Source organism: Brevundimonas aurantiaca (genome assembly GCF_014199955.1).
Taxonomy (GTDB): Bacteria; Pseudomonadota; Alphaproteobacteria; order Caulobacterales; family Caulobacteraceae; genus Brevundimonas; species Brevundimonas aurantiaca.
Genome location: NZ_JACHOQ010000001.1, coordinates 1 through 846,411, shown reverse-complemented (window position 1 = coordinate 846,411; position 846,411 = coordinate 1). Strand labels below are relative to the sequence as shown.

The 846,411-nt window shown below is 67.7% G+C and carries 813 protein-coding genes, 6 tRNA genes, 3 other RNA genes, 3 pseudogenes, 4 riboswitches and 1 other annotated feature; of the genes and pseudogenes, 427 read left to right on the top strand and 398 right to left on the bottom strand.

The features are described 5' to 3' along the window. Nucleotides 1-227: 227 nt before the first annotated feature. Nucleotides 228-989: a type I methionyl aminopeptidase gene (gene map / locus GGQ93_RS04120; RefSeq protein WP_183215218.1), complete on the bottom strand. Its 762-nt coding sequence runs from the start codon at nt 987-989 to the stop codon at nt 228-230. Then, the gene (locus GGQ93_RS04115) at nt 986-1,198 is read right to left on the bottom strand and encodes a ParD-like family protein (protein WP_183215217.1); all 213 of its coding nucleotides are present in this window, start codon (nt 1,196-1,198) and stop codon (nt 986-988) included. Before GGQ93_RS04115 ends, map (GGQ93_RS04120) begins: the two co-directional genes overlap by 4 nt. A gap of 464 nt (nt 1,199-1,662) precedes the next feature. On the opposite strand from GGQ93_RS04115, the gene ftsY reads away from it, so the two are divergent. From ftsY to GGQ93_RS04095, 4 genes are all read left to right on the top strand, one after another. Beyond that, complete coding sequence (ftsY, locus tag GGQ93_RS04110) at nt 1,663-2,598, top strand: signal recognition particle-docking protein FtsY (protein WP_152948961.1); 936 nt, start codon at nt 1,663-1,665, stop codon at nt 2,596-2,598. Nucleotide 2,599: 1 nt separating this feature from the next. Next, nucleotides 2,600-3,250, top strand: coding sequence for an inner membrane-spanning protein YciB (locus GGQ93_RS04105; RefSeq protein WP_182715135.1), 651 nt, complete (start codon nt 2,600-2,602; stop codon nt 3,248-3,250). 117 nt (nt 3,251-3,367) lie between these two features. Beyond that, nucleotides 3,368-3,982, top strand: coding sequence for a MarR family winged helix-turn-helix transcriptional regulator (locus GGQ93_RS04100; protein ID WP_183215216.1), 615 nt, complete (start codon nt 3,368-3,370; stop codon nt 3,980-3,982). Between the two features lie 58 nt (nt 3,983-4,040). After that, nucleotides 4,041-4,316 (top strand): YdeI/OmpD-associated family protein, encoded by a 276-nt coding sequence (locus GGQ93_RS04095; protein WP_183215214.1) that lies wholly within the window; start codon nt 4,041-4,043, stop codon nt 4,314-4,316. Nucleotides 4,317-5,111: 795 nt separating this feature from the next. Here the strand turns inward: GGQ93_RS04095 and GGQ93_RS04090 are convergent. Genes GGQ93_RS04090 through GGQ93_RS04070 form a run of 5 tightly spaced genes read right to left on the bottom strand, consistent with a single transcriptional unit; the run spans nt 5,112 to nt 9,692 of the window. Then, nucleotides 5,112-5,543: a phasin gene (locus tag GGQ93_RS04090; protein ID WP_224764409.1), complete on the bottom strand. Its 432-nt coding sequence runs from the start codon at nt 5,541-5,543 to the stop codon at nt 5,112-5,114. 38 nt (nt 5,544-5,581) lie between these two features. Further along, a complete protein-coding gene (locus GGQ93_RS04085; RefSeq protein ID WP_183215213.1) occupies nt 5,582-6,367 on the bottom strand; it encodes a creatininase family protein in 786 nt (261 codons plus the stop codon). Between the two features lie 24 nt (nt 6,368-6,391). Next, complete coding sequence (locus tag GGQ93_RS04080) at nt 6,392-7,006, bottom strand: TetR/AcrR family transcriptional regulator (protein ID WP_183215212.1); 615 nt, start codon at nt 7,004-7,006, stop codon at nt 6,392-6,394. Then, nucleotides 7,006-8,616: a DHA2 family efflux MFS transporter permease subunit gene (locus GGQ93_RS04075; RefSeq protein ID WP_183215211.1), complete on the bottom strand. Its 1,611-nt coding sequence runs from the start codon at nt 8,614-8,616 to the stop codon at nt 7,006-7,008. The genes GGQ93_RS04080 and GGQ93_RS04075 overlap by 1 nt, the downstream gene beginning before the upstream one ends. Next, the gene (locus GGQ93_RS04070) at nt 8,613-9,692 is read right to left on the bottom strand and encodes an HlyD family secretion protein (RefSeq protein ID WP_182714687.1); all 1,080 of its coding nucleotides are present in this window, start codon (nt 9,690-9,692) and stop codon (nt 8,613-8,615) included. Before GGQ93_RS04070 ends, GGQ93_RS04075 begins: the two co-directional genes overlap by 4 nt. Nucleotides 9,693-9,815: 123 nt before the next feature. Here GGQ93_RS04070 and GGQ93_RS04065 point away from each other — a divergent pair, with 123 nt between their 5' ends. Together GGQ93_RS04065 and nth are read left to right on the top strand one after the other, a co-directional pair. Then, nucleotides 9,816-11,132 (top strand): flavin monoamine oxidase family protein, encoded by a 1,317-nt coding sequence (locus GGQ93_RS04065; protein WP_183215210.1) that lies wholly within the window; start codon nt 9,816-9,818, stop codon nt 11,130-11,132. Continuing rightward, the gene (nth, locus tag GGQ93_RS04060) at nt 11,129-11,887 is read left to right on the top strand and encodes an endonuclease III (protein ID WP_183215209.1); all 759 of its coding nucleotides are present in this window, start codon (nt 11,129-11,131) and stop codon (nt 11,885-11,887) included. The genes GGQ93_RS04065 and nth overlap by 4 nt, the downstream gene beginning before the upstream one ends. Nucleotides 11,888-11,893: 6 nt before the next feature. Here the strand turns inward: nth and GGQ93_RS04055 are convergent, their stop codons facing one another. Beyond that, the gene (locus GGQ93_RS04055; protein ID WP_183215208.1) at nt 11,894-12,373 is read right to left on the bottom strand and encodes a MarR family winged helix-turn-helix transcriptional regulator; all 480 of its coding nucleotides are present in this window, start codon (nt 12,371-12,373) and stop codon (nt 11,894-11,896) included. A gap of 155 nt (nt 12,374-12,528) precedes the next feature. Between GGQ93_RS04055 and GGQ93_RS04050 the strand changes: the two genes are divergently transcribed. Further along, nucleotides 12,529-14,007, top strand: coding sequence for a methyl-accepting chemotaxis protein (locus GGQ93_RS04050; RefSeq protein WP_054764019.1), 1,479 nt, complete (start codon nt 12,529-12,531; stop codon nt 14,005-14,007). Here the strand turns inward: GGQ93_RS04050 and GGQ93_RS04045 are convergent. Further along, nucleotides 14,004-14,870: an ATP-grasp domain-containing protein gene (locus GGQ93_RS04045; RefSeq protein ID WP_183215205.1), complete on the bottom strand. Its 867-nt coding sequence runs from the start codon at nt 14,868-14,870 to the stop codon at nt 14,004-14,006. The genes GGQ93_RS04050 and GGQ93_RS04045 overlap by 4 nt on opposite strands. A gap of 92 nt (nt 14,871-14,962) precedes the next feature. Here GGQ93_RS04045 and GGQ93_RS04040 point away from each other — a divergent pair, with 92 nt between their 5' ends. Continuing rightward, nucleotides 14,963-15,979, top strand: a complete 1,017-nt coding sequence (locus GGQ93_RS04040) for an adenosine kinase (protein ID WP_183215203.1) — start codon at nt 14,963-14,965, stop codon at nt 15,977-15,979. A 168-nt stretch (nt 15,980-16,147) separates the two neighbouring features. Here the strand turns inward: GGQ93_RS04040 and GGQ93_RS04035 are convergent, their stop codons facing one another. Beyond that, nucleotides 16,148-17,278: a Rieske 2Fe-2S domain-containing protein gene (locus tag GGQ93_RS04035; RefSeq protein ID WP_183215201.1), complete on the bottom strand. Its 1,131-nt coding sequence runs from the start codon at nt 17,276-17,278 to the stop codon at nt 16,148-16,150. Between the two features lie 109 nt (nt 17,279-17,387). Here GGQ93_RS04035 and GGQ93_RS04030 point away from each other — a divergent pair, with 109 nt between their 5' ends. From GGQ93_RS04030 to GGQ93_RS04020, 3 genes are all read left to right on the top strand, one after another. Then, nucleotides 17,388-18,359 (top strand): alpha/beta fold hydrolase, encoded by a 972-nt coding sequence (locus GGQ93_RS04030; protein ID WP_183215200.1) that lies wholly within the window; start codon nt 17,388-17,390, stop codon nt 18,357-18,359. Continuing rightward, nucleotides 18,356-18,979, top strand: coding sequence for a class I SAM-dependent methyltransferase (locus GGQ93_RS04025; protein ID WP_183215199.1), 624 nt, complete (start codon nt 18,356-18,358; stop codon nt 18,977-18,979). Before GGQ93_RS04030 ends, GGQ93_RS04025 begins: the two co-directional genes overlap by 4 nt. A gap of 106 nt (nt 18,980-19,085) precedes the next feature. Then, the gene (locus GGQ93_RS04020; protein WP_183215198.1) at nt 19,086-21,182 is read left to right on the top strand and encodes a transglycosylase domain-containing protein; all 2,097 of its coding nucleotides are present in this window, start codon (nt 19,086-19,088) and stop codon (nt 21,180-21,182) included. 188 nt (nt 21,183-21,370) lie between these two features. Here GGQ93_RS04020 and GGQ93_RS04015 read toward each other — a convergent pair whose 3' ends face one another. After that, nucleotides 21,371-22,099, bottom strand: a complete 729-nt coding sequence (locus tag GGQ93_RS04015) for a M48 family metallopeptidase (RefSeq protein WP_183215197.1) — start codon at nt 22,097-22,099, stop codon at nt 21,371-21,373. Next, complete coding sequence (locus GGQ93_RS04010; protein WP_054766734.1) at nt 22,065-23,345, bottom strand: polyhydroxyalkanoate depolymerase; 1,281 nt, start codon at nt 23,343-23,345, stop codon at nt 22,065-22,067. Before GGQ93_RS04010 ends, GGQ93_RS04015 begins: the two co-directional genes overlap by 35 nt. Nucleotides 23,346-23,557: 212 nt before the next feature. On the opposite strand from GGQ93_RS04010, the gene GGQ93_RS04005 reads away from it, so the two are divergent. Then, nucleotides 23,558-23,896: a hypothetical protein gene (locus tag GGQ93_RS04005; RefSeq protein WP_054764012.1), complete on the top strand. Its 339-nt coding sequence runs from the start codon at nt 23,558-23,560 to the stop codon at nt 23,894-23,896. 116 nt (nt 23,897-24,012) lie between these two features. Beyond that, on the top strand, nt 24,013-25,236 hold the full coding sequence (locus tag GGQ93_RS04000) for a hypothetical protein (protein ID WP_183215196.1): 1,224 nt from the start codon (nt 24,013-24,015) through the stop codon (nt 25,234-25,236). A 4-nt stretch (nt 25,237-25,240) separates the two neighbouring features. On the opposite strand, the gene cysQ is transcribed toward GGQ93_RS04000, so the two are convergent. Next, on the bottom strand, nt 25,241-26,083 hold the full coding sequence (gene cysQ / locus GGQ93_RS03995) for a 3'(2'),5'-bisphosphate nucleotidase CysQ (RefSeq protein ID WP_183215195.1): 843 nt from the start codon (nt 26,081-26,083) through the stop codon (nt 25,241-25,243). 108 nt (nt 26,084-26,191) lie between these two features. Between cysQ and chpT the strand changes: the two genes are divergently transcribed. The 3 genes from chpT to GGQ93_RS03980 all read left to right on the top strand — a co-directional run bounded on the left by chpT (nt 26,192) and on the right by GGQ93_RS03980 (nt 28,154). Beyond that, entirely contained in the window at nt 26,192-26,869 is a 678-nt protein-coding gene (gene chpT, locus GGQ93_RS03990) for a histidine phosphotransferase ChpT (protein ID WP_183215194.1), read from the top strand. 95 nt (nt 26,870-26,964) lie between these two features. Next, nucleotides 26,965-27,342 carry a response regulator gene (locus GGQ93_RS03985; protein WP_182714674.1) on the top strand — a complete coding sequence of 126 codons (378 nt, stop codon included), beginning with the start codon at nt 26,965-26,967 and terminating at the stop codon, nt 27,340-27,342. Then, nucleotides 27,339-28,154, top strand: coding sequence for a CheR family methyltransferase (locus tag GGQ93_RS03980; RefSeq protein WP_183215193.1), 816 nt, complete (start codon nt 27,339-27,341; stop codon nt 28,152-28,154). Before GGQ93_RS03985 ends, GGQ93_RS03980 begins: the two co-directional genes overlap by 4 nt. A gap of 35 nt (nt 28,155-28,189) precedes the next feature. On the opposite strand, the gene cckA is transcribed toward GGQ93_RS03980, so the two are convergent. From cckA to fliQ, 4 genes are all read right to left on the bottom strand, one after another. Further along, the gene (gene cckA / locus GGQ93_RS03975) at nt 28,190-30,235 is read right to left on the bottom strand and encodes a cell cycle histidine kinase CckA (protein WP_183215192.1); all 2,046 of its coding nucleotides are present in this window, start codon (nt 30,233-30,235) and stop codon (nt 28,190-28,192) included. Between the two features lie 63 nt (nt 30,236-30,298). Continuing rightward, the gene (gene flhB / locus GGQ93_RS03970; RefSeq protein WP_183215191.1) at nt 30,299-31,375 is read right to left on the bottom strand and encodes a flagellar biosynthesis protein FlhB; all 1,077 of its coding nucleotides are present in this window, start codon (nt 31,373-31,375) and stop codon (nt 30,299-30,301) included. Then, entirely contained in the window at nt 31,368-32,150 is a 783-nt protein-coding gene (fliR, locus tag GGQ93_RS03965) for a flagellar biosynthetic protein FliR (RefSeq protein ID WP_152948941.1), read from the bottom strand. Before fliR ends, flhB begins: the two co-directional genes overlap by 8 nt. Nucleotides 32,151-32,180: 30 nt before the next feature. Continuing rightward, on the bottom strand, nt 32,181-32,444 hold the full coding sequence (gene fliQ / locus GGQ93_RS03960; RefSeq protein ID WP_054764003.1) for a flagellar biosynthesis protein FliQ: 264 nt from the start codon (nt 32,442-32,444) through the stop codon (nt 32,181-32,183). A gap of 355 nt (nt 32,445-32,799) precedes the next feature. Between fliQ and folE (GGQ93_RS03955) the strand changes: the two genes are divergently transcribed. Both folE (GGQ93_RS03955) and GGQ93_RS03950 read left to right on the top strand, forming a co-directional pair. Continuing rightward, entirely contained in the window at nt 32,800-33,399 is a 600-nt protein-coding gene (gene folE, locus GGQ93_RS03955; protein WP_152948939.1) for a GTP cyclohydrolase I FolE, read from the top strand. A gap of 46 nt (nt 33,400-33,445) precedes the next feature. Beyond that, complete coding sequence (locus GGQ93_RS03950; RefSeq protein WP_183215190.1) at nt 33,446-34,603, top strand: acyltransferase family protein; 1,158 nt, start codon at nt 33,446-33,448, stop codon at nt 34,601-34,603. Nucleotides 34,604-34,611: 8 nt separating this feature from the next. On the opposite strand, the gene GGQ93_RS03945 is transcribed toward GGQ93_RS03950, so the two are convergent. Beyond that, complete coding sequence (locus GGQ93_RS03945; RefSeq protein WP_054763999.1) at nt 34,612-36,456, bottom strand: DNA polymerase III subunit gamma/tau; 1,845 nt, start codon at nt 36,454-36,456, stop codon at nt 34,612-34,614. A 311-nt stretch (nt 36,457-36,767) separates the two neighbouring features. Next, an RNA gene (gene ffs / locus GGQ93_RS03940) (signal recognition particle sRNA small type) lies at nt 36,768-36,863 on the bottom strand. 47 nt (nt 36,864-36,910) lie between these two features. Between ffs and nudC the strand changes: the two genes are divergently transcribed. Beyond that, nucleotides 36,911-37,831, top strand: a complete 921-nt coding sequence (nudC, locus tag GGQ93_RS03935; RefSeq protein ID WP_183215189.1) for an NAD(+) diphosphatase — start codon at nt 36,911-36,913, stop codon at nt 37,829-37,831. Nucleotides 37,832-37,851: 20 nt separating this feature from the next. Here the strand turns inward: nudC and GGQ93_RS03930 are convergent, their stop codons facing one another. Further along, nucleotides 37,852-38,589 (bottom strand): 3-deoxy-manno-octulosonate cytidylyltransferase, encoded by a 738-nt coding sequence (locus GGQ93_RS03930; RefSeq protein WP_082382548.1) that lies wholly within the window; start codon nt 38,587-38,589, stop codon nt 37,852-37,854. 156 nt (nt 38,590-38,745) lie between these two features. Here GGQ93_RS03930 and GGQ93_RS03925 point away from each other — a divergent pair, with 156 nt between their 5' ends. The 9 genes from GGQ93_RS03925 (at nt 38,746) to GGQ93_RS03885 (ending at nt 45,697) form a co-directional block, all read left to right on the top strand. Beyond that, nucleotides 38,746-39,465, top strand: a complete 720-nt coding sequence (locus tag GGQ93_RS03925) for a c-type cytochrome (protein WP_054763996.1) — start codon at nt 38,746-38,748, stop codon at nt 39,463-39,465. Between the two features lie 214 nt (nt 39,466-39,679). Next, entirely contained in the window at nt 39,680-40,900 is a 1,221-nt protein-coding gene (locus GGQ93_RS03920; protein ID WP_182715158.1) for an acyltransferase family protein, read from the top strand. A 60-nt stretch (nt 40,901-40,960) separates the two neighbouring features. After that, nucleotides 40,961-41,611 carry a hypothetical protein gene (locus GGQ93_RS03915; protein ID WP_183215188.1) on the top strand — a complete coding sequence of 217 codons (651 nt, stop codon included), beginning with the start codon at nt 40,961-40,963 and terminating at the stop codon, nt 41,609-41,611. Nucleotides 41,612-41,614: 3 nt separating this feature from the next. Continuing rightward, nucleotides 41,615-41,917: a winged helix-turn-helix domain-containing protein gene (locus tag GGQ93_RS03910; protein WP_054763993.1), complete on the top strand. Its 303-nt coding sequence runs from the start codon at nt 41,615-41,617 to the stop codon at nt 41,915-41,917. Between the two features lie 11 nt (nt 41,918-41,928). Further along, entirely contained in the window at nt 41,929-42,717 is a 789-nt protein-coding gene (gene folP / locus GGQ93_RS03905) for a dihydropteroate synthase (RefSeq protein ID WP_183215287.1), read from the top strand. 40 nt (nt 42,718-42,757) lie between these two features. After that, the gene (locus GGQ93_RS03900; protein WP_183215187.1) at nt 42,758-43,099 is read left to right on the top strand and encodes a DMT family transporter; all 342 of its coding nucleotides are present in this window, start codon (nt 42,758-42,760) and stop codon (nt 43,097-43,099) included. A 53-nt stretch (nt 43,100-43,152) separates the two neighbouring features. Further along, complete coding sequence (gene thiD / locus GGQ93_RS03895; protein WP_183215186.1) at nt 43,153-43,938, top strand: bifunctional hydroxymethylpyrimidine kinase/phosphomethylpyrimidine kinase; 786 nt, start codon at nt 43,153-43,155, stop codon at nt 43,936-43,938. Nucleotides 43,939-44,263: 325 nt separating this feature from the next. Next, complete coding sequence (locus GGQ93_RS03890; RefSeq protein WP_183215185.1) at nt 44,264-44,845, top strand: nucleotidyltransferase family protein; 582 nt, start codon at nt 44,264-44,266, stop codon at nt 44,843-44,845. 39 nt (nt 44,846-44,884) lie between these two features. Then, nucleotides 44,885-45,697, top strand: a complete 813-nt coding sequence (locus GGQ93_RS03885; RefSeq protein ID WP_183215184.1) for a DUF1295 domain-containing protein — start codon at nt 44,885-44,887, stop codon at nt 45,695-45,697. 127 nt (nt 45,698-45,824) lie between these two features. Here GGQ93_RS03885 and GGQ93_RS03880 read toward each other — a convergent pair whose 3' ends face one another. From GGQ93_RS03880 to GGQ93_RS03820, 13 genes are all read right to left on the bottom strand, one after another. Then, nucleotides 45,825-46,130, bottom strand: coding sequence for a hypothetical protein (locus tag GGQ93_RS03880; RefSeq protein WP_054763988.1), 306 nt, complete (start codon nt 46,128-46,130; stop codon nt 45,825-45,827). A 78-nt stretch (nt 46,131-46,208) separates the two neighbouring features. Further along, nucleotides 46,209-47,180 carry a glucokinase gene (glk, locus tag GGQ93_RS03875; RefSeq protein ID WP_183215183.1) on the bottom strand — a complete coding sequence of 324 codons (972 nt, stop codon included), beginning with the start codon at nt 47,178-47,180 and terminating at the stop codon, nt 46,209-46,211. A gap of 30 nt (nt 47,181-47,210) precedes the next feature. Next, nucleotides 47,211-49,100 carry a phosphogluconate dehydratase gene (gene edd / locus GGQ93_RS03870; RefSeq protein ID WP_183215182.1) on the bottom strand — a complete coding sequence of 630 codons (1,890 nt, stop codon included), beginning with the start codon at nt 49,098-49,100 and terminating at the stop codon, nt 47,211-47,213. Nucleotide 49,101: 1 nt separating this feature from the next. Continuing rightward, complete coding sequence (pgl, locus tag GGQ93_RS03865) at nt 49,102-49,818, bottom strand: 6-phosphogluconolactonase (RefSeq protein ID WP_221233506.1); 717 nt, start codon at nt 49,816-49,818, stop codon at nt 49,102-49,104. Then, nucleotides 49,811-51,268 carry a glucose-6-phosphate dehydrogenase gene (gene zwf / locus GGQ93_RS03860; protein WP_183215181.1) on the bottom strand — a complete coding sequence of 486 codons (1,458 nt, stop codon included), beginning with the start codon at nt 51,266-51,268 and terminating at the stop codon, nt 49,811-49,813. The genes pgl and zwf overlap by 8 nt, the downstream gene beginning before the upstream one ends. 176 nt (nt 51,269-51,444) lie before the next feature. Beyond that, nucleotides 51,445-52,077: a bifunctional phosphoribosyl-AMP cyclohydrolase/phosphoribosyl-ATP diphosphatase HisIE gene (hisIE, locus tag GGQ93_RS03855; protein WP_183215180.1), complete on the bottom strand. Its 633-nt coding sequence runs from the start codon at nt 52,075-52,077 to the stop codon at nt 51,445-51,447. A gap of 172 nt (nt 52,078-52,249) precedes the next feature. Next, nucleotides 52,250-53,017, bottom strand: a complete 768-nt coding sequence (gene hisF / locus GGQ93_RS03850) for an imidazole glycerol phosphate synthase subunit HisF (RefSeq protein WP_183215179.1) — start codon at nt 53,015-53,017, stop codon at nt 52,250-52,252. Then, a complete protein-coding gene (gene hisA, locus GGQ93_RS03845) occupies nt 53,014-53,748 on the bottom strand; it encodes a 1-(5-phosphoribosyl)-5-[(5-phosphoribosylamino)methylideneamino]imidazole-4-carboxamide isomerase (RefSeq protein ID WP_183215178.1) in 735 nt (244 codons plus the stop codon). The genes hisF and hisA overlap by 4 nt, the downstream gene beginning before the upstream one ends. A 145-nt stretch (nt 53,749-53,893) precedes the next feature. Then, nucleotides 53,894-54,496: an imidazole glycerol phosphate synthase subunit HisH gene (hisH, locus tag GGQ93_RS03840; protein ID WP_183215177.1), complete on the bottom strand. Its 603-nt coding sequence runs from the start codon at nt 54,494-54,496 to the stop codon at nt 53,894-53,896. After that, nucleotides 54,493-55,917, bottom strand: a complete 1,425-nt coding sequence (gene hisB / locus GGQ93_RS03835) for an imidazoleglycerol-phosphate dehydratase HisB (protein ID WP_183215176.1) — start codon at nt 55,915-55,917, stop codon at nt 54,493-54,495. Before hisB ends, hisH begins: the two co-directional genes overlap by 4 nt. Nucleotides 55,918-56,104: 187 nt before the next feature. After that, complete coding sequence (gene hisD / locus GGQ93_RS03830) at nt 56,105-57,424, bottom strand: histidinol dehydrogenase (protein WP_183215175.1); 1,320 nt, start codon at nt 57,422-57,424, stop codon at nt 56,105-56,107. Next, nucleotides 57,424-58,305: an ATP phosphoribosyltransferase gene (hisG, locus tag GGQ93_RS03825; protein WP_183215174.1), complete on the bottom strand. Its 882-nt coding sequence runs from the start codon at nt 58,303-58,305 to the stop codon at nt 57,424-57,426. The genes hisD and hisG overlap by 1 nt, the downstream gene beginning before the upstream one ends. Before the next feature lie 10 nt (nt 58,306-58,315). Further along, a complete protein-coding gene (locus tag GGQ93_RS03820; RefSeq protein ID WP_183215173.1) occupies nt 58,316-58,606 on the bottom strand; it encodes a YerC/YecD family TrpR-related protein in 291 nt (96 codons plus the stop codon). A 216-nt stretch (nt 58,607-58,822) separates the two neighbouring features. On the opposite strand from GGQ93_RS03820, the gene GGQ93_RS03815 reads away from it, so the two are divergent. The 15 genes from GGQ93_RS03815 to GGQ93_RS03745 all read left to right on the top strand — a co-directional run bounded on the left by GGQ93_RS03815 (nt 58,823) and on the right by GGQ93_RS03745 (nt 76,882). Continuing rightward, on the top strand, nt 58,823-60,028 hold the full coding sequence (locus tag GGQ93_RS03815) for an NAD(P)/FAD-dependent oxidoreductase (protein ID WP_183215172.1): 1,206 nt from the start codon (nt 58,823-58,825) through the stop codon (nt 60,026-60,028). Nucleotides 60,029-60,283: 255 nt separating this feature from the next. Continuing rightward, complete coding sequence (locus GGQ93_RS03810) at nt 60,284-61,705, top strand: circularly permuted type 2 ATP-grasp protein (RefSeq protein WP_183215171.1); 1,422 nt, start codon at nt 60,284-60,286, stop codon at nt 61,703-61,705. A gap of 136 nt (nt 61,706-61,841) precedes the next feature. Beyond that, a complete protein-coding gene (locus GGQ93_RS03805) occupies nt 61,842-62,780 on the top strand; it encodes an alpha-E domain-containing protein (RefSeq protein WP_152948901.1) in 939 nt (312 codons plus the stop codon). A gap of 2 nt (nt 62,781-62,782) precedes the next feature. Beyond that, nucleotides 62,783-63,622, top strand: coding sequence for a transglutaminase family protein (locus GGQ93_RS03800; RefSeq protein ID WP_183215170.1), 840 nt, complete (start codon nt 62,783-62,785; stop codon nt 63,620-63,622). 106 nt (nt 63,623-63,728) lie between these two features. Beyond that, nucleotides 63,729-64,478, top strand: coding sequence for a proteasome-type protease (locus tag GGQ93_RS03795; protein ID WP_224764420.1), 750 nt, complete (start codon nt 63,729-63,731; stop codon nt 64,476-64,478). A gap of 91 nt (nt 64,479-64,569) precedes the next feature. Further along, nucleotides 64,570-66,933 (top strand): TonB-dependent receptor, encoded by a 2,364-nt coding sequence (locus GGQ93_RS03790; RefSeq protein ID WP_183215169.1) that lies wholly within the window; start codon nt 64,570-64,572, stop codon nt 66,931-66,933. 74 nt (nt 66,934-67,007) lie between these two features. Then, nucleotides 67,008-67,694 carry a Fe2+-dependent dioxygenase gene (locus GGQ93_RS03785; protein ID WP_183215168.1) on the top strand — a complete coding sequence of 229 codons (687 nt, stop codon included), beginning with the start codon at nt 67,008-67,010 and terminating at the stop codon, nt 67,692-67,694. A gap of 94 nt (nt 67,695-67,788) precedes the next feature. Next, nucleotides 67,789-69,846 (top strand): TonB-dependent receptor, encoded by a 2,058-nt coding sequence (locus GGQ93_RS03780; protein WP_183215167.1) that lies wholly within the window; start codon nt 67,789-67,791, stop codon nt 69,844-69,846. A 72-nt stretch (nt 69,847-69,918) separates the two neighbouring features. Beyond that, nucleotides 69,919-70,599, top strand: a complete 681-nt coding sequence (locus tag GGQ93_RS03775) for a PepSY-associated TM helix domain-containing protein (RefSeq protein ID WP_183215166.1) — start codon at nt 69,919-69,921, stop codon at nt 70,597-70,599. Between the two features lie 11 nt (nt 70,600-70,610). Beyond that, nucleotides 70,611-71,123, top strand: a complete 513-nt coding sequence (locus tag GGQ93_RS03770) for a DUF2271 domain-containing protein (RefSeq protein WP_054763967.1) — start codon at nt 70,611-70,613, stop codon at nt 71,121-71,123. A gap of 11 nt (nt 71,124-71,134) precedes the next feature. Continuing rightward, a complete protein-coding gene (locus GGQ93_RS03765) occupies nt 71,135-71,935 on the top strand; it encodes a DUF4198 domain-containing protein (RefSeq protein WP_183215165.1) in 801 nt (266 codons plus the stop codon). Nucleotides 71,936-71,945: 10 nt separating this feature from the next. Further along, the gene (locus tag GGQ93_RS03760) at nt 71,946-73,055 is read left to right on the top strand and encodes an FAD:protein FMN transferase (protein ID WP_183215164.1); all 1,110 of its coding nucleotides are present in this window, start codon (nt 71,946-71,948) and stop codon (nt 73,053-73,055) included. Then, nucleotides 73,052-74,416, top strand: a complete 1,365-nt coding sequence (locus tag GGQ93_RS03755; RefSeq protein ID WP_183215163.1) for a sulfite reductase subunit alpha — start codon at nt 73,052-73,054, stop codon at nt 74,414-74,416. Before GGQ93_RS03760 ends, GGQ93_RS03755 begins: the two co-directional genes overlap by 4 nt. A gap of 222 nt (nt 74,417-74,638) precedes the next feature. Beyond that, nucleotides 74,639-75,601, top strand: a complete 963-nt coding sequence (locus GGQ93_RS03750; protein ID WP_183215162.1) for a flavin reductase family protein — start codon at nt 74,639-74,641, stop codon at nt 75,599-75,601. Between the two features lie 84 nt (nt 75,602-75,685). Next, a complete protein-coding gene (locus GGQ93_RS03745) occupies nt 75,686-76,882 on the top strand; it encodes an acetyl-CoA C-acyltransferase (protein WP_183215161.1) in 1,197 nt (398 codons plus the stop codon). A 46-nt stretch (nt 76,883-76,928) separates the two neighbouring features. Here the strand turns inward: GGQ93_RS03745 and GGQ93_RS03740 are convergent, their stop codons facing one another. From GGQ93_RS03740 to GGQ93_RS03720, 5 genes are all read right to left on the bottom strand, one after another. Then, the gene (locus tag GGQ93_RS03740) at nt 76,929-78,410 is read right to left on the bottom strand and encodes a SulP family inorganic anion transporter (RefSeq protein WP_183215160.1); all 1,482 of its coding nucleotides are present in this window, start codon (nt 78,408-78,410) and stop codon (nt 76,929-76,931) included. 35 nt (nt 78,411-78,445) lie between these two features. Continuing rightward, nucleotides 78,446-78,509: a sequence feature (sul1 is cis-regulatory element that is thought to sense ions involved in sulfur or methionine metabolism; They are found in Alphaproteobacteria), on the bottom strand. Nucleotides 78,510-78,591: 82 nt separating this feature from the next. Beyond that, nucleotides 78,592-80,973 (bottom strand): PAS domain-containing sensor histidine kinase, encoded by a 2,382-nt coding sequence (locus GGQ93_RS03735; RefSeq protein ID WP_221233561.1) that lies wholly within the window; start codon nt 80,971-80,973, stop codon nt 78,592-78,594. A gap of 98 nt (nt 80,974-81,071) precedes the next feature. After that, nucleotides 81,072-81,638 carry a hypothetical protein gene (locus GGQ93_RS03730; RefSeq protein ID WP_183215158.1) on the bottom strand — a complete coding sequence of 189 codons (567 nt, stop codon included), beginning with the start codon at nt 81,636-81,638 and terminating at the stop codon, nt 81,072-81,074. A gap of 70 nt (nt 81,639-81,708) precedes the next feature. Further along, on the bottom strand, nt 81,709-82,116 hold the full coding sequence (locus GGQ93_RS03725; RefSeq protein ID WP_152948888.1) for a CBS domain-containing protein: 408 nt from the start codon (nt 82,114-82,116) through the stop codon (nt 81,709-81,711). A gap of 62 nt (nt 82,117-82,178) precedes the next feature. Continuing rightward, complete coding sequence (locus GGQ93_RS03720; RefSeq protein WP_183215157.1) at nt 82,179-84,005, bottom strand: vWA domain-containing protein; 1,827 nt, start codon at nt 84,003-84,005, stop codon at nt 82,179-82,181. Between the two features lie 162 nt (nt 84,006-84,167). Between GGQ93_RS03720 and GGQ93_RS03715 the strand changes: the two genes are divergently transcribed. After that, on the top strand, nt 84,168-86,030 hold the full coding sequence (locus GGQ93_RS03715; RefSeq protein ID WP_183215156.1) for a monovalent cation:proton antiporter-2 (CPA2) family protein: 1,863 nt from the start codon (nt 84,168-84,170) through the stop codon (nt 86,028-86,030). A 3-nt stretch (nt 86,031-86,033) separates the two neighbouring features. Here the strand turns inward: GGQ93_RS03715 and GGQ93_RS03710 are convergent, their stop codons facing one another. Then, nucleotides 86,034-86,675, bottom strand: coding sequence for a DUF4168 domain-containing protein (locus tag GGQ93_RS03710; protein ID WP_260171136.1), 642 nt, complete (start codon nt 86,673-86,675; stop codon nt 86,034-86,036). A gap of 215 nt (nt 86,676-86,890) precedes the next feature. Here GGQ93_RS03710 and GGQ93_RS03705 point away from each other — a divergent pair, with 215 nt between their 5' ends. The 3 genes from GGQ93_RS03705 to GGQ93_RS03695 all read left to right on the top strand — a co-directional run bounded on the left by GGQ93_RS03705 (nt 86,891) and on the right by GGQ93_RS03695 (nt 89,326). After that, nucleotides 86,891-87,910 carry a phospholipase C/P1 nuclease family protein gene (locus GGQ93_RS03705; protein ID WP_183215155.1) on the top strand — a complete coding sequence of 340 codons (1,020 nt, stop codon included), beginning with the start codon at nt 86,891-86,893 and terminating at the stop codon, nt 87,908-87,910. A gap of 301 nt (nt 87,911-88,211) precedes the next feature. After that, nucleotides 88,212-89,006 (top strand): RNA methyltransferase, encoded by a 795-nt coding sequence (locus GGQ93_RS03700; RefSeq protein ID WP_183215154.1) that lies wholly within the window; start codon nt 88,212-88,214, stop codon nt 89,004-89,006. Continuing rightward, nucleotides 89,003-89,326, top strand: coding sequence for a YnfA family protein (locus GGQ93_RS03695; RefSeq protein ID WP_183215153.1), 324 nt, complete (start codon nt 89,003-89,005; stop codon nt 89,324-89,326). Before GGQ93_RS03700 ends, GGQ93_RS03695 begins: the two co-directional genes overlap by 4 nt. Nucleotides 89,327-89,401: 75 nt before the next feature. Here the strand turns inward: GGQ93_RS03695 and GGQ93_RS16390 are convergent, their stop codons facing one another. Beyond that, on the bottom strand, nt 89,402-90,238 hold the full coding sequence (locus tag GGQ93_RS16390) for a hypothetical protein (RefSeq protein WP_183215152.1): 837 nt from the start codon (nt 90,236-90,238) through the stop codon (nt 89,402-89,404). A gap of 372 nt (nt 90,239-90,610) precedes the next feature. Between GGQ93_RS16390 and GGQ93_RS03685 the strand changes: the two genes are divergently transcribed. Next, on the top strand, nt 90,611-91,168 hold the full coding sequence (locus GGQ93_RS03685; RefSeq protein ID WP_182714212.1) for an OmpA family protein: 558 nt from the start codon (nt 90,611-90,613) through the stop codon (nt 91,166-91,168). A gap of 54 nt (nt 91,169-91,222) precedes the next feature. Here the strand turns inward: GGQ93_RS03685 and cobB are convergent, their stop codons facing one another. Further along, on the bottom strand, nt 91,223-91,933 hold the full coding sequence (gene cobB, locus GGQ93_RS03680) for a Sir2 family NAD+-dependent deacetylase (RefSeq protein ID WP_183215151.1): 711 nt from the start codon (nt 91,931-91,933) through the stop codon (nt 91,223-91,225). A 212-nt stretch (nt 91,934-92,145) separates the two neighbouring features. On the opposite strand from cobB, the gene GGQ93_RS03675 reads away from it, so the two are divergent. The 8 genes from GGQ93_RS03675 (at nt 92,146) to GGQ93_RS03640 (ending at nt 97,139) form a co-directional block, all read left to right on the top strand. After that, nucleotides 92,146-93,252: an S-(hydroxymethyl)glutathione dehydrogenase/class III alcohol dehydrogenase gene (locus tag GGQ93_RS03675; RefSeq protein WP_183215150.1), complete on the top strand. Its 1,107-nt coding sequence runs from the start codon at nt 92,146-92,148 to the stop codon at nt 93,250-93,252. Nucleotides 93,253-93,270: 18 nt separating this feature from the next. Beyond that, complete coding sequence (locus GGQ93_RS03670; RefSeq protein WP_183215149.1) at nt 93,271-93,654, top strand: VOC family protein; 384 nt, start codon at nt 93,271-93,273, stop codon at nt 93,652-93,654. A gap of 51 nt (nt 93,655-93,705) precedes the next feature. Further along, entirely contained in the window at nt 93,706-93,933 is a 228-nt protein-coding gene (locus tag GGQ93_RS03665; RefSeq protein ID WP_183215148.1) for a FitA-like ribbon-helix-helix domain-containing protein, read from the top strand. Next, entirely contained in the window at nt 93,930-94,352 is a 423-nt protein-coding gene (locus tag GGQ93_RS03660; RefSeq protein ID WP_183215147.1) for a type II toxin-antitoxin system VapC family toxin, read from the top strand. The genes GGQ93_RS03665 and GGQ93_RS03660 overlap by 4 nt, the downstream gene beginning before the upstream one ends. Next, the gene (gene fghA / locus GGQ93_RS03655; RefSeq protein WP_183215146.1) at nt 94,349-95,203 is read left to right on the top strand and encodes an S-formylglutathione hydrolase; all 855 of its coding nucleotides are present in this window, start codon (nt 94,349-94,351) and stop codon (nt 95,201-95,203) included. The genes GGQ93_RS03660 and fghA overlap by 4 nt, the downstream gene beginning before the upstream one ends. A gap of 4 nt (nt 95,204-95,207) precedes the next feature. Further along, a complete protein-coding gene (locus GGQ93_RS03650; protein WP_183215145.1) occupies nt 95,208-96,173 on the top strand; it encodes a DUF4350 domain-containing protein in 966 nt (321 codons plus the stop codon). Nucleotides 96,174-96,188: 15 nt separating this feature from the next. Further along, nucleotides 96,189-96,413: a hypothetical protein gene (locus GGQ93_RS03645; protein WP_054763947.1), complete on the top strand. Its 225-nt coding sequence runs from the start codon at nt 96,189-96,191 to the stop codon at nt 96,411-96,413. Between the two features lie 108 nt (nt 96,414-96,521). Then, complete coding sequence (locus tag GGQ93_RS03640; RefSeq protein WP_152948870.1) at nt 96,522-97,139, top strand: superoxide dismutase; 618 nt, start codon at nt 96,522-96,524, stop codon at nt 97,137-97,139. A gap of 60 nt (nt 97,140-97,199) precedes the next feature. On the opposite strand, the gene GGQ93_RS03635 is transcribed toward GGQ93_RS03640, so the two are convergent. Beyond that, entirely contained in the window at nt 97,200-97,415 is a 216-nt protein-coding gene (locus GGQ93_RS03635) for a hypothetical protein (RefSeq protein WP_054763945.1), read from the bottom strand. A 247-nt stretch (nt 97,416-97,662) separates the two neighbouring features. On the opposite strand from GGQ93_RS03635, the gene rpsD reads away from it, so the two are divergent. Together rpsD and GGQ93_RS03625 are read left to right on the top strand one after the other, a co-directional pair. Further along, on the top strand, nt 97,663-98,280 hold the full coding sequence (gene rpsD / locus GGQ93_RS03630; RefSeq protein ID WP_054763944.1) for a 30S ribosomal protein S4: 618 nt from the start codon (nt 97,663-97,665) through the stop codon (nt 98,278-98,280). A 207-nt stretch (nt 98,281-98,487) separates the two neighbouring features. Beyond that, a complete protein-coding gene (locus GGQ93_RS03625; protein ID WP_182714204.1) occupies nt 98,488-98,856 on the top strand; it encodes a hypothetical protein in 369 nt (122 codons plus the stop codon). A gap of 7 nt (nt 98,857-98,863) precedes the next feature. Here GGQ93_RS03625 and GGQ93_RS03620 read toward each other — a convergent pair whose 3' ends face one another. Further along, the gene (locus GGQ93_RS03620; protein ID WP_152948868.1) at nt 98,864-99,961 is read right to left on the bottom strand and encodes an NADH:flavin oxidoreductase/NADH oxidase; all 1,098 of its coding nucleotides are present in this window, start codon (nt 99,959-99,961) and stop codon (nt 98,864-98,866) included. A gap of 269 nt (nt 99,962-100,230) precedes the next feature. Between GGQ93_RS03620 and GGQ93_RS03615 the strand changes: the two genes are divergently transcribed. Continuing rightward, nucleotides 100,231-100,611: a hypothetical protein gene (locus tag GGQ93_RS03615; RefSeq protein ID WP_152948867.1), complete on the top strand. Its 381-nt coding sequence runs from the start codon at nt 100,231-100,233 to the stop codon at nt 100,609-100,611. Here the strand turns inward: GGQ93_RS03615 and GGQ93_RS03610 are convergent. The 8 genes from GGQ93_RS03610 to map (GGQ93_RS03575) all read right to left on the bottom strand — a co-directional run bounded on the left by GGQ93_RS03610 (nt 100,595) and on the right by map (GGQ93_RS03575) (nt 105,873). Then, entirely contained in the window at nt 100,595-101,050 is a 456-nt protein-coding gene (locus GGQ93_RS03610) for an acyl-CoA thioesterase (protein WP_183215144.1), read from the bottom strand. The two genes, GGQ93_RS03615 and GGQ93_RS03610, sit on opposite strands and share 17 nt — an antisense overlap. Beyond that, complete coding sequence (grxD, locus tag GGQ93_RS03605) at nt 101,050-101,412, bottom strand: Grx4 family monothiol glutaredoxin (protein ID WP_183215143.1); 363 nt, start codon at nt 101,410-101,412, stop codon at nt 101,050-101,052. Before grxD ends, GGQ93_RS03610 begins: the two co-directional genes overlap by 1 nt. 89 nt (nt 101,413-101,501) lie before the next feature. Then, nucleotides 101,502-102,389, bottom strand: a complete 888-nt coding sequence (locus GGQ93_RS03600) for an aldo-keto reductase family protein (protein WP_183215142.1) — start codon at nt 102,387-102,389, stop codon at nt 101,502-101,504. A gap of 4 nt (nt 102,390-102,393) precedes the next feature. Beyond that, the gene (locus tag GGQ93_RS03595; protein WP_054763938.1) at nt 102,394-102,636 is read right to left on the bottom strand and encodes a BolA/IbaG family iron-sulfur metabolism protein; all 243 of its coding nucleotides are present in this window, start codon (nt 102,634-102,636) and stop codon (nt 102,394-102,396) included. Nucleotides 102,637-102,710: 74 nt separating this feature from the next. Beyond that, on the bottom strand, nt 102,711-103,271 hold the full coding sequence (locus tag GGQ93_RS03590; protein ID WP_183215141.1) for a GNAT family N-acetyltransferase: 561 nt from the start codon (nt 103,269-103,271) through the stop codon (nt 102,711-102,713). Continuing rightward, complete coding sequence (locus GGQ93_RS03585) at nt 103,268-104,272, bottom strand: glycosylasparaginase (RefSeq protein ID WP_152948863.1); 1,005 nt, start codon at nt 104,270-104,272, stop codon at nt 103,268-103,270. The genes GGQ93_RS03590 and GGQ93_RS03585 overlap by 4 nt, the downstream gene beginning before the upstream one ends. Then, nucleotides 104,272-105,003, bottom strand: a complete 732-nt coding sequence (gene radC, locus GGQ93_RS03580) for a RadC family protein (RefSeq protein WP_183215140.1) — start codon at nt 105,001-105,003, stop codon at nt 104,272-104,274. Before radC ends, GGQ93_RS03585 begins: the two co-directional genes overlap by 1 nt. Nucleotides 105,004-105,054: 51 nt before the next feature. Beyond that, nucleotides 105,055-105,873: a type I methionyl aminopeptidase gene (gene map, locus GGQ93_RS03575; RefSeq protein ID WP_054763879.1), complete on the bottom strand. Its 819-nt coding sequence runs from the start codon at nt 105,871-105,873 to the stop codon at nt 105,055-105,057. Nucleotides 105,874-106,201: 328 nt separating this feature from the next. On the opposite strand from map (GGQ93_RS03575), the gene GGQ93_RS03570 reads away from it, so the two are divergent. Beyond that, nucleotides 106,202-107,554, top strand: coding sequence for an OmpP1/FadL family transporter (locus GGQ93_RS03570; RefSeq protein WP_221233505.1), 1,353 nt, complete (start codon nt 106,202-106,204; stop codon nt 107,552-107,554). 105 nt (nt 107,555-107,659) lie between these two features. Here the strand turns inward: GGQ93_RS03570 and GGQ93_RS03565 are convergent, their stop codons facing one another. Both GGQ93_RS03565 and GGQ93_RS03560 read right to left on the bottom strand, forming a co-directional pair. Next, complete coding sequence (locus tag GGQ93_RS03565) at nt 107,660-109,177, bottom strand: DEAD/DEAH box helicase (RefSeq protein ID WP_375782437.1); 1,518 nt, start codon at nt 109,175-109,177, stop codon at nt 107,660-107,662. A 257-nt stretch (nt 109,178-109,434) separates the two neighbouring features. After that, nucleotides 109,435-110,721 (bottom strand): DUF5690 family protein, encoded by a 1,287-nt coding sequence (locus GGQ93_RS03560; protein ID WP_260171162.1) that lies wholly within the window; start codon nt 110,719-110,721, stop codon nt 109,435-109,437. A 71-nt stretch (nt 110,722-110,792) separates the two neighbouring features. Between GGQ93_RS03560 and GGQ93_RS03555 the strand changes: the two genes are divergently transcribed. Both GGQ93_RS03555 and phnX read left to right on the top strand, forming a co-directional pair. Next, nucleotides 110,793-111,920 carry a TIGR03364 family FAD-dependent oxidoreductase gene (locus GGQ93_RS03555; RefSeq protein WP_183215137.1) on the top strand — a complete coding sequence of 376 codons (1,128 nt, stop codon included), beginning with the start codon at nt 110,793-110,795 and terminating at the stop codon, nt 111,918-111,920. A 2-nt stretch (nt 111,921-111,922) separates the two neighbouring features. Next, the gene (gene phnX / locus GGQ93_RS03550) at nt 111,923-112,723 is read left to right on the top strand and encodes a phosphonoacetaldehyde hydrolase (RefSeq protein WP_183215136.1); all 801 of its coding nucleotides are present in this window, start codon (nt 111,923-111,925) and stop codon (nt 112,721-112,723) included. A 12-nt stretch (nt 112,724-112,735) separates the two neighbouring features. Here the strand turns inward: phnX and GGQ93_RS03545 are convergent, their stop codons facing one another. Next, on the bottom strand, nt 112,736-113,455 hold the full coding sequence (locus tag GGQ93_RS03545; protein WP_054766720.1) for a UTRA domain-containing protein: 720 nt from the start codon (nt 113,453-113,455) through the stop codon (nt 112,736-112,738). Nucleotides 113,456-113,639: 184 nt separating this feature from the next. Here GGQ93_RS03545 and GGQ93_RS03540 point away from each other — a divergent pair, with 184 nt between their 5' ends. From GGQ93_RS03540 to GGQ93_RS03530, 3 genes are all read left to right on the top strand, one after another. Then, the gene (locus tag GGQ93_RS03540) at nt 113,640-115,778 is read left to right on the top strand and encodes a phosphocholine-specific phospholipase C (RefSeq protein ID WP_183215135.1); all 2,139 of its coding nucleotides are present in this window, start codon (nt 113,640-113,642) and stop codon (nt 115,776-115,778) included. 38 nt (nt 115,779-115,816) lie between these two features. Next, nucleotides 115,817-116,392, top strand: a complete 576-nt coding sequence (locus GGQ93_RS03535; protein ID WP_183215134.1) for an HD domain-containing protein — start codon at nt 115,817-115,819, stop codon at nt 116,390-116,392. A 251-nt stretch (nt 116,393-116,643) separates the two neighbouring features. Beyond that, complete coding sequence (locus GGQ93_RS03530) at nt 116,644-119,511, top strand: TonB-dependent receptor (protein ID WP_224764403.1); 2,868 nt, start codon at nt 116,644-116,646, stop codon at nt 119,509-119,511. 144 nt (nt 119,512-119,655) lie between these two features. Here the strand turns inward: GGQ93_RS03530 and gyrB are convergent, their stop codons facing one another. The 6 genes from gyrB to rpsT all read right to left on the bottom strand — a co-directional run bounded on the left by gyrB (nt 119,656) and on the right by rpsT (nt 127,416). Continuing rightward, nucleotides 119,656-122,091 (bottom strand): DNA topoisomerase (ATP-hydrolyzing) subunit B, encoded by a 2,436-nt coding sequence (gene gyrB, locus GGQ93_RS03525; protein ID WP_183215132.1) that lies wholly within the window; start codon nt 122,089-122,091, stop codon nt 119,656-119,658. A gap of 144 nt (nt 122,092-122,235) precedes the next feature. Then, entirely contained in the window at nt 122,236-123,366 is a 1,131-nt protein-coding gene (recF, locus tag GGQ93_RS03520) for a DNA replication/repair protein RecF (protein ID WP_183215279.1), read from the bottom strand. Nucleotides 123,367-123,370: 4 nt separating this feature from the next. Next, on the bottom strand, nt 123,371-123,775 hold the full coding sequence (locus GGQ93_RS03515) for a hypothetical protein (protein ID WP_183215131.1): 405 nt from the start codon (nt 123,773-123,775) through the stop codon (nt 123,371-123,373). A gap of 139 nt (nt 123,776-123,914) precedes the next feature. Further along, nucleotides 123,915-125,033: a DNA polymerase III subunit beta gene (gene dnaN, locus GGQ93_RS03510; protein WP_183215130.1), complete on the bottom strand. Its 1,119-nt coding sequence runs from the start codon at nt 125,031-125,033 to the stop codon at nt 123,915-123,917. Between the two features lie 196 nt (nt 125,034-125,229). Beyond that, on the bottom strand, nt 125,230-126,642 hold the full coding sequence (gene dnaA / locus GGQ93_RS03505) for a chromosomal replication initiator protein DnaA (RefSeq protein WP_224764402.1): 1,413 nt from the start codon (nt 126,640-126,642) through the stop codon (nt 125,230-125,232). A 504-nt stretch (nt 126,643-127,146) separates the two neighbouring features. Further along, entirely contained in the window at nt 127,147-127,416 is a 270-nt protein-coding gene (gene rpsT, locus GGQ93_RS03500; RefSeq protein ID WP_054766717.1) for a 30S ribosomal protein S20, read from the bottom strand. Nucleotides 127,417-127,612: 196 nt separating this feature from the next. Between rpsT and GGQ93_RS03495 the strand changes: the two genes are divergently transcribed. Further along, nucleotides 127,613-130,111: an ATP-binding protein gene (locus GGQ93_RS03495; RefSeq protein ID WP_054766716.1), complete on the top strand. Its 2,499-nt coding sequence runs from the start codon at nt 127,613-127,615 to the stop codon at nt 130,109-130,111. Nucleotides 130,112-130,114: 3 nt separating this feature from the next. Here GGQ93_RS03495 and GGQ93_RS03490 read toward each other — a convergent pair whose 3' ends face one another. Further along, the gene (locus tag GGQ93_RS03490) at nt 130,115-131,452 is read right to left on the bottom strand and encodes a sigma-54-dependent transcriptional regulator (protein ID WP_183215128.1); all 1,338 of its coding nucleotides are present in this window, start codon (nt 131,450-131,452) and stop codon (nt 130,115-130,117) included. Then, a complete protein-coding gene (locus tag GGQ93_RS03485; protein ID WP_224764401.1) occupies nt 131,452-133,293 on the bottom strand; it encodes a sensor histidine kinase in 1,842 nt (613 codons plus the stop codon). The genes GGQ93_RS03490 and GGQ93_RS03485 overlap by 1 nt, the downstream gene beginning before the upstream one ends. A 239-nt stretch (nt 133,294-133,532) precedes the next feature. On the opposite strand from GGQ93_RS03485, the gene GGQ93_RS03480 reads away from it, so the two are divergent. The 6 genes from GGQ93_RS03480 to GGQ93_RS03450 all read left to right on the top strand — a co-directional run bounded on the left by GGQ93_RS03480 (nt 133,533) and on the right by GGQ93_RS03450 (nt 142,887). After that, nucleotides 133,533-134,888, top strand: a complete 1,356-nt coding sequence (locus tag GGQ93_RS03480; protein ID WP_311734577.1) for a dicarboxylate/amino acid:cation symporter — start codon at nt 133,533-133,535, stop codon at nt 134,886-134,888. A 142-nt stretch (nt 134,889-135,030) separates the two neighbouring features. After that, a complete protein-coding gene (locus GGQ93_RS03475) occupies nt 135,031-136,410 on the top strand; it encodes an OprO/OprP family phosphate-selective porin (protein ID WP_183215127.1) in 1,380 nt (459 codons plus the stop codon). A gap of 83 nt (nt 136,411-136,493) precedes the next feature. Further along, nucleotides 136,494-140,018, top strand: coding sequence for a methyl-accepting chemotaxis protein (locus GGQ93_RS16225; RefSeq protein ID WP_224764400.1), 3,525 nt, complete (start codon nt 136,494-136,496; stop codon nt 140,016-140,018). 207 nt (nt 140,019-140,225) lie between these two features. Then, nucleotides 140,226-140,939 carry a 2,3-bisphosphoglycerate-dependent phosphoglycerate mutase gene (locus GGQ93_RS03460; RefSeq protein WP_183215126.1) on the top strand — a complete coding sequence of 238 codons (714 nt, stop codon included), beginning with the start codon at nt 140,226-140,228 and terminating at the stop codon, nt 140,937-140,939. Beyond that, a complete protein-coding gene (locus tag GGQ93_RS03455) occupies nt 140,936-141,565 on the top strand; it encodes a bifunctional diaminohydroxyphosphoribosylaminopyrimidine deaminase/5-amino-6-(5-phosphoribosylamino)uracil reductase RibD (protein WP_183215125.1) in 630 nt (209 codons plus the stop codon). The genes GGQ93_RS03460 and GGQ93_RS03455 overlap by 4 nt, the downstream gene beginning before the upstream one ends. Before the next feature lie 53 nt (nt 141,566-141,618). Next, the gene (locus tag GGQ93_RS03450; protein WP_183215124.1) at nt 141,619-142,887 is read left to right on the top strand and encodes a pentapeptide repeat-containing protein; all 1,269 of its coding nucleotides are present in this window, start codon (nt 141,619-141,621) and stop codon (nt 142,885-142,887) included. 4 nt (nt 142,888-142,891) lie between these two features. Here the strand turns inward: GGQ93_RS03450 and metK are convergent, their stop codons facing one another. Next, nucleotides 142,892-144,097: a methionine adenosyltransferase gene (gene metK, locus GGQ93_RS03445; protein ID WP_183215123.1), complete on the bottom strand. Its 1,206-nt coding sequence runs from the start codon at nt 144,095-144,097 to the stop codon at nt 142,892-142,894. Nucleotides 144,098-144,243: 146 nt separating this feature from the next. Here metK and GGQ93_RS03440 point away from each other — a divergent pair, with 146 nt between their 5' ends. From GGQ93_RS03440 to GGQ93_RS03425, 4 genes are read left to right on the top strand one after another with little or no spacing between them, the layout of a single operon-like run. Further along, nucleotides 144,244-144,690: a helix-turn-helix domain-containing protein gene (locus GGQ93_RS03440; protein WP_182714180.1), complete on the top strand. Its 447-nt coding sequence runs from the start codon at nt 144,244-144,246 to the stop codon at nt 144,688-144,690. 29 nt (nt 144,691-144,719) lie between these two features. Further along, nucleotides 144,720-145,052, top strand: coding sequence for a hypothetical protein (locus GGQ93_RS03435; RefSeq protein ID WP_183215122.1), 333 nt, complete (start codon nt 144,720-144,722; stop codon nt 145,050-145,052). A 12-nt stretch (nt 145,053-145,064) separates the two neighbouring features. Further along, nucleotides 145,065-145,514: a hypothetical protein gene (locus tag GGQ93_RS03430; RefSeq protein ID WP_224764399.1), complete on the top strand. Its 450-nt coding sequence runs from the start codon at nt 145,065-145,067 to the stop codon at nt 145,512-145,514. 16 nt (nt 145,515-145,530) lie between these two features. Then, nucleotides 145,531-145,887, top strand: coding sequence for a hypothetical protein (locus tag GGQ93_RS03425; protein WP_224764398.1), 357 nt, complete (start codon nt 145,531-145,533; stop codon nt 145,885-145,887). Nucleotides 145,888-145,889: 2 nt separating this feature from the next. Here the strand turns inward: GGQ93_RS03425 and GGQ93_RS03420 are convergent, their stop codons facing one another. The 4 genes from GGQ93_RS03420 to hemC form a co-directional block, all read right to left on the bottom strand. Further along, nucleotides 145,890-146,243: a helix-turn-helix domain-containing protein gene (locus GGQ93_RS03420; protein WP_054766704.1), complete on the bottom strand. Its 354-nt coding sequence runs from the start codon at nt 146,241-146,243 to the stop codon at nt 145,890-145,892. Between the two features lie 336 nt (nt 146,244-146,579). Next, nucleotides 146,580-146,655, bottom strand: a tRNA-Thr gene (locus GGQ93_RS03415). 41 nt (nt 146,656-146,696) lie between these two features. Beyond that, nucleotides 146,697-147,431 (bottom strand): uroporphyrinogen-III synthase, encoded by a 735-nt coding sequence (locus GGQ93_RS03410; RefSeq protein WP_183215121.1) that lies wholly within the window; start codon nt 147,429-147,431, stop codon nt 146,697-146,699. Further along, entirely contained in the window at nt 147,428-148,381 is a 954-nt protein-coding gene (gene hemC / locus GGQ93_RS03405) for a hydroxymethylbilane synthase (protein WP_183215120.1), read from the bottom strand. Before hemC ends, GGQ93_RS03410 begins: the two co-directional genes overlap by 4 nt. Between hemC and tsaD the strand changes: the two genes are divergently transcribed. Genes tsaD through GGQ93_RS03390 form a run of 3 tightly spaced genes read left to right on the top strand, consistent with a single transcriptional unit; the run spans nt 148,380 to nt 150,974 of the window. Further along, entirely contained in the window at nt 148,380-149,582 is a 1,203-nt protein-coding gene (tsaD, locus tag GGQ93_RS03400) for a tRNA (adenosine(37)-N6)-threonylcarbamoyltransferase complex transferase subunit TsaD (RefSeq protein ID WP_224764397.1), read from the top strand. The two genes, hemC and tsaD, sit on opposite strands and share 2 nt — an antisense overlap. Before the next feature lie 26 nt (nt 149,583-149,608). Further along, nucleotides 149,609-150,607 (top strand): NAD(P)H-dependent glycerol-3-phosphate dehydrogenase, encoded by a 999-nt coding sequence (locus tag GGQ93_RS03395; protein WP_183215271.1) that lies wholly within the window; start codon nt 149,609-149,611, stop codon nt 150,605-150,607. Continuing rightward, nucleotides 150,600-150,974, top strand: coding sequence for a Rieske (2Fe-2S) protein (locus tag GGQ93_RS03390; RefSeq protein ID WP_183215119.1), 375 nt, complete (start codon nt 150,600-150,602; stop codon nt 150,972-150,974). The genes GGQ93_RS03395 and GGQ93_RS03390 overlap by 8 nt, the downstream gene beginning before the upstream one ends. Nucleotides 150,975-151,024: 50 nt before the next feature. Here the strand turns inward: GGQ93_RS03390 and GGQ93_RS16385 are convergent, their stop codons facing one another. Genes GGQ93_RS16385 through GGQ93_RS03375 form a run of 3 tightly spaced genes read right to left on the bottom strand, consistent with a single transcriptional unit; the run spans nt 151,025 to nt 153,849 of the window. Continuing rightward, entirely contained in the window at nt 151,025-152,095 is a 1,071-nt protein-coding gene (locus GGQ93_RS16385; RefSeq protein WP_183215118.1) for a hypothetical protein, read from the bottom strand. A gap of 54 nt (nt 152,096-152,149) precedes the next feature. Then, nucleotides 152,150-152,917, bottom strand: coding sequence for an ABC transporter permease (locus tag GGQ93_RS03380; RefSeq protein ID WP_183215117.1), 768 nt, complete (start codon nt 152,915-152,917; stop codon nt 152,150-152,152). Next, complete coding sequence (locus tag GGQ93_RS03375; protein ID WP_183215116.1) at nt 152,917-153,849, bottom strand: ABC transporter ATP-binding protein; 933 nt, start codon at nt 153,847-153,849, stop codon at nt 152,917-152,919. Before GGQ93_RS03375 ends, GGQ93_RS03380 begins: the two co-directional genes overlap by 1 nt. A gap of 145 nt (nt 153,850-153,994) precedes the next feature. Between GGQ93_RS03375 and GGQ93_RS03370 the strand changes: the two genes are divergently transcribed. The 13 genes from GGQ93_RS03370 to GGQ93_RS03310 all read left to right on the top strand — a co-directional run bounded on the left by GGQ93_RS03370 (nt 153,995) and on the right by GGQ93_RS03310 (nt 169,029). Then, on the top strand, nt 153,995-155,392 hold the full coding sequence (locus GGQ93_RS03370) for a hypothetical protein (RefSeq protein ID WP_183215115.1): 1,398 nt from the start codon (nt 153,995-153,997) through the stop codon (nt 155,390-155,392). 35 nt (nt 155,393-155,427) lie between these two features. Then, nucleotides 155,428-156,228 carry a c-type cytochrome biogenesis protein CcmI gene (gene ccmI / locus GGQ93_RS03365; protein ID WP_224764301.1) on the top strand — a complete coding sequence of 267 codons (801 nt, stop codon included), beginning with the start codon at nt 155,428-155,430 and terminating at the stop codon, nt 156,226-156,228. Nucleotides 156,229-156,298: 70 nt separating this feature from the next. After that, on the top strand, nt 156,299-156,841 hold the full coding sequence (gene ccmE, locus GGQ93_RS03360; RefSeq protein WP_183215113.1) for a cytochrome c maturation protein CcmE: 543 nt from the start codon (nt 156,299-156,301) through the stop codon (nt 156,839-156,841). Further along, nucleotides 156,838-158,826, top strand: coding sequence for a heme lyase CcmF/NrfE family subunit (locus GGQ93_RS03355; RefSeq protein WP_183215112.1), 1,989 nt, complete (start codon nt 156,838-156,840; stop codon nt 158,824-158,826). Before ccmE ends, GGQ93_RS03355 begins: the two co-directional genes overlap by 4 nt. Further along, nucleotides 158,823-159,353, top strand: a complete 531-nt coding sequence (locus tag GGQ93_RS03350; RefSeq protein WP_183215111.1) for a cytochrome c-type biogenesis protein — start codon at nt 158,823-158,825, stop codon at nt 159,351-159,353. The genes GGQ93_RS03355 and GGQ93_RS03350 overlap by 4 nt, the downstream gene beginning before the upstream one ends. A 76-nt stretch (nt 159,354-159,429) precedes the next feature. Continuing rightward, a complete protein-coding gene (locus GGQ93_RS03345; protein WP_152950984.1) occupies nt 159,430-160,965 on the top strand; it encodes a trypsin-like peptidase domain-containing protein in 1,536 nt (511 codons plus the stop codon). Nucleotides 160,966-161,466: 501 nt separating this feature from the next. Continuing rightward, nucleotides 161,467-162,138, top strand: a complete 672-nt coding sequence (locus GGQ93_RS03340; protein WP_182714964.1) for a response regulator transcription factor — start codon at nt 161,467-161,469, stop codon at nt 162,136-162,138. A 151-nt stretch (nt 162,139-162,289) separates the two neighbouring features. Next, the gene (locus GGQ93_RS03335) at nt 162,290-163,693 is read left to right on the top strand and encodes a sensor histidine kinase (protein ID WP_183215110.1); all 1,404 of its coding nucleotides are present in this window, start codon (nt 162,290-162,292) and stop codon (nt 163,691-163,693) included. Between the two features lie 148 nt (nt 163,694-163,841). Continuing rightward, the gene (locus tag GGQ93_RS03330; RefSeq protein WP_183215109.1) at nt 163,842-166,766 is read left to right on the top strand and encodes a bifunctional [glutamine synthetase] adenylyltransferase/[glutamine synthetase]-adenylyl-L-tyrosine phosphorylase; all 2,925 of its coding nucleotides are present in this window, start codon (nt 163,842-163,844) and stop codon (nt 166,764-166,766) included. A gap of 48 nt (nt 166,767-166,814) precedes the next feature. Beyond that, nucleotides 166,815-167,453 (top strand): EF-hand domain-containing protein, encoded by a 639-nt coding sequence (locus tag GGQ93_RS03325; RefSeq protein WP_152950981.1) that lies wholly within the window; start codon nt 166,815-166,817, stop codon nt 167,451-167,453. A gap of 66 nt (nt 167,454-167,519) precedes the next feature. After that, entirely contained in the window at nt 167,520-168,104 is a 585-nt protein-coding gene (locus GGQ93_RS03320) for an RNA polymerase sigma factor (protein ID WP_183215108.1), read from the top strand. Next, nucleotides 168,101-168,511, top strand: coding sequence for a hypothetical protein (locus GGQ93_RS03315; RefSeq protein WP_054766675.1), 411 nt, complete (start codon nt 168,101-168,103; stop codon nt 168,509-168,511). Before GGQ93_RS03320 ends, GGQ93_RS03315 begins: the two co-directional genes overlap by 4 nt. Next, entirely contained in the window at nt 168,508-169,029 is a 522-nt protein-coding gene (locus GGQ93_RS03310; protein WP_054766674.1) for a periplasmic heavy metal sensor, read from the top strand. Before GGQ93_RS03315 ends, GGQ93_RS03310 begins: the two co-directional genes overlap by 4 nt. A gap of 2 nt (nt 169,030-169,031) precedes the next feature. Here the strand turns inward: GGQ93_RS03310 and GGQ93_RS03305 are convergent, their stop codons facing one another. Further along, nucleotides 169,032-169,709 (bottom strand): bifunctional 4-hydroxy-2-oxoglutarate aldolase/2-dehydro-3-deoxy-phosphogluconate aldolase, encoded by a 678-nt coding sequence (locus tag GGQ93_RS03305; protein ID WP_054766673.1) that lies wholly within the window; start codon nt 169,707-169,709, stop codon nt 169,032-169,034. A gap of 218 nt (nt 169,710-169,927) precedes the next feature. Between GGQ93_RS03305 and GGQ93_RS03300 the strand changes: the two genes are divergently transcribed. Next, nucleotides 169,928-170,185 (top strand): Lrp/AsnC ligand binding domain-containing protein, encoded by a 258-nt coding sequence (locus tag GGQ93_RS03300; RefSeq protein ID WP_152950978.1) that lies wholly within the window; start codon nt 169,928-169,930, stop codon nt 170,183-170,185. Here GGQ93_RS03300 and GGQ93_RS03295 read toward each other — a convergent pair. Further along, nucleotides 170,182-170,694 (bottom strand): GNAT family acetyltransferase, encoded by a 513-nt coding sequence (locus tag GGQ93_RS03295; protein ID WP_183215107.1) that lies wholly within the window; start codon nt 170,692-170,694, stop codon nt 170,182-170,184. The two genes, GGQ93_RS03300 and GGQ93_RS03295, sit on opposite strands and share 4 nt — an antisense overlap. 130 nt (nt 170,695-170,824) lie before the next feature. Between GGQ93_RS03295 and GGQ93_RS03290 the strand changes: the two genes are divergently transcribed. Next, the gene (locus GGQ93_RS03290; protein WP_183215106.1) at nt 170,825-172,009 is read left to right on the top strand and encodes an acyl-CoA dehydrogenase family protein; all 1,185 of its coding nucleotides are present in this window, start codon (nt 170,825-170,827) and stop codon (nt 172,007-172,009) included. Nucleotides 172,010-172,094: 85 nt separating this feature from the next. Further along, the gene (locus GGQ93_RS03285) at nt 172,095-173,213 is read left to right on the top strand and encodes an acyl-CoA dehydrogenase family protein (protein WP_183215105.1); all 1,119 of its coding nucleotides are present in this window, start codon (nt 172,095-172,097) and stop codon (nt 173,211-173,213) included. 7 nt (nt 173,214-173,220) lie between these two features. Here GGQ93_RS03285 and lepA read toward each other — a convergent pair whose 3' ends face one another. Beyond that, on the bottom strand, nt 173,221-175,029 hold the full coding sequence (gene lepA, locus GGQ93_RS03280) for a translation elongation factor 4 (protein ID WP_054766668.1): 1,809 nt from the start codon (nt 175,027-175,029) through the stop codon (nt 173,221-173,223). Between the two features lie 200 nt (nt 175,030-175,229). On the opposite strand from lepA, the gene GGQ93_RS03275 reads away from it, so the two are divergent. The 3 genes from GGQ93_RS03275 to GGQ93_RS03265 all read left to right on the top strand — a co-directional run bounded on the left by GGQ93_RS03275 (nt 175,230) and on the right by GGQ93_RS03265 (nt 180,344). After that, nucleotides 175,230-176,360 carry an efflux RND transporter periplasmic adaptor subunit gene (locus GGQ93_RS03275; protein WP_183215269.1) on the top strand — a complete coding sequence of 377 codons (1,131 nt, stop codon included), beginning with the start codon at nt 175,230-175,232 and terminating at the stop codon, nt 176,358-176,360. A 12-nt stretch (nt 176,361-176,372) separates the two neighbouring features. Further along, the gene (locus tag GGQ93_RS03270; RefSeq protein ID WP_183215104.1) at nt 176,373-179,576 is read left to right on the top strand and encodes an efflux RND transporter permease subunit; all 3,204 of its coding nucleotides are present in this window, start codon (nt 176,373-176,375) and stop codon (nt 179,574-179,576) included. 276 nt (nt 179,577-179,852) lie between these two features. Beyond that, nucleotides 179,853-180,344 (top strand): hypothetical protein, encoded by a 492-nt coding sequence (locus tag GGQ93_RS03265; RefSeq protein WP_183215103.1) that lies wholly within the window; start codon nt 179,853-179,855, stop codon nt 180,342-180,344. 391 nt (nt 180,345-180,735) lie between these two features. Here GGQ93_RS03265 and GGQ93_RS03260 read toward each other — a convergent pair whose 3' ends face one another. Continuing rightward, nucleotides 180,736-183,300: a TonB-dependent receptor gene (locus GGQ93_RS03260; RefSeq protein WP_375782439.1), complete on the bottom strand. Its 2,565-nt coding sequence runs from the start codon at nt 183,298-183,300 to the stop codon at nt 180,736-180,738. A gap of 361 nt (nt 183,301-183,661) precedes the next feature. Here GGQ93_RS03260 and GGQ93_RS03255 point away from each other — a divergent pair, with 361 nt between their 5' ends. The 9 genes from GGQ93_RS03255 (at nt 183,662) to GGQ93_RS03215 (ending at nt 192,168) form a co-directional block, all read left to right on the top strand. After that, nucleotides 183,662-185,104, top strand: a complete 1,443-nt coding sequence (locus tag GGQ93_RS03255) for a protein adenylyltransferase SelO family protein (protein ID WP_183215102.1) — start codon at nt 183,662-183,664, stop codon at nt 185,102-185,104. Between the two features lie 122 nt (nt 185,105-185,226). Then, nucleotides 185,227-185,754, top strand: coding sequence for a DUF2975 domain-containing protein (locus GGQ93_RS03250; RefSeq protein ID WP_183215101.1), 528 nt, complete (start codon nt 185,227-185,229; stop codon nt 185,752-185,754). A gap of 8 nt (nt 185,755-185,762) precedes the next feature. Beyond that, a complete protein-coding gene (locus GGQ93_RS03245) occupies nt 185,763-185,984 on the top strand; it encodes a helix-turn-helix domain-containing protein (protein ID WP_152950972.1) in 222 nt (73 codons plus the stop codon). A gap of 181 nt (nt 185,985-186,165) precedes the next feature. Then, nucleotides 186,166-186,582: a DoxX family protein gene (locus GGQ93_RS03240; RefSeq protein WP_054766661.1), complete on the top strand. Its 417-nt coding sequence runs from the start codon at nt 186,166-186,168 to the stop codon at nt 186,580-186,582. A 181-nt stretch (nt 186,583-186,763) separates the two neighbouring features. Continuing rightward, nucleotides 186,764-187,246, top strand: a complete 483-nt coding sequence (locus GGQ93_RS03235) for a MerR family transcriptional regulator (protein WP_054766660.1) — start codon at nt 186,764-186,766, stop codon at nt 187,244-187,246. 3 nt (nt 187,247-187,249) lie between these two features. Beyond that, nucleotides 187,250-189,034, top strand: a complete 1,785-nt coding sequence (locus GGQ93_RS03230; RefSeq protein ID WP_183215100.1) for an acyl-CoA dehydrogenase C-terminal domain-containing protein — start codon at nt 187,250-187,252, stop codon at nt 189,032-189,034. 231 nt (nt 189,035-189,265) lie between these two features. Then, on the top strand, nt 189,266-190,429 hold the full coding sequence (locus tag GGQ93_RS03225; RefSeq protein WP_183215099.1) for an acyl-CoA dehydrogenase family protein: 1,164 nt from the start codon (nt 189,266-189,268) through the stop codon (nt 190,427-190,429). An 84-nt stretch (nt 190,430-190,513) separates the two neighbouring features. After that, the gene (hmgA, locus tag GGQ93_RS03220) at nt 190,514-191,812 is read left to right on the top strand and encodes a homogentisate 1,2-dioxygenase (protein ID WP_221233502.1); all 1,299 of its coding nucleotides are present in this window, start codon (nt 190,514-190,516) and stop codon (nt 191,810-191,812) included. Then, a complete protein-coding gene (locus GGQ93_RS03215; RefSeq protein ID WP_183215097.1) occupies nt 191,809-192,168 on the top strand; it encodes a hypothetical protein in 360 nt (119 codons plus the stop codon). Before hmgA ends, GGQ93_RS03215 begins: the two co-directional genes overlap by 4 nt. Nucleotides 192,169-192,193: 25 nt before the next feature. Here the strand turns inward: GGQ93_RS03215 and GGQ93_RS03210 are convergent, their stop codons facing one another. After that, entirely contained in the window at nt 192,194-192,580 is a 387-nt protein-coding gene (locus GGQ93_RS03210) for a DUF983 domain-containing protein (protein ID WP_054766656.1), read from the bottom strand. Between the two features lie 120 nt (nt 192,581-192,700). Here GGQ93_RS03210 and GGQ93_RS03205 point away from each other — a divergent pair, with 120 nt between their 5' ends. Then, nucleotides 192,701-195,553, top strand: a complete 2,853-nt coding sequence (locus tag GGQ93_RS03205) for a tetratricopeptide repeat protein (RefSeq protein WP_183215096.1) — start codon at nt 192,701-192,703, stop codon at nt 195,551-195,553. 36 nt (nt 195,554-195,589) lie between these two features. Here GGQ93_RS03205 and GGQ93_RS03200 read toward each other — a convergent pair whose 3' ends face one another. The 3 genes from GGQ93_RS03200 to GGQ93_RS03190 form a co-directional block, all read right to left on the bottom strand. Further along, nucleotides 195,590-195,868 (bottom strand): HU family DNA-binding protein, encoded by a 279-nt coding sequence (locus GGQ93_RS03200; RefSeq protein WP_054766654.1) that lies wholly within the window; start codon nt 195,866-195,868, stop codon nt 195,590-195,592. 113 nt (nt 195,869-195,981) lie between these two features. After that, nucleotides 195,982-196,755 (bottom strand): flagellar type III secretion system pore protein FliP, encoded by a 774-nt coding sequence (gene fliP, locus GGQ93_RS03195; protein WP_183215264.1) that lies wholly within the window; start codon nt 196,753-196,755, stop codon nt 195,982-195,984. Nucleotides 196,756-196,823: 68 nt separating this feature from the next. Continuing rightward, the gene (locus GGQ93_RS03190; protein WP_152950966.1) at nt 196,824-197,099 is read right to left on the bottom strand and encodes a flagellar biosynthetic protein FliO; all 276 of its coding nucleotides are present in this window, start codon (nt 197,097-197,099) and stop codon (nt 196,824-196,826) included. 143 nt (nt 197,100-197,242) lie between these two features. Between GGQ93_RS03190 and GGQ93_RS03185 the strand changes: the two genes are divergently transcribed. The 3 genes from GGQ93_RS03185 to fliE are packed head-to-tail and all read left to right on the top strand — an operon-like array spanning nt 197,243 to nt 198,400. Next, nucleotides 197,243-197,650, top strand: coding sequence for a flagellar basal body protein (locus GGQ93_RS03185; RefSeq protein ID WP_183215095.1), 408 nt, complete (start codon nt 197,243-197,245; stop codon nt 197,648-197,650). A 49-nt stretch (nt 197,651-197,699) separates the two neighbouring features. Beyond that, nucleotides 197,700-198,086, top strand: a complete 387-nt coding sequence (gene flgC, locus GGQ93_RS03180; RefSeq protein ID WP_054766651.1) for a flagellar basal body rod protein FlgC — start codon at nt 197,700-197,702, stop codon at nt 198,084-198,086. 11 nt (nt 198,087-198,097) lie between these two features. Continuing rightward, complete coding sequence (gene fliE, locus GGQ93_RS03175; protein ID WP_183215094.1) at nt 198,098-198,400, top strand: flagellar hook-basal body complex protein FliE; 303 nt, start codon at nt 198,098-198,100, stop codon at nt 198,398-198,400. Here the strand turns inward: fliE and GGQ93_RS03170 are convergent. Beyond that, nucleotides 198,381-199,757 carry an FAD/NAD(P)-binding protein gene (locus GGQ93_RS03170; RefSeq protein ID WP_183215093.1) on the bottom strand — a complete coding sequence of 459 codons (1,377 nt, stop codon included), beginning with the start codon at nt 199,755-199,757 and terminating at the stop codon, nt 198,381-198,383. The genes fliE and GGQ93_RS03170 overlap by 20 nt on opposite strands. Before the next feature lie 104 nt (nt 199,758-199,861). Further along, nucleotides 199,862-200,716: a WecB/TagA/CpsF family glycosyltransferase gene (locus GGQ93_RS03165; RefSeq protein ID WP_054766648.1), complete on the bottom strand. Its 855-nt coding sequence runs from the start codon at nt 200,714-200,716 to the stop codon at nt 199,862-199,864. A gap of 192 nt (nt 200,717-200,908) precedes the next feature. On the opposite strand from GGQ93_RS03165, the gene GGQ93_RS03160 reads away from it, so the two are divergent. The 8 genes from GGQ93_RS03160 to ptsN all read left to right on the top strand — a co-directional run bounded on the left by GGQ93_RS03160 (nt 200,909) and on the right by ptsN (nt 206,633). Further along, nucleotides 200,909-200,995 (top strand) — tRNA-Leu (locus GGQ93_RS03160). Nucleotides 200,996-201,108: 113 nt separating this feature from the next. Then, nucleotides 201,109-201,723 carry a ribonuclease D gene (locus GGQ93_RS03155; protein WP_182714242.1) on the top strand — a complete coding sequence of 205 codons (615 nt, stop codon included), beginning with the start codon at nt 201,109-201,111 and terminating at the stop codon, nt 201,721-201,723. 7 nt (nt 201,724-201,730) lie between these two features. After that, nucleotides 201,731-202,390 carry an LPS export ABC transporter periplasmic protein LptC gene (gene lptC / locus GGQ93_RS03150; RefSeq protein WP_054766646.1) on the top strand — a complete coding sequence of 220 codons (660 nt, stop codon included), beginning with the start codon at nt 201,731-201,733 and terminating at the stop codon, nt 202,388-202,390. 2 nt (nt 202,391-202,392) lie between these two features. Continuing rightward, nucleotides 202,393-202,893: an LptA/OstA family protein gene (locus GGQ93_RS03145; RefSeq protein WP_224764302.1), complete on the top strand. Its 501-nt coding sequence runs from the start codon at nt 202,393-202,395 to the stop codon at nt 202,891-202,893. A gap of 35 nt (nt 202,894-202,928) precedes the next feature. Further along, nucleotides 202,929-203,723, top strand: a complete 795-nt coding sequence (lptB, locus tag GGQ93_RS03140) for an LPS export ABC transporter ATP-binding protein (RefSeq protein ID WP_183215092.1) — start codon at nt 202,929-202,931, stop codon at nt 203,721-203,723. Between the two features lie 153 nt (nt 203,724-203,876). Beyond that, the gene (gene rpoN, locus GGQ93_RS03135; RefSeq protein WP_183215091.1) at nt 203,877-205,388 is read left to right on the top strand and encodes an RNA polymerase factor sigma-54; all 1,512 of its coding nucleotides are present in this window, start codon (nt 203,877-203,879) and stop codon (nt 205,386-205,388) included. A 55-nt stretch (nt 205,389-205,443) separates the two neighbouring features. Beyond that, entirely contained in the window at nt 205,444-206,082 is a 639-nt protein-coding gene (gene hpf, locus GGQ93_RS03130; protein ID WP_183215090.1) for a ribosome hibernation-promoting factor, HPF/YfiA family, read from the top strand. Nucleotides 206,083-206,165: 83 nt separating this feature from the next. After that, nucleotides 206,166-206,633 carry a PTS IIA-like nitrogen regulatory protein PtsN gene (gene ptsN, locus GGQ93_RS03125; protein ID WP_183215089.1) on the top strand — a complete coding sequence of 156 codons (468 nt, stop codon included), beginning with the start codon at nt 206,166-206,168 and terminating at the stop codon, nt 206,631-206,633. A 29-nt stretch (nt 206,634-206,662) separates the two neighbouring features. Here the strand turns inward: ptsN and GGQ93_RS03120 are convergent, their stop codons facing one another. From GGQ93_RS03120 to GGQ93_RS03100, 5 genes are all read right to left on the bottom strand, one after another. Further along, nucleotides 206,663-206,911: a DUF1150 family protein gene (locus GGQ93_RS03120; RefSeq protein WP_054766640.1), complete on the bottom strand. Its 249-nt coding sequence runs from the start codon at nt 206,909-206,911 to the stop codon at nt 206,663-206,665. 62 nt (nt 206,912-206,973) lie between these two features. Beyond that, on the bottom strand, nt 206,974-207,396 hold the full coding sequence (locus GGQ93_RS03115) for an Hsp20 family protein (protein ID WP_152950961.1): 423 nt from the start codon (nt 207,394-207,396) through the stop codon (nt 206,974-206,976). Nucleotides 207,397-207,509: 113 nt separating this feature from the next. Beyond that, nucleotides 207,510-208,823, bottom strand: coding sequence for an ammonium transporter (locus GGQ93_RS03110; protein ID WP_183215088.1), 1,314 nt, complete (start codon nt 208,821-208,823; stop codon nt 207,510-207,512). A 45-nt stretch (nt 208,824-208,868) separates the two neighbouring features. Then, nucleotides 208,869-213,380, bottom strand: coding sequence for a glutamate synthase large subunit (gene gltB / locus GGQ93_RS03105; protein ID WP_183215087.1), 4,512 nt, complete (start codon nt 213,378-213,380; stop codon nt 208,869-208,871). Then, the gene (locus GGQ93_RS03100; protein ID WP_183215086.1) at nt 213,377-214,804 is read right to left on the bottom strand and encodes an NAD(P)-dependent oxidoreductase; all 1,428 of its coding nucleotides are present in this window, start codon (nt 214,802-214,804) and stop codon (nt 213,377-213,379) included. Before GGQ93_RS03100 ends, gltB begins: the two co-directional genes overlap by 4 nt. 229 nt (nt 214,805-215,033) lie before the next feature. Between GGQ93_RS03100 and GGQ93_RS03095 the strand changes: the two genes are divergently transcribed. Further along, entirely contained in the window at nt 215,034-217,466 is a 2,433-nt protein-coding gene (locus GGQ93_RS03095) for a membrane-bound PQQ-dependent dehydrogenase, glucose/quinate/shikimate family (RefSeq protein WP_183215085.1), read from the top strand. 96 nt (nt 217,467-217,562) lie between these two features. Here GGQ93_RS03095 and GGQ93_RS03090 read toward each other — a convergent pair whose 3' ends face one another. Beyond that, nucleotides 217,563-218,834: a glutamate-5-semialdehyde dehydrogenase gene (locus GGQ93_RS03090; RefSeq protein WP_183215084.1), complete on the bottom strand. Its 1,272-nt coding sequence runs from the start codon at nt 218,832-218,834 to the stop codon at nt 217,563-217,565. Continuing rightward, nucleotides 218,831-219,988 (bottom strand): glutamate 5-kinase, encoded by a 1,158-nt coding sequence (gene proB / locus GGQ93_RS03085; RefSeq protein WP_183215083.1) that lies wholly within the window; start codon nt 219,986-219,988, stop codon nt 218,831-218,833. The genes GGQ93_RS03090 and proB overlap by 4 nt, the downstream gene beginning before the upstream one ends. A 64-nt stretch (nt 219,989-220,052) precedes the next feature. Between proB and GGQ93_RS03080 the strand changes: the two genes are divergently transcribed. From GGQ93_RS03080 to GGQ93_RS03065, 4 genes are all read left to right on the top strand, one after another. Next, nucleotides 220,053-220,835: a ZIP family metal transporter gene (locus GGQ93_RS03080; protein ID WP_221233500.1), complete on the top strand. Its 783-nt coding sequence runs from the start codon at nt 220,053-220,055 to the stop codon at nt 220,833-220,835. 234 nt (nt 220,836-221,069) lie between these two features. After that, on the top strand, nt 221,070-223,289 hold the full coding sequence (locus GGQ93_RS03075) for a glycoside hydrolase family 3 N-terminal domain-containing protein (protein ID WP_183215082.1): 2,220 nt from the start codon (nt 221,070-221,072) through the stop codon (nt 223,287-223,289). A gap of 97 nt (nt 223,290-223,386) precedes the next feature. Next, nucleotides 223,387-224,547, top strand: a complete 1,161-nt coding sequence (carA, locus tag GGQ93_RS03070) for a glutamine-hydrolyzing carbamoyl-phosphate synthase small subunit (RefSeq protein WP_152950950.1) — start codon at nt 223,387-223,389, stop codon at nt 224,545-224,547. Between the two features lie 4 nt (nt 224,548-224,551). Continuing rightward, on the top strand, nt 224,552-225,496 hold the full coding sequence (locus GGQ93_RS03065; RefSeq protein ID WP_183215081.1) for a hypothetical protein: 945 nt from the start codon (nt 224,552-224,554) through the stop codon (nt 225,494-225,496). A gap of 25 nt (nt 225,497-225,521) precedes the next feature. On the opposite strand, the gene GGQ93_RS03060 is transcribed toward GGQ93_RS03065, so the two are convergent. The 4 genes from GGQ93_RS03060 to metX form a co-directional block, all read right to left on the bottom strand. Then, a complete protein-coding gene (locus tag GGQ93_RS03060; protein ID WP_152950948.1) occupies nt 225,522-225,788 on the bottom strand; it encodes a hypothetical protein in 267 nt (88 codons plus the stop codon). A 213-nt stretch (nt 225,789-226,001) separates the two neighbouring features. Next, nucleotides 226,002-226,076, bottom strand: a tRNA-Glu gene (locus tag GGQ93_RS03055). A 52-nt stretch (nt 226,077-226,128) separates the two neighbouring features. Then, complete coding sequence (gene metB, locus GGQ93_RS03050; protein WP_183215080.1) at nt 226,129-227,313, bottom strand: cystathionine gamma-synthase; 1,185 nt, start codon at nt 227,311-227,313, stop codon at nt 226,129-226,131. Then, complete coding sequence (gene metX, locus GGQ93_RS03045; RefSeq protein WP_183215079.1) at nt 227,310-228,350, bottom strand: homoserine O-succinyltransferase MetX; 1,041 nt, start codon at nt 228,348-228,350, stop codon at nt 227,310-227,312. The genes metB and metX overlap by 4 nt, the downstream gene beginning before the upstream one ends. A 78-nt stretch (nt 228,351-228,428) precedes the next feature. After that, nucleotides 228,429-228,542: riboswitch (SAM riboswitch) on the bottom strand. A 187-nt stretch (nt 228,543-228,729) separates the two neighbouring features. Here metX and GGQ93_RS03040 point away from each other — a divergent pair. The 3 genes from GGQ93_RS03040 to thrB all read left to right on the top strand — a co-directional run bounded on the left by GGQ93_RS03040 (nt 228,730) and on the right by thrB (nt 231,672). Next, on the top strand, nt 228,730-228,873 hold the full coding sequence (locus GGQ93_RS03040; protein ID WP_182714224.1) for a hypothetical protein: 144 nt from the start codon (nt 228,730-228,732) through the stop codon (nt 228,871-228,873). 102 nt (nt 228,874-228,975) lie between these two features. Beyond that, nucleotides 228,976-230,712 carry an amino acid kinase family protein gene (locus tag GGQ93_RS03035; protein ID WP_183215078.1) on the top strand — a complete coding sequence of 579 codons (1,737 nt, stop codon included), beginning with the start codon at nt 228,976-228,978 and terminating at the stop codon, nt 230,710-230,712. A 3-nt stretch (nt 230,713-230,715) separates the two neighbouring features. After that, complete coding sequence (gene thrB / locus GGQ93_RS03030) at nt 230,716-231,672, top strand: homoserine kinase (RefSeq protein WP_183215077.1); 957 nt, start codon at nt 230,716-230,718, stop codon at nt 231,670-231,672. 365 nt (nt 231,673-232,037) lie between these two features. Here the strand turns inward: thrB and GGQ93_RS03025 are convergent, their stop codons facing one another. Next, on the bottom strand, nt 232,038-232,802 hold the full coding sequence (locus tag GGQ93_RS03025; protein WP_183215076.1) for an SDR family oxidoreductase: 765 nt from the start codon (nt 232,800-232,802) through the stop codon (nt 232,038-232,040). Nucleotides 232,803-232,951: 149 nt separating this feature from the next. Here GGQ93_RS03025 and GGQ93_RS03020 point away from each other — a divergent pair, with 149 nt between their 5' ends. From GGQ93_RS03020 to GGQ93_RS03010, 3 genes are all read left to right on the top strand, one after another. After that, nucleotides 232,952-233,455: a hypothetical protein gene (locus GGQ93_RS03020; protein WP_054766620.1), complete on the top strand. Its 504-nt coding sequence runs from the start codon at nt 232,952-232,954 to the stop codon at nt 233,453-233,455. Nucleotides 233,456-233,541: 86 nt separating this feature from the next. Further along, nucleotides 233,542-233,856: a CsbD family protein gene (locus GGQ93_RS03015; protein ID WP_183215075.1), complete on the top strand. Its 315-nt coding sequence runs from the start codon at nt 233,542-233,544 to the stop codon at nt 233,854-233,856. A 68-nt stretch (nt 233,857-233,924) separates the two neighbouring features. Continuing rightward, entirely contained in the window at nt 233,925-234,563 is a 639-nt protein-coding gene (locus GGQ93_RS03010) for a hypothetical protein (RefSeq protein ID WP_183215074.1), read from the top strand. A 90-nt stretch (nt 234,564-234,653) separates the two neighbouring features. Here GGQ93_RS03010 and GGQ93_RS03005 read toward each other — a convergent pair. After that, nucleotides 234,654-234,961, bottom strand: a pseudogene (locus GGQ93_RS03005) (transposase); the annotation flags it as partial. Between the two features lie 290 nt (nt 234,962-235,251). Here GGQ93_RS03005 and GGQ93_RS03000 point away from each other — a divergent pair. Continuing rightward, a complete protein-coding gene (locus tag GGQ93_RS03000; RefSeq protein ID WP_183215073.1) occupies nt 235,252-236,046 on the top strand; it encodes a hypothetical protein in 795 nt (264 codons plus the stop codon). Here the strand turns inward: GGQ93_RS03000 and thrC are convergent. Then, a complete protein-coding gene (gene thrC / locus GGQ93_RS02995) occupies nt 236,036-237,415 on the bottom strand; it encodes a threonine synthase (RefSeq protein ID WP_183215072.1) in 1,380 nt (459 codons plus the stop codon). The two genes, GGQ93_RS03000 and thrC, sit on opposite strands and share 11 nt — an antisense overlap. Before the next feature lie 211 nt (nt 237,416-237,626). On the opposite strand from thrC, the gene GGQ93_RS02990 reads away from it, so the two are divergent. Beyond that, nucleotides 237,627-238,574 (top strand): aspartyl protease family protein, encoded by a 948-nt coding sequence (locus tag GGQ93_RS02990; RefSeq protein WP_183215071.1) that lies wholly within the window; start codon nt 237,627-237,629, stop codon nt 238,572-238,574. A gap of 6 nt (nt 238,575-238,580) precedes the next feature. On the opposite strand, the gene pgm is transcribed toward GGQ93_RS02990, so the two are convergent. From pgm to GGQ93_RS02975, 3 genes are all read right to left on the bottom strand, one after another. Next, complete coding sequence (gene pgm / locus GGQ93_RS02985) at nt 238,581-240,215, bottom strand: phosphoglucomutase (alpha-D-glucose-1,6-bisphosphate-dependent) (protein WP_183215070.1); 1,635 nt, start codon at nt 240,213-240,215, stop codon at nt 238,581-238,583. A gap of 36 nt (nt 240,216-240,251) precedes the next feature. Further along, the gene (gene ypfJ, locus GGQ93_RS02980; protein ID WP_183215069.1) at nt 240,252-241,103 is read right to left on the bottom strand and encodes a KPN_02809 family neutral zinc metallopeptidase; all 852 of its coding nucleotides are present in this window, start codon (nt 241,101-241,103) and stop codon (nt 240,252-240,254) included. A 63-nt stretch (nt 241,104-241,166) separates the two neighbouring features. After that, a complete protein-coding gene (locus tag GGQ93_RS02975; protein ID WP_183215068.1) occupies nt 241,167-241,574 on the bottom strand; it encodes a hypothetical protein in 408 nt (135 codons plus the stop codon). 104 nt (nt 241,575-241,678) lie between these two features. Here GGQ93_RS02975 and GGQ93_RS02970 point away from each other — a divergent pair, with 104 nt between their 5' ends. Next, the gene (locus GGQ93_RS02970) at nt 241,679-242,302 is read left to right on the top strand and encodes a type 1 glutamine amidotransferase domain-containing protein (RefSeq protein WP_183215067.1); all 624 of its coding nucleotides are present in this window, start codon (nt 241,679-241,681) and stop codon (nt 242,300-242,302) included. A 37-nt stretch (nt 242,303-242,339) separates the two neighbouring features. On the opposite strand, the gene GGQ93_RS02965 is transcribed toward GGQ93_RS02970, so the two are convergent. Both GGQ93_RS02965 and GGQ93_RS02960 read right to left on the bottom strand, forming a co-directional pair. Beyond that, nucleotides 242,340-242,993 carry a class I SAM-dependent methyltransferase gene (locus GGQ93_RS02965; RefSeq protein WP_183215066.1) on the bottom strand — a complete coding sequence of 218 codons (654 nt, stop codon included), beginning with the start codon at nt 242,991-242,993 and terminating at the stop codon, nt 242,340-242,342. Further along, nucleotides 242,990-243,949, bottom strand: coding sequence for a fatty acid desaturase family protein (locus tag GGQ93_RS02960; RefSeq protein ID WP_183215065.1), 960 nt, complete (start codon nt 243,947-243,949; stop codon nt 242,990-242,992). Before GGQ93_RS02960 ends, GGQ93_RS02965 begins: the two co-directional genes overlap by 4 nt. Nucleotides 243,950-244,077: 128 nt before the next feature. Between GGQ93_RS02960 and GGQ93_RS02955 the strand changes: the two genes are divergently transcribed. From GGQ93_RS02955 to GGQ93_RS02945, 3 genes are read left to right on the top strand one after another with little or no spacing between them, the layout of a single operon-like run. Further along, the gene (locus GGQ93_RS02955) at nt 244,078-244,485 is read left to right on the top strand and encodes a hypothetical protein (RefSeq protein WP_183215064.1); all 408 of its coding nucleotides are present in this window, start codon (nt 244,078-244,080) and stop codon (nt 244,483-244,485) included. Beyond that, nucleotides 244,482-244,679, top strand: coding sequence for a helix-turn-helix transcriptional regulator (locus tag GGQ93_RS02950; protein ID WP_054766608.1), 198 nt, complete (start codon nt 244,482-244,484; stop codon nt 244,677-244,679). The genes GGQ93_RS02955 and GGQ93_RS02950 overlap by 4 nt, the downstream gene beginning before the upstream one ends. 43 nt (nt 244,680-244,722) lie before the next feature. Continuing rightward, nucleotides 244,723-245,658, top strand: a complete 936-nt coding sequence (locus tag GGQ93_RS02945) for an alpha/beta fold hydrolase (RefSeq protein WP_183215063.1) — start codon at nt 244,723-244,725, stop codon at nt 245,656-245,658. Nucleotides 245,659-245,676: 18 nt separating this feature from the next. On the opposite strand, the gene GGQ93_RS02940 is transcribed toward GGQ93_RS02945, so the two are convergent. The 5 genes from GGQ93_RS02940 to GGQ93_RS02920 form a co-directional block, all read right to left on the bottom strand. Next, a complete protein-coding gene (locus tag GGQ93_RS02940) occupies nt 245,677-246,510 on the bottom strand; it encodes a PdaC/RsiV family protein (RefSeq protein WP_182714424.1) in 834 nt (277 codons plus the stop codon). Between the two features lie 11 nt (nt 246,511-246,521). Further along, on the bottom strand, nt 246,522-247,568 hold the full coding sequence (locus tag GGQ93_RS02935; RefSeq protein WP_183215062.1) for a UbiA family prenyltransferase: 1,047 nt from the start codon (nt 247,566-247,568) through the stop codon (nt 246,522-246,524). Between the two features lie 236 nt (nt 247,569-247,804). Next, on the bottom strand, nt 247,805-248,587 hold the full coding sequence (locus tag GGQ93_RS02930) for a GIN domain-containing protein (protein WP_152950932.1): 783 nt from the start codon (nt 248,585-248,587) through the stop codon (nt 247,805-247,807). After that, on the bottom strand, nt 248,584-249,189 hold the full coding sequence (locus GGQ93_RS02925; protein WP_152950931.1) for a DUF1700 domain-containing protein: 606 nt from the start codon (nt 249,187-249,189) through the stop codon (nt 248,584-248,586). Before GGQ93_RS02925 ends, GGQ93_RS02930 begins: the two co-directional genes overlap by 4 nt. Beyond that, nucleotides 249,186-249,557 carry a PadR family transcriptional regulator gene (locus tag GGQ93_RS02920; protein WP_054766602.1) on the bottom strand — a complete coding sequence of 124 codons (372 nt, stop codon included), beginning with the start codon at nt 249,555-249,557 and terminating at the stop codon, nt 249,186-249,188. The genes GGQ93_RS02925 and GGQ93_RS02920 overlap by 4 nt, the downstream gene beginning before the upstream one ends. 270 nt (nt 249,558-249,827) lie before the next feature. Here GGQ93_RS02920 and coxB point away from each other — a divergent pair, with 270 nt between their 5' ends. The 10 genes from coxB to GGQ93_RS02870 all read left to right on the top strand — a co-directional run bounded on the left by coxB (nt 249,828) and on the right by GGQ93_RS02870 (nt 258,149). Then, nucleotides 249,828-250,859, top strand: a complete 1,032-nt coding sequence (gene coxB / locus GGQ93_RS02915) for a cytochrome c oxidase subunit II (protein ID WP_224764390.1) — start codon at nt 249,828-249,830, stop codon at nt 250,857-250,859. A gap of 15 nt (nt 250,860-250,874) precedes the next feature. Next, the gene (gene ctaD / locus GGQ93_RS02910; protein ID WP_183215060.1) at nt 250,875-252,554 is read left to right on the top strand and encodes a cytochrome c oxidase subunit I; all 1,680 of its coding nucleotides are present in this window, start codon (nt 250,875-250,877) and stop codon (nt 252,552-252,554) included. Nucleotides 252,555-252,641: 87 nt separating this feature from the next. Next, the gene (gene cyoE / locus GGQ93_RS02905) at nt 252,642-253,625 is read left to right on the top strand and encodes a heme o synthase (RefSeq protein WP_183215059.1); all 984 of its coding nucleotides are present in this window, start codon (nt 252,642-252,644) and stop codon (nt 253,623-253,625) included. 3 nt (nt 253,626-253,628) lie between these two features. Then, nucleotides 253,629-253,802 (top strand): cytochrome c oxidase system small membrane protein, encoded by a 174-nt coding sequence (locus GGQ93_RS02900; RefSeq protein WP_182714420.1) that lies wholly within the window; start codon nt 253,629-253,631, stop codon nt 253,800-253,802. Then, nucleotides 253,799-254,347: a cytochrome c oxidase assembly protein gene (locus GGQ93_RS02895; RefSeq protein ID WP_183215058.1), complete on the top strand. Its 549-nt coding sequence runs from the start codon at nt 253,799-253,801 to the stop codon at nt 254,345-254,347. Before GGQ93_RS02900 ends, GGQ93_RS02895 begins: the two co-directional genes overlap by 4 nt. After that, a complete protein-coding gene (locus tag GGQ93_RS02890) occupies nt 254,347-254,766 on the top strand; it encodes an NUDIX domain-containing protein (protein WP_183215057.1) in 420 nt (139 codons plus the stop codon). Before GGQ93_RS02895 ends, GGQ93_RS02890 begins: the two co-directional genes overlap by 1 nt. Nucleotides 254,767-254,885: 119 nt before the next feature. Then, the gene (locus GGQ93_RS02885) at nt 254,886-255,794 is read left to right on the top strand and encodes a cytochrome c oxidase subunit 3 (RefSeq protein ID WP_054766596.1); all 909 of its coding nucleotides are present in this window, start codon (nt 254,886-254,888) and stop codon (nt 255,792-255,794) included. Beyond that, entirely contained in the window at nt 255,791-256,186 is a 396-nt protein-coding gene (locus GGQ93_RS02880; protein WP_082382741.1) for a DUF983 domain-containing protein, read from the top strand. Before GGQ93_RS02885 ends, GGQ93_RS02880 begins: the two co-directional genes overlap by 4 nt. After that, nucleotides 256,183-256,884, top strand: coding sequence for an SURF1 family protein (locus tag GGQ93_RS02875; protein ID WP_183215056.1), 702 nt, complete (start codon nt 256,183-256,185; stop codon nt 256,882-256,884). The genes GGQ93_RS02880 and GGQ93_RS02875 overlap by 4 nt, the downstream gene beginning before the upstream one ends. Nucleotides 256,885-256,934: 50 nt before the next feature. Beyond that, nucleotides 256,935-258,149 (top strand): M16 family metallopeptidase, encoded by a 1,215-nt coding sequence (locus GGQ93_RS02870; protein ID WP_183215055.1) that lies wholly within the window; start codon nt 256,935-256,937, stop codon nt 258,147-258,149. 31 nt (nt 258,150-258,180) lie between these two features. Here GGQ93_RS02870 and GGQ93_RS02865 read toward each other — a convergent pair whose 3' ends face one another. Continuing rightward, nucleotides 258,181-258,960 (bottom strand): helix-turn-helix domain-containing protein, encoded by a 780-nt coding sequence (locus tag GGQ93_RS02865; RefSeq protein ID WP_183215054.1) that lies wholly within the window; start codon nt 258,958-258,960, stop codon nt 258,181-258,183. Nucleotides 258,961-259,138: 178 nt separating this feature from the next. On the opposite strand from GGQ93_RS02865, the gene GGQ93_RS02860 reads away from it, so the two are divergent. From GGQ93_RS02860 to GGQ93_RS02850, 3 genes are read left to right on the top strand one after another with little or no spacing between them, the layout of a single operon-like run. Beyond that, nucleotides 259,139-261,313 (top strand): TonB-dependent receptor, encoded by a 2,175-nt coding sequence (locus GGQ93_RS02860; RefSeq protein ID WP_183215053.1) that lies wholly within the window; start codon nt 259,139-259,141, stop codon nt 261,311-261,313. Continuing rightward, nucleotides 261,310-262,179: a class I SAM-dependent methyltransferase gene (locus GGQ93_RS02855; RefSeq protein ID WP_183215052.1), complete on the top strand. Its 870-nt coding sequence runs from the start codon at nt 261,310-261,312 to the stop codon at nt 262,177-262,179. Before GGQ93_RS02860 ends, GGQ93_RS02855 begins: the two co-directional genes overlap by 4 nt. A gap of 30 nt (nt 262,180-262,209) precedes the next feature. Next, the gene (locus GGQ93_RS02850) at nt 262,210-262,764 is read left to right on the top strand and encodes an NADPH-dependent FMN reductase (RefSeq protein WP_183215051.1); all 555 of its coding nucleotides are present in this window, start codon (nt 262,210-262,212) and stop codon (nt 262,762-262,764) included. 99 nt (nt 262,765-262,863) lie between these two features. On the opposite strand, the gene GGQ93_RS02845 is transcribed toward GGQ93_RS02850, so the two are convergent. Continuing rightward, nucleotides 262,864-263,076 (bottom strand): cold-shock protein, encoded by a 213-nt coding sequence (locus GGQ93_RS02845; protein ID WP_008260410.1) that lies wholly within the window; start codon nt 263,074-263,076, stop codon nt 262,864-262,866. A gap of 236 nt (nt 263,077-263,312) precedes the next feature. On the opposite strand from GGQ93_RS02845, the gene GGQ93_RS02840 reads away from it, so the two are divergent. Next, entirely contained in the window at nt 263,313-263,504 is a 192-nt protein-coding gene (locus GGQ93_RS02840; RefSeq protein WP_007443424.1) for a hypothetical protein, read from the top strand. A gap of 30 nt (nt 263,505-263,534) precedes the next feature. Here the strand turns inward: GGQ93_RS02840 and GGQ93_RS02835 are convergent, their stop codons facing one another. Together GGQ93_RS02835 and GGQ93_RS02830 are read right to left on the bottom strand one after the other, a co-directional pair. Next, entirely contained in the window at nt 263,535-264,716 is a 1,182-nt protein-coding gene (locus GGQ93_RS02835) for a DUF1501 domain-containing protein (RefSeq protein WP_183215050.1), read from the bottom strand. Next, a complete protein-coding gene (locus GGQ93_RS02830) occupies nt 264,713-266,110 on the bottom strand; it encodes a DUF1800 domain-containing protein (RefSeq protein WP_152950920.1) in 1,398 nt (465 codons plus the stop codon). Before GGQ93_RS02830 ends, GGQ93_RS02835 begins: the two co-directional genes overlap by 4 nt. A gap of 112 nt (nt 266,111-266,222) precedes the next feature. Between GGQ93_RS02830 and GGQ93_RS02825 the strand changes: the two genes are divergently transcribed. The 4 genes from GGQ93_RS02825 to GGQ93_RS02810 all read left to right on the top strand — a co-directional run bounded on the left by GGQ93_RS02825 (nt 266,223) and on the right by GGQ93_RS02810 (nt 271,170). After that, nucleotides 266,223-266,825, top strand: coding sequence for a GNAT family N-acetyltransferase (locus GGQ93_RS02825; RefSeq protein WP_183215049.1), 603 nt, complete (start codon nt 266,223-266,225; stop codon nt 266,823-266,825). Between the two features lie 13 nt (nt 266,826-266,838). Next, nucleotides 266,839-268,506 carry a putative bifunctional diguanylate cyclase/phosphodiesterase gene (locus GGQ93_RS02820; protein ID WP_152950918.1) on the top strand — a complete coding sequence of 556 codons (1,668 nt, stop codon included), beginning with the start codon at nt 266,839-266,841 and terminating at the stop codon, nt 268,504-268,506. A 126-nt stretch (nt 268,507-268,632) separates the two neighbouring features. Then, complete coding sequence (locus GGQ93_RS02815; RefSeq protein ID WP_183215048.1) at nt 268,633-270,324, top strand: bifunctional protein-serine/threonine kinase/phosphatase; 1,692 nt, start codon at nt 268,633-268,635, stop codon at nt 270,322-270,324. 345 nt (nt 270,325-270,669) lie between these two features. Further along, nucleotides 270,670-271,170: a MarR family winged helix-turn-helix transcriptional regulator gene (locus GGQ93_RS02810; protein WP_183215047.1), complete on the top strand. Its 501-nt coding sequence runs from the start codon at nt 270,670-270,672 to the stop codon at nt 271,168-271,170. A gap of 7 nt (nt 271,171-271,177) precedes the next feature. Here the strand turns inward: GGQ93_RS02810 and GGQ93_RS02805 are convergent, their stop codons facing one another. Next, nucleotides 271,178-271,747 carry a YqgE/AlgH family protein gene (locus GGQ93_RS02805; protein ID WP_152950915.1) on the bottom strand — a complete coding sequence of 190 codons (570 nt, stop codon included), beginning with the start codon at nt 271,745-271,747 and terminating at the stop codon, nt 271,178-271,180. A gap of 114 nt (nt 271,748-271,861) precedes the next feature. Between GGQ93_RS02805 and GGQ93_RS02800 the strand changes: the two genes are divergently transcribed. Both GGQ93_RS02800 and GGQ93_RS02795 read left to right on the top strand, forming a co-directional pair. Further along, nucleotides 271,862-272,347, top strand: a complete 486-nt coding sequence (locus GGQ93_RS02800; RefSeq protein ID WP_054766584.1) for a peroxiredoxin — start codon at nt 271,862-271,864, stop codon at nt 272,345-272,347. Nucleotides 272,348-272,398: 51 nt separating this feature from the next. After that, nucleotides 272,399-272,839: a very short patch repair endonuclease gene (locus GGQ93_RS02795; protein ID WP_054766583.1), complete on the top strand. Its 441-nt coding sequence runs from the start codon at nt 272,399-272,401 to the stop codon at nt 272,837-272,839. Here the strand turns inward: GGQ93_RS02795 and GGQ93_RS02790 are convergent. From GGQ93_RS02790 to GGQ93_RS02770, 5 genes are all read right to left on the bottom strand, one after another. Next, the gene (locus GGQ93_RS02790) at nt 272,806-274,725 is read right to left on the bottom strand and encodes an ATP-binding protein (RefSeq protein ID WP_152950914.1); all 1,920 of its coding nucleotides are present in this window, start codon (nt 274,723-274,725) and stop codon (nt 272,806-272,808) included. The genes GGQ93_RS02795 and GGQ93_RS02790 overlap by 34 nt on opposite strands. A gap of 72 nt (nt 274,726-274,797) precedes the next feature. Further along, entirely contained in the window at nt 274,798-275,844 is a 1,047-nt protein-coding gene (locus GGQ93_RS02785; RefSeq protein ID WP_182714406.1) for a quinone-dependent dihydroorotate dehydrogenase, read from the bottom strand. Then, nucleotides 275,841-276,185 (bottom strand): DUF952 domain-containing protein, encoded by a 345-nt coding sequence (locus GGQ93_RS02780; protein ID WP_054766580.1) that lies wholly within the window; start codon nt 276,183-276,185, stop codon nt 275,841-275,843. The genes GGQ93_RS02785 and GGQ93_RS02780 overlap by 4 nt, the downstream gene beginning before the upstream one ends. After that, nucleotides 276,182-276,688, bottom strand: coding sequence for a SixA phosphatase family protein (locus GGQ93_RS02775; protein WP_054766579.1), 507 nt, complete (start codon nt 276,686-276,688; stop codon nt 276,182-276,184). Before GGQ93_RS02775 ends, GGQ93_RS02780 begins: the two co-directional genes overlap by 4 nt. 70 nt (nt 276,689-276,758) lie before the next feature. After that, a complete protein-coding gene (locus GGQ93_RS02770; protein WP_183215046.1) occupies nt 276,759-277,502 on the bottom strand; it encodes a class I SAM-dependent methyltransferase in 744 nt (247 codons plus the stop codon). Nucleotides 277,503-277,547: 45 nt separating this feature from the next. On the opposite strand from GGQ93_RS02770, the gene gloB reads away from it, so the two are divergent. Next, nucleotides 277,548-278,276, top strand: coding sequence for a hydroxyacylglutathione hydrolase (gene gloB, locus GGQ93_RS02765; RefSeq protein ID WP_183215045.1), 729 nt, complete (start codon nt 277,548-277,550; stop codon nt 278,274-278,276). Here the strand turns inward: gloB and GGQ93_RS02760 are convergent. The 12 genes from GGQ93_RS02760 to GGQ93_RS02705 form a co-directional block, all read right to left on the bottom strand. After that, nucleotides 278,266-279,036 carry a DUF4908 domain-containing protein gene (locus GGQ93_RS02760; protein ID WP_054766576.1) on the bottom strand — a complete coding sequence of 257 codons (771 nt, stop codon included), beginning with the start codon at nt 279,034-279,036 and terminating at the stop codon, nt 278,266-278,268. The genes gloB and GGQ93_RS02760 overlap by 11 nt on opposite strands. A gap of 48 nt (nt 279,037-279,084) precedes the next feature. After that, nucleotides 279,085-279,810 (bottom strand): acetoacetyl-CoA reductase, encoded by a 726-nt coding sequence (gene phbB / locus GGQ93_RS02755; protein WP_054766575.1) that lies wholly within the window; start codon nt 279,808-279,810, stop codon nt 279,085-279,087. Between the two features lie 121 nt (nt 279,811-279,931). After that, nucleotides 279,932-280,993, bottom strand: coding sequence for an NAD(P)-dependent alcohol dehydrogenase (locus tag GGQ93_RS02750; RefSeq protein WP_221233499.1), 1,062 nt, complete (start codon nt 280,991-280,993; stop codon nt 279,932-279,934). Between the two features lie 69 nt (nt 280,994-281,062). Then, complete coding sequence (locus tag GGQ93_RS02745; RefSeq protein ID WP_183215044.1) at nt 281,063-281,812, bottom strand: DUF72 domain-containing protein; 750 nt, start codon at nt 281,810-281,812, stop codon at nt 281,063-281,065. After that, on the bottom strand, nt 281,809-282,129 hold the full coding sequence (locus GGQ93_RS02740; RefSeq protein ID WP_183215043.1) for a type II toxin-antitoxin system RelE/ParE family toxin: 321 nt from the start codon (nt 282,127-282,129) through the stop codon (nt 281,809-281,811). Before GGQ93_RS02740 ends, GGQ93_RS02745 begins: the two co-directional genes overlap by 4 nt. Next, nucleotides 282,129-282,374 carry a type II toxin-antitoxin system ParD family antitoxin gene (locus tag GGQ93_RS02735; protein ID WP_054766571.1) on the bottom strand — a complete coding sequence of 82 codons (246 nt, stop codon included), beginning with the start codon at nt 282,372-282,374 and terminating at the stop codon, nt 282,129-282,131. The genes GGQ93_RS02740 and GGQ93_RS02735 overlap by 1 nt, the downstream gene beginning before the upstream one ends. Before the next feature lie 134 nt (nt 282,375-282,508). Further along, the gene (locus GGQ93_RS02730) at nt 282,509-284,131 is read right to left on the bottom strand and encodes an ATP-binding protein (RefSeq protein ID WP_183215042.1); all 1,623 of its coding nucleotides are present in this window, start codon (nt 284,129-284,131) and stop codon (nt 282,509-282,511) included. A 59-nt stretch (nt 284,132-284,190) separates the two neighbouring features. Further along, on the bottom strand, nt 284,191-285,552 hold the full coding sequence (locus tag GGQ93_RS02725) for a glutamate--cysteine ligase (protein ID WP_183215041.1): 1,362 nt from the start codon (nt 285,550-285,552) through the stop codon (nt 284,191-284,193). A 274-nt stretch (nt 285,553-285,826) separates the two neighbouring features. Beyond that, nucleotides 285,827-286,558 carry a 16S rRNA (uracil(1498)-N(3))-methyltransferase gene (locus tag GGQ93_RS02720; protein ID WP_183215040.1) on the bottom strand — a complete coding sequence of 244 codons (732 nt, stop codon included), beginning with the start codon at nt 286,556-286,558 and terminating at the stop codon, nt 285,827-285,829. Between the two features lie 318 nt (nt 286,559-286,876). Continuing rightward, nucleotides 286,877-287,503, bottom strand: a complete 627-nt coding sequence (locus GGQ93_RS02715) for a hypothetical protein (RefSeq protein ID WP_183215039.1) — start codon at nt 287,501-287,503, stop codon at nt 286,877-286,879. A gap of 185 nt (nt 287,504-287,688) precedes the next feature. After that, the gene (locus GGQ93_RS02710) at nt 287,689-288,066 is read right to left on the bottom strand and encodes an endonuclease domain-containing protein (RefSeq protein WP_311734573.1); all 378 of its coding nucleotides are present in this window, start codon (nt 288,064-288,066) and stop codon (nt 287,689-287,691) included. A gap of 59 nt (nt 288,067-288,125) precedes the next feature. Beyond that, entirely contained in the window at nt 288,126-289,025 is a 900-nt protein-coding gene (locus GGQ93_RS02705) for a protein NO VEIN domain-containing protein (RefSeq protein WP_183215038.1), read from the bottom strand. Between the two features lie 237 nt (nt 289,026-289,262). Between GGQ93_RS02705 and GGQ93_RS02700 the strand changes: the two genes are divergently transcribed. Next, complete coding sequence (locus GGQ93_RS02700) at nt 289,263-290,330, top strand: type I restriction endonuclease (protein ID WP_183215037.1); 1,068 nt, start codon at nt 289,263-289,265, stop codon at nt 290,328-290,330. Between the two features lie 173 nt (nt 290,331-290,503). Here GGQ93_RS02700 and uvrB read toward each other — a convergent pair whose 3' ends face one another. Further along, complete coding sequence (uvrB, locus tag GGQ93_RS02695) at nt 290,504-292,861, bottom strand: excinuclease ABC subunit UvrB (RefSeq protein WP_183215036.1); 2,358 nt, start codon at nt 292,859-292,861, stop codon at nt 290,504-290,506. 372 nt (nt 292,862-293,233) lie between these two features. On the opposite strand from uvrB, the gene GGQ93_RS02690 reads away from it, so the two are divergent. Further along, nucleotides 293,234-296,155 (top strand): TonB-dependent receptor domain-containing protein, encoded by a 2,922-nt coding sequence (locus tag GGQ93_RS02690; RefSeq protein ID WP_224764368.1) that lies wholly within the window; start codon nt 293,234-293,236, stop codon nt 296,153-296,155. Nucleotides 296,156-296,225: 70 nt separating this feature from the next. On the opposite strand, the gene GGQ93_RS16520 is transcribed toward GGQ93_RS02690, so the two are convergent. Further along, nucleotides 296,226-297,251 (bottom strand): restriction endonuclease, encoded by a 1,026-nt coding sequence (locus tag GGQ93_RS16520; RefSeq protein ID WP_514130464.1) that lies wholly within the window; start codon nt 297,249-297,251, stop codon nt 296,226-296,228. A gap of 367 nt (nt 297,252-297,618) precedes the next feature. Next, a pseudogene (locus GGQ93_RS16210) lies at nt 297,619-300,249 on the bottom strand (class I SAM-dependent DNA methyltransferase); the annotation flags it as partial. Between the two features lie 215 nt (nt 300,250-300,464). Here GGQ93_RS16210 and GGQ93_RS02675 point away from each other — a divergent pair. The 3 genes from GGQ93_RS02675 to GGQ93_RS02665 all read left to right on the top strand — a co-directional run bounded on the left by GGQ93_RS02675 (nt 300,465) and on the right by GGQ93_RS02665 (nt 303,772). Beyond that, nucleotides 300,465-300,797, top strand: a complete 333-nt coding sequence (locus GGQ93_RS02675) for a PadR family transcriptional regulator (RefSeq protein WP_183215033.1) — start codon at nt 300,465-300,467, stop codon at nt 300,795-300,797. 2 nt (nt 300,798-300,799) lie between these two features. Continuing rightward, entirely contained in the window at nt 300,800-301,930 is a 1,131-nt protein-coding gene (locus GGQ93_RS02670) for an HAAS signaling domain-containing protein (RefSeq protein WP_224764365.1), read from the top strand. Between the two features lie 66 nt (nt 301,931-301,996). After that, on the top strand, nt 301,997-303,772 hold the full coding sequence (locus GGQ93_RS02665) for an SLC13 family permease (RefSeq protein ID WP_183215032.1): 1,776 nt from the start codon (nt 301,997-301,999) through the stop codon (nt 303,770-303,772). A gap of 44 nt (nt 303,773-303,816) precedes the next feature. Here the strand turns inward: GGQ93_RS02665 and GGQ93_RS02660 are convergent, their stop codons facing one another. Continuing rightward, nucleotides 303,817-304,128, bottom strand: a complete 312-nt coding sequence (locus GGQ93_RS02660; protein ID WP_054766553.1) for a hypothetical protein — start codon at nt 304,126-304,128, stop codon at nt 303,817-303,819. Nucleotides 304,129-304,290: 162 nt separating this feature from the next. Here GGQ93_RS02660 and GGQ93_RS02655 point away from each other — a divergent pair, with 162 nt between their 5' ends. Both GGQ93_RS02655 and GGQ93_RS02650 read left to right on the top strand, forming a co-directional pair. Then, nucleotides 304,291-305,373, top strand: a complete 1,083-nt coding sequence (locus GGQ93_RS02655) for a bifunctional transcriptional activator/DNA repair enzyme AdaA (RefSeq protein ID WP_183215031.1) — start codon at nt 304,291-304,293, stop codon at nt 305,371-305,373. Next, the gene (locus tag GGQ93_RS02650) at nt 305,366-305,905 is read left to right on the top strand and encodes a methylated-DNA--[protein]-cysteine S-methyltransferase (protein ID WP_183215030.1); all 540 of its coding nucleotides are present in this window, start codon (nt 305,366-305,368) and stop codon (nt 305,903-305,905) included. Before GGQ93_RS02655 ends, GGQ93_RS02650 begins: the two co-directional genes overlap by 8 nt. On the opposite strand, the gene GGQ93_RS02645 is transcribed toward GGQ93_RS02650, so the two are convergent. Next, nucleotides 305,892-306,590, bottom strand: coding sequence for a LamG-like jellyroll fold domain-containing protein (locus GGQ93_RS02645; protein WP_183215029.1), 699 nt, complete (start codon nt 306,588-306,590; stop codon nt 305,892-305,894). The two genes, GGQ93_RS02650 and GGQ93_RS02645, sit on opposite strands and share 14 nt — an antisense overlap. Nucleotides 306,591-306,612: 22 nt before the next feature. Continuing rightward, nucleotides 306,613-308,127, bottom strand: coding sequence for a threonine ammonia-lyase, biosynthetic (gene ilvA / locus GGQ93_RS02640; RefSeq protein ID WP_183215028.1), 1,515 nt, complete (start codon nt 308,125-308,127; stop codon nt 306,613-306,615). 271 nt (nt 308,128-308,398) lie between these two features. Between ilvA and GGQ93_RS02635 the strand changes: the two genes are divergently transcribed. The 8 genes from GGQ93_RS02635 (at nt 308,399) to GGQ93_RS02600 (ending at nt 314,744) form a co-directional block, all read left to right on the top strand. Beyond that, complete coding sequence (locus GGQ93_RS02635) at nt 308,399-309,100, top strand: hypothetical protein (protein WP_183215027.1); 702 nt, start codon at nt 308,399-308,401, stop codon at nt 309,098-309,100. Nucleotides 309,101-309,218: 118 nt separating this feature from the next. Then, nucleotides 309,219-309,803 carry a hypothetical protein gene (locus GGQ93_RS02630; RefSeq protein WP_183215026.1) on the top strand — a complete coding sequence of 195 codons (585 nt, stop codon included), beginning with the start codon at nt 309,219-309,221 and terminating at the stop codon, nt 309,801-309,803. Next, on the top strand, nt 309,796-310,005 hold the full coding sequence (relB, locus tag GGQ93_RS02625; protein WP_152950884.1) for a type II toxin-antitoxin system RelB family anti-toxin: 210 nt from the start codon (nt 309,796-309,798) through the stop codon (nt 310,003-310,005). Before GGQ93_RS02630 ends, relB begins: the two co-directional genes overlap by 8 nt. Nucleotides 310,006-310,090: 85 nt before the next feature. Continuing rightward, on the top strand, nt 310,091-311,170 hold the full coding sequence (gene nadA / locus GGQ93_RS02620) for a quinolinate synthase NadA (protein ID WP_183215025.1): 1,080 nt from the start codon (nt 310,091-310,093) through the stop codon (nt 311,168-311,170). A 56-nt stretch (nt 311,171-311,226) separates the two neighbouring features. Next, nucleotides 311,227-312,087, top strand: a complete 861-nt coding sequence (locus tag GGQ93_RS02615) for a metalloprotease (RefSeq protein ID WP_183215024.1) — start codon at nt 311,227-311,229, stop codon at nt 312,085-312,087. After that, the gene (locus tag GGQ93_RS02610) at nt 312,084-313,595 is read left to right on the top strand and encodes an L-aspartate oxidase (protein ID WP_183215023.1); all 1,512 of its coding nucleotides are present in this window, start codon (nt 312,084-312,086) and stop codon (nt 313,593-313,595) included. The genes GGQ93_RS02615 and GGQ93_RS02610 overlap by 4 nt, the downstream gene beginning before the upstream one ends. 8 nt (nt 313,596-313,603) lie before the next feature. Next, nucleotides 313,604-314,488, top strand: a complete 885-nt coding sequence (gene nadC, locus GGQ93_RS02605) for a carboxylating nicotinate-nucleotide diphosphorylase (RefSeq protein WP_375782436.1) — start codon at nt 313,604-313,606, stop codon at nt 314,486-314,488. A gap of 61 nt (nt 314,489-314,549) precedes the next feature. After that, a complete protein-coding gene (locus tag GGQ93_RS02600) occupies nt 314,550-314,744 on the top strand; it encodes a hypothetical protein (RefSeq protein ID WP_183215022.1) in 195 nt (64 codons plus the stop codon). 13 nt (nt 314,745-314,757) lie between these two features. Here GGQ93_RS02600 and GGQ93_RS02595 read toward each other — a convergent pair whose 3' ends face one another. Then, complete coding sequence (locus tag GGQ93_RS02595; RefSeq protein ID WP_260171135.1) at nt 314,758-315,930, bottom strand: cell wall hydrolase; 1,173 nt, start codon at nt 315,928-315,930, stop codon at nt 314,758-314,760. A gap of 447 nt (nt 315,931-316,377) precedes the next feature. On the opposite strand from GGQ93_RS02595, the gene GGQ93_RS02590 reads away from it, so the two are divergent. Together GGQ93_RS02590 and GGQ93_RS02585 are read left to right on the top strand one after the other, a co-directional pair. After that, nucleotides 316,378-316,563 (top strand): hypothetical protein, encoded by a 186-nt coding sequence (locus GGQ93_RS02590; RefSeq protein WP_007442649.1) that lies wholly within the window; start codon nt 316,378-316,380, stop codon nt 316,561-316,563. Nucleotides 316,564-316,799: 236 nt separating this feature from the next. Then, nucleotides 316,800-317,156, top strand: a complete 357-nt coding sequence (locus GGQ93_RS02585) for a DUF6481 family protein (protein WP_054766543.1) — start codon at nt 316,800-316,802, stop codon at nt 317,154-317,156. A gap of 62 nt (nt 317,157-317,218) precedes the next feature. Here GGQ93_RS02585 and GGQ93_RS02580 read toward each other — a convergent pair whose 3' ends face one another. Further along, nucleotides 317,219-320,287, bottom strand: a complete 3,069-nt coding sequence (locus GGQ93_RS02580; RefSeq protein WP_183215020.1) for a PAS domain S-box protein — start codon at nt 320,285-320,287, stop codon at nt 317,219-317,221. Nucleotides 320,288-320,415: 128 nt separating this feature from the next. Here GGQ93_RS02580 and GGQ93_RS02575 point away from each other — a divergent pair, with 128 nt between their 5' ends. The 4 genes from GGQ93_RS02575 (at nt 320,416) to GGQ93_RS02560 (ending at nt 324,241) form a co-directional block, all read left to right on the top strand. Further along, a complete protein-coding gene (locus tag GGQ93_RS02575; protein WP_054766541.1) occupies nt 320,416-320,895 on the top strand; it encodes a Dps family protein in 480 nt (159 codons plus the stop codon). A 95-nt stretch (nt 320,896-320,990) separates the two neighbouring features. Continuing rightward, nucleotides 320,991-322,085: a cell wall hydrolase gene (locus GGQ93_RS02570; protein ID WP_054767042.1), complete on the top strand. Its 1,095-nt coding sequence runs from the start codon at nt 320,991-320,993 to the stop codon at nt 322,083-322,085. An 84-nt stretch (nt 322,086-322,169) separates the two neighbouring features. After that, the gene (locus tag GGQ93_RS02565; protein WP_221233497.1) at nt 322,170-323,759 is read left to right on the top strand and encodes a sensor histidine kinase; all 1,590 of its coding nucleotides are present in this window, start codon (nt 322,170-322,172) and stop codon (nt 323,757-323,759) included. Nucleotides 323,760-323,833: 74 nt separating this feature from the next. After that, on the top strand, nt 323,834-324,241 hold the full coding sequence (locus tag GGQ93_RS02560; RefSeq protein ID WP_054766540.1) for a response regulator: 408 nt from the start codon (nt 323,834-323,836) through the stop codon (nt 324,239-324,241). 18 nt (nt 324,242-324,259) lie between these two features. On the opposite strand, the gene trxB is transcribed toward GGQ93_RS02560, so the two are convergent. Beyond that, nucleotides 324,260-325,267, bottom strand: a complete 1,008-nt coding sequence (trxB, locus tag GGQ93_RS02555; protein ID WP_183215019.1) for a thioredoxin-disulfide reductase — start codon at nt 325,265-325,267, stop codon at nt 324,260-324,262. Between the two features lie 68 nt (nt 325,268-325,335). On the opposite strand from trxB, the gene GGQ93_RS02550 reads away from it, so the two are divergent. Next, nucleotides 325,336-325,620: a glycine zipper domain-containing protein gene (locus GGQ93_RS02550; protein WP_201463047.1), complete on the top strand. Its 285-nt coding sequence runs from the start codon at nt 325,336-325,338 to the stop codon at nt 325,618-325,620. 175 nt (nt 325,621-325,795) lie between these two features. Here the strand turns inward: GGQ93_RS02550 and GGQ93_RS02545 are convergent, their stop codons facing one another. The 5 genes from GGQ93_RS02545 to GGQ93_RS02525 form a co-directional block, all read right to left on the bottom strand. Next, entirely contained in the window at nt 325,796-326,761 is a 966-nt protein-coding gene (locus tag GGQ93_RS02545) for a mitochondrial fission ELM1 family protein (protein WP_183215018.1), read from the bottom strand. Between the two features lie 183 nt (nt 326,762-326,944). Continuing rightward, nucleotides 326,945-327,418: a transcription elongation factor GreA gene (gene greA, locus GGQ93_RS02540; RefSeq protein WP_152950873.1), complete on the bottom strand. Its 474-nt coding sequence runs from the start codon at nt 327,416-327,418 to the stop codon at nt 326,945-326,947. 145 nt (nt 327,419-327,563) lie between these two features. Beyond that, a complete protein-coding gene (locus GGQ93_RS02535) occupies nt 327,564-327,764 on the bottom strand; it encodes a hypothetical protein (RefSeq protein ID WP_183215017.1) in 201 nt (66 codons plus the stop codon). A 55-nt stretch (nt 327,765-327,819) separates the two neighbouring features. After that, the gene (locus tag GGQ93_RS02530; RefSeq protein ID WP_183215016.1) at nt 327,820-328,485 is read right to left on the bottom strand and encodes a glutathione S-transferase family protein; all 666 of its coding nucleotides are present in this window, start codon (nt 328,483-328,485) and stop codon (nt 327,820-327,822) included. A gap of 60 nt (nt 328,486-328,545) precedes the next feature. Continuing rightward, a complete protein-coding gene (locus tag GGQ93_RS02525) occupies nt 328,546-328,767 on the bottom strand; it encodes a hypothetical protein (RefSeq protein WP_054766533.1) in 222 nt (73 codons plus the stop codon). Between the two features lie 128 nt (nt 328,768-328,895). On the opposite strand from GGQ93_RS02525, the gene GGQ93_RS02520 reads away from it, so the two are divergent. Continuing rightward, nucleotides 328,896-330,191: a dicarboxylate/amino acid:cation symporter gene (locus GGQ93_RS02520; RefSeq protein WP_183215015.1), complete on the top strand. Its 1,296-nt coding sequence runs from the start codon at nt 328,896-328,898 to the stop codon at nt 330,189-330,191. Nucleotides 330,192-330,197: 6 nt separating this feature from the next. Here the strand turns inward: GGQ93_RS02520 and carB are convergent, their stop codons facing one another. From carB to GGQ93_RS02505, 3 genes are all read right to left on the bottom strand, one after another. Further along, nucleotides 330,198-333,497, bottom strand: a complete 3,300-nt coding sequence (gene carB, locus GGQ93_RS02515; RefSeq protein ID WP_183215014.1) for a carbamoyl-phosphate synthase large subunit — start codon at nt 333,495-333,497, stop codon at nt 330,198-330,200. A 23-nt stretch (nt 333,498-333,520) separates the two neighbouring features. Beyond that, entirely contained in the window at nt 333,521-333,838 is a 318-nt protein-coding gene (locus GGQ93_RS02510) for a ribonuclease E inhibitor RraB (RefSeq protein WP_224761038.1), read from the bottom strand. Nucleotides 333,839-333,962: 124 nt separating this feature from the next. Next, nucleotides 333,963-334,664, bottom strand: coding sequence for an HAD family hydrolase (locus GGQ93_RS02505; RefSeq protein WP_183215013.1), 702 nt, complete (start codon nt 334,662-334,664; stop codon nt 333,963-333,965). Between the two features lie 41 nt (nt 334,665-334,705). Between GGQ93_RS02505 and GGQ93_RS02500 the strand changes: the two genes are divergently transcribed. Further along, a complete protein-coding gene (locus tag GGQ93_RS02500) occupies nt 334,706-335,416 on the top strand; it encodes an SDR family NAD(P)-dependent oxidoreductase (protein WP_183215012.1) in 711 nt (236 codons plus the stop codon). 25 nt (nt 335,417-335,441) lie between these two features. Here the strand turns inward: GGQ93_RS02500 and GGQ93_RS02495 are convergent, their stop codons facing one another. Continuing rightward, entirely contained in the window at nt 335,442-335,678 is a 237-nt protein-coding gene (locus tag GGQ93_RS02495; protein WP_224764281.1) for a YbdD/YjiX family protein, read from the bottom strand. Beyond that, a complete protein-coding gene (locus GGQ93_RS02490; protein ID WP_183215011.1) occupies nt 335,671-337,758 on the bottom strand; it encodes a carbon starvation CstA family protein in 2,088 nt (695 codons plus the stop codon). The genes GGQ93_RS02495 and GGQ93_RS02490 overlap by 8 nt, the downstream gene beginning before the upstream one ends. A gap of 189 nt (nt 337,759-337,947) precedes the next feature. Here GGQ93_RS02490 and murC point away from each other — a divergent pair, with 189 nt between their 5' ends. The 10 genes from murC (at nt 337,948) to lpxC (ending at nt 350,921) form a co-directional block, all read left to right on the top strand. Then, nucleotides 337,948-339,360, top strand: coding sequence for a UDP-N-acetylmuramate--L-alanine ligase (gene murC, locus GGQ93_RS02485; protein ID WP_183215010.1), 1,413 nt, complete (start codon nt 337,948-337,950; stop codon nt 339,358-339,360). Nucleotides 339,361-339,429: 69 nt separating this feature from the next. Continuing rightward, nucleotides 339,430-339,675 (top strand): type II toxin-antitoxin system VapB family antitoxin, encoded by a 246-nt coding sequence (locus tag GGQ93_RS02480; RefSeq protein WP_007389869.1) that lies wholly within the window; start codon nt 339,430-339,432, stop codon nt 339,673-339,675. Further along, entirely contained in the window at nt 339,675-340,070 is a 396-nt protein-coding gene (locus GGQ93_RS02475) for a type II toxin-antitoxin system VapC family toxin (protein ID WP_183215009.1), read from the top strand. Before GGQ93_RS02480 ends, GGQ93_RS02475 begins: the two co-directional genes overlap by 1 nt. After that, a complete protein-coding gene (murB, locus tag GGQ93_RS02470) occupies nt 340,067-340,975 on the top strand; it encodes a UDP-N-acetylmuramate dehydrogenase (protein ID WP_183215008.1) in 909 nt (302 codons plus the stop codon). Before GGQ93_RS02475 ends, murB begins: the two co-directional genes overlap by 4 nt. Nucleotides 340,976-341,075: 100 nt before the next feature. Beyond that, nucleotides 341,076-342,017 carry a D-alanine--D-alanine ligase gene (locus GGQ93_RS02465; RefSeq protein ID WP_183215007.1) on the top strand — a complete coding sequence of 314 codons (942 nt, stop codon included), beginning with the start codon at nt 341,076-341,078 and terminating at the stop codon, nt 342,015-342,017. Continuing rightward, entirely contained in the window at nt 342,005-342,889 is an 885-nt protein-coding gene (locus tag GGQ93_RS02460; protein ID WP_054766522.1) for a cell division protein FtsQ/DivIB, read from the top strand. The genes GGQ93_RS02465 and GGQ93_RS02460 overlap by 13 nt, the downstream gene beginning before the upstream one ends. A gap of 26 nt (nt 342,890-342,915) precedes the next feature. After that, entirely contained in the window at nt 342,916-344,244 is a 1,329-nt protein-coding gene (ftsA, locus tag GGQ93_RS02455) for a cell division protein FtsA (protein ID WP_054766521.1), read from the top strand. A gap of 423 nt (nt 344,245-344,667) precedes the next feature. Next, nucleotides 344,668-348,009: a TonB-dependent receptor gene (locus tag GGQ93_RS02450; protein WP_183215006.1), complete on the top strand. Its 3,342-nt coding sequence runs from the start codon at nt 344,668-344,670 to the stop codon at nt 348,007-348,009. Nucleotides 348,010-348,239: 230 nt separating this feature from the next. Beyond that, the gene (gene ftsZ, locus GGQ93_RS02445; RefSeq protein WP_054766519.1) at nt 348,240-349,838 is read left to right on the top strand and encodes a cell division protein FtsZ; all 1,599 of its coding nucleotides are present in this window, start codon (nt 348,240-348,242) and stop codon (nt 349,836-349,838) included. Between the two features lie 183 nt (nt 349,839-350,021). Then, nucleotides 350,022-350,921: a UDP-3-O-acyl-N-acetylglucosamine deacetylase gene (gene lpxC, locus GGQ93_RS02440; protein ID WP_183215248.1), complete on the top strand. Its 900-nt coding sequence runs from the start codon at nt 350,022-350,024 to the stop codon at nt 350,919-350,921. A 49-nt stretch (nt 350,922-350,970) separates the two neighbouring features. On the opposite strand, the gene pgeF is transcribed toward lpxC, so the two are convergent. The 3 genes from pgeF to lgt are packed head-to-tail and all read right to left on the bottom strand — an operon-like array spanning nt 350,971 to nt 353,701. Beyond that, nucleotides 350,971-351,741 carry a peptidoglycan editing factor PgeF gene (gene pgeF / locus GGQ93_RS02435; RefSeq protein ID WP_183215005.1) on the bottom strand — a complete coding sequence of 257 codons (771 nt, stop codon included), beginning with the start codon at nt 351,739-351,741 and terminating at the stop codon, nt 350,971-350,973. After that, nucleotides 351,738-352,835, bottom strand: coding sequence for a class I SAM-dependent methyltransferase (locus tag GGQ93_RS02430; protein WP_183215004.1), 1,098 nt, complete (start codon nt 352,833-352,835; stop codon nt 351,738-351,740). The genes pgeF and GGQ93_RS02430 overlap by 4 nt, the downstream gene beginning before the upstream one ends. After that, complete coding sequence (gene lgt / locus GGQ93_RS02425; protein WP_183215003.1) at nt 352,832-353,701, bottom strand: prolipoprotein diacylglyceryl transferase; 870 nt, start codon at nt 353,699-353,701, stop codon at nt 352,832-352,834. The genes GGQ93_RS02430 and lgt overlap by 4 nt, the downstream gene beginning before the upstream one ends. A gap of 177 nt (nt 353,702-353,878) precedes the next feature. Between lgt and GGQ93_RS02420 the strand changes: the two genes are divergently transcribed. The 3 genes from GGQ93_RS02420 to GGQ93_RS02410 all read left to right on the top strand — a co-directional run bounded on the left by GGQ93_RS02420 (nt 353,879) and on the right by GGQ93_RS02410 (nt 355,567). Continuing rightward, the gene (locus tag GGQ93_RS02420) at nt 353,879-354,178 is read left to right on the top strand and encodes an accessory factor UbiK family protein (RefSeq protein WP_182713262.1); all 300 of its coding nucleotides are present in this window, start codon (nt 353,879-353,881) and stop codon (nt 354,176-354,178) included. A 76-nt stretch (nt 354,179-354,254) separates the two neighbouring features. Beyond that, nucleotides 354,255-354,758, top strand: coding sequence for a type III secretion system chaperone family protein (locus GGQ93_RS02415; RefSeq protein ID WP_054766514.1), 504 nt, complete (start codon nt 354,255-354,257; stop codon nt 354,756-354,758). Further along, on the top strand, nt 354,758-355,567 hold the full coding sequence (locus GGQ93_RS02410; RefSeq protein ID WP_183215002.1) for a pyrroline-5-carboxylate reductase family protein: 810 nt from the start codon (nt 354,758-354,760) through the stop codon (nt 355,565-355,567). Before GGQ93_RS02415 ends, GGQ93_RS02410 begins: the two co-directional genes overlap by 1 nt. Before the next feature lie 141 nt (nt 355,568-355,708). Here GGQ93_RS02410 and GGQ93_RS02405 read toward each other — a convergent pair whose 3' ends face one another. From GGQ93_RS02405 to GGQ93_RS02395, 3 genes are read right to left on the bottom strand one after another with little or no spacing between them, the layout of a single operon-like run. Next, entirely contained in the window at nt 355,709-356,185 is a 477-nt protein-coding gene (locus tag GGQ93_RS02405) for a hypothetical protein (protein WP_183215001.1), read from the bottom strand. Then, nucleotides 356,178-357,608, bottom strand: a complete 1,431-nt coding sequence (locus tag GGQ93_RS02400; protein ID WP_224764280.1) for an ATP-binding protein — start codon at nt 357,606-357,608, stop codon at nt 356,178-356,180. The genes GGQ93_RS02405 and GGQ93_RS02400 overlap by 8 nt, the downstream gene beginning before the upstream one ends. A 16-nt stretch (nt 357,609-357,624) precedes the next feature. Continuing rightward, on the bottom strand, nt 357,625-358,362 hold the full coding sequence (locus tag GGQ93_RS02395) for a response regulator (RefSeq protein ID WP_183215000.1): 738 nt from the start codon (nt 358,360-358,362) through the stop codon (nt 357,625-357,627). Between the two features lie 82 nt (nt 358,363-358,444). Between GGQ93_RS02395 and GGQ93_RS02390 the strand changes: the two genes are divergently transcribed. The 4 genes from GGQ93_RS02390 to GGQ93_RS02375 all read left to right on the top strand — a co-directional run bounded on the left by GGQ93_RS02390 (nt 358,445) and on the right by GGQ93_RS02375 (nt 362,029). Next, nucleotides 358,445-359,323: a branched-chain amino acid aminotransferase gene (locus GGQ93_RS02390; RefSeq protein WP_054766511.1), complete on the top strand. Its 879-nt coding sequence runs from the start codon at nt 358,445-358,447 to the stop codon at nt 359,321-359,323. A 137-nt stretch (nt 359,324-359,460) separates the two neighbouring features. Beyond that, nucleotides 359,461-360,735 (top strand): NupC/NupG family nucleoside CNT transporter, encoded by a 1,275-nt coding sequence (locus tag GGQ93_RS02385; protein WP_183214999.1) that lies wholly within the window; start codon nt 359,461-359,463, stop codon nt 360,733-360,735. A 28-nt stretch (nt 360,736-360,763) separates the two neighbouring features. Beyond that, a complete protein-coding gene (locus GGQ93_RS02380; protein ID WP_183214998.1) occupies nt 360,764-361,384 on the top strand; it encodes a glutathione S-transferase family protein in 621 nt (206 codons plus the stop codon). Nucleotides 361,385-361,390: 6 nt separating this feature from the next. After that, complete coding sequence (locus GGQ93_RS02375) at nt 361,391-362,029, top strand: YoaK family protein (RefSeq protein ID WP_311734572.1); 639 nt, start codon at nt 361,391-361,393, stop codon at nt 362,027-362,029. Here GGQ93_RS02375 and GGQ93_RS02370 read toward each other — a convergent pair. Then, nucleotides 362,013-362,447 (bottom strand): PaaI family thioesterase, encoded by a 435-nt coding sequence (locus tag GGQ93_RS02370; protein ID WP_183214997.1) that lies wholly within the window; start codon nt 362,445-362,447, stop codon nt 362,013-362,015. The genes GGQ93_RS02375 and GGQ93_RS02370 overlap by 17 nt on opposite strands. Nucleotides 362,448-362,494: 47 nt before the next feature. Here GGQ93_RS02370 and GGQ93_RS02365 point away from each other — a divergent pair, with 47 nt between their 5' ends. From GGQ93_RS02365 to flhA, 10 genes are all read left to right on the top strand, one after another. Next, the gene (locus GGQ93_RS02365; protein ID WP_182713271.1) at nt 362,495-362,800 is read left to right on the top strand and encodes a DUF3253 domain-containing protein; all 306 of its coding nucleotides are present in this window, start codon (nt 362,495-362,497) and stop codon (nt 362,798-362,800) included. A 138-nt stretch (nt 362,801-362,938) separates the two neighbouring features. Further along, nucleotides 362,939-363,541, top strand: coding sequence for a uracil-DNA glycosylase family protein (locus GGQ93_RS02360; protein ID WP_183214996.1), 603 nt, complete (start codon nt 362,939-362,941; stop codon nt 363,539-363,541). Continuing rightward, the gene (locus GGQ93_RS02355) at nt 363,538-364,557 is read left to right on the top strand and encodes an alpha/beta fold hydrolase (RefSeq protein ID WP_183214995.1); all 1,020 of its coding nucleotides are present in this window, start codon (nt 363,538-363,540) and stop codon (nt 364,555-364,557) included. Before GGQ93_RS02360 ends, GGQ93_RS02355 begins: the two co-directional genes overlap by 4 nt. Nucleotides 364,558-364,645: 88 nt before the next feature. After that, nucleotides 364,646-366,292 (top strand): flagellar basal-body MS-ring/collar protein FliF, encoded by a 1,647-nt coding sequence (fliF, locus tag GGQ93_RS02350; RefSeq protein ID WP_054766499.1) that lies wholly within the window; start codon nt 364,646-364,648, stop codon nt 366,290-366,292. Next, nucleotides 366,292-367,326 (top strand): flagellar motor switch protein FliG, encoded by a 1,035-nt coding sequence (gene fliG / locus GGQ93_RS02345; protein WP_054766498.1) that lies wholly within the window; start codon nt 366,292-366,294, stop codon nt 367,324-367,326. The genes fliF and fliG overlap by 1 nt, the downstream gene beginning before the upstream one ends. 1 nt (nt 367,327) lies before the next feature. Beyond that, on the top strand, nt 367,328-367,975 hold the full coding sequence (locus GGQ93_RS02340) for a FliH/SctL family protein (protein WP_054766497.1): 648 nt from the start codon (nt 367,328-367,330) through the stop codon (nt 367,973-367,975). After that, on the top strand, nt 367,975-368,307 hold the full coding sequence (gene fliN, locus GGQ93_RS02335) for a flagellar motor switch protein FliN (protein WP_054766496.1): 333 nt from the start codon (nt 367,975-367,977) through the stop codon (nt 368,305-368,307). Before GGQ93_RS02340 ends, fliN begins: the two co-directional genes overlap by 1 nt. Nucleotides 368,308-368,353: 46 nt before the next feature. Continuing rightward, complete coding sequence (gene flbD / locus GGQ93_RS02330; RefSeq protein WP_054766495.1) at nt 368,354-369,769, top strand: sigma-54-dependent transcriptional regulator FlbD; 1,416 nt, start codon at nt 368,354-368,356, stop codon at nt 369,767-369,769. Between the two features lie 32 nt (nt 369,770-369,801). Continuing rightward, the gene (gene bla / locus GGQ93_RS02325) at nt 369,802-370,668 is read left to right on the top strand and encodes a class A beta-lactamase (protein WP_224764279.1); all 867 of its coding nucleotides are present in this window, start codon (nt 369,802-369,804) and stop codon (nt 370,666-370,668) included. Nucleotides 370,669-370,678: 10 nt separating this feature from the next. Then, the gene (flhA, locus tag GGQ93_RS02320; RefSeq protein ID WP_183215242.1) at nt 370,679-372,769 is read left to right on the top strand and encodes a flagellar biosynthesis protein FlhA; all 2,091 of its coding nucleotides are present in this window, start codon (nt 370,679-370,681) and stop codon (nt 372,767-372,769) included. 369 nt (nt 372,770-373,138) lie between these two features. Here flhA and GGQ93_RS02315 read toward each other — a convergent pair whose 3' ends face one another. Both GGQ93_RS02315 and GGQ93_RS02310 read right to left on the bottom strand, forming a co-directional pair. Then, nucleotides 373,139-376,708, bottom strand: a complete 3,570-nt coding sequence (locus tag GGQ93_RS02315; RefSeq protein ID WP_183214994.1) for a TonB-dependent receptor — start codon at nt 376,706-376,708, stop codon at nt 373,139-373,141. Between the two features lie 409 nt (nt 376,709-377,117). Then, nucleotides 377,118-377,828 (bottom strand): hypothetical protein, encoded by a 711-nt coding sequence (locus GGQ93_RS02310; RefSeq protein WP_054766493.1) that lies wholly within the window; start codon nt 377,826-377,828, stop codon nt 377,118-377,120. Nucleotides 377,829-377,960: 132 nt separating this feature from the next. Between GGQ93_RS02310 and GGQ93_RS02305 the strand changes: the two genes are divergently transcribed. The 5 genes from GGQ93_RS02305 to GGQ93_RS02285 all read left to right on the top strand — a co-directional run bounded on the left by GGQ93_RS02305 (nt 377,961) and on the right by GGQ93_RS02285 (nt 381,673). Continuing rightward, complete coding sequence (locus GGQ93_RS02305) at nt 377,961-379,487, top strand: sensor histidine kinase (protein WP_224764278.1); 1,527 nt, start codon at nt 377,961-377,963, stop codon at nt 379,485-379,487. Next, nucleotides 379,484-379,906, top strand: a complete 423-nt coding sequence (locus GGQ93_RS02300) for a response regulator (RefSeq protein ID WP_224761032.1) — start codon at nt 379,484-379,486, stop codon at nt 379,904-379,906. The genes GGQ93_RS02305 and GGQ93_RS02300 overlap by 4 nt, the downstream gene beginning before the upstream one ends. Before the next feature lie 2 nt (nt 379,907-379,908). Continuing rightward, the gene (locus GGQ93_RS02295) at nt 379,909-380,946 is read left to right on the top strand and encodes a sensor histidine kinase (protein WP_183215240.1); all 1,038 of its coding nucleotides are present in this window, start codon (nt 379,909-379,911) and stop codon (nt 380,944-380,946) included. A 15-nt stretch (nt 380,947-380,961) separates the two neighbouring features. After that, nucleotides 380,962-381,405, top strand: coding sequence for an NUDIX domain-containing protein (locus GGQ93_RS02290; RefSeq protein ID WP_182713277.1), 444 nt, complete (start codon nt 380,962-380,964; stop codon nt 381,403-381,405). A gap of 85 nt (nt 381,406-381,490) precedes the next feature. Then, complete coding sequence (locus tag GGQ93_RS02285) at nt 381,491-381,673, top strand: CsbD family protein (RefSeq protein ID WP_183214992.1); 183 nt, start codon at nt 381,491-381,493, stop codon at nt 381,671-381,673. 63 nt (nt 381,674-381,736) lie between these two features. Here GGQ93_RS02285 and GGQ93_RS02280 read toward each other — a convergent pair whose 3' ends face one another. The 5 genes from GGQ93_RS02280 to GGQ93_RS02260 are packed head-to-tail and all read right to left on the bottom strand — an operon-like array spanning nt 381,737 to nt 385,739. After that, nucleotides 381,737-382,222: a hypothetical protein gene (locus tag GGQ93_RS02280; protein WP_183214991.1), complete on the bottom strand. Its 486-nt coding sequence runs from the start codon at nt 382,220-382,222 to the stop codon at nt 381,737-381,739. Nucleotides 382,223-382,272: 50 nt separating this feature from the next. Further along, on the bottom strand, nt 382,273-383,451 hold the full coding sequence (locus GGQ93_RS02275; protein WP_183214990.1) for a vWA domain-containing protein: 1,179 nt from the start codon (nt 383,449-383,451) through the stop codon (nt 382,273-382,275). 28 nt (nt 383,452-383,479) lie between these two features. Next, complete coding sequence (locus GGQ93_RS02270; protein WP_183214989.1) at nt 383,480-384,148, bottom strand: hypothetical protein; 669 nt, start codon at nt 384,146-384,148, stop codon at nt 383,480-383,482. Between the two features lie 48 nt (nt 384,149-384,196). After that, a complete protein-coding gene (locus tag GGQ93_RS02265; protein ID WP_183214988.1) occupies nt 384,197-384,724 on the bottom strand; it encodes a GNAT family N-acetyltransferase in 528 nt (175 codons plus the stop codon). Nucleotides 384,725-384,740: 16 nt separating this feature from the next. Next, nucleotides 384,741-385,739, bottom strand: coding sequence for a zinc-binding alcohol dehydrogenase family protein (locus tag GGQ93_RS02260; protein WP_183214987.1), 999 nt, complete (start codon nt 385,737-385,739; stop codon nt 384,741-384,743). 91 nt (nt 385,740-385,830) lie between these two features. Here GGQ93_RS02260 and GGQ93_RS02255 point away from each other — a divergent pair, with 91 nt between their 5' ends. The 7 genes from GGQ93_RS02255 (at nt 385,831) to GGQ93_RS02230 (ending at nt 391,631) form a co-directional block, all read left to right on the top strand. Continuing rightward, nucleotides 385,831-386,196, top strand: coding sequence for a winged helix-turn-helix transcriptional regulator (locus tag GGQ93_RS02255; protein ID WP_221233496.1), 366 nt, complete (start codon nt 385,831-385,833; stop codon nt 386,194-386,196). A 39-nt stretch (nt 386,197-386,235) separates the two neighbouring features. Then, complete coding sequence (locus GGQ93_RS16465; RefSeq protein ID WP_325100319.1) at nt 386,236-386,445, top strand: arginase family protein; 210 nt, start codon at nt 386,236-386,238, stop codon at nt 386,443-386,445. A 41-nt stretch (nt 386,446-386,486) separates the two neighbouring features. Continuing rightward, nucleotides 386,487-387,149 (top strand): histidine phosphatase family protein, encoded by a 663-nt coding sequence (locus tag GGQ93_RS02250; protein WP_183214986.1) that lies wholly within the window; start codon nt 386,487-386,489, stop codon nt 387,147-387,149. 48 nt (nt 387,150-387,197) lie between these two features. Next, nucleotides 387,198-387,449, top strand: a complete 252-nt coding sequence (locus GGQ93_RS02245; protein ID WP_054766482.1) for an exodeoxyribonuclease VII small subunit — start codon at nt 387,198-387,200, stop codon at nt 387,447-387,449. A gap of 79 nt (nt 387,450-387,528) precedes the next feature. After that, a complete protein-coding gene (locus tag GGQ93_RS02240) occupies nt 387,529-388,404 on the top strand; it encodes a polyprenyl synthetase family protein (protein ID WP_152951165.1) in 876 nt (291 codons plus the stop codon). 60 nt (nt 388,405-388,464) lie between these two features. Then, nucleotides 388,465-390,375, top strand: coding sequence for a 1-deoxy-D-xylulose-5-phosphate synthase (gene dxs / locus GGQ93_RS02235; RefSeq protein WP_375782435.1), 1,911 nt, complete (start codon nt 388,465-388,467; stop codon nt 390,373-390,375). 11 nt (nt 390,376-390,386) lie between these two features. Further along, nucleotides 390,387-391,631, top strand: coding sequence for an MFS transporter (locus tag GGQ93_RS02230; protein WP_183214985.1), 1,245 nt, complete (start codon nt 390,387-390,389; stop codon nt 391,629-391,631). Here the strand turns inward: GGQ93_RS02230 and GGQ93_RS02225 are convergent. The 9 genes from GGQ93_RS02225 to GGQ93_RS02185 form a co-directional block, all read right to left on the bottom strand. Then, nucleotides 391,615-393,309, bottom strand: a complete 1,695-nt coding sequence (locus GGQ93_RS02225) for an alkaline phosphatase D family protein (RefSeq protein WP_183214984.1) — start codon at nt 393,307-393,309, stop codon at nt 391,615-391,617. The genes GGQ93_RS02230 and GGQ93_RS02225 overlap by 17 nt on opposite strands. Before the next feature lie 10 nt (nt 393,310-393,319). After that, a complete protein-coding gene (locus GGQ93_RS02220; protein WP_183214983.1) occupies nt 393,320-395,833 on the bottom strand; it encodes a TonB-dependent receptor in 2,514 nt (837 codons plus the stop codon). Nucleotides 395,834-395,968: 135 nt separating this feature from the next. Then, the gene (locus GGQ93_RS02215; RefSeq protein ID WP_054767030.1) at nt 395,969-396,409 is read right to left on the bottom strand and encodes a hypothetical protein; all 441 of its coding nucleotides are present in this window, start codon (nt 396,407-396,409) and stop codon (nt 395,969-395,971) included. A gap of 69 nt (nt 396,410-396,478) precedes the next feature. Next, nucleotides 396,479-396,898 carry a DUF6491 family protein gene (locus tag GGQ93_RS02210; protein ID WP_183214982.1) on the bottom strand — a complete coding sequence of 140 codons (420 nt, stop codon included), beginning with the start codon at nt 396,896-396,898 and terminating at the stop codon, nt 396,479-396,481. Nucleotides 396,899-396,965: 67 nt separating this feature from the next. Next, nucleotides 396,966-398,741 carry a tRNA (5-methylaminomethyl-2-thiouridine)(34)-methyltransferase MnmC2 gene (mnmC2, locus tag GGQ93_RS02205; RefSeq protein WP_183214981.1) on the bottom strand — a complete coding sequence of 592 codons (1,776 nt, stop codon included), beginning with the start codon at nt 398,739-398,741 and terminating at the stop codon, nt 396,966-396,968. 78 nt (nt 398,742-398,819) lie between these two features. Then, nucleotides 398,820-399,134 carry a hypothetical protein gene (locus GGQ93_RS02200; protein WP_054766475.1) on the bottom strand — a complete coding sequence of 105 codons (315 nt, stop codon included), beginning with the start codon at nt 399,132-399,134 and terminating at the stop codon, nt 398,820-398,822. Between the two features lie 137 nt (nt 399,135-399,271). Then, a complete protein-coding gene (gene motA, locus GGQ93_RS02195) occupies nt 399,272-400,138 on the bottom strand; it encodes a flagellar motor stator protein MotA (RefSeq protein ID WP_183214980.1) in 867 nt (288 codons plus the stop codon). Nucleotides 400,139-400,224: 86 nt separating this feature from the next. Continuing rightward, nucleotides 400,225-402,024 carry a long-chain-acyl-CoA synthetase gene (locus GGQ93_RS02190; protein WP_183214979.1) on the bottom strand — a complete coding sequence of 600 codons (1,800 nt, stop codon included), beginning with the start codon at nt 402,022-402,024 and terminating at the stop codon, nt 400,225-400,227. A 200-nt stretch (nt 402,025-402,224) separates the two neighbouring features. Continuing rightward, nucleotides 402,225-402,776 (bottom strand): lipocalin family protein, encoded by a 552-nt coding sequence (locus GGQ93_RS02185; RefSeq protein WP_054766472.1) that lies wholly within the window; start codon nt 402,774-402,776, stop codon nt 402,225-402,227. Between the two features lie 168 nt (nt 402,777-402,944). On the opposite strand from GGQ93_RS02185, the gene cysD reads away from it, so the two are divergent. The 4 genes from cysD (at nt 402,945) to GGQ93_RS02165 (ending at nt 406,727) form a co-directional block, all read left to right on the top strand. Next, nucleotides 402,945-403,904 carry a sulfate adenylyltransferase subunit CysD gene (gene cysD, locus GGQ93_RS02180; RefSeq protein WP_183214978.1) on the top strand — a complete coding sequence of 320 codons (960 nt, stop codon included), beginning with the start codon at nt 402,945-402,947 and terminating at the stop codon, nt 403,902-403,904. Beyond that, nucleotides 403,904-405,817 (top strand): sulfate adenylyltransferase subunit CysN, encoded by a 1,914-nt coding sequence (gene cysN, locus GGQ93_RS02175; protein ID WP_183214977.1) that lies wholly within the window; start codon nt 403,904-403,906, stop codon nt 405,815-405,817. The genes cysD and cysN overlap by 1 nt, the downstream gene beginning before the upstream one ends. A gap of 30 nt (nt 405,818-405,847) precedes the next feature. After that, nucleotides 405,848-406,492: a glutathione S-transferase gene (locus GGQ93_RS02170; RefSeq protein ID WP_183214976.1), complete on the top strand. Its 645-nt coding sequence runs from the start codon at nt 405,848-405,850 to the stop codon at nt 406,490-406,492. Between the two features lie 91 nt (nt 406,493-406,583). Continuing rightward, a complete protein-coding gene (locus tag GGQ93_RS02165; RefSeq protein ID WP_152950831.1) occupies nt 406,584-406,727 on the top strand; it encodes a hypothetical protein in 144 nt (47 codons plus the stop codon). Between the two features lie 4 nt (nt 406,728-406,731). Here GGQ93_RS02165 and GGQ93_RS02160 read toward each other — a convergent pair whose 3' ends face one another. Further along, nucleotides 406,732-408,405, bottom strand: coding sequence for a lytic transglycosylase domain-containing protein (locus GGQ93_RS02160; RefSeq protein ID WP_183214975.1), 1,674 nt, complete (start codon nt 408,403-408,405; stop codon nt 406,732-406,734). A 101-nt stretch (nt 408,406-408,506) separates the two neighbouring features. After that, a complete protein-coding gene (locus GGQ93_RS02155; protein ID WP_183214974.1) occupies nt 408,507-409,304 on the bottom strand; it encodes a uracil-DNA glycosylase in 798 nt (265 codons plus the stop codon). A 196-nt stretch (nt 409,305-409,500) separates the two neighbouring features. Between GGQ93_RS02155 and GGQ93_RS02150 the strand changes: the two genes are divergently transcribed. The 9 genes from GGQ93_RS02150 (at nt 409,501) to GGQ93_RS02110 (ending at nt 421,562) form a co-directional block, all read left to right on the top strand. Continuing rightward, a complete protein-coding gene (locus tag GGQ93_RS02150; RefSeq protein ID WP_183215235.1) occupies nt 409,501-411,156 on the top strand; it encodes an electron transfer flavoprotein-ubiquinone oxidoreductase in 1,656 nt (551 codons plus the stop codon). A 43-nt stretch (nt 411,157-411,199) separates the two neighbouring features. After that, entirely contained in the window at nt 411,200-413,104 is a 1,905-nt protein-coding gene (locus tag GGQ93_RS02145; protein WP_183214973.1) for a tetratricopeptide repeat protein, read from the top strand. 223 nt (nt 413,105-413,327) lie between these two features. Further along, nucleotides 413,328-414,212 (top strand): 4-(cytidine 5'-diphospho)-2-C-methyl-D-erythritol kinase, encoded by an 885-nt coding sequence (locus tag GGQ93_RS02140; RefSeq protein WP_183214972.1) that lies wholly within the window; start codon nt 413,328-413,330, stop codon nt 414,210-414,212. A gap of 84 nt (nt 414,213-414,296) precedes the next feature. Further along, the gene (locus GGQ93_RS02135) at nt 414,297-415,190 is read left to right on the top strand and encodes a glycine--tRNA ligase subunit alpha (protein WP_224764277.1); all 894 of its coding nucleotides are present in this window, start codon (nt 414,297-414,299) and stop codon (nt 415,188-415,190) included. Continuing rightward, a complete protein-coding gene (locus GGQ93_RS02130; protein WP_183214970.1) occupies nt 415,187-415,645 on the top strand; it encodes a DUF2314 domain-containing protein in 459 nt (152 codons plus the stop codon). The genes GGQ93_RS02135 and GGQ93_RS02130 overlap by 4 nt, the downstream gene beginning before the upstream one ends. Further along, nucleotides 415,645-417,720 carry a glycine--tRNA ligase subunit beta gene (glyS, locus tag GGQ93_RS02125; RefSeq protein WP_183214969.1) on the top strand — a complete coding sequence of 692 codons (2,076 nt, stop codon included), beginning with the start codon at nt 415,645-415,647 and terminating at the stop codon, nt 417,718-417,720. The genes GGQ93_RS02130 and glyS overlap by 1 nt, the downstream gene beginning before the upstream one ends. A gap of 198 nt (nt 417,721-417,918) precedes the next feature. Continuing rightward, complete coding sequence (locus GGQ93_RS02120) at nt 417,919-419,985, top strand: capsule polysaccharide biogenesis protein (RefSeq protein ID WP_221233495.1); 2,067 nt, start codon at nt 417,919-417,921, stop codon at nt 419,983-419,985. 28 nt (nt 419,986-420,013) lie between these two features. Next, the gene (locus GGQ93_RS02115) at nt 420,014-421,165 is read left to right on the top strand and encodes a beta-ketoacyl-ACP synthase III (protein WP_183214968.1); all 1,152 of its coding nucleotides are present in this window, start codon (nt 420,014-420,016) and stop codon (nt 421,163-421,165) included. 136 nt (nt 421,166-421,301) lie between these two features. Further along, nucleotides 421,302-421,562 (top strand): hypothetical protein, encoded by a 261-nt coding sequence (locus GGQ93_RS02110; RefSeq protein ID WP_182713300.1) that lies wholly within the window; start codon nt 421,302-421,304, stop codon nt 421,560-421,562. Nucleotides 421,563-421,628: 66 nt separating this feature from the next. Here GGQ93_RS02110 and GGQ93_RS02105 read toward each other — a convergent pair whose 3' ends face one another. The 4 genes from GGQ93_RS02105 to GGQ93_RS02090 form a co-directional block, all read right to left on the bottom strand. Continuing rightward, nucleotides 421,629-422,156, bottom strand: coding sequence for a porin family protein (locus GGQ93_RS02105; RefSeq protein WP_054766462.1), 528 nt, complete (start codon nt 422,154-422,156; stop codon nt 421,629-421,631). A 258-nt stretch (nt 422,157-422,414) separates the two neighbouring features. Beyond that, on the bottom strand, nt 422,415-425,093 hold the full coding sequence (gene ppdK / locus GGQ93_RS02100; protein ID WP_183214967.1) for a pyruvate, phosphate dikinase: 2,679 nt from the start codon (nt 425,091-425,093) through the stop codon (nt 422,415-422,417). A gap of 183 nt (nt 425,094-425,276) precedes the next feature. Further along, nucleotides 425,277-426,719 (bottom strand): right-handed parallel beta-helix repeat-containing protein, encoded by a 1,443-nt coding sequence (locus GGQ93_RS02095; protein WP_183214966.1) that lies wholly within the window; start codon nt 426,717-426,719, stop codon nt 425,277-425,279. 18 nt (nt 426,720-426,737) lie between these two features. Further along, complete coding sequence (locus GGQ93_RS02090) at nt 426,738-428,243, bottom strand: tetratricopeptide repeat protein (protein WP_183214965.1); 1,506 nt, start codon at nt 428,241-428,243, stop codon at nt 426,738-426,740. A gap of 248 nt (nt 428,244-428,491) precedes the next feature. Here GGQ93_RS02090 and msrC point away from each other — a divergent pair, with 248 nt between their 5' ends. From msrC to GGQ93_RS02070, 4 genes are all read left to right on the top strand, one after another. Continuing rightward, nucleotides 428,492-429,001 carry a free L-methionine (R)-S-oxide reductase MsrC gene (msrC, locus tag GGQ93_RS02085; RefSeq protein WP_183214964.1) on the top strand — a complete coding sequence of 170 codons (510 nt, stop codon included), beginning with the start codon at nt 428,492-428,494 and terminating at the stop codon, nt 428,999-429,001. A 37-nt stretch (nt 429,002-429,038) separates the two neighbouring features. After that, the gene (locus tag GGQ93_RS02080) at nt 429,039-429,713 is read left to right on the top strand and encodes an SDR family NAD(P)-dependent oxidoreductase (protein WP_224764275.1); all 675 of its coding nucleotides are present in this window, start codon (nt 429,039-429,041) and stop codon (nt 429,711-429,713) included. Then, nucleotides 429,713-430,558, top strand: a complete 846-nt coding sequence (locus GGQ93_RS02075; RefSeq protein WP_183214962.1) for an HpcH/HpaI aldolase/citrate lyase family protein — start codon at nt 429,713-429,715, stop codon at nt 430,556-430,558. Before GGQ93_RS02080 ends, GGQ93_RS02075 begins: the two co-directional genes overlap by 1 nt. A gap of 68 nt (nt 430,559-430,626) precedes the next feature. Continuing rightward, the gene (locus GGQ93_RS02070) at nt 430,627-431,946 is read left to right on the top strand and encodes an Hsp70 family protein (RefSeq protein ID WP_183214961.1); all 1,320 of its coding nucleotides are present in this window, start codon (nt 430,627-430,629) and stop codon (nt 431,944-431,946) included. Between the two features lie 12 nt (nt 431,947-431,958). On the opposite strand, the gene GGQ93_RS02065 is transcribed toward GGQ93_RS02070, so the two are convergent. Next, nucleotides 431,959-432,492, bottom strand: a complete 534-nt coding sequence (locus GGQ93_RS02065) for a MarR family winged helix-turn-helix transcriptional regulator (protein ID WP_183214960.1) — start codon at nt 432,490-432,492, stop codon at nt 431,959-431,961. A gap of 79 nt (nt 432,493-432,571) precedes the next feature. On the opposite strand from GGQ93_RS02065, the gene GGQ93_RS02060 reads away from it, so the two are divergent. After that, entirely contained in the window at nt 432,572-434,065 is a 1,494-nt protein-coding gene (locus GGQ93_RS02060) for a serine hydrolase domain-containing protein (RefSeq protein ID WP_183214959.1), read from the top strand. Nucleotides 434,066-434,202: 137 nt separating this feature from the next. Here the strand turns inward: GGQ93_RS02060 and GGQ93_RS02055 are convergent, their stop codons facing one another. Next, nucleotides 434,203-435,291, bottom strand: a complete 1,089-nt coding sequence (locus GGQ93_RS02055) for a hypothetical protein (protein ID WP_054766452.1) — start codon at nt 435,289-435,291, stop codon at nt 434,203-434,205. 391 nt (nt 435,292-435,682) lie between these two features. After that, nucleotides 435,683-435,758, bottom strand: a tRNA-Ile gene (locus GGQ93_RS02050). A gap of 223 nt (nt 435,759-435,981) precedes the next feature. Here GGQ93_RS02050 and GGQ93_RS02045 point away from each other — a divergent pair. Continuing rightward, a complete protein-coding gene (locus GGQ93_RS02045) occupies nt 435,982-436,734 on the top strand; it encodes an SIMPL domain-containing protein (RefSeq protein ID WP_183214958.1) in 753 nt (250 codons plus the stop codon). A 68-nt stretch (nt 436,735-436,802) separates the two neighbouring features. Here GGQ93_RS02045 and panD read toward each other — a convergent pair whose 3' ends face one another. Beyond that, entirely contained in the window at nt 436,803-437,159 is a 357-nt protein-coding gene (gene panD / locus GGQ93_RS02040) for an aspartate 1-decarboxylase (RefSeq protein ID WP_183214957.1), read from the bottom strand. 224 nt (nt 437,160-437,383) lie between these two features. Here panD and sppA point away from each other — a divergent pair, with 224 nt between their 5' ends. From sppA to GGQ93_RS02025, 3 genes are all read left to right on the top strand, one after another. Then, the gene (sppA, locus tag GGQ93_RS02035) at nt 437,384-439,162 is read left to right on the top strand and encodes a signal peptide peptidase SppA (RefSeq protein ID WP_183214956.1); all 1,779 of its coding nucleotides are present in this window, start codon (nt 437,384-437,386) and stop codon (nt 439,160-439,162) included. A gap of 115 nt (nt 439,163-439,277) precedes the next feature. Continuing rightward, entirely contained in the window at nt 439,278-439,601 is a 324-nt protein-coding gene (locus GGQ93_RS02030; RefSeq protein ID WP_183214955.1) for a hypothetical protein, read from the top strand. A gap of 13 nt (nt 439,602-439,614) precedes the next feature. Then, nucleotides 439,615-440,376 carry a peptidoglycan recognition protein family protein gene (locus GGQ93_RS02025; RefSeq protein ID WP_183214954.1) on the top strand — a complete coding sequence of 254 codons (762 nt, stop codon included), beginning with the start codon at nt 439,615-439,617 and terminating at the stop codon, nt 440,374-440,376. On the opposite strand, the gene GGQ93_RS02020 is transcribed toward GGQ93_RS02025, so the two are convergent. Next, nucleotides 440,373-441,251, bottom strand: coding sequence for a hypothetical protein (locus GGQ93_RS02020; protein ID WP_183214953.1), 879 nt, complete (start codon nt 441,249-441,251; stop codon nt 440,373-440,375). The two genes, GGQ93_RS02025 and GGQ93_RS02020, sit on opposite strands and share 4 nt — an antisense overlap. A 111-nt stretch (nt 441,252-441,362) precedes the next feature. Here GGQ93_RS02020 and rnpB point away from each other — a divergent pair. The 12 genes from rnpB to GGQ93_RS01960 all read left to right on the top strand — a co-directional run bounded on the left by rnpB (nt 441,363) and on the right by GGQ93_RS01960 (nt 455,216). Further along, an RNA gene (rnpB, locus tag GGQ93_RS02015) (RNase P RNA component class A) lies at nt 441,363-441,742 on the top strand. A gap of 394 nt (nt 441,743-442,136) precedes the next feature. Next, nucleotides 442,137-442,613, top strand: a complete 477-nt coding sequence (locus tag GGQ93_RS02010) for a division/cell wall cluster transcriptional repressor MraZ (protein WP_054766445.1) — start codon at nt 442,137-442,139, stop codon at nt 442,611-442,613. Next, complete coding sequence (rsmH, locus tag GGQ93_RS02005) at nt 442,610-443,578, top strand: 16S rRNA (cytosine(1402)-N(4))-methyltransferase RsmH (protein WP_183214952.1); 969 nt, start codon at nt 442,610-442,612, stop codon at nt 443,576-443,578. Before GGQ93_RS02010 ends, rsmH begins: the two co-directional genes overlap by 4 nt. Continuing rightward, a complete protein-coding gene (gene ftsL, locus GGQ93_RS02000) occupies nt 443,575-444,012 on the top strand; it encodes a cell division protein FtsL (protein WP_183214951.1) in 438 nt (145 codons plus the stop codon). Before rsmH ends, ftsL begins: the two co-directional genes overlap by 4 nt. Further along, entirely contained in the window at nt 444,009-445,781 is a 1,773-nt protein-coding gene (locus GGQ93_RS01995) for a peptidoglycan D,D-transpeptidase FtsI family protein (protein WP_183214950.1), read from the top strand. The genes ftsL and GGQ93_RS01995 overlap by 4 nt, the downstream gene beginning before the upstream one ends. Then, nucleotides 445,778-447,238, top strand: a complete 1,461-nt coding sequence (locus GGQ93_RS01990) for a UDP-N-acetylmuramoyl-L-alanyl-D-glutamate--2,6-diaminopimelate ligase (protein ID WP_183214949.1) — start codon at nt 445,778-445,780, stop codon at nt 447,236-447,238. Before GGQ93_RS01995 ends, GGQ93_RS01990 begins: the two co-directional genes overlap by 4 nt. Next, complete coding sequence (locus tag GGQ93_RS01985) at nt 447,231-448,661, top strand: UDP-N-acetylmuramoyl-tripeptide--D-alanyl-D-alanine ligase (RefSeq protein WP_183214948.1); 1,431 nt, start codon at nt 447,231-447,233, stop codon at nt 448,659-448,661. Before GGQ93_RS01990 ends, GGQ93_RS01985 begins: the two co-directional genes overlap by 8 nt. Before the next feature lie 9 nt (nt 448,662-448,670). Next, nucleotides 448,671-449,780, top strand: a complete 1,110-nt coding sequence (gene mraY, locus GGQ93_RS01980) for a phospho-N-acetylmuramoyl-pentapeptide-transferase (RefSeq protein ID WP_183214947.1) — start codon at nt 448,671-448,673, stop codon at nt 449,778-449,780. Between the two features lie 196 nt (nt 449,781-449,976). Continuing rightward, on the top strand, nt 449,977-451,467 hold the full coding sequence (gene murD, locus GGQ93_RS01975) for a UDP-N-acetylmuramoyl-L-alanine--D-glutamate ligase (RefSeq protein ID WP_183214946.1): 1,491 nt from the start codon (nt 449,977-449,979) through the stop codon (nt 451,465-451,467). Next, the gene (locus tag GGQ93_RS01970) at nt 451,464-452,642 is read left to right on the top strand and encodes a peptidoglycan glycosyltransferase FtsW (RefSeq protein ID WP_183214945.1); all 1,179 of its coding nucleotides are present in this window, start codon (nt 451,464-451,466) and stop codon (nt 452,640-452,642) included. Before murD ends, GGQ93_RS01970 begins: the two co-directional genes overlap by 4 nt. Before the next feature lie 234 nt (nt 452,643-452,876). Continuing rightward, on the top strand, nt 452,877-453,968 hold the full coding sequence (murG, locus tag GGQ93_RS01965; protein WP_183214944.1) for an undecaprenyldiphospho-muramoylpentapeptide beta-N-acetylglucosaminyltransferase: 1,092 nt from the start codon (nt 452,877-452,879) through the stop codon (nt 453,966-453,968). A 39-nt stretch (nt 453,969-454,007) separates the two neighbouring features. Next, nucleotides 454,008-455,216: a mechanosensitive ion channel family protein gene (locus tag GGQ93_RS01960; RefSeq protein WP_221233494.1), complete on the top strand. Its 1,209-nt coding sequence runs from the start codon at nt 454,008-454,010 to the stop codon at nt 455,214-455,216. Here GGQ93_RS01960 and GGQ93_RS01955 read toward each other — a convergent pair. The 5 genes from GGQ93_RS01955 to GGQ93_RS01935 all read right to left on the bottom strand — a co-directional run bounded on the left by GGQ93_RS01955 (nt 455,167) and on the right by GGQ93_RS01935 (nt 460,921). Continuing rightward, nucleotides 455,167-455,580: a surface-adhesin E family protein gene (locus GGQ93_RS01955; RefSeq protein WP_183214943.1), complete on the bottom strand. Its 414-nt coding sequence runs from the start codon at nt 455,578-455,580 to the stop codon at nt 455,167-455,169. The genes GGQ93_RS01960 and GGQ93_RS01955 overlap by 50 nt on opposite strands. Beyond that, nucleotides 455,577-459,014: an AAA family ATPase gene (locus GGQ93_RS01950; RefSeq protein WP_183214942.1), complete on the bottom strand. Its 3,438-nt coding sequence runs from the start codon at nt 459,012-459,014 to the stop codon at nt 455,577-455,579. Before GGQ93_RS01950 ends, GGQ93_RS01955 begins: the two co-directional genes overlap by 4 nt. Before the next feature lie 12 nt (nt 459,015-459,026). Beyond that, entirely contained in the window at nt 459,027-459,626 is a 600-nt protein-coding gene (locus tag GGQ93_RS01945) for a thioredoxin domain-containing protein (RefSeq protein ID WP_183214941.1), read from the bottom strand. Nucleotides 459,627-459,629: 3 nt separating this feature from the next. Further along, nucleotides 459,630-460,274, bottom strand: a complete 645-nt coding sequence (locus GGQ93_RS01940; protein WP_054766432.1) for a DsbA family protein — start codon at nt 460,272-460,274, stop codon at nt 459,630-459,632. A gap of 95 nt (nt 460,275-460,369) precedes the next feature. After that, complete coding sequence (locus tag GGQ93_RS01935) at nt 460,370-460,921, bottom strand: DUF721 domain-containing protein (protein ID WP_054766431.1); 552 nt, start codon at nt 460,919-460,921, stop codon at nt 460,370-460,372. A 21-nt stretch (nt 460,922-460,942) separates the two neighbouring features. Here GGQ93_RS01935 and mutY point away from each other — a divergent pair, with 21 nt between their 5' ends. Genes mutY through GGQ93_RS01920 form a run of 3 tightly spaced genes read left to right on the top strand, consistent with a single transcriptional unit; the run spans nt 460,943 to nt 462,512 of the window. After that, a complete protein-coding gene (gene mutY / locus GGQ93_RS01930; protein WP_183214940.1) occupies nt 460,943-461,998 on the top strand; it encodes an A/G-specific adenine glycosylase in 1,056 nt (351 codons plus the stop codon). Between the two features lie 12 nt (nt 461,999-462,010). Beyond that, nucleotides 462,011-462,289, top strand: a complete 279-nt coding sequence (locus GGQ93_RS01925; RefSeq protein ID WP_152950794.1) for a BrnT family toxin — start codon at nt 462,011-462,013, stop codon at nt 462,287-462,289. Next, a complete protein-coding gene (locus GGQ93_RS01920; protein WP_182713319.1) occupies nt 462,243-462,512 on the top strand; it encodes a BrnA antitoxin family protein in 270 nt (89 codons plus the stop codon). The genes GGQ93_RS01925 and GGQ93_RS01920 overlap by 47 nt, the downstream gene beginning before the upstream one ends. Here the strand turns inward: GGQ93_RS01920 and GGQ93_RS01915 are convergent, their stop codons facing one another. The 6 genes from GGQ93_RS01915 to tkt all read right to left on the bottom strand — a co-directional run bounded on the left by GGQ93_RS01915 (nt 462,513) and on the right by tkt (nt 471,441). Next, the gene (locus GGQ93_RS01915) at nt 462,513-464,660 is read right to left on the bottom strand and encodes an amylo-alpha-1,6-glucosidase (RefSeq protein WP_183214939.1); all 2,148 of its coding nucleotides are present in this window, start codon (nt 464,658-464,660) and stop codon (nt 462,513-462,515) included. A 142-nt stretch (nt 464,661-464,802) separates the two neighbouring features. Then, entirely contained in the window at nt 464,803-465,915 is a 1,113-nt protein-coding gene (locus GGQ93_RS01910; RefSeq protein ID WP_183214938.1) for a glycosyltransferase family 4 protein, read from the bottom strand. A gap of 129 nt (nt 465,916-466,044) precedes the next feature. After that, nucleotides 466,045-467,124, bottom strand: coding sequence for a site-specific DNA-methyltransferase (locus GGQ93_RS01905; protein WP_183214937.1), 1,080 nt, complete (start codon nt 467,122-467,124; stop codon nt 466,045-466,047). 79 nt (nt 467,125-467,203) lie between these two features. Beyond that, the gene (gene purT / locus GGQ93_RS01900) at nt 467,204-468,400 is read right to left on the bottom strand and encodes a formate-dependent phosphoribosylglycinamide formyltransferase (protein ID WP_183214936.1); all 1,197 of its coding nucleotides are present in this window, start codon (nt 468,398-468,400) and stop codon (nt 467,204-467,206) included. A gap of 20 nt (nt 468,401-468,420) precedes the next feature. Then, nucleotides 468,421-469,266, bottom strand: coding sequence for an alpha/beta hydrolase (locus tag GGQ93_RS01895; RefSeq protein WP_260171133.1), 846 nt, complete (start codon nt 469,264-469,266; stop codon nt 468,421-468,423). 183 nt (nt 469,267-469,449) lie between these two features. After that, the gene (gene tkt / locus GGQ93_RS01890; RefSeq protein WP_183214935.1) at nt 469,450-471,441 is read right to left on the bottom strand and encodes a transketolase; all 1,992 of its coding nucleotides are present in this window, start codon (nt 471,439-471,441) and stop codon (nt 469,450-469,452) included. Between the two features lie 95 nt (nt 471,442-471,536). On the opposite strand from tkt, the gene GGQ93_RS01885 reads away from it, so the two are divergent. The 7 genes from GGQ93_RS01885 (at nt 471,537) to GGQ93_RS01855 (ending at nt 474,492) form a co-directional block, all read left to right on the top strand. Then, nucleotides 471,537-471,833, top strand: coding sequence for a hypothetical protein (locus tag GGQ93_RS01885; RefSeq protein WP_054766424.1), 297 nt, complete (start codon nt 471,537-471,539; stop codon nt 471,831-471,833). After that, nucleotides 471,833-472,150 (top strand): cell division protein ZapA, encoded by a 318-nt coding sequence (locus GGQ93_RS01880; RefSeq protein WP_054766423.1) that lies wholly within the window; start codon nt 471,833-471,835, stop codon nt 472,148-472,150. The genes GGQ93_RS01885 and GGQ93_RS01880 overlap by 1 nt, the downstream gene beginning before the upstream one ends. A gap of 65 nt (nt 472,151-472,215) precedes the next feature. Next, nucleotides 472,216-472,377, top strand: a non-coding RNA gene (gene ssrS, locus GGQ93_RS01875) — 6S RNA. A 55-nt stretch (nt 472,378-472,432) separates the two neighbouring features. Next, nucleotides 472,433-472,975, top strand: coding sequence for a 5-formyltetrahydrofolate cyclo-ligase (locus GGQ93_RS01870; RefSeq protein ID WP_183214934.1), 543 nt, complete (start codon nt 472,433-472,435; stop codon nt 472,973-472,975). A 46-nt stretch (nt 472,976-473,021) separates the two neighbouring features. Beyond that, nucleotides 473,022-473,255 carry a type II toxin-antitoxin system VapB family antitoxin gene (gene vapB, locus GGQ93_RS01865; protein ID WP_221205100.1) on the top strand — a complete coding sequence of 78 codons (234 nt, stop codon included), beginning with the start codon at nt 473,022-473,024 and terminating at the stop codon, nt 473,253-473,255. Beyond that, nucleotides 473,252-473,674 carry a type II toxin-antitoxin system VapC family toxin gene (locus tag GGQ93_RS01860; protein ID WP_224764391.1) on the top strand — a complete coding sequence of 141 codons (423 nt, stop codon included), beginning with the start codon at nt 473,252-473,254 and terminating at the stop codon, nt 473,672-473,674. The genes vapB and GGQ93_RS01860 overlap by 4 nt, the downstream gene beginning before the upstream one ends. After that, nucleotides 473,671-474,492, top strand: a complete 822-nt coding sequence (locus GGQ93_RS01855) for a TIGR00282 family metallophosphoesterase (protein WP_183214933.1) — start codon at nt 473,671-473,673, stop codon at nt 474,490-474,492. Before GGQ93_RS01860 ends, GGQ93_RS01855 begins: the two co-directional genes overlap by 4 nt. Before the next feature lie 16 nt (nt 474,493-474,508). On the opposite strand, the gene GGQ93_RS01850 is transcribed toward GGQ93_RS01855, so the two are convergent. From GGQ93_RS01850 to purL, 6 genes are all read right to left on the bottom strand, one after another. Further along, complete coding sequence (locus GGQ93_RS01850) at nt 474,509-476,074, bottom strand: alkaline phosphatase D family protein (protein ID WP_183214932.1); 1,566 nt, start codon at nt 476,072-476,074, stop codon at nt 474,509-474,511. Nucleotides 476,075-476,141: 67 nt separating this feature from the next. Further along, nucleotides 476,142-477,149, bottom strand: a complete 1,008-nt coding sequence (locus tag GGQ93_RS01845) for a glycosyltransferase family 4 protein (protein WP_224764392.1) — start codon at nt 477,147-477,149, stop codon at nt 476,142-476,144. Nucleotides 477,150-477,320: 171 nt separating this feature from the next. Further along, entirely contained in the window at nt 477,321-478,706 is a 1,386-nt protein-coding gene (locus GGQ93_RS01840) for a cytochrome P450 (RefSeq protein WP_224764393.1), read from the bottom strand. Nucleotides 478,707-478,811: 105 nt separating this feature from the next. Next, complete coding sequence (locus GGQ93_RS01835; protein WP_183214929.1) at nt 478,812-479,069, bottom strand: DUF2442 domain-containing protein; 258 nt, start codon at nt 479,067-479,069, stop codon at nt 478,812-478,814. Between the two features lie 15 nt (nt 479,070-479,084). Then, entirely contained in the window at nt 479,085-479,294 is a 210-nt protein-coding gene (locus tag GGQ93_RS16460) for a DUF4160 domain-containing protein (RefSeq protein WP_224764394.1), read from the bottom strand. 4 nt (nt 479,295-479,298) lie between these two features. Then, nucleotides 479,299-481,509 carry a phosphoribosylformylglycinamidine synthase subunit PurL gene (gene purL / locus GGQ93_RS01825; RefSeq protein WP_183214928.1) on the bottom strand — a complete coding sequence of 737 codons (2,211 nt, stop codon included), beginning with the start codon at nt 481,507-481,509 and terminating at the stop codon, nt 479,299-479,301. 67 nt (nt 481,510-481,576) lie between these two features. Here purL and GGQ93_RS01820 point away from each other — a divergent pair, with 67 nt between their 5' ends. The 4 genes from GGQ93_RS01820 to GGQ93_RS01805 all read left to right on the top strand — a co-directional run bounded on the left by GGQ93_RS01820 (nt 481,577) and on the right by GGQ93_RS01805 (nt 482,672). Continuing rightward, a complete protein-coding gene (locus GGQ93_RS01820) occupies nt 481,577-481,837 on the top strand; it encodes a type II toxin-antitoxin system VapB family antitoxin (RefSeq protein ID WP_183214927.1) in 261 nt (86 codons plus the stop codon). Then, a complete protein-coding gene (locus GGQ93_RS01815; protein ID WP_183214926.1) occupies nt 481,837-482,226 on the top strand; it encodes a type II toxin-antitoxin system VapC family toxin in 390 nt (129 codons plus the stop codon). The genes GGQ93_RS01820 and GGQ93_RS01815 overlap by 1 nt, the downstream gene beginning before the upstream one ends. A 69-nt stretch (nt 482,227-482,295) precedes the next feature. Then, nucleotides 482,296-482,445 carry a hypothetical protein gene (locus GGQ93_RS01810; protein WP_183214925.1) on the top strand — a complete coding sequence of 50 codons (150 nt, stop codon included), beginning with the start codon at nt 482,296-482,298 and terminating at the stop codon, nt 482,443-482,445. After that, entirely contained in the window at nt 482,445-482,672 is a 228-nt protein-coding gene (locus GGQ93_RS01805; protein WP_183214924.1) for a Tat pathway signal protein, read from the top strand. Before GGQ93_RS01810 ends, GGQ93_RS01805 begins: the two co-directional genes overlap by 1 nt. Here GGQ93_RS01805 and GGQ93_RS01800 read toward each other — a convergent pair. Then, complete coding sequence (locus GGQ93_RS01800) at nt 482,669-483,466, bottom strand: TspO-related membrane protein (RefSeq protein WP_183214923.1); 798 nt, start codon at nt 483,464-483,466, stop codon at nt 482,669-482,671. The genes GGQ93_RS01805 and GGQ93_RS01800 overlap by 4 nt on opposite strands. Before the next feature lie 117 nt (nt 483,467-483,583). Between GGQ93_RS01800 and GGQ93_RS01795 the strand changes: the two genes are divergently transcribed. Both GGQ93_RS01795 and GGQ93_RS01790 read left to right on the top strand, forming a co-directional pair. After that, nucleotides 483,584-484,015 carry a hypothetical protein gene (locus GGQ93_RS01795; protein ID WP_183214922.1) on the top strand — a complete coding sequence of 144 codons (432 nt, stop codon included), beginning with the start codon at nt 483,584-483,586 and terminating at the stop codon, nt 484,013-484,015. Between the two features lie 251 nt (nt 484,016-484,266). After that, nucleotides 484,267-484,500 carry a hypothetical protein gene (locus GGQ93_RS01790; protein ID WP_183215289.1) on the top strand — a complete coding sequence of 78 codons (234 nt, stop codon included), beginning with the start codon at nt 484,267-484,269 and terminating at the stop codon, nt 484,498-484,500. Between the two features lie 45 nt (nt 484,501-484,545). Here GGQ93_RS01790 and GGQ93_RS01785 read toward each other — a convergent pair whose 3' ends face one another. The 10 genes from GGQ93_RS01785 to purC form a co-directional block, all read right to left on the bottom strand. Continuing rightward, nucleotides 484,546-485,523: an endonuclease/exonuclease/phosphatase family protein gene (locus tag GGQ93_RS01785; RefSeq protein WP_183214921.1), complete on the bottom strand. Its 978-nt coding sequence runs from the start codon at nt 485,521-485,523 to the stop codon at nt 484,546-484,548. A 127-nt stretch (nt 485,524-485,650) separates the two neighbouring features. After that, a complete protein-coding gene (locus tag GGQ93_RS01780; protein WP_224764395.1) occupies nt 485,651-486,469 on the bottom strand; it encodes an energy transducer TonB in 819 nt (272 codons plus the stop codon). Between the two features lie 31 nt (nt 486,470-486,500). Then, a complete protein-coding gene (purQ, locus tag GGQ93_RS01775) occupies nt 486,501-487,163 on the bottom strand; it encodes a phosphoribosylformylglycinamidine synthase subunit PurQ (RefSeq protein WP_183214920.1) in 663 nt (220 codons plus the stop codon). 33 nt (nt 487,164-487,196) lie between these two features. Further along, the gene (locus tag GGQ93_RS01770; RefSeq protein WP_183214919.1) at nt 487,197-487,427 is read right to left on the bottom strand and encodes a hypothetical protein; all 231 of its coding nucleotides are present in this window, start codon (nt 487,425-487,427) and stop codon (nt 487,197-487,199) included. A 37-nt stretch (nt 487,428-487,464) separates the two neighbouring features. Beyond that, complete coding sequence (locus GGQ93_RS01765) at nt 487,465-488,685, bottom strand: MFS transporter (protein WP_221233492.1); 1,221 nt, start codon at nt 488,683-488,685, stop codon at nt 487,465-487,467. Nucleotides 488,686-488,813: 128 nt separating this feature from the next. Continuing rightward, nucleotides 488,814-489,293, bottom strand: coding sequence for a YbhB/YbcL family Raf kinase inhibitor-like protein (locus tag GGQ93_RS01760; RefSeq protein ID WP_183214918.1), 480 nt, complete (start codon nt 489,291-489,293; stop codon nt 488,814-488,816). A gap of 96 nt (nt 489,294-489,389) precedes the next feature. After that, a complete protein-coding gene (gene purS / locus GGQ93_RS01755; RefSeq protein WP_054766403.1) occupies nt 489,390-489,626 on the bottom strand; it encodes a phosphoribosylformylglycinamidine synthase subunit PurS in 237 nt (78 codons plus the stop codon). After that, nucleotides 489,626-489,910, bottom strand: a complete 285-nt coding sequence (locus GGQ93_RS01750) for a hypothetical protein (RefSeq protein WP_054766402.1) — start codon at nt 489,908-489,910, stop codon at nt 489,626-489,628. The genes purS and GGQ93_RS01750 overlap by 1 nt, the downstream gene beginning before the upstream one ends. Next, nucleotides 489,910-490,113 (bottom strand): hypothetical protein, encoded by a 204-nt coding sequence (locus GGQ93_RS01745; protein ID WP_183214917.1) that lies wholly within the window; start codon nt 490,111-490,113, stop codon nt 489,910-489,912. Before GGQ93_RS01745 ends, GGQ93_RS01750 begins: the two co-directional genes overlap by 1 nt. After that, entirely contained in the window at nt 490,113-490,871 is a 759-nt protein-coding gene (gene purC / locus GGQ93_RS01740; RefSeq protein WP_054766400.1) for a phosphoribosylaminoimidazolesuccinocarboxamide synthase, read from the bottom strand. Before purC ends, GGQ93_RS01745 begins: the two co-directional genes overlap by 1 nt. Nucleotides 490,872-491,149: 278 nt before the next feature. On the opposite strand from purC, the gene GGQ93_RS01735 reads away from it, so the two are divergent. After that, nucleotides 491,150-491,473 (top strand): DUF1476 domain-containing protein, encoded by a 324-nt coding sequence (locus GGQ93_RS01735; protein ID WP_054767022.1) that lies wholly within the window; start codon nt 491,150-491,152, stop codon nt 491,471-491,473. A 194-nt stretch (nt 491,474-491,667) separates the two neighbouring features. Here the strand turns inward: GGQ93_RS01735 and purU are convergent, their stop codons facing one another. Genes purU through gcvA form a run of 4 tightly spaced genes read right to left on the bottom strand, consistent with a single transcriptional unit; the run spans nt 491,668 to nt 495,312 of the window. Then, entirely contained in the window at nt 491,668-492,510 is an 843-nt protein-coding gene (gene purU / locus GGQ93_RS01730) for a formyltetrahydrofolate deformylase (protein WP_183214916.1), read from the bottom strand. Further along, the gene (locus tag GGQ93_RS01725; protein ID WP_183214915.1) at nt 492,510-493,034 is read right to left on the bottom strand and encodes a DNA-deoxyinosine glycosylase; all 525 of its coding nucleotides are present in this window, start codon (nt 493,032-493,034) and stop codon (nt 492,510-492,512) included. Before GGQ93_RS01725 ends, purU begins: the two co-directional genes overlap by 1 nt. Beyond that, nucleotides 493,031-494,332, bottom strand: coding sequence for an adenylosuccinate lyase (gene purB, locus GGQ93_RS01720; RefSeq protein ID WP_183214914.1), 1,302 nt, complete (start codon nt 494,330-494,332; stop codon nt 493,031-493,033). Before purB ends, GGQ93_RS01725 begins: the two co-directional genes overlap by 4 nt. A gap of 50 nt (nt 494,333-494,382) precedes the next feature. Next, complete coding sequence (gene gcvA, locus GGQ93_RS01715) at nt 494,383-495,312, bottom strand: transcriptional regulator GcvA (RefSeq protein ID WP_183214913.1); 930 nt, start codon at nt 495,310-495,312, stop codon at nt 494,383-494,385. 122 nt (nt 495,313-495,434) lie between these two features. Between gcvA and cysG the strand changes: the two genes are divergently transcribed. The 5 genes from cysG to GGQ93_RS01690 are packed head-to-tail and all read left to right on the top strand — an operon-like array spanning nt 495,435 to nt 500,860. Beyond that, on the top strand, nt 495,435-496,820 hold the full coding sequence (gene cysG / locus GGQ93_RS01710; protein ID WP_183214912.1) for a siroheme synthase CysG: 1,386 nt from the start codon (nt 495,435-495,437) through the stop codon (nt 496,818-496,820). Beyond that, on the top strand, nt 496,817-497,092 hold the full coding sequence (locus tag GGQ93_RS01705) for a DUF2849 domain-containing protein (RefSeq protein WP_152950767.1): 276 nt from the start codon (nt 496,817-496,819) through the stop codon (nt 497,090-497,092). The genes cysG and GGQ93_RS01705 overlap by 4 nt, the downstream gene beginning before the upstream one ends. Beyond that, entirely contained in the window at nt 497,092-498,762 is a 1,671-nt protein-coding gene (locus GGQ93_RS01700; RefSeq protein ID WP_183214911.1) for a nitrite/sulfite reductase, read from the top strand. The genes GGQ93_RS01705 and GGQ93_RS01700 overlap by 1 nt, the downstream gene beginning before the upstream one ends. After that, nucleotides 498,746-499,825, top strand: coding sequence for a phosphoadenylyl-sulfate reductase (locus GGQ93_RS01695; RefSeq protein WP_183214910.1), 1,080 nt, complete (start codon nt 498,746-498,748; stop codon nt 499,823-499,825). Before GGQ93_RS01700 ends, GGQ93_RS01695 begins: the two co-directional genes overlap by 17 nt. A 36-nt stretch (nt 499,826-499,861) precedes the next feature. Then, the gene (locus GGQ93_RS01690) at nt 499,862-500,860 is read left to right on the top strand and encodes a cysteine synthase A (protein WP_183214909.1); all 999 of its coding nucleotides are present in this window, start codon (nt 499,862-499,864) and stop codon (nt 500,858-500,860) included. A gap of 154 nt (nt 500,861-501,014) precedes the next feature. On the opposite strand, the gene GGQ93_RS01685 is transcribed toward GGQ93_RS01690, so the two are convergent. The 8 genes from GGQ93_RS01685 to flgF all read right to left on the bottom strand — a co-directional run bounded on the left by GGQ93_RS01685 (nt 501,015) and on the right by flgF (nt 507,356). Then, nucleotides 501,015-502,829, bottom strand: a complete 1,815-nt coding sequence (locus tag GGQ93_RS01685; protein WP_183214908.1) for a DUF885 domain-containing protein — start codon at nt 502,827-502,829, stop codon at nt 501,015-501,017. Between the two features lie 56 nt (nt 502,830-502,885). After that, nucleotides 502,886-503,386 (bottom strand): hypothetical protein, encoded by a 501-nt coding sequence (locus tag GGQ93_RS01680; protein WP_183214907.1) that lies wholly within the window; start codon nt 503,384-503,386, stop codon nt 502,886-502,888. A gap of 11 nt (nt 503,387-503,397) precedes the next feature. Further along, nucleotides 503,398-503,841 (bottom strand): hypothetical protein, encoded by a 444-nt coding sequence (locus tag GGQ93_RS01675; RefSeq protein WP_152950762.1) that lies wholly within the window; start codon nt 503,839-503,841, stop codon nt 503,398-503,400. A 52-nt stretch (nt 503,842-503,893) separates the two neighbouring features. After that, a complete protein-coding gene (locus tag GGQ93_RS01670) occupies nt 503,894-504,370 on the bottom strand; it encodes a hypothetical protein (RefSeq protein ID WP_152950761.1) in 477 nt (158 codons plus the stop codon). Between the two features lie 98 nt (nt 504,371-504,468). Further along, nucleotides 504,469-505,206 (bottom strand): flagellar basal body L-ring protein FlgH, encoded by a 738-nt coding sequence (flgH, locus tag GGQ93_RS01665; RefSeq protein ID WP_152950760.1) that lies wholly within the window; start codon nt 505,204-505,206, stop codon nt 504,469-504,471. 11 nt (nt 505,207-505,217) lie between these two features. After that, nucleotides 505,218-505,811 (bottom strand): flagella basal body P-ring formation protein FlgA, encoded by a 594-nt coding sequence (locus GGQ93_RS16380; protein ID WP_152950759.1) that lies wholly within the window; start codon nt 505,809-505,811, stop codon nt 505,218-505,220. A 3-nt stretch (nt 505,812-505,814) separates the two neighbouring features. Further along, a complete protein-coding gene (gene flgG / locus GGQ93_RS01655) occupies nt 505,815-506,603 on the bottom strand; it encodes a flagellar basal-body rod protein FlgG (RefSeq protein WP_183214906.1) in 789 nt (262 codons plus the stop codon). 12 nt (nt 506,604-506,615) lie between these two features. Beyond that, nucleotides 506,616-507,356, bottom strand: coding sequence for a flagellar basal-body rod protein FlgF (gene flgF / locus GGQ93_RS01650; protein ID WP_183214905.1), 741 nt, complete (start codon nt 507,354-507,356; stop codon nt 506,616-506,618). 176 nt (nt 507,357-507,532) lie between these two features. Between flgF and GGQ93_RS01645 the strand changes: the two genes are divergently transcribed. From GGQ93_RS01645 to GGQ93_RS01605, 9 genes are all read left to right on the top strand, one after another. Continuing rightward, on the top strand, nt 507,533-508,210 hold the full coding sequence (locus GGQ93_RS01645) for a flagellar basal body-associated FliL family protein (protein ID WP_183214904.1): 678 nt from the start codon (nt 507,533-507,535) through the stop codon (nt 508,208-508,210). A 3-nt stretch (nt 508,211-508,213) separates the two neighbouring features. Further along, entirely contained in the window at nt 508,214-509,254 is a 1,041-nt protein-coding gene (fliM, locus tag GGQ93_RS01640) for a flagellar motor switch protein FliM (RefSeq protein ID WP_054766381.1), read from the top strand. Continuing rightward, complete coding sequence (locus GGQ93_RS01635; protein WP_183214903.1) at nt 509,254-509,844, top strand: DUF6468 domain-containing protein; 591 nt, start codon at nt 509,254-509,256, stop codon at nt 509,842-509,844. The genes fliM and GGQ93_RS01635 overlap by 1 nt, the downstream gene beginning before the upstream one ends. A gap of 17 nt (nt 509,845-509,861) precedes the next feature. Further along, complete coding sequence (locus tag GGQ93_RS01630) at nt 509,862-510,746, top strand: MotE family protein (protein ID WP_183214902.1); 885 nt, start codon at nt 509,862-509,864, stop codon at nt 510,744-510,746. Nucleotides 510,747-511,049: 303 nt separating this feature from the next. After that, a complete protein-coding gene (locus GGQ93_RS01625) occupies nt 511,050-511,289 on the top strand; it encodes a DUF3297 family protein (protein WP_054766378.1) in 240 nt (79 codons plus the stop codon). 40 nt (nt 511,290-511,329) lie between these two features. Continuing rightward, nucleotides 511,330-512,772: a M20/M25/M40 family metallo-hydrolase gene (locus GGQ93_RS01620; RefSeq protein ID WP_183214901.1), complete on the top strand. Its 1,443-nt coding sequence runs from the start codon at nt 511,330-511,332 to the stop codon at nt 512,770-512,772. Between the two features lie 205 nt (nt 512,773-512,977). Continuing rightward, nucleotides 512,978-514,264 carry a site-specific integrase gene (locus tag GGQ93_RS01615; protein WP_183214900.1) on the top strand — a complete coding sequence of 429 codons (1,287 nt, stop codon included), beginning with the start codon at nt 512,978-512,980 and terminating at the stop codon, nt 514,262-514,264. Between the two features lie 9 nt (nt 514,265-514,273). Beyond that, nucleotides 514,274-515,305 carry a hypothetical protein gene (locus tag GGQ93_RS01610; protein WP_054766375.1) on the top strand — a complete coding sequence of 344 codons (1,032 nt, stop codon included), beginning with the start codon at nt 514,274-514,276 and terminating at the stop codon, nt 515,303-515,305. Nucleotides 515,306-515,752: 447 nt separating this feature from the next. Beyond that, the gene (locus tag GGQ93_RS01605; RefSeq protein ID WP_054766374.1) at nt 515,753-516,985 is read left to right on the top strand and encodes a DUF3800 domain-containing protein; all 1,233 of its coding nucleotides are present in this window, start codon (nt 515,753-515,755) and stop codon (nt 516,983-516,985) included. 232 nt (nt 516,986-517,217) lie between these two features. Here the strand turns inward: GGQ93_RS01605 and GGQ93_RS01600 are convergent, their stop codons facing one another. After that, complete coding sequence (locus GGQ93_RS01600; protein ID WP_156314211.1) at nt 517,218-517,376, bottom strand: hypothetical protein; 159 nt, start codon at nt 517,374-517,376, stop codon at nt 517,218-517,220. Between the two features lie 210 nt (nt 517,377-517,586). Next, the gene (locus tag GGQ93_RS01595) at nt 517,587-517,781 is read right to left on the bottom strand and encodes a hypothetical protein (RefSeq protein ID WP_054766373.1); all 195 of its coding nucleotides are present in this window, start codon (nt 517,779-517,781) and stop codon (nt 517,587-517,589) included. A 266-nt stretch (nt 517,782-518,047) separates the two neighbouring features. Between GGQ93_RS01595 and GGQ93_RS01590 the strand changes: the two genes are divergently transcribed. Further along, a complete protein-coding gene (locus GGQ93_RS01590; protein ID WP_054766372.1) occupies nt 518,048-518,947 on the top strand; it encodes an endonuclease/exonuclease/phosphatase family protein in 900 nt (299 codons plus the stop codon). 43 nt (nt 518,948-518,990) lie between these two features. Here the strand turns inward: GGQ93_RS01590 and GGQ93_RS01585 are convergent, their stop codons facing one another. Further along, a complete protein-coding gene (locus tag GGQ93_RS01585; RefSeq protein ID WP_054766371.1) occupies nt 518,991-519,299 on the bottom strand; it encodes a hypothetical protein in 309 nt (102 codons plus the stop codon). A gap of 329 nt (nt 519,300-519,628) precedes the next feature. Between GGQ93_RS01585 and GGQ93_RS01580 the strand changes: the two genes are divergently transcribed. Both GGQ93_RS01580 and GGQ93_RS01575 read left to right on the top strand, forming a co-directional pair. Next, the gene (locus GGQ93_RS01580; RefSeq protein WP_054766370.1) at nt 519,629-521,692 is read left to right on the top strand and encodes a ParB/RepB/Spo0J family partition protein; all 2,064 of its coding nucleotides are present in this window, start codon (nt 519,629-519,631) and stop codon (nt 521,690-521,692) included. A 218-nt stretch (nt 521,693-521,910) separates the two neighbouring features. Further along, nucleotides 521,911-522,144, top strand: a complete 234-nt coding sequence (locus GGQ93_RS01575) for a hypothetical protein (RefSeq protein WP_054766369.1) — start codon at nt 521,911-521,913, stop codon at nt 522,142-522,144. Here the strand turns inward: GGQ93_RS01575 and GGQ93_RS01570 are convergent. Together GGQ93_RS01570 and GGQ93_RS01565 are read right to left on the bottom strand one after the other, a co-directional pair. Next, complete coding sequence (locus GGQ93_RS01570; protein WP_054766368.1) at nt 522,131-522,931, bottom strand: hypothetical protein; 801 nt, start codon at nt 522,929-522,931, stop codon at nt 522,131-522,133. The two genes, GGQ93_RS01575 and GGQ93_RS01570, sit on opposite strands and share 14 nt — an antisense overlap. Before the next feature lie 288 nt (nt 522,932-523,219). Further along, nucleotides 523,220-523,534 carry a hypothetical protein gene (locus GGQ93_RS01565; RefSeq protein WP_054766367.1) on the bottom strand — a complete coding sequence of 105 codons (315 nt, stop codon included), beginning with the start codon at nt 523,532-523,534 and terminating at the stop codon, nt 523,220-523,222. Nucleotides 523,535-523,653: 119 nt separating this feature from the next. Here GGQ93_RS01565 and GGQ93_RS01560 point away from each other — a divergent pair, with 119 nt between their 5' ends. Continuing rightward, nucleotides 523,654-524,349: a hypothetical protein gene (locus GGQ93_RS01560; RefSeq protein ID WP_156314210.1), complete on the top strand. Its 696-nt coding sequence runs from the start codon at nt 523,654-523,656 to the stop codon at nt 524,347-524,349. A gap of 38 nt (nt 524,350-524,387) precedes the next feature. On the opposite strand, the gene GGQ93_RS01555 is transcribed toward GGQ93_RS01560, so the two are convergent. From GGQ93_RS01555 to GGQ93_RS01525, 7 genes are all read right to left on the bottom strand, one after another. Further along, nucleotides 524,388-524,666 carry a hypothetical protein gene (locus tag GGQ93_RS01555; RefSeq protein WP_054766365.1) on the bottom strand — a complete coding sequence of 93 codons (279 nt, stop codon included), beginning with the start codon at nt 524,664-524,666 and terminating at the stop codon, nt 524,388-524,390. Nucleotides 524,667-524,722: 56 nt separating this feature from the next. After that, nucleotides 524,723-526,570: a DUF7380 domain-containing protein gene (locus GGQ93_RS01550; protein ID WP_054766364.1), complete on the bottom strand. Its 1,848-nt coding sequence runs from the start codon at nt 526,568-526,570 to the stop codon at nt 524,723-524,725. Nucleotides 526,571-526,587: 17 nt separating this feature from the next. After that, nucleotides 526,588-527,505 (bottom strand): HEPN domain-containing protein, encoded by a 918-nt coding sequence (locus GGQ93_RS01545; RefSeq protein ID WP_054766363.1) that lies wholly within the window; start codon nt 527,503-527,505, stop codon nt 526,588-526,590. A 76-nt stretch (nt 527,506-527,581) separates the two neighbouring features. Next, nucleotides 527,582-530,500, bottom strand: a complete 2,919-nt coding sequence (locus GGQ93_RS01540; protein WP_054766362.1) for a hypothetical protein — start codon at nt 530,498-530,500, stop codon at nt 527,582-527,584. Between the two features lie 83 nt (nt 530,501-530,583). After that, a complete protein-coding gene (locus GGQ93_RS01535) occupies nt 530,584-533,841 on the bottom strand; it encodes an error-prone DNA polymerase (protein ID WP_183214899.1) in 3,258 nt (1,085 codons plus the stop codon). Next, nucleotides 533,838-535,358, bottom strand: a complete 1,521-nt coding sequence (locus GGQ93_RS01530) for a Y-family DNA polymerase (protein ID WP_183214898.1) — start codon at nt 535,356-535,358, stop codon at nt 533,838-533,840. Before GGQ93_RS01530 ends, GGQ93_RS01535 begins: the two co-directional genes overlap by 4 nt. After that, a complete protein-coding gene (locus GGQ93_RS01525) occupies nt 535,273-536,031 on the bottom strand; it encodes an ImuA family protein (RefSeq protein ID WP_054766359.1) in 759 nt (252 codons plus the stop codon). The genes GGQ93_RS01530 and GGQ93_RS01525 overlap by 86 nt, the downstream gene beginning before the upstream one ends. Nucleotides 536,032-536,182: 151 nt before the next feature. Between GGQ93_RS01525 and GGQ93_RS01520 the strand changes: the two genes are divergently transcribed. From GGQ93_RS01520 to GGQ93_RS01510, 3 genes are all read left to right on the top strand, one after another. After that, entirely contained in the window at nt 536,183-536,761 is a 579-nt protein-coding gene (locus GGQ93_RS01520; protein ID WP_054766358.1) for an SOS response-associated peptidase, read from the top strand. Nucleotides 536,762-537,108: 347 nt separating this feature from the next. Further along, the gene (locus GGQ93_RS01515; protein ID WP_054766357.1) at nt 537,109-537,402 is read left to right on the top strand and encodes a DUF736 domain-containing protein; all 294 of its coding nucleotides are present in this window, start codon (nt 537,109-537,111) and stop codon (nt 537,400-537,402) included. Between the two features lie 72 nt (nt 537,403-537,474). Next, entirely contained in the window at nt 537,475-538,359 is an 885-nt protein-coding gene (locus GGQ93_RS01510) for an ArdC family protein (protein WP_054766356.1), read from the top strand. 36 nt (nt 538,360-538,395) lie between these two features. Here GGQ93_RS01510 and GGQ93_RS01505 read toward each other — a convergent pair whose 3' ends face one another. The 3 genes from GGQ93_RS01505 to GGQ93_RS01495 form a co-directional block, all read right to left on the bottom strand. Then, on the bottom strand, nt 538,396-539,523 hold the full coding sequence (locus tag GGQ93_RS01505) for a hypothetical protein (RefSeq protein WP_054766355.1): 1,128 nt from the start codon (nt 539,521-539,523) through the stop codon (nt 538,396-538,398). After that, entirely contained in the window at nt 539,520-540,203 is a 684-nt protein-coding gene (locus GGQ93_RS01500; RefSeq protein WP_054766354.1) for an Abi family protein, read from the bottom strand. The genes GGQ93_RS01505 and GGQ93_RS01500 overlap by 4 nt, the downstream gene beginning before the upstream one ends. An 83-nt stretch (nt 540,204-540,286) precedes the next feature. After that, on the bottom strand, nt 540,287-540,787 hold the full coding sequence (locus GGQ93_RS01495; protein ID WP_054766353.1) for a helix-turn-helix domain-containing protein: 501 nt from the start codon (nt 540,785-540,787) through the stop codon (nt 540,287-540,289). 407 nt (nt 540,788-541,194) lie between these two features. On the opposite strand from GGQ93_RS01495, the gene GGQ93_RS01490 reads away from it, so the two are divergent. Continuing rightward, the gene (locus tag GGQ93_RS01490) at nt 541,195-541,716 is read left to right on the top strand and encodes a MobC family plasmid mobilization relaxosome protein (protein WP_054766352.1); all 522 of its coding nucleotides are present in this window, start codon (nt 541,195-541,197) and stop codon (nt 541,714-541,716) included. Further along, nucleotides 541,713-542,717, top strand: coding sequence for a relaxase/mobilization nuclease domain-containing protein (locus tag GGQ93_RS01485; RefSeq protein ID WP_054766351.1), 1,005 nt, complete (start codon nt 541,713-541,715; stop codon nt 542,715-542,717). Before GGQ93_RS01490 ends, GGQ93_RS01485 begins: the two co-directional genes overlap by 4 nt. A gap of 182 nt (nt 542,718-542,899) precedes the next feature. Here the strand turns inward: GGQ93_RS01485 and GGQ93_RS16375 are convergent, their stop codons facing one another. Beyond that, nucleotides 542,900-543,523: a TetR/AcrR family transcriptional regulator gene (locus tag GGQ93_RS16375; protein ID WP_054766350.1), complete on the bottom strand. Its 624-nt coding sequence runs from the start codon at nt 543,521-543,523 to the stop codon at nt 542,900-542,902. Nucleotides 543,524-543,605: 82 nt separating this feature from the next. Between GGQ93_RS16375 and GGQ93_RS01475 the strand changes: the two genes are divergently transcribed. Then, complete coding sequence (locus GGQ93_RS01475; RefSeq protein ID WP_054766349.1) at nt 543,606-544,337, top strand: alpha/beta fold hydrolase; 732 nt, start codon at nt 543,606-543,608, stop codon at nt 544,335-544,337. Nucleotides 544,338-544,413: 76 nt separating this feature from the next. On the opposite strand, the gene GGQ93_RS01470 is transcribed toward GGQ93_RS01475, so the two are convergent. From GGQ93_RS01470 to GGQ93_RS01390, 17 genes are all read right to left on the bottom strand, one after another. After that, nucleotides 544,414-545,040, bottom strand: coding sequence for an LPD7 domain-containing protein (locus GGQ93_RS01470; protein ID WP_054766348.1), 627 nt, complete (start codon nt 545,038-545,040; stop codon nt 544,414-544,416). Further along, nucleotides 545,037-546,890 carry a type IV secretory system conjugative DNA transfer family protein gene (locus GGQ93_RS01465; protein ID WP_054766347.1) on the bottom strand — a complete coding sequence of 618 codons (1,854 nt, stop codon included), beginning with the start codon at nt 546,888-546,890 and terminating at the stop codon, nt 545,037-545,039. Before GGQ93_RS01465 ends, GGQ93_RS01470 begins: the two co-directional genes overlap by 4 nt. Next, nucleotides 546,856-547,863, bottom strand: coding sequence for a P-type DNA transfer ATPase VirB11 (gene virB11, locus GGQ93_RS01460; protein ID WP_054766346.1), 1,008 nt, complete (start codon nt 547,861-547,863; stop codon nt 546,856-546,858). The genes GGQ93_RS01465 and virB11 overlap by 35 nt, the downstream gene beginning before the upstream one ends. Continuing rightward, a complete protein-coding gene (virB10, locus tag GGQ93_RS01455; RefSeq protein ID WP_183214897.1) occupies nt 547,863-548,999 on the bottom strand; it encodes a type IV secretion system protein VirB10 in 1,137 nt (378 codons plus the stop codon). The genes virB11 and virB10 overlap by 1 nt, the downstream gene beginning before the upstream one ends. Beyond that, nucleotides 548,996-549,814 (bottom strand): TrbG/VirB9 family P-type conjugative transfer protein, encoded by an 819-nt coding sequence (locus tag GGQ93_RS01450; protein WP_054766345.1) that lies wholly within the window; start codon nt 549,812-549,814, stop codon nt 548,996-548,998. The genes virB10 and GGQ93_RS01450 overlap by 4 nt, the downstream gene beginning before the upstream one ends. Beyond that, nucleotides 549,811-550,494, bottom strand: a complete 684-nt coding sequence (locus GGQ93_RS01445; RefSeq protein WP_054766344.1) for a VirB8 family type IV secretion system protein — start codon at nt 550,492-550,494, stop codon at nt 549,811-549,813. Before GGQ93_RS01445 ends, GGQ93_RS01450 begins: the two co-directional genes overlap by 4 nt. Continuing rightward, nucleotides 550,491-550,715, bottom strand: coding sequence for a hypothetical protein (locus GGQ93_RS01440; protein ID WP_054766343.1), 225 nt, complete (start codon nt 550,713-550,715; stop codon nt 550,491-550,493). The genes GGQ93_RS01445 and GGQ93_RS01440 overlap by 4 nt, the downstream gene beginning before the upstream one ends. A gap of 1 nt (nt 550,716) precedes the next feature. Continuing rightward, nucleotides 550,717-551,640: a TrbL/VirB6 family protein gene (locus GGQ93_RS01435; RefSeq protein WP_054766342.1), complete on the bottom strand. Its 924-nt coding sequence runs from the start codon at nt 551,638-551,640 to the stop codon at nt 550,717-550,719. Between the two features lie 2 nt (nt 551,641-551,642). Next, nucleotides 551,643-551,867 carry an EexN family lipoprotein gene (locus GGQ93_RS01430; RefSeq protein ID WP_054766341.1) on the bottom strand — a complete coding sequence of 75 codons (225 nt, stop codon included), beginning with the start codon at nt 551,865-551,867 and terminating at the stop codon, nt 551,643-551,645. Further along, the gene (locus GGQ93_RS01425) at nt 551,864-552,592 is read right to left on the bottom strand and encodes a TrbJ/VirB5 family protein (RefSeq protein WP_156314208.1); all 729 of its coding nucleotides are present in this window, start codon (nt 552,590-552,592) and stop codon (nt 551,864-551,866) included. The genes GGQ93_RS01430 and GGQ93_RS01425 overlap by 4 nt, the downstream gene beginning before the upstream one ends. After that, nucleotides 552,589-554,964 carry a VirB4 family type IV secretion/conjugal transfer ATPase gene (locus tag GGQ93_RS01420; protein ID WP_054766340.1) on the bottom strand — a complete coding sequence of 792 codons (2,376 nt, stop codon included), beginning with the start codon at nt 554,962-554,964 and terminating at the stop codon, nt 552,589-552,591. The genes GGQ93_RS01425 and GGQ93_RS01420 overlap by 4 nt, the downstream gene beginning before the upstream one ends. Further along, the gene (locus GGQ93_RS01415; RefSeq protein WP_054766339.1) at nt 554,957-555,292 is read right to left on the bottom strand and encodes a VirB3 family type IV secretion system protein; all 336 of its coding nucleotides are present in this window, start codon (nt 555,290-555,292) and stop codon (nt 554,957-554,959) included. The genes GGQ93_RS01420 and GGQ93_RS01415 overlap by 8 nt, the downstream gene beginning before the upstream one ends. Then, entirely contained in the window at nt 555,285-555,467 is a 183-nt protein-coding gene (locus tag GGQ93_RS01410) for a hypothetical protein (protein ID WP_054766338.1), read from the bottom strand. Before GGQ93_RS01410 ends, GGQ93_RS01415 begins: the two co-directional genes overlap by 8 nt. Then, nucleotides 555,467-555,778 carry a TrbC/VirB2 family protein gene (locus GGQ93_RS01405; protein ID WP_054767017.1) on the bottom strand — a complete coding sequence of 104 codons (312 nt, stop codon included), beginning with the start codon at nt 555,776-555,778 and terminating at the stop codon, nt 555,467-555,469. The genes GGQ93_RS01410 and GGQ93_RS01405 overlap by 1 nt, the downstream gene beginning before the upstream one ends. A 5-nt stretch (nt 555,779-555,783) precedes the next feature. Next, nucleotides 555,784-556,410 carry a lytic transglycosylase domain-containing protein gene (locus GGQ93_RS01400; protein ID WP_054766337.1) on the bottom strand — a complete coding sequence of 209 codons (627 nt, stop codon included), beginning with the start codon at nt 556,408-556,410 and terminating at the stop codon, nt 555,784-555,786. Between the two features lie 76 nt (nt 556,411-556,486). Beyond that, complete coding sequence (locus GGQ93_RS01395) at nt 556,487-556,750, bottom strand: helix-turn-helix domain-containing protein (protein ID WP_054766336.1); 264 nt, start codon at nt 556,748-556,750, stop codon at nt 556,487-556,489. Between the two features lie 90 nt (nt 556,751-556,840). Next, the gene (locus GGQ93_RS01390) at nt 556,841-557,323 is read right to left on the bottom strand and encodes a helix-turn-helix domain-containing protein (RefSeq protein ID WP_221233491.1); all 483 of its coding nucleotides are present in this window, start codon (nt 557,321-557,323) and stop codon (nt 556,841-556,843) included. A 240-nt stretch (nt 557,324-557,563) separates the two neighbouring features. Here GGQ93_RS01390 and GGQ93_RS01385 point away from each other — a divergent pair, with 240 nt between their 5' ends. The 4 genes from GGQ93_RS01385 to GGQ93_RS01375 all read left to right on the top strand — a co-directional run bounded on the left by GGQ93_RS01385 (nt 557,564) and on the right by GGQ93_RS01375 (nt 561,054). Next, nucleotides 557,564-558,130, top strand: coding sequence for a GntR family transcriptional regulator (locus GGQ93_RS01385; RefSeq protein ID WP_183214896.1), 567 nt, complete (start codon nt 557,564-557,566; stop codon nt 558,128-558,130). Between the two features lie 70 nt (nt 558,131-558,200). Continuing rightward, the gene (locus GGQ93_RS16195) at nt 558,201-558,329 is read left to right on the top strand and encodes a hypothetical protein (RefSeq protein WP_257720135.1); all 129 of its coding nucleotides are present in this window, start codon (nt 558,201-558,203) and stop codon (nt 558,327-558,329) included. 336 nt (nt 558,330-558,665) lie between these two features. After that, on the top strand, nt 558,666-559,337 hold the full coding sequence (locus GGQ93_RS01380) for a lasso peptide biosynthesis B2 protein (RefSeq protein WP_183214895.1): 672 nt from the start codon (nt 558,666-558,668) through the stop codon (nt 559,335-559,337). 1 nt (nt 559,338) lies between these two features. Beyond that, the gene (locus GGQ93_RS01375) at nt 559,339-561,054 is read left to right on the top strand and encodes an asparagine synthase-related protein (RefSeq protein WP_054766333.1); all 1,716 of its coding nucleotides are present in this window, start codon (nt 559,339-559,341) and stop codon (nt 561,052-561,054) included. Here GGQ93_RS01375 and GGQ93_RS01370 read toward each other — a convergent pair. From GGQ93_RS01370 to GGQ93_RS01355, 4 genes are all read right to left on the bottom strand, one after another. Next, nucleotides 560,987-563,344, bottom strand: a complete 2,358-nt coding sequence (locus GGQ93_RS01370) for a S9 family peptidase (protein ID WP_054766332.1) — start codon at nt 563,342-563,344, stop codon at nt 560,987-560,989. The two genes, GGQ93_RS01375 and GGQ93_RS01370, sit on opposite strands and share 68 nt — an antisense overlap. A gap of 27 nt (nt 563,345-563,371) precedes the next feature. Then, nucleotides 563,372-566,287 (bottom strand): TonB-dependent receptor, encoded by a 2,916-nt coding sequence (locus GGQ93_RS01365; RefSeq protein WP_183214894.1) that lies wholly within the window; start codon nt 566,285-566,287, stop codon nt 563,372-563,374. 131 nt (nt 566,288-566,418) lie between these two features. Then, nucleotides 566,419-567,393, bottom strand: a complete 975-nt coding sequence (locus GGQ93_RS01360) for a FecR family protein (RefSeq protein WP_183214893.1) — start codon at nt 567,391-567,393, stop codon at nt 566,419-566,421. A 9-nt stretch (nt 567,394-567,402) separates the two neighbouring features. Continuing rightward, complete coding sequence (locus GGQ93_RS01355; protein WP_054766329.1) at nt 567,403-567,891, bottom strand: RNA polymerase sigma factor; 489 nt, start codon at nt 567,889-567,891, stop codon at nt 567,403-567,405. A 343-nt stretch (nt 567,892-568,234) separates the two neighbouring features. Between GGQ93_RS01355 and GGQ93_RS01350 the strand changes: the two genes are divergently transcribed. The 5 genes from GGQ93_RS01350 (at nt 568,235) to GGQ93_RS01330 (ending at nt 573,026) form a co-directional block, all read left to right on the top strand. Further along, a complete protein-coding gene (locus GGQ93_RS01350; RefSeq protein WP_197273320.1) occupies nt 568,235-568,477 on the top strand; it encodes a response regulator transcription factor in 243 nt (80 codons plus the stop codon). A 136-nt stretch (nt 568,478-568,613) separates the two neighbouring features. Then, a complete protein-coding gene (locus tag GGQ93_RS01345) occupies nt 568,614-569,093 on the top strand; it encodes a hypothetical protein (RefSeq protein WP_183214892.1) in 480 nt (159 codons plus the stop codon). 116 nt (nt 569,094-569,209) lie between these two features. Continuing rightward, nucleotides 569,210-570,487, top strand: coding sequence for a dsDNA nuclease domain-containing protein (locus tag GGQ93_RS01340; RefSeq protein ID WP_054766326.1), 1,278 nt, complete (start codon nt 569,210-569,212; stop codon nt 570,485-570,487). After that, nucleotides 570,484-571,077: a hypothetical protein gene (locus GGQ93_RS01335; RefSeq protein ID WP_054766325.1), complete on the top strand. Its 594-nt coding sequence runs from the start codon at nt 570,484-570,486 to the stop codon at nt 571,075-571,077. Before GGQ93_RS01340 ends, GGQ93_RS01335 begins: the two co-directional genes overlap by 4 nt. A gap of 86 nt (nt 571,078-571,163) precedes the next feature. Then, a complete protein-coding gene (locus GGQ93_RS01330) occupies nt 571,164-573,026 on the top strand; it encodes a coiled-coil domain-containing protein (protein ID WP_183214891.1) in 1,863 nt (620 codons plus the stop codon). A gap of 21 nt (nt 573,027-573,047) precedes the next feature. Here the strand turns inward: GGQ93_RS01330 and GGQ93_RS01325 are convergent, their stop codons facing one another. Beyond that, the gene (locus tag GGQ93_RS01325) at nt 573,048-573,512 is read right to left on the bottom strand and encodes a MerR family transcriptional regulator (RefSeq protein ID WP_054766323.1); all 465 of its coding nucleotides are present in this window, start codon (nt 573,510-573,512) and stop codon (nt 573,048-573,050) included. 53 nt (nt 573,513-573,565) lie between these two features. Here GGQ93_RS01325 and GGQ93_RS01320 point away from each other — a divergent pair, with 53 nt between their 5' ends. The 11 genes from GGQ93_RS01320 (at nt 573,566) to GGQ93_RS01270 (ending at nt 586,294) form a co-directional block, all read left to right on the top strand. Continuing rightward, nucleotides 573,566-574,234 carry a cation efflux transmembrane domain-containing protein gene (locus GGQ93_RS01320; RefSeq protein ID WP_054766322.1) on the top strand — a complete coding sequence of 223 codons (669 nt, stop codon included), beginning with the start codon at nt 573,566-573,568 and terminating at the stop codon, nt 574,232-574,234. A gap of 40 nt (nt 574,235-574,274) precedes the next feature. Beyond that, nucleotides 574,275-574,619 (top strand): hypothetical protein, encoded by a 345-nt coding sequence (locus GGQ93_RS01315; RefSeq protein WP_054766321.1) that lies wholly within the window; start codon nt 574,275-574,277, stop codon nt 574,617-574,619. Between the two features lie 56 nt (nt 574,620-574,675). Beyond that, on the top strand, nt 574,676-575,929 hold the full coding sequence (locus tag GGQ93_RS01310) for a TolC family protein (protein ID WP_183214890.1): 1,254 nt from the start codon (nt 574,676-574,678) through the stop codon (nt 575,927-575,929). Then, nucleotides 575,929-577,131 carry an efflux RND transporter periplasmic adaptor subunit gene (locus tag GGQ93_RS01305; protein WP_054764210.1) on the top strand — a complete coding sequence of 401 codons (1,203 nt, stop codon included), beginning with the start codon at nt 575,929-575,931 and terminating at the stop codon, nt 577,129-577,131. The genes GGQ93_RS01310 and GGQ93_RS01305 overlap by 1 nt, the downstream gene beginning before the upstream one ends. A 9-nt stretch (nt 577,132-577,140) precedes the next feature. Next, nucleotides 577,141-580,365 (top strand): efflux RND transporter permease subunit, encoded by a 3,225-nt coding sequence (locus GGQ93_RS01300; protein ID WP_183214889.1) that lies wholly within the window; start codon nt 577,141-577,143, stop codon nt 580,363-580,365. Continuing rightward, nucleotides 580,362-580,961, top strand: coding sequence for a cation efflux transmembrane domain-containing protein (locus tag GGQ93_RS01295; protein WP_054766320.1), 600 nt, complete (start codon nt 580,362-580,364; stop codon nt 580,959-580,961). Before GGQ93_RS01300 ends, GGQ93_RS01295 begins: the two co-directional genes overlap by 4 nt. Next, nucleotides 580,958-581,602 carry a methyltransferase family protein gene (locus GGQ93_RS01290; protein WP_224760999.1) on the top strand — a complete coding sequence of 215 codons (645 nt, stop codon included), beginning with the start codon at nt 580,958-580,960 and terminating at the stop codon, nt 581,600-581,602. The genes GGQ93_RS01295 and GGQ93_RS01290 overlap by 4 nt, the downstream gene beginning before the upstream one ends. 14 nt (nt 581,603-581,616) lie before the next feature. Beyond that, nucleotides 581,617-581,784 (top strand): hypothetical protein, encoded by a 168-nt coding sequence (locus GGQ93_RS01285; RefSeq protein ID WP_183214888.1) that lies wholly within the window; start codon nt 581,617-581,619, stop codon nt 581,782-581,784. Further along, nucleotides 581,777-584,281 carry a heavy metal translocating P-type ATPase gene (locus GGQ93_RS01280; protein ID WP_054766319.1) on the top strand — a complete coding sequence of 835 codons (2,505 nt, stop codon included), beginning with the start codon at nt 581,777-581,779 and terminating at the stop codon, nt 584,279-584,281. Before GGQ93_RS01285 ends, GGQ93_RS01280 begins: the two co-directional genes overlap by 8 nt. Before the next feature lie 28 nt (nt 584,282-584,309). Next, complete coding sequence (copM, locus tag GGQ93_RS01275; RefSeq protein WP_054766318.1) at nt 584,310-584,750, top strand: CopM family metallochaperone; 441 nt, start codon at nt 584,310-584,312, stop codon at nt 584,748-584,750. Between the two features lie 422 nt (nt 584,751-585,172). Continuing rightward, nucleotides 585,173-586,294: an acyltransferase family protein gene (locus tag GGQ93_RS01270; RefSeq protein ID WP_224760995.1), complete on the top strand. Its 1,122-nt coding sequence runs from the start codon at nt 585,173-585,175 to the stop codon at nt 586,292-586,294. 24 nt (nt 586,295-586,318) lie between these two features. Here the strand turns inward: GGQ93_RS01270 and GGQ93_RS01265 are convergent, their stop codons facing one another. Next, entirely contained in the window at nt 586,319-586,717 is a 399-nt protein-coding gene (locus GGQ93_RS01265; RefSeq protein WP_054766317.1) for a MerC family mercury resistance protein, read from the bottom strand. 139 nt (nt 586,718-586,856) lie between these two features. Here GGQ93_RS01265 and GGQ93_RS01260 point away from each other — a divergent pair, with 139 nt between their 5' ends. Next, on the top strand, nt 586,857-588,191 hold the full coding sequence (locus tag GGQ93_RS01260) for an MFS transporter (protein WP_054766316.1): 1,335 nt from the start codon (nt 586,857-586,859) through the stop codon (nt 588,189-588,191). Nucleotides 588,192-588,266: 75 nt separating this feature from the next. Here GGQ93_RS01260 and GGQ93_RS01255 read toward each other — a convergent pair whose 3' ends face one another. The 6 genes from GGQ93_RS01255 to GGQ93_RS01230 are packed head-to-tail and all read right to left on the bottom strand — an operon-like array spanning nt 588,267 to nt 596,593. After that, nucleotides 588,267-588,935, bottom strand: a complete 669-nt coding sequence (locus GGQ93_RS01255) for a hypothetical protein (RefSeq protein WP_054766315.1) — start codon at nt 588,933-588,935, stop codon at nt 588,267-588,269. Nucleotides 588,936-588,949: 14 nt separating this feature from the next. Next, complete coding sequence (locus GGQ93_RS01250; protein ID WP_054766314.1) at nt 588,950-589,681, bottom strand: HupE/UreJ family protein; 732 nt, start codon at nt 589,679-589,681, stop codon at nt 588,950-588,952. Further along, a complete protein-coding gene (locus tag GGQ93_RS01245; protein ID WP_054766313.1) occupies nt 589,678-590,847 on the bottom strand; it encodes an acyltransferase family protein in 1,170 nt (389 codons plus the stop codon). Before GGQ93_RS01245 ends, GGQ93_RS01250 begins: the two co-directional genes overlap by 4 nt. Further along, nucleotides 590,847-594,032 (bottom strand): efflux RND transporter permease subunit, encoded by a 3,186-nt coding sequence (locus tag GGQ93_RS01240; RefSeq protein ID WP_183214887.1) that lies wholly within the window; start codon nt 594,030-594,032, stop codon nt 590,847-590,849. Before GGQ93_RS01240 ends, GGQ93_RS01245 begins: the two co-directional genes overlap by 1 nt. A gap of 15 nt (nt 594,033-594,047) precedes the next feature. Then, entirely contained in the window at nt 594,048-595,313 is a 1,266-nt protein-coding gene (locus tag GGQ93_RS01235) for an efflux RND transporter periplasmic adaptor subunit (RefSeq protein WP_054766311.1), read from the bottom strand. Further along, a complete protein-coding gene (locus GGQ93_RS01230; RefSeq protein ID WP_224760994.1) occupies nt 595,310-596,593 on the bottom strand; it encodes a TolC family protein in 1,284 nt (427 codons plus the stop codon). The genes GGQ93_RS01235 and GGQ93_RS01230 overlap by 4 nt, the downstream gene beginning before the upstream one ends. A 232-nt stretch (nt 596,594-596,825) precedes the next feature. Between GGQ93_RS01230 and GGQ93_RS01225 the strand changes: the two genes are divergently transcribed. Continuing rightward, nucleotides 596,826-597,161 carry a hypothetical protein gene (locus GGQ93_RS01225; RefSeq protein ID WP_054766310.1) on the top strand — a complete coding sequence of 112 codons (336 nt, stop codon included), beginning with the start codon at nt 596,826-596,828 and terminating at the stop codon, nt 597,159-597,161. A 27-nt stretch (nt 597,162-597,188) separates the two neighbouring features. Here the strand turns inward: GGQ93_RS01225 and dmeF are convergent, their stop codons facing one another. From dmeF to GGQ93_RS01200, 5 genes are all read right to left on the bottom strand, one after another. Then, a complete protein-coding gene (gene dmeF / locus GGQ93_RS01220) occupies nt 597,189-598,133 on the bottom strand; it encodes a CDF family Co(II)/Ni(II) efflux transporter DmeF (protein WP_183214885.1) in 945 nt (314 codons plus the stop codon). Continuing rightward, entirely contained in the window at nt 598,130-598,402 is a 273-nt protein-coding gene (locus GGQ93_RS01215) for a metal/formaldehyde-sensitive transcriptional repressor (RefSeq protein ID WP_054766308.1), read from the bottom strand. Before GGQ93_RS01215 ends, dmeF begins: the two co-directional genes overlap by 4 nt. 36 nt (nt 598,403-598,438) lie before the next feature. After that, entirely contained in the window at nt 598,439-598,624 is a 186-nt protein-coding gene (locus GGQ93_RS01210; protein WP_082382803.1) for a DUF1289 domain-containing protein, read from the bottom strand. A gap of 163 nt (nt 598,625-598,787) precedes the next feature. Further along, complete coding sequence (locus GGQ93_RS01205; protein ID WP_054766307.1) at nt 598,788-600,152, bottom strand: hypothetical protein; 1,365 nt, start codon at nt 600,150-600,152, stop codon at nt 598,788-598,790. A gap of 77 nt (nt 600,153-600,229) precedes the next feature. Continuing rightward, nucleotides 600,230-601,291, bottom strand: coding sequence for a hypothetical protein (locus GGQ93_RS01200; RefSeq protein WP_054766306.1), 1,062 nt, complete (start codon nt 601,289-601,291; stop codon nt 600,230-600,232). A 166-nt stretch (nt 601,292-601,457) separates the two neighbouring features. Between GGQ93_RS01200 and GGQ93_RS01195 the strand changes: the two genes are divergently transcribed. Together GGQ93_RS01195 and GGQ93_RS01190 are read left to right on the top strand one after the other, a co-directional pair. After that, complete coding sequence (locus tag GGQ93_RS01195; protein WP_156314206.1) at nt 601,458-601,934, top strand: hypothetical protein; 477 nt, start codon at nt 601,458-601,460, stop codon at nt 601,932-601,934. Beyond that, nucleotides 601,927-602,475 carry a hypothetical protein gene (locus tag GGQ93_RS01190; protein WP_054766304.1) on the top strand — a complete coding sequence of 183 codons (549 nt, stop codon included), beginning with the start codon at nt 601,927-601,929 and terminating at the stop codon, nt 602,473-602,475. The genes GGQ93_RS01195 and GGQ93_RS01190 overlap by 8 nt, the downstream gene beginning before the upstream one ends. A gap of 224 nt (nt 602,476-602,699) precedes the next feature. On the opposite strand, the gene GGQ93_RS01185 is transcribed toward GGQ93_RS01190, so the two are convergent. After that, nucleotides 602,700-603,110, bottom strand: coding sequence for a hypothetical protein (locus tag GGQ93_RS01185; RefSeq protein WP_054766303.1), 411 nt, complete (start codon nt 603,108-603,110; stop codon nt 602,700-602,702). Between the two features lie 91 nt (nt 603,111-603,201). On the opposite strand from GGQ93_RS01185, the gene GGQ93_RS01180 reads away from it, so the two are divergent. After that, nucleotides 603,202-603,939, top strand: coding sequence for a helix-turn-helix domain-containing protein (locus GGQ93_RS01180; RefSeq protein WP_224760992.1), 738 nt, complete (start codon nt 603,202-603,204; stop codon nt 603,937-603,939). 25 nt (nt 603,940-603,964) lie between these two features. On the opposite strand, the gene GGQ93_RS01175 is transcribed toward GGQ93_RS01180, so the two are convergent. Next, nucleotides 603,965-605,617: an amino acid ABC transporter ATP-binding/permease protein gene (locus GGQ93_RS01175; RefSeq protein WP_183214884.1), complete on the bottom strand. Its 1,653-nt coding sequence runs from the start codon at nt 605,615-605,617 to the stop codon at nt 603,965-603,967. Next, a complete protein-coding gene (cydD, locus tag GGQ93_RS01170; RefSeq protein ID WP_183214883.1) occupies nt 605,617-607,233 on the bottom strand; it encodes a thiol reductant ABC exporter subunit CydD in 1,617 nt (538 codons plus the stop codon). The genes GGQ93_RS01175 and cydD overlap by 1 nt, the downstream gene beginning before the upstream one ends. A gap of 198 nt (nt 607,234-607,431) precedes the next feature. On the opposite strand from cydD, the gene GGQ93_RS01165 reads away from it, so the two are divergent. The 12 genes from GGQ93_RS01165 to GGQ93_RS01110 all read left to right on the top strand — a co-directional run bounded on the left by GGQ93_RS01165 (nt 607,432) and on the right by GGQ93_RS01110 (nt 619,509). Then, on the top strand, nt 607,432-609,012 hold the full coding sequence (locus GGQ93_RS01165; RefSeq protein ID WP_183215224.1) for a cytochrome ubiquinol oxidase subunit I: 1,581 nt from the start codon (nt 607,432-607,434) through the stop codon (nt 609,010-609,012). A 26-nt stretch (nt 609,013-609,038) separates the two neighbouring features. Beyond that, nucleotides 609,039-610,187 (top strand): cytochrome d ubiquinol oxidase subunit II, encoded by a 1,149-nt coding sequence (cydB, locus tag GGQ93_RS01160; RefSeq protein ID WP_183214882.1) that lies wholly within the window; start codon nt 609,039-609,041, stop codon nt 610,185-610,187. 19 nt (nt 610,188-610,206) lie between these two features. After that, nucleotides 610,207-610,353 (top strand): cytochrome bd-I oxidase subunit CydX, encoded by a 147-nt coding sequence (gene cydX / locus GGQ93_RS01155; protein WP_054766299.1) that lies wholly within the window; start codon nt 610,207-610,209, stop codon nt 610,351-610,353. Continuing rightward, nucleotides 610,340-611,737, top strand: coding sequence for an oxygen-independent coproporphyrinogen III oxidase (hemN, locus tag GGQ93_RS01150; RefSeq protein WP_183214881.1), 1,398 nt, complete (start codon nt 610,340-610,342; stop codon nt 611,735-611,737). The genes cydX and hemN overlap by 14 nt, the downstream gene beginning before the upstream one ends. Before the next feature lie 123 nt (nt 611,738-611,860). After that, on the top strand, nt 611,861-612,523 hold the full coding sequence (locus GGQ93_RS01145) for an OmpW/AlkL family protein (RefSeq protein ID WP_183214880.1): 663 nt from the start codon (nt 611,861-611,863) through the stop codon (nt 612,521-612,523). A 151-nt stretch (nt 612,524-612,674) separates the two neighbouring features. Next, complete coding sequence (locus tag GGQ93_RS01140; RefSeq protein ID WP_183214879.1) at nt 612,675-613,619, top strand: DUF808 domain-containing protein; 945 nt, start codon at nt 612,675-612,677, stop codon at nt 613,617-613,619. A 67-nt stretch (nt 613,620-613,686) separates the two neighbouring features. Then, a complete protein-coding gene (locus tag GGQ93_RS01135) occupies nt 613,687-615,369 on the top strand; it encodes an alkaline phosphatase family protein (protein WP_183214878.1) in 1,683 nt (560 codons plus the stop codon). A 37-nt stretch (nt 615,370-615,406) separates the two neighbouring features. Beyond that, a complete protein-coding gene (locus GGQ93_RS01130; RefSeq protein WP_183214877.1) occupies nt 615,407-615,700 on the top strand; it encodes a type II toxin-antitoxin system HigB family toxin in 294 nt (97 codons plus the stop codon). Nucleotides 615,701-615,712: 12 nt separating this feature from the next. Continuing rightward, the gene (locus GGQ93_RS01125) at nt 615,713-616,090 is read left to right on the top strand and encodes a helix-turn-helix domain-containing protein (RefSeq protein WP_183214876.1); all 378 of its coding nucleotides are present in this window, start codon (nt 615,713-615,715) and stop codon (nt 616,088-616,090) included. Between the two features lie 167 nt (nt 616,091-616,257). Then, the gene (gene pyk / locus GGQ93_RS01120; protein WP_183214875.1) at nt 616,258-617,700 is read left to right on the top strand and encodes a pyruvate kinase; all 1,443 of its coding nucleotides are present in this window, start codon (nt 616,258-616,260) and stop codon (nt 617,698-617,700) included. A gap of 316 nt (nt 617,701-618,016) precedes the next feature. Then, nucleotides 618,017-619,159, top strand: coding sequence for a DNA adenine methylase (locus GGQ93_RS01115; protein ID WP_224764451.1), 1,143 nt, complete (start codon nt 618,017-618,019; stop codon nt 619,157-619,159). A 41-nt stretch (nt 619,160-619,200) separates the two neighbouring features. After that, nucleotides 619,201-619,509, top strand: a complete 309-nt coding sequence (locus GGQ93_RS01110) for a hypothetical protein (RefSeq protein ID WP_152950749.1) — start codon at nt 619,201-619,203, stop codon at nt 619,507-619,509. A gap of 2 nt (nt 619,510-619,511) precedes the next feature. Here the strand turns inward: GGQ93_RS01110 and rnhB are convergent, their stop codons facing one another. From rnhB to GGQ93_RS01080, 6 genes are all read right to left on the bottom strand, one after another. Further along, nucleotides 619,512-620,153 carry a ribonuclease HII gene (gene rnhB, locus GGQ93_RS01105; protein WP_183214874.1) on the bottom strand — a complete coding sequence of 214 codons (642 nt, stop codon included), beginning with the start codon at nt 620,151-620,153 and terminating at the stop codon, nt 619,512-619,514. Next, complete coding sequence (locus GGQ93_RS01100) at nt 620,146-620,742, bottom strand: DNA-3-methyladenine glycosylase I (protein ID WP_183214873.1); 597 nt, start codon at nt 620,740-620,742, stop codon at nt 620,146-620,148. The genes rnhB and GGQ93_RS01100 overlap by 8 nt, the downstream gene beginning before the upstream one ends. 197 nt (nt 620,743-620,939) lie before the next feature. Beyond that, nucleotides 620,940-621,698: a 3-oxoacyl-ACP reductase gene (locus GGQ93_RS01095; RefSeq protein ID WP_183214872.1), complete on the bottom strand. Its 759-nt coding sequence runs from the start codon at nt 621,696-621,698 to the stop codon at nt 620,940-620,942. A gap of 9 nt (nt 621,699-621,707) precedes the next feature. Next, nucleotides 621,708-622,511 (bottom strand): CAF17-like 4Fe-4S cluster assembly/insertion protein YgfZ, encoded by an 804-nt coding sequence (gene ygfZ, locus GGQ93_RS01090; protein ID WP_183214871.1) that lies wholly within the window; start codon nt 622,509-622,511, stop codon nt 621,708-621,710. Between the two features lie 60 nt (nt 622,512-622,571). Next, on the bottom strand, nt 622,572-623,117 hold the full coding sequence (locus GGQ93_RS01085; RefSeq protein WP_183214870.1) for a hypothetical protein: 546 nt from the start codon (nt 623,115-623,117) through the stop codon (nt 622,572-622,574). Continuing rightward, nucleotides 623,114-623,332, bottom strand: coding sequence for a hypothetical protein (locus GGQ93_RS01080; protein WP_054766288.1), 219 nt, complete (start codon nt 623,330-623,332; stop codon nt 623,114-623,116). The genes GGQ93_RS01085 and GGQ93_RS01080 overlap by 4 nt, the downstream gene beginning before the upstream one ends. 111 nt (nt 623,333-623,443) lie before the next feature. Here GGQ93_RS01080 and GGQ93_RS01075 point away from each other — a divergent pair, with 111 nt between their 5' ends. The 3 genes from GGQ93_RS01075 (at nt 623,444) to GGQ93_RS01065 (ending at nt 626,632) form a co-directional block, all read left to right on the top strand. Beyond that, nucleotides 623,444-624,409: a glycosyltransferase family 9 protein gene (locus GGQ93_RS01075; protein WP_183214869.1), complete on the top strand. Its 966-nt coding sequence runs from the start codon at nt 623,444-623,446 to the stop codon at nt 624,407-624,409. Between the two features lie 166 nt (nt 624,410-624,575). Continuing rightward, nucleotides 624,576-625,907: a dihydroorotase gene (locus GGQ93_RS01070; RefSeq protein WP_183214868.1), complete on the top strand. Its 1,332-nt coding sequence runs from the start codon at nt 624,576-624,578 to the stop codon at nt 625,905-625,907. Further along, complete coding sequence (locus GGQ93_RS01065; RefSeq protein WP_183214867.1) at nt 625,904-626,632, top strand: prephenate dehydrogenase; 729 nt, start codon at nt 625,904-625,906, stop codon at nt 626,630-626,632. The genes GGQ93_RS01070 and GGQ93_RS01065 overlap by 4 nt, the downstream gene beginning before the upstream one ends. A gap of 481 nt (nt 626,633-627,113) precedes the next feature. Here GGQ93_RS01065 and GGQ93_RS01060 read toward each other — a convergent pair whose 3' ends face one another. Beyond that, nucleotides 627,114-628,040, bottom strand: a complete 927-nt coding sequence (locus GGQ93_RS01060) for an alpha/beta hydrolase (RefSeq protein ID WP_183214866.1) — start codon at nt 628,038-628,040, stop codon at nt 627,114-627,116. 172 nt (nt 628,041-628,212) lie between these two features. On the opposite strand from GGQ93_RS01060, the gene GGQ93_RS01055 reads away from it, so the two are divergent. The 3 genes and pseudogenes from GGQ93_RS01055 to GGQ93_RS01045 all read left to right on the top strand — a co-directional run bounded on the left by GGQ93_RS01055 (nt 628,213) and on the right by GGQ93_RS01045 (nt 631,656). After that, on the top strand, nt 628,213-630,381 hold the full coding sequence (locus GGQ93_RS01055) for a TonB-dependent receptor (protein WP_183214865.1): 2,169 nt from the start codon (nt 628,213-628,215) through the stop codon (nt 630,379-630,381). Further along, nucleotides 630,291-631,477, top strand: a pseudogene (locus GGQ93_RS01050) (PepSY-associated TM helix domain-containing protein). Before GGQ93_RS01055 ends, GGQ93_RS01050 begins: the two are co-directional and overlap by 91 nt. Then, nucleotides 631,474-631,656, top strand: a complete 183-nt coding sequence (locus tag GGQ93_RS01045; RefSeq protein ID WP_183214863.1) for a hypothetical protein — start codon at nt 631,474-631,476, stop codon at nt 631,654-631,656. Before GGQ93_RS01050 ends, GGQ93_RS01045 begins: the two are co-directional and overlap by 4 nt. A 6-nt stretch (nt 631,657-631,662) precedes the next feature. Here the strand turns inward: GGQ93_RS01045 and erpA are convergent, their stop codons facing one another. After that, on the bottom strand, nt 631,663-631,980 hold the full coding sequence (gene erpA, locus GGQ93_RS01040) for an iron-sulfur cluster insertion protein ErpA (protein WP_224764437.1): 318 nt from the start codon (nt 631,978-631,980) through the stop codon (nt 631,663-631,665). A gap of 151 nt (nt 631,981-632,131) precedes the next feature. Here erpA and GGQ93_RS01035 point away from each other — a divergent pair, with 151 nt between their 5' ends. From GGQ93_RS01035 to scpB, 5 genes are all read left to right on the top strand, one after another. Continuing rightward, on the top strand, nt 632,132-633,313 hold the full coding sequence (locus tag GGQ93_RS01035; RefSeq protein WP_183214862.1) for a deoxyguanosinetriphosphate triphosphohydrolase: 1,182 nt from the start codon (nt 632,132-632,134) through the stop codon (nt 633,311-633,313). An 80-nt stretch (nt 633,314-633,393) separates the two neighbouring features. Then, nucleotides 633,394-634,170, top strand: coding sequence for an SPOR domain-containing protein (locus GGQ93_RS01030; protein WP_183214861.1), 777 nt, complete (start codon nt 633,394-633,396; stop codon nt 634,168-634,170). Next, nucleotides 634,167-635,216 carry a beta-N-acetylhexosaminidase gene (gene nagZ, locus GGQ93_RS01025; RefSeq protein WP_183214860.1) on the top strand — a complete coding sequence of 350 codons (1,050 nt, stop codon included), beginning with the start codon at nt 634,167-634,169 and terminating at the stop codon, nt 635,214-635,216. The genes GGQ93_RS01030 and nagZ overlap by 4 nt, the downstream gene beginning before the upstream one ends. Further along, nucleotides 635,213-636,031, top strand: a complete 819-nt coding sequence (locus GGQ93_RS01020) for a segregation and condensation protein A (protein WP_183214859.1) — start codon at nt 635,213-635,215, stop codon at nt 636,029-636,031. Before nagZ ends, GGQ93_RS01020 begins: the two co-directional genes overlap by 4 nt. Nucleotides 636,032-636,046: 15 nt before the next feature. Next, a complete protein-coding gene (scpB, locus tag GGQ93_RS01015; protein WP_183214858.1) occupies nt 636,047-636,715 on the top strand; it encodes an SMC-Scp complex subunit ScpB in 669 nt (222 codons plus the stop codon). A gap of 16 nt (nt 636,716-636,731) precedes the next feature. Here the strand turns inward: scpB and ispH are convergent, their stop codons facing one another. Further along, a complete protein-coding gene (ispH, locus tag GGQ93_RS01010) occupies nt 636,732-637,703 on the bottom strand; it encodes a 4-hydroxy-3-methylbut-2-enyl diphosphate reductase (RefSeq protein ID WP_183214857.1) in 972 nt (323 codons plus the stop codon). Nucleotides 637,704-637,995: 292 nt separating this feature from the next. Here ispH and GGQ93_RS01005 point away from each other — a divergent pair, with 292 nt between their 5' ends. The 5 genes from GGQ93_RS01005 (at nt 637,996) to GGQ93_RS00985 (ending at nt 640,526) form a co-directional block, all read left to right on the top strand. Further along, nucleotides 637,996-638,298, top strand: a complete 303-nt coding sequence (locus GGQ93_RS01005; RefSeq protein WP_260171132.1) for an AtpZ/AtpI family protein — start codon at nt 637,996-637,998, stop codon at nt 638,296-638,298. 4 nt (nt 638,299-638,302) lie between these two features. Next, a complete protein-coding gene (locus GGQ93_RS01000) occupies nt 638,303-639,091 on the top strand; it encodes a F0F1 ATP synthase subunit A (protein WP_054766273.1) in 789 nt (262 codons plus the stop codon). 63 nt (nt 639,092-639,154) lie between these two features. After that, nucleotides 639,155-639,388 (top strand): F0F1 ATP synthase subunit C, encoded by a 234-nt coding sequence (locus GGQ93_RS00995; protein WP_183214856.1) that lies wholly within the window; start codon nt 639,155-639,157, stop codon nt 639,386-639,388. Nucleotides 639,389-639,468: 80 nt separating this feature from the next. Continuing rightward, nucleotides 639,469-640,011 carry a F0F1 ATP synthase subunit B family protein gene (locus GGQ93_RS00990; RefSeq protein WP_183214855.1) on the top strand — a complete coding sequence of 181 codons (543 nt, stop codon included), beginning with the start codon at nt 639,469-639,471 and terminating at the stop codon, nt 640,009-640,011. Beyond that, a complete protein-coding gene (locus GGQ93_RS00985) occupies nt 640,011-640,526 on the top strand; it encodes a F0F1 ATP synthase subunit B (protein ID WP_183214854.1) in 516 nt (171 codons plus the stop codon). The genes GGQ93_RS00990 and GGQ93_RS00985 overlap by 1 nt, the downstream gene beginning before the upstream one ends. Before the next feature lie 87 nt (nt 640,527-640,613). On the opposite strand, the gene GGQ93_RS00980 is transcribed toward GGQ93_RS00985, so the two are convergent. The 5 genes from GGQ93_RS00980 to GGQ93_RS00960 all read right to left on the bottom strand — a co-directional run bounded on the left by GGQ93_RS00980 (nt 640,614) and on the right by GGQ93_RS00960 (nt 643,331). Beyond that, a complete protein-coding gene (locus GGQ93_RS00980) occupies nt 640,614-640,757 on the bottom strand; it encodes a hypothetical protein (RefSeq protein ID WP_152950726.1) in 144 nt (47 codons plus the stop codon). Continuing rightward, complete coding sequence (locus GGQ93_RS00975) at nt 640,750-641,079, bottom strand: hypothetical protein (protein ID WP_183214853.1); 330 nt, start codon at nt 641,077-641,079, stop codon at nt 640,750-640,752. Before GGQ93_RS00975 ends, GGQ93_RS00980 begins: the two co-directional genes overlap by 8 nt. Before the next feature lie 94 nt (nt 641,080-641,173). After that, nucleotides 641,174-641,644, bottom strand: coding sequence for a DUF6789 family protein (locus GGQ93_RS00970; RefSeq protein ID WP_182714893.1), 471 nt, complete (start codon nt 641,642-641,644; stop codon nt 641,174-641,176). 142 nt (nt 641,645-641,786) lie between these two features. Further along, nucleotides 641,787-642,191, bottom strand: a complete 405-nt coding sequence (locus GGQ93_RS00965; RefSeq protein ID WP_224764434.1) for a hypothetical protein — start codon at nt 642,189-642,191, stop codon at nt 641,787-641,789. A 216-nt stretch (nt 642,192-642,407) separates the two neighbouring features. After that, nucleotides 642,408-643,331, bottom strand: coding sequence for an SDR family oxidoreductase (locus GGQ93_RS00960; protein ID WP_183214852.1), 924 nt, complete (start codon nt 643,329-643,331; stop codon nt 642,408-642,410). Nucleotides 643,332-643,408: 77 nt separating this feature from the next. On the opposite strand from GGQ93_RS00960, the gene GGQ93_RS00955 reads away from it, so the two are divergent. Beyond that, nucleotides 643,409-644,020, top strand: coding sequence for a TetR family transcriptional regulator (locus GGQ93_RS00955; protein WP_375782434.1), 612 nt, complete (start codon nt 643,409-643,411; stop codon nt 644,018-644,020). A 27-nt stretch (nt 644,021-644,047) separates the two neighbouring features. Here the strand turns inward: GGQ93_RS00955 and gcvPB are convergent, their stop codons facing one another. From gcvPB to gcvT, 4 genes are all read right to left on the bottom strand, one after another. After that, nucleotides 644,048-645,616 carry an aminomethyl-transferring glycine dehydrogenase subunit GcvPB gene (gcvPB, locus tag GGQ93_RS00950; RefSeq protein WP_183214850.1) on the bottom strand — a complete coding sequence of 523 codons (1,569 nt, stop codon included), beginning with the start codon at nt 645,614-645,616 and terminating at the stop codon, nt 644,048-644,050. 14 nt (nt 645,617-645,630) lie between these two features. Then, nucleotides 645,631-646,977 (bottom strand): aminomethyl-transferring glycine dehydrogenase subunit GcvPA, encoded by a 1,347-nt coding sequence (gcvPA, locus tag GGQ93_RS00945; RefSeq protein WP_183214849.1) that lies wholly within the window; start codon nt 646,975-646,977, stop codon nt 645,631-645,633. Between the two features lie 65 nt (nt 646,978-647,042). Continuing rightward, nucleotides 647,043-647,408, bottom strand: coding sequence for a glycine cleavage system protein GcvH (gene gcvH / locus GGQ93_RS00940; protein WP_166621766.1), 366 nt, complete (start codon nt 647,406-647,408; stop codon nt 647,043-647,045). A 138-nt stretch (nt 647,409-647,546) separates the two neighbouring features. Next, nucleotides 647,547-648,662 carry a glycine cleavage system aminomethyltransferase GcvT gene (gene gcvT / locus GGQ93_RS00935; protein ID WP_183214848.1) on the bottom strand — a complete coding sequence of 372 codons (1,116 nt, stop codon included), beginning with the start codon at nt 648,660-648,662 and terminating at the stop codon, nt 647,547-647,549. 55 nt (nt 648,663-648,717) lie between these two features. After that, a riboswitch (glycine riboswitch) is annotated at nt 648,718-648,803 on the bottom strand. Between the two features lie 3 nt (nt 648,804-648,806). Beyond that, a riboswitch (glycine riboswitch) is annotated at nt 648,807-648,902 on the bottom strand. A 157-nt stretch (nt 648,903-649,059) separates the two neighbouring features. Between gcvT and GGQ93_RS00930 the strand changes: the two genes are divergently transcribed. Both GGQ93_RS00930 and pncA read left to right on the top strand, forming a co-directional pair. Further along, a complete protein-coding gene (locus GGQ93_RS00930) occupies nt 649,060-650,031 on the top strand; it encodes a class 1 fructose-bisphosphatase (RefSeq protein ID WP_183214847.1) in 972 nt (323 codons plus the stop codon). Continuing rightward, nucleotides 650,028-650,663, top strand: coding sequence for a bifunctional nicotinamidase/pyrazinamidase (gene pncA, locus GGQ93_RS00925; protein ID WP_224764436.1), 636 nt, complete (start codon nt 650,028-650,030; stop codon nt 650,661-650,663). Before GGQ93_RS00930 ends, pncA begins: the two co-directional genes overlap by 4 nt. A 188-nt stretch (nt 650,664-650,851) precedes the next feature. Here pncA and GGQ93_RS00920 read toward each other — a convergent pair whose 3' ends face one another. The 9 genes from GGQ93_RS00920 to xseA form a co-directional block, all read right to left on the bottom strand. Further along, complete coding sequence (locus tag GGQ93_RS00920; protein WP_183214846.1) at nt 650,852-651,868, bottom strand: adenosine deaminase; 1,017 nt, start codon at nt 651,866-651,868, stop codon at nt 650,852-650,854. Then, on the bottom strand, nt 651,858-652,289 hold the full coding sequence (locus GGQ93_RS00915; protein ID WP_054766259.1) for a type II toxin-antitoxin system VapC family toxin: 432 nt from the start codon (nt 652,287-652,289) through the stop codon (nt 651,858-651,860). Before GGQ93_RS00915 ends, GGQ93_RS00920 begins: the two co-directional genes overlap by 11 nt. Then, nucleotides 652,286-652,525 carry a FitA-like ribbon-helix-helix domain-containing protein gene (locus GGQ93_RS00910; protein ID WP_054766258.1) on the bottom strand — a complete coding sequence of 80 codons (240 nt, stop codon included), beginning with the start codon at nt 652,523-652,525 and terminating at the stop codon, nt 652,286-652,288. Before GGQ93_RS00910 ends, GGQ93_RS00915 begins: the two co-directional genes overlap by 4 nt. A gap of 24 nt (nt 652,526-652,549) precedes the next feature. Next, complete coding sequence (locus tag GGQ93_RS00905; RefSeq protein ID WP_260171131.1) at nt 652,550-653,374, bottom strand: PIN domain-containing protein; 825 nt, start codon at nt 653,372-653,374, stop codon at nt 652,550-652,552. Nucleotides 653,375-653,456: 82 nt separating this feature from the next. After that, nucleotides 653,457-655,259: an arginine--tRNA ligase gene (gene argS, locus GGQ93_RS00900; protein ID WP_183214845.1), complete on the bottom strand. Its 1,803-nt coding sequence runs from the start codon at nt 655,257-655,259 to the stop codon at nt 653,457-653,459. Then, on the bottom strand, nt 655,259-655,927 hold the full coding sequence (locus GGQ93_RS00895) for a Tat pathway signal sequence domain protein (protein ID WP_152950715.1): 669 nt from the start codon (nt 655,925-655,927) through the stop codon (nt 655,259-655,261). The genes argS and GGQ93_RS00895 overlap by 1 nt, the downstream gene beginning before the upstream one ends. 64 nt (nt 655,928-655,991) lie before the next feature. Continuing rightward, nucleotides 655,992-656,558 (bottom strand): DUF3035 domain-containing protein, encoded by a 567-nt coding sequence (locus GGQ93_RS00890; protein ID WP_183214844.1) that lies wholly within the window; start codon nt 656,556-656,558, stop codon nt 655,992-655,994. A gap of 111 nt (nt 656,559-656,669) precedes the next feature. Then, complete coding sequence (lspA, locus tag GGQ93_RS00885; protein WP_183214843.1) at nt 656,670-657,176, bottom strand: signal peptidase II; 507 nt, start codon at nt 657,174-657,176, stop codon at nt 656,670-656,672. 57 nt (nt 657,177-657,233) lie between these two features. Continuing rightward, nucleotides 657,234-658,871, bottom strand: a complete 1,638-nt coding sequence (xseA, locus tag GGQ93_RS00880; protein ID WP_183214842.1) for an exodeoxyribonuclease VII large subunit — start codon at nt 658,869-658,871, stop codon at nt 657,234-657,236. 112 nt (nt 658,872-658,983) lie between these two features. On the opposite strand from xseA, the gene purD reads away from it, so the two are divergent. The 3 genes from purD to GGQ93_RS00865 are packed head-to-tail and all read left to right on the top strand — an operon-like array spanning nt 658,984 to nt 660,753. Next, nucleotides 658,984-660,258: a phosphoribosylamine--glycine ligase gene (purD, locus tag GGQ93_RS00875; RefSeq protein WP_182714911.1), complete on the top strand. Its 1,275-nt coding sequence runs from the start codon at nt 658,984-658,986 to the stop codon at nt 660,256-660,258. A gap of 31 nt (nt 660,259-660,289) precedes the next feature. Beyond that, nucleotides 660,290-660,490, top strand: a complete 201-nt coding sequence (locus GGQ93_RS00870; protein WP_007442400.1) for a hypothetical protein — start codon at nt 660,290-660,292, stop codon at nt 660,488-660,490. Continuing rightward, a complete protein-coding gene (locus GGQ93_RS00865; RefSeq protein ID WP_007442402.1) occupies nt 660,478-660,753 on the top strand; it encodes a type II toxin-antitoxin system RelE/ParE family toxin in 276 nt (91 codons plus the stop codon). Before GGQ93_RS00870 ends, GGQ93_RS00865 begins: the two co-directional genes overlap by 13 nt. 3 nt (nt 660,754-660,756) lie before the next feature. Here the strand turns inward: GGQ93_RS00865 and GGQ93_RS00860 are convergent, their stop codons facing one another. Further along, a complete protein-coding gene (locus GGQ93_RS00860; RefSeq protein ID WP_183214841.1) occupies nt 660,757-661,443 on the bottom strand; it encodes a murein L,D-transpeptidase catalytic domain family protein in 687 nt (228 codons plus the stop codon). A 114-nt stretch (nt 661,444-661,557) separates the two neighbouring features. On the opposite strand from GGQ93_RS00860, the gene GGQ93_RS00855 reads away from it, so the two are divergent. Beyond that, nucleotides 661,558-662,883 carry a metal-dependent hydrolase family protein gene (locus GGQ93_RS00855; RefSeq protein WP_183214840.1) on the top strand — a complete coding sequence of 442 codons (1,326 nt, stop codon included), beginning with the start codon at nt 661,558-661,560 and terminating at the stop codon, nt 662,881-662,883. Here GGQ93_RS00855 and lpxK read toward each other — a convergent pair. Genes lpxK through GGQ93_RS00830 form a run of 5 tightly spaced genes read right to left on the bottom strand, consistent with a single transcriptional unit; the run spans nt 662,868 to nt 668,218 of the window. Beyond that, the gene (gene lpxK / locus GGQ93_RS00850; RefSeq protein ID WP_183214839.1) at nt 662,868-663,884 is read right to left on the bottom strand and encodes a tetraacyldisaccharide 4'-kinase; all 1,017 of its coding nucleotides are present in this window, start codon (nt 663,882-663,884) and stop codon (nt 662,868-662,870) included. The two genes, GGQ93_RS00855 and lpxK, sit on opposite strands and share 16 nt — an antisense overlap. Then, entirely contained in the window at nt 663,881-665,173 is a 1,293-nt protein-coding gene (locus tag GGQ93_RS00845) for a 3-deoxy-D-manno-octulosonic acid transferase (protein ID WP_183214838.1), read from the bottom strand. The genes lpxK and GGQ93_RS00845 overlap by 4 nt, the downstream gene beginning before the upstream one ends. Continuing rightward, the gene (locus GGQ93_RS00840) at nt 665,170-665,853 is read right to left on the bottom strand and encodes a lysophospholipid acyltransferase family protein (protein ID WP_152950708.1); all 684 of its coding nucleotides are present in this window, start codon (nt 665,851-665,853) and stop codon (nt 665,170-665,172) included. The genes GGQ93_RS00845 and GGQ93_RS00840 overlap by 4 nt, the downstream gene beginning before the upstream one ends. Next, complete coding sequence (locus tag GGQ93_RS00835) at nt 665,850-667,673, bottom strand: ABC transporter ATP-binding protein (protein WP_183214837.1); 1,824 nt, start codon at nt 667,671-667,673, stop codon at nt 665,850-665,852. Before GGQ93_RS00835 ends, GGQ93_RS00840 begins: the two co-directional genes overlap by 4 nt. A 32-nt stretch (nt 667,674-667,705) precedes the next feature. Continuing rightward, a complete protein-coding gene (locus tag GGQ93_RS00830; RefSeq protein WP_183214836.1) occupies nt 667,706-668,218 on the bottom strand; it encodes a COG3650 family protein in 513 nt (170 codons plus the stop codon). Between the two features lie 95 nt (nt 668,219-668,313). Beyond that, nucleotides 668,314-668,457, top strand: a riboswitch (FMN riboswitch). Nucleotides 668,458-668,554: 97 nt separating this feature from the next. Between GGQ93_RS00830 and GGQ93_RS00825 the strand changes: the two genes are divergently transcribed. Continuing rightward, nucleotides 668,555-669,526, top strand: coding sequence for a DMT family transporter (locus tag GGQ93_RS00825; protein WP_183214835.1), 972 nt, complete (start codon nt 668,555-668,557; stop codon nt 669,524-669,526). 31 nt (nt 669,527-669,557) lie between these two features. Next, a complete protein-coding gene (locus GGQ93_RS00820; protein ID WP_183214834.1) occupies nt 669,558-670,223 on the top strand; it encodes a protein tyrosine phosphatase family protein in 666 nt (221 codons plus the stop codon). Between the two features lie 12 nt (nt 670,224-670,235). Here the strand turns inward: GGQ93_RS00820 and GGQ93_RS00815 are convergent, their stop codons facing one another. Together GGQ93_RS00815 and GGQ93_RS00810 are read right to left on the bottom strand one after the other, a co-directional pair. Further along, on the bottom strand, nt 670,236-670,451 hold the full coding sequence (locus GGQ93_RS00815) for a hypothetical protein (protein ID WP_054766242.1): 216 nt from the start codon (nt 670,449-670,451) through the stop codon (nt 670,236-670,238). A gap of 52 nt (nt 670,452-670,503) precedes the next feature. After that, a complete protein-coding gene (locus tag GGQ93_RS00810; RefSeq protein WP_054766241.1) occupies nt 670,504-670,749 on the bottom strand; it encodes a DUF4170 domain-containing protein in 246 nt (81 codons plus the stop codon). A gap of 169 nt (nt 670,750-670,918) precedes the next feature. On the opposite strand from GGQ93_RS00810, the gene GGQ93_RS00805 reads away from it, so the two are divergent. Continuing rightward, entirely contained in the window at nt 670,919-671,173 is a 255-nt protein-coding gene (locus GGQ93_RS00805) for a hypothetical protein (protein ID WP_054766240.1), read from the top strand. 3 nt (nt 671,174-671,176) lie between these two features. Here the strand turns inward: GGQ93_RS00805 and GGQ93_RS00800 are convergent, their stop codons facing one another. The 14 genes from GGQ93_RS00800 to folE (GGQ93_RS00735) all read right to left on the bottom strand — a co-directional run bounded on the left by GGQ93_RS00800 (nt 671,177) and on the right by folE (GGQ93_RS00735) (nt 684,594). Continuing rightward, nucleotides 671,177-671,971 (bottom strand): 3'(2'),5'-bisphosphate nucleotidase CysQ, encoded by a 795-nt coding sequence (locus GGQ93_RS00800; protein WP_183214833.1) that lies wholly within the window; start codon nt 671,969-671,971, stop codon nt 671,177-671,179. Further along, the gene (locus GGQ93_RS00795; protein ID WP_183214832.1) at nt 671,968-673,323 is read right to left on the bottom strand and encodes a TldD/PmbA family protein; all 1,356 of its coding nucleotides are present in this window, start codon (nt 673,321-673,323) and stop codon (nt 671,968-671,970) included. Before GGQ93_RS00795 ends, GGQ93_RS00800 begins: the two co-directional genes overlap by 4 nt. Before the next feature lie 43 nt (nt 673,324-673,366). Further along, a complete protein-coding gene (locus GGQ93_RS00790; RefSeq protein ID WP_054766237.1) occupies nt 673,367-673,774 on the bottom strand; it encodes an MAPEG family protein in 408 nt (135 codons plus the stop codon). Nucleotides 673,775-673,777: 3 nt separating this feature from the next. Next, nucleotides 673,778-675,619, bottom strand: a complete 1,842-nt coding sequence (locus GGQ93_RS00785; RefSeq protein ID WP_183214831.1) for a M14 family metallopeptidase — start codon at nt 675,617-675,619, stop codon at nt 673,778-673,780. A gap of 47 nt (nt 675,620-675,666) precedes the next feature. Continuing rightward, entirely contained in the window at nt 675,667-676,275 is a 609-nt protein-coding gene (locus GGQ93_RS00780; RefSeq protein WP_054766235.1) for a hypothetical protein, read from the bottom strand. 89 nt (nt 676,276-676,364) lie between these two features. Beyond that, a complete protein-coding gene (locus GGQ93_RS00775) occupies nt 676,365-676,979 on the bottom strand; it encodes a hypothetical protein (protein ID WP_152950700.1) in 615 nt (204 codons plus the stop codon). 33 nt (nt 676,980-677,012) lie between these two features. Continuing rightward, nucleotides 677,013-678,542, bottom strand: a complete 1,530-nt coding sequence (locus GGQ93_RS00770; RefSeq protein ID WP_183214830.1) for a UbiD family decarboxylase — start codon at nt 678,540-678,542, stop codon at nt 677,013-677,015. Between the two features lie 8 nt (nt 678,543-678,550). Next, nucleotides 678,551-679,213 carry a Pr6Pr family membrane protein gene (locus GGQ93_RS00765; protein ID WP_183214829.1) on the bottom strand — a complete coding sequence of 221 codons (663 nt, stop codon included), beginning with the start codon at nt 679,211-679,213 and terminating at the stop codon, nt 678,551-678,553. A 15-nt stretch (nt 679,214-679,228) separates the two neighbouring features. Beyond that, nucleotides 679,229-680,071: an aldo/keto reductase gene (locus GGQ93_RS00760; RefSeq protein ID WP_183214828.1), complete on the bottom strand. Its 843-nt coding sequence runs from the start codon at nt 680,069-680,071 to the stop codon at nt 679,229-679,231. Nucleotides 680,072-680,106: 35 nt separating this feature from the next. After that, nucleotides 680,107-680,991 carry an alpha/beta hydrolase family protein gene (locus GGQ93_RS00755; protein WP_183214827.1) on the bottom strand — a complete coding sequence of 295 codons (885 nt, stop codon included), beginning with the start codon at nt 680,989-680,991 and terminating at the stop codon, nt 680,107-680,109. A gap of 57 nt (nt 680,992-681,048) precedes the next feature. Beyond that, a complete protein-coding gene (locus tag GGQ93_RS00750; protein ID WP_054766229.1) occupies nt 681,049-681,390 on the bottom strand; it encodes an MmcQ/YjbR family DNA-binding protein in 342 nt (113 codons plus the stop codon). A 30-nt stretch (nt 681,391-681,420) separates the two neighbouring features. Beyond that, on the bottom strand, nt 681,421-683,247 hold the full coding sequence (locus GGQ93_RS00745) for a gamma-glutamyltransferase family protein (protein WP_183214826.1): 1,827 nt from the start codon (nt 683,245-683,247) through the stop codon (nt 681,421-681,423). Nucleotides 683,248-683,372: 125 nt separating this feature from the next. Further along, nucleotides 683,373-683,807 carry a biopolymer transporter ExbD gene (locus tag GGQ93_RS00740; RefSeq protein WP_054766227.1) on the bottom strand — a complete coding sequence of 145 codons (435 nt, stop codon included), beginning with the start codon at nt 683,805-683,807 and terminating at the stop codon, nt 683,373-683,375. A 172-nt stretch (nt 683,808-683,979) separates the two neighbouring features. After that, nucleotides 683,980-684,594 (bottom strand): GTP cyclohydrolase I FolE, encoded by a 615-nt coding sequence (gene folE / locus GGQ93_RS00735; RefSeq protein ID WP_054766226.1) that lies wholly within the window; start codon nt 684,592-684,594, stop codon nt 683,980-683,982. A 105-nt stretch (nt 684,595-684,699) separates the two neighbouring features. Between folE (GGQ93_RS00735) and cysS the strand changes: the two genes are divergently transcribed. After that, nucleotides 684,700-686,151 (top strand): cysteine--tRNA ligase, encoded by a 1,452-nt coding sequence (gene cysS, locus GGQ93_RS00730; RefSeq protein WP_183214825.1) that lies wholly within the window; start codon nt 684,700-684,702, stop codon nt 686,149-686,151. A gap of 160 nt (nt 686,152-686,311) precedes the next feature. Here the strand turns inward: cysS and GGQ93_RS00725 are convergent, their stop codons facing one another. After that, a complete protein-coding gene (locus GGQ93_RS00725; protein WP_183214824.1) occupies nt 686,312-688,702 on the bottom strand; it encodes a TonB-dependent receptor in 2,391 nt (796 codons plus the stop codon). Between the two features lie 101 nt (nt 688,703-688,803). Beyond that, nucleotides 688,804-689,826 carry a DNA topoisomerase IB gene (locus GGQ93_RS00720; RefSeq protein ID WP_183214823.1) on the bottom strand — a complete coding sequence of 341 codons (1,023 nt, stop codon included), beginning with the start codon at nt 689,824-689,826 and terminating at the stop codon, nt 688,804-688,806. A 115-nt stretch (nt 689,827-689,941) separates the two neighbouring features. On the opposite strand from GGQ93_RS00720, the gene rlmJ reads away from it, so the two are divergent. Then, on the top strand, nt 689,942-690,757 hold the full coding sequence (rlmJ, locus tag GGQ93_RS00715) for a 23S rRNA (adenine(2030)-N(6))-methyltransferase RlmJ (RefSeq protein ID WP_183214822.1): 816 nt from the start codon (nt 689,942-689,944) through the stop codon (nt 690,755-690,757). Between the two features lie 29 nt (nt 690,758-690,786). After that, nucleotides 690,787-691,518 carry a type 1 glutamine amidotransferase gene (locus GGQ93_RS00710; RefSeq protein WP_183214821.1) on the top strand — a complete coding sequence of 244 codons (732 nt, stop codon included), beginning with the start codon at nt 690,787-690,789 and terminating at the stop codon, nt 691,516-691,518. Between the two features lie 193 nt (nt 691,519-691,711). Here the strand turns inward: GGQ93_RS00710 and GGQ93_RS00705 are convergent, their stop codons facing one another. Continuing rightward, nucleotides 691,712-692,788, bottom strand: coding sequence for a YeiH family protein (locus tag GGQ93_RS00705; RefSeq protein ID WP_183214820.1), 1,077 nt, complete (start codon nt 692,786-692,788; stop codon nt 691,712-691,714). A gap of 79 nt (nt 692,789-692,867) precedes the next feature. Between GGQ93_RS00705 and GGQ93_RS00700 the strand changes: the two genes are divergently transcribed. Further along, nucleotides 692,868-693,743: a LysR family transcriptional regulator gene (locus tag GGQ93_RS00700; RefSeq protein ID WP_183214819.1), complete on the top strand. Its 876-nt coding sequence runs from the start codon at nt 692,868-692,870 to the stop codon at nt 693,741-693,743. Nucleotides 693,744-694,366: 623 nt separating this feature from the next. Here GGQ93_RS00700 and GGQ93_RS00695 read toward each other — a convergent pair. Both GGQ93_RS00695 and hemF read right to left on the bottom strand, forming a co-directional pair. Next, the gene (locus GGQ93_RS00695; RefSeq protein WP_182714852.1) at nt 694,367-694,558 is read right to left on the bottom strand and encodes a hypothetical protein; all 192 of its coding nucleotides are present in this window, start codon (nt 694,556-694,558) and stop codon (nt 694,367-694,369) included. Beyond that, on the bottom strand, nt 694,555-695,436 hold the full coding sequence (gene hemF, locus GGQ93_RS00690) for an oxygen-dependent coproporphyrinogen oxidase (RefSeq protein ID WP_183214818.1): 882 nt from the start codon (nt 695,434-695,436) through the stop codon (nt 694,555-694,557). Before hemF ends, GGQ93_RS00695 begins: the two co-directional genes overlap by 4 nt. Nucleotides 695,437-695,655: 219 nt before the next feature. Here hemF and GGQ93_RS00685 point away from each other — a divergent pair, with 219 nt between their 5' ends. Beyond that, the gene (locus GGQ93_RS00685; protein WP_183214817.1) at nt 695,656-696,900 is read left to right on the top strand and encodes a dipeptidase; all 1,245 of its coding nucleotides are present in this window, start codon (nt 695,656-695,658) and stop codon (nt 696,898-696,900) included. A gap of 4 nt (nt 696,901-696,904) precedes the next feature. Here GGQ93_RS00685 and GGQ93_RS00680 read toward each other — a convergent pair whose 3' ends face one another. The 4 genes from GGQ93_RS00680 to GGQ93_RS00665 all read right to left on the bottom strand — a co-directional run bounded on the left by GGQ93_RS00680 (nt 696,905) and on the right by GGQ93_RS00665 (nt 700,418). Next, the gene (locus GGQ93_RS00680) at nt 696,905-698,479 is read right to left on the bottom strand and encodes an EAL domain-containing protein (protein ID WP_183214816.1); all 1,575 of its coding nucleotides are present in this window, start codon (nt 698,477-698,479) and stop codon (nt 696,905-696,907) included. A gap of 78 nt (nt 698,480-698,557) precedes the next feature. Further along, complete coding sequence (locus GGQ93_RS00675) at nt 698,558-698,995, bottom strand: flagellar basal-body protein FlbY (protein WP_183214815.1); 438 nt, start codon at nt 698,993-698,995, stop codon at nt 698,558-698,560. Further along, the gene (locus tag GGQ93_RS00670; RefSeq protein ID WP_054766216.1) at nt 698,992-699,303 is read right to left on the bottom strand and encodes a rod-binding protein; all 312 of its coding nucleotides are present in this window, start codon (nt 699,301-699,303) and stop codon (nt 698,992-698,994) included. Before GGQ93_RS00670 ends, GGQ93_RS00675 begins: the two co-directional genes overlap by 4 nt. A gap of 2 nt (nt 699,304-699,305) precedes the next feature. Beyond that, nucleotides 699,306-700,418 (bottom strand): flagellar basal body P-ring protein FlgI, encoded by a 1,113-nt coding sequence (locus GGQ93_RS00665; RefSeq protein ID WP_054766215.1) that lies wholly within the window; start codon nt 700,416-700,418, stop codon nt 699,306-699,308. Between the two features lie 183 nt (nt 700,419-700,601). On the opposite strand from GGQ93_RS00665, the gene GGQ93_RS00660 reads away from it, so the two are divergent. The 3 genes from GGQ93_RS00660 to gltX all read left to right on the top strand — a co-directional run bounded on the left by GGQ93_RS00660 (nt 700,602) and on the right by gltX (nt 703,048). Continuing rightward, nucleotides 700,602-701,027, top strand: a complete 426-nt coding sequence (locus GGQ93_RS00660; protein ID WP_183214814.1) for a flagellar assembly protein FliX — start codon at nt 700,602-700,604, stop codon at nt 701,025-701,027. A gap of 174 nt (nt 701,028-701,201) precedes the next feature. Further along, entirely contained in the window at nt 701,202-701,636 is a 435-nt protein-coding gene (gene dksA, locus GGQ93_RS00655) for an RNA polymerase-binding protein DksA (protein WP_054766213.1), read from the top strand. Between the two features lie 77 nt (nt 701,637-701,713). Next, nucleotides 701,714-703,048, top strand: a complete 1,335-nt coding sequence (gene gltX / locus GGQ93_RS00650) for a glutamate--tRNA ligase (RefSeq protein WP_183214813.1) — start codon at nt 701,714-701,716, stop codon at nt 703,046-703,048. Between the two features lie 17 nt (nt 703,049-703,065). Here the strand turns inward: gltX and GGQ93_RS00645 are convergent, their stop codons facing one another. Further along, a complete protein-coding gene (locus GGQ93_RS00645) occupies nt 703,066-703,359 on the bottom strand; it encodes a DUF8200 family protein (RefSeq protein ID WP_054766211.1) in 294 nt (97 codons plus the stop codon). 105 nt (nt 703,360-703,464) lie between these two features. Then, complete coding sequence (locus GGQ93_RS00640) at nt 703,465-704,070, bottom strand: LOG family protein (protein WP_152950680.1); 606 nt, start codon at nt 704,068-704,070, stop codon at nt 703,465-703,467. Between the two features lie 108 nt (nt 704,071-704,178). Here GGQ93_RS00640 and GGQ93_RS00635 point away from each other — a divergent pair, with 108 nt between their 5' ends. After that, complete coding sequence (locus GGQ93_RS00635) at nt 704,179-704,934, top strand: hypothetical protein (protein WP_183214812.1); 756 nt, start codon at nt 704,179-704,181, stop codon at nt 704,932-704,934. A gap of 103 nt (nt 704,935-705,037) precedes the next feature. On the opposite strand, the gene panC is transcribed toward GGQ93_RS00635, so the two are convergent. Beyond that, nucleotides 705,038-705,898, bottom strand: coding sequence for a pantoate--beta-alanine ligase (gene panC, locus GGQ93_RS00630; protein WP_183214811.1), 861 nt, complete (start codon nt 705,896-705,898; stop codon nt 705,038-705,040). Nucleotides 705,899-706,189: 291 nt separating this feature from the next. On the opposite strand from panC, the gene GGQ93_RS00625 reads away from it, so the two are divergent. The 3 genes from GGQ93_RS00625 (at nt 706,190) to GGQ93_RS00615 (ending at nt 708,115) form a co-directional block, all read left to right on the top strand. Continuing rightward, entirely contained in the window at nt 706,190-706,690 is a 501-nt protein-coding gene (locus GGQ93_RS00625; protein WP_183214810.1) for an SPOR domain-containing protein, read from the top strand. Nucleotides 706,691-706,833: 143 nt separating this feature from the next. Continuing rightward, complete coding sequence (locus tag GGQ93_RS00620; protein WP_054766206.1) at nt 706,834-707,670, top strand: division plane positioning ATPase MipZ; 837 nt, start codon at nt 706,834-706,836, stop codon at nt 707,668-707,670. A gap of 16 nt (nt 707,671-707,686) precedes the next feature. Continuing rightward, on the top strand, nt 707,687-708,115 hold the full coding sequence (locus tag GGQ93_RS00615; RefSeq protein ID WP_082382722.1) for a J domain-containing protein: 429 nt from the start codon (nt 707,687-707,689) through the stop codon (nt 708,113-708,115). A gap of 9 nt (nt 708,116-708,124) precedes the next feature. On the opposite strand, the gene GGQ93_RS00610 is transcribed toward GGQ93_RS00615, so the two are convergent. Together GGQ93_RS00610 and GGQ93_RS00605 are read right to left on the bottom strand one after the other, a co-directional pair. Then, entirely contained in the window at nt 708,125-709,018 is an 894-nt protein-coding gene (locus tag GGQ93_RS00610) for an SDR family oxidoreductase (RefSeq protein WP_183214809.1), read from the bottom strand. Nucleotides 709,019-709,026: 8 nt separating this feature from the next. Continuing rightward, nucleotides 709,027-710,277: an NAD-dependent epimerase/dehydratase family protein gene (locus GGQ93_RS00605; protein ID WP_224764411.1), complete on the bottom strand. Its 1,251-nt coding sequence runs from the start codon at nt 710,275-710,277 to the stop codon at nt 709,027-709,029. A 339-nt stretch (nt 710,278-710,616) separates the two neighbouring features. On the opposite strand from GGQ93_RS00605, the gene GGQ93_RS00600 reads away from it, so the two are divergent. From GGQ93_RS00600 to GGQ93_RS00590, 3 genes are all read left to right on the top strand, one after another. Beyond that, a complete protein-coding gene (locus tag GGQ93_RS00600; RefSeq protein ID WP_183214808.1) occupies nt 710,617-711,558 on the top strand; it encodes a DUF4167 domain-containing protein in 942 nt (313 codons plus the stop codon). 120 nt (nt 711,559-711,678) lie between these two features. Then, nucleotides 711,679-712,389, top strand: coding sequence for a DUF4893 domain-containing protein (locus GGQ93_RS00595; protein ID WP_152950675.1), 711 nt, complete (start codon nt 711,679-711,681; stop codon nt 712,387-712,389). Between the two features lie 51 nt (nt 712,390-712,440). Further along, nucleotides 712,441-713,187, top strand: a complete 747-nt coding sequence (locus tag GGQ93_RS00590) for a DUF4893 domain-containing protein (protein ID WP_183214807.1) — start codon at nt 712,441-712,443, stop codon at nt 713,185-713,187. Nucleotides 713,188-713,218: 31 nt separating this feature from the next. On the opposite strand, the gene GGQ93_RS00585 is transcribed toward GGQ93_RS00590, so the two are convergent. Both GGQ93_RS00585 and GGQ93_RS00580 read right to left on the bottom strand, forming a co-directional pair. After that, entirely contained in the window at nt 713,219-713,704 is a 486-nt protein-coding gene (locus GGQ93_RS00585; protein WP_183214806.1) for a hypothetical protein, read from the bottom strand. Nucleotides 713,705-713,791: 87 nt separating this feature from the next. After that, nucleotides 713,792-715,429 carry a serine hydrolase gene (locus tag GGQ93_RS00580; protein WP_182714810.1) on the bottom strand — a complete coding sequence of 546 codons (1,638 nt, stop codon included), beginning with the start codon at nt 715,427-715,429 and terminating at the stop codon, nt 713,792-713,794. 198 nt (nt 715,430-715,627) lie between these two features. Here GGQ93_RS00580 and GGQ93_RS00575 point away from each other — a divergent pair, with 198 nt between their 5' ends. After that, entirely contained in the window at nt 715,628-717,886 is a 2,259-nt protein-coding gene (locus GGQ93_RS00575) for a TonB-dependent receptor domain-containing protein (protein WP_183214805.1), read from the top strand. Between the two features lie 149 nt (nt 717,887-718,035). Next, nucleotides 718,036-720,624 carry an ATP-dependent chaperone ClpB gene (gene clpB, locus GGQ93_RS00570; protein ID WP_183214804.1) on the top strand — a complete coding sequence of 863 codons (2,589 nt, stop codon included), beginning with the start codon at nt 718,036-718,038 and terminating at the stop codon, nt 720,622-720,624. Between the two features lie 82 nt (nt 720,625-720,706). On the opposite strand, the gene GGQ93_RS00565 is transcribed toward clpB, so the two are convergent. After that, nucleotides 720,707-722,650: an FRG domain-containing protein gene (locus GGQ93_RS00565; protein WP_183214803.1), complete on the bottom strand. Its 1,944-nt coding sequence runs from the start codon at nt 722,648-722,650 to the stop codon at nt 720,707-720,709. A 510-nt stretch (nt 722,651-723,160) separates the two neighbouring features. Then, entirely contained in the window at nt 723,161-723,772 is a 612-nt protein-coding gene (locus GGQ93_RS00560; protein ID WP_183214802.1) for a TIGR02466 family protein, read from the bottom strand. Nucleotides 723,773-723,871: 99 nt separating this feature from the next. Here GGQ93_RS00560 and GGQ93_RS00555 point away from each other — a divergent pair, with 99 nt between their 5' ends. Continuing rightward, entirely contained in the window at nt 723,872-725,836 is a 1,965-nt protein-coding gene (locus GGQ93_RS00555) for an acetyl/propionyl/methylcrotonyl-CoA carboxylase subunit alpha (protein WP_183214801.1), read from the top strand. A 7-nt stretch (nt 725,837-725,843) separates the two neighbouring features. Here GGQ93_RS00555 and GGQ93_RS00550 read toward each other — a convergent pair whose 3' ends face one another. Then, nucleotides 725,844-726,134 (bottom strand): antibiotic biosynthesis monooxygenase family protein, encoded by a 291-nt coding sequence (locus tag GGQ93_RS00550; RefSeq protein WP_183214800.1) that lies wholly within the window; start codon nt 726,132-726,134, stop codon nt 725,844-725,846. A gap of 106 nt (nt 726,135-726,240) precedes the next feature. Here GGQ93_RS00550 and GGQ93_RS00545 point away from each other — a divergent pair, with 106 nt between their 5' ends. From GGQ93_RS00545 to metG, 3 genes are all read left to right on the top strand, one after another. Beyond that, entirely contained in the window at nt 726,241-726,639 is a 399-nt protein-coding gene (locus tag GGQ93_RS00545; protein WP_183214799.1) for a DUF1489 family protein, read from the top strand. A gap of 62 nt (nt 726,640-726,701) precedes the next feature. Continuing rightward, nucleotides 726,702-728,048 (top strand): MATE family efflux transporter, encoded by a 1,347-nt coding sequence (locus GGQ93_RS00540; RefSeq protein ID WP_183214798.1) that lies wholly within the window; start codon nt 726,702-726,704, stop codon nt 728,046-728,048. A gap of 54 nt (nt 728,049-728,102) precedes the next feature. Further along, nucleotides 728,103-729,803 (top strand): methionine--tRNA ligase, encoded by a 1,701-nt coding sequence (metG, locus tag GGQ93_RS00535; RefSeq protein WP_183214797.1) that lies wholly within the window; start codon nt 728,103-728,105, stop codon nt 729,801-729,803. Between the two features lie 10 nt (nt 729,804-729,813). On the opposite strand, the gene GGQ93_RS00530 is transcribed toward metG, so the two are convergent. Next, the gene (locus GGQ93_RS00530) at nt 729,814-730,128 is read right to left on the bottom strand and encodes an ArsR/SmtB family transcription factor (RefSeq protein ID WP_152950662.1); all 315 of its coding nucleotides are present in this window, start codon (nt 730,126-730,128) and stop codon (nt 729,814-729,816) included. Between the two features lie 108 nt (nt 730,129-730,236). Here GGQ93_RS00530 and GGQ93_RS16515 point away from each other — a divergent pair, with 108 nt between their 5' ends. Beyond that, nucleotides 730,237-730,536, top strand: coding sequence for a carboxymuconolactone decarboxylase family protein (locus GGQ93_RS16515; RefSeq protein ID WP_224764412.1), 300 nt, complete (start codon nt 730,237-730,239; stop codon nt 730,534-730,536). On the opposite strand, the gene GGQ93_RS00520 is transcribed toward GGQ93_RS16515, so the two are convergent. Genes GGQ93_RS00520 through rlmB form a run of 3 tightly spaced genes read right to left on the bottom strand, consistent with a single transcriptional unit; the run spans nt 730,533 to nt 732,584 of the window. Next, complete coding sequence (locus GGQ93_RS00520; RefSeq protein WP_183214796.1) at nt 730,533-730,862, bottom strand: rhodanese-like domain-containing protein; 330 nt, start codon at nt 730,860-730,862, stop codon at nt 730,533-730,535. The genes GGQ93_RS16515 and GGQ93_RS00520 overlap by 4 nt on opposite strands. Further along, nucleotides 730,859-731,668, bottom strand: a complete 810-nt coding sequence (locus tag GGQ93_RS00515) for a TerC family protein (protein WP_183214795.1) — start codon at nt 731,666-731,668, stop codon at nt 730,859-730,861. The genes GGQ93_RS00520 and GGQ93_RS00515 overlap by 4 nt, the downstream gene beginning before the upstream one ends. A gap of 31 nt (nt 731,669-731,699) precedes the next feature. Further along, nucleotides 731,700-732,584 (bottom strand): 23S rRNA (guanosine(2251)-2'-O)-methyltransferase RlmB, encoded by an 885-nt coding sequence (gene rlmB, locus GGQ93_RS00510; protein WP_183214794.1) that lies wholly within the window; start codon nt 732,582-732,584, stop codon nt 731,700-731,702. A gap of 148 nt (nt 732,585-732,732) precedes the next feature. On the opposite strand from rlmB, the gene GGQ93_RS00505 reads away from it, so the two are divergent. From GGQ93_RS00505 to GGQ93_RS00485, 5 genes are all read left to right on the top strand, one after another. Then, nucleotides 732,733-732,816 (top strand) — tRNA-Tyr (locus GGQ93_RS00505). Nucleotides 732,817-732,894: 78 nt separating this feature from the next. Further along, nucleotides 732,895-732,968, top strand: a tRNA-Gly gene (locus GGQ93_RS00500). A gap of 52 nt (nt 732,969-733,020) precedes the next feature. Beyond that, nucleotides 733,021-734,211 carry an elongation factor Tu gene (gene tuf, locus GGQ93_RS00495; protein WP_183214793.1) on the top strand — a complete coding sequence of 397 codons (1,191 nt, stop codon included), beginning with the start codon at nt 733,021-733,023 and terminating at the stop codon, nt 734,209-734,211. Nucleotides 734,212-734,315: 104 nt separating this feature from the next. Then, complete coding sequence (locus tag GGQ93_RS00490) at nt 734,316-735,779, top strand: DUF3857 domain-containing transglutaminase family protein (protein WP_183214792.1); 1,464 nt, start codon at nt 734,316-734,318, stop codon at nt 735,777-735,779. After that, nucleotides 735,725-736,336 (top strand): hypothetical protein, encoded by a 612-nt coding sequence (locus GGQ93_RS00485; protein WP_183214791.1) that lies wholly within the window; start codon nt 735,725-735,727, stop codon nt 736,334-736,336. The genes GGQ93_RS00490 and GGQ93_RS00485 overlap by 55 nt, the downstream gene beginning before the upstream one ends. Before the next feature lie 44 nt (nt 736,337-736,380). On the opposite strand, the gene GGQ93_RS00480 is transcribed toward GGQ93_RS00485, so the two are convergent. The 3 genes from GGQ93_RS00480 to GGQ93_RS00470 are packed head-to-tail and all read right to left on the bottom strand — an operon-like array spanning nt 736,381 to nt 741,320. Then, the gene (locus tag GGQ93_RS00480; RefSeq protein ID WP_183214790.1) at nt 736,381-737,166 is read right to left on the bottom strand and encodes a DsbA family protein; all 786 of its coding nucleotides are present in this window, start codon (nt 737,164-737,166) and stop codon (nt 736,381-736,383) included. Nucleotides 737,167-737,194: 28 nt separating this feature from the next. Next, nucleotides 737,195-738,595, bottom strand: coding sequence for a M48 family metalloprotease (locus tag GGQ93_RS00475; RefSeq protein WP_152950658.1), 1,401 nt, complete (start codon nt 738,593-738,595; stop codon nt 737,195-737,197). A gap of 58 nt (nt 738,596-738,653) precedes the next feature. After that, a complete protein-coding gene (locus tag GGQ93_RS00470) occupies nt 738,654-741,320 on the bottom strand; it encodes an Rne/Rng family ribonuclease (RefSeq protein WP_183214789.1) in 2,667 nt (888 codons plus the stop codon). Nucleotides 741,321-741,830: 510 nt separating this feature from the next. Between GGQ93_RS00470 and GGQ93_RS00465 the strand changes: the two genes are divergently transcribed. Both GGQ93_RS00465 and GGQ93_RS00460 read left to right on the top strand, forming a co-directional pair. Then, a complete protein-coding gene (locus GGQ93_RS00465) occupies nt 741,831-743,003 on the top strand; it encodes an N-acetylmuramoyl-L-alanine amidase family protein (protein WP_183214788.1) in 1,173 nt (390 codons plus the stop codon). 40 nt (nt 743,004-743,043) lie between these two features. Beyond that, nucleotides 743,044-743,721, top strand: a complete 678-nt coding sequence (locus tag GGQ93_RS00460) for an SDR family oxidoreductase (RefSeq protein WP_183214787.1) — start codon at nt 743,044-743,046, stop codon at nt 743,719-743,721. 13 nt (nt 743,722-743,734) lie between these two features. Here GGQ93_RS00460 and GGQ93_RS00455 read toward each other — a convergent pair whose 3' ends face one another. Next, nucleotides 743,735-744,403, bottom strand: coding sequence for a J domain-containing protein (locus tag GGQ93_RS00455; RefSeq protein ID WP_054766181.1), 669 nt, complete (start codon nt 744,401-744,403; stop codon nt 743,735-743,737). Nucleotides 744,404-744,448: 45 nt separating this feature from the next. Here GGQ93_RS00455 and GGQ93_RS00450 point away from each other — a divergent pair, with 45 nt between their 5' ends. The 3 genes from GGQ93_RS00450 (at nt 744,449) to GGQ93_RS00440 (ending at nt 748,449) form a co-directional block, all read left to right on the top strand. Further along, nucleotides 744,449-744,754, top strand: a complete 306-nt coding sequence (locus GGQ93_RS00450) for a BolA family protein (RefSeq protein WP_054766996.1) — start codon at nt 744,449-744,451, stop codon at nt 744,752-744,754. An 83-nt stretch (nt 744,755-744,837) separates the two neighbouring features. Beyond that, a complete protein-coding gene (locus tag GGQ93_RS00445; RefSeq protein ID WP_183214786.1) occupies nt 744,838-746,655 on the top strand; it encodes an ATP-binding protein in 1,818 nt (605 codons plus the stop codon). Nucleotides 746,656-746,760: 105 nt separating this feature from the next. Next, nucleotides 746,761-748,449: a cisplatin damage response ATP-dependent DNA ligase gene (locus GGQ93_RS00440; RefSeq protein WP_054766179.1), complete on the top strand. Its 1,689-nt coding sequence runs from the start codon at nt 746,761-746,763 to the stop codon at nt 748,447-748,449. A gap of 21 nt (nt 748,450-748,470) precedes the next feature. On the opposite strand, the gene GGQ93_RS00435 is transcribed toward GGQ93_RS00440, so the two are convergent. Further along, nucleotides 748,471-749,901, bottom strand: a complete 1,431-nt coding sequence (locus tag GGQ93_RS00435; protein WP_152950654.1) for a D-alanyl-D-alanine carboxypeptidase — start codon at nt 749,899-749,901, stop codon at nt 748,471-748,473. Between the two features lie 244 nt (nt 749,902-750,145). On the opposite strand from GGQ93_RS00435, the gene GGQ93_RS00430 reads away from it, so the two are divergent. Further along, nucleotides 750,146-750,625 carry a phasin family protein gene (locus tag GGQ93_RS00430; RefSeq protein WP_182713555.1) on the top strand — a complete coding sequence of 160 codons (480 nt, stop codon included), beginning with the start codon at nt 750,146-750,148 and terminating at the stop codon, nt 750,623-750,625. A gap of 59 nt (nt 750,626-750,684) precedes the next feature. Here GGQ93_RS00430 and GGQ93_RS00425 read toward each other — a convergent pair whose 3' ends face one another. Next, nucleotides 750,685-751,173, bottom strand: coding sequence for a nuclear transport factor 2 family protein (locus GGQ93_RS00425; protein ID WP_054766177.1), 489 nt, complete (start codon nt 751,171-751,173; stop codon nt 750,685-750,687). 167 nt (nt 751,174-751,340) lie between these two features. Here GGQ93_RS00425 and clpS point away from each other — a divergent pair, with 167 nt between their 5' ends. The 3 genes from clpS (at nt 751,341) to GGQ93_RS00410 (ending at nt 755,755) form a co-directional block, all read left to right on the top strand. Beyond that, nucleotides 751,341-751,670, top strand: coding sequence for an ATP-dependent Clp protease adapter ClpS (gene clpS / locus GGQ93_RS00420; protein ID WP_054766176.1), 330 nt, complete (start codon nt 751,341-751,343; stop codon nt 751,668-751,670). A 13-nt stretch (nt 751,671-751,683) separates the two neighbouring features. Continuing rightward, complete coding sequence (gene clpA / locus GGQ93_RS00415) at nt 751,684-753,987, top strand: ATP-dependent Clp protease ATP-binding subunit ClpA (RefSeq protein WP_152950651.1); 2,304 nt, start codon at nt 751,684-751,686, stop codon at nt 753,985-753,987. A 91-nt stretch (nt 753,988-754,078) separates the two neighbouring features. Continuing rightward, on the top strand, nt 754,079-755,755 hold the full coding sequence (locus GGQ93_RS00410; protein ID WP_183214785.1) for a class I SAM-dependent methyltransferase: 1,677 nt from the start codon (nt 754,079-754,081) through the stop codon (nt 755,753-755,755). Between the two features lie 158 nt (nt 755,756-755,913). Here GGQ93_RS00410 and GGQ93_RS00405 read toward each other — a convergent pair whose 3' ends face one another. Further along, on the bottom strand, nt 755,914-757,062 hold the full coding sequence (locus tag GGQ93_RS00405) for a GNAT family N-acetyltransferase (RefSeq protein WP_183214784.1): 1,149 nt from the start codon (nt 757,060-757,062) through the stop codon (nt 755,914-755,916). Further along, nucleotides 757,059-757,517: a RidA family protein gene (locus GGQ93_RS00400; RefSeq protein ID WP_183214783.1), complete on the bottom strand. Its 459-nt coding sequence runs from the start codon at nt 757,515-757,517 to the stop codon at nt 757,059-757,061. The genes GGQ93_RS00405 and GGQ93_RS00400 overlap by 4 nt, the downstream gene beginning before the upstream one ends. A 103-nt stretch (nt 757,518-757,620) precedes the next feature. Between GGQ93_RS00400 and GGQ93_RS00395 the strand changes: the two genes are divergently transcribed. After that, nucleotides 757,621-758,526 carry a hypothetical protein gene (locus GGQ93_RS00395; protein ID WP_183214782.1) on the top strand — a complete coding sequence of 302 codons (906 nt, stop codon included), beginning with the start codon at nt 757,621-757,623 and terminating at the stop codon, nt 758,524-758,526. Between the two features lie 67 nt (nt 758,527-758,593). Further along, entirely contained in the window at nt 758,594-758,884 is a 291-nt protein-coding gene (locus tag GGQ93_RS00390; RefSeq protein WP_183214781.1) for a hypothetical protein, read from the top strand. 6 nt (nt 758,885-758,890) lie between these two features. Here the strand turns inward: GGQ93_RS00390 and GGQ93_RS00385 are convergent, their stop codons facing one another. The 3 genes from GGQ93_RS00385 to GGQ93_RS00375 are packed head-to-tail and all read right to left on the bottom strand — an operon-like array spanning nt 758,891 to nt 762,240. Beyond that, on the bottom strand, nt 758,891-759,631 hold the full coding sequence (locus tag GGQ93_RS00385) for a polysaccharide deacetylase family protein (RefSeq protein WP_183214780.1): 741 nt from the start codon (nt 759,629-759,631) through the stop codon (nt 758,891-758,893). Nucleotides 759,632-759,667: 36 nt separating this feature from the next. Continuing rightward, a complete protein-coding gene (locus GGQ93_RS00380; RefSeq protein ID WP_183214779.1) occupies nt 759,668-760,963 on the bottom strand; it encodes a nicotinate phosphoribosyltransferase in 1,296 nt (431 codons plus the stop codon). A gap of 8 nt (nt 760,964-760,971) precedes the next feature. Next, nucleotides 760,972-762,240 carry a DNA polymerase IV gene (locus GGQ93_RS00375; RefSeq protein WP_183214778.1) on the bottom strand — a complete coding sequence of 423 codons (1,269 nt, stop codon included), beginning with the start codon at nt 762,238-762,240 and terminating at the stop codon, nt 760,972-760,974. 106 nt (nt 762,241-762,346) lie between these two features. Here GGQ93_RS00375 and GGQ93_RS00370 point away from each other — a divergent pair, with 106 nt between their 5' ends. Further along, on the top strand, nt 762,347-762,712 hold the full coding sequence (locus GGQ93_RS00370) for a response regulator (RefSeq protein ID WP_182713570.1): 366 nt from the start codon (nt 762,347-762,349) through the stop codon (nt 762,710-762,712). Then, the gene (locus GGQ93_RS00365; RefSeq protein WP_183214777.1) at nt 762,709-764,070 is read left to right on the top strand and encodes a PleD family two-component system response regulator; all 1,362 of its coding nucleotides are present in this window, start codon (nt 762,709-762,711) and stop codon (nt 764,068-764,070) included. Before GGQ93_RS00370 ends, GGQ93_RS00365 begins: the two co-directional genes overlap by 4 nt. A 79-nt stretch (nt 764,071-764,149) precedes the next feature. Here GGQ93_RS00365 and rpmG read toward each other — a convergent pair whose 3' ends face one another. From rpmG to rnr, 4 genes are all read right to left on the bottom strand, one after another. Then, the gene (rpmG, locus tag GGQ93_RS00360; protein WP_003164451.1) at nt 764,150-764,317 is read right to left on the bottom strand and encodes a 50S ribosomal protein L33; all 168 of its coding nucleotides are present in this window, start codon (nt 764,315-764,317) and stop codon (nt 764,150-764,152) included. Nucleotides 764,318-764,403: 86 nt separating this feature from the next. Beyond that, on the bottom strand, nt 764,404-764,811 hold the full coding sequence (locus GGQ93_RS00355) for a DUF5990 family protein (protein WP_183214776.1): 408 nt from the start codon (nt 764,809-764,811) through the stop codon (nt 764,404-764,406). A gap of 2 nt (nt 764,812-764,813) precedes the next feature. Beyond that, nucleotides 764,814-765,527, bottom strand: coding sequence for an NUDIX hydrolase (locus GGQ93_RS00350; protein WP_183214775.1), 714 nt, complete (start codon nt 765,525-765,527; stop codon nt 764,814-764,816). Continuing rightward, on the bottom strand, nt 765,524-767,839 hold the full coding sequence (rnr, locus tag GGQ93_RS00345; RefSeq protein WP_183214774.1) for a ribonuclease R: 2,316 nt from the start codon (nt 767,837-767,839) through the stop codon (nt 765,524-765,526). The genes GGQ93_RS00350 and rnr overlap by 4 nt, the downstream gene beginning before the upstream one ends. A 105-nt stretch (nt 767,840-767,944) precedes the next feature. On the opposite strand from rnr, the gene GGQ93_RS00340 reads away from it, so the two are divergent. Both GGQ93_RS00340 and GGQ93_RS00335 read left to right on the top strand, forming a co-directional pair. After that, complete coding sequence (locus GGQ93_RS00340) at nt 767,945-769,345, top strand: pyridoxal-phosphate dependent enzyme (RefSeq protein WP_152950640.1); 1,401 nt, start codon at nt 767,945-767,947, stop codon at nt 769,343-769,345. 5 nt (nt 769,346-769,350) lie between these two features. Beyond that, nucleotides 769,351-770,514 carry a cystathionine gamma-synthase gene (locus GGQ93_RS00335; RefSeq protein WP_183214773.1) on the top strand — a complete coding sequence of 388 codons (1,164 nt, stop codon included), beginning with the start codon at nt 769,351-769,353 and terminating at the stop codon, nt 770,512-770,514. A 2-nt stretch (nt 770,515-770,516) separates the two neighbouring features. On the opposite strand, the gene GGQ93_RS00330 is transcribed toward GGQ93_RS00335, so the two are convergent. The 8 genes from GGQ93_RS00330 to udk form a co-directional block, all read right to left on the bottom strand. After that, on the bottom strand, nt 770,517-770,777 hold the full coding sequence (locus GGQ93_RS00330) for a hypothetical protein (protein WP_183214772.1): 261 nt from the start codon (nt 770,775-770,777) through the stop codon (nt 770,517-770,519). Nucleotides 770,778-770,800: 23 nt separating this feature from the next. Then, nucleotides 770,801-770,974: a hypothetical protein gene (locus GGQ93_RS00325; RefSeq protein ID WP_152950636.1), complete on the bottom strand. Its 174-nt coding sequence runs from the start codon at nt 770,972-770,974 to the stop codon at nt 770,801-770,803. A gap of 42 nt (nt 770,975-771,016) precedes the next feature. Then, nucleotides 771,017-771,229 (bottom strand): cold-shock protein, encoded by a 213-nt coding sequence (locus GGQ93_RS00320; RefSeq protein ID WP_183214771.1) that lies wholly within the window; start codon nt 771,227-771,229, stop codon nt 771,017-771,019. A gap of 208 nt (nt 771,230-771,437) precedes the next feature. Beyond that, nucleotides 771,438-772,451 carry a cupin-like domain-containing protein gene (locus GGQ93_RS00315; RefSeq protein ID WP_183214770.1) on the bottom strand — a complete coding sequence of 338 codons (1,014 nt, stop codon included), beginning with the start codon at nt 772,449-772,451 and terminating at the stop codon, nt 771,438-771,440. A gap of 96 nt (nt 772,452-772,547) precedes the next feature. Next, nucleotides 772,548-773,012, bottom strand: a complete 465-nt coding sequence (locus GGQ93_RS00310) for a hypothetical protein (protein WP_183214769.1) — start codon at nt 773,010-773,012, stop codon at nt 772,548-772,550. 79 nt (nt 773,013-773,091) lie between these two features. Then, entirely contained in the window at nt 773,092-773,808 is a 717-nt protein-coding gene (locus tag GGQ93_RS00305) for a TorF family putative porin (RefSeq protein WP_183214768.1), read from the bottom strand. Between the two features lie 36 nt (nt 773,809-773,844). Then, nucleotides 773,845-774,777: an NAD(P)H-dependent flavin oxidoreductase gene (locus tag GGQ93_RS00300; protein WP_183214767.1), complete on the bottom strand. Its 933-nt coding sequence runs from the start codon at nt 774,775-774,777 to the stop codon at nt 773,845-773,847. Between the two features lie 84 nt (nt 774,778-774,861). Next, on the bottom strand, nt 774,862-775,509 hold the full coding sequence (gene udk / locus GGQ93_RS00295) for a uridine kinase (RefSeq protein WP_054766158.1): 648 nt from the start codon (nt 775,507-775,509) through the stop codon (nt 774,862-774,864). A 168-nt stretch (nt 775,510-775,677) separates the two neighbouring features. On the opposite strand from udk, the gene GGQ93_RS00290 reads away from it, so the two are divergent. Next, nucleotides 775,678-777,312: a long-chain-fatty-acid--CoA ligase gene (locus GGQ93_RS00290; protein WP_183214766.1), complete on the top strand. Its 1,635-nt coding sequence runs from the start codon at nt 775,678-775,680 to the stop codon at nt 777,310-777,312. A 15-nt stretch (nt 777,313-777,327) separates the two neighbouring features. Then, nucleotides 777,328-778,014, top strand: a complete 687-nt coding sequence (locus GGQ93_RS00285) for a DUF1499 domain-containing protein (protein WP_152950631.1) — start codon at nt 777,328-777,330, stop codon at nt 778,012-778,014. 125 nt (nt 778,015-778,139) lie between these two features. On the opposite strand, the gene GGQ93_RS00280 is transcribed toward GGQ93_RS00285, so the two are convergent. Next, nucleotides 778,140-779,042 (bottom strand): MBL fold metallo-hydrolase, encoded by a 903-nt coding sequence (locus GGQ93_RS00280; RefSeq protein WP_183214765.1) that lies wholly within the window; start codon nt 779,040-779,042, stop codon nt 778,140-778,142. A 500-nt stretch (nt 779,043-779,542) separates the two neighbouring features. Here GGQ93_RS00280 and GGQ93_RS00275 point away from each other — a divergent pair, with 500 nt between their 5' ends. Then, nucleotides 779,543-782,803 (top strand): TonB-dependent receptor, encoded by a 3,261-nt coding sequence (locus GGQ93_RS00275; RefSeq protein WP_182713536.1) that lies wholly within the window; start codon nt 779,543-779,545, stop codon nt 782,801-782,803. 196 nt (nt 782,804-782,999) lie between these two features. After that, the gene (locus GGQ93_RS00270; RefSeq protein ID WP_152950629.1) at nt 783,000-783,575 is read left to right on the top strand and encodes a hypothetical protein; all 576 of its coding nucleotides are present in this window, start codon (nt 783,000-783,002) and stop codon (nt 783,573-783,575) included. A 43-nt stretch (nt 783,576-783,618) separates the two neighbouring features. Here GGQ93_RS00270 and metH read toward each other — a convergent pair whose 3' ends face one another. The 4 genes from metH to GGQ93_RS00250 form a co-directional block, all read right to left on the bottom strand. After that, on the bottom strand, nt 783,619-786,285 hold the full coding sequence (metH, locus tag GGQ93_RS00265; RefSeq protein WP_183214764.1) for a methionine synthase: 2,667 nt from the start codon (nt 786,283-786,285) through the stop codon (nt 783,619-783,621). Between the two features lie 169 nt (nt 786,286-786,454). Beyond that, entirely contained in the window at nt 786,455-787,549 is a 1,095-nt protein-coding gene (locus tag GGQ93_RS00260) for a homocysteine S-methyltransferase family protein (protein ID WP_183214763.1), read from the bottom strand. After that, nucleotides 787,549-788,505, bottom strand: coding sequence for a methylenetetrahydrofolate reductase [NAD(P)H] (metF, locus tag GGQ93_RS00255; protein ID WP_183214762.1), 957 nt, complete (start codon nt 788,503-788,505; stop codon nt 787,549-787,551). The genes GGQ93_RS00260 and metF overlap by 1 nt, the downstream gene beginning before the upstream one ends. After that, complete coding sequence (locus tag GGQ93_RS00250; RefSeq protein WP_183214761.1) at nt 788,502-789,476, bottom strand: ArsR/SmtB family transcription factor; 975 nt, start codon at nt 789,474-789,476, stop codon at nt 788,502-788,504. The genes metF and GGQ93_RS00250 overlap by 4 nt, the downstream gene beginning before the upstream one ends. A 117-nt stretch (nt 789,477-789,593) precedes the next feature. Here GGQ93_RS00250 and GGQ93_RS00245 point away from each other — a divergent pair, with 117 nt between their 5' ends. Beyond that, nucleotides 789,594-789,998, top strand: coding sequence for an EF-hand domain-containing protein (locus GGQ93_RS00245; protein ID WP_183214760.1), 405 nt, complete (start codon nt 789,594-789,596; stop codon nt 789,996-789,998). Here GGQ93_RS00245 and GGQ93_RS00240 read toward each other — a convergent pair whose 3' ends face one another. The 3 genes from GGQ93_RS00240 to GGQ93_RS00230 all read right to left on the bottom strand — a co-directional run bounded on the left by GGQ93_RS00240 (nt 789,999) and on the right by GGQ93_RS00230 (nt 793,506). Further along, on the bottom strand, nt 789,999-790,925 hold the full coding sequence (locus GGQ93_RS00240; protein ID WP_183214759.1) for a 2-hydroxyacid dehydrogenase: 927 nt from the start codon (nt 790,923-790,925) through the stop codon (nt 789,999-790,001). It abuts the gene before it with no gap. 29 nt (nt 790,926-790,954) lie between these two features. Then, nucleotides 790,955-792,622 (bottom strand): energy-dependent translational throttle protein EttA, encoded by a 1,668-nt coding sequence (gene ettA, locus GGQ93_RS00235; protein ID WP_054766145.1) that lies wholly within the window; start codon nt 792,620-792,622, stop codon nt 790,955-790,957. A gap of 128 nt (nt 792,623-792,750) precedes the next feature. After that, entirely contained in the window at nt 792,751-793,506 is a 756-nt protein-coding gene (locus GGQ93_RS00230; RefSeq protein ID WP_183214758.1) for a tRNA1(Val) (adenine(37)-N6)-methyltransferase, read from the bottom strand. A 124-nt stretch (nt 793,507-793,630) separates the two neighbouring features. Between GGQ93_RS00230 and GGQ93_RS00225 the strand changes: the two genes are divergently transcribed. Both GGQ93_RS00225 and GGQ93_RS00220 read left to right on the top strand, forming a co-directional pair. Further along, nucleotides 793,631-794,647 carry a polyprenyl synthetase family protein gene (locus GGQ93_RS00225; protein ID WP_183214757.1) on the top strand — a complete coding sequence of 339 codons (1,017 nt, stop codon included), beginning with the start codon at nt 793,631-793,633 and terminating at the stop codon, nt 794,645-794,647. Nucleotides 794,648-794,651: 4 nt separating this feature from the next. Then, entirely contained in the window at nt 794,652-795,305 is a 654-nt protein-coding gene (locus GGQ93_RS00220; RefSeq protein WP_183214756.1) for a squalene/phytoene synthase family protein, read from the top strand. Here the strand turns inward: GGQ93_RS00220 and trmFO are convergent. Further along, on the bottom strand, nt 795,302-796,699 hold the full coding sequence (trmFO, locus tag GGQ93_RS00215) for a methylenetetrahydrofolate--tRNA-(uracil(54)-C(5))-methyltransferase (FADH(2)-oxidizing) TrmFO (protein ID WP_183214755.1): 1,398 nt from the start codon (nt 796,697-796,699) through the stop codon (nt 795,302-795,304). The genes GGQ93_RS00220 and trmFO overlap by 4 nt on opposite strands. Before the next feature lie 74 nt (nt 796,700-796,773). On the opposite strand from trmFO, the gene GGQ93_RS00210 reads away from it, so the two are divergent. Beyond that, complete coding sequence (locus GGQ93_RS00210; protein ID WP_183214754.1) at nt 796,774-797,592, top strand: hypothetical protein; 819 nt, start codon at nt 796,774-796,776, stop codon at nt 797,590-797,592. 3 nt (nt 797,593-797,595) lie between these two features. Here the strand turns inward: GGQ93_RS00210 and GGQ93_RS00205 are convergent, their stop codons facing one another. Both GGQ93_RS00205 and GGQ93_RS00200 read right to left on the bottom strand, forming a co-directional pair. Further along, a complete protein-coding gene (locus tag GGQ93_RS00205) occupies nt 797,596-797,850 on the bottom strand; it encodes a DUF2164 domain-containing protein (RefSeq protein ID WP_221233485.1) in 255 nt (84 codons plus the stop codon). Next, complete coding sequence (locus GGQ93_RS00200; protein ID WP_183214753.1) at nt 797,850-799,736, bottom strand: ABC-F family ATP-binding cassette domain-containing protein; 1,887 nt, start codon at nt 799,734-799,736, stop codon at nt 797,850-797,852. Before GGQ93_RS00200 ends, GGQ93_RS00205 begins: the two co-directional genes overlap by 1 nt. A gap of 45 nt (nt 799,737-799,781) precedes the next feature. Here GGQ93_RS00200 and GGQ93_RS00195 point away from each other — a divergent pair, with 45 nt between their 5' ends. From GGQ93_RS00195 to GGQ93_RS00180, 4 genes are all read left to right on the top strand, one after another. After that, nucleotides 799,782-800,093 carry a type II toxin-antitoxin system Phd/YefM family antitoxin gene (locus GGQ93_RS00195; RefSeq protein ID WP_054766139.1) on the top strand — a complete coding sequence of 104 codons (312 nt, stop codon included), beginning with the start codon at nt 799,782-799,784 and terminating at the stop codon, nt 800,091-800,093. Then, nucleotides 800,090-800,512 (top strand): type II toxin-antitoxin system VapC family toxin, encoded by a 423-nt coding sequence (locus tag GGQ93_RS00190; RefSeq protein WP_183214752.1) that lies wholly within the window; start codon nt 800,090-800,092, stop codon nt 800,510-800,512. The genes GGQ93_RS00195 and GGQ93_RS00190 overlap by 4 nt, the downstream gene beginning before the upstream one ends. A gap of 75 nt (nt 800,513-800,587) precedes the next feature. Next, on the top strand, nt 800,588-801,007 hold the full coding sequence (ndk, locus tag GGQ93_RS00185) for a nucleoside-diphosphate kinase (protein WP_054766137.1): 420 nt from the start codon (nt 800,588-800,590) through the stop codon (nt 801,005-801,007). A gap of 119 nt (nt 801,008-801,126) precedes the next feature. Further along, a complete protein-coding gene (locus GGQ93_RS00180; protein ID WP_008260739.1) occupies nt 801,127-801,327 on the top strand; it encodes a YMGG-like glycine zipper-containing protein in 201 nt (66 codons plus the stop codon). A 76-nt stretch (nt 801,328-801,403) separates the two neighbouring features. Here the strand turns inward: GGQ93_RS00180 and GGQ93_RS00175 are convergent, their stop codons facing one another. The 3 genes from GGQ93_RS00175 to purM all read right to left on the bottom strand — a co-directional run bounded on the left by GGQ93_RS00175 (nt 801,404) and on the right by purM (nt 805,344). Beyond that, the gene (locus GGQ93_RS00175) at nt 801,404-803,452 is read right to left on the bottom strand and encodes a M13 family metallopeptidase (RefSeq protein WP_183214751.1); all 2,049 of its coding nucleotides are present in this window, start codon (nt 803,450-803,452) and stop codon (nt 801,404-801,406) included. Nucleotides 803,453-803,717: 265 nt separating this feature from the next. Further along, a complete protein-coding gene (gene purN / locus GGQ93_RS00170; protein ID WP_183214750.1) occupies nt 803,718-804,302 on the bottom strand; it encodes a phosphoribosylglycinamide formyltransferase in 585 nt (194 codons plus the stop codon). Between the two features lie 4 nt (nt 804,303-804,306). Next, a complete protein-coding gene (gene purM / locus GGQ93_RS00165) occupies nt 804,307-805,344 on the bottom strand; it encodes a phosphoribosylformylglycinamidine cyclo-ligase (RefSeq protein ID WP_183214749.1) in 1,038 nt (345 codons plus the stop codon). A gap of 79 nt (nt 805,345-805,423) precedes the next feature. Between purM and rnd the strand changes: the two genes are divergently transcribed. Continuing rightward, on the top strand, nt 805,424-806,575 hold the full coding sequence (gene rnd / locus GGQ93_RS00160) for a ribonuclease D (protein WP_152950613.1): 1,152 nt from the start codon (nt 805,424-805,426) through the stop codon (nt 806,573-806,575). Between the two features lie 29 nt (nt 806,576-806,604). Here the strand turns inward: rnd and GGQ93_RS00155 are convergent, their stop codons facing one another. The 4 genes from GGQ93_RS00155 to GGQ93_RS00140 form a co-directional block, all read right to left on the bottom strand. Continuing rightward, nucleotides 806,605-808,113, bottom strand: coding sequence for a Ppx/GppA phosphatase family protein (locus GGQ93_RS00155; RefSeq protein WP_054766132.1), 1,509 nt, complete (start codon nt 808,111-808,113; stop codon nt 806,605-806,607). Continuing rightward, on the bottom strand, nt 808,113-810,329 hold the full coding sequence (locus GGQ93_RS00150) for an RNA degradosome polyphosphate kinase (RefSeq protein WP_183214748.1): 2,217 nt from the start codon (nt 810,327-810,329) through the stop codon (nt 808,113-808,115). Before GGQ93_RS00150 ends, GGQ93_RS00155 begins: the two co-directional genes overlap by 1 nt. Before the next feature lie 88 nt (nt 810,330-810,417). Beyond that, nucleotides 810,418-811,098: a P-loop NTPase family protein gene (locus GGQ93_RS00145; RefSeq protein ID WP_183214747.1), complete on the bottom strand. Its 681-nt coding sequence runs from the start codon at nt 811,096-811,098 to the stop codon at nt 810,418-810,420. Between the two features lie 86 nt (nt 811,099-811,184). Further along, nucleotides 811,185-811,472 carry a YciI family protein gene (locus tag GGQ93_RS00140; protein WP_183214746.1) on the bottom strand — a complete coding sequence of 96 codons (288 nt, stop codon included), beginning with the start codon at nt 811,470-811,472 and terminating at the stop codon, nt 811,185-811,187. A 160-nt stretch (nt 811,473-811,632) separates the two neighbouring features. On the opposite strand from GGQ93_RS00140, the gene aspS reads away from it, so the two are divergent. After that, nucleotides 811,633-813,465, top strand: a complete 1,833-nt coding sequence (gene aspS, locus GGQ93_RS00135) for an aspartate--tRNA ligase (protein WP_183214745.1) — start codon at nt 811,633-811,635, stop codon at nt 813,463-813,465. 74 nt (nt 813,466-813,539) lie between these two features. Here aspS and GGQ93_RS00130 read toward each other — a convergent pair whose 3' ends face one another. The 3 genes from GGQ93_RS00130 to GGQ93_RS00120 form a co-directional block, all read right to left on the bottom strand. Next, a complete protein-coding gene (locus tag GGQ93_RS00130) occupies nt 813,540-814,433 on the bottom strand; it encodes a pentapeptide repeat-containing protein (RefSeq protein WP_183214744.1) in 894 nt (297 codons plus the stop codon). An 81-nt stretch (nt 814,434-814,514) separates the two neighbouring features. Further along, nucleotides 814,515-815,009, bottom strand: coding sequence for a pentapeptide repeat-containing protein (locus tag GGQ93_RS00125; protein WP_183214743.1), 495 nt, complete (start codon nt 815,007-815,009; stop codon nt 814,515-814,517). Nucleotides 815,010-815,066: 57 nt separating this feature from the next. Beyond that, complete coding sequence (locus GGQ93_RS00120; protein WP_183214742.1) at nt 815,067-817,718, bottom strand: TSCPD domain-containing protein; 2,652 nt, start codon at nt 817,716-817,718, stop codon at nt 815,067-815,069. Nucleotides 817,719-818,023: 305 nt separating this feature from the next. Here GGQ93_RS00120 and GGQ93_RS00115 point away from each other — a divergent pair, with 305 nt between their 5' ends. The 7 genes from GGQ93_RS00115 (at nt 818,024) to GGQ93_RS16370 (ending at nt 830,047) form a co-directional block, all read left to right on the top strand. Next, nucleotides 818,024-819,109, top strand: a complete 1,086-nt coding sequence (locus tag GGQ93_RS00115) for a LacI family DNA-binding transcriptional regulator (RefSeq protein WP_197273308.1) — start codon at nt 818,024-818,026, stop codon at nt 819,107-819,109. A gap of 28 nt (nt 819,110-819,137) precedes the next feature. Continuing rightward, the gene (locus GGQ93_RS00110) at nt 819,138-822,140 is read left to right on the top strand and encodes a TonB-dependent receptor (protein WP_182713513.1); all 3,003 of its coding nucleotides are present in this window, start codon (nt 819,138-819,140) and stop codon (nt 822,138-822,140) included. 75 nt (nt 822,141-822,215) lie between these two features. After that, nucleotides 822,216-823,685: a glucoamylase family protein gene (locus tag GGQ93_RS00105; protein ID WP_183214741.1), complete on the top strand. Its 1,470-nt coding sequence runs from the start codon at nt 822,216-822,218 to the stop codon at nt 823,683-823,685. Next, nucleotides 823,682-824,950 (top strand): sugar ABC transporter substrate-binding protein, encoded by a 1,269-nt coding sequence (locus tag GGQ93_RS00100; RefSeq protein WP_183214739.1) that lies wholly within the window; start codon nt 823,682-823,684, stop codon nt 824,948-824,950. The genes GGQ93_RS00105 and GGQ93_RS00100 overlap by 4 nt, the downstream gene beginning before the upstream one ends. Continuing rightward, a complete protein-coding gene (locus GGQ93_RS00095) occupies nt 824,947-825,879 on the top strand; it encodes a carbohydrate ABC transporter permease (protein WP_183214737.1) in 933 nt (310 codons plus the stop codon). The genes GGQ93_RS00100 and GGQ93_RS00095 overlap by 4 nt, the downstream gene beginning before the upstream one ends. Next, the gene (locus tag GGQ93_RS00090; RefSeq protein WP_183214736.1) at nt 825,876-826,691 is read left to right on the top strand and encodes a carbohydrate ABC transporter permease; all 816 of its coding nucleotides are present in this window, start codon (nt 825,876-825,878) and stop codon (nt 826,689-826,691) included. Before GGQ93_RS00095 ends, GGQ93_RS00090 begins: the two co-directional genes overlap by 4 nt. Before the next feature lie 152 nt (nt 826,692-826,843). Further along, the gene (locus GGQ93_RS16370; protein ID WP_183214734.1) at nt 826,844-830,047 is read left to right on the top strand and encodes a discoidin domain-containing protein; all 3,204 of its coding nucleotides are present in this window, start codon (nt 826,844-826,846) and stop codon (nt 830,045-830,047) included. 165 nt (nt 830,048-830,212) lie between these two features. Here GGQ93_RS16370 and topA read toward each other — a convergent pair whose 3' ends face one another. From topA to plsY, 3 genes are all read right to left on the bottom strand, one after another. Beyond that, nucleotides 830,213-832,840, bottom strand: a complete 2,628-nt coding sequence (gene topA, locus GGQ93_RS00080) for a type I DNA topoisomerase (RefSeq protein ID WP_183214733.1) — start codon at nt 832,838-832,840, stop codon at nt 830,213-830,215. Nucleotides 832,841-832,978: 138 nt separating this feature from the next. Continuing rightward, nucleotides 832,979-834,049: a DNA-processing protein DprA gene (gene dprA, locus GGQ93_RS00075; protein WP_183214732.1), complete on the bottom strand. Its 1,071-nt coding sequence runs from the start codon at nt 834,047-834,049 to the stop codon at nt 832,979-832,981. Continuing rightward, nucleotides 834,046-834,684 (bottom strand): glycerol-3-phosphate 1-O-acyltransferase PlsY, encoded by a 639-nt coding sequence (gene plsY, locus GGQ93_RS00070; protein WP_152950601.1) that lies wholly within the window; start codon nt 834,682-834,684, stop codon nt 834,046-834,048. The genes dprA and plsY overlap by 4 nt, the downstream gene beginning before the upstream one ends. A 127-nt stretch (nt 834,685-834,811) precedes the next feature. Here plsY and GGQ93_RS00065 point away from each other — a divergent pair, with 127 nt between their 5' ends. After that, entirely contained in the window at nt 834,812-835,747 is a 936-nt protein-coding gene (locus GGQ93_RS00065) for a glycerophosphodiester phosphodiesterase family protein (RefSeq protein ID WP_183214731.1), read from the top strand. Nucleotides 835,748-835,815: 68 nt separating this feature from the next. Next, nucleotides 835,816-836,997: a 5-demethoxyubiquinol-8 5-hydroxylase UbiM gene (ubiM, locus tag GGQ93_RS00060; protein ID WP_183214729.1), complete on the top strand. Its 1,182-nt coding sequence runs from the start codon at nt 835,816-835,818 to the stop codon at nt 836,995-836,997. A 130-nt stretch (nt 836,998-837,127) separates the two neighbouring features. Here ubiM and pyrC read toward each other — a convergent pair whose 3' ends face one another. From pyrC to ruvX, 4 genes are all read right to left on the bottom strand, one after another. Beyond that, nucleotides 837,128-838,399: a dihydroorotase gene (gene pyrC, locus GGQ93_RS00055; protein ID WP_183214728.1), complete on the bottom strand. Its 1,272-nt coding sequence runs from the start codon at nt 838,397-838,399 to the stop codon at nt 837,128-837,130. Next, the gene (locus GGQ93_RS00050; RefSeq protein WP_183214727.1) at nt 838,399-839,379 is read right to left on the bottom strand and encodes an aspartate carbamoyltransferase catalytic subunit; all 981 of its coding nucleotides are present in this window, start codon (nt 839,377-839,379) and stop codon (nt 838,399-838,401) included. Before GGQ93_RS00050 ends, pyrC begins: the two co-directional genes overlap by 1 nt. A 63-nt stretch (nt 839,380-839,442) precedes the next feature. Next, complete coding sequence (locus tag GGQ93_RS00045; RefSeq protein WP_183214726.1) at nt 839,443-840,366, bottom strand: AEC family transporter; 924 nt, start codon at nt 840,364-840,366, stop codon at nt 839,443-839,445. After that, nucleotides 840,363-840,842: a Holliday junction resolvase RuvX gene (ruvX, locus tag GGQ93_RS00040; protein WP_183214725.1), complete on the bottom strand. Its 480-nt coding sequence runs from the start codon at nt 840,840-840,842 to the stop codon at nt 840,363-840,365. The genes GGQ93_RS00045 and ruvX overlap by 4 nt, the downstream gene beginning before the upstream one ends. A 73-nt stretch (nt 840,843-840,915) precedes the next feature. On the opposite strand from ruvX, the gene GGQ93_RS00035 reads away from it, so the two are divergent. The 3 genes from GGQ93_RS00035 to gatA all read left to right on the top strand — a co-directional run bounded on the left by GGQ93_RS00035 (nt 840,916) and on the right by gatA (nt 843,527). Further along, entirely contained in the window at nt 840,916-841,443 is a 528-nt protein-coding gene (locus GGQ93_RS00035; RefSeq protein WP_183214724.1) for a hypothetical protein, read from the top strand. Nucleotides 841,444-841,758: 315 nt separating this feature from the next. Continuing rightward, the gene (gene gatC / locus GGQ93_RS00030; protein ID WP_008261275.1) at nt 841,759-842,046 is read left to right on the top strand and encodes an Asp-tRNA(Asn)/Glu-tRNA(Gln) amidotransferase subunit GatC; all 288 of its coding nucleotides are present in this window, start codon (nt 841,759-841,761) and stop codon (nt 842,044-842,046) included. Between the two features lie 2 nt (nt 842,047-842,048). After that, complete coding sequence (gatA, locus tag GGQ93_RS00025) at nt 842,049-843,527, top strand: Asp-tRNA(Asn)/Glu-tRNA(Gln) amidotransferase subunit GatA (RefSeq protein ID WP_183214723.1); 1,479 nt, start codon at nt 842,049-842,051, stop codon at nt 843,525-843,527. 41 nt (nt 843,528-843,568) lie between these two features. On the opposite strand, the gene GGQ93_RS00020 is transcribed toward gatA, so the two are convergent. Then, nucleotides 843,569-843,952: an endonuclease domain-containing protein gene (locus GGQ93_RS00020; protein ID WP_183214721.1), complete on the bottom strand. Its 384-nt coding sequence runs from the start codon at nt 843,950-843,952 to the stop codon at nt 843,569-843,571. 144 nt (nt 843,953-844,096) lie between these two features. Continuing rightward, on the bottom strand, nt 844,097-844,432 hold the full coding sequence (locus GGQ93_RS00015) for a hypothetical protein (protein ID WP_224764295.1): 336 nt from the start codon (nt 844,430-844,432) through the stop codon (nt 844,097-844,099). Nucleotides 844,433-844,529: 97 nt separating this feature from the next. Between GGQ93_RS00015 and gatB the strand changes: the two genes are divergently transcribed. Beyond that, a complete protein-coding gene (gene gatB, locus GGQ93_RS00010; protein ID WP_183214719.1) occupies nt 844,530-846,032 on the top strand; it encodes an Asp-tRNA(Asn)/Glu-tRNA(Gln) amidotransferase subunit GatB in 1,503 nt (500 codons plus the stop codon). A 100-nt stretch (nt 846,033-846,132) separates the two neighbouring features. Here gatB and GGQ93_RS16365 read toward each other — a convergent pair whose 3' ends face one another. Beyond that, nucleotides 846,133-846,393 (bottom strand): RcnB family protein, encoded by a 261-nt coding sequence (locus GGQ93_RS16365; RefSeq protein ID WP_224764294.1) that lies wholly within the window; start codon nt 846,391-846,393, stop codon nt 846,133-846,135. Nucleotides 846,394-846,411 lie beyond the last annotated feature (18 nt).

Below are 846,411 nucleotides of genomic sequence, written 5' to 3'. Positions count from 1 at the left end.
CCCGCCCGCCCCGGCGGCCACCATCTGGGGGGGATTGCCGGCCGGGGGGGGGGGGGGGGGGGCCCCCCCCCCCCCCCCCCCCCCCCCCCCCCCCCCTTGGGGGAGGGGGACCGCCGTAGGCGGTGGAGGGGGCAACGCCGCACCGCTGCCAGACGCTTCACGCCCCCTCCGTCTCGCCGCTTCGCGTCGATCCACCTCCCCCCAGAGGGGGAGGATTTCAGACGGCTTCACCGCGCCTCGTCCGGCCTCAGGGTCAGCACCCGCACCCCGTCCGCCGTCACCGCCACCGTATGTTCGAACTGGGCCGACAGCTTGCCGTCGGCCGTCGTCACCGTCCAGCCGTCGTCCTCGGTCCGAACGGTGCGCACGCCCTGGTTCAGCATCGGCTCTATGGTGAAGACCATGCCTTCCTTCAGGGTCAGGCCGGTCCCGGCCCGGCCGAAATGCAGCACCTGGGGCTCTTCATGCATCTCGCGCCCGATGCCGTGGCCGCAGTAGTCGCGCACGACCGAATAGCCGGCCGTCTTGGCGTGGCGTTCGATGGCGAAGCCGATGTCGCCCAGCCGGGCGCCGGGCCGCACGGCCCTGATCCCCTTCCACAGGGCCTCATAGGTGGTGCGCACCAGCCTGCGCGCCTGGGGCCCGACCGAGCCGATCAGATAGGTCTTAGACGAATCGGCGATGAAGCCGTCCTTCTCAAGCGTTATGTCCAGATTGACGATGTCCCCGTCCTTCAGCACCTCGTCCGCCGAGGGCACGCCGTGGCAGACCACGGCGTTTCGCGAACTGTTCAGCACGAAGCCGTAGCCGTACTGACCCTTGCTGGCCGGTCGCGCCTTCAGCTCATCGACGATGAAGGCCTCGACCCGGTCGTTGATCTCCAGGGTGCTCATCCCCTCCAGGGGCAGGCCGTCCAGATGGGTGAAGACCTGGGCCAGCCGCCGCCCCGCCTCGGCCATCAGGGCGATCTCGGCCGGGGTCTTGGTCACGCCGCCGCATCCGTCAGGTCCGGCGTCTGCACGCCCGCCGCCCGCAGCTCGCGCGCCATCAGTTCCTGAAAGCTCATCCCCGGATGGGTTTCGCACAACATGCCCAGCCTGATCCAGAAGGCGGCCTGGGCGTTGATCGACCGATAGGAGGCCTTGCTGGCCCGCCGCAGCTGTTCGTGCAGATCATCCTCGATATTGACGATGCCCATGGGATGGCCCTGATATGATTCGAATATGTTTCGTATATCTCTCCCTCTCGGCGCGGCGCAAGCCGGCGCGGGAGATCCCCAGGTCCGATGCGACGTCGCCTCTGCAATATCAACCGGTTGCAGCTGCTGGAGCCAATCGACCGTTCGCCCCGCCCCACCGGCGCATAATGGGAATAGCGACGGAGGGGAGATGCAATCGGACACATCGGACACATCGGACACTGTTTTTCGCGCGCCGAGGCCGCGTCGCCGACCTTCCCGCGCCTGCCCTCTCCGCCCCCGGTTCGGCTCCCCGAACGCCGGCCTGTCTCTCCCGCCGGCGGGAGAGGGGCGATCCGCCCGACCGGACACATCGGACAGTTCGGACACTGCTTTTCCGACGCCCGCCCCTGCGGCAAGGCGGCGGATCGTCCGACGTCGCGAATGCGGGTGACGCCGGGGCTTGCGGGAGCTAAAGCCCTGTCATGACCGATACGCCGAAAAAGGGCTGGTTCCAGCGCCTGTCGCAAGGGCTCTCCCGCTCCTCCAAACAGATGACCGACCAGGTCGTCTCCGCCTTCGTCAAGGAGCCCCTGTCCGAGGCTTCGCTGGAGCAGCTGGAAGAGCATCTGCTGGAAAGCGACCTGGGCCCCGCCGCCGCCGCCCGCATCGTCGAGCGGTTCCGTTCCCTGAAGTTCGGCAAGGACGCCCCCGAACGCGAGGTCAAGGAGGCCCTGGCCGAGGCGGTCGCCGCCGAACTGGCGCCGCGTCAGGCGACCTTCGATCCCCTGTCCGGCCCCAAACCCTATGTGGTCCTGTTCGTCGGGGTGAACGGCTCGGGCAAGACGACGACCCTGGGCAAGATCGCCGCCGATCTGACGGCCAAGGGCGCCAAGGTGATGATCGTCGCCGGCGACACCTTCCGCGCCGCGGCCCGCGAACAGCTGAAGGTCTGGGCAGAACGGGCCGGCGCCCATTTCGAGAGCCGCCGCGACGGGGCCGATGCGGCGGGCCTGGCCTTTGACGCCTATACCCGGGCGCGGGCCGAGGGGTTCGACGTGGTCCTGATCGACACGGCCGGGCGGCTGCAGAACAAGTCGGCCCTGATGGACGAACTGCTGAAGATCGTGCGGGTGCTGAAGAAGGTCGATCCGGACGCCCCGCATGACACCCTTCTGGTGCTGGACGCCACCGTGGGCCGCAACGCCCTGGCCCAGGAACAGATATTCGGCCGCACCGCCTTCGTCACCGGGGTGGTGATGACCAAGCTGGACGGCACGGCGCGGGGCGGGGTGCTGGTGCCCGTGGCCCAGGCGTCCGACGCCCCCCTGATGCTGATCGGCGTGGGCGAGGGGGTGGAGGATCTGCAACCCTTCGACGCCCGCGCCTTTTCGCGCTCCCTGGTGGGGCTGGAGGACTGAGATGACCGACGCCCCCGCCCCCGAGCCCAAGAACCGCCAGTGGATCCGCCAGCTGGTCGATTTCGGGGCGCTCGCCGCCTTTATGATCAGCTATTTCACCACCCGCGACATGATCTTCGCGACCTGGGTCCTGGTCGGCGCCTCGGCCCTGGCCCTGGTCGTCGGCTATGCGGTGGAGCGGCGCTTCGCGCCCCTGCCGCTGATCACCGGCCTGTTCGCCCTGGTGTTCGGCATGCTGACCCTGTTCACCCACGACGACCTCTATGTGAAGCTGAAGCTGACGGTTCAGAACGGGCTTCTGGCCGTGGTGCTGCTGGGCTCCATCCCGCTGAAGAAATATCCGTTCAAGGCCCTGCTGGGCTCGGCCCTCCGGGTCAATGACGCCGCCTGGCGCACCTTGACCCTGCGCTACGGCCTCTATTTCCTGGCCGTCGCCCTGTTGAACGAGGTGTTCCGCAGCCCTGAGGCCGTCACGGCCGTCTGGCATGCTCTGGGGCGTGAGACGCCCAATCCCAACGACGTCTGGACCAGTTTCCGGGGCGTTCTGTGGATCGCCGCCTCCCTGTTCGGCCTGTCCCAGGTGCCGCTGATCATGAAGAATATGATCAAGGACGAAGAGCCGGGTCCGATCTCGCCGGACACGGGCCTCTGATGGCTGAATGACGGGAGCTCACAGACAAAATGTCGCGTAACCGACATACTTCTCGCGTCAAATCGTAAAGCCCCGCTGATACGCATGCGGACGAAAGACACTCGGGGGACGGTCGATATGGTCAAGTCTGGCAAGGCGGCGCGGAAGGTCGGGCCGCTGGGAACCTCGCCCAGCCATCTGATGCACCGGGCGCTGCAGCTGGCGCTGGACATCTATTCCGAGGAAATGGGCCCCGACGGCCTGACCCAGCGCCAGTTCGCCGTGCTTGAGGCCGCCTCGCTGAAGGCCGGCCTGACCCAGACCGAACTGGTGCGGATGACCGGCATCGACCGTTCGACCCTGGCGGATCTGGTCACCCGGATGACCGCCAAGGGCCTCCTGGAGCGCGAACGCTCGACCCTGGACGCCCGCGCCAAGGCGGTTCGTCTGTCGCCGGAGGGCGCCGCCCGACTGGAGGCCGCCCGCCCCCTGGTCGAGACCGCCGACAAACGGATCATGGCCCTGCTGCCCAAGGGCCAGCGCGACGCCTTCCTGGCGCAACTGGCCGAACTGGCCGCCGCCGCCGACGCCGCCCCCGACGCCGCCAAGGCTGAGGCCAAGGCCGCCAAGAAGGCCGCGAAACTGGCCGAGAAGGAAGCCAAGAAGGCCGAAAAGGCCGCCAAGAAGGCGGTCCGCCCGGCCAAGCCCGGCAAGGCCAAGAAGCCCAGGCTGAAGGTGGTCGAGGTCGCCTGACGGCGGGGAGGCGGCGAAACGGCTTGCGTCGCACGCCAGGGGCTGAGACCCTCCCGGCATGGCTGATCCGACAGACCTGCCCGGAGGCGTGGTTCATGACCTGCCCGCCGATCTGGCGGAGGCGGTGAGCCGTGACGTCGCCGCCTGCGCCACCTGGATGTCGATCACGCCCCTGGCCCGCAACGAATGGATTTGCTGGGTCGAGTCGGCGAAGAAGACCGAGACCCGGCTGAAGCGGATCGACTGGGGCCGCGAGAACCTGAGCGACGGCAAGCGCCGCCCCTGCTGCTGGCCGGGGTGCCCTCATCGCGAGGAGGGGACGGGCGCGGCTTAGGCGGCCTTCGGGTCCGCCTCCCGTCCAAATCGCAAGGCCGGCCTCTGCGGCGTCCAGAACCCCTCCACCGCTTCGCGGTCCCCCTCCCCGCAAGCGGGGAGGAGACAGGAGAGCGCGGCAGCGTCCGTTGTGAGGTCAGACGTTGATTTCGCAAATCGACCCTTAGCGGACCTTAGTCGAAGCAAGGGCGAGGTTGTATTGCAACGCCATAGCGCGGACCTGATAGGCTTCGCTGTCGAACCAGTGCGACCCGCTGTCCCACGCGGCACTCAACGTGTCGCGGAACTCGGACCTGCGCAGTTTCACCGTCCACACTGACAACGGCGAGTGGACGCGAACCCGTCTTGCCCTCAGTCAAACCCAATGACGTCACTCGGCCTGTTGATGTTCCCTCTTCCGGGACGGAAACCAAAAGCAGGCTGATCGCCACTCCAATAGCGAGTGTGAGCGACAGGCCGACTAACGCGGCCTTGTTGGACGCGATGAGAAACCGGATAGGTCTGAACATAATCGTCCCTTTAAGCACCCTGCGAGCGTGAGCGACTTTGGGTCCACTTTCCACCCCAAACAGTCCTTCGCAATGTCCGCCTTTGGACCCCAAGCCGTCATCCTCGGGCTTGGCCCGAGAATCGAGCGGTCCGCCGCTGGTGCGATGATCCTGGCGCAGCGCCCGATCGGCGCCCGGTCCTCGGGTCAAGCCCGAGGATGACGGAGCAGGGGGGGCGGTGAGAGCCCCTTCACCCCGCTGCGCGCGGTCCCCCTCCCCGCAAGAGCGGGGGGAGACAGTCGTCCGCTTCAGCGCTTCCTCAGCCGTTTGGCGTTGGCGACGGCGGTCTTGTGGATGGGGGTCAGGGCGGCGGTCTGGGCCTGGGTCAGTTCGGCGCTCAGGGTCAGGGTCTGGCCGGCGGCGCGGCTCCACCAGCCCAGGGCGTAGCGGAACTGGGCCTGGGCGGCCGCGGCGGGGGTCAGGGCGCAGGCGATCTCGGTCGCGGCCTGCATCGCCCGCGCCCCCTCGTCCAGGGCCGCCTGGCCCAGGCGTTCGCCGACGGCGCCCGCGCGAACCGACAGGGCGGCGGCGGCGGCGGCCAGGGCCTCGGTCTTCTCGGTCGTCATCAGCGACAGCTCGGCCAGATCCTGTCCGGCCGGATCGGTCAGCCCCTGAACCATTCGCCCGGTGCGGGCGGCGATCACCTGGGCCGAGGCGTTCAGCAGTTCGGCGCCCAGCACCGCCGGCGCGACGGCGGCGGGGACGCGGGCCCTGCGGCTCAGAACCCGGCTCCCGACAAGGCTTGGGGCCGAGTCTCGGCGGCGAAGGCCGCGACGTCGGACAGCAGGGCGGGGACCGCCAGATCAATGATGCGGCGGCCCTTTTCGGGGCTGGCCTGGGCCGGGTCGGAGCCGATGCGGCCGTCGGGGAAGCGGGCGCGATAATCCAGGGCGTCGCGGATCGGGCCGCTGGGCGCGATCTGGGGGCTGTAGTCGGCCGTCTTGATCCGGTCGGGATAGGCGGCCTGGGTCACGGCGATCTCGGACGGGGTCGCGTGCATGCCGTGGCCGGTCGGGAAGATCTGGTTGCACAGGGCCTGGACGCCCGGCAGGTCCCACCAGTTCTTCAGCTTCAGAACAAACGGGGGTTCGTCCTCGACGAAGCTCCATTCGGCGTAGATTTCCGAGAAGGTCGCCTCGATGGTGGCGACGTTCCCGCCGTGGCCGTTCAGGAAATAGATCCGCTCGAACCCGTGCCGGCTCAGCGACGAGACCCAGTCGGTGATGGCGGCCATGAAGGTGGAAGGCCGCAGGGAGATGGTCCCGGCGAAGGCCAGGTGATGCTGGGCCATGCCGATGTTGAAGGTCGGGGCCACCGTCAGGGCGGCGTCGGCGCGCTCGGCCTCATGGGCGATGATCTCGGGACACAGCCAGTCGGTGCCCAGAAGGCCCGTCGGGCCGTGTTGCTCATTGGAGCCGATGGGAACCACGATCGTCTTGGACAGGGGCTGGTCAGAGGCGATGCGGGCGTCGATCTCGGGCCAGGACGACAGGTGGATCAGCATGGGAACTCCTTTACGCGACCCGTCTCAACTAGCGCGATCTGAAGGGGGCGCATAGGCCGTGACGAAGAGGCGGGCGGCCTCGCGGGCGCGGCGGTCGCGGCGGGCCTCGTCGATCTGAGGCACGTTCAGCATGGCCCGCAGATGGCCGTGGCCCAGGACCAGGCCCGAGAACATCTCGGCCGCTTCGTCCGGATCGGGCACGTTCAGCCGGCCGGCGCGGGTCTGGTCCGCCAGCCAGGCCGACAGCAGGTTCAGGCTGCGCAAGGGGCCGGCCTCGTAGACGGCCTGGGCCAGTTCGGGCGCCTCGGCCGACAGCAGGGCGACGCCGCGCATCGAGCCGACCTTGTCCGGGTGGCAGACCCGGTCCAGCAGCAGCCGGGCCAGGGCCTCCAGCACCTCGGCCGGGGGGGCGGCCGACTTCAGCGGCGCGACGATGGCGTCGGACTTCTGGCTGGCCATGGCCCGGGCCAGGTCCAGCTTGGTGGCGAACCGGTTGTAGACCGTTTGTTTCGACACCCCCGCGACGCGGGCGATCTCCTCCATCGACACGGCCAGACCCTTGTCCGCGAACAGGGCCGCGGCGGCGTCGAGGATGGCCTCGCTCTTCTTCTCGTCGACCTGGCCCCGCCGGCGCGCCATCAGTGGGCGTCCGACGGGGGCGCGCCCGGTTGGGCCTTGACCGGCTGGGCCAGCAGGGTGACGAAGGCGGCGCCGGCGCACATGATGCCCAGCAAGGCGAAGGCGTCGCCGAAGGCCATGGTCGTGGCCTGTTTCTGCAGGATGCCATAGACGGCCTTCATCGCCGAAGCGGCCGGGTCGATGGTGCCGGCGAAGCGCTGGGCCATGCCGGCCATCATGTTGCGCATGGCCTGGTCGCCCTGGGCGATGCCGCTGGTCAGTTCGCCCATATGGATGGCCGTATTGGTGGTCAGGCCGGTGTTCAGGATCGCCAGGCCGAAGGCGCCGCCGACATTGCGCGACAGGTTGACCAGGCCCGAGGCGTTCTTGACCATGTGCGGCGGCAGGGTGGCCATGGTCACCTGCTGTGAGGCGATCATGGCCAGCATGACGCCGACCCCGCGGAAAGCCTGGACCGAGGCGAACTCCCAGAAGCCCCAGTCGTCGGTGACGATCCGCGCCTCCCACATGCCCCAGGCGCACAGCATGAAGCCGCCGAACATCAGGATCCGCGCGTCCATCCGGCGCACCAGGCGCCCGGCGAAGGGGGCGGTGGCGAACATCGCAAGACCCGAGACGACCATGGTCGTGCCCACTTCCGACGACGAATACTCCCGCACCCGCCCCAGGAAGAGGGGCAACAGGAAGGTGCCGCCGAACAGGGCGAAGCCGACCGTGAAGGTCATGACGAAGCCGACCAGGAAGTTGCGGTTGCCGAAGGCGCGCAGCTCGACGATCGGCTGGCGATAGGTCAGGGAGCGCCAGACGAAGATCGGCCCGGCCACGGCGGCGACGACCGTCAGCATCAGGATATGGGTGTCGTCGAACCAGTCGTTCTTGGCGCCCTCCTCGAGCACATATTGCATCGACATCAGGAAGGCGGCCATCAGGCCCAGGCCCCACCAGTCGAACCCCTTGGCCAGGGACGGGTCGCCCTTGTCGAAGTTCCCGTACCGTCCGACCAGGAAGAGGACCAGCAGGCCCGGCCCCACATTGATGAAGAACAGCCAGCGCCAGCTGAGCCACTCGGTCAGGTGGCCGCCGAGGGTCGGGCCGACGGTGGGGGCCAGGGTGACGATCAGGCCCATGACCACGCTGGCCGTGACCCGCTTGTCCGGCGGAAAGGCGGTGAAGGCCACGGCGAAGACGGTCGGGATCATGGCCCCGCCGACGAAGCCCTGGATGGCCCGGAACAGGATCATCATGTCGATGGACGTCGACAGGCCGGTGGCCACGCTCATCAGGACGAAGCCGGCGCAGGAGGCGAGGAACAGCCGCTGGGTGCCCCAGAGCCGTGACAGGAAGCCGGACAGGGGGATCATGACGACTTCGGGGATCAGATAGGCGGTCTGGATCCAGCTGATCTCGTCGGCCGAGGCGCCGACCCCGGCCTGGATCTGGGGCAGGGAGGCGGCGACGATCTGGATGTCGAGGATGGCCATGAACTGGCCCACCACCATGCCGGCGAAGCCCAGCAGCAGCATGGTCCAGTTGATCTCGGGATGGCCGGCGACGGGGGCCCTGGCGTCGGACGGGGCCCCGCCTGAGGCGGCGGGGGCGGCGGCGGTCACGGGCGGGGCGCCGTCAGAGAGGCCTCGGCGAAGCTCGCGCCGCCCTGGCTCTTCAGATCCACCTTGACGTCCACCGACAGACCGGGGCGCAGGGCCAGGTTCCGGTCGGCGCCGCTGACGACGATCCGAACAGGTACGCGCTGGGTGATCTTGGTGAAGTTGCCGGTGGCGTTCTCGACCGGGATCAGGGCGAATTCGGAACCGGTGGCGGGGGCGAAGCTGTCGATCCGGCCTTCGATCTTGCGGCCGGGGAAGGCGTCGGCGGAAATCTCGACGGTTTGGCCCAGCCGCATCCGGTCCAGCTGGGTCTCCTTGAAGTTGGCGACGATATAGGTCCGGGTCAGGGGCACGATCGACAGCAGCTGGGTTCCGGCGTTGACGAACTGGCCGGGGCGGACGCTGCGGGCCCCGACGACGCCGGCGATGGGGGCGCGGATCACCGTGCGGTCCAGAGCGATGCGGGCCTTTTCGACCTGGGCGCGGGCCTGTTCGACGGCGGCGACGCTCTGTTCGCGGGTTGAGCCCAGCACCCCGGCGGTGCGCTGTTCGGCGACCAGGGCGGCCTGGGCCTGGGCCACGGCGGCGTCAGCGGTGACGGCGGTGGCGCGTTCGGTCTGGATCCGCTGCTGCGAGACCCAGCCCTGCTGGGCCAGCTTGCCGTAGCGGTCGACCTCGGCGCGGGCCAGGCCGGCCTGGGCGCGGGCCTGGGCCACGGCGGCGGCGCGGGCGGCGACGGTCGCCTTCTCCTGCTCGGCCTGGGCGTCGACATTGCCGACGGCGGCGATGGCCGCCTGAAGATTGGCTTCGGCGCGGATCAGTTCGGCGCGCTGGTCGCTGTCGTCCAGCTTGACCAGGACCTGACCGGCCTCGACCCGCTGGTTGTCGCCGACCAGGACCTCGGTCACCCGGCCGGCCAGCTGGGGGCTGACCAGGGTGGTGTCGGCCTGGACGAAGGCGTTGTCGGTGCTCTCCCACCTCTGGCCGTTCAGCCACCAGACGATCCCGCCCGCGATCAGGGCGAGGCCAACGAGGATCGCGGCGAACAGCGGCAGGCGTTTCTTCAGTTCAGGCGACATGGGGACATCCGGGGGAGGGTGCGGCGTTTTGAAGCGGCGCTAAAATGGACGTCGCCGTCCAAAAATCAATCTCCAATCGCCAGAAGCCCGATCACGCCTGGTTTTCGTGTATGTCCTCGCCTCATGACCGACCGCGCCCGAGCTTCGAATCCCCTGCCGTCCGAAGTCGATGTGGCGGTCGTCGGGGCAGGGGCGGCGGGGATCGCCGCCGCGCGGCGGCTGGTGCGGCCCGGCCTGTCGGTTCTGGTGCTGGAGGCGCGCGACCGGATCGGCGGGCGCGCCTGGACGGCCCAGGTCGAAGGCGAGGGCCTGGACATGGGCTGCGGCTGGCTGCACTCGGCCGACGACAATGTCCTGGCCCGGCGGGTGGAGGCCGAGGGCCTGACCCTGGACCAGACCCCGCCGCCGTGGCGGACCCAGGCCTTCGATCACGAGATCACGCGCGCCGACCTGGCCGAGTTCGGCGAGGCCTTCGCCGCCTTCGATCAGCGCGTAAGCGAAGCGGCGGCGCGGGGTGAAGACCGGCCAGCCTCTGACTTCTTCGATCCCGACTGCCGCTGGAACGCCCGGATGGACGCCATCTCGGGCGCCCTGAACGGGGCGCGGTTCGCCGAGGTGTCCAGCCTGGACTATGACGCCTATGGCGACACCGGGGTGAACTGGCGGGTGCGCGAGGGCTATGGCCGGCTGATCGCCCGGCTGGGCGAGGCGGTGTCGGACGCCGTGGTGCGCGACTGCGCCGTGCGGCGCATCGACCGCTCCGGCCCCCTTTTGCGGCTGGAGACCAGCCGGGGCGAGCTGACGGCGCGGGCCGTGATCCTGACGGTCCCCAACAGCCTGATGGCCGCCGAGGCGGTGCGGATCGAGCCGCCGGTTCCGGCCTGGCTGGAGGCGACGGCGGGCGTGCCCCTGGGCCTGGCGTCCAAGGTGCATATGACGGTGCGGGGCGCAGGCGATTTCCAGCCCGACACCCAGCTGTGGACGCGGACCGACACGGCCGAGACCGGCGGCTATCATCTGCGACCGTTCGGACGGCCGATGATAGAAGCCTATTTCGGCGCCGACCTGGCCTGGGGGCTGGAGGCGCAGGGGCCCGCCGCCCTGGTCGACTTCGCCGTGTCCGAACTGGTCGCGGCCCTGGGGTCCAACATGAGGCGGCGGCTGGAGGCTGCGGCGGTGTCGAACTGGGGCGTCGATCCTTGGTCGCGCGGCGCCTATTCCCATGCCCTGCCGGGCCATGCGGGGGACCGGGCGAAGCTGCGGATCGCGGTCGAGGACCGGATCTTCCTGGCGGGCGAGGCGACGGCGCCGGTCTATTACGGCACGGCCCACGGCGCCTGGATGGAGGGCGAGCGGGCGGCGGACGCGGCCCTGAAAGCCCAAGGGTTGGCGACCCTGGGTCTTGACCCGCGCCGCGACGACGGCGACAGCGAGTCATGACGCCGACCAAGTCCAGAAAAACAGCCGCCAAGCCGCTTAAGCCCGGCCCGAAACGCCCGGCGGTTATGACCGGCGCCTCGGTTCCCGTGCTGCGCTGGCCGCCTGACGAGGACCGGGTCGAGACCATCTTCGAACGGCTGTCCGGCGTCATGCCCGAGCCGAAGACCGAGCTGAACTTCTCCAACCCCTTCACCCTGGTCGTCGCCGTCGCCCTGTCGGCCCAGACCACGGACGTCGCGGTCAACAAGGCCACCGACCGGCTGTTCCAGGTCGCGGACACGCCGGAAAAGATGCTGGCTCTCGGGGAGGAGGGACTGGTTCCCTACATCGCCTCCATCGGCCTCTATCGCGGCAAGGCGCGCAACGTCATCGCCCTGAGCCGGATCGTGCTGGAGCAACACGGCGGCGAGGTTCCGCTGAACCGAACCGATCTCCAGGCCCTGCCGGGCGTGGGGCGAAAGACCGCCTCGGTGGTGCTGAACGAACTGGGGATCGAGGCCGCCATCGCCGTGGACACCCATGTCTTCCGCGTCTCGCACCGGCTGGGGCTGGCCAACGCCAATACGCCGGACAAGGTGGAGGCCCAGCTGTTCCAAGTCGTGCCGGAGCCGTGGCTGCCCAAGGCCCACCATTGGTTGATCCTGCACGGGCGCTACACCTGCACGGCGCGCCGGCCCAAATGCCTGGCCTGCGTCATCGCCGACCTGTGCCCGTCGCGGGCGGGGCTTATGGCCCTGGGCGAGGCGGCGTCCTGAGGGGCTTCAGGCGGCGTTCGCCGCCTCTGCGGCTTCCATATCCGCATTCATCGTCTGCAGGATGGTGCGCAGTTCGGCGATCTGGGCGCCGGACAAGGGGAGGCGCTCCACCACCTGGCAACGCACGCCCAGCACCTTCTCACGCAGGGACCAGCCCGCTTCGGTGGGCTCGACCCAGACCCGACGCTCGTCCTCGGCGTCGCGTCGCCGGGTCAGAAGGCCGGACGCCTCCATCCGCTTGACCTGAGGCGTCAGGGCGCCGGTCTCCATGTGCGTGCGCCGACCAATCTCGCCCATGGTCAGGGGACGCCCGCTCTCCCACAGGGCCAGCAGGATCAGATACTGGGGGTGGGTCAGACCCAGGGGGTCGAGCAGACGTCGATAGATGCGCGTCACCAGACTGGCTCCGGTCTGAAGCGCCAGGCACAGCTGGGCGTCGATCTCCAGATCGCGGAACCCGTCGGAACCAATCTGCGCCTTCGCCATTTCGCCCTCCTCGAGCCGCCGCGGGGGCGCGAGTTCGCACCCAAACACCGGTTGTTAAGCACAAAACCTGAAAAAATCAAAAATATCAAATTTGATATAATCAATCATTAGGCAATCTCGCCGATAACCCTCCGACGAAGACACAGGAGTGTGGAATGTTCGGCACAGCGCAGAAGCGTCGCCAGCAACAAGAGCTTCAGGAACTGACCGGCATGGTCGCGGCGCTGAAGCGGTCGCAGGCGGTCATCGAATTCGCCCTGGACGGGACGATCCTGGAGGCGAACGAGAACTTCTTATCCGTGATGGGCTACCGCCTGGATGAGGTGCAGGGCGCCCACCACCGCATCTTCGTCGATCCGCAAGACGCCAATACGCCCGCCTACGCCGACCTGTGGCGCCGGCTGAATGCGGGCGAATTCATCGCCGACAAGTTCGTCCGCTACGCCAAGAACGGCGCGCGCGTGGTCATCGAGGCCAGCTACAATCCGATCTTCGACATCGACGGAAAGCCGTGCAAGGTGGTCAAGTTCGCCACCGACATCACCGCCGTCGAGGCCGAGCGCGAGCGGCGTCTGGAGGCGGACCGTCTCGCCGCCCAGGTTCAGGCCTCGGTGGTCCAATCGACCGGGCGCGCCCTGTCCGCCCTGGCGGCCGGCGATCTGTCCTACAGGATCACCGACGCCTTCCCCGGCGACTATGCGGTTCTGCGCGAAGACTTCAATCGAGCGATCGCCGCCCTGGATCAGGCGGTGGCGGTCATTCGCGTCAATGCGGCCTCCATGCAGTCCGGCGCCAATGAGATCAGCAGCGCCGCCGAAGACCTGTCGCGCCGCACCGAGCGTCAGGCCGCCGGACTGGAAGAGACCGCCGCCGCCCTGGACCAGATCACCGCCACCGTGCGCCGGACAGCCGAGAACGCCCAGTCCGCCGATGCGGTCGTGGGCCAGACCCGCACCCAGGCCGAGACCGGCGGCGCCGTGGTTCAGCGCGCCGTCTCCGCCATGGAGCAGATCGAGGCCTCCTCCGCCCAGATCGGCCAGATCATCGGCGTCATCGACGAGATCGCCTTCCAGACCAATCTTTTGGCGCTCAATGCCGGGGTCGAGGCGGCCCGGGCGGGCGAGGCTGGTCGCGGCTTTGCGGTCGTGGCCTCCGAGGTCCGCGCCCTGGCCCAGCGGTCCGCCGACTCGGCCCGCGAGATCAAGGCCTTGATCTCCACCTCCAGCGCTCAGGTCGAGTCCGGCGTCAAACTGGTGCGGGAATCGGGCGAGGCGCTTTCGGGCATCGCCACGCGCATCCACGACGTCACGCACCTGATGGCCGAAATCCGCGCCTCGACCCAGGAACAGGCCGTGGCCCTGGCCGAGGTCAACAACGCCGTCAACGACATGGACCAGGTCACTCAGCAAAATGCTGCGATGGTCGAGGAATCGACGGCCGCCAGCCTGAGCCTCGACCGCGAGGCGACCGACCTGGCCGAACTGGTCGGCCGGTTCCGACTGTCCGAGGGGCAAGGCGAGGCGGCTCCCGCGCCGATCCGCCAAGCCCAGGCCCGGATCGAAGCCTTCGCCGCCGAAACCCTGCGCCCTCGCCCGCGTCTGGTCGCTGCGGCAGGCGAGTGGCAAGCCTTCTAAAGGCGGTTTCGAACCGCTTCGGCGAATCCGGCGCCGTTCGCCGAGTCATGGTCCAGATAGAAGTCGGGCTCGATCAGCTCGGCCTCCATCAGCACCCAGGCGCCGGCGTCGTCGCGCGCCAGGTCGATGCGGGCGTAGAGCAGGGGCTCCTCGACCGCCGCCAGCACCTGTTCGGCCAGGGCGAATGCGGCCGCGTCGGGCGTCACGGTCGTGTAGAGGCCGCCGAACTGGATCTGGATGCGGAAGTCGCCGGGGACCGGCCGCTTGTTGACTGCATGGCTGAACCGGCCGCCGAAGAAGAGCAGGGAGGTCTCTCCCTCGGTCTCGATCGACTTCAGATAGGGCTGGATCATGGCCGGACCTTCCGGCGCCTCGGTCAGGGGCTGTCCCGGCGTCAGGCGCAGGGTGCGGAAGGCGCCAGCGGACACCGTCGGTTTTATGATGAGGGTCGGGGCGCCGGTTTCGGCGAAGGCGGCGTCCACCTGGTCCTGGGTGATCGCCTCGCTCCAGCGGGTCGGGGGAATGGGCACGCCCTTGTCCGCCAACCGGGCCAGATAGGTCTTGTCCGAATTCCAACCCAGGACCGAGGCCGGATTGGCGATCGGCAGGCCGGCCGTCGCCCAGGTCGCGCAGGCCTTCAGCCAGCGGGCGTGGTCGCGGTGATAGCCCCAGGCGATGACCGGCAGGATCAGGTCATGGCCCTCCAGCCCCGAGGCGTCCTCGACATGGTCGCTCCAGGGCGTGGGCGTGATCTCTGCGCCGGTCGTCTCCAGCGTGGCCTTCAGACGCGCCAACACCTCGGGCCAGCGGCCGATGTAGGATTTGTCGGCGGGGTCGGGGGTCAGGACGGCGATCCGGGTCATGCGCCCTGCCTATCGCAACCGGCCGATACATATAAGGGCTTCCTTATAGGTTTTCGGGTGACGTGCCGGTCTTCAACCGCTAAGGCGCGCCCATGACCCAGAACACCGCCCAATATGACGTCTGCGCCGTCGGCAACGCCATCGTCGACGTGCTCAGCCCCTGCGACGCCGCCTTTCTGACGGCCCAGGACCTGGCCCCCAACTCCATGCAGCTGGTCGACGCCGAACGCAGCGCCGCCCTGTATGACGCCATGGCGCCGGGCGTCGAGGCCTCTGGCGGATCGGCCGGCAACACCGTCGCCGGCGTCGGCTCCTTCGGCGGCCGGGCTGCCTATATCGGCAAGGTGGCCGACGACGTCCTGGGTCAGGTCTTCACCCACGACATCCGCGCCGCCGGCGTCCATTTCGACACCCCGGTCCTGACCGGCGGGGCCGATCAGGGTTTCGGCACCGGCCGCTGCCTGATCAATGTCTTGTCGGACGGGGCGCGGACCATGGCGACCTTCCTGGGCGCGGCCAACCAGCTTTACGCCGACGACATCGACGAGGCCCTGATCGGCGCCAGCCAGATCGTCTATCTGGAAGGCTATCTGTTCGACCCGGCCCCGGCGCGCGCCGCCTTCGAACGCGCCGCCGCCGCCGCGCACAAGGCCGGCCGCAAGGTGGCCATCACCCTGTCGGACACCTTCGTCGTCGCCCGCTGGCGCGCCGAACTGCTGAGCTTCATCGAACAGTCGGCCGACATCGTCCTGGCCAATGAGGCCGAGCTGGGCGCCCTGTTCGAGACCGAAGACTTCGACGCCGCCGCCGCCAAACTGGCCGCCATCGTCGAGATCGCCGCCGTGACGCGCGGCGAGCAGGGCTCGGTGGTGATCAAGGGCGAGGACCGTGTCGCGGTCGCCGCCTATCCGGTCGCCAAGGTGATCGACACCACGGGCGCCGGCGACCAGTACGCCGCCGGCTTTCTCTTGGGTCTGGCGCGCGGTCTGTCGCTGGAGGAGGCCGGGAAACTGGGCTCCCTGGCCGCGTCCGAAGTCATCGCCCACTGGGGCCCGCGCCCGATGGTGAAACTGGCCGACCTGGCCGGGGAGCATGGGCTGAGGGTGTAATCCGGACCTTCCCCCGCTCGCGGGGGAAGTGTCAGCTCGTCGAGCAGAGCGAGACGGCTGACGATGGGGGAAGTCTTCTTGCTTTAAGCAAGACTTCCCTCTCCGACCCTGGTCCGCTGCGCGGACGCCGGGCCACCTCTCCCGCAAGCGGGAGAGGGTCGTTTTGTGTCAGCTCTTCCACCGAAGCGTCACGGGCTGGATCGGATTGGCGAACGCCCGCCCCTCTGCGCGGCTCCTGGTCCATTCGCGCTTGAGCTGCTGGTACCATTTGGCCTGTTTATCGGCGTCGTCGATCCAGATCAGGGCGGGGTCGTAGCGCAGGCCCTCGTTCTGCAGGTTCACCATGCCGCCGTCCTGTTTCAGGAAGGCGACCACCCCCAGGCGCAGGAAGGGCTTGGCCAGGTCGAAGACCCAGTGGTCGGACCAGAAGATCTGGGTGATGCGGGTCTTGGTGTCGCTGATCGGGGTCAGGCAGGTCAGGGCCAGGACCTGTTTTTCGCCGACCTGGATATGTTCCCAGCGATAGCCGGGCAGGCGGAAGGTGATCTCGGTCGCCGGGGCGCCGCCCAGGATCTTGTAGAGGCGGCTGTTGGACGAGGGGGCATGGCGCACCATGGCCCAGCCGAAGTCTACGGGTGCGAAGGCCTTGGCCTTTTCGTGCATCGAATGTTCGGACCGCCACCACCATTGCTGGTGGACATAGGGGCCGTGGGCCGGGTCCATCAGGCCGACGACGGCATGGTCGATATGGCTGTCGAACTCCATCCATTCGACCAGTTTCGGGCCGGATCCGACGACGCCGGGGAAGACGGGGGGCTCATGGTCCGGTTCTGACGGATTGCGGGCGTCCGAGGCCATCCAGACGAAGACCATGCCTTGGCTCTCGCGCACCGGATAGGACCGCACCTTGATGCGGTTCGCCTCGAACGCCTGATCCTCGACCAGGGACGGAATGGCGGCGCAGACCCCGTCGGGCCGGAAGCGCCAGCCGTGATAGGGGCATTCGATCGTCTCGCCCTCGCCGGGCTTCTCCACCAGCTTCCCGGCCGACAGGGGGGCGGCGCGGTGGGGGCAGATGTCGCGCATCCCATAGACGGCCCCCGCGCGGGTGCGGCCGATCAGGACGGGTTCGCCCATGATCTCATAGCGTTTCAGCCCGGCCGGGGCGACGTCGCGCGACAGGGCGACGAAATACCAGGCGTCGGCGACGAATCCCTTGCCGAACGGCTGGGCGCCGCTCTTGGACGGGGCGGCTTCGGCTTGAGGGGGCTGGACGGGAGCGGCGTCTGCGGGCTTCATGCGCGCCTCATAACAGAGGGACGCGGGGTCTGTCCTCACGAAGTCCTCAGAGAACTTTACAATGCAAAGTGAAGACGTCATAAGGATGGCTTCACAGGGGAGTTTCGCCATGTTTCGCGCCTTGAGTTTCGCTGCGGCCCTTTTCGCCGCCACCACGGTTCAGGCCCAGGCCGAAGCCCAGAACAGCCACGGGACCCATTCCGAGCACGGCTCGGCGCACGGCCACAACCATGCGGACTTCGCCTCCGACCGCATCCACGTCCGCATCGACGGCGACATGGACGGGCGCGACATCATCCTGATCCCCGGCCTCAGCTCTTCGCCGGAAATCTGGCAGGGGACGGTGGATCATCTGACGGCCCAGGACGGGGTCGGCTGGCGCGTTCACCGCATCCATGTCCAGGGCTTCGCCGGCGCCCCGGCCGAAGGCAACGCCCAGACCGGGGGCGCCCCGACCCCCGTCGCCGCACCGGTCGCCGACGAAATCGCCCGCTATATCCGCGAGAACCACCTGTTCAAGCCCGCCGTCGTCGGCCATTCGATGGGCGGGACCATCGGCCTGATGCTGGCCGCGCGCCATCCCGACAGCGTCGGCCGTCTTATGGTGGTGGACATGATCCCCTTCATGGGCGCCATGTTCGGACCGCCCGGAACCACGGCCGACAGCGTCAAGCCGGTCGCGGACCAGATCTGGGCCGCCCAGGCCAACAGCCCGCGCGAGGCCTATGTCGCCCAGGCGACCGCCTCCATCAACGGCATGATCAATACCGAAAGCCGCCGTGAAGAGGCGCTGGAGGACATGCGGACCAGCGATCAGAAGGTCTCGGCCGCCGCCTTCCGCGAACTGGTGGCGACCGACCTGCGCCCCGAACTGGCCAAGATCACGGCCCCGACCGAGGTCGTCTACGTCAAGTTCAACGACCCGCGCATGACGCCCCAGATCACCGACGCCGTCTATCAGATGTCCTACGCCGGCCTGCCGGGCGTGACCCTGAAGCGGATCGACGACAGCGCCCACTTCATCATGTTCGACCAGCCCCAGGCCTTCTACGGCGAGCTGGACGCCTTTCTGGCGCGATGAGCCATCCGGCGGCGGATCGGGTGATCGGCCTCTATCAGGATGGGGCCGAGGGCTGGATCGCCGACCGCGGCCCGTCCCTCTATGCGGGACCGAACGGTCCAAACGAGGCCGAATGGCTGGACCGGTTTGTCGCCGACCTGCCGTCGAACGCCCGTCTTCTCGACGTCGGCTGCGGTTCGGGCTGGCCGATCGGCGCGGCCCTGCTGGCGCGGGGGTTCAGGGTCGTGGGGCGGGATTCCTCGCCGGCCCTCATCGCCCATGCGCGCCAGACCCTGCCGTCCGGCGTCTGGGAGATCGCCGACATGCGGAATCCGCCGCCTGACGGGATGTTCGACGGCGTCCTGGCCTGGCACAGCCTCTTTCACCTGACGCCTGACGATCAATTGCGGGTTCTGCCCGCCCTGGCGAACCAGGTGGGGCCCGGCGGTCGGCTGATGTTCACTAGCGGCCCCGCCCATGGCGAAACGATCGGGGAATGGCGTGGCGAACCCCTCTATCACGGCAGTCTGGATCCCGCCGCCTATCGCGCCCTGCTGGCGGAGGCCGGTCTCTCAATGGAAGCCGACGGGGCCGAGACCGGCGTCTGGCTGGCCCGCCGCGCCATTCTTTCGGCGAAATAGCCGCTCACGCTGGCGTGAAGTGAGCGGGGCCGTTTCGGCGGCGGTTCATACGCGGTACACGTCGGTATGAGCTAATCCGCCTCAGCGCGGCATCTGAAGGAAAGTCATGGCGGGTCCAGGGTTCGGGGGCGGACAACAGGGCGGCGACAGGCCGGCCCGAACGCCGTTGCAGAAGGCGCTCTACTGGGGCGCGGTGCTGGCGGTCTGGGGGCTGATCTTCCTGGTGGTCTTCTTTGCGGTGTTCGCGCGCGGCCTGCCCGACACCTCGACCCTGTATAATGTCGATCGCCAGCCCTCGATCACCTATCTGGACCGCAACGGCGCCCTGATCGCGACGCGCGGCACCCAGATGGCGCCGCCTGCGGATCTGGACGCCCTGCCCGACTATGTGCCGGCCGCCTTCATCGCAATCGAGGACCGGCGCTTCTATCACCACCCCGGTTTCGACCCCATCGGCATGATGCGGGCCATGGCCACCAATATGCGCGCCGGCCGGGTGGTACAGGGCGGCTCCACCCTGACGCAGCAGCTGGCCAAGAACCTGTTCCTGACGCCGGACCAGAACCTGCGCCGCAAGGTGCAGGAACTGATGCTGGCGGTCTGGCTGGAGATGAAATTCTCCAAGAAGGAGATCCTGGCCCTGTATCTGAACCGGGTCTATTTCGGCGCCGGCGCCTATGGGATCGAGGCGGCGTCGCAACGCTATTTCGACAAGTCGGCCAAGGATCTGACGGTCGGCGAGGCCGCGCTTCTGGCCGGCCTGTTGAAGGCGCCGTCGCGCTATTCGCCGGTGTCAGAGAGCGAGCGGGCCGCCAACCGCGCCACCGTCGTGCTGAACGAGATGGAGGAGGCCGGGGTCATCACCGCCGCCCAGCGCGAGCAGGCGGTGACCCAGCCCATCATCGTGTCGCGCACCCTGGCGACCCAGCACGCCCAGTATTTCATCGACTGGCTGGACCAGTCGATCCGCGGCCTGGTCGGCGAGCCGACCGAGGATCTGGTGGTCGAAACCACCCTGGACCTGACCCTGCAGACGGCGGCCGAACGCTCGGTGCGGCGCATTCTGGACCGCGACGAGGGCGAGGGGGTGCAGCAGGCGGCCCTGGTGGCCCTGGACGGCGACGGCCGGGTGCGGGCCATGATCGGCGGCGGCTCCTATGCCGACAGCCAGTTCAACCGCGCCGTCGAGGCGCGGCGTCAGGCGGGTTCGGCCTTCAAACCCTTCGTCTACCTGGCGGCGGTCGAGGCCGGCTATACGCCCCAGACTCCGGTGGTCGATCAGCCGGTCACCATCGGCAACTGGTCGCCGAAGAACTATTCCAACACCTTCGCCGGCCCCATGCCCCTGTCTCAGGCGGTGGCCCAATCAATCAATACTGTGGCGGCCTCCGTCGCCGACCAGATCGGCCGCGACAGCGTCGCCCGGGCCGCGCGGCGCCTGGGCATCGAAAGCCGGATCGGTCTGGAGCCGGCCATGGCTCTGGGCGCCGTCGAGGTCTCGCCGCTGGAGATGGCCACCGCCTATGACGCCTTCGCCAACGGCGGCCGCCGGGTCGAGGCCTATGGCATCAGCCGCATCCGCACGCCACAGGGCCGCGTCATCTATCAGCGCGCAAGCGGCCAGAGCGGTCAGGCCATCAACAATCCGCCCCTCTATTACATGAACCAGATGCTGCGCGGGGTCATGACCTCGGGCACCGGGCGCAGCGCGGCCATCGCCGGGCGCGACCTGGCGGGCAAGACCGGCACCACCTCCGACTATAAGGACGCCTGGTTCGTCGGCTACACCGGCGGCTTCGTCACCGCCGTCTGGGTGGGCAAGGACGACAACACCGCCATGCGCGGCGTGACCGGCGGCTCCTCGCCCGCCGCCATCTGGAAGGGCTTCATGGAGGCGGCCCTGCCGCGCCTGAATGCGCCCCGCATCCCCGACGGCCCCGCCATGCCCGAGGGCTGGGTCGCGCCGGACCCGATCGGCGACCTGATGTCGGGCATCGGCGAGGACGGTCTGCCGATCCAGCCGACCGACCCGGCGGCCGGCGATCCCTATGCCGAAGAGCCGGGCCAACCGGTTCAGCCGACGCAGCCCGCCCAGCCCGCCGTCCGCCCTGCCACCCCCCAGCCGGCGCCGCGCGATCCGCCGGACCAGCAGCCGGAAGGCCGCCAACCGGCCGAGAAACGCAGCGATCCGCTTTTCTTCTGATCCTTCGGGGAAGCCCCCACAGACCTTCCCCCGCTTGCGGGGGAAGTGTCAGCTCGTCGAGCACAGCGAGACGGCTGACGATGGGGGAAGTCTAGCCTCTTGGAAGAAGACTCCCCTCTCCTACCCTGGTTCGCTGCGCGAACGTCGGGCCACCTCTCCCGCAAGCGGGAGAGGGTCTGGGACGCCGCCTACCGCCCCACCGCATGAAGCGCCGCGCCGTAGTCCTTCAGCCATTTGCGCCAGGGCCGGTGATCCCCCACCAGCCGCTCGACCACCGACCAATAGGCCGGGCTGTGGTCGGCGTGGACCAGGTGGGCGACCTCGTGGGCGGCGAGATAGTCGATGACCGGGGGCGGGGCCATGATGACCCGCCAGGAATAGCGGATGGTGCGGTTGTGCGGGCTGCATGAGCCCCAGCGCGAGCGGGTGTCGGCGATCGACACCTGGACCGGCTTCTGACCCAGGGTCCGCAGATGGTGTTCGGTGCGTTCGACCAGGGTGGCGCGCGCCTCGCGCTTCAGCAGATTCTCGACCCGGCGGGCATAGGCCTCGCCCTCGCCGCCCGAGCGGATGACGGTTCCCTCCTCGACCAGCCGCGCCGCGCCGGCGCCGGGCGTCGCCTCCAGCCGCACGGGCCGGCCGCGCAGGGCGATGACCTGGCCCGGCTGCAACGGCCGGCTCCGGGGGCGCACGGCCAGGCGTTCGGCGATCCAGACGCTTTTCGAACGGGCGAAGGCCACGGCCTGGACCAGGCCGCGCTCGGTCGGGGCGATCACCACCGCCTCGCCGGCCCGGGCGTCGATCCGCACCGACAGCCGCCGCGCGCGCGGATTGACCGACAGTCTCAGCGTCGGACCCGAACCGGGTTCGGGCCGGTCTTCGTCAAGCGGCAGCCGCTGACCGTTGCGATACGCCAAGTCGGGCCTCGTTCCGGGCGATGAAGTCGCGAACGCGGGGATAGATCTCCTCGCGGAAACGACGACCGTTGAAGACCCCGTAATGGCCCACGCCGGGCTGGACGTACAGCACCCTCTGATCCTCGGGGATGTTCGGGCACAGGCCGTGCGCCGCCTGGGTCTGGCCGACGCCGGAAATGTCGTCCTTCTCCCCCTCGACCGTCATCAGGCCGATGTCGGCGATCTTGCTCAGATCGACCCTGCGGCCGCGATGCTCCAACAGGCCGCGCGCCAGCAGATGCTGCTGGAAGACGATGTCGATGGTCTGGAGGTAGAACTCCTCGGTCAGGTCCAGGACCGACAGATATTCGTCGTAGAATTCCTCGTGCTTCTCCACCCCGTCGCCGTCGCCGGCGATCAGGCTGGTGAAATAGTCCCAGTGGGCGTCGCGGTGACGCTCCTGGTTCATCGACATGAAGCTGTAGAGCTGGACGAAGCCCGGATAGACCCGCCGTCCGAACCCCGGATAGGGCAGGGGCACGGTGTGGATCATGTTCGACTTGAACCAGGTGAAGGGCTTCTCCTCCGCCAGCTGGTTGGTCACGGTCGGCGACAGGCGGGCGTCGATGGGCGAACCCATGAAGGTCATGGAGGCGGGGCGGTTCTCGTCGCCGTCCTCGGCCATGATCGCACAGGCCGCCATGACGGGCGGGCCGGGCTGGCAGACCCCGACGACGTGGGGCCGGCCGCCGATCTCGGCCAGCATCCGCCGGACATGGTCGATATAGTCGAAGAAGTCGAACCGCCCCTCCAGCACCGGAACCTGGCGGGCGTTGATCCAGTCGGTCACATAGACGTCGTGGTCCTGAAGGAAGGCCTCGACCGTGCCGCGCAGCAGGGTGGCGTAATGGCCGGACAGGGGGGCGACGATCAGGACGGCGGGACCGGACGCGGGTTTTTTGGCGCGCTTCAGATCGCCGATGTTGCGGGCGAAGCGGACCAGGCGGCACCAGGGGCTCTGCCAGATGACCTGTTCGACCGTGCGGACCGGCTTGCCGCCGATCTCGAGTGTCTCCAGCCGCCAGTCGGGCTTGCCGTAGCGGCGGGTGACGCTCTCGAACAGTTCGGCCGAGGCGTAGGCGGTGCGGGCCAGGGCCGTGTCCGCCGCCGGATTCAACGGCGAGCTCCAGAACCGGCGCGCCATCTGGGCGCCGAAGCGCCAGGGCAGGGCCGACTGATAGGCGAGTTCATGAAGGGCGTAGAGCATGACCATCCGTTGGGCCGCGCCGCGACCGGCGTCGGCGGGCCTCTTGCTGCACGGCAGCATACAGGGTTTCGCCCTTCGCGTCAGTTAATCGCAAACGGGTGTAAATGGGGCGCAGTTCGACCTTCTCGCCGCCGCATGAACATGATCTGATAGGGCCGACGTTCGGGGCCGTCCCTTCGGAACCGTCTATCGGAAAGGTCTTGGAGCATTCGATGTGGGTCTCGCTGACCATCGCCGGCCTGATGCTGCAACAGGCGCCCGCTGCGGGTCTGGTCTCCTATGAGGAATCGGTGCGTTGCGCCGGCCTGACCCAGGCGGCGTCCGAGCTGGAGGGCGGAGAAAGCGCCGAGGGCCGCAGCCTCTATGACGCGGCCCTTTTCTGGTCGCTGGCGGCCATGCAGGCGGCGACGGCGGCCGGCAAGCCCGCCCGCGCCGCCGAGGCGGATCAGACCCGCGCCCGTATCGAGGCGGTGCGCCAGCTCAGCGCCGACGCCCCCGCCGCCCGCGCCGCCCTGCAGCGGTGTCGGCGCAAGACGCCGAACCTGAACTGAGGCCGAAATGTCGGCTTGGGGCGCGGCTGAACGTTCGTGGCGGCGCTGCGTTTGCAGGAGACCGACGGCAAGGGACGTCTTTCGTCCCGATCCGGGATTTTAAGGCGTTCAATCCTATGTTCGAGTTCGGTCGTGATCTTCGCAAACTCTTCGCCCAGGCTCGTGAGAGCGAGGATCTGGGCTGGGTCGAACTGATCGGAGTCGATCTCCTGGCCGCCGAGGCCCGGCGCGAGGCCACCGACGCCGGCCGCGTCTCCTGCGCCCGCCCCTTCGACACCGAAGTCCGCGCCGCCGCCCTGTGGCGCGAGCACGCCCGCCGCAGCGGGGCGGCCGACAGCCTGACCCGCGCCGACCGTTGCGCCGACAGCCTGGTCCGAAACGCCCAGGGCGACGACCAGGCCGCCCGCGCCGCCGGCGCCAAGGCGCAAGGGTTGATGCTGCGCTTCGACCTGTGCGGCGATCCGGCTCATCTGGACCGCGCCCTGGCCCTTGTGGCGGGGGCGGGGCGTCCGCGCCGATCCAAGACGGCCGCTGACCTGGCGGCGACCCACGCCCGGTTGAAGGCGCGCAAGGCCCGCCTGTCCGGCGATGCGAAGGCGCTGATGGACGCCGCCGCCCTGATGGATGCAGCCCAGCACGACCTGTCCGGCGAGGATATGGACCTTCGTCTGGATCAGGCCGCCTTCGCGCTCGAGGCCGGGGTGATTCAGCGCGACCCCCGCCTGCTGGACCACGCCGGGCGCGACCTGGGCATATTGGTCGAGGGCGCCTCGCCTGATCACCGTCCCCTGACCCGGGCCCGCGCCCTGGCCATGTGCGGCGCCGGCCTGTCCGCCCTGGCGGCCCTGGCCGACCATGCCGAGGCCCAGGACCAGGGCCGCTCCATGTTTGAAGCCGCCGCCGACCAGTTCACCCCCGATCACAGCCCGCTGGACTGGGCGGCGATCCAGGTTCTGCGCTCCGGCGGCGACGCCCTGCCGCTGATGGTGCTGAACCAGGCCGAAGTCCTGACCCAGGACCAGGGGCTGATCATCGGCGCCCTGGTCCGCGAGCGCCGGCTGGCGCGCGAGATCGCCCTGGTCGAAGCCATGGAAGACCGCGCCGGCCTGGAAGTGCTGGAGGATCGGCTGCGCCGTCGTCTGGCCGCCGCCGCCCCGCTCGATTGGGCGGCCGACCAGATCAGCCTGGCCGGTGTGGCCCTGGCGCGTCGGCGCCTGGGCGGACCCGAACCGCGCCGCCTGAACCTGATCCTGAACGAGGCCGTCCTGACGGCCCGCGAAATGGGCGTTCCCGCCCTGGCCGAACGCGCGGGCCTGCTGCTGTTGCGGTCGGGCGTTTGAAGCCTCAGCCGCCCATCGCGACGAAGGGGCCGTTCAGGAAGCGGGGCTTGCCGTAGGACAGGGGCTGGCCGTCGTCGGCCAGGACGCGCCCTCCGGCGGCCTCCAGCACGGCCTGACCGGCTGCGGTGTCCCATTCCGAGGTCGGACCCGAGCGCGGATAGGCGTCGAACCGGCCCTCGGCGATCAGGCAGAACTTCAGCGAGGAGTCCGTGCCCTGCCAGCGGGTGCAGCCGTGCCGGGCGGCCAAACGCGCGGCCTCCTCGTCGGTGACGCTGTGGCTCAACAGGGCCATACCCTCGGCCGGCCGGTCGCGCACCTTGATCGGCCGCCATTCGGCGCCGGAATGGGCCTCGCCCTCCTGCTGTTCGCCGAACTGACGGCGAAAGGCGCCCTGGCCCGGCGCATCGGTGCGCCAGGTGGTCGCCGTCGCGGGCGCCGTGACCACCCCCGCGACCGGACGTCCGGCGTGGATCAGGGCGATGTTGACGGTGAAGGCTTCGCCGCCGCGCACGAACCCCTTGGTGCCGTCCAGCGGATCGATCAGCCAGAACCAGTCCTCGGCTTGGGCCGGGGCGCCGCTTTCGGCGACGGCCTCTTCCGCCACCGTCTGGACGCCGGGATAGAGGGCGGCCAGTCGTTCCAGGATCAGGGCCTCGGCGGCGCGGTCGGCCTGGGTCACGGGGCTGTCGTCGGACTTGGTCTCGACGGCGGTGTCGCTGCGCCAATAGGGCAGGATCAGGCGGGCGGCGTCTTCGGCGATCTCGGCGATCGCCAGGGCCAGGGCGCCGGAGGCCAGATCGCGCGAAAGGGTCTTGTCGGGTGTCGCGGGGGAGGGGGAGGTCGTCATTGCGGGCTCGATAGACCATTGAGCCGGTTCCATGAACCGGCAAATCACGTCAGCTTCTCTTGCGCCTCCTGACTGTGACCTGAACGCCGACGAGAGTATGCAGGCTCAATGATCCCGACCGACGCCGAAAACGACGCCCCGCCCGCCCTGGACCTGCCGTTCGAGGGGACGGAGCTGGCGACCTATGTGGCCGCCAAACTGTGCCACGACTTCATCAGCCCGTCGGGCGCGATCGTCTCGGGCCTGGACCTGATGAAGGACCCTTCGGCCCAGGACATGCGCGACGACGCCCTGGCCCTGATCGAACAGAGCGCCAACAAGATGGTGGCCCTGGTCCATTTCGCCCGGGTGGCCTTTGGTGCGGCGACCAGCAGCGAACGGTTCACCACGCGCGAACTGCGCGATCTGGTGGTCGGCATGACGGCGGGCGGTCGCGCCTCTCTGGACTGGCGGATCGAGGAGCAGGAGTTCTCCAAGCCCCAGGCGCGGGCTCTCACCAACCTGGCCTATCTGACGGTCGGGGCTCTGCCCCTGGGCGGCAATGCGGTGATCCAGTCGCGGGTCGCGCACGGCGCCCTCTTCCTTGAAGGGTTCGCCGAGGGCGCCCGGGCCCGGCTGAAGCCCGAGGCCGTCGTCGGCCTGACCGGCCGGCGCCTGACCGAGGGTCTGCCAGGCCAATGGATTCAGCCCTATTGGCTGTGGCTGACGGTCAAGGAGGCGGGCGGAACCCTGCGAGTGGCGGTGCAGGAAGAGCGGATCGCCCTGGTCGCACGGATGCCCCTTTAGGTCGCCCGACAGGCGTTTCCCAACGACTCGTTAACTGGCGATCTGCCATATTAAGCGACGCACATCGGCCGATCGTCTCCGCCTGGGAGCCCGCCTTGAACTTCAAAACCTGCCTGATCGTCGACGACAGCCGCATCATCCGCAAGGTGGCGCGTCGGATCGTCGAAGGCTTCGGCTATGAGGTGGATGAGGCGGCGGACGGAGCCGAGGCCCTGTCCTACTGCACCGGCGTCATGCCCGACATGATCCTGGTCGATTGGAACATGCCGGTGATGGACGGGCTGACCTTTCTGCGGCGTCTGCGCGCCCTGCCTGAGGGCGGACGGCCCAAGGTGCTGTTCTGCACCATCGAAACCCGGCCCGAACGCATCGCGGAGGCTCTTGCGGCCGGCGCCGACGACTATGTGATGAAGCCGTTCGACGGCGAGATCCTTCAATCCAAGCTGACGGAGGTCGGCGCGATCGCGGCATGACTCCCGAGGACTTCGACAAGCTCCAGGGACTCTTGGCCACCCGCGCCGGCTACAGGCTGACGCGGGATCGCATGAATTTGGCCGAGCATCGGCTGGGGCCGATCGCGCGGCGCGAAGGCTACGCCAATGTCGAGGCTCTCCTGGCCAATCTGTGGGCCCATCCGGTCGCCTCCCTGGGCTGGGCGGTGATCGAGTCCCTGCTGAACCCCGAAACCTGGTTCCGCCGCGACCGCGCCCCCTTCGACGTCCTGGAACAGGAGCTTCTGCCCGCCCTGGCCAAGGCGCGGCCCGGCGGGCGGGTCAGCCTCTGGTCGGCGGGCTGCTCCACCGGGCAGGAGGCCTGGTCCATCGCCATGGCGGCCAAGGCGGCCGGCGCTGCGGCCGAGATCGTCGCCACCGACCTGTCGCAGCGTGCGATCGATAAGGCCCGCGCGGGCCTCTACACCGGTTTCGAGATTCAGCGCGGCCTGAACGCGCGGGCCATGCTGCGCTGGTTCGAACCGGACGAGGAGAACTGGCGGGTGCGTCCCGAACTGGCGGAGATCGTCCGGTTCGGCCGGGCCAATCTGCTGGACGAGCCGACGGACGAGATGCGGTTCGACGTCATCTTCTGCCGCAACGTCCTGACCCATATGGAGCCGTCGCGCCGCGCCCGGCTGCTGGACGGGCTGGAGCGCCGCCTGGTCGACGACGGCTGTCTGTTCCTGGGCCTGGATGAGGGGCTGGAAGGCGAGACGGTCGCCTTCCGCCCCGTCAGCGGCCGTCAGGGTCTCTATGTGAAGACCCCCGCCGCCGTCCGCCGCGCCGCCTGATCGGATCGCCTGAACTGATTCCGAGCCGATAAGGCTCAGCCCGCGTGCAGCTCCTGCTTGACCCGCTCCGCCAGGGTCTTGATGTCCAGCGGCTTGGGCAGGAAGGAGACCCCCGCCTCGTCCTGCAACAGGTCCGAAAAATCGCTCTCGGCATAGCCCGAGATGAACATGACCGGGGCGTCGCCCAGATATTTGCGCGCCTTCTTCAGCAGGGACGGGCCGTCCAGGCCGGGCATGATGACGTCGGAGATCATCATGTCGATCTGGCCGGCGTGCTCCTCGGCCAGCATCAGGGCCTCCTCGCCGTCGGCGGCCTCGATGACCTCATAGCCGCGCTGGCGCAGCAGGCGGGCGGCGATGCCGCGCACCGCGTCCTCGTCCTCGACGAACAGGATGCGGCCGGCGCCCGACAGGTCGCGCGGCGCCTTGATCTTGACCTCGACCGGCTGGACCTCGGCCAGTTCCGCCTCGCCCGCGGCGGGCAGGAAGATGCGGAAGGCCGCGCCCATGCTCATGCCGTGGGGGCCTTCGATATTGCTGACCGAGATATGGCCGCCGGCCTGTTGGGCGATGCCGTAGACGGTGGCCAGACCCATGCCGGTGCCCTCGTTCACCGCCTTGGTGGTGAAGAAGGGCTCGAAGATCTTGTCCACCAGTTCGGGCGGCACGCCGGGGCCGGTGTCGGACACCTCGATCAGGGCCACCTCGTCGGTCGGGGCGGCGGCCCAGCCCATTTCGCGCGCCTGCTGGGCGGTCAGGCGGCGGGTGGTGATGGTCACGACGGCGTCGCCGGGTTCGACCACGCCGCGCATGGCGTCGCGGGCGTTGACCGCCAGGTTCATCACCGCCGTCTCCAGCTGGCTCTTGTCGGCCAGAACGATCGGCAGGTCCCGACCGTAGTCGGTCTCCAGCCGCACGTCCTCGCGCAGCAGCCGGCGCAGCAGTATGGCGAACTCGCCCACCAGCTCGCCCAGGTCCAGCCGTTCGCGCCGCACCGTCGACTTGCGCGAAAAGGCCAGCAGCTTCCTCACCAGGTCCGCCGCCCGGATGGCCGTCTGGCGGATCTCGTTCAGCCCCTCATAGGAGGGATCGCCGACCGGGTGCCGTTCCAGCAGGCCCGACAGCTGCAGCTGGATGGCCGTCAGCAGATTGTTGAAGTCGTGCGCCACCCCGCCCGCCAGCTGGCCCACGGCCTGCATCTTCTGGGCCTGGCTGAGCTGCAGCTCCATCGACTTCTGGGCCGAGACGTCGAACAGCCAGATGCGTTGGCGCTCGCCCTCGGGCGCCACATACAGATGCAGCATCTTGTCGGGATAGGCCCGCGCCACCAGTTCGATCGGGCCGGACGACCCGGCCGCCAGCTTGGCCCGCGCCTCGACCACGCCCGTCGGATCGAACAGATGGCCGAAGGCGGCGTCGCGCGCGGCGTTGGGTCCGGTCAGGATCGCCAGGGCCGCATTGGCCTCTTCCGCCCGGCCGGCGAACAGGTCCGAACCCGCGATGACGGCCGAGCCGAACGGGGCGCCGGCGGCCATGGCGCGGGCCTCGCCGTTCGTCCCCTGGGCCTGGGCCGGAACGGCGGCCAGCGGCAGGACCGCCTCGGGCGCGGCCCGCATCAGAAACCGGTCGGGGCCGGCCCGGCCGATCACCACCTCGAACTCGCGCGCCCCGATCTGGACGATGGCGTGGCCCGGCTCGCCCCGCCGCGCCTGGGCGAAGGCCATATAGAGGGCCTGGGCCGACTTGCCGCGGGGCAGGGCGGTGGTGGCGCCGTTGGCCTCGGCCCAGGCGCCGTTGAAGGCCAGGACCTGGCCCGTCTCCCACACCAGGGCGGCCGGCTCGGCCATGGCGTCCAGCAGTTCAACCGCCACGTCGCTGGACGGCTGGACCGTCTCGGCCCGGCGGAAACCGAACAGGGCGATCAGGGCGATCAGCCCCACGGTGACGATCAGGATCAGGCCCGGCGCCGAGGTCGGATTGGCCCGAAAGGCCGGATAGGCCAGGGCGGCGACCGTCGCCACCGCCCCGAAAGCCATCACGGCCGAGAGCAGGTCGAACGAAAGACGGCGGTTGGGCGTCATGCGGCCTCGCGAATCAGTAGGCTGATCATACGCTGAAATCGGGCGGCAAGCCTTACGGCGGCGTTACCGGCGTTTTCGCGATTGGAAGACGAAGCCGATGATCTTGGCGGCGGCCTCGAAATGCTCCTTGGGGATCACCTCGTCCACCTCGACGGTGGCGTAGAGCGCGCGCGCCAGAGGCACGTTCTCGACGATGGGCACGTCGTGTTCCTTGGCCACCTCGCGGATGCGCAGGGCCAGGGCGTCCACCCCCTTGGCGACGCAGACCGGCGCCCCGTCCCCCTGGTCCGGCTCATAGCGCAGGGCCACCGAATAGTGGGTCGGGTTGGTCACGATCACCGTGGCCTTGGGCACATTGGCCATCATCCGCTGGCGGCTGCGCTGCATGCGGATCTGCTTCAGCTTGGCCTTGACGTGCGGGTCGCCCTCGGTCTGCTTATAGTCTTCCTTCAGCTCTTCCTTGGTCATCCGCATCCGCTTGGCGAAGCGCATCTTCTGCCAGATGAAGTCGGCGCCGGCGGTGGCTCCCAGCAGGATGATGGCCGCCACGAACAGGGCCAGGGCCATGTCCCGCGCCAGGGGCAACAGGGCCAGGGGGCTCACCGTCACCAGGTTCTCGAACTCGCGCGTGTGGGGCTTCAGCACCATCCAGCACACCACGCATACGGCGATCAGCTTGATCAGGGTCTTGACGAACTGCATCAGGCCGTCAGGCCCGAAGATGCGTTTGAACCCCGACAGGGGGTTCACCGCCGACCACTGCGGCTTCAGCTTCTCGCCGGTGAAGATCAGGCCGGACTGGGCCAGATGCCCGCCCGCCCCGCCGATGATGGTGGCCAGCATGACGGCCCCCAGAAACGGGGTCATGGCCCACAGGGCGCGGGCCAACAATTGCGTCCCCGCTCCGGAATCCAGCATGCCCAGCATCTGGTGCGGGGCGGCGATGAAGGGCAGGAGCTGTTCGGCCATGGACCCGGCGAACCAGCCCCCGGCCCCCAGGATCACCGAGGCCGCCCCGGCGAGCGCCAGCACCTGACCCACGTCCTGGGACTTGGCGACATCGCCCTTCTTGCGGGCTTCCTCAAGTTTTCGGGGTGTCGCCTCTTCGGTTTTCGACTCGGGATCGGCGCCTTCAGCCACCGGCGCCTCCCATCACCCCGGCCGCGAACAGCTCGCCCAGGCGTCGATAGCGGTCGATGAAGACAGTCCCCAGCGCCCCCAGGCTGAGGGCGAAGATCGAAAGACCCAGGATCACGCTCAGGGGCGCGGCGGCGAAATAGACCTGAAACGACGGCATGACCCGCGCCACCAGACCCGAGGCCAGGTTGAAGATCAGGGCGAAGACCAGAACCGGCGCCGACAGCTGAACCCCCAACAGGAAGCTGTCCCCCACGGTCCGCACCGCCATGGCGGTGAAGTCGTTCATCATCAGCGGCTGGGCCGGGGCGATCAGCTTGTAGGAGCCGACCATGCCGGCGATGAACAGATGGTGGGTGTCTGTGGCGAAGATCAGCGTCACCCCGAACAGCATCAGAAACGAGGCGATGGTCGATCCCGGCTGGGCCTGCAGCGGATTGGCCGTCTGGGCGAAGCTGAGGGTGGTCTGCAGGGAGACGATCTCGCCCGCCGTGGTCAGGGCCGTCATCAACAGCCGCAGCAAAAGGCCGATCATCAGGCCGGTCGTCACCTCGCGGATGATCCAGCCGACCATGCCGCCCAGGCCGTCGGGCAGGCCGGGCAGGCCCGCCCGCACCACGGGCCACAGGACCAGGCTGATCAAAAGGGCCAGGGACAGGCGGATGCGCGGCGGCACATAGGCCTCGCCGAAGCCGGGCATGACCATCAGGATCGCCCCGATCCGGGCGAAGATCAGCCCGCCGGCCCAGACCTGGTCGGCGGTGGCCCAGCCGTCCATCAGACGCCCCGCGTCTCGGACCCGCCCACCCTACATGCCCGCGATGCGGGCGGCGATCTGGCGCATGAAGCCGCCCAACAGGGCGCCCATCAGCGGCAGGAACAGCAGCAGGGAGACGAAGATGGCGATGATCTTGGGCGCATAGATCAGGGTCTGTTCCTGAATCTGCGTCAGGGCCTGAAACAGACCGATCACCACGCCCACCACCAGGCCCACGATCAGCACCGGCAGGCACAGCTGGATCGTCAGCCAGATGGCGTCACGCCCCACATCCAGAACTTCCGCGCCGTTCATCGGCCGAGACTCCCAAAACACACTGGGCAGAAAATGCCGGGAGGATGGTTAACGGGGAGATAACGGGAGAGGGGTGGGGGCGTCAGCTGGCTCCCAACTCCTCGGGCGTATCCGTTCGTCCTGCGATCGCCTTGACCCGAGCGTGCGCCGACGCCACTTCCACGGTCTGGGCGGATGGGGATTTGGACAGATCGGACACATCGGACACTGTTTTTTTCGCGTCCGCAGCGGCGCCCGCCGCCCGATTTCCGGACACATCGGACACTGTTTTTCCCGGTCCGGCGTCTGACCGCGTCGCCGCAGCGTAAGGGGTAGGATTTTTGCTTTTCGTGTTCGGCTCGCTATAGGCCCTGTCATGACCGACGTCCCCCCCAAGACCGCCCGCGCCTCCCGTCTGACCCAGGCCGACGCCGAGGCGGCGGTGCGCACCCTGATCGAATGGGCGGGGGACGATCCCGACCGCGAGGGTCTCCTGGAGACCCCGGCGCGGGTGGCGCGCAGCTATCGCGAGCTGTTCTCGGGCTATGAGACCGACCCGTTGTCCTATCTGGAGAAGACCTTCGAGGAGACGGGCGGCTATGATCAGCTGGTGGTGCTGAAGGACATCCGCTTCGTCAGCTTCTGCGAACACCATATGCTGCCGGTCGTGGGCCGGGCCCATGTGGCCTATCTGCCGACCGACCGGGTGGTGGGCATCTCCAAACTGGCGCGGGTGGTGCGCGGCTTCGCCCGGCGCCTGCAGATCCAGGAGAAGATGACCGCCGAGATCGCCGAGGCCATCAATACGGTGCTGAAGCCGCACGGCGTCGGGGTGGTGATCGAGGCCGAGCACAGCTGCATGACCCTGCGCGGGGTCAATGCGCCGGGCGCCAGCCTGTCGACAAGCCATCTGATCGGCGTGGTCCGCGACGATCCGCGCACCCGCGAAGAGTTCCTGAGGCTGGTCCGGGGCTGAACCCGGCCCGTCTCTTGCGGGGGAGGGGGCCAAGGAGGCCTTCCCCGTGCCCTGGACCCTGATTTCGACCCGGAATGAAACAACCCCGATCGCTCGGGGCGGCTGGCTGGACGCCCTGCGTTTCATTGTGGCCTTCCTGATCATTCTGCACCACTTCCAGGCGGCCGGCCCGGTCCCGCTGGCTGAGGCGGTTCATCCGGTGTTCGAACGCGGCGGCTTCCTGCTGACCAACTTCTTCCTGATCGATTCCGGCTATGTGCTGATGCGGGTCTATGGGGCGGCGGTCGGCCAGGGGCGGATGTCGCACGGCGACTTCGTCCTGAAGCGGGTGTTGCGGGTCGTCCCGGCCCATCTGATCATGGGCCTGTCTCTGGTCGCCCTGGTGCTGCTCAGCGCCTCGGTCGGGATCGCACCCCGCAATCCCGAATGGTTCCGCTGGGACCAGCTGCCGGCCCAACTGCTGCTGGTCCAGTCTTACGGGGTGCACGGCGGCCTGGGCTGGAATGCGCCGACCTGGTCGATCTCGGCCCTGATCGGCTGCTATCTGTGCTTCCCCTGGATCCTGCGCGGCCTGACGCGGCTGGGGCCGTGGAGCGCCCTGGCCCTGGGGATCGGCGGCTATCTGGTCGCCAATCAGCTGTGCTGGAGCCTTCTGGCCTATCCCGTCTATCAGATGCCCATGGGCTACGGCTTCATCCGGGCCCTGCCCCTGTTCGTCCTGGGCATGAGCCTGGCCTGGTTCGCCCAGTCGGTGTGGATCCATCCGCGCTTCGCCGGCTGGATCGGCATCGCCGCCTTCTGTGGCCTGGTCCTGGCCCAGGCCTTCGGCAAGACCGCCCTGGTCTCGCTGGCGATGATCTCGCTGATCATCCTGGCCGCCGGCGCCGTGCCGGTGCGCCGCCCGTCCAGGCTGGTGGAGACCGCAGCCCTGGTCTCCTTCTCCATGTTCATCTCCAACGAAGTGGTCCGCATCGCCTGGTTCGGCGTGGTCAATGCGGCGAACGCGCGCTTCGCCCTGTCTGAGCCGGCCCAGTGGGTTCTGTGGGGCTGCGGCGTCCTGGCGGCTGTGGCCTTCGCCTTCGCCTTCCACTTCGCCGTCGACGACCGGATCCAGTCGCGCGTCCGCGCCTGGCTGAAGCGTCGGCGCGGCGGACGGCGGTCCGCCCCGGTCGAGGCCGGGCCGGTCATCTCCCTGGAAGGCTGAACCCTCCCTCAGTCCTCGTCGTCGTCCTCGGCGGCGTCGGGGATTTCAGGCGTGACCACCGTCGGGGCGATGGTCTTGATCTCGCCCAGCTGGGCGCCGGGGAAGGCCAGCAGCACGGCCTTGATGAAGGGATCGGCCTCGATCTTCTGGCGCTCGGCGGCCCGTTCCTTCCTCTGGCGTTCGATCAGGGTGTCGCCGCCGCCCTGGCCGTTGGCGGCGATCAGCCAGGTGCGGCCGGTCCATTCCTTCAGCCGGCCGGCCAGACGCCGGGCCAGTTCGACCGGCGCGCCCTCGACGCTCTCATAGACGATGGCGCCGGGCTTGAACGAGACGGGTTTGACGAACCGCTCCACGTCCATCTGCAGGCCGACTTCGCGCTTCTCGCCGATCAGGGCCACGACCTGTTCGAAGGTCTGGGGATCGGGCAGGGCGGGGGCCATGACCGGCCGCGCGGCCAGCTGGGCCGAGGTCCCGCCCCCGCCGCCGGAGCCGCCGCCACGCGGGGCCGATCCGCCCCCGAAGGGCTCGCCCGACTGAAGCCGCTTTAACGCCTCCTCCGGTCCCGGCAGGTCGGCGGCGTAGGCCAGGCGGACGATGGCCATCTCGACCGCATCGGCGGGATTGGGCGCGCGCCGCACCTCGTCCAGGGCCTTCAGCAGCATCTGCCAGGTGCGCGACAGGGTGGCGGCCGGGATGGCGGCGCCCAGGGCGGCCAGTTTCTGCGCCTGGTCATTGGGCAGTCGGGTCGCGTTCGGCCCCAGCATCTTGGCCACCGAGGCGGCGTGGCAGTGTTCCAAGAGGTCGTTGGTCACCTGCACCGGGTCGGCGCCGTAGCCGTAAAGGGTGCGGAAGTTTTCCAGGGCTTCGGGCGTGCGGCCGGCCATGACGCTTTCGAACAGGGCGATGGTCTGGCTGCGGTCGGCCAACCCCAGCATGTCGCGCACTGTCTCGGTCTTGACCACCTGTCCCCGTTCGGCCTGAACCAGGGCCTGGTCCAGCAGGGACAGGCCGTCGCGCACCGAACCCTCGGCTGCGCGCGAGATCAGGGCCAGGGCGTCCTGCTCGATCTTCATCCCCTCCCGCTCGGCGATCCGGCCCAGGTGATCGACCAGAATCTCGGGCTCGACCCGGCGCAGGTCGAAGCGCTGACAGCGGCTCAGGATGGTCACCGGCACCTTGCGGATCTCGGTGGTGGCGAAGATGAATTTGGCGTGGGGCGGCGGCTCCTCCAGCGTCTTCAGCAGGGCGTTGAAGGCCTGCGTCGACAGCATATGGACCTCGTCCAGCACATAGACCTTGTAGCGGGCCTCGACCGGCGCATACCGCACGCTCTCCAGGATGTCGCGGATGTCGTTGACCCCGGTGTGGGAGGCGGCGTCCATCTCCATCACGTCCATATGCTGGCCGGCCATGATGGCGGCGTCGTGCCGGCCGTGGGCGGTCAGGGTCAGGGACGGACGGTCGATCGTCTCCGTCTCATTGTTCAGGGCGCGGGCCAAGAGACGGGCGGTGGTCGTCTTGCCGACGCCCCGCACCCCGGTCAGCATGAAGGCGTGGGCGATCCGCCCGGTGGCGAAGGCGTTGGTGAGCGTCCTCACCATCGCCTCCTGACCGATCAGATCCTCGAAGGTGCGCGGCCGGTATTTGCGCGCCAGCACCTGATAGGCGGCGCCGTCGTCGGCCTGATCCTCGCTGACGGCGGCGACAGGCGGCGGCGCGGCCGGCGCAGGCGCAGGGACGGGCCCGGCCGCCGGGGCGGGGGCGCCGAACATGTCGTCGGTGTTCTCGTCGCGCTCGACGACGTCGTCCTCTTCCCAGGGCGGGCCGTCGAGATTCGGGTCGTTGTCGCTCATGGGCGAAGTCTTACAGCGGGTGAGCGGCGGGGCGAAGGGCTTCCTTCGGACCTTCCCCCGCTTGCGGGGGAAGTGTCAGGTCGTGGCGCGCAGCGACACGCCTGACGATGGGGGAAGTCACGTGTCCTGAAAGAAAACTTCCCTCTCCGACCCTGGTCCGCTCTGCGGACGCCGGGCCACCTCTCCCGCAAGCGGGAGAGGGACGCGAACACACGCGCTCCAGCCGCGAGCGACCGCGTCGCAAGCGTCAGCGCCCCAAGCCGCGCTCAAGCAGCGAGCCGCCGCGCGGCGAGCGTTAGCGCACAAAAAGGAGAGAGTAGAGACCGCGACCCGAAGGGGAATTCGTTGTGGCTGCTGCCTTCCGGCCCTGACCAGGTTGGCGAAGCCTTCGCCCGCGATCTCCAAGCGGGGATATGACGGGTGCGGCCGGCGGAATCAAGAGCTACAAGGCCGCATGGCTCATCAGAACGTCTTCTCCGGCAATCCGCTCGACCGCGCGGGCGACCTGCGCAACGACCCCGACTGGCTGGCCGAACAGGAGGCGAACCCGGAGGCCCTGTCCATGGTGCTGTGGGAGGGGCGGCCCCTGGTCGAGGAGACGGCGGACGGGCCGCGCCTGGCCTGGCTGTCGCTGAAACACGCCCGCGACATGGTTCCGGATCGCGACGTCTTCCTGGGGCTCTGGAAGGAAGCGCCGGTCTTCGCCGTCGAGTTCGAGGGCTCGATTGATCCGGCCGAGGGGCCGGTGAAAGGCTTGGGGGCCTTTCATGAGATGCGCGCCGCCGCAGCCATCCTGCCGGCCCAGGACGCGGCCATGGCGGGCGGGGCCAAGAGCCTGTTCGACTGGCGACGCAAACACGGCTTCTGCGCCAATTGCGGCACACTGAGCGAGACGGCTTCGGGCGGGTGGAAGCGGCGCTGCCCGGCCTGCGGGACCGAGCATTTCCCGCGCGTCGATCCGGTCACCATCATGCTGCCGGTCTATAAGGGCGGGGCCGAGCCGGTCTGTCTGCTGGGCCGCCAGGCGGCCTGGCCGGCGGGGCGGATGTCGGCCCTGGCGGGCTTCCTGGAGCCCGGCGAGTCGATCGAGGAGGCCTGCGCCCGCGAGGTCAAGGAAGAGGCGGGCCTGACGGTGATCGACGCCGTCTATCACTCCAGTCAGCCCTGGCCCTTCCCGTCACAGCTGATGATCGGCCTGATCGCCGAGGTCTCGGACGACCAGGCCCGGCCGGATCAGACCGAGCTGGAGAGCGTGGCCTGGCTGACGCGGGCCGAGGCGAGGGCGGTTCTGGCCGGCGCCCACCCGACCATTCAGGCCCCGCCGCCCTTCGCCATCGCCCACAGCCTGATCAAGGCCTGGGCGGAGGAGGCGTAGGGTAGAGACGTTATCTGCCCTCAGACCAGCGCCCGCGCCGCCTCCAGGTCGGCGGGATTGTCGACCGACAGGGGCGCCTCGTCGATCACGGCGGCCCAGATCTGCATCCCCATCTCCAGCGCCCGCAGCTGTTCCAGCTTCTCGCGCTTCTCCAGCGGCGACTGGGGCGCGGCGCAGAAGCGGTTCAGGGCCGCGCGGCGATAGCCGTAGACGCCGATGTGACGCCAGATCGGCGCATCGCCATACAGGGTCGAACGGGTGAAATAGAGGGCGCGGCCCTGACGCTCGGTCTCGCCCCATTCGTTGCTTTTCAGGGCCAGGACCGCCTTGACCACATCGGGATTGGCCCGGTCCGACGGATCGGCCTCTGCGGCGACCAGGGTGGCGATGTCGCAGGCCGGCTCGCCGTGCAGCACGGCCGCGCAGGCGGTCGCCAGGCCCGGATCGGCGAAGGGCATGTCGCCCTGGACGTTGATCACGGCGTCGAAATCGCCCTCGGGGTCTATGGCGTCCACGGCGGCCCGGATGCGGTCAGAGCCGGACGGCAGGTCGGGGTCGGTCAGGATCGCCCGGCCGCCCGCCGCCTCGACCACGGCCACGATCTCGGGATCGCCGGCGGCGACCACGACGGGCAGGCCCGAGGCGGCGGCCTGTTCATAGGCCCGCACGATCATCGGCCGGCCGCCGATGTCGGCCAGGGGCTTGTTCGGCAGGCGGGTGGCGGCCATGCGAGCCGGTATCATTATCAGAGGATTCATGGGTCTGGCGGGGCCTGTCCTGGTCGAGCGGCGCCGTCGCGTTCGTCGCGCCGGTTGCGAACCCTGCGCTACCGTGCAAGACGTGATCCGGCAAGGAAGGCTTCTCTGCGCAAGACGGGGAAGTTGGGAAACCTAGGGACGGGTGAGACGACGCGCATGAGCGGCGATCTAAAGTGGAACAAGATTTTCGGCGCGGCTCTGGGGACGGCCTTCGTCATCCTGGTCGTTCAACAGGCGTCGGGCCTGATCTATCATTCCGAACCGCCGGAAAAGATGGGCTATTTCGTCGATGCGCCGGATGAGGTCGCCGGCGCCGAACAGGCCGAGCTGCCGCCGGACTGGGGCACGGTCCTGCCGACCGCCGACCTGGCCGCCGGCGAGGCCGCCTTCGCCCGTTGCCAGGCCTGCCATAACGCGACGCAGGGCGGGGCGGACGGCATCGGCCCGAATCTGTACGGGGTGGTGGGCGGCCCGGTCATGCACCGCGCCGGCTTCGCCTATTCGGACGCCATGGCCAAGCACAAGGCCGAGGCGCCGACCTGGGGCTATGACCAGCTGAACAGCTTCATCACCGCCCCCGCCCGCTATGTGCCCGGCACCAAGATGTCCTTCGCCGGCATCCGCGACACCCAGACCCGGATCAATCTGATCGCCTGGCTGCGCAGCCAGGGCTCGAGCGGCTTCGCCATCCCCGCGCCCGATCCGGCCCGCCAGCCCGGCGCCGCCGCCCCCGCCGAGGGTGAAGCCGCCCCGGCCGAGGGCGCCCCCGCCACCGAGGCGACGGGCGAGGCCCCCGCCGTCGGCGAACCGGCGACCACCCAGGCGACCCCGGCCGCGCCGCCCGCCGCCACCAGCCCGGCGCCGCCGAACAGCTGATCGCGCGCCCGACGGGCCGCCCTCATCGATCTTCGCCCGGCGTCTTAGGATCCCGGGCGTTTTTCGTTTCTAACGAAGCGGTCGACCTTAAGGGCGCCGGTCGGGCGGTCGCCCCGAACGCCCAGTCGAAACGCCACGAGGTGGCCTTTGGCGAACAAGTTTGAAAAACAAACAAGTCTGTGCAATATGTCTCTCGAACAGGGAGACGAGGATCATGGCCGCAGACGACATCAAGACGGGCGAGCGCCTTCACGGCCTGGACGCCCTACGGGGCGCCGCCCTGCTCCTGGGTTTGGTGCTCCACGGCGCCATGGCCTTCTTTCCGACGCCGATCTGGGTGGTGGCCGACGATCAGCGGTCGGTCTGGGCCAGCGGCCTTTTCTTCGCCATTCACCTGTTTCGGATGGCGACCTTCTTTCTGATTGCGGGTCTGTTCGCCCATATGATGCTGGCGCGGCGGGGGCTGGTGCGGTTCGGGATCAACCGGCTGGCGCGGATTGCGGGACCGCTGGCGGTCTTCTGGGGGCCGTCGCTGGCGGCCATTGTCGCGGTCCTGATCTGGAATGCGGGCCTGCAAGGCATGACGGCGGCCGATGCGCCGCCGCCTCCGACCTATGACTGGACCAATCTGCCGTTGACCCATCTGTGGTTCCTGTGGGTCCTGCTGATCTTCTATGTCGGCCTAGTCGTCGTGCGGGCGCCGTTCGCGGCCCTGGACCGGCAGGGCGGCTGGGGGCGGGCGGTGGTGGATCGCGCGACGGCGTTGCTGGTTCAGCCGGGCGGCGCCGTCGTCCTGGGCGCGCCCCTGGCCCTGGCCCTGTGGCTGCATCCGAACTGGGTCGCCTTCTTCGGCGTGCCGACGCCCGACGCGGGCCTGATCCCCAACACCCCGGCCCTGGTCGGGTTCGGACTGGCCTTCGGCCTGGGCGCCCTGCTGGACCGGCGCCGCGACCTGCTCGAGCGGATCGCGGCGCGGTGGCCGCTTCATCTCGGCCTCGCCCTGGCGGCAGGCGCGACGGCCCTGGCTCTGGCGGGCGGTCCCAATCCCAGGTTGGAGCCTATCACCGATCCGGCGATCAAGGCGGCGGCGGCGGGCGCCTTCGGGGTCGCCGTCTACGCCTCCAGCCTGGCGGCGGTCGCCGTGGCCGTTCGGTTCTGCTCGGGCCACAGCGCGGTGCGGCGCTATCTCGCCGATGCGGCCTATTGGATCTACATCGTCCATCTGCCGCTGGTGATGGTCGGTCAGGTGCTGGTGCAGGACTGGAGCCTAGCCTGGCCGGTCAAACTGGCCTTGATCGTCGGCGGGGCGCTGGCGGCGTCGATCGCCGGCTATGAGCTGCTGATCCGCCACAGCTTCATGGGCCGCTGGCTGAACGGCCGCCGGGTTCCGTGGCGGCGTCGCCCGGCCGCCTCAGCCCCGTCGCCCGCCGAATAGCTTGCCAACCCCCGTCGCCGCGTCCATCCGAAGGACGCGCAAGCCGCAGAGGAATCATCGATGAACGACACGTCCCGCAGCTCGCCCGAGGCCGACCTGGCCTTCCTTCGATCGATCGTCCAGGGCGGGGGCGATCCGAGAGCCACACTGACCATGGGCGTCCTCTATCTGGCTGGCGGCCTGCTGTACGGGCTGCAGTGCCTGTTTCACCTCGGACAGGCGGCGGGGGTGATCCGCTGGCCCGGGCCGATCAGCCTGGCCTTCGTCACAGGCGTGACCGTCGCCTTCCTGCTGGTGATGGCCTGGGCCATCCGGGAGGACCGCAAGCGGCCCAAGGCCAGCCCCGTCGTCACCCGCACCCTGAACGCCGCCTTCAGCGGGGCGGGCATGGCCAATCTGGCCATCGTCATCGTCTTCGGCTTCGGCTCGGCGCGAGACCAGGACTTCGCCGTCTGGCTCTATTATCCGGCGATGATCTTCGCGCTCCAGTCGGCCGCCTGGTATGTGGCCTGGGCGCTGAAGAAGAAGGGCTGGATGCTGGCGGCGTCGATCGGGGGATGGGCGACGGCGGTGGCCCTGGGGCTGTTGGTCCGCGAGCCCCTGGCCTATCTGCTCGTCGCGACGGCGGCTCTGTTCCTGCTGTTCGCCGGGCCAGGCTGGATCATCACCCGCGAAGCCTTGAAGGCCCGCCCGGCTGCGGACGCCGCCTGACCCATGGGGCTGAACGACCTGGGGCGAATCGACGAGGTCATCCACGGCCGGATGCGGCTGGGGATCATGGTCTATCTGGCCGACGTCGAGGCCGCCGACTTCACCGAGCTGAAGACGGTGCTGGAGGCGACCCAGGGCAATCTGTCGGTGCATCTGAAGAAGCTGGAGGAGGCGGGCTATGTCGCCATCTCCAAGAGCTTCGTGAACAACAAGCCCCTGACGCGGGCGGCGATCACGCTTGAAGGGCGCAAGGCCTTCGACGCCTATCTGGAGGCTCTGGGCGGACTGATCGGGAGGAAGGCGTGACGGTCAAGGTCATGGGCATCGTCAACGTCACGCCCGACAGCTTCTCGGACGGGGGGCGATGGGCGTCGACCGAGGCGGCGGCGGACCAGGCGATGCGGCTGGTCGAGCAGGGGGCCGAGGTGCTGGACGTCGGGGGCGAGAGCACCCGGCCGGGCGCCGAGCCGGTCAGCGAGGCCCAGGAGATCGACCGGGTCGTTCCGGTGATCGAGGCCGTTCGCGCTCGCTGGGGCGGCCCGATCAGCGTCGATACGATGAAGCCGGCCGTGGCTCGGGCCGCCGTCGCCGCCGGGGCGACGATGTGGAACGACGTGACCGCCCTGAGCCATGCGCCGGACAGCGCAGCCGTCGCGGCCGAGCTGGGGTGCGAGGTGGTGCTGATGCACATGAGGGGCGAACCCCGGACCATGCAGGCCGATCCCCAGTATGAGGACGTGGTCGCCGAGGTCCGGGCCTATCTGCTGGGCCGGGCCGAGGCGGCGACGGCGGGGGGGGTGGCGCGCGAGCGGATCTGGCTGGATCCGGGGATCGGCTTCGGCAAGACCCCGGCGCACAATATGGCCCTGACGGCGCGGCTGGGCGAACTGGTCGGGCTGGGCTTTCCAGTGCTTTACGCCGCCAGCCGCAAGCGGACGATCCAGGCGGTGGATGCGACGGCGGTGGAGGCGACGGACCGGCTGGGCGGCTCGCTGGCCCTGGCGCTTGAGGGGGCGCGGCGCGGGGCGCGGATGGTGCGGGTCCATGACGTGCGCGAGACGGTTCAGGCGCTGAAGCTTCAGGCGGCGGTGGCGGCGGCGGAGTGACACGCTTGCCCCCGGCGACGGCCTGCGCCATCTGGTCCCCATGTCCTGGGTGATGTCGATCAATCCGTGGGCGACGCTGGTCGTCGCCGGCCTGCTGGAAGTGCTGTGGGCGTCCGGCCTCAAGAACGTCAGCCTGCAAAGGCCGCTGACCTCGCTGGGGGTGCTGATCGCCCTGGCGGCCAGCATGATCCTGCTGTGGGTGGCGACCCAGAGGCTGCCGATCGGCACGGCCTATGCGATCTGGACGGGGATCGGGGCGGTGGGCGCGGCCCTGGTGGGGATCGTCGTATACGGCGAGCCGGCGACGGCGGTGCGGGCGGTGTGCATCCTGCTGATCGTGGCCGGGATCGTGGGCTTAAAGCTGTTCTCGGGGGCGCACTGATGAGCCTCGCTCAAGCAGACGCCGGCCGCGCGGGCGGCGGTAGCGAAAGAAAAATGGGACGGGTCCTGATCCTGGCGGGGTCGGACAGCGGCGGGGGCGCGGGGGTCCAGGCCGACATCAAGGCGGTGACGATGATGGGCGGGTTCGCCGCCACGGCGATCACGGCGATCACGGTCCAGAACACCCTGGGGGTTCACGGCGTCCATCCCCTGCCGCTGGAAGTCATCACGGCCCAGGCGCGGGCGGTGCTGGAGGACATCGGGACCGATGCGGTCAAGACCGGCATGCTGGGCTCGGTGGAGGTGGTCGAGACGGTGGCGGCCCTGCTGGACGAAGCCAAGGCCCCTGCCGTGGTCGATCCGGTCATGGTGGCCAAGGGCGGCCATCCCCTGCTGCCCAATGCGGCGGTGGAGGCGGTTCGGAGCCTGATGATCCCGCGCGCGGCCCTTCTGACCCCCAATGCGCCCGAGGCCGAGGCCCTGACCGGGCTTGAGGTGCGCGACATCGACGGCCAGAGGCGGGCGGGCGAGGCCCTGCTGAAACTGGGCGCCAAGGCCGTGCTGATGAAGGGCGGCCATGTGGACGGGCCGACGGTGATCGACCTCTTGATGACGGCCGATGGGGAGACGGTGCTGGAGGCCGAGCGGATCGACACCCGCCACACCCACGGCACCGGCTGCACCCTGGCCAGCGCGTGCGCGGCGGGTCTGGCCCTGGGGCGGCCGCTGGAGGTCGCGGTCGCCGAAGCCTGGGCCTATGTCGGCGAGGCGATCCGGCGGGCGCCGGGTCTCGGCGGCGGACACGGGCCGCTGGATCACGGCTGGCCCGTGCGGGGCTGAGGCGGCGGTCCGTCGGACACCGAAAAAAGGTGTCCGATGTGTCCGATCTGTCCGACGGGCTTTGTTTTCGCAGAGAAAACGGTCGAACTCCGATCGGACTGTCCGGCGGGGGCGCGCTCTGCGCGCGTTGCGATGTCAAAGACCGGGGGCGCCAGTATAGGGCCGTCGGGACGGGCGCCGGGTATTTCGCAGGCGGGCGCTCCAAGCCCTTGATGGGGCGAGAACTCCTTTCGGACGATGCGGGCGTAACGGCGACCGGCGCGCATCTGGGGATGAAGGCGGACGGCGTCTCCCCTTGATCGGACGGGAAGGGTAAGGGAGGCGGATGAACGACCCCCTGAGCCAGAAGCTGATCGACATCGTCCGCGCCGATCCCGGCCTGATGCACGTCTTGCGGACGGTGCGGGACCTGGGCCTGCCCGACTGGCGGCTGGTGTCGGGCGGCGTCTATCAGGCGGTGTGGAACGCCAGGACGGGGCGGCCGGCGGGGTATGGGATCAAGGATTACGACCTGGCCTATTTCGACGGATCGGACCTGTCCTACGAGGCCGAGGACGGGGTGATCAAACGGGTCGCCGCCGCCTTTGACGAGCCCTTCCGCAGCCAGGTGGAGGTGCGCAACCAGGCGCGGGTGCATCTGTGGTTCGAAAACCGGTTCGGGGAACCCTATGAACCGCTCGGCTCGACCGACGAAGCCCTGGGCCGGTTCGTGGCCCCGACCTTCGCCGTCGGGGTGCGGCTGGAGGCGGACGATGCGATCACCGTGGCGGCGCCTTTCGGGCTGGAGGACGTGTTCGCCATGGTCGTGCGGCCGAATCCGAACCGGCCGGCCGCCAAGGGCTGGGCCAGGACCATCGAGAGTGCGCGGGGGCGTTGGCCGGAGCTGACGGTGGTTGAATCCGTCTAGGACGCGCATCCAGGGCGCGCGGCGACACGTATCGGCCGTATGACCCTGACCGACGTCCTCATCCTCCTGGCCCAGAACCTGGTCCTGATCGTCGCCGTGATGCTGGGGCTATGGCTGGTCGCTCTGAGGCTGAAGGACGTCAGTTTCGTCGATGCGGTTTGGCCCTTGGGCATGTTGCTGCTGGCCCTGGTCACCCTGCCGCGGACCGACGGCGATCCGACGCGCAAGACCCTGCTGGTCGTGATCTGCGCAGTCTGGGCGCTGCGGCTGGGGCTGCATCTGTTCGGGCGGTGGCGGGCCAGCGGGGCGGACGGCCGCTATGTGCAGATCGTCGAGGATCAGGAACGGAACAAGGGCTGGTCCTTCGCCAAGACGGCCCTGCTGTTCGTCTTTCTGCCCCAGGCCTTTCTGGCCTGGCTGACGGCCCTGCCGGTGCAGCTGGGCCAGGTCGCCGACGCGCCGGCGGCGGGGGGGCTCGCCCTGATCGGGGCGGGGCTGGCCCTGGCGGGGATCGTCATCGAAAGCACGGGCGACGCCCAGCTGGCGGCCTTCAGAAGCGATCCGGCCAATAAGGGCAAGGTGCTGGACACCGGCCTGTGGCGCTATACGCGCCATCCGAACTATTTCGGCGACGCCTGCGTCTGGTGGGGGCTGTGGCTGATCGCGGCCGAGACGGGCGTGGGCCTGTGGTCCATCGCCGGGCCGATCTTCCTGACCTTCACCCTGACGCGCTGGTCGGGGATCGGGATTACCGAAAAGGCGATCAACCGGTCGCGGCCGGGCTATGCGGACTATGTGAAGCGGACGAGTGCGTTTGTGCCGTGGCCGCCCTCCCGTCATCCTCGGGCTTGACCCGAGGATCAGATGATCCGCCGCTGGTGCGAACGGGCGAAGCACAGACCGCCCCGCGCCCGGTCCTCGGGTCAAGCCCGAGGATGACGGACGGGGGGCGGGGCGACGGATCGCCTAGACGCCGACCTTAGTTGGTGGTCGGGGTGTTGTGGGTAGTCATGCCGCCGTCGGCGTTGCCGCCCTGTTGCTCGATCTGATCGGCGCGGCGGTCGGCGTTTTCCTCGACCTGGTCGGCCTGGCGGTTCAGGGCGTCCTTCTGAGCGTCGGTCGGGGCGGCGTCGGCCTGGGCTTCCAGCTGGTCGGCGCGGGCTTCGCCCTGGGCCTCGACGGCGTCGGCGCGGTTCTCGGCGGCCTTGTCAGCGGCGCTTTCACCGCAGGCGGCGACGCCCGACAGGACGAACAGGGAGGCGGCGGCGACAGCGATCTTTTTCATGACGTTTCCTTCCGTTGTGGAGGCAGGGAAACGTCACGGCGGCGGTTCAGTTCACGCCGCCGTGAGATTTTCGTGATCTCAGCCCTCGGCTTCGGCGAAGGCGACGCGGGCGGCGCCCAGGAGGGCGGCGTGTTTGTGCATGATCACCTTGGTCGGGATCTCCTGCATGTATTCCTTGAACCGGCCCTTGCGCTCGAACCGCTGGCGGAAGGGGCTGGCCTTGATGAAGGGCAGGATGCGCGGGACGATGCCGCCGGCGATATAGACGCCGCCGCGCGCGCCCGTGGTCAGGGCGATGTCGCCGGCGACCGCGCCCAGGATGGCGCAGAAGCGGGCCAGGGTGGCGCCGCAGGGGCTGTTCGGATCGGCCAGGGCCGTCGCGGTGATCTGGGCCGGGTCGTCGATATGGGTCTCGCGGCCGTCGATCTCGGCCAGGGCCCGGTGCATGTTCAACAGGCCGGGGCCGCAGATCAGACGCTCGATCGAGACGCGGTCATAGCGGCGGCGCAGGATGCGCAGGATCTCGTCCTCGACCGGATCGCCGGGGGGGAAACAGGCGTGGCCGCCTTCGGACGGCATGGCCATCTCCTTGCCGTGGGCGTCGCGCACCAGGGCCGAGACGCCGAAGCCGGTGCCGGGGCCCAGGACGGCGACGGTGGAATGCGGGTCGCCGTCGACGGGGCCGCCCAGGCTTTCCAACTGGTCTTCCGGCACGATGGGGGCGCCCCAGGCCAGGGCCTCGAAATCGTTGATCAGCTTGACCGGCGAAAGACCCAGGGTGGACAGCTCGCTTTCCGACACCTGCCAGGGCGAGTTGGTCAGGTCGATGGCGCCGTCGGTGACGGGGCCGGCCACGGCGATGACGCCGCCGGTCGGCTTGACCTCGCAGCCCTCGATGAAGGCGGCCACCCCTTCCAGGAAGGTCGGATAGGTTTCGGCCGGGAAGCTCTCGTGGTGGTCCAGCACGGGCTTGCCGTCGATCATGCGAGCGACGGCGAAACGGGCGTTGGTGCCGCCGACGTCTCCGACGAGGAGGGTCTTGTCAGTCATAGGGTCGTTTCCTGCAGTCGGTGCGTCGGATCAGGCGTCGACGGTCCGGTCGACGAGATTGGGGTCGGGCGGGGTGTCCGTATGGGCCTGGGCGCCGGAGGGGAAGGCGAAGCAGACGGTCGCCCCCTCTTCCGCCGTGGTGACCACATGGCGGAAGGCGCCGAACAGTTCGCGGCCATAGCCCCAGGCCGAACCCTCGGCGTGGACGGCGGAGCGGGCGGCGGCGGGCCGGTCGGTCAGGCCGTCGACGCCGACCGTGGTCAGAACCCCGGCCTCGGCGTCCAGACGGATGACGTCGCCGTCCTTCACATGGGCCAGGGGGCCGCCGGCCAGGGCCTCAGGCGAGACGTGGATGGCGGCCGGGGTCTTGCCGCTGGCGCCCGACATGCGGCCGTCGGTGACGAAGGCGACCTTGAACCCCTTGTCTTGGATGACCGACAGGGCCGGCGACAGGCTGTGCAGTTCGGGCATGCCGTTGGCCCTCGGGCCCTGGAAGCGCAGGACCACGACGACGTCGCGGAACAGCTTGCCGTCCTTGAAGGCTTGCAGCGCGTCTTCCTGGGTTTCGAAGACGGCGGCGGGGGCCTCGACGATGCGGTTCTCGGGCTTGACCGCCGAAACCTTGATGACCGCGCGGCCCAGGTCGCCCTTGACCAGACGCAAGCCCCCCTCCTTGTCGAACGGGTCGGAGGCGGGGCGCAGGATGTCGAGATCCAGGCTCTGCTTGACCCCGTCGCGCCAGACTAGCTGGCCGTCCACCATCGACGGTTCCTGGAAATAGGGCTCGATCCCCTTGCCCATGATGGTGACGACATCGGTGTGGATATGGCCGTGCTCGGCCAGTTCGCGCGCCACGAAGGCGACGCCCCCGGCGGCCTGGAAGGCGTTCACATCGGCCGAGCCGTTGGGATAGACCCGCGCCAGCAGGGGGGTGACGGACGACAGCTCGTCCATGTCGGTCCAGTCGATCAGAACCCCCGCCGCCCGCGCCATGGCGACCAAGTGGATGGCGTGATTGGTCGAGCCGCCGGTGGCCAAGAGGGCCACGATCATGTTGACGATGGACTTTTCGTCGATCACGTCGGCCATGCGGCCCTCGCCGCTGCGGGCCAGTTCGACGGCGCGCTGGGCGGCGGCGGCGGTCAGGGCGTCGCGCAGGCCGGTGTCGGGATGGACGAAGGCGGTGGAGGGCATGTGCAAGCCCCCCAGCTCCATCATCATCTGGTTGGAGTTGGCGGTGCCGTAGAAGGTGCAGGTGCCGGGCGAGTGGTAGGAGCCGATCTCGCTTTCCAGCAGGGTCTGGCGATCGACCTTGTTCTGGGCGTATTCGGCGCGGACGCGGGCTTTCTCCGCGTTCGGAATGCCCGAGGGCATGGGGCCGGCCGGGGCGAAGACGACGGGCAGATGGCCGAAGGCCAGGGCGCCCATGAACAGGCCGGGCACGATCTTGTCGCAGACGCCCAGCATCAGGGCGGCGTCGAAGGCGTCATGCGTCAGGGCCACGCCGGCGGACATGGCGATGACGTCGCGGCTGAACAGGGACAGCTCCATGCCGGGGCGCCCCTGGGTGACGCCGTCGCACATGGCGGGGGTGCCGCCGGCGACCTGGGCCGTGGCGCCGACCTGACGCACCGCTTCGCGGACCACGCCGGGGAAGCGCTCGAACGGCTGGTGGGCCGACAGCATGTCGTTATAGGCGGTGACGATGCCCAGATTGGGCTTGGACCCGTCCATGGCGGTCAGCTTGTCGGCTATGGTCTGGCCGGCGAAGGCGTGGGCCCAGTTGGCGCAGGAGAGCTTGGCGCGGCCGGCGCCGGAATCGCGGGCGGCGTCCATGCGGCGCAGATAGTCGGCGCGGGTCGCGCGGCTCTTTTCGATGATGCGGTCGGTGACCGCGGCGACAGTGGGATGAAGCGCCATATCAGCCTTCCTCCGTCCACAGAACTTCAAGGGGAACGTTCGCCGCGATCAGGGCGGCGATGGGCTGGATCTTGGGATCGCCCTTGGCCTGCTCTTCAAAGACCCGGCGTTTGGCGGCGCCCTTCAGGCCCAGGATCACCCGGCCGGCGGACATCAGATAGGGCAGGTTGATCGACAGGCGCTCGATCGTCGGCGCGGCGCCGTCGCGGCCGTGGGGCACGCCCAGCACCGTCGGCTTCAGCGTCGGGGTCAGAAGCGTCTTCAAGGTGGGGCTGTCAGGGAACATGGAGCAGATATGGCCATCCTCCCCCATGCCGAGAAGGACCGCGTCGAAACGCCCGCCCGCATCGGCCAGGGCGTGGGCGGCGACGATGGCGGCCCGGTCCACCGTGACCTCGGGCGTATAGAGGGGGATGAAGCGGGCGGCGGCCGCCTTGTCCTGCAACAGGACGTCGCGGATCAGCCGGGCGTTGGACTCAGGCGAGGTCTCGGGGACGTAGCGTTCGTCCACCAGGGTGACGGCGATCCTGGCCCAGTCCAGGTCGGTCGCAGCGAGGCGGCGATAGACGGGGGCGGGGGTGGTCCCGCCGGGGCCGGCGAAGACGGCGGAGTCCTTGTCGCGGACGGCGGCGCCCAGGGTCTCGGCCAGGCGGGCGGCGATGGCCTCGGCCCAGGCGTCGACGGTGGGGAAGGTTTCGATCACAGGCGTCTCAGACATCGGTCGTGTTCCAGTCGCGGCCGGTGCGGATCATCAGCATGTCGGCGCTGTCGGGGCCCCAGGTTCCGGCGACGTATTCGTCGGGCTTGTGGCCGGATTCAGCCCAGGCCTCGGCGACCTCATCGACCCATTTCCACGCCTGTTCCGCCTCGTCGCGGCGTACGAACAGGGTGGAGTCGCCCGCCATGGCGTCCAGCAGCAGCCGCTCATAGGCGATGCGGCGGCGCGGGGGGGCGGCGGACTTGCCGTCCACGCCCCAGGACAGGCTCATGGTGATGGGCTGGAGCTGCATCCGCTTGTCCAGGCCGGGCCGCTTGTTCATCACCGTCAGGGAGATGTCCTCCTCGGGCTGAAGCTCGATGATCATGCGGTTGGCCAGCGCCTCACCCTCTTCATCGTCGAAGATGGAGTGGGGCACGGGCTTGAACTGGATGACGATTTCGGTGCGCTTCTCGGGCAGGCGCTTGCCGGTGCGCATGAAGAAGGGCACGCCCGCCCAGCGCCAGTTGTCGATGTCGGCGCGGATGGCGACGAAGGTCTCGGTGTCGGACGGTGCGCCGCGCTCCTCGATATAGCCCTTGGCCGGCCTGCCCTCGGACACGCCCGCCACATACTGGCCGCGCACGGTGACGCGTTCGGCCTCCTCGTAGGTGATGGGGCGCAGGCTGCGCAGCACCTTGACCTTTTCGTTACGCAGGGACTCCGGATCCAGATCGCTGGGCGGTTCCATGGCGACCAGGCACAGCAGCTGGAGCATGTGGTTCTGGAGCATGTCGCGCAATGCACCGTACTCGTCATAGTAGGGCCAGCGGTCGCCGACCCCCACCGTTTCACCGATGGTGATCTGGACGTGGTCGATCGTCAGATTGTTCCAAAGCGGCTCGAAGATGGTGTTGCCGAACCGCAGGGCCGTCAGATTCTGGACCGTCTCCTTGCCCAGATAGTGGTCGATGCGGAACACCTGGTCCTCGCGGAAGGCGTGGGCCACGGCGTCGTCGATCTCGAGGAAGGACTTCAGGTCGCGGCCGACCGGCTTCTCCAGCACGATGCGGCAGTTGCGCTCGGCCAGACCCGCCGCCTTCATCGCCGTGACGATGCGGCCATAAAGCGAGGGGGAAACGGCCAGGAAGGAGGTGACCTCGCCGTCCCCGACCTTGTCCTTCAGCGGCTTCAGGCTGTCGGCCGAGGTGGCGTCCACCGCCAGATAGTCGAGCCGGGCCTTCATCCGGGTCCAGGAATGGTCGTCCCAGGCCTGATCCTGTTCGGCGCGAGCCTTCACCGCCTCATGGACCTTGGCGACATAGTCCTCAGCCGTCTCCTCGGAGCGGGCGGCGCCGATGATCTTCAGGCCGTCGGGCAGGAGTCCGTCGTGTTCCAGGAAGTAGAGCGAAGGCAACAGCATCCGCATCGCCAGATCGCCGCCGCCGCCGAACAGAATGAGAGCCGCCATCGAAATTCCCTCGAATATCCCATTTGTCGGGACGAACGCCTTTACGGCCTAGAGCATGATCGTTTCGGACGGAACCGCTTCGCGGTTCCGACAGAAGCGTGAATCATGCTCTCGGTTTGATCTGGAGCCTGATTCACGGCTTCAGCGGAATCGCGAAGCGATTCCACTTCAACCGATCAGGCTCTAGTCTTTGGGCCTTTGCCCGCTTCCGCCCGCGAGGCCAACACGTCCAGCACGTCCTGAAACACCATGTTACGGACATGGAGAAGAACGAGCAGGTGATAGATCAAATCCGCCGCCTCGCCGGCGAGTTCCTCATCCGGGCCGGCGACGCCCGCCAGGGCGGTCTCCACCCCCTCTTCGCCGACCTTCTGGGCGATGCGTTTGGGGCCTTGGGCGACCAGTTTGGCGGTCCAGCTTTCGGACGGATCAGCGGCGGCCCGCTCGGCGATAGTCTGTTCCAGCCGGGCGATGCGGCCGAGACCCGGCGCGTCGGCGGCGCCGAAACAGCTGGTGCGGTTCAGGTGGCAGGCGTTTCCGACCGGATCGACCGCCAGGACCAGGGCGTCGCCGTCGCAGTCGGGGGTGATGGAGACGACCCGCAGCCGGTCGCCCGAGGTCTCGCCCTTTCTCCAGCGCCCGCCGCGCGAGCGGGAGAAGAAGGTGGCCTCACCCGACTGGATCGTCTCGTCCAGGGCGGCGCGATCCATATAGGCCAGGGTCAGGACCTGGAGCGTGGCGGCGTCCTGGACCACCACGGGGACCAGGCCGTTTCCTTTTTCGAAGTCGATGGCAGCGGGGTCGATCATGGGGTGATCTCCTCAAAAATCCTCCCCCTCTGGGGGAGGGGGACCGCCCGAAGGGTGGTGGAGGGGGTAAGGGCGTGCGGGGTGTTGGGCGTCGAGCGGCGGCGCGCGGGCGGGCCCCCTCCACCGCTTCGCGGTCCCCCTCCCCCAAGGGGGGAGGATTGCGGGGATCGGGTCACAATCTCATCTCCAGGCCTTCGCCCGCCAGATAGGCCTTCAGGTCCGGGATGGCGATGGCGCCGGTGTGGAAGACGCTGGCGGCCAGGGCGCCGGAGACGTCGGCCTGATTGAAGACGTCGCGGAAATGTTCGGGCGCGCCGGCGCCGCCCGAGGCGATCAGGGGGATGGTCAGGCGCGCGCGGGCGGCGGACAGCTGTTCGACGTCATAACCGCGTCGAACTCCGTCCTGGTCGATGCAGTTCAGAACGATCTCGCCGGCGCCCAGGCTCTGGGCCTCGTCCAGCCAGTCCAGGGTGCGTTTGCCGGCGCAGCGGCGGGCGTCGGGATCGCCGGTGTATTTGTGGACCACCCAGTCGCCGTCCTCGAACCGGCTGTCGACGCCGACGACGACGCATTGCCCGCCCAGCCGCTCGGCCATTTCGGCGATCAGTTCGGGACGCTCCAGGGCGGGGGAGTTGATCGACACCTTGTCCGCCCCGTGATCAAGGCAGCGGGCGGCCTGATCGACGCTGCGGATGCCGCCGGCGACGCAGAAGGGGATGTCCAGCAGCCGGGCGATGTCCTTGATCCAGCCGTAGTCCAGGGTCCGGCCCTCGGGGCTGGCGGTGATGTCGTAGAAGACCAGTTCGTCGGCGCCGGCGTCGCGGTAGCGGGCGGCCAGTTCAGCGGCGTCGCCCATGTCGGTGTGGCCGACAAACTTGACGCCCTTGACCACCCGGCCGTCCTTGACGTCCAGACAGGGGACGATACGGCGCGCGGTCATGCCGTGGCCGCCGCTATGGCTTGCGGCAGGGTGAAGCGGTTCTCGTACAGGGCGCGGCCGACGATGGCGCCGTTGCAGCCCAGGGCCTTGACCGCGACGAGATCGTCCAGAGACGAGATGCCGCCGGACGCCTGAAGGACGACATCGGGGCGACGGCGGCGGATTTCGGCCAGCAGCTCCAGATTGGGGCCGGTCAGGGCCCCGTCGCGGCCGACGTCTGTGACCAGCAGGTGTTTGGCCGTGCCCTTGGGATAGCGATCCAGCGCCTCCCACAGGGTGACGCCGGACGACTGGGTCCAGCCCTTCAGGGCAGGAACGGGCACGCCGTCCTCGATCTTGACGTCCAGGGCCAGGGTGATGCGTTCGGGGCCGAAACCCTTCAGCCAGGCGGCGACGTCATTGGGCTGGGTCACCGCCAGGGAGCCGACGACGACGCGGGAGACCCCGGCCTCCAGCAGCTTGGCCACATCATTGGCGCTGCGGACGCCGCCGCCGGACTGGATCTTGATCTCGAGGGCCTGGGCCAGTTCGCCGATCAGGGCGTGCTGGCGCGCCTCGCCCGCCTCGGCCCCGTCCAGATCGACGATGTGAATCCACTCGGCGCCCTCGGCCGCGAAGGCGCTGAGGCGGGCGGCGGGCTGTTCGTCGTACTGCGTCACCTGGTCGAACTTGCCGTGCATCAGGCGCACGCAGACGCCGTCCTTCAGGTCGATGGCGGGGTAGATCAGCATGGGGTCGGCTTCCGTTCGTCATCCTCGGGCTTGACCCGAGGATCGGGCGTGGATCGGCTTGTGCGGGGCCTCGTTCGCACGAGCGGCGGATGGTCCGGTCCTCGGGTCAAGCCCGAGGATGACGGGGAGGGGGAGGCGGCGCGGGTCATGCGGCGACCTGCAGGAAGTTCTTGAGGATGGTCGCCCCGGCCTCGGCCGAGCGTTCGGGGTGGAACTGGCAGCCCCAGCGGTTGGCGGTGCGGACTATGGCGGGCACGGGGCCGCCGTAGTCGGCGTGGGCCAGGGTGGCGGGGCCGTCGGGACAGACATAGCCGTGGACGAAATAGGCGTAGGCGCCGTCGGCGACCCCCTCCAGCAGCGGGTCGTCTCGGTCGCGCCTCAGCCGGCTCCAGCCCATATGCGGCACGGGCAGGGCGCCCGCCGGCTCCAGCCGGGACACGGCGCCGGGGATGAAGCCCAGCAGATCGACGCCTTCGCCCTCCTGGCTGGTTTCGAACAGAAGTTGCTGGCCCAGGCAGACGCCCAGCAGGGGACGGGGGAAGGCGCGGATCGGTTCGACCAGGCCCAGTTCGGACAGGCGGCTCATGGCGTAGCCGGCCGCCCCGACGCCGGGCAGGATGACCCGTTCGGCGTCTGTGATCACGGCGGGATCGTCGGTCAGGCGCACGGTCGCGCCCAGCCGCTCGAGCGCGAACTGGACCGAGGCGACATTGCCGGCGCCGTAGGCGATGACGGCGACCTCGGTCACAACACCCCCTTCGTGCTCGGCACCGCATCGCCCTCGACCCGGATGGCCTGACGGAGCGCTCGGCCGAAGGCCTTGTAGACGGCTTCGGTCTTGTGGTGGTCGTCCTGGCCTGTGACCGAGATATGGACGGCGGCGCCCATGGCCTCGGCCAGTGAGCGGAAGACGTGGGCGGTCAGGTCGGTGCGGTAGTCGCCGATGAAGGGCGTCTCGAACGCCCCTTCGAACAGCGGATAGGGCCGGCCGGACAGGTCGATGGAGACCGTCGCATTGGCCTCGTCCATCGGCAGGACGAAGCCGTAGCGGGCGATTCCCTTACGCTCGCCCAGCGCCTGTTTCAGCGCCTGGCCCAGGGCGATGGCGCTGTCCTCGATGGTGTGGTGGGGGTCGGTGTGCAGGTCGCCCTCGCACTGCAGCCGCAGGGAGAAGCCGCCGTGGGCCGCGATCTGCTCCAGCATATGGTCGAAGAAGCCGACGCCGGTCTCGATCTTGATCGGGCCGGGGGCGTCCAGATCGACGGCGCAGACGATGCGGGTCTCTTTCGTATCGCGCACGGCCTGGCCGAGGCGGGCCGGACGGCGCTTGGCGGGCGTCAGGCCGAAGGCGGCCAGCAGCCGGTCGTTGACCTCGGGCTTGATCGAGACGGGCAGCCGCAACCGGTCGCCGGACAGGTCGGCCTCGATCCCATAGGTCTTCAGAGCGGCCAGGGCGGCGGCGGGGTCTTGCGGCCGGGCCATCAGAATGGGGCCGACGCCGGGCTCGATCGTCAGGTCGCGGCCCAGTTCGCGGGCCAGCCGCTCGCGCTCGCGCCGGACCGAGGCGATCCGCTCCGCGGTCTCGATCATCCGCGACGGATCCAGGGCCTGAAGCGCCAGCCGCACCAGGGGCTCGGGCAGGGCGTAGGGCTCCAGCACCGAGGCGAGGCGGGCCAGGGTCGGGGCCTGGGCGATGGCGGCGCCGACGCGGGCGCCGGCCAGGCCATAGGCCAGGGACAGGCTGCGCAGCACGACCAGGTTGGGCTGATCGGCCACGACGGTGGCGGCGGAGACGCTGTCGGAGAATTCGATCAGGCCCTCGTCCACCACCAGCAGGGCGGGGGCGACGCGGGCGGCCATTTCGGCGACCGCCTCGGGCGAGCCCAGGGCGCGGACGACCACGGCCGCGACCTCGCCCCTGGCCGGATAGATGGCGGCGAGACGGTCATAGGGCTCGGCCTTGGGCGCCTCGACCGATCCGCCGTCGCGGGCGGCGAGGCGCCAGACCAGCTCCAGCCCATGGGTCAGGCCGCGCACCGGCAGGACCTGGTCGGCTGGCACGGCGTAGATCGCCGCCATGCGGGCGGGGAGGGCGGCGGCCTCGCCCGGATAGCGGTCCAGGCCCTCGCCGCCGGAGACCAGCGGGGGATAGGGGGCGGGCAGGGTCATCGGGCGGCTCTTTCCAGACCTTCCCCCGCCTGCGGGGGAAGTGTCAGCTCGGCGAGCGTAGCGAGGCGGCTGACGATGGGGGAAGTTTCGCCTTGCTCAAGAGAGACTTCCCTCTCCGACCCTGGTTCGCTGCGCGAACGACGGGCCACCTCTCCCGCAAGCGGGAGAGGGTCTTTAAAGGCGGCCCTCATCCCTCGCTCCTCAGATCCGCCGCGCGGGCGTGGGCTTCCAGGCCCTCCATCCGGGCCAGGCGGGCGGCGATGGGGGCAAGCGCACGAGCGCCGGCCTCGGTGACCAGCTGGATCGACATGGTGGTCATGAAGCTGGCGGTGGTGACGCCGCCCAGGGTGCGGGCGCCGCCGTCGGTCGGCAGGACGTGGCTGGGGCCGGCGGCGTAGTCGCCCAGGGTCTCGGCCGCGAACCGGCCGACGAAGACGGCGCCGGCGGCCTTGACGGCGGGGAGCAGGGCCTCCGGATCATCGACCTGAAGCGCCAGGTGTTCGGGGCCGTAGAGGTTGATCACTTCGCAGGCGGCGTCGAGGTCGCGCACCAGGACGGCGCGGGCCTCGTTCAGCGAGGCGCGGGCGACGGCCTCGCGCGGCAGGGTCGCCACCTGGGCCTCCACCTCGGTCAGAATATAGTCGATGGTGGCGCGGCTGGTGGAGACCAGGAGAACTTGCGCGTCCGCGTCGTGCTCGGCCTGGCTCAGCAGGTCGGCGGCGGCGATCTCGGGCGCGGCGTCGCGGTCGACGACGACCATCAGCTCGGACGGGCCGGCGGGCATGTCGACGGCGGGACCGCCGGGCAGGGCCGACGCCTGTTTCTTGGCCTCGGCGACGTAGGCGTTTCCGGGGCCGAACAGCTTGTCGCAGGCGGGGATGACGCCGTCCTCCAGTTCGACGCCGAAGGTCAGGGCGGCGATGGCCTGGGCGCCGCCCATCAGCCAGAGGGCGTCCAGCTCCGCCTCGGCGGCGGCCAGGATCATGGCGGGGTGGACGCCGCCGTCCTTCGAGGGCGGGGTCACGGCGACGCGCCGGCCCACGCCCGCGACCCCGGCCGGAATCGCCAACATCAGAAGGGAGGAGAAGAGGGGGGCGGTGCCGCCGGGGATGTAGAGACCGGCCGAGGCGATCGGACGCCAGGCCAGTTTGGAGCGGACGCCCGGCGTGGTCTCGACGAAGTCGGTGTCCTCCGGCCGGGTCGCCTGGTGGAAGACGCGGATATTGTCGGCCGCCATCCGCAGGGCACGGACGTCGGCGGGGGGCAGGGCGTTGCGGGCTTCGGCCACGATCTCGGGCGTGATGGCGATGCGGCGGGGCGGGGCCTTGTCCAGCTTCCGGCACCAGTCGGTGACGGCCGCGCCGCCGCGCGCGCGCACGTCGTCCAGAATGGCGCGGACGACCTCGGTGACGTCGCCGGCGGTGCGCTGGGCCGGGCGGGCCAAGGCCGCGGCCTTGCCGGCGGCGTCGAGGGAAGACCAGTCGATACGTTTGAAGGCCGTGGTCATCACATCATCTTCTCGATGGGCAGGACCAGTATGGCCGAGGCGCCGGCGGCCTTGAGCTTCTCAAGCGTCTCCCAGAAGACGGCCTCCTGGCAGACGGCGTGGACGGCGACCGCGTCGTCGCGGCCCGACAGGGGCATGACGGTGGGCGAGCCGGCGCCGGGCAGGATGGCGGTGATCTCATCCAGCGCCGCGCGCGGGGCGTTCAGCATGACGTATTTGGCGCCCTGGGACGACACGACGCCGGCCATCCGCTCGATGATGCTGTCCAACAGGTGTTGCAGGGCAGGCTCGGGGGCGACGGGGGACTGAATCAGGACGGCCTGGCTTTCCAACACCGTATCCTTGGCGCCCAGGCCGTTGGCCTCAAGCGTCGCGCCGGTCGAGACCAGGTCGCAGATGGCGGCGGCCAGTTTCAGCCGGGGCGCGACCTCGACGGCGCCGCGCATGACGACGATGTCGGCCTTGACCCCCCGCTCGTCCAGGAAGCGGCGCAGGATCTTCGGATAGGAGGTGGCGATGCGCAGGCCCTCCAGCGAGGCCGGACCCTCATAGGCCAGGGCCGGGGGCGCAGCGATCTTAAGAGTGCAGCGGCCGAAGCCCAGGGGCATGACGACGGAGGCGTTGGGACCGCCGTTGCGGCCTTCCTCCAGCACATTCTCGCCGACGATCCCCAGGTCGCAGACGCCGTCGGCCACGAAGGTGGGGATGTCGTCGTCGCGGACGCGCAGCAGGTCGATCGGATAGTTCTCGACCCGATAGAGCAGGTCGTTGTGGCCCTTGACCCATTTCAGACCCGCGTCGCGGATCAGGTCGAGGCTGCGGTCGGCCAGACGGCCGGATTTCTGGACGGCGATGCGAAGCCGGCCCTGTACGGTGCTCATGTTCGGATACTCAGTTCGTGTTCTTCAGGCGGTCCAGGGCGAGGCGGTAGCCCTGGTGCGGCATGTCTTTGAGGTAACGGGCGACGCGGACGACGGTGGTGGGGCTGGCGTGGGCCTCGACCGCGATCTCGCGATAGGATTTGCCGCCGGCGTCCAACAGGCGCGCCACCTGCCAGCGCTCGGCGAAGGCGCGCAGTTCCGCCGGGGTGCACAGGTCGGCCAGAAAGGCGTCCATCTCGGCGCGCGTCTGCATCGACAGCAGGGCGTCGTAGAGGGCGTCGCGGGCGGGCGGGGTCGTCATGCGCGTTCCACTATGCTGTAACAGTGGAACGGTCAAGGGCGATTAGTGGCGAGTGGCGAGTGGCGAGTGGCGAGTGGCGAGTGGCGAGTTTTAAGACGGCGCTTTGTGCGGTCCAGCCAGGTTTCGTCAGCCCCGAGGACGACGGTTGAAAGCCGGGGGCGTTTATCTCGCCACTCGCCACTCGCCACTCGCCACTCGCCACTCTAAATCACCCCCATGACCAAGATCCTGATCATCGGCGCCGGCCACGCCGGCGGCTCCGTCGCGGCCTTTCTGCGGCAGTACGGGCATGAAGGCCCTATCGTGCTGGTCGGCGAGGAGGAGGCGCCGCCCTATCAGCGGCCGCCCCTGTCCAAGGCCTGGCTGAAGGGGGAGGCGGATCTTGAGGCGCTGCTGCTGCGGCCGCTGAGCTTTTACGCCGAGCAGAACATCGACTTCCGGCCCTCGACGGTCGCCGTGTCGGTGGACCCGGAGGCGAAGACGGTCGCCTTCCACGACGGGACGAGCGAGGCCTATGACGTCCTGGTGCTGGCGACGGGATCGACGGCGCGCAAACTGCCGGTTCCGGGCGGGGACCATCCCGACCTGCTGGAGCTGAGGACGCTGAAGGACGCCGAGCGGCTGAAGGCCGTGCTGGGGCCGGGCAAACGGCTGGCGGTGGTCGGCGGCGGCTATGTGGGGCTGGAGGCGGCGGCCTCGGCCCGGGCCCTGGGCGCCGAGGCGGTGGTGATCGAACGGGCGCCGCGCGTCCTGGCGCGGGTGGCGTCCGAGACCCTGTCGGCCTTCTTCATGGCCCAGCACCGGGCGCGGGGGGTGGAGATCATCACGGGCACCGAGGTGGTCGCGGTCGCCCATGACGGCGTGACCCTGGCCGACGGATCGACGGTGCAGGCGGATGCGGTTCTGGTCGGGGTGGGCGCCCTGGCCTGCGACGGCCTGGCGCGGTCGGCGGGCCTGCGCTGCGACGACGGGGTGGTGGTGGACGATCAGGCGCGGACCAGCGATCCGGCGATCTTCGCCGTCGGCGACATGACGCGCCGGCCGATTCCCGTGCACGGCGGGGTCTCGCACCGGCTGGAGAGCGTGCCCAATGCGCTGGAACAGGCCAAGCAGGCGGCGGCCGCCATCGTCGGGCGACCGGGGCCGGCGCCGGAGGTTCCGTGGTTCTGGTCCGATCAATACGACTTCAAGCTTCAGATCGCCGGCCTGCCGTTCGATGCGGACCGCCAGGTGGTGCGGGGCGATCCGTCGGCGGGGGGATTTGCGGTCTTCCACCTGAACGGCGACCGGGTGGTCTGCGTCGAGGCGGTCAATGCTCCGCCGGAGTTCATGGCGGGCAAACAGCTGATCGGAAAGGCGACGCCGGTGGATGTGGCGAAGCTGGCGGATCAGGCGGTGTCGATGAAGGCTGTGGGGGTGTGATTTTCACCCGACCTTCCCCCGCTTGCGGGGGAAGTGTCAGGCCGTGGCGCGAAGCGACACGCCTGACGATGGGGGACGTCTTCTTGCTTTGAGCAGAACTTCACTCTCCGACCCTGGATCGCTGCGCGATCGACGGGCCACCTCTCCCGTAGGCGGGGGAGGGTCTGGTTGTTGAAGCTTCGCCGCAGTGCAACAAAACTGTTGCGCTTTTCGTTGGGTCGCGATCAAGCTGTGATCTCAACGCGGCGGGGGCGGATGACGAGAGCTTTCGACGAAATGAACGGCGGCGGATCCGGCGCGATCCGCGACAGCTACAAGACCCTGGCGGCCTGGCTTGAAAACGCCCCGCCGGACCTGCTGCAGGCGCGCTCGCGCCAGGCGGAGCTGTTCTTCCGCCGCATGGGGGTGACCTTCGCCGTCTATGGCGACGAGGAATCCAACGAGCGGCTGATCCCGTTCGACGTCGTGCCGCGCATCATCGGCGCCGACGAATGGGGCGGGCTGGAGAAGGGGCTGAAGCAGCGGGTCACCGCCATCAACGCCTTCCTGAAGGACATCTACGGACCGCAGGACTGTATCCGCGCCGGGATCGTGCCCGCCGACCTGATCCTGACCAATCCGCACTATCGACCCGAGATGCAGGGGCGGCGTCCGCCCGGCGACGTCTGGTGCCATATCTCGGGCGTGGACCTCGTCCGCACGGGCGAGGACGGCTTCTATGTGCTGGAGGACAATGTCCGCACGCCGTCGGGGGTCTCCTATATGCTGGAGAACCGCGAGATGATGATGCGGCTGTTCCCCGACCTGTTCGCCGAACATGCGGTGCGGCCGGTCGAAATCTATACCGACATGCTGCTGCGGTCGCTCCAGGCCTCGGCGCCGTCGGGGGCGGGCGAGGACCCGACCATCGTGGTCCTGACGCCGGGGCCGTTCAACTCGGCCTATTACGAGCACAGCTTCCTGGCCGACAAGCTGGGGGTCGAACTGGTCGAGGGCGGGGATCTCTTCGTCAATGACGACACCGTCTATATGCGCACGACCGAGGGGCCCAAGCGGGTCGACGTCATCTATCGCCGCATCGACGACGACTTCATCGACCCCCTGACCTTCATGCCGGATTCGGCGGTTGGGGCGCCGGGGCTGATGTCGGCCTATTTCGCCGGGCGTGTGACCCTGGCCAATGCGGTCGGGACCGGGGTGGCCGACGACAAGGCCGTCTATACCTATATGCCCGAGATCATCCGCTTCTTCACCGGCGAGGACGCCATATTGAAGAATGTGCCGACCTGGCGCTGCCGCGAGCCGGAGGCGCTGAAGGAGGTGCTGGAGAAGCTGCCGGAACTGGTGGTCAAGGAGGTCGGCGGATCGGGCGGCTACGGCATGCTGGTGGGGCCCACCTCGACCCAGGCCGAGATCGAGGCCTTCCGCGCCAAGCTGATCGCCGATCCCGACGACTTCATCGCCCAGCCGACGCTGAGCCTGTCGACGGCCCCGACCCTGAACGGCGGAGCCCTGTCGCCGCGCCACGTCGATCTTCGGCCCTTCGTCCTGTCCAGTCCGGCCGGGGTGCGGGTCGCGCCGGGCGGGCTGACGCGGGTGGCGTTGAAGGAGGGGTCGCTGGTGGTCAACTCCAGCCAGGGCGGCGGAACCAAGGACACCTGGGTGCTGGATGTTTGATCGGACGAAGATCCTCCCCCGTCGGGGGAGGGGGACCGCGAAGCGGTGGAGGGCGCTCGCCCCAGACACCCTGTTTGCGTTTGGCCCCCTCCACCCCCCTTCGGGCGGTCCCCCTCCCCCAATGGGGGAGGAATAGATGCTCTCTCGCACCGCAGACAGTCTCTATTGGACCGGCCGCTATATGGAGCGGGCCGATTTTCTTGCGCGCATTCTGGAGGCGGCGATCCGGCTGGCGGCCCTGCCGGCCAAGGATCAGGCGACCGTCACCGCCTGGGCGGGGGCCATCGCCTCGTCGGGGGTGAAGTCGGCCTTCGACGCCACCGGCCGCACCGTGTCGGAGAAGTCCGTCCGCGAATATCTGGCCTTCGGCGCCGACAATACGACCTCGATCAAGGCCTGTATCACCCGGGCGCGGACCAACGCCCGTTCGGTGCGGACCGCCCTGACCATCGAGCTGTGGGAGGCGATCAACGGCGCCTGGAACGGGCTGAACGAACTGGGCGAGCCGACCCGCCGCGACGACTTCACCAACTTCCTGGACTTCGTGAAATCGACGTCCCTGGCGGTGGAGGGGGCCTCGTCGCGGACGATGCTCAGGAACGACGCCTACTGGTTCCTGCGGCTGGGCATGGCGATCGAGCGGGCCGACAACACCGCCCGCCTGCTGGACGTGAAGTACCATCTGCTGCTGCCGCCGGGCGAACGGGTGGGCGGACAGCTGGACTATTTCCAGTGGACCACCCTGTTGCGCGAGGTTTCGGCCCTGACCGCCTATCGCTGGGTTTATCGCGAGAGCGTGCGGCCCTGGCTGGTGGCGGACCTCCTGGTGCTGAACCGGCAGATGCCGCGGTCCCTGGCCAGCTGTCAGGGGATGATCGTCAGCTATCTGGAGAAGCTGGCGGCCGACTATGGCCGGCGCGGCCCGGCCCAGCGGCTGGCGTCGAACCGCCTGACCCAGTTCAACGAGGCCCGGATCGAGGACATCTTCCAGTCGGGCCTGCATGAATACATCCAGGGCTTTCTGAACGAGAACAACGCGCTGGGCGCCGCCATCCACGAACAGTATCTGGTCTGACCATGCGGATCCGGATCGACCACTCCACCCGCTACGCATACGCCCGGCCCGCGCGGTTCATCGTCCAGATGCTGCGGCTGACGCCCCGGTCCTGCGAGGCCCAGCAGGTGCGGGAATGGCGCATCGAAACCGACGTCGACGCCCGGCTGCGCCGCAGCGACGACGCCTTCGGCAATATCGTGCACAGCCTCTATACCGAGCGGCCGACCGACGCCCTGACCATCCGGGTGACGGGCGAGGTGTCGACCGTGGACACCGGCGGGGTGATCCGGGGGCAGAACGAGCGGCTGCAGCCGGGCGTCTATCTGCGCGACACCCGGCTGACCCAGGCCGATGCGGCCCTGATCGACTTCGCCCGGTCCGTGCCCGAGGGCGCGGCCCTGGAGCGGATGCACCGTCTGATGGGGGCGATCCACGCCGGCGTCGCTTTCGAGGTCGGGGCGACCTCCGCCACCCATACGGCGTCCGAGGCCTTCGCGATCAGCCGCGGCGTCTGCCAGGATCACGCCCAGATCTTCATCGCCTGCGCCCGGACCCTGGGCGTGCCGGCCCGTTATGTCTCGGGCCATCTGAACCGGTCGGACGGCCGGCACGACCAGGACGCCGCCCACGCCTGGGCCGAGGCCTGGATCGAGGACCTGGGCTGGGTCGGGTTCGACGCGGCCAACGGCATTTGTCCGACCGAGAACTATGTCCGCATCGCCGTGGGCCTGGATTCGCTGGGGGCGACGCCGATCCGGGGAACCAGCTATGGCGGCGGGGTCGGCAGTCTGACGGTGGCCCTTCATGTGCGGCCTGTGCAACAGGGCCGGCAACAACATCAGAGCCGGGGATGGTCCTGATCGCCATGTCGCGGGAATCTGTTAGCGTCTGCGGATTCGCGGAACGGGGAGCGGATAGAGGCCAGTGACCTATTGCGTAGGCATGTTGGTGAAGGAGGGGTTGGCGATGATCGCCGACACCCGCACCAATGCGGGCGTGGACAACATCTCGTCCTATCGCAAACTGCATGTATTCAAGCGGCCCGGCGAGCGGGTGCTGGCCGTGGCGACGGCGGGCAATCTGTCGGTCACCCAGACGGCCCTGGCCATGGTCGCCGAAGGGGTCAAGCTGCCGGATTCGACCGGGCCTGAGACGCTTGAGACCGCGCCGACCCTGTTCCGCGCCGCCCAGATCCTGGGCCATGCGATGGCCACGGTCCGGGCGACGATCAACACCCCCGCCTCGCCCACCGCCGACGCCCTGAACGTCAACGCCTCCATGCTGCTGGGCGGCCAGATCGCGGGCGGCAAGATGGGGCTGTATCTGATCTACGGCCAGGGCAATTTCATCGAATGCGGGGCCGACACGCCGTATCTGCAGATCGGCGAGCTGAAATACGGCAAGCCGATCCTGGACCGAGCCCTGCATTCCGACACCCCGCTGTCCGAGGCGGTGAAGCTGGGGCTGATCTCGTTCGACTCGACCATTCGCTCCAACATCGCCGTGGGGCCGCCGCTGGATCTGATCGTGATCCGCCGCGACAATCTGTCGGGGATGGAGCGTCGGCTGGAGGCCGATGATCCCTATTTCCGCGATCTGGGCCGGCGGTGGTCGGAGGCATTGGCTGCGGCGCACCAGGCCATGCCGGCGCCGAACTGGCTTGATCTGGGCGCGCAGACGGCGCCGTCTCGCCCGATCAGCGTCGTCTCGAATTAAGTTGCGACCCGCTCGCAATCGCTCTTGTGCGACCCGATGAAGCTGGTTATTGCGACCGCATCGCAAAATCAGACCAAAAGGTCGCCAAAACATGTCCGACTCTCGCGCCGCCTCCCTTCGCGCGCTTCTCTTCGCCTCCAGCGCCGCCGGCATGCTGGTCGCCGCCCCCGCCATCGCCGCTGACGCGACCGCCGAAGACGGCGTGGTCGTCACCGCCGATCCCCAGCAACAGCCCGCCAACCTGGGCACGATCGACGTCAACGGCCAGCTGAAGAAGCCTGCGCCGGTCAGTCCCGAATTCGTCGCTCCCCTGGTCGATACGCCCCGCGCCGTGACCGTCATTCCCCAGGCGATCATCGAACAGACGGCGGCCTCGTCGCTGCAGGACCTGTTGCAGAATTCGCCCGGCATCACCTTCGGCGCCGGCGAGGGCGGTCAGCCCCTGGCGGACCGTCCCTTCATCCGCGGCCAGTCGTCCGGCAACAACATCTTCGTCGACGGTCTGCGGGATACGGGGGGCCAGCAGCGCGAAGTGTTCAACCTGGAACAGGTCGAGGTGATCAAGGGGCCGGACGCCGTCTATTCCGGCCGGGGCTCGGGCGGGGGCAGCGTCAATCTGAGCTCCAAATCGCCTAAACTGAACGCCTTCAACAACTTCAGCGCCGGCGTCGGGACGGACGGCTATGTCCGCGGCACGATCGACGCCAATATGCCGCTGGGTGAAACCGCCGCCCTGCGGATCAATCTGATGGGCGCCCAGGGCGACGTGCCCGGCCGCGACAGCGTCGATTACGACAAATGGGGCCTGGGCGTCAGCCTGGGCGCGGGCCTGGGAACCGGCTCGTCCATGGTCTTCAGCTACTATCATCTGACCGGCGATCAGACGCCGGACTACGGCATTCCGCTGTTCACCAAGATCCAGTCGCGCACGACCGACAGCGGCGTGCTGGACGTCCCCTATGGCAGCTTCTACGGGCTGAAGGCGCGCGACTATCTGACCAATGAGGTCGACAGCTTCACCTTCAAGGCCGAGCACCGCTTCAGCGACCTTCTGACGATCCGCAACGTCAGCCGCTATGCGGAGACGCTGAACGACTACATCGTCACCAACCCCGGCGACGGCGGCTATGTCGGCCGCGCGGCCGACGGGACCTATTGGATGAAGCGGGGGACCAAGACCCGCTGGAACCCCGTCACCACCCTGGCCAATGTCACCGACCTGTACGGCCGGTTCGAGACGGGGGCGTTCAAACACAGCTATGACGTGGGTCTGGAGCTGACGCGCGAGCGGAACCGCAATGCGGCCTATTCGACCTACACCACCTCCGGCGCCGCCTGCCCGACGGGTCTGACCACAGTCTCCGGATCGAGGCCGACGGCGGCCAGCGCCCTGGGCGCCGACGACTGCACCCGCGTCTATGATCCCACGCCGGACGACGCCTGGACCGGCGTGATCAACCGTGGCCCGACCAGCTCCAACACCACCGAGACCATCGGCCTTTACGCCAACGACAGCATCACCCTGACCGAGCGGCTGATCCTGAACCTGGGCGTGCGGTGGGATCAGTATTCGGTGCGCGGCCTGAATGCGACGTCGAGCCAGACGGCCGGCGTCTGGACCACGGCAGGCTATACGGTCGTGCCCGAGCGGACCTGGGAGTTCACTAACTATCAGGTTGGTCTGGTGTTCAAGCCGACGCAGAACAGCAGCGTCTATGCGTCCTGGTCCACCTCCTCGACGCCGCCGACCATTTCGGCGGGCGACCAGAACGCCTCGGGCGGCACGGGCACGGTCGATGGCGTCGCCAACACCGTTCTGGATCCGGAAGACACCGAGAGCTTCGAGATCGGCGCCAAGGCAAATGTCTTGAACGACCGTCTCGCCCTGTCGGCGGCCGCCTTCCATCTGACCCGCAAGAACGCCCTGATCCTGGTCGAGCCGAACATCTTCCGTCAGGAAGGCGAGGTCGAGGTCACCGGCTTCGAACTGGGCGTGTCAGGCAGCATCACGCCGAAGTGGACCGTGTTCGGCGGCTATACCTACATGGACTCCGAGCTGACCAAGGCGGCCGTGGTCGTGTCGGGCACGCCGCCGGTCGCAAGCGTCAATCCGCTGCAAGGCCTGCCCCTAGCCAATACGCCCAAGAACAGCGCGAGCCTGTTCACCACCTATCGCCTGCTGCCCAAACTGACGATAGGCGGCGGCGTCTATTACACCTCCAAGTCCTGGGGCGGAAACCAGGGCGGGGCCGGCGGCGGGAACAACCGCGTCTATGCGCCCGAATGGACCCGCGTTGACGCCTTCGCCACCTATGACCTTTCGGACCGCGCCAGCCTGCAGCTGAACGTCAAGAACGCCACGGACGAGGAATACATCATGCGGACCAACGGGGTTCACCATGCCGACCCCGCTCCGGCGCGTCAGGCCATCCTGGCCTTGAACCTGCGCTTCTAAAGGCCTCTATCCCCGGCCTATAACTGGCGGCTCCGTCCTCCGGCGGGGCCGCCTTTCTTTTCAGCGAGAGCGACGTGCTGCTGCAAATCCCCGAAGTCTTCTCCAAGGCCGAAGTGAAGGCGCTGCGCGAGCGGCTGGACGCCGGACCGTGGGCCGACGGAAACATGACCTCCGGCCACCAGTCGGCGACGGCCAAGCGGAACCAGCAGCTGCCGGAAGACTCCGACGTCGCCAAGGAGGTCTCGGCCCTGATCGTCCAGGCCCTGAACGCCAATCCGATGTTCGTCGCCGCCGCCCTGCCGCACACGATCTTTCCGCCGCTTTTCAACCGCTATGAGGGCGGGGGCGAGTTCGGCCTGCACGTGGACAACGCCATCCGCCAGCAGCGCGGCGGCGGGTCAATCCGTATACGGAGCGACCTGTCGGCGACCCTGTTCCTGTCCGAACCTGAAGACTATGACGGCGGCGAACTGATCATCGAGGAGATGTACGGGCCGCAGTCGGTCAAGCTGCCGGCCGGGGATCTGGTGCTTTATCCGTCCAAGAGCCTGCACAAGGTCATGCCGGTGACGCGCGGGGCGCGGGTCTCGTCCTTCATGTGGATGCAGAGCCTGATCCGGGACGACGGCGACCGCGAGATGCTGTTCCGCCTGGACGTGGCGACCCAGCGCGTGGCCCTGGAGAAGGGGCCGAAGGATCAGGCGGTGATCGAACTGACCGGCGTCTATCACAATCTGCTGCGGCGCTGGTCCGAGGTGTGACGTCCCGACCGCCCCGTCTGTGACCCCAGGGTCGCAGTCCGCTTTATAAGGTCGCAGGGCTGAACCAAGGCGGGGCTGGTCTATTGTGACCGGGATGTTCCAAGACGCGCCCCCCGCTCCGCCCGCCCAATTGTCTGAAATCACGGTGACGGCGGCCCGTCTGCCGCCCGCCGCCGCCGACGCCGCCTTTTCGGTGGTTCGGCTGGATCAAACCGTGCTGGAGCGGTCCGTCCGGCTGGACGAGGCCCTGCGGACCGTGCCCGCCGTGTCCCTGTTCCGCCGCACCTCCAGCCTGGCCGCCAATCCGACGACCCAGGGGATTTCGCTCAGGGCCATCGCCCCGTCCGGCGCGGGGCGGACCTTGGTGACGCTGGACGGAGTCCCGCTGAACGATCCGTTCGGCGGCTGGGTGATCTGGTCCCAGGTCGCGCCGGAATCGCTGGAGCGGGTGGACGTCGTGCGCGGCGCGGGCGCGGGGCCCTACGGCGCCGGGGCCCTGACCGGGACCATCGGCCTGACGGAGCGGGCCGGCGGCGGGGTGCTGGACCTGTCGGTGGCCGAGCGCGGCGGGGCGCGGGCGGCGGGCTCGGGATCGACCATGCTGGGTCCGGTCGGCGTGACCCTGTCGGGCCTGTACGAGACCAGCGACGGCTATACGCCCGTGCGCGGTGCGGCGGCCGGTGCGGCGGATCAGCCGCTGGACCTGGACAGCCGCAGCGCCGCCCTGCGGGTCGATGCGCCGCTGGACGGGGTGAATCTGCAAGGGGCGAACCTGTCTCTGCGCGCGGCGACCTGGGAGGAGGATCGGGGCTCCGGTCTGCTGAACGCCCGGTCAAACGCCAGCGGCCACAGCCTCAGCGCCACGGCCGCCAAGGCGCCTACCGTCGACGGCTACGGCTGGCGGCTGCAGGCCTGGCGGATCGAGAGCGACTTCGCCAACAGCTCGGCCTCGGTGGCGGCGGACCGGTCGACGACGACCCCGGCCAATGATCAGTACAAGACCCCGGCGACCGGCTGGGGGCTGAACGCCGCCCTACGCCGTCGCGTGGCCGAGATCGCGGGCGGCCGGCTGGAGTGGGAGGTCGGCGCCGACGCCCGCTTCAACGAGGGCGCGACCAATGAGTTCTTCAGCAATCCCACCGGCGCGGGCTTCGCGCGGGGACGGCGCGCGGGCGGCGAGACCTCGGTGGCCGGGGCCTATGTGGACGGGTCGTGGACCGGCGGGGCTTGGCTGGTCGCGGGCGGTCTCCGCTACGACCGGTGGAAGAACGAGGCGGGCTTCCGCTACGAATACACGCTGGCGACCGGGGCGCCGATCCTGGACGAGACCGACGAGGACCGGTCGGGCGAGGTGGTCAGCGCGCGACTGGCGGCGCGGCGCGATCTGGCCGCCTGGCTGGGCGAGGGTTACGCTTGGCGGGCGGCGGCCTATTCCGGCTTTCGGCCCGCGACCCTGAACGAACTGCACCGGCCTTTCCGGGTCGGCAACGACATCACCGAGGCCAATGCGGGGCTGGAGCCCGAGACCCTGCGCGGGATCGAGACGGGCCTGGCCTTCGACCGGAGCGGCGTCGCCTGGGGGGCGACCGTCTTCTGGAACGAGATCGAGGACGCCATCGTCAATGTGACGATCGGCGAGGGACCGGCGACCTTCCCGCGCGCGGGTTTCGTGCCGGCGGGCGGCGTGCTGCGCCAACGCCAGAACGCCGGCACGATCAAAGCCTGGGGCCTGGAGCTGAACGGTTCGGTCCGGGCGAGCGAGGCCCTGGCGCTGAACGCCGCCCTGTCCTGGACCGACGCCGAGGTGGACGGCGGCGCGGCGGCGCCCCAGCTGACGGGCCTGCGTCCGGCCCAGGCGCCGGAATGGAGCGCGACGGCGGGGGTCGACTGGCGGGCGACGGATCGGCTGAGCCTGGGTCTGGCCGCGCGCTACGAATCGGCCCGGTTCGACGATGATCTGAACAGCCGCACCCTGGACCCCGCCGTCGCCCTGGACGCCCGCGCGGAATGGTCGGCCGGGGACGGGGTGATGATCTGGGCCGCCGTCGACAATGCTTTCGACGCGGATGTGGAGGTGTCTATGACCGGGTCCGACGTCGCGGGCTACGGCCCCCCGCGCACGGTGCGGGCCGGGGTCAGGTTCAGCTACTGACGATCTCTGCGCGACAAATTCGCCGCATCGCTTGCTATTGAAAATGGTTCGCAACAGTGGCACAGCCGTTCCGTGACTGAACTCGCCGCTCAAAATCAGATCGAGCCGACCTCAAGGGGTGCGAAAAAGCCGAAGGCGGCGCTGAACGGCGCGCGGTCCTTCTGGCTGAAGCAGCTGCATTCCTGGCACTGGATTTCGGCGGCCGTCAGCCTGGTCGGCATGATCCTGTTCGCGGTCACGGGCATCACCCTGAACCATGCGGCCTCCATTCCGGCCGAGCCGGTGACGGTCGAACAGACCGCCACCCTGCCGGCGCCCCTGCTGCAACGGCTTTCGGCCTATCCGCAGGAGACGACCGAACCGGTTCCCGACGCCGTCGCCCGCTGGTCGGCCGAGGCCCTGAAGGTTCAGATCGCCGGGCGGCCGACCGAGACGACGCCCGAGGAGATCTACGTCGCCCTGCCGATTCCCGGCGGCGACGGCTGGCTGACCATCGACCGGGCGACGGGCGAGGCGGTCCATGAAAAGACCACGCGCGGCTGGATCGCCTATCTGAACGACCTGCATAAGGGGCGGAATGCGGGGACGGTCTGGTTCTGGTTCATCGACGTCTTCGCCGTCGCCTGCGTCATCTTTGCGGTGACGGGGCTGGGGCTGATGTGGCTGCATGCGCGCGGCCGTCCCTCCACCTGGCCCCTGGCGGCGCTGGGCCTGCTGATCCCCGTCGTCATCGCCCTGATCTTCATCCATTGAGAGTGTAACGGATGCGTCTTCTCCCCATCGTCGTCACCACCGCCGGCCTGACCCTGGCCGCCGCCCCGGCCCTGGCGGCGGATCTGTCGGTCACGGTCGAAGTGCCGCGGCTGAACACCGCCTCCTATCACCGGCCCTATGTGGCGGTCTGGATCGAGAAGCCGGATCAGACGGCGGTTCAGACCCTGGCGGTCTGGTACCAGCAGACCCGCAACAATGAGGGCGACGGCAAGGACTGGCTGAAGGACCTGCGGACCTGGTGGCGCAAGGGCGGCCGGGCCATGAGCCTGCCCGCCGACGGGATTTCGGGCGCCACCCGCGCGCCGGGCCGCCAGACCGTCAACGTCCCCGCCGCCCGCCTGCGCGGCCTTCAGCCCGGCCAGTACAATCTGGTGGTCGAGGCGGCGCGCGAACTGGGCGGGCGCGAGGTGGTGCGCGTGCCCTTCCGCTGGGGCGGCGCCAATACCGCCGACGCCTCCGGCTCCACCGAACTGGGCGCCGTGCGCGTCACCGTCTCACGCTGAGGAACAGACCCATGAAAAAGACCGTCGCGCTTCTGGCCTTCGCCGCCGCCCTGGCTGCGCCCATGGCCGCCCAGGCTCACCGCGCCTGGATGGCGCCGACCTCGACCAGCCTGTCGGGCGCCGACGCCTGGGTCGGTTTCGATGCGGGCATGTCCAACGGGGTCTTCATCCCCGACCACGCGGCCATGCGGATGACCGGCCTGGTGGTGACGGCGCCCGACGGCTCGACCGTCCAGCCCGAACATCTGATGCAGGCCCAGTACCGCACCACCTTCGACGTCCATCTGACGCAGAACGGCACCTATAAGGTCGCCAACGTCATGAGCGGGATCATGGCCAGCTACACCCTGAACGGCGAGCAGAAGCGCTGGCGCGGGACGGCGGCGGAATATCCGGCGGCCCTGCCCGAAGGCGCGACCGAGGTGCAGGCCACCCGCACCGCCAGCCGGATCGAAACCTTCGTCACCCTGAACAATCCGACCGACACCGTGTTCAAGACCACGGGCGAGGGACTGGAGCTGGTCCCCGTGACCCATCCGAACGATCTGGTCGCCGGCGAGGCCGCCAGCTTCAAACTGCTGAAGGACGGCCAGCCCGCCGCCGATCTGGACGTGACCGTCGCGCGCGGCGGCCTGCGCTATCGCGACAATCCCGAGGAGATGACGGTCAAGACCGGCGCCGACGGCGTCTTCACCGTCACCTGGCCCGAGGCCGGCATGTATTGGCTGAACGCCTCGGTCCGCACCCCGGCCCAGGGCGAAACCCTGGGATCGAACGCCAACTATGTGGCGGTGATGGAAGTCCTGCCCTAAGCCGCTGGGCATGTCCGACACGCCCTTTTCGCGCGGTTCGCGCGCCGCCCCGCCCGTCCTCACCCTGGGAGACCCGGTTCCGCTTGCGGACCGGGTCGACAACCGCGTCCTGATCCCGCCGGTCGAGGGGCCGCCGCCCCGACCGCCCGGCGATCATATCCAGGCGCTGGACGGCCGGACCATGGGCACGACCTGGAGCGTGCGCGCCATCGGGCCGCGCGGCCTGACCGAGGCGGCCCTGCGCGAGGCGATCGAGCGGGAGCTGGCGACGGTCGTGGCCCTGTTCAGCCCGTGGGAGCCGTCCAGCGAGATCAGCCGGTTCAACGCCGCCCCGCCCGGCATGTGGGCGGTGTCCCAGCCGTTCTGGGACCTGGTCGATGCGGCCATGGACCTGGGCGACGAGACCAATGGGGCGGTCGATCCGACCCTGGGCGCCCTGGTCGACCTGTGGGGCTTCGGCCCGCCGGGGCCGCGCGGCGCCCTTCTGCCCCTGCCCAGCGACGAAGAGGTCGAGGCGGCCCTGAAGGTCAGCGGCTGGGGACGGCTGCGGATGAACCGCGAGGCGCGCGGCCTGATGCAGCCGGGCGGAATGAAGCTGGACCTGTCCGGCATCGCCAAGGGCCATGCGGTGGACCGGGTGTCGGACGCCCTGACGGCCCTGGGCGCGACCTCGCACCTGGTCGAGATCGGCGGAGAGCTGAAGGGGCGCGGGGTCAAGCCTGACGCCCAGCCCTGGTGGGTGGAGATCGAGCGGGTGGAGGGCGACGCCTCGCCCCGCACGGTGGCGGCCCTGTTCGACCTGGCCATGGCGACCAGCGGCGACTATCGCCGCGCCTTCCGCCATGAAGGGCGGCTCTATCCTCATACGATCGACGGATCGACGGGGCGGCCGGTCAGCAACAATCTGGCCTCGGTCACCGTGCTGCACGCCTCGGCCATGAAGGCCGACGCCTACGCCAGCGCCCTGACGGTCATGGGGCCGTTCGAGGGGCCGGAGTACGCCGAAGCGGTCGGCTTGGCCGCCCTGTTCGTCGAACGCACCCCGCGCGGCCTGGTCGAGCGGATGACCCCGGCCTTCAAGGCCATGATGGAGGATGGGGCGGAGGCGGCGCCGGGGTGACGCACGATCCGTCCCGCTGGCTTCTGGCCCTGGCGGCCGTCGGCCTATGGCTGGTTCTGATCGGCCTGATCGTCTGGCGCGAGCGCCGGGCGAAGGCGGCGGCGCGCGCCCGCTCCGAGGCCCTGGCCGGAGACGGGAAGGAGACGGTGCTTGTGGCCTTCGCCAGCCAGACGGGGCTGGCCGAGGACCTGGCCTGGATGACCGCCCGGGCCTTGCAGGACGGCGGCGTGGGGGCGCGGGTCCTGTCGTTTGCGGACCTGGAGCCGGCGACGCTGAAGGCGGCGGGCCGGGCCCTGCTGATCGTCTCGACGACGGGTGAAGGCGATCCGCCCGACAGCGCCGCGCGGCTGGTGCGCAAGGCCATGGGGGCGCCGGCCGACCTGGACGGGCTTCGCTTCGGCCTGATGGCCCTGGGCGACCGCAGCTATGATCAGTTCTGCGGCTTCGGCCATGCGGTGGACGGCTGGCTGAGGCGCTCGGGGGCCGAGCCCCTGTTCGATCTGGTGGAGGTGGACGCCGGGGACGCGGGCGCCGTGCGCCACTGGCAGCATCAGTTGAACCAGATCACCGGCCGGGTCGCGGCGCCGGACTGGACCCCGCCCGCCTATGAGCCCTGGCGGCTGACGCAGCGGACCCTGATCAATCCCGGCAGTCCGGGCGGCGAAGCCTATCATCTGGTCTTGGAGCCGGTCGGGACGGCGCCGCCCTGGTCGGCCGGGGACATCGCCGAGGTGGGGCTGCCGGAACGCGACGGCGTGACGCCGGGCGCGCGCGAATATTCGATCGCCTCGGTGCCGGCGGACGGACGGGTCGAACTGGTGGTGCGGCTGATGCGTCGGCCGGACGGAACGCCCGGCCTGGCCTCGGGGCGGCTGACCCAGGACCTGGCTGTGGGCGAAACCATCGACATGCGGGTGCGGACCAACCGCAGCTTCCACGGCCCGGAGGATCAGACGCCGATGATCCTGATCGGCAACGGCACGGGGATCGCGGGGCTGAGGGCGCATCTGAAGGACCGCACAGCCCAAGGGGGCGGCGCCTGGCTGCTGTTCGGCGAACGGACCCAGGCCCACGACGCCTTCTTCGACGCCGAGCTTCAGGCCTGGCTGGCGTCCGGCGTTCTGACCCGGCTGGACCGGTGTTTCTCGCGCGATCCGGGCGACGGCCGCTATGTGCAGGATCTGGTCGCGGCGGCGGCGCCTGACGTCCGCGCCTGGGTGGACCGGGGCGCGGCCCTCTATGTCTGCGGCAGTCTGGAGGGGATGTCGCAAGGGGTCCATGCGGCCCTGGAGGCGGCGCTGGGCGCGGAGGCCCTGCTGACCCTGCTGGAAGACGGCCGCTATCGCCGGGACGTCTACTGAAAAGGAGATCAGCGCCGCCCGACCGTTGGGTCTGCCCGACCGAACCGGAAGCGGCGCCGTCGAACACCCGCCGCCGGGCCGTCGACCGGCTGTTCGTCTTCGACGCGGCCTCGCTGGACGCCGGATGATCCGAATCGGGGACGGCGTCGTAAATCGTGGCGTCCGAGGGCGGACTTCCCCTAAAAGACGCCTTTCGTTTTCCGGATTGGACCGCTCCGCCTCATGACTGAATCCCCGCCCCGGATCGGAGGAATGGACGTCCAGGGCCAGAACGTCCAAGGACTGGGCGATCCCGAGGACCCGATCGTCCTGCTGATCGGTCCGCCCGAGCGGCTGTCGGCGGACGGCCGACGGTGGGTGCGGGCCCTGGTGGAGGCCGGCCGTCACGTGCTGCTGGCCCCGCTGGACGAGGCGGACGGGGAGGGGGCGGCGGTCGCCCTGCGCGCCCTTTTGACCGAACTGTCGTCCCGACCCGCCGTGCTGTGTTCGGCCCAGACCCTGGCGGCGGTCCATCCGGCCCTGGTCGTGACCGGTCCGGCCCTGGTCAGCTGTCTGATCGTGGTCGGGGCGGCGCCGGATGCGGCGACGCCCGCAGACCTGCCGCGGCTCGATCTGGAAGCCGAACCGGCGACCGAGGCGACCGAGGCGGCGCTCCTGGGCTTTCTGGAACGCCATGCGCCGCGCCAGGCCCTGCATTATCAGGCCGGGTCGGACGCCCGGACCCTGCGCGACGCCCTGGGCTGTTTCGCCACCGGGGTCACGGTGGTCACCACCCTGGATGAACAGGGCCAGCCGGTGGGGCTGACCGCCAACTCCTTCTCCTCGGTGTCGCTGGACCCGCCCCTGATCCTGTTCTGCCTGGCGCGCAGTTCGTCCAATCTGGAGCGGTTCAGAAGGGCCGAGCATTTCGCCATCAACGTCCTGCACATCGGCCAGCAGCCGATGTCGGGCGTTTTCGCCCGGTCGTCGACCGAACGGTTCGACGGCGTCGCCTGGGAGAGCTGGGACACCGGCGCCCCCATACTGTCCGGCTCCCTGGCCAGCTTCGAATGCGCCACCCATCAGGTGGTGGAGGCGGGGGATCATCTGGTCTTCATCGGCCGGGTCACGCGCGCCCGGTTCGAGCCCCGCCGCGATCCCCTGCTCTATTTCCGGGGCCGTTACCGGCGGCTCCATTTCGCCTGAGCCGCGCCCGACCCGGTTCGCATCCCGGTTCACAACGGGCGGTCGGATCGCTATCTCAGGCGCCAAATCAAGAGGAAGCCCGCCATGTCCCCCGATCCCGCCCAAGATCCCGTCGTCATCGTCTCCTACGCCAGAACCCCGATGGGCGGATTCCAGGGCGTGCTGTCGGACGCCAAGTCCACCGACCTGGGCGCGGCGGCGGTGAAGGCGGCGCTGGAGCGGGCGGGCCTGGCGCCGGACAAGGTCGAACAGATCATCATGGGCTGCGTCCTGCCCGCCGGCCTGGGCCAGGCGCCGGCGCGTCAGGCGGGGCTGGGCGCGGGCCTGCCGATCTCGGCCGAGGCGACCACGATCAACAAGATGTGCGGCTCGGGCATGCAGGCGGCCATGATGGCCCACGACGCCCTGCTGGCCGGCTCGGCCGAGGTGATCGTGGCGGGCGGCATGGAGTCCATGACCAACGCCCCCTATCTGATGCACAAGCACCGGGGCGGCGCCCGCATCGGCCATGACGTCATTTCCGACAGCATGTATCTGGACGGTCTGGAAGACGCCTATGAGCCCGGCAAGCTGATGGGCCAGTTCGCCGAGGACACGGCCAAGGCCTATCAGTTCACCCGCGAACAGCAGGACGCCTATGCGGTCGAAAGCGCCGGCCGGGCCAAGCGCGCCCAGGACAGCGGCGACTTCGACGCCGAGATCACGCCGGTCGAGGTCAAGACGCGCAAGGGGGTGGCGGTCGTGGACCGCGACGAACAGCCGACCAAGTCCGACCCGTCCAAGATCCCCAATCTGAAGCCCGCCTTCGGCAAGGACGGCACGATCACCGCCGCCTCGGCCGCCTCCATCTCGGACGGCGCGGCCGCCCTGGTGATGATGCGCCAGTCCACGGCCCAGGCCCTGGGCCTGACCCCCATCGCCCGCGTCGTCGCCCAGGCCGCCCACGCCCACGAACCCAGCCTGTTCACCACCGCCCCGGTCTTCGCCCTGCAAAAGGCGCTGAAGAAGGCCGGCTGGACGCCTGAGGACGTCGATCTGTGGGAGGTCAACGAGGCCTTCGCCATCGTGCCGATGATCGCCATGCAGGAGCTGGGCGTCCCCCACGACAAGATCAACGTCAACGGCGGCGCCTGCGCCCTGGGCCACCCGCTGGGCGCCTCCGGCGCCCGCGTTCTGACCACCCTGCTGTCGGCCCTGAAGGCCCGCGGCAAGACCCGGGGCATGGCCGCCCTGTGCATCGGCGGCGGCGAGGCGACGGCGATGGGGGTGGAGCTGGTTTAGGGGGCGGGGCGGACCGACCGATGGTCCGCCGACGGCGACAAGAGACTCAGTGGGCGGCGCCCACGGGCAGGTGGTTCTTGTCATGCCGACCCACCTTGTCGATCAGGGTCCGCCCGGCCTCATTCATTCCGATGAGATCGACCTGCGCCCCCTGACGGCGATAGCGGAACACGACCTTGTCCACGGCGGCCACGCCGGTCAGATCCCAGAGGTGGGCGTCGGTCATGTCGATCTCGACGCGGGTCGGTCGGCCGTGATGTTCGAAGGCGGCGGCGAACACGTCGGCCGAGGCGAAAAAGAGATTGCCGGTCACCCGGTATCGCAACACGCCCTCTTGCGACGTCTCGATCTCCTCCACGCGAACGGTCTTGCCGACCTTACGCATGAAGAAGACGGCGGAGAGGATCACGCCCAGGACCACGCCCTTCGACAGGTCGTGGGTGACGACCACCGTCGCTGTCGTGGCGATCATCACCACAGAAGACTGAAACGGCGTGGAGCGCAGTTTCAACACTGAACCCCAGTCGAAGGCGCCGATCGAGACCATGATCATCACCGCCACCAGAGCCGCCATGGGAATTCGGGCGACCCAGTCCTGAAGCACCAGGATCAGAAACAGCAGGAACAGGCCGGCCCATAGGGTGGACAGGCGTCCGCGGGCTCCGCTGGTCACATTGATGATCGACTGGCCGATCATGGCGCAGCCCGCCATGCCGCCGAACAGGGACGAGGCGATGTTGGCCATGCCCTGTCCGCGCGTCTCTCGGTCCTTGTCCGACGGCGTGTCGGTGATGTCGTCCAACAGATTGGCGGTCAGCAGGCTTTCCAACAGGCCCACAAAGGCCAGGGTCGCAGCCACCGGACCGATGACGGTCAGCGTCTCCCAGGTCAGCGGCACGTTCGGAATATGGAACATCGGCAGGGCCGAGGGCATCTGGCCCATGTCGCCGACAGTGCGGACATCAAGCCCCGTCAGGATCACGAAGGCGCTGACGGCGACGATGGCGACCAGCGGAGACGGGACCGCCCTTGTGATCCTGGGCAAGCCGTAGATGATCGCCAGGGCCGCGCCCACCAGGGCGAAGGTCTGCCAGTCGGCGCCGATCAGTTCAGGCATCTGCGCCAGGAAGATCAGGATCGCCAGGGCGTTGACGAAGCCGGTCATCACGCTGCGCGAGACGAACCTTATGTAGCGACCCAGCTTCATCAGGCCGATGAGGATCTGAAACACGCCGGTCAGCAGCGACGCCGCGAACAGATATTCCAGCCCGTGATCGCGCACGAGCCCGACCATCAGCAGGGCCATGGCGCCGGTCGCCGCCGAGATCATGGCCGGGCGACCGCCGACGAAGGCGATGGTCACCGCGATCACGAAGCTGGCGTACAGGCCGACCGCCGGATCGACCCCGGCGATGATCGAAAAGGCGATGGCCTCGGGGATCAGGGCCAGGGCGACGACGGTCCCCGCCAGCAGATCACGGCGTGGGTTGGCGAGCCATTGCTGGCGCACGGACGCAACTATTGTCATTGAGATTTCAGTGGGGATGACCCAAGGCTTGGGTCGGTTTCCTGACGGATCGGCGGTCAGGATAGCCACCCGCCTCCTAGCTGTAGGGGCAGGTCCAAGGTGAGGCCTCCCTCATGCCTTCAAGCCGCGCGTGAAGCAAGGGCGAAGCCCGACCGTCTTCGAGCCGTCCTCGCGGTCGGTCCTAGGCCGCGAACGCCTGTTTCATCGGCGTCACCGTGCCCTCGGGCCGTTTCACCGGCAGGTTGAAGCTGACCACCGTGCCGACGCCGGGTTCGCTTTCCAGCATCAGGCGGCCGCCGTGCATTTCGATCAGGGACTTGGTCAGGGCCAGGCCCAGGCCGGTGCCCTGGGTGGTCTTGGAGTGCTGGCCTTCCACCTGTTCGAACGGCCGGGCCAGGCGGGCCAGGTCTTCGGGGGCGATGCCGATGCCGGTGTCGGCGCAGGAGACCTTGACCCGCGCCTGACCGTCTTCGCCTTGCGTCGCCGCCAGGGTCAGGGTGATCCGCCCGCCGGCGGGAGTAAATTTCACGGCGTTGGAGATCAGGTTCAGCATCACCTGTTTCAGCCCGCGCTGGTCCGCCTCGATATCGGGCAGATCCTCGCCCACGACGCTCAGGGTCAGGTCCGCCTCCTGAACCTTGCCGCGCATCAGCCGAACCGCGTCCTCGCACACCCCCTTCAGCGACACCGGCTCATAGTGCAGGGTCATCTTGCCGGCCTCGATCTTGGCCATGTCCAGGACGTCGTTGATCAGGCTGAGCAGATGCTGGCCCGACTTCAGTATGTCGGCGGCGTAACCCTTGTATTTATCGCCGATGGGACCGAACAGCTCGGCGGCCATGATCTCCGAAAAGCCGTTGATGGCGTTCAGCGGCGTGCGCAGCTCATGGCTCATATTGGCCAGGAACTCGGACTTGGCCTGGTTGGCGGCCTCGGCCCGGGTCATGGCGATCTCATATTGGCGCGCCAGCTGGGACAGCATTTGCTGGCTGGATTCCAGCTGGGCGACGGTGCGGCTCAGGTCTTCGACGGCGCGGCGGCGTTCGGCCTCTTCGCGCTTGATGGCGGTGATGTCGGCGGCGGTGACGACCGAGCCGCCTTCTGAGGTGAAGCGTTCGGCCAGCTGCAGCCAGCGGCCGTCGTGCAGTTCGACCTCGCGCAGGCCCGCCCGCCCGTCGGAGGGGGCGTGTTCGGCCTTGATCGCCAGGGCGGCGATCCGGTTCAGCTCGTCCTTCAGCGCACCGCGCCGGACCACGCCGGGGGTGAAGGCGAAGGCGTCCTCGAAGCCCTGGTTCCACAGGATCAGGCGGCCGTGGCGGTCGAACAGGACGAAGGCGTCGGAAATGCTCTCGACCCCGTCGCGCAGGCGGCTTTCGGCGGCCTGGGCGGCCGCCTTGGCGCGGCGGGCCTCGGTGATGTCCAGGGCCACGCCCAATATGGCGGAAAAGCCGACCTCGCCCCGCGCGCCGCGGGCCTGTCCCCGCGCGTCGATCCAGCGGGTGCGCCCGTCCTCGGCCGCCACGGGGAAGGTGACTTCGAAAGCGCCGTAGGCTGCCGCCTGCTCCAGGGCGTGGCGGACTTCGTCGCGGAAACGGGGATGGATGCGGGCCATGACGTCCTCGGCCCGCACGACCCCGCCGCGTTCGAAGCCGAGCAGGGTCGCCATATAGTCGGACAGGGTGACTTCCTCGCCCGCCAGGTCCCATTCCCAGACGCCGCACCGCGCCGCCTCGACCGCGACCCGGAACCGCCGCTCGGACGAGGCCCATTCCCGGCTGGCCCTGGCGCGTCGCAGGCCCTGGATCAGATAGAGGATCAGCACACCCAGACCCAGCAGCACGGGGGCGATCAGCACCCAGGCTTCGTCCATCAGCCCGCCGCCCTCGGCCTCGGGATCCAGCACCGTCACATAGGGGCCGCCCGGCGCGATCGGCGCGGCCGCGACCGCCCCGCCGCCCCGCGCGGCGCGGGGCGTGGTCAGGGACGGCAGGTCCTTGGGCTCCACCCCGATCAGGGCTTCAACCGGCCGCCCCGTCTCGCCCGGCTGGGGCGAGGCCAGGACGCGGCCGGAGGCCGAGACGATCCGATAGGGGGGCGCAGGCGGCAGGTCCTGGGCCACATGGGCCTCCAGCCGCCGCCCGCCCGCCTGGGGTCCGGCCAGGGTCAGGGCGCCGGGCTTGCGCGCCCCTTGCGCCGCCACCAGGGCGCCCGAGGTGTCGACTACGGAAAAGCTGACGTCGGGCGCCGCGCGTCGCGCCGCCTCGACCGCCGCCAGGGGGGCGGCGTCCTGTCCCAGGACGGGGGCGGCGGCGTCGAAGCCGGTCTGGGCGGCCTGGATCTGGACGGCGATCCGGCTGGCGGCCAGTTGGGCGTTCAAGGCCAGGTTTTCGTCACGCAGACGATGGGCCTCGCGGCCGGGCTGGCTCAGATGGCGCGACATCATCAGTGCATAGCCGGTCGCGCCCAGGGCCAGGACCAGGACGCCGATGCGGATCCAGGCCGGGGCGCCGACGGGGGCGTGGTCGGAGGCGCGTCGTCCCCGTCCTTGCTGCCGCCGCTCCATGCCCCGCAAGTCGCTCTCCCGCCAAAATGCCGCTGATCAGGCGAATCTAGGCTGCGTCGCGGATTCCTGTCGAGACTTGGTTAACGGTTTCTGGCCCGTCAGGCGGCGACGGCTGGGGATTGCGGCGACGTCTGCGCCTCCTGCGCCACGGTCACGACCGGATGAAGGGCGCTGCGGGCCTGGCGCGCCAGGTCCAGCACGGCGGGCGGGGCGTCTTCGGGCGCCTCCGCCGCCAGGGCGATCAGGCTTTCGGCCAGCCGCATCAGCTGGGGCGCCGCCGTGATCAGGCGCGCCTGAAACTCGATCCGTTGCGGATCGCGGTCGTATTCGGCGCCGGGCACACGCCAGCCGCCCCAGTCGGCGGTGTCGGTGACGACCACGGGATAGGTGCCGGGCTGAGGGTGGTGCAGACAGTCTTCCTCGGCCTGCCACTTGTTGCGGGCGCGCAGCACGCGCCAGACGCCCAGGTCGCGGCCCGCCCCGTCTTCAGCGGCGGTCATCAGTTCCGAAGCGGCGAACTCCCGCCCCAGGCCCACGTCATAGGTGACGCGCACGGGCTCTTCGAACCCCTTGGCCCAGACCGGTTGGACCTTTTCGATCGTCGCCCAGGCGCCGACGCATTCGACCCAGACCTTCTGCCCCTTCTGAAACTGCGCGCGCGCCATAGCTGTTCTCCGGCCCATTTAGCCGGCTAAGGATGGTCGGCCCGCCTTAGCTTAGAGTAACCGGACAGCGTTAACGCGAAATGCTCTCCAGGGCCTCGCCGGCATACCGCTCCTTCACCCGCGTCGATAGGTCGCCCAGGGAGATCACGCCGACGATGCGGCCGTGCTTGTCCACCACGGGCGCGCGCCGAATCTGGCGCGAGGCCATCAGGTCCAGCACAGACTTCAGATCATCGGTGTCCAGCACGGTGTGCGGATCGCGCGTGATGTATTCGACGATCGGGGCGGTGGGGGCGGCCCCGGCGGCCAAGGCGCGGACCACCAGGTCGCGGTCGGTCACGGCGCCGATCAGCCGGTCTCCTTCGGCGACGGGCACGAAGCCGAAGTCGCCGCGCGCCATCCGTTCGGCCACCGCCTGGATCGTATCGCCGGGGCGCGCCAGATGGACGTCGCGGGTCATCACGTCGCGGATCTTCATCACGGGCCTTCCTTGTCTGACTGTCGCGCTGAAAACCCGTCGCCGGCGTCGCGGTTCCGGCCTTAAGGCGTCCGTGCAGGAGGCAGGTCTTTCGCCGCACGGACCAGCTGCACGAACTCGGCCCGGTCGCCATAGGGATCGTCGCCCCGCGCGCCTTGGGCCTGTTCGACGATCTGATCCCAGCCGTAGTCGGCCGCCATCCAGGGATCGTCCCTCAGCTTCTGACCGAAGGCCGCGACGGCCATGGCCCAGCGCGTCGATTCCGGCGCCTGGGCGCCGACGGGGCCGGTCGCCCGGTTGGTCAGGGGCTGCTGGATCAGCTCGGACCGGCTCTGGCCCGGCTGTTTGTAGCGGATCTGGATGAAGCCGATCTCGCCGTTCGGATCGCCGCCGCCGATCCCGATCCGATTGTCGGGATAGCGCCGCTCAGGGACCTGGGTCGCGCCGCCGACGGGGGTGATTTCATAGAGGGCGGTGACGCTGGCGCCGGAGCCGACCTCGCCCGCGTCGATCCGGTCGTTGGCGAAGTCTTCCTCGTTCAGCAGCCGGGTTTCATATCCGATCAGCCGCCATTCGGCGACGCGGGCGGGGTTGAACTCGACCTGAATCTTGACGTCGTCGGCGATGGGGAAGGCGCCCTTGTCGAAGGCGGGCCCGAACAGACGCCGGGCCTCGCGCAGACTGTCGACATAGGCCGCGACGCCGTTGCCCGCCTGGGCGATGGCCTGCATCCGCGCGTCCTGATAGTTGCCCCGCCCGAAGCCGTAGACCGACAGATAGATTCCCGTCTGGCGCTTGTCGGCGACATAGTCCTCCAGCCGCTTGTCGTCGGTGACGCCCACGTTGAAGTCGCCGTCGGTGAACATCAGGATGCGGTTGACCTTGTCGCGGGCGAAGTTCGCCTGGGCCTGATCATAGGCGTTGGTCATGCCCGTCGCCCCCGCCGTGCCGCCCGAGGCGTAAAGGCTGGCGACGGCGCAGCGCATCTTCAGCTTCTGATCGCCCGGCGTCGGGGCCAGGGTCGTGCCGGCGCCTTCGGCGTAATAGGTGACGGCCAGGCTGTCCTGGGGGCGCAGCCGGTCGATGGCCAGGTTCATCGCCTTCTTGGCCAGGTCCAGCTTGTCGGGGCTGTTCATCGAACCGGAGACGTCCACCAGGAAGGTCAGGTTCAGCGGGCGCTGCTCGCCCTGCGGCAGCTCATAGCCTTGCAGGCCGATGTGCACGATCTGACGCCCCTCCGCCCAGGGCGAGGCGGCGACCGCCGTCGTGATGGCGAAGGGCCGGCTCCGGCTGGTCGGCCGGGCGTAGTCATAGTCGAAGGCGTTGATCAGCTCCTCGACCCGCACGGCGTCCCTGGGCGGCGCACGACCCTCGTCGATGAAGCGCCGAACGTTCGAATAGGAGGCCGTGTCGACGTCGATGGAGAAGGTCGAGACCGGCTGATCGCTGGTCCGCTTCACCGGATTGGGCGTCGCATCGGGGTAGCGTTCGGTGTCGGCGGGCGCGGGCGCCGGGGTGATCGGCGAAACCCGAAACCCGGTCACGCCCACGCTGCCTGTCGTCACAGCGGGCGGCGCAGGCGCCGGCGGGGGAGGCGGTGGAGGCGGCGGAGGCGGCGGCGGCGCGCTTGGCGCGCCATTGGCCTGAATCCGCGAGCCCGTCACCACGATCGGCGTGGCGAAGGATCGGGCGACCTCGCGCTGCGTCTGGGGCAGTCGAAAGCCGAAGGGGGCGCAGGCGGCCGGGGTGGGCTCGCCGTCCAGGGCCTTGCCCGAGGATGCGGGTCGGGTTTGTGCCTGGGTTTGGGCGAAGGCGGGGGGCGCCATCGGCGGCGCGGCGAGCGACACCCCCAGGGCGGCGACGGCGGTGATCCTGAAGAGACGCGACATGGTTCCTCCCTCACGTGTTTGCGTCACTCGGCGGGCGGGCTGGGGCGAAACTGTGGCGCCGCGGCCGCCGTTCGTTCGTCGAACAATGATTGTGTCCTCGGCGCCATCTCGCAATCTGCGCCGAGCCTCCCCACAATGGGAGCCTAGCTTCAGGGGTGCAGTATGGCCGAGCCGGCGTCGGGATTGGATTTGGGGGCGGCGGCGGCGCTGCTGGCGGCGGGGGTGATCGCCGTGCCCGTGTTCAAACGGGTCGGCCTGGGCTCGGTGCTGGGCTATCTGGCGGCGGGCCTGGCCATCGGTCCGTTCGGCCTGAAGCTGTTCCGCGAGCCCGAGACCATTCTCCACGTCGCCGAGTTCGGCGTGGTCATCTTCCTGTTCATCATCGGCCTGGAGATGCGGCCCAAACGCCTGTGGGGACTGAGGAAAGAGATATTCGGCCTGGGCGCGGCCCAGGTCCTGTTCTGCGGCCTGATCCTGACGTTGACCGCGATGCTGGCCGGGTTCTCCGCGCCCGTCGCCTTTGTCGGCGCCATGGGCTTCGTCCTGTCCTCCACCGCCGTCATCATGCAGATGCTGGAAGAGCGCGGCGCGATCGCGGGCGGACCGGGCCAGCGCGCGGTCTCCATCCTGCTGCTCGAAGACCTCGCCATCGTGCCGCTTCTGGCCGTCGTCGCCGTCCTGGCCTCGGTCCTGGGCGTGGCGAACGAACAGGCGCCGCCCCTGTGGCAGACCGTCGGCTTTGCGGTGGCGGCGGTCGGCGGGGTGCTGCTGGCCGGCAAATATCTGGTCAATCCGATCTTCCGTCTTCTGGCGCGCTACGGCGGGCGCGAGGTGATGACGGCTGCGGCCCTGCTGGTCGTCGTCGGCGCCGCCTGGGCCATGTCCCTGGGCGGTCTGTCGATGGCCATGGGCGCCTTCCTGGCCGGGGTCCTGCTGTCGGAGTCCAGCTTCCGCCATCAGCTGGAAGCGGATGTGGAGCCGTTCCGCGCCATTCTGCTGGGCCTGTTCTTCCTCAGCGTCGGCATGTCGCTGGACCTGTCGGTGGTGGTCGCCGACTGGCGTCTGGTCGTCGGCGGCGTGGTCGCCTTCATGGCGGTGAAGGCTCTGGGCATCTATGCCGTCGCCCGCCTGTTCAAGGCTTCGCACCATGAGGCGGTGGAACGCGCGGCCCTGTTCGCCCAGGGCGGCGAGTTCGCCTTCGTCCTATATGGCGCGGCGGTGACGGCCGGTCTGTTCGACGCCCAGGTCGGGGCCATGATGTCGGCCATCGTCATCCTGTCTATGGCCCTGACGCCGCTGACCAGTCTGCTGACCCAGCGTCTCCTGCCCAAGCCGACCTTGTCGGCCGAAGATGCGGACGGCGTGGAATTCGCCAAGGATCTGCGCGGGCAGGTGCTGATCATCGGCTTCGGCCGTTTCGCCCAGGTCGTGTCCCAGCCCCTTCTGGCCCGCGACGTGGACGTCTCGATCATCGAGAACGACGTCGAGATGATCCAGGCCGCCTCCCAGTTCGGCTTCAAGGTCTATTACGGCGACGGCGCCCAGCTGCATACGCTGCGGGCGTCCGGCGCCGATGAGGCCGAGATCGTCCTGGTCTGCGTGGACAAGCCCGAGGTCGCCGACCGCATCGTCGAACTGGTCAAGTCCGAGTTTCCGACGACCAAGATCATGGCCCGCGCCTTCGACCGGGGCCATTCGATGCGGCTGATCCAGGCCGGAGTGGACTATCAGATCCGCGAGACCTTCGAATCCGCCCTGAAGTTCGGCGAACGCGCCCTGGTCGAACTGGGTATGGACGAGCATGAGGCGGCCGAGACCATCGGCGATGTCCGCCGCCGCGACGAAGCACGGCTGGACCTCCAGCTGACCGGCGGCATTACGGCGGGCCGCCAGCTGATGCGCGGAAACATGCCGACGCCGCAGCCGGCCCCCTATATCAAGCCGCGCCGCGAGGGCCGGCTGCTGAACGAGGAGGAGGCGGGTCCGTCCGTCCCGGCGACCGAGGACGAACCCGTCGCATCTTGAGCCCTATTGGGCGACCTGATAGCGGGCGCCGATCAGTTCGGCCCGGGCGCGCAGCCCCGGGTCCTGGGACACGGCGGCGGCGATGGCGTTGAAGCGATCCACGGCCAGGCCCGAGCCCTGGACGGCGGCGGTCAGCTGGGCGCTCTGCTCGGGCGTGGCCTGGCCGTTCTGCACATTGGCGGTCACGGCGCGAATCTTCTCCATGGCCTGGACGAACTGGGTCAGTTCGGCCTCGCTGACGCCGGCGGCGACGGAGCCGGGGACGGGCGGCGGCGCCTTCATGGCCCTGATCCGGGCGTCGATCACCGGATTGTCCGCAGCGGCGCGCGAAATGGCGTTGAAGCGCACGACCTCAAGCCCAGAATCCTGGACCGCAGCGGCCATTTCCGCCTGCTGTTCCGGCGTCGGCTGGGCGCCGTTCAGGGTGTCGCTGACGGCGCGGACGCGGGTGATGGCGGCGTCGTATTTGCGCAGTTCTTCATCGGTGAAGGTCGAAGGATCGTTCGGATCGGCCGGGGCCGCCTGGGTCGGCGTCGTCTGGCCGGAGGAGGGTTGATAGGGCGTGGCGGTTTGGGCCTGGGCCCCTGCGGCCGTCAGAAGGGCGGCGGCGGAGACGAGAAGGGCGAAACGGGGCGCGCGCATCATGCGTGGTCCTTTCGGTCTGGCGTCCACGAAAGCCGTCAGTGACGACGACGACGCAATCACGCCGTCACTCGCCCGCGACGGTGGAGCCTTGAAGGGAACAGGAGGGCGGGGAGCCCGCCTAACCTAGGCGTTCGCGCCACGATCGCCACCCCGTCGGGCTGGAGAGCCGATCAAGGATGCGTTAGACGGTCGTGATCTGCGCAAGGGTCATCCGTATGAAACGTCTCGCCATCGCCGCCCTGGCGGTCCTCGCCGTCGCCGTCCCCGCCGTCCAGGTCGACGCCTGGGGCAATACGGGGCACCGGCTGATCGGGGTGGCGGCGATGCGGGCCCTGCCGGACGACCTGCCCGCCTTTCTGAAGACCCCCGGCGCCGTCGCCGACGTGGGCGAACTGGCGCGCGAGCCCGACCGCTGGAAGGGCGCGGGCCAGCCGCATGACCGCGAGCGCGACACCGCCCACTTCATCGACCTGGACGATCAGGGGCGGGTCTTCGACCAGCGCGGCATGAGCTTGACCGCCCTGCCGCGTCTGAAGTCAGAGTATGACGCCGCCCTGACCCAGGCGGGCCTGGACGTCGATGACGCCGGCTATCTGCCCTACGCCATGATGGACGCTTGGCAGAACCTGGGCCGCGACTTCGCCTATTGGCGCGTGCTGAACGCCGCCGAAAAGCGCGAGACCAATATGGAGCGCCAGGCCTGGTACCGCGCCGACCGCATCCGCCGCGAGGCCCTGATCCTGCGCGACATCGGGGTGATGGGCCACTATGTCGGCGACGGCTCCCAGCCCCACCATACGAGCATCCACTACAACGGCTGGGGCGACTTTCCGAACCCGGAAGGCTTCACCAATTCGCGCCAGACCCATGCCCTGTTCGAAGGCGCCTTCACCAGCCGCGTCGCCCGCCTGGACGCTGTCGAGGCCGCCATGCCCGCCGCCGATCTGACGGGTTTCGACGTCAAGGCGCGCACCGTCGCCTATCTGACGACGACGCTCGGCACGGTCGTCCCCTTCTATCGACTGGAGAAGGCGGGGGCCTTCCGCGACGCCGACCCGCGCGGCGCGGCCTTCGTCAACGAACGGCTGGCGGCGGGCGCGGCCGAGCTGCGCGACTTCATCGCCGCCGCCTGGACCGCCTCGGCCGACGCCTCCATCGGCTGGCCCGCCGTCAAGGTCGCCGAGGTCGAGGCCGGAACCGCCGACCCCTGGCTGGCCCTGGTCGGCGAGGACTGAACCTGGTTATCCGCTCATCCCGGCGAAAGCCGGGACCCAGACCTTTGGGCGCTTCGATCTTGAAAGCGGCGCTCGACCTTTCGTCCGACGCATTAGAGCATGATCGTTTCGGACGGAACCGCTTCGCGGTTCCGACAGAAGCGTGAATCATGCTCGCTTTAATCTGGAGCCTGATTCACGGCTTCAGCGGAATCGCGAAGCGATTCCACTTCAACCGATCAGGCTCTAAGGCGCCGTTGGAGATGCGAAAGCACTGGGTCCCGGCTTTCGCCGGGATGAGCGGAAAGAGTATGTGCATCGAATGCCCGATCTGACTCCCCCCGCCGTCATCCTCGACAAGCCTCAGATGGCCGAGAACATCGGCGCCGTGGCGCGGGTGATGGCGAACTTCGGCCTGGTCGATCTGCGCCTGGTCGCTCCCCGCGACGGCTGGCCGCAGGAGCGGGCCTGGGCCACGGCCTCGGGCGCCGACTGGGTGTTGGAGGGGGTGCGGGTGTTCGACACGGTCGCCGAGGCCATCGCCGACCTGAACACCGTCTTCGCCACCACCGCCCGCCCGCGCGAGACGCGCCAGCCGGTCCGCACCCCGCGCGAGGCCGGCCGCGTCCTCTATGACGACACCGCCTCGGGCCTGAAGACCGGTCTGCTGTTCGGCGGCGAGCGCGCCGGCCTGGAGACGACCGACATCGCCCTGTGCGCCGGCATCGTCACCATTCCGATCGACCCGAAACACCATTCGCTGAACCTGGCCCAGGCGGTGGCGATCAACGCCTATGAATGGCGCACCCTGATCCTGGACGCCCCGCCGCCCCGTTTCCGCGAGGCTGAGCCGCCGGCCTCGAACGACCTGCTGATCGGCATGTACGAACATCTGGAGGAGGAGCTGGAGAACGGCGGCTTCTTCTATCCGCCCGAGAAGAAGCGCTCGATGAGCCAGAACCTGCGCGTCATGCTGGGCCGCGCCGCCTTCTCCGAACAGGAGGTCGCCACCATGCGCGGCGCCATCCACGCCCTGGCCCGGGGGCGGGGCCGGGTGCTGGCCAAGATGGCGGCCGAGCGGGCGGCGAAGGCTGAGAAGCCGGAAACGCCCGAGTGAAGGCGTTGCTGATCTACCCGCTGGCGGCGCTGGCGGAGATCGGCGGCTGCTTCGCCTTCTGGGCCTGGCTGAAGCTGGATCGCTCGCCGCTGTGGCTGGCGCCGGGTCTGGTCTGTCTGATCGCCTTCGCCTGGCTGCTGACCCTGGTCCCCAGCGAGGCGGCGGGCCGGGCCTTCGCCGCCTATGGCGGGGTCTATATCTGCGCCTCCCTGGTCTGGATGGCGATGGTCGAAAAGACGACGCCCGACCGCTGGGATATGATCGGCGCGGCGGTCTGTCTGGTCGGGGCGGGGATCATCCTTTTCGGACCGCGCGGCTAACCTGTTCTTCTTTCGTCATTTCCCGGTCTGCGCCGCGAAGGCGAGGCTTGCCGGAGGATGACGAAAGAAAAATCGTTACCCCACCCCCAGCAGGTCCGACCAGCGCCAGCTGCCCTTGCCCAGGGCGATCCGCGCCCCGTCGGCGCCGTCCTCCAGGGTCAGCACGGCCAGGCCCGTCATCCGCTGGTTTCGGCACTCGGCCGGCGCGAAGGCGACCTCCAGCGCAATGGCCTGGCGCACTCCGGCCAGACCCTTGCCGGCCTGGTTGCGGCTTTGCAGCCAGTCGCCGTTCCAGACCAGCATGGCCCGACCGGCCGCGTTCATCTCCCGGCTGGCGGCGATGACGGCGCGGCGCACGGCGGCGTCGTCGCGCACCGCCTCCTGAACCCAGCGCACCATGTCGCAGGACCCGCCGCCGGAGCCTGGGCCTGATCCCGTCCCGCCGTTCCCGCCCGCGCCGCCGACTCCATTCCCGCCCCCGCCGCCCGGACCGGCGCCGACCGTCGCGGCGCCCGCCAGCTGGGCCGCGCCGAGCAGGGGCAGGGGCGGTCCCGGCGGGGCGGGGGCGGCGGGCAGGGGTTCGATATCGGGCGGAAGCCGGTCGACGATCTTGCGCGGCCGCGCCGCCGCGACGGCGGGCGGGGCGTGTCGGGAGGCGGACTTGGCCGGGGCGGGTGTCTGGGCCGCCGCCGCCGGGGCGTCAGGCGTCGGCGAAGGATCGGGCGCGGGGATGCGCGCGGGCGGCGGCGGCTGTGGCGGCGGAGCGACCAGTTCGACCAGGATCGCCGGCTCCGGCGTCGGCCGGGCCGGCGGCTCGGGCCGCACGGCCGTCATCATCAGCACCAGGGCCGCATGGCCGAAGACCACCGGCGCGACCGCCAGGGCCCGTCGCCGGATCGCCGCCGGGCTCAATCGCCGATCCGTGATGCGATGTGAGACGTCGTTCGCATGGTCATTCGCGACGAACCCCTGTAAAAAATCACGACTGTCTGTTGAAAACATTCAGTCGCGTCAGGAAGGTGGCGAAGGCGCGAATACAACTGGTCGCTGTCTAAGATCAGCAATAGTCCAGATTGTCCGCCATACGGCGAAGCCTGCTGGCGGCGCAACGTAACGGCGCGCCTTCTGGTTCCACTTGTTCATCGAAAATGGCGGGTTTCGTCGAAGACCGAACGGCTAAGCTGACATTTTGCCGCCTAAAGCGCGTCATTACTCCGCCTTGTCGCCTACCGCAGTTTCATCGGGCGCATGAACTGGGCGTGGCGCCCCCAGCAAGAAGGAGACATGAACTTGAGCAGATCGAAACTCAGGACGGCGGTCCTCGGCGGCGCCCTCGTCGCGATGGGCTTTGCGGCGAGCGGCTGCGCCAGCCATCGTTTCGTGCGTGATCAGGTCGAGGTGGTGGACAACCGGGTGACCCAGGTCGAGGGCACGGCGGGCCAGGCCCTGCAACGGGCCAATGACGCCCACAAGCTGGCGGAAGGCAAGTTCCTCTATCAGGTCGTCCTGTCCGACGATTCCGTGAAGTTCCCGACCGACGCCGCCGCCCTGTCGCCCGAGGCGGAACAGCGGCTGGCCCAGTTCGCCCAGCGTCTGCAAAGCGAGAACCGCAACGTCTATCTGGAGATCCAGGGCTATACCGACTCCACCGGCACGCCCGAGCATAACGACCAGCTGGGCGAGCAGCGGGCCGAGGCCGTGCGCCGCTTCCTGAACCGCCAGGGCGTGGCCCTGAACCGGATGTCGACCATCTCCTATGGTCAGGAAGAGCCGGTGGCCTCGAACGACACCCCCGAAGGCCGGGCGCAGAACCGGCGCGTGACCATCGTCGTCCTGGCCTGATCAGGCTTGATCCAGAGATCGGCGGCCGCAGCGATGCGGCCGTCGTTTTCAGGTCTATAGGTCGCGGAAGAAGGCCGGCACGGCCTCGGTCGCAGGACCATAGACCCCCTCGTCGAACAGGCGCGCCCCTTGCGTCGGCTCCAGATTGATCTCGACCGTCCGTGCGCCGGCGTAGCGCGCCGACTGCACGAAGCCCGCCGCCGGATAGACCGCCCCCGAGGTGCCGATGGAGACGAACAGGTCGCAGGCCGCCAGCGCCGCCTCGATCCGCTCCATCTGCAGCGGCATCTCCCCGAACCAGACGATGTGCGGCCGCATCCGCCCTTGCGGATGGTGCGGGGAAGGCTCGTCCGCCGCCATGTCCCCTGCCCAGTCCATCACCACGCCCGAACGGGTGCAGCGCGCCTTCAGCAGTTCGCCGTGCATATGGATCAGCTCGAACCCGGCGGCGGGCGACGTCTCGGCATGGGCCCGGTCGTGCAGATCGTCGACGTTCTGCGTCACCAGCAGGAAGTCGCCGTCCCACCGCGCGGCCAGCTCCGCTAGCGCGACATGGGCCGCATTGGGCCGGACCTCCGCCAGCTGCCGCCGTCGCTGATTGTAGAAGTCCTGCACCAGGGCGGGGTTCGCCGAATATCCCTCCGGCGTCGCCACCTCTTCCACCCTGTGCCCGCACCACAGGCCGTCGCTCGCGCGAAACGTGGGCACGCCGCTCTCGGCCGATATGCCGGCGCCGGTCAGGACGACGAGGTTGCGATGGGTCATGACCCTGATTAGCGCGTTCGACGCCGACGGTCAGCCTGCGTCCGATCTTGGCGTGGTTGCGCGATAGACATCGAATGTCGCGCATACTTGCGAACGAATCTCAAAAATCTGCACGAAAGTGCACTAAAAAATTCTGAGTGGCGTTTTCGGCGCGGGGCTAGCGTCGGCGACGCCCCTCGTGACACACAGGCGCAAACTGAGGAGTCCCCGCCATGAAAACCCGCGCCGCCGTCGCCTTCGAAGCCAAGAAGCCGCTTGAGATCGTCGAGGTCGATCTGGAGGGGCCGCGCGCCGGCGAGGTGCTGATCGAGATCAAGGCGACGGGGATCTGCCACACCGACGCCTATACGCTGGACGGTCTGGATAGCGAGGGCATCTTCCCCTCGATCCTGGGGCACGAAGGCGCGGGCGTGGTGGTCGAGGTGGGGCCGGGCGTGACCTCGGTCGCCGTCGGCGACCACGTGATCCCGCTCTACACGCCCGAGTGCCGTCAGTGTAAGTCGTGCCTGTCGCGCAAGACCAACCTCTGCACCTCGATCCGCGCCACCCAAGGCAAGGGTCTGATGCCCGACGGGACCAGCCGCTTCAGCTACAAGGGCCAGGCCATCGCCCACTATATGGGCTGTTCGACCTTCTCCAACTACACCGTCCTGCCCGAGATCGCGGTGGCCAAGATCAGGAAGGACGCCCCCTTCGATAAGGCCTGCTACGTCGGCTGCGGCGTGACCACCGGCGTCGGGGCCGTGGTCAATACGGCCAAGGTCGAGCCGGGCGCCAACGCCGTGGTCTTCGGCCTGGGCGGCATCGGCCTGAACGTCATTCAGGGGCTGAAGATGGTCGGCGCCGACATGATCGTGGGCGTGGACATCAACCCCGACAAGGAAGAGTGGGGCCGCCGCTTCGGCATGACCCATTTCGTCAATCCGAAAGAGGTCTCCGACGTGGTCGCCCATCTGGTCGAACTGACCGGCGGCGGCGCCGACTACACCTTCGACTGCACCGGCAACACTGTGGTCATGCGCCAGGCGCTTGAGGCCTGCCACCGCGGCTGGGGCGAGAGCATCATCATCGGCGTGGCCGAGGCGGGCAAGGAGATCGCCACCCGCCCGTTCCAGCTGGTCACCGGCCGGGTCTGGCGCGGCTCCGCCTTCGGCGGGGCGCGCGGCCGCACCGATACGCCCAAGATCGTCGACTGGTACATGGACGGCAAAATCGAGATCGACCCGATGATCACCCACACCCTGCCGCTGGAGCGCATCAACGAGGCTTTCGACCTGATGCACGCCGGAGAGAGCATCCGGTCGGTGGTGGTGTTCTAGTTCAAGGGAGAGAAACGCATGTTCACCCACATCACCGTCGGCGCCAATGACGTCGAGGCCTCGCGCCGCTTCTATGACGCCGCCCTGGGCGCGCTCGGCCTTGATCCGGCCATGGGGCCGGATCCCAAGGGCCGCTACTGGTGGCGCACGGCCCACGGCGCCTTCGCCGTGGGTAAGCCGATCGACGGCGAACCGGCCTGCCACGCCAACGGCGGCACCATCGGCTTTGCGGCCAAGGACACGGCGGCGGTCGACGCCTTCCACGCCGCGGGCGTGGCGGCCGGCGGAACCGCGATCGAAGACCCGCCCGGCCTGCGCCAGGGGACGTTCGGCAAACTGTATCTGGCCTATCTGCGCGATCCGTCGGGCAACAAGATTTGCGCTGTGCACCGGGTCGGCTGAACGGCCTGGGTGAGGCGTTGGCGTCGTGATAGCGCTATGCTATCATGACTTATGGCTCAGGTCCTGGTTCGCGATCTCGACGACCGCATCGTCGCCCGTCTCAAGATGATGGCGAAGGCGGAGAACATTTCCCTGGAGCAGAAGTTCAGGGACATGGCCGCGCGCGAGGCCATGGACGTCGAGGCGCGGTTCGAGGCGGCTTCTCGACGATCCCGCGAGCAAACGCGAGGCTCAGCGCTCGACTCCACGGCTCTGATCCGCGAAGACCGCGATCTGTGAGCGCTGTCTTCGACGCCAGCGTCGTCGTCAAATGGTTCATCGACGATCCGCTGGCTGACGCCGCGATCGAGGCGCGCCAAATACACGGCCCGGCCGTTGCGCCGGACCTGATGCTGATGGAAGCGGCCAATGTCTTTCGTCGCTATGTCGTTCGTGGCGAATTGCAGGCGTCGTCCGCGACAGAGAATTTGTCCATCATTCGGCAGGTCGTCGATCTGACCGATCACCGAGCGCTGATTTCGGAAGCCTTCACCTTAGCCTGCGACCTCAACCATTCCATGATCGACTGCCTTTATGCCGTGACGGCGCGACGGCAGGGGCTGGCGCTCATCACCGCCGATGGCAAGCTCGCTCGCAAACTGGGCGCCGTCAATGACATGGATGTTCGTCTCCTGAGCCTGCCGGAAAGCGTCGCATGACCCTCCAAACCACCAAGACCCACATCGTCCATGGCGGCACGCTCCGCTATCTGAAGCACGACAGCGCGGCCACGGGCACGCCCATGACCCTGTCGGTCTTCGTTCCGGGCGGGGAGGGGCCGTTCGCGGTCCTGATCTGGCTGTCGGGCCTGACCTGCACCGAGGATAATTTCACCACCAAGGCCGGCGCCTACCGGGCGGCCGCCGAGCACGGCCTCATCATCGTCGCGCCGGACACCAGCCCGCGCGGCCCCGATCTTGAGGGAAGAGGCGTCGCCGACGACCCGGCCTATGACCTGGGCCAGGGGGCGGGCTTCTACGTCGATGCGACGCAGGCGCCCTGGGCGCCGCATTTCCGCATGGAGACCTATGTCACGGACGAACTGATCGGCCTGATCGACGCCGAGTTCCCGACCACCGGCGTCCGGTCGATCAGCGGCCATTCCATGGGCGGGCACGGCGCCCTGACCCTGGCGCTTCGTCACCCCGACCTGTTCCGTTCGGTCTCGGCCTTCGCCCCCATCTGTTCGCCGACGCGCTGCCCCTGGGGCGAAAAGGCCTTCACCGCCTATCTGGGCGAGGACCGCGCCGAATGGGACCGCCACGACGCCGCCAGGCTGATCGAGGCGGGCGCCGCGCGCGGCGCGTATGACGACATACTGGTGGACCAGGGCGACGCCGACAGCTTCCTGACCGACCAGCTGAAGCCCGAACTGCTGCGCGCGGCCGCCGAGACCGCAGGCCAGGGCCTGACCCTGCGGATGCAGCCCGGCTATGACCACTCCTACTTCTTCATGACCAGCTTCATCGCCGACCACGTCGCCTTTCACGCCGCGCGGTTGAGGGGCTAGAATCATGAGCCTTCGGCTGACGCTGTTTGCCGGCATGGCCTTGTGCCTTTCGGCCGGGGCGTCGGCGGCGCAGGAGCAGTCCGGCGATCTGGATTGGCGCCCCCAGGGCGTCGTTCCCGCCTATGCCGAGGCGGGGCCGTTGATCCGCATTGATCAGGGGCACGGCAGCCTTCAGACGATCGAGGGACGCTATGCGGGTTTCGCCGCCCTGCTGCGCGCCGACGGCTATCGGGTGGAGGCGGGGCGCGGGCGTCTGGACGAGGCCGGCGCGCTGCGGGACGTCGCGGTGCTGGTGGTCGTCAATCCCGCCGCTCCCGAAGACGGATCTCGCATTTCAGCCTTCGATCCCGGCGAAATCGAAGCGGCGGCCAACTGGGTCAGCCAGGGCGGCTCGCTGCTGCTGGTCGCCGATCATGCGCCCCACGGTTCGGCGGCGGAGGCCCTGGCGGAGCGGTTCGGCGTCAAAATGGGCAAGGGCTACGCCTTTCAGCGGATAGGCGACGATCTGACCGCCAACCTGACCTTTCCGTCTCAGGCCCTGGGCGATCATCCCATCATCGCCGGGCGAAATGAAGCCGAGCGCGTCCGCGTCGTGAAGACCTTTACGGGCCAGTCGCTGGAGGGCCCCGCCGGCTCCACCATCTTGATGGCGATGAGCGCGGACGCTCTGGAGGCGACCGACAGAGAGGCCTTGCAAGCCGTTCGGGAGGGCCTGGCCCGAGGCGAGCGGGCCGAAACCCTATTCAGCGGGCACACGCGACCGGCGTTACCCGCCCAGGGTCTGGCCTTCTCCTTTGGACGGGGGCGGGTGGTGGTGCTGGGCGAGGCGGCGATGTTGACCGCCCAGATCATTCGTTTTCCCGACCAGCCGGACCGCGCGCCGGTTCGGTTCGGTCTCAACACTGAAGGGCACGACGATCAGCAGTTTGCGCTGAACCTGGCGCACTGGCTGTCCCGTCTGATCCCCTGATGTTAAGGGGACGGCATGAACGCCCCCGATCCCTATGAGCCGATGTTTTCCGCCCTGTGTCGCGAGGTGGGGTTCTGCCTGCATGAGAAGGGGCAAAAGCGCGTGATCGCGGCCCTGCCGGGCGGGCTGGACGCCGCCGTGCGGGCGGTCCTCGCTGCGGAAGGGGTGGACGAGCCCAATGCGTCGGGCGATCTGAAACGGGCCGTGCGCGACTGTCTGAAGTCCAACTTGCCAGCTTGACCGTTCCCGGTCGATAAGTCGGAACGAATCCGGGCGTCGTCGCTTGGGTTTCACGAACGGGCGCCTAGATGAGGCGTATCGGAAATCTGTCGCGAGAGGAAACTCCCCATGGCCTTCACCCTGCCCCCGCTGCCCTATGCCTATGACGCGCTGGAGCCGGCCATCGACAAGGAGACGATGACCTTCCACCATGACAAGCACCATCAGACCTATGTCGACAATCTGAACAAGGCGGTCGACGCCGACGCCTCGCTTCAGAACAAGACTCTGGAAGAGATCTTCACCAGCATCTCGACCGCGCCCAAGGCCGTGCGCAACAACGGCGGCGGTCACTGGAACCACAGCCTGTTCTGGGAACTGCTGGCCCCGGCGGGTCAGACGGGCGAACCCTCGGCCGAGCTGGCCGCCGCCATCGACCGCGACCTGGGCGGCATGGACAAGTTCAAGGAAGACTTCAACGCCGCCGGCGCCGCCCAGTTCGGCTCGGGCTGGGCCTGGCTGATCGTGCAGAACGGCAAGCTGAAGATCACCTCCACCCCGAACCAGGACAATCCGCTGATGGATGTGGTCGAGGAGCGGGGCGAGGTCGTTCTGGGCGCCGACGTCTGGGAACACGCCTATTATCTGAAATACCAGAACCGCCGCGCCGACTATCTGAAGTCGTTCTGGACGGTGGTGAACTGGAATAAGGTCAACGAACTGTACGCCGCCGCGGTCGCCCAATAACGGCGGGCTTAGGCAAGCCGAACCAACACCCGCCGGAGAGACCTCCGGCGGGTGTTTTCGTCAGATGGGCAGGCCGTCGCGCAGCCGGTCGTTCATCCGCTCGGCGTGATGGCGGCGCACGGTGCGGCGCTGGCGCAGCAGGTCGTGGATGCCGTCGGCCAGATCCAGCAGCTGGTGGTCGCTGAGCGGCTCGACCAGATCAACCAGTCGGCGCTTCAGCGTCTCGAACCCGCGGTCGGACAGGCCGGCCTGAAAGCGCGGGGCGTCGGTTCGCATTTCAATCCTCCCTTCTCCTCGGCGGTCTGCGTCGGAACAGGAAAGAAGCGAGGCCCGGCTTGGTTCCCCGCCATCGTGCTTAACGGCCTGTCTGACTTGACTCCGACAGTCTGCATGGCCATAAGCGCCGCCTTCCACGCCTCGGTTCGCCGCAGGCGGGATTCATGACGGAAGATGCGTGGACCGCCGTTGAGATCGCATCCCCAATTCAGGGGACGCCGGGCCGCATCGTCGAAAAGAGAATAGAATGTCCAAGCGCCACAGCGCCAAATACAAGATCGACCGCGCCATGGGTGAAAACCTGTGGGGTCGCGCCAAGTCTCCGGTCAACAAGCGTTCCTACGGTCCCGGTCAGCACGGCCAACGCCGCAAGTCCAAGGTCTCTGACTTCGGCCTGCAACTGAAGGCCAAGCAGAAGCTGAAGGGCTACTACGGCAACATCACCGAAAAGCAGTTCGCCAAGACCTATGACGAGGCTGCTCGCCGCAAGGGCAACACCTCGGAAAACCTGATCGGCCTGCTGGAATCGCGCCTGGACGCCATCGTCTATCGCGCCAAGTTCGTGCCCACCGTCTGGGCCGCCCGCCAGTTCGTCAGCCACGGCCACGTCCTGGTCAACGGCAAGAAGGTCGACATCGGTTCCTACCGCGTGAAGCCCGACGACGTCGTCTCGGTGAAGGAAAAGTCGCGCAACATGGCCCTGGTGCTGGAAGCCCAGCAGTCGTCGGAACGCGACGTGCCGGACTATCTGGAACTGTCGGACCGTTCGTTCGCCGTCCGCTACGTCCGCGTGCCGGAACTGTCGGACGTGCCCTACGCCGTCAAGATGGAACCGAACCTGGTCGTCGAATACTACGCTTCGTAAGCCGAGCTTACGAAGCTTTCTTCAAGGGGGCTATCGCCCTTCGGGCTACTTGAGCCCCTTGGTCGTCCCTTTGAAGTGTTCAGTTGAGGGCCTCGGATTCGTCCGGGGCCCTTCGTCTTTATGCTGTTCCCTCAAGGAGCGAACAGGCGCATTCTCGGCCGGTTCAGGCTTTGAGGCAGGGGAGGTCGTCCGTTGCACGACTCCATCATGAAACGCTTGGCTTTGATCGCCGCCGCATCGGCGAGCTTGGCCGCCTGTGCGGGCGGTCTGGACGGGCCCACCGTCTCGACCGTCGGCATGCCCGGCGCCCTGGAGCCGATCCATGCAGCGGCCTTCACCAAGGACCAGGCGGTCTTCTGGGTCAGCTCCAACGGCTGCACCCGCAAGGAGGATCTGATCCCCATCGTCAGCATCAAGGGCGGGGACGCGATCATCACCCTGCGCCGGATCGATGAGGACACCTGCGACAAGCCCTCGATCCGCGGTGTCGAGCTGAAATGGTCGTTCGAGGAGTTGGGCCTGGCGCCCGGCTCCCCCGTCAGCGTCAACAATCCCTATCAGCTGCCCCAGACCTGATCGGCCCTCAGCGGCCGTATCCGGGCCAGTGGGCCTTGCCGGCGCGTTCGTACTGGGGCGGCAGACCTTCGTCCTGACCCAGGGCGACGGCGGCGTGATGGGCCCAGTTGGGATCGTCGAGCACGGCGCGGGCCACCGCGATCAGATCGGCCTGTCCCGAGGCGACGATCGCCTCGGCCTGGTGGGGATCGAAGATCATGCCCACGGCCATGACGCTGGCCTGGGGCGCCGCCTGTTTGACCGCCTCGGCGAAGCGGACCTGATAGCCGGGCTGGTCGCCGGGGATCGGGGCGCGGGGGACGTTGCCGCCCGAGGACAGGTGCAGATAGTCGTAACCCAAGCCGTGCAGCGCCTGGCCGAAGGCGACGGCCTCCTCCAGCGCCACGCCGCCCTCGACCCAGTCCGAACCGTTGAAGCGCGCGCCCACGGCCTTGGTCCGAGGCCAGGCCTCGCGCAAGGCCTTTGCGACGCGCAGGGGAAAGCGCGCCCGGTTCTCGGCGGAGCCGCCGTAGGCGTCGGTGCGGCGGTTCGACAGGGGCGACAGGAATTCGCTCAGCAGATAGCCGTGGGCGGCGTGCAGTTCGACCAGGTCGAAGCCTGCCTGGTCCGCCCGGCGCGCCGCCGCCTCGAAGGCGGCGACCACATGGTTCATGTCGGCCTCGGTCATCTCCAACGGGGTATGCCAATCCTCGCGGAAGGGCAGGGCCGAGGGGCCGTAGGTGGTCCAGGCTCCGTCCTCGGCCGCCAGAGGGCCGCCCCCCTTCCACGGCGCGGCGGTCGAGGCCTTGCGTCCCGCATGGCCCAGCTGAATCCCGATCGGAGTGTCGCAATAGGTCCGCACGCCGCGAAGGATGTCGGCGAAGGCCTGGGCCTGTTCGTCGTTCCACAGGCCGACGTCGTCCGGGGTGATGCGGCCCTCGGGCGTGACGCCCGTCGCCTCGATGATGACCAGGCCGGCGCCGGACAGGGCCAGCCGGCCGATGTGCTGGTGGTGCCAGGGCTGGGGCGCGCCGTCGATCGCGGAATACTGGCACATGGGCGCCACGACGATGCGATTGCGCAGGGTCAGGGGGCCGAGGGCGTGGGGCGAGAAGAGGCGGCTCATGGCGGGCAGGTCCGGTGGGCGGCGACTGCAACTATGTCTGTTTCGAAGCGGATCAAGCCCGACCTTTCCGATTGTTCACCTGGCTTGCCGAAAATTCACGTGTGTGGCGGCGGTGAGCGCGTCACAAAAGGCTCAAGCTTCAACTGGGGAACACCAATGCTTCGCCTCGCTCTCGCCATCGCCATCGCCGCCCCGCTGCTGTCGGGCTGCATCATCGTTTCGACCGAAAAGCCGACCACCCGGGTCATCACCACCCCGGCGTCCGACCAATGATGCGGGGGCTGCGTATCCTGGCGGTCGGCGCCCTGGCCGCGCCGCTGCTGGCCGGCTGCGTCATCTATGACAGCGAGGCCGGCGAGAATGTCTCGGTCAACGTCTCGCGCAGGGACGGGCCTCCGGCGGAGGCCATCCGCGAAGCCCGCTTCGCCGACGGCGCCCTGGTGGCGCGGGTCGATTCCAACGGCTGCACCCAGGCGTCGGATTTCGAAGTGTCGATCGCCGACAATGATCCGACCGAAATCACCCTGCGCCGGACCAAACAGGACCTGTGCAAGGCCCTGGTTCCCGACGGGGTCGAACTGCGCTGGACCTATGCCGAACTGGGTCTGGAGCCGGGAACCCCGGCCCGCATCGTCAATCCGCTGAAATAGCCGTCGCCTCGGTCGTCGTCGAAAAGACGGCGACCATCGGAGGGGGGATGCGGTGCGGCCTCAAGGTGGCGGCGTCCACCAGGCACCATTCGGACACGCCCTGGGCGCACAGCCGGCCCTGGCCGTCCTCGATCCGAACATAGCGGTTGAACCGCGGCCCCTGGGGATCGCCGACCCAGGTCCGGGCTGCGACGCCGGTCGCATTCGGCTCTATGGCGCGCAGATAGTCGATCTCGTGCCGCAGGGCGACCCAGGACCAGCGCGCCCGCGTCTCTTCGTCGAACCGGGCGTTCCAGTGGGCCGTGCCCACGTCCTGAAGCCAGCCGACATAGACCACATTGTTCACATGGCCGTTGGCGTCGATATGGTCGGGCCGGACCTCCAGCGGGACGACGAAGACCTCCCGGTCCTCGCGCGGCGTCAGGGCGGGACGCGCCATCAGGCCTCGCCCGCGCCCCCGTCCAGGGCCACGCCCTTTTCGGCCATCAGGGCCTGAAGCTCGCCGGCCTGGAACATCTCGCGCACGATGTCCGAGCCGCCGACGAATTCGCCCTTCACATAGAGCTGGGGAATGGTCGGCCAGTCGGTGAAGGTCTTGACGCCTTCGCGCAGGGCCTCGTCCTGCAAGACGTCGACGCCGACGAAGGGCGCGCCCACATGGTCGAGAATCTGCACCGCCAGGGACGAGAAGCCGCAGCGCGGCTGGTCCGGCGTGCCCTTCATGAACAGGACGACGTCGTGCTGGCTCACGGTGTCGCTGATGAAGGTGTGGACGGGGTCGGCGGAAACGGTGTCGGTCACGGGAGAAGCCTTTCGCGAAGACCGTCAGCTAGGGAGAGGGGGCCGCCGGGTCAAGGCGCGGCGAACCGAGGCGGTTCTGACGCGCTCAGTCAGGCCGCGGCCGAGGCGGCGACGCGACCCATTTCGATCTGGGCGGCCAGGGACGGGGGCAGATCGCGCTCGGGCGTCTCGGCCAAGATCCGCAGATGGTCGGGGTCGGTGGCGCGCACGATGACGCTGGAGATCGTCGTCTCAGTCAGCACATAGCCCAGGCAGATGGACTCGGCCGACCAGCCGGGGGTGCGATACAGAAAGCCGAAGGCGTCCGGTCCGCCAGAACGTTGCGGCGGCTTGGACGCGCCCAGACCGAACAGGCCCTTTTTGGCGACGGTCTCTGGGCCGCGCGGCCTGGCGCGACGGTCGGTGTAGAAGTCATAGGCGATGACGGCCATGTCCTGTTCGCGTGCGGCGCGCAGGCGGTTGCGCCGCTTCCAGTCAGCATTGATGTCGAACGGCGTCGCCAGGACGTCGAAGGCGCCGGTGGAGATGTAGGCGTCCATGACGTCGCCCGAACCCGCCACGCCCAGCAGTTTGACGCGGTCGGCCGCGCGCGCCGCCTTCAGAGCGTTCAGCGCCTGTTGCGACAGTTCGTGTTCCCCCGGTTCCTGCAGGATGGCGATGTCGATCCAGCCCAGGCGCGAGAAGTGCAGCACGCGATCCAGGGCGGCGGTCATGGCTTCGGCCGAAAAGTCGCGGTCGGCGCCCAGGGTCAGGGCCACGCACACCAGTTTGCGGTCCACGTGGGACAGGGCTTCGCCCAGAATCTCGGCCAGAACGGAATCGGCGGTCTCCAGCCGATAGGCGTTGATGCCCGCCTCAAGCGCCGAGTAGAGCAGGTCCAGCGCCGCTTCGCGTCCCCGCGCCAGGCAGCCGGGGCCGAAGCTGAGCGTCAGATTGGAAATCGCCGCGCCCGAGGCGCCGAAGGGACGATAGCGCATCCGATCACCCCTTGTCGGACGGGGCTGAGGTTTCCAGGGCCAGGGCGTGCAGGGCGCCGCCCATCTGTCCCTTCAGGGCGGCGTAGACCAACTGATGCTGGCGCACGCGCGCCAGGCCCGCAAAGGCGTTGGAAACGATGCGGGCGCGATAATGATCGCCGTCCCCGGCGAGGTCTTCGATGGCGATTTCCGCGTCGGGAAAGGCGTCGATCAGATGCCGACGCAGGGTTTCGACGGACATGGGCATGGGCGGGCCTTCGATCTGGTCGCGTCAGACTGCCCCATAAACCTTAACGACGGACTACGGCGGGGCCGGTTCGGTCAGCCTGCACCCGGTTCGCGCTCAGTTCGCGCCCAGTTCGCACCCCCGGGTCGTTCGAACAGCTGAACCGGCTCGTCCCTATAGGTGGTGCGCCGATAGGGGCGGTAGCCGACCCGCTCGGCCAGGCGAACGGAGGCCAGATTGTCGGGCGAAATCATGCACAGGGTCCGCGCCGCCCTCAGATGGGCGTCGGCCCAGGCCAGGGCCGCCTCCAGGGCCTCTTTCGCAAAGCCCCGTCCCTGGAAGGCGGGCGCCAGGCCCCAGCCCAGTTCCGGATCGTCGATCGGCGGATCGATCAGCCGTCGATGATCCAGGATCGAGACATTGCCCACATAGGCGCCGCCTTCGATCAGGCGGATCGTCCAACTGCCGTAGCCCCTTACGCCCCATTGGCCCAGGTCGCGCAGCAGGCGGAACCAGACCTCCTCGGTGGTCATGGGACGGCCGGTGATGTGGCGCGTAAAGTCCGCATCGGCCCAGAGGGCTTGCAGGTCCTCAAGGTCGGCCAGATCGACCGGCGTCAGCACCAGCCGCTCGGTGGTCAGGGTCGGCCGGTTCATCCGAACAGGCTTTCGGCGTTCAAGATTTCGGTCCCCCCGTCGGCGCGTGTGACGGCGTAGGTGAAGCCGGGCTGAAGGGCGAAGGCCCCGACGCGCCCCGCCTTGGTCAGGGCCAGAAGCCCGACCTGGGCCTCAGCGACGGCCCGCCCCCGCAGCCGGGCGATCCGTTCGATCGTCTGCCGACAGGCGGTCGCGGGGTCCATTCCGTGACGCATGGCCTCGACCACGGCGTGGGCGCCGCAGACCCGCAGCACCTCTTCGCCCACCCCGGTCGCCGTGGCGGCGCCGACCTCGCCGTCGACGAACAGGCCGGCGCCCACGATCGGACTGTCGCCCACGCGGCCGCGCATCTTGAACGCCATGCCGGAGGTGGTGCAGGCCCCGGCCATGCGGCCGGTCGCGTCGCGGCCCAGGACGCCGATGGTGTCATGATCCAGAACCCCGCCGGCGCCGGCCCGGCGCCAGTCGTCGTTCTCGCTGTTGGCGCGCGGGGCGTAGCGGGCGGTCTTCAGCCATTCGCGCCAGGCGGCCTCGGCCTGGGGCGTCAGCAAATTCGTCGTCTCAAACCCTTCTGACAGGGCGAAGTCCCGCGCGCCGGCCCCGACCAGGATGACGTGCGGGGTCTTCTCCATCACACGGCGCGCGACCGAGACGGCGTGAACCACGTCCTCAAGGGCGCAGACGGCGCCCAGACCGCCGGCGTCGTCCATGATCACGGCGTCCAGGGTCACATGGCCGTCCCTGTCCGGATAGCCGCCCAGGCCGACCGAGGCGTTGGTCGGGTCCGCCTCGGGCACGCGGGCCGCCGCCTCGACCATGTCCAGGGCCGAGCCGCCGCTCTGGCGCACCCTCCAGCCTTCGGCGTTGGCCGCCGCGCCGAAGTCCCAGGTCGAGGCCATGACGACGGGCGCCGCTTCGGCCAAGGCCGATCCAGCGGCTGCGGCCCCCGCAGCGGCGAGTCCGGACGCGGCGATCAGGCTGCGGCGCGACAGATTGATCATCACATCAGACCCAGTTGCTTGAAGCTGGCCACCCCTTCGCGGCCGACGACCAGATGGTCGTGAACCTCGACATTAAGGGCGCGGCCGGCCTGTACAACCTGTTTGGTGATCTCGATGTCGGCGCGGCTGGGCGTCGGGTCGCCGGAAGGGTGGTTGTGAACCAGAATCAGGGCGCTGGCCGACAGCTCCAGGGCGCGACGCACCACTTCGCGCGGATAGACCGGCGCGTGATCCACCGTGCCCCTGTTCTGGACCTCGTCCAGGATCAGCTGGTTCTTCTTGTCCAGGTAGAGGACGCGGAACTGCTCGCGCGGCTCGTGCTGCAAGGCCACGCGCACATAGGCCAGAAGGGCGCTCCAGGACGAGATGACGGGCCGTTTCGCCGTCGGCTCGCGCGCGATCCGCCGCGTCACGTCGAAGATCAGCTGAAGGTCCAGCGCCACCGCCCGCGTCGCCTTGCCGGGCGCATAGCCCAGGGAACGCGCCACCTGATCCTCGACCGCCTCGTGGCTGGCGGCGCCGATGCCCTCCAGCCCGCCGAACCGCGCCAGCAGATCCTTGGCCAGCGGCTTGGTGTCCTTATAGGGCACGCTGCGGAACAGCAGCAGTTCCAGCAGCTCATAGTCGGGCAGGGCGTCCAGACCCCCCTTGGCGGCCCGCTCGCGCAGCCGGTCGCGATGACCGCTGTGGCGCGGCCGCGTCTTGGGTTCGGGTGTCTGATCTTCCGCCATGTCCCCTCCAGCCTTCGCAACCTGAGCGGAAGGCTGTTGGGGATCAAGGGTTCAGTTCGGGCGGAACAGGCCGGCGGGGCTGGCCGTGAAGATTTCCAGCCCGTCTTCCGTCACCCCGATGGTGTGTTCGCACTGGGCCGACAGGGACTTGTCGCGGGTCACGGCGGTCCAGCCGTCGGACAGGACCTTCACATGGGGTTTGCCCAGGTTCACCATCGGCTCGACGGTGAAGAACATGCCGGCCTTCAGCACGGCGCCCTCGCCCTTCCTGCCATAGTGCAGGACGTTGGGGCTGTCGTGGAAGACGCGGCCGATGCCGTGGCCGCAGAAGTCGCGCACCACGCTCATCCGCTGGGCCTCGACGAACTTCTGGATGGCGAAGCCGATGTCGCCGAACGTATTGCCCGGCTTGACCTGCTCCAGGCCCAGCTCCAGCGACTGATAGGTGACGTCGATCAGCTTCTTGGCCCGGGCATTGATCTCGCCCACCGCATACATGCGGCTGGAATCGCCGTGCCAGCCGTCGACGATGACGGTGTGGTCGATGTTGACGATGTCGCCCTCTTTCAGAACCTTGTCGCCGGGGATGCCGTGGCAGACGACGTGGTTGATCGAGGTGCAGACGGTCTTCTCATAGCCCTTGTAGCCCAGGCAGGCGGGCAGCCCCCCGTGGTCCAGGGTGAATTCGCGGATCAGGTCGTCGATCGCGCCTGTCGTCACGCCCGGTTTCACATGGGCGGCGATCATGTCCAGAGCCTCGGCGACCAGACGCCCGGCCTTGCGCATGCCTTCGAAATCCTCCGCCTGATGGATGCGGATGGCGCTGGAGCGGACCAGGGCGTCGGTTTCCAGTTCGGGCGTTTCGTACATGGGGCTCTATTCGGCGACGGAAGCGGCTTCAGATGGCGATCCTATCACGGATAGGCAAGGCGAATGTGGGGCGGTCAAGGATTCCTTCCGTTGCGGAAAGAATGACTGTGTATTGCGCGACACTGTCGTTCATCCGAATGAACCTGCCCCGGCGTAACCTCTCGCCGGTGTGATCATGTGGGCTTTTTAAGACACAGTTTCGCCCGTTTCCGGGCGGAGACCCGCCACGCATGCAACGTTTTCCTGACGAAAGCGCTGCCGTGCGATCGACCTCCCCGATACCCACCGCCGCGTAAATGGCGGGGGCTGAACTATAGGAATGGCTTTTATGACTCCCAGGAATTTCGCCCGCGTGGGCGGCATTGCGCTGACGACCGCCCTGCTGGCCGGCGTCGCCGCTCCGGCCATGGCCGGCTCCTTCTACGTCCAGGAACAATCGACCCGCGCCCAGGGCCGCGCCAACGCCGGCGTCGGCGCCGACAAGGGCGTCCAGTCGCTGTGGTGGAACCCGGCCGCCATCGCCGGAACCCAGCGTGAACTCTATGTCGGCATGCACGGCCTGGTCCTGGATTCCGACGTCGACAACACCGGCTCGACCCTGACCTACAATGTGCCGGTCGCCGGCGTCGGCGTCGTCAGCCGCACCTATCCGGTCAACGGCGACCCGCACGTCCACGAGGTGGTCGAAAGCGGCATCGTGCCGAACTTCGCCGTCTCCATGCCGATCGGCGACCGCTTCAACGTCGGCCTGGCCGTCCAGGCGCCCTACAACTTCACCACCAAGTACGAGCCGACGGACTTCGCCCGTTACGACGCCCTGACGTCGGAACTGCGCTCGGCCAACGTCAGCCTGGTCGCCGCCATGACGGTCACCGACTGGCTGGACATCGGCGCCGGCTTTGACGCTCAGTTCGCCAAGGCCACCCTGTCCTCGGCCCTGCCGAACGCGCCGATCCCGGCCGTCCTGTCGCCCGCCTATGTCGTCTCGCCGTCGACCGACGGCCGCAACCAGCTGGAAGGCGACGGCTGGAACTACGGCTGGAACGCCGGCGCCCAGATGCATTTCGGCAAGCTGGACCTGGGTCTGTCGTATCGCTCCAAGATCGAGCACGAGCTGGACGGCACGGTGAACATCTCGGGCCTGACCGGCGTCCTGGCTCCCGCCAACGTCTCGGCTGACGGCACGGCCAGTTTTACCACCCCCTGGTTCGCCACCGTCTCGGCCCGCTACGCCGTCAATGACCGCCTGACCCTGAACGCCCAGGTCAATCAGATCGGCTGGAGCGAGTTCGACGCCATCCGCGTCGCTTACGGCGCCACGGGATCCTCGACCATCGTTCAGGACTATGACGACGTCACCACCGGCGCGATCGGCTTCGACTACAAGATTGATCCGACCATGACGGTCCGCGCCGGCCTGGGCTATGACCCGACCCCGACGCCGGACGATCACCGCACCGCCCGCATCCCGGACGGTGACCGCTGGCTGTACGCCGCCGGCCTGTCCAAGACGATCGGTTCGATGACCTTCGACGGCGCCGTGACCTATATCGACATCGACACGGCCACGATCAACGACACGCGCGACCTGTACAACAACGGCCTGGTCGTCTCGAACCTGCGGGGCGAGGCCAAGGGTTCGGGCGTCGGCTTCTCGCTGGGCGCGACCTGGAACTTCTAAGTCCGTTCAGCCCCGGCTGACATGACAACGGCGGCGCCCGCAAAGGCGCCGCCGTTTTTCTTTGCCTGACCCTTCCCCCGCAAGCGAGGGAAGGGTCGGCAAGGATCACCCCTTGGCGGCGTAGCCCTTGCCGCCGTTGGAGGGGCGGCGACGGGGGCGGCGCTTCATTTCGCCGACCGGACGGGGCTCGTGCTGGCGCGCATCGGACGGACGCGGTTCGCGCGGGGTCGTCTTTTCACCGGCCAGGGGGTTGTAGGTCTTTTCCGGACGGGGAGCGGCCGCCTCGCCGCCGGGGCGGTTGCGGCGCTGGCGGTGGGGCTGGCCGCCGCCTTCCGGACGCACGCCGTCGCGGTGGGGATTGCGACGACCCCGGCCGCCCCGTCCCTGGCCATGGCCGCCTTCGTTGCGATCGCCGCCTTCACGTTCGGGCAGGGTCGCCTTCTTGGCGACACCGGCGGCCATGATGGAGGCGTCCAGGGCCGCCAGCTGTTTGTCGTTGCGGCGGTCCGCGACCGGGATCTTCTGGCGCGTGACCTTTTCGATGTCGCGCAGCAGCTTCATCTCGTCGCCGGCGACGAAGCTGACGGCCGTGCCGTCCTTGCCCGCCCGCGCCGTGCGGCCGATGCGGTGGACATAGGATTCCGGCACGTGCGGCAGTTCGAAGTTCACCACGTGCGAGACGCCGTCGACGTCAATGCCGCGCGCGGCGATGTCGGTGGCGACCAGCACCCGCAGCTTGCCCTTCTTGAAGGCTTCCAGGGTGCGTTCACGCTGGGGCTGGGACTTGTTGCCGTGGATGGCGCCGGCCTCGACCCCGCCGGCTTCCAGATAGGCCGCGACCTTGTCGGCGCCGTGCTTGGTCTTGGTGAAGACCAGGCAGCGCTTGTACTCGGGATCGCTGAACATCTCGGTCAGCAGGGCGCGCTTCTTGCCCTGTTCAATATAGACGACCGACTGGCTGATGCGCTGGACCGTGGTCGATTGCGGCGTGACCTGGACCTTGACCGGATCCTTCAGCAGTTCGCCCGCCAGTTTGCCGATTTCGGTCGGCATGGTGGCCGAGAAGAACAGGTTCTGACGGCGCGCCGGCATGCGGCTGACGATCTGACGGATCGGCTTGATGAAGCCGAGGTCCAGCATCTGGTCAGCCTCGTCCAGAACGAAGATCTCGGTCGAGGACAGGTCCAGCGTCTTTTGCTGGATATGGTCCAGCAGACGGCCGGGCGCCGCGACCAGGATGTCCAGACCCTGTTGCAGGGCGCGTTCCTGGGCGCCGTACTTCACGCCGCCGAAGATCACGGCGACGCGGAAGCCGAGATGCGCGCCATAGGCCTTGAAACTGTCGCCGATCTGGGTGGCCAGTTCGCGCGTGGGGCTCAGGATCAGGGCGCGGGTGGTGCGGGGCACAGGCGGGGTGCGGTTCTCGGCCAGGCGATGCAGGATCGGCAGGGCGAAGGCCGCCGTCTTGCCGGTGCCCGTCTGGGCGATGCCCAAGAGGTCCTTGCCGGCCATGACGTCGGGGATGGCCTTTTCCTGGATCGGAGTGGGCTTGACGTAGCCGGTCGAGGCCAGGGCCTGGAGGAGGGCCTTATTGAGGCCCATGGATTCGAAGGTGATGCTCACGGCAGTTTCTTTCGCGTGCGGCGACGCGCATCGGCCATGGCATGACGCCGTCGGGCCGCGCACCGCCAGTCCCGACGGAGCCTCAAAGACGAGGCCTGCGGGGTGGATCGGGCGCCGCCCCGCGTGTCCGGGCAGCGAATGACTATGAGGAGCCGGCGGCTGCTACAGTCAGGTCCGAAAGGGGACCCACACGCGCTGGAGACGCCGGAGATCGCGATTGTGCGATGCAGCGCAAATGGGCGCTTCGGCCGCGAAAGTCAAGTTGAAGCGGTGCCGTCCCGCCGTCCGCGCAGAAACAGCAGCGCCGAGCCCCCCACCAGCACCAGGCCCGCAAGGCTGGTCGCATAGGCGGCGCCGGTGAAGAAGGGCAGCCAGGGCAGGTCCACGACGGCGAAGTTCTTGAACAGCAGCAGGGCGACGCTGCCCAGATAGCCGGTGGCGTCGGCCAGATAGATCAGAAAGCCGGCGGTGGCGACCGTGCCCGAATAGGCGACCATCCGGTCGAACAGCATGGCGTTGAAGGGGGTGTAGGCCAGATAGAGCCCCGCGCCGCCCGCGATCATCCAGGCGATCGGCGACATCAAGCCCTGTTGAAAGGCCAGGGTGGACAGGCCCAGCAGGGCGAAACCGGCCAGTATGACCCCGTGCATGAGCAGCAGGGCCCGGCCGTTGTTCTTGACCGCGATCATGACGCCCATGGCGACCAGGGACAGGGCCGCCACCGGCCCTTCGCTGGCGGTGAAGACCGAGGCCGCGTCGCCATAGCCCAGGGCCCGCCAGATTTCGGCGGCGAAATTGTCACGCAGGTCGCGGAAGGCCGTCAGCAGCACATAGGCGGCGATCAGCAGGACCAGCACCGGCCAGTGGCGCGCCAGAAAGGCGGCCCGCTCCCGCGCCATCATCGGACGGCGCGCCCCCCGATCGGTCTCGTCGGCGGGACTGGGCGGGGGCAGGGCGGCCAGGGCCAAAACCGAGACGGCCAGCAGCGGCATGAAGACCACCCCGACGGTCGCCGGCATCCAGAAGGGGCTGACGTGCTGATGCTCCATCAGGGCCTTGCCGACCGATTTCACCACGCCGGAAGACAGGATGAAGCTAGCGCACAAGATGGCGCCCAGCACCTCGCTGGTGCGCCGCCCCTCCATGAAGCCGAACACCAGACCCCAGATCAGGCCCAAGGGCAGGCCGTTCAGGAACAGGGCGGCGACGTTCCACGGCGCCGGCGTCACCGCGAACAGCACCAGGGCGATCCAGGACGCCCCGATCAGAAGCACGATGGCCAGGGCGCGGCGTTCGGCCCGCATTTCGGCGATCACCTTGACCCCGATCAGCTTGGACAGGGCGTAGCCGGCGACCTGGGCGATCACCAGGGCGATCTTATAGTCCAGGGCGAAGTCCCATCCGGGCACGACGTCGAAGGTCGCCGCCGTAAAAGGTTTGCGGAAGGCGTACATGGAAAAATAGGCGCAGAAACCCGCCAGACCCGCGAACAGGACGAAGACGACAGGATTCGCCTGGGCCAGCCACGACCGCATCCGTTTCATCATTTGACATCATCCCGTTGCACTCGCGTGGTCTAGACCACTGCTGCGACGCTTGGATGACGAGGACGAGGATGACGGAGAGACGCTACGACGTCGCTGTGGTGGGGGCGGGGATCGTCGGCCTGGCCTGCGCCCTGGCGGCCGCGCGGCGGGGCCTGTCGGTCGTGGTGATCGACCGCGACGCCCAGGCCAACGGCGCCTCGATCCGCAATTTCGGCTTCGTCACCGTCACGGGCCAGCCGCGGGGGAAGGTCTGGAGCCGCGCCCACCGCAGCCGCGCCATCTGGGATGAGGCGGCGCGCGAGGCGGACGTGCCGGTCCTGCAACGCGGGCTGTGGCTGCCCGTGCGCCGGCTCGAGGCTGCGGCCGTGCTGGAGGCCTTCACGGCCACCGAAATGGGCGAAGGGTGTCGATTGATGACGGGGGAGGAGGCGCGGGCGCGCGCGCCGCAGATCATCGGCCCCCAGACTGTCGCCGCCATGTGGAGCCCCCACGAGCTGCGCGTGGATTCCCGCATCGCCATCCCGCGTCTGGCCGCCTGGCTGGCGGATCGCTTCGGCGTCGCGTTTCGGCGACAGACCGCCGTCCAGACCGTCGAGCCGCCGCGCCTCGTCACCAGTCGGGGCGTGGTGGAGGCCGAGCGGATCGTTGTCTGTCCCGGCGACGACCTGGTCAGTCTGTTTCCCGATCAAATGGCCCAGGCGGGGGTCACCCGCTGCAAGCTTCAGATGATGCGGCTGGCCTCGCCCGGCTTTGATCTGCCCGCTCCGGTCATGTCGGACCTGGGCCTGGTGCGCTACGGCGGTTACGCCGCCCTGCCGGAGGCGGCCGCCCTGCGCGCGCGGCTGGAGGCGGAGCAGGGCCAGGCCCTGACGAACGGGGTCCATCTGATCGCGGTCCAGGACGCCGACGGCGCCCTGGTCATGGGCGACAGCCACCATGACGCGGCCACGCCGGACCCCTTCGCCAGCGAGGCGGTCGATCAGCTGATCCTGGACGAATGGCGCGCCGCCACCGGACAGCAGGCCCCGCCGGTGCTCCAGCGCTGGACCGGAACCTACGCCCGAGGCCCCCAGGCCGATCTGATCGCGGCGCCGCACCCGGCCGTGCGCCTGGCCCTCATCACCGCCGGCAACGGCGCCTCCACCGGCTTCGCCTTCGGCGAAGAGGTGATTGCAGACCTGTTTCAGGAGACGTGACCATGACCTCCATCCGCGACAGTTTCGACATGGTCGTTTTCGACTGGGCCGGCACCATGGTCGATTTCGGCAGCCGGGCCCCTGTTCTGGCCCTGATGGAGGCCTTCGCCGCCTTGGACACGCCCGTGACGGAGGACGAGGCGCGCCGGGACATGGGCCGGGCCAAGGCCGATCACGTGCGGGCCCTGTTCGAACAGCCCCGCGTCAATGAGGCCTGGCGGGCGGCGCACGGGGCGGCGCCCGATACGGCGGCGATCGAACGGGTCATGGGCGAACTCCAGCAGCCGATGATCCGCCTGGCCCAGGAAACGGCGGACCTGATCCCCGGCGCCGCCGAGGTGGTCGATCGGCTGCGGGGCGAGGGTCTGAAGATCGCCTCCTGCACCGGCTATACGCGCGAGATGATGCAGGTGGTCCTGCCCCGTGCGGCTGACCAGGGTTACGCCCCCGATCTGGTGGTCTGCGCCCATGAGACGCCTCAGGGACGGCCGTCGCCCCTGATGATCTACAAGGCCTGCGCCGATCTGGGCGTCTGGCCCCTGTCGCGCGTGGTCAAGGTGGATGACGCCGAGGTGGGGATCGCCGAGGGGCGCAACGCCGGCTGTTTCACCATCGGGGTCGCCGCGTCCGGCAATCTGACGGGGCTGACGGCCCAGGCCCTGGCTGAGCTGGACGCCGATGACCGGGCGGCCCGGCTGGCCGCGGCCGCCGATCGTCTGCTGGAGGCGGGCGCCGACCGGGTCATCGACACGGTGGCGGATCTGATCCCGGCCCTGGAGGCCGAGGCGGCGCGCCGGGCCTGATCGCCCGAGGGCTTAACGCACCCGGATGTCGACGCTGATCTTCAGGGCGTCGTGGCGCCAGTATTCGCGGTCGAACTCGACCACCCGGCCCTGGGCGTCATAACTGGTTCGGACCACGTTCAGGCCGGGCAGGCCCGACTTGACCTGTAACGCCTCGGCCTCGCCGCGCGTCAGGGCGCAGGGCTGCATGTCCACCCGGTTGCGGGCCACGGCGATGTTGTAGGCGGACTTCAGCACGCTGGTCAGGGAGCCGTCCAGCGGATGGCTGAGCAGGTCCGGGGCCATGGCGGCGTCCACGACGATGGTCTCCACCAGAACCGCGCGGCCGTCGACCGAACGCCGGCGGCGGATGCGGTACATGGGGGCCCCCACCGGACGGCCGAAGATCGGCGCCAGAACCGGGGTGCAGGCGATCTCGGTCTTGCTCAGGGTTTCGGTGGTCGGCCGGCGTCCCTGGGCCTCCACATAGGACATGAAGCCCTCCCAGCGCGTCGGATCATAGACGACGGGCGGGGGAGAGACGTACCAGCCGCTGCGGTCCTTTCGATAGATGACCCCCTCGGCCTCCAGCTGGAACAGGGCCTCGCGGATCGTGCCGCGCGCCACGCCGCCGCCGACCTGCAACTGACGTTCGGAGGGCAGGCGTTCGCCCGGCTTCAACTCTCCGCCCGCGATCCGCGCGGCGATGGCGTCGCGCACCCCGAGGTAATGGAGACTGTCCGGCTGCGTCATGGAATCGCTCAAACGACGGTCGATTCCCGCCCGGTCGGAAGATGCGAATTCGAGCATTGCGGGTCAAGCGAGCCGGGTCCGCCCACGGATGGTTCAGACATCCGCCGCGCAAGCTTCATGAAAATTTCGCCGAAGGTGACCGCCCTTCTGGTCTATACCAAAAATGAAGAGGGGGATTTGATCCATGTCAAATGATCGTCGGTCTTTCCTGCGGGGCGCTCTGGGCGGCGCGGCCGCCGGCGCGGCCCTGAACCTGCTGCCCGCCACGGTGCGCAAGGCGATGGCCATTCCCGCCAACAACGCCACCGGCACCATCATGGACGTCGAACACGTGGTCATCTTCATGCAGGAGAACCGCGCCTTCGATCACTATTTCGGCGCGCTGAACGGGGTGCGCGGCTTCGGCGATCCGCGCCCCCAACGGCTGCCCGGCGGGGCCAGCGTCTGGCGTCAGCCCAGCGACCAGCACCCCGACGGCTTCGTCATTCCCTTCCATGGGGATTCCCGCACCACCAACGCCTATACGGTCGACGGGTCGGACCAGGGCCACAAGGCCGCCGTCACCATCGTCAACGGCGGCCGTTATGACCAGTGGGGCCATTCCGGCGAGCTGCACAAGCGGATGGCCTATTACAAGGCCTCGGACCTGCCCTTCTACTACGCCCTGGCCAGCGCCTTCACCGTCTGCGACGCCTATCACTGCTCGACCCTGACCCAGACCTATCCGAACCGGCTGCACCTCTGGACCGGCTGCAACGGCGGCGGAAAGGTCGGCGGCGACCCGGAGATGAGCAACTACGGCGAGGACGAGACGCCCAGCGCCGACATGGCCGAAGACAGGGTCATGGAGAAGGGGCCGCACGACTGGACCACCTACGCCGAACGGCTCCAGGCGGCGGGCGTCAGCTGGAAGGTCTATCAGGAGTACGACAATTTCGGCGACAACATCCTGTCGGTGTTCAAACCTTTCCGGCCGTGCCCCAAGGATTCGCCCCTGTATGAGCGCGGCCGGTCCTGGGTGTCGGAGCATAAGACCGGCGCAGACCGCACCCGTTCGGACGGCGAGCAGCTGGTGGAGGCCTTCCGCGCCGACATAGCGGGCGGGCGCCTGCCCCAGGTGTCCTGGATCGTGACGGCGCGGGATCTGTCGGAACATCCCGACGCCGAGCCGTCCAAGGGCGAGCACGTCTGCGCCCAGCTGATCGAGGCCCTGGTCGATCACCCGGAGGTCTTCTCCAAGACTGTCTTCATCGTCAACTATGACGAGGCCGGCGGCTTCTACGACCATATCCAGCCCCCGATGCCGCCCCTGACGCCGGACCAGGGCCACAGCACCGTCTCGGTCGCCGGCGAGGCCAAGGTCTATGGGCCTGACGCCGATGCGGCCCATCGCGGCGCCCATCCTCTGGGTCTGGGCATCCGCGTGCCCGCCATCGTGGTCTCGCCCTGGAGCCGCGGCGGCTTCGTCTGTTCGGAGGTGTTCGACCACACCTCGACGCTGCAGTTCCTGGAAAAGCGTTTCGGCGTTCGGGAGGAGAACATCAGTGACTGGCGTCGGACGGTTTGCGGCGACCTGACGTCGGCCTTCGACTTTGCGCGTCCGAACCAGGACTGGGCCGCCCTGTCTCTGCCCGCCACGGCCGACTACATGCAGCGGGTCGCCCGCTCCAAGGCCGCGCCGACCCTGCGGATCCCCGAGCGCCAGGTTCCGGCCGTTCAGGACGGGCCGCAGCGGGGCGCCCGCCCTCTGCCCTATGATCTGGCCGCCCAGGCCCGCGTCGCCGACGGGGCTGTCTGGATCGACCTGGTCAACCGCGGCCGCACCGGCGCGGTCTTCCAGGTGTTCGACGCCACCGATCGCGCAGGCCCCTGGCGCTTCACCCTCGCCGCCGGAGAGACCTATGCGGCCGGACACTGGAACACCGGCCGGCCTGGCCCCTATGATCTGACGGTCCACGGCCCTAACGGCTTCTACCGCCGCTTCGCGGGCGACACCGCCCAGCCCCAGCCGCAGGTCACGATCGCCACAGACGCCAGGGGTGTGCTGACCGTGGGCCTGACGGGGACGGGCGAGGAAGCCGCCCTGGCGGTGCTGGACATGGACCCTGCCTATCCCCTGTCCGAAGGCGAGGCGCGGCGTCGGCTGACCGTCCGGCCCGGCGCAGCGTCGCAGTCGACCTGGGATCTGCGCGGCAGCGACCACTGGTACGACCTGAAGGTGAGCCTGGAGGATGATCCGACCTTCATCCAGAGGCTGGCCGGTCATGTGGAGACCGGCCGCTCCAGCCGCACCGATCCGGCCATCGGGCGGATGCGCCTGTGAACTCCGCCCTTTCGACCGCTGCTTACGACGGAAATTTGATGACCTCTCCCGTGGACGCCGACGCCTTCGTTTCCGAACTTTCGGACCTTTTCGCCCGGCTGGGCGGGCTGCATTACGGTGAGGACGTCACCCAGCTGGAGCATGCGGTGCAGACGGCGCACCATGCCCAGGCGGACGGGGCTCCGCCCGCCCTGGTGGCGGCGGCCTTGCTGCACGACGTCGGCCACATGATGCAGAAGGCCGGCGAGGACGCCGCCGATCGGGGCATCGACACCCGGCACGAACAGATCAGCGCCGGCTATCTGGCCCGCGCCTTTGGACCTGAAGTGACCGAGCCGGTCCGGCTGCATGTGGCGGCCAAACGGTGTCTGGCCGCCACGGCGCCGGGCTATGTCGATCGGCTGAGCGCCGCCTCGCTTCAGAGCCTGGCCTTGCAGGGCGGACCGATGAGCCCGGCCGAGGTGGAGGAATTCATGGCCTTGCCGGCGGCCGAGGCCGCCCTTCGGCTGCGCCGCTACGACGAACTGGGCAAGGCCCAGGGCGTCGAGGTCGCCGGTTTCGAGGCCTATCGCCAGCTTCTCTGCGACCTGATCAACCGCAGGGCGGAAGCCTAGTTTTCATTTCAACGAATGGGGGTTGTTGAATGAGTGAAGGGTCCAGTCGTCACCGCTCCGGATAGACGGAGCGAAAGACATCGGCCCGCCGGTTCCGGCGGCGCCGTCGCAATCCAATAGTTTTCGGCCCGGGTCTGGGTCGAGCGGTTGATGCAGTCAGGGCGCGCCCGCGCGTCGCTGATCGCTGACGCCTGCCTTGAGCGGACCTCGATGGCCGATCCGACCACACATCAGGATCAATGGAGACAGTCATGTCGCGTCATCTCATGGCCCAGGAACGGGCCGTTCATCGTCACACCACCGCCGGGACCGGCCTGCGCGCCGTCCTCCTGGCGGGTTCCGCCGCCCTGGTCGCGGGCGTCGCCCACGCCCAGACCGCCGCGCCGCAATCCACGCCCGCAGAGGTGGAGGAGGTCGTCGTGACCGGCCAGCGCCTCAGCACCGCCAACGCCATCGAGGCCCAGCGCCGCTCGGGCGTGGTCTCCAGCGTGATTTCGTCCGACGACCTGGGCAAGCTGCCCGACGCCAATGTCGCCGACGCCCTGGCCCGCGCGCCCGGCATCAACGTCGTCGTGAACCAGGAGACGGGCGAAGGCGAATATGTCTCGGTGCGCGGCCTGGCCGGCACCTTCAACGCCTATTCGATCAACGGCGTCCGCGTCGCCCTGACCGATCCCGACAGCCGCAAGATGTCGATGACGGTCCTGCCGCCCAACGGCCTGAAGAGCATCACCGTCTCCAAGACCCTGACGCCGGACATGGACGGCGACGCCATCGGCGGCTCCGTCAACTTCCAGACCCCCACGGCCTTCGATTTCGCCCGCCCGGTGGCGCGCGCCTTCCTCAGCTATGGGATCAACGACCGCGCCCGCGAGCAGGATGAAAAGGACGGCGCCGGTCAGGTCCAGCTGGACTTCGCCAGCCGCCTGCCGTCCGACAGCCGTTTCGGCGCCTTCGTCTCCTTCAACTACGGCAAGAGCAACGGCCTGAACGAAGAGACCGAGAACGACGGCGAGTGGGAGCCCTATCGCTGGCGTCGGAACAGCACCGAAGAGATCGACGAGCGTTCGATGTACCTGCCGGGCATCGACCTGGACTACCGTCGCATCGAGCAAGAGCGGTTCGGCGGGAACTTCTCGATCGACTATCGTGGGGACACGAACGACTTCTATCTGCGCGGTCAGTACAGCCGTCTGGAACGGACCGGCACCAATGACTACACCGACTTCCGCAGCCGCAAGACCAAACGCCTGCAACAGGTCGATCTGGAAGACACCAGCCTGATCCAGCCGGACAATGCGGTCGTCGGCTTCGGCGCCAAGGGCCGCATCTACAGCTACACCACCGCCCAGATCAAAGACTTCGACGCTGACGGCGTGATCACGGACGCGGACCGTCAGAGCAGCTCGTCCTACTGGTCCCTGTTCGGCCGGTCCGGCGTCTGGAAGCCCGAGACCTTCCAGTTCGCCCGCACCTTCCAGACCCTGGACCAGACCTCGACCCTGGGCACCATCAATCTGGGCGGCCAGAGCCGTCTGAACCGCCTGACCCTGGACTATGACCTCAGCTACAGCGCCGGCGAAAAGGGCGGACCGGACAGCTTCTCCATCGGGTACAACTGCGACGCCTGCTCGGCGCCGTTCAACCAGACGGGCCTCTTGTGGTCGTCCTATGATCCGCGCTTCCCCATGCCGCAACTGCCGGCCTTCGCTCAGAACGCGCCGAACGATCCCAATCTGCTGCCCTATGACGGCGGCGGCCGCAGCCGCGACAAACAGACCGACGCGCGCACGGCGTTCAAGTTCGACGCCGTCTATGAGATGGAAGGCCTCGTCCGTCATCTGAAGGCGGGCGTGAAGATCCTGCGGTCCGAGCGGGAGTACGACTCGACCCCGATCTGGGGCGGTTCGTTCGACAACACGCCGCTGGCGGGCAAGAGTCTGGGTCAGTCGGGCCTGATCGACCGCGAGGTCCGCAACGTTCTGAACGGCCGCTACTACTACGGCGCCATCCTGAACCGCGACAAGGTGACGGCCGCCATCGAGGCCGCCCAAAAGGCCAATCCGGTCAACTATTCCTACGCCGATCTGAACTCGAGCGACAAGAGCGGCGAAGAGACCATCTACGCCGGTTACGGCCTGGCCAGCTTCCAGCTCAACGATCTGGACGTGGTCGCCGGGGTGCGGGTCGAACACACGGAAGTCACCAACACCAACTGGATCGAAGACGGCGACCGGAGCGGTTTCGGCGACACCGACAGCCACTACACCAACGTCCTGCCCAGCGTGACGGCGATCTATCGCCCGTCGGAAAACTTCGTCTATCGCGGCGCGATCTGGACCAGCTTCTCCCGGCCCGAGTTCAGCAACATCTCGCGTGGCGTCAGCGTCGGCCGGGCAAAGCCGAGGCCGGGCGAGACCCTGGGCGAGATCGTCTCCATCAGCCAGGGCAATCCCGACCTGAAACCGGCCGAGGCCCTGAACCTGGACGTTTCGGCTGAATATTACCCGGACCGTTCCAGCCTGGTGTCGATCGGCGTCTTCCACAAGAAGATCGACCACTTCATCTTCACCAACGGCAGCGCGGTCGACGCTCCCACCCAGGAAGGCGTGATCACCATCACTCAGCCCAAGAACGGTGAGACGGCCCGGATCACGGGCGTCGAGCTGAACCTGATCAAGTCGTTCGAGGGCATGGCCGCGCCCTTCGACGGCTTCGGGGTCGAGGCCAATCTGACCCGCCAGGTCAGCGAGGCCGAGACGGGTCTGGACTACCGCAGGGGGCGCAAGATCTCCTTCATCCAGGCGCCGGATCTGATCTACAACGCCTCTCTGACCTATCAGAAGTACGGCTTCGAAGCCCGGCTGTCCTATCAGTATCAGGGCGCCTATATCGAAGACCTGCGTGACAACGCCGTGGACAAATGGGTCCAGCCCAACAAGAGCCTGGACTTCCACTCGCGCTACACCTTCCGTCCCGGCCTGACGATGGACTTCGACGTCCAGAACATCCTGGACGGCCACCGCTACTATACGACCAAGGGCGAAAGCCCCTCCTATCAGAAGGACTATATGGAACCCGGCCGGAACTTCCTGGTCCGCCTGGCCTATTCCTACTGATCCAGAACCTGGGCGAAACCGGCTGGGGGACGTTCCCTCCAGCCGGACTTCGCTCAGCCCGTCAAACCCTGACGCCAAACTGAACCGCCCCCGATCGCAGGATCGGGGGCGGCTTTTTTCGATGAGGAGGTAGGGGACCGAGGGTCAGACGTCGACGGCGGCGTCCAGGGCGTTTTCCTGGATGAAGTCGCGGCGGGGTTCGACCACGTCGCCCATCAGCTTGGCGAACAGGTCGTTGGCGTCTTCCTCGTGCTCGACCGAGACCTGCAGCAGGGTGCGGGCGTTGGCGTCCAGCGTCGTCTCCCACAGCTGTTCCGGGTTCATCTCGCCCAGACCCTTGTAGCGCTGGATGGCCAGGCCCTTCTTGCCGGCGTCCAGCACTGCGTTCAGCAGGTCCAGCGGCCCGCGGATGGTGGTGGACTTGTCCTTGCGGCGGTAGGTGGCGGGGGCGGTGAAGACGCCGTCGAAGGCGGCGGCGCGCTCGGCCAGACGGCGGGCGTCCAGCGACCGGATCAGGGTCTCTTCCAGGACGATGGTCTCCTGGACCGCACGACGGGTGCGGGTGAAGATCACGGCGCCCTGTTCGCCCGGCGCGCCGGTCCAGTCGCCGTCGCCCTCCTCGGCATAGAGGTTCAGGCGGACGGCGGCGGCCGCAGCCGCCTCGGCGGTGTCGGCGTTCTCGGTGAACAGACCGGCCAGGGCCGCCTGTTCGACGGCGAAGGCGGGCGCGCGCTGGCTCAGGCGATCCACCCCGGCCTTAAAGGCCTTGGCCTCGCGCACCAGGGCCTGAAGGTCCAGACCCAGGCGACGTTCGCCGGTGGACAGGTCCAGTTCGGCCTCGGACGAGCCTTCCTCGATCAGATAGGCGTCCATCTCCGCCTGATCCTTCAGGTAGCGCGACTGCTTGCCCTTGGAGACCTTATAGAGGGGCGGCTGGGCGATATAGACATGGCCGCGCGTGATCAGCTCGGGCATCTGCCGATAGAAGAAGGTCAGCAGCAGGGTGCGGATGTGGGCGCCGTCGACGTCGGCGTCCGCCATCAGGATGATCTTGTGATAGCGCAGCTTGTCGGCGTTGAAGTCGTCGCGGCCGATGCCGGTGCCCAGCGCCAGGATCAGGGTGCCGATCAGGTCTGACGACAGCATCCGGTCGAACCGGGCGCGCTCGACGTTCAGGATCTTGCCGCGCAGGGGCAGGACGGCCTGGTTCTCGCGGTTGCGCGCCTGTTTGGCCGAGCCGCCGGCGCTGTCGCCCTCGACGATGAAGAGTTCGGACTTGGCCGGGTCGCGCTCCTGGCAGTCGGCCAGCTTGCCGGGCAGGGAGCTGATTTCCAGCGCCGACTTGCGGCGGGTCAGGTCGCGGGCCTTGCGCGCCGCTTCACGGGCGGAAGCGGCCTCGATGATCTTGGCGACGATCATCTTGGCCTCGACCGGATGTTCCTCGAACCAGGTGGACAGGCCTTCCGAGCACAGGGCCTCAACGGCCGGCCGCACCTCGGAGGAGACCAGCTTGTCCTTGGTCTGGCTGGAGAATTTGGGGTCCGGCACCTTGACCGACAGGACGCAGGTCAGGCCCTCGCGGGCGTCCTCGCCGGTCGGGGCGACCTTCTCCTTCTTCGCCAGGCCCGAGCTTTCGATATAGCCGCCCATGACGCGGGTCAGGCTGGCGCGGAAGGCCGACAGGTGGGTGCCCCCATCCCGCTGGGGGATGTTGTTGGTGAAGCACAGCATGGTCTCGTGGTAGCTGTCGTTCCACCACAGGGCGAGATCGAGCTCGATCCCCTCCTTCTTGCCGCGAATGACGATGACGTCCTTCAGCAGGGGCTGTTTCGACTTGTCCAGGTGGCGCACGAAGGCCTCGACCCCGCCCTCATAGTGCAGGGTGACGTCGATCGGCTCGGCGTGGCGCATGTCGGCCAGGCGAATGACCACGCCCGAGTTCAGGAAGGCCAGTTCCCTTAAGCGGTGCTCCAGCGTCTTGAAGTCGAAGTCGATGTGGCTGAAGGTCGTGATCGAGGGGAAGAAGGTCACCTCGGTGCCGCTCAGGGGCTGACCGGCCTTGTCGCCCGTGGTGCGGATCGGCGCCGTGCCGGTGACTTCCAGCGACTTGACCGTGTCGCCGCGCTCGAACCGCATCTGGTGCTGCTTGCCGTCGCGATAGATCTTCAGCTCCAGCCAGTCGGACAGGGCGTTGACCACCGACACGCCCACGCCGTGCAGACCGCCGGAGACCTTGTAGGAGTTCTGGTCGAACTTACCCCCGGCGTGCAGCTGGGTCATGATGACCTCGGCCGCCGAGACGCCTTCCTCGGCGTGGATGTCGGTCGGGATGCCCCGGCCGTTGTCGGTCACCGTCACCGAGCCGTCGGCGTTCAGAATGACCTGGACCAGGTCGGCATGGCCGGCCAGGGCCTCGTCGATGGCGTTGTCCACCACCTCATAGACCATGTGGTGCAGGCCCGAGCCGTCGTCCGTATCGCCGATATACATGCCGGGACGCTTGCGCACCGCGTCCAGGCCTTTGAGAACCTTGATGGAATCGGCGCCGTATTCGGGCTGTTCGGCAATCGGATCGGTCATGAAATCTTTGGCTCTGAAGTCCCGACCGGGACGGGGAGTGAGCGCCGCTCAGGGCCCTCGAATCGACGACGGGATCGCACCGCGTCGAAGCCCGCAACATATAGGAAATTTCGGCGAAAAAGCGAGGAATTCCGGCGTGGATTCCTAGTCGCGCTCCAGCGCCCCGCCGGCGACGCGGACGAACTGGGCGCGGCCCTCCAGACCGGCGAACAGGCCCCGTTCGGTGCCGGTCATGAAGGCCTGCAGATCCAGGGCTGTGATCTCGTCGAACAGGGCGGCGCGGCGGGCTTCGTCCAGGTGGGCGGGGGCCTCGTCCAGCAGCAGGACGGGGCGGGCCGACTGGTGTGACAGGCGGCTGATCTGGGCCAGGATCAGGTTCAGGACCAGGGCCTTCTGTTCGCCGGACGAGCCCTCGGCGGCGGGGCGGTTCTTCTCGCGGTGAAGGGCGGTCAGGTCGGTGCGGTGCGGGCCGAACAGGGAGCGGCCGGCGGCGCCGTCGCGGGCGCGGGCGCGGGCCAGGCCGTCGCGGATGGCGGCGGCGATTTCGTCTTCTTCGGCGCCGGCTTCGGCCATCTGCTCGGCGGGGCCGTCCAGGCCCAGGTCGGCCTGGGGGAAGGGACGGTCGCTGCGGGCGTCGATGGCGGCCTGGAGCGCCTGCAGGGCGGCGACCCGGGCCAGGGCCGCGCGCGCGCCGGCCTCGCCCAGCCGGGCCTCCAGGGCGTCCAGCCAGACGGGGTCGGCCTCGCGTCCATCCTGTGCGTCGTTCAGCAGCCGCAAGCGTTCGCGCAGGGCCTTCTCATAGGCGGAGACGGCGGCGGCGTGGTCGGGATCGGCGGCGAACACCAGCCGGTCGAAGAACTTCAGCCGCTCGGCCCGGGCGTCGGAGAACAGCCGGTCCTGCTCGGGCGTCGCCCAGACGGGTCGCAGATAGTCGAGCAACCGTCCTGGTTGGGCCGTCTCGCCGTCGATCCGCACGATGCGCCGCGCCGCGCCCGCCGTCTGGACGCCGGTGCCCAGCCGCGTCTCGTCGTCCAGTTCGACCATGACGGCCCAGGCGCGGCCCACCGCCTCGCCGGGCTCACGCCGCCCCATCTCGGCGGCGGTCGCGCCCCGCAGCCCCTTGCCGGGGGTCAGAAGGCTGACGGCCTCCAACAGATTGGTCTTGCCCGCTCCGTTTGGGCCATGAAGCACCACCGGGCCGGAGGCGAGCTCCAGCCGTGCGCCCGCATAGGAGCGGAAGTCGGTGAGGGTGAGGGAAATCAGACTCAAATCTATCCGCTCAGCGGTCGCTGTATCGACGGCGCCATTCTTCCAAAGTCGCACTGACTTCTTCCGACCCGCCCTGCCAACCCCAACCGATGTCAGAGTCCAGCGTTGTCGTCCGCTTTCCTTCTAGCTTGGAACCTTCCCAGATAGGATTGCCGTTAAAAGCGTCGTCTTGGTGGTCCCAGCCTACTGAGGCGTACATACTGTCTGACGGTCGCTCGAAGCGGAACTGTTTCACATCCGACCATCTTACGGTCCGAGCGCGATAGCCTATCCGAAAGCTGAATCCCTTGTCGGTCAGCTTGATAAAGTCGCTACGCCATAGGGCGCTCAGCGAGCTTCCAAATAAGAAGATCGTCACCAATACTGGGAACGCCAGCAACACAAGATAGAATGGCTCTTCAGTGTAGAAGCGCACTGCTTCTCTGCGCCCCATGACGCTGGCTACCCAGACGTATGCACCGACTTGTATCAGAAGGCCGAAGGCCGAAATCGCGATTGCGCTGACAGTTCGCCATCGCGCTTTTCGGATTATAAGAACCGGGGCTTGGCCTTCGTCAGACACGCAACGGCATCAGCACATACTGCACGCCCGGATCGCCCGGATCGAGCACCAGGGTGGGCGAGGCCGGGTCGGCGAAGCGGAAGGCGGCGTTTTCGCCGGTGATCTGGCCGGCGACGTCCAGCAGATAGCGGGCGTTGAAGCCGATCTCGAACGGCTCGTCGGAATAGCCGATCTCGACCTCTTCCTCGGCCTGACCGGCCTCCATGTTGCGGACGGTCAGCTTCACCCGGTCGTTGTCGAAGGCCAGTTTCACCGACCGGCTCTTTTCAGCCGAGATGGTGGCGACCCGGTCGACGGCCTTGGCGAACAGGGCGTTGTCGATGTCGGCCTGTTTGTCGTTGCCGCGCGGAATGACGCGCAGATAGTCGGGGAAGGCGCCGTCGATGACCTTGGAGGTCAGGCTGGCCTCGCCCAGTTGGAAGCGGATCTTCTGGGCCGAGACGGTGATCTCGACCGGGCCGGAGGCGTCGTCCAGCAGGCGGCGGACCTGGTCCACCGTCTTGCGCGGCACGATCACGCCGGGTCCGCCGGCCGCGCCGTCGGGCGCCGGGGTCTCGGCCAGGGCCAGGCGGTGGCCGTCCGTCGCCACGGCGCGCAGCAGGGGCACGCCGGCCTCGGCCACCGTGTGCAGATACAGGCCGTTCAGATAGTAGCGCGTCTCTTCAGTCGAGACGGCGAACCGGGTCTTGTCGATCAGGCGCGCCAGGTCTTCCTTGGGCATGACGTAGGATGCGCCGGCGCTGTCGGTCGACATGACCGGGAAGTCGCCGGCCGGCAGGACCGGCAGGTTGAAGCGCGACCGACCGGCCGAGACCACCAGGCGGGGATCGTCGCCCGAATAGGTCAGGGACACCTCGGCGCCTTCCGGCAGCTTGCGCACGATTTCGTACAGGGTGTGGGCGGGGGCGGTGATCTGGCCCTCGACGTTCACCGTCGCCTCGGCCTCGTCCACCATCTCCATGTCCAGATCGGTGGCGGCGAAGGCCAGACGGTCACGGCCCGCGCTGAGCAGGACGTTGGACAGGATCGGAATGGTGTTGCGACGTTCGACCACGCTCTGCACATGGCCCAGGGCCTTCAGGAGCGCGGATCGTTCGATGGTCAGTTGCATAGCGTCTCGCCCGGATGCGGCGACTCAGGCTGGAGCGCCACGATAAAGGGCCTTGGACACTAGCGGATTGGGCGCAAGGAGCAAGGAAGTGGCGAGCGGTTAGTTGACGAGTGACGAGGGATATTGGGGGCAAATCGGCGGGACGAGACGTTTTCTATTCGCTCGCCGCTCGCCGCCGACCGCTCGCCGCTCGAAATCAGCCCCGCAGCTTGCGGGTCAGGGCCTCCACATCCCGGGCGATCTGGTCGTCCTGGGCCATCAGCTCCTCGATCTTGCGCACGCCGTGCAGGACGGTGGTGTGGTCGCGCCCGCCGAAGCGACGGCCGATGTCGGGGTAGGAGCGGGTGGTGTGCTGCTTGCACAGATACATGGCCATCTGACGCGGACGGGCCACCGAACGGGTGCGGCGCTCGCTGAGCAGGTCGGCCTGTTTCAGGTTGAAATGGTCGGCGACCGTCTTCTGGATCTCGTCGACGGTGATCCGACGTTCCGGTCCGCCGCGCAGGGCGGCGCCCAGCAGGGTTGAGGCCTCGTCTACCGAGACGGACGAAAGACGGGAACCGGCGGCGGCGGCCAGGGTGTTCACCGCGCCTTCCAGTTCGCGCATCGAACCGGGGGTGCGATCGACCAGCTGGGCCAGCACCTCGGGCGCGGCCTCCCCCTGGACGACGCCCAGGGCCGACAGAGCCTTCAGACGGTTTTGGGCCACGGCGATCTTCAGCGCCCGGTCGCCCGCCTCGACCGGGCAGGTCAGGCCGGCGGACAGATGGCTGCGCAGGCGGGGTTCCACCTCGGTCAGGGCCATGGGCGCGCGGTCGGCCGAGAAGACGATCCGTTTGCCGTCCTCGATCAGGGCGGTCAGGGTCGACAGCAGCTCCTCCTGGGTGCTCGCCTTGCCGCCGACGAACTGGACGTCGTCCAGCAGCAGCATGTCGGCCGAGCGCAGGCTTTCCTTGAAGGCGGCGGTCGAACGGTCCTGCATCGCCTTGACGAAGGTCGACAGGAAGCGTTCGGCGGTCAGATAGACCACCTTGGCCTCGGGCCGCAGGCGTTGGGCCTCCCAGGCGATGGCGTTCAGAAGGTGGGTCTTGCCGTAGCCGTAGGGGCCGCAGAAGAAGACGGGGTTGAAGTGGCCGTCGGCCCAGCTGGCCACCTGTTTGGCGATGGCCAGGGCGAAGGCGTTGCCCTGACCTTCGACGAAGCTGTCGAAGGTCAGACGCTCCTGCAGGCCTGCGGCGCGCACGGCCCGGGCGCCGTCGGCGACGGGGGCGACGGTGGGCTGGGCCAGGGCCGCCAGACGGGGAGTGGCGTCCACCACATTGCCGCCGATCACCGCCGAGGCCGGGGGCGCCGAGCCCACTTCGGCGCGGCAGCGGACGTCCAGCCGGCGGTTCAGCCGGTCCAGGCCCAGCCACAGCTCGTTCATACGCCGCAGGGCGTTCTTGCGAACCCAGTCGCGGGCGTAGGCGGTGGGGGTGACCAGGATCAGCTGACCGGCGGAATCCATCCGCACGGCCGAGGGGGCGATATAGGACGAGAAGGGGCCGTCGCCGATTTCGGCCCTCAGGCGCAACGAGGCCTCGTTCCAGATGCGGTTCGGATCCGTCATGTTCGATCCGTCCACGCCGTTCGCCGCCGCCATCGCACCCCCAACCATCGCTCCGCCACCCAATCCAAAAAGCCAATCCGATCGTCTGCACTTCAGGGCGATGGTTCAGGGACGACTTCTCCAGCCCCGAAAAGCGATGCTTTTCGGGCGGGGCCGAACTCCTGGACAGACATCTCCCGCCAACGCGAAACTATCGTCCCGCGCCGTCTTCATCCGTGTTGGGATGGAAGTGCGTTAGAGCCCAAAACTTACGCGGCGCGCCGGTCGGGTCAACGCTGATTCGTTGGTTGATTCGCAGTTAAATTGTTTGACTCCGTCAAACGCTAATCCTGCTTGGGAAATTCGTCCGACCGACGCGCCGGACTCCGTATTCGTGCGTAAAGAGAGTTAACCGGGGAACGCAAAACGGCGAAGGAGCATCTGCTCCTTCGCCGTTGAAAACGCGAACAAATGGCATAACGGAACGACGACAGCCCTTCCGTATGCTGGAAAACCCTTAACGGGTCAGGCGGCCGAAAGCTTCTTCAGCTGGGCGGCCAGACGCGACACCTTGCGCGACCCGGTGTTCTTGTGAACGACGCCCTTGGAGACGGCGCGCATCAGTTCGGACTGGGCCTCGATGAAGGCGGCCTTGGCCACCGCAGCGTCGCCGCCGGCCAGGGCTTCCTGGAACTTGCGCAGATAGGTGCGGACGCGCGAACGGCGCGCCTTGTTCACTTCGGTCCGCGCTTCGATCTTGCGGATCGCCTTGCGGGCGCCGGGGTTGTTGGCCATGTCAAACCTTCGAACGGAAAACGCCGCGGAGCACACGTCCACGGCGCGGAAATCTCAAGAGGGCGGGCCTATAGCCGAAAGGCCGTAGGCGGTCAACGCAGAGTCTGATTTTACGGGCTTAAGGATAAACGCCCACTGGGGCGCTAAAGCTTGTTCAACCAAATGCAGGCCATTTTCCGATCAAATCGGAAACCGCATGCCCAGATCAACGCCTATCGCCGTCCTCCTGCTCGTCCTCGCCAGTCTTTTAGGGGCCGGTGACGCCGGCGCCAGCCAGACGAGAGGGCGGTCGCCGCTGGAATTGGCCCAGGCGGTCGAACGGCGCGCCGCCGCCGCCAGCTTTCAGGATCTGGAGCGTTTCGGTCAGGACGCCCTGAGCCGCAATGATCGTGAAGGCCTGCAACGGCTCTACCATGTCGTCTGGACCTTCATGAACCAGGGCGAGTTCAAGACGGCGCAGCTGTGGAACGACCGCCTGGCTGCGGCCGCGCGCCACCAGAGGGACGAGCGCTATGTCCGCATCGCCGATCTGAACCGGCTGGCGCTTCGCTATGACGGGGGCGACCGCGCCGCCGCCGCAGAGATGCGCGAACACGCCGCCATGGAGCCGGACTGGTTCGCCCGGACCCATGCGATCCGGCTGTGGGCCGTGGCGCTGATGGATCAGGATGAGATCGGCCAGGGGTTGAAGGCGCTGGCGGACGCCGACGCCCTGATCCCAGACGAGGCGCCCTATGCCCGGGCGGCGCGGGCCAGCCTGTGGGAAATGACCGGAATCGGCCTGATGCAGTTGAACGACATCGACGGGGCCACCGCCGCCTTCGGCCATTTTGAGATCGACCTCGCCAATCCCGACTATCCTCGTCCGGATTTCGACGCCATCTACAATCTGGCCTATCTGTCGGCGCAGTTGGGCGACATTGATCGGGCGAAAAGCCTTTACGAGATTCACCACCGTCTGACGGTTCGGTCCGGTCTGCCCAACTTGGCGGTCTACGACGCGGCCCTGTGCGCTCAGACGTTCGAAGCGGCGAATGATCCTGGCGGGGTGCTTCAGTGTCTGGCGCCGTTGGGTGAAAATCTCGGGCAGGCGTCCTTCCTCGCCTCGCAACTCTTGCCGTCGCGGGCCGTCGCGCGGGCCCAGACCGGCCAGATCGAGGCGGCGCGCCGTGACCTTGTCCAAATCCGTCGTCGCGCAGCTGAAGAATCACAGCGAGAGGCCGCGTCCGAGATCGACCATGTGGAGGCTGAAATCCTGTTCGCCGAAGGGCGGGCCTCGGAAGCCTTCGTCAAGCTTCGCCGCCACATGCAGGAAGATCGGGTCGCCGACGCCCGTCGTTTCAGCGACGGCATTCGTCAGGTCACGGGCGACATGCAGCAACAGCTGACCGAGCGCCGCGCCCAGCTGGAGACGGCGCGATCAAACACCCATTTGCAGGGCGTGTTGCTGGCCATCTCCGTCATCTTCGTCCTCTCCGCCCTCGCCGCCGTGCTGTGGATGGCCAGCCAGGCCAAGGATCTGAAGGTCGCGCGTCGTCGCGCCGAAGAGGCCAGTCGCGCCAAGTCCGAGTTCCTGGCCAATATGAGCCATGAGATCCGAACCCCCTTGAACGGCGTGGTGGCGATGGCCGACGCCCTGACCCGCGCCCGGCTGGCGCCGCGCGAGCGCGAGATGGTCGAGGTGATCCGAAGCTCGGGCGTGACGCTGGAGCGGCTGCTGTCCGACATCCTCGACTCGGCCAAGATCGAGGCCGGACAGATCGCCTTGGAGCGTTCGGTCTTCGACCTGGGCGAGGCGGTGCGCGGCGTTGCCGCCCTTTATCGACCCTCCGCAGACCAGAAGGGCGTCGCCCTGCGCCTTGAGGTCGGACCGGCGGCCGAAGGGCCGGTCGAGGGCGATCTGGTGCGTCTGCGTCAGGTCCTTTCGAACCTGATCTCAAACGCCTTGAAGTTCACGGAGACGGGTTCGGTCACGGTGACGGCGTCTGCGGTCGACGCCGAGCGGATGCGCTTCACCGTCAAGGACACCGGTTGCGGTTTCGACGAGGAGCAGAAAGCCCGTATCTTCGGCCGGTTTCAGCAGGCGGACGGCTCGATCACCCGCCGGTTTGGCGGCACCGGCCTGGGTCTGTCCATCTCGCGCGATCTGGTCGAGTTGATGGGCGGGGGGCTGGAGTGCCGCAGCCGTCCGGGCGAGGGGGCCGAGTTCTGGTTCGAACTGCCCCTGGCGCGCGTCAAGGCGTCGGCGTCAGCGCCTGCGGAGACGGCGAGGAGCGACGACTTCCCCTTCCCCGCGCGCGTTCTGCTGGCTGACGACCATCCGGCGAACCGCAAGGTCATCGAGATCATGCTGGCCGAGACGCCGGCCGAACTGGTCGTGGTCGAGGACGGGCGTCAGGCGCTGGAGGCCGTCCGGCGCGAGCCCTTCGACCTGGTGTTGATGGACATGCAGATGCCGGTGATGGACGGCCTGACCGCCACCGCCGCCATCCGCGCCCTGGAACGCCAGGACAACCGAAAACGCACCCCCATCATCATGCTGACGGCCAACGCCATGCCGGAACATGTGGAGGCGGGGCGGGCGGCGGGAGCCGACGGCCATCTGTCCAAGCCGATCACCTTCGCCGGCCTTATCGACGGTCTCTCGGCGGTCATGGGTTCGGCCGAACGGTCGCACGCGCCGGCCGCGGCCTGACGGTCAGCGGCGGAAGTCGGCGGGCTTCAGGCCGTGCCGCTGCAGCTTGTCATAGAGGGTCTTGCGCGGAATCCGCATCTCTTCCAGCACGGCGACGATGTCGCCCCGGTGGGTCTCCAGGGCGTCGCGCAGCAGTTCGCCCTCGAACCGGTGCAGACGGTCGGGCAGGCTGAGATCCGACGTCGCCTCGGCGCGACCGTCCTCCAGGCCCAGAACCACCCTTTCGGCGAAATGGGCCAGTTCGCGGATATTGCCGGGCCAGGCCTCCTCCAGCAGACGACGGCGCACCCCGTCGTCAACCTCCGGCGCATCCAGCCCCTGACGGTCGGCCGCCCGGCGCAGGAAGTGGGCGAACAGCAACGGAATGTCTTCGCGCCGTTCGCGTAACGGCGGCACGCGCAGCCGCACGACGTTCAGGCGATAGAAGAGGTCTTCGCGAAAGACGCCGCGTCGCGCCGCCTCGCCCAGGTCGATCTTGGCCGAGGCCAGGATGCGCAGGTCCAGCACCCGCGGCTCATTGGCGCCGATCGGGTGAATCTCGCGTTCTTCCAGCACCCGCAGCATCTTGACCTGGACCGCCAGCGGCATGCTCTCGACCTCGTCGAGGAACAGCGAGCCGTTGTGGGCCCGCTCCACATGGCCCACGCGCCGCCGCATGGCGCCGGCGAAGGCGCCAAGCTCATGGCCGAACAGCTCGCTCTCGATCAGCCCGTCGGGCAGGGCGCCGCAGTTGACGGCGACGAAGGGGCCGACACGGCGGCGTCCGCCGTTGTGCAGGGCGCGCGCCACCGCCTCCTTGCCGACGCCGGTCTCGCCCTCGATCAGCACGTCCATCTTCGCATCGGCGATCTGGGCGATGGTGACGCGCAGCGCCGTGATGGCGGGAGAGGCGCCGGCGAGGGGCAGCTCATGGCCCCCATCGGCGGCCGCCAGGGCGGTCAGCCGCCGATTGTCCAGCACCAGGCTGCGCTTCTCCAGCGCCCGGTTCAGGCTGTCGCGCAGGCGTTCGAACGGAAAGGGCTTGGCGACGAAGTCATAGGCCCCGCTCTGCATAGCGGCGACCGCATCGGCGATGTCGCCGTGGCCGGTGATCATTATCACGGGAAGCGCAGGGTCCAGGGCCTGAATCCGCGCCAGCAACTGGCGGCCGTCCAGGCCCGGCATGCGCAGATCGGTCACGACCGCCCCGTCGAAATCGGCGGCGACGGCCTTCAGGGCCGGCTCGGCGGCGGCGAAGGCGCGCACCTCATAGCCCTCCAGCGTCATGCGCTCGACCAGGGCCTGGCGGAAATCGCCGTCGTCTTCAATCAGCATGACGGCGCGGGAGGCGGCGCTCTGCATCAGGCGGGCCTCAGGGCGGCGACGAAGGTCGCGCCCCTGTCGCTGGGCGCCAGGTCCAGCTCGCCGCCGAAGCTGGCGATGATGTCACGGCAGATGACCAGGCCCAGCCCCAGTCCGTTGGAGCGGGTGGTGACAAAGGGGGTGAACAGCTGTCGGGCCACTTCGGGCGCCAGCCCGGGGCCGTTGTCGGCGATGATCAGGCGCACCCGTTCGCCCCGGCGCTCGACCGTCAGGACCAACTGGGGGTCCGCCTGCCCTTCCATGGCCTCGGCGGCGTTCTTGATCAGATTGACGATCACCTGTTCCAGCCGGAACTGGTCAGCGTGGACCTTGATCTCGCCCGATCCGATCCGCTCCAGCCGAATCCCGCCTTCCTCCAATCGGCCGCGGGTCAGCTGCAGTCCGCCCTGGATGGCGTCCTCCAGCCGGATTTCATCGATGTTCGGGGCGGCCTTGCGCGAGAACAGGCGCAAGTCCTGAGTGATGGCGCCGATCCGGCGGGTCAGGTCGCCGATCCGCCGCAGGGCGTCCAGGACCTTGTCGGTCTCGCGCCGTTCCAGCAGGGTCACGGCCGTGTCGGCGTAGGTCCATATGGCGGCTACGGGCTGGTTGATCTCGTGGGCCACCCCGGCCACGATCTGGCCCAGGGCCGCCAGCTTGCTGGCCTGCACCAGTTCATCCCGCAACAGCTCCCGTGCGGCCTCGGCCCGGCGACGCTCTTCGATCTGGCGGTTGAGCGCCTGATTGGCTTCGTGCAGTTCGTGGGTCCGTTCGCGGATGCGACGTTCCAGCTCCAGCCGGCCCTCCTCTTCGGCGCGGGCGCGAAGGACAGCCAGCCGGCGACGGCGCAGCAGCACCCCCACGATGAGGGCCAGCAGGCTGACGGTAAGAACCGCCAGGCCGCGCGCGGTCGCCACGGCGGTTCCGACGGCGCCACGCTCGGGCGTCAGAAGATGCAGGGTCCACCCCGGCGTGGCCGTGTCCGTCTGGGCATGCATCCAGGTCTGGGGCCGCGCCTCGCCGACGGCGGCGCGCACCAGCCGGGGCCGATCGCCGGGGGGCGTCTGGAAGGGCAGGGGGGCCAGGGCGCCGGGACGCAGGGTCAGATCGGTCAGGCTGAGCCTTCGCCGTGCTTCGTCCATCGGACCGGTGGCGCGAAAGCGCCATTCCGGCACGCTGGCGACCAGGACCACGCCGCCCGGGTCGGCGACCCAGGCCGGCTCGCCCGAGCTGCGCCATTGCGCCTCCAGGGCGTCGAACTCCACCTTCAGCACCACCACGCCCAGGGGGCGGCCGTCGGCGGCGTCCAGCCGGCGCGACAGATAGAGGCCGGGGCGGCCGCTGCGTGTGCCCAGGGCGTAGAACTCGCCCTGACCGTCGCGCATGGCGTTGATGAAATAGGGCCGAAAATCATAACGGACGCCGACGAAACTCGTGGGGGCGCGCCAGTTGCTGGACGCCAGCGTCAGCCCCTGCGCGTCCAAAACATAGATGACGGCGGCGCGGGTCTGACCCGCCAGTCGCTCCAGCTTGCGATCGACCGCCTTGGCCGCCTGGTCGGCGGGCCGCGCGAGCAACGCCGCCACATCCGGGTCTTCGGCCAGGACGACGGGGATGGCGCGCTGTTTCTCCAGCTCGCTGCGTAGAACGGCCGCATGGAGGGCGGCGCCTGTCGTCGCCTGGCGCGCCAACTCCTGGGTCGCGTCGCGCCGCGCCGCCTCCCCCGCCAGGCCCGCGAAGACAAGGCCCGCCGTCAGCCAGCCCAGGCTGAGCAGGGTCCATGGCCGCCAAATGAAACTCGACGATCTTTCGATAAATTCTCGGACCGCAGAGAGGCTCATTCGCTATTGTGCGATATTTCGCACAATAGCGCGAGTCCGGCGTGCGACACGCCGCACGGCAAATGGCCCTGCGAGAGGCGCTTTCCGAAAATAACGTGTTTTTACAGATCTCTATATCAAACGTCGATCGCGTTTGGACCTGGTTCCAGCGTGCGGGACAGTCGTCTCGGCGCCTCGACGACAGCAGCGAGGGCCGTCGAGGAAACCGCGGGCCCGTCCCGCCACCACAGGAGACATCCGTGATCGCGCTCCCTTCCGCCGCCCAGCCGACCGCGCCTCGGCCCTTCTATCGGCATCTCTATTTTCAGGTTCTGACCGCCATCGTCGCGGGGGCCCTTATCGGCCATTTCTGGCCCAGCTTCGGGGAGAGCCTCAAGCCGCTGGGCGACGCCTTCATCAAACTGGTGAAGATGATCATCGCCCCGGTCATCTTCCTGACGATCGTCACCGGCATTGCGGGCATGAGCGACATCGGCCGGGTGGGGCGCGTGGCGGCCAAGGCCTTCGCCTACTTCCTGACCTTCTCGACCCTGGCCCTGATCGTCGGCCTGATCATCGCCAACGTCGTCCAGCCGGGCCACGGCCTGAACATCGATCCCGCCAGCTTGGACGCCGGGGCCGTCGCCAAATATTCGGAACAGGCGCATGAGGCGACCGTCACCGGCTTCCTGATGGGGATAATCCCCGACACCTTCGCCAGCGCCTTCTCCGAGGGCAACATCCTGCAGGTCCTGTTCGTCTCGGTCCTGTTCGGCCTGGCCCTGGCCATGGTGGGCGATGTCGGCAAGCCGGTTCTGAACTTCCTGGAATCGGTCAGCCACGCCTTCTTCAAACTGGTGGCCATCCTGATGAAGGCCGCGCCGATCGGGGCCTTCGGGGCCTTCGCCTTCACCATCGGCAAGTACGGCATCGGTTCGATCGCCAATCTGGCCGCCCTGGTCGCCACCTTCTACATCACCGCCGTCATCTTCGTGGTCGGCGTCCTGGGTCTGGTCGCCTGGGCGAACGGCTTCAACATCCTGAAGCTGATCCGCTATCTGAAGGAAGAACTGCTGCTGGTCCTGGGCACCTCCTCATCGGAAGCCGCCCTGCCGTCGCTGCTGAACAAGATGGAGCGGGCCGGCGCCTCCAAGTCGGTGGTCGGCCTGGTCGTGCCGACTGGCTATTCGTTCAATCTGGACGGCACCAACATCTATATGACGATGGCGGCCCTGTTCATCGCCCAGGCCCTGAACATTCATCTGTCGCTGGAACAGCAGATCCTGCTTCTGGCGGTCGCCATGCTGTCGTCCAAGGGTGCGGCCGGCATCACCGGCGCCGGCTTCATCACCCTGGCGGCCACCCTGTCGGTGGTTCCGACCGTCCCGGTGGCGGGCATGGCCCTGATCCTGGGCATCGACCGCTTCATGAGCGAATGCCGCGCCCTGACCAACTTCATCGGCAATGCGGTGGCCACCATCGTCGTCGCTCGGTGGGAGGGCGAACTGGACCGGAATGCGCTGGCGGCGGCCTTGAACGGCCCGGCCCAGCCGATCGCCGCCCAACCCGATCCCGCCGCCGGCCCTGGCGACAAGGATCTGGTCACCGCCGACTGACGGCCTTGGGCGCCGTCGCTGCCGGCTTTTCCGCCCCGCGACGACGGCGCCCAGCACCCGCTGAAAAAACCGCCACGGTTTACGCAGTTCTGCGTATCGCGGTTCAGCCGTTCCTTAACATCCTAAGTTTACAGGGGTTCTCATGAAACGCCTCCGCACCCTCGCGGCGGGCGTCGGCCTCGCCGCGCTCGCCACCTCCGCCTTCGCCCAGTCGCCTTCGACGGACGAAATCTCCGCCCTGCGCGCCCAGGTCCAGGCGCTCTCGGCCCGTCTCGAACAGTTGGAAGCTCAGGCCGCCGCCCAGCAGGCTCCTGCGGCCGCCGGCGCCCCCGCCCCGGCCGCCGCACGTCCTGTGATCCAGACCGCCGCCGCGCCGGCGCCGGTCTCCACCACCGACTGGTCCAGCGGCCTGCCCGAGATGCGCAGCCCCGACGGCGCCTTCACCTTCAAGCCGCGCATCCGCGTCACCGCCGACCTGTCCAACACCTTCGGCTCGGACTACGACAGCCGCAACCTGACCACCACCGAACTGCGCGGGCTGCGTCTGGGCGCCCAGGGCAAGATCGCCGGCGGCTTCAGCTACTGGATCGAAGGCGACATCGCCGACAACGCCGTCAGCGTCGCCAACGCCTTCATGGCCTACAGCACCAAATGGGGCGGCCGGGATCTCGAAATTTCCATGGGCCAGCGCCTGAACGACCGCGGCGTCGAAGGCGGCACGCCCGAGGACATGACCCCCTTCCTCGAGCGCAGCCTGATGGTCTCCACCATCGGCCCGGAACGGGGCGCCTATGGGGTCGGCGTCTCGTCCAAGCTGACCGGCAGCGTCTGGCACGCCTCTCTGTCCGTGACGGGCGATGCGATCAGCAGCGGCGCGACCAATGACTCGGTCACTGTCATGGCCCGCACCCACTGGGCGCCGTTCAAGACGGACGCCGGCCATCTGCACCTCGGCGGCTGGGGCTTCGTCGAAGACCTGACGCCGAACGCCTCGGTGGCGTCGCGCAGCCTGGTCGTCTCGTCCCGCGGCAACGACAATCTGCGGCTCCAAGGCGGCGTCTACGCCGATCCCAAGGGCAGCAAGGGTCTGGGTCTCGAACTGGGCGGGGTCCAGGGTTCGGGCTGGCTGATGGCCGAGGGCGGTCGGCGGGTGCTGGAAACGGCGGCGCGCGACTATGATCAGGACGCCTACAGCGTCTCGGCCGGCTTCTTCCTGACCGGTGAAAAGCCGCCGCTGTCGGCCAAGACGGGCACCTGGGCGCGTCCCAAGGTGCTGAATCCGCTCGGCGCCGACGGCTACGGCGCCGTCGAAATCGTGGGGCGGTACGATCAGGCCGACTACAGCGACATCGCCACGGGCGGCGAGGGCGACAGCTGGCTGTTGGGCGTCAACTGGTACCCGACCAACAATACGCGCGTCTCGGCCCACTGGAGCGCCTGGTCGGTCGACAACCGCACCGGAACCTTCCTGGGCGACGACAGCGGCAATACCGCCACGGTCCGCGTCCAGACGGCTTTTTAAGGTTTGCTCAGCTAGACAACATAGCCCGGAGCGGCCCGCCGCTCCGGGCTTTCCCCGCCCCACCAACTCTCCGGGACAGTCCGATGAACCTGAAGAATATTCCGATGCAGCGGAAACTGGCGATCGCCTTCGCCCTTCTGCTGACGGTCGCCGCAGCCATGATCGGTGCGGTCTTCTTTCAGCTGTCGGAGATGCGGACTGCTGCGCGGCTGAACGCCGAAAGCAAGGCGATCATCGAACATACCCATGTCGCGGAAAAGGGCGTCATCCGCCTCAACTCGCAGATGCGGGGCGTGCTGCTGACGGGCAACGAAGACTATCTGGGGGTTTATCGAAAGGGGTGGGAGCAGTTCGAAGAGTCGAGCGCCGCCCTGGCCGCCGCCGATCTGACGCCCGAAGAAGCCGCCCTGGTGCAGAAGGCTCGCGCCGACGCCGCCGCCTGGCGGACCGAGTTCGGCACGCCCCTGACCGAGGCTGCGCTTGATCCCGCGCGCATCGATGCGGCGCGGCGGGTCCTGGTGGATTCCGGCGATCGCGTCCGGGTGACCCACATCACCAAAGCCATCAGCGATCTGCGCGACATGGAGATCGAGCGGATGAATCTGCGCGACGCCCAGCAGTCGTCCGCCATCACCGCCTCCTTCATCGCCCTGGCCGTCGGCGGCCTGATCCTGATCGTCGCCGCCGTCTTCCTGGGCGTCCAGTTGTCAATCCTGATGGTCGCGCCGGTGCGGCGCATGACGGGCGCCATGTCGATCATGGCCCAAGGCAAGCTGGACGTCGCCATTCCCGACACGGACCGCAAGGACGAGGTCGGCGCCATGGCCCAGGCCATGCAGGTGTTTCGCGATAACGGCCTGCGCGCCAAGACGCTGGAACAGGAAGCCGACACCCTGCGCAATGACTCCGAGGCCGAGCGCCGCCGCCGCGAGGCCGCCGCCGCCCAGGAGGCGGCTGAAAACGCCGTCGTCATCGAAAACCTGGGCAAGGGGTTGCACGCCCTTGCCGAAGGCGACCTCGTTTACCGCATCAATGCGCCCTTCCCGCCGCGCAGCGAGGTTCTGAAAACGGACTTCAACCGCTCGATCGCCCGTCTGGAAGAGACGGTCACCGGCGTTCTGGGCTCGGTCCACGGCATCGACAGCGGCGCAAGTGAAATCAGCCAGGCCTCTGACGACTTGTCGCGTCGCACCGAACAACAGGCCGCCAGCCTGGAGGAGACCGCCGCCGCCCTGGACGAGATCACCGTCACGGTCCGCAAGACGGCCGACGGCGCCAGCCAGGCCGCCGTCGTCACGAGCGGCGCCCGCCAGAGCGCGGAAGCGTCAGGCGCCGTCGTGATGAACGCTGTCGAAGCCATGCAGAAGATCGAAGACGGCTCGCGTCAGATCAGCCAGATCGTCGGCGTCATCGACGAGATCGCCTTCCAGACCAATCTTCTGGCTCTGAACGCCGGGGTCGAGGCGGCGCGGGCGGGCGAGAGCGGTCGCGGCTTTGCGGTCGTCGCCCCGGAAGTCCGGGCCCTGGCTCAGCGTTCGGCCGAGGCCGCCAAGGAGATCAAGACCCTGATCAACAGCTCCGGCGCCGAGGTCGAGAACGGCGTGCGCCTGGTCAGCGAGGCCGGCTCGGCCCTCCAGGCCATCGCCGCCCAGGTCAACGACATCAGCGCCCTGGTGGTCGAGATCGCCGCCTCGGCCAAGGAGCAGGCGACGGGCCTGCAAGAAATCAATGTGCTGCCGCGTTCGGCCGAGGCCTCGGTGGCGGGAACCTACAAGCACGATCTGAACGACAAGGTCGGCATGACCCTGAGCGGCAGTCTGGAAGACAGCGCCAGCCGCAGCTATCTGGGCCTGCCGGGCGTCACCCTGACCCTGCCGGACGGCAATCCCTGGTCGCCGGGAGGCGATGCGGCGACCCTTTATCGCTATCTGGACCTGCCCCAGGCCCTGACCCGCCAGACCAATACGCGCAGCGCCGAACTGGGCGCCGTGTTCGACGGCTATCTGGGCGACTGGCGCTGGACCGCGACCGGTGAATACAGCCGCACCCGGACCGACACCGTCACCGGCCGAGGGGTCGAGGACGACGACCTCCTGGCCCGGATCGCCGCCGGCGACACGACGGTGAACCCCTATAGCGATCTAACCAGCGCGGTCGGGCCGGTGCGCCGCGACACCGCCCAGTCGATCTCCCAATCGCTGGAGGGGGAGGTGGTGCTGAACGGCACGGCCTGGGAGCTGCCTGCCGGCGGGATCACCACCACCTTCAAGTTCGGCGGAGAGCATCAGGCGCTGGACTCCGAAAGCGTCCGCTCCGGCCTGGCGACAGACCGCTCCCAGTCGCGCGACCTGGGCAGCGTCCAGGCGAACTTCGACCTGCCGATCGCCAGCGTGGATCGCGGCGTCCTGGCGGGCATCGGCGATCTGTCGGCCAATATGAACCTGGCCTATCAGGAGCTGTCGGACTTCGGCGGGGTCTCCAGCATCGGCGGCGGCCTGAATTGGTCGCCGGTCGAGCGGCTGTCCCTGTCGGCCAACTATTCGGACGAGGGCAAGGCCCCTACGGTGCAGCAGCTGAACGATCCGACGATCGCCACGCCCAATACTCCGGTCTTCGACTATGCGACCAACCAGACCGTCGAAATCACCCAGATCAGCGGCGGCGATCCCAATCTGAAGGCGGAGGATCGACGCATCCTGAAGCTGGGCGTCAACTGGCAGCCCCTGTCAGCGACCGATCTGCGGCTGAACCTGGCCTATACCCGCACCGAGATCGACAATGAGATCGCCAGCTTTCCCGCCATCACCCCGGACCTGGAGGCGGCCCTGCCGGAGCGGTTCGTCCGTAACGCCGACGGCGACCTGGTCTCGATCGACGCCCGGCCGCTGAACTTCGCCAAGCGCGACCAGCAGGACGTCCAGTGGGGCTTCAACTTCTCGCGGCCCTTCGGCAAGGCCAATCCCGCGCTTGCAGGCCAGCGGGGGCCTGGGGGCGGCCCGGGCGGCCCCGGCCCTGGCGGCGGCGTGATCCGGATGGGCGGCGGACCCGGCGGTCCCGGCGGGCCCGGTGGTCCGGGGGGCGGCCGTCTGCGCGGCTCGCGCGGGCCGGGCATGCAGCCGGGCCAGGGCATGTTCAACCTGTCGCTGACCCACACCTGGCGGGTGCAGGACGAGGTCGTGATCCGCGACGGCCTGGCGCCCCTGGACCTGCTGGGCGGCGACTCCATCTCCGGCTCGGGCGGCCAGTCGCGCCATGAGGTCCAGCTTCAGACCGGTGTGTTCAAAAACGGCTACGGCGCCTTCGTCAACGCCAACTGGCGCTCGGGCACCACGGTGAACGGCGACGGTCCCGGCGCGACCGACCTGGACTTTTCGGACCGCACGACGGTCAATCTGTTCGCCTTCGCCGACCTGACCCAACGCACGGGACTGGTGGAGCGTTTCCCCTTCCTGAAGGGGGCCCGCGTCGGCGTTGGGGTTCAGAACCTGTTCGACGACCGCGTCTCGGTGACCAGCAGCGACGGTTCGACCCCGGTCAACTATCAGCGCGACTATCTGGACCCCCAGGGCCGGGTCTTCCGCATCAATCTGCGCAAGATCCTGTTCTGACGGCGGGCTTAAGGCCAGACCAGGGCCAGGGCCGTCAGGATCACGACGACGGCGCCGGCCAAGGGGAAGAACAGACGATCGGACATAGGCGAACCCTATCCATCCGACGATCGGCGGACAAGGCGGTCGGTTGCGCACCTGCGTCAAAACCTTGACCGGCTCATGACGGCGGCTTACCCGGACAGACTGTTTGCAAAGGACCGTCGAATGCCGCGCCTGATCCTGCTCCGCCATGGCCAGAGCCAGTGGAACCTCGAGAACCGCTTTACGGGCTGGGTGGACGTCGATCTGACGGCGGAAGGCGAGGCCCAGGCCCGTCGGGGCGGCGAGCTGATCGCCCAGGCCGGGTTCAAACCCGCCGTCATGTTCACCTCGGTGCTGAAACGCGCCAAGCGCACCGGCGCCCTGGCCCTGCAATCGGCCGGCCTGACCGACGTGCCGGTGATCGAGGACTGGCGGCTGAACGAGCGTCACTACGGCGGCCTGACCGGGCTGAACAAGGCCGAGACGGCCGAGAAGCACGGCGAGGATCAGGTCAAGATCTGGCGACGCAGCTATGACGTCCCGCCGCCGCCTCTGGCGCCGGGCGGCGAGTTCGATTTCAACGCCGACCCCCGCTACGCCGGCAAGGCCATCCCGGACACCGAAAGCCTGAAGACCACCCTGGACCGGGTGGAGCCCTATTGGGACGCCGAGATCGCGCCGCGTCTGAAGGCGGGCGAGGACGTGCTGATCGCCGCCCACGGCAACTCCCTGCGCGCCATCGTCAAACTGCTGTTCGCCGTGCCGGACGATCAGATCGTCGGGGTCGAAATTCCCACCGGCAATCCGCTGGAGATTCAGCTGGACCTCGCTTTGAAGCCGACCGCCGCCCGCTATCTGGACGCCGATCGCGCCGAAACCCTGCCGACCCTGCCATGAGCTGGAGCGACGCCGACCGCGGCTTCATGGCCCAGGCCATAGACCTGGCGACGGGCCGCATGGGCGAGACCTGGCCCAATCCGGCGGTCGGCTGCGTCATCGTCAAGGACGGGCGGGTCATCGCCCAGGCCGCGACCGCCCCCGGCGGCCGTCCCCACGCCGAGGAGCAGGCGGTCCCCGCCGCCGGACCCGACGTCGAGCGCGCGACGGTCTATGTCACCCTGGAGCCCTGCGGCGCGCGTTCTTCCGGCCGCAAATCGTGCGCCCACTTCCTGACCGAGGCCAGGGTGGCGCGCGTCGTCATCGCCTGTCTGGACCCGTCGCCCTTTGCGGCCGGCCGGGGCACCGAACGCCTGCGCGCCGAGGGGCTGACGGTCGAAACGGGCCTTATGTGCGAGGAGGGCGCGGCCCTGTGCGAGGGGTTTCTGCACCGGTTGGAAACCGGCCGGCCCCTGGTGCGGGTCAGCAAGGACGGCGCCGGTTTCGACGGCCGTTTCGTCGCCTCGCCCAAGGCCGACCTGGTCACTGAGCTGAAGCGGCTGGGGGAGGCGGGCTATACGCGCCTTTGGACCTCGTCGGGGGAGTTGGCCGACGCCCTGCGCGACCAGGGCCTGCTGACCGAGTGACAACCGACTGTCGCTAAAGGCTTTCTTAAATCAGCCGGGCCTAGGCTGATCGAATGCAGGCGGCTGAACCCATCGTGCGCAAGCGCCTGACTCAGGCGGAACTGGACGTGATCTGCGCCCGGCACGACCGCCTGTTCCAGGCCCGCCCGGGCGGCGCCCGCGCCGTCTTCGCCTGGATGGACATCTCGGGCCTCAGCCTCAGGGGTCGCAATCTGGCCGATGCGGATTTCGCCGCCGCCTGTCTGGAAAACTGCGACCTGACCGGCGCCAGGCTGGACAACGCCAACTTCTTCGGCGCGGACATGCAGGACGTCGTCCTGGCGGACGCCAGCCTGCGTCGGGCCGATCTGCGCGGCGCCTGTCTGCGCGGGGCCGACCTGTCGGGCGCGGACCTGTTCGAGGCCGATCTGCGCGAAGGCACCATCGCCGCCGCCGACGCCAAACTGGGGTTTAAGGTCATTGAACCGCGTCAGCGCCAGGAAAGCGAAATGATGGGCGCCTGTTTAGCCGGGGCCAATCTGCAGCGTTCGCGCATGTCGGGCGTCATCGCCATCAAGGCCGACTTCTCGGGCGCGGTGATGAAGGACTGCAAAATGGTCCGCGCCAATCTGAAACAGGCCGATTTCCGCGGCGCGGACTTGGCTGGAGCCGACCTGTCGGGCGCGGACCTGTCGGGGGCGGACATGCGCGACGCCATCCTGGTGGGCTGCAAGATGACGATGTGGCGCGCCGACGGCGCCAATATGGAAGGAACCCTGACCGACGACCGGTCCGCCGGCGCCTCGGTCGATCGCATGCCGGCGGCGGAAATGCTGCGCGAACACGCCCGCTGGTGCGAGACGGGCGGGACGGAGGGGCAGCCCTCGGTTTTCGACGGTGTCGATCTGCGCCCGCTGAAGTCGATCACCGGCCTGAACCTGACCGCTTTGTCGGCCAAGGGCGCGGTCTTCTACGGCCTGGACATGGAGGGGGTGCAGCTTCAGGGCGCCCATCTGGAGAACGCCGACCTGCGCTCGGCGCGACTCTACCGCGCCGATCTGCGCGGCGCGCGGCTGAAGAACGCCAAGATGAGCGGGGCGGATCTGCGCGGGGCGCAACTGGGGCCGCTGCTGATCGGGGCCGATCGGCTGCTGGCGGCGGACCTGACCGGCGCCAATCTGCGGGGCGCCGACCTGTCCGGCGCGGATCTGCGTCGGGCGGTGCTGGCGAGCGCCGATCTGGGCCGCGCCGTCATGCACGGCGCCCAGACCCGCCAGATCGATCTGACGGGCGCCAATCTGGCGGGGGTGCGCGGCCTGACCCTGGAGGATCAGGCCGGCTGAGGTCTCAGGCCAGGGCCTTCAACTGATCGACCAGATCGGTCCTTTCCCAGCTGAAGCCGCCGTCGGCGTCCGGCGCGCGGCCGAAGTGGCCATAGGCGGCCGTGCGGGCGTAGATCGGCTTGTTCAGCCCCAGATGTTGGCGGATGGCGCGCGGCGTCGCGCCGCCGATCAGGCCCAGCAGCTTGTCTTCCAGCACGGCCTCGGACACCTTGCCCGTGCCGTGTAGATCGACGTGGATCGACTGGGGCTCCGCGACCCCAATGGCGTAGGAGATCTGGATGGTGCAGCGATCGGCCAGACCCGCCGCCACCACATTCTTGGCCAGGTAGCGGCAGGCGTAGGCGGCCGAACGATCCACCTTGGTGGGGTCCTTGCCCGAGAAGGCGCCGCCGCCGTGGGGCGCTGCGCCGCCGTAGGTGTCGACGATGATCTTGCGTCCCGTCAGTCCGGCGTCGCCGTCCGGCCCGCCGATCTCGAAAATGCCGGTCGGATTGATGTGCCAGACGGTGTTCTCGTCGGTGAAGCCCTCGGGCAGGACTTCGAGGATATAGGGTTTGACGATGTCGGCGACCTGGGCGGAGGTCAGTCCCTTGGCGTGCTGGGTCGAAAGAACGATGGAGGCGGCGCGCTTGGGCTTGCCGTCCTCGTACTCGATCGTGACCTGGCTCTTGGCGTCCGGTTCCAGAAGCGAGCCGCCGGCGTGACGCACCTCGGCGAGGCGCTTCAGGATGTTGTGGCTGTACTGCAGGGTCGCCGGCATCAGCTCCGGCGTCTCGTTCGAGGCGTAGCCGAACATGATGCCCTGGTCGCCTGCGCCCTCATCCTTCTCATTGGTCGAATCGACGCCCACGGCGATGTCGGCCGACTGGGCGTGCAGATGGCAGGCGTAGTCGGCCGTCGCCCAGTGGAAGCCGTCCTGCTCGTAACCGATGTCCTTCACCGCAGCGCGAACCAGGGGCTCCAGGCTGTCGATGATCGACTGGGTGAAGGCCTCGTTCTGTTCCTTGGTATTGCCCGGCTGGGTGGCGCGGACCTCGCCGGCCAGCACGATCCGCTGGGTCGTCACCAGGGTTTCGCAGGCGACGCGGGCCTCAGGGTCCTTGGACAGGAAGGCGTCGACGACGGTGTCGGAGATACGGTCGGCGACCTTGTCCGGGTGTCCTTCGGACACGCTTTCCGAGGTGAAGAGGAAGGAGGAACGAGCGGCCAAGAGAGGCTCCTGTCAGTGTCAGGCGTGAAGACATATAAACATATGCTTATATGTTCAAGTGATGTCCTGACTCTTGCCCAGCTATATCCGAGACCCCGGTCTGGCCGAGGCGCGGAAATCCGTTATGACAGACGGGGGAGCGCGTGATGTCCGAAAACCTGTCGCCGAGAGAGAGGGAATGCGTCCGCCTGGCGGGCCAGGGACTGGAGGATAAGGAAATCGCCGCGCGTCTGGGGATTTCGCCTCGCACGGTGGGCAACCACCTGCACCGGGCCTACGGCAAGCTGGGGGTTTCGGACCGCAAGCTGGCCGCGCGCCGGCTGAGTAACGGCTACTCAGGGCATTCGATACTCATTCCCGAAGCGACGGAAGACGGCTCAGTTGGCCCGGCGTCGGCCGAACAGTCCGGCGATGCGGAAGCCGCCGGGGATGCCGGTTGGTTCCTTCCCGCTCCGCCCCGTGGGGTCGTCGCGCGGCTGGGGATCATCGTCGCGGGTTCCGCCATCGCTCTTCTGCTCGCCATCGGGATTGTGACGGCGGGCATGGTGCTTCCATCCCTGTTCGACCGGATCGCCCCCGAAGCGGTGCGCTGACGCAGCGGCTTTGAGCAGGAGGGCGAGCCATGAGAAATATTCAGGTCGGCGTCAGGGTGGCGCGACAAATCCGAACGACCGAACACGCCGTGGACAGGGCGATGATCGAGGTCTGCAGACTGGTCCAGACGGCCCTGGAAAGCCGTGCTGAGGCGCATCTGGCCGCAGAAGTGGGCCAGGCGGTCCTAGCCGACATGGTTCAGGGCCTCAGCCAACTGGCTCAGGTGCGCGGCGCGGTCATTTCGGCGCATGACGGTCTGGCCAAGGTCGCCGAGGACCATCAGATCGGCTGGAACCTGGACGGCACGCGCGAAGACAAGACCGGCAATCCCGTCGCCCCCGTTCTTTCCGTCGCGGCCTGATCGGTCCCGCCGGTGGGCTCGCCCCTCTCGATCCTGCTGGAAGCCCTGACCTACGGCGCCATGGCGCTGCTGGCCTGGAAGGGTCGGACGCCGGAGCGGCTGGTTCTGGCGGGCCTCCTGGCCCTCCAGTTCGGCTCTCCGATCCTGGATCACCTCACGATCGGCAGCTTCCGTTGGGCGGTGGCGGGCCTCTCCCTGGGCATGTTCGGCCTGCTGACGGGGTTGGCGCTCGTCTATCAACGGTGGTGGCTGATGTTGGCGGCCGGGGCACAACTGATCGCTCTATCGACCCATTTCGCCGCGCTCGGCGCGTCCCAACCCCTGATGTGGTCGATGGTTTCGGCCCGGATGGTGGTCTGGTTCGAACTGCTGCTTCTGGCGATCTTCGGCGTGTGGGAGGCCAATGCGGCCCCCTATGCGCGAACCCGTCCTAGTCAAGAACGCCGCGCGCTTTCGCTTTAAAGAAGGAACTGTATCAGTGACCGCTTCGACCGCCCCGGCCTTCATGCCGCTCTTTCGATCGTGGTTCGAGACCGCCCGCATCGCCGACACCCTTGGAGCGGCTGGCGTCGCCGCCAGCGACGACAATCTGCTGGCCGAACTGGACCTGGGGCCGATGGTGGAGGCCGAGGCCCGCCTCTTGAAACACGCGCCGTCCAGCGCGACCGAGGCGGCCTGTCTTTTGGAGATCGTCCGTCAGAACATCGCCGACTCCGGCCGTTCGGACAGTCTGGACGCCCGCGCCTTGGAGGCCGTCCAGATCTGGCTGGCGGATTTCGCCGTCGGCGCGGGGCAGGGGGCGGCGGTCAACCGACTGCTGCAGCCGCCGCTCTGATCTCAGCCGCGCAGGCCCTTGGCCACCACCAGGAGGGCGTCGCGCTTGTCGCCGTCGCCGATGGCGCGGAAGGCCGACAGCAGTTCCGATACGCCCGGCTGAGCCAGAACCAGATCGTCGCCCTCGGCGGTGTCCAGTTCGCCCAGCAGGGCCGCGCCGGTCGATTTCAGCACGGCGGCGATCTGCAGCAGACGCGCAGCCGAGACACGGTTCACGCCGCGCTCGTACTTCTGGATCTGCTGGAAGGTCACGCCTGCGCCGGCCGCCAGCTGGGCCTGGGTGATGCGGAGTTCTTCGCGGCGGGCGCGGATGCGGGCGCCGATCGCGATGTCAACGGGGTCTACTGCGTCGCTCATAACAACCTTCGGAACGATATTAGAGGCCGTCAGGCCCGAAATCCTCCATGCCGTCAAGCCAAAGCTCTGCATTAGAGGGATGGTACGTACTCAGAATGGGAGTCTAAGGCTACTCAGGGATGAAAGCGGCTCCGCCGATCGCCGCGCGACTCAATGTCCATCGTTGAACAACATGCCGAAATCACGCGCCTTCCTGCGGCCCGCGTCAAGGTGGGACGGCCGCATCCCTGAAGGCGCCCCCCATAACGGCCGCGACCTAATAAAATCCTGCCTAACATCCCTAATTCAGCGCGGCTTTCGCCGAGGCACGATCGTCTCAGGGCAACTGGGAAAAAGTGGTGCCGCTTAGGTGACTCGAACACCTGACCCCCTCATTACGAATGAGGTGCTCTACCGGCTGAGCTAAAGCGGCCCGGTCGCGCGGGCGGAAACGGCCCGTGCGAGAGGCGCTCTTTATACGGGCGCGTCGCGCTTGCCAAGCGCCGCTTTCAAGGTCTTCAACAATGTCGTCTCGTTCGGCCGTTCGGACACAGCAGTGGTCAGGCCGAGCGGGGTCAGGGGGGCGGCTGCGGCGGCGGAGATGCAGGCGCAGACCACCCCGGCCAGGCGAGCCGGTGAGGACGCCGCCCAGGCCGCCAGGGCCTGAGCGGCGCGTGGGGAATGGACCAGGACCGCGTCAAAAGCGGGTGGATCGACACGAGCGGCCCAGGCCGTGCGATAGACGGTCAAGGGCTGGACCGCGACGTTGCGGGCCTGCGCCGCGTCGAGCGCGGCGGCTAAATTGCCTGCGGGGGTTTCGGCCAGGGGCGCCAGCAGGACGACCTCGCTCAGTTCGGCGGCGATCAATCGGGCGAGATCGGTCAGATCGCCGTCGGCCGAGCGAACCGCGACGAATCCGGCCTCGCGCGCAGCCCCGGCCGTGGCCTCGCCGACGGCGAAGACCGGTCGGTCGCGGCGCGGCGTCAGGGCGGCGAAGGCCGCCACCCCGTTGGCGCTGGTGAAGGCCAGGGCGGCGAAGCGGTCCAGATCGGGCAGGGGCGGGGTCAGGGGCTCCACCGCCAGCAGCGGCTGGATCAGGGGCTCGCATCCCAAGTCGCGCAGTCGGGCGGCGGTGCGCGACGCCCCCGGCTCGGCCCGGGTGATCCAGACGCGAGGCTTGGCCGGGGCCGGGCGGGGGGAGACGGTCATCCGTCCAGGCTCGCCGGATCGACCTCCTGATCGCCGGCGAAGGCGTGGACCTCGGCCCCCAGCTTTTCGCCCAGGGCGCGCGCGTCGGCCTCGGTCGGCTGGAACAGTTCGCCGGCGCGGCGCCAGCGGGCCGAGCCGTCGGGGCTGAGCATTTCCGTGGTCAGCCGCAGGGTGTCGCCGTCAATCACGGCGTAGGCGCCCACCGCCGTCCGGCAGGAGCCTTCCAGCGCCGTCATCGCCCCGCGCTCGGCCGCGACGGCGACGGCGGTCGGGGCGTGGTTCAGGGCGGCGACCCAAGGCGCGTCGATATCCTCGGCGCGGGTCTGAATGGCCAGGGCGCCCTGGCCCGGCGCGGGCAGAAAGGCGTCCAGCGGCAGCTTTTCGCGGATGTGTTCGGTCACCCCCAGCCGGGTCATGCCCGAGACGGCCAGCAGAATGGCGTCGAAATCGCCCTCGGCGGCGCGGCGCAGCCGGGTGTCGATATTGCCCCGCAGCATCTCGACTTTCAGGTCGGGGCGCAGGGCCAGGGCCTGGGCCTGACGGCGCAGGCTGGCGGTGCCCAGACGGGCGCCGAAGGGCAGGGCGTCGAAACTGTCGAAGTCACGGCTGATGAAGGCGTCGCGCGCGTCCTCGCGTTCCGGAATGGCGGCGATGCACAGGCCCTCGGGCTGTTCGGCCGGGACGTCCTTCATCGAATGGATGGCGATGTCGATCCGGCCGTCCAGCAGGGCTTCCTCGATCTCCTTAGTAAACAGGGCCTTGCCGCCCAGCTCCATCAGGCGGCGGTCCTGGACGCGGTCGCCGGTGGTGACGATCTCGACCAGGGGCACGGCCGTTTCGATCTCGGCCTCGGCTATGCCCAGTGCCCGGCCGATGGCGCGCTGCATCATGCCCGACTGGGCCAGGGCCAGTTTGGAGCGCCGGGTGCCGATGCGGAGGGGAAGGGTCATGAGCGTTGCTTACCGGACGCCGGATCGCTACCTCGATCCGATGGAGAGTTCCGCCGACTATAGCAGCGGCGCCGCAGCGGCAACTGGACGGGATGTCCCCCCTCGTTCCGGTAAAGCCCTGACGGTGCTGGGTCTGGAGACCAGCTGCGACGAAACCGCCGCCTCGGTGGTGCGCCTGCACCCGTCCGAACGGGGCGGCCGGGCCGAGGTGCTGTCCTCGGTCGTTCACAGCCAGATCGACGATCATGCGGCCTATGGCGGCGTCGTCCCTGAAATCGCCGCCCGCAGCCATGTGGAGATGATCGCCGAGGTCACGCGTCGCGCCATGGCCGAATCCGGCCTGGGCTATGACGGCTTGGACGGGATCGCCGCGACCGCCGGACCGGGCCTGGTCGGCGGCGTCATGGTCGGCCTCAGCTTCGGCAAGGCGGCGGCCCTGGCGCGCGGTCTGCCCCTGGTGGCGGTCAACCATCTCGAAGGCCACGCGGTCTCGGCCCGTCTGGGGCAGGAGGTCGCCTATCCCTTCCTGCTCTTGCTGGTCTCCGGCGGTCATTGCCAGATTCTGGAGGTGCGGGGCGTCGGCGACATGAGCCGGATCGGCGCCACCATAGACGATGCGGCGGGCGAGGCCTTCGACAAGATCGCCAAGGCCCTGGGCCTGGGCTATCCGGGCGGGCCGGCGCTGGAACGGTTGGCGCAGCAGGGCGACGGATCGAAGATCGACCTGCCGCGCGCCCTCTTGGGACGCAAGGACTGCGACTTCTCCTTCTCGGGTCTGAAGACGGCCGCCTTCCGCATCGCCCAGACCTGCGAAACCGACCAGGACAAGGCCGATCTGGCCGACGCGGTCCAGACCGCCATCGCCCGGCAGCTGGCCGACCGGTCCGAACGGGCTCTGGCCGCCTATGCCGAGACCCACGATCATCGCCTCTTTGTCGTCGCTGGCGGCGTGGCCGCCAACAAGACCATTCGCGCCACCTTGCAGGCGACGGCGGCGAAACACGGTTTCGACTTCCTGGCGCCGCCTCTGGCCTATTGCACCGACAATGCGGCCATGATCGCCCTGGCGGGGGCCGAACGGCTGGCGCTCGGGCTGACCAGCGACATCGACGTGGTCGCCCGGCCGCGATGGCCGCTGGACGAAGCGCGCGCCCTGGCCGATCCTTCGCACAAGCCCGGCCGCAAGGGCGCAAAGGCATGACGAACGAGAACGCCTCGGGAGGGCGCATGGAATTCCGCACCGCAGGGGTCATCGGCGCCGGCGCCTGGGGCACCGCCCTGGCCCAGGTCTGCGTCCGCGCCGGACTGGATACGACGCTTCAGGCGCGTGAGCCCCAGCTGGTCGAGACCTTGAGAACGACGCGCGCCAACGACCTGTATCTGCCGGGCGTGCCCTTGGCCGAGGGGCTCAAATTCACCGCTGATCTGGCCGACTTGGGCGACTGCGACCTGATCCTGGCCGTGCCGCCGGCCCAGCATATGCGCGCGACCCTGACGGCCTTCGCGCCCCATCACCGCCCCGGCGTGCCGGTGGTGCTCTGCTCCAAGGGGGTCGAGCGGGGCACGATGAAGCTGATGACCGAGGTTCTGGCCGAGACCCTGCCGGACGCCCCGGCCGCCGTCCTGTCCGGCCCCAGTTTCGCGGGCGAGGTGGCGCGCGGCCTGCCGACCGCCGTCACCCTGGCCTGCGCCGATCAGGCCCTGGGTCAGGCCCTGCTGAGCACCCTGTCGGCGCCGGGCTTTCGGCCCTATCTGGCCACCGACCTGATCGGGGCCGAGGCGGGCGGGGCGTTGAAGAACGTCCTCGCCATCGCCTGCGGCGTCTCCGAAGGGCGTCAGCTGGGACGCAGCGCCCACGCCGCCCTGATCACGCGCGGCTTTGCGGAAATGACCCGGCTCGCCGTCGCCATGGGCGGCCAGGCCGAGACGGTGGCGGGCCTGTGCGGCCTGGGCGATCTGGTCCTGACCTGCTCCAGCCCTCAGTCGCGCAATATGAGCCTGGGCTTGGCCCTGGGACAGGGCCAGACGGTGGAACAGGCCCTGGCGGGCAAGCGGTCGGTGGCGGAAGGCTATGAGAGCGCCCCGGCCGTCCGCGCCCTGGCCGCCCGCTTGGGGGTGGAGACGCCGATCGCCGAGGGCATCGCGGCCCTCTTGGCGGGCGAGATCACTGTGGACGGCCTGATCGACGGCCTGTTGTCGCGCCCGCTGAAGGCCGAGCGTGTCTGAAGGCGAGACCGAACGCAAACGGGTCTGGAAGACGCCGCCCGGCGTCGCCCTGTGCGCCGAGGCCGACATCGCCGATCCCGGGGCGCGCGGCTTCGTGCTTCAGATCGGCGAGGCCTTCTTCCACGGCTTCGTGGTGCGAAAGGACGGGGTCGTCGCAGGCTGGGTCGACCGCTGTCCCCACGCAGGTTTTCCCATCGCGGTCGAACTGGACCGCTATCTGACGCCTGATGGAAACCTGATCCTGTGCGGCTGGCACGGGGCGGTGTTCGAGCCCCTGACCGGCGAATGCCGCGGCGGCCCCTGCGCCGGCGGGCGGCTGACGCCCTGGCCGGTGGCGGCGAGCGGCGGGATCATCCGCACGGCGTGAGCCGCCGTCGTCTCCTCCCCGCGAACTGGAGAGGAGACGAGATCGAAATCTCAGTCGAGCGGCTGGGGCCGGGTGACGATCGGGGCGTCGGGATCGGTCTGGGTGGGGCGCGCGGCCGTTGGGGGCGGCGTCTGCGGCACGATGACCACCGCCGGGGGTTGGACGGCCGGCGCCGTTTGGCTGGGCGCCGGAGTCGTCGCGGGCGTCTGGGTCTGGCTCTGGGTCGGGCGGGACGCGGTCGCGGCTGGAGGCGTCGTCGGGCGAGCGGCCGGCGCGGGGGGTGTCGGCGCGGTCTCGGCCGGCGCGGGCGCTGATGTAGAAGCGGGCTCAGGCGCTGGTTCGGCAGCGGCCGCTTCCGCCTCGACCGCCGCCACCGAGGGCGCCGGAGCGGTTTCAGCCTGGATGGGCGCTGCGGCGGCCGGGACTGTCGGCGGGGCGGCGGGAGCAGGGGCGGGGGCGGGACGCAGGGCGAACCACAGTCCGCCGCCCAGCAAGGCGGCGACGACCAGTCCAGCCCCGACATAGAGCGGCAGACGCGACGGCGCCTTCTCTGCTCGACGTGCAACGGGAGTGGTCGGCGTGATCTCGGGAATCTGGGCGGCGTCGACAGGAGCGCCGACAGGGGGGGCGGCGGCGTCCGTCTCGGGCCGCGTCGCCTGGGCAGGCGGCCTTTCCAGAGCGGACGGCGCAGGCTCCGGAAGAGGCTGGGGCGCGGCGGGCAGCGGGCGAAGCGTCGAATCCGCCGGGGCGGGCGTCGGGGCGGGCGTCGGGGGCGCAGCCGGGGCGGGACGGGCCTGAGGGATCAACGAACCGGCCAGAATGCTCGCGCCGGCTCTCGGACGCGGCGCGGGCGCGGGGCGCTGCGGCTGTAGGCCGCCCTGAAGCAGGCCGGACGCCTGACCTTGCCGACCTTGCGCTCGCCCCTCGGGCGCAGTAGTCAACGGCGTCTTCAGCGGCGGCCGATCCGGAATCCGGTCCAGCGGATTGGGCGCGACGGGCACCGGGCCGACGTGAAAGGTCGTCACAGGCATCCGACCCCAGGTGACCGCCTTGCGGACGAAGGGTTCGCCAGGGGACGGCTGGGGCGCTGGATCGGAAACGGTCTTCTTATCGTCGGACATGTTGCTCTAATCGCTGGCGATCTGGCCGGTTTCGTGACGCCTGGACTTGGAAGTCTAGGCCTTCAGCCGATAGCCGGTCTTGAACATCCACATGACCACCCCAAGGCACAGGGCGAAAAAGCCCAGGGTCGCGGCCACGCTGATCCCGATCGCCACGTCGCCCGCGCCGTAGAAGGTCCAGCGAAACCCTGAGATCAGATAGACCACCGGATTGAACAGGGCCACGGTCCGCCAGCCCTCGGGCAGCATGTCGATCGAATAGAAGGAGCCGCCCAGGAAGGTCAGGGGCGTGACGATCAGCATGGGGATGAAGTTCAGCTGTTCGAAACTACCGGCCCAGATGCCGATGATGAAGCCGAACAGGCTGAAGGTCACCGAAATCAGCACCAGCATGGCCAGCATCATCACCGGGTGCAGCACCTGAAGCGGCACGAAAAGGGCCGCCGTCGCCAGGATGATCAGCCCCAGCACCGCCGACTTGGTCGCCGCCGCCCCGACATAGGCGATCACCACCTCCAGCGACGACACCGGCGCGGACAGGATCTCATAGATGGTGCCGGTGAATTTCGGGAAGTAGATGCCGAAGGAGGCGTTGAAGATCGACTGGGTGAACAGGCTCAGCATGATCAGGCCCGGTACGATGAAGGCGCCGTAGGCCACCCCGTCCACCGCCTGCATCCGACCGCCGATGGCGCCGCCGAAGACGACGAAATAGAGGGCGGTGGTGATCACCGGGGTGACCACGCTCTGCCACAGGGTGCGAAGCGCCCGGGCCATTTCGAACCGATAGATGGCCCAGACGCCGTATCCGTTGAAGGTCATCAGGCGGCCTCTCCGTCGCGATGGACCAGGCTGACGAAGATGTCTTCCAACGAGCTCTGGCGGGTGTTCAGATCCTTGAAGCCGATCTCCAGCCGGTCCAGCCGGCGGATCAGGGCGGGCACGCCGGTATCTTCGGCGTTGGCGTCGAAACTGTATTCCAGCTCGCCCCCGTCTGGGCTCAGCCTCAGGTCCCAGTCCGCCAGGTCGGCGGGCAGGGTGGTCAGGGGCTCGACCAGGTTCAGGGTCAGGGTCTTCTTGCCCAGCTTCTTCATCAGGGCGGTCTTCTCCTCGACCAGGATCAGCTCGCCCTTCAGGATCACCCCCACCCGGTCGGCCATCTCCTCGGCCTCTTCGATATAGTGGGTGGTCAGGATGATGGTGACGCCGCGCTCGCGCAGTTTGCGCACCATGGCCCACATGTCGCGACGCAGTTCCACGTCCACCCCGGCGGTCGGTTCGTCCAGGAACAGGATGTCCGGCTCGTGGCTCAGGGCCTTGGCGATCATCACCCGCCGCTTCATCCCGCCCGACAGGGTCATGATCTTGGCGTCGCGCTTGTCCCACAGCGACAGGTCCTTCAGGATCTGTTCGACCAGGGCGGGGTTCCCCGGCCTGCCGAACAGGCCCCGGCTGAAGGTGACGGTGGCCAGCACCGTCTCGAAGGCGTCGGTGGTCAGCTCCTGCGGCACCAGGCCGATCTTCATCCGAGCGGCGCGGAAATCCTTGCGGATGTCGTGACCGTCGGCGACCACAGTCCCGGTGGAGGCGTTGACGATGCCGCAGATGATGGAGATCAGGGTGGTCTTGCCGGCCCCGTTCGGCCCCAACAGGGCGAAGATCTCGCCCCTGTCTATGGTCAGATCGACCCGCTTCAGGGCCTGAAGACCCGACGGATAGGTCTTGGTCAGACCTTGTATCTCGATAACCGGCATGGGCGCTCCCGTTCCTGCGGCGAATGGCGCCTGGCGTGGTGGTGGCGGGAATATGGCGCGCCGCGCGACCGGCTCAAGGGGCGCCAAGCCGTTGTTAATCACATTGGTGCAGGGTCGGGCCTCAAATCTTACCCAGGGAACCGTCTTGACTGCCCTGTCCGCCGCCCATCGCGCCGCCCTGGAGGCGGTCGTCCAGGCCTGCCCCGATGACGGTCTGGCGCAGCTGGAGGCGGCTGTCGGCGGACTGCCGGGCGACAAGGCGGGCGAACTGGCGATCCTGATTCAGGCGGAAATCCGCGATCGCGCCCGCCGGGATCAGGCGTTCGCGCCGCTGATCCCCCTGTTCCGGCCGCGCGCCGACCAGGTGGCGGCCCTGACCTTTCCCCGGCCGGTTCTGGCCCGTCTCTGGCGCGAGGCCAAGATCGGCGACGAGCCCTATCTCAGCCTGCTGGACGGGGCGGGTCCGTCGCACGGCGACTGGACCCTGGTCGCCGATCGTCTGTGCGCCCGGGCGGCGGCTGTGCTGCGGGATCGGCCCGGCGACGTCTGGGCCGATCCGTCTCCGCCGGCGCCGGTGTCGAACCTGTCGCTCGCCGCCGCCCCCGCTCCGACCCCGGCGGAGCTCGCCGGCTGTTTCGACCTGGCCCCTCTGGCGCGAACCGCTACGCCGCGTTTGCCTGCCTGGCTCGATCGTCCCGACGACGAACAGGCGGCGGGACTGCGTCTGTTGATCCAGGACTGTCTTGCCGTCTCGCCCGAAGGCGGGCGCCGGATGGTCGACATCCTCTTCGCCCATGTCGCCGACGCCGAACGGATGCTGCGTGTCGTGACCCGCACCAATCGCCTCGCCGATAAGGAGGCGATGCTGAGCCATTCGGACATGGGCGTCTTTGTCGAACGTCTGCTGGCCTCGGTCACGACGCGCGTCGCACGGATCGCCGCCGCCCGGCCCGGCCCGGACGAGGCCGCCATGGCCGAGGTGGTTCAGGAGGTCGCCTGGTGCGCCGGGGTGCTGGGCGAGATCGACCTGTGTCTGCAACTGCGGCCGGACTCGCCCTGGGGCCGGGCCGCCCGGATGGCGCGGATCCAGGTGGCGGGTCAGATGTCCGGCCTGATGAAGTCCGCCTCGGCCGCCGTCCATGCGGCCCTGCCGATGAAGCGGCAGAGGCTGAGCGGCCGGATGACGCGACTCTCGCCCTGGCTGGACGCGCCCGCGACGGGCGAGGCGGTCGAGGCGGCCGCCGGCCTGCTGAACGCCGTCGGGGGGCTGAGAGGCGTCGCCGTCGTCTTCGGCTGCGAGGCGGATCGGATGGCCTTGAAGACCGAGCTGACCGACTATCTGTCCATCTGGGCCAATGAGGCCCTGGATCATCTGGCGGACGGCCAGGTCGCCCAGCCGGAGGGACCCTTGCGTCTGGTCGGCGTCGCGGCGCGGTTCCTGACCTTGATCGACGCGCTGGAGGCCGCGCGGGCGGTGCGACGTCGCGCCGCCGCCGCCGAGGCGCTTCTGGCGACCCAAGGGGCCTCGCCCGCCGCCGCCTGATGCGATAGACGGCGGGGATGATCGCCTTCTGGATAATGACCGGTCTCGCGGCGGCCGGCGCCGCCCTTCTGGTGCTGACCGGCGCGCGTTCCGGCGCCGACCCGACTCCGGCGACGCAGGCCGAGATCGGGGCGCGCGAACTGGCCGAACTGGACCGGCTGAAAGCGCGCGGGCTGCTGGACGAGGCCGCCCACACGGCCGCGCGCGCCGAGGCGGCCCGGCGTCTGCTGGCCGGGCAGGCAGGGACGACGCCAGCGCCCAAGACCGATCGTCGCGACCGGCTGTGGGTTCTGGGCGGGATCGCCGCCGCAACGGCCGCCGCCCTGGGGCTTTACGGCCTGACCGGATCGCCGGGCCTGCCGGATCAGGCCTATCAGCGGCGGGTCGATGATTGGGCCACGCGGCTGGAGACGCTGGACCCGGCCCAGCTGGCGGCCGTGGCGGCGCGCGCGGCCCAGGATCGACCGAACGACCCCCAGGCCCTGGCCATGCTGGGGGCGGCCCGTTTCGCCGCCGACGACCCCTTGGGCGCAGCCTCGGCCTTTCGTCGGCTGATCGAGCGGGAGCCCGAGAACGCCCAGGCCTGGGCGCGGCTGGGCGAAAGCCTGGTGCGGGCCAATGACGACCAGATCGGCGCCGACGCCGAGGCCGCCTTCCGCCAGGCGGTGAAACACGATCCCGATCAGCTGGGCGCCCGCTTCTTCCTGGGCGAGGCGGCCCTGCGTCGGGGGGATGGGGCCGTGACGCGGGCCATGTGGACGCCGCTGATCGCCGCCCTCGATCCGGCCGATCCGCGTCGCAAGGATCTGGAACGCCGCCTGCCGAGGGCGGAATGAGCCGTTGGCGCGGGGCGCCGGCCTCTGTAGACGGAAAGAAAAATCCGTCGGGGAGCGGGACCGCTAAGTCATGAGTTGGCTGCCGAAATCGCCGAAGGCGCGCCGTCGCCTGTGGGTCGTCGCCGCCGTGGCGCCGATCCTGGCCCTGGCGGTCGGCCTGTCGCTGTGGGCCATGCAGGACAGCGTGACCTTCTTCTATTCCCCGTCCGAGGCTACGGTCGACAAGGCGCCGGAAGGCCGCAACATCCGGCTGGGCGGCCTGGTCGAGACCGGCAGCGTGCGGAAGTCTGGCGACGGCGTCGTCGTTTTCACCGTCACCGACAATATCGCCGCGACTCAGGTCCAGTATCACGGCGACCTGCCCGACCTGTTCCGCGAAGGGCAGGGGATCGTGGCGCAAGGGGCTTTCGGCGCCGACCGCGTCTTCCACGCCAGCCAGGTCCTGGCCAAGCACGACGAGAACTACATGCCGCGCGAGGTCGCCGACCGGATCAAGGCCAAGGGCGAGTGGCGGCCGGAAACCTCGACCGAGACCATGCGCTCAAATAGGCCGCAGGCCGATAGCGCGGCCGAGACCACGCGCTCAAGCAGGCCGCAGGCTGAAAGCCTATGATCGTCGAGTTCGGGGCCTTCGCCCTTGCCCTGGCCCTGGCCCTGTCGGTGCTTCAGACCGTGCTGTCGGCGGCGGGGCGGGCCCGGCGCAGCCCCGTGCTGGCCGGGGCGGCTGAAGGGGCGGCGATCGGCGCCGCAGCGGCGACGGCCCTGGCCTTTGCGGCCCTGATCTACGCCTTCGTCATCTCGGACTTCTCGGTCTCCAACGTCGCGGCCAACAGCCACACCGACAAGCCGATGCTGTACAAGGTCGCCGGCGCCTGGGGCAGTCACGAGGGATCGCTCTTGCTGTGGTGCCTGGTCCTGACGGTCTTCGGCGCCGTCCTGGCCCGCGCGCGCGGCCTGCCGTTCGGGCTGAAGGCCTCGGCCGTGGCGACCCAAGGCGCTCTGGGCTCGCTGTTCCTGGCCTTCGCCGTCTTCACCTCCAGCCCCTTTGTGCGCCTGGATCCCGCGCCGTTTCAGGGCGCCTCGCTGAACCCCTTGCTTCAGGACCCGGCCCTGGCCGTCCATCCGCCGCTGCTCTATGCGGGCTATGTCGGATTTTCGGTCTGTTTCTCCCTGGCCGTGGCGGCCCTGATCGAAGGGCGGGCTCAGACCGCCTTCTGGCCCGCCTGGGGCCGGTGGGTGCGCCCCTGGGCCCTGGCCAGTTGGGCCTTTCTGACGGTCGGCATCACCCTGGGCTCCTTCTGGGCCTATTATGAGCTGGGCTGGGGCGGCTGGTGGTTCTGGGACCCGGTCGAGAACGCCAGCTTCATGCCCTGGCTGGCGGGCGCGGCCCTGTTGCACAGCGCGGTGGTCACCGAGCGGCGCGGGGCCCTGGCGGGATGGACCGTCTTTCTGGCGCTTCTGGCCTTCAGCTTCTCAATGCTGGGCGCCTTCCTGGTGCGATCGGGCGTCCTGACCAGCGTCCACGCCTTCGCCGTTGATCCCCAGCGCGGGATGATGCTGCTGGCCATCCTGGGCCTCACGGCCGGCGCCGCCTTCGCCCTGTTCGCCTGGCGCGCGCCCCAGCTGAAGGGCGGCGGAATGTTCGCACCCATAAGCCGCGAAGGCGCCCTGGTGCTGAACAATCTGTTCCTGACGGCGGCGGCGGCGACCGTGCTTTTGGGCACCCTCTATCCCCTGATCCTGGAGGCGGCGTCCGGCGCGACCATCTCGGTCGGCCCGCCCTATTTCGCCGCCACCTTCGTTCCGCTGATGACGGTCGCCTTCCTGATCCTGCCTGCCGGGCCTCTGCTGGCCTGGAAGCGCGGCGACCTGCCTGGGGCGATGCAGAGGCTGGCGGTCGCGGCGGGTCTGGCCCTGGTCTGCGCCCTCGCCGCCTACGCCCTGTGGTCGCCGAAGAAGGCTCTGGCCGCCGCCGGGATCGGTCTGGGCGCCTGGCTGATCCTGGGCGCCTTGGTCGAGGTCGCCGAACGGACGCGGCTGTTTCGCGCCTCGACTGCCGAGACCCTGCGTCGCCTCAAGCGCCTGCCGCTCGGCGCCTGGGGCATGAGCCTGGCCCATCTGGGCCTGGGCGTCTTCATCCTGGGGGCGGTGGTCGAGACCGGCTTCAAGGCCGAGGCGGCCCGCGCCCTGACCTTGGGCCAAAGCGTTTCCGCCGGCCCCTGGACCGTCACCCTGGATCAGGTGCGGGTGGTCGAAGGCCCCAACTATCTGGCCGAACAGGGCCGGCTGACCGTGCGGCCCTCCAACGACCGGGGCCGGGCGAAGACCGTCACGGCCGAGCGCCGCTTCTTTCCCGCGGGCGGCCAGACCACGACCGAGGTCGGTCTGGATTTCCGGGGTCTGGACGACGTCTATGTGGTGATGGGCGAGCGGGCAGGAACGCCTGAGGCTCCTGCCTGGGTCGTCCGACTGTACTGGAATCCCTGGGCGCGGCTGATCTTCCTCGGGCCGATGATCATGGCCTTTGGGGGGCTTTTGTCCCTGCTGGATCGCCGGCTGCGGCTGGGCGTCGGCGCGCGACGGCGGAGGCCGGCGTGAGGCGGCTCAAGATTCTGCTGGCCGCGCCGGTCCTGGCCCTGATGCTGACGGCGGCCGAGCCCGCCGCCGCCCCCGACCGCCCCTTGAGCGACCCGGCCCAGGAAGCCCGCGCCCAGGCTCTGTTCAAGGACGTCCGCTGCGTCGTCTGCCAGCACGAGGCCATCGCCGACAGTCCGGCGGGCGTCGCCGGCGACATGCGCCGGCTGATCCGCGAACAGATCGCCGCCGGCGCCTCCGATCAGGCCGTGCGTCAGGATCTGGTCCGGCGGTTCGGCGACTATGTCCTGTTCACCCCGCCGGTGCGGGCCGGAACCTGGCTGTTGTGGTTCGGCCCCTTCGTCCTCGTCCTGCTGGCGGGGGGGACGCTGATCCTGCGCGCGCGCCGGCGCCCGACGGAGGTCGCGCCCCTTTCGCCTGAGGAGGAGCGTCGGCTGGACGAAGTTCTCGCAAATGAGACGCTTCGCCGCGATCTGGACGCAACCTCGCCTCACGACGGGCGCTTGTCGGGATCAACCATCGAACGCTGAAATTGGCGTAACGCCCGTTCGGCCTATATCAAGAGCGAGACGGGGCGCGGCCCCGACAGAGGATCGCAAGAACAATATGCTGAAGCGCAAAGAGTTCATTCTCGGGGCCTTGGCCGGCCTGACCCTGGCGGCGGGAGCGACGGCGGGCGGGATCGTCACCTGGCCCGGCGCCCACGCCGACCCCCAGGCCGTCAACCGGATCACCCCCGTCCCCGCCAACGGCGACCGCTTCTCGCCTCCGCCCGGCGCGCCCAACAGCTTTGCTGACATCTTCGACCAGGTCGCCCCGGCCGTCGTCCAGATCGACGTGACGGTCAAGGTGGATCAGCCCCAGGGCGGCGCCTTCCAAATCCCCGGCCTGCCGTTCCAGTTCGTCCCGCCCCAGGGCCGCAGCGACGGCGAAGACGCCGAACCCCGCACCACCCAGGGCGCCGGTTCGGGCTTCTTCATCTCGCAGGACGGTTTCATCGTCACCAACAACCACGTCGTCGCCGACGCCACCGAGATCAAGGTCAAGATGTCGGACGGCCGCGAACTGCCCGCGCGTCTGGTGGGGCGCGATGAGGCCACCGATCTGGCCGTGATCAAGGTCGATGGCGACAACTTCAAATACGTCAGCTTTGAAGAAACGGCCGAACCCCGCGTGGGCGACTGGGTGATCGCTGTGGGCAACCCCTTCGGGCTGGGCGGCACGGCGACGGCGGGGATTGTCTCTGCGAAAGCCCGCAGCTTGCCGGATGCCTCTTCAGCATACACCGATTTTCTGCAGATCGACGCCGCCATCAATCGCGGGAACTCGGGCGGGCCGACCTTTGATGTCTACGGTCGCGTTATTGGTGTCAACTCCGTCATTCTGTCTCCAACTGGCTCGTCAGTCGGCATAGGCTTCGCGATTCCGGCGGAAATCGCTAAGCAGATCACGTCGCGCTTGATGCGTGGGGAGGTGATTGAGAGAGGCTATCTCGGCGTGAAAATCAGTACGCCAACCACCGAGGAGTTGGGTGCTTTGGGGCTGAAAGCCGACCAGAAGGGCGCCCTCGTTGCTGAGGTCACCCCTGAAGGTCCGGCCGACAAGGCTGGCCTCAGGTTCAGCGATCTTGTCGTCTCGCTGAATGGCGAGGTGATTGATTCATCGACGAAGCTGACGCGCTTAGTTGGCGCGGCTAAGCCGGGAGACACGCTTCGGATGGAGGTGCTGCGTGACGGTCGCCGACAAACGATCACGGCACGATCCGGTACCCGCCCTTCTGAGACGGAACTGAACAGCGAAAACGGCCTCGGCCAAGGCGGAGCCGCTCCGAACGATCCTTCGGGAGCTTCGGCCACAGTCGAAGGTCTAAACTTGACTCCTCTCACTCCAGCCCTGCGCCAACGTCTGGGCGCGCCGGCCTCCGTCGAAGGTTTGGCGATTATGGGTGTTGAAACCGGTGTCGATGCCCGCCTTGGGCAAGGGGTCGTGATCCAGCAGGTTCAGAATACGCCCGTAAGAACCGTGGACGACTTCCGAGACGCCGTAGCTTCGGTGAAAGCGTCTGGCCGATCCGGAGCTTATCTCCTGATCTGGGTTCGGGGTCAGGGCAACGTACCCTATGTGCTGACTTTCAAAAAATAGAGCACGAAACAGCCCGCCATCATTTTCTGATGGCGGGCTGTTCACTTTTAGAAATCACGCTTGAATGATCTCGTCGTCGTATAAATATACGATCTGGCAATCTAAAAACGGTGCCCCATCTGGGTAGTGATTGGTTATGCAGACCATAACCGTCCGCACGGAGGTGGGTTGGTGAGACGGAGCTGTCGGTGATGCGAGGGCGGACGAACCTATGGCTGACGACAACAAGCTTAGAGCAATCAGTGTTCTCTTCACGTTTGATCTCCCAGGTTGAATGCCAAGTGGCGCCCAGTTGGTTCGCGTTTTAGTCGTTCAGTCGTCAACTTGAAACTGTATTCCGCTTCGTCAATTTTTGTTGACCGAGGAGATGGCTGCGTCGAGCTTCCCGCCCGAAGATCGAACTGTCCAAGAACTGATCGGTAATCTGACCAAGCCTTAACTCACTGAATCGCCGCCGATGCGCTACCATCGGCGGCGATTTTGATTCCGGGAGGGGTTTCGATGCGGATTCTGGTGGTCGAGGACGACGCCGAGGCGGCGACGGCCATGGTGCGCGGCCTGACCGAGGCCGGCCATGAGGTGACCCATGCCGTGGACGGCGCCTTCGGCCTGCTGGAGTCGCAAAAGGGCGGCTATGACGTCTATGTGGTCGACCGGATGATGCCGCGTCTCGACGGCGTCGGCATGGTCGAGACGGTCAGGAAGGGCGGGGACCAGACTCCGGTCCTCTTCCTGTCGGCCCTGGGCGAAGTCGAGGACCGGGTCACCGGCCTGAAGGCCGGCGCCGACGACTATCTGGTCAAGCCCTACGCCTTCGCCGAGCTGATCGCGCGGGTCGAGGCCCTGGCGCGGCGCCGCGAGACCGGCGGGGTCCAGACCGTGCTGAAGGTCGGCGATCTGGAGATGAATCTGATCGCCCGCACGGTTCATCGCGGAACCACAGAGATCGACCTCCAACCGCGCGAGTTCCAGCTGCTGGAGTTCCTGATGCGCCACGCCGGCCAGTCGGTGACGCGCACCATGCTGCTGGAAAAGGTCTGGGAATACCATTTCGACCCCCAGACCAATGTCATCGACGTCCACATCAGCCGCCTGCGCTCCAAGATCGACAAGGGTTTCGAGCGCGCCATGCTCCAGACCGTGCGTGGGGCGGGGTATCGGTTGGAGGCGTGACGTTCGGAGTGGCGCGTGGTTAGTGGCGAGTGGCGAGAATGATTGAGGCTGGCGACCGAGCGGCGGTTTATGGTCAGGCCCCGCGGAAGCCTCTGTCTGTCCCTGCGCTTGCTCGCCACTCGCCACGCGTCACTCGCCACTAACAAGCCCCATGCGCCTTCCCTCCCTCCTTCGCCGCACGCCCTTTCGCCTGACGCTGCTGTTCCTGGCCCTGTTCGTGGCGGCGGCGGGGGCGATCCTGGCCTATGTCTATTTCGCCTCGGCCTCGGAGGCCCAAGGTCGCGCCCAGGCGGAGGTGGAGGCTGAGCGGGCGGCCCTGACCGCCGTCTATCGCACCCGGGGCCTGGACGCCCTGAACCAGGCCCTGGTCGAGCGCGCCATCCGCGCCGGCCCCTATCTGTATGTGCTGAAGGGGTCGGACGGAAAGATCATCACCGCCAACATCTCCGACGTGCCCGAGGGGATCGACACCGGCGACTGGGAGCCCTTCCGCCTGACCGACACCGACGCAGACGGCCGGGTGCGGCGGCGCCAGTCGATCGGCATCGACACCCGGCTGGCGGGCGGCGAACATCTGTTCGTCGGGGCCGACATCGGCGACGTCGAGGACTATCTGGCCCGCCTGACCCAGGCCCTGTGGGGCGCCATGGGCCTGGTCATCCTGCTGGGCCTTGCGGGCGGCCTCTACATCAGCCGCCGGGTCGAAAGCGCCATGGCCGGGCTGAACCGGGTCGTCTCAGCCGTGCAGGAGGGGGATCTGAAGGTCCGCGCCCCGATCCGCCATTCCGGCGACGAGCTTGACGAACTCAGCCAGGGGCTGAACCTGATGCTGGATCGGCTGGAGGCGTCCATGGCCTCCATCCGCCACGCCGGCGACGCCATCGCCCACGACTTGCGCTCGCCCCTGACGCGGATGCGGGCCAAGCTGGAGGTGGCGCTGATCGACGCCGAGGCGGGCCAGATCGACGGGGTAGACGCCCTGGGCGTGGCCCTGGACGAGGCGGACCATCTGCTGAAGACCTTCAACACCGTGCTCGCCATCGCCCGGCTGCAATCGGGCGGGGCGCCGGACCCCCAGCGGATGGACGCCGCCGCCCTGGCCGCCGACATGGCCGAACTGTACGAACCGGCGGCCGAGGACAAGGACATCGACTTCTCGGCCGAGATCGAGACCGGCCTGATGATCGAGGGCAACCAGCCCTTCCTGGCCCAGGCCCTGGCCAATCTGATCGACAACGCCATCAAATACACGCCCTCCGGCGGGGCGGTGAAGCTGCGGGCGCGGCGGCGGTCGTCCGGCGAGATCGAATATTCGGTCACCGACACCGGCCCCGGCGTGCCGGAGGAGGACCGTGAGCGGGTGGTCCAGCGTTTCGTGCGGTTGGACAACAGCCGCACCGAACCGGGCTCGGGTCTGGGCCTGTCCCTGGTCACGGCTGTGGCCGAGGCGCACGGCGGTCGGGTGGTGCTGGATGAAGGCCCCGGCGCCTATGAAGGTTACGGGCCGGGTCTTCGCGTGGCCCTGGTTCTGCCGCCGGCCACGGCCTCGACCTGATCTCCCCTCATTTCCGCTCATCCCGGCGAAAGCCGGGACCCAGTTCTTTGGGCGTTCAGGCTTGTGAGTGTGTCTTGGATCGTGGTCCAACGCATTGCCGAGCGAAAGCACTGGGTCCCGGCTTTCGCCGGGATGAGCGGATGATTTGATGCCCGAAACCAAAACCTCAGTTCCGTTGGCGCATAGCCTCGTCCCCGCCGGTCCCGTCGCCGACCCCGCCGCCGCCGAACGCCTGCACGAAACCCTGTTCGAGGCCGCCGCATCCGAGGGCTGGGCCGACACTCTGGACGCGGCCTGGCCGGCCCTGGCGTCCGTGGCGGGGGCCTCGCCCTATCTCGCCGGCCTGATGCGGCGTCGCCCCGCCCATCTGCGCCGCCTGCTGGAGACCAATCCGACCTCGGGCCTGATCCGCATCCTCGCCGACACCGACGCCCTGAACGCCGAACCCGATGAGGTCCGCGCGCCTCTGCGGGTGCTGAAGGCCGATCTGCACCTGCTGACGGCCCTGGCTGACCTCGGCGGGGTCTGGGACCTGGATCAGGTGACCGGCGCCCTGTCCGGCTTCGCCGACGCCGTCTGCCGCGCCGCCCTGCGCGCCGTCGCCGCCGAGCAGCGGGCGAGGGGGCGGCTGGTCTCGCCGCCCGACGATCCGCGCGGCCCCGTCCCCGGCCTGTTCGGCCTGGCCATGGGCAAACATGGCGCGCACGAGCTGAACTATTCGTCCGACATCGACATCTCCCTCTTTTTCGAGCCGCGCCTGATGGGGCTGGCCCTGCGCGAGGGCGAGGAGATGCAGGACTTCGCCAATCGCGTCGGCAAGGGGATCGCCGGCCTGCTGAGCGAACGCACCGCCGACGGCTATGTCTTCCGCGTCGACCTGCGGCTGCGGCCCGATCCGTCCTCGACCCCGCCGGTCGTCGCCGCCCCGATGGCCCTGGCCTATTACGAGAGCGTCGGCCAGAACTGGGAACGGGCGGCCTTCATCAAGGCCCGGCCCGTGCTGGGCGATCCCCGCGCGGCCGCCCGTTTCGTCAAGGCCCTGCGGCCCTTCGTCTGGCGTCGCAGCCTGGACTACGCCGCCGTTCTGGACATCCAGTCGATCAAGAAACAGATCCACGTCCACAAGACGGGCGAGGGGCTTCAGGCCGCCGGCGCCAATCTGAAACTGGGTCGGGGCGGCATCCGCGAGATCGAATTCTACGCCCAGACCCAGCAGCTGATCCTGGCGGGACGCGACCCGGACCTGAGGGCGCCGCGCACCCTGGCCGCCCTGACCGCCTTGGCCGAGGCCGACCATATTCAGACCGCGGTCGCCGAGGAGATGTCGGCCGCCTATGTCGAACTGCGCGGGCTGGAACACCGGGTCCAGATGCTGGACGACGAACAGACCCACCGCCTGCCCGAGAGCCCCCAGGCGCGCGCCGCCGTCGCCGCCCTGGCCGGCTGGGCCGATCTGGCCGCCTTCGACGCCCATGTCGAAGCGCTGCTGGGGCGGGTCAACGCCCGCTACGGCGAGCTGTTCGAAGGCGGGGAAGACCTGGATTCCAGCTACGGCAGCCTGGTCTTCACCGGGGTGGAGAACGATCCAGAGACCCTTCTGACCCTGGGCCGCATGGGGTTTTCCGAGGCGGCCTCGGTCGCCGACACCATCCGGTCCTGGCACCACGGCCGCATTCCCGCGACCCGGACCGAGCGGGGCCGCGAACTGTTCACCCGCCTGGCGCCGCGCCTGCTGGAGGCCCTGGCGCGCACGGGCGCGCCGGACGAGGCCTTTCGCCGGTTCGCCGTCTTCTTTTCGGGCCTGGCCGCCGGGGTTCAGGTTCAGGCCCTGTTCCTGAACCAGCCCAAATTGTTCGAAATGGTGCTGGGGGTCATGGCCTTCGCGCCGCGCCTGGCCCGCACCCTGGGCCGTCAGCCTGCGGCCCTGGACGGGATTCTGGACGCCCGCTTCCTGGCCGACCTGTCCGACGACACCGGCCTGGGCGAACAGATGCTGCGCGAGGCGGGAGAGGCGGAGGATTTCGAAGGGGCGATGAACGCCGTGCGGCGCCTGCACCGCGAACAGATGTTCCGCATCGGCCTGCACGCCATGACCGGCCGCGCGGGGGCCGAGGCCGCCGGCCGGGCCTATGCCGATCTGGCCGACGCCGCCATGCGTATCCTGGCCCCTGCCGCCCTGGTCGAGGCGGAACGGCTGGGCGGCGCCTTTCCCGGCGCGGTCGCCGTGGTGGCCCTGGGCAAGGCCGGGTCGCGCGAGATGACGGCCGGGTCGGACCTGGACCTGATGACCCTCTACGACGCCCCGCCCGAGGCCGTGTCCGAGGCCAAGGGCTGGACCGCCGACGTCTTCTACGCCCGCTTCACCCAGAGGCTGATCGCGGCCCTTTCGGCCCATACGGCCGAGGGCGGCCTGTATGAGGTGGACATGCGGTTGCGGCCCACCGGGTCCAAGGGCCCGGTCTCGGTGCGGCTGTCCGCCTTCGACGACTATTACGCCGCCGAGGCCGAGACCTGGGAGTTCATGGTCCTGACCCGCGCGCGCGTGGTCTGGGCCAGCGACCCGGCCTTCGCCGAGCGGGTGTCGGCGGGGATCGAGGCGGCGCTGCGGCGGCCCCGGCCGGGCGTCAACGTGGCGGCGGATGTGCGCCGGATGCGCGCCCTGATGGATCGGGAACGCCGTCCGCACGGCTTCTGGGATCTGAAGCTCTCGCCGGGCGGCCAGGTGGACGCCGAGTTCGCCGCCCAGTACCGCCAGCTTCAGGCTGCGGCGGCGGGCGAGCCCTTGACCCTGTCGACGCTTCAGGCCCTCGGGCAAGACCCGATCCTGGCCGAGGCCTGGCGCATCCAGCAGCGACTGGCCCAGCTCCTGGCGGCCGCCTTCGAAGGCCGGGTCGATCCCGAGGCCGAGCCGGCGGTCTTTCAGCAGCGGCTGGCCGAGGCGGCGGGGGCGCCCGACTTCGAGGGCCTGAAGACCCGGCTGACGGACCTGCGCGCCCAAGCGCGTCGGGCCTTCGAGCAGGCGGTTCCGGCCGGTCGCGACGGAGAATCGCCGGACCCGCGTTCAACCTCCTGACGGGGCGACGAAAAGGCCGTGCTTGCCACGGCCCAGGAGAAGATCGAGATGAGAACAACCTTGCTGACCGGCCTCGGCGTCATCGCCTTGGCGGGCCTGGCCGGCGCCGCCACGGCCCAGACGCCGCCCCCAGGTCCTGCGCCGACGGCGGCGCATTCGGGACCCCAAGCCGACCGCCCCCATCATCGACGCGGTGAAGCCCGTCGCGCCGGTCCGGTGACGCGGGCCGAATTCGTGGATCAGCACATCGCGCGTCTGACCGCCTTGGACGCCGACCGTGACGGCGTGGTCAGCGTCGCCGAGCGCGAGGCCGCCGTTCAGGCCCGGCGCGCCCGGCACGCGGATTCGCGCTTCGCCAAGCTGGATGCGAACGGCGACGGCGCGGTCAGCCGCGCCGAGTTCGAGGCCGCCCGCGCGGCGCGCGGCGAGGCCGGCGGTCGTCGCGAACGGGCGGGTCGCGGCGACGGACCTCGTCGCGGCAAGGACGGCGCCCATCGCCAGGCCGGTCCGGTGACGATTTCGGACGTCGCCGCCAAACTGGGCGAACGGTTCGACACGATGGACGCCGATCACGACGGCGTCGTCACCCCCGAGGAGCGCCGTGCGGCCGCCCAGGCCCACCGCGCCGAACGGCGTCAGGCCCGCTCCGCGCAACAACCGGCTTCCCCGCCGGCCGGTTCGGCGTAAGAACAGTGTCGGGGTCGGCCGTCGCGCGCGAATCGGTCCCTTTCGTCCGGATCGGAAGAGGCAGGCTTGGTCGCGATCATCGACCCCGACGAGGATCTGGTGCGCCGCGTGGGTCAGGGCGATCCGGCGGCGGCCCAGGCGCTCGTCGCGCGCAAACTGCCGCGCATCCTGGCCTTGGCGCAGCGGATGCTGGGCGATGCGGTCGAGGCCGAGGACGTGGCTCAGGAAACGATGTTTAAGGCGTGGAAACAGGCGCCCCGGTGGACGCCGGGCCAGGCGCGGTTCGACACCTGGCTGCACCGGGTGGCGCTGAACCTCTGTTACGATCGGCTGCGGCGTCGTCGCGAGATTCCGACGCAAACGCCCCCCGACCGTCCCGACGAGGGACCGGCCCCGGATCGGGGTCTGATGGCGGCCGAAACGGGCTTGCGGGTCGGACAGGCGTTGAGCCGCCTGCCGGATCGGCAGCGCGAGGCGGTGGTCCTGTGTCATTATCAGGAACTGTCCAATATCGAGGCGGCCGCCCTGATGGAGATCAGCGTCGAGGCGCTGGAAAGTCTGTTGTCGCGCGGTCGCCGCGCATTGCGTCAGTCCTTGTCGGACCTGGCGCCCCGCGCCCCGGCTGCGGCGCTGAGAGGAGAGGCGAGATGAAGGCGCAACGGTTGCACGCCCTGGCGGAGGCTTACGGCGCCGACCTGCGTCGATGGCCGGCGTCCGAACGCGCCTTCGCCGAAAGCCTGATCGCGGCTGATCCGTCGCTGAAGGCGGTGCTCGACGAGGCGGCGGCGCTGGACGCCCTGCTGGACGCCGCGCCGGCGCCGGCGCCCTCGGCCGTCCTGACCGCGCGGGTTCTCGCCGCCGCGCCCAAGGCCAGAAGCCGTCGTTTCCATCTGGACCGGCTCGCCTTCTATCTGGGCGCCGGCTGGGCGGCGGCGGCCTGCGCCGGGGTTGTGGCGGGGGTCGGCCTGACCAGCGAACTGACCGCCAACGAGCGGGCTGATGCGGTGCTTTATCAATCCAGCCTGACCGGGGTGGACGATACGGAGGTTCTTCGATGAGCGGACGCGGGCTGAAAATCGCCCTGGCGGTCTCTGTGGCCCTGAACCTGTTCGCCCTGGCCGGCGGGGTCGCCTTCGCCGTCAGCCGGGCCAAGGTGGACCAGCACGTCGCCGAACAGCGCCAGCCCGGTCGCGCCGGCGGCTTTCGCGCCCTGGTGGCGGAGCTGAGCCCCGAAACCCGACGCGAGGTGCGCGCCCGCATGCGCGCCGTCGCCCTGTCGGCCCGTCCCGATTTCGACGCCGCGCGCGAGGCCCGCCGTCAGGCGGTCGAGGCCGCGCGCCAACCGCAGATGAATCCCGAGCGGGTCCAGGCCCTGCTGAATGACTCCCGCGCCGCCGAAATGCGCGGCCGCGCCCGTCTGGAAGGCGGCGCCATCGCCATTCTGGGCGCCCTGGACGTCGAGGACCGCCGCATCATGGCCGACATATTGGCGCGCAAGGGACCAGGCGCCGGCCGGGCCGATCGCCCGGCCGGCGAGGGGCCGCCGCCGCCCGAAGCCGGCGACGTCCCTCGCTGACCTCAGGCCTTGGAGGCGCGGAAGGCGGCGACAGCCTGAACCGCCTCGCGCACCGAGCTCTCGATGGCGGCCCAGTCGCCGGCCTTCACCGCCGCGTCCGTCACCAGTTTGGATCCCATGCCCGCCGCCACGATTCCGGCGCCGAACCATTTGGCGATTGAGGCTTCGTCGGGATCGACCCCGCCGGTCGGCATGATCTTGACCCAGGGCATCGGACCCTTGACCGCCTTGACGAAGTCCGGCCCGCCGACCGACGAACCAGGGAACAGTTTGACGATGTCGCAGCCCAGTTCATGCGCCTCGCCGATGTCGGTCACCGAGCCGCAGCCGGGGAAGTAGGCGACCATGCGCCGGTTGCAGACCTTGGCCACGTCGGGGACCAGGCAGGGGCTGACCACGAAACGCGCGCCCCGGTTCAGATAGAGGGCCGCCGTGCCGCTGTCGACGACCGAGCCGATGCCCAGAACCACCCAAGGATCGGTCTTGATCAGTTCGCGATTGATCTCGCCGAACAGGTCGCAGGCGAAGTCGCCGCGATTGGTGAACTCCACCACCGGCGCCCCGCCGCGCGCACAGGCGCGGATGACGTTCAGGCTGACCTCGGGATCGGGATGATAGAAGACCGGGCAGACGCCCTGGGTCTGAAGCGCCTTCAGCACGCTGACGCGATCATGGGCCATGTCTCAAATCTCCGCCTGTCCGACCCGCGCCGGAACGCCTGTGTTTCCTCGACCGGTCGCCCGGCCTTCGCGTCCTGCTTATCCCAGCCGCCGCAGAAAACGAAAGCCGCGCGGTCCGGTTCGAGGCGCTGTCGCGGAACATATTGTTTCACCGGCCGTCTTCGACGCCGCGTCCAAAACCGTTTAGGAGGCGGACCAGCAATAGGAGAGCCCCCGCCATGATGACCGCCATCTTCGTCTTCATCAAAACCGAGCTGGGCTACGCCAATGAGGTGGCCGCCGACATCGTGGACCATGTGGAGAACGTGTCGGAGGTCTATTCGACCTCGGGCCAGCACGATCTGCTGGCCAAGTTCAACCTGCCGCGCGACGCCGACATCGGGACCTTCGTGACCAAACAGGTCCAGACCCGACCGCATGTCCGCGACACCTTCACCGTCATCACCTTCTCGCCCTTCCTGCCGAAGGGGGGCTAGGATTTTCCGGCGCCGGTCTTTCGCTTGACGGCGTCCCTGCGCTCCTCCGCCTCGTCGTCCTCGCCGACCTTTTCCTCGACCGAGGCCGAGAACCGCTGGAAGGCGCCCAGGCCCACCAGCACCAGGACGGCCGCGATCAAAAGGGCGGTCGGATAGATCAGCTGGCTGACGTCCTCGCGCGCCGTCTTGAACACCACCACCAGGGCCTCCAGAAACAGGGCGATGACGATGGTGGACAGGAATTTCGTCAGGCTGCGCCGGGCCTCGGCGGCGCTGCGCCGCTCATTGCCACGCCGCACCTCGTCCTCGAAGATGTATTTGGCCACGTCGAAGACGGCGATGGCGACGATGACATAGCCCAGCACGTCCAGCACCGCCTCGGCCCCCGACTGGCCGGGGGCGTGAATGGTCTCCAGGGCGTCCTTGACGCCGAAGCCGATCAGGGCGGTGGCGGCCAAAAGCAGCAGCAGACTGGCGCCGCCGAACACCGCGCGGGTCAGATAGGTCATGGTCGGCCCCCTTGTTTCAGACCACCAACGCGCGGGCCGCCAAGCTGTTGCCTGGGCGCAAATGACCGTAGCCAATCGAAACCCATCTGCTAACCTCCCCTCCAAAGAGGAAACGCGGGGAACACGCGACATGACCGATCTGGACGCCTTCCGCACCGAAACGCGCGCCTGGCTGGAAGAGAACTGCCCGCCCGAGGTGCGCGGTCCCATGGCCTCCGAGGCGGATACGATCTGGGGCGGGCGCGACGCCGTCTTCGCCACGCCGGGGCACAGGCTCTGGCTGGAACGGATGGGCGCGCGCGGTTGGACGGCGCCGGAATGGCCCCGAGAGTACGGCGGCGGGGGCTTAAGCCGCGAAGAGGCCAAGGTGTTGGCGTCGGAGCTGCGGCGCATCAAGGCCCAGCCGGCCCTGGCCAGTTTCGGCGTCTGGATGCTGGGCCCGGCGCTTCTGGCCTTCGGGACCGAAGAACAGAAGAAGCGGTTCCTGCCCGAGATCGTGCGCGGCGAAATCCGCTGGTGCCAAGGCTATTCCGAGCCCGGCGCCGGCTCCGACCTGGCCTCGATCCAGACCAAGGCGGAGGATCGCGGCGACCACTGGATCGTCAACGGCCAGAAGATCTGGACCTCCTACGCCGACAAGGCCGACTGGATCTTCTGCCTGGTCCGCACCGATCCGGAGGCGCCCAAACATCTGGGCATCTCCTTCGTCCTGTTCGACATGAAGACGCCGGGCGTCACCACCCGGCCCATCACCCTGATCAGCGGCAAGTCCCCCTTCTGCGAAACCTTCTTCGACGATGTGCGGGTGGAGAAGGAAAACCTGGTCGGCACGCTGAACCGCGGCTGGGACGTGGCCAAATATCTGCTGGCCCATGAGCGGACCATGATCGGCGCCATGGGCGAGGTCGGCGCCGGCCGGCCCCTGCACCAGACTGCTCTGGAGACGATCGGCGCCGACGCCGAGGGCCGGCTGGACGACCCCATGCTGCGCGCCCGGATCGCCGAGCTGGAGATCGACGCCGCCGCCTTCCGCCTGGCGATGGAGCGGGCCGGCGATCAGATGAAGGCCAAACAGGCCCATCCGGCCATCGCCTCCATGCTGAAATACTACGGCTCGGAACTGAACAAGCGCCGCCACGAACTGCGGATGGCGGCCGGCGGGATCGACGCCCTGGAATGGGAGGGCGAACGCTCGCACGGCGGCGCCGCCGCCCGCGACTGGCTGCGCACCAAGGCCAATTCCATCGAGGGCGGGACCAGCGAGATTCAGCTGAACATCATCGCCAAACACCTGCTGCAACTGCCGGGCGCCTGAGCCCCGCCGTCTCCTCCCCACGCAGTGGGGAGGGGGACCACGAAGTGGTGGAGGGGTTCTTCCGCCGCACAGCCCTGGGACCCCAATGCCCCTGATCCTGACCGAAGAACAGACGATGCTCCAGGACGCCGCCGACGGCTTCTTGGCCGAACACGCCCCGCTGGACCATCTGCGCAAACTGCGTGACGATCGCGATCCCGACGGCCTGTCGCGCGACCTGTGGCGCGGCTTCGGCGAGATGGGCTTCGCCGGCGTCCTGATCCCCGAGGCGCACGGCGGCCTGGGCCTGGGCGCCGTCGAGGCGGGGGTGATCGCCGAAAGCCTGGGCCGCTCCCTGACCCCGTCCCCCTTCATGGGCTCGGCCATCCTGTCGGCCAAGGTGCTGAGCGACGGCGGCTCAGAGGTCCAGCAGGCCTGGCTGCCCCGGATCGCGGCAGGCGAGGCCGTCCTGTCCCTGGCGATCGACGAGGGGGCCAAACACGCGCCCAGCCGCATCACCGCGCGGGCCGAACGGTCCGGCAACGGCTTTCGCCTGAACGGCGCCAAGGCCCTGGTTCTGGACGGTCACATCGCCGACGCCCTGATCGTGGCGGCGCGGGCGGAGGAGGGGATCACCCTCTTCCTGGTCGATCCGAAGACGGACGGGGTCGCGGTCGAACGCACCGTCATGGTCGACGCCCACAACGCCGCCCGCGTCACCCTGACCGACGTCGAAGTCGACGCCGACGCCGTGATCGGCGCCGTCGGCGGGGGGGAGGCCCTGCTGAACCCTGCCCTGGCGCTGGGGCGCGCCTGCGCCGCCTCGACCCTGACCGGCGCCGGGGACCAGGCGTTCAAGATCACGCTTGAGTATCTGCGCACCCGCAAACAGTTCGGCCGCCTGATCGGCGAGTTCCAGGCCCTGCAACACCGGGCCGCCCATCTCTATACCGAACTGGCCCTGGCCCGCGCCGCCACTCTGGCCGCGCTCCAGGCCATCGACGCCGGCCGCGACGACGCCGACCTTGCGGCCTCCGTCGCCAAGGCCAAGGCCGGCCGCGCCGCCGAACTGGCGGTGCAAGAGGCGGTCCAGATGCACGGCGGCGTCGGCATGACCGACGCCTTCGACGTCGGCCTCTATATGAAGCGCGTCCGCGTCCTCAACGAACTCCTGGGCGACGCTCAGTTCCACACCGAACGGTTGGCGAGGAGCCAGGGGTTTTGAGGGGCGATCAATCCTCGTCCATCTTCAGGGCGGCGATGAAGGCTTCCTGGGGGATTTCGACCTTGCCGAACTGGCGCATCCGCTTCTTGCCGGCCTTCTGCTTCTCCAGCAGCTTCTTCTTGCGGGTGGCGTCGCCGCCGTAGCATTTGGAGGTCACGTCCTTGCGCAGGGCGCGCACGGTCTCGCGGGCGATGATCTTGCCGCCGATGGCCGCCTGGATCGGGATCTGGAACAGATGGGGCGGGATCAGCTCCTTCATCTTCTCCACCATGCCCCGGCCGCGCGTCTCGGCCCGCTGGCGGTGGACCAGCATGGACAGGGCGTCCACCGGCTCGGCGTTGACCAGGATGGACATCTTCACCAGATCGCCGACCTTGTATTCGGTGATCTCATAGTCGAACGAGGCGTAGCCCTTGGAGATGGACTTCAGCCGGTCGTAGAAGTCGAACACCACCTCGTTCAGCGGCAGTTCGTAGACCACCATGGCGCGGCTGCCGACATAGGACAGCTCCACCTGCTGGCCGCGGCGGTCCTGGCACAGTTTGATCACCCCGCCCAGGTATTCGTCGGGGGTCAGGATGGTGGCCTTGATCCAGGGTTCGGCTATGGTGTCGATCTGCATCACGTCGGGCAGGTCGGCCGGATTGTGCAGGTCCATCTCGGAGCCGTCGCGCAGGCCGATCTTGTAGACGACCGACGGGGCGGTGGCGATCAGATCCAGGTTGAACTCGCGGCTCAGCCGCTCCTGGATGATCTCCAGGTGCAGCAGACCCAGGAAGCCGCAGCGGAAGCCGAAGCCCAGGGCGGCGCTGGATTCCATCTCATAGGTGAAGGAGGCGTCGTTCAGCCGCAGCTTGCCGATGGCGGCGCGCAGGTCCTCGAAGTCGGCGGCGTCCACGGGGAACAGGCCGCAGAAGACCACCGACTGGACCTCCTTGAACCCCTTCAGCGGTTCGGCCGTGGGGCGTTTCTCGTCGGTGATGGTGTCGCCGACGGCGGCGTGGGCCACTTCCTTGATCTGGGCGGTGATGAAGCCGACCTCGCCGGGGCCCAGCTGGTCCACCGGGGTGTTCTTGGGCAGGAAGACGCCGACCCGGTCGATCAGGTGGGTCGAGCCGTTGCGCATCATCTTGACCCGCATGCCGGTCTTCAAGACGCCGTCGAAGACGCGGACCAGGACGACGACGCCCAGATAGGGGTCGTACCAGGCGTCGACCAGCATGGCCTTCAGCGGGGCGTCGGGGTCGCCCTTGGGCGCCGGCAGGCGGGTGACGATGGCCTCCAGCACGTCCTCGATGCCCAGGCCCGACTTGGCCGAACATTCCACGGCGTCGGAGGCGTCCAGGCCGATGACGTCCTCGATCTGGGCCTTGACCCGCTCCGGCTCGGCGGCGGGCAGGTCGATCTTGTTCAGGACCGGGACGATCTCGTGATTGTTGTCGATGGCCTGATAGACGTTCGCCAGGGTCTGGGCCTCGACCCCCTGCGAGGCGTCCACCACCAGCAGCGAACCCTCGCACGCCGCCAGAGACCGGCTGACCTCATAGGCGAAGTCCACGTGGCCGGGCGTATCCATCAGGTTCAGCACATAGTCCTGGCCGTCGCGCGCCTTATAGGTCAGGCGCACCGTCTGGGCCTTGATGGTGATCCCCCGCTCCTTCTCAATTTCCATCGAGTCGAGCACCTGTTCAGACATCTCGCGCTGGGTCAGGCCGCCGGTGTGCTGGATCAGGCGGTCGGACAGGGTGGACTTGCCGTGGTCGATGTGCGCGACCACGCTGAAATTCCGGATGTTCGAGATCGGAGGAGTCGTCATCCGCGCGCCCCTAACATGCGTATTCCTTTTGGACCAGCCGCCCAGGTCCGGCGGGAACGCCCCGTCGTAGATTACACCTCTGCAATGTTGCTCGTCCGGGTTTGAGGCGGAGGCGCGGACGAGGTATTAGCCAAGCACCTTCCCGACCGGCGCGAGCCGGCGATCCGCTTCGCCTGAAACCGAGGAACTCCCCCGTGTCCATGACGACCCGAACCGCTGCCGCCCTCTGCGCCGTCGCCCTGTCGGCCCTCTTGGCGAGTTGCGGCGGGGGAGGCGAGGAGAAGAAGGCCGACACGACCGCCGGCGCGCGCCAGACCGTCACGGCCGCCACGGTGGCTTCGATCAACCTCAGCCGCACCGTCAGCGCCTCGGGCTCGGTTTCGGCCTGGGAGGAGGTGCCGGTGGCGGCCGAGACCGGCGGCCTGACGGCCGTCGCCGTCTATGTGGACGAAGGCTCCTACGTCCGTCAGGGCCAGCCCCTGGTGCAGATGAACGACGTCCTGCTGCGCGCCCAGCTGCGTCAGCAGCAGGCCCAGGTGCAGCAGGCCGAGGCCAACGTCGCCCGCGACGATGCGGCCCTGACGCGCGCCCAGCAGCTGAAGGAGCGGGGCTTCCTCAGCCAGGCGTCCCTGGACACGGCCCTGGCCAATCAGCGCAGCTCCAACGCCAATCTGGCGGCCGCCCGCGCCGCCCTGTCGGAAACCCAGACCCGCCTCAGCCAATCCACGATCCGCGCGCCCGTCGCCGGTCTGATCACCAGCCGCAGCGTGACCAAGGGCCAGATCATCGCGGCCGGGACCGAGCTGTTCCGCATGGTGCGCGACGGTCGGCTGGAGCTGGACGCCCAGGTGCCCGAGACCGAACTGGCCCTGGTTCGCGCCGGTCAGTCGGCGACCGTGACCTCCAGCGAGGCGGCGCCCACGACCGGCACGGTGCGGATCGTCACGCCGCAAGTCGATCCGGCCACCCGCCTGGGTCTGGCCCGCATCTCTCTGGCCCCGGCGGCCCAGCTGCGTCCCGGCATGTTCGCCCGCGCCGAGATCGCCGTCGGCGACCAGCCGGCCCTGGTCGTGCCAGGGGCGGCGATCGTCTATCGCGAAGGCAAGCCGGGCGTCTATGTGATCGGCCAGGGCGAGGCGGTTCGCTTCGCTCCCGTGACCACGGGCGCGCGCACAGGCGATCAGGTGGCCGTTCAGGGCCTTCAGGCCGGCCAGCGCGTGGTGGTTCAGGGCGCCGGCTTCCTGGGCGAGGGCGACCACGTGACGGTGGCTCCCGCGACTGCGGCTCCGGCCGCCGCTGCTCCGGCCCCTGCCGGCCAAGCCGCGCGCTAAGGAACCGGACCGATGGGTTTTCAGAACATCTCGTCCTGGTCGATTCGGAATCCGATCCCGATCGTCCTCTTGTTCGTCGTCCTGACGATCGCTGGGACGATGAGCTATTTTAAGCTCCGCACCAACAACTTCCCCGACGTCGACCTGCCGGTCGTGGCCGTCACCGTGATCCAGTCCGGCGCCGCGCCGACGGAGATGGAGACCCAGGTCACGCGCCTGGTCGAGGACGCCGTGGCGGGCCTGGGTTCGGTCAAACACATCACCTCGGTGGTCAATGAGGGGGTGTCGACCACCTCGATCGAGTTCCAGCTGGGGGTGAACCTGGAGAAGGTCACCAATGACGTGCGCAACGCCGTCAGCGGCATTCGCCAGAACCTGCCTGCCGACGTTCAGGAGCCGATCGTCCAGCGCATTGAGTTCACCGCCATCCCCTTCGCCAATTTCGTCGTGCGGGCGCCGGGCATGAGCCCCGAGGAGCTGAGCTGGTTCGTCGACAATACGGTGGCCAAACGCCTGCTGTCGGTGCGCGGCGTCAGCCAGATCAGCCGCGACGGCGGCGTCAGCCGGGAGATCCGCATCAAGCTGGACCCTGCGCGCCTCGCCGCCTCGGGCGTCACGGCGGCCCAGGTGTCGAACCAGCTGCGCGCCTCCAACATCAACCTGCCCGGCGGCCGCGGCGAGATCGCGGGCGAGGAACAGGCCATCCGCACCGTGGGCTCGGCCCAATCGGTCGAACAGCTGCGCGAGACCCTGATCCCCATCGGCGAGCGCAGCGTGCGCCTGGGCGACCTGGGCGAAGTCACTGACGAATGGTCCGAACCGCGCGGCCGCGCCCGGTTCAACGGCCAGGAGGTGGTCGGCTTCGGCGTCTCGCGCGCCATCGGCTCCTCCGAGGTGGACGTCTATGACCGGGTCAAGGCCGAACTGGCCAAGCTGGACGCCGAACGCGCGGATGTGACCTTCGAAGAGGTCGCCAACACCACTGAAGACGTCGTCAACAACTTCCACGCCTCGGTCGAGACCCTGGTGCTGGGCGCCCTTCTGGCCATCGCCGTGGTCTTCATCTTCCTGCGGGACTGGCGGGCGACCCTGATTGCGGCGGTCGCCATGCCGCTGTCGCTGATCCCGACCTTCTGGGTCATGGATCTGACCAATCAGTCGCTGAACGTGGTGACCCTGCTGGCCCTGTCCCTGACCATCGGCATCCTGGTCGATGACGCCATCGTGGAGATCGAAAACATCGTCCGGCACATCCGCGACGGCAAGCCGCCTTATCCAGCGGCGATCGAGGCGGCGGACGAGATCGGCCTGGCGGTCATGGCGACCACGGCGACCCTGGTGGCGGTCTTCGCCCCGACCGGCTTCATGCCGGGCATCGTGGGCCAGTTCTTCAAGAGCTTCGCCATCGCCACCTGCGTCAGCGTGCTGTTCTCCCTATTGGTGGCGCGGACCCTGACGCCCCTGATGGGCGCCTATCTGCTGAAGCGCGACCAAGGCAAGGAACACGGCGATCCCTTCTGGATGGGACCCTATCTGAAGGCCCTGAACTGGGCGCTCGGCGACGACTGGCGCAAACGTCGGGCCGAGCATCATCCGCAGGCCGGCTGGTTCCGCCGCAAGGTGGCGGACCGGGTGTTCGATCACCGCGTCTGGGTGCTGGGCATGGGCGTGCTGTTCTTCTTCCTGTCCATCTTCATGGCCAGCCGCCTGCCGGGCGAGTTCATTCCGGTCGAGGATATTTCGCGTTCCACCGTGACGGTTCAGTTCCCGCCCGGCACGACCCTGTCCGAGACGGACGCGGCCGTGCAGCGGATCAATCGCGAACTGATGAAGCGGCCGGAAGTCGAGTCGGTCTATTCCTCGATCGGCTCGGCCACCACCAGCTTCGGGCCGGGCGGCGGCGGATCGTCGGGCGAGGTGCGCAGCGCCAATCTGACCGTCAATCTGGTCGGACGCTGGGACCGCAAGCTGAGCCAGCAGGCGTTCGAGCGCGACATGGGTCCGACCCTGCGTCAGGTGCCGGGCGCCCGCGTCCAGTTCGGCGCCTCGGGCGGGGGCGGGGGCTCCAGCCTGCTGACCATCGCCTTGGTCGGCGACGATCCCGACGTCCTAGAGCCGGCGGCCGCCAAGGTGGAGCGGGAGATGCGCAACATCTCCGGCCTGTCGAACGTCGTCTCCTCCGCCTCTCTGGTGCGGCCTGAAATCCTGGTCACGCCGCGGGCGGACGTCGCCGCCCTGCAAGGGGTGTCCACCCAGGACATCAGCCAGGTGGCGCGCGTCGCCACCCTGGGCGACGCCGATCAGCTGCTGGCCAAGTTCAACCTGGGCGACCGTCAGGTGCCGATCCGCGTCATGCTGAAGGAGGACGCCCGCTCGGACCTGGGGGTGCTGGAGACTCTGCGCGTGCCGACCGCCTCGGGCGCCACCGTCCCACTGTCGGCGGTGGCCGACATCACCTTCGGCGCCGGGCCGAACCAGATCAACCGTCTGGACCGACTGCGCGTCGCCAACATCACCGCCGAGCTGAGCGGCCTGACGCTCAGCCAGGCGACCGAGGCGGTCAACGCCCTGCCGTCGATCAAGAGCCTGCCCCAGGGTGTCAGCCAACAGCCGTCGGGCGACGCCGAAAGCTTCCAGGAGCTGGGCGCGGGCTTCGCCTTCGCCATCATCACAGGCATCCTGCTGATGTATGTCGTGCTGGTCCTGCTGTTCAAAAGCTTCTTCCACCCGATCACCATCCTGGCGGCGCTACCGGTGTCGTTCGGCGGCGCCTTCTTCCTGCTGCTGGTGACGGGCAAGTCGCTGTCGATGCCGGCCCTGATCGGCATCATCATGCTGACCGGGATCGCGGCCAAGAACTCCATCCTGCTGGTCGATTACGCCATCATGGCGATGGAGAAGGGGATGAACCGCCACGACGCCCTGATGGACGCCGCCCACAAACGGGCGCGGCCGATCATCATGACGACGATGGCCATGGGCCTGGGCATGTTGCCGATCGCCGCCGCGTTCGGGGAAGGCACCGCCTTCCGCTCGCCGATGGCCATCGCCGTGATCGGGGGGCTGATCACCTCCACCGCCCTGTCGCTGCTGTTCGTGCCGGTGGTCTTCAGCCTGATCGACGGCCTGAAGCGTCGCATGGAAAGCCGGTTGAGCCGTCTGACCCACGGGCAGCATGGGCATGAGGAGCCGGCGGCGGAGGATCGGATCGGCTGATCTACGTTCCTCGTGAGACGATGAGGCCCGGCCGGAGACTTTCCGGCCGGGCCTTCTTCTGGCGATGGTGAAGGGCCGGCGTGGCGGGAGGCGGCGAACCGGATGCGGAATCGGCGAACGTCCGCTATGGGTGGTTAGCGGACACCCACACTTCCGCGGTTGACCCGCGAAGGTCACTTGGGTCCACGATACTGCTAGACGGCATGTCAGGTAGACGGCATGTCAGGGAGCGGCGACAACGCCATCGGAAGCGGCCTATCGGCTGGAGGGGGGCAGATGCACGCGACTTGGACAGCTTTTCTTGCCGTGTTTGGCATCGGATCCATCGTTGCTGCGCTAATCGCTCGCGGCGTTGCTATAGCCCAGCTTCGCCAAGCTTGGATAAACGCCCTGAGAGACGATCTGGCAGAGGTCTTCGCGACCTCCGATCGGATCGCCAAACTGGTGAGAGACCCAGACAATACGCCTGAAGGCGCGGCGAAGCTGACAGAGCAGGCTCATCTTTCGATGGCGGCACATCGGAGAGTTCTCTTGCGGCTAAACCCGTTAGAGCCTTTGCACTCGAGCCTGAAGGGAAGGCTGGACGATCTTGTGAGGGTTGGGGGTCACGACGAATATATCGCCAAGATCGATGAGGCCCTGTCGACGGCTCAGGCTTTGCTGAAGCTGGAGTGGGAGGTCACTAAGTATGGGGCGTTCGCAGGGTTGGTCGGTCGGCTGAAAGTGCTGTCTTCGCGAGTTCGGCGTCGGTTCACGTCTATTCGCTGAACTTAGGGGTTCAGGGTCCGCAACGGGTCGGACTGCGAAAATGCCGCCGGCTCCTAAACCCGACCTTCCCCGCTCGCGGGGCGGCAGGCATAGCCTCGGCCGCCCCCCCTCCTCCCCGTCATCCTCGGGCTTGACCCGAGGATCGGGCCCGGATCGGGCGCTGCGTCCGGGGTCTCGCACAAGCGGCGGCCCCCTCGATCCTCGGGTCAAGCCCGAGGATGACGGGGTCAAGCCCGAGGATGACGGAAGGGGAGTAAGCGCCTTCCGGTCGAAGGGCGGCCGCCTCCGCCGCCATCCCGTCCCCCTGCAAAGAAAAAGGGCCGGCCGGTTTCCCGGTCGGCCCTTCGTCGTTCCGCCCTGTCAGCCCTTGGGGCCGCGGCGGTTCAGACGATCAGTATTTGACCTTCAGCGTCACGCCCCAGGTGCGCGGGGCGCCCAGGTAGGCGTTGTAGGTCGCCGTGTCGGTGGCGATGTTGTAGTAGGTGCCGTCCGCCTGGGGCGTGGTGGTGTTGGTGAAGGCCGTGCCCTGCAGCGGGGCGGCGAAGGCCACCTGGGTGTATTCTTCCTGCAGCAGGTTCTGCCCCCAGACATCCACGGTCCAGCGCTCGTCTTCCGAACCGATCGAGATGCGGCCGTTCACGACGGTGAAGGCCTCCTGGTTCTTGTACGGCAGCAGGTCCGAGCCGGTGTTGTACTCGGTCGAATATTTGGCCGACAGGTTGAAGCCGCCGCGCAGGCCGCCGCCCAGCGAGCGGTCGAAGGCCAGGGCGCCGGTCAGCGACCATTCCGGAGCGAAGGAGGCGCGGGCGCCCGGCAGCAGCGACAGCTGCGGGAAGCGCGCCGGGTTCGACAGATCGGCGCCGGTGAAGTCGCCGTACTTGGCGTCGGTGTAGGTGACGCCGCCCTGGAAGGACAGGCCCTCGATCGGGGTGAACCAGACCATGTCGGCGTCGACGCCGCGCGAGGTCAGTTCCGGGATGGATTCCACCACGAAGGCGGTGCCCAGGAAGGTGTTCAACTGGAAGTTTTCGAACTTCTGGTCAAAGTAGGTGATGTTCAACAGCATGGTGCGGTTGAACAGGGTCGTCTTCAGACCGGCCTCATAGCTGTCGACCGTCTCGGCCTCGAAGAAGAGCGAGGCGTCAGGCGTCACCCCCGTCTGCACCCGGTCCATATTGTAGCCGGCGCCCTTGTAGCCGCGGGCGTAGGAGACATAGCCCATGACCGAGGGGTTCAGGCGGTAAGAGGCCTTAAGCGTGCCGCTCAGGTCGGTGTCGCTGAACTTCTCCTGGATGCGGCGGTTGTCGTACTGCGGGTTGGACCAAGGCAGGCAGAGCAGGCCGAGGGCCGCCGCTGGGGTGGCGACATTGGCCGTGCCGGGGATGGGCGAGACCGCTCGATTGGCCGGGTTCTGGTTCGCCAGGGCGCCGCCGCAGGCCGCGCCGTTGGTCCCCAGATTGTCCTGCAGGCCCAGCAGACGCTTGCTGTCATAGGTGTAGCGCAGACCCAGGTTGATCTCGAACGCCTCCGTCACCCGATAGGTGTTGTTGGTGAATACGGCGACCGATTCGGACTTCTGGGAATAGTGGTCCTCATAGGCCTTGCCCGTGCCGAAGGTCGGGGCGGCGGCGCTGGGGGGCACGGCGCCGATCACGCAGAGCGGCTGTCCGGCGGCCGGACCGGCCGTGCCGACCAGGAAGCCCTGGGGATTGGTGAAACAGCCCAGGCGGCTGGGGCTGGGGCCGCCCACGGAGGCGGGAAGGGAGGCCGTCAGCAGCAGGGAGGCGAAGGCGTTGTAGTCGGCGCCGTAGACATAGCTGTCGTCGCGATAGACCTCCTCCTTGGTGGCGAACAGGCCGACCAGCCAGTCGAACTTGTCCGTCGTCCCGGCCAGGCGCAGTTCCTGGGTCAGGTTGCCGACCCCATAGCCGTTGGAGCCGTCATTGGCGCGGTACAGGATGTCGGCGCCGGTGTAGTCCAGGTCCATCCCCTGCTGGAACGACCAGTCGCGCCACGAGGTCTGGGACGTCAGGGTGGCGTTCAGGCTGGGCAGGTCGATGGTGGCCTCCGCCGACAGACCCATGTCCTCGATCTCTTGCGGGGTCTCGCGGTTCGAATAGGCGGTGCGGCTGAAGGGCACCGTGCCGAAGCCGGCGACCGGCGGACGCTGGCCGGGGCCGTTCGGCGCCGTCAGGGCGGCGATGAAGGCCTGGGTCGGGCCGACGCGGGTCTGAACGGCGGCGCAGCAGTATTCGTCGCGCTTGGTGTAGTCGGCGATCAGGCGGATCGACACCTCGTCGCTGGGCAGGATCAGCAGCTGGCCACGGCCGGTCCAGTAGTCCTGGGTGTTGTCTTCCGTCAGGGTGCGGGGGCCGTCGCCCAGATTGACGTCATAGAAGCCGTCGCGCTCGCGATGGGCGACGAACAGGCGGCCGGCGATCTGATCGGTCAGGCCGCCGGTCACCGAGACGGAGCCGCCGACGGCGCCGTAGTTGCCGGCGGTCAGTTCGGCCGAGATCGACGGGTCGAACGACGGACGTTCGGTGATGATGTTGATGACGCCGGCCGAGGTGTTCTTGCCGAACAGGGTGCCTTGCGGCCCCTTCAGCACCTCGATGCGGCTCAGTTCGCCCAGGTCGCCGAAGCCGACCGAGTTGCGCGAACGATAGACGCCGTCGATGACCACGCCGACCGAGCTTTCCAGACCGGGGTTGTCGCCCACGGTGCCGGCGCCGCGGATACGGACGGTGGTCGAGGCTTCCGACTGGGTCGAGGTGACGGTCATGCCGGGGGTCAGGATCTGCAGATCCTTGATGTCCTGCACGCCCGCGCCGTCCAGCACCTCCTGCGACAGGGTGGTGACCACGATCGGCACGTCCTGCAGGCTCTGTTCGCGCTTCTGGGCGGTGACGATGATGTCGTCCACGGTCGCCGGCGCCTCTTGGGCGGCGGCCATGCCGGCGAAGCCGAAGGCGGCGGCGCCGACCACAGCGGCGGACACGGTGGTTCTGAGGTAGCGGTTAGTGTGGCGCAACGAAGCGTCCTCCCGGCTCTGAAGCTCGGTCGCGGGGCGACCGAAGCGTTTCCTATTTCCCAATCGACGCGCCTCTGCGTGGAGGCGCGTTCAGTAAGGTGAGGCTAAGCCTGCTTCCCGCCGAACGACAAGCGAGCGCTGATACCCGCGACCATTTTTCGCCCTAGTTCGGCCCTTCTGTGACACGGAAGAGACAGAAAATTTTGACGCTAGGTCAGTCTTCAGCCGATCAGCGACGAGTCCGCGCCTTGCGAAAGCGTCCAGGCGGGCGCAACTGACCGCCATGCCCGTCCACGCCGACTACCGCCCCGCTCCCGTCTTCTTCGATCTGGGGCCGGACTTCGCCGACGCTGTGGAGGCCGCGCGCTTTCCCAAGGCCGATTTGCGTTTCCGCAATCAGCGCGCCGCCGCCGAGGTGGGGCTGGACGGGCTGAGCGAGGCCGAATGGATCGCCGCCTTCGGCCGGTTCGAACCCCTGCCGGGCCAGCCGGGGCCGTTGGCGATGCGCTATCACGGCCATCAGTTCCGTCACTACAACCCCGACCTGGGCGACGGGCGCGGCTTTCTGGCGGCCCAGATGTGGGAGACGCCGCAGGCGACGGCCGCGCGGCGCGGCGCGCGGCCTCGGCTGCTGGATCTGGGGACCAAGGGATCGGGCCAGACGCCCTGGTCGCGCGGCGGCGACGGTCGGTTGACCTTGAAAGGCGGGGTGCGCGAAGTTCTGGCGGCCGCGATGCTGGAGGCCCTGGGGGTTCCGACCAGCCGCGCCTTCTCCTTGATCGAGACCGGCGAGGCGCTGGAGCGGGGCGACGAGCCGTCGCCGACCCGTTCGGCCGTCCTGGCGCGCCTGTCCCATTCCCATATCCGGTTCGGCACCTTCCAGCGGGCGGCCTATCTGGGGCGGGTCGATCAGATCGAAGCGCTGATCGAGCACGTCCGCAGCCTGTATCACCCACAGGTCGCGGCGGGGGACGCGCCCGGCCTGCTGCGCGCCGTCGTCGAGGCCTCGGCCAGACTGACCGCGCGCTGGATCGCGGCGGGTTTCGTCCACGGGGTGCTCAACACCGACAATCTGAACGTCACGGGCGAGAGTTTCGACTATGGCCCCTGGCGCTTCCTGCCGTCCTATCAGCCGGGCTTCACCGCCGCCTATTTCGACCAGACCGGCCTTTACGCCTTCGCCCGCCAGCCGGAGGCGGTGTTCTGGAACCTGACCCAGTTGGCCGGATGCCTGAAGCTGGTCGCCGAGGTCGAGCCCCTGACCGACGCCTTGAACGGCTTCGGCCCAGCCTATATCCGCGAATTGCGTGCGGCCTTTCTCATGCGGTTCGGCGTGCTGAGCCTGGGGGAGGCGGCGGACCAACGGCTGGTCGACACGGCCCTGGCCCTGCTGCGCGAAGGCGGGGAGGGGCTTCGCTGGGAGCCGCTGTTCTTCGACTGGTTCGGCGGCTTCGCCTCGGCCGCGCGCGCCTTGTCGGGACCGCGCGCGAAACTCTATCAGGGCGAGGCCTTCGACGCCTTCCGCTTCGCCCTGATGGCGCACGAGCCCGACCGGATCGAACGGCTGGAGCATCCGATGTTCGCCGCGCGCGAGCCCGAAGAAATGCTGATCGACGAGGTCGAGGCGATCTGGGCCGCCATCGACGCCGCCGACGACTGGGCGCCCTTCCGGGCCAAGCTGGCCCGGCTGGAGGCGGCGCGCCTCGCCTGGGCCTTCACCGCTTGATGCAGAACCTTACAAAATCGTCATCTCGTTTATCGATAATTTTCTTGCCTGTTTATCGATGAAACCATATCGATAGTCACTAAGGCGCTGCGGAGGGCGCGCCGAAGGAAGGGCTGTTCGACATGAGACTGATCGGAAAATACTCTATCTCAAGCGCCCTGCGCTGGTGCCTGGGGTTCGCCAACGTCTTCGTCATGCTGGCCACCGGGATCATGGCGATCTGCTTGGCCGCCAGCATCATATCGCCCGATTTTGCTGCGGGGTTCGTCGACGGAATGAGGGACCTCGACAGCAGCGACGCGCGCGACCTGCACTGGCCGGAGCGGTTGACCCTGCTCGGCGCCTTCCTGGCCTGCGGCTTCACTTGGTGGATCATCAACCGACTGCGCCGCATCCTGCTTTCGGTCAATCAGGGCGACGCCTTCGAGTTCGCCAACGTCAAGCGGCTGCAGGGCGTGGGGCTGGGCCTGATGGGTATCCAGCTCACCGCCTTGATGCTGGCTCTTGTGGCGCCGCACGTCATGGGGGAGTCGGTTTCCGACTATGACTTCAGCCTAGGATCGTGGCTGGGCATTCTGGTCGTCTTCATCCTGGCCGAGGTGTTTCGCCAGGGCTCGGCCATGCGCGACGAACAGCTGGCGACGGTCTGAGGCGCGCCATGATCATGATCCAACTGGACCGGCTGCTGCTGGAGCGCCGCATGTCCTTGACCGAACTGTCCGACCGCGTCGGGGTGACGATGGCCAATCTGTCGATCCTGAAGACCGGCAAGGCCCGCGCCGTGCGCTTCTCCACCCTGGACGCCCTTTGTAGAGAGCTGGACTGCCAGCCGGGCGATCTGATCGTCCAGACGCCGGGACCTCAGTCGGAAGAGGGGTGATCCTCAGGGAAGGGCGACGGGCCGCCTGTAGGGTGGATGTCACAGAAACAATAAGTCATCAGCCGATGTCATCAACTGATGTCATCCGGCGATGACAAAATGCATCGGCTGCGCTACATACCCCTTGCGAACGGAGTTGCTCGATCCGATCTCGCAACTGTTACCAATCAGGCGCTCCCCGATGACCTCCACCACTCTGCCCGTCGCCCAGTCCCGCACCCGCTCCGTCTACAAGAACGTAACACTGTGGACCTTCCAGGGCTGGATCGCGATGTTCTTCATCGCCGCCGGTTACGCCAAGCTGACCGAGCCGATGACCAATCTGATCGCCCTGATGGGCTGGCCTGCGGTCGCGCCGGAAAACATGGTGCGTGGACTGGGCTTGGTGGAGATGGCGCTGGGCCTGAGCGTTCTGGCGCCGCTGATCTCCTGGCGCGTGGGTCGCCCTCTGTTGCTGAGCGCCTCGGCCGGACTGATCGTGATGGAGGCGACCATGCTGATGGTCCACGCCCTGAGCCGCGACATCGGCTTGGCGGTGGTGAACCTCATTCTCCTGGCGCTCACCGTTCCCGTCCTCTTGGGACGGCGGCGCGCCTGAAACAGGATCGATCGCCGGGGCCTCTCCCCCCTCCGCCCCGGTGTGTCGCGCCCGGAGCCTTCCCCAGGCTCCGGGCTTTTCTTTGCCTGGCGCGCCGCGAGGGAGGGGTGGCGACGAAAAGCTTACCCTTACGCGCACGTAAACTCTTTCCTTTACGCGCACGTCAAGTTATGGTGTCTTTATGGCCACCGCCGACGACCATCGCACCTATTCCATTCGCCAGCTGTGCCGCGAATTCGACGCCACGGCGCGGGCGCTGCGCTTCTATGAGGACAAGGGTCTGCTGACCCCTGCACGCAAGGGTCAGACCCGCGTTTATGACGCCCGCGACCGCGCACGTCTGAAGCTGATCCTGCGGGGGCGCCGCATCGGCTTCACCCTGCAGGAGATCCAGGAGATGCTGGATCTGTACGACCGCAAGGATCACAACGTCCACCAGATGGCCGTGGCCCTGCGGCGTCACCGCGCCCAGATCGCGGCCTTGAAACAGCAGTTGGAAGACATCGAAGGCGCCATCCAGACGGCGGAGGACGCCTGCGCCTGGATGGAATCCAAGCTGAGCGAGCACCGTCCCGACCTGCTGCCCGGCGCCGAAGATTACGAGAAGCTGCTGCGCGCGCGTCTCAACCAAGACCACCACCACCCCTTCAAAGCGAGAGCCTGATCCATGGCCTACAAGTCGCCCGTCCGCGATTTCACCTTCATCCTCAACGAGGTGCTGGAGATCGACCGGTACACGAACCAACCTGGCTTCCAGGACGTGTCGTCGGACCTTGTCAACCAGATCCTGGAGGAAGGCGCCAAATTCGCCGACGAGGTCATCGCCCCGATCAACAACCCCGGCGACAAGGAAGGCTGCCACTGGTCTGAGGGCGGCGTCGTCACTGGTCCCAAGGGCTGGAAGGAAGCCTATAAGGCCATGTCGGAAGCCGGCTGGATGGCGTTGGCCGCCGATCCGGCCTACGGCGGCCAAGGCATGCCCTCGATCGTCGCCTCGGCCTTCGGTCAGATGACCGCCGGCGCCTCGGCGGCCTTCTCCATGTATCCGGGCCTGACCGCCTCGGCCTATGCCGGCATCCACGCCAGCGCCTCGGACGAGATCAAGGCCAAATACCTGCCCAAGATGGTGTCCGGCGAATGGTCCGGCACGATGAACCTGACCGAGCCCCAGTGCGGCACCGACCTGGGCATGGTCCGCACCAAGGCCGTGCGCAACGACGACGGCAGCTTCTCCATCACCGGCCAGAAGATCTGGATTTCGGCGGGCGAGCACGACTTCTCGGACAACATCATCCACACCGTCCTGGCGCGGATCGAAGGCGCAGTTCCGGGCATCAAGGGCCTGTCGCTGTTCGTGGTGCCCAAATATCTGGTGAATGACGACGGTTCTCTGGGCGAGCGCAACACGCTGCAGTGCGTGGGCCTGGAAGAAAAGATGGGCATCCACGGCAACGCCACCTGCGTCATGCAATATGACGGCGCCAAGGGCTGGCTGCTGGGCGAGGAAGGGCGCGGCATGAACAATATGTTCGTGGTCATGAACGAGGCGCGCCTGGGCACCGGCCTGCAAGGCCTGGCCATCGGCACCGCCGCCTATCAGGCCGCCGTCGAGTTCGCCAAGGACCGCCTGCAGGGCCGCAGCCTGACCGGACCGAAGAACCCGGACGGCCCCGCCGACCCGATCATCGTCCACCCCGACGTGCGCCGCATGCTGCTGGAGGCCCGCGCCTTCGTCGAAGGCGGCCAGGCCTTCATCCTGTGGACCGCGCTTCACGCCGATCTGGAGAAGTCGGAAGACGAGGCCGTGGCGACCAAGGCCAAGGACTATATGGGCCTGCTGACGCCCGTGCTTAAAGCCTATCTGACCGACAAGGGCTTCCACGTGGCGTCCCTGGCGATGCAGGTGCACGGCGGTTCGGGCTACACCGAACACTTCCCGGCCTCGCAGTACCTGCGGGATGCGCGGATCACCATGATCTATGAGGGCGCCAACGGCATCCAGGCCCTGGACCTGGTCGGCCGCAAACTGCCCGCCAACGGCGGCCGCGCGATCATGACCTGGTTCGGCGAGATCGACGCCTTCGTGGCCGAGAACAGCGGCAATGAGGCGATCAAGCCCTTCGTCGACGGTCTGGCCGACGCCAAGGCCAAGCTGCAGGAAGGCACCATGTGGTTGATGCAGAACGGCATGGCCAATCCGGACAACGCCGGCGCCGCCTCGACCGACTATCTGAACGTCTTCGGCCTGACGGCCCTGGCCTATATGTGGGCGCTGATGGCCAAGGTCGCCCAGGCCCAGATCGAGGCCGGTTCGACCGACCCCTATTACGCCGCCAAGCTGCAGACCGGCCGCTACTTCGTCGAGCGCATCCTGCCCGACGCCGAGGCCCATCTGAAGAAGATGAAGACCGGCGCGGACGTGCTGATGGCCATGCCGGTCGAGGCGTTCTGATCCGATGAGCAAAGCCGCAGGCCAGGCCGCCTGCGGCATGTGCGGGCGCTCCCTAGACGTCGCAGCCGATCCGCTCTCCGGTAGTTGCGGCGGCGACTGCTGGGGATGCGTAGGAGCGCTTGAAGCCGATGGGTTCGAGCCTTCGAGGATCAGGGTGCTCGCCGAGATCAAGCAGGGGCTCAGAAATCCTGACGGCAGCGCCCGCCCCTACAACATACGATTGGAAACGCCATGAACGTGCTTAACAGCCCCGACCCCGATTTCATGCGTGAAGAAGAGATCACCCTCTTCTCCGACAGCGTCGGCAAATGGATCGACGAGCACGCGCCGCTGGACAAGGTGCAGCAGTGGATCGCCGACTCCTCGGTGCCGCGCCAGCTATGGAACGACGCGGGCGAGGCGGGTCTGCTCGGCCTGTCGCTGCCCGAAGAGGACGGCGGTTTTGGCGGCGACTATCGGCACGAGGTCGTCTTGATGCGCCAGCTGGGCTGGAAGGGCGCGGACCATTTCGGCATCAGCCTGCACAATGCGATCGTCATGCCCTACATCTGGCATTACGGCACCGAGGAGCAGAAGAAGCGCTGGCTGCCGCGTCTGGCCTCCGGCGAACTGGTCGGCGCCATCGCCATGACCGAACCGGGCGCGGGCTCGGACCTGCAAGGGGTCAAGACCACGGCGATCAAGAGCGGCAACGGCTATGTCGTCAACGGCTCCAAGACCTTCATCACCAATGGCCAGCTGGCGAACTTCATCATCGTGGTGGCCAAGACCGACCCGGCCGAGGGCGCCAAGGGCACGTCCCTGATCGTGGTCGAGACGGACGGCGCCGAAGGCTTCGAACGCGGCCGGAACCTGCACAAGATCGGCATGGAGGGGAACGATACCTCCGAACTGTTCTTCAATGACGTGAAGGTCCCCGGCGACAACGTCATCGGCGGGGTCGAGGGCCAGGGCTTCGTCCAGCTGATGCAGCAACTGCCCCAGGAACGGCTGAACATCGCCGTCCAGGGCGTCGCCGCCGCCGAGCGCGGGCTGGAGGCCACCCTGGCCTACGTCAAGGAGCGCAAGGCGTTTGGAAAGCGCGTCATCGACTTCCAGAACACCCAGTTCAAACTGGCCGAGGTCAAGACCAAGCTGACCGTCGCCAAGGTCTTCGTCGACCACTGCATCGGCCTGCACCTGAAGGGCCAGCTGGACGCCGCCACGGCCTCCATGGCCAAATACTGGGTGACCGACATCCAGGGCGAGACCATCGACGAGATGCTGCAGCTGCACGGCGGCTACGGCTATATGAACGAATATCCGATCGCCCAGCTGTACAAGGACGCCCGGGTCCAGCGGATCTACGGCGGGACCAACGAGATCATGAAGTTGCTGATCGCGCGGACGCTCTGATCCGGCCGGTGCGGTCCCGGCGCAGACGAGTGGATGACGCCTGCGGCCGAACCTTCTAAACCTCCCGCCAAGGGAGACATGCACATGACGACGCGATCCAACGCGCCCGCCTATCTGACCGGCTTCGGCAATCATTTCGCGACCGAGGCCGCGCCCGGCGCCCTGCCGCAGGGCCAGAATTCGCCGCAGAAGACGCCGATGGGCCTGTACGCTGAACAGCTGTCCGGCACGGCCTTCACCGCCCCGCGCGCCGAGAACCGGCGCAGCTGGCTGTACCGCCTTCGTCCCTCGGCCCAGCACGGCCCCTATGTGGCCTTCGACCAGGGGCGCGTCCGCTCCGGCCCGTTCGACGAGACCCCGCCCAACCCCAACCGCATGCGCTGGGACCCGCTGCCGATCCCCGAGACCGCGACCGACTGGGTCGAAGGCCTGGTCACCTACGGCGGCGCCGGCGATCCCGACGCCGGAGCCGGGGCGGGAATCCACCTGTATGTCGCCAACCGTTCGATGACGGACCGGGTCTTCTACGACGCCGACGGCGAACTGCTGATCGTGCCGCAACAGGGGGCGCATCGCTTCGTCACCGAGATGGGGGTGATCGAGGCCCAGCCTGGCCACATCGTCCTGATCCCGCGCGGCGTCCGCTTCCGCGTCGAGATCGAAGGTCCCGTTCGGGGCTATGTCTGCGAAAACTACGGCAGTCCCTTCCGTCTGCCGGACCTGGGGCCGATCGGCGCAAACGGCCTGGCCAATCCGCGCGACTTCGAAACCCCGGTCGCGGCCTATGAGGACGTGGATCGCCCGACCCAGTGCGTCCAGAAATACGGCGGCCGTCTGTGGGCGACCACCTTCGACCACAGCCCGCTGGACGTCGCAGCCTGGCACGGCAATCTGGCGCCCTGCCGCTATGACACGGCGCGGTTCAACACCATCAACACGGTCAGCTACGACCACCCCGATCCGTCGATCTTCACCGTCCTGACCAGCCCGTCGGAGACGCCGGGCACGGCCAATATCGACTTCGTCATCTTCCCGCCGCGCTGGATGGTTGCCGAACACACCTTCCGCCCGCCCTGGTTCCATCGCAACGTCATGAGCGAATTCATGGGCCTGGTGACCGGCGCCTATGACGCCAAGGCGGGCGGATTTGCGCCGGGCGGCGCCAGCCTGCACAACCGGATGAGCGGCCACGGCCCGGATCAGGCCAGCTATGAAGGCGCGATCAATGCGGACCTTCAGCCGCACAAGATCACTGACACCCTGGCCTTCATGTTCGAGACCCGGGCGCCGATCCGGGTCACGAAATGGGCGTCGGAATCGCCGCAGATGCAGCTCGACTACGACGACGTCTGGTCGGGCTTCGCCAAAGGACAGGTCGAATGATCCGTATCCCTCTTCTCGCCGCCGCCGCCCTTCTGGCGTCCGCCTGCACCCCGCAGACCACGGCGGGCTCGGACGCCCCGATGCAGAGCGCCGACGCCTCGGCCTGCGCCGCGCGCGGCGGGACGATGAAACAGGTCGGCCGGCTGCAATCCTGGCAGTGCGTGATCAACTACGCCGACGCCGGCAAGCGCTGCACAGACGGCGACCAGTGCCAGGGCGACTGCCGGATCGAGGGCAACAGCGGGATCGCGCCCGGAACCGCCGCGACCGGCGTCTGTCAGGCGACCAGCGACCGCTTCGGCTGCAATACGCCGGTGGAGGACGGCAAGGCGGGCGCGACCCTCTGCATCGACTGAGGGGCAGGGGGCGAGCACCCCGCCCCTAATCCCCGTGCTTGCCGTTGCTGGAGAATTCCGGCGGGGCGGCCTTGTGCACATACTGCTCCGCCACCAGCCAGGCTTTGAACGGCCTCAGACAGCCCAGGCAAAGCGCGATCAGGATCGGCAGGGTGACGACTGCGTGGACCCAGATGGGCGGCTTCATCGTGAAGTCGATGACCATCAACAGGATCATGCCGACCAGGCCGACCGCCGACATGACGAAGAAGGCCGGGCCGTCCGCAGGGTCCGCAAAGCCGTAGCTGAGCCCACAGTTCGGACAGGCTTCGCGCAGGGTCAGATACCCTTTGAACAGGGGACCCTGGCCGCAGCGCGGGCATTTGCAGCCCAGGCCGGTCTTCAGGGTGCTGAGGCGGGGATAATCGGTCATGGCCCCATGATGCGCCAGATCGCCCGGCCTGTCGCGTGGGCGAACCGTCCCATTCGTGGAATCGCGGGTGAACGTCGGTTAACCGCGATTAAAGAGCTTTTGCGGCATGGCTGGGCCGATATGTCCGGGACCCCGCACAGCAAGCGCCTGCTGAAGACGACCGTGGCCGCCGCCGCGGCCGGGGCGGTCGCCTTTGCGCCGCTTGCGCCCCTGGCCCAGGAGGCCGGCCGCTCCAGCGATCCCCTGTCGATCAGCATCGGCCAATCCAGCGAGTTCACCCGCGTCGAATTCGCCGGCGTCATCGGCGTGCGCAGCCAGGTGCGGCGTGAGGCCGACAAGGTCATCGTCCGCCTGGGCGTCTCGGCCGCCCCTGACATTTCGCGTCTGCGCGTCGATCCGCCGCAGGGGGTCAAGGCGGTCGAGACCCGAATGGCGCGCGGCGGGGCGACCGACCTGGTCATCACCCTGGCCGAGGGCGCCGACGCCCGTTCCGGCGTGGCCGACGGCGCCGTCTGGCTGAACCTCTATGCGCCGGGCAAGGCGCCGGAGACGCCGGCGCAAGAGACCGGGGCCAAGATCAATGCCGTCGTGCCGGTCCGCGCCGTCTCCAGCGACGAGAAGACGGTTCTGACCTTCCAGTGGGGCGCCCCGGTCGGCGCCGCCGTCTTCCGGCGGGGTGAGGCGGTCTGGATCGTCTTCGACGCCGCCGCCAAGATGGATCTGGCCGGCGCCAAGGCGCTGGGGCCCGCCAAGGACGCGCGCTGGGCCGCCGGCGGCGACTACACCGCCGTCCGCATCGCGGCGCCGGAGGGGCTGGCGGTTGCGGCGGACGGGCAGGGCGGGACCTGGACCGTGACCATCGGCGGGCCGCCGACCGGCGCCTCGGGCGTGGAGGTGGACCGCGCAGACGACGGCTCCGACGCCCTGGTGGCCCGGATGGCGGGAGCCACCAAGACGGTCTGGCTGACCGATCCCCTCGTCGGCGACCGGTTCGCCGCCGTCACCGCCCTTGCGCCCGGCAAGGGCTTCTCGGGCTCGCGCAGCACGATCGACCTCAGCCTGATCCCGACGGCTCAAGGCCTGGCGGTGGAGACGTCGACCGACGATCTGAAGATCGAGGCTGGAGGCGATCTGGTCACCCTCAGCCGCCCGAACGGCCTGACCCTTTCGCCGCCGTCGGCGACCCTGGAGGCGGACGAGCGTGAGGCCGAGGCGCCGAAACGGGCGCCCCATCCCAGCCTGATCCTTGAGGAATGGGCGGCGACCGAGGGCTTTTCCGAACGCTATCGCCGACTTCAGGACGCTGCGGCCCAGGAGACCCTGGCCGCGACGGACAATCCCCGCGCCCCGATCGGCGCTCGCCTGGCCCTGTCGCGGTTTCTGGTCGGTTCGGGCCTGAACTACGAGGCGATCGGCGTGCTGAACGCCCTGATCGCCCAGGCCCCCAATATGCAGGGCGAGCCGGAGGTGCGGGGCCTGCGCGGCGCCGCCCGCGTCGGCGTCGGCCGGTTGGAGGAGGCCCAGATCGACTTCGCCGGCGCCGCCCTGTCCAACGATCCCGCCGCCAAGGTCTGGCAGGGCTATATCGCCGCCGAACAGGGCGACTGGGAGGGGGCGCGCCGCGCCTTCGCCGCCGGGGCCTCGGTCATCGACGACTTCCCCAAGGAATGGCGCGCCCGCTTCGGCGCCGCCCACGCGCTGGCGGCGATCGAAACGGGCGATCTGCCCGCCGCGCGCCAGCTGCTGGACTATGTGTTCAGCCAGAACGCCTCGGCGGCCGACCAGCTGGCGGCGCGGGTCGTTCAGGCGCGTCTGTTTGATCTGACAGGCGACAAGGCGCGGGCGCTGGCGGTCTATAAGGCGGTGGCGCGCGCCCCGCTGGACGGCATCGCCACCCCCGCCAAACTGGGCGCCATCAGCCTGGAGCTGGACAAGGGCGCCCTGACGCCCGACCAGGCGGCCCAGCAGCTGGAGCTGCTGAAGTGGCGCTGGCGCGGCGATGCGACCGAACTGGCGGTGATCCGCAAACTGGCGGACCTCTATCTGCAGCAGGGCCGCTATCGTGAGGCGCTGGACGCCCTGCGCAGCGCCGGCAAGCGGATGGCGAACGTGCCGGGCGCCGCCGAGATCCAGGCGGACCAGTCCAAGGCTTTCCGCGCCCTGTTCCTGGAAGGCGCCGCCGACGGCCTGCAACCCGTTCAGGCCCTGGCCCTCTTCTATGACTTCCGCGAACTGACGCCGATCGGCGCAGACGGCGATGAAATGGTGCGCCGCCTGTCGCGCCGCCTGATCGACGTCGATCTGCTGGATCAGGCCGCCGAACTGCTGAAACACCAGGTGGACGAGCGGCTGGACGGGGTGGCCAAGGCGCAGGTCGCCACCGATCTGGCCACCGTCTATCTGATGGACCGTCAGCCGGAGAAGGCGCTTCAGGCGATCTGGGGGTCGCGCACCACCCTCTTGCCGACCGCCGTCAACAGCCAACGCCGCGCCCTGGAAGCGCGGGCCCTGATGGACCTGGGGCGTTACGACCACGCGCTTGAGGTTCTGGATCGGGATCAGTCGGCGCCCGCGCGCGAAGTGCGCGGCGACGTCTTCTGGAAACAGCAGAAGTGGGCGGACGCCGCCCCCCTGTACGAGGCGCGTCTGGGCGATCGCCACAAACAGACCGACGCCCCCCTGACGCCCGCCGAGGAGAGCTGGCTGATCCGGGCCGGGGTCGGCTATTCGCTGAGTGGAAACCGCGCGGCCCTGGATCGTCTGCGGGGTCAGTATTCGCCCTTCATCGCCCGGGCGCGTTCGGCCAATGCGATTCGCGTGGCCTTGGACGACGACCTGTCGGGAGTGGCGGGCGCGGCCGATTTCGCCGGCCTGTCGGCCAACGCCGATACCTTCGTCGGCTGGGTCAATGCGGCCAAACAGGACTTCAGAAAAGAAGCGGGCGGGGGCCGCCCAGCGACCCCCGCCCGTTAATCCGCAGATCAGATCCGCAGTCTGGACCCGAAGGTCTTAGCCGTTGACGGCGTCCTTCAGCGGCTTGGAGACGCGGAAGCGCACGGCCTTGGAGGCGGCGATCTTGATGGTCGCGCCCGTGGCCGGGTTGCGGCCTTCACGCTCGGCGCGGTCGGCGGTGTCGAAGACGCCCAGGTTCGAGATGCGCACGTCGCCGCCGGCCTTCAGGCTGGCGTGGATGTTTTCGACGATGGCGGTCAGCACCTTGCCGGCGTCGGCCTGCGAGACACCGGCGTCCTTGGCGACGGCGGCGATCAGTTCGGCTTGAGTGGTCATAAGAGACATTTCCAGTGTTAGTCGCCCGATTCAGGGCGAGGACCGGGGGATCAACACGGATTTCGCTTGGCTTTGCAAGCGGGGAAACGGCGCAAAGCCTTATGGGGCGGGGATTATCCGGTTCCGGACGCCCGCTGGAAGCTCTCCACCAGGCTCCCGGCGACCAGTCTCCAGCCGTCCACCAGGACGAAGAAGATCAGTTTGAAGGGTAAGGAAACCACCACCGGCGGAAGCATCATCATACCCATGGACATCAGCACGCTGGCCACCACCAGGTCGATGACAAGGAACGGAACGAAAAGAAGAAATCCGATTTCGAAGGCCTTCTTCAGCTCACTGATCATGAAGGCCGGGGTGACGACCCGAAGGGGCAGTTCCTGGAGGTTGGTCGGGGGCTCGACGCGGCTCAACCGGGTGAAGAGCGCCAGGTCCGAACGGTCCACCTGGGCCAGCATGAAAGTTTTCACAGGTTCGGACGCCGCATCGAAGGCCTGGGGCAGTTCCATCTGCTGATCCAGCAGCGGGCGGATGCCCGAATCATAGGCGTCCTGCCAGGTCGGGGCCATGACGATGGCGCTCAGGAACAGGGCCAGGGACACCAGAACCGCGTTCGGCGGCGACTGCTGCATGCCGAGGGCGGTGCGCAGCAGGGACAGGACCACGACGATCCGCACGAAGCTGGTGGTCATGATGACGATGGAAGGCGCCAGGGACAGCACGGTCATCAGTCCGACCAGTTGGACCACCCGCTGGGTCAGGCCGGCCCCAGTGCCCAGGTCGATGTTGATGGCCGAGCCGGACTGGGCGGCTTCCTGGGCCAGGGCCGCGATCGGCCAGGCCAGGCAGACCAGGGTGGTGATCAGCGACAAGAAGGCCGCGCGCTTCAGTTCGGAGGCGGCGGGAACCGTGAAGACCTTTTCCCGGCTCCGGCGGGTGGAAGGCGGTTTTGCGTCCTTCACTTGAAAATCCCCGGCTGGCGCGGCTCGATCAGTTCGCGGCCTTCGCCCAGCAGGATCAGCCGTTCCTCGTCGTCGATCCGCACCAGGACCAGGCGGCGGGCGGGGTCCAGAACCAGGGTCTCGACCACCTGCATCCGCCGTTCGCCGCGTTCTGCGTTCAGTCGCGCCAGCAGCTGGGGGGCGTAGCGGCGCGCGGCGTAGGCCGCCAGGCCGATCAGGCCCAGGGTGAAGGCCAGGCCGAAGACGGCGCGGGCGAGATCAAGGAAGTTCATACGCTTTGGGCCCCGGCGCAGTCGGCGCTGTGACCCCAAGTCTTAATCAGCCTGGTTAACGAGCCGTTGAGATAACGCCCTATTAACCATGGAGGCGGCATTTTCTGCCCATCGCGCATTTTTGCGCCGCACGGGAGACCGCCATGGGCGTCGCCGACATTCCGCTGCTGGGACAGATCAAGGGCCGGCTGGGCTGGCTGGACGCCCGCCAGAAGGTCATCGCCGAAAACGTGGCCAACGCCGACACCCCCGGCTTCGTCGGCCGCGACCTGAAACAGCCCAGCGACTTCGCCGCCGCCCTGCGCTCCGGCGGCGGACTGCCGATGGTGCGGACCAACCGGGCCCATCTGGCGCCCGCCGTGGCGCCGCCCCGCTTCGATTCGTCCAAGTCCCCGGACTCTGAGACCACCCTGGACGGCAATTCGGTGGTGGTCGAAGAGCAGATGCTGAAGATGGCCGAGAGCCGCATGGCCTATGACGCCGCCATCGGCTTTTACCAGAAATCCATGTCGATGATCCGCATGGCCGCGCGCAAGCCCGGCGCGGCCTGAACCGGAGGCCTGACCCATGCCTGATCCCGTCCCACCCTCGAACAGCGCCATGGCCGTGGCGGCCTCGGCCCTGAAGGCCCAGCAGTCGCGCATGCGCGTGATCGCCGAGAACATCGCCAACGCCCAGTCCACGGCCCGCACGCCGGGCGGCGAGCCCTATCGTCGGCAGATCCCCGTCTTTCAGGCGCGGGAGGTGGACGGCGCGACCGGCGTCGCCCTGGCCGAGGTCCGGCCCGACGACAGCGATTTCAAGATGGACTACGACCCCTCCCATCCGGCGGCCAACGCCCAGGGCTATGTGATGCGGCCCAATGTCGACACCCTGGTCGAGGCCATGGACATGCGCGAGGCCCAGCGCGCCTATGAGGCCAATCTGAACGTCATCGAGACGGCGCGGTCGATGGACAGCCGCACCCTCGACATCATCAAACGCTGAGGGACTAGGCCATGAACCCGATGATGGCCGCCAAGGCCTACGCCGCCGTCCAGGGCGGGGCCATGCCCGTCGCCGCCCAGCCGCCCGTCGCCGGCGACAACGGCTTCGCCGACCTGGTCAAGACCGCCATGACCGGCCTGGCCGACCAGACGCGGGCGGCCGAGACCCAGATGACCAAGTCGATTCAGGGCCAGGGCAATCTGATCGACGTGGTCACGGCGCTGAGCTCGGCCGAGGCGTCGCTGGAGACGGTGATGTCCGTCCGCGACCAGGTCATCTCGGCCTATAAGGAAATCATGGCCATGCCGATCTGACCGAGCCGTCGGCGTTCGTCAGTCGGTCGGCCACCACCGCCGCCAAGTCCCGCGCCTGCCCTCGCAGATCGGGCACCGCGGTCATTTCCCAAAAGGCGCCGCGGGTCAAAGGGCCGATGGCGTAAAGGTCAGGGGTTGGGGCGCCCTCGCCCCCGATCAGCTGCCCGCCCTGATCGACCTCCAGCCCCAGGCCGATCGGATCGGGCCGACCGTAGCCCTGGGCCAGCAGATTGCGGATCACCGGCTCGGCGCTGTGCTGAATGACGCCCAGCGGGCCGGTGCAGTTGATCACCAGGTCGAACCTGTCCCGGATCGGGCGGCGACGGTGGCGCGGCCGCCAGGCGGCCTCGACCGAATCGTCGTCCAGCACCACTCCGGTCAGCTTGCCCGCCAGCACCGTCAGATCGCCCGCAGCCAGCATGGCGGCGATTTCTCGCGTCACGCCCGGCGCCGTCCGGTGGCGGTGAACGTCCCACAAGGGGCGAAGATGACGCAGGAAGCGGCGCTTCTGCTGCGGCGTCCAGGCGCGCCACAGGTCGCGGGCGCCGTGCCTCAGGCGATCGAACACCGCCCGCCAATCGTGGGTCAGGACGGCGCGCCGCACTTGAGACAGGACTTCGGACGGACCGCCCGAAAAGGCGCCGTCGAAGGGCGCCGGTGGAACCGTCGCGTGGCCGCGGGGCAGGAGGCCGTGCCTGGACAGGGCGGTAAACCGCCGTCCCGGTCGCCGAAGCGTCAGGACCGCATCCACCATGGTCAGGCCGGAGCCGATCAGAAGGATGTTGCGCCCAGCTCCGACCGCAGCCGTGTCGATACGCCACGGGTTTTCGACATAGGCGGCCGAGGCGCGGACCGCCGCATCGATCCCGGGCGGGGAGGCGGGCTCCAGATTGCCCAAGGCCAGGATCACCGCATCGGCCACGATGACTTCCGCACCAACCATGATCCGCCAACCGCCTTCGTGGCGGTCGATCGCCTGGGCCTCGCCCTGGACGAGAGTCATTCGCCCCGCCTCGTCCGCATTCCCCTCGAGCGTCTCGGCCAGCAGATGCCGCAGATAGTCGCCGTACACGCCGCGTGTGATGAAGCCGTCCTGGGCGCGCCAGGACGGCTGTTCCGCCAGCCAGTTCGCCAGATGGTCGGGTCGGTCGGGAAAGGCGCTCATATTGTCCAGGCGGACGTTCAGCAGATGGCCGGGATTGCCGGTGTCATAGGCGACGCCGGGACCGAAGGCGTCGCGCCGCTCGATCAGCGTCACCTGCACGACGGGCGACCGCTTCAAAAGCTGTATCGCGGTCAGCAGGCCGCTGAAGCCGGCGCCGATGATCGCCACCCTGGGTCCATGGTCTTGCGACATCGATGCTCCCGTAATGCCGTGGGGCGACCCTTCACCCAGACACGACGGGCGGAGGCGGAAGTCGATCATGCCGATAAATATCTATCTGCCAAGTAGGATTTAGATCAATCCGCTTGGCGTCGTCGGGCGAAGGCGGCGGTAAGTTCACGCAAGGCCAGAGGCGCCAGGCTCCACGGTTCGACGCAATAGCGGTGAAACAGGCGCCGGGGATCGTGCAGCAGGCGATAGGCCCATTCCAGCCCGACCCGGCCCATCCAGCGCGGCGCCGACTTCTGGACGCCGGCCTCATAGTCGAAAGCCGCCCCGACCGAAAAGACGACGCAGGCGGGCAGATCGTCGAACACGGTCGCGATCCACGACTCCTGGCGAGGCATGCCCATGCCGACGAACAGGATGTGGGGCGAGAAGGCGCGGATGTCCGCCAGGATGTCGGCGTTGTCGGCAGATCCGGGGCGGGCGTCGAAGAAGCCGTGGCGGGTGCGAATCTCCGCGCCAGGATAGCGTTCGGCCAGGCGCCGGGCCGCCTCCGGGCCGACGGCGGGCGCCCCGCCGATCGACATGACGCGCCAGCCCCGGCGGTCGGCGACGCTCCAGAAATGGTCCCGCCAGTCCAGATAGGTGGATCGGTGAAAGCCGCGACCGGGCAGGCCGAGGGCGCGCAGGAACCAGATCAGAGGCGTCGAATCGACCTGGACCAGGTCGGCGCGGTCATAGAAGGCCCGCATCTCCGCCTGGGTCTGGATCAGATGCAGGCTGTGCAGATTGTGGTTGGCGATCAGGGTCTTGCGGCCCTCTGCCACCGCCGCCTGAACATGGTGCAGCACCTCTTCGGGCCGGACCAGATCGACCGCCTCGCCCAAGAGGCGCACCCGCTCCTCCGGCCGTCGCTGACGGCGGTAGGGACGCCGCACGGCCGCGCGCCGATCGGGCGTGGTCTGGGTCAGGGTCGGCTGGGCCATGGGCGGATGCTAGGCCGGCTCGCCTCAAGGCGGAGTAAGCGAACAGGCTTAACGCAGGCTGGACGCCGCCCTGCGGCGACGCTTGGAAAATAAAACCGCCCGCCGATGAAAAATCCCTGTTGACCCCGCCCGGACCCTCCCTTAGAGGTCCGCGCCTTCCCGATGGAAACGCCGCAAGGCGCTGCCGACGGGGCCCAGATGGCGGAATTGGTAGACGCGCTGGCTTCAGGTGCCAGTGGCTTAACGGCCGTGGAGGTTCGAGTCCTCTTCTGGGCACCATCTTTCAGACGGCGCCGTGTTTTCGGACACGGCGCCGTCGTCGTTTCCGGCCCCTCATCATGCCTGTCGCGAGGCCGTTTCGCCGCGCGCCTTCGCCGTGTAAGAACCTGTCCATGACCGTTTATCTGCATGAGGGCGACCTGCCCGACGACCTGGACCTGGGGACGGAAGTCGCCATCGATTCCGAGACCATGGGCCTGCGTTTCCGTCGCGACCCCCTGTGCGTGGTCCAGCTGTCGTCCGGCGACGGAAACGCCCATGTGGTGCGGCTGAACCGTCCCGCCTACGACTGTCCGAACCTGAAGCGGCTGCTGACCGACCCGGCCGTGACCAAGATCTTCCACTTCGGCCGCTTCGACATCGGCATGTTCCAGCTGCACCTGGGGGTGGAGACCCGGCCGGTCTATTGCACCAAGATCGCCTCCAAACTGGCCCGCACCTATACGGATCGCCATGGTCTGAAGGACGTGGTGCGCGAGCTGGTGGGAGTGGACCTGTCCAAGGCGCAGCAGTCGTCCGACTGGGGCGCGGCGGAGCTGAGCCCGGCCCAGCTGGACTACGCCGCCTCGGACGTTCTTTATCTGCATGCGGCCAAGGCGCGGCTGGATCAGATGCTGGCGCGCGAGGGGCGGGCCGAACTGGCCGCCCGCTGCTTCGACTTCCTGCCGAGCCGTTCGGCGCTCGACCTCGCCGGATGGGACGAGGTCGACATCTTCGCCCACAGCTGAGGCCGTCTTGACCGAACCCGGCGAACAGACCCGTATCGAGGCGGACGAACAGCGGGTCGCCCTGGCCGGGGCGCGCTGGCGCGCCCATTCCCGCCGAGTCAAACTGTATCGCCGCGTCCTGCCGATCATCATCCTGGTGCTGGCGGGGGGCGTCCTGACCTGGACGGTCTTCCGCACCGTCATGTCCGGCGTGGAGCGCAAGGCCAGTCAGGGCCAGGAGGTCCGCCTGGACAAGCCGCTGTTCCACGGCCAGGACGCGCAAGGCCGCGCCTTCACCGTCGGGGCCCAGGGCGCCGTGCGCGATGCGGCGACCGGCCGTTTCCGCCTGATCGGCCCGGCGCTGAAGCTGAACCTGGGCGGACGCAAGGTCACGGAGATGACCGCCGACGGCGGGACCTATGACGAACAGGCCAAGACCGTGACCATCGGCCCCAATGTGCGGATTTCGGACGGGGGCACGGGGTTTGTGCTGACCACGCCCGAGGCGGTGGTCGACACCTCGACCGGAATCATCACCGGTTCAAAAGGCGTTCAGGGCGCGGGCCCTATTGGAACCATCAACGCTTCGTCCTATGCGATCTATGATCAGGGCGAGCGCGTGGTGTTCAAAGGCTCCGGCGACAACAAGGTGCGGGGGGTTCTGACCCCCTCGGGTTCAGGCGAATGACCATGATGAAGATCTTTGGAACACGGGCCGCGGTCGCGGCGGCGGGGGCGATGGCCCTCTTGGCCTTGCCGGCCGTCGGCGACGCCCAGACGCGGGGCTCGAACCAGCCGGTCGCCTATGGGGCGGACGGGGTCGAATATGCGCCGAACCGGGTCATTCTGCGGGGGCGGGCTGAGGCCGTGCAAGGCGGCAATCGGTTTCGCGCCGACCAACTGACCCTGGTCTCTGGATCGGGCGGCGATCTGGAGCGGGCCGAGGCGGCCGGATCGGTCTATTTCGTGACGCCGGAGCAGACCATGCGCGGCGATCGGGCGGTCTATAATCTGGGCTCTGGCGAGATCGTGGTGACGGGAAATGTCATCCTGACCCAGGGCCAGAATGTCCTGTCCGGATCGCGTCTGGTCTATAACGTCAATACGCAGACCGCTCGTATGGAAGGCGCGCCGCGCGGCGCCGCCGGCAATCGGGTCCAGGGCGTCTTCTATCCCAACGGAACCAACTAGGCGCCCGTCCGGGAAGGCCGCACGGATCTCGACCTTTGGCGCGTAAAGAACTCTCTGCCCTGAATCTGGATGATCGGCCGGCGCCCGAGCCGACGCCTGCGGCTGCGCGCGCGGAAAAGGGCCTGCGGGTGCGCAACATCGCCCGCGCGTTCGGCGCCCGGCAGGTGGTGCGCGACGTCTCCCTGACCGTCCAGCGGGGCGAGGTCGCGGGCCTGCTCGGCCCCAACGGCGCCGGCAAGACGACCTGCTTCTATATGATCACCGGCCTGATCCCGCCCGACTCCGGCTCGATCTGGCTGGACGGCGAGGACATCACCGGCCAGCCCATGTATCAGCGCAGCCGGATGGGCCTGGGCTATCTGGCCCAGGAAGCCTCCATCTTCCGCGGCATGACGGTGGAGCAGAACATCAAGGCCGTGGCCGAGCTGAACTATCCCCGCGACCGGGTCGAGGCGGAGACCGAGCGGCTGCTGGGTGAACTGCACATCGACCATCTGCGCCACGCCCCGGCCACCGCCCTGTCGGGCGGCGAGCGGCGTCGGGTCGAGATCGCCCGGGCGCTTGCGGGACGCCCGTCCTTCATCCTGCTGGACGAACCCTTCGCCGGCATCGACCCCCTGGCCATCGCCGACATCCGCTCGGTGATCCGCTATCTGGCGGGGCAGGGGATCGGCGTCCTGATCACCGACCACAATGTGCGCGAGACCCTGGACATCACCGACCGGGTCTCGATCATCTCGGGCGGCGCGGTCCTGTTCGAAGGCACGGCGGACGAGGCGGTCAACGACCCCGAGGTGCGGCGGGTCTATCTGGGCGAAAACTACATCTGATCGAAGGGCGGCGGCGCTCTGCCCGCCGGTCGCCAAGGCTCAGACTTGCAAGTCAGGACGCGCCCGCATCCCCCGTTTGTCGGGCGTTAACCAATGGGCGGCACTCTCGACAGCAAGTTCCGGGCCAGTTTCGCGCCCGCAGGAAAACCGCACGTGATCGGGCAGCGTCTAGAGATCAGACAGGGGCAGGGGCTCGTCATCACGCCCCAGCTGCAGCAGGCGATCAAGCTGCTGCAACTGTCCAATCTCGAGCTGGAGGAGTTCGTCGAGGCCGAGCTGGAGCGCAATCCGCTGCTGCAACGCGACGAGCCCGAGGGCGCAGAGGCCGACGCGCCCGAAAAGGCGGCCGATCCCGTCGCCGATCAGGAAATGTCTTTCGGCGAAGGGGTGGGCCAGGATTCGGTCGCCGCGATGGACGCCGGTTCCGACGACGTCTATGGCGACGCGGCGCCTGGGGAACGCACCAGCGACCGACTGGTCGACGAGGCTCAGCCCGGCCTGTCGGACTGGTCCAGCGCCGGCAAGGGCGGCGTCGTGTTCGAAGGCGACGGCGAGCGCCCCGACGCCCATGAACCCACCCTGTGGGAGCATCTCCAGGCCCAGGCCTCTTCGGCGGGCCTGTCGCCGGCCGACCACGGCATCGCCCTGACCCTGATCGATGCGACGGACGAAGGGGGCTATCTGCGCGGCGAACTGGCGGAGTTCGCCGATCGGCTGGGGGTCGATCTGGCGCGGATCGAGGCGGTCCTGGCCGTCTGCCACGGGTTCGAGCCGACGGGCGTCATGGCCCGTTCCGTGCCCGAATGCCTGAAGCTGCAGCTGATCGAGCGCAATCGCTTCGATCCGGCCATGGCGGCCCTGCTGGACAATCTGGACCTTTTGGCGCGTCGGGACATGGCGGGGCTGAAGAAGGTCTGCGGCGTCGACGCCGAGGATCTGAACGAGATGATCGCCGAGCTGAAGGGCCTGACGCCGCGACCCGGCGCCGGCTTCGGCGGCGAACCCGCCCAGACGGTGGTCCCCGACGTCCATGTAAGGCCTGATCCCGCCGGCGGCTGGCGGGTCGAACTGAACGCCGACACCCTGCCGCGCCTGCTGATCGACAAACGCTACCATGGACTGGTCCAGGCCGGCGCGCGGTCGGAAACGGAAAAGACCTTCGTCGCCGAATGCGCGGCCCAGGCCAGCTGGCTGGTCAAGTCGCTGGACCAGAGGGCCAAGACCATCCTGAAGGTGGCCTCTGAAATCGTGCGTCAGCAGGACGCCTTCCTGGCCTTCGGGGTCGAGTTCCTGCGTCCGTTGAATCTGAAGACGGTGGCCGACGCCATCGGCATGCATGAATCGACGGTCAGCCGCGTCACCTCGAACAAATATGTCTCGACCCCGCGCGGGGTGTTCGAACTGAAATTCTTCTTCACCGCCGCCATCCAATCGACCGACGGCGCCGCCAGCCATTCGGCCGAAGCCGTCCGTCATAAGATAAAAACCATGATCGACGGCGAGAGCCTGGGGGGGGACATTTTGTCCGACGACAGAATCGTCGAAATCCTTAAGGAAACCGGCATCGACATCGCCCGCCGAACAGTCGCCAAGTATCGGGAAGCCTTGAGAATTCCGTCGTCCGTCGAGCGTCGCAGAATGGTTAGGGGCGCCTGCCAAGCGTGACCACAAATCGGTGATCCCGATTGACACCAAATGCGAGCGGGAGCGTTCTATTCGCATGCAAGTCCAAGTCAGCGGCAAGCAAGTGGATGTCGGCGAAGCGTTAGGCTCGCGCATCTCCCAGGAACTCGAAGAAGGGGTCGGAAAATACTTCGCCCGCGGCGGTGACGACGCCGAGGTCGTGGTGTCCAAGGACGGCCACGGCTTCAAGGTGGACTGTTGGGTCCGCCTCGCGTCGGGCCAGACTCTGGTGACGTCGGGTATGGGCGGCGACGCCCACTCCGCCTTCACCGAGGCGCTGGACCGTCTCGAAAAGCGCGTCCGCCGCTATAAGCGCCGGCTCAAGGACCACCATATCGGACCCAAGGGTCTGTCGCCTGAAAAGACCGAAGACGCCGCGCGCGAAGTCGCCCGTAGCATCGTGCTGCGGGATCCCGACAGCGTGGAGGACGACGTCTTCGGCGACGCCGGCGACAGCGACGGTCCGCCCCCGGTCGGCATGGTCATCGCCGAAACCGAGCATGAGATCCGCACCATCACCGTGGGGCGGGCCGTGCTCGAGCTGGACATGACGGGCTATCCGGTCGTCCTGTTCCGCAACGCCGCCCACGGCGGTCTGTCGGTCGTCTATCGCCGTCCTGACGGCAATGTCGGCTGGATCGACCCCGAACGTACCGGCAAGACCAACGGCCACTAGGTGAACAGCCGCGTTTGACTTTGTCGCGGGAGCCTCTAAAGGGGCGCCCGCGACAGCCATTCGCCTGTCTGGAGTCGGCTACAATGCATATCGCAGACCTCCTGGCGCCCAACGGCGTAGTGCTGCGCGGCGGCGCTTCTTCCAAGCGGCAAGCGCTGCACGCGGTCGCTGAGGCGGCGGCCCAGGCCATGGGCGTGGATCAGACCCGCGTGTTCGAAGCCCTGCTGGAGCGTGAAGCCCTGGGCTCGACCGGCCTTGGGTCGGGCGTCGCCGTGCCGCACGCCCGGCTGAAGGAGATCGATCGGGTTACGGCCGTCTTCGTGCGCCTGGATTCGCCGGTCGCCTATGACGCCGTCGACGATCGCCCGGTGGATCTTCTGTTCGCCCTGTTCGCTCCGCCCAAGGATGGGGCCGAGCATCTGCGCGCGCTGGCCGCGGCGTCTCGCGCCCTGCGTTCAGCCGAGCTGAGGGAGCAGTTGCGTCAGGCGCACACCGCCGACGCGGTCCGCGCCCTGTTCGTCAAGGACGACGCTCCCGCGACCGCCGCCTGACAGCAGGCGGCGGCCTCTTCCATTTCCGCTCAGTGAACCGAGACGGGCTCCAGCTCGTGTGCGACGGCGGCCGCAAAGGCGGTGTCGCGGTCCAGCATCACCGCCAGGCGTTCGCCGTCGGCGCTGTGGACGGCGTAGAGCGACTGGTTCGGGTCGAAGGCGACGTCCTTCATCTCGACCGCCTCTTCCAGCAGGTCGGACGCCTTCACCTCGCGCACATAGACGAGGTCAGGGGCGCCCAGGCCCGCAAAATCTTCCTTGGTCATAATCGGCGTCATAGGACCGCCTCCTTTGATTTCACAACGCCCGGATCGCCGGGCGGTTCGAACGGCCGCGCTTTTCAGCCCGCCGTGATGGGAATGCGCCGCACCTGGCGTTCCGCCTCGGGCCGGATCAGATCGACGTGCAGCAGACCGTGTTCCAGCCGCGCGCCCTGAACCTCCAGCCCGTCGGCGAGGACGAAGCTCCTGACGAAGCCGCGAGAGGCGATGCCGCGATGCAGGAAGGCCTGTTCGCCCTTGCCGGCCTCGTCGCGCTTGCCGGCGATGATCAGCTGACGCCCCTCAAGCGTGATGGCCAGCTCGTCTGGCGAAAAGCCGGCGACAGCCAGGCTGATCCGAACGCCCGTGTCGGCGATCTGCTCGACATTATAGGGCGGATAGCTCTCGGCGGCGGCCTTTGCAGCGCGGTCGATCAGGGCGCGAGTATGGTCAAAGCCCAGCAGAAAGGGGCTGTCGAACAGAACGGTGCGGGTCGTCGTCATCTGGGTCCTCGAAAAAGCGACCGACCGACAGTCTCCCGCAAACGGCAAGACCTTCGGTCACAGATGAAGATGGGGGTGAACGGGGACAGGATCAACCGCCCCTGTCCATGACCTCAGTGGATGGCTTCGCCATGCTGGGTATAGTCCAGTCCCTCGACCTCTTCGTCCCTGGCGACGCGCAGGCCGGTGGTGAACTTGCAGATCATCAGGACCACGAAGGTGCCCGCCGCGCTCCAGGCGATTGCGCCGACCAGGCCGACCGCCTGTTTCCACACGGTCGCCCCCTCCGCCAGGGCGTTGACGCTGGTGGTGGCGAAGACGCCGGTCAAAAGGGCGCCGACGATGCCGCCGATCCCGTGCACGCCGAAGGCGTCCAGACTGTCGTCGTATTTCAGGGCGTGCTTCAGCCAGACCGCTCCGGCGTAGCAGGCCGGGCCGGCGATCAGGCCGATGAAGAAGGCGCCCTTGGGATCGACAAAGCCGGCGGCGGGGGTGATGGCGACCAGACCGCCCACGATGCCCGACAGCAGGCCCAGCAGGGTCGGGCGCTTGCGGTCAAACCATTCGATCGCCATCCAGCCCAGGGCGGCGGCGGCGGCGGCCAGGATGGTGTTGAAGGCGGCGGTGGCGGCCAGGGCGTCGGCCGCCCCGGCCGACCCGGCGTTGAAGCCGATCCAGCCGACCAGCAGCAGGCCGGTGCCGATGGCGCTATAGACCAGATTGGCGGGAGCCATGTTGTCGCGGCCGAAGCCGTGGCGCGGTCCCAGCACCAGGGCGCAGACCAGGCCGGCGACGCCCGCATTGACGTGAACGACCGCCCCGCCCGCGAAATCCAGCACCCCCAGTCCGCCCAGATAGCCGCCGCCCCAGACCTGATGGCAGATCGGCGCATAGACGATCAGATGCCACAGGGCGAAGAACAGCAGGCTGGCCGAAAACTTCATCCGTTCGGCGAAGGCGCCGGCGATCAGGGCCGGGGTTATGATGGCGAAGGTCATCTGGAAGCTGACGAACAACAGTTCGGGCAGGCCCGGCAGCAGGCTGTGCGCCGTCTGCATCGTCACCCCGTTCAGGAAGGCCGACTGGACCCCGCCGATCAGACCGTTGACCGCGTCGGGCCCCTTGCCGAACGACAGGCTGTAGCCGACCAGGAACCACAGCACCGAGACGAGGGCGAAGGCCGCCGCCGACTGGGCGATGACGCTGATGATGTTCTTCTTCCTGACCATGCCGCCGTAGAACAGGGCCAGGCCCGGCAGGGTCATCAGCAGAACCAGGGCGGTGGACGTCAGAATCCAGGCCGTCGCCGCATTGTCGATGGCCAGCGGCGCCTGGTGGGCCAACAGGGCGGGCGCCGCCAGGGCCGGTGAGGCGAGCGACGCCGCCCCGACGGCGGTGAAGGCGGAAAGGGCGGCGGTTCGGGTCATTTCAGGCGTCTCGGGGAGGAGAGGAAGGAACGGCGCAACCAGGCTTCAGGCCGAAGTCTTAAGCCGTTCCTCCGCCCTGACAATGTCCGTGAGCGGTACGATGCGAACGAAACGGTCAAGCGTGTTGTCCCAGTCGCTCAACAGGCGCCGCGCCAAGGGCGAAGCCGTCGCGGCCAGGTGCGCCTCGACCAGTTCGCGCAGTCGTTCGGCCGCGGCCGCGTCGATGTCGGTCACGCCCGCCAGATCGCCGTTCAGGGCGCGCTCGGCGTGGCCCGGCTGGTCCAGCACGAACAGCTCGCCGCCGCTCATGCCCGCCGCCAGGTTCCAGCCGACCGAGCCCAGCACGACCACCCGGCCGCCGGTCATATATTCGCAGCCGTGGGCGCCCAGGCCCTCGACCACGGCTTCGGCGCCCGAGTTGCGCACCGCGAACCGCTCGCCCGCCGCGCCGGCGACGAACAGCCGGCCCGAGGTGGCCCCGTACAGGGTCGTGTTGCCGCAGATCAGCTGATCCTCGCGCCATTCCGGCGTGCGGATCGAAATCTCGGCCCCCGACAGACCCTTGCCGACATAGTCGTTGGCCTCGCCCGTCAGATGCAGTTCCAGCCCCTTGGCCGCAAAGGCGCCGAAGCTCTGGCCGGCGATGCCTTCCAGACGCAGCTTCAGCCGTCCGGCCGGACCCTGGGAACCGAAACGCCGCACGATGGCGGACGAGACGGCGGCGCCGACCGTCCGCTGGGTGTTGTTCAGCGGATAGGACAGTTCCAGCGTCTGGCCCCGATCCAGGAACCGCACCGCATCCTTCAGCACCCGGGCGTCCAGACTGTCGGCGATGGGCTTGCGCCCCTTGTCCGCCCATTTGCCGGCGGCGCCCTCGTCCACCTGAACCAGCAGGGGGTTCAGATCGAGGTCGTCCAAGTGCGCCCCGCCGCGCCGGACCTGACGCAACAGGTCGGTGCGGCCGATGATCTCGTCCATCGTCCGGGCGCCGATCGAGGCCAGAATCTCGCGTGTCTCCTCGGCGATGAAGGTGAACAGGTTCACGACCTTGTCCGGCGTGCCGGTGAACTTCTCGCGCAGCCGCTCGTCCTGGGAGCAGACGCCGACGGGGCAGGTGTTCGAATGGCACTGGCGCACCATCAGACAGCCCATGGCGATCAGGGCGGCGGTGCCGACCCCGTATTCCTCGGCGCCCAGCATGGCGGCGATGACGACGTCGCGGCCCGTGCGGACCCCGCCGTCGGTCCTCAGCGTGACTGAGCCGCGCAGATTGTTCAGCGTCAGCACCTGATGGGCCTCGGCCAGGCCGATCTCCCACGGTAGGCCGGCGTATTTGATCGAGGTCTGGGGCGAGGCGCCGGTGCCGCCGTTGTGGCCGGCGATCAGAATGGCGTCGGCATTGGCCTTGGCCACCCCGGACGCAATGGCCCCGATGCCCGAGGCGGACACCAGCTTCACCGTCACCTTGGCGTCTGGGTTGATGGCCTTCAGATCATAGATCAGCTGGGCCAGATCCTCGATCGAATAGATGTCGTGGTGCGGCGGCGGGCTGATCAGGGTCGTGCCGGGCACGGCGTGGCGCATCCGGGCGATGAACTCGGTCACCTTGAAGCCGGGCAGTTGGCCGCCCTCGCCGGGCTTGGCGCCCTGGGCCACCTTGATCTCGATCTCGCGGCACTGGTTCAGATATTCGGCCGTGACGCCGAACCGGCCCGAGGCCACCTGCTTGACCGCCGAATTGGCGTCGTCGCCGTTGGGGCGCGGGTGATAGCGTTCGGGATCCTCGCCGCCTTCGCCCGAGACCGAGCGGGCGCCGATGCGGTTCATGGCGATGTTCAGCGTCTCATGCGCCTCGGGGCCGAGGGCGCCCAGCGACATGGCCTGTGTCAGGAAGCGGCGGCGGATGTCCGACACGCTCTCGACCTGATCGATGGGAATCGGCGTCCCTTCGCGGAAGTCCAGCAGGTCGCGCAGCGACAGGTCCGGCTGGTTTCTGACGGCTTCCGAGAACTGCTTGAACCGGCGGTAGTCGCCCCGGTTGCAGGCGTCCTGCAGCAGATGGATGGTCTTGGCCTCGTGGGCGTGAGCCTCGCCGCCCGCACGGATCTTGAAGAAGCCGCCGATGGCGGGGGAAGGCTGGGCCTCGCCCCAGGCGACCTTGTGCCGCTTCAGCGCCGCCTGCTCCAGACCCGCCAGACCGATGCCGGAGATGCGCGACGGGGCGCCGGGGAAGAACTCGGCCGTCAGGGCCCGCGACAGGCCCAGCACCTCGAACTCGCATCCGCCGCGATAGGCGGAGATGACGCTGATCCCCTTGCGCGCCAGGGTCTTCAAGAGGCCCGCCTCGATGCCCTTCTTGTAGTTCAGACAGGCGTCGCGCAGGGTCAGGCCGGGGTACAGACCCCGGTCCAGACGCTCCTGGAACAGGTCCTGGGCCAGCCAGGCGTTGACGGTGGTGGCGCCGACCCCGACCAGAACCGCGAACCCATGCGGGTCCAGGGTCTCGGCGGTGCGGACCACGATCGAGCAATAGGTCCGCAGACCCGCCGCGGTCAGGCGTCCGTGAACCCCGGCGGTGGCCAGGATCATCGGGGCCGCCAGTCGCGTCGCCGAGCTTTGCTGGTCGGTCAGCACGATCAGGGCGGCGCCGTCGCGGGCGGCGGCCTCGGCCTCGTCCATGATCCGGTCCAGGGCGGCGCGAAGTCCCGCGCCGGGCCGCGCGTCGTCGGCCGGGACGTCATAGCTGCAGTCGATGACCACGGTCGAACCCGCGCCGACAGTCGCGACCATCCGCTCGTACATGCCGTTGGTCAGGACGGGGCTGTCCAGGACAAAGACGTCCGTCTGCGCCTCTTCCTGAGCCAGGATGTTGCCCAGGTTCTTGAACCGGGTCTTCAGGCTCATCGCCCCGGCTTCGCGCAGGGGGTCGATGGGCGGATTTGTCACCTGGCTGAAGTTCTGGCGGAAATAGTGGCTCAGCGGGCGCGGCAGGGCCGACAGAACCGCCGGCGGGGCGTCGTCGCCCATGGAGCCGACCGCCTCCTTGCCGTCGCGCACCAGGGCGTCCAGCAGCAGATCCAGATCTTCGCGGCTGTAGCCGGCGGCGATCTGGCGGCGGGTCAGATCCTCGCCGGAGGCCGAACGCGGTTCCGGTCCGGGGCCGATGATCGGCTCCAGATCCACCATATTGTCCAGCCACTCCGTATAGGGGTGGGCGGCGGCCAGGGCGTCGACGGCCTCATGCTCGTCATAGACCCGGCCATGCTTCATATCGACGGCGATCAGCTTGCCGGGGCCTATGTGCAGGCGCCGCTTCACCCGGCTTTCGGGGATGGGCACCAGACCGGCTTCGGACCCGGCCATCAAGAGGCCGTCCACGGTCTCGACCGCGCGCAGCGGGCGCAGGCCGTTGCGGTCCTTGCCCGCTACGATCCAGCGGCCGTCGGCGGCGCAGATGGCGGCCGGGCCGTCCCACGGCTCCATCACGGCGTTGCAGTAAGCGTAGAAGGCCCGGTGCTCGGGCGGCATGACCACATCGTCCTTGGCCCAGGCCTCGGGGATCAGCAGGGCCTTGGCCATCGGCGCGGGGCGACCGGCATGGACCAGCACCTCCATGACATTGTCCAGGGCGGCCGAGTCGGACCCGCCCGGCTGAACCACCGGCTTCACCTCGCGGTCACGATCCCCGAAGGCCTGGGCGGCCATGCGGATCTCGTGCGACTTCATCCAGTTGAGGTTGCCCTTCAGCGTGTTGATCTCGCCGTTGTGGGCCAGCATGCGGAAGGGCTGGGCCAGCTTCCATTCCGGGAAGGTGTTGGTGGAATAGCGCTGGTGGAAGACGGCGTAGGCCGAGACGAAGCGCGGATCCTCCAGGTCGGGATACAGGTTCCCCAGCAGTTCGGCCCGCACCATCCCCTTGTAGGCGATGGAGCGCGCGGACAGGGTGCAGATGTAGACCCCCGCCAAGTTCTCGGTCTTGACCGTCTTTTCGATGCGGCGGCGGCACAGGTACAGTTCACGCTCCAGCGCCTCGCCGTCCAGCGGCTGGCCGGCGTCGTCCAGCGGCGGGGCCAGCATGATCTGTTCGATCTCGGGCCGGGTGGCTCCGGCCTTGGTCCCGACGACCGACAGGTCGATGGGCGTCTGACGCCAGCCGTAGATCCAGAAGCCGGCGCGCAGGGCCTCGGTCTCGACGATGGCGCGGGCGCGGTCCTGGGCCCCCAGGTCCGTGCGCGGCAGGAAGACCTGGCCCACGCAGATCGGACCGGGCCGCACGGACTGACCGATCGAGGCCACCTGGTCGGCGAAGAAGCCTTGTGGCAGTTCGCACATGACGCCGGCGCCGTCGCCAGACAGGCCGTCGGGATCGACGGCGCCGCGGTGGGCCACGGCCTTCAGGCTGCGGATCGCATATTCGACCACGTCGCGGCGCGGCGTGCCGTCGATGGAGCAGACCAGGCCCACGCCGCAGGCGTCGCGCTCGGCGCTGCGGTCATAGGCGTTTTCGGCTTCCAGCCGGTCGCGGGTCTGTTCGTACTTGTTCAGCCAATCGGTCATGCCGCGACCTCCTCGGTGCGGGTCTTCAGGTAACGATCGATCTCGGCGGCGGCGTCCTGGCCTTCCCGCACAGCCCAGACGACCAGCGAGGCCCCGCGCACCGCGTCGCCGGCGGCGAAGACGCCGGGCAGGCTGGTGGCGAAGCTGACGGCGCCGACCTTGATGGTGCCGTCGTCGCGGAGTGTCAGGTTCGGCTCATGCGCGGCGAAGGGCTCGGGCGAAAAGCCCAGGGCCTCGATGACGATGTCGGCCGGAATATCGAAGTCGGCGCCGGGCACGGGCACGATGTCGCGCCGCTCGCCGGGGGCCGCCTCGGTCAGTTGCATCCGCGCGGCGCGGACGCCGGTGACGCGGTCGCCCTGGGACAGCAGGGCCTTGGGCGCGCCCAGCCATTCGAAGACGACGCCTTCCTCCTCGGCGTTGACCACCTCGCGGGCCGAGCCGGGCATGTTCTCGCGGTCTCGGCGATACAGGCAGGTCACGCTGGCCGCGCCCTGGCGGACGGCGGTGCGGACGCAGTCCATCGCCGTGTCGCCGCCGCCGATCACGACCACCCGCTTGCCGCGCGCCTCGTGCCAGCCGTCCTGTTCGGCGTCGCCTAGGTCGCGCCGGTTCTGGTGCGTCAGATAGGAGAGGGCCGCCACGGTGGAGTCCGGGCCCCGCCCCGGCGCGGACAGGACGCGGGGCTGGTAGACGCCCATGGCCAGGAGGACCACGTCATGGCGGTCGCGCAACTCGGTCAGGGTCACGTCCTTGCCGACCTCGCAGCCCAGGACGAATTGGACGCCGCCGTCGATCAGACGGTCCACGCGCCGCTGGACCACATGCTTCTCCAGCTTGAAGCCGGGAATGCCGTAGATCAGCAGGCCGCCGGCCCGGTCATGACGGTCATAGACGGTGACCTGATAGCCTTCACTGCGCAGCCGGTCGGCGGCGGCCAGACCGGCCGGTCCCGCCCCGACGATGCCGACGCTCTCGCCCCGTTCGGCCTGGGGACGGATCGGTTCGACCCAGCCGTTGGCGAAGGCCTGATCCCCCAGCCAGGCCTCGACCGAGCCGATGGTCACGGCGTCCCAGCCGGACTGGTTCAGGGTGCAGCCGCCTTCGCACAGCCTGTCCTGCGGACAGATGCGGCCGCAGATTTCGGGCATGGTCGAGGTCAGGGAGGCCACGCGCCAGGCTTCGCGCGCCTCGTTCTCGGCCGACAGGCGCAGCCAGTCGGGGATGTTGTTCTGAAGCGGGCAGGCGTTTTGGCAGAACGGCACGCCGCAGTCGGTGCAGCGCGACGCCTGTTTCTCCGCCGTCTCGGTCGAGGGCGGAATCGTGATTTCACCGAAACCGCGCGTGCGCAGTTCGGCGGAGGCCTTGGACAGGCGGCGGGGTTCGACCACGAAAGTCCCGCCTTGCTTCAGGGTCTTATGCATCCCTCGCATATGCAGCAAAGCGGCGGTGTGAGGCAAATATTATTGCCGCTACGGGCTATTGCTCGAGAAAATCGCAACAAATGATCAGATATGCGCGCAATGTGGCGATAAATGTGTGCGCCCGCCGCTCCACTTGGAACGGCTTTAGGGTCTGTAGGCGCCAAATTCGGAACCTGGGCGGCGTCCGTTCGTTGAGCTCGTCTCAACCGCAATCGAAAACGGGGGCTCCATGCCGAGATGGACCACGCCGACTGGGCTGGGAGGATGGCTGACGCTGCTCCTGGGCCTCCTTATCTCCCTGATCGGAGCGATCCTCGCCTTCGGCGGGGCGCAGCTCGCGGCCCTGGGCGGCTCCTGGTATTATCTGATCGTCGGCCTGCTGCTGATCGCCTCGGGCGTGCTTCTGGTCTTGCGCGACGTGCGGGGCGCCTGGATCTACGGCGGCGCCTTCCTGTTCACCCTGGTCTGGGCGCTTTGGGAAAAGGGGCTGGACGGATGGGCCCTGGTCCCGCGTCTGATCGGCCCGCTGGTTCTGATGTTCCTGGTTCTGGCTAGCCTGCCCGTGCTGATGGGGCGGGGCGGCAAACGGCTGGCGGGCGGCGGCGCCCTGGGACTGGCGGTCCTTACGGTGGTGTTCGGCTTCGCCGTGGCCCAGGCCAACCGCGCTCAGATCGCCAGCCCGACGCCGGGCGCGCGCGGCGCCTACAACGACCCGGCCCTGCTGAAGACCGGCGCCGACTGGCCCGCCTGGGGCGGCACGGACAGCGCCCAGCGCTATTCGCCTCTGACGCAGATCAACAAGGACAATGTCGGTCGACTGGAACGGGCCTGGACCTTCCGCACCGGCGATCTGCCGGAAGAACGATGGGGCGCGGAGACCACGCCTCTGAAGATCGGCGACACCGTCTATCTCTGCTCTGCCCGCAACAAACTGTTCGCCCTGGACGCCGCCACGGGGCGACAGAAGTGGGCCTATGATCCTCAGGTCGCCGACGAGAACATCCCCTATACGGCCGCCTGCCGGGGCGTGACCTATCACGCGCGGGCCGGCGCCGACGCGGCCGAGCCGTGCGCGACCAAGATCGTCGAGGGCACTCTGGACGGCCGCATCATCGCTGTCGATGCGCGCACCGGACGCCCCTGTCCGGCCTTCGGCCAGAACGGCGCCGTCGATATCAAGCGCGGCATGGGCGAGCCCTATCCGGGCATGGTCTCGATAACTTCCGCCCCTGTGATCGTGCGCGGGGTGATCGTCACGGGGCATCAGGTGCTGGACGGCCAGAAGCGCTGGAACGCCTCGGGCGTGATCCAGGGCTTCGATGTGGAGACGGGTGAACTGCGTTTCGCCTGGGACATGATGCGCCCCGACCGCAACGGCCTGCCGCCGGAAGGAGAGACCTATACGCCGGGCACGCCCAATATGTGGACCACGGCCACGGGGGACGAGGCGCTGGGCCTAGTCTATCTGCCCATGGGTAATTCGTCCGCCGACTACTGGTCCAGCTCGCGGCGACCGGCCGAGAATGAATACTCCACCGCCCTGGTCGCGCTGGACGTGACGACCGGCAAGCCCCGCTGGCATTTCCAGACGGTGCATAAGGACGTCTGGGACTTCGACCTGGGCTCTCAGGCGACCTTAATCGACTTCCCGACGGGGGGCGGCGTGGTTCCGGCCCTGCTGCTGCCCACCAAACAGGGCGACATGTATGTGTTCAACCGCGCCACCGGCCAGTTGCTGCATGGGGTCGAGGAACGTCCGGTCCCGACCACGGGCGGAACCGAACAGGGCCAGCGGTCGCCCACCCAGCCCTTTTCGCTGTTCGCCACCCTGCGCAAGCCCAATCTGGAGGAGCGGGACATGTGGGGCATGTCGCCCATCGACCAGATGTTCTGCCGCATCAACTTCAGGAAGGCCGACTATCAGGGCTATTACACCCCGCCATCGACCAACCACTACATCAACTATCCCGGCTATAACGGCGGCTCCGACTGGGGCGGCGTGGCGGTCGATCCTGTGCGCGGCGTGATCATCGCCAACTACAACGACATGCCCAACTACAACCGGCTGGTGCCGCGCGAAGAGGCCAATGAGAGGGGCTGGTTCCCGCGTGACGACCCTCGCTACATCGCCCAGCAGCAGCAGGCGAGCGTGCGCGGCGGCAGCCTGTCCAAGGGGGAAGGCGCCGGCGATCCGCAGATCGGCGTCCCCTACGCCATCGACGTCAACGCCGGCTGGCGCGTGAAGTGGACGGGCCTGCTGTGCAAGGAGCCTCCGTACGGCGGCATCACCGCCATCGACATGCGGTCCGGCAAGACCCTGTGGGACCGGCCGTTCGGCACGGCGCGCAAGAACGGGCCGTGGGGCATCCCCTCGCACCTGCCGCTGGAGATCGGCACGCCGAACAACGGCGGTTCGGTGGTGACGGCCGGCGGCCTGATCTTCATCGCCGCGGCGACCGACGACCTGATCCGCGCCATCGACATCGAAACCGGCGAGACCGTCTGGTCCGACGTCCTGCCGGCCGGCGGCCAGGCCAATCCGATGATCTATGAGCAGAACGGCCGCCAGTATCTCGTCATCATGGCGGGCGGCCACCACTTCATGGAGACGCCGAAGGGCGACTATGTGATCGCCTATGCCCTGCCCGAGGGCATAGCATAGGGTTGCTTTTGGGCCGATCGCGCTTCGCGCTGCTTGAGGCCGTGATGAAATGATCCGAAAGGGCCGGAGGCGGAAAACGTCTCCGGCCTTTTTGCGTCACGGCCGCGTCTGGCCCTGACCCCGCACGACGTATTTGTAGGTGGTCAGCTGTTCGGCGCCAACCGGGCCGCGGGCGTGCAGGCGGGCGGTCGAAATGCCGATCTCGCCGCCGAAGCCGAACTCTCCCCCGTCGGCGAACTGGGTCGAGGCGTTGATCAGGACGATGGCGCTGTCCACCTGGGCGGCGAACCGTTCAGCGGACGTGGCGTCGGTGGTGATGATCGCCTCCGTATGGCCCGAACCGTAGCGGGCGATGTGGGCCACGGCCGCGTCCAGATCCTCCACCACCCGAACCGCCAGGACGGGCGCCAGATATTCGGTGGTCCAGTCCGCCTCCGTCGCCGGGACCATGGCGGGGACCAGGGCCCGCGCCGCATCGTCTCCACGCAGTTCGCATCCGGCGGCGATCAGGTCGGCGGCGACCGGGGGCAGCAGGCGTTCGGCAGCCGCGCGGTCCACCAGCAGGGTCTCGGTCGCGCCGCAGACCGAAACCCGTCGCATCTTGGCGTTCAGCACCACCGCGCGCGCGACCTCCAGATCGGCCGCCTCATGCAGATAGGTGTGGTTCAGCCCCTCCAGATGGCTGAGGACGGCGGTCTTGGCCTCGGCCTGGACGCGGGCCACCAGGCTCTTGCCGCCGCGCGGAATGATGACGTCGATCGCCCCCTCCAGCCCGCCCAGCATCAGGCCGACGGCTTCGCGGTCGGGCGTATCGACCAGTTGCACCGCATCCGCCGGCAGGCCGGCCTCCGCCAGGGATTCCGCGATCAGGCCGGCGATGGCGAGGGAGGACTGGAGGCAATCCGATCCACAGCGCAGGATGGCGGCGTTGCCCGAGCGGATGCACAGGGCGGCGGCGTCGGCGGTGACGTTGGGGCGGCTCTCATAGATCACGCCCAGCACGCCGATCGGGGTGCGGACCCGCGCGATGTCCAGGCCGTTGGCGGGGGTCCAGCGCTCGGTCTCGACGCCCAGGGGATCGGGCACGGCGGCGATGGTCTTGACCGCCTGGGCCATGCCGGCGACGCGGGCGGGGGTCAGCAGCAATCGGTCGATTTGGGCCTCGGCCATGCCGTTCGCACGGGCTGCGGCCACGTCTCGGGCGTTGGCGGCCAGAATGTCCGCCTCGGCGGCGGTCAATCGTCGGGCCAGGCTGTCCAGCGCGCGGGTGCGGGCGCCGGCCGGGGCGTCGCGCAGACCCGCCGCAGCGGCGCGGGCGCATCGGCCCCGCTCCAGCATCTGTTCGTTCAGCGTCAGAGTCTCGGTCATCGGTCGTCCAGCACCAGGTCGTCGCGGTGGATCAGGACCGAGGCGCCGCGATAGCCCAGAACGGACTCGATCTCATCGCTGCGGCGGCCCCGGATGCGGGCGGCCTCTTCGGCGGCGTAGGCGGCTAGGCCCACCCCGACAGGCTGGTTCTCGGCGTCGGTCAGGCGCACGCAGTCGCCCTTTTCGAAATCGCCGGTCACGGCCGTGACCCCGGCGGGCAACAGGCTCTTGCCGGCCTTCAGCGCGGCGACGGCGCCGTCGTCCAGCGTCAGGGCGCCGGCCGGGGACAGGCTGCCGGCGATCCACTGCTTATAGGCGGCCATCGGGGTGTCCGGCGCCGTGATCAGGGTGGCGCGCGCCCCGGTGCGAACCGCGCTCAGAGGCGACAGGGTCTGGCCCGAGGCGATTACGGTGGCGCAGCCGGCCGAGCGAGCGATCTGGGCGGCGGCCAGCTTGGTCGCCATGCCGCCGGTGCCGACCCCGGCCTGGGCGTTGGCGCCGCCGCCCATGGCCAGGACGTCGGGGCCGAGGCTCTCGATCAGAGGCAGGTGGACGGCGGCCGGGTCGCGACGCGGGTCGGCGGTGTAGAGGCCGTCGACGTCCGACAGCAGCACCAGCAGATCGGCCCGCGCCAGCTGGGCCGTGCGCGCCGCCAGCCGGTCGTTGTCGCCATAGCGGATCTCTTCGGTGGCGACGGTGTCGTTCTCATTGACGATGGGCACGACCCCGTGGGCCAGCAGGGCCTCGACCGTGGCGCGGCCGTTCAGCCAGCGCCGGCGCCGCTCGGTGTCGTCGCGGGTCAAGAGGACCTGCCCGGCGACCAGACCATGGGGCGCCAGGGCCTCGGACCAGGCGGCCATCAGCAGGGACTGGCCCACCGAGGCCGCCGCCTGCTTGTCCTCCAGCCGCGCGCCCAGGTTCGGCAGGCGGCCGCGCCCCAGTGCGATCGAACCGGACGAGACGACGATCACCTCGCGGCCCTCAGCCTTCAGTCGCGCCAGATCCTCGGCCATGGCGGCCAGCCAGTCGCGCGTCGGCCGCCGCGTCTCGGCGTCGATCAACAGAGACGATCCGATCTTGACCACGACCCGGCGGGCGGCCCCCAGGGCGGAGGCGGCGTCCGGGCGCGGCGCGGGGGAGGCGGCCTGGGACATGAAGGTTTCTCTAAACGGCCGATCGCCGCTTGTCTCTTGTCGTCTGTGCCGCCACAGCAGGGCGATGATGGAATCCCTGTCCCCTATCGCCGCCGGCGCCCTGGGCAGTCTGGCGGCGGGTCTGATGACGGCGGTCGACGCGGCGCCGATGCTGGTGGTCAAAAGGCCCGGTCAGCAGACCCAGAGCGTGCTCCTGGGCTTCGCCGCCGGGGTGATGCTGGCGGCCTCCTTCTTCTCGCTGATCATGCCGGGGGTGGAGGTGCTGCAAACGGGCGGGGCGTCGCGCGGCTGGGCGGCGGGAACCATGGCGGCGGCGGTGCTGATCGGGGCCACGGTCATCGGCCTGATGAACCGGTTCGCGCCGGTGGACATGCTGGCGATCGGACCGGCCCAGTCGAAACATCTGGCGCGCCGCATCTGGCTGTTCATCATCGCCATAACCCTGCACAACTTCCCCGAGGGCGCGGCCGTGGGCGTCAGCTTCGGCGGCGGCGACCTGCACCAGGGGCTGGCGACGACGCTCGGCATCGGGATTCAGAACATGCCCGAAGGCCTGGCCGTGTCGGCGGCCATGGCCTCGCTGGGGTATGGCCGCATCGCCGCCTTTGCGGCCGCCCTGGCCTCGGGTCTGGTCGAGCCGGTCGGCGGGCTGATCGGCGCGAGCGTGGTCGGCGCCTTGCCCGGCGCCCTGCCCTGGGGCCTGGGTCTGGCGGCCGGAGCCATGATCTACGTCGTCACCGCAGAGATCATTCCCGAGACGCGTGAGCGATCGACCGGCGACGGCTCCATGATCGGGCTGATGGTCGGTCTGGTGGGGATGATGTTCCTGGACATCGCCCTGGGCTGAGCTTGGCCTTTAGGCTGCTCTCGAGTTGAAGGACTTCGGGCGCCTGTTACATCATTTACATGCGGCGCGGGTCTGGACGGGGGCGGTCGCCAGAGGTTAGGCCACCAGTTCGCCGATCCATCTGCCCCGAAGGAGCGCCCCATTAAGACGCGACCTGAAAAGCCTTCGGCTTCCCGTCGAAACTTCTTGTCTGGCCTCGGGCTTCTCGCCCTGATGGGCGCCGGAGTGTATTCCATGCCTGCTTCCGCCGAAACCGCCCGCGCCGTTCAGCGTCACCGCCAGCGGATCGAGGATCTGATTTCGGCCATGACGGTCGAGGAGAAGGCGGGCCAGCTCAATCTGCTCGCCGATCCGTTCCGCTGGATGCCGACGGCGGTGAACCCGCTGGACGGCACGGGCGATCCCGCCCGCGTCACCGCCATGATCCGCGAGGGCAAGGTCGGCAGCCTGTTCAACGGCATCGGCGCCGAGGCCGGCCGCCGCATCCAGCAGGTCGCGATGGAAGAGAGCCGGCTGAAGATCCCGCTGCTGTTCGCGGCGGACGTGATCCACGGCCTGTCCACCATCTTCCCCGTACCCCTGGCCGAGGCGGCGGCTTTCGACACTCAACTGGCCTATCGCACCGCCCGGGCGGCGGCGGTGGAGACGGCGGCCTCGGCCGTGCACCAGACCTACGCCCCCATGGTGGACGTGGCCCGCGACCAACGCTGGGGCCGAAACGTCGAGGGCGCCGGCGAGGACGTTCTGCTGAACAATCTGCTGGCCGCCGCCCGGGTGCGCGGCTTCCAGGGTGAAAAGGGGCTGGACGACCGCGACGCCGTCCTGGCCACCGCCAAACACATGGCCGCCTATTCGGCCGCCATCGGCGGGGTCGAGTACAACACCACCGACATGAGCGAGCAGACGCTGCGCGGCTTCTTCCTGCCGCCGTTCAAGGCGGCGGTGGATGCGGGCTGTCTGTCGATCATGAGCGCCTTCAACGATCTGAACGGGGTTCCGGCCTCGGGCAGCCGCAAACTGCTGACCGACATTCTGCGCGGCGAATGGGGTTTCGAGGGCTTCGTCGTCTCGGATTACACCTCCGAACAGGAGCTGATCGCCCACGGCTTCGCCGAGGACGGCCGCGACGCCGCCCGCCTGGCCTTCAACGCCGGCGTGGACGTGTCGATGGTCTCGGGCCTCTATCTGGAGCATCTGCCCAGCCTGGTCGCCTCGGGCGAGGTGTCGATGGCCCGACTGGACGAGGCGGTGCGCCGTCTGCTGCACACCAAGGCGGCGCTGGGCCTGTTCGACGATCCCTATCGCGGCACGGACGTGGCGCGTGAGAAGGCCGTGGTCGGCTCGCGCGATCATATCGCCCTGTCGCGCGAAGCGGGCCGCAAGTCCGTGGTCCTGCTGAAGAACGACAACGGCCTTCTGCCCCTGAACAAGAGCCAGAAGATCGCCCTGATCGGCCCGTTCGCCGACGACGTGGACAATGTCTGGGGGCCGTGGACCATCTGGGGCGCGCCTGAGCGTCGCGTCTCGCTGGAGGCCGGCTTCCGCGCCGCCATGAGCGATCCGCAAGCCCTGACCGTCGCGCGCGGCTCGGGCGTCGAGAGCGCGCTGGACGGCGGCATCGACGAGGCTGTCCGTGCGGCCGCCAACGCTGATGTCATCGTGCTGGCCATCGGCGAAAGCCAGAAGATGTCGGGCGAGGCACAGTCCCGCACTGAGATCGTCGTGCCGGCGCCGCAGATGGCTCTGGTCGACGCCATGGCCGCCCTGAACAAGCCCATGGTCATCCTGCTGCGCAACGGCCGGGCCCTGGCGCTGGAGGGCAATGTCAAGAACGCCCAAGCCGTCGTCGTGACCTGGTTCCTGGGCGAGCAGATGGGCCACGCCGTCGCCGACGTGATCTTCGGCGACCATGGCCCCTCGGCCCGCCTGCCGATCAGCTTCCCGCACAAGTCGGGCCAGCAGCCCTATTCCTACGACCACAAGAACACGGGACGTCCGGCCAACCCGGACCTGCCGGTCGAGGAATACAAGGCCCGCTATCGCGAGACGACCAACACGGCCCTCTATCCGTTCGGTTTCGGCCTGACCTATGGCGAGGTGGTCTATGGGCCGGTTGAGATGGCGAGCGATCAACTGCCGTGGAACGGGACGCTGGACGTCGCCGTCACCGTGACCAACCAGGGCGCCCACCCGGCCGAGGAACTGGTGCAGCTCTATATCCACGACCGGGTCGCCAGCCTGACCCAACCGGGCCGTCTGCTGAAGGATTTCAAACGGGTCAGCCTGCGTCCCGGTCAGAGCCAGACGGTGCGTTTCACCCTGAACCCGCGTCAGCTGGGCTTCATCGGCGAGGACGGCGCCTACCGGATCGAACCCGGCCTGTTCGACCTGTGGCTGGCCCCGCACGCCCAGGGCGGTTCGGCGGCTCAGTTCCGTCTGATCGGCCCGGCCTGATCCTGCGGACGTTGACGGAGCGGACGGCAGGGCTTAACGAGCCCGCCGTTTGTCTTCGGCCTCCTTTCGGGCTGGATTCGTGTTTAGGAGCGCGCCCATGACGACCAAGATTCTTCCGGGCGCCACAGGCGTTCTCGCGCTTGCAGACGGCACGATCCTTCAGGGAATCGGAGTCGGGGCTGTCGGATCGGCCCTGGGCGAGGTGGTCTTCAACACCGCCATGACGGGCTATCAGGAGATCCTGACCGACCCGTCCTACATGAGCCAGATCCTGGCCTTCACCTTCCCGCACGTCGGCAATGTGGGGACCAATGTCGAAGACATCGAACAGATGGGCGGCGGGTCCGACACCTCGGCGCGGGGCGCGATCTTCCGCGACGTGCCGACCGATCCGGCCAACTATCGCTCGGATGCGGGCTTCGACGCCTGGATGAAGCGTCGCGGCGTCGTGGGTCTGGCCGGGGTGGACACCCGCGCCCTGACCAAGATCATCCGAGACAAGGGCGCGCCCCACGCCGTGATCGCCCATGATCCGGACGGAAACTTCGACCTAGAAGCCTTGGTCGACCAGGCCAAGGCCTGGACCGGGCTGGTGGGTCTGGACCTGGCCAAGCCCGCCTCGACGCTGCAGGCCTTCGAATGGAACGAGGGTCTGTGGCAATGGCCTGAGGGTCATCCCAAGACCGAAGGCCGCAAGGAGGTGGTGGTCATCGACTATGGCGTGAAGCGCAACATCCTGCGCGCCCTGGCCTCGACCGGCGCCAAGATCACCGTGGTCCCGGCCACGACCACGGCGGAAGAGGTTCTGGCGCGCAATCCCGACGGCGTGGTCCTGTCGAACGGCCCGGGCGATCCGGCCGCGACCGGTGAATACGCCGTGCCGGAGATCCAGAAGCTGGTCGCCAGCGGCAAGCCCCTGATGGGCATCTGCCTGGGCCACCAGATGCTGGCTCTGGCCCTGGGCGCCAAGACGGTGAAGATGGATCAGGGCCACCACGGCGCCAACCATCCGGTCAAGGATTTGACCACCGGCAAGGTCGAGATCGTCTCGATGAACCACGGCTTTACGGTCGATCGCGACAGCCTGCCCGACGCCGTGACCGAAACCCACGTCAGCCTGTTCGACGGCACCAACTGCGGCATCGCCGTCAAGGACAAGCCGATCTTCAGCGTTCAGCACCACCCCGAGGCCTCGCCCGGACCCACGGACAGCCTGTATCTGTTCGACCGGTTCGCCGATCTGATGGCCGCGCGCTGAGCCGATGAAACAGGCAGCGGCCCGGTCGGACTATCTGGACTGGCTGGCCCAGGCGCTGGAGGCGGAGCGCGGGATGACTCCCTTGCCTGACGGCGATGTGGTGGTCGGCTACGCCACCGGCTATGATGCGGCCGATGTCGCGCCCTTCGTGCGGTCCCTGCGGGCGGTGTTCGACGGTCCTGTCGCCCTGGTGGTGGATACGGACGCCGAGTTGCGCGAGTTCCTGGCCCAGAATGACGTGACCGCCGTGGACGCGCCGACCTGGCGCGGCTGGGCGCCCCATCCGGTGATGCAGAGGTTCGTCGCCTTCGCCGGCCTGCTGGGCGATCGGCCCGGCGCCGCTCTGGCCTGCGACGTGCGCGACGTCGTCTTTCAGGCTTCGCCGTTCGCGCCCCATCCGCACGGGCTGGAAGTCTTCATCGAGGCTGACGCCCCCCTGGGCGATCATGCCTTCAACATGAAATATCTGCGCGCCCTGTTCGGCGAGGCGACGGCGACGGCCCTGGCCGATCGTTCCTGCCTGTGCGTGGGCACCCTCTTGGGGCCGCGGGTCGAGGTGTCGCGCCTGTCGCGGCTGATCCTGTCGCTGGCCGCAATTCCGCGTTCCGAGATCGGCGGGGCCTTCGGCGCGGATCAGGCGGCCTTCAACATGGCGATCCATCAGGGTCTGGCGGCGGCGACGGTCCAGCCCAACTATGGCCGTGTGGCGACCCTGGGCCTGACGCCGGGCGACCTTCTGTCGGTGCAAGGCGGCCGGGTCGTCAACCCGGACGGCACGGCCAGCGCCGTCGTGCACCAGCATGACCGCCATCCCCATTTGGACGCGGCGATGCATCAGCGGTGGGGTGGCGGTTTCGAGCACCGCAAACGCGTCCGCCCCAAGTCCGCCCGTCAAAAGCTGGACAAGCTGGCGGCCTCGCTGAGACGTCGGACGCCGGAGCTCCGCTGATCAGGCCAGGCGACCCGCCAACGGATCAGGGCAGGGGGGCGAAACTCTTGTCCTCGCGAAGGGCGCTGGCCTTCCGCACGGCCATCGGCGCGGCATGCAGCCAGTAGTCGGCGTCTTCCAGCCGATGCTCGCGGCGGCGCTCCAGGCCGCGCATCCGCCTGAGGGCGGCGTTTTCAAGAAGGCGCGCATGCAGGGCGCGGGGCGACAGTTCGACGATGGCGGGAGAGCCGGGGACGGCGACGGCGTCGGGGCCTTGGGGCTCCACCGCCGGACGGGCGATGGCGATATACATCAGGATCTCGGTTCAGAAGGACAGGCGCTTCTGCGCCGCGCTAACGGGGAATTAACCACAACGCCTGTGGATAGTTCCTGAGTGCGTCCGAAAAAAGTCCGTGATTCGAATGACTTGGTGTCTCGATCCGAACAAAATACTTACTGAGATCTTAATCTGGAGGCGGAGCGCTTTCTCAATACGCCTCGTCATGCCGCCGATGAACGGCGCCGGTGGCAGTCCCTAGGGGAGTCGAACCCCTCTTTTCAGGTTGAAAACCTGACGTCCTAACCGATAGACGAAGGGACCGCAGCCGGGGCGGCGCATTTGCCCCGGATTGGTCCCTTCTGCAAGCGAAAAATCACGCCGCCTCGGCCGCTTCGGCCGGCGAGAGGGCGTCCAGCGCCGGGAACAGGTCGGCGATCAGATCCTCGACATGTTCCAGCCCGACCGACAGCCGCACCAAGCCGTCGCCGATGCCGGCGGTGGCGCGCTGTTCCGGCGTCATGGCGGCGTGGGTCATGGTGGCGGGATGGGCGATCAGGCTTTCAACCCCGCCCAGGGATTCGGCCAGGGTGAAGACGTCCAGGCTTTCGACCAGGGTCCGCACCGCCTCGGCCCCGCCCGCCAGTTCGAAGCTGAGCATGGCGCCCGGCCCCGCTTGCTGGGCCGTGACCAGGGCGTGGTTCGGGTGGGACTTCAGGCCCGGATAGTGGACGGCCTTGACCGCCGGGTGGCCGGCCAGCCTTTGGGCGATCGCGCCGGCCGTGGCCTGCTGCCGCTCGATCCGGGCGAACAGGGTGCGCACGCCGCGCAGGGTCAGATAGGCGTCGAAGGGCGAGCCGGTCACGCCGGTGCAGTTGGCCCACCAGGCCAGGGTCTGGTGATCCTCGGCGTCGGCCGACACGACCGCGCCGCCGACCACGTCGGAATGGCCGTTGATGAACTTGGTCGTGGAATGGACCACGAAGTCGGCGCCCAGCTTGATCGGGTTCTGAAGGGCCGGCGACAGGAAGGTGTTGTCGCAGACGACCTTGGCGCCCGCCGCATGGGCGCGGGTGCAGATGTCGGCGACATCGACCAGACGAAGCAGCGGGTTTGACGGGGTCTCGACCAGCACCAGCTTGGGCTTCAGCGCCAGGGCGGCTTCGAGGGCTTCCGGATCGCCCTGATCGACCAGCAGCAGCTCGAAATGGCCTTTGCGGGCGCGGGCGTTCAGCAGGCGGCAGGTGCCGCCGTAACAGTCGTGCGGGGCGATCAGCAGGTCACCGGGCTCCAGCAGGGCCAGGGGCAAATCGACGGCCGCCATGCCGGTGGCGGTGATGACGCAGCCGGCGCCGCCCTCCAGTTCGGCCAGGGTCTCCGCCAGGACGTCGCGGGTCGGATTGCCCGATCGGCTGTAGTCGTACTTCCGCTTCTGTTCGAAACCGGCGAAGGAATAGTTGGACGACAGATAGAGCGGCGGCATGACCGCGCCGTGGGCCGTGTCCGTATCCACGCCCGTGCGGGCGGCGATGGTGTGCGGGCTGGCGGGGCGGGTCGTCATGCTTGGATATCCTTGAAGGCGGCGCGGAGGACTTCGCCGACGAAGGCGTCCTCCTTCAGAAAGGCGTCGTGGCCGTAGAGGGAGGGCGCCTCGACGAAGCGCCACAGGGTCGGCAGGCGCGCGGCCAGTTCGCGCATGTCGTCGATCGGCACCAGCCGGTCGGAGGTGAAGCCGATCAGGGTGACGGGGGTGGTTATGGCCTCGGGCGTCACACTGTGGCGATCCAGCGAATCCGACATCGACAGCCAGCGGGCCGGGGTGGTGTGGGTGCGATAGGCCTGGCCCCGCGCCGTCAGATAGTCGCAGACGGGATAGGCGCCGCCGACGGCGGCCGGGGCGGTGGTGTCGAACCGGTCGTTGAACTCTTCCGCCGTGCGATAGGTGGTCATGGCCAGTTCGCGGGCCAGGGCGACGCCTTCTTCCGGGCGGCCGGCGTCGACGGCGAACTGGAGGATGCGGCGCTGGATGCCGCGCCAGGCCGTGGCCTGGGGATGGGCGCGGTGGGCGGCCGAGACGACGATCAACTGTTCGGCCCAGTCGGGATAGAGTTCAGCGAAGGCCAGGGCGACCATGCCCCCGTAGGAACAGCCGACGAAGGCGGCGACCCGTTCGACCTGCAGATGGTTCAGAACCAGGGCCAGCAGGCGGGCCTGATCGTGGGTGGTGATGGTGACGGGCGCATCCTGAAACTCCTGGCCGGGCGCGAAGTCGACGGCCAGGACCTGAAGCCGCGACAGGTCGATGGGGCCGCGCACGGAGACGGCGCCGGACCACCAGCCCAGGCCGTTGGTCTCGGTGCGGTGGACGAACCGGCCGGCCGAGATGCCGCCGGCCACGACGACGACGGGCGCCCCGGCGCGGCCGTGCAGTCGGCCGATGACGTTGGGCTGTTTCAGTTTTTCGCCGGAGGCGAGGCGGAAGTCGGCGGGAAGGGGAACGATCACGTCGCGGGCGCCGCCGCGTTCGCGCACAGGCTTGGCCGTCGGCTGGGGCCGACAGTCGGGTTCTTCGAGCAGGGATGTTTCAGCCAGGGTCATCTATCGTCGTCCGCATCGTTCTCGCTCAGCAAGGCTCGATGCGGTGACAGATCGTGGAGCGTCGCCTCGTCGATGCTCCACTCATCTCTCGCGACCCCGAAGGACCCCGCAGGAGTTGGCACCGTTTCGGGCGGAACCCGATGGTTGCCCCGGCGTCAAAGGGCCTAATCCCTCAGCCGGTCTTGATGAGTGATCTTACGTTGATCAAACAAGCGGAGCCGGTCAAGCGAAAAATTCAACCCAAGTTGATAGTTCGCGCGGCCTTGGCTGGTCTGAAACGACCCCGAAAGTCGTCGTTGCGAAAAAATCATCCAATGCGGCTTGACAGCGAGGGTGGGGTCCGATCACCCTAGGCTCAGATTTCAACCGGATCAGACCTGTGCGCCAGCACCTGCTCATCGCCGAAGTTTCGACCGTCGCCGGCCTCGCCGCGACGGCCTTCGGCATGACCATCGGCGGCTCGATTATTGGCGGCACCACCGGCGCCACCACCACCATGCCCTCACGGGCGGGACGAGTTTAGCGCGCCGGACGCCGGCAACCGCAGAACCCGAACCCCGCCCGGTCCGCCAGGCGGGGTTTTTCATTTCACCCCACCCCTTCCGAACATCGCCCGAGAAACCCAATGTCAGCCTCCCTCGCCGTCGTAGAGAAATCCGAGAACCTCGAACCGAGTAAACAGCCCGCCGCCGAGGTGGTGGTGCTGAAGTTCGGGTCGTCGATCCTGCGAACCCCGGCGGAGGCGCCGCTGGTGGCCTCGGCCGTCTACGGCCATGTGCGGGCGGGACGGAAGGTGGTGGCGGTGGTCTCGGCCTTCGGCGGGGCGACCGACCAGATGCTGGGCGAGGCGCGGGCCCTGGGCCTGGCCCATTCCAACGAACTGCTGCCCGGCTATGTGGCCCTGGGCGAGGAGAAGTCGGCGGCCCTGGTGGCCATCGCCTGCGACCGGATCGGCCTGGACGCCTGCGCCCTGTCGGTGCGGGAACTGGGCATCGTCGCCGAAGGCGAGCCGGAGCATTCGCGCCCCTGCGGCCTGCGGCCCGACCATCTGAAACAGGCGCTGGACCGGCACGAGGTGGTGGTGGTTCCCGGCTTCGGCGCGGTGCGGCCGGACGGGCGGATCGCCCTGTTGGGCCGGGGCGGGTCGGACCTGACGGCGGTCTTCCTGGCTGCCGAACTGGGCCTGAAGAGGGTGCGGCTGGTGAAGGACGTCGACGGCCTGTACGACCACGATCCGAACGACCGGACGGCCCCGGCCCTGCGCTATCGCCGAGCCTCCTGGGACGTGGCGCGCAAGCTGGGCGGCGCCTTGGTTCAGCACGACGCGATCGACCTGGGCGAGAGCCGGGGCGTGGAGATCGAGGTCGCGGCCCTGGACCGGGCCGACGGCACGGTGATCGGCAAGCGGTCGGCGCCCCCCGGACCGGCGCCGGCCCTGCCGCCGCTGAAGGTGGCGGTCGCCGGCTGCGGCGTGGTGGGCGGCGGGGTCCTGGCCCGCTTGCTGAACGATCCGCGCTATGACGTGGTGGGGGTGCTGGTGCGCAACCCGAAGAAGGTCCGCGACGTGGCCTGCCCGCAATCGCTGTTCACCGCCGACCCGGCGGTCCTCTGGGCCAAGAAGCCGGACATCGTGCTGGAGGCCCTGTCGGAAGGCGAGGCGGGCCATGCGGTGATCCGCGCCGCCCTGGAGGCCGGCTGCGACGTGGCCAGCGCCAACAAGCAGGCGGTCAGCCGCGATCCCGGCGGGCTTCAGGATCTGGCCAAGGCCAAGGGGCGCCGGATCTTCTGGTCGGCCTCGGTCGGCGGGGGCTCGCCGATGATCGAGACGGTGCGGGCGGCCCGCGCCGCCGGCGAGGTGGTCGGGTTCGAGGCGGTGCTGAACGGCACGGTCAACTTCATGCTGGAGCGGCTGGGCGACGGGGCGGCCTTCGCCGAGGCCCTGGCCGACGCCCGGGCGGCGGGCTTTGCGGAAGAGGATCCGTCGGCGGACCTGGAGGGGCTGGACGCCGCCGCCAAGGTGCGGCTGCTGTGCCACGAGGCCTTCGGCCGCTCGCCCGACGGCGAGGTCCCGCGCGACTGCCTGACCGAGGCGACGTCGGCCGAGGGCGGGGTGCGCCAGATCGGCGCCGCCCATCTGAAGGACGGGGTCATCACGCCGTCGGTCAAGCTGACGGCCGGGCACGGCGACCCCTTGTTCTCCAGCCTGCGCGGCGAGGGCAACGCCCTGAAGGTTTACGGCGCCGACGGGCGGGTGTGGCGCTGCCGGGGCCGGGGCGCCGGCCGCTGGGCCACGACCGAGAGCATCATGGCCGACCTGGCCGAGATCGTGCGCGCCCGCCGCGCCGACGCAGGCCTGAACTAGGCCATGGCCGTCTTCACCCCCGTTTCGCTGGACGAGGCCAGGGCGTTCCTGGCCGGCTACGACCTGGGCGAGGTGGTCGAACTGACCGCCATCGCCGAGGGGGTGGAGAACACCAACTACCGGCTGGAGACCCAGGACGGCGCGAGCCGCAGGCGGTGCGTCCTGACCCTGTTCGAGGCGCGGACGGACGAGGCGTCTCTGCCCTTCTGCCTGGGGCTGACGGCCCATCTGGCGGGGCGGGGCTTTCCCTGCCCGACCCCCATCAAGGACCGTTCGGGCGGATGGCTGGGGCGGCTGAACGGCCGGGCGGCGGCGGTGATCGAATGGAAGACCGGCGCCTGGCTGCGCCACCCGTCGGAAGCGGATCAGGCGGCGGCGGGGGCGGTGCTGGCGCGGCTGCACCAGACGGCGTCCGGCTTCGCCGGGCGGCGCGAGAATCCGGTCGGGCCGGCCATGTGGCGGCGGCTGGCGGACCGGTGCGCGGCGGGCGCCTCGGGCGAGGACCGCAGCCTGCTGGATCAGGTCGAGGCGGCGCTGGTGCGGCTGGATAATCCGTTTGCGGACGATCTGCCGACCGGGGCGATCCATGCCGACTATTTCCCCGACAACATCCTGTTCGAGAACGGGACCGTTTCGGCCGTGATCGACTTCTATTTCGGCTGCACCGGACCGCTGGTCTATGACCTGGCCATCGCCCTGTCGGCCTGGGGCTTCGACGCCGAGGGGCGGCCCATGCCGCACGCTTTGGCGGCCTTCCAGCGCGGCTATGAGGCGGTGCGGCCGCTGAACGAGGCCGAACGCGCGGCCCTGCCCCGACTGGGCGAGGCGGCGGCCCTGAGGTTCACCGTCACCCGCCTACACGACCGCATCTTCCACGACCCGTCCAAACTGGTGACGCCCAAGGACCCGGCGGTCTTCCTGCGGCGGATGGATCACTGGCGGGCGGTGGAGACCGTCTGAAGGGACCCCGGATCGGACAGGAAAAAGAGTGTCCGATGTGTCCGATCTGTCCGAAATCGACGGGAGCGACGCCGCAGGGCCGAACGCGAGGGGTTCGGTTTTCAAAGACCGGGGCGGGGATTGTCACACGGATTGGAAGGGCGGCGGGCCGATTGGGTTCGAACCGCGCCAGAGCGCTGAAAAGACCGAAGTTCATCGCCGCTCCTCGTGCGACATGAGCCGTCTGCCGCCCGCCTGGGGGAGGGGGCTTCGAAGGGTGGAGGGGGCTCTCCGCCGCACCTAATCCGGATTGAGACCCCCTCCGTCACGGCGCCGAAGAGGCGCCGCGCCACCTCCCCCAGAGGGGAGGAGACATCGCCCCGAGATCAGGTCCGGCAGATGGAGACGCCGCCGTCCACCAGTGTCGCCGTGCCGGTCATGAAGCCGGCGGCGTCGGAGGCGAGGAAGGCGGCGGCCTGGGCGATTTCCTCGGGCTGGGCGATGCGTTTGAGGGCGTGCAGGCCCGAGACGAAGGCCAGGGTTTCGGGGGTGTCGGCGACGGCCCGGCCCATCGGCGTGTCCACCCCGCCGCACAGCAGGGCGTTGGCGCGGATGTTCTGGGCGCCGAACTCGGCGGCGATGACCTGGGTCAGGCCGATCAGACCCGCCTTGGCCGAGGCGTAGGCCGCCATGCCCGGAAAGCCGACGGTATGGCCGACAAAGGTGGAGGTGAAGACGATCGAGCCGCCGCCGCGCCTCTGCATGGCGGGGATCTGATGCTTGGCGCACAGGAAGGCGCCGGTCAGGTTGATGTCCAGGGTCTGTTTCCAGCCGGCGACCGACAGGTCCGGCGTCGGGGCGGTTTCGGGGATGGCGCCGGCGTTGTTGAAGGCGATGTCCAGGCCGCCGAACCGCTCCTCCGCCGCCGTGGTCAGGGCCGCAGCCGTGGCCTCGTCGCACACGTCGCCTGGGACTGCGCAGGCCTCGCCCCCTTCGGCCTGTATGGCCGCGACCAGGGCGGCGAGTTCGGCTTCTCGGCGGGCCGAAACCACCACCTTGGCGCCCAGGCGGGCGAACAGTCGGGCGGCCGCCTGGCCGATGCCGGAGCTGGCGCCGGTGACGACGGCGACCTTGTCTTTCAGAGCGTACACGGGGGCTCTCCTCTTTGCGTTTGGAGGCCGGTCGAGGGGCGACACGGCCGAACGCGGCGGGTCTAGAGGGCGCGCGCGGTTCCGGCTGGCGGGAAGCGGCTGTGGGATTGGAAAATTGGCCAGCTCGACTGTTCATTATATGCTGAGGCATGCGGAAAGCGCAGCTTGTGAGGCTTGTCGGGATTGGAGGAGCGGCGATTTCCGCGATCGCCTACGTGACCTTTGTGCTTGTCGGCCTCAACGGCGGCGGCGCGCGTTTCGAGCTGCTTTGGAAGACTGTAGTCTTCGCCCCTCCTCACGTCATAGTGGCTTGGGTGATCTTCGGCGCATGCGGCGGGACTGCCTATGTATTCCGACAAGAACTTGGATATCGGTCGATTCTAGTCGGCGGGGCACTCGTAGGCTTGCCGGCTGTCTGGGTGGTCGGATTGTTCAGCTATTACGCTGAAAGCGTGCCGGAATGGCCCGGTTTCAACGGCGAAGTTTGGCGTTGGACCGTCAATCTGGCCTATGCGGAGTTCGCCTTCGGCTTTCTGATCGGGTTCTTAGGATTGGCGGCATTGGGCGCGAGCGGTGCGACCTCGCCAGCCTTCCCCACCCCCGACGCCGCACGAGGCCCTTCCGCCGTGGGGAAGCAAGAGGAGAAACGGTGAATTTGTCGCTGGAACGGAAGCGGGTTCCGGGATTTTCATCGTCACGCGGCCATCAGGGCCGCGCTCCCCGAGGATGAGATTTCACCATGACTGACGAACGGATCGAGGGCGCCGCGTATCAGGCGACCGGCAAGACCAAGAAGGGTTTCGGCAAGCTGGTCGGCGACCAGAAGCTGCAGGTCGAGGGCGCTCTTGAGGACGCCAAGGGCCGGTCGCTGGAGACCTTCGGCAAGGCGATGGACGCCGTCGATCGTCTGGTCGAAAAGGCCCCGGCCGGTTATCGCGACAAGGCCCGGACCGTGGCCGCCGAGGCGCGCAAGCGGCCGCTGGTGACCACCCTGTCGGTGGCCGGCGTCGGCCTGCTGCTGATGGGCATGCTGACGGGCGGGCGTCGCCGCTAGTTCGCATACCAACGATTTGACAACGTCTGATTGTTGACGCAGTCTCCCCTGCAAAGGGGAGGCTGCCTATGCGTATGACCATGAGGGGCGCCGTAATCGCCGCCTGCCTTGCGGCCGGGGGCTGCACCACGCTGAAGATGAAGCCCCAGGGCGAACTGGGCGTCGGCGGTTCAGGCCATGTGCTGGACGTGGACGTGGTGACGGCCGAGGCGAGCAAGGCCGCCGAGGACCGGATGGACGCCCAGTGGGCGAAATGGAACGCCGAGACCCGGGGCAAGCAGCTGGTCTACGCCCTGGTCGCCGAATCCGATCTGCGGTGCGACCGCTATCTGACCGCCGTCTCGATCGACCGGAATGCGACCCGCAGCAGCCTGGACATCGCCGGACTGGCTCTGGCGGCCATCGGGGGCGTGGCCTCGCCCAACGCCAGCGCCAACTGGTTCTCGGCCGGATCGACCCTGGCCCAGTCGTCGCGCCGGACGCTGGAGGATACGGTGCTGGGCGGGCGCGAGTTCGGCCTGATCTACGCCGCCGTGTGGCAGGGACGCGAAGAGGCGTCCAAGGCCCTGATGAAGCGGGCCGACGACGGCGAGTTCAAAACCTGGGACTGGCGGCCGATCCTGTCCGTGGCGCGCCAATATGATGTGAAGTGCGGCCTGAACTACGGCCTGGGTCGCCTGACCCAGGCGATCTCGTCGCCGTCCTAGGCAGGGTGGACAAAGTGCCTGATCCACAATCGGATTGCGGCGACCAGGACGAATCCGAGGAAGCTGTCGGCGGCCTTGTCGTATCGTGTGGCCAGGCGTGATCGCGACAGGGAGGCCAAGAGCGTTGCTGCGGAGATGGATCTTGGTCGAGAACCCGCCGCGCGAGCGGCCAAGACCCCGGTCCTGATCTCGCTTTTTAGCGCGCCGGCGGCGTGCTGATGGGCCCGGATAAGGGTGGAATCGATCATCTGGACGCTGCCATGCCCTGCGCCGGCTTCGTTCAGCGCCTCCAGCATCACGTCCCAGACCCCCGCCGCCGTCCAGCGCCGGAACTGCCGGTAGATCGAGTTCCACTCGCCGAAATGGCTGTGCAGATCACGCCAGGCCGTCCCCGCCTTATGGCTCGCTCGTCGGCAGGTTCATACAAATGTCAGCTATTCCTCCAACGGATGATCGCGGAATGGCGATGAAGCCAATGTACAACCCTAACATGATTTTTAGAAGGCGGCTTGAGTGGCTGATCTGCCTATTCGCCGGGAATCTTTTGCAGCCCAAAGGAGAAATTCTGAGCGATAGATTAGTCCGTCGATCCGCGATGCTAAACAAATGATTGTTTTTAGGGGGGATAGTCATCGATTGCTGCGGCGCCCATTTTGCGAGCACATACGCAGGTTGTCTGGGGAGACCCATGTCTGTCGGATCGGTGACGCAAGGCGTGTACACGCAACGGTTTTATGCGGTGAGCCAAACTCCGCCGCCCGCTTCTACGTCCGAGGTTGCGGCGTCGCCAAAGGCTTCGAGTGAGCCCGTCAAGGCTCTTTCGCTCTTTTCCAACGGTCAGTTTATCGGTCAGTCCGCACTGACAAATCCGTCCACACTGGCGGAGCTTTTTCAGTTGAATGAAGATGGAACCGTCAAAGTTAGCGACCTTGGCAGTCCTGTTACCAAGCAGGGCGTGTTCATCGAGACACCGCAGGACTCAATGACCAAGTTCTTGATGCTGGGACCGGAATCGACCTGGACTGAGGCGGACAAAGCGACCGCAGCGGATCTGTCTAAAATCACCGACGACGACAAAGCGTTGTTCCGTGCCGTCACCGGCTACAATCTATTCATCAGCGGTCCGGCAATGCTGATGGTGGACGATCAGGGAAATTCACCGTCTCCCACGGATGCTGCCGCAGCAGATGAACTGTTCCAGCGCATGCAATTTGCGCGTGAGACGGATCAATCGGTGAGCCTGGAATGGTTCAACAACGTCGCGAAAGATATCGAAGCCTGGAAGGGCCCTGTTTTCCCGAGCGATTGGATGGATAAAGCGGACGCTTGGTTTGGCGAAAGGCCGGCATCGCGCCAGGACGCGTTTGAACGCCGAGAATTTGCAGGTGTGGAAAGTACCTCTCCATCGGCTACACAATTGAGTTCTGCGTTGGACGCCTATGAAGATGCGGCTCGTCTTTCGGACGCCGTCCTTAGGCTTTGATTTCCGCCAGGACGGCCGTCAGGTCGGCGTCCACGATCGTCATCCGTTCGGCCTGATCGCCCAGGGCGGCGATGACGGGAGCCGGTTCGGGTTCGAAACCCAGGACGTCGGAGACGAAGGCGCCGAACTTGGACGGATGGGCGGTGGACAGGGCGACGACGGGGCCGGTCGAGCGGTCGAGGCGGCGGGCGGCGGCGAGGGCCACGGCGGTGTGGGGGCAGACGACGCGGCCCCAGGTTTCATAAGCGTAGGCGATCTCGGCCCGGGTTTCGGTCTCGTCGATGGAGACGGCCGAGACGGCGGCGCGCAGGGCGGTCAGCAGATCCGGATCGAAGGCGACGGCGCCGTCGCGGGCGAAGGTTTCGAACACGGCGCGGGTGCGGTCGCCGTCGCGCCCGGTCGCCTCATAGACGAGGCGTTCGAAGTTGGACGGGGCCTGGACGTCCATCGACACGCTGCCGCTTTCGATCGCGGGACGGCGCGAATAGAGGCCGTCGTTGACGGCGCGGGCCAGGGCGTCGTTCTGATTCACAGCGGCGACGAAACCACGGGTTGGAAGGCCCATATGGGCGGCGGCGATGCCGGCGAAGGCGTCGCCGAAATTGCCGGTGGGAACGACGAAGGTGGCCGGACCGCCAAGCTGGGCCACAGCCGAGACATAATAGGGAATCTGGCCCGCCAGCCGGGCCCAGTTGATGGAGTTGACCGAGGACAGGCGGCCGCGTTCGCGTAGGGATTCCTCAGCCAGCAGGCCCTTCACCAGACGCTGGCAGTCGTCGAAGTCGCCGCGCACGACCAGGTTCAGCACATTGTCGGCCTGGACCGTGGTCATCTGTTTGCGCTGAACCGGCGAGACGCGGTCCAGCGGGTGCAGCACCACCAGATCGACGGATTGGGCGCCGGCGAAGGCGCGCACGGCGGCGGCGCCGGTGTCGCCGGAGGTGGCGGTGAGAATGGTCAGACGCTCGCCGGACGCCGCCAGGGCCTCGTCCGTCAGGGCGGCGACCAGCTGCATCGCCAGATCCTTGAAGGCGGCGGTGGGGCCGTGGAACAGCTCCAGCACGAACAGGCCGGGCTCAAGCTCCACCAGGGGGGTGACGGCGGGATGGGCGAAGCCGGCCGTCAGCCGGTCCAGGGCGCGGTCGAGCGCGCCCGCTGGCAGGGCGTCGCCGATGAAGGGGGCGACGGCTTGCAGGGCGATGGACTTGTAGTCGGCGCTCGCGTCCCAGGCCGAGGGCGACAACCTCGGCCAAGCGGTCGGCATATAGAGGCCGCCGTCGGGGGCGATGCCGCGCAGCAGGGCGTCGGCGAAATCGGTCTCGGGGGCCTGGCCGCGGGTGGAGACGTAACGGGCGCTGGAGGTGCTCATAGTGGTCTGGTCCTAGCCAGACGGGGCGGCGGCGTCACCCGGTTTCTCGCCTTGCGCGGGAGGAAATTGTCGGGCGGGCTGCGTGCGAGCTCGTTTGCGACAATTTCGTGCTGATTTTCGAGGGCCGCTTGCGCGAAACCGCAGTGGCGGACGGCCCTGCGACCATCGTCCCCGCTGGCGTCCAAGCGCCGGACGGTCCATGTGATCAGACATGAGAAGACGCGATCTCCTGATCCGGCTGGGCCTGGTCGCCGGCGGCGTGGCCGGGGCCTGGTGGCTGAGGGACCATGTGCTGTGGCGACAGCCCCAGGCGGGGTTTGGACCGGACGGGTCTTCGGGCTGGCTGGGCTATGCTCAGCCGCGCGCGGCGACGCCGACGGTGGAGGTTCTGCTGAACGGGGCGCCGGTCCGGGCCCTGGTCGATTCCGGCGCCCAGTATTCGGTGGCGGATCGCGCCCTGGTGGATCGGCTGGGGCTGGGCGAGGGCCTTCCCCTGCCGATGGTGGCCTATGGGGTCGGGGGCGGGGCCCAGATGGGGCGGGCCGCGACCCTGGACGTGCGGATCGGCGGACTGAGGCTGGACGGGTTGAGGACCGCCATACTGAACCTGGGACCTCTGGCGGGAGAACAGGGTCTGGGCGCGCCCCTGATCATCGGCCAGGACGTGCTGAGCGAAGTGGTGCTGGAGCTGGACACCGGCCGGCGGCGGATGCGGTTTCTGCCCAGAGACGGCTGGACGCCGGGCCGGGGCCTGGCGCCGATCGCCGTGCGGCGTGCCGGACGGGCGCTGGAGACGACCATCACGGTCGAGGGGGCGACGGTGACTGCGGTGGTGGACACCGGCGCCTCGGCCGTGCTGGCGGTGACGCGCGAAACGGCCCAGGCGGCGGGCCTTCTGGACGGGCGCCCCCGCACGGCCGGCCAGAGCATCGTCCTGGGCGGGGTGGTGGGGGCCGAGACGGTGGTCGTGCGCACCCTGACCATCGGCGACGCCCTGTATCGCCGGGCCGAGGTGGCGGTTTACGACAACGTGGCCGTGCCGGGCTTCCCCGACGCCCTGGTCGGCATGGCGGCCTTTGAGGATCGCCGGCTGGTGCTGGACCTGGGCGGGCCGGGCCTGTTCGTCTCGCGACCGATGGAGATCACCGTCGGGCGGTGACGCCGATCAGCAGAGGGCTGCGGCCACCACCGCCTTGGCCTCGGTCTGGACCTGGGCCAGATGGTCGGGGCCGAGGAAGGATTCGGCGTAGATCTTGTAGACGTCCTCGGTGCCCGACGGGCGGGCGGCGAACCAGGCGTCGGCGGTCACGACCTTCAGACCCCCGATCGGTTCGCCGTTGCCGGGGGCCTGGGTCAGGATGTCGGCGATGGGTTGACCGGCCAGGGTGGTCGCGGTCACGTCCGAGGGGCTGAGGGCCGCCAGCCGCGCCTTTTGCGCTCGGTCGGCGGGGGCGTCGATCCGGGCGTAGTCGGGGGCGCCGTAGCGGTCGGTCAGATCGGCGTAGAGGCGGTCGGCGCCGGCGCCGGTGCGGGCCTGAATCTCGGCCGCCAGGAGGCAGAGAATGAGGCCGTCCTTGTCGGTGGACCAGACCGTTCCGTCGCGGCGCAGGAAGGACGCTCCCGCCGATTCCTCTCCGCCGAAGCCGACGGTCCCATCCAGCAGGCCGGGCACGAAATGTTTGAAGCCGACGGGCGTTTCCAGCAGGCGACGGCCCAGGCCGTCGACGACCCGGTCGATCATGGAGGAGGAGACCAGGGTCTTGCCCACCGCCACCTGCGGACCCCAGCCGGGCCGATGGGCGAACAGATAGGCGATGGCGGCGGCCAGGAAGTGGTTGGGGTTCATCAGGCCCCCGTCGGGCGTGACGATCCCGTGCCGGTCGGCGTCGGCGTCATTGCCGAAGGCGACGTCATAGGCCGAGCCGCCCTGCATCATGCCGATCAGACCCGCCATGGCCGAGGGGGAGGAGCAGTCCATGCGGATCTTGCCGTCGGCGTCCAGCGGCATGAAGGCCCAGCGCGGATCGACGGCCGCATTGACCACGGTCAGGTCCAGGCCCCAGCGTTCGGCGATCCGACCCCAATAGGCGACGGCCGCCCCGCCCAGGGGATCGGCGCCGATGCGCACGCCCGTCTCGCGGATCGCGTCCAGATCCAGCACGCTGTCGAGGTCGTCGACATAGGCGGTCATGAAGTCGAATCGGCCGGCCGCCGCCTGGGCCTGGTCGAAGGGCAGGCGTTTGACCTCGGACAGGCCGCCTTCGATCAGCTGATTGGCGCGGGCGGCGATGGCGGCGGTCGCCTCGCTTCCGGCCGGGCCGCCCGAGGGGGGATTGTACTTCAGACCGCCGTCGCGCGGCGGATTGTGCGACGGGGTGATCAGGACGCCGTCAGCCTGACGCCGCCCGGCCCGATTATGGGTCAGTATGGCGTGGGAGACGGCCGGGGTCGGGGTGAAGCCGTCGCCGGAATCGATCAGCACCTCCACCCCGTTGGCGACCAGAACCTGGACCGTGGTGCGGAAGGCGGGTTCGGACAGGGCGTGGGTGTCGCGGCCGACGAACAGGGGGCCGTCGATCCCCTGGGCGGCGCGATAGTCGGCGATCGACTGGGCGATGGCCAGGATGTGGGTCTGGTTGAAGGCGCCGTCCTGGCTGGAGCCGCGATGGCCCGAGGTGCCGAAGACCACCCGCTGGCCCGGATCGCCCATGTCGGGAACGACGCTCTCATAGGCGCCCAGCAGGGCGTCCAGGTCGATCAGGTCTTCGGCGAGAGCGGTCTGGCCGGCGCGAGGATGCATGGGAGGTCCGTAGTGAAGTCTGAAGGCTGGGGCGGCTCAGGCGCCGCTGAAGGTGTCGCAGGCGGCGGGGTCGCCGGACTGATAGCCGCGTTGCAGCCATTCGACCCGCTGGGCCGAGGAGCCGTGGGTGAAGCTCTCGGGCGAGACGCGCCCGCCCGCCCGGCGTTGCAGCGTATCGTCGCCGATGGCCTGGGCCGTCTTCATCCCCTCTTCGATGTCGCCGGGCTCCAGCGCCACCTCGCCGTTCGACACGGCGGCGGCGTTTCGGGCCCAGACCCCGGCGTAGCAGTCGGCCTGAAGCTCCAGCGCGACCGAATAGCGGTTGGCCTCGGCCTCGCCCCTAGCGCGCTGCTGGGCCTGACGCACCTGGTCGGAGGTTCCGGTCAGGGTCTGGACGTGGTGGCCGAACTCATGGGCGATGACATAGGCGCGGGCGAAGTCGGCGCCCGAGGCGCCCAGCTGGGTCTCCATCTCCTGCCAGAAGCCCAGGTCCAGATAGACGGTGCGGTCGGTCGGACAATAGAAGGGGCCCATGGCCGACTGGCCGTAGCCGCAGCCGGTCGAAGTGCCCTGTTCGTAGATGACGACGCGCGGGGGGTCATACCCGTTAAGCTTCTGCGCCCAGACGTCGTTGATATTGCCTCCGACCACATCGACGAAGCGTCCGGCCTGATCTTCAGGCGTGCCGGCCTGCCCCTGTTGTTCCGCGCCGACCCCGCCGAACCGGCTGGCCAGCTGGGTCGTGGTCGAAGGATCTATGCCGAAGACCAGATAGCCGATGACGGCGAGCACGCCGACGCCGAGACCGCCCCCGGCGAGCGCGCCGCCTCCGAGGCCCCGACGGTCCTCGATCCCGCCGCCGCCCGTCCTGCCGCCCTGCCACCGCATGAGTTCCCTCCGCCCGTTCCGCCTGAAGCTAGGCCAGAACGCGAACGGAAGGGAAGGGATGCGTCAGCGCGGGCGGTCCAGCCAGGCGTCGATTTCGCTGAGGCTGCGTCGGGGTTCCGAAGCCGTGGGGGGCGGGGACGTCGATGGGGACGCCGGCGGGGCGACCGGGCGGAGATCGTGGACGGATGGGGCCGGCGCCGCCGTCGCTTGGCGCGCCGCTTCCAGCGTCAGGCGTCGCTGGGCCGCCTCGGCGTCCAGCCGGCGGGCCAGGGCGGCGTTGGCCTGGGCCTGAAGACGGATCCGCTCGTTCTCGTAGCGGTGCTGATCGGCGATCGCGGCAGGGGCGCCGCCCGGATAGGGGAAGCCGGGCTGAGGATAGGAATAGGGATAGGGATAGGGCGCGACCTGGGCCTGGACCGCGCTGGGGCCGAGGACGGCGGCGAGCAGAAGGAGGGGCAGGGCGCGTCTCATGGGGGACAAATGGGGTGTGATCGCGTCTCGCCAAGCGGGGCCGCAACCCTCGTCGGCCCACGGGGTTGAACAGGGCGAACCCACCTCAAATCAGGAGTTATCCCATGGCCCAGACCCTCTCTGGCAAGACCCTCTCTGGCAAGACCCTCTCTGGCGAGACCGTCGCCATTCTGGCGACCGACGGCGTCGAACTGGTCGAACTGACCGAGCCGATGAAGGCGCTGAACGAGGCCGGGGCGTCGGTCGAGATCGTGTCGCTGAAGGCCGGCGACTTCCAGGGCTTCAACCATCTGACGCCGGGCGACAAGGTGACGGCGGACAAGGCGGTGGCGGGGGTGGACGCCTCGGCCTATTCGGCCCTGATGCTGCCGGGCGGCGTGGCCAATCCCGACCAGCTGCGGGCGAATGAGGATGCGGTCAAGTTCGTCCGGGCCTTCTTCGACGCCGGAAAGCCGGTGGCGGCCATCTGCCATGCGCCCTGGCTGCTCATCGAGGCGGGGGTGGTCGAGGGGCGAACGATGACGGCCTTCGACAGCATCCGCACCGATCTGAGAAACGCCGGCGCCCATGTGGTGGACGAGCCGGTGGTGGTGGATCAGGGTCTGGTGACCAGCCGCAATCCCGACGACATCCCCGCCTTCAACGCCAAGATGATCGAGGAATTCGCCGAGGGCCGGCATCGCGAACAGGCCGAGAAGACCCAAGGGGTTCAGCCGGTCGCCCATTGACCGGATCGGCGGGGGCGGCGATCGCCCCCGCCGCCCTTCAGGGCAGGGCCCAGACCGCGGCGCGCTTGATCTCCTGATCCTCCAGCTCGCGGGTCGTGGGCACGCGGTATTCGGCCAGGAAGTCCAGGCCCGAACGCGGAAAATAGGTCCGGCCCGGATCGCCGATCAGAACCCGCGTCCCCGCCGCCCGCGCCTGACCCAGCCAGGCCAGGACGGCCTCGGTCATCGGCTTTTCATAGCAGATGTCGCCCGCGCAGATGACGTCGACGGGCGGCGGCGGGGTGTTCAAGAGGTCGTGGCCGACGAAGTCCAGGGCCACGCCGTTCGCCTGGGCGTTGGCGGCGACCGCCGCTTCGCAGAAGGGGTCGATGTCGGCGCAGAGGGCGCAGGCGGCGCCTGCCCGCATGGCGGCAACACCGACCAGACCCGAACCGGCGGCGAAGTCCAGCACCTGCTTGCCGGCCACCTCCTGCGGGTGATCCAGCAGATAGCGGGCCAGCGCCTGACCGCCCGCCCAGGCGAAGGCCCAGAAGGGCGGGGGCAGGCCCAGTTCGCCCAGCTCTTCCTCCGTCAGCCTCCAGATGGGGGTGACTTCGTCCGCCAGCCACAGGGTGATCTCGGGCGCATGGGGGACGGGCTGCAGCCGGGTGTTGGTCCGGATGAAGGCGGCGGGATCGGCGATGACGTTCACGGGCGGCGGGTCGCCGTCTTCAGAACCTCGACATAGCCCGGCGCCACCTCCATGCCCGCCGCCTGGGGCCGGGCGCGAACGGCCCGGTGAAGCGCCGGCAGCTTCCAGCAGGGGACGTGCATGAACAGATGATGCTCCGCGTGGAAGTTGACCCAATAGGGGGCGATGAAGGCGCGCTCCCACCAGGCGGCGCGAGTGGTGCGGGCCGCGCGGAAGGGGTCGGCGTCGGATCCTTCGACGCAGGCGTGTTCGGCGATGTTCCGGAGCCGCGTCACCAGCGGAAACCAGGTCGCCATCGGCAGCAGCCACAGGGCGAAGAAGGCCCACCATATGCCTGCGGCGATGAAGCCGGCCAGCAGGATCGTATTGAAGACCAGGAAGGGCAGGACCGAACGGCCGGTCACCACCGCGTCATACTCATGCGCAGGATCGGCGGCCGCTTCGCCCTTTGCGCTCTTTGACCGGGCCGCCAGGGCGAGGGGCAGGACGATCCTCTGTTTGAAGAAGGTCTGTCCGGTCAGATCGCGGATCATCTTGCGGCGGAGCGAGGCGGGGGAGACGGGAAAGGGCGCCGACAGCATCAGATCGGGGTCCTCCGGCTGCTGGGCGAAGCGGTGGTGGTTCAGATGATAGGGGCGATAGGCGCCAAGGTCCGCCCCGATCGGGACGGCGCACAGCCAATGACCCAGAAAGTCGTTCAGCCGCAGATTTTTGGACAGGCCGCCGTGGGCCGCCTCATGCATCAATATGGCCAGGCCCAGCTGGCGCGTGCCGATGATCATGACGCAGATCGGGATCAGCCAGGGGATCAGGACCCCCGCCCAGACCGCCAGGGCGATGACCCCCCAGCAATGGGCGACCAGCAGCGGCCCGATCCAGGCCGACCGGGTCTGGAACGGCCTCCAGTCGTCGGGGGAGAACAGGGCCGAGGGGGCGATGCGCGGGGCGGCGGGCATGGGCCGATCCTAGCGCAACTGCGGGGCTTTCGAAACCGGACGGGGCATGTAAGGCGATAATGACAAAAAGTTAGGTTGACATTACATGGAGGCGATGTCAGGTTCGCCTTACAAGAGGAGAGCGGGATATGATGAGTTTCGGAAAATCGACCACCCCGGCGCATAGGCGCTACGTCATTCGCATCATGGCCTTCACCATCCCCTATGTGGCGATCTGCGTATCCATGATGACGACCGACGCCTTTGACGAGGTGATGGGCAAGCCGGCGGCCTGGGCCTTGGCGGCGGTCGTGTCGGCGCCGGTGATCGGCCAGATCTGGGCCGTCCTGTCCCTGATGCGCGAAAGCGACGAGTTCGTGCGGGGGGTGACGGCCAAACAGTTCATCGTCTCCTCGGGGCTGGCCATGGCGGTCGCCACCTTCTGGGGCTTCGGCGAGAGCTTCGCCGGGGCGCCCCATATGCAGACCTGGCTGATCGTGCCGCTGTTCTGGGGCATGTACGGCCTTACCGCCCCCTTCATCCGGACCAGCCGATGAAGAACCGGCTGAAGCTGCTGCGCGTCGAGCGCGGCTGGACCCAGGAACAGTTGGGCCAGGCCCTGGGCGTATCGCGACAGGCGGTGATCGCGCTGGAGACCGAACGGCACGATCCGTCGCTGGACCTGGCCTATCGCATCGCCGCCACCTTCGGCCGTCCGGTCGAAGACATCTTCGAGAACCCGCACGCCTGAGGCGGCGGACCCGACTTCAAAACCTCAAGACAGGAGACATCCGATGTACAACGCCTTCTTCAAGGCGCGCCCGCGCCTGCGCGCCGCCCTGTTCGGACTGGCCGTCTGCACGCCCTCGCTGATGATCGGCGTGACCGCCGCCTTGGCCGAGACGCCGGGGGCCGTCGCTCCCGCCTTCGCTTCGGACCGGCTGTCGGTCGAGGTGGTCGGACGCGGACCCGACGTGATCCTGATCCCCGGCTATGGTTGTTCGCGAGAGGTGTGGCGGGCCACGGCCGATCGGCTGAAGGCGACCCACCGGGTCCATCTGGTCCAGCTGGCGGGCTTCGCCGGTCAGCCCTGGACCCACGGCGACGGGCCGCTGCTGGAGCCGGCGGTCGAGGCCCTGGCGGCCTATGTCCAGACCGCCGGTCTGCAAAAGCCGGCGGTCATCGGCCATTCGATGGGCGGACTGTCGGCCCTGATGCTGGCCCAGCGTCATCCCGAGGCCGTGGGGCGGGTGATGGCGGTGGACAATCTGCCCTTCTTCTCGGCCCTGTTCGGCCCCCAGGTGACGCCCGAGACGGCCCGGCCCTTCGCCGACCAGGCGGCCCAGGCCATGCTGAGCCAGGACGAGGCGGCGTTGCGGGCGGCCCAAGAACAGGGGGCGATCGGCCTGGCGCGCGATCCGGCGACGCGGACGGCCATGGTCGACTGGACCCTGGCCTCGGACCGCCGCGCCCTGGCCACGGCCATCCATGAGGTGATGACCACCGACGTCCGCCCCGGACTGGCGGCCATGACGACGCCGGTCACGGTCCTCTACGCCGCAGATGCGAACGGCGGGGCGCCTGCGGCCATGGCGGACGCCCTGTGGGGCCGCGAATACGCCGCCCTGCCCGGGGTCAAGCTGATCCGGGTGGACGACAGCCGCCACTTCATCATGGCCGATCAGCCGCAGACGTTCGCGCAACGGGTCGATCAGTTCCTGGCGGACTGATCCCGCCGAGCGAGCGGATCAGCCCGCCTTGGGCGTGACGTCCCCGGCCTTGACCGGCGCGCCGGCGAATTCGTCGGCGTAGGCCGGGTTGAGCAGGGACCGGAAGACCGACTGGGGCACGGCGATCCGATAGGGACCGTCCGAATAGGGGCCGATCTGATAGGCGCCGATCAGGAAGACGACGCCGCCCGCCTTGCCCGGAGTGGTGCTGGGCGCCAGGACGAAGGGGGTGGAGACGGCCTTGGGGCAGGTCCACATCTTACCGTCCGGGGTGGCGGTCTCCGATCCCGGCGAACGAGCCTGTTTGGCGGCGTTGGCGGCGTCGCACAGGGCCTTGTTCAGGCCCGACAGGTCAGCGCCGGGTCGGAACAGGTCTGCGAAGCCCAGCCGCTTCTTCATCGCCTTGTCCCACAGGACGGCCGAGAAGCTGGTGTTGGGATGGGCGCCGCCGGTGTATTCGAAATCGGTGCGGACCAAGCTGAACAGCTTGCCGGTCTCGGCGCCGGGGTCGAAGGCGATGGTCTTTTCATAGGGGTTCGGTCCGCCGCCCGCCTCGGACAGGTCGGCCTGGGCGCCTTCGGAGAACTGGCGCAGGTCCCGCACCGCGGCGGCGTAGAGGGGGGCGTGCAGGTCGGGCTTGGACTTGAGCGCGTCCGGCAGAGTCAGTTTGACCGTGGCGTACTGGGTCTTGGAGTCGAAGCTCATCGGCGCCCCGGCGGCGGCCGGATCGACCGGGGCGGCGGCGATCGGGGCGGGCGGGGCCGTCTCGGCCTTGTCTTCGCGCCTCTGGCAGGCGGCGACGGTCGCGGCGACGGCGGCGGACAGCAGCAGCAGACGAACGGTGGAGGTCATGGGGGGCTCCTTCACAGGCCGATCAGGTTTTGGCCGAGAGATCCGAGGGCGAGGGCGGCCAGCAGGATGAAGCCCGCCTCGCGGTTGGACTTGAACAGTGTCAGCGCCAGGGCGCCGTCGGTGCGGTCCAGCCGGACCACTTGGCGGGCCAGATGGGCGGCGTAGAGGGCCAGGCCGATCCAGAACAGCGGGCCGAGACCGGCGGAAAGACCGGCCAGGGCGGCCAGGACCAGGCTGATCCCGTAGAAGACGGCGACGCCGGGGCGCACCGCCGAGGCCAGCCGGCGGGCCGAGGATTTGACCCCGACCATGGCGTCGTCCTCGATGTCCTGAAGGGCGTAGACGGTGTCGTAGCCCAGGGTCCAGAAGACGCCGCCGAGGTAGAGGAGGACGGCGGGGACATAGGCCTGCCAGACCAGGGCGACGGCGTGGCCGTTGTCGCTGGGCGGCGACCAGAGGAAGGGGCGGAACTCGCCGGCGATGTCGGCCGGCAGCAGAAGGGCGGCCGCCGCCAGGGGCAGGGCGGAGGCGAACCCCATCAAGGCGCCGCAGTTGAAGGTCAGGCCCAGCCAGGCCTGGGGCCACCAGGTGATCCGCTTCATGAAGGGATAGGCGGCGACCAGGGCCAGGGAGCCGACGCCCAGCAGGATGGCGACCTTGGGCAGGGTCAGCAGGATCAGAAGGCTGATCAGGCTGCAGCCGATCACGAAGGCCCAGGCCTGTTTGACGGAGATCAGGCCGGCGGGGATGGGGCGAAGGGCGGTGCGGGCCACCCGGGCGTCGAAGTCGCGATCGACGATGTCGTTGAAGGCGCAGCCGGCGGCGCGCATCAGGCAGGCCCCGACGCCGAAGCCGACGAACAGCCACAGATCATAGAGGCCGGGCGCCTGGCGATACTGGGCCAGGGCCAGGGCGATCCCCTGCCAGCCGGGCAGGAGCAGCAGCCATATGCCGATGGGCCGGTCGAACCGGCCCAGCTTCAGCCAGGGCTTCAGCCGCTCCGGCGCATGGCGATCCACCCAGTTGGCGCCGGCGTCGGGAAGAGGGGCGGAGGTCATGACCGAGGCTTAACCGGAATGAAGGGCAGGGTGAAGGCGGAATGGCCCCCTGATGCCGGCCTGTCGGCGACAAGACCTTCCCCCGCTTGCGGGGGAAGCAGCAGCGCGTCGAGCGAAGTGAGACGGCTGACGATGGGGGAAGTCTTCTTCCTGGGCGACACTTCCCCCTCCGAGCCTGGTCCGCTGCGCGGACGCCGGCCCACCTCCCCCGCAAGCGGGGGAGGGTCTTTTTCCCGTCAATCCTGATAGACGTCGCCGGAGCCCGAGAGTTCAGTCGTCAGCTTGGCCGGGCGGGCCGCCAGGGTGACGTCGCCGGAGCCGTCGATCCGCACCTGGACGTCGCCGGTCGGGGCGACATTGGCGTCGCCGGAGCCGGACAGGTCGATGGTGGCGTCGCGCGCCGCCAAGGCCCTCAGATCCGCGTCGCCGGACCCGTCGATCTCCAGCCGCAGGGCGTCCGTGCGGCCTTCGGCGGTCACATCGGCGGAGCCGGAGACGTCCAGGGCCAGGGTGGGCTGGTCATAGGCCTTGATGTCCAGATCGCCGGACGCATTGGAGACGAAGCGGACGACGTTGGGCGCGGTCACGACGACCCGCAGTTCGTCACGCTCCGACCGGGCCGAGAAGTTTCCGCTGCTCCAGCCGAAGACGATCCGCTCGTCGCCGTCGCCCAGGGACAGCCGACCGCCGTCCAGCCGGACCCGGTCCGCCAGGGCCTTGGGTCCGGTGACGACCACGGTGTTTTCAGGACCCTGGCGGTATTCGACGTCGATGCTGGAATCGACGGTCAGGGTGTCGCCGCCGGTCCAGGCCAGGGTGCGGGTGGTGAAGGGGCCGAGGTCTTCGACCTCTCCGCTTTTGACCCGTTCGAAACGGATGGTTTCTCCGTCGCGGTCCTTGATCGTCCAGGCCCAGCCGTGGCGTTGCAGATCATGACCGCCCAGGGCGATGGCGCCCCCCACGGTGACGATGCACAGCACCAGGGCGGCGCCGGCGATGATGAAGAGCGTGCGGATCATTGCGAGCCTCCCGTGCTCGTGCCTTCGGATTGGGTGTCGGATTGGGGCTCCAGCGCCGGCTTCAGCAGCCGGTAGTGGAGGCGGGCGAACCAGACGAGGCCGTTGACCAGCCAGACGGTGACGATGGTCAGAAGGGCGCCGATGAAGACGGCCCCGGCCATCAGGCCCAGACCCATCAGGATCGCGGCGAAGGGGCCGCCGGGGAAGCCGGCGAAGGGCCCGGCCACCATGATCGCGCCGCCCGAGAAGAACAGGGCGATGGCGGCGATGAAGAAGCCGAAGATGGTCCCGACCACGCCCATCAGAATGGGCAGCAGGATCAGGATGTCGACGGCGCCCAGGCCCAGGACGGCGAAGACGGCGGCGGCGGCGGCGGAGGGGTTCTTCTCCTGGCGCCAGCGCTGGATCCCGGCCTCGGCCTTGAGCTCGCGGGCCAGACGGCCCGGATCGCCCAGGGCGGCGGCCACCTCGGCCTCGGTGCGGCCGGCGGCCAGGCCGTCGGCGAAATGAGTCTCATAGTCGGCGACGATGTCGTTCGCCGTGGCGGTCGGCAGGCCGACCAGGCCGTTTCTGAGACGGACGATGAATTCCGATCTCGTCATTGTTCCGTTCCCTCCGGTTGAGCCGTCGGCTCTTGAATATGGGGCGCGTCGCTGGCCAGGACGGCTTCGACGGCCGTGGTGAAGGCCGACCATTCGGCGGTCTGGGCGGCGAGGGCCGCGCGACCGGCCTCGGTCAAACGATAGTATTTGCGCGACGGGCCGGACGAGGATTCGACCAGATAGGTCTCGACCTGGCCGTCCGACTGCATTCGCCGCATCAGGGGGTAGATGGTGCCTTCCCCCATGCCGATCGCGTCGGAAAGGCGGCTGGCGATCTCATAGGCGTAGCTGTCCGCCCGGTTCAGAAGCGCCAGGACGCAAAGCCCCAGAACCCCCTTCTTCAGCTGTATCTCGATGGTTTCTGTCACCTCGACGTCTCCTTTGATGGAGATTGATTACGACAAGGTACCTTGTGACGCAAGGTACCTGTTTAAACATGACGAAGGTTTAATCCGCAGCCCGCCGCCGCCAATCGCGGCGGGTTTGCGGCGAAGGCGCGCGCGGATCGCTTGGCAAGCGAGGGGCGATCCGATAGGGACTCAACCAAGTGTCGGGCGGACCAACATGCCCGCGCGAAGATTTGCGAGCCATTCGCAAGTCTCTGCTGCGAAACGATATTATGGGGACTTCGTATGGGAATGGGGACGCGAGCCCTGAGATGGACCAGAGCGGCGACCGCCTCTGCGGCGGCGGCTGTCGGACTGGCGCTGATCTCCGCGGCGCCGGTGTGGGCGCAGGATCTGATGGGCCAGCCGACGCCGGGCGGGATCGACCTTCAGCCGGCCGCCGCGCCGCTGAAGCACGACGCCATCTGGTTCCACAACATCGTGCTGATGCCCGTGATCACCGGCATCACCCTGTTGGTTCTGGCTCTGCTGGCCTGGATCGTCTTCCGCTACAATAAGCGCGCCAACGCCACGCCCGCGCGCTGGAGCCACAACACCACGGTCGAGATCATCTGGACGGTGCTGCCGGTGGTGATCCTGGTCTTCATCTCCCTGTTCTCGTTCAGGCTGCTGTTCGCCTATCACGACATGCCCGAGCCCGATCTGACGGTGAAGGTGACGGGCAACCAGTGGAACTGGGCCTATGAATATCCCGACCAGGGCGTTTCCGAATACATCTCCAACATGGTGCCCGAGAGCGAGCTGGCCGAGCGCGGCCTGTCGCACAGCGTCTATCGCCTGGCGGCGGACGAGCCGATGGTGGTGCCGGTCGGCAAGACGGTGCGTCTTCTGATCACCGCCTCGGACGTGATCCATTCCGTGGCCCTGCCGGCCTTCGGCCTGAAGACGGACGCCGTGCCGGGCCGGGTCAATGAGACCTGGTTCAAGGCCGAGCGCACCGGCGTCTTCTACGGCCAGTGTTCGGAACTGTGCGGCGTCGATCACGCCTTCATGCCTATTCAGATCAATGTCGTGACCCAGGCCGAGTTCGCGCGCTGGGTCGCCTCCAAGGGCGGCTCGATGACGCCCAAGGCCCCCGAGGCGGCGCCGGGCGGCACGACCGCTCAGGTCGAGGCCGGAACCACGGGCGCGCCTGTGGTGGGCACGGCGACCACCGGTCCCCAGGCCGGCGCCCAGACCGACATCCCGACCGCCCAGACGGCGACGACGCCGACCGCTCAACCCGCTCCCGCCGCGGCTCCCGCCGCGCCGGCCGCCCAGTAAGAGGCGAGCAGTTCCATGGCTGACGCTACGATTTCGACCCGCGACACCCTTCACGCGCCCGAGGCCCATCATCACGACGACCACAAGCCGGGCTTTTTCACCCGCTGGTTCCTGTCGACCAACCACAAGGACATCGGCACCCTGTACCTGCTGTTCGCCATCATGGCGGGCGTGGTCGGGGGCGCCCTGTCGGGCCTGATCCGCTGGGAACTGGCCGAGCCGGGCATCCAGATTTTCAAGGAAGGCTCGTCGATCCAGCTGCTGGGCCTCGTGGAGCAGTCCAAACACGGCTACAACGTCACCGTCACGGCCCACGCCCTGATCATGATCTTCTTCATGGTCATGCCCGCCATGATCGGCGGCTTCGGCAACTGGTTCGTGCCCATCATGATCGGGGCGCCGGACATGGCCTTCCCGCGCATGAACAACATCTCCTTCTGGCTGCTGGTTGCGGCCTGGTGCCTGCTGGTCCTGTCGATGTTCACCGACGGCGGGCCGGGCAAGGGCTTCGGCGGGGGCTGGACGGCCTATCCGCCCCTGTCGACCACGGGCCACGTCGGCCCGGCGTTTGATCTGGCCATCTTCGCCCTACACGTGGCGGGCGCCAGCTCGATCCTGGGGGCGATCAACTTCATCACGACGATCCTGAACATGCGGGCGCCGGGCATGACGCTGCACCGGATGCCGCTGTTCGCCTGGTCGGTGCTGATCACCGCCTTCCTGCTGCTGCTGTCGCTGCCGGTGCTGGCCGGCGCCATCACCATGCTGCTGACCGACCGCAACTTCGGCACCCACTTCTTCGACCCGGCCGGCGGCGGCGACCCGATCATGTACCAGCACCTGTTCTGGTTCTTCGGCCACCCGGAAGTGTACATCCTGATCCTGCCGGGCTTCGGCATCATCAGCCACATCGTCTCGACCTTCAGCCGCAAGCCGGTGTTCGGATACCTGGCCATGGCCTACGCCATGGTGGCCATCGGCTTCATCGGCTTCATCGTCTGGGCCCACCACATGTACACGGTGGGGATGAGCATCAATCTGCGCGCCTATTTCGTGGCCGCGACCATGATCATCGCCGTGCCGACGGGGGTGAAGATCTTCAGCTGGATCGCCACCATGTGGGGCGGCTCCATCAGCTTCAAGACGCCCATGTTGTGGGCCATCGGCTTCATCTTCCTGTTCACCGTGGGCGGGGTGACGGGCGTGGTCCTGTCCAACGCCGGCATCGATTACAGCCTGCACGACACCTATTACGTCGTGGCCCACTTCCACTATGTGCTGTCGCTGGGCGCCGTCTTCGCCATCTTCGCGGGCTTCTACTACTGGTTCGAGAAGATGTTCGGGGTGAAGTACAACGAGTTCCTCGGCGCGACCCATTTCTGGATCATGTTCGTGGGCGTGAACCTGATCTTCTTCCCCCAGCACTTCCTGGGCCTGCAGGCCATGCCGCGTCGCTATATCGACTATCCGGACGCCTACACCCTGTGGAACCAGGTCTCGTCCATCGGCTATGCGATCACCATCGTCGGCGTGCTGGTCTTCCTGGTCATGCTGCTGGAAGCCGCGATTCGTCGCCGTCCGGGCGTCGCCAATCCCTGGGGCGAGGGCGCCACGACCCTGGAGTGGACCCTGTCCTCGCCGCCGCCGCAGCACCAGTTCAACGAACTGCCGGTGGTCAAGGGCGACGAGCACTGATCCCGGGCTGAGATCCCGAACGGAGGGCCGCTCTTTCCACGGAAGGGGCGGCCTTCTGCTTTGGGGTGTGTTATTCGGTCCCCATCCATGACCCCCGCACCCATGACCCAAGACGTTCACGACCGTCCCGCGATTTCGACCGCCCAGCCGGAAGACTTCTTCCAGCTGCTCAAGCCGCGCGTCATGTCGGTGGTGGTCTTCACCGCCGCGACCGGGCTGGTCATGGCGCCGGGGTCGATGAACCCGCTGGTCGCCGCCATCGCCATACTGTGCATCGCCGTGGGCGCAGGCGCGGCCGGTTCGCTGAACATGGCGCTGGAGGGCGAGACCGACGCCCTGATGCGGCGCACGCGCGGCCGGCCGGTGGCGGCGGGGCGCGTTCGGAAAAATGATGCGATGGCCTATGGCGTCATCCTGAGCCTGTTTTCGGTCATGCTGCTGGGGATGAACGCCAACTGGTTCGCGGCGGGGCTGCTGGCCCTGACCATCGTCTATTACGCCGGCTTCTACACCCTGCTGCTGAAGCGGCGGACGCCGCAGAACATCGTCATCGGCGGGGCGGCGGGCGCCTTTCCCCCGGTGATCGGCTGGGCGGCGGCGACGGGCGAGGCGCCGTGGCAGGCCTGGCTGCTGTTCCTGATCATCTTCCTGTGGACCCCGCCGCATTCCTGGGCCCTGGCCCTCTATTCGGCCGGCGACTACGCCAAGGCGGGCATACCGATGATGCCGGTGGCGCGGGGGGCCAGGTCCACCCGGCTGCAGATCCTGATCTATTCGCTGGTCTTCGTGGCCTCGGCCGTGGCCCCGGCCCTGGTCGGCATGGGCGGGATGATCTACGCCGTGGTGTCGGTCGGCGGCGGCCTGGCCTTTCTGGGGCTGGCCTGGCGGCTTTACCGGTCGCGCGCCGGCGACGAGTCCGACAAGGCCGACACGGTGGGACGCGAGGCCGCATTGTATGAGGTCAAGGTCCAGGCCAAACCGGCGCGGGATCTGTTCGCCTTTTCGATCCTGTATCTGGTCGCCCTGTTCTCGGCCTTCCTGGTCGAGGCCATAGCCGGCCTGGGAGTCTGAGCCATGCGTCTGACGCCTGAAGAATTGCGCGCCCGCAAACGGCGCAACGTCTGGATTGCGGCGGCCCTGGTGGCCTTCATCGTCCTGGTCTTCGCCACCACCGTCCTGCGTCTGCAACAGAATCAGGCGGCCGAGCGCGCCCTCTTGGAGGCGGCGACGACGGCGGGGCCGCAATGAGGAAGCCGGGCCGGCAGAATCTGATCGCCATCCTGTGCGTCCTGGGCGTCATGGGGATGACGGGCGCGGCCTTCGCCGCCGTGCCGCTTTATCGGATGTTCTGTCAGGTCACGGGCTTCGACGGCACGGTGCGGCGGGCCGACAAGGCGCCGGACACGGTGCTGGACCAGACGGTGCTGGTCCGGTTCGACACCAATGTGCGCGGCCTGCCGATGACCTTCCGCGCCGAACAGACGACCCAGAGGGTGCGGATCGGGGCCACGGGCCTGGCCTATTTCGACGTCACCAACACCTCGGACCAGCCGATCCAGGTGCGGGCCGGATACAATGTCGTGCCGGAGTACACCGGCCCCTATTTCCAGAAGCTGCAGTGCTTCTGCTTCCAGGACCAGACCCTGGCGGCGGGTGAGACGCGCCAGTTCCCGGTCCAGTATTTCATCGCGCCCGAACTGGCCACAGACCGCGAGGCCAAGGGCGCGCGCGAAATCACCCTGAGCTACACCTTCTATCCGTCGGTCGATGCGCCGACGGGGCCGAACGCCTGATGGGCCGTCCCGGCGTCGACTTTCCCGGCGTCGGCTGCGGTCTGGTGATTCAGCGGGCCGACGGACAGGTGTTGCTCTGCAAACGAGTGAAGGCGCCCGAGGCGGGGCATTGGAACATCGTGGGCGGCAAGGTCGACCAGGGCGAACGATCCGCAGACGCCGCCCGGCGTGAGGCGGAGGAGGAGAGCGGCCTGACGATCGGCGCCGTCGACTTCCTGTGCTGGACCGAAGAGATCATCGCGACGGACAGCCAGCACTGGATGTCGATGATCTATGTCACGCGCGATTTCGCCGGCGAGCCTCGGCTGACTGAGCCGGACAAGCTGTCGGACATCGGCTGGTTCGCGCTCGACGCCCTGCCGCAGCCGCTGTCGGCGTTCGCGGCCAAGGCGTTCGCCGCCCTGGAGGCGCGGGAGTAGGGCCGTCCGGTGCAGGATCAAGGCGGAAAGGCGCCGATCCACTGGCGTGTTGCAAAAGCGGCGGTTATAGCTGGCCGATAAGGCGAGTTCATCGCCAGCCCAAGATAGAGATGAAACGCATGGCCGACGCGCACGCCGCTCCGCATCACGACTATCACCTCGTACCGCCCAGTCCGTGGCCGCTGGTGTCCTCGATCGCCGCGACGATCATGTTCATCGGCGCCGTCATCTGGATGAAGGGGCTGGCCCCGGCCGAAAACGGTCCGATCGCCGCCAACTTCCTGGCCGAGGGCAAGCCGGGCGTCTTCTTCGCCGGCCTGGCGGGGGTGCTGGTGTCCATGTTCGGCTGGTGGTCGGACGTCATCAAGGAATCCAAGGGCGGGGACCATACGCCGGTCGTTTCGATCGGCCTGCGCTACGGCATGATCCTGTTCATCGCGTCGGAGGTGATGTTCTTCGTCGCCTTCTTCTGGATGTTCTTCGACATGGCGCTGTTCCACGAATCGCGCGCCCTGACGCCGGAAGTCGGCGCCTGGGCCGACACCGCCAAGGCCTGGTCCACCTGGCCGCCCAAGGGGGTCGAGGTTCTGTCGCCGTGGCAGCTGCCGCTGCTGAACACCGTGACCCTGCTGCTGAGCGGCTGCACCGTGACCTGGGCCCACCATGCGATCCAGGTCGGCGACCGCAGCGGCGCCAAGCTGGCCCTGGTCCTGACGGTGATCCTGGGCGTCTTCTTCACCTGCGTTCAGGCCTACGAATACAACCACATCCTGCACGAGCACCTGTTCTTCAACGAGGAAGCGGTCAACTCGGGCCTTTATGGTTCGATCTTCTTCATGGCGACGGGCTTCCACGGCTTCCACGTGCTGGTGGGAACCATCTTCCTGACCGTCTGCCTGATCCGTCTGCTGGCCGGCGACTTCACACCGCAGAAGCATTTCGGCTTCGAGGCGGCGGCTTGGTACTGGCATTTCGTGGACGTGGTCTGGCTGTTCCTGTTCGCCTTCGTCTACGTCGTCTTCGGTTGATCCCGGACACCACGGACAAGATCCCGGCGGCGGGGGGCGAGCCATCGTCTCCCGCCGTCGCCGTTTCCGCCGTGCGGGCGGGGCTGAAAGGGCGCTGCCCGCGCTGTGGCGAGGGGCGGCTGTTTGCGGGCTTTCTGAAGGTGCGGCCGGGATGCGACACCTGCGGCCTGGACTTTTCGACCATCCAGACCGGCGACGGCCCGGCCAGCTTCATCATGCAGATCGCCGGCTTCGCGGTCGGCTTCTCGGCCCTGGTCGTTGAGATCAAATACCATCCGCCGATGTGGCTGCATCTGGTCGTCTGGCTGCCGCTGGTGGTCGTCCTGTCGCTGGCCCTGATGCGGCCGGGCCGGGGGCTGATGATCGGCCTGCAATACAGGAATCAGACGTGAGGCGGTTTCCTTGGATACTGACGCTGGCGACGGCTGCGGCCCTGGTCCTGCTGGTGGGGCTGGGCGTCTGGCAGGTCGAGCGGCTGAAGTGGAAGGAGGGGCTGATCGCGGCGGCCGAGGCGGCGGCGGCCAAGCCGCCTGAGCCCCTGGATCAGGTGCTGGCGGACGGCGACCTGGAGTTCAGGAAGGCGCTGATCGTCTGTCCGGGTCTGGCGACCGCCCCCTATGTCGAGCTTCAGTCCATCCATGAGGGCCAGGCGGGGGTGCGGCTGATCTCGGCGTGCAAACCGGCGGGAGCGGATTTCAGCCTGCTGATCGACCGGGGCTTCGTCGCCGACGGGGTGTCGGCCCGTCCGCGCGTGATCGAGACCAGCCTGCCCCTGGTGCTGATCGGCGAGTTCCGCCGCTTCGATCCGCCGGGCGGGCTGACGCCGGCCCCGGCGAACGGGCGCTTCTATGCGCGCGACACCGCCGCCATGGCCCAGGCTCTGAAGGTTCAGGGGTCGGTGCGGCCCGAGGCGGTGTTCGCCGTGACCCAGACCAATCCCGAGTTTGCGGCCCTGACGCCCTCCGCCCCGCCCGCGGCCTTTTCCAACAATCATTTCGGCTACGCCCTGACCTGGTTCGGACTGGCGATCGCGCTCCTGGGCTTCTATGTCGCCTTGCTCCGACGTCGGAATAAGAAGGACATCTCCTGACCGCTTCCCTGCACACCCTGTCCAACGGCGTTCGCGTCATCTGCGATCCCATGGCCGGCCTGAAGACCCTCGCCGTCGTCGTCACCGTCAAGGGCGGGGCGCGGTGGGAGCCCGAGGATCGCTCCGGCTGGTCCCACCTCCTGGAACATCTGGTGTTCAAGGGCGCAGGCGACATGGCCGCGCGCGAGATCGTCGAACGGATCGAGGCCGAGGGCGGCACGATCAACGCCTCCACCGGCTATGAGCGGACCAGCTTCGAGGTGCGGGGGCTGGACGGGTCGCTGCCGCTGGCCATGCAGGTGCTGTCGGACCTGGTGTTCCGCCCCACCCTCGACCCCGCCGAGATCGAGCGGGAAAAGGACGTGGTGGCCCAGGAGATCGCCGAGGCCTTCGACACGCCCGACGATCATGTGTTCGAGATGGTCCAGACGCGCGCCTTCGCCGGTCAACCGCTGGGCCGGCCGATCCTGGGCTCGGTCGCCAGCCTGAAACCGGCGGACAGGGCGGCGGTCGAGGCGTGGCGGGCGCGGCTCTATTCACCCGATCGGATGGTGGTGTCGGTGTCGGGCGCGGTGGAGGAGGGCGAACTGCTGGCCCTGGCCGAGCGCTGGTTCGGGGCGGCCGTGGCGACCCCGGTCGAGGCGCCGGCGCCGGCCGTCTTCGTCGGCGGCCATGCGGCCCTGACGCGCAAGATCGAACAGGCCAATCTGGTGTTCCAGCTGCCGGCTTTGTCGGCGACCGATCCGGCCCTGTCCGCCATGCGGCTGTTCGGCGAAATCCTGGGCGGGGGCATGGCCTCGCGCCTGTTCCAGAGCGCGCGCGAGGAGCGGGGCCTGGCCTACGCCATCGACGCCTATCAGGAGCCCTATGAGGACGCCGGGGTGCTGGGCATCTATGCGGGCGCAGCGGCGGACCGGGCGAAAGAGTTGGCCCAGGTGGCCGCGGCCGAGGTGCGGGCCCTGGCCGAGACCGGGCCGACCGAAAAGGAGCTGTCGCGCGCCAAGGCGGTGATGAAGGCCGGTCTGTGGATGTCGGACGAAAACCCGATGAGCCGGGCCGGCCGCAACGCCGCCCAGACCCTGATCTTCGGCGCGCCCCGCTCCAGCCTGTCTATGACCGAACAGCTGGAGGCCCAGACGGTGGCGGACGTGCGGGCGGCGGGAGCGCGTCTGTTGGAGGGACGACAGGCGGCCAGCGCCGTCCTGGGACCGAAGTCCGCGGCGCCGGCGGGCGAGGCCTTCGCGGCGGCGCTGTTCCGGGGGTAGGGCGTGGTCCGGCCCGCGGTTTAAGCAGGCTCTAGAATTCGCGCCTCCACTCCGAAGGCGAGCGTCCCGTCACGCGGCGGAAGGCGCGGGCGAACTTGCTCGCATTGGCGTAGCCGACCCGACTGGACGTTTCGGTGACCGACAGGCCTCCGGCCAAGAGGCCGGCGGCCCGTTCCATCCGAAGACGGGTCAGCCAGGCATAGGGCGCAAGGCCGGTGCGCGCCCGGAGCGCGCGCGTGAATCCGCTGGCGTCCATGCCGGCCGCAGCCGCCATCTCAGCCACCGAGACGTCGGCCTCGAGCCTGTCCGTGACGAGGGCGTAAACGCGGTTCAGTCGGACCTGCGACAGGGCGCGGGCGGCGCGCGGGTGTGCGACAGGACCGTTCAGCTCGCTCAACCGGCGGAAGACCAAGGACAGGCCATGCTCAAAAAAGGCGGTGGAAGCGCCGTGCGCGTCCGCCTCGTAAAACAGGGCCGTCAAGACGGCGGCCAGAAGGGGGTCGTCATGGAAACCGCAGGCCAGTCGTTCGATCCGTTCCGCATCGAGCGGGCAGTGAGGAACGGCCTGGGGCGAAATCGCCAGCCCGATCATCGACACGGCGCCGGACCGCGCCAGCCCTGATCGGTCAGACGGGCCGACGACGACCGATCCGGCCCGCCAAACCCCCTCCAAGCGGCTGTCGCCGAGACGTTGCATCAGGGGCGCGCTCCCGCTCAGGCGAAGGGCGAGCCGCAGATAGGGACCGTTCTCGACCGCCCCCTCGAACGGTCGATGGTCCGCGCGTACGATCAAGCCGTTCAGACCGGACATCCGGTGAACCACGCCTGCGCCGGCATGGCCTTCGATATGGGCCCGATCGGACGAAAGCCTGCGCTTAAATCCCGGATCGGATCGGTCAGTCTCGGAACGGAGCGGCGTAGAGGACATGGTATATTGTAACACGGGCTGATAATCGTTCGCAATAATGCGGGCGAAGGGGCTTGTCTGCATGTTTCCGTTCCGCTCACTCTCCGTCGTCGCCTCCGTCCTGGCGAGCGTCCAGCCGGCCGCAGCCCAGGAGGCGACGAAGGCCCAGACCCTGGACGAGATCGTCGTCACCGGAACGCGGCGGGAAACCCGCCTTCAGGACGCCGACGTCTCGGTGACGGTGCTGAACCGCGAGATGCTGAACCAGGCCCGAATTCGCGACGTGCGGCAGCTCGACGCCGTCGTGCCCAATGTCCAGTTCAATGAAAGCGGCCAGTTGGGCAGCACCTTCATCTCCATCCGGGGCATCGAATCCAACCCGTTCATCGTCAACCGCGCCGCCGTCTACATCGACGGCATTCCGTTCAGGGAGCTGTCCAATGCGGTGCTGAACCAGGTCGAATCGATCGAGGTTCTGCGTGGGCCTCAGGCGACCCTGTACGGCGCCAACAGCGAGTCCGGTCTGATCGTGATCAACACGCGCGCGCCGACCGACCGGCTGACGGCCGAGGCGCGGGCGACGGCCACCACCTTCAGCGGCGGCCGCAGCGGAACCCTCGACGGTTTCGTCGGCGGCCCCCTGCACGGCGACACCCTCAGCGGCTCTCTGGCTTTCAAGGCGTCGCAAGGCGACAGCTTTCTGCGGAATCTTCAGCCGGGCCGCCCTGAAGGCCGCATCGGCGAAACCTTTCTGCAAGGGCGGCTGCGGTGGCGGCCCAGCGATCGACTGACGGTGAACGCCACCGCCTATGTGCTGGACACCCGCGCGCCGGGCGTCTTCGATCAGGAATATTTCCCGTTGGACCTCGATCTCTATAATCGAAGCTACGCCGACCGTTTCAACGGCGGGCGCCGGATTGGGCGGTTCACCTATGTCAATGACGCGCCCAAGCGCACCGACGAGCAGGAGATCGTGACCGGCGTGAGCGCCGCCTATCGACCCGGCTACGGCACGATCGAGGCGGCGGCCTCGTGGCGACGACTGGACACCGATGCGCGCGGCCTGGACTTCGACTTCACCGGCCTGCCGACGGCCTCGGGGCAGGACGCCAAGGTCAAGGATTTCTGGAACGCCGAGCTTCGCTTCGTCTCGCCCGCCGACCGGCCGTTCAAGTACATCGTCGGCGTCAGCCACTACCGTCAGGACGACGATCGCTTTCTGGCGACCTTCGTGGGGCCGGGCGGGCTGGACTCCTTCGTGCGCGCCCCCAATCAGTTCGCCCAGGCGCGCGACTGGGGCGCCTTCGCCTCGGCCAACTGGTCGCCTGCCGCCCTGCCGAAACTGACCCTGGGGGCAGGGGTTCGCTATGACCATGCGCACCGGGAGGCCCAACAGAGCGCCGGTCAGCTCGACATGGGCGGGGGCAGTCTGTTCCTCTATCGCGACGCCGCCCTGTCGGCGGATTTCGAGGCCTGGCTGCCGCGGTTTTCGGTGCGTTACGAGCCGACCGATCAACTGACCCTCTATGCGACGGCGGCCAAGGGTTACATCCCCGGCGGCTTCAACCTGACGGCGGCTCAGAAGGATCTGAGCGACGACGTGCTGCGCTACGCCTCTGAGACGATGTGGAGCCAGGAGGGCGGGTTCAAATGGCGTTCGATCGACGGAAGTCTGCGCCTGGCCGGCGCAGCCTTCTACATCCGCTCGGACAATTGGCAGGAAATCCAGGTCGCGGCCGACGCTTCGGGCCGGATCATCTCGTCCGACTATATCGGTTCCGACGCCTCCATCGACAGCAAGGGGTTCGAGTTGGAGGCCGCAGCCGAACCGATCACCGGCCTGACGCTGACGGCCAACATCGGCTATGCGGACGCCCGCTACCGCGATCTGCAGGTCAGTCCGACGCTCAATGCCCGGGGTCGGCGGGTCAAGCTGACGCCGGCCTATGACGGCTATCTGGCCGCTCGCTATCAGACCGCCGCCGGCCTCTACGTCAGGGCGGAGGTCGGGCTGACGGGCAAACAGTCGCTGGAGACCTTGGGGGAGGCGGTTCAGCCCGCCTATCAGACCGTCGGCCTTCAGGCCGGTTATGAGGGGCCGCGCTGGTCGGCGCGGCTGTTCGTGGACAATCTCACCGACGTGCGGCGCGGCACGGGATTGGCCTTCCGCAACCTCGGCTTCGGCAATGACGGCAACTGGTACTCGCCCATCGGTCGATCGCGCGAAGCGGGCTTTGAACTGGGGTGGAAGCTGTGATCGGGTCCGCCAAGGCCTCGCCGGCTCTGAGCGGCGTTCCAGAGACCCTGCTGATCACCCTGGCCGCGCGGCTGCTCGCCCACAGGCTGAACCCGGATCTGGGGTTCGTCGATCCTGCGGCCGAGACGATCGGGGCGGCCTTGGACTTCGACCCGAACCGGTTCGCCCACGATCGCGCCAGTCTGCGCGGGGCCCTGGTCCGGAGTCGGTGGTTCGATCGGGTGACGGCGACCTTCATCCAGGCTCATCCGGACGGCCTGGTGGTTTCCATCGGATCGGGACTGGACACCCGCCCCCACCGGCTGGGCCTGCCGTCCGGTTTGGATTGGATCGACATCGATTTTCCTGAAGTCATCGCCTTGCGCGAAGCCCTGGTTCCGGCCCTGCCTCGGGTTCGCAGCTGGGCCGGCGACGGGACGGACGTCGCCGCATGGGCGGAGGCGATCGGATGGCGGACCGGCCGGCCTGTCCTGATGGCGGCCGAGGGCGTGTCCATGTATCTGGAACCGGAGCAGGGTCGGAGATGGCTCGCCGCATCCGCCGAAGAGGCCGCCCGCCGTCAGAGCGCTCTGAGGCTGGTCCTCGACTTCGCCTCGCCGATGATGGCGCGGAACGGACGCCGCAATCCGAGCGTCCGCAAGACCAAGGCGAGGTTCCGATGGGGCGTGTCGGGCCCAGCGGAGATCGAGCGCCTGGGCTATCGGCTGCGCGAAACCCATGATGTGGCTCGGCAGAGCGGAAGCCTGTCGCGCCTGGTCGGCGCGACCTACCGTCTTTTGACGGGGCGGCTGATCTATAGTTGTGCGGTGTTCGATGCTTCGGAGGCGAGGCGAGGGAACATCCCAAGCGGACGTCTGTTAAGCTGACGCTTGATCCATTCCAATCCGGAGCCGCCCATGTCCGTCCGTGTCGCCCTGATCGTCGGCAGTCTGCGCGAGGGGTCCTATTCCCGCGCCGTCGGGCTGGAGATGAAGATCCTGGCCGCGCCCGAGCTGGAGGTGGAGCCGGTCGAGATCGGCGATCTGCCGCTCTATAACCCCGATCTGGAGACGGAGACGCCGCCGGCCGCCTGGACCCGGTTCCGGGCGGAAATGGCGGAAGTTCAGGCCGTGCTGTTCGTGACGCCGGAATATAATCGCTCGATCCCGGGGGCGCTGAAGAACGCCCTGGACGTCGGCTCGCGCCCCTATGGCGACAGCATCTGGGCGGGCAAGCCGGCCGCCATCGTCAGCGTCTCGCCCGGCGCCATCGGGGCCTTCGGCGCCAACCACCACCTGCGCCAGCCCCTGGTCTTCCTGAACATGCCGACCATGCAGCAACCCGAAGCCTATGTGGGCAATGTCGCCGGCCTGCTGAACGAGGAGGATGGGAGGCTGAAGAACGAGGGGACGCGGGAGTTCCTGAAGGGGTTCCTCGACGCCTTTGCGGTGTGGATCGAGAAGACCAAATAGTCTCGCCCGGATGACGGCGTTTAAAGAGGGCGGACGCCCCAATTGAAAACGGCGGCTCCTTGCGGAGCCGCCGTCGCCAAATCAGCTGTGAGGCTGAAATCAGCCGATGGTTTGCAGCTGGCCAGCGGATTCCTTGCCCGAACGCTTGTCGCGTTCCAGCTCGTAGGAAACCTTCTGGTTTTCATCCAGGCCGCGCAGGCCCGCGCCTTCGACGGCCGAGATGTGGACGAAGACGTCCTTGCCGCCGTCGTCGGGTTGGATGAAGCCGTAACCCTTGGTCGGGTTGAACCATTTGACAGTGCCGGTAGCCATTTTGAGACCTCCGTTAGAAGTTGACCGAGGGAACGTCCCTGCGGCCTGTCGGGTCTGAATGGGATCGGCCTGGACTCATGCGTTCGCAAGGAGAGTGGGCGTTACGCAGAGAGATCGACGAGGCTTATTAGCGCAGGCTTTTCCGACAAAAGCAAGGCGGGGCGTATTAAGGCGCCGGCGTGACGGAACGGCTGCGCTTCCAAGGCGTTGTCTCGGCTCACGAAAGGTACCCCGTCATGAACCGCACCCATGTGGTCGAGCGCGCCTATCAGCTTGCCCGCACGCCCGAATGTCTGAACACCGGCGACGTGGTTAAGGCCCTGTCGGCCGAGGGCTATTCCAGCGCCGACATTTCGCATTTCCAGGGCAGTTCGATCCGGGCGGACCTGAACCGCATCTGCAAACAGACGACGCCCGAAGCGGCGTGACAGGCGCAAGCTGAGAAACGCGGCCCGAGATCAGACCAGGCCGTCGATCGTCTGCGCCTCTGCGGCGCTGTCCGGGAAGACCCGCGTATCCAGCTGGGCGCGGTCCAGGCCCAGGTGATCGCGCAGCACGCCCTTGAACACGGCGCGAACGTCCAGGGTGGGGGCCAGGTCGCGGCCTTCGAACAGACGATTGTCGGCCAGACCGGGCCAGTCGCCGATCAGCCCGCCCGCTCGAACGGCGCCGCCCGCCAGGATCAGCGAGGACGCCGTTCCGTGGTCGGTGCCCCCGGTCCCGTTGGCGCGGGCGGTGCGGCCGAACTCGGTGGCGACCACCACCACGGTGCGGCGCCAGTCGTCGCCCAGACCCGTCTCCAGCCCCGCGATCAGCCGGTCCAGCCCCGTCAGCCGCGTCTGAAGCTGCGCCTTCTGGCCCGCGTGGGTGTCCCAGCCGTCCAGCGACAGGGCGACGACGTTCGCCCCCTCGGTTCCGGTCATCAGCCGCGCCACCGCCTGACCCAGGGCCTGGGCGTCATTGCGCCCCACCCGCCCGCCGTCGCCGTCCAGGGCCGCGCGTTCCTCAGTCGCCAGGCCGCGCGCGAGGCTTTGTCCCAACAGCGGATCCTCGACATAGAGGTCTTGCAGCAGACCGGCGATCCGGTCGTCCTCACGCACCCGTCCCCCCGGCGCCCAGCCGGAGACGGGGGCGTCGCCGCGCAGGATCAGGGGCGTCTGGGCGCCGATCGACAGGCCTTTCAGCCTCTGGCCGCCCGCTGCGACGATGGCGCGGTTCAGCCAGCCGTCGTCCTGACGGCGCAGGGCTTCGCCGCCGTTCTCCAGAACGTCCTGGGCGTCGAAATGCGACCGGACCCGCACGGGCAGGGCCACGGCGGGGGCGAACCTCATCTGGCCGCGGCCATGGAGGGCGTGCAGGGTCGAGAGGGCGGGGTGGAGGCCGAAGCCGTCGCTCAGCGCTAAAGCCCCGTCCGCCGATCCCGGCAGGGCCACCGCCAGGCCGCCGCGCAGGGCCGCATAGTTCGGGTCGGCGTAGGGGACGGTGACGGACAGTCCGTCCATGGCGCCCCGGGCGATGATCACGATCAGTTTGTTCTCGGGCGTCCTGGCCTGGGCCGCCGTTCGGCCGGCGAAGGCCAGGCTGAGGCCGGCGGCGGAACCGGCAAGAAAGGCGCGGCGGTGGAGGGGCGAGAGGGTCATCGGCGCTGGAACTCCGGCGACATCAGAAGAAGGGTCAGGGCCTCGGGCCGACTCTCGGCCCGGGCGACGGCCGAGCGGGTGCGCTCGCCCATTCGGCGGCCCAGGGCGGAGAGGGCGACGGCGTTCACATCGGTGACGACGGCGGCGCCGGCGGTGGTCCGCGCCCAGTTCAGCCGCTTGACCAGGGCGTCGGGCCCGGCCCAGTCGGCGGCCGTGTCGGGCCAGCCCTCGGGTGACGGCGGCGCGAAGGGCGGCTGGCCCATGGCGATCAGCGCCTGTCGCAGAAGCGCGGGGCGTCGGGGGCCTTCATCCAGAGCCCGTCCGGCCGAGACGACGAACTCATAGGGCGTCTTGATCTTGGCGGCCTGGGGCGTCCAGGTCTCGGGCGCTTCGATCAGGGCGCGGGCGACCTCAGCCAGATCGCCTTGAGATCCGGTCCAGGCGGCCTCGAGCCGAGCGACCAGGGCCGGGGGCGGATCGTCGGCGACGAAATGGGCCGCGATCCGCCGCGACAGCCGCTTGGCCGTGGCCGGATGGCGCGCCAGATCCCGCAATATGGCCTCGCCCTGTCGGCGGCCGGTCTGGGCGTAGGTCCGGCCCATGACCGTTCGGACGCCGGGTTCGTGAATCTCCGGCCGGAAGACGAAGCCGCCGCCGTCCGCCCTCTGCCGATCCTGCTGACGGGGGATGGACCAGCCGGTCAAGGCGCGGGCCAGTTCGGTGACGTCGGCCTGATCATAGCCGCCGTCGGCGCCGACCGTGTGCAGCTCCAGCATTTCGCGGGCCAGATTCTCGTTCAGCCCCAGCCTGCGGCGCGCGCCGGCCCGGCTGTCCGGCCCGGCCGATCGGGCCTGATCAAGGTACAGAAGCATGGCCGGATGCTGTTCGGCGGCGAGGACCAGATCCTCGAACCGGCCGAAGACATGGGGGCGAATGGCTTCGCGCTCATAGGTGTCGACGAAGGCGCCGGCGGTGAATTTGGCGGCCGAGACGGTCAGGGCGTTGGCCCAGAACAGGGCCCAGCGCTCGGCGAACCCCTGGTCGGTCTCCAGGCCCAGACGCACCCGGTCCAGAAAGCCGCGGGCCGTGTCCTCGGTTATGGCGCGCCGCGCCGCCTGCCGGGCCTGACGCGCGGCCTCGGCCGTCGGATCGGGCGCGCCGCCGGGCGCCGCCGCCTCGCGCCGGCCGGTCCCGCTGGCCTGATAGGCCAGGAAGGCCTCCATCCGTTCAGCGGTCGAGACGGCGGCGCCGGAGGGTTGGGGCGCGCCTTCGGCCCGGATCTGACCCAGCGCCCAGCCTCTGGGATCGGCGGCGACGCGGTCGATCTCGCCGGGACGCGCGCCCAGGCCCAGCCGGGTCACGGCGACGGCGGCCTCGAAGGCGGATGCGGCCATGGGTGGTCTCCTTGCCGGCTTTGTCCGTTCAACGGCTCCAAGGCGGAATCTCCGTCGCCGGAAGCCTGCGGCCGGGTTTCACCCCTCGCGTTCATGCTTTACGCTGGAGGCGATGGCGCTGCTGGACTGGATGAGCGATGTGGCCGGGCCGGTTGTCCGGGGCGAGGGCGTGCTGCTGCGCCCCCCGCGCGCTGCGGACTATGCGGCGTGGTCGCGGTTGCGCGACGGGTCGCGCGACTATCTCCAGCCGTGGGAGCCGGCCTGGCCCGAGGACGATCTGAGCAAGGGCGCCTTTCGACGCCGGCTGTCCATCTATGCGCGGGAAATGGAGCTGGGAAACGCCTGGCCCTTCTTCATCTTCATCGAGGACGGCAAGACCCTGGTCGGAGCCGTGACCCTGTCGAACGTGCGGCGCGGCGTGGCCGAGACGGGCACCCTGGGCTATTGGATCGGTCAGCCCTTCGCCGGGCGCGGCCATGGCACGGCGGCGGTGCGCGCCGTGGTCGCCTACAGTTTCGAGCGGCTGAAACTGCACCGTTTGGAGGCCGCCTGCCTGCCCAGCAACCACGGATCGCGTCGCGTTCTTGAGAAATCGGGTTTTCGGCACGAGGGTCTGGCCCGCGCTTATTTGAAAATTAACGGCGATTGGGCAGATCATCTGCTGTTCGGCCTCGTGGAGGACGAGTTTGATCGCGGCGACCGGGGGTCGTCTTGAGGGAACGACAGCTGTGAACGCGCGACCCCGCTCGCTGGCCTGGGACGCCACCGCCGCCATCGAGGCCCTGGCGGCGGCCGATACGGCCCTGTGGGTCTGGACGCCGGCCGAGGATCAGCTGCGTTTCACCGGCGCCACCCGCGCCCTGGGGCTGGGACCCCTGGCGCCGGAATGTTCGGGCGCCGGCTTTGTCGCCTCGACCCTGCCGCAGGATCGGTCGCTGGCCGAGAAGATGCTGAAGCCGCAGGAGGAGGGCGCCGAAATCGCGGTGCGCCTGCGGATGCGCGGAGCCGAGACCTGCCTGTGGCGCGGGGTCTGGCTTGAGGACGGCCTTCGCGCCGCCGGCGTCGTCGCGCTGGAGGCCAAGTTCACCGGTTCGGACCGCGACACCCTGACCGGCCTTCTGGACCGTCGCGCCTTCATCGCCCGCGTCGGCGAGGTGCTGACCCAGGCGGGCGAGTATGAATTGGTCGTCGGCGACGTGGACCGTCTGCGTCGTCTGAACGAGGCCCTGGGCCATGAGCGGACGGATCTGGTGCTGTCGGCCCTGGGGTCGCGCCTCGCCGCCGCCTTCCCCAAGGACGCCGCCGCGGCGCGGATCGGCGAGGACGAGTTCGCCATCATCGTGCCCAAGACCGCCTCTCACACCAGCTATCGGGTGCGCGAGGCGCTGGAACAGCCGCTGAGGGTGGCGGGTTTCGACATCTATCCCACCGTCTCGATCGGCGCCGTCATCGTCGAGGGCGGGCCGGATGCGCCCGACGCCTCAGAACTGCTGCGCCGGGTCGAGCTGGCGGTGGAATCGGCCAAGGCGGCTGGGCGGGGCGGGTCGGCCGCCTATGGGCGCGCCCTGGAAAGCGATTCCCTGAGCCGACTGGCGCTGGAGGCGGATCTGAGAAACGCCTTCGTGCGCGGCGAGATCACTCCCTTCTTCCAGCCGATCGTGAACCTGAAGACCGGCGCCGTGGCGGGCTTCGAGGCCCTGGCGCGCTGGCGTCATCCCCGTCGGGGCCTGGTGCCGCCGGACGAGTTCCTGGGCCTGACGGCCGACCTGGGGATGATGAACGACCTGGGTCTGCTGATGATGACTCAGTCGGCGCGGCAACTGGCGGAATGGATTCAACGCCACCCCCTGGCCGGAAAGCTGTTTTGCAGCGTGAACCTGTCGGTCGGCGAGATCGAACGGCCGCATCTGTGCGAGGACGTGGCGCGGGTGATCAAGGAGGCGGGCCTGCCCCGCGGCGCCCTGAAGCTGGAGGTGACCGAGGGCGACATCATGCGCGACACCGCCCGCGCCGCCGAGGTGCTGCAGTCGCTGAAGGACGTCGGGGCGTCGCTGGCGCTGGATGATTTCGGCACCGGCTTCTCGTCGCTGTCGTACCTGGCGCGCCTGCCGTTCGATACGCTGAAGATCGACCGCTATTTCGTCCTGACGATGAACAAGGACGAGGGCTCGGCCAAGATCGTCAAGTCGGTCGTCAACCTGGGCCGTGACCTGTCGCTGGAGGTCGTCGCCGAAGGGGTCGAGAACGCCGAACTGGCCGCCCTGCTGCTGGAAGCCCAGTGCCACTACGGCCAGGGCTTCGGCTATGCCCCGGCGCTGCCGGCCCAGGAGGCGGAGGTCTATCTGGCCGAAAGCCTGGCGGACGGCACGGCGCCGCTGAAGCAGCGGTCGGCTTAGATTTCACTTTTCGTCATCCCAGGCCTTGTGCCTAGGATCCATCGACTCTGTCGATGACGGTAAGCCCCGGCGACACCGGGCGTATGGATCCTCGCCACAAGGGCGAGGATGACGGCTGGAGGGTGCATGACCGACGCCAGACTGGAGATCGCCGCCGGTTTCGCCACCGCACAGGGGCCCAAGGCGGACAATCAGGATTTCGGCGGGGTGCATCTGGGCACGGCGGCCGAGCAGCGCGAGCATGGGGTCGTGGCGGTCATCGCCGACGGGGTGTCGGGATCGAAGGCTGGGCGGATGGCGGCCGAGCTGACGACGCGCAGCTTTATCGACGGCTATCTGGATCAGAACCCGCTGAACGGCATCGCCGCCAACGGGATCAAGGCGCTTAGGGGCTTCAACCGCTGGCTCCATGCGCGGGGCAAGATCGATCCGGCCATGGAGGCGGCGGCGACCACCTTCACCGCCCTGATCCTGCGGGGACGTGAGGCGGTGGCGCTTCATGTGGGGGACAGTCGGGCCTGGCATTTCCGCGACGGGGTGCTGACCCGGCTGACTGAGGATCACACCCGGGCCCAGCAGGGGCTGAGCCATGTGCTGTACCGCGCCGTCGGCATCGAGGCGGACGTGAAGCTGGACGTGCGCCATGTGGAGCTGCAGCCGCACGACCGGTTGATGCTGACCACGGACGGGGTGCACGGGGTGCTGGACGAGGCCGCCCTGGCGCGGCTGCTGGCACGGCGTGGATCGCCCGACGCCGACGCCCAGGCCATTCTGGACGAGGTCGCCGAGGCGGGGGCGCGCGACAACGCCACCGTCCTGATCCTGGACGTCATTCGGGTCGGGGCGCCCGACTGGGAGGCGATCACCGCCGAGGCCGAGGGCCTGGCCATCCTGCCGCCGCCGAAACAGGGCGAGACCGTGGACGGGTTTCATCTGGAGCGGCTGGTCGCCGATGGGCGCTATACGCGGCTGTTCCTGGCGCGGTCTGGCGAAGAACGGGTGGTGCTGAAGTTCCCCAAGCCGGCGGCGGTGTCGGAACGGGGGGCGCGGACGGCCTTCCTGCGCGAAGCCTTCATCGGCCGGCGCATCGACAGCCCCTTCGTCGGCAAGGTGCTGACGCCGGATGCGGGGCGCCAGAGCCGGCTCTATATCGTCCAGCCCTTCTATCAGGGCCAGACCCTGCATGCCCGCCTGGCTGAGGAGGGGCCGTTCGAGATCGCCGAGGGGATCGGCGTGGCCTTGAAGCTGGCGCGGGGGGTGGCGGCCCTGCATCGGGCCGGGGTGATCCACCGCGACATCAAGCCGGACAATGTGATCCTGGAGACGCACGGCGGGCTGAAGCTGGTCGATCTGGGCGTGGCCCGGCTGAAGCGGGCCGAGGAGTTCGCCGAGGCCGAGGCGCCGGGCACGGCCGGTTTCAAGGCGCCCGAAATGTACGACGGCGAAAGCGGGAGCGCCGCCACCGACCAGTTCGCCTTGGGGGTCACCCTGTACCGGCTGTTCACCGGGACTTATCCTTGGGGCGAGGTGGATCCGTCGGACGCGCCGCGCTTCGATCGCCCCCCGACCCCGCCCGGGCGACGCCGACCGGACATGCCCGCCTGGCTGGAGGCCGCCGTCCTGCGCGCCGTCGCCGTCGATCCGGACGAGCGGTTCGAGGACGTCGAGGAACTGATCCATGTGCTGGAGACCGGCAGCGCGGCGGCCGCCCCGGCCCCCCGCCCCCTGTCGCTGATTGAGCGCGATCCGGTGCGGTTCTGGCAGGGGGTTTGTCTGGTTTTGGTTCTGCTGCTGCTGATTTCGCTGGCGACACGCTAAGGGGGAATGCTCCCGGTGTCATTGTTGTGCGCGCAAGTATTCAGCGCCGCATTATATGCAGTCTTACTTAGGTAACTGTGGTGGAGATGTAAACGCTGTCGCCTTAATCGTGGAGCAGAACGGTTGCATGGCTAAGGCGTGTTGGCGAGATTATATCTCAATTTTCAACTCGAAGGAGACAAAGTCTTGCGTGTATCCGCTCTCCAGACTAGGGCATTGGAAAATGCTTAGTGATTGACGGCGGCCTTTCCGTCAGCCTATCCAGCGTGGTCCTTACGTATGCAAGAAGCCGTTGTAGAAAGTAAATTTGAACAGTTGAGTATCGGGGCGTCAGACGGAGAAAATGTGAGCCAAAGGTCCTTGACGCAGCTGTTGATCAGCCAAAAGACCGCTCTAGTGGCGCGCCGTTTTACAGCGCGCGCCGCCCGTCTCTTCAAATCCGCCGGCTATACGAACGCCCAAAGAGCTCCTCTTCGCGTCCTGAAGACCGCGCCCGACGGCATGACCCAGGCGGAGCTCGCCGCCAGTCTTCAAATCTCGGAACCGACCCTGTCGCGTCGCGTCGCGCGTCTGCTGGCCGACGGGCTGATTTCCAAACAGCGTCGACCCGGTGACGGCCGGGCCAATACGATCAAGCTGGAGCCCCGGGGCTATCAGGCGCTTGAACAGTCCGAAGCCATGGCGGCGCGGGATCGCGACATCCTGTTCCAGGGCCTCTCTCAGGAAGAGCTGGACATCGCCTTGAAGGTCTTGAGCCTGCTGGCTGCGCGCATCGCCGCACCTCTGAACGGCGCGCTGAACGAGGATGCGCAGCCGGACAAGGAGGATGCGGACGCGGACGCCTGATCGGCGGTCAGGCCCGCCCGCCCTGGGCTGACAGCCGGCCGGCGTCCACGCCCATGCGGGCCAGGGCGCGGGTCCATTTGGTCTGGTGATCGCTGTCGAAGATCAGGTCCAGGTCCGCTTCCGTGGTCAGCCAGACGTTATCGGCCAGTTCGTCTTCCAACTGCCCCTCGCCCCAGCCGGCGTAGCCGAGCAGCAAGGTGGCGTGGCGCGGTCCCATGACCGTGTCGGTCATCGCCGCCAGGGCCTCGCGCGTCCCCGTCATGGCCAGGCCGTCGCCGAAGGGCAGGGTGTCGTCCCCCACGCTCCAGTCGTCGGTGTGCAGGACGAAGCCGCGTTCGCGCTCGACCGGCCCGCCCATCAGAACCGGACGGCCTACGGACTGTTCCGGCGCGGGCGCGTCCAGCTTGTCCAGCACCGCCTTCAGATCGATTCCCTGGGCGGGCCGGTCGAGCCTCAGACCCATGGCGTGGTCCGGCCCATGGGCGCAGATCAAAATCACGGCGTGTTCGAACCGGGGATCGCCGATGCCGGGCATGGCGACCAGAAGACGGCCCGTCAGGGAGGAGGCGTCGGTCATGGTTTCCATAATCGGGGCTGAATGGGCCCGGCGCAAGCGCGCTGCGCTTGTCTTGGCGGCGTCGGCCGCTATCTGTCGCAGGCGCACCCAAGCCAACCCGCGCGGAGAGATTCCATGACCATCCAGATCGGCGACCGCATTCCCGAGGCGACCTTCGCCCAGGCCACGGCGGAAGGCCCCAAGCCCGTCAACACCGCCGACGTCTTCGCCGGCAAGACCGTGGCGCTGTTCGCCGTCCCCGGCGCCTTCACCCCCACCTGCTCGGCCCGTCACCTGCCGGGATTCAAGGACAATCTGGACGCCTTCAAGGGCAAGGGCGTCGACGTCGTCGCCTGCCTCTCCGTCAACGACGCCTTTGTGATGAAGGCCTGGGCCGAGAGCCAGGGCGTGGAAGACGGCTCGATCGTCATGCTGGCGGACGGCAACGGCGAACTGACCCGCGCGCTCGGCCTGGTGCTCGACGGCTCGGGCTTCGGCCTGGGCGAGCGGTCGCAACGCTATTCGATGCTGGTCAAGGACGGCGTCGTGACCGAGCTGAACGTCGAACAGGGCGGCGAGTTCAAGGTCTCCTCGGCCGAGCATCTGCTGGCCCAACTCTGATCGGGATCGGGCCGCGCCGACGCTTCGCATTTTGAGCGCGGCCCAACACGCATGACGACGGACGTCTTCAGCCCCGAAAAGCGCAGCGCGGTGATGCGCCGCGTCAAGGGGCGAGACACCTCGCCCGAACTGGCCGTGCGCAGGGTGCTGCGCGCGGCCGGGATCGGCTATCGCCTGGGCGGCCAGGGGCTGGCGGGACGGCCGGATCTGACAATGAAAGGGCGGCGGGTCGCCGTCTTCGTCCACGGCTGCTTCTGGCACGGCCATGACTGTCCGCGAGGATCGCGCAAGCCCAAGGCCAACGCCGACTACTGGGGCGGCAAGATCGCCCGCAACCGCGCCAGAGACGCGCGATCGGCCGAGACCCTGACGGCCGACGGCTGGCGGGTGGTGATCGTATGGGAGTGTGACCTGCGCACACCCGATTTCGCCGCTCGGCTGGTCGCCGAGATCAAGGGTCAGGCCGCGTCGACGTCTGAGGTCGAAGGCTGAGGCGTTGCAGCGCCTGCGTCCTGGGCCGCGTCGTCCAACACATGCTGTAGCGCTGCGAACAGGGCCGGCGGCGTCAGGGGCTTGGAGACGAAATAGGCCATGCCGGCGGCTTGGCAGGCGGCGATGTCTTCCGGCGCGGAATCCGCCGTCACGGCCACAACGGGTGTTCGGGCGTTCGGACCGTCGCCGGCGCGCAGCCGGCGGGTGGTCTCGCGCCCATCAAGCTCGGGCATGCGCACGTCCATGAAGATGACGTCGAAGACGACTTCGGCGCAGCGTTGCAAGGCGATCACCCCGTCGGAGGCGGTGACGATGTCGCAGCCCAGGGGCTCGAGGATCAGCTGAACCGCGCGACGGTTGATGTCGTGGTCATCGACCACCAGCAGCTTCAACGGACGGTCGGCCTCTTCGGGCGGAGGCGGCGCGGCCGGCGTCTCGACGGGCGGCGTCTCGGCGGCCGGCGCTGGGACGTCTTCGGCAGGGGGCGCAATAGGCGGAGCGGCAAGGGGCAGGGCCAGCGCGTCGGGGCGGGCCGTCAGCCCCCGGGCCGCTGGAGCCGTTCGCTCCGTCGCCCGGCCGGCCGGCAGGAACAGAGACACGGTGAAGCGCGCGCCCTGGCCGGGGGCGCTGCGCGCCGTCAGCCGTCCCCCCATCAACTCGGTCAGATCCCGGCTGATGGACAGGCCCAGGCCCGAGCCGCCGAACTGTGCGCCGACGCCTTCGGCCGTCTGATCGAAGGGGTTGAAGAGGCGCTCCATCTGCTCGGCGGTCAGGCCCGGACCCGTATCGGCGACTTCGAACAGAAGCGCATAGCCGGACGGCTCTTCCGGCCAGGCCTCAAGGCGCAGGGTGATCTGTCCTTCGGCGGTGAACTTGACCGCATTGGACATCAGATTGTTCAGCACCTGACGGATCCGCATGGGATCGCCCTTGACGTCGCGCGGCATCTGGGCGGCGCCCTCGACCCGCAAGGTCAGGCCCTTGGCCTCGATCGGTCCGCGCCACAGACGCAGGGTCTGGGCCAGCATGGCGCGCAGATCGAAATCCACCACCTCGACCTTCATCCGGCCGGCGCCGATGCGGGTGTGGTCCAAAAGATCGTCCAGCAGGGCCTTCATCATGAGGCCCGCGTCGGTGATCAGGGCGGTGTTGGCGCGAGAAGCGGCGTCGGCCGCCTGAAGCTCGGCCGCGCCGGTCAGGATGGCGCCGATCGGGGTGCGCAGATCATGGCCGATCGCCGCCAGGAAGGCGGTATGGGCCGCCAGATTCTGTTCGGCCTGCCGCCGCAGCCGATCCGCCTCGTCGCGCGCCCGCTGGCGCTTTTCGGCCGTCTCGCTGATGATCTGCCAACTGAGCACGGTGAAGATGACGAACATCACCACGGCCGCAGAGGCGGTCATGATGACCGAGACGCCGGCCCCGAAATGGGCGGCGAAGAACGGCGTGGACAGCAGATACAGCATCGGCGGCGAAAGGGTCGCAGCCAGAAGCATCTTGGATCGGGGCGCGTTGATCATCGAAAACAGCATCTGCGCCGGCAGCATCAGGGCCGCGCACAGGCCGCCCATTGCGCCGCCCATCAGCCACATGGGAATGGACAGGCCGCCGAAGGTCGCGGCGCTGATCAGGATCGCGGCGCAGGTCGGGATTTTCCGTAGGCGAGCGTCGGGCGCGCGTGAAGCCATGCGCAGGACCGCCCATTCCACCGTCTGGGCCAGGCCGTAGATCAGCAGCCAGAGCAGCGAGAGCCGCCAACCCAGCATCGGCGTCACGACCAGGGCGGTCGCCGCCGCCGTCGCCAGCCGTTGCGCCGCCTGCTTGGCGCGGAAGCGAGACGCCACAGTCCAGCCACTCACAGCCGTTGGGACCATGTTCGTCTGTTGCATTCCGCTTCCCATCGGCGCGAACGGTCTTCGTTCGTCGGGCCACAGGATGCGCAGATCGAAACTAACGCTCCGTCAACGGCCCGATCCCACGGCGGCGGAAACGGTGGAAAACCCGTCGGCGCGCAGGCGGGCGGCCAGGTCGCGTTTGATCGCGCCGACCAATCCCGGTCCCTGATAGATCAGGGCGGAATAGATCTGCACCGCCGAGGCCCCCAGGCGAAGGCGAGCATAGGCTTCGGCCCCGCTGTCGATCCCGCCGACGGCGATCAGCGGCAGACGGCCTTGCGCCGCCTCGGCCGCCGCCCGCAGCGCCCTTTCGGCGAAGGGACGCAAGGGAAGACCCGACAGGCCGCCGCTCTCTCCGGCCTGGGGCGAGCTTAGGGTTTCGGGGCGTTCCAGGGTGGTGTTGGAGACGATCAGCCCGTCGATCCGATGGGCCAGGGCGGCCTCGACGATCATGCCGATCTCGCCTGCGACCAGGTCCGGCGCGATCTTCAGGAAGACCGGCGCGCGGTCGGGTCGGGCCGTCGGCCGGGCCGCCTCGATCCGACCCAGCAGATCGTCCAGCTGGTCCCGCCCCTGCAAGGCGCGCAGGCCGGGCGTATTGGGCGAGGAGATATTGACCGTGAAATAGGCGGCCCGGCCCGCGAGGCGCTGAAGCCCGGCGACATAGTCGGCCGCCTTGTCCTCCGTATCCTTGTTGGCGCCCAGATTGGCGCCGACGACGACGCCCTGGGGGCGTCGCTCAAGCCGGGCGGCGAAGGCGTCGAGCCCGGCGTTGTTGAAGCCCATGCGATTGATGATCGCCTGGTCTTCCTGCAGTCGGAACAGCCGCGGCCGGGGATTGCCGGCCTGGGGCCGGGGCGTGACCGAGCCGCATTCCACAAAGCCGAAGCCAAGCCGCGACAGGCCGCGCAGCGCCTCCCCGTTCTTGTCCAATCCCGCCGCCAGGCCGATCGGATTGGGCAGGTCGAGGCCGGCGATTGTCGTGTGCAGGATGGGATCATCGACCGGGGCGGCGGGCAGGGGCGCCAGGGCCAGACCCTGGATCGCCAGCCGGTGCGCGGTTTCCGGGTCCAGACGGCGCAGGCCGGCCGCCAAGCCGTCGAACAGGTTCATGCCGCATCCTCGAACCGCATGGCCCCGTCCTCGGCTACGGCGAAGGGGCGGCTGGCGGTGACGGCGGCGACGGGCAGGGGGGCGTAGAGATGGGGAAACAGGGCGCCGCCGCGCGACGGCTCCCACACCAGGGCTTCGTCGAGCAGCGCCAGATCGATCGTCAGCAGCATCAGATCGGCCTGACCGGCGTAGTGGCGGCGCGCGGTCTCGGCCAGTTGATCGGCCGTCGACATATGGATGTAGCCGTCGGCCAGATCGACGACGGAGCCTTGGTAGCGACCTTCCGCCACCATGCGGCGCCAGTCGTTCGACGACAGGATCTTATAGGCGACGGACGTCATGCCGCCCCGCCCAGGGTGCGCGGGGTCAGAAAGCCTTCGTAGGTGCAGCGCCCGGCCGCATCGACGGTGAACAGGGCCGCCGCCCCGGTCGGAAAACCCCCGGCCAGGCGATCGAGAATGGCGGGCGAGGCCGCGCTTTCCGACAGATAGTCGCCGGCCAGCGCATGGACCCCCGGATTGTGGGCCAGAACCAGCAGACAGCCGGCCTCTTCCTCGCTGGCCTCGACGAAGCCGCGCAGGACGTCGGCGGGGGCGTTGTACAGGCGCGGCTCGTCGCGCACCTCCACATCGCCGAAGGCGTCATGCATCTGCTCCCAGGTCTGGCGGGTGCGGACCGCCGAGGATACCAGGGCCAGATCGGGCTTCAGCCCGCGCTCAGCCAGGGCCCGCCCCATCAGCAGGGCTTCGTTGCGTCCGACGGCGGACAGGGGGCGGGCTTCATCGCCGCCGGACGGGCTGTTCGGCTCGGCCTGGGCGTGCCGCATGAGGATCAGTCGATGCATGGGGCTTCGCCATAAGGCCGTTCGCAGGCGGCGACCAGATGGAACGACGTCAACTCCCCGTCAGAAGCGATCAGCCGAGCGGCCCGTCGTGCGAGACGGAGGCGGCAGGCTGAGGCGCAAGCGCCGCCTTGGCCGGGACGCGCTGGGCCTTGCCGCTGGGGCGGATGCGGGCGTAGGCCTGACGCGACGCCTCCAGCAGGATCAGACCGGCCGCGCCAGGCGCGATCCGACGGCCGACCTGTTCGAAACCGTCGGCCAGGGGCAGAAGGGGCGACCAGGGCGGAACATAGAGGGTCTGGGACCAGGCCGTCGGCTCCAGCCCCGCCTCGCGCACCAGCCGTTCCAGCTGGCCCCGCGTGAACGGCCGACCGTGGCCGAAGGGGGTGTTTTCAGCGCGGGACCAGAGCCCGCCCCGCGCGGCGGCGGCCAGGATGATGCGGCCGGTCGGGGCCAGGGCGCGCACCGCCTCCAGCAGCAGGGCCGTCGGGTCGTCGGCCTCCTCCAGGGCGTGGACCAGCAGGATTCGGTCAAAGGCGCCGGCGGCGAAGGGCAGGCGGCGGTCATCGACCAGCAGGCTGCGGTTTCGGCCGACGCTGGGCCATTGTTCCACGCCCTGGCCGCCGGGCATGGCCGCCACGACCCGCCGCGCCCCGACGAAGGCGTCCAGCCAGGGGGTGGCGTAGCCCAGGCCCAGAACGTCGCAGCCTGTCGCCTCGCCCCAGGCGTCCTCCAGCCGACGCGCCAGCAGTCGACGAGCCAGGGCGCCGGTCGGCTCGCCGTAGAAGGTTCGAAGCTCGTCGATGCTGCGCCGCATGTCGCCACCATAGGCCGCCGGGGTCCGTCCTGCTAGAACGTCGCCATGACCCTGGATGTTCACCTGTTTCCCTGCCGCAGCGACAACTACGGCTTTCTGATCCGCGATCGGGCGACGGGAACCGTCGCGGCGGTCGATACGCCGGACGCGGCGCGCATCCTGCAAGAGCTGGACGGCCTGGGCTGGGGGCGGCTGGACGTGATCCTGAACACCCACTGGCATCCCGATCACACAGAAGGCAACGATAGGCTGAAGGCCGAGACGGGCTGCGAGATCGTGGGGCCGCAGGAGGTGGCGCGCGTGGCGCCGCTGGACCGCGTCGTCGGCGATGGGGACACGGTCGCGGTGGGCGAGACCCGGTTTGAGGTCACGGCCACGCCGGGCCACACCCTGGGCCACGTCGTCTATCGGTCGGTGGAGGCGGGGGCGGCCTTCGTCGGCGACACCCTGTTCGCCCTGGGTTGCGGCCGCCTGTTCGAGGGGACGCCCGAACAGATGTGGGCCAGCCTTCAGACCCTGGCGGCCTGGCCGCCGGAGACGGTGATCTGGTGCGCCCATGAATATACGGCCGCCAATGCGCGCTTCACCCTGAGCCTGGACCCCCGGCCCGAGACGGCCGCCCACGCCGAGGCGATCTTTGAGGCGCGGGCGCGGGGCGAGGCGACCGTGCCCACGACCCTCGAGACGGAACTGCGGTTCAACCCCTTCCTGCGGGCGGGTGACGCAGAGCAGTTCGCCGCGCGTCGGGCGGCCAAGGACGGCTTCAGCGGCTGAGGACGTCGTCCGCCACCAGGCGCACGATCCGCGCCGAGGACGGGCGGCCCGCGACGCCGGCGCGCGGCTCGATCACGATCCGCAGGGTGCCGCGGCTGAAGGCCGTCTGGCTGGTGCGGCCCTGATCGACGATTTCGATCCGCCGGATGCGGTTGGCTTCGGACCGTAGATTGGGCGAGCGGGCCATGCGGACGATGGCGTCCACGGCGGTGGACAGGGCGTCGGCGGCCACCGCCTCGGACCCCGGCTGGATATCGACATCGACCACGACCAGGCGCCCCAGAGCCCGGCTGGCGCGGTCGCTCTGGCGGACGATGTAGTTCCACAGCTGAACGGCGGTCAGGCCGGGCGCCAGAAGGGGCGCGGCCTCGCCGTTGCGCGACACCGGCGATCCTTGCGGCGCGGCGGTGGTGTAGAGGGTCATGCCGCCGTCGGGCGTGACCCGCAGGATCTGATCGCCGTTGTCGTTGCGATAGATGATGTCGCCGCGCGGCGCGGCGGTTGGACGCAGCACCCAGATCTCGGTCGACTGCTCGAACCGCATCAGGGGCCGGGCGCCCGTCACATCCAGCACGAAGGCTTGACCCGTGCCGGAGACGTAGCGGGCCGACGGGGGCAGGTTGCGGCGCGACTGGGCGTGGCAGTCGGCCGGCAGGACGGCCGGGGCGGCGACGGACAGGCCAAGGGCGACGACGGCGGCAAGCGCCGTCGCAGTCCCGCGCGGCGATTTTTTCGCCCAGGCCGATCCCGTCAACATCATGAGACTATGGATGAAACCGTCACGCGGCGGATTTTGGGCGAAGCCCGTTCACCCGACCAAGTATTGGCCGCCGTTCAGCGACAGGGTGCAGCCTGTGACATATCCAGCACGCTCGCCCACCAGCCAGGAGACCATGTCGGCGATCTCCTCGCCCTTGCCCAGGCGGCCGACGGGAATCTGCGACACGATCGATTCCAGAACCTTGGGGTCCATGGCGCCGACCATTTCGGTGTCGATATAGCCGGGGGCGATGCAGTTGACGGTCACGCCCTTCCTGGCGTTTTCCAGCGCCAGGGCCTTGGTGAAGCCGATCATTCCGGCCTTGGCGGCGGAATAGTTGGTCTGGCCGATCTGACCTTTCTGACCGTTGATCGAGGAGATGTTGACGATCCGGCCGTGGCCCCGGTCGCGCATGCCGTTGATGACCTGGCGCGTCATGTTGAAGACGCTGTCCATATTCACCCGGATCACGTCGGACCACTGGTCGTGGCTCATCTTGTGGAAGAAGCCGTCGCGGGTAATGCCGGCATTGTTGACCAGGATGTCGATCGGACCCAGTTCGGCCTCGACCTCGCTGACGGCGCGGGCGCAGTCCTCGAAACTGCCGACATTGCCCTTGACCACCATGACGCCCAGGGCGCGGGCGGTGGCCTGGGCCGCCTCGTCATTGCCGGAATAGCCGGCGGCCACCCTTATGCCGTCCTCGCTGAGGCGTTGAACGATCGCCTTGCCTATGCCCCGGGTTCCGCCGGTCACCAATGCTACGCGCGCCATCCGTCCGTCCTTGTTTCCTCGCGTCCGTCTGCTGCGGACTGTCGCTCAAGGTGTAGCCGCGCAGGGGTTGCGGATCAAAGGCCGATTTCCCCTGCGGCGCCTTTACGCCTGTTCAGGCGCGTCAGGCCGCCATCTTCGCCATGTCGATGACGAACCGATAGCGGACGTCGGACTTCAGCATCCGCTCATAGGCGTCATTGATCTGGTCCGGGGCGATGGTCTCGATGTCGCAGACGATGCCGTGTTCGGCGCAGAAGTTCAGCATCTCCTGGGTCTCGGCCATGCCGCCGATCAGAGAGCCGGCGATCCGCCGCCGACGCCACAGCAGGGGCACGGCGTAAACCGGCAGGCCCTCGGTGGTCAGCCCCAGCATGACCATGGTCCCGTCGCGGGCCAGAAGCTGGGTGTGGGCGGCGATCTCGTGGGTCGCCGAGACGGTGTTGATGATGAGGTCGAAGCTTTCGGCCGCCGCCTTCATCGCCGCCTTGTCGCTGCTGATCAGGAAATGTTCGGCGCCCATCCGCTCCGCATCGGCCTTCTTGCGGTCGGAGGTGGACAGGACCGTGACCTCGGCGCCCATGGCGGCGGCCAGCTTGACCGCCATATGGCCCAGTCCGCCCAGGCCGATGACCGCCACCTTGGAGCCCGGTCCGACCTTCCATTCCTTCAGCGGCGAATAGGTCGTCACGCCGGCGCACAGCAGGGGGGCGGCGACGTCCAGCGGCAGGCTGTCGGGAATGGTGACGACAAAGTGCTGATCCACCGTGATATGGTCGGAATAGCCGCCCTGGGTGATGGTCTCGGCCGTGCCGCCCTTCCTGTCCTTAGCGCCGTAGGTGCCGGTGAAGCCGGGCACGCAATATTGCTCAAGCCCCTCCCGGCAGGATGAACATTCGCGGCAGCTGTCGACCATGCAGCCGACGCCGACGCGGTCGCCTTCCTTGAAACGGACGACGCTGGAGCCGACGGCCTTGACCACGCCGGCGATCTCGTGGCCCGGCACCAGGGGATAGGATGCGGGTCCGGTCTCGCTGCGGGCCATGTGCAGGTCCGAATGGCAGATGCCGCAGTATTTGATCTCGATCAGCACATCGTCCGGCCCGGGATCACGCCGCTCGAAGCTGTAGGGGACCAGGGGCTTGTCGGCGGCGGTCGCGGCGAAGGCGCGGGTGGCGATCGGCATGGGGAGTCCTTCAGGCTTTAGGGCGTGGCTGACAGATGCGCACCGCAGGCGCCGCCCGCAAGGCCGGCCCTATTTGAGCTGGGCGATCAGAGCCATGGCCGCCGCCGGATTGCGCGCCTTGGCCCCCGAGATGAAATAGGCGAAGACCTCGCCGCGCTCGGCCCAGGCGCGGACCTGGTCGGCGACGGCGGACAGTTCGTCGGCGGTCATGCCGGTCGGTTCGTCCTGGCGGCTGGACATCAGCCGGGCATAGGAGAAGTCGGCGGTCGCCTCGTCGATCTGGGGCCAGGTCGGCTCTTCGTCATCGACGGCGTAGACGATGGCGACGCCGTATTTGCGAGCCAGGTCATAGAACTGTTCGGTGGCGAAGGTCGGGTTGCGGACCTCCAGGGCGTGGCGCAGGCGGACTCCGTCCTTCTCGGGCGGCAGCAGCTTCAAGAAACCCTCGAAGTCCTCTGGATCGAACTTCTTGGTCCCCATGAACTGCCAGTTGATCGGCCCCAGCCTGTCGCCCAGTTCGGTCAGGCCCTGGGACAGGAATCGGTCGAAGCTCTCGCCGCCTTCGGACAGGACCTTGCGATTGGTGCAGTAGCGGCTGGCCTTGACCGAGAAGACGAAGCCGTCCGGCGTCTCGTCGCGCCACTTCTTCCAGCTGTCGGGTTTGAAGGTCGAATAATAGGTGCCGTTGATCTCGATCGAGGTCAGTTTCGAGGCGGCGTATTCCAGCTCGCGCTTTTGAACTAGGCCCTCTGGATAGAAGACCCCGCGCCAGGGCTCATAGGTCCAGCCGCCTATGCCGATGTGGATGGGGTGGGTCATGGTTCGCTCCCTTCGTCGTTCGATCCGACCTCAGAGCCATCGGATTGCCAATCCTCAAGCGCGTGCCGAATGCGTCGGATAAACACGTCCGCATCGTCGATCCGATAGAGGACGGCATGGCTCTTGTAGAACATCACGTGAGCGTCCGCGCTCAACTCGGGCCGAGCGGCTCCGAGCCGGGGGAAGTCCGTAAGCAAATCCAGTTTCGCGAACAGGCCCTCGATATAGTCATCGGCCTGACGGCTCCCAAACAGTTCCAGACCTTGCAAATAGACCTGCTGCAAGTCCGCCCGCGCCTCGCGGCTCAGGCGAAGCATTAGGAGGCGCGGCGCAACTGGGCGCGCAGTTCCTCAATCACTTCACGCGGAGACTGATCGGAAACGCCAGAGGCGTCGGCCTCTGCGATCAATCTTTGCCAGTGCGCGATCTTTTCCGCCTTGACCTGCTCGCGGCGGATCAGGTCGCGGATGACGTCGGAGGCGTTGGCGTAGCGGCCCGATTGGGCCTGTTCCTCGACCCAGGCCTTCATCGGGTCGGGCAGGGAGATGTTCATCGTAGCCATGGGCGGTCCTTCCCTATCGCGTCGGAGGATGGACCTTTGGCAAACTTTGTCAATTTCCACCCCCAAGGGACGATCGGCCGAAAAAGGGTGTCCGAACTGTCCGATGTGTCCGATTTGTCCCTCAGGACGGGGCCTTACCCCGCTCGCACGTCAGAGGCGGTCGCAGGGGCGGCCATCAAGACCTGAATGCCGCCCAGCAGGGCGGCGGCGGTGACGGGCTTGGAGACGTGCAGATCGGCGCCGGCCGCCAGGGCCTGACGGCGGTGGTCGTCCATGGCGTTGGCGCTGAGCATGATGACGGGAGTGCGCCTGCGGCGGCTCGCCTCCACCCGGCGAATGGCGCGTGTCGCCGTCAGGCCGTCCATTTCCGGCATCTGCATGTCCATCAGCACCAGGTCGAAGTCCTGGCTCTGGAAGGCCTCAAGGGCCTGGAGCCCGTTGTCGACCGTGACGATCTGCATGTCGTGCGCGCCCAGGATCAACTGGACGACCCGCTGGTTGACGGGGTGATCTTCGGCCAGAAGCACGCGGAGCGCGGGCAGGGGCGCGGCGATCTGCGTCGCCCGGCCGCGTGTCTGGACATCGTAATCACCCAGGCTGCTGACGCGCGGCAACGGAATTTCGACCGTGAACCGGCTGCCGACGCCCGGTGTCGAGGCGGCTCTGATGCGGCCGCCCATCATCTCCGTCAGGGCGTGGCAGATCGACAGACCGAGACCGGTCCCGCCGAAGCGCCGGGTGACGGTGCTGTCGGCCTGAGTGAACCGCTCGAACAGGCGCGCGGCGTGGTCGCAGGAAAAGCCCACCCCCGTATCCTGCACCGTCAGGCTCAGCACGGTCAGGCCGTCGGAGTCTTCGCACACCCGGACGTCGACTTGGACGCCGCCGTGCTGAGTGAACTTGACCGCATTGGACAGGAGATTGTCCAGAATCTGGCGGATTCGCAGACTGTCGCCGACGAAGACGCCGCGGGCGTCGGCGTCGCGCCGCACCTCCAGGGTCAGGCCCTTGGCCTCGGCCCGCAGCCGCGCCACGTCCAGGCCGGCCTCCAGCGCCTCGTCCAGGTCGAAGGGGCGGGTCTCCAGGTTCAGCTGGCCGGCCTCGATCTTGGATACGTCCAGAATGTCCGAGACCAGGCGCTCCAGCGTCACGCCCGAACTCGCGATCAAGGCGACCATCTCGGCCTGTTCTGGGCTGAGGTCGGTCTTCGACAGGGCGTCGACGATTCCGATGACGCCGTTCAGCGGCGTGCGGATTTCATGGCTCATATTGGCCAGGAAGTCGGATTTGGCCTGGTTTGCGGCTTCCGCTGCGGCCTTGGCCTCCATCAGGGCGCGCTCAGCCGCGACCTTCTGGGTGACGTCGCGCGCGACGCCGAAGATCCGGTTCCCCAACCGCTGGGCGCGCCATTCCAGGGTGACGTAGCGGCCGTCCCGGTGGCGATACCGGTTGATCTGGCCCAGAACGGGATCACCCGGCCGACGGCTGACGACCTCGGCCATGGCCTCGCGCGTCGCCTCCTGATCGTCGGGATGGATCAGGCTGGGCAGGAGGCGGCCCACCAACGCCTCGGGACGATAGCCGAGCACGGTGAACCAGGAGGCGCTGGCCTTGAGCACGGGCCCGTTGATGTCGCGCACCACCAGCAGATCCAGCGAGACGTCGAAGAAGGTGTCGAGATCCAGCTCCGGCGCCCTGCGAGGGGCGTCAAAGGGCGCGGCAGGCGTGAGCGAGTCTGCGATCGAGCGGCTGGTCATTGTTCGGCTTACCCGTATGGGACACGCCGTACAGCTTGCGGGTTAAGGACGCCTTTTCATCAGTAGGCGAAATCGGCGTAAATCCGCTTCACATCGCCGCCCCAGGGGCCGTGGTACAGGTCCAGCAGCCGCTCGGCTGGGGTGATCCCGCTGTCGGCGATGTCCTCCAGTTCGGACAGATAGCCGCGCTCGTCCACCATGCCGCCCGAAAAGCGCGCCCGGTTTTTCAGACCCTGTTTGGCGATATTGACCAGGTCCACGGCGATGTCGCGCACGCTGCGGCCCGCAACTTCGGCCTTGAGGCCCAGGCGGGTCACATCGCGGCGCAGGCGCTCGTGGTCGGCGATGTCCCAGTCCTTGACCAGGTCCCAGGCGGCCGCCAGCGACGGCGCGTCGTACAGGACGCCGGCCCACAGGGCGGGCAGGGCGCAGATCCGGCTCCACGGGCCGCCGTCGGCGCCGCGCATCTCCAGATAGGCCTTCAGCCGCACCTCGGGGAAGAGGGTGGTCAGATGGTCGTTCCAGTCCTTGATGGTCGGATAGTCGCCGGGCAGGGCGGGCAGTTTCCCGGCCTGAAAATCACGGAACGACTGGCCCGAGGCGTCGACGTATCGACCGTCGCGCTTGGCGAAATACATCGGGGTGTCCAGCGCATAGTCGGCGTAGCGCTCGAAGCCGAAGCCGTCTTCGAAGACGAAGCCCAGCATGCCGGTTCGATCCGGGTCGGTGTCCGTCCAGACATTGGCGCGGGCCGACAGGAAGCCGTTGGGCCGGCCTTCGGTGAAGGGGCTGTTGGCGAACAGGGCGGTGGCGATCGGCTGAAGCGCCAGGGAGGTGCGGAACTTCAGCACCATGTCGGCTTCGGAATCGAAGTCCAGATTGGCCTGGATGGTGCAGGTGCGCAGCATCATGTCCAGGCCCAGCGACCCCACCTTGGGCATGTAGGCGCGCATGATGTCATAGCGGCCCTTGGGCATGACCGGCGTTTGCTCGCGGGTCCACAGCGGGTCGAAGCCGGCGCCCAGAAAGCCGACGCCCAGCTGGTCGGCCACCTGTTTGACCTCCATCAGATGCTGGCCGGTCTCATTGCAGATGTCGTGGATGGTCAGGAGCGGGGCGCCCGACAGTTCGAACTGCCCGCCGGGCTCCAGGCTGACTGAGGCGACGAAGCCCTCGTCGTTCCGGCGCTCCAGCCCGATCAGAAAGCCGTTCTCCTCGACCGGCGTCCAGCCGAAGCGCTGCAGCCCCTCCAGCATGGCCTTGATGCCGTTCGGGCCGTCATAGGCGGGGCGGGCCAGGGTGGTCTTGTCGAAGCCGAACTTCTCGTGCTCGGCGCCGATGCGCCACTGGTCCTTGGGCTTGATCCCCTTGGACATGGCTTCGATCAGGGCGGTCCGGCTCAGCGGCGCGTTGTCGGTCATGCGTCAGTCCCCTTCGGCGCATCAGCGACCGTCTGTCGCGGCTAGATGGGCGAGGTTGAGGCAAGGCTCAAGGGGGCGGCGCGTATTCCGGAACGGATCGCAACGTCAAAAATCCTCCCCCTCTGGGGGAGGTGGCTCGGAGCGCAGCGGAGAGACGGAGGGGGCGCTGGGCAGATTGCGGCGCCTGGCCCCCTCCACCCCCGCGCAAGGGCGCGGCGGTCCCCCTCCCCCAGCGGGGGAGGAATGGGGGAGGAATGAGGGGGAACGGCGTCTCTCAGCGGTCCCAGTCGCCGACCGCCGCCTGCCACAGGGTCATGGCGGCGATGGCGGCGGTGTCGGCGCGCAGGATGCGCGGGCCGAGCGAAACGGCGGTGGTGAAGGGCAGGGCGCGGAGCCGTTCGCCCTCCTCGGGCGAAAAGCCGCCTTCGGGGCCGATCAGAATGGACCATTTTTGATCCTGGAATCCCTGAACGGCCGCCGTCAGCGCTCGGATCGCCGGCGCCCCGCCGGTCTCGTCGCAGAACATCAGCCGCCGCCCGGCCTCCCAGCCGTCCAGCAGGGCGTCCAGCTTGATCGGATCGTCGATGCGGGGGACGTCCAGGCGGCCGGTCTGTTCGGCGGCCTCCTCGGCGATGGCGTCCAGCCGGTCCAGACGGATACGGTCCGCATTGGTGCGTTTCGTCAGCACCAGCCGCACCCGGCGGGCGCCCAGTTCCGCGGCCTTTTCGACGATGGTCTCGACCCGGGCCTTCTTCACCACGGCGACGATCAGCTCCAGATCCGGGCCGAGCGTCTGGGGTCGGGTCTGGGCCTCGGCGCGCAGGATGACGCCCTTCTTCAGCACCTCGGCGATCGCGGCGCGCCATTCCCCGTCGCGGCCGTTGAAGACCAGCAGTTCGTCGCCCGCCTTCAGCCGCATCACCTGGGTGAGGTAGCGGGACTGGTCCAGGGTCGGGGCGACGGCGGCGCCGGGCGACAGGTCGCCGGTCACATAAAGACGTATCATGGGTCAGGTCTCGATCGCCGCAGGGGCTCAGCTGCTCATCATGTCCTGGGCGAACTCCAGGTCCATCTTCTTCATACGCTTGATCTCGGCGCGCAAGCGAGCCGCCTCTTCGTGCATGCACTCGGTCAGGTTATCGGCCATCCATGGTCAGGTGGCGACCGGGGCGCGGCGGCCGGCGCGGCTTGCCGGAGGATGACGAACGATCAGGGGATGGCTTGGCCGCCGAAATGGAGACCGCCGCGCTCAACTTCTTCCTTCTCCCCTTGCGGGAGAAGGTAGCCCGCAGGGCCGGATGAGGGGTCGGTTCGGCGTGGACCGTCAGGGCTGGTGCAACCCCTCATCCGACCTCCCCTCGGGACAAGCCCGAGGGTCGCCCACCTTCTCCCGCAAGGGAAGAAGGAGTCCCACCTCCACCCCCTCCGGCACGCCCACCGCCCGGCGCCACTCCTGCGGGTGCAGACGCGCCATCTCTGCATCCAGTCGGTAAAGCGGCCTCAGCGCCCCGTCCTCGTCCCAGAACGCCTCGGCCCAGACATACCCCATCTCCACCGCCCGTTCCCGGTCCCGCGCCGCCGCCTCGGGGCCCAGATGGTCGGCGCGCCAGCGATACAGCCACGGAATATGCCAGTGCGGCGCCCGCGTCAGCCGCTCGTCCTTCATCGCCTCGACCAGACATTCCGCCAGCGCCCGCGCATCCGCCAGGCGCGCCTCGAAGGCGTCGCGCCGCCCCTGCACATAGGCGCCCCAGCCCTCGGCCGGCTCCACCGGCCCCGCCTTCGGCTCCGGCCGCGCCCAGCCCTCCGCCTCGCGCCGCTTCCACAGGGCGTGCACCCCGACGTCATACCGCCGCGCGACCGACCGCGCGGTCTCCCCATCCTCCCACGCCTTGCGCACCTCGGCCCAGACGGCGTCGGATCGGATCTTGCGGTGAATGCCCTGGCTCATGTCCCCACGGCCTAAACCGCCGTTACGCCAGAACCGGACGTGGCCCATCTCCTTCTCCCCTTGCGGGAGAAGGTGGCCCGCAGGGCCGGATGAGGGGTCGTTCAGCCTGAACCGTCAGAGCCGGTGTAACCCCTCATCCGTCAGCCTTCGGCTGCCACCTTCTCCCGCAAGGGGAGAAGGAAGCCTCAGTCGCGCGTCAGTCTTTCCTCCGTCGCCGCCACAATGGCCGACAGCACCGCTTCCCGCTGGTTCCCGATCATCCCATTCGGAAACCGCAGCACCCAAAACCCCTGTTCGCGCAGCCAGGCGTCCCGCTCGGCGTCCTCGATCTGGTCGTCATGCTGCGGCCCGTCCGCCTCGACGATCAGCCGATGCCTCAGGCAGACGAAGTCGACGATATACCGCCCGATCACCATCTGTCGCCGAAACTTCAGCCCCGCCAGCCGCCGATCCCGCAACAGGCCCCACAGCCGCCGCTCATAATGGACGGGCTCGCGGCGCATCTGTTTGGCGCGGGATTGCAGCCAGTCGTCCATATTCAGATTGTGCGCAACACTCGCCAAGATTGCAACCTCCTTCTCCCCCCTGCGGGAGAAGGTGGCCCGCAGGGCCGGATGAGGGGTCAGAAGGACGCCCGCCACGCCTCCGGCGTCAGCACCACCGCGCTTTCCAGCGGCGGCGCGAGGACGAAGAATTCCGGCCGGACGGGCAAGCTATGCACCCGGTAAAGCCGCCATGCGTCAGGCCGCTCCTGCGCCACCTCGCATTCCGTTCGCGTGAGGAAGAAGTCCGTCGATGCGCCGCCGCGCGTGGCCTTCACCTCGATCAGTCGCTCACGACCATTCGTCGGATCGAAGCTGCGGATGTCGTACCCGGCTCCGTCTCCGCGCTCCTGCGACGTCCATTCGACCTTCTTCGCTAGATCCGCCCGGTCATGGGCGATCAGATGGGCGCGTTCGTGATGGAAGATGCGCTCCTCGCCTAACAAGCCAAGCTGCCGGTTCCGCTGATCGCGAGCCGCCGGATCGAACTTCCGAACCAGTCGCGACAGGCCCGCGGGTCGCCGGGGCCTCTCCGCGCCAAGGGGAGGGGCCGCGGTCATCAGCAGGGGCGCCGGCTCAAACACGGTCGAGGGCTCTGACACCCCGCTTCCATATATCGGCTGTTCGGCCGCTTGGGCCCGCAGGGAGTCGCGCAATGGCATCCCGATGTCCCAAGCGGCTGGGTGCTGGTCGAGATGGCGTTCCAGTGCGGAGAAGATGGCCTCTTGGTAGTTCGGCCGACTACCGAAACCGTTCAGCTTTGGCATGCCCAGCTCGGTCAGGACGGCGGAGATGTTTCCGTACTTCTGACCGACCGAGCCGACCGTGCGGCCGATCTGCTGTGACAAGGCCTTGGCATGGTGCAACTTGACCAGCGGACGACCAGAGACGGCGTCGTCGAGCATGGCGAAATAGTCGGCGACGATGAGGTCCAACTCCTCATCATCCCAGTTGCGGCCATACTTGCCCTGATCGACCAACCCAGTCTCCCCACCAACCTTAGGTTAGTATGACGGTGACGGTCTTTACCAGGGCGCTAATCGCCCTTCCTTCTCCCCCTGCGGAAGAAGGTGGCCCGCAGGGCCGGATGAGGGGTCGGTTCGTCGTGGACCGTCAGGGCCAGTGAAACCCCTCATCCAGATTGATTGTCCGCCGACGGCGCTAGACTCCCGTGCCGGTTGCGGCTTAGCTATCGTTGTTCAATAAGGGGGAAAGCCTTGGACATTCAAACGAAACTGGGCGAACTTCAGAAACGCACGATGGAGCATCGAGAGGTGTTGCTGACCGAAGAGGCCGCAAAGACGGCCTTGGTCATGCCCTTCATCCAAGCGCTGGGCTACGACGTGTTCAACCCGTCCGAGGTCATTCCGGAATATACAGCCGACGTCGGCACCAAGAAGGGTGAGAAGGTCGATTACGCCATCTGCCATGGTGGCAAGATCCGCATTCTGATCGAGTGTAAGCCTAGCAATGTGGCGCTAAACCTCAACCACGCCAGCCAGTTGTTTCGCTATTTCTCGGTGACGGATGCCCGGCTGGCTATCCTGACCAACGGCGTCGTCTACCAGTTCTATTCCGACGTCGAAGCCACCAACAAGATGGACGACAAGCCGTTCTTCACCTTCAGCATGGACGCGCTGAAGCCGACCGATGGCCGCACGGTCGAGAAATTCACCAAGCTCTCGTTCGACATCGACAAGATCGTTCAGGAAGCGGGACTGCTGAAACTCCAGTCCATGCTTCGCAAGGAACTGGAAAAAGAGATGGCCGAGCCCTCGGAGGAGTTCGTGCGGATGATGGCCACCCGTGTCCACGAGGGGCGCGTCACTGCTCAGGTACGCGAGAATTTCGGCAAAATGGTCGTGGCGACCTTTTCTTCGATCATTCGCGACAAGGTCAACGAGCGCCTGTCCACGGCCCTGAACGCGACCGGCCCGTCTATGACCGACCAAGACGAAGCCCCGCCGAGCGATCCGGAAATCGTCGTGACAACGGAAGAAGAGGTGTCCGGCTTCCACATCATCCAGGCCATCGCCTCTAAAGTCGTAAAGCCCAAACGCATCGTCATGCGCGACGCCCAGTCCTATTGCGCGATCCTGCTGGACGACAACAACCGCAAGACCATCGCCCGCCTGCACTTCAACGGCGTCACCAAGAAGTATGTCGGCACCTTCTCCGACAAGGACGAAACCCGACATCTGATCGGCGACCTGACGGACATCTATCAACTGTCTGATCAGATCGAGAAGCGGATCAAAGAGCTTGAAGGCTCCGAAAAGCCCTGAGCGAAGGTTACCTCTAAATTGCGTGTCCCTTCTCCCCTTGCGGGAGAAGGTGGCCCGAAGGGCCGGATGAGGGGTCGGTTCGGCGTGGATCGTTAGGGCCAGCGTGACCCCTCATCCGACCTCGCTTCGCTCGGCCACCTTCTCCCGCAAGGGGAGAAGGAAGCGGGAGGCCCCTACAGCCGCCCCTTCCTGAACGCCTCCGCCTTCTCCGCCGCCGCCTCCCTGCGCCACTTCTTCGGCGCCGACCGGTCCACCTCTTCGCCCGCCCCCGTCAGGGCCTCGTTGGCGAATTCCAGGTCCAGCAGCTTCATGCGCTTGATCTCGTCGCGCAGGCGGGCCGCTTCCTCGAACTCCAGGTTGGAGGCGGCCTCGCGCATGCGGCCTTCCAGGTCCTTGAGCGCGGCCTGGAAGTTGGAGCCGACGAAGGGTTTGGAGGCCTCGGCCACGCCGGGGCGGGTCAGGCGGTCCATCTCGCGGGACTCATAGGGGCTGTCGAGGATTTCCTTGATGTCGCGCTTGACGCTTTCGGGCGTGATGCCGTGTTCGGCGTTATAGGCCATCTGGCGTTCGCGGCGGCGGTCGGTCTCGGCGATGGCGCGCTCCATCGAGCCGGTCATGCGGTCGGCGTAGAGGATGACGCGGCCGTCGACGTTGCGCGCGGCGCGGCCGATGGTCTGGATCAGGCTGGTCTCGGAGCGCAGGAAGCCCTCCTTGTCCGCGTCCAGGATGGCGACCAGGCCGCATTCGGGGATGTCCAGCCCCTCGCGCAGCAGGTTGATGCCGATCAAACAGTCGAAGGCGCCCAGACGCAGGTCGCGCAGGATCTCGATCCGCTCCAGCGTGTCGACGTCGGAGTGCATGTAGCGGACCCGCACCCCCTGTTCGTGCATATATTCGGTCAGGTCCTCGGCCATCTTCTTGGTCAGGGTGGTGACCAGGCTGCGGTAGCCGGCGCGGGTGGTGGCCTTGACCTCGTCGATGACGTCGTCGACCTGGTTGCGGGTGGCGCCGGAGACCGGGCGGATCTCGACCGGGGGGTCGATCAGGCCGGTGGGGCGGATGACCTGTTCGACGAAGACGCCGCCGGCCCGCTCCATCTCCCACGGGCCGGGGGTGGCCGAGACGTGGATGGTCTGGGGGCGCATGGCGTCCCATTCCTCGAACTTCAGCGGGCGGTTGTCGATGCAGGAGGGCAGGCGGAAGCCGTATTCGGCCAGGGTGGACTTGCGGCGGTAGTCGCCGCGGAACATGCCGTTGATCTGGCCGATGGTGACGTGGCTCTCGTCCACGAACAGCAGGGCGTTGTCGGGGATGTATTCGAAGAAGGTGGGCGGGGGCTCGCCGGGGGCGCGGCCGGTCAGCCAGCGGGAATAGTTCTCGATGCCGGCGCAGCTGCCGGTGGCCTCCATCATCTCCAGGTCGAAACGGGTGCGTTGCTCCAGCCGCTGGGCCTCCAGCAGTTTGCCGTTCTCGATCATCCAGTCCAGCGTCTCCTTCAGCTCGGCCTTGATGCCGTTGACGGCCTGGTTCAGCGTCGGGCGCGGGGTCACATAGTGGCTGGCGGCGTAGACGGTGATCTCGTTCAGCTCGGCGGTCTTCTTGCCGGTCAGGGGATCGAACTCCTGGATCGATTCCAGCTCGTCGCCGAACAGGCTGAGGCGCCAGGCCCGGTCCTCCAGGTGGACCGGGAAGATTTCGATCACGTCGCCGCGTTTGCGGAACATGCCGCGTTCGAAATTCAGATCGTTGCGCTTGTACTGCAGCGCGATCAGATCGGCCCTCAGCTTGGCCTCGTCGATCTGGTCGCCGACCTTCAGGCTGAAGGTCATGGCCGTATAGGTCTCGACCGAGCCTATGCCGTAGATGCAGGAGACGGAGGCGACCACGATGACGTCGTCCCGCTCCAGGATCGCCCGCGTCGCCGAGTGGCGCATCCGGTCGATCTGCTCGTTTATCGAGCTGTCCTTCTCGATATAGGTGTCGGTGCGCGGGACGTAGGCTTCGGGCTGGTAGTAGTCGTAATAGCTGACGAAATATTCGACGGCGTTGTCCGGGAAGAAGCTCTTGAACTCGGAATAGAGCTGGGCCGCCAGGGTCTTGTTGGGCGCCAGGATCAGGGCCGGGCGCTGGGTCTGTTCGATGACCTTGGCCATGGTGAAGGTCTTGCCCGAGCCGGTGACGCCCAGCAGCACCTGATCCCGGTCGCCCGCCTCGGCCTGGGCCACCAGTTCGGCGATGGCGGCGGGCTGATCGCCGGCGGGGGTGTATTTCGTCTCCAGCCGAAAGCGCCCGCCCTTCTTGGCGCCTTCGCGCGAGGGGCGGTGCGGCACCCAGTCGGCCGGGGCGGCGACCGGCTCCTCCGGCGTCAGGCGCGGACCCGTCACCGGGGCGAACATCGGCATTTTCCCGGTGTCGCGAATGAAGGCGGCCGCCGCCTCCCGCACGCCGGGATCGGGCACATGGACGGGTTTGGCGGGGACGGGCTTGGCGGGCTTGGCCGCAGCGGGCTTCGGCGTCGAAGAACGGTTCATGAACAGAACTTAGTGCGGCGACGGCAAGGGCGCCAGAGAGCCGAAGAGCGCCTGTAGCGCGCAGAATGTGGCGCAGGTGGGCCAAAAAATGGCGACAAAACGTCACTACGCGAAAAGAACATGCTTCGATATGCCGCGACGTGGCTGCTGTTTTTCGGTTTTTCGTCGCTAATCGTACGTTTGTGCGACTTTTTGGTTGCGGCCCGTATTCCCGATCCTTAACAGGGTCACAGAACTGATACATTTGATGTATCGGTGATATATACCTTTGTTACCCGGCTACCGATCTAAGTAGTGTATCAATACTGTTTGTGAATGGGGCGTATGCGTACTCGTAAAAACACTCTTCTTTCTTCGACTATTGTCGGGGGATTGGCCGCTTCTATCTCGGTCTTGGCCGCTTCCGGCGCCTTGGCCCAGGACGCCGCCGTGGTTCAGGACGGAACGGCGGCCCAGGACGGCTCCGCCCAGGTCGAGGACATCGTCGTCATCGGCTCGCGCATCCGGCGCGACAACTACAATGCGCCCTCGCCGACCCAGGTGGTGACGCGCGAAGAGGCGACCCTGCAGGGCTTCGCCTCGATCACTGAGGCGCTGCAAAGCACCGCCGTGACCGGCGGCACGTCCCAAATCAACAACGCCTACGGCGGCTATGTCACCGACGGCGGCCCCGGCGCCAACACCATCGGCCTGCGCGGCATGAGCCCGAGCCGGACTCTGGTGCTGCTGAACGGCCGTCGCGTTTCGCCGGCCGGTTCGCGCGGTTCGGTCGGCGCGGCTGACCTGAACGTCCTGCCGACCGCCATGATCGACCGGGTCGAAGTGCTGCGCGACGGCGCCTCTTCGGTCTACGGCTCCGACGCCGTCGCCGGGGTGGTCAATATCCAGACCCGCCAGAACTTCGAAGGCCTGGTCTTTGAAGGACAGCGCAACGAGCCCCTGGAGGCCAATGGCGCGGGCGGTTCGACCCGTCTGTCGCTGACCGCAGGCGTTCGCGGCGATCGCTGGCGCGCCGCCGGTTCGATCGAGCGCTACGAGCGCGACGAACTGACCCTGCGCGACCGCGAGTTCACCCGTTGCCAGACCGACGGCTTCCGCAACGGCCAGGACTATATCGACCCGCTGACCGGCCAGTCGAAATGCTATCCGGTCACCACGACCGGCTCGAACGGCGTGACGATCAACACGATCGCCACGGGCGCTACGACCGGCGTCGCGGCGCCGGGCGCGACCGGCACGACCTTCAACCGCTGGCGTCCGAACTCGGCCGTCACGACCGGTCTGGTCGGCTTTGAAGGCGTGGGCGGCCCGGGCAACGACCTGAACGTCCGCGACACCTTCGAAGACCGGATGCTGAACGAGTCGCTGATCTCGCCGGTCGAGATCACCACCCTGTACGGCGAAGCCGGCTATCAGTTGAACGCCCTGGGCAATGCTGAAATCTACGGCGAGGCCCTGTTCAATCAGCGCAAGTCGTCGCAAACCGGTTACCGCCAGCTGGCGCTGGACTACGCCGTCGGCAGCCCCCTGATCCCCGCCAATCTGCAGGGCAGCGTCGCCTTTGGCGACCAAGGGCTGAACCAGGGCCAAGACGTCGGCGTGCGCGCCTTCATCGGCTACGGCAACGATCACTCCGAACAGGAAGTCGATTTCGGCCGCTACGTCGCCGGGATCAAGGGCGACTTCTTCGTGCCTGAATGGCGCTATGACGCCTATGTCAGCTATTCGCGGTCCAAGTCGACCTACACCAGCGAACAGTTCCTGACCGACAATCTGATCGCTTCGCTGGACGTGGTCAGCGACGGCGCGGGCGGCTTCCAGTGCGCCGCCCTGGCGTCGAACCCCGGCTGTGTCGCGGCTCCGGCCCTGACGACCCAGACCATCGGCGGCGTCCTGCCGCAGGACTGGAAGGACTATGTCTTCCGTCCGGTGACCGGCACGACCGAGTTCATCGAGAAGGTCGCCAGCATCGGCATCGACGGTCCGCTGTTCAGCCTGCCCGCCGGCCGCGTCATGGGCTTCTTCGGCGCCGAATGGCGTGAGTCCGAGATCGACGACACCCCGGGCCTGGATAGCCAGCTGGGCAACACCTACAACTATTCGACCTCGGCCATCACCCGCGGTTCGGATTCGGTGAAGGAAGTCTTCGGCGAGATCGAGGCCCCGCTGCTGGTTGATCTGCCTGGCGTTCGCGAGCTGACCCTGAACGGTTCGGCCCGTTACACCGACTATGACTCCTACGGCGACGACACGACCTACAAGGTCGGTCTGGTCTATCGTCCGATCGACTGGATCACGGTTCGCGGCACCTACGGCACCTCCTACCGGGCCCCGGCCCTGTTCGAACAGTTCGTCGGCGCCACCAGCGGCTTCCAGTCGAACTCGATCGACCGCTGCAACGACTACGGCGCGCCGGGCGTGAACCCCAACCGCGTCGCCAACTGCGCGTCCGAAGGCCTGGCCGGCGACTTCCAGTCCACCAACAGCGTCCGGGTGATCACCGCAGGGGGCGCTGAGGCCGGCCTGTCGGCCGAGACCTCGACCAACATGACCCTGGGTCTGGTCGTGCGTCCTCCGATGCCGTCAAGCTGGGGCGACCTGGCCTTCGCCGTCGACTACTATGAGATCGAGGTCGAGAACGGCGTGTCGCGCACCGGCGCAGGCGAAATCCTGACCCGCTGCTACGACTCCAACCCGGAAGACTTCGCCGCCGACGCCGGCTTCTGCCGCCTGGTGTCGCGTGATCCGGCGGACAACAGCCTGACGGTCTCGGACAGCTACGTGAACCTGGCCACCGACAATGTGAAGGGGCTGGACTATACGGTCCGCTATCGCAAGGACGTCGGTCCCGGCACGGCCCTGCTGAACCTGGCGATCACCCAGTACACGGAGATCTCCAACAAGCTGTTCGAGGAAGACCCGCTGGTCGACTACACCGGCATGGTCAACAATCCGGAGTTCACCGGCACCGCCGACGTCTCCTACGCTTGGGATCAATGGCGCGTCCGCTATGGCGTCGAATGGATCCAGGGCACCGACAGCTACGCCTACTATGAGGAAGATCCGGTCACCTCGGACTACGACCTCGCGGTGGACGACTACTGGCTGCACAACGCCTCGGTCCAGTATTCGGCCGACGGCTGGACCGCCACCCTGGGCGTTCGCAACCTGTTCAACGAAAACCCCCCGACCATCTCGGCGGGCGTGTACAACCGGGTCGGCAACGCCCCGCTGTACTCGGGCTACGACTACCTGGGCCGCACGGCCTTCGTGAACCTGACCAAGTCCTTCTAAGGCGACGTCAGCGCGACAAGAACGGGGCGGCGGACTTCGGTCCGCCGCCCCTTTTTGCGATCGAAGGCGATTATACCGTCATGTCAGGAACCAGGGTCCAGATGCGTCGCAGCGGCAGTTCGGCGCGTATGTCGGCTGGAAGGTCATCGTAATGGGTCAGCAGGGCGTCAACGATCTGTTTGCGGTCCCAAAGCCGCACTCGGAAGTACAGCTCATTCACACGTTTTCGTACTGGCGGGCTAAAGCCGGACCAACTGACCAAAAGGCCATGATCGGCATGAACGTCATGGATGCAGCCGATCAGTCCTTGAAGCGTCGGCTGGTCCACCACTATGCCGCCGGACTTGACTTGAACGACAAGCTTGGGGCCGCTCAGGCCGAGGGCGCCCTGGCCTGCGACGATGTCGATGCCTCGATCCGGCCCGGGTGGCGAGACCTCGACTTGATATCCCTGAGTTCCTAAAAGCGCGGCGATCAAGCGCGTGAAGGCGTGGCCTGCGAACTGGCTGGATATGCGCCGCTCGATCTGGTCGCGCGCCAACTCGGCCAGGTCCGCGATATCGGACGTTTCGGCGGCTTCCTCCGCCCCGGTTTCCGGCGTCGATGACGGCTTGGTCGAGGGCAGGGCGGCTGCGCCGGGGTCCACGCCGGTCTCGACCGCAGCGAGCAGGCGCGCCAGCGCTTCGTTGCGGCTGATCTCGCACACCGTCTGCGACGCGCCGAGACTATACAGCAGATCCTGTTTCAGAGCGTCGCGCGGCAGGTCCGTGCGCAGCCATTCGACACGCCGAGTCGGCGCCCCGGCCTCGGTGTGGATATAGCCGGGCTGAAGCCTGCCGACGGCGAGACGGCCGGTGGTCTTCAAGGGCGTCACCACCAGATCGCCTGCAACGGCGACGTTCTTCAACTGGTTCAGCTGAGCGGCCCAGTTCCGCAGCGTGCCCGGCTGCTCGTCCGGCAGGGCCTGGTGCAGGATGGACAGCACCGCCTCGCGCGTGTCGGCAGGCGTCAGGTCCGGCAGCTCCCATCCCGTGACCAGTTCCCCGGTTTCGAGGGCGTGGGCCTCCTGTTCGCCGAACTTGCCGAGCCGCACCATCCATAGTCGAGGCATTGATCAGGTCTCCGTCAAGCCGCGCGGCGCGCGGCGTAGGTTCCGCCGGGCAGGGCGCTGATCCAGCCGTAGCGGACCAGGGTGGACAGGGCCTGCACCACCCGCTGTTCGATCCGCTTGCCGCCGCCCTTGAAGGCGCGCGACACGGCGGCGGCGTCCCGGCGCGGATCTTCTCCAGCACATTATAGAGGCCGGTCAGGGTCAGGTCCGGATGCTCGGCCTGCACCGTCTTGCGCGTGGCGTCGAGTTCCTCGCCCAGCGCCCGGAGGCGGGCGCGGGTGGCCTCGTCCGGGTCGGGGAAAGGGAAGGGGTCGAAGCAGCGAGACTTGGAGTAGCGGGGATCATTGCCGTAGCCGAGCCAGCCGCCAAGGACGGGAGCCCAGGTTGTGTGGGTTCGGCTGGACAGGACGGCGAGAAGCCAGCCATCTGCGCTTCCGATGTTTACCAGCATGTTGTCGGGTAGAATGTCGATGTCGAGAAACTGAAAGACGCGGTGCTTGGTGGTCTCAACCGTAGCTATGTAGCGGGGAAGCTCAGCCAAGAAGCCACGCATGAGCGTGTTCTTTCTGCCGAATAGCCACCAATGTTGACGGCGGTAAGCTTCGTTGTTGCTGTCACGCTCCGGCTTCACGCGCTCCAGAAGATGCTGATAAACTTCCGGGTATTTCCTGCGGACCTCTTCGGCTGATAGCCCGTCAAGGTCTATGACCATAACGCCACGCGGGCGAGCGGCAAGATCGCGCCCATTTCGATAGTTTCGGATATGGCGCTCCAGCCCTGTGCGTTGGCCGAGCCCAAGATGTTCCGCCTCAGCGGGCGTAACGATGAAACCAGCACCGTGAAGCTTCACGCCGGGTGAGCATATGCCATCGTTAGAGAGAAGAGGTTCGGCGCGCGTCACGTCTACGCCCACCGTGAGATCGGTGTTGATTTTCCCGCTCCGCGAAACGAATTCCAGCATTGGCTCATCCGTTTCCAAACCAGTCTCCGCAACAACCTCCCTCAGCTCGCCTTCATGAACTCCGGCCCGCACCGCCGTCATCGCGATCCTTACCGCCGCGCTGTCCTTCGTCGCCTTGGTCCACGGATGATCCGGCACGGCGAAGATGATTGACACGGGCGGCTTGGCGTTCAGGTGACGCTCCATCACCCGGCGCTGGAACACCTGGCTGATCGAGTTGGTCGTGACGAAGCCGAACCTGCGCAGCGGCGTTTTCTTGCGGGTGAGCAACTCCGCTGCCCGGTCCCACCAATACATGACGAAATCGGCGCTCTCGTTCATCGCCTTGTGCGCCTTCCACAGCGCCTCGGCATAGCCGGGCATCATGCGTGAGCGCAGATCCTTGCCGCCGATAAACGGCGGATTCCCCACGATGAACTCCGCCGCCGGCCAGTCCGGCCGCCGCGCGTTCGGATAGACCTGAACCGCAACCCCGTCCCGCATCTCGAACTGAAGCTCGGGATAGCCGTCCCAGGTCAGGACCGCGTCCTTCTGCTGGATATTGCCGAAGGCCTTCAGGATCGGTTCGGCGGGGTGTTCGATGCTGTTGCGGTAATGCTGTTGCAGATAGCCGATCCACAGCACCAGTTCGGCGATGGCGGCGGCGCGGACGTTCAGTTCGATGCCCAGGAACTGGTGCGGATCGACGGTCTCGAAACCGATGCCCTCGGTCTCGCCCAGTTCGGCTAAGGCCTCCAGCACCTCGCCCTCCAGCCGCTTCATCAGCTCCAGCGAGACATACAGGAAGTTGCCGGTGCCGCAGGCCGGGTCCAGCACGCGGGTGGTGCAAAGCTGATGATGGAAGGCGCGGACGGCCGCCACCGCCTCTCTCTTTGCACTATCGCGCTCCGCGCTGCTTGAGTGCGCGGCGTCGCCCCGCTCTCGCGCATCCCCGGCCTTGATCAGGGCGGCGTTCCAGTCGGCCCGCAGCGGCTCCATCACCGTCACCTCGACCAGCCGCTCGACATAGGATCGCGGGGTGTAGTGGGCGCCCAGCTTACGCCGCTCGCCCGGCTCCAGCGCCTGTTCGACCAGGGTGCCGAAGATGGCCGGCTCCACATAGCGCCAGTCGTGGCTCGAGGCGGCCAGCAGCTCCCCGATCTCCTCGCGGCCCAGGGGGAAGGCCTTGGCGTTCTTGAACAGGCTGCCGTTGAAATGGCGCAGATGCAGGCCGAAGCCGGCATAGAACCGGCTCTCGTACTCCGGCGCATCCATGCTCTTCCACAGGGCCTGGAGCATCGGCGCGAAGCTCTCGGGATGGTCCAGCTGGTCTTTCAGCAGGGCGGTGAACCTGCCCTTGGGCAGCAGGTCCACGTCCTCGGCGAACATGGTGAAGATGCACCGCATAAGGAAATGGGCGACCTCTTCCGCCGGATGCTTCTTCTCCAGCCGTTTCGACACCTCGGCCAGCCGCTCGGCGATCTGGCGGGTGACGCGAGCCGACTCGCGGGTCGGGTCCAGCGACAGGGGCTCGGTCCAGATCGCCTTCAGCCGTTTGACGATCGTCTCGTCACGCAGATCCTCCAGCCGGATGCGGAAACCCTTGCGGTCGGGGAAGTGCGAATAGGCCCGGCCGCTGCCGGAAAAGTCGGCATAGACCTCGAACACATAGCCGACGTCGCAGACGATGATGAAGGGCGGGGCGGCGTGGTCGGCCGGCAGGCGGAAGACATAGTCCTCGGCCTGACGCCGGGCGTTGCGCATGAGCACGTCCCACTTGCCCTGGGCCGCAGCGGTCGAGGCGGTCTCGTCGGCCTTGAACAGCGAGGTCTGGCCTTCGTCGCGATGGTCGGCGCGGGACTGTTTGGCCTCCAGGATGAAACAGCCGCGCTTGTACAGGTCGATCCGCAGGGTCGAAGCCAGACCTTCGGACTCGCGCCGCTTCACGCCCCGTTCGAACACATAGTCGTTCGTGCGCGTGTCGTCGCTGGCCGGATCGGGTCGCGGCAGACCCAGGGCCTCGCACAGTTCCGTCAGGAACATCTGATAGTTGGCGCGCTCGGCGCCGCCGCGGGCCTTGCTCCAGCGTTCGATGAACGTTTCGACGTCCAAGTCGGTCTCCCCCAAGAAGGGCGCACTTGGCCCGGATCGCCGAGAGGTTGCAAGACGGGAATGAAGCCGCCCCCGCTTGACTCCCTCACACAGTATGTCCCATACACTGTGTGTCACACACTATGTGACGCCACGGAGATCGGCGGGTGAGTCAGGATGAGGAACTGCTGTTCGAGAGTCTGCGGCTGGAGCTGCGGCGGGGGTCTTTGATCCTGGCGGTGTTGGCCAGTCTGAGGACCGAGCAATACGGCTATTCGCTGCGGGTCGCCCTGAATGCGGCGGGCGTCGAGATGGAGGAGAGCACCCTCTATCCGCTGCTGCGCCGGCTGGAGGGGCAGGGGCTGCTGGACAGCGAATGGCGTGAGGAGGAGCGGCGCAAGAAGCGCTTCTACCGCCTGTCGGCGCGGGGCGAGGTCCTGCTGGCGCGGCTGGCGGCCGAATGGCGGGGCCTGTCGGCCTCGCTGGAGAAGATGTTGTGATCATGGGGATTGAGGGAGAGAGCGGGATGGACCTGGTCGAACGGTATCTGAAGGCGGTGGCGGCCCAGCTGCCCAAGGCGACGCGCGACGACATCGTCGCCGAGCTGCGCGACGAGATCATGGGCCGGATCGAGGCGCTGGAGGCGCGACTGGGCCGGGCGCCCGGCGACGAGGAGGTCGAGGCCCTGCTGCGCGAGGTGGGTCATCCTCTGACGGTGGCGGCGCGCTATCGGTCCGGGCCCCAGTCGCTGATCGGGCCGGAGCTTTATCCCTGGTGGCTGTTCGCGGTGAAGACGGCCCTGGTGGTGATGGGCTGCGTCACCCTGATCGGCCTGGCGGTGCGGGTGCTGGTCGGGGACATCTATCTGGGCCAGGCCATAGGCCAGAGCTTCGGCGCCCTGTTCAGCGGGGCGGTGACGGTGATCGGGGTCGTGACCCTGATCGGCTTCGTGCTGGAGCGGCAGGAGAAGAAGCCGGACTTCATCGCCAAATGGCGGGTCAAGGATCTGGGCCTGTTCGAACTGGGCGGCGACCTGGACGCCGAGACCTGGGGCGAGCGGCTGGCGCGCGGTCGCGATGCGGCCCGAACGGCCAAGCCGGGGCCGGCGGTGCGCAAGAGCGCCGAGATGTCGCCCGCCGCCAAGGCCGTCGCCAGCGCCATCGCCTGGGCGGTTCTGCTGCTGTGGTGGACCGGCCTGTTGCCCATGGCCTCGATCCGGCCGGAAGACCTGGCCGGCAGTCTGGACGGGGTCGATTACGGCCGCATCCTGGTCCAGATCGTCGACGCCGCCTATTGGCCCGTGACCCTGTTCGCGGCAGCGCGGGTGGTGTTCGACCTGATGCGAGCGGCCTCGGGCGGCAATGCGCGGCTGACGGCCGTGGGCGACATCAGCTTTGGGGCGGCGGCGGCCTGGGGCCTGTCGTGGCTGTGGTTCTGGTCGCCGCTGAGCCCGGTGATCTGGGTCGGGACGGCGACCGATTTCTTCGACCGGGTGCGGAGCCTGTTCGACCGGACCGGGGACCACGGCGGCGAACTGGCCACCCTGTTGATGATCATCGTGGTCTGGGCCTTCGTCGGCGAGGTCTGGCGCGTCCTGCGCGGCGTGGGGCGGATGATCGTCGGGCGGTGTTGAACCTCCGGCCGCCTTCGCCGTTGCAGTTGAAACGGCGGCGACGGGCGGCCGGGTCGGGGCTTAAGCGTGACGTTACAACAGGGTCTGGCCTTCGGCCTGGTGGGGCTGACGGTCGCAGCCTTCATCTGGGGAAGGTTCCGCTATGATCTGGTCGCCTTGGCGGCCTTGATCGCGGGGCTGGCGATCGGGGTCATTCCGGCGGACGCGGCCTTCGAAGGCTTTTCCAACGACGTCACGGTGATCATCGCCTGCGCCCTGGTGGTCTCGGCCGCCTTCGCCAAGTCGGGCATCGTCGAAATGGCCCTGAAGCGGATCATGCCGTATCTGAAGACCGAACGGTCTCAGGCGCCGGTGCTGACGGCGGCCGTGACCCTGCTGTCCATGGTCACCAAGAACGTCGGCGCCCTGGCCATCATGATGCCGGTGGCGTTGCAGGTCAGCCGACGCACCGGGACCAAACAGTCGCGCCTGCTGATGCCCATGGCCTTCGGCGCCATGGCGGGGGGAATGGTCACCCTGGTGGGCACCGCCCCCAACATCCTGGTCGCCGAGGTGCGCGAGACCATGACCGGCGAGCCGTTTCGCATGTTCGACTATGCGCCCGTCGGCCTGATCCTGACGGCGGCGGCCCTGGTGTTTCTGGCCTTCGGCTACAGGCTGCTGCCCAAGGACCGGACCGGGACCATCGGCCTGTCGGCGGCCCTGTCGGCCAACGCCTATCTGACCGAGGCCCGCGTTCCCGAGGATTGGCTGATGGAGCCGCGGCCGATCAACGCTCTGAAGGCCCTGGCTGTGGACGACATCCAGGTCATGGCCCTGATCCGCGACGGCAAGCGCAAGACGCGCCCGCGCGGCAACACCATCGTCCGCCCCGGCGACACCCTGTTGATCAAGGGCGATCAGGAGGCGCTGGAGGGGTTCATCGACGCCGCCAAGCTGAAGCTGGTGCGCGGCGACCGGCCGGTGTTGCTGGAGGAGGCCAAGGACGAGGTCAGTCTGGCCGAGGCCGTGATCGGGGCGGATTCGAAGCTGGTGGGGCAGTCGGTGCGGTCGCTGGATCTGTATGGTCAGCACGGGCTGAATCTGCTGGGCGTGTCGCGCAGCGGCTATGAGCTGACCCAGCATCTGCGGACGGCCAAGCTCCAGGCCGGGGACGTCCTTTTGCTCCAGGGGTCGGAATCGGGCCTGCCCGGAAAACTGGCGGACCTGGGCCTGCTGCCGTTGGCCGAACGGGAGATGCGCCTGGGCGGCCAGAGGCGAAAATTCCTGCCCGCCCTGGTCCTGACGGCGGCGATGGTGATGGTCGGCTTCGGCCTGATCCCGGTCTCCATCGCCTTCTTCGGCGCGGCGGTGATCATCGTGGCCCTGGGGGGCTTGAAGATGCGCGAAGCCTATGCGGCGCTGGACGGACCGCTGCTGGTGCTGATCGCCGCCCTGATCCCCGTCTCGAACGCGATCCAGCAGACGGGCGGAGCCGATCTGATCGCCGGCGGACTGCGGTCGGTGTTCCAGGGCATTCCGCCCGTGATCGCGGTGGGTGGAATGATGTTTGCGGCCATGGCGGTGACGCCCTTCCTGAACAACGCCGCGACGGTTTTGGTGGTGGCGCCGATCGCCGCGACGCTGGCCCAGCAGCTGGGCTACCGCCCCGACCCCTTCCTGATGGCCGTGGCCGTGGGGGCGGCGTGCGACTTCCTGACCCCCATCGGACACCAGTGCAACACCCTGGTCATGGGGCCGGGCGGCTACAAGTTCTCGGACTATCCCAAGCTGGGGGCGCCGCTCAGCCTGCTGGTGCTGATCATCGGTCCGCCGGCCATTCTGCTGTTCTGGCCTATGTAGGTCCGCAGAAAGGCGACCGGTCCGGCCGGTCGCCTCCTCCGCCGTCAGGCCGAGCGGGGGGCCGAAGCCGGCGTGCAGGCCAGGCGGCCGTCGTCATTGCGGATCGCCGCGCCCCGGCAGCTGCGGACGCTGAGGGTCGACGAAACGGACTGACCGTTCTTGGCGATGCAGCGGGCGCGCAGCCGATCGCCGTTCAGAGTGATCCCCCGGCAGGTCTCACGATAGGCGCCGACCGGCAGGGCGCGCCCCGAGGCGGCGGGTTCCGGGCTGACCCTGTCCTGGGCGGCGGCGGTGAAGGCGACGAGGACGGCGCCGGCCCCCAGGACGGCGAGCGTGGAAAAAGGTAGGCGAACCAAGGCGTGACTCCCATTGTTTTATAACTGCGCCTCTGCGTGCGCAGGTGAGAGGTTATGTCGCACGGGGCCTCAGCGAAACCCCCGTTCGCGGATGGAATTCTCACGCTCATCCATGGCCGAAAACCGCGAGACAGGGGCGGCTGAAACGCCCATTCTGCGCCGATGGAACAGACCCTGGATGCGGAAGCCTGCTGGCGGGCGCTGAGCGCGCGCGACGCCCGGTTCGACGGGCGGTTCTTCACGGGGGTCACCTCGACCGGCATCTACTGTCGGCCGGTCTGTCCGGCGCGGACGCCGCGGCGAGAGAATGTGGTGTTCCACCCGACTGCGGCCTCGGCCGAGGCGGCGGGGTTTCGGGCCTGTCTGCGCTGTCGGCCCGAGACGGCGCCGGAGATGGGCGCCTGGCGCGGCACGTCCAACACCGTCAGCCGCGCCCTGGCCCTGATCGAGGCGGGCGCGCTGGACGACGGGGACGCCGAGGCCCTGGCCGAGCGGCTGGGGGTGGGAGAGCGGCACCTGCGGCGGCTGTTTCGCCAGCATCTGGGCGCCGCCCCCGTCAGCGTGGCCCAGACCCGGCGGGTGCTTCTGGCCAAACAGCTGATCCATGAGACCGAACTGACCATGGCCGAGGTGGCGATGGCGTCGGGCTTCGGCAGCGTGCGCCGGTTCAATGAAACCTTCCAGGCCCTGTACGGGCGCCCGCCCTCGGCCCTGCGGCGGCGCAAGGCGGCGGAGGAGGGCGGCGGGCGCGTGACCCTGAACCTGGCCTATCGCCCGCCCTATGACTGGGACTTCGTGTCGGCGGCCTTGGCGGCGCGTGGGGCGGCCGATGAAACCACGGCGGACGGCGCCTGGACGCGGCGGCTGCGCAAGTCGGTGGATGGGACCGAGGGCGCAGTGACGGTGCGCCCCGGCGCGCTGGGCAAGGCTGTGGTCGAGGCCCGCATCGACGAGCTGAAGGCCCTGCCCGGCGTCCTGGCCCGGGTGCGGCGCGTGTTCGACCTGGCGGCCGATCCGGAGGCGATCACGCGCGACCTGTCCGCTGACCCCGAACTGGCGCCGGTCCTGGCCGCGCGGCCGGGTCTGCGCCCCGTCGGCGACTGGATCGACGACGGAGAGGACGCGCCCAGCGACCGGCTGACCGGCGCCGACGCCGCCCTGACGGCGCGGGCCGAGCGGTGGCGGCCGTGGCGCGCCTATGGGGCCCTGTATTGGACTATGATCAAGGAGATGAGCCATGACTGAACCCGCGACGGCGGCCTCGGACCTGACGCTGGATCGGTTCGCTTCGCCTCTGGGCGAGATTCTGGTGGTGACGGACGCGGACGGGGCGGTGCGGGCCCTGGACTTTCACGACTATGAAGACCGGATGCGGCGGCTGCTGCACCGCCATTACGGGCCGGTCGCCCTGAGGACGGGACGAGCGGAGGCGGTGCGTCGGGCGGCCGACGCCTGGTTCGCCGGCGAGCTGAGCGCCTTCGAGGGATTGGAGGTGCGGACCGGCGGCGGGGTCTTCCAAAGATCGGTCTGGGCGGCGCTGCGCACCATTCCGGCGGGCGAGACCTGGACCTATGGCCGGCTGGCGGCGGCGGTTGGATCGCCCAGGGCGGCGCGGGCCGTGGGGCTGGCCAACGGCGCCAATCCGGTGGCGATCATCGTGCCGTGCCACCGGGTGATCGGCGCGAACGGCGCCCTGACCGGCTACGCCGGCGGGGTGGAGCGCAAACGCTGGCTTCTGGCGCATGAGCGGGGCGCCGATCGGTTCAGCGTCGCGTGAACCGGTCCGGCGCCAAGGCGGCGGGGGTGAAGCGGGCCTGACGCACCGCGCCGTTGAAATAGTTCAGCCGATTGATCCGGCAGCCGACGGAGGCCTGTCCCGGACCCTGGGGCTTGAAGGCGATCGGATGTTCGCCCTGCAAAACGCCGTCGACATAGGACCGGTACATCGTTCCGTCGAAGGTCTGGGCCACATGGAACCACTGTCCGCAGGGGTACAGCCGCTCCGGGAAGATCAGGGTGTGGTTGTAGCCGGGGCCGCGGGTGAAGGCGTCCAGGTACCAGCGGTCGCGCACGACGCGGATTTCGAACAGGAAGCGGGTCTGGGACGGGGGCTGGCCCGCCGGCGCCTCTTCCGCCAGGTGGAACCACCGCTGTTCGAAGGCGCCGCCGTCGGGACGGAACAGGGCCTCGAAGGTGAAGGTCTCGGCTCCGGCCAGCGGATGGCTGTCGATGAACAAGGCGTCGTCCACGCCGTCGAACCGTACAGCCCGGCCATAGGGGCTGTCGATCAGGGCCGGCGCACCCTCCACCGTCGTCCGCTCGCCGCCGATGTCGGCCAGCCGGTCGAAGGTCCAGACCGTCTGCCGGGCCGGCGCCCCCGACAGGGTGGCGCAGCCGCTGAGGGCCAGGGCGCCCGCACCCGACAGGACGGCGCGGCGATGGGGAGGGGCGGGATCAGACATGGCGACCGTCTTCCCCTCTGGGTCAAGTCCCGTCAAGGAAGAGGCGGCAGGCGGGGTTGGTGGTTTCGTCGACGTAGGGGTAGCCCAGGTCGGCGAGGGCGGCGGCCAGTTGGGTCTGTTCTTCGGGCGGGACGCTGATTCCCGCCAGGACCCGGCCGACGTCGTCGCCGTGGTTGCGATAGTGGAACAGGGTCAGGGCCCAGGCGGGCTGGAGGCTGTTCAGGAAGCGTAGGAAAGCGCCCGGCCGCTCGGGGAATTGGAAGCGCAGGATGCGTTCGTGGGGCAGGCCGACGGTGCGGCCGCCGACCATATAGCGGACGTGCAGCTTGGCGGTCTCGTTGTCGCTCATGTCCTCGACCGCATAGCCGCCGGCGCGGAGCCGAGCGATCAGGTCGTCGCGCTCGTGCGGACCGTTGCGCAGGGCCACGCCGACGAAGATCTGGGCCTGGCCGTCGCCGGACCAGCGGTAGTTGAACTCGGTGACCGAGCGGCCGTCCAGACTGTCGAGGAAACGGCGGTAGTCGTCGCGGTCGTCCTTCATGGCCACGGCCAGCAGGGCCTCGGCGCCCTCGCCGATCTCGGCCCGCTCCGCGACATGGCGCAGCCGGTCGAAATTGACATTGGCGCCGGAGTTGACGGCGATCAGGGCGCCCGATCCGGAATGGGCGGCGGCCCAGGCCTTGAGCCCCGCAAGCGCCACGGCGCCCGAGGGTTCGGCGACGGCGCGGCTGTCGTCGAAGATGTCCTTGATGGCGGCGCAGATGGCGTCGGTGTCCACCAGGACGATTTCGTCCAGCAGATCCCTGCACAGGCGGAAGGTCTCGGCCCCGGCGCGGCGCACGGCCACCCCGTCGGCGAACAGGCCGACCTCGTTCAGGGTCACGACCTCGCCGGCGTCGACGGCGGCCTTCATCGTGGGGGCGTCGACGGGCTCGACGCCGATGACGCGGGTTTCGGGACGCAGGAATTTGACGATAGCGGCGACGCCCGCGGCCAGACCGCCGCCGCCGATGGGGACGAAGACGGCCTCTATGGGGTCGGCGTGCTGACGGGCGATCTCCAGCCCCACCGTGCCCTGGCCGGCGATGACGTCGGGGTCGTCGAAGGGGTGGATGAAGGCGGCGCCGGTCCGGCTCTCCAAATGGCGGGCGTGAGCATAGGCCTCGTCGAAACTGTCGCCGTGCAGGACCACTTCGCCGCCCAGGGCGCGCACGGCGGCCACCTTGATGCCGGGGGTGGTCGTCGGCATGACGATGGTCGAGGGGATGTTGCGGCGGGCGGCGGCCAGGGCCACCCCTTGCGCGTGATTGCCGGCCGAGGCGCAGATCACACCCTTTGACAGTTCCGCCTGGGACAGGCCGGCGATCTTGTTGTAGGCGCCGCGGATCTTGAACGAAAACACCGGCTGCAGATCTTCGCGCTTCAGCAGCACCGGCCGCGCGAGCCGCGCCGACAGGCGACGCAGCGGATCGAGGGGCGTTTCCTCCGCCACGTCATAGACGCGGGCGGTGAGGATGCGGCGGATGGTGTCTTGCATGGAAATGTCGGGAAGTCGGTCTTCTGCGGAATGAAGTCGGCCGTTGTCTAGGCGAACCTGCCGGGTTTGGGAACGGTTCTTGCCGTCTGCGGCGACGGTTATCGGCGCAAGACCAGGTGGCGAGGTGTTGAAATAGCCCGGCGGCGCCCCGGCATCGCGGACGTCAGGCGGCCGAAGCACGCAGAAGGCTTGCGTCGGAGGCGAGCGACCGGGCCGCTTGACGCGCCGAGTAACCCATGGGTTATATGTCACCTGTAGGTGACGCGGGGCCATGATGGACGATCAGGAAAGACGTGAGGCGCTGGCGCGTGAGGAGAGGCGAATCCGGCGGCAGAGGCTTTGTATCCTTCTCAGCATGGTCGGTCTGTGCAGCGCCGTTGGCGCCGTCATCGTCTGGATGGAAAGTCCTCGAGCTTTCGGCTCCGGTGGGTGGCTTACCTGGCTCATCATTGGGCTTGGGCTTCTTGCGATGATTGTCGGCGCCCTGCTGGCGCAGCGATTCCTACCGAACGACGACACGATGAAGCTGACGATCGGCAGCTACCGCGACCGGGTACAGCGGCAGCGCGCGCATTCGATGGCGATCATACCGGCCTCGGGCGCCTATCTGACCTTCCTGTCAGTCAAGGCCGGTTGGGGGCTGGCGTCGGGGACGGCGGGCGGCACGGACTATTTGAGTGTGGGGCTGGGTCCGATAGTCGCCGGCCTCATGCTGCTGATGGTGGCCGGTCTGGACAATCGGCGCGACAAGCGGATGAAACGACTGCTGGACGACGAACTGACGTTGTCGTTCCGGCACAGGGCGCTGGCTACGGCCCTGGGCGTCGCCGTCGTCGGGATGGTCGGCGTCTTTGCGCTGGGGCTCTGGCGGCCGGCTGCGGCGGTCGCGGCCTTGCCGGCCTTGCTTTATCTGACCGGCACGGCGGCGGTGTTGCGCTATTATCTTCTAGACCGTGAGGCCGACCGTGGGTGAGGCGGACGGGAATGCGGATCGGATCGCTCTGTCGAGAACGCGGGCGCGGGCGCGGTTGAAGCGTATGAAACGCGAGGGCTTCCTGCTGGGCGCGCTAGCCCTAGCCGCCTTCGGATTGATGATCGTGGCGGCGCAACTGAAGGGCTCCGCGCTGTTGTCGATGGCGGCGTTCGGGTTCGGTCTGGCTGTTCTGGGTCTGACGGTGGTTCTGGCTGTCGATCTCGGGGGGCGGCTCGAAGTGGATCGCGAGGCCGTGAAGGGCGGACTGGACAAGGACCAAGCTCAAAGCGCCGAGGCCTTGGGCATGGTCTTTTTGGCGGCGCTTGGTCTGCTTTATACGACCTTCGGAGTGGATGCGGCTTGGCGGATCGCGTCCGGCGGGGGTGACATCGAGGACTGGAAGCGGGCGTTGGCATCCCTGGCGATGCCTTTGACCGTCATGAGCGTGATGTTGGGGGGCAAGGTGTGGCAAAGGCGCGCCGGGGCCCTGCCCAAGGCGGCAGACGAACTGATGATCCATTTCCGCCGAAGCGCGACGGCTTGGTCATTCCGGGTTTCGCTGGCGTCCGTGGCTGTCCTCTATGTCGCCGGTCTTTTTCAGCCGCCCCTGACGGTCGCGGGGATGCCCGCTGTTTTCGAGGTCGCGGCGATGACCGCCGCGCTGCGTTACTGGTGGCTGGACCGGCAGGCTTCGCGTGGCTGAGCCCCGGCTGGCCGTGCGGTTGAAGGAGGTGCGGACGGCCGCCGGTCTGACGCAGCAGGAGCTGGCGGACCGGGCCGGGCTGTCGCGCAAGACGGTGAACACGATTGAAAACCGGGTCTTCACCCCGTCCGTGGTGGTGGCCCTGGCCCTGGCGAAGGCCTTGAATGTCCCGCTGGGCGATCTGTTCGAGCTGATCGACTGAACAATCCGCTTGCGCCCGTCCCCCATCGGCCTACATTGGTTCTGCTTATGCTAACTTTGAGCATAAGGGTCGATAGGAGAGGATCATGGCCGACGGCGCCTTTGGTCTGACGCAGGAACTGGAGCGGGAGACCGCCGGGGTGTGGGCGAAGGTCAAGGACCACGTCACGCCGCTGGAGTGGCCCGAACAGGCCCGGCTGATCAGCGCGATCAATCGGCTGAAGCGCGAGCGCGACGCCGTGATCCTGGCCCACAACTATATGACGCCCGAGATCTTCCATGGGGTCGGCGACTATGTCGGCGACAGCCTGGGCCTGGCCAAGGAGGCGGCGCGGTCGAACGCCAAGGTGATCGTCCAGGCGGGCGTGCACTTCATGGCCGAGACGTCCAAGATCCTGTCGCCTGAGAAGACCGTGCTGATCCCCGACCTGCGGGCGGGATGTTCGCTGGCCTCGTCGATCACGGGGGCGGACGTGCGGCTGATCAAGCAGCGCTATCCGGGCCTGCCGGTCATCACCTATGTGAACACCACGGCCGAGGTGAAGGCCGAGACCGACATCTGCTGCACATCCGCCAACGCCGTTCAGGTGGTGGAATGGGCGGCCAGGGAATGGGGCGTGGACCGGGTCATACTGATCCCCGACGAATTCCTGGCGCGCAATGTGGCGGCCCAGACGACGGTGGGGATCATCGCCTGGAAGGGGCACTGCGAGGTGCACAAGCGCTTCACCGCCCAGGACATCGCCGACATGCGCGACGCCTGGCCCGACGCCGAGGTTCTGGCCCACCCGGAATGCCCGGAAGAAATATTGGCGGCCTCGGACTTCGCCGGATCGACGGCGGCCATGACCGACTATGTCGAACAGCGCCGGCCCAAGCGGGTGGTGCTGATCACCGAATGTTCGATGGCCTCCAACATCAAGGGCGATGTGCCGAGCGTCGAGTTCGTCGGCCCCTGCAACCTGTGCCCGCACATGAAGCGGATCACGCTTCAGAACATCCACGACTGCCTGCTGAACATGCAGTTCGAAGTGACCGTGCCCGAAGAGATGATCGAACGCGGGCGGATGGCCGTGCAGCGGATGATCGACCTGCCGCCGCCGACGATCCCGGCGCGCTATGACATCGTCAAGGCGCGGCATCACGTCGATGTGGAGCTGATCTGAGCGACGCGGCGATCGGTCCCCTCGCCGGGGCAGGGCGCCGCGCCCATCTGGACGCCATGAGCAAGACAGACACACCCGCCCCCGCGCCCGACCGTCCCTTGGGGCCGTGGGACATCAAGCCCGAGACGTCGGGCGCGCGACCGGCCCAGACCGAGGCGGTCGCCGAAGAACCGGTCGAGAAGGATCAGAGCCTGGTCTGGTCCGTGCTGTCCACGGCCCTGATGGCGGGCTTCCTGTGGTGGGTCACCGGCAGCGTCATCGTGGCGGGGGCGGTTCTGATCGGCCTGTTCGTGCATGAGGCGGGGCACGCCCTGGCGATGAACCGGCTGGGCATGGGTCCGGCGCGCATCTACATCATTCCCTTCCTGGGCGGACTGGCCAAGGGACGGCGCGCGCCCCGAAGCGAGTGGGACGGGGTGCTGGTTTCGCTGGCCGGGCCGGCCTTTGGTCTTCTGGCCATGATCCCCTTTGTCGCCGTCGGCATGGCTACGGGCCAGGGCGAATGGCTGGCCGGCGCCTTCTTCATCGCCATGCTGAATCTGGTGAACCTGGTTCCCGCCCCGCCGCTGGACGGGTCCAAGGCCCTGGGGCCGGTGCTGACGCGGGTGCATCCGCGGCTTGAGCAGATCGTCCTGCTGGTCATCGGCGTGGCCGTGGTCTGGTGGGGTCTTTCCACGGGCCGGTTCATCCTGGCCGCCTTCCTGGCCCTGTCGGTGTTCAGCCACCTGAAGCGCGGCGTCTGGCGGGCGGCCTGGGGCACGCTGAGCTGGCCCGAGGCGGGCAAGAGCCTGGTGCTTTATCTGCTGACCCTGGCCCTCTGCGCGGCGGCGGCGGTCGGCGCCCTGACGCCTGTGACGGAGGGCGATCCGGCCGGCGCCGTTCGGCTGGGGCTGAACTATCTGGGGATCGGACGATGAGCCGCGTGCGACATGAAGGGCCGGTGATCGTCGGCGCCGGACTGGCGGGGCTGTCGGCGGCCCTGGAGGCGGCGCGGGCGGGGGCGCGGGTTCTGGTCGTGACCCCGGAGCCGCTGCTGAGCGGCTGTTCTTCCGCCTGGGCCCAGGGCGGGATGGCCGCGGCCCTGACGGCCGTGGACTCGGCCGAGCTGCACGCCAAGGACACCCTGGCGGCGGGCGCGGGTCTGGTCGAGCCGGGCGCGGCCAAGGCCCTGACCGAGGCCGGGCGCGAGACGGTGGAATGGCTGGCGGCCCAGGGCGCGCCGTTCGACCGGGATGCGGACGGCGGCTTCGTCGTCAGTCTGGAGGCGGCCCATTCCGTGGCGCGCGTGGCGCGGGTCGGCGGCGACGGCGCCGGGCGGGCCATCCTGTCGGCCGTGGTCGCGGCGGTGCGGGCCGAGACGATGATCGAGGTCTGGGAGGATGCGCGGCTGAAGGGCCTGTCGCAGGACGAGGCCGGGCGGGTGGTCGGGGCTTTGGTCGAGCGCGGCGGGCGGCCGGTCGAGATCACGGCGACGGCGGTGGTGCTGGCCACCGGCGGGGCGGGCGGTCTGTTCGCCGCCACCACCACCCCGTCGGCCTTGCAGGGCGAAGGCATGGCCCTGGCGGCGCGGGCGGGGGCGGAGATTCTGGACCCCGAGTTCGTGCAGTTTCACCCGACCGCCATAGACGTCGGCCTCGATCCGGCCCCCCTGGCGACCGAAGCCTTGCGCGGCGAGGGGGCGCGGCTGATCGACGGCGCGGGCGCCTTCCTGCTGGGCGAAGAGGCCGACGCCGATCTGAAGCCCCGCGACGTGGTGGCCCGGGCCGTCCATGCCGCGCGGACCGCAGGCCGGGGCGCCTTTCTGGATGCGCGCACGGCTGTGGGAGAGGGCTTTCCGCACGAGTTTCCGGCCGTCTTCGCCGCATGCATGCGCGCCGGGCTGGACCCGCGCGTCAGCCCCATTCCGGTGATGGCGGCCTGCCACTATCACATGGGCGGGGTCGCCGCCGACGCCGAAGGTCGCACGACGGTTCCCGGCCTGTACGCCGTCGGCGAATGCGCGGCGACGGGGGTGCACGGCGCCAATCGCCTGGCGTCCAACTCCCTGCTTGAGGCCGCAGCCTTCGGACGGCGGGCCGGGCGGGTCGCGTCGGGCGAGACGGGGGGCGGACGGCCGGTCGCGACGCCCCTGGCGCCCGATCTGCCCGAGGCGGCCCTGGCCGAGCTGAGGACGGCGATGACGGCCCAGGCCGGGGTGGTGCGTGACGAGGCCGGTCTGACGGCCCTGATCGCCCTGATCGACCGGCTGGAGGCCCGGCACGGGCCGGCGGCCTGTCTTCTGGCGGCGCGGCTGATCGCCCAGGCGGCGCTGGATCGGCATGAGAGCCGGGGTGGCCATTACCGCGCGGATTATCCGCAGAAGGCCGCGAACGCTGCTCATACGCGGATCAGACTGGCCGGAGACCTCGCCCTGGCGGCGGAATGACAGCCTCTATGGAGACCTCCCGAGACATGGCCCTGAACCGATCCCTGCCGGAGGTCCTGATCGAACCGGTGGTGCGGATGGCCCTGGCGGAAGATCTGGGGCGGGCGGGCGACGTCACGGCCCTGGCCTGTATTCCCCCAGGGGCGCGGATGAAGGCGGCCTTCACGGCGCGCAAGGCCGGCGTTCTGGCCGGAATTCAGGCGGTGCGGCTGGCCGTGCGGGCGATGGACCCGACGGCCGACGTGGATCTTCGTCTGGAGGACGGGGCGGCGTTCGAGGCCGGGGCCGTGCTGGCGGTGGTCGAGGCCGACGCGCGCGCCTTTCTGTCCGCCGAGCGGACGGCCCTGAACCTGGTCGGACGGCTGAGCGGGGTGGCGACCCTGACGCGGGCCTATGTGCAGGCCGTCGCCGGGACAAGGGCGCGGATCGCCGACACCCGCAAGACGACGCCGGGTCTGCGGGCGCTGGAGAAACATGCGGTCGCCTGCGGCGGCGGGGTGAACCATCGGTTCGGCCTGGATGACGCCATCCTGATCAAGGACAACCACGTCGCCGTCTGCGGCGGGGTGGGCGAGGCCGTGCGGCGGGCCAAGGCCTTCGCCCCTCACCTGATGAAGGTGGAGGTCGAGGTGGATGGGCTGGATCAGCTGAGCGAAGTCCTGGCCCTGATCAATGACGACCTGGCGCCGGACGTGATCATGCTGGACAATTTCAGCCTGGCGGACCTGAGGCGGGCGGTGGCCTGGACCGGGGGGCGCATCCGGCTGGAGGCGTCCGGCGGGGTGGATTTGACGACGGTGCGGGCGATCGCGGAGACCGGGGTCGATGTGATCTCGGTCGGGGCCCTGACCCATTCGGCGCCCGTGCTGGACATCGGCCTGGACGCCCTGTGAAGCCAGGGGAACAGCCCGCCGCGCGCGACGTTCATACGATGAACCGCGCGAGGAGCGACCGATGTCCCAGACGCCCCAGACGCCCCAGGCCCTGCGGGTGCGGCGGGCGCCCGCTCAACCGCTCAGCGTCGGCTACGACCGGCTGAGCATGATCGGCGTCGGGCGGGAGCAGACCGCAAGCCCGGACAAGCCCGGCCGTCGGTTCGGCGAATTCGATCAGAACCGGACGACACGGGGGCCTTTCGGCCCGGACTGAAGCACCTTTGCGATCAGACGGGGTTGGAGGCGTCCGCCGTTTCCGTCCTGGCCTCAGCCCGGGGCGCCGCGCCGCGCGGCGCCGAGGCGGCCGTGGGCCGGGCGGCGGGCGGGGTGGAAGCCTGGCCGGACGTCTGGGTGGCGACGGCCGCTTCCGCAGGCTTGGCGGCGGGGCGGGCGTTCGTCGTCGGCGCAGCCTGGGGCTCGGCGCCGCCCTCCTGGGCCAGGATCAGCGAATAGGCCACGGCCTGTCCGGCCTGGCGGGCCGCTTCGACGGGATTGAGACCCGCCTGGATCAGACGGGGCTGATCGTCGGCCTGAGACGGACGGGCGGCGTAGGTGAAGGCCCCGCCTGAGCCGGCGCGGCCGCCGAACCGATAGAAGAGATGGCTGCCCACCTGGTTCACCCGGATCAGGGTGTTGCGCCAGTCGGGCGACACGCCGGTGGTGTGGAAATGGGTGGCGTTGCCGACGCCTGCATAGACCGATCCGGACAGGGCCGAGGAGGCGATGCCGCGCGCTCGGTTCCAGGCGGCCTGGTTGATCCGGCCGCGCATCACGCCGTTGCAGGTGAAGGAGAACTGGCAGCCGGTGCGGCGCGCGGCGCCCTGGTAGACGACGGCGCAGATGCTCTTGGGGAAGGCGGGGTGGCGGACCCGGTTCAGGACGACCTGGGCCACGGCCCGCATGCCGTCGCGGCCCTCGCCGCGCGCTTCATAATAGACGACCTGGGTCAGGCAATCGAGGTCGCGGCTGGCGTCCAGGGCGTGATCCAGGCGGAAGGGCTTGGCGCCGACGGGGCTGGAGAGATTGGCGTGGCGCAGTTTGGGATCGCGGTTGGCGTCCAACTGATCCAGACGGGCCGCCAGAAGCTCGGCCTGGCGATCGCGCTCGGCGGCGCCGGCGCTGGTGTAGGGATCGTGCCGACGAGCGATCGACAGGGCGCTGGCGTCCAGACCGCCGGCGGCGGCGGACAGGGCTTCTTCGGTGAAGCCGGCGGCGGTGGCGCCCTGGATCCGTTCGGCCTGGGCCCGCAGCGTCGCATTGCGCGCCATGGTCCCGCCCAGATAGGCGCCGCCGATCGCCAGTCCCACCAGACAGCCGAAGGCCGCGGCCGCCGTCACGGGCTTGATCTTCGCCACATGATCGGTGCGGGCGGGGCCGCGCGTCTGCGAGGAATGCGACAACGAGTTCATCCTGTTCAGCAGGGCGAGAAACGCTGCCCCCGGGTCGTATCGCCGGCGGGGCGACCCGAAACGGTCGCCTGTCCGGCCGGCATTCGGCGCGCGGCACATACAGCCCGGGCGTCGAGGACGGGCCTATATAGCGAAGTTTGTGACCTGAATGTGGCTGATTCGCAAGCGGCTGGTTAAGGCGACGAAAGGATTAGGTATTTTTACGATATTGCCCCGGCGGCATGACAATATGGGCCGGATTGCGACAGTGGATAGAGCGAATACTGTATTGGGTTGCACGGCGTCTCGGCTGTAGATTGTCACATTTCCCCGTATCTGCTGAATGGCGCGCGGATTGTGTTGTCCGTTGGTCCGTTTTCCGTATTCGCCAGTTCTGGATCGCGCTGGGAACCTCAAGCGCGGCGCGGCGTTCAAGCGTGACCTTTTTGGAGAGACGCCATGTCGCGCATGATCATCACGACCTGCATCGCCGCCGGCGCCCTGGCGCTGACGGCTTGCGGGACCACAATCGAGCAAAAGGCCGCCAGCGGCGCGGTGGCGGGGGCTGTGGTGGGCGGACCCGTGGGCGCCGCCGTCGGTGGAGCGGCCGGAACCGCCGTCGGCCAGGCGCAGAAGCCCAACTGACGAACCCGCCGTTGCGCCTGCTCTTGTAACGGGGCGGGCGCGACCTATCTGCATCACTGGAGCAGGTAAGGGCGCCTCAAGCGCGCCATTTCGTGCGCGCGGCCGATTTCGTGGCGGCGAACCTTGCTTTTGGTCCCTGCATAGGCTTTGTGCGCCCCGCTTCGGGACGCGCGCGTTCTCCGCCGCCCGACCCCCGATGGCCGCTGGCCGATCACAAGGAACCCTGACGCTTTCGCATGAAAGATTTGAAGACCGGATTTACCGACCGCCTGACCGCCCAGCAGGAAGCCAAGAAGGCTCTGCTCGCCAAGTTCAAGCCCAAGCCCGCCGCCCCCGATCCCGAATTCGAGCGCCTGGCTGAGAAGCGCGCCGCCGAAAAGGAAGCCCTGCGCCAGCAGCACGAACTGGCCAAGGCGGAACAGCGCCGCGAGAAGGCCGAGAAGGAGGCTGCGCGCCTGGCCGCCGAAATGGCCGCTCAGGAAGCGATCGAGGCCGAGAAGCGGGCCGACCGCAAGGCGCGCAAGCAACTGACCAAGGAAGAGCAGAAGGCCAGGCGCGACGCGCGCTACGCCGCCCGCAAGGCGCGCCGCTGAGGCGGCCTTGGAACTGACGAAGAAAAACGCGCCGCAGCCTCTGCGGCGCGTTTTTCTTGGATCTAATGGTTTGGCCGCGGCCCCGCCGTCGAAAGAACGGCGCGCAATTGCTCGGGCGAATAGGGTTTGCGCAGGAAGGGCCAGGGCGTGTCGGCCAGAACCTGATCCACGTCGTCGCCCACATAGCCCGAGGTCAGGACGATCCGCATCTGGGGCCGGTCCCGCGCCGCCTGACGCGCCAGGTCCAAGCCGCTCATGCCGCCCGGCATGACCACATCGGTCAACATGACGTCGAAGCGCGCCCGTTCCAGGGCCTTCAGCGCCTCGGGGCCGTTCTCGACCCATTCGACGTCCAGGCCGAAGCTTTCCAACTGATCCAGGGCGATGGCTGCGACATCCGCGTCGTCCTCCACCAGCAGCAGGCGGTGGCCGTTCGGCAGGGCGGCGTCGACGTCGGCCGGTTCGGGCGACGGGGCGGCCTTGTCCGCGATCAGCGGCGGCAGATAGAGGCGAATCTCCGAGCCGCGGCCGGGGCTGGAAGCGATGTGGACCCCGCCGCCCGACTGTCGCGCGAAGCCATAGACCTGGCTGAGGCCCAGGCCCGTTCCCTTGCCGATCGGCTTGGTGGTGAAGAAGGGTTCGAAGACGCGGTCGATGACATCGGCCGACATGCCCGATCCGTTGTCGGACACGGCGACGCAGACATAGTCGCCCGCCGCCAGTTCCGGGATCTGCCCCGCCGAGACGGAACAGGCCTGGGTTTGGATCGTGATGCGGGCGCCGGCGCGGACGGGGCCGTCTCGACCCGATCGAGGCGGGCCGTCGGCCTTGCTGGCCGCATCGGCTGATGCGGCGTCGCGCCCGGTCACGTCGCCCAGGGCGTCGCGGGCGTTGACGACCAGGTTCAGCAGGGCGGCCTCGAACTGAGCGGGATCGACGTTGACGCGAACGCCGCCGCGCTTCAGCCGGATCTTGAAGTCCACGGCCTCGCCGACGGCCCGGCGCAGCAAGGGCTCGCCCTCGCGGATCAGGCCGTTCAGATCGACCGGTTCGGGACGCAGGGCCTGACGGCGCGAAAAGGCCAGAAGCTGGTGGGTCAGGCTCTCGCCGCGACGGGCGGCGGCCAGGGCGGCCTCGCCCAGCTTCTTGCGTTTTGCGGCGTCGTCGGAGCGCAGGATGATGTCCAGCGCCCCGATCACCACCGTCAGCAGATTGTTGAAATCGTGGGCGACACCGCCGGTGAGGCGGCCGACCGCCTCCATCCGCTGGGCGTGCATCAGATGGGCCTCTGCGGCGGCCTTTTCGGTCAGGGCCTCCGCGACCCGCTCCTCCAGCAGCTCATTGATGTGTTTCAGGTCGTCCTCGGCGCGCTTGGCGTCGGTGACATCGATGGTGGCGCCGACATAGCCTTGGAAGGCGCCGGCCGCATCGAAGCGGGGCACGCCCTCGGTCCGGAGCCAGCGCAGCCCCAGGGTCGGATGATTGGCCCGGCTGAGCGCCTCGAACCGATCCCGCGCCTGGAAGGCCCGCAGGAAGGCGGCGTCGAACACCGTCTCGTCGTCCGGATGCATCAGTCTGCGCCAGCCGTCCAGCAGCTGGCGCTGCGAGCGGATGTCGCAGAACAGCCGATAGCGTTTGTTGGCGAAGACGATCCGGGGCGTCGCATCCGTCATCCAGATCATGGCCGGAGCGCTGTCCGCGACGGTGCGGAACCGGCTTTCGGATTCGGTCAGCCGGGCCTGGGCCTCGCGCATGTCGGTGACGTCGAAGGCGACGCCGACGAAGCCGATCAACTCGCTTCCGGCCATGCGCGGACGAGAGAAGGATTTCAGCCAGCGCCACTCGCCGTCATGACGCCGATACCGAGCCTCCAGAGAAAACGGTTCTCTCGTCGCCTCTCCGGCCAGGGACTCTCGAAGGATGCGGTCCTGGTCGTCCGGGTGCAGTCGGGCGCGCCAGTCCGCCGCAAGGGCCGTCTCATAGTCCGCGCCGAAGAAGTCCGCATAGGCCTGGTTGATGAAGGCGCGGCGGCGATCCTGGCGCGTGACCCAGATCAGGACCGGCGCGGTGTCGGCGATGGCGCGGAAGCGCTGTTCGCTCTCGCGGGTCTCGGTCTCGGCGCGGGCGCGTTCGATCTCGACCCAGGTGCGGGCGGCGACCTCCTCGACCAGCTGGACCTCCGCGTCAGTCCAGCGTCGGGGGGCGGCGGCGTGGACATAGAGGAAGGCGCGCAATCGGCCGTTGCGGATCAGCGGCGCTCGGATCAGGGCGCGGGTCTGGATTTCGGCGAAGGCGGCGGCGATGTCGGCCGAACGGGGGTCGTCGCGGACGTCGTCGATGCGGATGGTCCGACCGTCGAACAGGTCTGCGACGAGGGCGGGATTGAAGACGCTCGGCGCGCGCCCGTGAACGCTGGCGACGCCCTGAATCCAGTCGCGGCTCAAGGAGACGACTTCGCCCGTCTCGTCCACCTCGCCGTAGCCGACGCGGTTCGCGCTCAGCAGGCCGCCCAGGGACGCCTCGACCTCGGCCATCATCCGCTCCGGGTCGGACAGGTCGCGCAGGCGGTCGCTGAGGTTCAGAAGGAAATGCTGGCGGCGCTCGGCGCGGGCGGCCTTCTCCAGCGGTTCGCGCGCCCCGTCCACGTTCAGGTTGATCCCGGCATAGCCCAGAAAGGCGCCGGTCTCGTCAAACCGCGCGTTGGACAGGGACAGGGCCGAGACGACGGAATCCAGCCGGATCAGGGTCTGGCGCAAGGAGGCGCCCAGCCAGGTGCAGAACAGGCCCACCAAGACGAAGTTGGAGGTGGCGACCACGCCCAGATGCGGGGTCGTCGGGCCGGGGTTCAAGGCGACCAGCGCCCAGCCGCCCAGCAGAGACCCCGCAACCGCCGTCAGACCCGCCAGACGTCCGCCGGCCAAGGCCGCCAGAATGACGCCCGGCAGTAGGATCATGAAGCCGGTGATCCCGCCGTAAAAGCCGGCGGTGGCCGCCCGCACCGCCAGTCCTGCGCCGGCGCCGGCCAGTCCGACTAGAATTCTCCGCCAGGCGGGACCGGACTTCAGACGGGCGAGAACGAGGAGACCGGCTTCGGCGTTCAGAAATCGGCGAAAGACCGCGCCTGGCGTCATATTGTGCCCGTCCCCTCACGTCGTTCGATGCGACGTTATGTGATGCAACGCTTGTTGCGGTTTTGCGTTCCTGCCTGCCGGATTCCGTCTAGATTGCCGGCGACGAACTCACACCCACGGAGCGTATTATGACCGCAACCATTGACACCGGACTGTCCCAGAGCGAGCGCGGCGACGTGGTTGAGCAACTGACCCGGGTTCTGGCGGACGCCTACGCCGTCTATCTGAAGACCCACGGCTATCATTGGAACGTGCGGGGGCCTGAATTCTTCTCGCTGCACAATATGCTGGAGCAGCAGTATCGCGACCAGTGGGCGGCCCTGGACGACATCGCCGAACGTATCCGCGCCCTGGGCGAGTTGGCGCCGCAGGGCTACGGCGCCTTCGCCAACCTGACCAGTATTCGCGACGGCGAGCCGGAAAAGGACGCGCCCGACATGCTGCGCGAGCTGATGCGCGATCATGAGACCTTGATCGCCACCATGCGCTCCGCCCTGGACGTGGCGGACGGGGACGGCGACGACGTGACCGTGGATCTGCTGACCCAGCGTCTGGCGGCGCACGAGAAGTTCGCCTGGATGTTGCGGGCCAGCCTGGGCGGTCGATAAGGCGGATCGGCGGTCCGCCTGAAAACGGCCCCGAAATGCGGGCACGGTCCGGGCCTCCTGCGTCCATGACCTGGTCGCGCCTGCTGTGGAACAGAATGGTCCTTACCCATTGGAACCGGATTTGGGCGGCGGTCAGGCGCTCGGCTGCGGCCTTGCCCGCCGCCGCCGCCGTGCTGGGCGTCGCCCTGTCGGCCGGCTCGGCCGTGCGGCCGGACGCGGATCGGACGGCGGAGGCCGTGGCGCGGATCACCCAGGGCGATCTGGGGCCCCACGGCCTGGCCGCTCTTGAGGGGCGGCTGAGCGCCTCGCAGCTGGCCCTGGCGCAGCGGCACGATCCGGCCCTGACCCCGGCGGCCTTCACCCCAGGTGCGACCCTGGCGACGGCCGGAGCCCTGCGTCCGGCGCGGCCCTTCGTCTTCAAGGGCGGGGCCGAGGATCGCCGTCGCGCCCTGCGGTGCCTGACCCAGGCGGTCTATTACGAGGCGGCGCTGGAGTCCGACGAGGGCCAGGCGGCGGTGGCTCAGGTGGTGCTGAACCGCGTGCGCGATCCCAACTACGCCGACACGGTGTGCGGCGTTGTGTTTGAAGGCGCCGAGCGGACGACCGGGTGCCAGTTCAGCTTCACCTGCGACGGCGCCCTTTCTCAGGCGCCGGTTCCCTGGGCGTGGGAGCGGGCGCGCAAGGCGGCCGAAAAGGCCCTGAACGGCTATGTGGCCCAGACGGTGGGGACCGCCACCCACTATCACGCCGACTATGTGGATCCCTGGTGGGCGCCGACCGTCTCGCGCGTCAACAAGATCGGGACGCACGTCTTCTATCGCTGGAAAGGGCTTTACGGCGAGACCGCCGCCTTCCGCGCCGTTTACAAGGGGCGGGAGCCCCTGATCGATGAAGCGCGGTTCGCCCGCCCCCGACCCGGCGTCCAACCCGGCCAGGGGACCGGAGGCCCGGACCCGGACGCGGTCCCCGCCGAGGCAGGGCAGGCGGCCCCGCTTAAGACCGTCGAGGTCGATGGACGTCAAAGGGTGGTGGGCGTGGTCAGCCTTGGCGGACGTCGTCTGCCTACCCAGGAAGAGGTCGCCGCCATCAATGCGCGGCTTCAGGCCCTGGAGGCCAAGCCGGAGCCGGAGCCCGCTCCGGCAGGCGTCGCCGTGATGGCGGTGGAAGAGGTCGGACGCCCCGCCAAGTGAAGCGATTGGCGTTCTAATGCAACGCTTGCGCGGGTCGAGCATTGAAGCTGCTGATCCCGCTTACGGCCTCGAAAGGACGCCTGTTTGACCGACCCCATTGCTGAACCTGCACGGTGGGATGAGTCCGAGCGTCTGGCGGCCCTGAGAGACTACGGCATTCTGGATACGGCGCGCGAGGCCGCCTTTGACGACGTGGTGGCCTTGATCGCCCGCATCTGCGAGACCCCGATCGCGGTCGTCAATCTGATCGACTCCGGACGGCAGTGGTTCAAGGCCGAGGTCGGGCTGGGCGTGCGCGAGACGCCGCTGGCGACCTCCTTCTGCGCCCACGCTCTGTTGAATGAGGACGGGCTGGTGGTGCCGGATGCGACGAAGGACGCCCGGTTCGACGGCAATCCTCTGGTGCATGAGGCGCCGGGCTTGCGCTTCTATGCGGGGCGGTTGCTGAAGACGCCCAGCGGCCTGCCCTTGGGCACCCTGTGCGTTCTGGACACCCAGCCCCGGCCGGAAGGTCTGACTGAGCTTCAGGAGACGGCGCTCAAGACCCTGGCCGGTCAGGTGATGTCGCAGATGGAACTGCGCCGCGCCCTGCGTCAGAGAGACGAGGGCCGGGACGCGCTTGAACGGGCCTTGGAGGCGTCCGACGACGTCGCCGCCCGGCTGAGGGCCAGCGAGGCCCAGTTCCGGGTGCTGGCCGACGCCATGCCCCAGATGGTCTGGTCGACGCGGCCCGACGGCTTCCACGACTACTACAATGCGCGCTGGTACGAGTTCACCGGCGTGCCCGCCGGATCGACGGACGGCGAAGGCTGGAACGACATGTTCCATCCCGACGATCAGCAGCGGGCCTGGGCCCGCTGGAGCCGGTCGCTGGAGACGGGCGAACCCTATGAGATCGAATATCGGCTGAAGCACCATTCGGGGGTCTATCGCTGGACCTTGGGGCGGGCGGTGGCGATCCGCAACGAGGATGGCGAGATCACCCGCTGGTTCGGCACCTGCACCGACATCGACGAGCTGAAACGGCTGGAGCAGGGTCGCGAACTGGTCAGCCAGGAGCTGAGCCACCGGATCAAGAACATCTTCGCCGTGGTCACGGCGCTGGTGGCCCTGTCGGCCCGTCAGTATCCTGAGGCCCGGGCCTTTGCTTCGTCTCTGCGGACCCGTATCGCCGCCCTGGCCCGCGCCCATGAGTTCGTCCGACCGCACACGGAGGCGTCTCAGCCGACGGTTGGGGCCACCACCCTGCACACCTTCCTGGCGGATCTGTTCAGGGCGTACAGCGATGACACGGGCGCTCCGCGCGTTCACATCAGCGGCGACGACGCCGTGTTCGACGACCAGGCGGCGACCTCCGTCGCCCTGCTGTTCCACGAACTGGCCACCAATGCGGCCAAGTACGGCGCCCTGGCGGCGACGGCGGGGCGGGTCGAACTGATCACCCGCCGCGACGAAGACCGGTTCGTCCTGACCTGGACGGAGATCGGCGGCCCGAAGATCGAGGGCCCGCCTGAGCGTCAGGGCTTCGGCTCCTCGCTGGCCAGCCTTTCGGTCGAGGGTCAGTTGGGCGGACGGCTGCAGCGCGAATGGGCGGCCGACGGTTTAAGAATTGTTGTGGATTTGCCCGCTACGGCGCTGTCCCGACGCCGGGCGGCGGAAAGAGATCGGCTTTAGCCACCCTGACTGAAACCGATCGCCGTTTTCTGCGTTTTGTCCGCCATAGAACATAAGCACCCGCCTCCCGCCTCATGACCGCCCGCATCCTGATCATTGAAGACGAAGCGCTCGTCGCCATGGAGCTGCGTTTCGTCCTGGAAGACTTGGGCCATAAGGTCGTGGGTGTGGCGTCGACGTCGAAGTCGGCCCAGAATCTGGCGCGTGAAAATGAGGTCGATCTGGCCCTGGTCGACATCCACCTGTCCGACGGCCCCACGGGCATAAGCCTGGGGCGCGAGCTGGGCCAGGAGATGGGCGTGACCGTCCTGTTCATGACCGCCAATCCGGGCATGGTGCGCGACGGCGTCGCGGGCGCCATTGGCGTCCTGTCAAAGCCGACCGATGAACAGGCGGTGCAGACGGCGGTCGATTACGCCCTGCGCCGCCGCACAGGCCAGCCGGTCCAATATGCGCCGCCGGGTCTGCAGCTGTTCGCCTGACTCCGCCCGTCCGGACGTTCACCAGACGCCGATCTTCTCGGCTTCCTTATGGCTGATGGGATGGTTGGCCTTGGCGTGGTCTTCCTCGGCCAGGAAACGGCTGGCTTCGAGCGCGGCCATACAGCCCATGCCCGCCGCAGTCACAGCCTGGCGATAGACGTCGTCGGTCACGTCGCCGGCCGCCCACACGCCCTCGATTGCGGTCTGGGCCGTGCCGGGTTTGACGCGGATATAGCCGCCCGAATTGGTCTCGAGCTGACCCTTGAACAGTTCCGACGACGGGGCGTGGCCGATGGCGATGAAGACGCCGTCGGCGGGGATCTCCTGGGTCGAACCGTCCTGAACGTTCTTCAAGCGAACGCCGGTGACGTTGCGGGCGACGCCGTCCACCACGCCCAGAATCTCTTCCACCGCCACGTTCCAGATCACCTCGACCTTGGGGTGGGCGAACAGGCGGTCTTGCAGGATCTTCTCGGCGCGGAACTCGTCGCGACGGTGGACCACCGTGACCTTGGCGGCGAAGTTGGTGAGGAACAGCGCTTCCTCGACGGCCGTGTTGCCGCCGCCGACCACGACCACGTTCTTGCCGCGATAGAAGAAGCCGTCGCAGGTGGCGCAGGCGGAGACGCCGAAGCCCTGATAGGCGGCCTCGGACTCCAGACCCAGCCACTTGGCCTGGGCGCCCGTGGAGATGATGACCGTCTCGGCCAGGATTTCCTCGCCGCCGTCCAGCTTCAGCCGGAACGGGCGCTGCGACAGATCGGCGGAGACGACGATGTCGTGGATGACTTCCGTGCCGACGTGCAGGGCCTGGGCCTGCATCTGCTCCATCAGCCAAGGGCCCTGAATGGTCTCGGCGAAGCCGGGATAGTTCTCGACGTCGGTGGTGATGGTCAACTGGCCGCCGGGCTGGAGACCGGCGATGACGACGGGGTTCAGCGAGGCGCGGGCGGCGTAGATGGCGGCGGTCCAGCCGGCGGGGCCGGAGCCGATGATGGCGACGCGGACGGTACGAGCTTGGGTCATGCGCCTATTTAGGGGCTGATTCCCGTTTGCGCGATGCTAGTCTCGCCGGAGATGAAGGGGAGATGAGAATGACCAACAAGAACGCGGCCTTCCTGCCGATCGGGATCGGCATGGGTCTGTCGATCGGCGTGGCCCTGGGCGTCGCGATGGACAATGTCGGCCTGGGGCTCGCCCTGGGCACGGCCATCGGATCGGGCCTCGGCGTGGCCTTGATGGGCGCGGCGAACGCCAAGGCCAAGAAGGGCGACGGTTCGGACGGCGGCGCCGTCCCGCCGACGTCGGACACGTCAGGCTGCGCCGACTCCAGCGCGGACGGCGGCTGTGACAGTGGCGGCGGAGGGGGCGGCGACTAAAGGCCACTCCAAATTTTTTAGTGCACTTTCGTGCAGATTTTTGCGAGTGGTTCTTAGGTTGCATCCTGACGCCAGCGGGTGGCTTGCACCACGGCTGCGTCAGAATCGGACGCAGAAGATTATCCTCCCTGTTGCGCTCATGTCGGCGAAAGCCGGGATGAGCGGCGTGATCGGCTTACCGCGCTCGCATCGCCTCCAGCACGGCATGGGCCGCCCGGTCGGTTTCCGCCAGGGGGGCGTAGGTCCAGCGGTCCAGCGCCCCGTCGAAGGGACGGGTCGCGCCTTGGGATTGAAGATCCTCGTGCAGGCGGGCGAACTTGCCGGCGGGCTTCAGCGCGACCATGGGCAGGATGTGAACCGGCTTGCCGGTCGAGGAAGCCTCGGCGGCCATGTTGGCGCTGTCCTGCGTGACCAGCACATGGTCGGCGAAATGCAGGAAGCCGAACAGGGGGTTGTCGCCGGTCCCGTCCCAGATCCAGCCGGGCAGGCCCGACAGGCGTTCGGTCATCACCGCCTTGGCCGCTTCTGGCGTTCGGCGCGAGAAGGTCAGCATCAGCGAACCGCCTGAGGCCCGGACGGCGGCGGCGATCCGGTCGGCCAGGTCCGCCGCATGGGCCTGGGTCAGGTCGAAAGCCTTGGACCGGCCGCCGATCAGGACGGCGACGCGGGGATGGGGCAGGGGGGCGATCCGGTCGGCGAAGGCCGGGGCGGCCTGGGCGATCCGCTCCGGCGTGACGCGATGAGGGGAGCCGGTGATTTCAAAGACATTGTCGCCCGACAGGTCGTCATGGGCCGGGGCGACGATCAGGTCGTAGCGGTCGTTCGCCCAGCGCGGATCCTGGGTCTGAACCACGAAGGTCTTGCCGCCGCTCCAGCGCTTGATGCGGGTCGAGAGGGGCAGGGTCGCCCGGCCGGCGGCGATCCAGAGATCGGGCCAGGGCGCCGCGAGCGGGGCGGACGCCAGCATGGCCGGGGTCTTCAGCGCCGACGGCAGGCGGTCGAACAGGGGCCGCCAGCGGATCTGTTTGACCGTGATCTCGGCCGGGGTCAGGCGCTGAACCGCCTCGGCCAAGCCCAGGGCCTGGTTCTCTATGCCGGTGCGGCCGTCGGAGACGACCCAGATGGAGACGGGGTCAGACATCTGTTCTGTCTCCCCCCTCCGAGGAGGGGGAGCGAGCGAAGCGAGGCCGGGTGGGGCGGGCACGGCGACGCCCCACAGACAAGGGGCCGATCGAGCAAGAGCGGCCCGCCGGGCCGCCCCCACCCCGTCGCTGCGCGACGACCCTCCCCGGAACGGGGAGGGAGACGGTTATTCGATCTGTGGTTATTTCCACTCGACCTTGAGGATCTCGTAGGCCTTGACCCCGCCGGGGGTGTTGACCTCGACCACGTCGCCGACCTCCTTGGAGATCATCGCGCGGGCGATCGGCGAGGCGATGGAGATCTTGCCCTTCTTCACATCGGCCTCGTGTTCGCCGACGATCTGATAGCAAGCCTCTTCTTCCGTGTCCTCGTCGACCACGGTGACGGTGGCGCCGAACTTGACCTGATTGCCCGACAGTTTCGACACGTCGATGACCTGGGCGCGGCTGATCTTGTCCTCGATCTCGGCGATCTGGCCCTCGATCCAGCCCTGACGCTCCTTGGCGGCGTGGTATTCGGCGTTTTCGGACAGGTCGCCGTGCTCGCGGGCCTCGGATATGGCCGCGATGACGGCCGGCCGCTCGACCGACTTCAATTGCTTCAGTTGATCGTCGAGGACACGGTAGCCCTCGCCCGTCATCGGCACTTTTTCCATTGGTGTCGTGATTTTTCTGGTTCGCCCGGAGACTGGAAAGACGCGAAATAGGCAGACAAAAGGCCGCGGGGCGGGCGCGGCCGGGCATAGACAATAGGGCTTATCACGCCGCAATTCAAGGGCGCGCCGCCGCGCCCGATCGAGATCAGGCGCGAGCGGGGGGTTTGGTCTTGCCGCTGCGGTGGGTGACGCTCTTGATGAGGCTGTAGGCCAGCCAGCCGACGGCGGCCAGGCCCATCAGCATGAACAGGCTCGACGCCACCGCGGCGCCGGCCGCCATGAAGGCCAGGATGAAGGCGACGGCCGCGACGAGTCCGGCCACGATCTGAATGGTTTGAAGGCGCATGAGACGTTAACGTCTTCATCCCCGTCGGGTTGCGCGGCGCATCCCCGCGACGCCATCACGCATAGGTGTAGGGGCCGCCCCGTTCCAGCGCCCGCTGATAGGCGGGACGGGCGTGGATGCGTTGCAGGAAGGCGGCCAGGCGCGGCTTGGTCGCTATGTCGAAGGCCCGATCCGCCCCTGCCTCGACCGGGAAACTCATCATGATGTCGGCGGCGGTGAACTGATCCCCGGCGAACCATTCGGACCGGCCCAGCTCGTCCTCCCAGAAGCCGATATGGGTGCGAAGCTGCGGATCGACGAAGCCGCTCTGGGCCTTGGCGGCGATTCCGTTGACGAGGGGTTTGAGCAGGGCGGGGGCGCGGCGGGGCAGCAGGCCGAACACCAGTTTCAGCAGCAGGGGCGGCATGGCCGACCCTTCCGCATAGTGCAGCCAATAGGTGAAGCGCCGCGCCTCTTCCGTGCCGGGAGGCGGGCGCAGCCGGCCCCGGCCGTGGGCGTCCAGCAGATATTCGACGACGGCGCCGGTCTCGGCGACCTTGATCGCCCCGTCCTCGATGACGGGGGACTTGCCCAGCGGATGGACGGCGATCAGTTCGGGCGGGGCCAGCCGGGTCTTGGCGTCGCGTTCGTAGCGCACGACCTCATAATCCAGCCCCAGCTCCTCCAGCAGCCAAAGGACGCGCTGGGACCGGCTGTCGTTCAGATGGTGGACCTTGATCATCGGGCGGTTCCTCATGCGGTGGAACGGACTATTCCGCCCCGCCGTCCGGGAAGTCCAGACCTATCGCGGAGACCGACCGCTCCATCTTGAACGGGGCTGCGGACGGGCCTTGGACGCCGTCTGATGCTGGGTCTGACCCGCCTTCTGACGGCGGTTGCGCCAGACCTCCAGCGCCAGTGTGGCCAGGGCCAGTTTGCCGGCGTGGCGCCCGGCCAGACGCCGCCCGCCGCGCGACAGCAGAAGGCTGCCGACCAGGGGGACGATGGAGTTCAGACGCGGCATGGAAGCCTCCTTTGTTTCCGGCTCAACGCGCGGCGGCGGGGGCGTTTCCACCTGCGACGACATGGGCTGACGACGGGCGATAGAAGGTTTAACGCGCGCGCGGACGAAACCGGTGCTAGCCGTGGCGTATGCGCTCTTCCCGACTCGCCGCCTTCTTCACCTCGCTCAGCTTCGCTGTGATCGCCGCCCTCGTCGCCGGGGTGGTCGTCGGCGCCTTGGCCCAAGGCGCCGATGCGCCCCTGTTGACCGGAGGGTTGGGCGTGATCGAGAGCCTGGGGCAGGTCTGGCTGAACGCCCTTCGAATGACCGTCATCCCCCTGGTCTTCAGCCTTCTGGTGACGGGGATCGTCTCCATCGCCGATGCGGCGGCGACGGGGCGGATCGCGGCGCGGGCCCTGACGGTGTTCGGCGTCCTGCTGGTCGGGGCGACGGTCTACGCCATCCTGGCGGGCCTGGGGCTGTTGGCCCTGTGGCCCATTGACCCAGAGGCGGGCCGCGCCCTCCTGGCCGGAGTGTCGTCCGATGTGGCCCAGACGGCGGGCGAGGCGGCCCGGACCGACGGGTTCCGCGCCTTTCTGGCCAGTCTGGCGCCGGCCAATCTGATCAAGGCGGCGGCCGACGACGGGGTTCTGGCGGTCGTGGTCTTCGCCGTGGCCTTCGGCTTCGCCGCGACCCGGATCAAGCCCGAGCTGCGCCGCCCCCTGGCCGGCTTCTTCGAGGCGGTGGCCGAGACCCTGGTGGTGATCGTGCACTGGGTGCTGCTGGCCGCGCCTTTCGGGGTCTTCGCCCTGGCGCTCGGCGTGGGCTTGCGGGCCGGGCTGGGGGTGGCGGGCACCCTGGCCCACTATGTCGCCGTCGTCTGTCTGAGCCAGATCGGCCTGATCCTGATCCTCTATGTCGTGGCGACTTTATGGGGGCGGATGTCTCTGGCCCGGTTCGCGCGCGCCGTGGCCCCGGCCCAGGTGGTGGCCGTCTCGACCCAGTCGTCGCTGGCCAGCCTGCCGGTGATGATCGAGCGGGCGCGCGACTGGCTGGGCGTGCCCCAGACCTCGGCGGGCCTGGTGCTGCCCCTGGCGGTGGCGGTGTTCCGCATCACCAGCCCGGTCGCCAATCTGGCCGTCTGCCTCTATGTGGCCCAACTGAACGGGGTGGATCTGAGCCTGTCCGCCCTGGTCGCCGGCGGACTGACGGCCATCGCCGTCTCGATCGCCTCGGTCGGCCTGCCGGGTCAGGTCAGCTTCTTCGCCGCCATCGGGCCCATCTGTCTGGCCATGGGCCTGCCGCTCGGCGTCCTGCCCCTGCTGCTGGCGGTCGAGGTCATCCCCGACATCTTCCGCACCGTCGGCAACGTCACCGCCGACCTGGCCGCGACACGGATCGTGGCGGGAGAGGACGCCGCGCCGGAAGCCGATCCGGCGTCCTGATGGCCGTCAGGCGTAGTCCTGGATCGCCTTCACATCCAGGTCGCCGGCCTTGATGGCGCCGATGGCCTGGGCGGCGGCCAGGGCCCCCGCCGTGGTGGTGTAGTAGGGGATCTTCATCATCAGGGCGGTGCGGCGCAGCGAGAAGCTGTCCTGCAGCGACTGCTTGCCCGAGGTGGTGTTGAAGACCAGCTGGACCTCGCCGTTCTTCATGGCGTCGACGATGTGGGGACGGCCTTCCAGCACCTTCTTGACCAGGCCGACCTCAATCCCCTGGGCGGCCAGATAGTCGCGGGTGCCGCCGGTGGCGATGATGGAGAAGCCCTGGGCCAGCAGGGTCTTCACCGCCTCGACGATGAAGGGCTTGTCGTCCTCCTTGACCGAGACGAAGGCGCAGCCGGAGGTCGGCAGCTTGGCGCCGCCGCCGATCTGGGACTTGGCGAAGGCGCGGGCGAAGGCGGGGGCCATGTCGGCCTCGCCCTCGCGCTTCCAGTCCAGGCCCATGACCTCGCCGGTCGAACGCATTTCCGGGCCCAGGATGGTGTCCACCCCGGCGAAGCGGGCGAAGGGGAAGACGGCTTCCTTGACCGCGATATGGTCATAGGGGGCGTCGGTCAGGCCGAAGGAGGCCAGGGGCGCGCCCGCCATGACCTTGGCGGCGATCGAGGCGATGGGCCGGCCGATGGTCTTGGCCACGAAGGGGGCCGTGCGGCTGGCGCGCGGATTGACCTCCAGCACGAAGATGCGCGGCTCAGCGCCGTGCGGCTCCTCGATGGCGAACTGGACGTTCATCAGGCCGCGCACCTTCAGGGCCTTGGCCATTTCGGTGGTCTGGCGCTTCAGCTCGGCCACCGTCTCGGGGCGCAGCGACCAGGGCGGCATGGAGCAGGCGCTGTCGCCGGAATGCACCCCGGCTTCTTCGATATGCTCCAGCACCCCCGCGACGAAGACGGTCTCGTCGTCGCACAGGGCGTCCACGTCCACCTCGGTGGCGCGGTTCAGATAGTGGTCGATCAGGACGGGATCGTCGCCCGAGACGCGCATGGCCTCATGGACGTAGCGGTCCAGCTGCTCGCGGTCGTGGACGATCATCATGCCGCGGCCGCCGAGCACATAGGAGGGGCGCAGGACGACGGGATAGCCGACCTCTTCGGCCTTTTGCGCGGCCTCTTCGGCGCTGCGGGCCAGGGCGTTGGGGGGCTGACGCAGGCCGATGGCCTCCAGCATCTGCTGGAAGCGCTCGCGGTCCTCGGCCAGGTCGATCGAGTCGACGCTGGTGCCCAGGACGGGGATGTCGTCCTCCTGAAGCGCATGGGCCAGTTTCAGCGGGGTCTGGCCCCCGAACTGGACGACGACGCCGATCAGATCGCCCTTGGACCGCTCGACCTCGATCAGCTCCAGCACGTCCTCGGCCGTCAGGGGCTCGAAATACAGGCGGTCGGAGGTGTCGTAGTCGGTCGAGACGGTCTCGGGGTTGCAGTTGACCATGATCGACTCGACGCCGATGTCGTCGAAGGCGAAGGCCGCGTGGCAGCAGCAGTAGTCGAACTCGATCCCCTGGCCGATCCGGTTCGGGCCGCCGCCCAGGATGACGGCCTTCTTCCTGTCCGACGGTTCGGATTCGCACTCGGGAACCTGGCCCAGGGCGCCGGTCTCATAGGTCGAGTACATATAGGCGGTGGCGCTGGCGAACTCGGCCGCGCAGGTGTCGATCCGCTTGAAGACGGGGCGGACGTTCAGGCCGCGACGGGCGGCGCGGACCTCTTTCTCGGTCTTGCCGGTCAGAGCGGCCAGACGGGCGTCGGAGAAGCCCTTGGCCTTCAGGCGGCGGAACTCGGTCGGGTCGGTCGGCAGGCCCTTGATGCGGACGTGGCCTTCCTCGCGCACGATGTCGGCGATCTGGCGCAGGAACCAGGGCTCGTAGGAACAGGCGGCTTGAACCTCTTCCACCGTCAGGCCGTGGCGGAAGGCCTGGGCGATGACGCGGATCCGGTCGGGGGTGGGCACGCCCAGGGCGCGGACCACGGCGGCGCGGGCGGCGCCGGCGTCCTCGACATCGGCGACGCCGTCGATCTCGATCTCGTCGAAGCCGGACAGGCCGGTCTCAAGCCCGCGCAGGGCCTTCTGCATCGATTCCTGGAAGGTGCGGCCGATGGCCATGACCTCGCCCACCGACTTCATCGAAGTGCCCAAGAGGGGCTCCGAGCCCGGATATTTCTCGAAGGCGAAGCGCGGGATCTTGGTGACCACATAGTCGATCGACGGCTCGAAGCTGGCCGGGGTGACCTGGGTGATATCGTTCTGCAGTTCGTCCAGGGTGTAGCCGACGGCCAGACGCGCGGCGACCTTGGCGATGGGGAAACCGGTCGCCTTGGAGGCCAGGGCGGACGAGCGCGACACGCGCGGGTTCATCTCGATCACGACCATGCGGCCGTCCTTGGGGTTGATCGCCCACTGGACGTTCGATCCGCCCGTCTCGACCCCGATTTCGCGCAGGACGTTGATCGAGCCGGTCCGCATCCGCTGATATTCCTTGTCGGTCAGCGTAAGCGCAGGGGCGACGGTGATGGAGTCGCCGGTGTGGACCCCCATCGGATCGACGTTCTCGATGGAGCAGATGATGATGCAATTGTCCGCCGTGTCGCGGACGACCTCCATCTCATACTCCTTCCAGCCCAGCACCGATTCCTCGATCAGCACCTCGGTGGTTGGCGACAGGTCCAGGCCGCGCAGGACGATCTCCTCGAACTCCTCGCGGTTGAAGGCGATGCCGCCGCCGGTGCCGGCCAGGGTGAAGGAGGGACGAATGACGGCGGGCAGGCCGACGTATTCCAGCCCTTCCAGCGCCTCTTCCATCGAATGGGCGGCCTTGGAGCGGGGCGATTCCAGACCCAGCTTGTCCATGGCGTCGCGGAATTTCTGGCGATCCTCGGCCTTGTCGATGACCTCGGCTTTCGCGCCGATCATCTCGACCCCGTACTTCTTCAGCGCGCCCGAGGCGTCCAGGGCCAGGGCGGTGTTCAGCGCGGTCTGGCCGCCCATGGTGGGCAGAAGGGCGTCGGGGCGTTCCTTGGCGATGATCTTTTCGACCATCTCGGGCGTGATCGGCTCGATATAGGTGGCGTCGGCCACCTCCGGGTCGGTCATGATGGTGGCGGGGTTGGAGTTGACCAGAATGACCCGGTACCCCTCGGCCTTCAGCGCCTTGCACGCCTGGACGCCCGAATAGTCGAACTCGCACGCCTGACCGATGACGATGGGGCCGGCGCCGATGATGAGGATCGACTGGATGTCTGTGCGTTTGGGCATGGGGAGGGCCTCTTCTTTTTGTTCTAGTGGGTCACGACCGCGCATTCCCAGCCGTCGTACTCCAGCTGGAAGGCCGCGGCCCAGGTCTGCATCATGGCCGAGACGGGCGCAAAGCTCGCCGCATCGACCGCCATGGTGGTCTCGAGAATCGTCATGTCGCCCTCGCCGCGCGCAATGAAGCCGGCGCGCCGCGCCACCTCGCACAGGTCGCCGTGGGCGTCCTCGTCGCCGAGGAAGAAGAACAGCGTATGGCGCGGCGTCACGCCGCTGTCGCCCTGCTCGGCCAGCGCCGCGCGCACCATGGCGTCGCGTTCGTCATGACTGATGTCCGAGGCGTGCACGGGGCGAGCGGATCCTTGGTTCTTTGCGCGCGCATAGCCGCCGCAGGGCGTCGCCATGCGGAGCTTGCGTCGGGTTGTCGGTTAAGCGGCCCGTTTAGAGAGGGAGGGGCGGGGGGGCAAGAGCTTATGCGTCGGCGACGGCCGCGATCCAGTCGGGCAGTTCGCCGATCCGGGAAAGGGATCCGTAGCGCGGCTCGTTCACCGGGGCGTCGGCGAGTTCGTGGGCCCAGGTGACGGGGTAGGGGATGTGGACGCCGAAGGCGCCGGCGGCGATGGCGGGCAGGACGTCGGACTTCATCGAATTGCCGGCCATGACGGCTTCGGCCGGGCCTGTGCCGTGGCGGGTGAAGACCCGTTCATAGGTGGCCCGGTCCTTTTCCGAGACGATCTCGACCGCCGCGAACCGGTCGCCCAGGCCCGAGGCGGCCAGCTTGCGTTCCTGATCCAAGAGGTCGCCCTTGGTGATCAGGACCAGGCGGTAGTTTTCAGCCAGTTCGGCGACCACCTCGTCCACCCCGGGCAGGGTCTCGACCGGATGGGCCAGCATTTCGCGGCCGGCCGCCAGGATCTCGCGCACCACCTCGGGCGGGGCGCCGCCGTCGCACAGCTCCATGGCCGTCTCGATCATCGACAGGGTGAAGCCCTTCACGCCGTAGCCGTAGAGGCGCAGGTTGCGCTGCTCGGTCTCGGCCAGGCGCGCCTCGATCGTGGCGGCGTCGCCGTGGTCGTCCAGCAGGTCGACGAAGCGGGCGTGGGTCAGACGAAAGATCGTCTCATTGTGCCAGAGGGTGTCGTCGGCATCGAGGCCGACCGTGGTGATGCTCATGACGCGCCCCTATCATGGGACGAAACGGGAGGGGAGACGGGATGAACGGATCTGCGGTGGTGATCGGGGCGACGGGCGGGCTCGGTCGAGCCCTGACGCAGCGTCTGGTCGCCGAGGGCGCGTTCGATCCCGTCTGGGCCGTGTCGCGTTCGGCGACGGCGGCACCCGGCGCCCAGGCCCTGGCGGCCGATCTGGAGGACGAGGCGGGTCTGGCCCAGGCGGCGGCGCGGGTCGCGCAAGGCCCGGCGCCGACCCTGGTGCTGGTCGCGACCGGCGTCCTGCACGACGGTTTCCAGCCCGAGCGGTCCCTGCGTCAGCTTGAGGCCGAGCATCTGCTCAGGGACTATCGGATCAATACGGTGGGGCCGGCCCTGGTCGCCAAACATCTCCTGCCCCTGCTGCCGCGCGACCGGCGGGCGGTGTTCGCGGCCCTGTCGGCGCGGGTCGGTTCGATCGGCGACAATCGGCTGGGCGGCTGGTACGCCTATCGCGCGTCCAAGGCGGCGCTGAACATGATCCTGCGCAATCTGGCGATCGAGACGGCGCGGACCCACCCCCTGGCGGTGGTCGCCGGGCTTCATCCCGGCACGGTGGACACGGGGCTGAGCGCGCCGTTTCAGAAGGGGGTGGGGGAGGGACGGCTGTTCAGCCCGGATCATTCGGCCGAACGGCTGCTGGCGGTGGCGGCGGGGTTGACGCCGGGGGACAGCGGCGGGGTCTTCGCCTGGGACGGGGCGCGGATTCCGGAATGAGGACGGCGAAGTCCAGGCCGTCAGCTCAGCAGCATTTGAAGCCGCCGGCGCCGCCGAAACGGCGCTGCTCGTGCAGGCGGAAGAAGGCGATCTTGTCCAGAGGCGGCTGGTCGGGGTGGGTCGCGGTCGCATGCCGGACATAGGCCTCATAGTCCGGCTGGCCGATCATGGCGCCGGCCGTGCGCCGGACGCCGCGACCCCACCGAACGGCGGCGTCGCGGCACAGGCACAGCAGATCGTCCTGGCCCGAGGGATCAGGCACGGGCGACGTCCGCCGCATCGTCGGCCGGGGTCAGATCGTGCGCCTCGGGATATTCGCGCACGGTCGGGCGGCTGTTCAGATAGGCCTTGCGACAGGCCAGGACGCCATAGATCACCATGGTGACGACCACGAACAGGAAGCCCGCCGTCAGGGCGGAGTTGACGTAGTCGTTGACGATGATCCGGTGCATGTCGCCGGCGGTCTTGGCCGGGGCCAGCAGTTCGCCGGCGCCCAGGGCCTCCTGATACTTCCGGGCGTGGGCCAGGAAGCCGATGCGGACGTCCGGATGGAACAGCTTCTGGAAGCCGGCCGTCAGGGTGCAGATCAGGAGCCAGGTCGCCGGGACGACCATGACCCAGGCGAACCGCTCCCGCTTCATCTTGAACAGGACGACCGTGCCCAGGATCAGGGCGACGGCGGCCAGCATCTGATTGGCGATGCCGAACAGGGGCCACAGGCTGTTGATGCCGCCCAGCGGATCGACGACGCCCGTATAGAGGAAATAGCCCCACAGGCCGACCGTAAGCGCCGTGGCGACGACGTTGGCGCCCCAGGACTTGGTCTCGCGCATCCTGGGCACGGCGACGCCCAGCAGGTCCTGGATCATGAAGCGGCAGACGCGGGTGCCGGCGTCGACCGTGGTCAGGATGAACAGGGCCTCGAACAGGATGGCGAAATGGTACCAGAAGGCCATCATGGCCTTGCCGCCGATCACGCCCGACAGGATGTGGGCCATGCCGACCGCCAGGGTGGGGGCGCCGCCCGCGCGCGACAGGATCGAATGCTCGCCCACGTCCCGGGCCAGTTGCTCCAACTCGCCGGGGGTGATGTGGAAGCCCCACTGGGCCACGGCGGCGGCGGCCGAGGCCGCGTCCTTGCCGATGACGGCGACCGGGCTGTTCATGGCGAAATAGACCGCCGGGTCCAGAACCGTGGCGGCGATCAGGGCCATGACGGCGACGAAGCTTTCGCACAGCATGGCGCCGTAGCCGATCATCGGGATCTGGGCTTCGTTCTCCAGCAGCTTGGGCGTGGTGCCCGACGAGATCAGGGCGTGGAAGCCCGAAACCGCGCCGCAGGCGATGGTGATGAACAGGAAGGGGAAGAGGGCGCCGGCGAAGACCGGGCCGGTGCCGTCGATGAAGGGGGTGATCGCGGGCATCTGCAGGTGCGGACGCACGATCAGTATGCCGATGGCCAGGGCGACGATGGCTCCGATCTTCAGGAAGGTCGACAGATAGTCGCGCGGCGCCAGCAGCAGCCAGACCGGGATGACCGAGGCGATGAAGCCGTAGACCATCATCAGTATGGCCAGGGTCGGACCCGTCAGGGTGAAGGCCGGGCCCCAGAACGGGTCAGCCGCCACATGGCCGCCGCCGATGATGGCCAGGATCAGCAGGACCACGCCGATGACCGACACCTCGCCCACGCGGCCGGGCCGCAGGAAGCGGGTGTAAAGGCCCATGAAGACGGCGATGGGAATGGTGGCGGCGACGGTGAAGGTTCCCCACGGGCTCTCGGCCAGGGCCTTGACCACGACCAGGGCCAGGACGGCCAGGATGATGACCATGATCATCAGCACGCCCACCTGGGCGATGACGCCGGGGATATTGCCCATTTCGGTGCGGATCATGTCGCCCAGGGACTTGCCGTCGCGCCGGGTGGACATGAACAGGACCATCATGTCCTGCACCGCTCCCGCCAGCACCGCCCCGACCAGGATCCACAGCACGCCGGGCAGATAGCCCATCTGGGCGGCCAGCACCGGCCCGACCAGAGGCCCCGCGCCGGCGATGGCGGCGAAGTGGTGGCCGAACAGGACGTTTCTGGGCGTCGGCACATAATCCAGGCCGTCGTCGCGCCGCACCGCCGGGGTCGGGCGCGAGGGCTGCAACTGCATGACCTTGCCGGCCAGGTAGCGACTGTAGAAGCGGTAGGCGATCGCATAGGTGCAGACGGCGGCGACCACCATCCAGACCGCGCTGACGCTTTCGCCCTGGTGCAGGGCGATGACGCCCAATGAGACGGCCCCCAGGATCGCGATGACCCCAAATACCAGAGGGGTTCCAAGTTTGCCCACGACCTACTCCTACTCGACCGGACGACTGACGATTTCGCGTCCTGTTTGCACGATAGGCCCGCCGAAGGCCAATCGACTAAAGTCGTAGGCAGGGCCCGGCGTTCCGGCGCGCGATCCGTTCGCGCGGCTTCGAAACTTGGATACACGCCCCCCCGTGCAATCCGCCAAATCTATTGCTAAGCGCATCGGATGATCGCTCGCCTTCGCCCCGTCCCGTTCGACCTCGGTCCCGTCCATTTCGTCGGCATCGGCGGCATAGGCATGAGCGGCATCGCCGAGATCATGCTGAAGATCGGCTATTCGGTTCAGGGCTCGGACGCCAAGGCCAGCGCCAACACCGAACGTCTGGAGAAGCTGGGGGCCAAGATCTTCATCGGCCACGACGCCGCCCATGTCGGCGAGGGCGTCTCGGCCGTGGTCTATTCGACGGCGGTCAAGGCCGACAATCCCGAGATGAAGGCCGCGCGCGAGCGTCGCATCCCCCTGGTGCGCCGGGCCGAGATGCTGGCCGAGCTGATGCGGCTGCAGTTCTCCATCGCGGTCGGGGGCACCCACGGCAAGACGACGACGACCTCCATGGTCGCGGCCTTGCTGGACGCGGCCGGTCTGGACCCGACGGTGGTCAACGGCGGCATCATCAACGCCTACGGCACCAACGCCAAGGTCGGCGACGGCGACTGGATCGTGGTCGAGGCGGACGAGAGCGACGGCAGCTTCCTGCGTCTGAAATCGACGGTCGCCATCGTGACCAATATCGACCCGGAACACCTGGACCACTACGGCGACTTCGACGCGGTGCGGAAGGCCTTCGTCGATTTCGTCGAAAACATCCCCTTCTACGGCTTCGCCGCCGTCTGCCTGGACCATCCCGAGGTGCAGAAGCTGGTCGCCTCGATCGATAACCGGCGGCTGGTGACCTATGGGACCAATCCCCAGGCCATGGTGCGGGCCGAGGGTTGCCAGATGGGGCCGGACGGCGCCCGGTTCGACGTGGTGATCCAGAACGGCGAAACGCACCGGATCGACAATCTGCACCTGCCGATGGCGGGCTGGCACAATGTCTCCAACGCCCTGGCCGCCATCGCCGTGGCGCGCGAGCTGGACGTATCCGACGAGGCGATCCGCGAGGGCCTGGCCGGGTTCGGCGGCGTCAAGCGTCGCTTCACCACGACGGGCGTGGTGAACGGGGTGCGGATCGTCGATGACTATGGCCACCACCCGGTCGAAATCGCCGCCGTGCTGAAGGCGGCGCGTCAGGTTAGCGAGGGCCGGGTCATCGCCGTGGTCCAGCCGCACCGCTACACCCGTCTGCGCGACCTGATGGACGACTTCTCGACCAGTTTCTCCGACGCCGACAGCGTGATCGTCGCCGACGTCTATCCGGCCGGCGAACAGCCGATCGACGGGGTGGACAAACACGCCCTGACCGACGGAATCCGTCGCTACGGCCACCGCCATGTCCAGGCGCTGGAGAACGCCGCCGTCCTGCCGCGCCTGATCAAGGAAGAGGCCCGGTCGGGCGACGTGGTCGTGCTGCTGGGCGCCGGCGACATCACCAGCTGGGCCTATGGCCTGCCGGCGCAGCTGGAGGCGCTGGGCTGACGCCCGGCTTGTCCGGCGGGGTCTGGAAAGTATATACTTCGGCGTGACGGTATATCCTTGGAGGATGCCATGGCCCTTTATGTGAAGGACCCCGAAGTCGATCGGATGGCCGAACGCCTCAGCCGCATCGGAGGCATCAGCAAGACCGAGGTGGTGCGTCGCGCCCTGCGTCGTCAGTTGGAGCAGGTTGAAGAGCCCGGCGATCTGGTGAAACGTATTGAGGCGTTCGTTAGCGATCTGCAGGCGCGGGCCCCGCGCGAACGCGGCGAGCCGATCGACAAGGCGTGGATCGACAGCCTTTATGAGCGCGATTGATGTTCATCGACGCCTCGGCGCTGACGGCCATTCTGATCGATGAACCAGACGCAGGCGACTTGCGTGTGCGCCTCGCCGCGAGAGTCCCAAGATCGACGTCGCCCATGGCGGTTTGGGAAACGGTGTTGGCGGTGTCGCGCCGCAGAGTGATGGAAATCGAAGACGCCGAAGGCGTGGTCGAGGATTTCCTCCGTCTCGCAAAGATCGAGGTGGTCGCCATTCCCGCTGAGGTGCGGCGCGAGGCGATCCGCGCTCACGCCCGATACGGCAAGGGCCGTCACCCCGCGGCATTGAACTTCGGCGACTGTTTCGCCTATGCCTGCGCCCGCCACGCGCGGTCGCCCCTGCTGTACAAGGGCGACGACTTTTCCCGGACCGACATCGAAGCCGCATGACCGAGATCACCCTTCCCCCCGTTCGCGGCAAGCTGCTGCGGGACGAACCGCTCGGCCCCTACACCTGGTTCCGCGTCGGCGGCGCGGCCGAGGCCCTGTTCATTCCGGCGGACGCGGAAGACCTGGCTGATTTCCTCAAAGCCCTGGACCCGTCCGTGCCCGTGACCGTGCTGGGCGTCGGATCGAACGTCATCGTCCGCGACGGCGGGGTCGAGGGGGTGGTGATCCGCCTGGCCGGCCGGCCCTGGGCCCAGGTGACGACGGACGGCGACACGATCACGGCCGGCGCCGGGGCGCTGGACTCCATGGTGGCCAAGGCCGGCGCCAAGGCCGGGATCGCCGGGCTGGAATTCTACGCCGGCATTCCGGGTACGGTCGGCGGCGCCCTGACCATGAACGCCGGCTGCTATGGCTCGGAGACCAAGGATGTGCTGGTCTCGGCCTGGGGGCTGAACCGCAAGGGCGAGCGGGTCGATTACGCCCTGGCCGACTTCGGTTACACCTATCGCCATTCGCAGGCGCCGGCCGACATCATCTGGGTTGAGGCCGTCTATCGTGGAACCCCGGACGCGCCCGAGGCGGTGCAGGCCCGGATCGACGAGATCACCAGCCGCCGCGAGACCACCCAGCCGATCCGCGAAAAGACCGGGGGATCGACCTTCAGGAACCCGCCCGGCCATTCGTCGTGGAAGCTGGTCGACGAGGCCGGCTGGCGCGGCAAGCTGCACGCCGAAACCGGAGGAGGGGCCATGTTCAGCGAGCTGCACTCCAACTTCATGATCAACCCCGGCGATGCGACGGCGGCCGACATCGAGGGCCTGGGCGAGGCGGTGCGGGCGGACGTCCTGAAGAAGACCGGCGTTCAGCTGGAGTGGGAGATCAAGCGGATCGGCCGCCGCCTCTGATCGCCCGCTCTGATCGGCGGATTTCGACGCACAAATTTCACCTCGCGCGGGCGACAAGGTTGACGGCCTGTTAAACATCTCGGCCGCAATCGGAGAGGCCATGACCCGCGCATTCGAAGACCTTCATGTCGCCGTCCTGATGGGCGGCCTGTCCGCCGAGCGGGAGGTTTCGCTGACCTCCGGCGAGCAGTGCGCCCAGGCGCTGGAGCGGCAAGGGGTCCGCGTCAGCCGTGTGGACGCCGGGCGCGACCTGGCCAATGTCCTGTCGGGCCTGATCAAGCCGGACGTGGTGCTGAACTGCCTTCACGGCGCCTGGGGCGAGGACGGCTGCGTCCAGGGGGTGCTGGAGACCCTGCGGATACCTTACAGCCATTCCGGCGTCCTGGCCTCGGCCCTGGCCATGGACAAGAATAAGTCCAAGGCGGTGTTGAAGGCGGCGGGCGTCAAGGCGCCCGGCGGCGGTCTGTATGACCGGCATGAGGTGGCGGCGCGCCACGTCATCGAACCGCCCTATGTGGTCAAGCCGAACGCCGAGGGCTCGTCCGTCGGGGTCTATCTGGTGACCGAGGGGGCCAATCGACCGGTCGCCGAGGTGGGCGAGCCCGGCTGGGCCTATGGCGAACAGGTGATGGTGGAGCCCTATATCGCCGGCAAGGAGCTGGCCGTGGCCGTGATCGGCTATGCGGACGGGCCGCGCGCCCTGACCGTGACCGACATCACCCCGACCAAGGGCTTCTATGACTATGAGGCCAAATATGCGCCGGGCGGCTCGGTCCACGTCCTGCCCGCCGTCCTGCCGCCCGCCGTTTTCGAGGCCGCCCTGCGCCAGGCGGAGGCGGCCCATGTCGCCATGGGTTGCAAAGGCGTGTCCAGAAGCGACTTCCGTTATGACGATGTTAAGGACGATCTGGTTCTGCTGGAGGTCAACACTCAGCCGGGCATGACGCCGACCTCGCTCGTCCCCGAGCAGGCCGCCTATGCCGGAATGAGCTACGAAGATCTGGTTCGGTGGATGGTGGAGGACGCCTCATGCCCGCGGTAGTTCGCGGCGGTCGGCGACAGAGTACGGGTTCCTCGCGTGGCGCAGCCCCCAAGAAGGGAGGGCGTTCGCGCGGCGGCGCGCCCCGGCCTGCGTCCCCCATTCCCGGCAAGATGGCCGCCATCGGCCGGATCGACGTCTCCCCCCGCACCGTCATGATCGCCCTGGGCGCCGGCGCCCTTCTGGTCGTCGGCATTCTGGCGACGGGCGCGCGGGCCGAAAGGATCGGCCAGTCCGTCTCCCACGGGATCGACGGGATGACGGCCGGCATGGGGCTGTCGCTCAAACGCGTTCACATCACCGGCGCCTCGGCCGAGGCCGAGCCGGCCATTCAGCAGGCCCTGGGTCTTTATTCAGGCCAGCCGATCACCAGTCTCGATCTGGACGCCATCCGTGACCGGGTGCAGGGCGTGGGCTGGGTCAAGTCCGCGCGCGTCGTGCGCCTGTTGCCCGACACCCTGATCATCGAGGTCAAGGAGCACGACCGCCTCGCCGTCTGGCAGGAGGCCGGTCAGATCAAGGTCATCGACACACGGGGGCAGGTGATCAAGGGCGCCGACGCCCGTCGCTATCCCACCCTGCCGTTGGTCGTGGGCAAGGGTGCGGACCAGGCCGCCGCCGAAATCCTGCCTCTGCTGGCCCAGCGGCCGCGCCTGATGAGCCGGGTGGATGCGGTGGTGCGGGTGGACGAACGCCGCTGGGATCTGCGCCTGAAGGACGGCAGCCTGATCCAGCTGCCGGCCACGGAACAGGAGGCGGCCCTGATCCGCCTCGATGCGCTGGATCAGCGCGAACGCCTGCTCGACCTGGGCTTCGCCCGGGTCGATCTGAGAACGCCGGACGAGATTGCGGTGCGCCCCGCCGCCGACGCTTAACAGGGACCAGTAGGAGTATGGCGGGAATGCAGCGTGGATCGGCGAACGACCAGGGCCGGGTGATGGACCCCCGCGCCGGCCGCGCGCCGGTGATCGCCGCCCTGGACATCGGTCAGTCCAAGGTCTCGTGCTTCATCATGAAGCCGGACGGCGTGCGCCATGCCGACCGCACCATCCGTGTCGCCGGCGCCAGCCACGTCCAGTCCAAGGGCGTCAGGGGCGGGGCCATCATCAATATGGATGAGGCGGCCCAGGCCATCGGCCACGCCGTCGAACGGGCCGAGCGCGCGGCCCAGAGCCCGGTCTCGGGCGTGGTCGTCACCACCGCCATCGGCCAGATGGCCAGCCACAGGGTTCAGGCCCGGGTGTCCCTGGGCGCCAATCCCGTCGGCGACGCCGATCTGGCCCGCGCCATCGGCATGGCCCTGGCCCAGATCCGTCTGCCCAACCGTCGGCCCATCCACGTCCTGCCCATCGCCTGGTCAGTGGACGGGGCGCGCGGCGTCCACGATCCGCGCGCGATGCGCGGCGGGTCGCTGGGGCTGGATCTTCTGGTCGTCTCCATGGCCGAGAATGTGTTCACGACCCTGAGCCACTGTCTGGAGCTGGCCCATCTGGATCTCCAGGGGGTGGCCGCCGCGCCCGTCGTTTCGTCGCTCGCCGCCCTGGAAGAAGACGAGATGGACCTGGGCGCCGTCTGCATCGATATGGGCGGCGGCTCGACCAGCGCCGCCGTCTGGGGCGGACGGTCCCTGCTGCATGTGGAGAGCCTGAACGTCGGCGGGGACCATGTGACGTCTGACATCGCCCGCGGCCTGTCCACGTCCAAGGCGGGCGCCGAGCGGCTGAAGACCCTGCACGGTTCTGCCATGGCCAGCGCCAATGAGGACCGCGAAATGCTGGAGGCGCCGCCGCGCGGCGAAGACGCCTCGGCCGGCCCGGTCATTGTGCCGCGCGCCATGCTGAAGACGGTGATCGCCCCGCGCGTGGAAGAGACGCTGGAACTGTTGCGCGACCGGCTGAAGGCGGCGGGGGTCGGCCTAGAGCCCGGCGCCGGCCTGGTCCTGACCGGCGGCGCCAGCCAGTTGAACGGCGTGCGCGAACTGGCCGTGCGCGTCTTCGACCGCCCCGTCCGCCTCGGAAAACCCCAACGGGCGCCACATTTGGCCGACGCCGCGTCAGGACCGGCCTTCTGCGCCACCGCCGGGGTGCTGTTGCGGGCGGCCTATGGACCCCGTGAGGCGGTGTCGGCCAGGAAGCTGATGGCGCGCCAGATCACCGCTGCGGATGCGCCCAAGGTGCATCGCGGCAATGTGGTCGGGCGTGTGGCGGGCTGGCTGCGGGATAACCTGTAAGATAATCCTGCTTTTCGGCCGTCAGTCCAAACTCGGCGCTTGATGTAGCCGAGACCAAGCTTGGTTGGTGCCTCTAGCAACCTTCTTGCCCCGATTTCGGCGCTGCGATCAATCTCGGGCCGCCTTATAAATACCTTTCACATTTCGCGGATTTATTAACCGATAAATCGACGTGTTTTGGTAACATAACCCGAAAACTTGCATGTACACGCAAAACAATTTCGCAATTCAGCAGAATTCAAAGGATTTTGAACCTCATTTGCTGAGGAGCCGAAGGCGAAATTGTGGCTTTGCCGCTACATATGGACGGCAAGACGTTCGGAATGTGTTCGAAATGATGGATACCTGCCGCCATCTTGTTACAAACCCTTCACGTTCGTGGCGGCCCATCGCCGCCCGATTTTTCATGGGGCTGTTCATTCAATGAGATCCACTCGTAAAATCCTGTTTGGCACGACAATTTTGGCGGGCGTCCTGGCTGCGGCCGCCCCGTCTTTCGCCCAAACGCAGAGCTCGACACCCGCCTCATCGGAATCGACGACGGACGTCGAAGAAATCGTCGTCACCGGGTCTCGCATTCGTCGTGACCCCACGACGGCTCCTACGCCCCTAATTCAGGTGTCGCGAGAGGCCCTTCTGGAGACGGGTCAGACGACGGTGATCGACTATCTGGCCACCATTCCGGCCCTGTCGAATTCGCAGGTTCCTTCCGATACAACGGGTAATGCGCTGGGAGCGTTGGGGCTTTCGCTTCCGAACCTGCGCAGCTTGGGCGCGGGGCGGACCCTGACCCTGGTGGACGGTCGCCGGCACGTCGGATCTCAGACCGGTTCGCTGGCGGTTGACGTTGATACGATCCCTCGTCTTCTGATCCAGAACATTGAAATCGTGACGGGCGGCGCGTCTTCGGTTTACGGCGCCGACGCTGTTTCGGGCGTCCTGAACTTCGTCCTCCGCAAGGATTTCGAAGGGCTCGAGGTCGATGGCAACTACGGCATCATAAACAAGGGGGGGGATGAAACCACCAAGAGGATTTCGATCCTCGGCGGTGTCAATCTGCTGGACGACCGGCTCAATGTGTACGGCTTCGGCGAATACGAAGACATTGAAGACGTCAATGCGGAATCGATCGAATGGTTGGGCAAGGCCTGGGGTCTGGTCGGCAATGATGCGGATCCGACCACTGTCGGTCTGACCTCGGACGGTATTTACGACGCTGTTCTTTATCGTGACCTGCGGCAGCTGCAGATCCTGCGTGGCGGTCAACTGACGATCGCCAACGGCGTGCGGCCCGATCCCACGCTGAACCCCAACGTCCCCAATGTGGCCACCAGCTCCAACTGTCTTGCGGCCAACGGTCCCCTGACGGCGGATTGCTATAATCCCCGTCCGGGCCTGACCTATGTCTTTGACGAGAACGGCAATGCGCGTCTGGCCGATTTCGGCGGCAGGGTGGCGAACACGGGCCGCTTCCAGGGCACCCATATCGGCGGGGACGGTGAGAACCCCGCACTGTTCAACCGCGAATCCTACTTCCCTCAGTCCCGCAGCCAACGTTACCAGACCGGGCTGAACTTCAAGCTCACGCCGGACATCAACCTTCACGCAGAATACAAATATGTTTATGAAGAGTCGGAGCAAAATGGCGGTCCCGCCTTTGCTGACGTCTATTTCACGAACTCGTATTCGCTTGCGCAGCAGCAACGGCCGGTTCTGAACGCCAGAACGTCAAGCCCCACGGCGTTTCTGTCGCGGCTCGACAATGCCTTCCTCCCGGCGAATGTGCTGGCCCAGATCCAAGGCAACGTCGTACAGCCGTACGGCACGTCCACGGCGACGGCCCCCGGCGCGCCTCTCGCACAGTTCAACGCTCCTTGGGCGCGTTACACCGCCTGGTCTCGTGATCGCATCCAAGAAAACACTCGCGAACTAAACCGCTTTGTCGTGAGCGCCGACGGCACCCACGACGGCTTCGGGTTCGTCAAGGACATCAGCTGGGATATCGGCTACACTCACGGCGAGGTGGAAAACCAAAACACCGAATACCCGGTCGATGGTCTTCGCTACGCCTTCGCTCTGGACGCCGTGCGCGACACCGCCGGAGTTCTTGGGACGCCGAATGCGATCGTGTGCCGGGTCAAGTTGTTGACGGCCAACGGTGCGACCATCGCCAACCAGAACACCGGCGCCGCCGCCGGGTCGGCTGGCGCGTTGACGGCCAGCAGCCCCGAAGTTGCTGAATGCCAGCCTTACAACATCTTTGGCGAAGGCGCCGCCAGCCAGGAAGCCATCAACTACATCACCGCCAAGACGGGGGTGGACGAGAAGAACACGCAAGACAGCGCTGTGGCGTCGATCTCGGCTACTGTGGGTGACTACTGGGGCGCCGGCCCGATCGGGGTCGCGCTCGGCGCCGAGTACCGCCGTCAAGAAACGACCGGCACGGGGCGCACCCGCACGGCCGAAGGTCGCTGGCTGTTGAGCAACATCGGCGACGATTGGGCCCCCGGCGCTGAGTATGAAACCAAGGAAGTGTTTGCTGAGTTGGCGGTTCCGCTCTTCCGCGAAAGCTTCCTGGGTTATTATGCAGAGCTGAGCGGTTCGTACCGCTACTCCGACTACACCACGACCGGCGGCGATGACGTCTATGGCATCAACCTGGTTTATCGCCCCGTGCCGGAGCTGGCTTTCAAGTCGAGCTTCAACACCTCGACCCGCGCGCCCGATCTGAGCGAACGTTTTGGGCCTCGCGTCCAAACCTTCGCTTCCATTACGGACCCTTGCGATGCGCAGGTGATCGCCAATCTGTCTGACCGCACCATTGCGAACCAGCGTATTGCGAACTGCTCGACCCAAGCGGCGTCTCTGGGATTGGGTGGAGTGTTCAACTTCTCCGATCCCACGGCCACCAATGCGTTCCGGCCGGTGTATAGCTCGAGCGTTTCCGGCGCCCTCGCAGGCAACACCAACCTCAAGCCGGAAACGTCAGAGTCCTTCACCTTCTCGGTGGTGTATCAGCCTCCGATCGCGCCCGGTCTGAGCCTGGTGCTCGATTATTACGAGATCGAGATCAAGGACCTGCTCTCAACGGTTACGGGCCAAACGTCTGCGAACCTGTGCGTCAACGGCCCGACACTGAACGACGTTTTCTGCGACGTCATTACGCGTTCCGCCGTGGATCTGCCTGCGCCTAACGATGACCGCTTCAAGATCACGGACTTCCTGCAAGCGTCGTTCAACTTCGCCAAGCGGACTACGCGCGGCCTGGACTTCAACGTGAACTATGCGGCTGACCTGGCGGACATCACGCCTTGGTCGCTGGGCCGGATCAACTACAGCCTGCGTGGCACGTGGTTGATCGAGCAGAAGCAGTTCAACAACATCTCCAATCCGAACGATTTCACGGAACTTTCGAGCTCCTTGTATTATCCGCGGGTTCGGATGACGTCCTCGCTGTCCTATTCGCCGAATGACAAGTTCACGGCGACCTGGATTGTCGATTGGCAGACGGCTCAGGACATTGTTCAGCGCCGCGACGCCATCAACAATCCGGACTCGCGGCCAGCTGAGTATTTCGACACCGGAAACTTCGCTCGTCATGACCTGCAGTTCAGATACGCCATGCGCGAAGATCTTGATCTCCGCTTTGGCGTAACCAATGTGACCAACGCCGAGCAGGCGCCGTGGTTGGGCACGACGCTCTACTCGAACTTCGATCCTTACGGACGCCGCTTCAACATCGGCTTCAACTATCGGCCCTGGTAAGGGGCCAATCTTCAAGACCTCCGGGGGCGGCCTGACAAGGCCGCCCCATTTTTTTGCATCAACCTCCAGCCAAGCTCGCACTTTGTGCTGTTCTCGAGTCCGACTCACATTATCGCCGTAACCATCTCTTAACCCTCGTGGGTGCAATCCTTAACGCGCTCATAACCAAGGTGATTCGGCGGGGTGTTCGCCTTGGGACGAGGGGCAGGGTCGGAAGGTCGGAAAACAGAATGTCGCTCTCATTGGTCAAGCCGCAACACACTGAACTGAAGCCCCGCATCGTCGTGTTCGGCGTCGGCGGAGCCGGCGGCAACGCCGTGAACAATATGATCGACGCCGGCCTGGAAGGGGTCGAGTTCGTCGTGGCCAACACCGACGCGCAGCACCTCAGCTTCGCCAAGACGGATCGCCGCATCCAGCTGGGCGAGACCATCACCCAAGGCCTGGGCGCCGGCGCCCACCCCGAGGTCGGCATGAACGCCGCCGAGGAATCCGCCGACGAGATCCATCAGCACCTAGAAGGCGCCCACATGGTGTTTATCACCTGCGGCATGGGCGGCGGCACCGGCACGGGCGCGGCGCCCGTCATCGCCAAATGCGCGCGCGATCGCGGCATTCTGACGGTCGGGGTGGTGACCAAGCCCTTCACCTTCGAAGGCCGCCACCGGATGCGCCTGGCCGATGCGGGCGTCGCCGAGCTGCAACGCTATGTCGACACCCTGATCGTCATTCCGAACCAGAACCTGTTCCGCGTCGCCAACGAGCGCACCACCTTCGCCGACGCCTTCGGCATGGCCGACCAGGTTCTGCACTCGGGCGTGCGCTCGATCACCGATCTGATGATCCTGCCGGGCCTGATCAATCTGGACTTCGCCGACGTGCGCGCCGTCATGTCCGAAATGGGCAAGGCGATGATGGGCACCGGCGAGGCCTCCGGTGATGACAGGGCGTTAATGGCCGCCCAGAACGCCATCGCCAATCCGCTGCTGGACGAAACCAGCCTGAAGGGCGCCAAGGCCGTGCTGGTCAACATCACCGGCGGTCTGGACATGACCCTGCTGGAAGTCGATGAAGCCGCCAACGCCATCTCGGCGGAAGTGGACGGCGACGCCAACATCATCTTCGGCGCCGCCTTCGATCCGGCGCTGGACGGCAAGATCCGCGTCTCGGTGGTCGCCACCGGCATGGACGAGGGCGTGGTGCAGCGCGCCGAGCCCTCGGCGCCGACGGCCCCCTTGGCCGATCACAGCGCCCGCCGTTCGGCCGGCGGCCTGTACGGAACCCAAACGTCGCGCGCCGCCCCGGAGCCCGCCCGCGAGACCTATCGCGAGCCGGTCCGCGCCGAACGCGCCCCGGAGCCGCGCGTCGAGGCCCGGCCCGAGCCCCGTATCGAAGCCGCCCCCGTCGTCCCCAGCTTTCAGGCCCCGGCTGCGGCCGAACCCCGTCCCGAACCGGTGATCCGCGTCGCTGAACCGGCGCCGCGCACCCTGGAGCCGATCGTGGATCCGTGGGTCGAGGAGTATGAGACGCGCGCCCCGGCGGCCTCCGCCCAACCGAGCCGCGCCCCGGTCGAACCCCAGGGCGATCTCTACGCCGCGCGTTCGCCCGAGCCGACCGCCGACGACTATGACGACCGCGACCATCGCCGCAGCGGCTGGAGCCTGTTCGGTCGGGGCAAGCGCGCCCAGCCGCAGCCCGAGCCGACCTACAGCCGCGCCCAGCCGCAAATGCGCCAGTCGGCCCAGCCCCAATCGGCGCCGGAGCCGGAAGCGGGCCAGGCTGACGATGACCTGGAGATTCCCTCTTTTCTCCGCCGTCTCGCCAACTGACCGCCGGAAAAACTGACCACCACGCCCCGAAGCCCGGCTTCGGGGCGTTTTTCGTTCCGTCCGTATCAGAACGAAACAATCCGAAACCCGACTTTCATTTTCCTGTTGCCGGCCAACCGTTAGACCGGGCCTGTGCCGCAGTCTGTCCCCATGGGCTGCGGCGGTAACGAAGCGAGTTTGCCTTTGCCGGTCCGGAACGACCATCAGGAACGCACCCTCATCGCACCGGCGATTATCGCCGGCGTTGGCGTGCACACGGGCCGCCGGGTCCGGCTTGCGGTGCGGCCTGCGCCTGCGGGGACGGGGATCGTCTTCGTGCGCACGGACGTCGCCGACCGCGACAACCGCATCCCCGTGTCGGGCGAGGCGGTCGTGGACGCGCGGCTGAACACCATGATCGAGAATGCGGCGGGCGTGCGCCTGTCGACGATCGAGCACCTGATGGCGGCCTTCTGTGCGCTGGGCGTATCGAACGCCGTGGTCGAGGTGGACGGGCCGGAGTTGCCGATCCTGGACGGCTCGGCGCTGGAGTTCGTGCGGCTGCTGGACCGGGCGGGCTTTCGGCCCCAGGCGCTGCCCCAGCGCTATATCGAGATCCTGGAGACGGTTCATGTCGTCGAGGGCGACAAACACGCCGCCCTTCTGCCGTGCGACCGCTATGAGATGCGGTTCGAAATCGACTTCCCTTCGGCCGCCATCGGCAATCAGGTGATCGACTTCGTCGTGGACGAGGCGACCTTCCGCCAGGAGATCATGGCCTGCCGCACCTTCGGCTTCGCCCATGAGGTCGAGGCCCTGCGTCAGGCCGGCCTGGCCCGCGGCGGCTCGCTGGAGAACGCCGTGGTCATAGACGGCGACCAGATTCTGAACCCCGGCGGCCTGCGCATGGAACGCGAGTTCGTGCGGCACAAGGCGCTGGACGCCATCGGCGACCTTTACGTCCTGGGCGCGCCCCTGCTGGGCCGATACGAGGGCTACAAGGCCGGCCACGCGGTGAACAACAAGCTGGTCCGCGCCTTGCTGGCTGCGCCGCATGCGTGGCGGGAAGTGACGCGCGTGCCGGAATTGGCGCAGGCGGGGTGATACGCTTTCGCCCTCCCCGGACGGGGAGGGAGAGGGTAGGCGGATTAAGTCAGACCCCGATGACGCTGATCAACCGCCCGAAATCCGGCTCTCCGCGTTGGAACGCCCTGCGGTTGGAATAGAAGCGATCCGCGTCGGCGCAGGTGTCGTGGCCGGTCCAGACGGCCTGGCCGACCCTGGCCTGTTGCAGACGCCACAGGACGAAGCCGGGCAGGTCGAACAGCCGCTTGTCGTCCGCCGCGCCGGGCTTGAAGAAGCGTTCGCTGCCGGGGTCGTGGTGGACGAACCGCTCCTGGAAATCGACGCCGACCTCATAGCTGGCCTGGGCGATGCACGGGCCGACGACGGCCAGGATGCGGCGCGGCTCGGCGCCCAGGGCCTCCATGGCCGAGACGGCGGAATGGACCACCCCGCCCAGGGCGCCCTTCCAGCCGGCGTGGACGGCGGCGACGATCCGGGTCTCAGGGTCCGCCATCAGAACGGGGGCGCAGTCGGCGGTCAGGACCGAACACAGCAGGCCGGGCTCGGCCGACACGACCGCATCGCCCTCGGGGCGGTCGCCGCGCCACGGACCATCGGCGACCCGGGCGACGGCCGAATGGATCTGATAGCAGCCGTTCAGATGATCGGCGTCAGCCCCGAAATGGGCGGCCACGCGGCGGCGGTTCTCGGCCACGGCGGCCGGGTCGTCCTTGGAGCCGACGCCGGTGTTCAGGCCCTTGTATATGCCGGTCGAAACGCCGCCCGCGCGGGTGAAGAAGCCGTGGTCGAACCCGGCGGCGGTCAGCAGCGGATGGGTGATGGGGGCCAGGCTGGTCATTGGTCCCACCCCGGGACGACCAATGAGCGGGGGGAGAAGACTGCGGCGGCCTTGAACAGGCGTCCCATCTGGTCCTCGGCGGTCAGGCGATTCAGTTGGCGGTCGATGACGGGGGCCGCATCGGGGCGCCCCGTTTTCAACCGTTCTGCGCGGGCTTCGATCCCGAGACGGCGCAGGAAGTCGCCCTGTCCCAGGCAGCCGGTGACGTCGGCGCCGGCGCGGACGGCGGCCTCCAGCACGCGCGGGAAGTCGGCCCACTGGGTCAGGTCGGCCTCGCCGGGACTGTCCAGCGGATCGACCTTCTGGTGGCGGCGCAGGGCCTGGAGGGTGTCGCCGGCCTCTGGGCGGGCGCGGCCGTAGTCGATCAGCAGGGCGGCGCCCGAGGCCGCCTTCATCAGCAGGGCCAGGTCGCGGCCGAAGATCGCCTGCTGTTCGGAAATCTCGAAAATCTGACCCGGCGTCATGTCGAAGCCGGGCTTTTCGAAGCCGCCGGTGATCGCGGTCAGGCCGAAGATCAGGTCGTTGTCGTCGGTGACGCCGATCCGGCGTTCGGCCCAGCCGTCCTCGGTGCGCACGAACTGGCGGGCGGGCATACAGTCCAGCACCTCATTGGCGATCAGGACGACAGGGGCGTCGGTCTCGATCTGGGTCAGGTCGCGCACCCAGCGCGGCGACAGGTCAGCGCCGGCCAGGGCCCTGGCCTGCAGATCACGCAAGGGGCCGCTGGGCTCGATCAGGATCAGGTCGCAGGCTTCCAGAAAGCCGGGAACCAGGCGCGCGGCCCTCAGGGCGTCGCTGATCAATGTCCCGTCGCCCGGCCCCACCTCGACCAGACGGAACCGCTCGGGCGCGCCCAGCCGGTTCCAGGTCTCGACCGCCCACAGGCCGATCAGTTCGCCGAACATCTGGCTGATCAGGGGGGCGGTGATGAAGTCGCCGCCTTCTCCCAGAATCGTTTGGTGGGCCGGTCGCGAGGCGTAGTAGCCGCCCTTGGGATCATGCAGGCAGCGGGTCACATAGTCGGCGACCGTCATCGGCCCTGTCAGGGCGATCTCGCGCGCCAGACGGGTCTTCAGGCTTTCGGCCGAAGTCATGCGGAGACGGGCGGCCGGTTCCAGGCGCGCCAGACCAGCCAGGCGCCGACCAGGATCATCGGGATGGACAGCATCATCCCCATGGTCAGGCCTAGGGGGAAGTCGGGCATGCCGTAGTCGGGCTCGCGCACATTCTCCAGCGCCGCGCGGCAGACGCCGTAGCCGACCAGGAAGAGGCCGGTGACATAGCCGGGCTTCTTCAGCAGGTCGAATTTCCAGACGCCCAGCGACAGGATGGACAGCAGGACGATCCCCTCCAGGCCCGCCTCATAGAGCTGGCTGGGGTGGCGCGGCGCGTCGCCGGCGGGGCAGAAGCCGTACATCTGCTGGATACGGGCGTTGCAGAAGCGGATGGCCCAGGGAACGGTCGTCTCGCGGCCCCACAGTTCGCCGTTGATGAAATTGGCCAGACGGCCGAACATCAGGCCGATCGGCACCACCGGCGCGACGACGTCGCCCAGACGCAGCATGTCGATCTTCTGGCCGCGCGAATAGAGGACGATGGCCAGGCAGACGCCCAGGAAGCCCCCGTGGAAGCTCATCCCGCCGGTCCAGAGCTGGAACAGCTCGAACCGTTCGCCCAGGGTCTGGCCCGTGAACAGCTGGGCGTACATGATCGGCTTGTAGAAGAGGGCGTAGCCCAGCCGGCCGCCCAGGATGATGCCCAGCACGATCCACAGCACCAGATCGTCCAACTGGGTCGTGCTGATCGGCGGCTTGCCCGGCGCCCACAGGCGTTCGGTCTTGATCAGTCGGGCGGCGTACCACCAGCCCAGGACGATGCCGGCCACATAGGCCAGGGCGTACCAGCGGATCGGAAGCGGTCCGAGATGGATCAGGACCGGATCGAATTCGGGAAAGGGCAAGGGGATTTCCTGTGCTGGCCAGTCTCTCGACGGGCGGTTTAGCAAGCGTCGCCGCCTACGTCGCCTGTGAAGACGCATCACGACGCCTTGATGGCGCCGCCGAAGCAGCAGAAAGAAAGGTTTCGTTCACCATAGTCGGTGACCCTCCGTTAACGACGTTCGAGTCGGAGCCTTTCGATGCAGACCCGCAATCCCCTTCTGGATGAGTTCGCCAAGCTGACGACGGGCGCCATGGGCCTGGCCCAGGCGGCCGGTGAAGAGGCCAAGACCGCCTGGCGCGCCCAGACCGACCGGATCGTCGCCGAGATGGACCTGGTCCGTCGCGACGAGTTCGATGTGCTGAAGGATGAGATCGCCGCCCTGCGGGCCGAGATCGCCGAATTGAAGGCCGGCAAGAAGCCCGCCGCAAAGACCTCGACCAAGCCCGCCGCGGGAACGTCCACAGATGGAACTCAACCCGGGGACGCAGCCGGTTGAGCCGAATCCGCGAACAGGCTTACCACTCTGTTAACGGCCGTGATTCTGGCGGCCGCAGCCCGAACTGAGAGACTTGATGGACATCGCCCGGCCCGAGGAAACGGACGTGCCCTTCGACCCGCTGGAGGTCGTGGAGCATGTTCTTACGGCCGAGAACCTGCCGTTCGATCGCACCGACGACGGCGATCTGGCCTTTGCGCTCGCGGGGGACTGGAAGGATTACGAGCTTTGGTTCGCCTGGCGGCCCGAGGGCGACTGCCTGCAACTGTGCTGCGCCCTTGATCTGAAGGTGGCCAAGAGCCGCAAGACGGCCGCCCACGAACTGGTCGGCCTGATCAATCAGCGCACCTGGATGGGCCATTTCGAGGTCTGGGCCGAGGACGGCGAGATCGTCTTCCGCCATTCCCTGGCCCTGCCGATGGGCGAGCGGCCGACCCTGGCCCAGGCGGCCTCGATGATTGATGCGGCGATCGAGGCGGCGGACCGCTATTACCCCGCCTTCGACTTCATGGTGCGCGGAAACAAGAAGCCCCAGGAGGCCATAGAGGCCTGCCTGTTCGAGACGGTCGGCAACGCCTGATGCCTGATCCCCAGCCGGTTGAAGGCCCCGTCGTCCTGGTCGGCTGCGGTCGGCTGGGCTCGGCCATTCTGGAAGGCTGGTTGCTGACCCAGACGGTCGCGGCCTCCGATCTGATCATCCTGACGCCCTCGCAAAAGCCCGCCGCAGAAGCCGCACGGGCGCAGGGCGCGCGGGTCAATCCGCCGCTCGAGGTATTGGCCGAGGCCAAGGTGATCGTCCTGGCGGTCAAGCCCGCCCTGTGGCGCGACGTCATGACGCCGCTTCTGCCCTTCCTGGGCGATCAGGCGGTGATCCTGTCGGTCATGGCGGGCGTCACGGCGCCGACCCTGGCCGAAGGGATCGGCGGCTGGCCCATCGTGCGGGTGATGCCGACCACCGGCGTCTCGCGCGGAGGCGGGGTGGCCTCGGTCTGGTCGGCCGATGATCGGGCGCGCGCCCTGGGCCGCGCCCTGTTCCAACGGATGGCGGAGACGGTCGATCTGGCGGACGAAGCCCTGATGGACGCGGCGACGGCCGTGGCCGGATCGGGCGCGGCCTATTTTTACGCCTTCACAGAGGCCCTGGCGCGCGCCGGGGAGGCGGCGGGACTGGACGCGGGCACGGCTGACGTTCTGGCCCGCGCCACCCTGCGATCCGCCGCAGAGTCGATGGGCGATGATCCCTTGGACGCCTTGATCGGCCGGATCGCCTCGCCCGGCGGCTCGACCCGCGCGGGGCTGGAGGCCATGGCGAGGGACGGCCGTCTGACGGCGATGCTGAACGACACCGTCGCGGCGGCGGTGCACCGCAACCGCGAAATGGGCGCCTAGAGCCTGATCCGTTGAGGAGGAACCGCGAAGCGGTTCCGCTGAAACGGTGAATCAGGCTCCAGATTAAAGCGAGAGCATGATTCACGCTTCTGTCGGAACCGCGAAGCGGTTCCGTCCGAAACGATCATGCTCTAAGACCTCTTAGAACCGGCCGCGTTCGATCTGGTCGCCGAACCGTTCGAACGCCCGGTCAGCGTCGCGCCAGACGCTGTAACCCCAGACGTCGCGGATGTTCGGCGAGAAGTAGGAGAAGTCCACCGGCCGCGACTGGCCGTCGGCGGTGACGATTTCGCCCTTGATCGCGGCGCCGCCGATCGAGACGCTGCGGATGGGGTCCAGGCTCGGGTTCTGGCGGATCTGCTCCATGGTCGGCCGGTTCGGCTTCAGATCGTTCAGGACCAGATTGGCCGTGGCGCCGGGATAGCGTTGCGCCAGCGCCTTGCCCACCTCGGTCTGAAGGGCGGCGATCTGTTCATTGACTTCGCGATCGCCCAGTTTTTCGACCTGGCGCTGCAGGTCGGGGCCGATCGTGACGTTGACGTTCGGGTTCTGCGCCTGAGCCATGGCGGCGACGGCCAGGGTCGCGGCAAGCGGCGCAAGAAAGGCGAGTTTACGCATCGTTTTCATCTCCATGCCCTGTCCGAACTGAAGATGCGCCCTGGCCCCCCGTTTCGCTAGAGGGGGCGACGATGGAGGCCTGTCCGGGCAGGCGGATGATCGCCTTCAGTCCGCCCATGTCGCTGCGGTCCAGGGTGACGTCGCCGCCGTGTCCCCGCGCGACGTCCCTGGCGATGGCCAGGCCCAGGCCGACACCCTTGCGGTTCTGATTGCGGGATTCGTCCAGGCGCGAGAAGGGTCGGAAGGCTTCCTCATACATGTCTTCGGGAATGCCGGGCCCGTCGTCCTCCACCGCGATCTCCAGCCCGCCCGAGGCCAGGGCGCGGGCGGACAGCCGCACCCTTTCGCCGTGCGAAGCGGCGTTGCCCGCCAGATTGACCAGGGCCCGCTTGAAGGCCAGGGGGCGCAGCGAGGCCGTCAGCCCCTCCGGCGCCGCCAGCTCGACTTCGGCGCCGGCGCGTTTCGCGTCCTCGCCGGCCGTCTTCAGCAGATCAGGGATGGACACCGGCTTCGGCGGCTCTCCGGCTTCTCCGCGGGCGAAGTCCAGATATTCGTCGATCATATGCTCCATCTCGTCCAGGTCGCCGCGCATGGCGGCCTGACGCTTGAACGGGGGGGCCAGGGCCAGCTCCAGTCGAAGCCGGGTCAAGGGCGTGCGCAGATCGTGGCTGACAGAGGCGAGCAGGGCGGTGCGCTGGTCGATATGACGCTGGATGCGGTCGCGCATGGCCAGGAAGGCGGTCGCGGCGGCCCGCACCTCGCGCGCGCCGTGCGGCTTGAACCGGGGCACGGTCTCGCCTCGACCGAAGGCCTCGGCCGCATCGGCTAGCCGTTCGATGGCGCGGACCTGGTTGCGGATGAACAGGATCGCCACCCCCATCAGCAGTATGGTGGCGACGGCCAGCCACAGGACGAAGATGTGGGCCTGGGTCGCCACCGCGCGTTCCCGCGGGGCGATGATCCGCAGCACCCCTTGCGGCTCCTGCACCTGAATATCGACATAGGCGGGGTAGCGGGTGGTGTCGAACCAGTAGGGGCGGTCCAGGCGGGCGTCCAAGGCGCGGTCCAGCACCCGGTCCACCACCCCGATCGGCCCACGCCGGGTTTCGGTCGGCAGGGTGCGTCCCTCCTGCAGGGCGATCGACAGGGACATGGAGCGTTCGGCCCGGCTGGCCAGCCGCTCCAGATTGCGGGGGCTGGGGTCGTCCTCATAGCTTTCGACCGCCCAGGCGATGTCGCCGGCCAGACCTTCGGACAGGCGCGCCGTCACCGTCTGCCAGTGGGCGTCGAAGAAGATCCAGGTCACCACCACCTGCATCACCAGCACGGGCAGGACGATGATCAGCAGCGACCGGCCCCACAGCGAGGTCGGTATCCGCCGCTTCAGGAAACGCGGCCACAGATAGGCGGGCAGCAGCCGCATGGCGTCGGGTCCGCCCTCAGTCGGGCGCCAGCATATAGCCGACGCCGCGCACGGTCTGGAGATAGCGCGGGTTCTTGGGATCGACCTCCAGCTTGCGGCGCAGGCGGGTGACCTGGACGTCCACGGCGCGGCCGGTGATGTCGGCCGTGTCGGGCGACAGGCTCATCCGCTCGACCGGGGCATGGGCGTGAAGGGCCAGGGTCTTCAGAAGTTGGGCCTCGGCCTCGGTCAGGCGCTGGGGCGCGCCGTCGCGGATCAGCTCCAGCCGCTCCATGTCGAAGACCGCCGTCCCCAGCTTGATCTCGCGCGGGCCGATCGGCTTGCCGCCGGTGCGCCGCAGGATGGCGTCGATGCGCAGCGCCAGTTCGCGCGGCTCGAACGGCTTTGACATATAGTCGTCGGCGCCGCGCGACAGACCTTCGATCCGGTCTTCCGGGTCGCCCCGCGCCGTCAGCAGCAGGACCGGCGTCTTCGATGTCTCGGCCTTGGCGCGGACCCAGGAGGTCAGGTCAAGGCCGCTTTCGCCGGGCATCATGACGTCCAGCACGACCAGGTCGAACTCGATCAGCTCCATCATCCGCTTGGCCGCCGCCGCGTGGGCGGCGCCGGTGACGCGGTAGCCTTCCCGCGCCAGGAATTCCTTCAGCAGTTCGCGGATGCGGTCGTCGTCATCGACGATCAGCAGATGACGGCCCACCCCCGGTCCCGCGATGGGTCCCGAGCGGCCGTAAGAGCGGGTTTCAGTCAGGCTCATGCGCGATTCTCCCGATCCCAGCCGTTGACCTGAGCGATTCGGGGGGCTCTAACAGGGAGACTTCTGCAGGAGACGTGTTTCAATGGCCTTCGTTCCTTTCGACGATCGCGATGGATGGATCTGGTTTGACGGCGAATTCGTGCCCTGGCGGGAAACGAAAACGCATATTTTGACCCATGCCCTCCACTATGGCTCGTCGGTATTCGAGGGTGAGCGTATGTACGGCGGCGAAATCTTCAAGCTGACGCCGCATTCGGAGCGCCTGAAGCGGTCCGCAAACCTGCTCGATTTCGAGATACCCTACAGCGTCGCTGAAATCGACGCCATCTGTAACGAAACCTGCGCCAAGAACGGTCTGACCGACTGTTACGTGCGTCCGGTCGCCTATCTGGGGCCTGAACAGACCAGCGTCTCGGCCCTGAACAACAAGGTCCACCTGGCGGTCGCCGTCTGGGACTGGCCCAGCTATTTCGATCCCGAGGTCAAGGCGCGCGGTCTGAAGCTGGAATGGGCCAAGTGGCGCCGCCCCGACCCGGCGACGGCCCCGACCACGGCCAAGGCCGCCGGCCTGTATATGATCTGCACCATGTCCAAGAACACGGCTGAGCGGAACGGTTTCGCCGACGCCCTGATGCTGGACTGGCGCGGCTATGTGGCCGAGGCCACCGGCGCCAACGTCTTCTTCGTCAAGGACGGCGTGCTGCACACCCCCAGCGTCGAGCACATTCTGGACGGCATCACCCGTCAGACGGTGATCGAGATCGCCAAGGCCAAGGGGATCGAGGTCGTGGTGCGCGACATCCGCCCCGAAGAGCTGTCGGACTTCTCCGAATGCTTCCTGACCGGCACCGCCGTCGAGGTGACCCCGGTGGCCGAGGTGGGCGACTACCGCTTCACCCCCGGCGCCCTGTCGCTGGACCTGATGGAGACCTACGGCAAGCTGGTGCGCCGCCAGCTGTAAGCCGGTTCAAGCCTTCCGAAGGCAAGGAAAAGGGCGGGGCGTCGGCTCCGCCCTTTTTCGCACGCCTCTTGTCAGCCGCGTCACTTTGTCCTTGAAGCGGATGAAGCCGGCGCGGGCCGGGCAGGGATCGCCGTTTCATGTTCAGCCTTCTGAACCTCCAGAGCCTGTTCGGCCTGGTCGTCATCATCGCCGTCTGCTGGGCGATCTCGGAGAACCGGCGGGTCTTCCCCTGGAAGCTGGCGATCGGCGCCGTCGCCGTTCAGGCGGCGCTGGTGCTGGCCCTGTTCGCCATTCCGGGGTCGCGAACGGTGCTGGCCGCCGTCACGGGGGCGATCGACGGCCTGGCCGTGGCGACGGCGCAGGGCACGCGGTTCGTCTTCGGCTATCTGGGCGGGGGCGATCAGCCCTATGCGGTTCAGAACGAAGGCGCCCTGTTCACCTTCGCCTTCAACGTCCTGCCGCTGATCATGGTGATTTCCGCCCTGTCGGCCCTGTTGTGGCACTGGAAGATCCTGAAGTGGCTGATCCGGGGCTTCGGCTTTCTGTTTCAGCGCACCATGGGGCTGGGCGGCGCCTCGGCCCTGGCGGTGGCGGCCAACATCTTCCTGGGCACGATCGAAAGCCCGATCGTCATCAAGGCCTATCTGGACAAGCTGAGCCGGTCCGAAATCTTCCTGATGATGACCGTCGGTCTGGCGACGGTGGCGGGATCGACCATGGTGGCCTACGCCAGCATCCTGTCCCAGACCCTGCCGAACGCGGCCGGCCACGTGCTGGTCGCCTCCATCGTCTCGGCCCCGGCCGGGGTGCTGCTGGCGCGGATCATCGTGCCCGAGCCCGACAAACAGGCGGCTCAGGCCATCAGCTATGACTCGGCCCTGAAGTACGACAGCGCCATCGACGCCATTTCCAAGGGCACCTCGGACGGGCTGATGGTGGTGCTGAACATTTCGGCCGTGCTGATTGTGTTCGTCGCCCTGGTCGCCCTGGTCAACATCATGCTGGGCGGTTTGATCGTCTTCGGCGAGCCGCTGACGGTCGAGCGGATTCTGGGCGTCCTGTTCACCCCCCTGGCCTGGCTGATCGGGGTGGACGCGCGCGAGGCGGGGCAGGGCGGCTGGCTGCTGGGCGTCAAACTGGCCCTGACCGAGTTCGTGGCCTTCATCGACCTGGGTAAGATACCGGCCGAGGCCATGAGCGAGCGGACGCGGATGCTGATGACCTATGCGCTGTGCGGCTTCGCCAACATCGGTTCGGTCGGCATTACCGTGACCGGCCTGTCGGTCTTGATGCCCGAGCGTCGGCACGAGGTTCTGGGGCTGATCTGGAAGGCCCTGTTCGCCGGCTTCATGGCCACGCTGATGAGCGCCGCCATCGTCGGCGCCTTGCCAGCGACGGTCTTCGGGCAGTAGCGTTTCCCAAAACAACGGAGGCGTCCCGATGAAGCTCTACACCTCGCACCGCGCCCCCAATCCGCGGCGGGTCCGATGGGTCATGGCGGAGAAGGGGATCGAAGACGTCGAACTGATCGACGTCGATATACTGACGGGCGAGCACAAGAAGGCCGAATATCGCGCCAAGGTCGGCGTGCCTCACGTTCCGGCGCTGGAGTTGGACGACGGCACGACCATTTCCGAATCCGTGGCTATCGGCCGCTATCTGGAGGCCCTGTATCCAGAGCCGAACCTGTTCGGCCGCGACGCCCGCGAACAGGCGGTGGTCGAAATGTGGACGCGCCGGTGCGAATTCTATCTGTCCAATCCGATCATGCTGAACGTGCGTCACTCGCACCCGGCCCTGGCCGCGCTGGAGGCGGTTCAGATCCCGCAGGTGGCTGAGTACAACCGAGTTTCGGCCGAGCGGTTCATGAAGACCCTGGACCGGCATCTGGCCGAGCGGGAATTCATCGCCCTGGATCGGTTCACCATCGCCGACATCGTCGCCGTGGTCGGTTTGGACTTCGCCCGGCTGGTCCGCTACCGCCCGCCCGCCGAGTTCGAGAACCTGCACCGCTGGTTCGACGCCTGCCGCGAGCGCCCCGCCGCCAAGGCGGGGGTCTGAGCCGCCTTGCGGCTGCTGGCGCCGTCTGACCGCCGGCTGGCCCTGCTGCTCGCAGGACTGGCGGGTTATGTCGATAGCCTGGGCTTTTTGCACCTGGGCGGGGTGTTCGTCTCCTTCATGAGCGGCAACTCCACGCGGTTGGCCGCCAACCTCGCCGAAGGGCATTGGCCGGCGGCCGGACAGCTGGCGGGGATCCTGGCCCTGTTCGTTCTGGGCTCCTTTTTCGGCGCCCTGGTCGCGGGCGGCGAGGATGCGCGATCGCGCAGCCGGGTTCTGATGTTCGAGGCCCTGTTGCTGGCGTCGGCGGCGGCCCTGGCGGGCGCGGGGCTGACGCCTGCGGCCGTCGGCCTGATGGTCATGGCGATGGGGGCGGAGAATTCGGTCTTTCTGAGGAACGGCGAGGTCGGGGTCAGCCTGACCTATATGACCGGCACGCTCGTCAAACTGGGCCAAGCCCTGGCCAGCGCGGTCAGGGGCGGGGACCCTTCCGCCTACAAGGGTTATCTGACGCTCTGGGCCGGCCTGATCCTGGGGGCGGTTCTGGGCGCGCTGGTCTTCGGCCGTCTGGGACTGGCGGCCCTGTGGCCCGCCGCCGGTTTCGCCGTCCTTATGGCCCTGGTCGTGCGGTTCAGGCGCGCGGCGTGAATTTGCGGATGACGCCCGAGAAGGTCATCAGCAGCCGTTCGCCGGTGTTGATCTGGCCCCGCACGAAGATCAGGCTCTTGCCCGCCTTGGTCACCTGTCCGGTCGCCTCGATCAGTTCGCCGACATAGGCGCCGTCGATGAAGGTGGAGTCCAGCTGGACGGTCACGCCCGAGGCGCCCTCCATCTCCTGATAGGCGATCTGGAACATGGCGATGTCGGCGAAGGTCATCAGACAGCCGCCGTGCATCCGCCCGCCGGCGTTCATGTGTTTCTGTTCGGCGCGGAAGGCGCAGCGCATGTGGCCGTTGGGATCGAGCTTGCCGTAGAAGGGGCCGACCACGACGTCGAAGGTGTCGTGCAGGTCATAGGTCTGCCAACCGGCGAACTCGCCCTCGGTGACGGTGATTTTCTTCGGCATGACGACTCGGCCTTACTTCTGGTCTCGCGGTGCAGCATATAGGCGCAATGAGCGATCCGATCGAAACCGCAATCTTGAATAAACTCGCCGGGCTTGAGCCGGGCAAGAGCATCGAGCCGGCCGAGGTGGCCAAGGCGCTGCAGCCGGAGCAGTGGCAGCGGATGCTGCCCAAGGTGCGGGCTGCGGCCCTGGGCCTGATGCGCCAGGGCAGGCTGACCATCACCAAAAAGGGCAAGCCGGTCGATCCGGACAATTTCCGCGGCGTGACGCGCCTGCGTCTGCCGACCGAGGAGGAGGCGGCCCTGGCGCTGAGCCGCCGTCCGCCGGTCGCCGAGGACGACATCGAAGATTGACCACTCCGCTCATCCCCGCGAAGGCGGGGACCCAGTCCTTTTCTTGAGGCAAGGCTTTTGGGATCGGCATCGCTGAAAATCGGCGAGACGGAAGCCCCCAATGATCTGGGTCCCCGCCTTCGCGGGGATGAGCGGGGCGTGGGAAGTCTCGACGCCCTTCTGAGCGACATCCGCGCCTGCCGCGCCTGCGCGGGCGTGCTGCCGCATACGCCGCGCCCGGTGGTTCGGGTCTTTCCCGAGACGCGGCTCTTGATCTGCGGCCAGGCTCCGGGGCGGCGGGTGCATGAAAGCGGCCTGCCCTTCACCGATCCGTCCGGCGACCGGCTGCGCGACTGGATGGGGGTGGACTATGAGACCTTCTACGCCGACCGCCGCATCGGGGTGGCGGCCCAGGCCTTCTGCTATCCCGGCACGGCGCCGAAAGGGGGCGACTATCCGCCGCCCGCCCGATGCGCCGAGCTGTGGCGGCCGCCGCTGATGCAGGCCCTGCCGCAGATGGAATTGACCCTGCTGGTCGGCGGCTATGCCCAGGCCTGGGCCCTGGGCGCACGAACCCAACGTAATATGACCGAAACGGTGCGGGCCTGGCGGGACTACGCCCCCGACCATCTGGTGCTTCCGCACCCGTCCTGGCGCAATACGGCCTGGCTGAGACGGAACCCGTGGTTTGAGGACGAGGTGATCCCCTATCTGCGGATGCGCGTCGCCTCGATCTTAACGCCGATGAGGATGCGCGCATGACCTCCAGAGGACTGATCGCGGCCGCAGGATTGGTCTTGGGCCTGACCGGTTGCGCCGCGCCCCATATCCAGCCGCCGATGACGCCTCCGCCGGGCTTCGCCGGGCCGCACGTGGAGGATCACGCCCTGGTCATGTCGGACGGGGCGCGTCTGCCTCTGATGCGCTGGGGCCCGACCGACCGCGAGCCCTGGGCGGTCATCGTCGCCCTGCACGGCATGAACGACCACGCCGCCAGCTTCCGACTGGCCGGACCCTGGTGGGCCGAACAGGGAATCGAGACCTGGGCCTATGACCAGCGCGGCTTCGGCGCGGCGCCGGGGCGGGGCGTCTGGGCGGGGACCGCCAAGATGACCCAGGACCTGCGCGAGGCGACGGCCCTGGCCCGCGCGCGCCATCCCCATGCCGTCATCGCCGTGGTCGGCGAGAGCATGGGGGGATCGGTGGCCGCCGCCGCCTTCGGATCGGACGATCCGCCCGACGCCGACCGGGTGGTGCTGCTGGCGCCCGGCGTCTGGGGCTGGTCGACCCAGGGGCCGTTGAACAGCGCCGTCCTGAACATCGCCGCGCGTCTGGCGGGCGGCGTGGCCCTGGAGCCGCCCAGCTTCATCACGCGCGACATCCACGCCTCCAGCAACACGCTGGAGCTGGTCCGCAACGGCCGCGACCCGCAAAGCATCCTGGCCACCCGGTTCGACACCATCTACGGCCTGGTCGATCTGATGGAGACGGCGTCGCGCAGCCTGGGCCGCATCCGCGGCGACGCCCTTCTGATGTACGGCGCGCACGATGAGATCGTCAAAAGGGATCAGATGAAGAAGGCCCTGCAAAGGGCCGTGGCCGAGGGCGGCGCCCTGAAGACGGCCTGGTATCCCGACAGCTGGCACCTGCTGGACCGCGATCTGGACGCCGAGATCGTCTATCGCGACATCGCCGCCTGGCTGAAGGATCCCAGGGCGGCCCTGCCGTCCGGCGCGCCACCGGTCCTGACTGAGCTGGAAGCGGCGGTTCGCCCGTAAAGGTCTCTTAACGGCCCATTTACCATCGACACGGCATTTTCTGCCTAGCGGGGCGTCGGTGTCTCCCGTGAGTTTGGGGCGTGGGCGCGTGGGCGGCTTTACGGCGGCGTTGCAGAAGTTCGGGATCGGTCGTCTGGCCGCCGTCCTCGGCGTCGCCGCGGGCGTGACCGCCGTCCTGGTCGCCGTCATGCTGCGCGTGGGCCAGGCGCCGGACGCCTTGCTCTATTCCAACCTCGATCTGCGCGAAGCCGGCGAAATCACCGCCGCCCTGCAGCAGGCCGGCATCAAATACGCCTCCAAGGGCGACGGCTCGACCGTCATGGTCAATCGCGACGACGTGGGCACGGCGCGGATGCTGATCGCCGAAAAGGGGCTCGTGACCTCCGGCTCGGTCGGCTACGAAATCTTCGACAATCAGTCGGTCCTGGGCCAGACCGAGTTCCAGCAACAGCTGAACGAACAGCGCGCCCTGCAAGGCGAACTGGCCCGCACCATCATGTCGATGCGCGGCATCACCGCCGCCCGCGTCCACATCACCATGCCGCGTCGCGAGATGTTCACCGCTGCTGCGGGCGAACCCACCGCCGCCGTGCTGGTCGGCCTGGGTGGGCGGGATCTGACGGCGGATCAGGTGCGGGCCATCCGCAATCTGGTGGCCTCGTCCGTGCCCAATCTGAAGCCGGACCGGGTCACGGTGGCCGATCAGAACAACCGCACCCTGGCGGCCGGCGACGACGGCGGCTTCACCTCGGCCTCTGCGGCCGAAACCAAGGGCAATACCGAGGCCCAGCTTCAGGCGCGCATCAAGGACATCGTCGAGGGCGTCGTCGGCGTCGGCTCGGCGCGGGTCCAGGTGACGGCCGACATCGACCAAAGCCGCTCCACCACCCAGGAACAGAAGTTCGATCCCGACGGCCAGGTCGTGCGTTCGACCACGGCCAACGGCTCGCAGTCCTCGGACACGACCGGCCAGAACGACGGCGGCGTGACGGCGGCGAACAACATCCCGGGCGGCGCCCCGCCCGCGACCACGCCGGCCGGCTCGACCACCGCCGAGAACGCCGAGACGACAAACTACGAAATCTCCAACACCACCACCACGACCACCAAGGAGCCGGGCGAGGTCAAGAAGCTGGCCGTCGCCGTCGCCGTGGACGGCAAATGGACCCCGGCCGCCGACGGCAAGGGAGAGCCGACCTATGCGCCGCGCTCGGCCGAGGAGATCGCTCAGATCAAGTCCCTGGTCGCGGCGGCGGCCGGCATAGACGAGGCCCGCGGCGACAAGATCGAGGTCATCAACGTCCGCTTCAACCGCGACACCGGCCTGCCCGGCGGGCTGGACGACAAGCCTTCGCTGCTGGACTTCTCCAAGACCGACGTCATGCGGCTGATCGAGCTGGGCATCCTGGCGGCAGTGGCGCTGCTGCTGATCTTCTTCGTCCTGCGGCCCTTGCTGAAGACGGCCGGCTCGGGCGGGGCGGCCGGTCCTGGAGCGCCGGCTCTGACGGCCCCGGACGGCACGCCGGTCGCCACCTTGACCACGACCGTCATCGGCCCGGACGGCCAGCCCCAGCTGGTGCAACTGCCTGCGCCGAACGAAATGGACCAGAAGATCGACATCGCCCGTATCGAAGGGCAGGTGAAGGCGTCTTCGGTCAAGAAGGTCGCCGACTTCGTCCAGGCCCATCCTGACGAGGCCGCCAACATCCTGCGCAACTGGGTGGCGGAAGGCTGATGGCCAAGCTGGTTTCGAAAAAGCCGGTCATCGAGGACCCCAATCGGCTTACCGGCCCCGAGAAGGCGGCCGTCATCCTGCTGGCCCTGGGCGAAGACCACACCGCCCTGTGGGAGAGGCTGGACGACGAGGAGGTCAAGGAGATCTCCCAGGCCATGGCGACCCTGGGCAATGTGACGGCCGAGGCGGTCGAGGCCCTGATGCTGGAGTTCGTGTCCGGCCTGTCGGGCACGGGCGCCGTCATGGGCAGTTTCGAACAGACCCAGAAGCTGCTCAGCGCCTTCCTGCCCAAGGATCGCGTCGACGGCTTGATGGAGGAAATCCGCGGTCCGGCCGGCCGGACCATGTGGGACAAGCTGGGCAATGTGAACGAGGCGGTTCTCGCCAACTATCTGAAGAACGAATATCCCCAGACCGTCGCCGTCATCCTGTCCAAGGTGAAGTCCGACCACGCCGCCCGGGTGCTGACGGCCCTGCCGGAGGATTTCGCCCTGGAATGCGTCCAGCGGATGCTGCGGATGGAGCCTGTCCAGCGCGAAATCCTGGACAAGATCGAGGCGACCCTTCGCACCGAATTCATGTCGAACCTGGCGCGCACCTCCAAGCGCGACAGCCACGAAATGATGGCCGACATCTTCAACAGTTTCGACCGACAGACCGAGGCGCGCTTCATCGGCGCCCTGGAAGAGCGCAACCGCGAATCCGCCGAACGCATCCGCGCCCTGATGTTCGTCTTCGAAGACCTGTCCAAGCTGGATCCGGGCGGGGTTCAGACCCTTCTGCGGGCCGTGGACAAGGACTCGCTGGGCCTGGCGATGAAGGGGGCCTCCGAAGGGCTGCGGGAGATGTTCTTCTCCAACATGTCCGAACGCGCCGCCAAGATCCTGCGCGAAGACATGGAGTCCATGGGGCCGGTGCGGCTGAAGGACGTGGATGGGGCCCAGATGGCCATGGTCCAGGTCGCCAAGGATCTGGCCGCGCGCGGCGAGATCATGCTGGCCGGCCAAGGCTCCGACGACGAGTTGATCTACTGACATGAGCACCCCCTTCGCCTTTGACACCGAGTTCGACGCCGACGGCGCGGTGGTGCGCGCAAGCGCCTGGAAGCCGGTCAAACGCAGCTACATGCCCGCAGAGGTCGAGGCCCTGGTCGCCACCGCCCGGCTGGAGGCGCGCCAGGAGGCCCTCGCCGAGGTCGAAAACATCCGGGCCATGGCCCTGACCAACATCGCCCAGGCCGCCGCCGCCGCCCTGCCGTCGCTGCGAACCGTCGCCCAGACCCATCGCGAACAGTCCGCCGACCTGGCCCTGGCGGCGGCGCGGGCCATCGCCGACGCCGCCCTGCACCGCTTCCCCCAGGCGCCGTTGCGCGCCGCCCTGGAGTCCCTGGCTCAAGAGATCGACGCCTCGCCGCGCCTGGTGATCCGGGCCTCGGGCCTGGACGAGGTGGTGCGCGGCCAAATCGAACAGGCCTGCGCCGACAGCGGCTTCACCGGCGTCGTCGCCTTCCGCGACGAACCCGGCATGGCGGTCGCCGCCTTCCAGCTGGAGTGGGCCGACGGTCGCGCCGATCACGATCCCGAAGGTTCCGCCGCCCGCGTCGCGGAGGCCCTGAGCGCCGCCCTGGCGGCCGAGGCGGGACACGCCGAACCCCCAATCCACACCGACCGGAGTGAGTTCTGATGGCCTCCGACGATCTATCGCTCGAGGAATTTCCCGACTCCACCGCCCTGGCCGTCGCCGACGACGCGGGCGAAAAAACCGCCGCCGATCTGGCGACGGTGTTCGAGGTTCCGGTCAATATCTCGGCCGTGCTGGGCAAGTCGCACATGTCGGTCGCCCAGTTGCTGAAGCTGAACAAGGGTTCGGTGCTGGAGCTGGACCGCAAGGTCGGCGAGGCGATCGACATTTTCGTCAACAACCGTTTGATCGCGCGCGGCGAGGTCGTCGTGGTCGAGGATCGGCTGGGCGTGACCATGACGGAAATCATCAAGACTGAGGACTCGGGCGGCTGACGCGCGCTGCGCGTCGGACCGGGTGAAGGATTAGAGGAGAAGAACGATGCGTCTTCTGGTGGTAGGCAGACTGAGCGGGCAGCTCGCTTCGGCGGTGAAGATGGCCATGGCGCACGGCGCCAAGGTCAGTCACGTCGAGCGCGCGGATCAGGCGACAGAACAGCTTCGACGGGGGCAGGGCGCCGACCTGCTGATGGTCGACTATCAGCTCGACATCGCCGCCCTGATCGCCGCGAACGAGGCCGAGCGGATCACTGTGCCGGTGGTGGCCTTCGGGGTCGACGCCGACGCCCGCGAGGCGGCCGCCGCCATCAAGGCCGGGGCCAAGGAGTTCATCCCCCTGCCGCCCGATGCGGAGATGATAGCGGCGGTCCTGGCCGCCGTCGCCGACGACGAAAAGCCGATGATCTCAGCCGATCCGGCGATGAAGGCGGTGCTGCAACTGGCCGATCAGGTGGCGCGCTCCGAAGCCTCCATCCTGATCACCGGCGAAAGCGGCGTCGGCAAGGAGGTGATGGCGCGCTACATGCACGACCATTCGCGCCGGTCCGAAAAGCCCTTCATCAGCGTCAACTGCGCGGCCATTCCCGATAATCTGCTGGAATCGGAACTGTTCGGTCACGAGAAGGGCGCCTTCACGGGCGCCGTCGCCCGCCGGATCGGCAAGTTCGAAGAGGCCGACGGCGGCACCCTGCTGCTGGACGAAATCTCCGAGATGGACGCCCGGCTCCAGGCCAAGCTGCTGCGCGCCATCCAGGAGCGGGTGATCGACCGGGTCGGCGGCTCCAAGCCCGTGCCGGTCAATATCCGCATCATCGCCACCTCCAACCGCGACCTGGCCAAGGCCGTGGCGGAAGGCACGTTCCGCGAGGACCTGCTGTACCGGCTGAACGTCGTCAATCTGCGCCTGCCGGCCCTGCGCGAACGGCCGGGCGACATCGGGGTGCTGGCCGATCACTTCATCAAGAAATATGCGGCGGCCAACGGCGTGCCCGAGCGGCCGATGTCGGCGCGGGCGCGTCAGGCGATCAGCGCCCACCGCTGGCCCGGCAACGTCCGTGAGCTGGAAAACGCCATGCACCGGGCCGTGCTGCTGGCGACCGGACCCGAGATCGATGTGGACGCCATCCGCCTGCCGGACGGCCAGCCGCTGACGGCGGAAGGCGGCGGCATGATGGGAACGGCGGCCGTGGGGAACCCCTATGGCGGCGGCGTTGCGGCCCGGGCGGCCCAGGCGGCCGACGCCGTGACCCGCAGCTTCGTCGGCCAGACGGTGGCGGCGATGGAGAAGACCCTGATCCTGGATACCCTGACCCACTGTCTGGGCAATCGCACCCATGCGGCCAACATCCTGGGCATCTCCATCCGGACCCTGCGCAACAAGCTGAACGAATACGCCGAGGAGGGGACGGTCATTCCCGCCCCGCAATCCGGCGTCTCGGCCTCGGGCTACGCCGCCTGAGCATGGGGCGCGGTCTGGACAGGCGGAGGCTGATGGCCGGCGCAGGCGCGCTGGGCCTGGCCGCCTGCACGCCGCGCAGCCAGACCAAGGTCAAGGCCGAGGCGGCCCCGGACCTGTTCCTGAACGATCTGGAGACGCGGTGGGACGGGCGGCTGGGCGTCGCCGCCCTGGACGTCGGCAGCGGGGTGCGGGCGCTGTGGCGCAGCCAGGAGCGGTTTCCCTTCTGCTCGACCTTCAAACCCTTTCTGGCGGCGGCCATCCTGCAAAGGGTGCAGCGGGACGAGGAAAGGCTGGACCGGCCGGTCCGCATCACCTCGGCCGACATCATTCCCCATGCGCCCGTGACCGAAAAGGCGGTGGGGCGGACGCTCACCATCCGCGAACTAATGCAGGCGGCGGTGGAGGTCAGCGACAATCCGGCCGCCAATATCCTGATCCGCGAGATGGGCGGAATCGGCGTATGGCGTTCGTGGTGGCCGACCTTCGGCGACACGACGACCGTCATCTCTCGGCTGGAGCCGGACTTGAACACCGCCCTGCCTGACGATCCGCGCGACACCTGCCTGCCGGAACAGACCGTCGCCAACATCCGCGAAATGGCCTTCAGCGATCGACTGACGCCGGCGCACGACGCCCTGCTGCACGGCTGGCTGACCGCCTCCCCGACCGGCCCCAACCGGATCAAGGCGGGCGCGCCCGAGGGTTGGAGCGTCGCGCACAAGACCGGCTCGGGCGCCCGCGGCACGACGAACGACGTGGGCATGCTGACCCCGCTCAGCGGTTCGCCGGTCATCATCGCCGCCTATTTCACCGGCGCCGCCTCGGCGACGGAGGATCAGCGCGACGCCGTGATCGCCGAGGCCACCCGCCGCGCCTTGAAGGCCCTGGGCCGTGACTGATGCGCCGATCATGATGAAGGACGGCATGGCGCGCCCCACCGGTCGCGACGTGCTGAGCTGGATCAACCGCGGCGAAGTGCTGATGGCGGTCGGCGTGATCGGGGTGATCATGCTGCTGATCCTGCCGGTTCCGAAGATGCTTCTGGACCTGCTGCTGGCGATCTCGCTGGTCTCGTCCGTGCTGATCCTGATGACCGCCGTGATGATGAAGAAGCCGCTGGACTTCGCCATCTTCCCGACGGTTCTGCTGGTCTCGACCCTGTTCCGCCTGGGCCTGAACCTGGCCTCGACGCGGCTGATCCTGACCCACGGTCAGGAAGGGCACGACAGCGCCGGCCAGGTGATCAACGCCTTCGGCGAGCTGATGATGGGCGGCAACTTCATCATCGGTGTGATCATCTTCGCCATCATCCTGGTGGTGAACTTCGTCGTCATCACCAAGGGTTCGACCCGGATCGCCGAAGTCTCGGCCCGCTTCACCCTGGACTCCATGCCGGGCAAGCAGATGGCGATCGACGCCGACCTGTCGTCGGGCCTGATCACCGAGGACCAGGCCAAGCTGCGCCGCAAGGAGCTGGAGCAGGAATCGACCTTCTTCGGGGCCATGGACGGCGCCTCGAAGTTCGTGCGCGGCGACGCCGTCGCGGGCCTGATCATCACCTTCATCAACGCCATCGGCGGCATATTGATCGGCACCCTGCAGCACGGCATGCCGGCCATGGACGCCGCCAACACCTATGTGCAGCTGACCATCGGCGACGGTCTGGTCACCCAGGTGCCGGCCATCATCATCTCGATCGCCGCCGGCTTCCTGGTGTCCAAGGCCGGCGTCGAGGGCACGGCGGACAAGGCCCTGGTGACCCAGCTGGCCACCAACCCCGTGTCGCTGGGCGTGGTGTCGGGGGCGGCGGGTCTGATCGGCCTGATCCCCGGCATGCCGCTGATCCCCTTTGCCGCCCTGGCCATCGGTTCGGGCTTCATGGCCTGGCGCCTGGGCCGCCAAAGGCTCAAGCCCCAGCCCACGGAGGCCGAGGTCGCCGCTGCGGCCGCCCCCAAGGAGGAGGTCGAAGAGCCGATCTCGAACGTGCTGACGATCGACGAGGTCAAGATCGAGCTGGGCTATTCGCTGCTCAGCCTGATCAATGATCTGGAAGGGCGGCGTCTGACCGACCAGATCAAGGCGCTCCGTCGATCGCTGGCCCAGGAATACGGCTTCGTCATGCCGCAGGTCCGCATTCTGGACAATATGCGCCTGCCGACCCAGGGCTACGCCATCCGCATCAAGGAGATGGAGGCTGGGGCGGGCGAGGTGCGTCTGGGGCATCTGATGGCGATGGACCCCGCCGGGGGGCAGGTGGAACTGCCGGGCGAACATATGCGCGAGCCCGCCTTCGGCCTGCCCGCCACCTGGATCAGCGAAACCCTGCGCGAAGAAGCGACCTTCCACGGCTATACGCTGGTCGATCCTTCCACGGTCCTGACGACGCACCTGACCGAAATCCTGAAGGAAAATATGGCGGACCTGCTGTCCTACGGCGAGGTGCAGAAGCTGCTGAAGGAGCTGGGAACCGAAGAGAAGAAGCTGGTCGAGGAGCTGATCCCCAGCGTCGTCAGCGTCACCACCCTGCAAAGGGTGCTTCAGGCCCTGCTGCGCGAGAAGGTGTCGATCCGCGATCTGCCCGCCATTCTGGAAGGGCTGGCCGAGGCCGCGCCCCACAGCACCAGCGTCACCACCCTGGTCGAACACGTCCGCGCTCGCCTGGCCCGTCAGCTGTGCTGGCAGCACCAGGGCGGCGACGGCGCCCTGCCGATCGTCACCCTGTCGCCCGAATGGGAGAACGCCTTCGCCGAAAGCCTGATCGGCGGCGGCGAGGACAAGCAGCTGGCCATGGCGCCGTCGCGGCTGCAGGACTTCATCCGCGCCGTCCGCGACACCTTCGAACGGATCGCCATGTCCGGCGAGAATCCCGTCCTGCTGACCGGGCCCCAGACTCGCCCCTATGTCCGCTCGATCATCGAGCGGTTCCGGGGCCAGACGGTGGTCATGAGCCAGAACGAAATCCACCCCCGCGCCAAGCTTCGGACCCTGGGCCAGGTCTAGAGCAATCCAAACCATGGTCTGCGATCCGATCAAGGACCGATCAACCTGTATCGGATGTTGGACTGGACCTTGGGCAGGGCCCGTCTGCAGACCGCGATCGGCCGAGGTTCAGGCCCAAAAAAGGGTGCGCCGATCAGGCTGTGGGGGTGTTGCCGAGGCGGCTGACCGCCAAGGTGACGTGGCCTGTGAGAGCCTCAGACGACGGGTTTGCTTGCTGATCGCCTGGCCAGAGCCGCCAGAGCAGAATCGTTTCTGCCGGAACCGCGCAGCGGTTCCGGCAGAAGGATGGGTCCTGCTCTCGCCCTAATCTGGAGCCTGATTAAGGCGTCAGCGGAACCGCGAGGCGATTCCTGGGCAACAGATCAGGCTCTAGAAGCGCCCGTTGATGCTGAACTGGAAGGTGCGGCCAACCGTGCTGTAGATGGCGCCGACCGCCTCCTCTTCCCACCGTTTATTGGAGAGGTTGTTGACGTTGAAACGCACATCGACCTCATCGTTGAGCTGATAGCCGACATACAGGTTGTATATGGCGTAGCCCTTGCGGTCGAGGTAGGCGTTCTGTTCGATCGTCGCCGGCACCGAACCGTTGAAGCGGATGGTGTCGGACTGCGTGTAGAAGTTCAGGCTGGTGGAGATTCTCTTGCGCGTGTAGCCGATCGTGGTGTTGCTCTGCCACTTCGGCGTGCCGATGCTGCCGAGATACTGCTCGGTGTCGCCCGCCAGACCCGTGGGGCTAAAGCTCGACTCGTAGACGCGGTAGAGGTTGCTGTTCACCGACACGCTGCCCCAGTCGCTCGACGACCCGAACAGCTCCGCCAGCTTTTTGCGATAGACGACGACGATGTTGGCGGCGCGCAGGTTGGTCTGAGCCAGGTTCAGATATGTGGACTGCCAGCCGTCGTTGACGCTGAACGCGCGGCTGGGGTTCGGCTCCGTCCCCGACGTGTACCGCGGAACCGAGCCGCAGGTGTTCAGACCGAACTGGCCGCTATTGTCCGGATAGGACGCGGAGTCGTAGCAGTAGGTCAGAAGTTGTTCCGCCGAGACGCGGGTCAGCTGGTCCTTCAGTTGGATGTCGATGTAATCGAACGACATCCGCAGGTTCGGCACGTAGCGCGGTTCAAGCACCACGCCCGCCGTCCAGCTTTCGCCGCGCTCCGGTTTCAGTTCATCGTTGCCGAAGCGGGCGCCCAGCACCGAAGGCGTGCCGGGACTGAAGGTGCTGAGGAAGGTTTCGGCTTCGGCGTTGGTCGATGCGTAGCCCGCCGCGCGAACAGCGGCGATACAGTTGGCCTTCCGCGTCGCCGGGTTCAGGCCCGAGTTGATATTGCCGACTGCGCAGGGGTCGCTCATCGACGTGAAGGAAGCCTGACCGCCCAAGAACAGCTCGACGCCGTCCGGCTGGCGAATCGAGCGGGTGACATTGCCGCGGAAGGTGATGTCGCGGATCGGCTGGAAAGTGGCGGCGAGCGACCAGATCTTCGACCAGTCGCCGTTGTAGGTCGGGCTGACCGTCGCACCTTGCTGGTTTACGAAGGTCGCGGCGTCGCCGGTCTGCTTGGACCAACGAACCGCCGAGTTGATTTCCAGACGTTGGGCGAACGGCAGGTTGAAGCCATTGCCCAGGACGGGGATATTCACCTCGACGCCGTATTCCTGCGCCTCGGTCTCGTACTGAGTCGCCGAGATCGCCGCCGATCGCGTGCGACCGTAGCGCGAAACGTCATCGACCCAGTAGTCGTTCTTCGTGGTGCGGCGTTCGGCGGCGAGCGCCACGCCCAGCGGACCGCCCGGCAGTTCGAACAGGTCCCCGGTCACCGAGCCTTGCAGGAAGGTCTGGACGTTCTCGAAGGCGTAGAACTGCTGAGCGGTGACGTAGTCTTTCGCCGCCTGCGTCATCTGATTGTAGCCGAACGGATTCAGCGGTTGGCAGCTGTCGATCATGGCCTGGGTCACGACGGGCTGGAACGGCTGCTTCGCGACCAGGCCATTCGCCGCCGGAGTGTCGGCCAGGTTGGTGACAATCACCGACGGGCTCTTGCCCAGATAGGCGGAAGGGTTGGTCTTGGCGCGGCAGGTGATGGCGCCGCTGCTGTCGCGAACGGTGTCGATCGCCAGCAGGTACTCCAGGTCCCGAATACCAGTGAACTCGACCTTACCATCAGCCTTGCCGTAGGTGTAGGACACGTCCCAGGTCCAGTTGCGGTGCAGGAAGTCGAAGTCGCCCTTCAGGCCTTGGGCGAAGTTGCCGATGTTGGTGACGCCGCGCTGAGGGTTGTCGCCCAGGATGTCCTGGTTGGTGCGCGACATGATGAAGTTGTTGGCGCTATTGACCGCGCCGCTGCTGCGCAGCAGCTGCTGCGACGTCGCACTCAGGTACGGGTTGTTGATGCTGATCAGAATGCCCGAAGTCTCGCTCCCGGCGGAGGTCACGGCGTTACCGGAAGCCCCATTTCGCGGCAGCACCGTTTCAACCGTCGAATGGATGTTCTGGCTGTAGGCCTTGATCCGGTCGTTGATGTCAAACGTCGCGAAGACCGTGAAGTTCTTACGGGTCTGCTCGTTTTGAATCAGGCTGTAGCGGCTGGTGTTATTGCCTTCGATTCCGGGCGCGGAGCCCAAGGTGCCTTGATCCTGCGCCCCGATATTGGCGAACGACCAATTTTCGGCCTCGCCGTTGGCGTTGAAGCGCACCGGCTTGGCGATGAAGGGGAACAACGCCCGAGTCGCCGGGTCCGTATTGGCGATCCGCGGAATGTTCGAATAGAGCGAGCCGACGATCAGGTTGATGTCGGTGTTCGGGTTCTGGGCCAGATACTCGCGCAGGGTCGGCAGCTTGCTCTGCAGCACGTTGATGGCGAGAGTGTTCTGCTGGGCGGCGGTCAGGCCGGCGGGCGGCGTCACGCCGTACCTGGCGAACACGGCCGCAGCCGTGACGCCGGTCGGCAGCGAGGTCGGCGCGAAGTTCGGGAAGGTGCCCGACGGCGCATTGGTGAAGTACAGGCCGTTGCCGGTGGGAATGCCGGGGACCAACTGCGAAGTCGAGCTGACCGAACCCGTCGGCAACAGACACGCCGTCACCCCGACGATCGTCGTCGGACAGGCCGCAGTGGAACTCGTCGGGGTAAACGCGATACCCGACGGATACTGCAGCGAGTTGCGCGTGAAGTAGGCGTAGGCCGTGGACGGGATGCCGTCGTCGGTGTTGCGCAGGAACGCCCCGTTGTTCAGACCGGCGATGTCAATCGCTGCGTTGGCGGCGAAGTTCGGGTTCCGCTTGGACCCGTTGAACGCATTGGTCACGCCGGTCGCGGCGTCGAGCGTCCACGGCCGGGCGTCGGCGTACAGGGCGTCGGTCTTGGTTTCTTCGAAGGCCAGGGTCAGGTTGGCCCGGTCATCCATCAGGTTCTCACCGTGGATGACGCTGAAGCTGTAGCGGTTGGCGTCGCCCTGCTCGGAGGTCCGCGCAGACACGCGCGCCTCGCTGCCGACGTACTTGTCCTTGATGATGTAGTTTATCACCCCCGCGATGGCGTCCGACCCATAGGCGGCCGCGCCGCCGACGGTCAGGGTGTCGACGCGGTCGATCAACTGCGACGGAATGGCGCCGAGATCGACCTGGGAGCCGGCGTTGTTGCCGGTGACGAACAGCGTCGCGGCGTTGCCCGACACCTGACGGCGGCCGTTGACCAACGTCAGGGTGCGCTGGCTGCCCAGACCCAGCAGGTCGGCGAAGGCAGTGCCCAGGCTTGAGGTCTGGCCGCCGTTGCTTCCATAAGGACTGGCGCCGGCATAGACCATCGGCTGGCTCAGCACGATGTCGTAAGCATTGTTGAAGCCGCGCTGAATGATTTCTTCCTTGGTGACCTGCACCCCGGGAATCGTCCCGTCGAACTGCGGCCGCTTAATGCGCGAACCGGTTACGACGACTTCGGTCACGGTCTGAGCCGGTGCGGCTTCCTGGGCATGGGCATGACCCCCCAGTACGGCGGCCACTGCGGCGCCGGTTAGCAAAGCAACTTTCATCTTGTATCCCCCAGATACGCCTGTCCGCTTCCGCGGTTGCTGAAGAGCTGACACAATCGACTTGTAAATTGGAGTAGACCGCCGCCTGCGGCGCGACAATATTATACCGTGTCGCATTCCTGCATCATAAACGCCTGGTTGCTGACGTAATCGTATTTGTACCGCCTCAGCGGTACGAGCGCTTAGGCTCCCCCTTGTCGAGACCTGTCATCGACAGCCGCCTTTGGGGCCGGCTTTGGGCATGACGGATCGGAGGGGCGCTCCCTCGCCTTCGCACTCTTGGACGCCATCGTGCCTTGGCGGCGCGGAATGTGGATTCGGCCTAGTCGGCGACCGTCCAGCCGCCGGCGGAGGCGGCGCGCGCGGCCTCATTGACCGGGCGGGCGATCAGGCCGGACTGGGTGATCCAGACCTCATAGCGCGCGCCCTCGGCCATCGGCATATAGGCGGCCGAGCCGTAGAGGGTATCGGCGGCGTCGATGTAGCGGCGGTAGCGCCGGATCGCGTCCCAGGCCTCGACCTTATAGGGCAGGGCGCCGTTGCGGGCGTTTTCCTCGATGGCCGCCAGATCATAGGCGCTGCGTTCGGCGGTCAACTCCTGTTCGACCGTGCGATAGCGACCCGACAGGCGTTCCAGCCGATATTGGGAATCCAGGCCCAGCACATTGGCCCAAGGTTTCCACTTCAGCACCTGGGCGTCGATCCGCCAGTCGTCGCCGTGGACAGGATAGAGGGTCGCTGCGGCCGGCCTGTCCTGCGACAGGGGCGTCAGCTCGATCTCATAATACTGCGGCCCGAGGCGCCTCAGTTCCAGGCTCGCAACCGGACGTTCATAGGTCAGCCGGTCGTAGGTCTGAAGGTTCAGGCCGAACAGGGTCGCCAGGGACGCCAGCCAGAGGACGCCGCCGCCGAGCGCCGCGCCCGCCACGCCCCGCACCGCCCTGCCGCCGAACAGGGCGCGCAAGCCGCGGACCAGCAGAACCAGGCCAATCAGGGCCGCCGCCGCCGGTAAAATCCACCACCACCAGATCATCGCCCTTCCCCCCGTTTTCCGCCCGCCGCAGACCGGCAAGCCAGACCATACTCATCAGAAGACGCGAAAGGCCCAAGAGTTTCGTGTGACTGCCGTTTGACGCAGCCTCGGTCGCCGCTAATGCTGCGCCGCATGAAACTTCCCTCGAGCCAAAGCTGGTCGCGGTTCAGCGATTTTGTGCGCACGCCCTCCCTGGCGCGATCCGTCACCGGCCTGCTGGTCCTAGCCTTCGTCCTGCTGCTGACGGTCAACATCTCGACCTTCGTCATGATACAGCGCACCGCCACGGTGAACGATGCGATCGAACACGCCCAGCAGATGCGCCGCCAGTCGCGCACGGTCCTGATCTCCATGCTGAATGCGGAGACCGCGCAACGCGGCTTTCTGCTGACCGGCCGCAGCGATTTCCTGACACCCTTTGAGGAGGCGCGCGCGGAGCGCGAGCCTGCCCTGGCGTTTCTCGAAGAAGGCGCGGCGGCCGACCCGACGCTCCGGGCGCCGGTGGCCCAAATCCGTAGGCTCTCCGACGCAAAGCTGAGGGAGATGGAGGCGACCCTGGCCTTGGCGCGTGAGGGCCGCATAGGCCAAGCGATCCAGACGGTGCGGTCCGGCGAAGGCAAACGCTATATGGACGAGCTGCGCCAGACCATCGACGATTTCGACGCCTTCAAGTCCGCGCGCATCGCCGAACGGACCCGCGTGTCCGAGCGCGCCGCCATGATGACCGTGGTGATGAACGCCATCACCGGCCTGCTGGTCCTGGTCCTTGCGCTGCTCTCGGCCTGGATGGTGCGGCGCTATGTCGGCGAGATTCAGCACGCGCGCGAGGAGGTGGCCGCCATCAACGCCGGCCTGGAGGACATGGTGCGCGACCGCACCGCCGCCCTGACCCGCGCCAATGAGGAAATCCAGCGCTTCGCCTATATCGTCAGCCACGATCTGCGCGCGCCCCTGGTCAATGTGATGGGCTACACCTCCGAACTGGAGCAGGCCGGAAAGATCATCGAGCGCGGGGTGGCCGAGGCCGAGGCGGAACGCGAGGTGTCGGCCGACATCGTCACCGCCGTGCGCGAAGACATGCCCGAGGCCCTGGGCTTCATCCGCGCCTCGACCGAGAAGATGGACCGGCTGATCAACGCCATCCTGCGCCTCTCGCGCGAAGGGCGTCGCAATCTCCTGCCGGAGACCCTGGACATGACCGCCATGGCTCGCAACATCGCCGACAGCGTTCACCATCAGACCGAGGCCGCCGGCGCCCAGATCCTGGTGGAGGCCTTGCCGTCGATCGAAAGCGACCGCCTGTCGATGGAACAGATTCTGGGCAATCTGATCGACAATGCGGTCAAATATCTGGACGCCGGCCGCCCTGGCGAAATCGTCGTTTCGGGCGAAGACCTGCCCGGCGGCTGGGTCGTCTATCGGGTCGCCGACAACGGTCGCGGCATCGCCGCGCGGGACCACGAACGCATTTTCGAACTGTTCCGGCGCTCCGGGAAACAGGACCGAAGAGGCGAGGGCCTGGGCCTGGCCTTCGTCCGCAACAGCGTTCGGCGCATCGGCGGCTCGATCGATGTCGAGTCCGAGCTTGGCAAGGGCTCGACTTTCCTCCTGAAATTCCCCAAACGACTGATCCTGTCGGAACCTGGAGGCGTACTGTGACGCAAGCCGTCAAAATCATCATGGTCGAGGATGACCACGGTCACGCCAAACTGATCGAAAAGAACATCCGTCGCGCCAACATCAGCAACGAGATCAAGCATTTCGATGAGGGCGGGGCCGCTCTGGACTATCTGTTCAGCGCGGAAATCCTGGCCAACGGCCCGCTGCTGATCCTGCTGGATCTGAACCTGCCCGACATGTCGGGCACGGACATTCTGGAAAAGGTGAAGGCCGACGACCGTTTGAAGCGGGCGCCCGTCGTGGTTCTGACCACCACCGACGACAAGGTCGAAATCCAGCGCTGCTACGACCTGGGCTGCAACGTCTACATCACCAAGCCTGTCGATTATGAGTCCTTCGCCGGCGCGATCCGTCAGCTGGGTCTCTTCCTGTCGGTCATGCAGGCGCCGGAGATTTAACGATCGGACTGTCCGGCCCCATCCGTCTGCTCTACATCGACGACGACCGCGGCCTGTCGCGGCTGGTCGAGAAGGAACTGACCCGCCACGGCTACGCCGTCACCTGCGCCCCGGACGGCGACGCAGGGTTGGAGCTGCTCGCCGCCAACCAGTACGACATCTGCGCCCTGGACCACTATATGCCCAGCCGGGACGGTCTGGACGTCCTGCCGGACATCCTGGCCCTGCCGGCGCCGCCGCCCGTGGTCTATGTGACGGGGGCCCAGGACGGGCGGATCGCCGTCGCCGCCCTGCGCGCCGGCGCCGCAGACTATGTCATCAAGGACGTGTCCGAGGACTTCACCGCCCTGCTGCGGTCGGCCCTCGAGGACGCCCTGTTGCGTCGGCGGCTTCAGCGCGAGAACGAGATCGCCCAGGAAGAGATCCGTCTGGCCCGCGACCGCGCCGAGGCCATGCTGCGCGAGGTCAATCACCGCGTCGGCAATTCGCTGCAGCTGGTGTCCAGCTTCATGTCGCTGCAGATGCGCCACATCAGCGATGAAGGCGCGCGCGAGGCTCTGCGTGAATCCCAGGCGCGGATCGAGGCCGTGGCCCACGTCCATCGCCGCCTCTACACCTCCGGCGACATGAGCCGGGTGGCCATGGACGAATATCTGCAAGGCCTGATGGACGAGCTGTCCAAGTCGCTGGGGCCCGGCGAAGGTTCGCCGCGTCTGGTCGTCGACGCCGCTCCCCTTTGGGTCACCACGGACCAGGCCGTGTCCCTGGGCGTCGTCGTCGCCGAATTGGTCACCAATGCGGTGAAGTACGCCTATCAGCCTGGGCAGGGCGGGGAGATCCGCATCAGCCTGAAGCCGGACGGCGAGCATCGCGCCCTGTTGACGGTCGAAGACGACGGTCCGGGTCTGGGAGACGGAACACCCAAGGGCACCGGCCTGGGCGGCAAGATCATTTCGGCCATGGCCTCGGGCCTGCGCTCAGCCGTCGAGTTCGACGCGGCGCACAAGGGCGTGCGCGCCAAATTGGCGTTCGACCTCTAAGGTCGGATCTGCATCATGCTCCAGTTCGGCCTTCGTAATCCCGCGCTCGACTATCGCCACCGCGCCACGGCCTTCGGCGTGGTGGAGCGCGACGGCCTGATCGCCTGCGTCCGGGTCGAACGAGCGGCCGGCGCCTATTTCGATCTTCCCGGCGGGGCGGTGGATGGCGAGGAGACCGAGGTCGAGGCCCTGGTGCGCGAGTTCGTCGAGGAAACCGGCCTGTCTGTGACGCCTCTGAACCGCATCGCCGAGGCGGGCCAGTATCATCTGAAAAGCACCGGCGAGCCCCTCTGCAACGTCGGCGGCTTCTGGACCGCGACGGTCACGGCCGAGAACCCCCAGGCCAAGTGCGAGGACGATCACACCCTGGTCTGGCTGGACCCGACCGTGGCTTTGTCGCGTCTGCGCCACGACTCCCACGCCTGGGCGGTCGCGGTGTGGCTGCGTCGGGCAAGCTGAGCCTTACGGAACGGCCCGGACCCGCTCCCGTTTCTCCTTCACCTTGCAGCGCCATCGCGGCGTCGCTCGAAACAGGAGAATTCCCATGCCAGATCAAGACCGTATTGAAGGCTCCGCCAAGAATGTCGGCGGCAAGATCAAGGAAGGCGTCGGCAAGATGACCGGCGATTCCAAGCTTCAGGCTGAGGGCAAGGCGGACCAGGTCGAAGGCAAGGTCCAAAACACCGTCGGCGGCGTGAAGGACAGTCTGCGCGACAATCGCAACTGACGCGACCGACTATTCAAAGACGTTCAACGCCGTCCGCGATCGCGGGCGGCGTTTTCGTTCGGGTCAGTCATTGCCCCATAGCTTCAGCGTCAGCCCCTTGTCCTCGGTCGTCCCCACCGGTCGGCATTCCGAACTGAAGCCGCCCCGTTCGGGACGGGGGCGGCAATCCACCTCCTTGGGCCGGGGAGAGTCGGTCGGCGCCCGCGACTGAGGGCCGCACTGCAGGCCGTAGGACGAGCCGCCCTGGGCCGCCTGGGCCATCTGGCAGTCGCCCGCCATCCCCTCAGGGCGCAGGGCGTCGGGCAGATCCGGCCCCAGAGCCAGGGCCAGCTGGGCGCGAACCTCGGCCTGACAGACTTCCAGCGATCTCGCGCCGCGCAGCTGCGGGCTGCACCGCGCCCGCTCATAGCCGAACGGATCGGCGAGACCCCATTCCGGAACATTGTGGGCGGGACGCGGCGGCGGGGCTTCGGCGGCGGGCGGCGCCTCCCACACCACGGTCGGGGCGGCCTGTTGGGCCAGAAGAAGCAGGGCGAAGGCGGCGAGCATGTCTCTGGCCTCTTTCACAATCCACGGGGCGGCTCGCCCCGCAGGCGAACCTACCTTGTCAGCGCCCGCATCGCCTTGTCGAGCCCTTCCAGCGTCAGGGGGAACATTCGGTCCTCCATCAGCTCCCGCAACAGGCCAACCGAGGCGGTGTAGCTCCAATACCGTTCCTGCACCGGGTTCAGCCAGACCGACTTGTCCCACTGCTGACGGGCTCGCTTCATCCACACCGCCCCGGCCTCCTCGTTCCAGTGTTCGACCGAACCGCCGGGCATGGTGATCTCATAGGGGCTCATGGTCGCATCGCCGACGAAGATGGCGCGCCAGTCGCCGGGGTATTTGTGCAGCAGGTCCCAGGTGGCGATCCGCTCGGTGTGACGCCGCCGGTTGTCCTTCCACACACCCTCGTACAGGCAGTTGTGGAAATAGAAGAACTCCAGGTTCTTGAACTCGGTCCGTGCGGCCGAGAACAGCTCCTCCACCAGCCTGATATGGCCGTCCATCGAGCCGCCGATGTCCAGGAACAGCAGCACCTTGATCGTGTTGCGCCGCTCGGGCCGCATCTGGATGTCCAGCCAGCCCTGGCGGGCCGTGCCGTCGATGGTGCCGTCGATGTCCAGTTCTTCCGCCGCCCCCTCGCGCGCGAAGCGGCGCAGGCGACGCAAGGCGACCTTGATGTTGCGCGTGCCCAGTTCGACCGTGTCGTCCAGGTTCCTGAACTCGCGCTTTTCCCAGACCTTGACCGCCCGGCCATGTCGTCCGGGGCCGCCGATCCGCACGCCCTCGGGATTATAGCCGCCGTGGCCGAAGGGACTGGTCCCGCCCGTGCCGATCCATTTTGAGCCGCCGGAATGGCGTTCCTTCTGCTCCTCCAGCCGCTGTTTCAGCGTCTCCATCAGCTTGTCGAACCCGCCGAGCGCCTCGATCTGGGCCTTTTCCTCGTCGGTCAGATATTTCTCGTTCAGCAGCCGCAGCCAGTCCTCGGGGATGTCGGTCGTCAGATCTTCGCCCGCCCCGACAGATTCGACGCCCTTGAACACCGTCCCGAACACCTGGTCGAACCGGTCATAGTGTTTCTCGTCCTTGACCAGCACCGCCCGCGACAGGTGATAGAAGGCCTCGATCTCGCGCCCGGCCAGATCGCGGTCCATGGCCTCCATCAGATGGAGCCATTCCTTCATCGACACCGGAACCTTGGCGTCGCGCAGGGCGGTGAAGAAGGGCAGGAGCATGGGCTCTTAATGCCGCAAAGCCGAAGCTTTAGGGAGCGACTTTCTCTGTCGGGAGGCTGCGCGAGAACATGATCGCGCCCACGAGGTTTGTGGGCGTATCGCCTTCTGACGGTCCCGTCACACGCCCCTTGAAACTCCATTCGCCTTGATGGGGCACCAGAACGAGTGTGAGCATGGGACGACCGTCGATCTTGATATCATAGCCGGCGACGCGCTGGGCCGGGGCATCGTTGATGGTGGCTGTAATCAGCCCCTCGGCGTGGGGCTTTGCATCCGGCCATCGCTGCACAATCGCGTTCATTGTGTCTTGAATTATGGCTTCCTCGCTGAAGTATCGCGCATAGCGTGTGGCGTAGCTAGTGAAGTTAACTTCCAGCAGGCGCGTGTTGCATCCCACGTCCTCACCTTCCCCAATCGAGGCTGCAGCGGGGTAGATGGTGATCTTGTCGTATTCCGGGTCTGAGAAGGCGCACACCATGCCGCTGGCTTTGTGACGGACCGTGGGGGTAGCGTCGGTGGTGATATTCTCGAAATAGCGTGCCGCATTGGCCGAGGCGATCAACTGGTCGGCGTAGGATCGGGCGGTGGCGATCTCCTCAACATTCGGCGGTTTGTTGTCAGGCGCCGTGTCTTGAGTATGGGCTGCTGTAGAATAGGCAGCCAGCAATAGCGCAATTGCAGCGACGCGGTTTGACACCGTGAACTCCTCCCTTTTTTTAAGAAAAGCACGCAGCTCGCCGAACGTCTATCCGCGCCGCAAGATGAACTCGTGGTCGCGCCAGGCGCCGACCGGGTATTCATACTCGCCCGCCTTCTTGAACCCATAGGCGGCGTACAGGCGCTGGGCCTTTTCGTTGCCGCTCCAGACGCCGATCCAGAGCGGGCCGCCCGTGTTGGCCTCCATCCAGTCCAGCGACAGGGTCAGCAGCTTCGTGCCCAGGCCCAGACCCTGGGCGGCCTTGGACACATACAGGCGGCGCAGCTCCATATGCTCCGGCCGCGCCTCGGGGTGGGGCAGGCCGTTGGGACCGGCGTTGGCGAAGGCCAGCAGTTCGCCGTCCCGCTCGGCCACCCACCAGGCTGCGTTGGGTTCGGCCAGCTTTTTCCGTGTCGGTTCGGGATCGAAACTGGCGTCCAGAAAGGCCGCCAGGTCCGTCTCGGGATAGGGAATGCCGAAGCCGGTCACGAAGGTCTCGACGAAGGTCCGACGCCCCAGGACGCCCAGGGCTTCGGCGTCTCCGGGGCGGGGGGTGCGGATCAGGATCTCGGTCATGATCCGCCCCTTAGCCTCAGAAGCCGTCCAGCGCGACCTTGCCGATCGTCGAGCCGCTTTCCAACTGGCGATGCCCGTCGAGAAGGGTCTCGACCGAAAGCCGGCCCAGGTTGCGGGTCAGGGTGGTGCGGATGGCGCCGGCGTCGACCGCCTCCGACACGGCGTTCAGGATTTCGTGCTGCCGGATCATGTCGGGGGTCTGGTGGACCGGCCGGGTGAACATGAACTCCCACACGAAACCGGCCGCCTTCTGCTTCAGCAGTTCGACCGGCAGACCCTTGAAGTCGTCAATGGCGCCGATGACCCCCTGGGGCGCCACGGCGCGGGCCAGGGCCTCGAAATGGCCGGCCGTGTGGGTCAGGGATGCGATATATTTCGGCGCCCGTTCGCCGGCTTCCGTCAGGGCTTCGTCGATGGGGCGGGAATGGTCGATGACGGCGTCCGCCCCCAGGTCCAGGCACCATTGGCGGGTTTCAGGGCGAGAGGCGGTGGCGACGACACGCAGTTTCGTCATGGCCTTGGCGATCTGGATCAGGATGGACCCGACCCCGCCGGCGCCGCCGACGATCAACAGGCTCTCGTCCTCGTGCCGGTCCGCCTTCATTCGGTCGAACAGCAGTTCCCAGGCGGTGATGGCGGTCAGGGGCAGGGCGGCGGCCTCGACAAAGTTCAACGACCGGGGCTTGCGGCCCACGATCCGTTCGTCCACCGCCTGACGTTCGGCGTTCGAGCCGGGGCGGTCGATCTGGCCGGCGTAGAAGACCTCGTCTCCGACCTTGAACAGGCTGACGTCGGCGCCGACGCCGATCACCACGCCTGCGGCGTCATAGCCTAGGATGCTGGGCTGGTCCGGCTGCCGACTGCTGCGCACCTTTGTGTCCACGGGGTTCAGGCTGACGGCCTTGACTGCAACAAGCAGATCCCGCGGGCGCAGCTCAGGCTCGGCGGCCTCGAACGCGATCAGGGCGGCGGGATCGGAAACGGGGCGGGGGCCGGTCGTGCCGATGGCCTTCATGACAATGCTCCTTGGTTTGTGTCGTCGCGCCCCACATCGCCTTCAGCTACATTCGGCGCAAGAACGGCATTTTTCTGTATGTAGTACCCGAATGGATACCGTCTTTTCCGAAACCTTCGTGGCGCCGCCTCGAAACGTACGGCCGGGTGAATGCGTCGTCGACGCCGCCCTCAATCTGATCGGCGGCAAGTGGAAGGGCGTGATCGTCTATCATCTGCTCGACGGCCCCCTGCGGTTCAGTCAGGTGAAACGTCATCTTCCCGGCGTCACTCAGCGGATGCTGACAAAGCAGTTGCGCGAGCTGGAGGCGGCGGGACTGGTGCATCGGACGGTCTATGCTCAGGTTCCGCCCCGCGTCGATTACCGCCTGACGGGGGCGGGGCGGACGCTGTCTCCGGTCATTCTCGCCCTGCGCGCCTGGGGCGAGGCTCATCTGCGCATGGAGGTTGAGACATGAGCGGCCTTCCGGTCTTCACCCACGCCTCGATGCCGGCCCATGCGCTGGTCGCCCCCCCATGCGGCGCGCGATCCGCTGGCGCACCCGTCGCTCGAGGCCGAGGATTTCACCTGGGCGACCTGCGCGGTTCGGGGAAACGCGCGCCGGACCTGTTCGGGCAAGGTTGTGTCCGCGCGCGAGGGCGGTTACGACCTTGAAGGACCAGGCCGCTCCGCGGTCGCACACGTCGCCGCGCTCGGGGAGGATTAGGACGTATAAGGCCTTGAAACCTTAAGGTTCGTCCCATCGCCATGTCAGCCCCCGCCCTGTCCCTCGATTCGACTGAAGAGACCGCCGTTCAGGTGGGCGGCTCTGTTGGCGCGCCTGCCGCGAGGGGCGTCCGGCCCGGCGCCATCATCCTGACGCGCCACGGCGAACCCGCCCTGTCGCGCAAGTGCCTGATCACTGCCCGCGAGTACGGAGACTGGTGGGCGAAGTACGAGGTCGGCGGTCTGCTGGCGGGCCAGACGCCCCCGCCCGAACTGGTCGCCGCCGCCCAGGGCGCCGGCGCCATCTACGCCTCCACCCGCCAGCGGGCCCAGGAGACGGCCGCCGCCGTCGTCGCCGGGCGGGAAGTGATGTCGGACGTCATGTTCATCGAGGCGCCCCTGCCGCCGCCGCCGATCCCCGACTGGATCAAGCTGTCGCCGAAATGGTGGGGGGTGGTGTCGCGCTTCTGGTGGCACGCCTTCGATCATCACGGCGGCCAGGAGACCCGGGCCCAGGCCGAGGTTCGCGCCGAACAGGCGGCCCGCAAGCTGATCGCCCGCGCCGAGACCGGCCAGGACGTCCTGGTCTTCGCCCACGGCTATTTCAACCATATGGTCGGCGCGCGTCTGAAGGCCGACGGGTGGAAACTGGTGCATAACCAGGGCTTCAAATACTGGTCGCAGCGCCGTTACGAAAAACGCTAGCCGCATAACCGTTGATGCGGGGCGACCGGGTCTTTAGGGTCGCGCGCCATGACCGACGCCGCACCCGCCATTCCCGCCGACCTCAGCTTCGAAGACGCGCTGCAGCGTCTGGAGACCATCGTCTCGCGCCTGGAATCCGGCCAGGCCCCGCTGGAGGAATCCATCGCCCTGTACGAAGAGGGCGCCCGGCTGAAGGCCCATTGCGAGGCGCGTCTGAAGGCGGCCCAGCTGCGGGTCGAAAAGATCGTGGTCGGGCCGGACGGCCAGGCCAAGGGCGTTGAGGCGGCGTCGTTCGAATGAAGCCGCATCGTCCTCTTGCGGCCAAGGGCGGTCGATCGTCTTGAACCGGGTCATCGCCGCCAATTCGCCCGAGCAGGCCGTGATCGACCGGGTCGCCGAGGTCGCCGATCTGGTGACGGTGGCGCTGGATGAGCTGTTGCCGCGCGCGGAAGGGCCGGAATCCCGCCTGACCGAGGCCATGCGCTATGCGGCCCTGGGACCGGGCAAACGGCTGCGGCCCTTTTTCGCCCTTGAGGCGGCGCGGCTGTTCGACATCGACGCGCGGTCGGTGCTGCGCGCCGCCTGCGCCCTGGAATGCGTCCATGCCTACAGCCTGGTCCACGACGACCTGCCCTGTATGGACGACGACGACATGCGGCGCGGCCGCCCGACCGTCCACCGCGCCTATGACGAGGCCACGGCGGTCCTGGCCGGCGACGCGCTTCAGACGGCGGCCTTCGACATCATTCTGCACGAGGACACCCACGACGATCCCGCCGTCCGCTGCGAACTGGCGGCCCGGCTGTCGCTGGCCTCGGGCGCGCGGGGCATGGCGGGCGGCCAGATGATCGACCTGTTGGGCGTGCGCGACGACCTGGGCGGGGTCGCCCGGATGCAACGTCTGAAGACCGGCGCCCTGTTCGCCTATGCCTTCGAGATTCCGCTGATCATCGCCGAGGCTTCGGCCCAGCATCAGCACGCCCTGATCAGCTTCGCCCACGACGTCGGCCTGGCCTATCAGATCGTCGACGACATTCTGGACGCCGAGGGTTCGGCCGAGGAAATGGGCAAGGCCGCCGGCGGCAAGGACGCGGCCCTGGGCAAGACCAATTTCGTCACCCTGTTGGGGCTGGACGAGGCGCGACAGAGGGTCGCGCTGTTGTCCGATCAGGCTCGCGCCCACCTGGAGTCCTTTGGCGATGAGGCGGAAATCCTCAAGGCGAGCGTGGACTTTGTGCTAAGGCGCCGGTCCTGATACGAAACGTCGACCGCCCTCGCGGGTTGATTGATCAGACTACCAAGGTTTTCCCGGCTGATGCCCGACACCCCGCTTCTCGACACCGTCAAGTTTCCCGCCGACATGCGGGGCTTTGACATCGCCCAGCTCAAGCAGCTGGCGGAAGAAGTGCGAGCCGAGACCATCGACGCCGTCTCGGTGACCGGCGGCCATCTGGGCGCGGGCCTGGGGGTGGTCGAGCTGACCACGGCGCTTCACCATGTGTTCGAGACGCCCAAGGACATCCTGATCTGGGACGTCGGCCATCAGTGCTATCCGCACAAGATCCTGACCGGGCGTCGCGATCGCATCCGCACCCTGCGCCAGGGCGGCGGTCTGTCCGGCTTCACCAAGCGCAGCGAGAGCGAATACGATCCCTTCGGCGCCGCCCACGCCTCGACCTCGATCAGCGCCGCCCTGGGCTTCGCCGCCGCGCGCGACCAGAAGGGGGAAAAGAACAAGGTGGTCGCCGTCATCGGCGACGGCTCCATGTCGGCCGGCATGGCCTATGAGGCGATGAACAATGCGGCCGAGGCCACCAGCGGCCAGCTGATGGTCATACTGAACGACAACGACATGTCCATCGCCCCGCCGGTGGGCGGCATGAGCGCCTATTTAGCCGGTCTGGTGTCCGGCGGCGCCTATCAGAACGTTCGCCGCCTGGGCCGTTCGTTCGCCCAGCACCTGCCGCGTCCGTTCCGCAACGCCGCCAAGAAGGCCGAGGAATACGCCCGTGGGATGGTGACGGGCGGCACCTTCTTCGAAGAGCTGGGCTTCTACTATGTCGGCCCCATCGACGGTCACGACATGGAGAACCTGGTCCCGATCCTGAAGAAGGCGGCGGCCATCGAGGACCGGCCGGTTCTGGTCCATGTCGTGACGCAGAAGGGCAAGGGCTACGCCCCCGCCGAGAGCAGCGCCGACAAACTTCATGCGGTCGTCAAGTTCGACGTGGTCTCGGGCAAGCAGACCAAGGCCGTCTCCAACGCCCCCAGCTACACCAAGGTGTTCGGGACCGAACTGATCAAACACGCCAAGGCCGATCCGTCGATCGTCGCCATCACCGCCGCCATGCCCTCGGGCACGGGGCTGGACCTGTTCGGCCAGGCCTTCCCCGACCGCACCTATGACGTCGGCATCGCCGAACAGCACGCCGTCACCTTCGCCGCCGGCCTGGCCGCCGACGGGATGAAGCCGGTCTGCGCCATCTATTCCACCTTCCTCCAGCGCGGCTATGACCAGGTCGTCCACGACGTGGCGATCCAGTCCCTGCCGGTGCGGTTTGCCATGGACCGAGCCGGTCTGGTCGGCGCCGACGGGGCGACCCACGCCGGATCGTTCGACATCGGCTTCATGGGGGCCTTGCCCGGCATGGTGCTGATGGCCGCCGCCGACGAGGCCGAACTGGCGGGCATGATCTCGACCAGCCTGGCCATCGACGACCGCCCCAGCGCCTTCCGCTATCCGCGCGGCGACGGCGTCGGGGTCGAGATCCCGGACCTGGCCGCTCCGTTCGAGATCGGCCGCGGCCGGATCGTGCGCGAGGGGACCGCCGTCGCCATCCTGTCCCTGGGCACCCGACTTCAGGAAGCGCTGAAGGCCGCTGACCTGCTGGCGGCGCGCGGCGTGTCCGCCACCGTCGCCGACGCCCGTTTCGCCAAGCCGCTGGACGCCGATCTGATCCTGCGCCTGGCCCGCGAGCACGAGGCCCTGATCACGGTGGAGGAGGGGGCCATGGGCGGCTTCGGCGCCTTCGTCCTGCAACTGCTGGCGGAGAAGGGCGCCCTGGATCGCGGGCTGAAGGTCCGCACACTGAACCTGCCCGACGTCTTCCAGGATCAGGACACGCCGGCGGCCATGTACGCCCAGGCCGGGCTGAACGCCGACCATATCGCCGCCGCCGCCCTCCAGGCGCTGGGCCTCGCGGCGGCGCGGGCCGTTCGCGCCTGACGCCCCCGCCCGTGGTCGCCGGCGTTCCAACCCGGCCGGCCGGGCCGGCCTTCCTCTTCGGCTACGCCGTCGCCTATATCGGCGGCTTCATCGGCGTGGCGCCCCTGCTTCAGGTGCTTGCGCCTCTCCACGCCGAGCTTATCGGCGGCGAGGCCAAAGGCCCCCTGCTCAGTCAGGCCCTGTTCTGGGGCTGTATGGCGGCCGGGGTCGGCAACATCATCGGCGGCGCCCTCAGCGACCGCACCCGGTCCAGACACGGGCGCAGACGGCCCTGGATCATCATCGGCGCGGTGCTGACGATCGCCAGCTACGCCGGCCTTCATCGCGCATCGACACCCGTCGGCTTCGTTCTGGCGCTCGTCGGGTTTCAACTGGCGTTCAACATCCTGCTGGCGCCGCTCCTGGCCCTCTTCGCTGATCGGGTGCCGGAAAACCGGCGCAGCGCCATGTCGGCCGTAATGGGCATGGGCTATCCTCTGGCCGCCATGATCGGGTCGGTGGTCATGGCCTGGGGACCGCAGGGCGAGGCGGCGCGGCTGGCGGTCCTGGCCGCCGTCGTCGCGGCGGCCACCGTGCCCTTCGCCCTGCTGTCGCGCGAAGATCCGCCGCCGTCGGCGCAGGTCCGCCCGGTGTTTTCGGGCTTCTCCCTGGCGAGCCTGCTCAGGCCCTTTGCAACCCGCGACTTCAGCCTGGCCTGGTCCTATCGTTTCCTGGTCGTCACCGGCTATTCGCTGGTGGCCTTTTATCTGCTCTTCTACATCGCCGACGCCATCGGCTTTGCTCGGCTGTTCCCCGGCCGGACGGCTGAGGCGGGTCATTCCCTTGTCACCGCCATCGCCGTGGTCGGGGTGGTCGCGGTCAGCGCCGTGGTCGCCGTCAACGGGTCGCGTGTGACGCGGCGAAAGCCCCTGGGCGTGACGGGGGCGGTCCTGCTGACGATCGCAGCGGCCGTCATGGCGGCGACCCCGGACTGGACCCTGGTCCTGATCGCCTTCGCCCTCTATGGCCTGGGCCAAGGCTGCTACGGCGCCGTCGATATCGCCTTGATGACTGACGTCCTTCCCTCGGCTCAGGATCGGGGCAAGGATCTGGGGCTGATCAACCTGGCCGTGACCCTGCCCCAGGCGATCGCCCCCTTGATCGCCCTGGTCCTGTTGGAGCGGCTGGATCTGGGCTTGCGCAGCCTGTTCGTGGCCGCCGCCCTGTGTTTCTTGGGAGCTGCCCTTGCGGTGGCGGCGATCAGGCGGGTGCGGTGACGTCTTCCAACGGCCCCAGGCCCGTCTCAGTCCGCGCCAGACGATAGCGTTTCAGCGTCCGGTTCTCATACGGCTTGGCCAGGATGGTGGAGACGGTGCGCAGTTCGCCGACGGCCTGATCCCGCTCCAGGGTCAGCAGCACATAGCCCTTGGCCGACTGGTCGCAGAACTTGACCTCGGGATTGGCGGCTTGCAGCGCCAGGCCCAGGGGCAGGCCGCCGACATGGTCGCCGGGCGAGGGGCTGGAAATGGCCGAGGTTCCGAACTCGACCGCCCGGCGCTCTCCGCCGTTGTCATACAGTTCATTGACCCAGAAGGCGTGGCTGTCGCCGGCCAGGACGATGGGCTCGACCCCCGCCTGTTTCATGGTCTCGTACAGACGCTCGCGTCCGGCCGGATAGCCGTCCCAGCTGTCCAGGTTGAACGGCAGGCCCAGTCTGAACAGCTGGATGGCGGTCTCGACCTGGGGGCGGACGTCGTCGGGCAGGCCGGAGACCATCTGGGCCAGCTGGGCGGGGGGCACCATCTGTTCAATGTTCGGCCCCTTGACCCGGGCCATAATGACCTGATTACCCAGGATCTGCCACGGCCGGCCGGCGGCCTTGGACTGGCGCATGGCCTCGCCCAGCCAGCGGCGCTGGGGCTCGCCCAGCAGATCGCGCGACGGGTCCTGGCGCTGCGCCTCGAAGGCGTCGAGGTCCGGCCGCCCGTCGGCGGTCTTGGGAATGTCGGCGAACTCCATCTGTTCGACGCGGGCCAGCAGCCGGGTCTCGACCATATGCAGGCTGGCCAGGTCGCCGAAATGGAAGCTGCGGTTGATCGCCTCCTTCATGGCGCCGGCCTTGGCCTCGCGGATCGGCATCCATTCGAAATAGGCCCGTAGAGCCGCCGCCTTGCGTGCGGCGAAGTCGCCTTCGGTCGCGGGCTGATGGTTCTCGGCGCCTCGCATCCAGGTGTCGTTGGCGACCTCGTGGTCGTCCCAGACGCAGATGAAGGCGGCGCGGGCGTGGGCGGCCTGAAGGTCGGGATCGGTCTTGTACTGGGCGTGGCGCGTCCGATAGTCGGCCAGGCTGACGATCTCATGCGGCGGCAGGGGCGACCGGCCCAGCGGCGCACCGGTATTCATGCCGTAGTCGTTCGGCGCGGCGCCGTATTCATAGATGTAGTCGCCCAGGTGGACGACGGCGTCCAGCCGATCCAGCTGGGAAATGGCCTCATAGGCGTTGAACAGGCCGCCCGGATAGAGCTGACACGACACCACGGCGAGGTTCACCTGGGGCGTGGCGCCCAAGGGAAGGGTGCGGACCCGCCCCACCGGCGAGGTCACGCCGCGGGCGATGAACCGGTAGAAATACTCATGGCCGGGCTCCAGGCCGCGCCCATGCAGATCGTGTTTGACGGTGAAGTCGCGCTCGGCCCGGGCGGTGAGGTCGGCGGTGCGGCGCACCATGTCGGTGAAGCCGGCGTCCTTGGCCACTTCCAGAACGACCGGGATCTCCCCGGCCGACGGATCAGCCGGGGTGACGCGGGTCCAGAAGACGGCCGAATGATGATCGGGATCGCCGCTGGCCACGCCGTGCAGGAAGGCGACCTGACCGGAATGGGCGGCCTGGGCGACGGCGGGCGTCGCCGCCCCCGCGCCCAACAGACCCAGAAGGCTGCGGCGATCCAGTTTCATCGTTCGATCCTTACAGCTTCAGCTTGAACACCAGACCATAGGCCGCCGGACGACCGGCGATGAAGGTCGGCATGCCCAGGGCGTCGCCGGTGTTGCCGGCGTCCTTGATGTACTTCTCGTCCAGGACGTTTTCGCCGAAGGCTTCGAGGCCCCAGTTTCCGCCTTCCGGCGTATAGCGGACCCGAATGTTCAGCAGGCCGTAGGCGTCCTGATATTCGTCCTGGATCAGGTCCGCGACGAAGTTCTGCGTTTGCAGGGCGGGGATGTCGTTGTCGTCGCTGAAGAAGACCTTGGACTGCCAGGTGTAGGTCGGCTGGACCTCGATCTCGCCGCCCGTCGTCGGCAGGCGCCAGGTCGCGCCGATCGAGGCGGCGTGGTCAGGCGACAGGCGGAACTGGTTGCCGTCGTAGATGCCGTTCTCGAAGCGCGAGTGGTTGTAGGCGTAGGTGGCGAACAGGTCCAAGGTCGAGGCCACGGCGAAGTTCGCCTGACCTTCGAAGCCGTAAGACTTGGCCTCGCCCGCGTTCGTCGTGATGAACTGCGTGCCTTGCTGAATCGTCGTTTGGAAGTTTTCGTAGTTGTACAGGAAGACCGCGCCGTCGACGCGCAGGCGGCCGTCCAGCAGGGCCGACTTGGCGCCGACCTCATAGCTGTCCACGGTTTCCGCATCGACCGGGGTGAAGCGCGCCGCGCCGCTGGGCGCGGACGGCCCCGAGGCGCTGATGACTTCCGGGCGACGACCGCGGGCGTAGTTGGCGTACAGATTGGTCTCGTCGGTCAGTTCATAGCGGGCCGTGAGGCGCCAGGTCAGGCCGTCGTCTTCCGAGTCGAAGTAGGAGAAGTCGCCGTTGTTGGTCGTCGGCTGGGCGGTCAAACCGAACAGCGGGAAGAGGCCGGCGGGCAGGGCGGCGAAGCTCGGATTGGCCAGGGCCGCCAGGAAGCTGGGAACCTGGGCGGCGGGAACGGCGCCGGTCTGAAGACCCAGAAGAGCGCCCAGGGCCGAACGGCGCTCCACCGAACTGGCGTAGCCGGTGGTCTTGTCGTCGCGGGTGTAACGCAGGCCCGCCGACATCTCGAACCGGTCGGTGAAGGCGTAGGTGACGTCGCCGAAGACGTCATAGGAGGTCAGCTCCGACCGGTTGGTCGAGGTCTCGATATGGGCCGGGTCAAGATTGGCGGCGATCGGCGTGGCCAGGGCGCCCGCGCCCAGGGGCGTCAACAGGGCGGCCAGGGCGCCGCGCGCCACGGTGGGATAGGCGGCGAGCGGCAGGGTGCGGTCGCCGACCGTCGTCGGCGAACCGTCCAGCAGGCCGGCCAGCTGGGCCAGGGCCAGGCGTTCGTCGAACTGGGCCGGGGTGCGCTGATAGCCTTCTTCGTGGAACCAGCCGGCGCCGACAAAGCCGGTCAGGCGGCCGCCGTTGTCGAAGCCGAGGCGCAGATCCTGGCTCCATTGTTCGCCATGGGTCTCTTCCGCCGCCGTCAGGACGGGCAGGGAGACGCCGTCGGCGTCGAAGGTTTCGTAGTTGTCGAACTCGCGATAGGCGGTGGTCGAGTTCAGGGTCCAGGCGGCGTTCAGATTGATCCGGGCCAGACCGGTCAGGCCCCAGACTTCACGATCCAGTCCCAGGTCCTTGCCGCCGTCGAAGGCGCCGCCGCGCGTCAGGGCCGCGCCTTCCCAGGGCTCCTTGCCGCCCAGGACGGCGCCCGTGTCCGGGTCGGCCGGCGCATAGGCGATCGACTTGAACGAGGTGCCCGAGGCGTGGTCGTTCTGATAGTTGCCGATCACGTCGAAACGCAGGGCGTCCGACGGGGCCCAGGCGCCGGACAGGCGAACGGCCTTGGTTTTGATGCCGTTGAAGTCGTCGCCGCCCCGCAGGTTCTCGACCGAACCGCCGCGGGTCTTCAGCCGGGTCGCCAGGCGCAGGCCGGCGGTCTCGCCGACCGGCAGGTTCAGCGCGCCTTCGACCATGCGATAGTCTTCATTGCCCGCCTCGATATTGGCGTAGGCTTCGGTCTGGCCGGGCTCGGCGCGGTTCTGGACCAGGTTCACCGCCCCGATGAGGGCGCCGCGGCCGTACAGGGTCGATTGCGGGCCCTTGGCGACTTCGACGCGCGCCAGGTCGAACAGCTCGACATAGGAGCCGCGCGACTTGGAGATCGACACGCCGTCCTGGAACACCGAGACGCGGGGCTCGGCCGTGGCGGCGCCCGAATCGGAGGTGATGCCGCGCATCACGAAGCCGGGGTTGTTCGGCGACTGGTTCTGCACCAGGAAGCCCGGCACGAAGGCCGACAGCTGTTCGAACTCCTGAATGCCCAGGTCCTCCAGGAACTGGCCGGAATAGGCGGTCAGGGCGAACGGAACCTCGATGGTCTTCTGTTCGCGCAGCTGGGCCGTGACGACGATCTCGTCCAGATCCGTCGGTCCGGCCTCTTGGCTTTGCGCCTGAGCGGCCTGGGCCATGGCCAGGACGCCGCTCAGCGCGGCCGCGGCCATCAGCCGCGTCTTCAGTTCGTTCGCCATCATCATCCCCAACTTGGCTGAATGGCGCTCAGTAGCGGGGGGCGATGTCGTGTGGACGACGAATAGGCGTCGCCTGCGTGACGCTAAGCTTGAAAATCCGCGACAAATCCACCGTGTGCGGAGGCTTTCAGCCTATCAGCCGCCGCGGCCCGCGGCGATGAAGGCGGCGATTGTCGGCCAGGTGTCGCCCCTGGGCCGCATGCTGTCGCAGGCGAAGCTTTTCAGGGCGCCGTAGATGCCGCCGGCCGGGGACGGCTCCCACGGCGTCTCCTCGGAATAGCGGTCGGTCTCCGCCCCGTCGGCCCCGATCGTCACATTCGTCGTCGTGCGCGACTGGCCGTCCGAACAGCGGATCGAGACCTCTTCGATCTCATGGCTTTGATCCGCCGCATCGCCCTGAGACGGCACGCGGGCGAAGCGGGCGGCGACCACGCCGTCCACGGCGTTCAACTGGTCCAGATCGACCAGATAGGCGATCCGATCCGTCGCCGAAAAACGGCTCCAGCTTTCGGCCGCAGCGGATTGGGCCGTCAGAGTCAGGCCGGCGATCAGTGCGAATGTGGCGATTCCGCGCATCATATCCTCCCCAAGAAGAGGCGATTTGATACCCGTGATCGGCCAATTTCAAGCCGCCGCGACGTCGCGTCAGGGGCGGACCCGTTCAGGCAGGGCCTCGACCTCCGCCTCGGTCAGGGAACCGGTGATGAAGGCGCGGCAGGTCCGGTTGCCCGGCGTGCCGCTGGGGACCAGAACCTGGACCGGATCGCCGACGCAGACGTTTTCGGACGCCCCCGCCGTGGGCGTGATGGCGATGGAGATCGCCGAATCCAGATCCCAGCAGCCGCCGCTGGTGTTGATCTCGAACACGTCGCCGCGGACCGAGCGCACATAGAGGTTCGCCGGCCGCTCGGCGCGGAAGTTTCGGACCTGATCGGTGCGGAAGCAGCGCGCCGCCTCGGAGCCGGTCTCGGCGAGGGTCTTCTGCGGGGCAGGGGCGGCGCAACCCGTCAAGGCGGCGCCGGTCAGCAGGCAGGCGAGGGCGGGGGCGATCAGCGTAAAGCGCATGGCGTATCCTTTCAGCTTGGCGCAACGATACACGATCCGTCTCGTTAAGTCCGTCGGCAGGCGCGGTTCAGAAGCGATCCGGCGACACCCGTTCCGCCAGGCTTGCGGGGAGGGGCGAGGGCCGGCCGGCGATCAAGGCCGCGACATGTTCGCCCAGCAGGGGCGCGATGCAGAAGCCGCGCGATCCCAGACCCGACAGAATATGGAGGCCATCGCTCCTCAGACCCGCGACGGGCAGGCGGTCGCGGGTCGAGGCGCGCACGGCGACGCGCCGCCCTCCCTCTTGCGACAGTCGCGCGGCCAGTTGCGGCAGACGGGCCTTCAGTGTCTCAAGATTGTGGCGGCTGTCCGCGTCGCGCGGGGTCAGGTCCACGTCTCCGCGTGTGTGGGTCGCGCCGTACAGCAGGCCGGCGCCGGTGGGGGCGACATAGCCGCCCCAGGCTGCCCCTTCGACCGATGGACCGTCGCGCCAGTCCGCCTGACCTCTGACAGGCGACAGGGCGCCGGTCTCCAGCAGGGCCTCGACCCCCCAGCCGGCCGTCGCCACGACGGCGTCGGCCGTGACGATGATCCGACCCTGGGCGTCCAGCAGGTCCCAGCGGTCGCCCGCGCGCCGGATGCTTGCCACGGAGGCGGACAGGACGGGGGTCCCTTCCAGCCAGGCCTCCAGAATGACGGCGGGGCGAACCACGCGGGCGTCGGCCATCATCAGACCGCCGTCGGCCTGGGCCTCGCCCAGACGGTGCTCGGCCGCAGCGGCGTCGATCACCGTCATGGCCCCCTCGCGCCACAGGGGCTGGTCGGCGATCTTGGCGAAGCGGGCCCGGTCTCTCTCCGCCCGGTCTCTCTCGGCCTGGGGCAGTTGCAGCACCCCTCGGCCCAGGACGGCGCCCGGCGTGGCGTCGTACAGATGTCGCGCCCGTTCCAGCGCCTGGGCGTAGAGGCCGGCGATGGCCGCGTCTCCCGCATCCAGGCGCGGCGTCGCCAGGCCGGCGGGGAAGCCCGAACCGCCTGCGCCCGGCCGATCGGCCTCGATCACCACCGCCGTCAGCCCCGCGGCCGCCAGGGCGCGCGCGACCGAGGCGCCGGCTATGCCCGCCCCGACGATCGCGACCTGGGGTCGGTGTTCGGCCTGTGGCAGCCCCGTCCGTCGCGCCTCCAGCCGTTCGCGCTTGCGCCCATGCCCCGGCCGCTTGTCGACGACGAAGCCCCGCTCGCTCAATCCCCGTCGCACGGCGCCGGCGACCGTGAAGGTGGCGAGACGGGCGTCGGGCGCGGATCGTTCTGCGATCCGGTCCAGGACCTGCGGCGACCACATGTCGGGGTTCAGGGCGGGAGAGAAGCCGTCCAGGAACCAGGCGTCGGCGGTCCCGCTCCATTGATCCAGCGCCCAGCCTACGTCGCCGACGGCGAGATCAAGCACGGCGTCAAACCCCGGCAGATCGACCCGGTGGAAGCCGGGCGTCGCCTCCGGCCAGGCCTCAAGCAGGGCCTCGGCCGGCTCGGCCAGTTCCGGCCAGTTGCTCAGGGCGCGACGGGCTTCCTCGACGGTCAGGGGAAAACCCTCGACGGAAAAGACGTTCAGCCGTGCGCCCTCAGGCCGCGTCCGTCGCCACAGGTCCAGCACGGCGGCGATGTTCAACCCCGTTCCGAACCCCAGTTCCGCCACGGTGAAGCCCTGACGGCCCGCCCAGGCCCCCGGCAGATCGCATCCCTGGAGAAAGACCGCGCGGCTTTCCGCCAGACCGTCGTCGCGCGAGAAATAGACGTCGCCGAACCGGCCCGAGCGCGGCTCGCCCTCTTCGGTCCAGGTCAGTCGGGGGGAGGCGTCTTGGGAACTCATGGCGCGGCTGTACACCCGGACGGCCGCAACGAAAAAGGCCGCCCCGAACGGAGCGGCCTTTCAGACGGGGTCTGGACCTTAGTGGCCGGCGTCATGACCGGCGTCGTGCGCCGGCTCGGCCGGCTTGGCCGCTTCCGAATGGGCGGCGTCGACGGGCGGAGTTTCGGTCGGCGTCGTGGCCGCGTTCGCGGCGTCGGCGTCTTGGGCCGCCTCATTGGCGGCTGCGGCCGCAGCGGCGGCGGCCTGGTCCGCCGTCAGGGCGGCGTCGGCTGCGGTCCCGGCGGCTTCGACCGCGTCGCTGGCGGCCTCCTCGGCCTTTTCCTCGGGGGCCTTGGAACAGGCGGCGATGGCGAGGGCGGCGGCCGAGGCGGCGATGAGGGCGGTGATGCGCATGACAATCCTCCAGAAGGCGGTTCGCAAGGTCTGAGGCCTTGCCCGAAACGATAGCGCCGCCGCAAAGGCCGGGGCAAGCGGCGATCGCGACGGCGCAGATCAGGACGAAAACACCCCGGCCTGGGGCGTGTTCCGGTTCAGTCGTTCGACACGTTGTTCAGCGTTTCTTCCATCTCGCTGAAGGACGGCTGGAGGGAGGAGGGGATGTCGCCCCGGCCGATCTCGGCCGAGATCTGGGCCGCATTGCCGTGAAGGTGGGCCACCAGGACCGACTGGATGATCTTATAATAGGCCGCTTCTTCGTTGATGATGGCCGTCAGGCGCGCGGCGAACGGACCGACCAGACCATAGGCCAGGAACACGCCCATGAAGGTGCCGACCAGGGCCCCGCCGATCATGGTGCCCAGCACCTCGGGCGGTTCGGTGATCGAACCCATGGTCTTGATGACGCCCAGCACGGCGGCCACGATTCCGAGGGCGGGCAGGCCGTCGGCTAGGTTCTGCAGGGCGTGGGCGTTTTCCAGATGCTCGTGGTGGTGCTTCTCGAGCTGTTTCTCCATCGCGTCTTCGACCTGGTGCGGATCTTCCAGGTTCATCGTCATCATCCGCAGGGTGTCGCAGATGAAGTCGACGGCGAAATGGTCCTTCAGCACCTTGGGGTACTTTTGGAAAATCGTCGATTCCTTGGGCTTTTCGATATGGCTTTCCAGGGCCACCACGCCCTTGGACTTCATCGTCTTGGTCAGCTGGAACAGCAGGGACAAGAGGTCCTTGTAGTCCTGCTTCTTCCATTTCGGTCCGGCGAAGGTCTTGCCCAGGCCGCCCATGGCCCCCTTGATCACGGGCAGGGAGTTGGAGATCAGGAAGGCGGCGATGCCGGCCCCGCCGATGGCCATCAGTTCGTGCGGGGCGGCGTGGATGATGACTTCGAACTTGCCGCCGGAGATGGCGTAGCTGCCGAAGACGAGGCCGAACAGCAGCACAATGCCGATGATCTGAAACATGGGGACGCGACATCCTAGACGGAGAGGCGTCGACCATGGCGGTTATTGATTAAGACGGCGTTTCGCCAAACGCCGTCCAACCGCCGTCAAAGCCGGCCTTCACCGTTCAGAATGGCCGTGCGCGCCGCCGCCGTCAGCTTCTGATAGCCGCTCTTGCCGCCGCGCACATACAGGGCCGCCCCGACCTTTTCCGGATCGAAACCGTCGGCCACAAGGTCGGACTTGCGATATTTGAAGGTGCCGGTGGTCTCGGCCGCCTCGATCATTCGCAGGAAGACCGGTTGGGCGTAGGCCGGCAGTTTGCCATTGATGTGGTCGGCGAAGGTCTTGGGATCGAACTTGCCTTCGATCACCAGGGCGGCCATCCCCGCCTTGCCTTCCTGGCCGGGCACGGGAATGCCGTAGACGATGGCTTCGGCCACGCCAGGCGCATCCATCAGGACCTGTTCGACCTCGGAGGTCGAGACATTCTCGCCCTTCCAGCGGAAGGTGTCGCCCATCCGATCGACGAAATAGAAATAGCCCTCGGCGTCCTGGCGCATCAGGTCGCCGGTGCGGAACCAGCGATCGCCCTTCTTGAACACGTCGGTCAGGATCTTCTTCTGAGAGGCGGCCTTATCGGCATAGCCCGAGAAGTCGTGACGGATGTCGTTGCCGATCTCGCCGATCGCTTCGCCGATCTCGCCCGCGCGGGCCAGGCGGCACAGGCCGTCGGGCCCCCGGACCGGCTGTTCGGTCTCGACGTCGCACTGAACCAGACGGATGTTGATCTGCTTCTTAAGATAGCTGGGGACGCGGCCGATGGCGCCCTGTTTGCCGTCGAAGTTGAACAGGGAGACATTGCCCTCGGTCGAGCCGTAGAACTCCAGCACCTCGGGAATGTTGAACCGGCTCTGGAACTCAGGCCAGACGTCGCCGCGCATGCCGTTGCCGAAGGCGAAGCGCAGCTTGTGCTTCTTCTCATAGGCCTGGGGCGGACAGTTCACCAGATAGCGGCACAGTTCGCCGATATAGACGAACATGGTGGCGCCCGACGCCACGACGTCCGGCCAGAAGCTGCTGGCTGAAAACTTCTTGCGGATCACCAGGCGCGCGCCGTTCAGCAGGGCCGCGCCCACGCCCACCAGACCGCCGGTCGAATGGTAAAGCGGCAGGACGTTGAAGATGCGGTCCTTTGGGGTCGAACGGGTCGCCCCGGCGAAGGCGCGCATATAGGTGCGGGCGCGCGAATGCGGAATGCGGGCCGCCTTGGGCAGGCCGGTGGTGCCGGAGGTGTAGATGTACAGAGCCGTGTCGCGGTTGGTCAGACCCTCGCGTCCGCTGCGGGCGGGGCGCACCGAAGAGCCGCCGCGCACCGGCTTGTCCAGGCCCCGGCGTTCGCTGTTCTCGTCCTCGTCGTCCAGGCCCAGAACCCACAGCATCAGATTGTGACCGACCAGGGGGCGGGCGTCCTCGATCTGGCGCCAGCAGTCCTCGTCCGCGACGACCTGGAAGGCGTTGGAAATGGTCAGGCAGTGGGCCAGGCCCTGGCCCGTCAGATTGGTGTTGATCAGGGCGGTGGCGACCCCGACCTTCGAAAAGCCGATCCAGGCCGCCAGATATTCGACCCGGTTGGTCATCATCAGGGCGATGGTGTCGCTGCGGCGCAGGCCCCGGCTCTTGGCCCAGTGGGCGAAGCGGTTCGCCATGGCGTCCAGGTCGCGATAGGTCAGGCTGCGGCGCTCGTCCTCGACGGCGATGTTGTCGGCGAACTTGTCGACGGCCTCCTCGAAGTCGTCGCACAGCAGAACGTCGCTATCCAGCTCGATCGGCTTGATGCGCTTGAGCAGACGGAACAGGCCCCGCGCGAACCTCACGTCCCTGCGAATATTCGCTACCAAACCCATGCTCGCCGATTCTCCGGTCTGTGCGTTTCCATCCGTCTTCGTGATGAACGAAGCCGGTCCGTCGGGTCAACCGTGTGGCGGTCAATCACCTGCGAAAGCGCCACGATTGCCGACGGGCGTGTCCCAATTGTTCGCGTGACGTGACGTAAATCCAGACCCAAAAACGCGACAGCGACCTTATGCGTCGCCGACCCTGATCCTCAGCGGGCCGGAAGGGCGGGGTATTCCAGGCGGCTCACGTCATAGCCCAGGGCGCGCGCACGATCCGTCAGGGCCTTGATCTCGGCCGCGCTCGGCACGTCCCGCGTGTAGATGAAGAGGCGGTGGAAGGTGGGATCGGTGGAGATGAACCAGCTGTAGTCGTCGGCGCGGTCCAGCACCCAAAAGTCCCAGGTGACGAAGCCGTGCAGATAACGCACGCGCAGCTTGGCGTTCGTTCCGGGGTCCAGGATGCGTCCGTCGCCGCTGATCGCCTTCTCCCTGCCCTCCGGCGTGCCGATCTGACAGGTGTCGCGCACCGCGATCCGGTCGCCGCCCAGCGGGCGATAGGCCGAGGCGCCGGCGACGCAGCCGTCGGTCAGCCGGTCCGGCAGGCGCGCCACCTCATGCCAACGCCCGGACCAGAGTCGGTCGATTTCGATCGCCTTCAGCGGCTGCGGCGCCCGATATTCGGACGGCGAAGGGGCCGTGACGCAGGCGGCCAAGGCGCCGCAAAGACTCAGAGACAGGGCGAGGCGGGCGAGCGTTTTCATGATGGAAATCCCCTTTCGGCCATAAAGCCGCCACATGCGGCTCAGGTTCCGCCCAGGCTTGGCCGTTCGTCCGTCAGGTGCAAATCTCTCGACGGGCGACAGTATCATTCGCTTGCGACCCATTGCATGCTGGGCTTTCACGTCAGGGTTCGATGGAGACCTGACCTGGTGGACGCCGCCATTCTGACTGAACAGCCGACCCCGATCCGACCCTTGGCGATCAGCCCTTCGCGGCTGACCCATCTTCAGCGCCTGGAGGCCGAGAGCATCCATATCATGCGGGAGGTGGCGGCCGAGGCCGAGCGCCCGGTCATGCTGTATTCGATCGGCAAGGATTCGGCGGTGATGCTGCATCTGGCCAGGAAGGCCTTCTATCCGTCCAAACCGCCCTTCCCCCTGCTGCACGTCGACACGACGTGGAAGTTCCGCGCCATGTACGCCATGCGCGAACAGGCCGCCGCAGACCTGGGCGTCGAACTGCTGGTGCACCAGAACCCGGAAGCCCTCGCGCGCGGCATCAATCCGTTCGACCACGGCTCGGCCCTCCACACCGATCTTTGGAAGACCGAGGGGCTGAAACAGGCTCTGTCCCTGCACGGCTTCGACGCGGCCTTCGGCGGCGCCCGACGCGATGAGGAGAAGTCGCGCGCCAAGGAACGGATCTTCTCCTTCCGCACGGCCGAGCACCGCTGGGATCCCAAGAACCAGCGGCCGGAACTCTGGCGGCTCTACAACACCCGCAAACGGCCGGGCGAAAGCATCCGCGTCTTCCCCATCTCCAACTGGACCGAACTGGACGTCTGGCAATACATCCATCTGGAGAACATCCCCATCGTGCCTCTGTACCTCGCCGCTGAACGGCCGGTGGTGGAGCGCGACGGCGCCCTGATCATGGTCGATGACGACCGCTTCCGCCTGCGGCCCGGCGAGACGCCCCAGATGAAGTCCGTCCGCTTCCGCACCCTGGGCTGCTACCCCCTGACCGGGGCGGTCGAGAGCACGGCTTCGACCCTGCCCGAGGTCATTCAGGAAATGCTGCTGACCACCACCTCTGAACGTCAGGGCCGGATGATCGACCACGACCAGTCCGCCTCGATGGAGAAGAAGAAGCAGGAGGGCTATTTCTGATGGCTCACCAGTCCGACCTCATCGCCCGCGACATCGACGCCTATCTGGACGCCCACCAGCACAAGAGCCTGCTGCGCTTCATCACCTGCGGCAGCGTCGATGACGGCAAGTCCACCCTGATCGGCCGGCTGCTCTACGACTCCAAGATGATCTTCGAGGATCAGATGGCGGCGCTGGAGGCCGACAGCCGCCGCGTCGGCACGCAAGGGGGCGACATCGACTTCGCCCTGCTGGTCGACGGCCTGGCCGCCGAGCGGGAACAGGGCATCACCATCGACGTGGCCTATCGCTTCTTCTCGACCGAAAAGCGCAAATTCATCGTCGCCGACACGCCGGGTCACGAGCAGTACACCCGCAACATGGTCACCGGCGCCTCGACCGCCGACGCGGCCGTCATCCTGATCGACGCCCGGCGCGGCGTCCTGACCCAGACGCGGCGGCACGCCTATCTGGTCAGCCTGCTGGGCATTCGCCATGTCATCCTGGCGGTGAACAAGATGGACCTGATGGGCTGGTCGCAGTCCGTGTTCGACGCCATCGTCGCCGACTTCTCCGCCTTCGCCGACCAGATCGGGCTGAAGCGCTTCGACGCCATCCCGATGTCCGCCCTGCGCGGCGACAACATCACCGAAGCCAGCAATCATTCGCCCTGGTACGCCGGCCCGCCGCTGATGAGCCTCTTGGAAACGCTGGAGGTCGGGGACGATCTTCAGGCCGACCCCTTCCGCCTGCCGGTGCAATGGGTCAACCGGCCCAATCTCGACTTCCGCGGCTTCTCCGGCCAGATCGCCGCCGGCACGGTGCGTCCGGGCGATCCGGTGCGCGTCCTGCCGTCGGGCAAGGCCTCGAGCGTCGCCCGCATCGTCACCGCCGACGGCGACCTGGCCCAGGCGGTCGCCGGCCAGTCGATCACCCTGACCCTGGCCGACGAGATCGACGTTTCGCGCGGCGACGTCCTGGCCGGCGCCGACGCCCCGCCGGAGGCCGCCGACCAGTTCGAGGCCACGGTCGTCTGGATGGACGACGAACCCTTGCTGCCGGGGCGGCCTTACTTGCTGAAGATCGGCGCCAAGCTGGTCGGGGCGACCATCACCGAGCCCAAGCACAAGGTGAACGTCAACACCCTGGAGCAGCAGCCGGCCAAACGGCTTGAGCTGAACGAGATCGGCGTCTGCAACCTGTCGCTGGACGCCCCCGTCGCCTTCGCCCCCTACGCTCAGAACAAGGATCTGGGCGGCTTCATCCTGATCGACCGGATTTCGAACCGGACGGTCGGGGCGGGCCTGCTGCACTTCGCCCTGCGTCGCGCCCACAACATCCATTGGCAGGCCCTGTCGGTGGACAAGAGTTCGCGCGCGGCCATCAAGAACCAGAAGGGCAGGGTCATCTGGCTGACCGGCCTGTCCGGCGCCGGCAAGTCGACCATCGCCGACCTGGTCGAGAAGCGGCTGCACGCCGACGGCCGCCACACCTATCTGCTGGACGGCGACAACGTCCGCCACGGTCTGAACCGCGACCTGGGCTTCACGGAGGAGGACCGGGTCGAAAACATCCGCCGCGTCGCCGAGGTGTCGAAACTGATGGTGGACGCCGGCCTGATCGTCCTGGTCAGCTTCATCTCCCCCTTCCGCGCCGAACGCCGCATGGCCCGTGAGTTGCTCGGTCCGGGCGAGTTCGTCGAGGTCTATGTCGACACGCCCCTGGCCGTCGCCGAGCAGCGCGACGTCAAGGGCCTCTACAAGAAGGCCCGCGCCGGCGAACTGAAGAATTTCACCGGCATCGACAGCCCCTATGAGGCGCCCGAAACCCCCGAGATCGTCGTCGACACCACGACCATGTCGGCAGAAGATGCGGCGGAACGGATCGTGGCCTGGCTGGACGGCCGGTTCTTGACCGAGGACTTCAGCATCTGAGGCGGGACTGCATCGCCGGGAGGAGCCAATATGGAACTGATCATCGGCCCCCGGACCTATTCGACCTGGTCCCTGCGGGGGTGGCTGGTGATGAAGCGCACGGGCGCTGACTTCACCACCGTGGACGTCCGCTATGAGACCCAGGCCCAGAAGGCGGCGCTGCGTCAGGTCTCGCCGTCCGGCTTCGTCCCGGTGCTGAGGCACGGCGATACGCTCATCTGGGATACGCTGGCGATCGCGGAATGGGCGGCCGAGACCTATCCCGAGGCGCGGCTGTGGCCTGCGGACCCGATGGCCCGCGCCCTGGCCCGATCGGCGACGGCGGAGATGCATTCCGGTTTTTCGGCCCTGCGCACCTTCTGCGGCGCGGGGCCGGACCGGCCCATCGTCGGCGAGGCCCGGTCCGAGACCCCGTCGGACCCGGCGCTGGATCGCGATCTGGCCCGGCTGGTCGATCTGTTTCGCCAGATGCGAAGCCGGTTCGGGCAGACGGGGCCCTGGCTGTTCGGCGACTGGTCGATCGCCGACGCCTTCTTCACCCCGGTCGCGGCGCGCATCCGACACTTCCAGATCGACCTCGGCGCCCATGGCGACGACGGCGCAGCCGCAACCTATGTCGCCGCCCTCCTGGCCCAACCGGATTTCCGGCAGTGGGAGACTGAGGCCCTGGCTTAAGCGTTTCGCAACCTTGGCCGCAGACGGGCCGTTAAGATGACGACGTTATCTTGATCCGGCGTGGGACCGCCCGTTCCACCCGGAGGACGAGATGCCGCTTCACACCCCCGCGCCGACCAAGGCCGCCGTTCAGATCAAGCCCTCGTCCGAAGGTCTCAGTCCGCTAGCCGGCTACGGCCTGGCGGCCCTGGTGGGAGCGGCCTTCTGGGCTCTTCTGCTGGCGGCGGTGTTCTGAAAACCTATTGGGCGCCGGCGATCGGGCTGGCCTGGGCCACCATCAGGGGCTGTTCCGTCGGCGGCGTATAGTCCAGGGCCAGAGGCACGAGCCGGGCGCCCGAAGCGACCGCATCCAGGGTCTTCAGCGGGCCGCCGAACAGACGCTGATAGATCCAATAGGCGGCGACGACCTTTTCCACATATTCGCGGGCCTGGGGCACGTCGATCGTCTCGATCAGCAGCAGGGGATCGGCGTCCGGCCCCAGTTTTCTCAGGGCCGCCAGCATCGGGCCAGGCCCGGCGTTGTAGGACGCCACCGCGCGCAACAGATCGCCCTGGAAGGCCGGCAGGTTCAGCATCCGGCTGACATAGGCCTGACCCAGCCGCATATTGGTCGCCGGGACCAGAAGCTTGGTCGGGTCTGAGACGAAGGTGGGGTCGCCCGTCATCTCGGCCGCCGTCGTCGGCATGACCTGCATCAGCCCATAGGCGCCGGCGCCGGACCGGGCGTCGGGGTTGAAGTCGGTCTCCTTGCGCGCCAGGGCGTAGACCAGGGCCTTTTCGATGACGAAGCCGCCCTCCGGCTCCAGCACCGGCATGGGGAAGCGGGTCGCGTCGATCCGAGCGACGTCGCCGCCGCTGCTGGGCATCATCACCCGCGCCAGGGCCATCCACATCCGCGCGGCGTCGCCCACCGCCGTGCGAAGCCCGGCGCGCAGCTCATTCTCGCCCTCGGTGCGACGGCCGACCTCGTAATAGGCGACGGTGCGCCGGGCGCGGGCGTCGCTCTGGACGAAGGCGTTCAGCTCATCGGCCCCGACGCGGCCGTCCTGGGGCACATAGACGGCGCGCTGCAGCCGGGGTTGGGCCTCATAGGGGCGGGGGCCCAGGTTTTCGATCGCCGGTTCTTCGCCCAGCTGACGCAGGGCGATCTGGCCGTAGAAGGTCGCCGGCCACTGTCCCGCCAGACGCAGATAGTCGTTGACCCGGTCCTGGCGGCCGGACTGGGAGGCGGCCCGGGCGGTCCAATAGGCGGCGCCGGCGCGGACCCACGGGTCTTCGGTCGGATCGTTGGCGACGCGCTCGAAGGCGGCGAAGGCCTGATGGAACTGACCCAGCCGCCATTCGGCCAGGCCGACCGTCCACCAGTCGCCGATCTCGCGGCCGACGGCCGAGGCGCCGGTCAGGTCGTCGTTGTTGTATGCGACGCGCGCCGCCTTCATCGGATCGACGGCCGGTCCCCCCGAGACGGCGGCGACGACGCTGTTCCAGGTCCGCCCCAGAAGCCCCCCTGGCTTGACCGGTTCCGGCGCCCCGTCGGGCCGACGCCGCATGGCCAGGGCGTAGACCCGGTCCGCGCAGGGCAGGTCTGAATAGGATTCAAGCCAGGCCGTCAGCTCTTCATAGGTGGCGACATGGTCGGGGTGGAACAGGCTTTCGAACTCGACCTGACCCAGCAGGACGCGGTCCTGAGCCTGACGCGCCGACAGGCGGGCCGCCTCGATGTCGCCGCGCCGCAGGGCGTCGAAGGCGGTGGTGTAGGACAGGCGATCAGATGAACTCAGGGCCGTGGGGCGGACGGAACCGGAACTGACGTCAGCCATTCCCTCTGCAGGCGCCTCGGCCTGCACCGCGCCGGCGAAGGCGAGCGAAAGCACCAGAGTCGGGGCGATCAGCGCCCGGCGGAACATCAACATACGCGGCGGCCCCGTTGGCGTCGCCCTGCCCGTTCTCGTCAGGCGGGGATCGTGTGGCGTTGGTCGTCAAACGATCAGCATGCCTTAAAGCGGCGGTAACCTCAACCTGCGCCGTCCAGCCGAGCCGAAAGCGCCAACAGATCGCCCCAGACCAGCCGCTTGGCCTGGGGTTGGCGCAGCAGGAAGGCGGGGTGCAGGGTCGGCACGACCGGCGCGGACACGGCGCCCTCGTTCAGACGCCATTCCCGCCACTGGCCCCGGATTTTCATGATGCCCTCGTCGGTCTGAAGCACCGATTTGGCCGAGGCCGCCCCCAGCAGCAACACCGCCTTGGGCTGGAGCAGAGCAAAGGCGCGTTCGACGAAGGGGGCGCATACCGCCTGTTCCTGCGGGGTCGGGGTGCGGTTGCCCGGCGGGCGCCAGAAGACGGTGTTGGTGATGAAGACCTTGCCGGTCAGTCCGGCCGCCGCCAGCATTCGATCCAGCAGCTTGCCCGCCTTGCCGACGAAGGGCTGGCCCATCCGGTCCTCTTCGGCGCCGGGGCCTTCGCCGATGATCAGCACCGGCGCGTTCGGGTCGCCACGGCCGAAGACCGACTGGGTCGCCCCCATGGCGCGCAGGGGACAGCCTTCGAACGCCGCCACCGCCGCAGCCAGATCCTGGAGCGTGGCGGCCCCCGCCGCCAAATGTCGTGCCTGGGCGATCGCATCGACTGCGCCGGGTCCGACCAGGGGCGCGGCCACCGAGGCCGTGGCCTTCTGCACCGCCTTCAGGGCGGGGGGCGGGGCCAGATGGGTGTGATCGACCGGCGCCTCGCCGTAGCAGGCGTCCACCCCCGCATCCCGCCAGAAGGCGAGCAGGCTTTCGATTGCAGCGATCTCGTGAGGTTGCGCGTTCATGTCTCAGCACACCGATAAGCCTTGACCGCCCTCGCGTCACCTTCCGATAAGCGGCATAACCACACGAACAAGCAGGATTTCAGGGGAAGACATGGCCGAAGAAGCCATCGAGGGCGGCGCGGAAAACGCCCGCCAGGAAGCCATCATCGACAATCTGCCGCCGCTGGAGGCTCTTCAGGGCGTCGAGCGGGAGGTCATGGAGTATGACGTCGTCATCGTCGGCGGCGGCCCCGCCGGCCTGTCGGCGGCCATCCGTCTGAAACAGAGGGCGGAAAAAGACGGCAAGGACATCAGCGTCGCCGTGCTGGAAAAGGGTGCCGAGGTCGGCGGCCACATCCTGTCGGGCGCGGTCATCGACCCCAAGGCGCTGAACGAACTCTTCCCCGACTGGAAGGAGCGCGGCGCCCCGCTGGAGACGCCGGTCACCCAGGACCGTTTCCTGCTGCTGGGTCCGCAAGGGTCGGCCGCCCTGCCGATGGGGCTGATGCCCCCCTTCATGCACAATGACGGCTGCTACATCGCCTCCCTGGGCAATGTGGCGCGCTGGCTGGGCGAACAGGCCGAGGCCCTGGGCGTCGAGGTCTATCCCGGCATGGCCGCCAGCCACGTCGTCTGGGAAGAAGAGACGGGTCGAGTGAAGGGCGTCGTCGCCGGCGTCTTCGGCATCGACCGCGAGGGCAAGCCGACCGGCGACTTCCAGCCGGGCATCGAACTGCACGGCAAATATGTCTTCATCGCCGAGGGCGTGCGCGGCTCCCTGGCCAAGACCATCATCGCCCGCCACAAGCTCCAGGACGGCAGGTCGCCTCAGAAATACGGCATCGGCCTGAAGGAGCTGTGGCAGGTGCCGGCGGATAAGCACCAGCCCGGCCTGGCCCAGCACACCACCGGCTGGCCGCTGGACGAGCACACCGGCGGCGGCAGCTTCCTGTACCACTTCGGCGACCGCTATGTGGCGATCGGCTATGTCGTTCACCTGAACTACAAGAACCCGCATCTGTCGCCGTTCGACGAGTTCCAGCGGTTCAAGCATCACCCGTCCATCGCCTCGCACCTGGAAGGCGGCACGCGCATCTCCTACGGCGCACGGGCCATCACCGAGGGCGGCCTGCAGTCGATTCCGAAGCTTAGCTTCCCCGGCGGCGTCCTGATCGGCTGCTCGGCCGGCTTTGTGAACGTGCCCCGGATCAAGGGCAGCCATAACGCCATGAAGACCGGCATGCTGGCCGCCGACGCCGCCTATGACGCGGTTCAGGCCGGACGCGGCGGCGACGAACTGGTCGAGTATGAGGCCGCCTTCAAGAAGAGCTGGGTCTATAAGGAGCTGTCGGTCGTCCGAAACGCCAAGCCTCTGCTGTCCAAGTTCGGCACCACCCTGGGCGGGGCGCTGGGCATGTTCGACATGTGGTGCCGCACCCTGCTGGGCGGCTGGTCCCCTATCCCGACCCTGCAACACGGCAAGACCGACGCGGCCTCGACCGAGCCCGCCGCCAAGCACAAGCCGATCGCCTATCCCAAGCCGGACGGCAAACTGTCCTTCGACAAGCTGTCGTCGGTCTTCATTTCGAACACCAACCACGCCGAGGACCAGCCGGCCCACCTGAAACTGCTGGACCCGTCCAAGCCGATCCAGGTCAACCTGCCCAAATACGGCGAACCGGCCCGGCTCTACTGCCCAGCGGGCGTGTACGAGGTCGTCTATGCGGACGAGGTCGCCAAGACCGACCCCCGTTTCGTCATCAACGCCCAGAACTGCGTCCACTGCAAAACCTGCGACATCAAGGATCCGTCGCAGAACATCGTCTGGACCACGCCCGAGGGCGGCGGCGGCCCGAACTATCCGAACATGTGACGGGGCTCTTGCGGGGGCGGTGGAAAGCGTGAAGGGTCGGCGCATGATCGCCTCCCGTTCGCGCCTGTTCGCCGCCTCCCTGACCGTCCTCGCCCTGGCCATGGCCCAGGGGGCCGTCGCGCAGGAGACAAGACCGGCGTCGCCGTCCGTCAATCCGTCCCAGGACCATCCGCCCGCCATAATCCTCGAGCCGGGTCAGACGCCTGACGCCGCGCCCGCCGAAGACGAACCCGAGGACGGCGCGCCCCAGGAAATGACGCCCGGAGGCGATCCGGCGACCGACGTCGCGGGCGATGACGAACCGGCCGAACCACCCATCCCCGAGGTCTGGTCGCCGATCCCGACCGACGCCCAGGGCCGCAGCGCCTATGGGCTGTATCTCGCCGGCAAACTGGCCCTGATGACGGGGGAGGGCGAACGGGGCGCCGATCTTCTGGCCCAGGCCCAGGCCCTGACGCCGGAACAGCCGCGCCTGCGCGAACAGGCCTTCACCTCGGCCCTGCTCAGCGGCGATCTGGACGTGGCGGCGCGCCTGGCGCCGACCGCCGACGCCTCGCCGGCCTTCACCGAGGGGGGGCGGCTGCTCGCGGCCGTCCAGACCTTCGTGCACGGCGACGCCCGCGCCGCCGACGCCGCATTGGCCGCCCGACCCATCGCCGCCCCGCACGCCCGCGCCGGGCTGATGGTCGCGCCCTGGATCGCGGGGGCGGCCGGCGACTGGACCCGCGCCCTGGCCGCGCCACCGGCCCTGGGCGATCCCGTCACCCTGGCCTTTGCGCGCCAGAACCGCGCCCTTCTCTTGGAAAAGCGCCGCAAATACGCCGAGGCGGAGGCCGAGCTGAAGGCGCTGTCCGATCTGCCGACCCTGGGCGCCCTGTTCCACCGGCCCTATGGCGAGTTTCTGGAGCGGCGCGGCAAGCGGGACCAGGCCCTGGCCGTCTATCAGGCGGCGATGCAGGGACAGACCGATCTGGCGACCGCCCGCGCCCTGGCGCGGCTTCAGGCCGGAGATCCGCCTCCGCCCGTTCCGGACTTCCGCCAGGGCGCGGCCCAGGCCCTGACCACGGCCGCCGCCCAGGCCGTGGCCGAACGGGGTAATGAGTTTGCGGTGGTCTATCTGCGGCTCGCCCTGAACCTGCACGAGGATGCGGCGACCCAGATTCAGCTGGCCCAGGTGCTGGACCGGGTGGGGCTGAAGTCCGCCGCCCGCACCGCCCTGTCGCGCGTCGGGCCGGAGGACCCGGTCCTCTACGCCAGCGCCCGCGCCCAGCTGGCGATCAATCTGGAGGAGGACGGCCAGTCCGAGGCCGCCCTGACCGAACTGCGCGCCGCCGCCGCCGCCCAGCCTGACGATCCGCGCATCGCCCTGGTCCTGGCGGGCCAGCTGATCCAGGCGCAACAGTTCGAGGCGGCCCTGGCCCTTCTGAACGGCCCGCTGCTGAATACGGCGGACCAGGGCGCCAACATCCATTTCCTGCGCGGCGCGGCGCTGGAATCATTGGACCGCATCCCCGAGGCCGAGGCCGAACTGTGGGCCGCGCATCAGGCGGACCCGAACAACGCCGACGTGCTGAACTATCTCGGCTATCTGTGGGTGGACAAGGGTCTGCGCGTAGATCAGGGCGCCGGCCTGTTGGCCCAGGCCCACGCCGCCGAGCCCGAGAACGGCAATATCCAGGACTCCCTGGGCTGGGCCCAGTTCAAACAGGGCTATTACGACACCGCCGTCGTCACCCTGGAGGAGGCGGCCGACAAGGAGCCCGCCAATCCCGAGATCACCGATCACCTGGGCGACGCCTACTGGAAGGTGGGGCGTCGGCGGGAGGCGGTCTGGCTGTGGAACCGCGTCCTGAGCCTTGACCCGGAGCCCGAACGCAAGGCCGAGGTCGAACGCAAGATCGCCAACGGCCTCGACGGCGCCGGCCCCGCGACCGGCGTGCCGCAATAGGGGGCGCGCCACCGCACGCTCAGCCCCCGCGCTGCCACACCCACGCCCGTCATCCTCGCCCTTGTGGCGAGGATCCAGACTCCCGGTGTGTCCGCAGACGTGCGTCCGCTCGAACACCGGGAGTCTGGATCCTGGGGACAAGCCCTAGGATGACGACCGGGAAGGGAGAGGGGCGCCGTATTCCCCGTTCCGACCCAGCCCCCAAGTCGCTAAGACCTACTCCATGCCACCACTCACGGCCCTGGCCCCGGCCAAGATCAATCTGTTCCTGCACGTCGGCCCGGTGGACGCCGACGGCTATCATCCCCTGTCCAGTCTGGTCGCCTTCGGCGAGGTCGGGGATCGGGTGACGGTCGAGCCCGCCGACCGCCTGTCGCTGAGCGTGAGCGGCCCGTTCGGCGCGGGTCTGGCGGCCGAGCCCGACAATCTGATCCTGCGCGCGCTTCGCGCCCTGGGCCAGGCGACCGGCGCAGGCGAACCGCCGCTGAAGGTAACGCTGGACAAGCGCCTGCCCATCGCCGCCGGCCTGGGCGGGGGCTCGTCCGACGCCGGCGCCGCCCTGAAACTGGCGCGTCAGGCCCTGGCGCTGGACATAGACGATGCGGCGCTGGAGGCCGTGGCCGGCGTCATCGGCGCCGACGGCCCCATGTGCCTGCGGATGCGCACCGCCTGGGCCGAGGGGCGGGGCGAGGTCCTGACCGACGAGCCGCGCCTGCCGCCGCTCCACGCCGTCCTGTTCAATCCGGGCGTCCCTTCGCCCACCGGCGCCGTCTACAGGGCCTATGACGCCGGTCCGCCGCGCGCCGCTGCCCACGCCCTTGCCTGGCCCGCGCCGCCCGCCGACTGGAGCCCGGCGGTCGTGATCGACTGGCTGGCGGGTCTTCGCAACGATCTTCAGCCGCCCGCCGAGGCCCTGACGCCCGCCATAGCCGATGCGGTTTCAGCGGTGGCGGCGGCCCCCGGCGTGGCCCTGGCGCGCATGTCCGGCTCGGGCGCCACCGTCTTCGGCCTGTGCCGGTCCGGCGAGGACGCGGCCGCCGCCGCCGCCGCCCTGTCGGCCGCCCATCCGGTCGCCTGGGTCGCCCCGACCCGCCTCGCCGCCGCCTGAGCCATAAATCCCCCGCGCGTGTTGAAGCGCGCGGCGCCGGGCCCTATGGTCCGCCGTCTTTTTTTAGCCCCTCCCGAGCCCGATTTGACCACCTCGACCGAGCCGCTCGCCTTCCAGGACCTGATCCTGACCCTGCACCGCTATTGGGGCGAGCAGGGCTGCGCCATCCTCCAGCCCTATGACATCGAGGTCGGGGCCGGCACCCTGCACCCCGCCACCGTCCTGCGCGCGCTCGGCTCAAAGCCGTGGAAGGCCGCCTATGTCCAGCCCAGCCGCCGCCCCGGCGACGGTCGCTATGGCGAGAACCCGAACCGTCTCCAGCACTATTATCAATACCAGGTCATTCTGAAGCCGAACCCGGACAATCTTCAGGAGCTCTATCTCGGCTCGCTGGCGGCGATCGGGATTGATCCGAAACTGCACGATATCCGCTTCGTCGAGGATGACTGGGAGAACCCGACCGTCGGCGCCTGGGGCCTGGGCTGGGAGGTCTGGTGCGACGGCATGGAAGTGACCCAGTTCACCTATTTCCAGGGCGTCGGCGGCATAGAGGTCGATGTGGTCTCGGGCGAACTGACCTACGGGCTGGAGCGTCTGGCCATGTATGTCCAGGGCGTGGACAACGTCTATGACCTCAAGTTCACCAAGGAGGGCCTGACCTATGGCGAGGTCTTCCTGGAGAACGAACGCCAGCAGTCGGAAGCCAACTTCCACGGCTATGACGTCGACGGGCTGAAACGCCGGTTCGAGGATATGGTGGCTGAGGTCTCGCGCCTTCTGGCCCTGACCGGACCCCAGGGCCAGCCCCTGGTCCTGCCGGCCTACGACCAGGTGCTGAAGGCCAGCCACCTGTTCAACCTGATGGACGCCCGCGGCGCCATCGCCGTCGCCGAGCGCCAGAGCTACATCGGCCGCATCCGCGAACTCTGCAAAGCCTGCGCGACGGCCTATGTAGAGCGGGAACGGGGGGAAGCGTGAGCTTCTGGTCGTTTTTAAAGCGCAATAAGGCGGACACGCCGATCGACACATCCGAAATTCGCGACCGGATGATCCTCGCGACAGCTGAGGCGCTGGAGACTCTGCCGCTGTTCTGGAGCCGCTTTGATCTCGCGTCCAACAAGTACGATTTTCTACTAAAACTGGCTTTACCGACGCCAGATGACGGCTACGAATACGTGTGGGTCGATTGGATCGCAGTGATCGGCGATCAATACGAAGCCAGCCTTGCGAACGAGCCTGTAAATCTCCCCGGACGCCACGCGCGAGATCGTGTGACATTCACCCAAGCTGAAATCATCGATTGGGCCTATCCCGCCGACGCTGGCTACTGCGGTCATTTCACGACCCGAGCGATGTTGTCGCTTCTTGATCCCAAAACTGCGGCTGAAGTGAAGAAGACTCTGGCGGCGAACCCGATTGAATCTGTGAACTAATGCCCCAACTCCTCCTCGAAATCTTCTCCGAAGAAATCCCCGCCCGCATGCAGCAGGGCGCCGCGCGGGATCTCGACCGCATGGTCTCCGACCGGCTGAAGGCCGCCGGCCTGACCTGGGACGCCCTGACCACCTATGCCGGCCCGCGCCGCCTGACCCTGGTGATCGACGGCCTGCCCGCCGCCACGCCCGACCGCGAGGAGGAGATCAAGGGGCCCAAGGCTTCGGCGCCGGAACAGGCGCTGGAGGGCTTCCTGCGCAAGACCGGCCTGACCCGCGATCAACTGACCGAGCGCGACGGCGTCCTCTACGCCGTCCTGTCGTCCAAGGGCCGGGCCACGACCGATCTGATCGCCGAGACGGTGGATCAGGTCATCCGCGCCTTCCCCTGGCCCAAGTCGATGCGCTGGGGCTCGGGAAGCCTGCGCTGGGTCCGTCCGATCAAACGCATCCTGTGCCTGTTCGACGGCAAGGTGGTCCCGTTCGAGATCGACGGGATTCAATCCGACGCCATCACCGAGGGCCACCGTTTCCTCGGCTCGGGCCAACTTCTGAAGGCCAGCGACTTCGTCGACTACCGCACCCAGCTGGAGCGGGAGTTCGTCCTGCTGGATGTGGCGGACCGCAAGCTGCGCATTCTGGAAGAGGCCAAGGCCGCCTGCGCCGCGCGCGGCCTGGTGCTGGTCGACGACGACGGCCTGCTGGACGAGGTGGCGGGCCTGGCCGAATGGCCGACCCCGATCCTGGGCGACATGGACCCGCAGTTCCTGGCCCTGCCGCCCGAGGTCGTGCGCCTGTCGATGAAGGTGCACCAGAAATATTTCGCCGTCCGCAGCTCTCCCCCCTCTGGGGGGAGCACCCGCGAAGCGGGGGAGGGGGGCGCGCCCCAACTGGCCCCCAACTTCCTGGTCGTCGCCAATGTCGAGGCCACCGACGGCGGCAAGGCCCTGGCCGCCGGCAACAGCCGCGTCCTGTCCGCCCGCCTGAACGACGCCCGCTTCTTCTGGGATGAAGACCAGAAGGTCGGCTTCGACGCCTGGAACGAAAAGCTGAAGGGCGTCACCTTCCACGCCAAACTGGGCACACTGGCCGAGCGGGTCGAGCGCATCGCAGCGCTCGCCCGCGAGATCGCCCCCCTGGTCGGCGCCGATGCGGATCAGGCCGAGACCGCCGCCCGCCTGTGCAAGGCCGATCTGGCCAGCGGCATGGTCGGCGAATTCCCCGAACTGCAGGGGATCATGGGCGGCTATTACGCCCGCCTCGCCGGCTATCCCGACGCCGTCGCCGACGCCGTCCGCGACCACTACAAGCCGCAAGGCCCCGCCGACACCGTCCCGACCGCGCCCGTCACGGTCGCCGTCGCCCTGGCCGACAAGCTGGACACCCTGGTGGGCTTCTTCGCCATCGACGAAAAGCCCACGGGCTCGAAGGACCCGTTCGCGCTGCGGAGAGCGGCGCTGGGCGTGATCCGTCTGGTGCTGGAGAATGGGGTGCGGTTGTCTTTGGGCGGCGTCCTGTTTGGCGTGGCTGTCGCAAGTAAATTCGGCGCTCCGACGGGTATACTTGCCTTCTTCGCCGACCGCCTGACCGTCCTCCTCCGCGATCAGGGCCAGCGCCACGACCTCGTCGCCGCCGTCTTCGCCCTGGGCGACGACGACCTTGTCCGCATCGTGCGCCGGGTCGAAGCCCTGGCCGCCTTCCTCGCCACCGACGACGGGGCCAATCTGCTGGCCGGCTACAAGCGGGCCTCCAACATCCTGCGCGCCGAGGAGAAGAAGGGACCGGTTCCGACCGGCATGGTCCAGACCGGCCTGCCGAACCAGCCCGAGGCCGAGACCACCCTGGCCTTCGCCGTCAACGCCGCCCGCACCGCCGTCGAGACCGCGCTGGAGAGCGAGGACTTCGCCGCCGCCATGACCGCCCTGGCGGCCCTGCGCGCGCCGGTCGACGCCTTCTTCGAGGCGGTGATGGTCAACTCCGAGGTTCCCGAAGAGCGCGACAACCGCCTGAAACTGCTGGGCCAGGTGCGCGACGTCATGGGCCAGGTGGCGGACTTCGGCCAGATCGCGGGCTGAGCCGGGCCCCCTCCGTCGGCTTCGCCGCCACCTCCCCCAGAGGGGGAGGATTTCCGTCATCACCGCGCATTCCTCCCCCCTTGGGGGAGGGGGACCGCCGCGCCTCTTGCGCGGTGGTGGAGGGGGCCTGACGCAGACGAGGTCTAGCCCGCCGCCCCCAACCGCCCTAAACCTCGCGCTCACGCCGTCGGACCCGCCTTGACCCCAGCCTCGGACATCGCCGCCAAAACCCCCGCCTGGGTCTGCGCGCCCGGCGTGCTGAAGGTCCCCTTCCTCGATGTCTTCCTGAACGACTACGACCTGCGCCGCCTGCCGGGCGATCAGGTCCAGGCCGTGCTGGGCTGGGGCCTGAAGCCGACCGCCGCCGCCGGTCGCCGCTGGGCGGAAGCGAACAACCGCCCCTATGTCGCGCTGGAAGACGGCTTCCTTCGCTCGGTCGGCATAGGGGAGGCGGGGGCGGCCAGTCTCAGCCTGATCGTCGATGATCTGGGCGTCTATTACGACGCCACCCGGCCCAGCCGGCTCGAACACCTGATCCAGACCGCCGACACCTGGTGCGACGCCGCCACCACCGCCCGCGCCCGCGCCCTGATCGACCGGATCGTCGCTTCGGGCGTGTCCAAGACCAACATGGGCGGGCCGCTGGACCCCGGCCTGCTGCGGCCCGGCCGCCGCGTCCTGATCGTGGACCAGACCTTCGGCGACGCCTCCATCGGCTACGGCCTGGCGACGCAAGACAGTTTCGACGCCATGGTCGCCGCCGCCCGGCGCGACGAGCCTGAGGCCCAGCTGATCGTCAAACGCCATCCGGCGGTGGCGGCGGGTCGGAAGCGGGGCTGCGTCACTGACCTGTCCGGCGTCACCCTGGTGGACGCCGACGTGCGGCCGGCCGACCTGCTGGCGGCGGTGGACGCCGTCTATTGCGTCACGTCTGCGTTGGGGTTCGAAGCCCTGTTGCGGGGCCTGCCGGTCCGCTGTTTCGGGGCGCCCTTCTATTCCGGCTGGGGCCTGACGACCGACGCCGTGGACACGGGCCGACGCGGCGTGGCGCGCTCGGTGGAACAGGTCGCCGCCGCCGCCCTGATCGCCTACAGCCGCTATGTCGATCCCGTCACCGGCGAGCGGTGCGAGGCCGAACAGGCGCTGGAGCGGCTGATTGCGCTCCGCGACCGGGCCGACCGGCTGGCGGGAAACTGGTCCGCCGTCGGCTTCGCCCCGGCCAAACGCCCGCCGGTGCGCCGCCTGCTGAACTCGCCCAAGGCGCGGATGCGCTATTTCATGTCGCCGTCGCGGGCCGCCGCCCATGCCGCCGCGACCAATGGTCGGCTGATCTGGTGGGCGGGCAAGGAGAGCGAGGCCGTGCGCCGGGCCGCCGCAACCTTTGACGGCCCGGCCGTTCGCATGGAGGACGGCTTCATCCGTTCACGCGGCCTGGGGTCCGATTTCGTCGGCGCCCTGTCGGTCGCCCTGGACGATCAGGGCGTCTATTACGACCCCTCGCGCCCGTCGCGGCTGGAGACCCTGATCCAGACGACGGACGCCACGCCGGAGCAGCTGGCTCGCGCCGCTGCGCTTCGGACCCGCATCGTCGAGGCCGGCCTGTCGAAATATAATCTGAAGGGGCAGGCGCCGGCGGACTGGCCCAAAGACAGGAGTGGCGATCGCGAAGTGCTGCTGGTCGTCGGCCAGGTGGAGAACGACAAGTCGATCCTGCTGGGCTGCGAACCGGACCTGAACACCAACTCCGCCCTGGTCGAGGCGGCGCGGGCCGATCACCCGGACGCCTTTCTGGTCTATCGCAACCACCCCGACGTTCTGGCGGGGAACCGGCCCGGACGGCTGGACGCCTCGGCCCTGGCCTCGGTCGATGCGGTTGCGGACGGGCTGGACATCATCGACTGCCTGAACGCCTGCCGCCGGGTCGCGACCCTGACCTCCCTGACCGGATTCGAGGCCCTGATGCGGGGTCGGGCGGTGTCAGTCTATGGCCGGCCCTTCTACGCCGGCTGGGGCCTGACCGACGACCGGCTGGGCTTCGAGCGCCGCACCCGGCGCGCCACGGTCGATCATCTGATCCTGGCCGCCCTGATCCACTATCCGATCTATGTCACGCCGACGGGCTGGCCCTGCGAGGCCGAGGATCTGGTCCAGGCCCTGATCGCGGCCCGCGATCTGCCGCCGCCCCCGGCGCCGCGCGGCCAGGTGCAACGCTGGGCCGCCGGGATCATCGCCAGTCTCGACCGCAGGCCGCCGCCGTCCTATTGAAGGCGTTCGCAAAGGAAACTGTCTACCCGTGCAACACGCCGTCATCGCCGCAACCGGCCTCTTCACCCCCGAACAATCGGTCTCCAACGCCGAACTGGTCGACAGCTACAACGCCTGGGCCGACGGCTGGAACGCCCGTCACGCAGATCGGATCGAGGCGGGGGAACTGGAGGCCAAGCCCCATTCCTCGCCCGAGTTCATCGAAAAGGCCTCGGGCATCAAGCAGCGGTTCGTGATGGACAAGGCCGGGGTGATCGACCCCGCCCGCATGGCGCCCAACCTGCCCGAACGCAGCAATGAGGAGCTGTCGATCCTGGCCGAGATGGCGGTCAAGGCCGCGCGCCAGGCGATCGAGGCCTGGGGCAAGCCGGTCAGCGAGATCGGCGCGGTGCTCTGCGCCGCCTCCAACATGCAACGCCCCTATCCGGCCATGGCCATCGAGGTGCAGCAGGCCCTGGGGATCGAGGGCTTCGCCTTCGACATGAACGTGGCCTGCTCCTCGGCCACCTTCGGCATCAAGACGGCGGCCGACTTCATCGCCGGCGGCTCGGTCAAGGCGGTGCTGATGGTCAATCCGGAGATCTGCTCCGCCCACCTGAACTTCACCGACCGCGACAGCCATTTCATCTTCGGCGATGTGGCGACCGCCGTGATCGTGGAATCCTCGGACACCGCCGGACCCGGCGGCTGGGACGTGCTGGGCACGCGGCTGAAGACCGTCTTCTCGAACAATATCCGCAACAATTTCGGCTTCCTGAACCGCAACGCGCGCGACACCGACCATCTGGATTCGCCGGTCGCCGACGACAGCGTCCAGAACGACAAGCTGTTCATCCAGCAGGGCCGCAAGGTGTTCAAGGACGTGGTGCCGATGGTCTCGGACATGATCGTCGATCATGCCGGCGAACTGGGCCTGGATCCGCAAGAACTGAAGCGGCTGTGGCTGCACCAGGCCAACATCAACATGAACCAGCTGATCGGCAAGAAGGTGCTGGGTCGCGAACCGTCGTCGGAAGAGAACGTCATCATCCTGGACGACTACGCCAACACCTCCTCGGCCGGCTCGATCATCGCCTTCCACCTGCACAATGACGGCTTCGTCCCCGGTGAGACCGGTCTGATCTGCAGCTTCGGCGCAGGGTACTCGGCCGGGACCGTGTTCGTGCGCAAGCGTGGCTAGGGTGACGAAACCAAAAGTTTCGACCGGCGTTACGGCAGGTTAATCCCGATCTGCGACGATAATTTCTGAGGCCACGCTTGAATCCGGCGGCGGATTTTGCGAGGCGTTCGATTGTCGAGAACAGGGGAGTTCCCAGATGGCTCAGACGACGCCGAAGACAGTGCTGGAAAGCCTGGCTCAGGATATCGCCGCCGTGCTGAAGAGCATGGGCGGCTCGGCTCATCAGAATTTGGTCGTTGACTGCGTTGCGGCCCTAAGACGCCAGCGCGGCGAGGCGGTGGACGCCCAGGCCCTGCGTCAGAAGATCATCGAAGCCTTCGAACAGTACCGCGACTGGTTTGTGCGTCCGTTCGGCGAAGGCTCTCAGCGCTGGGCCCTGGCCCGCGATTTCGCCTGAAGTCCTGAAAGCAAAAGGCGCGCCCCTTTCGGAGCGCGCCTTCTTCAATCCGCCTGATCGCCGGGATCAGAAGCGACGGATGTAGCTGAGCGAATAGGCGTCCGCCTCGCCCGCGTCGTCACGGTAGTCGCGACGGGTCCAGTCGGCCCGCAGGCCGTTCACGCCGTCCAGATAGTAGTTGGCGCCGGCGCCGTAGTTCCAGCTGTCGCCGCCCACGTCGGTATTGGCGCCGGGGAACTCCTGCTTCAGCTCGGTGTGGCCGTAACCGCCGCGGGCGAACAGCTCCAGCTTGTCGGAAACCGGCACCTTGCCGACCACATAGCCCGCCGCGTCCCACTCGTGCTTGGTCGTCCCGTCCACGCCGGCGACGGTGAAGTCGTCGTCCTTGACGCCGACCGAAGCCTCGGTCTCCAGCGCCAGGTAGCGGTTCAAATTGACGCCCAGGCGGCCGGTCACGGCGCCGGTGGTGGCGTTGTCGCCTTCAAGATGAGTATAGCCCAGTGATCCGTAACCACGCGGTTCAGGATTGGTTTGAGCAAAAGCCGGAGCGGCGATTGCGGAAACGGCGACAGCAGCGAGAAGAATGTTGCGCATTGTTTCTTATTAACTCCTAGATGTGATGACCGGTTGGATCATCAGCCCCATCCAGCGAGTGCTTAAATAGGTGAGGGCGTTCTCTGTTCCAGGCGCCGCTGGAACGGATCGTCGTCTGTGGACGGAGAGACACACACTGTGTTCGGCTAAGTAAGACGGAAATGCGGCGCGCAATGAAAAGAGGCGGCGCCTCGCAGCGCCGCCTCTGATTCCATTTCATTCCGTCATCCTGGGGCTCGCCCCGAGGAGGAGGGGCGACTACCGATCCTTTTCGCGCTCACCGCTCAGAGCCGCCTGGGCCGCCGCCAGGCGGGCGATCGGCACGCGGTAGGGCGAGCAGGAGACATAGTCCAGGCCGGCCTTTTCGCAGAAGGCGATCGACGACGGATCCCCGCCGTGCTCGCCGCAGATGCCCAGCTTGACCTCGGGGCGAACCGCACGGCCTCGTTCGGTGGCGATCTCGATCAGGCCGCCGACGCCGTCCTGGTCCAGACGCACGAAGGGGTCCGTCTCGAAGATGCCCTTGTCCAGATAGGCCTGCAGGAACCGCCCCGAATCGTCGCGGCTGATGCCGAAGGTGGTCTGGGTCAGGTCATTGGTGCCGAAGCTGAAGAACTGGGCGTGCTCGGCCAGATCGCCCGCGCGGATGGCGGCGCGGGGCAGTTCGATCATGGTGCCGACCAGATAGTCGACGCTGTCGCCGGCCTCGGCGAACACCGCCTTGGCCGTGCGGTCGGTCAGTTCGCGCAGATATTTCATCTCCAGACCCAGGGCGACCAGCGGGTGCATGATCTCCGGGATCGGCGCCTGGCCCGAGCTCTTCTTCACCTCCAGCGCCGCCTCCAGCACGGCCCGGACCTGCATCTCGTAGATCTCGGGATAGGCCACGCCCAGCCGGCAGCCGCGGTGGCCCAGCATGGGGTTGGTCTCGTGCAGCTCCTTGGCCCGGCGCTTCAGCTTCTCGGCGTCGATGCCCGAAGAGGCGGCCAGGGCGTCGATGTCCTCTTCCGTATGGGGAATGAACTCGTGCAGCGGCGGGTCCAGCAGACGCACCGTCACCGGCAGGCCGGCCATGATCTCGAACAGTTCGACGAAGTCCGACTTCTGGAACGGCGCGATCTTGGCCAGGGCCGTGCGGCGCCCGGCCTCGTCGTCGGCCAGGATCATTTCGCGCACGGCGGCGATCCGGGTGTCGTCGAAGAACATGTGTTCGGTCCGGCACAGGCCGATGCCCTCGGCGCCGAAGCCGCGCGCGGTCTTGGCGTCCAGCGGGGTCTCGGCGTTGGCGCGCACCTTCAGGCGGCGCACCTGGTCGGCCCAGCCCATCAGGGTCTGGAAGTCGCCGGTCAGTTCCGGCTCGATCATCGGCACGGCGCCGTCCAGCACCTCGCCCTTGGAGCCGTCGATGGTGATGATGTCGCCGGTCTTGAAGGTGCGGCCGCGGGCGTTGAAGACGCCCTTGGCCTCGTCGATGTGGATCTCGCCGGCGCCGGAGACGCAGGCCCGGCCCATGCCGCGCGCCACCACGGCCGCGTGGCTGGTCATGCCGCCGCGCGCCGTGACGATGCCGCGCGCCGCATGCATGCCGTGGATGTCTTCCGGGCTGGTCTCCTCGCGCACCAGGATGACGGCCTCGCCCAGGCCGGCCAGACGCTCGGCCTCGTCGGCGTCGAACACGATCTTGCCGGTCGCGGCGCCGGGCGAGGCGGGCAGGCCGGCGGCGATGACGGTGCGGGGCGCCTCCGGGTCCAGGGTCGGGTGCAGCAGCTGATCGAGCGCCGAGGGCTCGACCCGGCTGACGGCTTCTTCCTGGCTGATCACGCCTTCCGCCGCCAGATCGACCGCCACCTTCAGCGCCGACTTGGCGGTGCGCTTGCCGTTGCGGGTCTGCAGCATCCAGAGCCGGCCCTGTTCGACCGTGAACTCGATGTCCTGCATGTCGCGATAATGGCTCTCCAGCTTGCCGACCACCTCGACGAACTGGCCGAACACCTCGGGCATGGCCTCTTCCATCGAGGGGGCGGTCTCGCCCATCTCCTCGCGGCCGATCCTGGTCAGGGACTGGGGCGTGCGGATGCCCGCGACCACGTCTTCGCCCTGGGCGTTGATCAGGAACTCGCCGTACAGCCGCGCCTCGCCGGTCGAGGGATTACGGGTGAAGGCCACGCCGGTCGCCGAGGTCTCGCCCATATTGCCGAACACCATCGACTGGACATTGACGGCCGTGCCCCAGCTTTCGGGGATGTCGTGCATGCGGCGATAGAATTTGGCCCGGTCATTCATCCAGCTTTCGAACACGGCACCGACGGCGCCCCACAGCTGGTCCTTGGGATCCTGGGGGAAGGGGTGGCCCAGCTCGCGCTCGACCACGGCCTTGTAGTCCTCGACGACCCGCTCCCAGTCCTCGGCCTTCAGATCGGTGTCGACGCTGACGCCCAGCCGGTCCTTGTGGGCGTCCAGCACCTCTTCGAAATCGTCGTGGCTGAGGCCCAGGACCACGTTGGAATACATGGTGATGAAGCGCCGGTAGCTGTCGAAGGCGAATCGCCTGTCGCCCGACAGTTTCGCCAGGCCTTCGACCGTCTGGTCGTTCAGGCCCAGGTTCAGCACCGTGTCCATCATGCCGGGCATCGAGGCTCGCGCGCCCGAACGCACCGAGACCAGCAGGGGGTTGTCCACGTCGCCGAAGGTCTTGCCGACCACGCCCTCGACCTTGGCCAGGGCCGTCTTCACCTGGTCTTCCAGATCGGCCGGATAGGTCTCGCCGTGGGCGTAATAGTAGGTGCAGACCTCGGTGGTGATGGTGAAGCCGGGCGGGACGGGCAGGCCCAGGGCGGACATTTCCGCCAGGTTCGCCCCCTTGCCGCCGAGAAGGTTCTTCATCGACGCGTCGCCGTCGGCGGAGCCTCCGCCGAAGCCGTACACCCACTGAGTCATCTTAAGCCCCTGAGCTTTGTCTTAAGGTTCGGCGGGTTGACCCGCTCGCACATGCGGCCTGCTCTAGCGCGGCGAAACCGGCTTGACCATGGCGTTTGTAACAAAGCGTGAGCCTGAAACCGGTTTCCGAACCTCGGTTTTTCGGATCACGCCGAACCGGCGGACTGCGCCGTACAGGGACGATTACCAGCCGCGCCCGCCGCGACTCCAACGATCATCGCCAAAGTAGCGGTTGTCCGGCACATAGCGGCCGTCCCGATCATACCAGCCGTAGCCCTGCTGGTACCGATCATAGCCGTTCAGGGGATAGCCGTAGTCATAGTACTGACCGTCTTCGGCCTCCCACCAGTCGCGGGGATAGGGGCTGTATTGGCAGTCATAGCCGCGGTCGCCGCCGCCCCATGACGGCGCATAACGGTCGCGATAGCGGTTTTCGAAGCGGGGGCGACACAGGTCGCGCGACCACACCCGATTGTCGCGGGCCTCGATGCTGGCGCGCGGCTCACCATAGATGGCGTCGCGAACGCCGGCGAAACTGTTGCCGGTGATCACGGCCCGCCCCGAGGCGGCGGCGACCCCGACCTGATCCACGCGGACGCGGTTCTGATCGAACAGAAGCTCGCCGTTATAGAGGACCGCGCCCTTGTCGCCCTTGCAGATCCGGCTGTTGGAGACCGAGACCGAGGCGCCCTCCACCGCCACCCCTTCGACATAGCCGCAGATCTTGGCGTTGCTGACGGCCACCTGGCCGTAGTCGCGCGAGGCCCGGACGATCAGGCCGATAGCGCGGGGGCCGAAATTGTTCGGTTGTTCCGAGCCGATCAGGGTGACCGAGGTCAGGCTGGACGGGCCGGTCGATCCCGGCGTCAGGTCCACGCCCGAGACGGCGCCGGTGATGGCGGTCTCGTACAGGGTGACGGCGGCGCCGTCGGCGACCACGGCGGCCGAGACGGTGCGGGCGTCGATCAGGGCGTCGCGCAGGTCCAGAAGCCCGCCGTCGACATAGATCGCCGCCTCGTCGCCCGCGTGGCGGAAGCCGACCCGGCTCATGACGATTTCAGCCCCATAGCCGATCACGCAGGCGGCGTCGCCGGCGTGGGGCGAGGCGAAGACCAGGTCGCGGACCTCGACTCGGACACCGGGGGCGGCGGTCAGACAGGGCAGGCCGTCGGGCGCCTGGAGGGTGGGCGTCGCCGCATCCCAGCGGCGCGGATCAAAGCCGCTGTCGCCGATGATGGTCATCGGCTTGTCGATGTTCAGCCAGCCGACGCAGGCGCCGGCCCGGGCCCGGATGATGAGAGTGCCGCCCGGACGCACCCGCTGGACCGCGCTCTCGATCGCGCCCGAGCCGGGATTGCCGCCGCAGTCGACCAGTACGACCTCTTCCTGATGCGGGGGACGGGGCAGGGGGCGCCAGTCGGGACCGCGATAATGACCATAGTCGTAGCGGCGATGGGCGCGGGGCCGGGCGCGGGTCGGCGGGTCCAGCAGGACGCCGAAATTGGGCCGGGTCTGGGCCTCGACCTTGGCGGCGACCTGGGCCTGGACCGGGGCGGGCATAGCTCCCAGGGCGGAAAGGGCGAAAACCGCCAGGAGCGAGACTTTCGCGAGCGAGCGGATGTTCATGCGACCAGACCCTCCCATTTAGCGGCGCTGTTGTTGGGCGCGGGACACCTGGGACAACAGGGCCTGCAAGCGCGAGGCCGAGGGGCCGAAGCCCGACAGCGCGGATTCGATGCGGTAGGCGACGGCCTCGGCCTTGTCCTGATCGGCCACCCCGGCGACGCCGAGGGCGAAATAGGTGGACATGGCGAACTTGGCCTCGGGGCTGCCCTGGCGGGCCGCCTCCTCGAACCATTTGAACGAGCGGGCGTAGTCGGCGGGCAGGCCGATGCCTTCGGCGTACATGACGGCCAGGACCAGCTGGGCCTCGGACGAGCCGTTGACGGCGGCCAGCTGGATGGCGCGGACCCGCTCCAGCGGCGACAGCCGGCTTTCGGTCGCATGGCCGATCATGGCTTCGAAGGCCTCGATCTGCTGGCGGGACAGTTGCTCAGGGGCGGTGACGGCCTCGGGCGTCACGCCCAGATAGCGCAGGGCGCGGCCCACATGGACGAAGGGCAGTTCGCCCTGAAGCCGCGACAGGGCGTATTCATAGGCGTCGCCGCGCGGGCGGCTCTCGTCCGAGAAGGGCACGCCCGAGGCCGGGGCCTCCAACGGATAGAATTCGAACGGCGGGGTCCACTGACGCGCCTTGGCCTCGACGAAGCCCGCATATTGGGCGCGGCCGGGCGAGGAGCGTTCGAAGTCCTTCATCAGCACATAGGCGCCGACGTCGCCGGTCTGGACCGCCAGATAGTTGTAGAGATAGGCGTCGACGTCGTTCCTCTGGAACAGATTGACCGCCGCCCAGTAGCCGCCGCGCGAACGGGGCTGGCCCAAGCTCTTGCCCTCGGGTTTGCGGCCGAGCGCCTCGCGGGCCTCACGATTGTCGGCAGGTTCGCCGAACGGGCCATAGAGGCCGTCGTGGAGACGGGCCAGGGTGCGATAGCCCTCGGCGTCCTGGGTCGACAGGATGTAGATCACCCGGTCGCGCACCGCCTCCTGCTCCTGGCGGCTCATCCGCGACAGCTGGCGGTCCAGAACCTGATAGGCGCGGTGGCGTTCGAAGGCGCGGCAGTCGTCGTACTTCGACAGACGGCGCAGGCCGCCGCCGAACAGGCCGCCGCCCTGGGGTTCGACCCCGTTGATCGGGGCGTAGCCCTCGTCATTGGCCAGGGCCATGGCGTACCAGACCGAGCTTTCGATCGGATCTTCGATATTCTTGTCGGTGGCGCGGACGGCGGCGTAGCGCGAGCCCAGCTCCAGCTGGGCGAAGACGTCGCCGCGGAAGGCGGCGCGGCGCAGGTGGCGCAGACTGGCTTCCTGGGCGTTGAACTCGGACCCCGTGACCGAGGCCGGGCGGGGGCAGGACAGGGCGGCCTCGTTCTGGGCTCCTCGGCGCCAGAAGCCGGGGGCGCCGTCGCCGCAGCTGGCCAGAAGCAGGACGGCGATCAGCAGGACCAGAACCGCCACGGCGCCGCCGGCCAGGGGCATGCGATGCCGCTGGAGCTGGGATGGACCGTGACCGGCGTTGTCGTACTCGCCCATACCTTCCTATCGCTCCCGCAATCCCACTGGCCGACGCGACGCAGGACGGCGCGCCGGCGCCGACGGGTCAGACCGCCAAACATGGTTAACAATGTTTTGCGACAAAGCGGCGCCACAGCAAGCGGCAAATTTGGCTACGCCGAACCTTGTTGTGCGATTTCCGGTATTTAACAAATTGAACCCTGTGGACGAAGGCTCGCTTCCGGTGGCGGGGGCGCCTATATCGGCTGCGAATCGAAGGAGCGCCCATGTCCTATGTCCCCCGCGACGACCGCCCCGCCGACAAGGCGGACCGCTATGCCGAGGTCGAGGCCGAGATCCTGGCGGTGCTGGACGGGGAGCCGAATCTGACCGCGCGGATGGCGACCGTGGCCTCGATGCTGGCCGACGCCTTCGACCACTTCTTCTGGACCGGCTTCTACGTCGTCGCGCCGGACAAGACGCCGGATGGGGCGGACGAACTGGTGGTCGGACCCTATCAGGGGACGCTGGGCTGTCTGCGGATCGCCTTCGGGCGCGGGGTGTGCGGGACGGCGGCGGCGACGCGCCAGACCCAGCTGGTCGAAGACGTCCACGCCTTCCCCGGCCATATCGCCTGCGACAGCCGCTCGGCGAGCGAGATCGTCGTGCCTGTGCTTGACGTCTCGGGCGAACTGATCGCCGTCTTTGACGTGGATGCGACGACCCCGGCGGCCTTCGACGCCGTGGACCAGGCGGGGCTGGAACGCCTGATGGCCAAGGTCTTCGCCGCAGGCTGAGCCGACAGACGAGAGGGGCAAAGGGATGGAGGACGAGATGAAACGGGTGATCGCGATCACGGGCGGGCACGGGGTGCTGGGCCGGGCCGTGCTGGAGGCCGCCCTGGCGGCGGGGCTGGCGGTCGCCGTCATCGACCACGCCGAAGGCCATCCGGTTCCCGCCGGAGTGCTGGAGGTCGGCGGCGTCGATCTGACCGACCCGGCCCAGGCCGAGGAAGCCGTGGCCTCTGTCATCAGCCGCTACGGCCGGCTGGACGTCCTGGCCAATATCGCCGGCGGCTTCGTCTGGCAGACGACGGACGAGGCGCAGCCGGCCTGGGACCGGATGCAGGCCCTGAACCTGACCACCGCCCTGAACGCCAGCCGCGCGGCTCTGCCCTATCTGAAGGCGGCGTCGGACGGGCGGATCGTCAATGTCGGTTCGGCTGCGGCGCTGAAGCCGGGCGCGGGCATGGGGGCTTACGGCGCCGCCAAGCTGGGCGTCCACGCCCTGACCCAGGCCCTGGCGGAGGAGCTGAAAACCACGTCCGTAACGGTCAATGCGGTGTTGCCGTCAATCATTGATACGCCCGCCAACCGCAAGGACATGCCCGACGCCGATCCGGCCGCCTGGGTCGCCCCGGCCGATCTGGCGGCGGTGATCCTGTTCCTGGCCTCGCCCGAGAGCCGGGCCATGACCGGCGCCCTGGTTCCTGTCACCGGGCGGGTCTGATGTCGGGCGAACTGGCTCGCAGCGTCCTCTATCTGCCGGCCTCCAACGCCCGGGCGATCGAAAAGGCCCGGAACCTGGACTGCGATGTCGCCGTCCTTGATCTGGAAGACGCCGTGGCGCCCGAGGCCAAGATTGAGGCGCGGGTGGCCGCCGTGGCGGCGGTGAAGGCGGGCGGATTTCGTCCCCGTCTGGGCGTGCGGATCAACGCCCTGGACACCGACTGGGGCGAGGACGATTTGGACGCTCTGGCTCAGGCGGGCGCCGGCCTGATCGTCGCGCCCAAGGTGGAGACGGTCGAGACCGTCTACGCCCTGTCGGCCCGCGCGCCGGATGCGGCCCTGTGGGCCATGATCGAGACGCCGCGCGGCCTGATCGCCCTGAATGAGATTGCGGCGGCGGGCGGGGGGCTTCAGGGGCTGATGCTGGGGGTCAATGACCTGGCCAAGGCCCTGGGGACGGGCGCGTCGCCGGATCGCGAACCGTTCAAGCCCTGGCTGGCGGCCCTGGTGGTCGCGGCGCGGGCGCACGGACTGCTGGCCATCGACGGGGTGTTCAACCGGATCGAGGACGTCGACGGCCTGGCGGCCGAGGCGGCGCAGGGCCGGCTGTACGGCTTTGACGGCAAGAGCCTGATCCACCCGTCCCAGATCGCCGCCGCCAACGCCGCCTTCGCCCCGTCCGAGGCTGAGGTCCAGGCGGCGCAGGCGGTGGTGGCGGCCTTCGCCGCGCCGGAAGCCGAGGGGCGAGGCGCGATCCGGGTGGGGGGCGCCATGGTCGAACGTCTGCACCTGGGCCAGGCCGAGGCCTTGCTGGCGCGACACGCCGAGGCGACGAACCGCCGGTAGAGCCGCGATCCGGCGTTTCCTAATCCGCCGGGACACTGTAGGAAGCCCGCCCTTCGAGGAGCCGGGTCATGACCACGCCGCAGCCGATCACGATCGGCATAGACTTCGGCACGACCAATTCGGTCGTGGCCCTGGCCGATCCTGCGACCGGCGCCGAGCTGGTCCGTTTCACGGTTGACGGGGCGGGCGGCGTCTCCACCTTCCGCTCGGCCCTCAGCTTCCAGTTCCATCCGGCCGAGGACGGCGGCCGTCCCGAACGGGTGGTCGAGGCCGGACCCTGGGCCATCGAGGCCTATGTGGACGATCCGGTGGACACGCGCTTCATTCAGTCGTTCAAGACCTTCGCCGCCAGCGCCGCCTTCACGGAGACCCGCATCCACGACCGGCGCTATACGTTCGAGGATCTGCTGTCCGCCTTCCTGCTGAAGCTGCGCCACCATGCGGGGGCCGCCATGGCCGATCTGCCGCCCCGCGTCATCGTCGGCCGCCCCGTGACCTTCGCCGGCAATCGGCCCGACGAGGCCCTGGCCCTGTCGCGCTACGAGACGGCGTTCAAGCGGCTGGGGTTCGAGGACGTCCGCTACGCCTATGAACCCGTCGGCGCCGCCTTCTATTTCGCCCGCACCCTGGAACGGGACGCCACCGTCCTGGTCGCCGACTTCGGCGGCGGCACCAGCGACTTCTCCATCGTCCGGTTCGAACGCACGCCCGAGGGGCTGAAATCCACGCCCCTGGCCCAGTCCGGCGTCGGGGTGGCCGGCGACGCCTTCGACTATCGGATCATCGACCATCTGGTCTCGCCCGAACTGGGCAAGGGCAGTTTCTACACCAGCCTGGGCAAGACCCTGCCGGCGCCCCAGCGCTATTATTCCGCCTTCGCCCGCTGGGACCAGCTGGCCCTGCTGCGGGCGTCGCGCGACATGCGCGACATCCGCGCCCTGGCGACCACCTCGCTTGAGCCCGAGAAGATCGAGCGGCTGATCGAGGTGCTGGACGACAACCACGGCCACGCCCTGTACCGCGCCGTCTCCAGCCTGAAACAGGATCTCTCCCGCGACGAGACGGCCGACTTCCGTTTCGTCGCGGGCGGGGTGCGGATCGAGGCGACGGTGACGCGGGCCCAGTTCGACGCCTGGATCGCCCCCGAACTGGCCGAGATGGAGGCGGCGCTGGATCAGGCCATCGACCGCTCCGGCCTGGACCCCTCCGCCATCGACCGTGTCTTCCTGACCGGCGGCACCTCCCTGACCCCCGCCGTCCGCGCCCTGTTCACCCGCCGCTTCGGCCCCGACCGGATCGAGACCGGCGGCGAGTTCGAATCCATCGCCGCCGGCCTGGCCCTGATCGGACTGGAGCCGGACGTCGAACGCTGGACCCAGGGCGGCTGATCCGCAGCAGCCTCAGTCTTCCGCCGCCGTCATCAGGCGGCGCAACACCGTCTCCGCCTCCCGTCTCTGGGTCGGGTCCAGCGGGGCCAGCGCGCGTTCGGCCATGGCGAAACGCGGGTCTATGAAACCCTCGACCAGGGTCAGACCTTCCGGCGTCAGCTGCGCCAACAGGCGTCGGCGGTCTTCCTTCACACTGTGGCGCGACACCAGGCCTCGCGTCTCCAGACGCCGCAGGCAGGCCGTCAGGCCGCCCGAACTCAGCAGGACACGCTTAGCCAGATCCGTCGGCGACAGTTCGAAGGGCGCGCCGGCGCGGCGCAAGGTCGCGAGCACGTCATAGTCGGAATAGGACAGGCCGTGTTCGGCCAGCATCTGCGCCACGGCCTCTTCGTACCGTCGCCCCAGCCACAGGATGCGTCCCACGATGTTCAGGGCGTCGGCCTGGGTTTGGGGCCGCGCGTTTCGCCAGTCAGCCAGGACGGCGTCGATCACGTCCGGCGAGGAGGGGGTCTGGATCATGGGGGGAGGATAGGCGGTGAAAACCACGCGCACAAACCTTTGTGTAAAATATCTTGACGTAAAATAATTTGATGCAAAGATATCTGGATGTGACGGAGGATTTGACGTGGCTTTGAACAAGACCTGGCGCGCGGCTGCCGCAGCTGCCTGCGCCCTGCTGAGCGGCGCGTGCGCGACCTCGATCCAGGCCGCCCAGCTCCAGTCAGCCCCGTCACCGTCCGCCGTCGCACCCGATCTGAGCGCGGCCTTCGACGCCTATATGAAGGCGGCGGTGCGTAACGCGGCCTTCAGCGGGACCGTCCTGGTCGCCGCCCACGGGAGACCTGTCTTCCGGGGAAGCTATGGACTGGCGAACCGGGCCTTCGACGTCCCCAATGACACCGACACCGTCTATCAACTGGCCTCGGTCACCAAGCCCTTCACCGCCCTTCTGATCATGATGCTGCAGGAGGAGGGCCGGCTCAGCGTCGATGACCTGGCCTGCGACCACCTCGCCGACTGTCCCCCGGCTTGGCGGGCCGTCACCGTGCGGCAGCTGCTGACCCACACCTCGGCAATCCCCAACTACACCAGCCTGCCGGACTGGGACGAAACCCTGGACAGCCGAACCTACGGCCCGGGCGGCGTCGTGGCCCTGGTGCGGGACCGGCCGCTCGAATTCGCGCCGGGCCAGGGCTATCGGTACAGCAACACCGGCTACAACCTTTTGGGGACGATCATCGAACGGGTCGCCGGCAAACCCTATCCGGAGGTCCTGCGTGAGCGGATTCTGACGCCGCTTCACATGGACCACACGGTCTTCAACGCCTCTCGGCGGATCATCCCTCATCTGGCGACCGGCTACTATTCGATCGGCTCCGCCTTCATCGAGGCGACGCCGCAGTCGATGACCGGCGTCTATGGCGAGGCGGGGCTGAGCAGCACCGTGGACGATCTGTCGACCTGGGCCCAGGCCGTGGACGGCGGTCGGCTGGTCTCGCCCGCCTCCCTGGCCCAGATGACCGAAGGGGCGCGCAACAACTACGGCTTCGGCTGGGAGATTCGCACCTGGCACGGTCGCCGTATGGTCGGCCATGCGGGCAGCGGGCCGGGGTTTTCCAACATGGTCGCCCGCTTCCCCGAAGACGACCTGACCATCGTGGTCCTCAGCAACAGCGACGAGGCCAGCGGCGGCGGGACGGCCCGGGCTCTCGCCGGCCTCTACTTCGGCGAGGCGACGTCCTTGCCGGATGTTCAGCCCAAGACGGTGATCCTGGACGCGGTGATGGCGGGCGGGGCCGAGGCTGGAATCCGCCAGTATCAGGCCATGAAGGCGGCGCAGCCCTCGGCCGAAGCCTTCTCTACCGACGAACTTCTGGTCGAGATCGGCTATGAACTGTCCGGCCTGCCCGCGATGGAGGAGGCGCGCCGCCTGTTCGCCTTCACCCTCGAACAGTTTCCGCAATCGGCCTTCAGCCATGACGGCCTCGCCGACATTTCGGTGGCCGAGGGCGATTTTGCGGCGGCGATCGCCCATTTCGAAACGTCGCTGCGGCTTGATCCAGACAATGAGTACGCCCGCGAGGGGCTGAAGCGCCTAAAAGGCCTCCCTGAAAGCTGACGGCGAGCGCTGTCGGACCGAGTCTTCCGCGAGTTCGAATCCATCCCCGCCGGCCTGGCCCTGATCGGACTGGAGCCGGACGTCGAACGCTGGACCCAGGGCGGCTGAGGCTCGCGCTGCGCGTTCGGCGCGACGTCTCATTTCTTCGCAGGCTTCTCCGCGGTCGGGGCTTGCGGCTGAGACGGCTTGTCCGCCGTCGGCTGCCGCTCCTTCCAAGCGAACAGGTTCCGATTGTTCCAGGCGACGCGGATCGTCGCGGATTTGAACTCTCGCACCGCCACCTCATAGGTGGTGAAGGCGCCCTCATGGCAAGGCGGCAAGGCCAGCCGCATCGCCAGATTGTCCTTGATCAGGAAGGCGGAGATGTCTTCTGGAGACGGCGCGGTTTCAGAATGGAAAAGGAACCTCAGTTTTACGTTCGTCACCGGATATCGCATCGAAGATATGGAGTAGAACGGTTCTTTTGCGTTGTATTCATCGACCAGATGAATGACAGTCGTTCTCTTGACGATCACATTGAAGAATGCGCCGAAATTCTTGTAAATCGAATGTACTACCTGGTTGGGCAGTATGGTTATGAGCGGATTTCGAGGCAGGGATTCGTTGTAGATCTCGATCACATTGATCGATTTTTCGTTGCCCTGCTTTATGATTTCCCCCTTGATCGAGCGATGTCCGACCTGGGCGTCAAAGACTTGGTGGTCGGGGTCTATCGACGCCTTTTCCCCATCCACCTTGGTGGTCGAATGATAGGCGCCCACGTCGGGTTGGTTGGCGTGGAAGAATTGCTTCCTCGTCAAAATTGCCCGCTTCATGTCGGGCTCGGCGAAGCTTAGGGTGACGTCGGTCTCCAAAACCGACAGTGGGACGCGCGCATTGTCCCAGTATTCGATCGCCTGTCGAACCCAGATGCCCAGCACCACCAAGGGTATGACGCTCGCCGCCAAGAACAGATAGCCGCCGATCGGCACGTCTGGATAGATCGGCGTCGGGATTTGCAGGAGGGCGATGAAGGTGTCGACGGCGTCGTGGGTGCAGACCTTGGGCAGTTCGCCTGCTTGGCCCGCCGCAACAGCGTTCAGCCGGTGGGCCAAGGCAGGATCGCTGATCGCCACGCATTTTCCATACTCTCTGATCGGCGGCCAAAAGATCGCCGCCCAGCCCGCGATCCAGGTTATGGCGCCCGCCAACCAACCCAGCCTGTCCCACCACCTGCCTTTGAACATCACGCGCCTCCCGGTGGCATAAAGCTCGTTTTCAGCGAACGCGGCAATCCAAAAAGGAAGGGCCAAAAAGCAAAAAGGACAGGGCTGGTGAGGCCCTGTCCCTTTCACTCGCCGTTCGGCGAAAAACCAGCAGCCCGCTGGCGGGGCTTAGATCGTTTCGGTCGCACGCATACTCATTGCCTCGCTTCCAGAGTCGGAAAATACCGACGTTCAGAGCCTAACGGCCCATGATTAAGAAAATCCCTTCGCCGCCGCCGTGTTCCCGACGGTTGGAAGAGAGAGAAGTGGGTGTTCGACATCGACCGCACAAGCGATCTGCTGTTTGACTACTTGTGTTCGGCCGTTTCGGCTAGACCCCTGAGGGCTGAGAAATTCAGAGAAAGAAGTCCCGTGGTAGGCCCGGAGGGACTCGAACCCCCAACCAGACCGTTATGAGCGGTCGGCTCTAACCATTGAGCTACAGGCCCCCAGGGACGCGGCCGAGAGGCGCGGCGCGGCGGGAGGAACGGCCTAGCAGGGGAGGGCGCGGCTTGCCAAGGGCCTGATCTTCGCCGCGTCCGTTTCGGCGAATTCATCAAGATGAACGGAAACCGACATCGACGACCGGACGTTCGTTCAGGCGTAAAAGGCCAAGGTTACGGCCATGGATCGACGACCCCGTCGGTCGGGATCTTCCACGGAGACATCTTCATGAAACGCGCCTTCCAATCCCTGATGCTGGGCGGGGCCCTTACGGCCGCTGCGGTGATGGGCGCCGTCGCGCCGGCTGCGGCCCAGACGGTCCAGCCGGGCGTCCAAATGATGCAGCCTCCGCCCTCGCTGAACCTGTCGGCCTATGGCGAGGTCAAGGCCGCGCCGGACATGGCGACCATCAGTTTCGGCGTCCAGACCGAGGCGGCGACGGCCCAGGAGGCGATGCGCGACAATGCGACCCGCATGACCCAGGTCATGGCCGCCCTGCGCCGCGCCGGGATCGCCGAGCGCGATGTCCAGACCTCGGGCCTGAACCTGTCGGCGCAATATGACTATCAGCAGAACGAACCGCCCAAGCTGCGCGGCTATCAGGCCGTGAATCGGGTGACGGTGACGATCAACGACCTGACCAAGGTCGGGACCACCGCCGACGCCGTGGTGGCCGCCGGGATCAATCAGATCGACGGCATCAGCTTCGGCCTGAAGGATCCCTCGGCGGCCGAGGACCAGGCGCGCCGACTGGCCGTGCAGGCGCTTCAGGCCAAGGCCCAGCTGTACGCCCAGGCCCTGAACGTCCAGCTGGCGGGCATCCGCAACCTGAGCGAAGGCGGCGGCTATGCGCCCCAGCCGCCGCAGCCGATGTTCGCCGCCCGCGCCGTGGCGCTGGAAAGCCGCGACAGCACGCCGGTGGCCGCCGGCGAACTGACGGTGCGGATCGACATCACCGGCGTCTACGACATCGCCCGCTGATCCCGGGTGCAGAATGAGAAAGGCCCGCCGTCGCCGGCGGGCCTTTTTGCATCGGCGACGATCTCGGCTCAGGCCGGGCGCTTGATCTCGTTGTTGTCGTCCAGCAGCACGACATTGGGCGTCCACTGGCGGGCTTCTTCCTGGGGCAGCTGGCCGTAGGTGACCACGATCACCTTGTCGTTCTTCTGGACCAGGCGGGCGGCGGCGCCGTTGACGCCGATCACCTTGGACCCGCGCGGGGCCTCGATGGCGTAGGTGGTGAAACGGGCGCCGTTGGTGATGTTCAGCACATCGACCTGTTCGTTCGGATAGATTCCGGCCGCGTCCAGCAGGTCCATGTCGATGGCGATCGACCCCTCGTAATCGAGGTCGGCCTGGGTCACCGTGGCCCGGTGCAGCTTGGACTTCATCAGGGTGACCAGCATGGACGGCGGTCTCCGAAATAGGACACGGGGCGATAGGCCCCCGCTCGCAGGCGGCTCATATAGGGATTTCCGCCCTCCGCATCAATCGCGGCGCCGCATTGCAACCGCGGCCGTGTGCGGCGCCGAACTGCGCCCGCACGTGCACGACGTTCATTTGACGGTGACCGTTCCCGCTCTATGGTGCGGCTGAGCCATTCCGGCCTCTTGCGAGCGCGCCTTTTCCCATGAAGCAATTCTTTCTGACGGTTCTGGGTGTCTTCACCGGACTGATCCTGTTCGTCGTCGTGGTCCCGGTCGTTCTGCTGACGGTCGCCATCGCCGGCGCCTCCAAGCCGACGACGCCCGCGACCATGGTGCTGGAACTGGACCTGCGCGAGGGGATCAGCGACCAGCCCTCGACCAATCCGTTCGCGGCCTTCGGGGGATCGGGCCTGTCGGTGACCCAGGTGGTGGACGGTCTGGCCCAGGCCCAGGAGGACGCCGGCGTCAAGGCCGTGCTGGTCCGCCTGCCGGAAAGCGGCATGACCCCGGCCTCGGCGGATGAGCTGCGCCAGGCGATCCGCCGCTTCCGCGCCTCGGGCAAGCCGGTCATCGCTCACAGCCAGGGTTTCGCCCCCTCGGGCGCCGTGATGTCGACCTATATGGTCGGCGCCTCGGCGTCGGAACTGTGGATGCAGAACACCGCCGGCTTCCAGGCCACCGGCTTCTCGGCCGACAGTCTGTTCCTGGGCCGGGCGTTCGACAAATACGGCGTCCGCGCCGATTTCGAGCAGCGCTACGAATACAAGAACGCCGTCAACGAATACACCCAGAGCGACTACACCCCCGCCCACCGCGAGGCCATGACGGCCTGGATGACGTCGCTGTACGACAGCGCCCTGGCCAACGCCGCCCAGGACCGCAAGACGACCTCGGCCGCCCTGAAGACGGTGATCGAGGCCGGCCCCTATTCGGCGGAACAGGCCCTTTCGAACAAGCTGGTCGACAAGATCGGCCAGGTCGAGGAGGCCGAGGCCGAGATCAAGCGCCGCGCCGGCAAGGGCGCCGAGATCGTCGAATTCGGCAAATACGTCTCTGAAAAGGGCGAACGGACCGGATCGGGCCGCAACGCCATAGCCATCGTCGGCGGGGAAGGGGCGATCGTGACTGGCCGCAGCGACGGCGGCGGCTTCGGCGGCGGCTCCTCCATCCATTCTGACGATACGGCCGAAGCCATCTATGACGCCATCGAGGACAAGAGCGTGAAGGCCATCGTCTTCCGCGTCTCCTCGCCCGGCGGCTCGCCCGAGGCGTCGGAACAGATCCTGGCCGCCGTGCGCGCGGCCAAGGCCGCCGGCAAGCCGGTGGTGGTCTCCATGGGCGCCTACGCCGCCTCGGGCGGCTATTGGATCAGCTCCGAAGCCGACTGGATCGTGGCCCAGCCCTCGACCCTGACCGGCTCGATCGGCGTGTTCGGCGGCAAGTTCGTGATCGCCGACGCCCTGGGCCGGTTCGGCGTGGACATGCGCGAGCTGACCGTGGGTGGTTCCTACGCCGACGCCTTCTCCCCGACCCAGCCCTTCACCAACAGCCAGCGCGCGGCCTTTGCGGCCTCGATGGACCGGATCTACGACGACTTCATCACGCGCGTCGCCACCGGCCGCAAGCTGGAGCCGGCGCGGGTGCGCGAGATCGCCAGGGGCCGGGTCTGGACCGGCGCCCAGGCCCTGCCTCTGGGTCTGGTCGATCAGCTGGGCGGGCTGAACGAGGCGGTGGCCAAGGCCAAGGCCCTGGCCAAGATTCCGGCCGGCGAGTCGGTCCGCTTCAAACATTTCCCCAAGCAGAAGTCGCCGTGGGAGGCCCTGTCGGAAATGTTCGGGGTCCAGAGCGAGGCGGCCCAGGCCCTGGTCATGCTGGGCGGGGTCATGGCCGACCCTCAGGCCCAGGCCGTCATGCGCCGCATCGAGGGCGAGCGGATGCGCAGCGAGGGCGCGGTCGTGCTGGCCGATCAGCCGGTCTTCTGAAGGAGGCGTGACGATCCATCGCACACAGGCGTGAGGGGGCGCTCCATTGACCGCACGGCTCAATGGACCGACATTGAGGCTTGGGCGTTCTGCGGAACGTCTGAAAGGATGATCCATGTTCCAGTCTGAACGTCTCGCCTCCCTGGGCGTCTCGGCCCGTCGCCGGCCCAACGGCCTGGTGGCCTCCATCCTGTGGGTCGCCAGCCTGATCGCCGCCGTCGCCGCCATGGCGGTGGGCGCGGTTCTGGCCGTCTTCACCGCCGCCGCAGTGGCCGTGATCGCCCTGTTCGCCGGCGTGCTGGTCTTTCTGGCGGGTCTGGCCATGCGGGCGCGCCGCAACCTGACACCGCGCCGCCGCGCCGGAGACCCCGAGCTGATCGAGGCGCACAAGGTCAACGGCACCTGGGTCGCCTACGGCTGGGACCGCCACGGCCGCTGAGGCCCCCTGAACCATGGTTGAGCTGATCGCGGCGCCCTCGCCAAACTTCGATGCGCGCCGCGCGCCGCCCGATATGCTGGTGCTGCACTATACCGGGATGGAGACCGGCGAGGCCGCCCTGGCGCGGCTGCGCGACCCGGAGGCCAAGGTCTCGGCCCATTATCTGGTCGAGGAGGACGGTCGCATCTTCCAACTCGTGCCCGAGGAACGGCGCGCCTGGCACGCCGGCCGGGGCGTGTGGCGCGGCGAGGCCGACTGCAACGCCGTCTCCATCGGCATAGAGATCGTCAATCCGGGCCATGAGTTCGGCTATCGCCCCTTTCCCGAGGCCCAGATCGCCGCGGTGATCGCCCTGATCGGCGAGATTCGCCAGCGCTGGACCATTCCGGACAACCGCATCATCGGCCATTCCGACCTGGCGCCGGATCGCAAGGCCGATCCCGGCGAACTCTTTCCCTGGAAGCGGCTGGCCGAGGCCGGACACGGCCTGTGGTTCGAACCGGCGCCCGAACGGATCAAGGCCCTGGGCGGCCTACTGCAGAAGGGAGACCAGGGGATCGGGGTCGTGGTCCTGCGCGCCGGCCTGCACCGGCTGGGCTATGGGCTGGCGCCCGGCGGCGACTATGACGCCGAGACCGAGACCACCGTCCGCGCCTTCCAGCGCCACTGGCGGCCCGGGCGCGTCGACGGCGTCGCCGACGGCGAGACCCGCGCCCGTCTGGTCGGCCTGCTGCAGCTGGCCAGCGTCGAGAGCGTCACGGGCGTGCTGGATTAGTAGGTTCGCGCGCGCGCCGTCGCCGCCAGCAGTCCGACCCCCAGCCAGGCGCCCAGGATCGGGCTCATGCCCACCCCGACCAGGGGAACCGGAAAGGCGCCGAACAGGGGCGTGACCGCCCAGGCGGCCAGACACAGGCTCAGTGCGGCCCCGGCCAGTCTCAGTCGGCCTTCGGATCGTGTCAGGGTGGCCGGAACCGCTGCGAAGACGGCCAGAAGGATCAGGGCCAGCCCCCCGATCAGGGGCGAGATCTGGAAGGCCAGGCCGACGATCTCCTCAACCTCCGCCACCGGCTGCAACGGATCGGGCCGCATCCAGGCCGCCGCAGCCGCAAGTCCGGCGAACAGGATCAAGCCGGCCTTCATTCCACGGCCGGGCGCGCGAACGGCGGCGACCAGGATCAGGACCGCCGCCAGTGTCGTGGCCTGAGAGGCGTCCGGCTGGGCCACCAGCAGGATCAGGGCCACAACGGCGGCCGCTTGGGTCGCCCAGACCACCCAACGGTCCTCGGCCGCCGCCAGCACGACCGACAGGGACGGCAGGACGACCATGGCGATATTGACGTGCAGAGGCCCGGCTTCGATCCAGCGATGCACCCCCTCCTGGGCTGGATTGAAGAAGCCGGCGGCCAGCCCCGTCACGGCCAGTCCGGCGACCGTCAGCGCCGCCCCCGGCGAGACGACGCGCCGCCCCGCCGCCGCCAGCGCGGCGGCGATCACCGCCCCGACCAGCCAGGCCGCCAGGTTCCGGCCCCAGGAGGCCGCCGATACGCCGCTGAGGGCGCAGACGGCGGCGCCCAATCCCACGGCGGCCAGGGACGCCAGGCCGAATCCCGCCATCAGCCGCGCGCTCTTGCCCGTCGCCGTCTTCGTCATGGTCTCGCCCCTCCAGCCACGCCCAGCAGTCACGGCGCCCCCGGTCTCGTCAAGCCGCGAATGATCCGCCTGCTGTTGACCTGGGCGGCCGGGCGGCGCATCTAGCCCCCGCCAGACGGCCGGGCGGTCGCGGCGGACTTCGCGTCCGTCGAGGAAAGTCCGGGCTCCACGGTGAAAAGGCGGCGGATAACTTCCGCCCGGGGCGACCCGAGGGATAGCGCCACAGAAAGCAAACCGCCTCCCGTTCGCGGGCGGCAAGGGTGAAAGGGTGGGGTAAGAGCCCACCGCGGACCTGGCGACAGGGACGGCATGGCAAGCCCCGCCTGGAGCAAGACCAAATAGGGACATCGTGCGGGGTTCGCCTCGCGGGGCTCACCGCCCTGGATGTCCGGGTAGGTCGCGAGAACCGTTCAGCAATGGACGGTCCAGAGGAATGATCGTCGCCGTCCTTCGGGGCGGAACAAAACCCGGCTTACAGGCCGTCTGGCATATCTTTTTTTGAGGGCCTATCGGCCTTCGGCCTACTTGAGGCCGTTCGTTTGGGCTGCGCGTCTTCGGCCTGCTTGAGGCAGTTGCTTCCATCCCCATCTTTCGCCGCCGGATCGGGCCGTCCACACGGCGGCGCCCGTTAACCTCTTGTGGGCGCTGGACTGCCTAGACTGATCCACAGCCTGTGAATACTTTGCAAGTTCCGCTTATGTTCTCTCCGTCGGAGCGACTTCAAGTCCAATCGCGTGAAAACATGGTTAAGTAACACTGCTGATCCCATTGAGACCCATTTCATCCCATGCTATCCCACTCTCATGAGATGGGGCTGAGAGGCGGGCGCGGCGGGCGTTCGTCAGGCATCTAAGGGACGGGCCGAAGGGTTCGATTGGGCAGGGCGTGTTTCTCTCGACCTACGAGAAGCAGCTGGACGGCAAGCGCCGTCTCCTGATCCCCAATGATTTCCGCACGGCCGAAAACGGCGCGGCCGGCGGCGTCTTCATCTTTCCCTCCATCGAGGCCGACTGTCTGGAAGCGGGCGGGGATCGCCTGTTCGCCGTCTATGCGGAGATGATCGAATCCCTGCCGTTCGGCTCCGAGGAGCGTTCGGCCCTGGAATGGCAGGTCATGGGCGAACAGGTCCGCCTGGCCTATGACGCGGGCGGCCGCATCACCCTGCCCGAATCCCTGTGCGCCGAGGCGGGTCTGGAGGACACGGTCGTCATCGTCGGCTTGAACGACCGGTTCCAGATCTGGTCGCGCGAGAAGTGGGCGGCCCGTCGCGCCGAACAGCGCGCCCTGGCCAAGGCCGGCATGGCCCAGATCGGCGCGCTGAAACTGGCGGCCCAGATGAAGCTGGCGGGAGGCGGTTCGTGAGCGACGCGCCCCACGCCCCCGTCCTGCTGGCCGAGGTGATCGAGGCGCTCAAGCCCGCGCCGGGCGACGTCGTGATCGACACCACCTTCGGCGCCGGCGGCTATACGCGCGCCATTCTGGCGACCGGCGCCGAGGTGATCGCCCTGGACCGCGATCCGACGGTTCAGCCCCACGCCGACGCCGTGGCGGCCGACTTCCCCGACCGGTTCCAGCTGGTCCGCACTCCCTTCTCGGGTCTGGCCCAAGCCTTCGCCGACAGCGGCAAGGCCCGGCTGGACGGCGCCGTCTTCGATATCGGCGTCTCCTCGATGCAGCTGGACCAGGCCGAGCGCGGCTTCTCCTTCATGCGCGACGGCCCGCTGGACATGCGGATGTCCGATGAGGGCGAGACCGCCGCCGACATCGTCAACGGCTGGGACCACGGTCCCCTGGCCCATATCTTCAAACTGTACGGCGAGGAGCGTCAGTCGGGCCGGGTCGCCACCGCCATCCTGCGCCGTCGCGCTGAACAGCCCTTCACCCGCACCCTGGACCTGGCCGAGGTGGTCGAAAAGGCTTTGGGCGGCCGTCGCGGCGCCCCCATCCATCCGGCGACGCGGGTCTTCCAGGCCCTGCGCATCGCCGTGAACGACGAACTGGGCGAGCTGGAGCGGGGGCTGGAGGCGGCCGAGGCGACCCTGGCCCCCGGCGGCCGTCTGGCCGTCGTCACCTTCCATTCGCTGGAGGACCGGATCGTGAAGGCCTTCCTGACCGAGCGGACCGGCAATGCACCGGCCGGATCGCGTCACGCCCCGATCGCCGTCGACCCGCGCAAGCCCAGCTTCGCCCTTCAGTTCAAGGGCGCGCGCGAGGCGGGCGAGGCCGAGCGCGCCGCCAATCCGCGCGCCCGTTCGGCCAAGCTGCGGGCGGCGATCCGCACCGAGGCCCCGGCCTGGGCGCCCGAAAAGAGGAGGATGGCGGCATGACCACGGCGCCCTTCTTCGGCTATTCCCGCAACGCCCTGCAGCGGCTGTTCGACTGGAAGATCCGCGGCGTCCGCTGGATCGAGATCATCGGCGTGGCCCTGGTCGCGGTGATGATCGTCTCGGTCTATGCGGCCAAGGCCGCCGCCGCGCGCGAAAGCAGCCGCATCGCCGAGCTTGAGCGCGACATTCGCGAAAACCGCCAGCGGGTCCGCCTGCTGCGCGCCGAGGTGGCCCGTCTGGAACAGCCCGCCCGGCTGGAAAATCTGTCGCGCCAGATCGGCATGGCTCCGGTCGACGTCCGTCGCCAGGCCGATGAAGCCCAGTTGCCGCACCTGAAGTCGGCCGCCGCGCCTGCGTCCCCGGCTCAGCCTCAGGCCGCCGCCCCGTCCGCCGCCCTGTTCGCCGACGAGCCATCCGATGAGGCGGCGCAATGACGGTTCAGGATCATCGCTATCACCGGCCGGCGCCGGGCGTGGATCTGCAAGGCCGGCTGTCGCCCTTCTGGCGCTGGCTGTCGGAACTGGTCTGGCGGCTGGAGCACGGCTTCGAACGCGCCCGCGCCGACGCCCGGCCGGAAGAGGACACCCGCGTCCGCATCTTCCTGATCCTGATCGTCTTCTCCTGCGTCTTCGCCGGTCTGGCGCTGGGCGCCGCCTATCGGGCCCTGTTGGCCCCGGCCGGCGCCCATGGCTTCGGCGCCAGCCCCGACGCCCTGGTGCGCGGCGACCTGACGGACCGCAACGGCGAGCTGCTGGCGATCAACATCGTCCACTATGGCCTCTATATCGACCCGGCGGAGATCTGGGACCGCGGCCTGGCCTATCGCCAGCTGCGCCGCGCCCTGCCGCGCATTCCGGCCGAGCGGCTTCGGCGGGTGCTGGACGGCGACCGCCGCCTGATCGTGCTGACCGGTCTGACGCCCCAGGAGAAGGCCGCCGTCCACGATCTGGCCCTGGGCGGCGTCACCTTCGAGCCCGAAGATCGCCGCGCCTATCCGCTGGGAATCTCCGCCGTTCACCTGATCGGCGACGCCGATACGGGCGGGCAGGGGATCTCCGGCGCCGAACTGGCCTTCAACGACGAGATCCGGGCGGCGGGCCAGCGCGGCGAAAGCTTCCCCCTGTCGATCGACCTGCGGGTGCAGGGGGTGGTCGAGAACGAACTGGCCGCTGCGGCGATCAAGAACCAGGCCAAGGGCGCGGTCGCCATCGTCACCGACGTTCAGACCGGCGAGGTCCTGGCCATGGCCAGCTGGCCCAACTTCAGCCAGTCGAACCGCGGCGCGGCGCCCGACGGCGCGACCCTGAACCGGGCGGTGTCGGGCCACTATGAAATGGGCTCGGTCTTCAAGACCTTTACGGTGGCGGCCGGTCTCGACACCGGCCGGGCGGACATGGGCACCCTGTTCGACGCCTCCGAGGCCTTCCAGATCGGCGACCGCAAGATCAAGGACTTCCATGCCCAGAACCGGGTCATGACTCTGGAAGAGGTCTATCTGCACTCGTCCAACATCGGCACGTCCCAGCTGGCGGTGCAGATGGGGCCGGATACGATGCGCGACTATTTCCGTCGCCTGGGGCTGCTGGACGCCTCCACCATCGAGCTGAAGGAATCGGCCCGGCCGGTCCTGCCGCGTCGCTGGGACAACTCGACCCTGGCCTCGCTCTCCTTCGGCTACGGCATCATGATCACCCCGGCCCAGATGGTTCAGGCCATGGGCGCCCTGACCAACGGCGGGCGGATGGTGCCCCTGTCCCTGCGTCGCGGCGGCGCGCGCGGCGCCAAGCCGCAGCAGATCGTCACCGAGGACACCTCGCGGGCGGTGCTGGAGCTGATGCGCGCCAATGTGGTCAAGGGCTCGGGCGGTTTCGCCGACGCGCCGGGGCTTCGTGTCGGGGGCAAGACGGGCTCGGCCAACAAGCTGGTCAACGGCCGCTATGACCCCAGCCACGCCCTGGGCTCCTTCGCCGCCGTCTTCCCCGTGGACGGGCCTCTGACCGCCAAACGCTACGCCGTCTTCGTTCTGATGGACGAGCCGGGAACCTATCCCAAGACCGGCGCCTATGTGGCCGCGCCCGCCGTGCGCAACATCGCCGACCGGATCGCCGGCTTCCTGGGCGTCGAGCGCCGCGCCGACCGCTGGCGCACGGCTTCGGGCGAGAAGATCCCGCAATATCAGGACGTCCAGGGAGACGGGCTGTGAGCGCGCTGCACCTGTCCGACCTGCTGCGCCGGGACGTGGCGTCCGATCCGATCATCACCGGCGTGACCGCCGACAGCCGCAAGGTCGCCCCCGGCGCCCTGTTCGTCGCCCTGCCGGGCACGACGGCGGACGGCCGCGCCTTCATCCCCCAGGCCCTGGCCCAGGGCGCCGCCGCCGTCCTGGCGCCGGCCGATACGCCCGCCGGCGCCGCGCCGGTGCTGGTGACCTCGGGCGACGTGCGCCGGACCTACGCCATCGCCGCGCGCGGCTTCTACGGCGCCCAGCCCAAGACCTGCGTGGCGGTGACGGGCACCAACGGCAAGACCTCGGTCGCCGCCTTCTGCCGCCAGATCTGGGCGGGCCTGGGCCACAAGTCGGCCAGCATGGGCACCCTGGGCGTCGTCGGCCAGAAGGGCGACAAGACCTACGCCTTGATCGGCCCCGGCCTGACCAGCCCCGACGCCGCCGAGGCCGCCCGCCTGATGGCCGAGCTGGCCGCCAAGAACGTCACCCATGTGGCGGTCGAGGCCTCGTCTCACGGCATCGACCAGCGGCGTCTGGACGGGGTGGCGCTGAAGGCGGCGGCCTTCACCAACCTGACCCAGGACCATCTCGACTATCACGGCACGATGGACGCCTATCGCGCCGCCAAGCTGCGCCTGTTCGAGGCCCTGCTGCCGCGCGGCCGCACGGCGGTGCTGAACGCCGATTCCGACGCCTATTCCGCCTTCGCCGCCGCCTCCATCATGGCGGGCCTGGGGGTCATGGGCGTGGGCGAGCGCGGGCGCGACCTGACCCTGATCGGCCGCCAGGCGACGCCTGAGGGCCAGCGCCTGACCCTGGACGTGCAGGGCGAGGTGCGCGACATCCTGCTGCCCCTGGCCGGCGCCTTCCAGGCCTCGAACGCCCTGGTGGCGGCGGGCCTGTGCATCGCCGCCGGCGACCGGCCCGACGCCGTCATCGGCGCCCTGGAAGGCCTGACCGGCGCCCAGGGCCGGCTGCAAAGGATCGGCGGGCCGGAAACCGGGCGCGGCGAGGTCTATGTCGACTACGCCCATACGCCGGACGGGCTGGAGACGGTGCTGACCGCCCTGCGCCCCCATGCGACCGGCCGTCTGATCGTGGTCTTCGGCGCCGGTGGCGACCGGGATCGCGGCAAACGGCCCCTGATGGGCGAGATCGCCGCGCGTCTGGCCGACGTCGCCATCGTCACCGACGACAATCCCCGCTCTGAAGACCCCGCCTCCATCCGCGCCCAGGTCCGCGCCGGCTGCCCGGACGCGCTCGAGATCGGCGACCGCCGCGCGGCCATAGAAGCGGCGATCGAAATGATGCGCGACGGGGATGTGGTGGTCGTCGCCGGAAAAGGGCATGAACAGGGCCAGATCGTCGGCGGGACGACTCATCCCTTCGACGACGCCACCGTCGCGTCCGAGGCCCTGTCTTTGTATGCCTGATACACCCGCCCGCCCGCTCTGGACGGCCGCCGAGATCGCCGCCGCCACGGGCGGCGTGCTGCACGGCGACGACCGCCCCGTCACGGGCCTGACCTACAACAGCCGCGAGATCGTCCCCGGCGACCTTTTCCTGGCCCTGAAGGGCGCGCGCGACGGGCATGAGTTCGCAGCCTCCGCCTTCGCCGCCGGCGCTGCGGCCGCCCTGGTTGAACGGCCGGTCGAGGGCGGACCCTATGTCGTGGTCCCCGACACCCTGCACGGGCTGGAGGCCCTGGGCGTCGCCGCCCGCGAGCGCGCGCCCCAGGTCAAGCGCGGCGCCGTCACCGGCAGCGTCGGCAAGACCAGCGTGACCCAGGCGATCAAGGCGGGGCTTGATCTGGCCGGCCCCGCCCATGGCTCGATCAAGAGCTACAACAACCATATCGGCGTGCCCCTGACCCTGGCGCGGATGCCGGTCGAGACCCGGCGCGCCGTCTTCGAGATCGGCATGAACGCCCCCGGCGAGATCGCGCCCCTGTCGCGCTTCGTCGCCCCCCACGCGGCCTGCGTCACCACGGTCGGTCCGGTCCATATCGAGGCCTTCTCGGATGGAGAGGCGGGGGTGGCGCGCGAAAAGGCCTCCATCTTCCAGGGTCTGATCCCCGGCGGGACGGCGGTGGCCAACGGCGACGTCGCCTTTTCCGGCCTGCTGTGCGACGCGGCCCGGGCGGCCGGGGCGCGGCTCGTGACCTTCGGGACCGATCCGGGCCATGACGCCCGCCTCAAGGACTTCCGTCCGGACGCCGAGGGGGCGACGGTCTTGGCAGACCTGTTCGGCAAGCCGCTGGAGTATCGTCTGGCCCAGTCCGGCGCCCATTGGGGGCTGAACAGCCTGTGCGTCCTTCTGATGCTGAACGCCCTGGACGTCGAACTGGAGACGGGACTCCAGGCCCTGGCCGGCTTCCAGCCCCTGGCGGGACGCGGCCAGACCCGCACCGTCGCCGTCCCCGGCGGCGCCTTCACCCTGATCGACGAGAGCTACAACGCCAATCCCCTGTCGATGACGGCGGGCTTCAAGAGCCTGGCCGCCCGCCCCGCCGCCGGCCGCCGCATCGCGGTCCTGACCGACATGCTGGAGCTGGGCGACCAGAGCCGCGCCCTGCACGAGGGCCTGGCCCAGCCGATCGAGGCGGCGGGCCTGGATCTGGTCCACGCCGCCGGGCCTCAGATGCGCTGGCTCTACGAGGCCCTGCCGACCTCGCGCCGTGGCCTGTGGCGCGAAACCGCCGCCGAACTCGCCGCCGAGGCGTCCGTGCTGGCGGGCCCCGGCGATATCGTCATGGTCAAGGGATCGAACGGGTCCAGGGCGTCCCTGGTCGCCAAGGCCCTGGCCGATCTTCAAACCGCCCCTTCAAGCCCTGACACGCCCCCGGCGCCCCGATAGAGACCCCGCATGTTCTATCTTCTGTACCTCTATTACGCCGACGTCGCGCACCAGTATCCGCTGCTGAACCTGATCCAGTATCAGACCGTCCGCACGGCCCTGGCCCTGGCGACGGCGGCCATCGTCGCCGTGGCCATGGGCAGCCGCTTCATCAACTGGATCCGCGCCAAACAGGGCCGGGGCCAGCCGATCCGCGACGACGGTCCGGTCTCCCACCTGTCCAAGGTCGGCACCCCCACCATGGGCGGGCTGATGATCCTGGCGGGCATCGGCGTGGCCGTCTTCCTGTGGGGCGACCTGACCAATCCCTATATCTGGATCGTCAGCTTCGTGACGGCGGCCTTTGGCGTGTTGGGCTTCATCGACGACTACGCCAAGGTGACCAAACAGACCTCGGCGGGCCTGACTTCGAAACAGAAGCTGGTCGCCCAGACGGCGGTGGCCGTGATCGCCGGCGTCCTGACCGTCCTTTGGATGACCGCCTCGCCGACCTCGCCGGGGCTTGAGACCTCGATCGCCTTCCCCTTCTTCAAGGCGGTCCTGCTGAACATCGGCTGGTTCTATGTGGCCTTCGCCGCCTTCACCATCGTCGGCTTCTCCAACGCGGTGAACCTGACCGACGGTCTGGACGGGCTGGCGACCGTGCCGGTGATGATGGCGGCGGGCGCCTTTGGCCTGATCTCCTATCTGGCCGGCAACTTCGTCTTCTCCCAGTATCTGCAGATCCACCATGTGCCCGGTTCGGGTGAACTGGCCATCTTCTGCGCCGCCATGATCGGCGGAGGCGCGGGCTTCCTCTGGTACAACGCCCCCCCGGCCAAGATCTTCATGGGCGACACCGGCTCCCTGGCCCTGGGCGGGGCGCTGGGCGCCATCGCCGTCACCACCAAGCACGAGCTGGTGCTGGGCATCGTCGGCGGCCTGTTCGTGATGGAGGCCGCCTCGGTCATGATCCAGGTCGGCTATTACAAGCTGACCAAGAAGCGCATCTTCCTGATGGCCCCGATCCACCACCATTTCGAAAAGATGGGCTGGCCGGAATCGACCGTGGTCATCCGTTTCTGGATCATCGCCGGGGCCCTGGCCCTGCTCGGCCTGTCCACGCTGAAACTGAGATGAGCGGGCTCCCCCATTCTCCATCATCCTTGGGCTTGACCCGAGCTTCGTCATCCTCGGGCTTGACCCGAGCTTCGTCATCCTCGGGCTTGACCCGAGGATCGGGCGTGGACCTGGCTGTGCGTCCGGCCCTACGCACCGGCGGCGGATCCTTCGATCCTCGGGTCAAGCCCGAGGATGACGGAATAGGGAGCGTGGAATGATCCCCGTTCCCGGCTTCGAGAACCGGCGGGTCGCGGTCTTCGGCCTGGGACGGTCGGGGATCACGGCGGCGCGCGCGTTGAAGGCCGGGGGCGCGACCCCCATCCTGTGGGACGACGGCGTCTCGGGCCGGCTTCAGGCCCAGGCAGAGGGCTTCGTGGTCGAGGATCTGACGACCGCCGACTGGTCCGGCTTCGCCGCCCTGGTCCTGTCGCCCGGCCCGCCCTTGACCCATCCCAAGCCGCACTGGACCGTGGACAAGGCGCGCGAGGCCGGCGTTCCGGTCGTCGGCGACATCGAACTGTTCGCCCGCGCCCTGGACGCCCTGCCGCAGGGGCGGCGGCCGAAGGTCGTGGCCATCACCGGCACCAACGGCAAGTCCACGACGACCGCCCTGATCGGCTGGGTGCTGCAGCAGGCGGGCCTGACCGTCTATGTCGGCGGCAATATCGGCATCGGCGTCCTGGCCCTGCCGGAGCCGACGCCGGGCGCCGTCTATGTGATCGAGGTCTCCAGCTATCAGTTGGACCTGACCACGCGCTTCGCGCCGGACGTGGCGATCCTGACCAATGTCTCGCCCGACCATCTGGACCGGCACGGCGGGATGGAGGGCTATGTCGCGGCCAAGCGGCGGATATTCCAAGCCCAGGGACCGGAAGACGTGGCGCTGGTCGGAATCGACGAGGAGTGGGGGCAGGGAATTGTCCGCGACCTGGCCTCGCGTGTTCTAACCATTTCTTCCGCTCATCCCGGCGAAAGCCGGGACCCAGTGCTTTCGTCAGGACACGATGCCGGGGATCAGCGTGCTGCCGCATCGCACCCGCCGGAGCGCCCACAGGACTGGGTCCCGGCTTTCGCCGGGATGAGCGGAATAGAGGTGCGATCAACCTCGATAGAGGCGGACGGCGCGATCCTCGCCGACCTCTCCGCCGCCCGCTCGCTGCCCGGCCGTCACAACGCCCAGAACGCCGCCTTCGCCTATGCTGCCGCCCGCGCCCTGGGCGTGTCGCATGAGGCCGCCGTCAAAGGCCTGCTCACCTTCCCCGGCCTGGCCCACCGGATGGAGGCCGTCGGCCATATCGGCCCGGTCCGCTTCATCAACGACTCCAAGGCCACCAACGCCGACGCCGCGCGTCAGGCCCTGTCCGCCTATCCCAAGGTCTTCTGGATCGCGGGCGGCAAGCCCAAGGACGGCGGCATCGACGACCTGCCCGACCTCTTCCCCCGGATCGCCAAGGCCTATCTGATCGGCGAGGCGGCCCAGGCCTTCGCCCACACCCTGGGCGACACCCCCCACGTCATCTCGAAAACCATGGACGCCGCCGTGGCCGCCGCCGCCGCAGACGCCCAGGCTGCGGGCGGCGACCAGATCGTGCTCTTGTCGCCCGCCTGCGCCAGTTTCGACCAGTTCCCCGACTTCGAGGCGCGGGGCGAGGCCTTCCGCGCCGCCGTCCTGAACCTCGGCGCAATCCCGGAGACGGCCCGATGAGCGCCTCCTACACCCCCGCCTTTTCCCGAAACGACCAGAGCCCGATCGCCCAGTGGTTCTGGACCGTGGACCGCGGCCTCTTGGGCGCGGCGCTTGCCCTGATGGGCCTGGGCGTGGCCCTCAGCTTCGCCTCCAGCCCGGCCGCCATCCTGGCCGATGAATCCATCACCGATCCCTTCCATTATTCGTGGCGGATGATGGTCTTTTCGGGGATCAGCCTGACCCTGATGCTGACCACCTCCCTGATGTCGCCGCGCGGGGTGCGGCGCATCGCCGTCCTGGCTCTCCTGGGCGCCATCGTCGTCATGATGGCCCTGCCCTTCATCGGCGATACGGTGAAGGGGGCGGCGCGCTGGGTGAATTTCGGCCCCTTCAGCCTGCAGCCCAGCGAGTTCGCCAAGCCCGGCCTGATCGTCTTCGCCGCCTGGATGTTCGCCGAGGCGCAGAAGGGGCAGGGGGTGCCGGGCGTCACCATTGCGTTTGGGTTCTACGCCCTGACCGTCTGCCTGCTGCTGATCCAGCCGGACATCGGCCAGACCCTGCTGATCACCACCACCTTCATGGCCGTCTTCTTCATGGCCGGGGTGCCGTTCAAATGGATGGCGGTCCTGGCCAGCGCCGGCATGGCGGGTCTGGTCTCCCTGTATTTCGTCTTCGGCCACATGCGCGATCGCCTCAGCCGCTTCTTCTCGCCCGAGACCACCGACACCCACCAGATCGACAGCGCCGCAGAGGCCATACGCGCGGGCGGCCTCCTGGGCCGCGGGGTGGGCGAGGGGGTGATGAAGCGCCGGGTGCCGGACCTGCACACCGACTTCATCTATTCCGTCGGCGCCGAAGAGTTCGGCCTGATCCTCAGCCTGATCATCATCGGCCTCTACGCCTTCATCGTCGTCCGGGGCATGCGCCGGGCCATGAAGCTGACCGATCCGTTCGAACAGACGGCCTCGGCGGGCCTCTTCATGCTGATCGGGCTTCAGGCCTGCATCAATGTGGCGGTGAACCTGAACCTGATCCCGACCAAGGGCATGACCCTGCCCTTCGTCAGCTACGGCGGCTCCTCCATGATCGCCATGGGCCTGACCATGGGCTTCGCCCTGGCCCTGACCCGGCGTCGGCCGGGCGCCTATGAGCCGGGCGCCAGCCTGTCGCGGCCGGGGCGGCGGCTGCTTTAGGGCGGCGGCGCGTGAAGGCCCATGATCTGGGCCGTAAACCTGCGCCTTATCAAGGCGTTGATCCGACCAGCCGCCTTCTCCGCATCGCGCCGAAAAACCGCGGCATTCTATGGGGGTCGAAGGGATCGAACGGCCAACCGGACACATCGGACACATCGGACACTCTTTTTTCCGCCCGCCGTCCTCAGACCGGACAAATCGGACTATTCAGACACTGTTTCTCCCGGAGGCCCCATGTCCAAACTCTGCGTCGTCGCCGCCGGCGGCACCGGCGGCCACATGTTCCCCGCCGAGGCGCTGGCGCGGGAGCTGGCTGGGCGCGGCTGGCGCGTGGTCCTGGCGACCGATCATCGGGGCGAGCAGTACGCCCACGCCTTTCCGGCCGAGGAACGGCTGGCCCTGGACGCCGCGACCGGCGCCGGCCCCCTGGGCCTGATCAAGGCCGGGGTGCAGATCTTCAAGGGCGTCATGCAGGCGCGGGCCGCCTTCGACCGGCTGGGCGCCGACGTCGTGGTGGGCTTCGGCGGCTATCCTTCGGCCCCGGCCCTGGTCGCGGCGGTGACGTCGCAGCGGCCGACCGTCATCCATGAGCAGAACGCCGTCCTGGGCCGAACCAACCGCATACTGGCCCCCTATGTGGGACAGGTGGCCTCGTCCTTCCCGACCCTGGAACGGGCGCCGGCCCAGGTTCAGGGACGGTCCCACGTCGTCGGCTCGCCCGTGCGCGCCGACATCCGCGCCCTGTTCGATCGCCCCTATGTCGCCCCCGCCGAAGGCGGCCCCATCCAGGTTCTGGTGACGGGCGGCAGCCAGGGCGCCCGCATCCTGTCGGAGACCACGCCCCGCGCGTTGGCGGCCCTGCCCGAGGCGCTGCGGCGGCGGCTCAAGGTCCAGCAGCAGTCGCGGCCCGAAACCCTGGAAGCGGCCCGCCAAATCTACCTGGAGGCCGGGATCGAGGCCGAGGTCGCCCCCTTCTTCCGCGACATGGCTGAACGGCTGTCCAAGGCCCATCTGGTGGTCGGCCGCTCCGGCGCCTCGACCTGCGCCGAACTGGCGATCGCGGCCCTGCCTTCGGTCCTGATCCCGCTGAAGATCGCCACCGACGACCACCAGCGCCTGAACGCCAAGGCCCTGACCGAAGCCGGGGCGGCGGAGGTCATTCTGGAGGACGCCCTGACCGTCGAGAGCTTGACCGCAGCCCTGGATCGCGTCCTGTCCGATTCAGCCCGCCTGGCCGCCATGTCCGCCGCCGCTCGCTCGGTCGCCATCCCCGACGCCGCCGAACGCCTGGCGGACTTGGTCGAGGCGACGGCGGGGGCCGCCTGAGACCGACAACCGTCCCGCTTGTCGCGCGTTTAGGAGCCCATGCCTCCCGAAATCATCGCCCTGACCCGTCAAGTCCGCGCCCTGTGGCGTCAGTTCGACTGGCTGCCCGAATGGGCGGTGATCGGCCTCGTCCTACTGGTCTTCGTCGGCGGCGGCTGGCTGACGCACAAGGTCGTCTTCGCGGTCCTGCGCCGCATGGTCAGGAACAAGGACGTCTTCTGGCGCGGGATCGTCGAGAGGGCGCGGGTCAAGCTGCGGGTGCTGATCATCATCATCGGCGTCGGCATCGGCGTGACCGTGTCGCCGATGCATCCCGAACCCTCGGCCGACATCCGCGCGGTGCTGCTGTTCCTCTCCATCCTGACGCTGGGCTGGATGGCGTCAGGGGTGCTCGACATGTGGTCGGTCATGCATCTGAAGCGGTACAATATCTCAGTCGAGGACAATCTGCTCGCCCGCAAACACCTGACCCAGACTCGCATCCTGCAGCGGGTCGCCAAGGTGATCCTGTTCATCGTCACCGTGGGCCTGGCCCTGATGACCATCTCCGGCTTCCGCCAGTGGGGCGTCAGCCTGCTGGCCTCGGCCGGCGTCGTCGGCATCATCGCCGGTCTGGCGCTTCAGCCGATCCTGACGAACATGGTCGCCGGCATCCAGATCGCCCTGACCCAGCCGATCCGCCTGGACGACGCCGTCATCGTCGAGAACGAGTGGGGTAATGTGGAGGAGATCACCGCCACCTATGTGGTGGTCAAGCTGTGGGACTGGCGGCGTATGGTCCTGCCCCTGTCCTATTTCATCACCAAGCCCTTCCAGAACTGGACGCGCGAGAACGCCCGCCTGATCGGCACGGCCTTCTTCTACGTCGATTACGAGGCCCCGATTGATAAGCTGCGCGAGGCTTTCGAGGGGATCGTCAAGAACTCTAAGCTCTGGGACGGCGACGTCCAGGTCATGCAGGTGACCGACATCACCGAACGGGTGCTTCAGGTCCGCTGCCTGGCCAGCGCCCGCTCGGCCCCGGTCGCCTTCGACCTGCGCTGCGAGATTCGCGAGAAACTGATGGCCTTCATGCGCGACGAATGCCGCGAAGCCCTGCCGCGCGACCGTCTGGAATGGCCGCAGGGGGAAGAGCGGCCCCCTAATCTCCCTCCCCGCTCCGGGGAGGGTGGCCGCGCAGCGGCCGGGTGGGGCGGCGTCAGTCCTTCAGCGCCGCCTGGCCCCGAGCGATCGCCTGATCCAGGGTGAGCCTTTCGCGAACCGGAGCCTCCCCGCACGCTACGGCCAGCAACTCCGCCGCATCCCCGCCGGGCGCGGCCTGATAGGCGGGCGCGGCGTCGGGCGTGGCCGGCCCCTCTGTCCCGTCTTCGCGCAGGGAGGCGAAATCCAGCCGGTCCGCCGTGCGCGCCCGGCAATCGAAAACCCAGCGCGACCAGCCGCCGACATAGGTCACGTCCCCCACCTTGAAGCCCGCCTCGGTGACCTGAAGCTCGCGCATCCGGGCCAGGTCTCCGTGCCGCTCGATTGAGGCGACATCGGCGTAGACGGCGAACCGGCCGACGCCGGTCTCGACCAGTTGGGGATCGGCGAATGCGAGCAGCAGGGCGATCATGCGACCAGCGTCTCCGCCTGTTTCAGATCCACGCTGACCAGCTGGCTCATGCCACGCTCGGGCATGGTGACGCCGTACAGCCGGTCCATCCGGCTCATGGTCACCGGATTGTGGGTGATGACGATGAAACGGGTGTCGGTCCGCGACCGCATCTCGTGCAGCATCTTGCAGAACCGGTCCACGTTCGCATCGTCCAGGGGTGCGTCCACCTCGTCCAGCACGCAGACCGGCGCGGGGTTGGCCAGGAAGACGCCAAAGATCAGGGCCGCCGCCGTCAGGGCCTGTTCGCCCCCCGACATCAGGCTCATGACCGACAGCCGTTTGCCGGGCGGGCAGGCGTAGATCTCCAGCCCGGCCTCCAGCGGATCGTCGCTCTCGACCAGTTTCAGCTCGGCCTGGCCGCCGTCGAACAGGGCCTCGAACAGGGCCTTGAAGTTGGCGTTGATGATGTCAAAAGCGGCGATCAGCCGTTCGCGGCCCTCGGCGTTCAACTCGTCGATGCCGTCGCGCAGCTTGGCGATGGCCTGGGTCAGGTCGATCCGCTCTGACTTCATGCTGTTCAGCCGCTCGCCGTATTCGGTCGCCTCGTCCTCGGCGCGCAGGTTGACGGCGCCCAGGGCCTCGCGCTCGCGCTCCAGCCCGTACAGCAGGCTCTCGGCCCCGGCGGCGTCGGGCGGACGGGCCACGGCCTCGTCGATCAATTTGCGGGCCAGGTCTTCGGGCGACATCTGGGCGGTCTCGCGCAAGGTCGCCTCGGCTTCGGTCAGTTTCTCGGCCGCAGCCTCGGCCCGAGCGGCCAGACCGGCGCGGGCTTCGCGCGCCTGGGAGGTGGCGGCGTCGGCGGCGCGGGCGGCGCGGTCGGCCTCGGCCGCAGCGCTCTCGGCTACAGCCATGGCGTCGGACGAAGCCTGTTTGCGCTGTTCGGCGGCGGTCAGTGTGTCCAGCAGCTTGCCGCGCTGTTCGGCGAACCCCTGGGGCGCGACCTCGGCCTGTTTCAGCAGGGCGGCCGTCTTCTCCGCGTCTTTCTCCAGGGCGGCAATGCGGGCGCCGCTGTCCTTGGACCGGGCGATCCAGCCGTCGCGCGCGCGGGTCAGGCCGCCCAGGCGCTGTTCGCGGCCTTGGCGGTCGCGAGCCTCGGCGTCACGGTCCGACCGAGCGGTTTGGGCGGCGATGCGAGCCGCGTCGGCGGCGGCCCGGGCGGCGGCCAGATCATCCCGCAATCCGGCCAGGGTTTCCGACGGGGCCTCGACCGTCTGGGCGGCGGCCAGGGCGGCTTCAGCCTCGGCCACTTCGGCCGCCAGCCGCGCCAGGGCCTCATCCAGCGCCTGGGCGCGGGCTTCGCGGCGAGTCTGGTCCCGCGTCAGGCTTTCGACGCGGTCGCGGGCGGCGGTCACGGCCTTGTCGAGGGCGAAGGGTTTGAGACGGGCGGTCTTCACCGCCTCCTCGGCCGCGCGGAAGGCTTCGGCGGCCGCCTTCTGCTGGGCCTGGGCCTGCTCAAGGGCCGGTTTGCCCTTGTCGATCTCGGTTTCCAGCTCGGCCAGCCGGGTCCGTTGCGCCAGACGCACAGCGGCGGGACGCGGCGCCTCGGCCCGGCTGACGAAGCCGTCCCAGCGGTACAGGTCGCCCTCGGGCGTCGTCAGACGGGCGCCGACCGGCAGGGTGCGGGCCAGTTCGGCCGCCTGGGCGCGGGAGGCGACGCCGCACTGGGCCAGACGCGCCGCCAACTGGTCGGGAGCCTGGACATGATCCGAAAGCGGTTCGACGCCTGTGGGCCAGACCGGCGGGCGGGGTTCCGCCCCGCCCCAGTAGGCGGCGGCGCGGGCGTCCAGGGCCGCGTCCAGGTCTTCGCCCAAGGCGGCGGCCAGGGCGGCTTCATAGCCTCGGTTTGCGCGGACCTTGTCGAGCGCCGGCGGATGGTCGCGCTTGCCGCCGACCAGCAGCTGGGCCAAGCCGCGCGCCTCAGTCTGCAACCGGCCAAGCCGGTCTTCGGCGGCGCGGGCGGCGGTGCGGGCTTCCTGCTCGGCGCGGGCCAGGTCGCCGCGTCTGACTTCGGCCGCCTCGACGGCCTCGCGGGCGGCGGTCAGTTCGGCCTGGGCGGTTTCCTGCGCCTGACGGGCGGCCTCCAGCTCCGGCGTCTCCAGCGGACCCAGGGCCTCGCGTTCGCGCCTCGCCTGTTCCAGCTGTGCGGCGATGCGGGAGAGGCGGGTCTCGGCGTCGCGGCGGCGGGCGGCCTCGGCGTTGGCCCGGGCCTCGACGGCGGCCAGGGTTCCGGCCAGGCGTTCGACTTCGGCGTCGGCGGCCTTGCGGGCCTCCTCGGCGGCGACCAGGGCCTTGTCCAGTTCGGGGCCGCGTTCGGGGGCGGCGGCGATCTCGGCCTGGAGACGGGTCAGTTCGTGGTCCAGCCGGTCCAGTTCGCGCCGGGCGTCGGCGGCCATATTGGTCTCGCGTTCCGTATCGGCGGCGATGCGGGCGGCCTCGGCCTTCAGGCGATCCACCTCGGCGCGGGCGGCCTGTTCGGCCATGTCCAGTCGGTCGCGCTCCAGGCTGGCGCGGTGCAGCAGGGCGGAGGCGACGGCGTCCTCCTCCCGCGCCGGCTTCAGGGCCTCCTGGGCGGCGAGGGCGGCGGTCTGGGCGGCGGCGGCGGCGGCCGTCGTCTCGGCCACGGCGCGGTCGGCGGCGCGCAGCTCTTCCGCCGTGGTCTCGGCCGCCAGTCGGGCGTCGTTCCAGCGGGCGTAGAGCAGGGCGGCCTGAAGGGCGCGGATCTCGGCGGAGATCTTCTTGTACTTCTCGGCCTGGCGGGCCTCCCGCTTCAGCCGGTTCAGCGCGGTTTCCAGCTCGCGGCCGATGTCGTCGAGGCGTTCGAGGTTGGTCTCGGCGGCCTTCAGGCGCAGTTCGGCCTCGTGGCGACGGGTATGCAGGCCGGCGACGCCGCCCGCTTCTTCCAGGATGCGGCGACGGTTCTGCGGCTTGGCGGCGATCAGTTCCGAGATCTGACCCTGGCGGACCAGGGCGGGGGAGTTGGCGCCGGTCGAGGCGTCGGCGAACAGCAGCTGAACGTCGCGGGCGCGCACCTCCTTGCCGTTGATCCGATAGGTCGAACCCTGGCCCCGGTCGATACGGCGCGACACCTCCAGCACCGGGCTGTCGGTGAAGGGCTGGGGCGCGCGACGTTGCGCATTGTCGATGGTCAGCTGGACTTCGGCATGGCTGCGCGGGGGGCGGCCCGCTGCGCCGGCGAAGATGACGTCGTCCATCCCCTGACCGCGCATGGCCTTGGCCGAATTGGCGCCCATGACCCAGCGCAGGCTCTCAAGGACGTTGGACTTGCCGCAGCCGTTGGGTCCGACGATGCCGGTCAGGCCGGATTCGATGTGCACCTCCGCCGGATCGACGAACGACTTGAAGCCGACGAGCCGGAGGCGCTGGAACTGCATCGGTCCTGGCGCTTACCGGCGCAGCAGCGGATCGACGGCGGCCGACAGGGCTTCCAGCGAGTAACCGGCGACAGGCTTGCCGTTGACGAACAGGGTCGGTGTGCCCTCGACCCCGGCCGCCTCGGCGCCGGCGATCTGGGCCTGAAGCGCGGCGCGGGTGGCGGGGTCGTTCAGGCAGGTTTCGACCTGTTCGCGCGTCTTGCCGGTGGCGGCGAGGCCGGCGTCGAACCAGGGCTTGGCGCCGGTGGTGCGCAGATTGGCCTGGTCACGCATGAAGACCTCGGCCACGTCGAAATAGCGGCCCGGCGCGGCGCAGATGGCCACGGCGGCGGCGGCGGCGGCGACATTGGCGGGCGGGGTCGGCAGGTTGCGATGCACCAGCCGGACCTTGCCCGTGTCGATGTAGCGGGCCTTGAAGGCCGGCAGGACGTCGTTGTGGAAGACGGCGCAGTGCGCGCAGGTGAAGCTGGCGTATTCGATCACCGTGACCGGCGCGTCGGCCTGACCCAGAACATGGTCCTGGGCCGTGACCGGCGGCGGGGGCTCGGCGGCCGAGGCCGGACCCGCCAGGGCGGCGGTCACAGCAAAGGCGAGGACGGCGCGCCGGACCATGGCTTACTTCGCCAGCTCGGCGTCGATGGCGGCCGACAGGTCGGCCAGGCTGGCGCCTTCGCCGCCGGGGGTGATGACCTGGGTGTCGTTCACGTAGAAGGCCGGAGTGCCCGTCACGCCTTGGGCTTGGGCGGCCTGGACGCGCTTCTCCATGGCGGCGACGGCCGCCTTGTCGGTGACGCAGTCGTTGAACTGCTGCTCAGACAGGCCGGCGGCCTGGGCCGTGCGCAGCAGCCAGTCGCGCGGCGAGGAGGTCAGCATCTCCTGCTGGGTCGCCATCAGCTGGTGGACGACGTCGAAATACTTGTCCGGCCCGGCGCAGCGCGCGACCAGGAAGCCGGCGGTGGCGGCGTCGACCGGCGGGGTCGGCAGTTCGCGGAAGACGTAGCGCACCTTGTTGGTGTCGACGTACTTGGCCTTGAACGCCGGCCAGGTGTTCTTCTGCCACAGGGCGCAGTGGGGGCAGGTGACCGAGGCGTATTCGACCACGGTGACCTTGGCGCCTTCCGGCGCGCCCAGGCCCATGTCGCCCTCGACGGCGCCCTTGGAGCCGCCGCCGCAGGCGGCCAGGGCCATGGTCGCCATGGCGGCGCCGGTGATGGCCGCGCGGCGGCTCATGCGGGCGAAGCGGGATTCGGTCGGGGCCATAGGACTTCCTCAGTCGGATCGTTGGCGATCGGCGGCGTGATTCCGGGTGAACCGCGCAACCTTGATCATTCGAGAACAGGTGCGGCGAAGATTTGTCAATCGCGGTCGTTCGAACGCGATATCGCCGCTCGGCCCAGTTTGGCCAGGGCGGCCTTCAGTTCCTCGGGTGCGGCGGCCAGGGAGGCCGCCAGTTCCGCCTCGGCCGAGGCGGGCAGGGGCGGTGGAACAGCGGCGCGTTTGGGGCGGGCGGCCGGCTCGGTCAAGGGCTTGATCGGTCCCTGGGCGATGCGAAGCCGATCGACCGAACCGGCGCCCAGAAACAGGTTCACCCGCGCCAGGATGTCCTCTGACTGATGCTGGACCAGCAGGGCGGCGGCGCCGGCGACGCGCAGCTCCAGCACGCCGGGCTGGCCGCCCTTGCCCTTGGTCAGCTTCTGGGGCCGGGTGACGCGGGCCAGGCGGTCTCCGACGATCTCGCGCCAGCGCGGCTCAAGGGCGCCGGCGCCGCGGCCGAATTGTTCGTCCAGCTTCTTGATCAGGGGCGTCAGGGCCTGGCCCGCGCGCGGCGCCGGGCGCGGCGCCGGGCGGGTGCGGCGGCGCGACAGGATCTCGCGGACCTCGGCGTCTGTGGGCAGCGGGCGGCGCATGGGCCTATATAGACCGATCCCATGACTGACGTCTCTCCCGACATCGCCCTGATCCGCGCCCGTCTGCTGGACTGGTACGACCGCCATGCACGCAGCCTGGCCTGGCGCGCTCCGCCGGGGACGCGGCAGAGGCCCGACCCCTATCGCGTCTGGTTGTCGGAGGTCATGCTGCAACAGACCACCACCCCGCACGCCACCCCCTATTTCCAGACCTTCACCAGCCGCTGGCCGACGGTGTCGGACCTGGCGGCGGCCCAGGACGCCGAGGTCATGGCCGCCTGGGCGGGACTGGGCTATTACGCCCGCGCTCGCAATCTGCTGGCCTGCGCCAGGGCGGTGGCGGGCGAACATGGCGGGGTGTTTCCCGATACGGAGGCGGGGCTTTCAGCCTTGCCCGGCGTGGGCGCCTATACGGCCGCAGCGGTGGCGGCCATCGCCTTTGACCGCCCCGCCAATGTGGTCGACGGCAATGTCGAACGGGTCATGGCGCGGCTGTTCGCCGTGGAGACGCCGGTCCCCCAGGCGCGGCCCGAACTCCGGCGGCTGGCGGGCCTCTTCATCAACGACCAAAGGCCCGGCGACTGGGCCCAGGCCCTGATGGACCTGGGCGCGACCGTGTGCCGGCCCAAGTCGCCGCTATGCGACCTGTGCCCCATCGCGGACCCCTGCGCCGGTCGCGCGTCAGGCGATCCTGAACGCTATCCGGTCAAGACCAAGAAGACGGATCGGCCTCAGCGGAAGGGCGTCGCCTGGGTCTTGTTCGACGACCAAGGTCGGGTGGCGGTGGAGACGCGGCCCGACAAGGGTCTGCTGGGCGGAATGCTGGGCCTGCCGACCAGTGACTGGACGACGGGCGAACCATTGACGCCGCCGCCGATCGACGCCGACTGGCGAGACGTCGGATCGGTCGAGCATGTTTTCACCCATTTCAGCCTGACCTTGACGGTGATGACGGCGCGAGGCGAGGCGAGGGCGGGTTGGCGATGGATGCCTTTCGAAGCGGCGCGCGCGGCCCTGCCCACCGTATTCGCCAAGGCCCTGGATCGGGCGACCGTTGAATCTGACCTATTTTTGTAGTAACAAAAATCTGTGCGCATCACCTTCGATCCCAGCAAGCGTGATCGCACGTGGATTGAGCGTGGACTGGATTTCGCCCAGGCGTCGGCTGTGTTCGACGGTGATCATCTGACGTTTGACGATGATCGTCGGGACTATGGAGAAAGACGTCTGATCACCATTGGGCGTTTGACCGACCGTATGGTGGTTCTGGTGTGGACGCCGCGTGGCGAGGCGCGCCACATCATTTCGATGAGGAAGGCGAATGACCGTGAACAGCGACGCTACGAAGACCGATTGGGTCGATCCTGACGAGGCGCCGGAACTTGACGACGTCTGGTTCGACAAGGCGGATCACTATCGAGGAGAGACGCTGGTCCAACGCGGACGCCCCAAGGGCGCGGATAAGATCTCGACCACCATAAGGTTCGACGCCGACGTGCTGGCCGCCTTCAAACAGGACGGGCCGGGATGGCAGACGCGCATGAACCAGGCGCTGCGCGACTGGCTGAAACGGAAGTCAGACGCCGCCTGATCACCGCAGGGTGCGGATGGCGATCCCGCCCTGTTTGCGACGAGGCACCACCACGGCGCGGCCGTCCACATGCTGGATGTCCAGATCGACCGAGGCGTCTCCGACGTGAAGACCCTGAATCTTCAGCGTCTGCAACCCGGCGGGCAGAACCGGGTCGATCAGATCGACCGTTCCGCTCCAGGCGTCGATCGACAGGCCCAGCGACGCCTGAAGCATCAGAAAGACCGACCCCGCCGCCCAGGCCTGGGGCAGGCAGGCGACCGGATAGGCGATCGGCGGTTCGCCCGGCGCGCGCGGGAAGCCGCAGAACAGCTCGGGCAGACGCAGATGGAAATGGGCGGCGGCGGCGTAGATCTCGGCCAAGATCTCGGCCACCGCCTGGCGTTCGCCATAGGCGGCCATGCCGGCGGCGGCCATGGCGGTGTCGTGCGGCCAGACCGAGCCGTTGTGATAGCTCATCGGATTGAACCGGGCCTGGCCCAGCTCCAGCGTCCGCACGCCCCAGCCGGTGCGGAACCGTGACGACAACAGGCGTCGGGTCACGCGCCGCGCCCGTTCGGGCGACGGCAGGCCGGTGAAGAGCAGATGGCCGGCGTTGGAGGCGATGGCGCGGCACGGCTCCCCGTCTCCGTCCAGGGCGACGGCGTAGAAGCCCTCGTCCTCCATCCAGTATTTGTCCTCGACCAGGGCGCGGACCTGTTCGGCGCGGATGCGCCATTCCACCGCTCGGTCGTCGTGCAGCCGCTCGCCCAGATCCGCCAGGGCGCGCCAGGCGGCGAAGGCGTAGCCTTGAACTTCTAAGAGTGCGATCGGCCCCTTGGGAAAGCGGCCGTCGGCGTGGAAGATGGAATCCTCGGAATCCTTCCAGCCCTGGTTGGACAGGCCGGTGTCGGCGCCGCGCTGATAGTCGATCAGGCCGTCCCCGTTGGAATCCCCATAGTCGCGCATCCAGTCGGCGGCGGCGATCAGATTGGGCCACAGTTTGCGGATCAGCTCCAGATCGCCGGTGCGCCCGGCATAGGCGCCGGCCAGGGCGATGAACAAACAGGTGGTGTCGACCCCGCCGTAATAGAGGCCGAAGGGCACCTCGCCCAGGGCGCTCATTTCGCCGCCGCGCGTCTCGTGCAGGATCTTGCCCGGCTGGCTGTCCTGGAACAGCGACGTCTCAGTCGCCTGGCGCGAGGCCAGATAGGTCAGGACGCCCTTGGCCAGGGACGGGTCCAGCCACAGCATCTGCCAGGCGGCGATGATGCCGTCCCGCCCGAACGGGGTCGAGAACCAGGGCGTGCCGGCATAGGGGTAGGGGCCGGTCGGCAGGTCGGTGGTCAACAGGGCCATGTCCGCCCGCGACTGGTCCAGCCAGTCGTTGAACCGCGGGCTGCGGGGGCCGCGCACCGAGGCGCCGCGCCGCCGCTTGGCCCGCATCGCCAGACGGGCCTGGATGGCGTTCAGCCGCCAGCGACGGGCGTCCGGCGCTTCGCAGGAATCGACACCGCATTCGATGAACAGCTCCATCGACCGGCCCCTGGGCAGGCTGAACATGAACTCGGCGCGGTTAGGGGTCAGGCGGGCGGGCGGTTCGGAAAAGGCGAGGCAGCTGCCGCGGTCCACCCCGTCCAGGCCGGTGTAGCGGAAGGTGACGCGGCGCCCGTCGGTGGTGGGGGCGTGGATCGTGCCGCGCCTGGCCCGCGGCGTCCCCCGCACCTGGAAGATGTCGGCGAAGTCGGCCCCGAAGTCGAAGGCGAGGGGCAGAAGTATGTCCTCGACCCCGTGGTTGACCATCTGGATGCGTTCGAACATGCGCCGGTCCCACAGGAAGCGCCGCCGTTCGATATGCATCACCCCGGCCGGGGCCGAGCGTCCGCCCATCGGCGGCAGGGGGCGATTGGTCGTGTGGCAGGAAAAGAAGACGTTGTCCTGGCTGACGCCGGACGACAGCCGCGACGGCTTCAACAGGCCCACGGTCATCGTCCAGCGCGATAGAACCCGCGTGTCCCCGGCGAACAGGCCGTCGGCCCCGCCCTTCATGTCGCCCCAGCCGTCGGCGACCAGGAAGGCGTCCCCCGCCTTCAGCGCCATCAGCTGTTCCAGGCCCGAAGCCTCGATGGACTCACCGGCGGTCAGCTGGGTGGAATAGGCGTCGTCCATGCGGTGTCTGTCCCCGTCGCTGTTGAGCCTGCGCGAAACGTCTCATTCGAATGCGGCGCTCAAGGGCCGCTCCGATGATGAAATGAAGCCGACGGCGGAGGGTTTCACCCTCCGCCGCTCAACCTCGACAATAAGACGGGGATCAGGCTATGGCGGCGAAGCTGCGGTCTTCCAGGGGGCGCAGCGGCGTCACCACCTCCGTCAGCGGCGCTTCGGCGAACGGGCGGCGGGCCAGCAGGTCGCCGTAGACGTCCAGATAGCGCCGGGCCATGGCGGCGGCCGAGAAGCGCAGTTCGAACCGGGCGCGGATGGCCTCGCGGTCCAGGAGGCGGGCACGGTCGGCGGCGGCGACGGCCTGTTCCATGGTGTCCACCAGGAAGCCGGTGGCGCCGTCCTCGATGATTTCCGGCGTCGATCCGCAGCGGAAGGCCACCACCGGCGTGCCGCAGGCCATGGCCTCGATCATCACCAGGCCGAAGGGTTCGGGCCAGTCGATCGGGAACAACAGGGCCTCGGCGCCGCCCAGGAAGGCTGATTTCTGATGGTCGCCGATCTCGCCGATGAACTCGATCAGGGGATTGGCCTCGACCATGGGACGGATGGTCTCCTCCCAATAGATCTTGTCTGCGGCGTCCACCTTGGCGGCCATCTTCAGCGGGCGGCCCAGTTTGGTGGCGATCTCAATCGCGCGGTCGGGTCGTTTCTCGGGCGAGATGCGGCCCAGGAAGGCCAGATAGCCCTCTGACTTCGGCGAGAAGACATATTGGTCGCCGGGCATGCCGTGATGCACGGTCGCCTTCCAGTTCGCATGGGGCAGGGGGCGGCGCTGGTCGTCCGAGATGGAAATCAGGCCGAAGTCGCTCCAGCGATCGTAAACGCCGGGCAGATCCTTCAGATCGAGCCGTCCGTGCAATGTGGTGATGGTCCGGTCCGCATAGGGCCGGAACAGGGGGAAGTGGATCATGTCGGTGTGGAAGTGGATGACGTCGAACTGATCGACGCGATCCAGGACCTCGCCCAGCATGGTCATATGGGCGGCGAGATCGGACTTCAGCGGGGCGGGGTCCAGGCGGATGGCCTGGTCGCGGACGGGGATCAGCCGCGCCCGCGTCTGTGCGTCTGCGGAGGCGAACAGAGTGACCTCATGGCCCAGATCGACCAGGGCGTCTGTGAGATGGGCGACGACCCTTTCGGTGCCGCCATACAGTTTGGGAGGCACAGCCTCATAAAGCGGTGTGACCTGCGCGATCTTCATCGATGTGCTTGCTCCAGCCCGGCGCTGCGGGCCTGTCGACATCAATGTTCACGCGGGTGCGCGGTTCCGTCGCGGAGACGAAATTTCCATCGAAAATCCGGCAAGTTACAGAGCTTTACCGTAGGGCGGCTACTGCATCCCCGCCCGGACTTCCGCACGCAGGGCGTCGATCGACTTCAGCCCCTGGTCGGTCTTGAAGCGCCAGTAGGTCCAGCCGTTGCAGGCGGGGGCGTTCTCCAGCAGGGCGCCCAGCTTGTGGATCGATCCGGTCAGGGAGCCCGACACCAGGGAGCCGTCGGCGCGGACGCGGGCCTCGCGCTCGCCCTTGGGGCAGTACAGACGGTCGCCGGGGTTCAGCAGGCCGGCCTCGACCAGGGCGCCGAAGGGCACCTTGGGTTCGGCGCGCTTGGAGCCCATGACGGCCAGGTCTTCGGGATTGGCGGGAATGACCGAGGCGATCCGGGTCTCGGCGACGGCCGCATAGGTCTCGTCCCGCTCGATGCCGATGTAGTGGCGACCGAGGCGTTTGGCGGCGGCGCCGGTGGTGCCGGTGCCGAAGAAGGGGTCCAGGACCACGTCGCCGGGGCGGGTGGCCGACAGCAGCACGCGGTGCAGCAGGGCCTCGGGCTTCTGGGTCGGATGGGCCTTCTTGCCGTCGGCGTCCTTGATTCGCTCCTCGCCGGTGCACAGGGCGAAGGTCCAGTCGGACCGCATCTGGGTGTCTTCGTTGAAGGCCTTCAGCGCATCGTAGTTGAAGGTGTAGCGCTTCTGGTCGCGCGACCGGGCGGCCCAGATCAGGGTCTCGTGGGCGTTGGTGAACCGGGTGCCCTTGAAGTTCGGCATCGGGTTGGACTTGCGCCAGATGATGTCGTTCAGCACCCAAAAGCCCAGGTCCTGGATCGCCGCGCCCAGGCGGAAGACGTTGTGATAGGAGCCGATCACCCAGATCGAGCCCTCGGGCTTCAGCACCCGGCGGCACTCAGTCAGCCAGGCGCGGGTGAAGGCGTCGTATTCGGCGAAGCTGCCGAACTTGTCCCAGTCGTCGTCAACCGCATCGACCTTGGAATTGTCGGGCCTCAGCAGGTCGCCGCCCAGCTGAAGATTATAGGGCGGGTCGGCGAAGACCATGTCGACCGAGGCGTCGGGCAGGCTTTTCAGAATCTCGATGCAGTCGCCACGGTGAATGACGTCGGTCTGGAATTGGGACATGGAACGCGGCCTCGGAACGATGAGACCGGCATGGTGAATCCTTACGGTTAAGGCAGTGTTGATTCCGCCCTGTTCGGCGTCAGCCCGGGACCACCTTTACCCGACCCGCCGCCTCCCGCGCCCGTTCGCGGGCTTCGTCCACATCGGCGCCGCGCGCGGTCGCCACGCCCATGCGGCGGCGCTCATAGGCTTCGGGCTTGCCGAACAGGCGCAGATCGGCCGTGGGGACGGACAAGGCCTCGGCGACGCCCTCGAAGGCGACGCCTTGGGCATCCATGCCGCCGTAGATGACGGCGCTGGCGGCCGGTTCGCGCTGGGTCACGTCGACGGGCAGGCCCAGGATGGCGCGGGCGTGCAGCGCGAACTCGCTCATGGTCTGGCTGGCCAGGGTGACCAGGCCGGTGTCGTGGGGGCGGGGCGAGACCTCGGAGAACCAGACCTGGTCGCCCTTGACGAACAGTTCGACGCCGAAGACGCCGAAACCGCCGAGGGCGTCGGTGACCTTGCCGGCGATGTCCTGCGAGGCGGCGAGGGCAGCGGGGCTCATGGCCTGGGGCTGCCAGCTCTCGACATAATCGCCCTTGACCTGGCGGTGGCCGATGGGGGCGCAGAAATCCGTGCGGGTCGAGCCGTCGGCGGCGCGCGAGCGGACGGTCAGCAGGGTGATCTCGAAATCGAAGTCGATCCGGCCCTCGACGATCACGCGGGCGCCGGCGACGCGGCCGCTGTCTTGGGCGTAGGTCCAGGCGTCGGCGATTTCATCGGGGCTTTCGACAAAGGACTGGCCCTTGCCGGACGAGGACATGACCGGCTTGACGAAACAAGGGTAGCCGACGGTTTCGGCGCCGGCGGCCAGTTCCTGGGCGCTGCCCGCGAAGGCGTAGGGGCTGGTGGGCAGGCCCAGCTCTTCGGCGGCGAGACGGCGGATGCCCTCGCGGTTCATGGTCAGTTGGACGGCGCGGGCGGTGGGAATGACGCGAGCCATGCCGGCGGCCTCGATGTCGGCCAGGACCTCGGTGGCGATGGCCTCGATCTCGGGCACGATGATGTGCGGGGCCTCGGCCATGATCAGGCCGTTCAGCACCTGGGGATCGGTCATCGGGATGACGTGGCTGCGGTGCGCGACCTGCATGGCTGGGGCGTTCGGATAACGGTCGACGGCGACCACCTCGACGCCCAGGCGCTGAAGCTCGATGGCGACCTCCTTGCCCAGTTCGCCGGAGCCCAGCAGCATGACGCGGACGGCGGTGTCGGAAAGCGGGGTGCCGAGTTTCATGGGGGGCTCCGGGGTTTGGATCAGGGCGTGGGGACGGCGTAGAGCTTGCGGAAGGCGTCCAAGGCCGCGCCGTGGTAGATGGTGGCGTGGGTCTCGGTCGGGCGGGGGGTGAAGCTCCAGCTCAGGCCGGGCAGGGCGTGGTCGCGCAGATTGGCGGTCAGGACGTCCATCGGGGCCTGCATCTCGGGGCCCTCGTCGCCCAGGGTCAGGATCAGGGTGCGCGGGTCGTTCGACTGGTCACGCAGACGGGCGCCGGACTGACGCGCCAGTTCGCCCCCGTCCCACCACAGGCTGGGGCTGACGGCGACATAGGCGTCGAACATCTGGGGTTCCTTGAGGAAGGTCTCGACCACGAACAGGCCGGCCAGGGATTCGCCCATCAGGGCGGTCTCGCCGCTGGTGCGGAAGCGCGTCTCGACGAAAGGCTGGACCTCTTCGGCCAGGAAGCGGCGGAAGCGGTCGGAATGGCCCTGGGTCGGATAGCGGGCGATCAGTTCGGGGTCTTGCGTCGGCAGGGCCAGTTCGTTGCGGCGGTCGACCGAAGCGATCCCGACCACGATCACGTCGCGGGTCGTGCCGACGACGGTTCCCAGCTGGGCGAGGCCCGAGATGTGGTGGAAGTCCTGATCCTGGCCGCCGTCGAGGACATAGAGGACGGGATAGGTCTTGCCGCTGCCCGCATAGCCGGGCGGCAGCCAGACATTGATCTCGCGCGTCGCGCCCATGACGGCGGAGGGGAGGGCGTAGGACCGGCCGATGACGATGGGGGTTTCGGCGGGGGCGGGCGTCTGTGGAGCGGTCTGGGCTTGCGCCGCAGTCGCGGTCATGCCGAGTGCGAGAAGAAGACCAAGGACGCCAGGTTTCATCGTCAGCTCCACCTGATCCCTCTCCCCTTGCGGGAGAAGGTGGCCCGAAGGGCCGGATGAGGGGTTGGATGATGCGAAACGGCTCGGCCGGCGTGACCCCTCGCCCGACCGCGCCAGGACGACGGCTGACGCCGCCGTGCGCGGTCTCCCTCTCCCGCAGGGGGAGAGGGAGATGAAGAGAGATTACAGCCGCGCCTTCACCGCCGCGACGACGGCGTCGGCGGTGATGCCGAACTTGTCGTAGAGCACTTCCGCCGGGGCCGAGGCGCCGAAGCCGGTCATGCCGATGAAGGCGCCGTCTTCGCCGATGAACCGCTCCCAGCCTTGCTTGATCGCGGCCTCGACGGCGACACGCACCGTGCCGCGGCCGATGACCGAGGCCCGGTAGGCGGCGTCCTGCTGCTCGAACAGTTCGAAGCAGGGGACGGAGACGACGCGGGTCGGCACGCCTTCGGCCTCAAGCGTCTCCGCCGCCTTCAGGGCCAGGACCAGTTCCGTGCCCGTGCCGAACAGGGTGGCCCTGGCCTCGCCCGAGGCCGCCTTGATCTCATAGGCGCCCCTGGCGGAAAGGTTTTCCATCGCGGCGACGGTGCGGACTGCGGGGGTCTTCTGGCGCGACAGGGCCATGGCCGAAGGGGTGGTCTTGGACTGCAGGGCGATCTGCCAGCACTCCATGGCCTCGACCGTGTCGGCGGGGCGGAAGACGTTCAGGTTCGGGATGGCGCGAAGCGCCGCCAGATGTTCGACCGGCTGGTGGGTCGGGCCGTCCTCGCCCAGGCCGATCGAGTCGTGCGTCAGGATGTGGATGGCGCGGACCCCCATCAGGGCGCCCAGACGGATGGCCGGGCGGCTGTAGTCGGAGAAGACCATGAAGGTGCCGCCGTATGGGATGATCCCGCCGTGCAGGGCCAGGCCGTTCATGGCCGCCGCCATGCCGAACTCGCGGATGCCCCAGTTGACGTAACGGCCTTCATAGTTCGGCGCGTCGAGGATGGGGGTGCCCTTGACGAAGGTGTTGTTCGAGCCGGTCAGGTCGGCCGAGCCGCCGACAAGTTCGGGGATGGCGGCGAAGACCTGGTCCAGGGCGGCGCCCGAGGACTGGCGCGTGGCCTGGGCGGGCTGGGTTTCGATCAGTTCGGCGATCTTGGCGTTCAGGGCGTCGAAGGCGCCCTCGGGCAGGTCGCCCTTCATGGCGCGGGTGAAATCGGCGGCCTGGGGCGAGGCGGCGAGGCGGGCCTCCCACTTCTTGCGGTCCTTGGCGCCGCGACGCCCGACCTTGGCCCAGGCGTCGGCGATGGTCTGGGGCATTTCGAAGGGTTCGTGATCCCAGGCCAGGCCCAGGCGGGTGGCGGCGATCTCGGCGGCGCCCAGGGCGGCGCCGTGGGTCTTGTGGCTGCCTTCCATGGTGGCGGCGCCCTTGCCGATCTTGGTCTTGCAGGCGATCAGGGTCGGTTTGTCCTGGCGCGTCGCCCATTTGAGGGCGGACTTGATCGCGTCCATGTCATGGCCGTCGATGGCCTTGACCGCCCAGCCGGCGGCCTTGAAGCGGGCCTTCTGGTCGGTGGCGTCCGACAGGGAGACCTTGCCGTCGATGGTGATCTCATTGTCGTCCCACAGGACGGTGAGTTTGTTCAGACGGTAGCGGCCGGCCAGGGCGATGGCTTCCTGGGACACGCCTTCCATAAGGCAGCCGTCGCCGGCGATGACCCAGGTGCGGTGATCGACCAGGTCCTCGCCATATTTGGCGGCGAGGTGACGCTCGGCCATGGCGAAACCGACCGAGGTGGCCAGGCCCTGACCCAGGGGGCCGGTGGTGACCTCGACGCCGGGCATATGGCCGTACTCAGGGTGGCCGGCGGTCTTGGAGCCCCACTGGCGGAAGTTCGACAGCTCCTCCTTGGTCGCGGCCTTGTAGCCGGTCAGGTGCAGCAGGGCGTAGATCAGCATCGAGCCGTGGCCGGCCGACAGAATGAAGCGGTCGCGGTCGGCCCAGTCGGGGCGGCTCGCGTCGAACTTCAGAAACTTCGAAAACAGCACCGTGGCGACGTCGGCCATGCCCATCGGCATGCCGGGGTGGCCCGACTTGGCCTTTTCGACTCCGTCCATGGCGAGGACGCGGATGGCGTTGGCCATCTGCTGGGGCGTGGCCTTGGGGGCGGATTTGACGTCGTTCACGAGGCGAGACCTTTCGGCGGGAACGGAAATTCAGAGGCGCGCCGCTTTACCCCGGCGCGTCCTCGGGTTCTATACGCAATTTGAAGGAGCGACCGATGGCAGACGCCACCACGGCCGCACGGGCCCGTATCGACCGGGCCCTGGCCGAACTGGAACGCAAGATCCTGGCGCTGAAGGCCCGACCGGCTTCGGCGCCGCCGATCGCCGACGACGATCTGTTCGCGCCCCGCAGCGATGCGAACGGGGCGGCGGACGCCGCACGCCTGGCCGAACTGGAGGCTGCGGGGCGCGAGGCGTCTGAAGCCTTGGGCCGGGCGGCCGAGGCCGTGCGAGAGGTGCTGGTCCAGGGCGAACGTCAGGCTCGCGATGAAATCGAAGGCGAGGCCGACTGATGGCGACGGTGACGGTGGAGGTGAACGGTCGCCCCTATGCGGTGGGCTGCGCCGACGGACAGGAGGAGCGGGTCCGCATCCTGGCCAAACAGTTCGACAACCAGGTACGCCAGGTGGCCCAGGACGTCGGCCATGTGGGGGATCTGCGGCTTTTCCTGATGTCGGCCCTGATCCTGGCGGATGAGCTGCATGAGGCCCGACTGAACGGCGGCGGAGCGCCGGCCCCGACGGGCGACCCGGCGCCCACCCGTGACGGCGTCGCTGAGGCGCTGAATGCGGTTGCAGCCCGGATCGAGAAGATCGCCCAATCCATCTGAAGGCGGCTGATCGGATTACGCCGCTTGAGAAGGCGGGGCGCAGGCCCTATCTTGTGCGACGGCGGGTCCTGCTGCGGCTCACGTCGGAGGCAACATTTCCTCGCGACCTTAATTCACTCGAAGGGATCTGTCCCTGTCCGGGCTCGAGGGCCTGGGCATATGGAGCCCACCTGGCTACCCAGGTCGAGAGGATTTAAACCGCTCTTCACGGTTCACGCGGCGCCGCCACCCCTTTCCCCTTCTTCGCCCTGCGCGTGAGACGCGCGCCAGCTGAGCGCACCCATGTTCGACAAGCATGAACTCCGGTCCGCCGCCCGCGCGCGGCGCAAGGCCCTGGCCGGGACCGATCCGACCGCCGCCCAACGCGCCGCCGACCACATCGACGCCCTGCCGCGGGGGGCTGTCGTGGCCCTCTATCGCGCCATGGGGTCCGAGCTGGACACCGGAGCCCTGGCTGTCGCGCTGGAGGCGGCGGGGCGGCGGCTGTGCCTTCCGGTGGTGCTGGAGCGGGACGCGCCCATGGTCTTTCGCGCCTGGTCGCCGGGCGAGCCTTTGGAGCTGGACGCCGCCGGCTGTCCCGCGCCCCTGCCGCTGACGGAGGTGGTGGAGCCGGACCTGATCATTACGCCGCTACTGGCCTTCGACGCGTCCGGGGGCCGGCTGGGGCAGGGCGGCGGCTTCTACGACCGCACCTTTGCGGCCCGGCCCGATGTGATCCGGGTGGGCTTCGCCTATGCGGGGCAGGCGGTGGAGGCGCTGAACCTGGAGGCGCACGACATGCGGCTGCACGGGGTGCTGACCGAGGCGGGGTATCAGGCGTTTTGAGGGATATGCCATTGACATATCCGTGCAGCAAGCCGATAGGGAGGCCATGAGCGCCCCGCTGAAAGCCACGGTCTTCAAGTCCAATCGCTCGCAGGCCGTGCGACTGCCCAAGGCCGTGGCTTTTCCCGATGACGTGAAGGAGCTTCGCGTCATCAAGGAGGGCAAGAGCCTGCGCCTGGTGCCGGTGGATGCGCTGTGGGATGACTTTCTCGACCAGCCCGGCATTTCGGATTGGCCGGATCGCGACCAGCCCGAGATGCAGAAGCGGGAGGACTGGTGAGCACCGGCTATATGCTGGACACCAGCATCTGTATCGAAATCCTGCGGGGCCGCAGCGCTGCGTTGAATGCGCGTCTGAGGTCTGAGCACGAGCCGCTTCATGTATCGACGGTGGTCGTCATGGAACTGGCGGTTGGACCCAGCAAGCTCGCGGACTCTCGTCGCGCCGAACGGCTGGAGTCGTTCCTCGCGCGGCTGGACATTCTTGCTTTCGACGAAGATGCGGCCCGGCATACGGCGGCTATCCGTGCGGATCTGGAGCGTCGCGGTCGCCCCATCGGACCTTATGACTATCAGATTGCGGGTCATGCTCGCAGTCGGGGGCTGACCGTCGTCACCCGCAACACTGGCGAGTTCGAGCGCGTTGCCGGCCTAAGGGTCGAGGACTGGTCGGATGTTGGTAAAGGCGTACACGAATGAGATTGGCGTTTTTCGGCGACGTTATCGGCAAGTCCGGCCGTGACGGGATCAGCGATCATCTTCCGGGCCTGAAGCGCGACCTGAAGCTGGACTTCGTGGTGGTGAACGCCGAGAACGCCGCGGGCGGCTTCGGCATTACCGAGAATACGGCGCGTGAGCTGTTCATGGCGGGCGCCGACTGCCTGACCCTTGGCAATCACTCGTGGGACCAGCGCGAGGCCCTGACCTATATCGTGCGCGAGCCGCGTCTGATCCGGCCGGCCAACTATCCGCGGCTGATGGATGCGCCGGGCGCCGGGGCCAATCTGTTCGAGACCGACACGGGCCGCACCGTCTTGGTGATGAATGTGCTGGGCCGGGTGCATATGGACCCGATGGACGATCCGTTCGGGGCGGTGGAACGCGAGCTGGCGGCGGCGCCCCTGGGGGCCGTGGCCGACGCGGTCATCGTCGACATGCACTGCGAGGCGACCAGCGAGAAGATGGCCATGGGCCATTTCTGCGACGGGCGAGCGTCGCTGGTGGTCGGCACCCATACCCACGTCCCGACCGCCGACTGCCAGATCCTTCCGGGCGGCACGGCCTATCAGACCGACGCCGGCGGCTGCTGCGACTATGACAGCGTCATCGGCAACGAAAAGGAAGAGCCGCTGCGCCGTTTCACCACCCGGATTTCGGGCGGGCGCTATACGCCTGCGTCCGGGCCGGCGACCGTGTGCGGCGTCTTCGTGGAGACCGACGACCGGACGGGGCTGGCGACGCGGATCGAGCCGATCCGGGTCGGCGGACGGTTGAGCCAGGCGGTGCCGGTTTTCTGAGCGCCTCTTCCCATCGTCAGGCCGGCGTCAGGGTGTTCGAACCCGCCTCGACCACCATGATCTGACGGGTCGTCAGCACGCCCGAGCGATCCGACACCTTGTCCAGAACCTTGAACTGGGTGGTCCACAGGGTCGGCGTGGCCTCGCACACCATATAGCCGCGCTGGGAGTTGCGGAACTTCAGCTGGGGATTGACTGCCATAAACCGGTCGTAATCGGCGCCGCGGTCCGAGCCGTTGCCGCCTGAGCTGATCGAGGTCGAGACGAACTCGACCGCGATGGCGGCGCCCTCGGGCTGGCTGCTGTCCAGCCACAGGCCGCCGGCGTAGTTCTGATGCTCGTCCCCGGTCAGGACCACGACATTGTCGATGCGGCGGTCGCGGATGTGGCTCAGCAGCCGGTTGCGCGGCACGCGATAGCCGGCCCAGCTGTCGGTGTTGACCCCCTGGCCGCCGGGGGTGTTGCGGTTCAGGTCCATCATCATGACCTGTTGAGCCAGGGCCTTCCATCGGGCCTTGGACCGGTCGAGGTTGGTCAGCAGCCAAGCTTCCTGAGCGTCGCCCAGAACCTGAGCCGTCGTCGCTTCTATGCCGGGGCAGGCGGCGTTGAAGCGGCCACTGCAGGGCTGGTCCGTGCGATACTGGCGGGTGTCCAGGAAGGCGACGTCCAGCAGATCGCCGTACTGGGCCCGGCGATAGGCCTGCATGCCCGCGCCGCGCGGGAAGGCCGACTTCCGCATCGGCATGAATTCGTAGAAAGCCTGCATGGCGGCGGCGCGACGCAGCAGGAAGACTTCGGGCGGCGTATCGTCCTGATCAATGTCGCCGACCCAGTTGTTGTCCACCTCGTGGTCGTCATAGGTGCAGAACCAGGCGGCCGAGGCGCGCGAGGCCTGAAGGTCGGCGTCCATGGTGTACTGGGAATAGCGGCGGCGATAGTCGTCCAGGCTGTAGACCTCGCCGCCCAGGTGGACGCGGGTGTTGTCCTGCGGACCGGCGCCCGACTGGTAGATGGGATTGCCGCGGCCCTCATAGATGTAGTCGCCGTAGCAGAAGATGAAATCCAGCTCCTCGTCCGCCATCTTGCGGTGAGCGGTGTAATAGCCCTGCTCATAGTCTTGGCAGCCGGCGACGCCGAAGCGGACGGCCGAGACGGAGGCGCCGGCCAGGGGGGCGGTCTTGGCGCGGCCGACGCCGCTGCGCTCGGTCCCGCACTGGAAGCGGTAGAAATAGGGACGGGCGGGCTCCAGCCCCTCGACCTCGACATGGACGGAATGGCCCAGCTCGGGCCGGGCGATCGCCTCGCCGGAACGGACGACGGTGTTGAAACCCCGGTCGGCGGCGACCTCCCACTTCACGGCGACGGGCGCCTTGGGCATGCCGGAACCGTAGGCGAGCGGGTCGGGGGCCAGGCGCGTCCAGATGACGAAGCCGTCCGGGAGCGGGTCGCCCGCCGTCACGCCCAGCCGGAAGGGATTCACATCGAACACGGCCTGGGCCAGGGCGGGGCCGGTCGGCGACAGGGCCAGGCCGCCGCCGAAAGCCGCAAGCATGGAACGGCGGGAAAGAGCGAGGCGGGTCATCAGCGCATCCTGAGTTTTCGTCGCCTTTATCCCTACAATGTGACAGGTCTTCCGACTGCGGGGGGCGTCAGGCCGCGTCTCGGCGTTTCCGGCTTTCGACCAACTGGCGGCGCACCTGGGCCAGTTCAGCGGCGCGCCTTTCGGGCGTGTGGGTCTTGAGCACATAGTGCTGGGCCGCGCGGGCCAGGGCCAGGCGGCGGTTCGGCTCCCGGATCAAGGCGTCCAACGCCGCGACCAGATGCCGGGGGGTCACGGCCTCCAGATAGTGGGCGTGGTCGCCGCTGGCTTCGCGAAGGCCGCCGCGCCCCGATGATATAAGGGCGGCGCCCGCCGCATGGGCTTCCACCGCCGTCAAACCGAAGGGCTCGTCCCAGGTCGAGGGCGTCACGGCGATGGCGGCGGATTTCATCTGTTCGCGAACCTGGTCCAGCGGGGCGGACCGCAGGACGGCGACCCGGGGGCCAAACCGCTGAAGCGGCGTGAGATGCGGGGCGGCCCAGTCCGCGTGCGCGGCCCAGTCGTTCAACATCAGGACCGCGCGCCAGCTCGGGTGGCTGTCCAGCACGGCCGGCAAGGCGGCGCACAGGACGTCCAATCCCTTTTCCGGCATGGCCCGCCCGGCGAAGGCGATGATCGGCTGGCGATCTTCGGGCGGCGCCAGCCAGGCGCCGGCGTCGATGGGATTGGGCACGGCGTGGGCGCGATCGGCCAGCTGCGGATAGGTCCGGGCGAAGGCCGTCCTCTCCGCCTGGCTGACGAAGATGAAGCCGTCCATCCGGCTGTAGCGCAAGGCGTAGCGCCACCGATCAAACCACTGGCGCGCGGGCTTCAACGCATTGTGTCGATAAAGGACATGCACCGCCTGGGGGAAACGCGCCGACACGGCCAGGGCCTGTTTCACCTGCTGATGGTGTTCGATCAGTTCCGGCTGAAGCGCGCGCAGGGCGTCGAACAGACTCTGTTGGGCGTTGCGTCGTGGAAGGGCGATCACGCGGGAGGCGTTGTGGTCCTGGGCGCCCTCCTGGCAGAGAATGCGGGTGTCTGGATCATGATCGCAGCGGGCGAGCGTCCGCACGACCGTCTCCATGGAGTTGGGGCGCGCTTCGGAGAAGAGCGAACCCGGCGGCAGCAGAATGGCGGTTCGCAGCGCGGTCGTCCTGAAGCTGATGGCAAGCTGAACAATGGCGCCCGGTCGGCGACACCCGCGTTCAACGCACAGAGCGGCGAATTCCGTCGCGTGAATTCGTCAGGATCTGCGCGTCCTCAGCCGAAGTCGCATCGGTTCGCGACTGCGCAGGGTGATCTGGTGCACGGGGCGGGGTTCGATCGTCGTGATCGGCTCGACCTCGGCGGCGCGCAGAATGGAGGCCAGGGCGATCACCGCCTCCTGAATGGCGAAGGCGGCGCCGATGCAGACGCGGGGGCCGGCGCTGAAGGGGATGTAGGCGTAGCGGTCGATGGACTTGCGGTTCTGGGGCAGGAAGCGTTCGGGCTTGAAGGCGTCCGGGTCTTCCCACAGCAGGCTGTGGCGTTGCAGGATCCACGGGGAGATGATGACGGTGGCGCCGGCCTTGATCGGCTGGCCGCCGATCTCGTCGTCGGCCAGGGCCTTGCGGGCCATGGTCGGGGCGGGCGGGAACAGGCGCATGGTCTCGTCCAGCACGGCGCGGGTCCAGGGCAGGGCCTCGGCCCATTGCGGATCGGAGACGTCGAAGGCGTCGGCCTCGGCCTGGAGCCGGGCCATGTACTCAGGCTGGCGCGACAGCAGGTGCAGGGTCCAGCCCAGGGCGCGGGCCGTGGTCTCATGCCCCGCCAGAATGAAGGTCAGGATGTTGGCGGCGACTTCTTCGTCAGACAGGCCGGGTCCGCCGTTCTCGTCGCGGGCCAGCAGCAGGGCGCTGAGCAGGTCTTGGGGCGGCATGTCCCCAGCCTCGATGCGGGCGCGGCGGGCCTCGACCAAGCGGGTGACGCGCTGTTCGAAGAAGCGGGCCGAACCGAAACTGGCCAGACGACCCAGACGGGGCGCCCAGTCCGGCGCGCCCAGCACGTCCAGCGGATCGATGCGGGCGCCGTTGGCCAGGAACTGATTCAGGGCGCGTTCGAAGCCGCGGGCCTCGCCGCCCAGTTCGTCGGAGAACATGGTGGCCGACAGGATGTCGAAGGTCAGGCCCGACATCTCACTGTCGATATCCAGCACCCGTCCGCGCTGAGACAGGGACCAGCCGGCGACGCGCGCCTGACAAACCTCCGCCATACGGGCGTTCAGGGTGGTCATCTTTGCGGGGGTGAAAAGCGGCGCCAGGATTCGCCGGACGCGGCGCCAGGCGTCCCCCTCGGTCAGCAGCAGGCCCTCGGCCAGCATGGGACCGAGGACGCGGCGTTGCAGGTCGCCCTTCACATAGCTTGATGCATTTTCTGTCAGGACGTGGCGGACGCCCTCGGGGTGGCTGACCACCAGGATCTCGCCGAAGGCGCTGTTTCCGTAGAGCTGCGGCTCGGTGAAATGCCGCTCCGACCACATGCGGATCGGATCGCGCCAGCTGATCCACAGGAAGGGCAGCAGGGACAGCGGGCCGCCCGTGCGACGGGGCGGAATGGCGGGGCGGAAGACGGCGTCGGCGGCCAGGGTCATGTCCATGCCTCCAGTAAGGCCCTAGACTTGGGGTCCGGTCGAGGCTGAACAAGGGCCGCCGTGCAACAGTGCGTACCGACGTGTAACTGGCTTAGGGCCGATCGCTCAGGCGGCGGTGTTCGGTCGGTGCGTCATGTCCCCGCGACCGGCGATCAGGCCTTCGACGGAGATGTCCTCGTCGATTTCGTCCCAGTGCAGGCCGGCGGGGCTCAGCCAGACGGCGGCGCGCTGCTCGGGGGTGGCGTGGAGCAGGCGGGGGAACCAGGCGAGGGGAACCCCCAGCTGCCGCCCGTCGGACAGATCGACGAACAATCGCTGCTCATCGAACCACACGCGCTCAGGACTAGGGGGTAAAGAAGTCATTCCAACGTTGCTCTATCAGGTCGCGGTTCGCCTCGACGAGGCGAATGAGTTCCCTGATCTCGCGATCACTATACCCGTTTTGAACGCGAGGCGAACGGCTGGGAAAAGCCAGAATTCGGCCTCCTTGCCTGGCTCGGACACATGGATGTGGATGGGCTCGCGCGGCGAGCCCTCGTCCGAATAGAAATGGAACCGTCTTCCACGATTTCGGAAGACGACCGGCATTCGATCAGGCTTCCAGCCAGCCCGGCATCCAGCCTTCGTGCCATTCGCGCAAGTGGGCGACGGGAATGCTGAACAGTTCACCCTTGTCGCCGCGAGAGGCGAAGGCGTCGCCACCGGCGTGGCCGACGACGGAGGCGTGCAGGCCGGCGGCCTGGGCCTTGGCGATCAGGGGGTCGGCGTCGGGGACGGCGACCAGATAACGGGCCTGGTCCTCTCCGAACAGGAAGATGTGGGCGTGGGCGGCGCTGGAGGCGTCGAGCGTCACGCCGACGTCGGAGGCCAGGACTAGGTCGGCGGCGGCGCCGATCAGGCCGCCGTCGGACAGGTCGTGGACCACGGTCAGGTCGCCGGCCTCGATCAGGTCGCGCACGAAGTCGCCGGTCTTCTTTTCCAGCTTCAGGTCGACGGGCGGCGGGGCGCCGTCCTCGCGGCCCAGCACCTCGCGCAGATAGAGGGACGCGCCCAGTTCGCCGACGGTCTGGCCGATCAGGACGAGCGCATCGCCCTCGGCCATGCCGGAGAAGCCCGTCACCACGTCATAGTTGGGCAGCAGGCCCACGGCGCCCACGGTCGGGGTGGGCGGAATGGCGACGCCGTTGGTCTCGTTATAGAGGCTGACATTGCCCGAGACGACGGGGAAGGACAGTTCGCGGCAGGCCTCGGCCATGCCGTCGATGGCGCGGACGATCTGGCCCATGATCTCGGGGCGCTGCGGATTGCCGAAGTTCAGATTGTCGGTGATGGCGATGGGGCGCGAGCCGACGGCGGTCAGGTTGCGCCAAGCCTCGGCCACCGCCTGTTTGCCGCCCTCGTAGGGGTCGTTCTGGACGTAGCGGGGGGTGCAGTCCGAGGTGACGGCCAGGCCCTTGTCGGTGCCGTGGACGCGGACCACGCCGGCGTCGGCGCCGGTGGCCGAGTCCTGAAGCGTGTCGGCCATGACGTGGCGGTCGTACTGTTCCCAGATCCAGCGCTTGGAGGCCATGTCGGGGCAGGCGACGACCTTCATCACCGCATCGGCCCAGTTGTCGGGCGCGGGGATATCGGCGTGGTTCAGCTTCGGCTGCAGCGCGGGCTGGACCCAGGGGCGGTCGTACAGGGGGGCGTCGTCGAACAGGGGGGCGAGCGGCACGTCGCAGACCGTCTCGCCGTGATGCTTCAGCACCAGTCGGCCGGTGTCGGTGGTGAACCCGATCACCGCGGCGTCCAGGCCCCACTTCTGGAAGATGCGATAGCCGTCTTCCTCGCGGCCGGGCTTCAGGACCGCCAGCATGCGCTCCTGACTTTCCGACAGCATCATCTCATAGGCGGTCATGCCCTCTTCGCGCTGGGGCACGGCGTCCATGTTCAGCTCGATGCCGACACCGCCCTTGCCGGCCATCTCGACCGAGGAGGAGGTCAGGCCGGCCGCGCCCATGTCCTGGATGGCGGCGACGGCGCCCGAGGCCATCAGTTCGAGGGTCGCCTCGATCAGCAGCTTTTCGGCGAAGGGATCGCCGACCTGGACGGTAGGGCGTTTCGATTCCGACTCATCGTCGAACTCGGCCGAGGACATGGTGGCGCCGTGGATGCCGTCGCGGCCGGTCTTGGAGCCGAAATAGACCACCGACAGGCCCGCCGAGGGGGCGGCCGAATAGAAGATGCTGTCGGCCTTGGCCAGGCCGACGCACATGGCGTTGACCAGGATGTTGCCGTTGTAGCCGGCGTGGAAGTTGGTCTCGCCCGCCACGGTCGGCACGCCGACGCAGTTGCCGTAGCCGCCGATGCCGGAGACCACGCCCTTGACCAGGCGTTTGGTCTTTTCATGCGACGGATCGCCGAAGCGCAGGGCGTTCAGCAGGGCCACCGGCCGGGCGCCCATGGTGAAGACGTCGCGCATGATGCCGCCCACGCCCGTCGCCGCGCCCTGATAGGGTTCGATATAGGAGGGGTGGTTGTGGCTCTCCATCTTGAAGATGCAGGCGTCGCCGTCGTCGATGTCGATCACGCCCGCGTTCTCGCCCGGACCGCAGATGACGCGTTCGCCGGTGGTGGGGAACTTGCCCAGGTGGATCTTGGAGGACTTGTAGGAGCAGTGCTCGGACCACATGACCGAGAAGACGCCCAGTTCCACCTGATTGGGCTCGCGGCCCAGCCGGTCGAGGACGACCTGATATTCGTTCGGGGCCAGGCCGTATTCGGCGGCCAGTTCGGCCATGGTCTTTTGAGGAGCGTTCATGGGCGGCGCTTCTAGCGGGTGAAGGGCCGATAGGCTACATTCTAGACAGCATTTTGGGAGTTCTAGAATGGGCCTCAGCATCAAGCGCGCCGAGACGGAGCGTAAGGCCCGCGCCGTCGCCGAGCGCCTGGGCGTCAGCCTGACCGAGGCGATCGACATCGCCCTGGACAAGACCTGGCGGGAACTGACCGCCGACGAGGCGGCGGCGGAGCGGGCGACGAAGCGCGAGGCGCTGTTCACCTATCTGCGGACCTTGCCGCCTGGCGATGGCCGGTCTCTTCGGGAAATCGACGACGAAATGTACGACGAGCACGGGCTTCCGCGCTGATGGTCATCGACACCTCGGTGTTCGTCGCCATCGTGCTGGGCGAGCCGGAAGCTCCTGATTTCGACGACCGAATTCGGGCTGCGGAAACTCGTATGGTCAGTGTCGCGACCTGGGTCGAGTTGACTGCTGTGCTCAGCGCGCGGCTTGGAATGGACGCGCGGCCTGTGGCGGCCCGGCTGCACGCCGACTATGGGCTGGATCTGGTTCCGGTCGACCTGGCGCAGATGCGGATCGCGTGCGAAGCCATGGTGCGGTTCGGCAAAGGGCGGCATCTGGCGCGGCTGAACTATGGCGACTGTTTCGCCTATGCGCTGAGCCGCAGCACGGGCGAACCCTTGCTGTTCAAGGGAGAGGACTTCGGCAGGACCGATGTCGCGGCCGTGATCTGAGCCAGGGAAGGACGGACGGAACGGGTCGGGCGCCGCGCCATTGTCTCCTGGCGACAAAGGAGCATCCGCATGACCGACACCCCGATAGACCCCGCCGCCACACCTGAAGACGACGACCGGGCCGAGATCGCCGCCGACGACGCCGGCGCCTCCGCCATGGCCGAAGAGGCCCAGAACCAGGCCGCTGAAGAGACCGAGGAAGACGGAGAGGGCATCTGATGGCATCCCACGATCTGACCAAGCCCAGCCCCGCCGAGCACCAGCAGATGGACCGGTCCAACGATCCAGAAACGACGCGGGAGATGGACGCGGCGGCGCCGGAGGCGGCCCTGGCCAGCCGCCGCCAGCGGATGACCGGAGAGGCGACCGGTGTCGGCAGCGTCGGCTATGACGAGGACGGCGCCTTTGACGTGGGGGCGGGCAAGCCCGTCTCGCCCACGCCCTAGGCGGCGCGTTCGATCCCCGGCTTGAGGCGGAAGACCAGGAGAACGCCGCCGATCAGCAGGATCACGGCGCCGGCCAGGGCCGTGAAGGCCACCGCCGGCTTTTCCGCCTGTTCCGCGACGAAGGCGCCCAGCAGGCCCCAGGCCGTCGGAAGGGGATAGGCCAGGGTCCGCAGCGCCGCCGTCACCGCCAGGGCGACCCCCGTCGTGGCGACGATGGCCAGCACCGCCCATCCCGTCGGCGACAGTGCGGCGGGCAGGGCGTCGAAGGCGGTCACGGTAGTGATCAGGTTCAGCGGCGCCGCCACCGTCAGCCAGCCGGCCAGGGCGGCGAGGGGCCAGACCAGCAGCAGCCGGTCGCGATCAAATCGGGCGAGCCGCCGCACCTCGCCCGACAGGGCCAGCAACGGCGCCAAGAGGGCGATCAAGGTGGCGAAGATGATGATGACGCTGGCCGCCTTCAGATTCAGGGCCGCCACGACGATCCAGAGACCCAGGCCGAAGAAGGCCACGGCCGAGGGCCAGCCCATCCGGTTGATCAGGACGCTCTCGCCCGTCTGGGGCAGCACCTGACGCACGGCATAGGCCAGAAGCCCCAGATAGATCAGGCCCCAGATCGAAAAGGCGTAGCCGGCGACCCGCAAGGTCTGGTTCCCGTCAGCGGCGAACTCGGCCTGGGTCAGACCGAGCCCGGCCAGGTTCTGAACCAGGGGGACGACCACGGCGAAGACGGCGGCGGCCAGGACCACCAGGCGACGGGTGCGCTGAGCGGGCGTGGGGCGAAGGATCGAAGACATGGGGGTTCCACTTCACGGTTCAGCGCTCTGTACGCCCCACGGGGACGGAAGGTTCACCGGCCTGGGTTGAAAATGTGAAGCTTGCGGCGGAGCGACGGCCCATGCTGGTGTCGGCGGATGATCCGTTTCCGCCTTTTCGCCTGCGCTGGTTTGGCCGTTCTGTTTCTCGGGGCGTGGGGCAGCGATCCGGCCCTGGGCCAGACGCAGACCCAGGCCCAGGCCCAGACCGCGCCCGCGCCCGCGCTGGTTCTGAACGCCTCGGCCGAGGCGGCCTGGGCCGAGGTGCGCGCGGCCCTGACGCCGTCGCAGCAGGCCCTGGCCGTGCGGCGCTTCATGGCGGCCCTGGCGAACGCCAACGGGCGACCGGTCGTCCCGCCGATGGACGCGCGCGAGATCGCCTCCGGCCAGGCGGCGGCGGCGGACGATCCCGCCCTGTTGCAAAGGCCCCAGGCCTATGAGGCGACCTTGAGCGTGGGCGGGCGGTTCCTGACCTTCCGGCCCCTGTCCCGCGCCAGTCTGGAGCCCTTGACGCGACGGGGCGCGCCCTAAAACACTGTCCGATGTGTCCGATGTGTCCGATGTGTCCGATGTGTCCGATGTGTCCGATGTGTCCGGAACCGGCGCCGACTCCGACAAAGACCCCCTGAAACATACGCTCGCTTGCCGCAGCGGCGGGTCGTTTGGGTTGGGGCTTCGGCAAGCCGTTGAAGCGCCGAGGGTTCCATCTGAGAATTGCGCCGCCGTCAGGAACCGGCGGCCGTGCGGCCGGTTGTCAGTCCAGTTCCAACTGGAGAGGCGACATGGCCGATCAGACCGAAACCCCGCATTTCGAAACCGATGAAGTCGCCGCCAACCGCGCCATCGAAAACGGTCAGGGCGTCGGCGCCCGCGAACTGGCCGCCCAGCGCGACCCAGGCGGCGTCAACACCGCCGATGAAGACCCCGAACTCGAGAACGGCGTGTCGGTGATCGAGGACGGCGACGATGCTTTGGATGAGAACCTGGCGGTTCAGGGCGTGGACGACGCGGGCTGATCCCCTTCGCCGACGATGAAGGGGGGGCGCGGGCGCCGCCCTCTCTCACGCCAGTCCGAACTCGACCCACAGCGGATAGTGGTCGCTGATCCGCCAGGACAGCTGGGTGCGGTTCAGGTGGGGTAGGACCACGCCCTGGAAGTTCAGGCCGCCGGCCTTCCGGAACTTCAGCGACAGATAGGGTTTGCCGTCATTACGCCGCTCGAACCAGGCGATCTGGTCGAAGAAGCTGGAAAGGTCGGGGTGTTCGACAGACGAGCTGAGGGTTCGCGGCACCTTTTCCAGACCGGGCGCGGTGACCAGGCCGGTCGAGGTGAAGGCCTGCCACAGCGGATCGCCGTGACGGTCGATGTTGAAGTCGCCCATACAGATCAGGTTCTGGCCGTAGTCGTCCATCGACTCGGCCCAGTGGCGCAGCCATTTGGCGATAGCGGTCAGTTCGGCGACGCGGTCCGCGCCCTTTTCGCCATAGACGATGTGCAGGGTGACGAGAACGAAGGTCTTGCCGGAGGCGTTGAAGCTGACGGCATAGGGGGTGCGGACGAACTGCCGCTGAAAGGCGTTGGCGGGGGTGGCGTAGGGGGTGTCCAGATCCTCGGGCACCACCAGTTCGCAGGCCAGACCGGAGGGTTTCAGCCGCCGAGCGTCGTAGATATAGGCCAGGCGCTCGTCATTGCCGGGATCGCCGTAGGTGACGTCGGTCATCAGGAAGCCGAAGTCGGGCCCCAGCTTCTTGAGCACATGGCGCAGGGCGCGCAGATTGGCCTTCACCTCCTGCACCGCGACGACGTCGAACCGTTCGAGCACCGCAGCGATCAGGACGGCGGCGTGGAAGTCGCGGCGGGGGCTGTCGCCGTCCTCGCTTTCCCATTTTTCGGTCAGGCTGCCGAAGGCGCGGATGTTCCAGGTGGCGATCAGCAGATTGTCGCCGGCCGTCTTGGGCGGCACGGCGTCCAGCAGGGCGTTCAGCCGCTGGAGGTCGTCCAACACCGCCTGGGGCGGTGGATCGAGAATAGTCGCCATGATCGCCCCCGAGACGCTGATGCATCTTCAGGTTAGCGAAGAACGCGATCATCGCGCGTCACAAGCGCGAGAGAACCTTGGTTCTTCTAAGCCCCAGCCCTCAAAGGGGGGCTGGCGACCGTGAGTCCTAATCCATCCTGAAGTTGATGGAGAAGACGATTATCCCGTCTTCCAGGCGCCGGCCTGCGGCTGCCGCCTCGTCATTGAGGCGGAGCCGCGCCCGATCCACCGAGCGCAAGGCTTCTCGCCCCAGGCCGTAACCTCGCGGCCATTCGCTTTCGATTTGGCAGTTCACCAGCCGACCGTCGTTTTCAGCGCCGCAGGACAGGACGGCGTAACCTTCCGTCGGCGATCGGCCGCCGACAGGGGCCGGGAACCGGGGTCTGGGAACGATTTCCCATCGCGCGAGCGCAGGAAGCGTTTCTCGCCCGTCGCCCTCCGTGTCCTTGTCGCGGGGATCGATCAGAGGCCGACCGCAGGCGGTCAAGGTCTGCTCAAGGGCGGTGCTGGACGGGTTGAGGGCCATGATGAAGCGGTAGCGTCGGTGGTCGGGGCCTTGGGCGACGATCTGGAGCTCGCCGCCTTCCGCCAATTGGCGCGCCACCATGGCCGGCAGACGGCTGAAAGCCGTCGTGCGATCCTCTCCCACGGTCCAGACGGTGGTTTTAAGAGCCGCATCTTCTCCGACCGAAAGCCCAAGATCGCGCGTCGTGGCGCGTGCGGGGGCCTCGGGCAGGCCGGTGATGAAAAGGTCGTAGGCCCCGTCGATGCATCGGGCGACCAGGGTGACGCCCGAAGTGAATTCAGCAAGGGCCAGGGTGGCCTTTCGCTCGGGAATGGAGGTCAACACCCAGTCTTCTTGGGGCGGCGGCGCGTCCTGCGCCTTCGCGGAGACGGCGCCGGCCAAGAGGGCGGAAACGGCGAGGGCGGGGAGGAGGGCTTTCATAACCCCACTCCGCCTCAACGCATGATTGCCGTCAAGCCGCCGCGTAGATGCTCTGAAACAGAACCGCGCCGTCGGCGGAGCCCAGTTCGGCCTCAAAGGCGCGGTCGGGGTGGGGCATCATGCCGAGCACATTGCCGCGCGCATTCTGGATGCCGGCGATGTCGTTGACCGAGCCGTTGGGGTTGTCGACGTAGCGGAAGACCACCTGGCCCTCGCCCTCGATCCGGGCCAGGGTCTCGGCGTCGGCGAAGAAGTTTCCGTCGCCGTTGCCCTGGGTCATGATCACTTCGCGCTGGCCCTGATAGCCGGCGGTGAACCGGGTCTGGCCGTTGGCGACGGTCAGGCTGATGGGTTTGCAGACGTATTTCAGGCCCTTGTTGCGCAAGAGGGCGCCGGGCAGCAGGCCGGCCTCGCACAGGATCTGGAAGCCGTTGCAGATGCCGACCACGGCCACGCCGTCGTCCGCCGCCTTCTTGACCGCCTGCATCACCGGCGACTCGGCCGCCATGGCGCCGCAGCGCAGATAGTCGCCGTAGGAGAAGCCGCCGGGAATGACGATCAGGTCCAGGCCCTGCGGCAGTTCCGTCTCGGCGTGCCAGACCATCTGGACGGCCTCGCCGGTGGAGCGTTCGACGGCGACCTTGCAGTCGCGATCACAGTTGGAACCGGGGAAGACGATGACGGCTGCGCTCATGGCGCGGGCCTCTAGCACCGTTTTCGGCAAATGTCAGTGCGCGGGTTCAAGAAGTCCGAGGCGGGTCTCGATCCGGCCGAGGCGATCGTCATGTCGGCCGATGATCTGGTAGATGTTTGATATGTCTTGACCCAGGCCGGTCATGTGGGTGCGGATGGCTTGGAGTTCGCCCTTCACGTCACGAATCTCTGCTTTCACGGATCCGAGGTCGTGCTGCATGGACTTGAGCACTTCGTAGATGAGGTCATTAGTCACTTCAGCCATGACCCATTATAACAGAGTGGCTGGCGAAACGAAACGCTCAGGCTGAGGCCGGAACGCGCGCCCGCCCGACCGCCCAGGCGATCACGAAGATCGCAAACCCGCCCAGGGACAGGCCCATGCCGACCCAGCCGGTCGAGGTCCAGCCGTAGCCGGCGGCGATGGCTAGGCCGCCCAGAAGCGGGCCCAGCGCATTGGCGGTGTTGAAGGCGGAGTGATTCAGGGCCGCCGCCAGGGTCTGGGCGTCGCCGGCGACGTCCATCAGACGGGTCTGAAGCACCGAGCCCAGGCCGCCGCCGCCGCCGATCAGAAAGATCACGACCATGACGGCCCACAGGTGAGGCGCGGCCAACGGATAGAGGGCCAGGGCGGCGGCGCTCCACAGCAGCAGGCCGCCCGCCGCCGGAAAGCCGATCCGGTCGGCCGCCCAGGCCCCCAGAATATTGCCCAGGAACATGCCGACGCCGAAGACGGCGAAGACCCAAGGCAGGATCTCCGGCCCCACGCCGGTCACCGCCTGAAGCGTCGAAGCCAGATAGGCGTAGACGCAGAACATGCCGCCGAAGCCGATCGCGCCGACGCCGAGCGTCAGCCAGACCTGGCTCCGCTTCAGGGCGCCCAGTTCGCGCAAGGGGCTGGCGTCGGCATGGGCGGGGTCGCGCGGGGCGAACAGGGCGACCAACCCCATGGTGATCACGGCCAGGACGCTGACGATGGCGAAGGTCCAGCGCCAGCCGAAGGCGTGGCTGACCAGATTGGCGAAGGGGACGCCGATGACGGTGGCGACCGTCAGCCCCATCAGAATGGTCGAGACGGCGCGGGTGCGAAGATGCAGCGGCACGATGGAGGCGGCGACCAGGGCCGCCACGCCGAAATAGGCGCCGTGCGGCACGCCGCTGAGGAAGCGGAAGACCAGCATCCATTCATAGGTGGGCGCCATGGCCGACAGGCCGTTGCCGACGGCGAACAGGGCCATGAAGCCGATAAGCAGCAGCCAGCGGGGGCTGCGCGCGCCCAGCACCGCCAGGATGGGCGCCCCGACCACCACGCCGGCCGCATAGGCGCTGATCACATGGCCCGCCGTCGGGGCGTCGACGCCCAGGCCGGCGGCGAAGTCCGGCAGGATGCTCATGGCCGCGAACTCGGTGACCCCGATGGCGAAACCGCCCATGGCCAGGGCGATCAGGACCAGGGCCACACGGCCCCTCGCCATGGGTTTTACGGCCACGTCAGTGTCGGCCACGGCGCCGGTGACGGCCATGCGAAAATCCTGGGGCGAGAGAAGGGCGGGGTGTTGCGCTGCAACATAGGCGGCCCCTCTCAGGCTTCAACCCGCTGGAAATGATCGGCGATCACATAAGGTTGCGGCGCGACCGCCGAGGGGCGGGCTCAGCCCAGGTTTTCATAGGTCGCGGTGATCGAGGCCTTGGCCAGGGTGTGGAAGTGCAGGTTGAAGCCGAAGACGGCGCCGGAATCGTCGGCGGTCACGTCCAGCCGCTCCACGTCCACGGCGAAGACGGTGAAGATGTAGCGGTGCGGGCCGTGGCCGGCAGGCGGGGCGGCGCCGCCGAAGCCGGCCCTGCCGTAGTCGGTGCGGCCCTGGACGGCGCTGGCCGGCAACTGGCCGCCGGGCGAGCCGGCGCCGGTCGCCAGTTCGGTCACATCGGCGGGGATGTTGGCGACCGTCCAGTGCCAGAAGCCGGAGCCGGTGGGGGCATCGGGATCATAGCAGGTGACGGCGTAGCTCTTCGTCCCCTCCGGCGCGCCCGACCAGGCGAGGTGGGGCGAGGTGTTGCCCTTGGCGTGAACCTGGGCGTCGGGCAGGACGCCGCCGTCCTGAATGTCGGTGGAGGTGAGGGTGAAGGGCATAGGTGCTCCGTCGTTCAAGCCGTTAGCTTAACTAGGAGTCCGCTGTATGGATGCAAGCGCCTCTTCCGCACCTTCGCGCGGAAGAGGCCGAATGCTTCAAGCCGCCTCGATACGGTAGCCTTCGATCACCGTATTGGCGAGCAGCTGCTCGCACATCTTCTTGGCCTCGCCTTGCGGATCCTCGACGCCGTCGAGGTCGAACTCGATCAGCTTGCCGACGCGGGCGTTCGATACGCCCGACCAGCCCAGACCCTGAAGGGCGCCTTCAACGGCCTTGCCCTGGACGTCCAGCACGCCGGCCTTGAGGAAGACGTGAACCTTGATTTTGGCCATCAGCCGTTGCCTTTCATGAAGGGAGTGAAGTCGGACCAGTTCTCGACGCGGAAGCCGCGAACGTCCTTCACGCATTGGGGGAACCAGGGCAGAGCCTTGAGGGCGGTCATGGCCAGAGTCAGATTAGCGAGGTCCGGGATTTCAGTGAGATAGACGCTCTGTTGGACGCGGTGGAAATCATAGCGTTTCAGGGTCCGTTCGATCTCGCGATACGCCTGCCTCACCCCGGCGGGATGGATAGCGGTCGTCTCGTTGAGGTCCAGATCGAAGGAAATGGCGAACATCAGGCCAGGGGGTCGTTTTCGGCGTCGGCCAGCGGATAGTCGAAGGCTTCGTCGCTGTCGATTAGACAGGCCCTGATGCGGTCCCCGACAATGGCGGTCACTTCATAGACCGGCCCGACGCCCGCGATGCGGCGAAAGCGGCTGGTTCCGGCCAGGTCAATGGACCGTCGGAACTCGCCGCCCTCTTCCGCGACGTCAATCATCAGTGCAGGCCGCCCTGGATCACCGTCGGCATGCCCTTCATGATGCCCAGGCGACGGGCGACTTCGGTGTAGCTTTCGATGACATTGCCCAGGTCGCGGCGGAAGCGGTCCTTGTCCATCTTCTCGCCGGTCGAGGAGTCCCACAGGCGGCAGGAATCGGGGCTGATCTCGTCGGCCAGGATGACGCGGCTGAAGTCGTTCTCCCAGATGCGGCCGAACTCGATCTTGAAATCGACCAGGGTGATGCCGACCGCGCTGAACAGGCCCGACAGATAGTCGTTCACCCGAACTGTCATGGCCAGGATGTCGTCCAGCTCCTGGGTCGAGGCCCAGTTGAAGGCGGTGATGTGCTCTTCGGTGACCATCGGGTCGTTGAGCTCGTCCTTCTTGTAGTAGAATTCGATGATCGAGCGGGGCAGGGGCGTGCCTTCCTCTATGCCCAGACGCTGGCTCATCGAGCCGGCGACGATGTTGCGGCAGACGACTTCCAGCGGAATGATCTCGACTTCGCGGATCAGCTGTTCGCGCAGGTTCAGCCGCTTGATGAAGTGATTGGTCACGCCGATGCCGTTCAGGCGCGACATGATGAATTCGCTGATCTGGTTGTTGACCACGCCCTTGCCTTCGAGAACGGCCTTCTTCTGGGCGTTGAAGGCGGTGGCGTCGTCCTTGAAGTACTGGATCAGGGTGCCGGGCTCGGGCCCTTCGTACAGGATCTTGGCCTTGCCCTCGTAGATCTTCTTGCGTTTGCTGTTCATATTCCGGTCCCGGCTTACGGGCGCCCTCCAGAAACAAAAATCGCGCGGCCATGGTGGAAAGGGGAAGACCCGGTCCTGGCGGCGCGTTTTGGAATCGTTCGGGCAGTCAATCTCGTTCGGCGTCTCCTTAGCGGAAGGCGGCCCTCGACACAAATGAACGCCGCGTGCGACGCCGCAACAGGACCAAGGTCTACGCAAGCCATGTTGCGTTCGGGCGCGGGCGGGCTATAGACGGCGCTTGCCCCGAGGTCAGGGGTGTGCGGAGCTTGCTGAGCGACATGACGACGTTCGACGATCGGGAAAAGGGCTTTGAGGCCAAGTTCGCCCTCGATCAGGAGCAGGAATTCAAGGCCATCGCCCGGCGCAACAAGATGCTGGGCCTGTGGGCGGCCGAGAAGATGGGCCTGTCGGCCGACAGCGCGGACCAGTACGCCGCCGCCATCGTGCGCGCCGACATGGAGCAGCCGGGCGACGAAGACGTGTTCCGCAAGGTCGCCGGCGACTTCAAGGCCTCGGGCCTGACGGTCTCGGAGGGCGAAATCCGCTCCAAGATCGACGAACTGGCCTCGATCGCCCGCGAACAGATTCGCGCCGGCGAATAGGACTTTCGGCCTTCGGGCCTTCAGACGTCGAAAGGGCCGCACCCGGGGGAAAGTGCGGCCCTTTCTTTTTGCCGGGGACGTTGGGGGATGTCTCACCCGGCTTACTGTGCGTCTCGCGCCCCTGAAGAACACGGCAACGCGCCTTTGGTTTCGGCGCGGACCGGTCCGCTGCAAAATTATTTTGAGCGCGGGGTTCAGTCCTCGAACACGACGGTCTTGGCGCCGTGCAGCAGAACCCGGTCCTCCAGATGGCGGCGGACTGCGCGGGCCAGGACGCGGCGCTCGATGTCGCGGCCTTTTCTGATCAAATCTTCGGGCGTGTCGCGGTGGCTGATTCGCTCCACGTCCTGTTCGATGATCGGACCTTCATCCAGGTCGGCGGTGACATAGTGGGCCGTGGCGCCGATAACCTTCACCCCGCGCGCATGGGCCTGGTGATAGGGGCGGGCGCCCTTGAAACCGGGCAGGAAGGAGTGGTGGATGTTGATGCAGCGCCCCGCCAGCCGACCGCTGAGATCGTCGGACAGAATCTGCATGTAGCGGGCCAGAACGACCAGTTCCGTGCCGGTCTCCTCGATCAGGCGCAGAAGCTGCGCCTCCTGGGCCGGCCTGTCGGCGGCGCTGACGGGCAGGTGATGGAAGGGCAGGTCGCCCAGATCGACGTGGCCGATCATCTCGCGCGGATGGTTCGAAACGACCGCCGTCACATCCATGGGCAGTTCGTCGATCCGCCAGCGGTACAGCAGGTCCGCCAGGCAATGGTCGAAGCGCGAAGTCAGAATCATCACCTTGCGCGGTTCCGGCCCCCTCAGGGTCCAGTCCATGTCGAATCGCCCAGCCAGAGGGGCGAAGGCGGTGCGGATCGCGGCCGGGTCGTCGCCTTCGCGCGGTTCGAACACCACACGCATGAAGAAGGTGGCGCCGGCGGCGTCGCCGAACTGCTGGGCGTCGGAGATGTTGGCGTCCCACTCCAGCAGGAAGGCGGACACGGCCGCCACAATGCCGTGGCGGTCGGGGCAGGAGAGGGTCAGGATCATCAGACGGCAGGCTTATCCGGGAGAAACTTGCCGAGTGTGGCCCAGATTTCCGCCTTTGCCGACAAGGATATTGCATGGGCGGGGCTGGACGACGGCAGATCGACCAGGGCGAGGCCGGCGAGGTTGGCCAGGATCCGCCTACCCAGCTTGGCCGCCAGACCGCCGTTGAAGGCGACGGCGCGCAGTTCGGGGAGGTCCTGGATCAGACCGCGCAGATCGGCGGCCTCGGGCGATTTGATCGCCGCGTCCAGACTGCCGGATCGCTGGGCCGAGGCGATTACGTCCCACAGGCCGACCCCGCGCGCCTTCAACCGCTCCAGGCGCTCGGGGTAGGACAGGGCGGCCAGGTGCTCGTCCAGCACCCCGCCGATCAAAGGCCAGAAGCCGTTGCGCGGATGGGCGTAATATTGCGCCGCCTTCAGCGAGGCGTCACCCGGCAGGCTGCCGAGGATCAGCAGGCGGGTGTCCGCATCGACGACGGGAGCAAAGCCGATGCGGCGGTCGTCTTGCGGTTCGGGGCTCACCCCTCGCCGAACACCCGCCTGAACACCACGTCCACATTCTTGGTGTGATAGCCGAGGTCGAACAGGGCTTCGAGCTGATCGTGGGGCAGGGTGACGCGCTCGTCGGCCTTGAGGAAGTCCAGGAAGGCGCCCTCGCCGCGCCAGACCTTCATGGCGTTCTCCTGCACGGCGGCATAGGCCGCCTCGCGCGAGACGCCGGCCTGGGTCAGGGCCAGCATGACCCGTTGCGAGTGCACCAGACCGCCCAGGCGGTCGAGGTTCTTCTGCATGTTCTCGGGATAGATGTTCAGCCGCTCGATCACGCCGGCCAGGCGTTGCAGGGCGAAGTCAAGATGGATGGTGGCGTCGGGACCGATGCCGCGTTCGACCGAGGAATGGCTGATGTCCCGCTCGTGCCACAGGGCGACGTTTTCCATCGCCGGGGTGACGGCTGAGCGGACCAGACGGGCCAGGCCGGTCAGGTTTTCGGTCAGGATGGGGTTGCGCTTGTGCGGCATGGCCGACGAGCCCTTCTGACCCTTGTCGAAGAATTCCTCGGCCTCCAGCACCTCGGTGCGTTGCAGGTGGCGGATCTCGACCGCCAGACGCTCGACCGAAGAGGCGACCACGCCCAGGGCGGCGAAGAAGGCGGCGTGGCGGTCGCGCGGGATGACCTGGGTCGAGACCGGCTCGACCTGGAGCCCCATCTGTTCGGCCACATAGGCTTCGACGGCGGGATCGACATTGGCGAAGGTGCCGACGGCGCCGGAAATGGCGCAGGTGGCGATCTCTTCCTTGGCCGTGATCAGGCGGCGTTTGGCGCGCTGGAACTCGGCGTGATAGCCGGCGAGCTTCAGGCCGAAGGTCACGGGCTCGGCGTGGATGCCGTGGCTGCGGCCGACGGTCGGGGTGTATTTATGCTCCTTGGCGCGGGTTTCCAGCGCGGCCAGGACGCGATCGACGCCTTCGATCAGCAGGTTCGACGACCGGGCCAGCTGGACCGCGAAACAGGTGTCCAGCACGTCCGACGAGGTCATGCCCTGGTGCAGGAAACGCGCCTCTTCGCCGACGATCTCGGCGACGTGGGTCAGGAAGGCGATGACGTCGTGTTTGGTGGTGCGCTCGATCTCGTCGATGCGGTCGGCGTCAAAGGTCGCGTCCTTGCCCTTGGCCCAGATGGCGTCGGCGGCCTGCTGGGGGATGACGCCCAGTTCGGCCATCTTGGTCGCCGCATGGGCCTCGATCTCGAACCAGATCTTGTACTTGGTCTCTTGCGACCAGATGGCGGCGGCGTCGGGGCGGGAATAGCGCGTGATCATGGGGCGGTCGTGTCGGTCCGGCCGCCGTCGGAGTCAAGGTTTGCGGTGCTCTAAAGCTGTCCCATCGTATTGTCGTGATCGACGGCCTGCCGCTTCAGCCAGGCGACGAAGGCGGTGGCGCTGGGCGAGGGCGGGCGGTCGCGGGGCTGGACGACGTAATAGGCGAATCCGACCGCTTCCGAGCCGTCGGGGAAGGGGGCGACCAGACGGCCCGAGGCCAGGTCGGCCTGGGCCAGGGTGCGTTTGGCCAGGGCGACGCCGCGGCCGGAAGCGGCGGCCTCGATCAGCAGGCTGGACTGGTTGAAGCGCGAGCCCCGGCGCGGGTCGGGGTGGCGCACGCCGCGCGCCTTCAGCCACATGGCCCAGTCGGGGCGGCTGGGGTCGCCGTCGTTGGACATGTCGTGCAGCAGGGTGTGGCGCATCAGGTCGGCGGGTCTGCGGATCGGATGTTCGCCGTCCATCAGAGACGGGGCGCAGACGGGCAGGACCGTTTCGGTCATCAGCCGGTCCACGGTCAGGCCGGGGTAGTCGCCGGGGCCGTAGCGGACGGCGAGATCGACCTTGCCCTCGGTCAGGTCGGCAGTCTCCATGTCGGCCGAGATCCAAAGCTCGATCTCGGGATGGGCGGCGTGGAAGTCGTCCATGCGCGGCATCAGCCATTTGGAGGCGAAGCCGGGGGCGATGCTGATCGACACCTGTTTGCGGCGCGGCGGTTCGCGCAGCAGGGCCGAGGCGTCCATCAGCCGCTCGAACCCCTCGCGCAGCAGGGGGACCGAGGATCGGCCGAGGTCGGTCAGCTGGAGACCGCGCGCCTCGCGTACGAACAGGGGGCCGCCGACAATGTCCTCCAGCAGGCGGATCTGCTGGCTGACGGCGCCGGGCGTCACCGCCAGTTCGTCGGCCGCGCGCGAGAAGTTCAGGTGACGCGCGGCGGCCTCGAACGCGCGCAGGGCGTTGAGCGGGAGCAGGGAACGGGCCATCGCCGTTAGAAATCCTATCAGCGTGCCAAAGGCAATCTGGTTTGCGGGTCTGGACGGGGAGGCCGATGGTTCGGGCTCCGCCGCCGTCCTCCTTCCCCGACGCCGGCCCTGAAAGCAAGACGATGCGTGTATTTCTCGCCTCCATTCCGCTTGAGGCCGCCAAGATCGTGATCATCGGCGGCGGCGAGCCCGCCCTGGCCAAGCTGCGACTGTTCCTGAACACGCCGGCCCAGCTGCTGTGGTTCGCGCCCGACGGCGCCCCGCCCCGGATGGAAATCCCGCTGAGCGCGCCGGAGCCGGTGCTGCGCGCGCCCCAGGCCCAGGATCTGGCGGGGGCGCGTCTGGTCTTTATGGCCTTGGACGACGCGGACGAACTGACGCGGCTCAGCGCCCTGGCGCGGGCGGCGGGGGCTCAGGTCAATGTGGTGGACAAGCCCCATCTGAGCGACTTCCAGACCCCGGCCCTGATCGACCGGGACGAGGTGGTGATCGGGGTCGCCACCGGGGGATCGGCGCCGATCCTGGCCCGCGACATCCGCACGGCCGTCGAGGGCGTTCTACCCGCCGGTCTGGCCCACGTCGCCCGGCTGGCGCGCGAGCTGCGCGATACGGTCAAGGCCAATGTGCCGGACTTCATGGCGCGGCGACGGTTCTGGGAGAAGGCGTTCCGGGGACCGGCGGCGGCCTTGGCGGCCGAGGGGCGCACGGCGGAGGCGCGGCGCGAGATGCTGCGTCTGCTGAACTCGGCCGCGCCGGAGCAGGGGATGGTCCATATCGTCGGGGCGGGGTCGGGCGATCCGGAGCTGCTGACCCTGAAGGCGCTGCGGGTGCTTCAGGACGCCGACGTCATCATCCACGACCGGCTGGTCCCGGAAGCCGTGCTGGAACGGGCGCGGCGCGACGCCAAGCGCCTGTATGTCGGCAAGGCGCGCGGCGAACATTCGGTGCCCCAGGATCAGATCGAGGCCCTGATGATCGAGGAGGCCAAGGCCGGTCACCGGGTGGTGCGGTTAAAGGGCGGCGATCCCTTCGTCTTCGGGCGCGGCGGCGAGGAGCTGGAGGCGATGCGGGCGGCCGGGGTTCCGGTCTTTGTGGTGCCGGGGGTGACGGCGGCCCTGGCCTGCGCGGCTTCGGCCGGGATCCCTCTGACGCACCGCGAGCACGCCCAGGCGGTGACCTTCGTGACGGCCCAGGCCAAGCCGGGCGGCGTCGACGCCGACTGGACCCGGCTGGCGGCCCCGAACCATACCCTGGCCGTCTATATGGGCGTGGACAGGGCCGAGGAGACGGCGGCCAGGCTGATGGCGGCCGGCCGCGCGGGCTCGACACCCGTGGCCGTCGTCGAGAACGGCAGCCGGCCGGATGAGCGGGTGCTGACCGGCCGGCTCGACGGGCTGGGCGCCCTGGTGCGCGGCGCGGACCTGACCGGTCCGGCCCTGGTGTTCGTGGGCGAGACGGCGGCGTTTTCGGCGGCCCAGCCGGACGTGCGGACGGAGGCGGCGGCATGAAGATCGTCACCGCAAACCGCCTGTCGGACGGGCGCGTCATCTACGCGGGCGTGGACAATCAGCCGGTCGAGCGCCTGGACCAGGCCTCGACCCTGGACGACGCGGCGGCCGAGATCGTGCTGGCCGAGGTCGCGGCGCGGCCGGACGTGTTCGTCAATCCCTATCTGGTCGAGGTTCAGGATCGCGCGCCCTCGGGCCGGGACCGGCTGAAGGAGCGGATTCGCGCCGCCGGTCCGACCGTCGGCCACAGCGTCGCGGGAGGCGTGGGCTGATGTATCGCTATGACGAGTTCGACCACGCCCTGGTGCGTGAGCGGGTGGCGGAGTTTTCCGACCAGGTGGCGCGCCGCGCCTCCGGCGCCCTGACCGAGGACGAGTTCAAGCCGCTGCGGCTGATGAACGGGGTCTATCTGCAGCTTCACGCCTATATGCTGCGGGTCGCCATTCCCTATGGAACGTTCAACAGCCGCCAGATGCGGCGGCTGGCCCATATCGCCCGCACCTATGACAAGGGCTACGGCCATTTCACGACCCGCACGAACATCCAGTACAACTGGCCGGCCCTGACCGACCTGCCGGCGATCCTCAGCGATCTGGCCGATGTCGAGATGCACGCCATCCAGACCTCGGGCAACTGCATCCGCAACACCACGACCGACGTCTTCGCCGGGGCGGCCGAGGACGAGATCGAGGATCCGCGGCCCTGGTGCGAGATCATCCGACAGTGGTCGACGATCCACCCGGAGTTCAGCTTCCTGCCGCGCAAGTTCAAGATCGCGGTCATCGGCGCCGAGAAGGATAGGGCGGCGATCCGCACCCATGACGTGGGGCTGCAGATCGTGCGCGGCGAAGACGGCGGGACCGCCTTCCGCGTCTTCGTCGGCGGCGGGCAGGGGCGTCTGCCCCATATCGGCCAGGAGATCGCCTCGGCGGTTCCGGCTGCGGACCTGCTGGCCTATCTGACCGCCATATTGCGGGCGTGGAACCTCTTGGGACGGCGCGACAATATCCATAAGGCGCGGATCAAGATCCTGGTCGCCTCGGTCGGGCTGGAGGCCTTCCGCGAGGAGGTGGACAAGCACTACGCCACCCTGCGCCTGGAAGACCTGCGCATCCCGGAGGATGAGGCCGAGCGGATCAAGGCCTATTTCGCCCCGCCGCCGTTCGAGGATCTGCCCAAGGCCAGCGCTCCGTTCGAGCGCGCCCTGCTGGCCGATCCGGACTTTGCGCGGTTTGCGCGGAACAATGTGCGGCGTCACCGGCAGCCGGGCTATGCCTCGGTGGTGGTGTCGCTGAAGCCGGTCGGCGGCGTGCCGGGCGACATCACGGCGGACCAGATGGACGCGGTGGCGGATCTGGCCGAACGCTACGGCTTCGACGAACTGCGCGCCGCCTATGAGCAGAATCTGGTCCTGCCGCATGTGAAACTGGACGATGTGCCGACGGTCTGGCGGGCGCTGCTGGAGGCGGGGCTGGCCACGGCCAACGCCGATCTGGCGACCGACGTTATCGCCTGTCCGGGCCTGGACTATTGCAGCCTGGCCAACGCCCGGTCGATCCCGGTGGCCCAGGCCCTGTCGAAACGGCTGGCCGACATGGACTATCAGGAGAGGCTGGGGCCGGTCCGTATCAATATGAGCGGGTGCATCAACGCCTGCGGCCACCACCACGTCGGCCATATCGGCGTCCTGGGCGTCGACCGGAAGGGCGAAGAATACTACCAGATCACCGTCGGTGGTTCGCCTGACGAACAGGCGGCCCTGGGCGACATCGTCGGCAAGAGCCTGCCGGCCGACGAGGTGGCGCCCGCCATTCAGCGGACCCTGGACCGCTATCTGCAAATCCGCGCCGAGGGCGAGCGGTTCATCGACACGGTGCGCCGTGTCGGACCCGATCCCTTCCGCGACGCCATCTATGAGACGCTCGATGCTGCAAACGCTTGAGGGAGTTCAGAACGGGCCGCGCCTGTCGGTGACGACCCCGCTGGAAGAGGTCGAGGCGGCCGCCGCTGCGACCGACGTCCTGGTGCTGGAGTTCGACGCCTTTCGCGACGGGCGCGGCTTCTCGCTGGCGGCGGTGCTGCGCGAGCGGGGCTACGCCGGGCGGCTCATCGCGGCGGGCAAGGTCCTGCCGGACCAGGCGCGCTATCTGCGGCGGTCGGGATTCGACGCGGTGGAGCTGGCGCCGGGGGCAGACACGGCGGCCTGGGCGCGGATGGATCAGGCCTTCAGCGGCTCCTATCAGCCGGCCGTCGATCCGGCCCCGACCATCTGGCAGAGACGGCGGGCGGCGTCGAACGATCGGGATCTGCAGGCCCTGGCCGACCGTCTGAACCGCGAGACCGAGGGCAAGGCCGCGTCGGACATCCTGAAGGCGGCGCTGGATCCGGCCCTGGGCCTGCGGATCGGGACCATATCCTCGTTCGGGGCGGAATCGGCGGCCCTGCTGCACATCGTGGCCGAGACGGACCCGAACGTGCCGGTCGTCTTCCTGGAGACCGGCCAGCATTTCCTGCAGACCCTGTCCTATCGCACCCAGCTGACCAAGGCTCTGGGGCTGACCGACGTGCGGCTGGTCACGCCGGATGCGAACGAGAAGGCGACCCTGGACGCCCGCGACGACCTGTGGAAGACCGACGCCGACGCCTGCTGCGACCTGCGGAAGGTGCGGCCCCTGGCGCGGGCGACGGTCGGGTTCAACGCCCTGATCACCGGGCGCAAACGCTATCAGGCCGCGACCCGCGCGGCGTTGAAACCGTTCGAGGTGCTGGACGGGGTGCTGCGGATCAATCCGCTGGCGGACTGGGACGCCGACGCCGTCGAGGCCTGGCTGGAGGCGCACGACCTGCCCCGTCATCCCTTGGTCGAGCAGGGCTACCGCTCCATCGGCTGCTGGCCCTGCACCCGCGCCGTCGAAGACGACGAAGAGGCGCGGGCCGGACGCTGGTCGGGGATGGACAAGGTCGAATGCGGCATCCACCTAGGCAAGCGTCAGGTCGCCGCCTGATCGTCCTCCCGTTCGACCTCGCCTGAAAGCTGAAACGTGTCCGCCACACCGTCTGTCATCGACCTGATCGGCCATACGCCGCTGGTCCGCCTGAATCGCCTGTCTGACGAGACGGGCTGCGAAATCCTGGGCAAGGCCGAGTTCATGAACCCCGGCGGCTCGATCAAGGACCGCGCCGCCCTGTCCATCGTCCAGACCGCGCGGGCGTCGGGCGCGCTGAAGCCCGGTGGGACCATCGTCGAGGGCACGGCGGGCAACACCGGCATCGGCCTGGCCCTGGTCGGGGCGGCCCTGGGTCATCCCGTGGTCATAGTCATGCCCCGCACCCAGTCGGAGGAGAAGAAGTCGGCCATCCGTTCGCTGGGCGCGCGCCTGGTCGAGGTGGACGCCGCCCCCTTCTCCAGCCCCAACCATTTCGTCCATTATTCGGGCCGTCTGGCGTCTGAACTGAACGAGAGCGAAGAGGCCGGGGCGATCTGGGCCAACCAGTTCGACAACACCGCCAACCGCGACGCCCACTATACGACGACCGCTCCGGAGATCTGGGCGCAGACCGGCGGCGAGATCGACGCCTTCGTCTCGGCCGTGGGGTCGGGCGGCACCATCTCGGGCGTCGCGGCCTATCTGCGCGAGAAGAAGCCTGATGTGACCATCGCCCTGGCCGACCCCGCCGGCGCGGCCCTGTTCAACTGGTTCACCAAGGGCGAGATGACGGGCGAGGGCTCGTCGATCACCGAGGGGATCGGGGTGGCGCGGATCACCGGCAATCTGGAGGGGTTCAAGCCGGATTACGCCTACCGGATCGAGGATGCGGAGTTTCTGCCGATCCTGTTCGATCTGGTGAAGCACGAAGGTCTGTCGCTGGGCGGATCGGCCGGGGTCAATATCGCCGGGGCCGTGCGGCTGGCGCGCGAGATCGGGCCGGGCAAGACCATCGTCACCTGCCTGTGCGATCCGGGGTCGCGCTATGCGTCCAAGCTGTTCAACCCGGAATTCCTGACATCGAAGGGCCTGCCGGTTCCGGCGTGGGCTTAAGACCCTCTCCCGCTCGCGGGAGAGGTGGCCCGGCGTCCGCGCAGCGGACCAGGGTCGGAGAGGGGAGTCTCGTTTGAACAGAAGACTTCCCCCATCGTCAGGCGTGTCGCTGCGCGCCACGACCTGACACTTCCCCCGCAAGCGGGGGAAGGTCCTATTTCTCCGCCGCGATCCAGGCGTCCATCCGCTGGTCCAGCAGGGCCAGCGGCAGCGGGCCCTCCGTCAGCAGGGCGTCGTGGAAGGTGCGGATGTTGAACTTCGGCCCCAGTTCGCGTTCCGCCCGGGCGCGGATTTCGCGCAGGCGGATCTCGCCGATCTTGTAGGCCGTGGCCTGGCCGGGCCAGCCGATGTAGCGCTGAAGCTCGGTCTCGATATTGTGGGGCGCCAGGGCCGAGTTGTCGCGGAAACAGGCGCGGGCCTGTTCTTCCGACCAGCCCATCCAGTGCAGGCCGGTGTCGGCCACCAGGCGGCAGGCGCGCCACATCTCGTAGGACAGGCGGCCGAAGCGTTCATAGGGCGTGCGATAAAAGCCCATCTCCTCGCCCAGGAACTCGGAATAGAGACCCCAGCCTTCGGTGAAGGCCGTCACATTGGCCTGGCGGCGGAAATAGGGCTGGTCCTCGGCCTCCTGCTGCAGGGCGATCTGAAGGTGGTGGCCGGGCACGGCCTCGTGCAGGGTCAGGGCCGGCAGTTCGTACAGGGGGCGCTGGTCCAGCTTCGACGTGTTGACCACATAGTGGCCAGGGACGCCGTTCTGCATAGAGCCGGGATTGTAGCGGCCGGTGGTGTAGGTCGCCTCGATCTGGGGCGGGACCGGCTGCACGTCATAGGGCAGGCGGGGCAGGGTGGCGAACAGGGCGGGCAGGCCGCCGTCCGCACGCTTGGCCATCTCCGACGCCTTCTCCAGCAGGTCCTCGCGCGTCTGGGCGTAGAACTGCGGGTCGGTGCGCAGGAAGTTCAAAAAGCCGGCGAAGTCGCCGGTCCAGCCGGCGGCCTTCATCTCGACCTCCATCCGGGCGCGGATGCGGGCGACCTCGGACAGGCCGATCTGGTGGATCTGGTCCGGCGTCAGGTCCGTGGTGGTGTGGCCCCGCACCAGATAGGCGTAGAGGGCCTTGCCGCCGGGGCGGTTGCCCAGACCGGGCTCGATCGGAGCCTGGGGCAGGTATTCGGTCTCCAGGAAGGTCAGCCAGGCTTGGCGCGCGGGGACGATGACGGCGGCGACCGCAGCGGCGGCCTCGGCCCTCAGCCGGTCGCGGTCGGCGGGGGCGATGGTGGTCGGCAGGGTGGCGAAGGGTTTGAGCAGGGGCTCGTCCTCGGGCGTGATCGCCACGTCGTTGCGCGCCCCGGCCAGGGCGCTTTCGGTGACGGAGCGGGGCTGGACCATGCCGGTGGCGAGACCCCGCCGGGCGTTATCGGTGGTCTGGGCGTAGATGTCGCCGAAGCCCCGTATGCGCTGGATATAGGCCTGAGCCTCCGCCACCGTGTTGAGCCGGGTGCTCTGGCCGACATAGAGGGCCCAGGTTCCGGGCCCGCCTTCGCTGTCGAAGGCCAGGCGAGAGGCGTCGTAATCCAGACCCTCGACGCCGCGCTTCAGGCTGTACAGCAGGAAGGCGTGGTTGATCCGCCCCGCCTGGGAAAGACTTGCCGGGTCGATGGCCTCGACCCGGGCGACGAAGGCTTCCAGCGGCGCGCGCTGGGCCAGTTCGAAGGCGCGCGACAGGTCGGGGACCCGGCCCATGGCCTCCACATCGCCCTCTCCGCCCGCAGCGAAGGGGTCGATCGCCTTCAGATAGGCTTCGTAGTCCGCGATCAGGGCGTTCAGCGCCGCCTCAGCCGGGCGGGCCGTCGCCGGCGCCGCCACGGGAGCCTCCACTGGGACCCCCGCCTGCGCAGCCTCCGGGGCCGCCGCTGCGCCGGTCGCCGCCGTCGCCAAACCGGCCGCAACGGCCAAACCGATGATCTTCATGACGCCCTCCGCTTTCAACCGCCACGCAAGCGGAGCGGACGGGGGGCGTCAAGCCGTCATCCGCAGGCGGCGAAGAAGCGTTCGATCTCGGCCAGGGCGGCGGGGCGGGCGGCGTAGGCGTGACGTTCGTCCCCGTCCCAGACGGCGATCCAGCCCAGCCGGCGGAACCGCTGGAAGACGGGGTCCTTGGTGCTGGCGCGGGCCTGGGCGTAGTAGCCGTCGCTGATCGCCGCCTCTTCAAAAGTGGCGCGATAGGTTTCGGTGTCGCCGCCGGACTCCAGCCGCAGCTGGCGCGCCGGCTTGTCGAGTATGGCTGCCAGATCCAGGGTGTCGGAACCGGGACGGCAGAAGAGCTGAAGCTTGACTTCGTCGCTGTGGGCCATGCCGTAGACCAGAGCCTGTTGCGGCGGCTCGTCCGTGTTGCGGATCCAGTCGTAGCCCGGCGTCGGGGCGGGGGCGGATGCGGCCGGGGACAGGTCGGCCGTCGGCGGCTGGGTCGCGCAGGCGGCCAGGGCCGCGACGGACAGAAGGGGCGGGATCAGCTTAAGCCGGGACATCGTCGGTCTCCTCAACCGGCGCAACGGTCCGCCAAACGGCGCAGCTTGGCAAGATGGGCGCGGGGGATGGCCACCCGGTCTGTTCGATCGCCCGTCTGAATGGTCAGATCGCCCGAGCCGACGAAGGCGGCGAACAGCGGATGGTCGGTGCGGACCGTCACCTGCAGCCGTCCCCGCCGTCCGAACCGGGCCGGACTGGTCGCGGCGACGTCGCCGGAGCTCAGGCGCGCGAAGGCGGCGCCGGGCGCCGGGGCGTCTTCCTTGTATACCGTAAGGTCCACGACGCCTGAGCGCGGATCACATTCCACGGTGGCGCGAAGATTGGGCGTGTCGGGCGCCTCATTGGCCAGAACGACCGGACCCTCGTTCTCATAAAGGGTCCAGGTCCAGACCGGGGCGGCGCGCGGAGCTCCCGCCTGGCCGAAAGCCAGGAGGGCGGCGAGAATGAGGTTCATCGGTCGGCCCTGCTGGCGGTGGAACTCAAGCCTGCGTCAGCCGCGTATTTTGTCAAGCGCGCGAAGACCCGCAATAGGCCAGAAAGTCCGCGATCATCCGCCGCTCGGCCCTGTCAGCGGTCAGGTCGAACTGGCCTGCATCGCCCTGAACCCGCATCACGCCGCGGTCGGCGAGACCCTTCAGACTGGCGTCCTGCAAGGACAGGCGCGACTCCGTAGCGTCGCCGCCGGTCAAGGGATCGATCAGGCTGGGACCGTGCGAGGCGTTGATCAGGCGAGGCGTGTCCGGCTGAACGTCGCCATAGACCACGGCCGTCCGGTCGCCGGGCGAGCAGGTGACCATCAGGGCCAACTGATCGGAGTTGGCCACGCCGTAGGCCAGCTTGGCCATGGCGCCCTCGTGGCTCAGATGCCAGGCCATGGCCGGCGTTTCCGCCGACATATGGGCCGAGGGCTCGGTCGCCTGCGGCTTGGCGGCGAAGGCGACCAAGGCGATGGCAGCGGCGGCGGGGATCAGAACCTTGAACATTTGATTAACTCGCGTCTGACGGTCAAACGCGGGTATCCGTCAACAGTTCACGGCTCCGCTTGCGCGGCTGATGGTTGTGGCTTTCGCGCCGCAGCGGATCAGAACGGGCTGAAGCGCTCCACCAGGCTCTGGGCGGCGGGGGTGGCCTGCATCCGGCTGATGTCGCCCCGACCGCCGTAGGAGATGCGGGCCTCGGCGATCTGAGTGTGGTTGATCGAATTGGCCGAGGAGATGTCTTCCGGCCGCACGATGCCGGCGACGGTCAGTTCGCGAACCTCACGATTGGTGCGGACCTCCTGGCGGCCCTGGATGACCATATTGCCGTTGGCCAGAACCTCGGTGACGACGGCGGCGATGGTCAGAGAGACCTTTTCGGACCGGTTGACCGAGCCCGAGCCCGAGGCGTTCGTTTCGCCTTCCAGCCCGACCATCTTGGCCGGATCGAAACCGCCGGGGAAGGCGCGGCCCAGGCTGCTCTCTAGGCCGAAGAAGTTGGACACTCCGGTCGAGGCGTCGTTGGACCGCGACCGCTGGGTCGTGTTCTGGGTCTGGGCGCGGTCGTCGATGTCGATGCGGACGGTCAGGATGTCGCCGACGTGACGGGCGCGCTGGTCGCCGAAGAAGGTGCGGGCGCCGACCCGCCACAGGCTGTTGGCGCTGGCGGGGGTCGATTCAGTCCGCATCGCCGGGGCGGCCATATAGGCCTGCTGGGTGGGAACCAGGGCGGCGGGATAGCCGATGGGCGCCAGTTGGGGGCCGCGCACCGCCTCGACGGCGGTGGAGCAGGCGCCCAGGGAGGCGGCGGAGACGGCGGCGGCGAGGACGAGCTTACGCATGACGGACTTCCCTAGCGGGCGGCGAATTGTTGAGGATTGGCGCGGACCATGTCGGCGGCGGGACCGGCAAGGGCCTGGCCGGGACCGGAGGCCACGGCGTCGATGATGCGGTTGGAGGAGGTGTTCATGACCGCCACGGGCTCGCCCAGGGCGGCGTTGCGCAGCGCCTTGCCCATGACGCTGAGATTGACGCCCCCGACCTGATAGGTGACGCGCACCATGTCGTTGCGGGCGATGACCTGGGCGCCGGCGGAGACAAAGGCGGGGCGGGCCGTCTGGCCGGCCGAGGCGGCGGCGGTCTGAACCGGGACGGCGGCGGCGCGACGCACGGCGACTCGACGGAGGCCCGTCGGATTGTCCCAGTCCAGACCCGCCTGACGCGCCTGGGCCTGAAGGGCGCCGGCTTCCAGAACGACGGACGGGCCAACGCGCTGGGCCACCACCACCTCAGAGGCGGCGCCGGCGCCCTCGAACAGGTCGCCCAGCGTCACCCGGCCGTCGTCGTCGACGGGGTTGGACTTCAGGACCACCGAACCGGCTGAGGCGGCGCCGGCGATCGCAGCGAAGACGGCGGTCAGGGCCAGGGCGTTACGAACGATCTTCATGGCTTAGCCCTTCACCTGGGAGGTGACCGACATCATCTGGTCCGCCGTCGATATGACCTTGGAGTTCATCTCATAGGCGCGCTGGGCGATGATCAGGGCGCTGATCTCGGACACCGCATCGACGTTCGAGGCTTCGGTATAGGCCTGCAGGATCTGGCCGAAACCGACGTCGCCGGGCGAGCCGATGTTGGCGGCGCCCGAGGCGGCCGTCTCCAGCAGCAGATTGTCGCCGATCGCTTCCAGCCCCGCCTCGTTGAAGAAGGTCGCCAACTGGATCTGGCCCACGGTGGTCGGCGCCGTCTGACCCTGCTGCGTCGCCTGGACCAGGCCGGTCTTGGAGATGGTCAGCTTGACCGTGTCCTGCGGGATCGAGATCGCCGGTTCCAGAGGATAGCCGTCGTCGGTGACGATCTGGCCTTCGGGGCTGAGCGCCAGATTGCCCGCGCGAGTGTAGCCGATCTCGCCCGAGGGCAGGGTCACCTGGAAATAGCCGCGGCCGTCGATCGCCATGTCATAGGGATTGCCGGTCTGCTGGGGCGTGCCCTGTTCGGTCACGCGATAGACCGCCCCGGCCTTGACGCCGGCGCCGATCTGAATGCCCGTCGGGACGACCGTGCCCTGGCTGGAGGACTGAGCCCCCATCCGCTCGACGTTCTGATAGAGCAGATCCTGGAACTCGGCGCGCTGCTTCTTGAAGCCCACCGTGTTCATGTTGGCGATGTTGTTGGAGATGACCTCCACGTTCAGCTGCTGGGCGGCCATGCCCGAGGCGGCGGTGCGAAGTGCGCGCATGTCCAGGGTTCCTTATGCGACCTTGCCGAGGCGCTCGACGGCGCGACGGCTCAGGTCGGTGGTGTTCTCGATCATCCGGGTGACGCTCTCATAGGCGCGGCTGATCTCGACCAGGTTGGTGATCTCGACGAGGGAGTTGACGTTGGAGGCTTCCAGCGCGCCCTGATGAATCTGGACGTCGTTCGCCTCGACCGGCTGGGTGTTGGAACCGTTGCGGTAGAGGCCGTCGCCGCCCTTCTCCAAAACGCCCAGGGTGTCGAACCGGACGACGGAAAGGCGGCCGGTGATCTGGCCCGCCTGGGTGATGGTCCCGTCCGCGCCGACCGATATGGCGCCCAGCGCAGGGTCCAGCACGATCTCGGCGCCGCCGCTCAGCACAGGCGCGCCCTGTTTGGTCGTCAACCGGCCCTCGGGGTCCAGGGTGAAGGCGCCGTCGCGGGTATAGGCCTCGCCGTTGGCGCCGTCGCGGACGGTGAAGAAGGCGCCTTCTCCGGCGATGGCGAAGTCCAGCGTGCGGCCCGTCTCGGACATGGCGCCCTGGCCGAAGTCCCGGCCGACGCCGTTGTCCAGCACGAAGCTGGCGGACGGCCGGATGGCGTCGTTGCGCGCCCGCTTGCCGATTTCCTTCCCGACCATCAGCTGCTCCACCTTGAAGCCGGTGGTGTCGGCGTTGGCGATGTTGTTGGCCACGATGTCCAGCTCGCGGCGCAGCGTCATCTGACGGGACAGTCCGATATAGGCGGCGTTTTCCACGACGAGGCTCCTTCGGAAATCCCTTACGCAATGACCGTGCCAACAGGGTTAATTCAGGCGCGGCGGGGCTTTGCGGGGGAGGAGGGCCGGGTTCGCCCGGCAAAAACTGCCGTTTGTAAACGTCGCATTAACCAAGCTGGGCCGATCTTCCCCTGTAGATTCTCCGGGGCGAGCGCATGTTGAAACTTGGCAAGAAGAAGGGCGACCCCAGCGCCGACGCGGCCGAGGCCGAGGCGGGCGCCGAGGGCGAAGAAGGCGCGCCCAAGAAAAAGAAGCTGCCGATCCTGTTCATCATCGCCCCGGTCGCCCTGCTGGTCCTGGGCGGCGGCGGCGCGGCGGCCTTCTTCCTGATGAAGCCCAAGCCGGCCGAGGCGCATGGCGAGGAAGCCGCCGCGCCGGAAGGCGGCCACGGCGAAGCCAAGGCCGAGGAAAAGGGCGGTCACGGCAAGGAAGAGAAGAAGGGCGAGGAAAAGGGCGGCGGCCACGGCGGGGGCGGCAAGGAGGGCGAGGCCGACCCGTCGCTGGGCAAGATTTCAGAAGGGCCGGACGGCGTCACCTTCTACACCCTGCCGGACATGGTGATGAACATCCAGTCGCCGGACGGACGCCCCACCTTCCTGAAGCTGAAGCTGACGCTGGAGATGCATGACGCCGAGGTGGCGACGCATCTGCAGGAAGAAATGCCGCGCCTGCAGGACATGTTCACGGGCTTCGTGCGGGAGCTTCGCCCCGAGGATCTGAGCGGTTCCGCCGGCACCTATCAGCTGCGCGCCGAGCTTCTGCGCCGCATCAATCTGGTCGCCGCGCCGGGCAAGGTCGACGCCGTTCTGATCGAAGAAATGCTGGTGCAATAGGCGATGACCGACGCGCCGATCGATTCCCTGGCCGGACTGGGCGATCCTGCGGACGCCCTGTCCGAGCGCGTCCTGAACCAGGACGAGATCGACAGCCTGCTGGGCTTCGATCTCGGCGACGACGACGGGTCGGAAAAGTCCGGCATTCGCGCCATCATCAACTCGGCGCTCGTCTCATACGAACGCCTGCCGATGCTGGAAATAGTGTTCGACCGCCTGGTGCGGTTGATGACGACCAGCTTGCGCAACTTCACCTCGGACAACGTCGAGGTGTCGCTGGACAACATCTCGTCGATCCGGTTCGGCGACTATCTGAACTCCATCCCTCTGCCGGCCATCCTGGCGGTGTTTCGGGCCGAGGAACTGGACAACTACGGCCTGCTGACCGTCGATTCCAACCTGATCTATTCGATCGTCGACGTGCTGCTGGGCGGCCGTCGCGGCACGGCGGCCCTGCGGATCGAGGGGCGGCCCTACACCACCATCGAACGGGTGCTGGTGCAGCGGATGGTGGAGGTGGTGCTGAACGACGCCCGCCAGGCGTTCGAGCCCCTGACCCCGGTCACCTTCAATCTGGACCGGCTGGAGACCAATCCGCGCTTCGCCGCCATTGCGCGCCCGGCCAACGCCGCCATCCTGATCAAGCTGCGGATCGACATGGAGGATCGCGGCGGACGGATCGAACTGCTCCTGCCCTATGCGACGCTGGAGCCGATCCGCAAGATGCTGCTGCAGCAGTTCATGGGTGAGAAGTTCGGCCGCGACAACATCTGGGAAGGCCACTTGGCCACCGAAATCTGGACCACCGAAACCGAGGTGCGGGCGGTGCTGGACGAGCAGGTCATGCCCCTGTCCAGCGTCTTGAACCTGAAGGTCGGGGACACGATGATGCTGAACGCCACGCCGGATTCGGAGGTTTCGATCCGTGCGGGCTCCATCCCCCTGACGACCGGCCGCATGGGCCGAAAGGGACAACATATCGCCGTGCGCGTCGAAGGGCCGATCAGCCCTGAATCCGCCGCAAGAATAAAGGGCGCGCGCTGATGGCTGGAATGATCATGGACGCCGTCCTCATGCTGCTGCTGGTCGCGGCGGTCGGCTACGGGATCAAGCTGGAGCGCAAGCTGGCGGCCCTTCGCACCGGGCAGATCGCCTTCGCCCAGGCGGTGACCGAGCTGAACGCCGCCGCCGGCCGCGCCGAGGCGGCCCTGGCCAATCTGCGCGCTTCGGGCCAGGAGACGGATCTGCTGCACGACCGGATCATCAAGGCGCGCGAGGTCAAGCAGCAGCTGGAGGTTCTGATCGCGCGGGCCCCGACCGCGACGAGCCGGAGCCGGGAAGAGGAGGCGGTCGCCCGTCCCGAACCGGTTCGTTCGGCCGCGATCGCCCCTCCGCCGGCCGCCCTGGTCAATGACGACGACGAGCGCGCCCGCCGCATGGCCGCCCTGGCCGAACGCATCCAGGGCATGACCCCGACCGTCGCGAGCGCCGCGACGGGCCGGGCGCCGGCCGGGCGCGACAATGTCGCCGCCATCGTCCAGGCCCTGACCGCCGTCGGCTCCGCTAACCAAACCGCAAAACAAAGCCTCAACGCCGCGCGTCGTAATCTGGACGACGACCTGTTCGCCGCCTGAGTTCGGAACCTTCTTTCATGGCCCGCATCCCCCGCCTTCTCCCCCTGATCGCCGTCGCCATCGGCGGGGTCGTCGCCGTGCGCGCCGTCGGCGTCGCGCCGGGCCTGTTCGAAGGCGCCAAGGCCTGGGCCGAGGAGGCTGCGCCGGCCGCCGCTGCTGCGGCGCCCAAGCCCGCCCCGGCCGGCACCTGCGCGCTCTCGCCCGAACAGCTGGCGCAGCAGGCCGGCATTTCTCCGGCCGAGCTGAAGATCATCCAGTCCCTGTCGGCGCGCCGAACCGAGCTGGACGCGCGGGATCAGGACTTCGCCACCACCCTGCCGCTGATGGTCGCCGCCGAGCAGAAGCTGGACGCCAAGGTCAAGGCGCTGGAGGCGCTGAAGGCCGAGATGAAGCAGATGCTGGGCCAGGTCGACGAGCGCGAAAAGGCCGAGATCGACCGGCTGGTTCAGGTCTATTCGGCCATGCGGCCCAAGGACGCCGCCCCCGTCATGGCTTCGCTGGAGGATCGGGTGCGTCTGCCGGTCGCGGCGGCCATGCGGCCGCGCACCCTGGCGGCCGTCATGGCCCAGATGACGCCGGCCCAGGCCAAGGAGCTGACGGAGAAGATGGCCGCTCGCTTCCAGGCGCAGCAGATGGCGGCCCGCGCCGCCGCCGCCGAAGCGACCCCCGCCCCGGCCGCCGCCGCGCCCGCGACGCCGGGTTCTGGTCCGACGGCTGCGTCCCCGGCGTCGACGCCTGCTGCGGCGACCCCGGCGCGTCAGACCCCGCGTCCGGCCGCCCGCCGCCCGGCGAACCGTCCAGCCGCCCGCCCGACCGCGACCCCCGCCGCCGCTCCGGCCAGCGGTCCCCAAGCCTATCAGCCCTCGGCCGCCGACGCCCAGCCGCGCCAGACGGTGCAGTGACGTCCCTTGCGGATTCATCCTTAGTGGGATGACGGCGATCCGCTAACCCATTTGGGCGCATCCTCCCTTCACGCCCGATTTGGGGGCGAGGCATTGAGGATGGTCCGCCATGCTCGGGGAAGTCTTGTATATTGCGCACCGCCTTCGGCGCCCGCTGGCGCGCGGCCTGCTGACGGCGCCCCTGTGGCTGGCCATACCGCTGGCGCGGCTCTGGCTCGGGTTCTGAGCGGCGGTTTCGGTTGGCAGGGCGGCCGGGCGCGGCTATCACCGCGCCTTTCCGACCTACGAGCCCGCTGACCGACCATGTCCGACACGCCTCCCGACCGCCTCTCCGTCGACCCGTCCAGCCCCTATCACGACGCCGAGGCGTTGCAGCGCGGCGTCGGCGTCCGGTTCAAGGGCGAGGAAAAGACCAATGTCGAGGAATATTGCGTCTCCGAGGGCTGGGTGCGGCTGGCTCTGGGCAATCGCGTGGACCGCAAGGGCAAGGCCCTGACCGTCAAGTTGCAGGGGACGGTGGAACCCTATTTCCAGAACGGCTGACTCTTTCTAGGGTCGCGGCTTTCCAAGTGGAGCCGCGCCCATGTCCCTTCGTCTGCTGACCGCCAGCGCCCTTGCGCTGGGCCTTGTCGCCTTTGCGCCCCTGGCGTCGGCCCAGGACGCCGCGACGGTGGAGCGGGCGATCGCCATTCGCGACGCGGCCCTGCGCTCCAACATCGCCCTGGACTACGTCACCCAACTGACGACCCGGTTCGGCGCGCGCCCGGCGGGATCGAAAGCCGAACAGGACGCCGCCGCCTGGGCCGCCGACTATCTGCGCGCCCACGGCTTCCAGAACGTCCGGATCGAAGAGTTTCCTCTGGTCGGCTGGGAGCGGGGCGAAAGCTCCGCCGCCATCGTCGGCGACCACGCCCAGGCCCTGGTCGCTGCCGCGCTGGGCCATTCGCCGGCGACCCCAGCGGGCGGGGTCGAGGCCGAGATCGTCCGTTTCGCCTCGATGGAAGACCTTCAGGCCGCGCCGGACGCCGCTGTGCGGGGCAAGATCGTCTATGTCGATTTGGGCCAGATGCATCCGATGCAGGACGGCTCGGGCTATGGTCCCCAGACCCGCGTGCGCGGGGCCGGGCCGGGCGTCGCCGCGGCCAAGGGGGCGGCGGCCTTCGTGATGCGCTCGGTCGGGTCCGACGAGGACCGGATGCCGCACACCGGCACCACCCGCTATGTAGACGGCAAGCCGACCATCCCCGCCTTCGCCCTGTCGGCGCCGGACGCCGACCAGGTCAGCCGCCTGGTCGCCCTGGGCGAGCCGGTGCGGATGCGCCTGACCTCGACCGCCCATACCTATGAGACCCACAGCCAGAACGTGATCGGCGACCTGCCCGGCGCCAGCCGTCCGGACGAGATCATCGTCCTGGGCTCGCACATGGACAGCTGGGACCTGGGCACCGGCGCGATCGACGACGGAGCGGGCGGCGCCATTACGGTGGCCGCAGCCAAGGCCATCGCCGACAGCGGCCGTCGCCCGGCGCGCACCCTGCGCGTCATCTTCTATGGTTCCGAAGAGGTGGCCCAGCCGACGCCCCGGACCGGCAACGGCGGCGGCGTCTACGCCCGCAACCAGGGCGCCGCCCTGGACAAGCACATCATCGCCGGCGAGAGCGACTTCGGCGCCGACCGGGTCTATGCGTTGCGGCTGCCGGCCGGCGCGCAAGGCTCCGACTTCCAGAAGGCCGCCACGCGCGTCCTCTATCCGATCGGCGTCCTGGCCTCGGACCGCGTCGAGACCGAGGGCGGCGTCGATGTCGGGCCTATGGGGCCGTTGGGCGTGCCCTTCTTCGGCCTGGCCCAGGACGGAACCCGCTATTTCGACCTGCACCACACCGCCAACGACACCCTGGACAAGATCGACCCGGCCCAACTGAGCCAGAACGTCGCCGCCTGGGCGGGGCTGCTGTGGCTGATCGCCGATTCGGACGTCGATTTCCGCGCCATGCGCCCCGCCGCCCCGGCCACGCCTGCGCGCTGAGCCGCTTGGCCCCGGCCGCCGGTTCTGGCTATAGAGCCGGACCGGCTCGCGGGCGTGGCGAAACTGGTAGACGCAGCAGACTTAAAACCCACTACCGTAGATTTACGTATCTAAATCAAACGGTTACGAGGGATAGAGACTTACACATGCCTTACACAGTTGCCGTCATCGGCAAGGAGGTCATGTGTCGGAGTCTCACTCCCTCATGGACGGAAAGCTCCATGTGTACCGTCGCGAGAACAGCCGCTTCTGGCAGTGCGCGACGTACCTGAGCGGTCGCAACTACCGTCAGTCGACGAAGGAAACGAACATCGCCTACGCGCGAGAGTTCGCTCGAGACTGGTATCTCGATCGCGTAGCCGAGGACCGGCTGCGGAGGCACGGCGTGTTGCCGACGCCTCCAAACTCACTGGTCGTGATTCCGGAGCGGATCGCGCCGCGCCGAAGCGGCGAGAAGACATTCCGCGAAGCCGCAGCAGCGTTCGAGAAGGAGTACGCGGCGATGACGCTGGGCGAGCGCAACGCTCAGTACGTCGCGAGCAAAGGCAGGGTGATCCGGCTCTACCTGAACCCGTTCTTCGGCGACCTGGCGATCTCCGAAGTCTCGGCCGGTCGGATCCAGGACTATCGGCTTCAGCGGGTTACACCTCCCGAGGAGCCACAGCGGGTGCGCTTCGTGTCGGACGGTCGGGAGCGGATCGGCAAGGTCAAGGCCTGGAAGAGACCGAGCCGGCAGACGCTTCACAACGAGATGGTCTGCCTCCGACAGATCCTGAAGAGCGCCAACCGCAAGGGTTGGATTTCGGCCCTTCCCGATATGAGCAACCCCTATCGGGCGTCCGGGAAGATCAGCCATCGGGCGTGGTTCTCCCCCGAGGAGTACAAGCGACTCTATGAAGCGACGCGGGAGAGGGCGAAGAACCCGAAAAAAGAACGGTGGCGCGAGGAGTGCGAGCAGTTCCACGATTTCGTCCTGTTCATGGTCAACACCGGCCTTCGTCCCGACGAGGCTCAGCGCCTTGAGTTCAGGGACGTCTCCATCGTCGAGGATGAGGCCACCGGCGAGCGGATCCTTGAGATCGAGGTCCGGGGAAAGCGGGGCGTCGGGTACTGCAAGAGCATGCCGGGCGCCGTGCGTCCCTTCGAGCGGGTCCTGAAGCGCAAGAACGGCGAGCCGACCGATCTCGTTTTCGGACTGGTCCAGCGCGAGCTCCTGAACGCCATCCTGGACGAACTCGGGCTTAAGAAGGACCGGGACGGCAAGCCGCGGACGGCCTACAGCCTGCGGCACACCTACATCTCGATGCGGCTGATGGAGGGGGCGGACATCTACCAGGTCGCCAAGAACTGCCGGACCAGCGTGGAGATGATCGAGAAATACTACGCCTCGCACATCAAGAACGTGCTCGACGCCTCGGCAATCAACGTCCGCAAGCCGAAGCCGGCGAGACAGCGAGGGGCGCGCGCTGGCGAAACGGCGTCGGAGACCTAAGTCTTCCCCATGGACGTCCAGATCTACCGCTCCCCGTACTCCACCTCGGCCGCCGAGCACGCCGTCTTCTCCAAGGCGTCCGGGTGGGGCGTCGATCGGGGCGGTGAGGAAGCTGAGCACTGGATGCTGATCGCAGAAGCCGACCTGAGCCGGCCCACGGCGACCCTTCCGTTCGACGCCGGAGCAGCGCTCGCCGACGTCACGACCGATGGCGTCTTCTACTACCTGCATCAGAGTCCGCCGGAGACGGTCCATCTCGAGGCCGACAAAGCGCTGAACGCCTTTCGCCTTCGGGTCACCCTGCCAATCCTGCGTGATGTGCCCGGCGGCGAGATCGAAATCCTAGGCACCGGAACCCTGTTCAAACACGAAGACAGAATCTTCCTGGTCACAGCCGACCACCTCTTCCGGGAGGACCCCGAAGACGCCTCTTCAGCGATGATCCCGACCGAAGAGGTCGTCATTCCCGAACAGCCGGTGCGGGGCAACTTTCGAACGTTCGGGCATCACATCGTTTACCATCAACCACCGCCCGTCACGGCCGACGTCGTCGTGATAGAGCTCAAGGAGCCCGAGACCATCGCCATGCTGGCGGAGAACTGGGGCTTTCTGCCACTGGAGCAAGGGGGCGACGACCGGGTTGGCGACCGCCTGGTAGTGAGTGGCTTCCTTCATGAGGGAGCCCGGAACGTTGACGGGATTGTCCATCAAAGGATGCTCAATCTCGCGACCGATCCCCTGACCGCGATCCCCAAGAAAGCCAGCCAGCCGATCTACTCCCACGACCTGTTCATCTATCTCGACGCGCAGGGCGCCCGGCTGGACGGCGAGACGGAGGCGATCGGAAGCATCAAGGGGTTGAGCGGCGGCCCAATCTGGGCGGCCCGCGAAAGGGCGGGCCTCTGGTCCCCTTCCGCAACCATGAAGATCGTCGCGATCCAGAGCGCCGAGCTGAAGCAGCGTTGGGCCCGCGCAGTCCGATGGAACGTCGTCCGGGAGATACTGCGCCGTCCCGAGGTCGGCCTGCGGTCGCCGCCCTGACGCTCACAGAACCAAGTCTCTTGGACCGGGGAGGGCTCCTCGCTATAGGGAAGCCTCGGCTCGCGGGCGTGGCGAAACTGGTAGACGCAACGGACTTAAGCTGAGGATTGAGTGCGCCGGGGGAAATCCCGGACGTAGAACCGCTCAAAGTCGGGGAACCCTGTCAGATGGCGATCCCGAGCCAAGCCCGTCCCCCTTGGACGGGAAGGTGTAGAGACTAGACGGGCGGCGCCTAAGGCTTCGGCTACGGCGAAGGGATAGTCCAGACCACGAACGCCATCCGGCGGCGGCGAAAGTCGAAGTGGTATGAAAATCCGTCGGGCTTTGCCCATGCCGGTTCGACCCCGGCCGCCCGCACCAACCCGAATTCGATGAACGCTGCGCCTTGAAATGGCGAGGGCCGCTTCCGATCTCTCAGGCCCCCCTGAGAACGGAGAATAAGAAACCATGGGAGAAGCCCGCACCCCGCTGTTCGCCTACGTCGATGAGTCCGGAAACACCGGAAGAAACATCTTCGATACGGCGCAGCCCGACTACTACACCGCCGCCCTGGTCAGCCGGGGCGACTTCGACCGGAACTATGGCGATCAGGTTCGGGCCATCGCCGGGAAGGTTGGCGCCACCGCCATCCACGCGAACGAGCTTGGCCTCGGGCGGCTGGAACTGATCGCCGACGACCTGCTCCGCCTGCTCCATCGCGCCGGAGCGAACTTCTTCGTCTCGCGGGTCGAGAAGAAGTACCTGCTGGCGACCAAGATGTTCGACACCCTGTTCGACTCCGGGGAGAACGCCGCCGTCCCGTGGCACGCCTATAATTTGAAGCCGCTCAAGATCATCGGAGCCTTCAAGCTCGCTGGTGTCATCACCGACGATATCGCCCGGGACTTCTGGAAGTGTCTGCTGATGCCCAAGGAGGCGGACGCCCGTGCGGCGCTTCCGCCGATCTGCGAGGCGATCAAGGCCCGGCTCGACATCCTGCCGGATGCGCGATCGCGCGAGTTGCTGGGGCAGGGGCTGGACTGGATCATCGCGCACCCGGAGTGCGTCCAGTTCGCCACCGAGCAGAAGCTCGCCAAGCAGGGCCACTTCCCCAATCTGGTGGCCTTCGCGAACCTTCTGGAAGGGCTCCAGTCCATGTCCAGGCGCCTGAACAAGAAGATCGCGTCGATCATCCACGATGAGCAGAACGAGTTCGGACGCACGCTGAGCTCTTGGCACGGTCTGTTTTCCAACGCCTCGCCGGATGTCATCGAATGGGCTGGCGAGCGCTACTCCCTGCAGCGGGCTCCTGGCAGTCTCTTCGCCATGAAGCCCGACGATCAGAGCCCCGGCATCCAGATGGCTGACGTCGCGCTGTGGCTTTACGGTCAGTGGCTGAAGGGCAAGGTCCTTCCGGAGAACTGCGAGCGTCTGCTGCTCTTCATCCTCGCCAATGGCTGGCAAAACGACTTCTCCTTCGAGGGAGTCGAACACTCGCTACTCAATCAGTTCGGAGAGGTGATGTTCGGAGACATGCCCGAGGAGAAGCTGGAAGCGGGTCGTGCGCTGGTGAAAATGAGCGAAGAACGCCGTGTCGCGTCGATGGAACAGTACGAAATCGACGGACTGCCGCCGTTCATGCGGACCCCGCCTCCCGGCGTTTCCACGGCCCGGCCGCCGGCGCCGCTGGCTCAAGGTTAGCGGAGGTCTCAGGGTCGGGGTCGGTCGGCTTCCGGATGAAGTCGTCGACCCCGGCTCCCTATCGCGACACAAGGGCGCGCACGTCGGCGGACTCGCGCGCTCCCGCCTAGTGAACCGAAGCCGGGGCGGCGCTGCCGCCTTCGGAGCTCATGACGAGGCTGTCGACCATCAGGTCGATCTCGGCATGAAGCTCGCTGACATCCTGGTTCGCGAACCGCGCCTCGGCAGCTTCTCACCAGGCGATCCGAAGCAGGTCGCGGGCGGCCGCGGGAGTGAGATCGTCAAGATAGATCAGGCCGCGTTCGGCCAGGATCCGGCGCGCGACCTCGCCCGCCCGTTCCGCCAGCTCGTCATAGAGGGCCGTTTCCTCGGCGGTGAACTCATCGGCCACGGCGATCCTTTCGGGACGGCGAATGGGGGACGGGCCTGGAACTTCTGCGAGGAAGCCCGGTGTTTCAGGACCGGCCGCCGCCGACGTCGAGGACGTCCCCCGGCTCCCGATCGGTCCCTATCGTTCCGGAACCCGTCGTTGGCCAGCCTACAGGCTCACCGGCCCGACGCAATCGAAGCGGGCCGCAGATGACCTGGCGTTGAAGCAGGCTCAGGCGGGCCGCTTCGCTCCCGCGCGGATCAACAAGGCGCCCAAAGCGACCGGCGCGGCAGCGAACGAGGCTATCGACAGGGCCTCGGCACCGTGTCCGATAGCGATACCCCAGCCAGTAAACGTTGCGGCGAGAACCGCAGTGACACTGATGAGACTGAGACCCGACTGACGCAGCAAGATGGCGTTTTTCATGAACCCTCTCCGTGTTGGATCACAGGCTAGGGCTCGCCAGTGAATTCGCCCTTAAGCTGGGCAATGGCCGAAGGCGGGGAGGGTCTGAACACTTTTGCTGGCGCCGAAACGCCCCTCAACTGGGGCGCCGCGAATGACGCATCGCGGGAATCGGTTCGATGGGATAGGCGGGGACCGCCGGACCGCGACCGACCTTGCGCCCGGCAGCGGTCCCGCGCCGACCCGCCGTCGGCCGGGCCGCACCCTTCCCCGCGAGGCCCCCTGTCATGAAATCCCTGATCGCGCTCACCCTCTCGGCCGCCCTCCTGTCGGGCTGCGTCGGCATGACGCCGCCCCGCGACGGCGGCGGCCTCAAGATCGCCAGCTGGAACATGAAGCATCTGGCCGAACGGGACGGGGAGGGCTGCAGCCCGCGCACCGGGGCGGACTACGCCCGTCTGCGGGCGCACGCCTCGGCCCTCGGCGCCGACGTGATCGCCTTTCAGGAAGTGCAGAACCGGGCCGCCGCCGAACGGGTGTTCGATCCGGCGCTCTACGACGTGGTCATGTCCGGCCGTCCGCCCAGCACCCGCGGCGGCGAGTGCCGTGGGCGTCCGGGGCTCTCTATCCAGAACCAGGCCGTCGGCTTCGCCATCCGCAAGGGCGTGCCCTGGACCCGCAATCCCGACCTTAGCGCCCTGGCCCTCGGTAACCCCGATCTTCGCTGGGGCGTGGATGTGACGGTGTCGCGCGGGCGGCCGGTTCGGCTCCTGGCGGTGCATCTGAAGTCCGGCTGCAACTCCGGCCGCGAGCCGACCGACCCGGACTGCCCCGTGCTCTTCGACCAGCTCCCTGTGCTGGAGGGATGGACCGAGGCGCGCGCCCGCGAAGGCGCCGCCTTCGTCGTGCTGGGCGACTGGAACCGTCGTCTTGCCAGCCGTAACGACGCCTTCCTGGCCGACCTGAACGACGGCGACCCAGAGGGCTCGACCCTGACCCTGACCTCGGGCGACCGGCCGGCCGGCTGTAAGGCGCGCTACCGCGAATACATCGACTTCATCGCCACGGGCGCTGCCGCGACCGCCCGGATCGAGCCGGGGTCATTCGAGGAATATGTCTACGGCGGCGTGCCCGAGGCCGAGCACCCGTCGGACCACTGTCCGATCTCGGTGCGGCTCGTGGGCTGACACTGGCAACACGTCCTGAACGCTCGCCGCCGCGTACTGTAGTTCAAATCTTCAACTTCGACCAATCCACCTTGCCCAGATCGTTGTCGAACCAACTCAGCTCGACGTCGAGAGGCAGCGACTGACCATCCTGGAGCAGGACGTGCTCCGGCACTTCGGCGGCCGGAACAGTTTTGTTAAGATAGTTGTCAGCCTGATCGTGCGCGTCGCGTAGGCCGATTGCGACGCTGTTGATCTGAGCCGGCGTGGATCCGGCGACCAAAAAGTGCTGACGGGGGAGTTGAACGCCTGCGGCCGTCAGAATGATCCGGGCGTAGCAGACGGGTCGGGCGGGGGATGCAGCGGTGGTCATCTGGGCACTCCGTGTGGGCCGCAATCGGCGAAGGGACATCACCCTCGCTGATTCGGCTGGCCGAACCGCGATCGCATGCCTCTGAAGATCTAAGGGCTCCGCCCTCGCGCGGGCCAGGGTGAAGCGGCTCCGCCGCCGGATCGGCCGGTCTCCCCGGCCTTCCGCGCCGGCGACAGGGGCGATGCCCGCGATCGATACGAGGCTTGTGCAGGCCGGGCGATCCCCCTCCGGCCGATCCGCCCTGGCCCTTGCTACCCCGGTCTCGCCGACGGGCAGGGTTTCAGGCGCGCGTTTCGCGTGCCTGCAACCCTTGCCCAAAGGAGGCAGACATGACTGCTCAATCCACCCAAGCCCGTATCCCTGCGGCGGCTGGCGCCGCCGCGACCGGAGCGGATCAGGAGCCGGTTCACGGTGCGGAGATCGTGGTTCCGCTGAACCGGTTGAAGGCGTCCCCGAAGAACGCCCGGAAGGTGCCGCACAGCGCGGCGACCATCGAGGCGTTCGCCGCCTCCATCAAGGTCAAGGGGGTGTTGCAGCCGCCCGTGGTCGAGATCGAACGCGGCGAGGACGGGACGGCCACCGGCAATTACCTCGTAACCATCGGGGAGGGGCGCCGTCAGGGCCTGAGGCTCTTGGCCAAGCGCAAGCAGATCAAGCGGACCCATCCGGTCAAGGTTGTCGTAGATACCGAGAATGACGCCCATGAAATCAGTCTCGACGAAAACACCACCCGCGAGGCCATGCACCCCGCCGACCAGTTCGAGGCGTTCAAGCGGCTGGCGGACGAGAAGGGCTATGGCGCCGAGGAGATCGGCGCCCGGTTCGGCGTCACGGCGACCGTAGTGCGTCAACGTCTGCGGCTCGGGGCGGCGGCCCCGGAGCTGATGGCGGCCTATCGGGAGGGGGCGCTGGCGCTTGATCAGTTGATGGCCTTCTGCGTCAGCGGCGATCAGGACCGGCAGCGTCAGGTGTTCGAGCAGTTGGGCGAGTACCGTCCCGTCCACGCCATTCGCCGGGCCATGACCGAGGCCAAGGTCAGGGCGGACGACCGCCGCGCCGTCTTCGTCGGCGTCGAGGCGTATGAGGCCGAGGGCGGTTCGGTGCTGCGCGACCTGTTCACCGAGGACGGCGGCGGCTGGCTGGAAGACCCGGCCCTGCTGGACCGGATGGTGGGCGACAAGCTCACCGCTCTGGCCGACGAGGCGCGCCAGCGCGAGGACTGGAAATGGGCCGAGGCCGCGTCCGACTATGTCGCCGTCAACGCCCTGGGCCGGGTCTATCCGGTCGAGGTCGTCCGGTCCGAGGACGATGCGGCGCAGATCGCCGCCCTGTCCGAGGAATACGACGCCCTCGTCTCCGAGGCCGGGCCGGAAGGGCTGACGCCCGAAGCCGACGCCCGGCTGGAAGAGATCGACAAGGCCCTGCAAGCCTTCGGCCCGGACTTCGACTATCCCGCCGAGGTCAAGGCGCGGGCCGGGGTCATGGTCCTGCTGGGCCACGACGGACTGGCCCGGTTCGAGCGGGGTCTGGTCAGGGCCGAGGATGCGGTCAGCGACCGGGCGCCCGATCCGGACGCCCCGGAAAGCTGGTCCGAGGCGGAGACGCAGGACGGCGAAACGGCCCCGCCCGCGCCGGAAGCCGAGGCCGACGAGGGACCGGCGCCCCTGTCCGAACGGCTGGTGATCGACCTCACCGCCCATCGGACCATGGGGCTGCGCGATGCGGTTCAGGCCGATGAAAACATCGCCCTGACGGTGGTGGTCCATGCGCTGGCCTTGCAGGTCTTCTACCCGGCGTGGGGGACGTGGACGCCCCTGCAACTGCGTCTGGGCGTGACCGGTCTGGAGCGGCTGGCGCCCGGCGTCAGCGACAGCCCGGCCGGGCGGCGGGTGGCCGACCGGCTGGAGGCGTGGGGCGCCCGTCTGCCGGAAGAGGCGCGAGACCTCTGGGCCGTGCTCATGACCGTGCCGCCGTCGGACCTTCTGGACCTGATGGCCTGTTGCGCGGGCGTCGGCCTCTATGCCGTGCGCGACCCCCACGACCGCAAGCCGGACGCCCTCGCCCATGCCGAGACGCTGGCGACCGCCACCGGTCTGGATATGACAGGAACGTGGACCGCCACCGCCGCCAGCTATTTCTCCCGCGTGTCCAAGGCGCGGGTTCTGGAAGCGGTGACCGAGGCGACCACGCCCGAGGAAGCCGGGCGGATCGCCGGGTTCAAGAAGGGCGACATGGCCGATGCCGCCGAGCGGCTGGTCGAGGGCAAGGGCTGGCTTCCGTCCGTACTGCGCACCGTCTCCGATGCGGCGGAACCGGAGGCCCCGGAGCCGGAAGGCGAGGCGACCGAGCCGCCCGCAGCCGATGACGACGCCTACCGGTTCGCCGCCGAATAGACGGTGTAAGGGGCCGAAAACTCGCCGCGCGCCCTTTGGGGCGCGCGGCTTTTTGTCTCCGGGCAAGGCGGCGAAGCGTGGTGTTCCGCTTCGGCATAACGCTGTAAGTCCAATGGTCGGGGGGACGGACCGATGGACCGGAACCCGGGCGACCTTTTCCGAACCGAACGGCTCCGGGTCGGGTCGCCCACGGCCCCCGGTCAAGGTGTGATCCGCGCATGAAGCCGAGCAAATTCATCGCGCATCAGGAACGGCGGCTGAAGCGTGCGCTGAGCGACGACGAGCGCGACGCCGTCGAACAGGCCCGCGAGGATACGACCACGGGCCAGTCCGACACGGTCAAGGCGATGTGGAAGGCGCTGGACGACGCGCCTGAACCCGATCCTGAGAACCCTCGCGAGAAACCGTCCCACCAGCGTCAGGGCGCCGTCGCGAGAGCTAGGCCGCTCTGATCCGCGGCCACAACGAACTGTACTTCCGCGCCTCCTGTTTGCGGCGCCGGTCCTGTGCCCGTGCGCCGTTGGGCCGACAGGCGATGTCCAGCTCAAGCAGGTGTGACTGCGACATGTTGAAGGTGACGTTCGGCCACTCGTTTCCGTCCCGGTCGTACGCCGTCCGGTATCGGAAACCAAGATGGACGGCCGCCACGATCAGAGGGCCGTTCGCGACATAGTCCGGGCCCAAGGGCGCGCCGTCGGGGAAGGTGCAGGCGAAGTTCTCCGCGATGTGCTTCAGGCGATAGCTGTCGGTGTCGGGGCGGATGGTCTTCGTCGCGGGCACCGACGCCAGCATGGCGAGTGCGCGCAGCACATGGTCGGCGACTGCGATCTCCTTCAGCTCCTCCCGATACGCCTGGACCCGGTCATAGTGCTCGTAGGGCGTCTCCCAGCGACCATCGCTTCGGCGTTCGGGCCGCCCGAAACCCCATCCCCATTTATGGAGACGATCGTCGCGGTCCATCGCCGTGAGCGTGATCGCATGTGCTGCGGCGCGCAGCAGCATCGATGCCGGCGCATCGAAGTCACGTTCGGTCAGGTAGCGGCCGAACGGCTCAGGATCGATCCGTCGAGAACCGCCCGCGTCGATGCGAGCGCGCAATTCGGCGTTGGAGTGGAAGCCCAGTCCACGCGCCAGCGCTTCGACGCGGTGGGAGGATTTGATTTCGGGAGCGGTCTGTCGAAGTCCGGCCTTGAGGCGCTCGAGGGTGACAGGGTTCAGAGTGATGTCGAGTTCGACCATGGCGTTTGCCTCTGTGGGTGCGCAGGTCGCCGATTACGCTGCGGCACACGAGGAAAACGTGGGGCCGAGGAAGGGATTGCAAGCCACGAGACGTTTGACCCGGCGACAGGTCACAGGCGCCTAACCCGACTCACAAGATGCCGTGAGTCGCAGGATGCGCAAGGAGTGGCACGACCGGGCCGACTGGCATCCTGATCGCCCTGCGTTCGTCGATGGCGCTTTTCCCCCGGGCAGCCTGGTCATGCACCTCGGGGAGGCTGCGCCGGGCGAGGCTTGCCCGGCGTCGCCTTAGGGCATCCGGCGTTGCACGCCTTCCAGCAGATAGGCGACGAGCAGGGTGAGGCCCCGGCGCTCCACGCAGAATTTGCGGCGCTCGTTCACGGCGTCGAGCAGGTCCTGCCACTCCCCGAGAAGTTCCGCCTCCTGGGCCGAATCCAGCAGGCTCAGGTCGATGTCCCGTCCGAGGCGACGACGCAGGTAGTCGAAGACGGTTCCGTTCCTGATCTCCTCCTTGACCTCATCGATCATGATGTCGTCGTAGCGACCGGAGTCCATCGCCCCGTTCAGATAGAAGGCAATGAAGGTCAGGATGGATGGCGGCATGAGCGCTCCTTGTCAGGCGGAGCGCCACGTTGCCCGCTCGGTACGATCGCCGCAAGCCGACTACCTTGAGGGGCTGTGGCGCATCGCGCCGTCAACCTCCGCTTGTGGACTCGCCGAAGATGCGGATAGCTGCGCGTCGGGAGGCGTGTATGGGACATTTTTTGCATCGATCGGAGTGCCGGTCCTGGATCTATCCGTGGCGATGTCCGGACTGCACCTCGGCGATCTACGTCTATCAATGCAGTTGCGGCAGCGGCGTCTTCTTCGAAACCAATCAGCCGCCGTGGCCGCGACACGACTGCAGCGCCGCGATCGTCGGCGCTTCAATGGCGGGCGCGGGCGGCTGGCTGAAAGCCGGCCTCGATCCTTCGACCGGAAAGGGACAGCCTCTTGAGGCCCTCAAAGGCTTTGTGGCCATCGGCACGGGCGCACCGACGCCGGAGCCACCCGCCCACATCGTCGCTCCGGCGCACCAGCTTGTCGGGGTCAAGGCGATGGACCCGATGCCGGGTGAGCACGAGAGCTTCATCGGCGTCGTGCGCGATCTGAAGGTCGACACGACCCGGATCAAGGAGCTCTACGCGGATCTCGGCGACCTTGGACGCAAGCTCCTGGACCTGCCTGCGCGCGGCGCCGCCCGGCAGATCACCATCGAGAAGAATGATCTCGACCCTATCGAAAGCTACACGGCCGTGGCCCCGGTCGATCTTCTTCAAGGCGTCGGCGTCGGCGAGATGGTCTGGGTTGAACTGTCGGCCCGCCACGGCGCGGATCGGTCGGCCTGGGTGGTGGTCAGTCTCGGCGCGCTGGGCTGACGGGGTCACCCTCGATCGCTCCCGTTCGCACTTGCGCGTCAGACCGAGCGGAGCCCTCGGTCCTCATAAACCGAGCGGGACGGATCGCGGAGGGCGCTCAGCCAGGCTGGGACCTCAGCGCGCGTCTCGCCATTAAAGCCTTCGACGAAGACGCTGCAGAAGGCGAGGGCGGCGTCCCTCGCCGTCATCTCTGCGGGAATGCGGTGGCTCGCTGCAACCGCGTCGCCCGCCACGCCGGACCAACCCGTCACACGCTCCTGATGCTTGATCATGATCATCTGGACGATCCAGAGAAAATCAGTCCGTTTGTCACTCATGGCGCGGCCTCATGCGAAGACTACCGGGGCGGGCCGCTGTTGGGCGGGCCTGTCGGCTAACATTGCTCTCTTATAGCCGGTGCTGTGATGGAATCCCACGTCCGCAGCAACGGCCAGCACGTCAGCTGGTACAGCAGCCAGCAGGCGTAAACGGCCTCGGTCGTATGGCATCCCCCGGTGCCGATCCGTCCATGGGCCACCGCATGGCGCAGGGCCGACCCCGCCCGGAAATCGAACAAGAGCTCAAGCTCCAGAACGGTGGCCGGCGGCAGGATGGCTTCCAGCTGAGGGCGCAGTCTGCCCAACATCGCCGACAGAGACACATTCTCCTCCGTCATGTCGTCGAAATCGACGACCGGGTCATGGTCCGCAACCCGGAGCACATGGCGCAGGCACGGCTCCAGTTGCGGAACGAGCAGATGGACCGCTGACTGATCGTCACCCTGCAGAAGGCGGGTAAAGCCCAGCGCCATGAGACCTTGCTGCTCCCAGCGCACGAACGGGGAGCGGGACACGATCGCCCCAAGATGCCGTTCATGAATGTTGTGCCGTTGGGAGAGGGTCAGCCGGGCCGGGTCGAAACTCCCCTGCACAACGATCTGCCGACGAAATCGCTCGGATTCGTTGATCCTCTGCTTCAGCCAATCCTCGTCGGGATCTTCCCGATCTCCGGATGGCGTGTTCGCGGCGGTTCGTCCGTCTTCGTCGGAGTGCCGGGTTCCCATCATGGCGCCGAGCGGGAACTGATCGAGCGAGGCCAGTGCGTCCTCGCGAAGCGTTTCGACGGGCTGGGACCGTCCGATGCAGGCCAAGGCCTTCAACGCCGCCGGGAGATCCAGCTGCGCGAAGGTCTCGAACGCCTCCCGTCGCTCTTCGCCGAGGTCGAGCGGAACGGTCATCATGACGAACTCGGACAGGGCGTCTTCCTGAAGATCACGCAAGTCCCGCCGGAGCGAACGGCGCCACTCATCCTGTCCCCTTATGCCGCGCAGGGCGTGCAGGGCGGACTGCACCCAATGCGCCTTGGCGCCGGAGGTGCTGACCTGGTCCACCATCTTCAGGATTGTGCTGACCCTCTCGACCTGACACCGCCTGCTGGCGTCCTCGTCGCGGGCTTGCAAATGAAGGTGCGCGGCGTGTCCCAGCAACTGCGCGGACGCCAAGGGATCGAACCGATCCGGCGCGTCGCGAGCGACGGCCTCGAGGTCGGCGGCGACGTCGAGGGCCGGGACCAGATCGTAGTAGCGCGCAAGTGCCGCCGCCGAACCGAAGACCGTGACCGCGCGGTCGGTCACCGCTCTACCATAGAGGCGCAAAAAGGCGTCACGCGCGGCCGGGTCGGTTTTCTTCTTGCCGGTCAGCCTGAGCGCCAGCTGCAGGGCGCGTTGGGCGAACCCTAGCGCTTCAAACGACGCGCCCTCGGCTTCGCCGTATCGCGGTCTGGAGCGCCCATCGAGCAACCGATCCAGGCTATCCACATAGCCGTCGATCGCACAGCGTCCCGCTGCACCGCGATGGCGTTCATTGGTCCAGGCTATGTCGGCCAGTCGCGCCTTCAGCCCGGGGTGATCGAGTTGAGCCGCCAGGGTTTCGAAAACCCCGGCCTGAGGGAGGAAATCCTCGATCGCGGGCATCCGCCAGCCCTCGCCCACATATCGCGGGCCCCACGGCGACCCTTGGTCAGCGGGGCGGAGCAGGAGTCCGACGGCGCCGGACAGCCAGTACCACCCGGAGGCCAGTTGTCCCTCGCTCGCTCGCGCGAGCACCATGAAGCGTTGCTCGAACACGCCCGCATCGACGTGCGAATGGTCCGCCGTTTCGGCGTTTATCGCTTCGACATCGAAGCCGATGATCGCCGTGGTCGGCGGCGGCCAGGTCAAGCCTTCGGAAGAGGTCGTGGACATCGTCGTGGACGGCGGCTCTAGGTCTCGGTCGAACCCTCAGCCCGCAGCTCAGCGAGCCGGCGATCGGAGGCTTCGGCCACAATCTGGCGGAGCAACTCGATGCGCTCTCCGAGATACGCGAGCTCCTCCTCCGTGATGCGGTAGTGGCGCGAGTAGCGAGCCTTCACGTAGGCCGCGCGCAACAGTTCGAAGCAGCGCTTCTGGAACTTGGTCTCCTGCGGCCACACTTCGCGAAGGCGCGGTTCCAGCGGCTCCGTGATCTTCCGGAGATGGACGAGGTTGTGGCTGCGAGGCGCATAGAGCGTCAGGACGAGCAGCAAGCCCTGATAGAGGGACTCGGTCGCTTGATGCAGATTGAACGCTGCGAGCTTTAGCTCGTGATCGTCGATGCAGAACCGCGCGATTTTCGTGAAGCCGTTCGAAGCTGCTTTCCACTCCTCGACGTACTCCATCGTCTCTTCCAGTGCGGTCGCTGGCGGAAGAGGCTGCGGGTCCGACAGCTTCACGCCGGGCGTATCCTTCAGGACGATGCCCTCGCGGACGATGTCGATGAAGAACGGACGGCCGTGCTCCAGCTTGAAGTTCACGTCGTCGAGGCTGTGAACGATGAGCTCGGTGGAGGTGCGCATGGCGCCGAGCGTCCACTGCTCCATCAGCTCCTCGTTGACCTTCTCCCAGAACTCGATGTCCGTGAGGTCCTCGTGATCGACGATGACCAGCAGATCGAAATCCGAGAAGTAACGGCTGATAGGATCGTGGACCCAGTCGCCTCGTGCGTAGCTCCCGTAGAGGATGATCTTCAGGATGCGACCGTTCTTTAGTCGGTCGGCCCGTCGCGTCGAGATTGCCTTGGCGAACCCCTCCTCGATGATGTCGACGTACCGTTCCAGCTCACGCTGCTTGGTCGGCGACAGTTTGCGGAGAGGGCGTTTCATGGGGTGAGTCTCGGAAATGCCCGGCCTCGAAGCAAGGTCGAAAACATCGCATCCCTGTCGCAGCGGCGATCGGGCATCAGAACAGGGGCTCGTGATCGACGTCGTCTCGCCGCAGGCCATAACGCCGGATCAACAGCGCTTCCAGCGCGTCCGGATCTCTCATTCGTCCGCCCTGCAAGCCCCACGAACCGACGTGGGCGCCGATGAACATCAGCCTGTTCACTCTGATGGCCTCGTCCGAAAAGGCCTCGGCGGACAGCGCTTCATCCGGTTCTTCAGGCCTGTTCAATTCGGCTTTCGCCTTCTCCATCACCTCGCGCGACGGTCTTCCCGCCACATCGAACGAAAAGCGGGCGTTCAAGGCGATATTCGCCAGGATGCTCAGGATTTCCCAGTCCTTGAGTCCCTCGTCGCGCATCGCCGCGAGGCGGGCGCGCACATCCGGATCCGCTAGAATTACTGGGAGGGTGTGGCGGAGATAGGCGAACGAGCGATTGTATCGCTGCTCAATCGACAGTGCGGCTTCATCCGCATCATATCCTGGCCCGGGCCCCGTCGGCCCCGACAGCGCCTCGATCTTTCTAAGCTCAAAGACGCGTTCGGGCTCGATGGTCGGCAACGCCTGGCGGATCGCCTCGCCGAACGCCTCCTCAGAGATCAGGTCTCGGTAGAGTTCCGGGTAAGGGCGAGCGGTGAAGAGCTCGCCGGCGAGCGCTTCCACCTGGTCGCTCAGTGCTTCGGCCGCTTCCTTCGGCGGCAACAGCGACAGGGCTCCGAGGATCGGAGCGAGGACCCCTTGAATCATCGGCCATGGGTCTGGCGGGCCTCCAGACGGAAGGGTGAGACTGAAGGTGCGTATTGTGGTCGGCGTGCTGGGTTCGACTTCCTCGAACGCAGGCTCCGCGTGTGTCGGATCCACCCGGACATCGATATGCACTTCACCCGGAAGGGTCACCAGATCGACCCGGAGCAGGATGACGGCGAAAAGCTGGAGGCTGGCTATAACCTGTTCGGCCTCGGGCACGACGGCGTAGCGGTTCTCGAACACGCACGTCCAATCGATATCCATCGCGCGCCAGCGAACGGTTCGCTTGGGGCCAAAATCACTGAACGGACGATCAAGGAAAGCCTCCTGGAGACGCTCCCACAGTTCATCCGGGTTATCCTGAATCCAGAAGCCGTCCGCCGACTCCGAGGCGGACCGGATTGGATCCCAGAGCACAGGCGGCCAGTCGGCGTACAGTCTGTCAAAGGTAGGCAGCGCCTCGGGGGCGAGCCTGAGAAGAGCCCCTCGCCACGTCGTCAGTTGCCCGATGTTGACGTTGAGGTCCGAGTGCTTCTCAAGGTCGAGAGGGTCCGCTTGATGCTGGACATGAGCGCGCAGCATCGCCGCCATCGCTTGAATGAAACCAACCGCGCAGCCTGCGTTGTCCTCGAAGTCCGCCACGGACAAGCGCGCGGTGGGCAGAAGCGGGCCGAGCGCGTCCTCGGGGTGGTACTCGGCAATGAAGGCCGCCGCGAGCGCGTAGTTCTTGGCTGCATAGGTCAGCCCCAAATCCCGGTAGCAGCCTGCGAGCAGGAGCATGACGCGGACGGCGCCCTCGATGCGGTCCCCAGAAAACCACTTCGCCTTGGCCTTGTGGAGCTCGCGGATCGCCGTCAGTGGATGATCATTGTCCAGAAGCGCGAGCGCCCTTTTGAGGGCCTTTTCACCTGCCACCGCGCCGCCAGCCCGTTCAGCGATCAGTTCGTCGGCGCGTTCCGCCAAGGCGAGCAGCTCCGCATCCTCGCCCGCGATCGCGATCACCTTGGTCAGGAAATCCGAGAAGTCTTCGATCGGGAAGAGTGGCGTAGATTTGGCTTCATCGAGCATCCGTCCCCAGTCCAAACGAGATGCGTTTGGATCGCTTGGCGCGTCCGGAGCGCTCGGGAGTCCGCTGATGTGCCCGCGAACGCGAAGCAGCCCGGTGCGACGCACCGGGCCGGGCGCGGTCTCGATCTCGCGATCGATCACGTCGAGAAGGGTGTTTCGCCACTCAACGAGCTCGTCCAATGAGCCGTGATAGGTCGAGTGGAGCAAGCCGCCGTGCGCATAGACGAGCAAGGTGGCTGCGTTCTGCAGGTCAGCCTGCCCGGTCCATTCCCCGACGTCGGAGTAGTAGTCGCGGAGCCTGTGCGCCTGGGGGTTCAGATCCCCGAACCCTCGAAGGGACGCGACCGCGATCTCATAGGCCGCGTTCCGGGCGAGACCACGCGGTGCCGCCTCGTGCGCCGCGAAGACCTCCATCTTCGAAATCCAGAAGCGGAGATCGTGACGTGCTTCGATGTCGAAGGTCGCTCGCCGCACACCGCGCTTTATGTCCGTGAAGTCGGCCTGGCTTATCACCAGCGGTTCGCGGTCTCGCCAACGGGCAAGACGATCATCGTACCCGTCGCCACTCGCAGGACCTGCGGGGCCGATCTCGGCCGGCAGCGAAAGGTACTGCTGGGCGATCCAGAACAGATCGCGATCTGCCAGCCATTCGGCGATCGCCTGGCCATCGAAAATCCTGAGCTCGATGTTGTGCTCGTCTCTCGCCCACTTCTGCAATCTGCGGCGCCGACCGATCGGGAAATCCGCCTCGCAGAAGTAGACGATCTCATCGACGGCCCCGCCCGCGACGATGGACTTCACATCCTTCTTGATCTTCGGTTCGATCCGCTTCTCGAGACTGCAGGCGAACACGACCTCGCGGGCTCCGGAGGCCTGTGCGACGAACGGCGAGTTCGCGGTCAAGGGAAGCGGCAGGTTCGTCCTGAACGACTCGAAATCCCGGCCTCCATCACCGCCCGCACTGACGGGGCCGGTCGCGGGCAGGATGTTCGAATAGAGCCGAGCTCGCGCGACGTGTCGCGTCAGATGCTCGAAGTCATGGTGCGCATTGAGCGCGCCCAGCTCGTTCAGGTGATAGCGGAGAACGCGAGAAAGCTGTGCTGGCGAGGGGCCGTCGGCCAAGGCGTATTTGTCCCGTCTAGGTTTTTGCGCCCGTTTCCGGGTCCTAGCTGTAGTTGTGATGCTGATTTGGTCGCTGTGGAAGGCTAACGGAAGTCCCGCGTTCGCACCCTGATCGCCTCAAGCGACAGATCGGGGATGTAGATGTCCCGCACCTTGGGCGTGCGGGCGTCGGGCGCGCTGCCGCGATAAACCTCGTCGCCCCGGCCGTGCGGCAGGGGGAAGTGATCCCGCTGGCCCAGTGACGCCAATAGGTCGGATGCGTCGTGCATGCGTGTCGCCACGATGTGGACGACCTCGCCCTCGCGCTGGACCGTCCCGTCTACGACGAGAAGGCTGGCGCCGAGCACGATGCGGCGCTGCTGTTCGTAGAGGCTGGGCCAGATGACCAGATTGGCGACGCCGGTCTCGTCCTCGATCGTGATGAACATCACGCCCTTGGCTGAGCCGGGCTTCTGACGGACGAGCACCAGACCTGCGACCCGGGTCTGGCGGCGGTCCCGCATCGCTGAGGCGTCCGCGCAGGTCATGACATGGCGCGACTGGAGGGTGTCGCGCAGGAAGGCGACCGGATGCTCGCGCAAGGTCAGGCCGACATGGCTGTAGTCCTCGACCACCTCCTGGCCCGCCGGCATTCCGGGCAGGGTCGCGTCCGGCTCAGCGACCTCCGGTGTTGTCGCGCCATCGTCCTGGACGACGGCGAACAGGGGTAGGGGATCATCACGCAGGGCCTTGATCGCCCATAGTGCCTCGCGCCTTTGCAGGCCCATGGACGGCAGGAAAGCGTCCGCCTCGGCGAGGCGGGTGAGGGCGCCGACCGGCGTCGAGGAGCGTCGCCAGACATCCTCGACACTGGTGAAGGCCGCCGCGCGCCGATGAACGACGAGGCGCCCCGCGTCCGCATTCGCCAGGCCGCGCACCATGCGCAGGCCGAGACGAACGGCGAAGCGGTCCTCACGGTCGGTGGGCTCAAGCGTGCAGTCCCAGCGGCTGGCGTTGACGCAGACCGGGCGGATTTCGACGCCGTGCTCACGGGCGTCGCGAACGATCTGGGCCGGGGCATTGAACCCCATGGGTTGGGCGTTCAGCAGGGCGGCGCAGAAGACGTCGGGGTGATGGCATTTGAGCCAGGAGGAGGCGTAGGCGATCAGGGCGAAGGACGCCGCATGGCTCTCGGGGAAACCATAGGAGCCGAAGCCCTCCAGCTGGCTGAAGGTCTTCTCGGCGAACTCGGCCGTATAGCCGCGCTCGACCATGCCGTTGACCAGCTTGTCCTTGAAGTGGCTGACGCCGCCGGTGAATTTGAACGTCGCCATGGCCCGGCGCAGCTGGTCCGCCTCGGACGCCGTGAACCCGGCGCATTCGATGGCGACCCGCATCGCCTGTTCCTGGAAGAGGGGGACGCCGAGCGTCTTGCCCAGCACCCGCTCCAGCTCCGGCTTGGGATAGTCGACCGGCTCCTTGCCCTCGCGTCGTCGCAGATAGGGGTGGACCATGTCGCCCTGAATCGGGCCAGGGCGGACGATCGCCACCTCGATGACCAAGTCGTAGAAGGTGCGCGGCTTGATCCGGGGGAGCATGGCCATCTGGGCCCGGCTCTCGATCTGGAAGACCCCCAGCGTGTCCGCCTTGCGGATCATCGCATAGGTCTTCGGATCCTCGGCCGGGATCGAGGCCAGATCGAGCTCGACGCCCTTGTGGTCCCGCAGCAGGTCCAGGCCCCGTCGCATGCAGCTCAGCATGCCGAGCGCAAGCACATCGACCTTCATGAACTTCAGGGCGTCGATGTCGTCCTTGTCCCATTCGATCACCTGGCGGTCCTTCATCGCCGCAGGCTCGATGGGGACGAGATCGTCCAGTCGGTCGTCCGTCAGGACGAAGCCGCCCGGGTGCTGGCTCAAATGCCGGGGAAAGCCGATCAGCTGGCGGGACAGGTCGAGCGCCAGCCGAAGGCGCCGATCCTGGAGGTTGAGGTTCAGTTCCTCGGCGTGTCGATCCTCGACGCCCTCGCTGGAATAGCTCCAGACCTGGGACGACAGCGTTTTGATCAGATCCTCGGACAGGCCGAGCGCCTTTCCCACGGCGCGCAGGGCGCCGCGTGACCGGTAGCGGATCACGGTGGCGCACAGCGCCGCGCGATCGCGGCCGTAGGTCTCATAGACCCACTGGATCACCTCCTCGCGCCGTTCGTGCTCGAAATCGACGTCTATGTCCGGCGGCTCCTTCCGCTCCTGGCTGACGAAGCGTTCGAACAGCAGGTGGTTGCGGCCCGGGTCGATCGAGGTGATGCCCAACACGAAACAGACCGCCGAATTGGCGGCCGATCCGCGGCCCTGGCAGAGGATGTCCCGGCTTCGGGCGAAGCGGACGATGGAGTTCACCGTCAGGAAATAGGGGGCATAGCCCAGGGCCTCGATGAGCGTCAGCTCATGCTTCAGGCTGGCGCGCACCTTGTCCGGCAAGCCGTCCGGATAGCGGCCGGCCGCGCCCTCCCAGGTCAATCGCTCCAGCGCCTGTTGCGGCGTCAGGCCGGGCAGGGCGGCCTCCCTGGGATACTGATACGACAGCTCGTCGAGGTTGAACCGGCACCGGTCGGCGATCTCGACCGACCGGCGCAGAGCGTCCGGATAGCGGGCGAACAGCCGGTGCATCTCCTCGGCGCGCTTCAGGTGACGATCGGCCGAGCGTTCCCGCTTGAAGCCGACATCGTCGATCGTGCAGCCCTCGCGAATGCAGGTCAGCACGTCCTGAAGGATGCGGCGGTCCGGGTGGTGGAAGAGGACGTCGTTGGTCACGACAGTGTTCACCCCAAGATCCTGGGCCAGCTCCGAAAGCTGATGCAGCCGCATCTGGTCCCGGGGGCGGCGGCGCAGGGTCAGGGCGCAATAGGCGTCAGCGCCGAAGATGTCGGCCAGGGCCGAGAGGCGTCGGCGGTACGACGCATCGGCGCGATCGGTGACGAGCACGGCGATCAGGCCCCCGGCATGGTCCGCCAGATCGGACCAGTCGAGGCGACACGCACCCTTGCCTGCGCGCCCCTTCCCGAGGGTCAGCAGTCGACACAGGCGACTGTAGGCCGCCCGATCGGTCGGATAGACCAGTATAGCGGTCTCATCGACGAGTTCGAGACGACAGCCGATCACCAGTCGAACCCCGGTCGCCTTGGCGGCCTCATGCGCTCGCACGATGCCGGCGACGCTGTTCCGGTCGGTGATGGCGAGCGCCTCCAGGCCGCAGACGGCGGCCTGGGCGAACAGCTCGTCGCAGCCGCTGGCGCCGCGCAGGAACGAGAAGTGGGAGGCGCACTGGAGTTCGGCATAGCGCCGCGTTGCGGTCTCGCTCATCCGAACCGGCCGTGGATGAACCAGGCCTGGGAGCCGGTCGTCGCATCCTCGCCGTCGCCGGCCCGGAACAGCCAGAAGCGCTCGCCGGCGTCGTCCTCGACCTGGAAGTAGTCGCGGACCGCCCGCATCTCCGCATCGCGTCGCCCCCACTCGCCGAAGATCCGTTCCGGGCCGTCGGCCCGGCGAATCCGACGGCGGACTCCGCGCCAGGTGAAATGGGTCGGCGGGTTGTCGGGCAGGAGCGCGATCGTCTCGATCGGCTCCGGCTTGCGGAACAACCGTGTCGGGCGGGGCCAGTCCGGCGTCCATGACACTCCCGTAGGGGCTGACAGAGGCGCGACCTTTCGGGTGGAGCGCTCCGGGACGTCGCTTTCCACCGGAGACAGCCGGTAGAGCCGGTCAGCGCCGATCCGGTTCGCCAAGGTATCGACGAGCATGGACACGTCCGGCGCGACCTCCGCGCCGAGACGCGCGGCGGCGGGCCGCCAGTTCAGCGGCTCGGCCGCACTCGCGGCCAGCGTCATGCGGTCGATGCCGAAGCCGGGCGCGATCGTTTCGATCTTGTCGGTCAGCAGCCGGGTCAGCCGGCGCACGTCGCGCACCGGCTGGGCCAGACCCACGCGGACTGCCTCGATCCGGTTGTCCACGCGGTAGCAGAGCCAGTCGAGCCGCCGCGCCCCCAGGCCGCGCGTTTCCAACTGCCCGCACAGGGCTTCGGCCAGGGCGCCGGCGTACCGGGCCAGGGTTTCTGGGGCCCCGATCGGCTCGGCGAAGACCCGTTCGACGCGGGGCGTCTCAGGCGCCTCGACCGGGATCAGAGGCTCCCCCGACCGGCCATAGGCCTGGTCGAGACGCCGGCCAAGCTCCGCTCCGAAACGGAGCTGGAGGGGCGCGCGGGGCCGGTGGGCGACGTCGCCGATCCGTTCGAACCCCATCCGCCTCAGCCCGACGGGAAGGTCGGCCGGCAGGCGCAAGGCCTCGAGCGGCAAGGGGGAGAGAGCCGCATCGACGCCGTCATCTGCGATGAGGCTCTGGTCGGCGCGGAAACGGGCGACCGCATGGGCGGCGCCGAGCGTTGGGCCGACGACGCCCCGGCTGGTCACGCCGACGCCCTGGAGGCGCGCCGCCAGATCGCGCAGGAGCGCCGGCTCGCCTCCCTGAAGATGGGCGGCGCCGGTGACGTCGATCGCCAGTCCATCCGGCGGATCGGCCTGGCACACAGGGGCGTAGCGGTGCATCGCCCACAGGGCGAGGCGATCCAGAGCCTCGGCGTCGCCATGCGGATCGGCGTCTCTCACGTCCAGACCCGGGATCAGGGCCTGAGCCTGGGTTGCGGCCATGCCCACGCGTGCGCCGGAGCCGGCGGCGGCGGCGTTGCAGGCCGTCACGACCCGCTTGCGACCGATCCGGCCCGTAAGGACGAGAGGATGCTCAGGCGGCGGCGCGTCGGCGCCCAACCGGCGGCGCAACCGATCGACGGGCCAGTTCGGCAGGAAGAGCGAGACGACCCGTCTCATCACAAGCGTCCAGAATGAAGTCCGCCGCGTCGGCGCCGCGGCAACGCATAAGTTCGATCCGCCATCGCGCCCGACCGATCCCGGGGACCGGCAAGGGCGCTGATGGCTCGGCGCTGACGCGCCAGCGCGTGGCGGCGGCGGTCGGCTGGCCGAAGTCGGCGGCCTCCGCCGCCCGGCGCCATCGCCGGACCGCAAGGCCGATAACGCCCGACGCCTCGGCGGCCAGCTGCAGTCGGCGCGAGGCGGTCATGGTCAGGCGGGACGTCTCGCAGACGACGCCCGCCAGCCCGCCATGGCGCAGGCCTTCCTCGAAACACGCCATCAGCGCCTTCTCGTCGCCCGCCTCGACGTAGATGACCCGGTCCGGTCCCAGCCCCGCATGGCTGAGCGCGGGGGCGAACAGGTCGGGGCGGGTGATGCACCACAGAACCGGTCCGGGCAGACGGGCGACAATGCCCGCCGCGAAAAGAGCGGCCGCCGCGCCGCCGACGGCGTCGTCGCCGCCCCCGGCCACCTCATGGAGCGCCCCGAGCGCGAGGCCTCCGCCCGGCAGGGCGGCGTCCAGTCTCGCCACCTCGAACGGCAGCACGCCGACCGCTCGACGGTCAGCCTGCTCCAGCGCGCGAACCTTGGCGCGCAAGTCCTCGAAGTGGGCCGAGCGGGCGGCCGGCATGGACGAACTCCTCCTCGCCTCTATAATGTTCCTGAAATGTTCTGGTTCGAAGGTGAGGTCGGAGTCAATCCGGCCGGCGCCTTTTCCCCCGGGATTTGCGGCGACCCCGGAGCCGTGAAATCCTCGGCTCGACGTCACGGGAGCTCAGGTCATGTGCAACGAATACCAACTCATCCTGCCGTTCGACGATGTGATTGCGGCGTTCAATCTGACGGGAAACCGGCTCGTCTTTCCCGGCGGCATGCCGAACTTCGGCCCGATGGCCTCGATCCGCATCGGGGATCGGGCCCCGATCATCCAGATGGGGGCGGAGGGGCCCGAGGCCGTCATGACCCCCTGGGCCTGGAAGGGGCCGGGCGGACGCCCGGTCTTCAACTTCCGCTCCGACGGGCGATCCTTCGAGGGCTCGCACCGGTGCCTGATCCCGGCGGACGGCTTCTTCGAGTTCACCGACCCTGAACCCGGGCAGAAGCGAAAGACCAAATGGCGCTTCACCCTGTCAGGCCAGCGGCTCTTCTGGGTGGCGGGCCTGATCAAGGAGGGCGCCTTCGCCATGCTGACCACCGAGCCGGGGGAGGATATTGCCCCCTATCACGACCGGCAGATCGTGGTGCTTCGGCCCGAGGACGGGGCGGCCTGGCTCGACCTCCAGCGGCCCCAGACCGAACTGTTGCGGGCTCTGCCCGCCGGGAGCCTCGACGTCGAGAAGGTCTTCCCCGCCGCAGCCTGAGCGCCGGGTTGAGCCTGGGCGGGTCGGGGCCTGACCGACCATGCCGGGGGGCAATGGCGATGACGGGGTGTTCGGGGCGGCCGGGGTCTCACATCCTTTTCGCGCCAGCCGGCGCGGCCTCTCGATGAGGCGGATCTGACCGAAACCCGGTCGGCTGGCGCAACCGCTTGCGCGACTTTCATCCCCGGCCTGACGGCCTTCCTCGCGAAACAAGAAAGTCTCTTGTCGCGGTCCTCCGCTTCGCTGCGGGGGCTCGCTCCGCTCTCCCTGCGCGCCGCCCGGGCCCCGGTCTCCCGATCGCCATCGAGGCCGCGGCAGGCGTGGCCCGAAGCAAAGGAGAGACTGACATGGCCACCATCGGCACCTTCACCGCCCAAGGCGACGGCTACACCGGTTCGATCAAGACCCTCACCCTGAACGTCAAGACGGCGGTTCTTCGGCCCAACGAGAAGACCGACGACAAGGCCCCCGACTTCCGGATCTTCGCCGGCCAGACCGAGTTCGGCGCCGCCTGGAAGCGCAAGAGCCAGCAAGACCGCGACTACCTCTCGGTCAAGCTCGACGATCCCAGCTTCCCGGGACCGATCTACGCCTCCCTGGTGGAGGTCGAGGGCGGACACAGCCTGATCTGGTCCCGCTGACCCAAGAGCCGCGGCGGCGCGGAGACCGCGCCGTCGCTCCTTCTTCCCACACTCCGTTTCGAGGAGGCCGCCATGACGCGCCCCGCCAATCCCGCACGCCCGGAAATCCATACCCGGATCACCCAACAGATCATCGCTCAGCTCGAAGCCGGGGTCCGCCCCTGGACCCAGCCCTGGAAGGCCTCGATCTCCGTCAGCCGCCCGCTCCGCCATGATGGGACGCCCTACAACGGCATCAATGTCGTCCTGCTCTGGGGCGAAGCGGCCAGCCGGGGTTTCAGCCGCTCCACCTGGATGACCTTCCGTCAGGCGCTGGCCCTCGGCGCCCACGTTCGCAAGGGCGAACGCGGCGCGACGGTCGTCTACACCAACCAGATCGTCCGTGAGGACACCGACGACACGGGAGCGGAGGTCCAGCAACGCATCCCGTTTCTGAGGGCCTACACCGTCTTCAACGTCGATCAGATCGAAGGCCTGCCGGAGCGCTACGGCGAACCGGAGACGATCGAGATCAATCCGGACGAGCGGATCGCCCGCATCGACGCCTTCTTCAGACACTGCGGCGCCGAGGTCCGGCACGGCGGCGGCAGCGCCTACTACGCCCCGGGTCCGGACCATGTGCAGATGCCGCCGTTCGAATGTTTCGAGACGGCGGACGACTACTACAGCACCCTCGGCCACGAGATGACCCACTGGACGCGCCATCCCACCCGTCTCGATCGGGACCTGGGCCGTCAGCGCTTCGGCGACGCCGGCTATGCCCGCGAAGAGCTGGTCGCCGAGCTCGGCGCCGCCTTCCTCTGCGCGGACCTCGGGCTCGCCCTCGAACCGCGCGAGGACCACGCGGCCTATATCGCCAACTGGCTCGAGGTCCTGAAGGACGACAAGCGCTTCATCGTCTCGGCGGCCTCGCACGCGCAGAAGGCGGTCGACCATCTGCACGGTCTGCAGCCCTGAGGCCGGGACGGGCCGACGAGCCGTCGGCCCGTTTCTTCAGAAGTCGAGGAAGATCGCGCCCTTCTGTCGGTCCGCGAGGCTGACGACTGTGTGCGTGAACGCCGCGTTCTCGGCGTAGCTGGCCTCGAGAAGACCGATGAGGCGCTCCCGGTTGCGCGCCTGGGCCGGGCTCAGGGCGGCCTTCAAATCCCGAACCTCGTCCTCGTCCACACTGGAGATCCAGCTGAAGAATTTGGCGAGGAAGCCGACCATTACATCGGAGACCTGGACGCCGGGATCGTCATGCGACCTCTCGACGAAGCGATAGTTGCAAAAGGGGGCGTCGCCGTCGGTCAACGTCATCCGGGCGAGCTCGCCGGAGACGACGTCCTCGGCGTCGAAGACGTGGTGCGCATTCTTCAGAATGCAGATGCGCTCCAGGAAGAAGTCCCGGAAGCCGTCGATCAGAACCCGCGCCTCCCCGCCCTCGATGAAGGGCAGGGGATGGTGGCGTCCCATCTGCAGCAGGCCCCGCAGCATCTGGTAGCCGAAATGATCCAGCAGACCGGCGTGATCTTCCGCGAAGGTGATCAGCTCGGTCATGAAGGCGCGTCGGTTTTCCGGCTTCAGGTCCGGATAGTCGAATCGGGCCATCAGGGCCGCGGTCCGGGCCCGGTCGGCGCGAAGCACGGTGCAGAGGTCCGACTTAAGGGTTTCCCCGAAGCCGTCCGGCATCTCCCCGGCCGCCAGCACCGAGTCGACGACGTCGACGACGGACCAGTAGAAGGGGTCGAGCGCGAGGTAGTGGACGAGGAGGTTTTCCTCCAGCGCCCAGTCGAGAAACGTCTCCAGCTTCCTCGACCCGAGGACCTTCGGAAACTCGCCCCGGCCGAAGAGCGCGAAATGCAGCTCCTCGGCGTTGGGCTGGATGAAGGCCCGCGCCCTCAGCGGCGCGACATCGATCGGGGTCGAATCCCGACGGCCGAGACCGCCGAGCACCCAGCAGTTCAGGTCCGGGACGTTGAAGGCGTCGGCCTGGAGATGCAGTCGCCGGATGTTGTTCGTTTCGTCGTAGTAGAGCCAGTAGGCCCGGTCGGCGTCAACCAGGCCGTGCGCCTCGATGGACGGCCGCCTCAGCGCGTTCACGTCGACGACCCGTCTCGTCGGCTTGGAAGGCTCGCTCATGCCTCGTCCTTGCCGGGACGGGGCAGGGCGAGACGTTCGGCCGGGTGGACCTCGGGGAAGCGATCGACCGTCCCGCGCCAGTCGTCCATCGCCGGCGACAGCCAGCGGGTCATCTCCAGCATGGCCTGATGCAGCTTGGGCAGGTTCCAGTAGAGAATGGGTTCGTGGTGGGCGATCCGGTTCCGCAGGAGCCGCACCTGCGTCAGTCGCGCCGTGAAGTCCTTCCGGGCCAGGAAGCGGCCCTCCCGCGTGGCGATCCTGTGCAGGGTGCGCTTCCACAGATCGTCCTGCTCCCGCCCGAACATCGAGGTCCAGAAGCTGAAGGTCAGGGCGGCGACCACGCGGCCGTCCTCGATCGGCTTGCCCGCCTCGGTCAGCTCGGCGATCGCCGTGCGCACCTGTTCGGCCTGACGGTCGGTGACGTGACCGGCCTCGGGCTGGAACCATCCCGGGCCATGGGCCTCGGACATCACCGTATGGATGCGATTGCGCAGCGCGACCTCCAGGGCCTGGAGGGGCACATAGAGGGCTTCGGAGACCTGGGTGTTCAGCGTATAGAGGGCCACGGCGCGCTCGCGGTCGCCTTCCGCCCACGCGACATAACGGGCGAAGCGTTCGAGAGAGAGCGCGGCTTCCACCGCATCGGCGTCGGCCGCCGGCCTTGCGTCGGGGTGGGTCATGGATTATCTCTACCTGCGTACACCCCGGGATCGCCTCTGCTGCAAAGCATGCCCCCGGGGTAAATCAATTCTGGGCCCTGACGTTACGGCTGGCGCAGTCCCACCGGAGTGGAGACGCGAAGCCGGGCGGCCTCCCGATCCTTGCGCGCCTGGGTGAACTCGGGTTCGAGCTTGCGGACCCGTTCGATCAAACCATCGAGATGATAGACGTTGGAGGCCCAGTCGCCGGCCGCCGTCTTGCGCATCTCGCGACGCACCAGACCGGCCTGTTCAAGCTGGCGCATATTGGTCTGGATGGTCTTCGGCTTCACGCCGATGCGGCGGCCGAGTTCCGCCCGCGACGGGAAGGGGGCGCGGTTCGGGTCCCGGTAATAGTCCAGCAGCTGAACCAGGATGTTGAACTGCATCGCGGTCAGACCCAGTCGCGACTGCGCCTGAATCAGGATCGACGGGATACCGGCATAGCCGTTGGCGATGACCGCCTTGCCCCAGATCCGGTCCTGCGACGCGGCGGTCTTGGCGGGGGGCGGGGCGGGGACGAGCGGCGGGAACGGCACGATGCTCGGCGAGGCGGGGGTGGACATGGCGGAAACTCCTTCCCCACGAACCTATGGGTGCGATGGGCGGCGAACAAGGTTCCGGGGTTGCGGAGGTATGGCGCCGTCATGACCTACCTGACTGGGTATGCTTACGATCGTTACGCCAGATGCGCTGCTTAACGTCTTGCTGATTCAGCGGCAGGCTGAGGACCCAGGTGGGGTTCGCACGAGCCCCACCGGTAGGGCAGGAAAAAGACCCACCCTCCGAGCGGGCGCGCCGCGAGGTCTTCCTCTTCCCGCTTGGTTGGGGCGCCCTTCAGGGCGGCGGGCGAGCGGCCGGAACCGGCCGCCGAGGGGAGGGCGGGCAGCCCCGTAGGCCTACGGGGCGAAGGGGGTGAGAGTCTAGGGCAGGATAGGCTTTGCGCCGGCAATGTCTGACAGACCCACTCCCTATGGATCGCCTCACCCTTCGTGTCCCGCCCGACCTGATCCGCCGCTTCGACGCCGCCGCGGCCTCGAGCGGCGGACGCGCGCGGCTCCTTCGACGGCTGATGGAGGCGGCGGCCCAGGCGCCGTTTCCCGAGGCCCCGACGGCACCGCCCGCGCGCCTGGCGGCCAAATTGGGTCTGCGGCTGACCCTCGCGGACATGGTCGCCCTGGAGCGCGAGGCGGCCTTGAGAGGGCAGTCCCGAACACAATGGGCCGTGGCCCTGATCCGTGCGCGGCTGCATGGTCAACCCCAGCTCGGCCGTGGCGAGGCGATCGCCTTTCTGGAGGTGCAGCGCGAGCTTCGGCGGATCGGCGTCAACATCAACCAGATCGCCCGGGCCCTGAACACGGCCGTGATGGAGGGCGCGGTGCTGGACCTGGAGGTCGCTCAGCTGGACGCCTACGTCCATGAAATCCGCGCGCACCTGGTCGGGGTGCGGGAGGCCTTCGCGGGAAACCTGTCGTACTGGTCCCCCGAACCATGACCGACTTTCGCGTCCCGTCCGGCTTCGAGGAGGCGCTGCGTCCTCCCGTCCGCATGCGGCGGGCGAGGCTGGCGCACGCGGTGCTGCGGGTCACGCGGGGGAAGGGAAGCGAGCCGGCGAACGCCAGGCTTCAGCGCGTCGCGCGCCGTGTTCCGGAGGTGATGGTCAAGATCACCGGACGAACGCGGGACGGCGGCCATCTGCAGCGCCACCTGGACTACATTACCCGAAACGGAAAACTGGTCCTGGAGGGACCCGACGGCGAGCGTCTGTCCGGACCGGCGGAGGTTCGCGCCCTGGCCGAGGACTGGCGTGCCGAACTGGATGTGCTGGCGTCCCGAAAGGATACCCCGGTTTCTCTGTCGATCGTTCTGAGCATGCCGGCGGGTGTCGATCCCGGCCGGGTCCACGATGCCTCGCGCGCCTTCGCGGACGCCCTGTTCGGCGATCGACATCCCTATGTCTTCGCCCTCCACACGGATGATCGTCACCCCCACGTCCATCTCACAGTCCGGGCGCTGGGACGTGATGGGGAAAGGCTCAATCCGCGCAAGGCGGACCTCCAGCTCTGGCGCGAGACGTTCGCGGCGGCCCTGCGCGATCGCGGCGTCGAGGCCGAAGCCACCCCCCGACGCGCGCGTGGCGTGGTGCGCAAGAGCGAACGCACGCCCGTTCGGAAGCTGCGTGAGCGGTTCGAGCGTGGAGAGGGGGCGATGCCGGAGACCCTCAAGGGCGCCTTGAAAGACGCGGCCCGGTCGCCGGCGGAAGCGGCGCCTTGGGAAGTCCGACTGCGCCAAAGACAGGCGCAGATCCGCAAAGCGCTCGTGGTCGAGGCCTTGCGGCTCCAGGCGTCGAAGACAGACGCGGACCGGACATTAGGGCGAGATCTGGAGGTATTCGTCCGGACCCTGCCGCCCGTCGCGACCCGGCGGGAAATCCTCGCCCGGGCGCTCGGCGAAGATCAGGGACGGAAAGAGCGGGGCAGAGCTCGGACCCGTTGACGAGGTCACAAGAGACTCCACACCTCAACTGAACGGAGCCTCAAGGGTCGAGGGAAGCTCTCAATCCGGGAGCTGATCGGTTACCCACCGCGGGGGACCATGAGGGAAGTCGCCTCCAGCTGACGGATCAGTGCCTGCTATCCGCCATGAAGGCTATGACGGCTCCCGACCCGTTGCAGACCTTATTCAGGGTCAGCGCGAAGCATCGACATAATGTGCGAGATGAATGCTTCGTCTGAAAGATCGGCGTCACCGGTGACGGAGACCGCATCGCGTACTTCAATCTGACTTTCCAGCCAGAACTGAATGAGACCGCCGCTCATCACCAAGGCCAGTCCAGGGGGGAGATCGTCGCGAACGACACCTTCGACCTGGGCCTTCTGCATGAAGGCGACGCCGTACCGGGTCATCTGCTCGGAGCGGTCGATCCTCTCGTCGGTGAGGCCGTCCAGACGTCGCCACCTGTTGAACCTGAAAGCCAGTGGACGGTCGCCCCAGAACTCGAGGTAACCCCGCAGCATCGCGACCATCCCGGCGTCTGACGGCTTCGTCGGATCGACAGCGCCGCTCATGAAGGCGATGAAGTCGGAGGTGATGCGCTCGCCGACTGCGCGCCATAGACCTTCCTTACCACCGAAGTGATGGTTCAGAAGGGGCTGCGATACGCCCGCCTTCAGGGCGATCGCCCGCGTGCCCGCACCATGAAAGCCATGAGCCGCGAAGACCTCTAGCGCGGCGTCCATGATGACGTTGCGGGCGTCTCCCTCGGCGAATGCTCGACTCAACTCAGACAGCAGCGCCTCCATCAGCTTCGAGCCCTAATCGCACGATCAGTCTTGACTGATCAAGTGATCAATCTTATTTCGCCGTCAGTTTTTGGAGGCCGTCATGACTGGTCTACCCACGAGCGCTCGAACGTTCGTCCTTGTCCATGGGGCCAGCCACGGCGGCTGGTGCTATGATCGCGTCGCGGATCGGCTTCGAGCGCTCGGGCACCGAGTCTTCACACCGACCCTTGCGGGGCTGGCGGAACGCTCAAACGAGGACGCGCGCCAGATCAATCTGACCACCCACGTCAATGACATCCTGGGACTGTTCAGCCGCGAGGATCTTCACGACGTAGTCCTGTGCGGTCACTCGTATGGCGGCATGGTGATCAGCGGCGTGGCCGATCAGATACCGGACCGCATCAGCAACCTCGTGTTTCTGGACGCTGTCGTGCCGGACAATGGTGCTTGCATGGCGGACTACATCTTCCCCGGCTGGCGCGGCGTCATGCTGAAAATCATGGTCGCACTGCTGGGTGGCGGCTCCAGGGTCATCGCTCCGCCGGCCAGCTTCTTCAAGGTCAACAAGGCTGACCGGAAGATGGTGGACAGGCTGATGACTTCCCATCCGTATCCCTCGCTGCGCGAAAGGATCAGCATCGGCGACCAGGCTGATCGCATTCCGGGCCACACGTACATCTATGCGACAGAGTGGGGGTTCCCCGCCATCACAGAACAGTTCGAGCGCGCCAGGAAGCGTCCCGGCTGGCGGGTGTTCGAGGTTGCGTCAGGACATGACATCATGATCGATGCTCCCGGCGAGTTGAGCGAGATACTGAACAGCTTGAACTGACCTGGCAGGCCCGCTTCCCACCCATGGCTGACGTTGCCAGTCACCGCTTCTCGACCCGCCGTCCGCCTCCGTCTCATCAGCGCTGCCGGGTTCGCTCAGCTCGCTGACGGGCACCGCGGGTTTCGAGATTGCGGGACTTGTCCGGCTCGGGGCGCACTCTCGCCCACGCCTGTTGGAGCAGGCGGGCCTGGGCGGCGGGGTCCGAGATGAGGGTGCGGACTACGACGGCGGCCATGTCCAGACGCCGCTTCACCTCCTCGCGCGTCGGCTCCACGGCGCGGCGGCCCGCCCGCTCGGCCGGCTCATTGGCGGCCTGTCGATCCCGTTCGGTGGGCTTGTAGCCTGCGACCTCAAGGCCGAGCGATCGTCCCTGCACCCAGACCTCCCGGCGGAAGGCCTCGTCACCCGAGACCTTGATGCCGGACCAGCCGCGGTGCTGGGCGATCCGGAGCATGGAGGCGACGGCGTCCGGATAGGCCTGTTGTGAGGACAGGGCCCGGCCATGGTCGCGGAACATCGCGTCAGCCGCCTTGTGGTCGCGATAGTAGCGCTCCGGTCGACCCTGACGGTCACGCTCGATCAGATAGCGATCCAGCAGCTGGGTCGGGACATCACCCTTGTCGAGCGAGCGGCCGTCCGCTCGCGTCGCCGGTCGCGGCGAGACGCGGTTGACCGGATCGGGCTTTGGCCGGGCGGCGCTCACGGCAGACGTTCCCGGGACGGAGCGCCGACGGGGGCCGTCACCACCCGCTGCAGCCAGGCCTGCACCTCGGCCTCCGTCGCGCCGGGGGGCGGGGGCTTCAGACCCTCAGCCGTGAAGCGGCGGACGATGCTGTCGAAATCCATGTCGGTCTCCACCTCGGTCGGGGGCTGGGGTTCCTGCGCGAGCGGCGCGGGCGCGCGCGGCGCCGTCGGCGGCGGCGAGGGCGGCGGACGCAGCCGATCCGTGAAGCGCCGGTCGCGGTAGTAGACGAGCTTGCGGCCGCGCGTCGGCGCGAGGCCCGCCTTCAAGACGATCAGGGCCTTGTCCGACAGCTGCATCAGCTCCTGCGGAAGCATGAGCGCGCGTCTCTGGTCGGAGTCCGTCAGACTGCGACGGCCTTGGCCCAGTCCAATCGGACGGCTCCGGCTGCGTGCCCGGTAGGTGTAGTAGCCGAGGCGTTCGCTCAGCTCTTGGGCCACCTTCAGCTCCTTGGGCGCGAAGACGATCTCGAGGCCGCAGTTGGTGAGGATGTCCTCGGTCGCGTCGGGACCGTAGAGGGCGCGGAGCTGGGACGGGCTCTGGATGACGGGGAGCAGCCGCAGGCCATAGCCGGCGACCCAGGCGAAGGCGTGCGCCAGGACCGGGGCGCGACCGAGCCGGGCGAACTCGTCCAGCAAGACGAGCGTCGGTGGGGTGTCGGCCAGCGGCAGGGTGCGGCTGTTGAGATCGACGAGCTGCTGGAACAGCAGGGCGTAAAGCGGGGCGACCCGGTCCATATTCTCCGGCGAGGTCGCCAGATAGAGAGACAGGCGGCCGCCGCGAATGTCGCGCAGATCGAAGTCGCTCGCGGACGTCGCCGCATCCACCAGCGGATTGAGCCAAAGCCCCATCCGGGTGGTGATCGACTGACGGATCGAGGCGAAGGTGTTCTCGCCCGAACTGCAGAAGTCGGACACGGCGGAGGCGGCGCCGGCCGGGACCGGATCGCCGATCCGGCGGCGTTCCTCCAGCAGTTTGGGGAACCGCTCGCGCGGGTCGCCCTCGGTCAGCTGACGGTAGATTTCGCCAAGGGTGAACGGGAGGCCCGGCGTCGCGGCGACATAGGCGCCCACGCCGATGAAGCCGGTGCGGGCGGCTTCGGACCAGAAGGGGTCGGCGTGGCTGTGCGCCGGGAACAGCATGCCCGCGATACGCTGGAGCTCGTCCAGAACGATGATCGGGGCGGTGCGATCGATATGGTGGAGCGGGTTGAAACGCGCCGTCCGACCGTCCGGGGCGAGCGGGTCGAACAGGTGCACCTGTTGTCCCGCGTCTTGCCGGAAGCCTGCCGTGGCGTTGAAATTCTCCCGCTTGATGTCGAGCACCACGACGGAGCTCGGCCAGGTCAGGAGATTGGGCACCACGACGCCCACGCCCTTGCCGGTCCGGGTCGGGGCGTAGAGCATCACATGGTCGGGACCTCCCGCGATCAGCAGGCCTTCGGCGGTCTGGCCCAGCAGGATGCCGGTCCGGTCCCGGAGACGATGGCGGCGCTGTTCGCCGCCCGTGGACCAGCGTGCCGCGCCGTGAAGGGGACGGCGGATGCCCAGGGCGATCGCCGTCCCGAGGATCAGAAGGATGAGGCCCATGACGCCCGCGCCGACGCCCAGCCATCGCCGCACCTCTGGATCGTGGCGGTAATAGAGAAACCAGGCCGGGACGCGGACCGGATCGATATCGCCCGAGAACCGGCCGAGGCCGACAAGGGCGACGAGGAACGTCCCGATGCAGAAGATGGCGAGCCCGGCTGCCATCCCCGCCGCGATCAGCGCCGCCCTAGTTCCCGGCGTGGCGCTTGCGAAGCGGGTCATGCCACACCTCCGTCATCAGGAACCGGCCGTCGATCTTCTTCATCTGGACCACCACATCGACCATCAGGTGCAGCATGGTGCGGATGTCGTCGCGCGGCAGGTCGCGCCCGCCCTCGGACTCACGGACCAGCAGCGTCAGCTGCTCGAAGGCGAGACTGGCGGAGTCGGCATGCACCGTGGTGATCGATCCGGGGTGCCCGGAGTTGACGTTGCGCAGGAAGAAGAAGGCGGTCCCGTCGCGCAGCTCCTGGAGCAGGACCCGATCGGGTCTCATCCTCAGCGCGCTTTCCAGCAGCGCCTTCGGGCCGACCTTCGCCAGACCCTGTCCGTCTTTCGAATAGACCAGATGGACGACGTTGCGCTGCGGCAGGATCAACTCGCGCGTGTCCTCGATCGTCAGCAACCGCTCGTGCGACGGGATCAGCTCCACCAGGCCCTTGGCGAAGGTGGTCTTGCCCGATCCCGTCGCGCCCGAGATCAGGATGTTGCGGCGGCTCTCCACCGCCAACCGGAAGAAGCCGACCCACTCGCCGGCCTCCCGCAGCCGGATCAGGGCCGCGTCGGTTTCGTCGATCTCGCCGCCGCTTACGGTCTCGGCCGAGGCGAACAGGCCTGCGGCGTGGAAGTCCTCCAGACCCATCCGCCGTCCGGAAGGCTTGCGGATCGTCAGGGAGACCGTGCCCGCCGGAACCACCGGCGGGAGCACGATCTGGCAGCGCGCGTCGCCGGGAAGCACGGTCGAGCAGATCGGTCGCTCCGCATCGACATCCTGTCCGGTATAGGCGGCCGCCGCCACGGCCAGGGTGCGCAGCCAGCTTTCGGTCAGTTCCGGCGCCGTGTGCCAGCGCCAGCCGTCCGGACCTTCCACCCCGACCTCGGTCGGCCGGTTGACGACCACCTCGGTCACCGTCGCCGGTTCCAGGTACGGGCGCAGCGGCGCGAGATAGTGGTCGATGACGGAGGTGTCGCGCATCACCTCGGACGCAGGCCGTAGACATCGGCGAAGTTCAGATCCTGGGCGACGAAGATGGAGACCTCCGAGCCCTGGGCCTTGCGCAGGGTCGGCGGAATGCCGATCGATCCCTGAAGGGCGACGGACGCGGCGTCGGACGGCACGCGGGCGGTGGACTGGAGGCCCTGGCCGCCGCCGGCGGCGGCATAGGCGGCGTCATCGACGATCGACAGCAGAAGGGCGCCGCCGAACCGGTCCCAGAACCGGGTGTCGATCGCGCCGTCGAAGCCGGATCGACCGAGCGCGTCGGCGGCCGGGGAGGCCAGGGCGATGGCGACGCCTCCGGGCGTCACCGCCCGGGTCCAGAGCACGAACAGGCGACCGCGACCGGGCTCCAGCGCGCCACGATACTCGCCCAAGACCCGGGTGCCTCGCTCCAGCAGGACCACGGCGCCGTTCTCGGAATAGACGTCCCGGGAGATCAGGCAGCTCACATAGCCGGGGGTGGCGCTGTCCATCGCCGTCTGGAGGACGCAGGGCAGGCTGGAGCCCGCCGTGATCAGGAGATTGCGGTCCGGGAGCCGACCGGCTCGCGCCTGTCCGATCGGGCTGATCCGGCGCAACTGGTCCAGGGCGTGGTCGGCGCCCGCCTGCGGGGCGACCACCTGACCCGACGAGGCGACCAGCGCGCGGTCCGGCGCCATCGCCCCGGGTCGGCTGTAGGCCAAGACCGGGGCGCGGCGGGCGCTTTCGGCGAGCGCCTGTCGCTGTTCCGCGGCTGTGGGGCCGGACGACCGGGCGTCGGGTTCGGTCGGGCCGATCGCGGGGACCACCTCGCCTTCGTCGCCCAACAGGGGCGCATCCGGATCGGCGTCCGCCGTCTCCAGCAGCGGCGGCTCCGGTCGCCGGGCGGGCTCGAACGGGGCGAGCTGACGAGGCGGCGTGTCCTCGGCCGGATTGTCGCGGTCGCGCGCATCGCCCCGGTCCCAGGTGGCGAACAGGAAGACCCCGCAGCCGGCTGCGAGGGCCGCCAGGGTGATCATACGCCCCTGACGGCCGCCGATGCGGCCGGCGATCGGGGACACGCCGCGATCCTGGGCGATCGGTGAATCCCGGGGCTCGGGGGCGAGCGGCGGGGTCGGCGAGTCCGCGGTCATGACCGATCTCCCGTCACGGTGCGGTCGACGACCGGGGAGGCCGTGCCGGTACCGGTCGAAACGCCGCGCGGATCGAAGGCCTCGTTGAAGATGCAGAGGACGGAGCCGCCATGGCGCAGCCGAAGCCCGGCCGTGACGCCGTGGATGACGACGAACTCGCCGCGCACGTCGTAGGGGACGAGCCGCTCCGAGCCGTCGCCGGCCACCTCGAAGATCGCCGGAATGGGCTGATTGCCCGGGAAACGCAGGACGGTGAACCGGCCATTGTCGGTGACCTCGCTCGGCTGGAGACGGGCGTCGCCCTGAAGCGAATAGGCCAGGTTGCGCCGCCCCTCGACGGCGCCGGCCTGCAGTTCCAGTCCGACCAGCCGCGCCTCGACCGCGGTCGCCGATGCGGCCAGCTGGGCGGCCGCCCGGGCCTGCTCGTCCTCCGGATATCGGAAGCGGATCTGGTAGGCGGCGGAGCGGGCGCCGGGATCGCGGGCGACGAGCTCGAAGACGTAGTGGCGGGCCAGACCGCCCCGCTCTGTGACGACCAGAAGGTTCGTGGCCTGGTGGCGTTCGCGGGGCTTCAGGAACAGGACCGAACCCTCGGCCGCCACCTCCCAGGCGACGCTGTCGCCGATCGCGGCGTGACGGATGGTCTCCTCGGGCGAAAAGATGATCTGGGTCGCCGTGCGGAAGGCGCCGGAGATCTCATAGACCGCATGCGGTGCATAGGTGAGCTCCTGGATCCGATCGTTCGCCTGGGCGGGTCCGGCCGGGGGGGCGAGCGACAGCAGGGCCGCCGCGATGGGCAGGCTCAAGGGCTTCATCGGATGACCTCCGGGTCGGCGCGATAGGACGTAACCTGGAAGCCGAGGGGATTGCGGAGGCGATCGGCTTCCGTCATCGGCGCCCGGGTGTAGGAAAAGGCGATGGTGGCGATCCAGTCGCTCTCGGTGACCTGCTGCGCCTGCCGGACCGTGCGCCGGAACCGCACGTTGGCGACGCTGTCGTTGATGAAGCCGATGGCGCGGATGGAGACGACCGCCTCGCCGTTGCGACCGTAGAGGTTCTGCGGGCTGGCGGGGTTGGAGCCGCGGTAGAGATCGGCCCATCGGCGTTGCTCGCCCGGTCCCGACAGCAGCGAGACTTGCCGGAAGGCGTCCTCCGCCGCGGGATCCAGATAGCCCTCCCGGGCCCGGACGTACTGGCCGAGGAAGTATTTGCTGACCGCCTCATCATAGCGGACGGGAGCGGTCTCCTCCGACAGGCCCCGCACGACATCGACGGCCCCGGTCGCCTGGTCGACGCGTATGACGAAGGGCTCGCTGGTCTTCAGAGGCGTCAGAAAGGTGACCGCGGCGGTCGCCGAGACGGCAAGGGCCGTGGCGACGCCGGCGGCCGCCCATGCGAGGCGTCGGGAGCGCAGGGCCGCCGCCAATCGGTCCTGGTCCCAGCGTCGGGCCTCCGTGAAATACTGCTTCAGGTCGTTGGTCGGGACGCCGGTCATGCGCAACCTCCCGCGACGGGAGCCTCTTCGGAGGCGTCGGGCAGTTCGCCGGCCGTCGGCTGGCCGCCCGTCTGGGCAGGCGGCGACGGCGGCAGGAGGATCGATCCATAGGGATTGGCGGGCCGGCGATCGCGCCCGTCGCAGGTCGGGGCCGGGTCCCCGCGACCGGTGGCGCAGCCGGCGAGCAGGCAGCTCAGGATCAGCAGCAGGCGAAGGCTCATGTCAGGCTCCGTTCGTCGGTCGAATGGTTCCGCCGCCCTTGGGCGGCTGGCGGCTGGCTTCCAGTGGTCCGCGCGCCCGGCCCGAGTACCCGGATCCGAGGGCGGCGGCGTTGGCGAAGTCGGCGAGGCCGGCGCTGGCGCCGCCGGCGATACCCGCCGCGATCGCCGGGGTCTGCAGGAAGAAGATCGCGCCCAGCAGGCACAGGGCGACGAAGATCAGGCCGCCAATCATCGGATCCGCGCCCTGGATGGCGCCCCACTGGTCACGCACCAGCGAGAGGACCAGCTGGAAGATGACGATGATCAGGGCGAACAGGACCAGATAGTTCACGGCCTGGCTCAGCCAGCCGAAGAAATAGCGGCGGGTGGCGTCGAACAATGCGCAGGCGATGAAGATCGGGCCGAGGGTGACCAGAAGGGCCAGGGCGAGCTTGGCGACGAGGACCACGCCGAAGCCGAGGGCCGCGGCCAAGGCGCCGATGATGAAGACCGCCGCGGCGACGATATAGGGCGCCGGGTTGAAGGCCGAGGCGTCGCGCGAGATGTCCTCGCCGAGCCAGGCGGCATAGGCGAAGAACTGGTCGAAGGCGGCTCCGACGCTCGGCGTCTCCGATCCGCTGACCGCCCGGGTCAGGGCGTTGGGCAGGCTGGTGAACAGGGGCTCGGTGACGAAGCTGGAATAGGCGGGCGTCGTCGCCAGGCCATAGAGGAAGGCCAGCTTGATCGAGCGGACGGCGAAATCCATGACCGGCTCGGCGATGGCGCCCCGCAGGATCGCGATGCCGTAGAGGACGACATAGAGGAGCAGGGCGATGCGCAGCGGGCCGTCCACCTCGCCGATGACCGAGGCGAGACGCTCGCCCAGGAACACATTCAGGCGTTCGTCGATAAAGTCGTAGCTCGGCTCGAAGACGCGGAACGACATGATCAGGGCTCGCCGATCGTCCGGGCATAGACGTCCATCCGCTCCCGGCGACGGGCTTCCGCCAGGCCTTCCCGCGCGGCCGAACAGTCCGGATGGCGGGCGCCCGCATCGCACTCGGCCGCGGTCCTCACCGCCGCTTCCGGATCCGCGGCAAACTCCGCCGCAGTCCGCTCTGGACTGGAACAGGCCGCCACCAGCAGCCCGGCGAGACCGACGAGCCGCTTCACCGGAACGTCCGTTCGTAGGCGGATTGGCGCGCGGCGCGCGCGGCCGCGGCGCGCTCCCTGTGGCGTTGTTCCTCAAGGCGGGCTTCGGCCGCCTGGGTGACGGCGAGGCCCTGGAGGCGGAGCTGTTCGTTCTGGATCAGCGCCTGTTCGGCCGAGAGCCGCGCTTCCAGATCCATCACCGCCCTTGCATTGGGCGCGGTGTCCAGCGCCCGACGCAGGGCCTCCAGACCGTCCAGTCTCTGATCGGAGGCCGCGCCGACAGCCTCGCCGATCGCCAGGTCCCGGGCCGTTCGCGCGCCGGCCCGCTCCAGACTGTCCCGGTAGTAGGCGTCGGCCTCGGACAGGTCGCCCTCAGCCGGGGTGTAGAGCCGGGTCTGGCGGCGGATCGCATCGGCCCGCTCCGCCAGAGCGCCAAGCGCGCCCAGGTCGCCCTCGGCGGCGGCGCGCAGCGCGCGGCTGTCGGGGAGGGGGTTGCGCACCTCGGGCAGGCCGAGGCGTTCGGCCAGGCGGTTGACGTCCGACAGATCGTTCAGACTGTCGAACAGGGCGCGCTGTTCCTCGATCTGGGCTTGCAGGGCCCGCAACTGCTCCAAGCTGGTCCGCGCATCCTCGATCATCTGCACCAGGGCCGGGGGATCGTGGACGACGTACTGGGCATGGGCGGCGGGGGCGGCGAACAACAGGCCGGCGGCCAGGGCCGTCGCGGCGAGAGGGCGGAAGATCACAGGCTTCTCCTTTGCTCGTGGAAGGGGGCGCGCCACTGCGCATAGTCGTCGCCGACCTCGGCCCGCAGGCGGTCCAGAAGGGCGACCGTTCCAGCGCGGCCGGACAGCACGGCGAGGGCGTCGTCCATGCCGCCGAGGTCGAGTTCGACCACGACGCTGTCGTGGCCCTGCTTGACGAGGAAGCGGTGGGACTCCGGCGTCAGCTCCTCACGGACGAGGCGGAACTCTTCGCGGGTCAGGCCGAAGCCGTCGATGTAGTCCCGCGCCTGGCCATGGGCGTTCGGCAGGAAGATCTGGGTCGCGCACTGCTCGAGGATCGCGTGGGCGATCGGCGACCGCAGTGCATCGGCGGGCGACTGGGTGCCGAACACCATGAAGGCGTTCTGCTTGCGCCAGGTCTTCAGCCCGTCCTGGGCCAGGTCGGTGAAGGCGGAGTCGCCCAGAACCTTCCAGAATTCGTCGATGTCCAGAACCAGACGGCGGCCGTCCACCCGTTCGGCGATGCGATGGAAGAGATAGAGCATCGCTGGCGTGCGGACCTCGTCGTGGTCCAGAACCTGGGTGATGTCGAAGCCGGTGAACCGGGCGCCGAGGCTGAGCGCGTCCTCGTCATTGTCGAGCACCCAGCCGAGAGGCCCGCCCTTCTGCCAGCGTTCCAGGCGCGCGCCGATGCCCCCGGCGTCGGCCTGGCCCAGCAGGCTGCGCAGGGCCGCGACCGAGCGGCGTTCGCGCGGCAGGGCTTCGAGCGCGCTGACGCCGTCGTCGATGGCGCGCGCCTGTGCGACCGTCAGCGTCTCGTCCGGTCGGGCCACAAGGGTGCGGATCAGGCGCACGAGGAAGGCCCGGTTGGCGGCCGAGGGCGACAGCGCCTTGAAGGGGGCGAAGCCGGTCGGCTCTCCGTTGCGAAGCGCCAGATAGGTCCCGCCGCTGGCCCTGACGAAGATCTCCGCGCCTCGATCCTTGTCGATGAAGAGCTGCTGGGCGCCGAACCGCTCGAGTTGGGCGAGCATGAAGTTCTGGACGACTGTCTTGCCGGATCCCGAGGGGCCGCAGATGAAGGTGTGGCCCAGGTCGCCGACGTGGAAGTTGAAGTGGAAGGGTGAGCCGGCCGTGGTGCGCAGCACCGCAACGGCCGGCCCCCAGTGATTGCCCTCGGCCTTGCCGACCGGGTGGGCGTGAAGAGGCGCAAGCGCCGCGAAATTGCGCGAGGTGATCGCGGCCGGCCGGGTGCGTCTGGAGAAGACGCCGGGGAACTGGGACCAGAAGGCCGCTTCCAGCCCGAGATCCTCCCGCGCGACGACGAGGCCGGAATCGGCGAGCACCGCGCGGGCCTTGGACAGATGGTCCGCGAGGGCCGACGGCGTCTCGCCGTGGATCAGGACGGAGGCCTGATGCTCGCCCATGACGAACCGATTGCTGGTCAACTCGTCCAGGGCGTCTGACAGGCCCTCGATCTGCGATCCGGCGCGATCGCGCGCCGAGACCATCTGGTTCTGCTTGCGCTCCATCACCGCGCGGGCAGCGGCTTTCGACAGGAAGGCGAAGGACTGCGACATGACGAAGCCGAACCGGGCGTTCAGCAGGGCGTCCCAGAGACCCGGCCGTGTCGTCGCCGGATACTCCTTGATAGCCAGCACCCCGCCAAACCGCTCCCCGGCCGCGTCGCGCAGCTCCAGGATCTCGCGGCCGAAGATCGTGCGGACGGTGTAGATCGCCGCTCCGAGGTGGCCGTGGACGAGCGGCGCGGCGAACCGGCGCCCGGTCAGGATCAGACCCATGACCTCCAGAGGCTCGGAGAACCAAAGTCCGCTCTTCTCGTAGAGGCCCAGGGACCGCGGCGTATAGCGATCGAGGTACTGCGCCAGGTCGCGCCCGGCCTCCTCGAGACGCCTCACCTGGGCCGTCATGACCTCGCCGTCGTCCCGGCGAGCCTGACGCAGGCGCCGCATCATGGCCGCGGCGCGATCCGCGCCGTCGCGTCCCGGATGCAGGACCAGGGTCACGAACAGCTCGTTGACCCAGAGCCGGCGGCTGGCCATCCGAGCGTCATAGGCCTCGGCAAGACCGGCAGCGAAGGCCGAGGCATGGCCCGTCGACGGCGAAGGTTCGACCTCGCGGCGGACGACGTGGTGCCAGACCGCCAGCCGGTCGTCAGCGAGATTCCGCCACGCCTGGTTGAGCTTGACGTGCCAGTCGTTCAGGTCGAGCGCATCAGCGGTCTCGAAACTGGCGCCGGCGACCTGGAACACCATCATCAGGGCGCCGCTGTCCAGCGCGACCACATGGTCGTTCACATGGCGCGCATAGGGGAGCTGGGCCCGGAACTCGGTCTCCCGGCGCAGGCGGGACGATGGCGCGCCGCCGTCACCCACGGAGAACCTCCACCGGCCGGTAGCGGCGGACGAGCGGGAGGGGAGACACCGAACTGCCGCCCCACAGGGCGCCGTTCCGGCACCGGCCCTTGGTGTCCACATAGAGGAACAGGAGGCGGAAGGCGTTGTGGTCCGCCCGGCAGATCGCCCGGAACACCAGGTGCAGGGCCGGCGCCACGAGCAGATAGAGGAGGCTGCCGCCGACGAGGAAGACGACCCCCGACAGGATGACATTGACCCCCATGGCCTCCATCGGCACGCCCATCACCATCGCGGGACGGGTGCAGGCCAGGAACAACGGGTCCTCGGTGAGACGTTCCTCAGCCATGGGCGCCGCCCTCCATCATCCAGGATCCGGCGACCACCAGGGCGATCCCGCAGGCGCCCCCGGCGACGCTCTGGGCGAACCGTTTGGGCGAGAGGAGGCCGAGCCCGAGCGCCAGGCACAGGGCCAGGAAGGCCGAGGTCGCCCCGATCGTCAGAAGTAGGCCGGGCGAGGGCATCAGGCGCCGCCCGTGATCAGATTGACGATCTCCGCCGCGCCGAAGACCACGACGATGCCGAGGACGACGATCGCCGCGCGTCGCAGATCGAACAGGCCGAACATCCAGAGGATGCCGACGACGACGACCGCGAGGACGGCCAGCAAACGGGCGGTATTGCCCGTCAGCATGTCGACCACATTCTGGAGGAGGCCCTCGACATTGGCCGAGGCCATGGCCGGCTGAGCGGACAGGGCGGTGGCGGCCAGGGCGATGGCCAGGGTCGCCGCCAGAGTGTGGGAAGGGCGGCGCGCGGACGCGATCGGGCTCATCGGGATCACCATTCGGCTGAGGTTGAGAAGACGACGACGCCGGCCCGCGCCCGGCCGAAGACATCCCAGGGCGGCGCGGGCGGGGACACCGGCTCCGGCGAGGCCGCGACGGCGGTTGTTTCGAGAGGGGGAGCGACGTCCCGGAGGATCGGCGGCGCCATCAGGCTCAGCCGGACAGCCGCGGCCTCCACCCGCCCGACATAGCCGTTGTCGAAACCCCGCCGGGCGTCGCCGGTGTTGTAGCGGGACAGGGCGACCCGCAGGGCCGACTGGCGGTCGGACGGCGTACTCCCGGAAACCCGGTATCCGGCCTTCAGCACGGTCGCCGCCGCCGCCAGATTGCGGCAGGGGTCGAAGGCGTCCTCGACCGACAGGTCCAGCCAGTCGAGATTGCTGCTGTTGATCTGGGCGAGCCCGAGATCGATGTTGGCGCCGCGCGCCAGAAGCGACCGGGCGGTCCGCGCCGCTTCCCGGGCGTCCCGGGATCGCACGGGCGCCGGGCCGCCGCGATTGACGCCGATCGCCAACGGATCGAACCGGCTTTCGACATGGGCGATCGCCGCGAGCGTCTCGGGCGCGACCGACGGGGCGCAAGCCTGCGACAAGGCGAGGACGGCGGCGAGTTCGAGCATGGAGCCTCCAGCGAGAAGGCTTCACCTCAGCAGGAGCGGTGGTTCGCGGACCACCCGCGAGATTCCCGTGGGAGATTTACGGTAGGAAGGAGCGCGGTTCCTCGAGGGCGCGCGTGACCTTGGCGAGTTGCGCCACGGCCTGGATCCGGGTGCGCACGCCGAGGACCTCGCAGGCCGCCGCCAGATGCTCGTCCACCGTGCGGGGAGAGATCCCGATCTGCTCGGCGATGCCTGGGGAGGAGAGGCCCGTGGCGGCCAGCCGCAGACAGGCGATCTGCCGGTCGGACAGGTCGTCGATCGACGACGCGGATGCGCCCGGCGATGTCGGGACGAGGGACATGCCTCATGAAGCCGCGCCTTCGCGTCGCTGGGAAGCCCGTGAGACTGGCGCCGTAGATCTACGGTCGGTCGTTGCGCTCCGGTGGCGAAGTCAGGTCCCTTCGTCCCGGATTGGCCGCATCAAACGGGTGCGTCGCTCCTCGAGCCAGGCATAGGCCTCGGCGTCACGGTGAACCGACTGGACGGCCAGATCTCTCAGGGTCTTGGTGAAGGTGTTGATCAGGGTCCGGGCGTCGAGGTCGTTGATCGCATCGCCGGCTTCCTCGTCGAACTCCTGGAGCACCACGACCAGAATGGTCGCAAGTTTGTTGTCGGCGCACCGCAAGGCGAAGTCGGGAGAGCCCAGGGCGAGGGCGGCGATAATGCCGTGGGGGTCACTGTCCGTGACTTCGGCGAACCGGTGGATCCGCTCGATGTTGATCCGGCCCGCGCCGGACTCGAAATGCTCGTAGGATCGCAGGGCCATGTTCATTCCCTGGGCCACATCGATCGTGCGCATACGCCTGTGCGTGCGGATCAGGCGCAGGCTGGTGGAGAGGACGGCGTTCGGCGTCAGGGGGTGCTGGGAGTCCATCTGTCAGTCTATGCCCCCGCCATCCACATCACGCGATCAAAACCTCCGCACCCCTACAGGTTGAAAAATGCCTCAGCCATGCGTCAAATGAAACCCTAGAAATATCAACGACGTAAAAGCTGCGGACATGACGCAAGTTTATTGCGGAACCCATCATAGGCGCCACTCACCCGCGCAGGCGACCCTCTTGCGGGCGGTCGTCCATCTACGGGGCGTTCCTCCCCATCAGGTGCGATCCGATTGAGACAGCGCGATCCCTTCGGCATGGCCATGGCAAGCCTGCGAACAGCCCTCGAGGAGGGTCTTGCGCCGGGCCAGCATCTGTCTGTCGCGGACATCGCGGCCTCGCTCAAGCTGAGCACCAGCCCCGTCCGGGAGGCGCTCTCCCGGCTCTGTGGCGAGGGACTGATCGAGGATCGCAGGGGGCTCGGATACTTCACCCGCGCCGCACCGTTTGAGGACATCATCGGTCTGCTGGATCTCGAGGCGGCCCATGTGCGCCTCGCGGCGCGAGACGGCTTGGTTCCGGGACCCCACGATGCGGCCAACGCGGTTGTCGATCTCTGGATCCTGGAGGTGGTCGCCCGCTGCGAGAACCAGCCGCTCGTTGAAAGCCTCGTGAGGGTCAGACGTCGCTTGGGGCCCCTGCGCCGGCTGGGCGAGGCGCTGCTGGATGAGGACACGCCGCAGTCGGATGATCGGCTCGACGCCTACTATACCCGGTGGCGGGTCGCGGCGGGTCGGCTCGCCGCCCATGTCCGACGCCTCGACCCAGACCTCTCCGAATACACGCGCAATATTGTTTGAATCGATTTGCGATAGGGCGCTGATGGTGCGTCGTCGACCTTCTGTCGACCTTCAGAAAGAGGAGACGACCATGACCACCAAGAGCATCTCGCGCCTCGTTCGCCTGGGCGCCGCTCGCCAGCTCACCCGCGCCAACTCGCGCGGCGAATTCGACGAGCTGAATCCCGTGCTGAAGTACACGATTCCGCCGACCGAATGAGCGGACGGGCCGCTTCGGCGGCCCGGACGTCCGGGCTGGGCCTCGCCCCGGACCCCGCGATCAGAGGCGTTTTTCGTGAAGGAGATGGATCAATGAAGATCCGGACCGACGCGCCGATCCTGTGACTGGGGGCCGCTCGCCGGCTGACCCGGGCCATCGCGATGGGGCCGTTCACCGAACTGAATCCGGCCCGGCACTGGACCATGCCGCCCGAATGATCCCGAAGGGGTCGCCCTCCCGGCGACCCCCGACGGCCCCCGCTTTGGGTGGGCCCTTGTCGACCTGTGGAGTCGCCTTATGCCGCCTCGCGTCCCTTTCGACCGACGGGCCCCCGCCATGGGGGTCTCCGCGTCTGGGCATCGTCTCGATGGTGGGGAGCGACAGGGCGCTTCCCTGGCCGAGGGGCTTTACGCCGTGCAGATCGGAGGCGACCTCGTCCTCCTCGACCTCAACGCAGACGACTATCTCTGCCTCCCGGAGTGCGGGGACATCGCTGTCGCCGGCCGCAGTGTCGCCGGTCCGATGGACGCGCTTCTGCGCCTTGCAGCGGAAGAGCTCCTGCATCCCAACCAGGTCGAGGACGAACGACCGGATGCGCCGACGCTCCCGTCCACCCGCCTTCCGGCGCCGCCGCGGATCAGGCCCGGCCTTCGCGACATCCTGGTCTTTGCCCGCATATGGGCCGAATGCGCAGGGCGCCGGTCGACACTGCTTGAGCTGAAGCGACGCCACACCGGCCGCCGCGGGCGCCGGGACGACCCTTCCGCGCTCGCCTCCAGGGTCGAGGTGTTCCGCCAACTCTTGCCCTTCGCACCAGTGACCGGGGCCTGCCTGTTGCAGGCCGAGATGCTCCTCCGCTTTCTCAATGCGGACGGCCTCGACGCCGACTGGGTATTCGGCGTGAGGACGTTCCCCTTCCTCGCCCACTGCTGGATCCAGTGTGGAGATCAATGCGTCAGCGAGGCGCCGGAGACCCTGACCGTCTATCGCCCGATCATGGTGATCTGACATGGCCGCGGATTCAGCCATCATCCTCGTCGGCGACAATCCGGCCGCGCTCGAAGCGGCCATTGCGCCGATGCGAAAGCGCCTGAGCCGGCGAGGCTGGTCCCGGAAGGTCCAGGCGCCCTTTCTCGAGGCCTATGCGCCTTCCGCCGGGCGGCTCGACATCACCTGCGGTCTGGACGGCCATGGGATCCTGATCGGAGACCTCTACGACCGGGACGGAGGTCGGCTGGAAGGACGGGAACGAGGCGTCCTCGGTTGCCGTCCTCTCGACAGCGCGCGCGCCCGGGATGTGTGCTCGACCTACTGGGGTCGCTATCTCCTCGTCCGCCGGTTCTCGGGCGAGGTCGCCATCCTCCGCGATCCATCCGGCGGGATCGATTGCGTGGTCTGGCGCCGGAACGGCGTGACCTTCATTGCGACCGGGGGCGGCGATCTCATAGATCCCTGGCTTCCGGATACGACGTCGATCGACTGGGGAGAGGTCGCCGCCCTGGTGCGTCGCCCCGGTGAGCACCGGCATCGCCTGCCCCTGACCGGATTGACGCCCGTCGCGGCCGGCGAGCTGCGCAGCATCGGGGATGGAACCCACCGTAGCGAACAAATCTGGACCCCGGCCGAAGTCTACAGGCGTCGCGACCCGGCCGCGCCGCCTGACCTCAGGGCATCCGTGGTCCTGGGCGTCACCGCGCTGGCCGGAACCCGGAAGTGGATCGCGGAGCTCAGCGGCGGGCTCGATTCCGCCATCGTGGCGGCCGCCCTGACCACGGATCAGCGCGGCCGGGTCGCAGCTTGGGTCAATCACTATGTCGATCACAGGGAAGGCGATGAGCGGGACTACGCGCTGGCGGTGGCTCGGCGTCACGGGGTGACCCTGACCGAGGTGCGTCGGGTGGGATTGCGTCTCGGAGCCCGGCGGCTCGAGGTGGCCGCGGACGGATTTCGGCCGGCGTCCAATGATATCGACCCCGACTACAATGACGACATCGCCGAGCGCATCGAGACACTCGATGCCTGGGGCTCACTGACAGGGCAGGGCGGCGACGCCGTCTTCTTCCAGATGCCGACACTGCTGATCGGCCTGGACGAGATCTGGGAGCGCCGGTTCGGGGCGAGAGTCGAGGTCCTGCATCGCCTGTCCCGCTGGTTGCGCCGCCCTCTCTGGCCGACCGCCCTGGCCAGGGACTGGCGCGAGGAAATCCGTCACCGTTCGTCCTGGACGCACCCGTGGCTCGAGGATCTCCGGGGCGTGCCGCCCGCCAAGGCCATGCAAATCTCGGCGCTGTCCTTCTGCCAGACCTTCCAGGGGCCGTCGGTGCGCAGCCGCCGCGGGCCCTGCATCAACCCCCTGCTCAGTCAGCCGGTCATGGAGGCTGGTCTCGCCCGATCTTCCGTCGATCTGACCTGGGGCGGTCGCGACCGCGCGGCGGCACGGGCAGCGTTCGCCGACACGGTGCCGTCGGTCGTCCTCGATCGTCGGTCCAAGGGCGAACTCGGCGCCTACTATGGTCGAGCCGTGGCCGAGCATCTTCCCTTCCTCAGAGACTACCTCCTCGGCGGCGCGTTGGCGGAGGCCGGGTTGATCGACCCCTCGCTGGATGCCCGCCTGACCCGTGAACACCTGCTCTGGCGAGGCGGCCATTCGGAACTGCTCAGTCTGGCGCAGACGGAAGCGTGGGTACGGCGGTGGCGTGATCGGCTGGCGGCTCGAGCGGCCTGAGATACCGGTCGAACCATTGCCGGACCTGTCGGTAATAGAGCCGGATATTGCCGGGGCTCCGAAGGCCGTGTTCCTCGCCGATCAGGAGCGTCAGGGCGACGGGGCGTCCCAGGCGGTGAAGCGCGCCATAGAGCTGTTCCGATTGGCCGAGCATGAGGTCGTATTCCCCGGCGACGAGAAGGGTCGGCGTGTGAATCCGATCCGCCTGGTCGAAGGGACTGTTGCGGCGATAGCGGTCGGCCGCGCTCCAGTAGGACGTCCGCATGGCGGCCTGGCCGGACTCGAGCCAACGCGCGCTGGCCGCAGCAGCAAGCGGATGTCCGCCCTCCAGCCTGAGCGTTGAGCCGACGTCGCCAATGACCGTCGAGAAATTCATCGGTCCGTTCAAGGCGACCACGGCGTCGAAGCGGTCCGACTGGGCGGCGCCCATGACCGCCGACCAGGCGCCGAAGCTCCAGCCCCACACACCGATCCGTTCCACATCGATCAGCCCTTCGGCGCCCGCAGCATCGACGACCGCAAGGATGCGGCCGGCCAGTCCATCAGCGGGCTCGCGCGTCGGCGGAAGGTCCGGAATGAGGATGGCGTAGCCGTCCGCCACCAGCAACTGAGGGGCCATGGAAAGGCTCGTGGATTCCCGTCGCATCCACCAGGGCGGCGCGTCATAGGCGTCCCCCTGATAGGGCACGACGATGACCGGTGGTTTCGAGGACAGGTCGCGCGGCAGATAGAGCCACCCGCCGACGCCGCCCGGACCTGAAACCCGGCGAGGCGCGGCCACCTCGATCCGGTCCAGCTCGGGGTTGAGACGCCGGATCACGGTTCGCCCTTGTTCGTCCTGCCGTCGCAGCACGTCCGGCTCGTCCTCCTGTGTACTTCGATCGAGGCTCACCCCACGGCTCCAGCTGACCGCAGCCCCGGGCGCGGCGACAGCACATGCTGTGTCGAGCGTCGGGTCGGCATAGACCCGGCAAAGCCTCCCGTCGGATTGGGACAGGGTCGCGAAGCGCCGCTTCATCGGGCCGTTCATGGCCCGCAGGCCAAACGGTCCGCCAGGGTCGACTGAACTTCCAGCCGCTCCGAGAACGGTCATACCGCCATCGGGATCGAGTCGAACGAGGTCCCTGGCGCGGTTGAAGAGAACACCGGAAGGGTGTTCGGCCACGAGCCGGGCGTTTGGTCCGAGCCCTGAAATGGGCCGGACTCCGCCATCGGCGCGGAACCAGCCTTCACCGAGTTCAGTGCGGCCTTTGACTAACGGCGTGTCATCGAGCCAGCCGCCCTCGGCGGTCGGCATGCCCTGGAAGTCGATCGCGGCAACGGGCGTGACGCCGGGCGGGGTTTCATCCCGCACCTCGCCGGAAGGCGTCACGGTCAGAAGCCGCGTGCGGTCGCCGACGATGGCGACCACGAGGAGCGCGTCCGACCGGGGCGACCAGGCGAGAAGGCTGGTGGAGATGTCGCCGGTTCCAGGGGGAGACACGAGCCGGCGATCCTCCAGCGAGACGATCTGCAAACCTCGAGCGCGCCTTACCTCCGTCGACGCATCGGCGGCCGGAGGCGGCAGGAGCGGGCCATCGAGGAGGAGCGCGACATGGCGGCCATCCGGCGAGACTTCGAAGTCCAGGAAGGGGCCGTCGGCGATCGGGGAGGCGCGCCCGGTCGTGGCCGTGATCCGCCAGAGGCGGCGAGGAGCCAGGGTGTCCTTTGCGTCGGAGCCCACCATGACGGCCGCAGCGGCCCCCTCCATCGCCGCCGCCCTCAGCGCCAGCAGGCGGGCTTGCTCCGTGCGAGGACCCGCCAGTCGTGCGGGGAGTGAACCGTCAGCTGTCCCCAGCACGATCAGGCTGTCGTTCCCCACCCATTCGACCGACCGGCCCCAAAGCCCCAGGTCCGGTGCGACCTCCGTCCATATCACCTGTCCCGTGGCCAGCACGACGACACCCAGACGCCAGGCGTCGTCCTGAAGGCAGAAGACGACCATTCGACTACCGTCGGGCGAGAAGGGGCCCGCCGTGTAGCCGGCGTTCTCCGCCATCGGCAGAAGCGGCCGCGGCGAGGCGGCTTCGTCGAGGTCCAGACGATACAGTCTGGCATACCGATTGGCGCCCTCTGCCTCCACGTCATGCCGAGGGAGATCGATCCGGCTGAGGCGTTCCTCGAAGACAGCCACCGCCCCGGACGGATCGATCGCCACGCGGCCGTAGCTCTCCAGACCCAGGACGACCTCAACCGTGAGGGGGTCGGCCCGCACGACGGAAGGGCAGGCGAGCGCAAGGGCGCTCGCCATCAGAACCAAACCTCTGCGCATGTATGCTCACCAGCGCTTGACGAGCTGGAGGGAGACCTGACGCCCAAGGACGTTGGTGTTGGCGGCGTCGTAGCCGATGCCCGCCGGAGCGTCGTAGAAGGGCGGTTCCTCATTGAGAAGATTGAGCACATTCAGGGTGAGCGACAGGCCCTTGGCCCACCCGGACTCCAGATCCACGCGCGCCTGACCGTCCAGGGTGATCCAGTCATCGATCGCCCGGCCGCTGGCTGCGTCTCGTCCGCCGCTGACGTGATTGATGGCGCCCCCGATGGTGAGAGGGCCCAGCATCCATTGCGCGCCGACCCGGCCGCGCCAGCGCGCGGGGAAGTTGGGGCTCCCGAGCAGATCTTCCGTCGGCGAGGCCGGCGTTATCGTTCGGTCGTTCGTGAGAAGGTGGGTAACGGTCGCGTCGAGGGCCAGGTCGCCGGACCCCAGGGTGAAGCGATAGCGCGTCGACAGATCCAGTCCCTGCACCTCCACCGCCGAGGCGTTGACGTACCGGTTGTCGATCACCGCGCCATAGGCCGTCGCGGGGAAGACGCGCGGGTTGAAGTTGCCGGGGTGGTCGAGGAGCGACTGCACATAGGCGAGATCGACCGCACTGGTGCGAGGGGCGACGTAGCGGATGAAGGGCGCAAGCGTCGGATCGTTCAGGGCGTCGATCAGGTTCTCCGCGACCGGGGTCGCGATCCGGTCCTCGAAGGTGGTGCGGAACCAGCCGCCTTCGATCCGCAACCCTTCAACCGCGTTCGGCGTCCAGACAAACCCGGCGGTCCAGGATTCGGCGGTCTCCGGGGACAGATCAGGATTGCCGCCGTACTGGACGATGCTGATCACATTGGAGCCCGCGCGGTCGAGGAAAACCGGACCCAGACGATAGGCGCTGTTCAGCTCGCGCAACGAGGGCGCCCTGAAGGAGGTGCCGAAACTCGTGCGAAAGAGCAGGTCCGAGGTCGGCTTGTAGAGCAGTCCGACTTTCGGGTTGGTCGTCTGACCGACGCCTTCGTGGTCCTCGATCCGCCCGGCGAGCGACACCTCCAGCCGCTCGAGGCCGGGGCGGGCGTTGTCCGGCCCCGCGATCGGAATACGAAGCTCGGCGAAGGCGGCGGTGACATCACGCTCGAACCGGGTCGGGGCCGCGATACGGGGCGTCGCGCCGGAGATGAAATTTTCACCGGAGGTCTCGAACCGCTCGTGCCGGACATCGAGGCCGACGGCCATGCGAAGGTCGCCGCCGGGCAGGTTCAGCAGGACGCCGTCCGCCTTCAGGTTCAGCGAGCCCACCGTGCTGATGTTCTCCGACCGAATGTAGCCGGACCCGATGAAGGCCAGCAGCGCCGCGCTGTGAGAGGCGGGATCGCCGTAGGGGTTGAAGAAGCCGTCGACCGAGGTGCGGAAAGCGGTCGACGGACTGTCGGGCGTCGCGCCGATGGCTTCGTCGAGCCGGGACGTCTGGACGCGGTTCGTCGCCATCAGCCCCGTCGTCTCACGCCCGCCGCTGATGTAGGCGGCGGTGTTCCAGCCCAGCAGGGTCCCGCTGATTCCCAGGGCCCCGCCCACGCTCCGTGAGAACCCCTCGTCCCGACCAGGCCCGAGGTCGTTGATGAAGGAGTAGGCGATTTCCTGGAACGGTTCACCGGCGACAGGGGTGAAGTAAGGGTTGTCGGGAGTGACGAACAGGATGCCGATATCAGCCATCGTGTCCTGATCGTACCGCCGGTCCGTGTAGCGGATGTCGCCGTCCAGACTGAAACCACCCGGGAGATCCTGACGTCCCGCCAGAAAGACGCTGTGCCGCCTCTGATGCGGGAGGCTCCACTGTCCTTCCATCTGATTGGTCAGATTGACCGCCCTTGGCCGGAAGTCACCCGGCGTGAGGTTCAGCCCGTTCTGCCCGGGGCGAATGGCATGGGTCGGTTCATATGAACCGCTGACAGGGTCGAACGCCATCAGATTGCCGGGCGCGCTGTAGAAGAAGCGGCGGTCGGACCCGCCAAGCGCCCGAAGGTCGGCATCGGCCGTCGCCCGGCGATCCGCCGCCCGGAGTTCTCCCCGGTCGTGAAATTCATAGGCGGCGACGATTCCGCCGCTCGACCAGTCGAAGCCGCCGCTGTGCGACAGCAGGACTTCCTCGGCGCCGCCGTCGCTCGTCCCTCCGACGCGGAGGCGGGTTTCGGCCCCTTCGAAACGAGACTTCAGAATGACATTGACGACCCCGCCCACCGCGTCCGCGCCGTACAGGGCCGAGGCGCCGTCGAGAAGCACGTCCGTTCGTGCAACAGCGCTGGTGGGAATGTTGGAGATGTCTGAGAAATCGCCGGCGCTGCCCGTGCCCGCGATCCGACGACCATTGACCAGGACTAGGGTGGCGTCCGCGCCGAGACCCCTCAGGTTCACCCCGGTCGCATAGGCGAGGTTGCGGCTCGTGCGGTCGGCCCCAGTCCCGGCCGACCCCTCATAGGCCGCGCCTGTGAAATTCTGGGGGAGGGCGGCGAGCGTCTCGGCGACCGTGCCCCGTCCCTGCCGATCGATGTCAGCCTGGGTGACGACGGTGACGGGGGAGGGGCTGTCGGCGCCGCGCAGATAGGTCCCGGTCACCACGACTTCCTCCAGCTCCGTGGCCGTATCCGGCTCGAGCTCGGCCCGCGCGGAAGGGTCGAACAGAACGAAGACAGTAGGCCGGCTTTGGCGGTACGAGAGACCGGTGTCGCGCAGGATGATCTGAAGGGCGGCTTCCGGTGCGTGATCGCCGCTCAGGCCGGTCGACTGGCGGCCGGCGACCAGAGCGCTGGGATAGAGGATCTGGAGACCGCTCTGCCGGCCGAAGGCGGGCAGGGTGCGCTCCAGCGGTCCCGCAGCGATGTCAAAGCGGCGGACGCTGTCCGACGACTGCGCGATCACTGGCGTCGCGACTGCCATCATCAGCGCGGCGAACGCGGTTGAAGTGTATCCGTGGCCCATGGCTTTCCCCCGTTTTTCTACCCGCGAATGTGCGGGGCGGGGAGGAGACGTTGGGTCGCGGACCTTGGGCTAAGTCCGGGAGCGAATTATTTTCAGGCGCCGCGGCTGAGCACGATGCGACCGTCTTCCGTCCGGGCGGCCTGAAGCGGATAGAGGTCCGTCAGGGCGGCGACGAAGCCGTCGATGTCGCCCGCGTTAAAGACCCCGCTGACCCGGATTTCGGACACGCGGGCGTCCTGCAACTCGATCGGCTCGCGGCTGTAGCGATTGACCTCCGCCACCGCCACCGAGACCGGGGTGTTCTCGAACGTCAACCGTCCGACCGTCCAGCTCGTCGCCGCCGCGACGTCTGTGGTCATCACCTGGGGCTGGCGGGCGGAGGTGACGACCTGCTGCCCCGGCGTCAGGGACCACTGAGCCGGTCGGTCCATGTCGTGCCGGACGGCGACCCGCCCGTCGACCAGAATGACGCGAGCGCCCGCGCCGGAGCGCCGGACGTCGAAGCGGGTGCCCAGAGCCGTCACCCTTGTGTCCCCGGCCGCCACCACGAAGGGGCGCGCCGCGTCGCCCTCGACATCGAACATGGCCTGGCCCGAGGTGAGGGTGACGGCGCGGCGGTCACGCGTGTAGCGCACCGCCACCCGGGTGCTGGTGTCCAGAGTGATGCGCGAGCCGTCGTGCAGCTGCACCGTCCTCTGCTCCCCGACGGCCGTGGCATAAGTAGCGGGCCGCTGCTGGAGCCAGGCGAGACTGAAAGCGCACACGGCCACGGCCGCCGCACCGGCGACGCCCAGAGAGACCAGACGGCCCGAGGGCCTGCGCTTCTCTCGGGCTTCAGTCCCGCGCCTGGCCTCGGCCGTCAGGGCCGCCAGCTCGGGGTTGCCGGCCAGCGCGCCCGCGGCGTCCCACATGGCCTCGATCTTCTGGAAGGCGTGCGCATTGGCGGGATCGCGGCGCCAGGCGCTGAAACCGCGCACGTCCGCCGTCGTGACCTTGCGCTGATTGAGCCGAGTGAACCACTCGACGGCTTCCTTGCGCCTGATGTCGGCCTCCGCCTCGATCGTCATCCGTCTTGCCTAAAGGTCCAGCCGAGACGCGCAATACTCGAGCGCCCGGGCCATCCGCCACTTCACGGTCTGCTCGCTGATCTCGAGGGTCCGGGCAATCTCCGGGTAAGTCATACCGCCAAAGCGACTGAGAACGAAGACTTTGCGGTAAAGGGGCGGCATATCGCGGATCGTCTCCGTCAGCAGCGCGGCGTCGAACTGCACGGCCGCTTCGCTGACAGGCGGGGGCGCCGCCACCTGATGACGTCGCTGCAGGGCGTCCTGCCTGTGCGAGTCAGTCAGGAGGTTCAAGGCGATCCGGAGCAAGAAGGCCTTGGGGTGCCGGATGTCGGCCAGGGCGTAGGGCGCGGCGCGGATATAGGTCTCCTGAACCACGTCCGCGGCCGCATCCGCGCCGATCCGACCGCGCAGACGCCGTCCCAGCCAGGGTGCGTACTGACGGTAAAGACGGCCAAGACCATCCTGTCCCTCCGCGCCCAGCTGCTTCGTGTCTGTCACCACGCCTCTCCGACCTCTTCCAAAAAGGTCCGGAATCCGGGCGAGACGGCGCACACGACAGCGCGCGCGTCAGCGCACGCCTTCGCAGGCGTCGGCAACCGACATCCGCGCGTCGCACGGGGTCGTCGATGATCTGATGTCGCACAGGGGATTCCAGGCCCCACCAACGCGGACGTCGGCAGGGGAAGCATGAATCAAAGGTGGGGCGGGTGCAAGTCGCCCGGCGTCGCGGGGCGTCAGCAACCTTTCCGCAAAAATCTGGCGGGGAGACCGCAATTCACTGTCGTTGCCTGAAACGGCGATTCCCGCCCAACGTGAATCCTGTTCACTCAGGGAGTTGTCCATGGATTGCGCGTCACCGGCCCAGCCTCGCGAGATACCGGCGTTGAGCCCCCGCGAGTCGGAGTGCCTGCTGTGGGTCAGCCGGGGCAAGAGCTCGGCCGATATCGGCCAGATCGTCGGCCTCTCGCCGCGCACGGTGGACAGCTATCTGGAGAAGACCTGCGCCAAGCTGCGCGTCCGCACGCGTATCGAAGCGGTCGCGGTCGCCGTTCGCGATGGCATCATCGATCCCGACGCGGAGTGAGGTTTGGTGCAACGAAGAGTAGGGGGCGGGTCTGGAACTTCTGTACGGAAGCCGGGGGTTTCAGCCCTGATCGCCGCCGACGCGATGCGTCCCCTGGCTCAGGATCAGCGCCTATACGTTCCGGAACCCGCCAACGGTGCTTATCCTCTGCGGTGTGGCGCCCGGACAAGTCGAAAGTGGTCGGCGGGCCGATGTCCGGGTCCAGGAGAAGCGCGTGAAGCCGATCACGAAACTCGAGATGTACGAAATCGACGATCCGGCCGAGCCCTATCGGGTGGTGATGTGGTGTCTTCCGCCGGGGCCGCCCGAAGACCCGCGTATCGGGGAGCGTTTCCCCGAAGGGTCGATCGAGGTGCCCAAGAGCTTCGGGGCGATCTGGTTCGACGTCTCGACGTGGCAGGGCGGTTTCGTCGCACAAGCGACCTTCGCCGCCGACGCCGATGCGGTCCGGTGCGATACCATCACCGTCAATGAGGCCCATCGGATGAAAGGGGTTGCGACACAGCTCTACGAGACAGCCAGCGGCGTTTTCCAAGGGCCCGTCATTCCTTCGGACAATCAGACGCCCGACGCGGTGGCGTTCTGGGGCGGGAGGACGCAGATCCTTCGTCCGTGAGCGCCGGGCGCGAATTTCTTCCCGTCAAGGTCGTGTCGGTTGATCAGGTTCGGCTCGCAGCGTAGCGTCGCCGGTTCCGGGGACGGCGACGGGGGCTCGCGGAGGGGCGGCCGCAGGTGATTGATCTTGATGGCGATGGGGCGGATGGCCTGGAGGAGCCGCGTCTCGATGAAACGAGAAGCGGTGACCCTGGCGATGAGGCCGAACGCAACTTCCGATATCAGCACCAGTACGGGGTGGTTCTGCTCGTCGCCGTTCGGCGCGGCGCCTTCCCCTACGTGAACCTCTACTGCGAACACCACGAGGATCTGCTGTGCGAGCGTCCGGACGGCCTGTTCGACGGTTGGCAGATCAAGACGTCCACGCCGGAGAACGGACCCTGGACGCTTCGCGATGCCGCCCTGGTCAAGTCGATCGGCCGTTTCGTCGACCTGTGCGCGACCTACCCCTCGCAGATTGGCGTCCTGTACTTCGTGTCCAACTCCGACTTCGATGTGGTGGGCGACGACATCCAGGATCAGAAGCGCCGCGGCCGATGCCCTCCGCTGATGCTGGCGCACCTGAGGGCCTGCCCCTCGCTTGCGGACATCGCGCCACCCTTCCTGGCGGCCTTCGACGAACTGGGGGCCACCCTGGGCGCCGACCGGCAGAGGCTGTTCGACGTCCTGCGACGGGTGGAGCTGGTCAAGGGACCGTCCAGGGCGGAGTTTGACGCGACCCTGGCCCACGAGCATCTCGGGGGGCTGGGCGACTGCAACGCCCTCACACCCGCCCAGCTGTCCGAGCTTCGTGACGACCTGGTCGCGCGGGTCCACCGCGCCGCCTCCCTGCATGTCACCGCCCCGGGACGCCACACCCGCAGCCTTCTGGCCGAGGACGACGAGGATCCCGTCATCACCGCAAAGCGCATCGTCTGCGCCGATGTCGTCTTCGCCCCGCCCACGATCGCCCTGAAGGCCTTCGCCTATCAGGGCCAGTCCCGACTGACGCCCGGCGGTCCCCGGCGAGCCGGCGTCCTTGAACAGAAGCTCGAAGCGGGCGGCTTGGGCGAAGCCGTGAGCTACATGACCGCCAAGGAGATGGCCGCGGAATACGCCCTGCTGGAGGATCAGGCGCGCAACCCTGTCGCCGCCGAGAAACAGCTCAAGCAGATCGAGGAGGCCGTCCACGGCGAATGCGTGGAGGCCTATTACGCCGCCGCGAACGACTCCGAGACCTTCGGCCCGGCCATGCTGACGGATGTGACCGGCAGGCTGCGCAGGCTAGAGGGCGACCGCAGGTCGCTCACGGGTGGACAGCCCTACGAAGTGCTGGTCGGCGTCGCCGCCATGCTGACGCGGGAGTGCCGTGTCTGGTGGAGCAAGCGCTTTGACGTCCAGGAGCCGCGCCCATGAGCCTCGGGGTCCTGAAGGCGGCCGCCCGGGCAGAGAACACCGATGGCCTGCATCTGATGCGGCTGCTGGTCCTGCTCAGGTGCGCCGACAAGCGCGGCAGGACGCCCAAGCCCGTGGAAGGGATCACGAAGCTGGCCAAGCTAGACTTCCTTCTGCGCTACCCCGTCTATCTGGAGCGGGCCCTGGTCGCGCGCGGGAAATCGCCCGACGCGGTTCATCTGTCGCCGCGTGAACGGACGACCGTGGAAACGCGGATGATCCGCTTCCGCTACGGTCCATGGGACGGGCGCTACAGGCGGTGGCTCAGTCTGCTGTCGGCGCGAGGCCTCGTCACCCTGTCGCTCTCCGGCCGGAAGATCGAGATTGGGCTGACCGACGCCGGCCGTGCGGTCGCAGACGATTTCGCGCAGCGGCCGCTGTTCGCGGACCTCGCCGAGCGAGGGACGCTGGTGGTCAAGACCGTCGGAGACATGTCGGCCATGAAGCTCAAGGACTTCGTCTACGAGATCGTCCCGGAAATCACGGGCATGAAGTGGGGGCAGGAGATCGGCGCCGAAAACGGCGCCGCCCTGGACGGTGATCAGTCGTGAAATTTCATCTGCAGTCGCTGAGCCTCGATCTGAGGCATGCGACCGAGACCATCGTCTTCTCGGACATCACCTATTTCTGGGGCCAGATGGGCGCCGGGAAGTCCAGCATCGCCCGGCTGATAGACTACTGCCTCGGCGGCGGCATCCAGCTGTCACCGGCCCTGCAGGCCGAATTCGTATCCGCGACGCTCACTGTGGAGCTTGAGCGGAGCACGCTCACGATCGAGCGGCAGCGCGACGGGGCCAATGTCTTCGCCTCATGGACCGTCGGGGACGAGGTCCAGTCGGTGATCGTGCCGGCCAGGGCCGCTGCCGGGGAGCTGATCCCCCTTACCGGCGTCGAGACCCTGTCGGACCTCATCTTCTGGCTGTCCGGCGTCCAGCCGCCGCGCGTTCGCAAGAGCAAGCTGAAGGACGACAGCAAGACGGTCCGTCTCTCCGTCAGGGACCTGCTCTGGTACTGCTATCTGGATCAGGACAACATCGACAGCGCCTTCTTCCATCTGGAAGAGGACGCCGAGTTCTACCTGCGCCTGAAGAGCCGCGACGTGATCCGGTACGTCATCGGATATCACGACGAACGGGTCGCCGATCTCGAGGCCGAACTGGACCAGCTGCGCGCCAACCGCACGGCCCGCGCCTCCGCCATCGAAAGCCTGACCCGAACCCTCGACGAAGTGGGCGCCGGCTCCGAAGCGCAGATCGCCGAGCGCGAAGCGTCCCTGAAGGCGGCCCTGGCCGAAGCGGAGGCCAGCATCGTGGCCCTGCGGGAGCTGAAGCGGGTCGGCCAGACCGAGCATGCCGTCGATATCCTCGCACGCCGGACCCGCCGTCTCGGCGCTGGCATCGCCCGCCTCGACGTCGCGGCCGATGAACTGCTCGCCGCGCGCGAACGACATGTGCGCCATCGAAACGAGATCGAGACCCTCGGCCTGAAGTTCCGGCGCTCTGCCGTGGCGCGGGAAATCCTCGGCGACGTCGGGTTTGCGGACTGCCCCCGATGCACCCAGAGCCTTCCGGCGCGCCCGGCTCGTTGTTGCGAGGTCTGCGGCCAGGACGACAGGCTCGAACTGACCGACGCGGCGGAGCAGGCCGCTCTGGAACTGGACATCGCCTCGCGCCGGGCGGACCTCGACAGCGCGATCGAAGAGATCGACCGCAGTCTCACCCGTATCCGACTGCGGCGGGAGCGCGCGCTGGACCGGAAGGCGTCCCTTGAAACCGCCCGCAACCGCGCGAGCGAGGAAGCGGACTCGGCGTTCCTGTCGACAGTCCTGTTGAAGGAGCGCGAGCGCGCGGCGCTCGAGGCCGAACTACAGAGCCTCGCCTGGCTGCTGCGGCTTCCCGACCTCCTGCAGCAACAGCGCGACGCGCTTGCCCAGATCATCGCGCTGGAACTCGCGCTGAAGGAGGCCCTGAAGGACGCCCGCACGTCGGCCGAAGCCGACCGGACCAGTCTGACCAGACTCGGCGACTATTTCCTCGACGCCCTAGTCCAGTCCGGCGTGCCGGGCATCCAGCGCGACGACCGCGTCGCCCTGGAGCCGCCGACCTTCTACCCCGCCGTCTTCAGTAGCGACCCTTCCGATCTGACGGCCTCGACCTTCACCTCAATGAGCAGCGGCGGGAAGAAGACCCTGTTCAAATGCTGCTTCGCCATAGCCGTCCACCGGATCGCGGCCCTGCTCGACGCGCCCCTGCCGGAGCTTCTGATCATCGACTCCCCGATGAAGAACATCAGTGAACGAGAGAACAGGGCGCAGTTCGAAGGCTTCTATCGGATGGTCTACGCTTTGAAGGCCGGGGAGCTGTCCGAGACCCAGATCATCCTGATCGATAAGGAGTACCTACCCCCTGATCCGGCGCTGGGACTGGATATTCGCAGCCGGCACATGCAGCCCGACAGCACCCAGCACGAGCCGCTTATCCGTTATTACCGGGGCAAATAGAGGGCGGCAGCCGGCGCCCGGCTAATCGCGCGCCGAATAACGAGTGTGGTGACCATCGCAGTGCGTGTGGTTTCCAAGCGCCTCGATCACCCGGCAATCGGAAATCCTCCCACCCGAGCAACTCGCCGCCTGAATCCGGGCGAGTTCGGCGTGCAGCGCCTGAAGCCCGGCGATGCGAGCCTCAACCGCCGCAAGCTGGCGCTCGGCGATCCGGTTGACCTCCGTGCAGGGCCGGTCGGGTTCGTCGGACAGCGCCAGAAGGGCGCGGATGTCGTCGATCTCGAACCCCAGCTGCCGCGCATGGCGAATGAAGGCCAGCCGCCGCGTCGCAGCGCCGTCGTAGAGGCGCCGGTCGCTCGCAGTGCGGGGCGGCTCCGCCAGCAGGCCGATCTTCTCGTAGAACCGGATCGTCGGAATCTTCACGCCGGTCTCGGCCGAAAGGCGACCGATCGTCCGGAGCGGGGGAAGGGATGGGTCTCTGGCCATGCGCGAAATATAGGGCTTGATCCTCTAGTGGCTAGAGGATGCATGAAGGGTGCATGACGACGCCCGCTCCGACAGAATCCTGCGCTCCGTCCCGAGGCTGCTGCGGCCACCAGGTCCGGTTCGACGGGGCCTCGCCCGCCTATCGGCGCGTGCTTGTGGCCGTCATCGCCCTTAATCTGGGTGGGTTCTTCGCGGTCGCCGCGGGCGGTCTCATGCAGGGATCGGCGGCGCTCGCCGCCAATGCGATGGACTTCCTGGCCGACAGCGCCACCTACGCCATCAGCCTCTGGGCCATCGGAAAGTCCGTGCGGGTGCGCTCCGGCGCCGCAGTCTTCAAGAGCGCGAGCCTCCTCGTGATGGCCGTGACCATTCTCGGCTACGCCGTCTGGAGAGCCGTCACCGGCCAGCCGCCCGAAGGCGCCGTCATCACCGGTCTTGGACTGGTCGGTTTCGCAGCCAATCTGGTTGCGGCCCTGCTACTCGTGCGCTTCCGCGAGGGCGACGCCAACGTCCGCTCCGTCTGGCTCTGCACCCGGAACGACCTCATCCACAGCCTCGGCGTCGCCGCGGCCGGCGGGCTGGTCTGGCTGACCGGATCCCGGTGGCCGGACCTGCTGGCTGGCCTTCTGTTGGGCGGGGTCTTCCTGCAATCCGCGATCTCTATCCTGTTACAGGCAAGAGCGGAGAGCCGCGCAGCAACGTCTGCGGCGCGGACTTTGTAACGCATTGCCTGATGTCGGGAACGGAAGTAACGAGCGCGAGATGACCTGGTCGATGACGACATGGGCGAAACTGATCGTGGCGGCGACCATCGTCTTCGCCGCCTTCTTCTTCGCGCCTGCCGTCGACGCCGCCACCTGCCTGCCCGAACCTCCCGCGGCTCATGCTGCGGTCGATCATGACCAGGGCGATGGCGACCACAGTGGAAAGGGCGCCGGTCACGGCGTCTGCTCGCACGGTCACTGCCACCACACGACAACCGCCCGCACCAACGGCGTCGACTCGATCGCACCCGCGTTCGGAGAACCGCCGTTGCAGAGCGGCCGTCACGACGACTTCCGGGCGTCCATCACGCCCGACGGCCTGAAGCGCCCCCCCAGAGTCTGACCGAAGACCTGCGCCTCCGCGCGCCTCTTCGTCCTCAGAAACTCTGGAAATGAATCATGTCTCCCACATCTCGCAGGCGGCCGCGTTACGCGGTCGGCTGCGCCCTCGCCGCGATCGCGGCGAGCCTGGCCAGTCCCGTATGGGCTGACCCGGCCCCGACCTATGCCCAACTCCTCGCCCAGCTCGGGGACGCTCCGGCGACACTCGAAGCCGGCGCCAACTATGACGCCGCCGAGGCCCGTGTCCGTCAGGCGCGGGTGCGGCCCAACCCCGTCCTCGGCTTCGATGTCGAGAACGCCTACGGCTCAGGTCCCTATTCAGGCCTGAACAACGCGGACATGACCTTGGCGCTGAGCCAGGATCTCGAGCTGTGGGGGCGTCGTTCGACGCGTATCGCCGCCGCCCGCGCCGAGGCCGGTGCGGTCGGGCTGCAGCGGGATCTCGCCGTGGTCGACGCCGCCGGCCGTCTCGCCCTCGTCTACGCCGAGGCGGAAGCGGCGCAGAGGCGCGCGACCCTCGCCGAGGAAACCCTGACCCTCACGGTCGCGGACGCCCGCGCCGCCCTGACGCTGGTGGAGGAGGGACGCGAGCCCCTGCTGCGCGGCATCCAGGGCGAGGCCGAGGCCGCCTCGGCCCGCGCTACGCGGGATGAGGCCGTCGCTGAGCGCGACGCCGCCTACGCGCGCCTGACCGCGGTCGCCATGACCCCGGTCGCCGTGACCCGGATCGACGACAGTCTCCTGGACGAGACGCCCGCGACGATCGGCTCCGTGATCGATGACGCTCCTACGGTCCGCGTGGCCGAGGCGCAGCGGTCCGCAGCCGAACGGCGCATCGATGTTCAACGGGTTCAGGCCCGCCCGGACATCAACGCCAGCATCGGCATCCGCCGCTTCGAGGCGGAGGACGCGACGGCCCTGACCTTCGGGATCAGCATGCCGTTGCCGCTGTTCGACCGGAACCGGGGGAACATCGAGGCGGCCCAGGCCGAATTTCGCGCGGCCGACGCCCGGCTGATGAGCGCACGGCAGGAGGCCCAGGCGGATCGCGCCGCTGCGGTCGCCCGCCTCGCGGCCTCCGTCAGCCGCGTCAACGCCGCCGACGCCGGCGTCACCGCCGCCGAGGAAGCCTACCGCCTGTCGCGGATCGGCTTCGAGTCCGGCCGGATCTCCCAGGTCGAACTGCGGGTCACCCGCACAGCCCTCGTCAACGCCCGGTCCGCCGCCGTGGACGCGCGTCTCGCGCGTGTCCGCGCCGAGATCGATCTCGCGCGCCTCAACGGCCGCGCCCCCTTCGAAGGAGCCCAGTGATGCGCAAAGGCACATCCAACAAGACACTGCTGATCGGCGGCGTCGCCGCCTTGGTCGTACTCGGAGGCGGCGGCCTCTGGTTCGCTACCCGGTCCGCCGAACCGGCTGCGCCGCCGGCCGCTGAAGGCGAGGCCGGCCATGCCGAAGAGGAGGGCGGACATACCGAGGGCGAGGCCGCCGAGACCGAGACCGAGGGGCGGGTCGAACTGACCGCCGCAGAAATCCAGGCAGCGGGCATCACGATCGTCGGCGTTGGCGGCGGTGGCGGGGGCGAAACCCGTCTGGCCGGTCGCGTCGAGCCGATGGTCGATTCCCGCGCCGCCGTCGCCGCTGCCGTCGGCGGGCGCGTCGAGCGGGTCCTCGTCGCCCCGGGCCAGTCGGTCCGGGCGGGCCAGCCGCTCGTCAGCCTCGTCAGCGGCGAGGCGGCGACCTTCCGCGCCGAGGCCGATGCAGCCGGAGCTTCCGCCGAGGCGGCCCGTCAGGCCTATGAGCGCAATCGCAGCCTGTCGGATCAGGGCATCGTCGCGCGTCAGGAAGTCGAAGCGTCACGCGCCCAGTTCCTGAGTGCAGAGGCGCAGACCCGCGCCGCCCGCGCCCGTTCCGCGGCCGCAGGATCGCCGAACGCCTCGGGACGGCTGAGCGTGACCAGCCCGATCTCCGGTGTGGTCAGCAGCGTTCAGGTCGGACCGGGCGGCTTCGTCGCCCAGGGCGGCGTGGTGGCTGAGGTCAGCAACCCGGCCCGGGTCGAAATGGTCTTCAACGCGCCGCCGGCCCTGGCGGCCAATGTCCGCGCGGGCTCGCCCATGCGCGTCACCGGCCCGAACGGGGAGTTCGACGCCGTCGTCACCGGTGTCGCGGCCGACGCCGGTCTCAGCGAGAGCGGTGCGACCGTGATCCGCGCCCGGCCTTCCGGCGCGACCCTGCCGCCGGCCGGGTCGGCCGTCACCGGCGCGGTCGTGACCGGCCAGGCTGCCGGCGGGATGACCGTTCCCACGGAGGCGGTTCAAACGGTCGACGGGAACACCGTCGTCTTCGTTCAGGTCGAGGGCGGCTTCCAGGCCGTGCAGGTACTGGCGGGCCGTCAGGCCGCAGGCCGCACCGAGATCCTGCGGGGACTGACCGGCTCCGAACGCGTCGCCTCCGCCAACGCCTTCCTGCTCAAGGCCGAGATGGCCAAGGGCGAAGCCGAGCACGGGCACTAGGGGGGCGTCATGTTCAAAGCGATTATCGAAGCCTCGGTTCGCTTCCGATGGTTCGTGGTCCTGGCGACGGCGATTGTCGCCGCCTTCGGCCTCTACAACCTGACGCAGCTACCCATCGACGCCGTCCCGGACATCACCAACCGGCAGGTCCAGATCAATACCATCGCCCCGGCGCTCGCGCCCGAGCAGATGGAACGCCAGGTCACCTATCCCCTCGAAACCGCCATGGCGGGCATTCCGGGGATCCAGACCACCCGGTCGCTGAGCCGAAACGGCTTCAGCCAGGTCACGGTCATCTTCTCCGACAGCACGGACATCTACTTCGCCCGCCAGCAGGTGGCCGAACGGATGGCCCAGGCGCGCGAGCGACTGCCCGAGGGTGTGGAGCCGGCGCTTGCGCCGATCACCACCGGCCTCGGCGAAGTCCTCATGTGGACGGTCGACTTCAAGCCGTTCAACAGCGCCAATCTCGCCAAACCGGGTGAGCCCGGCTGGCAGGCCGGCGGCGCCTATCTGACGCCCGAAGGCGAACTGCTGACCACGCCACAGGCCCGCGCGACCTATCTCCGCACGGTCCAGGACTGGATCATCGCCCCGCGCATGCGGACCGCGAAGGGCCTGGCCGGCGTCGATGTGAACGGCGGCTATGTGAAGGAGTATGCGGTTCGGCCCGACGCTGCGCGTCTGGCGGGATACGGCCTGAGCCTCAACGACCTCATCGTCGCTCTGGAGCGGGCCAACACCCAGGCCGGTGCGGGCTATGTTCAGCGGTCCGGTGAAGCCCTGACCGTCCGAACCGACGCCCTGGCGCAGACCATTCCGGATCTCGCCCAGGCCCCCGTGGTCAACCGCAACGGACTGGTCGTGCGGGTCGCCGATGTCGCCACCGTCGAAATCGGCCAGGCGCCGCGTCTCGGCGGCGCCAGCCGCGACGGCCACGAAGCGGTCGTCGGTACGGCGCTGATGCTGGCCGGCGGCAACAGCCGGACGGTGGCCCAGGCCGCCGCCGAACGTCTGGAGGAAGTCTCCGCGAGCCTGCCGCCGAGCGTCGTCGCCGAACCGGTCCTGAACCGGAGTTCGCTCGTCAACAAGACCATCTCGACGGTCGCCAAGAACCTGATCGAAGGCGCCCTGCTGGTGATCGTGGTTCTGTTCCTGCTCCTGGGCAACATCCGGGCGGCCTCGATTACCGCCCTGATGATCCCGATCAGCTTCCTGTTCGCGGTCATCGGCATGAACCGCTTCGGCATCAGCGGAAACCTGATGAGCCTCGGCGCGCTGGACTTCGGCCTTCTGGTCGACGGCGCGGTCGTGGTGGTCGAGAACACCCTGCTGATGCTCAGCCAGAAGCGGGCCGAGGCCGGCCGGATGCTGACGCGTCGGGAACGTCTGGCGGTCGCCGGAGCCGCGGCGCGTCAGATGGTCAAGCCGGCCGCCTTCGGCCAGCTCATCATCCTGCTGGTCTTCACGCCCCTGCTCATGCTCGAGGGCGTGGAGGGCAAGACCTTCATCCCGATGGGCGCGACGGTCATGCTGGCCCTGGTCGGCGCCTTCATCTTCTCCTTCACCTTCGTGCCGGCGATGACGGCCCTGCTGGTGCGGGATCCGAAGAAGGTGGAGGTCGACGAGCACGGCCACGCGCACGAGCACGAGACCTTCATCCTCCGCTATGCGCGCCGATGGATCGAACCGGCCATCCGCGCGGCCGTCGATCGTCCGAAGATCGTCCTGGCGTCCGCGCTCGGCGCTCTCGTCATCGGCGGCATCGCCTTCAGCACCCTGGGGCGTGAGTTCATCCCGACCCTGGACGAAGGCGACATCGCCATGCAGGCGCTTCGCGTGCCGTCAGCATCGCTGGAGCAATCCCTGGCGATGCAAATGGCGCTCGAGCGCGTCATCAAGGCCCAGCCCGAGGTGAAGACCATCTTCGCCCGGACCGGGACGGCCGAGGCGGCTGTGGACCCGATGCCGCCGAACATCTCCGATGCGGTCATTGTCCTGAAGGACCGCAAGGAATGGCCCGATCCGAACCTCCCCAAGGAGGAACTGATCGCGCGCTTCGAAGAGCTCGCCGCCGGCCAGCTCGGCAACAGCTTCGAGTTCAGCCAGCCCATCGAACTGCGCTTCAATGAGCTGATCTCCGGCGTCCGGACTGACCTCGCGGTCATGGTCTACGGCGATGACTTCACCCAGCTGCAGGCCACGGCGGACCGGGTCGCCAACGCCCTTCGCGCGACGCCCGGGTCTGCGGACGTTCGCGTCGAGCAGGCGTCGGGGCTCCCAACCCTGACTGTCAGCGTGGATCGCTTCGCGGCCGCCAACTACGGCCTGTCCGCCGCCGATGTCTCCGAAGCGGTTTCGGCCGCGGTCGGGGGCGCCGAGGCCGGGCAGATCTTCGAGGGCGATCGCCGCTTCAGCGTCGTCGTTCGTCTCGCGGATGAAGCCCGGAACGATCCGGCGGCACTCGCGGCCCTGCCGATCACCACCGCTACGGGCGTGACGGTTCCGCTCTCCTCCGTCGCCCGCATCCAGGTGGCCGAGGGGCAGAACCAGATCAGCCGCAATGACGGCAGCCGGCGGATGGTGGTTCAAGCCAACGTTCGCGGGCGCGATCTGGGCGGCTTTGTCACCGAGGCCCAGGCGAAGGTGCAGTCTGAGGTCGATCTCCCCACCGGCTACTCCCTGACCTGGGGTGGGCAGTTCGAGAACCTGAAACGGGCCGAACAGCGTCTGGGCCTGGTCATTCCCATCGTCTTCATCCTGATCGGCGTCCTGCTGTTCATGGCGTTGGGATCCTTCGCGGAGGCGGGACTGGTGTTCGCCTGCGTGCCTCTGGCCCTGATCGGCGGCGCCTTGGCGCTCGTCCTCAGGGGGATGCCCTTCTCGGTTTCGGCGGCGGTCGGCTTCATCGCCGTATCCGGTGTCGCGACCCTGAACGGGCTGGTGCTGATGCAGGCCATTCGGGAACGCCTGACAGGCGGCGCCGACCCACGCCTCGCCGCCATCGAAGGGGCGACGAGCCGGCTGCGCGCCGTCCTGACCACGGCCCTGGTCGCCATCGTCGGCTTCATTCCGATGGCGTTCGCCCACGGTGCCGGGGCGGAGGTGCAGAAGCCTCTGGCCACCGTCGTAATCGGCGGCCTGCTGACGGCGACGGCCTTGACCCTGCTGGTCCTGCCGACCTTCGCGGCCAAGGCCGTGAAGCACCGCAAGGCTGAAGGGCTCGAGGAATGAGCGAGGCCCACGCAACGGAGCAGGTCCAGCGCCGCACCCTCCTCACGGTGCTGGTCCTGAACGCCCTGTTGTTCGTGGGCCTGGGAGTCGGCGGCATCGCCGCCGACTCCAGCGCCCTGCTGGCCAATGCGGTCGACAACGGTTCGGACGCGGCGGTCTATCTGATCAGCTTCCTGGCGGTCGGACGCGCCCTGGTCTGGAAGACGGGGGCGGCGCGAGCCTCAGGCGTCATGCTCCTGATTTTCGCCGTCCTCGTCCTGCTCGACGCGCTGCGGCGGACCCTCACCGCGACCGAGCCAGTCGGCCCGACCATGATGGTCCTCGCGGTTGTGGCCGCCGTCATCAACCTCGTCTGCCTGCTGCTGATCCGTCGGCAGCACAGCGGCGACGTCAACATGAAGGCCGCCGAGACCTTCAGTCTCAACGACTTCGCGTCCAACGGCGGCATCCTCGTCGCGGGCGGTCTCGTCATGTGGCTCGACCAGTCGTGGCCGGACCTTCTCGTCGGCGTTCTGGTCGCCGCAATCGCCGCCAAGGGCGGCATCGACATCCTGCGCGATGCGCGCAAGGCCTCTGACACAGGAGCGGCCCAGTGAGCCCGTTGCTGCCTCACGATCTCCACCCCGGTGGAGCCTCAGCTCCCGACCTCGCACGGGTCCAGCGCTGGCGGAAACTCTTCATCCTCGTCGGCCTGTTCGCCCTCATCACCTGGACGGCGCTGGTCGAACCCACGCCCGTTCTCGAACATCCGGTGGAGCATCTCGGTCTGATCGCCATCATGCTGTGCGTGATCGGGCGAGCCTGGTGCTCCCTCTATATCGGCGGCCGAAAGAAGCAGGAGATCGTTTCGGCGGGACCCTACTCGCTGTGCCGGAACCCCCTCTACCTGTTCAGCTTCATCGGGGCGTTCGGGATCGGCGCCCAGACAGGCAGCGCCACGGTCGGACTGGGCTTCGCCCTGGCCTGCTGGATCGTGTTCCGCACCGTCGTCGGGCGCGAAGAAGCCTATCTGAGCGAGACCTTCGGGGAGGTCTATGACGACTATCGCCGTCGTACGCCGCGCTTCTGGCCCGACCTGCGAGCCTGGCGCGACGAGCCCGAGCTCTCGGTGCGACCCGCCTTCTTCCTGCGCACCGTCCGCGACGGCCTCGTCTTCCTGCTGGCGATGCCGGTGTTCGAGTCCCTCGAGCGCCTGCAGCAGATCGGCTGGTTCGACGCCGTCCTGCGCCTGCCCTGACCGGAGGGCTTCGGATGACCCGCAAACGTCTCGTGACGCTCCTTTCGGCCGGCTTGGCAGCCGCAGCCTTCGCCGCCGGGGCGGCGGCGCGCCTCGCCTGGACGGGGCCGGAACCGCGTCGCCCGACCGAAGCCCCGCAACGCCCATCGCCTTCCGCTCCTGTGGAGTTCGACCATGCCTAAGACCGTCAAACTGGATCTGCCCGTTCTCCTTCCGGGTGCGCCCGACGCCTCCGACGCCTGTGTCGGCAGACTGATCAGTCTGTTGCGCATCACCGACGGAGTCGAAAAGGCGCACGTCGAGGAAACGGATGACGGACCGAAACTGTGTATCCACTACGATCCGGAGCGGCTTTCCCTCGCCCAGGTTCGCCGTGCGGCCACACAGGCCGGGGGATCGGTCAGCGATCGCTACGATCACCTGACCGGCTGGGTCGAAGGGGTGCGCCACGCGCGGCATGCGAGGACGCTGGAGGCGGCGCTGGCCGCAGAGCCCGGCGTGCTGCAGGCGGCGCTCGACGCTTCAGGAGCTATCCGGGTCGAGTTCGACCGGCAGAAACTGGAGCGCACAGACCTCGAGGCGCGGCTTCGGGGCCATGGTCTGCAACTCTCGGCGAAGCCCCAAGCCACGGTCTCCGTGGACAGCGGCCACGGTCAGGACGGCAAAGCCGGCGAGGCGGGGCATGAAGGGCACAATCACGCGGCCGGGGACAGGCACGACCATGCCCATGGTGGTTTGCTGGGGCCGAACACCGAGCTGTATTTCGCTCTCGCCAGCGGCGGCGCTCTCGCCGTCGGCTATCTGATCGAACGGTTCGCGCCCGGTGTTCCCGGGTGGGCTCCACTGGTCCTCTTCCTTGCGGCCTATCTGTTCGGAGGCTTCTTCACCGTCCGCGAGGCGGTCGAGAACCTGAAGCGACGCCGCTTCGAGATCGACACCCTCATGCTGGTCGCGGCGGCGGGTGCGGCCGCCTTGGGCGCATGGGCCGAGGGGGCCTTGCTGCTCTTCCTGTTCAGCTTGGGTCACGCTTTGGAGCATTACGCGCTCGGGCGGGCGAAGCGGGCGATCGAGGCGCTGGCCGCCCTGGCGCCTCGCACCGCGCATGTGCGTCGCGGCGAAGAGGTCGTGGAGCTTCCGGTCGAGGACCTGGAGATCGGCGATGTCGTCGTGGTGCGCCCGAACGAGCGCCTGCCGGCCGACGGCTTCGTGGTCGTCGGGACGACCAGCATCAATCAGGCCCCGGTCACCGGCGAAAGCATGCCGGTGGACAAGCAGCCTGTGTCGAACGCGGAAGAGGCGAGGGCGCGTCCAGCGGGCGTCATCGCCGCCTCGGTCGTGTTCGCGGGGACCATAAATGGCGCGGGCGCCATCGAGATCGAGACGACCAAACGATCGAGCGACACCACCCTCGCCAAGGTGGTGCGGATGGTCAGCGAAGCGGAGACGCAGAAGTCGCCGACGCAGAGGTTCACCGACCGGTTCGAAAGAATCTTCGTACCCCTCGTGCTGGCCCTGGCCTTCGTCCTGCTGTTCGCCTGGGTCGTCGTCGACGAGCCTTTCCGCGACAGCTTCTACCGGGCCATGGCCGTGCTCGTGGCGGCCAGCCCCTGTGCCCTGGCCATCGCAACGCCCAGCGCGGTTCTGTCGGGTGTCGCCCGCGCGGCCCGCGCCGGCGTGCTCATCAAGGGCGGCGCGCCGTTGGAGAATCTGGGTGCGCTCGACGCCATCGCCTTCGACAAGACCGGCACCCTGACCGAGGGGCGACCCCGGATCACCGACGTTGTTCCGCTCGGACGGACCTCGCAAACCGATCTCCTGACGGTCGCCGTCGCCGTCGAGCGGCTCAGTGACCATCCCCTCGCGGAGGCGATCGTCCGCGACGGGAGCCAGCGCCTGATCGCGGCTCCTGTGCAGACCGCGACGGATCTCCGCAGCCTGACGGGAAAGGGCGTCACCGCGACACTGAACGGCGAGACGATCTGGATCGGCAAGCCGGAGATGTTCGGGGCGGATGGCGTCGCGCCGCTGGGTCCCGACGCCGAGATCGCCGTCGCGGCCCTGCGCAACCAGGGCCGCACCCTCATGGTGGTTCGCCAGGGCTCACACGACTTGGGCGTGATCGGCCTGCTCGACACACCGCGTAAGAGGGCGCGCGAAACGCTCACGGCTCTGAGGGCCCTCGGCATCCGTCGGATGATCATGATCTCGGGCGACCATCAGAGGGCTGCCCAGGCCGTCGCCGGACAGGTCGGCTTGACCGAGGCCTGGGGCGACCTCCTGCCGGAAGACAAGGTCGAGGCGATCAGGAAGCTTCGGGCCGAAGCCCAGGTGGCCATGGTGGGAGATGGCGTCAACGACGCCCCCGCCATGGCCACGGCGACCGTCGGCGTCGCCATGGGAGCGGCGGGGTCGGACGTCGCGCTGGAAACGGCGGACGTGGCCCTGATGGCGGACGATCTGTCCAAGCTGCCCTTCACGGTCGGCCTCAGTCGGCAGACCCGCCGGATCATCCGCCAGAACCTCTTCGTCAGCCTCGGCGTCGTCGCCTTCCTCGTCCCGGCCACCATTCTCGGTCTCGGGATCGGGCCGGCCGTCGCCCTGCACGAAGGCTCGACGCTCCTCGTCGTCTTCAACGCCCTGCGGCTGCTGGCCTGGCGCGATCCGCGCGCAGAGCCCTGACCCTCAAATCCCAGAAAAGGAGACTTCCATGAAACGGTCCGGATGGGTCGGCGTGATTGCGCTGTTTCTTCTCATATCGGCCTTCGGCTTCGGGATGCTGTCCCGCCAGAACGCGACCCGACCTCAGGCGGGCACGCCCGTCGATGCGCGTCCGATCGACGCCCATGCGGGTCATGCCGACGCCGCGGCGGACAGTCCGGCCACCCGCTCCTTCAAGGAGGCCAACGAGCGCATGCACCTGGCCATGGAGATCGACTACAGCGGCGACGCCGATGTCGACTTCATGCGCGGGATGATCGCCCACCATGAGGGAGCGGTCGCGATGGCCCGGATCGCCCTGGAGCACGGGAAGGACGCCGAGGTTCGCGGGCTCGCCGAAGAGGTGATCCGCACCCAGGAAGCAGAGATCGTCCGCATGCGTGTGTGGCTCGCCAACCGCGCCGGGCGTCCCGTCGAGCCGGCGGTCTAGATCATGGGCGGAAAACGCTCCCCGATCCGTAGTCACGCCCCCCGATGGCGGCCAGGCCGGTATCGCCCTCGGGGGCGGACACAACGTCGGGTTCGGCCGTTCGATCCCGTTCCAGATACCCTGATCGCCCTCGCCGGCAGCCTCGTCGCAGGCCTGGTCGTCTGCGTCATCGCCGTGCCGCTCGCATCGCTCTACCGGATACCGATGTATCTCCCCTACGGGGCGCTGATGCTTTTGTTGACCTTCATGACCTACCGTGTCGCCGGACGAGACAAGGCGGGACGGGTTATGGCGGGGGTGATGGCGGTGGTCTGCGTTCTTGGGTCGGCTGCGCTCTTCCTCGGGCGCGACCAGATTGTCCTCGGGTCCCGTCACCACCACGATACCCCCGGCCCGGTCGCCGCAACGCGCGCGGACTGACGTTGGTCGAGGTCGCAGAACCCCGCAGGCCGGCCCGGATCGCGCGCGGCGGCTGGCTCGACGTTCTCCGGTTCGTCGCCGGCGCCCTGATCATCCTGTATCATTTTCGCGAGGCGGCTCCGACGCCGCTGGGCGAACTCCACCCGGTGTTTGACCGGGGGTTCCTGCTGACCAACTTCTTCATCATCGATTCCGGGTACATTCTGGCCCGGATCTATGGCGACGGCTTCGCCGCCCGCTCGCTCAACATCCTGGACTATATCCGCCAGCGCGTCCTCAGGGTCGTCCCGTCTCATCTCGTCGTGATCGGCGTACTTGCCGCAATGGTCGCCGTCGCCGCCGCGGTCGGCATTCGCCCGAGCAATCCCCAGTGGTTCGACTGGGCGCAGCTCCCGGCGCAGGCGGCTCTGCTTCAGGCCTATGGCGTTCCGGGGGGACAGGGCTGGAACGCGCCGACCTGGACGCTCTCGGCCCTGCTCGGATGTTATCTCCTGTTGCCGTGGATATGCCGACTGATCTGGCGTAGGCGGCCCTGGCTGATCGTGGCGGGCGCCGTAGGGCTTCTGATCCTCGCGGACTGCGCCAGCCGCGCCTGGCTCGGCGATCCGATCTATCGCCTGCCTTTCCGCCACGGCTTTCTGCGAGCCCTGCCTCTGTTCCTGCTCGGTGTTGCGGCGGCGCTGTTCGGGGCGCGCGTCTATATCCCGCCGAGGCTCGCCGCGATGGCGGGGATCGTCGCCCTCGGCGTCCTCGTTTGCGCGCAGGTGATCGGGACCACCGCCTTGCTCTCGCTTCTGTTGCTGACCGTGATGATCTGGGCTGCGGGCGCGACGCCGGTCGCGAGACCCTCACGCCTGATCGAGCATCTCGGCCTGATGTCGTTCGCGATCTTCCTGACCAATGAAGTGGTCCGGATCCTCTGGTTCGGGGTCTTCGATGCGATCGGACAGGCAGGCTGGTCCTCAGATGTTCGCTGGGCGATCTGGACTGCGGGTCTGGCGAGCGCCTTCATCGGAGCTGCAATCTTCCGGTACGCCTTCGACCGCCCTGTTCAGGCCCGTCTCAATCCGCCGCGAAGACCACCGCAGGCGCCCGGCGTCAGCGCCGAGCGGCCCATCGCCTGAGGGGCTCTCCCGGAAGGGTCGCCGTCAGGCGGGTTGGGGCGTTCTTGCGCGCTTGAGCCGGACAACATTGAGGAGGTGCGCGAGGACGAGACTCAACCCGCCGACGATGGTGGCGATCGGAGCGGTCTCCACCGTCGGGCGTTCGGCCGCGCCCGCCACAAGCGCCAGAATGGCGGCGATCGCGAGGCCCCGAAGCATCATGGGTGCGCCCACGCGAGGTGTGACGAGCGCGATCCAGGCCGCACAGGCCGCGACGCCGGCAAGCGTCCAGTGGAGCCACTCGCCGCCGGCGAGCCCCGCCAGGGGCAGAAGGCCAAGCACCCCCGCGCTCGACACACAATGGACGACGCAGAACACGGAAAGACCGGCGCCGAACAGGTCGATTGGCCGGGAACGACCGGTGTCTGTGGGGGCGGGAGGCATGTTGAGAATGTTATTGTGTAACGCGCCGTTGATCCAGTGAATTGTCGTCGCGGACGCGCCTCGGCGATGATGATTTCGTGACGACCCGCGGATTGGTTTGCGGTACTATGGGGGAGTATCTTTCCGATCGGGTCCGCAGATGTTTTCTCCGCTGTCCAATCCCGCCTACCGCAGGCTCTTCATCGCCCAGGTGTCGGCTCTGCTCGGTACGGGCATGGCGACCGTCGCCCTCGGCCTGCTTGCCCATGATCTGGCCGGCGCCAACGCCGGAGAAATTCTCGGCGCAGCGCTCTCGATCAAGATGGTGGCCTATATCGCCGTCGCGCCGTTCGCGAGCGCCATCGCCGCGCGCTTGCCGCGCAAGACCCTCCTCGTGTCGCTGGACGTCGTCAGGGCGGGCGTCGCCATCACCCTGCCGTTCGTGGGCGCCGCCTGGCAAGTCTATGCCCTGATGGCCGTGCTCTACACGGCCTCCGCCGCCTTCACCCCGGCGTTCCAGGCCATGATCCCGGACCTTCTGGAGGACGAGGGGGAGTATACCAAGGCGCTCTCGCTCTCCCGCCTCGCGGCGGACCTCGAAAGCGTGGCCAGTCCGGTGGTCGCCGCCGTTCTGCTGGCCTTCATCAGCTACAACAATCTGTTCGTGGGGACAGCTCTCGGCTTCGCGCTCTCGGCGGTCTTTGTCGTCCGGGCGATCCTGCCCCGGTCCGCCGGCGCAGCGCCCTTGCCCTTCATACGCCGGCTGACGGCTGGCGCCCGGCTGTTCGCCCTGACCCCGAGGCTGAGAGGCCTTCTGGCGGTCAGCCTGGCGACCGCCGCAGGCGGCGCGATGGTGTTCGTGAACACCGTCGTGCTTGTGCAGAGCAGCTTTGGCCTCTCTCAACAGGCGACGGCCTGGGCGCTCGCGGCCTTCGGCGCGGGGTCGATGACCGCCGCCCTGCTACTGCCGCGCGTCCTTCAAAGGATCCCCGACCGCTCCGCCATGATCGCGGGCGCTGGCGTCATGACGGGCGTGCTTCTGCTCGGCGCCTTTGTGGCGACGTCCTACCCCATCCTTTTGGGGCTCTGGATCGTCATGGGCTTCGGCTATTCGCTGACCATCACGCCGGCCGGTCGGGCGCTTCGACGGTCCTCGACCTCGCAAGACCGCCCCTCGCTGTTCGCCGCCCAGTTCGCCCTGTCCCACGCCTGCTGGCTGATCGCCTATCCGGTCGCGGGGCTCGTCTCCGCCGAGGCGGATCCCCGCGCGGCCTTCCTTGTGCTCGCGGGCCTCTGCGCGGTGGGTGTGGTTCTCGCGCTCGTGGTCTGGCCCCGCTACGACCCGGCCAATCTCGCGCACTCGCACTCGGACCTGGACGCCGATGACCCCCACCTGTCCGAAGGCGAGCGTCCGGACCGGCAGTCCAGTTGGCACGCCCATCCGGTCGTGATCGACGAGGCGCATCCGCGCTGGCCGCGACCGGACGAGAAATGATGGCGGGGCGCGTCAGGGGGTTCCAGCGCCCCGCCATCCGGTCGGCCGACTGGCGGCGGCCGACCCACAAGCGGGTCAGACCACCCGCTTGATCTCGGTGTAGGCGCCTTCGGTTTCGACCGTGATCGTCACGGTCTCTCCGGTCCGGTTGCGCCAGAACCAGCCATGGCTTCCGTCGAAGGCCGCCGTCAGCTCACCGGACTGCTGCAGATCGGTGCCCTTTCCGTAGCCGTGATAGCGGACGCCGGGGCGGTCAGCGTGGGTGTCGAAATTCACCGCACCTCCGCTGCTCCTCCAGGTGAAGCGGACCTTGGCGCCTTCGGCCATGTCCATCTTCAGCTCTGCGCCCTGGTTGGGGGCCAGTTCGATCACAGTCTCGTCCGAGCGGATGCCGGCTGCGGCGGCTTCAGCCGTGACCGGCCGGGCTGACGGCGCCACCGGACCGGTGGCTGCGGCCGGTGCTGCGGCAGGCGTCGGCGTGGAGGCGACGCCCGAGGTCTGGCCGGCGGCGGCGGCGTCCGCCGCAGCGTCAGCCTCGGCTTCCAGCGCGAGCTGGCGTTTCAGCTGGCCCATTTCCGTCAGGCCGAAGACCGAGCCGATACGCGTGGGATCGACGCCATATTCGGCTGGAAGGACCACAGTGACGAGGATCGCGCCGGCGACGACGGCGGCGATGCCGGTGGATTTCAGCAACTCCTGCGTGGTGGGCAGTTCGGAGCGGGCGGGGCGGTTTGCGTTAAACATGGAGGGGGCTCCGATCACATGACGAAGAAGCCGACGAGCTGGTAGCCCGTCAGAATGAAGCCGAGGCACATGACCACGGCGTTGGTCAGGAAGGCGTGGTTCCAGAAGCTGTTCGAGCGGCGCCAGAAGCCCATCAGGATAAGGATGCCGCCGAGCGCCAGCAGCTGGCCGGCCTCGACGCCGATGTTGAAGGCGATCAGGTTGCCGATCAGGCCGTCCGGCGACATCTGGAAGTCCTGCAGCTTGGTCGCGAGACCGAAGCCGTGGAACAGACCGAAGATCAGGGTCGCCGCCTTGGTGGAGGGCTGGAAGCCGAACCAGCGCTGGAAGGCGCCCATGTTGTCCAGGGATTTGTAGACGACGGACAGGCCGATGATGGCGTCCACGATGTAGCTGGAGACGCTGATGTCGGTCAGCACGCCCAGCAGCAGGGTTGAGGAGTGGCCGATGGCGAACAGCGTCACATAGATGCTGATGTCCTTCATCCTGTAGAGGAAGAAGATCACGCCGAAGAGGAACAGCAGGTGGTCGTATCCGGTGACCATGTGCTTGGCGCCCAGATAGACGAAAGGCCAGAACAGGAAGCCGGTGGTCTCCTGGATGTAGCCCTTGTCGCCCTCGGCGACGCCGTGGGCGAGGGCCTGACTGAGGGCGCCGTCCAGAAGCATGAAACTGAGGATCAGCAGAAGCGCCGTCCAGGGCGATCGGAGCCACGACCAGGAGTCGCGGCGCAATGCAGAAGTCATGATTGACCTTTCGCGGAGTTGGGGGAGGGGGTGAGGAAAAGGCTGCGCACCAGGGTGCGGGCGGGCCGCTCCCAGAAGGCGTGCAGTGCGAAGGCGCTGGCCAAAGTCACGACCAGCAACAGAGCCGCTTCGGAAGCGGACATCCGGTAGGTGCTGTCGATGCCGCCCAGCATCGCCATCCCGTTCTTCCAGATGATCAGAAGCGGGAGATGGACGAGGTAGAGGGCATAGGAGGCTTCGCCCGCCTCCAGCAGCAGCGGATGGTTGAAGACGCTGTCATCCTCGGCGCGGTCCCAGAGGGCCAGCGCGAGGACGACGACGCCGGAGGCCGCCACGATCAGGCGCTCGTCGGCGCTGATCGCCATCAGGCAAATCAGGGCGAAAAGCGATCCGATGGCGGCGAGCGTCGCCGTCCGGCGACCGCAACGGATGCGGCAACCGAGCTGGTAAAGGCCGATCCCGAACAGGAATTCGGGAATGATCCTCAGCACGCCGAGCACGAGCTCGGCATGGGTGAGCTGGTCCTTGAAGATCCAGCGGTAGAGGCCGTCGATCACCAGGAACAGGCCCACCGACAGACCGATCACCATCCAGGGGCGGCGGCCCGACCTGAGCCCGATGAAGGCGAACACAGGGAAGGCCAGATAGGCGGCCCATTCCGCGGACAGGGACCAGGACGGGCCGTTCCACTCATTGGGAACGGTAGCCGGGAACCAGGCGTGGGTGAGGGCGAGGGCGGACGCGAACCCCGGCAGCGAGTAACTGTCGGCCGCGAACGGCTGACCCAGGGCGATAGCCGCCAGGACGATGAACGCCATCAGCACCATCATGGCGAGATGAGCCGGATAGATCCGGGCCAGCCGCGCGATGAGGAAGCGCTTGTGGTTGTAGGTCCCGTTCCGGATCTGACGCCCGTAGACGTGCGCCAGGATGAAACCCGACAGAATGAAGAAGAAATCGACCGCGAGGCGTGCGCGCTCGATCAGGGCGAGCCCCGTCCCGCCCTCGGGCGTCATGTTCAGCTGGTAGTGGAAGAGCACGACGCCGAGGGCGAGCCAGAACCGAATGCCGGTCAGGGCCGGCAAACGGTCCGGGAAGCCCGGCGCCGACGCGTTGGGGACCGCCTCGGCGCCGCCCCCGCTCTTCCTGCGAAGAGCGGAGTTCATCAGACGCTCCGTTTCCGGAACGGCAGACGATCCATCCAGCTGGCGCGCGGCGCGCCGTCCACGGTCCGTTCACGGCCGTGCACGAGGCTGTAGAGCGCCGGAAGGACCATGAGGGTCAGCACCGTGGAGGAGACGATGCCGCCGATAACGACCGTGGCCAGCGGACGCTGGACCTCGGCGCCCGCCCCCACGTTGATCGCCATCGGCACGAAGCCGAGGCTGGCGACCAGGGCTGTCATCAGAACCGGCCGCAGCCGGGTCAGGGCGCCCTCGTGGATGGCCTCCTGCACCGGCTTGCCCGACTGGATCAGGCTGCGGATGAAGGTCACCATCACCAGGCCGTTGAGCACGGCCACGCCGGACAGGGCGATGAAGCCGACCCCGGCCGAGATCGACAAGGGCAGATCGCGCAGCATCAGCGCAGCGACCCCACCGGTCAGCGCCAACGGCACCCCGGAGAAGACGATGGCGCTGTCCTTGACCGAGCGGAACAGGGCGAACAGCAGGCCAAAGATCAGCAGCAGAACCGCCGGAACGACGAGCTGCAGACGATTGGCGGCCGAGATGAGCTGCTCGAACGTCCCGCCGTAGGTGACCCAGTAGCCGGCCGGCAGATCGACCTCGCGCTCGATCCGGTCCTGGGCTTCTCCGACGAAGGAGCCCAGATCGCGGTTGCGCACGTTGGCGGTGACCACGATGCGGCGTTTGCCGTCCTCGCGGCTGATCTGGTTGGGTCCGGTCTCAAGTCCGATCGTTGCGATTTCGCTGAGCGGCACGAAGCCGCGCGGCGAGCCGTCCGCCGACGGCAGCGGCACCTGGATGCGACCGATGGCGTCGGTGTTGCTCCGAAGGTCTTCCGGCAGGCGAACGACGATGTCGAAGCGACGGTCGCCGTCGAAGATCTGGCCCGCCGTCGCGCCGCCCATGGAGGTGGCGATAACGGATTGCACGTCCTCGATGCTCAGGCCGAGGCGAGCGATAGCCGCCCGATTCGGCGTGATCTGCAGCATGGGCAGGCCGGTGACCTGCTCGGACTGCGGATCGGCCGCGCCGTCGATCGAGCCGACGATTTCCTCGATCTGGGAGCCGAGCTGAACCAGGGTGTCCAGATCGTCACCGTGGACCTTGATGGCCACATCCGCCCGGACGCCCGAGAGCAGTTCGTTGAACCGCATCTGGATCGGCTGGGTGAACTCGTACTTGCTGCCCGGGATCTCGTTGACCGCTTCTTCCATCTCGCGAACGAGCTGCAGCTTCGGCTTGCGGGGATCGGGCCAGTCCTTGCGATCCTTGAGCAGGATGAAGGTGTCGGCAACCGACGGCGGCACGGGGTCGGTCGCGACCTCGGCCGTGCCGATCTTCGCGACCACGCGCTCCACTTCCGGGAACTCCGCCAGCCTCGCCTCGAGCGCGGTCTGCATCTCGATGGCCTGGCTCAGGCTGGTGCCCGGAATGCGCAGGGCGTGCATGGCGATGTCGCCCTCGTCCAGGTTCGGCACGAACTCCGACCCCATTCGAGAGGCGCCGAAGGCGGCGAGGGCCACCAGGGCGATCGCCGCGCCGACCATCGCGGTGCGGAACTTCAGGGCGAAGTCCAGCGCCGGACGGTAGCCGACCCGCGCCCAACGCATCAGGAACGGGTCCTTCTCGGTCACTTTGCCCGAGACGAAGGTGGCGACGGCCGCCGGAACCAGGGTCAGGGACAGGACGAGCGCACACGTCAGGGCGATGACGACGGTGATCGCCATCGGGTGGAACATCTTTCCTTCGACACCGTCGAGGGCGAAGATCGGAATGTAGACGAGGGTGATGATCAGCACGCCGAAGAGGGACGGGCGGATCACTTCGCTGGACGCTTTGGATGCGAGGTCGAAGCGTTCCTGACGAGTCAGCAACCGACCGAGCTGGTGCTGGGCTTCGGAGAACCGCCGCAGGCAGTTCTCCACGATGATGACGGCGCCGTCGACGATCAGACCGAAGTCCAGCGCGCCGAGGCTCATCAGATTGCCCGAAGTCCCGGTGCGCACCATGCCCGTGATGGTCATCAGCATGGTGATCGGGATGACCGCGGCAGTGATCAGGGCGGCGCGGATGTTCCCGAGGAGCAGGAACAGCACCACGATGACCAGAAGCGCGCCTTCCAGCAGGTTCTTCTCGACCGTGCCGATGGCGCGCTCGACCAGATCGGTTCGGTCATAGACCGGGGAGGCGATCACCCCGGCGGGGAGGGCTTTGGCGGCCTCCTCCAGGCGGGCTGCGGCCGCCTGGGCGACGATCCGGCTGTTCTCACCGGCCAGCATCAGCACGGTGGCGAGCACGGTTTCCTTGCCGTTCTCGGTCGCCGCCCCGGTACGAAGTTCCTCGCCCAGACCGACCTCGGCCACTTCGGCCACCCGGATCGGCACGCCGCCCCGTGTGGTGATCACGACGTTGGAGAGGTCCTGCATCGACGAGGCCTGACCCGGCACGCGAATGAGCCATTGTTCGCCGTAGCGCTCGACGTAACCGGCGCCGACGTTGGCATTGTTCCGCTCCAGCGCCTGCACGACCTCGGCCATGGTCACGCCGTAGGCGGCGAGACGTTCCGGACGCGGGGTGACGTGATATTGCCGCTCGAAACCGCCGATGGTGTTGACCTCGGTGACGCCGGGCGTGTTGCGCATCTGCGGACGGATGACCCAGTCCTGCAGGGTGCGCAGATCCTCAGGCGTGTATGGCGTTCCGTCCGGCTTGCCCGCGTTCGGTTCGGCCTCGATCGTGTACATGAAGATCTCGCCCAGCCCGGTCGCGATCGGACCGAGCTCAGGCGACAGACCGGGCGGAAGCTGGCCGAGCGCGCTTTGCAGTCGCTCGTTGACCAGCTGACGCGCCCGATAGATGTCGGTGCCATCCTCGAACACCACCGTCACCTGGCTCAAACCGTAGCGTGAGACGGATCGGGTGTAGCTCAGGCCCGGCACCCCCGCGATGGCGGTCTCCACCGGGAAGGTGATGCGTTGTTCGGCTTCAAGGGGCGAGTAGCCCGGGGCCTCCGTGTTGATCTGAATCTGGACGTTGGTGATGTCGGGCGTCGCGTCGATCGGGAGCTTCTGGAAACTCCAGACCCCGACCGCGCAGGCCACAAGGACGAGCGCCATGACGACCCAGCGGAACCGGATCGACAGCGCGATGATGCGTTCAAGCATGATGCCGCGCCCCCACTAGTGGTCGTGGCTCGCGCCGGACTTGTCGATGTCCGCGCGAATGAGGAAGGCGCCGTCCACGACATAGGTCGTGTTTGGATCGATACCGCCCAGGACTTCGGTCCACTCGTCCGTCCGACGCCCAAGCTCGAGCATGCGGACCTCATAGGTGTTACCCACCTTGGCGTAGACGACGGTGAAGTCCCGGAAGGGCTGAAGCGCACGGGTGCGGACCGCGAGCGGCACTTCCCCGGTTCCGACCTGGACCGTCCCGTCGACGCCCAGGCCCGGGCGCCAGACGCCGCCTTGGGCCGGCAGGGCGACGTGGGCGACGAGCGTCTGACTGAGCACGTCATCAGCCGGGAGGATCGCCTCGATGGTGCCGGTGGTGGTGTTCTCGCCGGCGGTCCTGCGCACCTGGACGCGCTGGCCGACCCGCACCCGTTCGGCGTCACGCGGATAGAGGAAGAACTCCGCATGCAGACGGGTCGGATCGCCGATCATCAGCATGGGCGTCCCGTTGCCCGTGATGGCGCCCGGATTGATGTTCTTGGCGGTGATGACGCCCGAGATCGGGGCGGTGACCGAATAGGTCTGCAGGCTTTCGCTCGACTCCACCCGGGCGACGACCTGGCCGCGGGACACCCGTTGACCGAGCTGGACGTTCAGCGAGACCACACGGCCGGGGTAGCGGGCGTGGACCTCGGCTTGGGCTTCCGGAGCCAGCTCCACCCGGCCGGTAAGGGGCAGGGCTTCCGCCAGCGTGGCCGGCCCGACCTGTTCGGTCGTGACCCCGCCCGCCCGTGCGGCCTCCGCCGTGATCTGCGTACGGCCCTCGTAGGACTGGTAGGTCCACCTCGAGGTCTTTCCGCCCCGCACCGCGTTCACCGCGACGTCGAACGAGTGGGGCTCGGTGACGACGCCGGGGCTGGCGAGGTAGGCGCCCTCGGGGGTGAAGGTGAACCGATCAACCTGTGGCCCCAGACGCGTCAGCGCCATGGTGAGCTGAACCTGCCGGGGATCGAGCGGCTTGTCGTTCAGATACGGATAGATCCGGAAGAGGGGCTCAGGGCCTTCTTCGTAGATGGTGACTTCCAGCGAGAAGTCGCCGTCGCGGAGGAGGCGGCCATTGTTCGGGCCACGCTCGTAGTCCCCGGCGGCCGCCGCTTCGGCGCCCTCGGCCTTCTCGGCGCGCTCACCGCCGCCGCCGCAGGCGGCGAGCACCAGAGCAAGGCTGGTCAACGCCGCGCCGGAGGCGAGGCGCAGTGCATGTGTACGGGTCATGGTTGGGTCTCCAGGCCGAGCAGGTCGGCATGCGCGCCTGTCAGACGGTCCAGTCTGGCGCGGTCGGTGTGGAAGGCTTGCAGGATGGACACGCGCCTCGCCCGGGCCTGCAGCAAGGCTGTCTGCGCGGACATCACGTCGTTGTAGGTGAAGCCGCCGCGCCCGAAGCCCTCGCGGACAAGGGTGACGGCACGCTCCGCCTGAGGCAGGGTCTCCTCGGCGATGCGGCGCGCTTCGCTGGCCTTGGCGGCCAGCTGCACCTGAAGCCTGAGGATTTCGCGCTCGCGCTCGATCTCGAAAGCGCGGCGATCGGCCTGGGCGGCTACGCCCTCGGCCTGGGCGCGGGCGATTGCGCCTTCATTGCGGTCGTAGCGTTGAAGCGGCATCGATCCGCCGAACACCAGGGCAACTTCGTTGTCCCAGATGTGGCGGACGCCGAGGCTCACCGTCGGGTCGGGCACGGCGCGCGCCTGTTCGACCCGCACCTGGGCGTCGGCGATCAGACGGCGGGCATCGAAAGCCGCGAGATCGATCTGCGCCACCGGACCGGCTTCCCGGCGAGAGGCGCTCGTGTCCTCGAAGGCATCAGCCCCGAGGGTGAACTCTGATCTGCCGAACCAGAATTTGGCGAGGTTGACCCGCGCCATACGCGCGCCGACCTCGGCCTGGTCGAAGTCGATCTGCGCCTGGGCGAGCTCGGCCTCCGCCCGGGCCCCTGCGAACAGGGGATCTCGTGCGGCGTTGACCCGTCGGGAGACTTCACTCTGGAAGGCCTCGGCCAGATTGAGCCGCTCCCTGGCGATTTCGAGCAAGGCCTCCGAAGCGAGCGCTTCGGCCCACGCCGTCTGGACCAGCTCGAGCCGGTCGAGCTGCGCGGCCCTGGCGTCGGCGAGAAGCAGATCTCCCTCGGCCCGGGCGAGCGCCGTGCGGGCCGGACGATCGCCGCCCCGTTCCAGACGTTGCTCGTACGTCAGCGTGGTCTCGGTTCGCCCGAGAATATCGCCGCCGCCGAGCGTCGGCAGGTTCTCGACCATCAGTCCGACGTTCGGATTGGGTCGGACATCGGCCTGCCGCACGCCGGCTTCAGCGGCGCGACGACGAGCTTCGACACCGGCGAGCGCCGGGTCTGACGCGGCGGAAAGACTGAGGGCTTCGCGCAAGCTGAGTTGCGGGTAGCCGTTCACGTCGGCGGGGACCGGCGCCGCTTGGGCGAACACCGGGGCAGGGGCGAGCGACGCCCCAAGGGCGAGCGCGAGCGCAGACACGGCTGCGGCGCGCACCCGCCATCCGGCAGCGCCGGATGCAGGTAGTTTCAAGGAATTTCTCCAACAGGACGCGCACGGCCCGGAGGCCGCGCAGGATCAGCTTTTCAGGCGATCAGGCGTTCTGTTTAGGAGGGTCGAGCGGGCTTTCCGGACGCGTTCCCGCCAAAGGCGGAGTCCGGGCCGGGTTGAGCGCGGGCGCAAGTCCGCTGGAGGGGGAGTTCGGCTGAGGCAGGCCTGCGAGCGCGATGTGCACGTCACCGCCGCCGCCATGGTGATGGTGCGGCAGCACCGGCATTTCGCTTTGGTCGGCGGTGTCGATCGCCGTGTCTGCGGCGGCAGAGGCTTCAGCGTCGACCTCGTGGGCGTGATCGTGCCCGTCGTCGTGATGATCATGGTCAGCCGCGGAATCGCTGAAAGCGACGCCGGGGAACTGGAGAGCATGTTCTATTCGATGTTGACCGTCACGTACCGCAAAGCCTTGCAGCGTGACCATAAGGGTCACGGCCAAGCCGATGCAGATCTGGCGGACAAGTCGCGACAAGAGAGTACCCCGTACTCCCCCGGACTATCTCGACACCCCTGATTCAAGCAACATCAAAAGTGTCGCAGTTCAGGCGGGGAGAGGCTCGGAGGGTTCGATTTCGATAGTGATATGCTTGAGCTCGTGCACCGGGACCAGCCGCGCTCGAAGCGCCTCCAAGGTCGCGCTGGAGGTCGCGACACTGATGATGGCGGCGTGAGCGTCCGGCCCAACCCGCCAGATGTGCAGATCGCGGATACGGGCATCGCCTGGCGTCTCGATCGCCTCGCGGGTTTCATCGGCGACGTGGGTGTCGGTTCGGTCCAGCAGGACGGCAGCCGTATCGCGCAGGAGACCCCATGACCATTTCGCGATTACCGCTGCGCCGACCAGGCCCATGATCGGGTCCAGCCATGTCCATCCGAGATAGTGACCTGACAGGAGCGCGACGATCGCAAGGACCGATGTCAGGGCATCGGCTAGGACATGGAGATACGCGGAACGCAGATTGTTGTCGCCGCCGTGCCCGTGGTCGTGGTGGCCATGATCGTGATGATCATGCTGGTGGCTGTGGTGATGCCCTCCCGAGAGCAGAAGAGCGCTCACGACATTCACGACAAGGCCGATGACGGCGACAATCGCCGCTTCGCCGAACAAGACCGTAGTCGGCTCGAACAGACGTCGGATGGATTCCACGCCGATGCCAATGGCGAAAAGGCCCAGAACGAGCGCGGATGCAAACCCTGCCAGATCGCCGACCTTGCCGGTGCCGAAGCTGTATCGGGGGTCGTTCGCGTGACGGCGTGCGTAGCTGTAGGCTGCGGCCGCGACCCCAAGGGCTCCGGCGTGGGTGAGCATATGTATGCCGTCCGCCAGCAAGGCCATTGATCCCGTCAGCACGCCGGCGACGATCTCTCCGACCATCATCACTGCGGTCAGGACGACCACGATCAATGTGCGGCGGGCGTTCTCGTCATGATTGGCGGCCAGAAAGACATGATCATGGGCCGGTGAAGCGGCAGGCTGGATGGTCATTTATAGCGTCCGATAATGGATATGAGCTCGTCGGCGCCCTTGCGACGCGCGGCTTCATCAAGATGAGGCGCAGCGACATGGTGCTCGAGATGCTGAAGGATCAGCGCTTCGACCAGGCCGCCAAGAGCGCCGCGCACGGCGGCGGCCTGCTGGAGGACGGCGATGCAATCGACATCATCATTGATGGCGCGCTCGAGAGCGCTGACCTGCCCATTGATGCGGCGGACCCTGGCCATAAGTTTGGGCTTGTCAGCGGCGATATGGGCCATGGTGGAATCCTTCTCGAGACGACGTGTTGGGTCTCATTAGTCACTCGCCCCGGCCTTCGCACCCAAGGCGGTCATTCGCCGGGGGAGCTCCCGCTCGATGGCCTTGCGGCGGAAGGGCGACAGCTTGCACCATTGAGCCACTTCCGGACGCGTTCGGCCGCACCCCACGCACCAGCCGGTCGCGGAATCGAAGATGCAGATGTCTATGCAGGGTGTCTTCACCGATCGGCCCGTCACCGAGCCGTGGCGCAAGCCGTCACGAACCGGTTGGGCTGATATACTCCCTACCAGTATAACATCAAGGTTTGCGTGAGTGATGTCGCTGTGCCGCCATCGCTGGCGGCGTCGTGCCTTCAGAGGGGGAAAGGCTGGGTTTCGAGCCGCATCAATCCTCGTCGCCCGCGACCGCCAGGACGGGCTGAACCCATCCGTCGTCTCCGAAGGCCGCGAGAACGCCCTCGAAGTGGTTCAGGTGGCGGACCTCGTTCAGCCCGTGAACGAAACGGTTTCGGGCGTCGATCGACGGTTGGCGCCCGGCGTTTCGAAGAAGACTGAGTAGCAACCCGCTTGTCGCCGCGGCGGCATAATTCTGACCGTTGCCGACTATGGCGTCGAGCACCTGATCGAGCTCGGCCTGCGTCAGAGAACCGGTGTAGGGAGCGATGAAGTCACTGAAGTTGGCTTCCGAGCCCCTGAAGCTGCCCGAGCCCGCATAGCGCGCGACAGCGGCCGGCCACAGGTCAGCAAGCGGAGTGGCAGCGATCGTGCGGGCGAAGGTCTCGCGGTCCAGTCGCGGTATCGCGGCAAGGAGGGGCGCCCGGAACCGCTCGAATGTGATCCCCATCATGATCCGGACATCGGCGACATTTGCGGGGTCGAGGTTGTTGACGGTCTCCTGCAGGGCGGTCTGCGTCGCCTCCTGGATCAGCGGCCAGAAGTTCGGGAAGGCGGCGATGAAGGCGATGGCCCGCGGCCGATCAAGGGGCGCCAGATTGTCGAGGAGCTGCACAATGGAAGGTGCGAGTTCGGGCCACGCCGCAGGGGTCCGCTCGCGGACCGCCACGAGGGCCGAAACGATTTTGCCGCGCACCCCGTCGAGATGAGGGGGAATGCCTTTGAGCAACGACTTGGCGAGAACAGTGCCGAAGTTGCGGATGTTCTGGGACCGGACGCGGGCGAGGTAGCGCTGCTCGACGTAGTCGAGAATCCTGGCGTGATCGCTCGGGAATCCGGGCGACTGAACATCGACATCGAAGACCTCGAAGATCGCTCGGCCCTGAAGAGGTTCCTGGGCCAGCACGAGATCGACGGCGTTGACCAGATGCATTCGCACCAGTTCTGGCGTGGGCTCGAACAGCAGGGCTTCGGCCGAGAAGGCAGGATGGGCGCACAGATGGCGGTCCTCGCGCAGTCTCTCCAGCTGTCGCCGGGCGATCTGGCTGATAGCCTGGGTGTTGTCCGCGGCGTCCTCGATGATCCGGCCCTCCAGCTGGAGGAGCTGGCGAATGTCACTGATCGCGGTCGCATTATCCCAGGATTGAAGGAAGGTCGTCGCGGCGGCATCGCCCATCGCGCCTAGCTCCCGGTACTTTGCGATCAGATCATAGGCGAGCGCGACCCATGCCGCCGTCAGCGATGCGCGAAGGGCGCCAGCTTTGTAGGCCTTCACCGCGTCGAGGAAGTAGATGCGTGACTGGGCGTTGCGCACCTTGGTCAGCAGGATGTCGAGATCTACGAAGCTGGAGTCCACAGGGCGTACCGAGGAAATGAGTGGGGGGGGGCGAAGGTCGGGCAGGCGACGTGGCCCGTCCATCCAACCGTGAGGGTCTACTCGTAGGGGAGCTCTCCGAAGAGGCCTATCATGAGATCTCCCTTCAGCTCGCGGAAAGGAATCTCGACAAAATGGTCGGGGTGTCTGGGCTTGGCCCGGCCATCCCCAGGACCGTTCTTTGTGTGGCCGCGAACCTGCTCGCCGCTTTCCTTGACATAGGGAAGGACAACGAGCCTACCGTGGTTGGTCGAGAGGATCGTGCCCTCGCGCCATAGCGTCGACCCATCCTCACCCTTGTCGCTGGTGGTCGCCTTGACCGTCCAGCCGAGTTGACCGTCCGGCTCGTACCAGAACACGATCCCATTGCTGACCAGAACATGCTCGCCACGGGCCAGAGCCTCGGCGAGGAGGCGTTGAACGCTGGCGAGCTGAAGAAGCTGATTGGCCCGCGGCAGCAGTTCGGCACGGATTTTGGCCTTCACCTGACCCCAGTGCTGATCGTGGTGAAACTTGAAGCCGTTGGCGATCCGGGCGCGCATGGCTTTCTCCGCCGATTTCTCGCCGGCGGGATAGGGTTTGCTCCAGACGTCGTCAGCGTTGCGATACAGAACGACCTGCCGTCCGCGGCCATCGAGAAGAGCCATCCAGAGATAGGGGTAGGTTTGTAGCTCTTGCGCCAACGCTTCCCGATAGGGCTCGGCCTCAGTGTGCAGCTTGATTTGATCGATCGGGATCCGGGGCGTGTCGGCGTGGCGTCGGATCGCCTCGGAAAGCATCAGGGCTTCCTCATCCGCCAGACGTTGCCGCGACTGAAGCGCCTTGCGGACCTTCAGGGTGAGAGAGGTCTTCTCTGTTGCGTCCATCTGCCTCGCCGCGAGCGCCGCCGCCAGCGAGGGATTCAAAGCCTCGGCTGCGGATACTGCGGCCTCCCGATCCGGATGGACGTCCATTCTGACCCATCCCTCCTCGGACGGGATTCGTCGGTCTCGCCAGCGAACGCCGCCGTCCTCGGTCTCGACCAGCTCCACCATGAACCAGCGCTCATGCAACGGGCGATAGCTCGGCCATATCGCGAGGATAGGATCATGATCCCTCCGACTGTCTCCCCACTTGATCATGCATGCCTCCCGACTCGGAGCTGATCTGATCGACAGGCGCATATTGACGCAATGCCTGATTGAAGCCTGGCTGTGCGCAACAAAACTTGAGATGGCGCCGCGTGGCACTGGCATGGGGCGAGGGGACTTCCCGACTCAACATCCCCAATCGATGGAGCGTGAGATCATGGTGAAGGTTGTCGGGTTTCCTGCCCCCGTAGATATCTCCGGCCTGAAGCCCGGGTCAGCGTTCCAGGTCGGTGATACAGTTCCGCCGCTCTATGGGATCACGGTGAAGGCGGGTGACCTGGTGACGGCCATCCTTCTGGGTCAGGTGAAGGGCCAGGCGGCTTCCCCTGGCTATCTGCAGAATCAGCACCTCCCCGGCGAGTGCTACGCCGTCGACGCCGAGCTCGTGATCGGCAGAACCGCGAAGACGGAGCGTCGCGAAGCGCTGACGCATGGCGCGCTCGTCTTCGACGGCGAGAACAAGCCGTTCCTCGTCATCGAGCAAGCCGATCCCTTCCCACGCCTGTACCTGTCGATGGAGACAGGCGAGGCAAAGACGGACGGACCAGCGGGCATGCTCCGAATCTACGGCAACTGGGTGCTGAGGCTTGAGGGGGAGGGGAAGACGCTGACCGAGCTCACACTCAATGGCTAAGAAGGTCTACACGCCCTCCGAGGATCTACTGGACGGCCTCAAACAGGATGTCCTCTACCTGTTGCTCACGATCCTGGCGCATCGCGAGAAGCAACGCCTCCCGAACCTGGGAAAGATGTCTCGGGAAGACCTCGTGCTTGAGCTCGCCCTGTTGGAAAGCGGGACGAGGGATATCATCGCGCGACTTACAGCGCTGGACGACGACGGTTCCGGGTCACGGTCGTTCCCGAATGCTCTCGCTGCCATGAATCGCGAGGGACTAGCGGCCAGGAAGGCAGAAGAACTGAAGGCCCACGTCAAGGCGTACCGGGCGGCGATCAACGATCTCAAGGTCAACCATCGCAACAGCTACATCAGCCATGTGCAGGAGTTCGCCGAAGTTCTCCCGCGCGTCCTTGATAAGCCCGTGCGTTTCGAGATGGCAGCGAGCCTCTCCGTCAATGTTCTCGACGCCTTGATGGGGCGACAGGTGGAGTATCGGTTCCGGGTCGGCTCTCAGGAACCCGAGCTTGATCTGCGCGCGCGTCTTTCCGGTCCGTAGCCTAACCACGAAGTCTTGGGTCCTGACGTACAGTGCGATGCCAAGCCTTCCTGCGGAGGCTGCGACCTTACACAAATGCTTACACAGTCGGCTGGCTTGTGGTAGATTCTCACGAAGTATCAGTGGTTTGATGCTGGCGTGTGTGACTTAAAATCTGCCGGGCGAAAGCCCTTGCCGGTTCGATCCCGGCCGCCCGCACCAGCAGCCCCGTCCGCGCCGCTGGATCAGATGACCCGATGCAGCACGGCGCCTTCGGCGATATGGCGTATCACGGCGTCGCGTCCTGGCGCGTCCAGGCCCGCCGACAGGCCTATGGCCTTGCAGTTCTGCCGGGCCAGGTCGCATGCGGCGTCGATCAGGCCCTGGACGAGCCGCTCGGGCCTCAAGAGATCGAAGGCGACCAGGGCGTCGACGATGAATTGACGCTCGCCCTCCGTCGTGGTGGCGATCGTATAGGCCAGGACCGCGCGCACGACCCCTCCCGCCACGGCCGCCATCACTCCGCCGGCCGCAGGCGCCGCCGCGACGCGGGCGCGCCAGGCGTCCATCGTCAGGGTCGAATCAGCCATGCGCGCGATGACATAGGCCTGGTCGGCCTCGTCGCCGCTCAGGCGTCGGTATTGGAGTGCGCTCATTGTCGGACGTCTAGGGCTTAGACGAAAGGACCGCCTTGATCCGCGTCAAAAGAATTGCGTCTTAGGCGGACAAGAGCATAATCGCGCCATCATGCTGGAACTTCGCGCCCTGCCGACCGACTGCGCACAGCGCCGACAGGAATCGGTCTGCGTCGGCTGCGGCGCGCGCGCCTTCAGCGTCTGCAGCAGCCTGGATCCGGCGGACCTGGCCGGCCTGGACGCCATCGCCGAAAGGGTGTCGCTGAAGGCGGGCGAGGCCCTGATCCGCGAGGGCGATCCGGCCATCCATCTGTTCAACATCACCTCGGGATCGGTGCGGATCTACAAGCTGTTGCCCGACGGGCGGCGCCAGATCACGGGCTTCCTGTTCGCCGGCGACTTCGTGGGCCTGGCGACCGGCGAGGACTACGCCTTTTCAGGCGAGGCGATCGAGGATTCGACCCTGTGCCGGTTCCGCAAGAGCGAATACCGCGCTCTGGTGCGTGAGCGGCCCCGGCTGGAAGAGGCTCTGCTGGATCGGGCGACCCACGAACTGGCCGCCGCCCAGAACCAGATGCTGCTCCTGGGCCGCAAGACGGCGCAGGAACGAATCGCCTCCTTCCTGCTGGAGCTGCCCAGCCGCGATCCCTTGCGGCCGCAGGCCGAGGATCAGGTGCGGCTGCCGATGACCCGATCCGAGATCGCCGACTATCTGGGCCTGACCATAGAGACGGTGAGCCGGGTCCTGACCAAGTTCAAGACCACAGGGGTGATCCGTCTGCTGTCGCTCAGCGAACTGCGGATCGAAGAGCCCGAGCGGCTGCGCGACATCGCCGAGGGCGAGGCTTAGAGCCTGATCGGCTTCAGATCATGCTCTAGGCGGGCGTGAGCCGGCGGGCGGGCGCCAGGCCGACCCGGCCGTCTTCCCCCACGCCCTCGACCCGGATCGTCCGGTCGCACAACTGAGTTGGGGCGGAGCGGTGGCTGACCAGGATCAGGCCCTGACCGGCCTGTTTCAGCCGTCGATCCAGGGCCTTCAGCACCTGGGCCTCGGTCGCCGGGTCCAGCCCCTCGGTCGGTTCGTCCAACACCAGCCAGGCGGCGGGCCGCAGATAGGCGCGCGCCAGACCCAGCCGACGCCGTTCGCCTCCCGACAGCCGTTCGCCGTTGGGGCCGATGCGGGCGTCCAGACCCGCCGGATCGGCGCGCAGACGTTCGGCCAGGGCCGCGTCGTCCAGGGCGCGCCACAGGGCGTCGTCGTCGGCCGGGCCGGCCAGCAGCAGGTTCTCGCGGACGGTGCCGTCGATCAGCCGCACGTCCTGGGCGGCATAGGCGAACAGCGGCCGTCGGTCCTCGGGGGTCAGGTCGGCGACGTCGATGTCGCCGAGGCGAGCTTCGCCCGGCTGGGCGTCCCGCAGGCCGATCAGGCGTTCGATCAGCGTGGTCTTGCCCGCACCGGAGGGGCCGATCAGGCCCAGGCGCGCCGGCGGATGAAGGGCCGCGCCGTCGGCCTGGAGCACCAGGGTCGGGGCGACCGAAACCGGCGCCCGATTCGGGTGAAGAGCCGAGGGCAGGGCCTCCAGGCGGCGAGCGGCTTCCTCGGCGGCGCCGTTCTGTTGCAGGGCGCCGACCAGGCCGGCGACCGATTCGACGCCCATCACCGCCGCCAGGGCGGCCAGGGCGGTCAGAGGCAGGGACGCGCCCAGGGTGGCGGGGACCACCGCCGCGACCGCCGCCCCCGTGACGACCGCCTGCCAGGCGGCCATCCAGCCTCCGGCCTGGGTCAGGGCGACCTGGGCCTGGTCCAGATCGGCGGCGGCCTCGGCCGCTTGGGTCGCCGCCCAACGGTCCAGCCCATAGGCTTTCAATTCGGGCGATACGGCCTCCAGGGCGGCCAGCCGGTCTTTCAGTCGGCCAACGGCGATCTGAACCGCCTGCCCGGCGGGGGCGGCCAGACGTCGCGCGATCAGAAGGGCGCCGGCTGCGCAGAGGGCCATTGAGGCCAGCAGGAGCGCGCCCGCCCATGGACTGGCCAGGCCGGCGACGAGGGCGGCGGACGCGGCGCCGGCTCCCAGGGCCCAAGGCGCCGACAGCCGCACGAACAGGGTCTGAACCGCGTCCACATCCTGGACCAGCCGCGCCGAGGCTTCCCCCGAAGCGAGAGCCAGGGCGCGGCTTGGCGGCGCCGAAGCCAGGGCGTCGAACAGTTGCGGACGCAGCCGCGCCAGGGCCTTCAGCGCCGCCTCATGGCCGGAGACCCGCTCGATATAGCGAGCGCCGGTCCGCAGGATCGCCAGCAGACGGATGGTGGCGCTGGGCACCATATAGTTGAAGGCCTGGACCGCCGCCGATCCGGCGACCCCGGCGAGGGCGGCGCTGGTGATGAACCAGCCCGACAGCCCTAGAAGACAGGTCGCCGCCACGGCGACGATCGCGCCGGTCGCAGCGGCGATACGGAGACGCAGCCGCTGGGCGCGACGCTGGGCGGCGATCAAGGCGCCGATGCGGGAGGACGAGGGACGGTTCATCACAGGCGCACCACGCGGTCGGCCATGGCCGCGACGGCGGCGGAATGGGTGGCGATCAAGGTCGTGCGACCGCGCGTCGCCTGGCGGATCAGATCCAGCATGGCGTCTTCCGCAGCGGGGTCCAGATTGGCCGTGGGCTCGTCCAGCAGCAGGATGGGGGCGCGCTTCAGAATGGCGCGGGCCAGGCCCAGGCGGCGCCGTTCGCCGCCCGAAAGGCCGCCGCCGCGTTCGTCGATGGGCCGGTCCAGATCGCCGAACAGGCCCGCCTCTCCGGCGGCGACCAGGATCCGGCCGGGGCAGGCGGACGGATCGGCGATGCGGATGTTGTCGCCCAGACTGCCCGGCACGACGACGGGGTTCTGGCTGGCCCAGGCGATCTGACCGGCGAAGTCGCCCGCCTGACTGAGGCGCGCGCCGCCCACCTCGACCTCTCCGGCGGTCAGGGGCGACAGACCCAGGAACAGGTGCAGCAGGCTGGACTTGCCCGAACCGCTGGCGCCGACCAGGGCGACGATCTGGCCGGGCCGGACCTCCAGGTCGAAGTCGGAAATCACCGGGGCGGCGTCGCCGTAAGCGATAGAGACGCTGGAGAAACGGATCGCCGGGGCGTCTTCCGGCAGGATGTGCCGGTCGCGCGCGACGGGCTCGGGCGTGATCAGGGCGGGGACGGCGGCCTCGGCCGCCTGGCGGTCATGATAGGCGGCGGCGAGACGACGCAGGGGCTGATAGACCTCGGGCGCCAGAGCCAGCACGAAGAAGGCGCGCGGCAGGTCCAACTGCTCCGGCGCGGGGAAGGGCAGGAGCTTCAACAGGTTGAAGCCGCAATAGACGGCGATCAGGGCGACCGACAGGGCCGAGAAGAACTCCAGCACCCCGGAGGACAGGAAGGCGATGCGCATGACCCGATTGGTGCGCCGCTCCAGTTCGTCGGAGGCGCGGGCGATTTCGACAGTGGTGCGGGCGCGGGCGTCAAAGGCCAGGACTGCGGGCAGGGCGCGCACCCGGTCGACGAACAGGCCCGACAGCCGTTCCAGCGCCTGGAATTGACGCCGGCTTTCGCCGGCGGCGGCGGTTCCGGCCAGGATCATGCCGAAGACGAAGGGCAGGAGGGTGAACAGGAGTATGCCGGCGGAAAAGGGGCTGGCGACGGCGGCGACGGCGATGATCAGCAGGGGCGAAAGGCCGGCGGCCATCTTCAGCGGGGTGAAGCGGGACATATAGCCGTCCAGCGCGCCCACGCCCTCGACCACGGCGGTCAATGAGTCTGCGGATCGGGCGCCCCGGCCGAACAGGTCGGCCAGCAGCCGATCGCGCACGCTGGTCTTGACCGAACGGCCCAGGCGCGCGCCCACCACCACCGCAGCCTGACCGATCAGGCCGCGAGCGGTCAGGCTGACGACCGCCAGCAGCAGCCAGGGCAGGGCGGCCAGGGGCGAGGCGCCGAAGGCGGCCACCGTCATGGCCAGACCGCCGGCGAAACCGACCGCCGGAACCACGTCCGCCACCGCCAGAAGACCCGCCAGGGCGGTCAGACGCCGCCAGGGCGCGGCGGACCGTTTCAGCCAGACGGCGGGAGGGGCGGCGGGAGAGGAGGCCGAAATCGGCGCAGAGGTCATTCGAACACTCCAGCCTCGGGACAGGGCCGAAAGCCATTGGACAAACCGTCGTTGGGCGAAATGTCCAAGGACGATCAGTCCACTACGATCCCGAGGGCAAGGGGGCTTTGATCGAAATCAAGGCGACCGCCCCGCCTTGGTTCTAGGGCGGGACGAACGTCGGTCGTCGGGGCCGGCTACAAGGAGCCTAGAGCCATGATCGACCTCGCGGTCGTCGACCTATCCAGGCTGCAGTTCGCGCTGACAGCCCTTTACCATTTCCTGTTCGTGCCCCTGACCCTGGGGCTGTCGTTCATGCTGGTCATCATGGAGTCCATCTATGTGATGACCCGTCGGCCGATCTGGCGGACGATCACGCGCTTCTGGGGCACGCTGTTCGGCATCAACTTCGTGCTGGGCGTCGCCACCGGTATCACCATGGAGTTTCAGTTCGGCATGAACTGGAGCTATTACAGCCACTATGTCGGCGACATCTTCGGGGCGCCTCTGGCCATTGAGGGCTTGATGGCCTTCTTCCTGGAGGCCACCTTCGTCGGTCTGATGTTCTTCGGCTGGGACAAGCTGAAGCCGTCGGCCCACCTGCTGGTCACCTTCATGGTGGCGCTGGGTACGAACCTGTCGGCCGTGTGGATCCTGATCGCCAACGGCTGGATGCAGAACCCGGTCGGCGCCGCCTTCAATCCGGACTCGATGCGGATGGAGGTGACGGACTTCATGGCCGTGATCTTCAACCCGGTGGCCCAGGCCAAGTTCGTCCACACCGTCAGCGCCGGCTATGTCTGCGCCTCGGTGTTCGTGCTGGGCGTCTCGGCCTTCTATCTGCTGCGCGGCAAGCATGTCGGCTTCGCGAAGCGGTCGATGACCGTGGCCTCGGCCTTCGGCCTGGCGGCCTCTCTGTCCGTCGTCGTCCTGGGCGACCAGTCCGGCTACGCCCTGACCGACAACCAGAAGATGAAGTTGGCCGCGCTGGAGGCCATGTGGCACACCGAGCCCGCGCCCGCCGGCCTGACCCTGATCGGCATCCCCAGCATGAAGGATCGCGAGACCCATTACGGCGTCCACGTGCCGTGGATCATGGGTCTGATCGCCACCCGCACCATCGACAAGCCGGTCGAGGGCATCTTCGAACTGGTCGCCACCGCTGAGGACCGCATCGAATCCGGCGTCATCGCCTATGACGCCCTGGAGAAGGTCAAGGCCAATCCGGCCGATCCCGTCGCCCGCGGCGTGTTCGAGACCCATCGCCGCGACCTGGGCTATGGCCTGCTGCTGAAGCGCCACGTCGCCGATCCGCGCATGGCTTCGCCCGAGCTGATCAGACAGACGGCCTGGGAGACGGTGCCGAACGTGCCGGCCCTGTTCTGGAGCTTCCGCATCATGGCCGGCATCGGGATGTTCATGATCCTGTTCTTCGCCACGGCCTTCTTCCTGTGCACCGTGCGCAAGCATGACACCCGCTGGTTCCTGCGCCTGGCTGTGCTGATGATCCCGCTGCCGTGGGTCGCGATCGAGTTCGGCTGGATCCTGGCCGAGTTCGGGCGTCAGCCCTGGGCGGTCGAAGGCGTGCTGCCGACCTTCCTGGGCGCCTCGTCCCTGACCGTGCCCCAGCTGTGGGGCACCATCATCGGCTTCACCGCCCTGTACGGCGCCCTGGCCGTCGTCGAGGTCAGGCTGATCCTCTACGCCATCAAGAAGGGGCCCTTCCACGAGCAGGAAACCTTCAGCGCCCCCGCCCCCGAGGCGCCCGCGACCCCCGTCGCCGCCCCGGCCGTGGCCTGAACCAGACAGACTGAGGACATCCGACCATGGATCTTCCAATCGACTTCGCAACCCTTCGCCTGATCTGGTGGGCCCTCTTGGGCGTGCTGCTGATCGGCTTCTCCCTGACCGACGGTTTCGACCTGGGGGTCGGGGCCCTGCTGCCCTTCGTCGCCAAGACGGACGAGGAGCGCCGGATGGTGATCAACACCGTCGGCGCCACTTGGGAAGGCAACCAGGTGTGGTTCATCCTGGGCGGCGGCGCCATCTTCGCCGCCTGGCCCTTCGTCTACGCCGTCAGCTTCTCGGGCTTCTACCTGGCCATGTTCCTGGTCCTGTCGGCCCTGATCCTGCGGCCGGTGTCGTTCAAGTACCGCTCCAAGCGGCCCTCGCCCAAGTGGCGGTCCTTCTGGGACTGGTGCCTGTTCATCGGCGGCTTCGTGCCGGCCCTGGTGTTCGGCGTCGCCGTCGGCAACGTCCTCTTGGGCGCCCCCTTCCGCCTGGATAGCGACCTGCGCTCCTTCTACGACGGCAATCTGCTGGGCCTGTTCACCCCGTTCAGCCTGATCGCCGGCCTGCTGTCGGTGGCCATGCTGGTGTTGCACGGCGCGGCCTGGCTTTCGGTCAAGGCCGAACAGGGACCGGTGCTGGAACGCGCCCGTCTGTACGGCACGATCGCCGGCCTTCTGGCCCTGGTCCTGTTCGCTGCGGGCGGCCTGTATATGGCCTTCGGCAACGTCGGCTACCGGATCGTGGGCGACCTGGACATCCAGGGCTTCTCCAACCCGCTGCGCACCACGGTCGAGGCCGCGCCCGGCGCCTGGCTGGACAACTACAAGGTCTATCCGTGGATGATGATCGCACCCACCCTGGGCTTCGTCGGGGCGGTGGTCGGCCTGTCGGGCATGTGGCTGCGGTCCGCGCCCCTGGCCTTCGGCGGGTCGTCGATCTCGACCGTCGGCATCATCTCGACCGTCGGCCTGTCGATGTTCCCCTTCATCCTGCCCAGCTCGATCGACCCGCAGTCCAGCCTGACGGTCTGGAACGCCTCGTCCAGCCACGTGACCCTGTTCATCATGCTGATCTGCACCCTGGTCTTCCTGCCCATCGTGCTGGCCTACACCAGCTGGGTCTACAAGGTGCTGTGGGGCCGGACCTCGGTCGCCGCACTCAAGACCAACCCCGACCTGTACTGAACCCGAGGAGCATCAAGCCATGTGGTATTTTTCCTGGATCCTGGGTGTCGGGCTGGCGGTCGGTTTCGGTGTGCTGAACGGCCTGTGGCACGAGTTCCACCTGTTCGACGAAGGCGACCAAGGCCTGTCGGTCGATGCGGCGAAAGAAGGCGATGTCCCTCTCTAGCCCGGCCGGCGCCGACGTGCGGACGACGCGCGAGCTGATCGCCCGCTACGACGCCCACGCGCCGCGCTACACCTCCTATCCGACGGCGGCGCAGTTCACGCCCGCCGTCGGGGCCGCCGAATGGGGGGCGTGGCTGTCGGCCGCGCCCCTCGACCGCGCAGTGTCGCTGTATCTGCACATCCCCTTCTGCAAGCGGCTGTGCTGGTACTGCGGCTGCAACACCCGGGCGATGAACCGGGTCGCCCCCATGAGCAGCTATGTCGATCTGCTGCTGAAGGAGGCCGATCTGGTCCTGGCCCGGATGGGCGGGCTGAACGGTCGACGCCTGAGGGTCGGCTCGATCCATCTGGGCGGCGGCACGCCCAATATGCTGCCGCCGGACGAGCTGGAGCGGCTGTTCGCCGGCCTGGCCGCCCGGTTCGACCTGGGCGACTGTTTCGAGATCGCCGCCGAACTGGACCCCGAAGTCCTGACCCAGGACTGGATCGAGGCCGCCGGCCGCATCGGCCTAAGCCGCGCCAGCCTGGGGGTGCAGGATCTGTCGGCCGTGGTTCAGGAGGCGGTGAACCGGCCGGAATCCTTCGAGACCATTCGCTGGGCGGCCGAGGCGCTGAGGGCGCAGGGCGTGACCTCGCTGAATCTGGATCTGATGTACGGCCTGCCGCTTCAGGCGGTCGAGAACGTCGTCAATACAGTGGCCCAGGTCGCGACCCTGCGGCCGGAACGGATCGCCCTGTTCGGCTACGCCCATGTGCCGTGGATGAAGCCGCATCAGAAGCTGATCAACGAGGCCGATCTGCCCGGAGCCGAGGCGCGCTTCGCCCAGAGCCAGGCGGCGGCGCGCTATCTGGTGCAGAAGGGCTGGCAGGCGATCGGCCTGGATCATTTCGCCCTGCCGCACGATTCCATGGCCGCCGCCGCGCGGGCCGGCCGGCTGCGTCGCAACTTCCAGGGCTATACGACCGACGAGGCGCCGGTGCTGATCGGCCTGGGGGCGTCGTCGATCAGCCGCACGCCGCTGGGCTTTGTTCAGAACCACGCCCAGGAGCGAGACTGGCGCGCTGCTGTGGAGGCTGGAGACCTGCCGGTCGCACGAGGCGTGGCCCTGAATCCGCGCGACGCCTTCGTGGGCGAGATCATCGAACGGCTGATGTGCGACTTCGCCGTCGATGTGGCGGATCTGGCGCGCCGACACGGGCGCGCTCTGGCCGAGGTGGACGCCGCCTGGCCCCGGCTGCTGCCGTTCCAACTGGACGGGCTGGCCGAAGTCGGCGGGTCTGTGGTGACGGTCACGGACCTGGGGCGTCCGTTCGTGCGGGCGGTCTGCGCCGCCTTTGATCCCGCCGCCATCGACATTGAGAAGCGGCACGCCCGGGTGGTCTGACTGGACAGATTGTCCAACCCCTGCATGGGTTTGCGCTGGATCAAGGCCGGACCTTTGCAGGGGGCGCACATCCCTCTCAAGACGCTCGGAACAGGCCGCATGAGGCGGCAGCGGGCGTCGGGGATGAGCAAGATGAAACTGAAAACCCTGATCCTCTCAGCCGTCGCCGTCGCCGCCTTCGCCGCGCCGGCCATGGCCCAGACCGCCGTCTGGGAAGCGCCCAAGAAGGGCGACTGGGTCATCACCGGCCGCGTGACGGACGTCTTTTCCGAGGCCGACAACGCCATCACGACCGCCGCCGGCGCCGACTCCGGCCTGCACGTCGATGTGGGCGACAGCGTGATGCCGACCCTGGGCTTCACCTATTTCCTGACCGACCATCTGGCGGTCGAGGCGATCCTGGGCACGACCAAGCATGAGATCCGCGCCCAGGGCGGAACGACCGACGTCGCCGTTCATGAGACCTGGGTCCTGCCGCCGGTCGTCACCCTTCAGTATCGCCCGCTGACCGAGGGCCGGTTCAGCCCCTATGTCGGCGCGGGCGTCAACTACATGCTGTTCTACAGCGGCGAGGACAAGAACGGCTTCAAAGTCGATCTGGACGACAACTTCGGCTACGCCCTCCAGGCGGGCGCCGACATCGGCATCCAGGGACCGTGGAGCCTGAACGTCGACGTCAAGAAGGTGTGGGTCAATATCGACGCCGACGTCAACGACGGCGCTCTGAAGAGCGATGTGGATCTGGACCCGTGGGTCGTTTCTGTGGGGGTTGGCCGTAAGTTCTAAAAAAAACCGACATCGGAAATGCGTTCGAATGGAAGTCCCGCCGGTTCGCCGGCGGGGCTTTCGTCGTCGTGCGGATGCGCTCGACAAATCCGGCGGCGCGCCCTAGGGCCGGGAGCGACCGCCTATTGCGGCGCAACTTGGGGATTCTCGCATGCCTTCCGGTTTGATCGCCTTGCTCGACGACGTGGCGGGCATCGCCAAGATGGCGGCGGCTTCGATCGACGATGTCGGGGCGGCGGCGGGCAAGGCCTCGACCAAGGCCGCCGGGGTGGTGGTGGACGATGCGGCCGTGACGCCGCGCTATGTCACCGGCCTGTCGCACAGCCGCGAACTGCCGATCATCGGCAAGATCGCCCTGGGGTCGTTCCGCAACAAACTGCTGCTGATCCTGCCTGCGGCGCTGTTGCTGAGCGCCTTCGCCCCCTGGGCCATCACCCCGATCCTGATGTGCGGCGGGGCCTATCTGTGTTTCGAGGGCGCCGAGAAGCTGATGGAGGTCTTCGGCGGCCATGGTCCTGACGAAGAGGTCGCCGCCGAGGGCGATCCCGCGTCGCTGGAGAAGGCGACGGTGGCGGGGGCCGTGCGGACCGACCTGATCCTGTCGGGCGAGATCATGGCCATCGCCCTGGCCGATGTGGCGGCCCAGCCGATCCTGACCCAGGCCGCCATTCTGGCGGTGGTCGGCGTCGCCATGACGGTCGCCGTCTATGGGGTCGTGGGCCTGATCGTGAAGATGGACGACATCGGCCTGCATCTGGCCGAGCGCCCCAACGGCGGGGTTCGCGCCCTGGGTCGCGGCCTGGTCAAGGGGATGCCGGTGGTGATGAGCGCCCTGTCGATCATCGGAACCGCTGCGATGCTGTGGGTCGGCGGCGGCATTCTGGTGCATGGATCGCACCGGCTGGGGCTGCATTGGCCCGCCGAGCCGCTGGAGCATCTGGCCCATGCGGTCGGCGCCGCGACGGGTCCGCTGCACGGCGTGATCAGCTGGGCGGTGACGGCGCTGGGCTCGGCCATTATCGGGGTGATGGTCGGCGGGGTGATCGCCGTCGCCGTGCATCAGCTGGGACGGCTGCGCTCCCGACCGGCCCACTGATCCGCTGTCACGCCATCGCCATCGGCGGCCTTTAAGAAGCCGAGCCACACTGTTTCGGAGTAAGCCCATGTCCCTGTCGCGCATCACGCTGGCGGCCCTGGCCGCCCTGTCGCTGGGGGCGGCCGGTCCGGTCCTGGCCCAGACCGCCCAGACGGCGGCGCCGCAGACCGCCCGCGCGGCCCTGACGCCGCCCAAGCTGATCGTGACCATCGTGGTGGATCAGTTCAGCGCCAATCTGTTCGACCAGTATCGCAGCCGCTACACCGGCGGCCTGCGCCGGATGGCGGACCAGGGACTGGTGTCGATCAACGGCTATCAGACCCACGGCCTGACCGAGACCTGCCCCGGCCACTCGACGATCCTGACGGGCCTGCATCCGTCCGAGACCGGCATCCCCGCCAACGACTGGATCGACGCCAAGACCGGCAAGGAGGTCTATTGCCTGGCCGCGCCGCAGAACCACCTGGCCCACGGACGGGACGACACAGACAACGGACCGGTGGGGCCCGAGCAGCTGCGCGCCACGACCCTGGGCGACTGGCTGAAGGCGGTGAGCCCCGAGAGCAAGGTCGTCGCCGTCTCGGGCAAGGACCGGGGCGCGATCAATCTGGCGGGCCATCAGGGCCAGGCCTTCTGGTTCACCGGCGACTTCGGCCTGACCACCTATGTCGAGCCCGGTGAGACGGCGCAGGCCAAGCTGGCGCCGGTGGCGGATTACAACCGCGCCTTCCGCCAGGGGATGAGCCTGGCGCCGGTGACCTGGGACTACGCCCATGATCAGTGCCGGGCCCTGGCCGGGGACTGGACCATTCGCGGCCAGACCTTCCATTCGACCCTGCCCCCGGCGGGCCTGAAGTTCGACACCTCGCCCCTGCTGGACGAGGCGACGCTGGAGGCCGCCGAATATCTGCTGGACAGCCAGAAGCTGGGGCAGGGGCCGGCGACCGACATGCTGGGCGTCAGCCTGTCGGCCACGGACCGGATCGGCCATATGTACGGCACCCAGGGACCGGAGATGTGCGAGCAGATGCTGCGGCTGGACGCGGCCCTGGACGTCTTCCTGGATCGGCTGGCCCAGGTTCCGGGCGGGGTCCTGGTGGTGCTGACGGCCGACCACGGCGGTTCGGACTTCGTCGAGCGGCTGCACGACCACGGCTATCCCCACGCTCGCCGCGCCGACATGGCGGCGATCCAGGGGGTGAACGACGCGCTGAAGGCGCGTTTCAACCTCAGCGCCGATCCGCTTCAGGTCGGGGGCAGTGGCCTGATGGTCGCCGACGCCGAGCATAGGTCTCTGCCCGATCCGCTGCGGACCCAGGTGGCCGAGGCGGCGGTCGAGCTGCTGCGCGCCCTGCCGGACGTGGCATTCGCCGAGACCCGCGACCGGCTGCTGGCCGAGCCCCTGCCGGACAGCCGCCAGCCCGAGATGATGAGCCTGCGCGAGCGGATGCGCCTGTCCACCGTTCCGGAGCGGTCGCCCGACATCCAGTTCGCTTGGGCTCAGAACGTCACCACCGGCGGGCGAGTCGGCTCGACCCTGGCCGGGCACGGCACGCCGTGGGAATATGATCGCCGGGTGCCGATCCTGTTCTGGTGGCCCGGCGCGACGGGCGAGGAGCGGTTCCTGCCGATCCGCACCATCGACATCGCCCCCACCCTGGCCCATGTGATCGGGGTGGCGACGCCCAAGGTCGAGGGCCGCTGCATCGACCTGAACGGGTTCGCGGTGGCCGACTGCCCGACCGAGTGACGCTTGTTCCCATAACGGGATCGAGCTATAAGGCAGGATGAACGTGGTCGCCCGGAAGACTCTCCAGGCCTTCTGGGCTCGTCATCCGTCGGCGAAGGGACCGCTGACGAGTTGGTATGATCATGCGAAGGCTGCCGACTGGCGGTCTCCGCAGGATGTGAGGAATGATTTTCGTTCCGCCGATTTCGTCGGCGACAACCGCGTCGTCTTCGATATCGGCGGTAACAAATATCGGGTGGTGGTGCGGATCTCCTACACCTTCAAGCAGGTGTTGGTGAAGTTCGTCGGCACGCACGCTGAGTATGATCGTATCGACGTGGAAACCGTCTAGGCGAAGGAGCAGATGAGCATGCACATCCATATTCTTCGCGATGAGGCCGACTACCTCGAGGCTCTGGCGGCCTATGAAGCCTATTTCGACAACGCGCCCGAACCTGGCAGCGAGGCTGGCGATCGGTTCGAACTGCTGGGGTTGCTGTTGGCGAAATATGAGGAAGATCATTTCCCTATGCCCACCGGCGATCCGGTCGAGGCGATCCGGTTCGCCATGGAACGCCAAGGGCTGAGCCAGTCGGATCTTTCGGACGTGCTGGGGTCAAGGTCACGGGCGTCTGAGGTGCTGAACCGACGGCGCGCCCTTTCCGTTTCGCAAATCCGCACCCTGGCGCGCGAATGGCGTATTCCGGTTCAAGCGCTGATCGGTGAAGCGAAGGCGGCCTGAAGCGATCCGGCGCGATAAACTCCTGTTTCGGGGCCGTAAACTCGTGTTTCCCGAAGGGAAGCCGGGCTTACGCCCTTGACGTTTCCTAGGCAGAAGAGGGCAAATCGTCCCGGATCGGTGCCGCCGTGCGCCGCCGGGCGGCCCAGAAACCAGCAGGAAACGCCGTCATGAACAGAGCCCGCCGCGCCCGCATCGTCGCGACCCTGGGGCCCGCCAGCCGCGCGCCCGGCACGGTCAAGGCTCTGGCCCAGGCGGGGGTGGACGTCTTTCGGCTGAACTTCAGCCACGGCTCGCACGAGGACCACGCCGCCGCCCTGAAGGCCGTGCGGGGCGCCGAGATGGCGCTGCAACGGCCGCTGGGGGTTCTGGCCGATCTGCAAGGGCCCAAGCTGCGGCTGGGCCGGTTCAAGGACGTCGAGATCGCGGTCAAGCCGGGCCACAAGATGCGGTTCGACCTGGACCCGACGCCGGGCGACGAGACCCGGGTGCAGATGCCGCACCCCGAAATCTTCAAGGCCCTGCGCCCCGGCATGCTGCTGTTGCTGGACGACGGCCGGGTGCGGCTGCGGGTCGGCGACCGGACCGACGACTGGGCCGATGTGACGGTCGAGAGCGGCACGAAACTGTCGGACCGCAAGGGGGTGGCCGTGCCGGACGCGGTCATCCCGGTCTCGGCCCTGACGCCCAAGGATCGTGAGGACCTGGCCTTCGCCCTGCGCCAGGGCGTGGACTGGGTGGCGCTGAGCTTCGTGCAGAAGCCCGAGGACATGGCCGAGCTGAAGCGGATCGTGAACGGCCAGGCGGCCTGCCTGGCCAAGATTGAAAAGCCCGCCGCCGTGGCCGATCTGGAGGCCATTCTGGACTATTGCGACGGGGTGATGGTGGCGCGCGGCGACCTGGGGGTCGAGCTGGACCCCGAGGACGTGCCGGTGGCGCAAAAGCAGATCGTGCGGGCGGCGCGCAATCGCGGGGTGCCGGTGATCGTGGCTACCCAGATGCTGGAATCCATGACCAGCGCCCCGGCCCCGACCCGCGCCGAGGCGACCGACGTCGCCAACGCCGTTTACGAAGGCGCCGACGCCCTGATGCTGTCGGCCGAGACGGCGTCGGGCGACTATCCGCTGGAATCGGTCGGCATCATGAGCCGGATCATCGAGCGGGTGGAGCGTGACCCGATGTGGCCCAAGCTGATGGGCGCCGAACACGCCGGCATGGACGAACACGACGTCGACGCCCTGGTGGCGGCGGCGGCCATGGCGGCCAGCGCCCCCTCGACCGGCTGTCTGGTGGTCTTCACCACCCTGGGCGGCACGGCCCGGCGGATGGCGCGCGAGCGGCCGCTGAAGCCGATCCTGGTCCTGACGCCTAACCCGAACACGGCGCGGCGGCTGGCCCTGGTCTGGGGTCTGGAGCCGCGCCTGGGGGATCAGCCGGACTCGCTGGAGGCCGTGACCGACGATGCGGTCAACAGCGCCGTCCGCTATGGGCTGGCCGAGCCGGGTCAGCGCATCCTGATCCTGGCCGGCACGCCGTTCGGCGCGCCGGGTGCAGCCAATCTGCTGCGCCTGGCCCATGCGCCCGCCAAGGCCAAGGGGCGCAAGAAGGGCTGAGGATCAGGCGCCGTCGGACTGAGAAAAAACAGTCCGATGAGTCCATTGAGTCCGGTGAACGGGCCGAAGGCGGCGGGATCGGACACGAAAAAACAGTGTCCGATCTGTCCGATCTGTCCGATTTAGCGGGGCCAGGACGGCCGCGAAGGCCGCTGAACGCGGCCCGATCGGACACGAAAAAGAGGTGTCCGATGTGTCCGATCTGTCCGATTGAGCCGGGTGCAGGATGGGGGCGAAGGTTGTCAAAGACCTGAGACGTCCTATAGGGCGCCGTCGGACCCAGGGGCGTCGACAGCGGGTCGATCCGTCCAAGGCCTTGACGGCCCTGTCTGATTTCCGGGTCGTCGTGCGGATCGGCGGCGACGGCGATGGCGGCGAAGGCGCCGGAGCGCTACCGTGGCGGCATGAGTCGGCGGCCCGGATGATCAAATATATCGGCTCCAAACGCGCCCTCTTGGGCCATGTGAGCGCCGCCGTGGCGAGCGTCCTGCCGCAGGGCGGGCGGGTGTGCGACCTGTTTTCAGGGACGGCGCGGGTCGGCCATGCCCTGAAGGCCAAGGGGTTTCAGCTCTGGTCGAACGACCACAACGCCTATGCCCACGCCCTGGCGACGGCCTATGTCCAGGCCGATCGAGAGGTCTGGATCGACCGGGCCGAGGCGGTGCTGGCGGAACTGCGGGCCGTGAAGCCCGAGGCGGGCTGGTTCACCCAGACCTTCTGCCGGGACGCCCGCTACTTCCATCCCGACAACGGCGCCCGGATCGACGCGGTGCGCGACCGGATCGAGGCGATGGAGCTGGAGCCCGAGTTGAAGGCGGTGGTCCTGGTCAGTCTGATGGAGGCGGCGGACCGGGTCGACAGCACCGCCGGGGTGCAGATGGCCTATATGAAACAGTGGGCGCCGCGCGCGCTGAAGCCGCTGGAACTGCGCCTGCCCGACATCCTGCCGGGCGTCGGGGCGCCGTGCCGGGCGACCCAAGGCGATGCGGTCGAAATGGCCGATCAGGTGGAGGCGGACCTGGTCTATCTGGACCCGCCCTATAACCAGCATTCCTATCTGGCCAACTATCACTGCTGGGAAAGCCTGGTGCTGTGGGACCGGCCCGAGACCTATGGGATCGCCAACAAGCGGGTGGATGTGAAGACGCGCAAGAGCGCCTTCAACAGCCGCCCCGGCATCGGCCCGGCCCTGAAGTCGGTGATCGAGCGCGTCCGGGCGCCGAACCTGATCGTCAGCTTTAATGACGAGGGCTATCTGAGCCGTCAGGATCTGGTCGAGATGCTGTCGGCGCGGGGACGGGTCCAGGTCGTGGAGATCGCCCACCCCCGCTACGTCGGCGCCCGGATCGGCATCCACAATCCCAAGGGGGAGAAGGTGGGGCAGGTGGGGCGGCTGAGGAACGTCGAACACCTGTTCGTGGTCACCGACCGGCCGGTGGATCTGTCGCTGGCGGCCTGACGGGGCGGGAACCCGACTCGGGCGCACGCCGTTGAGGGTCCATGCAACCGCCCGTCACACACACTGGAACCCCCGCTCGCGAAGACGACTATCGCCTGCGCCCGGCCGCCGAGCCCAAGTCCTGGGTGACGGATCAGCCCATTTCCGATTTTCCGGCGGATCGCATGACGTCGCGCCTCTATACCCACAACGCCGAGCGGTTCGGCCGGCGCGAGCCCGAGCCGGTCGAGACCGTCGAACCGGAGGCGGAACCGGCCCTGAACCCGCCGCCGCACTGGATGATGATGATCGCCGGCGCCGCGGTGGCCGCCCTGATGGGCGCCCTCCTGGGCGGCTTCATGCACATCTGAGGTCAGGCCTCTTCGAGCAAGGCCTTGATCGGTCCCCAACTGCGGCGATGGGCGGGGCAGGGGCCGAGGATCTTCAGCGCGGCCTGATGGACGGGGGCGTTATAGCCCTTGTGGCCGGCGAAGCCGTAGCCGGGATACTCGGCGTCCAGTTCGATCATCAGCCGGTCCCGCGCCGTCTTAGCCAGGATCGAGGCCGCCGCGATGGACAGGGACAGGCCGTCGCCGCCGACCACGGTCTGGATCTCGCACGGCAGTTTGAACCGATAGTTTCCGTCCACCAGGGCGGCGACCGGCTGGACCGACAGGGCCTCGATGGCGCGGCACATGGCCAGGCCGGTGGCGTGCAGGATGTTCAGCGCCTCGATCTCCTCTACCGAGGCGAAGCCGACGCCCCAAGCGACGGCGCGGGCCTTGATCTCGGGCTCCAGCGCGGCGCGGCGCTTTTCGGTCAGGGCCTTGGAATCGTCGATGCCCGGCGGCAGGTCGTCGGGGTTCAGGATCACCGCCGCCGCCGACACCGGCCCCGCCCACGGCCCGCGCCCCGCCTCGTCCACGCCGCAGACGGGGCCGTTGACGCGCTGGATCAGCAGGGTCTCCAGCGCGAGCGTGGGAAAGGCCTTCGGATTCGCGGGGGCTTTAGCCATGGCCCGCCATCGCACGAACCTGGGCGTGACGGAAGCAGGTCGTCTGGTGATCATTGACCATGCCGACCGCCTGCATAAAGGCGTAGACGATCACCGGGCCGCAGAAGTTGAAGCCGCGTTTCTTCAGGGCCTTGGCCATGGCGACGGACTGTTCGGTCTGGGTCGGGGCTTGGCGATAGTCGGCGAAGGGGGTGTGGATTGGTTCGCCGCCGACGAAGGACCAGAGCCACGCTGAGAAATCCTCTCCGTTGTCGCGCATCTCAAGCCAGATCTGGGCGCCGCGGATGGCGGCCTTGATCTTGGCGCGCGAGCGGATGATGCGGGGGTCGCCCAGCAGGCGCTGGATGTCGGCCTCGTCATAGCGGGCGACGATCTCGGCGTCGAAGCCGTCGAAGGCGTCGCGGATGCCTTCGCGCTTTCGCAGGATGGTGATCCAGGCGAGGCCGGCCTGAAAGCCGTCGAGGACCAGCTTCTCCCACAGGGCGCGGGGGTCGCGTTCGGGGACGCCCCATTCGGTGTCGTGATAGGCGACATAGAGCGGGTCGGTCCCGCACCAGCCGCAGCGGCCTGAGGTGTCTGAGTCGGTCATGCGGCGATGTTGCCGGTTTGTTCGAGGTGTTCAAGACCCTCTCCCGCTTGCGGGAGAGGCAGCGCGTCGATCGCGAAGCGATCCCGCGACGGAAAGGGAAGTTTTATTTGAAGAAGAAGACTTCCCCCATCGTCAGCCGTCTCGCTCCGCGCGACGAGCTGACACTTCCCCCGCAAGCGGGGGAAGGTCTGGTGAGATCAATCCCTGACCAATCCCCCGTCCACCACCAGGTTCTGGCCCGTCACGGCGCGGCTCCAGGGGGAGGCGAAGAAGAGGGCGGCGTCGGCGAATTCCTCCGGCGTTGTCACTGACCGCAGCGGGGTCATTCCGGCGATCAGGTCGAAGACGGCGTCCGGCGTGGCGGCGCTGGCGTCGGTGGTGCGCAAGAGGCCGCCGGAGACCATGTTGACGGTGATCCCGTCCGGACCCAGGTCGGCCGAGGCGGTGCGGGTGAGCGACAGCAGGGCGGCCTTGGCGGCGGTGTAGTCGTGATAGGGCACGACCGGGTTCTGGAACAGGTTGGTGCCGATGTTGATGATCCGCCCGAACCGACCGGCGGCCATGCCCGGCGCCGTGGCCTGGATGGTGTTCAGGGCGCCGCGCACCACGGTCGAGAACTGGGCCGCCAGCTCGTCCCAAGCGATGTCGGTCATCTGCGACCGGGCGTCGCCGTTGAAACTGTAGTCCAGGGCGTTGTTGACGACGGTGGTGACGGGGGCGCCGAAATGGTCTTGCGCGGCGCCGACCAGGGCGTCGACGGCGGCGCGGTCGGTCACATCGGCCTGAAGGGCGACGGCGCGGTCGCCGATCTCGGCCGCCAGGGCCTCGGCGGCCTCGCCGCTGGCGCGCCAGTTGATGATCACGCGCGCCCCTTCACGCGCGAAGGCGCGCACCGCAGCGGCGCCGACGCCGCGCGCGCCGCCGGTGATGAGGACGATCTGGTCGGCGATCTTCATGGGAGGGTCTCAGTCGGTTGAGGAGGGGAGAACGTCCTGACCCATCCAGGCGGGTTTGCGCAAGCGCACCGGCCGACCCTCGACGGTCAGCTCGCCGTCGAGACGGTCGATGCGCAACAGGGCCATGGCGGAGCCGCCTTTGCCGGACAGCACCTCGCCCGCGCGCAGCTCGCCCTTCAGCACCTCGGCGCCGAAGGGGGGCGGGGGGCCGTCGAAGTCGAGGACCAGCATCCGGTTCTTGATCGAACCCCGGCGTTTCATCCGCGAGGTGGTCTCCTGGCCGACGAAACAGCCCTTGTGGAAGTCGATCCCGTTCAGCAGGTCGAAATCGGCCTCGATCGGATAGGTCTTGTCCTGGGGGGCGTCGGCGGCCGGATCGGGCACGCCGACCGACAGGCGATGGGCGTCATAGTCGGCCTCGGTCGCGTCGGCTGTAGCCGGGCCATAGAGGCGGCCGCCCATCAGAGGTGTTCGGGGGTCGGGAATGAAGCCTGTGGGCGCGTCGGGCCAGGCGGCGAAGACGGGGCGGTCGTCGGCGGCCACCTGGACCCGGGCCCTCAGTTTGTACATCGACAGCCGCTGGATCAGGGCGTCGCGGCGGTCGGCGGCGACGTCCAGCAGGACGCCCTCGGCCTGGCCCAGGATGAACAGGTCGAACAGCAGCCGACCGGGCGGGGAGAGCAGGGCGCCGAACCGCAGTTCGCCTTCGGACAGGGTCTCGACGTCCTGGGTCAGCAGATTGTGCAGGAAGGGCCGGGCCTCGGGGCCGGTGACGGCGATCAGGGCGCGGCTGGACAGGCGGGCGACGGGCATGGCGCCTAGATAGGCAGGCCGGAGCCTGGGCATAAGGCGGCGGGACCGAAAATCTGGGCCTCAGACCACGGCGTAGCGGGCGACCACCCCGTCCGGCTGGAAATCATGGCGGTCCAGCCGGTCCAGCGACCGCATCAGCCGATCCAGGAAGTCGGCGGGATCGCCCTCCTCAACGGCCGGGCGCAGCCAGTCGGTGACGACCGCGCGGGCGGGATAGGTCCCAACGGGGCCGGGGACGCTGAGCGCCACCTCCACCCCCTCGGCGATCCAGCCGGCGACGGTGGCGAACAGGTCGATGGAGGCCAGAAAGTCGCTGCGCCGCAGGACGTACAGGGTGATCACCCCGTCCTCGATCCCATCCGGGCGGACGATGACCCCGCTGCGGTCCGGCCGCCAGTCGTCGGACAGTTCGACGACCCGCCACAGGCAGAACCAGATGCGGCAGGTCTGGGGGCGTACGGCATGGACCGAACAGCCCGTCGCCTCGACGCAATAGGCGCACAGCTCGCCGGTGGGCTTGGCCAGTTCGGGCAGGTTCAGCGGAATGGCCCGACAGCATTCGACGCAGGCGCCGCAAGCTCGGTCGGGCAGGAGGGGCAGGCTCAACCGACCGACCGCTCCAGCCGGGCGATGCGGCGGTCCATGTCGGCGACCACGGCCTGAAGCCGCGTCTTCTCAGAGGCCATGTCCACGGGCGTGCCGTCCTCATAGGTGATGACCGCGCCCTGGTCGATCAGGTCCAGCCGATAGAGGGCCGTGACCCGTTGAGCCTTGAAGCGTTCGAGGGCGGCGACGGCGGCCGGATCGGGGGTTTGAACCATGGCCGGGCTCTAAACCATTGCGGCCTGCGGGGAAACCGTTGGACGAGGCGCAGACCCGCAGTTGGGGATTGGCGCTGAATCCCGGCGAGAATCCCCTTATACGGTGCACGGATGATCGGGCGCTTTCCCATCCTCTATATCGCCGAGGCGGACGCCGAGGACGCCGTCCTGTCTTCGGGCGTGCTCGCCTATCTGGTGGAGAGCCTGCCCAACGCCGTCTTCACCGTGGTGGGATCGGCCGCCAGCGCGCCCCTGTTCGCCGACACCCCCCGGCTGGAACGGCTGCTGGTGCTGGAGCGCGAGGGGCGGTTCGACTGGATCGCCCTGTGGAACCAGGTGCGGGGGACCCACTGGGGCCTGGTCGTGGACATGCGCGGCTCCACCCTGTCGGGCAAGCTGAGGCGCCAGAAGCGGGCGGTGCGGGGGCGCGATCCCGAGGGCGTTCATGCGGTCGAGGCCGCCGCCGCCGTGCTGAAGCTGGAGCCGCATGAGGCGCCGGCGCCCCGGCTCTATGTCTCCGACATCACCCAGGCCCAGGTCGAGGCCCTGATCCCCGCGACCGGCGGCGACGGCCCCATATTGGCGGTCGGGCCGGGGGTGGAGTGGATGGGGCGGCGCTGGCCGGCCGAACGCTACGCCAAGGTGGCGACCAAGCTCCTGGCCGACGACGGCCCCCTGGCCGGCGGGCGTCTGATGATCGTCGGCGAGGAGATCGACCGGGAAGCGGCCCACACCATCCGCTATGCCGCGCCGCGCGCGCGGGTGATCGAGCTGCAAGGAAAGCTGACGCGGCTGCAGACGGTCGCGGCCCTGTCCAAGGCGCGGCTCTATATCGGGGCGGATTCGATCTGGACCCATCTGGCGACGGCGGCGGGCGCGCCCGTGGTGGCGGTCTTCGGCCCGTCGGACGAGACGCGGCGCGGCCCCTGGAAGGGGGTGACGGTGCGCGGGCCCCGATCGTTTGCGGAGTTCAAGACCCTGGACCCCCGGCTGAACCAGGCCATCCAGCATATGATGGACCTGCCGTGGGAGCGGGTGCTGAAGGCGGCGCAAAAGGTGTTGAAGGAGCGGGGCTGACCCACACCGCCGTCATCCTCGGGCTCGACCCGAGGATCGAGGGTTCCGCACACGGGGCGCCTTCCGGTAGAAGCACACAGCCCATGCGTCTTCTGCCGTGACGCGGACGGTCCGATCCTCGGGTCAAGCCCGAGGATGACGGTGATGAATAGTCAGGAGCCCGCCCATGACCCAGACCTATGACCTGATCGTCCGTGGCGGCGAGGTGGCCAATCACGCCGGCCGCGGGCCGGCCGACGTCGGGGTGATCGACGGCAAGATCGCCTTCATCGGCGACCTGTCCCAGGCCTCGGCCGGAGAGACTTTCGACGCGACGGGCCTGACCGTCCTGCCCGGCGTCATCGACACCCAGGTCCATTTCCGCGAACCCGGCCTGGAGTGGAAGGAAGACCTGGAGACGGGCAGCCGCGCGGCGGCCCTGGGCGGGGTCGTCGCCGTGTTCGAAATGCCGAACACCAATCCCAACACCACCGACCCGGACACCATGGCCGACAAGCTGGCCCGGGCCAAGGACCGGATGTGGACCGACCACGCCTTCTATGTCGGCGGCACGCATGAGAACGCCGACTATCTGGGCGAGCTGGAGCGGCTGCCCGGCTGTTGCGGGGTCAAGGTCTTCATGGGCGCCTCGACCGGCGACCTGCTGATCGCCGACGACGAGGGGGTGCGCAAGGTTCTGTCGAACGTGCGCCGCCGCGCCACCTTCCACTCCGAGGACGAATACCGGCTGGTCGAACGGCGGGGCCTGGCCCGCACCGGCGACTGGACCAGCCACCCCGAGGTGCGCGACGCCGAGAGCGCCATCCGCTCGACCCGCCGCCTGGTCGGCCTGGCCCAGGAGACCGGCGCGCGCATCCATGTGCTGCACGTCACGACCCGGGACGAGATGGAGTATCTGCGCTTCCACAAGGATGTCGCCACCGTCGAGATCACGCCCCAGCACCTGACCCTGGCCGCGCCCGAAGCCTATGAGCGGCTGGGCGCCTATGCCCAGATGAACCCGCCGATCCGGTCGCAGGAGCATGTCGACGCTCTGTGGCTGTGGGGCATGCAGCAGGGCGTGGCGGACGTCATCGGCTCGGACCATGCGCCGCACACCAAGGAGGAGAAGGCCAAACCCTATCCGGCCTCGCCGTCCGGCATGCCGGGGGTGCAGACGCTTGTGCCCCTGATGCTGACCCATGTGGCGCAAGGGCGGCTCAGCCTGGAGCGGTTCATCGACCTGACCTCGGCCGGCGCCCAGCGGGTGTTCGGCACGGCCAACAAGGGACGGATGGCCGTCAGCTATGACGCCGATCTGACCCTCGTCGATCTGAAGGCCAAGAGAACGATCACCCACGACCAGCAGGCCTCGCGCTGCGGCTGGACCCCCTTCGACGGTTTCGAGGCCACCGGCTGGCCGATGGCGACGATCGTGCGCGGCCGGGTGGTGATGCAGGACGGCGAACTGATCGGCGCGGCCCACGGACGGCCGGTGCGGTTCATGGAGACGCTGTGAGGGAAAAACTCGGCCTGATCGGCTTCGGCGCCTTCGGGCGGTTGACGGCGCGGCATCTGTCGCCCTGGTTCGACATCTACGCCCATGATCCGGCGGCGAACGACGGCGAGGGCCATGCGACCCTGACCGATCTGGCGACCGCCGCCGCCTGTCCGACGGTGATCCTGGCCGTGCCGGTCGAGGCGCTGGAGGCGACCCTGGCCGCCATGGGCCCCCATCTGGCGCCGGGCGCCCTGGTCCTCGACGTCGGTTCGGTCAAGGTGAAGCCCGCGCGACTGATGGACGATAGGCTGGCGCCCGGCGTGCGCGTCGTCGGAACCCACCCCCTGTTCGGCCCCCAGAGCGGCAAGGCCGGGATCGCCGGGCTCAGGATCGCCGTCTGCGTGGTACGCGGCGACCGTGACGCCCGCCGCGTCGCCGCCTTCTGCCGGAAAGCCCTGAAGCTGGGGGTCTTTGAGGTCACGCCCGAAGATCATGACCGGGAGGCGGCCGTAGTCCAGGGCCTGACCCATCTGATCGCCCGTGCGCTTCTGGCCATGGAGCCCCTGCCGACCCGCATGACCACCGCCAGTTTCGACCGGCTGATGGAGGCGGTGGACATGGTGCGCCACGACAGCCCCGCCGTCTTCCGCGCCATCGAACGCGACAATCCCTTCGCGGCCGAGGTGCGCGAGCGGTTCTTCACCCTGGCGGATCAGGCGCGGGGGGCGTTGGGGGAGGGGTAGGGGGCGTTCCTTTTGGGGCGTAGGCTGGATGGCGCTGTTGACCCGTTGCGGACGTTTTCCTTGAGGATCAAAGAGCCACGCATGGCACCGCTTACGGTTTATTCCTTCCGAGATTGGGCTTTCAGTCCAAGAGGCGACACTCACGTCTGCATCGTTGAGCGTGAAGCGTTGAAAGCATTCATGTCGCCGAAGGAAATCTCCGCCGCGTTCAGTGGGCATGTGGTCTATCGCCGTGGCGTCTTTGCTCGCTACGTCGGCGTTTGGGGGCGAAGAAACGGTAAGCGGCTTAGACGTTTCCTTTCAGAGCGAGGCGCGACCGTTGCCATCGTGCGATGCAGGCCCACTGGCGCACGCATGGCGATCTTCGAGACGCGGGCAATTCGTGAAAGGATTAGAGACATCACGATGGTGGACGCTTAGGCGGTAAAGTCCGCTCTCCACCTATGAGCGACGCTGAGTATGTCCGCTTCCCAAGTTGAACTCAGTGTTCATCGTTCGCCCGAATGAACGCCCCCACGTCCTCCGCCACGCCCGGCGCGAGCGGCAACGCCGGGTCGGCGTAGGTCGCCAGGTTGGCGGCGCGGGCGGCGGGGGCGGTTTTCAGGATGTGGTTGACGCCGTCCCACAGTTTCAGCGTCGCCCTGGGGTCGGCGGCGGCCAGGGCCTGGGCGTCGGCGATCCCGACCTGGAGGTCGGTCGTCCCCTGGCCGATGAAGACCGGGCCGTCATAGGCGGCGAGCAGGGCGGCGGGGTCCAGCGGCAGCCAGGAGATCAGATAGGGCTGGACCGAGGGACGGAACAGGGCCGCCAGGGCCGGGGGCGGATCGGCGACGGTGCGGCCGGCCTCAAGCTCGGCCAGGGCGGCGAAGGCCGGGGCCTTCAGCGGCTCGGGCAGGCCCTTTTCCAGCTGTTCGCGCAGGACCACGCCCGCGGGGCGGCCGGCGCCGGACAGCAGGACCAGGCCGCAGACCTTATCGTCTCCACCCTCGACCGCCTTCAGCGCGACCAGGGCGCCCTCGCTGTGGCCGATCAGCCAGGCGCAGGGCTTGTCGGCGCGACGGGCGGCCTCGGCGGCCCAGGCGCGGGCGTCGGCCACATAGGCGTCAAAGCGCAGATCGGCCTCGGCCGGACCGGCCGCCGCGCTGGCGGCTATGCCGCGCTTGTCGATCCGCACCGTGGCGATCCCTTGCGCCGCCAGCCCCTCGGCCAGAAGGCGATAGGTGGAGGCGGAAACGCCCATCGGGCTGTTCCCGTCGCGATCCGTCGGTCCTGAGCCCGGCAGGATCACGGCGACGGCGGCGGGGCTGTCGGGCGCCGACAGGGTTCCGTGCAGGGGCGCGGGCTGTGCGGGCAGGGTCACCTCGCTGGAGACGGGGCCGGCGAGCAGGGCGAGGGCGAGGCTGAACATGGCGGTCTCCTTTGAAGAGGGGGCGTTCAGAAGGGGTGGCGGCTCTCGACCGTAGTCCCCTGAGCCGGTGCGGCAAGATGGCCGGGCGCCGAACACCGCCTTGCCATTGCAAACCAGTTGCAGAAGCGCGTATGGAGCCCGCCTTTCTGTTCTTGAGAATATGTTGCAGATCATGGCCCGCCCGATCCGTCTCGCCTGCGCCGTCAGCCTCCTGGCCCTGAGCCTCGCCGCCCCCGCCTTGGCGCAGCAGGGGCCGGCCGCGCCGACCGAGCTGGGCGAGATCGTGGTGACGGGGTCGCAGGTGAATCTGACGGCGCCGGCGGCGGGCGGCCAGGTGGCGCGGGGCGGTCGGGTCGGCCTGTTGGGCAATCTGGACATGATGGACACGCCCTTCTCCACCACCAGCTACACCGAAAAACTGGCGCGGGATCAGCAGGCGCGCGGGATCGGCGACGTGTTGCAGAACGATCCGACGGTGCGGGTGACCAAGGGCTTCGGCAATTTCCAGGAACTGTATGTGATCCGGGGCTTCCCGGTCTATTCGGACGACATGAGCTACAACGGCCTGTACGGCGTTCTGCCGCGCCAGTTCGTGGCGGCCGAGCTGATCGAGCGGGTCGAGGTCTTTCGCGGGGCCAGCGCCTTTCTGAACGGGGCGGCGCCCGGCGGAACCGGGGTGGGCGGCGCCTTCAACCTGACGCCCAAGCGGGCCAATGGACCGCTGACCCGTCTGACGGCGGGCGTGTCCGGCGCCGATGAAATCTACGCCGCGGCCGATCTGGCGCGCCGGTTCGGCGATCAGGACGAATCGGGCGCGCGCCTGAACGTCGCCGGCCGGGGCGGCGAAGCCTCGGTCGAGGACCAGACCAACACCCTGCGCGTGGTGGGCCTGAACCTGGACCGGCGGGGCGAGCGGGCGCGCTTTTCGGCCGATCTGGGCTGGCAGGACCACCGGATCGACGCCCCGCGCCCCAGTGTGACGCCCGGCGCCGCCATCCCCGAGGCCCCCTCCGCCGATCGGAATTTCGCCCAGCGCTGGACCTATACGGATGAGGAACAGCTGTTCGGCGCGGTGCGGGGTGAGTTTGACATCACCGACAGCGTCACCGCCTGGGCCGCCTTCGGCGGGCGTCAAGGCGAGGAGGACAACAGCCTGGCCAATCCGCGAGCCGACGCGGCGGGCGCCATCCGGGGCTATCGCTTCGACAATATCCGCAAAGACACGGTCTGGTCCGGCGACGTCGGCCTGCGGGCGGACCTGACCACCGGCCCGGTTGGGCACCGACTGGTCGCCTCGGCCTCTCAGATCCAGTCCAAGTCGAGGAACGCCTGGGCGGGATCGAACTTCGCGGGGTACAGCTTTGGAACCCTGACCGATCCGATCCTGTCGCCGGCGCCGACGATCGCCAGCGTCTCGGGCGACCTGAGTGACCCGAAGGTGACCGAGCGGGTCAAGAACACCAGCGTCGCCGTGGCGGACAGGCTGTCCTTCCTGGACGGCCGTCTGCTGGCGACGGTCGGCGTGCGGTATCAGGAGATCGAGACCAAGTCCTACGCCTATGCCGACGGCGCCTTCGGCTCGGGCTATGCCAGCGAGGCTGCGACCCCGGCCTTCGCCCTGGTCTACAAGCCCAGCGACCGGGTTTCGCTGTACGCCAACTATGCCGAGGCCCTGACGCCCGGTCGGGTCGCGCCTGCGGTGGTCAACGGCGCAGCCGTGGCGAACGCCGGCGAGGTGCTGTCGCCCTTCCGCGCCGAACAGGCCGAGGTCGGGGCCAAATATGACGCCGGAACCTTCGGCGGGACGCTGAGCCTCTTCAGGACGACCCTGCCCAGCGCCTTCTTCGATCCCGCCTCCCGCGTCTATTCCGACGGGGGCGAACAGGAGAACCGGGGCGTTGAACTGACCGTCTATGGCGAGCCGATCGACGGCCTGCGGCTGATCGGCGGGGCGACCTGGCTGAACGCCGAGGTCAAACGGTCGCTGACGGCGGCGAACGAAGGCAAGTCGGCCATCGGCGTGCCGGAGGTCCAGACCAATCTGAACGTCGAATGGGACGTGCCGCGCCTCAGCGGCCTGACGCTGGAGGGGCGGGTGGTCCACACCAGCGCCCAGGCGGCGAATGCGGCCAATACGCTGGAGCTGGACGCCTGGACCCGGTTCGACGCCGGGGTTCGCTACGCCTTCGAGGCCGGCGGGCGTCCTCTGACGGTCCGGGCGCGGGTCGAGAACGTGGCCGACGAGGACCAGTGGGTCGCCGTCGGCGGCTATCCGGGCTCCAACTATCTGACGCTGGGGGCGCCGCGCACCCTGTCCCTGTCGATCTCGGCGGAATTCTGATCGGATGAGGACGCGGACGATCCGCGCCTGGTCCTGGACGCACAAATGGTCGAGTCTTGTCTCGACCCTGTTCCTGCTGATGCTGTGCGTCACCGGCCTGCCGCTGGTCTTCACCCATGAGATCGAAGAGGTGCTGCTGGAGCAGGCCTGGACGCCCGCCGCGCCCGACGGGCCGTTGTTGAGCCTGGACGAGGTGCTGGCGGCGGCCCTGGCGCGTCATCCGGGCGAGGTTCCGGCCTTCATGAGCTTCGACGTGGATCGGCCGGTGGTGAACGTCACCAGCGTCAATCCGAACGGCCCGGCCGGTCGCTACAGTTTCGAACCGATCGACCAGACCAGCGGCGCCGTCGCCCCGCCGGTCGCCGGCCATCCGGTGATGGAGTTCCTGCTTCAGCTGCACACCGACATGTTCCTGGGCCTGCCGGGCATGCTGTTCCTGGGCCTGATGGGGCTGATGCTGATCACGGCGGTGGTGTCGGGGGTGGTGCTGTACGCCCCCTTCATGCGGCGTCTGCCGTTCGGCACGGTGCGGGCGACGAAGTCGGCGCGGACCCGCTGGCTGGACTATCACAACCTTCTGGGCGTCATCACCGCAGCCTGGGTGCTGGTGGTCGGGGCGACGGGGGTGATCAACACCCTGGCGACGCCGATCCTGGCCTATTGGAAGAATACGGCGCTGAAGGAACTGACCGCCGCCCATGAGGCCCCGGCCTCCGTCGGGGAGCGAGCCTCGCTGGACGTGGCGGTGGAGCGGGCGAAACAGGCCCTGCCGGGCAAGACCCTGCAATTCATCGCCTTTCCGGGAACCGACTATTCGACCGATCACCACTACGCCGTCTTCTTCCACGGCGACACGCCGCTGACGACCCATCTGACGACGCCGGCCCTGATCGACGCCAGGACCGGCGAACTGACGGCCGTGGCCCCGACGCCCTGGTATGTGAAGGCCCTGTCTTTGTCCCAGCCGCTGCATTTCGGCGACTACGGAGGGCTGGGGCTGAAGATCCTGTGGGCGCTGCTGGACCTGGCGACCATCGTCATCCTGGGGTCCGGCCTCTATCTGTGGCTGGGCAAGGGACGGCGGAAGGCGTCATGAGCCGCAAGGATCGCAGCCTGTGGGCCATCTTCGGCGCGCCGCTTTGGGTGTTCGTGCTCAGCCTGACGGGGCTGATCGGGGCCCTGCTGGAGGACGGCGCCTGGGACGCCGTCTTTTCGGCCTTCTTGGCCTCCACCGTGATCGTCACCGTCTGGGCCCTGATCCGGCGTCGAAGGTGATCGGCGTCAGATCGAGAAGCTGACGCCGCAGCCGCAGCTCGAGGCGGCGTTGGGGTTTCGAACCACGAACTGGGCGCCGGCCAGTTCATCGACATAGGCGATCTCGGAATTCTTCAGGAAGGGAACCGAGACGGGGTCGATCAGGGCCGTCTGGCCCTGGGCCTCGATCCGAAGATCGTCGTCCTCGGCCGTCTCGACCAGTTCGAACCGGTACTGAAAGCCCGAACAGCCGCCCCCGTCGACAGCGACGCGCAGCATCAGGGACTTGCCCTCGGCCGCGCTGAGCCGGGCCAGACGATCGGCGGCGCTGGCGGCCAGGACGATCCCCTCCGGCGCGCGCGTGGCGACGCTGAAGGCGGGTGTGGACGGTTCTGTGGATTGGACGGTGCTCACAGCTGTCTATATGAGGCGCGTGCGGGCGTTCGCAAAGGCCCCGTCCGATCAAAGCCGCTTCAAAGTTGACGACTTGAGCCCGATGACTCTCGCCCCCTACGCCGAACGCGCCGATCTGACCAAGGGCCGTCGCTTCTTCGAACCGCCCAGCCGCACCCGCACCGCCTTCGCCCGCGACCGCGACCGGATCATCCACGCCACCGCCTTTCGTCGCCTGAAGGAGAAGACCCAGGTCTTCGTGGCCCATGAAGGCGACCACTATCGCACCCGCCTGACCCATTCGCTGGAGGTGGCCCAGATCGCCCGGTCCCTGGCCCATGCGTTGCGGCTGGACGACGACCTGGCCGAGACCATCGCCCTGGCCCACGATCTGGGCCATCCGCCCTTCGCCCATGCGGGCGAGGACGAGCTGGTCATCCAGATGGCCGACTACGGCGGCTTCGACCACAATGTGCAGAGTTTCCGCGTCATCACCGAGCTGGAGACCCGCTATCCGCAGTTCGACGGGCTGAACCTGAGCTGGGAGACGGTCGAGGGCGTCATCAAGCACAACGGCCCGGTGTCGCATCGGCTGGACGAAGCGGCCTGGTCGGTGGTGCGTCCCTATCGCGCGGGCGGGGAGGCGGGCTGGGACCTGCGTCTGGACAGTTTCGCCTCGCTGGAGGCGCAATGCGCCGCCATCGCCGACGACATCGCCTATAACAATCACGATGTGGACGACGGGGTGCAGGCCGGGCTGATCACGCTTCAGGATCTGGATCAGGTGCCCCTGATCGGCCCGACCCTGGCGGAGGTCCGCCGCGACTGGCCCGCCATCGACGACCGGATGCTGCGGATCGAGGCGGTGCGGCGGATGATCGGGGTCATGGTCGAGGACGTGCTGGCCGAGACGGCGCGACGGCTGGAGGAGGACCAGATCGGCTCGACCGAGGATGTGCGCCACGCCTCGCGGACCCTGGTGGACTTCTCCCGGTCGATGCACGCGGACCTGGCGATCCTGCGCAAATTCCTGTTCGAGCGGATGTATCGCCACTACCGCGTCAACCGCACGCGCAGTCAGGCGCGGCGGGTGCTGTCGCAGCTGTTCGAACTGTTCATGGCTGAGCCGGAGGTCATGCCGCCGGAATGGGGCGTGCCGGCCCAGACCGAGGATCGGACCCGCAGGGCGCGCGCCGTCTGTGATTACATCGCCGGCATGACCGACCGCTATGCGATCGAAGTCCACCAGAAATTGTTCAGCCTCGACCTGGCGCTCGATCTGTGATTCGAAAGACGGCGGCGGGGCGTTAAACTAACCGTTCGACGCGCCGATTCGCTGCGTCGGACAGACGGCGGAGCGACACCATGTCTTTCGATGACGAGAACCGACCCGGCCGAGGCGCCTATACGCCTCCGACCGACGACGACCTGCCGTTCCGCCGGAACACCTATGACCCGCGCGGCGGCGGCCGAAACGTCGGCTCGGGCGGAGGCAAGGCGCCGCCCGTGACCTTGATCGTCAGCGGCGTGGTGCTGCTGGTGCTGATCATCGCCGTCATCTTCTTCTATCGTTCGGGCATGCGGGCCTCGACCGACGCCCCGCCGGCCGTGGGCCAAGCCGTCGGCGAGATGAAGACCGCCGCCCCCCTGGACGCCCAGCCGGTCGATCCGGCCGAGGGCGTGCGGGTCTATCGCGACGAGACCGAGACCGCCGACGCGCCCGTGACCTTCACCCCGCCGCCCGAGACGCCCCAGCCGCGCCCGGCCGCACCGCCGACCGCCGCGCCGACCGGCCAGGGCTTGCCGCCCGCCGCCGCTGCGCCCCGTCCGGCCACCCCGGCGCCCAAGACCGAGGCGACCACGCCCGCCGCTCCCGCGCCGACGGCTCCCGCCGCCGCCGGCGGTTCGGCCTCGGTCCAGATCGGCGCCTTCTCCTCGACGGAGATCGCCGACCGGGAATACGCCGCCGTCGCCGGCCGTTTCAGCCAATATGCGTCGGGCGCCGAAAAGCGGGTGACCGAAGTGACCTCGTCCAGCGGTTCGACCCTGTACCGCACCACCTTCACCGGCCTGTCGCGCGAGCGGGCGGTCGCCTTCTGCAACGCCCTGAAGGCCGCCGGGCGGGATTGCATCGTTCGGTGACCTCCGCCGCCATCTACGGCTGCGCCGGCCATCGGCTGACGGAAGACGAACGCGCCTTCTTCGCCGAGGCGCGGCCGTGGGGTTTCATCCTGTTCCGGCGCAATATCGACAGCCCGGAACAGGTGCGGGCCCTGACGGACGAGCTGCGCGCGGCCATAGGCGACCGTGACGCGCCGATCCTGATCGACCAGGAGGGCGGGCGGGTCCAGCGGATGGGGCCGCCGCACTGGCCCAAATATCCGCCGGGCGACGCCTATCTTAAGGCGACGAACGACCCGGCGGACGCCCGAGACCTTGTCCGTCTGGGGGCGAGGCTGATGGCGCACGATCTGCGCGAGGTCGGAATCAATATTGATCTGCTGCCGGTGCTGGACGTGCCCGTGCCCGGCGCCCACGACATCATCGGCGATCGCGCCTATGGCCGCGATCCTCAGACCGTGGCCCTGCTGGGACGGGCGGCGGCGGAGGGTCTGCTGGCAGGCGGGGTACTGCCCTGCATCAAACACATGCCGGGCCACGGCCGCGCCTTCGCCGACACCCACAAGGACCTGCCGACGGTCCATGCCGATCTGGAGACGCTGGACGCCTGGGATTTCGCCCCGTTCAAGGCCCTGTCCGACATGCCGATCGGCATGACGGCCCATATCGTCTTCAGCGCCATCGACCCCAAACGCCCGGCCACCCAGTCCAAGAGGGCGATCCGGCTGATCCGCGAACGGCTGGGCTTCGGCGGTCTGTTGCTGTCGGACGATCTGGTGATGAACGCCCTGTCCGGATCCTTGACCCAGAGGGCGCACAAGGCGCTGAAGGCGGGATGCGACGTCGTCATCCATTGGAACGGCGATATGGACGAGATGCGGCAGGTCGCCGAGGGCGTCGGTCCGCTGAAGGGCGGGGCGAAACGGCGCGCCGAGGCGGCCCTGGCCCGGATCGTTCGGACGCCGGAGCCGCTGGATCCCGTCGCCGGGCACGAACGCTTCTTCCGCGCAATGGCGGGCAAGACGGACGCGGCTAAAGGACCGGACGTGGGGGAGGCGCAGGCGTGAGCGACGCCTTTCAGCCCAATCTGGATTTCAACGCCGAGGAGGTCGAGGAGCGCGAAGCCTTCGTCGTCGATCTGGACGGCTATGAAGGGCCGCTGCACGTCCTCTTGGCCCTGGCGCGGACGCAGAAGGTCGATCTGCTGAAACTGTCGATCACCCAGCTGGCGGAACAGTATCTGGCCTTCGTTCACGAGGCGCGGCGGCGCAACTTCGCCCTGGCGGCCGATTATCTCGTAATGGCCTCCTGGCTGGCCTATCTGAAGTCCCGGCTGCTGCTGCCGCGCACCGAAAAGGGCAAGGGGGAGGAGCCGCCGGCCGAGGCCATGGCCGCCGCCCTGGCCTTTCGCCTGCAGAAGCTGGAGGCGATGCGCAAGGCGGTCGAACAGCTGATGGCCCGTCCCCAGCTGAAGCGCGACGTCTTCACCCGGGGCGACCCCGAGGCGACGGTGATCGTGCCGTCCGACCGGATCGACGCCAGCCTGTATGAGTTGATGAGCGCCTATGTGACCCAGCGCCGACGCGAGGAGGCGCGACGCTATTCGCCCGGCCAGCGGGTCGAGGCCTTTCCGCTGGAGGCGGCGCGCGACTGGCTGCGCGAGATCATGCCGCGTCTCGCAGACTGGACCCCGCTGGACCAGGTCGCGCCCCGTCCCGAAGACCCTGAGGGCCCCAGCCAGGCCAGCTATACCGCCTCGACCCTGTCGGCCAGTCTGGAGCTGGTGAAGGAGGGGGCCATGGACATTCGCCAGACGGCGCCGTTTGCGGACCTGTATCTGAAGCGGCGGGGCCTGGGGCAGCCGCTGGAGCTGACGCCGTGATGCGCGGATATCCCCATGTCTGACCCGTCCTTCCAGCCCGACGAGGCCGAGATCGAGCGCCGGGTCGAGGCCCTGCTGTTCGCCGCCGCCGGTCCGCTGAGCGCCGCCGAGATCGGGGCGCGCCTCCCCGAAGGCGCCGACGTCGGCCGGGCTCTGTCGGGCCTGCGCGCCCGTTACGAGGGACGGGGGGTGGAGCTGGACTGCGTGGCCGACCGCTGGCGGTTCCGCACGGCCGCGGACCTGGCCTTCATGATGAGCCAAGAGCGGGAGGAGCCCCGCCGCCTGTCCAAGGCGGCGCTGGAGACCCTGGCCATCATCGCCTACCACCAGCCCGTGACCCGCGCCGAGATCGAGAGCGTGCGCGGCGTCAGCCTGTCCAAGGGCACGCTGGACCTGTTGCTGGAGATGGGGTTCGTGCGTCTGCGAGGGCGGCGGCGGACAGCGGGTCGGCCCGTAACCTACGGCACCGCCGACCGGTTCCTGGAGCATTTCGGCCTGGCCAGTCTGTATGACCTGCCGGGGGTTCAGGAGATGAAGGCCGCCGGGCTTCTGGACCTGTCGGCCCCCGTCGGGTTCGAACTGCCCGACCCCAGTCGTGCGACCGGGGCGGATGAGGAGGAGGCGCCCCTGCTGGACGAAGACAGCCCCGAGTTCGCCCAGGACTTCGTCGGCGAGGAGCGATAGCCGTCGGACGCCGCGCTCAGGCGGTCAGCTGGCGCGGCAGTTTGAAGGTCACGGTCTCACGCGCGCCGGCGTCCTCGGTCACGGTGGCGTCGAACCGTTCGGCGATGGCGTCCACCAGGGCGGCGATCAAAGGCTCGGGCGCCGAGGCGCCGGCGGTGACGCCGACCGTCTGAACCCCGTCGAACCAGTCCCAGTCCACCTGGGAGGCGTCATCGACGAGGCGGGCGTCGCGGGCGCCGGCGCGCATCGCCACCTCGACCAGCCGGGCCGAGTTGGACGAGTTCTTCGATCCGACCACCAGCACCAGTTCGCAGCCCTCGCCCAGCACCTTGACCGCCTCCTGGCGATTGGTGGTGGCGTAGCAGATGTCTTCCTTGTGCGGATCGGGCAGTTCGGGGAAGCGCCGCTTCAGCACCTTCAATATGCCCGCCGTGTCATCGACCGACAGGGTGGTCTGGGTCGCATAGGCCAGGGGGGCGTCGCCGGGGCGTTCGAAGGCCTCGGCGTCGGCCTCGGTCTCGACCAGGCTGATGGCGCCGGGCGGCAACTGGCCCATGGTGCCGATCACCTCCGGATGGCCGGCGTGGCCGATCAGGATGATATGGCGGCCTGCGGCATGATGACGCTCGGCCTCGACGTGGACCTTGGACACCAGGGGGCAGGTGGCGTCCAGGAACAGCAGGTCGCGCGCCCGGGCGTTGGCCGGCACAGACTTGGGCACCCCATGGGCCGAGAAGACGACCGGCCGGTCGTCGGGGCATTCGTCCAGCTCCTTGACGAAGACGGCGCCCATGGCCTTCAGCCGCTCGACCACATGGCGGTTATGGACGATCTCGTGGCGGACATAGACAGGGGCGCCGAACTTCTCGATGGCGCGCTCGACGATCTGGATCGCCCGATCAACCCCGGCGCAGAAGCCCCGCGGCGTCGCCAGCCGCACGGCGATCGGGCGGCGTTCGGGCGCAGGGGAGGGGACGTGCATATTCATGACCGCCAACCTAGTCGTTCGCGGACCATATCGCCATGCGGGGCGAGCGAATCCGCACCTCAAGGCAGCGACGCATCGCCACGGTCGGCTGGTTCTCAGTGAAAATCCATTCGGAACAAAGATTTAGACTAAGTTCACGACGCCTTGACCAACCGGCCGCTCACGATTAGTTTCCGCGCCGAATTCAGACCTGCCTCAACACATTGTTCGGGCGCTGAGCGCACAGGCCATGTCCCCTATGTCGGAATCGCGCGAAGAGGCGATCAAACGCCTCCAAGACAGCGCATCCGCGTTGGAGGACAAGACGGCTCAGAAGGCGTCGGAGCACCTCGCGGCTCAGGCGGTGACGAGCCAGGCCTACAAGATCGTCGCCGAACTGCTCGGCGGGGTCTTCCTGGGCTTGGGGCTAGGTTTTGGGGCGGACCGACTGTTTGGGACCAATCCCTGGGGTATCATCGGCGGAGTCCTTCTGGGCTTCGCCCTGTCGATTTACATGGCGCGCCGCACAGCCAACCGGCTGATGGCGCAGGCGAAGGCGAGCGGGATCGAACCGAAATCGGTCCCCTTCGACGACGAGGAAGACGAGGACCGATAGGCTGATGGCCGATCCGCTTCACCAGTTTAAGATCCAGCCGCTCGTCGATTTCGGCGCGGTGAACCTGCCTGTCTTCGGCCACACCCAGCTGGCGATCACCAATTCGCACGTCGCCATGACGGTCGCCTTCGTGGCCATCGTCCTGTTCCTGCAACTGGTCACCTCGAGCGCCAAGGTGGTGCCGGGACGGTTGCAGACGGCCGGCGAAAGCCTGTTCGATATGATCGACGGGGTGACCGATTCCATCATCGGCCACGACGGCCGCAAATATTTCCCGTTCGTCTTCAGCCTGTTCCTCCTGGTGCTGGTGATGAACCTGTTGGGCATGTTCCTCAGCTTCACCGCGACGTCGCAGCTGGCGGTTACGGTCACCTTCGCCGCCCTGACCATCCTGCTGGTCATCGGCGTGGGCTTCCTGAAGAACGGCCTGGGCTTCTTCAAACTGTTCTGGCCGGCCAGCGCGCCTCTGGTGCTGCGCCCCGTCGTCGGCGCGATCGAGTTCCTGTCCTTCCTGCTGCGTCCGGTGACCCTGGCTCTTCGTCTGTTCGGCAACATGCTGGGCGGCCACGTCGCGCTGAAGATTTTCGCCGGCTTCGTCGTGGCCCTGGGCGCCGGCGCCTTCGTCGGCGAGGGCCTGGGCCTGTGGGGCCTGCCGATCGCCGCCCTGTCGATGACCATGGTCGTCGCCCTGACCGCCCTCGAATTCCTCGTCGCCTTCCTTCAGGCGTTCGTGTTCGCCGTTCTGGCCAGCATCTATCTCAATGATGTGGTCAACCTGGGTGAAGGCCATTAAGGCCCGGCCCAGTTCGAGAACTCCCTTCTTCCAACCCACCTGACTGAAACAAGGATACTCACCATGGAAGCTGAAGCCGCCAAGTTCATCGGCGCCGGCCTGGCCACCCTCGGCATGATCGGCTCGGCCATCGGCGTGGGCAACATCTTCGCCAACTTCCTGAACGGCGCCCTGCGCAACCCGTCGGCCGCCGCCTCGCAAGTCGGCAACCTGTTCGTGGGCGCGGCTCTGGCCGAAGCCCTGGGCATCCTGGCCTTCGTGCTGGGCATCCTGATCCTGAACACGCCCACCGCCTAATAGACGGTGAGTTGAAGGGCGGCGGCGCTTTCCCTAGGAAGGCGTCGTCGCCGTTTGCTTTTCCCGGACGAACGGACACCATGGCCGCCCCCACTTCCCACGACACGCACGCCACGACCGAGGCCCAGGGCCACGGCGAGGGTGGTCTGCCGCAATTCCAGACCCAGCACTGGGCCGGGCAGATGGGCTATCTGCTGGTCCTGTTCTTCCTGCTCTATTTCCTGATCGCCAAGGTCTTCGCGCCGCGCCTGCGCCGCGTCATGGATGAACGTCGCGAGACCATCTCCGGCGCCGTCGCCACCGCGCGTCAGGTCCAGGCCGAGGCCGCCGAGCAGGCCGCCCTGGCCCAGGCCGATCTGGCCAAGGCCCGCGCCGACGCCCGCGCCACCGCCGCCGCCGCCAAGGCGCGCGTCACGGAAGAAGCCAACGCGCGCCAGGCTGCTGAAGAAGCCGTGGTCAATGCCCGCATCGCCGAAGCCGAGGCCGCCATCGCCAAGACCCGCGACGCCGCCATGGGCAATGTCTCGACCATCGCCTCCGACGCCGCCGGCGCCATGGTGGAGCGCCTGACCGGCCAGGCCGCGACCAAGGCCGAACTCGACCTCGCCAAGGGAGCCGTCTGATGAACCTGATCTTTGAACCGGGCATCTGGGATCTGTCGAATCCCGAGATCTGGGTCGGCGTCGGCCTGCTGATCTTCTTCGGTATTCTGATCGCCGTCGGCGTGCCCAAGATGGTCGCCGCCCAGCTGGACGCCAAGGGCGCCAAGATCCAGGCCGACCTGGACGAGGCCGCCCGTCTGCGCGCCGAGGCCGAAGCCCTGCTGGCCCAGATCCGCAAGGAGAAGGCCGAGGCAGAGGCCCAGGCCGCTGATATGATGGCCCAGGCGGAAGCCGACGCCCGTCGTCTGGAAGTCGAATCCAAGGCCAAGCTGGAAGAGACGCTGGAGCGTCGCCAGAAGATGGCCGAGGCCCGCATCGCCCAGGCCGAGGCCCAGGCGTCCGCCGAGGTCAAGGCCGCCGCCGCCGACCTGGCCGCCAAGGCCGCGGAACAGATCCTGGCCGCCCGCCTCGCCGGCGGCGCCAAGGATCCGCTGCTGGACGCCGCCATCGGCCAGATCGGCGACCGTCTGAACTGACGACCTCAAGTCTGACCGGGTCTCAGCGCCCGTCCTTCGGCCGAAATCGCTCTAGCGGTTTCGGCCGAAGTCGTTTCGGGGCGGCCCTCAGCGCCCGATGACGCCGCTGACCGTCAGAACCACAGCGATCATCACCAGGATGAAGACGATGACCCCGCCCATGATGCGGAAGGGCGGGCCGCTTTCACTGCGGCGGCTGAAGCCGTCTGGATCGCGGTCGGGTTCAGTCATCGGTCTTCATCGGCTGCGGGGGCGGCGTCGAGGTGGTGGAGCCGTTCAGGGGCGTGCCGTCGCCGCGCACGGCCGACTGGCCGCGCAGGGCCGGATTGTCGCCGGGCGCCACGGCGGGCGCGCTGGGCGGGACGGCGCCGCCGGGCGGCGGCACGACGGCCGGTTGGACTACGGCCGTCTCGCTGTCGCTGGCGGCCTGAGGATTTCGCCATATCACCTCCGCGACGAGGTAATAGGCGATCAGGGCCAGGACCACGCCGCCGACCAGCAGAGGCTCCCAGCGGATGCGCCCTCGGCGCGTCGGATGTTCCTTGCGGTTCATCGCAGGGGAAGCCGTCGGCCCACCGTCCGGTTCGTCTGTGTAGGAAGCCGGACGCAGGGACGGCCTGGAGACCAGGCCGTCCGGCCCGCCGAGATCAGTGGGCCGTGGCGCCGCCGATCACATGGGGCGTCTGGCGTTTGTCGCGCGCGACCAGCCGGGCGTAGACATTGCCCAGGACGATCCCGAAAACGGCATGGGTGACCAGAAGCCAGGCGATGGTGCCGAAGCCCGAGCCGGCGTTGAAGGTGCGGTAGTCGCCGACCATGAAGACGCCGGCCATCATCACCACCCAGGCGCCGACCGCAAAGACGATGCCCTTGGTCTCGGGCGTGTCGGTGGGCAGTCGCGGGCAGAGGTAGGCGAACAGGGGACCCAGGATCAGCACCCCGGTCACCGCATGAAGAATCCAGCCCACGGCCAGGGCGTCGGGCATGCCGATCAGGGCGGCGATGACGCTCTGGAACGGGTCGAACCAGTTCAGGAACAGATTGGGTATTTCCAGCAGGGACACGGCGAACGTGGCGGCGAAACCGGCGATCAGACCTTTTTGTAAGCGTGACATCATGACCTTAGCGCCTCCCAACGCTTTTCTGGTTCTCTGATAACGCTGGGACAGAATACGCCTGACTCGGAAGGTCGGCGTTCACGTTGCCGTGGTTAGCGAACGCAGCAACGCAAGCGCGAAATGATCGCTGATGCGCGCGCGGTCAGCGGAACAGTTTGCGGATGTAGCGGCGAAGGCCCTTGCGCAGACGGATCAGGCCGCGCCGACGCCGGGTCAGGATCACCTTTTCGGCGCGCAAGGCCTGTTGCCAGAAGACCGGCGCGAACTCCGGCTTTTTCCGCATCAGCCGCCGGAAGGGATAGACCCATTTGGGCCGGGCGTACTGGGCGCGGATGAACTGTCGCTTGGCCCAGAAGGAGCTCTTCAGGATCAGCATCAGGCCGACCGCGATCACCGGGACGCCGCCGGGGCCGGGCAGGGGGGCGATCAGAATGCCAAGCAGGACCACGAACAGCCCGCCCGCCATCAGGGCCCAACGCTTCAGCACCCGCAGCTTGCGGCTGCGAGGCGAGGCGGAGGACAGGACGAGAGCGGGTGCGGAGATCACGAGGGCGCCGGGAGGGAGGAGGACTGACTGAGGTGTGACAACGGTCGCCACGCCCACCCGATCCCAAGCCGGGAAGGGAAAGAGCGACCGTGGCGAGGTTGTCACATAACCCCTTAAGATCCGGTTCGATGGCCGATCCGTGGCTTTCCTATGAAGCTTTGGTCATGAAGCCGGATTGTCGCAGTCTGTGTCCCACAGGACGCGGCTGGGCCTTGGTCAGCCGTAGTGGACGCCGGTCAGGCGTTCGGACTCGGACCACAGGGCGCGGGCGGTTTCGACATCCAGCGCCTGGGGCTTGATGAGGGCGCGGCCGGGCGCACCCCGCATCTCCTGCCAGCACTGAGGGCCGTAATAGGCGCCGGGTTCGGCCTGGGGCAGGGTCGCCGCCATCAGGATCGGCAAGGCGCCGTCGGCCGCCGAATGGCTGGCCACGCGCGCCAGAAGGCGGCTGACCAAGGCGAAAAGTCCGGGCGGGCTGCCGGCGTGGCCGTTGGCGATCAAATCCGTCCGGGCGAAACCGGGATGGGCGGCCACGCTGGTCAGGCCCCAATCTTCGCGATCGCTGCGGCGCTGAAGCTCCAGGGCGAACATCAACATCGCCAGTTTGGACTGCTGATAGATGGGCCAGGGCCGGTAACCGGAGCGATAGTTCAGATCGCTGAGCTGAATCCGACCGCCGCGATGGGCGACGCTGGACAACTGCACCACTCGCGCCTGAGCCGCCGTCAGCAGTGGCAGGAGCCGGCCGGTCAGGGCGAAGTGGGATAGATAGTTGGTTCCGAACTGCATCTCGAAACCATCGATGGTCGTTCGGCGACGGGGCACGGCCATGACGCCCGCATTGTTGATCAAGATGTCGACCGGCCGACCCGCCGCCAGGAGGGCCTCGGCGAAGGCGGCGACAGAGCTGAGGTCCGCCAGGTCCAGCCGTTCGAACCGCACGAGGGCCTCAGGGTGGCGACTGCGGATCAGCCGTTCCGCCTGATCGCCCTTGTCCGGATTGCGCGCGGCCAGAACGATCTCGGCGCCCTTTTCAGCCAGAACGAGCGCCGCCTCCAAGCCGATGCCGCCGGTCGCCCCGGTGATGATGACCAGCTTGCCGCTCTGGTCGGGAATATCGGCTGTCGTCCATTGGGTCATTGCGGCTATCCTGGGGTGAACTGAATTTCCGAAGGGCTCCGGCTTGCATATCTGCATCCGGTGCAAATATGCAAGAAGTGCAAGAAAAAGTTTTTCCTGACGAGCAGGGTCTGCGTGCGCGAAAGCGGCAGGAAACCCACGCCCGCATTCAGGCCGAAGGCCTGCGGCTGTTCATCGAAAAGGGATTTGACGGCGCCACCCTGGACGAGGTGGCGGCGGCGGCGGGCGTATCGCGCCGCACCCTGCTGAACTATTTCGGCTCCAAGGAAGAGATCGTCTTTTCCCTCAAGGCCCAAATCCCTGAGATGATCGCCCAGGCGGTGGCGGCCCGGCCGTGCGACGAACCGCTGCTCGATATGGTGGAGGGGGGGCTGGCCGATGTCGCCGCGCGCTTCCAGACGCCCGACATGCTGGACCTGACGCGGCTGATCCATCAGACGCCCGCCCTTCAGGCCGGTGATCACGCAAAGTATGAAGGGGTGGAGCGGCTGCTGGCCCAGACGCTGGCCGAGCGGAAGGGATTGGCCCCGGACGACGTCGCCTGTCGCGTCGCGGCGGCGATCGGCGTCAGCATCATGAAACTGGCCGGCGAGGCCTGGCTGGCCCATCCGGACGAAGGGCCTGAACGGTTCGGCCGCGAAGCCTTCGCCGTCCTGAGACGCATGGCGGGCCAGCGTCCGCCGCCCTGATCCAGGACGGCGGACGCCGAGAGCGGCTTAAGCCGCCTGGTTCGAGCCCGCAGGGGCGGTCCAGCGCAGCACCGGCGAGCGGGCGGCGCGGGTTTCGTCCAGACGACGCAGGGGGGCGTGGAAGGGGGCGCCCTTGAAGCGGTCGACGTCGCCGGCCTTGGCCGCCTGGGCCAGCAGGCGCATGGCCTCGATGAAGCGGTCCAGCTCGGCCTTGGACTCGGTCTCGGTCGGCTCGATCAGCATGGCCCCGTGGACGACCAGGGGGAAATACATGGTCATCGGGTGGAAGCCCTCGTCGATCATCGCCTTGGCGAAGTCGAGCGTGGTGACGTCCGTGCCCTTCAGCCATTCGTCGTCGAACAGGGCCTCGTGCATGCAGGGGCCGTCGGGGAAGGCCGCGCTCATCAGGTCCGACAGGCGGGCCTTGATGTAGTTGGCGTTCAGCACCGCATCCTCGGCGACCTGACGCAGGCCGTCGGCGCCGTGGCTCATCATGTAGGACAGGGCGCGCACATACATGCCCATCTGCCCCTGGAAGGCGCACAGGCGGCCGAAGGCCTGGGCTGCGTCGCCTTCTTCCCGTTCGATCAGCGCGTAACCGCTATCGTCATGCACGACCCAGGGGGCGGGGGCGAAGGGCGCCAGGGCCTGTGACAGCACCACCGGACCCGCGCCCGGCCCGCCGCCGCCGTGCGGCGTCGAGAAGGTCTTGTGCAGGTTGATGTGCATGGCGTCCACGCCCAGATCGCCCGGACGAACCCGGCCGACGATGGCGTTGAAGTTGGCGCCGTCGCAGTAGAAATAGGCGCCCGCCTCGTGCGTCAGGCGGCTGATTTCCAGAATGTCGCGCTCGAACAAGCCGCAGGTGTTGGGGTTGGTCACCATGATGGCGGCGACGTCGTCGCCCAGCTTGGACGCCAGGTCGGCCACGTCCACGCGGCCGTCCTCGGTCTGGGCGACCTCGACGACGGTATAGCCGACGAAGGCGGCGGTGGCCGGGTTGGTGCCGTGGGCGCTGGTGGGCACCAGCACCTTGCGGCGCTTCTCATGCTGGCCCGAGGCCTCGTGCGCGGCGCGGATGGCCATCAGGCCGCACAGTTCGCCGTGCGCTCCCGCTTTCGGAGATAGCGCGACGGCGGGCATGCCGGTCAGGGTCTTCAGCCAATGGGCCAGCGTATCCATCAGCTCCAGCGCGCCCTGAACCGTCGACATCGGCTGCAGGGGGTGGATGTCCGAAAAACCGGCCAGACGCGCCATCTTCTCGTTCAGGCGCGGGTTGTGCTTCATCGTGCACGAGCCCAGCGGATAGATGGCCAGGTCGATGGCGTGGTTCTTCTGCGACAGGCGCACATAGTGGCGCATGGCCTCGGGCTCCGACAGGCCGGGCAGGCCGATCGGATCCTTGCGGACCAGGTCGCCCAGGTCCGACGCATCGGTCTTCGGTTCGGGCAGGTCGACCCCGGTCTTGCCCCAGCCTTCGCCTTCGAAGATCAGCGGCTCGTTCTGCAACAGGCCGCGCCCGCCGGTCAGGGTGGCGGGCTTGGTCTGTACCTGGTTCGGGGCGGTCGGGCGGCCGACGGTGTTCATGGTGCTCATGGTCTTGTCTCCGCTCAGGCCGCCAGCACCTTGGCGAGGGCGGTCGCCAGGAGCTTGATGTCGGCGTCAAGGGTGGTTTCGGTCGCGGCGACCAGCAGGACGTCGTCCATGCCGGCGTCGGGGGCCAGGCGGCTGTAGGGCACGCCGGCCAGCAGGTGGTGGCCCGCCAGCGCATCGACGACTTCGGTCGCGTTCTTGGGCAGGCGCACGGCGAACTCGTTGAAGAAGCGCTTCGTCAGGATCTCGACGCCCGGAACGGCGGCCAGGGCGTCGCGCGTGGCCACGGCCTTCTCGTGGTTCAGCAGGGCCAGTTTGCGCAGCCCCGTCTCGCCCAGCAGGCTCATGTGAATGGTGAAAGCCAAGGTGCAGAGGCCGGAATTGGTGCAGATGTTCGAGGTGGCCTTGTCACGGCGAATATGCTGTTCGCGCGTGGACAGGGTCAGGACGAAGCCGCGCTCGCCGTCGGCGTCCACGGTCTCGCCGGTCAGGCGGCCGGGCATCTGGCGGATCAGCTTCTCGCGCGTGGCGAACAGGCCGACATAGGGACCGCCGAAGTTTAGGGCGTTGCCGATCGACTGGCCTTCGGCCGCGACGATGTCCGCGCCCATCTCGCCGGGCGACTTCAGCAGGCCCATCGACACGGCTTCCGTCACCACGACGATCAGCAGGGCGCCGGCCGCGTGGGCGGCCTCCGCGATCTTCGTGACATCCGTCGCAGTGCCGAAGACGTTCGGGGTCTGAACCACGACGCAGGCCGTGTCGGGACCGATCTGGTCGATCACGGCGGCCTCGGCGTCCACGGCGGCGGCCAGGACCTGGGTCTCGACGCCGACGGCGTGGACCACGGTCTCGGTCGCCTTGACATAGTGGGGGTGCACCCCGCCCGAGATCACCGCCTTGTTGCGGCGGGTCACGCGGGTCGCCATCAGCACGCCCTCGGCCATGGCGGTCGAACCGTCATAAAGCGAGGCGTTGGCCACCGGCATGCCGGTCAGGTTCGCGACCTGGGTCTGGAACTCGTACAGATACTGCAGAGTCCCCTGGGCGATTTCCGGCTGGTAGGGGGTGTAGCTGGTCAGGAACTCCGACCGCTGGATGATATGATCCACCGTCGCCGGGACATGGTGCTTGTAGGCCCCTGCGCCGCAGAAGAAGGGGACGGCGCCGGCTGTGGCGTTCTTGGCGGCCATGGCGGACAGGGCGCGCTCGACCTCCAGCTCGCCGGCCACGCGGGGGAGGTCCACGGGCCCGTCCAGCCGCGCCGCCTCGGGCACGTCCACGAACAGGTCGTCGATCGATTTCGCGCCGATGGCGGCGAGCATCGCCGTGCGGTCGTCGGGCGTCAGGGGGAGATAACGCATGGTCTTGTCCTGGGCCATGAAAGGCCGAAGACCCGCTGACTCTTAATCAGCGGGTCCGATGGGGCTTAGAGGGTGGCGAGGAAGGCGTCGTAGGCGGCCTGATCCATCAGGGCGTCCAGCTCCGAGGCGTCCGACACCTTGATCTTGGCGAACCAGCCGTCCGCTTCCGGGGCCGAGTTGACGGTTTCAGGAGCGGTCGACAGGGCGTCATTGGCCTCGACCACTTCGCCCGAGACGGGGGCGTAGACGTCGGACGCCGCCTTGACGCTCTCGACCACGGCGAAGCTGGCGCCCTTGGCGACAGTCTTGCCGACTTCCGGCACTTCCACGAACACCACGTCGCCGAGGGCGTCGGCGGCGTGTTTCGAGATGCCCACGGTGGCGATGTCGCCGTCCAGGCTGACCCACTCGTGATCCTTGGTGAATTTCATTTCTCTTCTCCATCTCCCACCCCGTCATCCTCGGGCTTGACCCGAGGATCGGAGGCGGATCGTTCTCTGTGTTGATCCCGACGCAATGCGGCGGATAATCCGGCCCTCGGGTCAAGCCCGAGGGTGACGGGGTGAATGTTACGCCTTCGGCTTCCGGTAATAGCGTTGCGCCACGAAGGGCATGGCGACGACTTCGGCGGCGGCGGACCTGCCGCGCACGATGACCTTCAGCTCCGTGCCCAGGGCCGCAAAGGCCGGCGGCACAAAGCCCATGGCGATGTTCTTGCCCAGGGTCGGGGAGGGGCCGCCCGAGGTGACCTTGCCGATCACGTTCCCGTCGGCGTCGGCGATCTCGGCGCCTTCGCGAGCCGGGGCGCCTTCCTTGACGATCAGGCCCACGCGGACGCGCGCGGGCGCATCGGCCAGTTCCTTCAGGATGCGGTCGGCGCCGGCGAAATCGGCCCGTTCCTTCCTCGACTTGGACAGGGCGAAGGTCAGAGCCCCTTCGACCGGCGAGGTCGTCGGGTCGATGTCATGGCCGTGCAGCGGCAGGCCGGCTTCCAGCCGCAGGCTGTCACGGGCGCCCAGGCCGATCGGCTTGACGCGGGCGTCTTCCAGGATGGTGTTCCAGACGCGCTCGGCCTGGTCCGCCGGGACCGAAATCTCATAGCCGTCTTCGCCGGTATAGCCCGAACGCGAGACATAGCAGTCGACGCCGAACAGCATCAGCCGGGCGCATTCCATAAAGCCCATTTCGGCCAGCACCGGCTCATGCGCGGCCATGACCTCGGCGGCTTCCGGTCCCTGAATGGCGATCAGGGCGCGGTCGTCCAGAACCGTCAGCTTGGCGTCGCCTTCCAGGTTCGCGGACCAGAAGGCGAAATCCTCGTCCTTGTTGCCGGCGTTGACGACGACGAACAGGCCGTCGTGATCCGGGCGGCCGGCCATCAGGTCGTCGATGATCCCGCCGTCGGTGTTCAGCAGCAGGGAATATTTCTGCTTGCCGGCCTTCAGGACTTCATAGTCGCCGGGCACGAACCGCTCGAACTGGGCGGTGGCGTCGGCGCCGGTGATCTTGCACTGGCCCATGTGGGACACGTCGAACAGGCCGGCGTGTTCGCGGGTCCAGCGGTGCTCGGCCAGGACGCCCTCATATTGGACCGGCATGTCATAGCCGCCGAAGCCCACCATCCGGGCCCCCAGGGCGCGGTGCGCGGCGTTCAGGGGCGTGGTCTTCAGGGTCTGATCGGTCATGGTTCAGGCTTTCACGGTCGCGTGTTGTGGCGGAGCTCCGCCGTCCTCGCGCCCCCGCTGTCCTGAAGCCTGAGAGATTCCGGCGACCAAATCATGTCGCCTTGCTCCGTCGGCGCGCCCGTGAAGAGCGGCTTTCCAGCGTCCGTATGCTTCGCGGTCCGTTTGCCTGAGCGTTTCCGGGGCGGTTGCGCCTTCGGCGTCGACCCGCCGAGGCGCGCCGATCTCTCCCGCGAGAGCAATCGACCTAAGCCACCGACTCCGGCCGCAAGTCAAGCGCAGGCGTGTTTTGACGCCGCCTTGTCGCACTTCCTGACATCCGGCGTCGGCTCGCCCTTGCTCTCCCTGCGTCCGCCCGCCAAGAACGGAGCGTCCCTCTCCGCCGCTCCGGACCGATCCCATGACCGCCGACCGCACCCGCCTCGACGCCCACATCGCCGCCCTTGAGGTTCCGGAAGGGCTGAAGACGGTCCTGACGGTCGCCGCCGCCACCTGCGCCGACATCAGCACTCTGGTCGCCGGCGGCGCCCTGGCCGGGGCCTTGGGCGCCTCGGGCCAGATCAATGTTCAGGACGAGGAGCAGAAGAAGCTCGACGTCATGACCAACGACATGCTGACCGACGCCCTTCTGGCCTGTCCCGCCGTCGCCGGCGTCGCTTCGGAGGAGATGGACGAGGTCCAGCCCGCGCCCCATTCGACCGGCGACTATCTGGTCCTGTTCGACCCGCTGGACGGCTCGTCCAACATCGACATCAACGCCATGGTCGGCACCATCGTCTCGGTGCTGAAGTCCGCGACGCCTTCGCCGACCGAGGCCGACTTCATGCAGCCCGGCCGCAATCAGGTCGCCGCCCTCTATGCCCTGTACGGCCCCCAGACCATGCTGGTCCTGACTACGGGCGCAGGGGTCAAGGGCTTCACCCTGTCGCACGACGGCGACTGGATCCTGACCCACGACGCCATCGCCATTTCGCCGGACACCAAGGAGTTCGCCATCAACATGTCGAACCTGCGCCACTGGGCCGAGCCGGTGCAGCGCTATGTCGACGGCGTGCTGAAGGGCGCGGACGGTCCCCGGGGCAAGAATTTCAACATGCGCTGGGTCGCCGCCATGGTCGCCGACGTCCACCGCATCCTGATGCGCGGCGGCGTCTTCCTGTACCCCTGGGACAAGCGGGAGCCGGACAAGCCCGGCAAGCTGCGCCTGATGTACGAGGGCAATCCGATGGCCTTCCTGGTCGAGCAGGCCGGGGGCAAGGCGACGACGGACGGGGTTCAATCCATCCTCGACATCCAGCCCGAGCATCTGCACCAGCGCATCCCGGTCGCCCTGGGCTCGGCCAACGAGATCGACGCCTACGCGAGCGCATGATGAAGATCGGTCCGACGGACGCCCTTCTGGTCATCGACCCGCAGAACGACTTCTGCGAGGGCGGTTCTCTGGCGGTCGCGGGCGGGGCGGGGACCATGCCGCTGATCAACCGGCTGGCCGAACGGTTCGACCGTGTGATCCTGACCCAGGACTGGCACACGCCTGACCAGATTTCGTTCGCCTCCAACCATCCCGGCGCGGCTCCCTTCACCGAGATCGAGGTCGCCTACGGCCGCCAGATGCTGTGGCCGGACCATTGTATCCAAGGCTCGCCCGGCGCCGACTTCCATCCCGACGCGGCGCCCACGGTGCAAAAGGCCCTGGCCGTGATCCGCAAGGGCTACAACCCGGCGGTCGATTCCTATTCCGGCTTCTTCGAGAACGACCATCGCACCCCGACGGGCCTGGCCGGCCTGCTGCGCGACCTGGGCGTGGCCCGCGTCTTCCTGTGCGGGCTGGCCTTCGACTATTGTGTCCGCTTCACCGCCGAGGATGCGGTGCGCGAAGGCTTTGAGGCCGCGGTCATCTCCGACGCCAGCCGCGCCATCGCGCCACAGACCGAGGCGACGGCGCGGGAAAGTTTCCGGGCGCTGGGGGTGTCGGAGGTCGGGGCGGCGGCCTTCCTCGGCTAAACCCCTTTTTCTTTCGTCATTCCGGGCGAAGCGCAGCGGAGACCCGGAACCCAGCGGCGCGCGAGAGCGCGAAACTGTCGCGGACGCGCTGTTCCAGCATAGTGCGGCGGACCCATTTCGCCTTCGGCGCCGCTGGGTTCCGGGTCTTCGGGCCAAGCAGGCCCTTCGCCCGGAATGACGAAAGGACGTCAGCCCGCCTTGGCGTAGGCCTCTACCTCCGCGATGAACGCCGCCTTCTCCGCCTCGCCCAGGAAAGACCCCTCGAAACTGTTCTTCGCCATCTGCGTCACCTGTTCGCGGGTCAGCCCGACCGCCGCCGCCAGCCGGCTGTAGTTGTCGTTCACATACCCCCCGAAATAGGACGGATCGTCCGAGTTCAGGGTGACGTGCAGGCCCCGGCGCAGCATCTCGGGCACGGGATGGTTCTTCAGATCATCGACCACGCAGAGCTTCAGGTTCGACAGGGGGCAGACGGTCAGGGTCATCTGCTCGCGCGCCAGCCGCTCCACCAGGACCTCGTCCTCCATCGAGCGATTGCCGTGGTCCATCCGGTCGATGTGCAGCAGATCGAGCGCCTCGTGCACATAGGCCGGCGGGCCTTCCTCCCCCGCGTGGGCGCACAGTTTCAGACCCAGCTCGCGGGCGGCGGCGAAGACGCGCTGGAACTTGGACGGCGGATGGCCGACCTCCGACGAATCCAGCCCCACCCCGATGAAATGATGTAGATAGGGCTTGGCCGCCTCCAGGGTCGCGAACGCCTCTTCCTCGGTGAGGTGCCGCAGGAAGCTGAGGATCAGGCCCGAACTGACGCCCAGTTCCGCCTTGGCCCGGTCCATCCCCGCGATCAGCCCCTCCACCACCACGCCGAAGGGCACGCCCCGGTCGGTATGGGTCTGGGGATCGAAGAAGATCTCGGCGTGGCGCACGTTATCGGCGGCCGCCCGCTGGAAATAGGCGAAGGCCAGATCTTCGAAATCCTGGCGCGTCAGAAGGACCGCCGCCCCGGCGTAATAGATGTCCAGGAAGTCCTGCAGATTCGAGAAATCATAGGCCGCCCGCACCGCCTCGACGCTGTCGTAGGGGATTGAGACCCCATTGCGCTTCGCCAGCTCGAACATCAGCTCCGGCTCCAGCGAGCCCTCGATGTGAAGGTGCAACTCCGCCTTGGGCAGGCCGGCGATATAGGCGTCGAGGTCAGTCGGCATCGAGGACGGTCTTCCAGTTTGATAGATTGAGCACGCGGACAGATGTGCGCTCGAGCGTCGCTTTGGACATCAGTTTGGCGTCGGCGGTGATCAAAGGCAGGCTCAGGCGTTCAGCAAGGGCCAGATAGAAACAATCATAGACGGCATGGTCGAGCGCGCGACCGATATCGAACGCGCGCGAGGCCAATCCATAGGCGGGCGACAGGCTTATGTTCGCTCGCTCAATCGCCCCGAGGGCCAAGACTGCGTCGTCGGCTTGGTATTCCTGACGTCGAACCTTCTTCCAGAACACATTGGCGCATTCCACGAGCAGAAGGTCCGGCGCAGCCAAAGGCTGAAAACGGAGGTCGAGCGATTCGTCCGCACCATCCTCCTTCACGAACCATTTGATCACGACGCTGGAGTCGATGATCGCCTTCATCTTTCGTCGCGGCTTTCCCGAACCAGAATTTCGGACGGCGTGTGGCTGAATCCGGCCGAACGCGCTCGCAGCTCATCCGACACCTGGATCCAGTCGGACCTGTCCGCCATCTCGACCGCCGCAGCCGCCGTCAGAATGGCTCGCACTTCCGCTTCGGCCGAACGGCCGTTGCGCGCGGCCCTCTGTTCCAGGGCGCGGACCGTTTCTTCATCAAGATTGCGGACATGGAGGTTCATGACGACGCGATCATATCATCTCGGCTAGGCGTTCGACACCACCAGCCGCAGATGTCCAGCCTTGGTCTTCCCCGCGTCGTTCGTCGGCGGCGGATCGGGGGGCGGGGGCAGGCTGGGGCGGGCGCTCCAGGCCTCGGGCCGTTCGACCCAGCCCCTGGCCGTCTTCAGCCGGTCGGGCAGCATGGACCCGGCCAGCAGATTGGGCCCGATCCCGACCAGTTCGTCGGTCCAGGCGGCGATCTGGCGATTGTGCGCCCGGCCGGGCGGGGCGACGCTGACGATCCGCTTTTCCGGATAGGCCTCGCGCACGTACCGCACGGTGGCGGCGTGGTCGCCGTCGGTGGTCAGCAGATAGACGGAATCGACCCGGTTCGCCGCCACATCGTCCGCCACCGCCAGGGCCAGGTTGACGTCGCTCTGCTTCTCCGTGGACGCGCTCCAGACATTGCCGCAGGCGCGGCAGTGTTCGCCATGGACGATGAAATGGCCCATCAGGCAACGAACCTTGCGCGCCCTCAGCGCCGCCTCATAGCGGAACAGGGCCTCCATCCGCGAGCGGGATTGGGGCTTGTGGGCGCTGACCCAGACCACGCCGGCCAGCCGCTCCGTCGGATCGATCAGGCCCCGCCCCAAGGCCTGCAAGTCCAGCCACAGCCATTCGCGCCGCTTCTGGTTCAGCAGGGCGTGGAAAAGGTTGTAGCCGTCCACATAGAGGATCGCCCGGCGCTTCAGGAACGGCGGCGTCAGATCGCGGGGGCCGAACGGCCGCAGGGCGCCGTCCGCCACGCGGATGCGTCCCCTATGCTGACCCCAGCGACGCCCCTTAGACTGCTGACCGCCGGTCCCCATCCGTCGACCGCTCCCTGAACCCGGCGAAGGTTAATCAGAGCTGAAGAGCAGAGTCCGCGTCTTTCAGGTCACAGAACGGCGGTCACATCCGTTCGGGAGTCTCGATCCCCAGCAGGTTCAACGCCGTTTCCAGCTGCAGCAGCGCCGCCGCCGACAGGGCCAGGCGCGAGGCCCGCGTCGCCTCGTCCGGCGCCACCAGCACCGGGCAGGCGGCGTAGAATTTCGAGAACGATTGCGCCACCCGATAGGCGTGTTCGGCGACCAGATGCGGCATCCGCTTGTCATAGGCGTCCGAAACGGCGGTCGAGAAGGCGTCCAGCGTCAGGGCCAGATCGCGCTCGGCCTGCTCGGCGATGACGATGGCGCCGGGCGCGGCGCCCTGTTCGGCGGCCTTCCTCAGCAGGGATTTGATCCGGACCGACTGGTACAGCAGATAGGGGCCGGTCTTGCCCTCGAAGCTCATGAACCGGTCCAGGTCGAAGACGTAGCTGGTGGTCCGCGCGTTCGACAGGTCGGCGAACTTCAGGGCGGCGATGGCCACCTTGTGGGCGATGGCTTCGAACTCTTCCGGCGACAGGTCGTCGCCCAGCTTGGCCTCATGCAGACGCTCGCGCGCATTGTCCGTCGCCTGATCGATCAGGTCGCGCAGCTTCAGCACCCCGCCCGCGCGGGTCTTGAACGGCTTGCCGTCGGCGCCGTTCATGGTGCCGAAGCCCAGATGCTCCAGCGACCCTTCCGCGGCGTAGCCGGCCAGATAGGCGGCGCGGAACACCTGTTCGAAATGCTCTGCCTGGCGTTCGTCGACGACGTACAGGGCCAGGTCCGGCGCCAGGGCCTTCTTGCGGTCCAGGATCGTGGCCAGGTCGGTCGTGCCGTACATGGCCGAGCCTTCCGAGCTGATCACCAGCAGGGGCGGGGGCGAGGGCGTCTCGATCACCGAGCCGTCGGCCAGCTTCTTCTTGCGGGTCTCGCCCGGCTTGGCGACATGGACCACCTGGGCGCCGTCGTCCTCGACCAGCAGGCCCTCAGCCTTAAGATGGGCGATCATCTCGTCCATCAGGGGATCGGCGTCGCTCTCGCCGTTCCACAGGTCGAAATCGACCGACAGGTCGCCGTATTCGCGCTTCAGGGCCTCACGGCTGACCGCCACGAAATGCGACCACAGGGCGCGATAGCCGGGCCGTCCGGCCTGCAACTCCGCCGTCGCCTTGCGGGCGCGGTCGCGGAAGGCCGGGTCTTCCTTGGCCTTGCCGGCGGCCTGCGGATACAGCCGGTCCAGATCGGCCAGGGTCACCGGGCTTTCGGCGGGGAAGGGGCCGTCGCCGTCGGCCATGAAGGCGTCGGCCAGACCCTCGTCGCCGCAGGCGGTGATCAGCAGCCCCATCTGGAAGCCCCAGTCGCCGAAATGGGCGTCGCCGGTCACATGATCACCGCGGAAACGGAAAAGCCGCTTCAGGCTCTCGCCGATGATGGCGCTGCGCAGATGGCCGACGTGCATCGGCTTGGCCACGTTCGGACCGCCGTAGTCGATCACCACCTTGCGCGGATCGGCCACGACGGCCGCGCCCGCGTGTTCGGCGTCGGCGGCGACTTCGGCGGCGCGTTCCGCCAGAACGGCGTCGGCGATCTTCAGATTGATGAAGCCCGGCCCCGCCACCTCGACCGAGGCGAAGCGGGCGTCGGCGCCCAGCCGCTCGGCGATCTTGCCGGCCAGTTCGCGCGGATTGGCCTTCAACGCCTTGGCGGCGGCCAGGGCGCCGTTCGACTGAAAGTCGGCCAGATCCGGCCGGTCGGACGGGGTGACGCGAGCGAGAGCCGGCTCCACGCCTTCGGCGGCGAAGGCGGCGGCGACCGCTTCGCTGAGGACGGTCTTCAGATCAGACATTACTGGCTCGGCGCAGAGGCTTGGGCGGCTCCGGCGTTGACGCGGAAGCGACTGCCGGACCGGTTGAACTCGGCCATTTCGGGCGTGACGTCGAACCCGATCAGAACTTCGAAATTGCCGCCGCTGGTGGTGGCCTCGGCGCGGGGAATGATGATGGTCCGCTGTTCGTTGACCGAGGCGGTGCGCTGGCCGTCGAACTTCACCGGCAGGTCGAAATATTCCTTGGCCAGGACGGCGCTGTTCCGTTCCGTCACCGCGACCCAGTAACGATAGGTCTTCTGGTCCTCGGTCGCCTGGGCGCCGCGGCCCAGCTGGAACAGGATGTCCATGTCCAGTCGGATCGGATCGGCTTCGCGATATTCGCAATCGGCCGAGACGCCTTCGATCTCGCCGGTGTAGCCGACGTTGGCGATGGCGGCGCGGCCGCCTTCCAGCTCCACATAGCGGGCGGCGTCGTACAGCACCTTGACGAAGGGGCAGGGGCCGGCGTTGGCGCGGCGGCGCAGGGGCGCGATCCGGGGCGCGCGGGTGGACGGCGCATTCTCCGACCCGTCCGCCTGCTGTCCGCTGGAACCGCGTTGACGCTGACGTTGCTGCGCCTCGGCGGCGACAGGCAGGACGGAGGCCGCGATGGAAACGGCGGCCAGGGCGGTGAGCAGGCGACGCATCAAATGATTTCCGACAGCGAAAGGACCAACGCCGCAGCCGGCGTCCGACAAAGGTTCGACCGGTTTACAGACCCGGCAGTTTGAAACCGCCGCTGCGACGCGGGGTGATGGTGATGGCCTCACGACCGCCCGTCAGGGCCTGAAGCCGGGCGGCCTCGGTCGAGGCGTCGATCGTCTGCTGGCCCTCGGCGGTCTGGCGGGTGGTGGCCGCCTGGGTCGAGGCGTCGTCCTTGCGCCAGAACATCACGCGGTTGGCGAAGCTTTCGTCCTTGTGGGCGATGTCGCCGAACTCGTCGTCGATCACATAGCGGGCCAGGGGGTCGGCCTGATCGGCGCCGGCCTGGGCCACCAGGACCTGTTCGCCGGGGGTGCGGGTGACGGCCTGACGCTGACCCAGCAGAATCTGACGGGCGGCGCTTTCGGGCGCCAGTTCCTGCGGGCGGGGCTGGCCGGGCGCAGGCGGACGCAGGCCGTATTCCGGCGGCACGCTGAGCGGCGCGGTGGAGACGGTCACGAACTCGTCCGGCACGACCTTGGTCAGGCCGATGCCTTGCTTGAGGCTGCCGCAGGCCGAGACGGCGAGGGCGGCTGAGGCGGCGAGGGTCAGGGCGGCGACGCTGCGGATACGCATGGGTTCAGGCTCGATCGGCTGATGCACGGAGCGCCTCTGCGGGCGCTGTTGGCATAGTGAAGACGGGGTGATTACGACTTTTCGGGGGCCGCGCCAACCTTGCAGCCGTTTTCAGGCCTTGGAGGCCCGGTCGGACAGGAAGCTGTCGATGATCAGAAGGACGACGCCGATGGTGATGGCGCTGTCGGCGACGTTGAACACCCAGGGAAAGACGCCTGTGCCCGAAACGTCGATGAAGTCGACCACATAGCCGAACCGCACCCGGTCGATCACATTGCCCAGGGCGCCGCCGATCACCAGGCCGATGGCGGTGATCAGCAGGCGACGATCGGCCCGCGTCGCCCACCAGGCCAGGGCGCCCGAGACCAGGACGGAGAAGATGGTCAGACCCCAGCGCGCCTCGCCCCCGCCGAACAGGCCGAAGCTGACGCCGGTGTTCTGGACGAAGGTGAATCGCAGGACGGGCGGGAAGACCTCGGCGAAGACGTAGCCGACGGGGATTTGCTTGATCGAGGCCACGTCCGGCAGACTCAGGATCCAGGCCTTGGTCAACTGGTCCAGGACGATGATCAGAAGGGCGAAGCCATAGGCGGCGAAGGCGATGCGGGGGATCTTCATGCGGCGGCGGTTAGCAGGAAGCGGCTCAGGCGCGAAGCGGAAAAGCGGGAGCGGATGTCAGAAGAGGTCGCCCTGGTCCGGCGCGGGGCGCTTGGGCCGAGGCGTCGCTCGTGGAGTCGACTGGGGCATTGACTGGGGCGTCGCAGAGGGCGGCGTAGGCGGCGGGTTCTGCGCCGCGCCGTCGATGACGGCCTCGCGCGCGCCGTCGCCGAACACCAGTCGGACAGTCTGGCCCGATTCCAGCCCGGCCGCTGCGGTGATCCAGCCGCCGTCGGCGCGCTCGACCCGGGCGAAGCCGGGTTTGGGGCGGCTGGGATCAAGCGTCGCCAGGGCGCGGGACAGGGCGTTCAGCCGGGCTCGGTCGCCGTCCAGTCGACGGGGGATGACGCCGTCCAGGCGCGCGGAGACCGCGTCCAGCCTGGCCTGGCGCTGGTCCAGGCGGCGGTGCAGCGGTTCGGGCGACAGGCGACCGCCGATCTGCAACAGCCGCCGCTCGCCGCGCGCGACCCCCGCCTGAAGCGCCGCCCCCAGCCGGTCCCCCGCGCCGCGCAGTCGATCCTGACCCCGCTCGATCCGGGTCCGCAGCAGCCCGGGGCTCAACTTGCCGCCGGTCACGGCCAGATGGCGTTCATGCAGGGCGATGTTGCGTTGCAGGCCCGAACCCAGACGGCTGGACACATGGTCCAGCCTCTGTTGCGCCAGGGCCGTCAGGTCCTCCGGCCGGGCGGGCAGTCCGCGCGCCACGGCGCGCAGTTTGGTCCGCCGATCCTCGATCAGCCGCCCGCCCGCCAGAACCAGGCGTCGATCCAGGTCGGCGACGGCGTATCTCAGGTCGGCCAGCACCGGGGTGGCCATCTCGGCCGCCCCCGTGGGCGTCGGCGCGCGCCGGTCCGAGACGAAGTCGATCAGGGTGGTGTCCGTCTCGTGTCCCACGGCCGATATGATCGGAATGCGCGCCGCCGCCACCGTGCGGGCCAGCCCCTCGTCGTTGAAGCACCACAGGTCCTCTACCGACCCCCCCCCGCGCGCCACGATCAGCAGATCCGGCCGGGGGATGGGTCCGTCGGGCGTCATCGCATCAAAGCCGCGAATGGCGTTCGACACCTGGCCGCACGCCGCCTCGCCCTGGACCACCACGGGCCAGACGATCACCCGGCACGGCCAGCGTTCGGCGATTCGGTGCAGGACGTCGCGGATCACCGCCCCGGTCGGGCTGGTGATCACCCCTATGGTGCGGGGGAACGGGGGCAGGGGCTTCTTGCGTCCCGGCTCGAACAGGCCCTCATCGCGCAGGCGAACCTTCAGCCGCTCCAACTGGGCCAGGAGGGCGCCGGCCCCCGCCGCCTCCATGCTCTCGATCACGATCTGGTACGAGGACCGCGCGGGATAGGAGGTGATCTTGCCGGTGACGATGACCTCCAGCCCCGCCTCCGGCTGGACGCCCAGGCCGCGCACCGATCCCTTCCAGATCACGCCGTCGATGGCCGACTTGTCGTCCTTCAGGGTCAGATAGACATGGCCCGAGGCGTGACGATTGACCTTGGACACCTCGCCCCTCAGCCGGACGTGGCCGAATCGCTCCTCCAGCGTCCGCTTCAGGGCAAAGGACAGTTCCGAGATCGACAGGGGCGGATTGTTGTCGCGCGGGGCGGCGGCCTCGGCTGGGCCTTCGAACACATAGGAGTCGTCGCTCATGACCCCACTCTAGCCCGAGGCGGATCGTTTTCGCACCCGTTTCCAAGGAAGAGGCGATATCGCGGACGCCCGCCGCTTGACCGCCTCGCGCGGTGCGGTCATTGCCCACCTTATGAACATTCTCCTCGTCGGATCGGGCGGGCGTGAACACGCCCTGGCCTGGAAGATCGCCCAGTCGCCGTTGGTCACCCGCCTTGTCGCCGCGCCCGGCAATCCTGGGATCGAGGCCGTGTGCGAGCTTCGTCCAGTAAAGGCTGACGACGCCGAGGGCCTGGCGGCCCTGGCGCGCGAGATCAAGGCGGACCTGGTGGTGGTCGGGCCGGAGGTCGCCCTGGCGGCCGGTGTGGCGGACCGGCTGGCCGCCGCCGGCATCCCCTGTTTCGGCCCCACCGCCAAGGCCGCGCAGCTGGAGACGTCCAAGGCCTTTTCCAAGGCCTTCCTGGAGCGTCATTCCATCCCCACCGCCGGCTACGGCGTCTATGAGACGGTTCAGGAGGCCAAGGCCGCGCTCGACGCCTTCCAGCCGCCCTATGTCATCAAGGCCGACGGCCTGGCCGCCGGCAAGGGCGTGGCCATCAGCCCGGATCGCGCCGACGCCGAGGCCGAGGTCGAGCGCATGCTGGGCGGCCGCTTCGGCGCCGCCGGCGCCCGCGTGGTGATCGAAGAGTTCATGGACGGCGAGGAAGGCTCCCTTTTCGCCCTGTGCGACGGCAAACAGGCTGTCCTGTTCGGCGGCGCCCAGGACCACAAACGCGCCTTCGACGGCGACACCGGACCCAACACCGGCGGCATGGGCGCCTATTCACCGGCCCCGGTCTTCACCGCCGACCTGGTCCAGCAGGCTGACGAACGCATCGTTCAGCCCACCATCCGCAAGATGGCCGAGGAGGGCGCCCCCTATCGCGGTGTCCTCTACGCCGGGCTGATGGCCACGACCGACGGACCCAAGGTGGTCGAGTTCAACGCCCGCTTCGGCGACCCGGAATGCCAGGTGCTGATGATGCGCATGGCCGGGGACATCGTTCCCTATCTGCTGGCTTGCGCGCGTGGCGACGTCTCCGGCCTGCCGGCGCCGGCGTTCAAGCCCCAGACGGTCATCTGCGTCGTCATGGCGGCCAAGGGCTATCCCGACAGTCCGCTGGAAGGCTCGATCATCCGCGGCGCCGATCAGGACTTCGGTCCCCATGTCCAGGTCTTCCACGCCGGCACCAAGCGCCGAGACGACGGCCAGCTGTGCGCCGCCGGCGGCCGCGTCCTGAACGTCTGCGCCGAAGGCGACGACATCGCCCAGGCCCGCGAACGCGCCTACGACGCCATCAAGAAGATCGACTGGCCCGGCGGCTTCAACCGCTCCGACATCGGCTGGCGGGCGCTGGAGCGGGGCTGACCGTATCGGCGGGGTGTGGTAGGCTCGCGCCATGGCTGATCCCGCGTACCACGAAGATGACGACGAGCCGGGCGTCTTCGACATCGCCGACGACGCGGCGGACGAGGCGGCGACCCTGCGTGGTCTCGCCGACGCCGAGGCCGGGCGGGTCGTGAGCCATGAAGCCGTAAAGCGGTGGCTTCTGTCTTGGGGAACGGACAATCCGCTCCCGCCGCCGAAATGCGGCGAGTAGTCTGGACCGAGCAAGCTCGGGAAGACCTGATCGCCATACAGTCCTATGTGCAAGGTTTCAGCCCGCCGGCGGCGATCCGCCTGGCGGTTCGCCTGATCGATCTGGCCGAAAGTCTGAGCGCCTTTCCGGATCGCGGCAGGCAAATACGCCATGGGCTTCGCGAGGCGGTCTCGATCCGCCCCTATGTGATCCGCTACGCCATCCTGCCCAGCGAGATTCGCATAATCACCATCCGCCACTCGGCCCGACGGCCCGAGGGATAAGCCTTACGCCCAGGCGAACAGCAGCCGGCCTTCGCCCATCCGCTCGCGCAGCTCCGGCAAGTCGGTATGGGCCACCGAGAAACAGCCGTAGCTGCGGCCCAGCTTGCCTTCGCGCGCCAGGAAGTCCGGGTCGGCGTAGTCGGCGCCGTGAACGATGATGGCGCGTTCGCGGGCCTTGTCATTGGTGTATTCCAGCCCGTCCAGCAGGACGTTCGGCCCCTGCTGCTTGCCCCAGCTGGCGCCGGCCGTGGCGTAGGCGCCGATCGAGGACATGTTGGAATCGGGCGTGTTGGAAAAGCGGCGCGCATAGCCGGAATGGTCGGGGTCGGAGCCCCGGCCGTGGCAGGTCCGCAGCACCTTGACCTCGCCTGCGATCAGATCGACCTCGTACAGCCGCTCGTCGCCCGAGAACTTCTTGAAATCGACCAGATACATCCGGTCACGCAGGGGGAGTTTGCGGTGGTGGACGTCCAGGGCCGCCATGGCCCGGTCCATCAGATCTTTCGGAACGGCGCCGCGAGGATCCAGCGGCGGCGGGGTCACGCTGACGGTCTGAACCGGGGGAACGACCACCGGGGCCGCGACGGGCTGGAGCGCCGCCGTCGTCACGGGGGCCGTGGCGCTGGCGCTGGCGCACCCCGCCAGCATGGCCGAGCCGCCCAGAATGAGTCCTCGTCTCGAAAGCCGCATGCGACGCCCTCGTTGCGGTTTGTCTTCGGAGGTGTTTGTTTCAAACCGTTACGACCGAGGCAACCTGAGCCTTGTGGGGCGATTTTGCGGCGAGGCGTCGCGGGAGGGCGATCAATGAAGCGTTTGATCCTGGCTTTGTCGGTGCTGCTGGCGTCCGCTTCGGCGGCGGCGGCTCAGCAAACCCCCGCAGGGGTTGGACTTTCCGGACCCCCTGTGGTCACCTTCGTCGAGGCGGGGCGGCTGCTGGCGGATCCGTCGAACGGCGTTGTGCAGCGCAGTAAAACTCTCGTGATCAGCGGGAACCAAGTCGTCGATATTCGCGACGGCTTCGTCGGCGATCCGGCGCACGGCCGGGTCATCGACCTGCGGGACTCCTTCGTTTTGCCGGGTCTGATCGACAGCCACGTCCACTTGACCGGCCAGCAAAACCCCAATTCGCGGCTGGAGGAGGTGACCCAGTCAGAGGCCGCCCAGGCCATGGTCGGCGCCCGCTATGCGCGCCGCACCCTGATGGCGGGCTTCACCACCGTCGCCGATCTCGGGGCCGACAACGAAGCGATCTTCGCCCTGCGCGAGGCGGTGAAGGCGGGCGACGTGCCGGGGCCGCGCATCATTGCAGCGGGCTCGGCCGTGTCGGTTCACGGCGGCCACGGCGACGCCAACGGCTTCCGCGCCGACGTCCTGCACCTGCTGTCGCCCGAAAGCGTCTGTTCGGGACCGGAAGACTGTATGCGCGCGGTCCGCACCCAGATCCGCGCCGGCGCCGACATCATCAAGATCACGGCCACCGGCGGGGTCCTGTCCAACACCGCCGCCGGTCTGAACCAGCAGTTCAGTGATCCCGAACTGACCGCCATCGTTGAAAGCGCTCACCGGATGGGCCGCCAGGTCACGGCTCACGCTCACGGCGTCGACGGCATCAACGCCTTCCTGCGCGCCGGCGGCGATTCCATCGAACACGGCACCTATCTGGACGACCAGTCGATCCGCCTGTTCAAGCAGAACGGCGCCTGGCTCGTGCCGACCCTGCTGGCGGGGGATTTCGTCGCGCGCGTCGCCTCCGGGCCAGACAATTTCTTCACTCCCGCCCAGACCGCCAAGGCGCTGGAGGCGGGGCCGAAGATGCTGGAGATGGCGCGCCGCGCCCACCAGGGCGGCGTCAAAATCGCCTTCGGCACCGACAGCGGCGTCTCCGCCCACGGCGACAACGCCAAGGAGTTCGCCCTCTTGGTCCGCGCCGGCCTGACTCCGCTGGAGGCCGTCCAGGCCGCCACCGTCGGCGCCGCCGAACATCTGCGCATCTCCAGCGAGGCCGGGCGGATCGCGCCGGGCATGCCGGCCGACATCGTCGCCGTCTCCGGCGATCCCCTGAGCGACGTCACCGAGCTGGAGCGGATGAGGTTCGTAATGAAGGGCGGCGTGGTCTACCGCGCCGACTGAACAGCCTGGGTCAGGAAGGCGGCGAAGCCGGCCTCATCCTCAAACCGGGCGACGACCGGCCAGGCGGTCACATGCGCGCGCTGATCGGGCGTCAGCCGCACCCAGTCCTTTTCTGTGGTGACAAGGCCGGCCCGAAAGACCGCCGCCCGATCTTTCAAGAACGCCATATCCTTGTCGCTGTAGGCCGCATGGTCAGGGAAAGGGACGAAGTCGACCAGATCGCAGCCCGCCGCCTTCAGCGACCGCTCGACCTTCCACGGCTTGGCGATGCCGGCGAAGCCGACCTGTGGGCCGGTCGGGGGCGGACCCTGCGGCGTCAGTCTCGCGAGATAGATCGGCAGACCCTCGAAGACCGCCAGCAGTTCAGGATCGGCTGTCTCCAGATCGGTCGGCAGCATCACCACAACGGCGTCGGCGCGCGCCAGCCCCGCTTTCAAAGGCTCGCGCATCGGGCCGGACGGAAATACCGAGCCGTCCCCGAACGGCCATTCGTCGCCGCGGGTCTCTCCATCCACGACGATCAGGCTGACGGTCTTCTTCAAGGCGGGGTTCTGGTGTCCGTCGTCCAGCACCAGGGCGTCGGCCCCGTCCGTAACGGCCGCCTCGGCGCCGGCGACCCGATTGCGTGAAATCCAGACCGGCGCGTCCCTGGTCAGCATCAGGGGTTCGTCGCCGACGTCCTCGGCCGTATGCAAGGCGGGATCGACGCGGACCGGCCCTTCCAGCCGCCCGCCATAGCCGCGCGACAGGCCCCGGGCCTCCACCCCCGCCGCGCGCAGCAGCCGCAGCGCCTCGCGCGCAACCGGCGTCTTGCCCGATCCGCCGACCGTCAGATTGCCGACCGAAATCACCGCGCAGCTGGGATCAAGGGGAACGGTGCGCGCGATGCGCTGCGCCGTGACCCCAGCCCAGATCCAGCCCAGCGGCTTCAACAGGGTGCGTGTCATCCGGGCGTGATCGCGGTCGCGCACATACCACCAGCGGGGCGTGTTCAGCTTCATCGCCGGGGTCTCTTCTGCGGCGTGAGCGGAGCGAGCCAGGACCACAGCCGCTCCAGATCCCCGCCCGCCTCGGCCGCCGCGCGGCGGGCGCGCTCGCCCATGGCCTTGGCCGCCGCTGGATCGGCCAGCAAAGGGGCGACCGCCTGAGGCAGGTCCCAGGGCGCCTGGACCAGGATCAGTCCGCCCGATTGGGCCAATGCCGCAGTCACGCTGGCCCAGTTGGAGGCGTCGGGGCCGGTTATCGTCGGCCGCCCGAGCCGGGCGGGCTCCAGTGGATTGTGACCGCCGACCGCCGGCAGGCCCAGGGCCGGAGCGAAGGAGCCGCCCATCACCACCACATCGGCCAGACGCAGGAACAGCCCCATCTCGTTCAAGGTGTCGGCCAGATAGACGTCCGTGTCGCGCCCGATGGTCTCGCCGCGCGAGCGCATGGCGAAGGCTGCGCCCTCCCGCTGCAGGGCCTCCGCGATCAAGGGACCGCGCTCAGGGTGGCGCGGCAGCAGGATCAGGCAGACGCGCTCGCTCAGCTTGTCCAGGGCGCGGACGATGGCGATCTCTTCGCCCTCATGGGTGCTGGCGGCGACGATGACCGGCCGGTCGCCGATGGCGGCGCTCAGACGGCTGAAGGCGGCCGTATCATGGGGCAGGGGCTCGCCCGCCAGCTTCAGATTGACCAGGTCGTCGACACGGGCGCCCATCCGCTCCAGCCGCTCGGCGGAGGCGGCGTCCTGGGGCAGGACCAGGTCGAAGGCGCGCGTCACCGCTTGAGCCGAGGCCGGAAACCGGCGCCAGCCCTCGACCGTCTTGTCGGTGATGCGGGCGCTGACCAGGGCCAGCTTCACCCCGCGCCGGTGGGCCTCCAGCAGCAGATTGGGCCATAGTTCGCTCTCGACGAAGACCGCAAGCGCAGGCCGCCAGTGATCCAGGAAACGGCCGACCGCGCCCGGTCCGTCCACCGGCGCATATTGGTGGATCACCCCCTTCGGCAGCCGGTCCTCAAGAATCCGGGCGGACGTCACCGTGCCCGACGTCACCAGAACCGTCAGATCCGGCCGCGCCTTTACGAACCGTTCGACCAGGGGCAGCAGGGACAGGGTCTCGCCCACGCTGACGCCGTGCAGCCAGACCAGGTCGCCCTCGGGCCGTTCGATCCGGGTAAAGCCCATCCGTTCATCGACACGGGCGGGGTCCTCCTTGCCTCTTGCGGCGCGGGCGTCCAGCAGGCGCGGCGCCAGGGGCTCCAGGGCGCGGGTCAGCAGCCGATAGGCCAGCAGGGGCAGGGGCGTCACGGCTTCAAACCCGTGATCGCATCCGCCCGCGCCTCGACCGCATTCAGCCGCGCCGTCCAGTCGCGCGTCACCTGGGCCATGTCGGCCCCCTCGGGATAGTCGGCCCGATCCCAAACAATGGCGCCCTTGCCGAACGGCAGGGGCAGGACCGCCCGATCCCAGCTGTTCAGCCGGATCGCCGGATTGCAGGACAGGCCGATGAACAGGACCGGGGCGCCGGACAGTTTCGCCATCAGCGGCAGGCCCTCGGCCATGATGTTGACCGGGCCGCGCGGGCCGTCCGGGGTGATGGCCAGGGCGCCGACCTTGAGCTGCTTCAGCCCGTCGCGCAGGGCCTGGGAGCCGCCCTTGGCCTTCTGCGCCTTGTCCTTATTGGCCGATGAGCCGCGCACGGCGGGAAAGCCCTGGCGCGCCACCGCCTTGGCGATGAACTCCCCGTCGGCCGACAGAGAGATCAGGGCCTTGGCCGGCTGGGCTCGGTCCAGCGGCCAGCAGGCGGGCGACAGGCCAATGCGCGAATGCCAGAAGACGCACAGAACCCCGCCGCCCTGCGCCCAGACAGCCTCGGCCGCCTGCTGGTTCTCATGGGTCCAGCGGATGGTGGCGAAACAGACCTGCATCCATTTGGCCAGGGTCCAGGCCAGGGCGGACTGGATGATCGGATTGCGCAGCGGCCTCACGCGACGGCCTCGACCGCCGGGGTTCCGTCCAGCGACTGTTGCCGGGCCAGGCGGGCGTAGAGTCCGCCACGGGCCACCAGGGCGTCATGCGTCCCTTCCTCGACCACCCGCCCGGCCTCGATCACATAGATGCGGTCGGCGTTCCTGACGGTGGACAGGCGGTGGGCGATCATCAGGGTGGCGCGCCCCTCCATCAATCGCTCCAGCGCCGCCTGGACCAGGGCCTCGCTCTCGGTGTCCAGGGCGCTGGTCGCCTCGTCCAGCAGCAGGATGGGCGCGTCCTTCAGAAAGGCGCGGGCGATGGCGATCCGCTGGCGCTGCCCTCCCGAAAGGCGCAGGCCCGCCTCGCCCGCACGGGTGGCGTAACCGTCCGGCAGGCCCGTGATGAAGTCATGGGCGGCGGCGGACCGCGCGGCGTCCTCGATCTGGGCTTGCGTCGCGCCCGGCCGGCCATAGGCGATGTTGGCGGCGATGGTGTCGTCGAACAGGAAGGGCTCCTGGGTCACGAGGGCGATGTGGTCGCGCAGATCGCTGATCCGCACCTGACGGATATCCATCCCGTTCAGCCGCACCGCCCCGGCCGTGACGTCATAGAAGCGCGGCAACAGGCTGAGGATGGTGCTCTTGCCGCCGCCGGAGGGGCCGACCAGGGCGACCGTCTCGCCCGGAGCGACCCGCAGGGAGACGGCGTCCAGGGTCGGGGCGTCCGTCCCCGCATAGGCGAAGGACACCTGATCCAGCGCCACCTCGACCGGGCCGGACGGCAGGGCCTCGGCGTCGGCCGCCTCACGGATTTCCGGCTCGATGTCCAGGGCGGCGAACAGGCGACGCGCGGCGGTGAAGCCTTCGCTCATCACCGTGGCCAGGTTCGTGACCTGGCGCAGCGACTGGCCGGCCGCCAGCAACAGGCCGATGAAGGCGGCGAACCCGCCCACCGTCATCTCGCCCGACTGGGCCCGCCATCCGGCATAGGCCATGACGGCGGCGACGACGACATAGGCGACCAGGTCGCTGGACGGGCCGGCGAAGGCGCGGGCGTTGGCGCCCTTGATGACATGGCGCTGGCGACGGGCCACCACCTCGGCCACGCGATCCTGCTCGGCCGCCTCGCGGTTCTCGATCTTGATCAGGCGGACCCCGTCCAGATTCTCCATCAGGGCGGTGGACAGGTTCTCGGTCTCGGCCATGGCGCCGACGGCGGCCTTGCGCGTCCTTCGCCCGAACCGGCGCAGCACCAGGGCCACCAGGGGCACGCCCAGCAGGACCACCATGGTCAGCTGCCAATCAATGATCCCCATATAGATCAGCACCGCGATCAGGGTCAGCAGGTTCTGGGTGTAGTTGACCACGCCCGAGGTGAAGGCCTCGCGCACCAGATTGGCGTCGAACAGGACCGAGGAGACGAAGCCGCCCGAATGCTGGCTGCGCAGTCGGGCCAGATCGGCGCGGATCATGGCGCCGAACAGGCGGATCTGGATGTCGCCGACGATCGTATGGCCCAGTCGATTGACCAGGGCGGCCTGCCCCAGGGCCGCCAGGGTCCGCACCACCGCCACCGTCAGAATGGCGGCGGGGATGACGATCAGGGCCTCGTCCGCCGGGAAGCGGAAACGGCCGAACAGGACGATCGGCTGGTCGCCGCCGAGGAACAGGCCGTTCACCGCCGGCTCCAGCAGCTTCAGCAGGGCCGCCGTCAGCAGACCTGTCGTGGCGGCGCACAGGATCGACAGGATCAATGATCCCTTGCGGCTGCTCAGATATTCACGCCAGATCCGCGCCAGCAGGGCGCGCAGGGGCATGGAGGGGGCGGGCTCGCTCATCGGCCCTTCGGTCGTCTGAGCCGCCCCTCAAGTCAAGGCTTGTCAGGCGCCGGCGTCAGCGGACGCCCCGCCTCGTCGGCCCGGATCAGGGTTTCGCCCGGGGCATCATCGATCCTCATCGCCGGGGGGACGGTCGGATTGGAGGCGTAGCGTCGCCCGTCGAACGGCACGGCGGCCTCATAGCCCTGGATGATCCCGCCGCCCGCCACTTGCACGCCCAGAGCGCGCCGGCCGTGATCCTCGCGTTCCAGAAGACGAATGGGCGCGCGGGCCACGCTGATCTCGCCGACCGAGCGATAGGAGGACCCGTCGCGGTCCAGAACCAGCAGGCGGCATCCGCCCGATCCGCACCAGGTCGGTCCGGTCAGATAGACCAAAGCCGTCTTGCCGTCGGGGGTGAGGGCGGCGGTGTAGCGGGTCGTGTCCGCCGCCTCGCCGGCGCGCTGTTGCAGATAGGCGATCAGGGACGGGTCTTCAGGCGGCGTGCTCTGGGCGACGGCGCCGCCCGGCAAGGCGACGGCGATGACGGCGGCGAAGATCTTCATGGCGGCCTTTCGGGGTGAGGAGCTTGGATGTCTGAACGCCCAGGTGGTTGAAGATCAAGCGGCCCCTTTCTAAGTAGGGCCGGCAGGTTCGCCTGCGGTGTTCTCAGGGCGGGGTGCGATTCCCCACCGGCGGTAAGGCGGCGACGCCAAGCCCGCGAGCGCTCCCCCCGCTTGGGGAGGTCAGCAGATCCGGTGCGATTCCGGGGCCGACGGTATAGTCCGGATGAAAGAGAACGGGACCCAACGCCTCGCGGCGTGCGTCGCTCTTGCTGAGCGGCGGGCGCGGCGCGTCGTCGCCCGTAACCCTGGAAAACTGGTTACGGAAAGGACGACCAATTGAACCAGATTTCCTCGTCTTCGCTTCGCGCCCCCGCCTTGGGGGCGCTGTTGATGCTGTCGGCCAGTCTCGTCTTCGCCTGCGGCAATATCCTGCAATCCCTTTTGCCCCAACGGTTCGGCATGAGTTCGACCGGAATGGCCTTCTGGCAGTATCTGATCGCCTCGGTCCTGATGCTGCCCATCGTTCTGCGGATCGGCCTGAACAGGCTGAGGACGCGCCGTCCTCTGGCCCATCTGATCCGCGCCTTCGCCTCGGCCCTGGGCGTCCATGTCTTCGTCTACGGCTTCGCCTCGGGCGTGCCGATCTGGCAGATGGTGACCCTGCTGGCGACCGGCCCCCTGTTCGTCATCATCGGCTCGACCCTGTGTCTGGGCGAGCGGGTGTCGAGCCCCCGGATCGTCGCGGCTATGGTCGGCTTCCTCGGCGCCGTGATCGTTTCGGGGGTCGGGTCCGAAAGCCTGGGGTGGGCCGCCCTGACCCCGGTCCTGGCCGCCGCCCTGTGGGCCGTCACCGATGTGATGACCCGCTGGCTGGCGAGGGAGGAGACGCCCGAGACCCTGACCCTCTCCCTGCTGGTCCTGATCACGCCCAACCATCTGGCGCTTCTGTTGCTGGCGAACGCCTTCGCCTTCGCCTTGCCGGCCGGGGTGGCGACGGACCTGCCCTTCGCCCTGCCTCAGGGTGCGGGCCTGCTTCTGTTGCTGGCCCTGGGCGGCCTGACGGCGGCGGCGCAATATCTGCTGGCCTTCGCCTACCGGCTGGCCGACGCGGCCTATCTGCAGCCCTTCGCCGATCTGAAGGCGCCGCTGGCCGGACTGGTCGGCTGGCTTCTGCTGGGACAGACGCCCTCGATCTGGTTCTGGCCCGGCGCCGCCCTGATCGTCGGAGCCTCGATGTTCATCTTCTGGATCGAGGGGCGGAGGCCGCAAGACGGGGCGGCGACGGCCCCGGTCGCAAGCGGAGGATGACGCGGCGGCCCCGGATCGCTATCTGGCGGCCATGGCGCGCTTTGACCTTTCGACCGCAATGGGCCGTTTCCGGGCCCATTGGCATTATTTCTGGGCGGATCACGCCTTTCTGCGCCTGGTCTTCTCCAACGCCCACTGGCTGGGGCCGGACCTTGTCCGCACCAACCAGCCGTCGCCGCGCCAACTGGCCTATTGGAAGTCCAAGGGCGTCAGGACCGTCATCAATCTGCGGGGCGAGCGGGACGAGGGCTATTACTGGCTGGAGAAGGAGGCCTGCCGACGGCTGGGCCTGACCTTGATCGACGCGCCGCTTGACTCGCGCGACCCGCCGCAAAGGGATCGCATTCACCGGGCGCGCGACCTGTTCAAGACCATCGACTATCCGGTCCTGATCCACTGCAAGTCCGGCGCGGATCGGGCGGGCATGATGGCGGTCTTCTATCGCCACTTCCATCTGGGCGAGCCCATATCGGTCGCCATGAAGCAGTTGTCGAAGAAATATCTTCACTCGCGCGAAGGGCTGACCGGCGTCCTGGACTATACGCTGGAGAAGTACGTGAACGAGGTCGAGCCGCAGGGCGTCAGCTTCATCGACTGGGTGGACAGTCCCGACTACGATCCCAAGGCCATCCGCGCGGAGTTCAAGGCCGGGTGGTGGGGCACGCTGCTGACCGAAAAGCTGCTGAGGCGGGAGTAGGGGCCGACACCGTCAGCCCCAGGGGCCGGTCTTCGGTCTTTCGTCGTCTTCGCCGGCCTGGCGCGCCTCGGCGGCCAGTTCGGCGTCCCGTCGCGCCTTGCGTTCGGCCTCCCACCGCTTGAACCAGCGCGCATAGCCGATGTGGCCTCGCAGCGAAAAGCTGAACAGGGCCAGGACAGCCAGCAGGCTGACCAGCTGAAAAATCTGTTGGGGTTCCAGGTTGATCACGGTCGTTCAGCGTCCGTGTCAGGGAACAGGTTCCCGCTCCCTGACGTCGCACTCAGGCCGCGTCGCCGCGCGGGTCGATCAGCTTGTGGGCGTGCAGGATGAAATAGCGCATGTGGGCGTTGTCCACGGTCGCCTGGGCGCGCGCCTTCCAGGCCTGTTTGGCTTCGTCATAGCTGCCGTAGGCGCCGACGAACTCGACCTGCGACAGGTCGCGGAAGACGGGCTCCTTCGGGTGGCGCAGTTCGCCGCCGATGACCAGGTGCAGCAGTTGCGTGGGGACGGAGGATTGGTCGACCATCGGATGTCCTTGAAAGGCTCGGGTGGGGCTCTGGCCGGGGCATAGGCCGAGAACGGCTAAGGATCAATGTATGACGGGGTTTTCAGACCCTGCCTTACGTCGAAAGCGGCACGTTTTTACAGCCGCGCTCCCGTTTGCCCGTCATCGCAGCTTGGGGCATTATGCGGTCATGAGCAGTGATCCGGAAAATCTGACGCTGGTGTTCCTGCGGCGGATCGACGCCAAGATCGATACGCTGGCGCTTGATCTGCGTGAGTTGAAGGAACGGGTCTCCGGCGTCGAAATCGGGCTGACGTCCGTGCGGCGCGACATCGCCGGGTTGGCGGAGACTGACGCTCGCCTCCAGGTGTCTCTGGACCGAATGCGGGACGATGTGGGCCGTATTCAGCGTCGGCTCGACCTGCATGAAGAGCCGGCTGCCTAGGTTTCAGGTCGACAGCGGCACGTTTTTACAGCGCCGTATGATCAGCGGGTGCAGGGCCGGGGCGGCGCAGACCAGGCTGGCCTGACGCGGGTCGGGCCGGTTGAACCGCCAGGGGCGGCCGTGGTGGTCGGTGACGCGCGCCCCCGCCTCTTCGGCGATCAGACAGCCCGCGGCGACGTCCCAATCCCATTTCGGCGTCAGGGCCAGGGCCGCGTCGAAGGCGCCGGCGGCGACCAGGGCCATCCGATAGGCCAGGGCGTTGCGCTTTGAGAACCGCAGGGGCGGCCAGGGCTCGTCCCAGTGCGGCCCCTCGATCATCCGCGCGTCGCCCAGCACCGAGGCGTCGTCCAGCGTGTCCACGTCCGAGGCCCGCACCGGGGCGCCGTTGCGCCAGGCGCCGCCGTTCCGAACCGCCGCATAGGTTTCCTGAACCTCCGGCGCATGGATGACGGCGGCGACAACCTGGCCGTCCTCGACCACGGCGATCGGCGTGCACCACCAGGGTTGGCGCTTCATATAGGCCACCGTTCCGTCCACCGGATCCACCACGAAAATCCGGCGTTTGGACAGGCGCTCGGACGAATCCGCCGTCTCCTCCGACAGCCAGCCATAGTCGGGGCGGGCGGCCAGCAGACGGTCCTTCAGCATGGCGTCCACCGCCAAGTCGCCGCTGGTCACGGGCGAACCGCCGACCTTCGCCTCAACCTTCAGCCCCGCCTCACGTTCGGCGAGCGCCAAGGCGCCGGCGTCGAGCGCGGCCTGGCGGATCAGTTCGAGGTCGACGTCCAGGTCCGTCATTTGCCGGCTATGGCTACCGCGTCGAACATCAGGCTCGGCACGTTGAAACTGCCTCGGAACTCCAGGTCCGAGCCCCGAACCAGCCGCAGATAAAGGTCGGGCAGCTTGCCCGCCACGGTCACCTCATTGACCGGATAGGCGATCGCGCCGTTCTCGAACCAGAAGCCCGACACCCCGGCGGACCAGTCGCCGGTGTTTCCGTTCAGCGACGGCCCGAACATGGAGGTGACCAGAAGCCCGGTCCCGGCGTCGGCCATCAGCCCCGCCAGATCCCGCTCGCCCGGCTCCATGTGCAGGTTGTGGGTCGAAACCCCCGCTGATCCCGCCAGGCCGCGCGAGGCGTGGCCGGTGGACTCCAGCCCCAACTGCCGGGCCGAGGCGCTGTTCAGCAGCCAGGTGGTCAGCACCCCGTCGTCGAACAGGGCGCGCCGTTCGACCGCGACGCCCTCATCGTCGAACGGGGTCGATCCCAGGCCGCGCGGCCGGAACGGATCGTCGATCAGGGTCACGCCTTCGGCGAACACCCTCTGGCCCATCCGGTCCTTCAGGAAGGAGGTGCCGCGCGCGATCGACGGCCCCGAAACGGCGCCGACCGCCGGCGAGACGATTTGGCCGGCCATGCGATTGTCGAAGATCACCGGGGCGGTGGTCGAGGCGATCTTGCGCGCCCCGGTTCGGGCTGCGGCGCGTTGGCCCGCCGTCCGCCCGATGATCTCGGCGCCCGGCAGGTCCGACAGATGCCGGGTCGAGCGGCTCTCGCCGCCGCGCTCCATCGCTCCGTCCTTCTCGGCGATCACTCCGACGCCCAGCGAGAAGGCCGAACCCTGATAGTCCCCGTCGAATCCATGCGAGGTCACCAGTCGCCAGCGGCTGGACGACCAGGACGCATGCCCGCCCTCGGACCGGGCGACGCCCTTCACGGCCAAAGCCGCGGCCTCTGCCTCGGCGGCGGCCTGCTCCAGCGCTTCCGCACTGCGTTCGCTGGGATCGAACAGGTCCAGTTCGGCGAAGGGCGCCCGCGCCAGCCGATCCTGCGGCGCCAGACCGGCGTGGGGGTCTTCCGGCGCCAGCCGCGCCATGGCGACCGCGCGTTCGACCAAACGTGTGCGAGTCGCCGGCGACAGGTCCGAGGCGGAAACCGAGGCCTGCCGCTGTCCGACGAAGACCCGCAGGCCCAGATCGCGCGACTCTTCGCGTTCGACGTCCTCCAGCCTTCCGTTACGCACGCCGACCGACAGGGCGCTTCGGTCGGCGCTGACCGCCTCGGCGGCGTCCGCGCCGGCTTTTAGCGCGGCCTGGACGATGTCATGCAAAAGATCGGCGGAGGCGGAGGCGTCGCGGGCTTCAGTCATGCCCCGATATGGCGGACCCTTTGCTGCGTCGCAACCTCGCGCCTCAGACCACGGCGAAGGCGATCAATCCGACCGCCGCCGTCAGCAGGGCGACCCAGGTCAGCAGCATGCCGATCACCCGACCCAGCGACGGCCCCGTCTGGAACAGAAGGCCCAGGGCATGGGCCGACCGCCCCACGAACAGGGTCGCCCCCACGCCATGCACCATCCAGGCGGGCGCTCCCACGGCGGCCAGAAGCAGCATGGCGATCATGCCGGGCGCGGCGTATTCGGCGCAATTGCCGAAGGCGCGGGTGGCGGCCGCTAGGTCCGCGATACCGCCGTCCCCCAGCGACACCATATGTTTGCGGCGGCCGCTGACCACAATGCCCGACAGAACCAGGAGCAGCAGGATCAGCAGGCCGCTCCACAGGGCGGCGGCCTGGACGGCGTACATCATGGGGGTGGTCATGGATCAGTCCTCGCGCCCGACGGGATAGAGCAGATAGCGGTCGTCATAGAAGGGCGTCCGCTCATAGAACCAGGCCAGCCGCGCCTGCGGATCAGCCGCGAACGCCGGTTCGGCCGCCAGCTTGGCCTCGAACTCGGCCTTCAGCGCCGGATCGGCCGCCATCATCTTCTCGGCCAGGGGCGCGATGGCGTAGGCCTCGATATATTCGACCCGGCTCATGACTTCGGGGAACAGGCCCCAGGCGAAGAAGCTCTCGCTGGACTGGGGCTCCAGCAGCAGAACGACGACGTCGCCCAGCGGCTGGTCAGTCCGCACGCGCACCGAGCCGGTGGGGAAGGTCCAGTCGCGGCGTTCGACCTCGACCGTCTTCACCGAAGCCTGGACGTGACCCTCGTTCGCCCGCGTCGCCAGTTTCGGCTCGACCAGGCGCAGCATCGACAGGTTCATCGTGCGCGGCGCCTCCAGCGTCTCCATCTCGACGCCGTGGATTTTCAGCCGCTCGATGATGTCGGTGCGATAGCTGGGCACCCAATAGGCGGTGGGGCGGTTCAGGGTCAGCGTCGGCTTGGATCCGTAGAAGGGCATCTGCCACAGCTCGGGATCGGGCCGGCCCAGCCAGCGCACCTCGTCGCGACCCGAGGCGGGGCTGTGATACATCTCGTACAGCATCCCCTTGAACGGGCGGGTGGAGGAGGGGGTCTCTTCCGCCTCGAAATTCGCCAGGATCTGCGCCGGTCGCAGGGCCCGGTCCTGATCGGTCGCCGCCTTCAGCGCCGCGCCCTGATCGGCCAGCAGCCGCATCGCCTCCTCGATGAAAACATAGGTCCCCAGCACCCGCTGTTCGTGCGGTTTCAGACTGTGGTTTTCGATCAAGATCGTCGGCACATGGGCTGCGGCGCCCCAGCCGTTGGAGTAGCGTTCGCCCAGGCCGCCGTCCGACAGCCCCTTCTTCGGTTCGTCGTCGTCGATGCCGAACACCAGTTCGCCGGGGATATGGCCTTGGCGCTCCAGGGCCGCGTTCATCGCCGGCTTGAACACCGTATCCAGCCAGGCCGAGCTGTTGGGGGACCGGCTGAACGATCCATCCTCGCCGTTGAAGCCGTAGGTGACGTCGTACTGGTAATCCAGGCCGTCGGTGACGTGGACGTCCACATAGAGGTCCGGCCGGTACTTCAAGATCAGGCCCCGCACCGCCCGCATCTCGGCCTGGTCAAGCTTCAGATAGTCGCGGTTCAGGTTCTGATTGGTCGCCGTATTGCGCCAGCCCTGGATGCGTGGTCCGCGCTGGTTCGGGCGGGAATAGGCGCCGGCGCGCTCATGCCCGTCCACGCTCAGGATGGGGATCAGGATCAGATTGACCCGGTCCAGCAGGGCGTCCTTCCCATAGAAGGCGATGTCGCGCAGCACCATCATGCCCGCGTCCTTGCCGTCGATCTCGCCCGGATGGATGCCCGCCTGGATCATCAGCACCGGCTTGGCCGGATCGAAGGCCGCGCCGTCCTTGGAGGCGATCACCGCATAGATGGGCCGCCCCTCGGGCGAGACGCCGAACTGTTCGATCCGGATCAGGTCGCTGGCGGCGTCCAGTCGGTCGAACCAGGCGCGGGTATCGACATAGTTCGGCGAAAAGTCATGGCCCCGATCGGCCTCGAACGGCGTCACCCAGGGATCGCTCGCATCGCGCAGCAGGGCCTTCGACGCCCCGTCCCAGGCCGGCGCGGGCGGCAGGAAGGGCTGGTCCCAGGGCGCGATATTGGAAAGAACGGGCGGACGGCCCGGCGATTGGGACATGGCGGGACTCGAGACTAGGGCCGCGACGGCGGCGAACAGAAGCGCGTGACGCATGGATGAAGTCCTCGACCGATCCGGTCCTTATGGCAAGCCTGCGGGCCTCAGCCGGCGACGGCGGCGGGCGTGGCCGGGGTGGGGACGGCGAGGGTCGCCGGCATGCAGGCCAAGATCAAATAGATGGCGACGTGCAGGCCCAGCAGGATGGCGAAGGTCCGCCTGCTGCGGGTCAGGGCCGCCGGAACGACCAGCACCAGATACAGGGGATAGGCGATCGCATAGTTGATCAGCAGCATCGCCGCACCCGGCTTGCCGAGTATTTGAGAGATCGAGACCGCCACCATCAGCGTATTGGCCACGGTGGTCAGGATCAGCACGATCCTCTTGTTGCCCCAGAAATGGTCGTCCAGGTCCATCCCGTCTTCGATCTGGTGCGGAAAGACCAGGGAAGCCGCGATGAAATAGACCATGGCGATCGCCAGGCCGATCACCAGCATGCCGTAGCTGAACGGGGCGTCGCGGAAGGTGTGCCAGGCGGCGTCCCAGAAGGTGGCGATGTCCAGGCCGACGAACAGGGCCAACAGGGACGTCAGCCAGCCGATGCGCAGGGTCTTGCGATGCTGTATCGCCGTGGCCAGGCCCGTGGCGATCACCGCCACCGACAACCCGAGCGCCAAGCCATAGAAACTGAAATAGAATTCGAACGCGCTCACCTGTCCCCCGATCTGACGCCACGCCCAGATATGGAGTTATCGCGCTTGTCTTGGCAAGCGCGCCTCGGCGGCCGATCCGGATCGACGGACTATTCCTTCGCCACCAGGGACCAGCCGCCCTTTTCAACCAGGGGCGCCGCAGCCCGGCTGATGTTCAGGCCGTAATAGGCCAAGAGCGCGATCAGCGCCGCCTTCACGATCCAGGGGCGGCGCGCCAGGGCGGCGATCAGGGTCAGACCGGTGAACAGACTCACGCCGAACCAGAAGAACCAGCTCTTGGCCACCAGATGCAGTTCGCCCTGGGCGGCCGCGACGCCGACGATCAGGCTGGCGACAATGACATTGGCGCTCAGCAGAAGCAGAAGGATGGTGCGCTTGTTGCGCCAGAAATGGGCGTCCAGATCCTCGACCTGATCTTCGTCACGCGGAAAGACCAGGGTGGCCGAGATATAGAACAGGCCTGCGATCACCAGGCCCAGCATCAGAAGGGCCAGATTGAACGGGGCGGGGCGGAAGATGATCCAGGCCTGGAACCAGAAGGTGGTCACATCCAATGCGGCGAACACCACCAGCAGCGGCGTCAACAGGCCGAAGCGCGGCCTTGGATTACGGTTCAGCGTCCGCGCGAACCCGCCCAGCAGTTCCGCCACCGACAGGCCCAGGATCAGCCCATAGAAGCTGAAGAAAAATTCGAACGCGCTCACATCGCCCCCTCGGCGTGAATCAAGGCTTCCGCCCTATTTCCAGATCGACGTCTTGTCGCCGGGCAGGCCGAGCGTGTCCCAGATGGCGTCGATCCTTTCGACCACCGCCTGGTCCATCCGGATCTCCTCGCCCCATTCGCGCTTGGTCTCGGGCGGCCATTTGTCCGTCGCGTCCAGGCCGATCTTGGAGCCCAGGCCGCTCTCGGGGCTGGCGAAATCCAGATAGTCGATCGGGGTGTTCTCGATCACGGTGATGTCGCGCGCCGGGTCCATCTTGGTCGAGATGGCCCACATGACGTCCTTCCAGTCGCGGGCGTCGATGTCGTGGTCCACGACGATGACCCATTTGGTGTACATGAACTGGCGAAGATAGCTCCAGACGCCCAGCATCACTCGCTTGGCGTGGCCCGGATAGGCCTTCTTCATCGACACCACCGCGATCCGGTAGCTGCACCCCTCGGGCGGCAGCCAGAAGTCGACGATCTCGGGGAACTGCTGGCGCAGCAGGGGGATGAAGACCTCGTTCAGCGCCTCGCCCAACACGCTGGGCTCGTCCGGCGGCCGTCCGGTGAAGGTGGTCAGATAGATGGGGTTCCGCCGCATGGTGACGGCGCTGACCTTGAAGACCGGGAACTTTTCGACCGAGTTGTAATAGCCGGTATGGTCGCCATAGGGGCCTTCGTCCTCGAACTCGTCCAGCAGGACGTGGCCCTCCAGCACGATTTCGGCCTGGGCCGGAACCATCAACGGCACGGTCTTGCAAGGTACCAGCTCGGCCTTGGCGCCGCGCATCAGGCCCGCGAACTGATATTCCGACAGGGTGTCCGGCACCGGCGTCACCGCCGCCAGGATGGTCCCCGGATCGGCGCCCAGGACGACGGCGCAGGGCAGGGGCTCCTTGGGCCGCGCCTTCTTGTGCCGGGCGTAGTGCTGGGCCCCGCCGCGATGGGCCAGCCAGCGCATGATCGCCCGGTCCTTGCCCAGGACCTGCATCCGATAGATGCCCAGGTTGAAGTCGTCCTCGCGATCCTCGCTGGGCCCCTTGGTCACGACCAGACCCCAGGTGATCAGGGGCGCCGGCTCGCCGGGCCAGCATGTCTGGACGGGCAGGGCGGCCAGATCGATCTGGTCGCCCTTCAGCACCACCTCCTGCACAGGCGCCTTCTTCACCGTCTTGGGCCGCATCGACATGACGGTCTGCGCCAGGGGCAGCATCTCCATGGCGTCGCTTAAGCCCCGCGGCGGCGTCGGATTTCTCAGGAAGGCCAGCAGTTCCCCGACCTCGCGCAGCTCGCCCGCCGTCGTGCGGTTCTTGCCCTCCAGCGTCACCCCCATGGCGACCCGTTTCACCGTGCCGAACAGATTGGCCAGGCAGGGGACGGGGCTGATGGTCCCGTCCGGCATGACCGGCTTTTCGAACAGCACCGCCGGGCCGCCGTTGCGCAGCAGCCGGGTCTGGATCTCGGTCATCTCCAGCACGGTGGAGACGGGTTCGGACACCCGCACCAGCTCGCCGTCGGCTTCCAGCTGGTCGATGAAGTCACGCAGGGATTTATAGGCCATGGCTCCGCCTAAAGCGCCGGGGCCGAACTGTCACGCCTCGTTCGGCTTAAGACCCGGTCCATCCCGACCAGCGCCGATCCGACCAGCAGGAAAAAGACCAGCAGCCCGCCGAACGTCGCCAGCACCCGGCCCAGCCCCAGGGCGTCAACATTGACGAACCCATAGGGCCACCAGTGGGTGGCGAGCCCGTGACCCAGGGTCCATGCGCCGAAGATCAGCGGAAATCCGAGGGCCTTCACCGGGTCGATCCACCGCAACGCGCCCCTCGGCGTGAACCAAAGCCAGTCCAGCAGGAAGGCGGCCGGCATGACGTAGTGCAGCACCAGATTGACGGCCAAGGTCAGCCCCTCCGGCCGCCAGTAGGGGGCGATCATGAAATGATACACCAGCCCTACGATCAGAATGTAGGTCGTCACGGCGGCGCGAAAGGTCGGCGACGCCGTCCAGCGGGCCAGGGGCCATGTCGGTTTCAGCAAAGGCCCCGTCAGGGCCAGGGCGACCAGTATATTGGTCAGAATCGTGAAGAAGCTGAAGTACTGGACGGTCCGCGTCGCCACCGCCCAGCCGTCCGCCGGCCCCGCCATCAGCAGATACTGCAACGCCAGCGCCGCCCAGCCGATGACGGCGAAGGCGGCGCGCCACAGACGCGGCCGATCTCTTTCCCGCACCATGCGCGCCTCCTCTGATCAGGCGGCGGACTTGTCCCATTCGTAGGCGGGGTCCAGCCAGTCGCCCAGCCGTTCGCCCCGGTCCAGGGCGTCCATCCGCTGCATCTCCTCGCCCGACAGTTCAAAGTCGAAGATGTCGAAATTCTCGCGCGCCCGGCTTTCCTTCGTCGTGCGCGGAATGGCGATGATCCGGTTCTGGATCAGCCAGCGCAGGGTGGCCTGGCCATTGGTCTTGCCATGGGCCTGGGCGATCTCGGAAATCGTGGCGTCGTCTGCGATCTTGCCCTGGGCCAGGGGCGACCAGGCCGTGATCGACGCCCCCAGCTCGGCCGCCGTCGCGACCAGGGCGTCAACGCCCAGATAGGGATGGTGTTCGACCTGATTGGTGATCAGCCGCGCCTTGGACAGGGCCTGGGCCTGCCGGAATTCCTTGGACGGGAAGTTGGACAGGCCGATGTTGCGCGTCAGTCCCCGGTCCTTGGCTTGGTTCAGCGCGCCAAGGGTCTCTTCGAAGGTCGGCGTCGGCTTGGGCCAATGCAGCAGCAGCAGGTCCGGCGTGGTCCCCAGGCTCTCGGCCGATTCCTCGGCCTGTTTCAGCAGGGCGTCATGGGTGAAATGCTCGACCCAGATCTTGGTGGTCAGGAAGATGTCCTCACGCGGCACGCCCGAATCCCGGATGCCTTCGCCCACCGCCTTCTCGTTCTTGTAGATCCAGGCCGTGTCGATGTGGCGATAACCGATCCGCAGGGCCTCGGCGACCATCCGGCGCGCGTCCGACGGCTCCAGCTGCCAGGTGCCGAAGCCGAGCAGGGGAATCTCGACGCCGTCGACGCTGAGGGTGGGCTGATCGCCATAGGCCATGGGGGGAACACCTTCTCACTGGGGGAGCCGAACAGTTAGGCGCCGGGTCCAGCCTTCGAAACCCCTGCGTCGAACCAATCCAGAATTTCCTGCCACAGCGGCTCCAGTCCCTTGCGGAAGGCGCCCTCGTGGCCGATCCGTCGGGCGCCGTAGTCCTGGGAGCGTCGCACCACGATCTCGGACGAGGCGTTGGGATAGGCCTTCAGCAGGGCCGCGCCTGTGCCCGGTGTGGCGATGGGGTCGTCGGGAAAGATCCAGGACCGGATCGGCGCCCGAACCTTGTCGAACCCCTGGGGCTCAAGAGCGCCGGACCTCAGCTCGTCCAGGAAATAGGCGGGCTTCAGGCACCACCGCCTCCACGTCTCGAACACCCCGCGCGGCAGGTCGGTCCCCCGCCACAGCCGGCCCGCGCGGATATAGCCGTGGCGGCGCAGCTGGTGCGGCCCGAAACCGAACCAGAAGAACAGCTCCATCGGATTATAGGTTCGGTGGTGTCCGCCCCACCATCCGGTCCCGACCGAGACGAAGGCGTGGCGGGCGATCTCGCCCTGGTTGGGCATGAAGCCGACGAAATGACCCCCGACGCTGTGTCCGACATGGAAGATCGGCAGGCCCGGCGCCGCCTTCTTCAGAGCCTTCAGCGCCGCCGGCATGTCCAGCCGACCCCAGTCGGGATAGTCCATCTCCATGGCCGCCAGATCCTCGGGCCGCGACCCGCCGATGCCGCGATAGTCATAGGTCAGAACCACGCCGCCCCGTTCGGCCATCCACCGCGCGAACCGGGCGTAAAAGCCGCGCGGAAATCCCGTTCCGGCCGAGACCAGCACCGCCATTCTCGGCCTGTCGCCCCGAAACAGGGTCGCTTCCAGCGGCCAGCCGTCCTCGGCCTTGATCGACCGGTCTTCGACCGTCAGCCCCATGTCGTTTCCGTCCGTTGCTATTTTCAACGGACCCTGACTTATTTCCCCGACGTCAGGTCAAGCCGCGTCATGGGCCTTCACCAAGCGCTTCGGCGCGACCTTGCGCCACCGTTTCCACAGCGCCGCCTTCAGCCAGACGGGATCGACATGGGCGATGCGGGCCAACACGATCGGATAGTCGCGGTAGTGGTCCGTGAAATGAAAGGCGTCGGGGTCCATCTCGATCAGCAAATCCCGCTCGTCCAGATTATCCAGGTGCACCACGATACTGTCGTCCAGCTTCGGACGCAGCCAGGTGAAGAACTTCCCCGCCACCTTGAACGACGGTTCCCCATAGGAGACGCCGTCCTCGACGCCGGGAAAGGACAGCAGCAGAGCACGCACCTCTTCGTGGGTCATTTCCGAACGCCAATCTCAATAGGCCCAACCTCAATAGGCCAGGGCGATCCCGTCCTTGCGCATTTCGGTCGCCGCGCCATAGGTCCAGCGCCCGCCCGGGTTCATCTGCTTCATCACGTTCTGATAGCCGCCGAAGCCGCCGTCCGGCTCGCCCAAGGTCCAGCCCATGGCCCGCAGCTGCGCCTTGGTCGCCTCGGGCACGCCGCTCTCAAGGTGCAACACTCCGGTTCCTTCCTGCGGCTGGCCGGTCGGTTCCGACGAGCCATAGTGCTGCCAGCGCGGGGCATCCCCCGCCGCCTGGGGCTCCAGCCCATAGTCGACCATGTTGATGATGATCTGGGCTTGGCCCTGAGGCTGCATGGCGCCGCCCATGACGCCGAACGCCATCCAGGGCTCGCCGTCCTTGACCGCGAAGCCGGGGATGATGGTCTGGAACGGCCGCTTGCCCGGCGCATAGATGTTGGGGTGGCCGTCGGTCAGGGCGAACAGTTCGCCCCGGTCCTGGAACATGAAGCCCAGCGGTTCGGAGCCGTTGTCGGGCGCCAGGCCCGAACCCATGCCGCGATAGTTGGACTGAATCCAGCTGACCATCATCCCGTCAGCGTCGGCGACGCTGAAATAGGTGGTGTCGCCGTGGTGCGGGGCGTCGCCCGGCATGACGCGGTCCATGACCCGATCGGGCCGGATCAGCTTGGCCCGCTCGGCCGCATAGGCCTTGGAGTTCAGCCATTCGACCGGCGTCTTGGAGAATCGGTCGTCGGCGAACCAGCGCGCCCGGTCCTCGAACGCCAGCCGCTTGGCCTCGGCCTGGACGTGCAGAGAGGCGGCGGACTGGAAGCCCATGGATTTCAGGTCGAACTGTTCGCAGATGTTCAGGATCTGGTTGGTCGACAGGCCCTGGGTGTTCGGCCCCAGGCCGAAGACGTCCACCCCGCGATAGTTGGTCTGGATCGGCTCGACCCATTCGGTGTGGTGGGCCGCCATGTCGGCGCGGGTCATCCAGCCGCCGATCCGCTTGAAATAGGCCTCGATCTGGTCGGCGATGGGGCCGTCATAGAAGGCGTCGCGTCCGCCCTCGGCGATCATCCGCAGCGTCTTGCCCAGGAAGGGATTGGCGAAGACCTCGCCCACCTTGGGCGTCGCCCCGCCCGTGGCCCAGATGCGCTTCCTGTTGTCGTGCTCCTCGATCGGGATCCGCGCCCGATCAAAGGCCGCCATGTTGCGTTCCAGATAGTAGGCGATGACCTGCGGCACGGGCACGCCCTGTTCGCACAGCTCGGCGACCGGCAGCAGCACATCCTTCCACGGCAGCTTGCCGTAGCGCTGGTGCGCGCTCCACCAGGCGTCCACCGTGCCCGGCACGTTCACCGTCACCGCGCCGTAGCGGGGCAGATAGCCGTCCACAGCCCGGGAACGCGCGATCTCCAGACTCAGGCCCCGCGGGCTGGGGCCGGACCCGTTCAGCCCGATCACCTTCTTCTGCTTCGGATCCCACAGCATGCAAAAGGCGTCGCCGCCGATGCCGTTGGCCACCGGCTCCAGAAAGCCCAGGGCCGCGTTGATGGCGATGGCGGCGTCTATGGCCGATCCGCCGCGTCTCAGGGTGTCGATCCCGATCAGGCTGGCGGTCGGATGGGCCGTCGCCGCCGCCCCGTTCATGCCCCAGACGGTCGAGCGGCCCGTGAACCTGGGTCCCGTAATCCGATCTCCGATGCCCACCCCCGCATAGGGATCAGCCGGACGGGCGGTGGAGGGCGTTACGGCCGCCGCCTGTCTCGCCTGGGTTCCGGTCGCGGCCAGGGCGCCGGCGGCCAGGGTTCCTGCGGGCAGGGCGGATAGGAAGGTGCGACGGCGCATGGGCGGACTCCTCGAACAGCCGGGGCTTATCAAGTCCGCCTCGGGCGCGTCCCACAAGCTTCGCCGCAAAGAAAAAGGCCGCGTCCCTTCCGGAACGCGGCCCTGATCCTGGATAGAACCCAGTCCTATTCGATGTCTTCGTTCAGCAGGCCGACCTTGAAGAAGCCGTTCTCCTGCATCTTGTTCATGACTTCCATGAACTGCGAATATTTCACTTCCGGCTGGGCGCGGACGAAGACGCGCTCTTCCTGGCAGGCGCCGCCGCCCAGGGCGGTGCAGACGTCGGCGGCCAGATTGTCGATCGAGGATTGTTGGTCGGCGATGAACAGCTGACCGTTTTCCTGGATGGTGATGTACACTGGTTCCTTCTCTTCGGTCGGATTGGTGGGCGGCTGCGCCGGCGGCAGGTCCAGGCGGATCGAGACCGTCGCCATCGGCGCGGCGACCATGAAGATGATCATCAGCACCAGCAGAATGTCGATGAACGGCGTGATGTTGATATCCGCCGTCTGTTCGATGGTGTGCTTGTCCCCGCCGGAACCACCGATCTTCGCAGCCATGCACCGTCTCCGTTACTCGCCGGCCGTCGTATGCGCCGACATTCCCTATGGATCGCCCGAAAGCTTGATCGGTTCTTGGCGTTCCGATCGCCGCTTGTAAAGCGCTTCTAAACGATCGCGCCTTCCTGCACGTCAATTATATGCGACAGCCATATGCGACAGGGTCGCCGGCTCAGCCCTTCGCCAGCTTCAGGAAACGCTCCGCCAGGGCGGGATCGGACTTGAAGGCGCCGGTGAAGCGGGTCGTGACGGTCGAGACGTGCCGGTGATGCACGCCGCGGGTGGTCATGCACTGGTGGGCAGCGTCGATCATGACCGCGACGCCCTTGGGCTGAAGCTGCGATTCGATCGCTTCGATGATGTCGTTGGTCAGGGTTTCCTGATTCTGCAGCCGCCGGGCGAAGATCTCGACCACCCGCGCCAGCTTGGAGATGCCCACCACCTTCTCGCCGGGCAGATAGGCGACATAGGCCTTGCCCAGGAAGGGGGCCAGGTGGTGCTCGCAGTGGCTCTCCACCTCGATCTCGCGCAGGATGACCATGTCGTCATAGCCGGTCACGTCCTCGAAGGTGCGGCTCAGCTCCTTGGCCGCGTCGGCCTCATAGCCGTCGAACCACTCCCCATAGGCGTCAACCACCCGCTTGGGCGTGTCGATCAGGCCCGGCCGGTCGGGATTGTCGCCGGCCCAGGCGATCAGGGTCCGCACCGCCTCCAGCGCCTGTTCGCGGCTGGGACGCTGCACAGCCGCATCGCTGACGAGGACGGGTTTGGCGGGGGTGACGCTCATGGACTGGATTTCCGGCCGGGGCGGGCGAGGGCGCCCGGTTGTATCTCAGGCCGCTATATGGGACGGACCCTCCGTCCTGCAAGAAAACCTGCCGAAGACCGCTCCATGCCGCTGCACATCCACGACACCCTGCGCCGTGAAAAGCGCCTGTTCGAACCGCGCGATCCGAACCGGGTGACCCTCTATGTCTGCGGCCCGACGGTCTATGACTACGCCCATATCGGCAATGCGCGCCCGCCGGTGGTGTTCGACGTCCTGGCAAGGCTGCTGCGAAGGCAGTACGGGGCGGACAAGGTGCTCTACGCCCGCAACGTCACCGACGTGGACGACAAGATCAATCAGAAGGCCGCCCGCGAGGGGGTGCCGATCGGCGAGGTCACGGCCCGGTACGAGGCCGCCTATCTCGCTGACATGGCCCTGCTGAACGTCTCGCCGCCCGACCTGGCCCCCCATGTCACCGACTATATACCGGCCATTGTCGATCAGATTCAGGCCATCATCGACGCCGGCTGCGCCTATGCGGCCGAGGGGCATGTCCTGTTCGACGTCTCGGCCTATCCGTCCTACGGCGCCCTGTCGGGCCGGAACCTGGACGACATGATCGCCGGCGCCCGGGTCGAGGTCGCGCCCTACAAGAAGAACCCCCACGACTTCGTCCTGTGGAAGCCGTCCAAGCCGGACGAACCGGCCTGGCCCTCCCCCTGGGGCGAGGGGCGCCCCGGCTGGCACATCGAATGCTCGGCCATGATCGAACAGACCCTGGGCCTGCCCATCGACATCCACGGCGGCGGCGTCGACCTGGCCTTCCCCCACCACGAGAACGAGATCGCCCAGGGCGTCTGCGCCCACGGCTGCGCCCACGCCGAGAACGCCCACGACCACTACGCCCGCTACTGGATGCACAACGGCTTCCTGACCGTGGACGCCGAGAAGATGTCCAAGTCGATCGGCAACGTCCTCTTGCTGCACGACCTGGTCCAGTCCATGCCGGGCGAGGTCGTCCGCTGGGCCCTTCTGTCAGCCCACTATCGCCAGCCGCTGGACTGGAACCAGGGACTGTTGGAACAGAGCCGGAAGAATCTGGACCGACTTTACGGCGTCCTGCGTGACGCCGACGCGGCCCTGGCCGACTTCGATCCGGCCACGCTGGACGAGGCCGAGCTGGAGCTGGCCGAGAACGCGCTCGATCCAGTGCTGGACGCGCTGGAGGACGATCTGAACACACCGGGCGCCATAGCTCAGCTCTTCGGGCTGGCGAACGCCTTGCGCGATCTGCTCAATGACGCCGAGGCCGACATCAATGACGTCGCCATGGCTCGCTGGAGCCTGAAAGAAGCCGCCGGCCTGCTCGGCGTGCTGTCGCTGACGCCGGACGCCTGGTTCGAGGGCGGCGATCCCGCCCTGAAGGCCGAGGTCGAGGCCCTGCTCGAACAACGCGCCGCCGCCCGCGCCGCCAAGGACTGGCCTGAGGCCGACCGCATCCGCGACCGCCTGAACGCCCTCAACGTCGTCGTCATGGACGGCCCCGACGGCGCCACCTGGCGCGTGAAGGGGTAAACCGTCCTCCCTCCCGTCACCCTCGGGCTTGTCCCGAGGGCCCACCTCGAACACCGCTCGAAACGGAAGAGGGGCGCACGATCTGTGCGCCCCTCATATGTTTTGAATCAGCTCGATCCGTAGCCCCTCAGGACAAGCCCGAGGGTGGCGGAGTGCTGGATCAATACCGCGCCCGCAGCGTGATCCCGACCGTGCGCGGATCGCCGGGGTTGCCGATCACCAGGCCCGAGTTGCCCGACTGGACGCTGACGAACTGCAGATAGTCCTCATCCAGCGCATTCTTGACCCAAAGCGACGCCTCCCAGCCGTTATCGGCGCGGAAGCCCGCCCGCAGGTTCAGGATCGTATAGCCCTCGATCTCGGTATAGCGCGAGACCGAGGCGTCGGAGTTGTAGGTCGAGCGGAAGCTGGCGTCCGCCCCGCCGTAGAACTGACCCGGCAGGCCCAGGAAGCCCCCATCGCCATGCACTTCGCCGCCCGCCGACGCCGCCCAGGGCGACACACCCGGCAGGTCCTTGCCTGACAGATCGCAGGCCACGGTCGAGGTTCCGATCCGCTCCAGCGGGCAGGGGCCGTTGGCGAAGGAATCGTACTTCGCATCGGTCCAGGCGACGTTTGCGTACAGGTCCAGGTTCTGGTTCGGCCGCGCCACGGCGTCCAGTTCAACCCCCTGGATCACCACCTTCTCGGCATTGGCCAGATAGCCCCGCAGGGCGCCGGGACCGCTGTCGACCACATTGGCCTGATAGTCCTCCACATCGGTGCGATAGGCGGCCAGATTGGCCGTCACCCGCCGGTCGAAGCCCTGCGTTTTCAGCCCCAGCTCATAGGTCGTCACCACCTCGGGCTTGACCACCGCATTGGTCAGAGACGGCTGGCCGCTCGGCAGGTTGGGGATGCCGGCCATGTTGATCCCGGCCGACTTGTAGCCCCGCGCCGCGCTGCCATACACGAGGACATCGTCGCTGAAGTCGTAGGACAGCGAAACCTGACCCGACAGGTCGTCGTCCGAGATTTCGGCGTCATAGGCCTGGGGCCGGGCGATGCCGAGCCTGCGCGAGATCAGGGTGGCGTCCGTCGTGACCAAGCCGCCGGTCGTCGTGGCCGCATAGGCTCCCGACTTCTCCTCGTAGGTGTAGCGCAGCCCTGGCGTCAGGTGCAGCCGATCGGTGATGTTCCAGGTCAACTGGCCGAAGACGGCGTAGGAATCCGTCTCGATCCGGCTGTCGTTGTACACAGTATAGCCGTCCAGCAGGGCGTTCGGCAGGCTGGGGCTCAGCAGCCAGTAGGTGGCGTCAGCCCCGTATTCCGTTACCCCGTGCGTCTCCACCGCCTGGTGGAAGGCGTACAGGCCCCCGGTCCAGTCGATGCGTTGGTTCCCGTTCGAGGACAGGCGCAGTTCCTGGCTCCACTGGTCCTGCCACGACGGGTTGGCCGACTGCCGAACGATGTCCAGCGCCGTATAGTCGCGGTCGTTCTGCGGCCCCCAATCCCACGCCCGCCAGGCCGAGACCGAGGTCAGGGTGGCCCAGCCGAAGTCGTAATCGACGATGGCGGAGACACCGCGATGGATCTGATCGGCCTGAATGCCGCTGTCGACGTCCGCCAACCGGTCATAGGGATGGGTGCTCGCGGGGGCGTAGCCGCGCCCGGCCGCCAGGGCGGCGAACTGCTGGGCGGCGGGCTTCAGCGTCTGGCCTGCCGTCACATAGACCTGGGTGCAGCATTCCGGCGTCAGGTCGGCGTAGTCGGCGAACAGCCGCACCCTCAGTTGGTCCGTCGGCTGGAACAGCAACTGGCCGCGCAGGCTGATCGAGTTCTGGGAATTCTGCTTGGTTCCGGTCGTGACATTGTCCAGCACCCCGTCGCGCCGGGTCGAGACCACCGAGAACCGCCCGGCGACCTTGTCGTCCACAATGGGGCCTGAGACGCTGGCCTTGGCCTGCAGGAAGCCATAGTCGCCGAAGCTCAGCTCGGCCTGGCCCTCGGGCGTGAAGGACGGGTCGCGGGTGGTGATGTTCAGGGCGCCGGCGGTGGTGTTCTTGCCGAACAGCGTCCCCTGCGGTCCGCGCAGGATCTCGATCCGGTCCAGATCGACGAAGTCCAGCGTCGCCGTCGCCGGCCGGCCGTAATAGACTTGGTCCACATAGATCCCGACGCCCTGTTCCAGCCCGTCGTTCGCCAGGCCGTAGCTGGCCCCCAGGCCCCGGATGGTGATGGCGGTGTTGCGCGGGTTCGAGGTCAGCAACTGCACGGTGGGGGCCAGCTGGGTGACCTGGCCGACGTTGTAGGCGCCGGTCCTGTCCAGCAATTCCTCGTTCACCACCGTCAGGGCGATGGGCACGTCCTGCGCCCGTTCGTCCCGCCGACGTGCGGTGACGACGATGTCGCCCAGGCTGGCGGTCGGCGGGGTGGCGGACTGTCGCGCCTGCGTCGAATCCGTAGCGGCGCCCTCCGCCTCCGCCAGGGCGACGGCGGGTACGCTGAGGCAAGCCGTCAAGGCCGCAACCGAAGCCAGAGTGCGGGCGGACGCCCTGGTGACGACAGACATTTTCCCCTCCTGTGATCCGAAGGGAATGCGCCCTAATTAAATCTACCAATCAACTAGGAATTTCTAACACCGGTGTATAGCGCCGCTGGGGGGCGCGCTCCTCAACTCGTCTTCAGCAGCCGGATCAGCGCCGTCTCGAACCCCTTGGCGTCCGGTCCCGGCAGGGCGGTCTTCAACGCGCCGCTCTCGAACAGGGCCATCACCTTCGGATGGACGTAGGAGGTCCGGCACACCGTCGGCGTATTGCCCAACAGGCCCGCCACCGCCTTGACGCAGACGGTGATCTTGCGTTTCGCGTCGGTGGGCGAGGTCGGGGGCTCCATCTCGCGCAGGGCGCGCGCCGCCGAGACCGTGCCCGCCCAGGTGCGGAAGTCCTTGGCCGAGAACTGGTCCCCCATGGCCGCGCGGATATAGGCGTTCACATCGTCCGAGGTGACGGGGCACAGATGGCCCTCGGCGTCGCGGTATTTGAACAATTGGCGCCCCGGCAGCTCCTCCAGGGTCCGGACCACCCGCGCCAGCCGCCGGTCGCGGACGCTGACGCGGTGGTCCTTGCCGCTCTTGCCGCGGAACTCGAACGTCAGGGCGGCGCCGTCGACCTCCAGATGCCGCTTGTTCAGGGTGGTCAGCCCATAGCTGCGGTTCTGACGGGCGTAGGTCGCATTCCCGACCCGGATCAGGGTGATCTCCAGCAGACGGACGGCGGTCGCCAGCACCTTGGCCTTCACCGGTCCCCTCAGGCCCAGATCATGCTCCACCTGGGCGCGCAGCCGGGGCAGGGCGCGTGAGAAGGCCGGCAGCTTGTCGAACTTGTTCTCCGACCGGGCCGTGCTCCAATCGTTGTGATAGCGGTACTGTTTGCGACCCTTCAGGTCCCGGCCCGTGGCCTGGATATGGCCGTTGGCCTTGGGGCAGATCCAGACGTCGGTCCAGGCGGGCGGAATGGCCAGGGCGCGGATCCGGTCCAGAACCTTGGGGTCCTTGACCGGCCGCCCCTCGGCGTCGCGATAGGACCAGCCCTTGCCGGCGCGGCGGCGGGTCAGGCCGGGGTTGTCGTCGCTGCACCAGCTCAGCCCCTGCGGAACCTCGACCACGGGGTCGAAGCCATGCGATCCGTCCGCCATCCCGGCGTTTCCTTTTCAGCGGTCTTTCAGCGGCTTGCCTCAGACCTGCGACGAACGCGGCGCCGCCTTGGCGAGTTCCCCTTGACCCTGCGCGCCCGGCGCGACACGAGGCGGCATGAACTATCGCCACAGCTTCCACGCTGGAAACTTCGCCGACCTGGTCAAACACGCCCTGGTGCTGTGGCTGGTGAAAACCCGCGCGGCGGCGGGCCCGCTGACGGTGCTCGACACCCACGCCGGCGCCGGCCTCTATGACCTGTCCGGAGACGCCGCCCGGTCGAAGGAGGCCGAGGCCGGGGTCGCGCGCCTGATGACCGACCCGGATCGTCCGCCGCTGATGCAGGCCCTGGCGGATCGGGTGGCGGCGCTGAACCCCGACGGCGGCGCCCGTTTCTATCCCGGCTCGCCCGTGCTGATCGCCGACGCCCTTGGGGCCGGCGGAACCTATGTCGGCTATGAGCTGAACCCGCCCGTCCGCGCCCTGCTGGATCGAGCCCTGGCGGATTGCCCCAACGCCGAGGCGCGCGAGGGCGACGGCTACGCCCTGGCCACGGCCGAGGCGGCGCGGGCCAAGGCGCCCCTGATCCTGATCGACCCCCCGTTCGAGAAGCCCGACGACTATATCCGCTCGGCCGAAGCCGCCCTGGCGGTGATTCGCCGCGATCCCGCAGCGACCATCGCCGTCTGGACCCCGCTGAAGGATCTGGAGACCTTCGACGCCTTCACCCGGCGGCTGGAAGGCCAAGCCGGCCCGACCCTGGTCGCCGAGGCCCGCCTGCGCCCCCTGACCAATCCGATGAAGATGAACGGCTGCGCCCTGGTCATCGTCAATCCGCCGCCGGGCGCCGAGCACGCGGCCCGCCAGGTGTGCGGCTGGGTGGCCGATCGTCTGGGCGATCCGGGCGGCCGGGCTGAAATCTGGTCCTTCTGATCGGCGCGCGGCCCGTCTATGGTCGGGTCATGACCCGTATCGCCATTCTGGAAACCGGCCATCCGCCCGAGGCCCTGAAGGACAGTTTCGACGACTATCCGGCCCGGTTCCGCGCCCTGCTGGGCGAAAACGTCCCCACCACCCGGTTCGACGTCCAATCCGGGCATCTGCCGTCCGACCCGTCCGCCTTTCAGGGGGTGATCGTCACCGGCTCGGCCGCCGGCGTCTATGACGACCTGCCGTGGATTCCCCAGCTGGTCGACTGGCTGCGCGCGGCGCGGGGCCGGACCCGGATCGTCGGCATCTGCTTCGGCCACCAGGTCCTGGCCCACGCCTTCGGCGGCGAGGTCGTGAAATCCGACAAGGGCTGGGGCGTCGGCCTGCACCGTTACGACGTCCTCAGCGACGAGCCCTGGATGCACCCCCGCGCCCGCACCATCGCCATTCCGGTCTCGCACCAGGATCAGGTCGTGGCCATTTCGGCCGACGCCCGCGTCATCGCCTCCAGCGGCTTCACCCCCTACGCCGGCCTGGCCTGGGGCGAAGACGCCATCTCTTTCCAGTGCCACCCGGAGTTCCAGCCCGACTACGCCGCCGCCCTGGTCGAGACCCGGCGCGGTTCGCGCATCCCCGAACCCCTGGCCGACGCCGCCCTCGAAAGCCTGAAACGCCCTAACGACCGCGCCGTGCTCACCGCCTGGATCCGCGCCTTCCTGCTGCTGACCCCGCCGCCGGTGGAGGACCAGGGCAGCGGGATCTAGCTTCCTGACTTTCGTCATCCTCCGACAAGCCGCGTCTTCGCGGCGCAGATCGGGGGACCCAGCGGCGCCGAAGGCGATGCGTCCGCCGCATAATGTCCACAGCGCCTCGTCCGCGACAGGTTCGCGCTCGCGCGCGCCGCTGGGTCCCCCGATCTCGCTACGCTCGTCGGAGGATGACGAAAGAAGGGAGGCGCTAAACCCCCAACACCGCAATCAACCCCAGGCTCAGCCCCACCAGGGCCGCCAGCGATAGCACAACGGCCGCCGCCACTCGCCCGCCGGCCCGCGCCACGGCCCGGATGTTGGTCTGCAGCCCCAGGGCCGCCATGGCCGCCACGGTCAGCAGGCCGGACGCCGCCGCCATCGGCTCAAGCACCGCCTGCGGGATCAGGTCCAGGTTCCGCAGCGCGATCATCGCCAGGAAACCGACGATGAACCACGGCAGCAGCTGGTGCAGACCCGGCCCCGTCTTGCCCGCCGCCCGGTCCCGGAAGATCAGCGACAGCACCAGGATCACCGGCCCCAGCATCAGCACCCGCGCCAGCTTGACCACCGTCCCCGTCTGGGTCGCGACCGCGCCGAACGGGGCGGCCGCCGCCAGCACCTGGGGCACGGCGTAGACGGTCAGCCCGGCCAGGGCGCCGTACTGCAGGCCGCTCATGGACATCAGCCCGCCCAGCAGCGGCAGGGTCAGAACCACAACCACCCCCAGCACGGCGGTAAAGGCGATGGAGGCGGCCACCTCTTCGCCGTCGGCGTCGATCACCGGGGCCACGGCGGCGATGGCCGAGTTGCCGCAGATGGCGTTGCCGCACGCCACCAGCAGGGCCATGCGCGGCGTCAGTCCCAGCAGACGGCCGATCCCGAACCCGACCAGGATGGCGGCGGCCACCAGGGCGAAGACCCCCGCCACAAACCCCAGGCCCAGCGAGGACAGGGTCGCCGCGCTGACCGAGGCGCCCAGCAGGACCACGGCGACCTCCAGCAGAATTTTGGCGCTGAAATCGATCCCGACCCTGAACCGCTCATCCGGCGTCCAGGCCGCCCGCACCCCGGCTCCCAGCAGAATGGCCAGGACCAGCGGCTCCAGCCAGACCTTGCCGACCGCCTCGCGTTCCAGGCCGCCCAGGCCCACCGCCGCCAGGGCGACCACCAGGCTCATCATCAGGCCGGGCCAGACCGAACGGGCAAACGCGCCGAGCCGCGCCGCCAGGCCGACGGGGCGGGGCAGGGACGGGGTCGCGACGGCGGCAGAGGCGGCGGACTTCATGGTTCCGCTTGATGCGCGCCCGCTCGACCTCGGTCCAACGGATTGTTATGGTCGTTTCAATCCGATTTGGAGATTGATTGTGACTTTGGAGCGCCTGCGCATCTTCGTCGCCGTGGCCGAGCGTCAGCATGTGACGGCGGCGGCGCGGGCGCTGAACCTGACCCAGTCGGCCGTCTCCAACGCCATTGCGGCGCTGGAGGCCGAACATGACGTCCATCTGTTCGACCGGGTGGGGCGGGGCGTGGTGCTGAACCAGACCGGCCAGGCCTTCCTGCCCGAGGCCAAGGCCGTTCTGGCCCGGGCGGCGGCGGCCGAAGCGGCGCTGGCGGATCTCAGCGCCCTGCGGCGCGGCCGCCTGACCGTCTTCGCCAGCCAGACCATCGCCTCCTACTGGCTGCCCCGTCGCCTGGTCGCCTTCCACGCCGCCCATCCGGGCATCGAACTGGACGTCCAGATCGGCAATACGCGCCAGGCCGCCGCCGCCGTTCTGGGAGGCGAGGCCGAGATCGGCCTGGTCGAGGGCGCGGTCGATGAACCCATGCTGGAACAGACCCGGATCGGTTCAGACCGCCTGGCGGTCGTGGTCGCGCCCGATCATTCCTGGGCCGGCCTGCGCCGTCTGTCGGCGACTGATCTGACCACATCCCCCTGGGTTCTGCGCGAAGCGGGCTCGGGCACCCGTTCGACCCTGGAGGAGGCGGTGCGTCAGGCCGGGATCGATCCCGCAGACCTGCCCGTCGCCATGACCCTGCCGTCGAACGAGGCCGTCCTGGCCGCCGCCGAGGCCGGGGCCGGCGCCACCGCCCTCTCCGAAAGCGTCGCCTACGCCTCCGTCGCCGCCGGCCGCCTGGTCACCGCCGCCTTTTCCCTGCCGGAACGTCCCTTCCGCCTGCTGCGCCACGCCGAACGCTATCGCAGCCGCGCGGGCGACGCGTTTGTGGCGGCGATGGGCTGAGCGGACGCGGAGACATCCCTAATTCCGTTTCGGGCCCTCCCTACACCCCACACCGCCGTCATCCTCGGGCTCGACCCGAGGACCGGATGTTGATCGGGCTGTGCGTCGCCCTTGGCGCAATGCGGCGGACCCGCCGATCCTCGGGTCGAGCCCGAGGATGACGGGATGCGGGAATGGACAGAGAGGATCGCGCTCCTAATTCCAGACCACCGCATTCTGAATTCTAAGGGCTTTCAAAGAAATTTGGCAATCGACCTATCACCCTTCCGGGCGTGGTTAGATTGGGCGCCAGGTCTTTGACAATCGAATGGAAGCACGCCGCCAAACTGCACTCTTTTGCATATTGCACTGATTTCGACGGTGCAGTGCAATTTGGGAACGCGGTTTCAAGGGCACCCAGGTCGCCTGAAATACACTCAAATAGACTCAAAAAAAATTGGAGTCGAAACCGTCTAATCTGCCCGCTCCCCCCGCAGCCCGCGCTCACACTCCACACTCCCGTCATCCTCGGGCTTGACCCGAGGACCGGATGCGGATCGGGCTGTGCGCCCGCCGCTGACGCAATGCGGCGGACAGCCCGGTCCTCGGGTCAAGCCCGAGGATGACGGGTGTATGGGCGCGGCCTACAGCCCGAACCGGGGAAACACGAACCGCTCCAGCAGCAGCGAGGCCGCGAAGTAGAAGCCGATCACCACGAACAGGGTCAGCGGGATCTGCGGCTGCTTCGCCAGGACCAGATAGATCCCGTACAGCACGGCGAACAGGGCCGAGGTGGCCAGGGGCCGCAGCAGGATCTTCGCAAGGGGGGATTTCACGGCCATTTCACCACCGGGGGCATGGAGCTGAGGATCGAATCGACGTTGCCGCCGGTCTTGAGGCCGAACATGGTGCCACGGTCATACAGCAGGTTGAACTCCACATAGCGCCCGCGCCGCACCAGCTGCTCCTCGCGCTCCTCCGGCGTCCAGGCCTCGCCCATCCGCCCGGCGACGATCTTCGGATAGACGTCCAGGAAGGCCAGGCCCACGTCGCGGGTGAAGGCGAAGTCCCTGTCGTGGTCGCCGCTGTCGTGGTGGTCATAGAAGATGCCGCCCGTCCCGCGCGGCTCCTGCCGATGCGGCAGGAAGAAATACTCGTCGCACCAGGCCTTGTACTTGGCGTGCCAGTCGGGATCGTGCGCGTCGCAGGCCGCCTTCATCGCGGCGTGGAAGGCCAGGGTGTCCGGGTGGTCCTGGCGCCGATCCGCGTCCAGCACAGGCGTCAGATCGCCCCCGCCGCCGAACCAGCTCTGGGTCGTGGCGATGAAGCGGGTGTTCATATGCACGGCCGGAATCCGGGGACTCACCGGATGGCAGATCAGGCTGATCCCGGTGGCGAAGAAGCGGGGATCCTCCGCCGCGCCGGGCACGGTCTTGGCGTAGTCGGCCGGGAAGGAGCCGTGCACGGTCGAGACATGGACCCCGACCTTCTCGAACAGCCGGCCGTGCATCATCCCCATGACGCCCCCGCCGCCTGCCTCGCGGGCCCAGGGCGTCCTTACGAACCGCCCCGGCTCCCCCGGAAACAGATCGGCCGGCGCCGCATCCTCCAGCGCCTCGAAGGCCGCATGGATGCGGTCGCGCAGATGCTCGAACCAGGCGCGGGTCTCGACCTTCTTCAGGTCGAGCGGATCGGAAAAGGCGGCGTCGCTCATGCCGTCTCTTAGACCTTCCCCCGCTTGCGGGGGAAGTGTCAGGTCGTGGCGCGCAGCGACACGCCTGACGATGGGGGAGGTCTTCCTTTGGGCGAGACTTCCCTCTCCGTCGCTGGATCGGCTTCGCCGATCGACGCGACACCTCTCCCGCAAGCGGGAGAGGGTTCTTTTCTCCAGATCCGTCTGTCAGTGTGCGTCGCGACATCAGGGAGTCGCATCATGATCCGTCGTCTTCTGGCCGGCGTCGCCGTCGCCGCCTTCGCCACCTCCGTCCAAGCCCAAACGACCAGCGAGGCCCGGGTGCTGGAGATCCTGAAGACCACGCCCCTGATCGACGGCCACAACGACCTGCCCTGGGCCCTGCGCCAGCAGTACGGAAATGACGTCTACGCCGTTGATCTGACGACCAATCTTGAGGCGACGACCCGGCTCCACACCGACATCGCCCGCCTTCGCGCCGGCGGCGTCGGCGGCCAGTTCTGGTCGGTCTACGTCCCCGCCAGCCTGACCCCGCTCGAGGCGGTCGAGGAGACCTTCGAGCAGATCGACACGGCCAAGCGGATCATCGCCGCCCATCCCGAGGTCTTCGGTCTGGCGACCACGGCGGACCAGGTCGACGCCGTCTTCGCCTCGGGCCGGATCGCCAGCCTGATCGGCATGGAGGGGGGCTATTCCATTGACGACTCCCTGGCCCTGCTGCGCGAGTTCTACCGCGCCGGCGCCCGCTACATGACCTTGACCCACTCCAAGACCACCACCTGGGCCGACAGCGCGACCGACGCCCCCAAATGGGGCGGGCTCAGCCCCTTCGGCGAGGATGTGGTGCGTGAGATGAACCGCCTGGGCATGATGGTGGACCTCAGCCACGTCTCCGAGGACACCATGCTGGACGCCATGCGGGTGTCCGAGGCCCCTGTGATCTTCTCCCACTCCTCGGCGCGGGCGATCACGGCCCACCCCCGCAACGTGCCTGACCGGGTGCTGCGGATGATGCCCGAGGACGGCGGGATCGTGATGATCAACCTGGCCCCCGGCTTCGTCTCCGAACGGGTCCGCGCCTGGAACGCCGACCGCGCGGGCGAGGAGGCGCGGCTGAAGACTCTCAACCCCGGCGATCCGGCCGCCGTGGAGGCCGGACTGGCCGCCTGGACCGCCGCCCATCCGACGCCGGAGGCGACCCTGGCCGACGTCGTCGCCCATATCCAGCATGTGCGTCAGGTCGCCGGGATCGATCACGTCGGCCTGGGCGCCGACTTCGACGGCATCGGCAGCCTGCCCGAGGGCATGACCGGGGTGGACGCCTATCCCCGCATCCTGGCCGCCCTGATGGACGCCGGCTGGACCGAGGCCGACATCCGCAAGATCGCCGGCGAGAACCTGCTGCGCGTCATGCGCGCCGTCGAGGCGACCGCCGCCGCCAAGGCGAATGAACGACCGTCCCTGGCCAAGCCGAGCGCCGGCTAGGTCGTCAGCCCCAGGCTTCGACCGCGCCGCGACGTCGGATCGGCGCCGCGCTGGCCAGCTGGGTCCGCGGCTCGGCCTCGGCCCGGCCGAACAGCCAACCCTGGCCGTATTCGACGCCCAGGGCCTTCAACTGATCGGCGACCTGATCGGTCTCGATCATTTCGGCGATGGTCTCCAGCTTCATCGACCGGCACAGATCGACGAGCCCGCGGATCAGGCCCTGCGTCATGGGATCGCCCAGGCCCCCGACCAGATCGCCGTCGATCTTGACCGCGTCCACCGGCAGTTTGCGGACATAGTCATAGGAGGTCGCGCCGGCGCCGAAGTCGTCGATGCAGACCTTGATGCCCGTCTCGCGCAGGGCGGCCAGGCGTCTGTTCGCCGCCTCCAGATCCGCCAGGGCTGAGGTTTCGGTCACCTCCACGATCAGTCGCTTGCGCTCCTCGGGGGAGCCGGAGGTCATCTTCAGCAGGTTCTCGACATAGGTGTCATCACCCAGCGACGCCCCCGACACATTGATCGCCATCTTCAGCAGGCCGGCGCCGGGCGCCCGCATCCGCTTCAGGACCTTTTCAGCCACGGCCAGGTCGAAGGCCTCGATCAGTTTAAGCTCCTCGGCCATGCGGATGGCTTCGGCCGGACCGTTGGGGGTATTGAACCGCGCCAGGGCCTCGAAATGGTGGACCGCTCGCGACTCCAGCCGGACGATCGGTTGGTAGTGGACCTGGAAGTCTCGAGCCTTGACCACGCCGCGGAACGCCTCGGCGTCGCGGAAGGTCCGCTTCAGCGACTCGGCGAACGCGATCTGAGGATTGGCCAGGCCGCCGTCCTTCAGACATCCCTCGATCGCAAAGCGCATGGCGCGCAGGACGCACAGGCTGTCGGCCCCTTGGGGAAGGGGCGTGGTGAAACTCTCGGCGGCCAGTTCGGCGCCCTCCGCTCGTCCGGCCTCGACCACTTCCGCCGCCAGGTCGCGTTTGTCGGTTTCCGGCCGCAAGAGGGCGAAACGCTCCTGGGTGATCTGGGCGGCGGAGGATCCGTGAACGGCGGCCGACTGAAGCGTGGCCTCGATCCGGCGTTGAACCCGGTCCGCCAGCGCCTCCGGCAGCTGCTCCAGGCCGTGAACGTCCAGGAAGCCGAACGCCAGATCGCGCGAATTGTCGATGATGCGGGGCGCGTCGATCAGGAAGCGTTCGGCGTCGATCAGCGGCGGAACGTCCAGTTCGCCCAGCGGGATGGCCGGACCCTCATAGGCGATGGCGCAGGATATCGCGGGCGCCAGCTGGGGCAGGACGAAGGCGCGGATCGAAGCGCGTCGCACTCGGTCGGCGCCGGCGGTCAGAAGAATCTGCAGGGGCGCGCTGCGGGCGCCCGCCTTGCTGTTCATCAGCGTCTGGAGGACATGATCGCCCTGATGAAGCAGTTCGGTCAGGGGTTTGCCGGTCCACAGGGCGCCGACGTCCTGTCCCGCAGCGGGGCCCGCGCCCAGGGCGAAGCCGACGCGCCCTTGGGCGTCGATTTCCACCAGCGCGTCGGCGGACGCAAAGGCAAGTCCCAAAAGGCGCGTGGTGATCGGCATGGGGCGACTGTGACCCCTGTCGCTTAAAAAACCGGCAACACGGCGGGAACGACGTCCGCAGAATTCAAAAAATGTCGCTTAAGCCTTGCGGTTGAACGCCACCGCGCGTCCGTCGCCCATGGCCGGCCGCCCATCGGCGGCATAGGCGGCGGCCGGCGTTCGGGCGGCTGCGACCTCATGGGCGATGGCCCGCACCAGGCCCTCGGAAATACGGCGGGCGGCCTCAACAGCGCCGGCGTGACGGGCCAGGACGGCGTCGAAGGCGCGGGTGGCCTCGATCAGAGCGGACCGATCAGCCGAAGGCGCGTCGGCCAGAAGGGCGGGGTTGGCCTTCACATGGGCGGAGTCGCGGCGATAGAGGTTGGCCATCTCCTGGGTTTCGGCCAATCCCTTGGCGACCTCCTGGGGGCGCCCCTCTTGGAAGGCGCGCGTCTCGGCCGCCAAACGCTCGGTCAGGCGCCGCGTCAGATCCAGCAGTTGGCGCACGCGCGCCCCGGCCAGTTCAGCGTCGCTCATGGCCGCGCCTCCTGCATCTTCAGCATTTCGTTCATCACCGGCCCGGCTAGGCCGATCCCGCCGGCGGCCACGGTCTTCTTGGCCATTTCGTCCAGCAGAAAACTGCGCCAGGTCGCCTCGCCCTGACCGCCGCCGAACAGGCCGTCGGTCGACAGGCCTTCGAACATCGGTTTCAGCATCTGAGACAGGAAGCTGGCCTCGAAGGCTTCCGCCGTGGCCTTGATCTTCTCACGGCTCGCGCCGGCTGCGGCCGTCGCAGCGGCGGGCAGGGGGCGGATCAGTTCGGCGGGGGCGGACAGGTCCGTCATGCTCACATCACCTCGATCTCGGCCTGCAAGGCGCCGGACGCCTTGATCGCCTGCAGGATGCTGATCATGTCCCTGGGGCTGACCCCCAGGGCGTTCAGGCCGTTCACCAGGGTGGACAGGCTGGTTCCGCCGCCCACCAGCCGCATCTGGGTGCCCAGGTCTTCCTCGACATTGACTTGGGTGCTGGGCACGACCGCCGTCTGTCCCTGGCTGAAGGGGGCGGGCTGGCTGACGAAGGGCTGTTCATCGACCGAGATGGTCAGATTGCCCTGGGCGATGGCCACGCGCGAGATCCGCACCGCATCGCCCATGACGATCACGCCGTTCACCTCGTCGATGATGACCTTGGCGGGTGAATCGACGGTGACGGGCAGGTTTTCCACACGGCTGATGAAGCCGGCCATACCCATTTGTCCGGGCGCCCGCAGGGCCACGACCGTTCCGTTCTCAGCCAGGGCGGTTCCGGGGAAGGCGGCGTTGACGGCGGCGGCGACGCGCTGGGCGGTGGTGAAATCCGGATTGCGCAGATTCAGCCGGACCTCGTTCATATTGGCCATTTCGAAGCCTGTCTCGCGCTCGACAGAGGCGCCCGAGGCGATCCGGCCGGCCGTCGGCACCCCCCGCGTCACCGAAGAACCTGATCCTCCGGAGGCCGAGACGGCGCCCGTCTGGACCGAGCCCTGGGCCACCGCATAGACCTGGCCGTCCGCGCCCTGAAGGCTGGTCACGACCAGAGATCCGCCCAGCAGGCTCTTGGCGTCGCACATGGAGGAGACGTTGACGTCAATGCGCGAACCCGGCGTGGCGAAGGCCGGCAGTTCGGCCGTGACCATGACTGCGGCCATATTCTTGGTGTTGGCGTTTGCGCCGCGGATATTGACCCCGAGCCGCTCGGTCATGCCTTCCAGCGACTGCCGGGTGAAGGGACAGTTGCGCAGCGAATCGCCGGTGCCGTTCAAACCCATGACCATGCCGTAGCCGACCAGTTGGTTGCCGCGAACGCCTTCAACGGCGGCGATGTCCTTGATCCGCGACTGGGCTGCGGCCGCGGACGCGCTGACGCCCAGGGCCAGGACGGCCAAGGGCGTGACGAGGCGGGCGAGCAGATTCTGCATGGGTCGGACGTCTCTGAGGCTTCTTCTGATACCTTATGCCAGGATCGTGCCGTGATCTAAGCTGTTGAAAATATGGTGGTGTGGCGGCTTGCGGGTGGATGGTGAGGGCAGATTCTGCCCAGCTGTTAACCAAACGGTCACTCCGTTCCTCAAGGATGGGATCATGAGCCGGAGCATGCGCGGATGAAGGTCACAGGGACCACGGGCCCCCAAGCCCCGACCAGCGGCAAGTCCGCTCGCTCGGCCAGCGGCTTTTCGCTCGGTCAAGCCGGCGGGGCGTCGGCGCCCACCGCCGCTTCAGCCGCCGCCGCACCGACGAGCGTCGCCGACGTCTCGGCCCTGATGGCTCTCCAAGGCGTGGAGGGGCCGCTGGAAAAACGTCGGCGCGCCATCAAGCGGGGCGTAGGGCTTTTGGACCGGCTCGACGAGATGAAACTGGCTCTGTTGTCCGGCGAGGGCGATCCCGCCTTGTTGGAACGGCTGGCCCGCAATCTGCGCGAAGAGCGCCCCGATGGCGGGGATGCGGGGTTGAACGCCGTGCTGGATCAGATCGACCTGCGCGCCGCTGTGGAACTGGCCAAGGCCGAACTGCGTCGCGGCGAGGCTTGATCGTAAAAGCTTCGGCTTTTCAAGATCGAGGACGGGGCCTTAGCTGGGTTCCTATTTCATCAAGGCGCTCACGGAATCATGATCACGGAATCGCGAACGCCGTTGCCGCGACTCGTCGGGCTGACTATACGGCCCCTACGCCACAGGGGGGCGTGATTAGAGAGCGTGAGTGGGATGAGCGCCTTGGCGTCCGTTGTGTCCGACGAAACCGGTCCTTACCGCCCGTCGGACGACGAGCCGTTCATGAATGAGCGGCAACTGGCTTACTTCAAAAAGAAGCTGCTGGACTGGAAGGATGAAATCCTTCGCGAGTCCAAGGGGACGGTCGTCAACCTGAAGGCGGAGACGGAAAACCATCCCGATCTGGTCGATCGCGCCTCTTCGGAGTCGGATCGCGCCCTGGAATTGCGGACCCGCGATCGGCAGCGCAAGCTGATCTCCAAGATCGACGACGCCCTGCGGCGGATCGAGGACGGCTCCTACGGCTATTGCGAGGACACCGGCGAACCCATTGGCTTGGGTCGTCTGGAGGCTCGCCCCACCGCGACCCTGTCGGTCGAGGCGCAGGAGCGCCACGAACGCCGCGAGCGGGTTCACCGGGACGACTGAAGTTCGAGGGACCCAAGCCTTGACTTCGCGGGGTTGCGGCGCGACCTAGCCGCCTCGCTTTTGAGGTCTAGGTCTTCATGTCCGTCAAGGTTCGTTTCGCCCCGTCGCCGACGGGTAAGCTGCACGTCGGCAATGTCCGCACCGCCCTGGTGAACTGGCTGTTCGCGAAGGGGCAGGGCGGATCCTTCGTGCTGCGGATCGACGACACCGACCTGGCGCGCTCCACGCCGGAGTTCGAGCAGGGGATCGAGAACGATCTGACCTGGCTGGGGCTGACCTGGGACGAGCGCTATAACCAATCCAAGCGCTTCGACCGCTATGAGGAGGCCGCCGCCAGGCTCAAGGCGTCGGGCCGGCTCTATCCCGCCTATGAGACGGCCGACGAACTCGACCGCCGTCGCAAGGTGCAGCTGTCGCGCGGCCTGCCGCCCATCTACGACCGCGCCGCGCTGGACCTTACGGACGCACAGAAGGCGGCCTATGAGGCCGAGGGGCGTCGTCCTCACTGGCGGTTCAAGCTGGAGGGCAAGCGGGTCGCCTGGGAAGACCTGGCGCGCGGCCACGCCGAGGTCGATACCTCCTCCATGTCCGACCCGGTTCTGATCCGCGAGGACGGCCTGTTCCTCTACACCCTGCCGTCTGTGGTGGACGACATCGACATGGCGATCACCCACGTCATTCGCGGCGAAGACCACGTCACCAACACCGGCGCACAGATCGAGATCTTCGAAGCCCTGGGGGCGACGGTTCCCGGCTTCGCCCACATGCCCCTGCTGGTCGGCGCCGACGGCGCGGCCCTGTCGAAACGGTTGGGCTCCCTGTCGATCAGCGACATGCGCGACCAGGGTTACGAGCCGATCGCCATCACCAGCCATCTGGGCCGGATCGGCACCTCCGACCCCTTGGAGGTCGCCGCATCGGTTCAGGCCCTGGGCGAAACCTTCGCCTTCACCAAGATGGGCCGGTCGCCGGCTCGGTATGACACGGCCGATCTGGACCGGCTGAACGCCCAGGCGCTGCACGTCATGGACTATGCTTCGGCTCAACCCCGGCTGCAGGCTCTGGACGCGGATCTAGGCGAGACCTTCTGGTCCGTGGTGCGGGGCAATCTGAACAAGTTCGCCGATGTGGTTGAAATGGCGAAGGTCGTGCGGGGGCCGATCCAGCCCGTCATCGAGGACGCCGCCTTCATCGAGGCCGCCGCCGGCCTGTTGCCCGAGGTCATTGATGAGACGGCCTGGTCCGCTTGGACGAACGCCGTCAAGGCCGAGACGGGCGCCAAGGGCAAGGCCCTGTTCATGCCCTTGCGGCTGGCGCTGACGGGCCAGGCCCATGGGCCGGACATGGCGGCCCTGGCGCCGCTGATCGGTCGCGAGACCATCCAGCGGCGCCTGAAAGGCGAGGCGGCCTAAGCCGCCTCACGCCTGGATCAGGCGTTGCAGGCGGCCAGTTCTTCGGCGCTGAGCGTCTTGCCCTTGTAGGAGAAGGCCGTCACCGGGCCGAACTTCTGCACCACGCGGCGGCAGGCGCGCGTCGCCGGCTGTTCCGTGCCGCCCGAGGCGGTGCAGGCCGAGCCCTCGCAGGACCAGCGCGCGCCGTCGATGATGGTCGGGCGGGCGGGGGCCTTGGCCGCATCCGCCAGGACCAGGCTGGTGGGGGCGGGCGTCTGGGCGACGGCGGGGGCGGCGGCGAAAACGGCGGCGGCGATCAGCAGGACGCGCATGAAAACTCTCCGAAATTGAAGAACGGCGTCGTGCCGTCGGGCGTCAATGTCAGTTTTCGATAAAAACTGTCAAGATGCGCGGCGTCGATTGTGACCGGCGATCACCTATCGGCGATCATAGATACGCGCCCCGTCCATGGGATCCGTCTGAATCTGCTCCAGCGCAGCCTCCACCGTGTCCGCCACCGTCCAGGCGTTCAGGAAATCGGCCGGCGTCATTCCCTCGTCGACGCTGTGACGCATCAGATCGAAAAAGCCGTTCCAGAAGCCGTTTAGGTTCAGGAAGACCACGGGCTTCTGATGGAGATCCAGCCGCTTCCAGGACAGCAGTTCGACCACCTCTTCCAGGGTTCCGATGCCGCCCGGAGCGACCACGAAGGCGTCGGACTGGTCGTACATCAGTTGTTTGCGCTCATGCATGGAAGTCACGACGACCGTCTCGACCTCGTCGAACAGGCGCTCGCGGCTGCGCAGGAAGGCCGGCATGATCCCCAGCACGCGTCCGCCCGCCTCATGGGCTCCGCGCGCCGAGGCGCCCATCAGGCCCACGCCGCCACCGCCATAGACCAGGCGCCATCCCGCCTCGGCCGTCGCCCTGCCAAACTCTCGCGCGGCTTGGACGTAGGTGGGATCGGCCCGATCGGACGAACCGCAGAACAGGCAGACGGAGGGGCCTTCGAAAGGCTGGATCGAAACAGGGGGCAGGGACATGAGGCCTCGAAATGAACGGATGCGCCGTCGGCCATGGCCAAACGGGCGGCGATCGAGCTAACAGACTCTCGGCCGCTGGGCGCCAGCCATATCGTGTCGGAACCAAGGATGAAACGCTGGATCGTCGCCAAGGCGGCCCTATCGACGGCTCTGGTCCTTGTGGCGCCGACCTTGAGCGCCTGTTCGGAAAAGAAGGACGCCGCCGTCGCGTCCGAGCCGGGCGCCCCGGTGGAATCGCCCTGGACGCAGCCGCCGACGGTTGACGCCGCTCGGCGCGAGGGGGGACAGGTGGTGGTTCGAGGCGCGGCGGCGCCCGACGCCCGAGTCGTGCTTCGCGCGGGGGACGGAGCGGCCGTGGCGGTCAGCGCAGACGCCGCCGGCCGGTTCGAACTCCGGGCGCCCTTGACGCCAGGCGACATGCGGCTGAGGCCGGAGGTGCAGATCGGGGAGGACGCCGCGCCCTCGCCCGAGACCTTGGTGCTTCTGCAGGGCGGAGCGGGGCCGATCATCCTGATCGCGGCCGGAGAGCCCACGACCCGGCTGGACGGCCGGGGTCGGTTGGATGCGGTGGATTCCGACGGCGCGGTCCTGATCGTCTCCGGTCGCGCGAACGGACCGCCGCCGGAGGTGACGATCAACGGAAGGCGGGCGCCGGTCCTGAGCCGCACCGGCGGCAGCTGGCGTGCGACGGCCCCCGACGGGGGTGCAGCGTCGATCGTCGTGGACGGCGAACGGTTCGACTATCCCGGCGTCGGTTCTCAGGCGGACTTTCAGTCGCAACGGGCCGGCGACGGATGGCGGCTGACCTGGCCGACCGGACCGAGCGGTCGTCAGACCACATGGCTGCCGGATCGCGGCGGTTAGGACTTCGTTAACCGAAGCGGCGGACAGATGAATCTGTCCCGTTCTGGGACACACCATCACCGAACTTCCATTCAAAGCCCGGCGCCTGCGTCGGGCTCTTTTTTCAGACGGCCAGGTTGTCGATAAGCCGCGTCTTGCCCAGCCAGGCGGCGGCGAGAATGCGCGCGGGGGCGTCGACCACGCCGTCGCGAAAGACCGACAGGTCTTCGGCCCGCCGGACCGCCACATAGTCGATGCGCTCAAAGCCGGCCTTCAGCACGGCGGCATAGGCGTCTCGTTCGACGCCGGGCAGGGGACGCCCCGACGCGGCATCGGCTGCCGCCGCCGCCAGGATGCGGTTGAGCCGGCGGGCCACGGCCAATTCGTCTTGCGACAAATAGGCGTTTCGCGACGACAGGGCCAAGCCGGCCTCGTCCCTCTGGGTCGGAACGGCGACGATGTCGATCGGCAGATCCAGGTCGCGGACGAAGCGCCGGATCACCATCAGCTGCTGATAGTCCTTCTCGCCGAACACGGCCAAGTCCGGCTGAACCTGGTTGAACAGCTTGGTCACCACCAGGGCGACCCCGCCGAACATCTGAGGCCTGAAATCGCCTTCCAGGCCCATCGCCGGACCCGTCACGGCGATGCTGGTGGCGAAGCCTTCGGGGTACATGTCCTCTGGCGCGGGCGCGAACATCAGAGGACAGCCGACGCCGGACAACAGCCGCGCATCCTCCGCCTGCTGGCGTGGATAGCGGGCCAGATCCTCGGTCGGGGCGAACTGGGTCGGATTGACGAAGTTGGAGACCACCACCCGATCGGCGTGCTGAACGGCTTCGCGCACCAGGGCCAGATGGCCGTCATGCAGGGCGCCCATGGTCGGAACCAGGCCCACCGTCAGGCCTTGTCTCTTCCAGTCGCGTACCGCGGCGCGCAGTTCCGCGACGGAACGAACGACGAGGAGCGAAGCGGGCTGGGTCATGGTGAACCGGTTAACCTTGTGCCTTAAGCGTGTCGATGCACCAGACCTCAAGCCCTGGCGACTAGGGTGGTGCTTATGACGCCAGCAGCAGCGACCCGTCCAGTTCTGATCGCCCTCACCCTCGGGCTTGCCGGGTGCGGGGCCGTCGAGGGCGACCGTCATTCCTTCCAGTCCGCCGCCGATCGGATCGCTGCGATCGAGATTCCGATGGACCCGGACGCCCCCAGGCCCGCAGCTGCGCAAAAAACTCGCGCCGAAACTCAGGGTTTGCGGCCTGCAAAATTCTCGCCCGTGAAAATCGCCCTGATGACGCCCTATGAGATGTGGGACGCCCGCGACGCCATGGCGGGGCGGCTTGGCGCGGACGAAAGGCGGACGGAACCCGAGCCTGACCGGGAGCCCGGTCTAAGGGGTGCGGTGACGCGGATGGTCCAACCGGCCGTCCAGCCCGCCATGCGCGCCGCCGCTCCTGCGCTTGTCGAGGCGGTCGATCGTGCCGACAGGCCGGTTCTGCGCCCCGCCGTCATCCGGTCGGAGCCGCGGCCGACCTCGTCGGCGGAGGGTCGACTGATCCAGCTGGGCGCCTTTTCCAGCGAAGCTGCGGCGCGGGCCGCCTGGGCGCGGCTGAGAACCCAGGCGGGTCTGTCCGACTTTTCGCCGCGATTCGAGGACGTCGAGGTCGCCGGTCGTCGTCTGACCCGGCTGCGGGTTGGGCCTATTCCAACCGAGACCGCCAGCGCCCTGTGCGCGGCCGCCCAGGTGGCCGATCCCTGGTGCCGTCGCGCCGGCTGACCGGCGGGCGTCCCTTCCACCAGAGCAAAGTCCACAGATGGCCGTTAACGCCGCGTTGACGTTTGGCCTCTGTGCGCCGAGTCTAAGGCGTCCGAAGGCCGCGCTGCACTGAGTCGCGTCGGCCGCCACAGAGGGTTTCCTCCATGACGCAGCCACACGTGATCGTCCTCGGCAATGAGAAGGGCGGGGCGGGCAAGTCCACCCTGGCGATCCACATCGTCACCGGCCTGCTGCATGCGGGGCGGACGGTGGCGATCATCGATCTGGATCTGCGCCAGCGCTCCATGCAGCGCTTCTTCACCAACCGTCAGGCTTGGCTGGCCGCGAACGGCCAAACGCTGCCCCAGCCGTTCATGCCCGACATGGGCGACGGCAAGGCCTTGGCCAAGGGCGGGACAGATGAGCAGATCGCGGCCTTCGAAAAGGCCTTCGCCGAGGCTGCGGCCGCAGGCGTGGACGCCATATTGATCGACACCCCCGGCGGCGACACGGCGGTGTCCAGCGCCGCCCATGCGCGCGCCGATCAGATCGTGACCCCCATGAACGACAGTTTTGTCGACTTCGACCTGCTGGGCGAGGTGGACCCAGTCTCGCTGGAGCTGCTGAAGCCCTCCATCTATTCCGAAAGCGTCTGGGAGGCCCGCAAGGTTCGGGCGATCACCCAGGGCCGGCAAGCGACCATCGACTGGCTGGTCGTGACGAACCGTCTCGCCGTCGCCGAGGCGCGCAACCGCAAGCGACTGGAAGAGCGGATGAACAAGCTGGCCAAGCGGGTCGGCTTCCGCGTCGGGCCGGGCTTGCGTGATCGGGTCATCTATCGCGAGCTGTTCCCCTTCGGCCTGACGGTTGCAGACCTGTCCAATGAGGTGCGGCCGGTGGCGGTGTCCCTGGCCCATGTCGCGGCCCGCCAGGAGCTGCGCAATCTGATGAAGGCCATGGGTCTGGAACAGGCCCTGGCGCCGCTGGACGTGGCGGCCTGAAAGGCCGGATGACCGCGTGGCTCTGATTGGACTGGCCCTGGCGGCCGTCGCCGTCTGGGCCCTGGTGCGACTGGGACGACAGACGGAAAGACGTGGTCGGGCCCATTGGCGGGTGACGGCGACCCTGCTCGCGTCTGCGCTTCTGGCCGGCGGGGCTTTGGCGGCCTTCAGGGGCGCTTGGCTGTGGGGCGCAGGCCTCGCGGCGGCGGGCCTCTATCTGGTCTGGTCGTCGCGGATGCGGACGCCCGTACGTTCCGAGCCGATCACCGAGGCCGAGGCGCGCGCAGTGCTCGGCGTCCCTCCGGACGCGGACGAGGCGCAGATTCGCGCGGCTTGGAAACACGCCATGAGCCGCGTCCATCCCGACCAAGGCGGCACGGCCGGGTTGGCGATCCGAGTCAATGCGGCGCGGGACCGCCTCCTGAAGAAGAACAGAGGCGCTTGAGACGCGCGATCAGCTGACCAGGCGAAGCGGCGGCGGCGCGTCCAGCAAGGCCTCCAGGCCTTCCCGCCAACTGGGATAGGCCGGTCGCCAGTCCAGTTCGGCCTTGGCCAGGGCGTTCGAGACCCGCTTGGAATCGAGATAGAAGCGGCGCATCGCCTCGCTGACGCTGTCATCGGTCCAATCGACTTCCGGCGGACGGGGCAGGCCCATCCGGTCGGCCGCCCATTCCACCACCATGTTGGCGGGCGAGGGCTCATCGTCGGTCAGATTATAGGCGGCGCCGGGCCTGGGCCGGTCCATGGAGGCGAACAAGGCCGACACCACGTCATCGACATGGATGCGGTTGAACACCTGGCCCGGCTTCCGAACGAGTCTCGCCGTGCCGTCTCTCAGCCGATCGATGACGCTGCGACCGGGGCCGTAAAAACCGGGCAGACGGAAAATCTGGACTGTCAGCCCCATGCCCTGCGCCCCGTCCAGCCAGTCGCGTTCGGCCCGCACTCGACGGGCGCCCTCCAGGCTGGCGGCGTTCAGCGGCCCGTCCTCGAACACCCAGCCGCCGGCTCGGTCGCCATAGACGCTGGTTGAGGAGACATAGCCGATCCAATCGGGCCAGGCCTGGGACGCGACGGGGGCCAAGGCGCGCAGGCCCGGACAGCCGTGGGCGTCCGGCGCCGCTGTGATCAGCACGGCCGTCGCCGACTCCAGCGCGGTCCTGAGGGCGTCGGCGTCCGCAGGGTCGATGGCCGAAACACCCTCAGCCGCGAGGGACCGTCGGCGTTCAGGATCGCGAGAGGTGGCTGTCGCCTGGCCGCCCCGCTTCAAGGCTTCGCGCGCTGCGGCCCGCCCCAGATAGCCGCCGCCGAAGACCAGCAGGGAGGGGGCGGTGACGGGGCGGTTCATCGACAGGCTCAGGCGGTCAGAATGTTGGGCGAACCGGGCGAACTCGCGCACGGCCGCGCTTGGCTTTCCAGCGCCTTGGCGCGGCGTTGGTTCCAGGCCGAGACGCAAGGAATGCGGCTCAGATCGGCCCGCTCGGCGTAGCGCCGGGCGATCTCGGTGACGTCCTGCATCAGACCTTCAGCCAAGGTGATCGGCTTCAGCCCCAGTTCCCGGAACTGGTCGTTGGCGACGACCAGATCGTTTTCGTCGGCCTCTTGGCGGGGGTTGGGCACATTGTGGACTTCGGCGCCGGTCATGTCGGCGACCATCCGGGCCAGGTCGCGCACACGCCGACTCTCGGTCATCTGGTTCAGGATCTTGACCCGATCGCCGCGCTTGGGCGGATTGTTCAGCGCCAGTTCGACGCAGCGCACCGTGTCCTGAATATGGATGAAGGCCCGGGTCTGGCCGCCCGATCCGTGCACCGTCAGCGGATAGCCGACCGCCGCCTGCATCAGGAACCGGTTCAGCACCGTGCCATAGTCGCCGTCGTAGTCGAAGCGATTGATCAGACGTTCGTCCAGCCTGGTCTCGGCCGTTTGGGCGCCCCAGACTATGCCCTGATGCAGGTCTGTGATCCGCAGGCCGTCGTTGCGGGCGTAGAACTGGAACAGCAGGGCGTCCTGAGTCTTGGTCATGTGATAGATGCTGCCGGGGTTCGGCGGGAACAGAATCTCCTGCTCGGCCGGGCCGTTGTCGGTCTCGACCGTCACCTTCAGATAGCCCTCGGGGATGCGCAGGCCCGCAGTGCCGTAGCCATAGACCCCCATGGTGCCCAGGTGGGCCAGATGCACGTCAAGCCCGCTTTCGACGATGGCGGCCAGCAGGTGGTTGGTCGCGTTGATGTTGTTGTCGACCGTGTACAGCTTGTGCCGCGCCGACTTCATCGAATAGGGGGCGGCGCGCTGTTCGGCGAAATGGACCACGCTGTCGGGCGTCAGGTCGCGGATCAGGGCCACCAGACGGTCGAACTCCTTGCCCACAGTCATGTTGACGAAGCCGATGTCGCGGCCCGACACCTCTTTCCAGGCCTTGATCCGCTCGCCCATGGTGCGGATCGGCGTCAGCGACTGGACCTCCAGCTCATTGTCGATATTCCGCCGGCTCAGATTGTCGACGATGGTCACGTCCCAGCCCTGGGCCGAGAGATGCAGGGCCGTCGGCCAGCCGCAGAAGCCGTCGCCGCCTAGAACCAGAACCCGCATGGGAGAAAGCCTCATCGTCGCCTTAAAGAGCCTGCCTAGCCCACCCGAGGGCTGTCGGCAAAGCGGAGCCGTGGCCCAAGGTGCGACGCTTTGTCGAAAACCCCTTGGAAAGGGACGGCGCACACGCTAAGTCTCTCTCGTCTCCCACTCAAACGCAGCTTTACGGGTTTTCGCCCGGCTGTTCGCGGCTTGAGCCGGCCATGACGGTCGGTCCCCACAGGGCCGGCGCACCATGCGGGCGACAAGGCATTCCGACAGATCGACAATCGGGGATCGGCCCCGAGCGAAACGGAACCACGAAACGGACGGACCCGGCCCGACGGCTTGGCTCCATCCCTGCACACGGTAGCGCGAATGAGAGATTTCAAGGGCATGAAGCGTCAGCGCGGACGCAATCGGAACAAGGCGGGCGCCAATAACGCCAACAACGCCAATCCGAATCGTTCGTGGGATTCGCAAGGGCCCGAAAACATCAAGGTCCGCGGCAACGCCCAGACCGTTTATGAGCGCTATCAGCAGCTGGCCCGTGACGCGGCGTCCAGCGGCGACCGGGTGTTGGCCGAGAACTACCAACAGCACGCCGAACACTATTACCGGGTTCTGCGCGCGCTTCAGCCCCAACGCTCCTTCTCCGACATCGCCGCGCGCGAACTGTCGAACCAGGGCTTTGACATCGATTTCGAAGACGAATCCGGCGCCCAGGCCGCAGCCTTCATGGCGGCGCAGCAGGCGGCGGATCGCCAGGCTCAGGAAGCGGCGGAGCGCGCGGAGCAGTCCCAAAACCGCGACCAGAACCGGGATCAAAACCGGGAGCGCGACTACAATCGCGACCGCGACCGCGACCAGAACCGCGACCGCGACGGCCAGTCATCGCGTGACGACGGCGAGATGCGCGCTGAGGGCGAAGGCGGCGGTCGCCGCGAAACCCGCCGTGAGCGCTGGGAGCGGCGTCGCGAGGAGCGTCAGCGCCGATTCGACACCCAGGGCGAAGGCCAGTCGGGCGAAGGCCGCCCGATCGAAGCGGTCGCCGATGACGCCGCCGCCGCGACCCAGACCGAGTCGGTGGCTCCGGTCTCGGATCAGAGCGACGTCCCTCAGACGGACGAGCGGCCGGCGCGCCGGTCGCGCCGTCCCGCCGTTGCAGCCGAAACGGGCGATGATGAGACTCCGACGGCTCTGCCCGGCTTTCTGACCCGCTCGTCCGCCCCCGCTCCGACGGTCGAGGAGGGCGAGCCGGCCCCGCGCCGCCGCGCGCCCCGCCGCAAGGCCGAGGCTGCGGCCGAGAGCGAAGGCTGATCCCCCGCCAAGCCGTGATCTGCGGCTGCGGTCTTGACGCGGGCCGCCGACCAAGGGCCTAAAAGACCGACTTCGCCGCAAGGTCCGTCCCCTCGGACGCCTTTTCACAGGGAAGCGTTGATGCGCCAGATACGTCCGCCTTGTCCCTCGCTTAGACGCCTGGCCTCAGGGGCCGGGCCGAAGGGCGGTCTGGCTCTGGCGGGCCTTCTCGCTCTGGCGGCCTGCGCCTCCACCCCGCCGCCGCCTCCGCCCCCGCCGCCGCCCTCTTCCGTAACGGGCGGGGTTCTGATGGACTGGCGCGGCGTCATCACCTCGACCGATCGGGATCGCTATCAGCGTCGTGACGCCGCCTGGGATCTGGCCCTGCAACAGGCGCGACGCCAGCGCGGTTCGGGCGATTTGAACAGTCTGGGCGATCTGATCGATCCGTCCGCCGCACGCCCCGGCGTGACCCCGCCGACCGGCGACTACCGCTGCCGCACCGTGAAACTGGGCTCCCAGGGCGGCGAGGACGGACTGGGCTATGTGGTTTACGGCTGGTTCGCCTGTCGCATCGAACAGACGCCGCGCGGTCTGAAGTTCACCAAATTGACCGGCTCCCAGAGGCCTTCGGGCCTCCTGTTCCCCGAGAACGACCGGCACATGCTGTTGCTGGGGTCCATGGCCCTGGCCCAGGAACCGGCCGCCAACTCCTATGGCCGCAACAGTGATCGCGATCTGGTCGCCGTTCTGGAACGGATCGGCGAGGCGCGCTGGCGTCTGGTGCTGCCGTGGCCGCAGTATGAGTCGAACCTGGACCTGATCGAACTGGTTCCGGCCAAGACCGACTGAACCGCGCGGCGGCTTGACCGTTCGTCTCCTGAACCGATGGAGACGCCGATCATGCGCCGCACCCCGACCTTCTTTGCGCCCTTGCTTCTCGGCTTCGCGGTGTCCGCCTGCGGTGAGAACAGTCCGGGCAGCCGCGCCGAAACCTCGCCGGCCGTCAGCGCGCCCGCCAAAGGCGTCCCCCCGCGCGTCGCGCCGCCCGCGACAGCCGCCGCCGCAGCCGCACCTTCCGCAGCTCAAGGCGGGCTTCAAGGCGGAAGCGACGATTGGCGTCAGGTCGCCTCGGCGGCCGACGCCAGCCTGCTCGGTCGGTTGGACCAGGCCTGGCGTATGGCCCGCGCCGAGGCCGAGGCCGCCGGCTTCGCCTCTGAGGTCGAGGCCCTGGGGCCATTGGTCGACCCCAACGCCGCCTTGCCGGACCGCCTCCAACCGCCGCCTGGAACCTATCGGTGCCGCACGATCAAGCTGGGGCGGCGCGGGGAGGGAACCGGTCTGGCCTATGTCGACTATCCCTGGTTCGCCTGTTCGGTGGAGACGACCCCCGGCGGGGATCTGGTTCTGACCAAGACGACGGGGTCGCAGCGGACTCAGGGCCTGCTCTATCCCGACACGGATCGTCGCCTCGTCTATATCGGCGCCCAGGCCCTCAGCGACGCCGAGACCGGCTTTCCCGCCTATGGCGATCGTCCGGAACGCGATCAGGTGGGCGTTCTGGAGCGAATCGGCCAGAGCCGCTGGCGGCTTGTCCTCCCTTGGCCGAAGCAGGAAGCCAAGCTGGAGCTGCTGGAAATCAGGACCTGAAGTCCGCAGGAGGGGCTTCAGGTCTCTGGGGTCAACGATTGCCGGTTGAACGCGAAATAGCGGCCCGCATGCCCTCGGCGTGCAGGGCGCCCGAGGGGGCGATCTTGGTGTTTGGAGTTTCGCTCGGTCCTTGATCCGCCGTGCGGTCCTCGGGGCCGGTCCAAGTCGGGTTCTCAGCCTTGCGCCGGACTGCGTCGCGAAGATTGTCGGTCGCCCTCTTGGTCTCTCCGTCGCCCTCGCTCCGACGGGCGTCCATCGCTTCGGCGACGCGCGCGATCGCCTCCGTCAGCAGCGCCTTCTTCTCTCGCGCGCCGGTGTCGGCCCCGGCGGTTTCGCCTCGCGCTTGAGCCGAACGGGCGCGGGTGCGGATTTGGCGCTGCGCCTTGTCTCGGCGCGCCCGCAGCCTACCGATCAATTCCCGCAGTTCTGCCGGCGACCGCTCGTCCAGGGCCTGGCTTTGCCGGACCATGTCCGCTTCTTCGCGGTCTAGCGCGCGGGGCGTTTCTGAATTCGACATGGCTGTCCTCCTTTGGGTTGATGGAAGGACAGCGTTTGCTGGTTCTAGGCGTTCCGCCCTTGCGCGCCTAGGTCACAGGCCGAACGTTCAAATCCGCGTCAGTCTCAAATCCTGGTAATCGTAGGAGAAGTCGATGTCCGGCGAGACGCCCTTCATCGTCGCCGTGGCGGGTTTGGCGGTCTGGATGTCGAAAGTCACAAAGGCGTCTTCCTCCCGCTTGTCCGGGAAGCGGGTGCGGAAGGTCTCGCCGTCATAGGGTTCTAACCAGCCTTGCAGGGCCGGGGTGTGGGTGAAGGTCAGCCACAAGCCCGGCTTGCGGTCGCGCCCCCGCCCTCGGGTCTTGGGCGCGATGACGATGTCGCCATACCAGGGATCCCGCCAAGTTCCGGCATAGGCGTCCAGAGGCATGGAGGGCGGCGCGCCCGCCGCCTGTTTGGCGTCGATCTCGGCGGCGGCCGCGACGGACTTGGCGTTGCCCTCGGCCTCCAGTCGCTTGGAATCGGCGATCCAGTCCTTGTCGATCTTGCCCATGCAGATGTCGGCGATGCCTGAGCGAAGAGCCCGCAGCAGGAAGCTCTCTTCCGCGTTGGAGAAGATGCTGAACCCAACCTTGCGGCCGGGGATCAGAACGGTCGCGGAAATGCCGCCGGGCGATCCGCCGCCGTGGCTGATCAGCCGTTCGCCGCGATAGTCCTGAACCTGCAGGCCCAAGGCGTAGGTCGAGGCGATGGAGCGGTTGGGCAATTCCGCCGTCGGGCCCGGCGAGTTGCCGACGATGATGTTGGGGCGATACATTTCCCTGGCGGACTCTTCGGAGAACAGGCGCGTCCCGTCGGGCAGCCGCCCGTCGTTCAGGCGCACTGCGATCCATTTGGCCCAGTCGGCCGGGGTGGTGCAGATTCCGCCGGCTGCGGCGGCCGAGTCCCAATTCCAGACCTCCACGATCGAATCCGCGATCGGAGTCATGGCGCCCTGATAGCGCAGCGGCGGCCCGACCCGGCCGTGGGGCAGGGCGGACTTGGCCGGGTCAGCCAGGCGCGCCAGGGGCACGGTCTCGCTCATGCCGACGCGGTCCAGAATCCGCGTCTGGATGAAGTCTTCCCAGGTCTGGCCCGAGACGGCCTCGATCACCGCCCCCGCGACCACGAACATCAGATTGCAATAATGGTATCGAGCGCGGAACCCGTCCTCGATCGGCACGAAGGCGGCCTGGGCCAAGACCTCGGCGCGGGTCCGGTCGCTGTTGGGCCAGAACAGCAGATCGCCGGCGCCCAGGCCGAAACCGGCGCGGTGGCTCAAGGTGTCGCGAACCGTGATGTGGTCGGTGATGTAAGGATCGACCAGCCGGAAATCGGGCAGATAGGTCTTGATCGGCGCGTCCCATTTGACCTTGCCCTCATCGACCAGAATGGCGAGGGCGGCGGCGGTGACGTTCTTGGTGTTGGAGGCGATGGCGAACAGGGTGTGTTCATCGGCGACGGCCGGCTTGCCCTGAACCTTCACCCCATAGCCGCGGGTCAGCACGGCGGCGCCGTCCTTGACCACGGCGATTCCCAATGCGGGCTGGTCGGGCCAGGCGGCCATCGCCTTCTTCACATAGGCGTCGACCGCCTCGGCCAGGGCCGTATCGTCGTTGGCGGCGTTCCAGGCCAGGGCCGGGCGGGCCGCGACGCTCAGCGGGAGGGCGCCGGCCAGGGCGCGACGACGGGTCAGGTTCAGGGGCAAGGCGCGGGCTCCAACTCTCGATGCGGCGACACGCTAACGCGCCGCTTCGCGCGCGTCACCCATCGCTTTCGGAGCAAGGATGACGAAGGTGTAATGGACCTGTCCAAGATGTAACTTTGCATTGCAAAGCAGGCTCGATACGCAACGATTATCGATAAGCGTCGGAAGCCGTCCGCCGCACCTTCAGGATCATCGGGGATGACGTCGTCCAAACTCGTTCTGCTGCTCGGCGCGGCCTGGGCCGTGCTGCCCGCCGCCGCCCTGGCCCAAGCGCAAACGCCGGAGCCGTCGCAGACGCCCGCGCCTGCTCAGCAGAGACCGGCCCAGACGCCGGCCGGGCAGGCGCCGGCCGCCTCTGACAAACCGGCGACGGTCGGCGACGTCACGGTGACGGCGCGCGCCGACGACGTCCGCACCTCGATCGATTCCGTCAGCTACAGCCTGGCCAATGATCTGCAGGCGACCTCCGGCAGCCTGGCCGACGCCCTGCGCAACGTGCCCTCGGTCGATGTGGACTCGGAGGGCAATGTCTCCCTGCGCGGCGACGCCAATGTCACCATACTGGTCGACGGTCGCCCGTCCGGCATTCTGACCGGCCCCGGTCGCGGGCAGGCGCTGATCCAACTGCCCGCCAGCCAATATGCGCGGATCGAGGTGATGACCAATCCCTCGGCCGCCTACAGCCCCGAGGGGTCGGGCGGAGTCATCAATCTGATCACCAAGCCGACGGCGCCCAAGCCGGGCACGCAATCCACCGGCTCGGTGCGGGCGAATGTCGGCGACAACGGCCGCTGGAACGCCGGCCTCAGCGGATCGTGGCAGAAGGACCGGCTGACCCTGTCGGGCGACGTCAGCTATCGGTCCGATCCGACGGAGCTGAGCTTTACCCGGACGCGCGAGCAACTGGACCCGACGACCGGCGCCGTGGTTTCGACCACCACCGTCGATCAGCCGATCGAGTCCGAGCAGAACGGCGCCTTCGGCCGCTTCACCGCCGAATACAAGCTGGACGACAAGACCCAGATCACCGGCGAACTGCGCGGCGTGGCCTTCGACGGCACGGGCTCGGCCTCCAGCCTGTTCGAAACACGCAACGCGGGCGGGGCGGTGACGAACGCCTATCGGCGCGAGGGATCGTCGGACTTTGACTTCGCCAACTGGGGCGCCACGGCCCGGGTGCTGCGCCGCTTCGACGGCGACGGCCATGAATGGTCCAACGAACTGCGCTACGATTCCAACAGCAATGAAAACACCAGCCAGGCCCTGACCACCTTCCTGACGCCGGCGGCGGCGGCCCTGTACGAGCGCACTCGGACTGAGGTCGATCAGGTCACCTGGGGCTTCACCAGCGCCTATACCCGCCCGATGTCGGACGGCGGCAAGCTGCGCCTGGGCTATGAGCTGAACCTTCAGCGGCCCGAGCAGGACGCCGGCTTCCTGCGTGGCCCGTCCGAGGCCGCCTTGACGCCCGTCCCGGCCCTGAACAACCGGTTCGAGGCCGAGCAGACGGTGCACGCCCTCTACACCACCTACGAACGTCCTTTGGGCGAGAAGCTGTCGGCTCAGCTGGGCCTGCGCCTGGAACAGGCGGACATAGAGATCAAGGATCTGACCGGCGGCGCCTCGGCGTCCCAGGACTATTTCCGCGCCTATCCGACGGCCCATCTGCAATATCAGCTGTCGGCCGAACAGACCCTGCGCGCCAGCTATTCGCGCCGCATCCAGCGGCCCCAGCCCGGCCAGCTAAACCCCTTCGTCGCCTATCAGGACCCGTTGAACGTCCGGTCCGGCAATCCGGACCTGGAGCCGCAGGAGACCGACAGCTTCGAAGCCATGTGGCAGATGCGCAAGGGCCAGAGCTTCTATCAGGCGACGGCCTATCTGCGGAACACCGACAAGGCCTTTACCGACGTGGCGACCGACATCGGCGGCGGCGTCTTCCTGACCCGGCCCGAAAACCTGGGCTCGCGCCAGGACGTGGGGGTCGAGGCGACGGCGAATGGGCGGCTGCTGTCGACCCTGCGCTACAGCGCCGGGGTCAATGTCTTCCGTCAGGAGATCGACTCGGGCGCCGTGGTCGGCGGCGGAGACCGCGAGGCGACACTGGCCAGCGGGCGTCTGAGCCTGAACTGGCAGCCGACGGCCAAGGACTTCGTCCAACTGTCCAGCTTCTGGCAGGGCGACAGCCTCTTGGCCCAGGGGCGGCGCGAGGCCGGCGGCATGGTCAATCTCGGCTATCGCCGCAAGCTGAACGAGCAGCTGTCGTTCAACTTCACCGCGCGCGACCTGTTCAACACCTTCAACACCACGACGATCTATGAGACGCCGCAGTTCCGCGAACGCTCGGAGCAGGACATCAAGCTGCGGGCCTTCTACATCGGCCTGACCTGGAACTTCGGCGGGCCGCGCCGCCAGCCGGAACAGTTCGACTTCTCGACCGGCCCGACCGGCGGCTGAGACATGACGGCGAAGCGCGGGCGGGGTGAAATCTCCCGCCCGCCACCCCTTGTGTGCCCGACGGGTCACACCATCTGGATTTCACAGACCCGTGTCGTCGCTTCCTGAAAGGGCGGCGCGGGCGAAATCCGCCTGATGAGGGGACACCTATGAATCTCGATCTCTATTCCGACCGCGCCAAACAGGCCGTCCAGTCGGCCCAGTCGCTGGCCCTGGCCCGTCGCCATCAGCAGTTCGCCCCCGAACACCTGCTCAAGGTCCTGCTTGAGGAGCGCGACGGTCTGGCCAGAAACCTGATCACCGCCGCCGGCGGCGACGCCCGTCGCGCCGAGGCCGATGTCGAAACCGCCCTGAAGAAGCGCGCCCAGGTCACGGGCGGCTCGGGCCAGCTGTATCTGGACGGCGACACCGCCCGCGTCTTCGCCGCCGCCGAAGAGTCCTCAAAATCCGCCGGCGACGCCTTTGTCACTACCGAACGCCTGCTGGCGGCCCTGGCCAAGGAGGGCGGAACCGCCGCCCAAGTGCTGAAATCTGCCGGCGTGACCGCCGACAAGCTGGACGCCGCCATCGCCGAGGTGCGCAAGGGCAAGACCGCCGACAGCGCCGCCGCCGAGGACGGCTACGACGCCCTGAAACGCTATGCCCGCGACCTGACCCTGGCCGCCCGCGACGGCAAGATCGACCCGGTCATCGGCCGCGACGAAGAGATCCGCCGCACCATCCAGGTCCTGGCCCGCCGCACCAAGAACAACCCCGTCCTGATCGGCGAGCCCGGCGTGGGCAAGACCGCCATCGTCGAGGGCCTGGCCCTGCGCATCGTCAACGGCGACGTGCCCGAATCCTTGCGCGACAAGACCGTGATGGCGCTGGACATGGGCTCCCTGATCGCCGGCGCCAAATACCGCGGCGAGTTCGAGGAGCGGCTGAAGGCCGTGCTGTCCGAGGTCTCGGCGGCCGAGGGCGGCATCGTCCTGTTCATCGACGAGATGCACACCCTGGTCGGCGCCGGAAAGGGCGACGGCGCCATGGACGCCTCCAACCTGCTGAAGCCGGCCCTGGCGCGCGGCGAACTCCACTGCGTCGGCGCCACGACGCTGGATGAATACAGGAAGCACGTCGAAAAGGACGCCGCCCTGGCCCGCCGCTTCCAGCCGGTCTTCGTCTCCGAACCGACGGTGGAGGACACGGTGTCGATCCTCCGTGGACTGAAGGAGAAGTACGAGGTCCACCACGGGGTCCGCATTTCCGACAGCGCCATCGTCGCCGCCGCCACCCTGTCGAACCGCTACATCACCGACCGCTTCCTGCCGGACAAGGCCATCGACCTGATCGACGAGGCCGCCAGCCGCGTCCGCATGGCCGTGGACTCCAAGCCCGAGGCCCTGGACGAGATCGACCGCCGCCTGGTGCAGTTGAAGATCGAGCGCGAGGCCCTGAAGAAGGAGACCGACCAAGCCTCTCAACACCGGCTGGAGAAGCTGGAGGACGAGATCGCTGATCTGGAAGGCCAGTCCGATGACCTGACCGCCCAGTGGAAGGCCGAGAAGGAAAAGGTCGGGCAGGGCGCGCAACTGCGTGAAACCCTGGACCGTCTGCGTCTGGAACTGACCAACGCCCAACGCGCCGGCGACCTGGGGAGAGCGTCCGAGATCGCCTACGGCCAGATCCCCCAGATCGAGAAACAGCTGGCCGAGGCCGAGGCGAACGAGGCCGACAGATCCGGCCCCCTGACGCCCGAGGTGGTCGACGCCGAACAGATCGCCGCCGTCGTCAGCCGCTGGACCGGCGTGCCCGTCGACAAGATGCTGGAGGGCGAGCGCGAAAAACTGCTGAAGATGGAGGAGGCCCTGTCCGCCCGCGTGGTGGGCCAGGACGAGGCCTTGGCCGCCGTCTCCGACGCGGTGCGCCGCGCCCGCGCCGGCCTGAACGACCCCAACCGGCCTTTGGGCAGTTTCCTCTTCCTGGGCCCGACCGGCGTGGGCAAGACCGAACTGACCAAGGCGCTCGCCGACTTCCTGTTCGACGACGAGGCCGCCATCACCCGGCTGGACATGTCGGAATATATGGAGAAGCACAGCGTCAGCCGCCTGATCGGCGCCCCTCCCGGCTATGTCGGCTATGACGAGGGCGGCGCCCTGACCGAGGCCGTGCGTCGCCGCCCCTATCAGGTCGTCCTGTTCGACGAGGTCGAAAAGGCCCACCCCGACGTCTTCAACGTGCTGTTGCAGGTGCTGGACGACGGCCGCCTGACAGACGGGCAAGGGAGAACCATCGACTTCCGCAACACCCTGATCATCATGACATCCAACCTGGGCAGCCAGTATCTGGCCGATCAGGGCGAGGGCGAGGATGTGGAGGCCGTCCGCCCCTTCGTCATGGACGCCGTCCGCGCCCACTTCCGGCCCGAGTTCCTGAACCGGATCGACGAGATCATCCTGTTCCACCGCCTGGGCCGCGACCAGATGGGCGGGATCGTGCGGATCCAGCTGTCACGGTTCGAAAAACTGCTGGCCGACCGCCGCATGACGCTGGACCTGGACGACGCCGCCCTGGCCTGGCTCGCCGACCGCGGCTACGACCCGGCCTATGGGGCGCGGCCGCTGAAACGGGTGATCCAGAAGGAGCTGGTGGACCCGATTGCGAGGAAGCTGCTGGCCGGCGAGATCGAGGACGGCGGGGTGATTGCGGTGACGGCGGGGGCTGGTGGGCTCACCATAGGCAAAGCCCAAGTCCATTAGTTCCTTGTGATCCCGGGCCGCGTAGCGGACCCGGGATCGGGAAGGCCAGGGTGCATCGAAGGCTGATTAAAGCCGAAGCTGACTAAACAGCGCCAGGCCAGTCCGATGCTGCTTCTGCCTTTCGATCAATTTTACGATTTGATTTCAATAGGTCGGCGTAGAAATTCTTGAACAACTGAGAATTCGGATCGAGAGCCTTTCCTTGCATTGCTGCGAGCTTACCTTTGGCGATTAGCCAAACTTCAAACGCTCCGAGTCCTGGATGCCCGTGGTCCTCCTCCGGCTCGTCATTGAAATTTATCGTCGAAAAAACCCTGAGAACGGAGATGCCCCCAATCTCAACGATCCGTCTGCACTGCTCAATTGCTTTGGGGATTTCCCATATCGGGCGATCATCCATTGAGTAGTCGATGAATTTAACATTGAACGGCTCACCTTTTCTTATAATTATGGGCATGCAGGATAAGAAAGCCTCTTCTAAGTCCGGACTACTCATGTCCTTTGCGACGTAAATCACACGATCAATTTGAGGTTCAAGCCCCGATGGCGAATTAAATCTGTAACGGCTATTGGTCACGAAACCTAGAAGCGCCGGATTGAACGATATGCTCCACATACATTCTAGCTTCCCGTCGCACTCTTCAAGATCGGATTTCCAAAATCCATCAATCGACATCGGCACAAACTGAGTAACAAATAGGTGTTTTAGCTTCTCAAAGTCGAATATTAGCCATGGGTCCACAACTAGATCCATGGCTGCCATTTTATCCGACCGAGCGCGTCGTTTCATGTATTTCGTGAACCGGTCTCGTTCTGGAAATTCTGCTGCATCATAGAGCATGGCTTTTGAGACCGGCGCGGCTTCCAAATGACCACCGACGGGCGCCGCATCGATTAACTCGACCTCGCCCCAGAGATGCTTAGGCCAGTCATCGATGTCTGCGACGCCCTCAGCGCGACCCGCTAGAACTGCCACGGTAAGGCACAAACTCTCGATCAACTCTTCCAGCCGGTAAGGAAGAACTCGCAATCCATCCCAACACCTGTTGACGATGGTCGAAACGCTAGCGTCGTGCTGAGGAGAGTTAGCCAGCGTTACGACGTACTGTGGCAGAGGGCCGCCACTCCTAAAATCCCGGATGCTGGGGGCAATGGCCGCCCTTGCTGATTCAATGGCGCGGGTCGGAGAACTGAGGTCCAGCGCCGCCACCGAGACTAGTTGCACATCTTCGATCGATGAAACGCTCTCTCTGGTCGGGACAAGCCAATTCTGCTCGTCGTCGATCCAGCTTGAAAGCAACTCCGGTACAGTCCGCCACCGAAACGCTCCTGGGTATGTGTTTCTTTTTATTCCGGTCCAGACCGTGGCGGAGGAACGAAATTGATGGAAAACATTATCGATTGTATTTCTATATATCCATTGATCTATTACAATTTCCAACGCGCTTTTTCTGGTCGGGTATATTTTTATTTTTTCGACATCAGAAATTTTTTCTGATGGAAAATGAATGCGGATCGATTTCTCTCGCAAATCTTGCAGGGCATCTTCGTTTGTAACGTTTATGAATAGGCCGTGCTGTGCCTCTAGTCGCCAAAGATTAGATACATCTATTTCAACTATTTCTACCCCTTCTGCTATCTCAAGCACGTCTCGAGGAAAGCAATATATTACCGATCTCGAATTGGGAGGATTTTCTCCTTCCGTCTTGGAAAATAGAAGGGCCACTTCGGGAGAAGTCGTCAGATCGAGAAAAGTGGTCGGTACGCTGTAGTGTTGGGCGATGGCTATCATCGCTGACATGGACGACCAGTAGGATGCCATTTGCGGGACCGCTTGAGCCCATTCTAGGAATGCAGCCAACTCGGCGGCTGCACGAACCTTTTCTTCGCCATCGCGCCTTGAGAGTGAGGGCAATAGCTTGGGCCAATCATGAGTTTGGCCCCGGAAAAAATTGACTCGTCCCGCCACAAGCAGTTCTTGGCATTTCGCGACGGCCTCTGCCGCACTCCCAACGCTGATGTCCATCAAAAATCTCCTTCGATCCAAAATCGCCGAGGTTGTGGGGTGAGGTCTGAGATGTCTCCTAAAGGTTGAGCGCGCTCTAGCCTAGTAAACTGTAGCTTCTGACGGGTGGGACGGTAACAGGCGGGGTGATGCTGGTGATGCGGCGTAGAACCCCTCCGTCACGCCGCTTCGCGTCGCGCCACCTCCCCATTTCATGGGGAGGAGACAGGCAAGGGCCGTCGCACCGTCTCCTCCCCGCCTGCGGGGAGGGGGACCGCCGCGCCGCTTGCGCGGGGGGGAGGGGCTCTGGACGCCGCACGAGGCGGACGCCCCCACGCCGGGTTATAGGCGAAAGACCCTCTCCCGCTTGCGGGGGAGGTGGCCCGGCGTCCGCGTAGCGGACCAGGGTCGGAGGGGGAAGTGTCGCCAAAAAGGAAGACTTCCCCCATCGTCAGGCGTGTCGCTGCGCGCCACGGCCTGACACTTCCCCCGCAGGCGGGGGAAGATTTGTGTCGCCTCCGGGCCGCTCCCTCAGGCGTAGTTGAAGCTGATCGAAATCCGGTCGGACTTGGCCTGGTTGGTCGGCACCTCGTGGCGCAGCCAGCTTTCCCACATCAGCACCGTCCCGGCCTGGGGCCGCAGATAGACGAAGGGGCGTTCGGCCTCGGGGGCGGCGTCGGTGACGCCGGGGCGGGCCATCATGAAGGGCAGGCGGGGGTCTTCCAGCTTCAGCGAGGAGGCGCCGTCGGGCACGTCGATATAGACGGTGCCGGACAGGAAGGCGTGGGGGTGGATATGGCTGGTGTGGCCGCCGCCGGGCTTCAATATATTGACCCACAGATTGTCCAGACGCGGCTTCCGGGCCAGGTCGAAGTTCAGCGCCTGGGCATAGGCCAGGGCGTGGCGGTCCAGATGGCGTTTCAGCTCGGCGAACTCGGGGAAGCGCTGGGGCAGGTCGTTGAGAGAGGCGTAGGAGGTGTAGCCGCGATAGGCGTTGTCGCGGCACCAGCGGCGGCCGGCGGCGTCTTCTTCGGCCATCATCCGGACCACCTCGATCAGCTGGGCGTTGAAGGCGGGCCAGCCGCGTCCCTCGGCGAGGGAGGCTTCATAGACCTGGGTGACGAAGAGGGGGCGCAGGGACATGGGGCCGGGATAGCCGGTCTGGCGCGGGGCGCAAGGCCTCGCCGTCGCAGCCGGGGAGAAGCGCTGGGCAGGGGCGCACGATCCGGCTAAGACCGGGGCATGTTCAAGTCCGTCCTTGTCGCCAATCGCGGCGAAATCGCCTGTCGCGTCTTCCGCACCGCCCAGCGGATGGGGATTCGCACCATCGCCGTCTATTCCGAGGCCGATGCCGACGCCCTGCATCTGCGGGCGGCGGACGAGGCGGTGCTGATCGGCCCGGCGGCGGCACGCGAGAGCTACCTGGACGGGGCCAAGGTGCTGGCGGCAGCCAAGGCGACGGGGGCGGAGGCGATCCATCCCGGCTATGGCTTCCTGAGCGAAAACGCCGACTTCGCCGAGGCGGTGGCGGCGGCCGGCCTGATCTGGATCGGGCCGGACCCGGCCTCGATCCGGGCCATGGGGCTGAAGGACGCGGCCAAGGAATTGATGATCCAGGCCGGGGTGCCGGTGACGCCCGGCTATCAGGGCGCGGACCAGTCGCAAGCAACCTTGACGGCCGAGGCGGCGCGGATCGGCTATCCCGTGCTGATCAAGGCCGTGGCGGGCGGCGGCGGCAAGGGGATGAAACGGGTCGATGATCCGGCCGACTTCGCCGCCGGCCTGGCCAGCGCCCGGCGCGAGGCGGCGGCCGCCTTCGGCGACGACCGGGTGCTGATCGAACGCTACATCACCCGCCCGCGCCATATCGAGGTGCAGGTGTTCGGGGATCGGCACGGCGAGGTCGTCCACCTGTACGAGCGGGACTGCTCTCTCCAGCGCCGCCACCAGAAGGTGATCGAAGAGGCGCCGGCGCCGGGCATGAGCGAGGCCGTGCGCGCCGCCGTGACGGATGCGGCGATCAAGGCGGCCAAGGCCGTCAACTATGTCGGAGCCGGGACGATCGAATTCATCGCCGACGCCTCGGACGGGCTGAAGGCGGACGGCGTCTGGTTCATGGAGATGAACACCCGGCTTCAGGTCGAACATCCGGTGACCGAGAGCGTGACCGGCGTCGACCTGGTCGAATGGCAGTTCCGGGTGGCGGCCGGCGAGCCCCTGCCGCTGAAGCAGGATCAGATCCGCCTGAACGGCTGGGCCATGGAGGCCCGCCTCTATGCCGAGGATCCGGCGACCGGCTTCCTGCCGTCGATCGGCCGTCTGGACCATTTCGTCATGCCCGAAGGAATTCGGGTCGACACCGGCGTGGAACAGGGCGGCGAGGTCAGCCAGTTCTACGACCCGATGATCGCCAAGCTGATCGTCCATGAGGACACCCGCGAGGCGGCGGCGGCGCGGCTGGCCGAGGCGGCGGGCGAGGTCGAGGTCTGGCCGGTCAAGACCAATGCGGGCTTTCTGAAACGCTGCCTTGACCATCCGCGCTTCGTGGCGGGGGATGTGGATACGGGGTTCATCGCGGCGGAGGAGGCGGCCTTGCAGCCCGCCGACGCGCCGGAGGCGGTTCTGGCCGCCCTAACCCTGGTCGCGGAGGCGGCGACCGAGGTCGAGCCGGTCGGGTCCGACCGGTTCAACCCCTGGGGCGGACAGCCGGGCCTCTCCTACGGTCTTCGACTGAACACCTCGCCCCAAACCACCGTCTGGGCCCGTCTGGACGGCGAGGCCGTCTCAGGCCCGGTCGCCCCGGTCGAAACCGGCTGGCGCAGCGCCGAAGGCCTGACCGCCCAGATCGGCTTTGATCAGGTTCAGGCCGGCGATCGCCTGTTCGGCTATCAGGCGGTCGAGGACGGCTTCGTCCTGTTCGTGGACGGAGAGGCGCGCCGCGTCACGCCGTACCGCGCCGCGACGAGCGCCGCAGCCGGGGCGGTGTCTGACGGCTCTCTTCGCGCCCCCATGCCGGGCAAGGTCGTCGCCGCCCCGGTCAAGGCGGGCGATGCCGTGACCAAGGGGCAGCCGGTCGTGGTGCTGGAGGCGATGAAGATGGAGCATGCCCTGACGGCGCCCTTCGACGGGGTTGTCGAAAGCGTCGCGAGCGTCGGCGATCAGGTGGGGGAGGCGGCGGTTCTGGCGGTGGTCAAGGCGCCGGACTGATCGGGGATCAAAACCCGATTCCGCCCAGGGGGCGGGTCAGGATGGACTCATCCATCTTGGCCATCAGGCCGTAGACGGCTCGCCAGGCGCCGCTGGCGCGCAGATCCCGGCTCCAGGACTGGTGGGTGGGCTGATCGACCCAGACCTCCGTCACCCACAGGGTTTCCGCGTCGGTCAGGTCGTGGGCGACGATGTAGGAATGGCATCCGTGTTTCTTCACGGCCGGATCGGTCAGCAGAAGCGCCAGTTCGTCGCGGCGGCCGGGATGCGCCGTCAGGCGCGTAATCAATCCGTACATGGTCGTTCCGTTGCGCCGTGAATGAGAAGAAGGCACGGACCGCACCCTAAGGTCCGACCGTAAAGAGAAACTGGCGAAGGCCCTTAAGGGAGATTACGTGGTCGCCATGCCGCTTCACATGATCAAGCTGGGCGTCGGGGTGCCCGACGTCGAATGGCTGGAACGCCGCGCCGCCAAGGGCGGACCTCTGGTGGTCCACACCCGAATGACGCCCAAGCGCGCTTCGGAAATCGAGGACGGCGGGTCGCTGTACTGGGTGGTGAAGGGCGTGATCGTCTGTCGCCAGCCGGTTCTGGACATCACGACCCTGGGCGAGGGCAAGCAGAGCCGGTGCGAGATCATGCTGGAGCCTCGGGTGATCCGCACGGCGCCCCTGGCGCGGCGGCCCTTCCAGGGCTGGCGCTATTTCGAGCCCAAGGACGTCCCGCCTGATCTGGACACGTTGGACGCCGGCGAGGCGCCGGAGGAGCTGGTCCGTCAACTGCGTGAACTGGGCGCCTGGTAGCCAAGACCTCAGAGTTTTTGGGAGTTGACCCCGACGATCCCGCATGGCCTGTGCCGCGTCCGATGATCGCGCTCAGCTCCCAGACCCGCACCGCCTTCCACGACCTGCTGAACCTGGCCTGGCCGGTGATCCTGGCGCGGATCGGCATCATGACCATGGGTCTGACCGACGCCATTGTCGTCGGCAATTTCTCAAGCCGCGAACTGGCCTTCCACTCTCTGGCCTGGGCGCCGACGTCCATCGTGGTGACGACGGCGGTCGGTCTGATGCTGGGCGTTCAGGTGATGACCGCGCGGATGCTGGGCGAGGGACGGCGGCACGCGGTCGGCTCGGTGCTGCGCCGGGGCCTGACCTATTCTTTGCAGATCGGCGTGGTCTCCATGATCGCCCTGATCGTGGTCGGACCCTGGGGACTCGGCAAGATGGGCCTGGAAGACGGTCTGGCCGAGGGGGCGAGCCCCGCCCTGATCGTCTTCGCCTTGTCCATGCCCTTTTATCTGATCTCGGTGACGGGCCAATTCTTCCTGGAAGCCCTGGGGCGGCCCAAGCCCGGCATGGTCGCCATGTGGGTCGCCAATGGGGTCAATCTGACGCTGAACCTGCTGTTGGTGCCGGATCTTTTGGGGATCGGCTTCAACGGCGCCTTCGCCTCGGCCTGGGCGACCTTCGGGGCGCGGGCGGCCCTGGCGCTCTTTCTGGTGGTTTATATTCTGCGCCTGCCCGAGGCGCGCGCCCTGGGTGTATTCGACAAGCCCGAACGCGATCCCCAGGCTGCGCGGGAACAGGTCAAGGTCGGCCTGGGCGCCGGCGCCTCCTATTTTATCGAGGTCGGAGCCTTTTCCGGTTTCACCTTCTTCGCCGGCCAGATCGGCGCGGCCGAGACGGCGGCCTGGGCCGTGGTGCTGAACGTGTCGGCCATTGTCTTCATGCTGCCCATGGGGCTGTCCTCGGCGACGGCGGTGCTGGTGGGACGCAGCTATGGCGCCGGCGACGGGCGAGGGGTGTTGCGCGCCGGTCTGGTCGGCCTGGGCGTCGTCACGGCCCTGACCTTCGTCGTCGCCCTGGCGGTCTGGCCCAGCGCCCATCTAATCGTCGGCGCCTATAACCGCGATCCGGCGCTCCTGGCCATCGCCGCCCCGGCCCTGGTGCTGGCGACCCTCTTCTTCGTCGCGGACGGAATCCAGGTGGTGGCCGCCCAGGCGAACCGCGCGGCGGGCGACGTCTGGTGGCCGACCATCCTGCATTTCACCGCCTATGGGGCTGTGATGATGCCGCTGGGCTGGGTCCTCGCGCACCAAATGGGCGTGAACGGCTTGGTGTGGGCGGTGGTCATCGCCAGCCTTGCCTCCTCGACCCTGTTGACGGGGCGATTCATCCGTATTGCGCGCCGTCTGCCGCAAGGCGTTTGAGGAAACCGCGCCGCCGCTCTATATCCCTGCGCTTCCCCGAACTCCTGGACGATCATGGCCCGCATCCTCATCACCTCGGCGCTGCCCTACATCAACGGCATCAAGCACCTGGGGAATCTGGCGGGCTCCATGTTGCCGGCCGACGTCTGGGCGCGGTTCAAGCGGGCTCAAGGCCATGAGGTCCTCTATATCTGCGCCACCGACGAGCACGGCACCCCGGCCGAGCTGGCCGCCGCCGCCGCCGGTCAGGACGTCCGCACCTATTGCGACGAGCAGCACGAGATCCAAAAGGCCGCCGGCCAGGCCTTCGGCCTCAGCTATGACTGGTTCGGCCGGTCGTCCAACCCGCAGAACCATCGCCTGACCCAGCATTTCGCCGAGGCCCTGGAGAAGAACGGCCTGATCGAGGAGCGGGTGGATCGGATGATCTATTCGATCGACGACGCCCGTTTCCTGCCCGACCGCTATGTCGAGGGCACCTGCCCCCACTGCGGCCATGTCGGCGCGCGCGGCGACCAGTGCGACAACTGCGGCCGGCTGCTGGACCCGACCGACCTGATCGACCCCTATTCGTCGGTGTCGGGCTCTCGGAATCTGGAGGTGCGCGACACCCGCCACCTTTATCTGCTTCAGACCAAAATCGAGCCCCAGATCCGCGCCTGGGTCGACGGCAAGACCGGCTGGCAGACGCTGGCCAAGTCCATCGCCTACAAGCATCTGGACGAGGGGCTGATCGACCGGGGCATCACCCGCGACCTGGCCTGGGGCGTGCCGGTGACCAAGGACGGCTTTCCCCGCCCGGGCATGGAGGACAAGGTCTTCTACGTCTGGTTCGACGCCCCCATCGAATATATCGCCGCGACCGAGGAATGGGCCGAGGCGACGGGCCGGACCTGGCGCGACTGGTGGCGGCTGGACGAGGGGGCGGAAGACGTCCGCTATGTTCAGTTCATGGGCAAGGACAACGTCGCCTTCCACACTGTCAGTTTCCCCGCCACCATCATCGGCTCGGGCGAGCCGTGGAAGACGGTGGATCAGCTGAAGGCCTTCAACTGGCTGAACTGGTACGGCGGCAAGTTCTCGACCAGCCAGAAGCGCGGCGTCTTCATGGACCAGGCGCTGGAGCTGCTGCCGGCCGACTACTGGCGCTGGCGCCTGACGGCCTATGGGCCGGAGCACGCCGATTCGGCCTTCACCTGGGAGGATTTCCAGGCCTCGACCAACAAGGACCTGGCCGATGTACTAGGGAATTTCGTCAACCGGATCGTCAAGTTCGCCGAGTCGAAGTTCGACGGCGTGGTGCCCGAGGGCGGCGAGGCGGGACCGGTCGAGATTAAGCTGGAGGCCGACATCCGGGCCGCCGTGGCCGAGGCGACCGAACAGTTCGAGGCGATGGAGTTCCGCAAGGCCGCCGTCGCCGTCCGCGCCGCCTGGGTGCTGGGCAACGAATATCTGCAGGTCGCGGCCCCCTGGACCGCTCTGAAGACCGATCGCGACAGGGCGGCGGTGGGCGTGCGCACCGGCCTGAATCTGGTGGCCTTGTTCGCCCGGCTGGCGGCGCCGATCCTGCCCTTTTCGGCTGAGAAGATCGCCGCCTCGGTCGGTTCGACCGATCTCAGCTGGCCCGCAGCGGACGAGGACTTGCTGAACCGTCTGCCGGTCGGCGGCAAGGTCGAGGCTCAGGGCGTGCTGTTCGCCAAGATCGAAGACGCCCAGGTCGCGGAATGGTCCGAACGCTTCGGCGGGGCGGAGTAGGGCGACCGCCTCAGTCCGCCTGCAGGCTCCCGCAGAAATGGGCGTGCAGCACGTCCATGACCTGAACCGCCGCCGGATGGACGATGAAATAGGTCAGGGTGCGGTGGTCGCGGCGAACGTCGATCACCCCCTCGTCCTTCAGCTTGGCCAGATGCTGGGACATGGATGTAGGGGCCATGCCGGTCTCGGCGATCAGGGTGGAGACGTTGCGCTCTCCCTGGGCCAGGGCGCACAGGATCAGCAGCCGGTGCGGACTGGCCAGCCCCTTCAGAAACGCCGCCGCCTGATCCGCTCGGGCCGGAAGGCCGTCGAAGACAGCGGTCATCGGTAGGTCTTTACATTTCATATTTCGATCATATCATAAATATCGAAATTGAAAAGGAGGCCGTTATGGCCAAGGACTATACGGCGCTGACACGCGACATCTCGGCCTATATCGGCGAACTGCGCCGGGCGCAGCCGGGGCCGATGCAGGCCTTTTCGGAACTGGCCGGCGACCGCCGACGGCGCCCTGGACAAGAAGACCAAAGAGCTGATCGCCCTGGCGATCGGCGTGTCCCAGCGGTGCGACGGCTGTATCGGCTTTCATGCCAAGGCGCTGAAGGATTTGGGCGCGACGCGCGACGAGATCGCCGAAGTCATGGCCATGACGGTCTATATGGGCGGCGGCCCGGCCCTGATGTACGCCGCCGACGCCCTGCGCGCCTACGACCAGTTCGCCGAGGCCGACTAACCCTCGATGATCGGCAGACCGGCGGCGTACCAGGCCTGGATCCCACCGGTCAGGTTGAACAGCGGCTGACCCTCCGGCCCGGTCGGGCCGATGAAGGCGCAGACCTGATGGCTGCGACCGCCCTTCAGGCACATGACCACGATCTTGCGGTCGGCCGGAAGGTCCAGCGCCTGCCAGGCTGCGGGCATGGCGCTGAGCGGGGCCAGGATCGCGCCCTCGACGTGGGCGGCGGCGAACTCGTCCGCCTCGCGCACGTCGATCAGCACGGCTTCGCCCGCTTGCAGCCAGGCGGCGGCGGTTTCGACATCGACCGTCGCGACCGTCATGCGGCGGGCGCAGTCGGGGCGGCGGGCGCAGGGGCGGAACTGTCCTCAATCCGCTTTTGGCCCATGTGTTTGGCCGCTTCCTCGGGACTTATCTCGATGAAGGCCGGCGCCGAGGCGTTGAACTCATCCATATGGCCGGTGCGGACCACCACCTGACGCGCGCCGTCCCAGATCATATGCAGGGCGACGTACAGAACCACGACCAGACCGAAATAGCCGATCCAGCGGAAGCGGTGCAGCAGGCGGGCGATATAGGTCGCCGCCACACCCATCAGGGCGATGGACAGGATCAGGCCGAAGACCATGATCCAAGGGTGTTCGTGGGCGGCGCCGGCGACGGCCAGCACATTGTCCAGCGACATGGTGATGTCGGCGATCATGATCTGGAGCAGGGCGGCGCCGAAGGACTTGCGCTTGACGCCCAGCTCTTCGGGCGAGGGGCCGGTGCCGTGCTCGATGCTCAGGGCGAGCTCCAGCTCCTTTTCCGCCTCGGCCTGATCGTGGGTGCGCTGCTCCTGCAGTTCTCGCCACATCTTCCAACAGACCCAAAGCAGCAGAAGACCGCCCGCCAGCAGCAGCCCGACCAGGGCCAGCAGCTGCACGGTGATCAGGGCGAAGCCGATGCGCATGACCACGGCGGCGGCCAGGCCGATCAGAATGGCCTTCTTGCGCTGTTCCTGGGGCAGGGCGGCGGCGGCCAAGCCGACGGCGACGGCGTTGTCGCCGGCCAGGACCAGATCCATCAGCAGAACCTGGCCCAGCGCGGTCGCTTGGCTGGCGAGTTCGGGAGAAGAGAGGATTTCCATGGCGGCTCCTTAACCTCGCCCGCGCCGTCTGTCAGCCGCGTTGCGCGCGCGCAGCCTCATAAAGCGCCACGGCCGCCGCATTGGAGACGTTCAGGCTCTCGAATCCGCCCGGCATGGGGATCTTGGCCAGGACGTCGCAATGTTCGGCCACCAGACGACGGATGCCGTCGCCTTCGGAACCCATGACCAGGACCGTCGGCTGGGCGTCCAGCGCCTCTTCCAGCGTCTGCTCGGCCGAACCGTCCAGGCCGACCGCGCGCCAGCCCAGATCCGCCAGTCTTTCCAGGGCGCGCGACAGATTGGTCACTCGCGCATGGGGCAGGCGTTCGGTGGCGCCGACCGCCGCCTTGGCCAGGGCGCCGGCCAGGGCGGGCGCATGGCGATCCTGAACGACGATTCCTCGCGCCCCAAAAGCCAGGGCCGAGCGGAAGACGGCGCCGACGTTCTGCGGATCGGTCAACTGGTCCAGCATGACGATGACCCCCTGGGCCGGATCGGCCAGATCGTCCAGCGACACCCCTTCCAGCGGCTGGACCTTGAAGGCCAGACCCTGATGGACGGCGCCGGGCGGCAGCATGCGGGTCAGGATCTGACCCTCGACCACTTCGATCTTGTGGCCATGCGCCAATCGGCCCTCCTCGATTTCGGCGGCGCGCTCGGGCGTGGCCAGCAACCGGCCCATGCCGCGCCGCGCCGGATTCGCCAGGGCGGCGAGGACGGGGTGACGGCCCCACAGAAAATTATCGGCGTCCGCCTTGCCGCGATCGGGCGAACGCGGGGTTCGGCTGGCATCCTCTCGGCCGGAAAAGCCTTTTGTGACAGGCTTTTGGCCCCTTTCCCGCGGGCCGGAAGATGGGTTTGCTGGGATTGGCTTTTTACCGCTTCTACGGTCGTTGCGTTCTGATTTCGACGACACTATAAGACGCCCTCCGATTTGGAGCCCCAAGGGCTTTCGGGTCTGGGCGCCCCCTCTATCGCAGAGGAGGCGACATGCCGAAGGCTTTTGTTTCGTCCCGCTTGATTATGGGCGGAACGAGGGGTCCGGCGGTTCGACAAGGCGCGTTGGGGGAATGTCCCGAGCGGCAAAGGGGGGGGACTGTAAATCCCCTGCGTAAGCTTCGAAGGTTCGAGTCCTTCTTCCCCCACCACGCGCCTTCGAACACGACGGATCAGGACGACGGAGAGGAATCGGCTGCGGCGTTCCCCGGAACTTCCGCAGTCTCCGCGCGGGTATAGCACAATGGTAGTGCAGCAGCCTTCCAAGCTGAGGATGTCGGTTCGATCCCGTCTACCCGCTCCAGGTTTTTAGATCAGCATCGCGCCCCTCAACCCGGGCCATCAGGAGTTTGGCCATGGCCAAGGAAAAGTTCGAACGCACGAAGCCGCACTGCAACATCGGCACGATTGGTCACGTTGACCACGGCAAGACGACGCTGACGGCGGCGATCACGATGACGCTGGCGAAGGCCGGCGGCGCCAAGGCGATGAACTACGCCGACATCGACGCTGCGCCGGAAGAGAAGGCGCGCGGCATCACGATCAACACGGCGCACGTGGAATATGAGACGGCGAACCGTCACTATGCGCACGTCGACTGCCCCGGCCACGCCGACTATGTGAAGAACATGATCACCGGCGCGGCCCAGATGGACGGCGCGATCCTGGTGGTTTCGGCCGCTGACGGCCCGATGCCGCAGACGCGCGAGCACATCCTGCTGGCCCGTCAGGTGGGCGTGCCGGCCCTGGTGGTCTTCATGAACAAGGTCGACCTGGTCGACGACGAAGAGCTGCTGGAGCTGGTCGAGATGGAAGTGCGCGAGCTCCTGAGCTCGTACCAGTTCCCGGGCGACGAAATCCCGATCACCAAGGGTTCGGCCAAGGCCGCGACCGACGGCGTGAACCCGGAGATCGGCGAACAGCGCATCCTGGCGCTGATGGAGACGGTCGACAGCTACATCCCGCAGCCTGAGCGTCCGGTGGACCTGCCGTTCCTGATGCCGGTTGAAGACGTCTTCTCGATCTCGGGCCGCGGCACCGTGGTGACCGGCCGCGTCGAAAAGGGCGTGATCAAGGTTGGTGAAGAAGTCGAGATCGTCGGCATCCGTCCGGTCCAGAAGACGACCTGCACGGGCGTCGAAATGTTCCGCAAGCTGCTGGATCAGGGCCAGGCGGGCGACAACGTCGGCGTTCTGCTGCGCGGCACCAAGCGTGAAGACGTCGAGCGCGGTCAGGTTCTGTGCAAGCCGGGTTCGATCACCCCGCACACCAAGTTCGTGGCCGAGGCCTACATCCTGACCAAGGAAGAGGGCGGCCGTCACACCCCGTTCTTCACCAACTATCGTCCGCAGTTCTACTTCCGCACGACCGACGTGACCGGCATCGTGAAGCTGAAGGAAGGCGTCGAGATGATCATGCCCGGCGACAACGCCGAGCTGAACGTCGAACTGATCACCCCGATCGCCATGGACCAGGGCCTGCGCTTCGCCATCCGTGAAGGCGGCCGCACTGTCGGCGCCGGCGTCGTGGCCAAGATCGTCGAGTAATCGACGGTCCAAACGACCCGAAGACCTCAGCGGCCCCCGGAGAAATCCGGGGGCCGTTTTGCTTTCGGTCCCGTTGCTCTACGGTGAAGCCTGGGGGAGATCCAATGGCTTACGGAGACGAGGACTATAAGACCGCGCGGCTGAGGTTCGCCCCGCCGCCACAGACGTTTCCGCAGCGTGCGATCGACCTGGGCGATCGGGATCCGTTTGCGCTGAGCAAGAGGGGCGTCTGCTACATCCTGTCTGAGACCCTGGTGGACGTATGCGGACCTGTTCCCGTCTATAGCTCCCGCCTGGTGCAGAAGGTGACCGGCGGCGACGGCCTTCAGACCTGCGCCAGCTTCGAGATTACGTTTGATCCCGCTCACGAACATCTAGTCGTCCATACCGCCAGTGTCTTGCGGGATGGAGTGCGCCGGGAGGCCGCCAGTCCGGCGGCGTTTGAACTGCTGCGGCGGGAGTTGAACCTCGAACGGGCCATGTACGACGGTCGTTTGACGGCGCACATGATCATTCCCGATGTGCGCATCGGCGATGTCGTCGAAACAGCCTTCAGCATCGTCGGGGCCAATCCAGCCCTGGCAGGACGCCTAAGTCAGCACTTCCGCCTACAGTGGTCGTCGCCTGCGATCGAGACGGATTGCCGCCTTCGCGCTCCCGAGGACCGGCGCCTCGCGATGCAGACCCGGGGCGCGGTTCCGCCGGTCGAGGACACGGTCGAGGACGGGGTGCGCCAACTGCGCTGGCGCATGATCGACGCGCCGGTCTACATCTATGACGCGGATACGCCCGCATCCTTTGTCGGCCACGCCGAGGTCCACATCGCCGACAGCATGACCTGGTCGGACGTCTCCGACCTGTTTCGCGAGGCCTATGCGACGGACGTTCTGCCGGCGGGCCTGGAAGACGCGGTCGCCGAAATGGCCGCCGCACCCCACACGGCTGAGGGGCGCGTCGCGGAGGCGCTGAGATATGTCCAGCGCCTGTTGCGGTATCATTCGATCGGCGTGGGCGCGGGCGGTTTTCGTCCACGCACCATCAGGGACATCTGGGACAGCCGGTATGGCGACTGCAAGGACGCGTCTCGTCTTCTCGTCGCCATTCTCACGCGGCTGGGCTTCAAGGCTTGTCCCGCCCTGGTGAATACGCAGTTGCGCGAGGGGCTGGCCGAGGCGCTGCCCCATGCAACGGCCTTCGACCACTGTATCGTGCGGGTGGAGGTCGACGGACAGGCCTGGTGGTTCGACCCGACCTGTTCGCCGCAGTTCGGAAGCCTCTCCCATCTGACGCGCCCGCCCTACAAGGTCGGCCTGCCGCTGGCCGAAGATGCGGAGTTGGAGAAGATTCCGGAAGCGGCACGAAAAATGATCTGCGAGACCACGGAGCACTGGACCTTCGGTCACAAGGCCACTGATCCGGCCGAGCTCAAGCTCAGGACCGTCTATCGAGACTGGCGCGCCGACGACATGCGTCGCTGGCGTGAGAACGAGGGGCTGACGGCGTCAGCCTGCGGATGCGCGAAGGGCTGGAGTCGGCCTATGGCGAGCTATCGGAGCTGGAGCCGCTGATCTGGAGCGACGATCCCGCAGCCAACCGGCTGGAGGTCCTTGAGCATTATCGGGTTCACAGGCCCTATGCGGTCAATGAAGGGGGCGACAAGGGCGTCCGTTTCGAGTCCCGCGACGACGTGGTCGGAGAGACCTTGAAGACCCAGTACCGTCCCCGCCGCGACCAGCCCATCGATCTGGGATCGCCGCGCATCGTCAGGACGGAACGCCTCTTCGTCTTCCCCATAAAACCACAGATCACGCCGTGGCGGCTGCGTTTCGAGGGGCCAGGCGTGCACGGCGTCAGCGAGTTCAGATGGCTGGATGAATACAAGGGGCGACATCTCATCGAAGTCGATGTCGAACGCCGCATTGTTCCGGTCGAGGCGGTTCAGGACTACTTCGCCTTCTTGCAGAAAATGCGGGCGTCCAACGGCGTCAGCTTCGACCTCGCCACCAACAGGTCCGGAAAGCTGAAGAGCCCGTCGACGGGCGCGACGGGCTGGAAAAGCTGGTTGTTGGTGCTTGGGCTGGTTTTCGCCTTCGGCGCCCTGCGCTTGCTGCTGCAGGCCGCCTGATCCGCGGCGTGCTGTCGGGCTTCAGCCCGCTGGCGCCCTGAACCTCATCGCTTCGCCGCCTCGATCATGCGGGCGATTTCGGCCGGGTCGATGCTGGCGGCGGCCTTGCCGTTGACGAAGAAGGTCGGGGTGCCTTGAAGCTTCAGGGCGGCGGCCGTGGTGTGGATGTCGGCGATGTGGCGGGTGGTGTCAGGTGCGGCCAAGGTCGCCTTGGCGCGGGCCAGATCGACGCCGTGTTCGACCAGGATGCGGTCGATGGCCTCTGGCGTCAGGGCCCGCTCGGTCATCAGGGCGTCATAGACCTCGAGATACTTGCCCTGCTGATGGGCGGCCAGGGCGGCGCGGGCGGCGTATTGCGAGGTTATGTCCTCTCCCCGGTCCAGGATCGGCCAATCCTTGAAGACGAACCGGACGTCCGGATGCGCGGCCATCAGGGCGCGGTACTGGGGCGCCACCGCCTTGCAGCCGGGGCAGCGGAAGTCGAAGAATTCGATCACCGTGACCTTGGCGTCGGCCGGACCGAAGGCGGGGTCGCGGCGGTCGGGGGCCAGAAGCGCGGCGTTGGCGGCGGCGGCCTGGTTGGTTTCATCGACCCGGGCCTGCCCCTCCTTGGCCTGCAAGGCGAGGCTGGCTTCCTGCAGGACTTCGGGATGTTCCAGGAGATAGGCGCGGACATCGCTGGACCCGCCGCCGAGATAGGGCGCGGCGGCCAGGCCCAGGGCGACCACCGACACCCCCAGGGCGACATAGCCGGCGACGGCCCCGTTCATCCGGCGGGCCGGGGCGGGCGGAGCGGCGGGTGTCTCGGGCGCGGGGGCGTCGTGGGTCATGAAGTCTCGCAACAGGCGGGGAGGGGGATCAGTTCAGGGTGGCGGGACGACGGCCGGCTTCGCGGCGATCGAGGTCCAAAAGATCATCGGGCGTCGCGCCGGACGCCAGGACGATATCCACCGCCCGGCGCCATTCAATGGAGTTGGGGTCCAGCATGCTGCGGGCCCGCAGGGCGAACTGGGTGGCCTGCTGTTCCTGGCCGGCGGCGAAATAGTATTCGGCGGTCGCCAGCCGGGCCTCGCCCTCCTTGCCCTGGGCGGCGTAGGCCTGTCCCAGCAAACGCCAGGCCATGGTGTTCTCGCGCTCGGCGACCGTGGCGTGTTTGAGCTGGTCGATGGCCTCGTCGAGGTTCTTGGGGTCCTCTGTGCCGATCAGGGCGTGGGCCAGGTTGATCCGCAGCAGGGGGGCGTCAGGCTTCAGCCGCACCGCCTCGCGGTGGGCGGTTACGGCCTCGGTCGGGCGGCCCTCTTCGAAATAGATCTGGCCCTTCAGTTCCGCGAAATAGGGGTTCTGAGGGTCTTCGGCGATCAGGGCGTCCACAGCCGTCAGCGCCTTGTCGGTCTGGCCGTCCCGATACCAGGCGATGGCGCGGGCGTAGCGGCCGGGCAGGCTGACATCGGAAGACGGATAGGCCCGCAGGGTGGTGTTGGGCGGGTCCATGAAGGCGTGGATCTTGGCCAGGATCAGGGCGTGCTGGGCCATCCGCTCGGGACTGTCGCGATGGTCGTAATGGGGCTGGTCCTGCACGAAACGCCGGAGGGATTCGATCCGCTGCGACGACAGGGGGTGGCTGCGGAAATAGGGATAGCGGCGGGCGTCGGAGAAGACCTCCTGGGCGCGGAAATTCTCGAAGAAGGACACCAGGCCCGCGCCGGATTCACCGGCCGCCTCCAGGGCGCGTGCGCCGGTCAGATCGGCCTCGCCCTCCTGGCTCTGCATATATTGCAGGGCACCGATCGTGCCGAAATACTGGCTGGAGCCCAAGAGGGCGACGCCCGCATCCGGCGCGCCTGCGGCGATGGCCAGGGCGCCCAGGGCCATGGTCATGAACATCGGCTGTTTGGCCGCGTTTTGGGCCCCGTCGCGCTGGGTGTGGCGGTTCTTGATATGGCCCGCCTCGTGCGCCATCACGCCCAACAGCTCATTGGGGTTCTTGGTCCGCAGGATCAGGCCGGTGTTCACGCCCATGATCCGCCCGCGCGTGGCGAAGGCGTTCAGCTCATTGTCATTGACCAGAAGAACCTCGACGTCGGACGGGTTCAGACCCATGGAGACGAAGACCGGATCGACCCATTCGCGGATGATCCCCTCGATCTCGGTGTCGCGGATCAGGCTCTGGGCCGAGGCCTGACCGGCGGCGACGAGGGCTGCAAAGCCCACCGCCGCCGCGGTCAGAAGGCGGGATGCGGATCGGGGAAGCCACGTCATGGCGTACTCCAAAAACGACCGGCCCCCGCCTGCATCCTGACAGCTTAATCGTGACCGATCAGCGGCGCCACCACCCGCGCTTGGGCTTTTCAGGCGGGGCGACGATTTGATTGGGGTCTTCGGCGATGATGGCTTCGATATCGACCTCGGGCTTGGGCGCCTCGAAGGTTTCCAACTCCGCCGTCGCGGCCGTCAGCACCGGCTGGTCGGCCTCGACCGCCGTCGGCGTCGCTTCCGGCTGGACCGGTTCAGGCTCAGGCGTGACGGCGGCGGCTGGCGTTTCGCTTTCGACTTCGACCTCGACCTCCGCCTCGGCCGGCGTCGCGACGGTTGGGGCGGCGGCGGTCTTGCGGCGCACGCGACGGCGCTGCGGCTCGGGCTGTACGGCGGATTGCGGTTCGGCTTGCGCCTCCGGCTGAGCCTCGGCGGCGACGGTCTCGGTCAGGACCGCCGCCTCCGGGGTCTCGTCGGCGGTTTCGGCGACGGCGGCGTCCGCCTTGAGGTCCTGGGCGTCGCCGCCTCGGCCCCGACCGCGTCTGCGACGGCGCCGCGAACGTCCGCCCTCTTCGCCGCCGCTTGCCGCAGCGACGACGTTCAGACCTTCAACCTCGGCCTCGGCCGCCGCGGGGCGATCGCCGCGCTCAGCACGGTCGGAGCGGGGCTCTGGCCGTCCCGGATTCAGCGGATCGAACCAGACATAGGGATTGTCCAGCGACGGCGTGCGGCCGCGCACCCAGCTGTAGACGTCACGCTCGCCGTCCTCGCGCACCCGGCGCCCGCCGCGGCGGCCACGGCGACGGCGGCGACCGTTCTCATCGTCCTCATCGTCCGAGGCGTCGGCGACATCCATCGTATCGGCGGTGTCCGTTTCCCCGCCTTCCTCGTCGCGACGCCCGCCGCGACGACGGCGACGGTTCCGTCCGCGACCGCCCCCGTCGTGACGTTCGGCCCGCTCGCGCGGCTCGTCATCGTCGCTGTCCTCGCGGTCCAGGGCGTCCAGATCGTCGTCCTCGTCGTCGGCGATGATCTCTTCGTCGTCCTCCTCATCCTCGTCTTCATAGAGGGAGGCGTCGAAATCGTCGTCGAGGATGGGCATCTCGATCTCGGGCGCGACAAAGTCCTCGTTGGTCTCGGTACGCTCGATATTGTGTTCGCCCTGGCCCAGGCTGTCGTCGATCTGGACGATGACGTTCAGACCGCGACGCTCCAGCAGCGACTGCAGATAGGCGCGCTTGTGGTTCAGGATGTAAAGGCCGACGGCGGTGCAGACCTTCAGCACCACGACGCCCGCGCCGTTCTTGCCGGCCTCGATATCGACAGCGCGCAGGGTCATCAGGGCGGCGGATTCGGCTGAGCGGATGCGGCCGGTGCCCTGGCAGTGCGGGCACGCCTCGGTTGCGCCCTCGATCACGCCCAGGCGACGACGCTGGCGGCTGATCTCCATCAGGCCGAAGGGCGAGATGCGGCCCATCTGGATACGGGCGCGGTCGGTCGACAGGGCCTCCTTCAGCACCCGCTCGACCGTGCGGTTGTTCTTGCCTTCATCCATGTCGATGAAGTCGATGACGACCAGGCCGGCGAGGTCGCGCAGGCGCAGCTGGCGGGCGGCTTCTTCCGCCGCTTCCAGGTTGGTCTTGAACGCCGTCTGTTCGACGTTGCGTTCCTTGGTGGCGCGGCCCGAGTTGACGTCGATAGCCACCAGGGCTTCGGTCTGGTTGATGACCAGATAGCCGCCCGACTTCAGCGGCACGACCGGCTGGTGGATTTGGGTCAGCAGTTCTTCGATGCCGTTGGCCGCGAACAGGGGGCGCGAGCCGCGGTACAGGTGAACCTTCTTGGCCTGAGCGGGCATCAGCACGCGCATGAAGTCGCGCGCTTCCTTGAAGCCCTCGACGCCCTCGACCTGAATGCCGTCGAAGTCCTTGTCGAACATGTCGCGCACGGCGCGCCGGACGAGGTTCTCTTCTTCGTAGATCAGCGAGGGGGCGTGGGAGGCGAGGGTGGTCTCGCGGATCGTCTCCCACAGACGCAGCAGATACTGATAGTCGCGCTTGATCTCGGCCTTGGTGCGCTTGGCGCCGGCGGTGCGGATGATCAGGCCCATGCCCTTGGGAACGTCGAGCGCGGCGACGGCGCTCTTCAGCCGGCGACGGTCCGAGGTGTTGGTGATCTTTCGGCTGATGCCGCCGCCCTTGCCGGTGTTAGGCATCAGGACGCAGTAGCGGCCGGCCAGCGACAGCCAGGTGGTCAGGGCTGCGCCCTTGGCGCCGCGCTCGTCCTTGACGACCTGCACCAGCAGGATCTGGCGACGCTTGATGACGTCCTGGATCTTGTAGCGGCGCATCAGCCGGCGCTTCAGCCGCTCTTCGTCGGCCAGGGCGGCCTCCGGATCGACGTCGTCGCCGGTGGATTCCCGATCCAGATCGTCCTCGTCCTCGTCGTCATGCGCCTCGGCCATGATGGCTTCGCGGTCGGCGACGGGGATCTGGTAGTAGTCCGGGTGGATTTCGTTGAAGGCCAGAAAGCCGTGACGGTTGCCGCCGTATTCGACAAAGGCGGCCTGTAGGCTGGGCTCTACGCGAGTGACCTTGGCAAGATAGATGTTGCCGCGAAGCTGGCGCTTCGCGCGGGATTCGAAATCGAATTCCTCAATCTGGCGTCCGTCTACGATCGCGACCCGGGTTTCTTCCGGGTGGGCCGCGTCGATCAGCATGGTCTTTGACATGGAAAGTCTCTCTCTGGCGCGCACAAGCCGACCGTCCCGGAACACCGGGCAGGGTCATGGCGGCTCGCCGAATGGGGGTAGGGGCCGGCGCGTGCGACTTCCCTTCGCCGAGGAGGGCGAAAGAGGCTTGGTCAAGCCGTAGGGGAAGGCAGGCGGAAAGGCCCATGGAGGTCGTCGGTCCTGAACCGGGCGCGCCAAACCTGGGGGGAAGGCCGCGACCCTGGTCCGCTCTTCGAACCATCGGCGACGCCGGGGCGGTTCTCGGATTGGTGAAAGTCAGCGCCGCGAGGAGGGCGCGCCCCCATTCGCAAGGGCGAAAGGGCGCGATCGTTTCGCGGACGGACCACAGCATAGTCACGCTGCATGCGAATTAAAAGGTGTTCGGCCTTAACCCCCTGAATACGAGCCTCTGGCATGATGGATCCGAAGTCGCAGTAGGAGTGGTTTGCAGGCGTCATGGGTGGTCGCGCTGTCACAGGGATGAGCCGTTGGGGCGCGAAGGAATGGGCGATGACCGCCCTGGCCTTCGTGGTCATCTGCGCCTGCGTCCTGTTTGCGACGCGCGGTTTCGCCTGGGGCGCCCAGGGCGACGTGCTGGCCGTGCGGTTCGGCGCCGACCGGGATCGGACCCGTGTAGTCATTGATCTGGACAAGTCCACACAGGGGCGCGTGATCAATGCGGGAGACGGCGGACGGATCACCCTGGCTCTGGCCGGAGTGGCGCCGGGACGCGGCCTGAACGGCGGCGGATCGGGCCTTGTCCGCGCCTATCAGGTGACGGCGGTCGGCGGCGCCTCTCGCGTTGAGTTGGAGCTGGCGCGCGACAGCCAGATCGAGCGACGCTTTCTTCTGCCGCCTGGCGACGGGGTGGCCCACTATCGCTATGTGGTCGATCTAAAGGCGAACGGAGGCGCCGTCGGCCCCGCTGCGCCGCGTGTCTCGCCGACCCCGGCTCCCCGACGTGCCGAAAAACCGCTGGTCGTCATCGACGCGGGCCACGGCGGCCGCGATCCGGGGGCAAGCGGCGCGAAGGTGAGTGAGAGTGAGGTGACTCTTGCCGCGGCCCTGACCCTGAAGGCCGAGTTGGAGCGCACGGGCCGGTATCGCGTTCTGCTGACACGCGAAACCAACACCTATGTCGATCTGTATCGCCGTGTCGCCATTGCGCGTCGGGCCGACGCGGATCTGTTCATCTCGCTGCACGCGGATGCTGGGACGGACCCGGCCGTGCGGGGCGCCAGCGTTTACACCCTGTCCGAACAGGGCGCAGGACGGGCGGTGCGCGAGTTCACGCGGAGCGACAACTGGCATCGCGAACTGCATCTGCCCGGCCGCGATCCTTCGGTGGACCGCATCCTGCTGGACATGACCCAGCGTGCGACCCAGAACCGGTCGGCCCAGTTCGCCCGTGTGCTGCTGACACATTTGGAGGCCTCGGACCATCCGCTGCTGCGCCGCAGCCATCGCGATGCGGGCCTGGCCGTGCTTTTGGCGCCGGATGTGCCGGCGGTTCTGCTGGAGATGGGCTTCATCACCAATCCCGAGGACGAACGGCTGCTGACCGACGAACGGGCGCGTCGCCGCCTGATGAGGTCGGTCGCCGACGGCATCGACCGCTATTTCCGCGAGCCCGCCGCGGCCCTGGTGACCGCCTCCACCGACGGACCCGCCGGTCAGCCCTGACCGGTCGGCAACCAAGCCGGGGCTTGGCGGTTGTCGGATCATGAAGAGAGCAATCGTCACGGGAGGCGCCGGCCTGATCGGCGCCGGCATATGTCAGGCTCTGGCCAGCGAAGGCTGGCAGGTGGTCTCATTCGACAAGAAGGCCGCCGCGCCGGGCACGCGGCAGATCCTGTGCGACGTCGGCGACGAAGCCTCGGTCGCCGCCGCCTTCGAGGATCTGGGGTGGTCCGAGCTCGATCTTCTGGTCAACAACGCCGGCATCGCTGATCCCGCGAATGGTCCGTTGGCCGAATTGTCGCTGGAGGCATGGCGCCGCATCCTCGACAGTCACCTGACCGGCGCCTTTCTGATGAGCCGTGCGGTCATTCCCCGCCTGAGGGAAGGGGCGAGCGTGGTCAACATGGCTTCGACCCGCGCCTTCATGTCCGAGCCCGAGACGGAAGCCTACGCCGCGGCCAAGGGGGCCCTTGTCGCCCTGACCCACGCCATGGCGATCAGCCTGGGGCCAAAGGTGCGGGTCAATGCGATCGCGCCGGGGTGGGTCGCTGATCCTGACGATGTGACCGCTGCCGACCATGAGCAGCATCCGGTCGGTCGGGTGGGGCGGGCGAAGGACGTCGCCCAGGCCGTGCTCTATCTGGCGGCGGCCGAGTTCGTCACAGGACAGGTGCTGACCCTGGACGGTGGGATGACGCGAAAGATGATCTACGCCGACTAGGGGGCGAGCTGTCCTAGGCCAGGCCCGCCTTCTTCAGCGTCTTCCAGGCCTTGATCACCCGCTGCAGCTTGGCCTCGGCGCCGCGGTCTCCGCCGTTGGTGTCGGGATGAAAGCGCTTCAGCATCTCGTGGTAGCGGGCCTTGACCGCCGCCTTGTCCGCGCCGGGCTCCAGGTCCAGATCGGCCAGGGCGCCGCGCTCCAGCTTGCCGACGCGCCGATCCTCGGTCGGCGACTGGGGCGCCTGATCGCCGCGACGGCCGAAAAGGCCGAAACTGTCGCGCCATGAGCCGGCGCCTGTGGTGTTCGACGTACCCATCTTCGCCGAGAAGGCGGCGGCTTCGCGCGTGAATCGACCCGCCTTCATCTCCCAGGTCGGGCGTCCGCCCGTCATGGCCTCGTTTTCCTGAGCCGCGCGAATCTCGCCTTCGGTCATGCCGGCGTAGAAGTTCCAGCCCTTGTTGTACTCACCCGCATGGGCCTGGCAGAACTCATAAAAGTCGTTCAGTCGTTCGCGCGACTTGGGCGCCTTGGCGGTTGCGGCGCGGCGGCAGTCCGGCCACTGGCACGGCTTTTCGCCGGGCTTGAGATGCAAAACATCCGCCTGGGCCGCTTCCTCCTCGGCCTTTGGCGGCTTCACGCGAATGTCGGTGAATCGCGGCTTGTATTGAAAGGAGGCGGACATCACACGAAGTGTAGTTCGGATTTGGACCTCTTCAAGGAAACGATCATGTCAGACGGGCCCGTGGCGACGATTATCCGTGAAAAACTGACCGCTGCGTTGTCGCCGCAACGTCTTGAGATCGAGGACGACAGCTGGCGGCACGCCGGCCACCATCACGAGGGCGGCATGGACGCCCAGCCGGGTGGGGAGAGTCATTTCAACCTTGTGATCGTGTCGTCCGCCTTCGAGGGCGTTTCGCGAGTGCTGCGCCAGCGCCGGATCAACGACCTGCTGCGCGCCGAACTGGCCGGGCCTGTACACGCCCTGTCCATAAAGGCCCTGACGCCGGCGGAGGCCGTTCACAGCGTCTGATTGCGGCGGAGACCAGCGTTCACTCCGTCTTAGAACCTTCGTACTAGCGTCGCGCCTTACAAAGAACGTGGGGGCGGGTTCATATGGTTGAATCGGACGGTGTTGCTAAGACATTTCCCGGTGATCGGCGCGCGGGCGACCCGGCCCAGGCCCTGACGGCCATCCTGCAAACCCAGTATCTGCGCTATGTCATCATCGCCTCCTGGGCCCTGGCGCTGTTGGGCACCGCCCCTTGGTGGCAAGCTCTGATCTGGTTCGTGATGACCCTGGGGGCCGGCACGATCCGGGGCGTGGTTGAGCACAAGCTGCGTGATCGGGTGGAGGCAGGCTGGGGCATGGTCTTCCCAGCGGTCGCGACCGTCACCACCGCCGCCTGGGCCGTCGCCCCCCTGATGGCCTGGTACTCCGGCGCGGTTTTCGGCCAGGCTTTGGCGGTCGGCTTCATCATTTGCGGCTATGTGCTGGTCTTCGCCCAGCTTCGTAATTCGCCGCTGCACGCGATCATCGTCTCGTCGCCCTATGGGGCGGCGGCGGCGATCATGTTGCTGAGCTGCTGGGGCGAGCCTCAGTTCTGGTCGATGATTGCGGTGCTGCCGTGCGTGGTCGCCGTGCTGTTCGTGCTGGTGACCATGACCATGTTGCGCGAGAGCCGGATCGAGGCCTTCCAAGCCCACCAGGCCCATCTCATCGAAGAGCTGGAGGCCGCCCGCGACAAGGCGGATGCGGCGAACCAGGCCAAGTCCAACTTCCTCGGCGTCATTTCGCACGAGCTGCGAACGCCGATGAACGGCGTCCTCGGCGCGGCGCAGCTGCTCAGCGCAACTCGACTGGAGGCCGCCCAGCGCGAATATCTGTCGATCATCCGCAACTCCGGCGACAACCTTCTGTCGCTGCTGAACGACATTCTCGACATGACCAAGATCGAGGCCGGCAAGATGACCTTCGAGGTCGTCGATGTTGTGGTGGAGGACCTTCACCGTCGGATCACCGGACCCTTCGAGGCCCAGGCCGAGGCCAAGGGTCTGACGTTCGCGTCTGAACTGGAAGGCGAGATTCCGGCGGTCGTGCGCGGCGATCCGCTGCGCGTCTGTCAGGTCGTGCAGAACCTGTTGTCCAACGCCGTGAAATTCACCGACGGCGGCGAAATTCTCTATCGCGTGCGCGGCACGCGCATCTCCGATCGGCGCGTCGGCTTTGAATTCTCGGTGACGGACAGCGGATCGGGCATATCCGAAGCGGATCTGGCCCGGCTGTTCCAGCCCTTCACCCAGGTGGACGCCTCATCCACGCGGCGCTTCGGCGGAACGGGCCTGGGTCTGACCATCGCACGCCGCATGGCCAACATCATGGGCGGCGACATCACGGTGGACTCCGAGGTGGGGCGCGGATCGTGCTTCACCCTGACCGTAGAGGCCGAGGTCGTGGAATGGGTTCGCCCTGTCGCGACCGGCGCCGTAGAGGCCGAGGTCGAGGAAGGGGTTGCGCTGAGGGTGCTGGTGGTCGAGGACCACCCCGTCAACCGCATGATCCTGGAAGCCTGGATGAGCACGGCCTCCCACGCCGCCGTCACGGCGGAGAATGGACAGTTGGCCGTAGAGGCAGCGTCCGAACAGCCGTTCGATCTGATCATCATGGACGTCAACATGCCGGTCATGGATGGGCTGACGGCGACTCGGCGCATTCGGGACGGAGACGGGCCGAACGCCGACACGCCGATCGTCGTGCTGTCGGCCTCAGCCCGCAGCGAGGATCACGAAGCCGGGCTGGAGGCCGGCGCGGACGCCTATCTGACCAAGCCGATCGACTTCGCCGCCCTGGCGGAGATGATGGGCCGTGCCGCCGGCGGGCGCGCAGCCCTGAGCGCCGCCGAGGATTCGCCGAGCCAGTCGGCCGCAGCCTGACGCGACTGATTTAAGGGGGCGCGCAAGGCGCGGCGGCGGGAAACCTCCGTCGCCTTCTTCGTTCTTGGCTGACGGCGCCGCTCGCCGCGGGCAGACTGGATCATCATGCGCGCCTTCGCCGAACTTCTGGATCGCCTGTCTTTGACGGCGTCGCGCAACGCCAAACTGGTGCTGGTCCGGGACTATCTGAAGGCGACCCCCGATCCGGATCGGGGCTGGGCCTTGGCGGCCCTGACGGGGGATCTGACCTTCGACGCCGCCAAGCCGGCCATGATCCGAAAGGCGGTCGAAGGGCGGGTCGATGCGACCCTGTTCGGCTGGTCCTACGACTATGTCGGCGACCTGGCCGAGACCGTCGCCCTGATCTGGCCCGGTCAATCGGATCATCGCCCCAACCGCGAACCCGAACTGGGCGAGGTGGTGGACGCGCTGCGCGCTGCGGGCCGCACCGAGGTTCGAGCCTTGCTGGAAACCTGGTTGGACGCTCTGGAGCCGAAGGGGCGATGGGCCTTGCTGAAGCTGATGACGGGCGGACTGCGGGTCGGTCTGTCGGCGCGCCTGGCCAAGACGGCGGCGGCCATGATGCGCCCCGCCGAAGCGGTTGCACCTCCTAAGGCGGAAGGCGGGGAGGCGCGTGCGGTCCTGGAGCCGGTGGATGTATCGGCGGTGGAGGAGGTTTGGCATGCTGTGGACCCGCCTTACGCCGATCTGTTCGCCTGGCTGGAAGGTCGCGCCGAACGGCCGAGCCCCGATGCGCCCGGACGGTTCAGGCCGGTCATGCTGGCCGTGGCCGTCGATGAGACGGCCGATCTGCCGCGGCTCGATCCAGCCGACTACGCCGCCGAATGGAAGTGGGACGGCATCCGCGTTCAGGCGGTGGTCGAGGGCGGTGTGCGCAAACTGTGGTCGCGCACCGGCGACGAGATTTCAGCCGCTTTTCCTGACGTGATGGAGACCCTAGCCTTCGCGGGCGCCTTGGACGGCGAACTGGTGGTCTGGCGGGACGGGGCCGTGGCGCCCTTCGGCGATCTGCAGCAAAGGCTGAACCGCAAGACGGTCGACGCCAAGGCCATGGCCGCCTTTCCCGCCGCCGTCATCGCCTATGATCTGCTGGCCGATGAGACCGGCGATTTACGGGCGCTGCCCCTCAGAGACCGCCGCGCCCGGCTGGAGGCGCTGGTCGGCGCCCATCCCGAGGCGCGCCTGCATCTCTCGCCTCTGGTCGATTACGCAGACTGGACGGAGTTGGCGCGGCTGCGGGCCGATCCGCCGGTCGGGGCGGCGGCCGAGGGCTTGATGCTGAAGCGGTGGGACAGTCCCTATGTGGCCGGCCGACCAAAGGGGCCGTGGTTCAAGTGGAAACGTGATCCCCACGTCATCGACGCCGTTCTGATGTACGCCCAGCGCGGTCACGGCAAACGGTCGAGCTTCTACTCAGACTACACCTTCGGCGTCTGGACCGAGGCCGGTGCGCTGACCCCCGTCGGCAAGGCCTATTTCGGCTTTACCGACGAAGAGCTGAAGCAGTTGGACAAGTTCGTGCGGGACCATACCGTCGAGCGGTTCGGACCGGTGCGGTCGGTTCGGGCAGAACGGGATTTCGGCCTGGTGCTGGAGATCGCATTCGAGGGCCTTCAACGATCGTCGCGGCACAAGTCCGGCGTCGCCATGCGCTTTCCCCGCATCAGCCGAATCCGCTGGGACAAGCCGGCGCGCGAAGCCGACACCCTGGACGGGGTGATGGATCTTCTGGACGCCCTGGAAAGCGGCGGCGGACGGGTGGCTCGGAGTTGACGACCCGCGCCGGTTGCGGCGTCAGTCCGGGCGCACGACCATGCAGGTGACGCGACGTTCCGACAGAGCCTCGCACGCCGCCTTGGCGGCGTCCTCGGTCAGTCCGGTGAAGCGCGACCGGTACCATTCGCCCGCCGTCTGAACATTGCGTTCGGCGTTGGCGAATTGGGTGCGGAAGCGGCGATTGACCTCCGTCAGCCAGTCGGAAGCGACCTTTTCATCCTTGAAGGCGCCGACCTGAACAGCCCACCGGCCTGAGGCGCGTGATGGGGCGGCCCTTGCGGCTTCGCGGGCGGGCGGCGGCGTGGTTCGGCGCGCAGGCGCCGCACCGCCGGATCCACCGTTCAGAGAGGCGGTGAGGTTGGCGGGCGCCCGACCGGCTGTGTCGGCGGCGGCGCGTCGTTCCGAAGGGGCGGGCGTGACGCGTGTCGGCAAAGCCGCCGGGGCCGGGGCCGCCGTATAGGCGACGGCCGAGGTTTCGCCGCCGATGGCGTCTTCGTCATCCGACAAGGCGGCGTAGGCCACGGGGGCGCTGGGCGACAGGGCTTCGGAGCCGACGCCGAAGCCGCGTTGTTCGAAGAAGGACTGGGCGATCTGGATCGACTCGCCCTGCGCCCGCCGCCGTTCGACCTCGAAGCCGGTGTCCATCAGTTCGGCGACATGGGCGTTGCGGCTGGCGCTGGAGCGACCGCCCAGCACGACGGTGATCAGCCGACGTCCATCGCGCACCGCAGAGGCGGCGAGATTGTAGCCCGAGGCGTTGGTATAGCCGGTCTTCATCCCGTCATAGCCGTTTCCAGTGGGCAGGAGACCGTTGGTGTTGCGATAGCTGCGGCCGTTGTAGGCCCAGTCATGCAGGCCGAAATAGCTGTAGTACTGGGGAAAGTCTCGCATGATGGCGCGGGCCAGGATGGCCTGGTCGCGGGCTGAGGTCACCTGGCGCGCATCGGGCAGGCCGTTGGCGGTGAAATAGCGCGTCTGGGTCATGCCCAACTGTTGGGCCTTCTGCGTCATCAGGCTGGTGAACCGGCTCTCGGAACCGCCCACATGTTCGGCGATGGCGACGGCCATGTCGTTGGCCGACCGCACGGCGGTGGCGCGCATGGCGTCGTCCAGGGTGATGGTCTGACCCGCCGCCAGGCCAAGTTTCGACGGCGGCTGGGAGGCGGCGTGGGGCGAAACCGTCAGGACGTCGTCAGCCTTGACCCGGCCCTGAGACAGGGCCTCGAAGGTCAAATAGAGCGTCATCATCTTGGTCAGGGAGGCCGGATAACGACGGGCGTCGGCATGGCGCGAAAACAGAACCTCGCCCGAGGCGGCGTCTATGACGATGGCGGCGTAGCGGCTGTTTTCCTGGCTTTGAGCCTGGGCTTCGATCGGCCGGACGTTCGCGCTGAACACCAGCGACAGGGCGAGAACGGCGAAGAGACCACGGCGGAACAGTGAAAGCATGGGCGGATACGACCCTCGGTGAGCAGGGTGCGACAGGCCCCCCGGCCGACGCGATTGGAGGTCTAGCATAGGAGAGGCGGGTTTCAGGGTGGTTAACCGATCATCAACGCGAATTTGAAGAGCGAGTCACGAAATGGTGCAATGCACAATGATCCTTGATTTTTGTTCGCTTGTGCAGCATAAAGGTGATGACCCTGGGTCAACTAGATTGCGCCGTCCCTCCAAACCAATCGGAAACATGACCATGGCCGACACCGCCGAAACCATTAAGAAGACCGCCGATTCCGCCGCCAAGGCCCAAAACCAGGCTCAGGCCCATGCCGCCGATTTCCAAGCCGCCGGCGCCAAGGCGCTGCGTGAAGGCATCGACAAGTCGGTCGCGTCGCTGACTGAACTGAACGCCCACGGCAAGAAGAACCTGGACGCCGTGGTCGAGTCGGCCACCGTCGCCCAGAAGGGCGCCGAGGCCCTGTCGCAACAGGCTCTGGGCTTCGCCAAGACCAGCTGGGAAGACGGCGTCGCCGCCGCCAAGGAACTGTCGACCGCCCGCTCGGTCCAGGAGTTCTTCGAACTTCAGACGACCTGGGCCAAGAAGTCCATGGAACGCTATATGTCCGAACTGGCCAAGACCAACGAGATCGTCACCACGACGGTCAAGGACAGCCTGAAGCCCATCAATGAGCGCGTCACCGCCTCGGTCGAGACCTTCCAGGCCGCCCGCTAAGTCTGGCGATCGAAGCATTCGAAGGCCCCGAGGTTCGCCTCGGGGCCTTTTCTTTGTCTTCAGGGCAGGGGCGTGTGGTCGTAGCTGAAGACGCGCGCCAGCTTCCAGGTCTCGCCCTCGCGCTTCCACATCTGGGTGAAGCGGGCGCGGCCGACGCGGGTTTCGGGGCCGTCCCCGCGCCTCTCATAAAAGACGTGTTCGCCGGTTTCGACGGCGCCGTAGTTTTCGATCGGATAGACCGCCACCGCGTCCGCAAGCGCTTCGCGTCGAGACCGCCAGGCGTCCGGCGCAAGGCGGTCCTGACACCGATCGGCGTACTGGGCCACGAAACCGTCCGCATCCGTCGCCACCCGACCGCCCCTGTCGTCGAAGAATTCGAAATCGTCCGTAACGAGCGTCCGCAGGGTCGCAGGGTCGCACGCTTCGAAGAAGACGGAAAAGAGCCGGGCGTCCGCCGCCATGACCGACTCGCGCAGGGTCTGGCCCGGCGAGGGGGCGGCGAGCAGCGCCAATGCGGCCAATGGCGCGGCGGCGAGGGCGACGGACATGGGGGCGACCTTTGATTGGGGATGTCCCAACCTGTGGCGAAAGGGTTGCGGGATCACGTGAATCTTTCGTCAGCCTCCGCTCACGAAAGCCGTGACTGGACGCCGCTTCAAATCAGGCCATCATTCCCTATCTGATAGACAAGACGACTCCCCGATACGGAACACGAATGCCCATACAAAGGCCCGGTGAAACAGGCGGCGGACAAGGAACCGCCGTCGTCACCGAAACAAAGCCCAAGCTTCAGAAGCCCTCGCTTTACCGAGTGCTCATACTGAACGACGATTATTCGCCGATGGAATTCGTCGTCTATGTGCTGGAGCGGTTCTTCCAGAAGAGCCGAGAAGAAGCCACCCGCATCATGCTGCATGTGCATCAGCATGGCGTGGGGGTCTGCGGCGTCTACACCTATGAAGTCGCCGAGACCAAGGTCGCGCAGGTCATCGAAACCGCGCGCCGCCACCAGCACCCTCTGCAATGCACGATGGAAAAGGACTGAGAGGAGCCTCCCTATGCCTTCATTTTCCCGTCCTCTCGAAGAAACCCTGCACCGCGCCGTCGGCTACGCCAATGCGCGTCGGCACGAGTACGCCACGCTCGAACACCTGTTGCTGGCCCTGATCGACGACCCGGACGCCGCCAATGTCATGCGGGCGTGCAATGTCGATCTGTCGGCCTTGAAGGCGGCGCTGAACCTCTATGTCGACAATGATCTAGCCGCCCTCGCGACGGCGGACGGCGAGGACGCCAAGCCGACGGCGGGCTTCCAGCGCGTGATCCAGCGCGCGGTCATCCACGTCCAGTCCTCGGGTCGCGAAGAGGTGTCCGGCGCAAACGTGCTGGTCGCCATCTTCTCGGAGCGCGAGAGCCACGCCGCCTACTTCCTGCAAGAGCAGGACATGACCCGCTATGACGCGGTCAACTTCATCGCCCACGGCATCGCCAAGAAGGCCGGCGCCGGCGAGACCCGTCCCGCCAAGGGCGCCTCGCCTGAGGAGGCCGAAGACCAGTCGGCGGTCAAACAGGGCGGCGAGGCGCTGGAAGCCTATTGCGTCGACCTCAATGAGAAGTCGCGCCAGGGCAAGGTCGATCCACTGATCGGCCGTCAGGCCGAGGTCGAACGCTCGATCCAGATCCTGTGCCGCCGGACCAAGAACAATCCGCTGCTGGTCGGCGACCCCGGGGTCGGCAAGACCGCCATCGCCGAAGGCCTGGCGCGCAAGATCGTCAACGGCGAGGTGCCCGACGTCCTGAAGGACGCCACCATCTATTCGCTGGACATGGGCGCTCTTCTGGCCGGCACCCGCTATCGCGGCGATTTCGAAGAGCGGCTGAAACAGGTGGTCAAGGAGCTGGAGAACCACGACAACGCCGTGCTCTTCATCGACGAGATCCACACGGTGATCGGCGCCGGCGCGACCTCGGGCGGGGCCATGGATGCGTCGAACCTGCTGAAGCCGGCCCTCGCTTCGGGTTCGCTGCGCTGCATGGGATCGACGACCTATAAGGAGTATCGCCAACACTTCGAGAAGGACCGCGCCCTGGTGCGCCGCTTCCAGAAGATCGACGTCAACGAGCCGACGGTCGAGGATACGGTGAAGATCCTGAAAGGTCTGAAAACCTATTACGAACAGCACCATAAGGTTCGTTACACTGACAGCGCCGTGCGGACGGCGGTCGAGCTGTCGGCGCGCTACATGACCGACCGGAAACTGCCGGACAAGGCGATCGACGTGATCGACGAGGCCGGGGCGTCGCAGATGCTGCTGACCGAGTCCAAGCGCAAGAAGGTCATCGGTCAGAAGGAGGTCGAGGCCGTCATCGCCAAGATGGCCCGCATTCCGGCCAAGTCAGTGTCCAAGTCGGACACCGAGAGCCTGCGCGAGCTGGAGGTCGATCTGAAGCGCGTGGTCTTCGGCCAGGAGCAGGCGATCGAACAGGTGTCGGCGGCGATGAAGCTGGCGCGGGCGGGTCTGCGTGATCCGAACAAGCCGATCGGCAGCTTCCTGTTCAGCGGTCCGACCGGCGTCGGCAAGACCGAGGTGGCGCGTCAGCTGGCCTCCACCCTCGGCATCGAGATGCAGCGTTTCGACATGTCCGAGTACATGGAGCGGCACACCGTCAGCCGCCTGATCGGGGCGCCTCCCGGCTATGTCGGCCATGACCAGGGCGGTCTGCTGACCGACGCCGTCGATCAGCATCCCCATTCGGTGGTGCTGCTGGACGAGATCGAGAAGGCGCACCCGGACGTCTACAACATCCTGTTGCAGGTGATGGACAACGGCTTGTTGACCGACGCGGTCGGCAAGAAGGTGGACTTCAGGAACGTCATCCTGATCATGACCACCAACGCCGGCGCCGCCGACAACGCCCGCGCCTCCATCGGCTTCGGCCGCGGCAAGGTCGAGGGCGAGGACGAAAAGGCCATCCAGCGTCTGTTCGCGCCGGAGTTCAGGAACCGCCTGGACGCCATCGTGGCCTTCAAGCCGCTGCAGGCCGACACGATCCGCTCGGTGGTGACCAAGTTCATCCTTCAGCTGGAAGCCCAGCTGGCAGACCGCAACATCACCATCGAACTGACCGACGAGGCGGCCGACTGGCTGGCCAAGAACGGCTTCGACGAACTGTACGGCGCGCGTCCGCTGGCGCGGGTCATCCAGGATTCGATCAAGAAGCCGCTGGCCGACGACATCCTGTTCGGGCGTCTGACGCGCGGCGGACACGTCAAGGTCCAGCTGAAGGACGGCAAGATCGACTTCGACATCAAGAGCGCCGGCGGCGTTCCGGCGAAGTCGGAGGAAGAAGAGACGGCCTGATCAGCCCGAGCGACGACGAGCGGAAGGCCCGGGCGGAGACGCCCGGGCCTTTTTTCATGCGCGGCGCGCTCGGCGGCGGCATACTGGGTCGATGGGGCAGGTTGAACAGATTGAAGAGGCGGCGGCCTTGCTCGCCCAGGCCGAGCGGCGGCAGGCGGACGGGGACCTGCACGGCGCCTTTGCGGCCTACAAGGCCTGTCTGAAAGCGGCGCCGGATTTCGCCCCCGCACTGTCGGGTCTGGGTCTGTTCCTGGCCGAGCACGGCGATCCCGGAACGGCGGCTCAACTGCTCAGCCGCGCTACGGCGGTCGGGGATGATGTGCTGCGGCGGCGGACAGAGCCGACTTTCGCGCGTCTGCTGGCGGGCCTGACGCCCAATGCTTGGAACGCCGTGCTGGATCGCGACCTGCAGACGTGCCTGGCCTCTCCAACCGTCGACCCGCAGACGCTGGCGCGGGTGACCGCCGAGACCCTGTTGCTGAAGCAGGCGCGGTTCGATGGATCGGCGTCGATGTTGTCGGACATGGGGCGCGATCCGCTGTGGCTGGCCTTCCTGTCGCGGTGCGTGAACGTGAGCCCAGCCATGGAGGCCCGGCTGGACGCTGTGCGCGAAGCCCTGGCGGAGATGTCGGTGGAAGGGGGCAGGCCGGACGCCACGATAGGCGTTCTGATCGCCGCCTTGGGCGTCAACGGGTTCGCGTCCGAATATGTCGCTTCGGCGCGGCAGGCTGAGGGTGTGGCGGCTATCCTGTACAGACCGCCGACCCCGGCAGACGTGTCCGCCCTGGGCGAGGGCGAGATCCAGGCTCAACTGATCCGCCGCGCCGTTGAAGAACCGGCGCGCGAGCGGAATCTGGCCCGGACGGTTCCCGCTTTCACGCCCGACTGCGAGGACGCGGTCTCCGAAGCGGTCAAGGATCAGTACGAAGCCAATCCTTATCCGCGCTGGTCGGCGCCGCCTTCGCCGCGACCTCGGCCGCTTCGTGAAGCCGTTTCAGTCTTGCCGGGGTTGGATCGTAAAGCCTTCGGCGATCGTGTGGAGACGATGCTGATCGCCGGATGCGGCACGGGCTTCGAGCCCATCGACCTGGCGCGGATGGACCCTTCGCTGGCGATCACCGCGATGGACCTGAGCCGCGCCAGCCTGGCCCACGGCATGAGGGTGGCCGAAGACCTGGGTCTGACGCAGATCCGGTTTGTTCAGGGCGACATCCTGAAGCTGGACCAGGTTCAAGCGCGGTTCGACGTCGTCACCAGCACCGGGGTGATCCACCATACGGCGCGACCGGCGGACGGGCTCGCGCGGCTGGCGGGCGTTCTGCGGCCCGGAGGCGTGGTGCGGCTGGGGCTCTACAGCGAGCGGGCGCGGGCGGTGGTGCGGGCGGCGCATGACCTGATCCGGGAGCGGGACTGGACGCCCGTCGATGCGGACATCCGGGCGTTCCGCGCCCATGTCCTGGCTCTGCCGGACGGCGAGCCCCTGGCGGCGCTGAAGGAAAGCGCGGACTTCTACAGTCTCAGCGGATGCCGTGATCTGGTCTTCCACGTGCAAGAACATTGCTACACGCCGCCCCAACTGGACGATCTGCTGGCCGTCGCTGGTCTCCGCCTGATCGGTTTCGACGCCCCGCCCGAGGCTCAGTCGGCGTTCCGTTCGGCCTTCGGGCGCGCCGATCCGCTGGACCTGGACCTTTGGGACAAGCTGGAGGCACAACACCCCAACCTGTTCGCCCGCATGTATCATCTGTGGGCGCAGAAGCCAGCCTAGGTGGACCTTCCCCCGCTTGCGGGGGGAAGTGTCAGCTCGTCGAGCGTAGCGAGACGGCTGACGATGGGGAAGTCTTCTTCCAGCCAAACAAGACTCCCCTCTCCGACCCTGGTTCGCTTCGCGAACGACGGGCCACCTCTCCCGCAAGCGGGAGAGGGTCAGTTTTCTTTTTTGAAGGGCGACAGTTCCTCAGTCATCTCTCGCCTCTGCGCCTCCACTGCGGGGCCTTCGCGACGGAGATAGTCGGCGACCGGGTCGCGCAGCGCGGGGTCGGCGATGAAGTGGGCGGAATAGACGGGAGAGGGCAGATAGCCCCGCGCGATCTTGTGCTCGCCCTGGGCGCCCGCCTCGACGCGGGACAGGCCGTGCGCGATGGCGAACTCGATCGCCTGATAATAGCAGAGCTCGAAATGGAGGAAGGGCACGTCTTCCAGCGCACCCCATTGGCGGCCGTACAGGGCGTCGCGGCCGATGAAGTTGAGAGCGCCGGCGATGGGCTTTTCGTCTCGGAAGGCCATGACGAGGGCGATCCGGTCCGCCATGGTCGCGCCCACGCGGCTAAAGAAGTCCCGGGTCAGATAGGGTCGCCCCCATTTCCGGTCGCCCGTGTCCATGTAGAAGGCGAAGAAGGCGTCCCAGTGGGCCTCGGCGATGTCGGCGCCCGTCAGGATGCGGATGTCCAGACCGGCCTGGGCGTCGCGGCGTTCGCGGCGGATGGTCTTGCGGCGGTTGGCCGACAGGGCGGACAGAAAGTCGTCGAAGGTCTGATAGCCGTCATTGCGCCAGATGAACTGGATGTCCTGGCGCGGCAGCAGGCCGGCCTGGGCCATGTCCGTCCATTCCGTTTCGGTCGGGAAGTTGACGTGCAGGGACGAGACGCCCAGCCGCTCGACCAGGGTCAGGGCGCCCTGAAGCAGGGCCTGGCGCACGGCGGCCGCGTCCGTATCCGGGTGGTTCAGGAAGCGTGGCCCGGTCGCCGGGGTGAAGGGCACGGCGCCCAGCAGCTTGGGGTAATAGCGACCGCCGGCACGCTCATAGGCGTCGGCCCAGCTGTGGTCGAAGACATATTCGCCCTGGCTGTGGCCCTTCAGATAGAGGGGCATGACGCCCAGGACGGCGTCATCCTCGTCACGCAGGGCCAGGTGTCGCGGCGCCCAATCCTGGTGCGGCGCGGCGCTGCCGGACGCCTCGCAGGCGTGCAGAAAATCGTAGGAGACGAAGGGATCGCCGGTGGGACACGCGCAGGCGTCCCAGGCCTCGCGGCCGATGTCGGCGATCCCGTCGTGAACCGTCAGTGTGAAGGTCAACGGATCTCCACGACGGCGTCCACCTCGACGGCGAAGCCCAGCGGCAGCTTGTAGACGCCGACGGCGGAACGGGCGTGGCGGCCGGCGTCGCCGAACACCTCGACCATCAGGTCCGAGCAGCCGTTGATGACGGCGGGAATGGCCTCGAAATCCGGTCCCGCCTGGACGAAGCCGCCCAGCTTCACGATCCGCACGACCCTGGACAGGTCGCCGTCGCAGGCGGCCTTGATCTGGGCCAGCAGGTTGATCCCGCACAGGCGGGCGGCGGCGGCAGCCTGTTCCGGCGTCACGTCCACGCCGACCGTGCCCTTGATCCCGCCCGAAGCGTCGTTCGACAGCTGGCCCGAGATATGGACGACCGCGCCCGACTGGACGAAGGGCACATAGTTGGCCACCGCCTTGGCGGGTTCCGGCAGGGTGATGCCGAGTTCGGCGATACGGGATTCGATGGTCATGGGGGCTCCTTGATCTGGTCGGCGGTTTAGCGCGGCGCAAGGGCGGCGTCACCCGTCCGGCGTCTTAAGCCTTCGCCAATCGCCATATGCCAGGATGGCGCTCATGGATCTGCACCTGACCTCTGACGTCGCCGCCTTTCAGGCCGTGTTGGCGCGCCTTTCGCCGTCGGACTGGGCGCACGTTGATGCAGCCATGGAGCCCGCCGCCGCCAAGGCCGCAGAGGCCGCGCCCCACTGGGATTTCGAAATGCCAGCCAGGGCGGTGGACGCCGTTCTGGGCGCATCCGCCTCTGACGCGGTTCGACGCGGCCTCATCGCCAGTTGGGCCCTGCGCTTGCCGGATCGGGTCGCGACCCTGGCTCTGCCGCCCGAAGTGCTGTCCCTCTATCCCTATTGGATCGAACAGCTGGCGGCCTTCCTGACCCAGGCGGAGGGCGATTACGACTTCGACCACTGGGCCAAGGATGTTCGCTTCAGCCTGGCGCTCAGCGTGCCGGCGGCCAAGAGCCAGGTCATCGACCTGAGTTCGCCGGTGGGGCCGGGACAGATCATCAAACATGTGCGCGACGGCTGGGGCTTCGGCCCTCTGTTCCGCTATCTGAAGGCGGGCGCCAAACGCGAGCCCTGGCTGGAGGTCCATACCGAGAGCCGCTGGCTGCGCGGCTTCAACGAGGAGGGTTGGAACGACGCCTGGGCCACGGCGGCGGAAATCTGTCGGACGCGACCGGAGCTGGCGGGGATGATCGGCTCCAGCTGGTTCTACGACCCGCCCCTGACCGAGATCAGCCCCCGCCTGGCGCACCTGCGGCTGAACCCGCTGAAGGGCGGGGCCTTTATGGTGCATCAAGGGCCGGGCGAGATCCACACGCAGCGGGCGGCAACAGCCTCTGCGTCGCGAAAGGCGTTGATCGACAGCGGTGAATACACCGCGCGGTCATGGCTGATGGTCTGGCCGAGGAAGGAACTGATCGCCTGGGCGGACCGGCGCAAGGCCGTCGCCCTCGTCTGAGAGCCGGCGATGTTCGATAGCCCGATTATCGATTAGTGTGCTGACATTTTCGGATTGGAGCGACGGCATGTCGATGGCGGCGAAGCGTGCGGGCGGGACGCATCCTCTGCGTTTGGTCGGTTGGGGCCTTGTGGCCTTGGCCCTATCGGCGCCGCTGGTGGCCATGCAGTTCACTCGCGAGGTCGCCTGGACGGCGTCGGACTTCCTGTTCGCGGGCGTCTTGCTGGTCGGAGCGGGCGCCTTGATCGAACTGACGCTGGCTTTGATCAAATGTCGTTCTTTGGCTCTGGCCGTCTGCGCCGCGGTGGTCCTGGCGGTTCTGCTGATTTGGGCCGAGGGCGCCGTGGGCGTTTTCTAAGCCGTTTCAGTCGGTAAGGCGGCCCCAGGCCGAGGCCACGGGTTGAATGTCCAGCCCGGCGGCCTTGGCGAGCAGGATCAGCCGGTCGATGTCTTCGGGGCGGCAGCCATAGGGGGTGGGCGCGTCGCTGACGTCGTGGCCGTAGGCGATCAGCCAGCCTCTAGAGGCCGCCGTGTCTGCGACAAGCTGTTCCAGATCATAGCCGGGCAGGCGACGGCTCTCCAGGCCGATGGCCTGCACCAGATTGCGATCCACGCGGCCGGTGTTGATCCCGTCGCGCACGCCTCGGCCGCACAGGAAGCGCCGCTCAATCACCGCCTTGGACCCCAGGGCGCAGTCGCCGAACGGATAGGCGAAGGTCTGCATCCGATAGCCGTCCAGCCGTTCCGACACCCAGGCGGCGTTGCGGGCCAGGCTGGCGTCCAGTTCGGCTGGCGACAGGCGCAGGGTCGAGACGTGTTCATAGGTGTGGCAGCCGACCTCGTGCCCCGCCGCGTGCAGGGCCTGAAGGTGCTCGGTCTCGAACTGCGGCAGATCCAGATTCCGCCCGCCCGCCAGACCGCCGCAGACATAATAGGTGGCCTTCACCCCGTGCTGGGCCAGCACCGGCCCGGCCTCCAGCCAGGCTGAGGCGGGGATGTCGTCGAACGACAGGCTCAGCACGCCTCGCGGGGATCGGATGGTCACGGGGCGGACATCCAGATAGCGGCCGGCGCGGCGGCGCATCTTGTCGACGAAGGCGTTCATGTCGCCCTTATCGCGGATCGGGCTTAAGGCCGGGTTTCAGACCGCAACGGGTCGAGCGGTCAGGCCGCGCTCGCCGAAGACGCGGCGATAGCGTTGGATTTCGGCCGGATAGCCCACGGCCTTTTCCGGGTTGTCCGACAGTTTGACGGCGGGGCGCCCCCCGGCCTCGACCACCTTGCAGACCAGGGAGATGGGCTCAAGCTCGGGGGCGAAGGCGGGCGAACACTCGCGGAAGTCATTGGTCAGATTGGTGCCCCAGCCGAAGCTGAGCCGGGTGCGGCCATGGAAATGGGCGTGGGCCGCTTCGATGCCGTCGATGTCCATGCCGTCGGAGAAGATCAGCAGCTTCTCGCGCGGATCGCGGCCCCGTTCGCGCCACCAGTCGATCAGCCGTTCGCCCGCCGGGATCGGCGGGGCCGAGTCGGGGCGGAAGCCGGTCCAGTCGGCGACCCAGTCGGGAGCCTGATCCAGAAAGGCCTCGGTGCCGAAGGCGTCGGGCAGGACGACCAGCAGATTGCCGCCGTAGTGCCGCCGCCACTCGTCCAGCACAGCATAGGGCGTCTGGGCCAGGCTGGCGTCGTCGGGGGCCAGGGCGGCCAGGACCATCGGCAGTTCGTGGCCATTGGTGCCGATGGCCTCCAGATCGTTCTCCATGGCGTGGAGCACATTGGAGGTGCCGATGAAGGACCGGCCCAGACCTTCCTTCAGGGCCTGAATGCACCAGCGTTGCCACAGGAAGCCGTGGCGACGACGGGTGCCGAAATCGGACAGGGCGAGGTCGGGCAGGATGCGCAGCCGCTCGACCTTGGACCACAGCCGGGTCTTGGCCCGCGAATAGAGGACGTCCAGTTCGAACCGTCCCAGCCGACGCAGCCCTGTGCGGCAGCGCAGTTCGTTGAGGATGGCCAGGGCGGGGATTTCCCACAGGGTCACCTCGGCCCAGGCGCCGGAGAAGGTCAGGACATATTGGCCGTCCTGAACCGACAGGTCGTAGTCGGGCAGGCGGTAGTCGGTCAGCCAGGCGATGAAGTCCGGCGAGAAGATCTGCTTCACCCCATAGAAGCTGTTGCCCGCCAGCCAGACCAATTCCTTGTTGGTGAAGCGCAATGTGCGGGCGTGGTCCAGCTGGTCGCGCAGTGCAGCGACGTCGATCTCGTCCGCCATACGGACCGACCGGGTGCGGTTGATGACCTGGAAGACGACGGGCGTGTCGCGATGTTCACGCCAGATCATCTGCAACATCAGCAATTTGTAGAAATCGGTGTCCAGCAGGCTGCGGACGATCGGGTCCAGGCGGAACCCGTGGTCGAAGGCGCGTTTGGCGAGGTCCATGCGCCCTCTTAGGTCTTAAGCGCCCGACCCGCCACCACGGCGTCCTTGCCGAACTTTTCCCGCAGCCGGTCGATGGCCCGTTCGGTCTTCAGGAGGCGGGTCTCGGCGCTTTGGAACAGACCGACAGGCGCGTCTTCGGCATCCTGAATATCCGCCATGCCGATACCGATCAGCCGATAGGGCGGCCCCAGTTCCGGCCGCAGCAGATCGCGACCGGCGGCGAACAGGGCGCGGGCGGTCTGGACCGGTTCGGCCAGGCTGATCCGCCGGGTGACGATCTTGAAGTCGGTGCGGCGCAGTTTCAGCACCAGGACGCGGCTGGCGACGCCGTCGCGCCGCGCCTTTGAAGCCAGCTTCTCGCACAGGGGCCAGAGCTCGGCCTCCAGCGCCTCGGCCGTGCTGAGGTCCTCATTGAAGGTGGTCTCGGCGCTCATGCCCTTGCGGTCCCGCTCCGGGTTCACGGCGCGGGCGTCGCGGGCGTGGGCCAGGTCGTAGAGGCGCAGACCGGACTCCCCATAGCGTTTGACCAGGTCGCGGACGTCGGCCCGGGCCAGATCGCCGATGGTGGCGTAGCCGTCGCTGCGCAGCGCCTTGCCGAACACCGGGCCGACGCCGGGCAGGGCGGTGACGGAGCGGGGCGCCAGCAGGGCCTGGGCATCCCCTGCGCCGATGACGGAAAAGCCTCGCGGCTTGTCCATCTCCGAGGCCATTTTCGCAAGGAAGCGATTGGGCGCCAGGCCGATCGAGACGGTCAGGCCGGTCTCTTCCTCGATCTGCTTCTGAAACCGGATCAATTGAAAGGCCGGAGGCCCGCCGTTCAGTCGCTCCGTGCCCGACAGATCGACCCAGGCCTCGTCCAGCGACAGCGGCTGGATCAGGGGCGTCAGCCGGCCCAGGGCGCCCAGGATGCGATCTGACTCAAAGACGTATTTGGCGAAGTCCGGCTTGATCACCACGGCATCGGGACAGGCCTTCAGGGCCTTGAACATCGGCATGGCGCTGCCGACGCCATATTGGCGGGCGACATAGCAGGCGGTCGAAACCACGCCGCGCTTTCCCCCGCCGACGATCACCGGCCGGTCGCGAAGCTCGGGCCGATCGCGCTTTTCGACCGAGGCGTAGAAGGCGTCGCAGTCCATGTGCGCGATCGTCAACCGATCCAGTTCCGTGTGGGCGACGATGCGGCGCGATCCGCACGACGGGCAGCGCCGATCCGGCGGCCCGGCGGGGTCGGTTCCGGTCCACAGACAGTCGCGACAAACGGCCTTTATGGCCACGCTTAAGGTCTCCGTAACCTTGGCTTCACCCCAACTTAAGACTGGGCAGGCAGTATGACGTTCAACGCGGCGTCGCCAATTCGCCGGCGACCCAGGTCAGGTGATGATGTCCAAGAAAGTCCTCATCGTCGAGGATAACGAGCTGAACATGAAGCTTTTTCATGATCTGCTCGATTCCCAGGGCTACGAGACCTTGCAGACCCGAGAGGGGCTGCAGGCTTTGGCCCTGGCGCGCGCGCACCATCCGGACCTGATCCTGATGGACATTCAACTGCCTGAAATTTCGGGTCTCGAAGTCACCAAATGGCTGAAGGACGACGAGGAGCTGAACCATATTCCGGTCATCGCCGTGACCGCCTTCGCCATGAAGGGCGATGAGGAGCGGATTCGTCAGGGCGGTTGCGAGGCCTATATCTCCAAGCCGATCTCGGTGATGCACTTCCTCCAGACCATTCGGCAGCATCTGGGATGAGCGCGCGAATTCTGGTCGTCGATGATGTGGACGTGAATGTGCGTCTGCTCGAGGCCAAGCTGACCATCGAATATTACGACGTGCTGACCTGCCACGACGGTCAGACGGCCTTGACCCTGGCGGCGAAAGAGCAGCCGGACCTGATCCTGCTGGACGTCATGATGCCTGGCATGGACGGTTTCGAGACTTGTCGGCGGTTGAAGGCGCGAGCTGAGACGCGCCACATTCCGGTGGTGCTGGTGACGGCCCTGGACGGCCGAGCCGATCGGATTCGCGGTCTGGAGGCCGAGGCCGACGACTTTCTGACCAAGCCGATCGACGATGTGGTGCTGCTGGCGCGGGTCAAGTCGCTGACGCGGCTGAAGCAGGTGATGGACGAACTGCGCGAGCGCGAGGAAAGCAGCCGGCGCATGGGCGTGGGCGACGAGGCTGCAGCGCGTCTGAGAACCGAAGGCGGCCGGGTTCTGATCGTCGATGACGACGAAAGCCAGGCCGCAGCGGTCGCTGCGGAACTGGGCCGCGAACACCGCGTGGTGGTGGAGACCGACCCCCAGGCGGCGCTTGCGGCGGCCAAGGGGCCGCTGGATCTGATCATCGTCAATGTGGCGGCCCAGAGTTTCGATGGATTAAGGGTCGTCGCCATGCTGAAATCCGGCGATGCGCGGCGCGCGCCGGTCCTCGCAATCGTGGAGCCTAGCGAGCGACCGCGGATGGTCAAGGCGCTGGAGCTGGGGGCTACCGACATCCTGCCGCGTCCGATCGACACCGAGGAGCTTTCCGCCCGTGTCCGCACCCAGATCCGGCGCAAACGCTATACGGACTTCCTGCGCCAGAAGCTGGACAGCAGTCTGGAAATGGCCGTCACCGACTCTCTGACGGGCCTGCACAATCGGCGCTACATGGCCGGCCAGCTGCAGGCCCTGGTGGGGCGCGCCACACACGGCGGCTCGCCGGTGGCTGTGCTGGTCTTGGATATCGACCACTTCAAGGCGGTCAACGACGGTTTCGGCCACGACGCCGGCGATGAGGTTCTGGCCGAATTTGCGGTCCGGCTCGCCACCAATGTGCGCGCCGTGGACCTGCCCTGCCGTATGGGCGGGGAGGAATTCGTGGTGGTCATGCCGGGCGCGGGTCTGGAGGACGCCCGCATGGTGGCCGAGCGTATTCGCCGCGACATCGCCGCAGCGCCGTTCCGCGTGATGGGCGGCGAGGAGTTTTTGACCATCACCCTGTCGATCGGCGTCGCCGCGACCACCGGCGCCGGGGACACGCCCGAGGCCCTGCTGAAGCGGGCCGATGAAGGCGTTTATGAAGCCAAGGCCGGCGGCCGCAACAAGGTCGTCGCGCGCGCGGTCTGACGTCGCACCGGCGTAGCCGCAACGAAAAACGCCCGGCTGCGACCAGCCGGGCGTTTTCCTTTGTCAGCGGATCAAGGCGTTACTTGATCTTGCCTTCCTTGAACTCGACGTGCTTGCGCACGACCGGGTCGTACTTCTTGACGACCATCTTTTCGGTCATGGTGCGAGCGTTCTTCTTGGTGACGTAGAAGAAGCCGGTGTCGGCCGTGGAGTTCAGGCGGATCTTGATGGAAGCCGGTTTGGCCATCGGAATTACCTCTGCGACGGCGAAAGCCGCTTAAAATAAGAGGCGCGGAACATACTCAGACTCGATCCAAAGTCAACGGCCCAATCTCAGACGGCCGTCCACGGCTGAAGAGGCCGCACAGTCGCGCAGGCGGGGCCGCCGTCGCGGGCACGGCCGGGCAGAATCACCTCAAGCGTCTGACCGGCGCGGGCCTGGGCCAGAAGGGCGGCGGGAATGTCGTGGACATCGATCTTGGCGCGACGGCTCCATTCGCCGTGCTGTCCAGCCGATGTGCCGATGGCGATATAGATGAAGCGGCGCAACGGGCCCTCGCGCCGGACGAAGGGGCCGGTCAGCCGCCCGTCGTCGGACAGGGTCACGGGGACGTCGAACCTGATCGGACCGTCACCGGCGATACGGGGTTTGACCGGCGTGTTGGCCTTGTCCTGCAGGCTGTAGGCGACGCCTGGGACCGGGTCTGCTGTGGTCAGGCGCAGGGTGATGGCGCTGGGCATGGTCAGTCCCTGTGATCGACGATGTGGCGGCCGCGCACCATGCGGACGAAGGGCAGGGGACGGTCGGGGCTGGTTCGATCCTGGCCAAGCCGCTCGGCCAGTTCGCCCAGCACGAAGCGGGTGATGGCGGGCAGATCCAAGGCGCGGGCGTCTTCCAGCGGCAACCAGGCGATTTCGTCCAGCTCGCCCGACCCTGCGGTCGGCTCGGGCGTCAGCAGGGCCTCGGCTGGGGCCATGAAAAAACGAGCGTCGAACCGGCGCGTGCGGCCGGGCGGCGTAACGGCGCGGGCGATGTAGGACAGGACCGAAAGATCGGGCAGGGCGCCCGCTTGGCGGTATTCGCGCCACGGTCCGGCGACGCTGGCCGACGGCGCGGGCCGCCCCAGGACCAAGCCGGTCTCCTCGAAGGTCTCGCGGATCGCCGTCAGGGCCAGGGCGCGGGCGCGGCGGGCGGGAACCTCGGCCTCCAGCCGACGCGCGACGTCTGACGCCAAGGCGCCGGTCGAGGCGGCGGTGAAATCCGCCCGGTCAATTCGTCCGCCGGGAAACACCCATTTCGAGGCCATGAAGACATGGCCCGGCGCCCGCCGCCCCATCAGCACCTCAGGCCGCGATCCGCCCCGTGTCACGATCAATGTCGCCGCGTCCTTGGGGCGTTGGGCGCCGCCGACGCGAGGCGCGTCGGTCAGGTCCTGCGCGGCGTCGAAGGGGGTCACCTCCGCTTGCCCTTACGCACGCCCTTCAGCCCGCCCGAAGGTTTGGAGCCGTTGCGGGGCTTGGGGCCGCCCGGCCGGTTCTTGCCGCGCATCGGCGGGCCGTCGCCGCCTCGTCCCCGGACGCCGTAGCGAGGGGGCGGGGCGTTGGGATCGCGCGGCTCCGGTTCGCTGAGCATTTCGAACACCAGTCCGCCGGTGACGGGGGTGGCCTCCACCAGCCTGACCTCGACCATCCGGCCCAGGGTGAAGCGCTTGCCGGTGCGTTCGCCGACCAGGGCGTGGGCGCGGTCGTCGTGGGCGAAATACTCGCCGCCCAGGGTGGAGACGGGAACCAGGCCGTCGGCGCCGGTCTCGTCGAGGCGGATGAACAGGCCGAAGCGGGTCACGCCGGTGATCCGTCCGGTGAAGGTCGCGCCGACGCGGTCCTCCAGGAAGGCGGCGATATAGCGGTCCATGGCGTCCCGCTCGGCCGCCATGGACCGGCGCTCGGTCATGGTCACGCCCTCGGCGATGGCCGGCAGTTCGGCGATCTCGCGGTCGGTCAGCCCGTCCTTGCCGAGGTTCAGCGCCCGGATCAGGCCGCGGTGGACGATCAGGTCGGAGTAACGCCGGATCGGCGAGGTGAAGTGGGCGTAGCGGTCCAGGTTCAGGCCGAAGTGGCCGACGTTTTCCGGCGAATAGACAGCCTGCATCTGGGTGCGCAGAACCATTTCGTTGACCACATCGGCGTATTCGCCGTCGCGGGTCTCGTCCAGCAGCTTGTTGAACCGCTTGGTCGTGCCCGGCTCGCCCTTGTTCCAGGGCTTGCCGATGGTCGAGAGGAAGTCGGCCAGGTTGAAGATCTTCTCCTGACTGGGGGCGTCGTGGACGCGATAGATCAGCGGCGTCTTCTTCTGTTCCAGGGTCTCGGCGGCGCAGACGTTGGCCTGGATCATCATCTCCTCGATCAGCCGGTGCGCCTCCAGGGAAGCGCGCTTTTCGATGGAGGCGATGCCGCCATCCGGGGCCATACGGATGCGGCGCTCGGCGGATTCGATCTGCAGCGGACTGCGTTTCAGCCGGCCCTTCAGCATGGCGTGGTAGGCGTTCCACAGCGGATAGAGGATGGTCTCCATGATCGGGCCGGTCGTGTCGTCAGTTTGCCCGTCGATGGCGGCCTGGGCCTGTTCGTAGCTGAGCTTGGCGTGCGACCGCATCAGACCGCGCACGAACTTGTGGCCGGTCTTGCGGCCGTCCTTGTCGAACACCATCCGTACCGCCAGACAGGCGCGGTTCTCGCCTTCCTTCAGGCTGCACAGGCCGTTCGACAGCACCTCGGGCAGCATCGGCTCGACGCGGTCGGGGAAGTAGGTGGAGTTGCCCTTGTCGCGCGCCTCGCGGTCCAGCTGGCTGCCCGGCCGGACGTAGGCGGCGACGTCGGCGATGGCGACCCAGACGATCCAGCCGCCGGGGTTCTTCGGATCTTCGTCGCGGGCGGCGTAGACGGCGTCGTCATGGTCGCGCGCATCGGCAGGGTCGATGGTGATGAAGGGGATTTCGCGCAGGTCTTCGCGCCCCTTCAGCGTCGGCAGTTCCTGATCCTCGGCCTCGCGCTCCACCGCCTCGGAGAAGCCGGTCGGCACGCCATGGGCGTGGATGGCGATCAGGGAGGCGGCTCGGGGGTCGTCCTCCTTGCCGATATGTTCCAGGATCTTGCCGCGCTTGGGCCCATAGCGCTGGTCGCCCTTTTCGATGGCGGCCAGGACCAGGTCGCCGTCGCGCAGATCGCCCGACTGGGCCTGCGGCACCAGCAGCACGTCCTTGGAGCGGCGGTCGACGGGCTCGACGCGGGTCTCGCGCGTCGACTTGCGGATGACGCCCAGGACACGGTTCGTCCCCGCGTCCAGCCGTTTGATCAACCGCGCCTCCCAGCCGTCGTCGCCGCGCTGGAACTTGACCAGCAGCCGGTCGCCCAGGCCGGGGGCGGGGCCGACCTTGGTCCGGTCGGGCATCAGCAGGGCGCGGGGCGCATCGGCGCCGGCCTCGACCAGGCGGACGTAAAGTTCGCCGTCGCCGTCGCGTTCGATCACATCGGCGACGCCGACGGGGGGCAGGGCGCCGGCTTCTGAGAAGCCCTTGCGGCCCCGTTTGCCCAGTCGGCCCTCAGCCTCCAGCTCGCGGATCATTTCGCGCAGGGCTCGGCGATCGCCGCCCTTCAGGCCGAAGTGGCGGGCGATATCGGTCTTCTCGGCCGATCCGGCCTCGCGCAGAAAGGCGAGGAGGGTGTCTTTGTCGGGGAGACCGGCGGGCGGCCTCTTGGGTGATTTGGTCATTGCGTCTTTCGTAGCGCGGAACCGCGCCCTTGGGTCAAATCTTGCGTGAGTTGACCATGTGAATGTGAGGCCTCAGCCTCGCTGCGTCCCGAACCGGAGCCTACGATGTCCCTGACCGCCCCCGCCCTGAGCGCGACCGTGAAGTCGCCGCTGGATCTGATCGGCAAGACGCCGATGGTGGAGGTGACGAAGATCGACACCGGCAAGTGCCGGCTGTTGCTGAAACTGGAGTCCCAGAACCCCGGCGGCTCGATCAAGGACCGGATCGCCGTCGAGATGCTGGATGCGGCCGAACGCGAGGGATGGCTGAAGAAAGGCGGCACGATCGTCGAGGCGACGGCCGGCAATACCGGCCTGGCCCTGACCCTGGTCGGCCGCGCTCGGGGATATAAGGTGCTGCTGGTCATTCCGGACAAGATGTCGAAGGAAAAAATCCAGCATCTGCGAGCCATGGGCGCCGATGTTCGCCTCACCCGGTCGGATGTGCCGCACGGTCACCCCGATTACTATACCGACATGGCCGAGCGCCTGGCCCAGGCCATTCCCGGCGCCTATTACGTCAACCAGTTCGCCAACCAGTCGAACGCCGAGGCCCACGTGAAGACGACGGGGCCGGAGATCTGGGAACAGACGGGCGGCGACATCGACGCCTTCGTCGCCGGCATCGGCTCGGGCGGGACGATCACCGGCGTGGCGCGCTACCTGAAGAGCGTCGGCTCCAAGGCGCAGATTATTCTGGCGGATCCGGTGGGATCGACCCTGGCCGGCATCGTCAACGACGGCGTGCCGGGGCCGGACGGCAGCTATACGGTCGAGGGCATCGGTCAGAACTTCGTGCCCGATACGGCGGACATGAGCCTGATCGACAAGGCCTATTCGATCCCGGACGCGGAAGCCATCGCCACGGCGCGCGAACTGCTGCTGAAGGAAGGCATTCTGGCCGGATCGTCTTCGGGCACTCTGATCGCCACGGCCCTGCGCTGGTGCCGCGAACAGACCGAGCCCAAGACCTGCGTCACCTTCGTCTGCGACACCGGGGCCAAATATCTGTCCAAGGTCTATAACGACGCCTGGCTGGCGGATCAGGGCCTGGGCGAGCGCGAGCTGCACGGCGACCTGTCGGACCTGATCAATCGCAAGTACGAGCGGGGCGACGTCGTCGTCGCCGGTCCGGGCGACACCCTGGACACGGCCTTCAAGCGGATGAAGGGCGCCGACGTGTCCCAGCTGCCGATCATCGAGGACGGGCGTCTGGTCGGCATTCTGGACGAGAGCGATCTTGTCCATGTGATGAACACCGACGAGATCACCCGCAAGGAGCGGTTCGCCAAGCCGGTCGCCGACGCCATGACGCGCGATCTGGACACGGTCCAGGTTAATGAGCCGCTGGACGCCCTGATCCCCCTGTTCGACCGTGATCGGGTGGCCATCGTGCTGGACGGCGAAAAGTTCGTGGGCCTGATCACCCGCACCGACCTGATCAACCACCTCAGCCTGAACCGGTAAGAACCATGGCCGACAAGAAGAACAGCCAGGGTTTCTCGACCCGCGCCATCCATGCCGGGCAGCATCCCGACCCGACCACGGGCGCGGTGATGACGCCGATCTACGCCACCTCGACCTACGCCCAGGAAAGCCCGGGCGTGAACAAAGGCTATGAATACGCGCGGGGCAAGAACCCGACGCGCGAGGCGTTCGAGGCCTGTATCGCCGATCTAGAAGGGGGCACGCACGGGTTCGGCTTCGGCTCGGGCATGGCGGCGACCTCGACGGCGCTGGAGCTGCTGGACGCGGGCGACCACGTCGTGACCGGCGATGACCTGTACGGCGGTTCGTGGCGGCTGTTCGAGCGGGTGCGACGGCGGAGCATGGGGCTGGACTTCGCCTATGTGGACCTGAGCGACATCGGCGCGGTCGAGGCGGCCATCACCTCCAAGACGAAGATGTTGTGGGTCGAGACGCCGACCAATCCACTGATGAAGCTGGCCGACATCGCCGCCCTGTCCAAGGTGTCCAAGGCGCATGGCCTGCTGCTGGTGGTTGATAACACCTTCGCCACGCCCTTCTGCCAGCAGCCGTTGAGCCTGGGAGCGGACATCGTCATGCACTCGGCCACCAAATATCTGAACGGCCATTCGGACATCATCGGCGGCGTGCTGGTGACGGCCGATCCCGAGCTGGCGACGCGGATCAAGTTCCTGCAGAACTCGGTCGGCGGCGTCATGGGGCCGTTCGACGCCTTCCTGGCCAACCGGGGGCTGAAGACCCTGGCGCTGCGGATGAAGGCCCACTGCGAGAACGCCCTGACGGTGGCGCGCTGGCTGGAGACCCGGTCGGGCGTGGCGAAGGTCATCTATCCCGGCCTGATCGCCCATCCGCAGCACGCACTGGCTGCGCGCCAGATGTGCGGCGGTTACGGCGGCATGGTGACGGTGATCCTGGACGGCGACCTGGAGAGCACCAAACGGGTGCTGGAGCGGGTCGAGGTCTTCACACTGGCGGAGTCGCTGGGCGGGGTCGAAAGCCTGGTGAACCACCCGGCCATCATGACCCACGCCAGCGTGCCCAAGGAGGTGCGCGAGGCAGGCGGCGTGACCGACAACCTGATCCGCCTGTCGGTCGGCGTCGAGGACGTCGAGGACCTGATCGCCGATCTGGATCAGGCCCTGGGCTGATCTCAGCCGGACGGCAGAGCCGTCTGGTGGCCGGTGACGGGGGGCAGCTTCTTCTTGGGGGCGGCGCGCTTCGCAGGCGGAGCCTTGGCGGGCTTGGGCAGGGCGGCGCGGCGGGCCAGTTCGTCGTCGATGACCGGCAGGATGTCGCTGGCGGCCATCACCTGGGTGGAGGCGCCGTGTTCGACCAGACGAGCGGCGTTGGCGCGCAGGGTGGTCAGATCGGCGTCGGTCATCGTGGGGATCATGTCGGCGAGCGGGGTCATGTCGTCATCCGTGCAGAATGGCTTCAGGGCCGGCGCGCGAGGCGCCAGCCCTTCAGCTGATTGAAGGCGATCTCGACCACGACACGGTCGCCGAGCAGCGACACGCCGTTCGGCGCGCCCAGGGTCGGCAGGACCGTGACGATGTGGCCGTTGTCCAGGCGGACCTTCCGGCCGCCCAGAGGCAGGAGCTTCGTCACCTCGCCGTCGAAAGCGATGGCAGGCGAGCCAAGAAGCTTGTCCTACTCCGCCGCCGAAAGGCGACCGGCGGATTCCTTGCCGGAGCGCTGGTCGCGCTCGATTTCGTAGCCGATCTTCTGGCCTTCGTTCAGCGAGCCGAGGCTCGAGGTTTCGACGGTCGAGGCGTGGACGAAGACGTCCTTGCCGCCGTCATCGGGGGCGATAAAGCCGTAACCCTTGGTGGGATTGTACCATTTTACAGTGCCGGTAGCCATTTGGAGACCTCCGTCTGGCGTTGGCCGCAGGGAGGAATCCCTGGTCGGCCTGTCGGGTCTGAATGGGATCGGCGTTTGGACCTCGGCGCGTGATGCAAAAGGAGCAGCGGCGTTACGCAGAGAGATCGACACTGTTGATATGGGCGCTCACGGCGGAGAATCAAGGAGCATGGCTTCGAAACAGGGACGTGGTGCGGAACCTTGGAGCTCAGCGCGACAGATGAGATACAAGCGTTGCTTTCAGGCGCCGCTTTATTTCTGGCGTCATAGTGGCGAACAGCCCCTGCGCATCTTGCGGTATGTGCGCCATTGGGTCCTCACCATCCGGGCGGAACAGGTAGTGGTCAAAGACTGCGCGCCAAGCTTGTCTTTCGCGCGGGGGCAAATCTCGAAGTGTCAGCAGACCATGTAGAAGACTGAATATAGGCGCTTCGGTGTAGGCTGGTGCATCACGCCACCAAAAGTTGATCATTGCGCTGAATGGGTCCAGGGATTCGACGTGGTGTATGCAAAGGCTGGGCATATACAAGCAGTCGCCGGGCTCAAGTTCGGCGACTTGTGCGTGCTGCATCGCCTCTGCGAACCGAGGGTGGCGCTCGAGGTCTGGTTCTATGAAATCAACAAGACTGATTGGCTGGCCCGAGAGAGTAAAATCAACGGGTCCAAAGTAAAGATTCCGGATTTGCTCGATCGGGAAGAGTGTGAAGCGACGCCGACCCGCGACTACACATGCCAGGTTCTGTGGCAAATCCCAATGAGCTGCCGTCCTGACACGGTTTCCGATCCAGAGCGAAACTCGCCGCTCGCCCTTGCCGTCCAACAGAGGCATGGGAGTCTCCGGCATGAGCGCCGGAAGATGGCTAGCGAGCGGCACGCCGCCAGCATAGAATCCGGGAGGCTCGGGATCATCGTGGTGCCGCATTAACCTGTCCAGCAGAACGGCGAGTGGCGCCTTTTCTTGGGCGTGATTGAAGCCCCTCAAGTCGTGGCTATAAAAAAAACGTCCCTTGATTTCCGGCGAGCCAGTCCAGATTACGGTCGGGTCGGATGTGGCTGCCGCTCGGACATGATTGTAGAGCTCTCGATGAGATCTCAAGCCTAGCGATACCATAGGCCAGTTCGACACTAGCCCCCGCATTATAGCTGGCCGGCCCGTGGGAACGATCTGCGTTTCGAAAACGTCGCGGCTAACGTTCGAGTATACCGGAATGACGTGGGTCATATAATCTTGTGTGTCCACGTATTGCTTCAGGAGACGAGGCGACTATTGGACGAGAGGCATTGAGCATTGCGTAGGATGACCCGCTCAAAACAACGTTCAGCCGCCGTTCTCAGGCAATGTGCATTGAGTGCCCACGTCCGCATTAGCGTTCGAGGCTCTCACAAGGCGCGCAGCCTCAGCCAGTTTTTGACAATCGTAGATTGTCACCCGAGCGCCGCTCACCAATACGTAACCAAGGCCGCTGGCACAAGCGACTTCGAAAAGGTCGCGGCGATCCTCGGTGCGTCCAACCTTTACAGCATTCGAGACGTCGCAGGGCTCTGTTGTCTGACTCATCAAGCGCTGCGCCTGGCGGCGAATGCGGTCGCGTTCGGCGGGGGAGTAGGATTGAAGCCGTCGATTTGCCTCAAATTGTTGAGCGGCCGTTTGACCCGGCTGGCGACGTTCATTCTGCTGAGCTCGGACGGAGCCTTCATCTGTGAATTGCGGGAAGCCGGATTGGGCTGACGCCGCTGAAGCGCCGAGCATGGCACATGCGCCGAATACGAATGCGATTTTCATTTGAACCCTCCGGTCACGACGGTCTCAGATATACATTCTGTCGTCAAGAACGGCGCTATTCTTATGGCGGGGGCGCGGGTCAGAAGGCGTAGGCGACCTGGGCCACGAGGGCGTCCTCGTACTGCTCGCCGAAGGTATGAGCGTCGGTGTCGTGGTAGCGGAGGTCGAGGTCGAGGGCGTCGGTCAGGGCGTAGGTCACGCCCACGTTCCAGCCTGCATAGTCCGGGCTGTTGTCCTGTTCACGTCGGCCCAAGGCGGCCGAGCCGTCGAGGCGGGGCGTGAAGGCCCAACCCAGCTCGGCCTCTACCCAGACATAGGACCGGGTCGAACCGGGGGCGTCGGGTGCGTACTGGACCAGTAGGGCGGCCTGGGCGGGTCCGACGGCGCGGCTTACCACGGCGCTCAGCTCCACGCCGTCGGCGTCATAGCCGGCCTCGACATCGAGGCGGCGCTTGTAAGCGACGTTGAGGTCGAAGGCGTAACCGAAGGCCTCAGGCCGATAGCCGACGATCCAGTCCGTCTCGATGTTCGAGCCGCCCGCCTGGATGGTCTGGAATCCGGGCGAGACATAGATCAGGCCGTCGGCGCTCTCCCAGGCGGCATAGGCGGAGACATAGCCGTTATTGCCCGACTTGGAGGCGGCCTTTGAGCGGTTGTCCGTCCCTGCGCCGACCTCGAACGACCAGGATGAGGACGGGCCCGAAGATGGGTCCGACGACTGGGCCAGCACGGGGGCGGCGACAGCTGCGAAGGTCGCAGCTAGGACGAGGCGGGCGGCGCGTGTGTTTCGGATCATGGGGGCTCCAACGCGCGAACCGCGCGAAAGAGCCCCTTAGCCTGTCGGGAAGCGGGCTGAAAACTGTTCCGTAGCCTGAGCGAACTCTTGTCGCAGGCGGGCGACCAGTTCGGCGGTCGGAACGACGTCGTGGATGGCCCCGGCGCCCTGGCCGGCGGACCAGACCGTCTTCCAGGCCTTGGCCTCGTCGCCCATGTCCAGCTTGTGCTCGGGCAGGTGTTTGGGATCGATCCCGTTTTCGACCAGGGACTTGGTCATGAAGTTGGCCGGGATGCCCGAGACCGCAGGGGTGTGGACGATGTCGGTCGCGCCGCTGTCGATGACCATCTGCTTGTAGGCTTCGGGCGCCAGGGCCTCGGTCGTGTTGATGAAGCGGGTGCCCATATAGGCGAAGTCGGCGCCCATCATCAGGGCGGCGGCCACGTCCTGGCCCGTGGAGATGGCGCCGGCCAGGATGATGGTCCCGTCGTAGAAGGACCGAACCTCGTTGATCAGGGCGAACGGATTGATGATCCCCGCGTGGCCGCCCGCGCCGTTGGCCACCAGGATCAGGCCGTCGACGCCCGCCTCGGCCGCCTTTCGAGCGTGACGAATGTTGGCGATGTCGTGGAAGACCACGCCGCCGTAGCCGTGAACCGCATCCACCACGTCGCGCACCGCGCCGAGGGAGGTGATGATCAGCGGCGCCTTCTCCTCGACCGACACCATCATGTCGGCCATCAGCCGGGGATTGGTCGGGTGGACGATGTGGTTGACGCCGAAGGCGGCGGCGTCGGGGGACAGGCGACCCTTGATCTCCTGCAGCCAGTCCCGATAGCCCTCGGTGGTGCGCTGGTTCAGCGACGGGAAGGTTCCGATGATCCCGGCGTTGCAGGCCTCGACCACCAGATCCGGCCCCGAGACCAGGAACATCGGGGAGGAGATGACCGGCAGGGTCAGGCCTTTTTGAAGCGAAGCGGGAATGGCCACAGGCGTCTCCTTCAGTTTCGTTTCAGGACGCATACCGGGCTGTCGTGGCGTAAGGCAATCCGTTCCGAAGTCCGACCGAAACCTTCAGTCTGTCAGGAAAGGCGCCAGCAGGGGATGGGCCAGGACGGGCGCGGCCAGACGAACCACGGCCTGCGGATCTTCCAGCCGGACGGCGGCGGTGGCGTCGGCGACGATGAAGTCGGCGTGGGTGCGCGACGGCTCGGTCAGCCGCTCATGGCCCGGCCGCACGGTCGCCAGATACTGGGCCACGACCGAATCCGCCGACCGACCCCGCTCGGACTGGTCGCGCAGCAGGCGCCGGATGAAGCGGATGTCGGCGGGGGTGTCGACGAAGACCCGGATGTCAAACAGGGCGGTCAGCTCGGGCGTACAGAGCACATGGGTGCCTTCGACGATCACCACCTCGGCTGGCGGGATCGGTTCGCCGCCCGGCTCGCGTCCATGATGGATGAAGGAATAGACGGGCGCGGTCACGCCCCGACCCGACTTCAACGCCTTCAGGTCTGTGATCATCAGCGCATGGTCGCGCGCGGCTACATCGTCGAAGTCGAAGGTCGCGGGGTCGAAGCCGGGCAGGGCGGCGGCGTCCTTATAATAGGAGTCTTCGCGCACCAGCACGGCCGCCCCGTCGGGCAGGCTGGACACAAGCGCCTCCGCCAGCGTGCTCTTACCGGAGCCGGAGCCCCCCGTGATTGCGATCAATATGGCCATGGACGGCCTTCTACGGCGCCGGCCGGCGCATCGCCAAGCGCCGGTCCGACGGGGCGATCGGTCGCGCGACGGCGCGCCGGGCTCGCATTGCTTATCGCTGATCACCCCTATAGCGTCTCATCAAGCGTCGCGGGCGAGCAGACGCATCAAGGGACAAGGAAGACGCACATGCTGGGATTGATGCAGGATTGGCCTCTGACGGTCGATAAGATCCTCGACCATGCCAAGAACTGGCACGGCGACCGCGAAGTGGTCACCCGTTCCGTCGAAGGCCCCATCGTCCGCACCACCTATAGCCGGATTCACGACAGGGCCAAGCGGGTGTCCAACGCCCTGAAAGCCTGGGATATCGAGCCCGGCGATCGCGTCGCCACCCTGGCCTGGAACACCGACCGCCATATCGAGACCTGGTACGGCGTCATGGGCATAGGCGCGGTGTGCCACACCCTGAACCCCCGTCTGTTTCCCGAGCAACTCGTCTATATCATCAACCACGCCGAGGACCGGGTCATCTTCACCGACCTGACCTTCGTGCCGCTGCTTGAAGCCATTCTGCCCCACATCCCGAAGGTCGAGCGGGTCATCATCATGACCGACGACGCCCACATGCCGCAGACCCGGCTGCCGCGCGCAGAATCCTATGAAAGGATCGTGGCTGAACAGTCCCCCGACGTCTTGTGGGGCGACTTCCCGGAAAACACCGCCTGCGGCCTGTGCTACACCTCCGGCACCACGGGGAATCCCAAAGGGGTGCTGTATTCGCACCGCTCCAACTTCCTGCACACCTTCATGGCCCTGCAAGCTTCGGTGGTTGGGGGCAAGACCAGCGACGTCATACTGCCGGTGGTGCCCATGTTCCACGCCAACGCCTGGGGCATCGCCTTCGTCGGTCCCGCATCGGGCTGCAAGCTGGTGATGCCGGGCGCCCGGATGGACGGGGAGGCTCTGTATGAGCTGCTCGAGACCGAGGGCGTCACCTTCTCGGCCGCCGTGCCCACCGTGTGGCAGGGGCTTCTGGCCCATATGCGGCAGAACGGATTGAAGCTTTCTACGGTCAAGCGCGTGCTGATCGGCGGTTCGGCCGTGCCGGAAAGCCTGATCCGAGCCTTCCACGACGATTATGGCGTCGAAGTGCTCCAGGGCTGGGGCATGACCGAGACTTCGCCGATCGGCACCCTGTCGAACATGACGCCGGAGACGGCGGCCCTGCCGTTCGAGGAACAGCTGAAATACCGCACCAAACAGGGTACGCCCCCACTGGGCATAGAACTGGCGCTGAAGGACGACGCGGGTCAGAGCCTGCCGCATGACGGGGCCACCTTCGGCCATTTGATGGTCAAGGGGCCGACGGTCGCCCGCGCCTATTTCCGTGAGGAGAGCTCGATTCTGGACTCAGACGGCTTCTTCGATACGGGCGACGTCGCGACCGTCGACGAGCTGGGCTTCATGCAGATCACCGACCGGTCAAAGGACGTGATCAAGTCGGGTGGGGAGTGGATCAGCTCCATTGAGATCGAGAACATCGCCGTCGGCCATCCCAAGGTCGAACTGGCGGCGGTGATCGGCGCCCCTCATGCCAAATGGGACGAGCGCCCGGTCCTGCTGGTCAAGCTGAAGGCGGGAGAGATCCTGGACAAGCAGGAGCATCTCGACTTCCTGAAAGGCAAGATCGCCAAATGGTGGATGCCCGACGACGTGGTGGCGCTGGACGAGATTCCCCTGGGCGCCACAGGCAAGATCGACAAGAAGCTTCTGCGCGAGCGGATGAAGGACTATCGTCTGCCCGACGTTCAGCCCGCCTGACCTGCCGGAACGCCGATGCGATCGACCAAGCCCGTCCCCGCCTTGATCCCTGTCCTGACCGCCGTGACGGCGGCGGCTCCGGTCTTGGCGGTGGGGGCCATGGCCGCCACCCTGTTCGGCGGGGTCGATCGGGCGGTCACCTATGATCTGCTGACCTGGACGGTGGGGCGGGGTCTGGCCTGGGTCGGCCTCGGTGCGGCCTTGGTCGTCTCGGTCCTGGCTCTGCGCGACCTCGGCCGACGTGGGGCCTATGCCGCGACGGCCCTGGTGTTGGCGGGAAGCGTGCTGGGCGTCTTCCTCTATCAAGGGGCGCGTCTGGCCCAGCCGACGCCGCGCGACGTCAGCACCAGTGTGGAAGAACCGCCGGCCTTCAGCCGTTTGGCCGCCCTTCATCCTCGCGCGAATGACGTTCAGGGGATGCAGGCCTGTCCCGCCGCCCGCTCCATTCCCTCGCAGATCTTGGCGCAGCAGGCGGTATCGGCCCTGGTGGACGCTGGTTTTCCAGTGGTTCGCGCCGCGACCTTCGAGGTCGAGGGGGTGCATGAGGGCGCCTGGTTCGGCTTCGCCTATGACGCGGTGATCCGCATCCGGCCCGGACGGACCGACATTCGAGTTGCAGCGCGCGATCCGCGCCCCGACGGCGGCGCGACCTGCCGTCTGATGGGCAAGATCGTCGCGGCCCTGGAGGAGGAAGTCCGCTAGAGCATGATCGTTTCGGACGGAACCGCGCAGCGGTTCCAACAGAAGCGTGAATCATGCTCTCGCTTTGATCTGGGGCTTGATTCACCGTTTCAGCGAACCGCGGTTCCTCCTCAACGGATCAGGCTCTAGGCCGGACGAAACTCCGTCGTCACGCTGGGCGGGCCCGAAACGGTCGCCGTCCCGTCTTCGACCAGTTTGATCAGATGGGCCAGGACCGACAGGGCGGCGGCCGGCCACAGCCGCTGATCCACGGCGGCGTAGAGAATCGGCGTCATCTCCGCCGCCGTTCGGTCGCCCGCCCTCAACCGCGCCGCCACCTGGGCCTCGCGCTCCAGCCTGTGGGCGCGATAGGCTGACAGAAAGGGCCCAGGGTTCGTCACCGGGGCGCCGTGTGTGGGCCAGAGGGTGATGTAGTTCCGCGCGATCACGGCGTCCAGGCTGGCCATATAGTCGCGCATGTTTCCATCCGGCGGCGCCACCACCGTGGTGGACCAGCTCATGACGTGGTCGCCGCTGAACAGGGCGTTCTCCTCCCGTAGAGCGAACGCCATATGGTTTGAGGCGTGGCCGGGCGTGAACAGGGCCTCCAGCGTCCAGCCGTCGCCCTCGATCCGTTCGCCGCCCGTCAGCACCCTGTCGGGGGCGAAGTCCGCATCCTCATCCTCATCCAGCGCGCCCGAGGCGTGGGTTTCTCGCAGCGGGGGCCGCGCCGCGAGAATCGTCGCCCCCGTACGATCGGCGAAGGGGCGGGCGAGGGGGGCGTGGTCGCGGTGGGTGTGGGTGACGAGGACGTGGCTCACTACACGTCCCGCCACCGCCGTCAGCAGGGCGGCGAGATGCGCCTCGTCCACAGGGCCGGGGTCGATCACCGCCACCTGCGCCTCCGGCTCCGCCCGCCCGACAATATAGGTCCCCGTCCCCGTAAAGGTGAAGGGGCCCGGATTGTCGGCGATCACCCGCTGAATCAGCGGCGAGACCTGATCGCGCCGCCCATAGGCGAAGTCGAAATCGCGAACGAAGGGAATCACGCCGCCGCCCCCGTCCTCTGGCGCGACCCTTGCCTTAACTCCTCGGTAACCTTCGCCGGAGCGCCCATCATGGCTCGTTCGATCGCCTTCGCTGTCTCAAATCGGCTCCAGCCTATCGCGGCGGCGCTGCTGTGTCTCATGGCGGCGCAACTCGTCACAGCGTCGTGCACGCCCGAGCCGGCGCCTTATGCGTCGAGGGTGGCGGTGGAGCGGTAGCGTACACCCAGAGGTGCCATCTCAACGTCGTGGAGTTTTGCACTTAGCTCATTTGGAAGCCATTATTGTTCTGCAATTTTGGGATGAGAGGATAATCCATGCCCAAAGAACGCTAAGAGGTGCAAAATGGCTTCTTAGTGGCGCTCACGGTCATGGTGTGGCCTTATTGAGACAATCTCACGACTAATAGGTTACGGAGGCGTAATAGTCGTAGCTTCGATGGGTTCACTGACTAAGGTCTCCTTCGATCCGCGCGCATGGGGGCGCGGCATATCGAGCAACTCGTGAGCCGTCGCCGCGAGTTGCGTTTTGGAGGACTTGATTTGAAAACCCAAACAATTCGAGAGCGTCTGCTGACGGGCACGATGATTGGAGGCGTGGCGATGTTCGCGGCCGCCATCGTCCCGGCCGCCACCGTTTTGGTTGCGCCCACGAACGCTCTTGCGCAGGCTTCCGCCACGCAGGGCGCCATCGCGGCCAATGTTAGGGATACCTCTGGCGCCGCTGTCGCGGGCGCGACCGTCACGGTGACATCGACGGATCAGGGCTTCAGCCGCACGTTTACCACGGACGCCTCTGGCGCTTTTCGCGCGGTCGCGCTGCCGCAAGGCAATTATACGATCGCCATCTCGGCCCCGGGCTATAATGCGTTTTCTGACAATGTGGACGTTTCGGTCGGCGGCACGTCGTCCTTCACCTTCACCATTGGTCGGGAAAACGCCACGACGGTCGGTGACATCGTCGTCGTAGGTACGCGCCGAGCTGTGTCCGAATTTGACGCCACGACGACGGGTCTGAGCGTCAACGTCGAACAACTGACGGCCAATACGCCGATCGCTCGGTCCGGAACGGCATTGGCGCTTCTCGCGCCCGGCGTGACGGCCGGTGATGCCGCATTTGGCGGCATCCCGGCGATTTCCGGCTCTTCGGCGGGGGAGAACACTTTCTTCGTCAACGGCCTGAACACCACGGACTTCGTGAGCTTCTTGGGCGGCGCCAGTGTGCCCTTCGAGTTCTACGAAACGTTCGACGTCAAGACGGGTGGTTATTCTGCGGAATTCGGCCGGGGCACCGGCGGGGTCATCAATGCTACGACCAAATCTGGCGGCAACGAATGGAAGTTCGGGTTGACGTCGTACTGGGAACCGGAAAGCCTGCGCGAGTATCAGCCCAATACATATCTCGCGCTGAACGAAAACGATTATCGCGAGTCTTGGGATGTTATCCTTGAGGCGGGCGGTCCCATCATCAGCGACCGTCTCTTTGCCTATGGTCTGTACAATGTGCGCAACCGCGAAGCGTACGACCAGAACACCAGCGGCCTTGGTTTCCGGACGAAGGACGACACGCCGGTTTACGGCGGAAAGGTCGACTTCATCATAGCGGATGGTCACCGCCTGGAAGGCACCTATTTCACCGACCACGTTGAGCAGGAAACCGAACAGACGACCTTCTTCGCAAACAACGCGGGTTCGAGGTCGGATGGCGTTTACAACTTCGAGAGCGGCGGCGATAATTACGTCTTCCGCTACACTGGTGTTTGGACCGACTGGCTGACCACTTCGCTGTCTTACGGCGTGACGGAAAACCGTACCGTCAGTTCTTCGCCTGAAGACGGCAACCCGGTGATCATCGATATTACCGGCTTCGACTACAACGGCGATGGTATTCTGGACGTTGAGAACACGCTGACGGCCCAGCGTGGCAATTGGTTGATCGGCTCGCCGGGCACCAATGACGACCGGCGCGAAATGCTGCGCTTCGACGTCGATGCCTATGTGTCGCTGTTTGGTCAGCACCACTTCCGGGCTGGTATCGACAATGAAGATCTGGAAGCCAGCCAAACGCTGTCTCGCTCGGGCTCGGGCTTCAACATCTGCCGGTCCTCGCCGATCAACACCGCGACGAACGAAGACGCCCTTGTCTGCTCTGGCGAGCGGACCGGCGGCGTGGCTTACCGCTACCAGACGCCCTTCACCGCTGCGAACGCTCCCGCTGGACGGCCTGATCTCATCGGTTCGCCGCGCCGCGTGCGGGTTGAAGTCTACGATAATTCTGGCTCGTGGACTTCGACGCAAAACGCCTGGTACGTGCAGGACAGCTGGGAAGTCACCGACCGGCTTACTCTGAATCTCGGCGTCCGCGGCGAAAGCTTCGAGAACGCCAATATCAACGGCGAAACCTTCGTCGACATCAAAAATCAGATCGCTCCGCGGCTCGGCGCCACATTCGACGTTTTCGGCGATCGTCAGGCTAAGCTGTTCGGCTTCTACGGGCGCTACTATCTGCCCGTCGCCGTCAACACGAACCAGCGCTTGGCCGGTCGGGAGCTGTACTTCCGCGATACGTACAATCTGAATGTGTTGAACGGTAATCTCGCCATCGACGCCAACCAAGACGGCATTCGTGACGACAATGAACAACCCATCTTGGGCAGCCTGTTCTCGGAAGTCACCCTCGCTGACGGCACGACCAAGCCGATCGCAACTCAGGTCGCTTCGAACCTTGATCCGATGTACGTTGATGAGTTCATCATCGGCTATTCGCAACGGTTCGGCGGTTATACGGCTGGCGTGACTGCGACTTACCGCGATCTGGGTCGTGCCATTGACGACATCGCCATCGACTCGGCTCTGCAGCAGTACTGCGAACAAGCTGGCGGCGGTCTCTCGGCGGCGAGCTGCGCCGGCGTCTGGTCGGGCTTCCACCAGTACGTTCTGGCCAACCCCGGCGAAGACGTCACTGTCACCCTGGCGGGCTCCGACTTGGCCGCAGCTTCGGGCGGCTTGATCACTCAGGATCGTGTCGTCGATCTGGCGGCGGATGACCTGCGTTTCCCGAAACCTGTCCGGGAATACAAGGCCGTCGAGTTCTCGCTGGAACGCGCTTTCGATGGCGTGTGGGGCGGCCGGGTCAGCTACGTCTGGTCTGATCTGGAAGGCAATTATGAAGGCGCTCTGAAGTCCGACAACGGACAGGCTGACCCTGGTCTTACTCAAGACTACGACGTGCCTGGCCTGGCGGACGGCGCGTTTGGCAAGCTGCCGAACCACCGCGAACATGCCTTCAAGGCGTATGGCAACTGGCAGGTGACGCCGAACTTCAATATCGGCGCCAACATCCTGATCGAGTCGCCGCGTCAGTTTGGCTGTCAGGGGGTTCACCCGGAAACCGACCCGAACACCGACGACGACCTGTTCGCCGCCTTCTACGGCGCCGCGTCGTGGTACTGCGACTTGGACGGCGACGGAACGTCAGAGGCCACGCCTCGGGGCTCCGTGTTCAAGAGCGATTGGCTCAAGGTCGTGGATTTGACCTTCGCCTATACCCTTCGTGATCGTTGGGGCATTCCGGGCGACGGCGTCACGCTGCGCGCGGATGTGTTCAACATCTTCAACCAGCAGGCTGAACTCGACTTCAACGAATTCGGTGAAATCGACATCGGCGCCTATCCGGGCCCCGGTCAGGTAAACCCGAACTTCGGCAAGGTCACCGCCTATCAGACGCCGCGCTATGTGCGTCTCAGCGCTTCGGTCAAGTTCTAAAAGACCGTAGCGGCGACGAGAGAGGAGCGGGCCTGCGGCCCGCTCCTTTTTTGTTTTGAAAACGAGATCCGATCTTTTGAGCAATAAAACTCGGCAGTTTTTATCCTCAAATTGATGCCGCCGCACTGGCGCCATCTTGGCGGTGGAGCGTTACAGCTTGGCTGGGCGCTGGGGCGCCCTCTCGTCTAGGATTGCAATGCTGAAGTTTTCCGCCGCCGCGCTCGCCGCGACCCTTTCGCTTTCCGCCGCCGCCGCCGCCTTCGCCCAGTCCCAGGACGGGCCGATCGTCACGGGCAATCGCACCGCCGAGACGGCGGAGGCCCTGAAGGTCCGTGAGGCGATCGCCTATTCGCACACGCTGCCGCGCGGGGCGCCGACACAGGATTATCCGCTGGTGGCTTGGTGCGACGCCCTGGTGACGGGGCACGCGGATCTGGGCGACAGCCTGACCAACCGCTCGCCGGAGGATACGGAGCTGGTGCGGCTGGGGCGTCTGGAGGCCCAGGATTTCCGCAGCGCCCTGGCGGCGGCGGAGCCGAGGCAGACGGCGGCGACCAAGGCGGCTGCGCAACAGGCGGCGGCTGCGGCCAAGGCCCAGTGGGCGCCGCTTCTGGCGAGCGAGGACGAGGCGGCGCGGAGCCAGTCGTTCGGCCTATTCTACGGCCTGCCGGGCCGGTGCGAACATGCGGCGCGGCGCATCCGGAACAACATCACCACTCCGCCGGCGACTCCGGCCGAAGTGGGGCTTGAGGCGCCGGCGCCCGCAAACTAAGCAGCGGGATCTCGAAGATCAGCGACGGCGGCTTGGGTCCGGCTCAGGCCGCCGTTTCCCGTTTGGCGGCGTAGGGATCGTAGTTGAGGATGGGGGCCAGCCAGCGTTCGCAGGTGGCCACGTCCCAGCCCTTGCGACGGGCGTAGTCCTCGACCTGGTCCAGGTCGATCTTGCCGACGCCAAAATAGTGGCTGCCGGGATGGCCGAAATAGAGGCCCGAGACCGAGGCGGGGGGCCTCATGGCGAAGCTCTCCGTCAGGGCCATTCCGGCGTTTTGCTCGGCCTGAAGCAGGCGGAACAGGGTGGCCTTTTCCGTATGGTCGGGCTGGGCCGGGTAACCGGGCGCCGGGCGGATGCCCTGGTATTGTTCGGCGATCAGATCGTCGACGCTGGTCGCCTCGTCGGCAGCGTAACCCCACAGCTGGGTGCGGACTTCCTTGTGCAGCCGTTCGGCGAAGGCCTCGGCCATGCGGTCGGCCAGGGCGGTGGCGAGGATGGCGGAATAGTCGTCGCCCGCGTCCTTGAAGCGTTTGGCGATCTCCAGCTCGCCGTGGCCGGCGGTGACGGCGAAGGCGCCGATATAGTCCTGGTCGTCGTCGGCGATGAAGTCGGACAGAGCCAGGTTCGGTTTGCCGTTCGACTTCTTGATCTGCTGACGCAGCGTGTGGAAGCGGGCGATCTCGGCGTCGCGCGTCTCGTCGGCGAAGACGATGATGTCGTCGCCGGCGGCGCGGGCGGGCCAGAAGCCGACCACGCCCTTGGCGGTAAACCACTTCTCGTCGATGATTCGCTTCAGCATGGCTTGCGCGTCGGCGAACAGATCCCGGGCGGCCTGGCCGACGATCTCGTCGTCAAGGATCAGCGGATAGCGGCCGATCAGCTCCCAACTGGCGAAGAATGGGGTCCAGTCGATGTGGTCGGCGAGGTCCTGAAGATCCCAGGACTCGAAGGCTCGTACGCCGATGAAGCCGGGCTTGCCGGGGCGGGGCTGATCGGGGTCGAGCTTGAAGCGGTTCTCGCGCGCCTGATCCAGGCTGGCGCGGGCCTTGACCTCCTGGCCCCGGGCGTACTGTTCCCGAATGCGGATGTATTCGTCGCGGGTGGCGGCTTCGTTCCTGGCCCTTTCGGTGGGCGACAGCAGGCCTGAGACCACGCTGACGGCGCGCGAGGCGTCGACGACATAGGTTGTCGAGCCCCGGCGATAGGCCGGCTCGATCTTGACCGCCGTATGGGTGCGGCTGGTGGTGGCGCCGCCGATCAGCAGAGGAATATCGAAACCGCGCCGCTCCATCTCAGCGGCGACGAAGACCATCTCGTCCAGCGACGGGGTGATCAGGCCGGACAGGCCGATGATGTCGACGTTATGGGCCTTGGCCTCGTCCAGGATCCGGTCGGCCGGGACCATGACGCCCAGGTCGATGACCTCGTAATTATTGCACTGGAGCACGACGCCGACGATGTTCTTGCCGATGTCGTGGACGTCGCCCTTGACCGTGGCCATCAGGATGCGGCCGGCCTGTTCGCGCGGCTTGCCGGCCTTTTCAGCTTCCATATAGGGCTCGAGCCAGGCCACGGCCTGTTTCATCACCCGGGCGGATTTGACCACCTGGGGCAGGAACATCTTGCCCGAGCCGAACAGGTCCCCGACCACATTCATCCCGTCCATCAGCGGACCTTCGATGACGTGCAGCGGCCGTTCGGCGGCGAGACGCGCCTCCTCGGTGTCGGCCTCGATGAACTCGGTGATGCCGTGGACCAGGGCGTGCTCGATCCGCTTGCCGACCGGCTGTTCGCGCCAACTGAGATCGACGACGCGGGCCTGACCCTTTTCGCCCTTGTAGCGGGGCGCCATGTCGACCAGTCGCTCGGTGTTCGAGACATTGGTCCGCTGCGGCCGGTTCAGAATGACGTCCTCGACCGCCTCGCGCAGCTCGGGGTCGATGTCGTCATAGACCGGCAGGTCGCCGGCGTTGACGATGCCCATGTCCATGCCGGCGTTGATGGCGTGGTACAGAAAGACGCTATGGATGGCCCGGCGCACCGGCTCATTGCCGCGGAAGCTGAACGAGACGTTCGAGACGCCGCCCGAAATGCGGGCGTAGGGCAGGGTGGATTTGATGACCTTGACCGCCTCGATGAAGTCGACGGCGTAGTTGTCGTGCTCCTCGATCCCCGTCGCTACCGCGAAGATGTTGGGATCGAAGATGATGTCCTCGGGCGGGAAGCCGACCTCGTTGACCAGGATGTTATAGGCGCGGGTGCAGATCTCGATCTTGCGGGCGGCGGTGTCGGCCTGTCCCACCTCGTCGAAGGCCATGACCACGACGGCGGCGCCGTATCTCAGGCATTTCACGGCCTGTTCGCGGAAGGCGGCCTCGCCCTCCTTCATGCTGATCGAGTTGACGATGGGCTTGCCCTGGACGCACTTCAGGCCCGCCTCGATCACCTCCCATTTGGAGCTGTCGATCATCACCGGCACGCGGGCGATGTCGGGCTCGGCCGCGATCAGATTGAGGAAGGTCCGCATGGCGACGGCGCCGTCCAGCAGGCCCTCGTCCATATTGATGTCGATGATCTGGGCCCCGGCCTCGACCTGCTGACGGGCGACGTCGAGCGCGGCCGAGTAGTCGCCCTCGACGATCAGCTTGCGGAATTTGGCCGAGCCGGTGACGTTGGTTCGTTCGCCGACGTTGATGAAGGTGGGTCTCATGACTGTCCTCCCTCTCCCATTGGGAGAGGGCTTGAGCGCACGGCGGCGAAGCCGTCGTTCTGGCGCGAAAGGGCGAGGGATAGGCGGTGCGAGTTGGCCCACCGGCGAACCCTCATCCGGCCCTGCGGGCCACCTTCTCCCAATGGGAGAAGGAAAGAAGGCGTCGCCATCACGCCACCATCTCGAACGGTTCCAGCCCCGAGAGCCGCAAGGCCACCGGCCGCTCCGGGATCGCGCGCGGCTTCAGCGGCGCGACTTCTTCGGCGACGTGCCTGATGTGGTCCGGCGTGGTGCCGCAGCAGCCGCCGACGATGTTGACCAGACCCGACGCCGCCCATTCCTCGATAAAGTGGGCGGTCTCGTGCGGCTCCTCGTCGTACTGGCCCATGGCGTTGGGCAGGCCGGCGTTGGGATAGGCCGCGACCAGGGTGTCGGCGACGCGGCTCAGTTCGGCGATGAAGGGCCGCATCAGGTCGGCGCCCAGGGCGCAGTTGAAGCCCACGGCGAAGGGCTTGGCGTGGCGCACGCTGTTCCAGAAGGCCTCGGCCGTCTGGCCCGACAGGGTGCGGCCCGACCGGTCGGTGATGGTGCCCGAAATCCAGATGGGCAGGGCGTCTAGCCCATCGTCTTCCAAATCCTTGATCGCCTTGATCGCGGCCTTGCAGTTCAGCGTGTCGGTGATGGTCTCGATCAGATAGAGGTCGACGCCGCCCTCGTTCAGCGCCTTCACCTGATGGCGATAGGCCTCATAGACCTGATCGAAGGTCACGCTGCGGGCGCCGGGGTCGTTCACGTCGGACGACATGGACAGCATCTTGTTCAGCGGGCCGATGGAGCCGGCGGCGAAGCGCGGCTTGTGCGGCTCCTTCTCCGTCCAGCGGTCGGCGGCGGCGCGGGCCAGTTTGGCGCCTTCCAGATTGATGTCCCACACCGCCTGGGCGTCCAGGGCGTAGTCCTCCTGGGCGATGGTGGTGCCGGAGAAGGTGTTGGTCTCGGATATGTCGGCGCCGGCGGCGTAATACTGGTCGTGCAGGTCCGAGATGATGTCGGGGCGGGTGATGCAGAGGATGTCGTTGTTCCCCTTCATCTGGTGCGTCTCGTCATAGCCGTTGGCGGCGACGAAACGGTCGGCGCGGAAGTCGGCTTCCGACAGGCCCCGACGCTGGATCATCACGCCCCAGCTGCCGTCGAGGACCAGGATGCGTTCCTTGGCCGCCGCATGCAGGGCGGCTATCCGTTCGGCGCGGGTGAGGGGAGAGGTCATTACGCCACAGCCATTGTTTCACGCACGCCCAGCACGCGGCAGATCGCATAGACCAGATCGGCGCGGTTCAGGGTGTAGAAGTGGAAGTCGGAGAAGCCTTCCTCGTGCAGACGCGCACAGGTCTCGGCGGCGACGGAGGCGGCCAGCAGTTTGCGGGTCTCCGGGTCGTCGTCAAGCCCGTCGAAATGCGCTTGGAGCCAGTCGGGGATGCTCGTCCCGCAGGCGCCGGACATGCGCTGGAGGCCGGCGAAGTTGGAGACGGGCATGACGCCGGGGATCAGGGGAATGGTCACGCCCGCCGCCCGCACCCGGTCGCGGAAACGCAGGAAGGCGTCGATATCGAAGAAGAACTGGCTGATGGCCCGGGTCGCGCCGGCGTCCACCTTGGCCTTGAGCACCTCGATGTCGTGATCGATGGAGGGGCTCTCGGGATGTTTCTCGGGATAGGCGCCGACCGTGACGTCGAAGCCGCCGATCCGGCTGATGGCGGCGGTCAATTCGGTGGCGTTGGCGTAGCCGTCGGCGCGCGGCTGATAGACGCCGCCGATGCCGCCGCCGCCGGGCGGATCGCCACGCAGGGCGACGATGTGATCGACGCCGACGGCCTTATAGCTGGCGATCACCTCGTCCACCTCATCCCGACTGGCGTCGACGCAGGTCAGGTGCGCGGCGGGACGTAAAGCCGTCTCGGCGATGATCCTTTGCACGGTCCGGTGGGTGCGTTCACGCGTCGAACCACCCGCTCCATAGGTGACAGAGACGAAGGCGGGGTTCAGCGGCTCAAGCCGGCGGATCGCCTTCCACAGATTGACCTCGGCCTCGTCAGTCTTGGGCGGAAAGAACTCGAAGGAGACCCGAACCGTTTCGCGGTTCGACCCAGCGCGCGCGACGGGACCAAGGGGCGAGAGCAGCAGGGCGCGCGCTTCCGCCAGATTGGTGGAGGAACCGGTCATCATGCGCTCTTTCTGCCTTGGGCGGCGGCCGGCGCCGCCCTGCGCTCCGCCGTCCAGATCGTCACGGTCAGCCCTTCGTTATCGGGGGGCAGGGCGATGGGCGCAGAGGGAGCCAGGCCGTTCTCGACCAGCCAGTCGGTGATTTCGGCGTCGGCGAAGCCCAAGCGGCGGTGCTGATGCGCCTCACGCATATGTTCGAAGTCGTGGGGTGCGAAATCCACGATGACCAGCCGCCCGCCCGGGCAGACCAGACGCGCCGCCTCAGCCACGGCGGCGGACGGGTCGGCGAGATAGTGTAGGACCTGATGCACGATCACCAGATCGGCGCTGCCGGCGGGCAGGCGGGTGGCGAAGATGTCGCCGTGACGCAGTTCGACCTTGCTCAGTCCGGCCTTGGAGACGTTGGCGCGGGCGATGTTGAGCATGTTCTGGCTAAGATCCAGACCCACTGACATCTTGGCCTTCTTGCCGAACAGGGTCAGCATCCGTCCCGAGCCGGTGCCCAGATCGACGACACGCTTGAAGGGACCCGGCCCCACCGCCCTTTCCAGCGCGGCCTCCACGGCGCTTTCGCTGACATAGAGGGAGCGCAGCCGGTCCCATTGCGGCGCTATCTGTTCGAAATAGCTTTCGGCCGCCTGCTGTCGGTCCTTCTGCACCTCGCTCAGTCGCCGATGGTCGGCCTCTCCGGCGTCGTCGGCCAGGATGTCCAGAACGGTGTCGATCAGCCGCCGCGCATGGGGATCGTGCGACAGGCGGTAATAGACACGGGCGCCGTCGGGAAACCGCTCGATCAGCCCGGAATCGGTCATCAGCTTCAGGTGACGGGAGACGCGGGGCTGGCTCTGGTCCAGAATGCGCGACATCTCCATGACCGACAGCTCTTCACTGGCCAGCAGAGACAGGATGCGCAGGCGGGTGGGTTCGCCGGCGGCGCGAAGCGCTTCGACAGTCTGATCGGCGTTCAGGCTCATATGATCATATAAAGATATCTTTATATGATTTGGCAAGCAGAAACCTTGTCGCAAAGGCCGCGACGGGAAGGCTTCCGTTCGCCGTTGAAGGACATGCAATCCCTTTGGAGTGGTTCCATGCGCAGCCTTCTGATCTCAACCTTCGCCCTCCTCATCGCCGGACCGGCCCTGGCGCAGAGCGATTTTCCGGAGCCGCCGATGGGCGGGGGGCAGATGTCCGGTCCGCCGCGGATGGGCGGGATGCGTCCGCCGGAGCGCGAGACCCTCGCTGACATGAAGGCGAGGATGGGCGCGATGTTCGACCGTATCGACGCCAACCATGACGGCGCGGTCAACGCCTCGGAGCTGGCCGCCTCGCCGGGCGGTCGGATGCTGAGCCGCGCCGATGCGGATGGGAACGGACTCATCACCAAGGCCGAGATGGAGGCCGGCGCCGAAGCCATGTTCAAGACCATGGACAAGAACGGCGACGGCGTCGTCACGGCCGATGAACGTCCGCAGCGTCCGCAACGCCCGAACTGATCACTCGACCGGCGTCTTCAGCGGCTGGTCCGCGAAATGCGCCTGAAGATTCTGCATCAGCAGCATCAGCATGCCCTGCACCCCGGCGGTCGTCGCGCCGGCGGTGTGGGGCGTCAGGACGAGGTTCGGAACATCGGCCCAGCGTGAAGGCTCGGTCGGCTCCTCCATGAAGACGTCCAGGGCCGCCTGGCCCAGGGCGCCGGATTTCAGCATGTCGATCAGGGCGTCCTCGTCGATCAGCTGGCCGCGCGCGACATTGACCAGCAGGCCGTCCGGCCCCAAGGCCTGAAGCACCTCGCGTGAGATCAGGCCGCGATTGGTTTCATCGGCCTTGCAGGCGACGACGAGGATGTCGCTGGCCTCGGCCAGGGCCGACAGGCTGTCAGCCCGGGGCCATTCGGCAGCCTTGGGGCGAGGGCCCCACCAGCTCACATCCATGCGGAACGTCTCGGCGCGCCGGGCTACCGCCGCGCCTATGGCGCCCAGGCCGACGACGCCCAGTTTCTGGCCGCCGAGCGAGGGGGTGATGCTGCGGGTCTCGGCGGTCCAGCCGCCCGACCGGACTTGGCGGTCGCCCGCGACGATCTGCCGACGCGCGGCCAGGATCAGGCCCAGGGCGTGGTCGGCCACGTCTTCGTGGTTGACGCCCGGCGCATGGGTGACGGGCAGGCCGCGTTGCCGGCACCAGTCGATGTCGATCCCGTCATAGCCCGAGGTGAAACAGGCGATCAGATCGAGGGCGGGGAGGCGTTCGATCAGCCCCTTGTCCAGCGGCGCCTCGCCGGCGACGATCAGGGCGCGGATGTCATGGGCGGCCTCAATGGGCGGGCCTTCCCAGAAGCGGTAGACGTCATAGGCGCTCTGTAGGATCGGCGAGAGCGGGGCGAGATGCCGCTGCATGATGAGAACGGCGGGGCGTTGGGTCATGCAGCGGCTCCTCTTTTTAGATCAGGCGATCAGCGCCCGAACTTCTGGTGTTGCAGGCGCTTGGGAATGATGCTGTCGGCGCCCAGGCGGCGCATCTTGTCCTGTTCGTAGGCCTCGAAGTTCCCTTCGAACCATTCCACATGGCCGTCGCCTTCAAAGGCGAGGATGTGGGTGGCCAGACGGTCCAGGAACCAGCGGTCGTGGGAGATGACCACGGCGCAGCCGGCGAACTCCTCCAGAGCCTCCTCGAGGTTCTGCAGGGTCTCGATATCCAGGTCGTTGGTCGGTTCGTCGAGCAAGATCAGATTCCCGCCGGCGGCCAGGGTCTTGGCCAGATGGACGCGGTTGCGCTCGCCGCCGGACAGCTGACCGACCTTCTTCTGCTGGTCGCCGCCCTTGAAGTTGAAGCTGCCGACGTAGGCGCGGGTGTTGATCTCGCGCTTGCCGACCATCATCACGTCGGTGCCGCCGGAGATGGCCTGCCAGATAGTCTCGTCCGGCTTCAGGTCGTCGCGCGACTGGTCGACGTAGGCCAGCTTGACCGTCTCGCCGACGCGGATCGAGCCGCCGTCGGGCTTTTCCTGGCCGGTGATCAGCTTGAACATGGTCGACTTGCCGGCGCCGTTGGGGCCGATGACGCCGACGATGCCGTTGGGCGGCAGTTTGAAGGTCAGATTGTCGAACAGCAGCTTGTCGCCATAGGACTTCTGCAGGCCCTCGACCTCCAGCACCACATTGCCCAGGCGCGGGCCGGGCGGGATCTGGATATGGGCGTGGGTCTGGGCCCCGCGCATCGATTCCTGTTCCTCGACCATCCGTTCGTAGGCGGCCAGACGGGCCTTGGACTTGGCCTGACGGGCCTTGGCGCCCGAACGGACCCATTCCAGTTCGCGGGTGAGGGCGCGCTGGCGGGCTTCGGATTCCGACTGCTCCTGCACGACGCGCTTCTGCTTGGCTTCCAGCCAGGAGGAATAGTTGCCCTCGTGCGGGTGGCCCTTGCCGCGGTCCAGCTCCAGGGTCCACTTGGTGACCTGGTCCAGGAAGTAGCGGTCGTGGGTGACCAGGATGACGCAGCCCGGGAAGTTCTCCAGGTGGTGCTGCAGCCAGGCGACGGATTCGGCGTCCAGGTGGTTGGTCGGTTCGTCCATCAGCAGCATGTCGGGCTTGGACAGCAGCAGGCGGGCGAGGGCGACGCGGCGCTTCTCACCGCCGGACAGGTTGGTGACTTCCCAGTCGTCGGGCGGGCAGCGCAGGGCGCCCATGGCCATCTCGATCCGGCTGTCGATGTCCCAGACGTCGGCGGCGTCGATCTTCTCCTGGAGGCTGGTCATTTCCTCCATCAGCTCGTCGGTGTAGTTCTCGCCCAGTTCGGCGGCGACGGCGTTGAAGCGGTTGACCCACTGCTTCTCCTCGCACCAGGCCTCGACGTTCTCGCGAACATTCAGGGCGGGATCGAGCTGGGGCTCCTGCTCCAGATAGCCGCGCTTGATTCCGTCGGCGGCGCGGGCCTCGCCGGAGAACTCGGTGTCCAGGCCGGCCATGATCTTCAGCAGGGTGGACTTACCCGAGCCGTTGACCCCGACCACGCCGATCTTGGCGTCGTTGTAGAAGCTGAGCCAGATGTTCTCGAAGATCTTGCGGCCGCCGGGGAAGGTCTTGGTCAGACCCTGCATCTGGAAAATATATTGCTGCGCCATGAGGTGCGATTTCGCCCTTGGGGTTTCGTCGAATGGGGGAGGTTGCCGCGGATGTAGCGATCCTGAGGCGCGAGAGCAAATAAGGCGAGTATCGGCGGGTCGGGCGCCCTGTCTCGGGACGGGGCCTCTCACCAGTCCAGAGCGGCTTCGCCTCTCAGAAGGGCCTCGGATTCGGGCGTGTGTTTGGCGCCCGACCGGTCGTGCAGCACCAGCGGCGGCAGGAGGCGCAACGGCGCCTTGCCGGTCTTGATCGCCCGGACCAGCACCCGTTTGGCCGGTTCCTCGGCGAAGGGCTGAATCGGTCGAATGGCGAAGGACCCGGCCTTGTCTCCCAGCAGGGCCAGCAGATCGGCCAGGCGGTCGGCGCGGTGGATGATCACGATCCGGCCGCCCTCGCGCACCGCTTTCAGCAGCAGGCCGGTCCAGGCCGCCAGGCCGTCCTCGGCCATCCAGGCGCCCTGTTTGCCAGGGGCCGGCGCGCGCAGGGCGCCCGGGTCGTCGAAGAAGGGGGGATTGGATACGGCCCAGTCGAAGGCCGGCAGCTCCAGGGGGCGGAAGCCCGCCGCCACTTCGCCGTCGATGACGGTCATACGGTCCGTGAAACCGTTCAGCGCCGCATTCTGACGCGCCAGATCGGCGGCGAGCGAATCGCGCTCCAGCCCCGTCAGGAAAGCCCCCTCATGACGGGCGGCGATCTGCATCAGGACCGCCCCCGCGCCGCAGCCGGCTTCGAACAGCCGCTCGCCCGGCCGTGGCGCGACGGCGGCAGCCAAAAGGGCGGCGTCCATGCCGGCGCGATAACCCCGCGCGGGCTGTCGCAAACGCACGCGCCCGCCCAGCAGGGCGTTCTCGACGACTTCCGGCGCGGCGGGAACGCTGTCCAAGCCTCAATCTCCTTGACCCTCCGGGGGGTGATCACCATTGTGCGCGCCATCGCGATCCGGCAAGCGGACGCGGTCGGAATTAGCTGCGCGGCGGACGTTGCGCGACCTGCGAAAGAGTATCCCCTTGGACCTCGCCCCTGCCGTGTTTCCCCGTCCGAAGGGGGATGTGAACGCCCTCGTCCGGCTGGCCGGAACCGATATGGCTGAGGTGGACGCCCTGATCATCGACAGGATGCAGTCGGATGTGCCGATCATCCCAAGACTGGCCGAACATCTAGTCTCGGCGGGGGGCAAGCGGCTGCGGCCCCTGCTCACAGTCGCCGCCGCCAGGGCCACGGGCGCGCAAGGGGACATTCTGTCGCCCAAGAAGCTGGCGGCGGCGGTGGAGTTCATCCACACAGCCACCCTGCTGCACGACGACATCGTGGATGCGTCGGAGCTGCGTCGAGGCAAGGTCGCCGCTCATCTGATCTGGGGCGCGCCCACCAGCGTCCTCGTCGGCGACTTCCTGTTCGCGCGCGCCTTCGAACTGATGGTCGAAACGGATTCGATGCGGGCTCTGGGCATTCTGGCCGAGGCCTCGCGCGTGATCTCGGAAGGCGAGGTGCTGCAGCTGACCCGCGCCCACGACCTGAACCTGGACCAGGCCACCTATCTTCAGATCATCTCGGCCAAGACCGCCGAACTGTTCGCCGCCGCCGCCGAGGCGGGGGCCGTGGGCGCCGGGGCGTCGGTCGAAGCGGTCAAGGCCCTGCGCGACTACGGCATGGCCCTGGGCATCGCCTTCCAGCTGGCCGATGACGCCCTGGATTACGGCGCGACCGCCGAGGCCCTGGGCAAGAACGCCGGCGACGACTTCAACGAGGGCAAGGCCACCCTGCCGCTGCTGCTGGCCGTGGCCCGCACTCGGGGCCGCGAGGACGCCTTCTGGGAGCGGACCGTGACCAAGGGCGAACGCACGCCCGAGGACTTCGCCCGAGCCCGCGAACTGGTCATCGGCTCGGGCGCCATCGGCGCGACCCTGGACCTGGCCGGCGACTACGCCGATCAGGCCAAGGCCGCCCTGTCGGTCCTGCCGGCCTCCGACTGGCGCGCGGCCCTGGAAGACCTGGCCGATTTCGCCGTTTCGCGTGCCGCCTGAACCTGTGAATGAACCCGATCCGACGGCGACGGTCGCGGCGAGTCTGGACGCCCAGGTCCGCGCCGCCGATCTGGACCGCTGGCTGTCCAGCCGCCTGGTCGCCGACGCGCGCGCCCGCGCCGACCTGATCACCCTCTACGCCTTCGAGGCCGAGCTGATGGCCATACCCACGCGGGTGACCCAGCCGCTTCTGGCCGAGATGCGCTACACCTGGTGGGCCGAGCAGCTGGACGGGGTCTTCGCCGGGATCCCCCGCAAGGGTCACCCGGTGCTGGAGGCCCTGACCGATCTGGTCGCCCGCCACGGCCTGGACCGCGCCCCCTTCGACGCCCTGATCGAGGCCCATATCGGCCGCGTCCACGGCGAGCCCCACGACCTGGACGCCTTCTACGTCGGCCCGATGCAGACGGCGGTTCATGTGCTGGCCGGTCCAGGCCATGCGCACAAGGTGGTCGAGGCGGGGCGGATGCGGGGGCTGGCGCAGGTAGGGCGGACGGAGGAGGCGCGGGCGGGACGCGGGACGGCGAACGCGGCCTTGAAGAGCCTGCCCGCCGAAGCCTTCCCTGCCGTGGCCTCGGCCGCCCTGACGACGCCCGATCAGCCGGAGCCGCTCAAGCGTTTGCGGCTGATCTGGGCGACGGTGCGCGGACGGGTTTAGCCCGCGTCCCGCCAGGCCTTCAGGCTCTCCATCGCCCGAATGCTCTGAAGCCGTTTCTTGGCCCGGCCGCGTTCCTTGGGATGGATGCGCTTGCCGTCCTCATCGACCTTGGGGGCCTCCAGCGGGGGCAGCAGGCCGTAGTTGATGTTCATCGGCTGGAACTTGGAGCCTTCCAGGTGGCCCCCGGTGATGTGCTCGACCAGGGCGCCCATGGCGGTCTCGGGCGGGGGCGGCGACAGGTCGCGGCCCAGAGCCTGCGCTGCGGCGAGGCGACCGGTCAGCAGGCCCATTGCGGCGCTCTCGACATAGCCTTCGACCCCCGTGACCTGGCCGGCGAAGCGCAGGCGGGGCATGGCCTTGAGCCGCAACTGCTTGTCCAGCAACTGGGGGCTGTTCAGATAGGTGTTGCGGTGCAGGCCGCCCAAACGCGCGAACTGGGCTTTCTGCAAGCCGGGGATCATGCGGAAGACCTCGGCCTGCGCCCCGTGCTTCAGCTTGGTCTGGAAGCCGACCATGTTGAACAGGGTGCCCAAGGCGTTGTCCTGACGCAGCTGGACGATGGCGTGAGGCTTGACCGTCGGATTGCGCGGATTGGTCAGGCCGACGGGCTTCATCGGGCCGTGTCGCAGGGTCTCGCGCCCCCGCTCGGCCATGACCTCGATCGGCAGACAGCCGTCGAAATAGGGGACGTGCTCCCAGTTCTTGAACTCGGCCTTGGGGCCGTTCAGCAGGGCGTCGATGAAGGCCTCGTACTGGTCCTTGTCCATCGGACAGTTGACGTAGGCGGCCGCGTCTCCGCCGGGACCTTCCTTGTCATAGCGCGACTGCCGCCAGGCGATGTCGAAGTCGATCGAGTCAGCGTGGACGATGGGGGCGATGGCGTCGAAGAAGCTCAGGCTCTCCTCGCCCGTCGCCTTCAGGATGGCGTCGGCCAGGGGGGGCGAGGTCAGGGGGCCGGTGGCGACAATCACATTGTCCCAATCCTCAGGCGGCAGGCCGACGATCTCCTCACGTACGACGGTGATCAGAGGGTGGGCCTCCAGCTTCGCCGTGACCGCCTGGGAAAAGCCGTCGCGATCCACCGCCAGGGCGCCGCCCGCCGGCACCTGATGGGCGTCGCCGCATGCCATGATGACCGAGTCCAGCGCGCGCATCTCGGCGTGCAGCAGACCGACCGCATTGTACTCCCAATCATCCGAGCGGAAGGAGTTGGAGCAGACCAGTTCGGCCAGTCCGTCCGTCTGGTGGGCGTCGGTCTTCACGCCGGGCACGCCGCGCATCTCGTGCAGGATGACGGGCACGCCGGCCTGAGCGATCTGCCAGGCGGCTTCCGAGCCGGCCAGGCCGCCGCCGATGACGTGAACAGGGGAAGGAGATGTGGGGGAAGCGTTCATCGCGGCCTTCTAGCGGCCGTCTGGCGTGATGTCATGATCCCCTGCTATGTCGCGGCGGGGATGAGGGGGTGCGCGTGAACCGTCACAGACAGTTGCCGTTAGGCGAGACCCTGAAGGCCGCCTTCGCAAAGCTGCCGCTGGCCTGGCGGGGCGCGTGGGGCGCGATCCTGGTCTGCGCCGTCGTTTGGAGCGTCGCCGGGTGGAGCGCCCATGCGGTTGAAGCCTCGTGGGCGATGATCGGGCGGGGTGTCGGCCAGATCGCCGGCCTCGTCGCCGGCTTGGCCCTGGCGGGCGGCCTGACGCGGATTGCGGTCAGCGTCGATCTGGATGAGGCGCGGCGACGCGGACTGGGTCCGGCCGGTCTTCAGTTCGGATGGCCGGAACTGCGGTTGCTGGGCGCCGCCCTGCTGTGCGCGGTCTTCATGGCCATGATCCTGTCGGTTGCGGCCCTGCTGCTTCTGGCCCTGTTCGGAATGGCGGGGCTGGACGCTGAGGCGATCAACCAGCGGAACTGGGCTGCGGTCGGTCCGGTGTGGAAGCTGGTGCTGCTCGCGGTCGTGACCCTGCTGGTGGCCTATGGGGTTCTGGTGATGGCCGTGCGGCTGTCCTTGTTCGCCCCGGCCACCCTGGGGCGCGGGCATATGGTCTCGCTGAACAGCATGGGCGTCGCCCAGGGCAGTTTCTGGCCCCTGCTGGGCGGGCTGATCGTGGTCGGCCTGCCCAAGCTGGTCCTGATCGGGCTCTCCGCTGCGGGCTTGCTGTCCGGCGCCGCCAGGGACGTGGCATCCGCCCTGGTCCTGTCGGGGCTGGAGGCGCCCTTGGCCGCCGTCTTCCTGGGCGAAGCCTATCAGCGGCTGGAATATTGGGCTCCGGACGCGCGCGATCCGGGCTGACGCCTAACGGATCGAAACCGAGCGTTCCAGGCCGTACAGGGCCTCGACCAAGTCCTCCGCCTTCTGCTGGACCAACTGCTGGGCGTCCTGAACGCCGCGATTGTAGAAGATCGCGCCGATTTCCTTGCCGATGAAGTCCAGCAACATCTCGGCCGGCAGTTGAGCCAGCTCCAGCTCCAGCTCGTCGCGGAAATAGGCGCGCAGCCTGGCCGTGGCGGCCGCGCGCTGATCCTTGGACAGTTGAACGGGCTTGATCATCACGCCACCTCGGCCAGCGCCTCTTCCGCCGCGATCCAGGCGGTTTCAGCGGCGTCCAGATCGGCCTGGGTCTTGGCGCGGGCGCGGCCCAGGCTTTCCAGCTTTTTCGAGTCATTGGCGGCTGCCGCAGCGGCGAGGTCGGTGTCGATACGGGCCAGGTCGGCGGTCAGGCGGGCCATCTCCTCTTCCGCCTTCTTCACCGCATGGCGCAGGGTAGAGGGGGAGGGGCCTGATTTCTTTTTCTCCGCCTTGGGCGCAGCGACAGGCGCCGCTTCGGCCACGGGCTCATGCTTGATTTGGCTGGGTTTCATCCCGGCCTGTTTGGCGCGGTCGAGCACGAACTTGGCGTAGTCGTCCATGTCGCCTTCGAACGGCTTCACCGTGCCGTCGGCGGCCAGCCACAGCCGGTCGGCGACCAGCTCCATCAGCGACCGGTCATGGGTGATCAGGATCACGGCGCCCGTGTACTGGTTCAGGGCGTCCAGTAGGGCGCGGCGGCTGTCGATGTCCAGGTGGTTGGTCGGTTCGTCGAGGATCAGGATGTGGGGAGCATCCATGGCCACCAGGTTCAGCAGAAGACGCGCGCGCTCGCCCCCGGACAGGGCGCCCACCTTGGTGTCCTGCTTCTGGAAGGGCAGGCCGAACTGGGCCAGGCGGCTGCGCCGGCTGCTTTCGGACGCTTCGGGCATGGCGCGCAGGATGATCTGCAACGGCGTGTCCTCGGGATCCATCGCCTCGATCTGGTGCTGGTGGAACCAGCCGACCCGCATCTTGCCGTCGCGGTGGAACTCGCCGGCGTCGACGGTCAGGGCCTTGGCGATCAACTTGGCGAAGGTGGACTTGCCGGCGCCGTTGACGCCCAAGAGGCCGATGCGGTCGTCCAGGTCCATCCGCAGGTTCAGGTTCCGCAGGATCGGCTTGCCCGGCTCATAGCCGACGCTGGCCTTCTCCAGACGGATCAGGGGCGGGGGCAGGGGGCGCTCCGGCGAAGGCAGGACGAAGGGGGCGACCCGTTCTTCGGGCGGCAGCTCGATCCGCTCCATCTTCTCCAGCTTCTTGACGCGCGACTGGGCCTGGGTGGCCTTGGAGGCCTTGGCCTTGAAGCGGTCGATGAACTTCTGAAGGTGGGCGCGCTCGGCGTCCTGCTTGGATTTGGTGGCCTCCATCAGCCGCAGCTTTTCGGCCCGGGTGCGCTCGAAGGTGTCGTAGTTGCCGGTGTAGAGCTCCAGCTTGCGGTTCGAGAGCTGCAGGATATGGGTGCAGACCGAGTTCAGCAGATCGCGGTCGTGCGAGATCATCAGGGCCGTGTGCGGGTATTTCTTCAGCCGCGCCTCCAGCCACAAGGCGCCTTCCAGATCGAGGTAGTTGGTCGGTTCGTCCAGCAGCAGCATGTCCGGTTCGGCGAACAGGGCGGCGGCCAGGGCCACGCGCATCCGCCAGCCGCCCGAGAAGTGCGACATGGGCCGTTGGATGTCTTCCTGGCTGAAGCCCAGGCCGACCAGGATTTCCGAGGCGCGCGCCGGGGCGCTCTCGGCGTCGATCTCGATCAGCCGGCCCCAGATCTCGCCCATCTCCTCGGGATCGGCGGTTTCCAGCCGCGTCATCAGCTCGTGGCGCTCAACGTCGGCTTCCAGAATGGTCTCCAGCACGCTGACGGGGGTGGCGGGGTGTTCCTGATCGACGGAGGCGATGCGGGCGGTCTTGGGCAGGCTGATCTCGTCGCCGTTGGCGGCCAGTTCGCCCAGGATCACCTTGAACAGGGTCGACTTGCCGATACCGTTGCGCCCGACCAGACCCACCTTGGAGCCGGGCGGCAGGCTGACCGAGGCGTCGTCCAGAAACTGGCGGCCCCAAGCGTTCAGGGTCAGGTTGTTGATCTGGAGCATGAGGACGAATTGACTTTCTGACTGGTCATCTCAATATGACCAGTCATGACGTATGACCCTGTAGGCGGCGAGGTCGTCATAACGGCCACGGAGTTCAAGGCCAAGTGCCTGGACCTGCTGGATCGTGTGAACTCGGGCGAGATCCGTCGAGTTCGCATCACCAAGCGCGGCAAGGAAGTGGCGGTGGTAAGGTCTCCCGATCACCCAGCGGAGAAGCCGTGGGATCCCAACAGCATCTTTGGTGGTATGAAGGGCACGTTGATCATACCTGAAGGGCTGGACATCGACGGCCCGATCTACGACCCCGCCCTACACGGGGTATGTGATCCGGAGCGTGGCCTGTGGGATGAAGAATGAGCGGCGTGCTCCTGGACACGAACGCCTTCATCAGAATGGTTCTCGGAGCTTCGATCAGACAAGAAGCGCGCGACGTCATCGCCAAAGCGGCGCAAGCCGACGATCTCTGGGTTTCGTCGGTCTCGGCCTGGGAAATCGGCATGCTGGCGACCGCGACCCGAACGGGACGCCTTCTCCAGATCGCTGGAGATCCTGTCGTCTGGTTCGAAGCGGCGATGTCCAGCGCCACTGCGCAGGCTTTACCTCTTTCCGCGGCGGCGGCTTTGACCGCAGCAAGGCTGCCTGAACCGTTTCACAAGGACCCTGCTGACAGACTGCTCGTGTCGCAGGCGCGGGTAGACGATCTGCTCGTCGTCACCCGAGATCGCGCCATTCTGGACTATGCCGCCGCTGGCCACATCCGGGCCATCGCCTGCTGAAAGACGGCTTGGCGCGGGGGCGGGGCGTCGCTATAAGCCCGCGACCTCATTCTCCCTAACAAGAAGTCAATTCCCATGACCGAACGCACCTTCTCGATCATCAAGCCCGACGCGACCCGCCGCAACCTGACCGGCGCGATCAACGCCGTGATCGAAGGCGCCGGCCTGCGCATCGTGGCCCAGCGCCGCGTCAAGCTGACCACCGACCAGGCCAAGAAGTTCTACGAAGTCCACGCCGAGCGTCCCTTCTACGGCGAACTGGTCGAGCAGATGACCGCCGAGCCGGTCGTGGTCCAGGTGCTGGAAGGCGAGAACGCCGTGGCCAAGTACCGTGAAGTCATGGGCGCCACCAACCCGGAACAGGCCGCCGAAGGCACGATCCGCAAGCAGTTCGCCCTGTCGATCGGCGAGAACTCGGTCCACGGCTCGGACAGCCTGGACAACGCCAAGATCGAAATCGAGCAGTTCTTCACCGAAGACCAGATCGTCGGCTAAGCGTTCAAGCGCGAGGGACCGCGTCCCGAGCGTAGCGCCAGAGACAGAGGCCCGCGTCCGGAACCGGACGCGGGCCTTTTCGTTGGGTCAACATCATCTCATCCCCCCGGAGAAGACCTATGAAAACCCTGCTGAAACTGACCCCCGTCATCGGCGCCGTGGCCCTGCTGGCCGCCTGCGGCCAGACCATGGAACAACGCGCCGCCACCGGCGCCTTGGGCGGCGCCGTCGCCGGCCAGGTTGTCGGCGGCAACACCGGCTCGACCGTGGCGGGCGCCGCGATCGGTGCCGTCGCCGGCGCAGCAACCACGCCGAAGTAAGGCTTTTCGCCTTCGCTGAAAAAGAAAGGCCCGGAGCGACGCTCCGGGCCTTTTTCGTTCGGGCTTGTGCGACCGCTTACCAGATGCGGGCGCGGGCCTCGGGGGCGATGTACTCCTTCTGATCCGGCGAGACCCCAAAGGCGGCGTACCAGGCGTCGATGTTGCGCGGCGAAGTGGCGGCGCGGACCGCGCCCGGCGAATGCGGGTCGGTGGTCAGCTGTTCGCGCAGGGCCTCGGGACGCGACTTCTCGCGCCAGACCTGGGCCCAGCCCAGGAACACCCGCTGGTCGCCGGTGAGGCCGTCGATCACCGGGCCCGGCTGGCCGTTCAGCGACTTGTGATAGGCGTCCAGCGCCAGCAGCAGGCCGCCCAGATCGGCGATGTTCTCGCCCATGGTCAGGTCGCCGTTCACATGGACGCCGGGGATGGGTTCCAGCGAGTTGTAGATGTCGCCCAGCACCTTGGCGCGCGCTTCGAACCGGGCGGCGTCTTCCGGCGTCCACCAGTCGCGCAGCACGCCGTCGCCGTCGGACTTGCGGCCCTGGTCGTCGAAACCGTGGGTGATTTCATGGCCGATGACCGCGCCGATGCCGCCGTAGTTGACGGCCGGGTCCGCGTTCGGATCGAAGAAGGGCGCCTGCAGGATGGCGGCCGGGAAGACGATCTCGTTGCGCGGCGGGTTGTAATAGGCGTTCACCGTCTGGGGCGTCATGCCCCATTCCAGCGGATCGACCGGCTTGCCGATCTTGCCGCGCTGATACGCCCACTCGAAAGCGCTGGAGCGTTCGACATTGCCGTACAGGTCGCCGGGGGTCAGTTCGAGACCGTCATAAGACCGCCACTTGTCGGGGTAGCCGATCTTCACCCCGAACTTGGACATCTTGTAGAGGGCCTGTTCGCGCGTCGCCTCGCTCATCCAGTCCAGGGTCTTCAGCCGCTCGGTCATGGCCGCGCGGATGTTGTCGACCAGGGTCTCCATCTGGGCCTTGGACGAGGCGGGGAAGTGAAGGCGGACATATTCCTGGGCCAGGACCTCGCCCAGCTGGCCGTCGACAAGGGCCACGCCCCGGTTCCAGCGCGGACGGTTCTCCGGTTGACCGCGCAGGGTCTTGCCGCGGAATTCGAAGCGGGCGTCGACGAAGGCCTTGGACAGATAGGGGCTGGCCTGATCGACGATCTGGGTGGCTTCCCACGCCTTCAGGGTCTCGATGGGGGTCTCGGCGAAGACCTGGGCGATCCCGGGGATGGCCGTGTTCTCCATCAGGATCAGGGTGTCGAGGTTTCCGACCTGGGCGCCGTCGAGGAAGGCGGGCCAGTCGAAGCCGGGGGCCAGGGCGGCCAGATCGGCGACCTTGCTGGGGTTGTAGAGCTTGTCGATCTGGCGACGCTCGACCGTGGTCCAGTGTTTCTCGGCGACCTTGGTCTCGAAGGCCAGGATGTCGGCGGCCGTCTCAGCCGGCTTGGTCCAGCCGATGGCGGTCAGGGTCTGGGTCAGATAGGCCAGATAGGCCTCGCGCTGGGCGGCGAAGTCCGGCTTCAGATAATAGTCGCGGTCGGGCAGGCCGAGCCCGCCTTGGCCCAGATAGGCCGAGTTGATGTTCGGGTTCTGCAGGTCCTCGAACACGGCGACGCCGAACAGCGAACCGCCGAAGCCCGAATGGCTGGCGCCCATCAGGCGGGCCATGGCGGCGTGGTCGGAGACGGCCTTCACGGCGGCGAGATCGGCGGCCATGGGCGCGGCGCCCAGTTGTTCGACGCGGGCCTCGTCCATGAAGCTGGCGTAGAGGGCGCCCACCTTCTGGGCGTTGGCGTTGACCGGGTTGGCGGCGCTGGACTCGATGATCGCTTTCAGCTGAGCCTGGGCGTTCTCATAGAGGACGTCGAAGGGGCCGAACCGGGCCTTGTCGGCCGGGATCTCGGTGGTGCTGAGGTAGGTTCCGTTGGCGTATTCGTTGAAGTCGTCGCCCGGCCTCACCGCCGTGTTGCGGCCGGCAAGGTCGAAGCCCCAGGCGCCGAAGCCGGGCGCGGCGTGGGCCCCGTGCGAATGGTCCTGGGCCGAGGCGCCGCCGGTCAGGGCGACGACGATACAGGCCGAGCAGGCGGCCATCAGGCGAATACGTTGCATGAAGGATAAGGTCCCGATTTTGGTCGGCGGCACCTTTGCGCCGGTGCGGCGCGGTGTCGCATGAAGTTTTCGTAATCTGGGGACGGAGGTGTTTAGAGGACGGGGACGCGCCGCCGACAAGTCATCATCCTAGGCCTCATGCCTAGGATCCATAAACTCAAGACGGAGGGACGAGCGCACGCTCGCAGACCGTGCCACACGCCATAAGCCGAGCGTATGGATCCTAGGCACAAGGCCTAGGATGACGGGCCTTTGGTAGAGGGCTTCAACCCCGCGCCAGACCCTTGCAGAAATCACCCAGCACCTGCGGATACAGCCGATGCTCCGCCGTCTTGACCCGTTCTGCCAGGCTCGCGGTCGTGTCGCCGTCGACGATGGGAACGCGTGCCTGGCCCAGGATCGGGCCTTCGTCGACACCTTCGGTGACCAGGTGGACGGTGCAGCCGGCTTCGGCGTCGCCCGCCGCTATGGCGCGGGCGTGGGTGTCGAGGCCGGGATAGAGGGGCAGAAGACTGGGGTGGATGTTCAGCATCCGACCCTCCCAGGCGCGCACCAGCCAGGGCGTCAAAATGCGCATATAGCCGGCCAGGGCGACCACCTCGACGCCGACGGCGCGAAGGGCCGCGTCCACCGCCCGCTCATGCGCCTCGCGGTCCTTGCCGAAGAGCTTGTGCGGAACGGCGACTGTTTGAACCCCCTTGGCTGCGGCGATGGCCAGACCGCCCGCGCCCTCGATGTTGGACAGGACCAGGGCGACCTCATAGCCGCTGTCCGCCGCCTGACTGGCGTCGATCAGGGCGGCCATATTGGAGCCGGTCCCCGAGATCAGGACCGCAACGCGCGTCTTCACGAGATCAGGCCGCTTCCAGCTGTCCGCAGACGAAGGCGACCTCGCCCGCGTTGAGCAGGGCGGCCAGCACCGGCTCGGCGTTCTCGGGCGAGACGATCAGGATGAAGCCGACGCCGCAGTTGAAGGTGCGGCGCATCTCGTGGTCGCTGATGCCGCCGGCCTCGGCCAGCCACTGGAAGACCTGGGGCATGGGCCAGGCGTCCCAGTCGAACGAGGCTTTCAGCCCCTCGGCGATGCACCGCGGCGGGTTTTCGATCAGGCCGCCGCCGGTGATGTGGGCCGCGCCCTTGACCAGGCCCGCCTTCATCAGCGGCAGGACCGGCTTCACATAGATGCGGGTCGGCTCCATCAGGGCCTGGGCCAGGGAGCGGTCCTTGGCGAAGGGGGCGTCGTCGCCCCAGGCCAGGCCGGACTTCTCGACCACCTTGCGAACCAGCGAATAGCCGTTCGAGTGCGGGCCGGTGGAGCCCAGGCCGATGATGATGTCGCCGGCCGCCTGGCGGTCGAGATAGGGCAGGGCGTGGCCGCGCTCGACGGCGCCCAGGCTGAAGCCGGCCAGGTCATAGTCGCCCTCGGTGTACATGCCGGGCATTTCCGCCGTCTCGCCGCCCACCAGGGCGCAGCCCGCCTGGCGGCAGCCCTCGGCGATGCCGGCGACCACGCGGCGGGCGGCGTCGATCTCCAGGCGGCCGGTGGCGTAATAGTCGAGGAACAGCAGCGGCTCGGCGCCCTGGGCCAGGAGGTCGTTGACGCACATGGCGACCAGGTCGACGCCCACGCCGTCATGACGCCCGGTTTCGATGGCGATCTTCAGCTTGGTGCCCACGCCGTCGGTGGTGGTGACGATCAGCGGGTCCTCAAACCCGGCGGCCTTCAGGTCGAACAGGGCCCCGAATCCGCCCAGCGAGGGCTCGGAACCGGGCCGCGCCGTGGACTTGGCCAGGGGCTTGATATGTTCGACCAACATCTCGCCTGCGTCGATGTCCACGCCGGCGTCGGCGTAGGTCAGGCCGTTTTCGAGAGGTTTTTGGGTGTCGCTCATGGGTCTCGGGCCTGGAATCGGGGCGGAAATGCAGCGCGGCTCTTGCCACAGGTGGGTTGCGGGGGGCTATAGCATCGGAATGACGCCGATCACCACCAATGAGGCGCTGGCCGATTTCTGCGCCCGCCTCGCCGCCGCCCCGTTCATCACGGTCGACACCGAGTTCATGCGGGAAACGACCTACTGGCCCAGGCTGTGCCTGATCCAGGCCGCGTCCGCCGATCACGCCGGCATCATCGATCCGATGGCGGAAGGCCTGGACCTGGAGCCCTTCCTGGATCTGCTGCGCGACCCGAAGATCATCAAGGTCTTCCACGCCTGTCGACAGGACGTCGAAATCTTCGTGCGCCTGGGCGCCATGCCCAAGCCGATGTTCGACACCCAGGTGGCGGCCATGGCGGCCGGGTTCGGCGAACAGGTCGCCTATGATTCCCTGGTGCGGCAGATGCTGCGCGTCGAACTGGACAAGGGCAGCCGCTTCACCGACTGGGCGCGACGCCCCCTGTCGGACAGCCAGCTGGTCTATGCCCTGGGCGACGTGACGCATTTGGCGGCCCTGTATCCGAAGCTGCGCGACCGGCTGAAGAAGGAAGGTCGGCTGGACTGGGTGATGGCGGAGATGGAGAGCCTGGTCGATCCGGCCCTTTACGACACCAATCCCGAGAACGCCTGGAAGCGGCTGAAGCCCAAGAAGTTCTCAGCCAAATATCTGGCGGCCTTCAAGGCCGTGGCCGTCTGGCGCGAGCGGGCGGCCCAGGAGCGCGACCAGCCGCGCGGCCGCATCCTCAAGGACGAGGGGATCGACGAGGTCGCGCAACAGGCGCCGACCGACCCCGACGCCTTCAACCGGCTGCGTTCGGTGCCCAAGGGGTTCGGCGGATCGCGGTTGGGGCTGGAACTGGCCGAGGAGCTGAAACGCGTTCTGGCCGATCCGGAATCCCATGCGCCCGAGATGGAGCGCCCTGCCCATCGCCAGCCGGCGCCTCCGTCGGTGGTCGAGCTGCTTAAGGTGCTGCTGAAGGCCAAGAGCGACAACGCCGGCGTCGCGCCCAAGCTGATCGCCACGGTTTCCGACCTTGAGAAGATCGCCGTTACGGACGACGCCGACGTGGATGCGCTGAAGGGCTGGCGGCGTCAGATCTTCGGCGAGGACGCGCTGAAGCTGAAACGGGGCGAGATCGCCCTGGTGCTGAGCGGCGCCCGGGTCGAGGTGGTCGAGATCGAAGGCTAGAGGCCGGGGCTCGACGCGCCGTCGATCCTCTAGGTCTGGATCTTCAGGCCCAGGTCCATCGCCTCGGCCAGAGCCTTGGCGCGTTTGCGCGTCTGTTCGCCCAGCAGAACGTCGGCATAACCTTCCGTCGCCGTCAGCCGAAGCTCTCCGCCCTTCACACGCGCCGTGGCGTTGGCGAGAAGTTGCGGCGAGCGGCCGGACAGATCGCAGGCCAGACGGATGGCCAGCCCCAGGGCGCGGGCGCGTCTGGCGGCGACGGCGTCCAGCAGCCGGTCGATGACCTCGGGCTGGGGCGTGGCTGCACCGCCGCCGTAGCGGGCGTTCAGGGCGCTGGCCAGAAAGGCGCGTTCGTCGTGGCTGATCCCCGCCACGGGCGCGCGCAGCACCTGGTCGAAGACCAACTCCAAGCGGTGATCAGGGTGCAGCCGCGCGCCCAGATCCGCCAGCCGGCAGGCGGCCGCCACCAGCACGTCGTCGCGCTTGGCTCCAAAGACGGAGGGGAGGGCTGCGACGATGTCGGCGATCCATCCTTTCAGAGCGCCCGGCAGGGCGGGCGCCACTCCTTGACGACCGCCCAGGGCCGCGCAGCCGGCGAGAAGAGGATCAGCCGTCCGGGTGGCCTTGTCCAGGGTTTCGAACAGGAGGCCCTCACGCACGCCCCAGGCCGACATTTCAATGTGTTTGAGGCCCAGATGATTGATCAACCCCTCCAGCACCAGTCCGGCGTAGGGCAGGGTTTCTGCGCGGGTTTTCGAGACGCCGGGCAGTTTGGCCAGGCTGACGGCGGATTGTCGGGACACCAGCCGCGCGGTCTCCAACGCCTCGTTCGCCGACATCTGATATTGATGCACCACCTTCAGCGGATAGGATTTCAGCCCCATGTGAACCTGGGCCAGGGTGCGCCAAGCGCCGCCGACGGCGTAGAGCCGGTCCGTTCGGAAACGTGAAGCGACCGGCTTCAGCTTCTGGTCGATGCGGCCCCTGATCCGTTCAGCGTCAAAACCGCTTCCCTCGGCCAGGGCGAAGGGCCCGAGCGGCAGGGTCAGGCCCTGTCCTCGAGTCCATTTCAGAGCCTTCAGACCCTTCAACTGAGTCAGCTCCAGGCTGGAGCCGCCCATGTCGGCCGAAACGCCTTGGGCCGTCGGGGCGCCCGCCAGCACGCCCATGGCGGCGTACTTCGCTTCTTCCTCGCCGCTCAATACGCGAATGTTCAGCCCGGTCTCCGCCGCCACCCTCTGGCAGAAGTCAGGCCCGTCTTCGGCTTCTCGCACCGCAGCTGTGGCGGCGATCAGGGTCGCGTCCGGGCGCACGCCTTCCAGAACGGCGGCGAAACGGCGAAGCGCCGTCAGGGCCATGGCGACGCCCTCGGGCGACAGCCGGCCGGTGACGGGTAGGTCGCGGCCAAGGCCCGCCAGAACCTTTTCGTTGAAGACCGTCCAAACGGCGCGGCCTTCCAGATGGTACAGGACCAGGCGAACCGAGTTGGAGCCGATGTCGATGGCGGCGATGTCGCGGCCGGCTGGGGCGATGTCACCCATCAACGGCCGGGGCGCTCGTAGCGGAGGACGGCCGGCAAGGTCTTCACCTTCCGGCCGCGGCCCGACAGGCTGGGATTGGTCATGAAGTAATCATGGGCGGAGAAGGGGCGTTCCGGATCGGCGGGGGAAACGCGCGTATAGCGCCCGTCGGCGTCCAAGACCCAGCTTTGCGCATCATCCTTCAGATTGGCGACCATGATTTGATCCAGCACCTGATCATGGACGGTGGCGTTGAGGATGGGGGTCATCACCTCCACCCGTCGATTCAGGTTCCGCGTCATCCAGTCGGCTGACGAGATGAAGACCTTGGCCTTGTCGTGCGGCAGATCCTTGCCGTTGGCGAAACAGACGATCCGGCTGTGTTCCAGGAAGCGGCCGACGATGGACTTGACCCGGATGTTCTCCGACAGGCCCGGCACCCCGGGACGCAGGCAACAGATACCGCGCACCACTAGGTCGATACGCACGCCCCATTGGCTGGCCCGATACAGGGCGTCGATGATCTCGGGATCGACCAGGGCGTTCAGCTTCACCCAGATGGCCGCCGGCTTGCCCATGGCGGCGGCCGACATCTCCTTGCCGATCAGTTCGATCAGCTTGGCCTTCATGTTGAGCGGGGAGACGATCAACGCCTCCAACTCGTCCGGGGTGGCGTAGCCGGTGATGTAGTTGAACACCCGGCTGGCGTCGCGCGCCAGAGCCGGATCACAGCTGAAAAGGGACAGATCGGTGTAAACCTTGGCCGTGACCGGGTGATAGTTGCCGGTGCCGTAGTGACAATAGGTTCGCAGGCCGTCCCCTTCACGTCGCACCACGACGCTCAGCTTGGCGTGGGTCTTGTATTCGACAAAGCCGAAGACGACGTGGACGCCGGCCCGCTCCATCGCTCGCGCCCAGCGCAGGTTGGCTTCTTCGTCGAAACGGGCCTTCAGCTCGACCAGGGCGGTGACGTTCTTGCCGTTCTCGGCCGCCTCGATCAGGGCGGCGACGATGGGGCTGTCCTTGGAGGTGCGGTACAGGGTCTGTTTGATGGCGATGACGTTCGGGTCACGCGCCGCCTGACGCAGGAACTGCACCACCACGTCGAAGCTCTCGAACGGGTGGTGAATCAGCATGTCCTTTTCTCGGACGGCGGCGAAGATGTCGCCCCCATTGTCCCGAACCCGTTCCGGATAGCGGGGCTCATAGCCCTTGAACTTCAGATCGGGATGGCCGCCGGGTATCAGGTCCGACAGCTGAGCCAGGCCCAGCATGCCGTCCACCAGCACCACGTCCTGGGGCGTCGCCTCCAACTCGCCGATGATGAAGTCGCGCAGATCGGCGGGCATGGAGGCCTCGATCTTTACGCGCACCACCGAGCCGAGGCGCCGCTGCTTCAAGGCCTCCTCGAACTCCAGCACCAGGTCTTCAGCCTCTTCCTCGATCTCGATGTCGCTGTCGCGGATCAGACGGAGCAGGCCCTTTTCCAAGACCTCACAGCCGGGGAAGAGGTGGTTGATGAACAGCAGAAGCACGTTCTCGAGGGTGATGAACCGCTTGCGACCCGGCGCCGAGCGACCGTCTGTCGGCAACTCCCAGAAGCGGCGCACCTGGGTCGGCACCGGCACCAGGGCGTAGAAGGTCTTGGTCTCGCCCTTGCGCTTCAGCTTCAGCGCCAGGGAAAAGCCGAGGTTGGGCAGGAAGGGGAAGGGGTGGGCCGGATCAATGGCGAGAGGCGTCAGAACGGCGAACAGCTGGTTCAGGAACTCGGGCTCCAGCCGCTCCCTTTCGGTCTTGGTCAGGCGGTTGCGATCGACCACCTCGATCCCCGCCGCAGCCAACTCCTTCTTCAGCTGACGCCAGCGGACCTGTTGTTCGGCCATCAACTGGCCCGCTGCGATATTGATGCGCTCCAGCTGTTCGGCCGGGGTCAGACCGTCCGCGGACAGGATTCTGAGTCGCTCGCGCAACTGGCCCTTCAGGCCTGCGACGCGCGTCATGAAGAACTCGTCGAGATTGTTCGCCGAGATCGAGACGAACCGCAGCCGCTCCAGCAGCGGATGGTTCGGATTGGCCGCCTCTTCCAACACGCGTTCGTTGAAGGCCAGCCAGGAAATCTCGCGATTGAAGAAGCGCGACGGCGAGATCATCAGATCTTCGTTCAGGGCCAGCTGAGGCGCGCGGGAGGCTGGAACTTCCTCGCCCCGGGTGTCGTCTTGAATCGCAGCGTCGGTCATGCGCCGGTTGTCGCGCGCGACTGTGACGGCCGCAAGCGGACGAGCCGGAAATTTGCAGGGGCGGGTAAGATCGTAGGGAGGGGGCGCTTCAGGCGGCGTCTGCGTCGCCGAGCTGGTCCAGAACCTCGCGGGCCAGGGGGCGGGTCACCGGGCGATGCAGGGCGTCCAGCCGATCCACCACCTGCACGGCCATGTCCGCCGAACGGTCTAGGCGTCGCACCAGATAGTCGATGACGTCGTCGGCGGGGGCGATGCTGCGCTCTGCGAAGCGGGCGCGAAGAATGGCCGACAGCACCTTGTCATCCGGCGCCTCGACGGCCACGGCCCGCACCGCATCCAGACGCGAGCGCAGGTCGGGCAGGGCTGCTCGCCATCGCCGCGGGGCCGCCCGATCCACCAGCAGGAGGGCGCCGCCGGAGAGGTTCGCCAGATTGATCAGATGAAACAGGCTTTCATCATCCGCATCAGAGGCCGAATCCAGCAGGACGGGGCGGCCTTCCAGCTCCAGGGGGTCGATCAGAGCCGCTTCCACGCCGTGCAGGGGCAGGGCGCCGACCCGTTCGGCCCAGTCGGCGGCCAAACGGCTCTTGCCGGCTCCCGCCGGTCCATAGAGCGCCAGGACAGAACCCACGCCGTCCGGCCAGGCCGCCAGCACCCGCACCGCCTCGGCGTTGCTGTCCGAGACGACGAAGGCGTCGCCCACGGCGCGTTCCAGCGGCAGACGCAGCTGTTCGGCGGGCTTTGGGCTAAGGGCGCTCGGCGCGGACATGGTTCTGTCATAGCAGAGGCCCGGTCGGCCTGTGTCAGAGCGGGCCTGTTGGTAATGGGGAGGGACGTCAGACCCTGTGGAGCGTTTCAGGCGAAATCGGCCAGGGCGGGGTTCAGCTTGCCCGCCTTGAACTCGGTCACCTTGTAATCGGCCAGGCCGTGGACCTGGAAAGGATCGTCCTTCAGCAGGGTTTCCAGCGCCTCCTTCGTTCCGCCGCCACGGACGACGAGAATGCCGCCGGTGCGAGGAACCATCGGGCCGGCGGCGAGGATCAGGCCGCTGGCGACGTGCTGATCCAGCCAGGCGCGGTGTTCGGCTGTCCTGGCCTCGATGGCTTCGATAGGCTGGGTATAGGTGATGGTGACGATGAACATGAGGGCCTTCAGCTTTGACTGGAGCCGCTATTGCGCGCCGGAGCGGGGTTTGCAACGGCTGAAACCTTGACTTTCCGGGGCGATGATGCGCCCTACGCCGCTTCGATTTCAGGCGCCGAAGGCGTCAGATTCCACCGCCAGATTTCCAGACGGTCTGTTCATGCACGCCTACCGCTCCCATACCTGCGGCGCCCTGCGCGCCTCCGACGCCGGTTCCGCCGTCCGCCTGTCCGGCTGGGTTCATCGGAAGCGCGACCACGGCGGTCTGCTGTTCATCGACCTGCGCGACCACTATGGCCTGACCCAGCTGGTGCTGCACCCCGAGACGCCGGGCTTCGCCGCCGTGGAGCGTCTGCGCGCCGAGAGCGTGATCCGGGTGGACGGCGAAGTGATCGCCCGCGACGCCGCCGTCATCAATCCGAACCTGCCGACCGGCGAGATCGAGGTTCGGGTCCAAGGCGTCGAGGTCCTGTCGGAAGCCGCCGAACTGCCGCTGCCGGTCTTCGGCGAGCCGGAGTACCCTGAGGAGATCCGCCTCAAGCACCGCTATCTCGACCTGCGGCGCGAGACCCTGCACAAGAACATCGTGCTGCGCTCGCGCGTGATCCAGTCGATCCGCAACCGCATGTTCGACCAGGGCTTCCTGGAATATCAGACGCCGATCCTGACGGCCTCGTCGCCCGAGGGCGCGCGCGACTTCCTGGTGCCCAGCCGCCTGCACCCCGAGAAGTTCTACGCCCTGCCGCAGGCGCCCCAGCAGTTCAAGCAGCTGCTGATGGTCTCGGGCTTCGACCGCTATTTCCAGATCGCGCCCTGTTTCCGCGATGAAGACCTGCGCGCCGACCGGTCGCTGGAGTTCTACCAGCTCGACATCGAAATGAGCTTCGTGACCCAGGAAGACGTCTTCGCCGCCATCGAACCCGTCATGCACGGCGTCTTCGAAGAGTTCGGCGAGGGCAAGCCGGTCTCGCCCATCGATCAGACCCACAGCTTCACCAACGACTTCGGTCAGAGCTTCGAACACAAGGGCTTCGAACGCCTGACCTACGCCCAGTCGATGGCCTGGTACGGCTCGGACAAGCCGGACCTGCGCAACCCGATCAAGATGCAGGTGGTGTCTGACCACTTCCGCGACGGGGGCTTCGGCCTGTTCGCCAAGATCCTGGGCGCGGACGAGAAGAACGCCGTCTGGGCCATTCCGGCCCCGACCGGCGGATCGCGCGCCTTCTGCGACCGCATGAACTCCTGGGCCCAGGGCGAGGGCCAGCCGGGCCTGGGCTATATCTTCTGGTCCGACGACCAGGGCGCCTGGGGCGGCCCCATCGCCAAAAACCTGGGCCAGGGGCCGACTGAGGCCCTGATGAAGTCCCTGGGCCTGGGCCAGGGCGACGCCGCCTTCTTCGTCGCCGGCCTGCCGTCGGTCTTCGCCAAGTTCGCCGGTCTGGCCCGCACCCGCGTGGGGACGGAGCTGAAGCTGGTCGACGAGAACCAGTTCAAGTTCTGCTGGATCGTCGACTTCCCCATGTTCGAATGGTCGGAAGAAGAGAAGAAGGTCGACTTCAGCCACAACCCCTTCTCGATGCCTCAGGGCGGGCTGGAGGCCCTGGAGACCCAGGATCCGCTGACCATCCGCGCCTATCAGTACGACATCGTCTGCAACGGCTATGAGCTGTGCTCGGGCGCGATCCGGAACCACAAGGCCGAGATCATGCTGAAGGCCTTCGAGATCGCCGGCTACGACGCCTCGGTGGTCGAAGAGCAGTTCGGCGGCATGCTGAACGCCTTCCGCTTCGGCGCCCCGCCGCACGGCGGCCTGGCGCCCGGCATCGACCGGATCGTCATGCTGCTGGCCGGTCAGCAGGCCATCCGCGAGGTAATCGCCTTCCCGCTGAACCAGCAAGGCGAAGACCTGCTGATGAGCGCCCCGGCCTCGGTGCAGGATCGCCAGCTGAAGGAGCTGCACATCCGCACGGCCCCGCCGATCAAGGTCTGATCGGCCTGACTGAGCGAAAGAAAGGGCGCGCCGAAAGGCGCGCCCTTTTCGATTCGACCGCATTCAGCAGGGCGTCAGCGCTCTGCAGTCACGAAGTTGCGGACGCGCGGCGGCGCGGGCGGCGTCGGCGGCGCGGGAACGGCGCGGATGACGCGGATTGCGCCGCGGCAGGCCTGGGCCGTCAGACGGCCGGGAAGGCGGGTCGATCCATCGCCGCAGGCTTCCCGCACCTGATCCTGGGTCAGATTGCGCGCGCCGGACAAATCTGCGCCTCGAATATCGGTGCGCCGCAGGGAGGCGTCTCTGAAGTCGGCCCGGCTAAAGACGCCGCCGGTCAGCCGCGCGCCGTCCAGGCTGGAATCCCGGAAGGAGGCGCCGGTGAAGTCCCCGTGGGTCAGGTTGGAGGCGTTGATCTCGGCATCGCTGAAATCGGCCCCGGCGGCGCGGACATTGGCCAGGGTCGCGCCGAATAGCTCGCTGCCCGAAAAGTCGGCCTCGATCAGGGTGGCGCCGTTGAAATTGACCCCGTGCAACTCGCCTCCGGAAAGGTTGGCGCGGGAAAGGTTGGCGCGCACGAAGGAGGCGCCCTGGGCCTCTGCTCCCGTCAGGACGGCGTTTGCGAAGCTGGTGGAGGTGAAGTCGGCGCCGACGATCTCGACTCCGGTCAGATTGGCGCGGCTGAAGTCGCTGCCCGTGAAGTTCGACCCCACCATTTCCGCGCCACGCAGATTGGCCCCGACCAGGGTGGCGTTCATGAAGCTGGCGCCGGTGAAGGTCGCACCGGAAAGATTGCGCCCCGACAGCTCGCAGCGATTGCAGGATCCGCCGAGCGAGACTGACCGGGCCACGTCGCGATCTTGCACCGTCATCTCGACGCCGGCGAAGGCGGACGGCGCCAGCAGAAGGCCGCTCGCCGCAGCCAGGGCGGGCAAAAGGACCGAAAGGGTAGGGCGGATGATCTGTTTCACACCGCCTGAATGCCCTGAAACCGTGACCGGACCTACTTAAATCGAGGTAATTTCGTTAAATGCCGGCAAGATTGGCGGCCTTCAGCAGGCCGGAATACGCAGGCCGTGCGGCAGGACGGTGGAGCCGTCGCCGCAGGCTCGATTGAGCTGGCTCTGCGTCAGACCTGAGGCGCGCGACAGATCGGCGCCGGAGATATTGGTTCCCTGGAGCGTGGCCCCTGCGAAGTTCGCCCCTTGCAGATAGGCGCCGACGAAACTGGCGTTGGTCAGGTTCGCGCCTGAAAAGCTGGAGCCGGAAAAGACCCCGCCATAGGCGTCCACGTCGCGCAGATCGGCGTTGGAGAAGCGGGTGCGGTTCATCACGCTCAGGCTCAGGTCCGCCTGCCGCAAACGCGATCGCGTCAGGTTCAGGCCCCGCGCCTCAAGCCCGGAAAAGTCGCCCTGAAAAAGGTTGCAGCCCGCGCAGGAAGCGCCCCGACGCACCGAGGCGATCTGACCGGCGTTCTGGGCCGAGGCGGGGACGGCCAGGGTCGCGAGAAGGGCGGCGGCGAGGGAAAGGGCGGTCAGGCGGGACATGGGGTCGCTCCGGCGAAGGCGTCGCATTGATCCTGAGCCTAGGGGCGACCCGTTAACTTAGCCCTGATCCCCGCCTTGCAGGGCCGGCGCCGCGCCGCAGGTGTCGCAGGTCCAGCCGGCGCCGCGTTGTTGCAGGCTGAAGTCCCCGCAGGAGGGACAGGCCGCCGCCTCTGTCTCGCCGCCTGGCCGAGGCTCCGTCTCCAGCTTGCGGCCGAAGGGCACGACGACCAGATTGTCCGGCGCCGAGCCGCGCGCGAACCCCTTGGATATAAAGCGTGCGGCGGGGACGGCCTCGCCGTCCTTGGGCTTTCCATCGCCCAGTTCGCCCCAGTTTTGGCCCTCGGCCTGGGTGTGATCCGCCTGGGCGTTGGCCAACTCCTGGCGGCTCAGATAGGAGACGCCCAGTTCGCGGAAGATGTAGTCGAGGATCGAGGTCGCCGAACGGATGGAATCATTGCCGGTGACCCGTCCCGCCGGCTCGAAGCGGGTGAAGACGAAGGCGTCCACGAACTCGTCCAGCGGCACGCCGTATTGCAGGCCGATAGAGATGGCGATGGCGAAGTTGTTCATCAGGCTGCGGAAGGCGGCGCCTTCCTTGTGCATGTCGATGAAGATCTCGCCCAGTTCGCCGTCTTCATATTCTCCGGTGTGGATATAGACCTTGTGGCCGCCTACGGCCGCCTTCTGGATATAGCCCTTGCGACGGTCGGGCAGTTTGCGGCGGGCGCGTTCGCGTTCCACCACCCGTTCGATGATCCGCTCCTTGGGGGCGGGTGCGGCGGCGGTCTGGGGTGCGGCTTCGAAGCGCGGCGCAGGGTCGGTCTTGGGCAGGGTCAGCAGAGGGCCGGGGGGAGGCGCGGCGCGGTTCAGGCGGATGGCGCGCCGTCCGTGATCCGCCGCCTGGCTGAGCGTGCGCGCGGCCTGGGCGGCGGTGGCGCGCCAGTCGAGGGTTTCAAGGGCGATGTCCGGGGCGTCGCTGAAGGGTTCGAGCGCCAGACGCAGGCGACCCTCGAAGCCGGCGGGATCGGCGAGAAGGGCTGCGAGGTCGGTCGGCGCGCCCTCCCAATCCCTCAGATGACCATGGCCGAACACCCATTGAGCCGCAGCGGCCTCAGCCTCTTCGGGCACCCCCAGCAGGTTCAACAAGGGGCCGTCGCCGTCTTCCAGTCCCAGAACGTCGCGGATGAAGCCGGGGTCGAGGACGGGTGCGGTGAAGACGGCGTCGAAGCTTTCCGCAGCACCCAGAGCCTGTTCCACGGCGGCCAGTTCCACATCGGTGAAGCCGAAGGCGCGGAGCGCGGAATGATCCACGCCCGGCGCCTCGACCAGGGTGCGTCGGCCGAACAGGCGACGCTCGGCCGCCTGGACGTCCCCTCCGCTGCGGACCAGGGCGGCGGCCAGGGCCGGGGCCAGTCGGCGACCGATCCCACCGTCTGCGGTCTCGAATAGATCGACGACGGCGGGCGCGCCCCGGCCGAGACGCAGGCGGGCCTCGGCGTCATCGACGAACAGACCCAAGGCGATGTGGCGGCGGGGACCGGACGTCCGATCCAGAATCTCGATCGCCTGGGCGGCGAGGGGGAAGGAATTGGCGGACAGCCGGTCGCGGCGCGCCTTTTCGACGTCGATGATTTGGGCCTTCAAACCCTCCCACTCGCCACAGGGACTGCGCAGCCGCGCCAGCTCGACCGAGGTTTGGGCTGCGACCGACGCCGTCAGGGCGCCCAAGGCCTCGGCGCGGGCGGCGGGATCGCCGTCGAGCGGCGCCAGGGCGTCCAAAAGCCCCTCCAGTCCCAGGGCGAGCACGGCGTCGTCCGATTGGAGGTCCAGGGCCGTCACCCACAGACGAACCAGATCGGGCAGAAGATCGAACGTTCCATCGCTAAGGGCCGCGACCGCAGCCAGGTCGATCAGCACCCGATTGGCGGCGGGTTCGGCCAGAACCTCAGCGTCCCTCGGGTCGAAGGCGACGACCAGGCCGCCGTCCAGGGCGGCCTCTGCAGCGGCCAGAACTTCAGGGGAGCCGGCGGCGGTCTGGGTCCGATCGGCCAGGACCACCAGCTGGGCGCCGTCCGCCAAGGGGCGAAGCGTCAGACTGGGACGCTCACCGTCGACGGCGCGCAGGATGTCGGCGTCGGTCGCCCCGCGGCCCCGGGCTGCGGCGGCGGCGCGGCCCAGCGCGGGATTTCGCATCGGGTCGGCGCAATCCCCCCGGGCCCCCTCGCAACGATCGACCGCGTCGGCGACGGCGCAGAGGGCGTCGGTCAGGGCCTCCGCTGCTTGTCGCGCCAGCCGCTGGGTCGTCCGATCGGCCCTGTGGGCGGAAAGCCGGGCGGCGGCGGATGGATCGGCGAGGTCGACGACGCCGGCCGTTGCCGCGTGTCCCACCGGGGTCGCCAGGCCGAGCTGCATCGTAGCCGCCAGCTCCGCCGCAAAGGCGCCCGCCGCCTTGGTGTCGGCAAAGACGCCCTCGGCCAATCCCTTGGCCGCCAAACGCCCAGCCCAGGCGTCCGGCGCGCCGTTCAGCCAGCCGCCTGCGACGGACGGCGGGGGCGAGAGCGAATCGCCCCAGTCCAGCCAGGCTTCGATCCGGGCGTCGGACCAGCCGGCGGGCGCCAGAACCTCCTGGACCAGGAAGGGGCGCTCTATGGCGCGGGTCTCCATCGCGACCCGCACGGCGCGAGCGACGAAGCCGGATTGAAAGCGCATAAACCGCATCTCCCCTTAGAGCTGGCGCCAGATTACGGTGTCGCGATGACCCGCGCTACTAGATGTAGTCGTTATCAACCGCTGAATTCGCGGTGGATCATGCCGCCCGACCCCAGGGATCGCACCCAGGGGCGGTGGCGGCCGAAGCCTGGACGGGAACACCCGTCGGGGGAGGAGAAATCGAGAAGGGGCGACATCTCGCCGCTTGCGGTGACTGAGCCTCCTGTGTCATGTAACCGATTACATTTGTTATCGACGGACCTTCGATAAGTGGGCCGGCACGATGAACGCTCAGAGAGGAAACCGTGGACGTCTCCACCCCGTCAGCCGTTAACGGACATGCGCCGGCCGCCAAGGCCGCCACGATCCGTGACGTGGCGGAGCGGGCGCAGGTGTCCGTCGCCTCAGTGTCGCGCGTGCTTAACGGCTCTGACGCCATCACGGAATCGACCCGGCGTCGGGTGCTCGATGCGGTCGAATATCTCCGGTATGTGCCTCACGTCGGCGCCCGCAGCCTGTCGACCAGCCGCACCGACACGATCGGCGTCATCCTGCCGGACCTGTACGGCGAGTTCTTCTCCGAGCTGATCCGCGGCATGGATTTAGCCGCGCGCGCGCACGGCAAACATCTGATCGTATCCAGCTCCCACGGCGATACCGAGGAGACCTTGGCCGCTCTGCGATCGATGCGCGGTCGGGTCGATGGAATGATCGTCCTGTCGCCCCATCTGCGCGCCGCCAACCTGGCCGCCGACGTGGCGGGCCGCATGCCGGTGGTGTTGATGAACGGCGGCCTGGACGAGGCGGGCCGCCCCTCCATCGCGATCGACAATCACGGGGCGGCCGTCACGGCGGTCGAGCATCTGCGCGCGACGGGCCGGCGCCGCATCGCCCACATTCGGGGCGCGGCCGGAAACCTGGAGGCGGACATCCGCGCCGAGGGCTACGCCAGCGCCCTGGTCGACCAAGAACCGATCATCGTCGAGGGCGATTTCACCCAGGCGGCCGGGCATCGCGCCGCCACCCGGTTGCTGGCTCTGGACCAGCGCCCCGACGCGGTGTTCGCGGCCAACGACATGATGGCCCTGGGCGCCATGCTGGCCTTCCAGGAGGCGGGCGTGCGCTGCCCTGAGGACGTGGCCGTGATCGGATTCGACGACGTGCCGCTGGCCGCCCTGGTCCGGCCGACCCTGACCACGTTGAGAGTGAATATTGCGGAAATGGGCCGAAGGGGCGTGGAGCGCCTGATCGGCCTGGTCCAGGCCGGCCCGAACGGGGCGCCGGATTCCGCCTGCGAAATCGTTCGGCCGCTCCTGGTCGAACGACAATCCACCGCGGCGGCTGAAACCGCCGGGTCGACCACCGTCAATCCAACCGCACAGCCGTTGTGAAACGGGCCCATCAGGAGGGGAAAACAGGATGAGAAAGTTCAATACACGCAGCACCGCCTTGGCGGCCGCGTCGGCTCTGGCCATCGCGGCCGGTTTCGCTGGGGCGGCGAGCGCCCAAAACGCAACGACTACGCTCCGCGGCGCCGTTTACGACGGCGCGACCGCTGAAGCCGGCGCGCAAGTCACAGCCACGGAAGTGGCGACCGGCTATGTGGCGCGCGCCCGCGTCGGCGCCGACGGCCGCTACGTCTTTTCCGGTCTCCGTCCCGGCACTTATCGCGTTCAAGTGACCAGCGCGGACGGCCAGACGGCTGAAGAAACGGTCACCCTGGCCCTGGGCCAGGTCGGCACGCTCAATCTGGACGTCGCCGCCGCTTCGACCGCGCCCGCGACCAGCGGCGCGACCGAGCTGGGCGACATCGTCGTGACCGGCCGTCGGGTGTTTGAAGTCCGCACGCCCGAAGTCGCCACCAATGTGACCCAGCAGCAGATCAACAACCTGCCGCAGATCAGCCGCAACTTCCTGAACTTCGCCGCCCTGGCCCCCGGCTTGCGTGTTCGCGAAGACGATACGGAGCGGACCATTTCGGCCGGTGGTCAGACGGCTCAGGCCATCAACGTCTTCATCGACGGTCAGAACCGAAAATCCCTGATCAACGACGGCGGCGTGGCTGGTCAGGACGACAGCCGCGGCACCCCTTTCCCGCAGGGCGCGGTTCAGGAGTTCCGCGTCATCAGCCAAAACTTCAAGGCTGAGTATGAACAGGCCGGTTCGGCCATCATTACGGCCGTGACCCGCTCTGGCACGAACGAGTTCCACGGTGACGCCTTCGTCTTCTATCAGGATCCCGACTGGATCGCTCAGGATGAGATTTCGGAACGTCGTGGAGCCGAGAAGGCGCCGCTGAAGCGACTGCAATACGGCGCCAGCCTGGGTGGCCCGATCATCCAGGATCGTCTGCACTTCTTCGGCGCCTACGAGCGCAAGGATGAGGACCGGATTTCGCAGTCCTTCCTGAACCGCACGGAATACAATGACTTCTTCGCCGCCGATCTGGGCACAACCTCGACGCCGTATGAACAGGACATCTTCTTCGGCAAGCTGTCGTGGCAGATCAACGACCGGCAGCGTCTGGAACTCAGCGCCGAGTACAAGACCGAAGAGGATATCCGTGGGGCCAGCGGCCAGAACGCCCCCAGCCGCGCGGCGCGCAACAGCGGTGAGAACAAGGCGTTCAACCTGCGTCACCAATACCAGGGCGATCGCTTCCTGAATGAGTTCGCGATCGATTACCTGCAGTCCAGCTATGAGCAGTCGGTGATCAACGGCGGCGACTACGGCCGCCGGTATGTCATCTTCCGGGACGACAGTCCGACGACGCCCGGCTTCCAGTACAACATCAACAACCGCGAGGCGACGGTCTTCACGGCTGGCGGTCGCGCGGACTCTCAGTTCCTGGAGCAGAAGAGCACGACGATCCGGAACGACCTGACTATCCCCGACCTGTCCTGGATGGGTACCCACACCATCAAGATGGGTGCGAAGTATTCGATGCAGAATTACTTCGTGCAGAAGGACTTCGGCCGCAACCCGACCTTCACTTACGACATCGAGGCGCGTCCTGAAATCAACGGAAGCCGAACCATTCCGGTCTCTGTTGACCTCGGCGTGGCCGTTCCTCCCGCTGACGCTGACAACAATGTCATCGGACTGTACATTCAGGACGACTGGCAGATCACCGACAAGCTGGAACTGAACCTAGGCATCCGCTGGGACTACGAGGACAACGCGGTCAACAACGACTACCGGACGCCGGACTCCATTCGGAACATGCTGGCGGCGATTCAGAACCTGCCGAGCTACGATTTCCCGTCCTACTTCAATCCGGCTGACTATATTTCCGACGGTGATCGTCCTGCTTTCAAGGACGCCTTCCAGCCTCGCTTCGGCTTCTCCTATGACGTTTTCGGCGACGAACGCACTGTGCTGTTCGGCGGTGCAGGGCGCTATTACGACCGGATCGGCTTCAACTTCGCCTTCGATGAACGGTTCAAGCCGTTCCAGTTCAACAAGACTATCTACTTCTCCAACACCGGCGGCCTCGTCGGGGGGCAGCAGACGGTAGCCTGGAACCCCGCCTATCTGACGCCGGCCGGCCTTGATCCGCTGCTGGCCGCGTCGCCGGGCGCCGGAGAGGTCTTCCTTGTCAAGAACAACTTCGAACCGCCGCGCACCGATCAGTTCAATATCGGCGTGCGCCAGAAGTTCGGCCAATGGCAGACGGCCCTTACATTCGCGGCCGGTCATACGGAGGGTGAATCTGCTTGGTACATCGCCAACGCCCTGACCGAGACGGGTGGTCGCTTCAACGGACCGTCGCCCACCTCGGTCGGCTTCCCGCAGTTCCGGAACACCATCTTCTTCCAGAACACGGACAAGGAACGCGACTATAAAGCGATCTATTTGACCGCTGATAAGCCGTACAACGCTCAGGACGGCTGGGGCTTCAATCTGGCCTACACCTATATGGACGCGACCCAGAACGGCAGCCGTGACAACGGATATGCGGCCTTCGACTTCGACTACAATGTCCCCAGCCAATCGCCGGAATATCGATCGGCGACGGACGAGCGGCACCGCATCGTCGCCTCGGGCACCCTGGGTCTGCCGGCCGATTTCCTGCTGTCCGGCATCGTGACCTTGGGTTCAGGCCTGCCGTATAATGTTTTCAACTGCCCTGACGCGCCGGCGGGTGGTCCCAACATCTGTTGGAATGCCGGGAACCCCGAAAAGCGCGCCTTCCTGCCGGGCCTGAACTTCGCCTATCGGCAAGTGGATCTGCGCTTGACGAAGGCCTTCGAAGTGTTTGGCGGACAGCGAGTGGAGTTCATTGCTGACGCCATCAACCTGTTCAACTTCACCAACTACAGCTCGTTCGAAGGCAGCTACACCAGCCCGCGCTTCGGCGCTGGCACCGGAGTCTTCACGCCGACCCGCAGCTTCCAGGTTGGTCTGCGCTACTCCTTCTAACAACCCTGAGCCTGGGCCGCCTTCCGCTTGCGTGGAAGGCGGCCTTCTTTTTTCAGATATTCAGTGAGCGTGCCTATGAACCGCCGAAACTTCCTGATGCGAACCACGGCAGGTGCGGCGGCCCTGGCGGTCGGCGGCATGGTCGCGGGCCAGGCGGCGGCGCAGCAGGCGGTCACAGGCGCGGTCAACGGCACGCAGCGCCGGCCTCTGCGGCTGGATCGGGAGGTCGATGAGCTTCAGGAGCGCACCTTCCGCTGGTTCGAAAAGGTCACCGATCGGGCCACCGGTCTGACGCCGGATCGCTGGCCCAGCAAATCCTTCTGCTCTATTGCGGCGGTCGGTTTCGCCCTGACCTGCTGGCCCATCGGCGTCGAGCGCCGCTGGATGAGCCGGGACGAGGCGCGCGAGCGGACCCTGATCACCGTCCGCTATTTCCACAGCCTGCCCCAGGGGCCGGAGCCGACCGGCACGGCGGGGCACAAGGGCTTCTTCTATCATTTCCTCGATATGGAGACCGGTCTTCGTTACCGGACCAATGAGCTGTCGACCGTCGATACGGCCCTGCTGATGGCAGGCATGCTGTTCGCCGCACGCTATTTCGACGGCGACCATCCCGATGAGGTCGAGATTCGCAGCCGGGTCCAGGCCCTGTACGAGCGGATCGAATGGGACTGGGCCGTCGTGCGCGACAACCGGATCACCATGGGCTGGCATCCGGAGAGCGGCTTCATCCCGTCGGACTGGCACGTCTACAACGAGGGCATGCTGGTGCTGCTGCTGGCCATCGGCAGCCCGACCCATCCGGTCTCGGTCAATGTCTGGCACGAATGGGCCGCCAGCTATGACGAGAGCTGGACCGACCGCTGGGGCAGTTGGCACCTGAATTTCGCGCCGATCTTCGGCCACCAGTACAGCCATATGTACGTCGACTTCCGCGGCATTCAGGACGCCTGGATGCGGGGCCAGTCGGCCCAGATGGGCGAGTATCTGGACTATTTCGAAAACAGCCGCCGCGCCGTCTATGCCCAGCAGAAATACGGCCACGACAATCCGGGCCAGTGGGCCGGCTATTCGTCCGAAATCTGGGGCCTGACGGCCTGCGACGGGCCGGGCGATTTCAAACAGACGATCAACGGGGTCGAGCGCGAGTTCTTCAGCTATTCGGCGCGCGGCCCCGGCGACCGCGACGACGGCACCATCGCCCCCACGGCGGCGGCCAGCTCCATCGCCTTCGCGCCCGAGATCGTCGTGCCCTGCATCAAGGCGATGAAGAGCCGGTTCGGCGCGGGGATCTATACCGAGTGGGGCTTCCTCGACAGCTTCAACCCGACCCTGACCCAGCGCGACGGGCCCTTGCAGCACGGCAAGATCATTGACGGGATGGGCTGGGTCGCTGACGACTATCTGGGCATCGACCAGGGGCCCATCGTCGGCATGACCGAGAACCATCGTTCCGACTTCATCTGGCGCTACATGCGCGGCGAGCCGCACATCCGTAAGGCCCTGGAGACAGCGGGCTTCACCGGCGGCTGGCTGAACGCATGACCTCTGGCCCGCACAGGCGGGGCGCCCTGGCGCTGCTGGCGGGCGGGGCGGCGGCGGCCTGCACGCCGCGTCGTGACGGCGAGACGGTGCTGCGCTTCTGGGCCATGGGCAATGAGGGCGGCACGGTGGGCCAGCTGATGCCCGAGTTCGAGCGCCGCAACCCCGGCGTCCGCGTCGCGGTCCAGCCCCTGCCGTGGACCGCGGCGCACGAGAAACTGCTCACCGCCTATGCCGGCGACTCCCTTCCGGACGTCAGCCAGATCGGCAACACCTGGGTGTCGGAACTGACCGCCATCGGCGCCCTGTCGCCGACCCCGCCGGCCGCCGCCGACCTGCTGACCGATCAGTTCGAGGCGGTGCTGGAGACCAATGAGGTGGCCGGCCGGGCCATGACCACGCCCTGGTACGTGGACACGCGTCTGCTGTTTTATCGCACCGACCTTCTGGCCCGCGCGGGCTTCGACGCGCCGCCGCAGGACTGGGGCGAGTGGAAGCGGGCCATGCACGGGATCAAGCGCGTGGCGGGCGGCGACAACTACGCCATCCTGTTGCCGTTGAACGAGTTCGAGCAGCTTTTGACCTTCGGCCTTCAGACCGAGGAGCCCTTGTTGCGGGACAGGAATACGCGCGGCAACTTCTCCAACCCCGGCTTCATCTCGGCCCTGGCCTTCTATCGCAGCCTGTTCGCCGAGGGCCTGGCGCCCCTGGCGTCGGCGGCGCAGATATCCAACGTCTGGACCGAGTTCGCGCGCGGCTATTTCAGCTTCTACTTCTCCGGCCCGTGGAGCGTGGGCGATTTCCGCAGCCGTCTGCCGGCGTCGTTTCAGTCCAGCTGGGCCACGGCGGGCGTGCCGGGGCCGAACGGCCTCGGCGCCTCGGCGCCGGGCGGCTCCAGCCTGGCGGTGTTTCAGTCTTCGCCGCATCAGGAGGCGGCCTGGGCCCTGGTCCGCTATCTGTCCGAACCGGCGGTCCAGGCCCGGTTCAACACCATCGTCGGCGACCTGCCGGCGCGGAAAAGCGCCTGGGACATCGCTCAGGTCGAGCGCGACCCTATGCTGGCGCCCTTCCGGGGCCAGCTGGAACGCGCCAAGGCCGTGCCCAAGGTTCCGGAATGGGAGCGGATCGTGACCGAGATGCAGATCGTCGCCGAACGGATGGTGCGCGGCGAATATACGCCCGAGACCGCCGCCGCCGAGATTGATCGCCGTGCTGATCGGCTGCTGGAGAAGCGCCGCTGGATGATGGAGCAGGGCAGGGCCGTATGACCGTCGCCGATCCCGCAATATCTGCCGTCAAACGTTCACGTGGCCTCGCAGCCCGCGAACGCGCCGCCTGGGCCTTTGTCGCCCCGGCCATGATCGCCATCGGCCTGTTCTTCGCCCTCCCGGTGATCGCGGCCCTGCTGCTCAGCCTGACCGACTTCGACATCTATGCCCTGGCGGACCTCGACAATCTGCGCTTCGTCGGTCTGCAGAACTACGAGCGGCTGATGACCAATCCGCTGTTCTGGGGGGCGATGAAGAACACCCTGACCTTCGCCGTCCTGGGCGTGCCCCTGTCCATCGCGGCCTCCCTGGCGGCGGCGGTGATCCTGAACGCGCGGGTGGTGAAGTGGCGGCCGATCTGGCGGGTCATGTTCTTCGCCCCCTATGTCACCACCCTGGTCGCGACGGCGGTGGTCTGGCGCTATCTGCTGCACACCCGCTACGGCGTCATCAACTGGGGGCTGGAGAGCATCGGCCTGCCGGCCGTCGACTGGCTGGGCCAGCCCTCGACCTCCATCCCCGCCATCCTGATGTTCGTGGTCTGGAAGATCTTCGGCTACAATATGCTGATCTTCCTGGCCGTGCTTCAGACCGTGCCGGACGACCTGTACGAGGCCGCCCGCATCGACGGCGCTGGGCCGTGGAAACAGTTCCGCCACGTCACCCTGCCGGCCATCGCCCCGACCATGCTGCTGGTCTCGATCATCTCGGTCGCCAGCTTCTTCCAGCTGTTCGCCGAACCCTATGTCATGACCCAAGGCGGCCCGGCCCAGAGCACGGTGACGGTGCTGTATTTCATGTACGAGGAAGGCTTCAAATGGTGGAACCTGGGCTCCGCCAGCGCCGTCGCCTTCGTCCTGTTCCTGTGCATCCTGGCGATCACCCTGGTGCAGCTGGCCGTGGCCAAGCGGGTGGGGGCGTATCAGTGAAAATCCGCGCCGTCCTCCTCAACCTCGCCGTCGCCCTGATCGCCCTCATCGTCCTGTTCCCGCTGGTCTGGATGGCGTCGGTCAGCTTCATGCCGACCGGCGAGGCCGCGACCTTCCCGCCGCCCCTAGTCCCGTCGCGCTGGACGCTGGAGCACTATCAGGACCTGTTCCTGAACCAGGGCATGGGCCGCTATCTGTGGAACAGTTTCGCCCTGGCGACCCTGGCGACGCTTCTGGCGCTCAGCTTCACCGTCCCGGCCGGCTACGCCTTCGCCAAGCTGAAGTTCACCGGGCGCGAACGGTTGTTCCAGTTCCTGGTCGCCGCCTTGGTGGTGCCGGCCCAGATCGGCACCCTGCCGCTGTTCCTGATGCTGAAGGGGATGGGGCTGGTGAACACCTATGCCGGCGCCTTGGTGCCCTGGCTGGCCTCGATCTTCGGCCTGTTCCTGGTGCGCCAATATGCGCTGAGCATTCCCGACGAGATGCTGGAGGCGGCCCGGATCGACGGCGCCGGCGAGGGCCAGATCTTCCGCCGCATCGTCCTGCCGACGCTGCAGCCGATCATCGTTACCCTGGGCCTGTTCGTCTTCCTGGGCAGCTGGAACGACTTCCTGTGGCCGTTGATCATCCTGACGGACCAGTCGAACTACACCCTGCCTGTCGCCCTGGCGGCGCTCTCTCGCGAACATGTCCAGGATGTCGAACTGATGATGGCGGGCGCGGTCGTCACGGTCGCGCCTGTGCTGATCCTCTTCCTCGCCCTGCAACGCTACTACATCCGCGGCATGCTCGCGGGCAGCGTGAAGGGGTAAATTTCTCGTCTCTCTACGCCGTCATCCTCGCCCTTGTGGCGAGGATCCAGACTCCCGGTGCGGCCGCCCTATGCACCCCGTCCAATACCGGGAGTCTGGATCCTCGGGACAAGCCCGAGGATGACGCGGAGAGGGAAAGCTGGAGTCATCCAATGCGTATCCTGACCTCCACCCTCGCGCTCAGCGCCGCCCTGATGGCCGCCCCCGCCGTCGCCCAGGACACGCGCGTTCTCGACAGCATGGACGACGCCTCGCGGTGGCAGGCCAGCGCCTCGACCGACGTCCACGCCGCCGTCTCCGCCGTGGCGGGGCATGACGGCCACGCCGTGCGGCTCGATTATGATTTCGACGGCAAGGCCGGCTACGCCGTGCTCAGCCGCGCCCTGCCGGTCGATCTGCCCGACAATTACGAGATCAGCTTCTGGGTGCGCGGCGCCGGGCCGACCAACACCTTCGAGGTCAAGCTGACCGACGCCTCGGCCGAGAACGTCTGGTGGAAACAGACGGCGCGCTACGACTTCCCTGACGGCTGGACGAAGTTCGTCATCAAGCGCCGCCAAGTGTCCAAGGCCTGGGGCCCCAGCCCGGAGACGGTGCTGCGCCGCGCCGAACGGGTCGAGTTCGTCGTGGTGGCGGCCGAGGGCGGCAAGGGCGCGGTCGAGATCGATCAACTGAGCCTGCGCGCCCTGCCGGTCGAGCCCCTCGCGCCGCCCCAGCCGATCGCCGCCGATGGGCGGGCGCAGACGACGGCCGCCAACGCCGTCGACCTGGACCCGAAGACCGCCTGGACCCCGCCTGTGGGCGAACCGTCGGCCCTGACTCTCGACCTGGGCTATGAGCGCGAATTCGGCGGCCTGACCCTGCGCTGGGGCGAGCGGGGCGCGGCGGCGGACTATAGGATTTCAGCGTCGATGGACGGACGGGACTGGCGCGAGCTGACATCCGTGAAGGGCGGCAACGGCGGCGTCGACTGGCTGCGCACGCCCGAGACGACCGCCCGCTGGCTGCGGCTGGAGCCGCTGAAGCCGGTCCCCGCCTCGGACGTGGTCGGCTCGTCCGGCGCCGGCCAGCGGCTGGGCGCGGGGCAGGCGACCACCTATGCGCTGAACGAGATCGAGGTCGAACCCCTGGCCTTCGGCGAGGACGCTACGGCCTTCGTGGAGGCGGTGGCCAGGGAGAACCGACGCGGTCTCTATCCGCGAGGCTTCTTCGGCGAACAGCCCTACTGGACCCTGGTCGGCGTGGACGGGGGCGGGGAGAGCGGTCTGATCGGCGAGGACGGCGCCATCGAACTGCGCCGTGCAGGCCCCAGCATTGAACCCTTCGTGGTCGATAACGGCCGGCTGATCACTTGGGCCGACGTCGATATCGACCAGGGCCTGAAGGACGGCGATTTGCCCATTCCCTCGGTGACCTGGACCGCCGACGACTGGACGCTGAAGATCACCAGCTTCGCCGACGGCGCGCCGGATCAGGCGCGGCTGTGGGGCCGCTATGACCTGACCAACACCTCCAACCGGCCGCGCAGCCTGACCCTGGCCCTGACGGCGCGGCCGTTCCAGGTGAATGGGCCGGTGCAATTCCTGGCCATTCCGGGCGGGGTGGCGCCGGTCGAGCGGATCGCCTGGGACGGCGCAAGCCTGACGCTGAACGACGACGTCCGGGTCCAGCCCCTGACCGCGCCGGACGCTGTGGCGGCTTCGAGCTTCGACGCCGGGGCCGATCCTCAATCATTGATTTTGCCTACGGCGCGACGCCCAGTGGGTGAGCCGGTCGCCGTCTCCGACGCCACGGACCTGCCGGCCGGCGCCCTGCTGTACGAGGTGACGCTTCAGCCCGGTGAGACGCGCACCTTCGGCTTCCTGTCGCCGCTGGCGGGCGATCCGTCGCAGGCCGGGCAGGGCGTCGCCGCCCTGGATCAGGCCGAGCAGGCGCTGGCGGCGCAGTGGCGCGAGAAGCTGGACCGGGTGGACCTGACCCTGCCGCCCGCCGCCCAGCGGATCGAGGACGCGCTGAAGTCGTCGCTGGCCCATATGTTGATGTCGCGTCAGGGGCCGATCCTGCAGCCCGGCACCCGCAGCTACAACCGTTCCTGGATCCGCGACGGCGCCATGATGGCCGAGGGGCTGAACCGGCTGGGCATGGCCGAGCACTCCGCCGACTATCTGCGCTGGTACGCCCCCTATGTGTTCGACAACGGCAAGGTCCCTTGCTGCGTCGATGCGCGGGGCGCCGATCCGGTGCCCGAGAACGACAGCCACGGCGAGTTCGTCTTCCTGGCCGCCGAGACCTATCGCTACACCGGCGACGAGGCCCTGCTGCGTCAGGTCTGGCCCCAGGTGCAGAAGGCGATCACCTATATGGACGAACTGCGCGCCTCCACCCGCACCGCCGCCTTCCAGGCCCCCGACCAGCGCCACCTGTACGGCCTGCTGCCCCCGACGATCAGCCACGAGGGCTATTCGGACAAGGCAGCCTATTCCTACTGGGACGATTTCTGGGGCCTGCTGGGCTACAAGGACGCCGTCTTCATCGCCCAGACCCTGGGCGACGCCGAGGCCGCCGCCCGCTACGCCGCCGCTCGCGATCAGTTCGCCGCCGACATCCGCGCCTCCATCGTCGCGACGGCCGCACACCACGACATCGACTGGATCGCGGGCGCCGCCGACCGCGGCGATTTCGACGCCACCTCGACCACCATCGCCCTGTCTCCGGCGGGCGAGAAGGATAATCTTCCACCCGAACTGCTGGCTAGAACCTTCGACCTCTATTGGGAAAATTTCCAGAACCGGCTGACCAATCGCACGGCGTGGAAGGACTATACCCCCTATGAATGGCGGCTGGTCGGCGCCTATGTGCGGCTGGGTCAGAAGGACCGGGCCCTGGCGGTGCTGGACTTCCTGATGGCCGACCGCCGGCCCGAGGCCTGGAACGGCTGGGCCGAGGTGGTGGGGCGCGACAAGCGCGAGCCGCGCTTCATCGGTGACATGCCCCACGCCTGGATCAGCTCCGACTATATCCGCTCGGCTCTGGACCTGTTCGCCTACGAGCGGGACCGCGACCACGCCCTGGTGCTGGCGGCGGGCGTGCCTCAGGTTTGGCTGGATACGGCCGAGGGCGTGGGGGTGAAGGACCTGCGCACCGCCTATGGGGCGCTGACCTACGCCTATCGCAAACAGGGGGCGGCCTATGTGCTGACCTTGGGCGAGGGCGCGACGCCGCCGGGGGGCTATGTGCTGCAATGGCCGGCGGGCGAGGGGCGGCCGGAGCGGGTGCGCATCGACGGGCGGGCCGCGCAATGGACCGATGACGAGCTGGCGATCCCGGCAGGCGCGCGACGGGTGGAGATGCGCTGACGAAAGGTCTTCCTTCTCCCATTGGGAGAAGGTGGCCCGGAGGGCCGGATGAGGGCCGGCCGGTGGGCCGGTTCGCACCGCCGAACCCTCACCCTTTCGCGCCAGAACGATCGCTTCGCTCTCGTGCGCTCAAGCCCTCTCCCGGCGGGAGAGGGGCCTTATGAGTCAGTCTTCCGCCTTCGCCTTGGCCTTCTTCGCCGGCGCCTTCTTGGCGGCGGGCTTCTTCGCAGCCGCAGCCTTCTTCGACGCAGCCGTTTTCTTCGCCGGCGCCTTCTTCTTCGGCGCCGCGCCGGCCTTGGCGGCGAGCAGGGGCAGGGCGGCTTCCAAGGTCAGGTCTTCGGGCACCGTGCCTTTCGGCAGGGTGGCGTTGATCTTGCCCGATTTGACATAGGGGCCGAAGCGGCCGGCCATGACGTGGATCGGCTCGCCCGTCTCCGGGTGTGCGCCCAGGTCCTTCAGCGGGGCCGCAGCCGCCCCGCGGCCGGGACGACCGGCGCGCTTCTCGGCCAGCAGGGCGACGGCGCGGTTCAGACCGACCTCGAACACCTCGTCGATGTCCGAGACATTGGCGTAGGTGCCGGCGTGCAGGACGAAGGGACCGTAACGGCCCAGGCCCGCCGTGATCATCTTGCCGTCCTCGGGGTGAACCCCGACCTCGCGCGGCAGGGCCAGCAATCGCAGAGCCTGGTCCAGCGTCAGGGACGCGGGCGACCAGCCCTTGGGCAGGGACGAGCGTTTTGGCTTCTCGCCGTCCGGCGGCGCGATTTCGACATAGGGGCCGAAGCGGCCGATCTTCAGCTGCACGGGGTGTCCGGTCGCCGGATCGACCCCCAGTTCGCGATCGCCGCTCTCGGCCGACCCGTCCTCGGCCGAAGGACTGGCGACGGGACGGGTGTATTTGCAGTCAGGATAGCGCGAGCAGCCGATGAAGGCGCCGAACCGGCTGGTCTTCAGGCTCAGTTGGCCCTGGTGGCACAGGGGGCATTCGCGCGGGTCGGACCCGTCGCCCTTGTCGGGGAAGATATGGGCGCCCAGGCTCTCGTTCAGGGCGTCCAGAATGGCCGTGGTGCGCAGCTCGCCCGCGGCTTGGGTCGCGGCGTGGAAGTCCTGCCAGAACTCGCGCAGCAGCACCTTCCAGTTCAGATCGCCGGCCGAAACCTCGTCAAGCCGGGTCTCAAGCGCGGCGGTGAAGTCGTACTCGACCCATTTGCTGAAGAACTGCTCCAGGAAGGCCGTGACCAGCCGCCCCTTGTCCTCAGGATAGAAGCGGTTCTTGTCCACCCGCACATATTCCCTGTCGCGCAGGGTCGACAGGGTCGAGGCGTAGGTCGAGGGGCGGCCGATGCCCAGTTCTTCCAGCTTCTTGACCAGGGTGGCTTCCGAATAGCGCGGGGGCGGTTCGGTGAAATGCTGATCGGTGCGGATGGCGTCGACCTTGGCCTTGGCGCCCTCCTTCAGGGCCGGCAGGCGGCTGGTGTCGTCTTCGCCCTCGTCGCCTTCCGCGCCCTTCTGCTTCTCGTCGCGGCCTTCCTCATAGACGGCCAGGAAGCCGTCGAAGGTCACCACCTGGCCGGTGGCGCGCAGGCCGGTCAGCCCGTCGGAGGTCTCGATCTCGACCGTGGTGCGGTCCAGACGCGCGGCCTCCATCTGCGAGGCGACCATCCGCTTCCAGATCAGCTCATAGAGGCGCTGAAGATCGGACTCGAGGCGCAGGCTGTCGGGATGGCGGGCGATGTTGGTTGGCCGGATCGCTTCGTGCGCTTCCTGAGCATTCTTCGCCTTCACCTTGTAATGGCGAGGTTCGGCCGGGACATAGGCGGGGCCGTACTCCTTGCCGATCACCTCGCGCGCCTGGGCCAGACCCTCGGGGCTGACGGACACGCCGTCGGTCCGCATATAGGTGATCAGGCCGCCGGTCTCGTCCACGCCCTCATACAGTTTCTGCGCCGCCTGCATGGTGCGCTGGGCGGTGAAGCCCAGCTTGCGCGCGGCCTCCTGCTGCAGGGTGGAGGTGGTGAAGGGCGGCGCCGGGTTGCGACGGACCGGCTTCTTCTCGACCGAATTGATGGTGAAGTCCCCGGCCTGGATGGCGGCGCGGGCGGCCGAGGCGGTGGCCTCGTCCTTGATGTCCAGACGCTGCACCCGCTTGCCGGCGTGCTTGACCAGGCGGGCGGTGAAGGGCGGGCTGTCGGCGTTCAGGTCCGCCTCGATGGACCAGTATTCCTGAGGCTTGAACTTCTCGATCTCCATCTCGCGATCGACGACGATGCGCAGCGCCACCGACTGCACCCGCCCGGCCGAGCGCGCGCCCGGCAGCTTGCGCCACAGGACTGGCGAGAGGGTGAAGCCGACGAGGTAGTCGAGCGCGCGGCGGGCCAGATAGGCCTCGACCAGCTCCATATCGAGCTGGCGCGGATTGGCCATGGCCTCCAGCACGGCGGACTTGGTGATGGCGTTGAAGGTGACGCGTTCGACCTGGGTGTCTTTCAGCGCCTTCTTCTTGTTCAGCACCTCCAGCACGTGCCAGCTGATGGCCTCCCCTTCGCGGTCGGGGTCGGTCGCCAGGATGACGCGGTCGGCGCGCTTGGCGGCCTCGGCGATTTCGGACAGGCGTTTGGCGCCCTTGGCGTCGGCCTCCCAGTGCATGGAGAAGTCGTCGTCGGGCAGGACCGATCCGTCCTTGGACGGCAGGTCGCGGACGTGGCCGTAGGACGCCAGAACCTCGTAGCCGGAGCCGAGGTATTTATTGATGGTCTTGGCCTTTGCGGGGCTCTCGACGATGACGAGGTTCATGCGTGTTCGGTCTCGGGAAGGGGCGCGAACGTGGTTGGAGCGGAGCCATGTGTCAATGCACCGGCCCCCGGACGCCCGTGAACTTGCGGATTATCGGGTGACTATCACGGATCGAAGACGAATCCGGAAGAGACTTCACTATATCGACGCCAGACCGCCCGGCAGCAGCTCGGCTCGGCCGGCCAGGCTCAGCTCCAGCAGGGCGGCGGCGACCTGGCCCATGGGGGCGTTCAGGGCGCGAGCGATCTCGTCGCGCGGCGTCGGGGTGGGCGAGAGCAGGGCGGCGACCCGGTCCAGGAAGGCGTCGTCCACCTCGCCATAATCCATCGGCTCCGACGGCGGCGCGCGCAGGGTGCGCAAGGTGTTGAAGGCGCGCTCGATGTCCTCGATCCCCTCGCAGAGGATGGCGCCCTGGCGCAGCAGTTCGTTCGGCCCCTTGGCGCGCGGGTCCAGCGGCGAGCCCGGCACGGCGAAGACGTCGCGCCCCTGTTCGGCCGCCAGTCGGGCCGTGATCAGCGAGCCGGACTTGATCTCCGCCTCCACCACCACGACGCCGCGCGACAGGCCCGAGATGATGCGGTTGCGGCGGGGGAAGTCCCGCGCCTGGGCCCGCGCGCCGACGGGGCTTTCCGACACGACGCAGCCCTGGTCGATCAGCCGCGCGTAAAGATCCGCGTGTTCGGGCGGATAGACGTCGTCCACCCCGCCGCCCAGGACCGCGACGGTCCCCGTCGCCAGGGCGCCTTCGTGGGCGGCGGCGTCGATGCCGCGCGCCATGCCCGAGACGACGACATGCCCCGCCTGACCCAGTTGCAGCGCCAGGCCGCGCGCGATCCTCTGCCCGCCCGCCGAGGCGATGCGGGCGCCGACGATGGCGATGCTGGGCGTGTTCAACAGATCGACCCGACCCCGCGCCCACAGAATCGGCGGCGGCGGGTCCAGGTTCGCCAACATCTCAGGATAGTCAGGATCGCCCAGCACCAGCAGGCGCGCGCCGATCCGCTCGCCGTCAGCCAGTTCGCGCTCAATGCCTGCGACGGGCGGCGGAATGGAGGCCGCGCCGGACTTGCGGACCAGGTCGGGCAGGACCTCCAGCACGCGGACAGCTGACCCATAACGGCCCAGCAACTGGGAAAAGGCGGCGGGACCGATGCGGTCGGTGCGGGCGAGCCGCAGCCGGGCGAACCGTTCGTCCGCCGCCGGGGTCACGCCTTCTTGGCCCCGATGCGCGGCTCCTCGCCCTTCAGCAGCCGGGCGATGTTCTCGTGGTGGCGGATCCAGATCAGCACGGCGGCGAAGACGGTCAGGGCCAGGATCGGCATGTCCACCGGCAGGCCGACGGCGGCCAGCGGCAACAGGGCCAGAAGGGGCGCAGTCGCCGAGGAGATCAGGGCCGCCAGCGACGAATAGCGGAAGGCGAAGGCGCTGATCAGCCAGACGGCGCCGGCCATCAGGCCCAGGGGCCAGGCGGCGGCCAGCAGCAGGCCATAGAAGGTCGCCACCCCCTTGCCGCCCTTGAACTTCAGCCAGACGGGAAACAGGTGGCCCAGGAAGGCCGCGCCGCCGGCGATGGCGCCCGCAGCCTGGCTGTCGAACAGGGCGCGGGCGATCAACAGGGCGACGGCCCCCTTGCCGGCGTCCAGCAGCAAGGTGGCCAGGGCCAGGTCCTTGCGCCCGGTGCGCAGCACATTGGTCGCGCCGATATTGCCGGAGCCGATGTTGCGCACGTCGCCGGCGCCGGCGGCGCGGGTGATCACCACGCCGAACGGGATCGAGCCGAGCAGATATCCGCCCAGCGCGACCAGCGCCAAGGTCCCGACCGCGGGCCCCACCAGATCCTGCACTTTGATTCTCTCCCCGGGAAATGCAGCGGCAAAATGCGTCGGCGCGCCTTACGGAGCAAGGGCGATCCGGCCTCTTGACCCGATGAATGACGCAGGGTCAGGTCCGCCCGCCTTTCCGGAGACTCTCATGAGCCGATATTCCACCGCCGTCGCCGTCTCGATCCTGCTGATGTCGGCTTCGGCCTGCGTCGGCGCTCCGACCGGCGGGGAGGGGGCCGTGTCCCGCCCGGCCATGGCCGCCTATTTCGACTGTGTCCGCGACGGCGGGGTGGCCATTTCCGCCCACCGGGCGGTCTCGGCCCCGGACCAGCCTGAGAACTCCATCGCCGCCATCGAGGCGACCGGGCGAGCCATTCCCGGCGCCGTCCTCGAACTGGACGCGGTCCTGACCAGGGACGGCCATCTGGTGCTGATGCACGACGAGACGATGGACCGGACCACGACCGGCCGGGGTCGCGTCGCCGACCTGACCCTGGCCCAGGTCAAGGCCGCCCGGCTGAAGGCCTCGAACGGCGCCTTGACCGAGGCCGCGCCCCCGACCCTGGCCGAGGCCCTGAACGCCGCCGGCCGCGTCGGCGCCATCGCCAGCCTGGACCTGAAGCCGGCAGACGGCGCGACCACCGTCGATCTGGCGAAAACCATCATTGCCGAGGTGCGGCGCTCGGGTGCGCAGAACCGGGTCATCCTGATCACCTATAATGACGCCGACGCCCGCGCCGTCGCGGCCTTGGCGCCGGAGATGATGATCTCGGCCGGTCTGGACGGCGTGGAGGATCTGGACGGTCTGAACCCGGCTCAGATCCTGGCCTGGACCGGCACGCGCGAGGAGCGGCCCGGCCTGTGGTCGGCCCTGCGTCAGGCGGGGGTCGAGGTCCAGTTCGGCACCCTGGGGGCGGAGGGCCGCCGCCGCGATGACCGCTACGCCGCCGACGGCGACGTCTCCGAATACCGCGACCTGTTCCGCCAGGGCGTGACCGTCATCGCCACCGACACGCCCCTGGCGGTCCAGTCGGTGCTGGGCGCGGAAGTCGCCAAGGCCGCCGCCTGCCGCCGCCCGCGCTGACGCGACGATTTGCGCTCGATCAAGGAGCGGACGAACGGGCTAGGGCAGGGGAAGATCAGGAGTTCAGCATGCGCGATGATCTGATGTTCGACGTGGCCGTGGTCGGGGCCGGACCGGCGGGCCTGGCCTTCACCCGGTCGCTGGCCGGGGCGGGGCTGACGATCGCTCTGATCGAGGGACAGGACGAGGCGGCCTTGCGCGATCCGGCCTTCGACGGACGCGAGATCGCCCTGACCCACAACTCGATCCGCCTGTTGAAGTCTCTCGGCGCCTGGGACCGGGTTCCGGCGGAAGAGATTTCGGATTTGCGCGAGGCGCGGGTGCTGGACGGCGGCTCGCCCTTCGCCCTGACCTTCGACGCTGGCGGCGCCGACCGGCTGGGCGTCCTGATCCCCAACCACCTGATCCGCCGCGCCCTGTTTGAAGTCGTGGAAGGCCAGTCGGGCGTGACCCTGATGGCTGGGCGGCGGGTGTCGAGCTGTGCTGTCCAGGGCGCCGCCCCGCGCGGCCGGGTCGTGCTGGACGACGGCGCGACGCTCCGGGCGAAGCTGATCGTGGCGGCCGACTCGCGCTTCTCCGGCGTGCGCGACCAACTGGGCGTCGGGGTCGAGATGAACCGGCTGGGCCGGTCGATGATGGTCTGCCGGATGCGTCACGATCAGGCGCACGGCCATGTCGCCACCGAATGGTTCGACCACCGCCAGACCGTCGCCCTGCTGCCCGTCGCCGACGCCCAGGAACGGGTCTCCTCCGTCGTCCTGACTCTGGCCGCCCCGGCCATCGCCGACCTGATGCGCCTGTCGCCTGAGGCCTTTGCGGTCGAGATGGAGCGGCGGCTGAAGGGCCGGCTGACCGGGCTGGAATTGGTCAGCGAACGTTGCGCCTATCCCCTGGCCACCACCTGGAGCCGCCGGTTCGCGGGCGAGGGTTTCGCCCTGATCGGCGACGCCGCCGTGGGCATGCACCCGGTCACCGCCCACGGCTTCAACCTGGGTCTGCGCGGACAGGACGTCTTGGCCAAGGTGTTGAAGTCGGCGCGGGGCGGGGACATCGGCGCGGAACGCCTGCTGGCCCGCTATGAACGCGACCACCGCCTCGCCAGCTGGCCCCTGTACCAGGGCACCAACGCCCTGGTCCGCTTGTTCACCCAGGAAACGCCGCCGGCCCGTCTGGCGCGCGCCGCCGCCCTGCGCGCCGGCCAGGCCACGGCGCCGTTCAAACGGGTGGTGAAGCGAATGCTGACGGCGTGAACACCGTCATCCTCGGGCTTGACCCGAGGATCGGAAGGTCCGCCGTTGATGCGACGAAGGTTTAATCGGTCCAGAACCGCGTCCGATCCTCGGGTCAAGCCCGAGGATGACGAAAGTAGCGAAGCGGGCTTCAGAAAACCTTACGGCCGCCCACCCAGGTCCCGATCACCTGGCCCTGCAGTCTGCGTCCGTCGAACGGCGAGTTCTTCGACTTCGAGCGCAGCGTATCCGCATCGACGATCACCGGCGCCCCTGGGTCGAACAGCACCAGGTCGGCGGGCGCGCCTTCGGCCAGCACCCCGGCGTCGAGGCCCAGCAGCGCCGCCGGTCCCTGGGTCAGGGGCCGCAGCACGTCCAGCAGGTCCAGACCGTCCTCGTGGTGCAGTGTCAGGGCGGCGGGCAGCAGGGTCTCCAGGCCCACGGCGCCGGGCGCGGCCTCGGCGAAGGGGCGGCGCTTGTCCTCGGCCGGGGCCGGGGCGTGGGCCGAGGTGATCACGTCGATCAGCCCCTCGCGCACCGCCTCGATCAGGGCTTGGCGATCGGCCTCGGACCGCAGCGGCGGGTCCAGCCGGTAGAAGGTGCGATAGTCGCCGATGTCCACCTCGTTGAAGCACAGGTGGTTGATCGAGACGCTGACCGCGACCTCCAGCCCCTTGGCCCGCGCCCGCGCCAGGGTCTCCAGCGCCCCCTCGGTCGAGATCTGATCCACCAGGAACCGGGCGCCCGTCTGTTCGACCAGGGCCAGGTCGCGCTCCAGCCCGATCCGCTCGGCGATGGCCGGGCTGCCGGACAGGCCCAGGCGCGTGGCCAGTTCGCCCGAGGCCGCGACAGACCCTTCCGTCAGCCAGGGGTCGGACGGACGACAGGCGATCAGGGCGTTGAAGGCGGCGGCGTAGCTCATCACCCGCTGCAGGGTGCGGCTGTTGACGATGACCTTGTCGCCGTCGGTGAAATACAGGGCGCCGGCCTCGTCCATCAGGCCGATCTCGGCCATCCGCTGGCCGTCCAGGGCCTTGGTCGCGGCGCCGGCGGCGCGAACATTGACCAGGTTCAGGGCTGCGCCGCGACGCTGGATGAAGTCGACCATGGCCGGGTCGTCGACGGCGGGATCGGTGTCGGGCTGGACCACGATGGTCGTCACGCCCCCGGCCGCGGCGGCCAGGCTGGCGGACTTCAGCGTCTCTTTCGGTTCAGCGCCGGGTTCGCCGGTCTTGACCCGAATGTCGATCAGGCCGGGCGACAGGCAAAGGCCATCGGCGTCGATCACCTGATCGGCGTCGATCTGAGCCGCACCGTGAACGACGCGCACGATGCGGCCATTCTCGATCAGGACGCCGCCGGGGCCGTCATAGTCGCTGGCGGGGTCCAGCAGCCGGGCGTTGAGGATGGCGAGGGTGGTCATCACTTGTCCCCCCAGCGGGCCGACAGGGAGGCCAGCACGGCCATGCGGGCGGCGACGCCCATCTCGACCTGATCCTGGATCAGGGAGACGTCCAGGTCGTCGGCCACGTCGGAATCGATCTCGACCCCCCGGTTCATCGGCCCGGGGTGCATGACCCGGGCGCCCGGCTTGGCCCAGGCCAGCTTCTCGCGGTCCAGACCCCAGAAGCGGAAATATTCGCGGGTCGAGGGCACCAGGGCGCCGGCCATCCGCTCCAACTGAAGCCGCAGCATCATGACCACGTCGCAGCCGGCCAGCCCCTCGCGCATGTCGTGGAAGACCTCGCAACCCCAACGGTCGGCGTCGCCCGGCACCAGGGTCGGCGGCCCGATCAGGCGCACCCGCGCCCCCATCATCTGCAACAGGGCGACGTTCGAGCGCGCCACCCGGCTGTGGGTGATGTCGCCGCAGATGGCGACCGTCAGGCTGGTCACGTCGCCGAAGGCGCGGCGCATCGACAGCAGGTCCAGCAGGGCTTGGGTCGGGTGCTCATGGCGGCCGTCCCCGGCGTTGACGACGGCGCAGCCGACCTTCTGGCTCAGCAGCTCCGCCGCGCCCGAGGCCGAATGGCGGATCACCAGAATGTCCGGCTTCATCGCATTCAGCGTCACCGCCGTATCGATCAGGGTCTCGCCCTTCTTCACCGAGGAGGAGGCCACTGGCATGGTGACGACGTCTGCGCCCAGCCGCTTGGCGGCGATCTCGAACGAGGAGCTGGTGCGGGTCGAGTTCTCGAAGAACAGGTTCACGACCGTGCGCCCGTGCAGCAGATCCAGGGCCTTGGACGACTGGCGATTGAAGTCGACGAAGGCGTCGCCCAGGTCCAGCAGCTGCGGGGTGACGAAGGGGTTCAGATCCGAGGCGGCCAGGAAATGGGCCTTGGGGAACGGAATCAGCCGCTCTCGAATGGTCTGGTCGGTGACGTCGTGGGGCTGGGTCATCGAGACGCGCCTATAGGCGGGAGTCGCCGCAAACGCCAGACCGGGGGCCGGCCGGGCTGCGGATCAAACGAAGTGAAACAGGGCCAGAAGGACCGGAATCACCACCGCGCTGCCGACGGTGGTCGAGGCGATGATCCCCGCGATCAGGGGCGCGTCCCCGCCCATCTGCCGCGCCAGCATATAGGAGGCGGCCGATCCCGGCGCCGCCCCGCAGATCAGGGCCACCCCCTGGGTCAGGCTGTCGCCGCCCAGGGCCCAGGCGATCAGCCACATCAGGGGCGGCATGACCCCCAGCTTGACCAGGGTCACGGCGGCGATGGTCCCCTGGCGGCGCCTGACCTCGGCGAAGGACAGACCGGCTCCGGCGACGATCAGACCCAGGGGCAGGGCGGCCGCGCCCAGCAGGTCCATCGCATCCGACAGGCCGGGGATCAGCGGGACCCGCAGCAGGTTCAGCCCCAGACCGATCAGACAGGCCAGCAGGATCGGATTGGCGATCATCGACTTCGCCAGACCCCGCACCGAGGGCTCGCGCTTCAGCGCTCCCCATTTGGCCAGAACCGCCACACAGGTGATATTGGTCACCGGAATGATGAAGGCGATGGCCACCGCCGCCATGGCCGTCCCGGTCGAGCCATAGACCGACTGGATCACCGGCACGAAGACGAAACTGTTCCAGCGGATCACCCCCTGGAACACGCTGGTGTAGGCCGGCCCGTCCAGCGGGATCAGGGGCTTGGCCGCATAGGTGGCCGCCGCCACGATCAGGGTCGCCCCGACCGCCGCCGCCCCCGCCACCGTCGCCCCGCCGCCGGCCAGGTCCGCGTGCCAGATCGCCGGGATCAGGAAGCTGGGGTAGAAGATATTGATCGACAGCTTCTCGATCGGCCGCCAGGCCTCATCGGGCAGGAAGCCGGACTTTCGCAGCCCATAGCCCAGGGCGATCATCAGAAAGACCGGCAGGACGCCGGCGATAAGCCCGGTCAAATCCAGCTCGCCTGATCCCGCACCCGGTCCAGCGCCCCCTGCAGAATCCAGGCGGCGGCGGTGCGGTCCACGACCTCGGCCCGGCGCTTGCGGTTCAGGTCCAGATCTTCGATCAGGAACCGCTCGACCGCGCTGGTGGACAGCCGCTCGTCCCAGAAGGCGACGTTGATGGGCCGCAGCCGCTCCAGATTGCGGGCGAAGGCGCGGCACGACTGGGCGCGCGGCCCTTCAGTCCCGTCCATATTGACCGGCAGGCCGATCACCAGGGCCGAGACCTTGCGATGCGCCATCAGCTTGAACAGATGTTCGGCTTCATGCGTGAACTTGGATTTGCGGATCAGCTCCAGCGGCGAGGCGATCATGCGAGTGGCGTCCGACACCGCCACCCCGATCGTCTTCTCGCCCAGATCCAGCCCCATCCACGGGGTGTCGGGCGGGCAGGCGGCGGGCAGGTCGAGGAGGTCGAGAACAGGCACGGCCTGCGGTTAGGACTGGCGCGGGCTTAAGTCAAAGGCGATGGTTCGAGAAATCTCGGGCGGGGAGGGCGTAATGCGTACGATTTCACGGGTGGTTGCGTTTGTCGTCCTGGCGACTGTAGCGGGCCCTGTTTCGGCTTTTCCCCCGGCGACTTCGGTGAAGTTGAGGCCCGTTGAGGCCGGAGTGCTGACACCCCAAGAGAAAAGCGCGGGCCTCCTTTTCGGCTCGCCCGGCGTTCGCCTGTACGGCAAGTCCCAACGCAGGAACGGACGGGCTGCGATGCTCTACATCGGCGTCCCCGGTCGCGATGGTGAGCGGCTGTTCCGGCTTGAACACGTGGTGAACTGGAGCGGCAGCCGCATGCCGGTTGGCTGCATTGCGAGGCAGCCTGGAGATACAGAACGGATCATGTCCGTTACGCTCGACCTCGATGTGGTCATCCCCGGCCCGAGCGGCGTACAGGAGGTCGTCCTGATGCAGTATAGTCTCACTTGGCCGGAACAGCACCCGCATCTCCTTTCGGCCGAGGTAACGGGGCGAGCTAACCCCATCGTTTGGCGTGCGCCGCGTGCAGAGCCGCTGCCTGACTGCTTGCGCTGAACAGCGCGGCGACCAGCCGACAAAGTTTATTGGCCGCCCACGCTGTACTGCGTCTGCACAAGCGTTTGAGGCTGATTTCACGCCCGCCAACCCATCGCTCTTTCCGGCCGGGTTATAGTGTCAGGTAGTAAACGCGGGAGGGCGCGATGCAGTGAGTTTTGGCGGTTTGGCGGTTTGTCACCCTGTTTTTACGACACGGGATGCGACCCATATCCGGCCAGTGGCGCGCCAGCGGGGCGATGTTCTTGTGAATCCGCGCCTGTGCCGCTAATCCCGCCCCCTAGACCCCTTTACCGACGTGCATTGGAGGGCCGCATGGCCATCGACGCTGCGACGGTGCGCAAGGTCGCGCATCTCGCCCGCATCAAGACCCCCGAGGATCGGCTGGAGCCGCTGGCCCAGGAGCTGAACGGCATCCTGCAGTGGATCGAGCAGCTGAACGAGGTCGATGTCGACGGCGTCGAGCCCATGACCTCGAACGTCGCCCAGCCCCTGCGCCTGCGCGAGGACGTGGTCACCGACGGCGGCAAGATCGACGCCGTCCTGTCCAACGCCCCGAAGTCGGCCGACGGCTTCTTCGTCGTGCCCAAGGTGGTCGAATAATCATGAGCGACCTGACCAAATTGACCCTGAAGGCCGCCGTCGACGGCCTGAAGGCCAAGGATTTCTCCTCGGCCGAAATCACCCAGGCCTTTCTGACCGCCATCGAGGCCGCCAATCCGACGCTGAACGCCTATGTCGAGGTGACGGCGGACAAGGCCATGGACATGGCCCGCGCGTCCGACGCCCGCATCGCCGCCGGCGAGGGCGGGGTGCTGGAAGGCGCGCCGCTGGGCATCAAGGACCTGTTCTGCACCGAGGGCGTCCAGACCACGGCCGGGTCCAACATGCTGCGCGGCTTCGTCCCGCCGTATGAATCGACCGTCACCGCCAATCTGTGGCGCGACGGGGCGGTCATGCTGGGCAAGCTGAACATGGACGAATTCGCCATGGGTTCGTCCAACGAGACCTCGGCCTTCGGTCCGGTCAAGAACCCGTGGAAATCGACCGGCTCCAACGCCGATCTGACGCCGGGCGGGTCTTCCGGCGGGTCGGCCTCGGCCGTCGCCGCCGACCTGTGCCTGGCCGCCACCGCCTCCGACACCGGCGGTTCGATCCGCCAGCCTGCGGCCTTCACCGGCACGGTCGGGATCAAGCCCACCTATGGCCGCGCCAGCCGCTTCGGCATGGTGGCCTTCGCCTCATCGCTGGATCAGGCCGGCCCGATCACCAAGACGGTCGAGGATGCGGCCCTGCTGCTGCAGTCCATGTGCTCGTTCGACGCCAAGGACTCCACCAGCCTGGACGTCCCGACGCCCGACTGGAGCGCTTCGGTCGGCCAGTCGGTCAAGGGCCTGCGCATCGGCGTGCCGCGCGAATATGTCGTGGACGGCATGCCCGCCGAAATCCAGGCCCTGTGGGATCAGGGCGTGGCTTGGCTGAAGGACGCCGGCTGCGAGATCGTGGACATCAGCCTGCCGCACACGAAGTACGCCCTGCCGACCTATTATATCGTGGCGCCGGCCGAGGCCTCGTCCAACCTGGCCCGTTATGACGGCATGCGGTTCGGGCACCGGGCGGATGACTTCAAGTCCCTGGACGACCTCTACGCCGCCTCGCGCGCCGAGGGCTTCGGCAAGGAGGTCCAGCGTCGCCTGACCATCGGCGCCTATGTGCTGTCGGCCGGCTTCTACGACGCCTACTACGTCAAGGCGCTGAAGGTCCGTCGCCGCATAGCCGAGGACTTCGACAATGTCTGGGGCCGGGTGGACGCCATCCTGACCCCCTCGACCCCGTCGGCCGCCTTCGCCCTGGGGGACAAGCAGATCGATCCCCTGACCATGTATCTGAACGACGTCTTCACGGTCACGACCAACCTGGCCGGCCTGCCCGGCATTTCGGTCCCCGCCGGCGTCGATTCCAACGGCCTCCCGCTCGGCCTCCAGGTCATCGGCAAGGCCCTGGACGAGGCCACGGTCTTCCAGGTCGGCGCGGCGCTGGAACGGGCGGCGGGCTTCACGGCCAAGCCGGGCAAGTGGTGGTGAACTGATCTTCCCCTCTCCCGGAGGGAGAGGGAGGGACCCGCTCAACGCAGTTGAGTGGGAGGGTGAGGGACCGACCTCACCCGTCTCGCATGATCGCGGACCGCATCGGTGATCTGATGCGGCTCCCCCAGGGCCTGAGCATTGGTAAACCTTATGACGACCCACCCCAGCGCTTCGATGTCCAGCTGGCGATAATGGTCGTTCAGCACTACCTCGTCCCGCTCATGGACCGGGCCATCCAGTTCGATGACCAGCCTCAACGCCTCGCAGGCGAAGTCCGCATAGTAGCGATCAATCGGATGCTGCCGACGGAACTTGAACCCGTCGCACCGCCCGCCGCGCAACAGAGACCAGGTGCGTCGTTCCGCCAGACCGGACGTCTGTCTCAGCGTCCGCGCCCGATCTGTTCGCTCTTGTCTCGTCATGGTTGCGGCCCTATCCCCCGGAGGGAGAAGGCGGCCGAAAGGCTTAGGTGAGGGAAGACCATGCTATTGACGGCCGACGTCTTTCCCTCACCCTCCCACGCCTGCGGCGCGGGCCCCTCCCTCTCCCTCCGGGAGAGGGGAAGATCAAGCCGCCGGCAGCGCCTTCAGGTCGGCGTCAATGGCCGCGATCTTCTCGTCGGTGATGGCTCCCTGGGAGCAGGGGGCGACCTGGCGCAGGGTCATGCCCTTGAACTGGCCGTAGGCGGGATGCTTGTCCATGCCGGGCAGGTGCTTCTCCAGCACGGCCTTGGTCGCCGGATCGTTCACCAGAGCCTCGATCGGGCTGTCGATGGTCGGATGGGCGTGATGCTCGGCATGAGCCTGGTCTTGGGCCGGGGCCGGAGCCGGGGCGGTCTGGGCCGAGGCGGCGCCGACCAGCAGCAGGGGGGCCGCAGCGGCGGCGATCAGGGTCTTGGACATGGGATTCTCCATTGAGGCGACCGAAGTTGAGCGCGATTTCGCGACGCCCTCAAGACAGCCTCTTTCTCGCCGCCGCCGACGGCGCTAGGACGACCCCATGACCGACACTGTTCCGAACCCGAAAACCATCAAGGGCCGCACCGGCGATTGGGAAATCGTCATGGGGCTGGAGATCCACGCCCAGGTGGCCTCCAAGGCCAAACTCTTCTCCGGCGCCGCCGTCGGCTTCGGCGCGGGGCCGAACGAACAGGTCTCGCTGGTGGACGCCGGCTTCCCCGGCATGCTGCCGACCCTGAACAAGCACTGCGTCGAACAGGCGGTGAAGACCGGTCTGGGCCTGCGTGCGCAGATCAACAAGCGCAGCCAGTTCGACCGCAAGAACTACTTCTACCCCGATCTGCCGACCGGCTATCAGATCAGCCAGCTGTATTACCCCATCGTCGGCGAAGGCGTGGTCGAGGTGGAGGCCGAGGACGGCAGCTTCTTCAACGTCGGCATCGAGCGGCTGCACCTGGAGCAGGATGCGGGCAAGCTGATCCACGACCTGTCGCCGACCGAGAGCTATGTCGACCTGAACCGGGCCGGCACGGCCCTGATGGAGATCGTCTCGCGCCCCGACCTGCGCACGCCGGAAGAGGCGGTCGCCTACGTCAAGAAGATCCGGACCATCCTGGTCTATCTGGGCACCTGCGACGGCGACATGGAGAAGGGCAACCTCCGCGCCGACGTGAACGTCTCGGTCTGCCGCGCCGGCAACTATGAGAAGTTCAAGGCCACGGGCGACTTCAGCTTCCTGGGCACGCGCTGCGAGATCAAGAACGTCAACTCGTTCCGCTTCATCTCCCAGGCGATCCAGTACGAGGCGCGCCGCCAGATCGAGATCCTCGAGGACGGCGGTTCGATCATTCAGGAAACCCGCCTGTTCGATCCAGTGAAGGGCGAGACGCGTTCGATGCGCTCCAAGGAAGAGGCGCAGGACTACCGCTACTTCCCCGACCCCGACCTGCTGCCGCTGGACCTGGAAGAGGCCTGGATCGCCGAGATCAAGGCGTCTCTGCCCGAACTGCCGGACGACAAGCGCAAACGTCTGATGAGCCAGTACGGCCTGTCCCAGTACGACGCCATCGTGCTGATCTCGGAACAGGCCAAGGCCAACTATTTCGAAGCCGCCGCGAAGGGGCGCGACGCCAAGCTGGTCGCCAACTGGGTGACGAACGAGGTGTCGGCGCGTCTGGCCGCCGACGGCAAGGACTTCAGCGAGAACCCGCTGCCGGCCGCCCATGTGGCCCAGCTGGTCGAACTGATCGAGACCAACGTCATCTCCTCCAAGATCGCCAAGGAGGTGTTCGACCACGTCTGGAACGGCGAAGGCTCGCCGGCCGAGGTGGTGGAGAAGCACGGCCTGAAGCAGGTGACCGACACCGGCGCAATCGAGAAGGCGATCGACGAGATCATCGCCGCCAATCCGGACAAGGCCGCCGCCGTCGCCGAGAAGCCACAGGCTCTCGGCTGGTTCGTCGGCCAGGTCATGAAGGCCACCGGCGGCAAGGCCAATCCGGCCGCCGTCAACGACATCCTGAAGGCCAAGCTGGGGCTTTGACCTCCGGCCCCGCCCTCGTCTGACGAAACCTCTGAAAAAGGCCCGGAGATCGCTCTCCGGGCCTTCTTCATTCGGACGGCGTCTTCAGGCCCGTGTCGGATCAATAGACGTTCGAAAGGACGCTGGCGATCAGACCCGTCGCGACGGCGACCAGCAGAATGTCGCTGCCGGCATGGACGTAGCGATAGCCGTGCGGCGCCGGACGCAGGCCGTAGAAATAGGGGTCGCGGACATAGTAGGTTCGATACTGGGGCGGCAGATAGGCGCCGGTCCGCCACCGATAGTGACGTGACCCCCTGAAACTCCTCCAGGAATAGCTAGAGTCCGCCCCTCGAAAGGACGGACAGAATGAAGCGATCACGGTTCACGGAAGAGCAAA

Bases quoted from the DNA above. Each gene is read 5' to 3' on its own strand.
- GGQ93_RS00865 (WP_007442402.1), top strand. From the start codon at position 660,478: ATGCGGCGAGTAGTCTGGACCGAGCAAGCTCGGGAAGACCTGATCGCC.
- GGQ93_RS01595 (WP_054766373.1), bottom strand. From the start codon at position 517,781: ATGAAAAACGCCATCTTGCTGCGTCAGTCGGGTCTCAGTCTCATCAGT.
- GGQ93_RS01895 (WP_260171133.1), bottom strand. From the start codon at position 469,266: ATGAAACCTGGCGTCCTTGGTCTTCTTCTCGCACTCGGCATGACCGCG.
- GGQ93_RS00515 (WP_183214795.1), bottom strand. From the start codon at position 731,668: ATGGAAATCCTCTCTTCTCCCGAACTCGCCAGCCAAGCGACCGCGCTG.
- thrC (WP_183215072.1), bottom strand. From the start codon at position 237,415: ATGAGCACCTCCAGCGCCCGTTACGTCTCCACCCGCGGCCAGGCCCCC.
- GGQ93_RS01635 (WP_183214903.1), top strand. From the start codon at position 509,254: ATGGCTGGAATGATCATGGACGCCGTCCTCATGCTGCTGCTGGTCGCG.
- GGQ93_RS00680 (WP_183214816.1), bottom strand. From the start codon at position 698,479: ATGCCGATCACCACGCGCCTTTTGGGACTTGCCTTTGCGTCCGCCGAC.
- ypfJ (WP_183215069.1), bottom strand. From the start codon at position 241,103: ATGCGGTGGCAGGGCGGCAGGACGGGCGGCGGCGGGATCGAGGACCGT.
- GGQ93_RS03705 (WP_183215155.1), top strand. From the start codon at position 86,891: ATGAAACGTCTCGCCATCGCCGCCCTGGCGGTCCTCGCCGTCGCCGTC.
- GGQ93_RS03620 (WP_152948868.1), bottom strand. From the start codon at position 99,961: ATGAGCCGCCTCTTCTCGCCCCACGCCCTCGGCCCCCTGACCCTGCGC.
- GGQ93_RS02935 (WP_183215062.1), bottom strand. From the start codon at position 247,568: ATGACCTCCGCCCCTCTTCCCGACGCCGGCGCCAACTGGGTGGATCGC.
- purQ (WP_183214920.1), bottom strand. From the start codon at position 487,163: ATGAGCGCAGCCGTCATCGTCTTCCCCGGTTCCAACTGTGATCGCGAC.
- murG (WP_183214944.1), top strand. From the start codon at position 452,877: ATGTCCAAACTCTGCGTCGTCGCCGCCGGCGGCACCGGCGGCCACATG.
- GGQ93_RS01000 (WP_054766273.1), top strand. From the start codon at position 638,303: ATGGCCGATCCGCTTCACCAGTTTAAGATCCAGCCGCTCGTCGATTTC.
- GGQ93_RS01695 (WP_183214910.1), top strand. From the start codon at position 498,746: ATGCTGCAAACGCTTGAGGGAGTTCAGAACGGGCCGCGCCTGTCGGTG.
- GGQ93_RS01140 (WP_183214879.1), top strand. From the start codon at position 612,675: ATGCCTTCCGGTTTGATCGCCTTGCTCGACGACGTGGCGGGCATCGCC.
- GGQ93_RS03980 (WP_183215193.1), top strand. From the start codon at position 27,339: ATGACTCCCGAGGACTTCGACAAGCTCCAGGGACTCTTGGCCACCCGC.
- GGQ93_RS01130 (WP_183214877.1), top strand. From the start codon at position 615,407: ATGAACGTGGTCGCCCGGAAGACTCTCCAGGCCTTCTGGGCTCGTCAT.
- GGQ93_RS01215 (WP_054766308.1), bottom strand. From the start codon at position 598,402: ATGGCCCATATCGCCGCTGACAAGCCCAAACTTATGGCCAGGGTCCGC.
- GGQ93_RS04085 (WP_183215213.1), bottom strand. From the start codon at position 6,367: ATGCTGATCCACCTGTCGTCCTGGCCCGAGATCGACGCCCGCATCGCC.
- carA (WP_152950950.1), top strand. From the start codon at position 223,387: ATGACGACCAAGATTCTTCCGGGCGCCACAGGCGTTCTCGCGCTTGCA.
- rlmJ (WP_183214822.1), top strand. From the start codon at position 689,942: ATGAACTATCGCCACAGCTTCCACGCTGGAAACTTCGCCGACCTGGTC.
- GGQ93_RS01675 (WP_152950762.1), bottom strand. From the start codon at position 503,841: ATGAACCTCATTCTCGCCGCCCTCCTGGCTTTCGGCCAGGCGGGAGCT.
- GGQ93_RS02840 (WP_007443424.1), top strand. From the start codon at position 263,313: ATGAACCGCACCCATGTGGTCGAGCGCGCCTATCAGCTTGCCCGCACG.
- GGQ93_RS02630 (WP_183215026.1), top strand. From the start codon at position 309,219: ATGATCGTGGCGGCGCAACTGAAGGGCTCCGCGCTGTTGTCGATGGCG.
- GGQ93_RS00980 (WP_152950726.1), bottom strand. From the start codon at position 640,757: ATGACTGAACCCGACCGCGATCCAGACGGCTTCAGCCGCCGCAGTGAA.
- flbD (WP_054766495.1), top strand. From the start codon at position 368,354: ATGCGTCTTCTGGTGGTAGGCAGACTGAGCGGGCAGCTCGCTTCGGCG.
- thrB (WP_183215077.1), top strand. From the start codon at position 230,716: ATGGCCGTCTTCACCCCCGTTTCGCTGGACGAGGCCAGGGCGTTCCTG.
- hisA (WP_183215178.1), bottom strand. From the start codon at position 53,748: ATGCTGATCTACCCCGCCATCGACCTGAAGGACGGCGTCTGCGTGCGC.
- GGQ93_RS03325 (WP_152950981.1), top strand. From the start codon at position 166,815: ATGAGAACAACCTTGCTGACCGGCCTCGGCGTCATCGCCTTGGCGGGC.
- sppA (WP_183214956.1), top strand. From the start codon at position 437,384: ATGAAGCAATTCTTTCTGACGGTTCTGGGTGTCTTCACCGGACTGATC.
- gcvPB (WP_183214850.1), bottom strand. From the start codon at position 645,616: ATGAGCACCATGAACACCGTCGGCCGCCCGACCGCCCCGAACCAGGTA.
- GGQ93_RS02785 (WP_182714406.1), bottom strand. From the start codon at position 275,844: ATGAACCTGTTCGACGGCTTGGCGGCCGGCCTGCGCCGTCTGGACCCG.
- GGQ93_RS00725 (WP_183214824.1), bottom strand. From the start codon at position 688,702: ATGTCTGTCGTCACCAGGGCGTCCGCCCGCACTCTGGCTTCGGTTGCG.
- GGQ93_RS02895 (WP_183215058.1), top strand. From the start codon at position 253,799: ATGAGGAAGCCGGGCCGGCAGAATCTGATCGCCATCCTGTGCGTCCTG.
- GGQ93_RS00960 (WP_183214852.1), bottom strand. From the start codon at position 643,331: ATGACCCAATGGACGACAGCCGATATTCCCGACCAGAGCGGCAAGCTG.
- GGQ93_RS02185 (WP_054766472.1), bottom strand. From the start codon at position 402,776: ATGAAAACGCTCGCCCGCCTCGCCCTGTCTCTGAGTCTTTGCGGCGCC.
- GGQ93_RS02815 (WP_183215048.1), top strand. From the start codon at position 268,633: ATGACCGACGCCAGACTGGAGATCGCCGCCGGTTTCGCCACCGCACAG.
- GGQ93_RS02255 (WP_221233496.1), top strand. From the start codon at position 385,831: ATGGATACCGTCTTTTCCGAAACCTTCGTGGCGCCGCCTCGAAACGTA.
- coxB (WP_224764390.1), top strand. From the start codon at position 249,828: ATGGGGACGCGAGCCCTGAGATGGACCAGAGCGGCGACCGCCTCTGCG.
- GGQ93_RS00100 (WP_183214739.1), top strand. From the start codon at position 823,682: ATGACCTCTGGCCCGCACAGGCGGGGCGCCCTGGCGCTGCTGGCGGGC.
- GGQ93_RS01510 (WP_054766356.1), top strand. From the start codon at position 537,475: ATGACGCGCCCCGCCAATCCCGCACGCCCGGAAATCCATACCCGGATC.
- GGQ93_RS03235 (WP_054766660.1), top strand. From the start codon at position 186,764: ATGGCCACCGCCGACGACCATCGCACCTATTCCATTCGCCAGCTGTGC.
- GGQ93_RS02990 (WP_183215071.1), top strand. From the start codon at position 237,627: ATGAGAAGACGCGATCTCCTGATCCGGCTGGGCCTGGTCGCCGGCGGC.
- GGQ93_RS01410 (WP_054766338.1), bottom strand. From the start codon at position 555,467: ATGCCCTCGCCCGGCCTACTTCTGACGATCGGGGCGACCTCGGCCTTC.
- GGQ93_RS01765 (WP_221233492.1), bottom strand. From the start codon at position 488,685: ATGGCCGTCACCGGCGCCGTGGCCGACACTGACGTGGCCGTAAAACCC.
- GGQ93_RS02220 (WP_183214983.1), bottom strand. From the start codon at position 395,833: ATGGCGAACGAACTGAAGACGCGGCTGATGGCCGCGGCCGCGCTGAGC.
- GGQ93_RS04005 (WP_054764012.1), top strand. From the start codon at position 23,558: ATGTGGGTCTCGCTGACCATCGCCGGCCTGATGCTGCAACAGGCGCCC.
- GGQ93_RS03615 (WP_152948867.1), top strand. From the start codon at position 100,231: ATGATGCGGGGGCTGCGTATCCTGGCGGTCGGCGCCCTGGCCGCGCCG.
- hisG (WP_183215174.1), bottom strand. From the start codon at position 58,305: ATGAGCACCGTACAGGGCCGGCTTCGCATCGCCGTCCAGAAATCCGGC.
- fliQ (WP_054764003.1), bottom strand. From the start codon at position 32,444: ATGAACGGCGCGGAAGTTCTGGATGTGGGGCGTGACGCCATCTGGCTG.
- GGQ93_RS01180 (WP_224760992.1), top strand. From the start codon at position 603,202: ATGCTGGAACTTCGCGCCCTGCCGACCGACTGCGCACAGCGCCGACAG.
- hisIE (WP_183215180.1), bottom strand. From the start codon at position 52,077: ATGATCGACCCCGCTGCCATCGACTTCGAAAAAGGAAACGGCCTGGTC.
- rpmG (WP_003164451.1), bottom strand. From the start codon at position 764,317: ATGGCCAAACCGGCTTCCATCAAGATCCGCCTGAACTCCACGGCCGAC.
- GGQ93_RS02245 (WP_054766482.1), top strand. From the start codon at position 387,198: ATGACCGACGCCGCACCCGCCATTCCCGCCGACCTCAGCTTCGAAGAC.
- dksA (WP_054766213.1), top strand. From the start codon at position 701,202: ATGAGCGCCTTGGCGTCCGTTGTGTCCGACGAAACCGGTCCTTACCGC.
- GGQ93_RS00175 (WP_183214751.1), bottom strand. From the start codon at position 803,452: ATGCAACGTATTCGCCTGATGGCCGCCTGCTCGGCCTGTATCGTCGTC.
- murB (WP_183215008.1), top strand. From the start codon at position 340,067: ATGACCGAGATCACCCTTCCCCCCGTTCGCGGCAAGCTGCTGCGGGAC.
- GGQ93_RS02525 (WP_054766533.1), bottom strand. From the start codon at position 328,767: ATGCCGCGTCTGAACTCCATCGTCCCCCTGGTCGGCAGCCTTCTGCTG.
- GGQ93_RS00390 (WP_183214781.1), top strand. From the start codon at position 758,594: ATGTCGATGGCGGCGAAGCGTGCGGGCGGGACGCATCCTCTGCGTTTG.
- phbB (WP_054766575.1), bottom strand. From the start codon at position 279,810: ATGGCGCGCGTAGCATTGGTGACCGGCGGAACCCGGGGCATAGGCAAG.
- GGQ93_RS01610 (WP_054766375.1), top strand. From the start codon at position 514,274: ATGGACGTCCAGATCTACCGCTCCCCGTACTCCACCTCGGCCGCCGAG.
- GGQ93_RS00540 (WP_183214798.1), top strand. From the start codon at position 726,702: ATGATCGCGCTCAGCTCCCAGACCCGCACCGCCTTCCACGACCTGCTG.
- GGQ93_RS02045 (WP_183214958.1), top strand. From the start codon at position 435,982: ATGAAACGCGCCTTCCAATCCCTGATGCTGGGCGGGGCCCTTACGGCC.
- GGQ93_RS00430 (WP_182713555.1), top strand. From the start codon at position 750,146: ATGGCCGACACCGCCGAAACCATTAAGAAGACCGCCGATTCCGCCGCC.
- GGQ93_RS01375 (WP_054766333.1), top strand. From the start codon at position 559,339: ATGGCCGCGGATTCAGCCATCATCCTCGTCGGCGACAATCCGGCCGCG.
- GGQ93_RS00125 (WP_183214743.1), bottom strand. From the start codon at position 815,009: ATGTCCCGCCTGACCGCCCTTTCCCTCGCCGCCGCCCTTCTCGCGACC.
- gatA (WP_183214723.1), top strand. From the start codon at position 842,049: ATGAGCGACCTGACCAAATTGACCCTGAAGGCCGCCGTCGACGGCCTG.
- GGQ93_RS02280 (WP_183214991.1), bottom strand. From the start codon at position 382,222: ATGCTCGCCGCCTTCGCCCTGCTTCTTCTGGCCCAACAGGCCGCCCCG.
- fliM (WP_054766381.1), top strand. From the start codon at position 508,214: ATGACCGACGCGCCGATCGATTCCCTGGCCGGACTGGGCGATCCTGCG.
- GGQ93_RS03885 (WP_183215184.1), top strand. From the start codon at position 44,885: ATGACCCTGACCGACGTCCTCATCCTCCTGGCCCAGAACCTGGTCCTG.
- GGQ93_RS00820 (WP_183214834.1), top strand. From the start codon at position 669,558: ATGGCGCGCTTTGACCTTTCGACCGCAATGGGCCGTTTCCGGGCCCAT.
- GGQ93_RS02475 (WP_183215009.1), top strand. From the start codon at position 339,675: ATGTTCATCGACGCCTCGGCGCTGACGGCCATTCTGATCGATGAACCA.
- GGQ93_RS02210 (WP_183214982.1), bottom strand. From the start codon at position 396,898: ATGCGCTTTACGCTGATCGCCCCCGCCCTCGCCTGCCTGCTGACCGGC.
- ftsY (WP_152948961.1), top strand. From the start codon at position 1,663: ATGACCGATACGCCGAAAAAGGGCTGGTTCCAGCGCCTGTCGCAAGGG.
- cysN (WP_183214977.1), top strand. From the start codon at position 403,904: ATGGCTCACCAGTCCGACCTCATCGCCCGCGACATCGACGCCTATCTG.
- GGQ93_RS00475 (WP_152950658.1), bottom strand. From the start codon at position 738,595: ATGACGTGGCTTCCCCGATCCGCATCCCGCCTTCTGACCGCGGCGGCG.
- GGQ93_RS03645 (WP_054763947.1), top strand. From the start codon at position 96,189: ATGAACGCCCCCGATCCCTATGAGCCGATGTTTTCCGCCCTGTGTCGC.
- GGQ93_RS00895 (WP_152950715.1), bottom strand. From the start codon at position 655,927: ATGCGTCGCCTGCTCACCGCCCTGGCCGCCGTTTCCATCGCGGCCTCC.
- dnaN (WP_183215130.1), bottom strand. From the start codon at position 125,033: ATGCAACTGACCATCGAACGATCCGCGCTCCTGAAGGCCCTGGGCCAT.
- GGQ93_RS02020 (WP_183214953.1), bottom strand. From the start codon at position 441,251: ATGACGAAGACGGCGACGGGCAAGAGCGCGCGGCTGATGGCGGGATTC.
- pgeF (WP_183215005.1), bottom strand. From the start codon at position 351,741: ATGACCAGCCTGGCCCCCATCACCCATCCGCTGCTGACCGCCGCCGGG.
- GGQ93_RS02560 (WP_054766540.1), top strand. From the start codon at position 323,834: ATGACCGCCCGCATCCTGATCATTGAAGACGAAGCGCTCGTCGCCATG.
- GGQ93_RS02780 (WP_054766580.1), bottom strand. From the start codon at position 276,185: ATGACGTCCGTCGCCTATAAGATCCTGTCGTCGAACGACTGGCGCCGC.
- gloB (WP_183215045.1), top strand. From the start codon at position 277,548: ATGACCCTGGATGTTCACCTGTTTCCCTGCCGCAGCGACAACTACGGC.
- GGQ93_RS01045 (WP_183214863.1), top strand. From the start codon at position 631,474: ATGAGCCGCAAGGATCGCAGCCTGTGGGCCATCTTCGGCGCGCCGCTT.
- GGQ93_RS00610 (WP_183214809.1), bottom strand. From the start codon at position 709,018: ATGAACCGCCCCGTCACCGCCCCCTCCCTGCTGGTCTTCGGCGGCGGC.
- edd (WP_183215182.1), bottom strand. From the start codon at position 49,100: ATGGCGCTTCATCCCACTGTCGCCGCGGTCACCGACCGCATCATCGAA.
- GGQ93_RS01950 (WP_183214942.1), bottom strand. From the start codon at position 459,014: ATGCAGTTCCAGCGCCTCCGGCTCGTCGGCTTCAAGTCGTTCGTCGAT.
- GGQ93_RS02720 (WP_183215040.1), bottom strand. From the start codon at position 286,558: ATGATACGTCTTTATGTGACCGGCGACCTGTCGCCCGGCGCCGCCGTC.
- GGQ93_RS16375 (WP_054766350.1), bottom strand. From the start codon at position 543,523: ATGGAGGCGCTGCTGTCTGAGTTGAGTCGAGCATTCGCCGAGGGAGAC.
- GGQ93_RS01820 (WP_183214927.1), top strand. From the start codon at position 481,577: ATGGGCCTCAGCATCAAGCGCGCCGAGACGGAGCGTAAGGCCCGCGCC.
- argS (WP_183214845.1), bottom strand. From the start codon at position 655,259: ATGTCTGATCTGAAGACCGTCCTCAGCGAAGCGGTCGCCGCCGCCTTC.
- GGQ93_RS03155 (WP_182714242.1), top strand. From the start codon at position 201,109: ATGACCGTTTATCTGCATGAGGGCGACCTGCCCGACGACCTGGACCTG.
- GGQ93_RS03800 (WP_183215170.1), top strand. From the start codon at position 62,783: ATGCGGATCCGGATCGACCACTCCACCCGCTACGCATACGCCCGGCCC.
- GGQ93_RS02415 (WP_054766514.1), top strand. From the start codon at position 354,255: ATGGACATCGCCCGGCCCGAGGAAACGGACGTGCCCTTCGACCCGCTG.
- GGQ93_RS02215 (WP_054767030.1), bottom strand. From the start codon at position 396,409: ATGCGCGGAATCGCCACATTCGCACTGATCGCCGGCCTGACTCTGACG.
- GGQ93_RS01395 (WP_054766336.1), bottom strand. From the start codon at position 556,750: ATGTCCCTCGTCCCGACATCGCCGGGCGCATCCGCGTCGTCGATCGAC.
- ygfZ (WP_183214871.1), bottom strand. From the start codon at position 622,511: ATGCCCGTCGCCCGCCTGTCCAGCCGCGCCCTGATCGCCGTCACCGGC.
- greA (WP_152950873.1), bottom strand. From the start codon at position 327,418: ATGGAAAAAGTGCCGATGACGGGCGAGGGCTACCGTGTCCTCGACGAT.
- GGQ93_RS00195 (WP_054766139.1), top strand. From the start codon at position 799,782: ATGACGTATGACCCTGTAGGCGGCGAGGTCGTCATAACGGCCACGGAG.
- GGQ93_RS03700 (WP_183215154.1), top strand. From the start codon at position 88,212: ATGCCCGATCTGACTCCCCCCGCCGTCATCCTCGACAAGCCTCAGATG.
- GGQ93_RS03145 (WP_224764302.1), top strand. From the start codon at position 202,393: ATGATGAAGATCTTTGGAACACGGGCCGCGGTCGCGGCGGCGGGGGCG.
- rnhB (WP_183214874.1), bottom strand. From the start codon at position 620,153: ATGGCTAAAGCCCCCGCGAATCCGAAGGCCTTTCCCACGCTCGCGCTG.
- GGQ93_RS02590 (WP_007442649.1), top strand. From the start codon at position 316,378: ATGTCGCGCATGATCATCACGACCTGCATCGCCGCCGGCGCCCTGGCG.
- GGQ93_RS03770 (WP_054763967.1), top strand. From the start codon at position 70,611: ATGCGTCTTCTCCCCATCGTCGTCACCACCGCCGGCCTGACCCTGGCC.
- GGQ93_RS16385 (WP_183215118.1), bottom strand. From the start codon at position 152,095: ATGTCCGACGATAAGAAGACCGTTTCCGATCCAGCGCCCCAGCCGTCC.
- GGQ93_RS00285 (WP_152950631.1), top strand. From the start codon at position 777,328: ATGCGATCGACCAAGCCCGTCCCCGCCTTGATCCCTGTCCTGACCGCC.
- GGQ93_RS01305 (WP_054764210.1), top strand. From the start codon at position 575,929: ATGCGCAAAGGCACATCCAACAAGACACTGCTGATCGGCGGCGTCGCC.
- GGQ93_RS02535 (WP_183215017.1), bottom strand. From the start codon at position 327,764: ATGCGCCTTCAAACCATTCAGATCGTGGCCGGACTCGTCGCGGCCGTC.
- GGQ93_RS01310 (WP_183214890.1), top strand. From the start codon at position 574,676: ATGTCTCCCACATCTCGCAGGCGGCCGCGTTACGCGGTCGGCTGCGCC.
- GGQ93_RS02275 (WP_183214990.1), bottom strand. From the start codon at position 383,451: ATGCTCCTGCCCTTCTTCACCGCCCTGCGCGACGCCAAGGTTCCGGTG.
- GGQ93_RS00105 (WP_183214741.1), top strand. From the start codon at position 822,216: ATGAACCGCCGAAACTTCCTGATGCGAACCACGGCAGGTGCGGCGGCC.
- purC (WP_054766400.1), bottom strand. From the start codon at position 490,871: ATGAACAGCAAACGCAAGAAGATCTACGAGGGCAAGGCCAAGATCCTG.
- GGQ93_RS01520 (WP_054766358.1), top strand. From the start codon at position 536,183: ATGTGCAACGAATACCAACTCATCCTGCCGTTCGACGATGTGATTGCG.
- GGQ93_RS03730 (WP_183215158.1), bottom strand. From the start codon at position 81,638: ATGGCGCGCGCGCAGTTTCAGAAGGGGCAGAAGGTCTGGGTCGAATGC.
- GGQ93_RS03315 (WP_054766675.1), top strand. From the start codon at position 168,101: ATGAAGGCGCAACGGTTGCACGCCCTGGCGGAGGCTTACGGCGCCGAC.
- GGQ93_RS01505 (WP_054766355.1), bottom strand. From the start codon at position 539,523: ATGAGCGAGCCTTCCAAGCCGACGAGACGGGTCGTCGACGTGAACGCG.
- GGQ93_RS02290 (WP_182713277.1), top strand. From the start codon at position 380,962: ATGCTCCAGTTCGGCCTTCGTAATCCCGCGCTCGACTATCGCCACCGC.
- metH (WP_183214764.1), bottom strand. From the start codon at position 786,285: ATGAGACCCACCTTCATCAACGTCGGCGAACGAACCAACGTCACCGGC.
- GGQ93_RS02545 (WP_183215018.1), bottom strand. From the start codon at position 326,761: ATGTCTGACCCCGTCTCCATCTGGGTCGTCTCCGACGGCCGCACCGGC.
- GGQ93_RS02645 (WP_183215029.1), bottom strand. From the start codon at position 306,590: ATGTCTGATCCCGCCCCTCCCCATCGCCGCGCCGTCCTGTCGGGTGCG.
- GGQ93_RS00740 (WP_054766227.1), bottom strand. From the start codon at position 683,807: ATGGCTGCGAAGATCGGTGGTTCCGGCGGGGACAAGCACACCATCGAA.
- cckA (WP_183215192.1), bottom strand. From the start codon at position 30,235: ATGACGCCCAACCGCCGTCTTTCGTTCGACCTGCTCTCGGCCGTGATG.
- GGQ93_RS02095 (WP_183214966.1), bottom strand. From the start codon at position 426,719: ATGAACATCCGCTCGCTCGCGAAAGTCTCGCTCCTGGCGGTTTTCGCC.
- GGQ93_RS01035 (WP_183214862.1), top strand. From the start codon at position 632,132: ATGACTCTCGCCCCCTACGCCGAACGCGCCGATCTGACCAAGGGCCGT.
- hemF (WP_183214818.1), bottom strand. From the start codon at position 695,436: ATGAGCGACGCCGCCTTTTCCGATCCGCTCGACCTGAAGAAGGTCGAG.
- GGQ93_RS02355 (WP_183214995.1), top strand. From the start codon at position 363,538: ATGACCTCCAGAGGACTGATCGCGGCCGCAGGATTGGTCTTGGGCCTG.
- GGQ93_RS02385 (WP_183214999.1), top strand. From the start codon at position 359,461: ATGTTCAGCCTTCTGAACCTCCAGAGCCTGTTCGGCCTGGTCGTCATC.
- cysQ (WP_183215195.1), bottom strand. From the start codon at position 26,083: ATGACGACCTCCCCCTCCCCCGCGACACCCGACAAGACCCTTTCGCGC.
- GGQ93_RS02790 (WP_152950914.1), bottom strand. From the start codon at position 274,725: ATGCAACAGACGAACATGGTCCCAACGGCTGTGAGTGGCTGGACTGTG.
- GGQ93_RS00550 (WP_183214800.1), bottom strand. From the start codon at position 726,134: ATGTACGGATTGATTACGCGCCTGACGGCGCATCCCGGCCGCCGCGAC.
- GGQ93_RS01795 (WP_183214922.1), top strand. From the start codon at position 483,584: ATGATCCGTTTCCGCCTTTTCGCCTGCGCTGGTTTGGCCGTTCTGTTT.
- GGQ93_RS03610 (WP_183215144.1), bottom strand. From the start codon at position 101,050: ATGGCGCGTCCCGCCCTGACGCCGCGCGAGGACCGGGAGGTCTTCGTC.
- GGQ93_RS02405 (WP_183215001.1), bottom strand. From the start codon at position 356,185: ATGCGTAAACTCGCCTTTCTTGCGCCGCTTGCCGCGACCCTGGCCGTC.
- GGQ93_RS03075 (WP_183215082.1), top strand. From the start codon at position 221,070: ATGCCTGCTTCCGCCGAAACCGCCCGCGCCGTTCAGCGTCACCGCCAG.
- GGQ93_RS03725 (WP_152948888.1), bottom strand. From the start codon at position 82,116: ATGAAGATCCGCGACGTGATGACCCGCGACGTCCATCTGGCGCGCCCC.
- GGQ93_RS00485 (WP_183214791.1), top strand. From the start codon at position 735,725: ATGCGCGAAGGGCTGGAGTCGGCCTATGGCGAGCTATCGGAGCTGGAG.
- GGQ93_RS00445 (WP_183214786.1), top strand. From the start codon at position 744,838: ATGGTTGAATCGGACGGTGTTGCTAAGACATTTCCCGGTGATCGGCGC.
- dmeF (WP_183214885.1), bottom strand. From the start codon at position 598,133: ATGACCATCCAGCCTGCCGCTTCACCGGCCCATGATCATGTCTTTCTG.
- GGQ93_RS03530 (WP_224764403.1), top strand. From the start codon at position 116,644: ATGTCGCGTCATCTCATGGCCCAGGAACGGGCCGTTCATCGTCACACC.
- GGQ93_RS00985 (WP_183214854.1), top strand. From the start codon at position 640,011: ATGAACCTGATCTTTGAACCGGGCATCTGGGATCTGTCGAATCCCGAG.
- fliG (WP_054766498.1), top strand. From the start codon at position 366,292: ATGGCCAAGCTGGTTTCGAAAAAGCCGGTCATCGAGGACCCCAATCGG.
- scpB (WP_183214858.1), top strand. From the start codon at position 636,047: ATGTCTGACCCGTCCTTCCAGCCCGACGAGGCCGAGATCGAGCGCCGG.
- GGQ93_RS02835 (WP_183215050.1), bottom strand. From the start codon at position 264,716: ATGACCCTCTCGCCCCTCCACCGCCGCGCCTTTCTTGCCGGTTCCGCC.
- GGQ93_RS02480 (WP_007389869.1), top strand. From the start codon at position 339,430: ATGGCCCTTTATGTGAAGGACCCCGAAGTCGATCGGATGGCCGAACGC.
- GGQ93_RS03065 (WP_183215081.1), top strand. From the start codon at position 224,552: ATGAAACAGGCAGCGGCCCGGTCGGACTATCTGGACTGGCTGGCCCAG.
- GGQ93_RS01440 (WP_054766343.1), bottom strand. From the start codon at position 550,715: ATGAGCCTTCGCCTGCTGCTGATCCTGAGCTGCCTGCTCGCCGGCTGC.
- GGQ93_RS01960 (WP_221233494.1), top strand. From the start codon at position 454,008: ATGCCTCCCGAAATCATCGCCCTGACCCGTCAAGTCCGCGCCCTGTGG.
- GGQ93_RS00675 (WP_183214815.1), bottom strand. From the start codon at position 698,995: ATGAGCGACGCTGAACTGGCCGGGGCGCGCGTGCGCCAACTGCTGGAT.
- GGQ93_RS00490 (WP_183214792.1), top strand. From the start codon at position 734,316: ATGGCTTACGGAGACGAGGACTATAAGACCGCGCGGCTGAGGTTCGCC.
- fliR (WP_152948941.1), bottom strand. From the start codon at position 32,150: ATGGACGGCTGGGCCACCGCCGACCAGGTCTGGGCCGGCGGGCTGATC.
- GGQ93_RS03930 (WP_082382548.1), bottom strand. From the start codon at position 38,589: ATGAATCCTCTGATAATGATACCGGCTCGCATGGCCGCCACCCGCCTG.
- GGQ93_RS03340 (WP_182714964.1), top strand. From the start codon at position 161,467: ATGCGGATTCTGGTGGTCGAGGACGACGCCGAGGCGGCGACGGCCATG.
- GGQ93_RS04040 (WP_183215203.1), top strand. From the start codon at position 14,963: ATGACCCAGAACACCGCCCAATATGACGTCTGCGCCGTCGGCAACGCC.
- GGQ93_RS02900 (WP_182714420.1), top strand. From the start codon at position 253,629: ATGCGTCTGACGCCTGAAGAATTGCGCGCCCGCAAACGGCGCAACGTC.
- GGQ93_RS03545 (WP_054766720.1), bottom strand. From the start codon at position 113,455: ATGACGCAGCCGGACAGTCTCCATTACCTCGGGGTGCGCGACGCCATC.
- GGQ93_RS00395 (WP_183214782.1), top strand. From the start codon at position 757,621: ATGGATCTGCACCTGACCTCTGACGTCGCCGCCTTTCAGGCCGTGTTG.
- GGQ93_RS01870 (WP_183214934.1), top strand. From the start codon at position 472,433: ATGTTCGACAAGCATGAACTCCGGTCCGCCGCCCGCGCGCGGCGCAAG.
- GGQ93_RS01175 (WP_183214884.1), bottom strand. From the start codon at position 605,617: ATGAACCGTCCCTCGTCCTCCCGCATCGGCGCCTTGATCGCCGCCCAG.
- GGQ93_RS01260 (WP_054766316.1), top strand. From the start codon at position 586,857: ATGTTTTCTCCGCTGTCCAATCCCGCCTACCGCAGGCTCTTCATCGCC.
- GGQ93_RS00805 (WP_054766240.1), top strand. From the start codon at position 670,919: ATGAGCAGTGATCCGGAAAATCTGACGCTGGTGTTCCTGCGGCGGATC.
- GGQ93_RS01475 (WP_054766349.1), top strand. From the start codon at position 543,606: ATGACTGGTCTACCCACGAGCGCTCGAACGTTCGTCCTTGTCCATGGG.
- GGQ93_RS01485 (WP_054766351.1), top strand. From the start codon at position 541,713: ATGACCGACTTTCGCGTCCCGTCCGGCTTCGAGGAGGCGCTGCGTCCT.
- GGQ93_RS01195 (WP_156314206.1), top strand. From the start codon at position 601,458: ATGGTGAAGGTTGTCGGGTTTCCTGCCCCCGTAGATATCTCCGGCCTG.
- nth (WP_183215209.1), top strand. From the start codon at position 11,129: ATGACGCCGACCAAGTCCAGAAAAACAGCCGCCAAGCCGCTTAAGCCC.
- GGQ93_RS00110 (WP_182713513.1), top strand. From the start codon at position 819,138: ATGAGAAAGTTCAATACACGCAGCACCGCCTTGGCGGCCGCGTCGGCT.
- nadA (WP_183215025.1), top strand. From the start codon at position 310,091: ATGGCCGACGGCGCCTTTGGTCTGACGCAGGAACTGGAGCGGGAGACC.
- tuf (WP_183214793.1), top strand. From the start codon at position 733,021: ATGGCCAAGGAAAAGTTCGAACGCACGAAGCCGCACTGCAACATCGGC.
- GGQ93_RS02250 (WP_183214986.1), top strand. From the start codon at position 386,487: ATGTCAGCCCCCGCCCTGTCCCTCGATTCGACTGAAGAGACCGCCGTT.
- GGQ93_RS00145 (WP_183214747.1), bottom strand. From the start codon at position 811,098: ATGTCCGCGCCGAGCGCCCTTAGCCCAAAGCCCGCCGAACAGCTGCGT.
- gatC (WP_008261275.1), top strand. From the start codon at position 841,759: ATGGCCATCGACGCTGCGACGGTGCGCAAGGTCGCGCATCTCGCCCGC.
- GGQ93_RS01335 (WP_054766325.1), top strand. From the start codon at position 570,484: ATGAGCCTCGGGGTCCTGAAGGCGGCCGCCCGGGCAGAGAACACCGAT.
- mnmC2 (WP_183214981.1), bottom strand. From the start codon at position 398,741: ATGAGTTCCCAAGACGCCTCCCCCCGACTGACCTGGACCGAAGAGGGC.
- GGQ93_RS00425 (WP_054766177.1), bottom strand. From the start codon at position 751,173: ATGTCCGTCGCCCTCGCCGCCGCGCCATTGGCCGCATTGGCGCTGCTC.
- hpf (WP_183215090.1), top strand. From the start codon at position 205,444: ATGCAAGTCCAAGTCAGCGGCAAGCAAGTGGATGTCGGCGAAGCGTTA.
- pyk (WP_183214875.1), top strand. From the start codon at position 616,258: ATGAACAGAGCCCGCCGCGCCCGCATCGTCGCGACCCTGGGGCCCGCC.
- GGQ93_RS01700 (WP_183214911.1), top strand. From the start codon at position 497,092: ATGTATCGCTATGACGAGTTCGACCACGCCCTGGTGCGTGAGCGGGTG.
- pyrC (WP_183214728.1), bottom strand. From the start codon at position 838,399: ATGACCACCCTCGCCATCCTCAACGCCCGGCTGCTGGACCCCGCCAGC.
- GGQ93_RS01500 (WP_054766354.1), bottom strand. From the start codon at position 540,203: ATGACCCACCCCGACGCAAGGCCGGCGGCCGACGCCGATGCGGTGGAA.
- GGQ93_RS01940 (WP_054766432.1), bottom strand. From the start codon at position 460,274: ATGGCCCCGACCGAATCCCGCTTCGCCCGCATGAGCCGCCGCGCGGCC.
- GGQ93_RS03000 (WP_183215073.1), top strand. From the start codon at position 235,252: ATGTCTGTCGGATCGGTGACGCAAGGCGTGTACACGCAACGGTTTTAT.
- carB (WP_183215014.1), bottom strand. From the start codon at position 333,497: ATGCCCAAACGCACAGACATCCAGTCGATCCTCATCATCGGCGCCGGC.
- GGQ93_RS01250 (WP_054766314.1), bottom strand. From the start codon at position 589,681: ATGACTTCTGCATTGCGCCGCGACTCCTGGTCGTGGCTCCGATCGCCC.
- GGQ93_RS02870 (WP_183215055.1), top strand. From the start codon at position 256,935: ATGGCCGGCCTGAAGACCCTCGCCGTCGTCGTCACCGTCAAGGGCGGG.
- cyoE (WP_183215059.1), top strand. From the start codon at position 252,642: ATGACCCCCGCACCCATGACCCAAGACGTTCACGACCGTCCCGCGATT.
- GGQ93_RS03915 (WP_183215188.1), top strand. From the start codon at position 40,961: ATGAACGACACGTCCCGCAGCTCGCCCGAGGCCGACCTGGCCTTCCTT.
- GGQ93_RS01530 (WP_183214898.1), bottom strand. From the start codon at position 535,358: ATGAGACGGGTCGTCTCGCTCTTCCTGCCGAACTGGCCCGTCGATCGG.
- fliE (WP_183215094.1), top strand. From the start codon at position 198,098: ATGAACCCGATGATGGCCGCCAAGGCCTACGCCGCCGTCCAGGGCGGG.
- GGQ93_RS03450 (WP_183215124.1), top strand. From the start codon at position 141,619: ATGCAGGCGGCTGAACCCATCGTGCGCAAGCGCCTGACTCAGGCGGAA.
- gcvT (WP_183214848.1), bottom strand. From the start codon at position 648,662: ATGACCGATCAGACCCTGAAGACCACGCCCCTGAACGCCGCGCACCGC.
- GGQ93_RS02420 (WP_182713262.1), top strand. From the start codon at position 353,879: ATGCAGACCCGCAATCCCCTTCTGGATGAGTTCGCCAAGCTGACGACG.
- GGQ93_RS03115 (WP_152950961.1), bottom strand. From the start codon at position 207,396: ATGACGACGACCCGCACCGTTCTGTTCGACAGCCCCTTTCTGCTGGGC.
- GGQ93_RS04070 (WP_182714687.1), bottom strand. From the start codon at position 9,692: ATGTCGCCTGAACTGAAGAAACGCCTGCCGCTGTTCGCCGCGATCCTC.
- GGQ93_RS03485 (WP_224764401.1), bottom strand. From the start codon at position 133,293: ATGAGCCTCTCTGCGGTCCGAGAATTTATCGAAAGATCGTCGAGTTTC.
- purM (WP_183214749.1), bottom strand. From the start codon at position 805,344: ATGAGCGACACCCAAAAACCTCTCGAAAACGGCCTGACCTACGCCGAC.
- GGQ93_RS03880 (WP_054763988.1), bottom strand. From the start codon at position 46,130: ATGAAAAAGATCGCTGTCGCCGCCGCCTCCCTGTTCGTCCTGTCGGGC.
- GGQ93_RS02860 (WP_183215053.1), top strand. From the start codon at position 259,139: ATGTTTCCGTTCCGCTCACTCTCCGTCGTCGCCTCCGTCCTGGCGAGC.
- GGQ93_RS03665 (WP_183215148.1), top strand. From the start codon at position 93,706: ATGGCTCAGGTCCTGGTTCGCGATCTCGACGACCGCATCGTCGCCCGT.
- mraY (WP_183214947.1), top strand. From the start codon at position 448,671: ATGTTCTATCTTCTGTACCTCTATTACGCCGACGTCGCGCACCAGTAT.
- GGQ93_RS02925 (WP_152950931.1), bottom strand. From the start codon at position 249,189: ATGACGAGATCGGAATTCATCGTCCGTCTCAGAAACGGCCTGGTCGGC.
- GGQ93_RS03900 (WP_183215187.1), top strand. From the start codon at position 42,758: ATGTCCTGGGTGATGTCGATCAATCCGTGGGCGACGCTGGTCGTCGCC.
- GGQ93_RS00180 (WP_008260739.1), top strand. From the start codon at position 801,127: ATGAAAACCCTGCTGAAACTGACCCCCGTCATCGGCGCCGTGGCCCTG.
- GGQ93_RS00620 (WP_054766206.1), top strand. From the start codon at position 706,834: ATGACGCAGCCACACGTGATCGTCCTCGGCAATGAGAAGGGCGGGGCG.
- metG (WP_183214797.1), top strand. From the start codon at position 728,103: ATGGCCCGCATCCTCATCACCTCGGCGCTGCCCTACATCAACGGCATC.
- GGQ93_RS00050 (WP_183214727.1), bottom strand. From the start codon at position 839,379: ATGACCCAGCCCCACGACGTCACCGACCAGACCATTCGAGAGCGGCTG.
- GGQ93_RS03925 (WP_054763996.1), top strand. From the start codon at position 38,746: ATGAGCGGCGATCTAAAGTGGAACAAGATTTTCGGCGCGGCTCTGGGG.
- GGQ93_RS01620 (WP_183214901.1), top strand. From the start codon at position 511,330: ATGTCCCTTCGTCTGCTGACCGCCAGCGCCCTTGCGCTGGGCCTTGTC.
- GGQ93_RS03790 (WP_183215169.1), top strand. From the start codon at position 64,570: ATGTCCGACTCTCGCGCCGCCTCCCTTCGCGCGCTTCTCTTCGCCTCC.
- GGQ93_RS00155 (WP_054766132.1), bottom strand. From the start codon at position 808,113: ATGGGTGACATCGCCCCAGCCGGCCGCGACATCGCCGCCATCGACATC.
- GGQ93_RS02825 (WP_183215049.1), top strand. From the start codon at position 266,223: ATGGCGCTGCTGGACTGGATGAGCGATGTGGCCGGGCCGGTTGTCCGG.
- GGQ93_RS02890 (WP_183215057.1), top strand. From the start codon at position 254,347: ATGGGCCGTCCCGGCGTCGACTTTCCCGGCGTCGGCTGCGGTCTGGTG.
- proB (WP_183215083.1), bottom strand. From the start codon at position 219,988: ATGTCCCAGGCCGCCTCCCCCGCGCCGCGCCCGGACGCCGCCTCCGCC.
- GGQ93_RS02105 (WP_054766462.1), bottom strand. From the start codon at position 422,156: ATGCGCAACATTCTTCTCGCTGCTGTCGCCGTTTCCGCAATCGCCGCT.
- GGQ93_RS01560 (WP_156314210.1), top strand. From the start codon at position 523,654: ATGCGGATAGCTGCGCGTCGGGAGGCGTGTATGGGACATTTTTTGCAT.
- GGQ93_RS01365 (WP_183214894.1), bottom strand. From the start codon at position 566,287: ATGATGGCAGTCGCGACGCCAGTGATCGCGCAGTCGTCGGACAGCGTC.
- GGQ93_RS04065 (WP_183215210.1), top strand. From the start codon at position 9,816: ATGACCGACCGCGCCCGAGCTTCGAATCCCCTGCCGTCCGAAGTCGAT.
- GGQ93_RS00595 (WP_152950675.1), top strand. From the start codon at position 711,679: ATGCGCCAGATACGTCCGCCTTGTCCCTCGCTTAGACGCCTGGCCTCA.
- GGQ93_RS04105 (WP_182715135.1), top strand. From the start codon at position 2,600: ATGACCGACGCCCCCGCCCCCGAGCCCAAGAACCGCCAGTGGATCCGC.
- GGQ93_RS02575 (WP_054766541.1), top strand. From the start codon at position 320,416: ATGACCGCAACCATTGACACCGGACTGTCCCAGAGCGAGCGCGGCGAC.
- GGQ93_RS01850 (WP_183214932.1), bottom strand. From the start codon at position 476,074: ATGACCCGCCTCGCTCTTTCCCGCCGTTCCATGCTTGCGGCTTTCGGC.
- GGQ93_RS00590 (WP_183214807.1), top strand. From the start codon at position 712,441: ATGCGCCGCACCCCGACCTTCTTTGCGCCCTTGCTTCTCGGCTTCGCG.
- GGQ93_RS01145 (WP_183214880.1), top strand. From the start codon at position 611,861: ATGAGCAAGATGAAACTGAAAACCCTGATCCTCTCAGCCGTCGCCGTC.
- GGQ93_RS01110 (WP_152950749.1), top strand. From the start codon at position 619,201: ATGCAACCGCCCGTCACACACACTGGAACCCCCGCTCGCGAAGACGAC.
- ctaD (WP_183215060.1), top strand. From the start codon at position 250,875: ATGGCTGACGCTACGATTTCGACCCGCGACACCCTTCACGCGCCCGAG.
- GGQ93_RS00665 (WP_054766215.1), bottom strand. From the start codon at position 700,418: ATGCAGAATCTGCTCGCCCGCCTCGTCACGCCCTTGGCCGTCCTGGCC.
- GGQ93_RS02760 (WP_054766576.1), bottom strand. From the start codon at position 279,036: ATGATGTTGACGGGATCGGCCTGGGCGAAAAAATCGCCGCGCGGGACT.
- clpB (WP_183214804.1), top strand. From the start codon at position 718,036: ATGAATCTCGATCTCTATTCCGACCGCGCCAAACAGGCCGTCCAGTCG.
- GGQ93_RS03590 (WP_183215141.1), bottom strand. From the start codon at position 103,271: ATGAACCGGCCGACCCTGACCACCGAGCGGCTGGTGCTGACGCCGGTC.
- map (WP_054763879.1), bottom strand. From the start codon at position 105,873: ATGTACGAAACGCCCGAACTGGAAACCGACGCCCTGGTCCGCTCCAGC.
- GGQ93_RS00720 (WP_183214823.1), bottom strand. From the start codon at position 689,826: ATGGCGGACGGATCGCATGGCTTCGACCCCGTGGTCGAGGTTCCGCAG.
- GGQ93_RS00065 (WP_183214731.1), top strand. From the start codon at position 834,812: ATGAGCCGATATTCCACCGCCGTCGCCGTCTCGATCCTGCTGATGTCG.
- GGQ93_RS01585 (WP_054766371.1), bottom strand. From the start codon at position 519,299: ATGACCACCGCTGCATCCCCCGCCCGACCCGTCTGCTACGCCCGGATC.
- GGQ93_RS01545 (WP_054766363.1), bottom strand. From the start codon at position 527,505: ATGAAACGCCCTCTCCGCAAACTGTCGCCGACCAAGCAGCGTGAGCTG.
- GGQ93_RS01970 (WP_183214945.1), top strand. From the start codon at position 451,464: ATGAGCGCCTCCTACACCCCCGCCTTTTCCCGAAACGACCAGAGCCCG.
- folP (WP_183215287.1), top strand. From the start codon at position 41,929: ATGGGCATCGTCAACGTCACGCCCGACAGCTTCTCGGACGGGGGGCGA.
- cysG (WP_183214912.1), top strand. From the start codon at position 495,435: ATGCGTGTATTTCTCGCCTCCATTCCGCTTGAGGCCGCCAAGATCGTG.
- GGQ93_RS03535 (WP_183215134.1), top strand. From the start codon at position 115,817: ATGACCTCTCCCGTGGACGCCGACGCCTTCGTTTCCGAACTTTCGGAC.
- GGQ93_RS02150 (WP_183215235.1), top strand. From the start codon at position 409,501: ATGGAGTATGACGTCGTCATCGTCGGCGGCGGCCCCGCCGGCCTGTCG.
- GGQ93_RS01745 (WP_183214917.1), bottom strand. From the start codon at position 490,113: ATGATTGACGTCGCGGAAGAGGGCGGCGAGTTCCGACGGTCCATTGAC.
- GGQ93_RS03355 (WP_183215112.1), top strand. From the start codon at position 156,838: ATGATCGTCGAGTTCGGGGCCTTCGCCCTTGCCCTGGCCCTGGCCCTG.
- GGQ93_RS01785 (WP_183214921.1), bottom strand. From the start codon at position 485,523: ATGGCGACTATTCTCGATCCACCGCCCCAGGCGGTGTTGGACGACCTC.
- ftsA (WP_054766521.1), top strand. From the start codon at position 342,916: ATGCAGCGTGGATCGGCGAACGACCAGGGCCGGGTGATGGACCCCCGC.
- GGQ93_RS01235 (WP_054766311.1), bottom strand. From the start codon at position 595,313: ATGACCCGTACACATGCACTGCGCCTCGCCTCCGGCGCGGCGTTGACC.
- chpT (WP_183215194.1), top strand. From the start codon at position 26,192: ATGATCCCGACCGACGCCGAAAACGACGCCCCGCCCGCCCTGGACCTG.
- pgm (WP_183215070.1), bottom strand. From the start codon at position 240,215: ATGCATCCTCGCGCCGGCCAGACCGCTCTCGCCGAAGACCTGATCGAC.
- gcvH (WP_166621766.1), bottom strand. From the start codon at position 647,408: ATGAAATTCACCAAGGATCACGAGTGGGTCAGCCTGGACGGCGACATC.
- GGQ93_RS01955 (WP_183214943.1), bottom strand. From the start codon at position 455,580: ATGATCGCCCTGCTGCTCGCATTCGCCGATCCCCAACTGGTCGAGACC.
- GGQ93_RS00150 (WP_183214748.1), bottom strand. From the start codon at position 810,329: ATGACCGACGCTGCGATTCAAGACGACACCCGGGGCGAGGAAGTTCCA.
- GGQ93_RS01080 (WP_054766288.1), bottom strand. From the start codon at position 623,332: ATGGTTCAAACCCCCGATCCGGCCGCCGTCGCCGCCCTCGAACGCTTC.
- metB (WP_183215080.1), bottom strand. From the start codon at position 227,313: ATGACGACCCGCCCCGCCAGCCCGCACACCATCGCCGCCCGCACGGGC.
- fghA (WP_183215146.1), top strand. From the start codon at position 94,349: ATGACCCTCCAAACCACCAAGACCCACATCGTCCATGGCGGCACGCTC.
- GGQ93_RS03210 (WP_054766656.1), bottom strand. From the start codon at position 192,580: ATGACCGATTATCCCCGCCTCAGCACCCTGAAGACCGGCCTGGGCTGC.
- GGQ93_RS03240 (WP_054766661.1), top strand. From the start codon at position 186,166: ATGACCTCCACCACTCTGCCCGTCGCCCAGTCCCGCACCCGCTCCGTC.
- GGQ93_RS00260 (WP_183214763.1), bottom strand. From the start codon at position 787,549: ATGACCTCTCCCCTCACCCGCGCCGAACGGATAGCCGCCCTGCATGCG.
- GGQ93_RS02055 (WP_054766452.1), bottom strand. From the start codon at position 435,291: ATGTTCAAAGGCAGGTGGTGGGACAGGCTGGGTTGGTTGGCGGGCGCC.
- GGQ93_RS01415 (WP_054766339.1), bottom strand. From the start codon at position 555,292: ATGGCTGAGGAACGTCTCACCGAGGACCCGTTGTTCCTGGCCTGCACC.
- GGQ93_RS00520 (WP_183214796.1), bottom strand. From the start codon at position 730,862: ATGACGGTCGCGACGGTCGATGTCGAAACCGCCGCCGCCTGGCTGCAA.
- GGQ93_RS03305 (WP_054766673.1), bottom strand. From the start codon at position 169,709: ATGGCCCATGATCGCGTCAGCGTGCTGAAGGCGCTTCAGACCCAGGGC.
- GGQ93_RS02775 (WP_054766579.1), bottom strand. From the start codon at position 276,688: ATGCATCGACTGATCCTCATGCGGCACGCCCAGGCCGAGCCGAACAGC.
- GGQ93_RS00645 (WP_054766211.1), bottom strand. From the start codon at position 703,359: ATGCGCGTCCTGCTGATCGCCGCCGCCGTTTTCGCCGCCGCCCCCGCC.
- cydX (WP_054766299.1), top strand. From the start codon at position 610,207: ATGTGGTATTTTTCCTGGATCCTGGGTGTCGGGCTGGCGGTCGGTTTC.
- GGQ93_RS02025 (WP_183214954.1), top strand. From the start codon at position 439,615: ATGGTTGAGCTGATCGCGGCGCCCTCGCCAAACTTCGATGCGCGCCGC.
- GGQ93_RS01300 (WP_183214889.1), top strand. From the start codon at position 577,141: ATGTTCAAAGCGATTATCGAAGCCTCGGTTCGCTTCCGATGGTTCGTG.
- GGQ93_RS00930 (WP_183214847.1), top strand. From the start codon at position 649,060: ATGACCGCCGACCGCACCCGCCTCGACGCCCACATCGCCGCCCTTGAG.
- GGQ93_RS02975 (WP_183215068.1), bottom strand. From the start codon at position 241,574: ATGAGACGCGCCCTGCCCCTCCTTCTGCTCGCCGCCGTCCTCGGCCCC.
- GGQ93_RS02745 (WP_183215044.1), bottom strand. From the start codon at position 281,812: ATGACCCACCCCATCCACATCGGCATAGGCGGCTGGACCTATGAGCCC.
- GGQ93_RS01525 (WP_054766359.1), bottom strand. From the start codon at position 536,031: ATGCCGGCCGCCCGCTCGGCCCACTTCGAGGACTTGCGCGCCAAGGTT.
- GGQ93_RS02285 (WP_183214992.1), top strand. From the start codon at position 381,491: ATGCCAGATCAAGACCGTATTGAAGGCTCCGCCAAGAATGTCGGCGGC.
- GGQ93_RS02770 (WP_183215046.1), bottom strand. From the start codon at position 277,502: ATGCGGCGCAGCATCGACGAGCTTCGAACCTTCTACGGCGAGCCGACC.
- GGQ93_RS03250 (WP_183215101.1), top strand. From the start codon at position 185,227: ATGAGACTGATCGGAAAATACTCTATCTCAAGCGCCCTGCGCTGGTGC.
- GGQ93_RS02865 (WP_183215054.1), bottom strand. From the start codon at position 258,960: ATGTCCGGTCTGAACGGCTTGATCGTACGCGCGGACCATCGACCGTTC.
- motA (WP_183214980.1), bottom strand. From the start codon at position 400,138: ATGTTTCAGATCATCGGCATTGTGCTGCTGTTCGGCCTCGTCTTCGGC.
- GGQ93_RS01200 (WP_054766306.1), bottom strand. From the start codon at position 601,291: ATGATCAAGTGGGGAGACAGTCGGAGGGATCATGATCCTATCCTCGCG.
- GGQ93_RS00015 (WP_224764295.1), bottom strand. From the start codon at position 844,432: ATGTCCAAGACCCTGATCGCCGCCGCTGCGGCCCCCCTGCTGCTGGTC.
- GGQ93_RS02430 (WP_183215004.1), bottom strand. From the start codon at position 352,835: ATGACTTCGGCCGAAAGCCTGAAGACCCGTCTGGCGCGCGAGATCGCC.
- GGQ93_RS01705 (WP_152950767.1), top strand. From the start codon at position 496,817: ATGAAGATCGTCACCGCAAACCGCCTGTCGGACGGGCGCGTCATCTAC.
- fliN (WP_054766496.1), top strand. From the start codon at position 367,975: ATGGCCTCCGACGATCTATCGCTCGAGGAATTTCCCGACTCCACCGCC.
- GGQ93_RS03720 (WP_183215157.1), bottom strand. From the start codon at position 84,005: ATGTCGCGTCTCTTCAGGATCACCGCCGTCGCCGCCCTGGGGGTGTCG.
- GGQ93_RS01325 (WP_054766323.1), bottom strand. From the start codon at position 573,512: ATGGCCAGAGACCCATCCCTTCCCCCGCTCCGGACGATCGGTCGCCTT.
- GGQ93_RS16195 (WP_257720135.1), top strand. From the start codon at position 558,201: ATGACCACCAAGAGCATCTCGCGCCTCGTTCGCCTGGGCGCCGCTCGC.
- GGQ93_RS03010 (WP_183215074.1), top strand. From the start codon at position 233,925: ATGCGTATGACCATGAGGGGCGCCGTAATCGCCGCCTGCCTTGCGGCC.
- GGQ93_RS03740 (WP_183215160.1), bottom strand. From the start codon at position 78,410: ATGACAATAGTTGCGTCCGTGCGCCAGCAATGGCTCGCCAACCCACGC.
- GGQ93_RS04115 (WP_183215217.1), bottom strand. From the start codon at position 1,198: ATGGGCATCGTCAATATCGAGGATGATCTGCACGAACAGCTGCGGCGG.
- GGQ93_RS03120 (WP_054766640.1), bottom strand. From the start codon at position 206,911: ATGACGCCGATTATGACCAAGGAAGATTTTGCGGGCCTGGGCGCCCCT.
- GGQ93_RS00575 (WP_183214805.1), top strand. From the start codon at position 715,628: ATGACGTCGTCCAAACTCGTTCTGCTGCTCGGCGCGGCCTGGGCCGTG.
- GGQ93_RS00770 (WP_183214830.1), bottom strand. From the start codon at position 678,542: ATGGCCTATAAATCCCTGCGTGACTTCATCGACCAGCTGGAAGCCGAC.
- ftsZ (WP_054766519.1), top strand. From the start codon at position 348,240: ATGTCGCTCTCATTGGTCAAGCCGCAACACACTGAACTGAAGCCCCGC.
- GGQ93_RS00400 (WP_183214783.1), bottom strand. From the start codon at position 757,517: ATGACCATCGAATCCCGTATCGCCGAACTCGGCATCACCCTGCCGGAA.
- flhA (WP_183215242.1), top strand. From the start codon at position 370,679: ATGATGAAGGACGGCATGGCGCGCCCCACCGGTCGCGACGTGCTGAGC.
- ccmI (WP_224764301.1), top strand. From the start codon at position 155,428: ATGACCGGTCTCGCGGCGGCCGGCGCCGCCCTTCTGGTGCTGACCGGC.
- rnr (WP_183214774.1), bottom strand. From the start codon at position 767,839: ATGACCAAATCACCCAAGAGGCCGCCCGCCGGTCTCCCCGACAAAGAC.
- GGQ93_RS01680 (WP_183214907.1), bottom strand. From the start codon at position 503,386: ATGTCCCGGCTTAAGCTGATCCCGCCCCTTCTGTCCGTCGCGGCCCTG.
- GGQ93_RS00205 (WP_221233485.1), bottom strand. From the start codon at position 797,850: ATGATCAAGCCCGTTCAACTGTCCAAGGATCAGCGCGCGGCCGCCACG.
- GGQ93_RS01095 (WP_183214872.1), bottom strand. From the start codon at position 621,698: ATGAAGATCGCCGACCAGATCGTCCTCATCACCGGCGGCGCGCGCGGC.
- GGQ93_RS03920 (WP_182715158.1), top strand. From the start codon at position 39,680: ATGGCCGCAGACGACATCAAGACGGGCGAGCGCCTTCACGGCCTGGAC.
- GGQ93_RS03600 (WP_183215142.1), bottom strand. From the start codon at position 102,389: ATGCGCTATCGTCCCTTCGGCGCCTCGGGCGCGGCGATTTCCAATCTG.
- GGQ93_RS16225 (WP_224764400.1), top strand. From the start codon at position 136,494: ATGAACCTGAAGAATATTCCGATGCAGCGGAAACTGGCGATCGCCTTC.
- GGQ93_RS03110 (WP_183215088.1), bottom strand. From the start codon at position 208,823: ATGACCCGAACCGCCGCCCTTTCCGCCTTCACCGCCGTCGGGGCGGCG.
- GGQ93_RS02225 (WP_183214984.1), bottom strand. From the start codon at position 393,309: ATGAAACTGGATCGCCGCAGCCTTCTGGGTCTGTTGGGCGCGGGGGCG.
- GGQ93_RS00250 (WP_183214761.1), bottom strand. From the start codon at position 789,476: ATGAGCCTGAACGCCGATCAGACTGTCGAAGCGCTTCGCGCCGCCGGC.
- GGQ93_RS02190 (WP_183214979.1), bottom strand. From the start codon at position 402,024: ATGGGTTTGGTAGCGAATATTCGCAGGGACGTGAGGTTCGCGCGGGGC.
- GGQ93_RS03910 (WP_054763993.1), top strand. From the start codon at position 41,615: ATGGGGCTGAACGACCTGGGGCGAATCGACGAGGTCATCCACGGCCGG.
- GGQ93_RS02110 (WP_182713300.1), top strand. From the start codon at position 421,302: ATGGCTCAGACGACGCCGAAGACAGTGCTGGAAAGCCTGGCTCAGGAT.
- GGQ93_RS01295 (WP_054766320.1), top strand. From the start codon at position 580,362: ATGAGCGAGGCCCACGCAACGGAGCAGGTCCAGCGCCGCACCCTCCTC.
- GGQ93_RS03490 (WP_183215128.1), bottom strand. From the start codon at position 131,452: ATGCAGAGCGCCGCCTCCCGCGCCGTCATGCTGATTGAAGACGACGGC.
- GGQ93_RS16370 (WP_183214734.1), top strand. From the start codon at position 826,844: ATGCGTATCCTGACCTCCACCCTCGCGCTCAGCGCCGCCCTGATGGCC.
- GGQ93_RS02805 (WP_152950915.1), bottom strand. From the start codon at position 271,747: ATGACCGACGCCTCCTCCCTGACGGGCCGTCTTCTGGTCGCCATGCCC.
- GGQ93_RS03035 (WP_183215078.1), top strand. From the start codon at position 228,976: ATGTCAGCCTCCCTCGCCGTCGTAGAGAAATCCGAGAACCTCGAACCG.
- GGQ93_RS00685 (WP_183214817.1), top strand. From the start codon at position 695,656: ATGATCCGTCGTCTTCTGGCCGGCGTCGCCGTCGCCGCCTTCGCCACC.
- GGQ93_RS03290 (WP_183215106.1), top strand. From the start codon at position 170,825: ATGACCGATCTGGACGCCTTCCGCACCGAAACGCGCGCCTGGCTGGAA.
- GGQ93_RS03330 (WP_183215109.1), top strand. From the start codon at position 163,842: ATGCCCGAAACCAAAACCTCAGTTCCGTTGGCGCATAGCCTCGTCCCC.
- GGQ93_RS01490 (WP_054766352.1), top strand. From the start codon at position 541,195: ATGGATCGCCTCACCCTTCGTGTCCCGCCCGACCTGATCCGCCGCTTC.
- GGQ93_RS00460 (WP_183214787.1), top strand. From the start codon at position 743,044: ATGAAGAGAGCAATCGTCACGGGAGGCGCCGGCCTGATCGGCGCCGGC.
- GGQ93_RS00560 (WP_183214802.1), bottom strand. From the start codon at position 723,772: ATGTCCCTGCGCCCCCTCTTCGTCACCCAGGTCTATGAAGCCTCCCTC.
- GGQ93_RS03780 (WP_183215167.1), top strand. From the start codon at position 67,789: ATGTTCCAAGACGCGCCCCCCGCTCCGCCCGCCCAATTGTCTGAAATC.
- GGQ93_RS03020 (WP_054766620.1), top strand. From the start codon at position 232,952: ATGCGGAAAGCGCAGCTTGTGAGGCTTGTCGGGATTGGAGGAGCGGCG.
- GGQ93_RS03710 (WP_260171136.1), bottom strand. From the start codon at position 86,675: ATGATGCGCGCGCCCCGTTTCGCCCTTCTCGTCTCCGCCGCCGCCCTT.
- GGQ93_RS01670 (WP_152950761.1), bottom strand. From the start codon at position 504,370: ATGTTCAAGGTTCTGATCCCCGCCGCCGCTGCCATCGCCTTGGTCGCC.
- GGQ93_RS01240 (WP_183214887.1), bottom strand. From the start codon at position 594,032: ATGCTTGAACGCATCATCGCGCTGTCGATCCGGTTCCGCTGGGTCGTC.
- GGQ93_RS02155 (WP_183214974.1), bottom strand. From the start codon at position 409,304: ATGAACGCGCAACCTCACGAGATCGCTGCAATCGAAAGCCTGCTCGCC.
- GGQ93_RS04010 (WP_054766734.1), bottom strand. From the start codon at position 23,345: ATGCTCTACGCCCTTCATGAACTCGCCTATCAGTCGGCCCTGCCCTGG.
- GGQ93_RS00530 (WP_152950662.1), bottom strand. From the start codon at position 730,128: ATGACCGCTGTCTTCGACGGCCTTCCGGCCCGAGCGGATCAGGCGGCG.
- GGQ93_RS03165 (WP_054766648.1), bottom strand. From the start codon at position 200,716: ATGGCCCAGCCGACCCTGACCCAGACCACGCCCGATCGGCGCGCGGCC.
- GGQ93_RS01615 (WP_183214900.1), top strand. From the start codon at position 512,978: ATGGACGGAAAGCTCCATGTGTACCGTCGCGAGAACAGCCGCTTCTGG.
- GGQ93_RS00605 (WP_224764411.1), bottom strand. From the start codon at position 710,277: ATGAGGCTTTCTCCCATGCGGGTTCTGGTTCTAGGCGGCGACGGCTTC.
- GGQ93_RS01570 (WP_054766368.1), bottom strand. From the start codon at position 522,931: ATGGTCGAACTCGACATCACTCTGAACCCTGTCACCCTCGAGCGCCTC.
- clpA (WP_152950651.1), top strand. From the start codon at position 751,684: ATGCCTTCATTTTCCCGTCCTCTCGAAGAAACCCTGCACCGCGCCGTC.
- GGQ93_RS03560 (WP_260171162.1), bottom strand. From the start codon at position 110,721: ATGAAACGGATGCGGTCGTGGCTGGCCCAGGCGAATCCTGTCGTCTTC.
- GGQ93_RS01535 (WP_183214899.1), bottom strand. From the start codon at position 533,841: ATGAGCGAGACCGCAACGCGGCGCTATGCCGAACTCCAGTGCGCCTCC.
- GGQ93_RS02160 (WP_183214975.1), bottom strand. From the start codon at position 408,405: ATGTTGATGTTCCGCCGGGCGCTGATCGCCCCGACTCTGGTGCTTTCG.
- GGQ93_RS00745 (WP_183214826.1), bottom strand. From the start codon at position 683,247: ATGCGCCGTCGCACCTTCCTATCCGCCCTGCCCGCAGGAACCCTGGCC.
- GGQ93_RS01245 (WP_054766313.1), bottom strand. From the start codon at position 590,847: ATGAACTCCGCTCTTCGCAGGAAGAGCGGGGGCGGCGCCGAGGCGGTC.
- GGQ93_RS01780 (WP_224764395.1), bottom strand. From the start codon at position 486,469: ATGAAAGCCCTCCTCCCCGCCCTCGCCGTTTCCGCCCTCTTGGCCGGC.
- GGQ93_RS03335 (WP_183215110.1), top strand. From the start codon at position 162,290: ATGCGCCTTCCCTCCCTCCTTCGCCGCACGCCCTTTCGCCTGACGCTG.
- GGQ93_RS00790 (WP_054766237.1), bottom strand. From the start codon at position 673,774: ATGACCACCCCCATGATGTACGCCGTCCAGGCCGCCGCCCTGTGGAGC.
- GGQ93_RS00765 (WP_183214829.1), bottom strand. From the start codon at position 679,213: ATGGTGCGGGAAAGAGATCGGCCGCGTCTGTGGCGCGCCGCCTTCGCC.
- GGQ93_RS03375 (WP_183215116.1), bottom strand. From the start codon at position 153,849: ATGCCGGTTATCGAGATACAAGGTCTGACCAAGACCTATCCGTCGGGT.
- GGQ93_RS01835 (WP_183214929.1), bottom strand. From the start codon at position 479,069: ATGACTTCTTTACCCCCTAGTCCTGAGCGCGTGTGGTTCGATGAGCAG.
- GGQ93_RS01935 (WP_054766431.1), bottom strand. From the start codon at position 460,921: ATGCGCCGCCCGCTGCCCACAGACGCCGAGGTCCGCGAGATCCTGTCG.
- GGQ93_RS03675 (WP_183215150.1), top strand. From the start codon at position 92,146: ATGAAAACCCGCGCCGCCGTCGCCTTCGAAGCCAAGAAGCCGCTTGAG.
- GGQ93_RS00810 (WP_054766241.1), bottom strand. From the start codon at position 670,749: ATGGTCGACCAATCCTCCGTCCCCACGCAACTGCTGCACCTGGTCATC.
- GGQ93_RS00555 (WP_183214801.1), top strand. From the start codon at position 723,872: ATGTTCAAGTCCGTCCTTGTCGCCAATCGCGGCGAAATCGCCTGTCGC.
- GGQ93_RS03460 (WP_183215126.1), top strand. From the start codon at position 140,226: ATGCCGCGCCTGATCCTGCTCCGCCATGGCCAGAGCCAGTGGAACCTC.
- GGQ93_RS01070 (WP_183214868.1), top strand. From the start codon at position 624,576: ATGACCCAGACCTATGACCTGATCGTCCGTGGCGGCGAGGTGGCCAAT.
- GGQ93_RS01320 (WP_054766322.1), top strand. From the start codon at position 573,566: ATGACGACGCCCGCTCCGACAGAATCCTGCGCTCCGTCCCGAGGCTGC.
- ubiM (WP_183214729.1), top strand. From the start codon at position 835,816: ATGCGCGATGATCTGATGTTCGACGTGGCCGTGGTCGGGGCCGGACCG.
- GGQ93_RS03185 (WP_183215095.1), top strand. From the start codon at position 197,243: ATGGGCGTCGCCGACATTCCGCTGCTGGGACAGATCAAGGGCCGGCTG.
- GGQ93_RS00455 (WP_054766181.1), bottom strand. From the start codon at position 744,403: ATGTCCGCCTCCTTTCAATACAAGCCGCGATTCACCGACATTCGCGTG.
- GGQ93_RS02655 (WP_183215031.1), top strand. From the start codon at position 304,291: ATGGAACAGACCCTGGATGCGGAAGCCTGCTGGCGGGCGCTGAGCGCG.
- GGQ93_RS01915 (WP_183214939.1), bottom strand. From the start codon at position 464,660: ATGGACGACGCCTATTCCACCCAGCTGACCGCCGGTGAGTCCATCGAG.
- GGQ93_RS01435 (WP_054766342.1), bottom strand. From the start codon at position 551,640: ATGTCGTTCCGCGTCTTCGAGCCGAGCTACGACTTTATCGACGAACGC.
- flgC (WP_054766651.1), top strand. From the start codon at position 197,700: ATGGCCGTGGCGGCCTCGGCCCTGAAGGCCCAGCAGTCGCGCATGCGC.
- GGQ93_RS02610 (WP_183215023.1), top strand. From the start codon at position 312,084: ATGAGCCGCGTGCGACATGAAGGGCCGGTGATCGTCGGCGCCGGACTG.
- GGQ93_RS01735 (WP_054767022.1), top strand. From the start codon at position 491,150: ATGACGACGTTCGACGATCGGGAAAAGGGCTTTGAGGCCAAGTTCGCC.
- GGQ93_RS03260 (WP_375782439.1), bottom strand. From the start codon at position 183,300: ATGGCCGCCGCCCAAGAGGCGCCGGCGACCGTGGACGACATCATCGTC.
- GGQ93_RS01995 (WP_183214950.1), top strand. From the start codon at position 444,009: ATGACGGTTCAGGATCATCGCTATCACCGGCCGGCGCCGGGCGTGGAT.
- GGQ93_RS00710 (WP_183214821.1), top strand. From the start codon at position 690,787: ATGACCCGTATCGCCATTCTGGAAACCGGCCATCCGCCCGAGGCCCTG.
- GGQ93_RS02170 (WP_183214976.1), top strand. From the start codon at position 405,848: ATGGAACTGATCATCGGCCCCCGGACCTATTCGACCTGGTCCCTGCGG.
- GGQ93_RS03750 (WP_183215162.1), top strand. From the start codon at position 74,639: ATGACTGAATCCCCGCCCCGGATCGGAGGAATGGACGTCCAGGGCCAG.
- GGQ93_RS00290 (WP_183214766.1), top strand. From the start codon at position 775,678: ATGCTGGGATTGATGCAGGATTGGCCTCTGACGGTCGATAAGATCCTC.
- GGQ93_RS02140 (WP_183214972.1), top strand. From the start codon at position 413,328: ATGCCACCACTCACGGCCCTGGCCCCGGCCAAGATCAATCTGTTCCTG.
- GGQ93_RS03765 (WP_183215165.1), top strand. From the start codon at position 71,135: ATGAAAAAGACCGTCGCGCTTCTGGCCTTCGCCGCCGCCCTGGCTGCG.
- GGQ93_RS01565 (WP_054766367.1), bottom strand. From the start codon at position 523,534: ATGCCGCCATCCATCCTGACCTTCATTGCCTTCTATCTGAACGGGGCG.
- GGQ93_RS01315 (WP_054766321.1), top strand. From the start codon at position 574,275: ATGACCTGGTCGATGACGACATGGGCGAAACTGATCGTGGCGGCGACC.
- GGQ93_RS00200 (WP_183214753.1), bottom strand. From the start codon at position 799,736: ATGCTCCAGATCAACAACCTGACCCTGAACGCTTGGGGCCGCCAGTTT.
- GGQ93_RS01685 (WP_183214908.1), bottom strand. From the start codon at position 502,829: ATGAAGATCATCGGTTTGGCCGTTGCGGCCGGTTTGGCGACGGCGGCG.
- GGQ93_RS04080 (WP_183215212.1), bottom strand. From the start codon at position 7,006: ATGGCGCGCCGGCGGGGCCAGGTCGACGAGAAGAAGAGCGAGGCCATC.
- GGQ93_RS01125 (WP_183214876.1), top strand. From the start codon at position 615,713: ATGAGCATGCACATCCATATTCTTCGCGATGAGGCCGACTACCTCGAG.
- trxB (WP_183215019.1), bottom strand. From the start codon at position 325,267: ATGACCCAAGCTCGTACCGTCCGCGTCGCCATCATCGGCTCCGGCCCC.
- glyS (WP_183214969.1), top strand. From the start codon at position 415,645: ATGCCCCAACTCCTCCTCGAAATCTTCTCCGAAGAAATCCCCGCCCGC.
- hemN (WP_183214881.1), top strand. From the start codon at position 610,340: ATGTCCCTCTCTAGCCCGGCCGGCGCCGACGTGCGGACGACGCGCGAG.
- GGQ93_RS03100 (WP_183215086.1), bottom strand. From the start codon at position 214,804: ATGCATAAGACCCTGAAGCAAGGCGGGACTTTCGTGGTCGAACCCCGC.
- GGQ93_RS00990 (WP_183214855.1), top strand. From the start codon at position 639,469: ATGGCCGCCCCCACTTCCCACGACACGCACGCCACGACCGAGGCCCAG.
- zwf (WP_183215181.1), bottom strand. From the start codon at position 51,268: ATGGCGGCTCTCATTCTGTTCGGCGGCGGCGGCGATCTGGCGATGCGG.
- GGQ93_RS00380 (WP_183214779.1), bottom strand. From the start codon at position 760,963: ATGGACCTCGCCAAACGCGCCTTCGACCACGGGTTCCGCCTGGACCCG.
- GGQ93_RS00905 (WP_260171131.1), bottom strand. From the start codon at position 653,374: ATGGGGACCGGCGGTCAGCAGTCTAAGGGGCGTCGCTGGGGTCAGCAT.
- GGQ93_RS03380 (WP_183215117.1), bottom strand. From the start codon at position 152,917: ATGACCTTCAACGGATACGGCGTCTGGGCCATCTATCGGTTCGAAATG.
- GGQ93_RS03205 (WP_183215096.1), top strand. From the start codon at position 192,701: ATGTCCGGGACCCCGCACAGCAAGCGCCTGCTGAAGACGACCGTGGCC.
- GGQ93_RS03395 (WP_183215271.1), top strand. From the start codon at position 149,609: ATGGAATTCCGCACCGCAGGGGTCATCGGCGCCGGCGCCTGGGGCACC.
- panC (WP_183214811.1), bottom strand. From the start codon at position 705,898: ATGACCCAGCCCGCTTCGCTCCTCGTCGTTCGTTCCGTCGCGGAACTG.
- metF (WP_183214762.1), bottom strand. From the start codon at position 788,505: ATGATGACCGGTTCCTCCACCAATCTGGCGGAAGCGCGCGCCCTGCTG.
- GGQ93_RS00565 (WP_183214803.1), bottom strand. From the start codon at position 722,650: ATGGACATCAGCGTTGGGAGTGCGGCAGAGGCCGTCGCGAAATGCCAA.
- cydB (WP_183214882.1), top strand. From the start codon at position 609,039: ATGGATCTTCCAATCGACTTCGCAACCCTTCGCCTGATCTGGTGGGCC.
- GGQ93_RS03410 (WP_183215121.1), bottom strand. From the start codon at position 147,431: ATGACCGTCTCCCCCCGCCCGGCCCCGGCCAAGCCTCGCGTCTGGATC.
- GGQ93_RS01330 (WP_183214891.1), top strand. From the start codon at position 571,164: ATGGGCGCCGGGAAGTCCAGCATCGCCCGGCTGATAGACTACTGCCTC.
- copM (WP_054766318.1), top strand. From the start codon at position 584,310: ATGAAACGGTCCGGATGGGTCGGCGTGATTGCGCTGTTTCTTCTCATA.
- GGQ93_RS02305 (WP_224764278.1), top strand. From the start codon at position 377,961: ATGAAACTTCCCTCGAGCCAAAGCTGGTCGCGGTTCAGCGATTTTGTG.
- GGQ93_RS02800 (WP_054766584.1), top strand. From the start codon at position 271,862: ATGACCATCCAGATCGGCGACCGCATTCCCGAGGCGACCTTCGCCCAG.
- GGQ93_RS03495 (WP_054766716.1), top strand. From the start codon at position 127,613: ATGCCCAGATCAACGCCTATCGCCGTCCTCCTGCTCGTCCTCGCCAGT.
- glk (WP_183215183.1), bottom strand. From the start codon at position 47,180: ATGACTGACAAGACCCTCCTCGTCGGAGACGTCGGCGGCACCAACGCC.
- GGQ93_RS00315 (WP_183214770.1), bottom strand. From the start codon at position 772,451: ATGACCCACGTCATTCCGGTATACTCGAACGTTAGCCGCGACGTTTTC.
- GGQ93_RS01280 (WP_054766319.1), top strand. From the start codon at position 581,777: ATGCCTAAGACCGTCAAACTGGATCTGCCCGTTCTCCTTCCGGGTGCG.
- GGQ93_RS01805 (WP_183214924.1), top strand. From the start codon at position 482,445: ATGGCATCCCACGATCTGACCAAGCCCAGCCCCGCCGAGCACCAGCAG.
- GGQ93_RS02885 (WP_054766596.1), top strand. From the start codon at position 254,886: ATGGCCGACGCGCACGCCGCTCCGCATCACGACTATCACCTCGTACCG.
- GGQ93_RS00750 (WP_054766229.1), bottom strand. From the start codon at position 681,390: ATGACCCACGAAGAGGTGCGTGCTCTGCTGCTGTCCTTTCCCGGCGTC.
- rnd (WP_152950613.1), top strand. From the start codon at position 805,424: ATGACGCCGATCACCACCAATGAGGCGCTGGCCGATTTCTGCGCCCGC.
- gltX (WP_183214813.1), top strand. From the start codon at position 701,714: ATGTCCGTCAAGGTTCGTTTCGCCCCGTCGCCGACGGGTAAGCTGCAC.
- GGQ93_RS04050 (WP_054764019.1), top strand. From the start codon at position 12,529: ATGTTCGGCACAGCGCAGAAGCGTCGCCAGCAACAAGAGCTTCAGGAA.
- purB (WP_183214914.1), bottom strand. From the start codon at position 494,332: ATGATCACGCGCTATTCCCGCCCCGACGCCGCCGCCATCTGGTCGCAA.
- GGQ93_RS00995 (WP_183214856.1), top strand. From the start codon at position 639,155: ATGGAAGCTGAAGCCGCCAAGTTCATCGGCGCCGGCCTGGCCACCCTC.
- udk (WP_054766158.1), bottom strand. From the start codon at position 775,509: ATGGCCATATTGATCGCAATCACGGGGGGCTCCGGCTCCGGTAAGAGC.
- GGQ93_RS03295 (WP_183215107.1), bottom strand. From the start codon at position 170,694: ATGACCTATCTGACCCGCGCGGTGTTCGGCGGCGCCAGTCTGCTGCTG.
- cysS (WP_183214825.1), top strand. From the start codon at position 684,700: ATGCCGCTGCACATCCACGACACCCTGCGCCGTGAAAAGCGCCTGTTC.
- GGQ93_RS01350 (WP_197273320.1), top strand. From the start codon at position 568,235: ATGGATTGCGCGTCACCGGCCCAGCCTCGCGAGATACCGGCGTTGAGC.
- GGQ93_RS01880 (WP_054766423.1), top strand. From the start codon at position 471,833: ATGGCGACGGTGACGGTGGAGGTGAACGGTCGCCCCTATGCGGTGGGC.
- GGQ93_RS03095 (WP_183215085.1), top strand. From the start codon at position 215,034: ATGCCGAGATGGACCACGCCGACTGGGCTGGGAGGATGGCTGACGCTG.
- GGQ93_RS00795 (WP_183214832.1), bottom strand. From the start codon at position 673,323: ATGACTGAAGCCCGCGACGCCTCCGCCTCCGCCGATCTTTTGCATGAC.
- GGQ93_RS00830 (WP_183214836.1), bottom strand. From the start codon at position 668,218: ATGAAGATCTTCGCCGCCGTCATCGCCGTCGCCTTGCCGGGCGGCGCC.
- GGQ93_RS01495 (WP_054766353.1), bottom strand. From the start codon at position 540,787: ATGTCCACCCCCGCCTCGCCGAGCATCGTGCCGTTCCCGCCGCTCGTC.
- panD (WP_183214957.1), bottom strand. From the start codon at position 437,159: ATGCTGGTCACCCTGATGAAGTCCAAGCTGCACCGGGCCACGGTGACC.
- GGQ93_RS00370 (WP_182713570.1), top strand. From the start codon at position 762,347: ATGTCCAAGAAAGTCCTCATCGTCGAGGATAACGAGCTGAACATGAAG.
- flgH (WP_152950760.1), bottom strand. From the start codon at position 505,206: ATGCGTAAGCTCGTCCTCGCCGCCGCCGTCTCCGCCGCCTCCCTGGGC.
- GGQ93_RS00835 (WP_183214837.1), bottom strand. From the start codon at position 667,673: ATGAGCGAGCCCGCCCCCTCCATGCCCCTGCGCGCCCTGCTGGCGCGG.
- GGQ93_RS02460 (WP_054766522.1), top strand. From the start codon at position 342,005: ATGCCCGCGGTAGTTCGCGGCGGTCGGCGACAGAGTACGGGTTCCTCG.
- lpxK (WP_183214839.1), bottom strand. From the start codon at position 663,884: ATGAAGCTGAACACGCCCCGCTGGTGGTATGTGCGCGACCGCGATCAC.
- GGQ93_RS01515 (WP_054766357.1), top strand. From the start codon at position 537,109: ATGGCCACCATCGGCACCTTCACCGCCCAAGGCGACGGCTACACCGGT.
- GGQ93_RS01550 (WP_054766364.1), bottom strand. From the start codon at position 526,570: ATGTCCACGACCTCTTCCGAAGGCTTGACCTGGCCGCCGCCGACCACG.
- ptsN (WP_183215089.1), top strand. From the start codon at position 206,166: ATGCATATCGCAGACCTCCTGGCGCCCAACGGCGTAGTGCTGCGCGGC.
- virB10 (WP_183214897.1), bottom strand. From the start codon at position 548,999: ATGACCGCGGACTCGCCGACCCCGCCGCTCGCCCCCGAGCCCCGGGAT.
- GGQ93_RS01465 (WP_054766347.1), bottom strand. From the start codon at position 546,890: ATGACCCGCTTCGCAAGCGCCACGCCGGGAACTAGGGCGGCGCTGATC.
- GGQ93_RS03255 (WP_183215102.1), top strand. From the start codon at position 183,662: ATGCCCGTCCACGCCGACTACCGCCCCGCTCCCGTCTTCTTCGATCTG.
- GGQ93_RS00095 (WP_183214737.1), top strand. From the start codon at position 824,947: ATGACCGTCGCCGATCCCGCAATATCTGCCGTCAAACGTTCACGTGGC.
- GGQ93_RS01575 (WP_054766369.1), top strand. From the start codon at position 521,911: ATGAAGCCGAGCAAATTCATCGCGCATCAGGAACGGCGGCTGAAGCGT.
- GGQ93_RS01905 (WP_183214937.1), bottom strand. From the start codon at position 467,124: ATGTCCCAATTCCAGACCGACGTCATTCACCGTGGCGACTGCATCGAG.
- GGQ93_RS02370 (WP_183214997.1), bottom strand. From the start codon at position 362,447: ATGCCGAAGAAAATCACCGTCACCGAGGGCGAGTTCGCCGGTTGGCAG.
- gyrB (WP_183215132.1), bottom strand. From the start codon at position 122,091: ATGACCGATCCGATTGCCGAACAGCCCGAATACGGCGCCGATTCCATC.
- GGQ93_RS00140 (WP_183214746.1), bottom strand. From the start codon at position 811,472: ATGTTCATCGTCACCATCACCTATACCCAGCCTATCGAAGCCATCGAG.
- GGQ93_RS03230 (WP_183215100.1), top strand. From the start codon at position 187,250: ATGGCCTACAAGTCGCCCGTCCGCGATTTCACCTTCATCCTCAACGAG.
- GGQ93_RS03060 (WP_152950948.1), bottom strand. From the start codon at position 225,788: ATGTATATCGCCATCGCCCGTCCGGCGGTGGAGCCCCAAGGCCCCGAC.
- clpS (WP_054766176.1), top strand. From the start codon at position 751,341: ATGCCCATACAAAGGCCCGGTGAAACAGGCGGCGGACAAGGAACCGCC.
- GGQ93_RS00020 (WP_183214721.1), bottom strand. From the start codon at position 843,952: ATGACGAGACAAGAGCGAACAGATCGGGCGCGGACGCTGAGACAGACG.
- GGQ93_RS02380 (WP_183214998.1), top strand. From the start codon at position 360,764: ATGAAGCTCTACACCTCGCACCGCGCCCCCAATCCGCGGCGGGTCCGA.
- bla (WP_224764279.1), top strand. From the start codon at position 369,802: ATGGCCGGCGCAGGCGCGCTGGGCCTGGCCGCCTGCACGCCGCGCAGC.
- purT (WP_183214936.1), bottom strand. From the start codon at position 468,400: ATGAAACTCGGCACCCCGCTTTCCGACACCGCCGTCCGCGTCATGCTG.
- thiD (WP_183215186.1), top strand. From the start codon at position 43,153: ATGGGACGGGTCCTGATCCTGGCGGGGTCGGACAGCGGCGGGGGCGCG.
- GGQ93_RS01360 (WP_183214893.1), bottom strand. From the start codon at position 567,393: ATGACGATCGAGGCGGAGGCCGACATCAGGCGCAAGGAAGCCGTCGAG.
- GGQ93_RS00310 (WP_183214769.1), bottom strand. From the start codon at position 773,012: ATGAAAATCGCATTCGTATTCGGCGCATGTGCCATGCTCGGCGCTTCA.
- GGQ93_RS03310 (WP_054766674.1), top strand. From the start codon at position 168,508: ATGAGCGGACGCGGGCTGAAAATCGCCCTGGCGGTCTCTGTGGCCCTG.
- GGQ93_RS00330 (WP_183214772.1), bottom strand. From the start codon at position 770,777: ATGACCCCGCTCGCCGACATGATCCCCACGATGACCGACGCCGATCTG.
- GGQ93_RS01760 (WP_183214918.1), bottom strand. From the start codon at position 489,293: ATGCCCTTCACCCTCACCTCCACCGACATTCAGGACGGCGGCGTCCTG.
- msrC (WP_183214964.1), top strand. From the start codon at position 428,492: ATGTCCTATGTCCCCCGCGACGACCGCCCCGCCGACAAGGCGGACCGC.
- GGQ93_RS00915 (WP_054766259.1), bottom strand. From the start codon at position 652,289: ATGAAGGCGATCATCGACTCCAGCGTCGTGATCAAATGGTTCGTGAAG.
- GGQ93_RS02750 (WP_221233499.1), bottom strand. From the start codon at position 280,993: ATGCCGATCGCCACCCGCGCCTTCGCCGCGACCGCCGCCGACAAGCCC.
- GGQ93_RS02950 (WP_054766608.1), top strand. From the start codon at position 244,482: ATGAAGAACCGGCTGAAGCTGCTGCGCGTCGAGCGCGGCTGGACCCAG.
- cydD (WP_183214883.1), bottom strand. From the start codon at position 607,233: ATGACCTCTGCGCCGATTTCGGCCTCCTCTCCCGCCGCCCCTCCCGCC.
- GGQ93_RS00440 (WP_054766179.1), top strand. From the start codon at position 746,761: ATGCGCGCCTTCGCCGAACTTCTGGATCGCCTGTCTTTGACGGCGTCG.
- GGQ93_RS00635 (WP_183214812.1), top strand. From the start codon at position 704,179: ATGAAACGCTGGATCGTCGCCAAGGCGGCCCTATCGACGGCTCTGGTC.
- GGQ93_RS16465 (WP_325100319.1), top strand. From the start codon at position 386,236: ATGCGCTGGTCGCCCCCCCATGCGGCGCGCGATCCGCTGGCGCACCCG.
- GGQ93_RS01885 (WP_054766424.1), top strand. From the start codon at position 471,537: ATGGCAGACGCCACCACGGCCGCACGGGCCCGTATCGACCGGGCCCTG.
- xseA (WP_183214842.1), bottom strand. From the start codon at position 658,871: ATGAGCGACGACTCCTATGTGTTCGAAGGCCCAGCCGAGGCCGCCGCC.
- GGQ93_RS03555 (WP_183215137.1), top strand. From the start codon at position 110,793: ATGACGGAGAGACGCTACGACGTCGCTGTGGTGGGGGCGGGGATCGTC.
- rpsT (WP_054766717.1), bottom strand. From the start codon at position 127,416: ATGGCCAACAACCCCGGCGCCCGCAAGGCGATCCGCAAGATCGAAGCG.
- GGQ93_RS03345 (WP_152950984.1), top strand. From the start codon at position 159,430: ATGCTGAAGCGCAAAGAGTTCATTCTCGGGGCCTTGGCCGGCCTGACC.
- GGQ93_RS01605 (WP_054766374.1), top strand. From the start codon at position 515,753: ATGGGAGAAGCCCGCACCCCGCTGTTCGCCTACGTCGATGAGTCCGGA.
- GGQ93_RS02310 (WP_054766493.1), bottom strand. From the start codon at position 377,828: ATGATCTGGTGGTGGTGGATTTTACCGGCGGCGGCGGCCCTGATTGGC.
- GGQ93_RS00705 (WP_183214820.1), bottom strand. From the start codon at position 692,788: ATGAAGTCCGCCGCCTCTGCCGCCGTCGCGACCCCGTCCCTGCCCCGC.
- GGQ93_RS00800 (WP_183214833.1), bottom strand. From the start codon at position 671,971: ATGACGGACCTGGACGTCGACCTCGAACTGATCCGCCAGGCCGCGCTC.
- GGQ93_RS02395 (WP_183215000.1), bottom strand. From the start codon at position 358,362: ATGAGCCTGACTGAAACCCGCTCTTACGGCCGCTCGGGACCCATCGCG.
- GGQ93_RS03440 (WP_182714180.1), top strand. From the start codon at position 144,244: ATGTCCGAAAACCTGTCGCCGAGAGAGAGGGAATGCGTCCGCCTGGCG.
- rpsD (WP_054763944.1), top strand. From the start codon at position 97,663: ATGTCCAAGCGCCACAGCGCCAAATACAAGATCGACCGCGCCATGGGT.
- gatB (WP_183214719.1), top strand. From the start codon at position 844,530: ATGACCGACACTGTTCCGAACCCGAAAACCATCAAGGGCCGCACCGGC.
- hemC (WP_183215120.1), bottom strand. From the start codon at position 148,381: ATGACCCTTCCCCTCCGCATCGGCACCCGGCGCTCCAAACTGGCCCTG.
- GGQ93_RS02260 (WP_183214987.1), bottom strand. From the start codon at position 385,739: ATGAAGGCCATCGGCACGACCGGCCCCCGCCCCGTTTCCGATCCCGCC.
- GGQ93_RS02200 (WP_054766475.1), bottom strand. From the start codon at position 399,134: ATGCGCATCACCGCCCTCATCGCCGCCTCGGCCGCCGCCCTCGCCATC.
- GGQ93_RS02340 (WP_054766497.1), top strand. From the start codon at position 367,328: ATGAGCACCCCCTTCGCCTTTGACACCGAGTTCGACGCCGACGGCGCG.
- GGQ93_RS02580 (WP_183215020.1), bottom strand. From the start codon at position 320,287: ATGACGCCAGGCGCGGTCTTTCGCCGATTTCTGAACGCCGAAGCCGGT.
- GGQ93_RS02650 (WP_183215030.1), top strand. From the start codon at position 305,366: ATGACTGAACCCGCGACGGCGGCCTCGGACCTGACGCTGGATCGGTTC.
- GGQ93_RS04100 (WP_183215216.1), top strand. From the start codon at position 3,368: ATGGTCAAGTCTGGCAAGGCGGCGCGGAAGGTCGGGCCGCTGGGAACC.
- GGQ93_RS03285 (WP_183215105.1), top strand. From the start codon at position 172,095: ATGCCCCTGATCCTGACCGAAGAACAGACGATGCTCCAGGACGCCGCC.
- GGQ93_RS03200 (WP_054766654.1), bottom strand. From the start codon at position 195,868: ATGACCACTCAAGCCGAACTGATCGCCGCCGTCGCCAAGGACGCCGGT.
- GGQ93_RS03595 (WP_054763938.1), bottom strand. From the start codon at position 102,636: ATGCCCATGTCCGTCGAAACCCTGCGTCGGCATCTGATCGACGCCTTT.
- GGQ93_RS04055 (WP_183215208.1), bottom strand. From the start codon at position 12,373: ATGGCGAAGGCGCAGATTGGTTCCGACGGGTTCCGCGATCTGGAGATC.
- GGQ93_RS00335 (WP_183214773.1), top strand. From the start codon at position 769,351: ATGGCCGACAAGAAGAACAGCCAGGGTTTCTCGACCCGCGCCATCCAT.
- GGQ93_RS03080 (WP_221233500.1), top strand. From the start codon at position 220,053: ATGATGGAATCCCTGTCCCCTATCGCCGCCGGCGCCCTGGGCAGTCTG.
- GGQ93_RS01380 (WP_183214895.1), top strand. From the start codon at position 558,666: ATGGGGGTCTCCGCGTCTGGGCATCGTCTCGATGGTGGGGAGCGACAG.
- GGQ93_RS00465 (WP_183214788.1), top strand. From the start codon at position 741,831: ATGACCGCCCTGGCCTTCGTGGTCATCTGCGCCTGCGTCCTGTTTGCG.
- GGQ93_RS02165 (WP_152950831.1), top strand. From the start codon at position 406,584: ATGCCGCTTCACACCCCCGCGCCGACCAAGGCCGCCGTTCAGATCAAG.
- GGQ93_RS04020 (WP_183215198.1), top strand. From the start codon at position 19,086: ATGGCGGGTCCAGGGTTCGGGGGCGGACAACAGGGCGGCGACAGGCCG.
- GGQ93_RS04000 (WP_183215196.1), top strand. From the start codon at position 24,013: ATGTTCGAGTTCGGTCGTGATCTTCGCAAACTCTTCGCCCAGGCTCGT.
- GGQ93_RS00320 (WP_183214771.1), bottom strand. From the start codon at position 771,229: ATGGCTACCGGCACTGTAAAATGGTACAATCCCACCAAGGGTTACGGC.
- ftsL (WP_183214951.1), top strand. From the start codon at position 443,575: ATGACCACGGCGCCCTTCTTCGGCTATTCCCGCAACGCCCTGCAGCGG.
- GGQ93_RS02070 (WP_183214961.1), top strand. From the start codon at position 430,627: ATGACCACGCCGCAGCCGATCACGATCGGCATAGACTTCGGCACGACC.
- GGQ93_RS03685 (WP_182714212.1), top strand. From the start codon at position 90,611: ATGAACTTGAGCAGATCGAAACTCAGGACGGCGGTCCTCGGCGGCGCC.
- GGQ93_RS00435 (WP_152950654.1), bottom strand. From the start codon at position 749,901: ATGCTTTCACTGTTCCGCCGTGGTCTCTTCGCCGTTCTCGCCCTGTCG.
- GGQ93_RS03745 (WP_183215161.1), top strand. From the start codon at position 75,686: ATGTCCCCCGATCCCGCCCAAGATCCCGTCGTCATCGTCTCCTACGCC.
- GGQ93_RS00190 (WP_183214752.1), top strand. From the start codon at position 800,090: ATGAGCGGCGTGCTCCTGGACACGAACGCCTTCATCAGAATGGTTCTC.
- GGQ93_RS01625 (WP_054766378.1), top strand. From the start codon at position 511,050: ATGTCCGACACGCCTCCCGACCGCCTCTCCGTCGACCCGTCCAGCCCC.
- GGQ93_RS00270 (WP_152950629.1), top strand. From the start codon at position 783,000: ATGCTGAAGTTTTCCGCCGCCGCGCTCGCCGCGACCCTTTCGCTTTCC.
- GGQ93_RS02550 (WP_201463047.1), top strand. From the start codon at position 325,336: ATGACCAACAAGAACGCGGCCTTCCTGCCGATCGGGATCGGCATGGGT.
- hmgA (WP_221233502.1), top strand. From the start codon at position 190,514: ATGACGACGCGATCCAACGCGCCCGCCTATCTGACCGGCTTCGGCAAT.
- GGQ93_RS00385 (WP_183214780.1), bottom strand. From the start codon at position 759,631: ATGAACGCCTTCGTCGACAAGATGCGCCGCCGCGCCGGCCGCTATCTG.
- hisD (WP_183215175.1), bottom strand. From the start codon at position 57,424: ATGACCACGGCCTTCAAACGTATCGACTGGTCTTCCCTCGACGCCGCC.
- GGQ93_RS03170 (WP_183215093.1), bottom strand. From the start codon at position 199,757: ATGTCGCAAGACCATGGACCCAGGGTGGCGATCATCGGCGCCGGCTTC.
- gcvA (WP_183214913.1), bottom strand. From the start codon at position 495,312: ATGGCCCGTTCCCTGCTCCCGCTCAACGCCCTGCGCGCGTTCGAGGCC.
- GGQ93_RS01810 (WP_183214925.1), top strand. From the start codon at position 482,296: ATGACCGACACCCCGATAGACCCCGCCGCCACACCTGAAGACGACGAC.
- GGQ93_RS03275 (WP_183215269.1), top strand. From the start codon at position 175,230: ATGACGACCCGAACCGCTGCCGCCCTCTGCGCCGTCGCCCTGTCGGCC.
- GGQ93_RS00970 (WP_182714893.1), bottom strand. From the start codon at position 641,644: ATGATGTCACGCTTACAAAAAGGTCTGATCGCCGGTTTCGCCGCCACG.
- GGQ93_RS02845 (WP_008260410.1), bottom strand. From the start codon at position 263,076: ATGGCTACCGGCACTGTCAAATGGTTCAACCCGACCAAGGGTTACGGC.
- GGQ93_RS03455 (WP_183215125.1), top strand. From the start codon at position 140,936: ATGAGCTGGAGCGACGCCGACCGCGGCTTCATGGCCCAGGCCATAGAC.
- GGQ93_RS04045 (WP_183215205.1), bottom strand. From the start codon at position 14,870: ATGACCCGGATCGCCGTCCTGACCCCCGACCCCGCCGACAAATCCTAC.
- ndk (WP_054766137.1), top strand. From the start codon at position 800,588: ATGACCGAACGCACCTTCTCGATCATCAAGCCCGACGCGACCCGCCGC.
- GGQ93_RS00365 (WP_183214777.1), top strand. From the start codon at position 762,709: ATGAGCGCGCGAATTCTGGTCGTCGATGATGTGGACGTGAATGTGCGT.
- GGQ93_RS01450 (WP_054766345.1), bottom strand. From the start codon at position 549,814: ATGAAGCCCTTGAGCCTGCCCATCGCGGCGGCCCTGCTGTCGCTCGCC.
- GGQ93_RS03945 (WP_054763999.1), bottom strand. From the start codon at position 36,456: ATGAGCGACAACGACCCGAATCTCGACGGCCCGCCCTGGGAAGAGGAC.
- GGQ93_RS02600 (WP_183215022.1), top strand. From the start codon at position 314,550: ATGTCCCAGACGCCCCAGACGCCCCAGGCCCTGCGGGTGCGGCGGGCG.
- GGQ93_RS03735 (WP_221233561.1), bottom strand. From the start codon at position 80,973: ATGGAGCGGCGGCAGCAAGGACGGGGACGACGCGCCTCCGACCACGCC.
- GGQ93_RS02090 (WP_183214965.1), bottom strand. From the start codon at position 428,243: ATGGGCGAGTACGACAACGCCGGTCACGGTCCATCCCAGCTCCAGCGG.
- GGQ93_RS01855 (WP_183214933.1), top strand. From the start codon at position 473,671: ATGAGATTGGCGTTTTTCGGCGACGTTATCGGCAAGTCCGGCCGTGAC.
- GGQ93_RS00480 (WP_183214790.1), bottom strand. From the start codon at position 737,166: ATGACCCACGACGCCCCCGCGCCCGAGACACCCGCCGCTCCGCCCGCC.
- GGQ93_RS00600 (WP_183214808.1), top strand. From the start codon at position 710,617: ATGAGAGATTTCAAGGGCATGAAGCGTCAGCGCGGACGCAATCGGAAC.
- GGQ93_RS02795 (WP_054766583.1), top strand. From the start codon at position 272,399: ATGACGACGGACGTCTTCAGCCCCGAAAAGCGCAGCGCGGTGATGCGC.
- vapB (WP_221205100.1), top strand. From the start codon at position 473,022: ATGAGCGCCCCGCTGAAAGCCACGGTCTTCAAGTCCAATCGCTCGCAG.
- GGQ93_RS00855 (WP_183214840.1), top strand. From the start codon at position 661,558: ATGAAGCGTTTGATCCTGGCTTTGTCGGTGCTGCTGGCGTCCGCTTCG.
- GGQ93_RS01255 (WP_054766315.1), bottom strand. From the start codon at position 588,935: ATGTTTAACGCAAACCGCCCCGCCCGCTCCGAACTGCCCACCACGCAG.
- GGQ93_RS02730 (WP_183215042.1), bottom strand. From the start codon at position 284,131: ATGACCAGCCGCTCGATCGCAGACTCGCTCACGCCTGCCGCGCCCTTT.
- GGQ93_RS03585 (WP_152948863.1), bottom strand. From the start codon at position 104,272: ATGATCAATCTGTCGCGCCGCAGCCTGATCGCCGCGTCCGGACTCGCC.
- uvrB (WP_183215036.1), bottom strand. From the start codon at position 292,861: ATGAACCGTTCTTCGACGCCGAAGCCCGCTGCGGCCAAGCCCGCCAAG.
- GGQ93_RS01185 (WP_054766303.1), bottom strand. From the start codon at position 603,110: ATGAGCGCACTCCAATACCGACGCCTGAGCGGCGACGAGGCCGACCAG.
- GGQ93_RS01390 (WP_221233491.1), bottom strand. From the start codon at position 557,323: ATGGACTCCCAGCACCCCCTGACGCCGAACGCCGTCCTCTCCACCAGC.
- GGQ93_RS00640 (WP_152950680.1), bottom strand. From the start codon at position 704,070: ATGTCCCTGCCCCCTGTTTCGATCCAGCCTTTCGAAGGCCCCTCCGTC.
- GGQ93_RS03650 (WP_183215145.1), top strand. From the start codon at position 95,208: ATGAGCCTTCGGCTGACGCTGTTTGCCGGCATGGCCTTGTGCCTTTCG.
- GGQ93_RS02520 (WP_183215015.1), top strand. From the start codon at position 328,896: ATGCGCTCTTCCCGACTCGCCGCCTTCTTCACCTCGCTCAGCTTCGCT.
- GGQ93_RS00355 (WP_183214776.1), bottom strand. From the start codon at position 764,811: ATGCCCAGCGCCATCACCCTGCGCCTGACCACAGCAGACCCGGTCCCA.
- GGQ93_RS02585 (WP_054766543.1), top strand. From the start codon at position 316,800: ATGAAAGATTTGAAGACCGGATTTACCGACCGCCTGACCGCCCAGCAG.
- GGQ93_RS00860 (WP_183214841.1), bottom strand. From the start codon at position 661,443: ATGCGGCTTTCGAGACGAGGACTCATTCTGGGCGGCTCGGCCATGCTG.
- GGQ93_RS03805 (WP_152948901.1), top strand. From the start codon at position 61,842: ATGCTCTCTCGCACCGCAGACAGTCTCTATTGGACCGGCCGCTATATG.
- GGQ93_RS01910 (WP_183214938.1), bottom strand. From the start codon at position 465,915: ATGAAGATCGCGCAGGTCACACCGCTTTATGAGGCTGTGCCTCCCAAA.
- GGQ93_RS02390 (WP_054766511.1), top strand. From the start codon at position 358,445: ATGGCCTTCGTTCCTTTCGACGATCGCGATGGATGGATCTGGTTTGAC.
- folE (WP_152948939.1), top strand. From the start codon at position 32,800: ATGACCGACGTCCCCCCCAAGACCGCCCGCGCCTCCCGTCTGACCCAG.
- GGQ93_RS02075 (WP_183214962.1), top strand. From the start codon at position 429,713: ATGTCGGGCGAACTGGCTCGCAGCGTCCTCTATCTGCCGGCCTCCAAC.
- purS (WP_054766403.1), bottom strand. From the start codon at position 489,626: ATGGCCAAAATCAAGGTTCACGTCTTCCTCAAGGCCGGCGTGCTGGAC.
- GGQ93_RS01840 (WP_224764393.1), bottom strand. From the start codon at position 478,706: ATGACCCTGGCCGCCGACGCCGTCTTCCGCCCCGCCATTCCGCCCCGT.
- GGQ93_RS03300 (WP_152950978.1), top strand. From the start codon at position 169,928: ATGATGACCGCCATCTTCGTCTTCATCAAAACCGAGCTGGGCTACGCC.
- GGQ93_RS00975 (WP_183214853.1), bottom strand. From the start codon at position 641,079: ATGAACCGCAAGGAACATCCGACGCGCCGAGGGCGCATCCGCTGGGAG.
- GGQ93_RS01985 (WP_183214948.1), top strand. From the start codon at position 447,231: ATGCCTGATACACCCGCCCGCCCGCTCTGGACGGCCGCCGAGATCGCC.
- GGQ93_RS04095 (WP_183215214.1), top strand. From the start codon at position 4,041: ATGGCTGATCCGACAGACCTGCCCGGAGGCGTGGTTCATGACCTGCCC.
- GGQ93_RS02410 (WP_183215002.1), top strand. From the start codon at position 354,758: ATGCCTGATCCCCAGCCGGTTGAAGGCCCCGTCGTCCTGGTCGGCTGC.
- GGQ93_RS01190 (WP_054766304.1), top strand. From the start codon at position 601,927: ATGGCTAAGAAGGTCTACACGCCCTCCGAGGATCTACTGGACGGCCTC.
- GGQ93_RS02465 (WP_183215007.1), top strand. From the start codon at position 341,076: ATGACCCGCGCATTCGAAGACCTTCATGTCGCCGTCCTGATGGGCGGC.
- GGQ93_RS02735 (WP_054766571.1), bottom strand. From the start codon at position 282,374: ATGGCTACGATGAACATCTCCCTGCCCGACCCGATGAAGGCCTGGGTC.
- GGQ93_RS01555 (WP_054766365.1), bottom strand. From the start codon at position 524,666: ATGAGTGACAAACGGACTGATTTTCTCTGGATCGTCCAGATGATCATG.
- GGQ93_RS03795 (WP_224764420.1), top strand. From the start codon at position 63,729: ATGATCGCCGACACCCGCACCAATGCGGGCGTGGACAACATCTCGTCC.
- mutY (WP_183214940.1), top strand. From the start codon at position 460,943: ATGACTGACGTCTCTCCCGACATCGCCCTGATCCGCGCCCGTCTGCTG.
- virB11 (WP_054766346.1), bottom strand. From the start codon at position 547,863: ATGCGCGACACCTCCGTCATCGACCACTATCTCGCGCCGCTGCGCCCG.
- GGQ93_RS00585 (WP_183214806.1), bottom strand. From the start codon at position 713,704: ATGTCGAATTCAGAAACGCCCCGCGCGCTAGACCGCGAAGAAGCGGAC.
- GGQ93_RS03760 (WP_183215164.1), top strand. From the start codon at position 71,946: ATGTCCGACACGCCCTTTTCGCGCGGTTCGCGCGCCGCCCCGCCCGTC.
- GGQ93_RS00755 (WP_183214827.1), bottom strand. From the start codon at position 680,991: ATGGGGCTGACGGTCGAAGACCGGTCGATCAAGGCCGAGGACGGCTGG.
- GGQ93_RS02970 (WP_183215067.1), top strand. From the start codon at position 241,679: ATGGCCCAGACCCTCTCTGGCAAGACCCTCTCTGGCAAGACCCTCTCT.
- GGQ93_RS01945 (WP_183214941.1), bottom strand. From the start codon at position 459,626: ATGGTCCGGCGCGCCGTCCTCGCCTTTGCTGTGACCGCCGCCCTGGCG.
- GGQ93_RS00035 (WP_183214724.1), top strand. From the start codon at position 840,916: ATGCGTACGATTTCACGGGTGGTTGCGTTTGTCGTCCTGGCGACTGTA.
- GGQ93_RS02265 (WP_183214988.1), bottom strand. From the start codon at position 384,724: ATGACCGAGATCCTGATCCGCACCCCCCGCCCCGGAGACGCCGAAGCC.
- GGQ93_RS00545 (WP_183214799.1), top strand. From the start codon at position 726,241: ATGCCGCTTCACATGATCAAGCTGGGCGTCGGGGTGCCCGACGTCGAA.
- metX (WP_183215079.1), bottom strand. From the start codon at position 228,350: ATGACCCTGGCTGAAACATCCCTGCTCGAAGAACCCGACTGTCGGCCC.
- GGQ93_RS03420 (WP_054766704.1), bottom strand. From the start codon at position 146,243: ATGAGCGACGCAGTAGACCCCGTTGACATCGCGATCGGCGCCCGCATC.
- GGQ93_RS02530 (WP_183215016.1), bottom strand. From the start codon at position 328,485: ATGATCAAGGTCCACCATCTGAACGACAGCCGGTCCCAGCGCGTCCTT.
- murD (WP_183214946.1), top strand. From the start codon at position 449,977: ATGATCCCCGTTCCCGGCTTCGAGAACCGGCGGGTCGCGGTCTTCGGC.
- murC (WP_183215010.1), top strand. From the start codon at position 337,948: ATGATCGCTCGCCTTCGCCCCGTCCCGTTCGACCTCGGTCCCGTCCAT.
- GGQ93_RS02960 (WP_183215065.1), bottom strand. From the start codon at position 243,949: ATGCCCGCCGCCCCGCGCATCGCCCCCTCGGCCCTGTTCTCCCCCGAC.
- GGQ93_RS00450 (WP_054766996.1), top strand. From the start codon at position 744,449: ATGTCAGACGGGCCCGTGGCGACGATTATCCGTGAAAAACTGACCGCT.
- hisF (WP_183215179.1), bottom strand. From the start codon at position 53,017: ATGACCGCGCGCCGTATCGTCCCCTGTCTGGACGTCAAGGACGGCCGG.
- GGQ93_RS02505 (WP_183215013.1), bottom strand. From the start codon at position 334,664: ATGAGCATCACCACGGTCGGCCTCGATGCCGACGACACCCTCTGGCAC.
- GGQ93_RS01750 (WP_054766402.1), bottom strand. From the start codon at position 489,910: ATGTTCGCCATTTCCTTCGATCTGGACCTCAACGAGACGACCGCTATC.
- GGQ93_RS01030 (WP_183214861.1), top strand. From the start codon at position 633,394: ATGTCTTTCGATGACGAGAACCGACCCGGCCGAGGCGCCTATACGCCT.
- tsaD (WP_224764397.1), top strand. From the start codon at position 148,380: ATGAGCGTTGCTTACCGGACGCCGGATCGCTACCTCGATCCGATGGAG.
- pgl (WP_221233506.1), bottom strand. From the start codon at position 49,818: ATGTCTGAGACGCCTGTGATCGAAACCTTCCCCACCGTCGACGCCTGG.
- GGQ93_RS03540 (WP_183215135.1), top strand. From the start codon at position 113,640: ATGTCAAATGATCGTCGGTCTTTCCTGCGGGGCGCTCTGGGCGGCGCG.
- GGQ93_RS01790 (WP_183215289.1), top strand. From the start codon at position 484,267: ATGGCCGATCAGACCGAAACCCCGCATTTCGAAACCGATGAAGTCGCC.
- GGQ93_RS02945 (WP_183215063.1), top strand. From the start codon at position 244,723: ATGTACAACGCCTTCTTCAAGGCGCGCCCGCGCCTGCGCGCCGCCCTG.
- GGQ93_RS03475 (WP_183215127.1), top strand. From the start codon at position 135,031: ATGAAACGCCTCCGCACCCTCGCGGCGGGCGTCGGCCTCGCCGCGCTC.
- GGQ93_RS16380 (WP_152950759.1), bottom strand. From the start codon at position 505,811: ATGAAGATCGTTCGTAACGCCCTGGCCCTGACCGCCGTCTTCGCTGCG.
- GGQ93_RS01055 (WP_183214865.1), top strand. From the start codon at position 628,213: ATGGCCCGCCCGATCCGTCTCGCCTGCGCCGTCAGCCTCCTGGCCCTG.
- ettA (WP_054766145.1), bottom strand. From the start codon at position 792,622: ATGGCGCAGCAATATATTTTCCAGATGCAGGGTCTGACCAAGACCTTC.
- GGQ93_RS01815 (WP_183214926.1), top strand. From the start codon at position 481,837: ATGGTCATCGACACCTCGGTGTTCGTCGCCATCGTGCTGGGCGAGCCG.
- GGQ93_RS04030 (WP_183215200.1), top strand. From the start codon at position 17,388: ATGTTTCGCGCCTTGAGTTTCGCTGCGGCCCTTTTCGCCGCCACCACG.
- GGQ93_RS03670 (WP_183215149.1), top strand. From the start codon at position 93,271: ATGTTCACCCACATCACCGTCGGCGCCAATGACGTCGAGGCCTCGCGC.
- GGQ93_RS01645 (WP_183214904.1), top strand. From the start codon at position 507,533: ATGTTGAAACTTGGCAAGAAGAAGGGCGACCCCAGCGCCGACGCGGCC.
- flgG (WP_183214906.1), bottom strand. From the start codon at position 506,603: ATGCGCGCACTTCGCACCGCCGCCTCGGGCATGGCCGCCCAGCAGCTG.
- GGQ93_RS01400 (WP_054766337.1), bottom strand. From the start codon at position 556,410: ATGCTCGAACTCGCCGCCGTCCTCGCCTTGTCGCAGGCTTGCGCCCCG.
- GGQ93_RS16520 (WP_514130464.1), bottom strand. From the start codon at position 297,251: ATGGTGCGGCTCGGCAAGTTCGGCGAACAGGAGGCCCACGCCCTCGAA.
- GGQ93_RS16460 (WP_224764394.1), bottom strand. From the start codon at position 479,294: ATGCCGGTCGTCTTCCGAAATCGTGGAAGACGGTTCCATTTCTATTCG.
- GGQ93_RS03715 (WP_183215156.1), top strand. From the start codon at position 84,168: ATGGCCGAGCCGGCGTCGGGATTGGATTTGGGGGCGGCGGCGGCGCTG.
- GGQ93_RS03265 (WP_183215103.1), top strand. From the start codon at position 179,853: ATGCACGCGACTTGGACAGCTTTTCTTGCCGTGTTTGGCATCGGATCC.
- GGQ93_RS01630 (WP_183214902.1), top strand. From the start codon at position 509,862: ATGGCCCGCATCCCCCGCCTTCTCCCCCTGATCGCCGTCGCCATCGGC.
- topA (WP_183214733.1), bottom strand. From the start codon at position 832,840: ATGAACCTCGTCATCGTCGAGAGCCCCGCAAAGGCCAAGACCATCAAT.
- GGQ93_RS00660 (WP_183214814.1), top strand. From the start codon at position 700,602: ATGAAGGTCACAGGGACCACGGGCCCCCAAGCCCCGACCAGCGGCAAG.
- hisB (WP_183215176.1), bottom strand. From the start codon at position 55,917: ATGACCCTGCCCGCCCCCTATCCCCCGCTGGTCTCCGGCGGCGAGGGC.
- GGQ93_RS04035 (WP_183215201.1), bottom strand. From the start codon at position 17,278: ATGAAGCCCGCAGACGCCGCTCCCGTCCAGCCCCCTCAAGCCGAAGCC.
- GGQ93_RS03635 (WP_054763945.1), bottom strand. From the start codon at position 97,415: ATGCGAACCGACGCCCCGCGCTTTCAGGCCGGCCTGTCCGACCGCGGG.
- GGQ93_RS03820 (WP_183215173.1), bottom strand. From the start codon at position 58,606: ATGACGACCCCGCCCGCCCGCGACGCCCTCTACGACGCCCTGCTGTCG.
- GGQ93_RS02850 (WP_183215051.1), top strand. From the start codon at position 262,210: ATGTCCGTCCGTGTCGCCCTGATCGTCGGCAGTCTGCGCGAGGGGTCC.
- GGQ93_RS03190 (WP_152950966.1), bottom strand. From the start codon at position 197,099: ATGAACTTCCTTGATCTCGCCCGCGCCGTCTTCGGCCTGGCCTTCACC.
- GGQ93_RS00340 (WP_152950640.1), top strand. From the start codon at position 767,945: ATGTCCCTGACCGCCCCCGCCCTGAGCGCGACCGTGAAGTCGCCGCTG.
- GGQ93_RS02670 (WP_224764365.1), top strand. From the start codon at position 300,800: ATGGGGATTGAGGGAGAGAGCGGGATGGACCTGGTCGAACGGTATCTG.
- GGQ93_RS00785 (WP_183214831.1), bottom strand. From the start codon at position 675,619: ATGCGTCACGCGCTTCTGTTCGCCGCCGTCGCGGCCCTAGTCTCGAGT.
- phnX (WP_183215136.1), top strand. From the start codon at position 111,923: ATGACCTCCATCCGCGACAGTTTCGACATGGTCGTTTTCGACTGGGCC.
- GGQ93_RS00470 (WP_183214789.1), bottom strand. From the start codon at position 741,320: ATGTCAAAGACCATGCTGATCGACGCGGCCCACCCGGAAGAAACCCGG.
- GGQ93_RS02030 (WP_183214955.1), top strand. From the start codon at position 439,278: ATGTTCCAGTCTGAACGTCTCGCCTCCCTGGGCGTCTCGGCCCGTCGC.
- GGQ93_RS00920 (WP_183214846.1), bottom strand. From the start codon at position 651,868: ATGCCGACTGACCTCGACGCCTATATCGCCGGCCTGCCCAAGGCGGAG.
- GGQ93_RS01405 (WP_054767017.1), bottom strand. From the start codon at position 555,778: ATGAGCCCGATCGCGTCCGCGCGCCGCCCTTCCCACACTCTGGCGGCG.
- GGQ93_RS00410 (WP_183214785.1), top strand. From the start codon at position 754,079: ATGGGGCAGGTTGAACAGATTGAAGAGGCGGCGGCCTTGCTCGCCCAG.
- purU (WP_183214916.1), bottom strand. From the start codon at position 492,510: ATGATCCTGACCCTCTCCTGCCCCGACCGCCACGGCATTGTGGCGGCC.
- folE (WP_054766226.1), bottom strand. From the start codon at position 684,594: ATGAGCGTCACCCCCGCCAAACCCGTCCTCGTCAGCGATGCGGCTGTG.
- GGQ93_RS03810 (WP_183215171.1), top strand. From the start codon at position 60,284: ATGACGAGAGCTTTCGACGAAATGAACGGCGGCGGATCCGGCGCGATC.
- GGQ93_RS01580 (WP_054766370.1), top strand. From the start codon at position 519,629: ATGACTGCTCAATCCACCCAAGCCCGTATCCCTGCGGCGGCTGGCGCC.
- GGQ93_RS02740 (WP_183215043.1), bottom strand. From the start codon at position 282,129: ATGCTTCGCCTGAGCCGCGAGGCGCGGGCGGACTTGCAGCAGGTCTAT.
- GGQ93_RS02615 (WP_183215024.1), top strand. From the start codon at position 311,227: ATGAGCAAGACAGACACACCCGCCCCCGCGCCCGACCGTCCCTTGGGG.
- cobB (WP_183215151.1), bottom strand. From the start codon at position 91,933: ATGACCCATCGCAACCTCGTCGTCCTGACCGGCGCCGGCATATCGGCC.
- GGQ93_RS00870 (WP_007442400.1), top strand. From the start codon at position 660,290: ATGGCTGATCCCGCGTACCACGAAGATGACGACGAGCCGGGCGTCTTC.
- GGQ93_RS02145 (WP_183214973.1), top strand. From the start codon at position 411,200: ATGATCGCCTCCCGTTCGCGCCTGTTCGCCGCCTCCCTGACCGTCCTC.
- GGQ93_RS03245 (WP_152950972.1), top strand. From the start codon at position 185,763: ATGATCATGATCCAACTGGACCGGCTGCTGCTGGAGCGCCGCATGTCC.
- purL (WP_183214928.1), bottom strand. From the start codon at position 481,509: ATGAACGCTCCTCAAAAGACCATGGCCGAACTGGCCGCCGAATACGGC.
- GGQ93_RS00760 (WP_183214828.1), bottom strand. From the start codon at position 680,071: ATGGCCTATGGCGATCAGCCCACCCTCAGCGTCGACGGCGTCGAGATT.
- GGQ93_RS00890 (WP_183214844.1), bottom strand. From the start codon at position 656,558: ATGCGTATCCGCAGCGTCGCCGCCCTGACCCTCGCCGCCTCAGCCGCC.
- GGQ93_RS01060 (WP_183214866.1), bottom strand. From the start codon at position 628,040: ATGTTCAGCCTCGCCCTCGCCCTGCTCGCCGGCCCCGTCTCCAGCGAG.
- GGQ93_RS03215 (WP_183215097.1), top strand. From the start codon at position 191,809: ATGATCCGTATCCCTCTTCTCGCCGCCGCCGCCCTTCTGGCGTCCGCC.
- GGQ93_RS01590 (WP_054766372.1), top strand. From the start codon at position 518,048: ATGAAATCCCTGATCGCGCTCACCCTCTCGGCCGCCCTCCTGTCGGGC.
- GGQ93_RS03640 (WP_152948870.1), top strand. From the start codon at position 96,522: ATGGCCTTCACCCTGCCCCCGCTGCCCTATGCCTATGACGCGCTGGAG.
- GGQ93_RS03225 (WP_183215099.1), top strand. From the start codon at position 189,266: ATGAACGTGCTTAACAGCCCCGACCCCGATTTCATGCGTGAAGAAGAG.
- lspA (WP_183214843.1), bottom strand. From the start codon at position 657,176: ATGAAGATCCCCCGCATCGCCTTCGCCGCCTATGGCTTCGCCCTTCTG.
- GGQ93_RS03815 (WP_183215172.1), top strand. From the start codon at position 58,823: ATGACCAAGATCCTGATCATCGGCGCCGGCCACGCCGGCGGCTCCGTC.
- GGQ93_RS00305 (WP_183214768.1), bottom strand. From the start codon at position 773,808: ATGATCCGAAACACACGCGCCGCCCGCCTCGTCCTAGCTGCGACCTTC.
- dnaA (WP_224764402.1), bottom strand. From the start codon at position 126,642: ATGACGGATCCGAACCGCATCTGGAACGAGGCCTCGTTGCGCCTGAGG.
- dxs (WP_375782435.1), top strand. From the start codon at position 388,465: ATGCCCGACACCCCGCTTCTCGACACCGTCAAGTTTCCCGCCGACATG.
- GGQ93_RS00910 (WP_054766258.1), bottom strand. From the start codon at position 652,525: ATGAACCTCCATGTCCGCAATCTTGATGAAGAAACGGTCCGCGCCCTG.
- GGQ93_RS02725 (WP_183215041.1), bottom strand. From the start codon at position 285,552: ATGACCGACAACGCGCCGCTGAGCCGGACCGCCCTGATCGAAGCCATG.
- GGQ93_RS01370 (WP_054766332.1), bottom strand. From the start codon at position 563,344: ATGGCGAGCGCCCTTGCGCTCGCCTGCCCTTCCGTCGTGCGGGCCGAC.
- purD (WP_182714911.1), top strand. From the start codon at position 658,984: ATGAACATTCTCCTCGTCGGATCGGGCGGGCGTGAACACGCCCTGGCC.
- nadC (WP_375782436.1), top strand. From the start codon at position 313,604: ATGGAGACCTCCCGAGACATGGCCCTGAACCGATCCCTGCCGGAGGTC.
- GGQ93_RS00240 (WP_183214759.1), bottom strand. From the start codon at position 790,925: ATGACCCAACGCCCCGCCGTTCTCATCATGCAGCGGCATCTCGCCCCG.
- GGQ93_RS01100 (WP_183214873.1), bottom strand. From the start codon at position 620,742: ATGACCGACTCAGACACCTCAGGCCGCTGCGGCTGGTGCGGGACCGAC.
- GGQ93_RS01135 (WP_183214878.1), top strand. From the start codon at position 613,687: ATGTCCCTGTCGCGCATCACGCTGGCGGCCCTGGCCGCCCTGTCGCTG.
- lepA (WP_054766668.1), bottom strand. From the start codon at position 175,029: ATGACGACTCCTCCGATCTCGAACATCCGGAATTTCAGCGTGGTCGCG.
- GGQ93_RS03890 (WP_183215185.1), top strand. From the start codon at position 44,264: ATGAACGACCCCCTGAGCCAGAAGCTGATCGACATCGTCCGCGCCGAT.
- GGQ93_RS01285 (WP_183214888.1), top strand. From the start codon at position 581,617: ATGACCCGCAAACGTCTCGTGACGCTCCTTTCGGCCGGCTTGGCAGCC.
- nudC (WP_183215189.1), top strand. From the start codon at position 36,911: ATGGCTCATCAGAACGTCTTCTCCGGCAATCCGCTCGACCGCGCGGGC.
- GGQ93_RS03570 (WP_221233505.1), top strand. From the start codon at position 106,202: ATGACTCCCAGGAATTTCGCCCGCGTGGGCGGCATTGCGCTGACGACC.
- gcvPA (WP_183214849.1), bottom strand. From the start codon at position 646,977: ATGCGTTATCTCCCCCTGACGCCCGACGACCGCACGGCGATGCTCGCC.
- ispH (WP_183214857.1), bottom strand. From the start codon at position 637,703: ATGAATATGCACGTCCCCTCCCCTGCGCCCGAACGCCGCCCGATCGCC.
- GGQ93_RS02500 (WP_183215012.1), top strand. From the start codon at position 334,706: ATGAACGGATCTGCGGTGGTGATCGGGGCGACGGGCGGGCTCGGTCGA.
- ccmE (WP_183215113.1), top strand. From the start codon at position 156,299: ATGAGTTGGCTGCCGAAATCGCCGAAGGCGCGCCGTCGCCTGTGGGTC.
- GGQ93_RS02080 (WP_224764275.1), top strand. From the start codon at position 429,039: ATGAAACGGGTGATCGCGATCACGGGCGGGCACGGGGTGCTGGGCCGG.
- GGQ93_RS01770 (WP_183214919.1), bottom strand. From the start codon at position 487,427: ATGGCTGAAGTGACTAATGACCTCATCTACGAAGTGCTCAAGTCCATG.
- GGQ93_RS01445 (WP_054766344.1), bottom strand. From the start codon at position 550,494: ATGACCGGCGTCCCGACCAACGACCTGAAGCAGTATTTCACGGAGGCC.
- GGQ93_RS02930 (WP_152950932.1), bottom strand. From the start codon at position 248,587: ATGATCCGCACGCTCTTCATCATCGCCGGCGCCGCCCTGGTGCTGTGC.
- GGQ93_RS02830 (WP_152950920.1), bottom strand. From the start codon at position 266,110: ATGGCCGCATCCGCCTTCGAGGCCGCCGTCGCCGTGACCCGGCTGGGC.
- gltB (WP_183215087.1), bottom strand. From the start codon at position 213,380: ATGACCGATTGGCTGAACAAGTACGAACAGACCCGCGACCGGCTGGAA.
- GGQ93_RS00245 (WP_183214760.1), top strand. From the start codon at position 789,594: ATGCGCAGCCTTCTGATCTCAACCTTCGCCCTCCTCATCGCCGGACCG.
- GGQ93_RS01075 (WP_183214869.1), top strand. From the start codon at position 623,444: ATGATCGGGCGCTTTCCCATCCTCTATATCGCCGAGGCGGACGCCGAG.
- GGQ93_RS04025 (WP_183215199.1), top strand. From the start codon at position 18,356: ATGAGCCATCCGGCGGCGGATCGGGTGATCGGCCTCTATCAGGATGGG.
- radC (WP_183215140.1), bottom strand. From the start codon at position 105,003: ATGGCGGAAGATCAGACACCCGAACCCAAGACGCGGCCGCGCCACAGC.
- GGQ93_RS03270 (WP_183215104.1), top strand. From the start codon at position 176,373: ATGGGTTTTCAGAACATCTCGTCCTGGTCGATTCGGAATCCGATCCCG.
- GGQ93_RS02715 (WP_183215039.1), bottom strand. From the start codon at position 287,503: ATGAGCCAGGGCATTCACCGCAAGATCCGATCCGACGCCGTCTGGGCC.
- aspS (WP_183214745.1), top strand. From the start codon at position 811,633: ATGCACGCCTACCGCTCCCATACCTGCGGCGCCCTGCGCGCCTCCGAC.
- GGQ93_RS02955 (WP_183215064.1), top strand. From the start codon at position 244,078: ATGATGAGTTTCGGAAAATCGACCACCCCGGCGCATAGGCGCTACGTC.
- GGQ93_RS03435 (WP_183215122.1), top strand. From the start codon at position 144,720: ATGAGAAATATTCAGGTCGGCGTCAGGGTGGCGCGACAAATCCGAACG.
- GGQ93_RS00670 (WP_054766216.1), bottom strand. From the start codon at position 699,303: ATGACGGACCTGTCCGCCCCCGCCGAACTGATCCGCCCCCTGCCCGCC.
- GGQ93_RS03015 (WP_183215075.1), top strand. From the start codon at position 233,542: ATGACTGACGAACGGATCGAGGGCGCCGCGTATCAGGCGACCGGCAAG.
- GGQ93_RS02635 (WP_183215027.1), top strand. From the start codon at position 308,399: ATGATGGACGATCAGGAAAGACGTGAGGCGCTGGCGCGTGAGGAGAGG.
- GGQ93_RS02570 (WP_054767042.1), top strand. From the start codon at position 320,991: ATGGTCCTTACCCATTGGAACCGGATTTGGGCGGCGGTCAGGCGCTCG.
- ilvA (WP_183215028.1), bottom strand. From the start codon at position 308,127: ATGCAAGACACCATCCGCCGCATCCTCACCGCCCGCGTCTATGACGTG.
- GGQ93_RS03090 (WP_183215084.1), bottom strand. From the start codon at position 218,834: ATGACCGAGACTCTGACGCTGAACGAACAGATGCTGGAGCGGGGCCGA.
- GGQ93_RS02450 (WP_183215006.1), top strand. From the start codon at position 344,668: ATGAGATCCACTCGTAAAATCCTGTTTGGCACGACAATTTTGGCGGGC.
- ppdK (WP_183214967.1), bottom strand. From the start codon at position 425,093: ATGACTCAGTGGGTGTACGGCTTCGGCGGAGGCTCCGCCGACGGCGAC.
- GGQ93_RS01920 (WP_182713319.1), top strand. From the start codon at position 462,243: ATGACCGTGAACAGCGACGCTACGAAGACCGATTGGGTCGATCCTGAC.
- GGQ93_RS02400 (WP_224764280.1), bottom strand. From the start codon at position 357,608: ATGCGGCTGCTGCCCGCCTATCTGTGGCCGCGTTTCCTGAAGCGGCGG.
- GGQ93_RS03625 (WP_182714204.1), top strand. From the start codon at position 98,488: ATGAAACGCTTGGCTTTGATCGCCGCCGCATCGGCGAGCTTGGCCGCC.
- pncA (WP_224764436.1), top strand. From the start codon at position 650,028: ATGATGAAGATCGGTCCGACGGACGCCCTTCTGGTCATCGACCCGCAG.
- trmFO (WP_183214755.1), bottom strand. From the start codon at position 796,699: ATGAACGCTTCCCCCACATCTCCTTCCCCTGTTCACGTCATCGGCGGC.
- GGQ93_RS02365 (WP_182713271.1), top strand. From the start codon at position 362,495: ATGAGCGATCCGATCGAAACCGCAATCTTGAATAAACTCGCCGGGCTT.
- GGQ93_RS01265 (WP_054766317.1), bottom strand. From the start codon at position 586,717: ATGCCTCCCGCCCCCACAGACACCGGTCGTTCCCGGCCAATCGACCTG.
- GGQ93_RS01800 (WP_183214923.1), bottom strand. From the start codon at position 483,466: ATGTCTTCGATCCTTCGCCCCACGCCCGCTCAGCGCACCCGTCGCCTG.
- GGQ93_RS02940 (WP_182714424.1), bottom strand. From the start codon at position 246,510: ATGACCTCCACCGTTCGTCTGCTGCTGCTGTCCGCCGCCGTCGCCGCG.
- GGQ93_RS00120 (WP_183214742.1), bottom strand. From the start codon at position 817,718: ATGCGCTTTCAATCCGGCTTCGTCGCTCGCGCCGTGCGGGTCGCGATG.